We start from the raw sequence: 922746 nt of genomic DNA, 5'->3' as shown, positions 1-922746 counted from the left end.
CCCGCACGCCCGCAGCCTTGGCTTGCACGCCGCGCCCAGAGAGCACGAGCGGGATCAGGCTCGTCGACATGGCAAACTCCACACACTTGCCGAAGCTCGTGCCCACCGTCAGCCCGCAGTCCAGGTACAACGTAGTGCTGACCCCCACACTTTTCATCGCAATCAGCAGCACCAGCGAGTCAATTCCACGTGACACAGCAGCGGAGTCCTTCTTCTTCACGGTGGCAATCTTGAAGATCGTCCCGTCGGCCACGTGCAAAGTGAGGGAATCGAGTGACGTCAGGCACGCGAGAATAACGGCGGTTCCAACCCGCGACGACGTTTCATCAAGCATTTTTGGGCGGATGCCTATGAACGATCACACAACGCCGTCGCGTCGCCCTAACCCGCGTTATCCCTGAGCCTGAATCCACCGGTCGGCCTCTGAGTGGATCCTGTTTTCGGTTTGGCGAGCTTGCCGAGTTTCCGGCGCGGGTGAGGTCTAGGACTCGCGGCCCGGGTGTTCCACTGTTGTTCCTGTTGATGCCGTTAACGGCTGGTTGGTCAGGTGGGGTCGGGTCGTCTTGGCTAGAAGTTCTGGTTGAACAGGGCCGTCCAGGGTTTCTCCCAGGGCCAATGTTCGGGCAGGTGCAGGGTGATGCGCCGCGCGGAGGTCGAGATTCTGGCGGGGACGCTGATAAGTTTCCGGCGGATCGTTGCGGTGGTCGCTCAGGCAAGACCGTTTCCCTCGGTCGTCGCAGCGGCGCGGGTGCGGTTAAGCACCATCACGGCCATGACCAGCCAGGCCGCATAGGCGGTGAAACCGCCTGAGGGTAGGTGCGCCAGAGCGCTGCTCCTCAGGTCGGAATTCACGAGTTCTACCGTGGCGTGGGCGCGGTGGGTTTTGTCGGCGGTGACGGTGTCGAGGGTGCTGGTGGTGAAGAAAGCGTGGGACCGGTGGGTGTCGAACAGGGTTGGCTGGTCGACGTTTTTCTTGTTCAGTTCCGGGATCCGCCGCACGACCAAGCGCCCGGTGATCTGCTCGTTCTTCTTGCGGGACGTGAACGCGGTGAACGGGACCTCGGCGACTTCGGCGTTACTGATCCACGTTTTGGTGCCCTCGTCGTAGATGGCGTTGGTGTATTCAATTGCTGTCCAGGCAGTGCCGGGGATCGTTCCGATTGCTCGTTTGATGGCGGGGTCCATGCGGGCGGTGACCGAAACGTCGGCACCAGCTTTCAGGGCCGCGCTGATTGAGGCGTGATCGTAGAAGGCAGAGTCAGCACGAAAGAGCACGCGTGCCTTGTCGGCTCCGCGGCGCAGTCGCTGGCCGATGATGATCGGCGCTCATATGTCGGTCTTGACTGTCGCGAGGATGGCGTTGAGGCCGCGCACCCCGGAGCACCCGTAGCCAATCCCGCACGGGCGGCCAATTTCATGATCGGGACCAACCCAGCGGACGATACAAGATTCGGGTCGGTGAATGATGCAGAAACGGCGCGGTTGGTCTGGGAAACTTGCGTCTACGAGATGCCCCTCTACTTGGTAACGTTGAACTCTAGACAAGTCTTATTTTACCTGATCAGATGGGCATTCTCGGTTTAACGCGCCGTCAGAACCTCACGTCGATCGGTGGATTCATGCCTAGCCAGCGGACGCATCCGTCGTGCCTAGGCGCACGCGAACCACGGTCTCCCAGGAGGCGATGACGACAAGCGCACCCACGCTGAGAGCGCCGAGTCCGAGCGGAGAAATGACGGCAGGCTCACCGAGTACGGCGATGGTGAACACCACCACCAGCAGCCCTAACCCCACCAGATACGACACGAGTATTTCGCCGGTCACCCGCAGTCGAAACAGGAACATGCCGACGATGTACAAGAAGGGCCCACCGGAGACGATGACCGCCGTCGAGAGGGTCATGGCGTCGGCCGGATGCTCCAGAATCTCCTTGTCGGCGACGGAACACAGTACAATTCCGGCGATGATGACCGCGTGCACGTAGGTGTAGGCAGCCCGAGCGATCCGTCCCGGCTCGCGTGAGTCGTTCAAGGCACGGGCGCCGGCTCGCTCGCTGTGGTCGAAATACAGCCACCACATCGACAGCACGCTCAGGAACGCGATCATCAGCCCGATCACGCCGTGGACAGACGCTTCCTGCGCGACGAAGGCGAACCCGGTTACGAGGAACGATTCTCCGAGTGCAATGATCACGAACAGGGCACTGCGTTCGGCGATGTGCGGGCCGGATAGGTCCCAGCTTTCGACGCCGGACCGACCGAGTCCCGGCACGCGAAAACCAAGGCTCGCCGAGACGTACTCGATGGCGAGGGCCAGCAACCACAGTGGCAGGCGGTACTCAATGGGGAGGAGAGCCCCGACGATCCAGAACACGCCGGCGACGACGAGCCAGATCAGGATACGCACAAAAGTTCGGTGCAGTTCCCGGTCGTGTCGGGCGACGGCGAGCAGCATGAAGACGGTGCGCCCGAGCTGCAACACGACGTAGGCGACGGCGAAGATGAGTCCACGCTCGCCGAACGATTCGTAAATCGACGTGCTGATGACCAGCCCAACCAGGGCCAGACCGATGACCACGCCGCGCACCGTGAGCTGAGCCGGGTTGAGCCAGTTGGTCACCCACGTCGTGTACACCCACACCCACCAGAGGGCGAGCACCAGAACGGCTGATTCGAGCGCCCCGACCCACGACTGGTTCTCGTACAGGTACCGCGACAACTGAGTCAGGGCGAACACGAAGACGAGGTCGAAGAAGAGCTCGATGTACGTGACGCGGTCGGCGCGCTCCGCGACATCCGAGCGCAAGAGATTACGGCGAATTCCGTAGCGGGACGACGGATGCCCGCCCAACGTCGATTGTGTAGCCATGGGTTCAGTCTGCCTCTCCTTCGGGGATTTACCCTGAATCGACCGCTCGGCCTCTGTAGGAATCTTGATTTCGGTTTGGCGGGGTTTCTGATTTTTAGGCGCGGGTGAAGTCCGGGTCTCGGCCCCAGTGTTCCACCGGTGCTCCTGTTGAGGCAAATATCGGCTGGTGCGTCAGATTGGGGCGGGGCTTCGTGGCCGAAAGTTCAGGTCGACGAGGACCGTCCAAGGTTTCTCCCCAGGCCAGTGCTCGGCAGATGCAGGGTGATGGGCCATACGACCAAGCGCAGGCACTCGTTGAAACCGGTGATCAGTGCTGGTGTCATCCCTCCGCTCGCCTGTCGGTCGTGCCGAGTACGTTCGAGACAGGCTCGTGCGGGGCAGCGCTCAGTCTCTTGCCAGCTGACCGACACCTCCCGTTCAGAGACGGAGCGAAGCTTGCTCCGTGCATTCACGTCGAGCGGATGCCCTGCCGTCAGGCCGATCCTTCACCGCAACTTAGCGACACCAAACCATTGACCGGCTGCAAGGAGAACGCGAATGATCAACAGTGACCACTACACCTATCGGGTTACCTGGTCTGCAGAGGACGACGAATACATTGGGCTGGTCGCGGAGTTTCCCTCCGTATCGTGGCTGGCTGCCGACCACGTCGCCGCTCTCTTGGGCGTGCGCGCAGTCGTCGCCGACATCGTCACCGACATGGAATCCAATGGGGAACCTGTGCCAATACTGCTGTCAGAACGGACGTTCAGCGGTGAATTCAAGTTGCGAATCCCGCCGGAGTTGCATCGGGCACTCGCTCTGAAAGCCGCCGAGGAGCACGTCAGCCTGAATCGATTGGTCAGTTCCAAGTTGGCGGGGTAACGCCTCCGCTTCCCCAGCGCCCGCCCGCCCGTCAGCCGAGGGCTGCCGAGCAGGGCAAGTCAAGCCGTCAATTCTTCGCGTCGACCGGGTGCCGAGGAGTATCCGTCTGGTGCGTGGATGCATCCCGGAAATCGGTGTACACATAGGGGTTGTCGAGCATCTTGGCTTCCGGCACATCCGGGTTCATGCCCTGCTCCCACACCGATGCGCCGAGTTCGCTCTGCAGATACTCCACCGTTGCTTCAACCTCCGACTTCACGGACGCAACCTCATTGCCGAGCAGCTTCCCCGCGAACTTGGCCGGCTTTCCGTTCACGAGCACCGTGTGAACGTCTCCGCGGCTTGCCTGCAGCGCGATGTGGCCACTCGGGTTCACGATGGGGAACGTCGACGGTGAGGTGTCGTTCTTGAGGAGAACAACATCCGCTCGTTTTCCGGGTTCGAGGCTGCCGACGTAGGAGCCCATTCCGAGGCTTTCTGCGCCTCCGCGCGTGGCCCAGTGCACAACGTCCTCGGCTCGAAGGTGGGAATGCGTGACCGTTTCTCCCGTTTCGTGAGCGCGCATGTGCTCCCACCCACGGTCGGCGGCCAGCGTGGAGCGTATGGCCGAGAAGAGGTCGCTACTGAACCAGACGCTGGTATCGACAGATAGCGACACGGGGATGCCATATTTTCTGTGGATCCAGGCCGGTGGGTATCCTTGGCCGCCGCTCAGTTCGCTCTCCGTGGAGAGCGACACCGATCCGCCCGTCGCTGCGATCCGCTGATAGGAGTCCTCACCGAGACTGGTTGCGTGCACGTAGATGGTCTCGGGAGTCATGAATCCGTTGTCGTGCATGAGTCGAATGCCGTTATCGTTCGTGGCACCCCACACTCCCGCGTGAGTCGTCACGGGCACGTTGAGCGCTCGAGCAGCCTCAAAGGCCGCTCTCTCCGGAAAAGCAGGATCACCGGTGACGTCGAAGGCGAGCTGAAATTTCAGCAGCTCGGACCCGGTGTTGTTGTCCCGAATGAAGCGCAGAATGTTGGGGTCGGCCGCCCAGTCCCACGGTCCAGCAAAGATATTTCCATAAGCCATCACGTAACGACCCGGCGACGTTTTCAGCGCATCGAGTGCCGCCTCCGCATGGTCGAGAGTGCGCAACCCGTGAGACCAGTCCACGGTGGTGGTGACACCGGCGTCGAGCGCGTCGAGCGCCGACAACCGGTTACCCGCGTGCACGTCTTGGGGCCGGAAACTCTTGCCGTGTTCGAGGTAATACCAAACAAAGTATTGAGTGAGGGTCCAATCGGCGCCATACCCGCGCATCGCGGTTTGCCACATGTGCCGATGAGTGTCGACCATGCCGGGCATGACAATCCCATCAGTGGCATCGATCTCGAACGTGCCCTCGGGCACCTCGAGGTTCTCTCCGATCGCGGCGATGTTCTCTCCCACAATGAGCACGTCGGTGTGGTTCAAGACGCGACGACGATCATCGACGGTGACCACGCTTCCGTTCCGGAAGACTATGGGGCGTCCGTCCTGGGGTATTTCTGTGCTGGTGGATGCTTCCTGCATTGTTTCGACTCCTTCAGGGATCATCATGGGAACTACAGAGCCACGGTGAGGCATGCCTGACCGGGCCGATGGGAGCGCTTCCGTGCGCACTCGAGCGGGAAAGCGAGTCGCCAGCCGCAGCGCGAAAGTCAGCGTCATAGATTGCGAGGACGATCGTCAACATGCGAAAGCAATGTGCAGCCCGTTGAAATAGCCTGACATAGTCGTGCTCAACGAGTGCTGAGCGCCCGGCGTCAGTGACGCCCAGCCACGCGGAATCCATGTGCAGCTACTCCCTCGCAAAGAGCGGATGTCGATTCCCGCGCGTCAGCACCCGCCGTGGCCCGCAGCATCCGCTTTGGGTATAAGAATGAATAAAAAGAGGAGAACGTGAATGCCGTATTTTCGCCTCACCGATAATTCGGCCACGTCGCCGGTAATTTTGCACGCGCCGCACGGCGGCCGGCTCATTCCCGCGGAGCACCTCGCGGCCTACCTCGTGTCCCCCGCTGAGTTGGAGGCCGAGAAGAATGTGATGACCGACCACTTCACCGACCTGCTCGCTGCGGGCATCGCCGGTGCGAGCTGCATGATCAACGAGCTGTCCCGGTTTGCCGTGGACGTGGAGCGGTTTGCCGACGACACCGAAGAGATGAACGCCGTGGGCATGGGCGTGCTCTACACGCGCGGGTCACAGGGTCAGCCGATTCGCGACCTTGCCCGCACCGACCAGCCCGCGCTCATGGCGCACTTCACCGACTACTCGGGAGCCCTGGCCGATCTCGTGACGGCCACGCTCGAGCGCCACGGTCAGGCCTTCATCATTGACCTGCACTCCTACCCCGAGCACGCGCTGCCCTACGAGCTGCACGCCGAGCAGCACGCCGAGCAGCCTCGACCCGAGCTCTGTGTGGGTTTCGAGCGGTTTCACGCCCCGGCAGACTTTGTGCACACCGTAACGGATGCCTTCGCTCACCTGCACGCCTTCCACAACGGTCCGTTCGCGGGCGCGTATGTGCCGCTGGAGCACTACGGAACCGATTCCCGGGTGAACGCGGTGATGCTCGAGATTCGCCGGGACGTGTACATGAATGAAGACACCCTGGAGGTGAAGCCCGAACCGTTCCGGGAACTGCAGGAGTGCCTTCAACTGCTGGTCACCGTGCTGAGGGGTGACCTGTCCGCACCCGCCAACGATGCCGCAACGGCGCGCTGCCCGCGGTTGCGCGGGTGATGAACTCGACGTGCAGAATCTGCAGGAGGTCTGCTCAGGGCGTTCGTCGAAGCAATGGCTGTGGGCTCCAGCTGCTCAGCTTAAAGCGCCGTCGAGCGCAGGTCGTCGAGCAGGACCGCGAGCACCGACTCTTCCTCGACTCGCAGGCGCAGTTCTTCCATCGCACCAGATAGGCCGGCGTCCCAGGGGGTCTCGCCAACAACTCCCGAGAACACCGATGTTGCGAGACTCGACTCGCACGCGGTGCGGTAGTCGGCCTCGCCGAATCGCCACGGTTCCCACGGCACGCTGCGAGCAACCGTGCGCGCGATGGCAAGTCCACCCGCGTCGAAATCTCCGTGGTAACGCAGGCGGGCACCACCGGCGACGAGTTGGGTGAGCAAACGGATGACCGCAGCTCCCGGCTGTCCGTTCACACAGATAAGAGGTGCAGCCCCCGCACCGGCGCCGAAGCGGTCGGCCGCCGCGGCGATCACCGCCGGGTTTTCACACACCGACACGAGCTGCGGTGCGGTGCCGATATCATCCACGGCCAACTGCCGGTAGGTGAGCACCGCAGGTTGCCCTGCCTCTCCGAGCGCTGCTAGAGCGCGTGCCGTCGGCGACGTCACACCGCCCGGCAGCCCCAGCGTCAGTACCGTGGAGGACAGCTCGTCCACGATCACTCCACACGACTGCCAGGCGTCGCGCCGCCATCGAGAACCAGTTCCCGGCAGCTGGCCCGTTGCCGCCGCCGCAAGCCCAACGGCGATCGACCCGAGCGGAGTCTTCGGGTCCAACGCATGCGCGTCTCCGAAGAGGCCTGCCGCGAGCACGCCGAGGGGCACCCCCTCCGCGGGCAAGGCACGCGCGAGCACCCCGAGCTGCAGCGATACCGCATGGGCCGCCGCCGCGGATGCCGTGGACCGCTTCACTGCTCCGGAACGCAGCGCGTTCTCCACCCACGTTTCGAGCTCCGGCCGATCGTCAGCGATCCCGCGCAACGTGTCGGCCACATTCTGCCAACCTGCACGTTCGGCCCGGCGCACGTCGGGGCCGCTGACGGGTCCAGAGAGTTCGACGACGGCGGATTCCAGACCCGCCGGCCACGCATCGCGACGCAGCCTCACGTCGAGTTGTTCCAGCGACACCGACGCGGACGAGCCTGACCGCACCGAACGTCCAACGAGTCGGGCCGCCGCCATCCGCTCCGCGGTGCTCGCGCCCTGCTTCGTCACGGTTCCCTCGAGTGTGCCTTTCTGCTCTAACCGGGAATGCATCCGATCCAACAGCCAGGCCGTCTCCGGCGTGCCGAGCAGCCGACGAATGCGCGACAAAGCCTCGGGTGTTCCCCCGGCAGGCTCGCTCACCACAGACCTCCGGCATCTGCTGCGTCAGCAACGGCGTTAGAATCAACCACCGCCGTGCGCCGTCTCCCATCCCACCGCCACCGCTGGACGTGGACCGCGTCACTGCCGTCGAAACGTGTCAGCTGGGAAATGCCCAGTCCCGGCACTTCCGCGTAACAACCCCACTCGCGTTCACTGGTCATCACCACGTCAAGATCGAACTCCGCAAGCAGTCCGAGGCAACTCGCGCGCGAGTTGTCGTCGACGCCCGCGAAGGCTTCGTCGAGCATGATCAGGCGCGGGGCGTGCGGGTTCGTTGCGGTTCGGTAGTGAGATGACGCGGCGGCGAAGAGGGGGATGCTCGCGGCCAGCACCCGCTCGCCCCCGGAGGCCGGGCCTGTGGCAGACTTCCACGAACCACCCTGTAGACGTTCCACAGTGAATCGGTGCCACCGACGATAGTCGAGCGCTTCGCCGAGGTGGTCGTACCAGTTACCGACCTCGTCGGCGTCCCGAACTTCACCGATGCGAGCCTGCAGGAACGCGCCCAGTGCCGTTCTATCCTCTCTGTCCCACACATCGGAGCTGGTCGCCAGCAGCCGCCGGGCCTCGATGAGACCGGCGGGACCATCCGGGCGAGGTTTCCACAGCACCCTGAGGATCATGCCGGTGGTGGTGGGTCGCGAGCGCAGCTCCTCATTGAGTTGAACGATCTGCCGGTCGGCGTCACCGATGAGCTCCGACAGCTGGGCTCCGACCTCGGTGACGAGATGCGACTCGATAATGTCCCGCTCCTTGGCACTGAGCAGAAGCAGGTGTTGCTCGATCTGGCCGCCGAGCTGCCCGGCGAGCTCCACGAGCAGCATCTCCCGGCCACTGAAGGTGACCACCACGCGCACCCCGTCATCGTTGGGGTAGTACGCCGCCTCATGACCGTGCCGGCCGAGCGACCGCTGCAGATCTGCGAATTCGGTGAAAACCTTTGATTGCAGCCGTGTGTAGCTCTCGTCGGACGCGTCGAGTTCCGGCAGTGCCGCCTCGATTGCGCGGGCAAATTGCACTCCCCTAGTCACGGTCCAGCCCGCCTCACCGCTCGCGTCCGGTTCGACCATGCCGAGAGCGGCGAGGTCGGCGACCTGCAGCAGCCCGAGCGCCGTGGTGCGCCGGAGCGCCGCCACCGCATCAACCCGGGCAGAATGAGCGCGGTCCTGATCGGCACGAATGCCGCGCAGCCGCTCCAGGAGACCCGCTTGCTGTTGCCCCTCGGTCTTCTCCTTCTGGCCCAGATGGTGCAGTTCAGTGCCGATCGCCTTCAGGCGTTTGATCACCTCAGCGACCCGATCCCGGTAGCCCTGCACGTCTGCGCCGAGCTGCCCGCGTAGCGTGGCTAGGTAGCTCAGACTGCGGATCTTTTCGATACTCGCCGCCTCACGCTCGGCCCCCGAGCGCTCCTCTTCGGCCATAGCCGCCGCGAGCCAGGTTTCGGCGCGCGCGAGCAGACGAGCGGCGGCTGCACGACGCTCCAGCTCGCGCCACAACTCCGCGGTCCGTCGCTCGTACTCCGCCAGGGCAGCACCGAGTCCCCGGATCGTTTCGACATCCGTGGGCAGCTGCAGCGATGCGGCATCCGCTGCGAGTTCTGAAGCGGCATCGTCGCGCACTCGGCCGACTGCGACGCTCTGTTGTCGCGCTTCCTCACGTTCTCCCGTGCACCGCGCAACGTGATCTTCCGCGCGTGCGGCCGTCCGATCTGCCGTCTCAAGGGCCGTCGGATGCGGCACCGAGGTCTGCTCCCGCTCGACGACCAGCGCCCTCGCCACGAGACGCTCGAGTTGCGCTGTGAGGCCACCCTGCCGCTCCGCGATCAGGTCGAGTTCGGTGTGTGCCTCGTGCAGCCGCGTGGCGCGAGCCGCCTCGCGCGCACTCTCCCCCACATACCGAGCCGATTCAGCCGACCAGGCACCACGCGCCGAACCCAGACGGTAGTTACCGGTCGGGCTCACCCAGACCTGAGCCGTGTCGTCTGGGGCGTCGCTGTCGGCCACAGTGATGGTGCGCAGCACTGCCTCGATCGCCTCAGCCGTCACCGCGGACTCTGCTGGCGGCTCAGCAATGAGCACCGATTCCAAGGTATGAGCGGATGCCGCGCGATCCGAGGGTCGCAGCAGCAGCTGCCCGTCGAGTGGTTCGCGCAGGTCCCCGCTGGGCATCACGACTGCCGTGAGCAGGCCGCTGCCCTCGAGAGCCGCCTCAAGCCCGGCCCGGAAGCCGGTATCTAGGTGGTCACGAAAACTGACCGCCCGCCACAGGGGGATCGATCCCTCAGGTGCACCGGTGCGGCAGGGCGGCAGGGTAGGCTCGACCGATTTGCCCTGCTCGAGTCCGGCGATCTCGGCGCTCAACACCTCATGCTCAGCAGCGAGGCTTCCGAGCTCGTGCTGCGCGGCGGCTCGCTGACGCTGCAGGTCGGATTGCACACGCAGTGCGTCCGACCGTAGCGCGCTGACCGCGGGGTTCTCCCCCGTGCGGAGCCGCACCCAGTCAGTGAAGGCAGAAAACGCGTCATCGGACACGGCGAGTTCGGTCAGCCCGGCAAGTACGATCTCGACCTCGGAAATATGGGAGTCGACGGCGATCTCGACCGCAGCATCCGCAGCCGCGCGCGCGTCGCTCGCCTCCGCGAGACGGGTCTCGGTCTCGGCCTCGCGTTTGACTGCAGCGGTTGTCAGCGCTTCGGCCCGTTCCACTGCGGCGATCAACGCGACCACTCGCTCGAGGGCAGCACGCAGACGCGAGACACGAGACGCGGCCTCGGCACGTTGGTGCTCGAGCGCCGCCTCGAATCCATCGGCAGGGAGCGCATCAAGAGCACCCTGATCGTGCTCAAGCCTCGCGGCGAGGGCCGCTGCCATCGCCGCTGCTTCTGCCTTACGCAGCCGGTCCTCGGCTGATGAGACCGCCAGGCGATCCTCGGCGGCCTCGATCTCGGATGTGCCGAGTGCCGCTCTCGCGTTCTGATAGCCCTTCCCTGCCGACTCGGCCCGTTCCCCGGCGGTCGATGCCGCAGCATCCGCCCGCTCGAGGAGCACTTCACTCTGGGCGTGCTCGCTGTCGCGCAGCGCCTCCTGCTCGGCGGCCAACATGCCACGTTCGGTGAGGAGCTCGGCACTGGTCAGGGCGACGTCGGCCAATGATTCCCGCAGCCGGTCCAACTCTGCGGTCACCTCGAGAATGGCGCGTCCGTACTTGTCGTGCTCGGACTGTTCGCGGCGCGGACCGGCAGCCTGCCGTTTGAGCATCACCTGCGCATAGCCGCGGTAGTGCTGCAAGAAACCCTGCACGGCTTTTTGGGCCGCCGCGAGGCGTTGCACCTCGTCACGTTCTTCATCGAGCGACCGTAATCCGTCGGCGACCGATTTGATGACGTCGTCGCTCACCGGAGTCAGCGCGCGCGTCAAGGCCTCAGACAGCGCGGCTTCGCTCGGTTTCTTTGACAGCTGGGGTGCCCGAATCTGGAGTAGCAGTTCAATCAGCTCCCCATAGCGCCGTTCGCCGAGGCCGAACAGCTTTGTGTCTACCGCGTGCCTATACTCCGCCTTGGTGTCGTACACACGCCCAGTGTCGTCTAACGCCAGGGCGAGGCGGTCCCGACCGAGAGCGAGTCGACTCCCATCGATCAGGTCGAGAGTCTCCCCCACTCGCTGCTCGGTGACGAAGAACCAGTGCCGGGTGATGCCCCGACCCCGCGCAGCCTTGAGACCGGCGCCGATGGTCACAAAGTGCGGCTCGCCGGCAGCGTCGATGCGGCCGAATTCCAGCCAGCTGTAGCCGAGGCGTTCGCTGTTTGGATGCTCGTCGCCGAGCAGCAGGTTCCACTCCATGCGTTTCTGCCGGTCGCCGTCGGGTTCCACCCGTTGCGGCGAAAGGTCGCCGTCAAGCAGGAACGGCAGGGTCAGGGCGAGCACTTTGGATTTGCCGGCGCCATTGTTACCGCGGAGGAGCAACCGGCCGTCGACGAACGGGAACTCCTCGTTGTCGTAGTAGAACAGGTCGACCAGACCGAGTCGCTGCGGCTGCCACCGGGCACTGGTCGGAATCGGCAGCAACGTGGTTGTGCGCTCTGGGCCGCCGTCACCGACGCTGAGGGGTGTTGCGATGTCGAGGGTCACTGCTTACGGGCTCCAATTATCGTTGGTGCAGCAAGGGTAAAGCGGGCGAGGGCGGGGAGCACGCGGATGACGTCACCGTCACGTGCCACGAGGCGAAGAGCCATGAGCCGACCGAGGGCCGTCTCGACCAGTTCGGGCGCAGCTTCCGCCGCACCCTTCCGCCAGTACTTGACGTAGTCGGGGGCAATGGAACGAACATGCACCACGAGCGTTACGAAAAGGAACTCCGGTTCCCCCGATTGCGCCAGGAACTCGGCCAGCAACAGGGTGACGTGGCCTTCGGTGCCTTTCTCCGGCATCCGTACGTCACTGAAATCGTCATCGAAGTCGACCATGGCGATCCCCTCCTGACGGATCTCGGCGACCAGGCCCGTGCATTCGGTGATGCGGCGGCAGATCAACGCACGTTGGCTGCGCAGATAGGCCGTCTCATCCTCGGTGAGCTCGTCGAGGTACAGAACGGGATCGTCGAGCAGGCGGCGGGTCAGGGTGTGTCGCAGGCGCAGGTTGCGCAGCTCGGCGGTCGGAGCCGTTCCCCGATCGCGCATGCCCGCGGTGCGTTCGTTGAATGTCGTTGCGGCGATGGTCGACGGGCCCCGCCTGCTGACCAGCAGCTGCGACAGCACTCGCCTGGACACGTCATAGAGCGCATCCCCGACATTACGCACGAATTCCTCTTCGTCGCCGGCGACCCGGGCCAGAACGCCCCACTCCAGGAGCAGCTGCACAGCGGAGACAAGGTCGCTGCGCTCCTCCCGGGTTCTTAGGTCAAACGTGAAGCCAGCGGCCACGAGTTCAGGAGCGGTTGCAATCACCATCACCTGTTCCGCGAGGCGGCCAAGCGCTATCTGGGTGTCACTGCGTTCGAGCACGGACAGGCTGAGCATGAGCAGCACGTACCGACGACGTGAGAATGGCGTGCTTCCGCGGTGGGCGGTGAACGGATGCGTCGCGTCCTCCATCGATGCCGGCTCGCGTTCCAGCCGCACCACCTCGCTGTCGACATGCAGCGCCCAGCCGGTGTTGATCTCGAACCATTCCGTGAGGTCGCCGGCATGCCGGCGCACCAAGCGATACCGTTCCTCGTCGGCGGACCTGATGAGCGGATGGCGCAACAGGAGGCGTGCCGCCCTTTGCCGGTCGTCGACGGCCGAAACGCTCACGACAGCTCCGACAACACTGCTGTGGCGTGCGCACCTCGGGCAGGCTCAGCGCTCTTCGGATCGACATCGGATGTCACCTGGACATCGTCCGCCATAAGGTCGGTGATGCGCACCAGGTGGTCCGGCCCCCACAGAGTGCCGCGCTCGGTCTCGAGTGCGACGAAACCGGCATCCGGCAGCGCTGTCAGTTCGATGCGCATGGTGCCGTCACTCGAGGCGGTGTGAATCGGCCCACTATCCGGCGGCCGAGCCACGAGCGCGTCGCCCAGCAGGGAGAGGAAGAGTCCGAACGCCGTGCTGTCCAATCCGGCGAGCGCGCTCAGCTCCACCGTGCCGTGGGTCGCGAGCCGCCGCCGAGCGGCCTCGATCTGTTCGGCCTGCTGCCGAACCTGGAGCGCGATCAGGGCCCGCGCAGCCGAACGGTCGACGACCTGGTTCGGGCGTCCCTTCCGTTCATAGCTGCCGGTCTTGCGCAGTTGCGGCGAAATTTCGATCGGCGGGGCATCCGCCCAGGGAGCGCCGACGAGCGCGGAGTTGTCGCTCCAGTGCTGCCAGGTTTCGGAATCGACGGTCAGGTGCCGCGCGGAGTAGAGCCCGAAAGCTGCCCGGGCCAGCCGGTGTCGGTGGTCGTCTGTGGGTGCCTCCTGAAACCACTGCGCAAGCCGCAGGTAGTCGGTGGACCGGTCTGAGCGCCCGGAGCGCCGGGCATTGACCGCTCGCACGGCGTCGAGGAGCGCGGGGATAGCGGCGAGGGCCGCCATCCGCAGCAGCTTCGCCTGACTATCGCGGCCGTTGCCCGAGAGAAACCATGACCGCAGGCCTTCCCAGCGATTGGTCCAGAACGCGTAGTGGCGGGCTGCTTCGATCAGCGAGTTCGGATCGTCGGGGTCGGGGGCTTCGGCCGTCGCGTCCCGGTCAGCCAAGGCCCGGAGAGCACGATCCACGTGCTCATTGTCAGCCCCATTCAGTTGTTTTGCGATTTGTGGACCGCGCACCGTGAGGTCCCGGATGAATCGCTCGAGGTAGTCGACCAAGCGCGATTTGTAGGCAACGAAGGCGTCCTCGTCGGTCTCGGTCAGGTCGATGGTGCGTTGCAGCGACGCCATGAAAGCGCTCGCGTTGTCGGCAAGTTCGGTGAACCGCATGGTGAGCGCGGCCAGGGTCTGCTGCAGCATTCCCAGGTCGAGTGCCTCTGCCCCGATCAGGGTCACGAACTGGCGCAGCGTCACCGCGATGTCCTCCAGGGCGACGCTCTGCAGGGCTCCCCGCCGCCCGAGGGTCTCCTCGAATCGTTCCAGAGCGCGCTCGGCGGCCTCGCCGGCCTGGCTGAGTTGGTAGAGGTGGCGCTTGCGATAGAAGTCCTCGACATGCACGACTCGACCAGTGTCCGGGGACGCCACTAAATTTCCCCAGTCAGCCAAAGAGTCGAGGGCCGCGGTAACGGCTTCGAGTGTCAGCGCTTCACTTGGATCAGCGGCGTGCGCTGCGGCGTCTCGCTGAAGCTGGTTGACTACGTCGTCTGGACGCAGGTGCACCTGGAAGCGCTCCTTGGCTGTCACGAATGCACCGAGCACTCGGCGATAGACGTCGCTGTTCTGCGCGTTCAGATGGCTGAACACGCTGAAGGCCGACGTGGTCTGGCCCTGAGCGGACACGTTACTCACCTCCCCTTGACTCGGCAATGATCAGAGCAGTTCCAAGCCCGTAACTCGTCGCAGGCAATGCCCCCAAAGACATCATGCAGCATGCCACCGACATGAAGGCCCCGAACGCTAACCTGCGAGCGGGAGCACCTCCGGCCGCGGCTTCTGCTTCTCGTTCCACAGGTCGTGCGCTGTCTGCATGCCCAGCCAGAGTTCGGCGCTCGTACCAAGAAGCAAACTCAGGCGCACTGCCATGTCCGCGGTCACGGCAGAATGTCCATGGCGGATGCGAGACAGCGTCGCCCGAGTCACGCCAAGGCGTCGCGCGGCCTCAGCAAGGCTGACGTCCCCGAGATAATCCTCGAGGACCAGGCCTGGGTGCGGAGGGTTATGCATTCCGGTCATACTCGCTCAGTCCTTGCGATCTGATTCGTCTTCCCCGTGCAGCACATGCGGTCGCCAGGAGGACGGAATGTCACAGCATAAGCGTATCGTCGGGCTATACGCCTAGCAAGAGGGCGCGGCTATGACGCTTACGCCGCCGACACGTCGATCAGAACCTTGCCCACCACTTCGCTCTCCACGGCGGCATGGGCATCCGCTGTGTGAGCGAGGTCGAAGCGGTGCAGGGGCAGCCCAGCTTCTTCGCCCACGGCGAGCGCACCGTCGGCGAGTGCGATGTTGATGGCCTCAGCCGCGGCCCGAATGACGTCGGCGCCCATCGTGTAAAGCAACAGGAACTGGTAGCGCACATTGAGGCTGAAGTGCTTGCGCACGTCGAGCGTCATCTGGTCGCCACCGTTGTTGGCGTACACCGCAATTGACCCGCGATTGCGAATGACGGCGAGATCGAGCGCGGAGTTCTGGGCGGGAGCCACCTCCACAATGAGATCCACACCGTTGGGCGCAATCTGTCGAATCTGACCCACAATGTCGGAGTCGGTGTATGTGAACGCGTGCTGCGCGCCGGCCGCCGTAGCGAGCGCGGCCTTCGCCGGTGAGCTCACGGTAGTGATAACGGATGCCCCGGCCCACCGCGCGAGCTGAATGGCCGCGTGTCCCACGGCACCGGCACCGCCGGCCACGAGCACGGTCTTGCCGGCGAGCGCCCCCGGATGCAGGGCGCTCGGTCCGTCTTCGGCCACGGTCAGGGCGCGGTACGCCGTAATGGCGGGCACTCCGAGGCTCGCACCCTGGTCAAAGCTGGCCTCGGCGGGCAGAGTAAACACGTGGTCGGCGGGCAGCACGGAGTACTCCTGCGCAGAACCGCCGTGCGCCAGCTGATACGCGGCAACCGCGAGCCACACGCGGTCACCCACGGCCACGTTCTGTACGCCGTCGCCAATCGCATCCACGATGCCGGCACCGTCCTGGCCGGGCACAACCTCATCAAACGCCAGCGCTTCGCCCGCGGTGTCGCCGTGCCGCGACTTCCAGTCGGTGGGGTTCACCCCGCTCACCACAATGCGCACGCGCACCTCGCCCGCGGCGGGTTCAAGCACCGGCCGATCCACATACTGAAGCACGGAGGGAGCACCGGTCTGGTTGTACACAATTGCCTTCATACAGAAGGCAACGTCTGCGGGGGTGGGAATGATTCCCGCCCGGGGTGCAGCACCCACACCGAGTGCGGCTAGCGTGGGCAGATGACCTACATCGGCGTCGACCTCGCGTGGGGCGAAGGAACCGCCCTCAAGCCGGCCAACGAAACCGGCCTCGTGCACCTCGACGACGACGGCACTGTTCTCGATGCGGGCTGGGCCCGAGGCATCGATGCGGTCACCGACTGGATTCTCGCCCGCGCCACCCCCGGCGACGTGATCGCGATCGACGGGCCCCTCGTGATCGAAAATCCCACCGGCATCCGCGAATGTGAACGCGAAGTCGCCCAGCGCTACAGCCAATGGCGGGTCGCTGCCAACCCCTCCAATCTCAGCCGCCCCATTCTCGGCGGTGTCACCCTGCGCCGACGACTCGAAGCAGCGGGGTTCTTCTACACGCACGGCAGCGCCGCCCCGCTCCCCCACCGGGTGGAGTTCTTCGAGTGCTACCCCTACACAACGCTGGTGGGGGCATCCGTTTTCGGCTACGAAATTGAGCGACCCCGCTACAAGCGATTCAACGCGTCCCTCCCCACCCCGGCGGAGCGACGCGCCTTTCGCATCGCCGAGTGCGACGAACTTCTCCAGCGGATGCTGCGCCTCACCGACGCGCGCCCGGCCCTCGACCTGCGCTCCCACCCGCTCACTGCCGCACTCGTCGATGAACCCTCCCCGCTCAATATTGCCGCGTACAAACACCGCGAGGATCTGCTCGACGCCGCCCTTTGCGCCTGGACGGCCGCGCTCTGGACGCAGTTCGGCCGGGAACGCTGTCAGGTGCTCGGCGAGACGGATGCCCCCGACGCCGAGGGTCGCATTCCCGTGATCATCGCGCCGGCCCGCCCCGAGCAGCGCCTCGGCGGAAAGGTCGCGCGCCCCAAACAGCCGCGCGTCCGCGCTCCCCGGCCGGTCTGAACCCTAAAATCTTCACCGCCAAGGTGTTCTGGTAGCAAGTGCGATTGCCTGCTGTATATGGCGCATGCCCCTGCTGTGCTCAATTGCGCGGCACTACGGTCTCGCCCTTTGGACTTCACACTTCCAAGGGCAGCACCGTCTTGCACCGCGGGAACCGTCCGCAGCCGAGAAATTCTCCCCGTTTGCTTCACCCCAGGATCGATAAGCCACAGCCACGGTTCGGGCAGGCGAATCGAAAACCGTGTAAGCGGTCCTAGCTAAGCTGGCTTTACGCATCGACGGTAAAACTACGGAGAACACCAGTGAAGAAGAGAATCAACGTCGTCGGCGCAGTGCTCACCAGAGGTCAGACAGTTCTCGCAGCTCGGCGCAGCTCGACGATGTCCCTACCCGGAATGTGGGAGTTCCCCGGTGGGAAAATTGAGGCCGACGAGTCACCGGAACAGGCGCTGCTCCGCGAGCTCGAAGAAGAGCTCCTTTGCTCGGCAGAGATCGGCGCTCATGTCGAGACGACAGAGCACGAGTATGAATTCGGTATCGTCATCCTGACGACCTACTACTGCTCGCTCGTCGGAGCAGAACCCCGACTGACAGAGCACTCAGAAATTCGTTGGGTGCACTCCGCAGACCTCGACCAACTCGACTGGGCTCCTGCTGATATTCCCGCGGTAAAGCGGGTAATGAAGGACTTTGAGGCATGAGCTCGACGAGCCGTCAGCTCACTCTCGACAACAACTTCGGGTTTCTCGACTCACACGTCAAAGCCGACCAGGTCTTTCACCCGACGCTCGTCTCAAATACTGACGGCAACACTATGCTCCGTGCCATTAGAGAGGAGCTGAAACGCTCGCGTCGCTTCGTCTTCTCGGTCGCGTTCATCACACCGAGCGCAGTCGCCATGCTCAAGCAGGCGTTCCTCGATTTTCGAGGCTCCGGCACGATCATCACCTCCACATACCTGGGATTTAACTCGCCGGCGGCGTTTCGCGAACTCCTCAACCTCGATGACATCGATGTCTATGTTCATCCGGATTCCGATGTTGGGTTTCATGCGAAGGGGTACATCTTCGAGCAGGTGGAGAGCACAACCGCCATCGTTGGCAGCTCCAATCTGACAGAACGCGCCCTGCTGCGAAACCATGAATGGAATCTGCGTTTTTCAGCACTTCCCGATGGTGACATCGTGCAGCAGTTAAACCTCGCTGCGCAGGCGCATATTGACGCATCAGTTCCCCTCACCCGGGCATGGATCGATGAATATGAGCTGACGTGGTCAGTTCAGCCCCGGCAGAGTTCACCCGATTCCAAACCGACTCTGTCGATGGTCGATCTACCACCTTCCGGGTTGATACTTCCAAACGTTGTGCAGATCGAAGCACTCGGTGAGATCGCCGCATTAAGGGAATCCGGGGAAACCCGCGCGGTGGTCATTTCCGCCACAGGTACAGGAAAGACCATTCTTTCCGCACTCGACGTGCGGGCGTATGCACCGAAGCGGATGTTGTTTGTTGTGCATCGTGAGCAAATCCTCGACCGGGCGATCGCTGAGTTCAAACGCGTGCTCAACGCGCCGGAGAGTGATTTCGGCAAGTTCGTGGGAGCAAAGAAAGAGCTTGATCGTCGCTACGTTTTCGCCTCGATTCAATCACTGTCGCGACCGGAGAATCTTGCGGCGATTGAGACCGATGCTTTTGACTATGTGCTGATCGACGAAGTGCACCGAGCGGGTGCTGCAAGCTACCGCAGGGTGATCGACTATCTCAAGCCGGCATTCTTGCTTGGAATGACAGCGACTCCAGAGCGCACAGACGACTTCAACGTGTTCGAGCTGTTTGGCTACAACGTTCCCTACGAAATCCGTCTGCAGAAGGCACTCGAGGCAGACATGCTGGCGCCGTTTCACTACTACGGTGTGACAGATTTCACCAAGAATGACGGTGAGGTCATTGACCAGCTCTCAGATCTCAGCCGGCTTGTTGCCTCCGAGCGCGTCGATCATCTTGTATCGACGATCGAAAAGTATGGTCATGCGGGCGTACCGGTCCGAGGGTTGATCTTCTGCAGTCGTAACGCTGAGGCTGCTGAACTCGCGGAGATTCTCAATAGCCGCACTGTTCATGGCAAGCGGCTCCGAACTCAAGCGCTCAGCGGGGAAGACTCGGTCGAGGAACGCGAGTCAGCCGTGCAGATGCTGGAGCGCGGCGACCTTGATTATCTAGCCACCGTCGATATCTTCAACGAGGGCATCGACATCCCCTCGGTTAATCAGGTAATCATGCTCCGGCAGACGCTCTCGAGCATCGTGTTCACGCAGCAGCTAGGACGCGGGCTTCGCAAGGCGGCGGGTAAAGATCACCTCGTGGTGATCGACTTCATCGGGAACTACGACAACAACTATCTAATCCCTATCGCGCTTTTCGGTGACAGCACGCTCAACAAGGATTCGATCCGGAAAAAGATCATTGATGCGCAGGAAGCTGGAGCAATCGCGGGGTTGTCGAGCGTGAACTTTGACGCGATTTCGAGGGAGCGAATCTTCGCTTCCTTGGCGACTACGAAGCTTGACAGCATGACGAACTTGAAGAAAGCCTTCCTCGAGCTCAAGAACAGGCTGGGTCACGCTCCGCGACTCATCGACTTCGCCCGCTTCGATCTGGTCGATCCAACAGTCATCGCCACCAAGCACAGAAATTACTGGAGATTCCTTGAGAAGGTAGGAGCACTTGAACTGCCTGCCGGGGCTTACGAGGATTCCGTGCTCTCGTTTCTCTCCGAAGAACTGCTCAACGGCAAGCGACCCCATGAGCTTCTGCTTCTAGACGCACTTCTGTCGGGCAGAGGCCCCGTAACGGAGAGGAACGCCAGCGATACGTTTTCGGATAACGGCGTAGCTCATGACCCGGAGACGCTTGCTTCCGTGATCGGCATTCTGAGCCTGACCTTCTTCACGGATGCAGAGGCCGCAAAATATGGATCGACGCCGATCATCTCACTTCAAGACGGGGTATATGAGCTCGGTGAGAAATTCGCGACAGCATGGAAGACTGGCTCGCGGTTCCAAGAGCATGTGCGTGACGTCATTGACACAGGGCTCTATGTTGCCAGGCACCGATACAACTGGGCCGGAAAGCTTGAGGTGGGCCAACGTTACTCGCGCAAAGACGTTTGCCGTTTGCTCAACTGGAAGTCGAACGAGCAAAGCACAATGTACGGATACAAGGTCGATTACTTTTCGAACAGTTGCCCTATTTTTGTGACGTACCACAAGGGTTCAGATGTGTCCGAGAGCACTAAATATGAAGACGAGTTTCTCAACCCGTCAACCTTGACCTGGTTCACACGGAGCAGGCGGACACTCGCAAGCCTCGAGGTCAAAGCGATCGTAGAGAATAGCCTGCCGCTCCACGTGTTCGCCAAGAAGGACGACGCAGAAGGAACCGGCTTCTACTACCTCGGTCAAGCGAAATCGCAGGATGCACGCGAAACCAAGATGGCAGGGTCCCCCGGAAGCACGGAGAAAAAGCTCGACGTTGTCTCCATGAGGCTTGATCTCGCGAGCCCAATTGAGTCCAGTCTGTACGATTATTTCTCGGCGCGAGCATCCGGGGTCTAGCCGACGTGAAAGCCGCCTTGAACTAGTGACGAGGGATACGCACAATTCCTGGCATGGCCGTTGACCAGACGTCCCAGCCTGGACGATCCCGTGGTGACTTCGGCGTCGTGATCGTCGGTCTGCAAGGTCCTGTGGCATGTCTAGTCGAGCACGCCCGGAGGTCAGAACCGCTCCAGGTGCCCACTGCCACCCACGCCTTCTGCACCACACGAAAGAGTTCCGCTGAGCCGCCGGTGTCGGGATGACTGGTGCGCTGCTTGCGGCGATAGGCGCGTTTTAGCTCACCAGGGTCTCCGGACGATGCGACACCGAGGAGGTCGTGGAGGTCGATCGCCGTCACCGAAGTCCAGACGTCATCATGTCGAGCAGCGCAGCTGATACTTGCGGACCCACCAGAACGAACCCGCCCAGGATCCCCACGAAGGCTGCCACTTTCCACCCGGTGCGTCGAACACGCGCAGAGCGCACCTGCCGGTCGAGAGTCGCAAAACGACCCATGAGGTTCTCGGTTGGCGGCACGGGTGGCGGCGGCCAGGTGCTCGGATCGTCGATGATTGCGGCAAGCTCAACCAGCTCGGTCGGATTCAATACCACGGGGAGTTTGACGAGCCACCGCCGCAAGCCCGTGGCGACAAGAACCTTCACCCTCACGGGATGCTGCTTGACGGTAACGGACTTGGGGCTGACCAAGGCGATCGCCGGGTTAACGGCCGGGAGCTGCGGCATCCGCTGTCGAAGCAGTGAGGTGACGCGATCGGCTTCATATTCTGCGTTGCGAATGTAGGGCTGCTTCTGGCCCGAGACCATCACGATTCGCTCGCCCACCCAGATGCGCTTACCCGAGTGGTTCTTGGTGTTGATCGTGACGATGCCGCCGGGGCCGATCACGAGGTGGTCAATGTCGGAGCCCTTGGTGCCGATGGGGAGAGCATGGAAGACCGTCCACTCCGGTGGGAGCATCGCGAGAAGTCGACCGACCTCGATCTCACCTTTGGCCCCCACGTACCAGCTGGCGCTGTCCGGACCGAGCGGCGAGTAGCCGAAGAGTCGGGCGAATGCCGTGCGGTCGGGCGTGACGGCCTGATGGCGAAAGAGTTCCTCGATCACCGATTGCGCAGCGACTTGCGCCCCCATGCGTGGTGCATCCAACATCATCGTTCCCCTATCCCCCGGGTTAAACCTAGTGGCCGGGGCGAACGGATGCGCGCGTATGATCCAGTCAACAGGAGGCGGTGACCTGCTTCCGCACCGTTCCAGACGAGAGGAACCCCGTGACCTACGACTTCCAAGTGACCACCGTCGTGGCAGCACGTGCGGAGTTGGTTTATGAGACCTGGATCAGCAGCGCCGGCCACACGGCCATGACCGGAGCGGATGCCAACATCGACGCCAGCGTCGGCGGCCGCTACGACGCCTGCGACGGGTACATAACCGGGCACACAGTAGCCCTCGACCCGGGGCACCGTATTAGACAGAGTTGGCGCACGACGGACTTCTCCGACGACGACCTCGACTCCGAGATCGATGTGCTGCTCGAGGCCGTTGACGGGGGCACACGTGTGACGATCGCGCACAGCTTTGTCCCGGCCGGGCAGCGGCATTACGAAGAGGGCGGCTGGGAAGACAGCTACTTTGAGCCGATGCGGGCGTACTTTGCGTCACTCTAGGCTGGCGGGGCTGATGCTCGGTGCTCGATGCTCGGAGCTGCGGTTCTAGCTAAGCGCCGAACTGGCCCGTAAGGCGCTCGTGAAAACCGGTACTGCGTGCGTCAAGACCTTGGGTGGTGACGGTTGCGTGGTGGGCGCGATATGCGGTCTCGATAGGGTCAAGAGCAGCCAGCGATGCCGCCGAAGAAGGCCGTGAGAATGGTGGAGACGCCGAGCGCCCACAGCTCGCCTACCTTGTGGAAAGGTGCCGTCAACGGCGGGCAGTTTTGAGCCCGAGCAGGGCGCAACAGTCCGAATCGCAGGTATCGCAGCATCGTGGTGATCGGACTCCTAGCTCTGGCGCACGTCATTCTCCTGCGGGACTGCCGGCGGGGATAGTTCTGGTCACTCTGCGGATACCCGCATCTTGTAGGCTCTGCGCCAATGGACGAGCATGGAGGCAACATGGGTGAAACAGCGACCAACCCGCAAAGCGCACGGAGTGCGGCGGGCGTGATGGCCCGGTTAAGAACTGCCCTGCCGGCGCTTGGACCGAGCGAGCAGCGCGTGCTGCAAGTCATCGTGACTCAACCGGCTTCGGTGATGGAGTACTCGACCGTTGATTTGGCCGCGGCAGCCCACACCTCGCCCGCAACGGTGATCCGAGCCTGCCAAAATGCGGGTTTTCGGGGATTCCAGGATCTGCGGCTGGAGCTGGCTCGCTCACCGCAGGAGGAGCCTGCCGGGCAACATGTGCTGGACGACGTCTTTGCCGGAGCGGAAGACGCTATTCGCGTCAGCCGCGACAAGGTCGACCATGATCGCTTCGATCGTGCGGTGCATGCTCTCTCAACCGGCGCACGAATCGTGATGGTGGGTACCGGGTTCTCGTCACCGCCGATTCAGGATGCGGCACTGCGATTTCTCACCTCGGGGCGCCCGGTCGAAGCGCCAGTCGATGTCCTCGCTCAGCAGTTTGCTGCTCGCTTGCTCGGAGTCGGTGATGTGTGCGTTGCTGTGAGCTACTCCGGAGCTAACCGGCACACCCTCGCGGCCTGCTCGGCAGCCCAAGAAGGCGGCGCCACGATCATTGCCGTGACGAGTTTCTCGCGCTCACCTCTGGTCACCCTCAGCGATATTGCCCTAATAACCGGTCCCGTGGCTCGCTCCCACGATGTTGACCCTTTCCTCAGCAGACTGAGCCATTCCATCGTTTTGCACGCCCTACACTTCGCGGTTCTCCAACAGATGAATGGTGACGGGCTCGTCAGTCGCATGCGTGGTGCCGTGGCCGAGGTGCTCAGTGACGATACTCGTGGCTATGAGACGTCAGGTCTTGATTCCTCCCCACCCCAGTAGGCGTCAGGGTGCAGTCGACGTGGACCGCCCCTTCGGCCGCTAGTTCTTCTCCTTGGCTCCACGTTCTCGTCGCTTTCTTGTTACCCCCCGTTCACGGGGGCCACCGAGAGTAGCCGACGGAGGTTGTTTCATGACTTATGAAACGACGGAACGTGCGGGAGAAAAAATGACGACTCTGGCCATAGAGGGAACATTCAATGTTCGAGCCAGTGAGGCTGGAGCGGACGGAACCGTCTGGTTGTTTCGATCCGCCACCCTAGACGGGCTCAGCGCTCGCGGCGAGCGCGACCTCCTGGAACTGGGTGTGGGGATCGTGATTGATTTTCGCGACGACGTGGAACGCACACACACGTCTGCACACCACCTGCCGGTTGAGCACGTCCCGATCTACGGGTCGATCGATGGGCCTCCCCGTGTCGGTTCTCTTCATTCGGTCTATCGCCTCATTCTGAGTACCCGCGGCGATCGGGTCACCCAAGCCGTTATCGCCATCGCTCGCTCTGAGCACCCCGTGCTCGTGCACTGCACGGCAGGAAAGGATCGAACCGGCCTCGTGGTGGCTCTGGCACTGCTGGCTGCTGGCCGAAGCAGAGCGGAGGCGGTCACCGACTATTCACAATCGGGAGCGCAGGTTTCACCCCATCGGCGCAGCATTGTCGAGTCACAGCTCGCCCTGCTTGGCCTGACCGATGCTGAGTATGCGGATGCCCGAGAGCTTCACCTCGATAGCCCCGCCAGCGCCCTGGAACACGCACTCGACTACCTGGATGAGGACTTCGGCGGGGTCCAGAGCTATTTGACCCAGCACGGTGCGACCGACAGCGACTTTGCCCTGCTGCAGCACCGCCTGGGCGGCGGGCTTCAGTGACTACCGAACGGCACACTATCCTGCACATCAGCGATATCCACGCGACCGATGGTGAGCTGCTGTACGGGCAAGTCGATGGCATCGGTCGACTGTACCGAGTGGCTCAGTACGTGGCCGAAGCCGGTCTGACACCGGAAGCCATCGTGATTACCGGCGACCTTGCGCAGTCGGGCCACGGAAATGCCTATCCACGGCTGCGAAATGCATTTGCCGAGGTCTCCTCGTTGCTCGGCGCTCCCCTGTTCTCGACCCTGGGGAATCACGACGAGCCCGCACAGGCACGGGTACTGGACGGTCACGCGATCCAGCACTACCGCGTGATTGAACTCGACCGGCTGCGCATTGTGACCCTCGACACCAGCACAGGAAGCATCCCGAGCGATCAGCTGGACTGGTTACGTGCGGTTCTCGCTGTTCCCTACGGCTGGGGCACAGTATTGGCGATGCACCATGCGCCCGTCCCCTCACCACTGCCGGCACTGGCGAGACGCGGGCTCGGCAACAGCGCTGAACTGGCCGCGGCGATCAAAAACAGCGATGTGCGCCTGATTCTGGCCGGCCACTATCACCACACCATGAGCGCGGAGATCGCCGGTATTCCGGTGTGGGTGGGCCCATCTCTGGCCTATGAACAAATTATGAACGCTGGGCCACACGAAGTCGCCGGCCAAGACTCTGCCATGTTCTCAATAATTCAACTGACCGAAACCGGGTTCAGCGCGGCACCCGTTTCCCTGCTTTCGAGCACCCCACTTTTTACGATTCCCATCGGCCAGGCGACCGTCGCCGGCCGGCTCCCCTCAACACACTAAGGAAAAAGAATGCGTCAACGCACCCTGGTCGGGCTCGCCATTGTCACGGCGGCTGGATTCGCTTTGGTCGGCTGCTCACCCGCAGCTGATACCACCACATCAGCACCTGAAGCCTCCTCGATGGCCGCCGAGGCGGCGACCATCACCCTGTACACCTCGGAGCCTCAGGAAAAGATCGACCAGATCATCGCCGCCTTCAATGAGGAACAGCCCAACATCACCGTCGAGGTGTTTCGGGCTGGAACCGGCGATCTCACGGCCCGAATCGAAGCTGAGCGCACCGGCGCCGAGATCCAGGCAGACATTCTCCTCGCGGCCGACTCGGCAACGTTCGAGCAGTACAAGGCAGACGAGCTCCTCCTCAACTACACACCGACAGACATCGAGTCGGTCAACCCCGACGTCATCGATTCTGACGGCTTCTATGTGGGCACCCGAATCATCCCCACCGTCATCGCCTACAACACCACGGCAGTGGATGCACCGCCGACATCATGGCAAGACCTGACCGACTCGGAGTATTCGGGCAAGATCACCATGCCGAACCCCGACGTATCCGGGGCCGCCGCTTACAATGCTGCCGTCTGGTACACCGACGATGCCCTGGGCGAAAGCTGGCTCACCGACCTTGCCGCCAACACGCCGGTGATTGCGGAGAGCAACGGGCCCGTCGCTCAGGCAGTTGCTGCGGGAACGCAACCGATCGGTGTTGTCGTGGACTACCTGGTGCGCGACCTGCGCGACGCGGGATCGCCCATCGACCTCATCTACCCCTCCGATGGCGTGCCGTACGTGTCCCAGCCGGTGGGAATCTTCGCCAATACCGATGAAGCTGAGGCTTCAGGCCTCTTCGTCGACTTTCTGATCAGTGAAGCTGGGCAGACCATCGCCGTTGAACAGTCCTACCTCCCGATTCGTAACGACGTCGGCACCCCCGAGGGTGCCCCCGCCATGGACGACATCAACATTGTGACGCCCGACCTCGACACGATTGCGCAGAACAAGGCAACCGCCGTTGCCCTGTTCTCCTCGCTCTTTGGATAACCTTCCGGCCGAAGCTCCCGCCCACCAGGGCGGGACGCTTCGGCGTGCGCGCGCACGGAACCGTCGCATGACCCCGGTGAAGCCCGACGGCGTGACCTGGCTGGGACTGACACTCTGGCTCGTGGTCGGTGCGGTTGTTCTGGTTCCCCTCGCTGCCGTTGTTTTTCTCGGTCTGAGCGACAACCATGTGCAGGTGCTGCTCGACGGCGGAGTGCTGGAAGCCGGACGCAACAGTCTGGTCTCGGCGGGAGTATCGGCCGTTCTGGCAGTGGCTGTCGGAACCATTCTGGCAATTCTGCTCGATCACACCGACTTGCCCGGACGGTTCGTCCTTCGTCTCTTTCTGTTGAGCCCGCTCCTGGTGCCGCCCTTTGTCGGGGCAATCGCCTGGCTGGGAATCTTCGGCCCCTCCAGCGCGCTAAACCTGGCCTGGGCATCCGCTTTCGGTGGGCCGCTGTGGAATCTTTACGGGGGTGATGGCGTGATCTTTCTGCTGACCGTGCACTCCTATCCCATCGCCTACCTCATCGTGGGTGCCGCCCTGCGGCGCATACCCTCGGATCTCGAGCAGGCTGCCCGCATCGGGGGAGCCAGCACCTGGCGGGCCATGCGTGATGTGACGCTTCCGCTCCTGCGACCGGCGCTCCTGTCCGCGTTCACCCTGACGGCAGTGTCCAACCTGGCCGATTTCGGTATCCCCTCGATCGTGGGCCTGCCCGAACGTTTCGTCACCCTATCGACGCTCGTCTACCGCTACATCCAATCGGGAACCGTGGATAAACCGCTGGAAGTCGTGGGAACGATCGGCATACTTCTTCTGATCATTGCCATCGTCGCCCTTGTGATCAATGCCCGGCTTGCCCGGCGCGGCAACGAGCTTGATGATGCCGCAGCCCCACGCACCCCGTTTGCGCTCGGACAGGCCCGCTGGGGCGTGGGCATCACCGCATGGGTTTTAGGGCTCGCTGTCACACTGCTGCCGTTGCTCGCATTGGCCAGTCAATCGCTCTTGCCGGCCCCGGGGGTACCTTTCACCTGGGAGAACCTCACACTGTCGAGTATTAAACGGGCTCTCACTGCGCCGAGCACGCTGATCGGTGCAGTCAACTCCGTCGGTCTCGCGGTAGCGGCCGGGCTGATCTGCACGATTCTGGGCCTTGCCGTCGCCACGGTCGCCACCCGAACGAACGCCCGGGGCAACCGGGCTCTCGGCGCGCTGGCCATGCTGCCGCAAGCGATTCCAGGATTGGTCATCGCGGTGGGCTGGCTCATCCTGGCTCCGCAGATCGGACTCTTCAACACCCGTGGGCTCATTCTGTGTGCCTATGTCATGTCGTTCTTGGCGCTGGTCGTGCAGGCGGTCGACGCCCCGCTGCGGTCAACCCCGACGGCATTCGAAGAGGCTGCACGGGTATCCGGGGCTAGCCGACTGCGGTCGCTGTTCGACATTTCCTGGCGTATGTCCTTCCCCGCAGCAGTGACGGGTGGGGTGCTGGTCATGTTGACTGCGGTGCGCGAACTCACGATTTCGGTACTTCTCCTCGCCCCCGGCAACCACACGCTGGGTGTCTCCATCTTTAATCTGCAGCAGGCTGGTGCCTATAACGCGGCATCCGCTCTGGCTCTGGTCGTAACGATCGTCGGTCTGGCCGGCCTCGGGCTTCTCGGCCGCCGCTCACGCGGCTGAAAACGAAAGGATATTGTGTCTTCTCTCACCATCGAGGGCCTTGGTCTCACCTACCCGAACGGAACCGCTGGCCTCACTGACGTCGACCTCAACGTGGCCGACGGAGAGTTCGTGGCGCTAGTCGGGCCATCGGGCTCGGGCAAGACAACGCTCTTGCGGGCGATCGCCGGGTTTATTTCACCAAGCTCCGGCAGCATCACCATCGGTGATCAGATTGTTGCCGACGCGAACCGGGGCGTACCACCGGAACGCCGACAGCTGGGCATGGTCTTTCAGCAACATGCCATCTGGCCGCACCTGTCTGTGGCGCAGAATGTGGGGTATCCGCTCAAGCTGAGCCGCCTACCCCGGCGGGAACGGGAGGCGCGCGTCGCCGAGGTGCTGCAACTGGTGGGTCTACCGGGTTATGAGAACCGTAACCCAGCAACCCTGTCTGGCGGGCAGCGACAACGCATCGCCTTGGCTCGGGCGCTGGCCGGATCTCCGAAACTACTTCTGCTTGACGAGGCGCTTTCGGCTCTCGACGAGCCGTTGCGTGCGGCCTTGCGACTCGAGCTCCGAAGCCTCGCTACGGCCATTGGGCTCACCGTTGTGCACGTGACTCACGATCGTGACGAGGCGCTGGCTATCGCTGACCGCGTGGTGGTGCTCAACGAAGGCCGAATTCTGCAGGTAGCTTCGCCAGACGAGCTCCTCAAACGCCCCGCGTCAGCCTTCGTGGCGAGTTTTCTCTCGGATGCCACACTGTTGCCCGGCACGCTGGGACCTGATGCATTCACCGCCCTGGGTCACCCGTGCCGCGTGCACCAAAAGCACGTCGACACCCGCAGTGTGGGGATGACCGGACCAGGAACGCTCGCGGTGCTGCCCGCGGATATTGTTCTTCACCCGGCTCTTGAGGGCGCTGAAGCCGGCGTTGTGGTCTCGTCCCTGTTCGGACGCACTGCTTCAGATGTTGTCGTCACCTGGCGTGGCGTCAACATGCGGTGCTCGGTCGCGGATCGACGGCCACGAGTCGGGGAGCGCGTCACGATAGAGATCCTGCGGGGACTGTTCTACTCTGCATCAGAAGATGGTGTGGGCCAGAGCACCGCCACGGCTGCCCACGCGCCGGTCGCTGGCTTGGTGCGGTCGTAATGCGACTGGCACTGGTTCGCCACGGCCAGACTGCGTGGAACCACACCGGCCGGCTGCAGGGCAGTTCGGATATCCCCCTGAATGACACCGGCCGAGCGGATGCCCTCGGGGCGGCAGAAGCGCTCGCTCACGGTGGCTGGGAGACCGTTGTGAGCTCGCCCCTGATTCGCGCGTCGGAGACGGCCGATATTATTGCTCAACGCCTCGGCATCCGGCGGTGGGGTAATTTCCCGCAATTGGCTGAGCGTAGCTTTGGCAGCGCCGAGGGACTAACCTCGGGCGAGGCTGCGCAGCGGTGGCCGGCCGCGGGAATTTCAGACATTGCCGCGGATGCCATCGGACTTCGGTTCCCCACTCACGGGGTCCCCGGAGTCGAGTCCATCGAGTCCGTGCGCACACGCGGCCTAGCCGCGATCGCACAGATAGCTCGCGAAAGTGGAGACAGACCGACTGTCGTCGTGTGCCATGGAACACTCATGCGTGTGGTCTTGTCAGCTCTGGCCGGTTTCGAAGTTCCGCGAGTTGCCAATGGTGCCGTTCACGAAATTGAATTCAGCATCAGTCACGTGAGAGATGAGACCCTCCGTGGCACCGCGTGAGTCTGGCGACCCCATCGGTACAGCTGATCCTTCCCATTCATAACCCGCCACGCACACACCTCGGCAAGAAGACGCCCACAATGATTGGTTTACGCGGTCGAAGAGAACCAGATCGTGATTATTGCCGCACGGCACCATTACTGATTGGTTCGGGCGGCCCGGCTAATGCGGCCGGCATCCGCTCGGCACGACAACGCCAAAGCACGAGCGGCTCATCACGCATCTACTGCCGCTCAGGCCGCGGCAAATGTGCGTAGGCCACCGAGCGATTGAAAGATGACATCCGCGGTCACGAGAGTCAGAGACTCCAGCTGAGACTGGGCCGCAAGAATCCGGTCAAAAGGATCGCGGTGACTCCACTCAAGTTGACCTGCCACGAGCGCGTGCCGTGCCGTGATCTCGAGCTCAACGGCGCCGAGCTGGAGCAGAAATTCGGAATACGACGACACAATCGGCGCGGCATCGGGTAACTTTCCGATGCGATACTTGGTCGCAATCTCCCATGCAGTTGCCGCAGAGACAACGAGTTCGTGAGCCGGGTCGCGAAGAAGCGCGGCAGCCTCAATCGATAGGCGCGCCGGATCTCGGAGCGCCCAAAGAAAGACGTGAGTATCGAGGAGGAGCCTCACTCTTCGCCCCATAAAGCAAGCTCGTCAGGCGACAACGGTTCAAAAAAGGACGCCGGGATCGGTCCTCCGGGCACGAAGCCTAGCTCCCGCAGAGGTGCTGGCCGCAACGCAGACAGCCGAGCTACCGGATTGCCCCCGCGCGCAATGATGAACTCCTCGCCGCGTTCGACACGCGCCAACAACTCCGAAAGCCGCGTTTTGGCATCCTGAACATTCACCTGCTCGCTCATGTTGACCAAGTTTAGTTGACCAACCCCCTCCGAGATAGGCCTCGAGCTAAATTTGGGCGGCTACGCGAGATGCGTAAACGTAAACTCGGGGATTGTCGGGATACGCTGCGAGGTGGTGAAGCCCACGCGGCGCGCCGCGAAAACCTCCGAGGTTGCACACCCCGGAGGACGAGGCGCCGCCCGTGCGGGCTTACGGGAGGCGACGAGTGCCGAAGAGGGCCACCGCAAGCGGCACGATCGAGCCCACCATGAGCGCGGTGCCGAGCACCGGAGCGCTGCCGTACAGCACAGCGCCAGCGATCAGCACCACACCGAAGAGAATCGCCGCGAGCAACTGCCGCGCCGTACCCTCGAGGCGCGAGAGGCGCCGTTCAACACCGGGGGTCGTAACCGACACGGTCCCCTCGTCGAAGTTGGTGATGAGGGAGTCGAGGCGCTTCGGCAGACGGACAGCGAGACCCACAGCGGCGAGAGCCTGCTTTGCCACATCTTGAACAACGTTGCCACGTTCGTCTTTAATGAGCTGCGCCGCGTAGGGCTCCACCGAGTCCCACAGGTTGAACGCGGGATCCAGTGCACTACACACACCCGAGGTGAGCGACATGGCACGGATGATGAGCAGAAAGTTCTCGGGAAGCTGGAACGGCAAGGCGCGCACCACGTCGGCGAACTGTCGACCGAAGTCGCGGAACTCCCGCGGATCCACTTCCCGCAACTCGGCGAACCCCATGCCACCGAAGCGAGCGAAGAGTTGCACCATCGCGCGTTCCAGCTCGGTCGTATCGGCCGAAGGCAGCAGCACACCCACATCACGGATGCCTGCCACAAGCGCCTTGCCATCCCGCGACGCGGTAGCAATCAGCAGTTGACGCAGGCTCTTGCGGGTACTGGCCGGCACCTCGCCCATCATGCCGAAGTCGATGAACGTGAGCTTCCAGGGCGCACCGGATTCTCCATCGGGCAGCGGGGTGACGAAGATGTTGCCCGGGTGCGGGTCGGCGTGGAAGAAACCGTGCGTGAACAGCTGGTCGAACATGACCGATGCGAATACCGGAGCTACTTCTTTCGGGTCAATGCCCGCCTCGAGTAGCGCCTTGGTGTCGGTGATCTTGATCGCCGTCACGTCTTCCAGGGTGAGCACGCGCCGCGTGGTGCGCTCCCACACAATGCCTGGCACGCTGACGCGGTCGTCTTCAGCGAAGTTCGCCGCGAAGCGCTCGGAGTTCGTGGCTTCCTTGAGGTAGTCAATCTCGTCGAGGCTCGTCTGTGCGAACTCTTCGACGAGAGCGCGGGCATCCACTCGATCAGAGACGAGCCGCACGTGCGTGAGCCAACCGGCTACGCGCCGCAGGGCCGCCAAGTCGATGTCGATGATCTCGTCGATCCCGGGCCGCTGCACCTTGAGCACCACGGCACCAAGCCCGGTGTCAGCTTCAGCCAGCGGGCCAAGGTAAGCCCGGTGCGCCTGACCGAGGGAGGCTGCGGCAACGGGCGTCTTGGCGAGAGTCGTGAAGACCTCCCGCAACGTCGTGCCCAGCTCCGCCTCGGCGAGGGTACGAATCTCGGGGAACGGAACGGCCGGGACCTCGTCTTGTAGTCCCTCGAGTTCCTTGGTGATCTCGGGCGGCAGCACGTCAAGGCGCGACGACAGGAACTGTCCCACCTTGATCATCAGTCCACCGAGGTCAACCGCCAGCACGCGAAAGCGCTGGGCGAAGCGCAACATGCGCTTCGACCGGGTGCGCTCCGCGATTTTTGCAAGCCCGATTCGAGGAAGGAGCAACTCGAAGAACCAGGTTACGGCCAGATTCCAGCCGGCAAAACGCACGATGCGGCGATAGCGGGTACGCGTGTCGCCGGCTCCGGACGTCGATGGTTCTCGATCCAGAGAAGCCGACGACACCCGCGTCAGTCCTGAGCGAGGATCGAGTACAGCCGACGACGAGCCTCTTCGAGCACCGTCACGGCTTCCTTGACCTGCTCCGGCGAACCGGAACGGCCCACCTGCGCTGCTGCCTGAGCGAGGTCCACGCCAGCCTTGGGCAGAGCGGTGTAGCGCTTCGAGTTATCAGAGGAGCCCGTGGTCTCCCACGGAGCTGATGCAACGGCATCCGCTGCCGCTTCACGCCCCGTGTCGGTGAGGGTGTAGGTCTTGCGACCGTTGGACTCTTCGGCCGTGATGAGGCCCTCGTCGGCCAGGAGCTGCAGCGTGGGGTACACGGAGCCGGCACTCGGCTTCCAGTTTCCACCGCTGCGCTCCTCGATCTCGTGAATGATCTGGTAGCCGTGCATGGACTGCTCGGCGAGAAGTGCGAGCACCGCTGCGCGCACGTCTCCTCGACCCATGCGGGAGCCGGTGCGCTTCTCGAATGAGGAGCGCATCTGCTCCATTGCCTGCCACATGCCTTCGGCAGCGTTACCGTAACCGTAACCACCTGATGTGTTTGAACCAGCCATGATGACCTCCTAAGTCACTAACGAACGATACTCAACGATATATCGCTGTAGGCCATAACCCGAAGTGAATTGTGGGTGCTGGAGGTGATTCTCAGCAACGAAGCAGCGCACACACAGCGTTCCTCTTTAGGCGCTGAGAAGTGGCTGTATCTTGCCGAGTTCCTGCTCGAGTCGGGCACCCTGCACCTCGAGATCGTAGCGATTTTGTAGGTTTAGCCAGAACCTGTCGGAGGTTCCGAATGCCCGCGCCAAACGAAGGGCCGTATCGGGGGTAATGCTGCGCTTACCGTGGACGATCTCATTGATGCGCCGCGGCGGCACCGAAATGACCTGCGCAAGCCGATATTGGCTGATATCGAGCGGGCGCAGAAACTCCTCCAGGAGAATTTCTCCCGGGTGAATCGGTTCGTGCACCGTAGTCATCTGGTCTCCTTTCAGTGGTAATCGGTAATTTCAACGTTGCTGGGCCCCGAGGTTGTCCAGATGAAACAGATGCGCCATTGATCGTTGACGCGAATGCTGTGCTGTCCCTCACGGTCGCGATGGAGCCGCTCGAGCCGGTTACCGGGAGGAATGCGAAGGTCGTTAATATTTTCGGCCGCATCAATCATGAGCAGCTTGCGATGTGCCATCCTCTGCACGTCGGGCCCTAAACGCGGAGCGTGCTTTCGTCGCCACACCAGTTCGGTTTCCGTGTTGGTGAACGACTGAATCACGTTAAAATAATAACGCCGCGCGTTACTAGAGTCAAGCGCTCTTGGCCTCGGCACGGGAAGCCACTCACCACGGCCCCTCGTAGGATGGCGACATGCGCGCCATCCTTGTTACCGCCCCGGGCGGACCCGACAGCCTGTCCCTCCACACCGTCGCCGATCTGCCCATCGGGCCCCGTGACATCCGCATTGAGGTGGCCGCAGCCGGCGTGAATAGAGCGGATGTCGCCCAGCGCCAGGGCAGTTACCCCTCGCCCGTGGGCGCTCCCCAGTGGCCCGGCCTCGAGGTGTCGGGAATCGTGACCGAACGGGGCTCCGACGCCACCCTCTTCGCGCTCGGGGACCGGGTCTGCGCACTGCTACCCGGCGGCGGCTACGCCACCGAGGCCGTGGTGCACGAAGAACTCGCACTGCCCGTACCTGACTCGGTTGACCTCATCGACGCAGCCGCCCTGCCCGAGGCACTGGCCACCGTGTGGTCAAACGTGTTTCTGAGCGCGGGCCTGCAACCCGGAGAGACGTTTCTCGTGCACGGCGGCGCAAGCGGAATCGGCACCACCGCCATTCAGCTGGCCCACCTGGCCGGCGCGCGGGTGGCCGTGACGGCCGGTTCGGCGGAGAAACTCGCCGTGTGCGCGAGCCTCGGCGCTGACATTCTCATCAACTATCGTTCGCAGGACTTCGTGACCGAGCTGAAAGCGGCCACCGATGGCCACGGCGCCAACGTGATCCTCGACATCATGGGCGGCTCCTACGCGGCCCGCAACGTGGCCGCCCTCGCGCTCGACGGTCGCATCATGGTGATCGCCAACCAGAGCGGCGAGGACGCCGTGTTCAACCCTTTCCATCTCATGCAGAAGCGCGGCCGCTACTGGGGCACCACGCTGCGCGCCCGGCCGTTCGCCGAGAAAGCCGCCATCATGCGGGCCATTCGAGCGGATGCGTGGCCGTGGGTCGAATCCGGTGCCTTCCGCCCCCTGATCGACAGTCGGTTCTCCTTCGCGGAGGCCGCCGCGGCGCACAGCCGACTGGAGGCATCCGCTCACACCGGAAAAATCGTGCTCATTCCCTGAGTAGAAGCGGATGCCGACGGCGCGGCCTGAGCGAACCCTGCGACGGAGATGCGAATTGGCCGTATTATCTTCTCATCTGCTTATCTCGTTTGAAGGAGTTCCCGATGGCACGCGCCGTTCGCACCGTTGATCAGAACATTTCCCGGCTGCGGGTGTACAACATCGTTGCCGGATCCCTGCACCTCGTGCAGGCTCTGGGCTTCGCCTACGTGCTCACTCTGCTCTCCACCCAGGTGACGTTCGCCGTCACCGCCGACTACCTTGCGGGGCCTCCCGGCTTTCCGGTGCCGCCGGAGCGCGTAACACTGTTCGACGTGAACGTGGGCATCGGCGTTGTCGCGTTCCTGGCGCTATCGGCGCTCTTCCACTTCCTCATCTCATCGCCGTGGTTCTTTGCCCGCTACAAGTCCGGGCTGGAGCAGAACCGCAACTACTTCCGCTGGGTGGAGTACTCCCTCAGCTCGTCGATCATGATCTGGCTGATCGCGCAGATCACCGGCGTCACCGACATTGGTGCGCTGTTCTCGATCTTCGCCGTGAACGCCGCCATGATTATGTTTGGTGCCCTGCAGGAGAAGTACGAGACCCCCGGAAACGGCAAGTTCCTGCCGTTCATCTTCGGCTCCATGGTGGGCGTGGTGCCGTGGATCGTCATCATGATCTACTTCATCGCCCCGGGCTCCACCAGCGAGGCCGAACCGCCGGCCTTCGTGTACGGAATCATCATCTCGCTCTTCCTGTTCTTCAACACCTTCGCCGTGAACCAGGTGCTGCAGTACCGCCAGATCGGTGGCTGGCGCGACTACCTCCGCGGCGAGCGCGCATACATCACGCTGAGCCTCGTGGCCAAGACCGTGCTGGCCTGGCAGGTGTTCTCCGGAGCGATCATCCCGGCCCTCACCGCCTAGCGCCGCGTCGTCCGGCTCGTCTCGGGGCCAGAGGTACCAGCCGCAGATGAGCCAGAGCAGGATCGACGCGATGGTGAGCGGGTTGCGCAGAAACACAACGAAGAACCCGAGAGCGGGCGGCGATGCAATGACGCCACCGACAACATCCGCTCGGGTAACGGTGGAGGTGTCGATGGATTCGTTGGCGTCGCCCTTGGTGGTGAGGGAGCCGTCGGCATTGACGGCCATGAGGCGGTGCGTCACCAGGTCGGTGCCCTTATGGAAGGTGATGACCTGACCCACGTCGTAGCGCCCCACCTCCACCACAACCAGGCTGCGCGGCGGGATGGTGGGCATCATGGAGCCGGTGCGCACGGCGTAGGCCTCATAGGGGAGAACGCCGCTCGTGACCAGGGCCACGGGAACAAGGATGAGTGCCAGCGCAACGACGGCACCGAGGATGCGGATGATGCGGTTCTTCATGAAAGGGCCTTCCCTGAACGCAGCAAAGACCCGAACCACGCCTTCGGGGAGCGTGGTTCGGGTCGCTGAGCGATGTTACGGAGTCTGACCAACCTGCGTTGCAACGATCTGGTAGGGCAGACCGTTACCCACAATGGTGGGAGCGGGAACCGGCACCGTGGGCACCGGGTAGCTGTTCCACACGCCACCACCGGCCGGGGACTGACCCTGGAGCCGCGGGGTGTACCCGAAGGTGAACGACACGTTTCCGGCAGTGTTCGGTGCGAGGCTCGACGCAACCTTAATCATGCCCGGAACAGGCCAGCAACCGGTGGGCGCCAGAGTGCCACAGCTCGGGTTGGCCGGGTCGTCCAAGTCATCACTGAGGTTGGCCGAGTCGAACAGAGCGGCCCCGTTTGCGGCCACGTGGAACTCGCCGTACCGGCCGAGGTCATTCAGGGCGTGCAGGGCGTCCGCGTTGTTAAAGACCACCCACACATCCTGGGTGTTAAGACCAGTGTTGCGATAGGTGGCGGTCTTCGTCTGGGTCTCGCCGGGCAGCAGATTACTGTACTGCAGGTCCAGGCCGTTGGCGCCGTTGCCGCCGCTACCCGTCACCTTGATGGATCCGACGGTGCCGGTGACGCTACCCGCCTTGGTGTCGCTGAAGTAGGCGCCGGTTGCGCCCAAGCTGGCAAATGACAACGTCAATGCGACGCCCACACCTGCTGCCCCCAGAATAAATTTCTTACGATTTGCGTGACTGCTCACGGTAACTCTTCTCTACTGGTGTTCGGCTCGGGTCCGAAACGACAGCGGAAATCCCCCTGCCCCCCACACCGAACGTAGAACCCTGAGAGCAAGCCCGGTACCTCCCTTTCGGGGAAACAGCTAACGCTCACGCTGCTGCAGCCGATAGTGAAGGCACGACATATTCTGCCCCGGTACGCGGGCAGAAAGAGCTGTCTGCCGGCGGGGCCTGACGGCCTAAAAAAGGGGTGGGATTCGACGCCGTACGTCGAACCCCACCCCCTTGTTTAGCGTGTGAAGTGAGACTCCTGCAGCTCGAACACCGGCGTCTCAAGGCCCTCCATGCGAGCCTTAATCTGCAACGCCAGATAGTTCGAATAGTGCCGACTCTGGTGCAGGTTGCCACCGTGAATCCACAGCTGCTCCACATTGGTGGGCTTCCACATGTTGCGCAGCTCCCCCTCCCACGGGCCCGGATCCTTGGGCGTATCGGAGCCATAGCCCCAGCAGCGACCCACCTGATCCGCAACCTCCGGCGACACCAGATCGGCGAGCCATCCGTTCATGGAGCCGTAACCGGTGGCGTACACAATGAGGTCGGCTTCCAGCTCAGAACCGTCCGCCATCACCACGGAGTGCGTGTCAATGTGGTCGAGCTGCCCCGACTTCACCTTCACCCGACCGTCAATGAGCAGCTGGGATGCACCCACATCAATGTAGTAACCCGACCCACGGCGCAGGTACTTGAGAAACAGGCCCGAACCGTCGGTACCAAAGTCCAGATCGAACCCCACCGCGGCGAGGCTGGCATAGAACTCGGCGTCACGTTCCGCCATCTTCTCGTACACCGGAATCTGGGCCGCCGGCAGAATGCGGTACGGCAGCGAGGCAAACAGCAGGTCGGCTTTCTCCGTGGTCACCCCGCTGGCCAGGGCTCGCTCGGAGTACAGGTCGCCGAGCGCGAGGTCCATCAGAGCGTCACTGCGCGCAATGTGGGTAGACGACCGCTGCACCATCGTCACATCGGCACCGTTCTCCCACAGGTCGGCGCAGATGTCGTGGGCCGAGTTGTTGGAACCAATCACCACGGCCTTCTTGCCGGCCCAGTCCCCGCCGCCCTCGTGCTTCGACGAGTGGTGCTGCTGCCCGGCAAAGGCATCCGCTCCCGCAAACTCCGGCGTGTTCGGGTACCCCGACACCCCCAGAGCGAAAATCAGCTGCGTGGGACGCAACGTCACCTTTTTGCCCTCACGCAACACCTCGACCACCCACTGCTGGGCAGCCTCATCAAAGGTGGCCTTGGTGCATTCCGTGCTCGACCAGTAATTGAGCTCCATGATGCGCGTGTAGTACTCCAGCCAGTCCCCGATCTTGTCTTTGGAGGCAAACACGGGCCAGTCCTCGGGAAACTGCAGGTAAGGCATGTGGTCATACCAGACCGGGTCGTGCAGGTGCAGCGACTTGTAGCGGTTGCGCCAGGAGTCACCGGGCCGCGCATTTTTCTCGATCACAATGGTGGGAACGCCGAGCCGACGCATCCGCGCTGCGAGGCCGATACCACCCTGTCCACCCCCCACAATGAGGCAGTACGGCTGTTCGTCATAACCGAGTGCGGCCTCCCGAGCCGATTTCTTCTCCAGCCACGACTGACGACCCTTCTCGATCGTGTGACTGACGCCCTGGTCGCGGTTGGTGCCCTTCTTCTCCTCGAAGCCTTTGAGCTCCTGCATGGTGGTGAGGAGGGTCCAGCATGCGCCGTCTCGAAGACGCAGGTGCGCGTAACCACGAGCCTGTCCGGTCTCAAATTTCACCCACGCCTCGGTGGCCTCCGCGTCGCCGGTGGCGTCTTCGCTCCGCGCCCAGTGGCTGGGTTGCACGTGCTCGAGCTGCGTCTGGAGCATGCGCCGAATATCCTCCTTCCCCTCAAGCGTTTTGAGGTTCCAGGTAAACGACACGAAGTCGCGCCAATAACAGTCCTCGGCAAACAGGCCCAGTGCGGCATCAATATCGCCGGCTTGCAGAGCACCATCTAACGCGGCAAGCCACCGGTCAACAATGTCATTGGGGGTTTCAGGCATTTCACTCCTTTGTGTGCGCTGAGTGAGGTCATCCCTAGGGCAGCGCACTAGTGTGTGCACATACTCATGTGGGAGTGATCTCACGTTCCAGTAAAAACCCGCGGGGGTTACAACGGCGTTACACCCACTGCGACTGTTGCACGCACGTCAACGGAAGGAGAGCGGATGCCCCGGGCACAGCAATTCCCATCGCTCCCCGCCCCGCCCGACCTGCGCTTCTCCTCGCCCACCGAATACGCCACCCTCCTGCGTCGTGCGCACGATCAGGCCCTGTCCGGCGCCACGCGGCCGAACGTTGACCCGGAGATCTGGGCCTCCTGGCAGCGGTCCTTGGCCAGCGGCATCGACCCCGACGCGCATCTGCCCCGGCATGTGCACAATGTCGCCGACGCGGTCGAGCTGCGCCGGGAACACGTTCTCGCAGCAGTCATGCCGGCCCTGAGCGAACTGCTCGCCGACGAGTCGGCCGCGGGGCGACATCTGCTCGTGCTCACCAATGCCCACGGCGAAATTATGTGGCGGGTGGGCAGCCCCGCCGTGCTGCGGCAGGCCGAGGAGCTGGAGTTCGTGGAGGGTGCGGACTGGTCCGAAGCCGGGATCGGTACGAACGCCATCAGCGCGGTGGTGATGAGTGGACGCTCCGCCCAGCTGTTCTCAGCCCAGCACCTGGTGCGCACGCACCACACCTGGGCCTGCACCGCGTCGCCCATTCGGAACCCGCTCACCGGGGAGATTCTGGGTGTGTTGAATGTGTCTGGTCCGCTCGACACCGTCACCGCCGACAGTCTGCGCATGGTGAAGACCGGAGTGCGGCTGGCCGAAGAGCTGCTGCGTGGGCGCGCCCTGACCGCACCCGCTGCGCTCCCCCGGCAGCGCTTGGAGCCGCAGGTTCCGTGGCCGCGCTCGGAGCTGCTCTTGCCTGGGGTCTCCCGGCAGGTCACGGAGACGTCTGCGCTGGAGGTTCCCCGGCTGTCGTCGGAGCCGGGGGCGCCGGGGGTCCCTCGGCAACGCACGGACCTGCCCGCGACCGCGTCGGATCTTACCCGGCCGCCGCCCGATGACCTCACGGTGACCGCGCTGCAACTGCTCGGCGACAATCCGGCCGTGATCTTCGCCACCGGTCGCCGGGTTGCACTGTCGCTGCGCCGAGCCGAGATCCTCGCGCTTCTGGACTCTCGGCAGCGTGGCTGGAGCGCAGAGCAACTGGCCTATGAGGTGCACGGGGAAACCGGTGCCGCCGCCACGATCCGCATCGAAATGCACCGTATCCGCGCGCTCGCACCCGGCCTGATCGAGTCCACCCCATACCGTCTTGCGGGCGCCGCGCGCGGCACGTCCGACGTGAGCCAGGTGCTCCTGAAGCTCCGCAACCGCCAGCCGGCCGAGGCGCTCGACGCCTACGTGGGGGTTCTGGTGAGCCGGTCGGCGGCATCCGCTCTGGAATTGCTGCGCAGCGAACTGAACGCCGCGATGGGCGCCGCCGTGCGCGCGAGTGGCAGCGCCGAACTGATTAAGCGCTGGTGCGAGACCGACATGGGATCAACCGACGTCGCCGCCGTGCACGAGCTCGGCCGGCTGCTGGGCGAAACGGATGCCGCCTACCTCGCCTTTCGAGCTCACTCGGAGCGACTGGACCGAGAGCTCGGAGCGTAGGAGTGTGTCAAAATTGAGGCGAGCCGATGACCTTTTCGTCGCGGACAGCCGCACCCGATTGGATACCGAACCCGCGTGAAAAACTGGTCTTTCAACACCTGTGCCATTGGCGGGTTCGCGCTTAGTGCGTTTGCGGTGGCGCTGCTCATTGCCAATGCGCTCACCGGCAACGTGTACCTGACCGCGTTCATCAGCACGGCCGCCGTGGCTCTGATTCTGGGCGGCGCCTTCTCTGTGCGGGCGCACGTGCTCTGGTCGCACGACACCAAGCGCTAGGTCGCCGGTCGCTGGCTGGCTCGTGTTTTAGCTCGGTGCCGGCAGGCCTCCGCGTCGGTGTTGACAGGTCGCTGAGCCGAACTTTCGCACGGTCGCGGGCTTGCTCGGGGGACAGATTTCTCGCGAGATAGTGGCGACGTCGCCGGTTCGCGCTGTGGCGACGTCACCGGTTCGCGCTGTGGCGAGGTTCAGCCCTTGCCTCCGAACCACGTGGTGACACCGGGCGAGTAGAGCACCGAGTCCGGCGCGAGATCGATGAGTCCGGGGAAGCCGGCCACGGCCAGCAGGGTGTCGTCGAGGGACACCAGTTCGGCCTCGAACAGCTCCCAGGGTTCGTGGTGGTTGCGCAGGTGAATCGTGCGACCGCGGGTGTACGTAAACAGTGCCCAGCGTGCCGTGAGAAAGTCGCCGAGCGGGTTGTCGATAACGCGCCGCGTGGTGGATCGCGCCACGATGGTGGAGTGCGCCGCTCTGGCGAGGTGCCGCTTCGAGGTGTAGTGAAAGAGGGATCCGGCATCCGCTTCGGTGGCTGGTGTTGGGGAGATGGTAAGGCGCGTGCTCGACCACATATAGGGGATGGCGAACAGCGCCCGGGCTGCCAGCACGGCCGCCAGCCGCGACGCTTCGAGGGAGACGAAGACCACTCCGCGGTGCCCGCGCGAATCCACGGCGTAGAGGCGCACGTTCACTTCGACGAACGTGCCAAAGTATGGGATGGGCGGGCTGCCGAACACGGTGGCGCGGTCCAGCACGAAGGGGATCAGGCCTACCCAGCTGGTGCCGTCGTGCTCGTCGGGAACGAGGCCGGCGGGCAGGAGCGGCGCGACCAGCGCGGCATCCACTCGCCAATGGAGAAAGACCAAATTTGACCAGCGCTGACTGGCAACAGCACGCCCGGCCAGTGGGGGTGCGACCGATGAGATCGGGTCAAGGGCGGAGTCTGTCATCAGGTGGGTGCTCCCGGTTCTACTGTGTGATTCCACGCTAGCCGCAGTGGGGACATCCGCTTCACCTACCCGTGAGAACGCTGTGACCGTGCTGCTGCGTTACGGCGTGTGACCGACCCTCTGGGCAGAAGTCACGATGCTGCATACGCTTTCTTCAATCCAGCGCAGTGCCTCGCCTCTCTGACCGAAGGAACCCCATGACACTCATCGAAACCTCCGCCCCGCCCGTGACCGACGACGAGCGCGCCCGCCGCCTCGTCGACGCCGGAACCTTCTGGTCGTCGCGAATTGCCGCCCGGGTAGAGAGCGCACAGTTGAGCTACAGCGTCACCGGCGAGAACGTGGGGTCGGTCGCCACTCGCGTCACCGCGGGCAAGCAGATTTTCTTCGTGGACGAGCCCGCAGCCCTTGCTGGCGATGACACGGCAGCCAGCCCCGTGGAGATTGCACTCGGAGCGCTCGTGTCCTGCCAGATCGTGGTCTACCGCCTCTTCGCGCAGAACCTCGGAATTCGCGTGGACTCCATCTCGGCCACAGCCGAAGGCGACCTCGACGTGCGCGGCCTCTTCGGCATCGATGAGTCCGTGCGGCCCGGTTTCTCGGCCGTACGCGTGATCGTCTCCGTCACCGGTCCCGAGTCGGACGAGCGCTACAACGAACTGCAGGCCGCCGTCGACGCGCACTGCCCCGTTCTCGACCTGTTCTCCAACGCCACTCCCGTCACTGTCACGCTGCTGGCCAACTGAGCGGCACACATGCGTGGCTGAGTTGCCACCTTCGGCCCCTTGCTGAGCTGCCAAGGGGCCCTTGTTGGCATCTCGGCGGCTGCCACGCCTGCCTCGGGCCGCTGACCTGCCAACAAAGTCCCCTTCGCGAGCCCCCAAGGGGCCCTTCTTGGCATCTGGGCGCCGACGAGGCCCCCAGAGCAGATGTCGCTAGCGAGCTGCCAACAAAGGCCCCTTCGCGAGCCTCCAGGAGCAGATGTCGCCAGCGAGCCGCCAACAAAGGCCCCTTCGCTACCCTCCGGGAGCAGATGGCCCCACTGAGCTGTCAAGAAAGGCCCCTTCGCGAGCATCCAAGGGGCCATTGCTGGCACCTGGGCGCCGACAAGGCCCTCAGAGCAGATGTCGCTAGCGAGCCGCCAACAAAGGCCCCTTCGCGAGACGTGCCCGCAGTGAGCTGTAAAGAAAGGCCCCTTCGTCAGACCTCAAAGGTCCAGTGTTGGCAATTGGGCGCTAGCAACCCCTGCGAGAGCTGACGCCGCCACTGACTTGCCAAGTTTGGCCCTTACGACATCCCTAAGGCGCACATTTTTGGCACTTGTGCGCCAGCCGCCCCTCCTCAAGCGGATGCCTCCACTGAGCTGCCAAGAACAGCCCCTTCGCGCGCCCACAAGGGGCAGTTGTTGGCAACTGAGCACCGACCAGCCCTGAGACAGCAGATGTAGCCAGCGAGCTACCAACAAAGCCCCCTTCGGGAGCCCCCAAGAGGCCAATGCTGGCAACTGGGCACCTGCCGAGGGCGACGCCGGCGGGCCCCAGCGTGCGCTTGGCCCGCACACGGCCTCCGCGGCGCCGCGCCATCAGACCAACGGCCAAGCTCCCGGTGAGGCTCTCCGCGAGCGGCCCCGGGTTAAATTTGCCATAACCAAACGGCGTCGCAGCGCTTCCTGACGAAAGCTGAGGCATCCGCTGCGCCGGGAGCCGTGAGGGGGTGATGTCGCGGCTCGTCGGGCTCGTTTTGACGCCAAATTCGACTGTCTACCCCGTGTTAGGCTCGCAATACTTAGGGGGCCTCTTATTTCTATCTCAACGGCTTTTAATTTCTCCCGTTCTTCGCTACTTCGACGATCTGCTGCGGTAGTCCTGGGCCTCGTGCTCGCTGGCTTTGCACTGACAGCTGCTCCTGTGACGGCAGTTTCGGCTGCGCCAGCGCCGGCATCCGTAAATCAGTGCAACGGCACGGACAACCAGGGCGGGCAGGCTGTGGTGTGCGACACCACCATCGTCAATAATCTCGATCTCAGCACGAACACGAGCAGCTCAAGCGTGACCACGAAAGACTGTCACGGCGCTGCCGGCGTCCCGCCGACAATCACGTGCGAGATCCTCACTGAGGATTATCCCTTCCTCACCACCTCTGTCACCCAATGCAATGGCTCCGGCAACGGTGCTGGTGCAAACGTCATCTGCAACGTGAACATCGTGAATAACATCACCGGATCGTTCACAGCAACGGCAGCTACAGTCAATCAGTGCATTGCCAGCGGAACGGGCGGCGGCACCCAGCCAACCGTAGTCTGTGACCTTCTTCAGGCCACGAATCCCGCGACCGCAACAATCATCCAGTGCAACGAAGCAGGAACCGGTGGCGGCGGAACCGATCGCGTGAACTGCTCGGTCGGAGATTCCACTGAGACTTCGGCGCTTCCGATCACCGTCAATCAGTGTGTCGGGTCAGGAAATGGTGGTGGTTCGACCGTTGACTGCTCGACCCGCTTGACCAACAATGTGGTTACAGCGGCCGTCAGCTCAACACCTATTCCTTCGGCAGCGCCCGTGCAGGTCGCTCCCGTGCAGGCCGCGCCCGACACCACGCGGCAGGAGCTCGCCGAGACCGGCGTCAACTCCGGACCGTTCCTCATCTCGGCGGCCTCCGTACTGCTCCTTGGCGGACTCGTCGTTGTGTTTCTCTCCCGACGCACCGCGCGCGCATTGGCCCTCCGGGACTAACCCAACGGTCGCACTCCCCTCAATCTCAACGTGCCGGTCACTCCTTTCGTGACCGGCACGTTCTGTTGAGGCCCGTCACTCGGCCAGCTCAGGCTTGGCTCTTTCTCGTCAGCAACTAGGTACGTTCGCATCGTCGACATCCGCTTCTCGCATGCCCCTCCGAGAGCGGATGTTGTCGCTGAGCTACCAAGAAGTGAGCACTGACGAGCCTCCAAGGGGCCAGAGTTGGCAACTGGTAGGTGGCCAGCCCTGCGTCGGGCTGCTGTCGCCACTCACCTGCCAACAAATGCCCCTTCGCGAGCATCCAAGGGGCCCTTGTTGACAACTGAGCACCAACGAGGCCCCCAGAGCAGATGTCGCCAGCGAGCTGCCAACAAAGGCCCCTTCGCCAGCCTCCGAGAGCAGATGCCCCCACTGAGTTGACAACAAATGCCCCTTCGCGAGCATCCAAGAGGCGCTTGTTGACAACTGAGCACCAGTGAGGCCCCCAGAGCAGATGTCGTCAGCGAGCTGCCAACAAAAGCCCCACCGCGAGTCGTGCCCTCAGCGTGCCGCCAACAAAGGCCCCCTCGTTAGACCTCAAGGGTCCACAGTGTTGGCACCTGGGCGCCAACCACCCCTGGGACAGCTGGTGACACCACTGACTTGCCAAGAATGGCCCCTTCGCTAGCCTCCGAGAGTAGATGTCGCCATGAGCGAGCAAGAAGAGCCCCTTTGCGAGCATCCAAGGGGCCATTGTTGACATCTGGGTGACTGCGAGGCCCCCCCAGAGCAGATGTCGTCAGCGAGCTGCCAACAAAAGCCCCTTCGCCAGCCTCCGAGAGCAGATGCCCCCACTGAGGTGCCAACAATTGCCCCTTGAAGAGGCGACCACGCGCATACATAGCCACTTGGCAACATCCGCTTCACAGCTGAGCCTGCGAGACCGGATGCCTGTGAGAGTACCCTCGCGAGCTCTCATGGGCATTATCTGGGCAATGACGAGATGTCACCACAGAGATGCCAAGTAAAGCCCCTTCGTCAGTCTCTGTGGGGCCACTGTTGGCACCTCGACGCCCGCTAGAAGAAACGCCTGTTGCCAAGCCGTCAGAGGGCCATTCGTGGCAACTCAGCGCAAGGAACCCCTGCGAGAGCGTCTGCCGTCGCTGCCTTGCCAGAAATTACTACTCTGCACACCCTCGAGGAATCAGAATTGGTAGCGGGGCACCCAACCACTCCCTCGAGAGCAGATGTTCCACAACTGAGCTGCCCAGTAAGGCCCCTTGGTGAGACCCTATGGGGGACTTGTTAGCAGCTGGGCGCGAAAGAGGCCGCAGAGAGCAGATGTTGCCACTCAGCTGCCAAGAAGAGCCCCTTCGCCAGCCACCAAGGGGCCAGCGTTGGCAGCTCGGCGCCTGCAGGGACACAGACAGCAGATGTTGCCAGCGAGCGTCCAAGGGGCCCAGGTTGGCACTTGGCAGCTTGGCACGCCTGCGCGCCGCAGGCGAAATACCACAAAGGGCCCCTTCGCGAGCAGCCAAGGGGCCCAGGTTGGCAACTGGCCGCCGGGCCAGGCCGATCGGCGGGCTAGAGCGTGCGCTGAGCCCGGGAGAGAGCCTCCGTGGTGCCAGCGACATCGGCTGCAACGCCATAGGCCGGACGGTCACGCTCAATGCGCCAGCTCTCCGCGAGCGGTCCGGCATTGACCGTGTCGTAGCCGAACTCGTCGTAGAGCTTCGTGACGAAGGCGGCGGCATCCGTGTGGTCGGACGCCGTGACCAGGGCGCGACGGCCCGGGGTTCCGGCCGCGCGGGACTCGGGCAGGTGCGCCTGCAGGTAGCCCGTCACCGTGGTGTTGCCCTCGTCAAGGTCGCTGATGCGGCCGTCGCGCTCCCAGTAATAGTTGTTGGTGTCCAGCACGATCTTTCCGGCGAGGGGCTCCACCGGCACCGCGGCGAGGGCGTTGAACGGAATCGATACGACCACCACGTCTCCGGCACCAGCCGCCTCGGTTGCCGTTGCGGCGCGGGCACGCGGGCCGAGCTCGGCCACCAGATCTGCGAGGGTTTCCGGGCCACGAGAGTTGCTCACCACAACGTCATAACCGTTCTCCACAGCCTTGCGCGCAACCTGGCTGCCAATGTTTCCTGAACCGATAAATCCAATAGTTGTCATGGTTGCCGTAACGATGCGGGTGCTCGGAATGTTCCCCGCGGCGTGGCGCCACCCTCGTTCCGAACAAAATGAGAGCGCTCTCTTGACAAGAAACCATGCGGCCCATAGCGTAAACATCATCGTCCTGAGAGCGCTCTCACAGCACCGAGAGTGCGCTCCTGGGAAGTTCCTATTCGCACGCACACAAGGGAGTGACCGTGAAGCGTTTCCCACGCAGCACACTTGCACTAACAGTCGCCGGAGCAGCATCCTTCGCACTGATTCTGTCCGGCTGTTCCGCCGACGCCGGCTCCGGCTCCGGCTCCGAGCAGTCGACCGACGAGAACGTCAAACTAACAGTCGCCACATTCAACGAGTTCGGCTACGACGACCTCTTCGCCGAGTACGAGACCGCCAACCCGAACGTCACCATCACCCACAAAAAAGCGGCCACCACAAACGAGGCCCGCGACAACCTCACCACACGCCTCGCCGCCGGGAGCGGTCTCAGCGACGTCGAAGCCATCGAAGTGGACTGGCTCCCCGAGCTCCTGCAGTACTCGGACCAGTTCGTCGACCTGTCCTCGGACGACGTTGCCGACCGCTGGCTCGATTGGAAGTCCGAAGCAGCAACGGATGCCGATGGCCGCCTCATCGCGTACGGCACTGACATCGGCCCCGAGGGCGTGTGCTACCGCTCCGACCTCTTCGCGGCCGCCGGCTTGCCCACGGACCGTGCTGAAGTGGCGAAACTCCTCGGCACCAGCTGGGAGAGCTACTACGCCGCCGGCGAGAAGTTCGCTGCTGCCGGCACGAACGTGCCGTGGTTCGACTCGGCCGGAGCCACCTGGCAGGGCGTCGTCAACCAGATGCCCAACCCCTACGAAGAAAAAGACGGCACCGTCATCGCCACCGAGAACCCGGAGGTCAAAGCGGCCTACACCAGCGTTCTCGATGCCAGCAGCACCCTGTCGGCACACCTGAGCCAGTGGAGTGATGACTGGACAGCCAGCTTCCAGAACGATGGCTTCGCCACCATGCTCTGCCCCGGTTGGATGCTCGGCGTGATCTCCGGTAACGCAGCCGGCGTGACCGGCTGGGACATCGCCGACACGTTCCCCGGCGGCGGCGGCAACTGGGGCGGTTCGTACCTGACCGTTCCCACCCAGTCCAAGAACCAGGTCGAAGCCACGAAGCTGGCTGCCTGGCTGACCGCGCCGGAGCAGCAGCTCAAGGCATTCGCCTCCAAGGGCACTTTCCCCAGCCAAGTCGATGCGCTCTCGAGCGATGAGCTGCTGGGAGCGACGAATGAATTCTTCAACAACGCTCCCACGGGTCAGATCCTGGCCAACCGTGCTGCTGCCGTTGATGTCACGCCGTTCAAGGGCACGAGCTACTTCCCGATCAACGATGCGATGCAGCAGGCGCTCACCCGGGTCGAGGATGGCACGATGACCGCCGACGAGTCCTGGGACCAGTGGGTCGCCGACGTGAACGCTCTCGGCTAACGAGTCACCACCAGATCTCAGGCTGCCGGGCATCCGTTCTCGGCAGCCTGAGACCACCCCCCGTGAACGAGTCTGCGACCTGATGCGGCTCGACCAGCGAACACACAAGGGATAGCCATGACCACCGCAGCCGCTGTCGAGCTGAATGCCCGCAGCATCCGTCGTATTGCTCTCAGCCATAAGCTCAGCCGCTGGGACGTGCGCTTCTCGCCCTACCTGTATGTCTCCCCATTCTTCATTCTCTTCGGGATTGTGGGGCTCTTCCCGTTGCTCTACACGGCGTGGGTGTCGGTGCACGACTGGAATCTCATCGGCGGCCAGGGTGATTTCGTGGGTCTGGAGAACTTTGCAACCGTTCTTGCGCAGCCCTACTTCTGGACGTCACTGCGGAACACCTTCAGCATTTTTCTGCTCTCCAGCGTTCCGCAAGTTGTGGCGGCGATCGCCATCGCCGCCGTACTTGACTTCAATTTGCGCGGCAAAACGTTCTGGCGCATGGGCGTTCTGCTTCCCTACGTGGTGGCGCCCGTAGCGGTTGCGCTCATCTTCAACGACCTCTTTGGTGACCGGTATGGCCTCATCAATAGCGGAATCATGAGCCTCGGACTGGAGCCGATTCGGTGGCACGTGGATGTGCTTCCGAGCCACATCGCAATTGCCACCATGGTGAATTTTCGCTGGACCGGTTACAACGCCCTCATTTTTCTGGCCGCCATGCAGGCGGTTCCCCGCGACTACTACGAAGCGGCCATCATCGACGGTGCGAATCGACTGCGCACGTTCTGGTCCATCACCGTGCCGCTGCTGCGCCCGATCATTATCTTTGTCATTTTGACCTCGACGATCGGCGGGCTGCAGATCTTCGATGAGGCACGCATGTTCGATCAGGCAGGCCAGGGCGGCGCGAATCGTCAGTGGCAAACGCTCACGCTCTACATCTACGAGCTCGGCTGGGGTCAGCGCAACTTTGGACGGGCATCCGCTGTGGCATGGCTGCTCTTTTTGATCATCATCCTGATCGCGGTCGTCAACTTTTTGATCACCCGGCGCATCGCGGGTTCGGCCGACCGCAAGCTGCGCATCCGCGCGAAAGGCGTCTCATGAGAAAGACCATCATCGGCGGCCACGACCGACGTCCGGGAATCTGGGTCTACGGCATTCTGATCGCCGTGCTGCTGGGCTCGGCGTTTCCGATCTGGTGGTCGTTTCTGATCGGCAGCCAGGACGCCACCGCACTGAACCAAAACGGTGTGATGTGGATTCCCGGCGGAAATTTTATTGCCAACGCCGCCACCGTCATCGACAGCATCCCCTTCTGGAAGGCCCTCGGAAACAGCATCATCGTCTCCACGTCGGTGTCGCTCAGCGTCGTGTTCTTCTCAACGCTGGCCGGCTACGCCTTCGCCAAGCTCAAGTTTCGTGGGCGGGAGGGACTGCTCATCTTCGTGATTGCCACGATGGCCGTTCCCACCCAGCTGGGCATCGTGCCGCTCTTCATCATCATGGCGAAGCTCGGATGGACGGGCAGCCTCTGGGCGGTCATCGCTCCCGCCATGGTGACGGCTTTTGGCGTGTTCTGGATGACCCAGTATCTGCGGGATGCCCTCCCCGACGAGCTGATCGAAGCCGTACGCATGGATGGTGCGTCCATGCTGGGCAGTTTCTGGCATGTTGGTCTGCCCGCCGCTCGCCCGGCCGCGGCCATGCTGGCGCTGTTCACGTTCATTGGCACCTGGACCAACTTCTTCTGGCCGTTCATCGTGCTCGGCCCGGGAAACCCCACACTGCCCGTGGCGCTGCAACAACTGCAGGCCGCCTTTTATGTTGACTACTCTCTCGTCCTCGCCGGCGTCGTGCTCTCGATCATTCCGCTCATTCTGGTCTTCGTTGTTCTCGGTCGGCAACTGGTGGCCGGAATCATGCAGGGCGCGGTCAAGGGATGACCCCGCACTCCCACTCCCTCTCCTCCTCCACCGAAAGAAATATCACCATGACATCCACGGATTCACGCGCCTTCCCCGCAGACTTCCTCTTTGGCGCGGCAACTGCCGCGTACCAGATTGAAGGGGCCGCTCACGAGGATGGGCGTACCGACTCAATCTGGGACACGTTCAGCCGGGTTCCCGGCGCGGTCATCAACGCCGACAACGGCGACACCGCCTGCGACCACTACCACCGGTACCGGAGCGACGTTGCTCTCATGAAAGACCTGGGCCTGCAGACCTACCGCTTCTCCACATCCTGGTCGCGGGTGCAACCAGACGGCGGCCCGGTCAACCCGAAAGGCCTCGACTTCTACTCCCGCCTCGTGGACGAGCTGCTCGGTGCCGACATCAAACCCTGGCTCACGCTGTACCACTGGGATCTTCCGCAGGCGCTCGAAGACACGGGCGGCTGGACCAATCGGGACACCGCGTTGCGGTTTCGGGACTATGCCCTCAACGTGCACGACGCCCTCGGCGATCGCGTGGGTGTGTGGACCACACTCAACGAACCGTGGTGCTCGTCCTTCCTCAGCTACACGGCCGGCGTGCACGCACCGGGCCGACAGAGCAAGCGCGATGGTCTGGCTGCGGGGCACCATCTGCTGCTTGGTCATGGACTCGCCACCGAAGCACTGCGCGCCCGCGATGCAGATCTTGAGCTGGGCATCACCCTCAACCTCACCGTTGCCAAGCCAGTGGATGTCGACAGCGCGGGTGATCGCGATGCCGCCCGCCGCCTGGACGGTCAGTTCAACCGCTTCTTCCTGGACCCTATCTTTCGCGGAAGCTACCCGAGCGACCTGCTCGCCGACGTGGCTGGCCTCGGCTTGGAGGATCACATCAAGGATGGCGACCTGGCCCAGATCAGTCAGCGGATCGATTCCCTCGGCGTGAATTATTACCACGGCGAGCTGGTCAGCGATCAGCCGGCGGCGCATCCGCTACTGGCTCAGGCTCCGACCAACCGACCAACCGGTTCACCGTTTCCCGCAGCCGACGGCGTCTTTCACCACCCTCAGGGACTCCCCCTCACTGCCATGCAGTGGGAGGTTCAGCCCGACGGGCTGCGGGAGCTGCTCACCCGCGTGAACACCGACTATGCCGCGAGCGCCGGAACGAGCCTGTACGTGACCGAAAACGGCGCGGCCTACGACGATGTCGTGACCCCCGACGGCCGCGTGCACGACCCGGAACGCACCGACTTTCTGACGAGCCATCTGGGTGCGGTCCTCGACGCGATCGACGACGGCGCGCCGGTCAAAGGCTATTTCTACTGGTCACTGATGGACAACTACGAGTGGGCGTGGGGCTACGAGAAGCGCTTTGGCATTGTGCGGGTCGACTATGACACTCAGGAACGCACCGTGAAGGACAGCGGCGCGGCCTACGCCAGCGTGATTCGCTCCCGCGCCCTCCCCCGTGGCTAAATCTCCAGCAGCGAGTGCGGAATATAATGACGAGATGAACATAGGTGTGCGCCAGACCCGTCCTGCGCAGCCCACCCTGGAGATGGTGGCCGAGGTGGCCGGGGTTTCCCGTGCCACGGTGAGCCGTGTGGTGAATGGGTCGCCCAAGGTTCGTCCGCACATCATCGAGGGCGTTCAGGCGGCTATCGCGCAGCTGAACTACGTCCCGAATCGGGCGGCGCGCTCCCTCGCCAGCCAGCAGACCCACGCCGTGGCGCTCGTGGTGCCCGAAGACATGACGCGCTTCTTCGGCGACCCGTACTTCGCCGCCATCGTGCAGGGCATTACCCGACGCCTCGAGGAGAGCGACTACACGCTCAACCTGCTCGTGGCATCGAGCGACCCCCGTCACAAGACCATGCGCTACCTGCGCTCGGGCATCGTGGACGGGGCCCTCGTCATCTCGCACCACACCGGCGACGAGTTCGTGGCCGAGCTCGAGACCACCATGCCGGTTGTCTTCGGTGGTCAGCCAGCGAGCGACGAGAACACCTACTTCGTCGACGTGGACAACGCCGCCGGTGCCGAAACGGGCACCCAGCACCTGATCGACATCGGGCGACGCCGCATCGGCTCGATCACCGGCCCGGCCGACATGCCCGCCGCTATCGACAGACTGAGCGGCTTTCTTCGCACTCTTGAGCGTGCCCACCTTCCAACGGATGCCGTGGAGCACGCCGATTTCACGGCCGCCGGTGCCGCCGCAGCCACCCGGAGGCTGCTGGAGCGGTGCCCCGACCTTGACGGACTCTTTGTGGCCAGCGATCTGATGGCCACCGGTGCTCTGGATGTGCTGCGGCAACTCGCACGGTCGGTGCCCGGCGATATTGCCGTTGTCTCGTTCGACGACAGCCCGGCCGCCACCTCCGGCGCCGTTCAGATGACCACGGTGAGCCAGCCCTCAGAAGACATGGGCTTTGCCATGGCGGACATTTTGCTCCGCCGGCTCGCCGGGCAGGACGGCCTCCCACACCGCACCATCATGCCCACGCGTTTGGTGCTGCGGGACTCCGCCTAAGCGCACGGGTCACGCGTGCGTAGGCATCCGCTGCCAGGGCGCTCAGTCGAGCGGCAGCGCCCAGTCCGTATGCACGGTCGCTAAGCCCTGCACGAGGGCATCGGTCAGTGCGGCGACCGACCCGGGCACACCCTCGGCGGCGACGGATCCAAAGGTGGCCGGGTCCCAGTCCAAACCCATAATTGCGTAGACGTCGTTGACAACCTCGCGCAGTGGTTCGGCCTGATCCAGCACGATGGATGCCGTCACGAGTCGTGCCCCGCGCACCACGCGCTGCGCGATTCCCACCAGCTTCACCGTGCCGCGGGCGTTGACGCTGTGATCTCCGGCACAGTATTCGCCCGGAACGGCGCCCACGCGGGCATCCACTCCCAGGTCGCGCAGGGTGTCTCGAAAACAGGCCGCGGCAACTTCGAATGCTCGGGTGTGTTCGAGACGAGCGCTCGCCGGCGTGAGCAGGTCGATGACGACACAGGCGGTGTCATAGGCCACGGCTCGGCCGCCGGCGAGGCGAATCACGGGTGCATATCCGTGATTCCGCGCGCAGATCTCGGCCTCAGCGAATCCGGGCAGAAGTGACTCGCGCCTGCTGAACGCCACGGTGGGAAGCGGCGCATACGCCCGCAGCGTCGCCACGGGGCGCGGGCTCACCTGCATCTCGCGCAGCAGCCGAAGCGTCTCGTCAATGTCCTGCTGCGCCGTGGTGCCCACCCGCCCCCGCATCACGATGGGCGTCGAGTTCACCGCGCTGGAATCGACATCATTCACACTGTGCCATTCTCGAGCGGATGTCCCGGGCAACGACCCGCGGACGGACCGAGCTGGTTACTCAGCCAGCACATCTGCCCCCCGCTGACGGAGCCAGAGGTCGAGCTGCTCAGCCGGCACGGGCTTCGACATATGGAAACCCTGGGCCTGATCGCAGCCGAATCGAGCCAGTTCTTCGAAGGCCTTGGCGTTTTCCACGCCCTCGGCCACCATGGTGAGCCCAAGACTGTGAGCAAGCTCGATGGTGGACGCAACCAGCGCGGAGGCACGGGAATCCTCGAGCATGGGTAAAACAAACGATCGGTCGAGCTTGAGTTCGTCGAGTGGAAGTTCACGAAGATAGGCCAGCGAGCTGTAGCCGGTGCCAAAGTCGTCGACGGACACACGAACCCCGCCGGCCCGCAATCTGGTCAAAATGTCTTTGGCCCGGGCACGATCAGACATCAAGAAATCTTCGGTGATCTCCACCATGAGGGTAGAGGATGCCAGTCCTCGGGCCGCAATCATCGCGCCCACCCGTTCCGGCAGGTCAAGGTCAACCAGTGAACTGGCCGAGAGGTTCACGGCAACGGTCAGGAAGAGGCCCCGCTGCTGCCACACAACTGCCTGATCAAGCGCGAGCCGGAGCACCACGTCGGTGAGCTTCCCCATGAGTCCCGCCTCTTCGGCCAGGGCGAGGAACGACACCGGATAGAGCAGGCCGCGCACGGGATGTTTCCATCGAACGAGTGCCTCAACACCATGGACCTCATTGGTGACCATGCTGATCTTCGGTTGATAATGCAGCAGAAGCTGGTCGTTGGCAATGGCAACATGCAGCTCCTCCAACGACCGGAGCCGGTCTTCGCCATGACTGTCGTCTTCCGCAACGAACACGTGGTGGCCGCTCCGCGATGCTTTGGCGCGGTACATGGCCATGTCAGCCCTGCGCATGAGAGCCTTCAAATCGTGTCCCTGCTCGGGGAAAACGGCAATACCCACACTGGCGCTGGAATGCAGCGATATTCCCTCTACTGGGAAGGATTGGGCCAGGGCCGCGCGTAATTTCACAGCCACGGCGATGGCATCGTCACGGTCAGCATCGTTCAGGAAGATGGCGAATTCGTCGCCGCCGAGCCTCGTGAGCAGGTCTTCGTCGCGCAGGTTCGCCGCCAAACGAGCTCCCACCTCAATGAGGAGCAGGTCGCCCGCATCGTGACCGAGGCTGTCATTGACCTCCTTGAACCCGTCGAGGTCGAGCAGCAGCAGCGCGCTCGGACCGTTTACGCGCTTTACGAGCCGCGCGGGAACATCGGCGTAGAGCGCTCGTCGGTTGGGCAATCCGGTGAGGTCGTCGGTATGAGCGATGTGACGTATGTCAGCCAGCTTCACGAGTCGCCGGAACGCTAGTTGGGTGCGAACACCGGCGATGACCAGTGTGACACCCGCCAAAACGACGGCCAGCATCGATACCTGCGAGTAAATAGCCAGGAAGAGGGTTCCCAAAGCCGCAAACATCGATGAGATCAACACCGTGAGTGCGCCCGTGGCTACGGCTCCGACCACAGGGCGCTGTGTTTGGCGGCCCATTCCATAAACCCACATCGCTATGAGGGCGAGTCCGAGCGACCACACGGTCTCCAGCAGCGTGCCATCTGACCAGTAGCCGGGCGTTATCAGCAGGGCGTAGCTAGGGCGTGTCTCCCAACGCCTTGGCCCAGATGATTATGGCTCTAAGGACAACCCCGCCGCGGTAGGTGAGGGCGAGCTTGTCGTAGCGGGTGGCGATGCCACGCCACTGCTTGAGTGCCTCGAAACACCGCTCGATGACGTTGCGGCGTTTGTAGGACACCTTGTCAAAAGTGGGAGGGCGGCCGCCGGCTTGGCCACGTCGTTTCCGGTTGGCGACCTGGTTCGATCGTTCCGGGATCACGGCTTGAATGCCGCGGTCCCGGAGCATCTTCCGATTGGCTTTGGACGAATACGCTTTGTCACCCATCGCTCGATCCGGCGTCGTGCGGGGCCGACCCCCGGCGAGCCGAGGCACTCGCAGGCTCCCTAAGACTTCGGGGAACATCGGTGAGTCACCGCCCTGCCCCGGTCCCAGCAGAATTACCAACGGTCGAAGATTCGCGTCGCACAACGCGTGAATCTTCGTCGTCAATCCGCCGCGTGACCGGCCAATTGCGTGGTCAGCAGGCTCGGTGAGCAGATTCGTGTAGTTCTGAAGTTCCCCCTGTGGTGCGCGGGAGATTGGTGCCGTGCTGGTGGGCGCGGTTGACCGTGGAGTCCACGGACACCTCCCAATCAATCAGTCCAGCAGCGTCAGCCTGCGAGAGTAGCCGGGTCATAATGGCGTCCCACGTACCGTCGCCACTGAAACGTCGGTGGCGTTTCCAGACGGTCTGCCACGGACCGAACGATTCCGGCAGATCTCGCCAGGGAATTCCCGCCCGATACCGATAGATGATGCCTTCCAGAATGCGGCGGTGGTCTTGGAATGGACGACCCGGGCAATTCTTCGACGACGGCATCAACGGCTCGAGGCGAGCCCACTCACTGTCAGACAACACGGCAGCACGAGACATGGATTAAGTCTGTCAGACAGGCCCGGCAGCATTAAGAGACACGCCCTAACGTCTGCGGCCGCAAAAGCCACGAAGGCGCCAACAAGCGGAGCCCAGCCACGCCCGAGACGAACTCCCAGAACCGTCGCGAGGCCGGCCACAATAGCAACAAGTATGAGGTCGAACAGAGGATAGGCGACGCTGATGGCTGTGCCGAGCGATATTGGTTCCCCGATGGCCGAGTTCAGGGTGGGGTTCAGCACCACCGCCAAGAACGTGGCTGCACCGAAAGCGCCAACCCACCCGTCCAGCAGAACGTGCCGTGCCAGCGTGCGGATCTCCCGGTAAATAACCGTGACAACAGCCGCAACGATCAGCACATAGAACAAAAGGTAGCCCGCATCGGCTGCCGAGGGGAATGGCAGCTCTCCACCTGCTGTCATGGCGAGCAGGTAGTAGGAGTCACCCAACGCAAAAGATGTGACGGCTGCCGTGGCCAGGAGAACAGCGAGGTGTCGTCCTCGGGTTCGGAATACAGCCACGCCGCACACTGCAACGGGTAGCCAATCCGTGATCGTGTACAGCCAACCTTCCGCCGCACGGGCGGAGGCCTGATCTGGAAGAAGAAGAACGACCGTGTAGGCGACGAGAAAGGCCCACATGGCCCCGATCAACCAGCCCATTTTTCGTGGCTGAGATACAGCGATAACCCGGCGTCTGCGCGTGTTCATGTTTGCCCCCGGGTTCAAGCTACAAACTACACGACTGCGGAGCACAAACGAGTAACAAGCCACGGTCTCAGCCCACAAAAAAGGCCCGAACCGCGTTTGCACGCTGATCGGGCCTTAAAGAGGCTACGAGCGACGCGCGGCGAGGCTCTCGAGCAGGCGCTCCTCGGAATCGTGGCCGGGCTTGATGCCCGCCGGGATGCGCAGGTAGAAGAAGAGGCCACCAACCCACCACAGACCAAACAAGACCCAGGGCTCGAGTGACAGGCCAGCCGGCATGCCGGGCAGGTAGAGGCTGAGCAGGGCGAGGCAGAGAGAGGCTGCCGCGACACCGATGACGATTCCACCGTTGCCCGTGCCGCCGATGCGCAGGGGGCGGTCCATTGTGGGCTCCCGACGGCGAAGCACCAGAAATGCGACGGCCACCAAGATGTAGGCAATGACGATGCTCGGGGCACCGGAATCCACGAGCCAGCCCAGCATCTGCGTGCCGAAGAACGGGGCAAGGAAAGACAGTGCGCCGATGAAATAGAGCGCATTGATGGGAGTACGGAACGTGGGGTGCAGCGTGCCAAACCAGGCCGGCAGCATGCCGGAACGCGCCATCGAGTACATGAGACGCGAGGCACCGAGTAGCAGTGAGTTCCATGAGGTGAGAATTCCCGCAATGCCACCGGCAATAAGCACCTTGGCCATGACATCACTACCGAAGAGGGCACCCATGGCATCCGCTGTGGCGATATCGGCCTGCCCGATGGCCGCAGCGGACATGGACGACGACGTGGTGAGCACGATCATGACGTACCAGATGGTGGCCAGAACCACAGCGATAACAACCAGCTTGCCGATCTGGCGCGGTGCCACGTTGACCTCTTCGGCGGACTGAGGAATAACGTCGAAGCCCACAAACAGGAACGGCACGACCACCAGAACGGCGAAGAAGCCGCCCATGCCTCCGGTGAAGAACGGCTGCATATTGACCGTCGAACCGCCGGTGAAGGCCCCAAATACGAGCATGGCTCCAATGATGAGCAGAAAGAGTACGACGAAGGTCTGCACAACCCCGGCCAGCTTCACCCCACGGATATTGATTCCCGTGATCACCACAGCCGCGATAGCTCCGACCAAGGCCCAGGTTAAATACACCTGCTCACCAGCTATTTGCCAGAGTGGAATCTGGCTCAGGTTGGGAAAGAGATACCCGGCCGTGCGCGGCAGGGCAACCGCCTCGAACGCCACGATCGTGACGTAGCCACCGGTGATCGCCCACGATCCCACGAACGACCAGCGCGGCCCCATGGCCCGCAGCAGAAAGTTGTGTTCACCGCCCGCTTTGGGCATGGCGGCGGTCAATTCCGCATAGGTGAGGCCGACGATGCCCATGATGATGCCGCCGGCGATCATGGCCGTGACGGCACCCATCGTGCCGGCGTCGTTGATCCATCCGCCGGTGAGCACAACCCAGCCGAAGCCGATCATGGCCCCAAAACCGAGGGCAAGGGCATCTCTATTTCCGAGAACTTTGAGCAGTGACGGCGTGTGGTGCTGCTTGATATTAATGAAATCCTCGTTTGTTTCGACCTGCGTCAACACTGATGCACGCCCGGTGCTGGTTTTATCTGAGTCTCTCATCTCACGGAGTCCCCTCGTGACCGGCGCCGGAGTGAGCTCAGAGGAAAAGCAAAAGCCCGAACCGCGTTTTCACGCCGATCGGGCCGGGGCCCAGACAGCCAGCGGTTGAACTTCACTATCGAGAAATCTTCGTCGCCATAGCTGAAGACCCGCCGGCCCTCTGCCATTGACGCATCTCGCAACTTGCACCTCGCACCTCGCCGCGGCCGAGGGAGAGGAGTAAAGTACTTCTTGAAAAATGCACATTGGGTGCAGAAAGGGAAAGCTCATGTTAAGCCAATTAGAAACCTATTCGGTACTTCCCGCGCGTGATCTGGCCCGTGCGCGGCGCTTCTACAAGGAAGTGCTCGGCATGGAGCCCGATGAGGAGCGCGCAGAGGGGCTGCGGTACCACACCCCAAATGGCGCCGTAATACTGATCTATGAAACCGATAATGCTGGCACCGCGGCCAACACCGCGATCGGATTCGTCGCCGACGACATCGACGCTGAGGTCGCGGTCCTGCGCGGTCGTGGCGTCACGTTCCAGGAATACGATTTTCCCGGATTGAAAACCGAAGATGGCATCGCGACGATGAACGATGAACGTGCGGCGTGGTTCACAGACTCGGAGGGCAATATTCTGTGCGTCTCGCAGACCGTGTCGTCCGATGTTCGCGCCACGCGCCAGCGTGAAGAGTCACAGTCGGTTCCTTGAACCGGCCCAGCGGGTGGGCGACGGCGGCAGCCAGCTCGCGTTACGGTGACGACCGCGGAGATCAGTCGCCGGCGAACCTCTGGCGCAGCTGGCGACAGATTCGCGAGCAGGATGACCTCGAAGACCTAGAGCAAATTACCCGCATGCACTTCGCCGCATATGGGGAACGCCTCTGGAGAAAGAAGTCAGCCCCGAGTCCGCCGCAAAGTACCGAGTCGAGCGCGGCCATGATGCCCTCGGTGAGTAACCGATGAATTCATTACTTTGACGTGGGTTCACGTCAGGAAATCGAAGACTGGATCCTTGGCCATAAGACCTATTTGGTGCACCCCCCCGGACTTGAACCGGGAACCCACTGTGCTAGAGTCCCTTTTTCGTGAGTGTCCCGGAACGTCCCGATTTACAGTTTCACCAGCTATTTAGCTGCCTTCGCCGTATCAAATATGGAACCAGTGTCCCGGTGAGCCCCCGCTTTGAATGGGGCATTCGCGTGACCATGCGGTGAGTAACTCACTAAGCTCGGCGACCCGCTACCATCTGTTATGAAGATGATCTGTTGCTCAGAAACGATCCTGAGCGCACCTGCGGCACCCACCGCCCTAGCACGTTCGATATTTTGGCGCAACTAGATCCCTTCGGGCATAAAGAAACCGCCACGCGTTCCCCAGGATTGATCCTAAGAGTGTGGCGGCGGTAATGGTGCAGCCTAGTAGGTCACAAATTCCAGCTCATAGCCTTCTGGAAATACCCCACCGAGTATGTAGGCACTGAATATGGCCTGAGCATCAGCTACCAGCAAAACCTGATGTTCGCGCAACTCGACATTATGTTCGGTGCCGATGAGACTCACATAGCTACGGCCACCACCCGGCCGGCCCATCACCCCCATGGCATTGCTGTCAGCCGCGGCGCCGCCAAGCTCAACCATGAGCCCGGCCGCAGAACCCCAAGCCTGCATCCACCTGGGTCCGCGAGCATCACCGATCACCACGAAAGGAAATCCGCTCGGCTCGTCGATGCACGCAAAAAGATCCATGGCAAAAGCAACAGACCACACAGGCAGCCGCGGCTGAGTCTCCCACCCCTCCCACCACAGCTCCGGCTCGCGCGGCGTGACGGAGACCTGCTCGTGGAGTTCGAGGTCAAACTCGGCTTCGAGGTGCAGGAGCGGATCGTAGGTCGGAGTGAGGGTCATACCAACCACATGCGCGGCAACGTTGCCGCGCATGTTAGGAGTATGGAACATGACGGAAGCGAATTGGATCTCTACTCGGTGCAAACCACGCGCGGAATCATCATGCATGCCGTCCACCGTGAGAACGGGCGGTCGATGACGAGCATTCCGGAGACAGATCCGTATGCGACCTCGGCCGGCGTCCGATTCGAGGTCGGCAGCCCGGCAATCGTGCAGTACGCAGACGGGACTGGTTTTGTTGGCGGCACAGTCCTCAGCGATCCGGTGCTGCACTTAGACGCCAGGCTCGGTTACTCAAAATGATCGAGGAATCAGTCATCTGGGGCGGGTCGCGGGTTGGTGAGTACATAGTGCAAGCCGACCGAACGTTTCGCGTGCAGATCATGCCCGGTCGGATGATCCGTGCCTGGCCAGAACCGCAGGTGCATCCGTTGCCTGCCTGGGCTGGGCAGTGGGTCGGCGGAATGCGGCGTGTGGTCGTCGATGAACGGTGGATCCTGGTTACTGAGGTCAGTAACACCTACGTCCGTGTCGACCTCGGCGTCGTCAGTCATATCGAATCGGTAGAGCTCTGGATTGACGGCCCGGTTACCAGGGCCAGCCCACCCGGTCGCTATGAGGTTTACACGCACAGTGAAAAGGTGGTTTTGCTTATAGGCGAAACAAGCTGCCGAGCGGCACACGGTCGGTTGATCAACGGGCTCGGTTCCGGGTATGAGGGCGACTGCCGGATGCACGACGTCGACGGTGACTTCATATTTCATCGCGGTCACCGGGGTACTCTCGCCTGGAACGCCAGGATCGAGCTGAAAGAAGACATCGGCTTCTCGACCACCGAGGTTTTTCGTATCGAGTGGCGTGCGCGCGACCGCCGCCGCAGCAAATAGCATCCAAGTTGGTGTTCGAGCCGAACACCGGGATGCACAACAAAGCCCGGCAACCGTGTGTGGGTTGCCGGGCCTTGTTGTGCGATTCGACCAGCTCACCGGCCGCCGCGCATGATGCTTGAGATCAGGAGGTGTGACCATGAAAGACGTCGAGTACGAGCTAGGTCAGCTGGTGGCATGCATGCGAGCTATCGGGCATCCGATTGACGACGACGACGCGATCGACCGCTGCAGGAGGATTCTCACTGGTGAGCTCAGTGAAGAGAGCGCGGCGGCCGAAATCTGGGCGAAGTACGAGGAGAACTAGCGCTTGCGAGGGTTTCCGAGCAATGTGACGGACAGAGTTTTCAAATCCAGGAGAGCCAGATTTCCGGCGCTGTTCTCGCAATCCAAGGAGACCACACGCTGCCCACTAGGCAACGTCACGGAATCTTGGACGTGGAAGTGGCCGTGGAACAGCAAGTCGGGACGAACGCTGGCGAACGCTCGGTCAAGGCGACGCTCACCGATACGCGCGTACTCTCGGATCTCGTCGCCGTACGGGAACGCCGCGTCCTCCCGAATGCGGCGGACCGCTTCCGTTCCTTTCGTCGGAGCGTCATGCGTGATCATGATCTCAGCGGGACCGCCGGCGCCAACTCGGTCGACGTCAGCTTCGGTGATGATTTCGGTCGGCCACCACGTCTTCATTGGCGATCGGTAGTGCACGTCGACAGAGGGCGCACCTCCCAGCGCAACGAAACTCCGGCCGGCATGCGTCCACCTGTACCCCCTCGGTAGCATCCACAGATGAAGTTCTAGTCTGATCGGCTGGCCGGGACCTTCCGCAAAAAGCTCGTCTAGCGCAGCCCAATTCTCGTGGTTGCCGGGTGTACAGAACAGGTTGATGTCAGCTGCGGCCAGCCAGTACTCAAGGCTGCCCCTGAGCATTGTGCCTTCCGGCTCTCCCCAGAATCCCAGATCGCCCACGTGATAGATCGTGCGCACACCGGCTCGGCGTAGGAATGGGATTGCGACCTGGATCCAGCCGGTGTTCGAATGCCAGTCCCCGGCGATCGCAACGATCGAATCGCCAACCGCATCATTGATACGGGTCAGATCGTTTTCGGTATCCATACCAACATCATGCGCGGCACACGCCAAAAAGCCGGCCAGATATTCTGGCCGACTTACTATTTGGTTAGAAGACGGTTATGTTCAGGTTGCCGTCCGCATCCGTTTCCGAGCCGCAGATGTCCAGCCCGAGATCACGGAGCTGAACCCTCAGCAGGTCCTCGATGCGGATGTGAATGTTGAGTTCAAAATCCCATGCAGCCGCACTAGGCCGGTCGTAGACATGATCATCGCCATAGCCGCCCGCCGGCCGAGCGTGTAGGTGGGCGATTGAGACCTGCTTAAGGCTTTTGGCTCCACTGCTAAGCGTCACCGTGGACTGGTTGTTGATCCAGCTGCGGCCGGAGGCGTGGCGTGCAAGGTCGGAGAATGTTGCGGTGAGTTTGGCGCGCCCCTTGGCAAAGAAAGCAGCGCGAAGCTCGACGATCATCGTTTCGGTCAGGGTGAGCGGGTTCGTAAGTGTTGCGGTCATGGTGTTTCCGTCTGTTTGGTCGTGCTGAAAGTTTGTGTTCGTGCTTGAAAAATCCGCCGAGGCGCTCATGCGTCCACCGGCCGGTACCAGCCAACACCAGCGAGCTGCGCAGCGTACTGCCGCTCACCGGAACCGCCCAGGGCCGCACTCGCCCGGTAAGGGGCGCCGGCCTCCCAGCCGTCGTGAAGCTCGGAGATCTGGATAGCGGTGAGGCCGAGATCTGAATCGGCGGGTGGAATTTCGAGTTCTGGCATTCGTTAGAAATCCCCCGTCGGGTCAGTGTCATAATGTTGGATCTCGGTCTGGACATGTCGACGGGGTTCCCTTTCAAAGTCCCACGTCGTCTGGTCAACTCCGCCGGACGCTGTCGGATAGCCATTGAGGCGAAACACAGAAGCAAGCTCATCGGCGAAGTCGGGGCTAAGTACCGAGATTGAAGCTTCAAACGCAAGAGGGCTTCCGTCAACGGATAGCGACATCGATGACGCTGTATAGGTGAGCCGAAGCGTGGCGGTCCTTCCTTTCCGCGTGCGGTCATACACATCCATTTCGATGTCGTCGAGAGTAACTGCTGGCGTCATGTCCTGCTCCTTGAATGAGTGGAAGAGGTTCTTCCTGAGTATTAGGTGGTGCTCAATCAGGAGAAAGTTGACGGGCGCCGTGCGATTCATTCCTGCAGTTGCGCGAATGCTGCTTTGATGGCGGCGAACGTCCGGGCTTTGAGCTTGGAAACGCCGGCAGGCGTGATACCCATATGCTCCGCAACCTGCCCGTTCGTCAAATCCTCCGTAAACATCAAATGGACGAGCTGCTGCTGTGGCTGCGTCAGTCCCCGAACTACTGAACGCAGCTCATCGGATTCGTCGAATCTCATGTCGTCATTGCGCCAGTCGACTTCAAAATCGCCAAGCTCGCCTGCGTCAGCACCCGACCCGATTGGGTCCTGGAATGAGGGTGTGTCGGCCCAACCGAGGCCGAGTTCATGCAGGTGCGCCTTCCCCTCGCGCCCTTTGAAGGCGCCGACTTCTACAGCCACGGCGTAGGCATTTTCCGCCGTGTAGGCGACGAGCGCGGCGAGAATGTATTTTTCGGCGTAAGCGATGAAGCTCGACCCAGCGGCTGGGTTGAAGTGAATGGCGGCGGTGTGCGCACCGAGCAGTCCTTCTTCGACCATTTCTTCTAGTTGGTGCTCGCCGAAGTTGTACTGGCGGAAGCGCCACATCAGGATGTTTACTTTCGCTCGCGCGTAGGCTGCCAGCTCGAATGCGGCCGCGCTGTCGCGACCGGGGTATGCCTGCCCGCCGGCGATAGCCGCTGCGTTCTTCAGGATTCTTACGTGCAATGCGACCTGAATATCCCGACTGAGGTCCGTAGGCCGAGCAGTGCGCGTGGTAATAGCGGTGTTTTTCGTCATTTTGTCTCTCTGGGCTGCGGGGCCCGAGGAGCGGGCCTGCCGTATATGTGTGCGGCGGCGTTGGAGAGCCGGTCGCGACGCCCGGGAGGGCGTCCAACAGAGAGACATGCGGCGAAAGCGGAGGAGACAAGAGGCAAATCGAGAAATTGGCAGGCAGGTTTCCCGGATCAGCCTGTTAACGACAAAAAGCCCGAACCGCGGCAGCTGTTCGGCTGGCGATTCGGGCTTTCGGTGCGGTGCGGGTTAGGAGATGTCGCTACCCAGGTCGAAGAGAGCGGCAGGGAGCGCGTAGCCGCGCGACCGATTCAGACCCAGCTCACGTGGGGATCGCCCACCGGGCTCGGACCCTGCCATGACGAGGGACGCAAACCCTGCGTTCAGCTGCCCGGCGGGGAGACCACCAAGACCGATTCGCTTCTTGATCTCGGCGACAGCGTTGCTCTTGAGGACAACCCACCGTCCGTCTTTAGTGAGCGTGCCGATCGTGAAACGGGTGGGCTCGACCAGGTGCTCTCCGAAGTTATTCGTGTGCCCACGGACCCATCCGAGGGTCATCGCTTGATCACGAAGCGGCGTGGTGCCGTTGTGGAGTTCGATGTGCCCCGAGCTGGCGGCGACCATGTCGCGCGCTGCGCGAATAATCGACACGGCGGGGTTTGATTCGCGAACCAGCTCCGCATTCGCACCGGACAGCGTCTCGACGATTTCTGTCACGGAGTCTTCACCGGGCAAAATGTCATCGAAGCCGTTCTCGACGGCAAATTCCTTGAATATTGCCCATCCGATCGCGAGAACCGATGCGGTCTGTGCGCTGCGTCCGGATGACGGTGTCAGCTCTAAGCGGGCCTTCGCATTTTCTTCCCTGAACACCTTCAGGCTGCCCGCACGCGCGACGCGGGCCGCGAGCCACTGGATGTAAGCACCGTAGATAAAGCGTGCCGAGGCGGCCTGCTGTAGCCGGAACACGTCGAGCGGGCTCGTGCCCAGGGGCATCAGTTTGATATCACCAACGGCGATTTCAACAGAGATAGCCCGGGACAAGATTCCCTCCTCCTCAGGCAACGCTTCGCCCGTCATAATGGACGATGTCTCACCGACCCGGACCTGGAGCAGCCCGCCGTCAACAGTGGATTTCATGCCGGAGTCGGTGCCACCGTACGCTGCCTGCAGCACCGTCGTCACGACTCCGCGCATTTGCGCTGCCTTGCCCATGTCGTCCTTCGGCACCCGGTAGTCGTCCCAGAAGCTGACCCCGTGCCGCGCCCACCGAGCGCTGATCGCAGCTCCCTTCACCGTGGCGGATCCGATATCGCCGCCGGTCCATGAGGAGCCGAACGCATCACCTGTTAGAAAGGCCTGCCCGGCCGCGGTCAGGTTTGATTTTCCCGATCCGGGAAGCGCCGCAAGAAACACGGTGCAGCGGGAGCCAAGCGCAAGTGGCGCCGCAAACATCAGGCCGAGGATGGCGAATGCGGCCGGGTTGTCGGGCGTGATTGCGAGAAACGCTGGCACTGCTTCCGCAGCTTGGCGAATAGCTGAGGCGTCCTGCGGGATCTCAGGCCATCCGATTGACCGCTGCATTGGGGTGAGTGCTCCATCCTCCGACCGAGGCGGGGCACCGACGGTAAATTCCGGTGCCGGTCCACTCGCCGAGACCGATCCGGCGGGGCTCAGATAGACCCACTCGCCGGTTTCGGGCGCTTTCAACCACCCGAGCGTGCCGTACTGCCCAATCGTCTCCGTCCCCTGGTCATCGGCGCCGAGCGTGCGCAAGCTGTTGCCCACGTGCCCCTTGGCAGTAGCTGAAATCGGCAGACTCACGCCCATATTCAACGCGTCGACGACTATTTTTGGATCGTGCGCCTGAGCAAGAGTGAAGCCGGGCATGGTTTTAGTCCGCCCGGTCGACGTCGCCATCGTTACGGAAACCTTCGGCTCGGTCACCACAACCTCGACGCCGTCAGGATCCACCGATAGCTGCAAAATCTCGAAACTCTTGAACGCGACCCACGAAGTCAACTGCTCCTCCGGCCAGGTGACTTTGCCGGAAGCATCCTGAACACGGGTGATTTTGTACACGCCGTGCCTTTTCGGCATACCCTCCTTCGAAGGCGTCCAAACATAGGCGACCATCCCACCATCGAGCGGGAACCGGCCGGGGGTCTTGGTCTCAAGTGCCGAAGCAATGGTCTGGGCCACGACAGCAACCTCGTGTCTCGTAGCCGGCAACACTGTCGTAGCTTTCAGGGCGGGTGTAGTTGCGAGCAGCGCGGCGAGTGCGCTGTCGTTGCCAGCATCCGTATCCGGGTAGATCACGCGCGGCATTTCCGCGACCACAACGACATCAGCCGGCGGCAGATACTCCAGCAGGCCATCGCCGCCCGGCGGCTGCTGATCGAAGTAAAAATATCCGTCGGGCGCATCCTGCTCGATACCGAAAGCGTCAGCCATCGAGCCGAGCATCGCGGCGCGGATCGTTTCGAAGAAGTTGGCGGGCCAGGTTCCGGCCTGCTCATGGCGGCCAGCAAGGCGGGCGGCAGCTCGGAAGCCGTCATCACCGGAGCCCAGGCATGCCGCGAGGAGATGGAACGACGTCCAGCTGTGTTCGTTGCTATCTAAACCGAACACATCCTGGACACAGGTGTCGAAGATAGTGACTTTTGTCGGCTCGCCTGTATCTCGGTAGGCACGGGCGGTGTCATAAGGTGACAATTCGCCGTCGGGACCAGGAAGGGAGAAACCGTCTTGGGCCCGCTCCTCACCTCCGAGCACCTCAATCAGAAACTGGTCGGCCGGCACGGCTATAGCGAAACGGTCACCGACACGCTCACCAGACTGAGGGCTTGACCTTGATGCAGCACGGATGCGCGGCTCCGAAGCGGCGCGGGCGCGACGAGACACCTCTACCGGCACGTCGGGGTAGGCGGCGGTTAGGTCCTTCACTGTGTAGGTCGGCCCGTCGGTCGACAACAATTTGGCCGGGGCTCCTTGATTGCTGTTCCACGTTCCTGCAGGGCGGAGAATGCGGGCCGGGTCAGCCAGAACAGCCTTATCGATACTCAAGCCGTCAGCTTCGGCAAGTTGCGTCCAGAACGCCTTGTGACGAGCCAGAAGCCCGACCGTGTTTTGCGAGTCCGGGTCAGCAAACTCATCCAGCACGTAGTACAGGTGGAAGCCGCCACCGGAATGAAGAATCACTGTCGGCCGCGGTGCTGCAGCGATCCATCGCTTAGCGTCCTCCTCCAGTGGATTGCGGTCGCCGACAGCGTGGACGCCGGAGCGGAAATCAATGTCAACGATGACTGCCGGAAGACCGACAACATCCGAACGCTTGCCACGGCCCACCCTGCCCCGAAGCGAAGCATCAAGCCCACCGACGCTCATCCAGGTGTTGTGGCCTCGGCCAGCGTCGCGATCGATCATCGCCCACGCTGCCTCAGCATCATTGACGGGCACGTATCCGACCGTTTTGAACAGTCCGCGGGTCGTCTTGTCCGGCCCGCCGGGCTGGGAGTTGATGCTCATGAGCGTGCCCTCAGCCCATGTGTGGCGGCCCCAGACCGCCGCGTGCTGCTCCAACCACTGCGCTTTGTTGAGAATAATTTCGTTCATTGTGACCCCCAAGGACCAATACATTGCCCGTCTTACCGGGGCGCCTACCGGCTACGAGGGCTAGGTGGTGCTGCGGAGACCGAAAACTGACGTGGAACACGAGAAACATTTAGAAGCCGGCCGGCGTCCGGGGCGGGACACGCACCTGGTCACTCAAAATCGGCTGAATCACTGGGATGCCGGAGGTTGGGACAGCGGGACAGCTGTGGAGAAATACATAGTGCCTTCTCTGAGATCCCCTAGCCCTCTAGCTCCTATAAGGGGTAGGTAATATCTCTTGTCCCAAGTGATAAGTAAGTAAATACAGCGTTACAGGCCAGTGATTCAGGGAAATTGACGCTGTCCCAAGTCCTGTCCCAGTGCCGTCCCAGCTATCCCAAGGCCTTGGCTTAACCGGTCCACCCTCTTTGCGGTGGAGAGTTTGTGGCCACGTCAACTTTCGGTCGAACAAGCACCACCTAGTCATCGAGCCGATCTCGGCTTCTCAACTTGGAGGCCCATCGTGACCCTGGAAACATCGACGAATCGCATAATTCCACCTGCGCCATACGGGGTAATAATCTCTGCAGATGAGCATGCCCGGCTGATCATCCGAATGGGTCACGGCTTGCGTTCCACCGCCACAGACGACGAGCACAGGTCGGCCGTTAACGCCCGCGCCGCCCTACTCGCGGCCTACGCTCCCTGGATCCGAAAGCGCGCAATTGCGACGTCACCATCACGCCAGGCTTCCGAAGACCGCGCCGCCGAGGCCTACGTCCGCAGCCTCGAAGCCATGGGCAGCTACGATTTGACCTCGGGCGTGCCGCTCGGCGCCTTCTTGATCGCAAAGCGCGCGACTGCCGGCGAACGCGTGGCACTCGCCGGCATGCCTCTCGATCAGCTCACGCAAAAGCAGCGTCGGACGGCAGCACACACCTGCCATACAATTTCTCGCCCAGCCTCGCTGAGCACGCCGATCGGCGAAGGTGACGGGCGCACCCTTGACGATCTGGTGCCAAGCCACGCCGAAGGGCCCGAGGAACTGGCTGAGCGATCTGAGCTCAGGGCGGCGATAGCCGAAGCGTTGGCCGACCTGACGACAAGACAGAGAACCTTAGTAATTGACCGTTTTGGACTGGACGGTGGCACACCAAAGGGACTGAAGGAAATCGCTGGTTCTAGAGGAACGACGATTCCGAATATGTCAAAAGCAGTAGGCCATGTTCTGACAAAGATCCGCAACGGGAACCCGCTCCTACGCGCACACTTGACCGGCAATAACGTAACCGTCGGTGTGGCAATAATCGGCATGGCCAAACCGTCATGAATGCGGGTCGGCCTGGCGCCCCACTGACCACCGCGCGGCGACCCGAGCACGATGCTCACGACGGATCGCCTAGCATGCCCGTGCAGCCAGGGATGGCATCACCACGCAACGAGTTGGGGCTCTGACGAGGGACCTGTTTGACAGCGATCACCGCTATGTGGCTTCCACTATGCACGTTTGCCACGTGGTGAATCAGGGTATGTCCACCCGGTATTCGCTGCGTCCCGAAACGAGATCGGTCCACCCCGATGCGGTGATGCGGAGGTCTACCTCGTCGGCGCGGCACACCCTCGTCCGACGCTATCGGTTTGGCGCATCGGGTCGAGGCTAGAGCGCTGGCTTTAGAGCGAATAGTGGTATGCACGTTCGCCCGGCCGTGCTTGCACTGAAACAGAGAGGGAGTACGGGCACCGTTTCCGTTTCTATTCCGGCCGTTTCTCGTGCCGCACTCGCCCCGATCGTGTGACCATGCGCGGCACGAGATTTTTCAATGAACATTTCGTTCGGAAGGCAACTTTCCCAGGCTTCAACGCATCGTTATGGCACGCTGCATCAACACGCTCCATGAGCCCACCGCAGTTGATGTTCTGAGGAGGACTAATGTACGAACATATTGCGAGTGCCCCGGGAACAGTCGGCAAACTCCAGCGATACCTGGACACTCTAGACCCCAAGTCGCGAGCCAACCTCGAAGGCCACATCGGCAACCCCAACATCTCGGTCCTGGCCATTGTTCGCCAAATCTCAGCGGAGGAAGACGCGACCGGCTTCACTATCGGCGGGACCGCAATCTACCACCGTCGCGTCGCGCTCTTGGCAGAAACGCAGTCAGGAAAACCAGATCGCTTGACATCATCAGCAGCACGAAAAAACGTTGCCCCAGCCCGAGAGCACGTAGGAAATGCGTCGACGCTGACCATCGCATCCGCCCAACGCCGAGACCTAGCACACCGCACTTGGACTACGTCTAGGCCTTAATTGTCAAGGGCCAGTGATAACGGCCCACTGCGCCGGTGCACCACCGGGAACCCACTGCTTGCGTCGGATCCCGGTGATCGCAGGTACCTCTATTTTTTGTAGGAGCGTATGCGCTCGGTCCACCTCTGAAACCGCTTGAGTTCAGCTTCAAGCTCGTCTGACTCGGCTGGAATATAGTTCGTTTCAGGCGCCTGATCGTGGCGTGGTGCCCATTCGGATGCTCTGGCGTATCCAGCCTGGAAATCACTATCATCCTTGTCAGTGATGGCTGCGAGCATACGGAACATTCGGGGCTTGACCTCGTTCGTGCCACGGTTGACGATCTCCCCTACCACTTCGAGATTCACAGCCCGTTCCCAAGCCTGGGACAGCATGCCGCCCCATTCCTGCGCCCGCTTCTGATATTGGTCCGAGTCAAGTTGCGGCCTATCCTTTTGAAGACGTGCCAGCCCGGTCTCCAGTTCACCGATGCGAGCCCTCGTATCCCTGACGCTCCAGGGGTGCTTGTCGGTCGCCTTGCCTGGCCGATCACCCTCGCGAACAATGGCGCGTTCGGCCACTTCGACCCCTTGGTCGCGAGCTTCCTTGTTCAGCGCGTTGACAAACGTCGCTTCATGCGTGAAAACTATGACCTGGCGGGATTGCGCGAGCTCAACGAGACGCTTGGCAACTCGTGAACGACGACCTGCATCGAGCGATGAGACCGGGTCATCGAGCACAATTGCTGACTTCGAACCGTCAAACTCCACCTCAGTAAGGAAACCCGCGAGGCCGAGCGCAGTCTGCTCGCCTTCGCTGAGCACGCTATCAATACGTGCTTTGACGGTCGCGCCAAGTAACTTTGGTTTGTGTTCAAGCGTGACGTTCTTCCTTCCTCCTGTTGGATCGAGCGTGACACGGCGAAGGCGCAATCGCTCGGTCTCGCGCGTGAACTGATCCCTTACGATGCTCGTGACATGCACAGTCGTGAGGTCGGTGGCTTTGCGCGTAATTCCGGTGGTGTCGGTCAGGCGCTTTGCGGCTTCAATCTTGGCGCGAGACTTGAGGCGGTCGACCTCGGTCACTAATGCGACTCTGGCATCGGCCAGCGCCGTCCTCGCCTGGAGTTCGCGCACGTCGGCGCTGAGCGCATCCAAGGTGGCACGGAAAGTTGAATCGTCAATGGCTGCGCTCTGGTCCCCGAACGTCTTGATCATTGATTGAATAGCGGTGGTGAAACCGTCAACCACTCCGACGGGAAAGATGTCGACAGTGCCATCAATCCAGTTGACTGTGGACTTGCCGACTGTGTATGCCTCGGTGAACCACTTCTCGACCGATGCAACGTCTTGGCCGGCAGCCTGTAGTTGGCTAAGCGCCGTCGTGAGTGGAGCCGGTTGCGTCGTGAGTTGTACGAGCGACTCCCGAGTTATCGAGATCGTCCGTTCGGCAGCCGAGGCATCGCGCTCGGTCGTATCTTTCATGAACGCCTGAAACCGCGCTAGCCGATCGCTTGCCTCGCCCCTGAGGGGTTGTTGGCAGAGCACGCAGACCGCGTCCTCGCCTACCAAAGGGAAGGTGTGATCGTGGTACGCCTCCGACAAGGAGTACGCACGGGCAGCTTCCCAGAGGAATCTCCACGTTTCGGAACCAACGCCGGGCAGGGGCTCCGCGTCGAAGCCCGTCGCGGACGCGATCGTAGCTGCCTCTCGAAGTTCGGCGGCCTTGGCGTGGTCCGTCTGCACGCCGGCAAGGGCCTCGTCGCTCAGCGCGGCCTCCTGGCGGACGACATGGTCTCTTACTGTCGTCCAGTGGGCTGCGAGACTCGACAGCCGGGCCTTCTCTTTGCTCGGGTCAGTGCCCTTAAGGCGAGCCTCCTCTGTCAGATTCTTCGCAAGCTTCGTGCCGTGGTCGTCCGCCAGCTTTGTGGCCTCGTCGATCTCGGGCAATGCCGTATCGGCGCTGAGACTCGACAGAAATGTCGCCGCCACCGTTCCTTCGGCGAGCAGCGGCATCTCGGACCGCTGCTGCTGGTTCGCGGAGAGGCGAGAATTCAGTTCTTGCTGGAGCGCATCACAAGCGCTGGAGACCCTATCCAGAACGGTTAGCGCGGACGGTCTGTAGTGGATCTCCGATGCCGAGGTGACGTATGCGTCGCCACATTCCTCATCATAGAAGCGCACCGACGAGAGCGACAGGCTGCTGACGTCGCCGAGCTTCCAGGTGTGCTGAGCATCAGCGACCGTGAATTCGAATGTGGCTTGCTGATCCTGGCGCTGCTGCGCGAACACGTCGCCTAGCAAGGCGGCCTTTACGCGGGCTGTAACGGCCTGCCGAATCAGCCGGGCGTACCCCGATTTACCACTGGCGTTGTCACCGTAGACGATCGTGAGGCCAGACTTAGCAAAAGTCAGTCGCTGATCGGGCAGAAGCGCATTGACGCCGAGGATATCGAGCACTGCTCCTATACGGACCGGCTCACCCGTGGCAGACGACCCTGGAATATCGGCGGCGGTGATCCCCACGGCCACCGGGTAGGTTTCGGCGACCAGGCGATCTGCAATGGCTGCAACGTCCTCAACACTTAGCGACTCGTTCCGGCAGAACCGGGCGGCGACATCCTTCTGCCAATCAGGGCGATCTGCCAACCACGACACAATGTCATCTTCGAGGGTCATGTCACTCACTCTCCCTCGCGGATGTAAGTCACGCCAAACGCCTTGACCTGGCGATACTCCTGGAGCTTGGTGGCGAGATCGAAGGCATCGCCGGTGACGAACTGGAAGATGTCGAGCCCGCGGCCGAGCAAAATCTTCCAGCCCGTGTCGGTGACAATCGAGCGGTCGTGGATCGTGTCGTCAAATGCGACGTCGAGATTGATGCCCGCGACTGCTGCGCCCTGCTTGACCTTCAGAAGAAGCTCAAGCTGTTTGCGAGCCTTGTCCACGTCCTCGATGCTCTCCGAGGTGATGAGTATTATGCGAACCTCGTCCGCGGCGTCCTTGGTGGTGGCAATTCCCTCGATGAGTTCCATTAGGTTACGGGCCTGGTGGAACTGCCGGATGTACGGGTCGGTGATGGTAATCTGCGTGGCGCCTCGCAGGTAAGGGACGAGTACTGAATCGTACGAGACTCCTCGCTGGTTCTCCTGGAACTCCCGATGCCCTTCGAACAGCCGTGTCTCGTCGGCCCGCTCTGGCAACGGTACATAAGCCTCTGATTTTGGCAGCACACCGCCTGACTTAGCCGGTTCTGCAGCGTCCGCTGGTTCAGCGCTGTGGCGGCGCTCCCGGTGGTAATACGCCGGGTATTCGCCCTCCTCCAGTGTCGACACCGGATGCCACACCCCGGCCCTGTCCGAGTAGCCGAACTTGACGTCGGCCATTGTCGAGTCAATGCGTAGGATCTGATCCTTCACTCGCTTGCGTCCTTCGATCGCAAACCGCAGGATCTCCTCGATCTCCTCGCGGGTCGCCTCACCGTGCGGATACATGATCTTCATTAGGCCGGAGAATGTCTTGTGGATGCCGTCTCTGTCTCGGGTCGAGATATCCGACGAAAGAGTGAACTGCTGCTGATAGCGGTCAGAGTAATCCGCTGAGCGCATGGACTTGAGAACCTCGGCGATGTAGTCGACGACGAAACCATACCCGTCTGAGAACATTTCTCCGCGAATGGTGTCGATCTCCCAGCCGGAGATGTAGTGGTGCAATCGATCGAGGAAGGCCGAGTCGTGGTAACTCTCTGGCAGCTCATCGAATAGGTCAGAGTTCTTGAGCATGTAGGGCACGGTGTGTGAGGTGTTACCGACGAAGACCATCGACGCGTCCGCGCCGAGAGTCTCAACGCCGCGGGAAAATGACTTATTCGCCATGTAGTTCTTCATAATGTCGACGAGTGCTCTGTCCACGCGCTTCTTCTTGCCAGCAAACTCATCGAACGCGACGACATCCCAGTAACCGACGAGGCCAATGCGCCCGTTGGCGTTGTTCACGAACAGTTTCGGGACGGTGACCTCGCCGCCGGAGATGAGCATGCCGTGAGGTGAGAATTCCGAGAAGATGTGTGATTTTCCGGTGCCCTTGGGGCCTAGCTCGACGAGGTTGTAGTTGCGCTCCACGAACGGGATGAGCCGTACAAGCTGAATGAGCTTGGCTCTGCGGCCAAACAACTCAGGGTTAAACCCGATGGACTGCACGAGCAGGTCGATCCACTCGTCGGTGGTGAACTCGCGCCGGGCTGTGAGGTAGGCCTCGAAGTCGAAGTTCGACATCTGAATGGGCTTGATCGATCCGAGAATCCACGGCACAACGCGTGAGTCTTCGCTGTGGAAGTACTCGATGTCGCAGATGCACCACACCCCGCCGACGAGCAGCTTCGGGTGTGCTTTGATCGTCGCGGGCTCGACGAGCACGCCCTTGATTCCGAGGTTGGCGAACTCTGCCTGGTAGACGTCGTCTTTCTCGTTGAGGGTGACCGTGACCTTGTCGATGATCTTGTGTCTGCCGCTCTCGCGAATCGTTGACTTGATCAACTCAGACTGATTTCGGTGCACGTAGTGGTCGGTGAGGATCTTCCGCACCGTGCCGATACCCGCCTGAATGGTGGCCTCATTATCGGACGCCGCATACTGCCCGAGTAGGTATTCCAGCACATATGTTGGCACGATCGCGTTGCCCTTGACCGCCTTAACCAGATCTTTGCGCACCACGACCCCTGGGAAATACCGATTGATCTTGCGATCCAGCTCGCTCTGCGGCGGCACGTCGCTCGATCGCACTTCGGTGTCTGGGCCTGCGTGATCTAGCTGTGCAGTTTCATCGGGTGTCATGGTGCACCGTTCTTAGAAGTCGAAGTCCGAGGCGAACGACCGCTTCAGCGTGTACATCGCCTTGGCATACACGCGCCACTGGTTGGTATTCAGGATGCGCTCCACGAGCCGGAACTCGACGGCGCGGTTGTTGAACTCGGTCGAGTCCTGGCTCAACAGCATGTGCGCGCTTTGGTAGCGGTCACGCTTGTCGGTCGACTCCTGGTCGAACGTGAGCTCCTGCTCGTTCGAGATCAACGTTTCACCGACGAAGAGACCTGCGCGCACCGTCCGAGGCCGCACCTTCTCACTCACCGGCTCAGACTGGAACAACTTCACGACGACCTGGCCGGTGGTGATCTTGTCGGACTCCGGCAGCACCTCGACGTTGACCAGTCGGGTGTCGCTCTTCCGCTTCTTGTTGATCGTCAGCACAGGCACTACGATCTCCTGCAAAGCAGCGCCGCCGTGCACGAATCGCGAACCAGCACCAGGTAGGCGCAGCCGGTGGATCGACTTTGGGATCTGCACCTGAAGATCACTGTCCAAGCCGACCTGCTCTGGTTCGAAGGTGCGGAATGCGGGGTCGTCCTTCAGTGCCCGACCGAGCACATATCGACGGTTGGTGACTGTGACCTCATCGCCCTGTGGGAGCGTGGAGAGGTAGAACGCATCGGCGAGTGCGGTGTCCTGGAACAGGAACCCGTGGTCGGCCGTGATGAGGATGTTGGTCGCGTTGGCGTTCGTGAGACGCTTGACGAGATCGACCAGTTCGCGAAGGGTGTCGTCGGCGGCCTCGAAGGCCTGGCGCTCGGTTCGGGCCTTGTCGCCGGTCGCGTCGATGCGATCGTGGTACACGTACAGCACCTGGTGCTGCGCATAGAGCTCACGCAGCTCTTCCCGGGAGAGCGACAGCACGTCTTCTGCCTGGATAGCCTTGCCGTCAACAGCACAGAGCACCTTGTTGCGGTTTGCCGTGCCGTCGGAGCGCTGCCCGTCGACCAGTACCGGATCGCCTTTCTTCGAATGTCCGATCGTCTTATGCGGAAGGAGGGCGGCCATACCGAGCTGGGTATAGCTGGGCAGCACCCCGAGTACGGCGTCTAGTGTCGCGTCGAACCGATCTTCCTGTCGGATGCGCGTGCCGAGTTCTTCGGCGACTTCGTAGCGCAAAGCATCCGAGATGATGACGACGACCTTCTTACGGCCATCGCGGATCAGCGGCGCGACATGCTCCGCATAGAACGCGGTCTGGGGCCGCAGCACCGACGAACGCCACCGATCCACCGCATCGACCTGCTGCTGCCATGCGTTGCCCAGCTCGTAGACAAACTTGTTCGAGTAGAACTTCTCCACCTCGGCACGCAGAGCTTCCAACGGCCCGGAGTGCTCCGCCGTACGGGCGGCGAAAACGAACTGCCGGTAGAGCTGGTCGATGCGGAACCACTCACGCCGGTAGCGATCGAGCCCCTCATCAAACGACGACACCGTAAGCTTCAACGTCGCCAATTCGTTCAGCAGCTCGGACGCACTGCCGATGGCCGCGTACAGCTTGCGGTAACCGTCGATCCAAATGCTGCTCTGGCGACTTCGAATGACGTCGCTGACGTCGCGCGCCGTGACCGTGCGCTCGGCGACGGCATGGGCGAGATCGCTGATGATCTTGCGTTCGACCTCCTCGAAAAGATCGTTGCCCGCGAGGTCACGGAACGTGGCGTCCTCGACACTGCTCGCGTAGTCGAGATCCGACGCCGCGCGCCTGGCGAGTGCCGTGAGTGCGTCCGTGCTGCGACGGTCGTTGCGCATACTCGCGAAGTCAAGCTGGATATTGCGCAGCCCACCCGGGCGATCCGACTTGAATCCGTCGATCGCCCGCCGGAACACCCACAGCACGAAGTCGTCGACACTCGGGCTCGGCGATGCGTAGCCGTAGATCGCATCTGCACCTTTCCAGTGGAACTCGTCGAGCCCGTAGTCGACAAGCGCACGGTACTTCGCGTCACCGCCGGCCGCGTTCTCGATCAGCAGCGTGCGCGTGAGTTCAAGCAGGCTGTGCTCGCGCTGTCCGAGCAGCACGGCCAACATCTTCGCCCGCAGCTTGTCAGCATCGTCGTCTGGGTCGAGCAGCGCCTTGAGGCTCTGCACGCGCTTCGCAGCCCGGAAGAACTTCTCGTGGGTACGCACAACCTCATCGATGCCGTCCGCGGTCAGGCCAAGTTCCTGCTGTAGCAATGACGTGCGGTCGGCGGTGAACACTCCGTAGGCCAGTTCGAGGTCGAGCAGCCAGTTAGAGACCCCCGTCGGGACAGATCCAGAGCGGTAGACGAGAAACTTGGACTTCGGTGCGACATGCAGCAGCCGGTTCTTCACCGCGTACTCGTTGTTCTCAACGCGAACCGGCTCGACGCCATCCAGACCGAGGGCGTCGAGCTCGCTCGCGTAATCGCCCTCTGGATCGTGCCAGAAGACGATGCGCTGCGCCGAGAACCGGCGCGCAAGATGCTCCCGGATGGTCGACGCCTCAGCCATGATCGACTTCGCCCCTCCGCTGGTGTTGAGGCCATGACCACGATTCGACCTCGGCCCGCTTCTTCTCAATTTCGGGGATCGGCGCGAGAGCGCCCCCAAAGCGCAGGTAGTTCACTAGGACGCCATCGTCGAGGTCGATGGCAAGCTGCTGAGTGGCGAGTGGGTAGAGCACGTCGTGCTCGTACTCGTCGAGTTCGAGCAGCACCTTGCGCATGCGATCGACCTCCTTTTGGGCCGCGGCCTTCTCGCGGGGCGCTCCTGTACCTAGTGCGAGGCGCTCCTGATGCTGCCGGCTGGCCTCCAGCTTCGCCTTAAACTCACGCAGATACTCGTTCAGCACCGTCGAGACCGTCGATGGCGTGTAGCGGTGCATGTAGATGAGCGCATTAAACGAGCCCATCGGGCTTGAGAACAGCCAATAGATCGGGCGCTTCTTATACCGCTGGACGTGGTCCTTGTAGAACGACTTCACGAAGTAGTCACGCAGATCCTTCACACCGAGCGACTCGGTAACGAAGCGCAGGTTTTCCTCGAAGTGCTGCTCACCGAACGCGATCCGCAGGAACTGCCGGAACCGCGCCACGATGTCGTCCTCGAACCAGTCGCCGTCCACGATCGGGATGACGTTGTCCTTGTCGGGAAGAAACGACGGGATCGCCACCTTCGCCACATAGTTCCGCAGCGTGTCGCCCTGGTTGGCGAGGATCAGCCCCGGCTCATCGAGGCTGAACCGGCCCAGCATGCAACCGACAGCATACGAGATGAGATCCGATACTCTCGCGGCCGTAGCCAACTCCGAGTACTGGGACTCAGTGCGTCCTGCACCGAAACGGTTGACCGCGTTGCCTCGAAGCGCAATACGGTCGCTCGCGACGTCAGGGGGAACGTCACCGTCGATCCCGTAATCCGTAATAAGCAGTGCGTTGTTCTCTTCTTCGAGCGTTTGGACGACGCTGGTTGTGGCGCGAGACGATTCCTCAGCGATTCGGAAGGCACTGCGTAGCTCTGTCGGCAGCACACCGCCGAGCAGCGAGGGGCGTTCGAATCCCCACGCGGTCTCATCGCTGTCCCAATCAGCCTTCGCGATCGCGACCAATTGGCGAGCGATCTCACGCCTACGCTCTTTGGGGCCGGGAAGCAGCGGGAGGGACGAGATCTGGCCTGACTCGTAATTGAGGGTTGGCGACAGTGCAGCAAGGAAGTGCTGAGCCACGACCGAGTTGCAAAAGCTAAGCGCGTCGAGGAGTTCCACTTCGGGTTCGCGGAACATAGCAGTACCCGCAACATCGAACAGGAATCCGGGTGGATAGTACCGAAAAGATGGGGCACCGCTGCTCACCTTCCCCCAGGAGACCATCGGTCGAAAGTAGTACTTGCGTCCCCGCGTGAAGGCCCGGCCGTTCCCAATGACGTCGCGGCCGTCGTCTTCCCAATTGATCAAATACTCTGCGTTGCCGTACCACTTTCGATAGCCGCCGCCCTTGTTGTAAGGGAACCACCGGACACCACTAACGAGGGCCTCCGCTGCATCCGCCGCATCGAGCATTGTGCGATCGGCCGACACTTCGTACCAGAGGCGAAGGAAGCGCGCGTTCTCGCCGGTCGTCATTCCGTTCATTGCGGAATAGCGATCGCCCAGGAGTACACCTGCCGCAAATGACTCCTGGAGCTTGCCGGGCAACCGGAAGGCCAGTACCGTTCCTGGCAGCGCTTGAAAAATGGATGCGTCGACGTCGTAGCGCCAAGGCACCCCCTGGTCGCGCTGGGCCGCGAGGAGCTTCTGTTTCTTCAACTCTTGGCTCAGGTCGCTCAGGTGGATGAACACAGTGCGTGCCGATGCACGTGCTCCTACGGTGACGACGAATGCGGTGTTCGCGCCGAAGATGTCCGAGTGGTTCGAGACATCGTGGATGTGGACCAATGCCTCGAGTCGTGCCCGAGTTAACAGCCGCACACGGAGACCCTCAAAGCTCTTGATCGACAACCAGGTGTCACCCGTGATCATCCCAACGACGGCACCGCTCGAGGCCAGTGAAATACCAGCGGCGACGAAACAGCCGTACAAGTCCTGACGTTCATCGGGGTAGTTCTGCTTGACCCACGCAGTCAGTTGCTCGCCCATGTTCCCGATGCCCATGTACGGCGGATTGGCGATGACCACGCCATACTGCCGCAATAGGTAGGCGGCTTGTGCAAGCACCTTAGCCGCCTTCGTGACTGTTGGCCCAGTCAGCAGGTCGTCGGAGTCAGCTGTCTCAATCGCGGCGCGCACCTGTCCTTCGAGCGCCCCGTTCGGCCGGATGAGTGACCCAAAAGTATCGGCGTGCTCGAAAGTGAGCCAAAACTCGTCCGCGCCAGCCCGAGAGATGTTTGCACCTCCGGTGAGGGACCAGAGGAAGTCAAGTTCTGCCTGGTCAAAGCGGATCGCCTCCAGCGAGCAGATGTTCGGCTGGGTGCCCTTTGCGAGGAATGTTCGCTGCTTCGCCCGCGCCTTCATCGCGAGCGCGAACGCCGCCAGAGCGCCCGAACGGGGGTCGATCTCGGCCCCATAAAGGTTGTGCCGCAGAATTAGCTCGGGAATGTCGGCGGGCGCGTAGCCCTCTTCCTCATAAATCGCGTAGAGGAGGTCAAATGCATAGGTGAGCATGTGGCCTGACCCTGCTGCAGGGTCGATAATTTTCAGTTCCTCAGGAGTGGCGATCTTGACGAAATCGCTCTCTTCATCAACCGGCTTGATGTAATACACCATCTGCTCAGCGATTCGGGAGCTCGGTCGGTTGAGCAGCCAGAGCCTTCCGACGGTATTCTCAACGAGATAGCGGACGATCCAGTGCGGGGTGAAGAGCTGGGTCGCAGCCGGAATCTCGGCGGCGCCCGCCTTCTTGTTCTTCTTGAACCCAGCGATTACCTCGTCCTTCCGCTCCGAGATGTAGAACTGGTAGAGCCAGCCAATGACCTCGACATCCTGGCAGACGTCCTCGGTAAGAACGGTAACTGCGCGGGCGAGCACGGAGTCGTCGGCGAGGAGGTTGGCGGGGATGAGCAACTCGGTATAGTCGCCTTCGCGCTCGAACATGAACGGCATCGAGCGGTTCCAGTGGCGGCAGTACTCGGCCAGCAGTAGAGCGTATGCCTCGCCTTGCGGGTCGTCGCTGCGCCGCGTGCCGTCGAGCAGCGCCGTGATCGTTTCGATGGTGCGCTTGTTTGTGACGACGGCGGGGTCGATGTTGGCACGCTTCGCGTCGGCCAATACCTCGGTTTGCCCGGTGGTCTGCCCACGTGCGGGCGAGACGATACCGATGCCGGTGTAGCCATTGGCGTCCATGAACCGCAGCGCGATGATGCGGTTGAACCAGGTGTAGGCGACCTTGTCAACGACGGCGGCCCGACCCGTTTCGTCGCCGCCCGCAGCCGCAATGTCGCGTTCGAGTGCGGCGACCGCGCTGGCACTTTCGACTCGATCCTTGGATGCCGGAGCGAGCACCGCGACGATGCGCGCGTTGACTTCACGGATCAGGGCCGTGCGCGCCCAAGTGGCGAAGGATTTGAGGGGTGCGGTTTCCATCACTGTGTCTTTTCCATTACAGGGCGATCCGCTTTCCGTTGTTGAGGGCGTCGATTAGCGACGCTCGAAGTGCTGCGACGTACCGGTCGACGTCCTCGGACGTTTCCAGCACGCCGTGCACGCCGGTGGCCGTGATCGTCTTGACCGAGACGGTCCGCTTAATCGGCAAAGGTGGCGGATCGTCAGTCCCACCGGTAACGCGAGGGGCAGCGGCAAGCTGGTCGAGCAGCGAGGGGTAGACGTCCTCCTCGAAGCCATTCCCCAGTTCGCGGGCGAGCGCGATCTGCCGCTCGCCGCTGATGCGGGCGATCAGCTGGTCGACCGTCCTGATGACGCGCAGTTGCGCGTCGTCAGTTGCGTCGCGGTAGATCGTGCTGCCGCGTAGCGAAGTCCTTCGTGCCTCGATCTCGGCAATAGCCGCTGCACGGTTCGCCGCGAGGACCGCGTCGATGCGAGCTCGGAGGGCGTCGGCTACCTGCTTGAGTTGAGCCATGCGGTTGCCGCGAAACGCCTGAGGGTCACCGAGCAAAGCCGTGACCTCCTCGCCGCTGTCTGCGGGGAGATACCCGAGGTTGCTGACGTTCGACCGCAACAGTTCGGCCGCGTCGTCAAAAATCACTCGCTGCCCACCGCCGAGGAACGCCTGGATGGGATCAATCACGCTCTCCTTGGCGTCGCGGAGCTCATCGCCGAGTGCGAACTCAGACAGGTACCATTCGTCGGGCTTACCGACCACCTGCTCAAGAATCGAGATCGACCCAGCAAGCTGGGACACGAACGGGTACCTGGATCCGGTCACCCGCGCCTTCAGTTCGTCGAGCTTGCCGCGCAACTTATCGCTACCGTGGCGGGCGAGTTCGAGCGAGTCTCTGGGCGCTGTGGCCTCGTCGAAGAAATCGGTGCAAAAGGAGCGGAACGCAGCGACCTTACGCTCGTCGAACGTCTTCTGCGGCCCAACGACGGTGTGCGAGTGCTTCTGCGTGTTGCGAAGCACGCCGGCTGCCTCGCTGCGCTTGAGGGCGTTCGCATCAACGGTGAGAGTGATCTTCGAGGCCCCGACGAGCCAAGCGATCACGACCTCGATCGAGGCGAGATCCCAACCATACGGTTTGGTCTGGAAGGTGTCGACGATCGACTTCACGGTGACCTGCTCGCCGAGTCGGTCGCGTCGAAGTACGTGCGAGAGAACCTCCTCACCGGGCGCGGCGAGCTTCGACAAGGACGGATCATCGATCAGCCCCGACTGGTCGGGGTTGGCGAACCCGCCGACCTGCTGTTCCGTGTAGCACGTGCCGCCGAGCAGACTGAGCTGAGTGTAGGTGCGGGCGATAAGGTTCTGGAACCCATCGGTGACCCGCGCGATCGCGTCCTGCGAGCCCGAGGCAACGTCGGCTGCGTTGATCACAAGGTCGGCCTTGCCTACCGCGCGACGGATGCGCTCGATGAGCTCCTTCTCGCGCTCTACGTTCAGCGCGGCTTTCGAGCGCAGGATCTGGTCTTCGACCGCCGAGAGGGAAGTAGTCTGCTTGCGCTTGGTGTACTTCTCGGTCTTGATGAGCAACCGAAGATCCGAGAGCACCCGTTCATCGGGCTCAAGGATCACGCGGAGCTCATCCTTCCCGGTGCTGTGTGCCCGGATCGTCTGGGCGTCGTACGGATACTCAGGGGTGATGAAGTGCACCGACAGCTCGCGCTGCTGCCCGTATACCTGGTCGTCGAGCTTGTAGCCGAAGGCGAAATCTTGCCCATTCTTTGCGTATCGCAGCTTGCTTGTGCGCACGACATCCTGAGCGAGAATCTTGAACAGGCGACCGGGGACCTCTGAGGCGTCGATCTCGACGTTCTTGATTTCCTCCTCGATCATTTGCTCCTCGTTGGTCAGGTACTCGTAGATGTTGCCACTGCGCTGCACGTACGTCTGGGTCTCCAGCAGCGTCAGAGCATCCTGCACCTGCTTCGCCAGAGCGGGCAGATCCAGGCCGAACCGGTCGTAGACCAGCACGGTGAGGTTGCGCGCGGTGGCCTGGAAGCTCTCGACGTACTTGATCAAGAACAACGCCTTGAGTAGGCGCACGGCCAGCTCGTTGTCGAGGTTGCGCTCGGCAACATCGATCGAACGTTGCGCGGCTGACTTTAGCGAGGCGCGGATACCCGCGAACATGTGGTCGAAGGTGGCGAGCGTACCGACCTCGACGTCGCCGATGTCTTTAGCAACCTGCTGCACGACGCCGAGCATCGACCGCTCACCGACTGAGCTGTTGCGACCCTCGAAAACATTGTGATCGGAGATGCCCTCGATCGCCGCCTGGAACAGCGGGAACTGGTAGCTCACGAACGGGTATGTCCCGACGAAGTGGCTTTCATCCGTGTAGTTGCGGTACGTCTTCGCGCCGTCGACAAAATCGAACAGGGTCTTGAAGTTGGCTGACTCCGCCGCGTAAATCGCGCTGAGCGCAATAGCGCCCTGCGTGTTCTTCTCCAGCAGGCGCTTGCGAATTACTTCTTCGACATCGGCGCTCGTCAACTTCACCCGGGTCTTGAATCGGGCCTGGATCTTCGAGAAGTCGTTGCCTTGCTGCTTGGTGCGGTCGCCGACGACCTTGTCCATGTCCTCTTGCGACGTTACGAACACCCACGCCCGACCCTGGCACTTTGTGTTCAGAGATTCCGCAATCGTCTGCAAGTTCAGCATCAGGTGCGTGTTCGACCCGATGAATTGCCCTACCTCGTCGACGTAGAAGTTCAGCCGGTAACCGGGTTCCTGCTTGTCGATCCACGCCTTCACCTCAGCGGCGAAGTCCTCGATCGAGACCGCATAGGTTGCCTGATAGGTCGCAAGGATGTCCGGAGCGCTCGAAATATCCACGCCAGTGACCTGCGCATAGGCCTCATTGACCTGCTTGCGAACCGTCGGGAGCCCGAAGCTTGCTCGACGTTTGATCCAGTCTCGGCCCGAGATGGAATGGAAGGCTTCCTTGAACGCCTCCAGCTGTCCTTCCTCGTCCATCTGGCACTCAAATCGGGCAATGTGCCCTTGGTCGCCGTAGTAACCACGAGACTCATCGAAAACCTTCACGAACACCTTCAGAAGGGCATCCGACTGGTCCTTGCTGATTAGGTTCGCTTTTTGGTCGATGTTGAACAGGAGGCTCTTCGCCGGGATCCGGGCGGCCTTCCCGAGCAGGGCGGGTAAGAACGCTCCATGTGCCTTCACACCGAAGCTCTCAGAAACGCGCTCGCGCGCGAAGTCTTGTCCCTCTACATCACCGAGTAGGTGGGCGAGCATCTTGAGTAGGTGCGACTTGCCCGAGCCAAAGAAACCCGAGATCCACACGCCGTTAGCGTTGGAGTAGTTCGTGTAGGCCTCGAGCAGAAGTTCCAGGCCCTTGGCTGCCTCATTCGTCAAGACGTACTCGTCGACCTCTGTGCTGAGGTGAGCGGTGTCATCAGCCTTAATAACACCCTCAATCGGGCGCTGCACGTCCTTGGCGAAGATCGCGTTGTGATTCATCGAGTCAAGCCTCCTGTTCCAAGATGTTCTTGGCTCGGTAGTACTGGTCGTCCATCAATTGTCCGAACAGGACGAGCGATGACCCGAGGGTGTCGGACTGCTCGTACCGTCCCGGGAAGAACATGAGCATCGGCTTGCCACTGACCACACTCTGCAAGTTGTTCAGCACGTTGTGCGAGCGTATGTACGGAAACACCTCGCCGATGCCCGTGAGGAAGAGTATGTCGAAGGCGCCGTCGGCGATCTTCTCTCGGATCGCCGGAGCCAGATGCTGCTGTGGATTGAGCATCGATTGCAGCATCTCCGTGAATTCGGCCTTGTCCAGCTGCGGCTCGACTTCGAGCACTTCATCCCAGTCTCCGCGCACCTTGAGTATCTCCACCGACAGGTCATAGAGGTTCACCTCGCGAACCTCGATGCCCTTGTTCGCCAACCGCCTCTTGATCCGCTTCTTGGAGTCAGCGACCGCGAGCGCATCCTCGGCGTCGTACGGGTAGATGAAAAACGGAACTTCATTGCTGAGGCCCTCCATCCGCAGGAATCGCTGACCACTGAGCACCGAGAAAAGGTGCTCTTCCTGCTTCGACAAGTTCATATCCTTCACCGTCCACCTCGTGCCATTTCAACCGTCACCGGGAAGAAACGAACATCACTCGGCGTGCGCTTGTCAAACACTCCCGCCAGCCGATGCGAGAGCAAACACCGCAAAATCTCGCCCGAGACCGACAAGAGCCCCGCCTCGCGCAACATTAGATACACGGTCGTGCGCAGCTTGCGCCGCGTCGACTCGGCCAGCGAAGACAATTCTTCATGCCACACAGATTTCCCCCGTAAAAACGACTCGAAATGCTCAGGCTCAAGAGTCGGTGTCAAGACCAAGAACCTTTCGCGGACCACTTCCTCCGCAAACTCCCCAACTAAATCGTACCGTCGACATGTCGCCAACCACATCAGATAGCCACGTTCAGTGGCCGTCCCATCAATCAACAGTTCCAACTCCTCCGGCGTCAGCTCCGCGAGTCGCTGAACAAGTTCGCGACTGCGTCTTCGCCCCGACGAGACAGTACGTGCCTGAAGCAGATTGTCCGCGTCAATTGCTGATCGAACTGCGTGCCAGTCGCCACTCTGAAGGAACAGAGGAGCCGCAATGATCGCCTCTTGGGAGAAGAGCCCGCCCACAGTGAAGGAGAGTCGATAGCGCGAAGCACGCGCAGTCACATCCCCCACTGGCTACCTTCTCTCGATTTCAGGCAAGTCTTTCAGACTACAGTGACTACCGGACACGCCTTTGCGTCACCAGTTGCGCCTCAGCGCTAATCGGATCCACCGGGGATCGCCTGGAGACGAATTGCATCGCAGACTTCCCAGGCGGGCGGCTCAGCTCTGGATCCGAATTGTCGTGAGCTTCCGAAGGTCGACGAGGGCGGTTGAAGCCGCTTGTGAAGCGTCCGCCCGACGCAGGCCTCGCGACCGAAAGACCTTTTCCATCTGGCGTAGGAATTTGTTGTCCCATAACTTTTCCATCCCGGTATGAGGCAACTCGACAAGGACTCTGGGGTCAGAGAAATGGTCGCGGAATCGCTCACCGGGTTTCCCCGCCTGCAGGTACACTGCTTTCGCTTGGAGCATCATGTCGACAAGGATGGCTTGCCGTTCGATTGACAGCGGGATCACCGCGCTTGCTTCGACCGGCCGGAGGAAATCGATTAAGAGCTGTACATTGTCGCCGTTGGCAGCCCACGCAAAGACTATGTCGCCGGCATCGATGTGCTGATGGATGCGGATGAGTTCCGTCAAGTCTGGCCGCACGGACGTATCCAAGACAAGGACCGGCACTAGTGCGCCTTCCACGATGTTCGTCGCCAAAGCAGCATCAGAGACAACTGGGGTGACGTCAGATGGATCAACGCTCTGCCGACGCGGGTTCAAATTACCCAACTGTGCTCCGTAGTGCCCAGATATCCATCGCTTCCACAAGCCCACGACTGTCCACGATCTTGACCTCATAGCGATCAACGGGTGACGGGATGAGGCCGGCTGGGCACGCGAAAGTTATCCAGCCTTTGGCTGCTCCGTTGGCTGGAAGGGCAAGGGGCAGAATCAACGAGTTTCCAAATTTCTCGAAGGTGTCGGTTGTTGTGGTCGGGATTTGTGCAACTATGGGCGCCCCTTCGACACGGTACGTCACCTCCAGTCGGGCGCTCACGAGTGCCCCTGCGCGGTCGCTCCGGTTGACCGCTAGAAGGTGCACACCGATCCAGGCAATTGAACCCACTTGCCGGCGAGAGGTATCGAGTACCGATGTCTCGAGCTTTGCCGTCATCCGGTCGTCCTGTCGCTGGCTGATCCTCAGCGCCAAAGCAGAAGTCCTGCGGTTGAAAACCGCTATCAGCAATGAAACACATGCAATGACGACGGAGACCAAAGGAAGCCATTGAGTGATTGACTCGATCACATAATCCGTTCCTTGTCAGGTCCGGGGTTTCCCGACTCAGTAGGGCAAGGCTACCGGGTGAGTCCTTCGCCACATGGGCTTCGGGGCAAGCGAGATCATCACCACATCGAACGCACATTTCCCATAGGCGCTGCCGCGTGGCCTTGGGCTAGCCAGCCAGGGCCCTGTATATAGATGCCCGGCTCACGCCAAGCTCGTCCGCGATCGCCTGGGCGCCGTGTCCTTCCAAGCGAAGCATCTTCGCAAACTCGATCTTCGCCGACGACAGCGCGCGCGGTCTGCCTCCGACACGGCCGCGCGCCTTCGCCGCAGCCAGGCCAGCGACGGTGCGCTCACGAATCATGTCGCGCTCCAGCTCGGCGAACGCCGCGATGATCGTGATCATGGCGCGTCCCATCGGGCCGGTCGAGTCGAGGCCTTCGGTGAGCGACCGGAAGCCGACACCTCGTTCGGCGAGCGTGGCGAGCAGGGTGAGGGTGTGCCGGGTGTTCCGCCCTAGGCGGTCGAGCTTCCAGACGACCACGACGTCACCATCCCGGACATACTCGAGCAGCGCGTCGAGTTGTGGGCGGCTGGCGAGCGAACCCGATACCCCGAGGTCGGAGTATGTCTTAGTGACGCCAGCAGTGGCCAGCGCGTCAGACTGCAGTGCCGGCGTCTGTTCCGGGGTGCTGACCCGGATGTACCCGATGTTCGCCATTCAATGCTCCAGAAAGGTAGTCCGCAGGTTCTGAGACGAAACGATTTCGGCCACGGGGTCTGAGACAGCATGCGCGGCACCTGTGACACGGGCTCCCGGATTCTCAGAATCGACCGTTTGCGAAACGAGTCGCCACACGTAAAGCCGGGTTGACCAAGCCCTGTGCATCCTCGTAGGGGCACCGCAACTCGGCGTTTGGGTTACGGTCATGACTGTGAGAGATCGAAATGACGACAACGGCCAAGAGCGGATCAAACAAGGGCTTTACTGGGTGGCTGGAGGCGCAGCATTGCTCGGGTTCGCTATTTTGGTCGGAAGCATCCCGGCGTTTGAGGACTTCCCTGCACTGACGAACTGGCCCGCTACCCTTGCGCCGGCAGGGGCATCCCTTCTTGTAGGTGCGCTGGCTGGCAGCGTCGCGCTGACCGCGGTCGTCAGTTGGAGGAAGCAGCGCGAAATCGACAATGCGGCCGAGGCAACCAAGCGCGCAAACGACCGAAATTTCGAAGTCTGGCGGATTCGAGCCACCTACTACGACAAAATCGCCATATCGGCGGTCCAACAGTTCGCACGGATAGGCGACTTGGAGACGATGGCGGCGGATCGCGGCCGAGCTGTCCTCTGGGGTTCGGCCGCGGTTGTCCAAGCACTCGAGGCCTGGGACATCGAAGCCGGTGTGATTCGCGCGGAGCAGGATCAACGTGGCGACGACAGTGAGAACAGTGACGAGCAGAAGGGTCGACTATGGAACGCTTTCAGTCATCTCATACAAACCATGCGTGCCGAGTTGCCTGATGACCAGATGGCGACGCTCACGAACCGTCAGATCCTCCGTGCGATCTTCTCCGACTACCGTCATCTGGACGGAATTGGGAAGCTACCGACAGGGCTGAACTAGCCGCCTTCGGCGTGCATCGCAAGCTCCCTGATCGCGTGCTTACATCATTCTCAAGGGTCGGATGCCCGATCTCCGGATAGGCGGTGACGTCGATCCGACCGTTCAACGAAATTGAACGACCAGGTGCCGTCCGATTCGTTTCCCCGCCTAGTTCTTGATGTCAGTAGTCTGCGCCGAACATGACCGTGACACACATTGTCCCGGTGTGATCGAATGGGGCTGCGACGAGCAAGAGATCGACGGACTCAATTCTCTTCGCCGAACCGCGGCCACGTAGTGCACGGACACGGAACGGAACGTGGCTGCCTGGGTTGCGCAGGGCGTGGAGAGTGGCAGGTCCGGCGATACCGAGCACGTCAAGTGTTCCGTCGGAGCTGGCTGTCGGGTAGTCCCAGTTCTTTATGTCATCAAGGACGCTCCTAGTCAGGAGCACACGGACGGCAAGGTTGCGGGTTTTCTGCTTCATGGCTTTTCGATTCTTGTGAGAGTGGCATCCGCCTCAAGCGACCGGGGTGAACCCCGTTCAGAGGCCCGCCGAGTTGGAAGGTGAGAGAGCCGGTTGGTTTCCTCAAGAAGTACATGCGCGGCACCTGACGGAAACAGACACGACTCTGAGAGTGGCGATTTTCGGTCGAGTCGAGATCCGGGCACCATTTCGCTCACTCGTGCTGAATATGGGCACGTACAGACCGCCACGCCTCACGGCTTCCTCGTGTGGGTCAGTAGGCCGCGCTTTCAACCGCATACCCTTCCGGGTAGGCGCCCCTGAGTACTTAGCTCTCAAGAGCCGCGTGGGCAGCATCTCGCTGCAGCACTTGGTGGAGCTTGCATTCGACGTGCGTGTCACAGCCGTGAACTTTGGTGGGCGTTGCACGACCGCCTACCCTCCCCATGACACCCATCTTCTCCACTCCGCTCATGGCGATCTCCACCACGAAACCTGATTCCGTCGTGCCGAAAACCTGCATCCACCGGCCGCTGCGAGCGTCGCCGATCACGGCGTAGGGAAAACCCGTGGCGGCATCGACTACGGCGATCAGGTCGTGGAGGAAGCCAACCGACCAGGCGGCTTGGCGCGCAACCGTGTGGTCGGCTTCCCACCAGAGAACAGGCCCGAGTGGCATTTCATCCAGTAGCTCCACAAGCCGCGGGTCATAATCGCTGTCGAGCAGGGCGAGGGAGTCGATTGTTGGTGAGAGAGTCATAGTCGATTCATGCGCGGCACCCTGCTATTTTCGGCCGCGCCAAGGCAAACCCTCTCGCCTCCCCCACGTTCAGATCATCTAAGTTCGCTGAGCAGCTCCTCCCAGACCTCGCGCACCCTGCCGGGCAGGATCAGTTCCGGCCACATCTCGACCAGCAGTTCGCGATTCAACAGCTCCTCCAAGCCCTGGTCGCTGACGCTCTCGCGAAGGATTGCGGCGGACCACTCTCTGACTTACTGGCGGTCGTCAAGGTGGACGCGGCGTCGGTTTGACCACTGTATCTGGAGAGCTGGGTTGACGACGCCGGAGCTCGGGCCGCGGAGACGATCGAGGTTGTCGACTACCCAGATCGGCCGCAGGCTCCAGTACGTCGGCCGAGAGCCGGGCGGCACCGGGTGCGTGCGATCGTAGGTGGGCGGGATTCTCATGCTTGGGTCATGCGCGGCACTGGCGGCGCAAAACCGAAAACCGCCGCGCATGATCTGGGTATGCAACCCGACGGCATTCCACCATAATCAAGACAATGGATGCTCAACGAGATAGAGGTTTGCCCCCTGGGGAAAGTCAGGAGCCCGCCAGGCACAACACGGCAGAAGCAGGCGAAAATACAGTAGGGGATGTCGCGCCATCCATACCCGAGCCAAAAGAGGAGGGTCGAACAGAGACGCTTTTCACTCGGATTGGGCTGCCGCGCGTGGAAGCCCACTACAGCAGGAGAGCTCATCTTGTTTTGTACGGCGCAGCGGGCGTCATGTCGTTTACACTACTTTTGCTCTTTGCGGGATGGGCGCTTCCCGATCTAATTCGGACCATCAACCTATTTTTCCTATCGATTGGGGCCGGCCTCCGGTTTCTCGCACATGGCCAGCCAAGCGCCCGATGGAAAATCCTTGACTTGCTCGGCAAGGAGATTGCCTACTATGGGGCTTTCATTGTCCTTCTGACGCTCGCTATTTCGTCGACACCTTCGTAGGGCGCCTAGGGCGTGTCTCTTAATGCTGCCGGGCCTGTCTGACAGACTTAATCCATGTCTCGTGCTGCCGTGTTGTCTGACAGTGAGTGGGCTCGCCTCGAGCCGTTGATGCCGTCGTCGAAGAATTGCCCGGGTCGTCCATTCCAAGACCACCGCCGCATTCTGGAAGGCATCATCTATCGGTATCGGGCGGGAATTCCCTGGCGAGATCTGCCGGAATCGTTCGGTCCGTGGCAGACCGTCTGGAAACGCCACCGACGTTTCAGTGGCGACGGTACGTGGGACGCCATTATGACCCGGCTACTCTCGCAGGCTGACGCTGCTGGACTGATTGATTGGGAGGTGTCCGTGGACTCCACGGTCAACCGCGCCCACCAGCACGGCACCAATCTCCCGCGCACCACAGGGGGAACTTCAGAACTACACGAATCTGCTCACCGAGCCTGCTGACCACGCAATTGGCCGGTCACGCGGCGGATTGACGACGAAGATTCACGCGTTGTGCGACGCGAATCTTCGACCGTTGGTAATTCTGCTGGGACCGGGGCAGGGCGGTGACTCACCGATGTTCCCCGAAGTCTTAGGGAGCCTGCGAGTGCCTCGGCTCGCCGGGGGTCGGCCCCGCACGACGCCGGATCGAGCGATGGGTGACAAAGCGTATTCGTCCAAAGCCAATCGGAAGATGCTCCGGGACCGCGGCATTCAAGCCGTGATCCCGGAACGATCGAACCAGGTCGCCAACCGGAAACGACGTGGCCAAGCCGGCGGCCGCCCTCCCACTTTTGACAAGGTGTCCTACAAACGCCGCAACGTCATCGAGCGGTGTTTCGAGGCACTCAAGCAGTGGCGTGGCATCGCCACCCGCTACGACAAGCTCGCCCTCACCTACCGCGGCGGGGTTGTCCTTAGAGCCATAATCATCTGGGCCAAGGCGTTGGGAGACACGCCCTAGTACACAAGTGGTTGGTGTGCTGTTTTGCCTTCGTGTGTCCAACCCTTAGGCATGGCCGAAGGGTGATGCCGTATGACGCGTATCTAGGCGACTTCAGGCTGCCATCTAGCGGCACGGGAGTGGTACCGCGAGCGTATGCCCCCCGCTGTGGAGTTCTGGTGCCGCTATCCACAGAGATAGGTTTGGCTCGTCCTGTTGGCTGGGCCTGTCAGGATTCGAGCATGGGAGAAACCAAGAAGCTACACCACTACGTACCGCAGGCGTACTTGCGGGGATTCGCAACCGAGAAGGAACGCGTGACGGCCATTAAGCTGCCGGGTGACACAGAGCCCTTCACCACGATTGTTCGCAACGTGGCTGCCCAGAACCATTTCCACCGCATCGAAGGACTTGACCAGCCGGATAAGTTCGAGGATGTCCTGTCCGAAATCGAGGGTGCGGCGTTGACCGTCATCCGCAAGCTTGAGGCAGGGGCCAAGCTCCCACTGTCCGAGGCCGATCGGTGGACGCTGGCATATTTCATCTCCCTGCAGGCCGTGCGTGGCCCGGACACTCGGCGCACTATCGAGATGATTCAAAGGCAAATGGTTCGCCTTGAGGTCGGCGCGGGTGGGCGCAAGAACATCGCGGCGTGGGCGAAGAAGAACCTTGGTTTCGAGCCGAACGAAGCGCAGGCGCAGCGCCTGTGGAATGAGGCAACGCGAGTGGGCGGTCCACCGATCACGCTTTCCAACTGGGCGCATATTCAGCACATGATGGAGATGGCCTTGGAGATGCTGCCATACATCACTGCACGCCCGTGGACGCTGGTCAGTTTCACTAATCGGTCACTCATCACGGGAGATTCACCTGTCACGCTCATCCGGGACGCGAAGGACGCCCCACACGACGGAGTGGGCTTTGCAACGGCTTGGGGAATTGCTTTCCCCCTCACGCGAAAGCTCGGTTTGCTGATGAGTGACCCAATGGTGGCAATCGAAAATCTCTCGCCGGACGACCCTCGCATCGGGAAGATCTGGGATGCAGTCAGTAAGGGCCAGGCCGACCATAGGGAGGTTGGCACGACAGCAATGGAGAAGCTGTTCAACGAGCACACGGCTTTGAATGCGAGCGAGTACCTCTACCGGCACCCGGATGACGCTCGGTTCGTGCCGAAGGACCTGCATGGGCCGCAGCTAGTGAATGTGTCGATGAGCGGTGCCGACATGCAGTTCACTGGTGCCCCGTGGTTCGGGTTGGACTCGGAAGAGGCTGTGATCTGACGGCACGGGAAACGCATAACGAGCGTGTGCACGTGCGTACCCGGTCAGAGCGCTGGTGCCGTGTGGAGGACTATGACGCTGAGTCCGCAGAGGAAGAACCCGACGAGTCAATTCCGAACAGAATGCCAGGGTGGCCCGTCAAAAGGCTGAGAAGTAGCCCTATCGAGCTGGCATCCCTCCGCGGGCAATAGGGACGCGCTCTGGCCACGCGTGGGACGCCTTTATGCAGAGGTCCCGCCGCTAGTCTGACTGGCGGAACCGACCGCTGACACGACCGTACCTGGTCGTTCTGTCAGCAGACGCTTGAAAGGATTGATTCGGGTACCGACGGTTGTGCCGCAATCGACACTCGCGTGAAGTGGCTAGGCGGACCGACGGTTCTGATATTGATCGATCTGGATCACTTCAGCGATCGCCGCGCCCGCTATGTGCTCTTGGACAGCAGATGCTTCAGTGAGGTGGTCGGTGACGGGCCGTGAGGTTGCGAGCGAATCGGCAGCGTCGGCCGCAATAGTCGTATCTCCGCTCTCCTGAGACGACTCGGGAGAGCCCGACTTCGGACGGAAGACACGCTGCGCGAACCGTTTGCCTTCGGGCCTCAACGTGGTGTCCCACCACTTCGCCGCCGCCGGAAGAAGGACGTTGCGCATTAATGGAATCACGATCTCGTCCCTGAGAAACCCGGCCATGACTCTGTTGTCTTCCCGCCGGCGCTCTTCGGCATCATATTCGCGTCTACGCAGCGCGGAGTTCTTACGGCTCGACCGCTCGTCGAATCCGCGGTCGGATTGAGGTTCGCCCGCAGATCCCAGAACCCTCGGGTTGCTGTATTGCATGATGAGGGACCCGTCAGCGTTCCTGGCACCGCCTGAACTCCACGAGTCCGGGGAGATGGCGTTTCCGTCCTTGTCGTTCTTAGGCATGTCGACCTGGACCTGCCAGAACTTGGACTTGTCAGTATTCATCACCCCTCCAATCTGCTCACGCTAATCCTATGGCTTGCCTTGCCGATTACGGCGATTTTTCTTCCAGGCCCGAAGACCGTCGCCCGGCTATCGCCAACCAACTTGATGAACGCCACCCCGACAATGGACTGCTGCACGTCTTTCACATTCGCGGCTTGGTCGTGCACCGAAGGTGAACTTTCAAGACTGTCAGTCCAGCAGTCGCCGGCGACCTCAACGGAACCCCCGCAGCATGGGTACCTGCTCGACACTCCCCCGGTCCGCCGCGCGACTCGATGACCAGGCCGACAGCAACCCAACGTCACCATGGACGGCTTGATACAGGTGGGATACATTTCTGTTCTGAGAGTTGGTGGAGGGGTGCAGATGATGATCGATGAGCTCGGGCTATCTAACGAAGACCTACCTGGTAATGAAGACCCCGAGGTCGTCGCCGGCATGGAGCGTCTTCGGTTGTTGAGGGAGCATGAGCAGGACATCCCTGATCTAGGCAGTTTTCGGACCAGGCCACTCGACGCTGGAGGCTCCGGGCAATTTGATGACCCAAAGACCGACCGATTCCGATGTCGTTTGCGTGCCGCAAGTTCGAGGCGTAACGGTCCGTGGATTGCCCGGTCAGCGCAGTGGGTCTCATCGGCCCGGTCTCACGTAAGCACCACCCCTTGCGGCGGGACTCAGTGCGGTCGCTGCCATGGCCTCTCATAGCTGCACGCGGCATGCACGAATGTGCGTTTCGGCCGGCTGGCCAGTGTTCCGTGCCTGCTGGGCCCGTCAGTGAGCGGCTGCAGCGGCCGGGCAGGGTGTCACTCGGGCAGTAAGCAGATTGTGACGACATATTCTTGACCGAAGTCGATAGCGAGGACGCGACCCTCGACCAGGTCTGCGATCTGCTGGCGGGTGACCCAGGCCTGTGTGAGTCCATACCGTGGCTCCCCGTCCCCCCATTCTGATCCGTCAATGACGCCTTCCGGTGTTTCGGCGGTCACGGTCACGGCTCGATTAGTCGTGTATTTGCCAGGCCGACGCGGCGGGCGTTGCTCGTCATTCATGCAGGATGCATGCGCGGCATCGCTCCGACTATCTGCCGCGCATGACTCCCCCATGAAGACTTCCTCATCCCTGTATTACGCGACAGGCTTACTGACCCACAATGGTGAGCTCTGGATTGCGGACTCGACGGAGAAACTGGTGATGGGGCTCATCCCCGGATACGCAGAGGCCGCCCCTTCATCCCGCGGTGATCGTCGGCATGAGTACCTGCTCGAGGCTGCTACGGCAGCCCAGGCGGGGCTCATCGACGCCGCAGTTGAGACTGGGGATTGGGACGAGGCTACGGCGCCAACGTGGGAGCGGGATCGTCTTCGAGCGAGCAAAGCGGGGCGAGCGCCCAGCGGTGGCGTTTGGGACTGCGTCGTCCCGCTTGTTTTGGTGCAGGCTCCCGGGGCCGCACGTTCCCGTGCCACTCGGATCACCGTAAAAGGAAACGTGCTCGTGCTCCAATCCGGAACGCCAGCTCATTCGCTTTGGCACAGCTAGGAATGCTCGACGCCGGGCATGTGAATGGGGCGAGTCGGGACAACCCTTTGCCCGATCTCAGACACTCTCCCGGCGAGCATCAGGTTGATTGACTCCAAGAGTTCGGGACTGAGTTCGTCGTCTACGACATGATCCACCCTGAGAAATCGCTTCCCGCTGCTCTGCGGCCAAGGACCGCTAAAGCCGCCGCCTGAACTCACTGGCGCTCATCACACTACCGCCGGTCGAACTCGGCCATGAGCTGGTTAGTGATCGTGCCTGAGACGACAATGACGGCTCGCTGTGGAATGAGCGGCAGGTTTCCCCAAAATTGAATCTGTATTTCTGATAATACTGGCGGGCAACCCGTCGCAGCGCGCCGCTGCCGCGCATGACCCACCCGTGAACACCTCTCTGTACCACTGCTCTGGCATGCTGACCGACGGCGCTCTGTGGGTCGGCTCCACAGACGACTTATTGGCCGGATTGATCACCGGTTACGCGGAAGCAACCCAGGCCGCCCGGCACGAACTCCGGGACGGGTTTCTGCATGGAGCGTGCATGGCGACTCAGGCAGGCCTTATCGATGCCGCTATTTTGGCAGGTGATTGGGATGAGGCTTCGGCGCCGGCATGGGAGCGTGACCGGCTCCGTGCAAGCAAGCGCGGGCGGGCGCCGAGCGGCACCGGTGCTTGGACGTGTGCAGTTCCCTTGCTGCTCATACAGTCGGCGGGATCGGCCAGGTCACGCTCGACGCGCATCACTATTACGGGCAACGTCCTCATTTTGGAGGCTGGAGCGACACCGGCGCACCTTCTGATCGCTCTTAAGAGGCTGGGTCAGCTCGACGACGCCGGCAGGATCAATGGGCCGAGCAGGATTCGGGAGCCGTACCTGTGAACAACGACACGCCCGGGATGACATCCAGTCGTGCTTTGCTATTAGTGGACTGATCAGGGCTTTACTCTAAAAATAAATCAGTTTTTCGGAAAGTGCGGCGCGGTCCGCGCAAGTACTAGGCGGAACCAGTAACCCTGCAGGTCCCGGACAAACTGAAAGACAGCTCATGACCATGACCACTACCCCCACACAGGAACTCTCCCCGTTCCTCACCGAGGCTCAGGCAGCCGCCCGATTTGGCCTAAAGCCAAAAACTCTAAGAAACTGGCGATCGGCAGGAACGGGGCCCCAGTCACTCAAGCTCGGCTCGGCCGTTCGATACCACCAGGCAACACTCGACAGCTGGGCACTGAGCTTGGCCGCCAAGATGACCGTTGCGGTGGCCGCATAATGGCCCGCGCGAAGCTGAAGCCCGGTAAGTGGGGGAAAATATCCACGTCTTCCAAAGAGGGCAGCGGCTGGCACGTTTCCAAGGTGAATTACTGCGACGCACGCACGGGGAAAGTTCGCCAGATTACCCGCGGCGGTGAAACGAAAGGCGAGGTTCTCGAGAACCTCAACGCCGTTCTCACTGGCACAGACATTAAGAAAGCACTCGGCACCAGCGTCAAAATTGGCGCGCTCGACACTGTTTCGAAGCTGGCGGAATTGATGATGCGCCGAAAGCGTGCCGAAAAGAAGGCCGGGCCACAGAGCATGGCACGCTACGAAAGCACCATGCGCAACCACATTCTCAATAAGGAGACGGGCCTCGGCGAGCTCGCCGTCGGTGACCTCGAGATTCCTGTAGTCGATGCGTTCCTCATGGAGCTGGCGGAAAAAGCTCCGTCGGAAGCTGACCGCGCCCGCATCCTTCTAAGCGCCATGCTCAAACTCGCCGTCGGGCACCAGGCTGTCCCCGTCAATTTCATGCCCTCAGCATTCGTGCCACCAGCACGCGAGTACGAAATCCTAATTTTGACGATGCCACAGATTGACCGCATGCTCGGCGCGGTTGATGCATGGAACACGGCCCCTGGTCGGCGCGGACCGCGACCCGATGGTCGACTCGGGCGTGTGCTCAGAATCGCGCTCGGTTCCGGTCTCCGTATTGGTGAGGTTGGCGCCCTGCGACGCCGGGACGTGAAACGGCCCCAAGGGGAAGGCGCGCCATGGACTCTTACCGTGCAAGGAACGATTATCGAGCCGGATAAGGGCTCTATCTTCCGTCAGGCGCACCCTAAGACGGAATCTTCCGTTCGCACAGTTCCGATTTCCAACTTCGCCGCGGCAGTCATCGAACAGCTGATGGAAGAAACGGCCGACGGTGGTCCCGACCACCTCCTGCTGACGACGCGCACCGGCGGAATCGTCGGGCCGGCAAACCTTCGACGGTCCTGGCGTCGCATTCGTGGAACCGGTGACGTTGAAGACCTGAACCAAATCACTCCGCACGCTTTGCGACGCACAGTCGGTACGATTCTTGCCGCAGAGGTCTCGCCTGAGTACGCCGCGAAATATTTGGGGCATGGGCACGGAACCGCTGTGCTCTACGCGCACTATGTCAAATACATCAACACTGTCGATGACACCGGCGCAGGCGCACTCAACAACCTCATGCCGAAAGCCATAACGGCTTGATTGCAAAAGGCAAAACAAAAGACCCCCGTCCAATTGGACGGGGGTCTTTCTCTGTTACAGCCTCAAAGCATTCGCGTGAGTAACACGTGAGTTTAGGATATCTACTTGGAGTCAAGTCTCATTTCATGGGCAGTAAACCCCTGATGAGACGGCATTTCTTGGTGCACCCCCCCGGACTTGAACCGGGAACCCACTGATTAAGAGTCAGTTGCTCTGCCAATTGAGCTAGAGGTGCGTAATGTTTCTGCGATGCTATCACTGCATATTTCAGCAGTGCGACCTGCGGGAACGTTCAACCCTAACACCCAGAAAGGACTTGGCGCCAATCGAGGCACCCTCCGCGTGTCCGCGTTCGACATTACTATTCTTGAGAGCGTGACCGACACGCAAAACTCCCCCCATTCCTTCTCCGTAGCGCAGGATCTCGAGCTGGCTCTGGCGCTGGCCGATGCCGCCGACACCATCTCGCGCGCGCGCTTCACCGCGCTCGATCTGGTGGTGACCACAAAGCCTGACCGCACGCCGGTGACGGATGCCGACCAGGCCGTGGAGCGGGAACTTCGCGCGTTGCTCGCCACTCACCGCCCCACCGACGGTATTCTCGGCGAAGAGTTCGGCACCGAGGGTTCCACCGTGCGCCAGTGGATCATCGACCCGATCGACGGCACCGCCGGATTCATGCGCGGCATCCCGATCTGGGCCACACTCATCTCCCTCGCGGTGGACGGCGTTCCCGTGGTCGGAGTGGTGAGCTCCCCCGCGCTCGGCAAACGCTGGTGGGCAAGTCTCGGACACGGCGCGTGGTCCAGCGACGAACGCACGCCGCACGCCGCGCCCACCCGGCTGCGCGTGTCGGGCGTGGATTCGCTCGCCGAGGCATCCGTGAGTTACAACAGCATTCAGCAGTGGGACCAGGCGGGACAGCTCGACGCCCTGGTGAGCCTCACCCGGCAGGTGTGGCGCACGCGGGCCTACGGCGATATGTGGTCCTACATGCTGCTCGCCGAGGGACACCTCGACATTGCGGGAGAATTCGACCTGAAACCGTACGACATGGCAGCGCTCGCGCCGATCGTGCAGGAAGCCGGCGGCGTGTTCACGTCCGTAAGCGGCGAGCCGGGCGTCTGGCACGGCAGCGCACTGGCCACCAACGGCCTGCTGCATGCGGCCACGCTCGCCGTTCTCAACCCGTAGGCGGGCCTACTCGAGGTCGGCGCGCCGCTTGGCGCTCCGGCGGCGTTCCCGCCAGGCCCGCGGGTTGATCAGAAAGATGGGCTTGGGAATTCGGAGCGCATACCCGGTGGGCAGCACCCACCCGTAGCGCCGCGCGAGCAGCGAGAGCGCGGCACCGCTCAGAATAGCCACGGCCGTTCCGAGGGCGACGAAACCGAGCTTGCTCATAATCACCATCTCGGTGCTCGCCAGCACCGCGCTCGTGGCATAGAGCGTGTTGCCGCCGAAGACGGTGGGCACCTTGAGCAGCATCACATCGCGCACCATTCCGCCACCCACAGCGGTGGTGATCCCGAGCAGAATGGCCGGCAGCCAGCCCAAATCCGCTTCGAGAGCTTTCTGCGCACCCACAGCCGACCAGCAGCCCACAGCGAGGGCGTCGAGCAGCAGAAGAGCACGCCGGGACCACCGCCCGTTGAACGTCACGAAGTACGCAATCACGCCACCGACAACGGCCGTGATGAGGTAAGCCGAGTCGGTCAGGGCGGCGGGCGGGCCCTGCTGCAACAGGGTGTCGCGAATAATGCCACCACCGAGGCCCGACATGATGGCCAGAACAACGAATCCCACAATGTCGAGGCGAGCAGACCGTGCCGCCACACCACCAAGAATGGCATTGGCGAGAACTCCGGCGAGGTCGACAAAACGGATTACCTCGAATATCGCCTCTGAGTCCAACGTCACTTAAGTCATTCTCCCGCATTCTCGGGTGCGGTGCGCTCGGTCGTAGTCTGAGGACATGAGAATCACCGCCTTTTCGGATGTCTGCCTGCGGGTGGTCATGCTGCTGGCGACGGAAACCACCCCGCATCTGGTCACGAGCCGAGCCCTCTCGGACGCAATCGGCACCCCGTACAACCACGTGACGAAGGCCATCATCCGCTTGCGCGAACTCGGCCTGATCGAGGTGGTGCGCGGGCGTACCGGCGGTGTTCAGATCAGCGCCCTCGGCAGAACGGCCACCGTGGGTTGGCTGTTGCGCCAACTCGACACTCGCCTCGATCTGGCCAGCTGCGAAACCCACACCGGCCCGTGCCCGCTGATCGTGGGCTGCGGCCTGCGGGGCGCTCTGCGTCGGGCGCGCGAGGCCTTTTATGGGGAGCTCGACGACCTGCTCATTGCCGACGTAGCGCCGCGCCGCGCCTCCGGACCGGTCCCCGTAACCCTCCTGTCCCGACCCACCGGGTCTTAAGACCCTGTTTTCTACAATTTGTAGAACATTGCAATAAATGCGGCATATCAAATGCTATTTTTAGGAACACCCCGGGACAGTGTCCCCACTCAAAGGAGTTCCTATGCTTTCCGTTCAGTCGGTCCCCATCATCGAAGCCACCCTCCCGGTGGTGAGCGAGCGGATGCCCGCCATCGCCAAGAATTTCTACCACCGCATGCTCACGGCGCACCCTGAGCTGTTCGACGGGCTGTTCAGTCGCTCCAATCAGAAGAACGGCACGCAGCAGCAGGCTCTCGCCGCCAGCGTGGCCATGTTCGCCACCCACCTGCTGCAGAACCCCGAGAGCGCCCCCGAGGTCATGCTCTCCCGCATCGCGCACAAGCACGTGTCGCTCGGCATCCGCCCTGAACAGTACGACGTTGTGTATCAGTACCTGTTAGAAGGCATCGCCGACGAGCTGAGCGACGTGATCACCAGCGAGATCGCGGAGGCCTGGACCGAGGTGTACTGGCTCATGGCCCACGCGCTCATCAAGCAAGAAAACGGTCTCTACGCCGGACTCGCGAGCCCGCAGGCGCTTGCCCCGTGGATCGTCACCAGCAAGGAGCCCGCCGGCACGGATGCGATGACGTTTACCCTCGTTCCCGCCGACGATACCCCGGTATCGGCGTCGAAGCCCGGCCAATACGTGGGCGTAACGGTGGTGATGCCCGACGGCATCCGTCAGGTGCGTCAGTACACACTCTCGGCAGGCACCGGCACCGACGTGCGGGTGTTCACGGCCAAACGTGATGCCGATGGCGAGGTCTCCCCCGCCCTGCACCGCGACGTTCAGGTGGGCGACCAGCTCACACTCTCGCACCCCTGCGGCGACGTCACCCTCACCGAGGACGACGGCCCGCTCATTCTCGCCTCTGCCGGCATCGGCTGTACTCCGAGCGCGTCGATTCTGCGCTCACTTGCCGACACGAACTCGACGCGCGAGGTCCTCGTCCTTCACGCCGAGAGCACCCTTGAGCGCTGGGCGCTCCGACACCAGATGAGCACCGATGTTGCGAAGCTGAAAGATGCCACACTGCAGCTCTGGCTCGAGGAACCCACGGCAGGGTCGCACGCCGGATTCATGAGCCTTGATGGAGTAGATATCCCCGCACACGCATCCATGTACCTGTGTGGTCCACTGCCCTTCATGCGCGCGATCCGTTCGCAGGCGCTGGCATCGGGAGTGCCGGCTCAACGCATCCACTACGAAGTCTTTGGACCGGACCTGTGGCTCGCGGGAACCGCTGCGTAGGGAGTGTTCCTGGGTGGGCGCGCCAGCCTTCGTGTGTTCGCAGGCCCGCGCTAAGGTGACGTGTGGACACTTCGACCGGTCGTGAGATTGAACTCAAGTTTGACGTTGACGAGCAATCGAAGCTGCCGCGGCTGCAAGATCTGCCGGGTGTGAAGGGTGTGGAACGCCCGGTGGAGCACCATCTGGAGGCCGTGTACTTCGACACCGACACGTTTGTTTTGGCGGCCCACCACATCACCCTGCGGCGTCGAGCCGGTGGTGACGATGCTGGCTGGCACCTCAAGCTGCCGGTGACCGCCAGTGAACGCCGGGAGATTCACGCTCCGCTCACCGGCTCGTCCACGACCGTTCCCGAGTCTCTCGCCCGACTGGTGCGCGTGCATGTGCGCGATCGCCCCCTCGTGGCGATCGCGCTGCTGCGCACCCGGCGCATCGTGCACCGCCTGCGCGGCGTCGACGGTGAAGCCCTCGCCGACGTCTGCGACGACCGCGTCGAGGCCGACCGGTTGCAGCCCGAACCGCAGCATTCGTCCTGGCGCGAGTGGGAGATCGAACTCGTGGACGGGCCCCTGGCACTGCTCGACGCGAGTCAGGAACTGATGGCGACTGCCGGCATCCGCCCCTCGGGTCACGCCTCCAAGCTGGGGCGAGCCCTCGGGGACCGTTTTCCCGCCGAGCCAACCGCCGCACCCGTGCCAACGCCCTCGGGGGCGGCCGCCAGCGTGCTGCTCGCCTACGTGCATGAGCAGCTGCGCGTGATCGCGGAGCATGACCCCGGAGTGCGACAGAACGACGTCGACGCCGTGCACAAGATGCGGGTGGCCACGCGCCGCCTGCGCTCGGCGTTGGCCACATATTCGCCGCTGCTCTCCGACGAGGCCGATACGGAGCGACTGCGGGATGAGCTGCGTTGGCTCGCCGGTTTGCTCGGTATTGCCCGCGACGAGCATGTGCAGGAGGACCGACTGCTGAAGCTCATTGCGACGGAACCGGCCGAGCTGCTGCTCGGGCCTGTCGTGCAGCGAGTGTCCAGCCAGTTTGACGCCCTCACCGAGAACGCCGAGCACAATCTCGCCGCGGCGCTGGACGGCATCCGCTACTTTCGGCTGCTCGACGATCTCGACACGCTGCTGTCGGCACCGCGCTTCACCAACCTGGCCTACCGCTCGGCCCGCAAGGTGGTGCCAGAACTGCTCGAGCAGGAGTGGAAGCGCGTACGCAGCGCGGTGCGTGTTGCCGCGCAGGCGTCGGAGCCGCACCCCCACGATCTGGCCCTGCACGAGGTGCGGAAGGCCGCCAAGCGCCTGCGCTACGCCGCCGAGACCGCTCTTCCCGTGCAGCGCAAAACTGCCAAGCGCCTCGTGTCCGACGCCCAGAAGGTGCAGATCATTCTGGGTGAGCACCAGGACAGCGTGGTGGCCCGGGAGCTGTTGCTCGAGCGCGTCACCGTGGCGGCCTTTCTCAACGGTGAAAACACCTTCAGCTACGGGCGTTTGCATGCCCGAGAGCAACAGCGGGCAGCGGATGCCGTGGCGCGCTTTCACCTCGCCTGGAAGGCATTTTCCCGCCCCGAGTGAGCCCGGTCGAACGTCCTGTGTATCCTCAGGACGTCTCGTCGTCCCACACCGTGCCATCCAGGTCTCCGCGCAGGGTCCCGGTGAGCTCGTCCACGGCTTCGCCCACCGTGCTCGGGAAGCGGTCCGGAGAAAACCGGCTGCTCAGTCCGTACTCGTGGAGCTTGTCCTTCACCGGGCCCTTCATTTCTGCAAACAGGAGGGTGATGCCGCGGGACGCCAGAAAATCGTCCAGTTCGAGAAGCTCCTCCACGGCGGTCGTGTCAATCTCGGTAATGGGCTCGGCCGCAACGATCACCGAGTGGATGCCGCTCCCCGCCGCGGCGACCGTGGCCCGCACGAAGTCGTCGAACAGACCACCATTCGCGAAGAAGAGCGGGGCATCGAAGCGCACAATCACGATGCCCGGCAGTCGTTCACCCTCCGGATGCCGGGACAGATCGTGGTATCCACGGAGGCCGGTGATGCGTCCGAGTTCGGCCCGGTAGGGCCGCCAGGCGTGGCTGATAAACGCACCGAGGGACAGGACGATGGCCACCACGATGCCCTGAATGACTCCCACGGCGAGAACGCCGGCAAAGGCCGCGAGGGATAATGCGGCATCCATTTTGTTCATTCTGACGAGTGCGATGAAGCCGCGAGCATCAATCAGTCCGGCCGCGGCGACGATCACGACCGCCGCGATGGCCGCCGACGGCAGGTAGGCCGTCACTCCCGGGGCGAGCAGCATGAACGCCACGATGAGGAGCGCCCCGACCACGTTCGTCAGTTGCGAACGCGCCCCGGCCTGTTCGGCCACGGGAGTGCGCGAGGACGAGGCAGAAATGGGAAAGCCGCCCAGCAGCCCACCGGCAATATTGGAGAGGCCGATAGCGGACATTTCCTCGCTGCCGTTCACACTCTCGCCCCGTCGCGCCGCGAAGGTGCGCGAAATCACGGCGGTATCGGCAAAGGCGATGAGGGCGATTCCAAAGGCCGGCACGATGAGGGACACCACGTCGGCCCAGACCAGGCCACCGAGCGCGGGTGCGGCAATGCCCTGCGGCAGAGCGCCCACCACGGGGAGGTCATTTTGCAGGCCCAGAATGGCCGTGATCGCAGTGGCCCCCACAACCGCGACGAGGATACCCGGCACTCGCGACTTGAACCACGACAAGAGCACAATCACCGCCAACGCTCCCACCCCGATGAGCGTCGCCGTGAGATCCACTTCGCCGGACGCGATACCGGAAACGATGCCGACGGCATCACCCATCGGGGAATCGGCCGACACGGAAAACCCCAGAAGCGCGGGCAGCTGAGACATGATCACGAGCAGCGCGAGAGCATTGAGATAGCCCACCCGAATGGGCTTGGAAAGCAGATCGGTCACGAATCCGAGCCGAAAAACCCCGCCCACCAGCAGGATGACGCCCACCATGATGGCGAGCAGTCCCGCCAGGGCCACGGCTTTGTCGCCGTCACCGAGGGCGAGCGGAAGAATGGCCACGGCAATGATCGGCGCCAAGGCGGAATCCGGCCCCAGCACGAGGATGCGCGAGGGACCGAAGATGGCGTAGGCCAGCAGAGGGATGATTGTGGCGTAGAGCCCCGCCGCGGGCGGAAGCCCGGCCACCTCGGCATAGCCGATGCCCACCGGAATAAGGAGTGTCGTGAGCACAACACCGGCACGCAAATCGGGAACCAGCCACGCGCGCCGGTACGTGGATGCCGTGTGGATTCCCGGCAGCCATCGTCGGAGCCGCGTGCTGCCCAACTGGCTCCCTCCCGGCGCGTCACTGCGCCCACCATACCCAAGAGTGGCCGAAACACACAGGCCCTAACCAGCACAGGCCCTAACCAGCACAGGCCCGGAACCAAATGGTTCCGGGCCTGTGTGAACGGCGGTTCTTCAACTGCGTGTGACAACCACCCGGTGGTGGAGATGCGGGGAATTGAACCCCGGTCCACTGTTGTGGTCATATGCCTTCTACGGGTGTATCCAGTGAAATCGCTTTCTCGGCCCCGGAATTTGCCACTGGCATCTACTCCGACAGGCCCAGCCTTCGTTTAAGTCCCTCTACACCCCGTGGCTCAATGTAGAAGCAATCTCTCTAAATGGCGTCAGGATCTGGGTAGAGAGCATTCCCAGTCTGACGGACGCTTAGTGGTTCTACTTAGGCCGCGAGGGCGAAAGCGGAACGCGCGTCAGTGCTGTTTGATTTGGCACTTATTGTTTTGCAGAGGTCGTTTACGAGATAACCCTGCATCCTCGACCCGCTTCTCATAATTGCGCAAACAATGTCGAAACCGATCATCCCCATGATGGGGTGGTTGTCACACGCTGTTGAATTACCAAACTTCTGCCGTAGACATCAGTTTACATCAGGCCCGGCAGGGACACCACCTAGTCACCCAGGTTGCGGCGGGCAGACATGGCGCGATCGGACTCACGTTTGTCCTGACGCTCGCGCAACGTCTGCCGCTTGTCGTACTCTTTCTTACCCTTGGCCACGGCGATCTCCACCTTGGCCCGACCGTTGAGAAAGTAGATGCGCAGCGGAATGAGGGTGTAGCCACCCTCTTTTGTCTTGTGGCTGATCTTCACGATCTCCTGCTTGTGCAGCAGGAGCTTGCGCTTGCGGCGCGGCGGATGGTTTGTCCAGGTGCCCGCCGCGTACTCGGGAATGTGCACAGCATCCAGCCACATCTCGCCGCCCTCAATGAAGGCATAGCCGTCGATGAGCGAGGCTCGACCGGCGCGCAGGGACTTCACCTCGGTGCCACTCAAGACCATTCCGGCCTCGTAGGTGTCACTGATTGCATAGTCGTGGCGCGCCTTGCGGTTAGACGCTACGACCTTCTCGCCACTTTCCCGGGGCACAGTTTCTCCAATACTTAGACCACCCGGCTTTGTGCGGGGCAGCCCATCAGTCTAGCGCGGGCAGGCTGGGGGCTAGACCTTGAGGTAGCGCGTGATGGCAAAGTTGGCCGAGAAGGCCGCCAACACCGCCCCGACCACCAGCAGAATAGGCACGACCAGCACCGCATCCTCCATACCCACCAGGGCAAAGCCGCTGAGCCGCGCCCCGAGGTACCCCTGCACGAAGAAGTGCACGATGCCCACGATGGCGCCGCCGGCCAGCAACGAACCCAGAAGCGCCGCAAAGACGCCTTCAAGAATGAAGGGGGTTTGGATGAACCTGTTGGATGCCCCCACGAGCCGCATGATTCCGAGCTCGCGGCGCCTCGAGAAGGCTGACAAGCGGATGGTGGTGGCAATCAACAGCGCGGCCGCCACCAGCATGAGTCCCGCGATCCCGATGGCGGTGTAACTCGCCACGTTGAGCACCGAGAAGATCTGATCGAGGTACTTGCGCTGATCAGCCACGTTCTCGACGCCGGCCTGCCCTGACAGACTCTCCACGAGCACATCGGACTGCGAGGGATCGATCAGGTTCACCCAGAAGGTTTCGTTCAGCTGGTCAGCGGTGACGTAGTCGGCCACCGGGTTGCCCTTGAACTGCTCCTGGAAATTCTCAAACGCCTGCTCATGGGTTTCGAAGTAGTAGCGATCCACGAACGGGGTCAGGGTGGCCGAGGTGAGCTGGGTCTCCACGGCACTAATCTGCTCCGGCGTGGCTTCGCCACCCGTGCAGGTCTCACCCGACGAGACGTCGGTGCACATGTAGATGCCTACCTGGGCCTTTTCGTACCAGAAGTTTTTCATCTGGCCGATCTGCATCTGCATGAGGATCGCGGCGCCCACGAAGGTGAGCGAAATGAACGTGACGAGCACGACCGAAACCACCATGGAAGCGTTGCGCCGAAGGCCGTTCGCGGCCTCGGAGAGTACGAGTGCAAGTCTCATCGGGTGGGGCCCACGTTCTGCTCGCCAGTTTGGTCGGGTTTCTCACCCGGGGCACGAAGCCCGAGTTTTTCGGCGAGCGTGAGCTGTTCGGGTGCATCGTGCTGGGTGACCGGCAGAATCGGTCGCGTCATGGGGGCAGCGGCATCGTCCTGAGGTTCGGTCGCAGCGGCGGGCGGAGCTGGGAGTGCCGTGGGTGCCGTGGGTGCCGTGGGTGCCGGTGTTACCGGGGGTGCGGGGGGAAAGAACATCGCCTCGCGGGAGGGCACCGGGGCGGCCGCCGTCGGGGCCGAGGGAATCGGTGCCGTCACCTTGGTGGCGCTGGCTGTCGGCGGCAGGGGCTGCGTCACACCGGGAACGATGGGGATGGATGCCGTGGCGTACCCACCCTGACGCTCGTCACGCACGATCGTGCCATTGACAAGTTCAATCACCCGGCGCTGCATCTGGTCGACGATGCCGGCCTCGTGGGTGGCCATGATCACCGTGGTCCCGCCCGCGTTGATGCTCGCGAGCAGTGCCATGATCTCCGCACTCGTGGTGGGGTCGAGGTTTCCGGTGGGCTCATCGGCCAGCAAAATTTGGGGCTTGTTCACGATGGCGCGGGCAATCGCCACCCGCTGCTGTTCACCACCCGACAGTTCGTGCGGAAAACGCTGAGCCTTCTCGGCCAGTCCCACCATCTTGAGCGTGTCGGGAACGGCTTCCTGAATGAAGCCGCGAGACTTCCCAATCACCTGCAGGCTGAACGCCACGTTGTCGAAAACCGTCTTGTTGGGCAGCAGACGGAAGTCCTGAAACACCACACCAAGGTTGCGCCGAAAGTACGGCACCTTGCGATTGGAAATGGAGCGCAGGTCGTGGCCGAGCACATGAATGCTGCCACTCGTAGGCTTTTCTTCCTTCAGCACCAGGCGCAGACAGCTCGATTTACCGGAGCCGGACGCACCCACCAGGAACACGAACTCGCCGCGCAGAATCTCGACGTCAATCGAGTTCAGGGCCGGTCGGGTTGTACCGGGATACTTCTTGGTGATGTGATCAAATCGAATCATAGCCATTTGAGCCTAGGCAGGGCACCGCCGTTTTGCCACAGCGACATACCTATTGCCAGCGATCAGTCCTGCGGAGCCTTCTTACGCCAGCGGATGCCGGCGGAGATAAATCCGTCCAGGTCACCATTGAAAACGTTCGTGGGGTTGTTGACCTCGTGGTTCGTGCGCAGGTCTTTCACCATTTGATACGGCGCGAGCACGTAGCTGCGCATCTGGTCTCCCCAGCTGGCCGTGATGTTACCGGCGAGTTCTTTCTTGGTCGCCGCTTCCTTCTCGCGTTCGAGCAGGAGCAGTCGGGATTGCAACACCCGCATGGCCGCGGCGCGGTTCTGAATCTGGCTCTTCTCGTTCTGACAGCTCACCACGGTTCCGGTAGGAAGGTGGGTGATGCGCACGGCGGAGTCGGTGGTGTTCACCGACTGGCCGCCGGGGCCACTGGACCGGAAGACATCCACTCGAATATCGCCGTCGGGCACCTCGATGGACTCGGTCTGTTCGATCAGCGGAACTACCTCCACCGCGGCGAAGGAGGTCTGTCGCTTGCCGGCCGAGTTGAACGGACTCATCCGCACGAGACGGTGGGTACCCGCCTCGACGCTCAGCGTTCCGAAGGCGTAGGCGCCATCCACTTCAACGATGGCCGACTTGATGCCGGCCTCTTCGGCATAGCTGATGTCGAGCACGCTCGTGCGGTAATCGTGCTGTTCCGCCCAGCGCAGGTACATGCGCAGCAGCATTTCGGCGAAGTCGGCGGCATCCACTCCCCCGGCCCCGGCGCGAATGGTGATGACGGCGTTGCGCTCGTCGAACTCGCCGTTAAGGAGGGTCTGCACCTCGAGGTCGCCGAGCAGCTTCTGCAGGCTGGCCAGTTCGGTTTCGGCCTCATCGGCTGATTCCTGGTCGCCCTGGCCCTCGTTGGCCATCTCCACCAGCAGCTCGAGGTCATCGAGGCGCGCCTCGATGCTCTCGATGCGCTTGAGCGAGCTCTGCCGATGGCTCAGATCACTGGTGACCTTTTGCGCATGCTCGGTGTCGTTCCACAGGTCAGGTTCGCCGGCCTCTTCGCTCAGCTCGGCGATGTCGGCGCGCAGCCGCTCAACGTCGACCACCGAACGAATGTCGCCAAACGTGGTCCGCAGTGCGGCGATCTGCTCCGAAAAATCCAAGTCAATCATGTCAAACCCCAGCCTACTCGGCCCGGTTGCCCCCGCCTCGGCAGAGCCTTCTGCTCCGGCACACAGTCCGGCGGGCGTAGCATCGAAAACGATGACGAATGCCGAGCGCCCCTTCAGCCTGCGGTCGGTCGCGTTAACCGCCTTTCTCCCGACGCTGCTCTTCTCCACCGGTGAGGGCGCCATCATTCCGCTGATACCCCTAGTGGCCAACGATTTGGGCGCCAGTCTCGCCGTGGCCGGTTTCATTGCGGCCATGATCATGCTCGGCGAGCTGGTGGGCGACATCCCGAGCGGTGTGATCGTGTCGCGCATCGGCGAACGCAACGCCATGCTCTGGGCCTCGCTCCTCACGATCATCTCCGTGCTGGTGTGCCTCGTGGCACCCAACCCCTGGGTGCTTGGCATCGGCATCTTTCTCATTGGTATTGCCACCGCCATTTTTGCGCTGGCACGCCATGCCTTCATGGCCACCTATGTTCCCCTCGTCTACCGGGCTCGCGCGCTCTCCACGCTGGGGGGTGTCTTTCGCGCCGGCTGGTTCATCGGGCCCATCGTGGCGGCCGGACTCATTTTTGTGACCGGGTCCACCCAGTCGGCCTTCTGGCTGTTCATTGGCTGCTCGGTGGCTGCCGCGGTCATTCTGCTTCTGTTGCCGGATCCGAGCGCCACCTTTGGCGCCCGTCCCGCGCGCGGCGCATCCGCTTCTCGTCACGACGTCGACTCCGCAGCCGCTCCGGGTCTCTTTGCCACCATCCGCGCCAGTCGAGAGGTGCTGCTGCGTCTCGGTACCGGGGCCGCTCTGGTGGGTGCCATGCGCGCCAGCCGCACAGTCATGCTTCCACTCTGGGCGGTGAGCATCGGCATCAGCGCCCCGCAAACCGCGCTCATCATCGGCATCGCCGGCGGCATCGACTTCGCCCTGTTCTATGTGAGCGGCCAGATCATGGATCGTTTCGGCCGCATGTGGAGCGCCCTCCCATCCATGCTCGGGTTGGCCGCGGGCCACCTGGTGCTGGCGTTCACGCACGACCTGCCGACCAACGTTGAGTGGTTCATTGGAATTGCCATGTTCCTCTCCCTGGCCAACGGTGTGGGCAGTGGGCTGTTGATGACCCTGGGCGCCGACCTGGCCCCCAAAACCGGGCCCGCACCGTTTCTCGGGGCGTGGCGTTTCACAGCGGATGCCGGCAGCGCGGCCGCGCCACTCGCCGTCGCGACCCTCACCGGAATCGCCACTCTCTCAATTGCCAGCGGCGTTATGGGTGCAGTTGGCCTTTTTGGGGCCATACTGCTGTATCGGTACATTCCGCGCTACGCACCACATCGGCCGCGATAGCCCCGTTTCATCAGCGATAGGCACCACCATGCACCTGATCCGCTCATGTTACTGATCCACTCATGCAACTAATCCACACGGAACGGCTTCTCCTTCGGCCCTTTTCGGTGGAGGACGCGGACTTTATCTTCGATGTGTATTCGCGCTGGGATGTGCAGCGTTACCTGGGTGCCGTGCCGGGGGTGATGGCCTCCATCGATGAGGCCCTTGACCGCATCACGGCATGGCACGGCCTCGACGACGGTGTGCACGGCGTGTGGGCGGTGACGGAAGCCGACAGCGGCAAGCTGCTCGGCTCACTCCTGCTCAAGTTCATTCCCGCATCGGGAACGAACCTGGCCGCGGAGCCCGCCGGTGATACCGAGATTGGGTGGCATTTTCATCCAGATGCTCGGGGCAAGGGCTGCGCGAGCGAAGCGGCATCCGCTGTGCTCCGGCACGCCTTTGCGCACGGCCTGCAAAAGATTGTGGCCGTGACCAACCCCGACAACCATGCCTCGCAGCGGGTGTGTGAGCGGATTGGTATGCTCCATCACGGCATTTCGGAGGCCTATTACAACGCGCGGTGCGAGCTGTTTGTGGCCAGCGCCGCGCGGAGTGAACCGAGCATGAGCGGTGTGTGACTGACCATGCCCCTTCCCGGCGAATACGAAGCAAGCGGCTCGCAGTGGGTGCGCACTCCTTCTCGATGGTCGAGCGCGAGGTGGTTTGGGGGACTCGCTCACGAGGTCTCGAGACGCCGACGAAAAACGTGCCGGCTCCTCGACCAGCGAGGAGGGGCCCGCTTCTCTCATGGCCGCCACCCGTATCGGTGGTCGCTACGGTAATCGGCGTAGCGCCCACCGATCTGAGGCGCGGCCATCCGTCATATTAGGCGCGCCCACCGAAAACAGGCGCGCCCACCCTCTCGCTGGTCGAGCGCGAGCTTGCGAGTGGTCGAGACCTCGTGAGCTAGTCTTCGGAACTCGCTCACCAGGTCTCGAGACGCCGACGAAAAGCGTGCCGGCTCCTCGACCAGCGAGGAGGGGCGAGCAGCCCGCGCGCGGCCACCCTTTCGCTGGTCGAGCGCGAGCTTGCGAGTAGTCGAGACCTCGCGAGCCAGTCTTCGGGACTCGCTCACGGGGTCTCGAGACGCCGGCGAAAAGCGTGCCGGCTCCTCGACCAGCGAGGAGGGGCGCGCCGCCCGAGCGCGGCCACCCTCTCGCTGGTCGAGCGCGAGCTTGCGAGTAGTCGAGACCTCGTGAGCTAGTCTTCGGAACTCGCTCACCAGGTCTCGAGACGCCGGCAAAAAGCGTGCCGGCTCCTCGACCAGCGAGGTGGAGCCCGCAGCCCGCGCGCGAGCGCCCTCTCGCTGGTCGAGCGCGAGCTTGCGAGTAGTCGAGACCGGGTGAGTTAGTCTTCGGGGCTCGCTCACGGGGTCTCGAGACGCCGGCGAAAAGCATGCCAGCTCCTCGACCAGCAACAGCCCGCGCGCACCCGGCTCCTCGGCCAGCGAGGAGGGGCGCGGGGGTGGGGCTACGGGATGGCGGTCGCGGTGAGTTCCAGGTCGGACCGGGGACGCTCCCGCTGCGTGGCAATTGCGGCACCGGCAGCGACGCACACCACCACGATGGCGATCTGCTGCTGCAGAGTGAACGTTTCGCCGAGCACCAGCGCACCGAACGCCGCCGCGATGACCGGACCGAAGCTGGTGATGATCGAATAGAGCCGCGGGCTGATGCGGCGCAAAATGTAGGTGTCGACGGTATACGGGAACGCCGAGGACAGCACTCCAATGAGCACGAGCAACCCAATGATGCCCCAGTTGAGCTCACTGAAATCCACCGTCACCAGAGCGAGTGGCACCACGAGTGTCAGGCTCACCAGACTGGCGATAGTGATGCCTTCAAGCCCCGGGAACTCGGTGGCAACCTGCCGGGTGAGAAGAATGTAGGCCGCCCAGGATGCTGCTGCCGTCAGTGCAAGCACGATTCCCAGAACGCTGAGCGTGCCGTCCGACCAGGTCAGCAAGAACACACCGCCAGCCGCCGCCAGGGCACACACAAAGTCCAGCGGACGGCGGGACGTGGCGAGAGCGAGTCCGAAGGGACCGAGGAACTCAATCGTTGCCGCGATTCCCAGTCCAAGCAGCCCGACGGACATATAAAACGTGACGTTCATCACGGCCAGAACGACGCCGAGCGCGAGAGCGGGCCAGACCCGCCGCCAACTGAGCTGCGACAGCTTTGGGCGGTAAAACGGCAAAATCACGCAGACCATGACGATTTGACGCGCCGCAACCACGACCGGAGAGCCGACCACGGGAATGAGCAGGCCAGCCAGACTCGAACCAAAGTTGATGCTTACCTCGGTCGCAAGCTGGGCTCCCGCGCCATTCAATCGGTCCCTCTTGGCACTCACGACGCCTCCTCCCCGGCACCGAGGACGGTGCGCTATCGAGCGTAGCTGCTGGGGGCGCGCCAAGTGGCCGGGCCGAGTGCGGCATCCACTGTGCTAACGGAGACGCTAATCGGGGAGGGGAATGAAGCTGTAATCGCTGGTGAGGTGTTCCTTCTTACAGATGCCGCAGTAGAGCACGCCCGAGGTGCGCATGGCGATAACCCGGGAGGAGCATTGAATAACCTTGGGACCACAGCACGGAGAGATCACCATGTAGCCGCCAGGTTCTGCCGGGTCGTGACCGCTGAGGCCGCGATCGTGGTGAACACCCTCGCAGGGAAAATTTGTGTCGAAGTCGAGCAGCTCGACAAGCTCGGCGTCGAGAACTGCATCCAATAGCGCATCCATGATGGTGAAACGTTCCGTCCAGAGGAATCGAAGCCGCACAGCGGTACGTAACATCCGCTGGCGACTGCACCGGATGAGCGACGAAGAAACGTCGGTACACCAACCGGGGTCCGGGGCTGGACTGGAACTAGGCGCGCGCACTAGGAAAAAGGTTTCTTATTCAATAAAAAACTGTAATCGCCCTCTACGCGTTCTGTGCATCATACACTCGCAACCTGCAAATTGTTACCACACGACCGAACGAGCAACGGATGTCACCGTGATGGGCACACCGCGGGGAATAACCAGGGTCAGGACGGGCGGTCTCCACCACGCGGACAGCGAGACGGTGGCGCTGTGGCTGTCGGTTGAGTAGGCCTGGGTCATGGTGAGGCCCTCGAATTTTTCGTGCGGCAGGGCCAGATAGTCGGTGACCGCTTTCTGCACATCGGCGCCGGTGAGCGCACGCTGTGCCTCGGTGGTTCCCGGGTCGACGGCACCGAAATCGAAGGCTTCGGCTCCGGCGAAGGCGGCTCCGTCCGCGAGTGTGAAGAGCCGCTTGCGCTCGAGGTAGAGCGAGGTGGCGGCAACAATTACAAGGATGAGCACGAGAGAAAGAAACCCGTAGAAAATGGTGAGGAGAAGGGTGGAGCCGTCCTCGCTGCTGGCGGAATTCGAGCGGGCAACAGTGAGGTCGCGAATCCTCACCGGGTTCCCCAGAAACGTGACACGATCTGCGTTGCGGTGGCCTCAATCGGAATGCTCGCGCTGGTTGGAAGCGACAGCACATCGGGGACGAGCGGCAGAGTCACTCGGATTCTGACGCTGACGGTGATGGCGCTCTGACGTTTGAGGCACCCGCCGGCGGGGGCCGGGCAGTAGATGGATACCTCTGCAGCGTTCGCGTCGAGGCCGTAGTCGGCGAGCGCGAACTGCACGGCCCGCAGCGCCCGGGTGTTCGCGGCGGCCTCATCCGGCGAGTCCACGTACACCCGGGCAGCCTGGCGCGCGGCCCCCGCCACGGCGAGTGAGCCGCCCTGCAGCGCGGCCATGGCGACAATGAGGTAGACGAGGGGCCCGAGCAGAATCATTCCGGTCGTAATGAATTCGAGTGCCGCCGAGCCTTCTTCGGAGCGAACATCCTGAGGATCACGGGGGCGACGTCCCGGAGGGCGAACCGCTGCTGCGGCAGAGACCTTATTCCAGTGTTTCGCGAGCCGCATGACCATCAACCTCCAGCCCGCGATCGATGCCGAAGAGACCCAGAAGCGGAAGCGGTGTAACCACCCGCACGTGCACGCACGGGTAGCCCGCGATGGAGTCGTAGCTCGCGGTGACCCCGGTGGCATAGGCCGGCCCCACGGCGGTCTGGATCAGGTCACGCGTGCGCGCCGCGCCTTCGGCCAGACTGCTGTCGGCCAGCGAGGCGTAGCGAGCGCCTTCGGCTGCCGCGTCCAGCACGGTGTTGCGCACGTGCAGTGCCAGGCCCAGCTGCATGACGCCGAGGGTGAGCGCGGTGAGCAGGGCGGCGACCATAACGAACTCGGCCACGGCCGAACCTGTCTCCGCGGAGACAGCGATGCGCGCGCGGGCCGCGCGGAGCATCCGCTTCATGGTCGCCACTGCTCAGATGCCGCTGACCCGAGCGATGGCCTGTTCAAAGACACCGCTCAGGGCAGGACCGGCCAGGCCCCAAATAATAACGACCAGCCCGGCAGTCATCAGCGTGATCAAAACCCAGCCGGGAACGTCGCCGGTTTCGTCACTGAATCGGCGGGCAATGCGGCGGGCGAGTGTCGACATGATGGGCTACTTTCGTGAGGTGTGGGGCGGGGCAGGGTCAGAAGCCGGACTGCAGAACAACGAGCCCGGGAAAGATTGCGAACAGGATTGTCATGGGCAAAATCAAAAAGACGAGCGGCCCGAGCAATGCGTTAAAGTACCTTTATGGATTGCGTCATCTACACCCGCGTTAGCCTCGACCGCACAGGTGAGGCGCTAGCCGTTGCCCGCCAAGAGCAGGAGTGCCGCGCGCTGGCTGAGCGCCTAGGCCTGACAGTTGTCCACACATATACGGACAACGACATCAGCGCCACCACTGGCAAGGTACGGCCCGACTTCGAGGCCATGCTCAAGGCTCAGCCAGAGGCCATCATCGCTTGGCATCAGGACCGGCTGCTGCGCCTGACTAAAGACCTGGAGCGGGTCATTGAGCTGAACGTGCCCGTGTACACCGTGACGGCAGGCACCCTCGACCTGACCACACCGGCAGGGCGTGCCGTAGCCCGCACCGTGGCCGCGTGGAGCCAGTACGAGGGCGAACAGAAGGCCACACGACAGGTCGCCGCTAATGTGCAGCGGGCCGTCAGTGGTGTCCACTCTGGTCGCATGGGCTACGGCTACCGGCGCGAGGGCGCTGCCGCTGTGCTGCACTTTGATGAGGCCACGACCATTCGGTCGGCGGTGGCGCGTGTGCTCGACGGTGAATCGTTACGGGCGATCTGCAAGGACCTGGACACTCAGCAGGCTCCAACCCCAGGCCGAGGCGCACGCTGGAACAGTACGACGCTAAAGCAGTTGCTGCTCCGGCCTAGTCTGGCTGGGCTGACAATCCATAGGGGGCAGGTACTCGGCCATGCCCACGCCGACTCTCCTCGTGTGATCGACGAAGACACTCACGAAAGAATCAAAGCTTTGCTCACTGACCCGAGGCGACGCTCGGGCAACCCCGGCAGGGCACCCAAGTACCTACTCAGTGGCATCGCCCGGTGTGGCCGGTGCGACGGTGTCATGGCGCGGGCCATCGGTAGGATGACAACCACCAAGACAGGCGGGGTCAAGCGCCAGCCACCGAGCTACGTGTGCAGCGAGTGCTACCGCGTGCGCCGTAAGCAGACTGATGTGGACGCGCTGGTGGAGGGCATCGTGGTGGGCCGGTTGCAGATGCCCGACGCCGCGCAGTTGTTCGCCACGGGCGACCCGGCAGCACTGCAAGAGGCACGCGTCACGATCGAGGCGCTAGACGCCCGGCTGTCCAACGCCGCCGACATGTTTGCCACTGGTGGCATCGACGGCGGTCAGTTGACGCGCATCAGCGAGATACTGCGGGCCGACCGAGCTCAGGCTGCCGCTGCCGTAGAAGCCGCCCTACCTGCTGCCGTACCTGCCGAGTTGATGAGCGGGCAGGCTGCCGAGGCCTGGGTCGCACTCAGCATGGACAGTAAGCGTGCCGTGCTGACCTCGCTGGTCACGGTCACGATCCTGCCGAGCGGCAGCGGCAAGGCGTTCAACCCGGACACAGTGCGCGTCACCTGGAAGGGCTAGCGACGCCGAGGCGCTGTGAACGATCAGAAATGCTGCCGAAGCCAGTCAGGCATGGACGGGTCGTCAACGCCCCAGGATTCCGCGATCGTTTCATCCTGCTGCCAAGTGTTCTCCTTGCCATCGAAGAATTTCTGTCTGTGGCACTTGTACTTGACGACGGTGGCACCTTCGAGCCTGTACTCGTTCCAAAAGTAGTTCTGCTTCCCGTAGCCCTGCCACTCGTTAGTGGTGTAGATCGTCATGAAAGCAGAGCATACCGAGCCGTCGCCACCAGAGGGGCGAGGAGGTCCGCTACAGCCTGACTAATCCGCAATCGGGGCAGCGCGAGAACGGGCGCTCGGGACTGCCGGCGATCTGGAGACGCACGAGGCACCGAGCGCAAGACGGATCGCTCAGCGCCTCCAGATCATCCTGCATCGCGCGATCTTATCGAGAGTCACTCGGGCCGCGGGCGAGTTGTCCACAGTGGACGCTCCGGAGTTCTTCCAGCTGACTCACCAGATCATCTTCGCCGCTAAAGAGTCACTGCAAGCTTGTTCCGAAGGTGTACCATCTTCGAATCGATGGCCATACTCTGCCGCGGCCCAGTGAACGCGTTCACATGCGCCATGAGGTCCTGAGCGGGGCGGCTAACCAGCTTCGGAGTCAGTATCGCAATAAGGCGATCGAGCTGCTTCCTGGGAATCTCGGCGAGGTACTTGGATGAGGCATCCGCGCCGGTCGCGTAGAGCAGGGCCAGGTTCGCCTCAGCGGGAGTCATGCTGAGGAGCATCTGCTCGTACAGGCCGTCGGCCGCGAAGGCGATGCCGCTCGAACGTGCAAGGAAGGAATCGACCAAGCCGCTCGCATACTTCGCCCGGACGCCCGGCGGAACAGGCAGCGACCCGATGTAGGTCGCAAGCTCCTTCGCGATCGGCGGCTCGTTGTAGAAGTTGTTCATGCTAAGGTGAGCACCATGGAGGCGATCGAGGAGCACGTCGATCTCAGCTGCGCGGACATCCTCGGGAAGGTATGACGAGCCATCGACTGACTGGAGGAACTCCTTCGCGAGATCAGCCTGCGCAATGTCCAGGCTCGCCTTGAAACGCGCGAAACGCGTGCCGAAGGCGAACTTCATATCCTCAGAGAGGTTGGGCCACAGGTGCGGCAGAAGTAGACGCACGTTGTCACGCATGACAGGCGTGGAGTCAAGAGATACGTAGATGCCAAACAAGCCGTTGGCCAAGGTCTCGGACTGGTCCCTGCGTAGTCCGGCGAACAGAGTCGCGAAACCGGCGGCCTCCTCCTTCGTGACGGTCGCAGTCTTCACATTCGCGAGGAGCCGCCCCGTCTGTACCATCGTCGGGGACTGAGGGAGGGTGATGACCTCCTTGATGCAGGTCTCCATATACCCGAGCAACGAGTATGGCTGCAATTCATGCTGATTGGGGTGAGCGGCACTCGCGTGATTGCGCATGTGCCGCACGAGGTCGAGCTGCTGCTGGCCCAGGGGTGAGATGAATCCGACCTTCTGCGCGGCCCGGACCAGCTCGTCGTCGGTTACCTTCAATAGGTCGTCGGGGCCCTTGAGCTCCTTGCGCTTGTCTGAGGACACCGCGTTGTCGAAGAAGTAGTCGAGGTCGTAGTCGATGATCCGTTTGCGGAGCTCGCCGATCGTCTCGTCCCACAGGTAGTTCAATGCGGCGTCAAACAATCCAGCGCTCACCGCCAGCATGAACTTCGACAGATACATGGACGTCGCGCGCTTCTCGCGTGGGAGCCCCGCCATCGCACCGTCCATGTTCGAGAGAACCTGAACGCGCTGGTGCACCTCGACAAGCACACCCGATGACGGCAAGCCCATAATCTCTGCCTGTGCCAGTAGAGCGTTTTCGAACTGTGTGATGGCCGTGGTCATGTCCATCGCGCCCGCGGCCTGCGCGGGAACCATCGCCATCGGGTCTGTCACTTGATCCTGCTCTCCGTCGAGGACTTCTCGAACAAGTCATTATCTCAGGAGATCAGGCCGCATGGGTTTCTTCAGGCGAGTCAGGGTCTGCCAGAGTTGACTTATGGCTATTCACAACTGGTGGGATGCGGACCCCGAGGAGATCTATTGGCTGGAGATCAGGCAAGAGCCAGTTGGATTGGGGGATTATCTGCGCGCTCCGAAAGCAGCCATCGATGGTAACCCTTCGTGGTCCTACCAGCTGACCTCGTATGTGCAACCGGGCGATCGAGTGTTCCATTGGCACAAGACTCCTTCCGGCGAGCCTGGCATCCTCGGGTGGTCGGAAGCGGCTGGCCCGTTGGAGACAATCACCTGGTCTTGGCAGGCGCGCGGCACCAGGGGGCGGGAGCGTGGAGTGCCCACGGTTGGGCCGACGTGGAACATGCCACTGACCGGCTATACGGAGCTTGAGCGTCCTGTCACACGGTCAGCCCTGAACGCTCGTCGTGCCGAGGTATTGGAGGTGATCGCCGGCGTCACCCGCGCCCACGGTAAGCCGATCTATGCGCCCTTCCAGAATTACGGCGGTCGTGAACTGCGCGCTCAACAGGGTTACCTCACCAAGTTCCCCGCCGCCCTCGTAGCGCTCCTTTTCGACCGTCCGGATGTCGATGCGGCCGCAATGGCGAGCGGTCTCCGGGCGACAGCACGTGCTGGGCGCGGTCAGGGGTATATGGCGGATGCGGAGAAGAGGACTGCGCTCGAACAGCACGCCGTCCATATGGCTATTGAGCACTACCTAGCCGGTGGCGCGGCCCAGATTGAGGAGCTGGGCAAGCCTTACGACCTGCGCGTGACGTTGGACGGGATAGAGCGTCATGTCGAGGTCAAGGGCTCGGTCGGTGACGAGGTAGATAGTGTGCAGCTCACGCAAGGTGAGGTTAACCATGCCCGGAACTATCAGCCGACAGACCTTTTTGTTGTCGACGGGATAAGTGCTTCCCGGGGCGCTGATGGTTCCATCGTCACTTCTGGGGGGATAGTGCGCATCTGGTCGGAATGGGTTCCGAGCGACAGCGCCCTTCGTCCGACCCACCTGCGCTACACGCTCCCGGCCTTCTAGCGGGACGCGCGTCCACTGCGTATCAGTGTGCGCGAGCACGCGATGAGACTGCGCTAGTGTACGGATCATGGCGGGGATCAAAGGCGAGGCGGCGCAAGCCAAGGGTGCGGACGGCGCGAAGCGAGCGAAGCGTTGGCTTGAGTCGACTACGCGCGTCAATGCTCATTGGGTTAACCCCAACCCGCCCGCTGTCGATAAATTAACCTTCTTGTGGCCACATGGAGGGCAGACCTTCTCGTTCGACCTCGGTGGCACGCTCAAGTACGGCGAGTTCGACGGCCAGATGTTCTTCGCCGAGTCGAAGAACTATGCGAAGCCCCACGATCTCGGTGAGCACTACTCAAAGTTTCTTGCGCAGTGCTATGTCGCCTACATCGACAAGCCTGGGTTCTGTGACCACTTCATGTGGATCGCTTGGAGCCCCCACGACATCACGAAGTGGCCCGACCTCACGACAACTGCCTACGTGAAGAAGCATGTGCTCGCGAACCGTGAGCGGGTGTTTGGTGAGAAGGATGTTGCAAAGGCTGAGGCCAGCGTCGACGCCGACGCGGTGTCGGCCGTTGCGAGCAGACTGTGGTTCATCATCCTCTCCGAGAAGCAGGAGGCCCTGGTGATCTCCAACGTCCACCGGGGCGTCATCGAGCAGTACGAGGCTGAGAAGGGCTACTAATGGTTGTCGTGTCAGGCTTCGCAGCACTCATCCACGATGGATTGTTCGACCCCTCACCTAACGAATCAATCTTCCGCGTCAAGGACGCGGTAGCTAAGGAGTTAGAAGCACTCGACTCCACCGCCGACATCAAATCCACCAACTACTTCAATCACACGTTCGCACCTGACTTGGTCATGACGTGGCCGGATGCGAGCAGTCGGCGGGTGTACCTGCGACTGGCATACGACCTCGATGCGCTGGTGGACGACGTCGCCCTAATCGACACGACCGATCCCTTGATTTTCGGACTTACGAGTCCTGAATCGGAGCTGGCCCGTCCCGCCGTTGACGCGGTGATCTCCGACACAGACGCGATGTTCACTGAGCCCAACGCTCTGGAACGTTTGATCGACCGGAAGAAGACCGACTCAACCGCCAACATGCTCAGCAATGCGCTGGTCCAGGGCGGGCGCGGCACGTTCGTGGCCAATGAGGCGGTAGATCTGGCTGACGTGGTGGCGCGGGGGTTCGGTGCGGCGGCGCAGGTTGAGTTCGACCCGACAGCCGAGGCCGTGACTGCCATCGACGACCGTCTCGGGGGGCCACAGGCGTGGCGCATGAATCGTGTGCTGCAAGCGGTATGGGAGGGAAGCGAAGGCTCACTCAGCCAGTTCCCCGGCGGCGCGGACACGTCCGGTCGCCTCAACCCGGAGTCTTTGCGGTACCTCGTGAAGTACATGCGCACGGAGGACGATGGATTCTGGAAGCGGGTAGGTCGCAGCCTGAGACTTTCTGACCTAGACACGCTCGACTTCGATGCTGACGATGACAATATTCAGCGACTGATTCGTGCCAACCTAGACGTGCTGGCGGCGCGCGCGGCTGTGGTCAAGAGCGACCCTCTCGGCGTCGACTCCGCAGCCGAGGGTGAGTTGTTTCGCTGGGCTCGTCGTGGTAGACACATTAGCTTCGAGGCACCTCACCTCTTCGCGATCCTCGGCGGCGCGAAGAAGGATCTGGACCACCTGGAGAAGGACACGCCTCAGGCAGTCTCGGTCGAGCGGTTCATCGACCGCTCGGAGGGGTTTGAGTTGGTGGAGGTCAGCGTTCACTCTGGCCCGGAACACATTAGCGCGAAAATTGATGAGGGCGCGATCAGCACGGATCGTCTGCGTGGCCTGTCGGCGACGTTCGAAGGTGCCGGTGAGGTGGCGCAGTCCATCGTTTCCACGCGGTCGGGTCGAGTGAACGTCGACCTCGCGAACCGTACTGGTACAGGTGTAACGCGGAGCAACGTTCTCATGGCCGACCTGCTCGCAGCCACGGTTCCGCTCGTCAGCGATCTGTCAACGGAGCACCGCGAGGCACTCTCGGCCTTTCTCGCCTACGAGGTCGACAACGAGCAGATGCCGCTGGACATGTCAGCGCTCGAAGAGGTCGAGGACGCGGCACTCTCTGATGATCCGACTGTCAACGATGGTTGGTACGTACCGAACGACGACTAGCCGGGTGTGTTCAAGCGGCAAGCAGGCGCGTCTGCACTTTGGCCACCGTGTTAGCGGACCACGGCTCGCCCGTCGCGGTGCGTAGGCCCTCGGCATTGAGCTGCACAGCGGTCTCTGCGAGGGTGTGCGTGGCTCGAAGGGACCGCAGGCGGTCGCCGGTGCTCTGCGGGAGTATAGACACCCGGCCCATGTGCCTGCCCTGACGCTTGGCGGCTTGCATGGCGACAGAAGTCCGCTCGCCGATGACCTCGCGCTCCCACTCAGCCACCGACATCATGACGTTGGCAACGAGCTTGCCGGTCGGCGTGCTGGTGTCCACACCCAGGTCGATTGCCACGACAGACCACTTGCGCACAGCGGCGAGCTTCAAGATGCCCGAGAAGTCGTGCACGCTGCGGCTCAGGCGGTCAAGCTTGGCGACGACAATGCCTGCAACGTCGCGGCGCTTCGGGATGATGTGCAATCGGGCGAGCGCGGCCTGCAACTGGGGGCGGGCCAGCGACTTAGCCGAGAGCCCCTCGTCCAAGTACCAGATCACGTCCCAGCCGTGCGCGTCGGCGTAGCGCTGGATGGTGTCGCGCTGAGCCGCCAGACCGAGTCCGCTGGTGACCTGTTCCTCGGTGGACACCCGCAGGTAGCCGATCATCGTGGTCATCGGTTCTCCGTCTCCGGGCAGCCCTGCTTGCAGGCCTCGCGGGCGGCGGTCCTGGTGGGGAACCCACCGAACGTGATGTTGCACAGTTGCACCTCGCCGTCTACCTCGTACTCGCAGCGGGCGGCGTACCCGCCCTGGCGGGGCACGGTGGTGATGTGGTGTCGTGTCATTGTGGGCATGTTTCGGTCCTCCTTGAGTGGTCGAACATTTGTTCGAACATGAGGAACTATGCCTCAAGGGGACCCTTTGAGCAAACCGCGTGCTCTTGGCCAGGCCCTGCGTGGTCGCGCTCTCCTCCCCCGTTGCTCAGCCGGGATGCCGCGCGGATGTCGGCCCCTCGGCGTGGGCCTCTGAGGCGTCGCTCAAGGACTCGGCAGAACGCGGGGATACCCGGGGCCACCCTGGGACGCCATGGCGTCTGAGAGGGCGTCGCGGCGCACCACAGCGCCCCCCCTGCCGGCCCATGCAGAGGAGCGCAAGCGGTCCCCAGTCAGGAAAATCAAGGTGCCGGATACGTGATGCCGTTGGAGAGGTTGCCTTCTATCCATTGGCCACGAGCGTGGCCCGAGGACCTTGAGGGCGGCCAACGAACGTCGCTAAGGCGAAATCTGCGAGAGATCGACATCCATCTGCTTCTCGAGCGAACGATGGTCACTGCTGGCCGTCACGAAGACCACGGCGCCAGCAATCAGTACGATGCCGACGGTGATCGTCTCGGCTATGAGCCAACCGAGGGGAACCGCAGTGGTGGTGAAAAGGAAACCGAGGCTGCCAAACGTTAGGCCTAGTGTGATGGCGATGACGACCGCGAAGACGTAATAGTTCGCCGGACCACGCATAGCAAGCTTCCCGCCCTGACTTCTCCACAGACCGAGCGATGAACTGGAAGTCGTAGCCAACTTTGCCGCTTGTGCCTCGGCGAAGTCTCGGTACGCGCTGAGAAGCAGATGTTCATGGATCATCCGCCCAGCGATCGCCCACAGGAGAACGCAGATGATCGGAACGAACGCGAACACTTCGTACCGGGAGTACGAGATCGCCACCCCCGATAGCGCAGCGACGGTGGTAAGGCCTATGGCTACTAGTTCGTAGGCCTTCTGCTGGAGCCCTCGCGCTTGGTTGTCATAGTGCTCGAACCTGCTTGCCCAATACGCGCCTTCTGTCATGAAACCAAACTAATGCACAACAGCGCCGCCGTGGCAGCGGGAGGATGCTCATGGCACGCAGAGTACGACCGGTCGGACGTTTGTGATCCACGCTCCCGTGTTTTCACCGTCAGCACCTGCCTTTTGCCAGGTCACGTCACGCACTCGCACCGCTCCGGGCACGCCCGCGTCGATCAGCTGCTGGAACACGCGCTCGCGCACCTCCGCGATGACGCCCTCCGGGGCCTGAGATCCGAGCGCCTCCGGGGCGACCTCGATCCACTGACCGCCCGCGGCCAGCCGGAGCGGGTTCGCCGCGAATATCTCGTCGGACAGCTGCTCGGAGGTGAACAGTTCCAGCCCGTCGCAGGGAGGCGTATAGTCCCGCAGTGAGGCGTTCAGGGCTGCCCACTCGGCGTCAGCATTGCCTGCCATTAGTCGGCCCTCCTAGGTTCGGTGGTTGATGTTAGGTCAAGGGCATCTTCCCGAGGCCAGGGTGGGTTGTCCACACAAGCCGGGGATTTTTTGGTCATGAGGGGCTCCTTCGATCGCTGCCTTGCGGCGCTGCCAAGCGGTACCGGCCAAGCGGTACCAGTACCGCCCCGGGTACCGGTTTTTTCCTATGGGGGCGCGGAAAAGGTGGCGTGGTACTGGCGGTACCCCCCCCTTTTAAAGGGGGTACCGCCGGTACCGCTGCCACCGCCGACATGGGTGGACCCGGCCCGGTACTAGTGGTACCCAGTCATTAGCTCCCTCCTCTCGTGCAGAGCCACGGGCAGGTATCGTCGTGAACGACGATCAGGTGGTGCAAGCCGAATGTGTCCACCTCAAGGCGGGTGCGGGCGTTGCAGTCCGGGCACTGATAGTCGCGAGCAAAGCAGATCGCGCGGGGGCAAGCTCAGGCATCAGCCATCGCCTCCCTGTACTGCCTCAGCGCATCCAGCACACGTGGACCGCCCCACTTCATGCGGGCCATGACGTCACGCTTGGAGATAGGCGGTGGGTTCAGCGCACGAAGCTTGTCCACGTCGGTCTCCACGACCTGTACCTCTAGCGTTCTCGTTGGTGGCTTTACGGGCGCTTCCTCCGGCGCGTAGAACTTCCACTGTGGCTGATCTCGGTTATCCCTGCCCAGCGAGAAGCTCGCTGCCCTGGGGCGCTTGCCCTCGCGCGGGGAGTTGTCGCGGATGTTGCCCGGTCGGTCCTTCACGATCCGCAAGTCGGCACGGCCACCGCCTGACGGCGTGAAGGCGATGACGGTCTGCACTTCGTAATAGGCACCGTTGGAAGCGCGCTTCTTTGCCATCGTCCCCGAGGCCCCATACGCCCGGGAGTCATGCCCTTTCGCAAGGTGATCGATCGTGACGACACAGGCCCCGTGGGTCGCCAGCTTTGCCGCCACCTGACGGTTCACTCCGGTGAAGTCATCAGCCGAGTCGCTGGATGCCCCGAACAAGGGCAGCAGCTCGCCGACGCTGTCAATGACGACGTAATCCGGCCCCCACTCCGCTGCATCGGCTACTGCTCGCATTACGTCTGCTTGGTCATCCAGCACTTCGGAGGCGATGCGGAACCTGGCACGGTTGATGAGCACACTGTTCTGGACGCCGAACCCTGTCAGCAGCAACACCAAGTCACTGCCTCCGTTGTGGTCAAGGTCGAGCCACAGCACGCTTCCCCCCGAGGCCAGCACGTCAGCGGCTACGCAAGCTGCGATCAGCGTCTTGCCTGACTCAGGGTCACCAACCAGCGTGTTTACCTTGCCTCGGTAGAACAGCCCCTGACCATCTGTGCGGAGAGCGACGGTCGCCTTGGGCCTGTGCTGGGAACCGCTCAGCACGGTGGCTACATCGACGTACAGGTCTTGGGAGGAGTCGTCACCGTCCGGCTCCTCACGTGTAGCGGTGGGCTCATATTCGGTTGGCGGCTCTTGCATCACCGCGTCCAAGTCGGACTCCACCCGAGCGGTAGCCTTCATCCACGCCTGATCAAACGCCTCGCCCGTATCGGGGTAGTTGCGGATGTACCGCTCACGGGCGACGTCGTACGCCTGCCGACGCCCATTACCCCACATCAAGTCGTCCACGAGGGGTGTGATCAGACTGAGCAGCTTGGCGTTGCCAACACCTTCGAGCGGCACTGCCTCGGCCAGCTTGCGCGCCTTGGTGCTCGGCTCCGAGCTACGCTCTTCCGCCAGCCACTCCTCCAGCGACACCCTGGACGAGTAGGCGGTCTTTTTGTGGTGCACAATGGCCCACGCTGGGGCCGGGGTGAGGCTCGGGGCCTCAGCGAGCACTGACCCGTTGTAGATCACCATCCCGACGCCCGCACGAATGTCCACACCGGGCATACCGAGGACGTCTGAGGCGATGGTGCAGTCGACACCTGCCGGGGCCGCGAACACGTCGTGCCTGCCGTTGCAGCTGCGGCTGGTGTAGTGCATGGTCGCTGGCAGCCTGATGCCCGCCAGTTCGAGACTCGCAAAGCCGTCACGGCCGTCCTTGTTGTCACGGTCCACCACGAGCAGACCACTGCGCCCACAGTGGACACCGATGCGCTCATCCCGCTGGAACCATCTGTTGATGGTTGCCGGGTCGGTAGTGGCCTCTTCACCCCAGCGGACGCGAGGCTTGCCCTTGGCGGAGCATGGGAACACATACCACCCAACCGCAGCCAGGCTGAGGGCGATGTCGAGGGTGCTCAACTGGTCACCTCGCCGTCTTCCTCGTCCGCTTCAACTACCAGTCGCAGGCGGATAGGCTCATCCGCTGTGAAGTAGAACAGGCCGTGGCACTCGTCGCCGCACCGGGGGTGATCCTCATGCAGGTGCTCCAGGCTCCAGCTGAGTCCCTCCCGGTCCCCGAACAGGTGGACGTCATACTGGTACGGCCCCTCGGTGCCGCCAACAATGTGGACATATCCATACCTGGAGTTGCGCTCGGCCACGCCGGGGAGCAGGACTCCGTGTGATGCCCACGGCTCGAACCACTTAGGGTCAGGGCCGTTGCTCAGCACGCGCATGGCATCAGACCGTGACAGTCCTCGCTTGCTTGGGTAATCGGCTGCGATCCAATGGCGGGTCATCGCTGACCTCCCCGCAGGAGGCCCGACAGGCGCTTGGTCTGGGCAGGGGTGAGCGGGGGCGCGGCGGCTAGCGCACGCTCGATGGCAGCGGCGATCTTGGCTTCGGCCAGGTTGCGCCGGGCAGTAACTTCCCTCTCGGGGTCATGGACTCTCACGGCAACGGCAACATAAGCCGACGCCTGATTCGGGGTAAGGGACACGGAAAAGCTCCTCAGCGAGGTAGCACGCAGGGCGTGCCAAACGTGAGGTTCCCGCTGAGGAGCCTTCTTATAAGCCCCCATCCACGTCAAGCGTGGCGTGAGGACTGCTGTTCAGTTATAAGTCTGTGTGGCGTCAGCCGAGGGGGACTTCCGCGTTACCCCACTTGCGAGCTTCGTCAAGGAGAGGATACAGCTGTTCGGCCGTGTAGACGTCATCACGCGTGCACCGGCCATGGCCGCACTCGAAGCGATGCCGTAGCCGTACGTCCCCGGTCGGCTCCTGCACGGTGTCAAGCTGGCCTTCGCTGCGAACGCGCGCCCATCCGTCTTCGTAGCGGAACTCCGCCACGGTGCGCAGGGGGTGCGTACGCATGGCGGTGCCCCGGCAGCTGAGCTTGACGACGAACGACATGTGTACTATTATGCCGCTCCCCCACCCATCAGCGCCAAACCTATAAGAAAACCCCAGGTCAGGTGGCGAGTTGCACCCAGCAACGGACACGGCTGCGCCCTCCCTGCGTCCCGCTGCCCCCTTAGGCCGCCGGGTTAGCACGGCGGGACCGGGGCGTGCTGCTGGGTCCGAGAGGGAGCGCTCAGGGCCGATGGCGGATGCGACAGGCATGGCTTGCGTTGCGGGCCCTACGCGTGCTCCGCGAACAGGTCAGTGGCGGGCACGTCGAGCGTCTGGGCGAGGCGCTGGATGATGTCCAGCGTCGGATTCCGCCGACCGCGCTCGATACCAGAAACGTAGGTGCGGTCAAGGTTCGCACGGTGGGCGAAGTCCTCCTGTGACCAGCCGTGTCCGACCCTGAGTTCGCGCACGCGCGCACCGAAGACGGCGCGGTGGGTAGGGGCTGGCATGTATCTACGCTGACGCTAAGCTGACAATGAGTCCACGGACTATGAGTCACATAAGTAAAGGAGCGCCCCGTATGCCCGAGCAGTCACCTCAGCCCTCAGCATCCACGCCGAGGAAGCCGTGGTACATGAAATGGTGGGCTTGGCTTATCGCGGCGGCTGTTGTCGTCGGCGGCGTCAACGCTGTTATCAACCCGAGCAGCGACGGATCTCCGTCTGGGACACCCCAGTCAACGCAGGACGTTCCGGCTGAGCCAGCCACGTCCGAGACCGCCGCCCAGCCCGCCCCGCTCGATCTGGAGGCCTTCCTCACCGGGTCAGGCGTTGCCTTGGACAGTGCTCAAATATCCGCGCGGAAGGCGGGGATATACGTGCCGAGAGAGACAACCAATGAGCAGGCGCAGCAGATCGCCAACGAGGCGATGCTGTACATCTGTGACCATGCGACACAGGCTGGCGACAGCTCCCCGGCTGCAAACCGGGTCGAAGTCTCTGACAACGTCAGCATCTACGAGCCGAACTACAACGCTGCCGATCACCCGTCAGGATTCGCTACCGACGAAATTTGCCAGGGCTGAAGCCCACGGAGTATGAGTCACATCCATTCGAAAGGTGCCCTATGTCCAACCACCTCAACATCTACGCCCAGAAGGGTTGTATTGACTGCAAGTCGTGCGAGAAGGGAGGCGCGCACATCGGGCGCATGACTGTCATCTGGACGATTGCGATCTGCACGGCGGGAATCGGGCTCATCTACCTGCCGTTCTACAAGAAGTGCCAATACTGCGCGCACAACATTTGGTGGAACAAGCACTACGGGCCGGACCTGCGCCAGACGGCGCAGACGCCCGCCGTCGTCGCCAACTGAGTTTCGCGACGACTGGCCCAGGCTAGGTCCGCAGTGGATCACTCAAAAACACGCGCAGTTCGTCCTCATGGGCAGTAGTAGTGCGTTTTTACAATTTTGTTGGGCACCAGCATCGCGACCTCTTTTTTACCGGCGATCTCCAGCAGCACACGCTTGGACTGATCTCGGGCGTCTTGAGCCTGCGCTCGCAGCACCTCCGCAAGGGGGGAACCTCGGTCCAGGGCACCTGTGATCTGGTCCACGAGCCGCGTCACCTCGGGCAGACGGATGCCCCGCGCCAGCGACTGCAACGCCACCGAGAGCGGCACCCCCGCATGCACCTCGCCGACGACACCCGCGAACTCGCGGGACAACTCTCCCGAGCTGGTTCCCGACACCCGACGAAGGGAGTCGAGGATGCCCTCGCCTGCCGACAGCGACAGGGTAAGAAATTCGAGAATGGTGGGTAACTCGCTGCGCATGCGTGCGAGGCGGGCGGTCGCGGCTCGCTGCAGCACCCATTCCCGCGTCAGCGCACCGCCGGCCGCGGCGAGGAGCGGCAGGGCAAGCTGAAGGACGAGTGGGAACGATCGAACGGCGGGTAACGCAGCGGTGATCACCACTCCCCCGGCCAGAGAGATGAGCCCCCAGATCACCTGACTCGAACGGAACTCGTCGACGCTCTGGGTGGAACCGGACTGTCGCAGACGCAACGCAATGGTGTCGGCCCCGCCAAGCACGCTCGACAGGCCACGCTTGAGCCAGCTAAACAGCGGCGAGAACAACGTGCCGAGAACCGGAATCGGGTCGACCGAGACCCGACCCACGAAGGCCCGGGCTTCGGCCGACACGTCCAGAATGTACGGGGCAACCCGATCAGCCAAACGAGGCCGACTCAGCCGCGGAGTGAGACTCACGAGTGACCACAGCCCGAGCCCCAGGGTTGTCCCCAGCAACAGGCCCCACCCCACTGTGGTGGTCACTGCCGGCACCCGCGCTGCGCGTGACTCGTGGTGCCAAAATCGGTCATGACTGCATGATGCCCCGGTCCGGCACGTCGACCGCAGTTATCCACAGGCCAGTTGCGGGGGCGCCGCCACTCTAGCGAAACCATCGGCGTTCCTCCGGCAAACGTCCGAGCGCAATCATCACCCGGTAGGCCACAACCGAGATCACCAGCCCGCCGAGGATCACGGCACTGCCAGCGGGCGTGTTGTAGGCAAAGGCTGCCTCCGATCGGGTGGCCAGCAGCAACAGGATGATCCACGGTGCGGCCACCCCCAGCCGAGCGGCGTTCACAATCCACGATTGCCGAGCCTCAACCTCCGAGCGGATGGCCGCATCCTGCCGAATCCACGCCGCCAGGTTTCGCAGCACCAGAGTCACGTCACTGCCACCAACCTCTCGGGCCATGCGCAGCGTCTCGAGAACGCGGTCGGCGATGGGGTCGGCGAGACTTCGTTTCAGTTCGTCGACGCAGTACGTGAAGTTGCCGGTGGCGCGGTACTCACTCTCGAACTGCTCAAACGCACTGCGGGTGGGCGCCGGACCCGAGCGTGCCAGACTGCTCACACTGTCGGGCAGCGCCAACCCCGAGCGCAGCGCCGACACCAGATGATCCACCACATCGGGCCACACCGTACGGTTTGCCCGGCGGCGTGCCCGCGCCCGCCACACCACGACAAGCGCCGGCAGCATGAGGCCGAGAAGTCCGGCAATGACCGCGAGCACCCGGATAGCGAAGAGCCCCTGAACCAGACCGGCCGCGGCGAGTGCGATTACCGCGCAGATGGCGAGGAACACCCCCAGCGGCAGGGCACCCAGTCCCGCCTGCGCCAGCAGCGTGCGCCAATGCCCCGTGAGTGTGGGGCCGCTGGATGCGGTCGATACGCCCGCGGGCCACATCAGTGGTGAGACAACCAGAAGCAGTCCTGCGCCGAGCACAGAGCCGAGCACGAGAATCATGCGGCTCCCTGCCGCAGCACGAGAGCCGGGTCGAGGCCACTCGCACGAAACTTGGCGAGCTTGGTGGGATGCCCGCCGGTAGGCTCCAGATACCCGTTCGGTGACAGGAAGATCGGGCTGGCCTCGATCACGGGCCCGGCCAGCTGCCCGCTCGGCGCAATAATCTCCGTCACCCGACGGCGACCATGCCGATCGATCTCACAGTGCACCACGATGTCGATACAGCCCGCCACGGTGGGCAACACGAAGGACGAATCAATATTGCGTCCGGCCAGCAGGGGCAGCGTCGAGAGTTTGCCGAGCGCATCCCGAGCACTGTTGGCGTGGATACTGCACATCCCCGGCAGCCCGCTGTTTAGCGCAATAAGCAGGTCAAGGCTTTCGGCCTCTCGCACCTCGCCCACAATGAGCCGATCGGGCCGCATCCGCAACGACTCCTTGATCAACCGCCGCAGCGTGATCTCTCCGGTACCTTCGAGGCTCGGCTGCCGGCACTGCATCGACACCACGTCGCGGGCGCTCAGGTCGAGTTCGAAGGTCTCCTCGACCGTGACAATGCGTTCGGTGGGCCGCGTGGCCGAGAGCAGGGCGTTGAGCAGAGTGGTCTTCCCGGCCTGCGTTGCCCCCGACACGAGAATGTTCTGACCCGAGAGCACGCACAGGCGCAGAAACTCGGCGGCCTGCGCAGTGAGTGACCCGAGCGCCACGAGTTGGTTGAGATCGTGAATGCGACGGGTGAACTTGCGAATGTTCACGGCCATGAATTTGCGCGTGATGTCGGGAATCACCACATGCAGCCTCGACCCATCGGGGAGGGACGCATCGACAAACGGAGACGACAGGTCAACTCGACGACCGGATGCCTGCAGCATCCGCTCAACCAGGTCGCGTACCTCCCGTTCGGTGAGAAGCATCGGCGTGAGTTCCGGTACGCCGTCGCGTGCCACGAAGATGCGCGCCGGACCGTTTATCCAAATTTCCTCGATCTCGGGATCGTCAAGGAAGGGCTGCAGCACACCAAACCCGGTGAGCGACGCCACAACCTCCCGGGTGGCCTGGTGCTCATCGGGGAGCAGCGGCAGCGACCCGCCGAGCGCCCGCTCGCTGTAGCGCCGCACCTCGTCGCGCACGTACTGTTCGGCCAGCGCATTATCGGCCGACAGATCAACGCCATCGAGGCGCACTCGCAGGCGCACCTGCTCGGTAATGATGCGAACGGCCTCAGTCATGGGTGCATACTGCCCCACTTCGATACCCGGTTCCGAGTTATCCACAGCCCCGTTCGCGCCACACGAGTCACGCCCCGAGATTGCGCGCGAACACGCGCCGCGCTCGAGCTAGCGGGCCGACCAACCGCCATCCATCGTGTAGCTCGAGCCGGTGACCATGGCAGCGTGATCCGACGCCAGCCAGGCCACGAGGGAACCCACCTCGGCGGGTTCCACCAGGCGCTTGATCGCACTCTCGGTGAGCATGATCCTGCTCAGCACCTCCGACTCCGCAATCCCGTGCGCCCGCGCCTGGTCGGCGATCTGCTTCTGAACGAGCGGCGTGTTCACATACCCCGGACTCACACAGTTGCTGGTCACTCCGTGCTCTCCACCTTCCAGTGCGGTCACCTTCGACAGCCCTTCCAGTCCATGCTTGGCCGACACGTACGCCGCCTTAAACGGCGAGGCCCGCAAACCGTGTACCGACGACACGTTGATGATGCGCCCAAAATTGCGCTCGTACATCTGCGGCAAGGCGGCTCGAATCAGCAGAAACGGTGCCTCCAGCATGAGCGACAGGATGCGCCGAAAATCAGCCGGGTCAAAGTCCTGAATGGGGCTGATCCGCTGAATCCCCGCGTTGTTCACGAGAATATCCACACCGTCCATGGCCGCCGCCAGACCCTGCTCGCGCAGTTCCTCTGTCCGTAGCAGGTTGACGGCCCAGCTGGAGCCGCCGAGCTCCTCGGCGAGCGCGGCGGCCCCCTGAGTGTCCATATCGGCTACGACCACGTGGGCCCCCTGGTCGGAGAGCGACCGGGCAATTGCCGCACCGATGCCGCTCGCTCCCCCGGTAACCAGGGCACGCTTGCCCGCCAGCGGGCCGGAACGGTGGGCCGCGAGTGGGCTCTGCAGTGTGTCAGTCATGAGTCATCTTTCCAATTCGTTCAGCGGATGCGGCGGTCTAGCTCAGCGGCACGGCCGCGGGCAGTCCATGCTTGCGTGCATCAACGGCGTCGATGTCGCGCAGCGAGGCGCCCTTGGTCTCCTTGAGCGTGAGCACCGCGACGACCGTAATGGCGCAGGCAATCATGATGTAGAGGGCCACCGGCACCCACGAGTTGTACTTCTGCAGCAGGGCCGCGGCAATGATGGGCGCCATCGACCCCGCAAGGATGGAGGTGACCTGGTACCCGAGCGACACTCCCGAGTACCGCATGCGGGTCGGAAACATTTCGCTCATGATGGCGGGCTGGCCGGCATACATGAGCGCGTGGAAGCACAGCCCCACGGTGATGGCCAGCACGATCAACGCGGGGTTGAGTGTGTCAAAGAGCGGGAAGGCGAAGAAGGCCCAGGTGGATCCCAGAACGGCACCGGCGAGATACACGGGCTTGCGTCCAATGCGGTCCGAGAGGCGTCCGACCTGCGGGATCACGAGGAAGTGCACAATGTGCGCAATCAGCAGTGCGAGCAGCAGCTGGCTGGTGTCGTACTTGTGCACCACTACGAGGTACACGATCGAGAAGCTCACGATGATGTAGTACAGAATGTTTTCGGCAAAACGCAGGCCCATCGCACCCAGGATTCCGCGCGGGTACTGGCGCACAACCTCGAGCACGCCGGAGCTCACGGCCTTCTCGGCCTCGACCTGGGCGCGGGCCTCGAGGAAGATCGGCGCTTCACTCACGTGGGTGCGAATGTAGTAGCCGATGACCACAATGATGGCCGAGAGCCAGAATGCCACGCGCCAGCCCCAGCTGAGGAACTGGTCGGGCGGAAGCAGCGAGCTCATGGTGAGCAGCACGAGGGTGGCAAGCAGATTTCCCACCGGCACGGCGGCCTGCGGCCAGCTGGACCAGAATCCGCGCGACGCGTTCGGGCTGTGCTCGGCCACGAGCAGCACGGCGCCGCCCCACTCACCACCCACGGCGAAGCCCTGAATGAAGCGCAGCGCCACGAGAAGCGCGGGAGCCCAGTAGCCGATGGTGTCAAAGCCGGGCAGGCAGCCCATGAGGAATGTGGCCACACCCACCATGATGATCGTCACCTGCAGCGTGTGTTTGCGCCCGAGGCGGTCGCCAATCTGACCAAAGACAATTCCCCCGAGTGGGCGTGCAATGAAGCCCACCGCGTAGGTGAGGAATGCGGCGATGATGCCGTCCAGTTCGCTGCCGGCATTCGGGAAGAACAGGGTGCCGAACACCAGGCTCGCAGCGGTGGCGTAAAGGAAAAATTCGTACCATTCCACGACGGTTCCCACCATCGACGCGGCCACAATCTTCTTGAGCCCGGAGGTTTCGGTGCCGTCACCGGCCCCGCTGCCCGTCATACCGGGCTGCGGGCCCCCAGTTTTCTGATTGACGCTCATGTCAGTGTCTCCTTCAGTGTCGTCTCTGACACCTCGTTCACCGGCTCAGAGGCCGGCTCAGGGTGAGTGGTGGCGTTCGCGTTCACAGCGGATGCCTTTCCCGAGTATTCCGGTCGCCCCGGCGTGCAACAAGAACCAACTCGACACACGCCGTGTGCATAATTGCAGATATGACCATTCCTTCCGCGTCACCGTCGACGCCGAACCCCGACGACCTTCTGGTTCTGCTCGCGGTGGCGCGCACCGGAAGATACACTCTGGCGGCCGAGAGCCTGGGCCTGAACCACACCACGGTCTCCCGCCGCATCACCGCCCTTGAGAAGGTGCTCGACGGCCGGGTGCTCTCCAAAACCGTGGGCGGCTGGGAACTCACCGACCTGGGCGCCCGCGCCGCCGCGGCTGCCGAGAATGTGGAATCCGCCGTGCGCCTGCTCGCGTTGCCCCTCGGAGCACCACCCCAGCTGTCCGGCGTGGTGCGGCTCTCCGCCACGGATGGCTTCAGCGCCTACATTGCGGCCCCGGCCGTCGCCGCTCTGCAACGCGCGAATCCCCAGCTGCGGGTGGAGATCGTCACGGTGACCCGCAGGGCGCTGCAGCACCGCTCGGGCCTGGACATTGAGGTGGTCGTGGGCGAACCGCAGGTTCACCGAGCGGAAGCGTTTCGCCTCGGGTATTACATGCTCGGAATGTACGCGTCGAAGGACTATCTAGCCGCGAACGGAAGCCCGCAGAGTGTGGCCGAGCTCTGCACTCATCCGCTCGTCTACTTTGTGGATTCGATGTTGCAGGTGGACGACCTGGACGCACCGCGTCGGCTGGTGCCCGAAATGCGCGACTCACTCAGCTCCACCAATGTCTTCGTGCACGTGGAAGCCACCCGGGCCGGGGCTGGCATCGGCTTTCTACCGTGTTTCATGGGCGACCAGCACGCCGACTTGGTGCGCCTGCTCCCCGATGATTTTCAGGAGCAGCTCCCGTACTGGATGGTCTTGCGACCGGAATCCCTGCGCCAACCCGCGGTCGCCGCCGTGGTGAACGCGCTCCGCCAACAGACGGCCGCCTACGCCCCGGCGCTGATGGGTGCAGCCGTGTCGCAGTGACGGCACCGCAATGAAAGTAGACTGACAGGGTAATTGCGGGAGTGGTGGAATTGGTAGACACGCAGGATTTAGGATCCTGTGCTTTCGAGCGTGGGGGTTCAAGTCCCCTCTCCCGCACAGTAGTGGTTATCGGAGCACACTCTCGCGGTGCACCGCCGCGTTGAGCACTGGTGTGGCCGGAGCGCCGTTGTCGACGCCCTGCCTGCGCCTGCGGATCACCCGCAGGGTGTGCGCGATACGCTGCTGCGCCAGACTGTAGACCCGCCAGGTGATGATGCCGACAATGAGCGAGAGCAGCGTACCGAGCCAGGGTGCCGTCTGCTCAAACGGCGGGTAGACCTGCCAGTGGGTGAGATAGATGAACATGGACGCACCTGCGACCGTGGCGATGACCGGCACCATCCACCGGGGCGCGCGAATCGCCGGTATCCAGATGAGCGTCAGCATGCCTCCGGCGAGTATTGCCTCCCTCGTTGGGTCACCGAAGAATCCCAGCGAACTCAGCACCGCGATCATCGAGACAAGAACTCGTCGGGCCGTGGTGTTGGCACGGGCAACGAGCCAGCCGAGGGCGATGAGCCACACGATGATCGGCCCGCTGTAGAGCTCGACATACTCGGCGTGGATGCCGGTGATCGCGAAGCGCACGATCAGAGCGAGAGCGAGCCCGCCGAGGGCGAAGGCGAACGGTGACCGCCGCTCGACGCGGTCGACGGCACGCACAGCGAACAGGACGGCGAGGCCCACGAGGGTCCACAGTATCGTCTCGAGGAACCAGAACTGCCACTGCTCGTTCCACCGCCCAGTGCCGGGCACGAGGTTGTTCACCAGCAGAACAGTAGTGAACTGGTACTGGCCGTTCAGAAGCGCAACCCCACCAATCCAGAGCACCGCCGGTACCGCGAGCTGCGCGGCGCTGCGCCCGAGCCGGCGGACCCGCGCTTGCCCCGGCACCGATGCGAGCTGGAAGCGTGCCAGGTTGTATCCCGCAACGGCGAGCAGCAGGTGCGCGCCACCCTTCAGAAAGAAAAGATCGGCGTGAGTGCCAACGATGAGCACGATGGCGAGTGCTCGAAGCACGGCGGGAGTCTCCAGGCGCACCAAGTTCGTCAGGCGGGGACGAGGGCGTGGACTCGCGGCCGGGGCGGGATCCTGCGCGGGCCGTGCAGCCGTCCGAGCCGTCGCGTCACCGACCGTGTTGGTGGCGATCGCCGCCAATTCCCGGGCGGTGAGCGTTGGCCAGTCGCGGGGCAGATCACCGAGCATTTCCTCGAGCCGAAGCGACACCTCAATGTAGCTGAGGGAGTCGCCGCCGAGCGTGGCGAATGAATCATTCACGCTGACCTCAGGATGGGACAGCAGCGTGGCGAGCAGGTCGCGAATGTGTTGCGGCGAGACCGCTGCACCACGGTGACCGGTCGCGCCGGGCGCCATGCTCGATGCGGCAGCGGCAGCGGCAGCGGCACGATCCTGCAGCCCGGCAAATCGCACGAGCGCGGCCGTGTCGGGCTTGCCGTTCGAGGTGCGCGGAAACTGCTCCACAGCGTATGCGCGGATGGCGTGGGTGGGCACACCCACGAGCGCAGCGGCGCGCTCGCGTGCCCGCTGCGCGGTGCGATCGGAGGTGGCGAAGAGGAGCAGTCGTTCGTCGGCGGTGGCGACGCGCACCTCAAGTCCCTCGTCGCCAAGAAGCCGCTCAATGCGGTCAAGGTCAACCCGTAATCCAAAAATCTTGACGAAGCGATTCATCCGCCCGACGATCTCATACAGCCCATCGTCCCGGTGGCGCGCAAGGTCTCCCGTGCGTAATTCGTGCACGGTGCGACCGAGTGCGAAATCTGCCGGTGTCTCGGCGTAGCCGAGCATCACGTTCGGCCCGTCGTAGACGAGCTCCCCCATGTTCCCCTTCGGATCGGCGGTGCCGCTGGCATCGATGCGGAAACGGCCACCGGGAATTGGTCGACCGATGGCCCCGGCGGCGGTAGCGATGAGCTCCGGAGGTAAATAGGCCATCCGCGCTGTGGCTTCCGTCTGGCCGTACATCACGAACAGCGTGAATCCGCGCTCATCACCGAGCCGGGCGAAGCGACGCGTCAGCTCCGGAGCAAGTCGTCCACCGGCCTGGGTGAGGTAGCGCAGGCTGGGTACCGAGCGCTCGGCAAAGCCACTGGCCTCGAGCATCTCGAAGGTGTACGGCACACCGGCAAACGACGTGATCTGATGAGCGGATGCCTCCTGCCAGAACGCATCATCCGTCACCGACCGCTCCGTGAGCAGGACGCTCGCACCGGCGAGCAGATGACTGTTGACCACGGACAGCCCGTAGCAATACTGCAGCGGTAGCGTCGTTGCCGCGCGATCGCTCGGTTCGAGTCGCAGGTAGTCACCGATGGACGCGGCGTTGCTGCGCACATTCTCGACGGAGAGGCGCACGAGCTTCGGCGACCCGGTCGACCCCGACGTGCTGGCGAGCATGGCGAGCTGCGGATGGAAGGTGTGTCGACTGCCGGGGTTCTGCTCCTCCATCGTCCACCCATGCGGACCGTGTTGGGCGATCACATCGGGGCGGAACCGCTCGATGAGGGCCGCTTTGTGGGCCAGGCTCGCATCGTCGTCTCCCCCAGAGACGAACAACACCGGGTGCCCGCCCTCCAGTGCGGCCAGATAGGTGACGATCGGCTCGAGCGCGTTCGTCGCGGCAATCATTACCAGGCGACGGGTCTCACCGAGCTGACCCTTGCACTCGCGAATGAGCAGGGACAGTTCGGCGTAGCTGATGCGGACACCGTCAGCAACGAGGGCCGTCGCGTAAGGTCGGCCACGGAGCAGAGCCAGGCCGCGAGCAGAGCCGGTGGAGAGCATAAGGAGGTGATACTTTCAACTAAAAACGGAGTAATCCCGAAAAGAACTTAGGTAAGCATAACCTAAGTGCGGTCAGCGGTCGGCGTCTCCCCTCCGACACGTGCCGGGCATCGCGTCACGACGCCCCGACCGGTGCATCGTGCCCCGAACCGGAGGTCTGGGTTCCGGCATATTGCCGGGCAAACGCGCTATTGTGGCGCAGTATCTTTCATCGTCTCGGCGCCCCGTCGTCAACTGGAGTAATCACCCGTGTTTCCTACCGCTTTGATTCCTTGGTTGGATCCGACCCAGATCATTAACTCGGCCGGACCGTGGGCCCTCCTCGTGGTGTGTGCCATCGTTTTTGCCGAGACGGGCCTGCTGGTGGGATTCCTACTGCCCGGAGACACGCTTCTGGTGATTACCGGCCTTCTGGCTTTTCCGGCGGCCGGAGTCATCACCATTGATATTTGGTGGGTTGCCCTGGCCATTGGCTTTTCCGCCTTTCTTGGTGGCGAAGTGGGATATTTCATTGGTCACAAATTTGGTCCGCACGTGTTTGAGCGCAAGGAATCCGGCCTGTTCAGCATCGCGAATGTGGAGCGCACCAATTCGTTCTTCGTGCGTTTTGGCGGCGTGGCCGTGATCATGGCCCGCTTCGTTCCCGTCGTGCGCACCTTCGCTCCAGTTGCGGCCGGCGTGGGCAAGATGAATTACCGCAAGTACACGTTCTACAACTTGGTTGGCGCCATGATCTGGGGCGCGGGGCTCACTTGCGTGGGCTACCTTTTGGGGTACATACCGCCGGTTGCCGAGTTCGTGACCAGCTACATCGACATCATCCTCATTGGCGCAGTGATCGTTACGCTGATCCCCACCACCTTTCACTACGTTCGGTCCACGGTCAAAGCCCGCCGTGCGGCACGAGGTGCCGCCCCGGTCACGGGGCCACTCGCGCTTGATCCCGATACATTCACCACGAACCACGAGGGTCGTCACGAGGCGTAAGGACCGCACGACGGGGCCAGGTCAGGGATGCAGGTGATCGTGCCCGTGGCTAGCGTGTTCGGCGGGCTCGAGCTGAAATGTGGAATGGTCCACATCGAAGTGCGTGGCGAGACAGGCTGATAACTCATCGAGGAGGGCGCCGGCCCGGCCGTCGGCGAGCACTTCAGGTTCGACCACAATGTGAGCACTGAAGACATGCGCGCCACTCGTGATCGCCCACACGTGCACGTCGTGCACGGCCAGGACGCCCGTGGTTTCCTCGAGGTGCCGACGAATCTCTGCCACATCGGTGTCTGCGGGCGCCGATTCGCTGAAGACGCGCACCACATCGCGCAGCAACACGACGGCACGCGGCACGATCATCGCCGCAATGAGAAGTGAGGCAATCGCATCGGCCGGGGCAAACCCGGTGAGCAGAATGATCGTGGCGGCAATAATGACGGCAACCGAACCGAGAGCGTCGCCCAGCACTTCCAGGTAAGCCCCGCGCATGTTGATCGAGCCAGCGGCGGCGGGGCGCAGCAGAAGCAGCGCCCCAATGTTGGCGACGAGACCGATGATGGCCACGATCAGCATGGGGCCGCCCAGAACCTCCGTGGCAGCCGGGTCGAGCAGACGGCTCACCGCCCCGATCACCACGAACACGGCAACCCCGAGCAGAATAAGCCCGTTGATCAGCGCCCCGAAGACCTCCGCACGCTGATAGCCGAAGGTCTGCCGATCTGTGGCCGGCCGAGCCGCAACGATCGTTGCCGTGAGGGCAACAATCAGGCCGAGCAGGTCAGAGAGCATGTGGCCAGCGTCGGCCAGCAATGCGAGCGAACCGCTGACAACGGCACCCACGATTTCCACGAGCAAAACCACGCCAATAATGCCGATGGCGAGTGTGAGCCGGGTACGATTCGACTCCGAGGAGTGCGCGTGGTCATGACCCATAACTCAACGTTAGGTCCACGCTGACCCAATCGCCAGTCGGGGCGCTAATTGGGAATGAGTGCCGTTCTCAGTGCGCGCTTAGCCTCGATCCACCGGTCGAGTTAGGGTCGTAGCGGCGCGTTAAACAGAGAATGCCACTCGGATCAGGAAAAATAGAACTTACTTAGGGTTCATTTCAACCGATTCGAGAGGCATCTCGTAGATGCAACTTTTCCACAGTTCCAGCCGCTTGTCAGCCACCTTCGACGACACGAATCTCGTGTCGTCCGCGGGGCTTGTCCCCGCGATGGCGTTGGCGGTGAAAACCGGCCTCAGCGACCTCGCCGATGCATGGCTGACCTTGCCGGGGTACTTCGGCGCGAACTCGGGGTTGAAAGTCACCGCGTTGGTCGCGGGGATGCTCGCTGGTGCCGATTCGATTGATGACATGGCGTTGCTGCGGCACGGCGGGATGAAGAAACTCTTCGTCGGGACGTATGCCCCGTCGACGTTGGGGTCGTTCCTGCGGTCGTTCACGTTTGGTCACGTCCGTCAGTTGGACGCCGTCGCTTGGCGGTGGCTGGTCAACGTCGCCGCACACACCCCGATCGTGGCGGGCATCGACGACTATGCCCTTGTGGACATCGACGACACGATCAAGGAAGTCCACGGATATCAGAAGCAAGGCTCCGGTTACGGCTACTCCGGAGTGCGCGGCTTGAACGCTCTGATCGGCATCGTCTCCACACCCCAGGCGGCACCGATCATCGTCGGCTCCCGGCTGCGGAAAGGCGCGGCAGGTTCCCCGCGCGGCGCGGGAAAGTTCGTCGGGGATGTCCTCGCCACCGTGAAACGCCTCCGCAGCCAGACGGCCACCGGCCTCGTGCTGCTGCGCGCGGACAGCGCGTTCTATGGGCACGCGGTCGTCGCCGCCGCGCACCGGGCTGGCGCAAAAGTGTCCATCACGGCACGCATGGACCCGGCCGTTAAGCGCGCCATCGGCACGATCACCGATGACCAATGGACGACCATCAACTACACCGATGCGATCCGGGACGAGGCCACCGGCGCGTGGATATCGTCCGCCGAGGTCGCGGAAGTCGTGTTCACCGCGTTCAGCTCGCGCAAGAAGGCCGAACGCATCGTGGGGCGCCTGGTCGTGCGCCGGATCCCGGAACTGAATCAGAAGGCGACCGAAGGGCAGCCGACCCTGTTTGACACGCATCGGTTTCATGCGTTCTTCACCACCAGCGACCTGGACACTGTCACCGCGGACCAGACCCACCGGCAGCACGCCATCATCGAGCAGATTAACGCCGACCTTAAGGACAGCGCGCTGGCGCACCTGCCATCAGGTGTGTTCACGGCCAACGCGGCCTGGCTCGTGCTGGCCACGATCGCCTTCAACCTTTCGCGCGCCGTTGGTTCGCTGGCCGGCAGCGATCTCGGCAAGGCACGCAGCGGCACCATTCGTCGCAAACTCATCAGCATCCCCGCCCGCATCTCCACCTCGGCACGCAGGATCACCCTGCACCTCCCCGCCAACTGGCCATGGAAACCCGGATGGACGACCGCGTTCGCGGCGGCCTGCGGCCCGCCGCAAACCGCCGCCACCTAACCACCAGCCACCCGGCGAACGAAGACTTGGAACACCACCGGCAGCAAGGTCGGCAGCCTCGCCCTGCCCGCCACCAAAAACCACGATCTGAATTCAGTGACGCCGATCAGTCAAGGCAGACCGGTGGATCGAGGCTTAGGCGCCTAGGACCTCACGCACCACGGGGATGAGCGCTTCGAATGCCATGGCTCGGTGGCTCACCTGATTCTTCACATGCGCCGACAGCTCGGCCGCCGAAATGGCATACCCGTCGGGCAAGAAGATGGGATCGTAACCGAATCCGTTGGTGCCATTGGGCTCGTGCAGCAGCTGCCCCGGCCACTCGGCCACCACAGCGTGCTCGGTGCCGTCCGGTAGGGCGAGGGCTGCCGCACAGGTGAAGTTCGCACCGCGGTGTTCATCAGCCATGTCACTGAGTTGCCAGAGCAGAAGCTGCAGGTTTTGGTCGGAGTCGCGGTCCGGGCCGGCCCAGCGGGCGGAGAAGATCCCCGGCGCACCTCCCAGCACGTCAACGCAGATTCCCGAATCGTCGGCGATCGCCGGCAAGCCCGTGTGTTTTGCGGCCGCCCGTGCTTTGATCAGTGCGTTCGCGGTGAAAGTAGCCCCGTCTTCGACCGGTTCGGGGCCGTCGTAGGCGAGAACCTCAATACCGGGCAGTTGCGGCTCCAGGATGCGGCGCAGCTCCTCCACCTTGTGAGCGTTGTGCGTAGCCAGTACGATCTGCATTGCTCAGCCTTCCAGTGCGCGGTTCTGGAACTCGGTGAGCGTAATGGCACCGGCCAGAGCGAGGTCCAGCAGAGTGTCCAGCTCGGTGCGGTCAAAGGGTGCGGCCTCGGCCGTGCCCTGCACCTCAACAAACTTGCCTCGTCCGGTGACCACCACGTTCATGTCGGTGTCGGCACGGACGTCTTCGGTGTATGCCAGGTCGAGCATAGGCACACCACCGATGATGCCCACGGAGACCGCTGACACACTATCAGTGAGGGGCTGCGCCTTCTGGGCGATGAACTTCTTCTCGCGGCCCCACGCCAGAGCGTCGGCGAGAGCCACGTAGGCACCCGTGATTGCGGCGGTGCGCGTTCCGCCGTCGGCCTGCAAAACATCACAATCAAGAACGATGGTGTTTTCGCCCAGCGCTTTCATGTCCACGACCGCGCGCAGGCTGCGTCCCACCAGACGACTGATCTCATGGGTGCGTCCACCAACCTTGCCCTTGACCGACTCACGGTCCATGCGAGAGTTCGTAGAGCGAGGGAGCATGGAATACTCCGCGGTGACCCAGCCCTTGCCCTTGCCCGACATCCAGCGTGGGACGCCGTTGGTGAAGGACGCGGTGCAGAGCACCTTGGTGCGGCCGTAGGAGATCAGTGCGGAACCTTCCGCCTGCTCGCTCCAGCCGCGCTCGATGGTGATGGGGCGCAGCTGATCATTGGTGCGTCCGTCGATGCGTACAGCGTCGTTCATGGGTTCTCCTTGACAGTGGTTGGGGGGTGCAGTGCGGCGAATTCGTTCAGGTCGGCGAGGCTGAGTGAGCCGGTTTCAATCAAATTAACCCGGGAGATCTCGGGCCCGAGGAGCCGATGTGCCAGCTCGAGAAAATCGTCGGCGCTCGCTCCCGTGGCCTCATATCGGTAGGTTGGGGCCGACCGGCTATGACGTTCGAGGCCCTGGCTCACCAAGACCCGGTACACGTCGTTGGCCGTTTCCGTGTCACTGGATACCAGCGTGACAGCGTCACCCATCACATATGAAATCGCGCCCCGCAGAAACGGATAGTGCGTGCAGCCAAGAACGAGGGTGTCCACGTTGGCCTCTTGCAGGGGGGCAAGATACTCCGCAGCGACGGCAAGCACCTCGGCGCCCGACGTCACACCCGCCTCCACAAATTCCACAAATCGCGGGCAGGCCGCGCTGAACAAGCGGATGTCCGTGGCCGCGGCAAAAGCGTCGTTGTAGGCCCGTGAGTTCACGGTTCCCTCGGTACCGATCACGCCGACTCGCTTGTTACGCGTTGTGCCCACGGCACGGCGCACGGCCGGCTGGATCACCTCGATCACGGGCACGCTGTAGCGCTCGCGGGCATCACGCAGCATCGCTGCGGATGCGGTGTTGCACGCAATGACGATGAGCTTCACGTCTTGAGCCACGAGGTCGTCCAGCACATCAAGAGCGAATCCCCGCACGTCGGCGATCTTCTTGGGCCCATAGGGCGAATGCGCGGTATCACCGATATACAGCAGCGATTCGTTGGGCAACTGGTCTTTGATGGCCCGCGCAACCGTGAGCCCGCCCACTCCGGAGTCGAAGATTCCAATCGGTGCGTCAGTCACTCGGTCAAGCCTAGTCGCCCCAACCTCCCGCCGTCATCGGCCCGGACGGATAGGCTCGTGCCGTGACCTTGTCCCCCGCATTCCGCACAGACCGCTACGAACTCACCATGGTTGACGCCGCGATTCAGAGTGGGCGCGCCGATCTAGAGTGCATGTTTGAGGCCTTTGCCCGCCGCCTCCCCACCGGTCGACGCTACGGAATCGTTGCCGGTACCGGACGACTGATGGAGCTCATCCGTCAGTTCCGGTTCGAGGACGCGGAACTCAGCTGGCTGGAAGAGAACGCGGTTGTGCGTCGACCCACCCTGGATTTTCTCGCCAACTACGCCTTCCGCGGCAGCGTTTGGGGCTATCAGGAGGGCGATGCCTACTTCCCCGGCTCACCCCTGCTGCAGGTGGAGAGCACCTTTGCCGAGGGCGTCATGCTCGAGACCATCATTCTGAGCGTGCTCAACTACGACACGTCGGTGGCCAGCGCCGCCGCCCGGATGGTGTCCGTGAGCCTCGGGCGACCGATCGCGGAGATGGGCTCGCGCCGCACGAGTGAGCATGCCGCTGTGGCCGCCGCCCGAGCCGCGTACATCGCCGGGTTCTCCGCCACCAGCAGCCTCGAAGCCGGCCGCACCTGGGGCATCCCCACGATGGGAACGGCAGCGCACTCTTTTGTCCTGCTTCACGACAGCGAGGAGGAGGCTTTCCGCGCGCAGGTGGCCGCCTTCGGAACGGGAACGACGCTTCTTGTCGACACGTACAACGTGCCTCGTGGCATCGCTCTTGCGGTGGAGGTGGCCGGGCCGCAACTCGGCGCGATTCGCATTGACTCGGGAGACCTGCCAACGGTCGTGGCTGCCGCCCGAGCGCAGCTCGACTCCCTCGGAGCGGTGAACACCACGATCACCGTGACGAGCGATCTCGACGAATTCTCGATCGCAGCCCTCTCAGCGTCACCGGTTGATGCGTTCGGAGTGGGGACATCCGTTGTGACGGGCTCGGGCGAACCCGCCGCCGGCCTGGTCTACAAACTGGTGGCCCATCGCAGTCCGAATGCCGAGTGGATCTCGGTGGCCAAGACATCGGTCTCGAAGACCTCCATTGGTGGCCGGAAGAACGCGATCCGCCGCATTGACGAGCACGGTACGGCACGTGAAGAGGTTGTGCTGCTGGGAGCGGGGCCGGCCGCAGCACCGGCGGATGCAGAAGCGGGCACCGCACGGGACCGCCCACTGCTCGTTCCACTCATCGCAGACGGCGTTCTCACCGAGCGATTCACCGGTGCCGCGGGCACCGAGCTCGCACGAGCACACTGCGCCACAGTGATGAGAGAGTTGCCGATCGAAGCATTCCGACTGGGCCGCGGCGATGCCGTGATTCCTACGACCTACCGGTAACCGCGCAGAGAGCTACTTGTCCTTCATCTTCTCCCAGATGGCCTTACAGGTGGGGCACACCGGAAACTTCTCCGGGTCGCGACCCGGCAGCCACTTCTTGCCACAGAGTGCCTTCACCGGCTTGCCCGTGATGGCCGACTCCAAAATCTTGTCTTTGGGCACGTAGTGCGAGAAGCGCTCGTGGTCGCCCGGCTCAATCTGCTCCTGGTTCAGCAGCTCTTCGAGCTCACGATCAAGGGTGGAGATTCCACCCCCGGGCTGACCGGGTTCGACACTGCTCGCACGGAAGATATCAGTCATGACTCCAGTGTAAACCGCGCGCGCCGACTCAGACCAGATCAGGCACGCTGTGCGGCCGCCAGCATGTCGGGACCACGATGCTCAAAGATACGCCCACCGGCCCAGACACCCACGATCAGTGTCACCAGCCCGATTCCGACGCCCACCAGGAGCGCGGTCAGGTGCCAGCTCAGGTCACTGGTGAAACCAAGGTAGGCACAGAAGGCGGCGGGCAACGCCAGAGCAATCGGACCCAGAAAAGAGACGCTCTGGGTGAGCGCCGATGATGACTCGGATGCCTGTGGCTGAGCGAACGGGCTGTCTCCGGGTTTCGCCACCGGGTAGGGATAACGCGCCGACGTGAAGCTCGACAGGCCAAGACCGCAGAGAAAAATACTCGTGCTCACTCCGAGCATGGATGGCAGCACCGACCAGTCATCGTAAATAGAAATGCTCGCCGCTGATCCCAGACCGATCACCGGAATGCCCAGGGCCAGCGTGGGAATCAACCGTCCCAGGCGGTCGGTGAAACCACGCGTTCCAGACGCCACATGAAGCCAGATGGCGGTGCTGTCAAAAGCCACGTCATTGTGGATCGACCACCCGAGGAAGACACAGACCAGTGGAACCGGCACAAGCGCCAACCACTGCAGGGGAACTCCGGCAAAGGCCAGTGGAAGCACGGCCAGGATGGGTACAAAGGGAATCATGAGGAAGGACACCCCGTAGCGCGAATCCCGTGCCCAGTAGGTAAGGGTGCGTGCGGCAATGGCACCGATGGGATTGTGGGGCAGGCGGTCGAACCACCCGAGCCCCGTGTTCTCGCGAGCCACCGCGTCGCGACCGGGTGTCACCAGCAGGCGAGCGACGACTGCTTGCCACGCCAGCCACAGCACCCAGACGGTGACCGCGGCCAGGAGAAGCTTCAGGATCGCCGTTCCGGCCTGGCCAACAGCAGCGTCACCGGGAACAGACCACGCCGCACCGAACGGTGTCCAGCCGAGAATCGTTGCGAGCCCGCTGAGCACCCCGCGGCCGGTCCGACCCCAATCCGTGTTGAGCAGCAGGAGAATAATCGGCGCGATAACAACGAGCAGAACGACGCCGCCCACACCGGTGAACTCCCGGGATCGGCGCCTGGACAACACCAGCGCACCGATGCCCCTGCCCAGTCGCGACAACAGAACACACGTCACGAGAATCAGGGCGGCCGAAACGATCGCCAGCAGCGTTTCGGCTCCACCACGCGACCAGGTGACAATCGTGCCGATCAGCACAACCGTGAGGGTCACGGAGGGAATGCCGAGCAGACCCGTGACTCCGAGACCAAAGGACAGGTCCCGGGTCGGAAGCCCAAAAAGGCCGAACCGTCTGGGGTCCAGTGCGTCTTCCGTTCCAAACACCAGTGGCAGAAGCAGAAAACCGAGCACGATGACCGAGCCGGTGACCGTGACGGCGTCGCGAATCAGGGCGACGTCACTCACCTGGCGCAGACCAACGAGTGACACAAACAGAGCAACGGTCACCGCGAGCGTATAGAGGAGGCCGGCAACGACGCCGGCAGTCTGCCCGGGGCTGCGCCGGAACAGGTTGGACAGCAGCCGGAGTTTCAGTCCGAGAAGCTGTGCAACCACGCGAGGCCCTCCGATTCCGTGCGACCGCCGGCGAGTTCCACAAAGCGGTCCTCCAGCGATTTCTCACCACGAACCTGATCGATTGTTCCCGCGTCGAGTACCTGCCCGTTGACGATGACGGCCACGTTGTCGCACACACGCTGGATCATGTCGATGCCGTGGCTGGACAGCACCACGGTTCCACCGCCCGCCACGTACTTTTGCAGAATCTCGGTGACGATCACCGCCGAGACCGGGTCCACCGATTCGAAGGGCTCGTCGAGCACGAGCAGGCGCGGGGAGTGGATCATGGCGCACGCGAGCGCAATTTTCTTTGTCATGCCGGCCGAGTAGTCGGACACGAGTCGGTTCAGGGCGTCGGTCAGACCGAAGGCGCTGCTGAGGTCCGCGGACCGGGCTCGCACGGTTTCACCGTCCAGCCCGCGCAGAATTCCGGAGTAGTGGAGTAACTGAGCACCGGTGAGTCGGTCGAACAGCCGAAGCCGATCGGGAAGTACTCCCATGGCCCGCTTTGCATCCTGTGGCTGTTTCCAGACATCGATACCGTGCACGTGCACCGAGCCCTCGTCCGGGCGAAGCAACCCGGTGATCATGGACAGCGTCGTGGTCTTGCCGGCGCCGTTAGGACCAACGATTCCGAAGAACGAACCGGCCCGCACCTCGATGTCAACTCCGGAGACGGCAACGGTGCGACCGAACCGCTTAAGCAGGCCTCGGGCGGAAAGAACGAGGGGGGCGAGCGACTCCACAGCCTTCGGAGTGGTCACGGGCTCGGGCTCGCGTGGCACGGCGACAACAGCTGTGGTCGCCGTTTTCGGGCTAGGTGACGCGCGGTACGTCAGGCTTTCCGATCCGCCGGCCTGCGGGGACAGCAGGGCTGACGACGATTCGAGTAAGACGGTGTCTTGCACAAAGGTGGGCACCACTGTGACGAGCTCAGCCGCTGCCTTGTCAACAGGTTCCCGTCCAACATCCTGCACGGCCGACGTGTCGGCAGCAGCAGCAGCAGCAGCACGTATCGTTGCAGCCTGTCGGGCAGCGGTCTTGCTCGCGGCCGCCCGAGCCGCTGTGGCTTTGGTGGCCGCCGCGGCCTTGGTGGCCGTTGAGTTCGCCGCGGCCGTCTTCACCGCGCTGGATCGGGCGGCCGTTGTCTTGGCGGTGGCCAGAGACCGGGTTGCACTGGTGCTCGCCGTGCCGGTGCGCGGGGAGGCCGGCTTGGCGGTGGCAGGCTTGGCAGCACCGGAACGGACGGAGGCCGGCTTTCGCGGGGTGGTGTCAGATTTGGCGGCGGCAGACGCCGGAGCCGCCGACCCCGCAGGTTTGGGGCGAGGCGATGTTGTGCGGGGCGCGGCGGGTTTGCGCACCGGTGATTTTCGAACCGGCGCCGGCTTAATTGCGGTCGCATCAGAGGGCGCGTCGGCTGAAGGAGCGGCGGATTCAGCCTCGCCAGCGCTGGACTGCACGTCTGACGGCTGCCCGTCGGGCTCGGAGTTCGGCGGTACAGTCGTCACCCCGCTAACCTACCAAGGTCCATCTGGCTGAGAGGTGTTAAGGGCCAGTAACGTGATTTTAGTCGGGACAGAAGAACGGCTCTAGGTCACAAGATGGCCCCAGAATTGGTCACCCGCCCCCATTTTTGTGGTTTGGAGATATGGTGAGAGAGGCATAACGGTGTGTCTTTACAGAAACTTGTGGGTGAATCCTGAGTGAACTCTTATCTTCTTAGAGGTGCGCGGGTCACCCGATCCACTCTTCAGGAGATAATCGTGACTACCCAAATTGTAATTCTTGCGGCCGGAATGGGCAGCCGTCTCGGCCGCTCATTGCCGAAGCCGCTGACCGAACTCAGTGACGGTCGCACCATCATGCAGCAGCAGTTCGACAACATTGACCACGCCTTCGGCAGTGCAGCCCAGGTCACCATCGTTGTGGGCTACAAGCTTGAGCACATCATCGAGGCGTTCCCGCAGGCATCCTTCGTTTATAACGAGGAATACGACCAGACCAACACGTCGAAGAGCCTGCTGCGCGCTCTTCAGGCCTCCACCACTGGTGGGGTGCTGTGGATGAACGGTGACGTCGTCTTCGATCCGGCCATCCTCGACCGCGCGGCCGCCATGATGGCACGGGACCAGTCCTTCGTCACCGTGAACACCGACAAGGTGTCCGATGAAGAGGTGAAGTACACCACCAGCGCCGAGGGCTACATCCAGGAGCTGTCGAAGACCGTGAAGAACGGTCTCGGCGAAGCCGTAGGTATCAACTACGTGTCCAGCGGCGACAAGGCCGTGCTCATGCGTCACCTTGCCAAGGTCGGCGACCAGGACTACTTCGAACGTGGAATTGAACTGGCCATCGAGAAGAACAGCATGCTCGTTGAGCCGGTCAACATCTCCGACTTCTATGCCGTCGAGGTCGACTTCGCTGAAGACCTCGAGCGCGCGAACCTCTTCGTTTAATAACCTTCGGGTGAGTGAGCGGATACGCCGTGAACTCGCGTGCGCATTCGCTCACCTACGATAGATCGCGTGAGTAGTACCTTTGACGATGTGCGTGCGCACCAGCGCACCCCACTGGCGCGTTACTGGCATTCCCTCTGGCTCTTAACCAGACGAGACCTGCGCGTGCGGTATTCGACATCCGTTCTCGGCTACTTCTGGTCGATTCTGGATCCGCTCGTGATGGCGGGCATTTACTGGTTCGTCTTCACGCAGGTCTTCGAGCGGAACGTGGGATCCGAACCCTATATTGTGTTCCTTCTCGCGGCACTGCTGCCGTGGATGTGGTTCAACGGGGCCGTCTCGGACTGCACCCGTGCCTTTCTGCGCGAAGCGAAGCTGATTCGCTCCACCCGCATTCCGCGCACCATCTGGGTCAATCGTCTGGTGCTTTCCAAGGGCATCGAGTTTGTCGCTGCTATCCCCGTGCTCGTGCTCTTTGCCGTGGTCTACGGAGCCGAGATCAGTGCTGATGCCCTGCTCTTTCCGCTGGCCATCCTGCTTCAGGTGATCCTCACTGCCGGTGTCGGTCTGCTCGTGGCCCCACTCGTGGTGTTTTTCCGCGACCTCGAACGCGCGGTCAAACTGATCCTGCGCTTTCTGTTCTACGCGTCGCCGATTATCTACAGCACCGCGGATCTTCCGGGCAACCTTCAGTTCTGGGCCGCCTTCAATCCCCTGAGCGGTATTTTCAGCCTTTATCGCGCCGCATTCTTTCCCGACCAGCTCGACTGGTTCGCCGTGGCGATCGGCGCCGCCATGTCCGTGGCTTTCCTGGCGCTCGGCCTCCTCGTCTTCTCGCGCTCCGAACGCTCGGTACTGAAGGAGATCTAGTGGCTATTTCTGCCGCATTGGCACCGAACACACCGCCGGTGATTTCGCTGTCGGGGGTGGGCATCCGCTTTCGCCGCAACCGGCGCGGTCGCCGCAACTTCAAGGACCTCTTTGCGGCCCGCAGCCGTCGCAGCCGACCTGGTGAATTCTGGGCCCTACAGAACGTGTCCTTTACGGTGCAGCGCGGCGAGGCCATCGGTGTCGTGGGACGAAATGGTCAGGGTAAGTCCACCCTGCTCAAGCTCGTGACCGGGGTTGTCCTTCCCGATGCCGGTACTGTGCGGGTGACCGAGGGCGTCGCACCCCTGATCGAGATCACCGGCGGATTCGTGGATGACCTCTCCGTTCGTGACAATGTGTACCTGACCGCTGGGCTGCACGGTATGACGCGGAAGCAGATTGATCTGCGGTTCGACGAGATCATCGAGTTTGCGGAGATCGCCGACTTCATTGACACCCCGTACAAGCACCTCTCGAGCGGAATGAAGGTGCGCATCGCGTTTGCTGTCATCTCGCGACTCGAAGAGCCCATCATCCTCGTGGACGAGGTACTCGCGGTGGGTGACAAGGCCTTTCGCGAAAAGTGTTACCAGCGTATCGAGGAGCTGCTCGCGGGCGGGCGAACCCTCTTCATCGTGTCGCACAACGAACGTGACCTCCGCCGATTCTGCACTCGAGGCCTCTACCTCGACAAGGGCGATCTGGTGCTCGATGGCCCCATCGACGAGGTGCTCGCCCGTTACAACGCCGAGTACGGCGTGAAGCGCGCCTGAGGCACGTAGTCTGAAGGCACCAGCGTCTTGATCCACACAGCGAAAGGAGGGCCCGATGGCCCGCACACCCCCGCCGCTCGCGTCGTCGACGGGAGGAACGCCCCAGGGCGGTCAGCTTCCCGGAGGGTTCGTTCGCGGATTCGACCGCATGCTGTCGATTCACCGTCCGGTGGTGCTGGCCCACATTCGGGCTATCCGTGCTCGCAATCTGCAGGCAACCCCCGCCGAGATCATTCTGATTCTGGAGCGGCGCTACCTCACGGCCGTCACGACCGGCGGTGCTGCCGTGGGTGCCACGGCCGTGATCCCCGGCGTCGGGACCGGGATGACTCTGGCCCTCTCCGGTGTCGAAACCGCAGGCTTTCTGGAGGCCACGGCCCTGTTTGCCCAGTCCGTGAGCGAAGTGCATGGGCTCGCCATCGATGACCCGGACCGTGCCCGCGCGCTCGTAATGACCATGATGCTCGGCACCGAGGGATCAGATCTCGTTCGCCAGCTCGCGGCCCAATTTACCGGCGGTGGCGCACGCACCGCCTACTGGGGCGAACTGATCACCAACAGCCTCCCGCGCACCATCCTCGGGCCACTCACCGACAAGCTCAAGAGCGTGTTCATTCGCCAGTTCGCGGCCAAAGGTGGGGCCAGCCTGCTCGGCAAGGCCCTCCCGTTCGGCGTGGGCGCCGTCATCGGCGGCACCGGCAATCATCTGCTCGGAAAGAAGGTGGTGCGCTCGTCACGGCTAGCGTTCGGGCAGGCCCCGCCCGAGTTTCGTGCCGAACTCTTCCCCACACTGCGTCTGGCGCGCACGGAGCCGGCGCTGCGTTCGGTGCGCACCCTGCCAGGCCTCGGCACTGGGGCGCGCGCGCTCTTTCCGCGGCGCCGCCCACCCGTCCCACCCGAGAACCGCGCTGAATGACCCTATGACTCGGGTACGTCCACCGAGTCAGGGTCGGGAATATCGAACAGTCCGTCACCGGCGTGCAGGACCGCGTGACGGTCCCACTCGGTCATGAGGCCCGCTACCGCAGCGTGGAGGCGTGCCGTCGCCGCGCCCGGCGTCGTGTCGCCAAAGTAGTGCTGAACCCAGGAGTCGAGCCGAGCTGCTGCCGTGGTGTTGTTCTTGAGCGCATCGAGGGCTCCGGCGATTCCCTCGGTAGCGGATGCGTCAAGCCACTCGCAGTCCGACAGGTACCCACTCGTGTCGATCAGAGCGGAGGGGTCAACGGGTCGGGTGATCATGAGCGGCTTACCCGCGGCCAACCGGTCGTACACCATGGCCGAGATGTCAACGATAGCCACGTCGGCGGCCGACAACTGCCAACCCAGGTTAGGACCGGTGTCGTAGATGTGCTGCGCCGCGGGATCTTTGGCATTGGCGGCCTCGATGGCAGCCACAATGCGCTTGTTAGCCGCACCATACTCGTGGTCGACCACGCCACTCCGCGGGTGCGGGCGATAGATCACGCGGTGGGTGCCGGTGCGAAGGAGGGCGGTGACGAGTGCCACGCCGTGGGTGACGATGGAGCCATAGGCCGCGGCCGGGCGGTCGCCCTCCCAGGTGGGTGCGTACAGCACAACCTGGCGAGAATCGGGGGTGTAGGGCAGCGGTCCGCTGAAATGATCGGCCTGTGGGCGGCCAATGGGAATGGCACGCTTGTCGAAGTCGTAGTCCCACAGCACGCGGTTGAGCCGGGAAAGCGCGGCCTGCCCCGCCACGAGGGAGTAGTCATACGCTTTGAACTGGTTCGTGACCATGTACATTTTGTCGCTTTCACCATGATTGATGAAGACGTGCCACATGCGCCCATAACGCATCATTTGGAAGTTGCGGGGATTCTGATTGACGTAGAACACGATATGAATGTTCTGGTCGTGAATCACGTTTTCGAGGTCGCGCACGGAGCGCACATGGGCCACGGGAAGCGGCGACTCTTTCAACAGCTTGAGGGAGCCGCCACCGGTGCGACTCAGCACCAGCACGGGCCACGTCTCGGCCAGCTTCAGGAGCGGTTTATACCACTGGCGCATTTGGTACATGTTCACGGGGCCGTCGGCGAAGTACACGGCAATCGTGAAGTGATTCCTCGGCAGCGGCTCGCGGGAGGCCAGCCGACCGGCGAGAAGAGTCTTCGCTTTGCGTGACGCCATCGCGTCTTTAACTAACTTGAACGCGCGCCCGACGTCTTTCTGAATACCCACTTCTTAAGCCTACCCTCCGCCGAAGCTCAGACGACCGGGGGTCGCCCGGCTCGCGTCATACGCCACACCGTGCGCAGGGCGAGTACGCGCCGCTCCCCCGGGTCGGTGCGCCATCCCTCACGCCAGCCGCCGAACCAGGCGCGCAGTGCCGAGGGATTGCGTGACCAGCGCAGCAGCTGAATGAGTGTCCAGGAGCCTACGTAGAGCGGCACCAGCGCAGCAGGCAGGTTACGTCGGGCGAGCCACACACGATTGCGGGCATTGAGGCGGTAGTACGCAGCATGCCGCGTGGGGTGCATGAACGGGTGATTGGCTTCCAGGTCACCCGCGTACCAGACGCGCAGCCCCTGGTCCCATACTCGCCACGCCAGCTCAATACCCTCATGGGCGTAGAAGAAGGGTTCGGCCCAGCCGCCAGTGGCGTCAAAGACCGCCCGGGGCAGCAGTACCGCGCCCTCCCACACCGAGAACACGGCGCTGGACTCGGTGGCCTCACCCTTGCGAATACGGGGAACCCAGCGCCGCGGCGAGGCAAGCCCTTCTGGGTCCACGACCCGGGGTTGCAGCAGGCCAATCGTCGGGTCGGCTCGAATCTGAGCAATGGCGTTGCGCAGAAAGTTGGGGTCCGGGATGCTCGCGTCGTCATCAAGGAAGAACAGAAATTCGCCGCTCACCCGCGCCACGCCGCGGTTGCGGCCGGCGGGAATGCCCAGATTTGTCGGCAGACCCAGCGCCCGCACTCCTCCCGGCAGGTCAACGGGATCCCAGCCGTTACCCACACAGACCACGTCGAGATGAACGCCCGTCTGTGCCAGCAGGCTCCGGATGCCCCGCTCCAGTTCTACCGGCCTCGTGCCCTGAGTGAGCACCACGACGCCCACGGTCGGAACCGTCGGCGCCAGAGGACTGTCGGCACTCCGCCCCGCGACGCTAGGCACGGACACGCTTCGACGCCATGATCGCCACGAAATGCCCGATCAGTGACAGGAATGCCAGCGGAACCAGCGCAATCAGGAGCACCCGGTCCACCGTCGGTTCACCAAAAACGAGTCCCACCAGAGCCGCGACAAAGATCACCATGGTGAGTTCCACGGAATGGTACAGGCGGTGGAACGGAAGGAACCGGGCCAACCGGCGCGCGCGCTTCAGCAGGCTTGAGGTGGGGGCGCTCTCGCCGTGCGCGTCCGCGAGCTTGGTGAGGCCGGCGTTGGCCCGGGCCACGTGCACCATGTCGTTCAGTGCCTTGTTGAGCACGATGATGAGGGCGAGTAGCAGCGCCAGACTCGTCCACAGAAAGTCTGCCGGTGCCTCGATCGGGTACATTGCAGCGCGAAATCCGAGGGCGATGGGAATGAGCGACTCGGTAGAGTAGTGCCCCACCTTGTCGAGGAACACTCCGGCCGGTGATGACGTCTTGCGCCAGCGCGCCACCTCACCGTCACAGCAGTCAATGAGCATCTGCAACTGCCCGAGCACGAGGGCGAGCAGGGCACCCCCGATACCGGGAATCAGCAGCGCGGCCGCGGTCAACCATCCGGTCAGAATCATGAGCCCAGTGACGCCGTTGGCCGAGATGCGCGTCTTCAGCAGCATCCAGGTGACGTAGGGAGAAATGTCGCGCAGGTACAGGCTGGCCGTCCAGTGCTCCGCGTTGGCACGCAGACGAACCTCCGGTGGCTGGGCCACCCTGCGCAACTCGGCGATCGACGTGGGCCGAGCCGAGCTGGGCGTAGCGTGCATGTGGTTATCTTCCCGTGTGTGCCGTGATGTTGCTGGTGAGCTTGAGGAATCCGAGGACAAAGCCCACGCCCCAACAAAAATGAATGCACGGCAAGACTACGAGAAAGCGGCAGGCGGAACGAAACCCGTCGGGCCGTGCCACGGTGACGGTCGCGGCCACAACGATGAGTGCGTAGCTTGCGGGAACAATCAATCCAAGCAGCAGCCAGGGAGTCACCCCGGCAGTAGCCTGCACCACACCGCCAAGCCCGAGAAGCACGCCGAGTGCCACACCCACCACCATGAGCGGCGGAATGAAATAGCGGATGCCGTTGGCCGCGGGATATCGCCGCGCGAGTTCGCCGCGCCACAGCCCGGTAGAGAGCATCTGCCGGGCAAGCCGGGCCACGCTTGGCCGAGGTCGATAAACCACGCGGAGTTCGGGGGTGAACCAGACGGTTCCCCCGGCTTCGCGCAGGCGACGGTTCAGGTCCCAGTCCTGCCCCCGCTTGACCCCCTCATCGAACAGGCCCACGTTGAGGATGCTCTCGGTGCGAAAACACCCGAGATACACCGTCTCGGCCTTGCCCTGCTTGCCACCCACGTGGTGCGGCGTACCACCGAGTCCAATACGGGTGCCATAGGCACGGGCAACCGCCTTCTCAAACGGGGTGCTCCCCTGAGCATCCATGATTCCGCCCACGTTGTCGGCGCCGGTGCGTTCCAGCGTCTCCACGGCGATGCGCGCATAGTTGGCGGGCAGAACGGAGTGCGCGTCCACGCGAATGACCACGTCATACTTGGAGGCCCGAATGGCGGTGTTCAGTCCTGCCGGGGTGGATCCCACGTCATTAGGCACAATGCGAATACGACCGTCCACGGCCGCCATCTCCTCGACCAGTTCTGTCGTGCCGTCCAGGCTCGGACCGAGGGCCAGCGTCACCTCAAACGGTCCGGCATAGTCCTGGTGCAGAAGACTCATCACGGCCGCACGCACGTGAGTTACCTCGTTGAGCACGGGCATCACGTACGAGACCCCGGGGAGGAGTTGGTCACCACTTTGACGCACGCGGCAGCCCGCTTTCCGGTAGTTGGGTAGGCCGTTGAGCCTATCATTGCCGGTTCCGCGTGTACCGGCCCGGCTCGGTACACACAACTGCGCCGCCGGACCAGCCGGCGGCGCAGTGTTCAATCAGAGCTCGGAAGGAGCGTAGAGGCTAGCTCGAAAGCTCGCCGACGGTCACCGAGATCGTGGTGGACTTACCGTCACGAACGTAGGTGAGATCGGCCGTTCCGCCGGCCGGCAGCACACGAACCTGCGCGGTGAGGTCGTTGGGGTCAGTGATGGGTGAGCCGTTGAAGTTCGTCACCACATCGCCCGCTTCCAGTCCCGCCTTCTCGGCGGCACCACCGGACGACACCTCGGTAATGAGGGCCCCCACCGTGGTGCTCGATGCGCTGGCGGTGACGCCGGTGACGCTCGCTCCGAGCAGACCGTGTGTTGCCTTACCGTTCTTAATGAGCTCCTGCGAGATGCGCTCGGCGAAGTTCGACGGAATGGCGAAGCCGACTCCGATGCTTCCCGCGGCCGACGCTGAGCTTGAGCCGCCCGCGTTGGCGATGGCCACGTTGATGCCGATTAGCTCGCCCTTGCTGTTCAGGAGGGCACCACCGGAGTTACCGGGGTTGATGGCGGCATCCGTTTGAATCACGGGCAAAGAAATGCTGCCCGTGGCCTGCCGTGGCTGCTGCTGGCTGCCGCCCTGCTCGGGAATATCGAAGTTCCAGAAGTCGAACGGGCTGGACGGGTTGTTCTCATCCGGCGTGGTGCTGTCGGGTGTGGACGGCGCTGCCGATGAGGCAACCGTGATGCTGCGGTTGAGCGCGCTCACGATGCCGTTGGTCACGGTTCCCGAGAGCCCCAGGGGCGCACCGATCGCGATGGCGGTGTCGCCCACGTTGATCTGTGAGGAGTCGGCCAGAACGATCGGGGTCAGCCCGGATGCGTCGGTGAGCTTGATGACGGCGAGGTCCGAAATGGGGTCAGTGCCCACGATGGTGGCGGCGTAGAGCTTGCCGTCGCTGCTCTTCACCTGAATCGTGGCGTCACCAACCGCACCGTCCAGAGTCACGACGTGCGTGTTGGTGAGAATGTATCCATCCGTGCTCAGAATGACGCCGGAACCGCTGCCACCCTGCTGGCCACTGCTGACCTCGATGGTGACGACACTGGGTGAGGCCTTGGCGGCAACGGCCGTGATTTCGTTGACGCTGTCTGTGTTGTTGACCACGACGGTTGCGGCACCCTGAGACTGGGTGCTCGACATACTGGAGCTTTGACCGGAGTCAACCAGAGCGTAAATGCCGGCACCGGATGCGCCGCCCACGAGCGCAGCAATGGCGAGCGCGGCGATGAGGCCCACGCTGGTGCGACGCTTCGTCACGTCCGTGGAGATGGTGGGGTTCGACGTGGCCGTGGTGTTCTCGTCCGTCGTCGCCGCGACGGGGCGACCAAAGGCATCCGTGGGGTACGCCGCGGTGGGGTAGGCATCCGTGGGGTAGGCCGCGGTGGGGTGCTCGCCCGTTGTCGGAGACTCGGCCGGGGCGGGAACGACGTTCTCGGTGGGGGTCGAATCCTGATTCACGACGGCAGCCGTCGCGGGCGGCGTGACGTTTTCCGTGGGAGTGACATCCGGTTCGACGACGGGCGGGGTGCTGGCCGCTTCACCGGAGGTGTTCACAGCGAATGATGGTGACTCGTCGTGCGGTTCGGGAGATTCGGGGGTGGTGCCGGAATCCTTGGTGTTATCTGTCATGGGGTGCTCCTTCCAAGCAACGCCAGTTTTGCGCCCAAACCTGAACGTTTTATATGTACAGACTGGGAGCATCCAATGATGACACCGTGACCTTGCTCGGGGCTGGGAAACCGGTCTTCTCAGCATGAATTGAGCTATCAAAAGGGTAGCGCGAAGTGGATGTCGTAGTTTGAATACATGGGACTTTCACGATGAACATCGCTGGAGCATGGCGGCGCACGGCGGCGGGTGCGGGCCTGTTGGCAGCTGACGGCAGCATCAGCGCCAGTATTTTCGCGGAAATGAGCGCGTTGGCTATTCGCACCGGGGCCATCAACCTAGGTCAGGGATTTCCCGACGAGGACGGCCCCGCCGAGGTGGTCGAGGCGGCACGTCAGGCCATTGCGGACGGCATGAATCAGTACCCGCCGGGGCGAGGACTGCCGGTGCTGCGGAACGCGATCGCACGGCATCAGCAGCGTTTCTATGGACTCACTGTCGATCCTGACACGGAGGTTTTGGTGACAGCGGGTGCTACCGAAGCCCTGGCCGCCAGCATTCTCGCCCTCGTGGAACCCGGTGACGAGGTGGTCACCCTCGAGCCCTTCTACGATGCGTACGGCGGATTGATCGCCTTGGCCGGGGGAATTCACCGCACCGTTCCGCTTCGTGGGAGCGATTTTCACCCCGATCTGGATGCCCTCCGGGCCACCGTCAACGACAAGACGCGCCTCATTATTGTCAATGATCCCCACAACCCCACGGGAACGGTGTTGGCGCAGGATGCTCGGGAGCTGATTGTGGAGCTGGCACATCGACACGATGTGCTCATCGTCACCGACGAGGTCTACGAGCACCTCATCTTTGATCGGCGGCATACACCGATCAGCACGCTGCCCGGGGCACGCGAGCGCACCATCGCCATCTCCTCGGGCGGCAAGACATTCAGCCTCACCGGGTGGAAGGTGGGCTGGCTCTCGGCACCGGCGCCACTTGTGACGGCGATTCTCGCGGTCAAGCAGTTTCTCACCTACGTGAACGGTGCACCGTTTCAGCCCGCAATCGCGGTGGGCCTCGACCTGCCCGATTCCTACTTTGTAGCGGCGGCGGCGAGCCTCAAAGCCAAACGAGACATTCTGGGAGCCGGCCTCCGCGCGGCTGGCTTCACCGTGAGCACGCCGGCGGGGGGCTACTTCATCGTGGCGGATGCCACACCACTGGGTTACACGGACGGTGCGGAATTTTGCCGCACACTTCCCCAACTGGCCGGTGTTGTGGCCGTGCCGGTGAGCGCGTTCTGCTCACCCCGTTACCAGGCGGACTACGCCCCGCTCGTGCGCTTCGCCTTCTGTAAGAAGGTCGAGGTGCTCGAGCGGGCCGCGTCGCAGCTGGCCGTTCTGAGTTTGCGCTAGCTACGCACCAAGAAGGGGTAGTCGATGTACCCCTCGGGGCCGTCGCCGTAGAACGTGGCGGCGTCAGCATCGTTCAGCGGCAGGTCCTGCTCCCAGCGGTGTGCCAGGTCAGGGTTAGCGATGGCCGGCCGGCCAACGACAACGCCGTCAGCGTGTCCATCGCTCAGAATGGCGAAGGCCTCGTCACGCGTGGTGATCTGCCCGAATCCGCTGTTGAGCAGAACAGCACTGCCGAAGCGGCTGCGAAGATCCTGCACGAATGCGCCCGTCGGATCGGAGTGCAGAACGCTGAGGTAGGCAATGTTCAGGGGTGCGAGGGCATCCACGAGAGCGCCATAGGTGGCCAGCACGTCGGCGGAATCCGTCTCCAGTGCGTCCTGAATGTTGTGCTCGGGTGAAATACGAATCCCCACCCGGCCGGCACCGATCGCATCCGCTACCGCGGCAACAACCTCGATGACGAAGCGGGCGCGGTTCTCGGGCGAACCGCCATAGAGACCCTCACGCTGGTTCGACGCGGGTGACAAGAATTCGTGCAGCAGGTAGCCGTTGGCGGCGTGAAGCTCCACACCGTCGAAACCAGCCGCGACGGCGCTGCGCGATGCGGTCACGAATTCCTCGTTAATGCCGGGAAGCTCCGCGTCGGTGAGCGCATGGGGAACGGGATACGGCAACTTGCCGTCGTAGGTGTGGGTTTGACCGGCAATGGCAATGGCGCTCGGGCCCACAACCGTGCGGCCACCGGTGGTGGCCTCGTGGGTCACCCGACCGGCGTGCATAACCTGGGCAACGATCTGGCCGCCGGCTGCGTGCACCCCCGCGGTCACCTGACGCCAGCCCTCAAGCTGCTCGGGCTCAACGAGACCGGGCTGCCCGGGGAAACCCTGACCGGCGTGGCTCGGGTAGGTTCCCTCAGACACGATGAGGCCGAGGGTGGCTCGCTGCGCGTAATATTCGGCGACAATCGGGCCCGGAATCCCGGCTTTTCCGGATCGGGTGCGGGTAAGCGGGGCCATGACCAGACGGTTCGTCAGGTTCAGGTCGCCCAGAGTGGTGGGGGAAAACAAGTTCACAGGAGTCTCTTTCTGTTGGTTGTGCCGCCGACCGAGGCTGTGGTGAAAACGTCGGTCACTGCGGAGCACTCGAAACACAACAGCCTGCCGCGCTCACTATTCCTCCCTGAGAATCCCCCGCATTCATCGTGTGGTGTGCCGAGCAATCCGCCCGGCCAGGGGCACCGAATAAGGGTTATGACCTCCGTCCTCTCTCAGCACGCTGCGCGGCACGCCGAACCGACCGCGGTGCGCACCTCGGGCTATGCCCCCTTCGCACTGGCAACAGATGCACGCCGGTTTGGTTTGACGACCAGTGCGATGAGACTGGGTCCCGGCTCGGCATCCGTTTGGGTTCGCCACGGCCGGCGCACAGACAATGACACCGCCACGATTCTGCTTCACGGTGCGGCGGGTTCGTGGACCACCTGGACGCCCCTGCTTCAGGCCGCGAGCGAGGACAGTCGGCGTCTAGGCACCAGTGAGCTCAGAGACCTGATCATCCCGGATCTTCCCGGGTGGGGCGACACCCCACTGCCCGCCGATACTTCCGATCTCACCATTGAGACGATGGCCGCCACGATCGCTGATATTGCCCGGGCTCTGGGCTACCGCCGGTGGAACGTGGTCGGCCACTCCATGGGCGGCCTCATTGCCCTGCAGCTCGCGGCAGCCGAAACGCGCGCCACCGTGTCGGTGGGCCTCGTTTCTGCCACCACCTTCTCGGTGATCGACAGCGTTCGCCACCCTGTCGCCCTGTTCAGGCTTCTGCCCGGATACACGGCGCTGCTGCAGGTGATGCGGCTGCTGCACCTCGCCGGCACTCCGGGCCGCGCACTGGTCACCGGTCTCGATCGGCTGCATCTGCTGCGCGGCGTGGTGTCCCCGCTCTTTCGTCACGCCGGTCGCATCCACCCGAGCGTGATTGCTGCGTTCGCGAGAGAAGTGCGCCCACACGGATTCAGCCTGGCATCGGCGCGAGCCGGCGAATACGACGCCGTGGCGTCGTGGTCGCGCATTGTCTGTCCGGTTCGCGCGAGCGTCGGCGACCGGGACGTCTTTGTCGCGGCGAGTGATGCGCACCGGTTGCGCGCCATCATCACCAATTTCAGCATCGTGACTCTCGCCAACGCCGGTCACTTCGGTCATCTTGAGCGACCCTGTGAGGTGGTGCGTGCGCTCGGCCTGGCGGGGGACAGACAAACTCACAAAAATACTTGATCCTGACCCCCAAAAGAGTCAAACTGTGAACACTACGGCTGTGTGCCTGTGTGAGCGTTGCTTTCACCGTTACCGGCTCCACGCGCGATCACGGAAAGCAACACATGGGTTCCCTCACGTACGACCGAGTTGTGGTCGAATTCGACGATCGCGTTCTCGCCCACCTGCAGGTCGTGATTATTCAGAAGCTGCGCCGGGGAGAGAGTTTCCTCCTCTCGTGGCGTGATGCTGCCGTCGTCGGCGATGGTCGTAGCGCCGCCTGGCTGAATCCTGCCATCCCGCTGTATTTCAAGTTTTCGGGCGGACACGCGCCCAGCATCAATCCGGTCTGGATCGCGCAGCTCACCCGGTCGGCAAACAGTTCGCAGGGCCTGATCGTGACCGGTGAGGAGAGATCCCCGGGCGAACCCGAGAACTTACCGCTACGCACGGAGCCGTCCACCAACATTCGAGCGGCAGCCCCCTCGCGGGCGACCAAGGCCACTTTGGGCTGATGAGCTTCTGCGGGTAACCGGCGCTACAGTGGCGAAACGCGGAACCGGCGTTGGGAGAGCGACGGGTTCACGTGGCGAACATCGGCAACGCGCTCGGGTGCTAACCAGGCCACGGCCACGTCGGCCATGTCACCGAGTGTCACGAGTTCAACGCCCATGGGGTCAACGATCATGCTCTGGCCCACTCCGATTGGTGGTGCCTGATCGGCCGCCACGACATAGACGGTGTTTTCCAGAGCCCGCGCGGTGAGGAGAACCCGCCAGTGCTGCTCCTTGAGCGGCCCGGGCATCCACTCGGCCGGCACGAGAATCACGTTGGCTCCGGCATCCGCGAGCCTCCGGGACACCTCGGGAAAGCGGATGTCATAACACGTTTGCATCCCCACGGTCAGGCCCTGAACCGCGAAGGTCTGGGGGGATTCAATGTCGCCGGCTTGCACCCGATCGGATTCCCGCTGACCAAAGGCATCGTAGAGATGGAGCTTGCGATAGGTCGCCACAACCGCGCCCCGGGGGTCAACGGCCACCAGCGTGTTCGCGACGCGCGCCACGTCGTCAGTTGATTCGATCATGCCCGCCACGATGAACACCGACAACTCGCGTGCAAGGTGGGCGAGACTCCGAACGAAGGGGCCGTCGAGCGACTGCGCCGCAGCGAGTGACGCCGGACCCAGGGGCACCTCGCAAAACGACGAATATTCGGGAAAAACAATGACGGCGGCACCCCGGGTCACGGCGAGCGCGGTAAGACGACGCATCTGACGCAGGTTTGCCGCTTCATCGGTACCCGGCGCAAACTGCGCCACGCCGAACCCGATCCCCGGAGGTGTGCCGGGCGAAGGGGGGATGCTCGAGCGCTCATCAGCCATTTGGCCAGCCTAGCCGTCCGGCCGATGCTGCCGGCAGACGTTCACCGACGTTGCAACCACAGCTCAGCTTTCATTCTGAGGGTCAAGAATCGGGACAAACGGTGGCCCGCGCTCACCCGCGCCGATGCCCCTCACCGCTCGGTGCGCGAAACGCTCGACCTTGGACGAGGTTGGGGAGCGGATGCGCCGCCAGTGGAACACGAACAGGAACCCGACCGCAAGCCATGCGCCACAGCATCCTGACCGACCAGGCAAAAAGCACCGCGAGCAGCGCGTTCCGGCCGGTGAGCAGCGACACGGCAAAGGGATCCCCGGCAATGAGCGGCAGGTAGAAGACAGGAAAAACGAGCGTTGTCAGCACGGCGATGACGGCCATCAGATATGCCGGGATACGCCACAGCCGTAAGTCCTGAGCCACACCCACGGCAACAATCGGCGCAACCCACAGCATGTACTGCGGCGAGCCCACCTTGTTGAACACCACGAACGCACCGACCAACGCGAGTGCCCCCATGAGTAACAGCCCCGAGGAATCCTTCGTGTGGCGCAGGGCGAGCAGCAGCAGCACGAAGATTCCGAGGATAACGAGGAACATGAGCGGCGTCATGATCTGCGCCACGAAGGCCGTTCCGGGTCCGGTCACCTCACGGGTCGAAATATCAAGGTTTTCGTAAATCGTGGTGTGCTGGTGCCCGATCGCGGCTAACCACACCCACGGCGTCGTGACCGGTGCCTCCAGTTGCAGTGCCCGATCCGATTGCATCGTGACGAAGCCGGTAAGAAATTGAGCGCCGCCCAGCAGAGTGACGGATGCCGCCAGCACGGCCGTGACCGCAGCTCCGGTGAGAATGATGGTGAGTCGACGCCGGGATACCGCGACGACGGCCAGCACGACGGCTGCCGGCCACACCTTGATCCATGTGGCCGCACTGAGCAGCACACCGGCGAGCACCGGCCGAGTAGCCAGAAAAACCAGTCCGGCAATGACAAGCGGTGCCGTGAGGCCCTCCAAGCGCAGGAGCCCCACCGGACTCAGGATGAAACTGAAGACCAACCACACCCAGGCCGCCGGATAGCCGCCCGGACGCCGAAGATTTGACGTCAGTGCAGCAACGGCCACGCCGTTGAGGACCACCGTCATGAGGAACCACAACAGTTGGTAGAGGAGCGGTCCGGCAAGTCCGGCCAGAGTGATGGGCACGAGTGCGCCAATGGGATACACCCACTCCACGGTGAGACCCTGCCACACCTCGTGGTTCAGGCCAAGTTCCGCCCAGATGCGATAGAGCGGTAGGTCCCCCAGAACGCGGCCGGTAAGAATCGTGGGAAGAAGCGCAAACAGGAAGATGCTGTGCAGGGCCAGAAACCCGAGCACCAGAGTTCGGGGTTGCTGGAGTCGCTGACGCCGCTCGGGCGTCAGAACATCGAGCACGCGACGGTCAAATTGCTCCACAACAGAATGCATGTGACTCACCTCAGCGTCGTGACGGCACCCTGGTGGGTGATTATTCTGGGCAGTCTAACCAGACGATAATTGCCCCGACGGGGGCTTAGGGTCTGTACAGCATCTGAATACTCTGTGTCACTGCTGATAACTTTCGGCGTCGGTGCCCGCCCCCGACTGGAACCGTTCCCGTCCTGGTTCGCGAAGAATAGATAAAGCGGTTTACGCTCGTCCCATCGGTCCGGCGAATCACGAATCGCCCGTGGGCACACAGATTCAAACCGGGAAAAATCAGGGATTCACAGTTGTAAAGTCCATACTTGTGAATTGCACCACCATTATCGAAATGACGAGGTAACTCATGGGTCACACTCTGGTGATCATTCCGACCTACAACGAGTGCGAAAACATTGGACTCATCGTGGCTCGGATGCGTTCCAGCGTGCCCGCCGCGCACATTCTCGTGGTCGATGACTCGTCACCCGATGGCACCGGTGAGCTCGCCGACGCACTCGCCGATGCGGATGCCAGCGTTCACGTTCTGCATAGAACAGAGAAGACCGGTCTCGGCGCTGCCTACCTCGAAGGTTTCGGCTGGGGCTTATCGCACGGTTATGACCAGCTCGTGCAGTTGGATGCCGACGGGTCACATCTGCCGGAACAGCTCCCCCGCCTGCTGACCGCCGCTGCCGATGCAGATGTCGTCATGGGGTCCCGCTGGATTCGTGGCGGAGCCGTGAAGAACTGGCCCTGGCACCGCCGCGTGCTCTCCCAGGGCGGCTCCATCTACTCGCGCGTGTTGCTGCGTCTGCCGCAGCGCGACGTAACCGGCGGCTACCGGGTGTACTCCGCACACGCCCTCGAGGAGATGCGCTTGTCGAGTGTGGAAAGCCTCGGCTACTGCTTCCAGATCGACATGCTCCTGCACGCCGTGCGGGCACAGCTGAGGGTCGTGGAGGTTCCCATCACCTTTGTGGAGCGCACCCTCGGTTCATCAAAGATGAGCGGACGCATTGTTGTGGAAGCCATGGCGCGGGTGACGCTCTGGGGACTCACCGGCATGGGCGTGCGCCGTTCTCGGCCGGTCACGCAAACCGCACCGCTTCGGTAAAACACGCACCCGGGCATCCGCTGGGAAACATCTGTGCGGTGCCGATGGGACGTTGTTGGGCGATAGGATTGCGTCATCAGTTAGAGTCATTTCGACCTTTACCCCTGGATGTCGCTCATGCCCGCAGTGAATCACGCCACGCTCGCCGTGTCGACGGTGATCTTTGCGCTGCGGCCAGACGACACCTCAACGCCCAAAACACTCTGGCTGCCGCTCGTGCGACGCACCCGCCAGCCGCACGAAGGCCAGTGGGCGCTACCCGGGGGCTGGCTGCCCGACGACGAGCAGCTCTCGGACGCGGCCGCGCGCACACTGCACGAAACCACTGCCCTCGCCCCCACCTATCTCGAACAGCTCTACACCTTCGGTGACGTGGGCCGTTCGCCCGGGCACCGCGTGGTGTCGGTGGTGTACTGGGCACTGGTGCAGTCCGACGAGGCTGCCCGCGCCGCCGAGGGCGAGAACGTGCGCTGGTTTGCCGCCGACCAACTGCCCCGACTGGCCTTTGACCACAACCACATCGTGGAGTACGCCCTGTGGCGACTGCGCACCAAGGTGGAGTATTCCCGCATTGCCCACGCTTTTCTCGGTGAAACCTTCACCCTCACCCAGCTTCGCGAGGTGCACGAGGCGGTGCTGCGCAAACCGCTTGATCCCGCCAATTTTCGTCGAACCATCGAGTCTTCCGGCACCCTCGTCGACACCGGCCACCACGTTGCCGGCGCTCGCCATCGCCCGGCTCGGCTCTACCGCTATGACGACTCCCCCACCCTCACCGAGCACGGTCCGTCGGGGGTACCCGCACCACCGGGTGCATAGCGACGCCCTCACTCCACCCCGCTCTTTACCGTCTTCGCACATCCCTCGCACGAGAAGTCCCCAGTATCCAGGAGAACGCAATGACTATTGCATCGGTTGACCGCACCATCCAGCTCATCAGCACCGGCGCCGTATCGGGCAGCACGTGCAGCCCTGACCTGGCCACCGCACCCTGGGAATTCGACTCCGCCGCACCCTCCTACGGACCCGGTTCATCGATGGGTGACGTCATTCCCACCGGCTCACCACGTCAGGGCGAGCTCCCGGAGGTGTACCGTCGGGCGTCGCAGGAGGAACTGCATGCCCGCATCCGCTCGGCCAAAGCCACGCTCGGCGACCGGGTGGTGATTCTTGGCCACTTCTACCAGCGCGACGAGGTTCTGCAGCACGCCGATTTTATTGGCGACTCGTTCCAGTTGGCCCAGGCCACCAAGAGCCGCCCCGAGGCCGAGGCAATCGTGTTCTGCGGCGTGCACTTCATGGCCGAAACCGCCGATCTGCTCTCCGGACCCGAGCAGGCCGTAATTTTGCCCAACCTCGCCGCGGGATGTTCGATGGCCGACATGGCCGATCTGGACTCGGTCACCGAGTGCTGGGAGCAGCTCGAAGACCTGTACGGAACCGCCGCGGATGCCTCCGGTCGGGTTCCCGTGATTCCCGTCACCTATATGAATTCCTCCGCCGCCCTCAAAGCATTCTGCGGGGAGCACGGCGGTATCGTGTGCACGTCGTCAAACGCGCAGACCGTACTCGAGTGGGCTTTCGAACGCGGTCAGCGGGTATTGTTCTTCCCTGACCAGCACCTCGGACGCAACACCGCCAAGGCTATGGGCGTGCCGCTTGAGCAGATGCCGATGTGGAACCCGCGCAAGCCGCTCGGCGGGAGCACCGACACCGAACTGGCCGACGCCCGCGTTATCTTGTGGCACGGCTTCTGCAGCGTGCACCGCCGCTTCACCGTGGACCAGATTGCGCAGGCGCGCGACACACACCCCGGCGTGCAGGTGATTGTGCACCCGGAGTGCCCGATGGCCGTCGTCGATGCGGCGGATTCAGCCGGATCGACCGACTTCATCGCCAAGGCTATTGCCGCGTCCCCCGCGGGATCCACGTTTGCGATCGGCACCGAGATCAACCTCGTGCAGCGCCTCGCGGCTCAGCACCCGGAGCACACCATCTTCTGCCTCGACCCGGTGATCTGCCCGTGCTCCACCATGTACCGCATTCACGCCGGTTACCTGGCCTGGGTGCTCGAAGGTCTCGTCGGCACCGCGGAACGCCCCGCCGAGGTGCTCAACCGAATCCAGGTTGCTGCGGATGTTGCCGTCTTCGCGCAGGTGGCTCTTGAACGGATGCTGGATGCCCGCCCGCCCGTCGTCGTGCCCGAGCCCCAACTCGCCGGGCGCGCCTGATGGCCTCGGTGATTGTGGTCGGGAGCGGCCTCGCCGGACTCACCGCCGCCGTTCGAGCGGCCGACGCCGGTCACCGGGTGACGCTCGTGACCAAGGCGGCACTCCCGGAGAGCAATACCCGATATGCCCAGGGCGGCATTGCGGCTGCCCTCTTTCCCGATGACTCCGTGGAGGCGCACGCGCTCGACACCGTGCAGGCCGGTGCCGGGTTGTGCGATCCGCAGGCCGTGCAGGTGCTGTGCTCCGAGGGGCCGGCACGGGTGCGTGACCTCATTCGCTTCGGCGTGGACTTTGACCGCGACGAATCCGGTGTCTCCCGCGGCCTGGAAGCCGCCCACTCGCGGTCCCGTGTGCTGCATTCCGGCGGAGACGCCACCGGTGCGGCCATTGAGGCGGCCCTCGTGGCGACTATCCGCCAGCGCGCGGCGGCCGCAGACGCCTTACATTCCAGCACGGGAATACGTATTCTCGAGCACACGATGCTGATCGATCTCACGCTAGAACTTGGCCGCGTGACGGGCGCGCATCTCCTCGGCCCCGACGCCGAACGGCTCACCATCGAAGCGGATGCCGTCATCCTCGCCACCGGCGGCGCCGGTACGCTCTTTCGGCACACGACCAACCCGGTCGTTGCCACGGGCGACGGCGTGGCCGCGGCGTGGCGGGCGGGGGCATCCGTTGCCGATCTGGAGTTCTACCAGTTTCACCCCACCGCACTCGCCGTGGCGGGCAGCCCGCTCGTGTCCGAAGCCGTGCGCGGCGAGGGTGCGGTGCTGGTGAACCGCAAGGGTGAGCGTTTCATGCTCGGTGTTCCCGGCGAGGAACTCGCCCCTCGTGACGTTGTGGCCCGGGCCATTGCCCGCCAAATGGCCGAGCAGCACGGCGAACCCGTGTTTCTCGACGCTACCGGCCTCGGTCGCGATCTGCTCGAGACGCGTTTTCCCACCATCACGGCCGCGTGCCTCGCCGCCGGCCTCGACTGGGCCGTCGAACCCATTCCCGTGGCGCCGGCAGCGCACTATTGGATGGGCGGGGTGGCGACCGACGTGTGGGGTCGCACGACTCTTCCCGGGCTCTTCGCCGTGGGCGAGGTTGCACGCACCGGCGCGCACGGTGCCAACCGGTTGGCCTCCAATTCGCTGCTCGAGGCCGCTGTGTTCGCCGACCGGGCCGTGCGTGCCTTCTCCGCCGATCACGCTGCTGATCAGTCCACCGGTGAGGCAGCCGAGTCCGCCGGCACCACCCCGCTGCCAGGCACGTCACCAGTCGTTTCCCCCGTGATTTCCCTTGTCGCCGAGGCACAGCGGGTGGCCCCACTGCAGACGGAATTCTCCCGTGCGGCACTGCAGAACCTCATGTGGGACAGCGCCGGCGTTCACCGCTCGGGAACCGGCCTCGAACAGGCCGCACAGACCCTGGCCACGTGGGCCGCGAACGAAACCGATGACACACTCGACGTTCGGCAGCTCGAGGATCGCAACCTCCTGGATCTGGCCCGACTCGCCGTGGCGGCGGCGCTCGCCCGAACCGAGTCACGCGGCGCGCATCATCGCGCCGATTTTCCGCTGACTCAGGCCAACCTGGCTCAGTCCCGGTACTGGACCATGCAGCGGTCATCGTCGCTGCGGCCTGCGCACGCCGCGTCAGACGACGCGCTCACCACCACGGCCAGGGAGGCCATTGCATGCTGACCACATACGCCATCGACACGGTGGTGCAGGCCGCGCTCACCGAAGACGCCCCGTGGGGCGACCTCACCTCGGCGGTACTCATTCCCGAACTCGCGGTGGCCACGGCCCGGCTCCAGGCTCGGGAACCCGGTGTTTTCAGCGGTGGTGAGGTTTTCGCATCCGCTTTCCGGCTCACCGACCCCCGCATTGACGTGCGCCTCCTGGTGGCCGACGGCGCAGCCTTTGACACCCGTGCCGTGCTCGCCGAGGTGAGCGGCCCGGCCCGCGGCGTGTTACAGGCCGAACGAATCGGTCTCAACTTTGTGCAGCGGATGAGTGGAATCGCTACCCTCACGGCCCGGTACGTTGCCGAGACGGCCGGCACAACAGCCCGCATTGTGGACACCCGCAAAACCACCCCCGGCCTCCGCGCCCTGGAGCGCCGGGCTGTGCGCGACGGCGGCGGGTATAACCATCGGTTCAGCCTCTCCGACACGGTGATGGCCAAGGACAACCACCTCGCGGTGCTCACCGCCGGCGGGCGCGACCTCTCGGAAGCGCTGCGCGAGGTGCGCGGGCGCCTCTCGCACACCACCCACTTCGAGGTGGAGGTGGACCGGCTCGACCAGATCGAGCCCGTGCTCGCCGCCGGAATCGACACGATCATGCTCGACAATTTCTCCCCCGATGATCTGCGTGCCGGCGTGAAACTCGTGGCCGGTCGGGCTCTAGTTGAGGCGAGCGGCGGGGTGAACCTCACCACCGTGCGGGGCATTGCCGAGTCGGGTGTGGACATCATCTCGGTGGGTGCCCTCACGCACAGCGTGAACTCTCTCGACCTGGGCCTCGACGTTGTCCTCCACGTTGATCTCCCCGCCGAGGCCTGATTGGGCATGATCTACCTCGATAACGCGGCCACAACTCCGGTGCGCCGCGAGGCGCTGGAGGCCATGTGGCCGCTGCTCACGAGTGGTTTCGGGAACCCGTCGAGCCGTCACAGCGTGGGTGAGGCCGCGGCCGCCGCCTTGACGGAGGCTCGGCTGAGCGTGGCGCGCTCACTCGGATGTCGCCCGGGAGATGTTCTCTTCACCAGTGGCGGCACCGAGAGTGACAACCTCGCCATTAAGGGTCTTGCACTCGGCGCCTCCGAGCCGGGGCCCAATCATGTGATCACCACCGCAATCGAACACGAGGCCGTGCTGGAGAGCGTTGATTATCTGCACCGACGGCACGGTTTCGACGTCACCCTGCTCCCGACGGATGCCGACGGTCGCGTGCGCCCCGACGACCTACGTGCCGCCCTCCGCCCCCACACGCGGCTCGTGTCGGTGCACTACGCCAACAACGAGGTGGGAACGGTGCAACCCATCGCGGAGCTTGCCGCGATTGCCCGCGCGGCCGGAGCACTCATACACACCGATGCGGTGCAGGCCGGCGGCTGGCTCCCCCTCGATGTGACCGCGCTCGGCGTTGATGCGCTCAGCCTGTCCGGCCATAAGCTCGGCGCTCCTCCCGGAGTTGGCGTGCTCTTCGTGCGTGGGCGGCTTCCGCTGGAACCCGTGCTGCACGGCGGCGGTCAGGAGCGTGGCAAGCGCAGCGGAACCGAGAATGTGGCCGGAGCTGTGGCCTGTGCCGTGGCCCTCGAGCTGAGCCTCCGTGAACGCAGCGTCGTAGCCGCGCGTGTCACCGCTCTGCGCGAGGAGTTCATCTCCACCGTGTTGGCCTCCTGCCCCACGGCTCGGCTCACCGGTCACCCCACCCAACGGCTACCCGGAACGGCGTCGTTCGTCTTTGCCGGGACGAGTGGCGAGGCGGTGCTGTTGGAACTGGAAGCACGCGGGATCGTGTGCTCCAGCGGATCGGCCTGCGCGGCCGGGAGCTCGGAACCGTCTCACGTGTTAACGGCACTGGGGCTCAGCGCCGAGCTGGCACAGACCGCCGTGCGTTTTACCCTCTCGGCGCACACGACACCCGAGGAGATTGCGCTGGCGGGGGCATCCGTTCGTGAGGCGGTGACGGCGCTGGCGCGCCTCGGCCGCTAAAGCCAGCTGGGCGCCACCGAGGTAACGGGGTGGTTACAGGTGACTCGCGCCCCCAACCGACCCGACGCCCAGTGTGTGAGGGCGGCCAGGTCTCCGCTGACGACCAGCGGATCACGGGCGTCCCGGTCACCGAACACCAGTCCGTCCACACCGGACACCTCCAGACGCACACCCTCCAGCTCACCGCGGGTGGCCCACGACTCGAGAATGTCACCGAGAATTCGCTGCAGCACGGGCGCGGGAATGTTGGCGAACCCGGCCGTCACGTTGAGGTCGACGGCATGAATCCACACCTCCCGGGTGCGCATCCAGATGGTGAACGAGGCCTCCACCATGCGTCCCTGGGCGGTCTGTACCTCGGCAGCCCACTTCTCTTCCGGCAGGTGTTGCCACGCACTGTCCAGAAGCATTCCGGCATGCATGCTCAGTTTGCGGAGGCCAGCGGCGGGAAGAGCCGCCCCCGTGGCGATCTCCGCATTGCGCGCCTCACGGCTCTCAAACATAGGCGTTTCCACACCGGTCTCTGCCCACGACACCAGGCGGGCAATGGCCAGAGCGTTGTAACCCACGTGTGCAACCACGTGGCGCCGAGACCAGTCCGGAAGAAGGGAGGGTTCGTCGAGTTGAGCATCACTGAGTTCGTTCAGCTGTGCCTCGAAGAGGGCGGTGCCCTCCCGAACGATGGTCAATGGGGCGTCGGTGCTCATAGGGCAACGCTAGCCCACCTCACGGTGCCGGGACTGCGCAGAGCGGATGGGCATCACCGGGCATTAACAAGAAAAGGCCCGGAACCATAAGTTCCGGGCCGTTCGTTGCGGGGGCAGGATTTGAACCTACGACCTCTGGGTTATGAGCCCAGCGAGCTACCGAACTGCTCCACCCCGCGCTACAAGTACAAATTTAGCACACCACGAAAGACCGCACGACCACGCAGCCCTGCTTTCTTCGAATTTATGCCTTGGGCACCCAAATAACAAGAGCGGATGCAGAAGAAGCGTGGCCGCCGGGCGGTGCTAGTTCGTGTCGCTCTCCCGCTCGGCGGCAGATATTCGAGCCACGGTCTTCACAAAGCTGTCGGGATTGAGAGAGATGGAGTCAATCCCCTCCCCCACCAGGAATGCCGCAAACTCCGGGTAGTTGCTCGGCGCCTGGCCGCAGATGCCCACGGGGATTCCCGCCGCATGGGCCTTCTCAATGGCCTGACTGATCATTCGGGTGACGGCCTCATTGCGTTCATCGAACAGGTTGGCCAGGTCCTCTGAGTCTCGATCAACGCCGAGGACCAGCTGGGTCAAGTCGTTGGAACCAATCGAAAACCCGTCGAAGCGGGTGGCGAATTGTTCCGCGAGGATCACGTTCGCCGGGATCTCGCACATCATGTACACCCGCAGGTCATGCTCGCCGCGCACGAGACCGTGTGCGGCCATCACCTCGAGCACCCGGTCCGCCTCCGTGGTGGTGCGGCAGAACGGAATCATCACGATGACATTGGTGAAGCCGATCTGCTCCCGCACACGTCGAAGCGCACGGCACTCGAGCGCGAACCCTTCCTGGTACCGGGGATCGTAATACCGCGACGCCCCGCGGAAACCCAGCATGGGATTTTCCTCCGCATGCTCAAAGAACTGACCACCGATCAGGTGCGCATACTCATTGGTCTTGAAGTCACTCAGTCGCACGATGACAGGGTTGGGATAGTAGGGGGTGGCCAATTTGGCGATGCCGAGCGCCAGGGTCTGCACGAAATACTCCATTGGATTGACGTGGCCCCGGGTGAGAACGCGAATCTGCTCGGCCGCCACCGGATCCGTGATGAGCTCCGGGTGCACGAGCGCCATCGGGTGGATTTTGATCAGGTTGTTGATGATGAATTCCATCCGGGCCAGGCCCACACCATCTGCGGGCAGCCGCCACCACGTGAAGGCCGCCGCGGGGCTGGCAATGTTCACCATCACCTTCGTGCGGGTCTTCGGCAGCGCACCCAGGTCAACGTTTTCTGTCTCAAACGCCAGCTGACCGTCATAGACGTAGCCCTCGTCCCCCTCCGCACACGACAGGGTGATGAGTTGTCCATCGCGGAGCACCTCGGTGGCATTGCCGGTACCCACCACGGCTGGCACACCGAGCTCCCGACTCACAATCGCCGCGTGGCTGGTGGGTCCGCCATGTTCCGTGACGATCCCGGCCGCACGCGTCATAATAGGCACCCAATCCGGATCAGTCATCTCGGTAACGAGAATGGCCCCGTCGACGAACTTCTCGATGTCGGCCGGGTCCCTGATCACGCACACCTCCCCGCCCGCAATGCTGTCGCCGATGGCCATACCCGAGAGCAGCAGCGCACCGGTCTCGGTGAGCCGACTGACCGTGAATGTCGTGCCACTGGCCTGCGACTGCACCGTCTCCGGCCGGGCCTGCACCATGAACAGCTCGTGACTGAGGCCATCCTTAGCCCATTCCATGTCCATGGGGCGTTCGTAGTGTCTCTCCACGATGACGGCCCAGTGAGCCAGTTCTACGATCTCGGCATCGGTCGACACGAAGGACTGTCGTTCGCGCAGGAGCGTATCAATCGTGCGGGTGCGTGCGCTCCCTCCCGTGGAGTACACCATCTTGCGTTCTTTGGCCCCGAGTGTCTTCTCGATGATGGGCAGGTACCCGGGCTGCTCGAGCAAAGCTTTGAAGACCAGGTATTTATCGGGGTCGACGGTGCCCTGAACAACGGTTTCTCCTAGACCCCACGCTGCACTGATCACGGCTGCCCCGGGAAAACCGCTGTCGGTATCGATGGAGAACATCACACCGGAACCGCCCACGTCGGAACGAACCATGCATTGGATGCCGATCGAGAGGGCCACGTCGAGGTGGTCAAAACCCTTTACCTCCCGGTAGCTGATGGCCCGGTCGGTGAAGAGCGAGGCGTAGCAGCGGCGGCAGGCGTCAAGAACGTCCCGGTCGCCCGTCACGTTGAGGAAGGTTTCCTGCTGTCCCGCGACGCTGGCGTCGGGCAGATCCTCGGCCGTTGCGCTACTGCGCACGGCCACCGCGAGGTTGCTGCGCCCGGCGCGCTCACCGAGAGCGTGGTACGCGGTGCGGATCTCGTTCGCCGTGCTCTCGGGAAACTCCGCGCTCAGAAACAGCTCACGCAGAGCCTCACCGGTGAAGCGAAGTGACACCTCGCCCGCGTGAAACCGCTGCAGGTGATGTCTCATCTCCGGCTCAAGTCCGTTGTAGGCGATGAAGCCTCGGTATGCGTCTGCGGTGGTGGCAAAGCCATCCGGCACGCGCACTCCGCTCGCCGTGAGGGACCGCACGATTTCACCGAGCGAGGCATTTTTGCCACCAACCCGCGAAATATCCGCCAGGCCGATGTCATCGAACCACACCACACTGCTCGAGATCATGCCCGTCTCCTACCCGTGTCGCTGCGCCGTCATCCGTCGGCGCGAACCTACTACGGCGCTTCGGTCGCGGCTAGGCCGAGACCGGGCGGTCGCCGGGTACAAAAAAAGACCGACTCAGCATTTCTGCTGAATCGGCCTGTTGGTTGCGGGGGCAGGATTTGAACCTACGACCTCTGGGTTATGAGCCCAGCGAGCTACCGAACTGCTCCACCCCGCGCTACGTCTTCTAATTTACCTTATCTGGGCCGCGCCGGTGACCACCTCCGACGCCGAAACGCCGCGAGCCCCCGCCCGTAAAGGGTGAGGGCTCGCGGCGAGCAACCGAACGCTACTCGCCGAGCAGCGCCAGCATGCTGGCAATCGTCTCGGAGAGCTTCTTGTCGGCGACACCGAATGCCGCGAAGTCACCCGACGCCAGGGCAGCCTGCTTCTCGGTCAACGCCGTGTTGGCGGTGGCGAGTAGTGACTTGAGCTCAGCGTCCGTGGCCGAGTTTCCGGTCGAGGTCGTCGGCGGTGTCGTGCTCGTATCCGTGCTCGAGTCTGTGCTCGTGTCTGTGCCATCGGTGGGGCTCGTCGTCGACGTGTCCGTATCGGTGATGGGCACCGTGGTGTCACCGGCAGCGGCACCGGAGTCACCGCCGAAGAGGACGTCGAGGGCACTGTCGAGGGTGTCCTCGAACGCGATCTGGTCACCGAAGGCAACAAGCACCTTCTGCAGCAGCGGGTAGCTGGTCTCACCCGTGGACTGCACGTAGACCGGCTGCACGTAGAGCAGTCCGCCACCGACCGGGAGGGTCAGCAGGTTTCCGTTGAGCACCGTCGAGGATCCCTGGCGTAGCAGGTTCAGCTCGGTGGAGACGGCGGGGTCGGCGTTGAAGACGTTCTGAACCTGACCGGGGCCAGGCACCGTACCGTCCTTCGGCAGCGTGAGCAGCCTCATCTTTCCGTAGCCTTCGGCACGTTCACCATCCACCGCACCGGCATCGGCGTCGACGGCGAGGTAGCCGTACAGCACGTTTCTGCTGGATTCTCCGGTGGCTTCAGGCTGGAATGTCGTGTAGAGCGAGAACGAAGGAGCGTCCTGACCCGGAACCTGCATGGTGAGGTAGTACGGGGGCTGCAGGGTGGGGTTCGACGCGGGCGAGTCCGGGTCGTTCGGCGAGATCCAGGCATCGTCCTTGGAGTAGAACGAACCCGGGTCGGTCACGTGGTACTGACCGAGGATCGCACGCTGCACCTTGAACAGGTCGGCGGGGTAGCGCACGTGGCTCATCAGATCGCCACTCATCTCGCTCATGGGCTTGAGCGTCGAGGGGAAGATCTTCTGCCACGTCTCCAACATCGGCTCGTTTTCGTCCCAGGCGTAGAGGGTGACCTCACCGCTGTAGGCGTCGACGGTTGCCTTAACCGAGTTGCGCATGTAGTTGATGCTGTCCAGCGCGAAAGGCTGCGGCGGCGTCTCCGTGTCGGTGATGGCATCGCTGAGGCTCACCGGAGTGGAGTACGGGTAGTTCGCCGACGTTGTGTAACCGTCGATGATCCACTGCACTCGTCCGTCGACAACCGAGGGGTAGGCGTCAGAGTCGAGGGTGAGGTACGGAGCAACCTTCTGCACGCGTGTGATCGGGTCGCGGTCGTACAGAATCTGCGATTTGTCGTTGACGGCGTTCGCGAGGAATACCTGCTCCGACTGGAACTTGAGGGCGTAGATGAGCTGCTTGAACGGGTTGTCCAGCTTCGGTCCACCGTCGCCGGAGAACGTCGTATAGGTCTGTCCCGAACCGTCGGTTCCCGACGGGTAGTCCAGCTCAATCGGGTCGGTGCCTTCCGGCGCCCCGACAATGGAGTACTCGGGCGAGGTCTCACCGAAGTAGATGCGCGGCTCGAACTCACCGAGCGCACCCGACGTGGGAATACCAGACTCCAGGAACACGGGCTGGCCATCTGCGGAACGCTGGTTTCCGTAGGCGGCAACAATGCCGTAACCGTGGGTGTACACGGTTGTGGCGTTCACCCAGGTGTTTCCGGTGTTGAGTCCGGTGAGGTCGAGGTCACGAACGGCGACGACCGTGTCCTGCGACTTGCCGTCGATCATGTACCGGTCAACGTCGAGGTTCGACGGGAACTGGTAATACTGACGGAACTGCTCGAGCTGGCCGAAGGAGTCGCTGACGAGAGCCGGGTCGAGGATACGAATGTTGGCCGTCGTGGTGGCGTCGGCACGAAGCGCACCGGATTCTGCGGTGGTGGTGGCGTTATACGGGATCTCTTCCACGTCCGCGATGTTGTAGGCGTCGCGGGTGAGGTCGATGTTCTTTTCGATGTACGGCGCCTCGAGCGACTTCGCGCTGGGGTCAACCTGAAAACGCTGAACAACCCAGGGGTAGAGCGAACCGATCAGCAGGCTGGAGATGATCAGCAGCGCGGTACCGATGATCGGCAGCCGCCAGCGGCCAATGATGGCGGTGAGAATGAAGAGCAGCGCAACGACGCCCGCGATGCCGGCAAGGATCGCCCGGCTCGGGATCGTGGCGAAGACATCCGTGTAGCTTGCACCCGTGATGAGGCTGCCCTGGTTTGTAAGGGTGGAGTACTGGTCGAACCAGATACTCACGGCCTGCAGGAGCAGGTAGACGGCCGCCGTCACGGCGATCTGCACGCGCGCAGCTTTGGCGATGATGACCTCACGGCCGCTGACGCGGATAGATCCGTAGAGGTAGCTGGTGGCGAGTGCGACGAGCGCGGAGATCAGCACGACCGCCGAGGCGAAGCCCAGAACCGCCTGATAGAACGGAAGGTCAAAGAGGTAGAACGAGATGTCGAAACCGAACTGCGGGTCGCTGCGACCCACCTCGCTGCGGTTGAGCCACATGAGCACAACCTGCCAGCGTGTGGCCGCGGCCACACCGGCGAAGAGTCCCAGGAGCGCCGGGATGCCGTACATGGCGAGGCGGCGAAGCGGCTCAATCACCTGCTGGTAGCGATCGAGCTGCGAGTTGAGCTTGGCGTAGACCGGGCGCTTGCGGTACGCAATCTGAATGCTGATCCAGACAGGAACGGCCATGGCGATGAAGCCAATGAGGAACAATACGGCCGTGGCGATCCACTGAGTGGTCAGAACGTTGAGGAACCCGAGTTGGTCAAACCACAAGACATCTGTGTACAGTCCGGCAAAGATAAAGAACAGGATCACCAACCCCGCAATGATCGCTGCCGTGATGGCAAGCGGGGTTCGGCCCCGTCGTGGAGCGCTGTCGGGTGAAGATGTCACGAATTGGCCTCATACTCTATGTGATCTGGGACCATTCCATCCTAGTAAATCCAGCGGCAAGCGCACGCCGAAATACGCTCTGAGCAGGACTCACATCATTTTGTCGGGCAGCTGGGCAGGCTTTCTGGGTCGCCGCCGGTGCGAATGACGTCGAGGGCCGCCAGGGCATCGTCGAGGGTCGCAACCGAGAACACGGTGAGTCCGTCGGGGATATGACCCGTCACCTCGTCGCAATTGTCGGCTGGGGCGAGGAACCAGGACGCCCCAGCGTCCGTCGCTCCGTAGAGCTTTTGCTGAATGCCGCCGATGGGGCCCACCGCACCGGTCTGATCGATCGTGCCCGTTCCTGCCACCCGGGCACCGCCCTGCAACTCGCCGGGTGTGAGTTTGTCAATGATTCCGAGCGCAAACATCATGCCGGCGCTGGGTCCACCGACCCGGTCCAGTTCCAGTTTCACCGTGAAGGGAAACTCGTAGTTCGTCGTGACGCTGATACCGAGCACCACATTGCCCGCGTTCACGATGGGAGTCACCGACTCGGTGAGGGCAACTCCGTCACGGATGATGCCGACGGACACCGGGGCATCCGCTCCGAGAACCTGCAGGGCTGCCCGCAACTCAGTGATGTTGCCCACGGTCGTTCCATCCACACTCGTGACGACATCGCCGACAACGAGAAGCTCGGCGGCCGGGGACCCGTCGGGCACATCCGCTACGGTGACCGTGCTCGGGTACTCATAGTCAAGATTGGTGAGGGCCGCGGCGATGGCGTCCTGCTGCGAGTTCACCATTGCCGTCTGGTTTTGAGTGTCTCGCTGCTCTGTGGTCACGTTGGCAGGAAAGGCCTGATCAACCGGGATGACAGCTTTGCTTGGGTCAAGCCAGGCTGCGGCAACAGCAAGCCAGCCCGGGCGGTTTTCCTGATTACCGAACAGCGACACCGTGAGTAGATCGAGTGTGCCCTTCGTGGGATACACGGGCTCACCGTCGATCTGAATCAGGGGGGTTTCTACGTCGTCAGCGTTGGGTGCGGTCCCGAGCGTATTGAAAACCGGTCCGGGCTGTTCGATCACGTACGGGGAGGGAACAATTCCGAGACTCACGCCGGCCACGAGGGCAACGGCAAGAACAATCCACCCCTTGCGCCCGCCACGTCGACGGGTCGATCCGCCCATCTCGCTGGACTCATCGGTGAAAAGAGCCACCGCGTACCTTCTATCTCTTCGGTTGCGTGTGCGGGACGGGCCTGTTCGCGACGGGCGCACACCCGAACCCTAAACCTAGGCCATTTCCCAGTTCCACAAGGGTTCTCGCACTAGCGTAGAAGTACGTAACTGAGAGGTGCCTGAAGTGGCTGAAGACTCCCGACCCGATGAGGGTCAGAATCCTGAGGATGAATTCCGCGACATGCTGCGGGACATTCTCTCGGGCAATTCGTCCATCGATCCGAGCCAACTTGCCGGAGCGGCCGGACTTGCCGGCGATCCCGCCAGCCTCGCCGCGCTCATGAAGCAGCTGCAGGGTGCTCTCAACTCCAGCCAAGGTTCCACGGGCGTGAACTGGGACATCGCACTCACCCAGGGTCAGGAGCGCGCCGCGAACGGCCAGCTCAGCCCGACCGACGATCAGCAAGCGCAGCTCAAGCAGGCCTTCCATATTGCCGCGCTCTGGCTAGACGACGTGATCTCCGTGGCCGAACTCACCGTGGAGCCGCGCCTGATGACCCGCCGCGAGTGGGTCACGGCCACCATGCCGCTCTGGACCCAGCTGGCGGAACCCGTGGCCACCAGCATCTCTGATTCCCTCACTCGTGTGCTCACCGAGCAGGCACCCAAGGAAATGCAGGGCATGATCGCCAACGCCAGCCAGATCGTGCGCAGCGTGGGCGGAACGCTCTTCGCCATGCAGCTCGGGCAGGTTGTCGGTCAGCTCGCCAGCGAGGTTGTCTCCGGTGGGGACGTGGGGATTCCCCTTCTCGGCGAGCAGCAGGCAGCACTTCTCCCCCAGAATGTGGCGGTTTTCGGTGCGGGCCTCGATGTTCCCGACGATCAGGTGCAGATCTACCTGGCCGTGCGCGAGCTGGCCCATGCGCGCCTGTTCCGCCACGCACGCTGGCTGCGTCTGCACCTCATCAGCTCCATTACCGAGTTCGCGCGCGGCATCACTATTGATTCGAGCCGCCTCGAAGACCTCGCCGCCAGCTTCGACCCGGCCAACCCCGAAGAACTGCAGCGGGCCATGGCAGACGGTTCGCTCATTCCCCCCAAGTCCGACGCCCAGTTGCAGGCGCTCGGTCGCCTCGAAACCATGCTGGCGCTCATTGAGGGCTGGGTCGACGTGGTCACGGTCGAGGCCACGAGTCGCCTCCCCAAGGCCGACGCGATCGCCGAGACGGTGAAACGACGCCGCGCCTCGGGTGGCCCGGCCGAATCGGCCTTCGCAACCCTGGTGGGCCTGGAGCTGCGCCCGCGCCGCCTCCGTGAAGCCGCAGCAATGTGGCAAGCCATAACAGATGCCGTGGGCAACGAAGCGAGAGACGCCCTGTGGGCGCACCCCGATATCGGTCCGTCATCGGAGGATATTGACGATCCCACACAGCTGATTGCTCGTTTGACGAGCGCGTCGTCGGGGACCGCGCCCGAACTTGACGATCTGGATCGTGCCCTCGAAGACCTGCTTCGCGACGATGGCACGGAGCGCCCGATCGAGGAGTAAGCACACCAGATATACCCCCAGTGCGAGGGTGTTACACCGCCAGATCAGGCGCGTGCAACGCCCTCGCAACGTTTCTGCAACCTGGGTAGACCTACGGTTTTGAACATGGACGATGACGTCTTAACCGAAGGAGCCAGCTCATGACTATTTATGCAGAATCCAGCACGGACGGCGCTACCGACACGACCACAGGTCGTGACGCTTCACCAGACACCCCCACCACCATGCACGCAGCGGTCGTGACCACATTCGGGCAGAAACTCACCATTGATGAGGTGGCGGTCCCCCAGCCCGGCCCCGGCCAGGCACTCGTGAAACTCATCAGCACCGGCGTGTGCCACACCGATCTCCATGCCGTGGAGGGTGACTGGCCGGTGAAGCCGAGCCCGCCGTTCATTCCCGGCCATGAGGGTGTCGGCGAGGTCGTGGCCCTCGGTGCCGGCGTCACGAACCTGGAGATCGGCGAGCGGGTGGGTAACGCCTGGCTCTGGTCGGCCTGTGGCAGCTGCCAGTACTGCCGCACGGGCTGGGAAACCCTCTGTGAGGCACAGCAGAACGGCGGCTACAGCGTGAACGGATCGTTCGGCGAGTACATGCTCGTTGATGCCCGCTTCGCCGTGAAGATTCCGGCGGGCTCCGACCCGATCGAGATCGCCCCCATGCTCTGCGCCGGCGTCACGGTGTACAAGGGTCTCAAAATGACCGAAGCCCGACCCGGCCAGTGGGTTGTCATCTCCGGAATCGGTGGCCTCGGCCACATTGCCGTGCAGTACGCCAAGGCCATGGGCCTGCGCGTAGCCGCAGTGGACATCGCCGAGGACAAGCTCGCCCTCGCCCGCAAGCACGGCGCCGAAATCGTCGTGAATGCCCTCACCGAAGACCCGATCGCGGCCATTCAGAAAGCAACCGGCGGCGCCCACGGCGTGCTCGTGACCGCCGTGCACCCGGCCGCTTTCGGCCAGGCCATCGGCATGATGCGGCGCGGCGGAACGATCGTGTTCAACGGTCTGCCGCCGGGAGACTTCCCCGCCCCCATTTTCGATATCGTGCTCAAGGGCCTCACCATCCGGGGTTCCATCGTGGGTACGCGTCAGGACATGGAGGAAGCTCTCGAGTTCTACGCTCGCGGTGAGATCCACCCCACGGTCGCCACCCGCCGGCTCAACGAGGTGAATGAGGTGCTCGACGAGATGAAGCGCGGCAAGATCGACGGTCGCGTCGTCATCGAATACTGACCCACCCCGCACAACACTGCCGCCTCGGGTCTGTGGATAACTTCCCACGGTGCCCGAGGCGGTGCATCATCGTGTCATGCTGATTCGGCTCAATCCTCACCTCCCGCTCGTGTGGCGTTCCCCCGACACCATCCAGGTGGGTGTCGACCGGCCCGTGCTAGTCCTTGCCGGACTCACGTCCGGGTTGGAGGCCGTTCTGAACGGGCTCCGGGCGGGGGTGCCTCTCTCGGGCGCCATTCTGCTGGGAACAGAGGCGGGGGCATCCGTTCAGGCCGTGACCCGACTCCTTGAGCAGCTCGGGCCCGCGCTAGAAGACGACCCGGTGCGGGAAAGCCGTCCCCACCCCACCGTGGTGGTGGACGGAGTGGGCCCTACCGCCGAACGCATCGGGCTGCTGCTCACCGATCTGGGCCTCGCTCACCCGCTGGCCACCGGCACCTCGGCACCCGCGCCACCGTCACTTGCCGTGCTGATCGGTCACTACGTGCTGAAACCCGACCGGCACACCTACTGGTTGCGGCGGGACGTTCCCCATCTCCCCGTGATCTACAGCGACACCGAGGTGCGCATTGGCCCACTCGTGCAGCCGGGAAGCGGGCCGTGTCTGGTGTGTGTCGAACTCGCGCACGGCGACGTGGACCCCGCTTGGCCGGCCCTGTCGTGCCAACTGTCCCGCCGCCGCGCCGGCACGGAAACACCGCGGCTTGCCATCGAGGTGGCCGCACGCGTGGCCGTCTTCGCCAACGATCTGCTGCTGCGCCCGGGGCAGCACTCGAACACCCTCCTCGGGGATTCCGCGCTCTTCCGTGACTCGGTGCTGCTGGATGCCACAACCGGCGAGGTCAGACGCTGCGTGCACCTGGTGCACGGGCGGTGCGCGTGCCAAGCTCTGCCAGAAAACGAGACCGTTCCCGACCCGATCGCTGCTGCTGGCCCAGCTTCGACCAGCTCAGGCCGAGTCGCTTCCTGGCGCGTGTGATGCCCACGTACAGCAGGCGGCGCTCCTCATCGATCTGCTCGAACGTGTTCGCGAAGCTGATGGGCACGAGTCCCTCACTGAGACCCACCACAAAAACGTTGTCCCACTCAAGCCCCTTGGCGGAGTGCATTGTGGCGAGCGTGACGGCCGAAACGGTGGGCTCATGCTGGCCGGCCTGCCGTTCCATCAGCTCGTCTGTGAAAGCCCGAAAGGTGGTGCCCGGTGCGGCATTGTCCACGAGGCCCATGATTGCGTTCAGGGATTCCCACCGGTCGCACACCGCGCCCCGCGCCTCGGGTGCGGTCTGGCTCCAGCCGAGGGAACGCAGCACATCGCTGACGCTTTTGAATAGCGGTTCGCCAATGATCGACACGGATGCCGCGCGGAGCGACATCACCGCCTGCTTCACCTCCTGCAGGTCGAAGAACCTCTTGGCTCCTCGAATCTGGTAGCTGACCCCCACGTCGCCGAGCGCGGTTTCGAGCAGCGCAGCCTGCACGTTCACCCGAAACAGCACCGCGATGTCTTCGGGTTTGGCTCCGGCATCCGTGAGTTCGAGAATCTGTTGAGCGACACCGCGCGCCTCCGCCATGTCGTTGGGGTAGTCGCGCACCTGCGGGTCAACCCCGGGAACGGTTGAGGTGGAGTGCAGGGTGAGAGCACCGGGGCGGCCACGCATGAGCTGGTTGGCGGCGGCCACGATGGGCGGCGTTGACCGGTAGTTCTGCTCCAGCCGCACCACGGTGGCGTCTTCGTAGCGCTTGGGGAAGTCGAGGAGGTATTCGCTTCGAGCGCCCGCAAACGAGTAGATGGTTTGACTCGCGTCCCCCACCACGCAGAGGTCGCGGCGGTCACCCAGCCACAGGGTAAGCAGCTCCTGTTGCAGGGGCGACACGTCCTGGTATTCGTCCACGACGAAGAAGCGATATTGCTCGCGCACCTGCAGGGCAACCGATGGTTCGGCCTCGATCATTCCGGCCATGGCGAGCAGCACATCTTCGAAATCAATCTGCTTGCGCTCATCTTTGAGCCGCTCATACGTTTGCTGCAGGGCCACCGTCTGGTCGAGGTCGAGGCGGCCGGGTAGCGTGCGCGCGGCACTGCCGGCGGCATACTGATCGATGCTGAGTCCGCTCGTCTTGCGCCATTCGATCTCGGCGGCAAGGTCGCGCAGGGTGGGGGTGTCCAGTTTGAGTCGCAAAGCCTCAGCCGAGTGGCCGAGTAGTCGCCCCTTGCCGTCGAGGATTCGCGGAGCCACTCCCCCGACCACGTGCGGCCAGAAGTAGTTCAGCTGCGACATGGCCGCGGCGTGGAACGTGCGGGCGGCCACCCCGCCGGCGCCCAGCTGACGCAGTCGACCACGCAGTTCCGCGGCCGACCGCGCGGTGAAGGTGAGTGCCATCACCCGGTTGGGCGCATACGCGCCACTCAGCACCCCATACGCGATGCGGTGGGTGATGGCGCGGGTTTTTCCGGTGCCGGCACCGGCGAGCATGCACACCGGGCCCACGAGTGCCTCCGCGGCGACGCGCTGCTGATCGTCCAGCCCGGCAAGGAGAGATTCGGCCGTTACCGTCACGGTTGGGGTGCCAGCGAACCGTTGGTGTCGCCGGCGAGCCACTGCTCGATCATGGCGTGGGCGATCGAGGAGGCACCGGGCAGAATGAGCCAATCGGCGGCGTCCCGCAGTTCCTGCCGGCTGAACCAGCGCAGGTCGAGAATCTCCTCACCGTCGGGAAGTAGCCCGGTGGCGGCCTGGCCGTCAGCGAGCTCGGCCCGGAAGCCGCACATGATCGATGCGGGGAACGGCCACGGCTGGGACCCCAGGTAAACCGGTCGGGTCACTCGAAGGCCCGACTCCTCGAACATTTCCCGAACAACAGCCGCTTCAAGTGGCTCGCCCGGCTCGACGAAACCGGCCAGCAGGGAGTAGCGGTTGTTTTCCCACATGGCGTTGGAACCCAGAAGGAGGCGATCCTGCGAGTCGGTGATGAGAACGATGATGGCCGGATCGGTACGCGGAAAGACCTGATTGCCACAAGAGGGGCATCGTCGCACCCAGCCGCCGTCTTGGGGCAGGGTTTGGGTACCACAGCGCGGGCAGTGCGAGTGGGAACCGTGCCAGTTGACCACACCGAGAGCCTCGGTGAAGAGCCCGGCATCGCGGTCGGACAGGGCGGTGACAATGGTGCGCAGCCCACCCCAGAGCGACTCGTCGGGTTCGAGGGCCACGGCCTGCTCGTCGTTCAGCACGGCGGCCACCAGGCGGGTTCCCGCCGGTTCCTGCGGGGCATCCGCCAACGAACGACCAAGGTACACGCTCAGCACATCTGCAGGGATCCGGAGCGGCGCCACGAGATCGAGGCTGGCCGACTCCACGGTGGAGCCCGCCCAGCCGGCGGCAGCGGTCGCCTCTGGCGGGAGCGGCGCGGTGAGCAGCGCTCGACCATGCCACAGGGGTAAGACGCGAGTGGAGGCATCCGCTCGGAGCTCATCGAAGAGTCCGGGGATGGTGCGCTCGGTGTGGTTGCGGTCTACCGCGTGTCGGGACAGCGGTAGCCGCGTCGTGAAGGCGAACGACATGGTGAATTCCCCGTGCTTGGCGCTAAAAATGGTGTGGTGGCGCGTGGCGAATAACCACGCGACGGCAAGTCGACCTAACCTAGAAGGCATGGCCAGATCTCATCTCACTCTAGCCGCGTTGGCCACCTCCGCCGTTTCCGGACTCGACGTCGCCCGCACGCGTCGCCACAGCGCCGGCGCGCACGGGTTGTTCGACTCGGCACTCCTCGTCAGCAGTGACGACCGTACGCTGATCATTCGCGTTCCCAACACCCAAGCAGCCGAGACTGAGCAGTCGGCAGACCTTGTTGCGCTGCGCGCCTTGACGGCAGGCAACCGGAGCCGCCTCCCATTTGATGTGCCCGAATTCGTGGGCCAGACTCCCATTTCGGGAACCCGCGCCGTGGTGTACGAGCTGCTGCCCGGTGATGTGTTCGATGCCGATGCTCTCACCGGCCACGAGGGCGTTGCTGGCTCCATTGGCCGCGCGATTGCCGCCATCCATGCCCTCCCCACCGCCTTTGTGAACACCGCTGGCCTGCCACAGCAGAGCGCCGAGCAGTGCCGCACCGCGGTTATTGAGGTGATTGACCAGGCTGCGAACACCGGTTTTCTGCCGGCCGCTCTGTTGCGTCGCTGGGAAACGGCAACGGATGATGACGCCCTGTGGCAATTCGCACCCACGGTGGTGCACGGTTCGTTCTCGGCCGATTCCCTGCTCGTGACCGATGACTCGATCTCGGGTGTTCTCGGTTGGTCTGCGCTGTGCGTGGGTGACCCGGCGCGCGACCTGCACTGGTTGCTGTCAGCCCGGGGGGCGGCGGCGGAAACCGCGATCGTGGCGTACACGGCGGCTAGGCAGCTGGGCGATACCCGCATCACGCAGCGGGCGATGCTCTACGCGGAGCTGGAACTGGCCCGCTGGCTGCTGCACGGAACGGTCACCCACAACCAGGCCATCATCGACGATGCGGTGGGCATGCTCGATGGCCTGGTGGACACGGTGCACAGCCACACCACGCATCCGCTGTCGCCCGAAACCGGCCCGATCCTGGGCGTGAGCGACGTGGAGAGCATGCTCGATCAGACGCCGCGGCGCGCACGCGTGCGCGACCAGCGCGCGTCGATGCACACCGACAGCTACAACTTTGCCGATCTGGAGTCGGGCGAATTTTCTCGTCTGAACGACGACGAGTCCGACGACGCCGGGCGGGAGGGCGCGGCTCAGCCGGGTAGTTCCTCGGCCAGTTCTTCGGCCAGCGACGATGAGACCGGCCCCATCACGCTGCCCGATACCGGCTCGGGTGCCACGACCGACGACCAGGCACGCACCAGGTCGTCTTCCGAGTAGATGCGATCGGGCGCGACGATCGTGTCGTCGGCCACGAAGTAAAACACGGCGTCCACCTGCTCGGGGTCGATTCCCTTCCAGCGGGCGTACGCCAGCCGGTAGAGCGCCAGTTGGGTCTGCTTGAGCTCGAGATCGGCGGCGTCTTTCGGGGCACGCCCGGTTTTCCAGTCCACCACCTGGTACCCGGTGTCGGTGCGGTACACGGCGTCGAGCTTGCACACAAAAACCTGTCCGGCCATCGGGTGATGAATCTCGATCTCCACCTCTTCGGGCTTCCGGTGACCCCAGGGTGAGTTTTCGAACGTGCGTTGGAGCCGTTCGAGAGCTGCCTGTTCGTCCGCAGCCCAGTCGCCGCGCCGCACCGGCTGATCAGCGGCGTCATCATCGGTCTCATCGAACCCCTCGAACCCGTCGATCCCGTCGCGCTCAAGAAGCGGGGAATCGATCAGGTCGGCCGAGTCGAGTCCTCCGGCGCGGTGCTCCACCCAGGAGTGGAACAGCGTGCCGAGCCTCGTGGCCCGGTAGGGTCGCTCCGGCATGGGGCGCCGGAGCGCGGCCGCCACCCGAGCGGGATCATCCACATAGTCTTTGAAGCGTGATGCGGGGATTCTGGTGGGAACCGCGGTGTCGGTGACGCCGGCTAACCGCAACGCTCGTTCCTCGAGCAGCAACGTCACACTGTGGGACCAGCGAGTCTCGCGATCGGGCTCAGCCTCCCGCACCTGCTCGGCAGCCACCTCAACCACGCGTCGGCGTGTTCCGAGCGGGTCGAACGGCCACGTTTCCGCGTCGCTGCGATCGTCCTCGGGTTTCTCGGCCGTCTCACTGACCTCGGGCAGGTCGGCCACCAGGCCCGCCGCCGCGAGCTCGAGCAGATACCGGCTGGGCTTGCGCTGGGTGCTTCCACCACCCCAAAATGACCCGGTGAGCAGCAGTTCCTGCTGAGATCTTGTGGTGGCCACGTAGATCAACCGGCGTTCCTCATCATCGTGCCGTCCGGCAAGCTCCTCTTTATACCGGGTGAAGGCCTCGTCATAGGAGAGCTGCGTCTCGTGCTCGTCCCACTCCAGCTCGGGCAGCTCGGTACGGTCGCCGCGAAAGGCGTAGGGCAACTCGCCGAAGCGCATCCACCCGCTCGTGTCCCGGCCCTGCGCGGGGAGGCTCTTCTCGGTGAGGTTGGGGATGCCCACAAAGTCCCATTCCAGGCCCTTGGCACCGTGGATCGTGAGCAGCTGCACCGTGCCCTGTTCGGCCACCTCGAGTCGGGGACCCATGTCGTCGGCACGCTCGGCACGACCCAGCCAGCGCAAAAAACTGGCCAGAGTGCCCTGCTCGTCGCTGTCGAGAAAGGCCGACACCGTGTCGTGGAAGGCATAAAGGTTGGCCAGTCCGAGCCCGTTGGACTCGTTGGCCACCAGCTCCACGTCGAGCAGGAGCTCCAGTTCGATCAGGCGCACAAAATCAAGCAGCGGAAGCCCCGCCCGGGACCGCAGCCAGGCGAGTTGCTGCCCCGCTGCGCGCAGTCGAGCACGGCCCTCATCGCTGAAAGACGCCAGCTGACCGTGTGTCTCGGAGACGGCCGCCACAAAGTCCAGCGCGTCCACGATGGACGCCCCCTCATCAACGGCAACGGATGCCCGCAGCCGCTCCCTGATCTCCTGCGGAACAACCTGCTGGGCATAGTCGTGGCCGGCGAGCCACCGGGCTACTCCGGAGAGCGCCTGAAGGTCGCGGGCTCCAATGCGAAAGCGGCCACCAGTCAACAGCCGCACGAGTTCGCTACCGGCCCCCGGATCGTGCACCACTCGCAGCGCACTGACCACGTCGGCGACCTCGGGGGTTGAGAGTAAGCCACCGAGTCCCAAAACGTGGGCGCGCACGCCATGCTCGCGCAGAATCTCGGCGAAAAACTCCATGTCTTTTCGCGCTCGAAACAGCAGCGCTCCGGAGCGCTGACTGCCGGATGGGAGACGCTCCGCAAACCAGGCGGCGACGACCCGTGCCTCGTCCACCATCGTCTCAGCCATCACGGCGACGACGTTTCCGTTCGGCTTGCCCACCGGTACCTTCAGCGTGTCCACCTGGATCCCGTCCGGCCGCGCCCGCAGCGCCTCACTCAGCGGGGACACGAGGGCGTTTGCGGCATCCAGCACACTCACCGGGTTGCGCCAGGTGACGGAGAGGCTCATGGCCGGGGCCTGCCGGTTGCTGACGCCGGCGAAATCCTGGGAGAAGCCCAGCAGGTTGGCGCTACTCGCACCGCGCCAGCCGTAAATGGATTGATGCGGATCCCCCACCGCCATCACGGGGTGCGAAGCGAAGAGGGTGTGCAGCAACTCCGTCTGCAAAACGGATGTGTCCTGATATTCGTCGAGGAGCACGATGCGGTACTGGTCGCGGTAGCGGGCTACTACGGCCTCCACCTTCTGACAGACCTGCAGGGCGAGGGCCACTTGATCGGAGAATTCAATCAGGCCGAGGCGGCGTTTCTCGTCGCTGTACTGACCGGCAAGTTCGGCCAGCACGGCCAGCGGCAGCACGGCGGCGAGGGTGTCGTCGACGGAGGCATACGGAATCTTCTTGCGCGGGTTGCCGTAGGGCAGATCGCGCAGGTACTCAAAACCGGCCGCGAAGTCGGTGAGGTCGTGGGGGCGGCGCGGGGCACCGGGTACAAAGCCGGGCGGGTTTTCGGCGAGGGCGCGGCTGAGCGCGAGGACGGCATCCGTCACGGCGTCAATGTTCTTGCCATAGGGAACGAGGCGGCTATCACCGTGCTCCACAACCACGCGGCGGGCAAGCAGCCACGCGGATGTCTCGCTCAGCAGCACCGACTCGGGCTCACGCCCCAGCAGCAGAGCGTTGTCGGTGAACAGCCGACTCGCAAAGGAGTTGTAGGTGGAGATGCTCGGCGTATTGAACAGGTCACCGGCGTCGGCCACGTTGGCATCGGTATCGACGGCCGCGTGTGTGGGCAGCAGACCGGCCTCGCCGAGCTGCAGGATGCGCTTATTGATGCGTTCCGAGAGCTCACCCGCCGCCTTGCGCGTGAAGGTGAGTCCCAAAATCTGGTCGGGCCGGGCGTAGCCGTTGGCGAGGAGCCAGAGCACCCGGTTCGCCATGGTCTCGGTCTTGCCGCTGCCGGCGCCAGCCACCACGAGTGTGGGCGTGAGGGGGGCCTCGATCACGGCCTGCTGTTCGAGGGTGGGCTCCGGCAGAGTGAGCGCCACCGCGATCTGCAGCGCGGAGACCCGGGCCGGGTTGGTCAGAGTGTTCATGTGCTTACCTGCTTGATGACGTGAATTCGGCACGATCCGAAGGAGCGCGGGTCGAGGCAGTGCGAGCTGATCTCGGCGAGGAACGTTGCTGCCCCCATCCCGGCGGCGTCGGCGCCGACCCGGGCACGAAAGGCCTCCAGCTGCTCCGGGTCGAAGACGGGCTGGGTGGGATTGCGGTAGTTCTGCTTGGTTGTGCCGGACGACACGATCACCAGCCGGGCTCCGGCCAGCGACATACCGGCGGGGATTCCCTCGATCACGCCGGCGCTGAAGGCCAGTTGGTAGGCACCCAGCTGCGGGTGGTCGATCACCCCGGCGTCGCTGATGGGGTCTCCCCGTCCCGTTTTGAGATCGACAATGACGGCCCGACCGTCGCTGAGGCGTTCCACCCGGTCGATCGTTCCCGACAGCACAGCGCCGTCAACGTCGAGGGTGAAATTGCCCTCGGCGCCCAGCAGCGCTCCCCCGGTGCGCTCGAAGTCGAGAAGGTAGGAAGCCAGCCTGTCGGTGAGGGCTCGCGCCTCCACCTTCTGCACCCGCGACTGCCACTCGGCGTCAAACTGCAGTTCACCCCAGCGAGCCTCAACGGCCTGCCAGAGCGAGTCGGGGCTCCGGTCCGTGGCGTCTTCCATCACCTTGTGAATGATGGTGCCGAGGTTCGCCGCCGTGCTCGATGTGCCACCACCCACCTGGCCGATGAGCCAGTGCAGTGGGCAGGTTTCAAACGCCGACATTCTTGATGGAGAAACCCGCACCGGGTCATCCCCGGCGTCCTTATCGTTGAGAGGTCGCTGCGTGCTGGGCTCGCTCAGGCCGTACCATTCAGTGACCGCTGCACCCGGCACGCGTGCGGCCGCCAGGCGGGCGAGTGTGGCCGCAGCATCCGCTGCCCGGCTGGATCGGTGGGAACCCACATCTGCTGTGGCGTGAGCGGATGCCTCCCGCGCGATGGTGCGAGTGAGATCGGCGCGCAGCCGGCCCGCCAGACCGCGCAGGGACAGCGGATACTGGCTCGCGTCGTCGGGGTCACTGCTCGCCTCGGGCGGCGCGGGGAGCAGCCGCAGAAAAGCCGAGGGTTCATTCTCTTCGCTGTCGACACACGTGACAACCAGTTCACTGCTCGCTCGGCTCGCCGCCTGGGCAAACATGCGCAGTTCGTCGTGCAGCACCTCGAGGCGGGGATCGCTGCTTTCACGCTGCCCCCGACTCACGAGAGCGGCTAAATCTCCGGCGCCCAGAAGCGATCCGCGGATGCGCAGGTCGGGCCACACATTGGCCTGCACTCCGGCGAGCACCACAATGTCGAATTCGCTATTGATGGTGCTGCTGGGCGTGGAGACCACGACGGCATCGCCCGCAGCGCGAGGTGCGAGGGTGTCTTCGGGAACATCGGTATCCACCAGGTGTTCGAGGAACAGAACCGGCGGGGCGCCCGGAGTGCGCTCAACATACCGTTGGGCGGCGGAGAACAGTGCCACGACCGCGTCGAGGTTATGGTTGGCCTCGTCAGCGACGATGCCGGTGCCGTTGGCCTGCTCTTTCCACTCCCGGGCGAGGCCGCTGCGCTGCCACAAGCCCCACAGCAGCTCTTCAATGGTGGCGCCGGCCGCGTTCTCGATGGCCGCTTCACGCATACTGGCGGCGCAGCTCGCCGCGCGCCGAGCGGTGCGGTTGTCAATGGCGGCGAGCAGGCTCGGCGTTGTGAACACGGCAGCCAGGAGCTCATCCGAGGAGCGGTCACGGCGGTACTCGGCGGTGGGCACGGCAGCATCGCCGGGTTGTGAAACCGGTTCGGTGCGCTCAGCAAGCGGCAGGTCTGCACCGGGTTGCGGCCGGCTCAGCTCCTGCTGGCGCAGCGCCGCGCGCAGCCGCCGCAGGGTGATCGGATCGAGTCCGCCCAGCGGGCCGCGCAGCAGCTCAACGGCCGCATCGGCGTCGAGCGGTTTGCGCCCCAGCGTCACTTCAAGGGCGAGAATGAACGCGCGGACCGCGTAGTCGTCGCGGAGAGCGGTCTGGGCCGTGGAAACCTGCGTGGGCACCTCGAGCGCGGCGAGACCACGAGATAGTGCAGGGACCAGCGATCCGCTGCGAACAATCACGGCCATCTGCGCCCACGGCACACCGTTCAGAACGTGGTGCTCGCGCAATCGCCGTGCGATCACCGCGAGTTGCTCGGCTGGGCTGTCGACGATAACGGTGTGCACGTGGTCACCGGCAGCGGTGGGGTCTGGTGGTGTGGGCGCGGACGGTGGCGCACTCTCCGGCATGGTCTCCGCGTCAGTGCTGCTGCGGGCCGCCCGCTGTGTTCCGGCAGCCGCCGTGCCGATGCGGTGGGTGATCTCCTGCACCACCTCACGGATGCCCGCACCGTGTCGGTACACCGTGTGCAGAACGAGTGCCGGTGCGAACTGCGCAGCGTTGGTCTGGGCTGGTGTGCCCTGGGCTGCTCCGGACAGGTAGGCCGCCAGCAGACCGAGGGCGTCGGGGTGGGCGCCGTGAAAGGACCCGGTACTGATATCCGGGTCACCGAAAGCAATGACGGTGACCCCGCGGGCCACGAACTGGGCCAGCAGGGACAGGGTGGCCTGAGTGACTTCCTGCGCGTCGTCCAGCACGATCAGTCGCAGATCAGCCAGATTCCCCAGAACAGCGCGGCCCGCAGGCCCCACCGGAGCCTGGGCCACAATGGCAGCCGCAAACTGCGCCATTTCGGTGGAATCGTATTGGCCCGGGCGGGTCTGGTCTTTCACGTCTTCGTAGCCGCGAATAAAATCCGCCGCAGCCACCCATTCCGGGCGCTTCTCGCTCGCACCCAATGCAGCGAGCGCCCCCGGAGTGACGCCATACTCCACGGCACGCATCATGAGATCGCGAAGCTCGGTTCGGAATCCGCGCAGGCGGCGCACGTCGGGGCCCAGGGTCTCGGGCCACTGCGGCCGAGTGACCGACCCGGCCCCGGACGCGCCCGTCGCCTGGCGGTCCTCCTCTTCGCTGTCGAGATGCCCCTGCAACAGCTCGGCGATGATCTGGTCTTGCTCGCCGCCGGTGAGCAGTGTGGGTTCATGCCCGCCCGCCACGGCCTCCGCGTTTCGTACAATTTGGAACGCCACGGAATTCGCGCTGCGAGCGAGGGGACCATTGGTCGGAACACCCAGACGCAGGCCCAGCCGATCCCGCAGAGTGGTGGCTCCGGTGCGCGTGGGAACCAGCACGAGTACCTCGCTCGGCGAGTAGCCCCGGCGGAGCACCCGGTCGGCCACAAGTTCGATCAGGGTCACTGTTTTGCCTGTACCCGGAGCACCGATGACGGCACACGACACACCGTCGGGTAGGGCAAGCGCCGCGAGCTGAGAATCATCGAGCGCACGCACCTCGGGTGCAACGCTGCTGCCGAGCGCGCCGCCGACGGATTCGCTGGTGCCCGAGGCTCTGGTGGTGTTCACGTTTCAACGGTATCGGGTTGCGCCGACAGTGAACGGTGTCGGGGAGGTGTGCCGTTCTGTCGTAACCTGACGATAAGCAACGAAAGGCTCATCTGGTGGATATTCGCATTGGCATCTTCAACTCTCCCCGTGAGATTGGTTTCGAAACCTCACAGCCGGCATCTGAGATCGAGGAAGCGGTCGCGGCCGCACTTGCCGCTCAGACCGGTTACCTCAATCTGAAAGACGACAAGGGCAAGGTCTACATCATTCCGACCGTGGGCCTCGCGTACGTGGAGATCGGCTCCGAGAAGTCCCGTCACGTCGGCTTCGTCGCCTAAGCGCAGATGGAACTGCTGTTCGTGTCTCTGGGAGGCACTCTCCTGGGGCTCATGGCTCGGTACCTTCTTCCGGGTCGGTCAACCCACGGTTCGCTTTTAATACCCGCCGTGGGCACCGTCGTGGCCGCAACCGTGTGGGTGGCCCTCACCTGGCTCGGTTGGAAGTGGGACGCCGGCGCGATCTGGTGGGTAACCCTCGGGGTTACCGCCGCGGCATCCGCTGTCACTGCTCTGGTTATAGCCAAGCAGCGCAATCAGGGTGACCTCAACATGCTGCATCGCCTCATGAAGAGTGGAACGCCGGGAACTCCCGGCACCGCGTAACACTGGTTCCATCACAGGCCCGATGCTCATTGCATCGGGCCTGTGGTTTATGCCGTGAGTCCGAGTCCGTCCATGCGGCGGGTGTGCGCAGCAATGAGCTCGGTGAAAACCGGTTCGGAGCGCGACTCGGTGGACGTCACCGGGTCAAGCACGGGCATCGCCGAACGCGCGAGCAGAAGCGTGTCGCCCACGAGTCGACGACCCCACATGGCCAGCCTCGAACCCAGCGCGGGGTTGGCGTTGATGGCGTCCTGCAGCTCGTGCACAAGCACGAAAGAGCCGGAATCCTCGCCCAGCAGCAGGGCAATTCGGGGACCGATGTCCCGTGGCAGCCCATCTGAGAGGCGCACAAAGAAGTCTTCCAGCAGGCCACCGGTGAGGTAGCAGCTGAGCAGCAATTCGTGCCAGTCGCCGCCCTGAGTCTGGGCGCGATAGTGATCGAGCGCGGCCACAAACGGCTCCATTGCCTCGTCCGGTTCGGCACCGCGCCGGCGAATCTCGGTGATCAAACCGTGATGCTTAGACAGTGCCCGACCGGCCGCGGCGCTGAGGCCTTCCTTGGCTGCGAGGTTCGGGGCCGTTGCCACCGCACGAGCCAGACTCTCGAACTCGCCGAGTTCCATGTAGGCGGCCTGGCCGAGAAAGTGCATGAGGTCAGGTGTCAGGGAGGCAATATCGACCTTGACGCTCGGGTGAGAAACCCCGCGGGCTCTGAGCCGGGGGACCTCCACGCGCTGCGGGCGCTGACCGAACCACGTGACCACGATCCCAGCATACGACCGCGCGCCTCTGGCTCGCGCACACACCGCGCAGTAAGGTGGAAATACGTCACCGACATGGATTAGTGACCGGTGCCCGAGACAGAAGACGAGCGCACCCCCGTTTTAGTTAATGACAGGCATATATTCGTGACTTTCTCCGAACTCAATATTGACCAGGACATGGTCGACTCCCTTGCAGCCAAGGGCATCCTCGAACCGTTCCCCATTCAGCAGCAGACCATTCCCCTTGCGCTCTCCGGTCAGGACATCATCGGTCAGGCTAAGACCGGCACCGGCAAGACCTTCGGATTCGGTCTTCCCGTGATTCAGCGCCTCGGCCTCAACCCGGAACCCGGCGTTCAGGCCCTCATCGTGGTTCCCACCCGGGAACTGTGCGTGCAGGTCTCGGAAGACCTCGAACTCGCTGCCCGCAACCGCGAGACAAAGATCGTCTCCATTTACGGTGGCAAGGCCTATGAGGGTCAGATCGAGCAGCTGAAGGCTGGCGCACAGATCGTGGTCGGCACCCCCGGTCGTCTGCTGGACCTCGCTCACCAGCGGCTGCTCAGCTTTGCGAACGTTCGTGAAATGGTTCTCGACGAGGCCGACAAGATGCTCGACCTCGGTTTCCTCTCCGACATTGAGAAGCTCTTTGCGCAGACACCGGCGAACCGCCACACCATGCTGTTCTCGGCCACAATGCCGGGCCCTATCGTCGCACTGGCGCGCCGGTTCATGAGCCGTCCTATTCACATCCGGGCGAGCGATCCCGATGAGGGCCTCATGCAGGCGAACATTGAGCACCTCGTGTACCGCGCGCACAGCATGGACAAAGACGAGGTGATTGGCCGCATTCTGATGGCCGAGGGCCGCGGCAAGACCGTCATCTTCACCCGCACCAAGCGTGCCGCAGCGAAGCTCGTGGAAGAGCTCGGAGACCGCGGCTTCAACGCCACCGCCGTCCACGGCGACCTGAACCAGGAGCAGCGCGAGCGTGCCATGGCCGCATTCAAGGCGGGCAAGAAAGACATTCTCATTGCAACGGATGTCGCCGCTCGCGGTATCGACGTTGAAGACGTGACGCACGTGATCAACCACACCATCCCCGAAGACGACAAGGCCTACCTGCACCGCGTGGGCCGCACGGGTCGTGCGGGCAAGACCGGCATTGCCGTGACATTCGTGGACTGGGACGACATGCACAAGTGGTCTCTCATCAACAAGGCCCTCGAATTCGGCCAGCCCGAACCCCTCGAGACCTACTCCTCTTCTCCCCACCTGTACGCCGACCTGAAGATCCCCGCCGGATCCAAGGGCCGTCTGCGCGCCACTCCGGTGAAGGACGTTGCGGCGGGTGCTCCCGCCGGTCGCGGAGGTCGCGGCGAAACCGCACGCTCCGGCGCGTCGCGCTCCGGTTCACGCTCCGGCCCGAACCGGTCTGATGCCGGTCGCAGCGAAACAGCCCGCCCGCCCCGCACCGAGAGTGTTCCGGCAGGGGACGGCACGGATCGCCCCGCACGCAGCCGTTCGCGCACCCGGGTGAGCCCCACCACCAACCCGAATGCCCCGGCAGCAACGCCGGCGGCAGGAACCCACGATGGTGGCGGGGCCGAACATCACGACGGCAACAACGCGCCGCTGCGTCGGAGCCGCACCCGTCGTCGTTCGCCGCAGCCCGGCGGCGGCGCCGTCTAGCCCGCTTCGCCAGAGGCTCACCGCCCCAGACGTGCCCTCGGGCCGGCTGGGGCGGTGTGTTTTCTGTGCGCCGCGGCATCCGTTTCGATGCGGCAGCGCCGCAGACGACGGGGTCTGGCCCGCGGCCAGTGGCGGTCAGCCGTAAATCGGTGCCGAGCCAGTGGCCGCGTCGATGATGCGCTCGAGCACCTCGGGCGCGGTGGTGTTTTCGCCGAGCAGGTTGGGCTTGCCGGTGCCGTGATAGTCGCTTGACCCCGTAACGACCAGCCCGTATTTCTCGGCGAGAACGGCCAGTCGCGCTGTGGCCTCCGGTCGGTTCTCGCGATGTCCGAGCTCGAGACCGAAGAGGCCAGCCGCAGCGAGTTCGGCCAGCCGCGCCTCCGGCATCAGGTCGGCCACGCCGCGGGTGGCGGGGTGCGCGATCACCGGGACTCCCCCGGCCGCGCGCACGAGTTGCACGGCGCGCAGCGGATCGGGAGCGTAGTGCTGCTGGTAATACCCGGCTTTCCAGTGCAGGATGCCGGCGAAGGCGTCACTGCGGGTTCGGGCGTGGCCGCGTGCAACCAGGGCATCGGCAATGTGCGGTCGACCCACGGTGGAATCCGGCGTGGTCTGCGCCAGAACGTCGTCCCAGGTGAGTGCGTAGTCCAAGCCGATTTGTTGCACCATTTGTTCGGCTCGGGTCAGCCGAGCAGCCCGGATGCGGGCCATTTCCGTGACAATGGCGGCATCCGTGGGGTCAAAAAGGTAGGCCAGCAGGTGAACGCTGGAATAGTCGACGCGGGTGCTGAATTCCATGCCGGGGATGAGGGTGATTCCCGCAGTCCGGGCCGCTGCGGCTGCGTCATCCCAGCCGGCGGTGGCATCGTGATCGGTCAGGGCCACGGTCCCGAGGCCGGACTGTGCGGCCGCACGCACCAGTTCCGCCGGCGTTTCGGTGCCATCCGACACACTGGAGTGCGTGTGGAGATCGATGGGACCGCGAAACGACCGGGTGACTGGCATGAATCCATCGTAGTTGGCGGTGTGCACACGCCAGGATCGGCTCTCATTCCCGGCAGGGGCAGTCTGTCAGGGTGTCGCACTAGCGTTGCAATTCTATGTTCACGCGAATCGTACGTTTCATCCTGCTGGCCGCGGTGGCCGCGGCCCTGTTTGTGCTCGCGTGGCCGCAGGCCGTTGGCTTGCAGAACACCTGGGTGATCGCGCAGATTGTTTCGCTGCGCGGCCTAGCTGTGGTGGGTGCCGCCGGTTTGGTGCTGGTGCTTCTCCTGTTCTCTCGCCGTGGCTCAGGTCGACGCACCATAACCGTGTTGGCCGTCCTGACGCTCCTCTTCGGTGTCGGTAACGCTGCAATCCTCCTGTCTCGAGGCCTTGGTACGGATGCTGCGGCGCAGGCCGCGTCGTCGGCCGACTCCGTGACGGTACTCAGCTGGAACACCCTCGGGGATGCGCCCGGTGCAGCGGTGATCGCGAAACTCGCTCTGGAGGAGAATGCCGACGTGGTCACGCTGCCGGAGACCACCGAAGAGGCGGGAATCGCCGTCGCCGAGGCGATGCGGGCCGGAGGACGACCGATGTGGGTGCACACGCTCGCGTTTGATCAGGTCTCGAAGGCACGGTCGACGACCCTGCTGATCAGCCCCGACCTGGGCGACTACACCGTGACCAACGAGGCCACTGCGGGTCCGCCCGGTAACACCACCGTGCTTCCCACTGTCGTGGCATCGCCCGCGGACGGCACGGGGCCCACGATCGTGGCCGTGCACGCGGTTGCGCCGATTGAATTTGAGATGTCGAACTGGCGCACCGATCTGGATTGGCTCGCCGACCAGTGCCGCAACGACAACATCATCATGGCCGGCGACTTCAACGCCACGATCGACCACATGAGCGGCCGTTCCTCCGAAGCTGGTGCCGTACTCGGCAACTGCCACGATGCGGCCCTGTCCGCTGGTGCTGGGGGCATCGGCACGTGGACGACGAAGCTTCCGGCGCTCCTCGGCACACCCATCGACCACGTTCTCACGAGTTCGAACTACACCGTGAGCGACATGCGCGTGATCGAGTCGCTGGACAATGCGGGAAGCGACCACCGCCCCGTGGTGGCCACGGTCACCAGCCGGTAGCAGCCTGCCCCCCGGCGCGGGCCGGGTCAGAGTGCCACAATGGGGTATGGCCGATAAAACCGCAACCGCGATCACCCCGCCCACCCGCTCCAGCGAGAACCGATCCACAACACCGGGTTCCGAGGGCTTCAAGACGTTCATCTCCACTGGTTGGGCCGAGCACGCCGAGGTGCTTCCTCCCGCCCGCGAGCAGGCCGCCTTTGCCGCCGCCCGCCGTGACCGCCTCTCGGCGCAGTACCCCGGCCAGCGACTCATTGTTCCCGCCGGCCGCCTCAAGCAACGTTCCAATGACACCGACTACGCCTTTCGCGCGCACTCCGCCTTCGCTCACCTCACCGGCTGGGGCAGCGACGCCGAGCCCGGTGCGGTGCTGGTGTTTGAGCCGCGCGGCAGCGGTGGCCACGACGCCACGCTTTACTTTCGTGAACGTGCCGGCCGCGACTCCGACGAGTTCTACGCCAACCCCGACATCGGCGAGTTCTGGATCGGCCCGCGCCCCTCTATTGCTCAGGTGGCGAGTGACCTCGCGGTGAGCGTGCGCGGTATCGCCGATCTGGCCGGTGTCTTTGCCCTTATCGACAGCGAGACCCTCGTGCTGCGCGAAGCCGATCCCACCGTGACCCTGGAGATCGATGAGGGCCGCCTGCGCTTTGCCGCCGAACGCGTGCTGAGTTCCACCGCCACCGACAGCCCTTTCAGTATTGAGGTGAACGGTGTGCACGAGGTGGACGACGACTTCGCCCGCGCCGTCTCGGAACTTCGCCTCGTGAAGGACGCGTGGGAAATCGCGCAGATGCGCCTGGCCGTGGATGCGACCGCGCGTGGATTCGACGACGTGGTGCGCGACCTGGCGACGTCCAGTGCGCACGCCCGGGGTGAGCGTCTGGTGGAGGGCGTGTTCAACACGCGTGCTCGCAGCGACGGCAACGCCGTGGGCTACGACACCATCGCGGCCTCCGGCCCGCACGCCTGCATTCTGCACTGGACGCGCAATGACGGCCCGGTGACACCCGGTGACCTCATGCTCCTCGATGCCGGTGTCGAGCTCGACAGCTACTACACGGCCGACATCACCCGCACACTCCCGGTGAATGGCACCTACACGCCCGTGCAGCGCAAGGTCTACGAGGCCGTGCGCGAGGCAGCGGATGCCGCCTTCGCCGTGGCCGTTCCCGGTGCAATCTTTCGCGATATTCACGCCGCCGCGATGGCCGTGATTGCCCGTCGAACCGCCGAGTGGGGCATGCTTCCGGTCACGGCCGAAGAGGCGCTGCTGCCCGACAACGGTCATCACCGCCGCTACATGGTGCACGGCACGAGCCATCACCTGGGTCTTGACGTGCACGACTGCGCCAAAGCTCGACGCGACATGTATATGGATGGAGTGCTCGAAGCGGGCATGGTCTTCACCATCGAGCCGGGCCTGTACTTCCAGACCGACGACCTCACCGTCCCGGCCGAATACCGCGGCATTGGTGTGCGCATCGAGGATGACATCCTCGTGACCGAGACCGGCGCCGAAAACCTTTCGGCAGCCATCCCCCGCTCCGCCGACGCCGTCGAGGCCTGGATCGCGTCCCTACGCGCCTAACCGCACGTCACCGCCCCTCACATCCGCGGGCGCCCTCCTTCTCGCTGGTCGAGACCTCGTGAGCGCCCTCTCGCTGGTCGAGCGCGAGCTTGCGAGCAGTCGAGACCTAGTGAGCTGGCCTGCGAGACTGGCTCACGGGGTCTCGAGACGCCGGCGAAAAGCATGCCGGCTCCTCGACCAGCGGGGAGGGGCCCGCAGCCCGCCCGCACCCACCCTCTCGCCGGTCGAGCGCGAGCTTGCGAGTGGTCGAGACCTCGTGAGGCGGTTTTGGGGGCCGGCTCACGGGGTCTCGAGACGCCGGCGAAAAGCGTGCCGGCTCCTCGACCAGCGGGGAGGGGCGCGCTTCTCTCATGGCCGCCACCCGTATCGGTGGTCGCTACGGTAAGCCGGTAGTTGTCAACCTGCTTGAGACAGTAGGTGGGTGTTGATGCCTGTGGGTTGGGGTAGTGGTGGTGCTGTGGGTGGTTGGCGGAAGCGTGTGGGGTGCTGGGCGTAGTAGGCGTCCAGTGCCCGTTGTCGTTGCGCGTGGATGAGGTGGGCGGTGCCGTCAAAGACGGATGCTGGGGTGTGCCGGCCGAGACCGCTGTGGCGGTGTTGGGTGGCATACAGGTCCAAGAAGTCCTTGGTCCATTGGCGGGCGTGATCGCGGTGATCGAATCGGTCCGGGGAGCTGGGGTCGTACTTGATGGTCTTGAACAGTGATTCTGAGAAGGGGTTGTCGTCGCTGACCCGGGGGCGAGAGTACGAGGTGATGATGCCGTTGCTCTCGAGGGCGTTGATGAGGTCTGTGGAGCGCATGGAGGACCCGTTGTCGGAGTGCACGACTGTGGGGGCGCCGTGGGTGGCGATCGCGTCGGTGAACAGTGTCACAGCGCGTTTCTTCGAGATGTAAGTCTCGATGCACCAGCCAATGGGGTAACGCGAGAACACGTCAATGATCAGGTAAAGGTAGTACCGATCGTGGTAGCTGGGTCCGTTCAATTCGGTGATGTCCCACGACCACAAATCCCCGGGCTTGAGCGTCGCGACGGCCGGAGTGCGCGGTGACGGGGAGCGCGGGGTTCGGGTGCGTCGACGATCCCCGACCAGGCGGTGAGCGTTGGCGACCCGGTAGAACGTGCGCTGCGAACACGCGAGAGTCCCGGCGTCGAAGGCGTGCCAGTACGTTTGCACCACCGATTTGTCTTCATATTTCGGCTCGCAGAGCACGGAGAGTATCGTGGCGCGCTCGTGCGTGTCCAAGGCTGCGGGTTGCCGGCGTTCGCGGTGCGGGATCGCCTCAGCCACGGGGCGGTAGTGCTGGTAGCCACGGCTGAGCCGGTAATACGTTGACCGTGGCATCCCGACCAGACGACATGCGTCCACGATCGGCATCGCCATTTCTTGGGCCAGTGCCGTGACCGTCAAGGTCAGGACAGCTTGCTTCGTTTCAGCCACGCCGCGTACTCGCCCGCGCTCATCAACGCTGGTGGGATCGGTGTTTGTTCCTCGTTCGAGCGGGTGGTGATCCCGTCCAAGAGCTCGAATGCTTTTCCCAAGATTTGTTGTGCTGCTTCGGACTGCGCGACCTTCTTCTTCAAAGCCTCGTTTTCCATCCGCAGCCGCGCCAACTCCGCACGATCGCGATTGTCCATTCTTTGTGGTGACCTCTCTGACGTTGCGACCATCGATGCCGTCCATTCTCCATCGTCGCGAGCCCTCAGCCAACGATTCACCGTGCCCTTTGCCAAGTCGAACTCGCGCAGTAACCGCACCTTCGCGCCTCGTTCCACGCACTCATCCCAGCGGCGTATGTACTCAATCCGAAACGCCAACGGAAACGACCGCCCACCATTTCTCGTTCGACCTATCGCCATATCATTCATGTCCTGCTCCGATTCAGCGTCCGTCACCACGATGTCTCACGACCATCATGGCAACTAACGAAGCGGCGTAGCGCCCACCGATCTGGGGCGCGGCCATCCGTCATACTAGGCGCGCCCACCGAAAATAGGCGCGGCCACCCTCTCGCTGGTCGAGCGCGAGCTTGCGAGTGGTCGAGACCTCGTGAGCGAGTCTTCGGGACTCGCTCACCAGGTCTCGAGACGCCGGCGAAAAGCGTGCCGGCTCCTCGACCAGCGAGGAGGGTCTCGCAGCCCGCGCGCACCCACCTTCTCGCTGGTCGAGCGCGAGCTTGCGAGTGGTCGAGACCTCGTGAGCCAGTCTTCGGGGCCGGCTCACGGGGTCTCGAGACGCCGGCCAAAAGCATGCCGGCTCCTCGACCAGCGAGGAGGGTCTCGCAGCCCGCGCGCACCCACCTTCTCGCTGGTCGAGCGCGAGCTTGCGAGTGGTCGAGACCTCGTGAGCTGGTCTGAGGGACTGGCTCACGGGGTCTCGAGACGCCGGCGAAAAGCGTGCCGACTCCTCGACCAGCGGGGAGGGGCACGGGACGGCTAGACGGCGGGCGGGGCAGGCGGGCCGGCGGGCGGGTCCGACGGATGCGTGGCAGCCGCAGCCGCCTCGCCCTGACCGTGCAGCAGGTTGCGCGCCCGGTTCACCAGTTCCACGCCCACGATCACCTGATAGTTGCCCGCGATCACCTGCATCGTGGAGGTGAAGTCACGTCGACGCCGGTTCACGGCGTAACTCACGAGGCCAAAGAGCATGCCGAATCCCGCCCCGATGAGCAGTGCTGCAGCCACGAACGGCAGGCTGGATCCGGTGGGCGAAAAAATGAAGAACAGCAGTCCGAAGAAGATGCCCAGCCAGGCACCGGATGCCGCCCCGCCGAGCGCCACTCGGCCGTAGGTGAGTTTTCCGGTCACCCGCTCAACGCTTTTCAGGTCGTTACCCACGATTGCGAGTTCCTTCACCGGGAAGTCGAGCTTAGCCAAGGTGTCGACGGCGGCCTGCGCCTCGGGATAGGTCGCGTAGGTGGCCAGCACCTCTCCGGTGGGCAACGCCGGCGGAAGGAGTCGGCTGGCTCGCCCGAAAGGACTCTGAGTGCTCATGCCGTCATTCTTCCACGGTCGTCAGAATTCTCGGGTCGGTGGCCTACATTTGTAGTGTGAGTGCCACGAGAGTTTTTGTTGCCCGTTTGGCCGGGTGCACCGTCTTCGACCCCGCGGGAGACCGCGTGGGCAAGGTGCGCGATGTTCTAGTGGTGTACCGCAAAAGTCATCCGCCCCGCGTGGTGGGGCTGATCGTCGAAATTCCCGGTAAAAGACGCGTCTTCGTGTCTATCGGGAGGGTGTCCAGCATCGGCTCGGGCCAGATCATTACCACCGGCATCATCAATGTTCGTCGCTTCGAGCAGCGCGGCGGCGAGGTGCGCGTCATTGCCGAGCTGCTCGGCCGCAAGGTGGCCTTCAACGATGCCACCGGCGACGCCACCATTGAAGACGTGGCGATCAAGGAGACCACCGAATCCGAGTGGGAGATCAGCCAGCTCTTCGTGCGTCGCCCGAAGACGAGTGCCTCCCCCTTCGCCAAGGGCATCACGACCTTCGCCACCTGGGCCGAGATCCACGAGAAGGCCACGGTCGGTCAGGCCCAGTCCGCCGAGCAACTCATTGCCACCTACTCCGAGCTCAAACCGGCCGACCTCGCCAACACGCTCCTCGATCTGCCCCGTGAGCGCATGTTTGAGGTGGCCAGCGAGCTGCCCGACAACCGCCTCGCCGACGCCCTCGAAGAGATGCCCGAAAGCGACCAGGTGGGCATTCTCACGAGCCTCGGCGACGCACGCGCGGCCGATGTGCTCGACCAGATGCAGCCCGACGATGCCGCCGACCTCATTGCCCAGCTCCCCGAGGAACGCGGCGAGCAGCTGCTCGATCTGATGGAGCCCGAAGAGGCCGAAGACGTTCGTTTTCTGCTCAGCTACGCCCCCGACACGGCCGGCGGACTCATGACGACCGAACCAGTGATCGTCTCGGCCGACGCCACCGTGGCCGAGGGGCTCGCACGCATCCGTCGCCACGACCTGGCACCCGCCCTCGGTGCGGCAATCTGCGTCACCCTGCCCCCCTACGAAGCCCCCACCGGTCGTTTTCTGGGCATGGTGCATTTTCAGCGGATGCTGCGCTACCCGCCCCACGAGCGCCTCGGCACGCTGCTCGACCAGGGTCTGGACCCGGTGAAGGCAACCACCTCGGCGGCCGAGGTATCTCGCATTCTGGCCAGCTATGACCTGGTGTCCGTTCCCGTGGTGGACGAGAATCACCGCCTCGTGGGCGTGGTCACCATCGACGACGTGCTCGATTATTTGCTGCCCGACGATTGGCGCAGTCACGACAGCGACGATGACATTGGGCGACGCGCAGCTGCCCGCAATGACCTGAAGACGGGCAGCATTCCGCTGCCGGGAGCACGGAGGAGTGATCATGGCGAGAGCTAGCCGGTCCGACCTCAGACTCGATGCCCCGAAAGGGCTGCGCTCCACGCCCCTCGCCGGTCGCTATCGCGGGGCACCCAGCAGCGACCGGTTCGGCCGCTTCACCGAAGCCATCGCCCGCGGAATGGGCACGCCGTGGTTTCTTCTGGGCCTCACGGTTTTCGCCCTGTCCTGGATCGCGTGGAACACGCTCGCCCCCGCAGAGTGGCGCTTCGACTCCATCTCCCTCGGGTTCATTGCGCTCACCCTGGTGCTCTCCATGCAGGCCTCCTACGCCGCCCCCATGATTCTGCTTGCGCAGAACCGACAGGACGACCGTGACCGCGTGCAGTTCGAACAGGACCGCCAGCGCGCCGAACGCACCCTCGCCGACACCGAATATCTGGCCCGCGAGGTCGTAGCGCTACGCATCGCCATTAAAGACCTCGTGTCCAAGGACTTCATCAAGAGCGAGCTGCGCGCCCTCACCGAAACCCTGGAACAGCGGCAGAACGCGAACGAGACGGATGCCGACGGGGACGACACCCCGCCGCGCCCGCCGCGAGGGCGCCGCGCCCTTGACTGACCAAATACCACTCACCGCGGCGCAGGCTACGACCGATCGGGTGCTCCACGCCCTGGCCGGGGTAACGGACCCCGAGATCCGCAAACCCATCACCGAGCTCGACATGGTGTCGGGGGTGACAGTGGGCGACGACGGCCGGGTGACCGTGGGCATCCGTCTCACCATTGCCGGATGCCCGGCCGCGCAACGCATCGAAAGCGACGTGCTCGCCGCGGCGGAATCGGTGGCCGGTGTCGGAAACGCCAGCGTGAACGTGGCCATTATGACCCGCGAGCAGCGCGAGGCGCTCACCGAAAAGCTGCGCGGCGGCAAGGCGGCGCGGGTGATGCAGTTCGGTCCCGACTCCCTCACCCGGGTGTACGCAATCACCAGCGGCAAGGGTGGCGTGGGTAAGTCAACGATCACGGCCAACCTCGCCGTGGCGCTGGCACACCAGGGTCTGCGGGTCGGCATCGTGGATGCCGATGTGCACGGCTTCTCGATTCCCGGGCTGCTCGGACTCGTACACGACGGTCTTGCCGTGAAGCCCACGCAGGTGGGCGACATGATTTTGCCTCCCATCGGCCACGAGGTGAAGGTCATCTCGATCGGCATGTTCATTGACGACGCCTCGGCCGCCGTGGCCTGGCGCGGGCCGATGCTGCACCGCACGATCAACCAGTTTCTCACCGACGTGTACTTCGGCGACCTCGATATTCTGCTGCTCGACCTGCCGCCCGGCACCGGCGACGTGGCCATCACCGTGGGCCAACTGCTGCCCCACGCGGAGGTCATCGTGGTGACCACCCCGCAGCCGGCGGCCGCCGACGTGGCCGAGCGCAGCGGTGTTGTCGCCCGACAGACCGGTCAATCGGTGTACGGCGTGATCGAAAACATGAGCGGCCTCACCCAGGCCGACGGCAGCGTGCTCGAGCTCTTCGGCTCGGGTGGCGGTGCCGAGGTGGCGCGTCGCCTGTCACGCGGGCAGGACACACCTGTTCCCGTGCTCGCGCAGGTGCCGCTGAGCATCGCGCTGCGCGGCGGCGGCGACGACGGTCTTCCCGTCGTGATTGGTAGCCCCGACGACGCCGCGGCCCAGGCCATCACGGCCGTCGCCACCCGGCTCGCCACCCGCGGCCGGGGGCTGTCCGGTCGCAGCCTCGGCATCACGCCGCTCTGAGGTGACGGCGGGCCACGAGCCTAGACTGGCCCTATGTCGCACTCGTTCATCGACCGGCGCGTAGCCGCTGGCCTCACCCGCCACATTTCCACCACCTCGGGCCGCACCGTTCCCGTGCTCGCTCCCTTCACCGGTGACGTGCTGCACGATCTTCCGGTGAGTCAATCCAGCGACGTGACGGATGCCTATGCCCGCGCCCGCCACGCGCAGCTGGCCTGGGCTCGGGCCGGGTTTCGTGCCCGGCGCCGCGTGCTACTGCGGGCGCACGATCTGCTGCTAGCCCGCCGCGAACTGCTGCTCGACGCGGTGCAGTCCGAGACCGGCAAGACCCGCGGCCAGGCCTTCGAGGAGGTCTTCCAGGCCGCCAGCGTCACCCGCTACAACGCCCTGTCGGCCCGCAGCGTGCTGCGCGGAGAACGACGCCGCTCCGGTATCCCCCTCGTGATCACCACCCGGGTGCGCTACCGACCCAAGGGCGTAGCGGGCATCATCACGCCGTGGAACTTTCCACTGAGCCTGGCCGCGATGGACGTGATTCCCGCCCTCGCCGCCGGCTGCGGCGTGGTGCAGAAGGCCGACAATCAGGGTGCTCTCAGCATCCTCGCGCTGCGGCAGGCGTTCATCGACGCCGGCGTGCCACGCGACCTCTGGGCAGTGGTCACGGGAGACGGCAACTTCATTGGCGGCGCGGTCACCGAGCACGCCGACTACGTGTGCTTCACCGGATCGACGGCCACGGGCATCCGCGTTGCTCAGAAAGCCGCCGAAACCCTCACCGGGGCGTCCCTCGAACTCGGGGGCAAGAATGCTCTGCTCGTGCTCGACGACGTTGACGCGCGGCACGCCGCCGCCGACGCCGTGTACGCGTGCTTCTCCTCGCTCGGTCAGCTGTGCGTGTCCACCGAGCGCATGTACGTACACCGCGCCGTCGCCGGCCCCTTCGTGCGCGAATTCGTGGCCGCCACGAGTCGGCTCACCCTCGGCACCGGTTTTGACTACTCAGCAGATGTGGGCTCGCTCACCTCGCAGGCGCAGCTCGACCGGGTCACCGCGCACGTGACCGACGCCGTGTCCCGAGGCGCCACGGTTCTGGCGGGCGGCCGGGCCCGCCCCGACATCGGTCCGTACTTCTTCGAACCCACCATCCTCACCGGAGTGACGAGCGAGATGGAGTGTTTCGCCGCCGAAACCTTCGGCCCGGTGGTTGCGGTCAGCATCGTCCACACCGAACAGGAGGCCATCGAGGCGGCCAACGACAGCGACTATGGCCTGAACGCCTCCGTCTTCTCGGGTTCCGGGCGGCGCGGCCTGCGGGTCGCCGCCGCGCTACAGGCCGGGAGCGTGAATGTGAACGAGGGCTACCGCGGGTCGTTCTCGGCGGTAGATGCTCCGATGGGCGGCATGAAACGCTCGGGGGTGGGGCGCCGCAATGGTGCGGAGGGGTTGCGCCGGTTCGTCGACGCCGTCACCATCTCCCGTGCCACCGGGCTGCTGCAAATGCCCCGCACCGGTTCGGAATTCGAGGCGCTGGCCGGCCCGCTACTCCTTCTGGCCCGGCTGCTAAAGGGCCTCCGACGGCGCTGATTTCTCACCGTTCTTGTGCGGGATAAGCAACGAGGCAATGTCGGGAACCGGGTTCATCTCCTCACGCGGCGGTCGCTCGTAGTCGGTTGCCGCCGGGCGAGTGGGAATGTGAATCTTCGGCGGATCGGTGCGCTCAAACGGCACGATCGAGAGCAGGTGGCTGATGACGTTGAGCCGGGAGGCCCGCTTGTCTTCACTCTCGACGACAAACCAGTGCGCTTCCGGGATGTCGGTGTGCACGAACATGTCGTCCTTGGCCTTGGAGTAGTCCACCCACTTGGTGATCGAGAGCACGTCGGTTTCCGAGAGCTTCCACCGGCGCATGGGGTCTTTCTGGCGGGAGCGAAACCGTCGCTCCTGTTCGCGGTCAGATACCGAGAACCAGTACTTCACGACAAGAATGCCGTCTTCCACGAGCATCCGCTCAAAAATGGGGGCCTGGTGCAAAAAGCGGTGATATTCATCGTTGGTGCAGTAGCCCATCACGCGCTCGACGCCCGCCCGGTTGTACCAGGAGCGGTCCATCAGCACGATTTCTCCGGCAGCCGGCAGGTGTTCGATGTAGCGCTGAAAATACCACTGGGTGCGTTCGCGATCGGTGGGCATGGGGAGCGCCACGATGCGGGCGATGCGGGGGTTGAGGTATTCGGTGATGCGCTTAATCGCTGACCCTTTGCCGGCCGCATCGCGTCCCTCAAAGATCACCACGATGCGGGCACCGGACACCTTCACCCACTGCTGCATGGTCACCAGTTCGGCCTGCAGGCGGCCCAGCTCACGCTCGTAGGCCGCCAGCGGAACGCGGGCTGGCCTCGGTGTCTTGGTGGACATTGACCCTACCTTTCTGTCACGCGGCGCGTGAGATCTCGCGGTTCGTACTGTGGCAACCAGGCCAGAAGGTCGGGGAGCCACCACTGAACGGTACCGCTCACGATGAGCGCGCTCGTGACCGCCACGGTGGAGAGCGCGAGGGACTCCGACCAGCCGGCATTGCCGAGGAGCGCGGCCGCGACCAGCCACGCGGCTCCCCCGGCGGCGCTTGCCTGCACCACCCACGACACAAACCCCACCACGCTCGTGAGCCCGGCCCGCGGCTCGGCGGCGTGCCAGCCCGCCTGCCACCCCCAGTTCACCACGAGGGAAATCAGCAGGGCGCTGGCGCCCACGAGCAGCGCGCCCGGCTGCCCGGTGACCTCGGCGACCCAGCCACCCACAGCTCGGGAGTTGAGCGGAACAATCAGCAGCACGAGCAGCCCGGTAACCCCCAGCACACTGTCGCGCAGCAGGTACCCGTTGGTCTGCGGCAGCGCGCCTACCCGAGCGGCCACGTTCACCAGCGCGCCGCAGCCGGCCAGCACGAGCACAATCGCCGCGGAGGTATCGATTGTTCCGGGATACGCCAGCAGCGCCGCCACCACATAGGCCGTGCCACCCAGCAGACCCACCACGAACCAGAAAATGGCCAGCCGGTGCTGCCGTCGCACCTCCGTAATGCGCTCGAGGCCAGCGGATGCGTCCAACTCGGCCACGATGTCGATGATCGTTGCCCACTGGGTGAACTCCCGTACGCTGCGAAAAACGGCCAGCGCGCCGCACAGTAACGCCGGGAATACCAGCACGATCCACGGCAGTGCGGCCGCAGTGGAGACGGTCACCGGCGCGGCGGCACTCGAGGAGACCGCGAGGGCGGCACCCAGCACGGCAGCCACTGCGAGCGCCCGCGGCAGGTCGAGTGCCACCGGGAGGAGCACGCCCACGGGTCTCAGTATCCAGTTGAGCACGTGCATCCACACCGGGCTCCCCCATCGGGTGAGAGACCGCGATGCCACCCGCACGGTGTGGGAGCCCACCGCCATGCGGTAGCCGGGCTCCAGATTGCCGAGGGAATCGGCACCACGAGCGAGGGCCGCCCGAATCTCGTCGGGGGTGCGCGCCACCCCGGGAGCGCTGCGGCTCACCGGCGCCCAGTCCTGGTGCGCCTCCGCCTGCAACAGAATATGGTCCTGAACCTCTGTCACGGGATCAGACCCCACCGGCACGTCGGGAGGGAGCGGCGCGTCCCGGGGCAGGTCTCGCAGAAACCGCACCAGACCAGCTCCGGCGTCCAAACGTCCCCACCACCAGTCGTTCAGTCGCCAGTCTGCACTGAGAAACCCGGAAAGGTTGAACAGGGTCCCCCCGGTGAGTTTGGAGTCGGGTCGAAGCACCGTGTCGCTGAGAAGGGCGTCGATCACCGGCGGTTGGAGCTGACTGACCGGCAACGCGAGGGCGGTTCGGAGGCCCTCACGCAGCTGCGCGCGCAGCAGCGTCACGTAGGCTGCGCGCTGCGCCGGCTGTTCGTCGGCCGAGACACTCCAGAAGTCCAGGGTGAGCAGAGGTTCACGAATTCCGCGGGCGGCCGTGAACGCGCACGTGTCGAGGACTCGAAGTCCAGGCCGCGCCGACAGTCCGCGCCACGGTGACTGCTCCCACTCCGCGCTTGCCGCAATCGCCGGGTTCACGGAGGGCACGCGCTGCAGCAGGGTCACCACGCGGTCAAGCAGCGCAAATGCCACCGGTGCTGGCCCCTGCTGCAGCCACTCGGTGCGCACGGTTTCGGCGATCAGTGCGGCGCTCACGCCCTCCGGCAGCGCCGTCACGGCGGCCACCACCCGCGCGAGAACATGGTCTCTCTCCTGCTCCGCACTCTCGAGCACCGCGTAGACGGCGAGGCGCATCGCTCCGACGGTGGCGTAGTCCGGGCAGTCGAGGTCGATGCCGGTGTGGGCGGTCTGCTCGAACTGAGCACGTTCCAGAGACTGGATCCAGGCCAGCACGTTGAGCGCGGCCTGGTGGCGCGCCTCCGGCCCGGAACACACCGGGCCATCCCGCACTTCTTGCTCTGTGCCCTGGGCCGCTTGCGCAGCGTAGTCAGCTTGCAGTTCGCCCTCCAAAGCGGTGAGTTCGCGCAGTTGACGGGCTACCACCACGGCCCTGGTAGGCAGGTCGGTGCCCAACTGCCACACGGCCGGGTCACGCAGCACGCGCATGAGCAGGTCGAGATCGGTCGATGCCCGGTACCGCACCCAGGTACGCAGCGCCATCTCGGTACCCACGAGAGTGAGGTCAGAAACCAGAACGGCCAGGCCCTGATCGCGGCCCTGCGCCAAAATCAGGTCCCGCCGAAAATCGTCGAGACTTTCCGCCTCTTCGTCTCCGGATTCTCGGCCAAAAGCGATGGCGACCGCGCCGCCCATCACGTTGAGCACAAGCGAGAGACGATCGGTGCGCGGGGGCTGCCGGGCGGCGAGGTCCGTCGACGGCAGTTGCCCGGCAAACGGCTCGGGCACATACGGCCGGATCGACAACGGTCCCTCCGGATTCAGGTAAATTAATGCCCGCCGCGAATGTACGTCGGAGGGCATGGCGCGTATTGCCCGATAGGCCCGGTCAATGGGTATGTTGTCGGTCAGCCCGCCATCGATCACCCGGAACGGTGCCGTAATCTCGTTCCGGTGCGCGTGAAAAGCGAAGCTCATATCGATGTGATCGCTGGCGTTCTGCTCCCTCGCGCTGGCCACCGACGAGATGAGCGCGGGTTCAAATCCACCGGGAACGGATGACGTGGCTCGCGCCGCATAGGCCAACCGCGCAAGGCTCTCCACCTGCGTGTCCGATCCCCACGACGGGATGGCTCGCCCATGCTCCTTGTGCAGCGCCTGCTGCTCGGCCTGCTGAGTCTGGCCGGCATCCGGGGTATGCGCGGCACCGACGAAGTGAAAGTGTCCTCGACCCTCTCGGGTACCGCGGTCGGGCCCGTCTTCGCGATCGAGCACCGTGGCCGAGAGATCCACCACAATGCGGTCGGCTCGGTGCGCGCTGCTCCCTGCTGTGGCGTGGGGGTCGTAGTAGCCGGCGAGGGCGTCATTCAGGGTGCTGGCAAAGTACTCGTCGCCGCGCAGCGGAGCGAGAACGGGCCGCAGCCCCGCTTTCTGGAGCAACCGCCAGATTGCGCCTCCGGCAACCCAGGTATGCAACACCTCGTCGGGAGCCGTGCCGGTGCGCTGCGCGGCGGCATAGGTCACGGCGTTCACGCCCCCGGCGCTGGCTCCCGCCATCACATCCACTTCCACCCGGTCAAAGCCGCGCCCCGCAAGCAGACGGGCGTAGATTCCCGCCCGGGCCACTACGTGAGCATCAAGAACATGATCGGGCGTGGTGGACCCGGGGTCGGCCACGAGTAGGTAGGCAGCGATACCCCGTGGCTCACGCACCATCCGAAGGCGGCGGAGAATATCGATTTCGGCCACGGTTCCGCCGATCCAGACGCCGAGGCTGACGCCCCCGCGCATGGCCAGTGCGAGGCGGAGGGTGCGATCGAAGGGGCGGGTCTGACCGGCGTCGAACGGTGTGGGTACCAGCACGGGCACCGGGTCGGTCTCCGGCAGGCACAGTCTCACCGCGAAGCCCGCCGGTTCGGTCATCTGCCACCCGATTCTCTGGAGTGTTCTTAGTTGACCCGCAGCCTATCGTCCGCCTCCGACACCCGCCAGAGCGCGCTTGCCTAGAGGTTGAGCACTCCGCGTAGACCCCGGTCGACATCAGCGAGGAGACCGTCGGGGATGTGCCCGGCGTATTCACTGAGATCCGTTTTGTTCACGGTGACCAGCGCAGTGACGTTGATAACCGAGTCCTGAGGCAGGCTCGTGGCGGTCGACGGAAGAAACACGTTCCCTGGCATTGCTGCCAGTGAGGTGTTTGTGGTGATGACAACGACGAGAACCGTGGCTAACCTACTCTCGTTGTACGCCGCGGATTGCACTACGAGAACCGGTCGCCGATAGGCCGGACGGCTGCCGTTGGCCTCTCCCAGATCTGCCCAGTAGAGAGCTCCGCGCTCGATCACCACTCGGTGGCGTCCAGACGAAGTATGCGGTGCCCGGCCGCGACTGCAGCACTGGTGGAGTCATCGACCTCATCGATCTGGGCCAGGGCCGCATTGATCTGCGCCGTGACCGAATGGGAATCCAACTCGTCAAGATAATTCGTGGCTGCTCTTGCGAAGAACTCCGACCGGCTCATTCCGAGATCGCTCGCTCGGCGAGACGCGCGCTCGAAGATGGCATCGGGGAGGGAAATCGCGGTCTTCATACCCGAGAGTATAACAAGGTTATACCGCAAGCTAAAGTGCTCTGTGCACCAGAGCCGGGCGTGAGCCCTGACGGTGTTTTAGGTGGCCTCGGTGTCGAAGGGGGCACGCGTCACCGACGACGGGGTGCGGGGGCCCAGGGAACTGAGCGCCGCGGTACCCAGCAGTGACGCGGCGGCTGGGCTCGCGCGGGACAGGGTGGCGGATTGTTCCTTAAGCGGCGTTTCCTCGGTGAGGGCTTCCCGAATGATGCGACGCGGGTCATACTGGCGCGGATCGAGTTTCTTCCAGTCGAGTTCATCGAACTCCGGGCCCATCTCGTCTCGGATGCGGTCCTTGGCCCCGTTGGCCATGTCGCGCAACTGCCGCACCAAGCGGCCGAGTTGAGCCGCGTAGAGCGGCAATTTATCGGGTCCGAGCAGGAAGACGGCGATGATCCCAATGATGAGGATCTTCTCAAACGTCAAACCAAACATAACCCCAGAATATCGCTCGGCGAGGCATCCACCGACCACGTCGTCTGCGGCCATAGTCTTGATCTATTCATCAACTGGAGTGCACCGTGTCTGACATCGTATTGAACTGGAAATTCTCCGACGACTCTGTCGTGGAGCCCGAAGCTGTGGCGAAGGCCCGACAGCAGTCTCTGGAGCTCGGAATCGACGCGATTGCGCCGTCCGTCGGTGCCCAGGCGGCCGTGCTGGCCGCCGCAACCGGTGCGCGCAGCATGCTCGAGGTGGGCACGGGAGCGGGCGTCTCCGGGCTGTGGCTTCTCACCGGCGCACCCGGGGCCATGCTCACCTCGATAGACACCGAGGTTGACCACCTGCAGCACGCCAAGGCCAATTTTCTCGAAGCCAAAATACCCGCCAACCGGGTACGCCTCATCACCGGTAAAGCCGGCGATGTGTTGCCGCGCATGAACGAGAACTCCTACGACATTGTCTTCATCGATGCCGACCCGCAGTCGGTCATCGAGTACGTAGAACACGGCCTGCGCCTCGCCCGGCCCGGCGGAACCGTGCTGGTAGCTCACGCGCTCTGGCGTGGCCGCGTGGCCGATCCGGCGAAGCGCGACGACGTGGCGACGGGCTTTCGCACGCTGCTCTCCGAGATCGCCTCGTCGAACGCTGTGATCAGCGCCCTGTCCCCCGTCGGTGACGGGCTGCTTCAGATCACTAAGCTTCGCGCCTGAGCGCGAGCTGTCACACAACCACGAAACGGCTGCACGGTCCTGGTAACAGGATCGGACAGCCGTTTTCGGTGTGGCTCGTAAGAGTGAGGTTATTTGACCGCACTGACGACACCGGCGAGTGCGTCGTGAAGTTCCTTGGCCTCGGCGTCGTTCACAGAGACGACAAGTCGGCCTCCACCTTCGAGCGGAACACGCACGATGATGAGGCGTCCCTCCTTTACAGCCTCCATTGGCCCGTCTCCGGTCCGTGGCTTCATGGCAGCCATGAACTCCCCTTCCATTCGTCTTTGTATCCCTATTATCGACCATTTGGGCCCGAGACGTAAATTCGCCTCGTCACAGACGCCACTTATGGCGGGGTCCAATCCATTCCGTCGACCCCCCAGCAGATCAACAGCCAGCCCCACTGTGCGGCGATAAACAGCATGACCACAGCAATTCGGTAGACCGGGCTGCGGGGCACGGCCACCGCTCCCAGCAGCGGAAACAGGGGCATCAGCAGCCGGAATGTACTCGACTGCGGAAAGAACACGGCGAGCAGGTAGAGCGCGTAGCTGGCCACCCAGAACCGCAGGTCCACGCCGAGACGGCGCACCGCGGGGGTGAACATGAACAGCGTGAAAACAACGATAATGGCGACGACAACAACGATGCCCCGCGGTGAACCGAGCCACCACACGCCGCTCTGAAACCACGCAGCAAACGGCACGAGCTCCTGATAACCGATGTACGGCGCCCGCCACGCGAGTTCGGTGTCGGTGTAGGCGGTGATGCTTCCGGTGACGATCCAGGCGATGATGGGCCACGCTAGCCCCATCACCCCGCTGAAGAGGGCGATGGACACCGCGAGCAGTCGTTGCCTCGTGCTGAATGGGTCCGTGGCGCGGGTAACGAATCGGTAGATCACGTGCAGGCCCAGGGCGAGGGCGAACGCGAGTCCGCTCGGTCGGGTGAGGGCCATCACCGCAATCACCGGAAACAGCAACGCGTAGCGGCGCTCCAGCAGCAGGGTGAGTGCCAGCGTGAGAAAGAACAGGTACATCGATTCGGCGTACCCGAACTGCAGCAGGGGCGAGAGCGGTGCGACGCAGAACAACACCACCGAAAACAGTGCGGTTGAGGAGTCGAGCACCCGGTTCATCAGCCGGTAAAACAGCAGTGCGGTGCCGAGGCTGAAGGCCACCGACACGAAAACGGCAACCGGCGCCCAGTCCGCACCGGTGAGCACCATGAGCGACCGTGCCACGATCGGGTAGCCCGGCATGAACGCCCACGCGTTCTCGCTGATCTGTCCGGTGTCGGTGAGCGGCAGCACCGACGGGTACCCACTGACGGCCACAATGTTGTACCAACGGCCGTCCCACATGTTGGCAAAGTCCACGTAGTTGGGGTTGGCGCCGGTCCACGCGTTGGCGCCCTGTACGCGAGCGAGCAGCAAAATCAGCGTCGTCGTCACCACCCGGGACAGCGCCCAGATCACCAGAACGCGAGCCCACCAGGGGGTGAGCCGGTAGCGCGCCCGCCAGCCGGGCGGCATCCGCTGTGCCACGGCGTGTGGGCTCACCCTGCGCGTTCCCCGAGGCCGAATCAGCGAACGGATGCGTTCAGCCACGAACGCAGGCCCGTTTCGCAGGCGGTGATCTGGTCCACGGCCACCCGCTCGTCGTCGGCGTGCGCCTTGAGCGGGTCACCCGGGCCGTAGTTGACGGCGGGAACGCCGAGTGCGGAAAAGCGGGCCACGTCGGTCCAGCCATACTTGGGCATGGCCTCGCCTCCAACGGCGTGGAGAAACTGCTGCGCGAGCGGGGCATCAAGCCCCGGACGCGCGCCCTCGGCACGGTCGACGACGGTCACGTCGTAGCCGGCGAAGAGGTCGCGCAGGTGCTCCTCGGCCTCGTCGGCGGTGCGGCTGGGCGCAAACCGGTAGTTGACGTGCACCATGCACTCGTCGGGAATCACGTTGCCGGCGATGCCGCCGCTGATACCCACGGCGTTGAGCCCTTCACGATAGACGAGCCCCTCAACCTCCACCTGGCGCGGCTCATACGCGGCCAGCAGGGCGAGGATGGGCGCGGCCTTGTGGATGGCGTTTTCGCCCACCCAGGCGCGTGCGGAGTGGGCGCGCAGCCCAAAGGTGCGCACCTCCACGCGCAGGTTGCCGTTACAGCCGCCCTCGATCCGGCTGTTGGTGGGTTCACCCAGAATGGCGAAGTCTCCCACGAAGAGATCGGGGCGGTTGCGGGCCAGCCGGCCGAGGCCGTTGAGCGCATCGGCCACTTCCTCGTGGTCGTACCACATCCATGTCACGTCGACTCCGGGCTCCACGAGCTCGGCGGCGAGCTTCAGCTGCACGGCCACGCCGGCCTTCATATCAACGGTGCCGCGGCCCCAGAGGTAGTCCACGCCGTCGATCGTCTCGAACCGGGTGGAGAGGTTGTTGTTGAGCGGCACGGTGTCGATGTGGCCGGCAATCACCACCCGCTGGTCGCGGCCGAGGTTCGTGCGGGCTACAACGGTGTCGCCGTCCCGAATAATTTCCAGGTGCTCGAAACCGGTCAGAGCGAGTTGGATCGCGTCGGCGAGCGCCGTCTCGTTGCCGGACACCGACTCGATGTCGCAGATCTGCTGGGTGAGCGCGATGCTTGAGCCCGTGAGGTCAAGGATTACGGCGGTTGACACAGGATTCGAAGGCGTTGAAGTCACTCTACTAATCTAGAGGAATGGTTACCCCCGAGTCAGATTCTGTGTCCCCCGCCCACGCCTGGGGCTATGGTCTTGCCACGGTCACCGCCGACGGAGTGGTGCTCGACACCTGGTTCCCGTCCCCTCAGCTCGGCGAGCTGCCGGCCAACCGTGACCGCTGGATTGTTCCGGCCGAGCTGTGCGAGGCCGCCGGCCCCGACCCGCGTCGCGCGGTGCGACTGGAGGCCGTCACGGTGCAGATCGATCTGCAGTCCCCGCCCACCGAAACGAGCGACGCCTACCTGCGCCTGCACCTGCTCTCGCATCTGCTCGTGGCTCCCAACACCATCAACCTCGACGGCATCTTTGGCCACCTACCCTCCGTGGTGTGGACCAACGCCGGCCCCATCGCCCCGGCCGACTTTGAGCGCCTGCGCCCCCAGCTGCAGCGCGCCGGAATCTCGGCCACCGGGCTCGACAAGTTTCCCCCGCTGCTCAACTATGTCGTTCCGACCGGAGTGCGCATAGCGGATGCCTCCCGCGTGCGTCTCGGCGCCCACCTCGCGCCCGGCACCACGGTGATGCACGAAGGTTTCGTCAACTTCAACGCCGGCACCCTCGGCTCCTCCATGGTGGAGGGCCGCATCTCCCAGGGCGTCGTCGTGAGCGCCGGCACCGACATCGGCGGCGGCGCATCCATTATGGGGACCCTCTCCGGTGGTGGAACCCAGCGCGTCTCGATCGGCGCCCGGGCGCTGCTCGGCGCGAACTCGGGTGTGGGTATTGCCATCGGCGATGACACGGTCGTGGAGGCCGGCCTCTACGTGACGGCCGGCACCAAGGTTGTTCTCGTGGGCGAACCGCACGGCACCGACGGGCAGCCGCGCACGGTGAAGGCCGTCGAGCTCAGCGGCGTGCCGAACCTGCTCTTTCGCCGCAATTCCGTGTCCGGTGCCGTTGAGGTACTGGCCCGCAGTGGTTCCGGCATCGTGCTGAACGAAGCCCTGCACGCCTGACACGGCCCCGCACACGCGTCCCCTCCGCGGCGAGACCGAGTAGCATCCACCTAAGCCAATCGCACACTCTTCTGCGAGAACAAACCGGCACGAATGCACCTGTAGTCACAAGGGAGTGATGTGGGCACCGACGCACCCCGCAGTACCCGGCACCGCCGACTGCGACGCCTGTTCGCGGGCCTGGGCGTGCTCCTCACCGTGATGCTCGTCGTGGCCGGGCTCGGAGTGTGGACGGTGACGCGCTCCTTTCCCACGCTGTCGGGCGAGGTGGCAATAGCCGGGTTGCAGGAACCGGTCACGGTGCTGCGGGACGAGGCCGGGATTCCCCAGATCACGGCGTCGACGGCGAGCGACCTGTTCATGGCCGAGGGGTACGTGCACGCGCAGGACCGGTTCTGGGAGATGGATTTTCGCCGGCACGTGACGGCTGGCCGGCTGTCGGAGCTGTTCGGGGAGAGCCAGGTGGGTACGGATACCTTTGTGCGCACGCTCGGCTGGCGCGCCGTGGCGGAGGCGGAGGTGGCACTGCTCGACCCGGAGACGCTCGGCTATTTTCAGTCCTACGCCGACGGGGTCAACGCCTACCTGAAGACGCACCGGGGAGCGGACGTGGCGGTGGAGTACGCGGTTCTGGCCCTGCAGAACCCGGGCTACGAACCGGAGCCGTGGACTCCGGCCGACTCCGTGGCCTGGCTCAAAGCCATGGCGTGGGACCTGCGCTCCAACCTCGTGGACGAGATCGACCGCGCTCAACTGGCCACGGCCCTCGATTCCACGCAAATCTCCGAGCTGTATCCGGCCTACCCCTACGACTCTCACCCCACCATCGTGGGCGGCCCACCGGCGGCCACCACGGCGGCCACCACATCGACCGACACCGGTGCAGCGGATGCGCCGGCAACCGTTTTCGCCGCCAGCGCCGGTTACGCCAGTGCCCTCGCGTCGCTGCAATCGTCGCTGGAATCGGTGCCGGAGCTGCTGGGGCCCGCCGGTGGTGACATCGGCTCCAACTCGTGGGTGGTGGCCGGAAACCTCACCGACACCGGCAAACCTCTGCTCGCCAACGACCCACACCTCGGGCCGGCCCTGCCCTCGGTGTGGTACCAGGTGGGGCTGCGCTGCAGCACGGTGAGTGCGGAGTGCCCCTTCGACGTGGCCGGGTACAGTTTTTCTGGGCTGCCGGGTGTGGTCATCGGGCATAATGCGCGTGTGGCCTGGGGCTTCACGAATCTTGGCCCCGATGTGGCCGACCTCTACCTGGAGCGGGTCACCGGCGACACCTACGAATACGACGGGGCGCAGAAACCACTGCTGGTGCGCAGCGAAAAGATCACGGTAGCCGGCGGCCCGTCCGTAAAAATCACCATTCGGGCCACCGAGCACGGGCCCATCGTGAGCGGACTAACCGGAACGGAATTCCCCGGCATCGCCACTGACTACCCCGCGGCGGCAGGGCTCGCCGCCGATCCGGCCACGGTTGATCCGGCCGTCACCACCGAGCTCTCGCTGCAGTGGACGGCCCTCACGCCGGGCCGCACAGCATCCGCTATTTTCGCCCTCAACCGGGCTACCAACTGGGACACCTTTCGCGCGGCCGCAGCGAACTTTGATGTTCCGTCGCAGAACCTCGTGTACGCCGACGTGGACGGCAACATTGGGTACCAGGCGCCCGGCATCATTCCCATTCGCGTCACCGGCAATGGCACCGTGCCGGTACCCGGGTGGACGAGCCAGTACGGCTGGAGCGGCTACATTCCCTTTGACGAGCTGCCTCAGGTGTTCAATCCCCCGAGCGGATACATTGTGGCCGCCAATAACGCGGCCGTCGGCCCCGACTACCCCTACCTCCTCACCGCCGATTGGGATCGGGGGTATCGGGCTGACCGCATCACACAGCACCTCACCACCCTGATCGACGCCGGAACGCCGCTCACGGTGAACCTCATGAGCGAGATTCAGGCCGACAACTACAGCGCCATTGCCGCGGCCCTCGTTCCGGCGCTGCAAGCGATTGCAGTCACGGGACAGGCCGCCGACGCACAGCAGCTCTTCGAGGGCTGGGACTTCACCGTGGCGGCCGACAGCGCGGCAGCCGGCTACTTCAACCTCGTGTGGCACACCCTACTCTCGGAGGTTTTCGACGACACCCTGCCGGACGGCACCGAAATGACCGGCAGTGCCCGCTCGTTTGCTGTCGTCACGCAGCTCCTCGCCGATCCCTCCTCACCGTGGTGGACCAACAAGCGCCTCGGCACGGTGAACCAGGCCGGCATGCTCAAGCGCGTGCTGGAGGACGCGGCAGCCGAGGGAGCCACGCGCATGGGGAACGACGTGTCTACCTGGGACTGGGGACGCATCCACACGTTGGTGCTCACGAATCAAAGCCTCGGAAAATCGGGCGTCGCGCCCATCGAGTGGCTGCTCAACCGCGGCCCCTACGAGCTCGGTGGCGGCTCCTCGGTGGTCAACGCTCAGGGCTCAGACGCCAGCGTGGGCTTCGAGGTGGACTGGGTACCGTCGATGCGGCAGGTGATCAGTCTCGGAGACTTCGACCAGTCCACGTGGATCAACCTCACCGGGGCATCCGGTCACGCGTTTCACCGCAACTACGTCGATCAGACGCCGCTGTGGCAAAACCACGAAACCCGGCCGTGGGCGTTCACGCCGATAGCACTGAAAACAGCCGCAACCCACACGCTGCAGCTCACCCCCACCCGGTAAACCGGGCCCGAGCGCCTAGCGCTGCGGGTAGTCGCGGGCGGCGGAGCCCACGTACAGCTGCTGCGGGCGGCCGATCTTGGTGGACGGATCCTCGTTCATCTCGCGCCAGTGCGCCACCCAGCCGGGCAGACGCCCGATGGCAAACAGCACCGTGAACATGCGCGTGGGGAAGCCCATGGCCTTGTAGATGACGCCGGTGTAGAAGTCCACGTTGGGGTAGAGCTTGCGTTCCTTGAAGTAGTCGTCGTTGAGCGCGAGGTTCTCGAGTTCCTGCGCAATGTCGAGAAGGTCGTCCTTGATCCCCAGGGCGGCCAGCACCTCGTGGGCGCTCTCCTTCACGAGAGTGGCACGCGGGTCGAAGTTCTTGTACACGCGGTGACCGAAGCCCATGAGCTTCACGCCCTGCTCCTTGTTCTTCACCCGCTCAACGTACTTTTCCACACCCTCACCGGAGGCCTTGATATCACCGAGCATCGTCAGCACGGCCTCGTTGGCTCCGCCGTGCAGCGGGCCGAAGAGAGCGTTGATGCCGGAGGAGACCGAAGCAAACAGGTTGGCGTTTGTGGAGCCCACGAGGCGCACGGTGGAGGTGGACGCGTTCTGCTCGTGGTCTTCGTGCAGCATCAGCAGACGTTCAAGCGCCTGGCTCACCACCGGGTTGACGACATACGGCTCGGCCATGTTGCCAAAGTTGAGTCGCAGAAAATTATCGACGAAGCTCAGGGAGTTGTCGGGGTAGAGAAAAGCCTGACCCACGCTCTTCTTGTGGGCGTACGCGGCCATCACCGGAAGCTTGGCCAGCAAGCGGATGGTGGAAATCTCCACCTGCTCCGGGTCCTTGGGGTCAAGCGAGTCCTGGTAGAACGTCGACAGCGCCGACACGCCCGACGCCAGCACGCTCATGGGGTGGGCCTTGTGCGGCAGCGAGTCGAAGAAGCGGCGCATATCTTCGTGCAGCAGGGTGTGACGACGGATGCGATCGTCAAAGTTTTCCAGTTCGAGTTGCGTGGGCAGCTCGCCGTAAATGAGCAGCCAGGCGGTCTCGAGAAAGCTCGAGTTCTTCGCGATCTGCTCGATCGGATACCCGCGATAGCGCAGGATCCCCTGATCGCCGTCGATGTAGGTGATCGCGGACCGCGTCGCTGCGGTGTTCACGAAGCCATAGTCGATGGTGGTGAGGCTAGTCTTCTTCGTGAGGGTCGAGATATCGATGCTTGACGGGCCATCGATACTCTTCACGATCGGAAACTCGGCCGTGCCCCCCGGGTACGTCAGAGTGGCCGTCTGCGGTTCAGCAGACTTCTGCTCTGTTTCGCTGGATATCGTTTGCTGCGCGACGTTGGTCACGGAGCCTCCCTGAGTCTCGCTGCTTGTGGTGCCGGTCGTTGACCAGACACGTAGAGCGCCCGGCAAACTCGTTCGGACTACAGCTTAAGGGTCTCGACCACCTACTGTTGCATCCGCTAAGACTTCGGGGGTTTCATTGGTGATGTTCCACAGGCATACCCGGGAGCGTGTCGAGGCCGCACGACGACCGTCGCGTTACGGGTTCAGCCGTGCTGCGGCGGCCGCAATCCGCTCGTCCGGTGCGGTCAGAGAGAAGCGCACGTGCTGGGCAAAGAAGTCCCCATAGAACGGACCGGGGCCGGCGAGAATACCCTGATCGGCCAATCGAGCAATGGAGTCCCAGGCGTCTCGACCCTCGGTTGCCCAGAGATAGAGACCCGCCTCGCTGTGGTCGATGCGAAAGCCCGCCTGTTCGAGCGCTGGACGAAGCACGGACCGTCGGGCACGGTAGCGCTCCCGCTGCACGGCCACGTGCTCATCGTCGCCGAGCGCGGCGATCATGGCGGCTTGCAGGGGCGCCGGCAGCATGAGTCCGGCATGCTTGCGCACGGTGAGCAGGCGGGCGAGTACGTCGGGGTCACCCGCAGCGAAGGCCGCACGGTACCCCGCCATATTCGACTGCTTGCTCAGCGAGTAGATGGCGATCACGTTGGTGAGGGAGCCGTCGATCACTCGAGGGTCAAGGATGCTCGGGATCGGTTCGGTGTCCCACGGCGCGTCCCAGCCGAGTTCGGCGTAGCACTCATCACTCACGATGAGAGCACCGAGCTCGCGGGCGCGCAGCACGGCGGCACGCAGTTCGGCCACGCTCAACACCCGACCGTCCGGGTTTCCCGGGCTGTTCAGCCACACGAGTTTTGTGGTGTCCGGCCACTCCCCCGGATCGTCGGAGGCCAACGCGTTGGCTCCGGCAATGGCGGCACCAATGGCGTAGGTGGGATAAGCGGCACGAGGGTGCACGATCGTGTCTCCCTCACCCAGCCCCACCATGAAGGGCATCAGCGCGACCAGTTCCTTCGAACCGATCGTCGGCAAAACATTCTTCTCGCTCAGATTCAGCACACCGCGACGGCGCTCGTACCAGGATGCGATCGCGCGCTGCAGTTCCGGGGTGCCAGCGGTTTGCGGGTACGCGTGGGCATCCGTTGCGGCGGCCAGCGCCTGGCGGATGACCTCCGGGGTCGCGTCCGCCGGGGAACCAATCGAGAGGTCGACGATGCCGTCGGCGTGAGCACGAGCCCGCGCGGCAAAGGGAACCATCAGGTCCCACGGGTAGTCGGGCAGCGTGGTGAGCACGAGTGCTTAGTGCTGAACCTGAGGAGGAAGAACAGAGATCACGGGGTGATCCTTCGCAATCACGCCCACCTTGGCCGCACCACCGGGGGAACCGATGTCGTCGAAGAATTCCACGTTGGCCTTGTAGTAGTCGGCCCACTGCTCAGGCAGATCGTCCTCGTAGTAGATGGCCTCAACGGGGCACACCGGTTCGCAGGCTCCGCAGTCGACACACTCGTCGGGGTGAATGTAGAGCGATCGCTCGCCCTCGTAGATGCAGTCCACCGGGCACTCATCAATGCAGGCACGGTCTTTAACATCGACGCACGGTAGAGCAATCACATACGTCACTTGGTTGGGGTCCCTTCGAGAGCAGGGCTTCAGTCTACGACGGTTGACCCGGTTGGCTGAAGTCGAGACGGTGCTCCCGGGCGGGTCCCGCGCACTACCTGCGAACGGGGATTCGTGGCCAGGACAGGATCAGAGCGGCCACGAGTGCCGGAATAATCGTCCAGAGCGTGCCGGTGACACCGGCCGGGACAAGCACTGATCCGCCGGTGCCGCGCAGGGAGAGCACAAAGATGGTGACCAGCAGGCCGGTTGCGCAAAAGAGCACCATCGTTCGGCTTCTGAGCACCAGCCGAAGCCCGAGGAGCAGTGCTGTGCTGGCCACGAGGGCAAGGATCAGACCGAGGGGGAAGATCATCGGGCCCAGGTTCACCGTCGCCTGGTGGGCGAGCGTTCCCAGAATGCCGAAGGCCACCCCGGCCACCACCCCCGTCACGGCCGCGAGTGCTCTGCCAAGGAGAGTGGGCGGTGGCTCGGGGGCCGGATCCACCCGCGGCGCGTCAAGGCGAGCATAGGCTTCGCTGCCGCTCACCGTCACTGCCGCGCCCTCCACGGGGGTGAGCGTGTGATCGTCCACGCTCCAGCGCGTGGGATAGTGCGTGAGTGCCGCCAGCTTCTGCGAGAGCTGGTCACTCACGTCAATGGCCACCAGACGTCCCTGAGCAGCGTCGGCAACCCGCCTGGCGAGAAAAACGGGTAGTCCGGCGGCGTGCGCCACGCGGATCACGTTTTGGCGCAGGTCGTCTGTGACGGCGCCCAGCACCACAGCGGTGGCCCAGTGATTGGCCACCAGGTCGGTCAGTGCCTCTGCCGAGGCAGGACCGCTGGGCAGCACGCGCCACTCCGGTGACCCCAGCTCCGCCAGAGCCGCCTCCACGACGTGAGCGTCGGCGGCATCCGCTTCAAACACCACGAGGGAGTGCGCGTCGTCGTGGTGCAAGCGGGCCAGCGTACCCCCGGTGAGCCAGGACTCATCGCCCGGACGACCGTGGATAAACACGACGCGTTCCGCACTGCCGGACATGACCATGAGACTCCACTTATTCGCGCACAGGAAACAATTTCACCTTCACAAATCATAACTAGACATGACCGGGCACCACGGCTAGAGTCGAAAATGTAAGGTTAGCCTTACCAACATTTTGCTTCTTCATTTCGACTTTTGGACGTGACGTGCTCGGAAATTACCTGATCGGTCTGCGCGAGGGGCTGGAAGCCGCTCTGATCGTCACTATCCTGGTGGCCTACCTCGTGAAGATCGACCGAAAAGACGTCCTGCCGCGCATTTGGCTCGGCGTTGGCCTGGCCGTGCTGCTCGCGCTGGGCATCGGTGCACTGCTCACCTTTGGCACCTACGGCCTGTCTTTCACGGCACAGGAGATCATTGGGGGCACCCTCTCCATCGTGGCCACGGGCCTGGTCACCTGGATGGTGTTCTGGATGCTGCGCACCGCACGCGACCTCAAGGGCCACCTGCAGGGCAACATCGATCGTTACCTCGTGGGCTCCGGCCTCGGCCTGGTCTTCGTGGCATTCCTCTCCGTGGGGCGTGAGGGTATAGAAACAGCGGTCTTCCTCTGGGCCGCCGTTCAGGCCACCGGATCGAGCGCCCTGCCGCTGCTCGGCGCAGCACTGGGCATCCTCACCGCGGTCGCACTGGGATGGCTTATCTACTCGGGCATGCTGCGCATCAACCTGTCCCGATTCTTCACCTGGACCGGCGCGGTCCTGATCATCGTCGCCGCCGGGGTGCTCTCCTATGGCGTGCACGACCTGCAGGAGGCCGGCGTTCTGCCCGGGCTCAACGCTCTCGCGTTCAACGTGAGCGCCATCATTCCGCCGAGCAGCTGGTATGGCACCCTGCTCAAGGGCACCCTCAACTTCTCCCCGGCCACCACCTGGTTGGAACTCACGGCCTGGCTGGCCTACGTCATTCCCACTCTCTCCCTCTTCATTGCGAAGAGCCGTGGCGGCCGCCCCCAGCCCGTCGCCACCGTTCAGCCCGCACCGACTCCCGCCCTCGTCGGCTAAGCCCGACCGCCACTCTCTCTCGAAAGACACTCATGCGTGCTTCCCTTCCTCACCGCGCCCTTGGCGTCCTCTCGATCGCCGCCGTCGCCACTCTCGCGCTCAGCGGATGCGTCGCCAACGCCCCCGAGACCACCCAGGAAAAACTCACGGTCACCAGCTCCGCCACGGAATGCACGGTCTCCGCGAACACCGCGCCCGCCGGAACCGTGAGCTTTGCGGTCACCAACTCCGGCGATGCGGTGACGGAGTTCTACCTTCTCGGTTCTGACAAGCTGAGTATTAAGGGCGAGGCCGAGAACATCGGCCCGGGTCTGAGCCGCGATCTCGTCGTGCAGCTCACTCCGGGTACCTACTACACCGCCTGCAAGCCGGGCATGACCGGTGACGGCGTGGGCACGGCCGAGTTCACGGTGACCGAGTCCGACGCGGCCGGAGTTCCAGACGCCGACCTCGCTGCTCAAATTGACACGGCCAACATCAACTACGCCTCCTATGTGAAGGACCAGGTTGACCAGCTCACCGCCGGGACGGCCTTGTTCGCTGCGGCGTACGTGGCCGCCGACGATGACACGGCCCGCGCGCTCTACGCGCCCACGCGGGCGCACTGGGAGCGAGTGGAGACCATTGCCGAGTCGTTCGGCGACCTTGACCCCAAGCTTGATCTGCGCGAAGCGGACCTGGAAGAGGGCCAGGAATGGACCGGTTGGCACGCGATCGAGAAGGATCTGTGGCCCACCGACGCCGAGGCCGGCTTTGTGGCTTACAGCCCCGAGCAACGCGAGCGTCTCGCCGACCTGCTCGTGACCGACACGGACACGCTCGACTCCAAAGTGCAGAACCTCAGCTTCACGCTGGCCCAGCAGACCAACGGAGCCATCGGCCTGCTCGATGAGGTCGCAACGGGCAAGGTGACCGGTGAGGAAGAATTCTGGTCGCACACCGACCTCTGGGATTTTCAGGCGAACATTGATGGCGCCGCGGTGCTCTATTCTGGTGTGCGCGATCTCCTCGTCACCGAGGATCCTGACCTCGCGACCAGCCTCGATACGGAGTTCGCCGCGCTGCAGACCCTGCTCGATGCCCAGCGCGTCGGTGACGGATTCACCCTCTACACCGATCTCACACCCGCCGAGATCCGTGCACTTGCGGACCAGGTGAACGCTCTGGCCGAGCCGCTCAACCACCTCACCGCCGCCCTCGTGCTGTGATCGGTCGCATCCGCGCGGCCCGCCTGGCCCGTGCGAACGCGCGCACGTCCGCTGCGGCCTCGCAGGCACCACCCGCTACCACTCCCGCCGGCACTCCGCTCGGGTCCTCCACGGGACCCCCCTCCGGCACCCCGCAGGTCACATCCGCGCGGGCTCCCGCTTCGCACGGTCTCCCGTCCGGTGAGGCTCCGGCGGCGCGCGGCATCTCTCGGCGTGGCCTGCTCGGCCTCGCCGGTGCCAGCGCGGCCGGCATCGGCCTCGGTATCGCGGGCGACCGCGTTGTGGCGACAGCTGTCGGGGCCTCGACGAGCGGCGACTCAGCCCAGTACCCGTTCTATGGAACACATCAGGCCGGCATCGTCACGCCCGCCCAGGACCGTCTGCATTTTGCCGCGTTCGACCTCGGCGCCGATGCCACCCGCGCCGAACTCATCGGCCTGCTCCAGGACTGGACGATTGCGGCAGCCGCCATGACCGCCGGCGCGGACGTGGGCGAATTCGGTTCCATCAGCGGTCCCTACGACGCTCCCCCGCAGGACACCGGCGAGGCGCAGGGTCTCCCACCCGCCGGACTCACCATCACCTTCGGTTTTGGTGCCAGCCTGTTCGAGACAGCAGATGGCGTCGATCGCTTTGGCATCAACGCTCGCCGCCCCGCAGACCTCGCGGCGCTCCCCCACTTTCCCGGCGATGCCCTCGAGGCCGCTTTCAGCGACGGCGATCTCTGCATTCAGGCCTGCGCCAACGACCCGCAGGTAGCCGTGCACGCCATTCGCAACCTGTCGCGGATCGCGTTCGGACGTGCGGTCATCCGCTGGTCTCAGCTCGGTTTCGGGCGCACCTCCAGCACCAGCACGAGCCAGGCCACCCCGCGCAACCTCTTCGGGTTCAAAGATGGCACCGCCAACATCAAGGCCGAACAACCGGCTGCGGTGGCCGAGCACGTGTGGGTACCCAGCAGCGACGGACAGTCCTGGCTCGCGGGTGGCTCCTATCTCGTGGCCCGACGCATCCGCATGACCATTGAAACGTGGGATCGCTCGATTCTGCGCGAACAGGAAACCGTCTTCGGCCGCACGAAGGGTGCCGGAGCGCCACTGTCTGGGGGGACCGAGTTCACCGAACCCGATTTCACGGTCACCGGCGGCGAGGGACAGCCGCTCATCTCCGCGACCTCGCACGTGAGCCTGGCGCATCCGGCCCACAACGGTGGGAGTCAGCTGCTGCGCCGCGGTTACAACTTTGTGGACGGCAACGACAGCCTCGGGCGGCTCGACGCCGGACTGTTCTTCATCAGCTTCCAACGATCGCCGGCGCAGTTCACCACGGTGCAAACCAACCTTGCCCGGCACGACGCCTTGAACGAGTACATCAAGCACGTGGGGAGCGCGCTCTTCGTCGTTCCTCCCGGGGCCAGGGCGGGCAGCTACGTGGGCGCGCCGCTCTTCGCCTGACGCCCTGGTCGCGAGCTTGCGAGCAGTCGAAACCCCGCGAGCCGCTCCTCAAAGCCGGCTCACCAGGTCTCGAGACGCCGGCGAAGAACATGCCGGCTCCTCGACCAGCGAGACTGGCCTCGCGACGGTCCACCAAGCGTGACCGCCACCAATATCGGGGACCGCCACGGTAACGGGCGTAGCGGCCACCGACTTCAGGTGCGGTCATCCCCCACAACCGGCGCGTCCACCGAAAGCGGGCGCGCCCATGTTCGCCGCTGGTTGAGCGCGAGCGTGCGAGCAGTCGAAACCCCGCGAGCCAATCCTCGAAGTCGGCTCACCAGGTCTCGAGACGCGCGCGAAGCGCATGCGCGCTCCTCGACCAGCGAGGCTTTCGCTGGTTGAGCGCGAGCTTGCGAGCAGTCGAAACCCCGCGAGCCACTCCATGGGTCTCGAGACGCCGGCGAAGAACGTGCCGGCTCCTCGACCAGCGAGAGGGGACGGGGGCGAGGGCTGCTAGAGCAGGGTGACCGTGTAGAGCACGCCGTCGCTGTTGCCGACGACGACCACCCGGTACGCGTCATTCTTCATGGCCACCGCACCCGCCTCGCCGTTGGACGCACTGGTGTCCGTGACGAAACCGGCCTCTTCAAGCTGGGTACGGGCCTCGGTCAGCGGGTCAGCCGATGCCGTCTTAATCGTGACAACCCAGCCCGACTGCCCACTCGCCGCGTTACCGGCGCCGAAGAGAATCTCGCCGTCAATGACCGGAACCTCGCTCGGCCATCCATCGGGGAGTTCGCCGCCGAGGTTCACCTGGCCGCCGGTGGCCTCTTTCACGGTGCCATTCACGACATTGCCAATCGACGCGCATCCGCTCAGAGCGCCCGTTGCCCCCAGGGCGAGAACGAGGGACAGAGTGAGGGCACGCGTTGAGAGCTTCATACAATGATTCTCCCCCAGAATCCGCACCCCGGATACGACACAACCCGCAGCCGACATACGGCTGCGGGTTGTGATCGTGCGACGAGAGGCTAGTTGCCGTCGAGCTTCTTCACGCGTGATACCTGACGCGAGCGGGCAGCTGCGGTGAGCTCTACCTTGCGGATGCGCACGGCAGCCGGGGTAACCTCAACACACTCGTCTTCACGAGCAAATTCGAGGCACTGCTCAAGCGAAAGCTGCTTGGGCGGTGTCATCGACTCGAACGTGTCGGAGGAGGACTGACGCATGTTGGTCAGTTTCTTTTCCTTGGTGATGTTAACGTCCATGTCATCGGCGCGTGAGTTCTCGCCAATAACCATGCCCTCGTACACCTCAGAGGTGGGCTGCACGAAGAACGACATGCGCTCCTGCAGGTTGATGATCGCGAACGGGGTCACGGCGCCAGAGCGGTCGGCGACAATCGAACCGTTGGTACGCGTGTTGATCGTTCCGGCCCAGGCCTCGTAGCCGTGCAGGATCGCGTTGGCGATACCGGTACCGCGCGTGTCGGTGAGGAACTGCGTGCGGAAGCCGATCAGACCACGCGACGGAACGATAAACTCCATGCGGACCCAGCCGGTGCCGTGGTTCGCCATGTTCTCCATGCGGCCCTTACGAGCAGCGAGCAGCTGAGTGATCGCGCCGAGGTACTCTTCCGGTGCGTCAATGGTGAGGTGCTCGTAGGGCTCGTGAATCTTGCCGTCAACGCGCTTGACAACTACCTGCGGCTTGCCGACGGTGAGTTCGAAGCCTTCGCGGCGCATCTGCTCGACGAGGATGGCGAGGGCCAGTTCTCCACGACCCTGCACCTCCCAGGCGTCCGGGCGTCCGATGTCGACGACCTTGAGCGAAACGTTACCGACGAGCTCGCGGTCCAGGCGGTCCTTGACCATGCGGGCGGTGAGCTTGTGGCCCTTGATCTTGCCCATGAGGGGCGAGGTGTTGGTACCGATGGTCATCGAGATGGCCGGGTCATCGACCGTGATGGTCGGCAACGGGCGCACGTCGTCGGGATCGGCGAGGGTCTCACCAATGGTGATGTTCTCGATACCGGCAACGGCAACGATGTCGCCGGGGCCGGCGCTTTCGGTCGGGTAGCGGTCCAGCGCCTTCGTGATGAGCAGCTCAGTGATCTTCACGTTGGAGACGGTGCCGTCCTGCTGCACCCAGGCCACGGTCTGGCCCTTCTTGATGGTGCCGTTGAAGATACGCAGCAGCGCGAGGCGGCCGAGGAACGGGCTGGCGTCGAGGTTGGTGACGTGCGCCTGCAGCGGGTGCTGGTCATCGTAGGTCGGTGCCGGAATGTGCTTGAGGATCGCGTCGAACAATGGCTCGAGGTCATCGTTGTCCGGCAGCGTGCCATCTTCGGGCTTGTTCCAGCTGGCGGCGCCGTTACGACCGGATGCGTAAACAACGGGCACGTCGAGGACGGCGTCGAGGTCGAGGTCGGGGAAGTCGTCGGCCATGTCGCTGGCGAGGCCAATGAGGAGGTCCTGGCTTTCGGCCACAACCTCGTCGATGCGAGCGTCAGGACGGTCGGTCTTGTTGACCAGAAGAATAACGGGAAGCTTCGCTTCGAGTGCCTTACGCAGCACGAAACGGGTCTGCGGCAGCGGGCCCTCAGAAGCGTCAACGAGCAGAACGACGCCATCAACCATGGAGAGGCCACGCTCGACCTCACCACCGAAGTCGGCGTGGCCGGGGGTGTCGATCACGTTGATCGTGATGGGGCCCTCTTTGGCGTGGATGCCCTTGTACGAAACGGCCGTGTTCTTGGCGAGAATCGTGATGCCCTTTTCGCGCTCGAGCTCGTTCGAGTCCATCGCGCGCTCTTCAACGTGCGAGTGGTCAGCGAACGAGTCGGTCTGCTTGAGCATCGCGTCGACCAGCGTCGTCTTGCCGTGGTCAACGTGAGCAACGATTGCAACATTTCGGAGGTTATTGCGTGTAGCAATCGCCATAAAAATAGGTCCTTACGAAGAATGAGTGCCGCATAGTCTCGCGCGCGACGAAGAATGGAAACGGGGGCCCTAGTGTGACCCCGAGGACTATCGTACCGTATCATTCACCGACACCGTGGGGGACGACCCCGCCACGGTGGCTGAGCGGACTACTACGCGGCGGCCTGCTCTCGCTTCGCGAGCTGCCGGGCCTCCCGGCGTGCGCGCTGCTGGGCGGGATCAGGCACCGGAACCGCACTGATGAGGCGTTGGGTATATGCCGCCTGTGGGGACCGAAGGATTTGGTCGCTTGTGCCCTGCTCAACCAGTTTGCCCTTGTGCATCACCGCGATGCGATGTGCGAGCGCATCGACAACGGCGAGGTCGTGACTGATGAACAGGCAGGCAAAACCAAGCTTCTCCTGCAGCTCCTGCAGCAGCTCGAGAAACCGGGCCTGCACGGAGACATCGAGTGCACTGGTCGGTTCGTCAGCGATGAGCAGTTCCGGATGCAGAGCGAGCGCTCGCGCAATGCCCACCCGCTGCTTTTGTCCACCCGACAGTTCATGCGGAAAACGGTTCCGATAGCTTGTGGGCAACTCGACCTGCTCCAGCAGATGTTGCACTCGGGTGTCCAGTTCGTTGCCGCGCGCCTCCCCCGAAAGGTACAGCGGCTCTCCGATGGATTCACCGATCGGCATGCGCGGGTTCAGTGATGACGCTGGGTCTTGAAAGACGATGCCGGCTTTTCGCCTGAGCGGTCGCAGCTCTTTCCCCTTGGCACGCGAGATGTCGATACCGCACGAGATGAGGGTGCCCTCGGCAATGGGGAGCAACCCCACCGCCGCGCGCCCGAGCGTGGTCTTGCCCGAACCGGACTCTCCCACCAGGCCCACGATCTCCTTCGGGAAGACCTGAAGGCTGATCTCCTCGGCCGCTCGAAAGGCGGGAATCCGGCCGCGTTTGGGGTAGTCGATGGCCACCTGTGCGAAGTCAAGCACCGGTTTGACGTCGGTGGCGCGCACCACCTGTGTGCGTTCGCTTGTCTCAAGGCCCTGACCGAGATGAGGCACGGCAGCCAGCAGCTGCTGGGTGTACGGATGCTTCGCGTGGTTGAAGATTTCGTCAATGGTGCCGGATTCCACCGTGAACCCGTTCTTCATCACGAGCACCCGATCGGCGAGGTCGGCGACAACGCCCATGTCGTGTGTGATCAGAATGATGGCGCTGTCGAGTCGCTTATGCAGGTTGCGGAGCAGGTCGAGGATCTCTGCCTGAACCGTCACGTCCAGTGCCGTCGTGGGCTCATCCGCTACCAGCAACACCGGATCGCAGGAGATCGACTGGGCGATCATTGCGCGTTGACGCTGGCCACCCGACAGTTGGTGGGGATATTTGTTGTACGAAAGCTCGGGGGTGGGCATTTCCACCATGGTTAGGAGTTCAACCGCTCGCGACTTTGCCTCGGCCGGCGACAGATCAAAGTGCGAACGAAGCGCCTCCGAAATCTGAAACCCGACGGTGTATACCGGGTTCAAGGCGGTCATGGGTTCCTGAAAGATGGTGGCCACGGAGTTGCCGCGCACCTTGCGGAGTTCGCTTTCGGGCAGTCCGTTCAGCTCGTGGTCGAGCAGTTTGATCGACCCGGTGATCCGGGCGTTCTGAGGAAGCAGGCCAAGAAGAGCCATGGTCCCGGTGCTTTTACCCGAACCGGACTCACCCACGATGGCAAGGACTTCGCCCCGCCGAACCTCATAGTTCATCTGAATCGAGGCGGGATACAACTCCCCCTCAACCCAAAAGTCGACATCAAGATTCGAGACCTCGAGAACCACCTCCGGAAGAGCTCCGGAGGGAACAGCACTGGTGGTCTGGGGTGTTGCGGTTTCAGTCATTGCGTTTCATCCTGTTCGAGAAGGTGCGGCCATCTGCAAAACTGGGCACGTGCCTACAAAGTCGTTTGAATATCGTCCGGTCTTCGGCCGCTTCCTCACGTGTGCGATTGCTGCGGTTTGCCTCACCGGTCTGATCGGCCTGGCCATCACCGGAAGCCCCGTGGACCTGCTGCGAACGGTCTGGCTGCTCGCGCTGTTTACGTTTGTGACCTACGCACTGTTCTGGCGTCCCAAGATCGTGGTGAGCGACCACATCACCGTGGTGAATGTCTTTCAGACTGTTGTCGTGGAGTGGCCGCAGATCGAACGCATTGACACACGCTTCAGTTTGACCCTGTACACGAAGGAGCGTCGGATCAGCGTGTGGGCGGCACCGAGTCCGGGTGTTCGAGGCTCTCTGGCCATTGAACGCTCCGATGTCGCCAACCTCAACGAATCGGCCTATGGGCCGGGGCGCAGTGTGCGACCCGGCGATTCCGTGAGTACTGCGTCCGGCCAGGTGGCTTTCGTTATTCGCCAGCGGTGGGAGGAGCTTCGCGACGCGGACGAGATTGACTTCGCCATCGTTGGCTCCCCTCTGGTCGTAACCCACTGGGGCACCGTCGCCACTTTGAGCGCGCTGCTTCTGGCCAGCACGCTCGGCATTCTGCTCTGACCACATCACAGGCACCTACTTTGAGCGCTGCGACGCTCGCACGCGACGTGCGTCGGCCTTGATGAGTGCTCTGGGCGAGGGCATCTTCTTCTGGCGCGGATCAAACGCATCCCGCAGGCCGTCTCCAATAAAATTCACGGTCAGTGCGATCACGATAATGAACACACCGGGCCACCAAAACAGCCACGGACGAGTACCAAAGGCGGCCTGGTTTTGAGAGACGATTACGCCGAGTGAGGTGTCGGGACTCTGCACGCCAAAGCCAAGGTAGCTGAGGGCGGTCTCGGCAAGAATGGCACCGGCCATCAACAGGGTCGCACTCACAATGATCACTCCGACCGAGTTGGGCAGAATGTGCTTGAAAATGATGCGGGCGTCACTGGCACCCGATACTCGAGCCGCGTCCACGAACTCACGCTCACGCAGGGAGAGGAACTCCCCACGCACGAGGCGTGCGAGGCCCGTCCAGGCGAAGAAGCCCAGCATGATGCCCAGCACAACCGCGCCAAAACCGCCCACCGAACGACCGACAACAGCGCCGATGACGAGAAACGGAATGGTGATGATGACGTCGGTGATGCGCATCAGCACGGAGTCGGCAAAGCCGCGGTAGTACCCGGCAATGGCTCCGATCAGAACTCCAAGTGCGGTTCCCACCACGCCTACGAGCACCATGATCATGATGGATTGTTGAGCCCCGCGCATCACGAGAGCGAAGATGTCCTTGCCAATCTCGTCTTGACCGAAGGGATGCGGGCCGATTCCAAACCCTTCACCCGGGATGAGGTTGAGCGTGGGCGTTCCACGATTGATCAGGGGCGGCGTGGCATTCCAGTTCCACATCCACCATCCGGACGTACTGAAGCCCCAGACGTGGATTCCAACCGAACTGAACGCGAGCACGATCACGAACGCGAGCACGACGATGGAAATAACGGCACCCTTGTGGTGAAAGAAGCGCTTGCGCACAATCTGGCCCTGGCTCAGACCGATCGTCTCGCGCAACTCGATCGACGTTTGCTCCCCGGGCTCGAGGGCCGGCGACGGACCTCCCGCGGTGTTGAGAACAGTCATGAGGACACCCTGATTCTTGGATCAAGCGACGCATAGAGCAGGTCGGCAATGAGATTGAAAACGACAGCCAACAGACCGGTGATCAGGAAAAACGCCATCACCGGATTGGGATCGATGGCCCGCAGGCCATTCAGGAAGAGCTGCCCCATGCCACTCCAGCCAAAGACGGACTCCGTGATCACCGCGCCACCGATGAGAGCACCGAGGTCTAGGGCAATCACTGTCGAGATGGGGATCAGTGCGTTCCGGAGCGCGTGTCGCACCACAACGGTTCGCTGCGTCAGGCCCTTGGAACGTGCCGTGCGGATGTAGTCCTGATTCATGACCTCCAGCATGCTGGCGCGCGTATACCGCGTCAGGCTGGCGAAGGAGATCAGGATGATGGCTATGGTCGGAAGGAGCAGATGCGTGAAGGTATCAATACCCTGGATCCAGAAATTACCACCTAGGTTCGGCGTTTCCGAGCCGATGGTTGCCATCGGCCGTCCGTTCACCCGCGAGGAGTTGAAATAGGCGTTCCAGTAGAGCAGGAAGCCGTCCAGCGCAATGACAGCCGCCACGATGAGGGAGACGATTGCCGACGTTCGTGCGGATTGCCACCGATCACGCCCGCCGAGCACGTAGCCAATACCGCCACCCACCACGATCGCACCCACGGCGAGGCCCAGAAAGAGCGGGAGCGACATGCCACGGAATACGTAAAAGGTCATCGGGTAGTACAGCGCAATCCCCAGACCCGCCGTCACCAGTGCGCCGCGCAGGGCGTGGGAGTCCTTGATTCCCACCGAGATCGCCGTGATTCCCACCGCGGTCGCTATGGCCGTGACGGCCACACCGACAATTCCCACGCTCGGCGTCGTGAACCAGTTCGACAGCTCAAAGTAGGTGAGGAGCGCTCCCGTGGACACGGTCGCCACCGCGAGGGTAATGAGCCGTCGCCGTGGTGCGCCCCCGAGGAGGGACATCCAGAGCAGCCCGGAGACCACGGATATCCCGATGAGCAGGGGAATCCCGATCTGTGGATCGGCCAACCAGTCGTTGAAGCCAATCGCGGTGTACTGCTTGAGCAGAACGGCGACCCAGAAGATGGGAAGTGAGAAGAAGAGAAAGGATGCGAACGTGACCGAGTAGTCGTAACCGCTGTATTGGCGCAAAGCGGTGGTGATGCCCACGATCAGCCCAACGATGATGGCGATGATCTGGGCGCCGGTGACCAACTGCAGTGTTGATCCCATTGCCTGCTGCAGGAGCGTCAGTACGGGCAGGCCCTGAACATTGACTCCCAGGTCACACTGTCCAATGAAGCACCCGGCGACGCCGCCGAGCCAGAGGAAGTAGCGAAAAACGGGGGGAACATCAAGATTGAGGCGCGCTGTCAACGATTCCATCAACTGGATCTTGTTCGGTGCGTTTCCCTCCCGAAGTTCTTGAAGCGGATCCCCGGACAAGGCCACCAAGATATACATCAAGAACGTTGCGGCTAACAGAACAAAGAATGCTGCGATGAGGCGGCGGGTAATGAATGAAGCCATAAGTTGTGGCAACCTAGCTCGTAGTCGGGCGTAGGCGCCGGGACCTGTTGGCCCCGGCGCCCTTGTACTCAGCAATCTTTAGCGGTGCAGCTACCCCCTAGGCGGCTGCGAGCTTCCAATCCCACACATTCCAGAAGATGGTCGGAGCCAGAATGGACGGCTCAATACCCTCGACCTTGTCACTGAACGCTGTGACTCCGGGGAACTGGAACAGGGTGACGCCGTAGTAGTTATCCCAGAGCAGCTTGTCGAGTTCCTGCTGAAGAGTGATCTGCTTGTCCAGATCGAACTCGCCGTTCAGCTCCTTGATGACCGAATCAACCTCAGCGTTACTGAAGAAGTTCAGGTTGTTGATGCCGCCGGTTTCAAATGTGGGTCCTGAGCTCGTGACTCCGAGGCTCGTGGACTGCCAACCGAACAGTGAGGCGTCGTAGGACGCAGGGGTGCCGAGGAGGCCGCCCCATTCGGTGCTGCCACAGTCGGTCACGTTGAAGCCGGCAAGTGCTGCCGAGGTCTGGATCAACTGGAACTCGTTGACGCGGCGCGGGTTGTTCGATGCATACAGGATGCAGACCTCGGGGCTGGCCACGCCGGCCTGGGCCAGCAGCTCAGTAGCGCCGGCAACGTCGACATCGGCATACGCTTCCGAGCCGTTGGCGGCGACAGACTCGTCATATCCGGCAGAACCAGGAACAAGGATCTGCGAACCACGAAGTGCGGCATCTTCACCAACAATGGGCTTGATCAGCTTGTCGAGAATCTCCTGGCGAGGAATGACCTTCATGAAGGCCTCACGCACCAGCGGGTCGTTGAAGACGCCGCTCTTGGACTGGTCTACCTGAAGGTCAATGTGCTCGTAGGTGCCTTCAACACCCTTGATGACGGTTACGTTCTCTACCCCGTCGAGTGCGGTGACGAGGTCTGACGTTGCCTGAGGCGAGATCACGTCGACGTCACCGTTCTGAAGTGCCTGCACGGCCGCGAGCGGATCGGTAATGAATCGAACCGTGATCTCCTCTATCGACGGCGTGTTCTGCCCCTCATAGTCCGGGTTCGCCGTCAGGGTGATGTACTGGTCGGCCACGAAGGCTGAAATCGTGTACGGGCCGGTGCCGAGGAAGAGTTCGGGGTCGCTCGGAAGCTCGGTGAAGTTGAATCCGGAGTTCCAGAACGTGGAGATCGGTGCGAGTGCAGCAGCGTCACCGTCTTCGATTGCCGCGAGAACGGCATCCTTAGCCTCGGCATTGTCCGTGAGTTCCAACGCGTTCTTGCCTACAACGTGGGCGGGGAGGGCGCTCGGAAGCGCGAGCTCCCAGTCGACGTAGGGAGAGCTGTAAACCATGGTCATGGACATGCCGTCATCGCTGATGGTTGGTACGTCCTGCACCAGACCAAGACCGGAATCCGGCTGGGCACCCGAGTCGAAGTACACGACGTCCGTCGGGAAGGCATCCGTGAACTCGCCAGTATCAGGGTCGGTGAAGTCGGCAGGGTCGAAATCGGGGGTGTCGAGGCTTCGAGAGTTGGCAGCCCAGTCGAGGAGGAGGTCGGCGGCATCGACGTCGGTTCCGTCAGACCAGGTGACACCATCAGCAATGGTGTACTTGACCGTGAGCGGATCTTCGGACACCAACTCGTAGCTTCCGAAGGATTCATTCTTCTGCAGCTCAGGGGTGTTGTCGTAGTAGTTGAACCAGTCGTTGGTCATGTAAATGATGTTGTTGTTGGCGGTGGCGTTACCAAACGACGTCGCCCCGTTATACGAGTAGAACGCTTGGTTCCACGCCACATTGACGGACGTTCCTTCGTCGAGTCCGGACTCGGCCGCAGGGGCCGAGCAGCCGGACAGGACGAGAGCGGTGGCGCCGACGGTGGCAACGAGTGCCCCGATGCGTCGAATTCTCATGTTTCCTCCTGTGCAGGGTGCACCGACGCTGGCCAATTCCCCCAGCGCCGTGCGTGGTTTGATATGACCCTAGGGAGAAAAACACGTGTGTGACGACAAAGACATCGAAACGTTACAGAGCCTTAACCGAAATTTATTAATTCTGACTTTCTCTGCAAGATGATTGCATTCCGGACCCGTTTCGCGCCATAATTCCGATTCAGGAGGCCCAGAGTACTATCTCGTGCGTGGCGCTCTGGGCAGTCGCGGCACAAAAAAGGGCACGGCGTGACAGTTTTACACTGTCACACCGTGCCCCGAGCCCCGAGCCCCGAGCCTGCGGCTTACTTGCCGAACGCGAAGTTGGCACCGGGGATGGCCGACAGGAGTTCCTGCGTGTACTCCATCTTCGGGTTGTCGAAGACTTCGTCGGTCGTGGCCGCCTCGACAATGCGTCCCTTTTGCATGACGCACACGTTATCGGCGACGAGGCGCACGACCGCGAGGTCGTGGGTGATGAATACGTACGTCAGTCCGAGTTCGCTCTGCAGCTCGGTGAGCAGATCAAGCACCTGCCCCTGAACGAGAACGTCGAGGGCCGACACGGCCTCATCGAGCACGAGAACGTCGGGCTTGAGAGCCAGCGCACGCGCGACAGCAATGCGCTGTCGCTGCCCTCCCGACAGTTCGCTCGGATACCGGAACTGACTCGCCGCCGGCAGAGACACCTGATCGAGGAGTTCCAGAACTCGTGCTTGACGCTCCTTCTTGGTGCCAATCTTGTGCGCCAACAGCGGCTCCGCAATGGTGTTACCCACGTTGTACTGCGGGTCAAGGGAACCGTAGGGGTCCTGGAACACGGGCTGCACGCGGCGACGGAACTTGAGCAGATCCTTGCCGCGGAGCCCCGCCACATCCTGACCATCAAACTCGATCCGACCACTCGAGATGCTCTCCAGCTGCAGAATGAGCTTTGCCACCGTCGATTTACCCGAGCCTGACTCTCCCACGATGGCCGTGGTCGTGCCCTGCTTCACACCGAACGACACGTCGTTTACGGCGAGCAGTTCGCTGGATTTGAGGCCGCCCTGACGAATGCGGTAGATCTTAGAGACGCCCTGAACCGAGATGAAGTCCTTCGTGGGCGCGGTCTCTTCCCGCACCGCGGCGCGAGAGATAAGACCGGTGTCCAGCGATCCCGGAGAGTAGATCTCCGCAGCCCCTGATTCCGGGTGCTTCTTGGACTGGATCCGGCGCGACGCGAGACTCGGTGCTGCGGCCACCAGACGTTGAGTGTACGGATGCTGGGGGTTGGCCAGAATCTCCTGCGACGGCCCCGACTCCACGATCTTGCCCTTGTACATCACCACAAGCTGCTCCGCGCGCTCGGCAGCAAGACCGAGGTCGTGCGTGATGAACAGAACCGAGGTGCCGTAGTCGCGCGTCAGCGTACCCAGGTGATCAAGAATCTGACGCTGCACGGTGACGTCCAGCGCAGAAGTAGGCTCGTCCGCGATAAGCAGTTTCGGACGTGCCGACAGTCCGATACCGATCAGCACGCGCTGACGCATTCCACCCGAGAACTGGTGCGGGAACTGCTTGAGGCGGTCCGCCGCATCGCTCAGGCCGGCTTCCTGCAGCACCTCAATGGTGCGCGCACGTGCCGCTTTGCCCTGAGCAACGTTGTTGGCCTTGATGGCTTCCTCTACCTGGAATCCGATGTTCCAGACCGGGTTGAGGTTGCTCATCGGATCCTGAGGAACGTAGCCGATGAGTCGACCACGCACGTCCTGAATCTCTTTCGCGGACAGCTTGGTCAGATCCCGACCCTCAAAGAGGATCTCGCCAGCGGTGACCTTGCCAGTTCCGGCAAGCAGATTGATGATGGCCTGGGCGGTGGTGGTCTTGCCCGAGCCGGATTCACCGACGATGGCAAGCGTCTGGCCCGCGTACAGGGTGAGACTTACGCCACGAACGGCGGGTACGAGACCATACTGGGTCTGGAACCCCACCTCGAGGTCACGGATCTGAAGGAGCGGTTCGTTGGAATCGGACACTGTGGCAGTAACGGTTTCGCTGTCGACTTGAGTCATCGGCGGGCCCTCGCTTCGGGATCAAGGGCGTCGCGTACAACGTCGCCGAGCATAAGGAACGACAGCACCGTCACCGACAGGGCGGCTGCCGGGTACATGAGCACCTGAGGGTCCGTTCTAATGGAGGTCTGCGCCTCGGCAATGTCACGACCCCACGACATGATGTCGGATCCGAGACCAATACCCAGGAACGACAGGGTCGCCTCGGCAACAATAAACGTTCCAAGAGACACCGTGGCCACCACAATCACGGGCGTGATCGAGTTGGGAACAACATGGCGCAGCAAAATGGTGAACTTGGACACGCCGAGGGCGGTCGAAGCGGTGACATAGTCGGAACTCCGTGACGACAGCACGGCACCACGCATGATGCGGGCAATCTGCGGCCAGGCGAAGATGAACAGCACGAAGGCAATGATGATGGGAGTTCGCTCAGGCAGCACCGACAGCAGCACGATGGCGCCCAGCACGGTCGGAACGGCGAAGAAGATATCACCAACACGCGAGACCACCGCGTCAAGGAACCCACCGTAGTAACCCGCGAGTGCTCCAATGATCAGGCCGAAGATTGTCACCATGAGGGTGGCGAGCAGCCCCACGGTGATGGATGCCTGGGTACCGAAGATCACTCGTGCGTAGATGTCGCAACCCTGGCGGTTGAAACCGAACGGGTGTCCCGCGGACGGGTCCCCGTTGCTGTTTGAGAGGTCACACGCGGTCGGGCTGGTCTGGGTGAACAGCGACGGGAACAGCGCAACAACCACGATGAACAGGATCAACACGGAGGAGATCCAGAAGGTGGGGCGGCGGCGCATGGATTCCCAGGCATCCGTCCAGGTGCTCCGGGCCTTCTGAGATTCATCGAGTCGGTCGACCGCAACGATGGGGGTGTCTTCGAGTGCGGCGACAAAATGCGGCTGCACTCGGGTGTCTTTACTTGGCATAGCGAATCCTCGGGTCCAGAGCTGCGTACAGCAGGTCGACGAGCAGGTTGGCAACGACGAAAATGACAACCATGACGGCGACGAAGGACACTACCGTGGGTCCTTCGCCGAGCCTGATTGCCTTGTAGACCGTGCCACCCACACCGTTGATGTTGAAGATTCCCTCGGTCACGATGGCGCCAACCATGAGGGAACCAAGGTCCACTCCGAGGAAGGTCACCACGGGAACGAGAGAGTTGCGGAGCACGTGCACCGTGACAACCCGGGGACGCGACAGCCCCTTTGCCGTCGCGGTGCGCACGAAGTCTGCGTTGAGGTTGTCGGACACGCTGGCCCGCGTCAGTCGCACAATGTACGCAAACGACACAGATGCCAGAACAATAGCGGGCAGAATGAGCTCGCTTAGCGGCGCATCACCACTCACCGTGGTGCGTGCCCAGCCGAGCTGGATCGCGAACACATACTGCAGCACGAAACCAATGACGAACGTGGGCACGCTGATCAGCAGCAGGCTGACCACAAGCGCGCTCGCGTCAAAAATCTTGCCTTTTCGCAGCCCGGCAACCAGACCAACCACGATGCCGAAAACGGCTTCCATGGCCAGCGCCAGCAGAGCAAGGCGAGCGGTAATCGGGAAGGCCTGCGCCATGACATCGGAAACGGCACGTCCGGAGAACGTCGTTCCGAGGTCACCCTGCAGGAAACCCGTGATGTAGAGGAAATACTGAACCAAGAAAGGTTTGTCGAGGTTGAATTCGGCGCGGATCTGTTCGATCACGGCCGGTGCCGGTGGACGGTCTCCGTACAGCGCGGTGATGGGATCTCCGGGTAAGGAGAAAACCATGAAGTAGATGAGGAACGTGGCTCCGAAGAATACGGGAATCATCTGAAGCAGACGTTTGCCGGTATACCAGAGCATCAGGTTCCCACGATGGAACAAATATGCATGAACATCTCAATCATTCAAGGAGTCTAACGACTGAAATGCCCGGGGGCCGCAGCCCCCGGGCATTTCGTCTCTTAGGTAAATCTTACGTTCGTACCCGTTCTTATCGTGCTAGTTCTTCGTGATCTGGCTATACAGCGGGACGGAATCCCAACCGAAGACAACATCGTTGACGCTTTCAGACCAGACGCCAGCTACGTTCGAGTACCACAGCGGAATGGTCGGAAGGTCCTCGAGGAGGACTTCCTGAGCCTCGATGTACTTGGCGGTTGCGTCTTCAACGTTCGAAGCGGCAGCACCCTCCTTGAGCAGGGTGTCGAATGCTTCGCTGCTGTAACCCTCGTAGTTCGATCCGGCACCGGTCTGGTAGAGCGGCGCGAGGAAGTTGTACATGGAGGGGTAATCTGCCTGCCAGCCGGCGCGCGTGGCACCGGTCAGCTTCTGGTTCTCACGGTCGTCGATTGCGGCAGCGAACGTGGGGTATGGCTTGCCAACGGCGTCGATTCCCAGCGTGTTCTTGACACTGTTCACAACGGCGTCAACCCAAGCCTGGTGGCCACCGTCGGCGTTGTAGGCGATGTCGAACGTGCCGGTGTACGGGGAGATGGCGTCAGCCTCAGCCCACTTGGCAACGGCCTCTTCGGGGTTGTACTCGAGAACCTCTGAACCCGCGAGGGAATCGGAGTAGCCGTCAATAACCGGCGAGGTGAAGTCGGTGGCCGGAGTGCGCGTGCCCTGGAAGATGACATCGGTGATCTGCGCACGGTCAATGGACATGGAGATCGCGGCGCGACGCAGCGTGCCCTCTTCGCCACTCCAGTGTTCGAGGTAGTACGGCATGTTGAATGCCTGGAAAATTGCGGCCGGCTGGTTCACGAAGCGGTCCGGGAAGTCACTCTGGTACGTCGCGAATGCCGAGTCGGGGACGGCATCGAGAACGTCGAGGTTTCCACCCTGCGCGTCGGCGTATGCCGAGTCCAGCGAGGCATAGAAGACGATGCTGAGGCCGCCGTTGACGGGCTTGCGCACACCGTCATACTCGGGGTTTGTCACGAGGTCGACCTGCACGTCGTGCTGCCATGCACCGTCAGCCGCAAACATGTACGGACCGTTACCGATGGGGTTCTCGCCGAATGCTTCCATGTCGGTGAAGGCCACCTCGGGCAGCGGCGAGAATGCCGTGTAGCCGAGACGCAGCGGCCAGTCGGCCTCAGGTGAAGCGAGCTCCACAGTGAAGGTCTTATCGTCGACGACCGTCAGGCCGCTCAGCTCAGCATCGGTGTCGTAGCTGAAGCCGGCAATGTCATCGAAGAAATAGGAAGAGCTCTGAGCGTTACTCAGAAGCGCACCGTAGTTCCAGGCGTCAACGAACGAGGAGGAGGTGACCGGATCGCCGTTGGAGAAGGTCCAGCCGTCTTCGAGGGTCACTGTCCAGTTGGTCGCGTCATCGGATTCGATGGACTCGGCAACCTCGTTCTCGATCTCACCCGTGGAAGTGTAGGACACCAGTCCAGCGAAGAGCGAGGTGACGATCTTGCCGCCACCGGTCTCGGTGGTGTTGGTGGGGATCAACGGGTTCTGCGGTTCGGAGCCATTGGTCGTAACGATGGCCGCAGCGTCGCCGCCTGCTGCAGGTTCTGTGGTTCCGCTGGCGCAACCGGCGAGCGTAAGTGCTCCCACAGCGGCGAGAGCAATGGCGACAACGCCGAGTCTCTTGATTCTCAATTTTCCTCCAGTGAAAAAGGTAAACGCCGCAGCAGCTTGTAAGCGCGCGGACGCTCTGGTTATGTTAGACCCTAATTGGGGCCGTGGTGAATCTTGGCACCTGCGGCGGAACCGTTACCTAGGTGAAACATTTGACGCCCATAATCTGCGCCAAATTCACCGAAAATACACAATATGTGCATGAAATTCCGTTTGGGCAGCATTCCCTGCAGCTCACGCCGCTCTGCGTCGAGGTGTGGACTGGCAGGATGAGGGGATGAGCGAAACGTCCCCAACCGCGCGCACGGCCCGGCTGTACTGGGAAATTGCGATCGTGCTGGGGCTCTCGCTCGGGGCATCCGCTGTGTATTCGCTGGTGTCGATCGTGGCTCGACTCACCGACACCACCCCACTGTCGGAACAGTCTGCGACGCTTAACGGCTCTCAGTCGCCCCGAGAGTGGCTGGACTTCACGTACCAGTTTCTGGGGATCACCTTCGGGCTGGTGGCCGTGGCGCTGGTGCTCTACCTGCTGTGGGTTCCCGGGCGCAGCCCGTTTCGAGACCTGGGGCTGGACTTCACACAACCGGGACGGGATGTGCTGCGCGGTGTGGGGCTACTGCTGCTGATTGGTATTCCGGGGCTGGGACTGTACCTGGCCGGCCGCGCGTTTGGGTTTACGGTAGCGGTCGTGCCGTCGCCGATCGACACATTCTGGTGGACGATCCCGATTCTGGTGTTCTCGGCACTGCGGAGCGCGCTGGTGGAGGAAGTGATCGTGGTGGGGTACCTGTTTACCCGACTGCGACAGCTGGGGTGGTCAACGTGGACGATCATTCTGTCGTCGGCCGTGCTGCGCGGCAGCTACCACCTGTATCAGGGCATCGGGCCGTTTTTTGGAAACGTGGCCATGGGCGTGGTCTTCGGCTGGTGCTACAACCGCTGGGGCCGCACGATGCCGCTGGTGGTCACCCACTGGCTGCTCGACATTCTCTCCTTCGTGGGCTACCCCCTGGCGCTGGCCTGGTGGCCCGGCCTGCTGGCCCCCGCCTGACGCCTGGCTGCCCCCGCGCTGGTCGGGTCTCGACAAGCTCGACCAGCGAAAGGGGGGGGGCGACCAGCGGCAGCGGGCTAGTCCTCGAACGCCTCGGGAGGCGGGCAGGAACAGACCAGGTTACGGTCGCCAAAGGCGTTGTCGATGCGACGCACCGGCGGCCAGTACTTGTGCGCCACAAGTGAACGCACCGGATACACGGCCGTTGCCCGGTCGTACGGGTGCTCCCACTCCCCCTCGATCACCGATTGCGCGGTGTGCGGGGCGTTGTGCAACGGGTTATCGTGGGCCGGCCACACGCCGGCGGCCACGGAATCCGCTTCGGCACGGATGGCGAGCATCGCGGTAATGAAGCGGTCGATCTCGCCGAGGTCTTCGCTCTCCGTGGGTTCAACCATGAGCGTTCCTCCCACCGGGAAGCTCATGGTGGGCGAGTGGAAGCCGTAGTCGATGAGGCGCTTGGCCACGTCGTCTACGGTGACACCCGTTTCGGCCGTCAACGGACGCAGGTCGAGGATGCACTCGTGTGCGACCAGACCGTTGGCCCCCGAATACAGCAGCGGGTAGGCGTCCGAGAGTCGCTTAGCCACATAGTTGGCCGCGAGCACGGCTGCGCCGGTGGCCTTCTTCAGACCCTCCGCACCCATCATGCGCACGTATGCCCACGAAATGGGCAGGATGCTCGGGCTGCCGTACGGAGCGCCGGAAACCGGCCCGCCCTCGTGGCGAATGGTGCCGGCCGTGCCGTCGGGCAACAGCATGTAGTGCTCGTCACTCTGGGCCATCGGGTGTCCCGGCAAGAAAGGTGCCAGGTGGGACTTGGCCGCAACCGGACCCACGCCCGGTCCGCCACCGCCGTGCGGGATGCAGAACGTCTTGTGCAGGTTGAGGTGCGACACGTCGCCACCGAAATCGCCGTACCGGGCGAACCCGAGCAGTGCGTTCAGGTTCGCGCCGTCCACATACACCTGTCCGCCGGCATCGTGCACGGCGCGGCAGATGGTGGCCACCTCGTGCTCGTACACACCGTGAGTTGAGGGATACGTAATCATCAGGGCCGAGAGGTTGTCGGCGTGCTCGGCGATCTTGGCGTTCAGGTCGTCGAGATCCACGTTGCCCAGCTCATCGCACGCCACGACCACGACCCGCATGCCGGCAAGGGCAGCGGATGCCGCATTCGTGCCGTGTGCACTCGAGGGAATAAGGCAAATGGTGCGCGATTCGTCTCCGCGGGAGCGGTGATAGCCCGTGATCGCGAGAAGGCCAGCAAGCTCGCCCTGGCTGCCCGCGTTCGGCTGCAGCGACACGGAGTGGTACCCGGTGACATCCGTGAGCCAGGTCTCGAGCTGACGAACAAGAAGCAGGTAACCCTCCACGTCGGCGCGCGGAGCAAACGGATGCAGGCCACCGAATTCAGGCCAGCTCACCGCCTCCATCTCGCTCGCGGCGTTGAGCTTCATGGTGCAGGAGCCCAGCGGAATCATGCCCCGGTCGAGTGCATAGTCAGCGTCGGCGAGGCGCTTGAGGTAGCGCATCATGCTGGTCTCGGAGCGGTGGGTGTTGAAGACCAGGTGCTCGAGATACGCGCTCGTGCGGGCGAGCTCGGCCGGCAGGCCCGCATCAACCACGCTGAGGTCCACGTGGCCAAAGGCGTCACTGCCGCCAAAAACCTGCACAATATGGGCGAGTTCACCCGGTGTCGTGGTCTCGTCTACCGCGAGGCCAATGGTGTTCTCGTCGACGAGGCGCAGGTTGTACCCGCTCGTCGCGGCGCGCTCCACGAGGGCTGCGGCACGGCCGGGAACGCGCACCTGAATGGTGTCGAAGAAACTCTCATGCACGATCTCGGCGCCGGTGGCACGGAGGGCCGCGGCCAGCTGACCGGCACGTTCGTGCACCTCGGTCGCGATCCGGCGCAGGCCCTCTGGTCCGTGATACACGGCGTACATGCCGGCCATCACGGCGAGCAGCACCTGTGCGGTGCAGATGTTGGACGTGGCCTTGTCGCGGCGAATGTGCTGCTCGCGCACCTGCAGGGCCAGGCGGTAGGCCGGGCGCCCCTCGGCATCGATGCTCACACCCACGAGTCGACCGGGCAGCTGGCGTTCGAGTCCCTTGCGCACGGCCATGTAGCCGGCATGCGGACCACCAAACCCCATGGGGACGCCGAAGCGCTGGCTGGAGCCCACGGCAACGTCGGCGCCCAGGTCGCCGGGTGATGCGATCAGCGTCAGGGCGAGCAGGTCGGCTGCCACGATGGCGAGTGCCTTCTGCTCGTGGGCCAGCGAGATCACGCCGGCCGGGTTCCAGACCCGACCGGATGCCGCGGGGTACTGCACGAAGATGCCGAAGAATTCGCCGAGATCGGCCGCGGTGGTGGTCTCCGTGAGCGGCAGGATATCGAGCTGGATTCCAAGCGCATCAGCGCGGTTGGCCAGCAGCGCTTGCGTCTGCGGAAGCGCGTCGGCGTCAATGATGAAGCGGCGCGATGACCCCTTGAAAGCGCGCAGGGCGAGAAGCATGCCCTCCACGACGGCCGTGGACTCGTCAAGCATCGACGCGTTGGCGGTCGTGAGCCCGGTGAGGTCGGACACCATGGTCTGAAAGTTGATGACGGCTTCGAGGCGACCCTGGGAGATTTCCGGCTGGTAAGGCGTGTAGGCCGTGTACCAGCTCGGGTTTTCGAACACGTTGCGCTTGATTACGGCGGGCGTGAAGGTGTCGTAGTAGCCGAGTCCGATCATGGACCGCTTGACCGTGTTGAGGCCGGCGATGCGCCGCAGTTCGGCGATGGCTTCCGGCTCGGTGGCGGAGGGAGGCAGCGTGTTGTCACCGTCGGTGCGGAACAGGTCGGAGTGGATGGAGCCGGGAACGGCTGCAGCCACCAGCGCCTCGACCGAGTCGTAGCCGAGGGTGGCGAGCATGTGGGACTGCGCCGCGGCATCCGTGCCGATGTGGCGTTCGCTGAACGCGGGCGAACCCTCGCCCGTTGTGGCGCGGGTGGTGGTGGTGCCTGAAGTCTGGTTCACGATGAGGGTGTTCATGGTCTACTCCCCGATGAGGGTGGAATATTCGGCGAAGCTCAGAAGTGTGGGCAGCTCGGTGAATTCCACCTTGATGAGCCAGCCCTCACCGAACGGGTCGCTGTTGACGAGTTCGGGACTGTCGACCACGGCGTCGTTGATGGCGGTGACGGTTCCGTTCACGGGAGCAAAGAGTTCGCCAACCGACTTGGTCGACTCAATCTCGCCGACGACGGTGCCGCCGGCGACCGAGCTGCCCACCTCGGGCAGCTCGACGAAGACCACGTCTCCAAGCTTCTCGGCTGCGTAGGCGCTGATGCCGACGGTGGCGATGTCGCCCTCGATGAGCACCCACTCGTGGTCGGCGGTGTACTGGAGTTCAGATTTGTCAGTCATGGGAAAGCCTTTCGACGAGGGGTGGCTATTTCTTGCGGGAATAGAAGGGGAGGGAGGCGACGGTGGCCGGAATGCGGGTGCCACGAACGTCGACGTACACCTCGGTGCCGAGGCGGGCCAGCGGGGGCGTGACGTAGGCCATGGCGATGGGGTACCCGAGGGTGGGTGAGAGGGCGCCGCTGGTGATCTCTCCCGCGGCGTCGGCGGAGTCCGGTGTGGCGTACACGGTGTACCCCGCGCGACCTGCGCGCTTGCCCTGGGCGATGAGGCCCACGAGAACCGGGGCGGTGGCACTGGGGCCCTCCTCGCTCGCGGTGCGTCCGATGAAATCGGTGTCCTTGGCAAGGTTTACCACGCGGCCGAGGCCGGCCTGGGCTGGGTAGATGTTCAGGTTGAGCTCGTGGCCGTAGAGCGGCATGCCCGCCTCGAGTCGAAGCGTGTCGCGGCTCGCGAGCCCGGCGGGAACGAGGCCATGATCGGCACCGGCCACGACGATGGCATTCCACAGCTCAACGGCCTGCGCATTGGGAACGTATACTTCGAAGCCGTCTTCGCCGGTGTACCCGGTGCGAGCGATGAAGAGCGCGGTTCCGTTGAAGGCACCGTTCATGGCGCGGTAATAGCCGAGGGCGATCATGTCGCCCCCGGCCTTGAAGCCCGCAGTCTCATTCAGGATGGCACGCGCGTGTGGACCCTGCACGGCGATGAGGGCAACATCGTCGCTTTCATCCGCGACGGTCACCTCAAAACGGGTGGCGCGGGCCTGCATGGCGGCGAGGGCGGGGAAGCGATTGCCGGCATTGGCCACCACCAGGAACTCGGTGTCGGCGAGGCGATAGACCACGACGTCATCGACGATGCCCCCGCCTTCGGTGAGCAGCAGGCTGTACTTGGCCTGCATGAGTGCGATCGCGGAGAGTCGACCGGCGAAGGCGTAATCCAGGTAGGCACCGGCATCCGGTCCTGTCACCCGAATCTCGGCCATGTGCGAGAGGTCGAAGATGCCGGCTGCGGTGCGGACGGCGTGGTGTTCGGCGAGATCGCTGGAATAACGCACCGGCATCTGCCACCCCGCGAAGTCGGTGAAGCTAGCCCCCAGATCGACGTGAGCCTGATGCAGGGGTGAGAATCGCGCTTCCGCGTGGGGTTCGACCGAGGTCATGAGTTCTCCGGGGCAAGCCGGCCGAGGCCGGACATGGTTCACCGAGGCTCGGTTGAGCCTCGAGGGAACTCCCCCTCTGTCGCTGCTGCCTGAGAGCTTCGCCGTGCCACGAGGGCACAACTTTCACCTTGGGCGAGTCACCCAGGTACAGTGACTTCTTTTCAGAGTGGCCAGTCCGATGCGGTACGCGTACCTGAGAGATTGTCGGGGAGGATTGCTCCTTCGGTGTTCGCTCGTCTAAACGTCGAACTCTCCCGCATCGGCCTTGACGGCCCACTATTCAATTCTGATTGTTGAGGGTAATCCTAGCGCCTGCACCCCCAGAGGCGAGACACCGATGATATTATTCCCGCTGAATCAGGCACCTCGGGCAGTGACAGAGGCGGTGAGGGTCACCATGACGGCAGCAGACGGGCCCGCGCTGGGCGCAGCCCGTGCGGGTGTGGCCGACGGGCTCCGTACACCCTTCTTTGTGGCCGCGATCGTGGTTGTCACCCTGGTGGTGGTGGCCGAACTCGGTCTCTCGGTCGTTGTCGTCAACGCGAACGTGGTTCCGCCGGGGCCAGAGGTGGCACAGAACCTCGGAGTGCCCGCCGGAGTTCAGGAGGTGAATTCGGTGAACGGCCAGGAGCCACCCGGCTCCGGAATCGCGTTCCTCGCTCTCATCGACGGGCTTCTGCTCTTCACCGTGGGAATGCTCGGCCTCAGCCTCGTGCTCCCCCTGCGAATCTACGGCCGCATTCAGGGACTCGTCACGCTCATTGTGACGTTCCTCTGGATCATTCTGTGCTTTCTGCTGGTGATCCTCGCGCTTGTACAACTGTTCCTCATGATCGGCCTGCTGGTGGCCGTGCCCTTTGGCACCATCGCCTACGTCGCCCTCTGGGGATCCTTTCCCACCGGCGCTGCCGCCGCGGTTCTCGGTGTCCTGCTGGTTCTGAAGATCGCCTTCGGCGTGCTGCTCGTAGTGGCCCAACCCCGCTTTCTGCGGGTGACCGGGCTGGTCGTGCTGGTACTGCTCTCGGTGGTGCTGCAGCTCGTACTCGGTCTCATCCACGGGTTTCTCCCCGGGGTGGTGGTAGCAATCGGCGATCAGTTCTGGGCGATCATCACCGGTGTGGTCGCGCTCGTCTGGGCCCTCATCATGCTGATCGGCGCCATCCCTGCCATCATCAACGCCATCCGCGCTTCAGCATCGGCTACCGACTAGGGCGGCTATTGCTGCACAAACGGCTGAACCTGCAGATCCTTGATGATCTGGCCGGTGTCAAACTTTTCGATGAACTGGTTCTCGTTAAAGAACACGCACGCGGAGGGATTCAGCAGGCAGAAGTTGTCCACCACGGGCCCACCTCCATCAGTTGGTGCCGGAGGATCGACGTATTCAAAGATGGCAATCCCCAGCTGCGTGCCGTCGCTTTCGACGGTGAGCGGTACCTGCCCCGCAGCCGCAGCCGGCGGCGTGCTGAACGTCACCTCCGTGTCGCTCACTCTGGTGGCCGCCACCGTGGTCTCACCCACGGTCACGGTAGTGGACGAACCGAATCGACCGGTGAGTGTCACTTCCGTGAGGCCCTCTCTGCTGCCCTGAGATGGAGTGAATGACGACAGCGAAAGTTCGACGGCCGGTGGCCTGGTGAGCAGGAAGGCTGTGGCCACACCACCCAGAATCACCACGGCCGCCGCCACCGCAACGATCCACCAGGGAAATTTCTTCACCACAACGGGCGCCACCTCGGGGACAACAAGGTGCACGACAAAACCAAGCTCGGCATAGTCCTCCGGCGCCTCGTCGGCGCTGTAGGGAATGAGCTTCACCCCGTAGGTGCCGGGCGTCGCACCCGCGGTGTCGAACCGCACCTCATATTGCACCGTGGCCCCGGGGTCGATGGTGCGGAGCGGATCGGTAATCGTGGCACCGGTTGATCCCGTGAGGGAGTTCGGTGCGCCGGCCGGGAAAGCCCCGAGCACTACGCGTTCGGGCACGGCAGAGGCGTTCGTCACCGACGCCGTCACCGTGCCTTTTCCCTGCGTCAGCTCAACCTCGGACGAGCTGAGAGTCATGGAGATCTTCTTCATGGGGTGCTCCTCTTATTAGTGCGACTCATGGCGCGCTCAGTTGCAGTTGGCAGGGGTCGAGGCCCGGGCAGGTCAGCGTGAGGGAACCGCCGGCCCGGCCCACGGTGAGATCGGTTGATTTTCCCGGTTCCACCTCCTGCGAGGCATCGACGCCCTGGAGTGTCATGCCCACGGTCACGTTGGCGGGTGCGGTGATAACGGTGAGGGTGCCCCGCTTGGTGACCGGGCCCAGGTCGAAGCTGCCGCCGAACTCCGCGATGCTGAACGTGCATTGCTGTGCCACGGCAATCTGTTGCCCGGCGATGGCGCACCGCCCCGAGGTGAGGATGAGGTCGGCGGTCGTGAGCACTGCAACCGGGCCGATGCCGGTCAGACGGGTTTGCAGGGACTGGTCGGCCGACTGGTTGCCGCCACCGAATCCCACACCGACAACGCAGACCAGCACGGCGACACCGGCCACGATGCCGGCGATAATGAGCGGTTTGCGGTTACTCTCGGCCATCATCGCCCCCCGGCGTCGCCGAACTCGGGGTGTCGACAACGACCTCGTGCGTGATGTGCACCGGTTTCATCGCGCGCACAATACGCTCCACCAGCACTCGCTGATCTGCGGCGCTGACAGGCACCGTGATGACCACGTGAAAGGCACCCGGCAGATCGGTGACCGCGAATCCGCTGCACCCGGTGGCCAAATGCAGAAAACGTGCGAGCCCAGCCGGAGTTCCCCGGCTCGCCGAGAGGCTGGCCGCGTTGGCAATGAGGTCGCGTTCCCGGGCCGGGTCAATGACAGATCCGCCGCCGGGTCGCTGGCCGGTGAGCCAGTCCAGATCCACCCAGCTCGCCAGATAGCCCACGAGCGAGTCCGGTGCGCGGTAGGGGTGCACGACGGTGTCGATCGTGTCGAGCACGGCAAGGACCGGGGCGTGCATATCGGCGGTCACGGCCAGCAGCGCGCGCAGCGGCGCACTGCGGTGCGCCGACACCTGAAAGACCTCGGGCAGGATGCTCAGCAGCAGTGATTCCGGCACAACGGCGGTGGAGGACGACAGATCAGGCATTGGCACGCACCACCTCGATACGGTGCTCGCCCGAGCAGAACAGCCACGTGGGCGGCAGGGTGATAAACGTGTCCACGACACGTGCGGTGCAGGTGTGCCACGTGGCTGCGTCGTTGGTGGCCCGGTAGATGCCGGCCGGACCGGCACCCAGAACGAGTGGCGTTCCGTCGTCCCGCAGTGCACCGGAGACCGAACGCACGGGTTCAAACCGCGCCCGATCCCGCAGCGGGAGCCCGCAATTCACGTCGCGTTGGTCCCACTGACGCGTGACTCCGGGCACCAGCGGCAGCCGCAGCACACCGCCGCTCTGCGTTGCCGCGTAGGCCGAATCACCGATCACGTGCACACCCCAGCAACTGCCACCGCTCCACCCGGCGCCGAGTTCCTCCCACGATGCCATCAGGGCGGCGTCAATAGTGGTGCGGGCCAGGTCGTCGATGCGCAGTCGGGCGCATCCGGTTCCGGCACCCTCCGGAACAGCCCGACCCAACCACAAATACGTGGCCGGTCCGTCGTATTGAACGGCCAGGCAGCGGATGTCCTCCCCCGCGGCCCGCACGCGCTGGAACGACTCCGGGGCACCGGCCGCCGGTGAGAGCCACACGCCGGCCGCAGCCTCGGCCGTGATGATTACCCCGGTCTGCCCGCGCACATCGGTGAACGAGTCGATCGCGTAAAACCCACGGTCGGGCTGGGTGGGATCCACGAGGTTCTGCACCGGGATGGCACCCGCCCCATCTCCCAGCTCGTAGAGTCCCTTCTCTCCGGCGAGCAGCAGCACGGGGCTCCCTACCCGGTCGACCCAGGCGAGATCGGCGAGGGTGAAGCCCAGTTCCGCGCGGCGGGTCCAGCTCTCACCGAGATCGTCGCTCACGTATACGCGGGAGCCGTCGCCGACATCCGTTGCCACCGCCACCATGCCCGGATGCGAGGTTGCCGCCCCCTGCGCCACCTTGAAGGGAACGATGGCGCGCACCTTTTCACCGGCAAACTGGGCGCAGGCCTCCCAGCCGTCACCACAGTTGGTGGTGCGAAAGAGCACGTCGTTCTGGGCGACGAACCAGGTTCCCGCCTGCCCCTCGGCCTGAACCAGCGCGGTGGCGTCGGTGTCGGGAATCTGGTCGAGCTGCAGGGTGACCTGGTCCACGTACTGCACCCCCGGCTCCGATTCCTCCAGTGCCCGATAAAGGTTGGAGACCCGCAGCGGCCGACCGAACCCAAAGCCGAACCCCATGCCGGCACCGCCCGGAAGGGGGTTGATGGCCTCGGCAAGGCGGCGCACAATACGTTCCTTCACCGCGACCGGGTCTTCATCCACGCGCACGATCACCCGGGCATCAACCAGTACCTCTTTATAGCGCGCCCACCGCACCACGGGTGTGGCGCCGATCGTTGCTCGGTCCCGTAGGTAGCGATCAACCTCGGCGCGAACGTCTTCTCGCCCCTGGGCGCTCAGCTGGGCGAGGCTGATGGCACCGTTCACGCGAACGGCGGCGGGCACGTGGGGAACCAACACCACTTCAACCTCGCCGGGGTTTGCGAACGACCACACGTCGCGGCGCGTGAGGGCGTGTGCCCGGGCGACACCACCGTGTCGGGATGCCAGCACCTCGTAGTCGCGACCGGTCACCGCACGATCCCGTGCCTGAAAATCCTGGGGCGCTCGCCGCAGAGCGTCGGCGAGAGGTTCCTGGTCGCGGCCGCCGGTTGCGGGCTCCGGGTTGCTCACCCGCACTCCGGGCAGGGCGCTCCGCAGCACGGTGAGCTGACCCGCAGCCACGTTGCCGCGCTCGCCGCCCCCGCCCCGAAACCAGGCGCGCACCTGAGCGCCGGGCGCCGGCACCACGGGAGGCAGAGCGGAGGGGGACGCCAGGTCGCTCCACCACGCAAAGATCACGGTTCCCGACGTGCGATCGACCCGCACCGCGGGCTCTCCCGGGCCGGCATCCGCGAATGCTTCCACCTCACGGCAGAGGAGAAAAGGGCGGCCGTCCACGAGCACAGCCGCACCGCTGGCGAGAGTGGAACCACGGGCCACCTCGATTCCGATGGTGAGCCCCTCCCCCGCTACCGCCGGAGCGCCCGGCAGCGTGAAGACCTGACCCGGGCGACCACTTCCCACGCCGAGCACGACGGCGTCGACGAGGGTGACGTCTGCGGCAGCCACGATCACGCTGTGCGCTCCGGCCGCGAGGACGGCATCGGCCACCGTGGTGAACACGGGCTGCGCAGCCCCGGGAACTCCGGGGGGCGGACTCACCTGCGTGCCCCGGGGAATCAAAATCTCGGGACCCTCTGTGGCCACCCGGGTGAATTCGAGGAAGACCGCGGCGGCGCTGGGCGGGTAGACCGCCGTGCCGAGCAGGTTCAGATACACGGCGTAGAGCTTCTCCGGCACCCGATTGAGCCGGTACATGAGCAGGTCGGTCAGGTGCGCGAAGGCCTCCACCAGCACCACCCCCGGGTCGTGTACCGACAGTTCGGTCCAGTTGGGATCGAGCTGACGGATGCGTTCGCGTGCGCTGTCGACGAGTTCCACAAAGCTGCGGTCGTCGAGGTTGGGGACGGGGATGCTCATGCCGGGCCTCCCGGAGATAGTGTGCTCGGCGGCCCGGCCAGGGGCACGACCACCGCCACCTCATCGTCGTTCTGCGTGGCACGCACCCGGTAACGCAGGCGAACCTCCAGCAGCTCCGGGGCATCCGCTGAGCGCGCCGCATCGAGGGACAGCACATCGATGCGCTTTTCCCACCGCTGCAACGCACTGGCCACATAGTGAATGGCGAGCCCGGCCGTGGTGTCGTCGGCGGGGGCAAATGCCAGCCGAAACAGGTGGCAGCCATAGGTCGGCCGGTTCACCCGTTCGCCCGGCCGGGTACTCAGCAGCAGGAGCACGGCCTGGCGCACCGAGGCATCTGCCGTGACGGTGGCCAGCCGCCCGTCGGACGTGAGGCGAAACCCCGCCGGGCCGGCCGAGGCGTCAAAGTCGGGGTGCATGAGGGCAATTGCCCGGTAGCGGGGAGCGCTCATGTGCCGGCCTCCGCAAGTTCTTGACCCGGCGAGCGCACCGTGTATTTCACGGCGCCCGGCGGGGTCCCGTCGGTGAACCCCGTCACGGTGTCGAGGCACACGGCCTGCCCGCCGATGCGCAGAAAGGTGGAGTATCCCGTGTGCACGACCAGGGTGTGTTGACAGGGCTTGATGTTCAGGCCGATGTTGGGGCATCCGTTGATGGTGCGCCCCTGCGGGTCTGCCTCCACGAGAATGGGCGAACCGGTGACCCGTACCCAGTTTTGCGACGCCACAGTGGCCACCGAACCGTCGTGGCCGCAGCGCACCACCCCCTTTTTTACGAGAATTCTCATGACGCCTCCTCGAAGTCCACTGATCGGGCCCGCACGCGCAGGGCCTTGCCGGGTGCCTCAATCGTGAGATCGGTGGCCGAGCGAATGGTGAACAGGTCGGGGGTGATCAGCATCGACGATCCGTGGCCGTCTTCCACGCGGATGCTGTGGGCCGCGCCGTCGAGAATGACCCGCTGCCCGTCGGCGGTCGCCACGGTGAACCGCCGCCCGCGTTCCCCGGTGATGTCGGCGTCGGGCACCTGGTCTGATCCGAAGAGGCCGCCAAGCACAATGGCGTCGTTCGGATCGCCGGCCACGAGGAGCACGAGTACGGTGTCGTTCACGTTGGGGAGGAACAGGGCTCCCTTGCCCGTTCCGGCACCCGCGGTGAGCACCGGTGCCCAACCCGTACTGACCGTCGGGAAGGCGGCGAGGTCAACGCGCACCCGGCCGCGCCGCTCGGGGTCCTCCACCTCGATCACCAAGCCGAGCGTCGTCACATCGGCCATCCGGGACCCAGGGGCAGTGGGCGGGCTCGTGAAAACGGTGGTCTCGTAGCCGCTACCCGACAGGGAGTGCACGAGCCCGCACACGGTGAATGTGCCCTCGAATTGCGCGGCCACGCCACGGACTTCGATGCGGCCACCGAGCCGGATGCGCGGGTTTCCCTCGGCCACAAACACTCCGGTCACCTCGCCGCCGGCTCGCACGTCGAGTTCGGCCTGGGCGAGAGCGGATGCCGTGGCGTCGTCGAGGAGCACATCGTTCTGGCGAAGCAGCGCGCCCCCTCCCCCCACGCTCTGTGGCGCCGCATCGGCGCGCACTCCGGCCCGGGCCCGGGTGTCGGCCGAGTCCCCGTGCACTTCGGTGGCCGCCACCGGGTTCCACCCCGAAACGATGGCGCTCAGAAAGGCGGGTTCCTGACTCAGCTCCACCTCGGCCGAGTGCAGCGTGGAACCGAGGAGCAACTCAACCGGTTCGCCTTCGCCGGTGAGGTCGACGAGCCGCAGGGTGCCGTCATCCACCACGGGGTAGAGCCCCGCCCGGCGACTCGCCTCCACCAGCAGGCTCAGATCGGAGCGGGCAAGCTGGTAGACCGGTCCCGGCCGGCCGATGCCGCCCACCACCCGCAGCCCGGTGCCCGCACAGAGGGCGGCGGCAAGACCGTTGAGATCCACGCTGTCGTGCAGGCGCGTGAAGTGGCGTTTGCGCAGTCGGTGCAGGGCGTCGTAGGCGCGCACCCGAATCTCTTCGGAGAGGTCGGCGCCGTAGCTGTGCTCGACCACCGTCACCTCACCCACGAACAGTGCCCGGCCCACTCCGGCAACCTCCACCCGCAGCGCATCACCGGGTGCGGGGTTCACCCGGCGCGCCGGGTCGAGCGTGAGCCAGGTGATGCTGCACTGCGTGGGCTGAGCGAGCGCCGCGGTGACCTCAATGGCGGCCACGGACGCGGCTTCGGCGGTGCTGAGTCGGTCACGACCGAGCGTGATGATGATCTCGGGGAGCCCCTGTACGTCGGTCATCGCGGTTGCTCCCCGAGAGGAGGGAGGGACAGCCGCCCCGTGAAGTGGAAAGGATCGTCCACGTTGCTGAACTCGAGGATCGCCTTGGTGAGCAGCGGCGTGCCGTAGGCAAGCATGGAGATGATCCCGTACTCGCGGGTGGGCGTGAGCGTTCTCGGCACGTCGAGGGGGGACGCATCCGCTGCGAGCATTTCGACACCGCCGTCGCCCGGCACGGCCACGGTTTCCACCGGTGGTGCTGTGAGGTCCACCACGGGTAGGCGCCGGGCGAGCTCGTAGTTCTCGCCGCCCTCCTCGTCGGCGCTTTGGCCCACCCGCACGAACACGAGCCGCATCCACGAGCGCAGCGGCGAACCGTCGGGCGCGAACCGGTCGAAGCGTTCAGCCACCTCGGTCACGATGCCCGGCATATCCCACGCGCGTCCCCACAGAAAATGAACGGATGGCGGTCGTCGCTTTTTGTCCACCTCCGCCGAGTTCTCGGCGAGTTTCCAGATGGGACGGGTCATTTGCCGCACATCGGTCACCGTGATGTTCGCGGGTGCGAGGTCCACGTCGAACACGAGGTCCAGGCGCAGTTCGGTGTGCCCGCCGCCGGTGAAGAGCAGCGGGTCGTCAGCAAGACCGGTTCCGGTGAGGCGACCCCCGGCGGAGCGGCGTGGCTCCACGCCCGCGGTGCGCTGCATCACCACCGTTTCGGGGTTGAGGAGACACCCGAAGTGTTCCCCGGTGTCCTCAATGAGAAAGGCGACCCGTTCCATGTCAGACCCTCGCCTGTTCCTCGGCGAGGCGCCGCGCCCGGGCCAGGCCACGCACGACCGACTCGGTGCTGGGTGGGGTCGGCGTGAACGGGCGTGGTGGAGTGAGGTCCGGCCACGGGTGAGCGGATGCCGGCCCCACCGCCTCGAACGTTGATGTGGTCGGGGATTCGCGGGGGCGTAGCGGGGACGCGGGCAGAACAGCGTGATCGGGCGCTGGGCCGGTGTTATCGGGGCTGCTGGACACGGAAATGCTGGACGATGAACGGAAAAGCCCGGCGCTGACTCCTGCCGGGCGGATTCGTGCCGGGCTGCCCGGCGCCGAGAGCTGACCGTCCGCCAGCCGGGTTGGGTCGCCCGGAGCGGCGCGGCGGGGGCCGACGGCGAGCGGGCTCTGCCGTGGGGGCCCGGCCGGGCTCGGCTCGCCGAACGGCGGGACGCTGGGCGCCCGCATGTCGGCGACGCCGGCGTTACCGCGTTCCCCGCCAGAATTTTCTGCCGGTGGCGCACCTGAAGTGGAGGCCCTGCGCGTGGGCGCAGACACGCTCGCGGGTCGCAGCACGATGCGGTTCGGTGCCACACGGGAGGCAAACAGGTCGTCCGCCGCTGTGCCGACACCGGGCATCGGGGTGGGGTGAGGCGGAGACGAGAGCCGCAGGTGCAACCGGGCCGGAGCACGTTCCGCGAAACGGTTCGTCACGGCGGGTGGCGGTACTCCGAGGTCCCGGGTGGCTTCTCGGTCCGGACCAGCCACATCGGGCACGTCTATCGCCCGGGGCCGCTGCCCTTGCGGCACCGATTCCCCGACAGCACTCAAACCGGAACTCGAACCGGTGCGCCCGTCGACACTCGGGTACTCCGTGGCCCGGTGTCGCACCGTTCCAACGGGTGGCGACACGGCGGCCTCCCGGATTCGACGCAGCCAGTGCTCCGGTGCATCGTTCGGGTGTGCGATCCACGACAGCGCTGGGTCCGCACGATCGACACGTGCGGAGAAGAGAACATCACCCGCAGCCGGAGCGTGCTCGACGGTGTCGAACGGGCCACCGTCGGGGTCGGCGGCGGCGCTCTGAGCGCTCGCCGAAGCATCCGCTCCCTCCGCAGTGAGCGGCGAGACCGGTCGTCGACGCGGGGAGGCGAGGGAGCGCAGGGCGTCGACGACGCGGTCACGCCGGCGACGCGGCGGGGGCATCGTCAAGCTTCAGCTGGTCGTAAGCGAGGCTGAGAGATTCAATGGCAATCTCCTTGCCGAGCGCGTCAAGCGGCGCCCCTGACCACTCGCACGGCCACGCCCGAATCAGGTTCCAGCGGCGCACCTCCGCCGTTCCGGCATCGTTCAGCATGGCGAGGGACACATTGCGGCGCTCGACCCGCCCGTTGACCGATGCGAAGAGCCAGGTGAGCAGTTCCTTCGAGTCGGTGAGGCCGTAGCGCAGCGTGACGGGCGGGTATTCCACCGGCCCGGGCAGCGTGCGCACCGTGGCGTTCTCGCCGCCCTCTCGCCAGAGCAGTCGCGGAATCTTGACGCCGAGGCCTTCGACACGGGTGAAATGCCCCTGCACCACGCTCTGAATCACCAGCTTGAAGTTGTAGGCGCGATAGGGATCAACGACGTTTCCCGGCTGCGCCTGGGGCGCGGCGGCTGGCGGGGGTGGAGGGGGTGCGTCAGACATGTCAACCTCACAGGTTTTCGATCTCGGTGGTGTCCACGGATTGCATGAGTTTGAAAACAATGAACTCGGCCGGTTTCACGGGCGCGAGGCCAATGATGGTCACGACCCGGCCGGCATCCCGCACCTCGGGCGGGTTGGTCTCGGCGTCGCACTTCACGAAGAAGGCCTGCTGCGGGGTGGTTCCGAACAGAGCGCCGTCGTGCCAGACGTTGGTGAGAAAGTTGCCGATGTCGCGGCGCAGCGAACGCCACAGCTCGTCTTTATTGGGCTCGAACACCGCCCAGCGAGTGCCATCCTCAATTGATTCCTTGATCATGTTTGTGAGGCGACGCACGGGGATGTACCGATATTCGCTCGCTTCGGGAGCCTTGGTGCGTGCGCCCCACACGCGAATGCCCTCGCCGGGAAAGTAGCGGATGCAGTTGACGCCGGCCGGGTTCAGCACCTCCTGCTCGCCGCGGCTGATGCGTTGGCGGAGGTCGATGGCACCCTGAATCGGCTCGTTGGCGGGAGCTTTGTGCACCCCGCGCGTGCCGTCGACTCGGGCCCAGACCCCGGCCAGGTGACCCGACGGCGGCACGGTCACCCTCAGCCCGGAGACCGGGTCAACCACCACCAGCCAGGGTACGTACATGGCCGCATAGCCGCCGGGTGATTGCGGTGCACCCAACGACAGTTGCGCCTCTTCCCCCTCTTTGGCGCTGGTTTTGGTGGGCACGCCGGACGTCGCCACCCGGGTGAGCGCCGCAACATCGGGCCCGTAGTCCTCCACGGCGTCGAGAATGGCCACCCGATCCTGACGAAGCGGATGCTCGCAGTGGCCGATCAGGGCCGCATACGAGTCGGCGTCGGCGTAGCCCGGTGCCGCCACAATAGAGATGTCGTCGATCTTCTCGAAGTTGCGCAGGCCCGTCGGTTTCGCCGCGGTGCCGAGGAGGCTGCCGCCGGTGCCAATGTTCACCACGTAGCAGCGGCCACCACCGTTATTGAAAAACCCGTAGACGGCGTTCGAGAGCGGTGTCCCCACCGTGGCGGTGCCCACGAAGATGTCGACAAACTGGGTCCAATTGTCCAGCACCACGGTCTCATCGAGCCGCGCGGCGGCATCCGGTGCGACACCCACAAAACCGGCAATGCTCGAGGGCACCTGCCCGATTGCCCGTGCGCCGCTCGGTATCTCCTGCACGTACACGCCCGGAGCGAGGTAGTTGGGCATGCTGTTCTCCTTTCGCTTCGTCAGTGGCCTAGTGCGGTGCCCACGTGAGGGTGAGCAGGGGGTCAACGGGAGCCGTCACCGCAAGGGACTGCCCGCGGTACTCCACCACGAAGTCCTGAACGGGATCGGGGGTGGACAAAAGCGAGAATCCGCCGGCACCATCACTCATCACGGCGAGCGCCGACGCACGCGAGCGGATGCTCACCCCCGCCAGTCCTCGCCCGTCGGGTCCCACCACAATCCCGCGCACCGTGCGGCCAATGACGGTCGTCACGTGCAACGGTTCGAGGATGGGCGGACCGTCCGGTTCGCTCAGTCGCAGCGCCACGGGCATACGCACCACAAAGCCGATCCGACCGGGTTCTTGTGGCAGCAGCGGCTGCACGGCGTAGCTCGAGGTGTTCTCCACGGCAGCGAGCATCTGCTCCACGTTTTCGAGGCTGCGAGGCCCGGTGCAGAGCACCGCCACCGCCAGTTCGAGGTCGAGCACTGGGCCGTCCCTGCGGGATCGGCCCACACGATCAAGGCTCACCACCCGAACCGTCACCGGGTCTCTTGTGACCTCGCCTCCGGCGGACAGCTGCACGCTCTCGGGTTTCACCGCGTCGGCCAAAACAGAAACAAGGCTCGACAGGGTGGATCGCACAACGCTCACGTTGCACCTCATTCCCGAGTCCCAACCGGCAGATTGCAGACACCATACCCCCGTCGCTGCCCGCTGTCATGGGGGTCCTCTGTGCAACCGGGCCAGTCGGGCCTATGCTGTCGGCACACCTACGAGAAGTTCTTTCGACGAGGAGAGAAACGTCGATATGGATGGCAACCTGTGCGAAAACACACAGCACGGCGGCACTCATGTGTGACGTGCCAGCACGGCAAATCAGGCCAGCCCTTCATCCTTCCCGCATCATCCTCGCGGTTCTGGCCGTCGGTCTCGTTGTTGTTGGAACTGTGGCGCCCGATCTCGGCGGCCTGATCGAGTCCGATCTCGGTGGTCTGATAGTGCTCCTTCTGGGTGCGGTGATGCTGCTCGCGGCCGTTGCTTTTCCCGTGATCAAGGACGTGGAATTTGGTTTTCCAATGGGGGTTAAGTTCTCGACGGCGATGCGCGACCGCGACGGCGAGCTACGGGTTGCTTTTACCGAGCAACGGGGGGATCTAGGCCTGTACACCCAGATGATGAGCGATGACCCAGATCTGACCGCCCGCCTTCTTGAGGCGGCCTGGGCACGCACGGCCGCCGTGTGGCGCGGCCCCGTAACGCCCGAGCTACGTCCATATGTTCTCTGCGAATTCGTTCGCCTTCTGAAGGCGCAGTCGCAGTGGAACCAAACTATAAAAACTGGAGCGGATCTGGGAGAAGCCCGAACTGTGTCGTCCACGCCGCTATCTGAGCTCTCTCTTGACGCGCGCATCGTGGTCGTTCTCCGCGAATTTGCCGGCCTTCCAACAGCTCAGATAGCGTTTCTCACCAACCGTCCACTTGCCGAGGTAGCGGCTGACCTCCGCCGCGCGCAGGCTCGACTCCGGCGCTTCGACGCCTCGAGGGACGACTCATGAATGCCCGGATGCGGCAGGACCTGCTCGCGGATGCCGCGGCAAAGTCTCAAGCGCATCCTGTTGAGGTGGAGCCGGCACTCGCCCGAGATATGCGTCAGTATTGGGTGCACGCCTGGACGGTCTATGCAGTCGTTCTTGTCATCTGGATCACGGTCACGGGCGTTCTCGTGCTGAGCCATCCAGCTGCGAGCGCACTGATCCCGACCGTTTCATCAACTCCACAGTCGACGACGTCACCGACGGCGACCGAACCCACCTCCACCATCACACCACCGGCTTCCAACGGCGCTTCTGATAGCCCCACCGAGAGCCAAAAAGCTGCGGAGCTCACCGGTATCAGCCTTGTACCGGCCGGACCGATAACCGTGGTGCGAGGGAGCGAGAAGCAGTTTGCCATCGATGGACAGTTCAGCGACGAATCCAGCAAACCGCTGACAGAGGGCGCGGAGTGGACGGTGAACCCCGGCAAGCATCTGTGGGTCTCAGACCAGGGCCTCGTGACCACGATAAATCCATCATCCATCGTTGAGTTTGCGGCCTCTGACTCCGATCAAGAGGTCATCACGGTCACCGTCGACGGGTTCAGCGACTCCGCGACAGTTAGGGTGGTCCCGCGAACCCTCGTCGCACTGACGATTAGACAGACGCCGACGTTTCCTCCACGCCTCGGACCTCTTGTTGAAGGTGACGGTGCGACCTTCACGGCACACGGAACCTACAACGACAACACGACCAACGTCGTCGAGGACGTCACGTGGGATTCCACGAATAAATCCGTTGCCACGATCAATCCAGGTGGGGAGCTGGTGGCTCTGGCCACGGGCTCGACGGACATAACGGCCACGAGCGCGGGCGTCACGGGGAGCTTACCTGTCATGGTCGAGTCCGCCATTGTGGTTTCCCCTGGCCAGAAGCTAGTGGAGCCTCCTCCGAATCCTCCGACAAATGACGTGGAGTAGTACGACCCTGCCGGGGGCGCTCACACGGTTCTACCGACGACGTGAGCGACGTCAGCACACGACTCGGTGCGACTCAAGTCGTGACGAGATTTTACGCACCATACCCCCGTCGCTGCCCGCTGTCATGGGGGTCCTCTGTGCAACCGGGCCAGTCGGGCCTATGCTGTCGGCACACCGTCGAGATGATCATCTGATGCGTAGGGGCACGTCGATATGGCAGCCAACCGACACGAAGCGGGCACCACGCCGATGTCGGCAGGGTGCCTGCCACCTCCTCGCCGAATCGCGTCGGCCTTTCAGCCCTCCCGCATCGTTCTGGCAGTACTAGCTCTCGGCCTCTTCGTGGTGGGAGCACTGATTCGCGATCTGCTGGGCCTGGCCCTGCTCGGGGTGGGAGCCGTTGCCCTGCTCACGGCCGTTGTCTTCCCGGTGATCAAGCAGGTGGAGTTTGGCTTCCCCACCGGCGTCAAAATCTCTGCGGCGTTGAGCGATCGCGAGAATGAGCTGCAGCTGGCCTTCACTCAGCAGCGCGGCGATCTGGGCCTCTATACGCAGCTCATGTGCGATAACTCGGTGCTGGCGTCTCGCCTGCTGGAGGCCGCCTGGGCCCGCACGGCCATGGTGTGGCGCGGCCCCATCACACCCGCACTGCGCGGCTTCGTGCTGTGCGAATTCGTGCGACTCCTGACGACCCAATCTCGGTGGAACCGAGCCACGGTCACGGACACGGATGCCATGGCACGTCCGAGTGCGCTGTTGGAACTCACCGTGCCTGAGCGAATTATCGTGGTGCTGAAAGAATTCGCGGATCTGCCGCTCGCCCAAATATCTGCGATCACCGGTCGTCCCCTCACCGAGATTGAGAATGAATACCGTCTTGCGGAGTCGCGGCTCGGTCAGCCCCACGAATCGGGCACCGGCTCATGAACCCGCAGCTCCGGCATCGCCTGCTCGCCGAGGCTGCCGTGGAATCCCACGCCCACCCCGCCGATGTTGGGCGTGCCGTCAGCTTTGGGATGCACGCCTATCGCCACCGACTGCGCACGGTCTATCTGGTCACCAGTGTCGTGTGGTCCGTGGTCCTCATTACCGCATTCCTCCTGCATCCAGCGTTCCGCGCCCTCGGTGACGCGGGGGGTGCGCTACCGGCAACGACCGCATCATCGACCCCCTCAGCACCCACACCCACGAGCACCCCCGGCTCCGCCGCAGTTCTCTCCAGCATCAGCATTGTTCCGGGAATGGTGCGGCTCGCGCCGGGAACCACGGCAGAGCTTCGCGTTGTGGGCAATTTCGGTGACGGTTCCACCGGTGCCGTAACCGGTGTTCCGTCGTGGACGTCGAGTGACGACAGTGTGGTCACGGTCTCGTCGGACGGCATCGTGACCGCAATTGGTGTGGGCGCCACTGCAACAATCACCGCCACGATTGACGACTTCAGCGATACCGCCCCGGTGATCGTCGACCCGCAAGCGCTGGTGAGCCTCAGCATCCGCTCGGTTGAGTCAAGTTCGACCACCTTTCAGAAAGATCTCGAAGATGACGGCCAGGCCACCCTCACTCGAGGTCTCGACGCCACTCTCGTCGCCGACGGTGCCTACAACGACGAGAGTTCCCGCCCGGTAAACGATGCGGCATGGGCCTCGGACGATCAGTCCGTCGCCACGATCGATGCCGCCGGATATGTGCAGGCCGTCGCCCCGGGTACCGCGCGTATCTCAGCTACGAGCGCGGGCGCCGAGGGAACCCTCGTGGTTGCAACCATCACGATCGAGGTGACCGATGTCATCGTTGACTGATCGAAAGGCCGAACCAACTGGGCCTGCCATCGACATCCGGCACGTCACGAAGGAATTCGGGTCGAATCAGGCCCTCGCCGACGTGAGTTTCACGATCCCCCGCGGGAGTGTCTTCGGGGTCATCGGACCCAATGGAGCCGGTAAGACCACGCTCATGCGCACGCTTCTCGACATCATTCGCACCACGTCCGGGCACGCCCTCGTTCTCGGCACAGATTCCCGCAACGCCGGCCCGGAGCTGCGCCGCCGCATCGGGTATCTGCCGGGCGATCTCGTGCTCGAGGGCCGTGGCAACGGACGCCGGCTGCTCCAGCACTACGCGGACATTTCCGGCCCGGTGCGGGAGGGACGCATCGAGCAACTCGCCGACCGCTTTCTTCTCGACCTTGACCGCCCGGTGCGCGCGCTCTCCAAGGGGAATAAGCAGAAGCTCGGCGTCATTCAGGCCTTCATGCATGAGCCGGAACTTCTCGTGCTCGACGAGCCCACGAGCGGACTTGATCCCCTGATGCAGCAGGAGTTCCTGAGCCTCGTGCGGGAAGCGAGTGCGGCCGGGCAGACCGTATTTCTCTCCTCTCATGTGATCAGTGAGATTCAACAGGCGGCCGATGACGTGGCCATTCTGCGCGACGGCCGCATCGTCAGGATCGCGAGTGTCGATGAGTTGCGCAACACGGCCATTCGGCACCTGCGCATGTCGGCCTCCGGAGTCGGCACCGCGGAACTGGCCGCGATACTCGGCGCGGTGCCCGGCGTGGGTGATCTGGAATGCACGGTGCTGTCCCCGAGCGAGACCGAGGCCACGGCAACGCTGAGTGCGGCCATTCAGCCTTTTATCCAGGCCATTTCGACGCTTCAGCTGACCAACCTCGTTCTGGAGGAACCAGATCTGGAAGAGTCCGTTCTGGGCCTGTACGAGGCGCCGGCGGCATCCGCTGGCAGCCGGTCAACACGGGGAGCACCATCATGACCGAGCCTGCGGTTCGCCCACGTTCTGCGCTCCGTACCGCCCACGTACACCGGGCGCACCTGCCGGTCTTCGGCAAGGTGTTCACCGACAGCTGGCGTTCGCTGATCGGGTGGGGACTGGGGCTGGCCGCCGCGGCGTCGCTGTACCTACCCATTTTTCCCAGCATGAACGGAAACGCGCAGATGCAGGAGTTGATCAACAGCCTGCCGCCCGAGCTCACCCGCTCCATCAATTACGACCAGATCGGCACCGGGCCGGGATACGTTCAGGCCACACTCTTCGGACTCATCGGGTTCATGCTGCTGAGCATTGCCGGCATTGCCTGGGGCGCGGCGGCTCTCGGCGGCGACGAGGAGTCGGGCCAGCTCGAACTCACCCTCGCTCACGGTGTGACGCGGGTTCAGGTGGCGCTGTCGCGGTATGCGGCACTGGTGGTGAAGATCCTCGGCTTGACGGCTCTCACCTGCGTGCTGGTCCTGCTGTGGAACGGCCCGGCCGAACTCAGCATTGACGGCTCTAACCTGCTGGGTACCGGGATGCTGTTTGGTGGCCTCATTCTGCTCAGCGCATCGGTCGCGCTGTTCTGCGGCGCACTCACTGGTCGGCGCATCTGGGGTATTGGTGGCGGCGCAGCCGTGGCCGTGGTCGGGTACGTGTTCAACGCCATCGGCAATCAGAGTTCGAATGTGGAGTGGCTGCACGCCCTGTCCCCCTACTACTGGGCCTTCGGCCACACTCCGCTGAGCAGCGGGGCGAACTGGGGCACCGTCGTCGTGTTCTCTCTCGTGTCGGTGGGGCTCGGAGTGGCAACGGCCGGAGTACTGCGACACCGCGATGTGGGCGTGTGACGCCGAAAGCGCCAGGTACGCGTAGCCTTGAGTGACCCTTGATCCTCGGGGGTTCCTGAAAGGCTCTTCGTGGACACCATCCAGCTCCAGCACTTTACCGCCGTTGCGGAGGAGTTGAACTTCACGCGCGCCGCGAAGAACCTCAACGTGTCGCGCATGACGGTGAGCCTGTCGGTGAAGAATCTTGAGGCCGAGCTCGGCCACGCCCTGTTCGATCGCAGCACCGATGTGACCCGGCTCACCAAGGCCGGCGCGGCGCTTCTGTCAGACATCCACTATGAAGCCGAAAAGAACGCTCCGCCGCCCCGTCCGCCGGGCGGCAAGGCAAAAGCGTCCAAAGGCAAGGGCCGCACCCCTCCGGTGAAGGGCGCTCCCCGCGTAGGCAAGAAGCGCCAGTCCCGCTAACGCCGAAAGCTGCGTTCGGTCGTTCTGGGACGCATCCGCTCAGAGTTCGGTGACGCGGCCGTCTGTCACGTGCCAGTGCCGGTCGGTGCGCACGTTGCCCAGCATGCGGCGGTCGTGCGTCACGAGGAGCAGAGTGCCCTCGTAGGAATCGAGGGCCTGCTCCAGCTGCTCGATGGCGGCCAGGTCCAGGTGGTTGGTGGGTTCGTCGAGCACGAGCAGGTTGATGCCCCGCGCCTGAAGCAGGGCGAGGCCGGCCCGGGTGCGTTCCCCGGGTGAGAGTTCGTCCACCGCACGGTTGACATGATCAGCCTTCAGCCCAAACTTGGCAAGCAGGGTACGCACTTCGGCCACCGAGAGATCGGGCACGAGCGCCTCGAAGCTACTGGCCAGAGGTGCATCCCCGGCGAGGAGCGTGCGGGCCTGGTCGATCTCGCCCACGCGCACACTCGCGCCGAGGCTCGCCGTTCCGGAGTCGGGCGCCGACCGGCCGAGCAGCGCACGCAGCAGCGTGGTTTTACCGGCACCGTTGGGTCCGGTGATGCCGATGCGCTCCCCGGCGTTCACCTGCAACGACACCGGCCCCAGCGTGAAGTCGCCCTGCTGAATGACGACCGCGGCCAGGGTGGAGACCACGGAGCTGGACCGCGGCGCCGCACCAATGGTGAACTCCAGCTGCCATTCCTTGCGCGGCTCCTCCACCTCCTCCATGCGCGCGATGCGGCTCTCCATCTGCCGCACCTTCTGCCCCTGTTTCTCACTGGATTCCGTGGAGGCTTTGCGGCGAATCTTGTCGTTGTCGGGAGCCTTCTTCATGGCATTGCGCACGCCCTGGCTCGACCACTCCCGCTGGGTGCGCGCTCTCCCCACGAGGTCGGCCTTCTTAGCCGCGAACTCGTCGAAGTCCTCCCGCTTGTGCCGGCGAGCGGTCTCGCGCTCCTCCAGGTAGGCGTCATACCCGCCGCCAAAGACGCGGTTGGCGTTCTGGGCCAGGTCGAGTTCCAGCACGCGAGTGACGCACCGAGCAAGAAACTCCCGGTCGTGACTCACGAGCACCACGCCGCCGCGCAGCCCGCGCACGAACGACTCGAGCCGCTCGAGGCCGTCGAGATCCAGGTCATTGGTGGGCTCATCGAGCAGCACAATGTCGAATCGGGACAGCAGCAGGGCGGCGAGGCCCACCCGGGCAGCCTGGCCACCGGACAGTGAGGTCATCAGGGCGTCCCCAGCCACATCCGATCCGAGCGTGAGCCCGAGTTCGTTCAGCACGATCGGCAGACGTTCGTCGAGATCGGCGGCGCCGCTCGCAAGCCAGCGGTCCAGTGCCTCGGAGTACACGTCGGCGGGGTCGCGACCATCCGCTCTCGGTTCGGTGTTTCCCAGAGCGGATGCCGCGGCATCCATTTCGCGCGTCGCCTCGGCGCATCCCGTTCTACGTGCAATAAAGGCGGCAACGCTCTCACCCGCGAGGCGTTCGTGCTCCTGCGGCAACCAGCCGATGAACGCATCGGTGGGCAGCAGGCTCACGCTGCCCTCCTGTGGTTTCAGGATTCCGGCCAGCAGGCGAAGCAGCGTGGATTTGCCGGCCCCGTTGACGCCGACGACACCCACCACGTCACCCGGGGCCACGGTGAGATCCAGCGAGTCAAACAGTGTGCGGTGCGCGTACCCGCCGGCCAGGCCTTTGGCCACGAGTGTTCCGGTCATTGTCTAATGTTCTCATGGCCGTCACGGGCCGGTGGATGTGGCCTTCTCCGGGTGATGCGAGTGGGCTCTGAGCCTATTCGCCGGACCACTCCTCGCCGAGGGTTGCCGATGCTGCCACGGTGAGATCGATCACGTTCGTCAAAAGTTCCAACGCCGTCGTCGAGCGCAGCAGGGCCACCTGGTCGAGCGGTCCCACCGGCGCAATAGCTGCAAGTTGCCACATGGCTGCCACCGGGTCGTGCGACAGTTCGACATCAGCGGACCACTGCTGGTTCACGAATTCGCTTGCCTTTGCGATGGCGCGTCGCACGGTGATCTCCGCCTCCTCTCGAAGAGGCAACAGATCGTCGTCCCACTCCAGGTCGGCCAGTTCACGCACGGTGGCGAGCGGATGCGGGTCTTCGTCAAGCCAGTCAATTACCTCGATGCGGCGATCACCCTGCGCTATGAGAGCCACCACGTTCTCGTCGGCACCCACCTGGGTGATGCGCGCCACCGTGCCAAAGCGGAAACGGTGTTCGCCGCCGCCCACCTCCTGCCCGCGCTCGATGAGCACCACACCGAATTCGGCGGGCTCGTTCTGCAGCACTCGAGACAGCATCACCAGGTACCGTTCCTCGAAAACTCGCAGCTGAAGCGGCATGTAGGGAAACAATACGGATCCGAGCGGAAACATCGGCAGGTCGGTCACGTCAGGCGCGCCCTTTCATGAGAGTGCGGGGTTCCCGCGAGGTGCCAAAAGCGTACACCTCACACCTGCGGGACACCTGCCGCTGTTCGTTGTCGCACTGCGACTACGCCGCGTCGATGCCGAACGTCTTCAGCTTTCGGTAGAGCGAGGACCGGGCCATGCCAAGTGCTTCCGCCGTTCGCACCCGGTTGCCGTCAGCATCCCGAAGGGCATTCACGATGATGTCGCGCTCGCCCGCCTCGATGGGTGAGAGCAGGCGCCGCGCCCCGGTGTGACAGTAACCCGGCAAGTCTTCCGGCAGAATCTCACCCACGGGTCGTTTCTGCAAAGCGGCCTCCAACGCTTCCTCCAGCTGACGAATATTCTGCGGCCACGTGTAGCGGGAGATGACCCGCATCGCTCCCGCACTCAGGGTCACGTGGCGCGGGCCGGTGAGATTGGCCAGGATACGGTCGACAATAACGGGCAGATCCTCCCGTCGATGGCGAAGTGGCGCCACCGTAACCGATGCCTCGAACCGCGCCAGCAGACGCGCGAACGGGAGCGCCGGGTCAACCACGGCATCACTCATCGTGGCGGCCACGGAGACCGGCCCGCCGCACGCTCCGAGCTGATCCAGCACGCGTTCCAGGTCGTCAACGGCGTCGGTCGACAGGTGGTTAATGTTCGTGAACACGTAGAGCGCGGGTTCTGTCCAGGCCGAGAAACCAGCTGGCTGCCCCGGATCATCCCCAACGCTGGTGGCATTCACCCGCGTTCGCCCAGCAGGAACGACGCGGTGGTAGAGGTCCACGAGCACCGACAGTTTGCCGCTTCCCGCCTCGCCCACCACGAGAAGCGGCTGGCGCTGCTGCAGAGCGTCGGTGATGCCCGCGCAGGTTCTCTTGGCCAGCAACGACCGATCAATACCCTCAGCCGGATCGACAATGCGTGGGGCGGCAGCGGCAGGCGCAAGCCCCGAGGGCACAACGAGGGGCATTGGCGCGGACTCGGACACAATATCGACCACAACGATGATGCCGGCCACGTGTTCACCCGCTCCCACCCGGGTGCCGCGGATGTTCACAACCCGTCCGGAGGCCAGCTCAATGCGGTCCACCGGCTGGCTCCGCCCCGTGAGCAGGTATCGGGCGTGTTCGTGAATCGCCCACTGTTCGGCGGGCTCGAAGAGACTCTGGGCGAGCGCATTTCCCATCACCATGGTGCCGCCCACGGCCATGACGGCCCCGTGGGTGCGGGCATCCAGTCGCACGTAGGCCTCAAAGAGCGCCTGCTGACGCTGGCTGCGATCCGTCAGCAGGTTTCGCTCGATCTCGTGCGCGGCCGACTGCACCACCGAGCGCATCAGCGGGCTGGAGTCCGCGATGAGGCAGCTGATGTCGAGAACGCCCTCCACTCGTCCGGTGAGCGGGTCCCGGATCGGACTCCCGGCGCAGGCGAACGGCTGCAAACCCTCCGTGAAGTGCTCCGGACCCACGATGTACAACGACTTGCCGGACTCCAGAACAGTGCCGATGCCGTTGGTACCCACGAGACCCTCGGCATAGGTGAACCCGGGCGCCAGGGAAACCTGATCGAGCAGGGTTCCGATCGTCTTGCTGGTTTCGGAGCGGGCCAGAATGCGTGCCCGCGCGTCGGTGAGAACGATGCTCAGCGGCATCTGCGCCATGTCATCGCTGAGCCGGGCGATGACCGGCTTGGAGCAGCGCATCAGGCGCCCCGTGAGGTCAAGATCGTCATGAAAGACGGCCTGCGCGCTTGCGGCATTCACACCGGCCGTGAAGGACCGCTGCCACGACGCCGCCACCACACCCGCAACCACATCGGGCAGAAAGGCCCTCCCCACCGGCACACCTGCGGCACCAAATTGCAGAAACTCTTCTCGAGCAGATGCAATTTTTACTCGCCGAGCAGCAGCTTCAGGCATATCTACTCCTTTGTGGACTCTGTAAGCATGCTCCCTTACCCACGTGCAGCGCTACGCAGCAGGTGTCCCAATGTGGGACACGTGGCGTCTTCTCAGCTGCGTCACGCTGGTGGTCGTGGCTCCCCCGAGGGCCACCGGTCATTCCACACCAACGCAAAGGAGCGCTCATGGAACGTTTGATCAACATCGACAACGGCGGCACACTCACGGACATCGTGGTGGGTAGCGGAGCGGATTTCACGTTCACCAAGACCCTCACCACACCGGTCGATCTCTCCCAGTGCCTCTTCGACGCCATGACCAAGGCCTCGACGCAGCTGTTTGGAGAGTCCAACCTCGCCGAGCTGCTGCACTCGACCACGCACATCCGCTACTCATCGACCCAGGGCACCAACGCTCTCGTCGAGCGCAAGGGCCCGCTCATCGGTCTTATTACCGACGACCCCACCCTGGCCGAGACTCTGCGCAGCGTGGAGCAGAAGAACGGGCTCTTCGACGACCTCATCGGCAACCGCGTTGCCGTGGTGAACGCGGATGAGAGTCCCGAGCAGCTTGCCCGCGACCTCGTAGCGGAAATCAACCGGCTCACAACGGCCGGCGCCGAGCGTCTTGTCGTTGCCGCCACCAGCCTCGAGCGCGAGCACCTGTACAAGCGCACCATGCTCAAGAACTTCCCCCGGCACCTGCTCGGCTCGGTTCCCATCCTGTTCTCCCGCGAGTTCGCCTCAGACACCAACCGCACCCGCCAAATCTGGTCCGGCATTCTTAACTCGTTTCTGCACCCCACCGTGGAGCGTTTTCTCTACAGCGCGGAGCACCGCCTGCGGGCCTACAAGGTGAAGAACCCCCTGCTCATCTACCGCAACGATGGTGCCTCCTCGCGGGTCGCCAAGTCCGTAGCGCTCAAGACATACTCCTCGGGGCCGCGCGGTGGCCTCGAGGGCACTCGCGCCCTGTCCGAGGCCTACGGGCTGAAGAACGTGCTCATGATCGATGTCGGCGGCACCACAACCGATGTCGGAGCGGTCGCGGATTCCACCATTTCTTCGGATCGCCGCGGATCTGTTCAGGGCGTCGGCATTTCGTACGAGATGAGCAACGTGCACTCGTTCGGTGTGGGTGGAAGCTCCATCATCACCGTGCGTGACGGCAAGATCACGGTGGGACCCGAGAGCGTGGGTGCCGCTCCCGGACCGGCGTGCTTCGGTTTCGGTGGCACTCAGGCCACCATCACCGACGTCAACCTGCTGCTGGGTGTGCTCGACCCGGAGACGTACCTGAATGGTGAAATGGCACTGGATGCCGAACGGTCCCGTGCCGTGATCACCAAGACGGTGGCCGACCCCCTCGGCATCAGTCTGGAGGAGGCGCTCATCCGCATGGAGGAGACCTACTCAGGCCGGCTGGCGGAGGCCTTTGCCGCGCTGCTGATCTCGGGGCAGGAGACCACGATCGCCGCGTTCGGCGGCGGAGGCCCGATGAGCGCGTGCGCAGCGGCCCGCAGTGTGGGTGTGAATCACGTACTCGTCCCCCGCCTCGCGGCGGTGTTCTCGGCGTACGGCATCAGCTTCTCCGACATTGCCCAGTCGTATGAGACCGATGTCACCGGTTTCACTCCGGTGGCCATTGACACGGCGAAAGCCGTGATGCGCCTCGATGCGGCTCGCGACATGTTCCAGGAGGGGCATGACATTGACGACTGCGAGCTGCAGTGGAGCGACCTGGTCGAGGACGGTAGCGAAATTCTCTCCCTGAAGGCCGTGTTCCGGTTGCCGCATCCGGTGCTCGACGGTGGGTCACCCACCGCCACGACGCCGGCCGTCACCAGCGGCACCCGGGAGGTCCGATCCTCGGCCACGCAGATCGACACGGTCTCGGTCTACTTGCTCGACGAGCAGAAGCCGGGAGCCACGGCATCCGGACCGGCAATCGTGGAGGGTCCGTTCTTCACAGCCCGGGTTCCCCTTGGCTGGAATCTCGCGGTGTCCAACGCCGGCGATCTGCTGCTGACCGACAGCATCCGCTCCTAAATTCTGCTCACCACTTTTACCAAGGAAGGTAAAACCCCATGCGCGTTCCCATGACTGAATACCTCTTTATTGATCTTGATACCGAACGTTGGATTTGCCGCGTCTGCGCCCACGACTTCGGCGATGCCCGCGGCAACTACAAGGAGGGAACCCTGGTCTACGACCGGGACCCCCGCGAGATTCACCCGCCGGTCATTGACCCGGAAAAGTACGAGTTCACGTTCTCCCCCGATCCCGCGTTCTGCCGCATCCTGGAGTTCTACTGCCCCACCTGCGGAACCCAGATCGAGGCCGAGTATCTTCCGCCGGGGCATCCGCCCACCGTCGACATGCTCTGGGACATCGACTCCCTACGCGAAAAGTGGGAGGCACACGGCGGTAACCCCGAAGAGGTTGTCAACTACGGACCCGGCGAAAACGCCGAAACCGACCTGAGCGCCCGCTTCGACTCCGTGAGCGGCCACTCGCACGGCCCCCGCACCACCGACAGCCAGGGAGCGCACTGACCATGAAACGAATATCTGTCGACATCGGCGGCACGTTCAGCGACTGCTTCTTCGTGTGGGATGACATTTACATTGAGTCGAAGGCCCTCACCACCCATCACAACTTGGCCCTCGGTTTCAATGAGGCCCTCGATCGTGCCTGCGAACGTGCCGGAATCTCGCGCGAAACCGCACTGAAGGAAGTCGATTCGGTGCGGTACGCCACGACGCTGGGCACCAACGCTCTCATCGAGGGCAAAGGACCGCGCGTGGCCGCCATCGTCACCCACGGCTTTGAAGACACCATCCCCCTGTCTCGCGGACGGGGGTACGGCGAGGGTCTCGACGGCGTCAAGCAGGGCGACATGCCCGACGCCCAGCGACCCGAACCGCTCGTGCCGCGCCGCCTCATCCGCTCGGTGAGGGAGCGCATCGACTCGGTGGGTGAGGTGCTCGTGCCACTCATGTACGACGACGTGCGTACCCAGGTGCGTGAGCTCGTTAACAACGGGGCCGAGGCGATTGTGATCGCACTCACCAACGCCACCGAGAACTCGGTGCACGAGGACCGCATTCTCGAGATCATCCTCGAGGAGTACCCCACGCACGAGCTCGGCTCAATTCCGGTGCTACTCAGCAGCCAGGTGTCGGGGCGCAAGGGCGAGTACGTGCGGGCCATGGCCACGATCGTGGATGCCTTCCTGCACGAAACCATGTTTCACGCACTCAACCAGCTCTCCAACAACCTACGGGATTCGGGTTACGAAAAGCCCATGCTGGTGATTCACAACTCGGGCGGCATGGCGCAGCCCAACTCAACGGATGCCCTGCAAACGATTCACTCCGGACCCATCGCCGGCGTGGGCGCGGCTCAGCACCTGTCGGAATCCACCGGCCTCGGCGACGTGGTCTCCATGGACATGGGGGGAACCTCGTTCGACATTGGCCTCGTCCCGGAGGGTGGAGTGCGGCACTACGACTTCCAGCCCACCATCGGGCGCTGGATGGTGTCGGCACCGATGATCCACCTCAACACCCTCGGTGCTGGCGGCGGCTCGATTGCGGCATACAACCGCATTCACCACGCCATTCAAATTGGCCCCGAGTCGGCGGGATCCGACCCGGGTCCGGCCTGCTACGACCGTGGTGGTCTCCGCCCCACGGTCACCGACGCCGACCTCGTGCTGGGATACCTTGACCCGGAGAACTACGCAAACGGCCACATCAAACTCAACAAGAAGCGCTCTATTTATGTGATTGACGAGACGCTCTCCGACGAGCTCGATCTGGACGCCGTCGAGGTTGCCAAGGTGATCAAGAAAACCGTGGACGAGCAGATGGCCATCGGCATCGAGAAGGAGCTGCGCTCGCGTGGCGGCCTCATCGAGGACTACACAATGCTCGCCTATGGCGGCAACGGCCCGCTCCACGCCTGCGGCATCGCGACGAGCGCCGGCATCAGCCGGATTCTCTTCCCGCCGTTCGCCTCCGTGTTCTCCGCACTCGGTGCCGGCAACATGCGCCCGCTACATATTCACGAGCGCAGCGCCTACGTGGTTCTCTACGAAGCCATTAAGCGCAGTCTGTACAACCAGTACGAGGCACTGAACGGATACATCGCCGAGCTGGAGGCAAAGGGCGCCGAGGACCTCGTTCGTCAGGGCTATGACCGAGCGGATGTGCGCTATCGCCTCGAGATGGACATGCGGTACGGCAACCAGCTCGTCACCACGGCCGTGGCCTTCGACATCAACCGAGTCAACGGCGTCGCTGACGTGCTGCACCTCATCCAGACCTTCTCGGAGATCTTTGGTGAGCGCTACGGCGAGGGTACCCAGGCACCCGAGGCGGGCATCCGCGTTCAAACCATTCGAGTGGCCTCCTACATCGAGGGCGAAGTGATTGAGTTCGAGTCGATTCATGCCGGGGGCGAAAAGACCAAGCCCGTTCCGGTGTCGCACCGCCAGGTGCACTTCACGAGCATTGCGGGGGCCGTTGATACTCCCGTTTACGATGCGGACGCGTTGAAGCACGAGTTCGTGATTCACGGACCGGCCATCGTAACGACCGAAAACACCACCTACCTTGTGGAGCCGGGCTGGCGCCTCGAGCCCACCGTGCAGGGGGCCGTGTGGCTCCTCAGCGACTAGGCACCGCCATCCTTCCCCATTCTTTCGAACGCGCAAGCAAAGGAGCTTGAGAACAATGACACTGACAACAGATGAATTCGTCCCGGCCAGCGACGACGGCACAACCTCCCAGGAACTCACCACCCAGGAGCAGGAGTGGGTCGACAAGTTCATGGACGAGACGACCCTGTTCCTGGGGCCGGACCCGGCTATCATGCGTCACCACGAGATCATGCCGCGATCGGCATACGAAGAGGAGTGCATCGCCCAGGGCATCAACCCACTCGAGGTCGACCGCATTCGCAAGCGCCTAGCCGGCGCCCTCGACGAGGCGTTCGAAATGTGCGAGAGCATGGGCGCGGCCCCCGGCGCCAAGTGGGCGGACCTCTCCTGCGCCGTGTACACGGCAGAGGGCGACGTCACCTACCTCTCCAACCGCGGCGTCATCGCCTTCTCGGCGGTGCTCCACCACCCCATCCGGTACATCATGAAGAATTGGAAAGACGAACCCACCGTTGGCATCAACGAGGGTGACGGGTTCTTCCACAACGACTCGCGCTTCGGCATGGTGCACAACACCGACCAGTCGATGCTCGTGCCGGTCATTCGCGGTGGCATCATCATCGCCTGGGTAGGTGCCACCATCCACGAGGGTGAGAACGGGGCCTGCGAGCCCGGAGGCATGCCGTCGGGATCGGAGACCCCGTTCGATGACGGCCTGCGTGCCTCCCCCATCAAAATCGTGGAAAAGGGCCACCTGCGCCGAGACCTGCTGACCTTCCTGCAGCACTCCACCCGTGACCCGAAGCTCATGCTCGCCGACATCAAGGTGAAAATGGGTGCCGTTCGGCGCATCATGGACACCGTCGACCGCCTGATCGACGAGGTGGGACAGGAGACCTTCGTCGCCTCCCTCCGCGTCACGGTGGAGGACGTGGAGACCGAGGTGCGCCGCCGCATCGGGGAACTTCCCGACGGCACGGTGACCTTCAACCAGTTCGTGGACTCCACGCTGAAGGAAAACATTCTCATCAAGTTCGCCTGCAAGATCACGATCAAGGGCGAACGCCTCATCGTTGACCTCACGGGAACGGGCCCCGAGATTCTCAACCGGGCCATCAACTCGCCACTCGCCTCAACTAAGTCGTTCATGGCGCAGGCGATCCTGTCGTACTGGTGGCCCGATCTCCCGCGCTCCACGGGCGCGATGTCGCCGATCGAGGTCATCACCGAAGAGCACAGCTGGGCGGATGCCGGTTACGACGCCCCGGTGGGCCAGTCGCTGCAGGCGTCCTTCCGCGGGTTCTCTGCCCTGCAGACGGCCTTCGCCAAGATGCAGTTCTCCGCTCCGCAGAAGTACTCGAACGTCGTTGCCCCCTGGTTCAACCAGATCAATGACTTCCTCTGGGGTGGCACCACGCAAAACGGTGAGCAGGTGGGCAACCTGTGTGCCGACCTCAACGGCATGGGCGGCGGTGCGAAGGCATTCCGCGATGGCGAGGACGCCGTAGCTCCGCTGTTCTGCGCCATGGCTGACATCGGTGAGCAGGAGGTTATGGAAGAGGAGGTTCCGTTCCTGCAGCTCGTGAGCAAGCGCATCGTGCGAGATAACCAGGGCTTCGGCAAGTTCCGCGGCGGGATGGGCTACGAGATGATCGTGGCATCGCGCGGCACCCCAAGCTGGGGCTTCATGACGGTTACCTCCGGATCGAAGTTCTCCTCTGTGCCCGGCATGTTCGGTGGCTACGGCTGCCCCGTGTATCCCCTCGCCATGGTGAAGGGCATCAACATCTACGACATCATTCGCGACGACCCGTCGCAGTTCAACCTCTCGATGGAACGCGTCATGAATGAGCAGCCCTTTGAGGGCGGCGACTACCAGTCCGCCCACATGGGTCTGCAGTTCGACGTGGCCAAGGAGGGCGAGCTCTACATGATCGCCCAGGGCGCCGGCGGCGGTTACGGTGACGTTCTCGAGCGTGACCCCGAACTGGTCGTCACCGACCTTGAGCTCGACCGAATCTCGGCCCACACGGCTAGCACAATGTATGGCGTGGTTTGGGAACCCGAGACCTACGTGGTGCACGAAGAGGCCACCATCGAACTGCGGGCGCAGATGCGTCGCGACCGGATCAGTCGCGGCACTCCCTACAAGGAATTCGTGGAGAAATTCGTGCAGGAGGAGCCGCCGGCCGACCTGCTCTACTTCGGTTCCTGGGGCCAGGACAACGATGAGGAGCTACTGGCCACTCACTGGGGCGGCATCGAGCCCGAGCGCGTCAAGGGCAAGCTCGAAGACCTTCCGCTCATCATGGTTCCCGACCGCCGAGTGCTGAAAATCAGCAAGCTCGAGGCGCGCGTGCGCGAACTCGAGGAGAAGTACGGCGAGGTGGTGGAACACAAGTCCTGATCCACCGCGCCACCAGCCGGGAACCGCTGCCGAGAATCTCGGTGGCGGCTCCCGGCCTTCCGCATTCGCCGCACTCACCGCAATCGCCCTCAAGGAGCCACCATGACCAGCTCGCTGACCACCGTCATTGACCAACCACCGTCAGGCCGCAGCCGCGCCGTCATGCTGGACTCTCACGACTACGCACAACAGGTCCTCCTGCAGGGCCGCCCCGTCCCCTGGCACGAGCCCATGGCCTTCTCGAATTTCTTCGGGCAGGCTCAGGCCCTCCTCAAATCCGACGTGGCGCTGCTCAGCCTCGACCGGCTGTACGACCACCTACTGCAGACAAATGCCCGTCTGACATCGTCCCTCAGCGCCAAAACACGAACGGGTTATGCGCTCCGCACCCTGCTGGCTGACCCCGAGGCGATCTCGTATGTCACCGAGCTGGCCACCGTCTTCAGCAAGACGCAGCGCTCCCCCATCGTGCTGCAGCTGCCCTCACCCATGCAGTGGCTCACGCGCACCCATCATTTTGCGGGCACGACAGATGCCGCCACCCTCGATGCCGACGATGCCGACAACGCCTCCATGTATGTGGCGGACTGGCTGCGGTCCTTCGCCGCCCTCGGGCTGGCCGGCGTCCTCCTAGACGACCGCACGCCGGCAGGCGGAGTTGAGCCGGTACCAGTTGGCCTCGATTCGTACTCGCCGATCGCAAACGTCACGGAACACTACGGCTGGACCCTCGGCCTGCGACGTGACGAGGGGATCACGCTGCACGGTGCCGGGGCCGCGGGGGGAATCATCCGCTCAGAATTTTGGCTGGAGTCCGATCACCCATTACCCGAGGGCGATTTTCTGCTGGGTGAAATTCCGCCCGCGGCCGTGCCCGAAGAGGTGCTGACGCGAATTCTGAGTATGGAGTGAGGCGCAAGCGCCCGCAGCGTTAGTTGGTGTCGGCGTGACGTGCGCTTGGGGATTCTCCGCCGGACTTGGCCTTCGCAACCGTCTTACGCAGAAAAACGAGGGGTAGCAGGATCGTGGCTAGCGCCGTCACCAGCCAGACAATCAGGGTGGCAAGCACCCAGGTCTGCAGCCCGGAGATGGTGAGTCCATTGCTGATCAGGGACGCAATCAACAGTGCGACAAAGGTGGACAGCAGCCCGACGCCACCGGTGAGCGCGGGCGCACTCTGTCGTGTCTGTTTGAAGATGAATGGCGAGAGGAGACTCTGCAGCCCCGCGAAGATGAGCACGGTCAGCAGAAAACCCTGCCACGTGAGCACGAAATCGGTGAGAATCAGCGACGCCACCCACAAACCGAGTGCTGCGGATCCCAGAAAAATTGCGGTACGAATGAGAAACCGAATCATGTCGCCACCTGCTCCTTCGTGCGTGCGACCTTCGCCGCCCGCCCTGTACCCCGACCGCGTGCCGGAGAGCCCGCGTCAACGATGTCGGTAGCCGAACGGAGGGGGACCTGTGCTCCGTCAGAGCGCGGGACCTCCGCCACCCCGCAGGTGGGGTGCATTGTTGCCCACCATTGTGCCACCGAGCGCGCAACTCGCTAGGTGTGTGTTTCTGCAGTAGTCGGGGCGCAGGTGCTGTCGGTACGAATCAGACGTCGAATCAGGTGGCTACAGTCGCCGTCTTTGCGGCGGCCTTCGCCGCCCGCTTCGTCTCTCGGACGCGACGCAGGGACTCAGCGTCGACGATGTCTGCGACGGAGCGGAAGCATCCGTCTTCTCCATAAGCTCCCGAAACGGTGCGCCAGCCAGCCGCCGTGACTCCGAGCCGTTTGCCGAGCAACGCCAGAAAGATCTTCGCTTTCTGCTCACCAAACCCCGGGAGCGCCTTAAGTCGCCGCAGAATCTCGGCCGCGTCTGGATTCTCCCGTGTCCACAGGGCAGCCGTGTCGCCGTTCCAGTCCCGCACAATGACCTCGGCGACCGCCTGAACGCGGGCCGCCATCGAGCCGGGATAGCGATGTACGGCGGGGGTCGCTCGAAAGACCTCCACGAAGGCATCCGGGTCGTAGCCCGCGATCGTGGCCGGGTCGAAAGTAGCGATGCGGTCCCGAATTTTGGCTGGTCCGCTGAAGGCGACCTCCATGGCAATCTGCTGATCGAGCAGCATGCCCAGCAGAAGGGCGAAGGGATCGTCGGTGAGCAGGGTGTCCGCAGCGGTATCGCCGGTGATGTGCAACGTCATGGCCCCATTGTGCCACCGGGCAGGCCGCCCGAGGTATTACTTACATCACGCTATCCAAGAAGGCCTTCGTGCGCGGATTTTGAGGGTTGTCGAGAACCTTCGACGGTGGTCCGGACTCCACGACGACTCCCCCGTCCATAAAGACCACCTCGTCAGCAGCGCCGCGGGCAAATCCGATCTCATGGGTCACAACAATCATCGTCATCCCATCCGCAGCGAGCTGGCGCATGACATCGAGCACATCACCCACCAACTCAGGGTCGAGCGCACTCGTGGGCTCATCGAACAGCAGCAACTTCGGGTCCATGGCGAGAGCCCTGGCAATTGCGACGCGCTGTTGTTGCCCTCCCGAGAGCTGCGCCGGGTACGATCCGGCATGGTCGGCTAACCCCACCCGGTCGAGCAGCTCCAGGCCTCGTGCGTTCGCGGTCACCTTGGGCATGCGGCGCACACCGGTCGGTGCGGCAGTGATGTTTTCGAGCGCGGTCATATGGGGAAACAGGTTGAATCGCTGAAAGACCATCCCAATGTCACGCCGTTGCCGCGCCACTTCCCGCGGATTCATCTCGTAGATTCGGTTGCGTCGCTCCGCGTACCCGATGAGTTCCCCCGCAACCGAGATTCGTCCGCCGTCCACACGCTCGAGGTGGTTAATGCAGCGAAGGAAAGTGGACTTGCCCGAGCCGGATGGGCCCAGCAGACACATCACCTGGCCGGCATCAACGCTGAGGGAAATTCCCTTCAGCACTTCAACTCCGCCATAGTGCTTGCGCACCTTCACAGCCGAGAGCAGCGGTTCTGTACCGGTCATCGTTCATCCGCCTTTTCTGCAGTTGTTCTCGCGTGTGCGGCGGTCGGGCTCGTCGTCATGAGCACGTCCCGTGTCTCGGGCGACGGTCGTTTCGGTCGCACAGCACTCCACACGCGATCCAGCGGTGTGCGGGGCTGCTTGCGGGCGTTGCCGCGACCGTAATGGCGTTCCAGGTAGTACTGGGGAATGGAGAGCACCGTTGTCAGAAATAGGTACCAGCAGCTGACGACCACGAGTAGTTCTACCTGGCGGAGGTTCTGCGACGAAATCTGGGTGGCCACGGTGTACAGCTCGAGCACGGCGATAACAGAGAGAAGTGACGTGTTCTTCAACATCGAGATCGTCTCATTACCCATCGGCGGAATGATGACGCGCATCGCTTGCGGCAAAATCACCTTGAACAGGGTCAACGCCGGGCTCATTCCCACCGAATACGCCGCCTCATGCTGTCCCTCGTCGACGGAGAGCATCCCGGCACGCACAATTTCAGCTGAGTATGCGGCCTGGTTCAACGTCAATGCCAGCAGTCCGGCGGTGAACGCCGGAATAAGGGTGTTGGTGTCGATCGAGAAAACGTTGAAATCGGTGAACGGAACGCCCAGCGTAATCTGCGAGTACAGCAGACCGAGATATCCCCAAAAGACAATCTGAATGAGCAAGGGTGTGCCGCGGAAGATCCACACGTACAGCCAAGCGAGAGCATTCATGACCGGGTTGGTCGACAGCCGCATGACTGCGAGGATTACGGCCAGAATCGTGGACACGATCATCGACACGACGGTGAGAATCAGGGTGAGCACCACCCCGTCAAGGATGCGCTCATTGAAAAGGTACTCACTGATCGTCGAGTGAGCAATGTTCTCGTTCTCCCACAAGGACGTTGCAAGCGCGACGAATGCTCCTCCGAGCACGACCGCGGCAGCCCAGCGCCACGGATGGCGCAGGGGAACAGCAACAATGTCGTCGGGATCGCTATCGGTCGCAGCCGCATTCGATGACCGCTGAGGTGCCGTTACTCCGTTGTGAGTCATCAGGTCACTTTCCGAGGTTAATTCCAGCTGAGTCGACCGCGTAGTCGCTCAGGTCGTACTTCTGGAGAATCTCCTCATAGCCACCGTCAGCGATGACCGCCTGCAGGGCCAGCAGGAGTGCCGCGGACAATTCGGAGTCGGCCTTCAAAACACCGATTCCGGTATAAACCGGGTTGTATCCGGCCGGATTCTCGGGGTCCTTCACGACGTCAAACATGGTGCCATCACCGGCCGTTTGTGCGGCATAGGCGGCGACGGCCGAGTCGACGACATCGGCGACAGCCTTGCCACTGCGCAGCGCAGTTTGCACGTCGGTCTCGAGCGGAAGCTCCGTAACATTGATCGGACTGCTACCGAGCGCCGTGCACTCCTCGGCGTAGCCGCGCAGAATCTGCGCCTGAACGGTGGCCTTCTGCACCGCGACGTCCTGTCCGCAGAGGTCGAGCACGCCAGTGATGTTCTCGGGGTTCCCCTTCATCACCAGGATTGAGAAGCCGGCATAGAAATAGTCGACGAAGTCGAGGGTCTCCTGGCGCACCTGTGTGTCGTTCAGGCCGGCAATAATGATGTCGTGCTTTCCGGACTGCAGCGACGGAATGATGCTGTCGAACTGCTGCTGGCGCATGTCGATCGTCACGCCGAGCTTGGCACCGAGAGCGTTGGCAAGGTCCACATCAAAGCCGGTCAGCACCTGGTTCTCGTCGAACATCTCCATGGGCGGGTAGATGCCGGTTGCGGCATTGATTACGCCGGCGTCGGTGTATTTCGCTGGCAGTGCCGCAGCAGCCGGGGCATCCACCTCACCAGCCGATGCCGTTCCAGACGGTACGACGGCGGCATCGGGAGTGGCCGCGCACGCTGATAGAGCCAGCGTGCCGACGAGCCCGAGGGATACGGCCAGCTTCCACGACGACCGGTTGCGGTGTCTGATTATCATGGGTATTCTCCTAAATTGCGTGTTGTGTGGGGCAAGAAAATGAGTGGTCTTTAGAGGCGATTGTGCGTAAAACGTCCATTAAGTAGGGTGGCGGCAACCGGCATCCGCCTGAGCTCGTCAACGGATGCCGTGAACGGGTCGCTCTCACAAATGGCCAGATCGGCGACATCGCCTTCGGCGACAACAGAACGTCCTCGTGCGGAGGCTGCGAGCGCCACTGCGCGGGACACGGATTGTTCAGGATGCCACGGAGCACGCCCACCCCGGGTGCGTCCCACAGCGGAGGCAATGGCAGCCCACGGATCGAGCGGAGCCACGGGGGCGTCTGAGCCGAAGGCCAGCTCAACACCGGCCTGCTGCAAACTGGCGAGCGGAAACGCTCGGCCAGTCTCGCCCGGCCAAAATCGGTCTGCCACATCCCTGTCGTCCATGGCATGCTCGGGTTGCACGCTGGCCACAATGCCCAGTTTCGCGAAGCGTTCAATGTCGCTGCTCATCAACAGCTGCGCATGCTCGATACTCCCCCCACAACCCACGGCATCGAATGCGTCGAGGGCGTAGCTGTTCGCCAGATCACCGATGGCGTGAACCGCCGGGCGAATTCCGGCCTGAACCGCCCGTTGCATCCACGATTGCAGTTCCGCTGGCGGAACCGTGGACAAGCCCCGGGAGCCCGGCGTGTCTTCCAAGCCCGGGTATTCGTTGACACACAGTGCCGTGCGCGTGTTGAGCGATCCGTCTGTCAGCACTTTGAACGGCCCAACGGTCAGCAGCCCCTCAGTGCCAGCAATAACGGCGCCGGTACGCAGCCCGAGCTCGATGGCACGCTGCAGATGAGCCGCGTAAATGCCAAACTCCACACGTAAAAACGTGCTGCCACCCGCAATGCGGCGACGCCAGGCGTCAAGGTTCCAGTCCATTTCGAAATCAACAATGCCGACCACGCCCCGTGCCGCGGCGTTGACCGCCGCAGTCTGGGCCCAGGCATCCATACTCTCGTCGGTGACGGTACCGATGGCCGAGACGACTCTAAAGCAATCATCCTCACGCAACAGCCCCGTGGGGTGGTCGGTGAACCCGTGCTCGACCAACGCCGCAGAGTTGAGCCAGCAGCAATGCAGGTCTCCACTCACAAGCACGACTGGAACGCTCGGGGATGCGGCATCAAGCACTGCTCGGTTGGGGGCATCTGCCCAGAGAGCGTCACGGAAGCCACTGCCGACGATGGTGTTCGACGGTGCGACACGGGAAACATGTTTGGCCACGAGCGCTGCGGTCTCCGCGGCGCTGCCGCAGTCGGAGAGATCGAGTCGGCTGAAATTCTGCGCCCACTGGCTAAAGTGCACATGGTTGTCCCAGAGCCCCGGAACCAGCCAGCGACCATCCAGATCGGTCGATTGTGCCGACGACAGAGCGCCGGTACTTCTCGACATGCGCCGAAGCACGGCCTTGTCAGTGCCGGTGTTACTGATCTCAACGTCATAGCTCAGCTCACTGCCCGGCAGCCGACCATTGCGCAGAACGAGCGTCATGGTCTACGAGCCGAGGTTCAGGCCGGCTTTGTCGATGGCGTAATCGCCCAGGTCGTACTTCTCAAGGATCGTCTGGTAGGTACCATCAGCAATGATCGAGTCGAGCGCCAGCACGAGCGCTTTGGTCAACTCGGAGTCCTTCTTCAGTACGCCGATCCCGGTGTAGACGGGGTTGTATCCGTTGAGGTTAGCGGGATCCTGAACCACTTCGAACATCTCGCCATCCCCGGCGGTCTGCGCGGAGTAAGCAGCCACGGCGGAGTCAACGACATCGGCAATTGCCTTGCCCGAGCGCACGGCGGTCTGCACGTCGGTCTCGCTGGGCAGCTCGGCAATCTTGATTGGTCCCGGCCCGGCCTCGGTGCACTGCTCGTCGTAGCCGCGCAGTATCTCCGCCTGGATCGTCGCCTTCGACACTGCAACATCCCGCCCGCACAGGTCAAGCACTGTCGTGATCTTCTCCGGGTTACCAGCCAGAACCATGATGGAGAATCCGGCGTAAAAATAATCGACGAAGTCGAGTGTTTCCTGACGCTTGGCCGTGTCGTTCATGCCAGACATAATGATGTCGCTCTGGCCCGACTGCAGTGCCGGGATATTGGTGGCGAAGGCCTGCTTCTCGAGTGTGAGCGGCACGCCCAGCTTCACACCGATGGCCTGCGCAAGGTCAAAGTCGAGCCCGGTGAGGTTCTGGTTCTCGTCGAGCATTTCCATTGGCGGGTAAGGATAATCTGAGGCCACTTTGATCACGCCAGCCTCCACATATTTTGCTGGCAGGGCGGCCGCAGCGGCTGCGTCAATGTCCCCGACGGGTGCCGTGGCGGTGGGCGCGCTGGTCTCCGCTGTACTCGAGCAGGCGGTCAGGGCCAGCGTTGCCGCAAATCCGAGGGATACCGCGATCTGCCACGCGGGTCGGCTGCTCAGTCGTGCATTCATTGTGTTCTCCTTATATCGGGTGTAGAGACAGTTCAGTGCATGGCTGAAAGCGCGATTGAATCCGCGTCCGGCCGCGAAGCTAAAAGGCGATGTCGGCCCTGGCGGTCGTGACGTCCGCGAGAGCATCAGGCAGAACATCAACGCCAATACCGGGCGCGGTGGGTACCGGCAGGCATCCGTCCTGTAACACGAACGGCGCCGTGAGGTCCTGCTTGTAGTACCGATTGGAGGCCGACGTGTCACCGGGGAGCGTGAAGTTCGGCAGTCCGGCAAGCGCAACGTTGGCCGCACGGCCAATGCCTGTTTCGAGCATTCCGCCACACCACACCGGCACGCCGTGCGCGGCCGCAACATCGTGAATGCGCCTCGCCTCAAGAAAACCACCGACGCGAGCCGGTTTCACGTTAATAATGCTGCAGGCACCAAGCACAATGGCTGCGGCGGCATCCCGAGCAGATTCAATCGATTCGTCGAGGCAAATCGGTGTGGTCATCAGCTTGGCCAGATTGGCGTGGCCGAGAATGTCGTCCTCGGGGAGCGGCTGTTCTATGAGCAGAAGATTAAAGGGATCCAGCAACGCGAGATGCCGCGCGTCTGCCAGTGAGTACGCGGTGTTGGCGTCCACCTGCAACAGGATGTCGTCACCGAAGCGTTCGCGGACCGCGCGCACGGGCTCAATATCCCACCCCGGTTCGATCTTGAGTTTGATACGAAGGTAGCCCTCGGCAAGATACTCGCCGACAACATCGAGAAGGCCGTCAATGGAGTCCATGATTCCCACGGACACACCCGACGGCACCGTGTCGTTAACCGCACCGAGGTACTGACCAAAGGACACTCCCCTTTCCTTCAGCTGGGCATCGAGGATTGCGGTCTCCAACACGGCCTTCGACATCGGATGTCCCTTGACCGGCGCCAGCGTCTTCGCCACGTGTTCGGCCGTCAGCTTGTCACCGACGGCGCGAAGCCGCGGGAGTAGATGATCGCGGATCACGAGGTCGCAGCCGTCAAGAAACTCTGAGCTATAGAGCGGCTGGGGCTCAGCGGCGCACTCGGCCCATCCCTCAGCGTTGGCAGTTGTCACGCGCACAATTGTCATTTCGCGGTGGTCGATCTGCCCAAAAGACGTACGGAACGGGCGAACCAAAGGCATCGTTACCCGGCGCAGTTCAACATTCTCAATTTTCATTACTGTCCTTCTGTTTCAAGCCGATACCAGCCGGCTCGGGTGACCCCACGGATAATGTGTCCAGAGGAAAAACTCGTGGTGAAAATCTCTCGCGCAAACTGTCGCCACTCCGCGGCGATCCGCGGGCTCTGCCTCCGGAGAGCAACGATGTCAGTCGGTACCCGGCACCAGAGGGCGCCTTCCGCTTCGATCACGGCCGGCTCGCCATCCGGGCCCACGTCGCGCACCTGATCGGGAGAGAAAGCGGGCAGCTCCACTGTGGATGCCCGGCCTTCACTGCATTCAACCGCCAGTTGCGTCGTCAACGGCCAGAGCGCCGTCAAGCGGTCACTCTCATCGTTCGCGTTGATCGCACCGCTCATCGCACCATAGAAGTTCGACGTGTATTCCACAGAATGCGCACCGAGCTTGGTCAGGTTGAATCGGGCATTGCGGCTGACCAGCGGGTCGAACGTCCAGCTAATCTCGTCTATGCCACGTTCCAACGCCCACGCCCGTTGATGTTGCTTGAGCGCGAACCCCACACCCTGGTCGGCGTTCGCCGACAAAACACCCGCGATCAGTGAATATGCCGACACCGATCCCGGGGAGACGATGAGAACGGCAGCACCGCAGAGCCCGCCGTTTCGGTCGTACGCGGCCGATACTGCGCTGCCGGCATGACCGAGACCGCGCAGGAGCTCTGCGGACATGGGGCTCTCTCCTCGACCTGTGCCCCAGATCGTGACCAGCAGTTCCGAAACCTCCCGAAGCTCGTTTATCTCGGTTTCTTCTCGGATGCGTACCCCGGCAATGTTGGCGGCGCGCGTCGCTGCGACGCTCGCCTGATCAGCGATCGGCACGGGGACACGTGGCACCGAGACGATGGGTGCGGGGGCGATGGCCCGGCCGCTCTCGTCGAACACGCTCGTGGCTGCAACGGACGGAACCGGTGTCGGCCACGCGGAGTCCGGGAGAAGAAGTCCTGCGGCGAGCGCGGCGCGTTCCACCAGACCCGAACGGCTGGCGTGTTCATGCCGAGCGTGCGCGCCGTCGCCGACGGCTCCGAGGCCATCAAGTACAGGGATGCCCAGAGCAGCAACAAAGTTCGCGTCGCTGGCCCCGCCCACGGAGACCTCGGTCAGGTCGATCCCGAGCAATCGCCCAACCCGAGCGGCCCTCGCGAAGAGCATGCCAATTTCGGTGGTGCGCTCGAACGGTGGCCGGTTCCACTCGGTGTCAACCGTGAGAGTCACGCGTGGGTCCGTGGTGGTCAGGCTGGTGAAGCACCGATCGATGCGCGCCATTTCGGCGATGGACGTCACCCGAACGTCCACCTGCGTCTGAGCACGACCAGCGGAAACATTACTGCGCGACCCGCCGGTGACGAGACCAGCATTAACGGTCGTGCCAGCAGCGTGATCAGCGAATCCCACAATCTGGGTAATAGCCTCCGCAATCGCGTGCACGGCACTGGCACCATCCAGGGGATTAAGGCCAGCATGGGCTTCGATTCCCATCGCGTTCACCGTGAATAGTCCCACCCCTTTTCGTCCGGTTTTCAGAGCACCGCCTGAGCTGCCCTCGAAAACGTAGACAGCGGGCATGCCATTCGTCTTGGTCTCGATGATGGCTCGGGAGGCATGGCTGCCCGTCTCCTCGTCGCCGGTCAGGATGAGCCGGGTGTGGGGTGTGAAACCCGCGGTTTGCTGCAGCGAACGGATACCCCACACCGCCTGAACGAGGCCGGCCTTCATATCGAAAACGCCCGGGCCCGACAGGTACTCAGCGTCGAATTGCAACGGCCACGCACGCGTCGTACCCGCGGGCCATACGGTGTCATAGTGCGCGAGAAGCACGGACTCAGGAGTGTGGCCAAAATCGAGCACGGCAATATTGCCGAGATCAGCGCTTTCAAAAATTTCCTCTCGCACGGGCATGCCGATCCGCGCGTAGATCCACTCGAGAATGAGCGGGAAGGCACGATCAAGCAACTCTTTGTCATCGCTCGGGGTTTCCCATCGAACGTATGTTTTGAGGTCGTGCACCATGTCGTCAGCATGGGCTGTGAGATACGCGAGCGCGTGGCTGATGAGCAGACTCGGCTCGGCCGCGGTTGAACGTTTAGACATGTCGATAGTCTTCGGCCCGTAGTGTTGACTCACTGAGTAGATGCTGAATGATTTCATATACGGAGCAGACTTTGCCGGATTCTTACGTACCTGACGAGTTGGACATCGCTATTGTCGACAGCCTGAGCATCAATCCGCGTGCCAGCTGGATGGCTGTGGCCGATGCCTTGGGCAGCAATGCATCGACGGTTTCTCGCCGCTGGGAACGGTTAAAGTTGCTCGGACTGGCGTGGACGCTGTGTGTGAGGGACTACACGGCCTTGGCGGTGCAGGACCATCTCGACATTCGCTGCCGTCCGGGATTCGCCGAGGAGCTCGCTACTTTGTTTTGTGAGATGAAGTGCTGCCTCACCGTTTCGGCGGTCTCCGGAAACGCCGACCTGCGCGTACTCGTTGACGTGCCCGATATCAGTTCCCTGCATACCTTCATGAACCTTGAGGTGTGGCGAAATCCGGGCATCCTCAGCGTCGAGCACAACATTGCAACTGAAGTCTTTCAAACCGCCCGCGGCTGGGTGTCTGGATCGCTCTCGCTCCGCCAACAGACCGCTCTGCGGCAATCGGTTACGCTTCACCGGCCCGCACTGGCGAGGCTGACATCCCGGGAGGAGCAGATCGCCCTCATCCTGCAACGTGATGCGCGAACATCGGCCAGCGACATCGCTGACGAGCTGGGTATGAGCCTTCCCTCAGCCAGTCGCCAGGTCAGTCGGTTGATCGCGTCGAACAAGATCGAGCTGCGGGCGGAAGCCGCACACGCCGTGGTGGGCTGGCCCATCTCGGTGTGCCTGTATTCTCAGGTGAAGCCGGGTGCCCTGCGCGCGGCGGCGGCGGAAGCTGCAAAACTGCCCCGATCTCGTGCTACCCACACAGTGGTGAGCCCGAGGTGGAATCTGATGACTATCTATTGGATGCGGGATTTGGCGGAGATTCATCGGATCGAAGAGTCACTCGAAGCACTGAGCGAATCCCTGGTTGTCGTGGCCAGGCAGGTGACACTCAAGTCCTACAAGCGCATGGGCATGATCTTCGATGACAATGAACGGGCTGTGCGCAGCGTAGCGACCGACCTGTAAGGCGAGTGTGACGAGTTTCTCGATGGACGGGATTGGGTCTGCACTCCGACCAGTTAGGCCCAGATCACATGGGTGATAATCAGGTTGCCATGGCCGAGGTCCCGAGCGTACGTCGATTGTCCCGAGGCGCGTGAACCGCTCACCAGACGGCCCCAGGAACTGGAATCGTTGCCGACATCAGATTTCGCCTGGTTCGCCGTGACGGACTTGATCGTGGTGCTGCTGTGCACATGATTGTAGATCGTGACTAATTGGTTATAGTCGTGCTGATTCGGGTGTTGATTTGTGCTGGGCAGGTTTGTGTAGTCCATGCAGGTGCCCAGGTTCGCATTCGTGAAATTCTCATCCTGATGGGCCAGACCCAGCGTGTGGCCGACTTCCTGGCAGCTGACCAGATTTCGCCACTCAGGGGTGTTGTATTTCGCGGTGTTGAAGTACGTGTCGTTCAGTTTCACGGTTCCACTCGTGATGTGGGTTCCACCGGTAATCGAGATTGACGCGATGCCGAGCCATCCGTTGCTGCCATAGCTGGCGTTGCAGACTTCAACCTGGCCGGACGTTGCGCTGCAGTTTCGCTTGGCTTGTCCCGCCACGATCTTGGTATCAAGGACGGTCGACGCACTCCAGTCAGACGATGTCGTTGCGAGAAAACTCTTCCAGTTCGCGCTCACGTTATCGCCCACTTTCAGCGTGAACGGGGTGCTGGTGACGGCCCAGTGGTACCCGCCCCAAGAATGATTGGCCTGAGCCGCCGTCGGAGAGATCACGAGCGTCAATGCCACCGCTGTAAGGACGGCCAGAACTGTCTTTCCACGCATGATGTCTCCATTGAGATCGTTGCCTTAGGACGTAGATTTTAGCAACACGTGTGACCGACCTCAAGGTTCCGCCCTATGTCATAGGACGCCTCCGCTTCGGCCTGAGCGCTCATAACGGCAGGAGGCTTCTCCCCGTTATGACCCGCCAGGCATCGCGCGCGAGGTGTTCCAAATCGCCACAAAAGCCGTGCCGAGACCCACCATCAGAGCCGCGGCGTTGACGGAGCCAGAAATGATGCCGATGGTCTGGCCATAGGTCGCCAGTCGTACCAAGCCGGCCACGATCAAGATCGTGCCTGCCAGGAGCACCAAAACCGGCATTCGCACAGCGCAACCCACTGCCGCTACCGCCGCCAGGCCGACGAGAAGCAGCCCCTGCACCACGTTGACCGACACGAATTGGAGAGGCGTATAGTCCAGCAGAGCAAACAGCGAGCTCAGAGCCATGAACCCTGCCACGATCAGGCCTCGGGTACGCCACCGCTCAGCGCCGGTTCCCTGTTCAGCCTGGTCTGACGAACTCTGCGTCATGACAGCACCAGGGCAATCCGGGCTGGCCGACCCGAGACGCGGGACCACTGCGGACGAAGCAGTCCGTCGACCCCGGCAACGCGGCCGGCACCAGTAACCAGAATCACGAATTGCGCGGCGAACATGAGGTAATAGCTCCACTGCCACTCGGCTGGTGTATTCAGCACCGAGAGCGTAATCGCGATCGTCTGCAGGATCCCCACCATCGCCCAAAAGCGCGTCAGGAACCCGACCAACAGGAACGCACCGAGGCAGAACTCGGCAAGGAGCACACCCCAGCCGAAGAGCGCGAAGTTGGGGAAGATGACGTTTTGTACCAGCCAGGTGAAGGGAGCCAGAACCGGGTTCTCCACCGCGTAATTCGTGTATTGGAAGAGTCCGTTTTGAGCGGCCTGCCCAAAGTCGGGCGGTCGTTTCCAGTTCACATTCTGTAGCCACATTAACCCCACAGCAATTCGCACCGCCGCGAGCACCACTCGGGTGGCCCGGCCCGTCGCGATCGCGTTGACGTCCAGCTCACGGGCCGCCGCTGAAGTTGTGTGCACGTTCATGTTTTTCCCTTTCAGGCGCACGCGAACATGGCGGATGCAGCTGTCATCGACGACCACTGCTCGGTGAAGAGGTCACTCACCCGGTCGAGAGAGGGCGCCAGCGGAAGGATATCTCGACTGACGAGAGCATTCTCGTCGAGTGCTGCAACCGGATGCCAATAGATTCCCTCGGCGGTCACCGTTACCTCGGGAATGAGGGATTCCCGCGAGAATGCGATCCCTTCATCCGAGACCCCTTGGTGAGCAATGGGACGGATCACCTGGTCGGCCCGCGGTATGCCCAGTCCGTCGAACAGGATGTGCAGTTCGTCAAGGGCCGGGTCGTCGTTCGCCGAGATGGTGGCAGCGACCCGCACGGTGAAACCCTCGGCCAGGGCAACGGTAATGCCGGCAAGCGCTCGCTTCCAGCTCCCTGCACCGCGGTGCGAGTCGTGCACCTCGGCGGTCGGCGAGTCCACGCTGATCTGCAACGCAAAATTGTCGCGCGGCATCGCCTGCAGCTTACGCAGGCCCTGGCCACGGAACAACATCCCGTTGGTCAACAACGTGGTCGGCAGCCGATCGACGCAGGTCTTCACGATCGCATCGATGTCGGGAAGCAGGAATGGCTCTCCGCCGGTCAGATACAGCTCGCGCACGCCCCACTCCGCCGCCTCAGTCACGAGCGTTTCGATGGTCTCAATCCCGAGAAGGCGCGGATCGGTCTTGGGCGAGGACGCCACACAGCAGTAATCACAGGCCAAGTTGCAGTGAAAGTTGGTGTACAGCCAGAGCCGGGCTCCAGGCATCCGGTTGGCGGGGATCATCGTCGCCGGGTTGCGAGGGCGTCCACGGCCGACGGTCACGTGACCCGCGTCCTGCTCGACCATGACCGTGCTGACCAGCGTGTTTCCGGTCTTCGCGCACCACCGGCGAACGAGCTCTAGCTCGCTCGCCGACGCCACAGAAAACTCGGCCGTGTCACCCTCGGCCAGTTGCTCAACCGTTCGCATGAGCGCCATGACTACCATCGTGAATCAATCCCCTGCTGCTCGATAGCTTCAAACAGGCCACCGTAACCATCAAGGTGTGGCTCGACCCATTTGGTGAGACCCTCAAGTTCAAGGATGCGCCGGTGCGCGGGTACCTCCCAGTCCATGGCCATCAGCTTCGCGACCCAGGGTGCGCTCACCGAGTCGGGAAGAGTGTCGAGGGCGGTGAACATGCAGTGCGAGTATGTCTCGGTTTGCCAGACCTCCTCCAGCGTTCCGGGCATGAGGTCACCACGACCAATGTTTTCCCAGACGGTGATGCCGATGGCTGCGATGTCAGCATCCCCGGCGAGAACGGCGTCGATTGCGTCCAGCTCGCTGCGCCCGGTGTCACCGTGCTTGCCGATATCGCTGTCAAAGCGCTTAATCTGCATGTGATCCACGTCGACCCCGGCTTCGCGCAGGTAGTGGAGAGGCAGGATAGCGGCGTGCGCCGAATCCGCAGAGCCGAGCGCCAGCCGCCTGGTTGCAATATCGCTGGGGCCAGACCATCCGCTACCCGCTGCTGCCACGAATACGGTCGAAAATGCGGCGTCGGTGTCCCGCTGCGCGAGGGCTCGCACGCCTCCATCGGTCTGCATCACCGCTCGAGCGTAGGCAAGGTTGGTATTCCAGGCAATGTCGATCATCCCGGCCTGCAAAGCATCCACCAGTCGCCCGTAGTTGGAGAACAGCACGAAGTCCATGGCCGACTCTGGCTCGTCAAAATACTCGCGAATGCCTTCCCAGATGGGAACGACGTTCGGCGTGTAGGCGACGGCTCCGATGAGAAGGGGGGCTCCACTGAGTTGCGACATCGGATGCTCAGAACAGCGGAAGGCCGGTGAGGGCCTTGCCATAGAAGTCGTAGAGCACGTCGGCCGTGGGCGCCATAACAGAACCCGCTCGGGCGTCCCGGAACGCCCGCTCTATCGGAAGGTGCTTGGAGAACGCGGCTCCCCCGCACACCCGCATCGCGGACTCGGTAATTGCGAGGGCCGCATCATTGGTCGATGCTTTCACCCCCAGCACGAACAGCCCCGTATCTTCGACGGGGTTGGCTACTTTCGCCGCCGCCGCAGCCAGATAGGCATACTGAGCGGCCAGCGCAATGCTCATTTTCGCCACCTGAGCACGAATTGTGGGCAACGCCGACAGCGCCTGATCCAGATGCTCCAAGCGTGCGCCGGTCACATGAGCCGTTGCTGCGTCCACGGCTGAACGTGAAAGCCCGAGCGACACGGCCGAGTTACCCAGGTTGAACCACGGCAGCACCGTAGCCATCATCGTGCCGAAACCGCTGCCCGCCGCCCCGATGCGATATCCGGCGGGAATCTTCACGGCAACCGACATGGGACTCGACTCATTGCCGCGCAGCCCCAGCCCGCGCCACGGGCCAGCGATGTTGAGGCCGGGTGTGGTGGACGGGATCGCGTAAAGATCGACGGTGTCGGGATCGACCGCACTTTTTGACGACATCACGAAGACGTCGGCATGGCCGGCCGAGGTGACCCAACTCTTGTAGGCCGTAAAACTCAGGTCCTCACCATCAATCACAGATTCCGATACCGGAGCCCAGAAATGGGACCGAGATCCTTTTTCACTGAAGGCGAGGGTACCCAGGACCTCGCCCGATGCCATGCGTGAGAGAAGGTCCGGCATGGCTTGCGGAGGAGCGGATGCCACGGTCACCGCAGCGGCGACGTGCATCAGGTAAATCATTGCGGTCGACCCGCACGCTGCAGCCAAGGACCCGACGACGTCAATGAACTCGGCCGGACCGGCACCCATACCCCCGGCCTCCTCGCTGATCACGAGACCGAGCAACCCTGTTCTGCGCAGTGCATCCACCGCATCGATCGGGTAAAAGCCGTCGGTGTCGACCTCTTCGGCGTGAGCTGCGGCGATTGCTGTCACCTCTGCAAGAGCTTCGGCAATCGGTGTTTGCGTCATTGTCATGCGGTCTCCTAGCATCGGCGCTGAGGTTCTCGTCACCGCGACAGCAGTGTCCGATCAAAAACAGTATTCCTCATGACGATGTCGAATCCAAGAGGTTGAATCGCTTTGTTCGGCAGACAATCAGTTACGGAGAAGCACGGGCCGCACCGCACGGTAAGTCTGCGTCGCTGACCGTGCAGCTGCGACCGGCGAGCTGCGTTCGAGGGCGCGGCCCGTGTCGATGGAGCACGCGGGGGCTACGAGATCTGGGTGATGGCCAGAACGAACACGAGGTCACAGAACAGTTCGAGAAAGCTCCCACGAACAGCTCACCGGGTGGCGCGGAAGGGAGCGCTACTCGCGGCCATCCTCGAGCGGGATGAGCATGGTACGGAAGGGACCCGTAGCGGCATGGAGCTCCCAGATGCGGGCGGCCACGTCGTCGATGCCGTTCGGCAGCTGAAGCTGGGGAATTCCTCCAGGGATAACAAGCTGACGCACGCGCACCCCCTCGTCCTCGAGCGCGTCGTGCAGCATCTCACCGTAGGCACTTTCGGACGGGAAGGCTACCGATGTGCCGGCGAAGCCAGCGCGTGCCTTCACCGAGGTTCCGCCATTGATGAGGATGACGCTGCCATCGCCCTTCTCCCGCATGGCCGGCAGCACCGCGCGCACCGCACGAATGAGGCCAAGGGCCGAGAACTGCAGCGCTTCCAGGGCAAGCTCGGGAGTCAAATCGAGCACCGGCTTCAGGTAGTCACGAGACGGAAGCGGGCTGTACTGCAGCGTGGTGATCGCACCCAACTCGGCCGCGGCACGCGCAAGCGCGGACTCCAGAGCTGCTGGCTCGAGAACGTTGGCGGCATAACCGCGGGCGGTCACGCCATCCGCTTCAAGAGTCGCAGCCAAAGCGTCGAGCTTCGCCTGATCTCTCGAGATGAGGGCGACGGAAAAGCCCTCGCGTCCGAACTTGCGAGCGACCGCTGCTCCGAGTCCGGGTCCAGCTCCGATGATGGCGATGACTGACATGGTGACTTCCTTCGGTCGATGACGAAGGGCCTCACGCTACACGGTGAACCTGAACTCCCTGGAGCGCAACGTGGATGGCTGCTTCCACACCCGCTCTTCTCCGACCTGCCCTAAGCCGACGAACGCCTGGCAGCAACTCGGCGAGTGTGATCGTCGGTCCGAGACTCCAACGACGAGACCACGCGGGGATCCGGTTGAGATGGAAGATCTCGGAGATGACGTTCGTGTCAAGGAGGATCATCCGAAGTCGACGGCCCTCGTGCCATCAGCACGCTCCGGAACGGAGAGTCCATCGATGCCACCCGCATCATTCACAAGGAGGGCCAGGCGACGCGGAGCGGGGGGATGGCGTTGATTCCTTCTGCCGCACGGTCTTCAGCGACATTGAGGTCGAACTGCGACTTCAGGCAGCGCCAGAACTGCGCTGAGGTTCCGACGTGCTTGGCCGAGCGCAGGGCGGCATCGGCCGAGATACCGCGCTTTCCGTGGACGATCTCGTTGATCCGTCGCGGCGGAACACGCTCACGACGCCACAACAGCGCCCGACTGGTGATTTTCGCCCGAGGCCGATCAGACCCACTGGCGGCGCCCGAGCCGGACTACTGTTAGCACCATGATCAGTCGCATCGTCGCACGCACACTGTCCGCCGCCGCCTTGGGTGCTGTCTTCCTTGTTTCAGGGATACCCGCAGTCCACGCCGCACCGCAGCCACAGCCCGGTCATTTCGAGGATGTGATCGCGCTTCCCAACGGATTCCAGCCCGAGGGAATCGCGATCGGCCCGAGCGGCACTGCCTACGCCGGCTCACTCGCCGACGGCGACGTCTACGTCTTCGACGTGCGCACCGGCGAGGAGATCAGGACCCTCGAGGGCCCGGGCACTCCGTCGGTCGGTCTGAAGATCGACAACCGCGGTCGGCTTTTCATCGCGGGCGGGCCCACCGGCGAGGCGCGGGTCGTGGATGCCGCCACGGGCGACCTTCTGCAGAGCTACTCCCTCAGCGATGCGCCAACGTTCGTGAACGACGTCGTTCTGACTCGCGACGCCGCATGGTTCACCGACAGCCAGCAGGCGCAGCTCTATAAGCTCCCCTTCGGACCGGGCGGTGCGCTCCCCGGGGCGGATGCGATCGAAGTCGTCCCCCTGTCGGGCAGCTGGATGCAGCAGCCGGGCTTCAACGCGAACGGCGTCGCGGAGACCCCCAACCATCAAGGGCTTCTAGTCATCCAGTCGTCCACGGGCATTCTGTTCCGCGTCGATCCCGAGACCGGCGTCGCTGCGGTCGTTGATCTGGGTGGGCTCCTGCTCCCGAGCGGTGACGGACTGCTCGTCGCCGGGCGAACCCTGTACGTCGTGCAGAATCGGTTGAACACCGTCGCCGTTATCCGCCTCAATGCAGCCGGGACCAGCGGCGAGCTCACCGACCGGTACACGGACCCCGACTTCCAGGTGCCCACGACGATCGCGAAGTTTGGCAACGGCCTCTACCTCCCGAACGCCCGCTTCGGCACTCCCCCAACGCCCGACACTTCCTACTCGGTGGTGCGCATCGATCGGTAACCATTGCCTGCAAACGCACAGCTCCAGCGTTGAGGTCACGAACCCAGAGGTGGCCTCAGAGAACCATGTGGCATCTCGTATCCAGCAGCCGATAGTGCGTTCTCACCTGAGGCTCGACTACCTGCAAGAGGGATGGCTCAACCAGACCCAGCACGGTGCTGCTGCCGATCCCGGTGCGGGGCTCCTCGTAACCCTCCGGTCAACAGTCCGGTCCGATCAGACAAACTCGCCGCGATCTGTCTCGGAGTGAGCACCCGCACACGCGCCGCCGCCAGCTCGATAGCCAACGGGTACTCACGGGGATGCCGGATCTCGCGCAGCGCAAACGGGCCCTTTGGCGGTGCAAGCAGCCGCTGGAGGCGTCCACTCCCGCGCGTTTGAGCGACCTCATTGCCGAGTGTGCCTCGTTCGCTGATCCCGTGCTCGACGCAAGCGCCGAAGCTCTCATTTGGGACCCGCAGCGCGCGCATGGATACCATCGCACTAGCTCGGGTTCATCTGGTCATGCGCGCACAGCGGGCGTTTGTGGCTCGTGCGACTGGCAGGTCAAGCACGCGAGATGCCACAACTGGCCCCTTCACATTTACGAGCTGCCAAGAAACGCCCCTTCGACACGGTTCAAGGGGCAATTCCTGGCATCTCGCGTGGACCAAGCGCACGTCACGGGGCTTTTAGTGGCTTCTCGCGCGCGAGATGCCAAGAAATACCGCCTAGGTGGTGCGGGCTAGACGTTGAAGCGGAACTCCACCACATTCCCTCACGAAAGAATATGACGCACCAGATGTCCTCCACCGGTCCCTGAGGCCAGCAACAGATCAATACGAGACGTGCATGAGCCGCATCAGATCAGCGGAGGCTTGGCCTATCGGACCCGCTGGAAAGGTTCTACAGTTTGCCCAGAGCCGACGTCGTCTCTTTGCCGTCTTGACAGAAGACAGAACCGGCCGGAACCCGATCGGAGCCAAAGATGTTAAGAAAGCTGTCCCTCTTGACGGCCGTCGCGGCCGTCTCGCTGTTGACAATGCCGACACTGCCGGCCGTAGCTGCGCCTCTATCCGGGGCCATTTTCACGACCGACAGTTCCGGAGTGCCGGTGAATTTGAATATCTACCCCACCAAGGAAGCCGTCTATCTCAATGGCGGTCCGGGCTTGAACGCCCCGGACGGTGCCGCCGGGCTTCCCGCCGACACCTATTCCTTTCAGGTGACCGATCCGTCCGGCAGGACGCTGCTGTCCAGCGACTCCGTCGATTGTCGGCAATTCGTCGTCGACGCGAGCGGCGTCATCCAGGATGTCTCGGCTTCCGGAGCCTGCGCGCACGCGACCGGGGTGGACGGCGAAGACGGCGGAGCAACGGTGCAGTTGTTCCCCTACGCTGACACTCCGAACAACGGCGGCGTCTACAAGGTGTGGGTCAGCCCGACGTCACTGCTTGACTGCTCCGCTCCGGGGAACAAGAACTGCTTCGTCCCTCGGTACAGCAAGACGGACAATTTCAAGGTGAGAGATAACCGGATTGTCGAAATTGACACCCGCTTCTGGGCGCCAGGGAACCCCCAGCCCCTGGACGGGATGCTTGCTACCTGGACGGACACGAACGGGTCAACGAACCAGAAGTACTCTGAGTACAACCCCGCTGTCCTCGCGTTCCACGAGGCTCACGTTGAGGCGGCCGAGCAGGGCACCCATCTGATCCAGGTCAGCGACCAAGTGAATTGCGTCATCGATCGGGTGGTGAGTCCCACGGGTACTATCAGCACCCCCACCGGCGGTTTTGTGACCGTTCCGGTTTCGGTGAAGAACCACAATGCTGGTGACGCGACGTACTTCGTGGATGTGTACTGCCTGTAGGCCAGGAGTCGCGAGGGTGCTGATTCAGGAAAGTCATCCGTCCCCGGTTGGAACCACCAAGTATGACCAGCCCGCGGCGTGCTCGGGCGACGGAACTCCTGAGTCAGTCACCCCCGCGGTGCCCGACATTGACACTCGAGGCCTGCGAACACTCATCCGCCGGTTCCCCTCGAATGCTGAGAGCCGACTTCGCGCGTTGCGGTCGAGATCGTCCTGCACAAGAGGCGAACTCGACCGAAACGATCGATCTCGCGGAACTGTTGATCTCCGCGAGACGCCGCCGTCGCCTACGGATGGTCGGGGCTGGAGGGTGTGTGAACGACTCGGTTCCACCACCGCGGGTCAAACGTTAAAGCGGAACTCCACCACATCGCCGTCTTGCATGACGTACTCTTTGCCCTCGATGCGAGCCTTGCCCTTGGAACGGGCCTCGGCGATCGAGCCAGCCTCCATAAGGTCCTCAAACGAGAAGATCTCGGCCTTGATGAAGCCCTTCTGGAAGTCGGTGTGAATGACACCGGCGGCCTGGGGCGCGGTCCAGCCCTTGTGGATGGTCCACGCGCGGCACTCTTTCGGGCCGGCTGTGAGGTACGTCTGCAGACCGAGGGTATCGAAGCCGATGCGTGCGAGCTGGTCGAGTCCGCTCTCCGCCTGACCAGTGGAGGCGAGCATCTCGGCGGCGTCCTCGGCATCGAGTTCGCTCAGCTCAGACTCGAGCTTGGCGTCAAGGAACACGGCGTTGGCCGGTGCAACGAGGGCAGCGAGGGTGGCGAGCTTCTCGGCATCCTGCAGCACGGCCTCGTCCACGTTGAACACGTAAATGAAAGGCTTCGCGGTGAGGAGGCCGAGTTCGCGGATGGGTTCAATGTCGAGCTTGGCGGCGGACAGCGGCTGGCCAGCGTCAAGAATGGCCTGCGCCTTCAGTGCGGTCTCGAGCACGAGGGGAGCCATCTTGCGACCCTTGACCTCTTTCTCGAAGCGCAGCACGGCCTTCTCGAGGGTCTGCAGGTCGGCGAGAATGAGCTCGGTGTTGATGGTCTCCATGTCGCTGGCCGGGTTCACCGCGCCATCGACGTGCACCACGTCGGGGTCGGCGAATCCGCGAATGACCTGAGCAATGGCATCCGCTTCACGAATATTGGCGAGGAACTTGTTGCCGAGCCCCTCCCCTTCGCTCGCTCCGCGCACGATACCGGCGATGTCGACGAAGGACACCGGGGCCGGCAGCAGGGTCTTGCTTCCGTAGATCGTTGCGAGCGCGGCAAGACGGGAATCGGGAAGGTTCACGATTCCCACGTTCGGCTCGATCGTGGCGAACGGGTAGTTCGCCGCGAGCACGTTGTTCTTGGTGAGCGCGTTGAAGAGGGTTGACTTGCCAACATTGGGCAGTCCGACGATTGCAATAGTAAGAGCCACGAGAGACCATTCTACCGGCTGGGTCCACCCGCCCACTGTCAGAGGTACGTGAGACGATAAGGGTGTGCTGAACTTCACCGCAATCGACTTCGAAACCGCCAATTCCTCGGGTGCCTCAGCGTGCTCTGTGGGCCTGGTGAAGGTGCATGACGGCGTTGTCGTCGACAAGGTCTACTGGCTGATCAAACCGCCGGTCGGTCACGACGCGTTCAACGACTGGAACATCAAGATTCACGGCATTCGTCCCTCCGACGTCATTGGTGCAGACACGTGGGCGCAGCAGCTTCCCAAGCTCATCGCCTTCGCCGGGGATGACCACCTCGTGGCCCACAACGCTGGGTTTGATCTCGGCGTCATTAAAACCGCGTGCACCGTGACCGGGCAGGTCATTCCCGACTTCAACTACGTGTGCAGCCTGCAGGTGGCTCGGCGCACCTACCACCTTGACTCCTACCGGCTCCCCGTCGCCGCCATGGCCGCCGGTTATGAAGACTTCGCGCACCACAATGCTCTAGCGGATGCCGAGGCCTGCGCCGCCATCATCGTGCACGCGGCGGCGCGGCACGAGGCTGACACCCTCGAACAGCTGGCACACATCACGCGGGTGAAGATCGGTGCCATTGGGCAGGTGGCTACAAAGGAGCACACCTCCACCCACGGGCCGATGGCCCTGAGCTAGGTTGACTTCGAGCTAGGTTGACTTCGAGCTGGGCAGGCCCCGGGTTAGTGAACGTTGAGCTGGCGCGAACCCGGCTCTCCCGGCCAGCTCCCCACCAATGTCGGTGGTCGCTGGCAGACTTTAACCATGGACATAGTGCTGAGTCTCCTTATCGGTCTCGTCGCGGGCGTGGCTCTCGGCGCCCTCGCTGCAGTGGTCATCACGCAGCGTCGCCACACGGCGACATCGGCTGGCACCGAAGCGGTGGTCGCACCCGAGGTGGTTGAGGCGCGGCATCAGGTGGCACTCGCCGAGGCCCGCTCCCGCGAAGCCGAGGTGCAGGCTGTGTTGCGCGAGGAGCTTGCCTCCCAGAACGCCACGGCCGAGGGCCTCCGCACCCAGATAACGGATGCCCGCCAGCAGTACCGTGAGCTCCTCGAGCGTCAGCATGTCGACGAAGCCACCCGCGCAACCCGTGACCGAGAAGAGAGTAAGGTGCTGCAGGCGCTCGCCCCGGTGAAGGTGAGCCTACAGGACATGCAGCAGAAGGTGGCCGAGCTTGAGGCGCAGCGCAGCCTGCAGCACGGTGAACTCAGTCAGCAACTGCGCTCCGCCACCGAATCCGAGGAGCGTTTGCGCAGCACGGCCGAGACACTGGCCTCGGCACTGCGTTCCAATAGCACCCGGGGTGTCTGGGGCGAGACTCAGTTGCGCAGTGTGGTCGAGGCCGCCGGACTGATCGAGCGCGTTGACTTCGACCTGCAGTCCAGCATCACGTCTGATGCCGGTGCGGGGCGCCCCGACATGGTGGTGCACCTTCCCGGCGGCAAGAACATTGCTGTCGACGCCAAGGTGCCCTTCACGGCTTTTCTGGAAGCAAGCCAAATCTCCCGCGCGGCCACGGGCGTGGAGGGAGCCCAGCGCGAGGTACTCATGAAGGCGCACGTGAAGGCCGTTCGCGATCACATCACCACGCTGGGAAGCAAGGCCTACTGGCAGGGACTGGACGCCTCGCCAGAAATGGTGATCGCCTTCATCCCGAGCGAATCGTTGGTGTCGTCGGCGCTCGAGGCTGACCCGTCGATCATGGAGTTCGCGTTCAGCAAACGCGTCGCTCTCGCTTCCCCCGTCACCCTCTGGTCAGTCCTGAAGACGGTGGCCTTCAGCTGGCAGCAAGACGTGCTCACCCACGACGCCAAAGTGCTCTTCGACCTCAGTCGCGAGCTTTACTCCCGACTGGCCACCACGGCCGCGCACATCGAGAAGCTTGGGCGCTCGATCGAACGCACGGTGAAGGACTACAACGGTTTCGTCGGATCGATGGAGCGTCAGGTGTTGCCGACTGCCCGCAAACTCAACGCCCTCGATGAGGGCAAGGTTCTCGCACCGCTCGTGACGATCGACGAATCCCCGCGCGATCTCACCGCCTACGAATTCGTGGCGGAACTCGAAACGGCCGATCGCGATGACTCCGGACCAGATGATTCCCCCGTTGACGATTCCCCTGTTGACGACTCCCCGGTTGACGACGCCCCGGTTGCGGCCACAACCGCGGAGGACCAGGCCGCAGAAGACGCCGCGCTTCAAGATCTCGCCGACGCGCCCGTCTGACCCAGCGCCGCCGGCGCACTTCGCACCTTCCCGAGCGCCACGAACACGCAATCACCGCCACGCAGCCCTCGGCCCCGGGCCGCCCCGCGGTCACCAGCGCACTTCACCCCCTCCCGGGCCTCACGAACACGCAATCACCGCCACCCAACCAGACCCCCGTACCGCCCGCACGGTCACCGGCGCACTTCGCGCCCTCCCTGGCCTCACGAACACGCAATCGCCGCCACGCAGCCCGCGGCCCGACCCGCCACCACAGTTGCCGGCAGGGTTTGCACCCTCCCGGGCACCACGAACACGCGATCGCCGCCACGCAGCCAGACCCCCGGACCTCGCCCCTGGCACTCGTGCGAACACGCAAACGCCGCCACCCGACCCCCGAAGCCCCTCACGGGTCGACCGGCGGGGTTCGCACCCTCCCGGGCACTACGAAGGCGCAATCGACGCCACCTAACCTTGCGCCCGGAAGGCAGGGTGCCGTCGCGGCCGGGGTCTAGTTGGTGCCGCCGAGGGAGTTCAGCAGCGTGGCGTCGCCGGATAGAACGACGCCCATGAAGGCGAAGATCAGCACAACAGAAAGAAAGCCACCAATGACCGGTACGTAGAACGCACGGCGCGAACGCACCAGAAGAAGCACGGAAACAACGGCTGTTGCGGCCCACAAAAGGGCTTGAACGATGCCGCCGGCCAGAAGAATACCTTCGACGTTGTCTGCGGGTGAGTAGGTGCCCAGACTTTGCTGGGTGTACAGCGTTTGGATGGCCTGCGGCAGCGTATTCAGAATGGATATCGAGAAGAACGTTCCGAGCAGACCGAGAACCAGCAGCCCCAGGGTGACCGGGCGGTCCCACGAGCGAGCCGCGGTTTTCGGACGGCGCCGGTTGGCGCGCCGCTCGCAACCGGCGAGGGCACGCTCACGGGCGGCGGCCCGGCGAGTGGAGCACCGACGGGCGGTGCCTCACTCGCCGCAGGGTCTTTCGGAGGTTCCCAGACCCAGCCCTCCGGAGCGAGTTCCCCGTACTGCGGCTTGGGCCGTCGGTCCGGGGTTGTGTCGTCCGAAGTGCTGTCGTTGGTCACGGGAACCTTTCTGCTCCGTCCCCAGGGACGGTCAATGAGTATGCGGTGCTTAAAGGCTAGCTGTTTGAGTGGCCCGCCGAGCCCAGCTGCTGGGTTGACTGCACCACGCGAGCGGCCATGGCCGACTCGGCGATCTTGCCCCAGGCACGCGGGTCGTACACCTTCTTGTTCCCCACCTCGCCGTCGACCTTGAGAACGCCGTCGTAGTTCTTCAACATGTAGTCCGCAATCGAACGGGTGAAGGCATACTGCGTGTCGGTGTCGATGTTCATCTTGATGACACCGTTGGCGACGGCCTCGGCGATCTCGGCATCCGTTGATCCCGATCCGCCGTGGAAGACGAGGTCGAGGGGCAGTGCAGCGAGACCGAACTTGGCAGAGAGGCCGTCCTGAATGACGCGCAGCAGTTCGGGGCGCAGCTTCACGTTGCCGGGCTTGTACACGCCGTGCACGTTGCCGAATGTGAGCGCAGCCATGTAGCGACCCTGTTCGCCGAGGCCGAGGGCCTCCACCATTTTGACAGCGTCATCAAGGGTTGTGTAGAGGTTCTCGTTGATGTCGTGGCTGACACCATCTTCTTCGCCGCCAACGGCACCGATCTCAACCTCGAGAATGGCGTTGATGCCCCGGGCACGCTTGAGCACGTCCTTGGCGATCTCCAGGTTGTCATCCAGGGCAATGGCCGAGCCGTCCCACATATGTGACTGGAAGATCGGGTTTCCGCCGGCCTTCACCTCTGCTTCCGATGCCACGATGAGCGGCATGACGAAGTCGTCCAGGGCACCCTTGGGGCAGTGGTCGGTGTGGAGAGCCACGGTCACGGGATAGTTGTCGGCGACAGCGTGCGCGAAGCGAGCAAAGGCGAGGGCACCGGATGCACGGTTCTTCACGGTGTGGCCGGCGAAGTAGTCTGCGCCACCGGTGGTCACCTGGATGATGCCGTCGGAGCCTGCCTCGGTAAGGCCCTGCAGAACTGCGTTGATGCTTTGCGACGAGGACACATTGAACGCCGGGTAGGCGAATCCCTTGGCCTTGGCTTTGTCCAGCATCTCTGCGTACTGGTCGGGGGTTGCGATGGGCATAACATCTCCTCGAAAGTGTGGGGGTTTCGGGGCAAGTCTAGCTAGGACGGCGCGGATGCCGGAAACGGCCAGACAGCGCTGTCGAGCCCCCGCGAACCTCGGTGACAACCGAGTCGCACACGAGCGGGCGCGCGTGCGTGCCCGCTCGTGTGACGTCTGGCCGCGATAAGGTGACACGGGCGGACTTCTTGCGCGATCCACCGCGCATCCGCCCCCACGATGTCGAACAACGTCCGGGAGGACCTTTACGTGAACACCACTGAGACTGCCACCCTGTACCAGCACCCCGACCGCAACCTGGCCATGGAACTCGTGCGCGCAACCGAGGCCGCCGCCATCCGCGCGGTGCCGTTCATCGGGCGCGGCGACAAGAACGCCGCCGACAAAGCTGCCGTGGACGCGATGCGCGTCTTCCTCGGCACCGTCAACTTCGACGGACTGATCGTGATCGGTGAGGGCGAAAAAGACGAAGCCCCCATGCTCTTCAACGGCGAGCGTGTCGGTAACGGCCGCGGCCCGGCGTGCGACATTGCTGTCGACCCCATTGACGGAACGAGCCTCACCGCTGCGGGCCGCCAGAACGCCGTGTCGGTCATTGCGGTCTCCGACCGCGGGACGATGCTCGACGCATCCTCAATCTTTTACATGGACAAGATCGTCACGGGCGGCGCCGGACGGGGTGTTGTCAGCCTTGACCAGTCCATTGGCGACAACCTGCGCGACCTCGCGCTGGCCCTGAAGAAGCCGGTGGGCGAAATCACCGTGGCCGTGCTCGATCGTCCGCGCCACGCGGGACTCATCGATGCCATTCGCAGCGCGGGAGCCGGAACCCGACTCATGCTGGACGGCGACGTTGCCGGCGGCATCAACGCGGCACGGTACGAAACGCGTATCGACATGTGCGTCGGCATCGGCGGAAGCCCCGAGGGAATCACGACGGCGTGTGCGCTCAAGGCCCTCGGCGGCTACATGCAGGGGCGCCTCGCACCCAAGGACGACGCGGAGCGCGCCCGTGGAGTGGCGGCCGGCCTGGACGTGGACAAGCTACTGGAACTTGACGACATGGTGAGCGGGAACAACACGTTCTTCGTGGCCACCGGAGTCACCGACGGCGGGCTCGTGGACGGTGTGCGTCGCAAGGGTCCCATGATTCGCACCGAGAGCATCGTGCTGCGCTCACGTTCCGGCACGGCTCGCCGCGTGATCGCGGAGCACCTCGCGGAGAAGTGGCTGTAACCTCTCACGAATTCGAGCCCGTCCCCCCGATTTTCTCGGCGGGTGCGGGCTCGTTTTATGTGCTGCGCGGGCCGAGTGGAGGCAAAAACACCGTCCCCTGCCTCGGGAAGGTGTGAACGGCGCCGTTCAACCGGCGAGAGCGCCAGAAGAGCGCCGCCGAGCTCCTAGGTGGTGGGGTCGGCGCGACCGCCGAGCGCCCGGGCATCCACTTGACCCGTGAGGTCCTTGCGCAGTTCCTTGGGCAGGGAGAAGATCAGGTCTTCCTCGGCGGTCTTTACGGGCTCCACATCGTTGTAGCCGGCGTCAGCTAGCGCCTCGAGCAGCTCCTCCACGAGTTCCTCCGGAACGGATGCCCCGCTCGTGACGCCCACCGTGCGCACGCCCTCGAGCCACTCCTGCCGAACCTCGCTCGCAAAGTCCACGCGGTACGCGGCCTTGGCACCGTACTCCAGCGCCACCTCCACGAGACGAACCGAGTTGGACGAGTTGGCTGAGCCCACCACAATCACCAGATCAGAATCGGTGGCCACCTTCTTGATCGCCACCTGACGGTTCTGTGTGGCATAGCAGATGTCGTCGCTCGGCGGGTCCTGCAGGTTCGGGAACCGCGCACGCAAACGTCGCACGGTCTCCATGGTTTCGTCCACGCTCAGGGTGGTCTGTGAGAGCCAGACAACCTTGTTGGGGTCACGAACCACCACGGTGTCAGCGTCGTCGGGACTTCCCACGAGCGTCGTGTGCTCCGGGGCCTCACCGGCGGTACCCTCAACCTCTTCATGACCCTCGTGGCCGATGAGCAAAATCTGAAAATCGTCGCGGGCGAAACGCACGGCCTCGCGGTGCACCTTGGTGACGAGCGGGCACGTGGCATCAATGGCCTGGAGTCCGCGATCAGCCGCAGCCTTCACCACCGCCGGTGACACGCCGTGGGCGCTGAACACAATGTGAGCACCGCGCGGCACCTCGTCGACCTCCTCGACGAAAATGGCACCCTTGTTCTCCAGCTCGGAGACAACATGCATGTTGTGCACGATCTGCTTGCGCACGTACACGGGAGCGCCATAGTGCTCGAGGGCTTTCTCTACGGCGATGACGGCACGGTCCACCCCAGCGCAGTACCCGCGCGGGGCCGCCAGCAGCACCCGCTTCTGTCCGACGACCGGGGTATCCTTGAGCCTGTTGCGCGCGCTCGGAATCCGAGGCATGCCGAGGCCGACGACGGCGGGCTGTTTTGTACTGATGGTCACGGTGTCAGTCTAGGTGCGACGACTGAACAACCCGTAGGAGGAAGCCGAATTGACGAATCCTGGCACAACAGGCGTAACGCCGTCCGTCGCGACCGGTGGCACTGTGCCTGCCACCGTTGAGACCCCCTGGCCGGTGGCCCTGCTCTCGAACAAGATTCGCGGCTACATCGAGCGCCTCGGCACCGTGTGGGTGGAGGGTGAGGTGACGCAGTGGGGCGCCAGCGGCGGCAATGTCTACGGGAAGCTCAAAGACCTCTCCGAAGACGCCACCGTGAGCTTCACCATCTGGTCCTCGGTGCGTTCGCGCCTCACCGGTGACTTCGCGCAGGGCGACCGCGTTGTCGCCCTCGTGAAGCCGAGTTATTGGGTGAAGGGCGGCTCGCTCACCATGCAGGTGTTCGAGCTTCGCCACGTGGGCCTCGGCGACCTGCTCGAGCGCCTCGAGCGGCTGCGCAAACAGCTGGCAGGCGAGGGCCTCTTCGATGCGTCGCGCAAAAAACCACTGCCGTTTCTCCCGCACTGCATTGGCCTCGTCACCGGTAAAGATTCCGACGCCGAGAAGGACGTCATTCGCAACGCCCAGCTGCGCTGGCCCGCCGTCACCTTTCGTGTGGTGCACGCCATGGTGCAGGGCGACCGAGCCGCGGGTGAGGTGACGGCGGCCATCCAGCGCCTCGACGCCGATCCGGAAGTCGACGTGATCATCGTCGCGCGGGGCGGCGGCGACTTTCAGAATCTGCTCGCCTTCAGCGACGAGAGCGTCGTGCGTGCCGCAGCGGCCTGCACCACCCCGCTCGTGAGCGCCATCGGGCATGAGGCCGACCGCCCTCTGCTCGACGAGGTCGCTGACCTCCGCGCCTCCACACCCACGGATGCCGCCAAGCGCGTTGTCCCCGACGTCACGGACGAATTCAATCGCGTTCAGCAAGCCCGCGCCCGCCTCAGCACCCGGCTGACCGGCATCCTCTCTCAGGAAGTCGACCGGGTCTCCCAGCTGAGATCACGCCCCGTCCTCACCGGCTCCTCGTGGATCATCGATTCCCGTTCGGAAGACCTCACCCGGTATGTCGCTCGTGGCGCCGAGCTCGCGGCCCGGGTGGTGGAGCGTGCCGGCGCCACACTCCTCGACCTGCGCTCTCAGCTGCGGGCGCTGTCTCCGCAGGGCACTCTTGATCGCGGCTACGCCATTGTGCAGGTGCCCGGCGGTGCGGTGCTGAAGGCACCAACCGATGCCCCGACCGGCACCACGCTGCGCATCACCGTGGCGCAGGGAACCCTCACGGCCACCGCGGGCGCACCCGCAGGCACCGAGACCGAGACGTCCACGCCTGTCGAACCGACGAAATAGAATGGATGCCATGACCCAGCCGGCAGAAGACACCAGCTTTCAGGAGCTCAGCTACGAGCAGGCCCGCGACGAGCTGATTCGCGTCGTGAACCAGCTCGAACAGGGGTCGAACACCCTGGAGGAGTCCCTCTCCCTCTGGGAGCGCGGGGAAGCACTGGCCCAGCGCTGCGAAGACTGGCTGATTGGCGCGAAGGCTCGCCTCGACGCCGCGCGCTCCGGTCAGCTGGCCGCAGCCGACACGAGCGACGGCAGCAAGTGAGCAAACCGGGCAAGAAGCCCCGCATCGTCGCCGAGCTCGGTCGCCCAGAGACCCCGCTGGAGACCGCCGACCGCAAGGCGGAGAACTCCCGCAAGTACCGCTCGCGCAAAACCGTGAACAACCTGGTGCTGTCCCTTCTGGTCACCGTTGGTGCCGTGGTTTTCCTGGTGCTGCTCGTACCTCGCAACGACAATCCGATTGACCGTTCCATCGACGTCCCGGCCGTGGCTGCACAGCTGCAGCCGAGTGTCACTGACCCGCTCGTGGTGCCGGTTCTGCCCGACGGATGGTCGGCTAATGCCGCCGAATGGCGCACCAATGACACGGTGTCCACCTGGTACGTGGGCCTCATCACACCGGAACAGCAGTTCATTGGGTTCAGTCAGGCCATTGACGCCAACCCCACCTGGCTTGCGCAGCAGCTGCAGTCTCAGGCCCCGGTCGACACCGTGCAGATCGACGGAATCACCTGGGATGTGTACGAGAATCCGGCGCCTGCAGCCGACCGCGGTAATTTCGACGAAGCCCTCGTGACCACCGCGGGATCGAGCACCTATTTGCTGATTGGTACGGCCTCCAACGACGATTTTGAGGTCCTGGCCCGCGCCATGGCCCCGTCCATCGCCGACAACAAGTGAAAGAGCTGCTCGGTTCCATGCCCGATCGACTGACACCCCCCGCTGCCTGGGCCGAGATGCGAGACGGAAACGAACGCTTCGTCGCGGGCACCCCGAGGCACCGCCAAGACGTTGACCGCCGGGCCGAACTGACGATGCAGCAGACACCCCACGCGGCCCTGTTTGGGTGCAGTGACTCCCGGCTCGCCGCCGAGCTGATCTTCGACCAGGGGCTGGGTGACCTGTTCGTGGTGCGTAACGCCGGGCAGATCATCTCGGATTCCGTTCTGGGCTCGCTCGAATACGCCGTGGAGGTGCTGCACGTCCCGCTCATTGTGGTGCTCGGCCACGACAAGTGCGGTGCCGTGAGTGCCGCCATCGATTCCCTGACCGAAAACGCCCCACTACTCCCCGCGCACATCCACAGCATCATCGAAAAAATCGTGCCGGCGGTCCGCCGGGTAAGCGCAGCAACGACGGGATCGACCCCCACCACGTTCATCGACCCGGCCAGCATCGATGCCGGAATTGTGGGGCGTGAGCACCTTCGCGACACGGTGGCTGAGCTCCTGGAGCGCTCCGAGGTTATCAGCGCGGCCATTGCAGAAGGTACATTGGCTATCGTCGGCGCAAATTACCGGCTGCTCGTCGGCACTGCCGACCCGCACATCATCGTCGGCGTCATCTGATCGACCAGATCGATCCAGGCGGCCGACGCCACGACCTGCGCACCGAAGCGCACAGCACCAAACTCAATGAGCACCGAAAGGTAATGCATACAGTGGTGGACACCTCCGTAAACGCCGGCTACCGGATCGAACACGACACGATGGGCGAGGTGCGCGTTCCGCAGAACGCCCTTTTTGGCGCCCAGACGCAGCGCGCCGTCGAAAATTTCCCCATCTCAGGCTCGACGCTGGAGTCGGCCCAAATTGCGGCACTCGCACGCATCAAGAAGTCCGCAGCACTGGCCAACGCCCAACTGGGTGTTCTCGACCAGGAGATTGCCGAAGCAATTGCGACCGCCGCCGACGAGGTTGTCACCGGCGTCTACGACACTGAGTTTCCCATCGACGTGTACCAGACCGGCAGCGGCACCTCGTCGAACATGAACATGAACGAGGTCATTGCAACCCTCGCCACCCGCAGTCTCGGCCGCCCGGTTCACCCGAACGACCACGTGAACGCCAGCCAGTCGTCCAATGACGTCTTCCCCACCTCCGTGCACATCGCCGTCACGAGCGCGCTCATCGACGAACTCATTCCGTCGCTCGATCACCTCGCGGTATCGCTTGAGGCCAAGGCCGAGCTGTGGAAAGAAGCGGTCAAGGCCGGCCGCACCCACCTGATGGATGCCACCCCGGTCACCCTCGGCCAGGAGTTCGGCGGCTATGCCCGCCAGGTGCGTCTGGGTATCGAGCGCATCCGCACCGCCCTCCCCCGCGTCGCCGAGGTCCCGCTCGGCGGAACGGCCGTGGGTACCGGCATCAACACGCCGGCCGGGTTCCCGCAGCTCGTCATCGAACTGCTCGTGGCCGAGACGGAGCTTCCCATCACGGAGGCGCGCAACCACTTTGAGGCGCAGGCCAACCGTGATGGCCTCGTCGACGCATCCGGCGCCCTCCGCACCATTGCGGTGAGCCTCACCAAGATCTGCAACGACCTGCGCTGGATGGGTTCGGGCCCGAACACGGGCTTTGGCGAAATCAATATCCCCGACCTGCAGCCCGGATCCTCGATCATGCCCGGTAAGGTCAACCCGGTCATTCCCGAAGCCGTGCTCATGGTGTGCTCACGAGTGATCGGTAACGACGCCACCATCGCCTGGTCCGGTGCGTCCGGCTCGTTCGAGCTGAACGTGGCCATCCCCGTGATGGGTACCGCTCTGCTCGAGTCCATCCGCCTGCTCTCCAACGCCACACGCGTGCTCGCGGACAAGACCATTGACGGCCTTGAAGCCAACGTGGAGCACGCCCGTGCTCTCGCCGAGAAGTCCCCGGCCATCGTGACGCCGCTCAACCGGGTTATCGGTTACGAAGCCGCCGCGAAGGTGGCCAAGAAGGCGGTGGCCGAAGGCCTGACCGTGCGCGAGAGCGTCATCGCCCTCGGCTTCGTGGAGCGCGGCGAGGTCACCCTCGAGCAGCTCGACACCGCTCTGGATGTGCTCAGCATGACCCGCCCGCCGCAGGCTCGGTAGCCTCGACACCAACGACAATGCCGAGGTGACCCCATAAGGTCCCCTCGGCATTGCTGTGTGCCGCCAGGGTTTAGGTGATCTCGTTACCCTCCAGCATCTCGGTGACAAGAGCCGCAATGGCACTGCGCTCGGAGCGGGTGAGCGTCATGTGGGCAAAGAGCGGATGTCCCTTGAGCGTCTCGATCACGGACGCCACGCCGTCGAATCGGCCCACGCGCAGATTGTCGCGCTGCGCAACATCGTGCGTGAGCACGACACGGGAGTTCTGCCCGATGCGGCTGAGCACTGTGAGCAAGACGTTGCGTTCCAAAGACTGGGCTTCGTCTACGATCACGAAGGCATCGTGGAGTGAGCGCCCCCGGATGTGCGTGAGCGGAAGCACCTCCAGGATTCCCCGTTCCATCACCTCCTCCAAAACGTTCTCCGAGACTAGAGCGCCCAGGGTGTCAAACACTGCCTGACCCCACGGTCCCATCTTTTCGCTCTGATCACCCGGCAGGAACCCCAGTTCCTGTCCACCCACCGCGTAGAGCGGGCGGAAAACCATGATCTTGCGGTACTGCTGCCGCTCGAGCACCGCCTCCAGCCCGGCACACAGGGCGAGGGCGCTCTTACCCGTTCCCGCCCGGCCGCCGAGCGAGAGGATGCCGATCGACGGGTCCAGCAGCAGATCGATGGCGAGGCGCTGCTCGGCCGAGCGGCCGTGCAAACCGAAGAGTTCACGATCACCGCGCACGAGCTTGAGCTCGCCCTTGCCGGTGACGCGTCCGAGTGCAGACCCACGCTCGGAGTGAATCACGAGGCCGGTGTTGATGGGCATGTCCTGCACGAGGCGAGTTTGCAACGACTCCTGGTCGTACAGCTCGCTGATCTGGTTGGACGCGAGGGTGATCTCGTCCATTCCGGTCCAGCCGGAGTCAACCGCAAGCTCGTGACGGTACTCGTCCGCTGCGAGACCGAGCGAGGCTGCTTTCACGCGCAGCGGTAGGTCTTTCGACACAACCGTGACCGTCACCCCCTCCTTCGCGAGGTTGAGGGCCACGGCAAGAATGCGGGAATCGTTATCGCCGAGCTGCATGCCCGAGGGCAGAACCGACATGTTGGAATGGTTCAGCTCCACTCGCAGTGTACCGCCCTCCCCGACCGGAATCGGAAAGTCAAGACGTTCGTGCTTGAGGCGCAGGTCGTCCAGATTGCGCAGAGCCTGCCGGGCAAAGTAGCCGATCTCGGGGTCGTTGCGTTTGGATTCCAACTCCGAGATGACCACAACGGGCAGCACGACTGCGTGCTCGGCAAAGCGGAAGATCGCCTTCGGGTCGCTGAGTAAAACCGAGGTATCAAGCACGTACGTGCGCTCGGATTGCTCGGTGGTGTCTACCACGCGGTCAGAAGACTGGAACTCGGTTCGATTAGCGATCATAACCACTCCCACCATGCGCCTGAAACGACGCGTTCTTACCTGGCGAGCGGCCACGAGCATTTTTCGAGCCGTGCGGGTGGCCGTCTCGATCAGATCTCATATCTGATGTCACTGACCGTACGGCTCTCCGCCAAGAAAGGGAATACGACACGCCACTTCGAAACCAGACGTTCACCTATTGGGTAGCGAAGGCAGCCAGATGTCAGTAGGTTGCGGCGGTTGAATACGACGTAAACGCGCCACGAAGCATATCGATGGTGTCGACCTGGAGATGTGCATGCACACTCAATCGAATCGTTCCACCTCTGGTGGTCACGCTCACGCCATGGTTGTGGAGGCTCGCCTGCAGCAGCGTGAGCTGTTCGGCCGGTGGCTCAAGCACGACAATACCGGCCCGTTCGTGTTCGTCGCGAGGCGATATCACCGGGATGGCAAACTCATCAGCCAGATCGATCAGCGTTGTCACGTTCTCGGCCACGGCGCCAGCAATCGCGGCGACGCCCACCGGGTGAAGTTCCTCGAGCGCTGTCTGGAAGCGGGCCTCGGCGAACGGGTCCCCGTCTGCCACCCGAAAGGCTCGCGCGCCCGGGCTGGGCGAAGTCACCTCGTCGAAGGGGTCATCGACATCGGTTCCGGCGTAACCGGAAAACACCGGAACCAGTCGGTCGGCGGCGCGGTCGCTGAGCGCGAGAAATCCAGTCCCCCACCCGGCCCGAGTCCACTTCTGTCCTCCGGACGCAACCACGTCCGCCAGTTCATACGGCGCATCGACCACCCCGAAACCCTGATCCGCGTCAACGAACAGCATCCGCTCACCAATGACCTGCCGGATGCCCTCCAGGTCAACACGGTGACCCGTGCGTGAATCCACCAGACACACCGACACCGCGCTGATTTCGGGCGTGAGCTGGTCTTTGATCCGGCCCGGGGTCACCCGGTTACCCGGCATGTGCAGCCATGTCGGGGACACGACCCGCAGCGCCTCCGCTGCTCGCACCGCCGCGAAGGGCAAGCTCGGGTCGTCACCCGCAGACAGGAGCACTCCGCCCGTGAGCCCAAACATGGCGTGCATGATTCCCGAGGTGGTGTTGGGCTGGAGCGCGATCTGGTCTGGGCGAAAGCTGATGGTGCGGGCAACGGCCTCTCTGGTGAGCATGTCCTGGTCGCGGAGGTGGTCCAGACTGCCAAAACGGGCACGACCGAGCACTTCGGCTTGCCCGAGCATTTCGGCGGCCACGGCTGCGGACACGGGGCCCACGCTCGCGTAGTCCAGGTAGCCGGGTTCCTCGGTGAAACCGGCCGTGAAACGAGTGAGAGCGGTCATGCGCGCGCCTTTCGATCAGGGACCCACGGCGGGGTCAACGAGGGGGTGTCGGGTGGCTCAGCTGCCGAATCGGCGTTGACGCTTGGCGAAGTCGCGCAGAGCACGCAGAAAGTCAACCTGCCGCAGATCTGGACCGAGCGCCTCAACGAAGTAGAACTCGCTGTGCGCACTCTGCCACAGCATGAAGTCGCTCAGCCGCTGCTCGCCGGAGGTACGAATCACGAGGTCGGGATCGGGCTGACCGCCGGTGTAGAGATGCTGGCCGATCAGCTCGGGGGTCAGGGTCTCCGCAAGGTCTTCGAGGCTGCCACCCTGAGCGTGATGCGCCTTCACGATGCTGCGCATGGCGTCTGTGATTTCGGTGCGGCCACCGTAGCCCACGGCGAGGTTGATGTGGAGCCCGTTATGGCCTGCTGTGCGGGCCTGAGCGCCGTTCAGAGCGGCCGTCAGCGGCTCCGGAAGCCCCAGGGAGGACCCCACCTGCTGAACGCGCCAGTTGCGGTAGTGAGAGAGTTCTTCGGCCAGCTCCGCAATGATCTCGATCAGGTCGGCGAGTTCATCGCTCGGCCGCTGGGTGAGGTTGTCAGAAGACAACAGGTACAGGGTGACCACCGAAATGCCGAGATCATCGCACCATTCGAGGAACTCGCGCATCTTTGCGGCGCCCGCACGGTGTCCGTGGGCGGCCGATTCAAAGCCGAGCTGTCGCGCCCATCGACGGTTACCGTCAATGATCATGGCAACGTGTTGGGGCATCTGATCCGGGGTGAGGCCACGGCGCAGTCGACGCTGGTATAAACCGTAAAGGAGTCCGCGGAACGAAGGAGGCTGGCGTTTCTGCACACAGTTACGCTAGTCCCTTCCGGCCGAAACTTCGCAGCGGCCGGAGCGATTGTCGTAGTCTGGCAGCATGGCAACAGAGCACGACATCCCCAATCTGCCGCTACTAGACGCCGCCGATACTCATCCGGAAGACGTCAAACCCACGTGGCGCGGCTGGATTCATACCGGAATATTTCCCGTGACCATTGTTGCCGGAATCATTCTGCTCATTGTCGCCGACGGGCCTACCGCCACCTGGAGTTCGGCGGTCTTCGTGCTCACCTCGATGCTGCTATTTGGTAATTCGGCGCTGTACCACCGGTTCAATTGGCAGCCCCGCACGCGGATCGTCCTCAAACGCATTGATCACGCGAATATCTTTCTTCTGATTGCTGGTTCGTACACGCCCATCACCGTGCTGGCGCTACCGCCGGAGAAATCGACCCTGCTGCTGATGATTGTCTGGACCGGTGCCATCCTCGGTATCGCGTTCCGAGTCTTCTGGATTCACGCGCCGCGCTGGCTCTACGTGCCGCTGTACCTACTCCTCAGCTACGGTGCACTCATCTTCATCGCCGACTTCTTTGCCGCCAACGCCCTGATGATGACGCTCATCCTCGTGGGAGGCCTCTGCTACACCATCGGCGCAGTGATTTACGCGTTGAAGAAGCCCAACCCGGTGCCCGGCGTCTTCGGCTTCCACGAGATCTTTCACGCGCTCACAGTGATTGCCTTCCTCTGCCACTTTGTGGCGATTACCATGATCGCGACCCACCCGCTCTACCCATAGCGTTGAGCAGGAGGACCGCGGCTATCTAGTCGGTCTTATCCGTGTCCCGCTCAGCGAGCTCTACAGCGAGTCGGGCCTTGATCTCTTCCCGGTACTGCGTGCGACGGATACGACGAACCATGTCCAGTCCCAGCAAGATGACGGCGACGGCCACGAAGGCGATCGCAAAGAAGCCCACCACACCGGGAGTCACCGTGTTGGGGTCAACCTCAATCGGCGCGGGGGTAGCAAACAGAAAACCGAGCTGAACAGCAAGGGGGGTCACTGTGTGCGCTCCACTCCGGCGAAAAGATCGGATTCAGGCATTGTGGTTTCTACTTTCGATTCAATGAGCTGGAAATCTTCGAAGGGCCAGGCCTTGCGCACCAGGTGGTTCGGCCAAAAGAAGAAGCTGCTGTCGGGAGACACCTGACTCGCGTGCGCACGCAGAGCGGCGTCTCGTGTCTCCAGGAAGTCACCGACGGGGATGTGAGACGTTGCCAACTTGGGGTAATCCTCCAGACGTTCCCGGGCCGCGCTCAGCGGTTCGAGAAGTGGCGAATCCGGTTCGGCCACACTCAGTTCGAGGTACATGGCGTCGATGCGCTCGAGGTTGAAGATGCGGTCGTAGTAGAGCTTGTCGATCTGCCAGGCCTCACCACTCGACGGAAACTGCTCGGGGTCGGCAGCCGCACGGTAGGCCGCCAGCGACACTTCGTGGGTGCGAATGTGATCCGGATGCGGATACCCGCCCTTTTCGTCGTAGGTGACCAGAACCTGCGGCCGAAACTCCCGAATGATGTTCACGAGTGGTTCGGTTTCGAACTCAAGGGGAATGCCCGCAAAAGAGCTCGCCGGCACGGAACCGTCCTCGTCCATTCCCGAGTCGACAAAACCCAGCCAGCGGTGTTGCACACCCAGGTGCTCCTGGGCCTGCTGCATCTCGAGGCGGCGAAGCCCCGACAGATCGCGTTCCGCCATGGCGTGATCGGCCAACGCGGGGTTCAGGATGCTGCCGCGCTCGCCACCCGTGCAGCTCACAATGAGCACTTCAGCACCGATACTGCTGTAATACGCGTACGTCGCCGCACCCTTGCTCGACTCGTCGTCGGGATGTGCGTGCACTGCCAAAAGTCGTAGCGTCACCATACTCCTCAGGAATGCCGGATAACCTTAGGTTCTAGCCTAATCGTTGATCCGGGAGTGTGAAATCGCCAGTGTCCTCTAAGCCGGCAGCGTCCGTTGCGGTGCAGCCAGAAAGCACCGTTCTGGAGAACAGATACGGCCGAACGCGCGCCTCACGCACCCGGGACGCGAGGTTGCTCTGGGGGCTCGGCGGAATCTTCGCCATTGTGCTGGTGGCGTGGGTGGTCTGGACCGGGCTTGACGGTGCCTCGGAAAAAATCGAAGCGCGCGACACTCGCCACAGCATCATTGACGATCACAGCATCAGCGTGACGTTTGAGGTGTCGATGCCGGCCAACTCCACGGCCAGCTGTGCGGTGCAGGCCCTCAACGAGTCCTTCACCGTGGTGGGGTGGAAGGTCGTCGACATTCCCCCCTCTGACCTGTACACCCGCTCGTTCACGCAGGTGCTTCGCACCACCGATCTAAGCAACACCGGTTTGATTTACCAGTGCTGGCTGACCTAAAATGGGATATTCGCCCTGACTTCGTTGGGGCGACGACTATATCTGCGCACCTCACAACCCGCGGGTTGGGCGACGTGCACCCAAGCTCAATGAAGGAGATGAACCGTGACTACCGACACAACGGTCACCTGGCTTACTCAGGCAGCCCACGACCGTCTGGCTGCGGAACTAGCTAACCTGAGCACCCTCGGGCGCGACGACATTGCAAAGAAGATTGAGTCGGCGCGGGAAGAGGGCGATCTCAAGGAGAACGCCGGTTACCACGCCGCCAAAGAGGAGCAGGGCAAGATGGAGGCGCGCATACGCACCCTCGTCGTTCTGCTCCGGCACGCCGAGGTGGGCCAGGCTCCCGAAAGCACGGGTGTTGTCGTGCCCGGAACGGTGATCACGGCCACCATCGCGGGCGACGTGAGCCGATTCTTGATCGGCAGTCGAGAAATCGGCGGCAGCAGCGACCTGGACGTCTTCAGTGAGCAGAGCCCCCTCGGAGCTGCAATTCTTGGCCTGAAGGTGGGCGGCTCGACCACGTACACGACACCGAGCGGCAAGTCGATTGCCGTGGAAATCTCCAACGTCGAGACCTTCACGGGCTAATCCCCGCCGGGCAGATGTCCCGTTTCACACCGAAAGCGGCCGACCGAATCTCACGATTCTACCGGCCGCTTCGCTGTGCCCGTGTGCCCCGCCGTTAGTCAAGCTGCGGGTTGAAGCCCGCTTCGCGCAGCACCGCCACGACCTGCTCGCGGTGCTCCGGCCCGCGAGTTTCCACGCTCACGTCCAGTTCCACCTGACTGATCTGCAGGCCCACACCGTGACGGGTATGCAGCACTTCGACGACGTTCGCGTGCACCTGTGCCAAGAGTTCTGAAACCCGGGCCAGCTGGCCGGGACGGTCCGGAAGCATGATGCGCAGAGTGAGGTAGCGACCGGATGCCGCGAGGCCGTGGCTGATGACACGCTGCATGAGCAGCGGATCAATGTTGCCGCCTGACAGAATCGCCACGGTCGGACCCGTCGCGCTCACCTTTCCGGCCAGGATGGCCGCAACAGCAACCGCTCCAGCAGGTTCAACCACCAGCTTGGCGCGCTCCAGAAGAACGAGCAGCGCCCGCGCCGTGTCGTCCTCGCTCACCGTGACAACCTCGTCCACAACGTCGCGGATGATGGCGAAATTGAGCATTCCGGGCTTGGCGACAGCAATGCCGTCGGAGATGGTCGGAAGCATGCTGATGACAATCGGCTCACCCGCCGCGAGGGACGGAGGGTAGGCGGCGGCATTTTCTGCCTGAACCCCGATCACCCGAATGCGTCGACCCTCGCGCGCTGCCGTCTGCTTCAGAACGCTCGCCACACCAGAGATGAGGCCGCCTCCACCAATGGGGACCACCACGGTCTCCACATCGGGCACCTGGTCAAGAATTTCGAGCCCCACCGTTCCTTGCCCAGCCACAACGTCCTCGTGATCAAAGGGGGGGATCAGGATGGCGCCCGTTGTGCGCGCATACTCCGCCGCAGCCACGAGCGGTTCGGCTACGGTATTACCGCGCAGAACGACATCTGCTCCATAGGCCCGAGTGGCCTGCAACTTGGGCAACGCCACCCCGACCGGCATGAAGATGGTGGCCTTAATGCCGAGCTCCCGCGCCGCGAACGCAACGCCCTGGGCATGGTTTCCCGCTGAGGCCGCAACGACGCCGTGCGATCGTTCCTCGGCCGTGAGCTTGGAGAGCCGATTGTAGGCACCCCGAATCTTATAGGAGCCGGTGCGCTGCAGGTTTTCACACTTGAGGTGCACGGGCGCGCCGAGCAGGTCGGCGAGGTGGCGGGAGCTTTCCATGGGGGTGACGTCAGCCACCCGCGACACGACCAGTCGTGCGGCCTCAAAGTCGGCGAGTGTTGGTCCGGCGAGAGTCAGTTCTGTCATGTCAGTGCTTTCCGTGGTTGATCTGAATCGAGCGCTGTCGGTAACCGGGCCGCCGTGGAACCGTGCGCCACAAAGTAGAGCCCGTCGTGGCCTGAGTCAAGTCTGCACCCTCCCGCCAACTTCCCCCTGCCAAATACGACGTCATTACATTTATCACCGCTGCGATGGGGACCGCGAACAGAGCGCCCGGAATCCCGGCGAGCAGCGCACCCGCCGCAACGACCAGAACCACGCCGAGCGGATGCACCTTGACCGCCGTTCCCATGATGAGCGGCTGCAGAACGTGGCCTTCCACCTGCTGCACCAGGAGAACGACGCCCAGCATGAGTAGCGCGGTCACCCAGCTGTTGAAGAACAGCGCAATCACCACGGCCACAATTCCGGTCGCTACGGCGCCGATGATGGGAATGAAGGAGCCGAGAAACACCAGGATCCCGATCGGAATGGCCATGGGGACTCCGAGCAGCGCGGCACCGAGTCCGATGCCGACAGCATCGATGGACGCCACCAGAATCTGCACCTTGGCGAAATTACCGAGAGTGGTCCAGCCCGCGACGCCGGCGCCGTTCACCGCGAGCTGGGCTCGCCTCGGGAACAGCCGCACAATCCAGGCCCAGATGGTCTTGCCATCGATGAGGATGAACAGCAGGCTGAAAAGTGCCAGCAGTAAACCGGTGAGCAGATGCCCAACGGTGGTTCCGACCGAGAGTGCACCGCTGATGAACACCTGGCTATCGTTCTGAATTGCCGTCCACCCCTGCTCCAGGTAACGGTTAATGTCCGTCTCGCTGAGATTGAGCGGCGCTCCGGACAAAAAGCCCCGGAAATTGTTATACGTTTCCGAGAGCCGAGCACTCAAGCCCGCCGTTCCATCCGCGATCTGCGTGGTGGCCAACGTGATCAACCCGGCAACGATCACGAGCGTGCCGAGCATGGCTGTGGCAACGGCCAGCCCCTTGGGCCAGCGGTGTCGCTGCAGAAACCCCACGAAAGGCACGAGAAGCGCCGAGACCAGAACAGCGACCAAAAGCGGAATCACGATGAGCCGCAGCTGAATAATAAGGAAGATGAGAACGGCAAGTGCGGCCGCAATCACGATCAGTCGCCACGACCATGCTCCGGCCAGTCGAATGCCGGGTGGGATGTTCTCGTCGACCCCGTTAAACGGGGGCGGGGACACCGGCGGGAGCGACGCTTCCGCCTCCACCCGAGTGCGCAGAATGACCCGTTTGCCTGTGCTCGATTTGCCCGTAGATTCCGTCACCCGATTATTCTAGATCGGCCTGCGCTGTAGCGGCTTCGACAGACACGGGAGCTCCGGTTAACCTGAGAAATACCTGTTCGCCGATGCCCGGCCGCACGCTGGCGGCATGCTGAAGAAACACGACGGCACCGTCGGCGAGGCGCACCGTTGTGCGCCGCAGCGAGCCGAGAAAGCTTGAGCTTTCGACCGTGCCCGCGAGCCCACCATCGCAAAATTCGATGTCCTCCGGACGAACCGAGATCATGGCGGGACCGTCCGGGTGCGCCGGATCGAGAAGCGGAAGCCTTAAGCCGAAGACCTCGGCACATCCGTTACGCACCGCACCGCTCACCCGATTGCTAAGCCCCACAAAGTTGGCCACGAAAGGGCTCGCCGGTCGACTGTAGAGTTCTTCCGGCGTTCCCACCTGTTCGATCATTCCGGCCCGCATCACAGCCACCCGGTCCGCCACGGCAAGTGCCTCGTCCTGGTCATGGGTCACGAAGAGCGTGGTGATGCCGAGACTGGTCTGAATGCGGCGGATCTCCTCGCGAAGCGCAACACGAACCTTGGCATCGAGTGCCGAGAGCGGCTCATCGAGCAGCAGCACGCGCGGCTCGGTCACGAGCGCCCGGGCCAATGCCACGCGCTGCTGCTGACCACCCGAGAGTTCGTGCGCGAATCGTGCAAAATGCTCGTGCAGCCCCACCAGTTCCAGGGCCGCTTGGGCGCGGTCCCGACGCTCGGCGGGCTTGATTCCGCGCATGCGCAGGCCGAATTCCACATTCTGGCCGGCGTTCAGGTGCGGAAAGAGTGAGTAAGACTGGAAAACCATTCCCATGTCCCGCTTGCTGGTGGGCAGCACCGACACGTCCTCGCCGTTGATCGTGATGCTGCCACCATCGACCGATTCGAGGCCGGCCAGAACTCGCAGTGCCGTGGTCTTTCCGCTGCCGCTCGGACCCAGTAGCGCAACGAATTCACCCGCGTGGAGCGTAAGATCAAACCCGGCGAGCGCCTGATGCCCGGCGTAATTCTTCACGACACCGGTGAATTCCACGACAGTGCCCGGTTGGGCCGGGCGACTCGTCTGAACAGTGGCGGGTGCGGTGGTCATGAGGTGGTGCCTTTCCGAGGACGGGGCTTTCGTGAATGACGAGGTGCGGCGCCGAGTCGGCCGATCACGAGCAGCAGCAGGAACGCAAACGCGAGGGCGAGCAGGGACAGAATCACCGCCGCGTACGGGTCGGTCTTGCTGACAACGACGAGTGTGGTTTGCAGGTTGACACGATTGAGGAGAGAGGCAATGGTGAACTCGCCGAGAACCACCGCAACCGCGATGAAGGCTCCCGCCAAAATTCCCCGGCGGAGGTTCGGCACAAGCACGCGCACGAGTGTGGTGCCCCAACTCGCACCGAGCGTGCGGGCGGCCTCACTGAGGGTCTTCACGTCGACGCCATCAAGGTTGGATTGAATAGCCCGGTACGCGAACGGCAACACCGTGATGCCGTAGGCAAAAGCAAGTGTCCACACGCCACTGCCAAAGACGCGGGCAACGGTCGAGTACACGGGGGCGAGACCGACGACGAGCACGATCGCTGGAATACTGATGGGCAGAATGCAGATCAGCTCGAGCACACGACGCAGGCGCGGAAACCGAATGTGAACGAGCAGCATGGTGGGCACCAGTAGAAGCAACACCAGGGCGACCGTGCCGATAGCGAGGGTGACCGAGTTACCGAGCCCCACGAGAACGGTTCGGTAGACCCCCGTGAACCCGTTCTGGAACAGTGCGATCCAACGGCTTCCATCGTGGCCGCCGTCAAGTCCGGCGCGCAAGGTGAATTCGATCATGGCCACAATCGGCACGGCAAAGACCAGCCCAATGGTGCCGAGGAGCACTGTGCGGGTCACGCGAGACGGTGCGTGCGCAACTCCGCCCGTGATCCGCAGGCCGCCGCTCATCGCTGCCACCTGGCTGCTCGAGACTGCAGCAGAGAATATCCGGTCATCACAATCGCCATCACCACGATCATTCCCAGCGCCAGCGCTCCGGCCAAATTCGACCGACCCAGCAGAGTCTCACTCGTGAGCGCTGCTCGAATCTGTAACGGGACGATTTGCGATCCCTGACTCACCAGCGCCGCAGCGGTCGCGTACGACGAAAACGCGTTGGCAAAGAGCAACAGCAGGCTGCCGAGGAAGGAGGGTGCCAGTACCGGGAAGGCGATGTGCAACCAATAGCTTCTCGTTCCCCCGCCGAGGGTGGCGTTCGCTTCGGCCCACTGCGGTTTGAGCGATTGCAGGGCAGGCATGAACGTAATGATCATGAGTGGTACCTGAAAGTAGATGTAGGGAAGAATGAGGCCCGGCGTCTCGTAGAGCCACACGCCGTTCTCAAAGAGGTTCACCCCGAAGGTGTCGCGGAGGTAGACGGTGATCATGCCCTGGATGCCGATGGTGGCAACGAAGGCAAAGGCGAGCATTACGCCACCAAATTGCGCCAGCACGCCGCTGAGTGAGTCGACCATGACGCGCAGTGGCCCGTCGGGCCGCAGGCCAAGCAAGGCATAACAGGCAATGGCTCCGACCACCGCGCCCACGATGGCGGTGAGTGCCGAGAGCCAGAAGGAACTGGCGAAGGTGGCGAGCACCACGGGATCCCCCAGTGCGGCCACGGTGGCGAGCGTGAACTCACCGTTGGTGTCGACGAAACCCGACCCGACCGCGATCAGGGTGGGAACGGCAAGAAAAAGCAGCACATAAACCGCGAACGGCAGCAGCCCGAGGGCTGCTGCCGTTGCACGGAAACTACTGGACAGCTGCCGCCCACTTTTCACCGAGCAGGGTTGCGGCCGCGGCTGCTTGAGCCTCGGTGGGCACGACCGTGGTCTCCGGTGTCTGTGGGAGGGCATCGAACAGCGCGGTGTCGATGGTTCCGGCGGTTTCCATGGCCTCGGCACGGGCCGGGCGAGCGCCTCCAGCGAGCCACAGGTTCTGGCCCTCGTCGCTGTAGAGGAATTCCTGCCAGAGGCGAGCAGCTGCCGGGTGCGGGGCATCCTTGCTCACGGCCTGGTTGTAGTAACCGGCGTACCCGGTACCGGGGAACACGACAACCTTCCAGTTCCGCTGACCCTCAAGCTGTGTGCCGTAACTCACGTTGAGGTAGTCCCAGTCGAAGACAACCGGTGTCTCTCCCGACGCGATGGTGGCCGGGGTCGGGTCAACCTTCAAAAAGTTTCCGGCCTCATTCAGATCGGAGAAGAAGTCAATTCCGGGCTGAAAGTCATCTACGGATCCACCGTTCTGCACACTCGCGAGGCCCACCGCGGCGAAGGCCGCACCGGCCTGAGTGGGGTCACCATTGATCGCGACCTTGCCCTTGTAGTCGCTTCCCAGCAGATCAGAGAGTTTCTCGGGGGCGGGCACGGCATCGGGGTCATAGCCGACCGCCATGTAGCCGCCGTAGTCACCCGTGTAGAGTCCGCTGGCTTCCTTGAGAGCGTCGGGAATCTCCGACCACGTGGCCACCTGGTAGGGCGCAAACATGTCGGTATTGGCCGCGGCCACGGCGAGACCCAGGTCGAAGACGTCGGGGGCGGTGTCCTGCCCCTGCAGGTTCTTGGCGGCCGCGATCTCTTCGGCGCTCGATCCGTCCGGTGACGCCTCGTTGATGGTGATGTCGGGGTACTTCGCGCTGAAAGCGTCGAGAATGGCACCGTAGTTGGCCCAGTCACGGGGCAGTGCAATCACGTTGAGGGTTCCCTCAGCCTCGGCCGCGGCCTCGAGGTCGGCCAGCTCGCCAAAAGCGGTGAGACTCGTGGCCGTTGCGGCATCGACACCGCCAGCAACGGGAGCCGGGGCACTCGAGCACGCGGAGAGCGCAAGCGTGAGGGCTGCCGCAGCAGCCAAAGTGAGCGTCAACGTGCGTTTCATGGACAAGGTTCCTCCGTTGGGACGTAGTCGCAGCGCCGTACGCGCGCGACCTCCCAGAGAGTACGACGGCCAGGTATCCGGCGAGGGTGGCCCCCATGAACGCCGCGTGAACAGCGAGCACAGGTTACCACGGCACCAGCGGCCCACAGAAGTGATCTAGAACTGACGACCCATGGTGTTGAGGCGCTCAATGCGGTCAGCGATCGGCGGGTGGGTGGCGAAGAGCCGACCCATGGCACCCTTTTTGAGCGGATCTGAGATCCACAAATGCGCCATCGACGTGTTCTGCTTGCGCATGGGGCGGCCGTATTCGCCGAGCTTGTTCAGGGCGCTGGCGAGCGCATCCGGATGCCGGGTCGTGAGCGCACCCGTGGCATCCGCCAGGTATTCGCGCTGACGAGACACGGCGAACTGAACGACCGTGGCAATGATGGGTGCCACCACCATGGCCACGATTCCGAAGACCAGGACGACGGGGTTGCCGTTGTTGTTGTTGCGTCCAAAGAACGCCATGCGCAAAAACATGTCCGAGATGAAGCCGATGGCTACGACGAGGCCGAAGACCACCATCGAGACTCGAATATCGTAGTTGCGCACGTGGCCCAGCTCGTGGGCCATGACGCCTTCGAGTTCCGCATCGTCCATGAGCTCAAGCAGTCCGGTGGTTGCGGCCACAATGGCGTGCTGCGGATCGCGCCCGGTGGCGAACGCATTTGGTGCCGGATCGTTGATGATGTACACCTCGGGCATGGGCGTGCCGGTGGTGATGGCCAGGTTCTCTACGATGCGCCAGAGCCTCGGGTTGTCGGACTTGCTGGTGAGCTTGATCCCTCCGGCCATGGAGATGGCCTGGCGGCCGGCAGCGAAGTACTGAAACAGCACATACAGCCCGGCAATGACAACGGTGGCCACCAAAATGCCGTAGCTACCGCCGCCATAGATAGCGTTGGCCAGCCATCCGAGCCCCGCGATGATCACGAAGAAGAAGATCATGATGAACACGGTGTTGCGTTTGTTCTTCGCGATCGCGCTGTACATCTGCGCGCTGCCTTAGAACTGCACGCGAGGCGGCTCTGCAATGGCTGCGGAGTCGGCCACTTCGAAAAAGTCACGCTCGGAGAAACCGAGGTTGCGAGCGAAGATGTGGTTCGGGAAAACCTGGATCTTGGTGTTGAACCCACGTACGCCACCGTTGTAGAACCGGCGTGAGGCCTGGATCTTGTCTTCGGTGTCAACAAGCTCGCCCTGCAGCTGCAGGTAGTTCTGACTGGCCTGCAGCTGGGGATACGCTTCGGCCACCGCGAAGATGCTCTTCAGCGCCGTCTGCATGTGATTCTCGGCAGCGGATGCGTCGGCGGGGCCCTGTGCGGACAGCGTCTCGGCACGCGCCTTGGTCACACTCTCAAACACGCCTTTTTCGTGGGCGGCGTAGCCTTTCACCGCTTCGATCAGGTTAGGAATCAGGTCGGCACGCCGCTTCAGCTGAACGGTAATGTCGCTCCAAGCCTCATCAACTCGCACCTTGAGGGTTACGAGGGAGTTGTACGTGGCCCAGAGGTAAATGCCAATAATGGCAATCAGGACAACGACGATCAGGACCGGGATGAGCCATTCCATGGCGGGGTCTCCTTGCATGTTCAGTCGGCTGGTGCCAACTCTGGTGATGCGCTGTTGTGCGCGGTGTAGGCTCGGGCTGGATGAGCCGGGGTCTGCGTGCGGTGCAGCATAATACTAACCAAGAGTTCTGAGGCTCCCCTCCGCTTCTCACCACACTCAAAGCTAAAGCGAAGGCCACTCTCACGCCTCGCAAACACCCTTGACAAGCGGTTCTCGCCGGCGGAGAGTTCCCCCATGAGCACTGCTGTCGAGGTCGCGGTCGTCGTGCGCGATCTGCATGTTCGACGGGGAAAACACGCGGTCTTGCACGGCCTGACCGTCACGATTCCTCTCGGCCAGGTGGTGGGCCTGATCGGTCCCAGCGGATGCGGCAAGAGCACGCTGATGCGGTCGATTGTGGGTGTGCAGGTGGTGGCGTCGGGCGAGGTGACGGTGCTCGGAGAACCGGCCGGCTCCCCGTCCCTGCGCCATCGCGTGGCCTATGTCACCCAGGATGCCAGCGTGTATGACGACCTCACGGTTCGGCAGAACCTGCAGTATTTTCGAGCGGTACTCGGCGTGCCACGCTCGGACGTTGACCGCGTAATCGCACTGACCGACCTGGCCGCACAGTCGAGCCAACTTGTCGGTTCCCTCTCCGGCGGGCAGCGCAGCCGGGTCTCGCTCGCCGGCGCCCTGCTCGGATCGCCCGCGCTTCTCGTTCTCGATGAGCCGACCGTGGGACTTGACCCCGTGCTGCGCGTTGCCCTGTGGTCACTTTTTCATCGTTTGGCGAGCGACGGCACCAGCCTGCTCGTGTCCAGCCATGTGATGGACGAGGCGAACCGGTGCGATCGGCTGCTGCTCATGCGGGACGGCGATATTTTGGCCGATGACACACCCGGCGGCCTCCTCACCGCAACGGGAGCGGCAGACACCGAGGCGGCGTTCCTGACACTGATTGCCCGGCATCCGCTCGGGAAACATCAGCGGTCGGATTCAGATCTGGGCGAGGCGCTACCGTGACACCCACCCGCACGATCGCCACCGCCGGGCGCGTTCTCACCCAGATTCGCCACGACCCGCGCACCATCGTGCTGCTGCTCGTGGTGCCGAGCCTGCTTATTGGCCTGCTCGCCTGGATTTTTTCGGACACGCTGGTGTTCAACGATGTGGGCCCGGCCATGATCGCGCTCTTCCCGTTCATTGTGATGTTTCTGGTTACCAGCATCACGACCCTGCGGGAGCGGCGCACGGGAACGCTGGAACGCCTGCTGTCGATGCCGCTCGGCAAGGGCGACCTCATTCTGGGGTACGCGCTCGCATTCGGCCTGCTCGCCGTGGCGCAGTCGGCGATCGCTGTCGGGTTCTCGGTATGGGTTTGCGGCCTCGACATTGCCGGATCGCTCTGGCTGCTGCTCGCGGTGGCCGTAGCGGATGCCGTGCTCGGCACGACCCTGGGGCTGCTCGCCAGTGCCTTTGCGCGCACCGAGTTTCAGGTGGTGCAGTTCATGCCGCTACTGGTCTTTCCGCAGATTCTGCTGGGCGGCATCTTTCTGCCACGCGAACAGCTGCCGCAGCCCCTCCAGGCGATCAGCGACTGGCTTCCGCTCTCGCACGCAATTGACGCGCTGCGGGCAGTCGCCACGGATTCGCAGGATGCCGCTTACATTGGCGGCGAGCTGTTGATCATTGGCGCCTGGATCGTGGGCGCGGTGATTCTCGGATCCATCACGCTGCAGCGCCGCACGCCGTAGTAACCCGGGCGCACTAACGCGCGGCAAGCACCGCCTGTAACCAGCGATAGGAGTCCTTCGGGGTACGCGTGGTCATCCCGTCGGTGAAGGACACGTGCACAAGCCCGTACCGCTGCGTGTACCCGGCCGACCACTCAAAACCGTCGATCAAGGAGCGCACGAAGAAGCCCTGCAATCGCACCCCCTCGGCCACGCCCCCGGGCCGCACCGCCGCCACGGCCGTACTCAGGTGTTCCCCGAGGTAGTCGATGCGTAGCGGATCATGCACGGCACCACGCTCGTCGGTTTGGTCTGCGTAGCCGGCCCCCAGTGATGTGATGAACACCGGAGGGAGCACCTCGCCGTAGCGCGTGTGCAACTCGGCGAGCGCCACCCCCAGGTATTCCGGTGCGCTGACCACGCCCGCCCCGGTGACCGGAAATTCGCGGAACGGCGCCTGATGGAAGGGAAAAACTGGGGTCACGGATGCCGGATCGCCGACGAACACCGTGCGGCCGGTACCGGCGCCGATCCTTGAAGGCCCGGTGTAATTCAGTCCGTAGAAGTCCAGCGGCTGGTGAATCACGGCAAGATCGACCGGGTCGGCCTCGAGCAGTCCGCGCAGTTCCACCGCGAACGGCTCGAGCGGGTCGGGATAGCGTCCGAGCAGCACTGGGTCGGCAAAAATGCGGTTGTGCAGCAGGTCGTACAGATCCGCGTAGGAGCGATCCTGGTCCCGGTCGGTGAGCGACTCCACCGGCGAGTGGGCGTTTGCCACGCCAATTTGGCCGGAGACATCCGCTGCTCGCAAGCCCTGCACGGCAAGCCCGTGGGCGAGCAACTGGTGGTGCGCCGCGGGCAGCGCAGCAAAAAGCAGCGCGCGCCCCGGCGCCTGGGTGCCGAGGGCGTAGCCCTGCAGCATCACGGTGGCCGGGTCGTCGAGGGTGACCCAGGCGTCGATGCGGTCACCGAGCGCCTCCCCCACCGCGTGAGCGTAATCGCCGAAGCGACCGGCGGTGTCCCGATTGAGCCAACCACCCCGCAGCGCCGTCGGTGTGTCCCAGTGCGACAGCGTCGCCATGGGACGGATGCCGGCCACGAGAAGCGCGTCGAGCAGCCGATCGTAGAAGGCGAGACCGGTGCGGTTGAGGGCGCCGCGTCCCTCAGCCTGCAGCCGCGGCCACGACAGCGAGAATCGGTAGGCATCCACTCCCAGTTCACGCAGCAGCGTGGCATCCTCGGCGAACTTGGTGAGGTGATCGGCGGCGACCGAGGCGTTCGAGCCGTCTTTGATGTGAGCGGATGTCGCCGTGAAGGTGTCCCAGACCGAGTCGCCTCGTCCGCCGTCCCGGGCCGCCCCCTCCACCTGGAATGCGGTGGTGGAGGTCCCCATCACGAACCCGTCGGGCAGGAGGTCACCGAGCTCCGAGATGCGGTGCGGCCAATCACGGGCCTCGGAGGCCGTGGGACGTGGTTTGGGGCGATGGCTGTTGGCGGACTGCATGCTCACGGGCCGAGAACTCTTTTCAGATAGCTGTTGGTGAAGCGACGCTCCGGATCGAGCCTGTCACGGACGGCGAGAAAGTCGTCGAAGTGCGGGTAGCTTTCTCGCAGCGCGTCGGCATTTTGATAGTGGAGTTTGCCCCAGTGTGGACGCCCGCCATGCTCCAGCATGATCTGTTCGACGGCACGAAAGTACGCGTCGGGGTCCTCGCGAATGTAGCGGTGCACGGAAATGTACCCCGTTTCACGCCCGGTTGCGGTGGACAGCCAGAGGTCATCGGCGGCCGAACACCGCACTTCGACGGGAAACGAGATGCGCCAGCCGCGAGCCTCGATCAGTGCGCGCACCGCACGCACCGCATCGGGCACGTTCTTCCGCGGCAGGGCGTACTCCAGCTCACGGAAACGCACCGTCCGACTGGTGGCGAACACCCGCGCCGAGGCATCCGTGAATTCGCGGTTGCCCGTGGCTCGGGCCGAGATGCGGGCGAGGGGCGGCACGAGCGCCGGAATCGCCGTTCCGAGGTCGCACACGGCACGGTACACGCCGTTGGCGAGCACCTCATCGTCGATCCAGCGAGCCACGCGAGCAGACCGCGCACCGGGGGCGGCAGCGGCGAGGCGGGTATTCGTCTTCGTCATCGCGACATCGGTGTGCGGAAACCAGAAGAACTCGAAGTGGTCCGTTGATGCGCAACGCTGCAGGTAGGTCGCCAGCACGTGATCCAGGTCTTCGGCGTACTGCTCCGCATTGAGCACAAATGACGGAACGCACTGCAGTGTGACGTCAACGATGATGCCGAGGGCGCCGAGTCCGAGACGTGCCGCCGGCAGGAGCTCGGCGTTTTCCGTTGCGCTCACCCGCAGAACGCTGCCATCACCAATCACGAGGGTCAGGGCCACCACCTGGCTGGCCAGCCCGGCAAACCGGCCACCGGTTCCGTGCGTTCCCGTGGAGATGGCCCCGGCCACGGTCTGCCGGTCAATGTCGCCCAGGTTGGTGAGGGTCAGGTTGTGCGTCGCGAGCAGGCGGATGAGGCGGTGCAGCGGCAGACCGCCGGTCACGGTGACTCGGCCGGAACCGGTATCGACGCGGAGGACCCCGCCGGGCTCCCCGTTCTCGCCGCTCAGGCACAGATCGTGCAGGTCAAGCTGCACCCCCGGGGCGAGGGCGATTCCGGTGAAGCTGTGCCCCGTGCCCACCGCTTTTACCGGCAGCCCCGCGCGCGCCGCGGCACGCACGGCACGCTGCACCGCCGGCACCGTGGCCGGACGCTCCACCCGAACCGGTCGAACGGACTCAGTGCGTGCCCAGTTGCGCCAGGGCGGCGTGCGCAGAATCATCGCGCAGCTTTCATCGGGTTGCCTTCGAGTGAATCCCGCTTTGGGGGTGTGGATGGGAGGTTGTGATCGTTCTGTGACGCCCACGAAAAACAGTCCGTGGGTAGGCTTCACGGCGAGCCGCTTTCGGCGTGTTGAGATATGTCATCGATCGGTGGTTTCAGGTTGACTTTCTGCGTTCCGCCCCGTCAACTGGGTTGGTGAGCCCCGTGACCTCATCCAAACGTAACGCCTCCGGAGCGTCGGTGTTGCGACCCTGGATCCTTCGCGGAGCGGTGCTTGTCGTCGTGGCCGTGACGACGGGTTTTCTGGCTATCTCTGGGCCGCACACAGCGTTCGCCGCATCCGACGTTCCGTCCACTGTCGAAACCCCGATCACACCGTCTCCGAGTGCCGAGCCACGGGTCGCGGCTGTCATCGCACCGGTTATTACCAGCCCGTCCGCCGGCGCCTTCATCGGCAGCTCAACCGTCACCGTCTCGGGAACCCGTGACGCATCCTCCGAGGTGCAGCTGCTCTCGCCTACCGGAGGCGATCCGCTCTGCATCATCGCCCCCGACGGCACAGAACAGTGGTCGTGCCCAAACGCCGCACTGCCCAATTCAGCCGATGTCGCCCTCCGCATTGTGGCCACGGGAGATTCGACCCTCGTCGACGAGATCACTGTCATGGTGCTCGGTGCCCCCACGGTGGCGGGCGGAGTATCCAACGGTCTGGTGCGCGGCACGGGCTACCCCGGGGCATCCGTTGTGGTCTCGGTACCCAGCATCGTCAACTGCACCACCACAGCGGATGCGTCGGGCGCGTGGGCGTGTTATCTCGCCGGTGTGACCACCAGCGGAAACCGCACCGTATCGGCGCGGCAGAGCGCCTCGTATAGCGGGAAGAATTTTTCGAACTCCAGCACCCCTGTGTCGATCGCTTTCGATGTGGATCGACCCACTGCTCCGGTCATCAGCACACCGTCAGCGGGCGCGCGGATTCCCGTGGCCGGTGCAATGTACTCCGGCACGGGTGAAAGCGCCGCCACGGTCACCGTGTTCGCTGGCCCCTACTCGGTGTGCACCGCGCGAGTCAGCGGTGGGGCGTGGACCTGCAGCGCCGGTGGTGTCGCTGCGGGATCGTATTCCCTCATTGCCGTGCAGCAGGATGCCGCGGGAAATGTGAGCCCGGGCAGCTCCCCGGCCCGGGTGTCGTACGTAAAACCCACCGTTCCCCCGAGTTCGGGAACCCCCACGCCGAGCCCCACGTCCCCTCCCGCCGCGACCGTGCCGCAGACGTCGAGCCCGTCGGCCTCCTCAGCGCCCTCCTCGTCGGCGGACAGCGTTCCCGTGGTGCCGGAACCCACCCCGTCTCCCGCGCCGTCACCCAGCGCCTCCAGCTCGATTCCCGCATCGGGGTTCGTACCCGGCGGGTGGAACGCGCCCACGCGGTTCACGGCCGCCGTCTCCTCGCCGTTCACGAGCGCCGCTTTCCCTTGGCTGCAGGCGGTTTTGCTGGCTCTGGGAGCCGTGCTCCTGTTTGCCATTCCCTCCCGGCTGCTTGCCGGAACAATTTCCCGGGCCCGCGGCGGCCGCCCGCTCTGGGGTGCGACCGCAATTGCCGGGCGTAACCGCGCACGCGACGAATTCGAGACCGCTCCCGCGGTTGAGTGGAACCGCTGGCTGCTGGGCGTGGCCGCGCTCGTGGCTGCGGCAACGCTCGTGCTCTTGTCGGGCCCCGTCGTTTCCCAACCCGCCTATCTGCGGCTTCTCGTCGCCGTGATCGGTGCCCTCCTCATCGTGAATATCGCGGCCGCCGTTGTCCCTCTGGTGTGGAGCACCCGGGTGATGAGGGTGGACGCCACTCTCACATTCCTTCCGCGCTACCTCGTGCTGGTGGCTGCCACCGCGATCGGTTCTCGGGTGCTCGATATTCAGCCGGCACTGCTCTTCGCGCTTCTCGGGAGCATCACGGTTGCCGCCGGGCCCACCATCGCTCAGCGGGGGCAACTCGGTGCCGTTCGAGCGGCCAGTCTGCTCATTCTGGGCATCGTGAGCTGGACCGTTCTCGGAGTTCTGCCGGCCGCAACCGGCTTCGCATCCAACCTGCTCGCGGAGATGGTGAACACCGTAGTGCTCGCTGCGATCGGTTCGGCCGTGCTCGTGCTCATTCCCCTCGGGCGCACCAGCGGTCGGAGTGTGCTGGCCTGGTCACCCCTCGCCTGGGCGGGCCTCATGGTGACCGCGTTCACGCTGCTGTTCGCCGTGCTGTCACCGGTGATCGACGTGTGGCAGAGCGCCGGAACCGTCCCCCTCCTCTGGGTGGCAGCCGGCGTCTTCGCTGCGCTGAGTGGCGGCGCGTGGGCGTGGCAACGCTTCGTGGCACCGGCCGGGCTGTAACAGGCAGTAACGTACACCTGTGCGCTTAGGAGTCCTCGACGTCGGGTCGAATACCGTCCACCTGCTCATCGTCGATGCCCACGCGGGCGCTGCTCCCCTGCCGATGGCCTCCGATAAGGCCGTTCTCCGGCTGATGCGATACATCACGCCCGACGGCGCGATCAGCGACGAGGGAGTAGCGGCTGTGCTCACCGCCGTACAGAACGCCGCCGACTTCGCGTCCCGCCATCACATTGACGAGCTGTTGCCGTTCGCCACGTCGGCGCTTCGTGAGGCCACCAACGGTCCCGAACTCCTGGAACGCGTGGAGCGCGAGACCGGCGTTGCCCTGCAGGTGCTCACCGGGGAAGACGAGGCCCGGCTCACGTTCCTGGCCGTTCGCCGCTGGTACGGGTGGTCGGCCGAGAACATTCTGCTGTTCGACATCGGCGGCGGCTCCCTCGAGATCGCTGCGGGCGCGGGCGAGGTACCCGAGGTGGCCCTGTCGCTCCCCCTCGGCGCCGGCCGCAGCACCATTGGTTTTCTGCACCACGACCCGCCGTTGCCCGACGAGGTGACCGCCCTGCGGCACCACGCCGCCCACGTTCTGAAAGACGCCGTGGGAGCATTCGCCGCACTGCCGGCGCCCCACCACATCGTAGGTTCTTCCAAAGCCATCCGATCACTGGCCCGCCTGGCCGGCTCCACGTCCGACGGCGTGGGCTCCGGTGATCGCCTGCGCCTCGGTCGCGCTCAGCTCGGTGACTGGGTGCCACGCCTGGCCCGTATTCCAGCGGATGCCCGCCCCGCGCTCCCGGGGATCACCGCCGACCGCACGTTCCAGATCGTGGCCGGCGGCATCGTTCTGGGTGAGGCGATGTCTGCGTTTAAAGCCGAGGAGCTCGAGGTGTCGCCGTGGGCGCTGCGTGAGGGCATCATCCTGCGCTACCTCGACCGCCTGACCTGATCAGCGCAGGCGGTCGGTCGGTGACCGGTTACGCGACGCGCACGTCGATCTCGCCCGGCTCGGCGGCATCCGCTCCGAAAACCAGGTAGCGATTGGCGATCTTGTCGGTGAAGAAGCGGTCGTGGCTCACCACCACAACGGCACCGGGGAAATGCAGCAGGGCACGTTCCATCACCTGCGTGCTCGACATGTCCAGGTGGTTCGTGGGCTCGTCGAGCAGCAGTATGGACGCCCCTGAGAGCAGGCACTGGGCCATGGCGACCCGGGCACGCTGTCCACCCGAGAGGTTGCCGATCTTCTGCTTAAGGTCAGCCTCCGAGAATTGGAACATGGCGAGGAACCGGTTCACGGACTTGCGCGTTGCGATGAGGGCGAGGCTTCCGGGCATGGCGTTGACGGCGTGGCTGACGGTGTCGGTCTCGTCGAGGTCCGCGAGCACCTGGTTGTAGGACACCACGCCGGCACCGGATGCCCAGTTCACCGTTCCCGCATCGGCTTTCTCTTCCCCGGTGAGCACGCGCAGCAGCGAAGTTTTGCCGCTGCCGTTGGGGCCGAGAACCACCACGCGATTACCCTTGCGGATCTCGAAGGTGAGGTCGGTGAAAAGCACCTTGTCGCCATAGGACTTGCTGAGCTGCTCCACCCGGCAGAGACCGTCCTTCACGTGGAGCGAACCGTAGATCTCGGTGATGATCTGGTCCACCGGGCGCGGGGCCCGAGACTTCTTGATGTGCGCGAGCTTATTGCCGAGCGCGCGACTCTCGGCCTTCGCGGCGTCACGTCGGTCGGAGATACCCTCGGCTTCGAAGGCCAGCAACTCGGACTCGTGCACAAACTGTGCGTCGAGGGTCTTGAGACGAAATTGCTTCTGCACCACGTATTCGCCGAAGTTACCGGGGTACTCGTGCAGGTGATAGTTCTCCACCTCGATGATGCGGGTGACAACGGCGTCGAGAAATCGGCGATCGTGCGAGACCACAATGGCCGCGCCGCGGAAGTCGCGGAACCAGGCTTCGAGCCACTCCACACCGGCCACGTCAAGGTAGTTGGTGGGCTCATCGAGCAGCAGCACGTCGGGGGCCTCGAGCACGATCTTGGCCAGGGCAGCGCGGTTACGCCAGCCGCCGGACAGTTCGTCGATGGCACACACGCGGTGCGCCTCGTCGAAGCCCAGGGTGGTCAGGGCGGTATCAATATGGCGCTTGTAATCCCACCCGTCGAGGCGATCCATGTCTTCAAACAGCTCGGCTTGACGCACGATCAGGGCGTCAAGGGCGGCGCTGGCCGAGGAGTCGAGGGCGATGGCGGCGTCGATGGCAGCGAGCTCGGCCTCGATCGCCTTCACCTCGACGAAGAGGGCATCGAGAACCTCGGTGATGGTCGATTCGCCGTTCAGCTCCGAGAACTGCGAGAAGTAACCCACCCGGGTGCCGGCCTCCAGCGTGACGGTTCCGGTATCGGGCGACACCTGCTCCAGCACCAGCTTGAGGATGGTGGACTTACCGGATCCGTTTTTGCCGATCAGGCCCACCCGATCGCTCGGTTCGAGGCGAAAGAACGCCTCGCGCAGAATCTGGGTGTTCTCAAAGCGAACACTGACATCGTTCAGCCTGATCAGGCTCATTGCTTCCTTTCACGCGGTCGCCGATTCCGGCAACACTCCCCGGCGGCCTGGACAACATCCGCTGAGGTCAAGGGCTCAGTTTACGCTCCGGAGCGTGCGGGTCTCACGACGTGAAGCGGCGGTAGGTCTCGTCGTGTGCTCGCAGCACCCGCAGCACATTCTGCGCGCCCAGCTTCAGCAGGTCCGGCCGCGTCCACCCGCGTGCAGACAGCTCGTCGAACAGATTCGGGTAGTCGGCCACGGTTGCGAGGCCAACCGGCATCTCGGGGCAGCCATCGAAGTCGCCGCCAATACCAATGTGGTCAATACCGGCGAGTCGCCGGGCATGCTCCACATGGTCGGCCACGTCGGCAACCGTTACAGTCGGTGCCACACCGATTGATCCGGCCTGCTCCCACGCAAAGAACGCAGCCGAGATGAACGACGGCACGAAGGTGAGCATCTGCACGCCACCGTTCTCGGCAAGGCGGAGGAGGATCTCGTCCGGCACGTTGCGGGGGTGCGAGTTCAGGGCAAAGCACGAGGAATGACTGAAAATAAGGGGTAACGCGGTGGCATCGAGGGCGTCCCTCATCGTGGCCGCCGACACGTGCGACAGGTCAACGATCATGCCGATGCGGTTCATCTCCGCGATCATGTCGCGGCCCCGATCGTTGAGGCCGTCGTGGCGAACCTCACCCACGGCCGCGTCGGCCCACGCCGTCGACGAGTTCCAGGTGAGAGTCAGGTAGCGCGCACCGGCGCGGGCAAATTGGCGCAGCACGCCGAGCGAATTATTGAGCTGATGACCGCCCTCAATTCCGATCAGAGAGGCGATGCGGCCGCCAGCCCGGGCCTCGTCCACGTCATCGGCGGTCACGGCCCATTGCAGGTCATCGGGATAGGCGTCCACGAGTCGGTGCACGAAATCAATCTGCTCCAGCGTTGCCTGCACCGAGGCAGCACCCGCAAGATCGGTGTGCACCCACACCGACCAGAATTGTGCCTGCACGGCCCCGCGACGCAACTTGGGGACATCCGTTTGCAACCCACTGATCACAGAGTCGGCCTCGGAATCCAGGCCCGCCACGGAGTAGTCGCGCTTATCGCGGCACGCCCAGGCCAGGTCGTTATGTCCGTCAATCACCGGAATGGTTACTGAACCACGGTTCTGCTGTGTCATGCGGTCTCCCCCTGTGCGCCGTTCCGAGGGTGATACGTGGTGCCCCCACTGGGACTTGAACCCAGACTTGAACGATTTTAAGTCGTTTGCCTCTGCCGATTGGGCTACGGGGGCGCGCTCGAAAGTTCTCGAACGCTTCTAGCGTAGGCGGTGCAGCGCGTGCACCGTGACGTACCTTACTTTGAAGCGGATGCCTCGGCGGCAGCGCGCTCGGCGACGACCTCTTCAACAACCGAGTCGGTCGCAGCCGACGTGGTCACGGCATCCGCTTGCACGGACTTGGCTGGTGCCTTCGCGGCGGGCTTGCGCGGAGCACGGGGGGCACGCGGAGCCCGGGGCGCTGCAGCGGCCGGGGCCGGAGCTTCAACCGGGGGCTTCGGACGTGACGCGAACTCTTCGAACGCGGCGCGAGGAGCCTGCATGGCGGTGATCGAGACGATGTCGCGACCGAGGAAGAAGTTGTTCACCCAGCCCCACACCACGCGCAGCTTGCGCTCCCAGCTCGGCATGGCCAGACCGTGGTAGCCACGGTGCGCGAACCAGGCCGGCAGACCGGTGATCGCAATATTGCCGGACTGGAAGACACCGACGCCGACGCCGAGGCCGGCAACGGCACCGAGGTTCTTGTGGTTGTACTCCTTGGGGCCCTCACCGCGAATGACGGCGACAATGTTCTGGGCCAGGAGCTTTCCCTGGCGCACGGCGTGCTGGGCGTTGGGCACGCAGTTGCCGCCCACGCCGCCACCGCTGAGGTCGGGCACGCAGGCCACGTCACCGGCACTCCAGGCGTCGGCGATGATGTCGTCTTCGGTTCCCACGCGCAGGTCCGCGCGCACCTGCAGGCGACCGCGTTCTTCGATGGGGAGATCGGTGTGACGCACGATTTTCGGGTTCGCCATCACGCCGGCAGTCCAGACGATGAGGTCCGTGGCGAAGGTTTCACCGGTGGAGAGTTCGATAACACCGTCGACGGCGCTCTTCAGCTGCGTGTCGAGGTGAATCTGCGCACCGCGGGCAGCCAGGTTCTCGATGACCCACAGGCTGGTCTTCAGGGACACCTCGGGCATGATGCGACCCATGGCCTCGATCAGGTGGAAGTGCACGTCGTCAAAGCTGATCTCGGGGTACGACTTGAGCAGTGAGGTGGCGAACGAGCGCAGCTCGGCGAAGACCTCAATACCGGCGAACCCGCCGCCGACAACAACGAACGTGAGCAGGCGCTCGCGCTCGGGACCGGCGGGGAGCCCGGCAGCCTTGTCAAAGTTGGTGAGAACACGATCGCGAATCGCGACGGCTTCTTCAATCGTCTTGAGGCCGATGGCCTGGTCGGCGACGCCCGGGATCGGGAACGTGCGCGATACTGCTCCGGCCGTGACCACAACAATGTCGTACGCAAACTCCCACGGCTCGCCAACGGCCGGCGTGATCGTAGCCGTCTTCTCGGCGTGGTTGATGTAGCTGACCTTGGCGGAGATCATGTTGGTCGTCTTCAGGTGGCGACGGTGAGCAACAACGGCGTGGCGCGCTTCAATGGACCCGGCAGCGACCTCGGGGAGGAACGGCTGGTACGTCATGTACGGAAGCGGGTCAACGATGGTGACCTCTGCTTCACCGGATCGCAGCCACTTCTCGAGCTTCCAAGCCGTGTAAAAACCGGCGTAGCCGCCACCAACAATGAGAATTTTGGGCACGATGAGAGGGCCTCCTACATGGTTATTTTGCGCAAATCCTACCTACTTGCGGCGAATTTGCCTGAAATGCCGAGTGGCGCCAATGCCGAGCATCACTAATAGGATACCAAATCCCACGAGCACGGCGAGCGGCAGGCTGATGTAGGTGAGTGAGAGCTGGTTAGGGAGCCACGCCGAGGCAATATTCTGCCCGGGAACGGTGGGGTCCTTCGTGGGAACGTTCGGCGTGACCACCGACGGCGTCTCGGTGGGCTGCACGTCGAGGTCGGCCCGGCGATGGAGGCGGATCCACTCCGCCAGCAACTCGGTCGGCGGTTGCACCGTTGCCGCGGGCACGCTGGCGGTTACCGCGCCGAGGGCATCGATCAGACCATTTCCGTAGATCGGGCTCGGCACACTACGTCCATCGGGGTTGGCCGAGGCAATTACGCGGTTCATCACCTCGGCTGCGCTCAGGTTGGGAAACTGCGCCCGAACGAGTGCCACGAGGCCCGAGACGATGGGCGCCGCTGCGCTGGTGCCATCCCACAACACGTAGCCGCCGCCGGGCACCGCGCCCACCAGTTGCTCACTCGGCGCGGCGACAGAGATTGTGATGCCCTGCGATGAGGCATCAAAACTTGCCGTCTTGTTGCGGTCCACTCCGGCAACCGTGAGCACACCGGGAATCGTCGCCGGGGCGCCCACCTCCGTTGTTCCACTTCCTCGGTTGCCGGCCGCGGCAACCACCACCACATCGTTCTCGAACGCGTACAGAAAGGCGTCGTCCCAGCTCTCGGGCCAGAACAGGGTGTTGCGGGTGAGCGACATGTTGATCACGTCGGCACCGTTATCCACTGCCCAGCGGATGCCCTCGGCAATTTGGTCGTCGTTGCTCACGGTGGATGCGGACTCGCCAAAGGCCACCGACACCGACAGCAGGTTCGCTTCCGGTGCCACACCCACCAGGCCGGCGCCGTCGCCCGTGCCACGGCCGGCGAGGAGCGAGGCCACCATTGTGCCGTGGCTGCTGTCTTGGGCGTCACTACCCACGGGCTTCTGGCCGTTGGCGGAACCAAGCCCGGAGACATCCGTTCCCCCCACAACCACACCGGCGAGCTCGGCGACACTGGAGTCAATTCCGGTGTCGATCACGGCCACGGTTACCCCGGCGCCGCGGGTGGTGTTCCACGCGTCGGCGAAACCATAGTCACCGAGCCAGTACTCCAGGTCTCGAATTTGATCAGCGTGTGCGGGAGCAGCATCGAGAACGACGGAACCGCCCACGACCGAAGCCGCGAGCAGCACACCCAGACCGGCGCCGAGCCATCGCCGCGCTCCGGTCACTCGGCGACCGAATCCGCCGCCGAATCCGCGACCGAGTAGTCGATGCACTCGCACACGGTGGGCGTCCACGTGCACCGCTCAAGCGCTAGGTCTCCGATGGGATTCACGCCCGACCCGGCCGCCAGCGCGTGGCCGGCGAGGGCGTGCAGGCACTTCACCCGATCGGGCATGCCACCGGATGAAATACCGGCAATTTCGGGGACATCGCCCAGCTGTGCGCGGTCGGCGAGGAAGCTCACGTGCGCGGCGCGGTAGGCAACACGAACACCCTCGTCATCAGCGAGCAGCTGGTTGTACTCATTCATTACCTGCGTGGCTTCCAGCTGCGAGATGGCCGCCGTGGCAGCAGGGTGGCAGAGGTAGTAGGTGGTGGGGAACGGTGTGCCGTCGGCCAGACGCGGGGCCGTGGCGACGACGGTCGGCGCTCCGCACACGCACCGCGCCGCGATACCCACCACATTGCGGGCCGGCCGACCGAGCTGAGCGGAGACGAGGGCAATGTCGTCATCGGTAAAGGGATCGAACGGTGGTGTGGTCATTGAGCGGCCTTCGGTGCAAGGCCGGCCGTCATCGCGGAGGCGAACAGGGATCCCAACCAATCGATTTTTGTGTCTTGAATGTCTGTGCTCACCGTTGCTGGCTCGTCAGTTGCTCCGACGGCAACCGGCAGATCGTTGATCACAAGAAAGCTTATGTCGCCGGGCTGCACATAGGAAAGCCGGTCACGCGCCTGCGTGGTGATGTAGGTGCGATCGTTCCAGCGCTCGCGTTCCGCGGTGAGCTGGTCAACCGTGTCTTGCTGATCTGAGACCGACGCGTTGAGCGCGCTGATCTGCTGACGCTGCTCGGCATAGGTGCGCAGGCTCGGCGCCAGCACCACAACCGCCAACACGAGGATGGCCATCATCACGAGTGAAAAACCCGAAAAGTGGATGCCGCGGAGCCAGCCGCCGACGGGCGTCTCGGCTGGTTCCGCGGGAGGGAGCTCCCGAACCGTCGGTCTGGTGGCCACGGGAACTCCTTCCTACATCGTTGGTCGAGCTTGTCGAGACCCTAGTTACGCGGTGAAGCGCGGAAAAGCGGAGCGGCCCGCGTACACCGCGGCGTCGCCGAGCTCTTCTTCAATGCGGAGCAGCTGGTTGTACTTGGCAACGCGCTCGCTGCGGGCCGGGGCGCCGGTCTTGATCTGTCCGGCATCCGTTGCCACCGCGAGGTCGGCAATGAACGTGTCTTCGGTCTCACCCGAGCGGTGCGAGATGATGGCCGTGTAGCCACTGCGCTGGGCCAGGGAAACGGCATCCATCGTCTCGGTAAGGGTACCGATCTGGTTCACCTTCACCAGGATGGAGTTCGCAGCCTTCAGCTGAAGACCCTTGGCGAGGCGCACCGGGTTGGTGACGAACAGGTCGTCTCCGACAATCTGCACCTTGTCACCGAGCTGCTGCGTGAGGTGCACGTAGCCGTCCCAGTCGTCTTCTTCCAGCGGATCTTCAATCGACACCAGCGGGTACGCGGCAACGAGTTCGGCGTAGTACGCCGACAGTTCCTCGGCCGAGAGCTTCTTGCCCTCAAACGTGTAGGCACCGTCGGAGTAGAACTCGCTGGCCGCACAGTCGAGAGCCAGAGCGATGTCTTTTCCGGGAACGTAGCCGGCAATCGTGATGGCTTCCACGATGAGGTCCAGTGCTGCCCGGTTGCTCGGGAGGTTCGGCGCGAAGCCGCCCTCGTCGCCGAGGCCGGTGGAGAGTCCCTTGGACTGCAGCAGCCCCTTGAGCGCGTGGTAAGTCTCGACGCCCCAACGCAGTCCCTCTCGGAACGAGTCAGCGCCGAGGGGAACGATCATGAATTCCTGAATGTCCACGTCGTTGTCGGCGTGCGAACCACCATTGATGATGTTCATCAGGGGTACGGGAAGAGTGTGCGCGTTCGGGCCACCGAGGTAGCGGAACAGGGGCAGTCCGGCCGAGCTGGCGGCGGCCTTGGCCACGGCCAGGCTCACGCCGAGGATGGCGTTGGCGCCGAGGCGCTCCTTGTTGTCGGTTCCGTCGGTCTCGTTGAGAATCATGTCGACGATGCGCTGGTCGGTGGCGTCGATGTCTTCAACCGCCAGGCCAAGTTCTTCGATGACACCGTCAACGGCCTGGAGAACGCCCTTACCGAGGTAACGGTCCTTGTCGCCATCGCGCAGCTCGTAGGCCTCAAAAGCTCCGGTCGATGCTCCAGAGGGTACGGCGGCGCGGCTGACGGTGCCGTCGTCCAGCAGCACCTCGACCTCGATGGTCGGGTTACCTCGAGAATCGAGAATTTCGCGTGCGTCTACTGCCTCAATCAGGGCCACAACTGTCTCCTAAAGCTTGGGGGGTGGTGTCATACTCGGTCAGTCTAGCCACAGCAGGTGGCGAGGATCGGCGTTGAAGGCTAGTCGCCGAGACCCTTAAAGTCGAGGTCTGCGGCGCTCGTTGCTCCGTCAGTCACAAACGCGAACCGACCGAATCCAGCCTCACCTGCTCGATCGAGCAGCGCCTTGAGGTTTTTGGTGCGCCGCTCCAACCGCACCCGCAGCCCATCGGCCACCAGAGCGGTCTTCAGCGTCACCAACTGCGCCGGGTCGGCATCCTTGTCGTACACGAGCACGACGGCATTGGCAGCGGATGCCTCATCGGCGCCGAGCAGGTCAACGATGCGCTCGAAACCAATGGAAAAACCGCACGCCGGAACATCCGTTCCGAGAAAACGGCCGATCATTCCGTCGTAACGCCCGCCACCACCGAGCGAATACCCGAGGGTGGGGTGGGAGATCTCGAAGATCGTGCCGGTGTAGTAGCCCATGCCGCGCACGAGGGTGGGATCGAACACCAGATCAACGGCGGGCATGGCGGCGCGCAGGGCCAGCAGATCAGCGAATGCCGCCGTGTCCAGCCAGTCGGGGTGGGCGTCACCGATGGCCCAGCCGGCACCGTCGACACTCGTGAGGGTACCAAGGGTGTCGGTAATGTCGGCCGTGTTGATCCCGAGGGTTGCCAGCTCAGTGACGACCCCGGCGACGCCAATCTTGTCGAGCTTGTCGATGATGATGAGGGCGCGTTCGGTGAGTTCCGGAGTGACACCCCAGTGGGCAAGCATGGTCGAGAGAATGCGGCGGTCGTTGATGCGGATGGCGCAGCCGTGGAGCCCGAGCTTCTCGAGCGTCGCCGCGGTCGCGGTGATGAGTTCAATCTCGGCGAGCGGGCCGGCTTCGCCGATCACGTCAATGTCGCACTGCACGAACTGGCGGTAGCGGCCCTTTTGCGGCCGTTCGGCCCGCCAGACGGGTGCGATCTGAATCGAACGGAACACGGCCGGGAGTTCGGCGCGGTGAGTTGCGTAGAACCGCGCCAGAGGAACCGTGAGGTCAAACCGCAAACCCAGGTCGGCCAGCGAGAGCAGGTCGTCGGTGGTGGCGGCCGCCGCGGCATCCGCTGGCTTGAGGCCCCGCTTCATCACCGCGAAAGCGAGCTTCTCGTTGTCACCGCCGAGTCCGGAGTGCAGCCGTGCGGAGTCCTCCATCACCGGAGTTTCGATCTCGTCGAAACCGTGCAGCGCGAAGCTTTCCCGGATCACGCCGAGGGCACGCTCCCTTGAAGCCTTGTCGGCCGGAAGAAAGTCGCGCATGCCACGGGGAGGAGTTACGGGTGTTGCCATGCGTCAATTCTGTCAGGTTGCGCTTCGGTCAGTTCGCGCTGCCGACGTTGTGCCAGGCTGTCGGCGACCCGTCTTGGCTACGGAGCGATGGGGAAGGCGATGATGCCGGCGTCGAAGGCGTCCACATCGGCCGCACGCTCGGTGCTTTGGAGCATGGCTGTTTCGGCCGCTCGGATCTCGCCCTGCAGGTCGCGCAGGGCGCTGCGCAGAGCACGTTCGGCGTCGAGGCCCTTGGCTCTGGCCGTTGACACGATGGCCAACAGCAGCGGGCCCAACTCGTCTTCGCTCTCGATCGGTAGCGGGAAGGCATTATCGGGTTCGAGAAGGCCGATCTTCTCGGCTCGGCCCAGAACCTTGTCGGCCAGGGCGAGTGCGGGCATTCCGAGCGGGATGCCGTCGAGAACGCTCGTGCGCTCGGGCTTCTCCTCCGCTTTGAACCCGTCCCAGGCCGCGGTGACATCGGCGGCCGTGTCGAGTCGCAGGTCCCCGAAGACGTGCGGATGCCGCCCGATCATTTTTGCGTTCATTCGTGCGGCCACGTCGTGAATGTCGAAGTCTTCACCGCTGGTGTGGGCGGCGAGGTCGGCGTGAAAGAGCACCTGATAGAGCACATCGCCAAGTTCTTCGAGCAGGTCGTCGCGGCTGCCGCTCTCGATCGCCTCGAGCAGTTCGTGGGACTCTTCCACCAGATACCGCACGAGTGATTCGTGGGTCTGATCGGCGTCCCAGGCGCATCCACCGGGGCCACGCAGTCGAGCAACGGTGGCGATCAGGGTGTCCAGCGAACTCACGCCCGCCTCGCCGGCGCTGTTCGTACCGGTGTGTGCTCCGTTTGTCACGCTGCCTCCTGGGTCGCTTCAATCGTAGGCTCTGCAGGGCTCTGCACGGCCCGGTCAGCCGGGCCCACCCGGGAATGCTCAGGAGGCTCGTGTATTCTGGGGGAGGTGAGCCGGGAAGTCTGGTCGGCAATTCAATACGTTGCGCCACAAATTCTGTTAGGAACCACAGTGTCTCCATCACAGCCTCCCCACTCCCCCGCCCATCAGAAGACAGACTCCGGTCCGGTTCTTCGCCGCGGCACGTACAGCGAGTTTGTCCGCATCACCACGATCCTCCGCAAGGAGACCGTCGGTGGAGCGATTCTGCTCGTCGCAACCGTGGCAGCCCTCGTCATGGCCAATGTGCCGTTCTTCGCCGACGCCTACTACGCCGCGCGAGACTTCGAAATCGGCATCGAGGCCCTGCACCTGAAGCTCAGCCTTGGCACCTGGGCAGCCGATGGACTGCTCGCGATCTTCTTCTTCCTGGCCGGACTCGAACTTAAACGTGAATTCGTCGCCGGCGACCTGCGCAGCGTCAACCGCGCCATCGTGCCGGTGGCCGCTGCCGTGGGTGGCGTGATTGTTCCCGCCGTCATCTACACGCTCATCAACCTCAACAGCGGTTCCGATGCCCTGCGCGGCTGGGCCATTCCCACCGCCACAGACATCGCCTTCGCCGTAGCCGTGCTCGCGGTTATCGGGTCAAAACTTCCCGCCGCGCTGCGCATCTTTCTGCTCACCCTGGCCGTGGTGGACGACCTTCTGGCGATCGCGATCATCGCGTTCTTCTACACCAGCGACATCTCGTTCATTCTGCTCCTCGTGGCGTTCATCCCGCTCGCGCTGTACTGGATCCTCACGCACAAGTTCTCCTACTTCTTCGGGACCCGCGCGTGGAGCGCGTGGCTGATCCTGCTGCCGCTCGGCTTCATCGTGTGGGCGCTGGTGCACGGCTCCGGTGTGCACGCCACCGTCGCCGGCGTGCTGCTCGGCTTCGCCGTTCCGGTGCTGCGCAGCAAGCGCGGCGGCGGACCCGACGCGGGTCCCGGCCTGGCCGAGACGCTCGAGCACCGCATCCGCCCGCTGTCCAGCGGCTTCGCCATTCCGGTGTTCGCCTTCTTCTCGGCCGGTGTCACGATCGGCGGATTCGACGGCATGGTTCGGGCCATCACCGACCCGGTTGCGTATGGCATCGTCATCGCTCTCGTGCTCGGCAAGCCGATCGGTGTGTTGCTGGCGACCTGGATTGTCACCAAGACCACCAAGGCCGCACTCGACCCGGATCTCGCCTGGATCGACGTTGCCGGGGTCGCCGTACTGGCCGGCGTGGGCTTCACCGTGTCTCTGCTGATCGCTGAGCTCGGCTTCGGTCAGGGCAGCCCGCATGACGACCACGCGAAGGTGGCCATTCTGGTGGGTTCGCTCCTCGCCGCGTTGCTGGCCACCGCCATTCTGCGGCCCCGTAACCGCCACTACGGTCGCATTGCCGAGAAGGAAGCGCTCGACGCCGACAATGACGGCGTGCCCGACGTGTATCAGGCGAAGAAGTAGCCCGCTCCGGCACATCTAGCCGGCACCGCACGCAAGAAAAGCACCCTCGTTCACGCAGCGAGGGTGCTTTTCTTTCCAGTGGATGCCGGGGGCGGGTTAGCGACCGGCCGCGGCTACCGCGGGGGTGTCCACGGGCCGCGGGAAGATCGCCCCGAGCAGTGTGTCGGTCCACTCGATCAGGGCCGCATCGTCCACGGCCTCGCTGGTGCGCACATCCGTGCTCGTGCGTGGGAGCGGCACGATGAGAGCGCCGGTGGTGGCCGTGTACTTCGCTCCCGGGTACATCCGCCGCAGTCGAATCTGAATCGAGTCGGCCAGGTCGGCCGAGGCCACGCGCAGGTTCGAGCCCATGGCCACAACCTCACTCAGTCCCGCCTGCTGGGCGTGCCAGCGCAGTCGCGACACGGCCACCAGGTTCTGCACCGGCTTGGGGGGTTCTCCGTAGCGATCGGTGAGTTCATCCAGCACCAGGTCAATCTGGTCGGCCGTGGCCGTGGGTGAACTCGCGCTGGACAGCTTCTGATACGCCTCCAGGCGCAGTCGCTCGCTGTCCACAAAGTCGTGCGGAATGTGGGCATCCACCGGCAGCTCGAGACGCAGTTCGGTCTGCCCCTCGGCCACGTCTCCGCGGAAAGCACTCACGGCCTCGCCGATCATTCTCAGGTACAGGTCAAAGCCCACACCGGCAATGTGGCCGGCCTGTTCTCCGCCGAGCAGGTTTCCGGCGCCACGAATCTCGAGGTCTTTGAGTGCCACCTGCATGCCGGCACCGAGTTCGTTGTTCGCGGCGATGGTGGCGAGCCGGTCGTGTGCCGTTTCGGAGAGCGGCTTGTTGCCGTCGTAAAGAAAGTAGGCGTAGGCCCGTTCGCGGCCACGACCCACGCGGCCGCGCAGCTGGTGCAACTGGCTGAGGCCAAACTTGTCGGCGCTGTCAATGATGATGGTGTTTGCGTTGGCAATGTCGAGGCCGGTTTCGATGATTGTCGTCGAGACGAGGATGTCGAACTTGCGTTCCCAGAAGTCGCCCACGACCTGTTCCAGTTGCGCCTCCGGCAGCTGACCGTGCGCGACGGCGATCCGGGCCTCCGGAACGAGCTCGGCCAGCTGAGCGGCCACCCGGTTGATGCTCGTGACCCGGTTGTGCACGAAGAAGATCTGTCCTTCTCGCAGCAGCTCACGGCGAATGGCGGCGCCCACCTGGCGGTCCGAATACGGACCCACAAACGTGAGGATCGGGTGCCGGTCCTCCGGCGGCGTGGCCAGTGTGGACATCTCCCGAATGCCGGTGACGGCCATTTCGAGCGAACGCGGAATGGGTGTGGCGCTCATGGCCAGAATGTCCACGTTGGTCTTGAGCTTCTTCAGGGCGTCCTTGTGCTCCACTCCAAAGCGCTGTTCCTCGTCGATGATGACGAGTCCGAGGTCTTTGAAGATGATCGAGGGCGAGAGCAGACGGTGGGTGCCAATGACAATATCCACGGTGCCATCGAGCATCCCCGCAATGGCCTCCTTCGACTCCTTGTCGGTCTGAAAGCGTGACAGGGCGCGCAGATGCACGGGGAACCCGGCAAAACGCTCCTTGAAAGTCTCCATGTGCTGGCTCACGAGCAGGGTGGTGGGCACGAGCATCGCCACCTGCTTGCCGTCCTGAATGGCCTTGAACGCGGCGCGAATGGCCACCTCGGTCTTACCAAAACCCACGTCCCCCGACAAGAGCCGGTCCATCGGGATGGGCCGCTCCATGTCGGCCTTCACCTCATCGATGGTGGTCAGCTGGTCGGGGGTTTCCACGAACGGGAAGGATTCCTCGAGCTCACGCTGCCACGGGGTATCGGGCGGAAAGGCGTGACCCTTGCTCGCCATGCGGGCCGAATACAACTTCACGAGCTCCACGGCAATGTCGCGCACGGCGCGGCGGGCCTTCGTCTTGGCCGACGACCAGTCGCTGCCACCCATCTTGCTGAGCGCGGGGGCCTCTCCGCCCACATACCGGCTCACCAGATCGAGCTGGTCGGTGGGTACGAACAGCTTGTCCCCGGGGTGGCCGCGCTTGGACGGCGCGTACTCGAGAACCAGGTATTCACGGGTGGTCTTGATGGGATTGCGCCCGCCACTGGACACCTCACGCTGGGTGAGTTCCAGAAAGCGGCCAATGCCGTGGGTCTGGTGCACCACGTGGTCGCCGTTTTTCAACTGCAGCGGATCCACGACGTTCTTACGTCGGCTGGCGAGTTTCTTCACCTGGCGCTCGGAGTACCCGGCGGTACGCCCGTAAAACTCGGATTCGCTGATCAGCGTGAACTTGGTCTCGGGCAATTCGAACCCGTGCTCGACTCCGGCCTTGAGCAGGTAGGCGATTCCCGGTTCGGGGTTCTCCGGCCACGAGTCCACCACGCGCGCCGGCAGCTCGCGCTCGGCCAGCACGTCGGCAGCGCGCTCCACCAGCCCAGTGCCCTGCGCCACGATTCCCACGATCCAGCCGTCCTTGAGCCGGCTCGCCACGTGACCCACCGCGCCCTCCACGTTGCCCTGAAAGCTCGGCACGGTGTCGGCGTTCACCCGAATAGTGAGCAGATCATCGATCTCGCGATGTTCCGGCAGCACCTCGGTATCGCTCGGCGCGGCCTGGAACGTACTGAGGGTCCACCAATTGTGACCGGATGCCGGCGCTCCCGGCGCCGAAAAGATCACGCTCTCGCGCAGTCGCCCCAGGGTGAGGAAGTCACCGGATGCGAGGTCGATGGGCGAGTCCGCTCCGGCGGTCGCCGCACTCCACGCCGCTCCCAGAAATTCGCGGTTGGTTTCAGCGAGGCTGATGGCGCGGCTCGCCACCCGCTCCGGAGAAATAACAGCCACCACCGCGCGTGCGGGCAGGTAGTGCGTCACGGGAACCAGGCGATCCACGAGGGCCGGCGCGAGACTCTCCATCCCCTCCACCGGAATCCCCTCCGCGATCTTGGCGAGCATTCCGGAGAGGCTCGGAAACTCGTGCTCCATCTCGCGGGCGCGCTGGCGTACGGCGGGGCTCAGCAGCAATTCCCGGCTGGGCGGCAGGCTCACCGCCGTCACGGGTTCAGGCAGCGACCGCTGGTCGGCTACCGAGAACTGCCGAATCTGCTCCACCTCGTCGCCGAAGAATTCGATGCGGAACGGATGCGACGCCACGGGCGGGAAGACGTCGAGGATTCCACCGCGCACCGCGAACTCTCCGCGCCGGGTGACCATATCCACCCGGGCATAGGCCACGCTCACCAGCTGAAGGGCGATGGCGCTCAGGTCGTGACCCCGAGCAGAAACTCGGAGTTCAATGGGTTCGTAGTCAGTCAGGTTGTCGGCAACGGGCTGAAGGGCGGCTCTCACCGAAGCAACCACGATGAGCGGGCGCCGCTTGGCAGCCGGCGTTTCCTCCCACTGGCGCATGCGGCGCAGTGCGTACAGCCGCTTACCCACGATTTCGGCGCTCGGACTCAGCCGTTCGTGCGGCAGGGTCTCCCAGGCCGGAAAGTCAACGATCTCGGCCTCGCAGGCGAAGCAGGCGAGGTTGTCGCGCAGCGACTCTGACTCGCGGCCGGTGGCGGTGATCACGAACAGGGCCTGTGCCTCGTCATGTCGTTGTTCGAGGAGAGCGGCCAGAAGAGGAGCGCGCAGTCCCTCGGTGAGGGAGAAGTCGGCATCCCGGCTCGCGTAGGTGAGGGCGTTATCGAACGTGGAGGCGCGCTTGAGCGCAGATATTAAGCCCTGAAGGATCACCGCACGAGTCTACGCACTGCAGCTGGGCGGCGCATCCGCTACCTCAACGTACGTGGGGTTTAGGAGGGCGCGTGAAAGCGTTGCTGGGCCGCCGTGAGTCCGTCGGCGGCGATCAGCTCAATCGCGTCGGCGGCGTCACCGAGAATGTTGGGCAGTACACCGCGCTCGGTGGAGGTGAAGTCGTGCAGCACGAAGTCTGCAGCGCTCTGGCGACCCGGAGGTCGGCCCACGCCCATGCGCACACGCAGGAAATCTCCCGTACCCGTGGCTGCGATGATGTCGCGCAGCCCATTGTGGCCGCCGTGGCCACCACCGAACTTGAGCTTGAGGGTGTCAAAAGGAATGTCGAGGTCGTCGTGCACCACGATGAGGTGCGAGGGCTCCAGCGAGTAGAAGCGCAGAAGGGCTGCGACGGGGCCGCCGGACACGTTCATAAACGTGTTGGGCTTGGCCAGAATAAGCTTTGGGCCGCCGGGCGCGCTGCGACCTTCGGCGACCGATGAGGCGGTCTTGTGGTTCTTGAAATTCGACCGCATCCGCTCGGCAAGTTGCGCGAGCACCATGTGGCCGACATTGTGGCGATTACCGGAGTAGTCGGGCCCGGGGTTACCGAGCCCGACTACGAGCCAGAGATTCTCGTCCAGTGGAATCCTCCGCTTACGACGGAACCAGCAGGCGATGACTACTCGGCGGGGGTGCCGGCCAGGATGACCTCGGTGTCGTCGTCGCCCTCGGCCTCTTCCTCGTCCTCACCACGCGGGGTGTGAACGTAGACCACGAGGGACTCGGGGTCGGAGATGAGCTCGGCACCGGCAGGAATCGCGATGTCCTTGGCGTGGATCTGAGCACCGTCTTCGAGGCCCTCGATCGAAACAACGACGTTCTCCGGAATGCTGGTGGCCGCAACCTCGAGGAGGAGCGTCTTGGTGTCGAAGTCGGCCATGGTTCCGGGGAAGGACTCGCCCTCCATGTGAACCTGAACCTCAACCTGAACCTTTTCGCCCTTGCGCACGACGATGAGGTCGATGTGCTCGATGATGGCGAGAACCGGGTCCTTCTGAACGTCCTTCACCAGAACGAGCTGGCTCTTGCCGTTGATGTCAAGGTCGAGGATCGCGTTTGCGCGACGAAGCAGCAGGCCCATGCGGTGGGCGGGAAGGGACACGTGCACCGGCTCGGTGCCGTGGCCGTAGATGACGGCGGGGATCATGCCCAGCACGCGCAGCTTGCGGGCCGCACCCTTGCCGAACTTCTCGCGCAGGTCAACCTGAACCTTGTTGATGTCGTTAGCCATGGTGCATCTCCTTGTGGGCCTCTGGGCCCTGGTCGTTGTCTGGTGTTCAACTCGAACGCATGTCAGCGTGAGGAAAAGCCCAAAGTCTCGTCCGCCGCGTCGATAACGGATGTCGTGGGCCGGGTAAACCGGGCTGGCGACATCCCTCGCCGAAGTTCAGTTCCCAACTTTACACGTTTCTGCGGCCGTCCGCAGGCCGGGCGTGTCGGGACCGGAGGCTACGTGCTCCGGTGCGGGCGACCGGGAGCACCGACTAACCTTGTTACTGGTCTGGAGATAACGGCCCCAAAGGAGCAAACGTGTCAGTATCCGGTGCAACACAGGCAAACATTGGCGTCGTCGGACTGGCGGTGATGGGCTCCAATCTGGCTCGTAACCTCGCCAGCCGCGAAGGAAACACGGTCGCCGTCTTCAACCGCTCCCCCGAGCGCACCCGCCTCCTCACGACCGAGCACCCCGAGGCCAACTTTGTGGCTTCCGAGACCATTGCCGACTTCGTCGCCTCGCTCTCGAAGCCCCGCACGGCCATCATCATGGTTCAGGCCGGCGCCGGAACCGATGCCGTGATCAGCCAGCTCTCCGACCTGTTCGAGGCCGGCGACATCATTGTCGATGGCGGCAATGCCGACTTCACCGACACCATCCGTCGTGAGAAGGAGCAGAGCGCCAAGGGCCTCAACTTTGTGGGTGCCGGTATTTCCGGCGGCGAAGAGGGCGCACTTAAGGGCCCGAGCATCATGCCCGGTGGTTCGGTGGAGGCCTACAAGACCCTCGGCCCGATTCTCGAATCCATCGCGGCCGTCGTCGACGGCGTCCCCTGCGTCACACACGTGGGAACCGATGGCGCTGGCCACTTCGTCAAAATGATCCACAACGGCATTGAGTATGCCGACATGCAGCTCATCTCCGAGGCCTACGACCTGCTGCGCCGCGTGGGAGGCCACTCCCCCGCCGCCATCGCCGACGTGTTCGCGGACTGGAACACCGGAGAACTCAACAGCTACCTGATCGAGATCACCGCCGAAATTCTGCGTCAGGTAGATGCGAAGACCGGCAAGCCGTTCGTCGACGTCGTTCTGGACGAAGCTGGATCCAAGGGCACCGGCGTGTGGACCGTGCAGAACGCGCTGGACCTGGGCGTTCCCGTCGGCGGAATCGCCGAGGCAGTCTTCGCCCGCGCCGTGTCCAGCCACCCCGAGCAGCGCGTTCCGGTGCGCGCCGGACTCGTGGCTCGCCCCGAGGTCGCCATCGTGGGCCACACGTTCCAGGAAGACGTGCGCCAGGCGCTCTACGCCTCGAAGATCGTCGCCTACGCGCAGGGCTTCGACGCGATCGTCGCTGGCGCGAAGAAGTACAACTGGAACATCGACATGGGTGCCACCGCCACCATCTGGCGCGGCGGCTGCATCATTCGCGCCCAGTTCCTCAACCGCATCGTTGACGCCTACGCGAAGGACGCGGCGCTGCCGAGCCTGCTGATCGACCCGTACTTCGCCGAGGCCATCGCCAACGGTGAAGCCGCCTGGCGTCGCATCGTCTCCACGGCCGCCCTCTCCGGCGTTCCCGTTCCCGGATTTGCGGCCTCGCTCAGCTACTTCGACTCGCTCGCGAGCGAGCGCCTGCCGGCCGCGCTCGTGCAGGGCCAGCGCGACTTCTTCGGCGCACACACCTACAAGCGCGTGGATCTCCCGGGCACCTTCCACACGCTCTGGTCGGGCGACCGCACCGAGATCGAGACCGAGGCCTCAACGCACTAGTTCGATCCGTACCACCGATCAACCGGATGCCCGCAGAAATTTCTGCGGGCATCCGCTCGTTAATGCGTTATTCGTTATGCACGAGTGGAGCGTCAGGTCTGCGGCGCAGGACCGATCGTGCGTTGGTCTGGGATACTGGAAGCACCCATGAGTGACAACTATCCCGAACTGTCCGGCTACGAGCCCAATGACCGCCAGCGACCACTGCGCAGTCGGCACCTGACGCGCATACTGCGCATTGTCGTGGTGCTCGGTTTGGTAGCCCTCGTCGTTCCGGGGATTCTCACCACGATGCAGGTGGCGCAAAACACCGCATCGACTGCCTGCGTCGCTGCCGTGGCACAGTACTACCCGTTCTCCTCCGACTTTGACGCTCGGTTTGAATTCGGTGGAGCCGGCGGCGTCGGCTGGCAGTGCTACGCCATCGACCGGAACGAGCGCGAAACCTTCGTGGTTGGGCTCGGAATCATTCCGTCGGCGCCCACGCAGCGGCCCGCCGGCGTTTCGTCCTGATCCGCCACCGGCTCGATCTGCGGCGCTCGCTCTGCACGGCTAGACAAGGGTCGGAGCCGGTGGCAGAATGCTCAGCACAATCCGGGTGTGTGCCGAACGCGGTGGCTGTCGTGTCGGCGTGACCCACGAGTCAGGCTCTGCAAGCCCCGAAGGGGGGTGACCGTCACGAACGCTTCATCAGACAGCGAATTCGTCGATGCCGTGGTCGTCGGATCCGGCTTCGGGGCATCCGTTGCCGCCTACAAATTGGCAGCGGCGGATAAGTCCGTCGTGGTGCTCGAACGCGGTAAAGCGTATCCACCCGGTAGCTTTGCCCGCACCCCAGCGCAGATGGGCCGTAACTTCTGGGACCCCAGCGCCGGCATGTATGGCCTCTTCGACGCGTGGACGTTCCGCGGTCTCGAAGGCATCGTCTCCAGCGGTCTCGGCGGCGGCTCCCTCATCTACGCCAACGTGTTGCTGCGCAAGGACGAGAAGTGGTTCGTGCGGGAATCCCCGGTTCCCGGCGGCGGCTACGAGGACTGGCCGTTCAGCCGGGCCGACCTTGATCCGCACTACGACAACGTGGAAGCCATGCTCACCCCGGTTCCCTATCCCTACCAGGACACGCCGAAGACGATGGCGATGGAGGCTGCGGCCCGCACGCTGGGCCGTCCCATCGAGCGTCCGCCGCTGGCGATCACGTTTGGCCCCACGCGCTATGCCACGGCCGAAGCCAACCTGCAGATTCCCGACGGGCCCTACAAGAATTTTCACGGCCAGCGACGCGTCACGTGTCTGCTCTGCGGTGAGTGTGACGTGGGCTGCAACGTGGGGGCGAAGAACACTCTCGACCACACCTACCTGTCTGCTGCGAAGCATCAGGGCGCCGACATCCGCACCCTGAGCGAGGTGCGCGGGTTTCGCCCGCTCGACGGCGGTGGGTATGAGGTGACGTATGTGGTGCACGATCCCGCTGCCACGGGGTCTGGCACCACCGGCTCAGGCGCCACAGCAGATTTGCCGGTGCGGCGCATCCGCTGTCATCGCCTCATTCTGGGCGCCGGCACCTTCGGTTCCACCTTTTTGCTGTTGCGTAACCGTGCCTCACTGCCCGGCATCAGCCCGCTTCTCGGCACACGATTTAGCGGCAATGGCGATCTACTCACACTGATGCTCAATGCAAAAACGGATGCCGGCGGCGTGCGCTCCCTCACCGGCGATCGTGGTCCGGTGATAACCACGGCGATGCGCGTGCCCGACACCGTGGACGGCGGTTCCGGCCGTGGCTTCTACATTGAGGACGCCGGGTATCCGGGATTCATCAACTGGCTCATGGAGACCTCGCTCCTTCCCGAGGTGGTGGCCCGCGTTGGTCCGGTGGTCTGGCAACTGTTTCTCAATCGGCTCTTTCACGGGCAACGCTCCAATATTTCGCGGGATCTCGCTGCAGCGCTCGGTGACGGCCACGCTTCGGCGAGCGTGCTTCCCCTGCTCGGTATGGGACGTGATGTGCCCGATGGGGTGATGACGCTGTCCCAGGGTCGCCTGGAAATCAACTGGACCCTCGCCACCTCGAAGGTGTACTACGAGCGCATGCGCTCCGCCATGGAAGAAATCGCAACCGCCCTGCACGCCCGGTTCGAAGACACCCCGCTGTGGTGGGCGAAGCGCGTGATCACCGTGCATCCGCTCGGCGGCGCCCCGGCGGCGCAGCAGATTGAGGAGGGCGTTTGTGACGAGTACGGGCAGGTCTTTGGTTACCCCGGCCTCTACGTGCTGGACGGTGCCGCGATGCCGGGGCCGGTGGGCGCCAACCCGTCGCTGACAATCGCGGCTTTTTCCGACCGCGCCAGCGAGCATATGCTCGATACGACATGGGCGAAGACAGCGGTCCGGCACGTGGAGGCACCGGCGGCATCCGTGCCAGAACCAGGCCCAGCCGAAGCCCAACCTCCGCCCACCACCCTCAGTTTCACCGAGCGGATGCGCGGTCCCGCGACAATCGGCATCGCCGACCCCGCCCGTGGTGCGCTGAACGGCCGCATCCGCGGTCACGATCTCATGTTCGAACTCACCATTACGGCGACCGATCTGGCCGCTTTCACCCGTGATCCTCTACACCCGGCGAGCGCGAGCGGCTACGTCATGTTTGACGCTCTGGGTGGGCGCCTGGAGGTGGAACAGGGCTGGTTCAACCTGTTCGTGCACCCCGCGGGCCTTGACGGTCGACGCATGCTGTATCGCCTGTGGCTGCGCGATGTGGGCGGTTCTCCGCTCACTCTGGTGGGTTACAAGGAGGTGAGCAACCGGGCCGGTTTCACTCCCTGGCGCGACACGACGACGCTTTTCGTGCACGTTCTCGACGGGCATATTGCGCCGCCAGAACCCGTCTCCGGTGCCAGCGGCCAGCTCGCCTTTGTGCAGCCCGCTGCGGGGGTGCGGGCCTCTGGAATTATCCATATTTCGCCGTGGGCCTTCGCCAGACAGCTCACCACGTTTCGCACGACTGGTCCCGCCGCGCGTGGTGCCCTCCTCACCTTTGGCCGACTGTTTGTGGGCGAAGTGGCTCACGTCTATCTCCGGCCTCGTCGACCCCTCGATACGAACTGACCCCCACCTGAAGAGAAGCCTCCGATGAAAAGACGCAGTCTGGCTCGCCACGAAAACGAGCTTGGCTTCATCCCGCAAAACTGTGTGCGCTGGCTTGCGCCGGGACAGCTTCTGCGCACGGCAGTGCGTGTTGTTCTGGCCCAGATCTTCGCCAACTACGGAGACAAGCGGGAGCTGCAGGAGGTCTTCTCGAAACAACCCCTGCGACTGGCAGAGCATCCACGGGGTGACCTGTGGATCGATTACACGGCCGATCTCGGCGATGGTTTCGACGCCACCAGCAGCATCGCCTCACTGCTCGGTCAGGACGAGATTGTGGTGCACGCGCACGGTGAGCGCACCCGATCGGCCGCGCTTCCCCGCGGCCATCTCCTGGTTTTCGGTGGCGACGAGGTGTACCCCACGGCCTCAGCCCGCGACTATGAAGACCGCACCCTCGGTCCCTACGCGGCGGCACTCCCTGCCGAGAGCGCCGATCATAACCGCCGCGGTAACCACAACCCGAGTCTGCTGGCCCTGCCCGGCAACCACGACTGGTACGACGGTCTCAGCGCGTTCCTCCGCATTTTCACCCGGCCACGCAGAATCGGTGCGTGGCACACCATCCAAACACGCAGCTACTTTGCTCTGCGCCTCGGCCACGGCTGGTGGCTCGCGGGCCTGGATAGCCAGCTCGGCGAGTACATGGACGAGCCGCAACTGAACTACTTTCGGGACCGGCTGACCAATCGGCTGTGTCCAGGCGACGCGATCATTTTGTGCACCGCAACCCCCACCTGGGTTCACACCAAGACGCACGACCCCAACGCGTTCAACCAACTGCATTATTTTGAGAAGAATTTTCTGCGCAACCGCGTCGACCCCGTGACGGGATCGGTGAAGCCAACCGGAGCGCACGTGCGCCTGTGGCTGAGCGGAGACGCGCACCACTACACCCGGTATGAGCAGGTCCCACCCACCCACCGGTCCGCTGGTGCGGGAGACCCCCGCTGCACCCAGCTCATTACCTGCGGGCTCGGCGGCGCCTTTCTCTCTGCCACCCACCAGCTGCCACAAGCCCTCACCCTTCCTGCACCGGAGTCGCGCATGCGTGGCAAAGATAAGCGCGGCACCGAATTTCGTCAGGGTCCCACCACCTACCCGGATGCCGCCAGCTCACGGCACATGAGCGGGCGCACGGCCAACCCGTTCAGCCGCTTCTGGCTGGGGTGGCGCAACCGCTCGTTCCCGCCGCTGCTCGGCACACTGCATCTGCTCGTCTTTCTTCCCCTCGCCGGGCTTCTCGGCGTCACCGCTCAGGTGGGGACGGTGCCGCTGTCGAGCGACACCCTCTCCACCGATCGACTTCAGGTGCAGGGGGTTCTGCTCATTCTCGGCGTGATTGTTCTGCTCGTTTCGATCATCGCCGCCGTCGCGCCACGAATCGGGCTGCCCCGCGCGGCGTCGATCGTCGCTGCCGTGGGCTTACAACTCACCGTCTTCATCGGCTTCGCACTTCTGACGCTCTGGATTCCCTGGCCCGCCGTGTGGTCCGGAGCTGAGATTGTGGTCGTTGCCGCCGCCATTGTGGGGGTGGGCGGCGCCCTCGTCGGCACCGAGGTGTTCGCACTCTTCACCCTCACCCAGCAGTCCGGCAATATTTTCAACTGGCAGATGTCAAGTCAGGCCATCGAGGACCACAAAGGTTTTCTGCGCCTGCGCCTGCACCGCAACGGCGACCTCGAGGTCTTTCCGATCGTGATCGACACCGTCTGCCGCAACTGGACCCTTGTCGGCGAGCCGGGTGCTCAGAAGCGGCCCGTTCCCACCAAACCTCTCTCCCCGCGACTTCTCGAACCCCCCATCCTCATCTCCCGCAAAGGATTCCGCGCATGAGCCCAACACGCACCACGACCCACCCGGTTTCACGCGCCGACCACGTGACCGACGTCATTCCGCTCACCGCGCCCGATGGCGTGCCGCTCTCCCTCGTTCACGTCAGCATCCCGGCTGGTCGACGGCAGCACTCACCTCGTGGCCCCGTCATGCTCGTGCACGGGGCCGGGGTGCGGGCCGAGCTGTTTAGACCTCCGCTCAAGCGCACCCTCGTCGATGGGCTGCTCGAGCAGGGCTGGGACGTCTGGATGTTCAACTGGCGAGCCTCCATCGACTTCGACCCGGTGCCGTGGACCCTCGACGATGCCGCCGTCTACGACTACCCCACGGCCGTGGCGCATATTCTCCGTGCCACCGGAGCCGAGACCCTCAAGGCGGTGGTGCACTGTCAGGGATCCACGTCGTTCACCATGGCGGCGGTAGCGGGTCTGCTCCCCGAGGTCGACACCGTCATCACCAACGCGGTGTCCCTGCACCCGGTCGTGCCCGCATTTTCCCGGTTTAAGATCACCCGACTCGCGCCGATTGTGAACGAATTCAGCCCGTACCTCAACACGGCCTGGGGTTATAAATCAAACGGATACTTTTCCCGCGTCGTGCGCGGTGCCGTGCGGGCCACCCACCCCGAGTGCGACAACACCGTGTGTCGCATGGTGAGTTTCACCTACGGCAGCGGGCATCCGGCGCTCTGGGCGCACCGCAACATCGACCGGGCCACGCACGACTGGATCACCGGCGAATTTGCCGAGTCCCCCATGACCTTCTTCTCCCAGATGAAGCTCTCCCTCGACGCCGGTCACCTCGTGCACTCAGGAGTGCACCCCGAGATTCCCCGGGACCTCGTGGCCGAGGCTCCGCACACCGACGCGCGTTTCGTCTTCCTCACCGGCGTCGACAACCGCTGCTTCCTCCCCGAGAGCCAGCGCCGCAGCTTCGAGTTCTTCAACCGGCACCGGCCCGGCAAGGATACTTTTCATCTCATTCCGGGCTATGGGCACCTGGACGTGTTTTTCGGGGCCAACGCGTGGCGCGACACCTACCCGATCATCGAAAGGGAGCTGACCCGATGAACGACCTCACCACGGCCCTCGGCCAATCACTTCAACGGCTGCTGCAGTCCGCGCTGTCCCGCCTACCCTCGCCGGTTCCCGAGCGCCAGACGCGCCTCGCCGGGCAGCACGCCCTCGTGGACGGCATCCCGTACACGATGCCGGTCAACTCCGACAACTCCCCCGTGCTGATGGCCGCATTCCCCGTTCGTCGGTCGGCCGCCGCCCGTCTGCTGCCCGGAACCGAACTGCATCCGGTGGGAATCGGCTGGGGCCGCGGACTGCTCATTGTCACCGTGGTGAACTATCTCTCCACAGACATCGGTCGCTACATCGAGTACTCCCTCGCCATTGCGGTGACGCACGGACCCAAGCCGGCACCGCCGCTGCTCCCCGCCCTTCTCATGGGCACGTACGGCACCGGCCAGTATGTGGTGGATCTTCCGGTGAGCTCGGAGATCTCGGTGAAAGGCGGCAAAGGCATCTGGGGCATGCCCAAGCACCAGGCCAATCTGGACTTTGTGGTGACTCCGCGGAAGGTCTCGGCGATGTATGCCGTTGATGGCATGCACGGCTGCACCATCGACATCAAACGTCCACCGCACACAAACCTTCCGCTCAAACTGGCGGCCGTCAACTACTGCGCGTTCCGTGGCCAGCTCATGAAATCGTCCATCTACTTCGAGGCGCAGGCAGATGTCGCGCTCGGTCGTCACGCTCAGGCTCGCCTGGTGTTCGGCGACGCTCCCGGTGTTGCGGGGCTGAAGACACTGCACGTGTCGCGCAAACCGCTCTTCACCGCGTACATGCCCACGGCACACGGGGTATTGGACGATCACTATGAGGGCTGGTTCCTCACCGCGACGACTGGCGAGCTCGCGGCATCCGCTCACCTCGGTGATGACCTCGGCAGTGTTGTGCACCTGACAAACAGCGAGGAATGGCTGGCACCGCCACGGCGCCTGTCTCACAACGGCGACAACGAGGTAGAGATGTGAGCGCACCATGAGCGAGGGAACCGTAACCGGCTGGCCGTTGCTCATCAGCGCGCTGTATTTTCTCTTCGGTGCCAGCATGTATATGGGCACCATGTGGGTGCTGAAATTCTTTCTCTACCCCACCTGGCGCGGCCTCACGCCCGAAACGGAGGCCGTGCACTTCGCCATTCCCACGCTGGCAGCCACCCGGTTCTTCACGATTGTCGTGCCCGTCATGTTCGTGGCCGGCGCGGTCATAGTGGTATCGGAGTGGGGCAGCTCCCGGGTGTGGTTCGCCTGGCTGTGCGTGGCGGGAATCATTTTTCTCACCTATGTGGGTCAGGGCATCATCATTCCGATCAACAAGAAGATTCGGGCAGGTGAGTACGCCGACGTGGAGGGTCTGCGCGCCCTGCTCCGCCGGTGGATGTGGCTGAACGACCTGCGTTTCTATGGCTCCACCGCGATGTGGCTCGTGATCGTGGCATACCTCGTAGACAAGGGACAGCTCGCGGCGGTGTTTTCGTGACCGCGCGGTGGGCCACGGCTCGGGACTGGCTGCGGTGGCATCCGCTGCGGGCCGTGCTGGTGGCCCTAGCCGTGATTACGGCGCTCACCGGGGTGGCCGAGATTGTGGCACCCAACGCGCTCCTTCGTCTGCTGGGGGCTGACCCCACGCCGCTGGCCGCCCAACTTTTTGGCACGGTGGGCCTGTTCATGATCGTGGTGGGTGCTCTGCTGGCGCAGTCGCTACTGCGGCGCGTTCCGCACCGCGACGTGGTGCTCTGGTCGGGTGTGCAGAAGGCCGGTGCGGTGGTGGCCGTGAGCCTGGGGGTGGCCCAGCAGCTGTTCGGCACGATCGCCCTCCTCGTGGCGGCCTTCGATCTGGCCACCGCCGCGCTGCTGTTCGTCTACTGGCGTCGCCTGCGTCAGGCCGCCGCGCAGGGGCGGCACACCACCGAGCCGCGCCCCCGCAGGGTCAGGCGCACACTCCCGACAGAAACGACAGCTCATGAAGCGTTCCCTGGTTCTGGCCGGCGGCGGCATGCGCGTGGCCTGGCAGACGGGTGTGGTGAAGGCCCTCACCGAGGAGGGACTCACCTTTGACCACATCGACGGCACGAGCGGTGGAATTCTGACAACCGCCATGCTCTTGTCGGGGCAGGACCCCGACGAGATGGTGCGACGGTGGAGTGCGCTGAACGTGGGCGACTTCGTGTCCGGCCTGCCGGTGCTGAACTATCTGAAGGGACCGTGGGCGCTGCCGGCGTTCGGGGACGCGGACGGGATTCGCGACAGGGTGTTCCCAAACCTCGGGATCGACGTGGAGCGCATCCGCTCGGCAACGGCGGAGGGCACGTTCAACGTGGCCGATTTCACTCACAAACAGTCAATCGCCTACGAGGCCGGGGCAATCGATGCCGAGCTTCTCGCTGCCGGCATGTCGCTGCCCATTTTCATGACCCCGCTGCGCCGCGACGGCATTGTGTACACCGACGCAGTGTGGATTCGCGATGCCAACGTGTCGGAGGCGCTGCGCCGGGGTGCCGACGAAATCTGGCTGGTCTGGTGCATCGGAAATACCGGGTATTACGGCGATGGCCCGCTCGAGCAGTACGTGCACATGATCGAGATGAGTGCCACCGGGGCACTGCTCGCCGATTTTGCCGCAGCCGCGGCTGCGGGGCGACGCTTCGTTCTGCACGTGGTGAAGCCACGGCATCCGCTCCCGCTGGACCCCGAATACTTTCTGGGGCGCATCAGCACCGATTCGCTGCTCGCCATGGGGTATCGCGATGCCCGCGCGTGTCTCGCTGCGGCGACACCCCTGGGTGTGCCAGCGGATGCCGCGTGCACGGCCATGACGGAGCCGGCCCCCGGCATCCGCTACGTGGAACGGCTCAGCGCCGAGGTGCAGGGAGCCCGACTGAGTGTGATGCTCACGGTTGTACTGCCGTTACCGGGCGAGTCAGCGGTTCCGGAACTGGCAGGTTCCATCGATTACCCGCCGTGGGGGCCACGCCTGTTCTTGTGTGACGGCAGCGTGCAGATTGACGGTGCACGCGTCACCTACTCGGCGCGGGTGCTGCACGAGGGAGCGTGGCTGTCGGTGACAGCGCGCCGGGATCTCACGAATGACCCCGGGTGGGACGCGTGGGACGACGCGAACGCGGTGGATTTCGTCGTGTGTGATGACCAGGGCACACCGGTGCTAGCGAGTGCGCTGACGCTCGGAGTCGGCGGCCTTCGGCGGCTCGTCACCGGCGTTGAACCGGTGGGCACGCATGGGTTCGTGAGGCGGGCGGATGCTATTCGTCGCGTTCTCGTGCAGGTGCTCGGCCGCAACTAACGCGCCGACAGACCAGAGGCCGGTCCTCGACGAATCGATGACCGGCCTTCGTGGTGAAACTAACGGTTATGCGGCGCCGTCGAACATGGAGGTGACGGAACCCTCGTCGAAGACCTCGTGAATCGCGCGCGCCAACAGCGGGGCAATCGGCAGGATCGTCAGGGTCGGGAATCGCTTCTCCTCCGGGATCGGAAGCGTGTCGGTAACGACAACGGCCGAGATCGCGGGGTTCTGCAGCATGTCCACGGCGGGGTCGCTGAACACGGCGTGCGTGGCGGCGACGACAACGCCGATGGCGCCGGCTTCACGCAGTGCCTCGGCCGCGAGGGCAATGGTGCGGCCGGTGTCGATCATGTCGTCGACGAGCAGGCAGACGCGGCCCTCCACCTGGCCGACGATCTCGTGAACGGAGACGCGGTTGGGCACGAGCGGGTCGCGACGCTTGTGAATGATGGCCAGCGGCACTCCGAGGCGGTCGCTCCAAATGTCGGCCACGCGAACGCGGCCCATGTCGGGCGAGACGATGGTGAGGGTGGCGGGGTCGAGCTTCTCACGGAAGTGCTCCAGCAGCACCGGCATCGCGAAGAGGTGGTCGACGGGGCCGTCAAAGAAGCCCTGAATCTGTGCGGCGTGCAGGTCGATCGACATGATGCGGTCGGCACCGGCCACCTTGAAGAGGTCAGCGACCAGGCGAGCAGAGATCGGCTCCCGTCCGCGGCCCTTCTTGTCCTGACGAGCATAGGGGTAGAAGGGGGCAACGACCGTGATGCGCTTGGCCGAGGCGCGCTTGAGGGCGTCGACCATGATGAGCTGTTCCATCAGCCACTCGTTGATGGGCGCGGTGTGCGACTGAATCACGAACGCGTCAGAACCACGAACACTCTCATCAAATCGCGCATACAGTTCACCGTTCGCGAAGGTGCGTGCGTCGGTGTGCAGGAGCTCCGAGCCAAGCTCCGCAGCGATGTCGATGGCGAGCTGTGGATGCGCCCGCCCCGAAACCAATACAAGTCGCTTATCGCCGCTGGTCTTGATTTCAGACACTTATTCTCCGCTCTCAGTACTACTCTGACTTGCGGCCTGAGCCGCATCAGCGGCCGTACCGGGGCGATTGGTGTGTACCCAACCGTCCATGTTCCGTTGGGGTGCAACGTTAATGGCCAGCGCCCCCGCCGGCACGTTCTTTCGTACGACCGTGCCCGCTCCCGTGTATGCTCCATCGCCAATTGTAATCGGCGCAACGAACACGTTGTGTGACCCGGTTCGCACGTGCGAACCAATTGTGGAGTGATGCTTGGCCACACCGTCGTAATTAGCGAAGATGGTGCCCGCTCCGATGTTCGATCCCTCACCCACCACGGCGTCACCCACGTAGCTGAGGTGTGGCACCTTGCTGCCGGCACCGATGGTGGCATTCTTCGTTTCCACGAAGCCACCGATCTTGCCGTCAGCGCCCAGTATCGTGCCGGGGCGCAGGTACGAGAACGGTCCAACGGATGCCCTGGCCGCGATCACGGCGAGTGTTGCGTCGGTGCGCTTCACAACCGCATTTTCGCCGATCTCGCAGTCGCGCAGGGTGGTGTCGGGGCCAATGATCGCGCCGGTCTCCACGACCGTGGCACCAAGAATTTGGGTGCCCGGCAAAATGGTGACGTCGGGCGCGAGGGTGGCCTTGAGATCGATCCAGGTGGTAGCCGGGTCCTGAATGGTGACGCCGGCCAGTTGCCAGCCGCGCACGATCAGTTGGTTGAGCGTCACGGCCGCATCGCTGAGCTGAGCACGGTCGTTGATGCCGGCCACGAGCCAGGCTTCCTCAACGGGGACGGCGGCAACATCGGCACCGGCGCGTCGCAGCAGACCGATCACGTCGGTGATGTACTTCTCACCCTGCACGTTCTCGGTGGTCAGCTGGGCGAGCTGCTCGCGCAGCATCCCGAGGCCGAACAGGTACACGCCGGCGTTGATCTCCTCAACAGCGCGCTCGGTGGCGCTGGCGTCCTTCTGCTCCACGATGCGGTCGAAGACGCCCTGCTCGGAGCGGATGATGCGGCCGTAGCCGGTGGCATCATCCGGAAAAGCGGAGAGCACTGTTCCCGCGGCGGCGCTGGACCGATGCGCGTTGATGAATGCGGTGAGTGTGGCCGCGTCCAACAGGGGCACGTCACCGTTGATGATGAGAACGTCGCCGGCGAAGTCCGCCGGGAGCGCGGCCACGGCCTGCTCAACCGCACGGCCGGTTCCCGGTATCTCGTCCTGGTCAACGATGAGGCTTTCCGGCAGCTCCTCGGCCACGACCGCAGCGAGGCGATCGCGTTCGTGGCGCACGACGGTCACGACGTGGGCCGCATCGAGCGAGCGCGCCGTCGCGAGCACGTGGCTCACGATCGGAAGCCCGGCAAGCGGGTGCAGCAGCTTGGGAAGGCTGGACTTCATTCGCGTGCCTTGACCGGCGGCGAGCACGATGATTGCGAGGTGGGTGTCTGTCACAGGGTGTCCTCTGCATGTTTACATATGGGAAAAGACTGCTCCGCCGCCAGGACTCGAACCTAGACCTAACAGCTCCAAAGGCTGTCGTGCTGCCATTACACCACGGCGGAATGCGCCAACCGAGGGTTGACGACATCCTCAAGTGTGCCAGATTTCAGGGGCTGCACGCTCCCCCACCCTCACACCCGGGATAATGGAGCAATGCCTGGCCATGATGAAGTCGACCGAATCGTAGATTCCTGGCTACGCGAACGTCCGGATCTGGACTTCGCTCCCCTGCAGGTTCTGTCTCGGGTCGCCCGGTTGGCCAAGCATCTCGACCGGGCTCGCCGCACGGCTTTCTCCCGGTCAGAACTGCAATCGTGGGAATTCGATGTTCTCTCTGCCCTCCGCAGAGCGGGCACACCCTACGAGCTCAGCCCCAAATCACTGCTGCAGCAGACCCTCGTTTCCAGTGGCACCATGACCAATCGCATCAATGGTTTGGTCGATCGTGGTCTTGTCACCCGTCACACCGATCCGCATGACGGTCGCGGCATCCTGGTAGGGATGACCTCGGCGGGCCTCACCCGAGTGGATGCCGCCATCACCCGACTCGTCGACGCCGAAGCCGAGCTGCTTCGCACCCTGTCTGCGAACGAGCAGGACCGTCTCTCCACGCTGCTCCGCAAGCTCAGTCTCAACTTCGACTGACCCTTCCGCCTCGCCCTCCTCGCTGGTCGAGGAGCCGGCACGCTTTTCGCCGGCGTCTCGAGACCCCGCACGGCTCACTAGGTTTCGACTGCTCGCAAGCTCGCGCTCAACCAGCGAGACTCGCCCCTCCTCGCTGGTCGAGGAGCGCGCACGCCCTTCGCGCGCGTCTCGAGACCCCGCACGGCTCACCAGGTTTCGACTACTCGCAAGCTCGCGCTCAACCAGCGAGACTCGCCCCTCCTCGCTGGTCGAGGAGCCGGCACGCTTTTCGCCGGCGTCTCGAGACCCCGCACGGCTCACCAGGTTTCGACTACTCGCAAGCTCGCGCTCAACCAGCGAGAGGGTGGGCGCGCCCGTTTTCGGTGGGCGCGCCCGACATGGCAGATGGCCGCGCCCCAAATCGGTGACCGCTACGCCCGTTACCGTCGCGACCCCCGATATTGGTGGCGACCACGCTCGGAGCCCACGACGCGCGGCCTCGCTGGTCGAGGAGCGCGCACGCACTTCGCGCGCGTCTCGAGACACCGCACATCACCTCACCAGGTTTCGACTGCTCGCAAGCTCGCGCTCAACCAGCGGGACCCCGCCGCTACTCGCCGGAGGCGGTCAGGGCGGCCTCGAGGCGCTCCACCTTGCCCGTGAGCTCACCGGTGTGGCCCGGGCGGATGTCCGCCTTCAGCACGAGGGACACGCGCGGCCCGAAGGCGCCCACCGCCTCGGTCGCAGCTTTCACGACGGCAAAAACCTCGTCCCAGCTACCCTCGATGGTCGTGAACATGGAATCGGTGTGATTCGGCAGCCCGGAGTCGCGCACGACCTTGACGGCGGCAGCAACCGCGTTGTGCACGGAACCGTCGTCGTCCTGGGCTCCGGACGGGGCAACCGAGAATGCAACCAGCATGAGAACTCCTTAGCCGTTCGCGGACACCCGTGAGCCGGGTGATGCTTCGCTCCTGCGATCGTACGACCACAACTCGCGTACCGCCCACCCGAGCAGCACAAATTCGAGCAGGTTCCGCACACTCAGCACGAGCACGAGTGCCGGATCGGCGACCAGCATCCCGTCATAGAGGTAGGGATAGATGATCTGCGTGAGTGCCGCCAGCATCAGCGCGAGCACGGCCGGTGTGCGCCAGCCGGCACCGTGCCACACGAGCCCGAGAATCACGGGCGCCGCCAGCCAGGAGATGAATTGCGGCGACCCCACCTTGTTGAAGGCGATGAGCGTTGTGGTGAGGGCCAGAACCAGCGGTGAGAACACCGTAACGAAGGCCGCGCCGGACCGCGTGGCACGCACGCCGAGCAGCAGAACGACCGCAGCCATCACGGCCATCAGCGGGGTCATGAACGCACTGACCACCGCCACACCGGGTCCAGCCACCTGAAACGTGAGAATCTCCGTGTCGTAATACAGGGAACTGCCGGGCACCCGCAGTGCGGTGAGCCACATCCAGATTCCAGCCACCGGGGCTTCGATCTGAATACCCCGGGAGGTCTGCGCGGTCACGAAGCTGAGCACGTTGGCGCCACTCCCCAGCACGACCGCGAGGCCCACAATGGCGACGCTGATGCCGGCGGCGAGCAGCAGCATCCGCCAGCGTTGGGGCCACACCACGAACAGGGCCGCGAGCGCGGCGGCCGGCCAGATCTTCACCCACGTGGCGAGCACGAGCAGCGTGGTTCCCCAGAACGGTCGGGAACCAAGCCAGAGGAGGCCGATGATGGCCACGGGCACGGTGATGGAGTCGATACGGGCCAGGGCAACCGGGCCAAGCAGCAGCTGAAACCCGAGCCACCACCAGGCGGCGACCACCCGGTGCGGTCGCAGCCTGCGCACAAGCACGAAGAAGGCGAGGGCATCCAGCACGGTCACGAGCAGGAACCACGTGTAGAGGTAGAGGGCATCACCGAGTATCAGCGCGGTGCCGATGGGAACCATGGCGAGCACCGGATAAACGAACGGCGTCGTGATTCCCATGATGGTTCCGGTGCGCAACCCCTCAGCCCACCCGCGATAGACGACCGCAATATCACCGAGGGCGTTGCCGGGCCCGAAGAGCGCCAGCCACACAATGACGAGGTGCACAAGAACGAACGCGCCCCAGAGCACAATCGGTATGTGCAGAATCGGTCCGTGCAGAACCAGTTGCTGCGGCACAGCTCGATGCGGCAGGGGTCGTGTCACGTGATCACTGTACCCCGAGCACTGACACCCGGCGCTGGCCCGCAGAAACGGCCTAGTGCTTGCCCTCCGTGGGCACAGCGAGCAGTGCGCGAATGACGGTGGGAACCGCCTCGGCCACGTCGAGCGCCGCAAGCGGTCCCCCCGCTGCGGCCAGTTCGGCAGCGCGAGCGTGCACGAGCGCGGCCGTGGCAGCGAGAGAAACGAGAGCATCGGCATCCGCTGCAATATGTTCGGTATGAGTGGCCACAAGTGCCCCGAGGATGCCCCCGAGCACGTCGCCGGAACCGGCCGTCGCCAGCCAGGCGGGGGCGTTCGACACCGTCAACCGGGCTCCCGACGGGGAGGCGATGCGCGTCACGCTGCCCTTGAGCAGCACCGTGACGTTGAGGCTGCGCGCGCTCCGGATGGCCCACTCGCCGGGAGCGGCCGCAATCTGCGCTGCGCTCACCGATTTCACCGTGCCGCGCCGCGCATTCAGCAGGGTCGCCAGCTCCCGGTAATGGGGGGTGATCACGATCGGTCGCACAGCATCGGTAGCGTCCGTCACGAGGTCAAGCGCTCCGGCATCCACCACCGTGGGGAGTCCCTCGGCGAGCGCGGCCTCGAGGGCGCGCGTAGTTTTCTCACCGCGACTGGCTGCGTCGATTCCCGAGCCGAGCAGCCAGGCCTGCACGCGCCCGGCTACGGTCACCACCTCCGGTCGACGCTGCAGCACCAGGGACGTGGCCCGCTGCGGACCGAGGTAGCGCACCATGCCGACCCCCGTGCGCACAGCGGCCTCGGCACCGAGCACTGCCGCTCCCGGATAGTTCTTTGATCCCGTGAGAATGCCGAGCACGCCTCGGGTATATTTATCGTCCGCCGGGCCCGGAACGCGGATCCAGTCGCTCGCCTGATCGGCATTCCATTCCAGCCAACCTCGGGGTTTCGCCATGACCCCACGATAGGTGGTTTGTGCGCGGTGCGTGCACAGCAGCACGGAGCGTCACTGGCGGCGCGTGGCGTCCTGAACCTCACCCACGAGTTCCTCGATGATGTCTTCGAGAAAGAGGATGCCGGTGGTTTCGCCGAGCTCGGTAAACGAGCGAGCCAGATGCGCACCGGAACGACGCATGGTGGCGAGGGCGTCCTCTAGGTCCGTGTCTTCGAAAATCGACGCGAGTTGGCGGATGCGCTTACCGGGTATCTGATTCTTGTACTCGGCCGACTCAATATCGAGCACATCCTTCAGGTGCACGTAACCGGTGGGCTCGCCGGCCTCGTCGACCAGAACGTAGCGCGAGAATCCGTGGCGGGTGACCGCCTTCTCCACGTTCGCCGGCGTGGCCGATTCGGGCAGGCTGATGATGTCGACGATCGGCACGGCCACGTCGCTCACCTTACGCGTGGTGAATTCGAACGTGGCGGTGAGCGCACCGGTGCCATCGAAGAGCACGCCCTCCTTCGTGGACTGCGTGATGATGGTCGCGACCTCATCGAGCGTGTACGTGCTGGTCGCCTCATTCTTCGGTTGCACTCCGAACAGACGCAGCACCGCATTGGCCGTGGCATTCAGCGCCACGATCACCGGAGAAAAAATGCGACCGATGAACACGAGCGGGGGCGCCAGAATCAGCACGGCCCGGTCGGGCACGGAGAAGGACAGGTTCTTCGGCACCATCTCGCCGAACACCACGTGGAGGTAGGACACAACCACGAGCGCCACCAGGAACGCGAGGGTACTGATGACCTCCGGAGACAGCCCCGTGAATCCGAGGGGAATCTCAAGCAGATGGTGAATGGCCGGCTCCGACACGTTCAGGATCAGTAGCGAGCACACGGTGATACCCAGCTGGGTGGTGGCCAGCATGAGGGTGGCGTGCTCCATCGCCCACAGTGCCGTTTTAGCACTGCGTTTTCCCGCTTCGGCGAGCGGTTCGATCTGGGACCGACGCGCCGAGATGACCGCGAATTCGGCGCCCACGAAGAAGGCGTTGGCAACAAGCAACACCACAAGCCAGGCAATTCCCGCCCAATCACTCATGACTTCTTCACCTCGCTCTTCTTGTCGTTCTTCTTGGCTTCTCGGGCCGGTTCCGGTTCGGGCTCGGGCACCAGAACGGGTGTGAAGCGCAGCCGGTCAATCCGACGCCCATCCAGCCGCTCAACCTTGAGTTCCCCACCCTCGATGGCGACGGTGTCGCCCACCACCGGGAGACGTCCGAGTACGCTCATCACAAATCCAGCCACGGTCTCGTAGGGACCCTCGTCGGGAATAGCCAGACCTGCGCGTTCCAGCAGTTCGTCGGGGCGCAGCATGCCCGGGAATGTCATCGAGTCCTTTGACCGCACCACGCCCGCGCGCGTGCGATCGTGCTCATCGGCGACCTCCCCCACAATCTCCTCCACGAGATCCTCCAGGGTGGCCACGCCGGCTGTTCCGCCATACTCATCCACGACGATGGCCATCTGGTAGCCACGACCGCGCAGTTCACCGAGCAATCCGTCGAGTTTCATGGTCTCCGGAACGCGCACGGCTTCGGTCTGCAGCGCAGACACCGGAACATTGCTGCGACGCTGCCTCGGAACGGCCACAGCCTGCTTCACGTGCACAATTCCCACCACATCATCGGCGCTTTCATCAATCACCGGAAAGCGCGAGTACCCCGTCTGCCGCGTGAGCTCAATAACATCCTGAGCGGATGCCGTGCGCGAGATCACCGCAACGCGAGGGCGCGGAGTCATCACGTCCGAGGCCGTGTGGCCAGAGAACAGCAGCGTGCGGTGCAGCAGCGTGGCGGTGTCGCTCTCCAGCATCCCAGCCTGGGCGGAGCGCCGCACGAGGGAGGAAAGCTCCTCGGCGGACCGCGCACCCGAGAGCTCTTCCTTCGGTTCGACACCCACGGCGCGCAGCAGCCCATTTGCGCTGCCGTTCAGAACGAGCACGGCGGGCTTGAACACCGTGGTGAACAGGGTTTGCACCGGCACCACCAGCTTCGCGGTCTGAATGGGCAGGGCGAGAGCGAAGTTCTTGGGTACCAGCTCACCAATGATCATCGAGAGCAGGGTGGCCACCACAATCGCCGCGGTCGTGGCAATCGCCGGCACGGTTGCCGCGGGAAGTCCCACAGCCGTGAGCGGTTCGGTCAGCAGTGTGGTGAGGGCGGGCTGCATCGTATAACCAGTGAGCAGCGTGGTGAGGGTGATGCCCAGCTGCGCGCTCGAGAGGTGCGTGGAGGTGATCTTCAGCGCTGCGATGGTGAGCGTCAGTCGGGTTTCACCGCGGTCGCGGCGCGCCTCAAGCTCGGACCGATCCAGATTGACGAGCGCGAACTCACTCGCCACGAAGATGCCCGTGCCGACGGTGAGAAGCAGACCAAACCCGAGCATTATCCACTCAAACATGGCCACCACCATCACTCACGGGCGAGGGTTTATGGGTGGGTTTTGATGAGGCTGGGGGGTCGTCCATTATTCCTCCTACTATAGCCGATATGGCTACCAGGAGACCGGGAGCGCCTTCCCCTCGTCATACCCGGCTGCCGACTGCAGCCCCACCCGCGCCTTGGCGTGAAAATCACGCACCGAGGTGGCGCCGGCGTAGGTGAACGAGCTGCGGAGGCCAGCCGTGATCATGTCCAGCAGGTCTTCGACCGAGGGCCGCAGCGGGTCAAGGTAAATCTTTGAACTGGAGATCCCCTCCGCAAAGAGCGTCTTGCGCGCGAGCTCGTAGGCGTCCAGTCGATCAAAGCGGCTCTGCACCGCCTTGGTTGACGCCATTCCCCAGCTTTCCTTGTAGAGCTGGCCGGCGGCATCCGTGTTGAGCGTCCCGGGCGCCTCGGTGGTGCCGGCGAACCACGAGCCGATCATGACGGATGCCGCGCCCGCGGCCAGCGCCAGCGCCACGTCGCGGGGGTAACGCACGCCGCCATCGGCCCACACGTGTGCGCCGAGGTCGGTGGCTGCCGCGGCCGTTTCGAGCACGGCCGAGAACTGGGGTCGACCAACCGCGGTCATCATGCGCGTCGTACACATGGCGCCGGGCCCCACACCCACCTTCACGATGGTGGCGCCGGCGGTGACGAGATGCTGCACGGCCTCCGCGGTCACCACGTTGCCCGCCACGATGGGCAGACCCAGGTTCAGATCGGCCACAATCGTGACGGCACGCATCATGCCGTCCTGATGGCCGTGGGCGGTGTCAATGACGAGCACGTCCACTCCCGCGGCGGCGAGGGCTTTGGCCTTGGCTGCGACATCCCCGTTAATGCCGATCGCCGCGGCAACCCTGAGTCGTCCCGCGGAGTCGACCGCCGGGCTGTAGAGAGTGGAGCGCAACGCACTCTTGCGGCTGAGCGTTCCCACCACGGCACCGTGGTGCAAAACCGGAGCGAAATCGAGGTCGGCCTCGGTCATGAGGTCAAAGGCACGGCGCGGTCCGTCCACGTCGTCGGCATCGAGTGAGGCCATGGAACCGTGCAGCAGATCGCCGAGACGGGCGTCATCCAACGCGGTGCGCAGCCGGGACGCCACGATGCAGCCCAGGTAGTCGCCCGTGGCGCTATGAATGACGAGCCCCTGGCCATCAACCGGCGGAACCTGACGGAGCGCCGTCTCGACGGTATCGTCGGGCCCGAACACAAAAGGTGTGTCAAAGCGCACGGACTGTGCCTTCACCCAACGAATTGCCGCATCAAGATCCTGCAGGTGCATGTCCTGGGGCAGAACACCAAGTCCACCGCGTCGGGCGAGCGTGGCGGCCAACCGCGGACCGGTGACCGAATTCATGTTCGACGACACGATGGGGAGCGTGGCTCCCGTGCCATCGCCCGGAGCCAGCGACACATCCATGCGACTGGTCACGGCCGACTGTCCCGGCACGAGAAAAACATCGGAGTACGTCAGGTCGCTGGTGGGGGTCGTTCCATAGAACCGCATACCAGAACGCTAGCCGGTGCCGAGGGTGACCGCAGCCGCCGAATATGGGATTAGGCTTGACGCGCAGACCGACCCGGCGAGTGTCCTCGCCAGGGACATCCAAAATCAACGCGGAGAGTAGGCGATCGGACGGTGTCAAGCCAGGTAACCGGTGGAGCTTCTGACGAAAAGACGTCGGGCGAATTCGGAGCGAACGAGTGGCTCGTAGACGAGCTATATGAACGGTACCTCGTGGACAAGGACTCGGTAGATGAGTCCTGGTGGCCCGTGCTGGAGAGCTACCACCAGACCGCAACCGCACCGGCCGATGCTGAAACCAGTGCCGCACCGCAACCGCCTGCCGCTCCTCCCGTGGCCGCCCCGGTTACCGCCCCCGTCGCCCAGGCCCCCGTCGCACCGGCCCCCGTCGCCACCCCGGCAGCCAACCAGCCCACCGCGCGCACCACATCCCGCGCCGCTACGCCGGTTCCGGTTCCCGCTGACGCGCCGGTCACGAGCCCCCTGAAGGTTGTAGCGGATGCCGCTGCGCCCATTGCCGACGACACCATCACCCCGCTCCGCGGCATGAGCAAGGCTCTCGCCACCAACATGATGGCCAGCCTCACCGTGCCCACGGCAACGAGCGTGCGCACCATCCCCGCCAAGCTCCTCATCGACAACCGCATCGTGATCAACAACCACATGAAGCGTGCTCGCGGTGGCAAGGTGTCTTTCACGCACCTCATCGGCTGGGCACTCATCCGTGCGCTCAAGATGTTCCCGAGCCAGAACGTGTACTACGACGAGGTCAACGGCAAGCCCTCGGTCGTCGCCCCTGCCCACGTAGGCATGGGCCTCGCCATCGACATGCCCAAGCCCGATGGCACTCGTGCGCTGCTCGTTCCCACCATCAAGCGCGCCGACACGATGACCTTTGGTGAATTCCTCGTCTCCTACGAGGAACTTGTCGCCAAGGCTCGCCAGAACAAGCTCACAGCGGATGACTTCGCCGGCGCCACGCTGTCCCTCACCAACCCGGGTGGCATCGGCACTGTGCACTCCGTGCCGCGCCTCATGAAGGGGCAGGGCTGCATCATCGGCGCCGGCGCCCTCGATTACCCGGCAGAGTTTCAGGGGGCGAGCGTCAAGACGCTCACCAGCCTGGCCATCTCCAAGACCATCACCCTCACCAGCACCTATGACCACCGCGTCATTCAGGGTGCCGGTTCCGGTGAATTCCTCAAGATCGTGCACGAGCTTCTCATCGGCCAGCACAACTTCTACGAGGACATCTTCTCCGCCCTGCGCATTCCGTACGAGCCCATCCACTGGGCACCCGACATCAGCGTCGACCTCGCCAGCGCCGTTGACAAGACTGCCCGCGTGCAGGAGCTCATCAACTCGTTCCGGGTGCGCGGTCATCTCATGGCCGACATCGACCCGCTCGAATACAAGCAGCGTTCGCACCCCGACCTCGACATCGCCACGCACGGCCTCACCTTCTGGGACCTCGACCGTTCCTTCGTCACCGGCGGATTCGGCGAGAAGCGCCTCATGCTGCTGCGCGACATCCTTGGCGTGCTGCGTGACTCGTACTGTCGCACCACGGGCATCGAGTACATGCACATTCAGGATCCGGCCCAGCGCAAATGGGTTCAGGACAAAATCGAGAAGACCTACGTCAAGCCCTCCCATGTGGAGCAGATGCGTATTCTCGGCAAGCTCAATGAGGCCGAGGCCTTTGAGACCTTCCTGCAGACCAAGTACGTGGGCCAGAAGCGCTTCAGCCTCGAGGGCGGCGAGTGCACAATCCCACTCCTCGACTCGATCCTGCAGGCCTCGGCCGAGCAGGGCCTCGACGAGGTCGCCATCGGGATGGCACATCGCGGCCGCCTGAACGTACTCACGAACATTGCCGGTAAGACCTACGGCGAGATCTTCCGCGAGTTCGAAGGAACGCAGGATCCACGCAATGTGCACGGCTCCGGCGACGTGAAGTACCACCTGGGTACCTCGGGAACGTTCCGCGGCGACAACGGTGCCGAAATTCCCGTGTCGCTCGCCGCCAACCCCAGCCACCTGGAAGCCGGCGACGGCGTGCTCGAGGGCATCGTGCGCGCCAAGCAGGACCGCAAGCCGATCGGATCATTTTCCACCCTGCCCATCCTTATTCACGGTGACGCGGCCATGGCCGGTCAGGGCGTGGTGCTCGAGACGCTGCAAATGTCGCAGCTTCGGGGTTATCGCACCGGTGGAACCATCCACATCGTGGTGAACAACCAGCTCGGCTTCACCACAACGCCAGTGGATGCCCGCACCTCGGTGTACTCAACGGATGTGGCCAAGACCATCCAGGCACCCGTGCTGCACGTGAATGGTGACGACCCCGAAGCCGTGGTGCGCGCCGCCGAGGTGGCGTTTGCGTATCGGCAGGAGTTCCACCGCGACGTGGTGGTTGACCTCATCTGCTACCGCCGCCGCGGGCACAACGAGGGTGACGACCCCTCGATGACCCAACCGCTGATGTACAACCTGATCGAAGCCAAGCGTTCGGTTCGGAAGCTCTACACCGAGGCCCTCGTGGGTCGTGGCGATATCACCGAGGAGGAGTACGAAGGCGCCCACCGCGACTTCCAAGACCGCCTCGAGCGCGCCTTCATGGAGACCCACGCCGCTCAGACAGCGTCGATCCCCATCATCACCCCCGAGATCGCCGCGAAGGCTCACGCTGAGAAGCGTGCGCTCGACGAGGAATCCGCTGCGGGAGAGCCAGCCACGACGGGTGTTGCCGAGTCCGTGATTCATCTGATCGGTGACTCGTTCAACAACAAGCCGGCCGGGTTCACCGTGCACAACAAACTGCAGCAGCTGCTGCAGAAGCGCCTCGACATGAGCCGCAACGGCAACATCGACTGGAGCTTCGGCGAGCTGCTCGCCCTCGGTTCGCTCCTGCTCGAGGGCACACCGGTGCGCTTTGCCGGTCAGGACGCCCGCCGTGGCACCTTTGTTCAGCGCCACGCCGTGCTGCATGACCGGGTCAACGGCCAGGAATGGCTGCCGCTCGCCAACCTCACCGACAAGCAGGCACCGTTCTGGATCTACGACTCGCTGCTGAGCGAGTACGCGGCCATGGGCTTCGAATACGGCTACTCCGTGGAACGGGCCGACGCGCTTGTTCTGTGGGAGGCACAATTCGGTGACTTCGCCAATGGCGCCCAGACGATCATCGACCAGTTCGTGTCGTCGGCCGAGCAGAAGTGGGGACAGCGCTCCTCCGTTGTTCTGCTGCTTCCGCACGGCTACGAGGGTCAGGGACCCGACCACTCCTCCGCGAGGATTGAACGGTTCCTGCAGCTCTGTGCCGAGAACAACATGACCGTTGCCCGGCCGTCCACGCCCGCGTCGTACTTCCACCTGCTGCGTCGTCAGGCATACATGCGCCCGCGGCGTCCGCTGATCGTCTTCACCCCGAAGTCGATGCTGCGTTTGCGCGGAGCAACAAGTTCGGTTGCCGAGCTCACCAGTGGCAAGTTCCAGCCGGTCATCGACGATGCGCGCATCACGGACAAGAGCGCCGTCAAGCGCGTTCTGTTCCTGGCGGGCAAGATCTATTACGACCTGCTCAACGAGCTGGAAAAGAAGCCGAATCCGGAGATCGCGCTGGTTCGCGTCGAGCAGTACTACCCGCTGCCCGCCGCCGAACTCAAGCATGCGGCCAACGAGTACCCCACGGCTGAGCTGGCTTGGGTGCAGGACGAGCCCGAGAACCAGGGCGCCTGGCCGTTCTTCTGCCTGGAGACCAACAAGCTGGGCCCGCGCCCGATTCACCTGTTCTCGCGTCCGGCATCAGCTTCACCCGCTGCCGGTTCGGCTAAGCGTCACGCCGTGGAGCAGGCCGAACTTCTCCGCGCCGCACTGACCCTGTAACGCCGGGAACGCCAACACCAAGGCCCCCACCCGAAACGACGGTTTCGGGTGGGGGCCTTGTTGTGTGCCGGGAACGGACCGCGCCGCCCAGCCGTCGCCGCTAGTGCGTGGACTGGATCGAACGCAGTCGCATCAGCACCTGATCGCGCAGGTCTTCCGGTGTGCTCTCCTTGCAGGCGCGCTGCACGGCGTCGGTGAGCGTGAGACCCACCAGGTGCTCGCTGCTGCAATCGGTGCAGGTCTCGAGGTGCTCCCGAATATCTGCCGCCTCCTCCTTACGGAGTTCGTTGTGCAGGTACTCTTCGAGTTCGGCCTTGGCCTTGTCGCATCCACAATCAGACATTATTTTGTGCTCCCTGAATTCTTCTGGGCTGACCCGAGGCCGCGGTCATTCGCGTATTCGGCCAGCAGTTCGCGAAGAAGTCGCCGGCCACGGTGCAGACGGCTCATCACGGTGCCAATAGGTGTTTTCATAATTTCGGCGATCTCCTGATAGGAGAAGCCTTCGACGTCGGCAAAATACACGGCCAGCCTGAAGTCCTCGGGGATGGACTGCAGGGCGTCCTTCACCGCACTGTCGGGCAGGTGGTCGATGGCCTCAGCCTCGGCCGAGCGCCCCGACATTGCCGTGGTCGACTCGGCGCCGCCCATCTGCCAGTCTTCCAGCTCGTCGATCGTGCCCTGATAGGGCTCGCGCTGCTTCTTGCGATAAATATTGATGAAGGTGTTCGTCAGAATGCGATACAGCCAGGCCTTCAGATTGGTGCCCTGCTCGTACTGTGCAAACGCCGCAAACGCTTTCACAAACGTTTCCTGCACCAAATCCTGCGCGTCGGACGGGTTGCGCGTCATGCGCATGGCCGCCGCGTACAGCTGGTCAATAAAGGGAAGTGCCTGCTCTTCGAACAGGTTCCGGTTCTTTTCGCGAGCCACGTCGGGCGTTTCGGCCAGATCAGGTCCCGCGGGCGTGTCTGAAGTCATCAGTGGCAATTCTAGGCCGTCACGCAGTGAAGTGCTGGGTCGCTCCAGGAGCATCGATACCGTCATAGAATCATTCCTTCACGTCATATCCCGACTATTCTGATAACCGATGTTGATCTCGAGATATTCCAAGCCGGAGTTTGATCCTTACGGCGACAACGTGCCCGTCGAAGCGGATGCCTGGTGGCCGGCCCCCACGGCCGTCGCCCCGCTGGCCTGCACGGTGTCCCTCCCCGGGTCGAAGTCGCTGACCAATCGGGAGCTCGTGTTGTCTGCCCTGGCAGACGCACCGTCGCTGCTGCGGAGCCCTCTGCACTCCCGCGACAGTGACCTCATGGTGGACGCCCTGCGCCAAATGGGAACCCGGATTGAGGCCGTGCCCGGAGCCGGTGCCTTCGGTGCCGACCTGCGCATCACGCCCGCCGCCGAGCTCCTCGGCTCAACCACCGTGGACTGCGGCCTCGCGGGCACGGTGATGCGTTTCGTGCCGCCCCTGGCCGCGCTGGCCCTGGGCCCCACCACGTTTGACGGCGATGCCGGCGCCCGCCGCCGCCCCATGTCCACCATGATCACGGCCCTTCGCGATCTGGGTGCCGACATCAACGACGACGGCCGCCGAGCACTCCCCTTCACCGTGCACGGCCGCGGCGCCGTCACCGGCGGTGAGGTCACGATCGACGCCGGGTCGTCGAGCCAGTTCGTCTCCGGTTTGCTGCTGGCCGCCGCACGCTTCGACACGGGCCTGCACCTGCGGCACTCGGGCGAACGCCTGCCCAGCCTGCCGCACATCGAGATGACCATTGCTACCCTCGCCAATCGCGGTGTCACGGTCACCAGCCCGTCAGTGGGCGAGTGGATTGTGGAACCCGGCACCATTAGCGGCGCCGAGATCGATATCGAACCCGACCTGTCCAACGCGGCCCCGTTCCTCGCTGCCGCCCTCGTCACCGGGGGAAGCGTCACGATTGCGGGCTGGCCGGCACACACCACCCAGGTGGGCGCGCACCTGCAGGATCTGCTCCCGCTCTTCGGCGCTCAGGTGACCCTCGACGGCGATCGCCTCACGGTGGTCGCGGGCGGCGGCATCCACGGGGTTGAACTCGACCTCGGAGCCGCGGGCGAACTCGCTCCCGCTCTCGTGGCGCTGGCCGCTCTGGCCGACTCGCCCAGCACCATCACCGGCATCGGCCACCTCCGACACCACGAGTCCAACCGGCTGGAGGCGCTGGCGACCGAGATCAACCGGCTCGGTGGCAACGTCACCGAGCTGCCCGACGGCCTGCACATCGAGCCGCAGCCACTCACTGGGGGCGAGTGGCGCAGCTACGACGACCACCGCATGGCCACGGCCGGCGCCCTCATTGGCCTCCGTGTGCCCGGAGTTCTCGTGGAAAACATTGCGACCACGGCCAAGACGCTGCCCCAGTTCCCCGAGCTGTGGCACGCCATGCTGCCGGAGGCCCAGCTCTAGATGCACGAGCCTGACGCGGATGCCTGGTGGGCGACGCCCGACGAAGACGAGCCGCAGTATGACGAGTCTGACGTGCGTGTGCGCGCCGGACGTAAGGGCACGAAGCCGCGCTCCAAGACCCGTCCGCAGCACGAGAACGCGCTGACCGGGCGCATTCTCACCGTAGACCGCGGCCGCTACACCGTGATGCTCGACGAGAATCAGCCCACCGAGCGGCGGGTCACCGCGGCGCGCGCGAGCGAGCTGCGCAAGAAAGCCGTCGTCAATGGCGACCGGGTGGACATTGTGGGCAACACCACCGGCGAGGAGGGCACCCTCGCCCGCATCGTGCGCATCGTGGATCGGGACACGCTGCTGCGCCGCAGCGCCGACGACACCGACGCCGTGGAACGTGTCATTGTGGCCAATGCCGACCAGATGCTCATCGTGGTCGCCGCGGCCAACCCGGAGCCACGCATCCGCTTGGTGGATCGCTATCTGGTGGCCGCCTACGACGCCGGGGTCTCCCCCATTCTCTGCATCACCAAAACCGACCTGGCCGACCCGAGCGAGTTTCTGGCGAATTTTGCCGGCCTCGACCTGCCGGTGTTCCAAAGCAGCGAGGGCGAGATGCCCATTGACGCCATCTCAGCCGCTCTGGTGGGGCATGACACGGTTTTTGTGGGTCACTCAGGGGTGGGCAAGTCCACGCTCGTGAACGCGCTCGTACCGGGCACCAACCGCGCCATCGGCGTCGTCAACACCGTCACCGGGCGCGGGCGCCACACGTCCTCCTCCACGGTCTCCCTGCGACTCGAAACGGATGCCGGCCGCGGCTGGGTCATCGACACTCCCGGCGTGCGCTCCTTCGGCCTCGGCCACATTGATACCGCCAACATTCTGAAGGCCTTCACCGACCTGGCCACCATTGCGGAACGCTGCCCGCGCGGCTGCACGCACCTGCCGAGCTCCCCGGACTGCGCCATCATCGAGGCCGTCGAGGCCGGCGAACTCGGTGACACCGGCCGGGTGCGCCTCGACTCCCTGCAGCGCCTGCTCGCCACGTTCGCTCCCGCCCGCTGACCCGGCCACCCGTCGCCGAACCGGTTCCCGGTGGCCGCGCCGGTATTCGGTGGCCGCGCCGGTATTCGGTGGCCGGCGCGCCCCAGATGGGTGGGCGCTACGCCGGTTACCGTGGCGGCCACCGATGTGGGGCGCGGCGAGGGGCAGCGCTACGGTTGAAGCATGACATTGCCGTCTTCGCCCACACCGTTCACCGTTCTCGATGACTTCATCGCGCTGCCGAGGGTCGAGGGACTCGCCCTATCACCCGACGGCCGCTGGGCGGTGCTCACCGTGGCAACACTGAACCGCGATGGCACCAGTTACGACCGGGCACTCTGGTCGGTCGCTGCCGACGGCTCCGGCACACCGACCCGGCTCACCCGCTCCGCCACCGGCGAATCCGGGGTGGCGTTCACCGGCTCCGGCGACGTGCTGTTCGTCTCGGCCCGCCCCGACTCGGCCGCCGAGAAAGACTCCGATGTGGCGCAGCTCTGGCTGCTTCCCGCTGAGGGCGGCGAGGCACGCGCGGTCACCAGGCTCGTGGGAGGTGTCGCCGCCATCGCCGCGACGGCCACCGAATCCGACCTCGTCGTCATCACCGCACCGCTGCTCGTGAGCGCCGTGGACCTCGAGGCCGACGCCCAGTCCCGCACCCGGCGCACCGACAAAAAGGTCGCCGCCATCCTGCACGAAACCTACCCGGTGCGCTTCTGGGACCACGATCTGGGTCCGGCCGAGCCACATCTGCTCTCGCTCGATCTGCACGACCTCTCCGACGCGGTTGCCACCTTCACCCCGCCGGTAGCGGATGCCCCGGCCAGCTACCCCACAGACCTGCCGCGCCCACAGGACCTCACGCCCGGAGCCGGCCGCGCCGCCGACACGGCCGGCAGCGCGCTCACCCCCGATGGCCGCACCCTCATTGCGGCCCTGCGCGTGCAGGAACAGCGCTCCGGACGGCACATTCTCGTGGCGATCGACGTGCAGACCGGACTGCAGACCACCCTGTTCGACGAACCCCGGGTGCACTTCGAGGCACCCACCGTCAGCCGGGATGGACGCCGGATCGCCTACCTGCGCGTGGCATTCAGCACGCCGGACGGCCCAGCCGACCAGGAGATCTGGGTTGCCGACCGTGACGGCAGCAACGCACGTCGCATTGCCGCCGGCTGGGACCGCTGGCCCTCGAGCATGATCTTTGACCGTGACGACACGGCCCTGATCGTGACCGCCGACCACCTCGGGCGCGGCCCGGTGTTCAGCATTCCGCTGGATGGGGCATCCGTTCAGCAGATCACCACCGATGACTTCAGCTACACGAATGTGGCCGTCGATGCGTCGACCGGCGATCTCGTGGCGCTGCGGTCGTCGTGGACCGCGCCGGCGCATCCGGTTCGAATTTCTCGTTCCGGAACCGTGCTGCCCCTGGCCACCCCGGCCGCCCTGCCTGCCGCTCCGGGCACGATCACCGAGGTTGAGACGCTGGCCGAGGACGGCACGCCGGTGCGAGCCTGGCTCCTGCTCCCTGAGGGCGCTTCGGCCGCCTCCCCTGCTCCGCTGCTGCTGTGGATTCACGGTGGCCCGCTGAACAGCTGGAATGCGTGGAGCTGGCGCTGGAGCCCGCTCCTCGCCGTGGCGCGCGGCTACGCGGTGCTCCTGCCCGACCCGGCCCTCTCCACCGGGTACGGGCTCGACTTCATCGCCCGCGGCTGGAATGCGTGGGGCGCCAAGCCGTACACCGACCTGCTGGCCATAACGGATGCCGCCGAGTCGCGTGTCGACATCGACGAGACCCGGACCGCCGCGATGGGCGGGTCGTTTGGGGGCTACATGGCCAACTGGGTGGCCGGGCACACGGACCGGTTTCGGGCCATCGTCAGCCACGCAAGCCTGTGGGCGCTGGACCAGTTCAACGGCACGACCGACAACTCGCACTATTGGCAGAGCATTTTCTCGACGCAGGGCATGAGTGACAGCTCGCCGCACCACAGCGTGGCGAACATTGTGACGCCGATGCTCGTGATTCACGGTGATCGTGACTACAGGGTTCCCCTCGGCGAAAGCCTGCGCCTGTGGTCGGAACTCGCCGAGCATCATGCCGAGCCCGACGGCTCGACCGTGCACAAGTTTCTGTTCTTCCCCGACGAGAATCACTGGGTGCTCAAGCCTCAGCATGCGGTTGTCTGGTACGAGACGGTGTTCGCGTTTCTCGACCAGCACGTGCACGGTGCCGAATGGAAGCGGCCGGAGCTGCTGGGGTGAGGTGCAGCGGCGTTGATCGCAAACCCCGCTAGCGTGGAGTCATGACCGACTCCACACGGCTCGTTGCCGGCGACACCGCACCCCTGTTCATGCTGACCGACCAGGATGGGGCATCCGTTTCGTTGGACGACTTCGCGGGGCGCAAGGTGGTGGTGTATTTCTACCCGGCCGCGATGACGCCCGGCTGCACCACGGAGGCGTGCGACTTTCGTGACAACCTCGCCTCGCTCGCCTCGGCCGGATATCAGGTTCTCGGCATTTCGAAGGATGCCCCGGCCAAGCTCAAGCAGTTTCAGGAGCGTGACGGAGTGAACTTTCCCCTGCTCAGCGACGCCGCACTCGACGTGCACCGCGCCTACGCGGCGTGGGGCGAAAAGAACCTCTACGGCAAGGTTGTCACCGGGGTACTGCGCTCAACGATTGTGATTGATGAGACCGGTGTGGTGCAGCTTGCGCTCTACAACGTGAAGGCCACGGGGCATGTCGCCAGCCTGCGCAAGAAGCTCGGAATCGACTGACCTAGTCGGCGGCGTGACTTGTTGCCGCCACAACCTTGGGCGTGAAGGCGAGCACGAGAACCACGAGTGAGGGCAGCAAAATGGCCCAGCCCACGTCGGGACGCGCGTAGAAACCCTGAAAACACCCGATCGCCACCATGATCTGCACGAGCTGCCAGGTGACAGCGCCGCCGCGGATCCACGGCTGTCGCCGAACGGTGCCCACAGTGATGGCGCTCACCCACACGGCGGCAATGGCTGCGAGACCGAAAATGGCCAGCCCTCCGCCGAGCGAGGCGGGCGTCTGGGTGAGCAGCTCCACGATGAGCCACGCAGCAAGCAGCCACAAGGCCACGGCCTCCAGGGCCAAGAGCACCGTAAAAAGGGCCAATCCGGGCGCACCGGCAAGGTAACGCAGGCGCATTCGCAGGCGCTCCCAGGGGTCCTGATCTGGCTCTTCTCGCTGATTCACAGGTATATTCCATTCGAAACTATTGATTTGACACCCCTATTATGGGACGATATTTGAGGTCCGGTTGACGCTCACAGGGACGTGAGCTTTTCTAGCGTGTTTAGAACTGAGCTTTTTCCTGCAACCGGCCTTACCCGCAACTCTGGCCAATCGGCCGTGCACCCCGCAATAAAGGAGCATCTCTATGGACTGGCGCGACAAAGCTGCCTGCCTCACCGCCGACCCGGAACTTTTCTTTCCGGTTGGTAACACTGGTCCCGCCGTGGATCAGATCGAAAAGGCAAAGTCGGTGTGTGCTCGATGCAACGTCACTGAAGTTTGCCTGCAGTATGCCCTCGAAACCGGACAAGACTCCGGCGTCTGGGGCGGTCTGAGCGAAGACGAGCGCCGCGCCCTCAAGCGCCGCGCCGCTCGCGCCCGTCGCGCCTCCTAAGCGCCACTGAATCCTCGAGCCTGCACCCATCGGTTTACCGGTGAGGTTCAGGCTCGTTTTGGTGCGCCCGGAACCCACGACCGCCGTGGCGGTGGGGAGAAAACCGGGCACCGGCATCCGCTACCCCTCACGCATGAAGCGCAGCGGGATCTCGATGGTGACCTCGGTTCCACTGCCCATCATGGTGTGCCAGTCGATGGTGCCGCCGAGCTCGCCCTGAATGAGTGTGCGCACGATCTGGGTGCCGAGCCCCGAGCCCACCTTGCCCTCGGGCAGTCCGGACCCGGTGTCGCGCACCATCACGGTGAGTGTCTCGTCGGTGCGCTGCGCCTCAATGGACACTTCACCCTCACGCCCGGCGAGGCCGTGCTCCACCGCGTTGGTCACCAGTTCGGTGAGCACCAGAGCGAGCGGGGTGGCATAGGCACTCGGCAGGGTGCCAAAGCTGCCCGAGGACTTGGGGTGCACGGTCGTGTTGTGAGCGGATGCGACCTCCACGGTGAGCAGCAACACCCGGTCGAACACAGCGTCGAAGTCCACGATCTGACTGAGCCCCTCCGACAGGGTGTCGTGCACGACCGCGATCGCGGCGACACGGCGCATGGCCTGAGTGAGTGCCTCGCGCGCCCGATCGGACTGCGTGCGGCGTGCTTGAATGCGCAGCAGGGACGCGACGGTCTGCAGGTTGTTCTTCACCCGGTGGTGAATTTCGCGAATGGTCGCATCTTTGGTGATGAGTTCGCGTTCCTGATGGCGTAACTCGGTCACGTCGCGGCAGAGCACGATGGCCCCCACGCGCTGACCGCGATTGCGGATGGGGATCGCGCGCAGCGAGACGGTGACGCCGCGGGCCTCAATGTCCGTGCGCCACGGCGCCCGTCCGGTGACCACGAGCGGCAGCGACTCATCCACGACGGCCGTTCCCATCCCGGCGAGCAGGCTGGTGGTGACCTCGGCGAGGGATTCTCCCTCGAGCTCATCGGCAAAACCCATGCGGTTGAAGGCGGAGAGCGCGTTCGGGCTCGCGAACGTGGTGAGGCCATCCACGTCCACGCGGATCAGTCCGTCCGAGGCACGCGGTGCCCCTCGTCGGGGGCCGGTCGGTGCACCGAGGTCGGGGAAGTCGCCGGAGGCGATCATGTTGAACAGGTCGTTGGCGCAGTCGTTGAAGGTGAGTTCCTGGCGGCTGGGGGTGCGCGCCTCGCTCAGGTTCGTGTGGCGGGTGAGCACGGCCACCGGCACCGGTGCAACCTGCGTACCCGTGACGCTCAGCCGACGCAGCACCGGAATCGCCCGCACGCGGGTGGGTGTCTCTTCGTACCAGTCCGGCGCGGTCGTATCAACGATTTTGCCGGTCTCGAAGGCCTCGGTCACCTGGTTTCGCCAGTCCACCTTGATGTTCTGGCCCACGAAGTCGCGGTAGAACAGGGTGGCTGCACTCGACGGGCGGGCGTGGGCGACGGCCACGAAGCTTCCGCTCTCGGTGGGCACCCACACCACAATGTCGGCGAAGGCAAGGTCAGCGAGCAGCTGGCCGTCGGCGACCAGCATGTGGAGCCAGTCCACGTCTTCGGCCGTGCTGCGGCCATGGGCAAGTACGAGATCACTAAGCGTCGACACGATCAATAGCCTAGGCTAGCCAGCCGTGCCCAAACACCCGCCGCAGCCGCACCGGCACGGGGTTCACCGCCCCCACGCGGCGCGTTTCTCGCCCGAAGAGCAGAACGGGTGCAGGATGAGCACATGATCGCCACATCGTCCCGCCCCGATCGTCCCCTTCTGGTGATTATCGGCATCATCACTGCCCTCGTCATCGTGGCTCTCGCAGTGGTGTTCTCCCGTGGCGAGCCGGCTCCACTCGACGCCTCCACTCCGGAAGGAATCGTGCAGCGCTATGCTGCGGCCGTGCTGAGCGGGGATGAGGCACAGGCTGCGCTCTACCTCAGTCCCGAGGCCGAGGACACCTGCGTGGCCGGGAACCAGTCCGCACCGACCGACTCGATGCGGATCGCGCTGGCATCCACAACGGTGCGGGGCGACACCGCCGATGTCGTGATCACCATGACAACCACCTACGACGGGGGCCTGTTCGGCTCGTCCAGCTACGAGTCGGACGGCACCGTGAGCCTTGTTCAGGCCGACGGATCGTGGCGCATCATGAGCGTCCCGTGGGAACTGACCGTCTGCCCGATGCCTGAGATGACCAAGTGACCGCCGCGCCGACCGCTCAGCGCACGGCTCGCCGAGTGGTGGTTTATGGTCTGCTGTTCGCGCTCCTCATTGTGGCGGCCATCGGCCTCGCCGGGCTTCTCAGTCGCCTGCTGGATCGCGGGGACCTGCTCGTCTCCAGTGACGTGGCCGGCCTTGCACGTTCGCTCGCCTTCGCGCTCATTGCCGGCCCGCTGGCCGCGGTTCTCTGGTGGATTCAGTGGCGCCGACTCGGGGACACGGAACGGGCATCCGTTGCCTGGGGCCTCTACGTGGCCGTCATGTCCACCGTGTCCCTGGCGGTCTTCACAAGTGCACTGCTCGTAACGGCCGCAGCCCTGGTTCGTTCAGATTGGCAGCCCACGGCGTGTGCCACGGGCGTCGTGTGGGCCGGCATCTGGGTGGCACACCGACGGATGGCCCGGCACCCCGGCAAAGGTCCCACCCGTCTACGTTCGGTCGCGCCCGTGCTGGCCGCGGTGTTCGGCCTGATCATCTTCGCGGGCGGCGCGATCGCGGCACTGGGCTCTCTCATCGACGCCGCGGTCGCCAGCCTGGTGGCCACCGCCACCATCGGTGATCCCTGGTGGCAAACAACCCTGCAGGGGCTCATCTGGAGCCTCGGCGGCGCGGCAGTGTGGTGGGTGCACTGGCTGCGTGATGACGCGCGCGGTATCCGCGGCGGCCTGGCCGATGTGGCCCTCGTCATCGTGGGGATCGTGCTGCCCACCGCGTTCGCCCTTGGCGGCACCGGGACCGCGCTCTTCCGCCTGCTTCGGCTGGCGTTCGACCGCACCGAACCCGTGCCACAGCTGCTCGATACGTTGGGGTTTGCGGTGGCCGCCGGCGCCATCGGAGCCCTGGTGCTCACCTACTACCGCCGCCACGCCGCCCTCTATTCCGCCACCACGCGGCTGTCGATCCGTATTGTCACCTCGGCGGTCGGTCTGATCGGTGCGGCATCCGGCATCGGCGTGATCGTCACGGCTCTCCTGGCTGCCCTCGCGCCCTCGGTCGTGGGTGCGGACGCACGCACTCTGCTGCTCGGCGGAGTGAGCGCGATCGTGGTGAGCGCCCCGGTCTGGTGGCTGGCGTGGAAGCCCAGCGCGCCCGTGGACCCTGCCGAGGCGGGCAGTACCCCTCGGCGCCTGTACCTCGTGCTGGTGTTCGGCGTCAGCGCGCTGGTAGCGATCATCACCCTTCTGGTGATCGGCTATCGGCTCTTTGAGGCGGTTCTCGGCGATCCGAGCGGCACCGATCTGCTCACGCGGGTGCGGGGACCGCTGGGCCTGCTCGTGGCAACCGGCCTTGTTGCCGCCTACCATTTTGCGATCTGGCGCCGTGATCGCTTGCTCGCTCCCCCGCGCCCCGAGCAGCGCATTCACCGCATTCTGCTGGTGGCCGGTACCCCGTCTCATCTTCTGGAGGAAGCACTGACCGACGCAACCGGAGCCAAGCTCACGGTGTGGCGTCGAGCGGATGCCGCCCCCACCGACACCCCGACCACGCCCGACCAACTCGCACGCGCCCTCGACGGAGTCACGGCCGGGCGGGTTCTCATCGTGGCGGCAGCGAACGGCGGTCTGGAGGTCATCCCCCTCGAGGATTGACCCGCAACGACGCAGCTCCGAGGATCAACGCGCAGCAACCTACCGAGGCACCAGCGTCCGGGCGAGCGACCGACGCCGGGCGGTGCGCTCCGCCGGGGCAGCCACCAGAGTTGTAAGCACGAAGCGGCGAATGCTCGCTCGGGCGAGCGACTTGGGGGCGGCGTCTCGCAGCGTGCGCCCGGTCAGCACCGCCACATCCAGCGACGCCTGGTCGTTCGGCACCAGTACCGGAGCCTCAATGGCGCCGAACCGCCGCAGCGCCCCGATCACCTGACCGGCCGGATCGAGTCCCACGGCGCTCTGGCGCACACGATTCATGAGCACGCTCACCGCGGTATCGCTGATCACGTCGGTCAGATCGCCAAAGGCGCGCAGAAACCGTCCCATTCCCACCGGATCGGCGAGCCCACACGCCACCACATGGTCGGCCGCGCGCAGGGCCGTCACCGTGGCAGCGTTGCGTCTCGGCGCGAAAACATCGCTCGAGAGCTCTTCGTCGCTCTCTAAATTGAAGCCGGTGTCAATGACCACGTAGTCGACCCACAGTCGCAAAGCCTCGATGGTTCTCGTCACCCGCTCCGCCGAGAGTTCCGGCCACCGCGAGGGCCGCCCCAGGCCGGTGAGCACCCAGAAAGCACCCTGCGGTGAGTTGTAGCGCTGGGCGATGCGTTCGAACTCGGACTGGGTGAGGCTGTCCGAACCGGCCAACCGGCACGCGGCTGCGAAACCCGGTGCCTCGTCGAGCATGCCGAGGCTTGCGGCAACCGAGCCGCTATACGTGTCGGCATCAGCCAGCGCCACCGTGTGCCCGGCCGCTGCAATCTCGGCCGCAATGTTGATGGCCAGCGTCGTGCGACCGGGAGCTCCAGTTGGCCCCCACACCGCCACGACTCGGCCCGCCCGCGGAGCACCCACCGAGCGCCCCCGGTCGCCCACGCGCATCGGCACCACCACGCCGCCATGCACCAGCGCCTCAATCTCGGGCCAGGCCACCGCGGCGTCGAGGACCTCGAGCAGCCCCAGGGTGGCCGCGTAGCGACGATCCCGGTCTGATGCCGCCAGTGCAATCACGCGGATGCCCCGCCCGTCACACGCCGACAGCAGCTCCCCCGTGAGGGTCTCGCGTCGCGCCCCCACAACAAGCACACTGGGTGCGATGTGGGCCAGGGCGAGCATACACTCTGCCGCCGTGCGCACCTGGGCTAGGACCGAGTGCCCCTGCTCCACGATATCGGCCAGCAGCCGATCTTCCGTGTGGCGGTCAAGCACCAGTATGATCGCGGCCACGGTCAGTTGCTCCCGGTCAACGGCGCTGTCGGTGTGGGGCTCGGAACAGGGCTCGGCGCGGGTGTGCCGGCGACGTCGCTGCCCTCCGACGTGGTCAGCGGCGTATCCACGGCAACGACCGACACCACGTCACCGTTGGCAATCGACTCCAGCACGGGGCCCACCACACCTTTGGGCACCATGATCTCCACGGACTGGCCGTCGGACGAGGCCATCAGACCGGTTGGTGCAATCACCCGCACCACCACGGCCGACGGCACGAGCACCTCCGGCGGAGCGAACTGGGAGGCCGCGACTCTCTGGGCCGCCCAGACGTCCACGAGCGAGCCCGGCGCAATCGACTCGGCGAGGTTGGGTCGCACCATCACCACGACGCTCGTCACGGATGCCCCCGCCACCGTTCCGACCGCGGCGGTGGGAACCAGCTCCCCCGCCTGAACCGTGCGGGTGACGATGAGGCCGTCGGAAGGTAACAGTGCCGGGGTCAGGTACTTCGTGGCGGTATCGCCGAGCCGCACGTGGGCAAGCTGCAGATCGCTCGATTCAATGCGGGTGCCCGCGAGGAGGGCTGACGATGCCACATACACCTCGGTCGTGCGGTCAGCCGTTGTGACGATCACGGCAACCCCGGCAATCGACGCCACCACGAGCACGAGTCCGATACCGAATCGAGGGTCGAACCAGAGCCGTGCTCGTTTTCGCGTGCGTGCCGCGTTCTTCATCCGTATCCTCACTGGTGGTCACCCGTGCTCACTGGCTCTATCGTGCCCGGGTTTTACGTGCGCCGGAGAGTTATCCACAGGGCAAAGTCATTCTCCCCAAAAGTGAGTGTTCAGCGGATAATCAACGCATGGACGATTCGGACGACGCGGCGCTCGGGCGGTTCCTCACGCTCGCCGACACGGCTGAGATTCTGGCCATTACGCCCGCTGAGGCACTGGAACTGGTGCGCAGCAACGAACTTCCCGCCATTCGAATCGGAACCTCGCACCTCTGGCGCGTCGAGCGTCTCGTGCTGGAGTCCTACATCGAGGCAAAATACGAAGAGGCTCGGCGGCTGTCGCTGTGGGAACAGTCCGATTTTGGCAACATTCCCGAGCTCTCCGGCGGTCGAATCCTGCGGCCAGAGGCCCACCGCTCCTCCGAGCCCCGAGACTAGTCGCACAGCGGCCGCGTATACGCCCGGGTCAGACGAGCTTGATGAAAGCCATCTGGTCGAGGGGTAGCACGCGGTAGTGCTCCACGTTCGGGGTCCGGCGCAGGGCACCCGCAGGATGCACAGCGAGGTCCAGGTGGTCCCGGCCCACCCGGTCAATCGTGCCCGTGAGGACGGCGTTCGGGGTGTGAATTTCGAGGCTCGCTCGGCGACGACAGAGATCACGTAGTACGAACGGGAGGCCGATCCGATCGGACAGGCGCGCGGCGGACGGTGACTCCACCTCGGGTCCGAGGGAGCGCTCCACCTGGTCGGCCGTGAGGAGCAGGCCGGCAACGCTCGCGAGCGGCACCACGCACTGGGACCCACCGCCCGCAGCAGTCCGGGCACCGGTCTCCTCCGTCGTGAAGAGGTCGGCGGCGAACCAGTCACGGCCAAAGGTCGTAGCCCGAACAATGACCGTGTGCCCCGTGGTGAGTGCGAGGCGCACCGTGGCGGCACCGCTCGGTCCGAGGCTCAGCACCATGAGCCGCGACCGCAGGGTGAGCCCGCCCAGGCGATGCCGCTCCTGTTCCGCACGCAGGTCGCTCTCCTCGGCGGTCAGCTCGCGTTCGAGTTGGCCTTCGAGATCGTCGAAGAGGTTGTCCCAGCGCACACGATGACCCTAGCGGGTCGCTCACCCGGCCGTGAGGTTATCCACAGGGCATAAAAATGCTGGACAGACTCGCCCGGAACTGGTTGAGTGATCGCCACATAGACAGCCCGGGCACCAGACCAACACCGGAAGTGGCCATGAGCTTATATCCAGAGCCAGCACCCCAGGATTTTAACGCGCAGGCCATGCGTCGCGCCGGAGCTGCACCGCCGTCAGTGCCCATAAGATCCGTGCCGATTTCATCCGCGTCCGTCCCCCCGGCACCCGGATCGTCCGATCCCCTGCACATGCCCGACCCCGAACCGCTGCTTATCAACCTCACCCGCGGCGTGATGGAAGTGATGGCCGGCGCTCGCGAACTTGAGCAGCTTGCCCGGTGGATGAGCGATGACGCTTTCAAGCATCTGCTCACCCGTGTCGTCCTGACCGCACGGGCCCGGGCGTTGAAAGGCCTGAAACCTCAGCGACCGGTCATTGCGATTGGTCGGGTGCACATCTCCGAACCGCGGCAGGGGGTGATCGAGGCCGTCGTGATGGTCTACGGAAAGCCGCGGGTGCAGTGCGTGGCCATCCGCCTCGAAACGGTCGGCACCCGCTGGCGGGCCAGCGCCATCAACGTGTTGTGACACCGCGGCAGGGAGCATCCGCTGGCCCTTACGAGCTATCGCCCCCGTGCGGCAAGCGGCACGGGGGCGATAGGGGTGAGGCAGGTGCGAAACGTTACTTCTTCTTGCCCTGCTGACGACGCTCCGCGCGGTTCACGGGAGCGGCGTCGCCACCCTCGCGCTGGCCGAACGCACCACGCTGAGCGGGTGCTGCGTCGGCCTGCGGGTCAGCGACGGGAGCGGCGGCCTCGGTCGCCACGCGGCGCGCACGATCCGTGGCGGCCTGCTGAATCTGGCCGCGCTGGTTGCGCACCTCGACTCCGCCGGAATCGCTCGGAGCGGTGTAGCTGAGCTTGGCGTCGGCCTGCTCGGCCGGTGCAAGTCCCTTGGCCGCAACGACCGGAGCCGACACGGCGCCCGGCCCCTGAGTGACCTCAACCTCGAGGTTGAACAGGAATCCCACCGTCTCTTCGCGAATCTGGCCCATCATCTGCTGGAACATGGCGAAGCCCTCGCGCTGGTATTCCACCAGCGGGTCGCGCTGCGCCATGGCCCGCAGGCCGATGCCGTCTTTCAGGTAGTCCATCTCGTAGAGGTGGTCACGCCAGCGACGGTCAATGACCGACAGCACCACGCGACGCTCGAGCTCGCGCATGGCGGGCGAACCGAGAGACTCCTCGCGGCGCAGGTAGGCCTGCTTGGCGTCGGAAATAATCTCCCGGCGCATGAAGTCACGGTTGATGCGACCCTTGTCGCCGGCTTCGGCAACGACCTCGTCGATCGTGAGCCCCACGGGGTAGAGCGTCTTGAGCTCGACCCACATGGCGTCGAAGTCCCAGTCGTCCCCGTTGCCCTCACCGGTGTGCACATCGAGCACCTCGTCGACGACGTTTTCGAGGAACTTCTGGGTGCGCTCGTGCAGGTCGTCACCCTCAAGAATATGGCGACGGTCACCGTAAATCGCCTCACGCTGACGGTTGAGTACGTCGTCATACTTCAGCACGTTCTTGCGGATCTCGGCGTTGCGACCCTCCACCTGAGCCTGAGCAGAGCGGATGGCCCGGCTCACCACCTTGGACTCGATCGCCATGTCATCGGGCACGCCCTGACGGCCCATCAGGCTCTCGGCGGCACCGGCGTTGAAGAGGCGCATAAGGTCGTCGGTGAGCGAGAGATAGAAGCGGCTTTCTCCCGGGTCACCCTGACGGCCGCTGCGACCGCGCAGCTGGTTGTCAATACGGCGGGACTCGTGGCGCTCGGTGCCGAGCACATACAGGCCTCCGGCCGCGATGACCTTCTCGGCCTCCTCGTGCACCTTCTCCTTGACCGAAGCAAAAACATCGTCCCAGGCGGTCTCATACTCCTCGGGCGTTTCCACGGGGCTCAGGCCCTTGGCGTTCATGTCGGCAACGGCAATGAACTCGGCGTTGCCACCGAGCATCACGTCGGTACCACGGCCGGCCATGTTCGTGGCCACGGTCACGGAGCCGAGGCGTCCGGCCTGGGCAACGATGGCCGCCTCACGGGCGTGGTTCTTGGCGTTGAGCACCTCGTGGCGCACGCCCTTTTTGGCGAGCAGGCGGGAGAGGTATTCGCTCTTCTCGACGCTCGTGGTACCCACGAGAACGGGCTGGCCCTTTTCATGGCGGGCGGCGATATCCTCGACCACCTGGGTGAACTTCGCCTCCTCATTCTTGTAAATGAGGTCCGACTGGTCGATGCGCTGCATCGGCTTGTTGGTGGGGATCGACACGACACCGAGCTTGTAGGTGCTCATGAACTCGGCGGCCTCGGTCTCGGCGGTTCCGGTCATCCCGGAGATCTTCGAGTAGAGGCGGAAGTAGTTCTGCAGGGTGACCGTGGCAAGTGTCTGGTTCTCGGCCTTGACGGCCACGCCCTCCTTGGCCTCGATGGCCTGGTGAATACCCTCGTTGTAGCGACGGCCCATCAAGATGCGCCCGGTGTGCTCGTCGACAATGAGCACCTCGCCGTTCATGACGACGTAGTCCTTGTCCTTCTTGAACAGGGCGTTGGCCTTGATGGCGTTGTTCAAGAACGAAATCAGCGGGGTGTTGGCCGACTCGTAGAGGTTGTCGATGCCGAGGTAGTCCTCGACCTTTTCAATGCCGGGCTCAAGCACACCAATGGTGCGCTTTTTCTCATCGACCTCGAAGTCCTCATCAGGAACGAGTCGCTTGGACAGGCTGGCGAACTCGGTGAACCAGCGGTTAGCCTCACCGGATGCGGGACCCGAGATGATGAGGGGCGTGCGGGCCTCATCGATGAGGATCGAGTCCACCTCGTCGACGATGGCGAAGTAGTGGCCGCGCTGCACCATGTCGGAGGCCTGCCACGCCATGTTGTCGCGGAGGTAATCGAAACCGAACTCATTGTTCGTGCCGTACGTAATGTCGCACTCGTACATCTCGCGGCGCTGAGGCGGGGTCTGACCCGAGAGGATGCATCCGGTTGTCATGCCCAGCGCGCGGAAAACGCGGCCCATCAGCTCGCTCTGGTAGCTCGCGAGGTAGTCGTTCACCGTGATGACGTGCACGCCGCGGCTGGTGATGGCGTTGAGGTAGGCGGCTGTCGTGGCCACGAGGGTCTTGCCCTCACCGGTCTTCATCTCGGCGATGTTGCCGAGGTGCAGGGCGGCACCACCCATCAGCTGAACGTCGAAGTGACGCAGCCCCAGCGTGCGGGTGCTGGCCTCGCGCACCGCGGCGAAGGCCTCTGGCAGCAGGTCGTCGAGCGACTCCCCGGCCGAGTAGCGCTCCCGCAGGGTGACGGTCTCATTCTTGAGTTCGTCATCGGTGAGGTGGCTGAAGTCGTCCTCCAGCGCGTTGATGGCTTTTGCGTAGTTTTCGAGGCGCCGAAGAACGCGCCCCTCGCCAACACGAAGAACCTTTTCCAAAATTGAGGCCACGAATGCACTCCAGTAGTCGTCACGGCATGTGGTTACGGGGTGTTTTCACGCCCCGCAACCAACACCTGTCGTCCGGCCCGCGCCGGAGCGCCGACCTAGCCGGCAACTATAGCAATGCTAGTTGGTCAGTTGCTCGAAACGCCGGCAGCGGCCGGAGCCTCTCGCAATTCCTCAGCAGAATCATCAAGTTCAATGACCCCGTAGTCCCAGCCCTTGCGGCGATACACGACGCTCGGTCGGTGCGTCTCCGAGTCCTGGAACAGGTAGAAGTCGTGCCCGACGAGTTCCATGAAGTAGAGCGCATCGTCGACCGTCATGGGCGCCGCGGCGAAGACCTTGCGACGAATAACGACGGGGCAGTAGTCCTCTTCGGCGTCGTCATCGACGCTGGCATCGGTACTGGTACTGGCGTCGACGCTGGGCGGCGACACGATCGGAATCGCACCGGTTCGCACCCGTTCCAATGTTTCTCCGGAGGCAGGAACGATATCAATCACGCTGAAGGCAACGGATGAGGCCTCCTGCAGTGACGTGGGCCGGTGTGCCCCGCCACGGTGAACCTTCTTGCGATCCTTCGCACGCCGAACCCGTTCGAGCAATCGCCCCAGTGCGATGTCGAAGGCTGCGTACTTGTCTGAGCCGTCTGCTTCGGCACGTACCAGAGGACCTTTGCCGATCAGGGTCAGCTCGACCCGATCTTTTCCGGCTGCGGCACCGTTCTTCTCGTGGTGACGACTTACCTTGATCTCCAGTGCGAGCGCCTTATCGGCAAGACCGGCAATCTTCTCGGCCTTCTCCGTGGCGTATTCCCGAAAACGATCAGTGATACCTAGGTTTCGTCCAACGATGTTTGTTTCCATGACGACCTCCTGATCTGGCGGATCGCCCGGTATATGGGCGATCATTGCGCGCCTGTGTCTCCAACCGTAGCTGGCCGGATCGGATAAGTCACCGCTTTTGTCAATCAGTTTTTAGTGAACGTTGGGTTACGAAAAATGGTGCAGCCGTCTTTGCGCCAACGCCGCCATTCCCACGACGGTTCCGCCCGCCTGTTCAACGGCGCGTCGCGCATCGAGCATGGTGGCTCCGGTGGTGAGAATGTCATCCACCACGATGCACGAGAACTCTCGCAGGGGACGCCGGGCCTGCAGTGATCCCCGCCGATTCTCCGTGCGCGCGTCACGGCCCAGGCCCACCTGATCCACCACGTGTCCCACCGTGCGCAACGCCGGTGTGGCCGAGAGCCCGCCACGGGTGAGAATCCGTTCCACGGGATGGAAACCCCGGGTTCGCCACGCCAGCCTGGAAGACGGGATCACCACGAGGTGCACGATACCTGCTGCCGCGACCGGTTGGGCCCGCAGAGCGGCTGCCACGGCCAACCGCAGGGGCGCGGCGAGCGCGCGCGCGGCATCCGTTCGGCCACCGTCTTTGTAGGCGCTAATCACCTGCCGTGCCACACCGGAATAGTCGAGGCCGCACCACACCGAGACGCCGCCCCGCGTGGCCTCATGCACCTGCTGCAGAAGACCACGCCGGCACGCGGCACACAGGGCACGGTCAGGCAAACGACAGCCCACGCACTCGGTGGGCATGAGCACCGCCCAGGCGTCGAGAAGCGCCCCGGGCACACCTGCGAACAGCGACATGACACCCATGATGCTGCCACGGGCCGGCATCAGCTCCCGGATCCGGGAAACGGTGAGTGTGCGGCGCCCTGGGGAGGAACCGTTACCCCGCTATGCCCTGCTGGGTGGCGAGCACACTCACGCCCTCCAAACGCTTCTGCCAGCCCACACCACGCTGCATGTGTAACCCGCCCGATGAGGTGAGTGCTCGCAGGTCTCGCAAGGAATTGCTCCCGGACAGCTCCACCGCTTCGGGTGGCGATTCGAGGACCACGCTCACCCCACCGATCTCGCGGGCGGTGATCTGCATCGCCCCCGTTGCCAGTGTGCTGAGCGAGGCGACGGTGACCTCGTCAACCCAGGCCACATCGATGGCCGGAATGGAATCTGCTGTGAGCTGCAGGGGTGCGGTGAGTCCGATCGGCACACCGTCTTTGCGCAGAATTCCCACCACGGCCAGACGAGGCTCGGCACCCACGGTGTACGCCGCCACGATGCGTGTGCCATCGCGGGACACCTTCATGGCCTGAATGGTCGTTGCCTCGGGCCACGGGGACGCCACCACCGACGACGATGCGGTCGTGGGGCCCGTGGCGAGAATATCGCTGGGATCATCCATGGGGACCGACCAGACATACCCGTCGCGGTCGATCGTTGGGGCGATGAGGCCGGAGCGGGAGTCGACGAGCACGGGATCATCTCCCGCGGGCACGCGCCAGACTCCACCCGCCCCACGGACTGCGGCCGCCTTCTGGCCTGCGCCGAGGGTCACGGCGGTCGGCGACAACCCCTCGATGGCCGAAGAGAGGCCATCGATCGATGTCACAACCTGCCCGCTGGCCGCGAGGAACCCAAAGGAACCATCACGCAAGATCAGGGCCCGTGCATCAACACGCGGATCCACGGTGAGCACGTCGGAACCGAGATCCGCAATGTCTTGTGGGTTCTGATCGATCGTGATCTCCACGTTCATCCCCGATGACAGGCTCGCGTCCAGCTGAGCCTTCATCCGCTCAAGCGTGATGGTGTCCGCGTTCAGCGCCTCACTGTTGAGGTCAACCATGGCGTTGCGTCCCACCACCTGCACCGCGTCGGCGGTGAGCTTGGTTCCGCTGGGGAACGCGGTGGCCACGGCTCCAGCCAACCAGGAGCTCGGTCCGGCCAGCACCGCGTTGACAATCTTGGTGGGAGCGGATGCCCCCCGCGGGAACCAGCGCACGTCGGGGACCAGGGTTCCAAACCCCGGGTCGAAGAAATAGAGAGAGGACGCACTAAAGACGTCGTTAAACGTCGTTTCGTCGATCACGGTTCCGTTGGGGGCGGCCTGGATGCGCCACTGCCCGTCTACCTGACGAAATTGGTAGCCGAGCGGCACCGGTGTCGAATCGGACTCCCGGTATTCCCCAATGGAACTCACCTCAGCAATCGGCGACACGGTCACCTGGACCGTTGTCTCGTCCTGTGCGGTGGCGATGCGTCCGGTGCCCTGATCCACGATCACTCCGGCGGTCGGGTCCCATTCGGCACTGAAACTGGTGGTGAGAAATTCGCGCGCAATTTCGTAGTTGCTCTCGGGGCTCGACGCTGCGTCGATGAATCCGAGCAGAATTGCTTCGATGCTGGCGTCGGGCTGCGGCCCGGACGGCAGGAAGACCTGGTTCGGACTCTCGTCGACGACGTTCGCCTGACCGGCACGCACCTCGCCCTCGCGGGGAATGCCCGAACACGAACTGAGCACGACGACGGCGGCCATCACCGCGGCCAGGGCACGGCCGATGCGAGTGGCCCTCGTGGGTACGCTACGCATGAAGGCCCTCCGTCATCCCATGATGAGGTCCGAGGTCACCGAGCGCCTCTGTGGCGTCAATGGGCGGCAGCGGAATCGGCGATGACGTGAGCACTCCGCCCTGAACGCGCGGCAGGGTGAGACGAAAACACGCGCCGTGACCCGGCGAGGCCCACACCTGCAGCCACCCGTTATGCACGGTGGCGTCTTCACGCGCAATCGAGAGCCCGAGGCCGGTCCCCCCAATGGTGCGCTTGCGACTCGGGTCGGCCCGCCAGAAGCGGTCGAACACGTGCGCCACCTCGCTCTGGCTCATTCCGAGGCCGTAGTCACGCACGGCGATGGCCACGGAATCAGTGTTGCTGTCGACGGAAATGACCACGGGCTTTCCGTCGCCGTGCTCGATTGCGTTACCCACCAAATTATGCAGGATGCGCCGAATACGCCGGGGATCCACATCGGCGTTCAAGTACCCACCCGGAGCCACCAGCCTGAGGTCGCTGCCCTTGGATTCGGCGAGGGCCCGCAGGCCTTCGATGGCATCTTCCGCCAGGTGAACCAGGTTGGTGGGCTCGCTTTCTAGTTCCACCGATCCGGCGTCATACCGGCTGATCTCCAGCAGATCGCTCAGCAGCACCTCAAAGCGCTCCACCTGAGTGTGCAGCAGCTCTGCTGTTCGTCCCGTGGCGGGCGGAAAACTCGCCCGCTGGTCGTAGAGCACGTCTCCGGCGAGGCGGATGGTGGTGAGCGGAGTGCGCAGCTCGTGCGAGACATCCGACACAAATCTTTGCTGCACCTCAGAGAGGTCGGCCAGCTTCTTAATCTGACTTTGCAGACTGTCAGCCATTCCATTGAACGAGCGCGCCAGCGTGGCAATCTCATCCTGACCCTTCTCGGGGATGCGCACCGCCAGGTCACCGCTGGCGAGCTTTTCACTCGTTTCGGCGGCGACGCGAATGGGTGTCACCACGAAGCGCACGATCACCCAGCTGACACCGCCGATGAGCAGCACGAGGGCCAGACCGGCGAAGCCGAGCGTCTGCTGCACGAAAAGCAGCGTCGCCTCGGAGTCCTGCAGGCTGTAACCGATGTAGAGCTCGTAGCGTCCCGCAACCGGAACCGTGAGTTGAGACCCCACCACAATGCCGGGAATCTCGGCACCGAGTTCGTCGGTGAGGGTCACGGACTGCCAAAACTGCTCGCCCGAGCTTTCCTGCACCGCACTGCGCAGGTCGCTGGAGACCGCGCCCGTTGCCTGACCAAATGTGGAGGAGTCCTGCGCCGCAACGGTGGACACTTCCTGACCGGGCACCCGCAGTACGGCGATCAATCGAGAGGACGATGCGGCGGTGATCGACGTGCGTGCTGAACCGAGGAGCGCCTGAACCTGCACGCGATCCACCGCATCGGAGGCGTCCAGGATTCCTTGGGCCGCGGTGGTGGCACGGTTGGAGTCGAGCAGCACCTGGTTGAGCCGTGACTGAAACAGGTCATTACCGATGCTGACGGACATGTAGACGCCCACCACGAGGATCGCCGCACCCGAGAGCACGACCGAGATGGTGACGGTTCGAAAGTGCAGCGAGGCGCGCCACGACGTGACCACGGCGCGGGGCCAGGATCGCCAGTAACGCCAATTACGCACCTGCAGTCGCGAACGCCAGGTGACATCCGTTCCCGATGTGAGCGCCATCGACGGCCTAGCCGACCGAGCCGGCCCGGTACCCCACGCCGCGCACGGTCATCACGATCTTCGGGTTGTCCGGGTCTTCTTCGACCTTGGCCCGCAGTCGCTGCACATGCACGTTCACGAGGCGTGTGTCGGCCTTGTAGTGGTAGCCCCACACCTGCTCGAGCAGCATCTCGCGGGTGAATACCTGCTGGGGTTTGGAGGCGAGGGCCAGCAGCAGATCAAATTCGAGCGGGGTCAGGTTGATCGTGCGATCCCCGCGCTTCACCTCGTGGCCCGCCGCATCGACGACAACGTCGCCAATTTGCAGGGTGAGGGTGGAGACAGCGGATGCCGGTCGCAGGCGCGTGCGAATGCGCGCCACCAGTTCCTTGGGGTTGAACGGCTTGACCATGTAATCATCGGCGCCGGATTCAAGCCCACGCACGACATCCGTTGTGTCGGTGCGAGCCGTCAGCATGATGATGGGGGTCCCGGACTCGGCGCGAATGCGGCTGCACACCTCGATACCGTCAATGCCGGGAAGCATCAGGTCAAGAAGCACCAGATCGGGCTTGAGCGTGCAGAAGGCATCGAGCGCGAGGGCGCCATCGGCGCAGAAACTCGGCTCGAACCCCTCGCTGTGAAGCACGATACCGATCATCTCGGACAGCGCGGTGTCATCATCGACAACTAAAATACGTGCGGTCATTATTCTCTCTTTGCCATCATCGTGCGCGTCATGCTGCGTCAACGCCGAAGCGCCACCCCCTACTGCCTCGGATTGCCCGGTGAGTAGTCCATTCCGGTGCTAAGAATAGTCGAGACTGCATGAAAGCGCGCTCTGCGTCGAGGTGTGCCAGCATTGGAGTTGTGACCGATCCGAAGAACTGGCAACCGCCCACTTTCGGAGCGCCTCCGGAGGTGCCCCCCACCGGCCCACCCGCCGCACCGAGTTCATCGATGCCGCCCGTGCCGCCCGTTGGCCCCGCCCTCGGCGGGCCGCCCCCGGGTTGGCTGCCCCCGCCCAAACCCGGCCTGATTCCGCTGCGCCCGCTCGCCTTCGGCACTCTGATGTTTGCGCCATTTCAGGTGCTCCGGCGCAACCCGCGAGCCACGTTTGGGAGTGCCCTCCTCATTCAGGGCGTCATCCTGCTCGCCAGCATCGCCATTGTCGGCCCCGTCACCTTCTGGGTGGTCAACCGCATCTCCAGCGCACCCACAGACCAGCAGGCCGAGGTCGAAGCGGGCGGCATCCTCCTCATCGTGCTCTCCGCCCTGATCCCGCTTTTTCTCAGCGTGATTGCGTCGGCCCTGCTGCAGGGCGTGATCGTCACCGAGGTGGCGCGCGGCACACTCGGCGAGAAACTGAACATGCGCCGGCTCTGGAAAGCAGCACGACCGCGCCTCTGGACACTCGTGCTCTGGACGCTGCTGCTCACCGCTGCGCTGATCGGTGCTCTCGCGGTGCTTGTGGGCATCGTGGTGCTGTTTGTCATTCTGGGTGACACGCTCGGAATCACCCTGGCCATTGTGACCGGTATCGTCGGCGGTCTGGGGTATGTGGCGGCCGTTCTGTGGATCTGGACGAAGACATCTGTTGTGCCCAGCCTGATTGTGCTCGAGCGACTCAGTGTTCGGGCCGCGATTCGGCGCTCGTGGACACTCACCCGAGGATATTTTTGGCGCACCTTCGGGGTGCTCGCGCTCGTGACGATTATTGTGAATACGCTCGTGACCATCGTCACGACGCCCTTCACGCTCGCCTTTACCTGGCTGATGTCGCTCATTGACCCCACGGCAGCGCTCGATGCCTTTGGTCCGGCCGCTCTGGCATACGCCGCCAACATTGCGGTGTCGCTTGTGGCTGGAGCGATCGGTTCCGTGATCACCTCGGCCACCCTTGCCCTTATCTACATCGATCTGCGCATGCGCACGGAGGGTCTCGACCTGGAGCTCGCGCGCTATGTGGAGAGTGCTCAGTCGGGGGCCGATGTGGCCGATCCGTACCTCACCGCGCGCGTTACCGCCCAGGCATGATGGGTCCTGCTGCATTCTGGCCGGGCGAGATTCCGGTGACGCCCGATGGCCCCGAGGCTCAGCGGTTGCTGCAGGATGAGCTGCTGAAGCCGCAGTACGAGGCGGCGCGGCCCACCTGGTTCGACCGCCTCTCGCAGTCTTTCTTCGACTGGCTCGGCTCACTGCAAGCTCCCGACGGCAGCGGCTGGGGCGGCTGGGTGGCCGTGGTTACGGTGGTCATTGTGCTCGCCGCACTCGGTGCCGCGTGGCTGATCTTCGGGGCTCCCCGCCGAAATCGCCGACGTGCACGGGCAACGACCGACCTGTTCGGCGTGGGCGATCGACGGAGCGCCGCCGAGATGCGACGTGCTGCCCAAGCCGCGGTCCAGGCCGGGGACTGGAACCTTGCCGCGGAGGAGATCTTTCGTGCACTTGCCGCCGACCTGTTCGAGCGCACGGTGGTGAGCGTGACGCCGGGGACGACCGCGCACGGTTTTGCCGAAAATGCGGCGACCGCCTTCCCGGCCCAGCGCCGCCGGCTGCTCGACGCCGCCGACATCTTCGACCGCGTGCGGTACCTCGGCGTGGCCGGGGCAGAGAACGATTTTCGCACTCTCGAATCGCTCGAGAATGACCTTCGCGGCGTGGCCCCCGTGGTGCTTTCCTCCGCCGGAACCCCCATCGAACGGGTGGACTCATGAGCGGCGTGGCCGTGACGGAGCGGCATCCGCTCGCGAACGCCGACAATGCGATCGCGTTGACACCCACCGTGCGCGCGACGCTTCGTCGGGGCCGGTTCTGGATCATCGCCGCCGTCGGCGCAGCGCTCGTGACCCTCGTGGTCGCGGTGCTCGGGGGCGGAGCAGCCTCGGGCGTGCCCCTGGCGGCCACCAGCCCGGCACCGACCGGTGCCATGGCTCTGGTAGAGGTGCTTCGCGCACAGGATGTCACGGTTGTGCCCGTCGACACCCTCGATGAGGCACGCGCGGCGACCCGGCAAGCGGATGCCGCTACGCTTTTCTTTTTTGACGGTGACGGCTACCTCGATTCCGCCGGCCTCACCGCGATGGGTGCGCTGGCACCGCGCACCGTGATTGCTGCGCCTGACTTTCTGGCGTTACAGGCGCTGGCCCCCGACATCGGATTCGGTGGGGCATCAACAGCCGGCTCCCTCACCGCACAGTGCGCGGTGCCGGCGGCGACTCGGGCAGGTTCGCTGTCACCGGGCGGCGACACTCTCGGCATTCCCACGGGCGTCCCCGCCTCGGACGCAGTGCTCACGGGATGTTTTCCGAGCAGCGACAGCACATTTTCCCTGGTGGAACGCACCACTGCGGACGGCACGATGACCTTCGTGCCCGACACGTCGGTCTTTAGCAACGAGGCGATCGGCGACTTCGGTAACGCGGCCCTCGCCCTCAATCTGCTCGGGTCCGGTGACACCGTTGTGTGGTACTTGCCCACGCTGGCGGACATTGCGCGCACCGGTCCGCCCTCAATCGGCGAGCTGTCCCCGGGCTGGCTGACTCCCACCATCATTCTGCTGGGTCTTGTGGCCGTCACCGCCGCACTCTGGCGCGGTCGACGTTTCGGCCCCCTCGTGGCCGAAAACCTGCCGGTCACCGTGAAGGCGAGCGAAACCATGGAGGGACGAGCGCGCCTCTACGCGCGGGGAAATACCCGCCTGCGCGCCCTCGATGCCCTGCGGATCGGAACGCTGCAGCGCCTGGCCCGACAGGTGGGCCTCGGGCGGAGCGCCCGGGTGGACGACATCGTGCACGGCGTGGCCGCGCTCACGGGCCTCTCGGTTGCTGAGGTGCGTGGTGTGCTCGAGCAGGAGCATCCGCTGAATGATGCGGATCTGATGCGGCTCGCGGAACGCCTGCACCACCTCGAAGCACTCACAAAGGCCGCCACCACACCCGGTGCCGCCGGCACCCCGCCGCAGGACTCCGCGACTCGCGACCTCCCGCCTCACGGCAGAATGGACTCATGACCACTTCCACCAGCGACATCAGCACCGATTCCCTGCGCGAGTCCCTCACCCGGGTTCGAGCCGAGGTTGGCAAAGCCGTCGTGGGGCAGGACGGTGCCGTCACCGGACTGATTATCGCGCTGCTGGCACAGGGACACGTGCTGCTCGAAGGCGTGCCGGGTGTGGCGAAAACACTGCTGGTGCGCACGCTCAGCCACGCGCTCAGCCTCGACACAAAGCGCATCCAGTTCACACCCGACCTCATGCCGGGCGACGTGACCGGCTCCCTGATTTACGACGCAAAGTCGGGCGAGTTTGAGTTTCGAGCCGGGCCCGTCTTCACGAATATCCTGCTGGCTGATGAGATCAACCGCACGCCCCCGAAGACCCAATCCGCATTGCTCGAAGCGATGGAGGAACGTCAGGTGAGTGTGGACGGGGAAGCCCGCCCGCTGCCCACCCCATTCATCGTGGCGGCCACCATGAACCCGATCGAATATGAGGGAACGTACACGCTGCCGGAAGCGCAGCTCGACCGGTTCCTCCTCAAGCTCGTTCTGGATGTGCCGGCGCGCGACGACGAGGTAGAGGTGCTGCGCCGCCACGCCGCCGGTTTCAACCCTCGGGATTTGGCCGGCGCGGGGGTGACCCCGGTGCTCGGAGCAGCCGAGCTGGCCTCGGCTCAGGCGGCCGCGGCATCCGTTGGCTCGAGCGCCGACGTTCTGGCCTACGTCGTTGACCTTGCCCGGGCTACGCGCAGCAGTCCCTCGGTCAAGCTCGGAGTGAGCCCCCGCGGCACCACGGCTCTGCTAGCCGCAGCCAAGGCGTGGGCCTGGCTCAGCGGCTACGAGTCGATCACCCCCGACCATGTGCAGGCCATGGTGCTGCCGGTGTGGCGGCACCGCATCGTGCTGCAGCCCGAGGCCGAACTTGAGGGTGTTTCCGTCGATGCGATCCTGCGCGGGGTGCTGCAGCAGGTGCAGGTTCCGATCTAAGCCATGACAGTCTCTGGTCGGTATGTGGTGCTGGTGGCGCTCGGCGTCATCCCCGTGGTGCTGCTCGGCAGCACTCTGGGGCGGGCGTTTGCCGTGCTCGGAGCGTGGTTGCTCCTGACGGCTCTGCTCGGAACCCTCGATGTGCTGCGTGCGGCCTCACCACGGTCGCTTCGCCTTGAGCGAGTGCTTCCCTCCCGCGTGCGTCTCGGCGAAACGGTCACCAGCGAACTCTTCGTCACCAACACGGGTCGCCGCCCCCTGCACGCTGTCATTCGGGATGCCTGGCAGCCGTCTGCCGGTGCCGGAAACAACCGGTCAACCGTCTCCATCCCGCCGGGTGAACGCCGGCGCCTGGCCGTGAACCTCACCCCCTTTCGCCGGGGCGAACGCCGCGTCGGCCAGGTGACGGTGCGTTCACACGGTCCCCTCGGCCTGTGGAAGCGGCAGGCCACGCTCGGCGCACCCGGCAGCATCCGCGTGTTGCCGCCCTTCAATTCCCGCAAACACCTTCCGTCTCGTATTCAGCGTCTCAAGGAACTCGACGGACGCACCAGCGTGATGGTGCGCGGTCCGGGCACCGAGTTCGATTCCCTGCGCGAATATGTGCGCGGCGACGACGTGCGCTCCATCGATTGGCGCGCCACGGCTCGCCGCAACGACGTGATGGTGCGCACCTGGCGGCCCGAACGCGACCGCCGCGTGGTGATTCTCATCGACACCGCACGCACCTCGGCCGTGCGCATTGACGATGAGCCGCGCCTGGACACCGCCTTCGAGGCGAGCCTGCTGCTCGCGGCCCTGGGCGCACCGGCGGGCGATCGGGTTGATTTTCTGGCCTTCGACCGCCGGGTTCGCGGTCGGGTAGCCGGCGCCAAGGGCGCGGCTCTGCTCTCGCAAATGGTGGACACGATGGCGCTGATCGAGCCCCAACTCATCGAGATGGACTGGGCGGGGGTGCCGGCGCAGATTCGCAGCATCACGAGCCAGCACGCGCTCGTCGTGCTGATCACATCGATCGACGCTGCCGCGGCATCCACTGGCTTACTGTCGATGTTGCCGCAGCTCACGCGCCGCCACACGGTCGTTGTCGCCTCGGTGATCGACCCCGTGGCAGCTGATGCCATCACCCAACGTTCCACGCGCAGCGAGGTGTACCGGGCGGCTGCGGCCGAGCGAGCCATGCTCGATGTGGCGCGGGTCTCGGCCGCCATCCGGCAACTGGGCGGCGAGGTGGTCACGGGCTCCCCCGCCGACCTGCCCCCTGCTCTCGCCGACCGCTACATCCTCCTGAAGGCCACCGGCCGCCTCTAGCCCCCTCCCGCTGGTCGCCTGCTCGCCCCGCATCCGTTGGTTGAGCAGTGCCCGCTAGGGCGCGTGTCGTGTCGCGACAATCTCGACAACCGAACCCGCACGCTCACCCCCTCTCGCTGGTTGAGCAGTGCCCGCTAGGTGTACTGAGCCGAGAGGTTGGTGACAGTTCGGGGTTGAAAAAAGGAGAACCTCCGGTTTCAGTGGTGATGTCAAAGTCGCCACGAAAACGGAGGTTCTCATGCCCCACATTAATACCCGTTTGACCCTTCATGGGAGGGCCTTACTGATTGACAGAGTGATCAATGACGGGCGCCCTGTCTCACACGTCGCTAAAGAGCTCGGCATCTCGCGTCAATGCGCTCACCGCTGGATTAACCGGCACCACGCTGAGGGCACCGCGGGGCTCCTGAACCGCTCGTCCCGGCCACACCATTGCCCGACGAAGACCAGTGCTCCGCAAGAAGCGAAAGTTGTTGTTGCCCGTCTCCTGGGGCGGAATGGGCCCCTGCGCATCGCGGCGGTGACGGGAGTGCCAGCACGGACCGTGTCGCGAATACTGACTCGCTACGACCTCCCACCCCTGTCGTGGCTGGACCCCGTCACCGGCGCGGTCATCCGATCTTCACGCGCCACCGCAGAACGCTACGAACGCGACCGGCCAGGCGAACTGGTACACATCGACGTGAAGAAACTCGGCTGCATCCCGAACGGTGGCGGGTGGCGCGCTGACCCCACCCAAAGTCCCCGCAATCATCGAAAGGGGTCTCGGCGCGTGGGATTTGACTACGTCCACGCGGTCATCGACGATCACTCCCGCCTCGCCTACGCCGAAATCCAGCCCGACGAGAAGGGCATCACCGCTGCTGGTGTCCTCGAACGTGCCGCAGCCTTCTTCGCGGCAAACGGCATCCCCCAGATTGAACGCGTCATCTCTGACAATGCCTTCGCTTACCGAAACTCGACCGCATTCAAAGAAGCCGTCGCGAAGATCGGGGCCGTGCAACGCTTCATCAAACCGCACTGCCCCTGGACGAACGGGAAAGTCGAACGACTGAACCGCACCCTCGCCACCGAATGGGCCTACGCCCGCAAATACACCAGCAACCACGAACGCGCCCAAGCCCTTGCGCCCTGGCTCAACTTCTACAACACTGAACGCATCCACACTGGAATCGGACAGACACCGCTCAGCCGAGTGTCACCAACCTCATGACTCAGTACAGCTAGGGCGCGTGTCGAAACCCCGCGACATCGCCTACTCACGCAGCGTAGATGCGAGTGGTTCCTGCCTCAAATTCGCCGAGGTCGCCGGTCTCACCAAGCCGGGTAGCCCGGCCACCCACCACGATCATGTACGTGAGGAAAGCAGCCAGCGCGAGCGTTCCGATACCGATCTTGACCGGCCACGGCCACGGTTGAGCCGTGACAAAGCCCTCGATAATTCCTGACACGAGTAACACGAGCACGAGACCGATGGCCACGGTAAACAGCGCGCGGGCATCCTCCGCCAGAGCCTGCCCCCGAGTGCGAGCACCCGGGGCAATCCACGCCCAGAAGATGCGCAGTCCTGCGGCAGCGGCCACGAAAATGGCGGTCAGTTCGAGCTGGCCGTGCGGGGCGATGTACAGAAAGAACACGTCGCCCTTGTCCTGAGAGAACATGACCGCGGCGGTCAGCCCGAGGCTTTGAGCGTTTTGCGCAATAACAAACGGGACATACACGCCCACAATGCCAAAGGCGATGCACTGCGCAGCGATAAACGCGTTGTTCGTCCACACGAGACCGGTGAACGAAGCCGCGGGATTGTCCGAGTAATAGCCCACAAAGTCTTCGTTCGCGATCTGTGCCAGCTGCTTGTCTGTGCCCAGATTCGCAAGCACTTGCGGGTCGCTCAACGCCCAGACGGCGTACAGTCCCGCAATCACAAAGGTCGCTACGGCGACGGACAGGGTCAGCCACCGCAGCCGATACAGCGCAGCGGGCAACTGCAGGGCAAAAAAGGTGGGCAGCATTGAGACCAGGTTGGCGCTCGTGCCGGTAAACCTTAATCGAGCGCGGGACAATCCGATGGACAGTCGGTCACCCTGCACCGTGGAACCAGCCGTGGTCTGGATTGCGGACAATTGCGTCGCGCCCGCCTGATAACGCTCAATCAGTTCGTCCGATTCCGCGCCCGACAGCCGCCGCCGTGAGCCAAGCTCGGTGAGGCGGTTCCACTCGTGTTTGTGTGCAGCCGTGTAGGCGTCAAGATCCATCTGCTTCAATAGTAGACATGGTGCAGCGCCCGCAGTCCACAGAACCGTTCGGTGACCGTGACGAGCCCTCCACTGAGGACCTCCTCACGGGTGAGGCCGTGGCCCTTGACGTGCGGCCGGCGAATCTCATCCTCCGCGGAGCTGGCACTGCTATCGATATCGCGGCTTACGGCATCCTCTTTCTCCTCGTTATTTTTTCCGCGTTCACTCTCCTTGGTGGATCACCGGATGCCGCGCTGGCGCAGGCAGTCGTGATCGCGAGTGTGGTGTTCTCCATCGTGATCGCGCCGATGGTCGTCGAGACGGCCACGCACGGTCGCTCCCTCGGCAAGCTCGCCATTGGGGCTCGAATCGTGCGCATGGACGGCGGAGCAATATCACTCCGCCATGCATTCATCCGCTCACTCACGGGAATTTTGGAAATCTACCTGACTCTCGGTGGCCTTGCCGCCACCGTGGGACTGCTCAATGCCCGCTCACAGCGCATGGGCGACCTGCTCGCGGGCACGTATAGCCAGCACGAGCGAGTGCCGGTATACGCACCCCCTGTAGTCGGTGTTCCACTGCCGCTCCTTCCGTGGTCCCAAACCGTGGATGTGGCGCGCCTCCCCGATGCCCTGGCACGCCGCGTAGCGCAGTTCCTGCAGCAGTCGGCGAAGCTCACGCCCACCACGAGGGAGCGCTTGGCGGTCTCACTCGCAGCTGAAGTGGCTCCGTTTGTTTCACCTCGAGCGGATGCCCCCGCCGAGGCATTCCTTGTGGGCGTCGCGGCCGTTCGTCGTGATCGCGAATATGCTGCGCTCCTTCTGGAGAAGGAGCGGTTAGATCGTTTATCTCCCGTGCTGCACGGCCTCCCCCACGACTTTCCTAACCGCTAGGGGCTATCGCGCCGTCTCGCCCAGGTGTAAGTATGCGCTCTGGTGGTCTGCCGTCGAGGCGTGGTTGGCGAGCGGAGCGGCTGTTCCCCGTCGCTGGTCCACCTGCTGGTTGGTCAAGCCCCGGTGGGGGTTAACGCAGGAAAGCCACCCCGTGGGGTGGCTTTTCTGTTGTTGCTAAGTTAAGTCCGGCGGTGTCCTACTCTCCCACAGGGTCCCCCCTGCAGTACCATCGGCGCAAAGAGTCTTAGCTTCCGGGTTCGGAATGTGACCGGGCGTTTCCCTCTTGCTATAGCCGCCGAAACATCTTTCGATGGTTCGAACCTATATTTTTTAGTTATAGAACACTCCCGTGGGAGTGTGTTTGTTCTCGACCGTACATCGAGAACCACATAGTGGACGCTAAAGCAGCTTCTTCAAACTCAAGTGTTATCAAATTATCGGCTTATTAGTACCGGTCAGCTTCATGGGTCTTTAGTCCCCACTTCCACATCCGGCCTATCAACGCAGTAGTCTAGCTGCGAGCCTCTCCCCCGAAGGGATGGAAATCTCATCTCGAAGCCGGCTTCCCGCTTAGATGCTTTCAGCGGTTATCCGTTCCGAACGTAGCTAATCAGCGGTGCTCCTGGCGGAACAACTGACACACCAGAGGTTCGTCCATCCCGGTCCTCTCGTACTAGGGATAGATCTTCTCAAATTTCCTGCGCGCGCAGCGGATAGGGACCGAACTGTCTCACGACGTTCTAAACCCAGCTCGCGTACCGCTTTAATGGGCGAACAGCCCAACCCTTGGGACCTACTCCAGCCCCAGGATGCGACGAGCCGACATCGAGGTGCCAAACCATGCCGTCGATATGGACTCTTGGGCAAGATCAGCCTGTTATCCCCGAGGTACCTTTTATCCGTTGAGCGACAGCGCTTCCACAAGCCACTGCCGGATCACTAGTCCCGACTTTCGTCCCTGCTCGACTTGTCAGTCTCACAGTCAAGCTCCCTTGTGCACTTACACTCGACACCTGATTACCAACCAGGTTGAGGGAACCTTTGGGCGCCTCCGTTACTTTTTAGGAGGCAACCGCCCCAGTTAAACTACCCACCAGGCACTGTCCCTGAACCGGATCACGGTTCGAAGTTAGGTATCCAATATGACCAGAGTGGTATTTCAACGATGACTCCACCTGAACTAGCGTCCAAGCTTCACAGTCTCCCACCTATCCTACACAAGCCACACCGAACACCAATACCAAGCTGTAGTAAAGGTCACGGGGTCTTTCCGTCCTGCTGCGCGTAACGAGCATCTTTACTCGTAATGCAATTTCGCCGAGTTCGCGGTTGAGACAGCTGGGAAGTCGTTACGCCATTCGTGCAGGTCGGAACTTACCCGACAAGGAATTTCGCTACCTTAGGATGGTTATAGTTACCACCGCCGTTTACTGGGGCTTAAATTCTCAGCTTCGCCTTGCGGCTAACCGTTCCTCTTAACCTTCCAGCACCGGGCAGGCGTCAGTCCGTATACATCGTCTTGCGACTTAGCACGGACCTGTGTTTTTAGTAAACAGTCGCTTCCCACTGGTCTCTGCGGCCTTCGAACGCTCCCGGAGCAAGTCCGTTCACGCCTCAGGCCCCCCTTCTCCCGAAGTTACGGGGGCATTTTGCCGAGTTCCTTAACCACGATTCTCTCGATCTCCTTAGTATTCTCTACCTGATCACCTGAGTCGGTTTGGGGTACGGGTGACTAAAACCTCGCGTCGATGCTTTTCTTGGCAGCATAGGATCACTGATTTCACCCTTACGGGCTACCCATCGGGTCTCAGGCATCATGAACGACGGATTTGCCTATCGTTCGCCCTACATCCTTAGACCGGGTCAACCATCGCCCGGCTCAGCTACCTTCCTGCGTCACACCTGTTAATACGCTAACCGCACCAGAATAGGGTCGTACGCTAGGCCCCACGCCTCACCCCGAAGGGATTGGTCTAGGGGATTCAGATACTTAGCATTACTGGATTAGCTTGGGCGGTTTTTCGTCAGTACGGGAATATCAACCCGTTGTCCATCGACTACGCCTGTCGGCCTCGCCTTAGGTCCCGACTTACCCAGGGCGGATTAGCCTGGCCCTGGAACCCTTGATCTTTCGGAGGACGGGTTTCTCACCCGTCTTTCGCTACTCATGCCTGCATTCTCACTCGTGTAGCCTCCACGGCTGGTTTACACCGCCGCTTCGCTGGCCACACGACGCTCTCCTACCCATCAACACGGCTGAACCAACCACACAAGGTGGCGGCTTACCAAAAATATCAATGCCACAACTTCGGTGGCGTGCTTGAGCCCCGTTACATTGTCGGCGCGGAATCACTTGACCAGTGAGCTATTACGCACTCTTTCAAGGGTGGCTGCTTCTAAGCCAACCTCCTGGTTGTCTGTGCAACTCCACATCCTTTCCCACTTAGCACGCGCTTTGGGACCTTAGTTGGTGGTCTGGGTTGTTTCCCTCTCGACGATGAAGCTTATCCCCCACCGTCTCACTGCTGCGCTCTCACTTACCGGCATTCGGAGTTTGGCTGACGTCAGTAAGCTTTTGGGCCCCATCGGCCATCCAGTAGCTCTACCTCCGGCAAGAAACACGCAACGCTGCACCTAAATGCATTTCGGAGAGAACCAGCTATCACGAAGTTTGATTGGCCTTTCACCCCTATCCACAGCTCATCCCCTCCATTTTCAACTGAAGTGGGTTCGGTCCTCCACGACGTCTTACCGTCGCTTCAACCTGGCCATGGATAGATCACTTCGCTTCGGGTCTAGGACATGCGACTGAATCGCCCTATTCAGACTCGCTTTCGCTACGCATTCCCCTCTCGGGTTAAGCTCGCCACATATCACTAACTCGCAGGCTCATTCTTCAAAAGGCACGCTGTCACCAGAACAGAGCTGGCTCCAACGGTTTGTAAGCAAACGGTTTCAGGTACTATTTCACTCCCCTCCCGGGGTACTTTTCACCTTTCCCTCACGGTACTTGTTCACTATCGGTCATGTAGGAGTATTTAGGCTTATCAGGTGGTCCTGACAGATTCACACGGGATTTCTCGGGCCCCGTGCTACTTGGGATACTCTTCGGGCGATTACTGCATTTCGACTACGGGGTTCGCACCCTCTATGACCAGGCTTTCAATCCTGTTCGTCTATACAACGCTCTAACCCTTACCATTCGGTAGAATTGGCTGAAAAGTCCCACAACCCCGACCATGCAACGCCTACCGGCTATCACACATGATCGGTTTAGCCTCATCCGGGTTCGCTCGCCACTACTAACGGAATCACTATTGTTTTCTCTTCCTGTGGGTACTGAGATGTTTCACTTCCCCACGTTCCCTCTACCCGCCCTATATATTCAGGCGGGAGTCACCAGGTCACCTCACGGGCCTGGCGGGGTTTCCCCATTCGGACATCCTCGGATCACAGTTCGTTTATCAACTCCCCGAGGCTTATCGCAGATTACTACGTCCTTCTTCGGCTCTACATGCCAAGGCATTCACCGTTTGCTCTTAAAAATTTGAAATCACATGAGTTTGAATCGATTAAGTATCACCACTCAAAAAGTGATGATCGAAATTGACCAATGATCTAATTGCTTAGATCTTTGTAATTTGCTCTTCTAAGAGAGTCAAATTTAAGATGCTCGCGTCCACTGTGTAGTTCTCAAAGTACGGGCGGTATCCCCTACTGCCGGCGGCTGTATCTCTACAACGCGACTGCCAACAGAAAAGGATCCAGAGGAAAGGTCCACCCCGGCAAAAGCCAGGAATGTTCCGGTCCCTCAGGACCCAACAGCGTGCATATATGACTCTCTCCGAACCCGAATCCTCCAACTCCCCCGTGTAAACACCGGAAAGCGTACTAACTCGAGAACGACCGTCCTCATATCAATGTCAATGTTCCACCCATGAGCGCCACCCAACCCGTTCGGATTGGTGTGACTGGCAGCCTTATTCCGCTGTATACAGACGGGACTGCACGTGCTCCTTAGAAAGGAGGTGATCCAGCCGCACCTTCCGGTACGGCTACCTTGTTACGACTTAGTCCTAATCACCGATCCCACCTTCGACAGCTCCTTCCCACAAGGGGTTAGGCCACCGGCTTCGGGTGTTACCGACTTTCATGACTTGACGGGCGGTGTGTACAAGGCCCGGGAACGTATTCACCGCAGCGTTGCTGATCTGCGATTACTAGCGACTCCGACTTCATGAGGTCGAGTTGCAGACCTCAATCCGAACTGAGACCGGCTTTTTGGGATTCGCTCCACCTTGCGGTATCGCAGCCCTTTGTACCGGCCATTGTAGCATGCGTGAAGCCCAAGACATAAGGGGCATGATGATTTGACGTCATCCCCACCTTCCTCCGAGTTGACCCCGGCAGTATCCCATGAGTTCCCACCATTACGTGCTGGCAACATAGGACGAGGGTTGCGCTCGTTGCGGGACTTAACCCAACATCTCACGACACGAGCTGACGACAACCATGCACCACCTGTATACCGACCTTGCGGGGCGACTGTTTCCAGCCGTTACCGGTATATGTCAAGCCTTGGTAAGGTTCTTCGCGTTGCATCGAATTAATCCGCATGCTCCGCCGCTTGTGCGGGCCCCCGTCAATTCCTTTGAGTTTTAGCCTTGCGGCCGTACTCCCCAGGCGGGGAACTTAATGCGTTAGCTGCGACACGGAGACCGTGGAATGGTCCCCACATCTAGTTCCCAACGTTTACGGCATGGACTACCAGGGTATCTAATCCTGTTCGCTCCCCATGCTTTCGCTCCTCAGCGTCAGTTACGGCCCAGAGATCTGCCTTCGCCATTGGTGTTCCTCCTGATATCTGCGCATTCCACCGCTACACCAGGAATTCCAATCTCCCCTACCGCACTCTAGTCTGCCCGTACCCACTGCAGGCCCGAGGTTGAGCCTCGGGTTTTCACAGCAGACGCAACAAACCGCCTACGAGCTCTTTACGCCCAATAATTCCGGACAACGCTTGCACCCTACGTATTACCGCGGCTGCTGGCACGTAGTTAGCCGGTGCTTTTTCTGCAGGTACCGTCACTTCCAGGAAAACCCAGTCACTTCTTCCCTACTAAAAGAGGTTTACAACCCGAAGGCCTTCGTCCCTCACGCGGCGTTGCTGCATCAGGCTTGCGCCCATTGTGCAATATTCCCCACTGCTGCCTCCCGTAGGAGTCTGGGCCGTGTCTCAGTCCCAGTGTGGCCGGTCACCCTCTCAGGCCGGCTACCCGTCGTCGCCTTGGTGAGCCATTACCTCACCAACTAGCTGATAGGCCGCGAGCTCATCCTTGACCAAAATTCTTTCCACCCAAAGAGATGCCTCTAAGGGTCGTATCCGGTATTAGCTACAGTTTCCCGCAGTTATCCCAGAGTCAAGGGCAGATTGCTCACGTGTTACTCACCCGTTCGCCACTGATCAAAGAAGCAAGCTCCTCATCACCGTTCGACTTGCATGTGTTAAGCACGCCGCCAGCGTTCGTCCTGAGCCAGGATCAAACTCTCCGTAAATGTTTGAATAGCTACCCAATAAGTTGAGCGCCCATCTAGTGCAGAAACCCGCCGGAATAGGCGAAGAAACTGCAAGTTTGAAACTAGCAAGAACAAATCATTACTGACTTGCTTTGTTATAGTGCCTGATCGAAACCAGGACTTTCAATTCATATTCCAAAGGAATCTCATTGACTGCGCACCCGCTAGAAACGGATACAACAATCACGAGGTTTTTGGCATTTGACATTGTGCACGCTGTTGAGTTCTCAAGGATCGGACGCACCCAGCTTCACACCCAATCGGGCGGTCTCGCTGAGGCAACTTGTCTAATTTACCCACTCCGCTCACCCGTGTCAAACCGAGTACAACGCGTGTTCCGGGCCGCCGAAGCACACCACACAACCCACGCCACTCACCTGAAACCAGTGAAGGAGGGAATAGAATTCTAAACCGGAAGACAACGTTCACACAAGGCAAACAGCGGCTATCTTCACAGCATAGAAATGGTCCCGCATGAGGCCGAAAAGCTAAGCAGCTTTCCGCACCTGTGGGGTGACTTAGATGAGATTACGGTCAAACCCCCACCCACGCAAATCCAGCCCCAATTCCCCGCATCCCGGGCGCGCCGCCCATACACACCCGCCGAGTTTCCGCCACGGCGCACTCAATCGGCGGACGCTACGGTAACCGGCGTAGCGGCCACCGATTGACCGCGCGCCCACGACCGCAAACCGGAGCGCCCACCCAGAGCGGGCGCGGCCACACCAACCGGGCCCACAACATCCGCTCCCATGCCACGAAACCGGGCCGGAGGGTCAGTCAGTCGATCGGTCGAGAGACCCGGCGGACCCTTTCATCGCGGCGCACTAAATCGGCGGGCGCTACGGTAACCGGCGCAGCGGCCACCGATTGACGGCGCGCCCCCGACCGGAAACCGTAGCGCTCACCCAGAACGGGCGCGGTCGCACCAAGATGGCCCACAACATCCGCTTCACGCCACGAGACCAGGCATCGTGGAACCAGTGAGGGACATGGTGGCGGGACAGACGAGCGCTACGGGAACCGGCGCAGAGCGCAACCGTCAGTAGCGGTACTGGTCCACCTTGTAGGGACCCTCGACCGGGATGCCGAGATAGTCGGCCTGCTCGGGTGAGAGAACAGTGAGTTCCACACCGAGCGCGTCGAGGTGCAGTCGGGCCACCTTCTCGTCGAGGTACTTAGGCAAAACATAGACCCCCACCGGGTACTTCTCGGGGTAGCAGTAGAGCTCGATCTGGGCGAGCACCTGGTTCGTGAAGGAGTTGCTCATCACGAACGACGGGTGACCGGTGGCGTTTCCGAGGTTCATCAGGCGTCCCTCGGACAGGACGAGGATGCTGCGGCCACTCGGCAGGTGCCACTCGTCAACCTGCGGCTTGATCTCAACCTTTTCGGCACCGGGCAGCACCTCGAGGGCAGCCATGTCGATCTCGTTATCGAAGTGACCCACGTTGGCGATGATGGCCAGATGCTTCATGCGCAGCATGTGCTCAGTGCGGATGACGTTGAAGTTACCGGTTCCGCTGACGAAAATATCCACCTCTTCGACGACGCTTTCGAGCCGGGCTACTTGGAACCCGTCCATCGCGGCCTGCAGAGCATTGATCGGGTCAATCTCGCTGACGATCACTCGCGCGCCCTGACCCTTCAGGGCCTCGGCCGCCCCCTTGCCCACATCCCCGTAGCCGGCAACGAACACAACCTTGCCGCCGATCAACACGTCGGTCGCGCGGTTCAGCCCGTCCGGCAGTGAGTGCCGGATTCCGTACTTGTTGTCGAACTTACTCTTGGTCACCGAGTCGTTCACGTTGATCGCCGGAAAGAGCAGCGACTTACCGGCGGCAAGTTCATACAGGCGGTGCACTCCCGTGGTGGTCTCCTCGGTGACGCCAAGAAGGTCGGCGGCAACTCGCGTCCAGCGGTCTGCCGAGGCGGCGAGCGACACGCGCAGCGCGGCGAGGATCACGCCATACTCGTGGCTGTCCGACACCGAATCCGCGGGGACGGCCCGTGCCAGCTCAAACTCGCGGCCCTTGTGCACGAGCATGGTGGCGTCGCCGCCGTCATCGAGAATGAGGTTCGGTCCGGTCCAGGTCTCCCCCGCAGCGGATGCCTCCGCGCTCCAATCAAAGATCTGCGCGGTGCACCACCAGTATTCCTCGAGGGTCTCGCCCTTCCAGGCGAACACGGGAACGCCCGCTGGGGCATCCGCTGTTCCGGTTGGGCCCACGGCGATGGCGGCCGCCGCGTCGTCTTGGGTCGAGAAAATATTGCAACTGGCCCACCGCACCTGGGCGCCCAGGGCCACGAGAGTTTCGATCAGGACGGCGGTCTGCACCGTCATATGCAGCGACCCTGCAATGCGTGCACCGGCCAGCGGCTTAGACTCTCCAAATTCGGCGCGCAGGGCCATAAGGCCCGGCATCTCATTCTCCGCAAGGCGGAGCTGGTGTCGACCAGCCTGCGCGAGCGAAATATCGGCAATCTTGTATGAAAAGGAAGCGGATGTGGACGTCGTGGCAACAGTCATGGCCTCATCTTGGCATTCCCCTTCGCCCCGCTGGGGAAAGTGACGAATATTGTCAGGTTCAGCGGATGCCCGCCCCGCGTTCCCGTACCCGCAGGGCTGTCTGCGGCACGAGACTGGCCGCGCGACCCAGCCCCCGCATCCGAGAATGGTGCGAAAGTGGCACCCTTTCACCTGCGTTGCGTGAGCGGCTGCACGACCCGAGGCCGGTAGGAAACCGTCGGCATGACTCGAATAAGGTGCCAGACCGGCAGCGAGGCCTGCGTGCGTTTCCTGACCGTGGGCACGACTCGACGGCGGTTCGACACGGAGGGCGGAATCCGCATCCGGTGTGAGACCGGCAGCGGGACCAGTGGTCAGTCCGAAGGGCCTGTGATCCCCGACGGGTCGGTGAAGACGCGATGACGAATCAGCTGCCAGCCCTGGGGCGCCGTCGTTAGGGCAGCGTGGCGATGGCAGAGATCAAAACTGTGCGGATCGTGCTCGATCGAGAGCGGCCCGAGAACAGCCATTGAATCGGCATAGTCAAAGGTCATCGTGGCCACAGAGGGCTCGCCGCAGGCAACGCGAGAACAGGACCTTATTGACATGGCCTCAGGCTAACGGTGCCACGCCGGCAATCCGCTCTGCCGCTGCGGCTCGTCGGATGTTGCCTGTGCAGCGAACTCTTATTGGCAGGGACCGTTCAGCGGCGCCCTCCGCACACAGAAGTAGGATTGGGCCATGTCCAGATCACGCCGATCCGCCATCCCCGAGCCCACGGTTCGCGGTCGCGGTCGAGACCGTCACGGACGTGGCGCACGCAGCTCAGTCACCGGGCCGTTTCTGCCGCCGCTGCGCACGCGCATCGATCTGTTCGACATGACCGTGGCATCCACTGTGGAGTATTTGCGAGGTGTCTGGCCCGATGAACTGACCGGTGCCGTCTTCGAAGTCGCCGCTGGCCCGCACGCCGTGGTTGCCGATGTGGGCGTCGAACGCTGGATGGTCTCCCCCGCGTCGCGCCGCGTTGTCTTCTACCGTCTGCCGATTCAGCGGCTCTCGCGGTTGAACCGCAATGATGAGATGCACCAGCGCATGATTATTGAGACCTGCGTCTTCCGGGGTATCGCCGAACTCCTGGGCAAGGACCCTTGGGAGCTTGCGCCCGACCGCTTCCGCCACTTCTAGAAGTCGTCGCACCGCGGGTGCGGGCTCGAGGGTGCGCTCGGCCGGGTTTCGGCCGCGTGGACGGTCGGGTTTCGGCCGCATGGACGGTCGGGTTTCGGCCGCGTGGGCGGCTAGGGTTCAGCTGGGTGGGAAGCTGAGTCTCCGCTGGGTAGACGGCTAGGTCTCCGCTGGGTAGACGGTCGGTCTCGGCCGCGTGGATCGCCAGGTGATCAATGTCGGACGCCCACTCGCACCGGATTGCCTCACAAACGATTCGTCTTGTGCCGCCGCCTTGGGGCAACGTGCAGGCGCAGCTCCCTTTGTCGAGTCGCAGCGGACGTGGCCGTTCCAAACACCCGCCCTCCGGCACCGCTCATATTGTGCACATGTGCCCCTCCAAGCGGATGCTTGCCTCACCGGCCTCTCGGCGCGCTTCCCCGCGTTTCCGGGGTTTTTGGCTGGGTGTGTGCTGGGTTTGGTAACGGAACGGTAACAGATCGGGGGAGTTCCAAACCTTTTTAGGGGTGGAACCGAACCCGATGCAGACCTCAACCCCATCCCCACCACAGCACCACAGACAAGGACTCATCTCATGCGTACTCTCTCCAAGACTCTTCTCGGCTTCGCGTCGGCCGGAATCCTCGTAGCCGGCCTTGCTGCCTGCTCCACCGGAACCACCACCACGACCCCGGCGCCGGCTGCCAGCTCCTCCAGCGCCCCGACCGCCGAGGCCCCCCTCGCCTCGATCCCCACCCTCACCGGCGTGGACACGTCCGTCCTCCTCGACGCGGACTTCGCTGCCGCGCTCGGCACCCTGGGCCTGACCCCGGGCACCGTGGGAACGGCAACCCTGGAAGAGGGCAGCCTGCACTTCCCCATCACCGGCGGAAACGTTGACTACTTCGACCCCAACGGCACCGTGCGCCCCTACGTACAGGGTTCACTCGAGCACGACGGCTCCGGCTTCTCCCTCACCGCCGGCGAGACGGTCGTGGAGCTGACCAACTTCACCATCGACCCCGGAACCTCCGAACTCTTCGGTGACGTGGCCGTCAACGGCGAATCCGCCGCCACCCAAGTTCTGCTCTTCAACCTCTACGGCGGAACGCTTGAGCCCCTCCAGATGGACGGCGACAACGCCATCCTCACCGGCACCACCGTGCACATCTCCGCCGAGGCCGCCGGCCTCCTGAACGCCACCTTCAACACCGACGCCGTCGCCGACCAGCTCCTCGTCGGCATCGCCACCATCACCGTCGCCACCAAGTAACACCGTCCCACCCGGAGGGGCCCGCCGCACACCGCGACGGGCCCCTCCGTCGTGCCCGCCGCCCCGCCGCGCTTCTCGGCAGTGTGTGTCGCTAGTTCAGGAGATCCGGCCCCCGGCATCCGCGCGGCCGCGTGTTTACGCGGGCAACACCTGCCCAGACCGGCACATCTCCTGAAGTAGCAACGGGCACCAGCCCGCAGGACGCGCCTGATGAAACTGCACCGGGCTGCATCCCAGCAACGACCTGGCCAGGGCTCCGCGGCAGCCTGTTGCGAGTTCAGGAGATCCGGCCCCCGGCATCCGCGCGGCCGCGTGTTTACGCGGGCAACACCTGCCCGACCCGGTACATCTCCTGAACTAGCAACCGGCACCACCACGCAGGGGGCGACCGGCCACCACCCGTCCACACCCGCACTGGCCCCGGCACCGCGGCAGTGTGTGGCTAGTTCAGGAGATCCGGCCGCCGGCGTCTGCCCGGCCCCGTGTTTACGCGGGCAACACCTGCCCGACCCGGCACATCTCCTGAACTAGCAACCGGCACCACCCAAGGGGGTGACCGGCGACCACCCGTCTACACCCGCACTGGCCCCGCACCGGCTCCGGCACCGCGGCAGCGTGTCGCGAGTTCAGGAGATCCGGCCCACCGGCATCCGCGCGGCCGCGTGTTTACGCGGGCGACACCTGCCCGACCCGGCACATCTCCTGAATTAGCAACCGGAACCACCACGCAGGGGGCGACCGGCCACCACCCGGCCGCACCCGCATTGGCCCCGGTGCCGCGGCAGCGTGTTGCGAGTTCAGGAGATCCGGCCCACCGGCATCCGCGTGGCCGTGCGTTTACGCGGGCAACACCTGCCCGACCCGGCACATCTCCTGAAGTAGCAACCGGCAGGCCCCCACAGCAGGCGCCAAGGGACCCCATACCGGCGACATATCAGGAACACCGGGTTATTCTCGTGGTGAGCACGCCCCAAAAACCTCCGAACCCCAAAGGACAGCAACCATGACGGCACTGCGCGAGACCACCCGGCCTCCATACGTGTCGACCCCTCGGCGATTTGGGGGCACACGCATGCGGGACGCCGCAGTCGTGGGCGCCATCGCGTTGCTCCTCTCCGTTATGTTCTCCTGGGTTCCCTCCATCTGGTTTGATGAGGCGGCCACAATCACGTCCACGGCGCGCAGCTGGCCGGATCTGGCCCGCATGCTCGGCAGCGTTGACCTCGTGCACGGTCTGTATTACGCAGGTATGCACCTGTGGTTCGACCTTGTGCCCTACTCCCCGTTCACGCTGCGGCTCCCGTCCGCACTCGCGATCGGTGCCGCCGCCGCGCTCACGGTGTGGCTCGCGAGTTCCCTCGCCTCTCGCCGCACGGCGATTCTTGCAGGACTTGCGTTCAGCGTGCTCCCCCGTGTGACGTGGGCCGGCGCCGAAGGTCGCTCGTTCGCGCTCGGCACGATGCTCGCCGTGCTCCTGACCCTCGTTTTTCTCGCCGCCTGGCGCCGCAACGGCGCGGCCCGCACCGTCCAGGTGCGCTGGTGGGTTCTATACGGAACGCTCGCTGTCGCAAGCACCGGAGTCTTCCTCTACCTCGCACTTCTCGTGGGAGCGCACGGCGTAACCGCGGCATGGACCTGGCTCGCCCAGCGCCGCTCCGGCGGCACCGAACGGAGGCGCCGAACGGCGACCGCTGGCCTACTGGGTTGGCTCGGGGCATCCGCTGCCTCAGCACTGCTACTCATGCCGTTCGCGCTCACCGTGTCTTCCCAGAGCAAACAGGTGAGCTGGATTCCCCCGATAGCCGCCCAAACGATCCCCGACGTGGTCGTATGGCAGTGGTTTGCGCTCAACCCCCTGTTCGCTGTGGCCGGCTGGGCGCTCATGCTCGCTGGCGTCGCCCTGCTCGTGCGTTCGGGTCGGCACAATCGCGGACGCGGCACGGGGTCGACGCCGAGCCTGCTCGCGATTACCGTGCCATGGATCGTCGTTCCGACCGTGGGACTCATCGTCGCTTCCCTTGTGCTCTCCCCGCTCTACTCGCCGCGCTACCTGACGTTCAGCGCCCCCGCCGTGGCTCTGCTCATGGGCGTGGCCCTCGCCGCCCTGCGCCGCACCGGGCTGCAGGTCGCCGCAATGGCGGCCCTCGTGGCTCTCGCCGCCCCGCAATACGTGGCCCAGCGGATGCCCGAAGCCAAGCAAAACTCATCGTGGAGCGAGGTCTCCACACTGGTAGCCACCGAGCGCGCGGCCCATCCTCTAAGTGGCGCCATCATTTATGGACCCGTGCGGCAGCATCCGGCGGCAACCACACGCATCATTGCGCTCTCCTACCCGGATGCGTTCGCTGGGCTCGTCGACGTGAAGCTCAAGACCGCGGCGGCCGAGGCGGGCACGCTGTGGGAGACGCAGTCTCCGCTGGCCGAGGTGACCGACCGCATCGCGGACAAGGACGAGGTGTGGCTCGTGACGAGCGACAGACAGGACTGGCGTCCGAGCATCACGGCCAAACTTGCCGTGCTGGGCCTGCACGTGGATGAGGAATGGAACCTGACCGGCGTCAACGTGCTCCGCTACGTGCGCTAACCCCGTCGGGGCACGAACCGGACACTGCACTGCGGTCGCGGCACGCGTTTCGCTGCGCGGCACGCATCACACACAGTGCCCGCCAGACAAACTAGTGCCGCGAGGACGCACTCACGGCGGGACTGCGCGGAGCCCCAGTGCGGCGGGGTCACGGCACTCGTTTCGCTGACTGGCACTCGTGACATCGAGTGCCCGCCAAGCAAACCAGTGCCGCGAGGGGCACCCGCAGCCGGAGCGCGCGCAGCACAAGCGCGGCGGCGGTCGCGGCACGCGTCACGCTGCGCAGCACTCGTTGAGCTGGCTGGCACTCGTTTGGCTGCGCGGCACGCATCACACTGAGTGCCGACCACGCAAACCAGGGCTATGAGGGGGGCACCCGCGGCCAGAGCGCGCGCAGCACAAGCGCGGCGGCGGTCGCGGCACTCGTTTCGCTGACTGGCACTCGTTACATCGAGTGCCCGCCAAGCAAACCAGTGCCGCGAGGAAAGACCCACGGCGGGAGTGCGTGCAGCCCCACCGCAGCGACGGTCACGGCACTCGTTTGGCAGCGCGGCACTCGTTACAGGGAGTGCCCGCAAAGCAAAACTCATGCCGCGACGGCGCACTCGCGGCGGGAGTAGGCGGAACCGCCGCGCGGCACGCGTTTGACGGCGCGGCACTCATCACAGGGAGTGCCAGCCACGCAAACGAGTGCCGCGAGGGCGCACTCTCGGACGGAACGCGCGGAGCCGCCACACGGCACGCGTTTAGCCACACGGCACGCGTTTAGCCGCGCGGCACGCGTTTAGCCGCGCGGCACTCATCACAGGGAGTGCCAGCCACGCAAACGAGTGCCGCGAGGGCGCACTCGCGGACGGAACGCGCGGAGCCGCCGCACGGCACTCATCACAGGGAGTGCCCGCCACGCACACTAGTGCCGCGTGGGCTCCTGAGGGCCGCCGCCGGGTCGCGCTCCAGCGCGGCGGCGGCCGAGCCAGGCCCCGGGCGCACGCAGTAACCGCCCGGTGGCTCCGGGGCCCGCGCGGCGCAGCGACACCAGCACGATCACGATCGCGGCGAGCGCCATCGCGGTCTGGGTCACCACAAGTGACGGCTCGAGCAGGCGCAAACTGAGCGCGAGCGGCACCATGAGCCACTCCCACCGCCCGCTGAGAGCAATGAACGGCAGCAGCAGCAGCGCGTACCAGGGATAGCGCGGACTCACGATGAGCAGCGTGCTCCCAATCATCACCAGCTGGCCCACCCAGGGCTCCGCCTGATTAGTCGTGAAGAACACGATCAGCGCGATCCCGACGAGCAGCACACCGGCCACCACAATCGCGGCCCCACCCGGGGCGAACAGCGAGATCAGGGCAAAACGTGAGCCGTCCTGGTACCCCTCCTCGCTGAGATAGCCGGGTAGGTAGCCGAGCACACCGATCCCGGTGGCCAGAACGTACGGCACATAGAGCAGCGCGAAGGTGACGATCGACGCCACGATCACCTTCCAGCCGCGGTGGCGGAGCATGGCGGGGGCGGCGATCACCGGGATGAGCTTGGTGGCGATGGCGATTCCGAGCATGATTCCGCCCCGCCAGTGCTGCCCGGCACTGACGAGAAACACGGCAGCGAGCGTGAACACCACGCCGAGCATATCCACGTGCGAGTTGTTGACGGCTTCTGTCGCCACGAGCGGACACCACGCCCAGATGGCCGCCCAGCGCAGGTCGATGCCCCGGCGCGTCATCCCGACCAGGAGCATCACCGTGGTACCCACGCTCAGTAGCAACCCCGCGAGCTGCAGCGGCCAGTACTGCGGGCCGGGTCCGGTGATCGCCCGCACACCGGCGAAGAAAATCTCGCTCGCCGGCGGATAGATCGTGGGAACATCGGAGCGGTTAAGCGCCGAGCAGAGCAGTTCGCCCGACTGGTCCTTGTACGCACGATGAATGCGCTCACCCGGGCACACGGCGTCGCCGCCCGCGGTGATCACCGGCGCGGGGAACAGCCACTCCACCCGCAGGGAATCCAGCCGATCGTCCGTGGGCGGGTAGGCGTAGGGCGAGATGCCGGCGTTCTGCACGATGCCATCCCACGCATACCGGGCGGAGTCGGTGCTGGTGTTCGGTGGCCCGGCCAGGGCGGCACCGCCGAGAGCCACCGACCCCACAAGTACCAGCACCACAACCGCGCGCCCGCTCACCCCGCGCAGTGCCAGCAGCGCCAGCGCAAACAGCAGCCATAACAGGCCGGTACACACGAGGAGCGCCGTCGAATCCGGGCCGGGCCGAAAGTTGTCGTAGGTGAAAACGGTGTACCCGGTGAGGGCAGTGCTCAGCAGCAGAAGCACCGAGACCAGAACAATTCGCACCCTCTCATCCTCCCCGACTCTGGCGACAACCGGCTACACCGGACGCACGGCAGGCACCACGTCACCTAACCGTAATATTTTGCTCCCGTTCCGCCCGCCAACGTGGTGTGGACTGGATACATGCGGCGACTAATGTACGAGGCCCAGCGAGCGTTGGCATCGCCGGTGCGCAACCCCCGAATGGCGACGGTCATCGGCCGGCTCCTCGGCGCCGCCTTCCTGATCTGCTTCGGCACCGGCCTCTACAGTCACTTTCTGCAAAACCCGCTGCCCGGCATGACGTTCGCCACGCGCCCCGCCTACCTCTACCAATTCACTCAGGGCACGCACATCATCGCCGGCATCGCCTGTTTTCCGCTGCTGCTCGCCAAGCTCTATATCGTCTTCCCCGCGCTCTTCTCGTGGCCCCCGGTGACATCCTTCGTCAACTTTCTGGAGCGCGCCTCCATCGCCCTGTTCGTGGGCATTTCCCTCGTGCAAATCGTCATCGGCCTCGTCAACACCTACCAGTGGTACCCGTGGCCGTTTCCGTTCCGCCAGGTGCACTTCGCGCTCAGCTGGGTGCTCATCGGCCTGCTCATCATCCACATCGGCGTCAAACTCCGGCTCATCACCCGGTATTGGCGCAAGGATCCCGACGGCAACGAACCCGAACACCTCGCCGAGGCCGCGCACCCCGATCGCTCGCAAAACCTCGAAGAGGTGCGCCTCTGGGGCACCACGCGCCCCGGCGGCATCACCGGACGCCTCCTCGACTACATTGACGCCACCCCCGTCCCCACCAGCCGCGTCAGTCGCCGCGGCTTCCTCACCACGGTGGCCGTGAGCGTCACCGCGGTGGTGGGCCTCACAGCCGGCCAAACGTTTGCCCCCCTCGACGCCACCAATGTGTTCGGCGCGCGCAAGAAGGGCGTCGGCCAGCAGGGCGTCCCCGTGAACCGCACCTCCGCGCAGGCCAAGGTAGCGGATGCCGCCCAGAACGCCGGCTGGGCCCTCACCGTCGTGTACGCGGGAACCGAGCGCACCTTCACCCGGCCCCAACTGCTCGCCATGGAACAGACCGAGGTGCGCCTGCCCATCGCGTGCGTGGAGGGTTGGAGTCAGATGGCCACCTGGCGTGGTGTGCGCCTGCGAGACCTCGCCGACGCTGTCCAAGCGGATGCCGGCACATCGTTTCGCCTGATCAGCCTCGAAGAGCGTGGCAGCTTCAGCAAAACCCAGATGGGTCACGAATACGTCCGTGACCCGCTGACGCTCGTGGCGCTGGAACTGAACGGGGAGACGCTCGACCTCGAGCACGGCTACCCGGCCCGCATGATCGCCCCGGGTCGTCCCGGCGTGCTGCAAACCAAATGGCTGAGCCGAATTGAGGCGATTGACGCATGAGTGACCAGCTCAACACCCGACCGGGCACGGTACACACTGAGGCCGCCGAGACGCGGGCGATACGCGGCATCCGCCTGGGCTTGATTGTGCTGGGCGTGGGCCTGCTGGCCTGGGGCTGCTACGTACTTTTCGACACCGTGCGGGTGAACCGCATTTCGGGCGTGGCGCTCTGGATCGTCGCCGCCATTATTCTGCACGACGCCATTCTGGCGCCGATCGTGTTCATGGCGGGTGTGCTGCTCCGCCGCGCTGGTCAGCGTGTGGGCGGCACGGTGATCATGGTGGTGCAGGGCTTCATCGTGGTGGGCTCGATCATGTCACTCATCGTGGTGCCCGCCATGGTGGCCCTGAACTATAAGCCCGACAACCCCACGGTCCTGCCACTGAATTACGGGCTCAACCTAGCGATCTTCTGGCTCGTGCTGGTCATCATCGCCGCGGGGCTGGCGGCGTGGTTCTACTCGCGAACGAAGCGCACAAACGAGCGGCCGGAGATTCGCCACTCCTGAGCCAGCCGCAGACCGGCCGTCTCGGCGTGCCGGCGCAGCGCCCGCGTGCCGATTTCGGCCCAGGGGAACGCCGCGCTCCGCCGCCCCTCGGCGTCTTCGAGCGTGCCCTCGTATCGGAGTTCGTGATCCGGGTCGCCGCTCACCTCCACGATGACAACGCCGCCCGGGGCCAGAAGCACGGCGCACCGGCCCATCATCGCGCGCGGGTCGCCCCCGATACCGATATTGCCGTCCACGAGCAGCAGGGTTTGCCAGGTTCCTTCGAGGGGGATCGTGTCAAAGACGGATCGTTCCAGCACGGTGAGTCCGGCGTCGAGCGCAATGCGCACGGCTGTCGCAGACACGTCGACGCCCACGGCGGAGAGCCCAAGGTCCATGGCCGCACGCACCATCCGGCCGGGGCCACAGCCAATGTCCAGCACTGGTGATGCGGCAGCCACGATCAGCGAAATGTCTGTGGCGTCGGCGTCGGCGCTCCAGCGGGCAGCATTCATAGCGGATGCCCCGGAGCCTTCCGGCGAGCGCACCCCGTGCAGGTACAGCACGTTGGAGGTGCCGCGCAGAGCCTCGGCGTAGGGTTCGGCGCCGCCGGCCCCGAAGGTGGCGTCGGCGGGAGCGGACGTGCCGTAGCGGCGCGCAGAGGTGAGGGTCACGAGCGAGATTCCTTCGAGACGGGCGCCGCGTCGAGTTTCTCCGCGACTGCGGGGTCGGCGGCGTGACGACCAGCGGGTGTGGGGTGCAGCGCCTCGGCCAACGCCTGAGCAAAAAGCCCATGCGGTGCCACGGCGGCCACGATGTGGGCGTCGTCGATCGTGTCCACGTCCATCAGGGGGGCCAACTGACCCACGCGCAGGCCGGCATCCGTGAGCCTGGCGAGTTGACGCGAGCCCGTATCGTCCTGGGACATGGGCACACCTCGAATGAGGTCGCCATTCGGTTTTTTCATGGCCAGCGCCCAGAAGCCGCCGTCATCGGCGAGGCCGAGCCAGGCATCCGTGTGGACGTTCGTGATATCGGTGGCGAAGACCGGGGCGAGGAGCGCGGCGGTCACCTGCGGTGTGTCCATGCCGATGAGCACGGTGGGCTCGTCGAAGCTGTCGAAGATGGCGGCAAGGCGCTCGTCGAGGCCGCCGGATACCTGCGGCAGAATCTCCCAGCCCGCGGCGGCCGCGGGAGGGACGTCGCCGTCGAAGGCCAGCACCCGACGGGTGGCGGGCAGGCTGGCAACAGCGGCGAGAGTGTCGTCGAGGCTTGCCGCGGCCAGCAGGGCGGCCTGCTCCAGGGTGAGCGGCGGGTGCAGGCGGGTCTTCACCTTGCCCGGCAGGCATTCCTTGGCGATCACGACGAGAACGGTCATGAGCGGGTCTCCCGCAACAGCGTGGACATGTCGGCGATGGCGGTGAGCGTGCCGCGAACGGTGCCGGTCACCTTGCTGCGTCCCACCCGCGGGGCATAGGACGTATCGAGTTCGCGGATGCGCCACCCCGCGTCGGAGGCACGGAGAAACATCTCGAGCGGGTAGCCGCTCCGCCGATCCTGTAGGTCGAGAGAAAGAAGCGCGTCGCGCCGGGCGGCCCGCATGGGGCCGAGGTCATGGATGTTCACATGTGTTATTCGGCGCAGTCGCCAAGAAAGATAGGTATTTGCTATTTGGGCGTGGATGGGCCACGATCCGCGGGTCGTGGGGCGCCGCCGGCCGAGCAGGAGATCGTCGGTGCCGGCGTCGATCGGATCCACCAGACGCGGCAGTTCCTGCGGATCCATCGACGCATCGGCGTCGCAAAAAGCCACAATGGGGGCCGTGGCGGCCAGGAGTCCGGCGTGCGCGGCCGCCCCGAACCCGCGACGGGACTCGTGCACCACAAGAGCGCCATGCTGACGCGCCACATCGGCTGATCCGTCGGTGGAACCGTTGTCCACCACGATGCCGCGATAGCCCTCCGGCAACCGGGTGAGCACCCACGGCAACGCACCCGCCTCGTTCAGGCAGGGAAAAACAACATCTACCCGGGTCGAAGTCATAAATCGACTGTAGGCGGGAAAATCTGGTGAAACCCTGTTAGGACCACCCGGGATGTGGTGGCGCGAGCGTCAGCCCTGCCAGTTGCCTGTCTTATCCTGTGAGGGTGACACCCTCCCACTACTTTGGACCTCCGCCCGCTGATGCCCTGGCCGGGCTCCGTGTTCTCGTCATCGATGACGACACGATGGTGTCCGAAGTGGTGTGCCGGTATTTGCAAGCCGCCGACTTCGACGTTGATCAGGCATCCGATGGGCCGAGTGGTCTGCAGCAGGCCGAGGTCAAACGGCCCGATCTGGTGATTTTGGATCGGATGCTGCCGCTTCTCGACGGCGTTGAGGTGTGCCGGCGCCTGCGCGCCGCCGGGCCGGTCCCCATCATCATGCTCACCGCGCTTGGCGAGGAGGAGGACCGCATCGAGGGCCTCGAGGCCGGCGCGGATGACTATCTCACCAAGCCCTTCTCCCCGCGCGAGCTCGTGCTGCGGGTGCAATCCGTGCTGCGGCGCACCCGACCGGAGGCGTTTCCCGACGGTGTGCTGACGGCGGGCGACTTCACGCTCGATCTCTCGGCGCATGAGGTGCGGCTGCGCGGCACGGCCCTCGTGCTCACGGGTCGGGAGTTCGATCTGCTCGCCTACCTCATCTGGCGCCCGGGCAAGGTGCTCAGCCGCGAAGACCTGCTGCGGTCGGTGTGGGGGTGGGAATTCGGTGATCTCTCCACCGTGACCGTGCACGTGCGCCGACTGCGCGAAAAAATCGAGGTGGATCCGGCTCGTCCCCTGCTGCTCAACACGGTGTGGGGCGTGGGGTACCGGTTCGATCCGGGCACCGCGGAGCCCGGCGCATGACACCGGGCGAGCTGGTGAACGCCGCTCTTCTGGGCGCAGCGGTACTCGCGGTGCTGGGACTGGGGCTGCTTATGGTGCGGGCTCGCCGCATCCGCTCTCGAGGTACCGAGCGTGACGAAACCGCCGACTCGGTTGCTCTGGCCGAGGTGCGCGCAGAACTCGCTCGCGCGCTGGCCGACGCCCGGGAGGGTGAGGGGCGGCTGGAGGGTAGCCGCCGCGAACTGGTGGCGTGGATCTCGCATGATTTGCGCACGCCGCTGGCGGGGATTCGCGCCATGGCGGAGGCGCTCGAGGACGGCATGGCCCCTGACCCGGGGCGCTACTATCGCCAGCTTCGCGGTCAGGTGGATCAGCTCACCGGCATGGTCGACGACCTGTTCGAGCTGTCGCGCATTCACGCGGGAGCGCTGCGGCTGTCGTGGGAGACCGTGTCGCTGTACGACCTGATCAGCGATGCCGTGGCCGAGCTGGCTCCCGTGGCCGCGGCCAAACAGCTCGACCTGAGTTTTGAGGGTGAGAGCGGTTTGACCATTGTGGCGGATCCCCGCGAGCTGTCGCGGGTGGTGGGTAACCTCGTTATGAACGCGATTCAACACTCCACACCGGGTAGCCCCATCGTGGTCTCGGCCACCCGCTACGACGCGGGGCGTGCCGCGATCTCGGTGCAGGACACCGCGGGTGGCATAGCGGATGCCGATCTGGCCCGGGTCTTTGAGGCCGGCTGGCGGGCGAGCGGCCCGCGCACCCCGAGTGAGAGCGGCCTCCCCAGCGGCGGTGCCGGCCTCGGACTGGCGATTGTGCAGGGGATTGTGGCGGCGCACCACGGACAGGTCTCGGTGCGCAACACCACCGACGGCTGCCGATTCGAGGTGCTGCTTCCCGTGTCCACAGCCGGGGCCGCCTGAGGCCACCTCGTTAGCGCTGCACCGCCGCGCGGAGCGGAGCCGTGGCGAACTCTCGCATGCCGTCCTCGAAGGTGACGGCGGGCATCCACTGTAATTCGCTGCGGAGGCGTGCCGACGACGCGGTGATGTGGCGCACGTCGCCGAGGCGATACTCCCCCGTTACAACAGGTGCGGGGCCGTGCGCTGCTGCCGCGAGGGCCACCGCCATTTCGCCGATGGTGTGCACGGTTCCACTACCCACGTTGAACGGGCGAAAGAGCTCGGCCGGGGCGTTGTGGGTGAAGTCGATGGCAGCCAGGTTGGCGGATGCGATGTCACGCACATGCACGAAGTCCCGGCGCTGGGCGCCATCTTCGAACACCCGCGGGGCCTCGCCGCGCTGCAGGGCGGAGCGAAACAGCGAGGCGACGCCGGCATAGGGCGTGTTCTGCGGCATACCCGGCCCGTACACATTGTGGTACCGCAGCGCGATGGCACGCCCACCCGTGGACCGAGCCCACGCCGTGGAGAGATACTCCTGGCCGAGCTTCGTGCTGGCATACACGTTGCGCGGGTCGAGCGGGTCGTCCTCCGAGATCAGAGCGGGGTGTAGGCGGTCGCCGGTCACCTCATCCACCGGGTCAAACCGGCCATTATCCAGGTCGATCGCCCGGCGGGGTCCGGGGCGGGCCGAGCCGTGATGGCTCAGGTAGCTGCCCTCGCCGTAGACCACCATCGACGACGCCAGCACCAGCCGGTCGACTGCGGCAACGGCCATGGCCGCCAGCAGCACGGCCGTGCCCACCTCATTGCTCGCGACGTAGTCGGGGGCATCAGCGAAGTCCACGCCGAGGCCTACCTTGGCAGCCTGGTGGCAGACCACGTCGATTCCGTCGAGGGCGGCCTCGACATCGCGGGGTTTCGTGACGTCGCCGTGAATGAAGTCCACGCGCGGGTCGATCTCGGGAGGAGCGCCGTGCACGTCGGCGCGCAGCGAATCGATCACGCGCACCTGCCAACCGCGGTCGAGCGCCTGCTCCACAATGGCGCTGCCGATGAAGCCGGCGCCACCGGTCACCAGAAGGTGTGTCATGAGGTGTGTACCCCCGCGGATGCCTCGTCGAGATTCATGGCCTCGCGCGCCAACGCAGCAGTCACCGCGGCACTGGCAATCAGTTCCCGCGGTTCGAAGTTCTCCGGCATCCCGCGAAGAATCGCGTCGATGGCCCGGAGGATGCGCGGTTGCGCCGCCCGCAACCGATGGAACACGAGAGACGCGGAGACCACGTCTTCGGTGTGGGACGCGGGCTCGGCGGCATCCGCTTCGATGTTCTCACTCGGAGCGAGGCCGGCGTCCGCGTCGGTGACGAACGAGAGGTTGACCGTGCCCATGTTGAGTTCGGCGGCAAGCACGACTTCGGGGTACTGCGTCATGTTCACAATGTGGGCGCTCATGGAGCGGTACCAGACGGACTCGGCGCGGGTGGAGAAGCGCGGACCCTGAATGACAACGACCGTGCCCGTGGGCGCAAAGTCCTCGCCGAGGTCGGTGAGCGCCGCGATGGCGATGCGGCGCAGAGTGGGGTCGAAGGGGTCGGCCGCAGCGAGGTGCTGCACGGAACCGCGGTCGAAGAAGGTGTCGGCGCGGCCCGTGGTGCGGTCGATGAACTGGTCGGTCACCACCAGAATTCCCGGCGGGTATTCGGGACTCACGCCGCCCACCGCGGCGGACGAGATGATGGCGCGCACGCCGATCGAGGCGAGCGCCCAGATGTTGGCACGGTAGTTGATGAGGTGCGGTGCCTCGCTGTGCCCGGTGCCGTGCCGCGGGAGAAAGGCAACCGTGCGGCCGGCGCGCTCACCGATGGTGACCTCGGCGGTTCCGTAGGGCGTGGCGATCTGGTGGGTGGTGGACTGGCTCTCGTCGAAGAGTTCATAGAGTCCTGAGCCGCCGATGACGGCGACCCTCGCTTTCGCGGGGGTGGTGATGGTCACGGATGGCTCCCAGACGTCGCAGTGGTGTTCCGTCAGTCTTTCACGCTCCGTGCCCGGGTGGTCTCTTTCGGGGGTCAGCGAACCGTGTCGGTCGAGGTGGGCGATCATGGCACTGTCAGCGCGCGTACCTATTCTTGGAGGGAACACCCGAAGGACACGATGGATGCCTCCCCGCCCCACCCGAATGACGGCACCGCCGCGTCGGATCAGCGCGCCGATGCCTCCTCAACCTGGCAGGCTCCGTTCGCCACGACCCTGGCCCTCACACTATCGACGCTGCGCCACGGCGCCTACGACCCCACGCATGGCGTCGCCGCTGATGGCGCCATTTGGCGCACGACACTCACCCCCGACGGCCCAGCGTCCCTGCGATTCACGCAAACCGGATTGCACACCATCCGCTGCGAGGCCTGGGGCGCGGGTGCCCGTGCCGCTGTGGCCGTGGCACCGGACATGGCCGGCGCTCTCGACGACCCATCGACTTTCACCCCCGACGACGCCCGCCTGAACGACGCCCACCGACGCTGGCCGGGACTCCGCATCCCCCGCACCAGCCGGGTGATGGAATCGCTCATCCCCGCCATTCTGGAGCAGAAGGTGATCGGCGTGCAGGCGATGGCCTCCTGGCGGCGACTGGTGAGCGCTTATGGCACGCCGGCTCCCGGCCCGGCACCGCGGGGAATGATGGTGGTTCCGTCCACTCGAACCTGGCAGCTCATTCCCTCCTGGGAATGGCACAAGGCCGGCGTTGACCCCCGGCGCGCCGGGGTCGTGCAGGTGTGCCTTGGGCTTGCCCGCCAACTTGAGGCTGCCGCAACGCTGAGCACAGCCGATGCATCCGCTCGCCTCCGCGTCGTGCCGGGAATTGGCGTATGGACCGCCGCCGAGGTGGCGCAGCGCGCTTTTGGGGACGCCGATGCCCTGTCGGTGGGCGATTATCATCTCGCCGATGTGGTGGGGCACTCACTCTTCGGCCGGTCCTTCACCGATGCGCAGATGGTGGAGGCCATGCACAAGTGGCGCCCGCATCGCTATCGCGTCGTGCGCCTACTCGAGGTAAGCGGCACCGCCCAGAAACCCCGCCATGGACCGCGACTCTCCTTCGTGGACCATCGCCACCGCTAACCCGGCTCTCGGGCCGCTTCAGCAGCCCACTCCGGCCGGATTCTGGATGCAGTCCTCCGCCACCAACACTGTCTTGATGCGCCGCACCGCCACCGTGAGTGGATCCGCTGTCGCCGAGAGCGCGCCGCTCACCGCGATCCACCCACCGCCACCCACGCGATACTCAGCGGTGTAATCCACCGTCAGTCCGGCCACAAAATCACCACGCTCCTCGTAAACGTGGCTGGTATCGGTATCGGAGAACTCCGGAACGCCGAGGTCGGCCCAGCTTGCCCCGCCCGAAACCGACGAGCGCGTACCCCCGTCACCAAAATTCCAGCGAAACGCCGCCGGCGTAAAGCGCACTTCGGCCACGCTGCCGAGCAATGTTCCCGACACCACATGAACGGATGCGTCCGCCACAAAATTCGCCGCCAACCCCACCAGCGCCAACCCATTGGGCTCCACCGACTGGGTGGGAACCATCGGCGCAAACCCGGCGAGATCACTCACCGTCGTGATCGACGGCGCGGTGCATGACGCACACACCGGCAACGGCACGGCCGGCACAGGAACCACGGTCGGCTTGCCGAACGACCCCCCAATCCCAAACTTCGCCGGGACAAACACCGGCGGTGGTGCCGCTGGCGTCCCTGTCCCCTTGTTTCCACTTCGCTGCGGTTGTGGCCCAAAGTCACCTCTCACTCCCGGTGTCGAGGCCCTCCCGTCCGCCTTGACAGTGACTACCTTGCCGTCACTGCTAGCCCCAGTGCATCTACCGGCTGCGTAATCCGAAGTTGTACATGCGAAGGCCGGGGGACCGGCAAACAAAAAGGCAACCACGGTCAAAGCAACCAGTCCTATGAGCAGAAATCGTTGCCTGGCCATGTTTCCTCCTTGTCCACTACGAGCTTCGTCGACGCACTCGGGCTTGATATTAGTGAGACTTCAAGCGGAATTCGGTTCCGTCTTTCCGGTGGGGTTGTCACGTTCCCGCCCAAATCAGTGAAAACGACGTCTGTCACATCGAGGCAAAGGTACACGCGCACTGAGGCCGATGCAGCAGAATCATCGTCGTATCTCACCAAGGAAACGGTGTCGAAGGCTGACGATCCAGAGCCAACTAGGCCATCATCCTGAACGCTTGCAAATGAGCCAAGCACCACGGCAAGGTAAGCATCACTCACAAAATCAGTGATGCGCTCGGGATTCACTCCGCCCTCATTTGTGATTTGGTTCGACATGGCGCCGTACGCCTCGTACGACGTCACGGCAGCGGCGAGAGCCTCATCGTTCGAGGCGAAAACCGGCGCCACGACCGGGTCAGGGCTGTTCGTCCAGGTCGGGATCGGGGCTGCGGCGCATCCGGCTAGTGCCAGCGCGGTGAGCACCGCCGAGCCGGCCAGAATTCTACGAACAAGTATGCGCATGCGGTCAATGTAGGGCACATCGAGGCCGCGCGGGAGTTATCCACAGGGGAATATCTCAACCGGGGGCCATCCGCGGTGCGCTCAAGCCCGCCCCAACCGTCGCGGCACTCGTTTGACCGCCGGGCACTCGTTTGAACAAGTGCCCAGCGAGCAAACGAGTGCCCCGAGCGACAAAGTGCCCGCCACGCGGCACCAGCCGGCCCACCCAGCGGCACTGGTCAGCGCAGGTACACGGTAATCGGAGCCGCGAGCGGACCGGCGGGTCGCACCGTGAACGACGACAGCGCTCCATCCCCGGAATACCCCACCGCTGCCACAACCGACTCCACACCGGTTACGACGTAGTTCGTTCCGGCCACGAGCGGCAGGTCCACCTGGGCACCGGCCGGCACTGCCACCGTTGCGCGGGTGCCACCCTCCGGTGCGAGCGAGATGCGGGCATCCGCTGTCAGTGGGTTGACGAGGTGCAGAACCGGGCCGGGGCCGGGAGCAACGCTCACCAAGAAATCATCAGTGAGTGTTTCGGATGCCGTGAACCAGGAGAAATCCTTGCCCGCTGTTCCCACGGTTTCGGTGCGAGCTGCCGCCACGATCGGCTGATCGGAGGTGACATCAATTGAGAATGTCCCCTCGGTGAGCTCAGGCAGCGCAACCTCCGTGACGACGCCCGGCGCGAGTTCAACCTCGTTCGAGGTTCCGTCCGCACCAGCCGTTGAGCTGACGACACCCACCTGAACGGTGGCCGGCTCGATGCCCGTCACGAGAATGCGAACGCTTGGCGTGCCCTCGGCCACCCCGGCATCCGTGCCGTTCGCATCGGCCGCGGGTGGTACCAGCAGCCGCACCCCGGCAATCACCTGGCGAAGGCTCGGGCCGGTCGAGGGGGCAATGAGTTCCACGCCGCCGGGCTCAATACCCTGAATACTGCTCTGCTCGAGCGTTGCCGTGGTTTGTCCGCCGCGCGACTCAACGTGCACAACGGGCGATCGAAGGTTGGGCGCGAGCCCCGCGAGCGAGATCACGCGCTGCTCCCCGGGCTGCACGAGAATTCCCGTCGCACCGGGAGCATCCACCGCACCGGTTTCACCGAACACGGTGAGATCCACCGTGGCGAGAACGGTCGTCGGGTTACTCAGCAGCACCAGGCTCGTGCGGCCCACGTCGGTTGACCCGCCCACAAGCCAGGCATCACTCGTGGCCTCGGCGCACGCGGCCGCCGTGAAGCCGGCAATTGTTTCGGTCGCCACGACCTGCGACTGACTGCCGGCAATCAGTGGCGCCGTGGTGGCACCGGGCTCAGCGGGCAGGCTGAGCAACAGGGGCGCCCCCGTTCCCGACGTATTGTCGACCGCCGTGAGGTCGCTCGTGGGCACGGTGAGGGCATCCTCGCTCGCAGCGGTGGCCCGAGCGGACGACACGACTTCGGCCTGACCAACGGATGTCGCCGCCTGCGCCTGACTCGAATCCTCAGCCAGATTCAGCACGGGTCCCGGACAAACACGTTGCTGCACAGTGGGCATTGGAATGACGACTTCCGACATCGCAGAGGCCTCAATCGTGGGCACGGGCAGCAGAATGCCGCCGCCAACGAGCCCCACGGTGAGGGCGATCCCCACGAGGCCAACGGTGGCGGTGAGCGCGCGCTTGCCGACACGAGCCGGTGCGGAGTTACTGGGCATTGTCGGCCTCCTCGGGCGTGGTCGGGGTCTCGTCAGGGACGGTCGGGGGCAACGGTCGCGGAATCGGTGCCCGCGGACGCACACGTGCGGCTCGGTCAGACGGTGACTCAAAGGTTGATCTGCGCGGACCTGCCGGCGGCAGCGATGCCTCACCCGGTGTCGAAGCGTCCCGGGCGGGGGGCGCCCACGGAGAAATGTAGGGCTGCGCGGCTTCGGGCTGGCGCGTCCGCTCTGCGGGCGTCGGTGCCGCGGGGGTCGGCTCCGCGGACTTCGGCGCCGCAGGGGTCGTCTCAGCGGGCGTCGGCTCCGCACTCCTCACGCCAGCGGATGTCGGCTCCGCATTCCTCGGCTCCGCTGGGGTCGGCTCTGCGGGCGCAGGCTCCCCGCGTGTCGGCTGCGCGGGCGGCGACTCCGCCCTCCTCAAGTCAGCAGGCGTCGGGTTGACACTCTTCGGCTCCACGGATGTCGGCTCCGCTGTCCTCTGCCCAGCAGGCCTTTGCCCAGCAGTCGTCGGCTCCGCAGTCGTCTGCTCAGCGGGCATCGGTTCCGGCCTCTTCGACTCGGCACTCTTCGGCTCCGCGGGCGTCGCCGGAGCGGACGTCCGATCCACACTCCTCGAGTCGGCAGGCCCCCGGTCGGCAAGCGCCGGGTCAGCAGACGCCTGGCCAGCAGGCGTCGGGTCGGTAAGCCTCCACTCCGGAAGCGTCGGCAGCGGGGTGTTGGGCGTCGCCTCACGGGCGGGAGGCGCCCACCGGTCCGTGTTTGATGGCGCCGGCTTTCGCGCTGGTTCGGCGCTTGGCTGCACAATCGGCGAAGCCGGTTCGACGGGACGCGTCCGTGCAAAAGCGGTGTCCGTGTTATCCGAGGCAGGATCGACGGGGGTGTGGGCGTCGGCGTCGGAATCCGTGGAGGGACCCGCGGGTTCGTTGCGGGTGTCCGCCGCGGCCTGATCGCTCGCCTCACGTGGGGCTGTGACGTTCGTGTCACCCTGATCAGGACTAGGCCGATCGTGGTCGCTGCCCGCCGAGGTGTCGGCACCCGTGGCTGTCTTAGCGTTCGTGTTAGCCAGCTGAGCCGCGGCCGAGACAGCGAGCGCAGCGGCTGCGGCTGTAGCTGTGGACACAGCCGAGTCACCCTTGGCCGCAACCTTGGCGGCGGTTCTCGACGCCCGTGCAGACACCGCAGCGGACTTCAACGCCGCCGCGGCATCCTTCTTCGAGGCACTCGTCGCGGCCTTCGCAGCAGTTGCTTCATCCTTCGATGCGGCCTTCGCAGCACTCGCATCAGACTTGGTCGCGGCCTTGGCAGCAGTTGCTTCGGTCTTCGTCGCGGCCTTCGCAGCAAGTGCTTCATCCTTCGACGCAGCCTTGGCAGCGCTCGCATCAGACTTGGTCGCTGCCTTAGCGGAACTCGAATCGGTCTTTGTCGCAGCCTTGGCAGCAGTTGCTTCGGTCTTCGACGCAGCCTTCGAAGCAGTTGCTTCATCCTTCGAGGCAGCTTTGGCAGCAGTTGCTTCGGTCTTCGTCGCAGCCTTCGAAGCACTCGCATCGGTCTTCGCTGCCGTCTTGGCAGCGCTCGCATCAGCCTTCGACGCCGCCGACAGTTCCCTGCGAGACACTAGCGACACGGCAGGTTCAAGCGGGGTTCCGGGGACACCAGGTGTCACGGCTGCGGGCACCGCGGCATCCGCTACCGTCTTGGAACGCCGGCGCCGGGGCTTAGCCTTCGCCAGCCGCGCGTTCTCTCGGGCGGCGCGGCGCACGGCGTCGCGGTTGGCCTGCCGAACGGCTTCGCGCCCGGCACCGGTGGGAATGGAGAGCAACACGGTGATGCCGATCACGACCACAGCCGCAAGGGTCGCCAGCAGACCATACAAGCCACCGGCATTTGGCGGAATCTCGGCGGACGCGCGCTCGGCAGCCGACACGTCGTGCTGCCACAGACGCCCGAAGCTCGTGTCGCCCACGGGCGCGAGCGCGGCATTGCCATCCAGCGCCGTCGCGGTGCGAATCGCCGTGGCCTCGGCCTCGGGACTGCCTCCCGCTGCCTGCAACACGACAAAGCGGATGCCGAAGTCGGCCAGCCCCTGAGCCGCGTCAAGGCCACTGCGTGAGGCCAGGTTTCCGGCCAGGGTCGCCAACTCGCGCTGCTCTTGCGTGGGTACCTGGTCGGTGCTCTCCAGCGTGGATTGCTGGTTGAGAACGGCTCCGGATCCGCGCATCACCACGGCTCGAATTCCGCCGTCGACCTGCGGGGTGATCTGCAGCGTGCCCACGCGCGGGTTAATCTGCGCCTCGGCGTCAATGAATGCCGGCTGCGTGCGGTCAAGCCCCTTATTAACGAGCGAGGTCTGCAGCGGATACGCGGCCAACAACGGCACAGCCACGATGGTCAGGGCGATCACAGCGGTGATTCCGGGCGCAAACGCCACCCGGCGAAGAGCACGTAGTGCGATGACCGCCGCGCCCACGAGACCCATCCAGTACAGGCTCAACCCGGCACCCGACCAGACGCTGATCGTGTCGGAACCGACCGATGCCACAAAGAGGTGGTTCGCGGCGAGAGCCGTACCGAGGCCGAGCACGGCCAGGAGCAGGGCAACTGCACCGCTGCGCGCACCATTGAGCAGCAGCGCGGTGAGCGCCAGCAGCGCGAGGGGAATCAACAGCACGGGCACAAGAATGTCGGCGGTGACGCCCGGAATTCCCTGGTCGTCCAGCAGTGCGATCCAGCCGCCGAGCCCGCCCGAGGGAAAACCGAGCGCGAGCTGCAGTCCGCTCACGGGTGCCGTGGAGAGCGGCAGCCCCGGGTCTGCAAAAAGGCCGAGCCAGTTTCCGCGCAGCCCCTGTTCCACAATCAGTGGCGCAAAGAGGGCGAGGGCAGGAAGCGGAATGCCAATGAACCGCATCACGCTGCGTCCGCTCGTCGCCACGGCAATCAGCCACAACACGAGCAGTGCGGGCGCGAGCGACGGTGAGCATGCCACAATTGCGGCGAAAAGCAGGGCAGCGGATGCCGAAGCCGACCACGATCGTGCCGCCGAGAATCCCGCAAAAAACAGCCACGGAAGCAACAGATGCACCAGAATCGCGGCGGGGCGCCCGGTCGAGAGTGCGCTCAAAAAGGTGGGGGCCAGCACCCAGAGAACCGCAGCGATGGCGCGGAGTGCGCCGCGTTCGGTGAAGCGGGTGGCGGCCATCCAGGCACCGAGTGCGGCCAGAGGGAGCGCCAGCAGGTAGAGCAGAACCAGCGAGAAGGAGGGTGCCCACGCGGTGAGGGAGCCGAGGACAGCAAGCACGGCGCTGAACGGGTCGGCCGCGCCCACGAAGCCGAGCCCCACATCGCGCCAGCCGTAGGTAGCGCTGCTCCAGAGTTCGGTCACGTTATCCGAGAGCGGCAGCATCCCACCGCCCGTGAGAGAGCGGGCGTTGAGCAGCGGGGCGAAGATAATCGCGGAGAGCAGCCCGCTCGCGAGCAGAGTCCACGCACCGCCGCTGGCAAAGAACCGAATTTCGGGGCGATCACCACGAATTCCGGCCAGGCTCGCTTCCCGTTGCAGGGCGCGCCGGCGGCGCATTTCCGCACTGGTCACGCGCAGACTGGCGATCGAGGTCCAGCCGAGCTTCTTCGTCGACGCCAAGCGCCGGCGGGCTCTGGCCACGCGGCCGAGGTGGAAGGCCGCCCCGAACGCGGCAGCAAATTCACCTAGGACTGCGCCCGGCTCCTTCTTGAGCAGCTGACCGATCGAGCGCAGGAACGCGAGGGGAACGAGGGAGAGCCAGTGAAAGAGCAGCGCCCATCCGGCCGAGTATACGAGGCGTCGATGCAGTTGAGCGGAGCGTTCCGCACGCACGCGGCGACGTCGGGGGCGTCCTCGCGAGGACTCGTTCGCGCCTGCCACCCCGGCACCCGCAGAGGCCGCCCGGGCGGCGGCGACCACGGATACTCGATACCCGGCGAGTCGAACACGCACACAAAAATCAAGGGAATCGTCAATGACGGGGAGAGCGGGATCAAATCCGTCAAGCTCATTCCACACCGTATGGCGCACGAGCATGCCACCAGCGCTCACCGCGAGCACGTCGCTGAGCCCGTCGTGCTGTCCCTGGTCGAGTTCGCTCTCCACGAGCGTCACGGTGGATCCCCCAGGAGTCATGGTGAGACCGAATTCGTGAATGTATTCGCCGGCCACCCACTCCATGATTTTCGGTCCGGCCACGGCCACCGAGGGAGAGATTTCGAGCTGGGCCAGAAGCGCCGCGAGCGCTCCGGGTTCGGGGGCACTGTCCTGCGCGAGCAGCCACAACATTTCACGGTCATGCTCGGGGGCTGCGATCACGCGAACGGCCGCGGCCAATGCTGCCCAAAAACTCAGGTCAGCAGATGCCGCAATAAATTGCGTCGGCCCAGAGTCACCCAGAAGTTTCGCCGTCGCATCCGTTGACCCGCAATCGACGGTGATCACGATGTCGGGCTGGCGGGTTTGACGAGCGAGCGCCTCAAGAGTTCGCTCAAGGTGTTTCGCCCCGTTTCGGGCGACAAGGATGGCAGTTACTCGCGGTTGCATAACGTAGACAGCCTAGGTCGGAGATCCTCTTCGAGGGTCAGGCAGGAGGGCGCGCCTTGAAATAAGCCCGCGTCGCGCGACCCCGGGCTCACCACCGGCGCCAATCGCACCTTCCGGCGTACCCCGAATAAGCAATCTCCGCCACCGGATGCCGCATCTCGCGACCCCGAGCTCAACACCGGAGCCAATGACACCTTCGGATGCGCCACAAAGAAGTAATGCGCGCCGGTGAGCGCGTGTGACGGGGCATCACGTCCTCAACCGGTGCCAATCACACCCTCCGGAACCCTCCGAAGAAGCGATGTCCACCAGCGGATGCCTCATCGCGTCATCTCTGCCCCGACCGGCGCCAATCACACCCTCCGCAGCACTGCGAAGAAGTAATGTGCGCCACCGGATGCCCCGTCACTACAACAGACAACCCGAGCCAGCCGGTCCCACCACGAGCCGGATCAGCACCCAGCCGCGACAATTCGCAAAAGTTAGGCGCGTTTCCGCAGTTTGCGCCGCTCACGTTCGGAAAGCCCGCCCCAGATGCCGAAACGCTCATCATTGGCGAGTGCGTATTCCAGGCACTGCGAGCGAACCTCACACGATGCGCAGATCTTCTTCGCATCGCGGGTAGACCCACCTTTTTCCGGAAAAAACGCCTCGGGGTCGGTCTGAGCACACAACGAATCTGTCTGCCAAGAGAGCGGGTTGCCTTCCCCCTGTTCCTGTCGTACGCCGGGAACACCCAGACGAACAGGATCGACGAACCAGTCCTCGGGGACTCCAGAACGATAATCAGGTATAGCCATATCGTCTCCCACTGATCAGGTGACACCCTGGTTGCGTGTCACCCCCTAATTACACCGTTGTAGTTACATTTCGTCAAGTCGTGAATCGTAAACCCTCAATACTCGATCGAGAGTTGCGACGCGCCCAATAATTCAACTCGGCCTTTTGGGGGGTCCCTGCCGAGCAGGGAGAAAACCTCGACACCGCCGACCGGCTGGCTCTGAGCCGATTATGGCCCAGAACGCCCGAATGCGCTGTGATTGCACCCCAATTCGCAGGAACCGAACGGGGAGAGAAACGCCGATCAGGCCAGTCACGCGCCCCGCATATACCTAGGCCGTGGCGGCGACGGCCGCCTGCTCCGCGTCCCAAGCGCTGCGCACCATCTGCTCGAGGGTGTGGCGCATTTTCCAGTTGAGGTCGCGGGCTGCAAGCTCACCCGAGGCCACGATGCGGTCGGGATCGCCCGCGCGGCGAGGACCCAGGTCCGGCACAAAGTCGATGCCCGTCACGGCCGCCACCGTCGTCATAATCTCGCCGACCGACACACCGTCACCGCTTCCGAGGTTATAGACCGGAGCAATGGTGTCGCCGGCAGCCAGACGCCGGGCCGCAGCTACGTGTGACGTGGCCAGGTCGGCGACGTGAATGTAGTCGCGCACACAGGTGCCATCGGGGGTCGCGTAGTCCGTGCCGTTGATGCGGGGTGTGCGACCGTCGCTCAGAGCGGCAAAGACCAGCGGGAACAGGTTGTGCGGGCTGGTATCGCGCAGGTTAGGGGAACCGGAGCCGACAACGTTGAAGTAGCGGAGCGACGTGTGCTGCAATCCGGCGGCAATACCCTGGTCGCGCAGCAGCCACTCGCCAATGAGCTTGGACTCCCCATACGGTGACTCGGGGTTCTTCACCGTGTCTTCGGTCACCAGATCGGTGCGCGGGGTGCCATAGACGGCGGCGCTCGAGGAGAACACGATGCGGGCGACACCGGCAGCGTCCATCGCCGCGAGAAGGGTAGCTGTGGCGGTCACGTTCTGCTTATACGTGTGCAGCGGGCGTTGCACCGACACTCCCGCATATTTGAAGCCGGCGACGTGCACCACGCCATCAATCTCGTGGTCGGAAAACAGGTTCATCAGCAGCTCGCCGTCGAGCACATCTCCGCGCACAAAGGGCACGTCCGAAGGCACGAACTCCGCGTGGCCGCTCGACAGATCGTCGAGAACAACGACCTTCATACCCTCGGCCAAAAAGGCTCGCACAACGTGCGACCCAATGTATCCGGCTCCACCAGTGACCAACCAGGCCATTTCACCCTCACAACTACCTTTAGCACGGCCCGACGCGCGCGCTCCCCCAGACTAGCCGCCGCCTCCGACACCAACCGCGTGCTGGCACCGGGCCGGCGGGTGCCCGCCGCCACATCGCCGATCCAAGCACCAGGCAACCCGCGGCCAGGGCCACCAACGCGTGTCGCAGCATCCGCTTCACTCGCTCGTTCCGGACGCGGTCAGCCCACCGTCAGCCCCCGCGGCTCCGAAGCGGTGCCGAATCAGGTGTTCGTGGTGGCCAGGAACACCTCGCCTGCGCCGGCAAACGTGAGCACGCCCTCGTCGGGGGTCACGTACACGGCCTGGCCGCGTTTCAACGTAACGGATGCCCCGGATCCCGCCACCAAGAACCCACCCGACGTGCAGATGGCAATTCCGGGACCGGTCAGCGCGAACTGGCGCATCTCTGGCGCGGGCGCACTGCTCGCCGACGCCACAATGTGCACCAACTGGAAGTCGGCGACATCCGGTCGAAAGACGGAGACACCTTCGGACTCGATAATGGGCACCAGGTAGGGCGGCGCCACGGGGGTGAAGTCCAGCACCGCGAGGAGCTCATCAATGTCAATGTGTTTCGGGGTGAGGCCACCGCGCAGCACGTTGTCTGACGCTGCCATCACCTCCACGCCGAGGCCCGATAGATAGGCGTGGATGTTGCCGGCTGGCAAGTACAGGGCCTCGCCGCGCTTGAGTGACACGCGGTTCACGAGCAGCGCAATCACGATGCCCGGGTCTCCCGGGTACTCGGCTGCCAGCGCTTGCACCGTGGCGAGTTCGGTCGCGAAGCTGATGACGGCGCCACCCGCTGCCAGGAACACCGCATGGTGGGCGAGCGCCACCACCCGCTCGACGAGCCACTTCACCTCGCCGGAGTCACCGCCACGGCCATCACGGAGCAGCCAGTCCACGGTATCGCTCACGGCATCCGGGCCGGTAAGTCGGCTCTCGAGCGCGTCGAGAGCGCCCGGCTGCGGGTTATCGGTTGCCACGTCGAGCGCACGAAGTTCACCAATGATGCGACGCACCTCGGTGAGATCACGGAAACCGCTGAGCGCCTCAAAGGTGTCGCTCAGCGCAAAAATAAGCTCAGGTTTGTGAAACGGGTCACGATAGTTGCGGTTGCCGGCGCCTACAGGAACATCCGAGTCGTTCTCGAGTTCGAAACCCGCCCGCGCCCGCTCGGACGTGGGATGCGCTTGCAACGACAACGGCCGATCAGCGGCGAGAATCTTGAGCAGAAAGGGCAGTCGCGGTGCAGGGCCGGCCAGCGAATCGGTGGCGACGGAGGCGGCGAGCGCAGTCCCCAGCGCGGCCTCGGGTGCGGCTCCGATCCACTCGGCGAGATCGGTGGCTCCGCCGACTGTGCTCGGATCATCGATCAGTGACGGCGATCCAGCGTGAGCACCCAGCCAGAGTTCGGCCTCCGGTTGACCCGATGCTGCATGACCCAGCAGATCGGCAATGGCCGTCTGCGACCCCCAGGCGTAATTCCGAGGCGTATTGGTGATGCCCACAAACATGGCTGACTCTTTCCCTCGGCGTTTTAGACCAAACTACCAACCCGTTTGGTGGAGCCTCGGCGTCCCCGTAGGATCGCACACGTTTGCCAGCATGTTTCACCCGGTCGCAGACGGCCAGGTGAACCCGACCGCAGGAGCACCAGATGACCACGAGCGACTTCTTTGGCTACCAGAACATCCTCACCGACCAGGAGCAGAAAGCCCTCGCCGAACTGCGCGCCTACCTGGACGCCGAGGTGCACCCGATCGCAAACGGATACTGGGAGCGGGCCGATTTCCCCACCCAGGTCATCAAGCCCCTGGCCGATCTCGGAGTGTATTCCTACGCCTGGCCCGAGCTGGCCCCGTTCGAGAATTCGGCAGTGTTCCGAGGATTCGTGGCGCTCGAGTTGGCGCGAGTGGACGCATCCGTTTCCACGTTTGTGGGCGTGCAAACCGGACTAGTGGGCGGTTCCATTGCGGTGTGCGGGTCGCCGGAGCAGCGCGCGGAGTGGCTGCCCAAGTTTGCGTCGGGTGAGCTGACCGGGGCATTCGGCCTCACCGAACCGCTCTCGGGCAGTGATGCGGCGCGTGGGCTCCGCACCACGGCCACCCGCAACGGCGACAGCTGGGTGCTGAACGGTGCCAAGCGCTGGATCGGCAACGGCACATTCTCTGACATCACCATCATCTGGGCGCGCGACACGGCCGACGACCAGGTGAAAGGTTTCATGGTGCGCACCGATACCCCCGGCTACACGGCCACCAAGATCGAGGGCAAGATCAGCCTGCGCAGCGTGCAGAACGCGGACATCACGCTCGAGAACGTGCTGGTTCCCGAGAGCATGCGCCTGCAGAACGCCAACTCCTTCAAGGACACGGCCAAGGTGCTGCGACTCACCCGCGCGGAGGTGTCGTGGGCTGCCGTGGGCATCGCGGTGGGCGCCTACGACGCCGCAGTGGCATATGCCGGGACGCGCATGCAGTTTGGCAAGGCGATCGGCGGCCACCAGCTCGTGCAGGATCTGCTGGTGAAGAGCCTCGGCAACATCACGGCGAGCCTCGGCATGGTCGTTCGCGTCTCGCAGATGCTCGACGAGGGCACCCAGCGCGACGAGCACTCGGCCCTCGCGAAGGCATACACGACCAGCCGCATGCGCGAGACCGTCGCGTGGTGCCGCGAGCTGTTCGGCGGCAACGGCATCGTGCTGGAGTACAACGTGGCCCGCCACTTCTCCGACGCTGAGGCCATCTACTCCTACGAGGGCACGCAGGAGATGAACACCCTCATCGTGGGGCGCGCCATCACCGGCGAGGCCGCCTTCATTTAGGCGCCTCGGGCGGGGCTGGCGGGCCCGTTCCCTCGATCCTTCCACCCTCCCCCGCCCCCGTCGCTAGTTCCGGAGATCCGCTCACCAGCCGCACGGCACCCGCGTGATTCCGGACACCGGTTGCCCCCGACCACCCCGATCTCCTGAACTAGCAACACACGCCCGGGGCAAGACCCCGCATCGAGCACCCCGCGCCAGCCCCCGGCACTCCCCGGCAGCCCCCCGTGTGCAGCCCCGCCGGCACCTGACCGGCCTCCCCCGTCGCTAGTTCAGGAGATCCGCTCACCAGCCGCACGGCACCCGCGTGATTCCGGACACCGGTTGCCCCCGACCACCCCGATCTCCTGAACTAGCAACTCAAGCCAGCCGCAGCCGGGTGTAGTACCGTCGCGGGTATGACTTGCGAGAGACGACACCAGGTATGAGCGACGTAGACGCGATCGTTGTGGGCTCCGGGCCCAATGGGCTTGCCGCCGCGGTGACTCTGGCCCGGGCGGGCCTCTCCGTGCGCGTCTACGAAAAGAACTCCATCGTGGGCGGGAGCGCAAGCACGGCCGAGCTCACCCTCCCCGGCTTTCACCATGACATCGGCTCCGCCGTGCACCCCATGGCTCTCGCCTCCGAGTTCTTCCAGCGCTTCGGCATCACCGACCGCGTCAAGATGCTCGTTCCCGACATCTCCTACGGTCACCCCCTCGCGGGCGGACGCGCCGGCATCGCCTACCGCGACCTCGAACGCACCGCCGCCGCCCTCGGCCCCGTCGACGGGCGCGCCTGGCTCAACCTCTTCCGCCCACTGCTTCGCCAAGTGGATGCCGTCGCCGAGTTCACGGGGAATCACCTGCTGCGCGTGCCGCGGCATCCGCTGGCCGTCACACGTTTCGGGTTGCGGGTGCTCGAACAGGGCACCGGCACCTGGAACCTGCGGTTTCGCGGCGAGGAAGCCCCCGCGCTGCTCACGGGCGCGTTTGCCCACGCGATTCAGAATCTACCGAGCCTGTCCACCGCGGGCGCCGGACTCGTTCTCGCCCTGCACGCACACGCTCGCGGCTGGCCGATTCCTGTCGGCGGTAGCGGCGCCATCGCGGGCGCGCTCGTCGACGACCTCCTTGCGCACGGCGGGGAGATCGTGACGGACACCCACGTGCGACGCCTCTCCGACCTGCCGCCGGCCTCGATTGTGCTCCTCGACATCGCCCCGCAGGCTCTCGCGAAAATGGCTGATCTGCCGCCCGCCTACGCCAAAAAGCTGTCCCGATTCCAGTACGGCAACGCCGTGGCCAAGGTGGATTACGCGCTCTCCGGCCCGGTTCCGTGGAGCGCACCCGAGCTCCACCAGGCACCGACCCTGCACGTGGGAGGCACGCGAGCCGAGATCGCCCGCGCTGAAAATGCAGTGTCCCGCGGCCAGCACGCCGCCGCACCCTATGTCTTGGTGTCGCAGCCGAGCGTGCTCGATTCCACCCGCGCGCCCGCCGGCCAGCACGTGCTGTGGGCCTACACGCACGTGCCGCGCGGCTCTCAGGAAGACCAGACCGAGAGCATCACCCGCCAGATCGAACGGTTCGCCCCGGGTTTTCGGGACACCATCCTCGGCTCCGCGAGCCGCACCGCCGTTGACCTCGAGAACCGAAACCCCAATTACGTGGGCGGCGACATCGCGGCCGGTGCCGTCTCCATTGGCCAGCTGATCGCGCGGCCGGTACTGTCCACCGATCCCTGGCGCACTCCCCTGCCGGGCGTGTATCTGTGTTCGTCATCGACGCCCCCCGGGCCCGGCGTCACGGGCCTCCCGGGCTATCGCGCGGCCCTCAGCGCTCTCCGCCACGAGCACGGCATCCGCCAGCCCCCGTCCCTTGCCCCCAGCATCGCGACCTAGCCATGGCCGTCAACTACCGCGTCTTAACCTGCAAGCCCGAGCGCGTGTTCGAGGTCTTCGCCGATGCGTGGTTGTATCCCAGTTGGGTTGTCGGAGCCTCGCGCATGCGCGCTGTCGACGAGGACTGGCCCGCCCCGGGCAGCGCCCTGCACCACTCGGTGGGAGTCTGGCCCGCGCTCATCAACGACACCACGAGCGTGCTCGAGTGGGATCCGCCCCGCCACGTCTTGCTGAAGGCCCGAGGTTGGCCCATCGGTGAGGCAAACGTGGCCATCGACGTGCACAATCACCCAAACGGATGCCTCGTGCGACTCAGCGAATACCCGGTCGCGGGCTCGGCACGGCTGGTTCCCCGACTGCTCACCGACCCCGCCCTGCACATCCGCAACACGGAAACCCTGCAGCGACTCGCCTATCTGGCCGAAGGAAACGCCGCCCAGTAGTCGTCTCCGCCACGGCCAGCCTGGCGCCAATCGCACCTTCCCGCCTCACAGGAAGGCACGAACTCCGCCACCCACCCGTCCCGGCCACCCCACCACCACCCGAGCGGCGTCAATCACACCCTCCCGCACATTCGGAAGGTGCAAACGCCACCACCCACCCAACCTGTCACCTCGCCACCACCCGGCCCGCACCAATCACACCCTCACGACCTGCCATCGGGCGCTTTCGGCGCATGTCGCACCCGCTCGGAAGATGCATTCGCCATCACCCAGTCAGCCCTGTCACCTCACCATCACCTGGCCGCGCCAATCACACCCTCCCGGGCACCGGGAACGCGCGAACGCAGCCACCAATCCCGCACTGTTACTTCGCCACCACCTGGCTCGTGCAAATCACACCCTCCCACGCACCCGGAAGGCACGAACTCCGCCACCCACTCCGCCCTGTCACCTCGCCACCACCCGGCCCGCGCCAAACGCACCCTCCCAGGCACTGGGAAGGCGCGAACTCCGCCACCCACTCCGCCCTGTCACTTCGCCAGCACCAATCGCACCTTCCCAGGCACCGGGAACGCACGAACTCCGCAACCCAGCGCGCGGGCCCCGTCCCTCCCCAAGCAACGGGCCGCGCCGAAATAAACCCCATCTGTACATAACCCGCATCGTGCGCGCGCAGGGCGGCATCATCAACGACATGAAGCCCCGCGTTTCCCTTCCACCCGAGCTCGTCGACCGGTCATTCCTCGTCGCTGACGGCCAGCTTGCCGGCATCGGACGCTCGCGCCTCAACGGCCGTGACCTCGCGAGTCCATTCTGGGGCGTTCGTTCGGCAGGTGCCTTCGACGGCTCAACTCACGCCTATTGCCGCGCACTTCTGCAGCGGATGCCCCCAACCGCCTTCTTCAGCCACGAGACCGCTGCGCTTCTTCTCGGGTTCCCCCTCCCCGTGCGGTGCCTGAGCGTCCTTCCTTTGCACGTCGGCGTCCACGCGCCCGCCCGAGCGCTTACAGCGCATAACGTCACCGGCCACAGCCTGAAAATCGGCACCGGCGATCTGATCCATCACGGTGACCTTCGATTCACCAGCCCCGTGCGCACCTGGCTCGACCTCGCCGCGCAGCTCTCTGTGGTTGAACTCGTGACCGTGGGCGACTTTCTCATCGGCGGCACGCATCCGCTTCTGAGCATGGATGACCTCACCCAAGGGGTCGGCGAGTGCTCTCAACGCCGCCGCGGATTGTCCAGTGCACGACTCGCGCTTCCGTACCTCCGGGCCGGGTCGGAATCGCCCAAGGAGTCTGAGCTCCGGATGATCATTGTGCTCGCCGGGCTTCCGGAACCCGTCTGCAACTTTGAGATCTTCGACAACGCTGGGCGCTTCCTCGCCCGGGCAGACCTGGCCTACCCGGAATTCAAGGTATTGCTCGAATACCAGGGGGATCATCACCGCACCGATCGGTCCCAGTGGCGCCGAGACATTACCCGCCTCGGCCGCGTTGAGGACGAGGGCTGGCAAGCGCTCCAGTTCACCGACGACGATCTCAAGGCCCCCGTTCCGCTCACCGTGCGCCTCGCCAAACGCCTGACCAACCGCGGGTGGGTGGTGCCGCCTCAGACTCCGGATGCCGCCCAGCACTGACAACACTGTCACAGACCTCCGGTGCGCACCGCCGCACCGGTCGTCCGCCGGCTTCCGTCAGGCAACCGCACGTCGGCGACAATCACACAGTCCCGGCCGCGCGGAAGGACCAAACACCGCCAGGCAGGCAAAAAGGTCCACCACACAACCGGGCAGACCTAGGTGGACCGCGTCACCGGTGCCCATCACACCCTCCGGGTCACCCGGAAGGACCAAACACCACCACACAACCGGACAGACCCCAACCGACCCCGGTCGCTGGCGCCCATCGCACCCTCCCCGCCACCCGGAAGGACCAAACACCACCAGGCAACCAGACAAACCCGAGCCACCCACGTCACCGGCGCCATTCACACCCTCCCGACCCGCCGGAAGGACCAAACACCACCACACAACCGGACAGCCCCCAACCACCCACGTCACCGACGCCCATCGCACCCTCCCCGCCACCCGGAAGGACCAAACACCACCAGGCAACCAGACAGACCCACCCACCCACCACGGTGACCAGCGACAATCACACCGTCCGGGCCGCGGGGAACCCGCGAAGGCCGCCGGCATCCGCTCGGCAACAGGCCGACCCGCCCACGTCGGCCAGCGCCTGCACGGACGCGACGAACGGTAACGTTAGGACCATGTCCGCCGTCCGCAGCCGTTTCGTCGTTCGCACGTTTGCGACGTTTGTGTTGTTCTCGGTTCTGGCCGGCCAGTTCTGGCGCAACCTCGGCGGATGGTGGGGGTTCGGCGCCGTCGTGGCGATCGTGCTTGTCGGCAGCGTGGTGGGCCTCATTACCGAACGGCCCGATTGGAAGTGGCGCCGGTTCCCCAAGGCCCTCATCATCTTCATGCTGCTGGCGACCCTGTCGATTCTCTGGTCGTTCTACCCGGGAGCCAGCCTGCTCGGCGTGGGGTTGCAGTGGATCACCACGATCGCAGCCCTGTTCGTGGCCCTCGTCCTCACCTGGGCGGAACTACTCCGCACCCTCTCCGTCGCCCTCCGCTACATTTTGGCGCTGTCTCTCGCCTTCGAACTGTTCGTCGCCGCGGTGATTCAACAGCCCGTGCTTCCCTTCTTCGTGGAATACGAGGGCAAGATTCCGCTGGCGTTCTACTGGTCCCGGGGGCTCCTGCTCGACGGCGGCCCTATCGAGGGCATCGTTGCCAACCGCAACCTGTTGGGTTTCATTGCCCTCATTGCCGTGATCGTTTTTGCGGTGCAGCTTGCCGCCCGCACCGTCAAACGCGGCTGGGGCATCATCTGGCTCGTTCTCGCCATCGTCACCCTGCTGCTCACCCGGTCGTCGACGGTTACGCTCGCCACCCTCGTTGTGCTCGCAGCCCTGGTCTTCGCCCTGTGGGCCCGGAGCGTGCATCACCAGGCGCGGCGGCCCGTGTATATCGTGGCGGCGGCATCCGTTGTCACCGGCGTGGCAGCAATACTGGCGTTCTTTCCACTTCTTACTCAACTGCTGGGCAAGAGCGATGACCTCACGGGTCGCTTCGACATTTGGCACAGCGTCACCGAGCTCGCCAGTGAACGCCCAGCATTCGGGTGGGGCTGGGTGAGCTACTGGGTGCCATGGGTGGAACCGTTCCAGGGTCTCGCCGTGCGCAAGGGCGTGACCTACCTGCAAGCGCACAATGCCTGGCTCGATGTGTGGCTGCAACTCGGCATTGTGGGCCTGGTGGTGTTTGTGGCTCTCGTGCTGGCCACCCTGTGGCGGGCCTGGTTTCTTGCGATCGATCGCCCACGGCTGGGCGTGAAGGACGACGCACCGTTTGCGGCATCCGCTCTGCTGCCCCTGCTGATCATGGCCGCGTTGCTGGCACAGAGCGTGGCCGAGAGTCGACTGCTGATCGAATACGGATGGGTGCTGCTCGTGGTGATGGCCGTCATGACCAAGCGACAGCAGGGCACGCCTGCACCCATGCCCTAGGTGCAACGGGTAAATTAGTAAGTCCATGACCTCATCGCGCACTCCCCCGACCCTGCCCGAGGGTGTCAAGCGCGTGCTCGCCTCGCCCAAGTTCGCGGCGTCGCTGACGACGGTCATCATCGGCACCGCCTTCTCCACCCATCTGCTGCGCAGCATGATGGGATGGGCCGGCCTCGTGGGCATCGTCATGGGTCTCGTCGTTCTCGCCACACTCTCGCTCCTCGCTCGCCGGCCCATCGTCGAGTGGCACGGGCTTTTGCCCCTGTCGATCATCGTGTTCGTGGCGTGGTGCGCGCTCTCAGCGGTGTGGAGCGGATACGCCCTCCATACGCTCGCCGGTGTCGGTTACCAGGTTGCGTTCGGTTTTCTCGCCATCTATGTGGCGCTCGTTCGCGACACGTTTCAAGTGGTGCGGGCTACCGGCGACGTGCTGCGCGTCTTGCTGGGCCTCTCCCTCTTTCTGGAGGTGCTCTCGGGCGCGCTGCTCGACCTGCCCATCACCTTCCTCAACATCACCGGTGATATCGCCAATCTGGGTCCGCTTCAGGGCGTATTCGGCTCACGGAATATCTTCGGCCTCGTGGCGCTCATCGCCCTCATCACCTTTGCCGTGGAGCTCCGAGCACGCTCTCTTCCGCGTGGCAAAGGCATCGGCTCCCTCTGGCTCGCCGCCATCTGTGTGCTCTTCGCCCGCTCACCCGTGATTCTGGTGGTGGGCCTCGTCGTGGTGTTGGCCACGCTCGCCCTCACCTGGTTGCGCCGCACACCGGCGGCATCCCGCTGGCGGCTCCAGCTGGTCGTCCTCGGTACGGCCCTGCTCACTGGCGTGGCGGTCTGGTTTGGTCGTGGTGTGATCATCGGCCAGCTCAACGCCGGCAGCGAGTTTGAGGTGCGCACCACCCTCTGGACCGAGATGTGGCGACTCGTGAAGCTGCATCCGCTCGAGGGCTGGGGCTGGGCTGGTATTTGGCCCAGCAGCGCCACGCCCTACGGCTGGCTCGATTTCACCACCGGCCGCGTGCACGCGTCGGGCCTGAACGCCTACCTGGACGTGTACTTTCAGCTCGGCCTCATCGGCTTTCTGGCGTTCCTCGTGCTCGTAACACTGGCCCTCGCGCGCTCGTGGCTGCTCGCCAGTACCAAGCGGTCGATTGTGTACGTGTGGCCCACACTCATCCTCGTGGCGCTGCTCGTCAATAGCGCCGCCGAAAGCACCATCCTCGTGGAGTTCGGCTGGCTTTTACTCTGCATCTGCGCTGTGAAGGCCGCCCAGGGTATGAGTTGGCGCAGCGCTCTCGCCTTCAAAAGCGAGTAGCTCTCTCAGCGGATGCCGCGCGCGGCCCCCAGCACGCCCGCACCTCTGTGCTACACCGTGAGAACGGCGCCGTTCCCGTCGATGATGCTGTGAGCCGCGGGGGTCTGCGTGGACTCGGATTCGCGCTGCCCCGAGCTCACCAGAAGCACGGTGACGATCAAGGCGATCACGACGAGTACGAACGCACCCCCGGCAACGAGCACACCTCTTTGCAGCTTGCGGCGTCGGGCCTCTTCGTCCATCGGGTTACGTCGGGATGGCTGATTATCGAGCATGGTCACTCCCTCTCGGTCTGAAGCGCCGGCAGACGAGACCGCACGGCAATGCCTTGCAGTTTACGTGGGAGACCGCTGCCCCACGCCATCAGACGGGTTGCACCAGATCTCGAAGCACGTCTTGCAGACCAAGACCGAAGCGGGTGTAGTTCCCGGCGCGCCAGGCTCGCAGAATCGGCGGAATCCGGAATAGCCGCGCGGGAGCCAGCCCGGACCGCATCTGCTCGTGCGCCACCTTGGCCGCAATCGTCTGCAACACCAGGTCCGATGGTGCTGGGTCCAATGCAGGCGCACGATCCTGCAAAGCAGTGGCTCGGGCCAACAGCCGGGCATTGCGGGCGGAGCGAGGCGCACGGAGGCGCCCCAGCTTGCCCGAGGCATCCAGAGTCGTCACACCGATCTGATTACTGCCGTGCTGCCGGTAATCCGTGAGCGGTTTCTCGAGCAGATCAACAAGCCCCGTCGCTGCCGCCACAACGGCCAGCCATTCGTCGTGCACCCAGGCCGGCGGAAAGGGCCGGGCACGAGCAACCAGCTCACGGCGCACCATCATCGTTGCCCCGGTCACAATGTTGCGGCGCAACAGCGCATCAAGTGCACGCCCCTCATGGACTGCCGTCAGGTCTGTTGTCGATACTCCCAGCGTGCTCAACAGCGAGTAACCGAGAGGGTTACCGGCTTCATCCACGAGCCGCGCATCCGCATGCAGCAGCTGCAACGCGGGTCGACGGTCAAACTCCGCCGCCATCTGCTCAAGACGCTCGGGCACCCACACATCGTCCTGATCGCTGAGGGCAATCAGTTGGCCGGTGCAGGCTGCGAGCGCTTGTTCGAAATTCGCCGTTACACCCAGGGCTGTAGCATTGCGCAGCAACATCACCTCGAGGGTATCGCCCGGATGCGCCGTAGACCACGCTGAGAGCACCTGGTCAAGAACCTGAAGCGTCTCATCGGTGGAGCCATCATCCGACACCACAATCTGAGTGGGCGGCATGGTTTGATTCAGGATGCTGAGCACCTGCTCCGCAAGGTACGTGGCACCGTTGTAGGTACACAGGGCAACAGACACGGTCATCGTTATCGTCGCTTCACACCGACCGAGAGCACACCCAGAAACAGGCCAGCCATGATGGTTTGCGCTCCGAGCATCATGAGGAGTGCCGAGGGTATGGCCAGTCGCAGCGTAGCCCCCGCCTCAAGCTCGCCGAAGCCTGCAGCCGCCCAGCCCGAGAACTGTGCCACGGCAATGCCCAGACCCACGAGGAACAACACCAAACCCACAATCGCACCGCTCTCGAGGCTGATGCGCTTCTCGAGGCGCTCAAAACTGCGACTGCGCGGAATGCGGAATCCCTCATGCTGGGCATAGATTTTGGTGAGGATCGCGAACAGCACGGACTGATAGCCGACTACCGTAAGTGCTGCCAGATACATCTGCGAGGAAAAGGTGAACCCCACCTCACCAACTACCACTGGCCCGAAGGCGAGCAGAACCACACCCGCAATTCCGAGCGTGAATGCGGCCGTTCCTGGAATGAGAAACAACCACCGGGGGCTGAAGATCAACAAAAAACGGAGGTGGCGCCATCCGTCTCTCCACGAACGAAGGTGCGGCGGTCGACTACGGCCGTCTTTCTTCAACGTGGTGGGAACTTCACTGACGCGGGTACCACCAAGCGTGGACTTCACGACCATCTCACTTGCAAACTCCATCCCTGTGGTCTGCAGGTGAAGATCGAGAATCGACTGACGGTTGAACCCGCGGAGCCCGCAATGGAAGTCCTTGATCGGTGACCGAAACAGCGAACGTCCGATCCACGACAGCACCGGGTTTCCGAGGTACTTATGCAGGGGCGGCATCGCTCCGGGAGCAATTCCACCGCGAAAGCGGTTGCCCATCACCAGCTCATCCCCGGCACGCAGTCGTTCCACGAACCCGTCGAGGCTGCTGAAGTCGTAGCTGTCGTCGGCGTCGCCCATGATCACATAGGTACCGCGGGCGTGCTCGATGCCACCGTTGAGTGCGCTGCCGTAGCCTTTCTCCGAAATCGCCACCACCCGAGCGCCGAGCGCCTCGGCGATCTGCTGTGACCCATCCGTGCTGCCGTTATCGGCGATCAACACCTCACCGACAACGCCGCTGCGCTCGAGATACCCGAGCGCCTTCGTCACGCACACGGCCAGCGTTTCCGCTTCATTCAGGCACGGCATGAGGATCGTCAGTTCGATAGCTTCTGAGATAATCATGTAACGGAGGACTTGTCCTTAATCGCTGGTTCCTGAGCGTAATCATCATACCGGTCGTTCAGCAGTAGCTTCAAAGGAGGTCAGGCACAGATGAGTCTCACCGTTGACGTCATCGTTCCGGTCTACGGCAACTGGGCACTCACCAAAGACTGCCTCGACCATCTGCGTCGGCAGAGCATCGCCCATCGTGTCATCGTGGTTGACGACGCCGGCCCGGACGACACGGCCGCGCAAATCACAGCCGGTTACCCCGAGGTCACTCTCATCGTCCTCGAACGCAACAGCGGTTTTGCGGCAGCCTGCAACCACGGCATCACGGCGGGAACCGGCGACATCGTTGTTCTGCTCAACAATGATGTGCAAGCGGATGCGACCCTCCTGGAACTCCTGATTGCACCGTTTACGGTCAACCCTGAGCTCGGCAGCGCTGCTCCGCTGCTCTTTCAGCCCGACGGAACGATCGATGCCGTGGGCCTCTGCGCTGACCCCACCGTTGCCGGTTATGTTCGGTACCACGGTGCCACCCTGGCTGATCTGACCATTCCTGAGCCCACCCTGCTTGGTCCCTACGGTGCCGTGGCTGCCTATCGCAGACGCGCCCTCGACGCTGTGGGACTCCTCGATGAGGGCATCTTTATGTATGGCGAAGAGCTTGACCTCGCGCTGCGGCTCAATGCGGCTGGCTGGCACACGACGGCGGTGACGGATGCCCGTGGCGTGCATCTCGGCGGCGCCACCTCGGGTCGCGGGTCGGCTCGGCAACGTGAACGTGCCGGATTCGGACGTGGCTATCTTCTGCGTGCGTGGGGAATCATGCGTGGTCGTCACGGCGTGCGCGCCCTCACGACCGAGCTCATAGTCTGCGGTGGGGACCTCCTGCTCTCACATGACCTGGCTGCGACCCGCGGTCGACTGGCAGGCTGGCGCGCAGGACGCGCCGCCTCGACTCGACCGTCACGTGCCCCGGGAATCGACCGATCCATCGGCCTGATCGAATCCCTGCAGTTACGTGTTGGCGGTTATCGACGGCGACCTCGGCGGTGACGTCGGTGAGTTCGTCCTCGTCGCGCGCGAAAGGCGTTGCGCTGTCTGCAATTTCGCTCGCTGGCGGCATCTCCCTCGCTGTCATTCCCGCGGCAACACTGGCCATTGCCGCCCGGGTTTTCACTCTGGAAGAGAGTGGATTCATCGCCGTGGCGATCATGGTGGCCACCTTTGTGGGGCAACTCGCCTTCGCCGCCATCGTCGAGTCGCGCCTAAGCTCACGCACCACCGAACGCCGGGTCACCTTTCCGCGCTGGCTCGCCGTCGCCGCTCTCCTGACCGCGCTCCTCGTGGCATTGAACTACACGAGTGCGATCGCCCTCTGCTTGGGCCTCCCTGTTCTCGTTGCAGCGCTCGAAGTAGGCCGCGGCGTCTCGGTGGCCGAACGGCTGGATGTCCGTGAGGTGTGGGCATGCGCTGGCGTGGGGCTCGGAGCACTGATGGGCGTCGTGTCTGCGTTCTCAGGCGCCACCTGGAGCCTGCTTCCGCTTCTGGCCGGAATAGTGATCGCCACCGTGGTGCGTGCCTTCCCGGTTGCGCACCGAGCGAGCCGGCCGGAACGCTCGGCTACCGGCTGGGTGGTAGCCGATGTGGGCATCACCGGAATTGTCTTCCCGCTGCTGAACACACTGATTTTGGCTTTTCTCGGGCCGGCCGGTGCGGTGCTCTTCACCGCAATCTCCACCGTGTCGGGGCTGCTCGCCATCCCGCTCAATTTTCTGCGACTTCGGCTACTCAAGGCCCATTCCACCTCGGACATTTGGGTGTCAACGGGGTCTCTTGTTCTTGCTGTTATTGCCCTGTTGGTCATGGAAGCACTCGGGTTCTTTTCTCTGCTGTTTGGCGAGGCGTGGACGGTGCAGAACACGCTGGTTCCCCTTCTGGTGGCGTGTGCGTGGAGAGCCGCGTCCCTCGCGCCCACGCTGCCCTTCACCGCTCTGCGCCGAATGGGCCACGCCCGGCTCGTGACCCTCCTGCGAGCGGCCAGCTCCGTTGTGGCCTTCGGTTTGGCCAGTGCGGCCCTCACGACCGGCAGTCTCGTGCTCATCTTCGCCGCTCTCATGATCGCGGAACTCCTTTCTGGCGTTCTCTACGAGGTGGCGCGGCGTCGAATCTTGCGCCTGCCGCACGCAACGGTGGCGCGCTGACCATGACCCGAATACTCGTGGACCTGCTCTTTTTCACCGGCACGAAGGGCGGCATGGAGTCCTATGTGCGCGAGATCTACCGCCGCATCACACCGGGAGCGGATGGCCTCACCTACGTGGGCCTGGCGTCAAGCGAACTCGCCGCCACCGATACATCATGGTTCCCCGGCGAGATCATCGACTCTGGTATCAGCGGCGAGGACCGCATCCAGTGGGCTCTCGGCGAGCTCTTTCGCGTGGCCGGATTCGCTCGTCGAACCGGTGCCCAGCTGATCCACTGCCCAGCTAATCTCGGACCGGCGTGGTCGCGCGTGCCCGTGGTGCTGACCGTGCACGACCTGCTGCCGTTTCGGCATCCGGAATATGTTCCGGGGGCCTACTCGCACGTGCTGCGGGCCATGATTCGCCTGGCAGCACGCACCGCGCGCCGGGTGCTCACCCCGAGTGCGGCTTCACGGGACGATATCGTGAGGTTTCTCCGAACTCCGCCCGAGCGAGTGGATGTCGTTCCTCTCGCCGGTGAGGTTCGTAGCGGTGCGTCGGGCCGTGCGATTGTGCGCCGCCCCGACCAGCTTCTGGCCGTGGGTAACCGTATGCCCCACAAGAACTTTGAGACGCTTCTCGACGCACTCGCACTTATCCCCCCCGCGACGCGACCTCACCTCGTGATTACGGGCAGTCACGGAGCCGACCCGCTCGCTCCCGTCGTGGCCCGTTTGGGTCTGCAGGCCTCCGTTTCACTGCGTGGCTGGCTCAGTACGGCCGAGCTGGAGACGCTCTACGCCGAATCCACGCTGTTCGTTTTTCCCACGTCGTTCGAGGGTTTCGGCCTTCCCGTGCTGGAAGCCATGGCGCTCGGGTGTCCGGTTCTGTGCGCCGACATTCCGGTGCTGCGGGAAATCGCTGGCAACGCCGCTACCTACGTGCACGCGAGTAGCGCCGCCGAGCTGGCGACGGCGATCACACATCTGCTTCACTCGCCCGAGCTGCTGGCTGAGCGCGGGGCTGCTGGCACGAAGCAAGCCCAACTGTTCTCCTGGGAGCGTTCAGCGCACGGCACCGTCGCCTCTTTTCAGCGGGCCCTGCGCGACTCGTAAGCCCGGGTGATCGCATCAACCGACTGACCCAATCCGCTCGTCACCCGGGCACGGGCAAACCAGTCGCGGGTCGACTTGCGCAGCGGCTCCCCGGCCTCGACAACGCGCACGAGGGCATCCGCTAGCGTCTGCGCATCAATGGAGGATGCGACGAATCCGTTTACGCCGTCAACAACGAGATCGGCGGCCGCGTTGTTCACCCCGGCCACCACCACACTCGGCGTGGCGAGCGCGGCCGCCTCGGCTACGACCAGACCGAAGCCTTCGCGCTCGGACGGATTCACCAGTGCGCGGGCACTGGAGACCAGGCGTTGCAGTTCCGGCTCGGCCACGCGACCGTGCAGGGTCACGCAGTCATCAAGGCCAAGCTCACGGATGCGTGCGGTGACGGCCGCCGTTTCCGGCCCCGTTCCCACGATGTCGAGGGTGAGGCTTTCGATGGAGGTGCGGGCGATCACCAACGCGGGCAGAAGGTCACGGAGCCGCTTATCGGGAATGTGACGGCCAACGAAGACGAGAGACGGCTCTGCGGGACGCGCTGTGGGGGCATCCGTGGCGCTGCCTGCCACATCAACAAGGCCGAGAGTCACGGGCCGGGCACCGCGTCGATAATGGCGAATGCGACTGCCCGTGAACGTGCTGTTCACCGTGTGCAGGTGGCCCAGGTGAAGGGCTACACGCTGCAGCAGGAAGGCGATGGTTCCCACTGCGGCTCCGGAGTAGCGTCGCCATTTGCGCCAATCCCACACCTCCAGCCAGTCCGACACGATGAAGCTCCGGGTGCCAAGGAGGGCAAGCTGCACGGCGAAAACGTTCAGCACCGGCAGGGCACAGACAACGACGATGTCGTGCTGCGCTCGGTGGCGCACGAAGTATCGAAACAGCGCGAGCGCAAACAGGGCGGCGCTGCGCGGACGGCGGGTGCCGGCGGCGTCGTAAATATCGCCGTGCCACACCGGCACTACCGAGAACGTGGCCGCAGGCGCAGACCCCGCCTCCCACTGCTGCCGCGTGAGATAGTCAACATGGCTTCCCCGCTCCACAAACACCTCGGCCAAACGACGGTAGACGCGCTCGCCCCCACCGCTGTTGGTGGGGAAAAGGCAGTCGTAGGCGATGGCGACGCGCGGTTCAGGCATCGATTGCAGACGCTCCGTTCTTTTTCGCTCCTCGAGAGTTATTCCCACCGGTCGTCACGGCCGGGATCACCTCACCGACGGCCGAGATTGTCGTTTTCTCGGCCCTACCGACCCCGCCGGAGTCAGAGAGAACAGCCAGCCGAGTGCACCACATCACAAATGCGAAAGACGTGATGGCAAAGGCGACCATCAGAAACATCCATCCCAGTGGAGGTTGCCAGGCCGGAGTGTTGAACATGGCGTCGACTCCCTGTGCCTGACCGACTACGTAGCGTTTGAGCACCATAAAGAACGCAATACATCCATACACGGCCAGGCTACTGCCAGCAAAAACGGTCAGCCGCGGCGCCAAATTCCATAGATGGTGACCGTCTTTGCCCGATAGCACCCACGCTGCGAGAATCGCAACACCTACGTAGAGGAAAAGAGCGTAGCGCCCCTGCCAGATGATCCCCGTTTGGCTCACGCTGTAGCCCTGCACCAACGGAGGCACCAGAATAGCTGCACTGATGACAACAGCCAGGACAAGTAGATTGCGTCGACCAGCTACAGCGAACGCGAGAAGTATAAGAATGGCGAAAGCGGCGATGAATAGCCAATATGCACGTTCGGGCAGGGGCGTGTCGACCCAACCGAAGAAGCCGATTGCCTGAACAACGTAATCGGGTGTTGACCGCAGGATCGTAGCGAACCCCTGCAAGAATGATGCGCCAACGAGGGGTGCATCCGACGCTTCAGCCTGCCCTGAGAGACTTCCACCGCTCAGCGTCCAGGTAATGGAAAAAACTCCACCCACAGCTACGATTCCTAAGCCTGTATAACTAGAGCCCGTTGAGAACAGCTTTCGAACTGTGTGCCAGCCTGAGGCGAAAAAACAGATCAGAACAATAAGCACAAGCCAGAGCGGCCCCAGCGACCGAGCAGTAGCGAGTACAACAGAGGAAAGAGTGACGGCAAACCACAGGTAGCGACGCGAAAGGAGCGACGCGCTTCCGTCGTCACTACCCTCGAACTGCTGCAACAGTCGTAGCAGTGAGATCCACAGCGCCGCGGCCGCAGCTATTTCAATGCCGTTAGGGTTCACCGAGCCCGACAGATAGGTGATCATGGGGGTGAACACAAAAGCAAGGCCAAGAGGCATCCACCGGGATCGCCGTGCAGACATCGCCACCTGGAATGCCAACCCAGCAAACGCCGCGCAAAGCAGCCCGCTCACCATTCGCATGGCGTAGATGCCTGCCGAGCCGTCAAGGATCAAAGTGGGCCAGCCGACGGCGTAGTAATAGAGCGGGTTATATGAACTCACCCACGTGGGAAACCAGCGTTGACCGCCGTTATCTCCGAGTTCGAATTCACATGCAGCCGGAATCTCCGGCTTAGACAGAAAACACACAATGGTCTGGCTGTAGGAGTATTCCGGCGGAAGATCAACGACGGTGTACTTCACTCCGGGAACCTGATGTCCGAAGACATCGCCGCGGACCTGCGCTATCGCCTTGGCCGCATGGGCATTTTCGTCGGGAACAGAGAATATGGGGCTTGCTAGCGCCCAAGCCGTCGACATGAGGGCAAAGAAGAGAAAGGCCATGAAGAAGATTCGGGGTGACGACCCTCCGCGAGACGCGTATATCGACAACCGCTCAGAGAAAGGAAGAGATGTTATTGGCAAGCTTCAAGGCTCCCGCCGAATCTTTGACGCACGTCGCGCTGATTACAGAGTATCCGAGGCTCAAGAACTGCCATCGTCTAACCCTGCCGACTGCGCGAATGACCCTTGTTCGCCCTCACTAGAATAATTCATATGCCGTCACTCGAACACACGCTAATTGTGATGCCCGCATTCAACGAGGAAGTAGTCGTGGGTGCGGTCGTGACGGAGGTGCTAACAACACTTCCAGGTGTCTCGTGCCTCGTCGTGAGCGATGGTTCCACGGATAAGACTGCAGAGTTTGCGTCAGCCGCTGGGGCCACGGTGCTGAACCTGCCGTTCAATTTAGGTGTTGGCGGAGCAATGCGCCTCGGCTTTCGCTACGCTCTGGCAAACGGTTTCGAAAATGTTGTTCAACTGGACGCGGATGGCCAACATGACCCACGGAATGTGCCTGACCTCCTTGCGCGCCTTGACGCCGTCGATATAGTTATTGGCGCAAGATTTGCAGGAAGCGGCGACTACGAGGTCAGTGGTCCGAGAAAGTGGGCCATGAAGTTTCTCTCCACCGTAATTAGCCGCATAGCGCACACCCCACTGACTGACGTCACAAGTGGCTTTAAGGCTGCTGGGCCACGTGCGGTCCGATTGTTCGCAGTGAATTATCCTGCGGAGTACCTGGGTGACACCATCGAATCTCTCGTTCTCGCCTCGCGTGCCGGATACTCTGTGGCCCAAGTCCCTGTAGAAATGCGACCAAGAGCTGGCGGCGTGCCGTCGCATAATCCTTGGAAGAGTGCTGTCTACTTGGGCCGGGCGGGCATGGCTCTTGTCATAGCGTTATGGCGCACGCCAATCTCGAGCAAAGGCTGACGGAGAATGAATCCTGTGTCTCATGTATTTGCAATAGCCGCTGCCAGCGTCGCTTTGCTCGCGGTGATTGAAATGCTGCGGCGCCAGAAATTTCGCGAACGCCACGCATTCTGGTGGCTCTTGGCTGCCTTGCTTTCAGTCGTCGTTAGCATCTTCCCAGAGACCTTGGAGTGGGCATCGTCCCTCGTGGGCGTTGAAGTACCCAGCAATCTCGTCTTCTTCGTGAGCATAATCATTCTTTTCTTTGTCACCGTTCAACACAGCTCTGAACTCACGACGCTCGAGGAGAAGACCCGCTCTCTTGCCGAGCACACAGCGCTGATGGAGCAACGACTTTCCATCCTGAGTGAATACCTCGGAAACGACCCACGATCACCAGGGAAGTGACTTCATGACGTCTAGACGCACGACGATCACTCGACGAAGATTAGTGGACCTTTATCACCACAGCGCCTTCCGATATCTGACAATCGGGGCTTTGAGTTTTCTCATTGATATCGGGTTACTCGGGCTTTTCCACCAGGTATTGGGTTGGAAATTGTGGCTTGCGACTGCATCAGCATTCCTCCTGACTTTCGCATTCAACTACTCCCTCCAACGCGCCTTCTCGTTCGGATCGCGGGCAGGGCATGGTCGCACACTTGTCAAATACCTGATCCTGCTCTCCTTCAACACACTCGCCACTGTGGGCATCGTCTGGCTCGTAGACCTAACGGGTTTGGGATGGGGGATCGGAAAGATCACAGCAACAATTGTCACAACGGCTTGGAACTACTTTGTTTTCCGTTATTGGGTTTTCGCGCGAACCCGCGACGTTGATGCTGTAGCCCCTCCCAGACTTTCCTGACGATAATCCTCTAGAAAACACGCTCAACATTCGAAAGGCTCTGCATGTCTCGTGTCAACTCGCCGGACCGAGGGCTCTCGATGCGTAGCCTCTTGCTCCTGAACAAGCCTTCCGCCAGCGGCCCGGCATCGTGGCGGGTCTTCTTATTCGCATTTGTGGTGCTCCTAGCGCTCAGTGGGTGCTGGGTTGTCGCTTCGCCCCTCATGAGCGTTCCAGATGAACCCTCACATGCCATCAAGGCCGCAGCTGTCGTCCGTGGTGAACTCACGGGTACCGTCACTTCAGACAGTCCTTTCCCCGAGGTCGTTGTTCCCAAATGGGTAGCGCTAAGCCACGAGTTAACGTGCTTTGCCTTTCAAGCCGATGTTGCACCCAGCTGTGCGGCGATCAACTTAGTCGACGTGACGAACCCGACCTCAGTATCGACAAGCGCCGCTTATTACAACCCCGTGTACTACGCGATCACGGGATTACCTTCACTCGTATTCGACGGCAAACTTGGTTTTTACACCATGCGAATGATCAGTGCAGCACTGAGTTGTCTTCTCTTGGCCAGCATGTTCCAAGCTCTGTCTAGACTCAGCAGTCGTCGCTGGTCAATCGCTGCCGCTGGCGTAGCGATCACGCCGATGGTGCTCTACCTCAACGCTTCCGTGAATCCAAATTCTCTTGAAATTGCTGCCTCCGGCGCGGTATTTGCCAATCTTGCCCTTCTGCTGGAACAAAGTGGCCGAGCGCGCCAATCCGTCAGTACGACTGTCTGGTTCACAATTGCAGCAGCACTCTTGGCAAATGCACGCGGGCTATCCCTCGCATTCTTGCTCGCTGCAGTAGTTCTTGCCATAATTTCGTATCGTTTCGGCCGATTTGTCGCTGTGCTTCGGCAGCCGCTCACCTGGATCGGTGCCGGTGTCATCGCCATCGCGACGGGATACGCCCTTTGGTGGATCTCGACCGTTGATGCCCTCTCAACGACGCCATTCGGCGGAGCAGGTGCTACCTTCAGCCAAGGCTTCGAGGTCACGATGGACAAGACCTTCGAGTACACGACCGGTCTGATCGGCTACTTCGGGTGGTTAGATACACCTTCACCTGGAGTCGTTCTGTGGGTCTGGGGGACGTTGACCGGTTGCCTTGTCATCAGTGTTCTCGCCTTCAGCCGTGGTCGCGCTGCTACCGCCGCACTGCTCGCTGCGTTGGCCCTTCTGTTGCTCCCGCCATTATTCCAGGCGCTCATCGTCACTGAGAGCGGCTACATCTGGCAAGGTCGATACAACTTGGCACTGTTCCTCCTTTTTATGCTCACGGCGGGAAGGTCTCTTGACCGCTCCCTCGGGCGTACGTGGCCACCGCGGATCAATCGGGTGCTCGTCGTCGTTCTTTCAGCTGCCACTTTTGGCCACCTCGTGGCATTCATCTGGCCCCTCCGGCGATACGTCACGGGACTCCGGACAGACCAATTCTGGGTCGATATGTTCACAAACCCCCAATGGTTGCCACCTTTCGGCTGGATTGTGTGGGTGCTCCTGTACACCGCAATCCTCGCGTCAACCGCCACGGCTGTATACGGTGCGCGACCGAAAGTCACTACCAACTTATCCGTGTCACGCTTGGACTTCCGTGAAAGAACGGTTGGTAAGCGGCCGTAGATTTTGTCTATCTGGCCAAAGTGACGGGGCCAGTATTACGGTCAAACAGTCACAAGATCGCCACTGCAGACGTGATTTGCGCTTGACTACCTAGCACATCGCGCATCAGAAGTCGCCGACAATTCGTCTTGGGTTCCGCCCCACCACCACCCGTTCCTTGAGGATTTCCTCCCCGTTCAGACAGACCAATCAGAAGAACGCACGCCTGACGCGAATATTTACAAATACACACTTCGCACCTGACAGCTTTGGCCTGGCACGGGCGGTTTTGCCGAAGCACGCTCTCCGCCCTAAGCAGTCCGGGGATTCATCCAGGAAATGAAGTCCTTTCAGGGGACCAATCTCAAAACCTTAGGCTGTCGGCCCCGTAGGGATCGCCGCAGCGAAGGCTGGAAGGACGTTCAACCAGTTGTCCCCAACACGGAGTTCGTTCAAACGTGTGGAAGACGTGATTGGTCTCTTTTGCCCCGCGACAAGGTGGTAGATGGACCCGTCAGGTGTGCGGATGAGGTTTGACGCACTCGCGCCTTGTGTCATCAGAGCGCATGTGAAGGAGTCCATAGAAACGAAGGCAAAGGGGTACAGTGCCCTCAAGTCTGGTGCCACGGCATGGACGGCACCGCCAGCAGAGACGAAGGTGTCTACGCCGCACGAGACGCCAAAAGTCATGTTTACCGCGCCAAGTGGATACGCCTGAATTCGTTCCTCAGTCGAATAGCTAAACTCCTTGAACCCTGCTTCGTTTGGAAAATTAAAGTCTGACAGCGCGATTCGATTCGTCACCCCATTCACAAAATAAACCGTTGCGTTTGAGGGCGAACGCACAAGAGTTCCAGCGCGAAGCGCCACGGGCCCTGACTTCAACACGTCGATAACCTGAGAAGGAATGGTGGCGATAACAGGCTCTCTGTCCGGGGATAGCGCCTCCAGTGCGTCCCATCCGCTGATGGGTCTAATATCCGTCGGCATGACCACATACACGGTCCCGTCCCCGGGCGATTTTATGAATGCTCCAGGCGCAATTAAGGGCTGAGCCACATAGGTCGAAATCAGTGATTGCGGGACCGCAATCGGGCTCACAGTGAGGCCTCCGCCCGTGAGCTGACGAGACCCGTCACTACTGAGGGTTCGTACGGACGCGGAAGCCTGAACGACACCTGCAAAGGGGGCTGTCGCGAGAGGAATGCGCAGGAGGCTTGGGGAAGTCAAAGAACCGCTAATGCGAGGCGTTACGCCAAACGCCGTTTCAGATTCTGCATCGATGGCATAGCGCTGACTATTTGCGAGCAGAAAGGAACTTCCAGTTGATCGCGATCTGGCAAAAACACCGTCCCGAATGATGGGTTTCGTTAGGATCAAGGCCGCCACCGCGTTTTCGGTGAGAACGTTCATCTGGCTGGAAATCCCTGCAAGAGCCTGTGATTGAGCGTCGAGAATCTCGGCTTTCTCTCCACTCTTGATGTAATAGCGGCTGCCCTCCACCGTGCCAAGAACAGACGTCATCACTGGTCCGGATTGAAACATGTTGGCTTGTTGATCTGTGATCTGCGTGTAGCCATCAACAGCACACGAGGCTCCATAATCTTGAGCTAGGGCACACGAGGGGAATGGGAGCTTGATCCCTGCGTCGAAGAAGAAGATCGTTCCTGAGCTGTCTCGAATCGCGCGTCCAACAGGCGCACCCGTTTTAAAGTTGTCCAGATAAGACTGGGACACGTATCCAAGCTTGCCCAATGGAGAAAGCGATCCGAGAACGCTCAAGCTCGTCACCGGGAATTTGTTTGAACCTGAAATCAGGTAAACCGTTGCGTTCGAATTTGTCCGGAGCAAGCTCGTGCCCGTTGTGGGGTCGCCGAACCAATCGCTAAAAAGTCGCCAGAAGTTTCGATTTCCGTAAGAGCTGCATGAGTCACCAGTTCCATACAGATTCGATAGCGCCGCGGCGTTCGGCTGGTACGGCGTGTAGTTATACAAGCCGGCCGTTGCTTGGTTCTGAATGAATACAGAACTGGAACCGCAAGCCGAATTGGGATGGAAGCGGACTGAATTCACGCGCCCAGGAATATGGTTCCAGCGGGTTGGATTTGCGGCGTAATACTGAAACTGTAGCGCCGCGGCATAAACCTGATTAAAGAAACCATAGAAATTTGCATCACAGTCGGCAGTATCTGGACATCCATAACCGGTCGCGCTCCGGTACTGACGGCTTGACGGCCAAGTGTCTGTGACGATTCCCTGTTCCTTTTCGAGAAGGACCAGCATCGCCTTTTGGCTAATTCCGCACGCGTTGCCAACCCTGGTGATGATGTCAGCGGCGCGTTCTCCAACGCGCCCAGAATAGGCTGCGCATCTTCCCGCAACAGCAGCCTTTGACGGAGTGTCCTGCCGGTAGTCCTTGAGGCAGGTGTAACCGCTCCGACACGTTTTGACCCTCTCCTCAAGGAATGCCTGTACGGAGCCTGCAGTCAATGCGCTTCCATCAAAGAAGACGGCGTCACTGATGATGTTGCCCGGATCGAACAGGGCAGAGTTCGCAGCCTTTGCCTCTAGGGGCGGAGAGACCGCCACCAGAAGAGTAGCGCCAAGTACCGCGGCCAAGATCGCCCCTAATACCCTCTTGATATTCACGGGATCTCCAAAATCATTGGCTGCGACGAAACGGTCACGCTGTCGGAAGAGTAGGTCAAAACGAGCTCGACGGCGCCTCTCATGAAGAGATTCGCAGGTATCTGAATGAGCCCACAAGAAGTGGTCGAGGCGTTGGTTATTCCACGGCTGGTCCGTGTCGCATCACGATCTGCTCCGGAGAAAACGAACGAACAAGTGCCGCCATCTTCGATGAGTCCAGACACGTACCCGGAAGCAGAGACGTTTTGTCCATCCACGTCCATGCCGGCAACGGACACCACGGCCTCAATTTGCGGTGTCGGCGTGGGACTCTCGCTCGGCTTTTCTGATGGTGACGTTGGCGTTGCCGTGACGGTTGGCTGGCGCAATCCGCCGTCATCAACACCACAAGCGGCCAACGTTCCAATGGTGAGGCTGAGAAGCAGCCATGACGCCCACCCGCGCCTCTGCCGAAGACCTATTTGTTTCACGTGTCAAGGACCCATCCCATTGCCAGACAAGAATGCTAAGCTTACCCCCCTTTTGGGCAAGATCCTCAAAACGGATCCTCACAGAATTTTCGCCTAGACTCCTCCTGTCCCCCGCCACAATCGAGAGTGATCCATGTCCAGTCTTCATGCCGACGAGCGAGCGAAACGCATCGCTCAGGAACCACTCCTTCCCGTCGGGCAATCCACGGGATTCGTTACAGGTACGTGGTCGTCGATAAAAGAGACTCTAGAACATAGGGAGCTCTTGGGTCTTCTCGTCCGTCGGGAAATTAAGGCACGGTATAAGGACAGCTCGTTGGGGCTTGTGTGGAGCCTGGTCAAGCCACTGGCTCAGCTCTTGGTCTACTACTTCGCGATCGGTCAAATTCTTGGTATCGCTCGAAGTATCCCTAGCTTCGCCATATTCGTTTTTGTTGGCTTGACAGTCTGGGGTCTGTTTACGGAAATTGTTTCCAGCGGAACGATGTCAATAGTGAACAATGCTGGACTCGTGAAGAAGGTGTATCTACCACGAGAGATTTTCCCACTTGCCGCTGTCGGTGGCGGTCTCTTCAACTTCTGTCTGCAGCTCATCATTTTGATTGCTGCAACGATAGTTGCAGGCCAAGTACCGCTCACACGCGACTTGGCGCTCGCACCTCTCGCCCTCGCTAACATTGTTGTTTTCGCATCAGCGATCGGGATGGTGCTGGCGGCGGTCACGGTTTACCTGCGAGACCTTCAGCACCTCATTGAAGTCGTCCTGACGGTGCTGTTCTGGGGATCGCCCGTCGTATATTCGTTTAGCTTTGTCAACAGCGCCATTGGTGGCACTTGGCTAGAGCAGCTCTATTTAGCGAATCCTGTCACGCTGAGCGTTCTGGGAATGCAAAAGGCACTGTGGCTTGCTGGATCCACAGAGTCCACGCAAATCAACTTCCCGCCAGAGTTGGCACTTCGACTCTGGGTTTCGGTCGGCGTCAGCATCGTCTTGCTATGGGTTGCTCAGCGAATATTTTCACGCCTTCAAGGCAACTTTGCACAGGAGCTGTAACTGACCATGAGCAACTCTCCGAGCATCGTCCGAGTACAGGACGTTTCGAAAAGATTCCATCTCCACAAGGATAAATCGTTGAAGGAACGAATCATGTTCCTTGGCCGTGCTCGAAAACGCGTTGAGGACTTTTGGGCCCTCCAGGATATTTCCTTGGATATTGCCACCGGCTCAACTGTCGGTCTTGTCGGACACAACGGCTCCGGTAAGTCAACACTTCTCAAGGTGGTCGGCGGCATCATTCAGCCCACGACTGGTTCGGTCGTTCGACGAGGGAGAATGGCTGCGCTTCTTGAGCTCGGCGCTGGGTTCCATCCAGATCTTTCCGGGCGTGAAAATGTATATCTGAATGCCGCTATTTTAGGGCTGAGCCGACAGGAAACCGATCGACATTTCGATGCGATAGTAGATTTTTCTGGGATCGAGGATTTCATTGACACCCAAGTGAAATTTTACAGTTCCGGCATGTACGTGCGCTTGGCCTTTTCTGTCGCAATTCATGTCGACCCAGATCTTCTCTTGGTCGATGAGGTATTGGCCGTCGGTGACGAACCCTTTCAGCGCAAATGCATGGACAAGATTGCCGAGTTTCAAGCCGAGGGCAGAACGATTGTCCTCGTCAGTCATTCGTCTGACCAAGTCGGACGTTTGTGTGACCGTGTAGTGGTTATGCAGTCCGGTTCCATGATCCATGACGGCGACCCCGCAGAGGGAATTCGAGTCCTGCGGGACGGTTATGAAGCTGACAGAATGACCGATGTTCAGTTAGCGAGAGAGGCCGAGACACAGGTCTCACGACTACTGATTTCCGATGTCTCAACTCACACAGTGATCGGAGATGGATCTGTAGATGTAGTCGTCGTTGCTACCGTTGATGTTCAGGAGGCGACTCCTGGTTGGGGTATGGGAATAGCAATCGAAACTACCTTGGGTATGCGGATCTACTCTTCAGATACCTTCGCTCTAAAACATTCACTGCCAACCAGCGTTGGACGTCATACGATTCAAGTTGTTCTTCCGGACGTCCGGCTTGGCGCGGGGAAGTATCTCGTGAGTGTCGGTATTGCGTTGCCCTCGGGGGAAACCGTAGATCGCAGGCCCAATGCTGCGGCGTTCGACATGCCGAACGACCAATACTCCACGGGTCTACTGCGGATTCGGCCCAACTGGACCGTAGATCCGACCGTTCACGCCGTTTAACTTCAATGATTCACCAGCCCTGACCGAACCACGAGCTGTAGAGCGTGGGTTCGGATTCCGACCTCACGGACGGCTTTTCAAGTTCGAAAAGACCAGTCGAAGCGATGTCGTTGTCTACCGGCTCAACTCGATTTTCGACTGTGCTCGAGCGAGCCTGACTTCACTGCGTCCACATCATTTAGGTCGATGAGTGTAGACGCACGATAGCTTTTCCACTTGACAGCCTGGTAAATCGGGTTACGAGCAATCCAGAAAAGCTTGCGCTTCCAGCTAAAGCTCCCATCACGAAGTATTCGCAGAGAGTCACCCACGATCCCCCGGACGGTAAGCCGTCGCTGGTCTTTCCCGCTCAAGACTGGGATTCGGAAGCCAATCTGCCTGAGCCCGACAGTTTCGTCGAAGATGCGGCGGCGATACTCGTCAAGCGTCAGGTCATTTGAGTGTTCGACAGCAGCACGGCCGGCATACGCCTTCTTGAAACCTGCTTCAATCAGGTCCTTACCGAAGAGCTGGTCCTCTGCATATCGAACATCTCGATATGGCAAAGTGCGAGTGAGGAAGTCACGTCTAGCTGCGGAATTTACATCGGAATAGAAGCTCACAGCGTTCAGAACACCCTCGCTTTGAACGAATTGATCCTTATAGAAGATGGAAGTTCCAAAGTCTGGTCCCAGTCCCGCGAAGACACCCTCGATTTCATACTTCAACAGCGGAAAACAGCCCCGTCTTGGAATCTGTTTGCCCATAACGGCGACAATGCTTTCATCGAGAGCGAACGGCGCAAGAAGCTCCCGAAGCCACTCTCTGGACACCGGAATAGCATCGTGAGTTAAAAAAGCGATGAATTCGCCGGTGCCAAGTGACGCAGCTAAATTCCGAGTCTTCCCATGACCAAACTCTGAATTCGGGATCTCGTGAAGAATCACGTGAGGAAAGCGCCCTACTATGTCCAAGGTAGAGTCCGTTGAACCAGAATCAATCACGAGAACTTCGATGACACCAGCAATTACCTGCGCAGACACTTCGCGCAATATCTGTTCCAGATAGGTTTCACCGTTATACGTAAGGATCGCTACTGTTACAAGCGGCTTTTCAGCCATTGGACTGGCCCCTAATCTCTTGGTAAGTCCTACGAACACCTTCGTCTAGGATGGTAAGTTCTACTGAACCGAATTCCGACCGGTAGCGGCCAGTGTTGAGAACAACTCGATCAACAAAGGTCGCCGGGGTGGGTTTTTCGGTCACATCGAAGTCCAAGCCCGTGACACGACGCAGAGACTCTATGACTCCAGCCACCGAGTGCCCCTCACCACTCCCCAGGTTGTACAGGTCGAATTGCGAGTCCACACCGACCATGGGTATGACCATCCGAACGAGATCTTCTACATAAACATAATCGCGCACCATAGAACCGCTACCAAGCCGAATGACGGGTTGGCCTAGGACGATTTGCCGGAGGGCAATCGGAATAAGTCCCTGCTTTCTATTGGGCTTCTGCCGCGTCCCGTAGGGATTAGAAATCCGAAGCGATGTGGAATCCAGTCCGTGTTTCTTGCGAAAATAGTGCAGGTAATGTTCGATCGAGAGCTTGCCGATCCCGTAAGGAGAGATCGGCAACGCACGGTCCATCTCCGAATATTCAGCCTTATCTTGGGGACCGTAGATAGCACCGCCGGTTGAAGCATAGTAAAACTTCTTTACCCCCGCCGCAACGCACGCCTCGAGCAACTCAACCGTCTGCGCAACGTTTGTGCGAATATCGAGGGTGGGGTCGGCCTCTGCCGTAGCGGGACTTGTCGTGGATAGAAAATGAAAGACGTAATCTTGCCCACGGACAGCACTTTCCAAATCTGCCCTACTGAGAAACTCACCTTGAATTACTGTAACTCCGAGGGCACTGAACGTTGGACGGGCCGTGCTAAAGCGATCGAACGCCGTAACCTCGTGCCCCGCACCCACCAAGCCGTCAACGAGGTGAGATCCAATGAAGCCGTTAGCCCCGATGACGACAACTTTAGCCACGCATGGCCCCTTGAAGAGCACCCAAGAATTGAGACCCCGAGTCGGACCAGTTTATCTCGGCAACAGACTGGGACATTTCAATTGATCTAGCCACGGCATCAGGGTGGTCGAAGACTTCCGCCATCTTCCGAGCGATTGCCTGAGGCGAGGCCGGGACGTACTCGATGAATGAATTGTCGGATACCAGGCGATTATTGGGACCATCGTTCACGATTGGCGTCACGCCACTAGACAGCAGTTCAAGCGGCAAAAGCGACATGTTTGACAAAGACATGACGAGTCCCGCCGCGCACCGATTGTAAACAGCATTCAGTTCCGAGATGTCGAGACTGGATAAATTCGTGTATTCGAAGGGGATCACCCAGTTGGATACATCCCAGCCCGCTAGGTTTATTTTCACATCGGGCTTAAGACGCGCGAATTCCGCCAGTGCTAGGAGCCCAAATTCGAAGGCACGACGAGGCGTGACGGGGCGTGCGTAGAAGAAGACTTCGTTGCGGCGGTCAAAATTCGTCACACTGTAATGCGACTTGTCAACGGCGAAGTCGAAGTGATCTGTCTTCATACCGTATTCCGCAGACAGTTTCTCTGAGAGCCACCCTCCAGCCGTGATCCCGTGAAAACCAAAGTGATACGTGTTGCCGGCCAGAAGAGATTCACTGCCCAGTGGATAGAAGCTGGCTTCATAGTCTTGGACGAAGTACAGGCGCCGTGCGAGTGTTTTGTCTAGGAACGCTGGGTAGGCAGTTTCCCAGCCCGTCGCGAACAGTGCTTGAGTATTTCCATGCACCCCGCGTTCCTTGTCATATATTTCGATTGACGCCGCCACTTCCGGATATGCGGATGACTGTCTCAGCATTGACCGAATATCTGGGATGCTCACGTCCTGCGACCCCGTCGTATACAGATAAATCGCACACCGATGCCCGGCTTTCTCTGCGATGTCTATGAAACGAAACAGATTCTGATGTCCACCACTCTCGGCACCCGGGGGCGACATAATCCACCCAATCTCAATGGGACCGCCATCGACAGAAATCATTTTGTCGAGCCAATCGGGCTTCTGCGTCCAATCGACACGGGCAGCGTCGTCGTTTGCAACGAGCATCACGGGGGCGTTCCGAATCAATATCGCGCTCGCCTTCTTGACGCTGCGGGCGAGAAAAGACCTCGGGCCTCCGGCCCGGAGGATACGTATCGGCCTCAGTACGGAATGAACAACTTTTCCAACGAACGCTCGCAGTCCTTGGTCACGAATGATGCGAAAGCTCCTATGTAACATGCTCAAAAGTTGCCCTCTAGATCAATCGTCCGCTTAGTCTGAATGTTTCTAACCACGGTGATTGAGTCTAGCAACCGACTCTGCCACGGAAGTCGGCTCATGCCATAGAGACGAACAACACCGCGAAAGTGAACTAACCTTGGAATTCATTTACCGTAAGAAGACAATGTTGGATCCAGAGATCACAATTCCCGGAAATCAAACCATTTCCCATCACATCGGTGTGGTGACCGTCAGCTTCGGATCGGGGGATGTTCTTGGGCCATTTCTGTCCACCCTGGTCGAAGCGTCCACAAGGACCCTTGAAATCGTGGTGGCCGACAATAAACCCTCCGTTTCCCTGGACGAGGTACAGCGTTTGGCACGAGAATTCGGCGCTCGGTATTTGCCGCTTCCTTCTAACCTTGGCTACGGGCATGCAATCAACGCTGCTGTTGAGTTGCTATCGCCCGAAATCGACTGGATTCTGATTAGCAATCCGGACGTCACACTGAGTCCGGGCGCCATTGATGCTCTTCTTGCAACAGCTCAATCTGATTCGCTAGTGGCCGCAGTCGGACCACGTATCCTGTCGTCAAACGGAGACACGTATCCCTCGGCACGCACGATTCCGTCTTTGCGTTCCGGAGTTGGGCACGCGTTGTTCTCAAACCTGTGGCCGAGTAATCCATGGACGCGGCGGTATCGTAGCGAAACCCCCGCAATGCCCCTCCAGCGGGATGCAGGGTGGCTTTCGGGCGCTTGCCTACTTATCCGTCGAACGGTGTTTCTCGAACTTCAAGGATTCGACGAGTCCTATTTTATGTACTTTGAAGACGTGGACTTGGGTTATCGGATTGGAAAACTTGGGCTGCGAAATGTCTACGAACCAGCTGCGGTCGTCGTACATACCGGTGCTCATTCTACGCAAGAGAATGCAGGACAGATGATTCGGGCCCATCACGACAGCGCTGTCAAATTTCTATCCAAGAAGTATTCTGGCTGGGCTCGCTGGCCCCTGCGAGTTGCCTTGGGCGTCGGACTGGGGCTCCGTTCTCACCTCGAAGGTACCCGGAACACTAAGCGGTAGATGAGCCTCGAACGAACCTGCTAATTCGTCTAAGAGGTTCAGTGGCCCTCCAGGACGTACTGTGCTCCATCCCATCTATTCGTACGCACAACTTGCTGATTTCGGCCTGCTGGACCAGAAGTTGTTCACGAAGAAGATTTTGGTTGCTGAGGGCAGTTTCTAACTCCATAGTCAGTCCAGCGACTCTTGCCAACGCGGCATTGTGCTGGTCCTCGTAGGAGGAAATGACCTCAAAGAAGACTGCACGTCGATGAAGTTCTTCGATGGCCACAGCGACATTGCGGGGCTCGCCACTCATAAAAAAGTCCTGACTAGGTTCTGAGTCGCGTCGTGGGCGATATGGGAAAGCTGAACAGAGTCACGTACATTCTGATCAATCTGAGCTTTGCTTATGGCGACCGACACGGAATCTGTCATTGAACTTATCCCCACCTTGGTTGGGAACTCGACGTCCCATTTCGACGCGTAAGTCTCCACTTTCCGATTTTCAAGACTAACCCGCGGCTTAGCGAAAGACCCTGCAATGATTCGCCCATGCAGTGATGATCCGATCCAGAGTTGAGATCTCGCAATCCAACCTGCCAGTTCTAATGGATTTCGAGTAGAAATTACCATGGCATGCAGGGAAGGTGCTGTCTGATGAATAGCCCGAATGACTTCGTCGTACTGATCTGAGCGGTCATGGTGTCGCGCAACTCCCGCCAAGAATAAAACAGGCCGCCACCCCGTGGTTTCCGAAATATCAACCAAAGACTGAGCGATTGCCTCAGCGCCGTACGCACCAATCAGGTTCGCGTTGGCCTGGAAGAGGAAGTATGGATCTTTCTCCGGATCCGAACCGTTTCCAAGTTCGGGGTGGAGGATCGAGATTGCGTGAACCATGTCTGGTCCGAGCGTCGCCTTCAAGCCGGCATCTGCCGCGAATGCCGCAGAAGCTGGGTCCCGAACATGTAAGGCAGTAGCTCCACGGAGCGCGGAGATGGCGAGATCGTCGCTATCGGATGCTCCCTGCGGTTGCATTGTTGCCAAGCCAACCGAATTAATGATCAGCGGCGTGTCACGATTCAAGGAGAACCGCGACAACTGCGGGAAGTAAGCCGGTGCGATTGCGGATGAGTCAGCCAAGAACGAGAGGATAGCGTCGCGTCCGATTGCGGAAACGCGGTCAAACACACCCCCCTCGGAGTCATTGAGCGACATGGTCAGCGCGTTTTCTGCAGAGACGCCTCCCACCTCTCCACCAACGACCCAAATGGCATCCCACCGCTCGCGGGCAAGAAGACTGTTGTGGGGGTGGACCATGGTCCCCAGCAGTCCAGTCATATCCGCACCGATTATTGAACCCGCAGTAACTCGAAAATCCGAAAGATACTCCCGAGTGAGCTGAAAGAAAAGCAAATCACCGAAGTTGTCTCTCTCGTAAGCACCAACTAAGAGAACATTGGGGCCGCCGCTGATTTCTGACAAATGACTGCGCTCTTCTCTCGATCACACCAAAAAATGATCACCGTCATCATAACTGGGGACCATCTTGAAGAGCCAATCAGTCGACTCTTCACCTAACCACGTTCGAATACGTCGGACGGATTGAAATACGATCCAGAGCACGGATCTCTCAGGCCGGCAACAAACTTGCCAGGTACCGTCCGTAGCCACTCTTTAGCAGCGGTGCCGCCAACTCCGACAGTTGCGCGTTCGTGATCCAGCCGGCACGCCAGGCGATCTCCTCGATGCACCCCACTTTGAAGCCCTGACGGTCCTCAATAACGCGCACATACTCGGATGCCTGCATCATCGACTCGAACGTTCCGGTATCCAGCCACGCTGTTCCCCGGTCGAGAACCTGAACGTGCAGGGTGCCCTGTTCGAGGTATCGCTCATTGACCGTGCTGATTTCAAGTTCCCCGCGGGCGCTCGGCTCGATTGTCTTGGCGATCGCGACCACGGAGTTGTCGTAGAAATAGAGTCCGGGAACCGCGTAGTTGCTTTTCGGCTTTGCTGGCTTCTCTTCGATGGAGATAGCCGTCATCGACTCGTCGAACTCGACAACGCCGTACGCTGTGGGATTACTGACGTGGTACGCGAAGATGCGCGCACCCTCGATCTCGGCATTTCCCCGAAGCGCAGACCCAAGGCCCGCACCGTGGAAAATATTGTCGCCGAGCACGAGAGCAACGCTCTCATCTCCAATGAATTCCTCGCCGATAATGAAGGCCTGCGCGAGCCCGTCGGGAGACGGCTGCACAGCGTACTCAATTCGGATACCGAGGTCTGAACCGTCGCCCAGCAGCGCACGAAACTGCTCGTTGTACTCGGGGGTCGTGATGATGAGAATCTCTTTGATATCCGCCATCATCAACGTCGACAAGGGGTAGTAGATCATGGGCTTGTCGTAAATGGGCATGAGCTGCTTTGAGATGCCCTTGGTGATGGGCCACAGGCGCGTGCCCGACCCGCCAGCGAGAATGATTCCGCGCATTTATTTATTTCCTGTCATTCAGTGAGTCGTAGTAGGCCCGGGCAGCGTCCCAGGTGGGCAGGATCCCGGCGGCTGCAGCAGCGGCCAGCCCGGGCGCCTCGGTGTCCTTCGGAGACAGGAGCAACTCACCAGCTTCGGGCGGGAAGACCAGACCAATTTCCGGGTCCAGCGGGTTGATGCCGTGCTCGCGTCCGGGGCTGAACGTGCTGTTCACGAGGTAGCTCACCGTGGCGTTCTCGGTGAGCGCCACAAAGCAGTGCCCAATACCTTCAGAGATGTAGACAGCACGGCGATCGGTGTCGTCAAGGAGGACGCTGTCCCACTGGCCGTACGTGGGCGAACCCACGCGAATGTCAACGATGTAGTCGAGCACGGCGCCGTGCACAGCTGTGACATATTTGGCCTGGCTCGGCGGGATGTCGGCGAAGTGGATGCCTCGCACGGATCCACGCTTCGACACTGACGTGTTGGCCTGAGCGAGGCTGAGTGGATGCCCGATCACGGCCTCCAGTTTGTCGAATCGGTACCACTCGAGGAAGACTCCCCGGTCGTCTCCGAACTGCTTCGGGGTGATCTCATAGGAGTCTGGGATGGAGAGTTCGCGAATCTGCACGTTGGGAAGTCTACCAATCGGCTTCCGGTAGAATCGCGGAGGCCATTGAAGCGAACGGAACGGTTACCCCTATATGAAGATTCTCGTCACCGGCGGCGCCGGTTTCATCGGCTCGAACTTTGTGCGTCGAACCATCGAAGACAAATACCCGGGCCTCGAAGGCGCCGAAGTTGTGGTGCTCGACGCTCTCACCTACTCGGGCAACCTCGAGAACCTGGCTCCGATTGCCGACTCCCCGCGCTACAGCTTTGTACACGGTGACATTCGCGACGGCGCTCTGCTCGACACCCTGTTCCCGGGCATCGACGCCGTGGTGCACTTTGCCGCCGAATCGCACGTTGACCGGAGCGTGCGCGACGCCTCCATCTTTGTGGAGACCAACGTGCTCGGCACGCAGCAGCTGCTCGATGCTGCCCTGCGCAACAACCTCAAGCGTTTCGTGCACGTGTCCACAGACGAGGTCTACGGCTCCATCGCCGAGGGCTCGTGGAACGAAGAGCGCGCCCTTGAGCCGAACTCCCCCTACTCCGCGTCGAAGGCCGGCAGCGACCTGCTTGCGCGCAGCTACCACCGCACCCACGGCCTCAACGTGTCGATCACGCGCTGCTCGAACAACTACGGCCCGTACCACTTTCCCGAAAAGGTCATCCCGCTGTTCGTCAGCAACCTGATCGACGACCTGCACGTTCCCCTCTACGGCGAGGGCAACAACATTCGCGACTGGCTGCACGTTGACGACCACACCCGCGCCATTGCCATGGTGCTCGTGAACGGCCGCGCCGGCGAGATCTACAACATTGGTGGCGGCACCGAGCTCACCAACAAAGAGCTCACGCAGATGCTGCTCGACTCCACCGGCAAGGACTGGTCGTACGTGGACCGCGTCGCCGACCGCCTCGGCCACGACCTGCGCTACTCGGTGGACATCTCCAAGATCCAGGCCGAGCTGGGCTACGCGCCCGAGGTCCCCTTTGAACAGGGCCTCGCCGACGTGGTGCAGTGGTACCGCGACAACCGCAGCTGGTGGGAGCCGCTCAAGGCCCGCGCCGCACTCAACTAGCCTCACCGCTGACTCCGCTTTCACGGTACTTTCGCATGGGGTGGAACGAAATTTTCACTGTTTAGAGGAGCTTCATGAAGTATTTGATCACCGGCGCATCGGGCATGCTCGGCCGCGACCTACAGACGGCGCTGGCCGGCCACACAGTGACCGCGCTGGCCCGCGAAAACCTCGACGTGACCGACCTTGACGCCGTGACGGCCGCGGTTGAGGGTCAAGACGTGGTGATCAACGCTGCGGCGTACACGAAGGTGGACGACGCCGAAACACACGAAGACGCCGCGTATGCCGTGAACGCCGTGGGTGCCAAGAATTTGGCGATCGCGGCATCCGTTGCCGGTGTTCGCATGGTTCAGGTGTCCACCGACTACGTGTTCAACGGCAGCGCCACCACGCCCTACGCCGAGAACACCCCCCGTGACCCGATCAGCGCCTACGGTCGCACCAAGGCCGCCGGCGAGGAGTTTGTGCTCGCACACAACGCTCCGGCGTCCTACATTGTGCGCACCGCGTGGCTCTACGGCCAGCATGGTCCCAACTTCGCCAAAACCATGCTGCGCCTGGCCGCCACGCACGACACGGTGAGCGTGGTCAACGACCAGTTTGGCCAGCCCACCTGGACCAGCGACCTCGCGGCCCAAATTGTCTACCTTCTCGACGCGGATGCCCCGGCCGGCATTTATCACGGCACCAACGCCGGCAAGACCAGCTGGTTCGACTTCGCTCGAGCCGTCTTCGTGTCGGCAGGCCTGGACCCGGAACGCGTGCTCCCCACGGATGCGGCCGGCTTTGTGCGCCCAGCCCCCCGCCCCGCGTACTCGGTTCTCGGTCACGACGCCTGGCGTGCCGCCGGCCTCGAGCCCATGCGCCCCTGGCAGGAGGCCCTCACCGCGGCCGCCGCCGAGGGAGCATTCACAAACGAATGATCACCCTCCGTGTTGTCGTTGATCAAATGGTGGCGCCTGTTCCCGGCGGCGTGGGCCGCTACACCGAGGAACTCACCCGTGCGCTCATTGCCACGGCACCGGCCGGGTGTGAGGTCGAGGGCATTGTCTCCTCGTCTCCGCCCGACCAGTACGAGGCGATTGACGCCGCATTACCGGGCCTGGTGTCACTGACGAAAACGACGCTGGCCCGGCGCGAGCTTGCTGTGGCGTGGAGCCTCGGTGTCACGGCGTCCACGGGAACAGGCATGATTCACGCGCCGAGCCTGCTGGCACCGCTTCGCCGCCACGACCGGCAGAGCGACGGCACACAGATTGCCCTGACTATTCACGACGTACTCGCGTGGACGCATCCGGAATCGCTCACGCCCACGACCGTGGGCTGGACGAAGGCCATGGTGAAGCGCGCACGCAAGCACGCGGACGCCGTGGTGGTGCCGAGCCACGCGGTTGCGCAGCAGCTGGCCGAGATCATGGACTTCGGAGACCGCATACGCGTCATTGGCGGCGCCGTGGGCAGCGGTCTGATGCTGCCCACCGACTCGCTGGTGTCGGGCCGCGTGGCCGCTCTCGGGCTGCCGGAGGAATACATTGCCGCCACAGGCACGCTCGACCCCCGCAAGGGCATCACCGCGCTCATCACCGCGATGGGACTCCCCGGCGCGCCGGACCTGCCACTGATCGTGATCGGACCGGACACGTGGGGCGAGCTCAATATCGCCTCGGTAGCCGAAGAGGCCGGTCTCGAGCCGGGCCGAGTGCGCGCCATGTCGGGGCTGAGCGACGAAGACCTCGCCATCGTCATCGCGCGAGCCTCCGTGTTCGCCTACCCGAGCCTCGAAGAAGGCTTCGCGCTGCCCATCATTGAGGCCTTCCACCTGGGCACGCCGGTTGTGCACTCCGACGCGCCCGCGCTGGTGGAAGCCGCCGGCGACGCTGGTGTGGTGGTGGAGAGAGCGGATGCCGACGGTTACTCCGAGCGCTTGGCCGCAGCACTGTCGCGTGTGCTGGGCGACACCGAGCTGAATCAGCGCCTGCGTATCTTTGGCAGCGACCGCTCCCGCGCCTTCTCGTGGCGGGACTCAGCCGAGCGCGTCTGGCAGCTGCACGCCGACCTCTAGCCCGCCCGCACTTCCGCTGGTCGAGCAGTGCCCGCCCGCACGTCCGCTGGTCGAGCAGTGCCCGCCAGGGCGCGTGTCGAGACCCCCCGGTAGCAGTGACTACTGCGACGGAGCCGCCGTAGCAGGCGCCAGAGCCGCATCGATGAGCACCTTGATCGCCGCGTAGTCGGGGTTCTCCGGGTCGACCCCGTTTTCCGGAATGAGCGGCACCGCCGTCACCGGGAACGTCTTCGTCTTCGACGCCAGATTTACAAAGTAGCCCAACATGCCCTGCGGGACATCGGTTTTCACCACCTGCGTGCCAGCCTCAGCCACGGCCTGAAACTTGGTGAGCACATTCGCCGGGTTCGCCTGCGCGAGCAGTGCTTCCTGCATCTGCGTCTGGCGCTGCATGCGGTCGTAGTCGCTGGTTCCGTGCCGCGAGCGGGCGAACCAGAGCGCGTGGTAGCCATCCATGTGCTGCGGGCCGGGCTCGAACCAGAAAAGCACCTTCGTGAACGTGTCGTCGGTGTGCACCGGAACCCGGTTCTGCACGGTGATGTCGATGCCACCCAGCGCATCGATCAGGTCGGAGAACCCCTGCATGTCGATCAGCACAAAGTACTGAATCGTCAGTCCGGTGATGCCCTGAGCCGCCTCGATGGTGGCCTGAATTCCGGGGCTGCGTCCCTGCGCCGTGGCGTCGGGGTACAGGAAGGCGCGTTTGAGCTCGGCCTCCGTGAACACGGAGTTGAGCTGACAGGCATCCGTGTCACAGCCGTCGATGGCCCCGTACCCCTCGGGATACAGTGCACCGAGCGCCGAGCCGTCGGAGAACGGTGCATCCTGAAGGTTGCGGGGCAAGCTGATGGTGGTGGCCTGGCCGGTCGTGGCATCGACGCTCACCACCGAGATGCTGTCGGGGCGCAGCCCGTTGCGGTCGGCTCCGGCGTCGCCGCCCATCAGCAGCACGTTGTACCGGCCATTGACGGGCGGCTCCGTGGGTCCGGCCACGAACACGTCGGACAGAAAACCGCTCGCGGTGGTGGCAACGTAGGCGCCATACCCGGCGCCCCCCACCACAAAAAGCATGACGGCGGTCGTCAGCACGGCAATGACCGGCCGCGCCCCCGGTGCGGCGCGCACCAATCGCACGAGTCGGAGCGTGTCGAGGGTGAGCATCAGCCACACCACGCCGTAGAACGCCAGCGCAAGCGCCGCCGCCCAGAGTCCAACGTTATTGGTGAAGACGGTGAGGACCACCTCCGGCCACAGCACGTACGCGGCAACCGTCACCGCGGCGAGCGCGATAAACGTGAGTGTGGCTCCCAGACCGAACCGCCCCAGCCGGCGATTACCGGCCAGCACCTGCACCGAGCCGGGCAGTGCCACATTCAGCGCCACGAGCCACCAGGCTCGCTTGGTCATGGTGTGCGTCGATCCAACGTCCGGGTAGCGAATGGGGTTGGTTATCTGGCTCATAGGCGCGCCTGCAAGTCGCGGTTCTTTTGCTTGGCCTGCTCGTGCAGGCTGCCCATGAACTCTTCCAGCTTCACCCGCAGCGTGTCGTCGACGGTGGCCAGAATCTTCACGGCCAGCAACCCGGCGTTGCGTGCGCCTCCAATCGACACCGTTGCCACGGGCACGCCGGCCGGCATCTGCACAATCGACAACAGCGAGTCCATGCCGTCGAGCAGGCCAAGCGGCACGGGAACGCCCACTACGGGCAGCGTCGTCACCGCGGCCAGCATTCCGGGCAGATGCGCCGCCCCACCGGCTCCGGCAATGATCACGCGCAGGCCACGCTCGTGCGCGGTCTCCCCGTAGGCGATCATCTCGTGCGGTGTGCGATGAGCCGACACCACCTGCACCTCACACGCCACACCGAAGTCACGCAGCACCTGCACCGCAGCGCTCATCACGGTGAAATCCGAGTCCGAGCCCATGACCACTCCCACGAGCGGGGTCTCCGAAACGGCAGGATCAGCTGGCGTGGGCGCGTCTGACGCGGAGTTGTCTAGCACGGAGTCGATCCTATGGCTCAGTCCTGCAAAAATGCCGCAGTGGCGCGCGCGTGGTACATCACGTCGTCGAGATCGTCGCCGCCCACGGTCACGTGTCCCACCTTTCGACCGGGCCGGCTGGCCTTGCCGTAGTTGTGTACCTTCGCAAGCGGATGCTCCACCATCGCCACCGAATACCGGTCACCCATCGTGCCCTCGGCTGGTCCCCCGAACACATTGACCATGACCGACCAGGTGTCTCGTGTTCCGGTCGCACCCAGCGGAAGATCCAGCACCGCGCGCAGGTGCTGCTCGAACTGGCTCGTGGTGGATCCGTCGATGGACCAGTGACCGCTGTTATGCGGACGCATGGCCAGCTCATTCACGAGCAAACGATCATCCGTTGTCTCAAACAGCTCGACGGCGAGCACGCCCGTAACCCCGATGCCCTCAGCCACGGCAATGGCGATGTCGGCGGCAACGTCGGAGAGACGCCCGACCGAACCGGGCGCGGGCGCGGTGACTTCGGCGCACACTCCCCCGCGCTGCACCGTTTCCACCACCGGCCAGAGAGCGATCTCGCCGGAGGGACGGCGCGCCACCACCTGGGCGAGTTCGCGGCGAAACTCCACGAGTTCTTCCACGAGCAGAGCGCCGCCGTTGGCGTCTTCGGCGAGCGCCGTGAACCAATCGTCGGCTTCTCGCTCGTGCGACACCACCCGCACGCCCTTGCCGTCGTAGCCACCGCGGGCGGTCTTCACGACCGCGCGACCGCCGTGCGCGGCCAGAAACGCCCCGAGCTGCTCGGCGTTCTCCACGGCCGCCCAGTCGGGAACCGGCAGTCCCAGCTCGGTGAGCCGCGCCCGCATCAGCAGCTTGTCCTGCGCGTAGAGCAGCGCGTCAGGGCCCGGATGCACCTCGATCCCGCGGCGCACCAGCTCGCGCAGAATCTCCTGTGGCACATGCTCGTGGTCGAACGTGATCACATCCACGGTCTCGGCAAACGCCAGAACAGTATCGAGGTCGCGGTAGTCGCCCACGGCGGTTGCGGCGAGCTCGGCCGACATCCGTTCCTGCTCGGCGAGCACCCGCAGGTCGATTCCGAGCGCCACGGCAGCGGGAATCATCATTCGGGCCAGCTGGCCACCGCCAATAACACCAACGGTCAAAGCCATGTGTTCACCATTTTCTTCACAGACGTTCATCCAAACGGGGCAATTCTCAGGTTGTGCATTCACGCTGGTCATAGACTGCGATCTGCCCGTACGCCGGTGGCAATTGTACGATCGACGGATGGATGAGTGTGACAGTCACGATCAACCGTAGCCGCCTCCTGAGCCTCGCAACCCAGGTCGGCAAGTTTGGCGCGGTCGGTCTGGTGGGTTTTGCCGTTGACATGACCGTTTTCCTGCTGCTGCGCACCACCGTCTTCACACCGGAGAACGTGTCTGCCGGTCCCATTTACGCCAAGATCGTCTCCACCTCGCTCGCCATTGCGACCAACTGGGTTGGCAACCGGTACTGGACCTTCGGTCAGCACCGCCAGAGCCGTGCCGTGCGCGAGGGCCTCGAATTCTTAGCCGTCAGCCTCGTGGGCATGGGAATCGGCATCGCCTGCCTGTGGGTGAGCCACTACGTGCTCGGCTATACGAGTGTCCTCGCCGACAACATCTCGTCCAACGTCATTGGGCTCGCCCTCGGCTCCATCTTTCGTTTTGTGCTCTACCGCTACTGGGTCTTTTCACCCACCCGCCGCGCTGCCGCCGCCGAGGTGGAGGCCGACCTGCAGGCATCCGAACCCACACTCCTCGAGCTGGAGGCGTTGGAACTGCGCGCCATTCGGCTGCAGGAATCCGAACGCCGCTAACCCCCGCCGTGAACTAGGAGCGGCCCCAACCGCTTGTTTCGGGCGAGAGCGCCCACTGCTCCTGCCGACTGGTGCCGATCATGCTGCGCGACTCGTGCATGAGGTCGTTGAGCACCTGCTGCACGAGTTCGGCATTCGGAATATCACTGATCACAAGCGGATGCTTCAGGCCGGTATTAATGCTCACCGTGCCTGATCGCCACAACGATTGCAACCAGGTCTGGCGCACCGTCACCTCGTAGCCGCGGCTGTGCACGAGTTCTTGCCGGGTGCGCACGAAGAAGCCGCGGCGAAAGATGATGCGCCGGGTGGTGACCGTGTAGCGGTGAGTGAGCCAGAATGCGAGCGGGAGTAGCCACCCCACGAGGATGACGAGCGCCGCGCCCAGCAGGAGGAGTGTGTTCTGCCACGGTTCCGGCAGGTTGCCGGCGTAAAACCCGGTCACGGCGCACACCGCGAACAGCAGGATGGTGGGCCAGAACAGCACCCGAACGTGCGGACGAATGCGCGCAACGACCTTCTCTGGTGCCGGGGCATACAGTGGCATCGGCCCGGTGTCGCCGCCGTCCGTTTTCTTCTTCTTACTCATCGCGCGTTGCCCATCACTCTATTAATACCTCAGGTGGGTGACATCACCGGCGGCGACAGCCTGAACCTCGCCATCGGCGTGGTTCAGCACCACGAGGCGGCCATCCTCGTCAATGGACTGTGCCGTGCCGATCACGTCGGTGCCGCCGGGCAGCTCCACGCGAACGACGGCGCCGAGAGTTCCGCAGAGTTCGTTCACGGTGTCGTGCAGGCCACTTTTCTGCGGATCACCGTCGGCCGCCAGGAGCGCCGCATAGAGCGCCGTGAACCGGGTGAGGTAGCGGGCCAAAACCTCGTCCGTAACCGGTGCGGTGCCGGTGACCAGAAGCAGGGAGGTGGAGGTGAGCGTGGGCAGGTCGTGCTCGGAGAGCGAGAGGTTCACGCCGGTGCCGATGACCATGCCGCGGGCATCCGGGAGCAGCTCGCTGAGCACCCCGGACACCTTGTAGCCGTCGATCAGCACGTCATTAGGCCACTTCAGGGTGACCTCGTGAGTGGGCGGCTGGTTCTCGGGATCCGTCGCGGGGGCTGTGGTGGCCGCGGTGGCCCGCCCCGCGACGGTGTGGTGTGCGGGAATGCTGTCGCGCACGGCCTGTGTCATGGCGGCGCCGGCCAGAAGAGGAAACCAGCCCAGCCGATGCGACGGAAGCGGCACGCCGCCGGGGAGCTCCGGGCGCAGCAGCACCGAAATGGCGAGGGACTTGCCGGTGGGCGCGAGCCAGGTACGGCCCAGTCGGCCCCGGCCCTGAGTCTGGTTGTCGGTAACGACAACCGACAGGTCGGGCCAAGCGGAGGCATCCGCTCCCGTTGCGTGCTGCACGAGAACGTCGTTGGTGGAACCGGCCTCGGTAACGAACTCGAAGCGGGCAACGACCGGTTGGCTGAGCGGAAACTCCATACGCACTCCTTGATTGTGGCGAGCGGAGGCCCAGGTTCGGCCTCGCTACGTCGCTAGTTCAGGATATTCTCCCCCAACGGCCCACAGACACGCGTGTCGCGGCGTAAAGGAGCCCAATCTCCTGAATTAGCGACGGGGGCAGGGGAACCAACCAGCGAAACAGCGGTTCTTTGTGGAGAATCGTCAACGCGCCCCGATGGGGGCTGGCCGGTAGAGTAAAACGGTGACTGACAAGACGCCCCTGCCGGGCCCCGACCTGTACACGACGGCTGGAAAGCTCGCCGACCTCAAGCTGCGTTATCACGAGGCCGTGACCGCCAGTGGGGCCGCCGCCGTGGAGAAGCAACACGCCAAGGGCAAGATGACTGCCCGGGAGCGCATCGACCAGCTGCTCGACCAGGGCTCGTTCGTCGAACTGGACGAGTTTGTGCGCCACCGCACCGTGGCGTTTGGCATGGAGAAGAAGCGGCCCTACGGCGACGCCGTGGTCACCGGCACCGGCACCATCCACGGACGCCAGGTGGCCGTGTACTCGCAGGACTTCACCATCTTCGGCGGATCGCTCGGCGAGGTGGCCGGCGAGAAGATCATCAAGGTGATGGACCTGGCCCTGAAGACCGGCGTCCCCATCGTGGGAATCCTCGACTCCGGCGGAGCCCGCATTCAGGAGGGCGTCGTGGCCCTCGGCAAGTACGGCGAGATCTTCCGTCGCAATACGGCCGCCTCCGGCGTCATCCCGCAGATCTCGATCATCTGTGGCCCGGCCGCGGGTGGCGCGGTGTACTCACCGGCCCTCACCGACTTCGTGATCATGGTGGACAAGACCAGCCAAATGTTCGTCACCGGACCCGACGTGATCAAGACCGTCACCGGTGAAGACGTGGGCATGGAGGAACTCGGCGGTGCCCTCACGCACAACAAGGTCTCCGGTGTCTCGCACTATCTCGCGAGTGACGAGGCCGACGCGCTGGACTTCGCGCGCACCCTGCTGAGCTACCTTCCCGACAACAACCTCGCCGAGCTGCCGGTCTTCGACAGCGATGTCGAGCTTGAGACCACGGATGCCGACCTCAAGCTCAACTTCATCATCCCCGATTCCACGAACCAGCCGTACGACGTGAAGACCGTTATTTCCCACATTGTGGACAACGGCGACTTTCTCGAGACGCAGCCGCTGTTCGCCCCGAACATTGTGGTGGGTTTCGCCCGCGTGGAGGGCCGTTCCATCGGCATCGTGGCCAACCAGCCGAGCGCCATGGCGGGAACCCTCAACATTGAGGCCGGCGAGAAGGCCAGCCGTTTCGTGCGGTTCTGTGACGCGTTCTCGATTCCGATTCTCACCCTCGTGGATGTTCCGGGTTTTCTGCCCGGAACCGACCAGGAGTGGACCGGCATCATTCGCCGCGGAGCCAAGCTGCTCTACGCCTACGCCGAGGCCACCGTGCCGCTCGTTACGGTGATTCTGCGGAAGGCCTACGGCGGAGCGTACATCGTGATGGGTTCCAAGCAGCTCGGAGCCGACATTAACCTGGCCTGGCCCACCGCGGAAATCGCTGTGATGGGTGGCCAGGGTGCCGTGAACATTCTTTACCGCGCCGAGATCAAGCAGGCCGAGGCCAACGGCGAAGATGTGGCTGCGGTGCGCACGCGCCTCGCGAACGAATACACCTACAACGTGGCGAGCCCGTTCCTGGCTGCGGAGCGCGGTGAGCTCGACGGAGTGATCGAACCGGCCGCTACCCGCGTGGCGGTCACCAAGGCCCTGCGTGCGCTGCGCACCAAGCGCGCCACGCTCCCAGCCAAGAAGCACGGGAACATCCCGCTGTAGGGCACCATGACAGACACTCAGACGCACACCCCGCCTCCGGCGGCTGTCGCACCGCCCGCCCGCGCGGAATTTGACCCGTCCGACGTTATCTTCCTCACTCCGGGCGTCAGCGACACCGAGGCCTCCGCCGTGATCGCTATTCTTCGTGGTCTGCTGCGCGAGGAGTCGGATGAACGGCGCTCCGCACCGGGCCACGGCCAGAGCGCCTGGCAGCGAAACCAGCGCTCCGTTCGTTCGCCGATCACCCCTGGGCCGGGCAGCTGGCGGAGTTTTTCCGGCTAAATGCGCGTGTCCCCCTAAATGCCGACTGTGCTTTCTTGTGAAAGAGTTCACAATGGTAAGTGCTCGGTGTTGCTCACAGAGTTACACCACCAGATTCTCGCCGACTAGGGTATTGAGGCGAGAATGTGGGGGCGGGTACGGTGGCATTCGGGTTGTCACCTACGCTCGAAATGTTGACAGGGACCAGCCTCGGCTGGTCCCTTTCGCATGGGGCCTCTGGTGTGCTGCGAGCCTGTACTTAGAGCCGCTGAGGTACCTGGAGCTCCCGGGGAATCTCCAGCCACAGCTCAACCTCGTCACCGGTGTCGTCGTGCCCAAACGAGACGGTTGTGGGGTTCGGGCTGCGCAGACCCACGACCGTGACGGCCGTGTCGGAGCCATCTGCTGCGGTGCGCACGATGATCTTGTCGGCCGTGGTGCCCGCAATGGCTGCGGCGAGCGTGTTGAGCACCCGCTCCAGTTGCTCGTCAATGACATCATCCATGGCCCCCTCGTCGAGGAGAGTCACAATTGCTCCGCGACGTCGGGCGAGCATCACCTGATCGCGGACGGCGTCGTTCAGGAGTCGGCGTCCGCGAATCTCATCCCGGATCGCGCCCTCCAGGTAGCGGCACTCCTGACGCTGCGCAGCGTCGAGCTCACCGCCCTGCTCCACGATGTCGTGCAGCATAGCGAGGGCCAGCCGGTTCGTGTGGGTGAGGCGCACCTGTCGCTCGTAGAGGTGTGCCTCCTGGGCAGCCTGCCAGCGGGCCGCCTGTCGCTCGGCCCGGGAGAACTGCTGGGCGTCGCGGGCGGCCTTGGCCAGGGCTCGGGAGAGGAGGGCAGCGGCCGCCACCCAGACGACGCTTCCGATGACACCCATCGAGCCGAGGGCCCCCACACCGGCCCACCACAGGGTGTGAACAACCAGAAACCCCGCACCGATGAAAGCGAGCGCTGGACGCTTGCGGGTGGCCGTGATGGTGAGCAGGGTTCCCACGGCAGCCACGTACCAGGTGGCGTAGCCGTTGTTGAAGGAACCATTCAGCTGGCTCCCCACAACCAGCGGCAGCGCTCCGCACACGGCCACGTTGAAGAACGCGAGGCCGAGCGACATGCGGGTAGGGCTGGTGGGCCAGAGGCTCGCCACGCTCGCAATGCCATAAACCAGCATCGCCGCCACGATCGGACCGGCGGAGCGGGGCAGGTTGAGCGAATAGATACCGAGAAGGATGTGATAGCCAGAAAAGAGCGCGGCCAGCCCCAGAATCAGCGGACGCGCATGATTCATCACGCGAGAGCTCCCGGTACCGCTTGCGCAGCAGGCTCGCTGCGTGGGTCCCCATCGACGATGACCGGGGTACCCTCGCTCACATCGATTGACGAGATACCGTCGCCCTCCACCGTCTCCAGTGGCGCTTGGTCGGCCGGGCGCGGCCAGCGCAGAGTGATGATCGTTCCCTTCCCCACGCTCGTGCGCACGCAGACGAACCCGCCCACGCTCGTGACACGTTCCTGAATCGATACCCGCAACCCGAGTCGTTCTTCCGGGACGGCGCTAGCGTCAAAACCCACACCGGAATCGGCGATTTCAATGCGGCAGCCGTCATCGGGAGAGGCGGTGAGGGTGAGGGCACGCGACACCGAGGCATCCGCTCGCCCGGCGTGTTGCACACTGTTGACCATGGCCTGAACGGCCGCCGCGAACAGGGCCTCGCTCACCTGTTCCGGCACGGTGACCGACGCATCACTGTGGTCAATGAACGTGAACGGGGCAGCGGATGCCGCGGCCTCGTGCCGAAGACGGGTGCCAAGCCGCGTCACCGGCAGCCTGGCCACGTCGTCGGGGCGGGCCTCGCTGGCCTCTCGCAGACGCGCGATGGCATTGGCGGCCATGATGGCGGCGAGCTCCGCACCCTTCGCCGTGCGTGAGCCCGCAGCCGCGAGGAGCGTGGCCAGCACGCTGTCGTGCACGATGGAGTCCACCTCAACGCGTTCCACGTCGGTGGCGTGCTGACGCACCGAGGAGGTGTACTGCGCGAGGGCGTTGCTCTGGGCCAGGTCGACGTTGCTGGTGGCGCTGCGCAGCATGGTGATCAGGATGAGCACCACCTGGCCGAGAATAACCGCGTACATCACGTCGAGGGACGCGAGCAGCAGATCCGCTCCACCGCCCGAATCCTGCATTCGCACAATCCCGTAGGCAACCGGTGCGACAACGGTGTACACGGCGGCCCAGCGCGGGCTGAAACCAATTGCTGCGCACGAGGTTGCCACGGTGCAGAGGTACCAGAGCCAGGGCTTATCACTCACGTCTACCGGAGTGTGCTCAATGACGAACGGCCACGCCGCGATCGCCATGAGGTAGAACACGGCCACGGTGCCGGTGCACCAGCTCACGCACCTCTTCACCAGCGTTGCCACGAGCACACCGGCAATGGCGAGGCCGAGGGCGACCGCCATGATGGCGGTGCCAACCGTGGGATGTTCCTCGTACTGGTGCAGCACCGCAGGCACGCTCTGCAGGGCAAAGATTACCGAAATCGCAGCCACGGAGCGGGAGAGCACGGTTTCGATTTGCGCCCGGCTGAGCGAGTTGCGGGGGCGGGCTGAGGCCCCGAGAACGGTGCTGGTCATAGCGCGACGCTCGCGGGAGCGCCCACTGACCGTGCTCGGGCTTGCGGCGTGCGCCGCATGTTTAGACACGGCTGTCCCCGGCCTCGACGTCCAGACCCGGCAAAATGCCGTCCTCCACCGCGCGGCGCAGCAGATCCACCTTGGTGGGGGCCGGACGACCCACCTCCACATATTTCACTCGAATGCGGTCGAGGTATTCCCGGGCGGTGGAATGGGCGATACCCAGCTGCAGGGCAACCATCTTCAGCGGTAGCCCCGAGGCGTACAGGTGCAGCACGTCCCGTTCCCGGCGGCCGAGCTGGGCCTTGGCAAAGTCGCGGTCGGCGTCAATCGCGGTGGCCCATTCGAGGTTGTTGAGCACGTCACCATGCGCCACAGCGGCCACGGCGGCCATCACACTCGTGGTGGGCGACGACTTGGGAATGACCCCGGCAGCCCCCGCGGCGAGCGCTTCACGAACGGATGCCACTCGGTCGGCGATGCTGTGCACGAGCACAGCCGAACCCGTGCTCTGCGCCAGCTTCACGTTGTCGGTCACCACCGAGCCATCCCCGAGAGCAAGGTCAAGAACAATCACGTCGCACACCCGGCCATCGAGTCCCGCAATCAGGTCCCACACGGTTGCCGCGGTGAACACTACGGTGTAACCCGCGTTTTCACAGGCACCCTGCAGACCCAATCTCACCGATTCGTGATCATCAACGATGGCGACGCGAATCGGCTTGTCAGCGGATGCGAGAGTCTCGGGTAGGTGCTGTGTCACAATTTCTGCTTTCCTTGGTCTTCAGGTCAACGATAGCTATTTCGTGAGCACGGCGACGGCTTCAACATGGTGAGTGTTGGGGAAGAGGTCAAAAGCACGCAGATTTTTCAGCTCGTAACCGAAGCCGGCCAGCAGCGCCACGTCGCGGGCCAGAGCCACCGGGTCACAGGCCACATAGATGATCTGAGCCGGCGACAGCGCACCCAACTGGTCGATGACCACCTTGCCGGCTCCGGACCGGGGCGGATCGAGCACCACGGTGGCGGCCTGCAGGCGGGCGCGCTGGGCGGCATCCGCTTCGCGAAGAACACGCTGCAGGTAACGGTCGACTCGGTCGGTTTCCGCGGTCGCCCCCACCCATTCCTTCAGGTTGGTGGCCGCAAAGTTCACGGCCTCGGGATCGCTCTCCACCGAGGTGATGCGCACGGCGCTGCCGAAGCGGTCCCCCACGGCCGCGGCGAGCAGACCGACACCGCCGTAGAGGTCGAGGTTCGTAGCGCGAGGGTCGAACAGTTCCGGATCGATGGAATCCTGCACGGCGGCGAACAGCGTCTCGGCGGCGCGAGAGTGCACCTGCCAGAAGCCGGAGACGTCAAGCTCGAACTCGCGATCGCCCACACGCTCGCGAATCACGCTGCGCTCGGCTGGGCGCGGCTTGCCGAACGTGTCCTTCTCGGCCACGAGCACCCGCACGGGACCCTCAGACGGTGCCACGAGGTTCACCGTGGCAGCGTTGTGAAAAAGGGTGTCGAGCGGCGCGATCTCTTCAATGGCGTGCTCGGCCAGCGGGAGGTCGTTCACGGGGATCACGCGGTGCGAGCGGGCGGCATAGGGGCCAACCGTGCCGTGCTCGTCCACGTGCAGGCTGATGCGCGTGCGCCATCCCGTGCCGTCCATGAAGTCTCCGGGGCTCGCGTTCGGGCCGGCCTGGACGGACTCAACCGTCACGGGACTCTCGATGCCGGCCATCCGCTGCAGGGCGTCGGCCAGCACACGGCGCTTGAGCTCGCGCTGGAAACTCAGTTCGATGTGGCCCAACTCCGCACCGCCCGCGCGATCCTCGGGGGCACGGTCGATGGCCGCGGCTGCCCACACGTGCGGCTGGCGCTCGGGCGCCTCGGTGATGACTGCAACGGTCTCGGCGCGCCAGAAACTTTTGTGGTTGGCCTCGGTGAGGCGGGCACGCACACGTTCGCCGGGAAGAGTGTCGCTGACGAACACCACGCGACCCTCGTGGCGGGCCACGAAGATTCCGCCGTGAGCGACGTTGGTGATGTCGAGTTCGATCTCGGTTCCCACCGGTGATTCGGCCGTGCTGTTGGTGTTCGACTGCGTGTGATTACTGATGCCCATCCTTCGATAATCCCACATCGCCCCCCGTATTGAGGCCTTCTCGACGAAGCCCGGTGCGGGTTGTGCCCATATCGGTGAGAAAGTAAACCATGCACCTGATTTTGGCGTCCACCTCCCCCGCTCGACTCGCCCTTCTACGGGCGGCGGGAATCGAGCCGGCCCTCATCTCCCCCGATGTGGATGAGGAGGCCGTGACCGCCGCGGCGAATGCCGGGGCGGATGCCCCGCTGTCGCCTCATGAGGTTGTCGAGCTGCTTGCGCGTGCCAAGGCCGAGGCGGCTGCGGCCCAGTACGCGGCGTCGTCGAGCGTGAGCACCGAGGCATCCGCTCCCTCGCTGATTCTGGGCGGCGACTCGGTCTTTGTGCTCGACGGCGTGATTTACGGCAAGCCGCACACCGTGGCCACGGCGCACGAGCGTTGGCAGCTGCAGCGCGGCCGCACGGGCATGCTCTACTCCGGACACTGGCTGATTGAGGTCATCAACGGCGTGCCGGGCCGGGCCGTGGGCGCGGTTGCTGTGGCGGAGGTGAGCTTTGCCGATGACATCACGGATGCCGAACTCGACGCTTATATAGGAACGGGCGAGCCGCTGTTCGTGGCCGGCGCCTTCACCATTGACAGCCTCGGCGCGCCGTTCATCACCCGCATCGTGGGCGACCCCTCAACGGTCGTGGGGCTCTCACTCCCCACGCTCCGCCGACTCGTCGCCGGGCTGGGTCATCACTGGCCCGACCTCTGGAACCGGCGCGGCGCGCTCTGATCCGAGCAACTTTTCGGCTGTGATCGGCTACCTGTTGTAGGCATCCGCAGTGATTTGGCATCTCTTTTTGTGGGGGTCGGCTAAAAGGCCACGCGCGCGTACCCATAAGCTTGGGACTTGTGTCACTCATAACGAAGGTCCTCATCGCCAACCGGGGCGAGATCGCTGTCAGGGTGATCCGCGCTGCCAAAGACAGCGGAATCCTCTCTGTCGCCGTCTATGCCGACCAGGATCGCGATGCCCTGCACGCGCGCCTCGCCGACGAGGCCTACGGGCTCGATGGCACCACCGGTGCGGAAACGTACCTCGTCATTGACAAGATCCTCTCCATCGCCCGACGCTCCGGCGCGGATGCCGTTCACCCCGGTTACGGCTTTTTGGCCGAGAACGCAGACTTCGCTCGCGCCGTGATCGGCGCCGGACTCACCTGGATTGGGCCGTCGCCCGACGCCATCGACCAGCTCGGCGACAAGGTGTCGGCTCGACACATTGCCGAAAAAGTAGGCGCACCGATGGCCCCCGGAACGCTGAACCCCGTGGTGGACGCGGCGGAGGTGCTCGCCTTTGTCGACGTACACGGTCTTCCCGTGGCCATCAAGGCAGCGTTTGGTGGTGGCGGACGCGGCCTCAAGGTTGCCCGCGAACGCGCGGAGGTGGCCGAACTCTTTGACTCCGCCACCCGGGAGGCCATCACCGCGTTCGGCCGCGGCGAGTGCTTCGTAGAAAAATACCTCGACAATCCCCGGCACGTGGAAACCCAGTGTCTGGCCGACATGCACGGCAACGTGGTTGTCGTCTCCACCCGCGACTGCTCACTGCAGCGCCGGCACCAGAAGTTGGTCGAGGAGGCGCCCGCACCGTTCCTCACCGCCGAGCAGACCACTGAGCTGTATCGTGCCTCCAAGGCGATCCTCGCTGAGGTGGGCTACGTGGGCGCCGGAACCTGCGAGTTCCTCATCGGCCAAGACGGAACGGTGTCGTTCCTCGAGGTCAACACGCGCCTACAGGTTGAGCACACGGTGTCCGAAGAGATCACCGGCATTGACCTCGTGCGCGAGCAGTTCCGCATCGCGGCCGGCGGCATCCTCGACTACGCCGACCCGGTGGCTGTGGGCCATTCCTTTGAGTTCCGCATCAACGGTGAAGATCCCGGACGCGGGTTCTTCCCCTCCCCCGGTCCTGTTCACCAGTTCAAGCCCGCCGGCGGCCCCGGTGTGCGCGTCGATACCGGTGTTCAGTCCGGCGACGTGATCAGCGGGTCTTTCGATTCGCTGCTCGCCAAACTCATCGTGACCGGTGCCACCCGGGAAGAAGCCCTCGAGCGTTCGCGCCGAGCCCTCGACGAGTTCGAGATCACGGGCCTTCCCACCGTGCTGCCGTTTCACCGCGCCGTGGTGCGTGACCCGGCGTTCGCTCCCGAGAACGGTGAGCCGTTCTCGGTGTTCACCCGCTGGATCGAGACGGAATTCGACAACACCATCGAACCCTGGACCGGAACGCTCGAAGATGCCACTCCCACAAAAAAGCGCCACAACGTTGTCGTGGAGGTGGAGGGACGCCGCATCGAGGTGAGCCTCCCCACTCGACTGCTGCCCGGCGGTGCCGGCGATAACTCAACCGGTCCGGCGCCCCGTCGCCGTGGCGGTTCCAGCACCGTGTCGAGCGACACCGGTGACGCCGTGAAGGCACCGATGCAGGCCACGATCGTGAAACTGCTCGTTGCGGAGGGTGACCTGGTCGTGAAGGGTGACCTGCTTCTGGTGCTCGAGGCCATGAAAATGGAGCAGCCGCTCACCGCTCACCGTGATGGCGTCGTGGGAAACCTGACCGCCGTCGTGGGCACCACGGTCTCGTCGGGAGCGCTTCTCCTCACGGTGGAAGACGCCCGTCTGATCACGCACGCCGCGTAATCACGGGGGCGATGCCGGAGACGCGCTTCGGCGCATCCGCTGCCCGTTGCGACACACAAAACGCGCCCGCCCAGCTTCGGGTAGGCGCGTTCTGTGTGTGTCGTGCGGCTAGAGCACCACGTGCATGGCCCGGGCAGCATCGGTGATGGAACCGGTGAGCGAGGGGTACACGGGGAACGCCCGGGCCACCTCGTCAACGGTGAGGCGGTGCTCGACGGCCAGTGCGAGCGGAAAGATGAGCTCGCTGGCCCGGGGCGCCACGATGACGCCGCCGATGACCGTGCCACTGCCGGTGCGCGCAATGAGCTTGACGAAGCCGTCCTTGATGCCCATCATCTTGGCGCGTGGGTTCGAGGACAACGGGAGCTTGTAGACGTCACCCTGGGTCAGGCCGTCCTCGATCTGCTTCTGGGTCCACCCCACGGTAGCGATCTCGGGCTGGGTGAAGATGTTCGCGGCCACGTTGCGAATTTCGATGGGGTTGACCGTGTCGCCCATGGCGTGGAAGACGGCGGTGCGGCCCATCATGGACGCCACGGAGGCGAGGGGTAGCTCCGTGGTGCAGTCGCCCGCCGCGTAGATGTTGGGGATCGACGTGCGCGCCACGCGGTTCACCTGAACATGACCGCTGGCGGTCAGCTGAACGCCAGCCTCTTCGAGGCCGATGTTCCTCGTGTTGGGAACCGAACCGACGGCAATCAGGCAGTGGCTACCGCGAACCTCGCGACCGTCCTCCAGGGTGGCCAGAACACCCTCGCCCTCGCGCACAACGGATGCCGCGCGCGACTTGGACATCACGATCATGCCGTTGCGCTTGAACACGTTTTCAATCACGTTGGCCGCGTCGGCGTCCTCACCGGGCAGCACCTGATCGCGGCTCGAAATGAGCGTCACCTTGGCGCCGAGCGCTCGGTAAGCGGATGCGAATTCGGCCCCCGTCACACCGGATCCCACCACGATGAGGTGCTCGGGAACAGCCTTCAGGTTGTACAGCTGCGTCCAGGTGAGGATGTGTTCCCCGTCGGGCAGCGCGGAGGACAAGATACGCGGGCTCGCGCCCACCGAGACGACGATCGTGTCGGCATCAATGCGGTCAAAGTCAGCCGCCGTGCTGTCGGCACTGGTGGCAACGATCACGCCGGAGGTGCCGTCGAGGCGCCCGTGTCCCTGCACAAAGGTGACGCCGGCACGAATGAGCGTGGCCTTCATGTCTTCGGACTGCTGCCTGGCGAGGGTGAGCAGTCGCTTGTTCACCGTGGCGAGGTTGATCGCCACCTCGGGGCGCAGCGGCTTGCCCGTCTCCCCCCGCACGAAGAACTGCACACCGAGGTCCGTGGCCTCACCGATGGAGTTGGAGGCCTCGGCCGTAGCGATGAGGGATTTGGAGGGCACAACGTCGGTGATCACGGCCGAGCCGCCCACGCCAACGCTTTCCACCAGAGTGACCTCGGCGCCCTGCTGAGCACCGGCCAGTGCCGCTTCGTATCCGCCAGGCCCTCCGCCGAGTACAACAATGCTCTGCTTGCGTTCGAACTCATAGGCCATGTCCCCCATTCTCTCAATTCCGGAGGCCTCCGGCAAACCGCCGGATGCCCGGCATCCGCTCGTACGCTGGGAACGGCAGCCGTGGGGCGTCAGTGGGCGCCCCGGATCTGCGTCGATATCGTGGGTCGCTTAGAGTAGGGGAATGTTCAAGACCGACCTAAACCTGTTAGACGCGCCAGAAACAGACCCGTTCGACGTCGCACGCAGCGCAGCGCAGCAGATTGCCGACATCACGGGCGTGGCGCAGCACGACGTTGCTCTCACCCTCGGCAGCGGCTGGGGCAAGGCCGCCGATTTGATCGGTGAGACCACGCACACCATCCCCGCCCAGGAGATCACCGGCTTCAGTGCACCAGCCCTGGCCGGTCACGTGGGCACCCTGCGCTCGGTGCTGCTGCCGAACGGCAAGCGCGCGCTCGTCATCGGCGCCCGCACCCACTACTACGAAGGTCACGGTGTGCGCCGCGTGGTGCACAGCGTGCGCACCGCTGCCGCCACGGGCGTAAAGACCATGATCCTCACGAACGGCGCCGGCGGAATTCGCGAGACCTGGACCCCCGGCACGCCAGTGCTGATCAGCGACCACATCAACCTCACCGCTGATTCGCCGCTCGAAGGCGCCACTTTCATCGATTTGACCGACCTCTACTCCGCGCGTCTGCGCGATGTGGCGCGCTCGATTGACCCCACACTCGACGAGGGTGTGTACTGCCAGTTCCGGGGGCCGCACTACGAAACCCCGGCCGAGGTACAGATGGCCAAGGCCATTGGTGGACACATCGTGGGTATGTCGACGGCCCTCGAGGCCATTGCCGCCCGTCAGGCCGGAATGGAGGTGCTCGGGCTCTCGCTCATCACCAACCTGGCCGCGGGTATTCAAAAGACTCCGCTGAGCCACGGTGAGGTCATCGAGGCCGGCCAGCTTGCCGAACCCGTGATCAGCGCCCTCCTCGCCAAGATCGTGGCCGCACTATGAGCGCGAACAACGTAGCGCCCGCCGAGCCCGACGACAGCGAGAACACCGAGAAGCCGGCGACCCGCGTGAACGGTCGCCACTCCGCCCGGGCCGACGACGCTGCCGCTCCGACCGAGTCCGCTGCGGATTCCGCGGTGCCCGCCCCGGAAGCGAGCGCCTCACCAAACCCGTGGCTCGCGCTGTCTGGCGCCGGAACCGACTCCGCCGACGCCGACGCCGACGCCGAGGGCGAGGACGATTCCACGCCCACCCTCGTGATCAGCACGGTGCCTGAGCTGGCCGGCGAGACGCATCCGTCTGACTCACCGTCAGCGACCGCCCTCACCCACGCGGATCTTGACGAGGCCCCCACCACCGCCATGGACACGATCGGTGGCGACCCGACACGGGCAGCCACCGCTGCACCGCTGATCACCCGCGCAGGTTCCGAGAACAGCGACCCCACCAGCGCCGTGATCGCCAAGGCGCGTGCCTGGCTCAGCCAGGACCCGGATTCCGAGACGCAAGCCCAGCTGCGTGGCCTGATCAACGCGGCCGGCGACGGCGACGTCGCCGCGATCGCGTCGCTGCATGACCGTTTCGACACGCGCCTGGAGTTCGGCACGGCCGGGCTGCGCGGTGAAATTTCGGCCGGTTCCAACCGCATGAACCGTGTGCTGGTGTCGCAGGCCGCGTCCGGTCTGGCCAGCTACCTGCTGAGCCACGCCAAGCCGGGCATCACGCCGTCTGTCGTGATCGGCTATGACGGCCGCAAGAATTCCCAGATCTTCGCCACCGATACCGCCGCCATCATGGCCGGCGTCGGCGTGCGTGCCATTCTGCTCCCGCGCCTGCTCCCCACCCCCCTGGTGGCCTTCGCAGTGCGTCACCTCGACGCGAGCGCCGGCGTCATGGTGACGGCGTCGCACAATCCGCCGAATGACAACGGCTACAAGGTATATCTGGGTGGCGACAATAACGGTGCCCAGATTGTCTCCCCCGACGATAAGCTCATCGCCGCCCAGATTCTGCGCGTTGCCGCCGACGAACTGGTTCCCGAGCTGCCTCGGGCCTCCTACGAGACGGCCGATGAGGACGTGGTGCGCGCCTACGTGAGTGCCACCGCGAGCATCGCACACGCCCCGCGCGCTCAGGTGAACTCCGTCTACACCGCGCTGCACGGTGTGGGGTGGGACACCACCCGCCGCGTTCTCGAGCAGGCGGGCTTTGACCTTCCTACGCTCGTCGACGCTCAGGTCGCTCCCGACGCGGCCTTCCCCACCGTAGCCTTCCCCAACCCCGAGGAACCCGGGGCGATGGATTTATCGTACGAGACCGCGCGTGAAGTTGACGCCGAGCTCATTATTGCCAACGACCCCGATGCGGACCGGCTCGCGGTCGCCATTCCGGACGCCGCCGAGGCAAGCGGTTACCGCCGTCTCAGCGGCAACGAGGTGGGCATGATCCTCGGCTGGCGCGCCGCCTCGCTCGCCGCCCGCGCCGCCGGTAACACCCCGCCCGTGGGAACACTCGCCTGCTCCATCGTGTCCTCCCCGGCGCTTCGGGCCGTAGCGGATGCCTACGGTCTCGACTTCGCCGACACCCTCACGGGTTTCAAGTGGGTCTCGCGGGCACCGGGGCTCATCTTCGGGTACGAAGAGGCCCTGGGCTACCTCGTGAATCCGGTGACCGTGCGCGACAAGGACGGCATCTCCGCCGCCGTCTTCCTGCTCTCGCTCGTGAGCGACCTGAAGGCGGAGGGCCTCACGCTCGAGAACTACCTCGACCAGTTCAGCGAAAAGTTCGGCCACTTCGCCTCCGGTCAGATCTCGGTGCGGGTGAGCGACCTGTCCACGATCGCCCTCGTCATGACCCGGCTGCGCCAGACACCGCCGGAATTCATTGGCCATGTTGCCGTGGACCAGATTGATGACTTTCGCTGGGGCCTCGGCGACTTGCCTCCGAGCGACGTGCTGCGCATCCGTCTCACCGACGGTTCCCGCGTGATGGTGCGCCCGAGCGGGACCGAGCCCAAACTCAAGGTGTACCTCGACACGCACAGCTCCACGGGTACCGTCAGCGAACGCAAGGCGGCCGCACGCGCGGCTCTCGCCGCCCTCGACCAGGGAATGCGCGACCTGATCGCGTAGCGTCGGGCCAGTCACTCTGGCAGTGGCGCAAAACGCACCCTCCCCGGCCTGGGAGGGTGCGTTTTGGCGCTACGGGTGCGCTCGGCTAGGAACCGAGCGCCACGTTGAGTTTGGATGTGAGCTCGTCCACATCGAAGTAGTTGTTGATCACGATCACGTCGGCGTTGGTCTTTCCGATCACGCCGACCAGCTCCGACGAGGTGAGGATGACCTGAGCGTCGGCCGCTGCGGCATGCACGCCCGCGGCATCCGTTGCCACAACACTGGCCTCGATGTCGAGCCGCTCCAGGGCACGCTCGGCGTTCACCTTGAGGATGGCCGACGTCCCCACGCCCACACCGCACATCACGACGATCTTCACGAGGACTCCGTCTGGCGGAACACGGAGCGCACAAACTCCGCATCCGTAGCCGCGGCGAGGGCCGGAATAACCCGGGCGTCGTTGAAGACATTCGCGAGCGCGGCCACGGAGCGGAGGTGGTCCTCGCTGTTCGACACGGCGAGTCCCACAATCACGCTCACGGGATCGTTGTTGGGGTGACCGAAATTCACCGGTTCGGCGAGCGTGACGACGCTGAGGCCGTCGGCGAGCACGTCGGCACCCGGACGGGCGTGAGCCAGCGCCAAACCCGGAGCGATCACGATGTACGCCCCGAACTCGTCGATGACCCTGATCATGCGCGCGGTATAGCCGGCGGTCGTCGCGCCGGAGAGCTCCAGCGCGGCACCCGCAGCCGTAACCGCTGCGCGCCAATCACCGACCTGTGCGCCGATAGTGATGGCTTCGAGTGGGAGTGGCGGCAGCGACATGGAGTCCTTCATAAGTTGCGAGGGATAGTGATCAGGCGTTGGCGAAGCCCGCGATGATGGCGTTCGTGAGCTCTTCGCGATCCTCGAGCGGCAGGAACGACGCGGCGGCCGCGTTCAGCTGGAAAACCTCAAGGTCGTCAAGATCGTAACCAAACGCGTCACTCAAAAGCGCGAGCTCCTGCGACAGCGTTGTGTCGCTCATGAGCCGGTTGTCAGTGTTGACGGTGACCTTGAAACCGAGCTGGTAAAGCAGGTCGAAGGGGTGGTCGAGCAGGTCGTCGCCCCAGGCCGCAATGGCGCCGGTCTGCAGGTTGGAGGAGGGGCTCACCTCGAGCGTCACCTCGCGGTCGCGCACCCACTGGGCAACGGGGCCCAGGGTGACGAAGGTGTTGTCGTCATCCTGACGCTCGATCGTCACATCTTCGGCGAGGCGCACACCGTGGCCAAGTCGCAGTGCGCGACCGTCAAACAGTGCGCTACGGATGCTGTCCAGCCCGTCGGCTTCACCGGCGTGCACCGTCGTGGGCATGAATTCCCGTGCGAGGAGGTCGAACGCGGCCCGGTGATTGCTCGCGGGAAAACCCGCTTCGGCGCCCGCAATATCGAAGCCAACAACGCCGTCATAGCGGTACTTCACGGCCAGCTGGGCGATTTCGAGGCTGCGGTCGGCATGGCGCATGGCCGTGATCAGCTGACCCGTGCGGATGCTTTTCCCCTGAGCCTCAACAAGCTCAATCCCAGCCTCGAGGCCGTCCTGAACCGCTTCGACAGCTTCGTCGAGAGTGAGGCCGCCGGCAAGGTGCTGCTCGGGCGCCCAGCGCACCTCGCCATAAATGACGCCGTCCTGGGCAAGGTCCTCCACGTATTCCTTGGCCACGCGAAAGAGTCCGTCGCGCGTCTGCATCACTGCGCAGGTCACATCGAAAGTCTTGAGGTACTCCACGAGGGATCCAGCACTGGACTGATCGTAGAACCAGGCCTGGAGGCTCTCGGCATCCGTTTTGGGCAAATCTAGCCCAATAGCCTCAGCCAATTCGATGATGGTCTGCGGGCGCAGGCCACCATCGAGGTGGTCGTGCAGCGAGATCTTGGGCAGGGCGTTAATGCTCACGCCGCCGCCGGGCATCAGGAATTCTTCTGGAGTCGTATTCACACTTCTAATCTACCGGCAGGTGCGCCCAGAGGCTCCATGTTTACTGAGGGCGCGCTGCACGTCTGCCCGTTTCCGCGTGCTGTCGCTGTGACTGCCGCTGCCGTTGCGCCTGCCTTCCTTCGACACGCCACATTCTGCCCCATGGATTTCGTCACCCACCAACTTGCGCCCCTTCCCTGCACTCCAAGAGGCGCAAGTTGTCAGGTGACCGTGCAGGGGCAGCGCGCATGGGGCTGAAGTTGGCTACTCGAGCAGGGCGTGCTCATCCCAGCCTGTGGATAACACTGACACCCGTGCTCGTTAGTGGCACGCTCACACCATGCATCCCCGGACTCCTCTTCCCCCTGGCTTTACACACGGCGCATTCACCGCTGCGCAGGCGCACGCCGCGGGAATTTCGGCCAAACGTCGGCGATCGAGCGATGTCGAGCATCCGTTTTGGGGCATATGTATCGCTGCGGGAGGCCCGGACACCGCGGAGGATCGCTGCCAAGCCTTTCAACAGCGGATGCCGGCAGACGCTTTCTTCAGTCACGCCACGGCCGCCCTTCTCCACGGTATGCCCCTGCCCATAAGCCTCCAATCGGATAGGCGCCTTCACGTTTCGGTCGTGACCCCCCTCCGCGCCATCCGAACGCGTGGGATCATCGGTCACTGCACCGAGATTCGGCCACGCGTGCGCCTGCTGGCCGGGATGCCCGTGCTGGACCCCATAGCCACCTGGTGCCAACTGGCAGCTGTTCTTGGGCGGGACGACCTGGTCGCGGCCGGTGACCACCTGCTGCGGGCAGAGTTTGCGCTCGCCGACGCATCCGCTCTCGCCGACGCGGTGGCGGAGCACGCCGGCCAGCGAGGTGCCCGCGGCCTGCGTGAGGCTGCTGCGCTTGTGAGGCCACGCGTGGAGTCTCGCCGGGAGACGCACTTGCGGCTCTTCTTGCTGGACTGCGGCTTTCCTGAGCCGGAATCCAATGTGTACCTGTCGCTGCCCGTGGGGAAACCGCGTGTCCGAGGGGATCTTGTCTATATCAAGTACAGGGTTCTTGTGGAATATGACGGGGAACAGCACCGCCTCGACGACGTACAGTTCAACCGGGATGCCGAGCGTCTCTACGATGTTCGGGCTGCGGGCTGGCTCGTCGTCACCGTGCGCAAGGGATCGTCGCGCGAGTGGGTGCGCACCGCAGTCGATGAGGCCCTGCGTTCAAGAGGCTGGTTCCCCTAGCCCCGGTGCGACGGGGCCTGAGGTTTTCGCCTGCAGCGCGGGTGAAAAGTGGCACGTCGGCCACGAGGTGACAACATCTGCCCCATGGGCGGGCACCAAGGGGCAGATGCTGGCGTGTTACACGCGAGGTGACAACATTTGCCCCATGGGCGGGGCACCAAGGGGCAGATGCACGCGAGTCACCCCCGAGGTGACAACATCTGCCCCATGAAGCTGCGCGAAGGGGCGCAAGATGGCACATCACACGCGAGGTGACGACATTTGCCCCACGGGGCGGGCACCAAGGGGCAGATGCTCGCGGGTAACGGCCGCCAGGGGCAGAAGCTGGCGTGTCACACGCGAGGTGACAACATTTGCCCCATGAAGCTACGCGAAGGGGCGCAAGATGGCACGTCACACGCGAGGTGACAACATCTGCCCCACGAGGCGGGGGCTCAAGATGATGGGCTACCAGCGCCACGAGGTGACAACATCTGCCCCATAATCGCACACCAAGGGGCAGATGTTGGCGAGTCACAAGCGCGAAGAGGCCCAAGCTCACGAGTCACCCATGAAGTGACACCTTGCACCCACGGAAGAAATAATAAGGGGCAGCCAAGATGCGTGGCATGGCGGCCAGCCAGCGCCAAGGGGCACAAGATGGCGTGTCACACGCGAAGTGACACCATCGGCCCCATGGAGCAGCGCCATGGGGCACAAGATGTCAGGTCGCCAGCGCTAAGGGGCACAAGATGGCGTGTCACGCGCGAAGTGACACCATCGGCCCCATGGCGCAGCGCCACGGGGCAGAAGATGGCACGTCGCGCACGAGGCGACACCGTTCGCCCCCGCGACGGCACGTCACGGGGGCTACGAGGCCGGGGTCAGCGGGTGATGCGCTCAGCGATCAGTGGGCCGCCATCAAGCACGGGCTCGCCCACGTCTCCGATACGCCAGGCGCCCTCCACAGCCTCGAGTGCCCGAGCAAACCGCTCAGGCTCGTCGGCGCTGAGGGTGAAGAGCGGCTGGCCGCGCCGCACCGTGTCGCCAGGCTTCGCGTGCAGGTCAATTCCGGCGGCGTGCTGAACCGGGTCCTGTTTGCGCGCACGACCGGCACCGAGACGCCATGCACCGATACCAAACGGCAGCGCCTGCTGCTCCACGAGGATGCCGTCGCGATCCGCGAGCACGACGTGGGTTTCCCGCGCGACCGGCAGCGCGGCATCCGGGTCACCGCCCTGGGCACGAATCACGTCGCGCCACTTGTCCATGGCGCGGCCGTCGTGCAGTGCCGCCTCCACATCCACGTCGGTGATTCCCGCCTGATTCAGCATCTCGCGGGCGAGCGCCACCGTGAGTTCAACAACGTCGGCGGGGCCGCCGCCAGCGAGTACGTCCACCGATTCGCGCACCTCGTTGGCGTTGCCAATGGCGAAACCGAGCGGCACGTTCATGTTGGTGAGCAGAGCGGATGTTGCCACTCCCGCATCCTCGCCCAGCTCCACCATGGTGCGCGCGAGTTCACGTGAGCGCTCAATGTCCTTGAGGAACGCTCCGGAGCCAAACTTCACGTCGAGAACGAGAGCTTTTGTTCCCTCGGCGATTTTCTTGCTCATGATCGAGGAAGCAATGAGCGGGATTGCCTCGACGGTTCCGGTGATATCCCGCAGGGAATAGAGCTTCCCGTCGGCCGGCGCGAGGCCGCTCCCCGCCGCACAGACCACTCCGCCATGATCCTTCAGCTGGGTGAACATCTCCTCGTTGCTGAGGTTGGCGCGCCAGCCGGGAATGGACTCGAGCTTGTCAAGCGTGCCACCGGTGTGGCCGAGGCCGCGGCCGGAGAGCTGCGGTACCGCCGCGCCGAAGACGGCCACGAGCGGCATCAGGGGCAGGGTGATCTTGTCGCCCACACCTCCCGTGGAGTGCTTGTCGGTTGTGGGCTTGCCGAGGCCCTCGAAGCTCATCCGCTCCCCACTGTTGAGCATGGCCATGGTGAGCGCGCGAATCTCGTTGCGGCTCATGCCGTTGAGGAAAATGGCCATCGTCATGGCGGCCATCTGCTCATCTCCAACGTAGCCGCGAGTATAGGCGTCAATCAGCCAGTAGATCTGGGCGGTTGTCAGTTCGCCCTTGTCCCGCTTTGCATGAATCAAATCGACGGCGTCGAAAGCTTCGATGATGGTGCTCATGATGCTGCTCCTGAATGTGCTGCTGTGTCTGCAGCACCTGTCGATGTGCGGTACTCGGCGAGCTGCCGGGGCCCGAAGGCATCCGGCAGAACCTCGTCGATGGTGCGGATGCCGGATACGGTCTCAAGAAGCATGCCGGTTGCGGAATGTTCATACAGCAGCTGGCGGCAGCGTCCACACGGCATGAGTGAGTTGCCGTTGCCATCCACGCAGGTGAAGGCGACGAGCTGCCCGCCACCGGTCATGTGCAGGCTCGATACCAGCGCGCACTCGGCGCACAGGGTGAGGCCGTATGACGCATTCTCCACGTTGCATCCGCTGATCACTCGCCCGTCATCGACGAGTGCCGCGGCACCCACCGGAAACTTGGAGTAGGGCACGTAGGCGTGGCTCATGGCCTCGGTTGCCGCCTGGCGCAGCAGCGCCCAGTCGGGTGTTAGGGCACTCATGACTTGATGTACGGTTTGCCGGATGCCGCCGGTCCCCGCGATTTGCCGACCAAACCCGCCACGGCAAAAATCGTCACGAGGTACGGAAGCATGAGCATGAACTCACTCGGGACCGGTGAGCCGATGATGCTCAGCACGCTCTGCAGGTTGCTCGCGAAACCGAAGAGCAGCGCCGCGAGGGTGGCTCGAATCGGGTCCCACCGGCCGAAGATCACTGCGGCTAGAGCGATGAATCCGGCACCGGCCGTCATCTCCTTACCGAACGCACCCACCGAGCCGAGGGTGAAGTATGCACCGCCCAGACCCACGATGGCACCGGCCAGCGACACGTTGAGAAAACGGGTGCGAGCCACGTTGATGCCCACAGTGTCGGCAGCTTGCGGATGCTCCCCCACGGCCCGCAGACGCAGGCCCCACTTGGTGTGGAAAATGGCGAAGTACACCGCGATCACGGCGACATACATGAGGTAAACAATGAGGGTCTGGCGAAAGAGCACCGGGCCGATGATGGGAATCTCACTCAGGAACGGGATGTTGATGCGCTCGAACTTGGGCGGCTGGTTCAGCGTCGCCGAATTGGGGGCGAGCAGCTGCGTGTACAGGAAGCCGGTGAGCCCGCTCACGAGCACGTTGAGGACAACACCCACAATGACCTGGTCGACAAAGTACTTGATAGAGAACGCAGCGAGCACGAACGAGACCACCATTCCGGCGACCATGGCCGCGAGCAGACCCAGCAGGGGCTGGTTGGTGATGGAGGCCACGAGTGCGGACGTGAAGGCTCCCGCAAGCAGCTGACCCTCAATGGCAATGTTGACCACGCCGACACGCTCGGAGATGACACCACCGAGCGCACCAAAGATGAGCGGAACCGCGAGACTGATCGATCCGAACAACAGACCGGGCACCGGAATGGCACTCCCGGCCGAGGCCCACGCGAGGAAACCAATGAGCACGAGCACCGCGAAGATGCTGATGAGCCAGACGGGAACCTTGGTGCGCTTGTACACGAGCCACGTGCTGATCAGAGTGATGGCGAGCAGCAGCACGGTGATGATCACGCCGGTTGCGCGGGTGGGCAGCTCCACGTCGGGAAGCTGAATGAGGTCGGCTCCGGTGGACAGGCGCATCGTACTCACGCCATCGCGGCCAAATACCACCAGTAAAAGGAAGCTCAGCAGTGTGAAGATTCCGAGCGCGATGGGTGCTTTCCAGCTGCGGATCGCTCCGGCAGCCGCGCCCGATCGTGGTTCAAAGGGCTGGGTGGGGTGAATAACGGGTGCGATGGTGCTCATTTGGCCGTCACCTCCTGGGTAACGTTCAGGCGAAGCTTGCGCGAAGATGCGCCGGGCGTCGGGAGGTGGAAGATGGCCCGCACGAGCGGTGGGGCAGCGATGAAGAGAACGATGAGGGCCTGAACGACGACGATAATGTCAACGGGCACACCCTCGGCGGCCTGCATCGAGAAGCTACCGGCCTTGAACGCGCCGAACAGAATTCCAGCGGCGAACACACCCCACGGCTTGGAACGCCCGAGGAGCGCTACCGTAATGGCGTCGAAACCGATGCTGGAGTCCACGGTGGCGCCGAAGCCGCTCGTGGTCGTACCCAGCACCTGGTTGATTCCGGCGAGTCCCACCAGACCACCGGAAATGAGCATCGCGTACACATAAACGCGTTCCACCCGGATGCCGGCCACACGTGCCGCATTCGGGTTCTCTCCCACGGCGCGAAACTGAAAACCCAGGTTGGAGCGGGACAGGAGCCACCACGTGAAGATGGTGGCGGCAATCACGAGCAGGAACCCGAGGTGGAGGTTGTAGCTCGGCCCCAGTAGGTCAGGGAAGATGGCCGTGGGTTTGCTTGCCGGGCTCTGCGGGTTGTTCGACCCGGGGGTCTTGAGGAAACCGTCGCGCAGCAGATAGCTCACCAGGTAGAACGCCACGTAGTTGAGCATGATGGTGGTGATCACCTCGTGCGCACCGGTGCGAGCCTTCAGCAGACCCACGATTCCGGCCCACAGGGCGCCGCCGAGAATACCCGCTACGAGGGCCGCAATCAGGTGAATTCCATAGGGCAGGTCGAGCGCAAACGCAACCCAACCACCAAGCGCGGCAGCGATGAGCATCTGCCCGCGGCCACCAATGTTGAACATTCCCACGCGGAAACCGAGTGCGACACCGAGTCCGGCTGCAATGAGTGGTGTCGCGAAGGTGAGGGTTTCCGTGAGCGGCTTGATACCGGCGGCGAAAGTGTCGCGACGGAAGTTATAGATCGAGCCCTGGAAGAGGGCGGAGTACGCACCGGATACCGACTGCCAGATGGCGCCGAGCATGTCCCCGGGACGGCTGAAGAAATACCCGGCCGAGTCCTGCACTCCGGGGTTCGTGAATGCGATCATGACGGCACCCACGAGCAGCGCAAGCAGCACGGAGAGCACCGAGATGAGGGCGCTTCCCGTCGTGATCTCGCGAAAGACCGAGTGCCAGCGACCCGGCTGTTCGTCGCCGACTTTCTTCGGATCGGTGGGGGCGGCGGGCGTGACGGGTGGGGTCACGGGAATCTGACTGTCGCTCATGCGGCAGCTCCTTCGGTACTGTCTGTGGGCGTGCTGTCATCGGTTGGCGCAGCTACTGCGTCGGTGGGGACTTCGCCGGCCATCATAAGTCCGAGCACGCTGCGAGGCGTGTCACCGGGAACGATGCCCACGATGTGCCCGCTATACATCACCATGATGCGGTCAGCGAGGGCGGCGACCTCGTCGAGCTCGGTGGAAATAACGATCACCGGGGTACCGGCATCGCGGGTGGCCACAATGCGTTCGTGCACGAACTCGATGGAACCGACATCGAGCCCACGGGTAGGCTGAGCCGCCACGAAAAGGCGCAGCGGGCGGCTGAGTTCGCGCGCCAGAACCACCTTCTGCTGGTTGCCACCGGAGAGACGCCCGACCGGGGTGTCGATCCCCTGCGATCGCACGTCAAACTCTTTCACCTTCTCCTCGGCGAATGTCTTCAGGTAGTCACGCTGAACGTTGAAGCGCTTCACGAACGGTTCGGCGTTGGAGCGGTCCAGCATCAGGTTTTCCGCGATGGTGAACGCCCCGACGAGGCCGTCCTCATTGCGGTCTTCCGGCACAAAGCCCACTCCGGCATCGAGCACCTTGCGCACCGAGTGCCCGCGCAGCGACTCACCATCCAGGGTGATCTCCCCCGTGACGCGCGGCTGAAGTCCCATCAGGGCCTCGGTGAGTTCTGTCTGGCCGTTGCCCTGCACGCCCGCGATGGCGAGGATCTCTCCCTGAGCGACGGAGAAGCTGACACCATCGACAACAACCTGGCCACGCGGATCAATCACCGTGAGGTTGGTGACCACGAGTGCCGGCTGTCCGGGTGTTGCCGGGGCCTTGTCCACGGTGAGGTCCACGGCGCGGCCCACCATCAGCGTGGCGAGTTCTTCGTTGCTCGCAGTGGGTGATGCTTCGCCCACAACCTTGCCCAAGCGGATGACGGTGATGCGGTCGGCAACCTCGCGCACTTCCCGCAGTTTGTGCGTAATAAACACAATGGAGGTTCCGGCGGCTTTGAGCTGGCGCATGATCACCATGAGCTCATCGGTTTCCTGCGGGGTGAGCACGGCGGTGGGCTCATCAAAGACGAGCACCTTCGCGTCGCGCGAGAGCGCCTTGATGATTTCCACCCGCTGCTGCACGCCCACGGGGAGGTCTTCCACGAGGGCATCCGGGTCGATGTCGAACCCGAAACGATCGGAGATCTCACGAACGCGCGCACGCGCCGCCGGAAGGTCGAGGCGCCCACCAGACTTCGTCTGCTCGTTACCGAGCATCACGTTCTCCGCCACGGTGAACACCGGAATGAGCATGAAGTGTTGGTGAACCATGCCGATACCGGCATTCATCGCGTCTCCGGGACCTGCGAAGTGAACAACGGTGTCGTCGAGAAGAATCTCGCCCTCCTCCGCCCGGTACAGGCCGTAGAGCACGTTCATGAGCGTGGACTTACCGGCGCCGTTTTCACCAAGGAGCGCGTGAATCTCCCCAGGCTCAATGACAAGATTAATGGTGTCGTTGGCGATCAGCGCACCGAAACGTTTGGTGATGCCACGAAGTTCGAGCTTCATATTTCCCAATTCTATTGAGCGGCCCGCGAGAACCGGTCAGGTGGAGCGAACAAAAATCGGGGAGGCCAGCTCAGCTGACCTCCCCGGTTTCGCATCAATGCGGTCGTGCATATGCTGCGGCCATGCGGCGACGCTACTTCGGGGTTGCGTCCGAGGTCACAACAATGTCGCCGGCAATGATCGATGCCTGCAGGGCCTCAATCTCGGTGACGAGCGCCGGGTCCACCTTGGACTCGAAGTCGTGCAGCGGTGCCAGCAGGACACCCTCGTTCTCGAGCGTGCCCACGTAGGCCTCGGAGGAGAAGGTTCCGCCGGCGGCGTCGACGATGATCTGCTTGGTGGCTTCTGCCATCTGCTTCATCACCGAGGTGAGGTAGAGCGAGCCGAACTCGGGGGTGGTCTCGAAGAGGTCGCTGTCAACGCCCACGATGGAGACGTCCTTGCCGGACTCCGTGATGGCCTGTGCGGTGCCCTGGAAGAGCGGTCCGGCAACGGGAAGAATGATGTCGGCGCCCTGGTCGATCAGGCTCTGGCTGATGGTCTTGCCAGCGCTGATGTCGTCGAAGCTTCCGGCGAAGGTTCCGGTCTGCGCGGCCTTGTCCCAGCCGAGGAGCTGAACAGAGGTGCCGTTCTGCTCGTTGTAGTACGCGATGCCATCGGCAAAGCCGTCCATGAAGATGGTGACGGACGGGAACTGCAGTCCGCCGTAGGTTCCCACGGTGCCGGTCTTGGTGGTGCCCGCGGCGAGGTAGCCCGCGAGGTAGGCAGCCTGGGCCGTGTCGTACAGCACCGGCTTGACGTTGTCGAGGGTCAGCGGGCTGAAGTCATCGTTGGACAGCGCGGAGTCAATGATCGCGAACTGAACGTCGGGGTTCGCCTGAGCGGCATCGCGTGTTGCGTTGGCGAGTGCGAAGCCCACGGTGAGGATGAAGTTGCAGCCCTGGTCAACCATGCTGCTCACGTTGCCGGAGTACTGGTCGGCCGTGGTGGACTCGGCCTGGTTGAACTCGACACCGAGTTCCTCCGAAGCGGCCGTGATGCCCTCAAAGCTGGACTGGTTGAAGGACTTATCGTTGAATCCACCGAAGTCGGAGACGATGCACGGAACGAAGTCTGACGCCGCAGCGCCTGAGCCCGAATCGGTCTCGGTGGGGGCTGGCGCACAGGCGGCCAGCAGGGCGATAACGCCGAACATGGCAAGTCCGCCGAGGGCGGCCTTGCGGGTCGTGATTGTCAAAATGACCTCCAGGGTGCTGCCCTGCGGGGTTCGCTCGGGCCGTGGAGACCTACGTTACAGAATGTTTCGTCGCTCAGATGAGCAAAGTGGCGCGCAGACCGAATGGTTATGAATCCGCGACGTTCAGGGTGTCTTTTTGCTCATCTGAGCACCGCAACGACCGTTCTAGAGCACATCGCTGCTCCCAGAGAGCTTGAGCGCGTCGACGACAGCCTTCACCTTCTGGGCATTTGCGCTCGTGGTCACGAGCAGGGCGTCGGGGGTATCGATCACCACGATGTCTTCCACACCGATGAGAGCGATCATGCGACCGGTGTGACTGACCACGATTCCACTACTCGAATCGGCGAGCACACGGGCTCCCTCGCCGAGAATCGCCAGGTTCGCTTTGCGCCCTCCGGAATGCAGTTTGGCAATGGATGCGAAATCGCCCACGTCATCCCATCCGAACTGTCCGGGAATCACGACGAGCTTGCCTGCTGCCGCCGCCGGCTCGGCAACGGAGTAGTCAATCGCGATCTTTTTCAGGCTTGGCCAGACACGATCAACGACCGCACCGCGCTGCGGAGTATCCCAGGCCTCGGCGAGCTCGCGCAGCCCAGCGAGCAGCGCGGGTTCGCTCGCCCCGATTTCTTCAAGCAGGCGGTCGGCGCGAGCGATGAACATACCCGCGTTCCATAAATAAGTGCCCTCGGCAAGGTAGCGCTCGGCCACCTCGGGATCAGGCTTCTCCACGAAGGAGTCCACCGACAGTGCGTTCTCAGCTCCCGGGATCTCCAGAGCGCCATCGCTCTTGATATAGCCAAACCCGATGGATGGCTCGGTGGGACGAATCCCGATGGTGACGATGTAGCCGGCATCGGCTGCAGCCACCGCTTCCGTGACCGCGGAGCGAAAGAGCGATTCTCCGGTAATGACGTGGTCGGCGGGGAACGAGCCGATGATCACACCCGGTTCGCGGTGCTCCAGAATCGCAGCGGCGAGGCCGATAGCCGCCGTGGAGTCGCGTGGCTCACTCTCGAGCACAACGTTCGGGTCGCGCAGTTCGGGCAGCTGCCGTTCCACGGCAGCACGATGCGCGCGCCCAGTGACCACCATGATGCGCTGGTTTCCGGCGAGAGGAGCCAACCGATCCCAGGTATCCCGCAGGAGCGTCTGACCGGACCCGGTGAGGTCGTGCAGAAATTTAGGCGCGTCGGCCCGTGACAGCGGCCAGAGACGCGACCCGATCCCACCGGCCGGAATCACGCTGTAGAAACGGTCGAGGGCATCCGGGAGCTGAGGCATGGGGCCAGACTACCGCCCGGCCCGTGCGCGTCGGCACCCGTTCACCCGGCATTCACCTCGCATCCACGCGAGGTCGACCCCCAGGCTTTAGCGTCGAAACATGCGGGTAGCCCTCATCACTGAAAGTTTCCTTCCCACCATCAGCGGAGTCACGACCAGCGTCTGCAAGGTCTTGGCACACCTGGCACGCACCGGTCACGACGCAATCCTTATTGCCCCAGCCGGTGCGCCGTCGGAGTACGCGGGGTTTCCGGTCTACACCGTGCCCGCCATCGCCTACCGGCAGTTCCCGGTGGGGCTTCCGAGCCCGCAGGTGCAACGCTTGCTGGCTCACTTTCGTCCCGATGTGGTGCACGCGGCGAGTCCCTTCCTTCTGGGTGCTCAGGGTATTGCGGCCGCAAACCGGCTGGACATTCCCGCTGTCGCCATTTTTCAAACAGATGTCGCCGGTTACGCCGCACGTAATCGGCTCGGGCAGGCCACTGCTCTCGCCTGGCGCTACGTGAAGTGGGTGCACGAGGGAGCCGCCCGCACCCTGGTTCCGTCCAGCTCCTCGATGACCGACCTGAGCCGTCTGCACGTTCCACACCTCGCCCTTTGGCGACGCGGGGTGGATCTGGTGGGCTTTCACCCCAATCTCAAGAACTCGGCCGCGGTCACCGATCTCCGGAAAAGAATTGCCCCCAATAATGAGGTCATTGTGGGGTACGTGGGACGCATGGCACCCGAAAAGCAAGTGGAGCGCTTGCGTGCTCTACGAGGATTGGGGGGCATCAGTGTGGCTCTCGTGGGGGACGGCCCGTCGGAGCCACAGATCGCCCGTGCACTCGCCGGAATGCCGGTCACGTGGCTCGGCCGACTGCACGGAGCCGAGCTCGCCCAGGCCTATGCCAGCTTTGACATATTTGTGCACGCCGGAACGGAAGAGACCTTCGGGCAGACCTTGCAGGAGGCGAATGCAGCCGGAATCCCCGTCATTGCGCCCGACGCCGGCGGACCCCTCGATCTTGTTACTCATGGCGAGAACGGGTACCTCTTTATTGCCGACGATGAGCGCGACCTGCGCCGGCAGGTGCAGCGGTTGGTGCGGGACCCGGCGCTGCGCAACCGAATGGGCGAGGCCGGACGACGAACGGTTCTCGGGCGGTCCTGGACAACAGTCTGTGACGAGCTTCTCGGTCACTACGAGGGGGTCCTTGACGAACGCGCGGCCGTTCGCGCGCTGACCTGCATACCTCTCTCCTTACAGCGCTGATCCTGCGGCGGGTTTTGGGGCCGTTCACACGTGGCTAGAATGATGTTCAAGGTCATCAAGCGCGAACGGTCTCGCTTGAGGCACATCACTATTCAGCCAGGGAGGGTTGTTCATGCCAAATCCGTCGGCAGGAACCCTGACATCTCAGCAGAAGACGACATCACGTCGCCCGGCAGGCACTTTGTACCGGGGCAACGCAGGAATGTGGTCATGGGTCTTACACCGCGTTACCGGTGTGGCGATCTTCTTCTTCTTGCTGGTCCACATTCTCGACACGGCATTGATCCGGTTAAGCCCGGAAGCCTACAACGCGGTGATTTCGCAGTATCAGACGCCCATCATGGGGCTCGGTGAGATAGCCCTCGTGGGCGCCATCGTATTCCACGCCTTCAATGGTCTGCGCATCATCCTCATCGACTTCTGGAACGCCAAGTACCAGAAGGTCATGTTCTACGTGGTGATCGGCCTCTGGGTGATCACGATGCTCGGTTTCGCTCCGCGTCACCTCATCAACGTGTTCAGCGAACACTAGGGGAAACGACTATGACTACTACCATCGATGCCCCCCGAAGCCCGTACACGCGCAGCACAAAAAAGAGTGGCGTAAACCTCGAAAAATGGGGTTGGATCTACATGCGCGTCTCCGGCGTGCTCTTGGTCGTGCTGATTTTTGGCCACCTTTTTGTCAACCTGATGATTGGCGAGGGCGTCAATGCCCTGAACTTCGCGTTCGTTGCCGGCAAGCTGGCAAACCCGTTCTGGCAGGTCTGGGACGTCACCATGCTGTGGCTGGCCCTCATCCACGGTGGTAACGGTATGCGCACGCTGGTCAATGACTACGCGACGAGCAACGTCAGCCGCGGAATTCTCAAGTACGCCATCCTCGCCGCCGTGGTCATCCTGATCGTGCTAGGCACGCTCGTGGTCTTCACGTTCGATCCCTGCCCGGCCGGCTCGCCTGCCGACCTCCTGCCTTCTTTCTGCTCGGCCCTCTAGGAGCTGCAACCTAAAAAATGACATCGCCCGCATCTTCCTCCGCGCCCACAGTGTCCACCGTCGTTGATGGCGTTCACTACCACCAGTTCGATATCGTCATCGTGGGAGCAGGTGGTGCCGGCATGCGTGCCGCCATCGAGGCCGGCCCCCACGCCAACACCGCCGTCATCTCCAAGCTCTACCCCACTCGCTCCCACACCGGAGCGGCGCAGGGCGGTATGGCTGCTGCCCTCGCCAACGTGGAGGAAGACAACTGGGAGTGGCACACCTTTGACACGATCAAGGGTGGCGACTACCTGGTAGATCAGGACGCCGCCGAGATTCTGGCTAAGGAAGCCATTGACGCGGTGATGGACCTCGAAAACATGGGTCTCCCCTTCAACCGCACCCCCGAAGGCAAGATTGACCAGCGTCGCTTCGGTGGCCATACTCGCGACCACGGCAAGAGCCCCGTGCGCCGCGCCTGCTACGCCGCCGACCGCACCGGTCACATGATTCTGCAGACGCTGTATCAGAACTGCGTCAAGCGTGGCATCAACTTCTTCAACGAGTACTACGTGCTCGACCTGGTCATGACCGAGGTCGATGGCGTCGAACAGCCCTCTGCTGTTGTAGCCATGGACCTGTCCAGCGGCGAGCTGCACGTGTTCCAGGGCAAGGCATTCATCTTCGCCACCGGTGGATTCGGCAAGATTTACAAAACCACCTCCAACGCTCACACCCTCACCGGTGACGGCGTCGGCATTGTCTGGCGCAAGGGCCTGCCCCTCGAAGACATGGAGTTCTTCCAGTTCCACCCGACCGGCCTGGCCGGCCTCGGCATCCTGCTCACCGAGGGAGCACGTGGTGAGGGAGCAATCCTTCGTAACGCCTCGGGAGAGCGTTTCATGGAACGCTACGCCCCCACCATCAAGGACCTCGCTCCGCGTGACATCATCTCGCGCTGCATGCTCAAGGAGGTTGCGGAGGGTCGCGGTGCCGGTCCGGAGAAGGACTATCTCTACCTCGACTGCACGCACCTCGGTAAGGAGCTGCTCGAAACCAAGCTCCCCGACATCACCGAGTTTGCCCGCACGTACCTCGGCGTCGACCCGGTCACCGACCCGGTGCCCGTCATGCCCACCGCCCACTACGCCATGGGTGGCATCCCCACCAACGTGAAGGCCGAAGTCTGGCGCAACGGCGAAACCGTCGTTCCCGGGCTCTACGCCGCTGGCGAGTGCGCCTGCGTGTCGGTACACGGGTCCAACCGTCTCGGTACCAACTCTCTGCTCGACATCAACGTATTCGGCAAGCGCGCCGGAAACAACGCCGTCGAGTACGTGAAGACCGCGGAGTTCACGCCGCTGCCCGCCGACCCGGCCAAGTATGTGCGCGACATGGTGGAGGGCATCCGCTCGTCAACCGGCACCGAGCGCATCTCCGTTCTGCGCAAGATTCTGCAGGAGGAGATGGACAAGAAGGCTCAGGTGTTCCGTACCGAGGAGTCCCTCACCGAGGTCACCGAGACCATCCACATGCTGCGCGAGCGTTACAAGAACATTGGCGTGCAGGACAAGGGTCGTCGCTTCAACACCGACCTGCTCGAAGCCGTAGAACTGGGCTTCCTGCTGGACCTCGCCGAGGTTGTCGTGTACTCGGCTCGTAACCGCAAGGAAAGCCGTGGCGGACACCAGCGCGACGACTTCCCCACCCGTGACGATGTCAACTACCTGAAGCACACCATGGCGTACCTCACAGGCGACCCGCAGTCAGCGGATGCCGGTGACCACATTGCACTTGGCTGGAAACCTGTTGTTATCACCCGTTACCAGCCGATGGAGAGGAAGTACTAATGAGCATGTCAACCCTGGACAGGCCTACCGTCCCCGAGGCGATGCAGTCCTTCACCGTGACCTTCAACATTCGTCGGTTCAACCCCGAGGTCGATGAAGAGCCGCACTGGGAAGACTTCGACGTTGAGATGTACCCGTCCGACCGGGTGCTCGACGGACTACACAAGATCAAATGGGAGCTGGACGGTTCACTGAGCTTCCGCCGCAGCTGTGCCCACGGTATTTGCGGCTCCGATGCTATGCGCATCAACGGTCGCAACCGGCTCGCCTGCAAGACCCTGATCAAGGACCTCGACATCACCAAGCCGGTGTACATCGAGGCCATCAAGGGCCTTCCGCTCGAGAAGGACCTCATCGTGGACATGGAGCCGTTCTTCGACTCGTTCAAGGCGGTGCAGCCCTTCCTCGTGTCGCTGAGTGCGCCCAAGGATGGCAAGGAACGCATTCAGACCGTCGCTCAGCGTGCGCGCTTTGACGACACGACAAAATGTATTCTCTGCGCGGCATGCACGTCGAGCTGCCCGGTGTTCTGGACGGATGGTCAGTACTTCGGCCCCGCCGCCATCGTGAACGCCCACCGCTTCATCTTCGACTCGCGCGACGACAACGCCGCTGTGCGCCTCGATATCCTCAACGACCAGGAGGGCGTGTGGCGTTGCCGCACGACCTTCAACTGCACCGAAGCATGCCCCCGTGGCATTCAGGTGACTCAGGCCATCGCTGAGGTCAAGCAGGCAATTCTGCGCGGTTCGGTTTAGCACGTAACGCCCTCTGGCCGTTCCGCACACTCGTGCGGGGCGGCCTGTGGTGTATCTGGGCCCCAGCACGGCGTCGGCGGCGCGACCTGAGCCCCGAGCCAGAGGAGCCGATGAGGCCGATTCGGGTCAGCATCATCGGCTCCTGAGAGTCGGGCGGGCCCGCTCCGGCCCGCCGATACTGAAGCGTGACAGACCAGCGCTGCGCTCGCAAGACTGGACGACGAGTTGGCCCCGAGTGGGGACCACGCCGTGTGCGTCGCAGACGGCGGATGATCTGGATATGCTGGGCGGGTGAAACCGCTCATCACCAGAGTCACTGCCCTGCGGCCCGTTCGGGTGTTTACACACTTCACCGACCGAAGCGGCCCGATCATGGCCGGCGGCATGACCTACCAGGCAATTTTCGCCGTATTTGCGGCGGTCTGGGTCGGGTTCTCCCTTGCTGGGCTGTTTCTCACGAACACCCCCGAGCTCACGGCGCAGTTGTACGCCACGATCAATCAGTCCGTACCGGGGCTGATCGGGACGGACGGGGTGATCAACCCGGATTCACTGTCCCCCTCCGGCACCCTGAAATGGACGGGTGCTATCGCCCTCGCCGGGTTGCTCCTCACTGCCCTCGGCTGGCTATCCACCACGTCCCGTGCTGTGCGCCGCATCTTTGGAATGCCTCCGCAAACCACTTTTTTCCTCCTGCTCAAGCTGCGCGAGCTCGGGCTCGGGCTCGCCTTTGGCCTCGCGCTCGTGCTGTCGGCCGTGGTATCCCTCGCCAGCACAAGCGCCCTCGACAGCGTGTTCGGTCTGTTCGGCATCAGTCAGGAGTCGATCTGGTATCAGGCCAGCGCCCGCGTCAGTGGAATTCTGCTCGTTCTCGCGATCGACAGCCTCACCCTGGCCGGCCTGTTCCGGGTGCTCTCCCATGTGCGCATCCCGCCGCGGCGCCTCGTGATCGGCTCGATCCTCGGCGGCGTCGCGCTCGGCGTGATCAAAATCCTCGGCGGGGCGCTTCTCGGCGGAGCGACCAAGAACCCGCTACTGGCTACATTTGCCGTGATCATCGGACTGCTCATCTGGTTCAACCTCGTGAGTACCGTCATACTCCTCGCCGCCTCCTGGATTGCGGTGGGCATGATAGATGCCGGAATCCCGCCCCAGTCCCTCAGCGCCGACCAGAAAGCCGCCATCAGGTCCGCGGCAGAGGAACAGAAACAGCGTGACAACGCAGAGCGCGAACTTGTCCTCGCCCGCGAGGCCTGGGCCCGGCATCCGTGGTGGGCGCGCCTGGGCGCCACGCGCCGGGTGCGAGCGGCCCGCAAAGCCGTGACGAACCTGCCGCCGCACGCCCCTCGGTAGAATTGGCCTATGTCTTCTGCCACGCCCCTCCGTATTGCCAGCATCAACACCAACGGAGTGCGTGCCGCGTACCGCAAGGGCATGGGCGACTGGCTCGCGGCACGTGACGTGGATATTCTGGCCATCCAGGAGGTGCGGGCATCCATCGACGACCTCACGGGCCTGCTCGGCCCCGAGTGGAACATTCTGCACGATGCCGCCACGGCCAAAGGGCGCGCCGGCGTTGCCCTGGCCAGCCGCACGGCGGCCACAATTCACCGAGTTGAGCTGGGTGCGTCCGACTTTGATAGCGCCGGCCGCTGGCTCGAGGCCGACTATGAGGTTAACGGTCGCCTCATCACCGTGGTGAGCACCTACGTGCACTCGGGAGAAACGGACACTCCGAAGCAGGTGGAGAAGTACAAATTCCTCGACGCCATGCTCAAGAGGATGCCCGAACTCACCGCTCACAGTGACCTCGCCGTCGTTCTCGGCGACCTGAACGTGGGCCACCGCACTCTCGACATCAAAAACTGGCGCGGAAACAAGAAGCACGCCGGTTTTCTGCCGGAGGAGCGCGAGTACTTCGACCGCATCCTGGGTTCCGAGGGCACCGCGGACTACAACGAGGGCGCCGGACTGGGCTGGGTAGACGTGGGACGCAAGTGGGCCGGTGAGGTTGAGGGGCCCTACACGTGGTGGTCCCAGCGCGGACAGGCCTTCGACACCGACACCGGATGGCGTCTGGACTATCACCTCGCGAGCCCCGCGCTGGCGGCATCCGTCACAAATTACGCCGTCGATCGGGCAGCCGCCTACGACCAGCGCTGGTCCGACCACTCCGCCGTGGTTGTCGACTACTTCATTTGAGCATCCGCTTTCCTCTGACTATTCTGCTTCTGGAGATTTGAACCATGACCAAAACTCGCCTGTACTCGGGCATGCAGCCCTCGGCCGAATCACTGCAGATCGGCAACTACATCGGCGCCCTCCTGCCGTGGAAGTCGCTGCAGCAAACCCACGATGCCTTTTTCTCCATCGTGGATCTGCACGCCATCACGGTGGCTCAGGACCCGACGGCCCTGCGTGAAAACACGCGTCGAACGGCGGCCCAATACATCGCTGCGGGCATCGATCCCGCCGCCTCGACGCTGTACGTGCAGTCGCATGTGGCCGCGCACGCCCAACTGGCCTGGGTGCTGAATACCATCACCGGTTATGGCGAGGCCAGTCGCATGACGCAGTTCAAGGACAAGTCAGCCCGGCACGGTGCCGATGCCACCACGGTGGGTCTGTTTGCCTACCCCACGCTGATGGCCGCCGACATTCTGCTCTACCAGACGTCCCTGGTTCCCGTGGGTGAGGACCAGCGCCAGCATGTGGAGTTGACGCGGGACCTCGCCGCGCGCTTCAACGCCCGGTTCGGGGACACCTTTACCATTCCGGAGGTCGCCATCCAGAAGGAGACGGCCAAGATCTATGACCTGCAAAACCCGCTGTCGAAGATGTCGAAGTCGGCGGAGTCTCACGCTGGCGTGATCTGGTTGTTGGAGGATTCCGCAGTGACCCGCAAAAAGATCATGCGCGCGGTCACCGACACTGACGGCGGCGTGGTTTTCGACCGCGAGAACAAGCCCGGTGTGGCCAATCTCCTCACGATTTACTCGGTGCTCGCCGAGCGGTCTGTTCAGTCCCTCGAAGACGAATACGCCGGGCGCGGGTACGGCGATCTCAAGAAGGGACTCGCCGAGGTGGTCACGTCCACGTTCGATCCGATTCGGGCGCGCGTGCAGGAGCTGCTTGACGACCCGGCTGAGCTCGACCGGCTGCTCGCCGTGAACGCGGCGCATGCCGCCGAGGTTGCCAACGAGACGCTGGCCACCGTCTATGACCGTGTCGGCTTTTTGCAGCCCCGATGATTATGCTCGCGTCGGCATCCGCTCTTTATGTTTCTGTTTATGAGGACGTATGACTACGATTCGACTCGTTTTATTCGACCTCGACGACACCCTCTTTGCTCATCTCGAGGCGGTGGAGGATGGAATTGTGCGGCATCTCGCCGTCGTGGGTGGAGCCTTTACCGCGGCGGATCCGGTGGGGGCGCAGACGCTGTGGCGAAGCCTGGAGGAGCAGCACTATCATTCCTATCTGGCCGGGTCGCTCGACTTTCACGGGCAGCGCCGGGAACGGGCGCGCGACTTCGCCGCGGCCTATGGCGTGACGCTCTCTGCCTCGGAGGCGAGCGCATGGTTCGAGGGTTACTTTCTGCATTACCGCGAGAGCTGGCGGCTGCACGCCGATTCTCTTCCCTGCTTGGACGAGCTTGCAGCCCGCATCCCCGGTGTGCGCGTTGGGCTGATCACGAACGGGGATCTGACGTTCCAGAGCGCGAAGGTGCGCGGCATTGGCCTCAGCAACCGGGTGGAACAGGTCGTTGCGTCCGGGGAACTTGGTTACGCGAAGCCGGACCCGCGCATCTTCCAGCACGCGTGCTCACTGTTCGGAGTCAGCCCGGACGCCACCGTGTATGTGGGAGACCGCATCCACACGGACGCGATCGGGGCTGCGGAAGCCGGACTCACTGCGGTCTGGCTCGACCGGCGCGGGGCATCCGTGTCCGAGAGTGACGCCGCGGACGCCGCACGCCTGGGCGTCATCCGCTTGGAGGGCCTCGCGCCCCTCGCCGCGACGCTGGCCCCGTAGCCTGCGGCCCGGCCTCTTGGAGCAGGCCCCCGTTGCTGCTTCAGGAGAAACGCCGGCGGCGCCCGCCACTGCCGCACTACTCCGCGGGCTAGCTGGCCCGCCCAGCCCGGATCTCCTGAAGTAGCGACACCCGGCTCACCCGACCACCCACCCACGGCCGCACACCATCCAGGTCAGGCAGCGAACCCTTGCACGGCGGCCCGGTTGCTAATTCAGGAGAAACACCGGCGGCGCCCGCCACTGCCGCACTACTCCGTGGGCTACTTGGCCTGCCCAGCCCGGATCTCCTGAAGTAGCAACAGCCTTGCTTACCCGACCACCCGCCTCGGCCGCCGGCCGACCAGGTGCCGCCTCACACGATGACGGTGCGGAAGTGCTCGTGCGTGGCCAAGAGGCCCATAATCGCCGCGATCACCCGCTCGGGGTGGTACATAATGTCCTTGTAGAGCGCACGATAGGTCACGTAGCCGAGGGCGGCCAGATCACAGTCTCGAGTGCGATCTGCGGAATGACGGTCCCAGCCATCGTGGAACGAGCGACTATCTGCCTCGACGACGAGGAAGCCGGCAATCAGCAGGTCGACGCGTCCCACAGGTTCGATGGTGACCTGAATCTCGCACTCGATGCCCGCCTCCAGAACGATCCACCGCAGCACAGTTTCCTGACCCGACTCGGTGCGTGCGTCAATGCGGGATTGAAGATACTGCAGGTCCGCCGGCAATGCGGCGAATATGCCCGCCACAGCATCCCAAGGGAGCAACCGCAGGTGCAGGACATTGTCGACGGTGGCCAAAGCAAGTCTCGGCTGCTGACAGCGAAAGATCTGAATGAGCGCGTCCGGCAGCCCGATGCTGAATTCGTTGCCGTCCGACGGGTGTCGCAGTTCGTCCCAGTGGAGTTCAACTCCGTTGCGAGTCTCCTCTGTGAGGCGCTGAAGACGGTTCTGGGGTGCCCGCAGCCGAGATGCCCCGGGGCCGACGTGAATGTGGGTGTACTGGCCCTCGAAGGCAAAGCCGCCGGCATCCGCTATCGCTGAAATGCACCCAAGCCGACCACCTACGCGCACGGCCTCGATGACGCGCGGGCTGGTTGCGGGAAGCGCGTAGTACCCGCGGCGCACCCGTATCAGCGACCCCTCGGTGACTGCAGTTCTGAGTAGTCGGCAGGTTGCTCCCGCGGCCCGCAGTTCTGCCGTTTCGATAATTGTGCGATTTGCGCCGGCGAAGTACTCGGTCCACGTCATGCGAATACTGTGGCCGGCCGCACCTCGATGTGTGTCGCAGGAGGCCGTAACTGTGGACACCTCCCAGGCATCCGCTCCCGTGGAGGGACTCTGCCATGCCCTCCGCAGTCGGGTACCAGACGCTCCGGTTGCTACTTCAGGAAATCGATACTCCTCGGTCGTGACCCCCGCACTGATCCGGGTGAAAAAGCCCCCGGAACAGTGGATCTCCTGAAGTAGGGACACGAGCAGCACCCGACGCCCAGCCGGTCGAGCGGATGCCACCGGTTGCCACCCGGCTCGATACCCGCTTCCGAAACCCCCAGGCCCCGGCCCCACCGTACGGAAACCTAGGACCCAGCCACGAAGGCCCAGTGATCAGGCCGCAGAGCCCAGACCCTGAACTCAGCCATCCGCCACAGTGTCCAGACGCTCCGGTTGCTACTTCAGGAGATCCCCGCGCCCGCGAGACCGCAGCAGGACTGGTCCGGGGGCACAGGCAGGATTAGCCGCGGATCTCCGGAAGTAGCAACGGGGAAGATGGAGAATGTGCGCCGGAACGCGCAAAGCCCGGCGACCGCTGAGCGGCCGCCGGGCTTTGGGTGAGGCGGGGTGAAACAGATGCCAGTTAGCGCACGTCTTCGTCAACCCAGTCGAGGGTCTTCGTGACGGCCTTCTTCCAGTTGCGGAGCAGGCGCTCAGCCTCGTCCTTGTCCATCGACGGCTCCCAGCGGGAATCTTCCTGCCAGTTGGCACGAAGGTCGTCCAGACCACTCCAGAAGCCCACCGCGAGGCCAGCCGCGTAGGCGGCACCGAGAGCGGTGGTCTCGGCGACCACAGGCCGAACCACCGGGACGCCGATGATGTCGGCCTGGAACTGCATGAGCAGGTCGTTGGCCGTGGCTCCGCCGTCGACCTTGAGCTCGGTCAGCGGCACCCCGGAGTCAGCGTTCACCGCGTCGAGAACCTCACGGGTCTGGTAGGCGATTGCTTCCAGCGCGGCACGGGCGATGTGGCCCTTGTTCACATAGCGGGTGAGACCCACGAGGGCACCACGAGCATCCGAGCGCCAGTACGGCGCAAAGAGTCCCGAGAAGGCCGGCACGAAGTAGGCTCCACCGTTGTCATCGACGGTCTTGGCCAGGTCTTCGATCTCGGCGGCATTCTTGATCATGCCGAGGTTGTCACGCATCCACTGCACCAATGAACCGGTCACAGCGATCGAACCCTCGAGGGCGTAGTGCACCGGCGCATCGCCGAGCTTGTAGCCCACGGTGGTGAGCAGGCCGTTCTTGGAGTGCACGATTTCGGTACCGGTGTTGAAAATCAGGAAGTTACCGGTGCCGTAGGTGTTCTTGGCCTCACCCTGGTCAAACGCTGCCTGCCCGAATGTGGCGGCTTGCTGGTCGCCCAGGATTCCGGCGATCGGCACCTCCCGCAGCAGGCTGTTGTCGCTGGCAATGCCGTAGACCTCCGAGGAGGACTTGATCTCGGGAAGCATCGACTTGGGCACATCGAACGCGGCCAGGATCTCGTCGTCCCACTGGAGGGTCTCAAGGTCCATGAACATGGTGCGGCTCGCGTTGGTGACGTCGGTGGCGTGCACGCCGCCCTCCGTGCCGCCGGTGAGGTTCCAGAGGACCCACGAGTCCGTGGTGCCGAAGAGGAGGTCGCCGGCATCCGCTTTCGCCCGTGCACCCTCAACGTTCTCGAGAATCCAGACGATCTTGGTACCGGAGAAGTAGGTGGCCAGCGGCAGGCCGACCTTCGGCTTGAACCGTTCGACGCCACCATCGGCTGCGAGGCGGTCAACGATGGGCTGGGTGCGGGTGTCCTGCCAGACGATGGCGTTATACACGGGCACACCCGTGTTCTTGTCCCACACCACGGCGGTTTCACGCTGGTTGGTGATGCCCACGGCTTCGATGTCGTGACGGGTGATGTTGGCCTTGGACAGTGCCTGGCCGATGGCTTCACGAGTGTTATCCCAGATCTCCTTGGGGTCGTGCTCGACCCAGCCGGCTTTCGGGAAGATCTGCTCGTGCTCAAGCTGACCGGTCGAGATGATCGAACCGGACTTGTCGAAGATAATAGCTCGTGAGCTTGTGGTGCCCTGGTCAATAGCGAGTACGTACTTGGTCATTCTTAACTCCTTTGTTGAGAGCGTGCTGAAACGAGAAGGGTGAAGGTGTGACTACATCAGGACCGGAAGCAGGCTCGCGGATGCGAGTCCGGCGAGCACACCACCGATGATGGGCCCGACAACAGGGACCCAGGAATATGCCCAGTCGGACGACCCCTTGCCCTTGATGGGCAGGAGGAAGTGCGCGATGCGCGGACCGAGGTCACGTGCCGGGTTGATGGCGTAGCCGGTGGGCCCACCGAGTGAGGTACCGATCACGATAACAAGGATGGCAACCGGGAGGGCACCGAGGGCCGCGAGGCCGCCCGCTTCCCCGTTACGGCCGAAGGCGATCACGATGAACACCAGAACGAAGGTGCCGATGATCTCGGTGACCAGGTTCCAGCCGTACGAGCGGATGGCCGGCCCAGTCGAGAAGACACCGAGCTTGTTGGCCGCTTCCGGCTCCTGATCAAAGTGCTGCTTGTAGGCCAACCAGCAGACAACGGCACCGAGGAAGGCACCGACCATCTGCGCACCGATATAGGTGAGCACCGAAACGGTGTTGACCGGTACGCCCGAGCCGAACTCGGTTACCCCTGCGGAGACAAGCCCGAGGGTCACTGCCGGGTTCAGGTGAGCGCCCGAGTTATACGCGGCGATGACGCCGGCGAAGACTGCGAAGCCCCAGCCGAAGGTCACCATGAGGAATCCGCCGCCAAAGCCCTTGTTCTTAGCAAGAGCGACGTTGGCGACTACTCCTGTACCGAGTAGGACGAGGATGGCAGTTCCCACTACCTCCGATAAAAATACAACTCCGAGATTGTCCACATTGACCTTTCTGAGGGGAGAAAAAATTCAGCGATGAATTTTCAATATCTTGAAACGCTGTGCTGCTCAAACCGTACCGGTGTACGGCAGTTCATGGGCGGGTATCTTCGTGCACATTCGTGCAGTTTGGCCCACGTTCGGGGCGGATGCCGCGGGCTCAGTGAGCCCGCGGCATCCGTTCTATGCGTTGCTGAGTACTGTGCTGGTGGTGAAGTCCACGCCGTGCAGGTCGGTGAGAATGAACTCCGCCAGCTGCACCTCGCTGGTACGACGTTCCGCCGACCAACCGAGGACGTTGCCCACCACGATGGCCAGTTCTGCCAGCAAAACGGACGTGGCGGAACCGACGAAGGCCATGCTCGTGCGGCGGAGTAGAACATCGATCAGACGCACCACGGATTCGGTGGATGCGAGGTATTCAATCTCACGACGCGAGTAGTCCGCATTGTTCACGAGCGGGGCATCCGCTTCGAGAGACAGGAACTCGATCACGTCGGTCGCACGCGTGCCATAGCGGGCCAGAAGCTGGGCGGCACGGGGCGCGCCCACCTCGTCGCCGTGGGCGGCGACCCACACGCGATGCGCGGCATCCGTTGCCGGGAAGCCGCGCCCGCCACCGATGGCGAGGCCCTCGGTGTAGACGGTTCGTGACATGCCGATGAGCTCGAGGACCTGGTCGCTGAGGTTCTCAGCGAGGGCGCGGAACGTGGTCCACTTGCCACCGACAAGGCTCAGCAGCGTGCCCGGGCGACCGCTGGCCGACACGCGCTCCAGGGGGCGCGATTCGATGCGGTAATCGCGGGAGACAAAGCCGGGCTGCTCGTCGTCGTGGCGGGGCAGCGGACGAACACCGGCGAAGCGGAAGACGATGTTGGACCGGTCGACCGGTACGGTTGGGAATACGTGCGCAACGAGGTCGAAGAAATAGTCAACTTCGTCCTCCGTGCAGCGAATTGGCTTCGTAATGTCGTGCTCGAGGTCGGTTGTACCCACCAAAACGCGGCCCTTCAGGGGGTAAATCAGGACGATTCGACCATCTTCGTGCTCGAAGAAGATCTCGCGGCCGGCCGTGGCTTCGAGCAACTCCGGGCTGTCGAGCACAATGTGCGACCCCTTGGTTCCACCCATGAACGTGCTCGGCTGGCCGAGAGCATCGTTGGTGAGATCGGTCCAGGGTCCGCTCGTGTTGACCACGACGTCGGCGGCGAAGCTGAACTCCTCGCCGGTGACGACATTGCGCAGGCGCACGCCACTGTCATCCATGCCCACGGCCTCAACATAGTTGGCGGCGCGAGCGTTGTCGCCAGCATCGAGACCGTCGCGGAGCACGTCCAGAGCGAGACGCTCCGGGTCATGCATGGCCGCGTCGTAGTAGGTGGCCGTGTACTTGAGACCGGGGTTGAGCTTCGGCAGGGTGGCGAGCGCCTTCTTGCGGCCTGCGAACACGTGGCGAGGAACGGTCCCACCATCGCGGGAGAAGGAGTCGTAGAGAACCATGCCGAGCTTGATCAGCAGCGCGCCACGCTCCACATGCTTGGCACCCTGCTTGTGCGTGAGAAAACGCAACGGTGCGGAGAGCACACCGGAGAAGGTGGAGAAGATGGGGATGGTGGTCTGGAGCGGCTTCACGTAGTGCGGAGCGATCTTGATCAGACCGTTGCGCTCCTCAACTGATTCCTTGACGAGCCGAAACTCGCCATTTTCGAGGTAGCGAACCCCACCGTGAATCATGTGCGAGCTAGCCGCCGAGGCGCCGGACACGAAGTCGCCGCGGTCAACAATGGCCACGTCCACCCCTTGAAGAGCGAGATCTCGGAAGGTCGCAATTCCGTTAATTCCCGCTCCGATAACAAGTACCTGAGCGTGGGGACGTGCGACGAGGGCTGCCTGAGCCTGTACTGCGTTGGACTGCGTCATTCGGTCACCTCTGTTATGTGGGCTTGCGCTGGGGCAAGCACTGTGAATAAATCAATCTTGACAGTCCTACACAATTTCTCAATGGGAATGAACATACGTGCAACAGCCAGACGTTCTTCAGATCGACGATCCGAACCAGTCCGATCGCACTCGCGACGCCCTTCGCGCCGCTCATCTTTATTACATGCAGGACCTCACCATGGATGCGATCGCTCGCGAGCTCCATACCTCCCGCTCCTCAGTGTCTCGCCTGCTCAGTCATGCCCGGGCCAGCGGCCTCGTGGACATTCAAATCCACTCCCCCATGGATGCCCCCAGCCGGATCGAAAAGGAGATTCTTGACCGTTTTCACGTCGCGGCACACGTTGTTCCGGTTCCCGACAGCGCCAGCGACGTGGACAGATTGGAGCGCGTGGCGCTATCCGTTGCACGAATGCTCGGCCAGTATTTCGACTCCAACATGACAATGGGCATCGCGTGGGGATCAACGATGAACGCGGTCAGCCGTCACGTGAACCTCAAAGCCACTCACAATTCACAGATCGTGCAGCTGAATGGCGCCGGCAACATGAGCACGACCGGGCTCGGTTACGCCAGCGAGATCCTCGGTCGCTTCGGCGCGGCCTTCGGGGCCCACGTGCAGCAGTTTCCGGTGCCGGCATTCTTCGACGATCCGGCCACCAAGGACGCCTTTTGGCGTGAGCGTAGCGTGAGCCGGCTACTGGAGATGCAGAGGCACATGGATGTGGCTCTGTTCGGCCTCGGCTCACCCTTCTCCGAGGTGCCGAGCCGCGTCTATGCCGGCGGCTACCTGGAGAAGGCCGACTATGCCTCGCTCAGCGCTTCCGGCGCCGTGGGGGACGTGGCCACCGTGTTCTTTCGTGCAGACGGTTCGACCGACGGTATTCCACTCAACCTGCGCGGAACCGGTCCCGATTTCGCGGTGCTGCGCCGCACACCGCGCCGCATCTGTGTCGTTGCGGGCAGCTCCAAGCTCGCCAGCCTGCACGGCGCCCTCCGCGCCGAACTCATTACCGACCTGTTCGTCGATGAGGGCACCGCTCGAGCTCTCGTCGCCGACTCCTGATTCGCGCTGGCCGGGGCCAGCATCTGCGGTCAGCCCCGCCGCCCGTTGCTACTTCAGGAGATCCGCCCGCTCGCGCTGCAACCGCCGCACTCCTCCGGGGCCTGCCCGCGCTCCCACCGCGATTCTCCTGAAGTAGCCACGACACCCGCCCAACACACAGCGGATGCCGGGGCCGAGACTGCGTGTGACGCGGGAATAACGCGGGCCGTCGCGTGTTGAGCCATACTAGAAGTAAGAAACGTGCTCCGGGGTCGGTGTAATTCCGAACCGGCGGTTAAAGTCCGCGACCCGTTAGTTCCTTGGAACGAAACGGTTGAGCTGGTGAAATTCCAGCGCCGACGGTTAAAGTCCGGAGGAGAGGCGCACGGATCAAAGGAACGTTTGTGGTCCTTTGACGGTTTCGCTTGCGCGACGCCAGCCCCGGAGTTTGTCAAACGACGAATGAGGGTGATGATGAGCGAAACGTCCGACGCACGCGATGTTCGTTCCGCCCGCGACGAGTCCTCTGCCACCCTCGCTGACAATGCCGCCATGGAGCGCGCTTTCGTCCTCGCCGCGAACGGGCCGGCCACGGGAATCAACCCACGCGTAGGCTGCGTCATCCTTGCCCCCGATGGCCGCACCCTCAGCGAAGGCTGGCACCGCGGTGCGGGGACCGCCCACGCCGAGGTCGACGCCCTGTCCCACCTCTCCGCGGATCAGGCGCGCGGCGCGACCGCCATCATCACCCTGGAACCGTGCAACCACACCGGTCGCACCGGCCCCTGCACCACTGCGCTGATCGAGGCCGGCATTGCCCACGTGGTCTATGCCGTGAGCGACCCGGGCGTGCACTCGTCCGGTGGCGCCAGCCGCCTGCGCGCCTCCGGCATCACCGTCACGGGCGGCGTGCGCGAGGCCGAGGGCGAAGAATTCCTGGGCGACTGGCTTGTGGCCGCGCGCCTTGGTCGTCCTTTCGTCACGGTCAAATGGGCGTCGAGCCTTGATGGCCGGGCCGCCGCGGCCGATGGCACCAGTCAGTGGATCACCGGCTCCGCCGCCCGCGCGGACGTGCACCAGCGCCGCAGCCACGCAGATGCCATTCTGGTGGGTACCGGCACCGTCCTCGCCGATGACCCCTCCCTCACGGCTCGCGATGCCAGCGGTGCACTGCTCCCCACCCAGCCACTCCCCGTGGTCATCGGCCGACGCCCTATTCCCGCGGATGCCCGGGTGCACGCCCACCCGCACCCGCCACTCCTGCAGCCCACCGACGACCTGCCCAGCGTGCTACGGGGACTGCACGCTCGCGGCATCCGCACCGCCTTCATCGAGGGCGGCCCCACGCTCGCGAGCGCGTTCGTGGCAGCCGGTCTCGTGGACGAATACCTCATCTACCTCGCCCCCACCCTCCTTGGCGGCCCCCGCCTTGCCCTCACCGACATTGGCGTGGCCACCATCGCCGACCAACGAACCCTGTCCCTGCACGCGCTCCACCGATTGGGCGACGACATCCTCGTCGTCGCCCGCCCCAGATAAGGACCGCCATGTTCACCGGAATCATTGAGGAGCTCGGCAGCATCGAGCGCATTGACCACAGCTCAGATGCCGCACGGCTTACCATTCGCGCGCCGCTGTCGATAGCGGATGCCCACCACGGCGACTCCATCTCGGTGAGCGGCGTTTGCCTCACGGTCGTGGACCGCACCGAATCGACCTTCACGGCCGATGTCATGGCCGAGACGCTGCGCATGTCGACCCTGTCGAGCGCCGCCGCCGGCACCACGGTCAATCTGGAGCGGGCGGCACTCGTGGGCGGACGGCTGGGCGGACATATCGTGCAGGGGCACATCGACGGCACCAGCACGCTACTGTCCATCGTTCCGAGCGACGAGTGGCGCGTGCTGCGTTTCAGCCTCTCCCACGAGCTCGCGCCACTCGTGGTGAGCAAGGGCTCGATCGCCATCGACGGCGTGTCCCTCACCGTCAGTCACATCAGCGCTGCGAGTGAAATGGACCAGTGGTTTGAGGTCTCCCTCATTCCCGAAACTCTCGCCGCCACCACCCTGGGCGCTCGCGCCGTGGGTGACCACGTCAACATCGAAACAGACATTCTCGCCCGCCATGTAGAGCGCATGCTCGCCATGGCCGCGGCGGAATCCACAAGGAGTGCAGCATGAGCCTCGTCGACATCCCCACCGCACTGGCCGAACTTCGGCTCGGAAAGCCCGTCATCGTGGCCGATGACGAGGGCCGTGAGAACGAGGGCGACGTGATCATCTCCGCCCAGCTGGCCACCCAACAGTGGCTGGCGTGGACCGTGCGGTATTCGTCGGGCTTCATCTGTGCACCGATGACCAACGACCTGGCCGACACCCTCGACCTCCCGGTCATGGTGCTGAACAACGAGGATGCGCGCGGCACGAACTATACGATCAGTGTCGACTCGGCCTCCGGCGTCACCACGGGGATCAGCGCCGCGGACCGCGCGCACACACTGCGGGTACTCGCCGACCCGACCTCCACCCCCGCCAGCCTGCACCGCCCCGGCCACATCCTGCCGCTGCGGGCAGTGGATGGTGGAGTGCGGGAACGCGCCGGCCACACCGAAGCTGCCGTCGACCTGATGAAGCTCGCCGGTCTGGCACCGGTGGGTGCGATCTGTGAAATCGTCACCGATGACGGCGAAATGATGCGGCTGCCCGGTCTGCTCGAGCTCGGCGAGCGCGAGGACGTCGTGGTTATCACGATCAAGGACCTCATTGCGTACCTGAATGAACACCATGGCATTGCACCGTTGCCCGCTCTTCTTCCCGTCGCCGCCGCTCCGCGCGTGGACTTCGAGGTGGAGACGATCGTTCCCACCCGTCACGGCTCGTTCCGGGTGCGCGCCTACCGCGACCGGATGACCGGTGCCGATCACGTGGCGATCATCTCGGGTACCCCCGTGGACGGCGCTCTTGTGCGCGTGCACTCGGAGTGCCTCACCGGCGAGGTGTTTGGGTCGCTCAAGTGCGAGTGTGGCCCGCAGCTTGATGCGGCCCTCGAGACGATCAACCTCGAAGGCGGCGTGGTCGTGTACCTGCGCGGGCAGGAAGGCCGCGGTATTGGTCTGATCAATAAGCTGCGCGCCTACCGCCTGCAGGAGGATGGCATGGATACTCTCGACGCCAACCTCGCCTTGGGCCTCCCGGGCGACTCCCGCGACTACGGCGCCGCCACCGGGATTCTGCATGACCTGGGCCTGAACGACGTGCGTTTGCTCACGAATAACCCCGAGAAGGTACGCCAACTCGAGAACAACAACGTGACCGTCAGTGAGCGCGTTCCTCTGGTCGTGGGAATCAGTGCACACAACGTGGACTATCTCCTCGCCAAGCGCGACCGGATGGGCCACCACATCAATGAGCAGGATCTGTTGAAGGGAACCACCGTATGAGCATCGAAGGATCACCCACCATCGCCGTGGACGGCACCGACCTGCGAGTCGTTGTGGTTGCCGGGCGCTGGCACGATGAAATCACCGCTGGGCTGATCGCCGGCGCTGTGCGCGTGCTCGAGGCATCCGGTGCCGATTTTTCGGTCGTTCGCGTGCCGGGCAGCTTCGAGCTGCCCGTGGTCTGCAAGGTGGCGCTCGAAAACGGCGCCGATGCGGTGGTGGCTCTCGGCGTGATTATTCGCGGCGGCACCCCGCACTTTGAGTTCGTGTCGAATGCGGCAACGGATGGCCTCACTCGCGTCGCCCTCGATACCGGCAAGCCGGTGGGGTTCGGCGTTCTGACCCTCGAGGATGAGCAGCAGGGTCTCGACCGTGCCGGTCTGCCCGGTTCGAAAGAGGACAAGGGTGAGGAAGCCGCAACCGCAGCCCTGGCCACCGCCGTGTTACTTCGCGAGTTGCGCAGCTGACACGACCGGCACGCAGAATTAGGCAATTTCTCAGGTAAGCGTAAGGTACACATGTGGCTGCTCTGAGGGGCCGCACTTATTCGTGCGTTCCGTTGGTCACCGTCTCGTCGTGACCGTGGGCGCAGACGCCTGATCACGGAGCGTCCCCACCTATGTCCACATCCACCACGCCCGCAACGACGTCGGCAACGAGCGGCCCGGCCAACCCGAAGGGCCGCGTCATTCTCGCGAGCCTCATCGGTACGACCATCGAGTTCTACGACTTCTATGTGTACGCCACGGCCGCGGTGCTCGTGTTCCCGTATTTGTTCTTTCCCACGGGCAATGAGACCACGGCGCTGCTGGCCTCCTTCGCTGTGTTCGGGGCTGCCATGGTGGCTCGTCCCATCGGCGCACTTTTCTTCGGGCATTTTGGCGACCGCAAGGGCCGAAAGGCAACCCTCGTGGGCGCCCTGCTCACCATGGGTATCGCTACCTTCCTCATCGGGCTCTTTCCCACTTACGCCATGATCGGGTGGTGGGCGCCGCTCATGCTCGTTATTCTGCGTCTCGCTCAGGGCTTCGCCCTCGGTGGCGAGTGGAGTGGCGCGGCCCTGGTAGCCACGGAGAATGCACCGGCCGGTAAGCGTGCCTGGTACGGAACCTTCCCGCAGGTGGGCGCCCCGCTCGGCTTCATCATTGCGAACACGCTGTTTCTCGTCATCGCCCTCGCGCTCCCGTCGGATGACCCCACGCGTCCGTCGCAGGAGTTCCTCGACTGGGCGTGGCGCATTCCGTTCCTCTTCTCTGCCGTCATGGTGATCGTGGGACTCTGGGTTCGTCTGCGTCTCGTAGAGAGCGAAACGTTCACGAAGGCGGTCAAGGCCAAGCGCGTGGAGAAGCTCCCGCTCGCTGCCGTGTTCAAGAGCAACTGGCGCGAGCTCATTCTCGGTACCTTCATCATGCTCGCCACCTACGTGCTGTTCTACCTGATGACCACGTTCACGCTCGGTTATGGGCGTGCCGCAACGGATGCCCCCATCCCGGGCCTCGGATACAGCTACAACAACTTCATCCTCATGATGATTCTCGGCGTGGTCTTCTTCGGTGTGTTCACGCTCGCGTCGGGTCCATGGGCGGACCGGCACGGGCGTCGCAAGACGCTGATCGTGGTTACGTCGTTTATCGTGCTCTTCGGCCTCCTGTTCGTGCCGCTTCTCGGCGCCGGGTTCGTGGGCGTGATGTTCTTCCTGATTGTGGGATTCTCCCTCATGGGTATGACATTCGGGCCTATGGGTGCCCTGCTCCCTGAGCTCTTCCCCACCGCTGTGCGTTACACGGGCTCGGCCTTCGCGTACAACATGAGTTCGATCCTTGGTGCCGCGGTAGCGCCGTTTATCGCGATCTGGCTCTGGACGCTGGGCGGGGGCAGCCCGTTCTGGGTAGGCATCTACCTGTCGATCATGGGACTCATCACCCTCGTGGCCCTTCTGCTCAGCCGCGAGACGAGAGACCTAGACATCGAGCGCTAGCCTCTGGCAGCACCCTCGCGCGATACACGGTTCCGGTGCGGCACCCGTGTGGGGGACAAACTGGTGCCGATCGAGTTACCATACGGTATGCAAGAGGGACGTGCCACGTTGACGACCCCGGGGGATCTCGCCCCGCGGAGCCTCGTGGCGTTGGCGTATTACGCATCCCCTCGGCGGCGCATCGTGACACTCGGTTTGGCAGTGCTGGCCATCGCCCTGGTGAGCGTCGTCACTCTCAGTGTGTCCCGTAATTCGGACTATATCTCGGCGTGGTGGCCGGCGGCGGGTCTCGGCGTGGTGACCGCACTCATGGCGCGCGGCACTCGTGTCAGCATTGCCCTCCTCATCTGGGTCACGGCCTCGGGCTCCCGAATCGCCGTGGGTGAGTCCATGGTCGTTGCTATCCTGTACGGATTCGTCACCGCACTCGAGGCATGGATCGTGGCCGCTCTTATCGATGGCGGCCGGGGCGCTCCCCCGTCTCATCTGACTGACGTGAGCAGCGTGGTGCGCTTCCTCATCGCCGTCGCGGTGGGCACCACAACCATGGGCGTTCTTACGGCCGTCATTATTGCTGTCGGGGGCGGCGATGCAGTGCAAACGTTCCTGGTCGTTGTGCCGTCCCATGCCTCCGCAATTGTGGTCATTGCACCGGTTTTCCTCCTCGCGCGCATCCGCCCTCCCCGTCGGCTGCGACCCGAACTGGTGCTGCAAGCTCTGCTCCTGGCTGGCGTGCTCTGCATCGTGTTCTGGCCCGGAACCAGCTCCCAAATTAAATTCCTCACCCTGCCACTACTCGTGTGGGCGGCCCTCCGGTTCGGCACCCGGGTGGCCGCGTGGCAAATGCTCACGACCGCACTGACCGCCACCGGTCTCAAAGATCTGGCGTCCTGGGCGGGGTTCGAGTCGGCCAGCAGCAACGCCTTTACCGCGCAAAACTCGAGCATCATCCAGTCCTTTTTCATCGTGTACGCGGCTACCGTTTTGGTCATCGGTGCCAGTCGCGAGGAGCGACTTCGCCTCGTGCATCAAGTGGATGCCCGCAACCACCTCCTCCGCGGCGGAATCGTGGGGTCCCACATCGGCCTCCTCCTCCTCGAAGAGGATGCCCTCGGTGCGATCAGAGTCATCGACGGGAACGAGATCGCGGCCCGGCTGCTGGGCGTTGTCCTGGCGGGTCCCCTCGCGCCGGCGCCCATCGTGCCGCAGGACGGCCCGCTCGCCGAGGCCATCCTGCGAGTGCGTCGCAGCGATACGCGCACGCACGACTGGTCCGGAGAGGTAGAGGTGGACTCCGGCACGCGTCGCCTTCAGGTCTTTGTGGCACGCATCCGCTCGGGGAGTGCGACTGCGCTCCTGACCGTGCAGGTTATCGACATGACCGCCCGGTACGCGGCCGCGACGGCGGTGCAGACAGCCCTAGAAAACGAACAGGCCACCACGCAGAACCTGCGCGAGCTGAACCGCCAAAAGGAAGACTTCGTCTCCTCGGTCACCCATGAGCTGCGCACTCCCATCACGAGCATTCTCGGGTACTCCGAAGAGCTTCAGGACACCGCACTCAGTCCCATCGCTGCCGACTACGTGAGTGTGATTGCCCGCAACGCCAACCGCCTCGCGACGCTGGTGGAGGACCTGCTCGAACTCGCCCGCCTCTCCGAACGCACCGAGACAACGCTTCGGTCGATCGAGATTGCCAATGTGGATGTCGCGGTCACCAACTGCATCGAGGAACTCGGCGCGACCGCCCGATCGCACGGCGTCACACTCGAAGCGGTGGTGCCAGCCGGGAGCCTGGAGGCCATCGGACGCGAGCGCGATGTGGCACGAGTGCTCACCAACCTTGTGGCCAACGCTCTGAAATTCACGCCACGAGCCGGACACGTGGTGGTGGAGTGTTCCCGCGTGGCGAACACCGTGCAGATCGATGTGATCGATAACGGCATTGGCATTCCTCCCGCGGAGATTCACCGCGTACTGGAGCGCTTCTATCGCTCGTCAACCTCCGTCTTGCTGCCCGGAACCGGCCTGGGACTGTCCATCGTGACCGGGCTGGTCTCCGAGTTGCGCGGCACCCTGGAGCTCACGTCCGATGGGACAACGGGCACCCGGGTGCGGGTCACCCTCCCCGCTCACGTGCGAGCAGCCGCGTCCTAGTGACGCAGGCGAGGCACATCCGCTGCGGTTAAGATTGGAACGTGAGTATTCCGCGTAACACCAGCACCAGCAGCGCCGCGCCCAACGAGCGGGCGTCCGGTGAGCGGTCCCCGGGATCACGCACGGGAGCACGCACCCCGCGGCCGCCGCGCACCCATCGGCCCGGCCGCCGCGGTCCAGGAGGTTCACCCACCGACACCGGCCCGCGCGCCACCTTCAGCCAACTGCTGCCGTACCTGCTGGAGCACAAGAAGGTGCTCGGCTTCGTGATCGTGCTGAGCGTGCTCGGCGCCGCCACGAGTCTCGCCCAGCCGCTGCTCGTGAGCCAAGTCATCACCCGCGTGCAGGCGAACACTCCGCTGGACTCCCTGGTGATCGCGCTCATCGCTCTCGTGGTCGTTTCGGGTCTGATCAGCGGTTACCAGCACTACCTTTTGCAGCGCACGGGCGAGGGCGTGGTGCTTTCCAGCCGCCGCAAGCTCGTGGGCCGGTTGTTGCGCCTGCCGATCAGCGAGTTTGATGCCCGCCGTACCGGCGACCTGGTGTCTCGCGTGGGCAGCGACACCACTCTGCTGCGCGCCGTACTTACCCAGGGTCTCGTCGAGGCCATCGGCGGATCGCTCACCTTTGTGGGCGCGCTGATCGCCATGCTGGTGATCGACCCGGTGCTGTTGGGCCTCACCGTGCTCGTCATCAGCGTGTCAGTGGTGACCGTCATCCTGCTCTCGCGTCGTATCCGCACCGCCAGCCAGGCCGCGCAGGCCAAGGTCGGCGACCTCGCCGCGAGCGTGGAACGTGCCATCAGCGCCATTCGCACCGTGCGTGCCTCCAACGCCACCGAACGTGAAGTGGCCGTGATTGAAGAGGATGCCCGTGGCGCATGGCGCATGGGCATCAAGGTCGCGAAGATCTCGGCTCTCGTGGTGCCGATCGCGGGCATCGCCCTGCAGGTCTCGTTTCTTGTGGTGCTGGGCGTCGGCGGATTCCGCGTGGCGAGCGGTGCCATCACCATTGCCGAACTCGTGGCGTTCATCCTCTTTCTGTTCATGATGATCATGCCGCTCGGCCAGTTCTTCGGAGCCATCACCTCGGTCAACTCGGCGCTCGGTGCCCTCGGCCGCATCGAGGAGATCATCGGGCTTCCTTCCGAGGACCAGTTCGACCGCGACGTTGCGCCGCTCGCCACCACCGTAGGCGCCGCCAATGAGAGCGTGCGCCCCGACGCCCCCGCCATCTCATTCGAGAACGTGCAGTTTGGCTATCAGGCCACCCCGGTGGCCGTGGATGCCGAGGCCGCCGCCGACTCGGCCGCCGTGGCCGGCACCGTGGCCGCCGTGGCCGCGCCGGAAACCACGCCAGCTCCGCCCCGACCCGTGCTGCACGGAGTCTCGTTCAGCGCTCCGCGCGGGTTGCGCACGGCGCTGGTGGGGCCATCCGGTGCCGGTAAGAGCACGATTCTGGCGTTGATCGAACGGTTCTACGATGCCGATGCCGGAGTTGTTCGACTCGGCGGGCTCGATATTCGCACCCTCGATCGCACAGCATTGCGCGCCCAGATCGGTTATGTGGAACAGGACGCCCCCGTACTCGCCGGCACGCTGCGCGACAACCTGGTTCTGGCGAGCCCAACGGCCACCGATGCGCAGTGCATTGAGGTGCTGCACGCCGTGAACCTCGGCGAGGTGCTGGACCGCGACCCGGCCGGACTCGGTGCCACGGTGGGTGAATCGGGAGTGAAGCTCTCCGGCGGTGAGCGTCAGCGGCTTGCCATTGCGCGCGCTCTGCTCTCCGCTCCGCCCATCCTGCTGCTCGACGAGAGCACCTCAAGCCTCGACGGCGCGAATGAGCAGATGATGCGCGCCGCGATCGACGCGGTGGCTCAGGACCGCACGCTCATCGTGATCGCCCATCGGCTCTCCACCGTGGTGGACTCGGACCAGATCGTGGTGCTCGATCACGGAACGGTTATTGGCACCGGCACGCACTCCGAGTTGGTTGTGTCCACGCCGCTCTACCGCGAGCTCGCCAAGCATCAGCTGCTCGTCTAAGCGCCGTGGTCGGTCGGCGAGCGGATGCCGCCGGTACTAACCGCGCACGAAGCGCAGGGTCACCAGCTGGAAGGGTCGTAGTTCGAGGGTGACCACCTGGCCCGACCAGCTGGCCGACGGCCGGGGCGGCGGGACGACCAGGCGGCGCTCGAGCAGGTCGGTGGGGTAGACATCCACTGCGGTGAAGGTGTGCCGGAGCGCGGCACGAGCTCGGGAGCCATGAGCCTCGTACAGCCGCACAATCACGTCGCCGCTGGCGTCCTCGGCGAGTTTGACCGCTTCGATGACCACGGCCGGACTGTCCACCGTGAACAGCGGCTCGATGACCGCGGTGCCGACGCCCGTGATCCGCCGCAGCGGCAGGTTCAGTCGATACCCCTCGGCCACGGCGTCGGCGATGGTGGCGCCCACCCGCAGCGACACCGTCATCTCGTGGCGGCCCTGATCGGCGGTCGGATCCGGAAAGAGCGGCGCGCGCAGCAGCGAGAGCCGCACGGTGGTGTGTGTCGCTCCGGCGGCATCCGCTGTGCGAGTAATGTCGTGGCCGTAGGTGGAATCGTTGGCCACGGTCACCCCGTAACCCGGCTCACCCACGTGCACCCACCGGTGCGCGCAGGTCTCAAAACGGGCCGCGTCCCAGGACGTGTTGGTGTGGGTGGGCCGGTACACATGGCCGAACTGAATCTCCGACGCCGCCCGGTCGGCATGCACATCGAGAGGGAACGCCAGCTTGAGCAGCTTCTGCCGCTCGTGCCAACCGATCGCGAAATGCAGGTCGATCGCGGGGGATCCGGCGGCGAGGGTGATCGTCTCCTCGATGTGTGAGGCCCCCAGCGTGCGTTTTACGCGAACGTCCACGCGCGCCGGAGTGTCGAGCACGACCTCGATCTCATCGGCGTTCGTGAGGTCTTCGACGTTGCGGCGATAGTGCTCGTCGATGTCCCACGCATCCCACTGGGTGGGGGTGTCACGATGCAGCTGCAGTAGGTTGCCGCGCTGGCCCGCCGGAATCACCTCACGATCAGCGACGAGGTCGCGCACCGAGGAGAAGAGACCGTCATCGTCGATCGTCACGGCAACGAGGCCGTTCGCCAGCACGATGCCGGCGTCCGTGCGGGTGACGCTGGCGGCGCCGGCTCGAGGGGCAGTGGCTGCATTCGGTTCCGCACTCGGTTCCGCATCGCCCACGCCCCTGACGGCTGCATTGCCGGCGCCCGCGGAGACCCCGGCGAGGGCATAGGGGCCGGCGTTCAGCACCACTGTGGCAGCGCCGCTGCCACAGAGCTCCCGAACGGATGCCTCAATCAGCTCGGTGAGCACCCGCGCCACCTCGGCATAGTTGCGTTCAGCCTCCTGATGAACCCAGGCAATCGAGGATCCCGGCAAAATATCGTGGAATTGCTGCAGCAGCACCGTGCGCCACGCCCGCTCCAGAGCTGCTGACGGGTACTCGGAACCCCGCTGTACCGCGGCCGTGGTGGCCCACAGCTCGGCCTCCCGGAGCAGGTGCTCGCTGCGCCGATTGCCACGCTTCGTGCGGGCCTGCGAGGTGAACGTGCCCCGGTGAAACTCCAGGTAGAGCTCGCCCGACCACACCGGTGGGGCACCGTATTCGGCCTCGGCGGTCTCGAAGAATCGCTGCGGCGTGGAAAACTGCACGGCGGGCGACCCCTCAAGGTTGGCCGTGCGGCGCGCTGCGGCGATCATCTCGCGGGTGGGTCCGCCGCCGCCATCGCCCCACCCGAACGGCACGAGCGAGGTGGTGGCCACACCTTTTTCGGCGTAGTTGCGCTCGGCGCGGGCCAGTTCGGCGCCGGACAGCTCGGCGTTGTAATCGGCCACAGGCGGAAAGTGCGTGAAAACCCGTGTGCCGTCGATGCCTTCCCAGAGGAATGTGCGGTGCGGAAAGACGTTCGTCTCGTTCCACGAGATTTTCTGTGTGAGAAACCACCGTGACCCGGCCGCCACCACAATCTGCGGCAGAGCGGCGGAATACCCGAACGAATCCGGCAGCCACACCTCCAGCGGCTCCACCCCGAATTCGCGCAGGAAGAACTGCTTTCCCGCCACAAACTGCCGCACCAGAGCCTCACCGCCCGGCATGTTGGTGTCCGATTCGACCCACATACCCCCCGTGGGAACGAAGGCACCGCGGGCCACGGCCACTTTCACTCGTTCAAACAGCTCGGGGTACGCCTCCTTCAGCCACGCGTATTGCTGAGCGGATGACGCGGCGAAGACAAAATCCGGGTTCGCGTCCATGAGACTCAACACGTTCGAGAACGTGCGCGCCACCTTGCGCACCGTCTCGCGCACAGGCCAGAGCCACGCGCTGTCGATGTGCGCGTGGCCCACGGCATACACCTGGTGGGCACTGGCGTTCGCGGGTCGGGACAGCACCTGCGCGAGTTCGGACCGGCCGGCGGCAGCGGTATCGGCCACATTCTGCGGGTCGACGGCATCGAGGCACCGCTCCAGGGCGCGGAGGATCTCGGCCCGCCGCGCGGACGACTCGGGGAGTTCGGCGTGCAGCCCGAGTAGCGCCGCCACGTCCTGTATCAGCTCCCAGACGGTCTGATCAGGCAGGGCCACATCGGCTCTGCGGAAGGTATAAAGGGGCGTGGGTGGAGCGGTGGCGGGATCTCCGAGGTCGGTGGGCAGGAAGCTGAAGTCGGCGGCGATGTTCGGGTTAGAGGCGGCCTCCACGTAGACGTCAATGGTCTGCGAGGTGAGCGGAACCGTCTGGTTGCGCGCCTCGACCGCCTTCACCACAATTCCCTCGGCGGTATACACGAGGCCCTCCGCCTGAAACCCGGGTACCGAGGTGCTAAAGCCCAGATCCACGACAAGTTCGGGGTGGCGGCCCGCGCCGGTCCACCCGGGCGGAACCGTGCCGGTGAGGTGGAACCAGGTTGTTCCCCACGGGGATCCCCAGGCTGTGCCTGGCTCAAATGGTGCGAACACCTGCTGCTGCGCCGCGCTGAACGACACCGGCTCCCCCGGCGCTTCCCACACCTCCACGCGGAGGGGCTTCGTGTGCCGATACACGGCAGGGTGCAGCCTCTCGGCCACGAAACGGGTGATCCGAAGCAGAATGAGCGCGCTGGTGTCGTGCATGCCAGCATCCTAGGCCTGCCGGCTCGGTGACCGGCGACAAGAGCACCTTCCCGCCGCACCGCAAGACGCAGACGGCGCCGGTCATGTCGGCATGGGCCGCACCACGTAGAACGGCCCCGTCGTGGGGGGACGACGGGGCCGTTCTACGTGGTGCGGGGAGGTGACTAGTCCTTGAGGTGGTAGCGCACACTGGCGAGCTCAGCGAGCAGAGCCGGCGGCACGCGGTCACCGAACTGGCTGAAGTACTCGTCGGTCAGGTCGCACTCGGCCAACCAGCTGGTCTCGTCGATGTGGAAGAGCTGCTCAAGGGCATCCGCTGAAAGGTCGAGACCGTCAAGGTTGAGGCCGTCCTCGGTGGGCAGCAGACCGATCGGGGTATCAATTGCGTCGGCGTGACCCTCAATGCGGCGCACCATCCACTCGAGAACGCGCGAGTTCTCGCCGAATCCGGGCCAGATGAAGCTGCCGTCCGGGCCCTTGCGGAACCAGTTCACCTGGAAGATCGCAGGGGCCTTGGTGCCGAGCGACTTGCCCACCTTGAGCCAGTGGGACCAGTAGTCGGCCATGTTGTAACCGCAGAACGGGAGCATGGCGAAGGGGTCGCGGCGCAGCTCGCCGACGATGCCGTCCGCTGCCGCGGTCTTCTCGGAGGAAATCGTGGCGCCCATGAACACACCGTGCTTCCAGCTGCGGGCCTGCGCCACGAGCGGAACGTTGGTGGCGCGGCGGCCACCGAACACGATGGCGTCAATGGGTACACCGCCAGCGTCTTGCCACTCGTCGGCAATCGAGGGGCACTGGGCGGCAGCCACGGTGAAGCGCGAGTTGGGGTGCGCGGCCGGTCGACCGGATGCCGGTGTCCAGTCTTTGCCCTGCCAGTCGATGAGGTGCTCAGGAGCCTTCTCGGTGAGGCCCTCCCACCAGACGTCTCCGTCATCACGCAGGGCCACGTTCGTGAAAATCGTGTTGCCCCACATTGTGGCCACGGCGGTGGGGTTGGTGAGTTCACCGGTGCCGGGGGCAACGCCGAAGAACCCAGCCTCGGGGTTGATCGCCCAGAGGCGACCGTCTTCACCCTTGCGCAGCCAGGCGATGTCATCGCCGATGGTCTCCACCTTCCAGCCGGGAATAGTGGGCTGCAGCATTGACAGGTTTGTCTTCCCGCACGCGGACGGGAACGCGGCAGCAACATGGAATGTGCCGCCCTCCGGGGAGATGAGCTTGATGAGCAGCATGTGCTCGGCGAGCCAGCCCTCGTCCCGACCCATGACCGACGCGATACGCAGCGCGAAAGACTTCTTGGACAGCAGAGCGTTTCCGCCGTAGCCCGACCCGTACGACCAGACCTCACGGTCTTCGGGAAACTGCACGATGTATTTTGTGTCGTTGCACGGCCACGTGACGTCGGGACGGGACATGCCGGCGGCATCCACGAGCGGGTAACCGACACTGTGCACCGTGTGTACCCACGGGTCGCCGGCTTCGATCATGGTGAGAATTTGCTCACCCATTCGGGTCATGATGCCCATGTTCAGGACCACGTAGGCGGAGTCGGTGATCTCAACGCCGAGCTGCGAGATGGGTCCGCCGAGCGGGCCCATCGAGAAAGGCACAATGTACATGGTGCGGCCGCGCATGCTCCCGGCGAAGACGCCCTTGAGTTCGCCGCGCATGGCGGAAGGCTCAGCCCAGTTGTTTGTGGGGCCGGCGTCGGCCTCGTCGGCGGAGCAGATGAAGGTGCGATTCTCAACCCGTGCCACGTCCTTGGGGTTGGTGCGGGCGAGGAAGCTGTTGGGGCGCCATTCCGGGTTCAAGCGGATGAGCTGGCCCGAGGTGACAAGTTCCTTCGACAGTTGGTGCGCCTCACGAGATGATCCGTCGCACCAGACGATTTGGTCGGGCTTCGTGAGGTCGGCGATCTCGTCTACCCAGGCACGCAGCACAGGGTCGGTCGTTCCGGAGCGCTTCACGCCTGTGTCCGCAAGGGTCTGGGGGGATGAACTTGTCAGGGTCATAGTGTGGCCTTTCCAAAGCCGCCTGCGAGCGACCTTGATCGGGTGGAATCTTTGGGGAGCATAATTTTCTCTCGTGTCTCTAGAATGCTCTCTTTTCTCTCCTCACTTCGAGAAAAGTACTGTTAATAATTGCGATTCTTTCGCTATTGTTAAGGAATGTCGCCTCAAGCCTCGGACCTCATCACTCTGGGTCATCGCATCCGTCACTTTCGTACGGAGCGTGGCCTCACCCTCGACCAACTCGGGGAGCGGGTGAACCTTGCCGGCAGCCAGCTGTCCCTGATTGAAAATGGACGCCGCGAACCAAAGCTTTCGGCGCTGCAAGACCTGGCTGGGGCCCTCGGCGTTGAGCTAGCCGACCTGCTGAGTCGCGAGGCGCCCAACAACCGGGCCGCGCTCGAGATCGAACTCGACCGTGCCCAGAAGAATCCACTGTACGGAGCGCTTGGATTGCCGCAGGTGAAAATTACCAAGGGCACACCATTGACGGCAATTGAGTCGCTGCTGGGGCTGCACCGGGAACTCGCACGCCGAGCAAGCGAGGCGATCGCCACGCCGGAGGAGGCACGCCGAGCGAATACCGAACTGCGTGAGCGCATGCGCGAACAGGGAAACTACCTGCCGGACATTGAAGAATTGGTCGAGAAACGCGTCTCGATGAGCGGCCACACCTCGGGGGCACTCACCCACCGTGAGGTGAGCGTCATGGCTGAACAGCTCGGCTTCAGCCTGGTTTACGTGAACGACCTACCCAGCTCCACCCGGTCGGTGACCGACCTCGTGAACGGGCGCATCTACCTGCCGCCAGCCTCGATTCCCGGCGGGCACGGGCTGCGCTCAATGGCCTTGCAGGCTATGGGCCACCGGCTCCTTGGACATGAACGTCCCGGCAGTTACGCACAGTTCTTGTGGCAGAGACTCGAGATCAATTACTTCGCGGCCGCGTGTCTCATGCCGCGCGGGGCATCCGTTTCTTTTCTGTCGAATGCCAAGGCGGAGCGCGAACTGTCGGTCGAAGATTTTCGCGATGCGTTTGGCGTGACGCATGAGGCCGCCGCCCTGCGCCTCACCAACCTCGCGACCTCGCACCTCGATATGCCGCTGCACTTTCTGCGGGTGAACGGCGACGGCGCGCTACAAAAGGGCTACGAGAACGACGGCCTACCGTTTCCGGTCGATGTGACCGGCTCGATTGAGGGTCAATTCGTCTGCAAGCAGTGGTCGAGTCGCAGTGCGTTTACGCACACCAACCGCACCACGGAGTTTTACCAGTACACCGACACGCCCGCGGGCACGTTCTGGTCGGCCACCCAGACCGGGGCAACGGATGCCGGCGAATTCTCCATCAGCGTCGGTGTACCGTTCGAGCAGGCCAAGTGGTTTCGGGGGCGGGAGACCACGCAGCGCACGGTGTCGCGCTGCCCCGACGAGTCGTGCTGCCGCCGCCCCAACTCGGAGGCCGCGAGCCGCTGGGCCGGACGCGCCTGGCCGAGTGCACGGTTGCACGCGAACGTGCTGTCACCCCTGCCATCCGGCACATTCCCCGGCGTCGACGACATGGAGGTCTACGAGTTTCTCGAGGCGCACGCCGCAGAATAGTGCCCCGGCGCGGTTGGCTCGCCGGGCAGCCGTTGCTAGTTCAGGAGATTCGCATCCACACGCACCAGGAACCCCCGGACCAATGCGGCGGCGCCACTTCCAGCCGCCGGATCTCCTGAAGTAGCAACGGGCACCGCTGGAAGGGCGTGTCGGTATCCGCTGCCGCACTGGTGCGCCTCGTGGGCCCTAGTGCGCTGCGGGGACCTCGAGCCGGGCAACCGCACGGTTGTGGACGAAGCGCACGGCTAAATACGGGCCGAGCACCACCACGATCAGAATGAGGAACACGAAACCCCCGAGGTCGGCGGTGACCAGATTTCCGCCCCAGATCATGAGACCAACCGTGCTCAGCATGAGCGCCGTTCCCGCGCGCGACCGCGCCGGCGGGTTACTCAGCAGAGGAATGAACACACCAGGGTTAGCGCGGGACGTGAGCCGCACCGCCGCGACCGAGCATACGGCACTGGCCACGATCATAATGATTCCCAGAATGAACATTGACTTCTCCTCTAAACGCCAACTGCCAGCCTAACCCGCCCCACTATTTCGGCTGCATGCGAATGGCACCGTCGAGACGAATGGTCTCCCCGTTGAGCATCGAGTTCTCCACGATGTGACACACGAGGGCCGCGTACTCGGCGGGCTCGCCGAGGCGGCTCGGGTGCGGAACCTGAGCACCGAGCGAATCGCGCACGGGCTGCGGCAGCCCCTTGAGCATCGGGGTATCGAAGATTCCGGGAGCGATGGTCATCACCCGAATGAACGTCTGGGCGAACTCCCGGGCCAGCGGCAGGGCGAGGGCCGCGACGCCCCCCTTCGAGGCGGCGTACGCAGCCTGGCCGATCTGGCCGTCAAAGGCGGCAACGGATGCCGTATTCACGATCACGCCACGCTCGGCCGTTCCCTGCTGGCCCGTTCCACCGATCGGTTCGGTGAGCTGCATGGCCGCGGCAGCGAGCCGAATCACGTTGAACGTGCCCACCAGGTTGATGCGGATGGCGCGCTCAAAGTCCTGCAGCGGCAAGGGTCCATTGCGCCCCACCGTGCGTGCTCCAGGCGCAATGCCCGCACAGTTCACCACGATGCGGAGCGGGGCGAGCGCGCTGGCGGCATCCACGGCCGCCTGCACGTCACCGGCGCTCGTGACATCCCCGGCAACAAAGTGCACCTGGGGGCCGGCTTCGCTCATCGAGGCGGCGATCTGGTCCCCGGGCGCGCCGGGAAGGTCCAGCAGCACCACCGCGGCACCGGCCGCGTGCAGAGCGGTGGCGGTGGCCAGGCCGAGGCCGGAGGCGCCCCCGGTCACGAGGGCGGAGCATCCGTCGATCTGCATTTAATACCTTTCGTTGGGGGTGGGGTGAGTGCGGGTCACGGCTCGAGGCGTTCGATCAGGGTGGCGTTGGCCATACCGCCGCCCTCGCACATGGTCTGCAGGCCAAAGCGCCCGCCGGAGGACTCGAGTTCGTTCAGCAGTGTGCCGAGCAGGCGTGTGCCGGAGGAACCCAGCGCGTGCCCGAGGGCAATGGCACCGCCGCGCGGGTTGAGTCGCTCAGGGTCGGCGCCGAGTTCCCGCTGCCAGATGAGGGGTACCGAGGCGAAGGCTTCATTCACCTCGTAGGTGTCGATATCGTCGATGCTGAGCCCGGTGCGCTCGAGAATGCGCCGAGTCGCCGGAATGACACCCGTGAGCATGAGCAACGGGTCGCTTCCGGTGACCGCGAAGGCGTGAAAACGAGCGCGGGGGGTGAGGCCCAGCTGTTCGGCTCGCTCGGCGCTCATGATGAGGGCAGCGGATGCGCCGTCCGTCAGCGGCGAGGAATTGCCGGCGGTGATGTGCCACTGCAGGTCAGGGAAGCGCGCGGCCGCGCCATCGGAGTGGAACGCGGGCTTGAGCCCGGCGAGGGACTCCAGGGAGGTGGCAGACCGGATGGTCTCGTCGTTCGTGACAAAGCGGCCGTCCGGTGTCGTGACGCCCACGATCTCCCGGCCGAAGTCACCACGTTGGGCGGCGGCCGCGGCCAATCGGTGGGAGCGCGCAGCGAAGGCGTCGAGTTCGTGGCGGCTGAGACCCCACTGGGCATTCATCAGCTCGGCGGAGATGCCCTGATTCACGAGCCCGTTTGGGTAGCGCTCGTGCATGAGTGTGCCGAACGGGTCCTGGCCTGACATGGACGACCCGAGCGGCACGCGGCTCATGGACTCCACCCCGCAGGCGATAACAATGTCGTAGCTTCCGGCGATGATCCCCTGGGCGGCAAACGTCACCGCCTGTTGGCTGGAGCCGCACTGCCGGTCGATGGTGGTTCCGGGAACGGAGTCGGGGAAACCGGCACTGAGCAGCGCGGTGCGGGTGACGTTGTAGCTCTGCTCGCCCACCTGGCTGACGCATCCGCCGATCACGTCGTCGACGATTGCCGGGTCGAGATCGTTGCGGTTGAGCAATTCCGTGAGTACTCCCGCCAGAAGATCGGCCGGATGCACGGTGCTGAGCGCACCACCGGGCTTGCCTCGACCGGAGGGGGTACGAACGATATCGACGATGACAGCTTCATTGCTCATGCGCTCAGCCTAGGCCGGTGGCTGCTCGGTTCGTCGCATCAGCGGGCGTTCATCAGGCTGTTTTAGAGTTGTTGCACAACGAAGGGCAGCACACTCATGACAGAAACATCGTCTCCCCCACGCCGCGCACTGGTCGTGGGCGCAACCGGTATCGCCGGCCAAACCGTGAGTCGACAGCTCATCGAGCAGGGCTGGCTCACCTTCGGACTATCCCGGGGCGGCTCCTCCCAGGTGGCGGGGATCGAAAACGTTGCGGCCGATTTGCGGGACCCGGCGGCGCTCACATCCGCTCTTATCGACACGCAGCCGGAACTCGTGATTATTGTGGCGTGGATGCGCAATGACACGGAGGCCGAGAACATCACGGTGAATAGTGCCCTCATTCGCAATGTGCTGGCCGCGCTGGAACCCCAGAAGTCTGTGCGGCACGTTGCGCTCATGACCGGTCTCAAGCACTATCTCGGGCCGTTCGAGGCCTACGGTCAGGGGGTCATGTCGGACACGCCATTCCACGAAGATGCCGCGCGCGTCGACGCTCCCAATTTCTATTATGCGCAGGAAGATGAGCTGTTTGCCGCGTCGGAGCGCACCGGTTTCACCTGGAGCGTGCACCGGGCCCACACCGTATTTGGCTACGCCGTGGGGACCGCCATGAATATGGTGCTGACGCTCTCGGTCTACGCCACGATCTGCAAGGAGCTGGGGCTACCGATGGTCTTCCCCGGGTCGGACGTGCAGTGGAACGGCATCACCGACGTAACGGATGCCAACCTGCTCGCCGAACAGATCATCTGGGCCGGCACCAATCCGGCCGGCGAAAACGAGGCCTTCAACATCGCGAATGGTGACGTGTTTCGGTGGCGCACCCTGTGGCCCCAGATTGCCGAGCACTTTGGCGTGGGCTGGGAGGGCTTCGTGGATGCCCCGCGCACCCTGGAGGTGCAGATGGCGGGCATGGAGAACACCTGGGCCGCCCTGGCGGACAAGAACGGTCTCGCCGAAACGGACCTCACCCGGCTGGCATCGTGGTGGCACTCCGACGGCGACCTGGGTCGCACAATTGAGTGCTTCACCGACATGACCAAGAGCCGCACGGCCGGATTCGGTAACTTTCGAGCCACTCCGCGAAGCTTCTTCGACACGGTCGAGCAGTACCGGGCGGCCCGTATCCTGCCCTAACCGACTGCGTCTCCACCGCGACTAGCCGGAGAGCGCCCACATGGCGACCGCGCTGGCCGCAGCCACGTTGAGCGAGTCGATGCCGTGCTTCATCGGAATCTGGACGACGCTGTCGGAGGCGTCGAGGGCCTCGGGGGTGAGGCCTTCGCCCTCGGCGCCCAGCAGCAGGGCCAGCCGTTCGTGCTCGTGGCCGGTGACATCACGCAGGCTCACGGCATCCGCGGTGAGAGCCAGCGCAGCCACGTGAAAGCCGTGCCGGGTGAGCAGTTCGCGGGTGGACGACCAATCGCCGACACGGGTCCACGGCACCTGCAGCACGGTGCCCATGGAGACGCGAATGGAGCGGCGATAAAACGGGTCGGAGCAGCGCGGCGTCACGAGAATAGCGTCGGCACCAATTGCCCCGGCGGACCGGAAGATGGCGCCCACGTTGGTGGGATCGGCGACATTCTCAAGAATGACGATGCGGCGCGCACGCGCCAGCAGGTCATCGGCATCGGGAAGCTCGGGCCGGTGCATGGCGGCAATCACACCGCGATGCAAAATGTAGCCGGTGAGTTCGGCGAGGAGTTCCCCGGGACCCACGAAGACCGGAACACGGTCGGCCCAGTCGCCGAGAACACCCACAGCTTCCTCGGCAGTGTTGCCCAACGCGAGCACCGATCGGGGTTCATGCCCCGCGCGCAATGCACGCTCCAGAACCAATGCCGATTCGGCTATATAGAGTCCGTGCTCGGTGCCGCGCGCCTTTTTCAGGGCCACATCGGTGACGTGGGCATAGTCTACGAGCCGCGGATCGCTCAGATCGGCAATCTCAATAATGGGCATCGAACAAGTGTACCGAGCACCCTCCCGACGCGCGGGAGGGTGCGCGACCGGCCGGTTACCCGAGGAAGGGGTCCGGTGTGAGCGTGTACTTCGTGGAGAGGTATTCACGGATACCTTCGAGCCCGCCCTCACGGCCGAGGCCGGACTGCTTGACGCCGCCGAAGGGGGCCGCCGCATTGGAGACGACGCCGGTATTGAGGCCGAGCATTCCGGATTCCAGTCGCTCCATCATGCGCTGGCCACGGGCGAAGTCCGCGGTGAAGACATAGCTGATCAGACCGAAGTCGCTGTCGTTGGCCATGCGAACGGCCTCGTCCTCATCGGAGAAGGTGCTGATCGCGAGAACCGGGCCGAAGATTTCCTCGGCCAAAATGTCACTGCCTACCGTGACGCCACTGATGACGGTGGGCGCATAGAACGTGCCGACCCCCTCAATGGCGGTGCCGCCGGTATGCAGAACGGCACCCCGGGACAGGGCATCCTGCACGAGGGCGTCCGATTTGGCGACGGCTGCCGCGTTGATCAGCGGGCCGATCGTAATGCCGGCCTCGGTGCCGCGGCCCACAACAAACGCGTTCACGCGCTCGGTCACCCGGCGGGCAAACTCGTCCGCAATAGACTCGTGCACGATGAAGCGGTTCGCTGCGGTGCACGCCTGACCGATGTTGCGGAACTTCGCGATCATCGCGCCGTCCACAGCCTTGTCGAGGTCGGCATCGGCGAAGACGAGGAACGGTGCGTTGCCGCCCAGCTCCATCGAGGTACGCAGAACGTTCTCGGCCGACTGGCGGATGAGCGCCTTGCCCACGGCGGTCGAGCCGGTGAAGCTCAACTTGCGCAGGCGTGAGTCGGCGATGATAGGTCCAGAAACGGCACCCGATTGCGAGGTGGTGAGCACGTTTACGACGCCAGCGGGCAGCCCGGCCTCCTCGAGCAGCGCCACGAACAGGAGCGTGGTGAGCGGCGTGAGCTCGGCGGGCTTCACCACCACGGTGCAACCGGCAGCGAGGGCAGGCGCAATCTTGCGGGTGGCCATGGCGAGCGGAAAATTCCACGGGGTGATCAAGAAGCAGGGTCCCACGGGCTGCTGGGACACGATCATGCGCCCGGTTCCCTCGGGGTTGGCGCCGTAGCGGCCACTGATGCGCACGGCTTCTTCGCTGAACCAGCGCAGGAACTCGCCGCCATAAGCAACCTCACCGCGCGCCTCGGCGAGCGGCTTTCCCATTTCCATGGTCATCAGCAGAGCGAAGTCTTCTTTGCGTTCCTGCAGAAGATCAAAGGCACGCCGCAGAATCTCGCCGCGCACGCGCGGTGCCGTTGCCGCCCACCCCGCCTGGGCCGCGACGGCCGCATCCAGGGCGGCCGCGCCATCCGCAACGCTCGCGTCAGCGATGGTCCTGATGACCAGTCCGGTGGCCGGGTCCACAACATCGAGGGTGCGACCAGCGGATGCCGCCCGCCATTCCCCGCCGATGAACAGTTGGGTAGGTACGCGCGCCAGCAACTCTGCTTCGACGTTTCGTGATTCTGTAACCTGCGTCATGGTTCCTCCTCGAAGATCTTGTGGTTTAAATGTATCTGCTCGGGCGTACTGCGAGCGGCCTGCGCCGCGGCATCTCCGCGCACAACGGCAGTGTGTTCGGGTGTGGGACCGTTGATTTGTCGAAATCAATACTTACCGATAGGTAGGTAATGCAGCTCAAGCGTGCCATACTGCCGACGTGCCGGGTTCACCGGCCGCCAGCGCGCGTGTCACACCACCCTTCCCGAGAACCGCAGTGAAATACATAGGAGTATTCCATGGCTATAACGACCGATGCCCCGCAGACGACGGCTGCCAAACGAGCCGAGGAGCGCCGTGTTCTCGCGGGCACCATGGTGGGAACCACCATCGAGTGGTACGACTTCTTCATCTATGCGCAGGCCGCCGGCCTCGTACTCGCCGGCCTCTTCTTCGCCCCGCTCGCCGGCGACAACGCGCCACTCGCGCAGCTCGTGGCCTGGGCGTCTCTCGGAATCAGTTTTCTCTTTCGCCCGCTCGGCGCGATTGTGGCGGGGCACTTGGGCGATCGCCTAGGCCGCAAGGCCATGCTGGTCTTCACGCTCATGATGATGGGTGCGGCCACGGCACTCATCGGGCTCCTCCCCACGTTTGATCAAATCGGAGTCTGGGCACCGATTCTGCTCATCGTGCTGCGTATTTTGCAGGGCTTCTCCGCTGGCGGCGAGTGGGGCGGGGCAGCCCTCATGAGTGTCGAGCACGCACCGGTGACCAAGCGTGGCTTCTTCGGCGCCTACCCACAGATCGGTGTTCCGGTCGGGCTCATTCTGGCCACCGGTGTGATGCTCGCCGTCACCACCTCCATGAGCGAGGAAGCCTTCCTCAGCTGGGGCTGGCGCATCCCGTTCCTCGTCTCGGTGCTCCTCATCGTCGTGGGATATGTCATTCGCAAGGCCGTCGATGAGAGTCCCGTTTTCAAGGAGATGCAGGCCCGCAAGAAGGAGTCCGCCGCACCGCTCGCTCAGCTGTTCCGTGGACACTGGCGCCAGGTGATCCTCACCGCACTCATTTTCATCGCCAACAACGCTGCCGGCTACATGTTGATCGCATTCTTCTCGTCCTACGCGACGAAGCCAGTCGAGGCTGGTGGCCTCGGCATGGAGCGCTCGCCCGTGCTCGTGGCCAGCACCGTTGCCGCCGTGTTCTGGCTCGCGTCCACCATGCTCGGCGGCATCCTGTCCGACAGGACGCATCCGCACATTCCAGCTCGGGTATGCGTTCCTGTTCCTCTGGTCCATCCCTATGTTCCTGCTCATCGACACCGGTGACATCATGTGGTTCGCCCTCGCGCTCATCATCCTCGCCGCCGGACTCGGTTTCTCGTACGGACCTCAGGCGGCGCTCTACGCCGAAATGTTCCCCGCTCAGGTGCGCTACTCGGGAGTGTCCATCGGCTATGCCCTCGGCGCCATTCTCGGCGGCGCCTTCGCCCCGCTCATTGCGCAGCTGCTCCTTGACAAGACCGGACAGACCACGTCGATCGCCATCTATCTCATGGTGCTAGCCGCCATCTCGTTTACGGCCGTCAGTCTCGTGACGGAGACAAAGGGCGTGCACCTCGGCGTCAGTGCCCACGACTAGCGGGATCCACCCACGACGGATTACACAAATGGATGCCTCGGCGCACGTCGCCGGGGCATCCATGCGTCCCGCCCCGCCCCGCATCCGCTTAAAAGGGTTACCGCGCCTGAAATGGAGGGCCGCGCCTGAAATCGCGGACCACCGCGCTTGAAATCGGCGGCCGCTACGGTAACCGCCGCAGCGGCCACCGAAAGCCGTAGCGACCTTGCACAATCACACCCTCGACACCGCGACTTGGATCGTATATGGTTTCCTATATAAACCGCAGTGTTGCGAGAGGATGCCATGACTCACGAATCGACGCCGTTCCTCGCCCGTCCTGGCAAGGTAATTGCTGTTCACGTGAACTACCCTTCGCGTGCCGCCCAGCGCGGCCGAGTTCCCGAGCAGCCCTCCTACTTTCTGAAACCCGGCACGAGCGTGTCGAGCTCCGGCACCGCCATCGTGCGCCCCAAGGGCACTGAACTCCTCGCGTTCGAGGGAGAGATTGCGCTCATCATTGGGCGTCGGGTGCGTGGGATCCGTCCCGAAGACGGGTGGGCTGCGGTCTCGGGGGTCACCGCCGCGAATGATTTCGGTGTCTACGATCTGCGCTCCGCCGACAAGGGATCGAACCTGCGCTCGAAGGGCGGCGACGGCTTCACACCCGTCGGGCCGAATATTCTCCCGGCGCACTCCCTCGACCCCACGGCCCTGCGCGTGCGCACCTGGGTGAACGGGCAGCTCGTGCAAAGCGACACCACCGCGGACCTGTTCTTTCCCTTCGGGCAGCTCGTGGCCGACCTCGCCCAGCTCATCACGCTGGAACAGGGTGACGTGATCCTCACGGGTACGCCGGCGGGGGCATCCGTTGTGAAGCCCGGAGATGTGGTCGAGGTCGAGGTCGATGCCCCCGACGCGATAGGTGCCCCGACCAGCGGTCGCCTGGTGACCCCGGTGACCGAGGGCACGGTTGAATTCGGTGTCTGGGGGGCCCGCCCGCAGGTAGACGACCACCAGCGCACCGAGGCCTGGGGCTCGGCAGCGGCCGCCGGTCTGCCTGCTGCGCCACCCACCGTTAGCCTCACCGACGATCTCAAGGCACGCATCAACAGTGTGGGCACCGCAACGCTGAGCGCCCAGCTGCGCAAGCGCGGCTTCAACACCATGAGCATCGACGGCGTGCGTCCGACGCATCCCGCCCAGCGCATGGTGGGCCGCGCGCGAACGCTGCGCTTCATTCCCGCCCGCGAAGACCTGTTCCAATCGCACGGTGCCGGCTACAACGCCCAGAAGCGGGCCTTCGATGGCCTCAATCCCGACGATGTGCTCGTCATTGAAGCTCGCGGTGAAACGGGAACCGGCACGGTCGGCGACATCCTCGCCCTTCGAGCACAGGTGCGCGGCGCGGCCGGCATCGTGACCGACGGCGGCGTGCGTGACCTCGCCGCCGTTGAGGCCCTCGACATTCCGGCCTATCACGCCGGCGCTCACCCGGCCGTGCTCGGCCGACGCCACGTTCCGTGGGACGTGGACCTCACAATTGCGTGCGGCGGGGCATCCGTTCAGCCCGGCGACATTATTGTGGGCGATGCTGACGGCGTACTCGTGATTCCCCCGCACCTCATCGAAGACCTCGTGACGGATGCGATAGAGCAGGAACGCGAAGAGACCTTCATTGCCGAGATGGTCGCCGCGGGCGAGGGCGTGGACGGCCTGTACCCGATGAACGCCGCCTGGAAGGACCGGTACCACTCATGGCAGCCGAAACAGTAGTCGCGCCGCCGGTGGGCAAGGCGCAGCGCGCCTATGACTGGCTCAAGACCCGCATTAACGGGGGCACGTTCGGACCCGGCTACCGGCTCGTGCTCGACCAGATCGGACGCGAAATCGCGATGAGTCCCGTGCCGGTGCGGGAGGCCATCCGCCGCCTCGAAGCCGAGGGGCTGGTGACATTCACGCGCAACGTGGGCGCCCAGGTGGCCATGCTCGACCCCATCGAATACCAGCACACCATGCAAACGCTCGGCCTCCTCGAGGGTGCGGCCACGGCTCTCTCCGCTCCCCTCCTCACAGCGGATGCCCTCGCTCGCGCCCGTCACATCAACGCCGACCTCGCCGAGACCCTCGCGCACTTCGACCCCATTCGCTTCACCGCCCTCAATCGCGAGTTCCACGCCGAGCTCTACAGCACATGCCCCAACCCGCATATTCTCGATCTCGTGCACCGGGGCTGGAACCGGCTCACGGTGCTGCGAGAGTCCACGTTCGGTTTCGTGCCCGGCCGCGCCGCGGAATCCGTGGCCGAGCACAGCCATCTGCTCGACCTCATCGAGCAGGGTGCCTCGCCGCTTGAGATCGAGCTGGCCGCGCGAAACCACCGACTGGCCACCCTGGAGGCCTTCCTGGCCTCTCGTGCGAGTAACCCGCAGCCCGCTCGGCCCGACAACACCTGACATGACACGTCACCTCTGTCGCTACTTCAGGAGATCCGCGGCCACGGCTCTGCAACACCCCCGTAAGCATGCGGCAGAGCGGATGCCCCCGCCCCGATCTCCTGAACTCGCAACCCACCACCACACCCACCACAGCCACCACACCGGAAGGACCACATCATGAGGTTTCGCAGCAGCCCGAGCCAGATTCGCGGATCCATCGCCGCCCTGATGACCCCGTTCACCGCGGACGGAGCCGTGGACCACGCGGGTCTGACCAATCTGGTGAATTGGCAGATCGCATCCGGGTCTCACGGGTTGTCGATTGGGGGATCGACGGGAGAACCGAGCTCACAAACCATCACTGAGCGGGCCGAGGCCATTCGCACCGTCGCTGCAGCCAACAATGACCGGGTGCACTTCATGGCCGGAACCGGGTCGACCAAACTCGACGAGACTCTCGAACTCACGGCAGCGGGCCGTGACGCCGGAATCGACGCCGCGCTCATCATCACGCCGTACTACGCCCGCCCCACGCAGGAGGCGCTGTACGTCTGGTACAAAACCGTCTGCGAGGAGTTCCCCGACCTGCCGATCGTGGCCTACAACGTACCGAGCCGCACGGCCGTCGACATCGCGCCCGAGACCGTGTCCCGTCTCTACCGTGACTTCGACAACTTCATCGGCGTCAAAGAAACCACCAAGGACTTCGAGCACTTCTCACGTGTGCTGCAGCTCTGCGGGCCCGAACTCATGGTGTGGAGCGGCCTCGAGCTGCTCTGCCTGCCGCTGATGGCCCTCGGTGGTGCGGGTTTTGTGAGCGCAACCTCCAACATTGCACCGGCCGCCGTGGCCGAGATGTTTGAGGCGTGGGAGTCGGGTGACCTTGATCGCGCTCGAACCATTCACTACGGTCTGCACCCGCTCGTGGACCTACTCTTTGTCGAGACAAACCCGGCACCGGGCAAATGGGTGATGGCTCAACAGGGACTGATTGCGAGTGCCTTCGTGCGGCCGCCCCTCATCGAGCTCACGCCGGGTGGGCTCGCCAAGGTTCGCATTCTTATGGCTGCCGGATCGCACTATCTCACCTCCAGCGCCGGGTTCTCCTTCACCGAGACCGGGCCGCTCAGATGAGTACGCTGCACGTCCCACAGAACCTGCCCACCCATATTCAACACTTCATCGGCGGCCAGTTCGTGGACAGTGTGAACGGGGAGACCTTCGACGTGCTCGACCCGGTGTCGAACCAGACCTACGCCACGGCGGCGGCCGGTCAGCAGGCCGACATCGATCGTGCCGTCGCGGCGGCGAAGACGGCTTTTGACACCGGACCGTGGCCCAGAATGCTCCCCCGCGCCCGAGCCCGCGTGCTGCATCGCATCGCCGACGCCGTGGAGGCGCAGGATTCCCGACTGGCCGAACTGGAGACCTTCGATACCGGCCTGCCGATCACGCAGGCGTTTGGTCAAGCACAGCGTGCGGCCGAGAACTTTCGGTTTTTCGCGGATCTGATCGTGGCGCAGTCCGACGACACCTACAAGGTGCCCGGTCGACAGCTCAACTACGTGAACCGTAAACCGGTCGGCGTGGCGGGACTGATCACCCCGTGGAACACCCCGTTCATGCTCGAAAGCTGGAAGCTGGCGCCCGCACTGGCGTCCGGCTGCACCGTGGTGCTCAAGCCCGCCGAGTTCACACCGCTCTCGGCGAGCCTCTGGGCCGAGATCTTTCGCACCGCCGGTGTTCCCGAGGGGGTCTTCAACCTAGTCAACGGCATCGGTGAGGAAGCGGGTGACGCGCTGGTCAAGCATCCGGATGTCCCCCTCATCTCCTTCACCGGCGAAACGACCACCGGCCAGACCATTTACCGCAACTGCGCTGCGAATCTCAAGGGCATGTCGATGGAGCTCGGTGGCAAGTCACCGGCCGTCATCTTTGCCGACGCCGACATCGAGGCCGCCATCGACTCGACCCTGTTCGCAGTGTTTTCGCTTAATGGCGAACGCTGCACCGCATCGAGTCGCATTCTGGTGGAGCGGTCGGTGTACGACGACTTCTGCGCGCGCTACGCCGCCCGAGCCGAGCGTATCGTGGTGGGCGATCCGCACGACCCAGCCACCGAGGTGGGTGCACTCGTGCACCCGGAGCACTATGCCAAGGTGATGAGCTACGTGGAGATCGGCAAGACCGAAGGCCGTCTCCTGGCTGGTGGAGGCCGCCCCGCCGACCTGCCCGAGGGCAATTATGTGTCTCCGACGGTGTTTGCTGATGTCGCTCCGACAGCACGCATCTTTCAGGAGGAAATCTTCGGACCGGTCGTGGCGATCACCCCCTTCGACACCGACGAGGAGGCACTCGAGCTGGCGAACGGCGTCAAGTACGGTCTTGCGGCCTACATTTGGACCAGCAATCTTGAACGTGCGCATACCTTCGCGCAGTCCGTGGACGCAGGGATGGTGTGGCTCAACTCGCACAACGTGCGTGACCTGCGCACTCCGTTCGGCGGAGTCAAAGCCAGCGGGCTCGGCCACGAGGGTGGCTACCGTTCCCTGGACTTTTACACCGATCAACAGGCCGTCCACATCACCCTTGCGCCGGTGCACACCCCCCACTTCGGCGCTCTCTAGAGCACCCCAACGTCCCCGTTTCTGAATCTCACCGAGGAGAATCTCATGACTCACGTGACCAACCCGATTCCTACGCCCACCGCCACCCCACCCGATATTTTGCGCTCTGCCTACATGGTCATCGTGGTGACCGATCTGGCCCGGTCACGCGAGTTCTACGTGGATATTCTCGGTCTCGTTGTCACCGAGGAGAACGAGACCGAAATCTACCTCCGCGGCTTTGAGGAATTCATCCATCACAACCTCGTGCTGCGCCAGGGCCCGGTTGCCGCCGTCGCCGCCCTGGCGTTTCGCGTGCGAACCCCCGAAGACGTGGACCTCGCCGAGGCCTACTACCAGGAGCTCGGCTGCCGCACCGAGCGCCGAGCGGACGGTTTCGTGCGGGGCGTGGGTGACAGCGTGCGCGTTGAAGACCCGCTCGGATTCCCCTACGAGTTCTTTTTCACCGTTGACCACGTGGAACGTTTGTCGTGGCGTTTTGATTTGCAGGGTCCTGGCGCCCTTGTTCGCCTCGACCATTTCAATCAGGTCACTCCAGACGTCGGTCGTGGCCGTAAGTACCTCGAAGACCTCGGCTTTCGGGTGACGGAAGACATTCAGGATGCCGACGGCGTCACCTACGCCGCGTGGCTCCGCCGCAAGGACACCGTGCACGATACCGCCCTCACCGGCGGCAACGGCCCCCGCATGCATCACATCGCGTTCGCGACGCACGAAAAGCACAACATCATCTATATCTGCGACAAGCTCGGGGCTCTCCGCAAGAGCGACCTGATTGAACGCGGACCCGGTCGTCACGGTGTCTCGAATGCCTTTTACCTGTATCTGCGCGATCCCGATGGCCACCGCGTCGAGATTTACACCCAGGACTATTACACGGGCGATCCCGACAACCCCGTGGTCACCTGGGACGTGCATGACAACCAGCGGCGCGACTGGTGGGGAAACCCCGTTGTTCCCAGTTGGTACACCGATGCGTCGCTGGTTCTCGACCTGGACGGTAACCCGCAACCGGTGCTCACGCGCGACGAGCCGAGCGAAATGGCCGTGACCGTGGGCGCCGACGGCTTCTCCTACACGCGCCAGGACGACACCGTCGCCGGCTTCAAGCTCGGCAACACACTGTAAACCGCTCCGCCCGTGCCGATCAAGAGAACGGTACGGGCGTGCTCGTTAGAGGGTGTGCAGTTCTCCACGCACGATGGAATCACTGGAATGGGCCGGATTACCATCGTCAGGCTCCGCCGACACGTCAACGAGAGAGTACTGCGCCAGGTCCACAGCAGCCGGAATACTGAACCGCCCGCTGTCTCCATCGAGGAGCCCGATGCTGATCAGAGCGGATGCGTCGGCTTTGATCAACCAGACCTCGCGCAGCTCCGCTCCCGCCGGCGCTGCGGTGAGGTTCACCACCACGTCCCGATGCCCGTCGGCTGACCTCTCAACCTGAACGCTACCGCTGGCATCCCAGCCGGGGAAGGGCTCTAGTTGAGCTTCAGCGATGACAGGAACCGAGGACGTTTGCAGCGAATCCCACCACAGACCGCCGCCGAGTCCCGCCACGAGACCAATGACGCCGGCAGCCACCGCCACGGGAAACCACACCCGCCGACGAGTACGCGACCGAATATCAGAAACGTTGTCCGAATCAGCGACCGGGACAGACGGAGCAACCAGAGAGATAATCGGCGGGGGTGACGTTTCTTCCTCGCCCTCGTCCGTGACGTCGTCGACGATGCGCGGCGTCGCTGCAGTTTCTGCACTGAGCCTGAGCTCGGAATGAATGCGTGTCCACACCTCATCGCGGGGGGTCGCCAGCTCGACCGTGCGGGCGGATCGACCGACCGCCACGATGTGCTGAAGAGAGATGAGATCCAACGCGCACTCGTGGCATGCCGCCGTGTGCTGACGCTCAGACTCGGTGAGGTCGAAATCCGCCATGGCGATCAGGGCGAGATGGTCTCGGTCAATGTGCGTCATCATTCGCCTCCAATCTGGTGCGTAGCCGGGTGAGGCTCCGACGGATATGACTCTTTACGGTGCCCAAGGGCATGCCGAGATTATCGGCAATCTGGGTGTGGGTGAGGTCCTCATAGAAGGCGAGCTGCATAACCTGTTGGGGTATGGCCTCAAGCCGTTGAAGTTCCTCACTCATCATCACACGATCGGCGACGTCCGCCGACTCATCGGCTTGAACAAGTTCGCGCTCAAAGATCACGGCTTCCTCCACCCGCCTGCGGCGGGAGCGAGCCTCATGGGCATCCGCTACCGTGTGCCGGGTGATTCCCACCAACCAGGCCGGCAGTCGCGATCGTGTCGGTTCAAAGGAGTCACGTCCACGCCATGCGGCTAAGAACACCTTCTGTGTGACGTCCTCGGCTTCGGTCGGATCGCCCAGGGAGCGCACGGCAATCGTGTAGACGAGAGATGACCATCGGGCATAGGCCTCAGCGAGTGCGTGCTCGTCACCCGCCTTGAACGCTTCAGCGAGGCGGGCGTGGTCATCTTCGTTGGGGAGTGCTACCACGTCGTCTCGGTGTCCCCCCGTTGGTGAATGCCTTGGAAGGTCGTGCGTCTCGAGTCCGCCGGAGAGCTGGCCTCGACCACCTTTACCTACAGCATAGCGACGCGAGGGCATGATGGTTTTCACTCACGGAATGGACTGCGCCGAGACAATGACGTTCGACGAGTAACGAAGGTTTTCGTAGTCGAATTCGCCGCCACAGGTGACCAGCGTGAGCCGGGACGGACCGTCGCGATCAAAGACCGTTCCCCACGGTACGTCCCCCTTCGGCATCGTTTCGGTGGCGTCGATGGCGTAGCGGTGTTCTGTACCGTCGGTCGTGGTCACCACAATCTCGGTACCGGCCGGCGCCTCGGCGAGCTTGGCAAACGGACCCAGTCCGTACACGAGGGCGTCAACGTGGGCGGCAATAACCGTGGCACCGGTCGCACTGCTGGGAACGGGTCCAAAACGATACCAGGCGGCCACGTCGGGGTTCTTGGGAAGAGCCATATCACCGGCCGCGGCCAAGCCAACAGGTTCAATGGCCATATCGATGCCGAGCGAATCCACTCGGATACGTTGCGGACTCAGCGACTCGAGGTCCGGGGCCGCGCTCAGGGCAGATGAGACCCTCGGGACATCAACTGCGGCGGTGGGAGGCGGTGCAGGAGCAACGCTGGGTGCTGCGGTGGTGGCGGGCGCGACCGAGGCCTCCGTGGAGGTCGCGGCACACCCGGTGAGCAAGACAAGAGCCACAGCGAGCGCTGTGACAGTGCCCGCTGTGGCTCTCATAATGTGCGGTCCTAACTAGCGACGCGCGGCAACGCGGCGCATGCCGATCACCGATGCGGCAACAAGGCCCATGAGCAGTGCTGCGAAGCCACCGACCCAGAGTCCGGTGGTCTCACTCGGTGCGTTCGTTGCGGCCAGGCCAGCTCCACCGGCGTTGATGCTGTCGGGGTTGGAGTGGAGTCCGTCGATCGTCTGCACGCCCAGGGCGAGGTTCGTGTCGGTGAGGCTACCCCACGCGTACACGATCGTGTTCGTGCCCTCGGCAACGTTCACGTCTGCCGGGCCAATCACCGGGTCAGTCGTTCCGGTGGCGGCGACAGCGGCCGAGATGGTTCCGGCAGGAAGCACGAGTACGGACTCGGCCGGGTTCTCGAGGTTCGTGATCGCGGCAGCGCCGTTGGCCAGAATATCAACCGCGGGAGCAGCTGCAACGTGGCGAACCGTCAAGCGGCCCTCACCGGCAGCAAGCTGCGAGATGTCGTTGGTGAACAGCGTGGCGGTGGGGGTGCCATCTGCCTTGAGGTGAGCAACGGCAGTGTAGTTCTTGCCGGCCTCGAGGGGCAGATCAACCGGTCCGATAACGGGTGCGCTGGAATCAGCCGCATCCGCGGCCGTGATGGCGACCGTGTAGGTGCCGGGGGCAAGTGCGAGCGGGCCGGCAAGGTCGCCGGGGGCGAAGTTGTCGAGGGTCAGCGCGTCGTTGACATAAACGTCGACGGTGAGTCCGGGAACGCCATGAAAGACGGACAGCTGAGCATCGCCTTCGGCCGCCTGTGCGGGTGCGATACCGCCGAGGGCGACGAGAGCGCCAAGGGCTCCGGCCGTCAGGCCAATCTTGAGGGACTTATGCATCGTTTCCTCCTGCTTAGGGTGCTGCGTAAATGTGGTGAAGGGAGGCAAATTTCTTCCCTCTTACCTATGTCTTCTCCCGCAGTGCCCAAAACGGATGCACCTGCACCAAAAAGAATTTGATTAAGACGCTGACACTTCCACGGGAAAATGCTCAGCCGAGGAAGGCGAGGGCCGCCGGTTTGAACTCGGGCGCACCGAGCGCGTTGATGTGGGTGCGGCCCGGCAGCTCAAGATACTCGGCACCGGTCCGGCGGGCGAGGTCCTCCGCTCCGGCAGGAATCGGGTCGGCTCCACCACACACGTACAGCTGCGGGATGGTCCGGGGAACGTCGAGCCGAGACCCCGTCATGCCCTGCACGCAGGCCAAGATCGACAGCCGGTCGGCGCCCCCGGCCAGGGCCGGGCCGACGACAGCCGTGATGGTTGGATCACTCGGCACGCTGCCGTCCCGGATGTACTGCTCAAGCGCCGCCGGGTCGAGGGTGGCAAAGTGCTCGATTGGTCCCGCTCCGCCGAGAACCACGCGGCGCACACGTTCGGGAGCAAGTTGCGTGAGGGCGGCGACCACCCGACATCCGAGAGAATACGCCACCACGTCCACCTGCCCGAGTTCGAGGTCGTCGAGCACGAGAACGAGGTCGGCTGCCATTTGGCGGGGAGCGTAATCGGCCGCCGCGTGCGGGCTATCGCTGCGGCCGTGACCACGCAGATCTGGCACGATCACGCCCCGTCCGGACTCGGTGAGAAACCGAACCCACCCCGTGGCACCCCAGGTTGCTGTGCCCGAGGACGCAAAACCGTGCACGAGCATGATCGGTTGTTCCCCGGGAATACTGTCGTACGCGATTCGCACGCCGTCGAGGCGGCGAGCGAACTGCGTTTGCCTCAATCGAGCACGCTGTCGCGGGTCACGACGGTTGATTCGGCGAGCACAGCGCCCAGGTGCGCCATCTCCATGAGGGCGGCCTCACTCGCGGCAGTGTCAACGCCAGCCACGAGATCGGTGAGGACCCGCACATGCTGACCGTGCTCGAGCGCATCGATGACCGAGGCGCGCACGCAGTGGTCCGTGGCGAGTCCGACCACGTCAATGTCGGTCACCCCGCGCAGCGTGAGCAGCCGACCGAGGCTCTCACCGGCATCCGTTGCGCCCGAGAAAATGGAATATCCCGGCTCGCCACGGCCCTTGAGAATGTGCACGGTGCGTTCTGGCAGCGTGAGCGCGGGGTGGTATTGCGCCCCCGGCGTCTCGGCGACGCAGTGCACCGGCCACGTGCTCACGAAATCCGGCTCATCGGCAATGTGGCCGCCGTTGTCGGCATCGGCATCGTGCCAGTCGCGTGACGCGAAGATCGACCGGTAGGCCTGGGGTTTCGCGGCAAGCAGTGCGCTGATTGCTCCGGCAATGCCTTCCCCACCCGTGACCGCCAAGACGCCGCCCTCGGTGAAATCATTCTGTACGTCAATGATGAACAGTGCGCGGGTCACGATGGCTCCTTTGGGGTTGGACGTGGGGGCAATAGGTCGAAGCAAGGAAATTAGTTGTTAGAAAGATTATCGCCGCATCTGAAGAACCCGGTAGTAATTGTGTCGATGGCTTGCTTCGCGTTGTCGCGCACATTGCCGAGGGCATAAACGGCGAAGGTGAGCGGGGTGCCGTCAGCGGAGCGGATGACGCCAGCCAGCGTGTAACCGGTGGTAATCCACCCCGTCTTCGCGAAGACGGCACCGTCGGCGGCGGCGTTCGCACCAGAGAAACGGTCGCTGTAGGAGAGCGATCCGGAGGGGCCACCCGCCACCGGTAACCCATCGAAGATGACGCCAAGATGACCTTCCCGGGCATTGATCTTCACGAAAAGTTCGGTGAAGTAGCGCGGCGGAACGGCGTTCGCGGGGCTGAGCCCCGAGCCGTCCTTGATCACGATTCCGGTCGTGTCGACACCGTAGCTGGCGAGCCCACCCACGATTCCCTGCTGCAGGGCGCTGAAGCTGTTGCCTGCCCCGCTCTGAATGGCCACCAGGCGCGCGAGCATTTCGGCGATGGTGTTGTCTGACACGATGAGCGACTGCTGGATGAGCGTTGATACGGGCTGGGACTGCACGGCACCCAGCTGGGTGGCGCCCGCGGGCGCCGTGCCCGCACTCACCGAGACTCCGCCGCCGAGGGCCTCGGCGAAGGCCGAGCCGGCCCGGCCAATCGGGTCCTCGCTGCGCGGCGAGGTGCTGCGGGCGGGATTGTCACGGTCGCCATCCACCTGAAGGGCCGTGATTTCGGGCATGAAACCCAGGCCCAGCTCAGACCGTGCCCAGCCGTCATCCCAGCCGGGGCCGGAGAAATAGGACGAGTCGAGAACCAGGCTGGTCAGCGGTATGCCCGCGTTGGCCGGGTCAGCATCCCACGCCGTGCGCACCTGCGCGGCCAAATTGTCGAGGTGAGCGGCACCGGTGTAGAACGGTTCAGACCCCGTGGGCAGCCGCGACAGGGTGAGGTCTCCCCCACCCACGAGCACGACCTGCCCGGGTTCGGCCCCCTTCACCACGGTGGTGGACGCCCGATAATCGGGCCCCAGCACGTTGAGGGCGGCGGCGCTCGTAATCACTTTGAGCGCACTGGCGGTGGCGGAAGCGGTGGTGCCACCGCGATCGAAGAGCACCTCGCCGGTGGTGGCATTCACGACCTGCCCCTGAAAGTTTGCCAGCCGGGGATCCGTGGCAAGCCCAGCTACCGAGCAGGTGCGCAGGCGGCTGGCCGCGGTGACCGCCGCGGGGGAAGGACGAGCGGGCGGCACCGTGGCTGTGGGCGTCGGCGTGGGCGACGCTGTGGCAGAGACGGATGCCGCGCTCGGCTCGACGCCGCCGGTGGCCGCTCCCGCCATTACCGCGCCCGTTCCGAGGAGAACGAACACGAGGGCGCCCGCCCCGGCGAGCCAGGCCCGGGGATGCGCCGCGAAGACGGCGCCCAGACCACGCCGGGTCGGGCGCTGGTCACCGGTGCCGGGAAGGTCTGCTGTAGCCACCCGAGTATGTTATCCGACGAGTTGGCTACTCACCCGGGTAGCTCAACCCGATCTGCTCCCGCACGGCGTCAAGGGTCGCCATCATGCTCACCGATTCCTCGGCGCTCAAGATCTCGCCCGTGGTCTTGCCGGCCGCAATGAGCTCTTCCACCTCGGTGGCTTCGTACTGCATGCCACGCCCGACCACGTCACTCACGAACGTCTCGGTCACCTCATTGGCACTGTTGAGCACCCGGAACGTGGTGGGCGCGTACCAGACGGAGTCGATGTCAATGCGCCCGTCGGTTCCGAGAATGCTCGCCGTGTTCGGCCCCTTGGTATCGCTCGCCGAGAGTGTCGTGGCCATCTGGCCACCGGCGTAGCGAAAGATTGTCGCGACCTGAGCATCCGCTCCGGTGGGCTTAAAGGACGCCGAGGCGAGAATTGTCTGCGGTGTGCCAAAGAGGGCCGACGCGAACGAGATGGGGTACACGCCCAGGTCGAGAAGCGCGCCACCACCCAGCGCCAGCGCGTTCAGTCGGTGGGCCGGGTCATCGGGCAGGTCCTGGGTGTGGTCCACCATGAGGCTGTGCACGTCGCCGAGGGTTCCGGCGGCGAGAATCTCGCGAATTCGCACCATGTGTGGCAAAAATCGCGTCCACATGGCCTCCTGCACGAGGAGGTTCTTCTCACGGCCGAGGTCCACGACCGCGCGCGCCTCGCGAGCGTTGAGGGTGAAGGACTTCTCCACCAATACGTGCTTGCCCGCGTTCAACGCGAGCGTGGCGTTCTGCGCATGGAACGGATGCGGGGTGCTCACGTACACGACATCAACCTCGGGGTCATTCACCAGCGCTTCGTAACTGGCGTGCGCGTTGGGAATACCGAGCTCGGCCGCAAAAGCATCCGCGGATTGCTGCGACCGTGACCCCACGGCCTGCACCGTGTGTCCGGTGAGAACAAGATCCTCCGTGAAGGAGTGCGCGATACCGCCCGTGGCCAGGATTCCCCAGCGAATGCCATCAGTCATGACCCGAGCCTACCCAGCCGCACGCGGGCACCGGTGCACCCGATGGAGAGTCCTGTCGTGATGTTGTCCGGCGGCACCGCTGTCACAGGGACTGCCGAAGAATGGATATCACGTCAGCGGCGGTGGGCTGAATGGGATTGTTGACGGTGACGGTATCGGCAAGAGTATCGCTGGCCAGGGAAGCAAGATCGCCCTCGGTCACTCCGAATTTTGCGAGTGGGCCGGTCATCCCCACAGTGACCGCGAGTGCGGCAATGGCACAGATGGCGCTCTCCGCATTTTCGTCGATGGTCGCAGCGGTGCTTCCCACCCCGAGAGCAAAAGCCACCCGAGCGATGCGGGCGGTGCGTGCCCCCAGGTTGAACCGCAACACACCCTCGATCACGATGCAGAGCGCAAGCCCATGTGGAATGTTGAACTGGCCACCGAGCGGATGCGCGATGCCGTGCACGAGCCCCAATCCGGTGTGGGAGAAACCGACACCGGCCACATGACTCGCGAGCAAGAGTTCGGCCCGAGCTTCAATATCGGTCCCGTTTTCACACGCCCGGGGAAGAAACTCAGCAACCGTCGAGATGACCTGCAGAGCGATTCCATCACTGTAGGGATTTGCCCGCACGGACAGGTACGACTCCAACGCATGTGTGAGCGCATCCATGCCCGTGGCTGCCGTCGCCCCCGACGGCAGCCCAACGGTCAGATCCGGATCCAACACCGCCGCGCGGGCGAGGGCGCTGTCATGGCCCACATAGAACTTGCGGTGACTCACCACGTCTGTGATCACGCCAAAAGCGTTCACCTCGGCGCCTGTTCCAGCGGTCGTGGGAACGGCCACGATCGGCAAGGCCGGGTGAGCGAAGGTGCTGCGGTAGTCCAAATCGATTCCCCGCTGCGGATTGAGGGCGCCGAGCGCAATTCCCTTCGCGGCGTCCATCGATGACCCACCACCCACGGCCACGATTCCATCGGCACCAACCGCTGCGGCAAGATCGCTTCCCTCGTCAACGCAGGTCGTTGTGGGGTTCGGCGTGACGCCGCCATATACGGTCACGAGGAGGCCGGCCGATTCGAGGGCGCGGCGTACCGACGCGGTAATCGGGCTCACAGCGAGGAACGGATCCGTGACGATGAGCGCGTGGGTCACCCCACTCTCAGCAGTGATGCGCCCTACCTGAGTGACCGTACCGCGACCAAAATGCGCCACGGGTTTGGGGTCAAGAACGAGCGACGTCTCGCTGAGCGGCTGTGGCAGCGGGGCGAGACCGGTCGCGGTGCGCGGAACAGCTGTGCTGGCAGACGCACTCATGCTGAGGCCAGATCCGAGTTGACCGATGACGCCACGGCGGCGGCGGCCACGGACGCAGCAACCGACGCGGCTACTGAGGCCACAGCTGACAGCTCGGCGGCTTCTTCAGCAGCGCTCACGGCCGCGACCACTTCGGCCGGACTGGCCGAGGTGGAATCGTTCAGGCGCAGATTGATACCGCTGAGGTCTTCGTAGAGTCGCACCGGGCTCATCTCCCCCGCACCGTCACCGTATTGGGCCCGAGCTCGGCGATAGATCTGTTCGACCAATCCACTGAGTTCGGCGGGAACTCCCACCGATCGAGCCAGATCAATAGAGAGACCGAGGTCCTTGCAGGCGAGGGCAATCGAGAAGCCCTCGTCGTAGTCCCCGTCGCCCAGAATCAACAGCACATCATGTTGAACAAAGTTGCTGTTGGCGGGACTCGCAATGAGCGAGGCCCGAAGCACACCCAAATCGACACCGGCCTTCACCCCGATGCTGAGCACTTCGGCTGTGGCCACCAGGTGCGAGAACCACAGCTGGTTGATCATCAGTTTGACGGCGTAGCCGGTCCCGGCAGCACCCACATGCAGGATGCGGTCCGGATCACCCATCGCCTCAAAGATCGGTCGCAGGGAGTCGAAGTCGTCAGACGACCCGCCGACGAAAATCTGCAGCATGCCCGATGCAGCACCAACCGACATGCCGCTCACGGGGGCATCCACGATGCGCAGGCCTCGGTTGGCGTGCTCGAACCGCACTCCATTGGCCACGTCGGGGACGGAGGTGGACATGTCAATCCAACAACCTCCATCCGCGATGCCGGCCAGAATACCGTTCTTGCCATTGACGACCGTGTCAACGTGCCGCGGCGTGGGCAGCATGGTGATGACAACATCGGTCTGGGCTGCAACCTCGGCGGGCGTATCGGCCCAGATCGCCCCGTTAGCGATAAGTTCCGCGGCCGATTCGCGGCGGATGTCGTTGACCACGAGCGCAAAGCCGGCCTTCTGCAGGTTGCGTGTCATACCGGAGCCCATGTTGCCGAGGCCGATGAAGCCGACTCGCGTCGACGGGTGAGCGGTCATAGAAGTTTTCTCAATTCAGTCAGTGGTGAGGAGGTTAGTCAGTGGGGAGTTGCGGCGTACCGAGGTTGATCCATGTGGTTTTCAGCGCGGTATAGGCGTCGAAGGCATGCAGAGACCGGTCTCGGCCGCTCCCGGAATTCTTGAAGCCCCCAAAGGGAGTGATGATGTCAGAGGCATCGAACGTATTCACCCACACCGTTCCAGCGCGCAGTTCCCGGGCCGCGGTATGGGCCGTCGTGATGTTACGTGTCCAGACGCTCGCCGCAAGGCCGTAGGCGCTGGCATTGGCCACCCGCACCGCTTCCGCTGCTCCGCGAACGGTGGTGACGGCCAGGGCCGGGCCGAAGATTTCTTCCTGTCCGATGCGCCCGGCGTTGTCGACGTGGTCGAAGACGGTGGGCTCCACGTAGTACCCCTCGGCCAGCCCGTCCGGATGAACCCGGCGGCCACCGTGCACCACGGCTCCCTCGGCCTGGGCTACATCAGTGTATTCAAGCACCCGGTCAAGCTGTTTCTTACTCGCGATCGTGCCAATTTGGGTTGCCTCGTCGAGGGGGTCGCCCAGCACGAGTGAGCGCCCGACTGCGAGCACCCGATCAACAAGCTCGTCGTGAACACGTTCGTCAACGATGAGTCGGCTACCTCCATGGCAGGTCTGTCCGGCGTTGTAGAAAATGCCCCAGGCCACCGATTCGGCGCACGCGGCCAGGTCCTCGGTATCCGCAAGAACCACCTGGGCAGATTTACCACCGAGCTCGAGTGCCACCTGTTTTCCGTTGGATTCCCCCGAATAGTTGAGAAAGCCGCGACCCACGGCAGGGGAACCCGTGAACGTGATCTTGTCCACCAGCGGATGCCGGCCCAGCGCTTGCCCGGCCACCGGTCCGAGCCCGGGAACAACGTTGAACACGCCGGCCGGAACGCCCGCCTCGACGGCCAGCTGCGCAAGTTTGAGGGCCGACAGGCTCGTGAGCTCCGCGGGCTTGAGCACCACGGAGTTGCCCGCCGCCAGGGCCGGCGCAATCTTCCAGGCCGTGATGATGAGCGGGTAGTTCCATGGCACAACCGCACCCACCACGCCAAGTGGTTCGCGGGTGATCAGCGCAAGGGCGGTGTGCGGGGTGGGGGCGATCTCGTCGTAGATCTTGTCGATTGCCTCGGCGTACCAGCGCACCGTGCGCGCCGCTTGCGGCACATCCACTCGTCGAGCATCCCCGATCGGATGCCCGGAATCGATCGATTCAAGGAGGGCTAGTTCGTCAAGATTTTCCAGCATGAGATCGCTCAGCCGGGTGAGCACACGCGCGCGTTCGCGTCGGTCAGCCCGCGACCAGACACCGGCCTCGAAAGCGCGGGCGGCAGCCCGAACGGCGTCCTCAACATCGGCTTCGCCAGCCGCGCTCACCGCGCACAGGAGTCGCCCATCGCGCGGAGAAATACTGTCAAACGTGGCCCCATCACGGGCTGGCCGAAATTCACCGTTGATGAAGAGCCGGGTTTCCAACTTCAGTGCGGCGGCAGATGCGATCCAGTTGGTCATAGGGTGTACCTCTTCACTGCGGTCCAGTCGATTTGAGCGCCGAGCCCCGGCGCGGTTGGCACCACGAGATCGCCAGCCGCGTCGATGTCGAGTGGGGTCATAAAAAAGTCGCGGCGTTCCGGCGTCCACCCGGGAGGATCATAGGGAAATTCCAGGTACGGTCCGGCATCTACCCCCGCTGCCACCTGCAGGTTGGCGAGCAAACCCAAGCCATTGCTCCAGGTGTGCGGGGTGAAGAGCCGATGCCGAAGGTTCGCAGATTCCGCCACCTGACGAGCTCGATACATACCGACCGCGAGCACGACGTCGGGTTGATAGATGTCGTAGGCATCCGCTTCGATCAGCGCATTCATTTCACCCATACTGCGCACCATTTCACCCGCTGCAACCTGAATACCCGTTTCCGAGCGGATGCGCCGAGCACCGACAACGTCAGCCTGCGGTAAGGGTTCCTCGAGCCACAGCACACCCAGATCGTTGAGCTCCTCAGCGATCCGGCGAACGCGCGCGAGGGGCAAGGCGGCCTCGATGTCACCACTCATGCGCCACATCTGGTTCAGGTCGACCATGATGTCAAAGTGAGGACCGACGGCCTCGCGCGTGGCCCGTACGGCCTCGATACCCTCGTCAATCCGGTCACGGGCAATACGGATCTTCATGGCCTTGAAGCCACGCTCACGCGCAGCTAGCGCGGACTCGGCCCGAGCGGCGGGTGGTTTCAGTTCCCCGCAGGACGCGTATGCCGCGAGCCGGTCGCGTGCACCACCGAAAAGCACGCTGACGGGCAGCCCAGCGACCTGACCAATAATGTCCCAGAGTGCTGCTTCCAGCGGCCAATACCGTCCGCCGTGAAAGTTGATGGTCTCAATGCGGCGTACCTGGTTGAGGATCTGGAGAGGGTCGGTACCAAGAAACAGATCTTCGTATGCTTCGAAACCATCCATCGTGTCACCCGAACCCACACCGATGACCCCGGAATCCGTTTCGACCTGCACCAGAGTGGCCGGAAAGATTCTGCGGGGAATAGGATCCCAGGCCGCCAGGAAGGGCGGATCAAGCGGCAGGGCGAGACGGGTGAGGCGAATCGCCGTGATCTTCATGTTGAGGCTCCGGACGGGATCGCGGACGACGCCCGGTTGTCGCTGGCGGCGGGGGTGAAGAACGGGTTGGACGGGCTGTCACGGGCAGCGATCACGGCATCCGCGCTGGGCAGAGAAGCTGTGCCGTTGACCAGAGCGGTGTGCACCGAGAGCCGATTGTTGGCATAGACCGCTTCCGCGTCATCGGCGGCGGGGTTCACCCAGACGGCGGCGATGATCACCCAGCTGTCGGCCTGTTCGCGGGAAATGGTGCCATCGAACAGTGCCTCTGCGACTCCGGCGGCGATGCCTGCCTGAGCTGGTCCCCAAATGAGGAGACCGTGGGCATCCGACGCCGGGGCGGCTTTCGTGACGAAGAGCGTGAGCGGTTTTACGGGCAGTGATGGACGGAGCACCGTGACGAAGGGTACGTGCCCGGTACTGGGAGTCGCTAGGGCAGTCGCCCACGCGACCCCGGCTGGCCCCTCGCGGTGACCGAAGACGGTGTTGACATGGGCAGCGTTGACACCGTCACCAACAAAGCTCTCGCCAATTTGCAGGGCTTGGGCTGCACGAGGGGCCAGGGTCATCAGATCAGTCCCTGTTCCGTCAGCCAGTCGTTCGCGATGTCTTCGGGGTCGTCACCATCGACATCAGCCTGCGCGTTGAGCTTTTGCATTTCTTCGGTCGTGAGCTTGTCGCTCATGAGCGCCATCACGTCCGCAATACCCGGATACTCATCGAGCACGGTCTGCTTGAGCGTGAACGCACCCTGGTAGACGGGGAAGAACTCCTTGTCGTCTGTCAGAACCGTGAGGTCGAGGGCGGTGATTCGACCGTCGGTTTGGAACACCTCACCGAAGTTGCAGTCATCGCCCTTTTGCGTGGCCGTGTAGATAACTCCCGTGTCGAGAAGGGCAACGTTCGAGTCGGGAATGTCGAGGCCGTAAGCGGCCTTGAGCCCTGGCCAGCCATCATCACGGGTGGAGAACTCACTTTCAATGCAGAAGGTCTGATCGGCGGCGGGCAGCGTGGCGATATCGCTGAGCGACGTGACGCCCAGTTCCTTAGCCTTGTCGGAGCGAATCGCAAAGGCATAGGTGTTGTTGAGCGGTGCCGGGTCGAGCCAGGCAATCCCGTTCGCGGCGTCCGCCTCCTTTGTCGCGTCAAACTGGGCTTGCTCCCCCTGCACCGGAACCGTGTTGTTGTTGTAGGTGATCCAGGAGGTTCCGGTGTATTCCCAGTAACCCATGAAGTCGTCGCTTTCGAGGGCGGCACGCACGTTGGCCGAGCCGACAACCTGCGTGTTGGCATCCGTCTCAGCGCCGTGAGCGTTGAGAAGCCCGCTCGTCAAGTACGCCAGGATGTATTGCTCCGAGAAGTCCTTGGCACCGATGGTGCCAGTGAGGCCGGCGACTTCATCACCCTTCGCTCCCGCCGTGCTCGCCGCTCCGGCGGAACAGCCGGACAGCGCCAAGGCTCCGACGGCGCTGAGCGCCAGGATCGATAGGACAGTGGTTTTTTTCATGGTTTCTCCTCGTGTGCAGGGTGGGACTGGCTGTGTTCGGATGAAAAGTCAAGAAATTCAGGTGCCACGCGGGCGTAAAACGTCTTCGAAAGTCGCGGCGATCCAATCGATGAGAAGCGCAATGCACGCCACCAGGACGGCACCGGTAACGAGGACGGGGTACCGCTGCAGTTTGAGACCGTTGACGATCATGTCGCCCAAACCACCGGCGTTGATAAAGGTTGCGATAGTTGCCACGCCGACGCAGAAGACCAGAGAAGTGCGCAGCCCCGCCAGGATCACCGGGACAGCCAGGGGCAGTTCGATGCGGAAGAGCACCTGATTTCGGGTCATGCCCATTCCAAACGCGGACTCGCGCACGTTTTCATCGATCTGCTGTAACCCGACCATGGTGTTGCGCAGCACGGGCAGGAAAGAATAGATGACGAGTCCAACCAGAGCGGTGAGATAGCCGGTCTGCCAGATGATGGCCAGCAGAATGATGACGCCAACTGCCGGTGTGGCCTGTCCCACGTTTGCGAGGGCGAGAACGGTGCCTTTGAGAACACGTGAACGGGTGCGGCTGAGCAGAATACCCGTGGGAATGGCGAGAACGGCTACAAGGGCCGACGCGACCACGGTGAGTCCGAGGTGTTCCCGCACGCGGGCGATGATGTAGTCCGCGTTGAGCGTGCGCGACTCAATTGAATCAAGCGAACGGTTGGAGAGCCAAAAATAGAGGATGGCGAGCACGATCAGCACCACCGCAGGGGTGACGAACCTCTTCACCGACAAGATCTCCGCGCGGCGTGAGGCCGGGCGGCTCACCGTAGCCATCGGACTGGTGGCAGTAGGTAGAACCACGGTCACGCCTCCGCTGCAGGGGCGAGGGTGGGCACCTCGGCACCGAGTACAGCCGATATCTGATCGACGGTAATTGAGCCCACCACCCGTTTGTCCTCATCGAGAACCGCAAGCGCGGGTAACCCGGTCAGCACGAGCGCGTCGAGAGCGTCGCGCAAAGAGTCGGTCGTGCGCACCGTTGTCGCGGTCCGGGGAGCTGCGCTCGCTGGACCAAGCCTCGCCGCCGTGACCGGAATGAGAACAAGACGCTTAATGGCGGTGCCGAGACCAATGAAAGATGAAACATAGTCGTTGGCAGGGTTCGTGAGGATATTGGCGGGAGTGTCGAACTGTTCGATCTGGCTGCGGTTGCTCAAGACGGCGATGCGGTCGCCCAGTCTCACGGCCTCATCGAAGTCGTGAGTGACGAAGATGATGGTCTTGCCAATCGACGCTTGCAGGCGCAAGAATTCGGCCTGCAACTTCTCGCGAGTGATCGGGTCAGTCGCGCCAAACGGCTCGTCCATGAGCATCACGGGAGGGTCTGCGGCTAAAGCGCGAGCCACACCCACGCGCTGCTGCTGCCCACCAGAGAGCTGTTTCGGGTACCGATGAGCGAAGTCTTCCGGTTCGAGACCCACGGTCGTGAGCAGTTCGTACACCCGGTCGTTTGTCTTCCCCTTACTCCAGCCCAGAAGCTTGGGGACGACGGCAATATTCTCGGCAATCGTCATGTGCGGGAACAGGCCAATTTGTTGAATGACGTAGCCAATATGCCGCCGCAGCTCGCTCGGGTTGAGCGACAGCACATCGCGGCCGTCGATGGAGATGGAGCCGCTCGTGGGTTCGATAATGCGGTTGATCATCTTCATCGTTGTGGTTTTTCCGCATCCGCTCGGCCCGACGAACATGATCAGCTCACCCGGTTGCACGGTCATGGAAAAGTCCTGGACAGCTGGCACAGGCTGGTTGGGGTACTGCTTGGTGACGCTCTTGAGCTCGATAAGAGCACCACTCGTCTTACCAGCGATCTGGATAAGGGCGGTGTTCAGTTGCTTAGGCACGGAGTCCCCTTGATGTGGTTGTTCGGGTGATGGCCACAAAGGCTGCATCAACGACGAGGGCGAGAATCACGACACCAAATGTTCCGGTGAGGGCAAAATTGAGGGCATTCTTGGAACCGAGCGAGCTGAGACCCTGAAAAATGAACTGCCCTAAGCCAGGGCCGGCGACGTAGGCAGCGATGGCCGCGACGCCGATCGTCAGCTGGGCAGCCACGCGAACTCCCGTGAGGATGATTGGCCACGCCATCGGAAGTTGCACCCGGAGCAACACCGTGAATGGTGTCATTCCCATACCGAGGGCGGCCTCCATGATGGCTGGTGGAACCTCACGCAGCCCCACAACCGTGTTCCGCACGATGGGCAGCAACGAATACATCACCAGAGCGATGACCGTTGGGATCCAGCCGAGTCCGAATATGGGGAGCAGAAGAGCCAGCAGCGCGAGGGACGGGATAGTGAGGGCGACACCTGCTGCGGCGATGACCGTAGATCGAGGCAGTGGTTTGTTCCACACCAACATGCCAACGCCGACACCAATAACCGTGGCGATCAGGAGCGAGACCGCGACAACAGCGATGTGTTCGCCCACCAATTCCAGAATGTCGTCCCATCTGCGTACCCAGAACGTCAAGAGTCCGTTCAAATCTAGGTTCACGGGCGCGGCCTCCTTCACTCAACTCTGCGTGAACCGCCATTCGTGTGAATTGGCGGTGGGATACAGCGAGACTACGAGATGGGGTGTATTTGCACAACCACGATTGCGCATATGGCAACTGCCGGTTAGTGTGCTGTCATGCAGAACAACACCCTGGGTCGTGATTCCCAACCAGCACCAGCCCCGCCCCGCCGGAACTCTGCAGGATTACGGCGCGATTTCGAGATCCTGGAGATTCTCGGATCTCCTGAGGCTGAGGCGTCTGGAGGGTTTGGCGTGCTGCGAGTGGCGCAACTGTCCGGCCGGGACAAGGGGCTTGTGTCACGCACGTTGGCAACCCTTGCCGAGTTTGGCCTCGTCTCCCGCGACGAGGTCACCCAGAACTATCGCTTGGGATACCAGCTCTATGCCCTTGCGGCGCGCACGCTGGAGTCACGACTCGTTCGGGCATCTGTTCCGTATCTGCGTCGTGTGGTCACGGCAACGCATGAAACCACTCACCTCTGTGTACTGCGTGGGGGGAACGTGCTGACCCTCGCCAGCGAACTGAGCGAGTATGCATTTCGCGGCCTCGGCTGGGAGGGGGTCAGCACTGCGGCGTGGCGCACGTCGTCGGGCCGTGTGCTGGTGAGCGACTGGGCCGAAGACGATTTGAAGCGCTGGTACGAAGCCCATGGCAGCGACGAACCCGTGACCAGCCCTGGGGCTCCGGTACTACTCGGAACCGCCATGGCTCCGGCCGCGCGAGAAAATGACGGAGTGCCGCTGGTGACCGACTTCGAGAGCTTGAAGCGCGAGGTTGCTCACATTCGTCGTCGTGGCTATGCCACCGTCGACGAGGAATTTGAGAAGGGTGTCGTGGGAGTCTCCGCGCCGGTCTTTGATTTTCGACGCAACATCATCGCCGCGATCAATGTCAGTGCACCAAAGACACGGCTCGGAACCCACCTCCATGAGGCCGGGGCGCTGGCCGCCCGGGTCGCCGCGGAGCTCTCCGTGCAACTCGGGGCACCCCCAACGTCATAATCACGGTTTTCGCCTGCCTTTGCGGGCGGGTGCTCTCGTTGCAGCTGGCGCGTTGGTACTGGCGCTTCGCCGGCGTGGACTGCGAACCCGCTGAGCGCCACCCGGCAGGAGAAGAACTGAGCCATCGCGACCAGTGCGTGCTGTCGGCTCCGGGATATTTTGTGGAGCCGCCTGTCAGAATCGAACTGACGACCTTCTCATTACGAGTGAGATGCTCTACCAACTGAGCTAAGGCGGCGTTACCAGATCACCCCGTAGGGCAGTCGGTGACACAAGAAATAAGCTTAGTCGCTCCGGCGGGTCATCTCGTACATCTCATCAAAGGATGAACGCACGTGCTGGGAGAGCGGAATCGTTCCATCACTGTTGGCCCACCTGAGCCAGCCGTGCCGAATCGTGGCAGTGGCGACCAGAGCGTAGAGTCGGGCTCGATTTTCCAGTCCCTGCCGGTCACTGGCAAGTTCGGGACGGTCGACCAGGAAGCGACGGATGAGGATACGCTCCAGATCCTGCTCGAAGTCTCGCATCGTCGCCATGTAGATGCCAAAGAGATACGAGTTCTCTCTCATCACCTCAAGGCGCAGCTGATACAGCTCACGGTCGGCCTCCGTGCGACGAAGATTGGATTCGAGCAGACCCATCAGCTGGGACACCAGCGATTCGGTCCCACCGCCGGCATGGACGAATGCCTCGATGTCAGCGTCGGAGGGGATTCCCGGAGCTTCACCGATGAACGCAGCGCTTTTCGACGGAAAATAGTTGAAGAATGTGCGTGGAGACACATTGACCATGCGGCTGACGTCTTCGACGGTGACCTTATCCAGGCCGCGTTGTCGCACAAGCCGGAGCACGGCAACCTGAATCGCACGACGAGTCTCCTGTCGCTTTCGCTCACGTAGACCAAGCTCGTGCGCTTCAGACATGCCCCAATTATTTCACCAACAGCCCAAGTGGGCAAAGAACTGTGCGATCAAATTCGTGTCGGTCAGCTCGCCCCCGATCAGCACTGCGGATCCTCGCTCGGAACGATGCCTTGAATCAGATAGTCATCGACCGCCGCGTCTACGCAGGCACTGCCCTTGTTGTACGCCGTGTGGCCTTCTCCCGTGAACGTCACGAGGGTGCCGCTCTCCAGCTGGCGCGCAAGGCTCTGGGCCCAGGCATAGGGGGTAGCCGGATCATTTGTCGTACCCACCACCAGAATGGGGTCGGCTCCCGCAGCCTGGATCTCGCCGCGCTCCCCGGTGAATGCGTACGGCCAATTGGCGCATCCGATATCGCCGAAGCTCATGTACCTACCGATGATCGGCGCCATCACCTCAATCTCCGCCGCCTGGGCACGCATGGATGCCGGATCGTCGTTGTAGGCGTAGTCCACGCAGTTGATTGCCGAGAACGCCTCACTCGAATTGTCCCGGTAGCTCCCGTCCGTCTGCCGACCGTTGTACTGATCGGCCAGGCTGAACGCCGCTGAGGCATCGTTCGTCATCGTGGCCGTGAACATCTTACTCAACAGCGGCCAGGCTGCGGCCTCATACAACGGGGCGATAATGGCGGTGAGCAGGGCATTTGCACCCAGCTGACGGCCATCAGTGCTCGTGAGTGGGCTGACATCAACGGATGCGAGCAGCGCGCCGACCGTCGCCATCGCGTCATCCACGGTGCCGCTGAACGGGCACTGATCACCGGCGAGGCAGTCCGTCAGGTACGCGCGCAGCGCACTTTCAAAGCCCTTCGCCTGCAGCTCGGTCACCTCAAAATTGCTGGTGGACGGGTCAATCGCCCCGTCAAAGACCAAACGTCCCACCTTGTCCGGAAACAGCTCGGCAAACGTGGCACCGAGGTAGGTGCCGTAGGAGTAACCCAGATAGTTGAGCTTCGCATCCCCCAAAACCGCACGCAGCAGGTCTAGGTCGCGGGCGGCGCTCTCCGTGTCGACATGTTCGAGTAACGCGCCGGTTTTCGCCGCGCAGGCCTCACCGAAGGCGACCGAGGAGGCCTCGAGTTCGGCGATCCAGGCATCCGTTCTCCGTGCCGCGGTCGTCAGGCCGTACAGGTACTCGTCCATCTGCGCCGGCTCGTAGCAGGCCACAGCACTGGAACGCCCGACTCCCCGCGGATCAAACCCGACCACATCGAAACTGTCTTGCAGAGTTTCGTCGGTAGCGAAATCCACGGAATTCTTCACCAGGTCATAGCCCGACGCCCCCGGCCCACCGGGATTCACGAGCAGCGACCCCTGCCGGTTGCCACCAGTTGCCGGCTGACGCACGAGCGCGAGGCTGATGGTGCCCGCGCCGGGGTCACCGTAGTCGAGCGGCGCGTTGGCCGTGGTGCACTGCATGCCGTTGTCACAGTCGTTCCACTGCAAAACCTGACTGTAGAAGGGGTCGAGCGCCGAATCCACCGCCTCGCCCGTGGGAGTGGACGTGGTGGGGGCGGTGTCGGGAGTGAACGCCGACACGCATCCGCTCAGCCCGAGCGTGAGCACGACCGCACCGGCCATGACGGCAATCAAACGAGGGTGGGGAGTCATCGGGTTCCTTCTGTCGTGCACAGGTAGAGGACGCTAGCGCCTTATAGCGGACACGAGCATGGCCTCCAGGGCCAGTGCCGGTGCCACGTTAGATTGAATTCGGGTGCGAGCGAGCGCTATCGCATCCATTGTGGCGACGGTAGCTGCAGGTGCGCTGGACGCCCCCGCACTCCGCAGCTCGGCACCAAGCTCGAGGTTGATCACGGCCTGCTCCCGACCCAGCTGCACCATCATGACGTCGCGGTAGAGCGAGGTAAGGTCCACCAGAATTCGATCGATGCCGTCCCGCAGACTTCGTGTTGCGCGACGCTTCTGATCGTCTTCGAGGGCCTTGATCTGGCTGCGCAGGCCGGTGGGAACGGACTGCCCGGGTTCTACACCCAGGGAACGCAGCACGCCTTCGCGCTCAGCCGCATCCCGTTCAATCGTGATGGCCTTCGCGTCGTCGCCGGCAATGGCGAGAAGCCGCGCGGCCGCATTCACGGCCATGGATACCGAACGGATGCCCAGAGCCGTTCTCAGGGTCTCCTCACGCCGCACCCTCGCCTCGGGGTTCGTTGCGAGCCGTCGGGCCATACCGATGTGGCTCTGCGACTGCCGGGCGGAGAGCTCCGCAATGACCGGATCGACACCGTCCCGCTTCACGAGGAGGTCGGCAACGTCGTCGATGCTCGGGACGCGCAAGCGGACCGTGCGTACGCGCGAGCGAATGGTGGGGAGAAGGTCGGCCTCACTGGGCGCGCAGAGAATCCATACGGTGCGTTCCGGCGGTTCTTCCAGGGCTTTGAGCAGAACGTTGCTCGTGCGTTCCACCATGCGGTCGGCGTCTTCGACCACGATCACGCGGTATCGGCCCACCGAAGGGGAGTATTGCGAGCGAGCAACAGCCTCTTTCACCGTGCTCATCTTGATAATGACGCCGTCGGTCGTGAGCACGCTGAGGTCAGGATGAGTGCGTGCCTCAACCTGGCGAATGGCATCGCGGTCGCCATCGAGTGTTCCGGGGCAGAGCAGAGCGGCCGCGAACGCGAACGCGAGGTTGGAACGGCCGGAGCCGGGGGGCCCGGTAATAAGCCAGGCATGTGTCATCGACGACGTATCGCTGGCCGTTGCCGCCGCGCGAAATATCGCGATGGCCTCAGCCTGTCCCGTCAGGTTTTCCCACACTGCCATGCATCAAGGGTACCGTGGGCCGCCGACACCGGCACCCGCAACGGGCTCAGAGCAGGGAGGTCACGCGCGCACGAATCTGTGCGGCGATCGTGTCAACGGATGCCGCCGCATCGATCACCAGAAATCGCTCCGGTTCGCTGGCGGCCAGGGCAAGAAACGCACCGCGCACGCGGGCGTGAAACTCGTTCTTCTCGGCCTCGAGGCGGTCAAAGCGCTTGTTGGCGGCGTCGAGGCGACTCCGGGCATCCGCTTCGTTAAGGTCCAGCAAAATCGTGAGGTCGGGCAGCAGGCCCTCAGCCGCCCAGAGGGACAGCTGGCGTACCTCGTCGGCACCGAGCACGCGTCCGGCACCCTGGTAAGCCACGGAGGAGTCCAGATACCGGTCCTGCACAATTACCTCACCGCGGGCGAGAGCCGGACGCAACTTGGTGGCCACGTGCTGCGCGCGATCGGCCGCGTAGAGCAGCGCCTCCGCACGCGGGGCGATTTCGCCGCGGTGGTGCAGCACGATCTCGCGAATCTCCACCCCCACGTCGGTGCCGCCCGGCTCCCGGGAACGCACGACCGTGCGCCCCTCGCTCTCGAGCCAGTCGGTGAGAAGCTCAGCCTGGGTGGATTTGCCCGTGCCGTCGCCGCCCTCGAGCGTGATGAAGAGCCCGGTCACTCCCCCGCTGCCTTCTTGGCTGCGGTCGCAGCCCGAGTGGCGGCAGCCTTCGCGGCCGTCGCTGCCTTCGCTGCAGCGGTCGGCACCTTGCGGGCCGGTGCTTTCTTCACCGGTGCCACCGTGGTTCCGGCCGCAGCCGCCTTCGCCGCAGCGTTGGCCGCGCGTGTGGCAGCAGCCTTCTTGGCCGTGGCCGCCTTTGCTGCCGCAGTGGGAGCCTTCTTGACGGCCGGCTTCTTCACGGCCGCTTTCTTGGCCGGTGCTTTCTTGGCCGGTGCCTTCTTGCCACGCGGAGCGGCGGGTCCCTTGGCGCGCTTGTCGGAGAGCAGCTCCACCGCACGGTCGAAGTCAATCTCGTCCACGTTTTCGGACTTCGGAATGGTGGCGTTGGTGAGTCCGTCGGTGACGTACGCGCCGAACCGGCCGTCCTTAATTTTGATCGCCTTTCCGCTCTCGGGGTCGGGCGCTTCAAATTCCTTCAGTGCGCTTGAGGCCCGCCGTGCACCATACTTAGGCTGCGCGTACAGCTCCACGGCACCTGCGAGGTCGATCTCGAAGATCTGGTCTTCGCTGGTGAGCGAACGCGTGTCGATACCCTTCTTGAGGTACGGGCCGAACTTGCCGTTCTGCGCCGTGATCTCAGACGAGCTCTCCGGGTCCACGCCCACCACGCGCGGCAGCGCCAGAAGGCGCAGCGCGGTGTCGAGGTCCACGGTTGCGAGGTCCATCGATTTGAAAATGGATGCCGTCCGCGGCTTGTCGGCGGCAGCAACCTTCTTGGCAGCGGGCTTGCGCTTGGGCTTGACCGGGGTGACTTCGCCGGTGATCGGGTCCACGATCTCGGTCGGTACGGCCGCGAGGGCTGCCGCTGCGGCCGCCGCCACAGCGGGATCAACGACGGGCGCGGGCTCAAGCTCGGTGACATACGGCCCAAAGCGACCGTCTTTTGCCACGATTTCTTTGCCGTTGACGGGGTTCAGACCAATCACGCGATCCGTGATGACCGGTGCATCGATGAGTTCGCGTGCCTTGGCCGGCGTGAGCTCGTCGGGTGCAAGCTCCGGCGGGATATTTACGCGGCGGGGCGGGGCATCCGGAGCCGCATCGGGGTCGATGACCTCCAGGTAGGGCCCGTACTTGCCGATGCGCAGGGTGATCTCGTCATCGATGGGGATCGAGTTGATGGTGCGAGCGTCAATCTCACCCAGGTTATCGATCACATTCCGCAGGCCGCGGTGCTTGTCAGAGCCAAAGTAGAAGCTCGTCAGCCAGTCGGTGCGATTGGCTTCTCCCCCGGCGATGCGGTCGAGGTCGTCTTCCATCTCGGCGGTGAAGTCGTACTCCACCAGATCCCCGAAGAATTCTTCGAGCAGGCGCACCACAGAGAACGCGATCCAGTTGGGCACCAACGATTGGCCGCGCGGGGTCACATAGCCACGCTCGGTGATGGTGGAGATAATCGACGCGAACGTGGACGGACGACCGATGCCCAGCTCCTCGAGCTTCTTCACCAGGCTCGCCTCGGTGTACCGCGCAGCCGGCGTCGTCTCGTGGCCCTTGGCCTCGAGGTCGAGCAGCGCGAGAGTCTGACCCTCCTGAAGCGGCGGCAGTTTGGACTCGGTGGCATCGGTGGGCGCGTTGCGCTCCTCATCCTTCGATTCCTCGTAGGCGAGCATGAACCCACGGAACGTGATCACGGTTCCGCTGGCCGTGAATTCGGCGAGGGCACCGGATGCCGCGGGGTGCGACGCCACGCCGGTCGGGCCGGCCGCAATAGTGACGGAGGCCGTCGAACCCGTGGCGTCCTTCATCTGCGACGCAACCGTGCGCTTCCAAATGAGGTCGTACAGCTTGAAATCGTTACCGCGCAGGCTCGACTGCAGCGACGCAGGCGTGCGGAACATGTCGCCGGACGGGCGGATTGCCTCGTGGGCCTCCTGCGCGTTCTTGCTCTTCCCCTTGTAGACACGGGGCGCGTCGGGAACGGTCTCGGCACCGTAGAGGGCAGCAGCCTGGGTACGCGCAGCCGTGAGGGCCTGCTGCCCGAGCGACGGCGAGTCGGTACGCATGTAGGTGATGTAGCCGTTTTCGTACAGTGACTGCGCCACACTCATGGTCTGACGCGCGGTGAAGCGCAGCTTGCGGGCGGCTTCCTGCTGCAGCGTGGACGTGGTGAAGGGAGCAGCGGGGCTGCGCCGGTAAGGCTTGGAGGCAACCTTGGTCACCGTGATGTTCACGTTCGGCGCCGTGAGCGCCGCTGTGAGCGCAGATGCGGAGGCCTCATCGAGCGTGACGGCCTTCACGCTGGGCTTCAGCAGGCCCGAGTCGTCGAAGTCGCCACCGGTGGCAATGCGCTCACCGTTCAGGCGCATAAGCTTGGCATCAAAACCCTGCTCGGTGGCCGCGGTCGAGGCCGCGAGCCGGGCGAGAAGATCCCAGTAACCGGCCGAGACGAAAGCGAGGCGCTCTCGCTCGCGATCGACCACCAGCCGGGTGGCCGCGGACTGCACTCGTCCCGCGGACAAACCGGGTCCCACCTTGCGCCAAAGCACGGGGGACAACTCGTAACCGTAGATGCGGTCGAGGATGCGGCGTGTTTCCTGGGCGTCAACGAGGGCCGTATCAAGGTCGCGGGTGTTACCCGTGGCCGCAAGGATGGCTTCCTTGGTGATCTCGTGAAAGACCATGCGCTTCACAGGAACCTTCGGCTGCAGAACCTGCAGCAGGTGCCAGGCGATGGCTTCGCCCTCGCGGTCCTCATCAGTTGCGAGGAGGAGCTCGTCGGCGTTCTTCAGTGCCCGCTTCAGCTCGCTGACGGTCTTTTTCTTGGCATCGGACACCACGTAGTACGGCTCGAAGCCATTTTCCACATCGACCGAGAAACGACCCAGCGTGCCTTTCTTGAGCTCGACGGGAAGGTTTTTCGGCTCGATGAGGTCTCGAATGTGCCCCACCGAGGATAAGACCTCATACCCGTCGCCCAGATAGGCCGCGATCGACTTCATTTTCGTCGGCGACTCGACAATGACCAGCTTCTTCGTGCCTGGCACCAGACTCCTCTTTATACGTAGTGGCCGATTGATAGACCACAGCACACCATACACACCCGAATGGAGTACCCGCCTAATCGGGGGGCAACCCCCAATGGCGGGTTTGACCATGACGGGAGCGGGTTTGAGCCGATTATGCCCCCGTGGGCCCCAGCGAAATCAACCCTTGCGGGTTTGGCCTGGCTGAGGACAATGGTTTCATGGAAACAACGCAGGGCAGGTACACCGCGAAGTTGACGGATGGCCCACTCCAAGGCAAAACCATCACGACCGAGTTCCTCGACTCCGGAGATCCGCGGGCGAGGATCGAGATTCCGGCCGAGGCGGGCAAGCGCTACCTCTATACCCGTGGATCCGGCCTCGAGTACGAGGGGTCGAGCATTCCCGTTCGGCCCACCGCTGTGGAATACCGGTTTCTCGAGGCCATCTTCGGCTAAAGCTTGCTCCGGCGAGGCAGGAATCAGGGCGGCGGCCCGGCACGGGCCGTCGAACCCAGGTCAAAAACAAGGAAGCGCCGATGCACGCTCACCGTGGCGATAAGCCCGATAACGCTGCAGCGCTGCACGGCCGCGCCACCCAGCATTGCAGCTTCGGCGGCGACTTCGCACGGGTATCCCGACACGAAGCCCGAAGCCGTGTCGGCAGCAGCGAGCGCCGCGGCATCCGCTGCGTTCTGCACCGACTGGTTAACCGCCAGCGTCGACAACAGCGGCACGAGTACGGCGGTGAGAGCAATCGTGGCACCGAGGATCCCCAGTGCCAACACCGATCCGGCACCGCCCTCACCGCCGGCGTTGCGGGCTCCGCGCATCACAGCCCTCCGGCGAGCGCGCAGGACTGAGCTTCGAGGCGCAGGCCAGCGATGGTGAACACTCCGAGCTGACTCATCGCAACAAGCCGAGCACAGACAAAGTTGCCACGCTGCTGTACCGAGAGGCTCGCCCCCGGTACCTGGCCGGTGACCACCTCGGCCACCTGCTCGGTCGTGTCGCCGCGGGACAGGGATCGGGCGGCGTCCGCGGCCGCGTCAGTGAGGCGAACCTGCTGACCGATCACCTGAACGGCCCCGAGGCAGCAACCCAAGACAAGCACCACTGCCGGCAAGACGGTGGCGAGTTCGGCGGTCACGGTGCCAGCGTCGCTGCGGTGCTTGGCGCTAGCCCACCGAGAGAGCACGGCGCACAAGGTCGGTGAGAATGGAGCGCACCTCGTCGCCGCGCAGAATAACAATCAGGAGGCCGGCAAAACCTACCGCGGCCATGGTGGCCACCACATACTCGGCGGTTGCGGCCCCCTCGTCGCGAAACCACTCACGGCGCAGCGCGCGAGGAACCCGCGCGGCGCGTGGCGGGGACACGAGCGGCGTCGTGCTCCCGACCGGGGTCTGGCGGGCTGGAGCAAGGGAACAGGTCTGGTCAGGCTCCTGCGGGGTAAGCACGGTGTCGTCTCCATCTGCGTCGTGAAACGCGGTCGCGGGCGGCTCGAGTAACACCACTGTGCCGCGATCCACCCGTGACGAGGTCACCGACGCCCCATGCGTTCAGAAGCACCAGCTGCGCCGCACTGTGGAGGAGATGACGCGACTACTCGTTGACGAGAACAGGGACTCCCACCGACACTGAGACAGCCTGGCCCACGCTGTCTGCGGGGACGGGAACGCTGAACTGCACGCTCTCCTCCGGCGGCCCGTCGTGAGCGTCACCGTTGTCGTCGAGGTGGTGCACGAAACGACCCGTTGTGAGCAGTGTTCCCGACTCGTCGTAAAAACCCGTGAGCACCTCAAGTTCAAGCACTGCGCTCACGTCGCTCGTGACACGGATTGCACCGGTCACTGCATCCCCGGTGAAAAGAACATCCTCCACCACAAAGCGATCGTCAAACGGGCCACTGGCTCGCACCACCTCGCCTGGCCGAGGTGTGAGCGCTGCGATGCTTGCAAGCTCGGGTTCACCGGAGGGGGCCGGGAGACCCACAAAGGTGGTCTGTGCCGCCGAGGCCGGATCAGCCGACACCTCTCTCTCGAGCTGGATGGCACCCAGCGCGAGAAAGATGAGCAGACCAAGAAGCGCGGCACCCACGATGACGGTAACCGTGAGGACGGTGTGAGACCGGGACGAAGACTGAGACATGACATGTCCTGACGTTGGGGACAGCCCGGGGAGGGAATTCTCCCCGGGCGGAGAGTTTGACGGTCCTAGCGTACGAGGCCGAGCGAGCGCCCCACAATGCCGAACAGCTCGATGTTGTCGACCGTACCCTGCAACTGTTCAGAGCCGGGGCCGGTCGCGAACACTGGAACATCTGCTCCCGTGTGATTGCCCGAGAGATAGCTCAGCCAGAGGCCCGCCTCGGGGGAACCATCCTTCACATCCGCGGCATCCGTGGGCACCCGAAAGGTGGCCGGCGCGAAGTTCTTCGGGTCGGTGCTGCCGGCACCGTTGACGGCACCGGTGCTGCGCGAGGTGTCCCGCGTGTTCGAGCCGCGTGAGGGAGTGGAATTGTTGGCGGTGTTTCCACTGTCCACATTGGCGGGTGGCGTCACGGCTTCCGCATTAGTGAATGTGCCCTTTTCGATGATGTTGAACCCGGCACACTCGTGGTCCGCGGTGACGATCACGAGCGTGTTCCCGTCGCGCTTGGCAAAGTCGCGGGCGACAGCAACCGCGTCGTCGAAGGCCTTCATCTCGGCGAGTGTCTGCGCGGCATCATTAGCGTGCGAACGCTTGTCGATGAGTGCCCCCTCAATCTGAAGGTAAAAACCCGTGCCCGACTGAGATCGCGAGGCTGACTGGCCCTGTGAGCCTTTCGCCTGTGTGTCGGAGAGCAGTGCGATGGCCTTCTTGGTCATCTCCGGCAGAGTCGGCTCGAGCGCCTCAACGGACGACGGGTTGTCCTGCTTTGCCTTCTCAATCGTGAGATTGCCGCGGTTGAAGAGTGCGAATACCTTGGAACCGGTGGCACCTTCGAGGTCAGCCTTGGTGGCCACGGTCTGCGAGGCACTGGAGCCGAGCACGTTATAGCCCTGGTCCTTGAGCGCGGTCTCGTCGGCGGCGTCGAACCGGCCGAGGCCACCACCGAGAATCACGTCGGCGGTACCATTTCGGGCGATCTGATCAGCGATGGGTGTCACGCGAACGTCACTGGTCGGCAACGCGGTGCCGGTGATGCTGAGGTCTTGACAGGCAGCGGCGGAATAGACGGGGCCCTGGCAACCGCGCGCGAGCGCGTGGCTCATCTGACCCGCCGGTGTGGCATCCGTAATCTCGGCCGTCGAGACGTTGCCCGTGCGAAGGCCCGCCTGCTTGGCGAGTTCCATGATGGTGGGGGCGACTGCACCCTTGGCATCCACGCCCAAGGCCGCGTTATAGGTCTTGACCCCGGACGACCAGGCGGTGGCCGCCGAGGCTGAATCCGTCACCGGGTTCGGTGCAAAATCGGCGCTGCCGGGTTGACCGGAAAGCTTTTCCACCGCGTAGGTGCTCACGTGTCCCTGAGCGGGGAGGGTTTCCATGGCGAGCTCACCGTTGGCGCCGTAGAAGCGCTCGCGGGCAGCGGTGACATGGGTGCGGCCCATGCCGTCTCCGAGCAGGTAGATCACGTTCTGAGCGCGGCTCTTGTCTCTCGAATCAGCGGATGCCGCCGGTACGACGCCGGCCACGGCGGCGACCGTGGCCCCGGCAACAAGTGCCGTGACCAGGGTCAGTGCAGTCAGGATCGGAACTCTTCGTTTCATCAGAAATCTCCCCGTGTAACAGGTGGACAAGGGCAACTCCTGTCGCCAGAGAAACCGTAGAAGTAGCGACCGACATTTTTGTGTACAAACAATGAACATCAAACGCGGCTCCCGCTCAGAACGACTCCAGGGTGCCGGCCAGGATTGACAGCACGAGCGGCACCACCCCCACGAGCATGAACGCCGGCAGCACACACAGCCCGAGCGGCAGCATCAGCGTCACAGCGAGCGCCTCCGCCCGCTGCTGACCCGCACTGCGTGCGTCCTGTCGTATCTGCTGGGCCTCACTGCGCAGCAATTCGGCGGCCGGAACACCTGCCCGCTCCGACAACCGCAGCACGCGGGTGAGCGTCGAGCCCTCCGGGGAGCGAGAATTATCGGCGAGAACCGAGCACGGGATGCCAAACCGCAAGGTGGTCTCCTGCACAAGGCGTCGCGACCGGTCAACCGATGCGCCACCCGCCATCGCGATGGCCATCAGGTCCAGTTGCAGACCGGGAGTCGTGGCAGCCGCTGTGGCCGTCGACACGAGCCGACGATTCCACCGACTCGCCACCCACATGAGCGCGCCGCCAGTGCACAGGCACAACCACCCCGGCGCGGTGAAAAACAACATGTGCACCGCGTTGAACCCCATAGCCGCGCCCACCAGAATGCCGCCGACCGGTAGTCCCATCACGAGCCGTGCCGTGGCACGCGGTCCGGAGAGGGCCACCTGACAATCCCGGTGCAGTTGCCCGAGCTCGCGAAACGTTGCCGCCAGAGTGCGCAGGCACGCGGCAAGCGGCGCTCCCGCCACCGTCGCCACCTCCCACGCGGCAGCGAGTCCGAGCCAGGCCTCACCCACCTCCCCGCCCACCAGACGAGCCCGATCGGCCAGAGCATCGGGCACGCTGTCACCCCGCACGGCGGCGTCGACGGCTGCCTCAATTAGGCCGGCCGCGCCCGCTGAAGCGCGGTCAGTGTCCACGGCAACCGGTGTCCCCTCACCCGACTTCCCGTCATGCCACAAGGGCCGCACCGCAGAGTCCTCTGCGACCTCGGGCACCAAGTACGACCAGGCCGAGCTGGGAGCCACCCCCGCGCTCAGGAGCACCGCGAGGCGCTGAGTGATGGCTGCCACCTCGTCAAGTGGCGCCGCGTGGACCCGGCGCCTTCCGACTCGGCGCCGCTCGAACAGGGACGTCGTCACTCATTCACCATGATGAGCCGGTCACGCCCGTCGAGTTCGAACCTCCCCATTCGGGTGAGCAGCCGCCGGGCACCGAACCGCTCCAGGTGCAACACCAAATCGATGGCGCTCACGGTCTGACGTGCCACAGCCTCGGCACTCATCCCCGCGAGTGCCCCCAACGCCTCCAGCCGCGCGGGCACATCATCCAGCGAATTCGCGTGCAAAGTTCCCGCCCCGCCGTCGTGCCCGGTGTTCAGCGCCGTCAGTAGCTCCCGCACCTCGGCGCCCCGACATTCGCCGAGCACAAGCCGATCGGGTCGCATGCGCAGCGCCTCCCGCACGAGAGCCTCGAGACCAATGCGGCCGGCCCCCTCCAGGTTCGCCTGACGTGCCTCCAGCCCGACCACGTGCGGGTGCGCCACCCGCAGTTCGGCCACGTCCTCAATAACAACGATTCGCTCCCCCGGCGGCGCTTCACCCAGCAGCGCCGCCAGCAGGGTCGTCTTGCCGCTTCCAGCCGCGCCGGTCACGAGCAGATTCTCCCGGTGGGCCACCGCCAGACGCAGGCGCTCGAGCACAGCGGATGCCGCCGGCTCCCGCCCGAACATGCCCGCGGTACTCAGGGCGGCGAGGTCCAGGTGCTCCCGCCGGGGCAACCGCACCGAGATCAATGTGCCGGAGCTTGAGGCCGGCGGAAGAACAGCGTGCACGCGAATTGCGTCGGCAAGCCGCACATCAACACACGGGCTCGCTTCGTCGAGGTGCCTGCCGCCCAGAGCGATCAGGCGAACGGCAAGGTGCCGCGCTTCCGCCTCGGTGCACCGCCACCGGGATTCGTGCACGAGCCCGGAGCCGGAATCCGACCACAGCCCGGATTCACCATTCACGAAGAGGTCGGTCACGAGCGGGTCCGCGGCATACGGCGCGAGCGGACCCAGAGAGTCTGCCCGCCGGGCATCCGCTGGGTGCGCCGCGCGGCCCGGAACAGACAGGGAAACGGGCAGGGGTGGAGGCGGAATCGGGTCAGCGCCTGGCGGGCGAGTCCGCACCGGTTGCGTGACGTAGGAGGGAACGGCAACGAATGGCTCGGTCATGAGGCCGAGAATAGATCCCGTACGGCGGTCGCGCCCAGGATTCCCGGATCGGTAACACAACCCGTCCCGGGCTGTTCTTGTGGAGGACGTGCTCCGGCACCACACACGCCTCATTAAAAAAAGGGGGCGGCACCTATTGGGGGGAACAGGTGCCGCCTAGCAATACGTAGATTGGGGGGAACCATACGTATTGCTGGCCAAAACTTTCGTTCTGACGGATATCAGTGTACAAGCCATGGCGAGAAGCGCAAGTCCATATCGACTCTTTATTGGGCACCTCCTGCACGGGAAAGAAATTTACCCGCGTCAGGCCCATTCATTACCCCCAAACGCACGCGGGGGCGAAGGACGTCCTTCTGGGCGGTATGGTTCAGGTGTGGCGACCCCACGCCTGCATTTACAGCATCGCAAAGGAGCGACACAAAAAATATGAGCGTTCAGATTGATCACCTCCTCAACGAATCCCGTCGATTCGCGCCCACAGCCGAGTTTTCTGCGCAGTCCGCAGCCAGCCCGGAACTCTATGCCGATGCTCAGGCTGACCGTCTCAGATTCTGGGCAGACCAGTCCCGTGCGCTGCTGCACTGGCACAAGCCGTTCACCAAAACCCTTGATTGGACCAACGCGCCGTTCGCGAAGTGGTTCGATGACGGCGAACTGAACGTCGCCTATAACTGTCTTGACCGCCACGTGATTGCCGGCAACGGTGACCGAGTCGCTCTGCACTTCGAGGGTGAGCCCGGCGACTCCCGCGATATCACCTATGCGGAACTGACCGCTGAGGTCAAGCGCGCCACCAATGTTCTGATCAAGCTGGGCGTCACAGCCGGTGACCGGGTGGCCATCTACCTACCCATGATTCCTGAGGCCGTCATCTCGATGCTGGCCGTAGCCCGTCTCGGTGCCGTGCACTCGGTCATTTTCGGTGGCTTCAGCGCCGAGAGCCTGCGTTCTCGGATCGACGACGCCAACGCCGTGCTCGTCATCACCGCTGACGGCGGCTACCGCAAGGGCCGCATCTCGGCCCTCAAGCCGGCCGTCGATGCCGCACTGCAGACCGGGGACTCCTCGGTGAAGAACGTGCTCGTCGTCAAGCGCACCGGCCAGGACGTGGAGTGGAACGACCGCGACCTCTGGTGGCACGACGAGCTCGCCTCCGTGGAGGCCGAACACGTGGCCGAGGCCTTCCCGGCCGAAAACCCCCTCTTCATCCTCTACACATCCGGCACCACGGGGGCACCGAAGGGCATCCTCCACACCAGTGGTGGGTACCTCACGCAAAACGCGTTCACCCACAAGAATGTCTTTGACCTCAAGCCCGAAACGGATGTCTACTGGTGCACCGCCGACGTGGGCTGGATCACCGGACACAGCTACGTTGTGTACGGTCCACTCGCGAACGGTGCCACCCAGGTACTGTTCGAAGGCACACCGGACTCACCGCACCCCGGCCGCTGGTGGGAGATCATCGAGAAGTACCGGGTGAGTATTCTTTACACGGCTCCCACCGCGATTCGCACGTTCATGAAGCTGGGTCGTCAGATTCCGCAGAAGTTCGACCTCACCAGCCTGCGCGTGCTCGGATCGGTGGGCGAGCCCATCAACCCCGAGGCCTGGATGTGGTATCGCGAGGTTATCGGTGGCAACCTCACTCCCATTGTGGACACCTGGTGGCAGACCGAGACCGGTTCCATCATGGTGTCGGCGCTCCCCGGGGTCACGGAGACAAAGCCCGGAGCAGCACAGGTTCCGATCCCCGGAATCGCGATCGATGTTCTCGATGACGACGGCACCCACGTGGGCCATGGCAACGGCGGACTTCTCGTTGTCACCGAGCCCTGGCCGGCGATGCTGCGCGGAATCTGGGGAGACCCGGAGCGTTTCAAGGAAACCTACTGGGACAAGTTCGCGGGAACGACCGGTGCGAAGGACGGCCCGCTGTACTTCGCCGGCGACGGCGCGCGCCTCGATGACGACGGCGATATCTGGTTGCTGGGGCGTGTCGACGATGTCATGAACGTGTCGGGTCACCGCTTGTCCACGGCGGAGATCGAGTCGTCCCTGGTGGCGCATTCGCTGACCGCCGAAGCGGCCGTCGTTGGTGCCTCCGATGAGGTCACCGGCCAAGCGGTTGTGGCGTTCGTCGTGATCAAGTTCAGCCAGGCGGAAACGGCCTCCCACGAGGACATCAGTGCGGTTCTGCGAGCACACGTTGCTCAGCAAATTGGTGCGATCGCCCGCCCGCGGGAAATCTTCATTGTGGACGAACTGCCGAAGACGCGTTCGGGCAAGATCATGCGCCGTCTGCTTCGCGACGTGGCCGAGGGGCGTGAGGTGGGTGACACGTCCACCCTCGCTGACACCTCGGTGATGCAGATCATCACGCAGAAGATGAAGTAACCCGGCTCCTTCCCACAAGAATGGCCGCCTCCCATCCGGGAAGCGGCCATTCTCTGCGTCAACGTGGTTAAGCGAATGCCACGATGAACTCGATCTCCACCGGAGCGTCAAGCGGAAGTACGGCCACGCCCACGGCGGAGCGGGCGTGCTGACCGCGGTCGCCGAAAATCTCGGCCAAAACCTCAGAGGCACCGTTGATGACTGCGGGCTGACCGGTAAACGACGGATCGGATGCCACGAAACCCGTGACCTTGACGATCTGGGTGATGCGGTCCAGGGAACCGATGGCCCCCTTGATTGCGGCGAGACCGTTCAACGCACACTGGCGGGCATACGCCTTGGCGTCGGCAGCCGGGACGAGTCCGTGACCCTCACCCACCTTGCCTACGGCCGGGAGCACCCCGGCCACCATCGGCAGCTGCCCCGCGGTGTAGACGAGAGAGCCGGAAACCATGGCCGGCACATACGCGGCAACCGGCGCCACTATGGGGGGCAGCTCGATACCCAGCTCGAGAAGGCGTGCCGCAATCTGTGTCATGTCTAGGCACCTGCCACGGTTGCGGGGGCGATCGGACGCTTCATATACGCCACGAGGCCCCCTTCAGGACCGGTGACAACCTGAACGAGCTCCCACCCGTCAGAGCCCCAGTTGTTCAGGATTGCGGCGGTGTTGTGGATCATCAACGGCGTTGTGAGGTACTCCCAGGTGGGCATGTGTCTCCTATTGAGGCGGTTTTCCAGATTTGTCGCTTACGCTCAAGTCTATGTCTGCCAAAAAAACCACGATGAGCGGAGCCCTTGCGGGGTTCCTGGCCTTGATCGGTATGAGCGTTGTCGCCGGGGTCCTCGTGACCGTCAGCGTCACTCCCGCCCTGGCCCTCTCGGGTATGGCCGCCACCAACACCATTAACGTGTTTGAGAACATGCCGGCGTACCTGTCCATTGATCAGCTGGCCCAGAAGAGCAATATTTACGCCAAGCAGGCCGATGGAACGCCCGTGCTTCTCGCCTCGTTCTATGAACAGAACCGCGTGGAGGTGTCGTCCGACGCGATCAGTCAGTTCGCGAAGGACGCTGCCGTGACCGGTGAAGATCCCCGGTACTTCGAACACGGCGGAATTGACCTGCAGGGCACCGTCAGCGGCGCCGTGACCACGTTTGCGGGCGGCGCGACGCGCGGTGGGTCATCCATCACGCAGCAGTACGTGAAAAACGTGCTCGTGCAAAAATGTGAGGCCATGAACGACGCCGAGAAGCGGCAGTCGTGCTACAACGACGCCACCGAGGTGTCCATCGACCGCAAGCTCAAAGAGATGCGCTTGGCCATTGGCGTGGATAAGAATTACTCCAAGGAAGACATCCTTCGCCAGTACCTGAACATCACCGGTTTCGGTGGGACGGTGTACGGCATCGAATCTGCTGCCAACTATTACTACAACACCACCGCGGCGAACCTCACCCTTCCGCAGGCCGCCAGCCTCGTGGCGATCGTGAACAACCCGGTGAAGTACCAGCTCGACAGGCCCGACAGTGAAACCAACGGCGCAGCCAACGGCTACGCCGATAACAAGGTGCGTCGCGATTACATTCTGGGCGAGATGCTCGAGTATAAGAAGATCAGCCAAGAGGACCACGACGCCGCGGTTGCCTCTCCGATCGAACCCACCATCACGTCATCGTCGACCGGGTGCCAGACCGCCGGTGCCAATGCGTTTTTCTGCGACTACGTCACGCACGTACTGAAGACCGACCCCACCTTTGGTGAGGACGAAGATGCCCGTTTGGCGAACTTCCGTCGCGGTGGTTACAGCGTCTACACGACCCTCGACCTCGACCTGCAGAACGCTGCCGTCGCCACCCTCGACCAGAACGTTCCCAAGTCCATGGCCAACTGGGATGTGGGCGGTGTTGTGTCTAGCGTGGGCGTGGGAACCGGCAAGGTTCTCGCGATGGCGCAGAACAAGGACTACACGCAGGACCCGAACCAGACCGGCGCCAACTTCACCGGCATTAACTACAACACGGACTATACCGCGGGTGGGTCCGGCGGATTCCAGCCCGGGTCCACCTACAAGGTCTTCACTCTGGCCGAGTGGCTCAAGGAAGGTCATACGCTGAACGAGCGTGCCGACACGGCGCGACGATCCGACTGGGGTACGTTCCAGGACAGCTGCGATGGGCCACAGTCCTTCCCCGGCTTCAGTCCGCGTAACGATGCGAATGAGTCGGGCCGCAATTACAGCGCCCTGCAGTCCACGATCGGTTCCATCAACACCGGCTTCATTGGCATGGCCAAGGAGCTCGACCTCTGCGGTATTCGCAGCACGGCCGAAGCCTTTGACGTGCACCGCGCCAACGGCAAAGTGCTGGAAAAGGGTGCCGGGTCTGTTCTGGGTACCAACGAGATTGCGCCGCTCACCATGGCCGTAGCCTTTGCCGGCATCGCCAACAACGGTTCCACGTGCACGCCAATCGCCATCGAGTCCATGGTTGCCGCCGATGGTACCGACATGCCGGTACCGCAATCCGTCTGCACCCAGTCGGTGGAACCCGAGGTCGCTGCCGGTATGACCTATGCCATGAGCCGCGTTATGACCAGTGGAACCGCGCAGCAGTCCTACGGGTCTACCTCACCGCGTGTTCCCATGATCGGCAAAACCGGGACCACTGACGACGCCAAGGACACCTGGATGAGCGGCTCCAGCAGCAAGGTTGCCACCGTCGTGGGTGTTGTGAATGTGAGTGGTACCTACAAGAACCAGCGCAAGATACGGTTCGAGAGTGGGTCGGCTTCCACCGCACGGCACCGCATGTGGCCAGACGTCATGTCAGTCGCTAACGCCAAGTATGGCGGCGATGCCTTCATGGAGGCCTCGAACGCCGTACTTCAGGCCGTTCAGGTAAACGTGCCCGATCTGCGCGGCAAGTCCATGGCTGAGGCTCAGGCCACACTTGTGGCAGCTGGCTTCGAATTCGCCGACGGTGGAGTCATCGACTCCGCGCTGCCCGCAGGAACCGTGGCCAGCACCGACCCGGCCGGTGGAACCAACGCGGACCGCGGTTCCACGGTCACCGTGTCGTCAAGCAACGGAAGCCAAAGCGCGATCCCCGATACCGTGGGTAAGACCGAGGCCGAGGCGAGATCCCTGCTCACCGGGGCTGGCTTCACCGTCACCAAGACCGAGCAAACCGGGGCCGAAGCGAAACAGGACGGCAGGGTCATCTCCATGACGCCGGCTGCGGGAACGGATGCGGCCCCCGGGTCGGCCGTCACCATCGTGGTGGGGACTAAAACGCCGGCCGAAGGCGCCGCGCCTCCTGGTCAGGACTCCAACGGATGACCCGGGTCAGCCCCGCAGACGTCCTTGACCTCCTGAACCTGCAGGACGCTGTGCGTGATGCGCAGGCGGCCGCCTCCCGGCCAGGAGGCGGCGGCCGGGTCGTGGCGGCGGCATCCGTTCTGGTGGCCGCCACTGGGCTTGCCGCCTTTGCTTGGGGTGCCCTCGTGGAACGCAAGCGCTTCACCCTTCGTGAGGTGACCGTTCCAGTGCTGCCACCAGGTGCTCTGCCCATTCGGGTACTGCATATCTCCGACCTGCACATGGCCCCGTGGCAACAGGATAAGCAGGAGTGGATCCGCGCTCTGGCTGAGCTGAAGCCGGATCTTGTGGTGAACACGGGTGACAACTTGGGGCACGCGGAGGGAATTGATGGGGTGGCATTCGCCCTCGCTCCTTTTCAGGGCGTTCCCGGCGTCTTCGTGAACGGCTCCAATGACTACGTGGGGCCGCAGGCGAAGAATCCCCTGCGTTATTTCGCCGGCCCGTCCAAGACCCGAGCAACAGGCGAGCCGAGCAGTGCTCTGGACACCGACAAGCTGCGCAACGTGTTCGCCGAGCTGGGCTGGACCGACATCAACAATGCGGCCGAGGCGCTCGATGTACGCGGAACGCACGTGGAGTTTTTCGGAGTCGACGACCCGCACATTGGACGCGACCGTCTGGACCTGATCACACGGGCGATCGACGATTTGCGTGCGAATGATCCGCTCTCCGATGAGCGCTGGCCGGATCCGGAGACGGCCACCGAACCTCGCCCGACCGTGACCATCGGCGTGACCCACGCGCCTTACCAGCGCGTTTTAAACTCTCTGGTGAACCACGGCGCCCAGCTCATCCTGGCCGGCCACACACACGGCGGTCAGGTGTGCGTTCCCGGCTTCGGGGCGCTCGTGACCAACTGCGACATTCCGCGCCGGCAGGTGAAGGGGCTGAGCCTCTGGAATCTGGGGTTGCGCACCGCCTTCCTGAACGTGTCGGCGGGACTCGGCACCTCGATCTACGCTCCGGTACGGTTCGCGTGCCGCCCGGAAGCGACTCTGCTGACCCTGACCGCGGCCTGATCGCTCGTCGCGACGGGGAAACGCCCGAGCACGGTTCGGTTAGTCAGACCGGCACAACAGGACATATACTAAGTGAGGCCCTCGGGCCATCGGGGTATGGCGCAGCTTGGTAGCGCGCGTCGTTCGGGACGACGAGGTCGCAGGTTCAAATCCTGTTACCCCGACTGTAGGGATAAAACCCCCACTCCTTGGAGTGGGGGTTTTATTGTTCCCGCACCCCACTCTCCTGCGAATGGACCGGCTCCCATGTCAAAAATTGATCCGAATCTCGCCGCCACTCCGGTTGTTTCGCGGCGCGCCTGGCAAGCCCTCATCGTTCTCCTCGCGGGAATGTTTATGGCCCTGCTGGACACCACAATTGTCAACGTTGCCCTCCCCACAATTCGCACCAGCCTCGACGCCTCCGAGGCGACGCTCTCCTGGATTATTTCCGGGTACGCCCTCGCTTTCGGTCTCGCGCTCATTCCGGCTGGACGCATCGGCGATCGTGTCGGACATAAGTGGGTGTTCTTCACCGGACTAGCCCTCTTCACTGCGGCGAGCCTGGCGTGTGGCCTCGCACAGAATGACCTTCAGCTCATCATTGCGCGGGTGGCACAGGGCCTCGCTGGTGGAATTTTTGTGCCTGCCGTCACCGCGGTGATTCAGTTGATGTTCCCGCCGCGGGCGCGTGGCAAGGCCTTCGCCATCATGGGTTCCGTTATTGGAGTGTCCACCGCTCTCGGACCGATCGTCGGTGGCCTGATCATCCAGGCCTTCGGAGACGAGAATGGCTGGCGACTCGTCTTTTGGGTGAACCTTCCCATCGGGATTGTGGCACTCGTCGCTGCCGCCCGGTTGCTGCCCTCGCGCGCCGAGGCAGCCGTTGCCGGCGGCGGTACACCCGGCGCCGCAGCACCGGCTCGCGTGGCCCTGGACTGGGTGGGTCTACTGCTCGTCTCATCCGGTCTCGTTGCCCTGTTGGTTCCGCTGATTGAGGGTCAGGATCAGGGCTGGCCCTGGTGGACCTTTGCGTCGCTCGCCGGTTCCGTAGTGCTCATTGTGCTCTTCGGTGTGTGGGAAGTGGCATATACCCGGCGCGGGTTCACCCCCATCGTTCCGCCGCGTCTGTTCAGCCACCCGGCCTTCAGCGGTGGTGTCATTTTGGCGCTCGTGTATTTCGCGGCCTTCACGAGTATTTTCTTCACCATCTCGATTCTGTGGCAGGCGGGCCTCGGCCACACCGCCCTGGAGTCAGGTCTCGTCTCGATCCCGTTCGCCATCGGCAGCATTATCGGCGCATCACAGAGCAACCGGCTTTCCGAACTTCTGGGTCGCACCGTTCTGATAATCGGTGTCGCCCTCGTGACCGTGGGACTCATCTGGATCTGGCTGGTTCTGCTCCTCACACCGGTGGGAGACCTCACTAACTGGCACCTCCTGACGCCCCTCCTGATCGCGGGTCTCGGCAGCGGCTTCTTCATCGCCCCGAACGTGCAGTTCATCGTGGCCACCGTGGACCCGACCGAGGCGGGGGCGGCCAGCGCCGTCGTGGGTGTGATGCAGCGTGTGGGAAGCGCGGTCGGAATCGCCGTCATCGGCAGCGTGCTGTTCGCGAGCCTCACCGTGACCGCACCCGGGCCCGACGGCGTAGCCGCCGCCTTCACCGCGAGCGCCACGAACGCGATGGCGGTCAGCGCAGCCTTCAGCGTGGTGGCTCTGATTCTGGTGTTCGCCCTCCCGAAGCGGGTGACTCCCTGGTACTAGCCGGTTGCGCGCGCGACTGTCTTTTGCTGTCAACGCCAGCTCTCGGGTGCCAGCGACCACGAAGAGTGTCTAGTATGAACAGATCAATGGTGAGCGGCTCGATTGCGCCTTTTACCCTGCACCGACCGCTTCACACGTGGAGGTGAGTGCATGAACCAGATCCGTTTACGACGAAACGCCGCTCTGCAGCGTGTCGCGATCGTGCTGAGCGTGGTCTACCTCACCGCTCTCGCGCTCATCGCATTCTGGCCCACCCCTGTGGATCAAGGTGCTCACACGTACCTGATGTCTTTGCTCGGCTGGCTGCAACGCCATGGTGCGCCCACCTGGCTCGGCTATGGGTTCGTGGAGTTCGCGGCCAACATCGCTCTCTTTGTGCCCGTCGGACTTCTTGGTGTGATTCTTCTCAGAGCCCGGCGTTGGTGGCTCGCCATTTTCGCCGGATTCTTCGCCAGCTGCTGCATCGAACTCGGCCAGCTCATGTTTCTACCCGAGCGTTTCGCTACCGTTCGCGATGTCGTGGCCAACACGGGTGGCACCATTATCGGCACGATGCTGGCACTGATCGTGTTGGGTCTCGTGCATGTGCTGCCATCCACCGACGAGCGACCGCCCACCGCACGCCGGATGAGCACGCGCGCCGACAAGTCCGGCGTTCTTGACGGGCGTTCCTAGGGGCGCGCGGCGAGCGTGGGAATTAGCGTGTCGAGGTAAGCGGCCGTGTCTTCCCAACCGTCGACAGCCACGCACTCCACGCCCAGGACTTTCACCGGGTAGTCGTTTCCGTTTTCGTCGAGCCGGTCGCCAATGAAGAGCATGTCGTCAAGCGCAATATTGGTGAGTTCGGCGAGGCGCTTCATGCCATAGGCCTTATCGATGCCGCGTCGAGTGATATCAACGGATGTCGAGCCTCCGGAGCGCACTTCAAGGTCGGGTAGCAAGGACTGCACCCTTTCACGCAGGGCATTCTTCTTCTCACCGGATGGATCCCAGTGAACCTTGCTGGCCACGGGCGCGGCCTGGCCCAGTGCCGAGAAGGTGATCTGCGAACCGCGATCTTCGAGGATGGGACCCCAGGTCTGCGTCTCCCAGTAGCCCAGATCGCGTGCGCTCGTCTCGACGGCAGCGAGTGCCCGAGTCTTCTCGTCGTCGCTCAGGTTCTCCGCATAGATCTGGGCCCAGGCGCCGTCGTGGTGACGGTAATACTGCGTTCCGCAGGTGGGCAGCAGGTGCAGACCCGCGAGTGCCGCATCAGACACGTTCTCGAGATTGTCCACGAGCTGCATTCGGAATTGGGGGAAATTGCCCCCCGAGATGACGCACACCACGGCAACATCGAGAAGGCGAACCAGAAGCGCGGCCATGCGCGGGTCGAGCGGCGACTTCGAGGCGGCGAGCGTGTCATCGAGGTCAAAGGCAACCAAGCGAGGCAGTGCAGTCATGAGTGCGAGTCCTTACGGTTTCAGCCCGGTCAGGGCGCCCCCGGCGCCGCAGGGCACCTGTCAGCCTAGCCCGACGGGTGCCAGTGGACTGCGCCAGTGAGGCCCGCGGAGCTAAAACCTACCACTAGTATGTTTGCAGAGCGATTACCCATAATCGACCCGTGCCACGATTCAGGACGTAGGCTTGAAGCGCTTCAGCGCTTTCGCCCGAACGTTCGCGTTCCATTCATCGACGTTCAAGGAACCTGTGCCAAACGTAGAAAGCGTGTCCCGTGTGCAGCCATTGGCACTCGGCCCCGGTGCCGCCGTGCTGGCCTTCGACACCCGCAACACCAGCACCAAAGCCGCTTTGTTCGACGTTCAGGGCCAGATGCTCGGCTTCAGCCGCACCCCCACACCGGTGAGCACCGCCAACGCTCCGGAGACACTACTGCTGCACATCGAAGACCTGACCACCCAGTTTGCCCGGGATTTTCCGCAGGTGGCTCCCGCGGCTGCCGGCCTGATCGCCCCCGGTGTGGTGGACGACGAGGAGGGCATCGCCATTCTGTCGGCGAACCTGCGCTGGGCGAACGTGCCCTACAAGAGACTGACCGAAGGTCGGTTACACCTGCCGAGTTCCTTCTCCAATACAGCACGAGCGATCGGCGAGGCCGAGTTTCGACTGGGCGCGGCCAGACCCTTTAGCAACGTCGTGGTCATTCGCTTCGGAAGCAGGATTACGGCGAGCCTGTTCATCAATGGAAAAGCCCACGCCGGCGGTGGTTTTGCCGGCGGGATTGGTCATTCCATTGTGGATCTGAAGGGAGAAAAGTGCGTCTGCGGTTCTCGTGGGTGCCTCGACACGGTCGCCTCCGCGGCGGCAATAGTGCGCCGTTACGGCGCCCTCACCGGCGAGGTTCTGCCCGGCGCCGAAGCCGTACTGGCACGGGCGCGCAGTGGTGACGCGGCCGCAGATGTGGTCTGGAACGATGCTCTCGATGCGTTCGCCCTCGCGATCTCGCAAATGGCCGCCGTTATCGCGCCCGAGGCGATTGTCATCGCCGGCGGTCTGTCTCGGGCCGGTGACGAGCTATTCGTTCCGCTGCGGCGCCGGCTCGACGCCCTACTGAGTTTTCACCGGCGCCCCGTCGTCGTTCCCGCTATCCTCGGCCCCAACTCTGCTCTGCTCGGCGCAGCCCTCCGCGCTCGAGCGACTCTGGCCCCCTAGTTAGCCCGCCGCAACGCGAGGGTTAGCGGATGCCGGCCTTCCAGACGCGACGCACGAGCGGAACACCTGGCCGGTAGGTGAGGTACACGTAGGAATCGGCCGTCAGCTGCACAACATCGGCCCGCGCACCCACCGCAAGGCGGCCAATGTCCGTGCGCCGCAGAGCGGCGGCCCCGCCAGCCGTCGCGGCGTAGAGTGCCTCTGCCGGGGTCATTCCCATCTCCCGCACGGCGACGGCCATGCAGAACGGCATGGACGAGGTGAACGACGATCCCGGATTGCAATCAGTGGCCAGAGCCACGGTCACCCCCGCATCGAGAAGTCGACGCGCGGAGGGGTAGGGCTGCCGAGTCGAGAACTCCGCGCCGGGGAGCAGCGTCGCTACCGTACGCGACCCCGCCAACAGGGCCACATCGGCATCGGTCAGAAAGGTAGCGTGGTCAATGCTCGCGGCGTCAAGCTCAACGGCCAGCGCTACTCCGCCGCCGGGTGCGAGCTGACTGGCATGCACGCGCAGCCCCAGTCCGAGCGCCGCACCAGCCTGCAGAATGCGCCGGCTCTGAGCCACCGTGAAGGCACCGGTCTCGGAGAACACATCAATCCAGCGTGCGGCCGGTGAACAGGCACTCAGCATCTCACCCACGACCAGGTCAACGTAATCCTCCTCCCGACCGGTGAAGTCTGCCGGGACAACGTGGGCACCAAGAAAGGTGACCTCGGAGGTGAACTCGGCTGCGAGACGCACCAGGCGCGCCTCATGCTCGACCGAGAGCCCGTAGCCGCTCTTGATCTCCACCGTCGTGGTGCCCTGAGCGAGCATTTCGGCCAGCAGCGCGCGTGTGCGCTCCCGCAACGACTCCTCCGAAGCGGCGCGGGTGGCAGCCACCGTGCTTCGGATACCGCCAGCTGAATATTTCTCGCCCGACATCCGCGCCTCGAACTCCGTCCCACGCTCGCCGCCAAAGACCAGGTGAGTGTGACTGTCGACAAGGCCGGGAATGACACACGCCCCAGCCGCATCGGTAACGGTGTCGCAGGCGGGGGCATCCGCTGCCGCACCCACCCAGGCCACCCGACCCTCGGCGAGCACCACGGCGGCATCTCGACGAATACCCAGTCGCGCCATGCCGTACCCGTCGCCGCTGTTGGTGACCAGCTGCCCAATGTTGGTGATGAGCTCGGCAGGCTGAGCACTCGTCGGAGCGTGGTGGCCCACAGTCGCTACTTCTCCCACATGGGTACGCGAAGACCGCGCTCCCTCGCCACCTCTTCCGCACGTTCGTAACCGGCATCGACGTGGCGCATCACGCCCGTGCCCGGATCGTTCGTGAGCACCCGCTCAATCTTTTCGGCGGCCAGCGCGGTGCCGTCGGCCACGATCACCTGACCGGCGTGAATGCTGCGCCCCATGCCCACACCGCCACCGTGGTGAATGGAGACCCACGTGGCACCCGAAGCCGTGTTGAGTAGAGCATTGAGCAGGGGCCAGTCGGCAATGGCATCCGAGCCGTCCTTCATCGCTTCCGTCTCGCGGTACGGCGAGGCGACGGAACCCGAGTCCAGGTGGTCTCGCCCAATCACCAGCGGGGCACTCACCTCACCGGACGCCACCATCTCGTTGAATTTCAGACCCGCCAGGTGTCGTTCCTTATAACCGAGCCAGCAGATGCGTGCGGGCAGGCCCTCGAAGTGAACGGTGGTGCTCGCCTTCTCGATCCAGCGACGCAGATGTTGGTCGTCGGGAAACAGGTCGACAATGGCTTTGTCGGTGGCGGCGATATCGGCCGGGTCCCCCGACAGTGCCACCCAGCGGAACGGGCCCTTCCCCTCCGCGAACAGCGGGCGAATATAGGCCGGAACGAATCCGGGAAAATCGAAGGCGCGGTCGCAGCCTCCGAGCTGCGCCTCGGCGCGAATGGAGTTTCCATAGTCGAAGACCTCGGCACCGGCATCCTGAAATTCCACCATTGCCGTCACCTGCTTGGCCATGGCCAGCCGAGCGCGACGGGTGAATTCATGCGGGTTCGCGGCGGCGTACTCATGCCACTCCGCCACGGTGACCCCCTCAGGCAGGTAGGCGAGCGGGTCGTGGGCGCTTGTTTGGTCGGTGACGATGTCAATCGGCACCTCGCGCGCGCGCAGCTCGGTGAACACGGTGGCGGCGTTGCCCACGAGACCCACCGAGAGTGCACGGCGCTCGGTCTTGGCGGTGAGCACCCGAGCGATGGCGTCATCGATGTCGAGAGCGATTTCGTCCAGATAGCCGTGGTCGAGGCGCCGCCGCAGCCGAGATTCATCCACGTCAACGATGAGCACCACACCCTCGTTCATCGTGACGGCGAGCGGCTGGGCACCGCCCATTCCCCCGGCACCACCCGTGAGCGTCAGGGTTCCGGCCAGCGTGCCACCGAAGCGTTTGGCGGCGACCGCGGCAAACGTCTCATAAGTGCCCTGCAGGATGCCCTGCGTACCAATGTAAATCCACGACCCGGCGGTCATCTGGCCATACATCGTGAGGCCCAGTGCCTCCAGGCGCCGAAATTCGGGCCAGGTTGCCCAGTCACCCACCAGGTTGGAGTTGGCAATGAGTACTCGGGGCGCCCACTCATGGGTGCGAAAAACCCCCACCGGCTTTCCGGATTGCACCAGCAGGGTCTCATCTTTTTCGAGCGTCGTGAGGGTGCGCACAATGGCGTCATAGGCCTCCCAGTTGCGTGCCGCCTTGCCGGTGCCGCCGTACACCACGAGGTTCTCGGGGTGTTCGGCCACCTCGGGGTCGAGGTTGTTCATAAGCATGCGAAGGGGGCCCTCGGTCTGCCAACTCTTGGCCGTGAGGGTGGTTCCGCGGGCGGCGCGCACGGGGCGGGATTCAGTCATGACGTTCCTCTTCTCGGGTAACGGGTGCCACAGCGGATGTCTCGGGGTGCGTCCCGAGGGCCCGGGATACGGTCGCTGCGGCCTGAACGAGCAGCTCACCGAAGCGAGTCACGTCGGCAGGGACCACGCGGTAACTGGGGATCACGAGACTGAGAGCCGCGACCGTTCGTTCAGCGGCGCGCACGGGAACGGCGATTGCCGTGACATCCGCTTCGACACCCCGCTCCACCACCACATAACCGACCGCACTGACGTCGGCACCCGGTGCGGTGAGCGCCTGGCCGGCGGCGGAGGAGTGCAGCGGAACGGTGCGTCCCACCCAGTTGGCGTGTCGCACGGAGTGCGTACCCTCCACAATGGCGAGGTAGAGCGCGGTGTCGCCGTGTCCCTGAACGCTGAGATAGGCCGATTCGCCGGTCTGCATCACGAGGTGGTCCATGGCCGATCGCGCGAGGCCCACGAGCGAGTCGCTGCTGAGCGCCTGCGCACCGAGCTGAATGATGCGACTGCCGGGTCGATACTGGCCAGCCTCGTCTTTGCGCACAAAGCCGCTGGACTGCAGGGTGCGAAGCAGCCGCAGTGCCGTGCTCGGAGCAAGGTCCACGAGCCGTGCGCTCTCGGCGAGAGTGGGGCCGTCGCCGTCGCAGATCACCTCGAGGAGGCTGAGCGCACGATCGACGGCGCGGGTTGAGGTGTCGGTCGTCATGCCAACTAGTAAAACCCAAATTCCACACAATGGCAATGACCATTGTGGCGGCGAGCGAATCCCTCGATACTGGAGCAGTGACCACCTTCCCCTTCACCACGTCTGCAGACGCCTCCGCCAGCCTGCGCCGCTCCTTCAACCGGCTCTGGTCCGATCTGGCACCCGTGGGCCGCGACCCGCGCACGGGCGGCTACAACCGCCTCGCCTTCACCGGTGTGGACCTCGCCCTCCGGGAGTGGTTCGTGGGCGAGGCCGAGGCGCGCGGGCTGCAGGTGGAGGTGGATCAAAATGGCAACCAGTGGGCCTGGTGGGGAACGCCGGAGGCCCACTCGGTCGTCACCGGCAGCCATCTCGACAGCGTGCCGGGCGGCGGCGCCTTCGACGGCCCCCTCGGTGTCGTCAGCTCCTTCCTCGCCGTCGACGCCCTGCGAGCAGCCGGCGTCGCACCCCGGCGGTCGCTCGCCATTGTCAATTTCATCGAGGAGGAAGGGTCCCGCTTCGGCCTCGCCTGCCTCGGATCCCGACTCCTCACCGGTGCCATCGACGCTGAGCGAGCCCGCGGGCTCACCGACGCGAACGGATGCTCCTTCGCCGACACCCTCAAGGCCGCCGGCATTTCACCGCTCGGCCTCGGCGCCGACCCCGAACAGCTCGCGCGCGTGGGTGTCTTCGTCGAACTCCACGTGGAACAGGGCCGGTACCTGATGCACGGCGGGGCATCGGTAGGGGTGGCCAGTTCCATCCAGCCGCACGGTCGTTGGCACTTCTGCTTCTGTGGCGAAGGAAACCACGCGGGCACCACGGCGCTCGCCGACCGTCACGACCCCCTACTGCCCTTCGCCGAGGTCGTCTCGGCGGCCCGTCACATCGCTCTCGAGCACGGGGCGGTGAGCACGTGTGGGCGCGTTCGGGTTGACCCGAACGGCACCAACGTGATCGCAACGGCCGTCGACGCCTGGTTCGACACCCGGGGCCCCACAGCTGAGTCGGTAACGAGGGTCATGGATGATCTGACGCGCGCGGGTACCGCGGCTTCCGATCAGCACGGGGTGCAGCTCAAGGTGACCCAGGAGTCCTCCTCTCCCCCGGTCGTCTTCAACGTCCCGCTGCGAGACCACCTGGTGCAGTCGCTTCAGGTGGCTGGTATCGACGTTCCCATCCTGGCTACCGCGGCCGGCCACGACGCCGGGATTCTGGCGTCGACCGTGCCCACGGCCATGCTCTTTGTTCGAAACCCCACCGGCATCAGTCACAGCCCGAACGAATTCGCCGCCGAGAGCGACTGTATCGACGGCGTTGTGGCCCTCGCCACGGTGTTGACGTCTCTGCTCACCGCACGCGAACTCCCCGCACGCATGCCCGTGGCCTCATGAGCGTGTGGTGGGCAGAGCACGCCTGGCTCGGTGAGGAGCACGCCGAGCAGGGTGTGCTGATCAAGACCGCGGGCGGCACAATCACGCGGGTGGACCGCAACGTTCTGACGCCGCCCGAGGGAGCTACGATTCTTCGGGGCCTCACGCTCCCCGGCCTCGTGAACGCTCACTCTCACGCCTTTCACCGAGCTCTGCGCGGAAGAACTCAAGCCGAGCGTGGCACCTTCTTCACCTGGCGCGAGCGCATGTACAACGTCGCATCGCGACTGGAGCCCGATACCTATTACGCCCTGGCCCGTGCCACCTTCACCGAGATGCTCCTCGCCGGAATCACGACGGTCGGCGAGTTCCACTATCTGCATCACCGCCCGGACGGCACACCGTACGCCTCACCGACGGCAATGGCAATGGCCGTGGCGCGGGCGGCAACGGATGCCGGCATTCGGCTCACACTCCTCGACACCTGCTACCTGCGGGGCGGTTTCGGGCTCGGACCCGATGACCCGCATGTTCCGCTCTCCCCTGCTCAGCTGCGTTTCGGGGACGGCACGGCCATCGCGTGGAGTGAGCGGGCCACCCTCACCCACCAACAACTCGAGAGTGCCACCGTGCGGGTGGGAGCGGCGGTGCACTCCGTGCGTGCCGTTCCGGCCGAGGACTTGCGCACCGTCGCCGACTGGGCCCACGCGCACACGGCACCCATCCACGTGCATGTCTCGGAACAGCCTGCCGAGAATGAAGACTGCCAAAACATCTACGGCTGTAGCCCCACCGAGTTGCTGGCCCGGCACGGCGTTCTCGACCACCTGGCGTCCGCCGTGCATGCCACCCACCTCACCGTGACCGACGTGCAGCTGCTGGCTACCAACGGCGCTTCGGCCTGCTTCTGTGTGACCACCGAGCGAGACCTTGCCGACGGCATTGGTCCGGCGGCACAGCTGGCAGCGGCAGGGGTGAACCTGACGGTGGGCAGCGACAGCCACGCCGTCATCGACCTTTTCGAAGAGACCCGTGGAATAGAACTCGGCGAGCGCGTACGCAGTGGACACCGGGGCTATTTTCGAGCCTGTGATCTGCTGGAGTCTGCCACGTCACGGGGCGCAGCCTCACTCGGCTGGCCAGAACTTGGGCGATTGATTGTCGGTGCCCTGGCAGACTTTGTCACAGTCTCTCCTGACTCGGTGCGCATGGCCGGCGCCGAACCGAAAACCTTTCTCGAAACCGTGGTTTTTGCTGCCGTTGCATCAGATGTGCATCACGTCGTGGTGAACGGTGTCACGGTAGTGGAGAAGGGCACACACGTGAGATACCCGAATGTGGTCGCAGACCTCACCCGGGCCATCACGAGCGTGTGTACCTAGGTGTGGGCGCGGCGACGACGAATGATGGGAACGGAGACAAGCCCGAGTCCGAGACCCAACGCACCCACGGCTGGCCAGATGAAAGCGCCTGCGTCACTACCGGTGGCGGCCAGCGCTGTCACTTTAACCGCGCCGTTGCTGTTGCTGACAGGCACGACCGGCACATAGGTATCGGCGTTGGCGACAGTGGGAACGAAAAAGATTGCTAGGCCTGCCAATGCGAGTGCCAGAAGACTTCGTCGAACCATGATGTTCTCTCCCTAACCGTAGTGACGATCGTAATGTGCGTGAAGTGTATGTCGATTGCGCTGTTACTTCTACGGGGCTCAGTCACAAATGCTGGTAAGCATCGTGGGAGTCTGACTGGTGATGATCGGCGTCCCCACCGCCAACAGCGTTCCGTCGAACTCCTCGTCGCCCAAATACCCGAAGTTGAGCACCGCGCTCTCCCCAGGCACCAGCTCAACTCCCACCGTTGTGACGGGATACCCGCCGTCGGTGGACTGATTGTGGTCAACGGGTTGGCCATCCCGCGTCAGCCCGAGATCCGTCATTCCCGTCACCCCATAGACCGACAAGATCGTCTTCACGTTCCCGGGCGTTACGCCGTACTCGCCGAAAGTTGTTATCCGGGACGGGCGGGACGTTTTCGCATCGAGAGGGGCGGTGTTGGTGAGAGTGATGGAGACCCGGTAGCTCGGGCGCCCCGGGGCCCCGCAGGTCTGCTGCCCGAGCGCTGCTTTCACGCCGAGATAGGTGCCCATTTTTCCGCCCGTGGCATCGTTGAGATAGATGCCAAACCGCGCTGCCCGCGCATCGCTGACGGGGAGACCTCCGGCCAGCGTTGTCCCAGACAGCACATTCTGGTCTGCTTTGTCCGCACTCCAGACGAGCACACGCCCTTCGTCACCACCCCGGGCCACAGCTGCAACGAGCTTTACCGGATCAGACTGACCCGCAGAAAGTGCGGTGAAGACAGCGCCCGCTGCCGCGGCAAAAAACGCATCCTGCCGGGCCGGTTCGGGGTACCGCGCATACGCGTCCCTCGTCAAAACCTGAACCGCGTTGTCGGCTGTGAGCACCTCGCCGCTGGGCACCGTGATCGGACCAGTGGCAGCGAGCAGGTAGCCAAGAGTTGCTGGGTCGACCGTGAGCACACCGTCGACCGTGAGGCCGTAGCGAAGTCGCCACATCTCCCGAGCTAGGGCTCCCGTCAAGGCGAACCGGGGAGTGAGGTTTGCGCTCTGAATAAATCGCCCCGTGACCTCACCATAAATAGCGGTCGTCTCCGCAGGTAGGGGAAGAACAGGTTCAGCAGCTGGGGTGAAGTCTTCGGTGCTTGCCTGCTGGGTAAGAGTGATGGCACCGTTCTCCGTGTGAATCAGTGCCATCGCCCCCGAAACGCCGCCCGTGGCGCGAAGCTCTCCGGGATTCTGCACCAACAGGAGATAGTTTCGTGGGCCGGAGTCGCCGAGCATTCTCGGAAGCAGACGGCTGGCACGGTCCAACGCATCAACGCTTCCGGCCGCGTCGACAACCACCGTCTCGAGCTGTGCCACCGCATCACGGACCGGAGCGAGGGTGTGGGCGGCATTGATGAGTCCGACATCGGTTCGCGCCCGGGCAAGAGCCACGTTGGCGGCGGCAATCTGGGGCTGAACGGCAAGGAGCGGCTGCAGGTTCACGGCCCCATTCACGGGTGCGAAATCAGCCACGTTGACACCACTGGCAGCTTCTATCAGCGGCTGAACGGCGTCCAGAACCAGGCTGTCAACGATCGCCGCCACACCACGCACAGCGGAAAGATTGGTCCCGAGTACCGGAACGGTCTCGAATGCCCGCCACACAGGATCGCTCGTGAGGCTCACAGCGCGGGCAGCGTGAGGTGCGAGTTCAGCGACGGTCTGGCTGGCCGCCTGGCTGTTGCCAGAGACGACGTCGCTGCGAATCTTCTCGGCCAGTGGAACGGCGCTCTGCAGTTCGTCCCTCGCCATCACCGCGCGAACTCCCACCCAGGCCGTCCCGAGAAGCACGATCGCCAGCACGGCCAACATCACGCGCACTGCCACGACACGCCCCACGGATCGAGATTTTTCTCCTGGTCCACCGACAGCTGAAGGCTTCATGCCAGTAGTTAACCAGAGCAGATCACCTTGGTTTTGCTCGGCTGCTCACCCAGTTCGAGGGGGTATCTCCACTTATCTCGTGGCCCGCAATCTCACGCGAGAGCGAGGTCCCGAGTAGTATGACGCTGCCAACCGCCCCGAACCGGGCACACCAGAACAATCCATGTCCCCCAAGGATCGGGCCCATGACACCACAGGACCGCAAGCTCGTCATCGTGGGGCAGGGGTATGTCGGGCTGCCCGTTACCATGAGGGCGATCGAGGTGGGCTTCACGGTTGTGGGGATTGACCTCGACCAGACCCGCATCACTAATCTGCGGACTGGAATCTCCTACGTCGATGACGTCTCCGACGAGCAGTTGCGCACCGCGCTCGCCACGGGCCGGTATCTTCCGACAACCGATTATGCCAACACCGCGCGCTTCGATGTGGCGGTCATCACCGTTCCCACCCCCCTGCGGGACACTCTCCCGGACCTGTCGTACATAGAGCAGTCGAGCGCATCGCTCTCCGGTCATCTTGAGCGGGGAGCCACGGTTATTCTCGAGTCCACCACCTACCCGGGCACAACCGAGGAAATGCTCGTGCCCATTCTCGAGCGTGGTTCCGGTCTCACTGCCGGCACGGACTTTTACGTGGGCTACAGCCCCGAACGCATCGATCCGGGCAACAAGGTGTGGGGGTTTCAAGAAACTCCCAAGGTGGTCTCCGGAATCAACGCCGATTCCCTCGGGCACGTGAAACGCTTCTATGACGAGTTAGTCAACCGCACCGTTCCCGTGAGCTCACCCAAAGAAGCAGAACTCACAAAACTGCTCGAAAATACCTTCCGTCACGTCAATATTGCGCTCGTCAACGAGCTGGCCATATTTGCGCATCAGCTGGGGGTGAATGTCTGGGAGTCCATCGAGGCCGCCGGAACGAAGCCGTTCGGCTTCATGAAGTTCACACCGGGTCCCGGTGTGGGTGGACACTGCCTACCGGTTGATCCGAGTTACCTCTCCTGGCAGGTGAAGCGCAAGCTCGGACAGAACTTTCGCTTTGTGGAACTCGCCAACGATGTGAACGACCACATGCCTCAGTACGTGGTGCAACGGATGCTCCAGCTGCTGAACGACGACTGCAAGGCCATGAAGAACTCGCGTGTGCTCCTGCTCGGACTGGCATATAAGCGAAACACCGGGGATATTCGCGAGGCGCCCTCCCTGCACCTCGCCGATCTGCTGCGTGGTTACGGAGCCGCGGTCGCCGCCGTGGACAGTCATGTGGAGGATCATCGGTGGCCGAGCGGTATTGAGCGAACGACCCTCGACAGGGAGTCGGTGGCGCACGCCGACATTGTGGTGCTGCTCACGGAACATGACGAGTTCGACCTGAGCCTTCTGGCGCGCAGTTCCACTCTCACGCTTGATACCAAGAACTGCGTTCCAGCTGGCGAGCGCGTGCACCGGTTGTGAGCGTGACGGGAAGAAAGGACACCATGGAGGTTTTGGTCACGGGCGGGTGCGGATTCATCGGAACGAACCTGGTGGACCGGCTCCTCATCGAACCCGAGATCGACCGCGTGCGCACCCTGGACAACTATGCCACCGGCATCCGTCGTGCACACCGACCGGGCTTTTCAACCGCGTCAGACTCGGCTCGGGTGTGGGAGATTGAGGGGGACCTACGTAACCTCGACGACGTGAAGCGGGCCACCGAGGGTGTGCAGGCCGTGGTGCACCTGGGTGCGCTGCCCTCCGTTCCCCGCTCCCTGCATGATCCCCTCACCACAAACGCCGTGAACGTGCTGGGAACACTTCACGTTCTGGAGGCCGCCCGGGCGAACGGAGTGGGTCATGTGAGCGTGGCGTCATCATCGTCGGTGTATGGGGCGACGATCACCCTGCCCAAGGTGGAAACACTGCCAACGGTCCCGTTGAGCCCCTATGCGGTGAGCAAACTCGCCACGGAGGCCTACGCGAATGCCTACTCCACGAGCTTCGGCATGAACACGCTTGCCCTGCGATTCTTCAACGTGTTTGGCCCGCTGCAGCGCGCCGATCACGTGTACGCGGCGGTCATTCCCAAATTCCTGGCCGCCATCAAGAATGACGAACCGCTCACCGTCTTCGGTGACGGCGAGCAGTCCCGGGACTTCACGTCGGTGCATGCCGTCACGGATGCCCTGACCGTAGCGCTTCTCAACACGGTGACCCACCCCACTCCGGTGAACCTGGCCTTCGGCACCCGAACGTCCCTGAATGCCGTGATCGGGTTACTGCGTCAGTGGCACCCACGCCCCATTCTGGTGAACTATGTGGCGCCACGCGCGGGCGATGTGACGCATTCTCAGGCCAATCCGGCCCTGCTCGAATCCCTGCTCCCCACGGTGGTACGGCCCGATTTCGAGTGGGCGTTACGCCAGGTATACGACTGGTATATGGGGTTGTGAATGGCCAACCCGCGACGCGAGACCGTGGCCAGCGTGCGCACCCGTGCGCTGCTGCTCGGCATCGCGACCGGGCTCGGTTCCCGCGTGCTCACACTGGCGGCACCACTGCTCACGATTCCAGTGACGCTGCGCTACCTCGGCGCCGATCTGTTTGGGTTCTGGATGATCGTCACGTCGATCACGGCCATGGGCATGTTCGCCGACCTTGGCCTCGGTAACGGCCTCCTCACCCGCCTGGTCTGGGCGGTCGCCGGACGTGACTTCGTGAAGGCGAAGACGCTCGTGAGCACGGCCTATCTCACCCTCGGCGGCATCGCGGTGCTACTGCTCACCGTGATCTGGCTGGCCGTTCCCCTCATCGACTGGCGGCGCGTGGAGTCACAGAGCAATGGACTCGACGCCCTCACCGCACAGGTGGTGGCAGGACTTGCTCTCTCCGCCTTCGCGGTGAGTATTCCCCTCACGCTGGTGCAGCGCGTGCAGTATGCGCTGCAGGAGGCCTGGAAGAGCAACCTCTGGCAGGTCACCGGTGCCGTGCTCACGGTTGCTACGGTCTATACAACCGCACTGCTTGATCTGGGTGCCGTGCCCGTTATTGCGGCCGCCGTCTTTGCGGGGCCGGTCACGATCCTGATCAATAATCTGGTGTATTTTTCGCGCCGAGGACTCCTCCGGCCATCCTTCCGCTCCGCTTCGAGGACGGCGGCCGGCTCGCTGCTGCGCGTGGGCTTCGCGTTCTTCTGTCTCTCCGTTCTCACCTCACTCTCACTCAACGTCGACAACCTCATCGTGGCGCGCGTGGCCGATTTTGCCACGGTCAGCCAATACTCAATCACGAGCAAACTCTTCGCCCTCCTCGGCCTCGCCGTCACCCTCGTTGCTCTGCCCCTCTGGCCGGCAAACGGCGAAGCGCTCGCGCGCGGTGACGTGCGCTGGGTGCGCACCACCACGCGGGCTATGGTGCTCTTTTCTGTGGGCGCCGTCGCCCTGGGCGGACTCGTTCTCGTGGTCGGTCGTGACCTCATCGCCACGCTGTGGCTGGGAAACACCACGGGCATCCCGCTCGATCTTGCACTGAGCCTCACGGCATGGTCGCTCGCAATCGCCTTCTGCTCACCGTTCTTCAGTGTGCAAAACAGTGTCGGGCGCCTGCGGTACCAATACGTGGGCTGGGGTCTGTTCGCCGTGTGCTCGATTCCCCTCAAGTTCCTTTTCTACCCGCTGTTCGGACTCGCGGGCATCCCCCTGGCCGGTGTCGCCGCCTACATCATTTTTGTCCTGCCGTCCGCAATCCTCGGGTACCGGGCCACTCTCAGTCAGGTGGTGCCGATTGATTCCTGAGCCTGAAGCGAAAGTGCTGCATGTTGCCTACGTGGGTCCCGTTGATTTTGGCTCGTCGTCGGCCGAGGCCCAGCGGATGCTGGGGGTCACGCAGGCACTGCTGGAGGCCGGTGACCGGGTCAGCATCGGTTCCGCGACCTGGCCCGAACCATCGTTCGGGGCTCATCAGGCGAACGAGCATGCAGCCGCTGCGAGCGGCCGCACGCTGACCGTGACCCAGCTCGGCGAATTTCCGAGACCGGAGTGGCCCAAGCTCCGGCGCGTCTGGCGAGGGCTCAGCTGGGGAGCTGCGACCCGCACCTGGCTCTCGGAACTCCAACCGGCCCCGGACGTGATTGTGCTGTACGGGACCTCCCTCGGTTATCTGGTGCGTCTGCTTCCGCTTGCGCGGCACCGCCACCTGCCACTCGTCCTCGATGTCGTGGAGTGGTACCAGCCCTCGCATCTTCCCGGAGGTCGCTTCGGACCCTTTGCGCTGGCGAACGCCGTGGCGATGCGCGTTGTCGCGCCGCGGGTGGCCGGTGTCATCGTGATCAGCCGCTTTCTGGAGCGGTATTTCACCTTCGCCGGCACCCCGAGTCTGCGGGTGCCTCCCCTGTTCGAGGTGGCCGAGACCCCACATCTGCGCCCCCGCGAGTGGTGGAGTTCACCGGGCCACGGGCATCCGCTCACCCTGTCCTATCTCGGGTCGGCGGGCCGCAAGGATGCGGCGACGATTCGCAGTTTGGTGTGCCTACCCGGCTTGCTGGGGCTCACCGCCGAGGCGCTCTGCATCAATATTGTGGGGCTCACCGCGCAGCAGGCCGCAACGCTCCTTCGCACCCCCACGGTGACGCATGAGTGCCTGAGGTTCCACGGACGGTTGCCGGCCGATACGGCTCGCGCAGTGCTGGCGGACAGTCACTTCTCGGTGCTTCAGCGCGGCCTGGAGCGGTTTGCCGCGGCGGGATACCCGTCCAAGGTCGTGGAGAGCCTCGTGCGCGGCGTTCCGGTGCTGGCCAACCTCACCAGCGATCTGGGCGACGTGCTCATCGACGGCGTGAATGCGCGAATTCTCCCCGATGAGTCCCCTACCGCTCTCGCGGACGCGGTGCGGCGAGCCCTGCAGGAACCATATACCTTCGACCGCACAGGCATCGCCTCCGCGGAGCGGCATCGCTTTGCACCCCGAACACATTCACAGCCACTGCACGATTTTCTGCGGTCGCTCGTTCATGGCGAGGCGCCATCATGAAGGGTGAGCCAGGCCAGACCAGGCGCGCGCGGCCACCGGCTACGCCGCACTTTCGCCCGGACCTCAACGGCCTTCGGGCTCTCGCCATTGTGCCCGTCGTGGCATTCCACGCGGGAATCCCCGGTTTCAGTGGGGGGTTCACGGGCGTGGACGTCTTCTTTGCCATCTCCGGTTTTCTCATCACCTCGAACCTGCTGCGCGAGGTCGACCGCACCGGCGGGCTCCACCTCGGTGCGTTCTGGGCCGCCCGATTGCGACGCCTGGCTCCCGCCCTGTGCGTGATGATCGCGGTCACGCTCGTGGCGGGGCTGATCGTGCTGTCCCCGTTGGAATGGGCCACCCTCGGCGAGCAGAGCGCGGCGGCAGCGGTCTATGCCTCCAACGTGCTGTTTGCAGCGCAGTCCTCCGACTACTTTGCAGCCAGCATCGACCAGAGTCCGCTGCTGCACACTTGGACGCTCGGCGTCGAAGAGCAGTTCTACATTTTCTGGCCGCTGCTGATCGTGACCGCCTGTGTGCTGGCGCGGCGCCGGGGGGTGTCGCCACGCGGCGTGATCGTGACAGCCTTCGCAGTCACGCTGGTGGCGTCGTTCGTGCTGTCTCTCTGGCTCACGGATGCCCGCCCCACCTGGGCGTTCTACCTGCTGCCGACCCGAGCCTGGGAATTCGCGGCCGCCGGCCTCGTGGCGGTGCTGCCGCTCGGCCGCCTGGCGGCACGCCTAGCGCCCCTGCAACGACAGACCCTTAGCCTGGTGGGTCTCGTACTCGTGCTCGGGGCGGTGTTTCTTCTGAACAACCGCATACCCTTCCCCGGCTTTGCTGCGATCGTTCCCGTTCTGGGTACGCTGCTGCTCATTGTGGCCGGCACCCCAGGCGACCGGCCAAGCGACCGACCGGGTGACCAGGGGCCGGATTCTCAGCCCGTGCTGGTTTCTCATCTGCTGGGCGCCGGGCCGCTGCAGTGGATCGGGTCACGATCGTATTCCTGGTACCTGTGGCACTGGCCGGCCATCGTTTTCGCTTTCGTGCTGCTGCGAACGGATTCGGCTGTCGTGGGAAGTGTGGCGGGTATCGGGAGTCTGATCCTCGCCAGTGCGAGTTACGCCTTCGTGGAGCAGCGCGTGCGATTCAACACGCGTCTACTCGGCTCGGTGCGCCTGACGGTTGCGTCCATGGCCGTGAGCGCCGCGGTGATCGTGGCGCTCTCGGGCGGGGTGGCCATGATCGCCGGGGCTTCCACGACCAGTGCGACCTTCGCCCCCTACCAGGCTGCCGTTGTGGCACGCGGGGTCAGCACGTGCGCCGAGCGCACGACGGAAGCGTCGGGCATCCGTTATTGCGAGGACGGGGATGCGTCATCGAAAAAAACCGTGATGCTCGTGGGCGATTCGCATGCCGGCATGTGGCAGAACGCCCTTGGTGCCGCGGCTCAAGCAGAGGGGTATCGGCTCGTCACTCGGTGGCTGTCGGCGTGCCCGGCCATCCCCGTTGCGGTTGTGAACGCGCAGGGCGTTCACGACCCGGCCTGCACCCAGTTTCGGACAGGCACCGTTCGACTGATGGGCGAGGTGAAGCCACAAATGGTGGTGATCGTGAATGCAAACAGTTACGTGGGCAGAATCGTCGACGGATCGGGTCAGTCTCTTGAAACTACCGCCCAGGCTCACAGTTGGGCCGCGGCGTACTCCGAGTTCGTGGCTCAGATACGTGGCTTCGGTGCGCTCGCGTCGTCGATCGAGGACAACCCGCAGCTCTCCTTCGATCCCGTCTTGTGCCTCACCCGAGCCTTGGGCTCGGAGGCGCGGTGTTCATCCGATCGAGGGTCCGCGCTCGCGACTACCAGGGTGTTACGTACCGCGGAAGCGGTGGAGGTCGAGGCACTACACATGACCGCACGTTTTGCGACCGTGCCGTTGATATGCGGCAGCGAGTCCTGCCGCGTACTCGCCGGCACGGAACCCATTTTCGCCGACCAGGGACACCTGTCCGCGGCCTTTACGCGCCTGCAGGTACCTGATCTGCGGCTCTTTCTCCGCCGCACTCCTAACGCGCAATAGCTGCACGGCTTTTTGCGCGCTCACGTGCACCCTGAGGGAGCGTCGTGAACTCTGGCTCCTAGTCGTGCAGGTGCCTGAGCGCATCAGCATCGAGGCGTTCCGCCACCGCGTAGAGGGCGCTCTCGTGGGCGAGAGCCTCGGCGCGTGAGAACCGGGCTCGAACCACAACACCGGGGTTTCCCACCACCACGCTGTAAGGCGGCACGGATCGAGACACCACCGCGGCCGCCCCGATAACGCTGCCCCGCCCGATCGTGACTCCGTGCAGAATGGTGGCTCCGCCGCCCACCCACACGTCATCCTCAATGTGCACACCGCGATCGTCGCTGTCACGTTTCATCGCATCGGTCACGTTCACAATGAACTCTCCCACCACGTCAAACCGATGGTTACCGCCGCGCACCGTGACGCCGGGGCCAAAAACCACATTGTTGCCGATGCGAATCTGCGACCGCGTTGCCATGAGAGTGGGGCGCACTCCGAGGTTCACATTGTTTCCCACGAAGATCGACGCAAAGGTGTACGTTCCCGCCGGGTCGAAGACGAAGTTCGTGCCCCGCGCCCCGAACCGGGGCGCCACCGCGAGTCCCCGAACAATGCGGGCGGCTCGAGCGCCGGCGGTGGCGGCAGCAACAAGGGCACGCGCGGCACCCGCCACTAGTTGAGACGGATGCCCAGGCTCAATTCTCACGGTCTTCCTCTCTGTCGTGTGCCACGTTGGGTGGCACCTGACCTCGTTTCCAGTGCGCTGAGAAATGCGGCGATGCGCGCGCCGACGACGGCCTGGGATTTGTGTTCCACAACGTACTGCTGTGCGCGGCGGGCCCGACTCTCGGCCGCCTCGAGATCACTCAACATAAGGCTCAGCGCCTGCGCCAGCGCCGACACCGAGTCGTCGACGGTGAGCTGAAGGAATACGAGATCGTCGTCGGGGATCCCCGCGAGGCGGGTGGAGACCACGGGCACACCGAGGGCCAGGTATTCGAGAAGCTTCGAGGGAAACGAATACTTGACGAAGAGCTGGTCGGCCGGGCGGGGGTTCACCAGAACCTGGGCGGCGCGCAGGTGGGGCATCAGGGCGTCGTGCGGGAGGATTCCGTGGTGGGTGATGCGAGCATCCGCTTCACACTGCCCCACCACCCAGCCGTCGAGGGTTCCACGGCCATACAGATCGAGTCGTAACCGGCGGTCAGGCAGAGTGCGAAATGCCTCGACAAGGTTGCGCACGCCGTACTCGGTGCTGATTCCGCCGGCGTAGGCCACATGGATCTCGTCGGGGTTCCGGTGTGCGGCAGCCGTGGTTGCGAGGTGAGGGTTAACGAAACCCTCCAGAATAAGGCGCGGCACACGGGGGGCGAAGTCGGCGGCGAGCGCCGGCGTCAGCGCAATCACGCCGTCGAATCCGCGGGTGAGGCGACGGAGGAGGCGGCGATCAAGACCTTTCAGCCGCCGAGCGAGGGGGCCATCCACGTGGCGAATTATGCCGGGTGGGTCGGTCAACACCAGGCAGATCCGGACCGGCAGTGTGCGGCGCAACAGGAGAGCGTAGAGGAGAAACGGCGTGTGGATACCGTGCACGATGACAACCTGTGGGGCCTCACGGCGCACGAACCGGGTACCCCGCACGAAGCACGAGGAAAAGCGGGTGAGGTGTTTGAGCACGATCAGGTTGATGAAGCCGAGGCTGCGGCCATGCGAGCCGATGCGCGGGTCGTGAATACGTGCGGAACGCACGAGAACCCGGGGGTATTCGGGGTAGTCGGGTACCGGCAGAACCGACAGGAGCGACACCGTGGAGCCGGCCGATTGCAGCGCTCCCACGAGGTTCCAGGCGAAGTTGTGGGTTTGAATGGGGGTGCCGGGCTGATCGCGGCGATTGCGCTTAGGACCTTGTCGTTGATGGTGAAGCCCAGGAGAAGAACCCGCGGCTCGGGCTCGGGGCCCCGGGCCACCGAGCCCCGCCGGTCCGCGGCGAGAATGGCTCGGTACACCTGCGCGAGCCGTGCCACCATATGACCGGTCGTGTAGCCGTTCTCGACCGTGGCGCGCGCTGCTTGACCGACGACAGTGCGCAGCTCGGCGTCGACAATGAGTGTCTGCAGGGCCGCGGCGAGCGCGAACGGATCACCGGGCGGCACGAGCACCCCGCCGCCATTTCGGAGGACCTCGGTGTTTCCACCCACCCGCGTGGCCACGATGGGGAGGGCGGCCGCCATGGCCTCGAGGAGCGCATTCGACAGATTCTCGTGCAGGGTGGGAAATACGGCCACATCTGCCGCGGCGAGCAGGGCCGGCACGTCATCACGCTGGCCGAGCAGGTGCACCCGATTCGACGATGAGACGGATGCCGCTGCGCGCGCAATAGGAGCCCGGTCGGGGCCATCTCCCACCAGCAGCACATGCACGATTGCACCGGGCAGGGGTGTCAACCCGTCCAGTGCCGCGAGAAGGTCGACCTGTCCCTTGTCGAGCACCAACCGCCCGACACAGATGAGTGCCACATCGTGGGGCTGAATGTTGAGTTCACGGCGGACCCGCCGTCGTTGGTCCGCCGTAGATGAGCGCACCACCTCCACCCCATTGGGCACCACACCCACGACTTTGCGCCAGACGGGAGCCAGCACGGGTTTGTCGAGTGCGTCTTCACAGACCGTCACCACGTGGGTGGCGAGGCGCAGGGTCAGCGGTTCGAGAACCCATCCGACGAGAGCCCGCCGCGTGCTGCCGCGGCCGTGCACGAGGTCACGAACGGAGCCATGCACCGACACCAGAATCCGTGGCACTCCGGCGAGCCTCGCCGCGAGAACACCGTGGAAACCCTCATTCCCTAGCCCTCTGATGTGGGCGAGATGCGGATGAAAATCACGCATCTGCCGTGCCATGCGGCGCACCAGCCTGAGGTTCACCCCTCCGGCAGCAGCTGGTTGGGCAACGTGACGAAACTCGAATTCGCCGGTGATCTGAGAGTTCATAACCCGGGCGAGCGCACCGATGGGGCCGCCGGACCCAATCGACCCGAAGGAATGCTGCACGATTCTCTGCCTGTTCATCACCGGCACACTACTGCGCTGCGGTCACAAAGTGGCGAAACAGAGCGAGGGATTACAACCCAGCACTTTCGAAAATCGCGGAGCAGACGTATGGTGCTGAAAAGCTTTCCGCGCCAGCTGAAGGTAACGCAGAGTGGACGGAGTGCATCCGTTGTGACCAACATACGTGCGCGGCCGAGTTCGCTGCTGATGATCATGGTCGTCGAAGCTTGTACCGTGCCCTTTGTGCTGGCGGTAGCGTGCAGCAAAACTCGCATGGCACTGATGGTTGCCGCCCGTCTTCCGTCGGTGACTGCGCTTTATTGCACCTCGGCCATGATTATTCTTCGAGTCGCTCCGGGTACCGTCACGAGATGGGTAGCGGGCGTCACAAAAACTACGGCCAACGCAGCGCACCACAGAACCGATGCGCGTTCCACCCTGCACTTGAGTGGTGAACTCGCCGGGCGATGCAGGATATTTCCGCGTCCTCCGCGTCTTTTGAACGTAAAGTCGGCTCCGGGCTCGCTGATACCGCAGCGTCGCCACGCGGTGCAGGCATGAGAGACCGACCGCTTCGGGTGCTGCTCATCACCCAATGGTTTGACCCCGAACCGGCGTTCAAGGGGCTTCTCTTTGCCCAGGAGCTCCGCAAGCGCGGACTCGACGTGCGGGTGCTCACGGGATTCCCCAACTACCCGGGCGGACAGGTGTATCCCGGGTACCGGATCCGCCCCTTCACCCGGGAAATCCTCGACGGAATACAGGTGCTGCGGGTCGCACTTTTTCCGAGCCATGATGCATCCGGTCCTCGTCGTGCGCTGAACTACCTCTCCTTCGCGGTTTCAGCAAGTATCGGTGTTCTCTGTGTGCGGCGCCCCGATGTGGCTTACGTGTACCACCCACCAGCCACGGTGGGTGTGCCCGCCATGGTGCTGAAACTCCTGCGCGGCGTCCCCTTCGTGTACGACGTTCAAGATATGTGGCCGGAATCCCTGAAGGCAACGGGCATGGTGAACAGTCCCCGCGCGCTCACCCTCGTGGGTCATCTGCTGAAGAGAATCTATTCGGCGAGTACCAGGATCGTCGTTCAGTCCCGGGGATTCAAGGACACCCTTGTGGAGCGGGCTGTTCCAGCGTCTCGCATTGAGGTGATCCCTAACTGGGCCGACGAAGAAAACATCTCCCTGGAATCGCCGTCGGCGTCCCGCGCTGCCGAGCTGGGGTTCGCTGGCATGTTCACCGTGACGTTTGCCGGAAATATGGGCCCCGCTCAAGACCTTGAGACGGTGCTGCGGGCGGCCGAATTGCTCCGCACCGAGAACGGCATCAGATTTCTGCTGGTGGGTGGCGGTTTGGAGCTGGCGTCCCTGCGACGGCACGCCACTGAACGTGGCTTAGTGAACGTCACATTCATGGACCGTCGACCCGTCGCAGAAATCGGTGAAATCCTTGCGCTGTCCGACGCCCTCCTCGTGCACCTTCGAGATGATCCACTCTTCGCGATCACTGTCCCGTCGAAGACACAGGCCTACCTATTGGCCGGTCGCCCGATCGTGATGGCAGTGCGGGGCGACGCCGCACGAATCATTGAGGAGTCTGGGGCGGGCGTCACCTGCGATCCCGGTAACCCGGCGGCCCTCGCCGACGCGGTTCGAACGCTCCACCACCTCGGGCAGGAGGAACGGGATGCCATGGGCCGGGCCGGGCACGCGTACTACCGTGAGCACCTGGCTGTTTCTTCGGGAAGTGCCCGCTTTGTCACCGTTCGGCTCCGTGCACGTCGGGAGAAGTCGCACCGTCTTCTTCTCAAGCGTGCCGGAGACGTGATCGCATCGCTGGTGGGTCTCGGAGTTCTCAGTATTCCCCTGGGCGCACTCGCTCTGCTCGTTCGCCGTCATCTCGGTTCCCCCGTAATCTTCACGCAGACCCGTCCCGGCCGGGACGGTGTTCCCTTTCAGATTTTCAAGTTCCGCACCATGACGAACGCTCGAGGAGTCAACGGCGAACTCTTGCCCGATGCCGACCGCCTGACCCGCTTCGGCTCACTCCTGCGGGCAACCAGTCTCGACGAACTCCCCGAGCTCTGGAACGTGCTGCGGGGTGACATGTCCCTCGTCGGGCCTCGTCCACTCCTGATGCGCTACACCGAGTTTTTCACTCCCGACGAGCGCACAAGGCTCGATATGCGGCCAGGAATCACGGGACTGGCACAGATCCACGGCAGGAATACCGCTTCGTGGGACGACCGACTGCGCCGTGATGCTTGGTACGTTTCTCACTTCTCACCGATCCTCGACCTCAAGATCCTCGCCCACACGCTGCTCCAGGTGGTGCGACGAACGGGCGTTGTTGTGGATCAGCAGTCGATGATGCTGAACCTGGACGACATACGCAGAAGCATGATGACCGACTGACCCCGCACCGGCACGAACGGTGTCTTCGGGTACGCATCGTCTCGTTCGTGCGGCGCGAGCGGTGCGCAAACTACGGACGGCGAATTCCGCTGCGTGCGTGGTGGCTGTGCGCCGTGGAACGCAGGAAGGCGAGCACCCGGCGAGACGTATCGGTCACGTCGTACTCCCAGGGGGGTGTGGCCGGCCCGTCGGCGTCAAACGCAGCGAGTGCCAGTCGCACACCATCAAGAATGGCCGCGGGTGTAACACCCAGTGTGAGCATTCCGCCCGCATCGAGCGCCTCCGGCCGTTCAATCGCGTCGCGCAGTGTGACGGCGGGAAACCCAAGAATGAGAGACTCCTCACTGATCGTCCCGCTGTCCGACAGCACCAGCCGCGCTGACTGCTGCAGTTTCACATAGTCGTTGAACCCGAAAGGTGGGTGCAGGGTGAGGGCGTCGGTGGTGTGGCCGGGTAGCCGGTCCCGCGTGCGCGGATGGGTGGACACGAGCACCGGCATCCGGTGCTCTGCCGCCAACTGGGTCAGTGCCTGAAGCACCGAGCTCAGACGCACCGCGTCGTCCACGGTCTCTTCCCGGTGCAGGCTCACCACAAAATACCGGCCAGCCGTGAGGCCGAGCCGAGTGAGCACATCGCTCTCGGCGATCTGGGCCGCGTTACCCGCGAGCACCTCACGCATCGGTGACCCGGTGAGCAGAATTCGAGACGGATGCAGCCCCTCAGCCAACAAATTTCGTCGAGCGTGCTCCGTGTACACCAGGTTGTAATCGGCAATGTGGTCCACGAGCCGGCGGTTGGTTTCCTCCGGTACGTTCTCATCAAAGCAGCGGTTTCCAGCCTCCATATGAAAGACGGGGATCTTGAGCCGCTTGGCCATCAACGCCGAGATGCAGCTGTTCGTATCGCCAAGCACGAGTACGGCATCGGGCTTCTCCTCGAGCAGAATCGCTTCGGTCTTCACCAGAATGGAGCCGAGCACCGCCCCGAGGGAGCGGGTGTCGGCCTGCAAAAAATGGTCGGGCCGTCGCAGACCCAGATCGGCAAAGAACACCTCATTGAGCTCGTAGTCGTAATTCTGACCGGTGTGCACGAGCACATGGTTCGTGTGGGCATCAAGGCGCTTAATCGTTGCCGACAAACGAATGATTTCGGGCCGAGTCCCGACAATGGTCATGATTTTGAGCAGGGGAACATCGGTCATGACTGCACTGCCTCCGCACTGGTGTCTGGTTGCTGCGCGTTAAAGGGTTCGTTCGCCCAGAACGACGTGAACAGCACGTCCTGCCCGGTATTGGTGATCTTATGAGCCCACATGGTGGGCATGTCAATGCTCATGGGGTTTTCACCCGACACCGCAAACTCGAGCACCTGGTCGAAGAAGAGTCGTCGCAGCGAAATGGTGGCCGTACCCGAGAGCACTGTGAAGCGTTCCACCTTGCGTCGGTGGTAGTGGTCGCCACGGCTCGCGCCCGGCACCGTTGTGGAGAACGAATGCTGGCCGCTACCCCCGTGGGTGCGCACGACCTCGACGAATGAACCACGGGCATCCGTTCGTCGGTCCAACACGAACGGTGCCTCGGGCCCGAACGCAGAGGACCGATAGGTGTTGAACAAATCACGCTGAAACGGCAAACGGATGTCGGGAATCTCGCCGCCGCGATACGCCGCGGCCATCCCGCGCAGCTCGTCGAGCAGGGCACCCACCGAGCTCACCACCTCACGCGCACTCGCGGCCGCCGCGCTGAGGTTTCCGATGAGGAGCTCAGCAGCGTTCTGGGCATGCAGCAGAACAAGCTCACGGTCGTGGTGCACGACCGGCTCGCCACCGTGCGCAAGTTGGTGGCAGAACGTGGCCGTCACCGAGTTGTAGTGAGCGCGACCGTGCTCACCGAAGAGATTGGGGAGGCGCACATTCTCGAACCGGGCACCGACGTTGTCGGCGGCAACGGTCAGCGCCTCCGCAGCGCGGGCCTTCGCCTCGCCGTAAACGCTCCCGTTGCCGCTCTGCACGGAATTTGCGAACACAACCAGCGGTGGCGGGTGTTCGCACCGGCTCAGCGCGTCCGAGACCTGACGGGCCAGAAGCACATTGCCCTCGGCAATGTCTCCGTCGGTTCCCCGGTTCACCCCGGCCAGATGGACGATACGGTCCGCGCCGCTGAGCGTTTCCGCCGCACGAGCCACATCGAATGGCGCTCCCAGCGGGAGGACACGGGTGAGCACCCCCGCCTCCCGCAGCGCCACGCGGGTGTGCCAGCCGAGAAACCCGTGCGCTCCCGTCAGCACCACACCGGGCCCGCCGGACGGCGCAGCCGTGATCGGCGGCGGGTGAGTCGAACCCGCATCACTCACGGTATTCACCGCGCTCCACGGGCAGACCCGCCGCCCGAAGGTCCCCCCGTACTTCGGGCAGGGTCAACAGCAGCCTCTCCACCTCGCGCACCGACATCCGCTCCACCGTATGCGAGTCGTAGTCGTCGTACTGCGTCTGGGCGGGGTTACCCTCCTCCACGTAGATGCCGTAGTTCAGATCACGATTATCTGCCCGAATACGAAAGTAATCGCCCATGTCCTCGGCTCGCGCGAGCTCTTCCCGGCTTGCGAGCGCCTCCGACACTTTCTCGGCATGACGGGTTCCAATGACGTCAACCCGGGCGTGCGAATGGAAAATGTTGATGGTGGCCTGGGCCAAGTCACCAACCGTGCAGGCCCGGGCCTTCCGAATGAACAGGTCTCCCTGACGTGCGTTGTGGAACGCGAATTCCACGAGCTCCACCGAGTCGGCGAGCGACATCATGAACCGCGTCATATTGGGGTTGGTCACCGTGAGGTTGTGTCCCTCGCGTAACTGCCGAATGAACAGCGGAATTACCGATCCACGGGAGTACATCACGTTGCCATACCGAACACACGACACCACTGTTCCGGCGTTGGGGTTGTTGAGACCGTGCGATCGTGCCACCTTTTCCATGATCGCCTTGCTCATGCCCATGGCGTTTACCGGGTAGACGGCCTTGTCGGTGCTGAGGCACACGAGCGAGCGCACCCCGCACACCTCGGCGGCACGCACCACGTTCTCGCTGCCCACAATATTCGTGCGCACGGCCTCCATCGGGAAGAATTCACACGACGGCACCTGTTTGAGCGCTGCGGCGTGAAACACAAAATCCACGTCGGTCGTGGCGCGCTCCACACTGCCGAAATCGCGCACGTCGCCCAGGTAGTAGCGCACTCGGGTGTCCGCGATCTCGTTCCGCATCAGGTCTTGCTTCGCTTCATCCCGGCTCAGCACGCGAACCTCAGCTACGTCACGCTGCAGCAGCTTGCTCGTGACCGTGTGCCCGAAAGACCCGGTTCCACCGGTAATCAACACGCGTTTGCCCGCGTAACTGTCGGTCATCGGGCCGGAACCCCCATCACGACCGTGTCGCCGGGGACATGCCGCACGACGCACGCGCTCGCGCCCACCACTGCACCAGACCCCACAGCAAGACCCTGCAGAATCACTGCTCCGGCACCAATCAGCACACGGTTCCCCACCTCCACGTCACCCGAAATGATGGCACCCGGGTTCACTGACACGAAGTCATGCAGCACGGCGTCGTGGCCGATGGCCACGTTCGGGTTGAGGTGCACGTGACGCCCGAGCCGCACGTTCGTGGATACCTGCGTGCCACCGCATACCACCGTGCCATCGCCGATCGTGGCCTGCGATCCAATCGATGCCAGCGGATGGATGGCCGTGGCCGCCGCCATTCCAGCGTCAAGAAAGAGGCGGTCGAGGCTCTGACGGGCCACCGGGTCGCCGATCCCGATCAGATACAGTGCGTGATAGTCATAGGCCAGCCATTCGGCCACGGTGCCCAGGTAGGCCTCACCACGCTGCTCGAGGCGCTCCCGATTAAGATCGCTCAGGCCCGAATCGACCACACCAAGAAGGTCAAATATGGGCACATCAGCAGCGCGGTTGAGTGCCTGCACCACGTCAAGCGTTTGCCGGCCGAAGCCTCCTGCTCCCACCACGATCAGCTCCGTACTCATAGCGCTCCCTCTGTTGGTTCGGCCCGTAACCCGGTCGAGTGACCGGCGTGGAACATCTCTCGGCGCACGGCACTCACGATCTCCATCATGAGTACACGGTGACGAAGTCCTGCAGGGCGGCAGCGACACGATCGACGTCGGTACCCCGCAGCGCGGAGCCGCTCGGCAGGCTCACCCCGGTCTCAAACAAGCGCTGTGCCTGGCCGTTCAGTGTGCTGCGGGCACCGGCGTACACCGGCTGCAGGTGCATGGGCTTCCAGAGTGGCCGAGTCTCAATGTTCACCGCGCGCAGCGACGCCCCCAGATCCGCGGCCGACCACCCGGCCGTGTCGGCGTCCACCAGCACCGCTGTGAGCCAGCAGTTGTCCTCGGCGTCGTTCTCGCCGCCAAAGATCGTCACGCCGGGCACACCAGCGAACAAGCTCCGGTAGGTCTCGCGAATGCGGCGTCGCCGGGCGAGCATGCCGTCGAACCGGGTCAGTTGGCCCCGGCCGAGCGCCGCCAGTATGTTGCTCATGCGGTAGTTATATCCCACCTCGGCGTGTTCGTAGTGGGTAACCGGCAACCGGGCCTGCGTCGACAGCGAACGGCTGTGCTCGGCGAGCCGGGCATCATCGGTGAGGAGCATCCCGCCACCGGAGGTGGTCATAATCTTGTTGCCGTTGAATGACACCACGGATGCCGCGGCAAGCGATCCGACGGCCCGCCCGCGGTAGTGCGCCCCCAGCGACTCCGCCGCGTCCGCGAGGACCGGCACGCCGTACTCGGCGGCAACCCGGTCAATCTCTTTGTAGTCCGCGGCTTTCCCCAGCAGGTCCACCGGTACGATCGCGGCCACCCGCTCACCGGAGGCCGTGAGCCGATGCAGCGCTTCCCGCAGCAGGCCGGGGTGCACATTACCGGTGTATGCGTCGCTGTCCACGAAATACGGTTCGGCACCGGTGTAGACGATGGCGTTGGCCGTGGCCACGAAGGTCATGGTGGCGGTCACCACCACGGTGCCCGGCCCGGCTCCGAGACCGAGCAGTCCCAGGTGGAGGGCGGCTGTCCCCGAACTCAGGGCCACACCATGGGCCACGCCCACCCGAGCGGCCATCTCCTGCTCGAACAGGTCCACGTCGGGGCCGAGCGGTGCGATCCAGCCGGAGCGCATCGCCGCAACCACATAGGCTTCCTCCCTCTCGCCCACATCGGGAGCCGACAGAAGAATGCGCTCGTTCATGTGTTTATCTCGCTTTCGCCCTCGCCCGTCGCCGAGCGACCGATGTGCTGATAACCCAGCCAGCGGGTATCCCACTCAGCCTTGTCGAGCCGCGCCGGTGATAGTGGCGTGATCGTCGCATGCGAGATTTTGGGGTGCAGCGGCCGTTCGTCACTCTCCCCTTCACCCCGGAGATCCTCGTGCAGTTTCTCGCCGCGTCGAAGTCCGGTGAACACGATCTCCACGTGCTGCCCAGACATATCGATCATGCGCCGGGCCACATCCAGGATCTTCACCTGTTCTCCCATATCGAGAATGAGCACCTCCGCTGGGCGTCCGATTCCACCGGCCTGCACCACGAGCTGGCACGCTTCGGGAATGGTCATGAAGAAACGAGTGGCCTCGGGGTCCGTGATGGTGAGCGGGCCGCCCGCCTCGATCAGGGCCGTAAATGTGGGCAGCATCGAACCTCGACTGCCGATCACGTTTCCAAAACGCACGGACAAATACCGGCATCCGGTTTGCTCGGCCATCGAGGCGGTGAGGCGTTCAGCCAGGCGCTTGGAATGGCCGAGTACGCTCGTGGGTCGTGCCGCTTTATCCGTGGAGATGTTCACGAACACCGACACGTTCACGGCGCGGGCGGCCTCCAACACATTGCGGGTGCCGAGCACATTGGTTTTCCATGCCTCGTCGGGGTACTGCTCAAGAATGGGCAGATGCTTGAGCGCCGCAGCATGAAACACCACTTCGGGCTGGCGGTCTTCAAACACGGCGTTCAGGGCGTCAACATCACGGATGTCGGCCAGAACCACGTCTCTCGTGTCGAGGAGCCCGTGTCCACGAATGGAAATCTGTGCGGTTTGCAGCCCGGTTTCATCCCGGTCGAGCATGATGAGTTCCCGCGGCGCATACCGATGGATCTGTCGGCACAGTTCAGCCCCGATCGAACCACCCGCTCCCGTCACCAGCACGCGTTTGCCGGTGAGATACCCGGCCACAGATTCAACATCCGTATCGAGCAGCGGTCGGCCGATAAGATCCTCTATCGAGATATCCCGCAGATCGTTGAGGCGGGACCGGCCCGTGAGAAGCTCCTCCCAGGGCGGCAACACGAGCACTCGCAGGTCGGCCACTCGCGCAACGTCGGCAATCGCACGCAGGAGTGCGGCATCCGCTTTCGCAATGGCGACCACGAGCGTTACGGCTCCGGTCGCGTCGACAATGGCCGGTAGGGAGCTCCGTGTACCGAGGACACGAACGCCGTCGAACCACACATTACGTTTGAGTGGATCATCATCGATGAGCCCAATCGGTCGGAACGAGGACCGCCGGTCCGTCTTCATGTGGCGAATGATCTCGGCACCGAGGTAGCCGGCGCCATAGATCAGCACCGGCACGGCGCCCTCGCCGGGACCGAGAGACCGCTCGAGCACGAGTCTGCGCACGTAGCGAACTCCGCCCATGAAAACAAAGGCAATCGGAAGGGCGATCAGAACCGTGCTGCGCGGAATCTGGAGCGCCGCTCCAAATGCAGCAACAGGTAGGCCAATGAGCACCGCGACAGAAAGCACAACGCCGAGCAGCGCACGCACTTCGGCGAAGCTTCCGTATTGGTGGCGTCCCTGATAGAGGTAGAAGAGGAGTCCCACCAGAAGCTGGAGCACGCACGCTACCGACCACAGGAGCAGCAGCGGGATCCACACAATTGCGGACAGATCAAACTCATAGCGCAACGCCTGCGCTGCAGAAAGTGCGAGGAGCCAGCAGAGCGCGTCGAGGAGGAACTGCGAACTGAAACGCACCACCGCAGGTAACGGCTGTTGGTCTCTTCGCCACCTCTGTGCGGTTTCGCCACCTAGAACCATGATGCGCCTCCATCGCTGGGTGTGGACATGATAGACCCAGCCCACACCATCAGCGCGTCGGGGCCGCGCGCAGGTGTCACATCACAACGTGTCGTGGGGATTTGTGAAGCGTGTTACCTGGCTACGAGATGTTGGCGTGGCGACGGCGACTGATCAGCAGAACCACGAGAAGGGCGGTTCCCAGCAGCAGAGCGCCTCCGGCCGACCAGAGCAACCCGCTCGGCAGTGCGTAACCCGTGGCGGCGAGGCCGCTGTCAGATGTCACTCCGCCTGCTCCACTACTCGGGGTTGGCAAGGCGACGTTGGCGCTGCCAACATTTCCAGACGTTAGACCGGTAGCGGTGATCGTGTAGACCCCGGACGCGTTCGAAGGGAGTGTCGCGTCAACGCTCGAGGCACCGCCCGCCGTTGCTGGCTTCACGATAGTTACCGTTGCAGCTTTGACTACGGCAAGTGATGTGTCACCCACGCCGGTGCTCGCCCACGAGACATTCTCGCCCGGAGTGAAAGACCCATCACAGAACGAAACAGTGACTGTCCCGCCCGGGATTGCGGATCCTGTGACGGAAGCGCTGCATGAAGGAACATAGCCCACGGCAGAAGCGATCGCGGGAACTGAAAATATGGCAATGAGTGCGAGTACGAGGACCGCAAAGATCTTTTTAAGCATGATGTGACACTCCCTATGTGTGGGTGGACCCTCCCCCAAACGGGGTCTGTAAGTGAGAAGCACTCATATAATAGGCAGATTAACAAGAAAAATCCACTACTTTTTCGATCGCAAGGTCAAGCGTGGGGGTTGTTTCCAGAGCCGTCTGGGGGCTGGTCGACTGGTCACCTAACCACCCAAACTGCACCACGGTGCTCTGACCCGGCGCGAGCTCCACATCCAACGCACTCACCGGGTAGGTCACGCCTGTCGGCGGGTACGGAGAATCGATGGTGGGAAGATACCCCACCACAGCACCATCCTGTTTCGCTCCCACCGGTTGCATTCCAGGCACCCCATACACCGAGACAATTGTCTTCACCTGACCAGGAGGCACGCCGAAGGAGCCATCTCCCGTAATACTGGGGGGCAGCGTCAGAGCCGCATCGGCTGGCGCCGTGTTCGTGAGTTCTACCTGCACCTCAAAGGACGGCCGGCCATCGGCTCGGCAGCTCGCCTGCGCCGCCCAGGCTCGCACTCGCAGATACGTCCCCATTTTGGCGCCGGTGGCGTCGTTGAAGTACACACCGAAACGCGAGGTATCCCCCGCATCGACTGGTAGCGTCCCCGCTAGCTGACCCTCCACCAGCAGATTCTGCTCGGCCTCATCGTCGCTCCAGACCAGCACACGCCGCTCCACTGCGGCGCGATCCAAAGCCGTAACCATGCCAACCGTGTCGAAAGCGCCCCCCGATACCGCCACAAATACCGCGGCTGCTGCATCAGCAAAGAATTTGTCCTGGTCCAGAGCCACCGGGTAACGCGTGTACACATCGGTCAGCAGTAGTTGCACGGCATTGTCTGCCGTCAGCACATCTCCGGTGGGGAGGGTGATGGGCCCGGTAGCGGCCAACAGATAGCTCAGTGCCACGGGGTCAATCGAGAGTACGCCATCGACCACACCACCAAACTTTTGCGTCCACATGGCACGGGCCAGCTCCGCCGTCAGCGCAAAATTGGGGGTGAGGTTCACATTGCCGATGTAGCGCCCCGTGATATCGCGATACAGAGCGCGGGTGTCGTCGGGAAGGGGAAAGACGGGTGTGGGCAGAATCGGCAGCTCGGTGGCACCGGCCTGCCTCTCCAGTGTGAAACGACCGTTCTCGGCGCGCAGGAGGGCGAGCGCCCCGGATAATCCCCCGGTTGAGCGCAGCTCCGCCGGGTTCTGAAAGAGCACGAGATACGTTCGCGGTGCCTGCCCGCCCGCCATAGCGGGGATGAGGTGCACGGCCCGGTTCACGGTGCTCAGACTCTCGGCCACACCGGTGATGGATTGCTGAAAACGATCATGTGCATCACGCACCGGGGGCAGCAGGCGGGTACCGTCAATGAGACTCAGCTGGTCGTGGGCCGCCAGTACCGAGGTGGTTGCAGCGGCAAACGCGGGCTGTGCGTCCACGATCGGTTGCAGGGTGATGGCCCCGTCCTGTGGGGCCAGGGCGGCAAGGTTCATCGTGCCGGCCACGGCGATGAGGGGCCCGATCGCCTCGGTGCTGAGCAGCCTCGCGGTGTCGGCGAGCTGTCGAACCGCGGTGAGGTTTGCACCCAGTAACGGCAGGGATTCCCCCATCCGCCACACGGGGTCGCTCGTGAGTCGCGCCGCCGCCTCCGCATGCCCAGACAGTGCGGCGAACGTCTCTGCGGCGCTGTTTTCGTCTCCCGCAACCACCTGTTTTTGCAGCGTGGACGCCAGAGTCTGGGCCTGAACAAGTTCATCGCGGGCGAGCAGCCCTCGCACTCCGATCCAGGTAACACCAAGCACGACAATGAGCAGCATTCCGAGCGCGACGAACCACACGATACGCCAACGATGAGCCCGCACCGGCTGCTCTATCGCCTCGTTCACCGATGCACCATCTGACCATTTAAGCCACGGGTGCGTTCGTTGTCAAGACCCGTTTACCCTCGTGCTGCGCCGAATCTTTGTCGGGCACGGTTCCATCAGCGGCGTTTACATCTTCCGGAACGCCGGAAGGATGCAAACGGCGCCGATGAACGTGGCGCCGCTGGCTACGGGCGACCGAGGGAGGTGTAGTTCCAGCCCGCAGCGCGCCACGCCGCCGCGTCGAGCGTGTTGCGCCCATCGATGATCGTGGCCGTTCGCACGAGGGTCTTCGCCCATGCCGGGTCAATGCCCTTGAACTCGGGCCACTCGGTTACGAGTACCACGGCATCGGCCCCGGTGAGGGTCTCTGTAATGTCGGTCGAGTACGTCAGTTGCGGATGCCGAGCACGGGAATTCTCAATGGCCTGCGGGTCTGTGGCCACCACATTGGCGCCGAGGCCCCGCAACTGCACGGCCACATCGAGTGCCGGTGAGTCGCGCACGTCATCGGAGTGCGGCTTGAAGCTCAGGCCCAGCACCGCAACCTTCTTGTTGTAGGCGGAACCCCCGAGGGCAGACACCGCGAGGTCAATCACGCGCTTACGGCGGCGCAGGTTGATGCCATCAATCTCTTTCAGGAAGGCCACGGACTCGCCGCGCCCCAGCTCCTCGGCGCGCGCCGTGAAGGCTCGAATGTCCTTGGGCAGGCAACCGCCACCGAAACCGACGCCGGCATTCAGAAAGCGCCGGCCGATTCGGGCGTCATAGCCAATCGCATCCGCCAGCTGGGTGACATCGGCACCGGTCACCTCGGCAATTTCGGCCATGGCATTGATGAAACTGATCTTGGTGGCCAGGAACGCGTTCGCAGCCACCTTCACCAGTTCGGCTGTGGCATAGTCGGTGACGACCAGTGGCGTGTCGGCCGAAAGAGCCGCCGCGTACACTTCATTCAACAGTGCGGTGGCGTGCGTGCCGGCCTCCCCTTCCGGAACGCCGTACACCAGGCGGTCGGGGCTGATGGTGTCCTGAACCGCAAAGCCCTCGCGCAGAAATTCGGGGTTCCATGCAAGGCTTGCACCGCGACCGGATTCCTCCACCACGCCCGCGAGGCGAGTGGCCGTCCCCACGGGAACCGTGCTCTTGCCCACCACAAGGTCGCCGGAATTCAGGTGCGGAAGAAGCGACTCGATGGCGGCATCAACATAGGTGAGGTCTGCAGCGTAGCTACCTGGCTTCTGTGGAGTTCCGACCGCAACAAAATGCACCCGCGCGCCGGCCGCGTCGGCGATGTCGGAGCTGAAACGCAAGCGACCGGAAGCCATCGCCGAGGTGAGCACCTCGGGAAGACCCGGCTCGAAGAACGGCGGGCGTCCCGCAGCGAGCATCGCGATCTTGGCCGCGTCAACGTCGATTCCGATCACGTCGTGACCCAGTTCCGCCATGGCGGAGGCGTGAACCGCGCCCAGGTAGCCGCAGCCAATGACCGATATCTTCATGCTTTATTCCTCATACTTCGACCCTATCGGCGCTGAGGGCGTTCCCTCTGCCACTCGGCGTCCTCCCACCGGGTCCGAGCCTCATCAGGAGCTTTGCCAGACCACGCGCAGAGAAGTCGTACTATCTCCGCCTGGGCCTAAGTGTGTCTTGCGAGGTTCGTTGTCTCGACGCACGAGGGCCAAGGAGTCGACGAAGAACATAAATCGCGAGCAGGGTGATCAATCCCAATGCCGTGTATCGGGACTGCATCAGCTGATTGTTTGCGGGAACATAGACCAGAATGAGGGCACTTGCAGCGAAGAGCACGAGTGAGAGCGGGTCACGTTCGTACCGAACCCCGATCCACATCCGGGCCATGAACCAGCCGAATGCCCCCATAAAGAGCGCGGCACCAGGGAAGGTGAGGTCTGATGCCAGCCACGGGTAAATGGTCGACCACACCAGCCCAGCCGGCCAGCCCGTTACCGCTTCCGTACGCACGGGATAGGACGCCCGCATCGGGTCATCACCTCCGAAATACTGCGTTTTGTAGCTCGCAATCGCCGGGATGCTTGCACCACCGGACCACACGAAGGGCACACTGAGATTCTTGGAAAGCCCAAGATACCCATGGGTGGGATAAAAGACCGCAACCGTCATGCCGCGCGAGAACGTCTCTCCAAAAAGTTGGGTCAGCACCGGGTTCGCGCCAAACTTGCCGGCACCACTGGTGTCTCGAATTCGCTCTCCCTGCACGTTGGCGAGGTAAATGACAAAGCCGCACGAAAGTACGATCGCGGCAATAACCAGCCACTTACGCGTGCGTTTCCGTCTACCCGACGACGCGGTTGGGCCCTGCTGGCTCCCCACGGAAGCCGCCAGTGCGGCTAGGAGCATGATGAAGATGTCGCCAATACCTTTTTGTGTTCCGATGAACGCAAAAAAGAAAATATAGCCAACGACTCCGGACACGGCAAGGGATCGGAGCACGCTGCTCAAGTTGCGCCAGTAATACACGGTGAGAGGAATCAGCACAAAGTAGAACGCTCCAGTCAACACGGCGATTTGAAGCGGCAGACTCGTTCGGCCACTGGCCGCTTGCTCACGGTAGACCTGAAACTTGTTGAGATAGCTTCGAGCAGGGTTCAGAGCCGCGTTGATGATGTCGCCTATCCCGGTCGCACCATATTCAAAGAGGGACACGGTCGAAAACACGAGGAACCAGACAGCGGAAAAAACAATCACGGCGCGCACAAGCGGAGTGACTTCGCGTGATTGTCCGGTAAATGTCTTGTAGTGCCTCGCGTGGGTCGTACTCAAGCGATATCCCAGCGCAAAAAGCCCAACGGCTGAGAGAACAAAAAATGTCAAACTCGGCAGATTTTTCACCTCCGCCGCCCCTGGGCCGAGGAGGAAAACACCGAAGGTACCAAGCAGATAGGCAAGAGCGATCTTGAGCGGCAGGTAGAAACGGAACATCGGGGCAAATTCAGGCGTGGGACCAGAACCCCGGCGAGCTGATGCCCCCGCTTTGATGTGCATAACGGCGACCCTTCGGTCATCACCGCGATTTCAGTCCCGCTGTGAATCCCGGACCCGTTCGCGACTCACTGGTGAATCCGATCGATACCGCTTGATCCTGACATCAATCGTGGGCTAAAGCTAGAGGTCGATAGCCCACCGAGGCGGGTGGCTCCGGAGAACCATCCGCCTCGAACCGTAGCGCTGCGGGCGGGCTGCTACGGGTGAACGAGAATTTTAACCTGGGTCTCGTTGTGGTTGATGAGGGCATCAAAGCCCTCGGTAATCAGGTCGTCCAGGGCGATGCGGGCAGTGATGAACGGCTCAAGGTTCACTTTGCCCTCCTGCACCAGCTTGATCGTGGCCGGGTGGTCGTTCGCGTAGGCGATCGTTCCGCGCAGGTCGATCTCCTTCAGCACGAGCTTCTGCATGTCGACGGTGGCCGGGTGACCCCAGATCGACACGTTGACAACCACGCCGGCGGGACGCACGGCATCCAGCAGGGTGTCGAGCACCACGTTGACGCTCGTGCACTCGAAAGCCACGTCAACACCGAGCCCGCCGGTGAGTTCACGCACCGCCTCGGCCACGTTGACCTCGCTCGGGTCGAGCACCACATCGGCGACGCCGGTGCTGCGGGCCTTGTCCTTGCGGGCCTGACTGAGCTCGGAGATATACACCGTGAGGCCCTCGGCCTTGAGCACAGCCGCGAGCATTAGACCAATGGGACCTGCACCACCGATCAGCGCCACGTCGCCGGCCTTGGCGCCACTACGCACGAAGGCGTGGTGACCCACCGACAGCGGTTCGATCAGGGCGGCAACGTCGAGCGGAATATCACCGATCGGGTGCACCCAGCGGCGTTCGACGACGATCTTCTCGCTGAGTCCTCCGCCGTAACCAGCCAGACCGATGAAGTTCATGTTGGCCGAGAGTTGATACGGCTCTCCCGGCCCAATCTTCACGTCGGAACCGATGATGTAGGGCTCCACGACAACGTTCTGTCCCACCTCAAGGTCGGTGACACCCTCGCCCAGAGCGGTGATGGTGCCCGAGAACTCATGCCCCATGATGACCGGTGCTTCTTCACCCGAAATGGGGTGCGGATGCCCCGGCGCCGGAACAAAAATGGGCCCGTCCAGGTATTCATGCAGGTCGGTACCGCAAATTCCGCACCAGGCGACATCGATCGCCACGGTTCCGGGGCGCAGTTCGGGTTCGGGCACCTCTTCGATGCGAATGTCTTTTTTGGCGTAGTAGCGAGCGGCTTTCATGCTGATCTCATTCCTGTCCAGGGCAACCGTGTCAAGACGGCGCCCTCAGGCTACCGCTGCAGCGTGAACGTTCTCCCAACGAGCCTCGGATCCAGCCACTGAGATTACTCGCGGAGCTTGGTGCGGCGCGTGACGGAGGTGCGGGCGGAGTCGGGCGAGGACGGCCCGGCGGTGGTTTCCGCCCCCGCCGGGTTCACATCTCCGGGTTCAGCGCCGTAGCCCGCGCCATAGCCATAGCCATAGCCATAGCCATAGCTGCCGTAGCCGTAGGCATCGGGGCCCTTGGCAGGCAGCATCGTCAGAACAAGTCCAGAAATGGACGCTCCCACATTGTCCAGGGCGGAGATGGCACCGACAAGCTGGTTCTTGTGGGTTCGTCCAGCGGCAACAACCAAGATGACCCCACCCACATTTTTGGCGAGAATCGCGGCATCCGTTACCGGGAGCAACGGCGGGGTGTCAAAAAGAACAACATCGAACATGCTGTTCAGTTCGGCGATGAGCAGCCCCATTCTGGTGGATCCGAGGAGTTCACTCGGGTTGGGTGGCACATGCCCAGCCGGCAGAACGAATAAGTGGCCAGTGCCCCACGGCTGCAATACATCGCGGAGCGCTGCGCGGCCGATAAGAACGTCGGTGAGGCCAACCACACCCTCGATCCCCATGTAGTCCGCTATCTTGGGACGTCGAAGGTCAGCGTCAACGAGGAGCACTCGGGCGCCAGCATCGGCCAGAGCGATGGCAAGGTTAGCACCGGTGGTACTTTTACCCTCACTCTGCACCGATGACGTCACAACAAAGGACCGGTCGGAACGACCCACATCCAGGAACTGCAAATTGGTGCGCAACGTTCGGAACGACTCTGCACGTGGGCTTCGGGGGTCAACGTGAACGATGAGCGGGCGCTCCGAGGCCTTGGGATCAAAAACTATGCCACCGAGTATGGGTACGGCCGTGATCTGCTGAACGTCCCGCTCGTTGCGAATACGGGTCTCCAGAGTCTCGCGAAAAACAGCGGCGGCCACCCCGAGGGCGAGGCCCAAGGCAGCACCCAGAATAATCGTGAGCGGCACATTGGGACTGACCGGTGTGGATGGAACTGTTGCCTCCTGCGCGCGGGTGAGCTTCACCGGTGACACAGCGTTGGGCTGAGCGGGAGTCTCGATATCTTCAACGACGGCGGTGAGGCTTGCCGAAATGGAATTAGCCGTGGCTGCGGCACGGACCGGGTCGGTATCGGAGACCGTGATGTCAATGATGGTTGTATCCAGCGGTGCCGATGCCGTGACTCGGCTGGCAAGAGCATCACTCGTGACGCCGAGTTGCAGATTACTGATGACGGGGAGTAGGACTATAGGGGTCCTGACCAGGTCAGAATAAGTCTTCACTCGCTGAACGGTGAAGCTACTGCCCTGGACGAGTTCGGAAGTGGTGCCACCGGACTGTGTGGACACGAAAACCTTGCTCGTGGCGTTGAACTTCGGCGTCTGGGTGAGAGCGTAGACCGAAGCCACGGCTACGACAAAGAGGGCGATGAGCAGAATAAGTACCCAGCTTTTATGCAGGATGCGAAGATAGTCGCGAAGTTCCACTCGACAGCCTTTCTCACGCCGTGCACTACGGTCTGCGCGAACATTGTGCCATAGATGAGGAAAAATTACCTTGCCTCCCGGATGCTTCTCTGTGGGATCGTGAAACCGTGCCGCCTCAAGGGTGCGTCGCGCGCGAGGAGATTCCTGCGGTGAAGATTGCCGGCCTCAACGCCCGTCTTCTCGGGAACATCGCACTACCGTGGGGGCATGAGCACAGTCGGGACACCCCGAGGATTCGATGCCCGCCGCTGCCTCACTGATGCCACGGCCGGTGTCGTGCTCGCCAGTGTGCTACTTGTGCTTACGGGGTTATCCGCCCCACTTTTCTGGGTAACTGACGCGCATCTGCGTGAGCTACTGAGCTATTTGCTTGTCTGGCTTCCACTCCTGGGGGCCGTGGCTGCGGCATGGCGCTGGCACGGGTTCGCACTCGCACTCGCACTCGCACTGAAGCTTCGACCACTCGATCTCGTCTGGGGCCTGTCAATTGGGTTGCTCGCGCGCCTGGTTGCCACCAGCGCAGAAGCTTTGGGCTATGGACACATTTCCTCGGGAACGGTGACATTCGGCGAGACCGTCTACGACGCCTGGTGGATATTCGGCACCGCGCTGGCTCCCGTCTTGATCGCGCCTGTTATAGAAGAAATTTTCTTTCGTGGGCTGCTGCTGCGCTCCCTGCTCGGCTCGATTCGAGCGTCGAATGGAGGGGCGAGGACATCGGTGGTGATCTCGATTGTGGTCAGTGCATTAACCTTCGCACTCGTACATACCCTCACCGCGAGCACCGTGACTGGCGCACTCGTGGTGGGTATTTCGACGTTTGTTTTCGGAATCTTGGCGGCCCTGCTCACCGTGGAGACCGGTCGCCTCGGCGGGGCGATCATTGCCCACATGACCTTTAATGCGATCGTGATCGTTCCGGCTCTTCTCACCACGTAGCTCATTTGGGAGCGCGGTACCCCCCGACTTGGGGGGTACCGAAGGGGCTCGGTGACGTCTTTGCGGCAACGGCGGTTACTAAGCTGAGAGAGCCTCGAGAACGCACACTCTCATCGTGGGAATGAGGCCATGGGCTGCGTTTTTTCACAACGCGATCAGGTTCTTCGCAGAGCCCGAGTCCGTCTGAAAATAGTGGAGCATGAACATGGGCAAACTGATCTACGACTCAAGCCTGACGGCTGATTTCGACGATCGAGTCCTTGCCCACATTCAGCTCGTGATCGGAACAAAACTTCGACGTGGGGAAAGCTTCTACTTCTCGTGGCGTGACGACCCCCTCGCCGGCGGTGGGCGCAGCACAATCTGGCTCCACCCAAGCATCCCCCTGGCCTACAAGTATTTTGGCAGCCGCCTTCCTGCCCTCAATCGCGAGTGGATTGAAGCTCTCTCACTGTCGGCAAATTCTTCTGCGGGGCTGCAGATCGTTCCGGAGCCGATCGCCACGTAGTTGGCGTGACCGTTAACTTTTTAGGCGTCGGAGGTGCTTCCATCGCTGGCTACAATCATCATGCGATGCTCAACCGACTCCACCACGATTGTTGCCAGTTCGACGCGTGCAGCGGGGAGAATCCGAACGGTGAAGCGGCCGAATTTCAAGTCATTCAGTTCGTGAGCCACGAGCTGGGCCAAAACCTTTACATCGGTGAGCGCTGAATCGCCGCTGTCATCGAGCAGGGTCACCTCGACGCCGCGGGACCGCGCGGCGCGTGTCGCGGAAATGATCGGTTCCACGAAAAGGCTCCGTGCGCGGATAGCGTCGCGCAGGCTTGCCTCGACCAGCAGACATTCGGCCTCCTCCGCGGGACTGAGCGGGGTGGCCTGCATCAGCCGTTCGAGAGCAGGACGAGCCAGCGCGTTCACTCGCGCCAGCTGCATCTCACGTTCCTCCACTTCAGCGCTGCTCGTGGCTTCAGCGGACGCCCGAGTGCCGCGCTCGCGAACGAGCAGGGTGAGACTGCGAGCAGAGCGACGGAGCCCCACCGCAAAGAGGGAACCAACCATCAGGGTTCCGGCATTCTGCATGACCAGATTCACGCTGTCCGCGAGCGGCATACCGTAGGCCAGCGCCCAGAGAATGGTAGCCACGGCGAGCGCCGCGTAGCCCACCCACGCCCAGCCCTGTCGGCCACGTGCCACGAGAACAACAAGAACGAGAGTCACCGCCCCGAGCTGCCAGTGCGCGAACAGTCGCCCATCGAGCGGGGATACCTGCAGGAACATAATGCTGGCACTGACCCCACAGAGGGCGAGGATGCCGACGGTTCGGAGACGAGGAAACGGATCTTGGGCCGGCAACATAATCCACACCGCAGCCGCCGACACCGTGAGAAGAGCCAGGACCTCTCCCACACGGTCGAGGGAGAGCCAGACCCGTTCGGTATCCGCGAAGGCGAAAATCGCGTGAAGCCCGATGAACAGGGCGAGCACACTGCGCGCCAGCGGGGTGGACAGCCCCAGAGTCCCCGGGAGAGTCACGGGGCGAGGGGTGGTGAGTGGCCTCTCGGTGGTGTCATCGTGTCCCGCCGCCGTGTCCGACGTCTGTATCGCAAGCAGCGGTAACGCGGTGATCGCAGCGGGGGGAAGCCAGGTAATCACCACCTCGGTACCGCGACCGGGGCGGGAGCTCACGACGGCGGACCCCCCATTCACGCGCTGCATGCGGCCAACGATGCTCTGGGTGATGCCGAGTCGCTCGGCGGGCACGAGTGACGGCTCGAACCCAGCACCATCATCGGTCACGAGCACCTGGATGCCGCCTCCCGCAGGTCGCACGGTGACTCGACGCGTGACCCGGTGCCGGTGCCCCACGCCGGCCGATGCCACGGAATTACGAAGCGCCTCCCCGACAGCGCCCAGAACGGCCTCACCAACCCCGAGCGGAATCATTCGTTCCAGGTGGAGCTCGGTGCGCAGGATTGCCGTTGGAGCCAGCTGGGCAGTGAGAGCCTGAAGACGCAACCACACACTCGAGCGCGGCACCATCTCAAATTCAATCGGCCCACTGAGGGCGTCCAGCTTGCTGAGCGTGGCGGCGGCCTGGCCGGAGATGACCGCCATATCCGCGCGCCCGAGACCCGCGACCAGCAGGATCGAGATGACACTGTCGTGCACCAGCGCATCGATCATCTGCCGTTCTCGGACTCGCGCGTTTCGAGACGCGGCTCGAGCATCGGCCACCGCAGACAGCCGAACGGCTACCTCCACCCACCGGGCGCTCCGGCGGAACGCGAGAGTAAAACCAATGAACACGCTGATGACCAGAAGCGAATACAGGCCGTCTTCCACGCCAATGAGCGCGGGCCGCACGTTGGGGGTGGTGACGGCGCGCACGAGTCCGCTGAGTGTGCAGGCCACGACAACGAAAACCCACACCAGATAGGCACGCTCGGCCACGGCTATGGCCACGCACGCCACGCCCACAAACAGGAGTATCCACGGACTTCCGACTTCCTGCGGCAGCGCCTGAGCGCCCAGAATGAGCCATCCCACTAGAGCGCTTAACAGCACCGCTCCGTGCACCAGAGCGAGGGCACGCAGAACGGAGTGCGGTGCTCGGCGGGACAGCAGTGCCGAGACGATCGGGAGCCCACACACCAGCAGCCAGGCAAGCCACGACACTCCCAGCGAGGGACGGTGTGCCTGCGCGAGGAACGGTTGCAGGGAGAGAGCGCCGAAGATGATGGCTCCACCGCCCACAGCGGCGTACATCAGGCGGGCTAACCGGTCCCGGGCACCGTCGGCCACGGGATCAGGCTCCCTGTCATCGACGCGCAGCTGCGCCTCGGTCGTTACCGTGGACACCGGGGACTCGCCGCCTCGGTGCTCGTCGTCAAACGGAAAGAACCTCTGCTCTGCCCACACAAGCCGTGTGGGGTCATGGATGCCCGGGTATGGGCAGAATCCCGTCCTCGAGCGCCCGCTTATACAGATCGATCTTGGTGTTCGCTGGCCGTCCCACCCGCTCATATTTTGACCGCACGCGACGGATGTAGTCAATCACCGTGGACTCGGACAATCCCGTCCGCGACGCGACCAGGGGCGCTTTGGCTCCGGCCGCGTACAGAGAAAGCACCTGACGCTCACGGGGGCTCAGAGCGGCATCGGACAGCTCCGGGTCGCCGTCCAGGGCCGCAGCCCAGTCGGTTGACGCTATCGTCTCTCCCACGGCGGCGCGTGCAACAACATCAAGGAGAACGTTGGCTGGTTCCGACTTGCGAACGACGCCCAGCACACCCGATCGAGCCGCGGAGCGCATCAGCTGTGCATCGTCCCCACCGGTGAAGGCCAGCACGTCGGCTCCGCGTTCCCGCAGGCGATGAACGTTGCTCGACACCGTCGAGCCGTCGGAGAGGCGAAGGTCGAGGATGACGAGGTCAATCTTTTCCTCGGGAGGAGTCTTCTCGAGGAGTTCCGAAACGGTGGCGACGGTGGCCACAACGTGAATGTTGTGGATCGTTGAGAAGAGTTCGGCAAATCCGCGTGCGACGATCTCGTGGTCATCGATCAAGGCCACTCTGTAGCGGTACATGCTCTCACCATATCGGGGGGGACAGACCGGTGGGTGTATCCACCCCCAAAACGGTCGAAAAATCACCGTTCTTTCCGCTTTCAGCCCAAAAAGTGTTCTTTTTGGGGGCCATTAGAAGTGACGGCTAGCAGGAAGCTTTGGGGTGTACCTAGAGTAGATCCTGGGGAACATATATCGGGGGGACCGGGGGTGTTGGGGTGCTCGTGACTTTTCTAAACAAAAAGCGCGCGAGCGCCTCACCTATGGCTCATAACGCCGCTTAGGCCCGGCTTCGGGTATTGAGAACACCGTGGCTTTCTTCGAGGTAACACGATCCGCAGAGCGATTCGTAGGTGACCTCGGCGCCATCGATGGCCACCTGGTCGCCATCGAACACGTAGACGCCGTCAATCTTGCGTCCGTTGAACACTGCTTTGCGCCCGCACCGGCAGATTGTCTTGAGTTCTTCCAGGCTGTGCGAGACCTCGAGTAGGCGCCGACTGCCCGGAAAAGCCACCGTTTGAAAGTCCGTGCGAATGCCGTACGCCAACACGGGGACGTTTTCGAGAATGGCGATCCGCAGCAGGTCATCAACCTGCGTTTCGGTGAGGAACTGCGCCTCATCAAGCAGCAGAGCGCTCACATCTAGACCGGATTCACGGAGGACCTGAGCGCGGTGCTGCTGAAACGTGGCGAGGGCATCCGTTTCCGGAGTTAAGAGGTAGTCAACAGCGCGTGTCACGCCAAGCCGAGACAGGATGCCACGGTCCCCCTTGGTATCAACGGACGGTTTGGCGAGCAGCACTCGGTGCCCGCGCTCCTCGTAGTTGTATGCAGCCTGGAGCATGGAGGTGCTCTTGCCACTGTTCATCGCACCATAGCGAAAGTAGAGTTTCGCCATTTAGGGCTCGTTTCTGGTTAGGGCCATCGGACGCGACAGCCGTCGGACGTGTGATCGGTCGGCATTGCGATGGCCAGCCTCGCGGTGCTCGGCATCGAGATGCACCGTGAGGTGTTGACGGCCGACACCCACGCGAACGTGCGTGAATTCAACCCGCAAGACAGCAGTGAACGGCTGGAGGGCCGCACGCAGCTGCCGGGCGGGCACGACAACGGATGCGTCCAGTGAGATCACCGTGGCACCCTCGGCGTGCTGAGAATCCAACGGCTCACTCAGGCCGTCCGGGGTTGCTTTTCCGTGCGCCGGGGAAAGCCGAATGGCAAGGCTGGAGTGGTCGAGTCCGGGCTGAGCACAGAGCATCACCACCAGAGCTCCGAAGGCCGCGCGCTGCCTCGGTGTGAATCGAGCGGCCCGGCGCTCATCATCGCGCACCAGGGGCAGCGCCGCGATGCCCCCACCCGCTTCGGCCGCCAGGCCAGCGCTCTCCCGGGCCACCAGATCATCCAGCCAGGTGTGATCGGTTTCGGCAACCAGTGCCCGCCGCACCTGCTCCGCTAGCCCGCGTGCACGATCTATCTCCGCAGCCGAAACCGTACCGCGGTCAAGAATCGCGCTGAGAAAGGGCAGCACGCTTACTTCGAGGTCGGCGAGTCGCTGCTTTTCGACGGCGGGGGCCAGGGTTACCCGGCTCTCCTCGGTAGTGCGCCGAATGGACCGCACGGCGTCCGTTTGCCACACGCGAATGGACGTGACGACCTGACGGCAGTAGGCCGCGCCAGCAAGGGCGGGTGCGAGCAATTGCACCGCAGCAAGAATTGCGTAGAGGGCTGGTGGCGCACCGGTATCGAACAGAGACGCGTGAACGAAGGCCCCGGTGGCGACGATAATGGCGGACCCCAGGGCCAGGAGGATGATCTCTCGCCAGGGGCGGAAGGGTGCCAGGGCCAGGATGAGGAGCCCGAGAGCCACCTGACCGAAATCGTTGTGCACGCTCGAGTTCTGACCCCACAAACCCGCTTGTTCGAGAAAATAGGCCAGAAGGGCCAGCCCCACGAGGAGAATGCTGGAGCGGCGCTGAAAGGGTGCATTCTCGGGCAACGAGGCCCACACGAGAATGCCAGCCGCACCCGCGAGGGCCACCACCCCGAGGGCGGCGAACAGTGGGTTTAGCACTTCTGCGGCCTGTGTCATCACGGAGAAAATGGCATAGGTCACCACGATGAGGGCCGTAACGGGCGCAAGAGGCCAGACGGCGAGACCACCGATCGGATCAAGACGCTGCTGAGTCGCATCGGGTGCCGTCATTGCCTTCCCCGCACCGTGGGCGCAGGAACGGCGAGGTCACCTGCGGGAACGGTCAGCCGCACGGTGGTGCCAGCCCCGGGGCGCGTCCAAATGGTCACGGACCCTCCGAGGCGATCAATACGGCGCCGCACGGACTGGCGTAACCCGAGTCGCCCGCTCCCCGATCCCGACAGAGTGAACCCGCGGCCGGCATCCGCCACCATGATGGAGACGCTCTCGGAGTCGTTCTCCACGCTGACCTCGGCCGCGATCGTGCCGGCGTGCCGCAGAACGTTTCCGAGGCACTGCTCCACCGCCAGCGCAAGTTCGCGGTCGGCCGATGAGGTGAGGCGATCAAGCGAGTCGATGTCCCCGTTCACCTCAATGGTGAGGCCAGCGGTGCGGCAGCGGTCGACGGCCGCAAACAGCGCGCTGGCCGCAAGCACTCCGGTGCCGGGCGCATGCGGGTCGCCTTCGGAGAGCCAGGCGGTGTCTCGAAGCGTGTGGAGCGTGGTGCGCAGCCCCGCCTGCAGGTGTGGAGAGACAACCCCGGGCGATGACAATGACAGGCCCACCAGTTGATTGATGACCGTGTCGTTCAGCACGGCGATCGACCGGTTGTCAAGCGAGTGTCGCAGCTGGCTGGACGCATCGTTTCGTGCGGCGCGCAGCAATGCCGGCTGCGCAAGCGCACCTCGACGGTGTCCAAGCCCGGCCAGGAGCAGCGCTACCGTGAGCGCCACGTAGGCCGTCACCGTGAAGAAATCCCGGCCAACGCTCACGTCCGCATGAACAACCGCAAGGAGTCCCGCCGCCTCGGCCAGGACAAAGCCCGCCGTGCTCCACAGCACCCCCACCAGAAGTCCGGATCCGGCGCCGGCCACCATAACCAGCGCCATCTTGGGCAGAGCCAGCAGAAAGAGCGTGGACGCCGAAAAGCTCTCTGGCGCGCTCAAGACGGTATCGGTGAACACGTAAATACACAGTGTTCCGATGATCAGATAGCTGAGGGACATGAGGAGGCTGCGGCGGCGTGTGACAAGCACAAGAAGGCCAGCCATAGCGAGCATCACGGCGATTGTGATGGGCAGTGTGGTCCCGGCCTCGGTGGCACTCAAGACGATGACAGCTCCGAGGGCCCCGGTGAGACAAATCAGACCAAAGCCATGCGCGGCACGGGCGAGGGCGCGGGCGAGCTCGGACTGCACCAGGTGTCCCGGTAATCCAAGAGTCATTGCTCCCCTTCAATTCAAGTATGTCACCTGAGATGGGGGGCACACCCGCCTGCACGGCGTCGTGCGGCCGGCACGAGCGACAGCTCGGGGAACCGCCGTCACCACGCTCCGGGACGCCGGCTACGCGGTGAGGTGCAGCACCTGTGCCGTGGCCGCCAGGGAGGCGGCGGCGGCGGCAGGATCGTCGGAGAGCTTGGTGCCGTAGCTCGGGATCATGGCGGCGATCTTCGGCTCCCACGCCGCGATGCGATCCGGGAAGCACCGGGCCAGCAGATCCACCATGATCGGCGCAGCCGTAGACGCACCGGGCGATGCGCCGAGAAGCCCGGCGATGGTGCCATCAGCCGATGTGACAACCTCGGTTCCCATTTGCAACACGCCGCCCTTGTCGGCATCCTTCTTCATAACCTGCACGCGCTGGCCCGCCGTGATCAGCTCCCAGTCGCCCATCTTGGCGGTGGGAACGAACTCCTGCAGTGCCTTCAGTTTGGCGTTACGTGATGCGAAGATTTCGCCAATGAGGTACTTCATCAGGTCGAAGTTGTGGCGGGCCACGGCGAGCATCGGGCCGAGGTTGTGAGCACGAATCGACAGCGGAAGGTCGAGCCAGGTACTGGTCTTAAGGAACTTGGGGCTAAACCCGGCATACGGCCCGAAGAGCAGCGACATCTGGCCGTCGACGATTCGCGTGTCCAGGTGCGGCACGGACATGGGCGGGGCACCAACACCGGCCTTGCCGTACACCTTTGCCTGATGCTGAGCCACCAGCTCGGGGTTCGTGGTGCGGAGGAATTGACCGCTGATCGGAAATCCACCGAACCCCTTGATCTCGGGAATCCCGCTCTTTTGCAGCAGGGCCAAACCACCACCACCGGCACCCACGAACACGAACTTGGCATTCACGGTGCTACGGGTCTGTCCAACCTGGCGTAGGAGGTTAATGCGCCACGACCCGTCGGAGTTTTGCCTGAGGTTTGTGACTTCCTGGTTCATTTTCACCTCGACGCCGTGCCGGGTGAGGTTGTCGAACATGTACGAGGTGAGGGCGCCAAAATCGACATCGGTGCCCAGGTTGCTGCGCGTGGCCGCAATCTTCTGCCCGGACGGACGCTTCTTCGTGAGCAGGGGCGTCCAACCACCGATAACCGTTGGGTCATCGCTGAATTCCATTCCGGTGAAAAGCGGCTGGTCTTTCAAAACCTCGTGACGCTCGCGAAGGTAGGCAACATTCGCTGCTCCGTGCACGAAGGTCATGTGCGGTGTGGAGTTGATGAATTTCTCCGGCTCCGGGAGCGCCCCGGTACTCACTAGGTGCGCCCAGAGCTGACGGCTGACCTGAAACTGCTCGTTGATGCTCACTGCTTTGTCGGCGGTGAGCTTTCCCCCGGGTGCTTCGGGCATGTAGTTGAGTTCACACAGCGCTGCGTGACCCGTGCCGGCGTTGTTCCACGGGTTCGAGCTTTCCTGGGCCAATTCGCCCAATCGCTCGTACACTTCAATGCGCCACGACGGCTGCAGCTCCTTGAGGAGGGTGCCGAGAGTAGCGCTCATGATTCCGCCGCCAATGAGAACGACGTCTACGGGTTCCGTTGCATTCACGCTTCCGAGTGTATCGCGGCGCCGGAGCGCGCCGCGCCGCGCCCGGAACCCCAAGCAGGTCACGCAATCGAGATGAGAACCCGGCGTCCCCCGGCGCGCTGTGAATGGACGATAATCGCGGTATGACTGAACCCTCCGAGAAACGCGTCGCGGTCATCATCGAGGATGACCCCGACATTCGGGCGCTCCTCGCGGTCGTGCTCACCCAGGCCGGATTCGAGACGATCACCGCCAGCAACGGTCTCGATGGCGTCACAGCGGTGCGGGAACACAACCCGGTCGTCACGACTCTCGACGTGGGGTTACCGGGGATGGACGGATTCGAAACGGCCCGCCGCATTCGTGGTGTCAGTTCGACATACCTCGTGATGCTCACTGCCCGCAGTGACGAGATAGACACGTTGCAAGCCCTCGAAGCTGGTGCCGACGACTACCTGACGAAACCCTTTCGGCCGCGTGAGCTGCGGGCTCGGATCGATGCCATGTTGCGCCGCCCGCGGCATCACCTCGCGACCGACCGCACGGATACTGCGGCGGAACCCGAGACAACCGCCACTGACTCAATAACGGTCCCGAGCGCATGGCACGAGCACAACGGACTCCGCCTGAACGCTGCTGAGCGCCGTGTGCTCCTTGACGACCACTCGCTCGATCTCACCCGGACCGAGTTCGATCTCCTCGCCTCCCTCCTCGACTCTCAGCGGCGAGTGCGGAGCAAAGCCGACCTCGCGCTCATGCTTCGCGGCGAATCGTATGCCGATAGCTACTCCGTGAGCGAGGCAGATCAGCGTGCCGTGGAGGTGCACATGGGAAATCTACGACGCAAGCTGGGCGATAGCGTCACGGCACCGTCGTGGCTGGAAACGGTGCGCGGGGTCGGTTACCGACTCGCAGCACCACACGAGTCCTAGCCCGCCTGATCACCGGTCTCCCGGAGGCTGGCGACCGTCAGGACCGCCCGGCGGTCAGCGACCGCGACGCGCAGAACCGGGGTGACACTGCGGGGGGAACCACGAGGCCAAAAGTCCTCGACACCGCACGCAGCCGGGTGCGCGTTCGACGCGACCCGGGGGTCGTGTCCCGCGGGTTTCGTTGAAGATAACGGATGCTGTAGCTCACACTGTGACTCTGACAGCTACCAGCCCAGAAGCGCAGGCCGGCCGGTGCAAGGTTGCATCAAGCTTGAATCAAGACACCCCTTCGGGGGTAAGGATTCATGCCCTTCCGCGCATTCAGATCACGGGGTCGACAGTGCTGTGGCTGGAACCACGGCAGCGGCACCGTGCTGTACCAATCGCGCGAGCACCACATCGAACGGCTGCGGGATGCCGTAGTGAAAGCCTTGAGCGCTTCGAATGCCCAACCTGGAGAGGTGGAGCGCCATCGCTTCGTCCTCAACGCCCTCAACGATCATCGAATATTCGAGGCTGTCCCCAAAGCCCTGCAGTGCCGTGAGAACCTCGCATTGGCGCACATCGTCGAGGTCATCAACGAGGCTTTTGTCGATTTTGAGAATGTCCATGGGAACACGCACGAGAGAGTCAACGGACGAATCCTCCGAACCGTAGTCGTCGAGCGCGATCAGAATCCCAATATCGCGCAGATGGTCAACCTGTGCCCGCAGCTCCGGGGACACCCGCGCAACCGAGCGTTCATTCAGTTCAAGACACAGCGAAATATCCGCATATCGGGCGGCAAGCTCTTCCACGAAATCACCGAGGCGTTCCGGCATGACCTGGTTTGCTTCCACATTGATGGTCATGCAGACGATGCGTGGTTCGACGAGCCGAAACTCGGCGGCCGCCGTCATGGCCTTCTCGGCCACCTGTTGCGTAAAATCGTCGAACAGTCCAAGTCGCTTGGAGGTCTCCACGAGTGAGGGCGGCGAGAGCGCCCCGATCTCCGGATCGGTAAAACGCACCAGGGCTTCGAACGCCCAGATCTGGCTCGTGACCAGACTCACGATGGGCTGGTACGCCATGGTGAGATTATTCTCGCGAATAGCTTCCGCCACCCGCTCGATCACCTGTGGCGATCGATGCGCCGAGATGCTGATGCTGCTCTCGTTGGAAGGACCACCGCTCCGGCGGCTGTGTTTCACCGCGAGCATGCTCTTGTCGGCGTCAAGAACGAGCTCCCAGACATCCGCTTCCCGATGCGATGAGTAGGCGAGGCCAATGCTGAGAAGCGGATGCACCGTGGCTCCCTCCAGCACGATCTGTTTCCCTGAGGCCACCAGGATGCTTTCGGCAATCTGATTCGCTTCAGCGAGTGAAGAGAGCCGGGTGAGAATGATGACGAACTCGTCGCCACCGACACGGGCTACGACATCGGAGGGACGCACGGCGGAGCGCAGCCGGTGACCAAGAACGCGCAGCACGTCATCCCCGACCTGATGCCCATACCGGTCATTAATTCGCTTAAAATCATCAATGTCAAGAAAGAGCACCGCGAGCGCTTCGGCGTAGTTGCGGTGCCCATTGATGTTCACGAGTGCGGCCTGAAATGCACCGTAGTTCGGAAGGCCGGTCAGTTGATCGGTATTCGCTCGTAAAGTCAGGCCACCGATGTCATCACGAGCCCGCACCACAACGTTGGCGGTGTGCGCGAGGGCGTTGAGGGCACGCTTGTCATCGCGGCCAAACGCCACATCGATCGCATCACGATGCGCCACGATAAAAAGCGGCTCTCCTTTCACCAGCGTGACGCTGGCAGAGATGTCGGGCCAGGACCCCGGGTCCTTGCGCAGGGCAACCCATTCCGCGCCGATCGCCTCGGTGACGGCACGTCGCACCAGATCGGCGAAGGACTCCGATCCGGGAGTGTGACCAAACGACTTGGCGTTGAGCGCAGCCGTTCCCCGGATCAGACCGTTAAACCGCCGCCTCATGTCCTCCAGCCGCACCAGCGCTTTGGCCGCCACGGCAATCAGCGTGAGCAGCAGCAGCAGGATGAGGGCGTTGCGGTCCTGAACGGACTCGGCAAAGAAGGGCAGTGCCGGATTATTCCAGAAGGCGGCCAGGGCGGTGAAGCACGCGGCACCGGTCAGCAGGGCGGCACCTCGGAAGGGCGATGTCGGGGTGAAGGACCCCAACTCGATCGGTGCCCGGATACTCCACCGACGTACCACCTCTACGGAGAGCACCACGGCCACGAAGATGATGGCAGAGAAAAGTACCGCAACAACAAGGATCACGTCCGCGTCGAGCAGTGCCTGAAAGACCACAACATTGATCGTGGCCCCAACGCCCGTCAGGCCCGCGGAGTACAGGGAAATTGCCCAACGCCGCGTGCGGGCCAGTGTGCGGATGAGGACACCGAGGGCTATAGTCCCGACCGCTACGGTCACACCCAGCACGCCCACCAGAATGGGAAGGGCAATAACGGGCAGGCTATAGGACAACCCGCGGTAGGGCGACCAGCCCATCCAGATGCGGTTACTCTCCAGAGCCACGATGCAGCCGACGCCGATCGCGGCGATAAGTAGGCTAATGGCCGTCGCGCTCGACATGACAATGGTGGCGCCAAAAATGACGACGGCACCGTAGGCCGCAAAAAGCGCAAACCCTGCCCGCCGCAGTCCGCCCCACACCTGATTACGCCTCACAAAAGGTGAGTTTAGTGCACCTACAGTACCCGGCGTGGGGTAGACGAAGAGTTTAGGCAGCGACGAGCTGGGCAGCGACGAGTTCCGCGATCTGCACAGCGTTCAGGGCTGCTCCCTTGCGAAGATTATCGTTGCTAATGAACAGGGCCAGGCCGCGATTATTCGGCACGCCGGGGTCCTGCCGGATGCGGCCGACGAAGCTCGGATCTTGGCCTGCCGCCTGCAAGGGCGTGGGTACATCCGTCAGGGTCACACCGGGGGCATCCGCTAACAGCTCCTGGGCCCGGGCAACCGTCAGCGGCTGAGCAAACTCCACGTTGATCGACAAGGAATGACCGGTGAACACGGGAACCCGCACGCACGTGCCCGAGACGAGCAGCTCGGGAAGGTTGAGAATCTTGCGGCTCTCGTTACGAAGCTTCTGTTCCTCGTCGGTCTCGAAGCTGCCGTCGTCAACGATTGATCCGGCAAGCGGAATGACGTCAAACGCGATGGGGCGCGCGTAAATGGTGGGCTCCGGCAGGGTGACAGCCGTTCCCGAGTGCACCAGACCGAGCAGGTTTTCGTCCTGTACCGCAACGCGCACCTGGGAGGCCAGCTCGAAGGCGCCCGCAAGGCCGCTGCCGGAGACCGCCTGATAGGTGCTCACGATCAGGCGTTCGAGGCCGGCCGCGTCATGCAGCGCCTTCAGCACGGGCATCGCGGCCATGGTAGTGCAGTTGGGGTTGGCAATAATGCCCTTGGTGGCCAAGGCGATGGCCTCCGGGTTCACTTCGCTGACCACGAGCGGAACATCGGGGTCCATGCGCCAACCGGACGAGTTGTCGATCACCGTAACGCCGGCGGCGGCGAAGCGCGGAGCCTGCACCTTGGACAGCGACGCTCCCGCCGAGAAAATTGCCACGTCCAGGCCGGTCGGATCGGCAACCGCCGCGTCTTCGATCACAACATCGACACCCTGAAAGGAGAGGGTGTTCCCGGCGGAACGTGCCGACGCGAAGAAGCGGATGCTCTTTACCGGGAATTTACGCTCGGCCAGCAGGGCGCGCACAACGGCACCCACCTGCCCAGTGGCACCGACGACGCCAATATTGATGCCTGCGGTTGTGACGGTGGTGCTCACAGTGATTCCTAACGTAGAACGAGGTCGTGCACCCGGGTCGTGTCGACGCGGGCGATGAAAACTAGCGGCCGGTTCCGCCGTGTACCTGGGCGTCGGAGTCGGCGTCCAGTCCGAACGCGGTGTGCACCACACGCAGGGCTTCATTGATGGTGTCGGCCCGTGTCACCACGGAGATGCGGATTTCGCTCGTGGAAATCATCTCGATGTTGATGCCAGCCTCATACAGTGCCTCGAACAGCTTGGCCGAGACACCGGTGTTGGTGCGCATGCCACCGCCCACCAGGGCGAGCTTGCCGATCTGGTCGTCGTACTGCAGGCTCTTGAACCCGACGACCTGCTGTTCGTTGGTGAGTGCGGTCAGCACCTGCTGACCCTCGGATTTGGGCAGCGTGAAGGAGATGTCGGTGAGGCCCGTCGCTGCAGCGGATACGTTTTGCACGATCATGTCCACGTTGGCGTTGGTCTTCGCGACGATCTTGAAGATCAGCGCGGCCTTGCCGGGAATGTCGGGCACGCCAACGACCGTCACCTTTGCTTCACTCAGGTCGGCAGCAATCCCGGCGATGATTGGCTCTTCCACTATCTCTCCATTCGCACGGGCGGTATCGGCGTTGTAGACGATGGTGCCGGTGTTGTTGTTAAAGGATGACCGCACATGCAGCGTCACGCCATGGCGCCGAGCATATTCCACGGCTCGAATATACAAAACTTTCGCACCGGCGGCGGCGAGCTCCAGCATCTCTTCACTCGAGACGCTATCGAGCTTGCGCGCCTTGGGAACAACACGCGGGTCGGCGGTATAGACACCATCGACATCCGTATAGATCTCACAAATGTCGGCCCCCAAGGCCGCGGCGAGGGCAACGGCCGTGGTGTCAGAGCCCCCACGGCCGAGAGTCGTGATGTCTTTCGTGTCGCGGTTGAAACCCTGGAAGCCGGCAACGATGGCGACAGCGCCCTCGTCGAGGGCCTCACGGATGCGGCCCGGTGTCACATCGACAATGCGGGCGGACCCGTGCCGGGCGTCGGTGATCATGCCGGCCTGGCTGCCGGTGAAGGAGCGAGCGTCGTAGCCCATGCTCTTGATCGCCATGGCGAGAAGGGCCATAGAAATGCGCTCCCCGGCAGTGAGGAGCATGTCGAGCTCGCGCGGCGCGGGAAGAGGGGTCACCTGGTGGGCGAGGTCGAGCAGCTCATCGGTGGAGTCGCCCATGGCTGACACGGCAACCACCACTTCGTTGCCGGCCTTGCGCGTGTCCACGATGCGCTTGGCGACACGCTTGATGCTTTCGGCGTCGGCAACGGATGATCCGCCGAACTTCTGCACGATCAAAGCCACGGAGCACTCCTGAGGTTGGTGGGTGGGCAGAGGCCAAGCCTCTAGTATAAATGTCGGATCCGCAGGCCGTCGTTCATGTGACGCCCCGTGGCTAGTGCGTAACCTCGCGACGACCTTCAAAGGCACGGCCCAGAGTGACCTCGTCGGCGTACTCCAGGTCACCGCCCACCGGAAGCCCCGACGCCAGCCGGGTGACCTTGATTTTCAGCGTGGTCAGCAGGCGTGACAGGTAGGTGGCGGTGGCCTCCCCCTCGAGGTTAGGATCCGTCGCAATGATCACCTCTTGAACGGTGTTGTTCGCCAGCCGCTGCATGAGCTGGCGAATGCGCAGATCGTCGGGTCCGACCCCGTCGATCGGACTAATGGCACCACCGAGCACGTGATAGAGCCCCTTGAACTCGCGGGTGCGCTCGATCGCCACAACGTCCTTGGCCTCTTCGACGACGCAGATGAGGGTGGGATTGCGCCGCGGATCCCGGCAGATCATGCACGTGGGCTGCTCGCTCACGTTGCCGCAGATATCGCAGAACCGCACCTTATCGCGCACCTCGAGCAGCACGTTCGCGAGCCTGGTCACGTCAAACTTTTCGGTCTGCAGAATGTGAAACGCAATGCGCTGCGCAGATTTCGGACCGATTCCCGGCAGCTGGCCGAGTTCGTCGATCAGTTCCTGAACGATGCCTTCATACATGGGCTAGTCGCCTCTCGGTCGCGGCGTGGTCGCAAAATATGGCTGTTCTTCAATAAACGTGGCACCCAGAACCTCGCGCACCACCGCCTCGCCGTAACGCTGTTTCTCGGCAAAACTCGGTGCGGAGGTTGTGCGCGCCTTCTCGGTTGGGCGTCGACCAGCGGATGCCGCCGGCACCTGAACGCGCGGCGTGTTCTGCACGGTCGGCGTGCGCTCGTAGCCTGGGCCATCCCGCTCGGGCGGAACGTCATCGTCAAAGGGCGGGGGCACATCGTTGAACGGTGGCTCTGACTCCACTGCCCGCGCCGGCGCAGTCGCGCTGGCTTCCGGTGTGACAGGTTCGCGCACCGCGGGGGTGACAGCGGGTGCGGAGCCGGGAATAGCCACGGTGTTCCAGCCGGTGGTCGCCGGCCGTGCCGGGGTGACGGTCTCGGCAATGGGCGGCGGCACGGCGACGGGAGCAGCGACCGGGGCGACACCGACGGGCGACGGGCTCTGCTCGTCGAGTTCTGCCGCAGACTGCGCACTGTCGGACACTGCGGCATTGCTCTCGTCGGCCCCCGTGGCACCGGCATCGCTGGCCCACGGCTCGTCGTCAACCACGTCTCCATCCGGCGCGCCGGACTCGTCGTTCTGCGGCAATGCGGACGGGGTGAGCACCGGCGCAACGGGGTCGTCACCGGCGGACCCCGACGGCGGACGCGGTTCCTCGCGAGCAATGAATTTCACCCGAAGCCCAAGCACCGCCACGATCGCGGTGCGCAGAAAATCACTCACGCCCATGCCGGGTGCCGGGGAGTGCTTGAAACTGGCCACATCGGCCTCGCTCGGAAACGACAGCACCAAAACGTCGTTGTCGCGCAGATCAATCAGGTGCGCGGTGTAGGCCACCAGCCAGGCGCTCACCTTGGCCGTGCGCACGGCCTCGAGAATCTCCGGCCAGGCGGCACTGAGCTGCGCAAACGTCACCGGAGCAGTGGGGAGCACGCGCACCGCGTGCGGGGCGTCTACCGCAACGGGCGCGGCAGCGGATGCTGGTGCCGCGTCGGCGCGTGCGGTCGGCGTGGTGTCCGCCACCGTGGGTGCAGGCTTCGCGGTTGCGGCCCACTGAACCGGACCCACACCGCTTGTGGGCGCGTCGGTGACCGGGTCGACCACGGGACGGGCGGGCGCGGTGGAGCTGCGCGGCGGCACGGGGGACGGGGTGCGGGACGGGGTGGCCGGGGCGGTTTCGGCTGGTGCGACCGCGGCCACACCCTCAACACCGATCCGGCGCTCGAGTCGCTCCACGCGAGCGAGCGCTCCGCGCACGGAGTCGTCCGTGGCGGGGATAAGCGCGCGGGCAATCATGAGTTCCAGATGCAACCGAGGAGAGGTGGCGCCCGACATCTCGGTGAGGGCCGCGTTCAGAATATCGGCGGTGCGCGAGAGTTCGGCGGGGCCAAATTGGTGAGCCTGCGCCGCCATCCGATCGATCTCGTCCTGGGGTACCCCGCGAAGCACGGCTGCGGCTCCCGCAGCCGACGTGGCCGCGACCACGATGAGGTCACGCATGCGTTCCAGAAGGTCTTCCACAAAGCGGCGCGGGTCTTGACCGGTCTGGATCACCCGGTCTGCCGCGTCGAAGGCTGCTCCGGCGTCACGGGCGCCGAGGGCGTCAATCGCGTCATCGAGCAAGGTGGCGCTGGTGTAGCCCAGCAGGGCAACCGCACGCTCATACTCAACGGTGTGGCCGTCGGAGCCGGCCATCAGCTGGTCCAGCAGCGACAGCGTGTCGCGGGGAGAGCCGCCGCCTGCACGTACCACGAGGGGCAGCACGCCGGGGGCAACCTGCATGTGCTCGGTTTCACACATCTGCTGCACGTATTCGAGCATGGGTGCCGGTGGAACCAAGCGGAAGGGATAGTGGTGGGTGCGCGACCGAATCGTGCCGATGACCTTCTCGGGCTCGGTCGTGGCGAAGATGAACTTCACGTGCTCCGGCGGTTCCTCCACGATCTTCAGCAGGGCGTTGAACCCCTGCGGCGTCACCATGTGCGCCTCGTCGAGGATGAAGATCTTGTAGCGGTCGCGAGCCGGCGCGAAGATGGCGCGTTCACGAATATCCCGGGCATCGTCGACACCGTTGTGGCTGGCCGCGTCGATCTCCACCACGTCAAGGGATCCGCCACCGTCACGGGCCAGTTCGACACAGCTCGGGCACACGCCACAGGGAGTGTCGGTGGGACCCTCGGCACAGTTCAGGCAGCGAGCCAGAATGCGCGCCGAGGTGGTCTTGCCGCACCCGCGCGGGCCGCTGAACAGGTAGGCATGATTCACCCGATTGGTGCGCAGTGCCGTCATGAGCGGCTCAGTCACTTGCGACTGGCCAATCATCTCGGCAAAGGTCTCTGGCCGGTAACGGCGATACAGTGCGGTAACCACAGATCAATGGTACTTGGCCCCACCGACGCTGCGCAGCCCGAGCACAAGCGTCCACGCAGATGAAAAGCACCCTCACGACTCCCGGAGGTCGTGAGGGTGCTTTAGTTCAGCCCCGAGTCAAGGAAGGAGACGTATGGTGCCGGTGGCGGGGGAACAACCGGAACCATACGAGTTGTTAGGCGAGCAGGTCCCGCCTGCGCCGGACAATTAGTAGCACCACACCTGCGAGCAGCAACAGGAGAACGCCAAAGCGAGCAATCGGCATCCCCCCGAAACCGGTGGAGGCAAGGAACGACGGCGGAGTGACAGTGGTCGTTGTGACCGTGGCGGGCACGTACCTGAACGCACCCACCAGTATTCCGGTGCCGCATGTTCCGCCGCCGACCACCGTCACATCAACCGTGCTGCTTCCGGCCGGCGAGGTTGCCATGATCTGCGTGTCGCTCAGCACGGTGAAGCTCGCCGCCGTTCCACCGAACAGCACCGAGGTGGCGCCCGTGAAACAACTACCCGTGATCGTCACCGTCGTGCCGCCCACCGCCGGCCCACTGGAAGGGTCGACACCGGTTGCCGTCGTGACCGGCGTGAATGTAAACAGTGCGGGCGGTGAGTTGCCGTTCGCCGAGAGCACGACCACGTCAACTTGCCCCGGCGCGTGTGCCGGAGTAGTCACCGTAATCTGCGTGTCTGAATCAACCGTGAAGCTGGGCACCGACGTTCCGTTGAAGGTTACATCCGTGGTCCCAGTGAACCCAGTACCGGTGATGACCACGGTGGTGCCGCCGGTTTGTGGCCCATTATCTGCCACGATACCGGTGATCGCTGCCGCGGGCAGGAAGGTATATGCCCCTGGCAGGGTGCCCGTGCCGCAGGTTCCCCCACCCGTGACGGTTACGTCCACGAGGCCGGTTCCGGCCGGAACGACGGCAGTGATGGTGGTGTCATTTACAACCACGAAGCTCGTGGCCGGTGTGGCACCAAACAGCAAACTCGTGGCACTGGTGAAGCAGACGCCGGTGATGGTTACCGTGTTGGCGCCAGCCTCCGGTCCCGTGTTCGGAGTGACCGTGATGACTTGGGCAACCAGGGTGAATGTGAAGCCCAGGGGAGCCGAGTTGCCGGCCGGATCAACCACGACCACGTCCACCAGTCCCGGCGCGTGCACCGGGGTCGTGAAGGTGATGGTGGCGTCATCGACCACAACGAAGGGAACGGATGTCCCGTCAACGGTGAGACCAGTGGCCCCGGTGAACCCGGAACCGGTGACCGTGACGGCTGTGCCGCCGGTCTCTGGCCCGTTATCGGGGATCAGGGCCGTGGCCCCTGCCGCAACGGCGAGCGCGTTCACGCCCACCTGACCAGTGCCGAGGTCGAGGGCGAGGGCACTGGTGTTCGGTAGGACGGTCACGCGCAGGGCAGTTTCGGTGAAGACCCCGGCCACCAGGGACTGGTTGTTCACGATGATGGCGAGCGCCTCGCCGAGCACTGCGCTGATGGCCGGGTTCAGACTCGCGAGCACGGGCGCAAGAACGTCCGTGCTGAGGGCATCCGTTGTCGTTTGGAGAGCGGTGATGGGCGGGAGCAGTGCAGTGAGGACCGACGCGACACCGCCGGGAAGTGCGAGACCAACACCAGCGAGCACGAGGCCACTCGTGTCAGCGACCTTGAGCGCCCCGACCGTGGTGTTGACTGTGAGAATTGGGACTCCGAGCACAGAGACATCACCCGTGATCGCGGTGGCATCGACGGCGGCGGTGATGGCCGCCTGGACGCTGTCGGTGACACCGGTGAGCACACCGAGAATACTGGTCTCAATCAGGGTGAGCACGGCCGGGGTCAGGATGCTCGTGTTCGGCGGAAGGCCGTTGAGCCCGCCGGTGAGAGCGTCGAGGTCAATCGTGACCTCGCCCGTGTCGAGGTTGATCGACACGCCGGGGAAGGCGATGTTCGTGACGGTGCCGGTTGTCAGACCTGCCGTGACCGCGGCCAGGTCCGGAGCGGTCACCGCGAGGGTGGTAATGGCGAGGGGATCCAAGAGCTGGAATTGTGCGTCAAGCGCCGCGGTGAGGTCCGCGTTGAGCACATCCAACTGAGCCTGCACGGCAGCCGTGCTCGTAGCGGTCGCTCCCGTAATCCCGGCAATCGTGGGGCTGGTGAAGGTGAGCTGCGCGCTGGCGATGTTGTAGCCGCCCACGGCCGCAGCCGGAGCTGCTTGCGCCGCGCTTCCGGCGACGGCACCCACCGTGAGGTTGAGGTTGGCGAGTTCGGCGATGCCCGGCAGGCCCAGATTAGCGACCACCTGCGAAAGGTCTAGGGTGAGCGGGCCCGGTGCGACGCCGGCATTCGGTGCGGTACCAATGATGCCGTCACTGCCGACTGCCCCCGATGATCCTCGGGAGGAAGCATTGTTGAGCGCCTGCGCAAACTGGTAGACAACTCCGGCGCTCGCGAGGTCGAGGGGAACCAGAACGCCGCCACCAATGTCGATGTTGACGGTGCCAAGGGCTGTGAGATCGAGGTTGTTCGCGTTGGTCTGGCTCGTGATGCCGTCACTCGTGGCCGTTTCACCGGCGAGGGCCGCCACGAGAGCAAGGTCCTGACCCACGAGGGTGCCGGAGATGAACTGGCCAGCGGCATTCGATATATCGCCGGGGGCGGCCATGGCTGGCACGCTTCCCGCGCCCAAGAACAGCGCCGTAATGGCAACGACCGAGCCGACGCGCAGGCCCGGGGAAGTCAGGCCCAAGTGCCAACGGTGCTGCGGTGCCGTATGGAGCGCGGTTCGCCTACTGCTGACACGATTTACGTTTGGAAAGAAATCGAATTTGGGCACGGTGTCCACCTTGAGTTCTCCACGTTCGCCTGTTTCACGGCCCCCGCCTCGCGAATCGTGGTCCAAGCTGGAGCCAACCGTACGCGCCCCCCTACGCAAATGGCAAGCATATTATGAGTAAATCTCAGACTATTCGGTTAGAGGGCTACATGCAGAGACGACCTCCCACGAGTCTCTTTCCCACATCTTTTTACCCCTTGAGTGGGGGAAGGCTTACTTTCTCTAACGCGATGAGGAGTCCCTTTCCTACTGTTGCGAACGAGGTACCCGCGGCCGGACAGTCGAGCCAGAAACCACGGAACACGCATAATCCATGCAGTACCCCACCACCTCCTCTCGCGCCCTTAGTCGCAAGAACACGACCCTTCTCGCCGGCGGCCTCGTGCCACCGTGGCCGGGCCCTCGCCCGCCGAGCGCGTGAGCAGGCTGAAGGGCGACACGAACTTGGCAGCGCAGTGACCACCACCTTTCAGGGCGGCCTGCTCAGCGGGTTGCTCGGGGGATCCGCCGATGTGGGCATCCGAACCGCAGATCCAAGCGGGTGAGGATCACCACCCCGGTGCGGGTTAGAGCACCGTCGCCAGGGTTTGCCGGGCGATCTCGAGTTCTTCGTTCGTGGGAATCACCAGCACGGTGACGGCCGAGTCATCCGCTGAAATACGCCGCGCCACCCGGGACTTGGCCTCGTTGCGCTCGGGGTCGATCCTGATACCGAGCGCCTCGAGTCCCTCCAGCGCACGGGCCCGCACCAGCGCGCTGTTCTCGCCCACACCGGCCGTGAACGAAATGACATCCACCTGGCCGAGCTGGGCATAGTACGACCCCACGTATCCCTTGAGTCGGTGCACGTATACGTCAATGGCGAGCTGAGACGGGCCATCGCCGGAATCTGCGGCCGTGATCACGTCTCGCAGATCGCCGTGACCGGTGAGGCCCAGCAGGCCACTCCCCCGATTCAACAGCTGATCAAGGTCATCAATGTCGAGGCCGGCCCGGCGGTGCAGGTGAAAGAGCACACCCGGGTCAATATCGCCCGAACGGGTGCCCATCACGAGTCCTTCGAGCGGGGTCATGCCCATGCTCGTCTCCACCGATTGGCCGGCACGCACGGCGCACACCGAGCCACCGTTGCCGAGGTGCAGCACGATCTGGTTCAGAGCGTCGACCGGCTGTCCCAGAAAATCGGCCCCGGCCCGCGACACGAAGCCGTGCGACGTGCCGTGAAAACCATACCGGCGCACGCGAAAGCGCTCGGCCAGGTCGGCGTTGATGGCGTAGGTGAACGCTTCCGGCGGCAGCGTTTGGTGAAAGGCGGTGTCGAAGATGGCCACGTGCGGCACCGCGGAAAAAGCGGCAATCGCGGCCGTGATTCCCTGCAGCGCGCCGGGGTTGTGCAGCGGTGCGAGGGCAGAAAGCTCGTCAATGTCGCGTTCCACCGACTCGGTGATCACGGTGGGCTCGTGAAAGCGTGCCCCGCCGTGCACCACGCGGTGCCCCACGGCAACGGGTGCGTGCGCCTCCAGCGACGGACCGTGCGTGCGGAAGGCCTCCAGCATGACCGCGAACCCGGCCGTGTGGTCGGCAATCGGCAGCTCCCGCTCGACGGTGACCGTCTCGGTGGCCTGGGTGATGGGGGTTTCGAGGACCGTGTGCGAGGAGGTGCCCATGAGCTCGCCGATCCGCTCCACGAGACCACTGGCGAGGGTGGTTTCGGTATCCATCTCGATGAGCTGATATTTGAACGACGACGAACCGGAGTTCACCACCAGCACGGCGGTCACGCGTGTACCTCGGCGGCGGTGGCTGCTGCCAGGGCGGCCGCCTCATCGAGGGACGCGGCCTGAATGGCGGTGATCGCCACGGTGTTCACGATGTCTTGCACCAGCGCACCCCGGGACAGGTCGTTGATCGGCTTGCGCAGCCCCTGCAGAATCGGGCCGATCGCCACGGCATTGGCGCTGCGCTGCACGGCCTTGTAGGTGTTGTTGCCGGTGTTCAGATCGGGAAAAATGAACACGGTGGCACGGCCGGCCACCTCGGAACCGGGCATCTTCGTGGCCGCCACCGCAGCATCCGTTGCGGCATCGTACTGAATGGGACCCTCAACCAGCAGGTCGGGACGGCGCTCACGCACAAGCGCCGTGGCCGCACGCACCTTGTCGACGTCGGCGCCCTCGCCGGAAGCGCCGGTGGAGTAAGACAGCATGGCAATGCGCGGCTCGATGCCAAACTGCACGGCGGTTTCCGAGGCCGAGATGGCGATATCGGCCAGCTGCTCGGCGGTGGGGTCGGGAATGATGGCGCAGTCGCCGTACACGAGCACGCGGTCGGCGAGCGCCATCAGGAACACGCTCGACACCACCCCCACGCCGGGCCGGGTCTTGATGATTTCAAAGCTCGGGCGGATGGTGTGGGCCGTGGTGTGCGCGGCGCCGGAGACCATGCCGTCGGCAATGCCCAGCTGCACCATCATGGTGCCGAAGTACGACAGATCGGTCACGGTGTCGCGTGCCTGCTCGAACCGGACGCCCTTGTGCACGCGCAGCTTCACATATTCCTCGGCAAAACGCAGGCGCAGCACGTCATCGAACGGGCTCAGAATCTGTGCCTTCGAAATGTCGATGCCGAGCCCGATCGCCCGCGAACGCACCTCAATCTCCTCGCCCAGAATGGTGAGGTCCACCACGTCGCGGGCCAGGAGGGTGGCTGCGGCCCGCAGCACGCGGTCATCATCGCCCTCGGGCAGCACGATATGACGGCGGTGGCTGCGTGCCCGCTCGAGCAGGTCGTACTCGAACATGAGCGGGGTCACCACATCGGCGCGACTCACTTCCAGACGATCCAGCAGAACGGATGCCTCCACGTGCTGCTCGAACAGGGCGAGCGCCGTGTCGTGCTTGCGCTGGGAATCCGCGGCAAGGCGCCCGCGCGTGTGCGTCACCCGCAGTGCCGTCTCGTAGGACCCGAGATCGGTGCTGATGATGGGGAGGGAGGGTGCGAGACCTTCCATCAGGCGCTGAATGGGTTCCGGCAGTTCGAAGCCGCCGTTGAGCACAATGCCGGCAATGGACGGGAACGTGGCCGCGGAGTTCGCCATGAGCACGGCGAGCAGCACGTCTTCCCGGTCACCGGGAACGACGACGACAGCGCCCTCAATGAGGCGGGGCAACACGTTGACCATCGACATGGCGGCGACGACAACACCGAGCGCTTCACGTGCCAGCAGCTCCGGGTCACCCTTGATGAGGCGCCCGTTGGTGGCCTCCATGATGCTCTGCATGCTGGGTGCCACGAGATACGGGTCTTCCGGGACCGCCCACACCGGGATGCCCGCGGTCGATTCCGAGCGCTGACCGGGAGCGTCAACGACGCTCCGCACCACCGAGACGATCTCGTCGAGGCGGCTGGCATCGGCCCGGTTCACGACAATGGCGAGCAACGAGGCGTGCTCGTCGCGCAATTCGGCGAGCGCGACATCCGTTTGCTGGCGAATATCACTCGTGGTTCGGGGGTCACTCTGGCCCAACCATTCGCCCTGGCTCTGGCCAACCCGGCCGCCCAGCACGAGCAGCACGGGGGCACCCAGGTTCGCGGCGATGCGAGCGTTGAAGGCCAGTTCGGTGGGGCTGCCCACGTCGGTGTAGTCGCTGCCGATGATGACGACGGTGTCACAGAGCGCCTCGACCGCTTTGTAGCGCTGCACGATGAGGGCGAGCGCGGCGTCGGGATCGGAGTTGACGGCGTCATAGGTGACGCCCACGCTCTGCTCGTAGCTCTGCACATACGCCGAACCGGCGGCGTCTCCGGTGTGGAGGTGTCGCAGCAGCAGTTCCAGCACGTAGTCAGGCTCGTGGGTGGACCGGGCAACCGGGCGAAAAACCCCCACGCGACGCACCGAGTGCGTGAGCGTGTCGAGCACGCCGAGTGCAATGGTGGATTTGCCGGTGTTTCCCTCGGCCGAGGTGATGTAGATGCTTCGTGCCACGGTATCCATTCAATCGTGTTGAGGAACCTGCCCAGTATGCTCCTGCCACCGTGGCGTATCCCGAGACAGCGGCAAATCCTTAAAAGAAAGGACCCCTCGCGCACCTACCAGAGCCCGGTTACCCTTGCTACGTTTCCGTCCTAGGGGAATTGGCCAAGATGGCACCACGCGAGGAGCCGCTACTAGCTTAGGTGAGATCGGGACGCACCAAAAACATCCGCTTTTCTGATCTGGTGTTGCCCGCTTGGGTCAGGCGGCAGCAGACCACCTCAGAAACAGATAGGATTCTATGGTGCCGTTACCTTCGGGAAACGGTGGCCAGGAGAATTCGCCTAGTGGCCTATGGCGCACGCTTGGAAAGCGTGTTGGGTGAAAGCCCTCGGGGGTTCGAATCCCCCATTCTCCGCCAATAAGGACTGCCAATAAGTACCGTCCTTAGAGCGTCACAGCGGGTAGATCTCCGCGCTGCCACTCTCGAACGAGAAGTACACGCGGGCATCCAGGTCCAGGTCGAGGTCGGCGAGGGTTCCTGGCGTGAGGTCGGCGAAGAACTCGGTGGACCGCACCCGAACCACGTCACCTCTCGGTTCGAGGTCATGCACACGGGCCTCAATGACGGTGCGCCCGGCTGGGGTGTCGGGGTGCAGGGACACGCTCACGTTGCCGGGTCGCACGGCCACCCCCACGCGGGATCCGAGCGGAATGTCGCGGGTTGTCGTGTCGCTGGCGCCGAGCGTGATGAGAGCGCCGGCGTCCGTGGCCACTCCAGCGGGCGTGCGCGTGCCGGAGAGCAGGTTGAGGGCAGCGAGGTCGGCCGTGAATCTGGTGCGCGGGCGTTCGAGAACCTGGCGGGTGGGACCCTGCTCAATGATGCGACCCTCGTGTAACACCACCACGCGGTCGGCCAGGGTGAGGGCATCGAGCACGTCGTGGGTCACGATCAGTGCGGTTTGGGTGGCCAACACCCGGCGGAGCATGCGCCGCAGCAGCGGCGCGGCGGCCACATCGAGCGCGGCGAGGGGTTCATCGAGCAGCAGGAGTTGCGGTTGCGCCGCGAGGGCGCGCGCCACCGCCACCCGCTGCGCCTGCCCGCCGGAGAGCTCCGCCGGGCGGCGGTCAGCGAACTCGGTGGCGTCCACCTCACCGAGCCACCGCAGCGCTCGGGTGTGGGCGTCGCGCCGGCTGACCCCCGCGCTTCGCGGTCCGAAAGCCACGTTCGCTGCCGCGCTCAGGTGAGGGAAAAGCAGCGCGTCCTGAGCGAGGAGCGCGACGCCGCGCGAGTGCGGCGGCGTCCAGGAGTCTCGGGGTAGGTGGGAGTCTCGGCGTGCCCGGGAGCCGTGGCGAGCGCGGGGGGATCCGGCGGCGGGTCGACCGGCGCCTTCGGCATCGGCATCGGCATCGGCATCGGACCCGAGCGAGAACAGGATTCGTCCGGCAAGCTCGGCTCGGCCGGATTCCGGGCGCACAAGGCCGGCGAGCACGCTGAGCAGGGTGGACTTTCCGGCACCGTTCGGCCCCAGAATAGCCACGGTTTCGCCGGGCTTGACGTGCAGCCGAATGTCGAGGCCGCGGGCGGGCATCCGCGCCGACACGTGCAGCATCAGCGGGCCCGTCGCAGAAAGCCGGTGGCGGGGTTAGCGCCGCGATGCGCGAAGCCCACCACGAGAACAGCCACGATCACGAGCACCAGGGACAGCGCCACGGCGGCATCGGGGTCGGTTTCTCGCTGCAGGTAGATCTCGAGCGGGAGCGTTCGGGTGACCCCCTGCAGGCTGCCAGCGAACGTGAGGGTGGCGCCGAATTCGCCGAGGGCGCGGGCGAAGGAGAGCACAGCGCCCGACACGAGTGCGGGCACCACCAGCGGCAGGGTGACCCGGCGCAGCACGGTGGTGGGCGATGCACCGAGGGTGGCAGCCACCGCTTCGTAGCGGGTGCCCACGGCGCGCAACCCTCCTTCGAGGCTCAGCACAAGATAGGGCAGGGCCACGAAGGTTTGGGCGAGCACCACGGCCGTCGTGGAGAAGGCGATTTGAATGCCCAGCACCTCAAAGGTCTCACCGAGCAGGCCGCGGCGCCCGAAGGTGTAGAGCAGCGCGATTCCCCCCACGACCGGCGGAAGAACCAGGGGAAGAAGCACAAGCGGGCGCAGAAGCCGCTGCCCGGGAAACCGCGTTCGGGCCAGCACCAGAGCCATCGGCACCCCCACCACCACGCAGAGAACGGTGGCGATACTCGAGGTGTGCAGGCTCAGGAGCAATGCGGCAACGGATGACTCGCTGGTGACGAGCTCGAGAAAGCTGCCCCAGTTGACCCGGCTGACCATGGCCACCAACGGCAGCACCACAAACACCGAGCCGAGGGCGGCGACAGCCATGACCCACCGTGGAACGGAGGTGAAGTGTGTCGTCCCCGGCGCGGAGGCGCGGCGATCGTTAGGGTCGGCCAAAGCCAGCCGATTCCAGAATGGCCTGGCCGGGGGTACTGGCGACCCATGCGGCAAACACGGCAGCCAGGGCGGCGTTACCGGAATCGGTGAGGGCCGCAATGGGGTAGGTGTTCACCACGTCGGCCGACTGCGGGAAGGTGATGCCCTCGACGCTGCCACCTGCGGCCTGAACGTCCGTCACGTACACGAGGCCGGCATCCGCTTCGCCCGAGCGCACCTTGCCGAGCACATCGGTGACCGAGGACTCCTCGCTGACCGGCGCGAGGGTGACGCCGGCAACCGCAGCAACGGCCACCGTGGCCGCCCCGCACGGCACCTGGGGCGCACAGACCACGGTTTTGACGCCCGGTCGGGCAAGGTCGGCGAAGGAGCGGATGCCGGCCGGGTTACCTGGGGGCACGGCGATGGTGAGCGTGTTGGTGGCGAAAGCCACGGGAGCGACGGCGAGGGACGCATCCGTGAGCGTGGCCATGTTCTTCGTGTCGGCGGAGGCGAACACGTCGGCCGGCGCCCCCTCCGTGATCTGCGTGACCAGGTCGGAGGAGCCCGCAAAGTTGAGAGCGATGGTGGTGCCGGGGTACTCGGCTTCAAACGCGGTCTTCATCTCGGTGAACGGAACCGTGAGGGAGGCGGCGGCAAAGACGGTGATCGACCCGCTTGGTCCTGACGCTGATGCGGGCGGGCTCGCGCCGGGCGCGCTCGCGCAGCCAGCGAGGGTCACGAGCAACGCGGTCGTGAGGGCAAGGACAACCGGCCGGGGCACTCTCATGCGCGGCGGCCGGGCGTTTCGATGATCACGTTGGTGGCCTTGATCACGGCCACACTCAGTGAGCCCACCTCGAGCCGGAGTTCCCGCACGGCCTCACTCGACATGAGGGAGACCACGCGGTACGGGCCGCACTGCACCTCCACCTGGGCCATGACCGTGTCCATCGTGATGGCCGTCACGATTCCCACAAACCGATTACGAGCGCTGCGACCCACGTGGGAGGGGTCGGTGGGCGAACTCGCCTGCTCCACCGCAAAGGCGGCTAACTGGGCACCCTCGATGGCGAGGCGGCCCACGGCGTCCACCGCGGCATCCATTCGCCCGGCGTCAACCCACCGGCGCACGGTATCGTCGCTGACCCCGAGCAGCTCGGCGGCCTCACTGATTCGATATTGAGTCACGCTTTGCATATTATCACCGCATCTGCTCCTGTTCGCCGGGTTGTTTCCCGCGCACACGTGGCCTGCGGGCCCTCGCCGGCGCACATCGCACCTTCGCTGGCACCGGGAAGGTGCACAGGTCGCCGGTGAGGCCCGGCATCCGGGGCCCGGCATCCGGGGCCCGGCCGGGTCGCACACACAGCCAACAACGCTTAGCGTTGAGGTATGGCTATTTCTCCTCTCGTCGAGCCCGTTGACCAGCTCAGTGCGTCAGAATCCGTGCGTACCGCCCGCCAACGCCGGCTACCCCAGCTCAACGAGCTCGGACAGCGGCGTCTCGCGAACGCGCGCGTGCTTGTGCTCGGCGCGGGCGGGCTCGGTTCTCCGGCGCTGCTCTACCTCGCGGCGGCCGGCGTGGGTACCATCGGCATCGTCGATGATGACGACGTGGAGCCCAGCAACCTGCAGCGCCAGATCGTGCACGGCGTCACGGACGTTGGCCGGCCCAAGGTGGCCAGCGCGGCGGAGGCCATTGCCGGCATCTCCCCCGAAGCCACCATCATTCAGCACAGCGAGCGCCTGGTTGCCGCGAACGCCGCCGCCATCCTCGGCGGATACGACGTGGTGATCGACGGAACCGACAACTTCCCCACGCGTTTTCTCGTGAATGACACCTGCGCGGCTCTTGGGATTCCGCTGGTGTGGGCATCCGTTTTGCGATTCGACGCTCAGCTCACCGTGTTCTGGGCCAACCCGCCCGCCGACAGCGGCGTGACCGGAGTGCACCTGCGCGATCTGTTCCCCACCCCGCCCGCTGAGGGCGAAGTGCCCAACTGCGCCGAGGCCGGCGTGCTCGGTGCGCTCTGCGGTCAGGTGGGATCACTGATGGCCACCGAGACGATCAAACTGATCACCGGAATCGGGAGCCCCCTCATTGGACGGGTGTTGGTGATCGACGCGCTCTCCGGTCGGTTCAGCGAAGTGCCGCTGCTGGGGACCGGCATCGCCGCCGCCCCGCTACCGGGCGAAGCGAGCGAGCCGGAGCAGAGCACCGCGGTGGAAATCAGCACCCACGATCTCGTGACGCGGCTGACGAATCGGGAATCCGGCCTGGACGACTTTCTCGTGGTTGACGTGCGCGAACCGAGCGAGCACGCCGAAACCTCGATTCCCGATTCGCAGCTTCTGCCGCTGGGCACCCTGCTGACCGCCGAGGGCCTGGCGTCGCTCCCGCGCGACAAGCCTCTCGTGGTGCACTGCCACACGGGCGCACGGGCGAACCGAGCGGCACTCGCCCTCGAGGGCGCGGGCTTCACTGACATTTCCGTGCTTGCCGGCGGGATCGTGGCGTGGGACGCCGCGGTCACTGCGGGCGAGGCACCCGGGGCGGGCAGCCGCTGGGCGACCGTCACTCCATCGAGCGCCTCCGTGCGCGTGGCTGCGGACGCGAGCTAACCCGTGGCCGACACCCCGATCCTGCCGCCCACCACCCACGACGCTCACGGTCACGACCGGGGAGCGGATGCGTGCGCGCCCGCGGCATCCGCTCGCACCGCTGCCGAGCAACTTGCGGCTGTCCTGGCCGAGGCCCACGTACTGCCCCCTACCCGGCTGTCGCTCGACGAGGTGCGCGGCCTCGTACTCGCGGAAGACGTGGTGAGCGCCACGGCCACGCCGCCCTTCGACAACTCGGCGATGGATGGCTACGCCGTGCGCCGCGCCGATCTGCTCCTCGCGAGCGAGGCCAACCCGGTGACGCTGCCCGTGATTGCGGATCTTGCTGCGGGCACCGCCGACAACCCCTACATCGACGTGGGTCAGGTGGCCCGCATCATGACCGGTGCACCGCTGCCCGATGGAGCGGATGCCATCGTTCCGATTGAGAACACCGACCAGGGCACGGAGCGGGTCACCATCACCGTTCCGCCGGCGGAGCATGCGCACATTCGTCGTTCCGGCGAGGATGCGCACGCTGGCGACACCGTGCTGCGTGCCGGGTCCGTACTCTGGGCTACCCGCGTGGCGGCGGCAGCCAGCGCGGGCACCTCCGTTGTGCTCGCTCATGCGGCACCACGCGTGGCCGTGATTTCCACCGGCAGTGAGTTGGTGACTCCCGGCGACCCCACTCGGCGTGGGCAGATTCCCGACTCGAACTCCTTTCTGCTGTCGGCGGCGGTTGCCGAAGCTGGCGGGATTCCGATTCGCGTCGGTGCCGTTCCCGACGATGAGCGCACCCTGAAGGAGCTCTTGACGTCGCTGTCGGAAACCGTTGACGTGATCGTGCTCTCGGGCGGCGTGAGCGTTGGCGCGTATGACGTGGTCAAGGCGGTGCTCGCTCCGCTCGGCACGGTGCGCTTCGGCCCGGTGAAGATGCAGCCCGGTAAGCCACAGGGCTTTGGTCGCTGGCCGACTGCCGGGGACTCGGCAGAGGTTGGCCCGGTCATCTTTGCGCTGCCCGGAAACCCGGTGAGCGCATATGTGTCATTCGAGGTGTTTGTGCGACCGGCGCTCCGCCAGATGCTCGGCCACACCGAGCTGCAGCGCCCCACCATCACCGCCACGGTGGAGGCCGGGTGGCGCTCCCCTGCGGGCCGAGCACAGTACATGCCCGTGATCGTCCAGCACGACGGCGATCGCACCCTCGTTCGTCCGGCCGCGGCTGGCGGATCCGGCTCACACCTCGTGGCCGGGCTTGGGCAGGCCAACGGACTGGCTATGGTGCCCGAAGGCGTGACACAGATTAGCGACGGTGACCGTGTGACTGTCATGCTGACATCATGAACTCTGCCGCCGACATGCCCGCTTCAGCGGCCGTCCAGCCCTTCACCCACCTCGATTCCACCGGCCAGGCCCGCATGGTGGACGTCACCGAAAAGATACCCACGGTGCGCAGTGCCACCGCCGCCGGCTTTGTGCGCTGCGGCGAAAAAGTGATTGCAGCACTCCGCGATGGCAGCGCGCCCAAGGGTGATGTGCTCGCGGTTGCCCGGATCGCCGGCATTCAGGGAGCCAAGAAGACCGCTGACCTGCTGCCCCTCGCGCACGTCATTGGAGTGCACGGCGCCGTTGTCGACCTGGTTGTGGGTGATACCGGCGTGAGCGTGACGGCCACCGTGCGCACCGCCGACCGCACCGGCGTCGAGATGGAGGCACTCACCGCCGTGTCCGTCGCCGCGCTGGCCGTGGTTGACATGGTGAAGGGCCTCGACAAGTCCGTCACCATTGAGAACGTGCGCCTGCTCGCCAAGACCGGCGGCAAGTCGGGCGACTGGCATCGCGCGGCCGAGTGAATCATGCCTGACATTCTGAACGACCGGTCCGCGTGAGCGGCGCAGTGATCGTCGACCTTATTGTTCTCGCCGGCGGACGCGGCCGTCGACTCGACGGAGCCGTGAAACCGGCCGTCGAGGTGGCCGGTCGCACACTGCTCTCGAGGGTGTTGGATGCCCGCACTCTGGTGCGACACGTGGTGATCGTGGGACCGGAAACCGCTCATCTCGCGGCCGGTGATACGCCGGCGGGAAGCACCCCGGCGGTCTGGGCGCTGGAGGATCCACCGTTCGGTGGCCCCGTGGCCGGCATTGCGGCCGGCCTCACCGCACTTACGGCCACCGACCTGCCCGACTGGGTGCTCGTTTTGGCCTGCGACCTCCCTTGGGCAGCGGATGCCACCCGCACGCTACTCCCGCACCTCACCGACCCCACTCTGCCGGCCTCGGTTCAGGGGCTGTACCTCACCGATACCGACGGTCACGCGCAATGGCTGACCGCGGCCTATCGGCTCGACGCCCTGACCGCGGCCATGAGCCGTCTCGGTGCCCGTGCGCACGGGGCCAGCATGCGTGAGCTGCTGGGTTCGCTCGTGCTCCGCGGCATCCACGACGACACGAACGCCGCAACCGACGTTGACACATGGCAGGATGTTTTGGAGAGCACCGCGCGGTTGACCGGCGCGACCGACAGCACGAGGAGCACCATCGAATGACGAAGCCCGCCCCCCTAGCCCCCGAGGCGCTCGACGAGTGGCTCGTGGCCCTCGCCGAGAAACTCGGCCTCGACCCGGCCGAGGTCCCCGTGGGCGCCCTGCTCGATGTGGCCCGCGATGTGGCTCACAACGTGGCGCGCCCCGCCGCCCCCCTCAGCACCTTCTTGGTCGGTCTCGCGGCTGCCCGCAACGGCGGCAGTCGCGACGCCATTGCGGCGGCCTGCGCGAGCGCAACCGAGCTCTCGCTGTCCTGGACCCCCGAGCCACTCTGATGGCCAGCATCCGACTCTTCGCCGGCGCCGCCGAGGCCGCTGCCACCGACGCCACCACCGTGAACGCCGCGACCATCGGCGACCTGCGCACCCAGCTCGTGCAGCGCTACGGCACGGAATTCGCCCGGGTTCTCGGCCTGTGCTCGCTCCTCGTCAACGGTTCACGGGCAGCTGATGACGAGGCGCCCCTCGCCGACACCGACTCCGTCGATGTTCTTCCCCCATTCGCGGGCGGCTAAGCGCTCAGACGAGGCCCACCCACGACGTGGCACCGTCGATCTCGTGCTGCTTCTTCCAAATGGGCACCTCGGCCTTCACGGTTTCCACGAGGTCTTCACAGGCCGCGAATGCCACGGCCCGATGCGCGCTGGCCGCCGCGGCCACGAGGGCCAAATCGCCCACCTCGAGGCGACCGACGCGGTGACTCACCGAGAGATTCACCAGCGGATGCTTCGCCCGCATGCGCTCGGTGATCTCACCAATAATCCGCCCCGCGTCGGGGTGGGAGCTGTATTCGAGCCCAACCACGCGGGTCACGGCGTCCGGGTCGTGGTCACGGACCTGCCCGATGAAGGTCACCACAGCGCCGCACTCGCTGGTGGAGACCGCGGCGACGTGCTCCGCGATGTCGAGTGGGGCATCCGTTACCTGGGAAAAACCGCGGGCGTCATTGGGCATCAGTGGTCTCCACCATCGAGTTGATCAAGAATATGGCGCACGAGTGGCGCCACGAGGGCAATGCCGTCGAGCACTCCCCCGGTGGATCCGGGGAGGTTCACAACGAGGGCACCGGCGTTACCGACGGAGTTTGCGATTCCCGACAGCCCGCGCGACAGCACCGCGGTTGGGATGGTGTCCGCGCTCTGGGCGCGGAGCCGCTCGGCGATGCCGAGTAACTCCAGGCGCAGTAACGGCCGGGTTCCTTCGGGGGTGAGGTCGCGGGCGCTGATGCCGGTGCCACCACTGGTGATCACGAGGCGGGCACCCTCGGCGAGGGCGGCCGCGATGGCCGAGGTGACGCTGTCGACACCGTCGGGCACGACCCGCGCCGGTGAACAGGGAATACCCGCAGCGGCGAGGGCTTCCACGGCGGCCGGGCCAGAGCGGTCGGGGCGTTCGCCGCGCGCACTCCGGTCGGACACCGTGATGACGACGGCATGCACGTGGGTGCCAAGTGGAGGATGTGTTGTCACCTTCACACAGTACCCCGCTGTCCTGCGCGGCCCCACTCGCGGCCTCACTCACGGCAAATGCACCCTCCCAGTGCGGCGGAGCGTGCAAACGGCACCAGCCTAGGTGTTATCGCGGGCCAAAATCCGATTTACGGATGCGGGCGTGCACGCCCGACACGATGTCCACCACCTGAGAGATATTGAAGTCGGTTGCGGCGCTGAGGTAGGCGTAGGCGAGGGTGCGATCCATGCCGTAGCGGGCATGGATCAGCGCGATGGCCGCCCGCACACACTCGCGTAGGGCCTCATCCAAATCCACGTCGAGCCCCGTGGGCACCAGAAAATCGGGGGTTTCCGCGAGCGGACCCCGAACCGTGCCGAACTGCGCCTCTGCCTCAGCCTGTGGAATCACGTCGAAGCGCACGGTCACTCGCAGGCTCGCCTCCATGGCGGTCAGGGCCACTTCGCCATCCCCCTGGGCAAAGTGCGGGTCTCCCACATAGGCCAGGGCACCGGCCACCTGCACCGGAAGGTACAGCGAATTGCCCACGGTCAGCAGGTTGATATCGATGTTGCCGCCGTGGGAACCCGGTGGAACCGAGTGCGGATGCTCGTCCCCGGCAACGGCGACCCCCATGATTCCGAGGAACGGATTGAGCGCAAATCGCACGCTGCGCGGTCCTCCCGGAACGAGCGGCAGGGTGCCGAACTGGGTTCCGTCATGCTCCTCCACGGTGGCGAAAACGCTCACGTTGTCGCTTCCGAGCGGGTACTCCTGCGGAAGCGCTCCCTTGGAGTGGCGGTTGGAGATGATGCCGTAGGGCACTCGCGGGATCGCTTCTATGAGCGTCATCTTGAGCAGGTCACCCGGCCTGGCGCCGCGCACATGAATGGGGCCGGTGACCACGTGCGGTCCATCGTGGGCGGGATCACGCGCAACATCGCTCGCGGCGAGCAGCACGGCGTCATCGAGAACCTGGTGTCGCTCCACACCGAAACCCGCGAAGAATGCGGCCGGGTCCCGGCCCTGGTCTTCGTGGATTCCCTCATGACTGATCGTGTCGATGGTCACTTCTTCGCCGGGTTCGATGGTGAGCACGGCGGCATCCGCTTCACACGGCAGGCGTCCCCACAACACCGTCTGCGGAGTGGCCGGCAGGTAGTGCGGGGCGCGCACGTTCCCCGTTGCGGGCTGAAGGAGGGTGCTCATAACTGGCATGAGGCCAGAGTAGTGCCACGGTTCAGGGTTCGCGCCGAGGCCGAGGAGCCGGGGGCGGGGGAACCTCTTTGGCCGCCACCACATCGGCGAGTGCCAGCGTCACCAGACCGCGTTTTGTCTCAACCTGGCAGGATGCCGCGTCAACGAATCGTAGGTAGCCCACGGCATCGGTGTAGCCCTCGGCGAGCCGGGTGCGAACCACCACCCGAGTGCCGAGTGCCGCACCCGCCAGAAAGTCCGTCATGGTTCGAGCGTACGCTGCCACCGGCACGCGGGAGAGAGCGTGCGTGGCATCCGCGATCGGGTTACCAGCCCCAGGTGCCGGCAGCGCCCTTGAACGGGCCCACAATCTTGGCGGTGATCCAGCCGCCGTAGAAATCGCCTTCCTGCGCCGTGACGGTCTCGCCGTCGACGGTGCAGCGGTCCATGGATCCGGGATACACGGCCACGAGCCCGGCGAGGTCTTCGAATCCGCGTGTGGGTTTCGGGTAGAACCAGGCGGCCCGCTCGGCGCTTCCGACGCTCAAATAGCTCGCAGCGCCCTTGAACTCGCAGAAGGTCTGCCCGGCGGCGGGTTGCAGCACGCCCGCCACGAAATCGCTGCGCGGCACGTAGTACACGGGCGGGTGACTGGTTTCCAGAACACGCACGGCCTGCGTGGTGTCCAGAACGAGCCGGCCGTCCATCTCAATGGTCACCCGCTCACTCATGCGCTCCACGCGCGGTGGACGGGGGTAATCCCACACCGATTCCTGCCCGGGTGCGGGCGTGATGCGGTTCTTAGCTGGCTGGTGACGAGCGCTCATACCCGATGTTAGCCGGCCCACCTGCACGCATCACGTGAGTGTGCGAACCGGGCGCAGCAGCAGCGCGGTCAGCAGGGCGGCAACCGCCGCGAGGCCCGCCACCATGCCGGCGGTGCCCACCCATCCCCAGGTGACGAAGAACACCCCACCGAGCCAGCCGAACAGGCTCGACCCGGCGTAATACGACAGGTTGTACAGAGAGGATGCCTGCGCTCGCCCCACCGAGGCCTCGGTCCCGGTCCAGCCGGACGCCACGGCGTGAGCCGCGAAGAACCCGGCAGTGGCCAGCAGCAGCCCGGTGAGAGTGAGCGGCAGCCAGACGGACAGGGTGAGCACCACCCCGCCGATCATCAGTGCCACCGCGAGCAGCAGCACCCACCATCGTCCAAATCGGGCGGCGAGAACGCCCGCCTGCGCCGACGACCACGTTCCCGCGAGGTAGGCCACGAAGACGAGGCTGATCAGCGACTGCGGCAGGTTGAACGGTTCGCCGGCCAGCCGAAACCCTAAAAAGTTGTAGAGCGCGACGAACCCACCCATGAGCAGAAACCCCTGCGCGTACAGAGCCAGCAGGCGCGGGGACTGCAGGTTGGCGCGGATCAGCCCTACCAGGCTCGGGTCGATGCCGCGTCGGCGCGCGCGACTCGGAACAAAACCCTGCGGGCGGGGAATCAGGGTAATAAACAGGGCGGCCGACACCGCACACAGCACGGCCACGGAAAACACACCTACTCGCCAGTTCGCCAGCTCAGCCACCGGGCTGGCCACCAGACGCCCCAACAGCCCGCCGATCGACGTGCCGGCCACGTATGATCCGGCCGCCCGCGCCGCATGCCTCGGTTCAATCTCCTCGCTCAGATACGCGATGGCGATCGCGGGAACGCCGCCCAGCATCAGCCCCTCCACGAAACGACCGGTCAGCAGCAGCGAAAATGTGGGAGCGAAGGGAACGAGCAGGCCGAACACGGTCGCCGAGATGACGGCGATGGTCATGGCCCGCACCCGTCCGACGCGATCAGCTACCACCGACCAGGGAATCACCCCGATCGCCAGGCCAATCGTGGACGTGGACACGACGAGTGCGGCATCCGCTGCCCCCACCGTGAAGTAGTCGGCAATTTGGGCGAGCACCGCCTGGGGCGAATACAGCTGCGCAAACGTGGCAATGCCGGCAAAGAACAGGCCCGCCAGCAGTCGACGATACTCTCTGCTGCCGTGCGAATGGCCGGTCCAGTCAGCGGATGCCCGCGGCATGCTGGCACGCCCATCCGCATTCTCAGAACTCACCTCTTCAGCGTAGTCAGCGCCACGCCACGCTCAGCGCAGCAGGCTGTACGCCTCCACACGCTCGGAGTCACCGGCGATGAGGATCACGTCACCCTCGGCAATGACCGTATCGAGGGAGGTATAGCTCCACCCCACACCGGGACGGTGAAATGCGGTGACCGTGACACCGTGTTTGGCACGCACCTTTGCCTCACCGAGCGCAATACCGATGAGCGAGGCGGGTGGTGCCGTCTTCACCAGGGCGAAGTTCTCGCCGATTTCGATGTAGTCCTGCATGGCACCGCGCACGAGGTGGGCCACCCGCTTACCCATGTCTTTCTCCGGGTAAATGACATGGTGCACGCCAAGCTGCGTGAGAATCTCGCCGTGCGGATCGCTCACCGCCTTGCCCCAGATGGTCGTGATGCCCAGCTTGAGCAGCAGAGATGCGGTGAGGATGCTGGCCTGAATGTCGTCGCCGATGGCCACGACCACGCTGCTGAAATCCGGAACCGACAGCTCACGCAGCGTCGCCTCTTTTGTGGAGTCCGCGCGCACCACGTGAGTGAGCAGACTGTTGTGTGCCTGCACGATCTCCTCATCGCTATCGATGCCAAGAACCTCCGTGCCGCTGCGCATGAGCTCGAGGGCGAGCGCGCTCCCGAAACGGCCCAGGCCGATCACGACCACGGATTCCGCCTCAGCGAGACGCGAGACGTCGCGGTGTCCGAAAAGTGAGTATTTAGCCAATGATCGGTCTTTCTTTCGGGTATTCGTAGGTGGAACGGCGCTGTCGGAGAGCAATCGCCGAGGCGAACGTGATGGGGCCCAGACGGCCAATAAACATCAGGAAGATCAGAATGGCCTGGCCTGCCGGTGGCAGACCCGCTGTTATGCCGGTGGAGAGCCCCACGGTGGCGAATGCAGAGATCGATTCAAAGATGAGCGCGTCCAGGGAGATGTCGGTCAGGAGCAGCAAAACAGCCGTTGACCCGATCACCACGGCCACGGCGAGCAGCACGATGCTGATCGCTTCGCGGTGCACCGCGCGGGAGAGCCGTTTGCCGAACACGTTCACGGCTACGTCGCCCCGCACCTCGGTCCACAGAATGAAGAAGAGCACGGCGAAGGTGGTGATCTTGATTCCGCCGGCGGTCCCGGCCGGGCCGCCACCGATGAGCATCAGCACGTCCATGCCCAGCAGGCTCGCGGAATCCATCTGACCAATGTCAAGGCTGTTGAAGCCGGCGGTTCGCGTTTGTACGGACTGGAAGAACCCCGCCAACAGTTTGCTGGGCCAGTCCATGGGGCCGAGGGTGTTCGGGTTATTCCACTCCACCGCGGTGATGTACACGGAGCCGAGCACGAGCAGTGTGATCGTACCGACCACGACGATGCGTGTGTTCATGGTCCAGCGCAGCGGGCTGCGCAGATGCTTGCGCAACTGCACGATCACGGGGAAGCCCAGCCCGCCGAGAATCACCGCCGCGCAGATCGGCAGGCAGATCCACGGGTCGGTGGCGTACGACATGATGTTGTCGCTAAACAGGGCGAAGCCGGCGTTATTGAAACTCGATACCGAGTGGAACACCCCGAGCCACAGAGCGCGCCCGAACGGCTCCCCGTACCCCGTGAAGAATCGGAGGGTGAGGAGAACCGCGACACCGGCCTCGATGATCAGGGAGATGGCGACGACACCGCGAACGAGTCCCTTCACATCTTCCAACCCCACACTCTTGGCTTCGGCCGCCGCATTAATGCGTGAGCGCAGCGAGAGTTTGCGCACCACGGCAAGTCCAATCACCGAGGCAAACGTCATGATGCCGAGTCCACCCACCTGAATGAGCAGCAGAATGACAACCTGACCAAATGGCGTCCAGTACGTGGCCGTGTCCACCACCGTGAGCCCGGTGACGCACACCGCCGATGTTGCGGTGAAGATTGCCTGCAGGAATGTGGCGCTGTCGGGGCCGCTGCGCGCATTGGGCAGCATGAGCAACGCTGTGCCCACCAAGATGGTGAACGCGAACCCGAAGGCCACGACCTGCGCCGGGTGCAAACTGCGCCGCTGACGCGGCAGCTGCCCGGCCTTGGTGCGGTTATTTCGAGTCGCCGACGAGTGCACTCTGTCACTATACGCGGCGCTGTGGGCTGTGCTGGTTGGCACCGAGAATGACGACGTGGCTCCGGTGAGTTTTGCCCGTTCGTGCCGTCAGCCGGGTGCGTTGCCCCGCACGTACCCCCACTCTGGGGCCCTCGGAACTACATCTGCACGGGACGCCAGATATGGGGCATACTCGTTGTATACGTGCACATCAGTCACGCACGTCATGGGGGGATGAAGTGGGTAGTGAATTGATCGTGCGCCCGCACAAGACCCTCCTGCGAGACACCCTTTTCGTGTTTCTGGCCTTTTGCGTGCCCACCTTTGCGGTGCTCTACTGGTTGAACATACCAACCGGAACGTGGCTGCCCGTGCTGGTGGCTCAGGCCTTCATCACGCTGTTTTATGTTCTGAGCCTGGTCGCCTCGTACCGAATCATGATCCGCATCGACGAGACCACCATCTCGGAGCGCGGATTTTTTCGCCCCCTGACCTCGTTTCCACTGGACACGGTGGGCGGCATGGTTCTTCTCGAGATGTACGCGGGCGGGGCTCTCGACACGAATCTGCAGCTGTTCGTCACCGATACCGCGGGCAAACTTCTCATTCGGATGCGCGGGCAATTCTGGTCACGCGACGACATCGACAGCCTCGCCAACGAGATCGACAAACCGATTGTGCGCGTGCAGGAGCCCGTGACTCTGGCCGATATCAACCACCTCCGTCCCGAGCTCCTCTACTGGTTCGAACGCCGCCCGCGGCGGCGCTCCCCCGATAACGCGGCTGATGTGCTGGTCCCGGAGGTCAGCGACATCCTCTTCCGGTAAGTTCCCCGAACCGGTGGTTGGTGATGTGTCCGTGACGGCCTACGAGACCCGCTCGGCGGCATCCGCTGTAAACACGTAGTTGTTGTCGTCGTCGACTTCGGGGCGCAGCTCCTGCGCCATGGCCCCGGTGATGACACGCCTCGACTCGGCCCGCAAGCGGCTGGCTTCCTCGGGTTGAGCGGCCCGCACCTCTTCGAAGTCCACCGCAAGGGGCAGGTGGTCCAGCCCGCTCCAGGGGGGCGGCCGATGCCCCAGAAGCGCTCGTCGAACCCGTTCGGAGTCGAGCCGCCAGCGCACCTCGAAGCGGTCACTCTGATCACTACCGCTGATGAGATCGCCGAGTCGGCCGTAGAAGTCGGGAAGAAAGAGTGACACCTCCGCACCCAGCTTCACCAGGTTGAAGTGTGCATTGCGGCGGATGAGGGGGTCGAAGGTCCAGCGCATTTCGGTGATGCCCTGCTCCAGGCAGACCGCGCGCTGAAACAGCTTGAGGGCGTAGCCGACACCGTGACTACGGCGCCACGGAACGACGGCAGCCATATGCGAATGCAGGTGCAGTCCGCCCGACCAACCGAGAAACCCGAGGGCGGCGCCCACCGGGCGGCCATCACCCAGCGCCACCAGAATGGTGTTGCCGGCATAGTCCAGTGCCAGCAGCATGGATCGGTCCGGTCCTCGCCCGGCACCCCACGTTCGGTCGAAGAGACCCAGGACGCCGCTGATATCGCTGGGGTCTGCGGAACGCACGGTGACCCCGGCGGCGCGCGCCGCGGCATCCGCTAACCGAAATGCCTCAGCGGTAATTACTGCCATCGTGTGTGCGGTCATGCAGAAAGTAGACCATGAAACAGGCCGACGGCGTGGTGTTTGTGGACGTTATCGAGTGGAATCGGAGTTAGCGGTCGCGGACGTGGGCGCCGATCTGTCGAGCCTCCGCTGCCGGGAAAGAACGCGTTCGCCATCGAGCTTTGCGGCCAGCGGCGCCCACAGTATGACGCCCACTCCGAGCCCCACGAGCAGACTGCCGAGCGTGTCGGTGAGCCAGTGGGCACCGAGGTAGGTGCGACTGAGCAACATGATCACGGTGTACGCCACGCCGGCGGCCCAGACCCACACCCGCGGAAAGATGATGCCCAGCACGACCGCCATGGTGGCCGCGTTCGCAACATGCCCGGACGGGAACGAGCCGAAGTCGCTGGTGACCAGAATATCGAGCGGACGGGCCCGTCCGAACAGGTTCTTGAGCAATTGCACGATGCCGGCACTGACGATCGTGGCGGCAAGAAAGTACCCCGCCGCCCATGGGCGTTTCAGAAGGAGAAGCACCACGGCGATGAGCACGGGGACGACGATGATGCCCACGAGCCCGCCGCCGAGAGCGTTCATGAACAGTGACGGCATCTCCCAAAACGGCGACCGGTGTTCGATGATCTCGTTCATCCACTCGGTGTCGATCTCGGTCACGCCCCGGTCGCGCACCACGACGAGGCCACCCAGTGCGGCCGCGAGAACCAGAGCGAAAACCCCGCTGATCACGGGCCAACGTCGTGCGATGCGGCGTGCACTCGGTGCAGCCGCGTGTTCCGGGGCCTGGGGAGTGGTCATGGCGTAATAATAATCCGTCGCGCGGCGAGCGCGGCCCGCCGGAAGGTTGACCGGCGGCGTTCGCACCGTCCCGCGCCACCGGAGGGTGCGATGTGCGCCAGCGGCACCCGCCGCGAGGTTGGCCGGCGGCCTTTGCACCTTCCCGGGCCGCCGGACGGTGCGATGTGCGCCAGCGGATGCCGGTGCGGCCGCCCGCCCGCCGGCCTAGTGCTCGAGAGCAGGCACCTGACGCGGACGCACGATAACCCAGAGCGCCACGATGGCCAGCAGCGAGGTGGTGGCCATCACGGCAGACATCGGTACCGCGGTCCCCACCCCGAGCAGGCCGACGATGGGCGAGATGAGTCCGGCCACGCCGAAGTTGGCGGCGCCGAGCAGCGAGGCAGCGGTTCCGGCCTCTTGACCATGCCCGTTGAGCGCGATCACCTGAACGCTCGGGAGGGTGAACCCGCAGGCCGCGATGAAGAACCAGAGCGGAACGAGTGTGCCCCAGAGCCCGGCGCCGGCGAGGTCTAACAGCATGATCGCCACAGCCGTGATCACCAGCACCACCGTGGACACGGAGAGAATCCACTGCGGTCCCACGTTGAGGCGGTGCATGAGCCGCGAGCTCAGCTGCACACCCGTGACAATTCCGAGGGAGTTCACCGCGAACAGAATGCCGTACTGCTGCGCGCTCAGGTCGTACACCTGTTGAAACAGAAACGGTGACGCGGACAGGTACGAGAAGAGGCCCGTAAAGGTCATGGCACCAATAATCGCGACGCCTATAAAGGTGCGGTCGCCCAGCACCGCGCGGTAGCGCTGCCCGAGGGTATTGTGGCCGCGGGTCTGCCGTGCACTCGGCGGCAGCGTTTCCACGATGAAGAACGCCACGGCCAGAATCACCAGGGCACCGTAGGCGGCGAGCACCCAGAAGATGCCGCGCCACGGCATCACGAGGAGCAGTTGCGAGCCGATAACCGGCGCCAGCACGGGTGCGAGGCCACTCACGAGGGCCAGCCGGGAGAGCATCTTCACGAGCGGCTTGCCACCGAACAGGTCGCGCACCATGGCGAGCGCCACGACCGCGCCGGCCGCGGCACCGAAGCCCTGCAGCACGCGGAACACGCCAAGCCACACAATGTCGGTGGAGAGGGCGGCACCGATGCAGGCCAGAATGTGGAATCCGGTGGCAAGCATGAGGGGCAGGCGACGACCAACCTTGTCGCTCCACGGGCCCACAACCAGCTGGCCGAACCCGAAGCCGATCATGGTTCCGGTGAGGGTGAGCTGAATGGCGGCGGCAGAGACACCCAGATCGCTCTCCAGGGTGGGAAAGGCGGGGAGGTACAGGTCAATGGTGAACGGGCCCAGGGCGGTCAGCGCCCCCAGAATCAGCACGTACACCAGACGTTGGCGGCGGCTGAGCGCATCGCCCGGGTGGCGAGCGGTGGAGCGCAGTTGTGCGGCGCTCACCACGGGAATAGCAGCTGTAGTCACGGGTGTGAGTCCTCAAAGATGTCGTTCTAGAACGGATGCTGGCCCAGCAGAATGCGGGCGGCGGCACCAACGACAAACACAAGGGCCGTAGTGAAGCTAAGCCCGAAGGTGCTCGGGCTATTCCCGCGCCCCCGGTTTTTGTTGGGGAGCCCACGAAAAAGCGTGTGCCCACGGTCTCCCGTGGGCACACGCATCCGTCTGAATTACTTAGGCGTTAATCATCACCTTGATGGCCTTGGTTTCGGCGGCGCGGCCGAATACGTCGTAGGCCTTTTCCATGTCCTGCAGTGCGAAGGTGTGGCTGATGAACTCCTCCGTCGGGATCTTGTTCTGCTCCACCATCTTCAGCAACACGTCGAGGGTGTTCGTGCTGACGAGCCCCATGCTGATGTTGATGTTTTGAATCCACAGGTCCTGAAGAGGAAGCTCAACGGGCTTTCCGTGCACGCCCACGTTGGCCACGTGACCACCGGGACGCACGATGTCGAGCGACATGGCGAAGGTCTGGGGGATTCCCACGGCTTCGACCGACACGTCCACGCCGAGGCCGTCGGTCAGGGCCAGAACCTGCTCCTTCCAATCCGGGTCGCTGGAGAGCACGCCGTCGGTGGCCCCGAGAAGCTTCGCCTTGTCGAGGCGGTTGGCGTCGAGATCGATGGCGATCACCTTGGAGGGGCCATAGAGTCCGGCGGTGGCGATCACCGAGAGGCCCACGGGGCCGGCACCGATAACGGCCACAACGTCGCCGGCCTTCACGTGCCCGTCGACCACACCGATTTCGTGGCCAGTGGGCAAGATGTCCGACAGGAGGGTTCCCTGCTGGGGCGTGACGCCGGCGGGCAGTGGGTAAACGGATGTCTCGGCGAAGGGCACGCGAACGTACTCGGCCTGGGTGCCGTCGATGAGGTGACCGAAGATCCAGCCCACTCCGGGCGCGCCTTCGCTGGCGAGGCAGTGCGCGAACAGGCCTTTCTTGCAATAGGAACAGTGGCCACAGGCCGAGACGCAGGCGAGGATGACGTGATCACCGATGGCAAGGTTGGTGACGGCGGCGCCGATCTCGGTGATCGTGCCCACGCCCTCGTGGCCGAGGATGCGTCCGGGAGTCACCGCGGGAACGTCGCCCTTGAGAATATGGAGATCCGTGCCGCAAATCGTGGTGGTGTCAATCTTCACGATGATGTCGGTGGGCTGAAGGATTTGGGGATTCGGAACGTCTTCCCACGATGCCTGGTTCGGACCCTTGTAGACGAGTGCTTTCATTGTTTTCCTCATTCCCTCGAGGAAAGGGGCTACTGAACCGGTTGCCTCGGGATAGAAAATCACCGGGCTGTCGACCCCTGTAGGGGCCTGGCAGATGACGCATGAGTCTCGTTGACCCACACCTGAATTGTAGACGTCAAAGCTGAACGTGCGATCTCCGCCGAACAAACGGTCGATCATGGCGCACGTCCACCGGGGTACGGTCCGATCAGGCGCCCGAGCCCGCCGCGAATGCCTGGGGGTCCCCGAGCACGCCCTCGAAGGCGAGCTCGGCGGCACCGATCATGAGCAGATTGGACCCGAGACGGGCCGAGTCGATGCGCACCCCCGCCAGAACCTCGGGGAGGGTCAGTGCGGCAACCGCCTGCTGCAGCCGGTCGGGGTCCGCCGCGCGCAGCGCCGCCAGGAAACCACCGAGCACCACAATCTGCGGGTTGAGCACGTTGATCGCGCCGGCCAGTGCAACGGCCAGAAAGTCCAGTTGCCGATTCACCTCGGCACGAACCTGGGGCGAGTCGGAGGCGAGGAGGGCGCGTTCGAGGTCGTCGGCATCCGCTGTGTTATCGAGGCCCAGCACCGCGAGTAGTCCACTGCGGGTCACCTCGGCCTCGAGCGTTCCGGCGATTCCCGCGGAGTCTCGGGCAGCGCTCTGGCTCACCCGGGTGTGACCGAACTCCCCCGCGTAGCCGGCATGGCCACCCACGAGGCTCCCGCCCACGAGCAGGCCACCGCCAATGCCGCTCGCGCCGCCGTTGAGGTACACCACGTCGGTGAGCCCCACGCCCGCACCGAAATATCGTTCGGCGAGCACACCCAGACTCGCGTCGTTCGCCGCGACAACCGGCCAACCCGTGGCCGCCGACAAACGCTCAGCAAACGGTTCGTCGGTCCACCGGAGGTGCGGTGCGTTGCGCACCACACCGTCGCTGATGCGCACCAGACCGGGGATGGCGGCGCCAATGCCCACTACGTCGAACCGCAGGGCGAGCTCACCGCGCATGCCATCAATCACCGCAGTGGCAATGTTGACGGCCTCCGTGGCGCTCGGTGAATGCTCAACCGGGCAGCGGATGCGCCGGTGCACCACGCCGTCGAGCCCCACGAGTCCCACGGTCACGGCGTCGATCTCTGGGTTGACGGCAATGGCGACAACGCGCGGATTCGCCTGAACCACGGGGCTGGGTCGTCCCACCTGGCGGGTGGCATCCGGCTGCCGTTCCGCCGCCAGACCGAGGAGCACCAGCTCCGATACGAGCGCCGAGATGGTTGATCGGTTCAGTCCGGTCAGGCGGGTAAGCGCAGACCGTGAGGTGGGACCACTGCGGTGAACCACCCGCAGAATTGTCGCGAGGTTGTGTCGACGAACGTCGTCATGATTGTTGCCCTGCATGAAAATCTCCCGGCCTTGGCTCTAGGCTACCGCGGGGAATCACGAGTTGACATGTTAGGTTGCCAACGTCAACAAATCCGCAGTGTCGCCGAGAGTCAGGACCCTCATGGAATTTCGTTATCTAGGAAACAGCGGGCTGAAAGTCTCCGCCGTCACATACGGAAACTGGCTGACCCACGGCTCACAGGTGGAAAACGATACCGCCGCGCTCTGTGTTCGCGCCGCTCTCGATGCCGGGATCACCACCTTCGACACCGCCGACACCTATGCCAACACCGTGGCCGAGAAGGTGCTCGGTGATGCCCTCATTGGCGAACGTCGCGAGTCGCTGGAAATCTTTACCAAGGTGTATTTCCCCACCGGCGCCAGGGGCCACAACGACACCGGCCTCAGCCGCAAACACATTTTCGAGTCGATCAACGGTTCGCTCACCCGCCTGCAAACGGACTACGTGGATCTCTACCAGGCCCACCGCTTCGACGTGCACACGCCGCTCGAAGAAACCATGCAGGCCTTCGCCGACGTGGTGCGTCAGGGAAAGGCGCTCTACATCGGCGTGAGCGAGTGGAACGCCGAACAGCTCCGTGCCGGTCACGCGCTGGCCCGCGACCTCGGCATTCAGCTCATTTCCAACCAGCCGCAGTACTCCATGCTGTGGCGCGTGATTGAGGCCGAGGTGGTGCCCACATCCGCTGAACTCGGAATCTCGCAAATCGTCTGGTCCCCCGTGGCTCAGGGTGTGCTCACCGGCAAATACCTGCCGGGTCAGCCGCCACTTGCGGGCAGCCGAGCAGCGGATGCCAAGGGTGGCGCCGACATGATTGAGCGCTGGATGACCGACGAGGTTCTCACGAGCGTGCAGCGACTGCGGCCCATCGCCGACGAGTTGGGGCTCACCATGGCGCAGCTCGCGCTGGCCTGGGTGCTGCAGAACCAGAATGTGGCGTCGGCAATCATGGGCGCGTCTCGCCCGGAGCAGCTGGCCGACAACGTGAAGGCCGTGGGCGTGACGCTGGAACCCGCCGTGATGGCGCAGATCGACGACGTCACCCGCTCCCTCGCCGAGGTCAACCCGCGCAAAACAACGTCGCCGACAGAGCGCCTGGCCTGATCGTTGTGCACAACCTGTGAGTCACAGTTTTACGTTGAGGAGAATTTGATGAGAATTGCAGTCACCGGCGGAAGCGGAAAGCTCGGCCGCAGCGTCGTTGCGCGCCTGACCGCTGAGGGTCACCACGTCACCAATCTGGACCGGTCGGGGCCTCGCAGCGAGGGATTCACCACCATCGACCTCACCGACTATGGCCAGGTGGTGGACGTGATGTTCGGCATCAACGACCGCACCGACGGCTTCGACGCCGTGGTGCACCTCGGTGCGATTCCGGCACCCGGCCTGTTTGCGGATGTGGCCACGTTCCACAACAACATGCTGTCGACCTACAACGTGTTTCAGGCCGCCCGGCGCGCGGGCATCAAGCGCATCGTCTACGCGTCCAGTGAGACCGTGCTCGGGCTGCCATTCGACATCGACCCGCCCTATATCCCGGTGGATGAGGAGTACCCGGCACGCCCGGAGAGCACCTACTCTCTGGTGAAGCATCTGGAAGAGCAGCTGGCGATTGAGCTGGTGCGCTGGGACCCGACGCTGAGCATTACGGCGCTGCGCTTCTCCAACGTGATGGACCCGGAAGACTACGCCGCGTTCCCGGCGTTTGACGCCGATGCCACACTGCGCAAGTGGAACCTCTGGGGTTACATTGACGGACGCGACGGCGCCCAGGCCGTGCTGCGTGCCCTCGAGAATGCCGTACCCGGCTTCGACCGGTTCATCATTGCCGCCGCCGACACGGTTATGTCGCGTTCGTCGGCGAGCCTCGCCGCCGAGGTGTTCCCCGGCGTCGAGGTCGTTCGCGATGTCGCCGAGAACGAGACGCTGCTCTCCATTGACAAGGCTCGCCGCCTGCTGGGTTTTGCACCCGAGCACAGCTGGCGCGACCACGTGTAGCGCGCCCGGCCACGTGTAGCGCCGCCCGACCCCGCGTAGCGCCGCCCGACCACGCGCCATCCGCCTCGCCCGCCTCGCCCGCGACGCAAACGGGTGGCCGCTACGCAAACCGCTCGCCGGCGCCCCCGAAATCGGGGGCGGCTGCCGTAACCGGCGTAGCGGCCACCGATTTCGGGCGCGGCCATCGCGAACGGATGCCGCGCAGCGCACGAACGCACCACGCATCCGCTATCGCACCGCCCACCGCCGCACCATCCGCCTCGCCCGCGACGCAAACGGGTGGCCGCCACGCAAACGGCTCGCCGGCGCCCCCGAAATCGGGGGCGGCTAGCGTAACCGGCGTAGCGGCCACCCGTTTCGGGCGCCGCCATCGCGCGCAGCGCCGGCAGCGACCGGGTCAGAGACCGAAGACCGTGCGGTCGAGGAAGTCGTTGCGGAAGGTATGGGTGGGGTCCATCCGCTCGGCCAGCTCCTGAAAGTCGTCGAATCGCGCATTCAGCGGCGCGATCTCGGCGCGCCGCAGCTGAAACAGCTTTCCCCAGTGCGGGCGAGCCATAAACGGCGCGAGCGCCGCCTCGATGAGCGGCAGCACCTGTTCGACGGCCTCCTGCTCCGGCTTCCAGGTGAAGTGCAATCCGATTCCGTCGCGGCCCTGATTCGGGCTCAACCACAGGTCATCCGCTGCCATCGTGCGTACCTCGCTCACCAGCAGGAGCGGCGTGATCACGCGGGAGAGGGCGCGAACGGCCTCGATTGCCGCCACCGCGTGCTCGCGCGGCACCAGATATTCACTCTGCAGTTCCGCGCCGCTGCTCGGCGTGAACGCGAGGCGAAAGTGGGCGAGCCGGTCGTGCCAGGGGCCCCAGACCCCCCGTTGCTCGGTGCAGTTCTCGGCCGAAATGCCGGGTAGCGGATGCCTCCCCGCGGTGGCCGGCGAGCCGCCGAAAAAGGTCTCCCGCGGCTCAAACGGCTTCGCGGCATCCGTTCGTCGGCTCTTCAGCCACGCCTGATCCACCGTTGCGCCACTCCAGTCGGTGAACAGGCTCACGCTGTAGGCCGCCGAGGTGACGGCGTCGAAGTGGGCCAGCACCTGCGACCAGGGCAGGTTCTCGAACACGTCCTGTCGCACGTCGAAGGTCGGCTGAATCTCGAGGGTGACGCGGGTGATCACGCCGAGCGCACCGAGGCCCACCACGAAGCCGGCAAAATCGGGGGTGTCGGCGCGGGACACGGTGACAATGTCGCCCGTGCCCGTCACGAGCTCCAACGCGGTGACGGCCGTTGCCAGATTGCCGTTGCGGTCACCCGAGCCGTGGGTTCCGGTGGCGATGGCGCCGGCAATCGAGATGTGCGGCAGGGAGGCGAGGTTGTGCAGCGCGAATCCACGGCGGGTCAGCTCCTCCGCGAGGATTCCGTATTTTGTTGCGCCACTCACGGTGACGGTGCTCGTTTCCTCGTCGATGACGATGTCGGAATCGAGGCTCTGTAACGAAATCAGCACGTCGCGGCTGTCAGCGATGTCGTTGAACGAGTGGCGGGAGCCGAGCGCACGCACCTGCGCGGCTCCGGCCACGACCACCTGCAGTTCGTCGATGCTCGTGGGGCTCACCACCGTGCTCGCCTGGTAGCGAAGGTTCCCGGCCCAGTTCAGTTCTACAGTCACGATAAGCGATCCTTGCCTGCTGTCCACGATCATTTAGAGGTCTCTAACAACATAACGGCAATCGGAACCCGAAGACAGCGCACACCGGCATCTCCCGGGACGCACTCCGGGCGCTCAGACTCGTCGAATCTCCGGTTGACATTCCCGAAATCCCTAATATGTTGGTAAGCAGAACATTTACCGCAACGATTGATCGGGAGCACTCAATGGCGAACCAGCCCACGCGCGATGACAAATTTTCCTTCGGCCTCTGGACCATCGGGTACAACGGCAGCGACCCGTTTGGTGGACCCACACGTCCCGAGCTCGACGTGGTGGACGCCGTCACCAATCTCGCCGAGCGCGGCGCCTACGGTCTCACCTTTCACGATGATGACCTCTTCGCTTTCGGCTCAACGGATGCCGCGCGCCAGTCCCAGATCGACCGCCTGAAGGGCGCACTGGCCGACACCGGCCTCATCGTTCCCATGGTGACCACCAACCTGTTTAGTGCTCCCGTTTTTAAGGACGGCGGCTTCACGTCCAACGATCGCGCCGTTCGCCGCTTCGCTCTGCGCAAAGTGCTGCGCAACATTGATCTGGCCGCGGAGCTCGGAGCGAAGACGTTCGTGATGTGGGGCGGACGCGAGGGCGCCGAGTACGACGCGGCCAAGGACATCCGCTCGGCACTCGAGCGCTATCGCGAGGCGGTGAACCTGCTCGGCGACTATGTGACCGACAAGGGATACGACATCCGCTTTGCGATCGAGCCCAAGCCCAACGAGCCGCGCGGCGATATCTTGCTGCCCACGGTGGGCCACGCCATGGCCTTCATCACCACCCTCGAGCGCCCCGAGCTGGTGGGAGTGAACCCCGAGGTGGGCCACGAGCAGATGGCGGGCCTCAACTTCACCGCGGGCATCGCGCAGGCCCTCTACCAGGGCAAGCTGTTTCACATTGATCTCAACGGTCAGCGCGGCATCAAGTACGACCAGGACCTCGTGTTCGGCCACGGCGACCTGCACAATGCCTTCTCGCTGGTGGACCTGCTCGAAAACGGTGGACCCGGCGGCGGCCAGGCCTACGACGGCCCGCGGCACTTCGACTACAAGCCGTCACGTACCGAAGACGTGTCGGGCGTATGGGACTCGGTCTCGGCGAACATGCGCACCTACCTGCTGCTCAAGGAGCGTGCGGCCGCATTCCGCGCCGACCCCGAGGTGCAGGAACATCTGGCCGCGTCGATGGTTCCCGAACTCTCGCAGCCCACGCTTGCTCCGGGCGAAAGCTACGACGACCTGTTGGCCGATCGCGCCTCCTATGAGGACTTTGCACCGGATGCCTACTTCGGTGCGAAGGGATTCGGCTTCGTTCGCCTGCAGCAGCTCGCCCTCGAACACCTGCTCGGCGCTCGCTAAGACCCAGTCACCGCCGTGAGTGGTCGACAGGTGCCGCTCACGGCTAGGGTCGAAACGTGACCGAACACATTTCTCTCCCCGTCGACGTGCAATCCCGAGACGCTCTGGCCGCCCACGGGCTCGACCTCCGCATTCTCGATCCGGCCGATAAGGCGGCGGCCCGGCACTGGTTGCAGGCCGACGCGCGCGGCTTTCACGATCCCGCCCGCAGCGATGACCTGCTCGGTGTGCTGGAAAGCGAGATGGCCACGGACCGGGTCACTGCCGTGTACGACCGCACCGGCGCAGACCCAGATTCTCCGGTGGCCACCGCCCGCTCGTGGCCGATGAACCTCACTGTTCCCGGCGGGGGCGAACTGCCCGCCTGGGCCATCACGTCCATCACGGTGGCACCGACGCACCGTCGACGCGGAATCGCCCGCGCCCTGCTCCCCGCCGAGCTGCGCACCGCCCAGGCTCTCGGCTTTCCCCTGGCGATGCTCACCGTCACCGAGGCCACCATCTATGGCCGCTACGGGTTTGGCCCGGCGGCTCACCAGGCGCACCTGCGCATCGACACCACTCGCGCCCGCTGGAGGGGCCCGACTCCCGACGGCCGCGTAACCTTCGTCACGCCCGCGTCCCTCTTCGCCGACGGTCCGGCCATCTTTGAACGCTCCCGCCAGCCCGGCGAGGTGGACCGCCGTCCCGTCTGGTGGAGCCACGCCCTCGGCCTCGTGCCGCAGGACCCCGATTCCGAAAAGCGCAGCCTGCGCTGCGTGCGTTACGACGACGCCGACGGCCACGCCCAGGGCTTCGCCGTGTATTCAATCGTTCTCGGCGACGACGGCTACCCGGCCCGACTGAATCTCGCCGACCTCGTGGCCGCGACGGACGACGCCTACGCGGCCCTCTGGCATTTTGTCATCGACATGGATTTGGTCACCGAGGTCAGCGCTCCGCTCCGCAGCGTGCGCGAGCCCCTCGTCTGGCACGTTCTCGACCGCCGGGCCGTTCGCAAAACGGTGGAGCGCGATCACCTCTGGCTGCGCATCCTCGATGTGCCTGCCACACTGAGCGCCCGCACATATGCCGCTCCTGGAATATTCCAGCTCACGGTGACGGACGACCTCGGTTTCGCCGGGGGTGAGTACCTACTCACCGTGGGGAGCAGCGGGCGCGGGACGGCGCATCCGCTCACCACCGCCGCCCCCGCGGGCACCACCCACGTGAGTGTGTCGGTCGCTGATCTCGGCGCGCTCTACCTCGGGGCCGGCAGCACGGTTGACCTTGCCCGGGCCGGCCGCCTGCACAGCACAACGATGGATGCCGCCGCTCGCCTCGACGCGACCCTGTACTCCCCGCACACCCCGCGTCTCAGCACCTGGTTTTAAGCCCCGCCAGAACGGTGCTCCCAGTGAGCTCACAGCACACGAAAGCCGTGCACACAGGCGAAGTGCTTACTGTCGATGGGAATCCTCCCATACGAAACGGTGACTGAGCGCATGATGAGCAACGCCTCTGGGCAGGCCCGTCCAGCCAAGAAGGACCGCCGAAAACAGACCCGCGAGACCGCCACTGGGCTGCGCGACGACCAGAAGAAAACCGCGACATACCGCCGGCTCCTCTGGCGCGGCGGTATCGGTGTGGCGCTCGTTGCCGCCGCGACAATCGTGGCACTCGTCATCATCACTCAGAGCACCCCGAGTGGGGCGGGCCCACGGAATATGGCCAGCGATGGGATTCTGATTGGTGGCGACGGTGCCACCGTCTCGGCCGCGAACACACCCGCCCTCGCCGCAGCGGCTCAGCCGGTTGCCACCGATCAGACTCAGCTCGACGACATGGTGAACATCGACATCTACGTGGACTATCTCTGTCCGGCCTGCGGACAATTCGACACCACCAACGCCGCACAGATTGCGAGCTGGGTCACCGCGGGCAATGCCACGCTTGAGCTGCACCCGATCTCGATCCGGGATACGTCGTCTCTGGGCACGAATTACTCCACGCGCGCCGCCAACGCCGTCGCGTGCGTGGCGAATTTTCAACCCGACAGCTTTCTCGCCGTCAACACGGCACTCTTCGCGAACATGCCCGCCGAGAACAGCGCGGGGCTGACAAACTCCGAACTGCAGAACGTTATCGAGACGGCTGGCGCCGCGGATTCGAACATTCCCGAGTGCATCAGGAACGAAACCTTCTCCCCGTGGGTCGGTGAGGCCAGTGACCGTGCGCTCACGGGGCCGTTGCCGAACGCCGACATCGCGAAGATCACGGGCACGCCCACCGTGCTGGTGAACGGCACCTCCTACCGAGGTTCGCTAACAGACCGGGCAGCCTTCCTGGCCTTCGTCACCGCGCACACCTCCACGCCCGCCGGCGAGTAGCGCTCACCGTCGGCCTAAGCGCGGCTCCAGACCCGTCACCGCGCCCCACATCGGTGCGCGCTACGCCGGTTACCGTAGCACCCGCCGATCTCGGGGGCGACCCCCCAGATCCGCAGCGGCGACACCCAGCGCAGCGCGACTGCGATACTGGAGCATGATCTCTCCCCCGCACATTTACGGTGCGGTCGTCGATGACCAGACGCGGTGCGTGCACTATCACTCGCCGCTCGACGTGATTGCGATCAGGTTCGCCTGCTGCCAGCGCTACTATCCGTGCTTCCAGTGTCACGGCGAGAGCGAGTCCCACCCCGCAACGCTCTGGCCGGAAAGCGACTGGGACCACCTCGCCGTCATCTGCGGTGTGTGTGACTCCGAGATGAGCATCCGCTCGTATCGGTCGGTAACGCACTGCCCCGCGTGCGCCGCCCGGTTCAACGACGGCTGCCGCCTGCACGCGCACCTGTACTTTGCGGTGCCTACCTCAGAACGAGAGGCCGAGCCACAGCCCTAACCCGGCGGCGAGAACGGATGCCACGAGCATGCCGAGTCCCACGACCAGCGCCGGTCCATACCGGCGTTGTTGCAGCAGGCGCACCGTTTCGACGCTCGCGGTGCTGAACGTCGTGAAGCCGCCGAGAAGCCCGCCGCCGAGCACGAGGTGCCACTCGCTGCTCACCAGGTGCCCGAGCGCGAGGCCGGTCACCAGACCGAGGAACAGGGATCCGCCCACGTTGATCACCGTCGTACCGAGCGGGAACGGCACGCGCAGTGTGGACCGCAGCACGCCGTCTACAAAGAACCGTGCCACGGCCCCGAGCCCGCCGGCAAGGGCCACGGCCAGGAACAGGAACGGGGTCATGCGGGGTCACCCGGGGTGGCTCGGCGATGCAGGGTGGCCGACCCGATGATGCCGAGCCAGGTTGCAACCGCTCCCAGAATAAGGGTTCCGCCGGCGTAGAGCAGGGCCAGTCCCACGGCGCCGTCGGCGAACAGCATGCTGGTATCGGTGGCCAGGGCGCTGTAGGTCGTGAATCCACCCAGCACCCCGGTGCCGAGCAGCACCCGAATACCGCGGCGCGGTGCCACATCGGGCCCGCGGCGCACGAGCGTCTCGAGCAGCGCTCCCAGCAGCAGCGCACCCGTAATGTTGATGGCGAACGTCACCCAGATGGTACCGGGGTTCAGCAGTAGCAGGGTCTGCCGCAGCGCGGTCCCCACGGTTCCACCGATGAAGACCAACCCCAGATACTGCCAGCGCATGTGCACGGCCACCCTGTTGCTCATGGGGCATCTACCAATTCTCGCCGCGGCGAAGTGGGTAGGAACCATCAGCAGCGAGCGGTTCGAGCGGATGCTCAGGCGGGATCCATCGCCAGGCTCCAGAATACACGCGGTCGCGTTCGTGCCGTCAGGACGCGTCCCACGGCAGCGCTTCAGTGGACGCAACCGGTGCGAGCGGAATGACCACAACCGGACGGTGCTGCCGATGCGCGAGGTGCACGGCCACCGAACCGTTGAAAAATTCGCCAAGGGTGGCACGCACGGTGGCTTCGCGGGTACCGATCACAATCATGACCGCATCGAGGGTGTCGGCGAGGCCGCCGAGCGCGAGGGCCGGTTCGCCGGCGAGCGCCCGCGTGGACCACACCAGGTCGGTGCCGCCGAGAAGGTCGGTGAGGTGGTTCCGCAACGCCGGGTCAAAGGTCGGTTCCGGCGGCTCCAGCAGGTCGGGATCAATCGGAAACGAGGTCATCGATCCGTCGCCGAGATCGAAGATCATGTAGCGATTCACGTCCACGTAGGCACACACGAGCTCGGCTGCAAACCGGCGAGCGAACAGTGCCGCCGCCACGACAACCGCGTCGGGCTGCCCCGGCACGACGCCCACAATCACGTATGCGGTTGGAGTGGTTGTCATGGCGCTCCCGCTTTCGGTGGTTCGAAATGCAGTGGTTCGGGTCAGTTCCGCTTGGCGCTCAGCCTGTCAGATTCCGGCCGCGCCTGCCACCGACGCGCCCGAGCGGATGCTACGCGAGGGTCAGAAAAAGCTTCTCCAGTTCGTCAACGGTGAGGGTGTTTTCACCGCCGGGTGTTTCGATGCAGTCGCGCATGGCGGTGGACACGATCACGAAACCGGCGCGATCGAGCGCGCTGGACACGGCCGCGAGTTGGGTGACCACGTCGCGGCAGCTGCCGCCCGCCTCGACGGCCGTGATCACGGCGCCGAGCTGGCCCTGGGCACGGCGCAACCGGTTGACGATCTTTTTCTGCTGCGCAGCCTTGTCGGAGTCCAGATCGATGTGGTCCATGATCAGGCTCCGTGCTGCACGGGCAGGCCGGCTTCAAGCCAGGCGTTGGTTCCCCCGGCCACATTCACGGCGTCGATACCGTGACCGGCCAAGTAGGACACGGCTTGGGCGCTGCGGCTCCCGGCCGCGCACACCACGTAGACCGGTCCGGCGTCGGGAACGTCGCCGACGCGGGCCACGAATTCGCTGAGCGGGATCAGCGTGACGCCGGGGATGTGCACGCTGGCATATTCGTCGGCTTCGCGCACGTCGACGACCACGGCATCGGTGAGGGCGGACAGTTCGGTTACGGTGATCTCGTTCATGCGAGGATCCTTTCGGGAGCGGTGCGGGTGGGGGTGAGAGACGCGCCGGCGAGCCATGTTCGGTAGCCGCCATCAAGATTACGCACGTCGAAGCCGTGCTGGGCCAGAATACGCGCCGCAGTGTGGCCGCGCTGGCCCACCTGGCAGTGCACAATCAGCGGGGCGTTCGGCAGATCGCCGAGCCGCGCGCGCAGGTCATCGAGCGGCACATTGATGGCACCGTCCACCGTACCGGCCTCGAATTCGCCGGGGTTGCGCACGTCCACGAGCACCGCGCCGGCCGCACGTGCCGCCGCGAGTTCGTGCCACTGAATATTGCGGCTCGTTCCGGTGCGCAGGTTGTCGGCCACGTAGCCCAGCTGGTTCACGGGGTCTTTTGCCGAGCTGAACTGCGGCGCGTAGGCCAGCTCCAAGCGCGTGAGAGCGGATGCCGTGAGCCCGCCGGCCATGGCCGTCACGATCACGTCCATGCGCTTGTCCACCCCGCTGCCGCCCACGATCTGGGCGCCGAGGATAGCATCGGTGACCGGGTCAATGAGAAGTTTCATGCTCATCGACTCGGAGCCGGGGTAGTACCCCGCGTGCGATCCGGGATGGGTGTGCGCGATGCGGTGTGCGCGGCCAGCGGCCACGAGGCGCTTCTCGCTCCAGCCGGTGAGGGAAATGGTGACCCCGAAGAGTCCCAGAATCGAGGTCCCCAGCGCGGGCGCTGCGGGTTCGCTCTGCCCGGCAATGCTGTCGGCCGCGGCGCGTCCGTGCCGGTTGGCGAGCCCCGCCATGGTGACGAGCAGCGGGTCGCCGCTGACGGCATCCGTTTTCTCCACACCATCGCCCACGGCGTAGATGAACGGGTCGCTCGTGCGCTGGCTGCTGTCAACCCACACGCCGCCGGTCGCGCCGATGCGCAGCCCGGCCTGTTCGGCCAGCGAGGTGTCGGGGCTGACGCCACTGGCGTCGATCACGAGGTCGGCCGGCACCGTGGTGCCGTCGCTCAGTTCGAGGCCGAGTCCCGAAGCGGATGCGCCGAGCACGGTCGTGCCCACGCGCACGTCGACGCCGCGGTCGCGCAGGAGTGCGGTGAGCGGAGCGGCCATTTCGGGGTCGAGGGGGGTGAAGAGCTGCAGGTTGCGCTGCACGAGCGTGACGTGCACACCGCGGTGCACGAGATTCTCCACAGCCTCCAAGCCAATGAATCCGGCACCGATCACGACGGCGGTGGCGTCATCCGGCGTCGCAGAGAGCACGGACTCGATGTAGTCCACATCGTCCACGGTGCGCAGCGTAGACGTGGTCAACCCCGCACGCGCTATTCGAGCGGATGCACCGGCGGCCAGAATGAGGCGGTCGTAGGTCTCGGTGGAGAAAGCCCCGGTGAGGGTGTTGCGCACGGTGACGGTGCGCGCGGCGCGGTCGATCGACGTGACTTCGTTATTAATGCGCACGTCGAGCCGAAAGCGACTCGTGAGTGACTCGGGAGTCTGCAGCAGCAGTTCGGAGCGGTTCTCGATCAGGCCACCCACGTAATAGGGCAGCCCGCAGTTCGCGAATGACACGTACTGGCCGCGTTCGAAGACCACGATCTCGGCCTGTTCGTCGAGTCGGCGCAGCCTGGTCGCGGCCGACATTCCGCCGGCGACCCCGCCTACGATGAGTGTTTTCATTTCGTACCTCCATGACCGAGTATACCCAAGGGGGTATCCAAGCACCAACCAGGAATGGCGGCAACCCACCGGCACACGGCACAAGCGGTCACTGGCAGTGGTTCGCCATGGACCGGTTCCGAGTCAGAGTACCCCTTGGGGGTATACGCTGAAGGAATGCACCAGTCACCGTCTGAAACAGGAAGCCATGACGCCAAGCACCACGCTGGCATGACGCACGAGAGCATCCCGCCCGGGCACGACGACCATGCTGCGATGAACCACGGAGCCATGGGGCACGCGGGGCACGGCGATCATGTGGGCCAGTTCCGGCGCCTGTTCTGGGTGATGCTGGGGTTCGCTGTTCCCACCATCGCCTTCAGCGGCATGTTCGCGGGGATCCTCGGATACTCACTACCCGACATCCTTGCCCTCACGTTCATCTCGCCCGTCCTCGGGACGGTCATGTACGTCTGGGGTGGCCGACCATTTCTCACGGGGGCTGTCGGAGAAATCCGCAGCCGCAAACCCGGCATGATGCTGCTGATTGCCCTCGCGATCACCGTGGCTTTTCTTGCAAGCTGGGGCGCAAGCCTCGGGATTCTCGACCAGCGCCTCGATTTCTGGTGGGAGCTGGCCCTGCTGATTGTGATCATGCTGCTGGGCCACTGGGTCGAGATGCGTTCCCTCGCGCAGACCGGAACGGCACTGGAATCGCTCGCCGCCCTGCTTCCCGACGAGGCCGAGCGCGTTGTCGGCGACGATACCGAGATCGTGAATCCGGCCAGCCTCGTCCTCGGCGACGTGGTGATGGTGCGGCCCGGCGGGCGCATTCCGGCCGACGGAGCAATTGTGGAGGGCACCGCCAACGTCGACGAATCCATGCTCACCGGTGAGTCCCGGCCGGTGACCCGCAGCCCGGGCGACCACGTGGTGGCCGGCGCGGTGGCCACCGATTCCGCGCTCCGAGTGCGGGTAGACGCCGTCGGAGACGACACCGCCCTCGCTGGCATTTCCCGACTGGTCGCCGAGGCACAGGCGTCCTCCTCCCGCGCTCAGCGTCTGGCTGACCGTGCCGCTGGCTGGTTGTTCTGGTTCGCCCTCGGTGCCGGTGCGCTCACGGCCGTGATCTGGACCCTGCTCGGCACGCCCGACGACGCGGTGATTCGCACCATCACCGTGCTCGTGATCGCCTGCCCGCATGCCCTCGGCCTCGCCATTCCCCTGGTCGTATCCATCGCCACCGAGCGCGCGGCCCGTGGGGGCGTGCTCATCAAGGACCGGCTGGCGCTCGAGAGCATGCGCTCCGTCACCTCCGTGCTCTTCGACAAGACAGGGACCCTCACCAAGGGTGAGCCCGTGGTGACCGCCGTGCAGGTGACCGACGGGGTCACGGAAGCCGAGTTGCTGGCGCTGGCGGCGTCCGTGGAGGGTGACAGCGAGCATCCGCTTGCTCGGGCCATCGTTACCGCCGCCGGGACGCACGATCTACCTGTGATGCGCGCTACCGATTTTCACACCGAGGCGGCGAGCGGAGTGGTGGCCACGGTTGAGGGTCGTCGCATCAGCGTCGGTGGCCCCGGCATGCTGCGCGCCCACGCCAGCGAGGCCCTGGCCGCTACTCAGAAGTGGGCGGAGGATGGCGCGATTATTCTGCACGTGCTCGACGGCGATCGGGTGCTGGGCGCGATCGCCCTCGCCGACGAGGTGCGTGCGGAGTCGCGCCAGGCTGTGGACGCGCTGCACACGCTCGGTATTCAGGTGGTGATGATCACCGGCGACGCCGACGCCGTGGCGCAGAAGGTTGCGGCCGAGCTGGGCATCGACCGCGTGTTCTCCGGTGTGCATCCCACCGACAAGGCCGCCAAGGTGGCTGAGCTGCAGGCGGAGGGACGCATCGTGGCCATGGTGGGCGACGGCGTCAACGACGCCCCGGCGCTCGCCCAGGCCAACGTGGGAATCGCGATTGGTGCCGGAACGGATGTCGCCATCGCGTCCGCCGGAGTCATCCTCGCCAGCGATGACCCACGTTCGGTGCTGTCCGTGATCGAGCTGTCCCGGGCCACGTACCGCAAGATGAAGCAAAACCTGTGGTGGGCCGCCGGGTACAACCTGCTCTCGGTTCCGCTCGCCGCCGGCGTTCTGGCGCCGATCGGCTTCGTGCTGCCCATGTCGGTGGGGGCCCTGCTCATGTCGGTCTCGACCATTGTCGTGGCGCTCAACGCCCAGCTGCTGCGCCGGCTCGACCTGCGCCCGTCGGTCAGCGCCGCAGCTCTCGCCCCGCGCACGCCGGTCCGCGTGTAGCGGCGTACCAACAACTGGCGCCCATCGCACCTTCCCTGTAGTCGGGAAGGTGCGATGGGCGCCAGTGTCAGGTGCGGGCGGTCTACGCGGCGAGCGCGCGGAACCGGCGCAGTCGCAGGCTGTTCGTCACGACGAACACCGACGAGAACGCCATGGCGGCCCCGGCGATGAGCGGGTTCAGCAACCCCAGCATCGCGAGCGGGATCGCAGCCACGTTGTAGGCGAAGGCCCAGAACAGGTTGGCCTTGATCGTGCCCAGTGTGCGGCGGGCGAGGCGGATGGCATCCGCTGCCGCGAGCAGGTCACTGCGCACCAGCGTGAGATCGCTCGCCTCGATGGCCACGTCGGTTCCCGTGCCCATGGCGATACCCAGGTCGGCGGTGGCGAGGGCCACGGCGTCATTCACGCCGTCTCCCACCATGGCCACCACGGCGCCCTCGGCCTGCAGCTGGCGAATGATCTCGGCCTTGCCCGCGGGCAGCACTCCGGCGGTCACCTCGTCGATGCCCACCGTCGCCGCGACGGCGCGCGCCACGACCTCGTTGTCACCGGTGAGCAGGATGGGACGTAGGCCCAGTTCCTTGAAGTGGGCAATCGCGGCCGCACTCGTGGGCTTCACCTGATCGGAGACGCCGAGAACACCCCGTGCCTTACCGTCCCACGCCACCACGACGGCGGTCTCGCCGTTGGCCTCGGCCACCCCGAGTACAGCGCTAAGTTCCACCGGCAGTGCAATGCTCCACGACTCGGCGAGCCACTGCGGGCGCCCCACCAGAACCGCGTGCCCGTCGACAACGGCGTGAACGCCGAGGCCCTGCTCCGAACCAAACGATTCCGCAGCCGGCACATCGCCCCGACGTTCTTGGGCACCCCGCACAATCGCGGCGGCAATCGGATGCTCCGAGCCACTTTCCGCGGCGCCCGCGTACCCCAGCAACTCGTGTTCGCTGCTGCAACTAATGGCCATGACGGTGGCCAGGGTCATCGTTCCGGTCGTGACCGTTCCCGTCTTGTCGAGCACGATCGTGTCCACGCGGCGGGTGGACTCCAGCACCTGAGGTCCCTTGATCAGAATGCCCAGCTGAGCACCACGCCCGGTTCCCACCAGAAGCGCGGTGGGAGTGGCGAGCCCGAGGGCGCAGGGGCACGCAATAATCAGCGTTGCCACGGCGGCCGTGAACGCGAGTTCCGGCCCGCCGCCCACGAGCAGCCACACCGCCAGGGTGCCGAGTGCGAGCAGAATGACGATGGGCACAAACACGGCGGACACGCGGTCCGCCAGCCGCTGCACATCGGCCTTACCGGTCTGGGCCTGCTCCACGAGACGTCCAATGTGGGCCAGCTCCGTATCGGCTCCCACCCGTGTGGCCTGAACGACAAGCCGGCCGCCGGCATTCAGGGTGGCGCCCACCACGGCAGCGCCGGGGCCCACCTCAACCGGCACGGATTCTCCGGTGAGCATGCTCGAGTCAACGGCCGAGGTACCCGAGACCACCTCGCCGTCGGTGGCAATCTTCTCCCCCGGACGCACCACAAACTGGTCGCCCACCACGAGCGTGCTGGTCGCAACGCGCGACTCCACGCCATCTCGCAGCAGGGTGGTCTCTTTGGCGCCCAGTTCCAGCAGCGCGAGCAGTGCCGCACCGGAGCGCCGCTTTGCGCGCGCTTCGGCATAGCGACCCGCCAGAATAAACACGGTGACAGCGGATGCCACCTCCAGGTAGATCTCGCCCGCACCGCCCTCCGGTGACGCCGTGAAACTGAATCCCATGGTCATGCCCACCATGCCGGCCGTGCCGAAGAAGAGGGCATAGAGCGACCAGCCGAGCGCGGCGAGCACGCCGACGCTCACCAGCGTGTCCATGGTGGCGGCACCGTGCCGCGCATTGATCCATGCCGCCCGGTGGAACGGCCAGGCACCCCACACGGCCACGGGAGCCGCCAGGGTGAGGGCCAGCCACTGCCAGTTGTCGAACTGCAGCACCGGAATCATCGACAACAGCGCCACCGGAACGGTGAGGGCCGTGGAGATGAGCAGGCGTTGACGGAGCTGGCTGACCTCGTCGGACTCGTCGCCGGCATTCGCTTCAGGGGCGTCGCCAACCGGTACCGGCACCGTGGCCGTGTACCCCGTGGCCTCGATGGTGGCGATGGCGTCGGCCACCGAGGTGCCGTCCGGCACGAAGACGGTGGCCTTTTCTGTGGCGTAGTTGACCGTGGCCTCAACCCCGGGCATGCGGTTGAGTTTCTTTTCAATGCGCGCCGCACACGAGGTGCAGGTCATGCCTCCCACGAGGAGGTCGACCTGCGACGTCGTCATGAGCCGATGGGGGCGAGCTGGTAGCCTGCCTCGTCGATGGCGGCCGCCACGGCCGCGGGATCTTGCGCCGCGACACTCGTGACGGTGACGGTGGAGGACCCACCCTTCACCAGCTCAACGTTCACGCTTTCGATGCCCGCAATGAGGCCGATCTCTTCTTTTACGCTGGCCACGCAGTGCCCACACGTCATTCCGGTGACCTGGTATGTATTCTCAATACTCATGATTCCCCTGTAACTGTTGTTGCTGGTCTCGTTTGAGACTATTATCTTAACTATACCCCTAGGGGGTACATTCTGGCCACCCGCGCAGCACCTCCGCACCAAGACAGCACCACGAACGGAACCCCATGACCGAGCCGGTTACGGTCTCAGCAGATGAGCATCACCCCGAGCACCACGGCGCCGGACACGAGGGACCGCACGGGTACATTTCCAATAAAGACAATTACCTGAAGCGGCTGCGTCGCATCGAAGGGCAGGCGCGTGGCCTGCAGGGAATGGTCACCGACGACAAGTACTGCATCGACATTCTCACGCAGGTCTCGGCCATGACCAGTGCCCTGCAATCGGTGGCCCTCGGCCTTCTCGACGACCACCTCAATCACTGCGTGCGCGATGCTGCCGCCGCGGGCGGCCCGGAGGCAGACGCCAAGATTAAAGAGGCGTCGGCAGCGATCGCGCGGCTCGTGCGCTCCTAAACCGCATCATCCGCTACGGCCCTTTGGCCCTAGCCGCGGGAGCCGAGGCGCGACACACTGGTGCAGAGACGCTCGCCCGGCCCGTGCCGCGCCAGCGAAAGGAGCACCATGGGCACCAGCCCGGAGATCGTAGCGGATGCCGACCCTCGGCCCCACGTTTCGCCGTCACCACGCTCGCCCCTCGCTGCCACCCGTGTCTTCATCCTCGATGACCACGAACTCGTGCGCCGAGGTCTGCGCGAGCTGCTCGAGGACGAGGGTTTCGACATCGTGGGCGACACGGGCCTGGCCGAGGACGCCACCGAGCGCATCCCCGCGCTGCACCCGGACGTGTGCGTTTTGGACGCCCGGCTGCCCGATGGGACCGGCATCGAAGTGTGCCGGGACGTGCGTTCGATCGACCCCACCCTGCAGTGCATCATCCTCACGAGCTACGACGACGAACACGCCCTGCGCGGCGCTATCCTGGCCGGCGCCGCGGGCTATGTTCTCAAAGAGATCCGCAGCGACGACCTGCTCGATTCCATCCGGCGGGCTGCGGCGGGCCAAAACCTGTTCGACCCCGCCATTCGCGCCCGCGTCATTGAGGGCCTGGCCAACCCCCAAGACGCGCGTCTGGCGTCACTCACCCCGCAGGAGCGGCGGGTACTCGACCTCATCGGCGACGGCCTCACCAACCGCGAGATCGCCAGTGCCATGTTTCTGGCCGAGAAGACGGTGAAAAACTACGTCTCCTCCCTGCTCGCCAAGCTCGATTTTCAGCGCCGCACGCAGGCGGCCGTGTACGTCACGAAGCACGAGGCCGAGCGTTAGGCAGCGGATGCCTCGGCCAGTGGTCGACGCATCCGCTCCCCTAACCAGCCTTAGCGGTGGTGCTTCGTGCGCGTGATCACCGTGGGGCAGGGGGTCTGACCGAGTACCTCGTGACTGACGGAGCCCATCCAGAGCCGGCTCACGGCACCACGCCCGTGGTTTCCCACCACGAGGAGCTGCGCGTTTGCGGCCGCCGACAGCAGCGCCCGGGCCGGAGTGTCTTCGGTGACGAGAACCTGATGCACGGTGAGGTCCGGGTACTGGGTGGTGAGTCCAGCCACGCACTCGGCGAGTACCACCCGCTCCTCGTCTAATCTCTCGGCAATACTGCTCTCCGGAATGTGTCGCAGCACCCGCTGCGTGGGAATGCGTGCGGCATAGACAGCAGTGAGGTCCTGGCCGGTGCGGTCGGCTTCCGCGGCCGCGAATTGCACCGCCGTGAGGGAATCCTCCGAGCCGTCCACTCCCACGACAACACCCGTTCGGTCACCGAAGGGATGGTTGGGAATGACAGCAACGGGACAGGCGCTCAGGGCCGCAATCTGCAGGCTCGCGCTGCCGAAGAAGTCGCCGTCAAAACCGGTTTTACGGTCGGTGCCCACCACCACGAGGCTCGCGTCCACCGACAGCTCGCTCAGCACCCGGGGAGCCGTGCCGGTGCGGAGGGTCGCCGTGGACGACACCGTGGGGGCCAGTTCAACCGCTCGGGAGCCAATCTGGCGAACGAGGGCCTCCTCCTCATTGATGATCGTGTTGTAGTAGCCGTACCCTTCGGCCAACCAGGCTGCCTGCACGGTATGCACGATGCTCACCGGGCAGTCGAGCGCTTCTGCCCGGCGAAGCGCCCATCCGAGCGCGGCTTCGCTGGGCTCTAAATCATCCACACCGACGACGATCTTGCGGTTCACAGGTCTACCTCGTCTTTTTCGAGGGGAGTGTCGTCATGGACGGCCTCCCGGTTGGGGCAGCCGAGTCGCTGCTCACGCTCACTATCCCGCATCCGGGCAGGTACGGCTAGGGGCAGAAGTCCCCCTCGTCTGGAGAACAGCTCTCAGCCCGGCGAAACTCACGCACTTAAGGTGGCGTTCGCAAGCTAACGTAGTGAGCAATTACGCACCATGTTCGGGCTCGGTGGCGAAAGGTACGAAACATGATTGAGAAGGCGATTGTGGCGTGGGACGGTCGGCCGCCGTCGCGGGCAGCCCTGAAATGGGCACTCGAACGTTCCTCGGGCGGCGAACTCATGATGGTGCGGGTGGTGGACCGCACGAGCGAATCCGCCGATTACTTCATGCCGGAGTCTGTGGCGCAAACCGCCCCGATTGTTCTGCAGAGTGACGCCGATCGCGTGCAGGAGGAACATCCCTCGGTCACCGTGCGCAGTGAGGTGGTGCCGGGAGATCCGATCGAGGAGCTCAAGCGCCTCTCCACCGAAGATGCGCTCGTGGTCGTGGGCACTCACCGCCGCGACGGCCCCACCGTTCGCTACGAGTGGTCGGTCGGCGCCCGCCTCGCGGGAGCAGCAAACGGCCCGGTGGCCATCATCCCCGAGAACGACGGGCCGCCCGGCGACGGGATTGTCGTGGGCGTCGACGGGTCAGCGGCGGCCAACGCCGCCATCCGCTTTGCTGTCCTGGAAGCCGATCGCACCGGTGAGGAGCTTCATCTCATCCATGCGTGGCAGGAACCGTTGATGTGGCCCGAGACCGCCGTTCCTGACATTGAGTTTCTGCAATCGCTCGAGGACATTCACCGCAGCGTTCTTGATGAGTCAGTGGCGTTGGCCCGGTCGATCTCTCCGGATGTGCGCGTGCGATCCTCCCTCACCCGTGGCGCTCCGCAGTGGGCGCTTCTCGACGCGGCACGCGGTGCCAGCCTCCTCGTGGTGGGTAATCACGGCGTGCACGGGATCAAGCGTTTCCTGCTGGGATCCGTCAGCCACTCGCTCGTGCTCAACATTCAGTCCCCCACCGTTGTGGTGAACGCCGCCCGCACCCCCTAAAACCTGGCCGCCTCACTCACAGCGAGGCCCAACGGGAGGCGGCTAGGGTTTTGCCATGAGATCTTTCGCTGGAGCACGCCACCGAATGCTGGCGTTGACGGCGATCCTGTCCCTCGTGCTCACCGGGATCGTGGCCGTCGGCGCGTCGGCGGCGCAGGCCGACGGCGAACCGGCCCCCTTTGACCCGGGGTTGATCGTGAGCGACTACAACTTCTTCAACCCCGATGCCATGTCCGAGGCCGACGTTCAGACTTTTCTCGAGGAGCGCTCCTGCGTGCGCAGCGACGCGTCGCCGTGCGCGTGGGAGTACCGCGAAACCACGACAGACCAGGCTGCGCAGCAGGACGGGCACTGCGCCGCCTATGCGGGTGCCGCCGAGGAGCCGGCCAGTCGCATCATCACCAGGGTCGCCGAGGCCTGCACCATCTCCCCGCGGGTACTGCTCGTGCTCCTGCAAAAGGAGCAGTCCCTGCTCACCCGGCCGACGGAGCGGGGCTACCTCCGGGCCACCGGTTACGCGTGCCCCGACACGGCCGAGTGCAATACCGAGTATTTCGGATTTTTCAATCAGGTCTACAACGCGGCCTGGCAGTTTCGGCAGTACACGCAGGAACCCGATCGGGCCTACCAGCAGGGAGCCGTGGACGTGGGCTTCAACCCCAACGCGGAATGCGGGGCGTCCACCGTGGACATTCGCAATCAGGCCACGGCAAACCTCTACAACTACACGCCGTACCAGCCCAACGATGTCGCCATAGCCAACCAGGGTGACACCGGCGACGCCTGCTCCACCTACGGCAACCTCAACTTTTGGGCGTTCTACGACCAGTGGTTCGGCGATCCCACCACCACGCGCTACCCGGCATTCTTCGACGACTGCCTCAACTATGCGGGCGGACAGAGCTGCGCCACCCCCACGCTGCTGCCCTGACCTAGACCAGCGCGCGCGTGTAGACCCAGGGAAGCGCGCCCGTCTCGAGGCGGTGACGGGGGCCATCCGCTTCGAACAGCGCACTGTCAGCGAAGGCCACGTCGTGCTGCCAGAACAGAACGGCTTCGTGCGGACTCGGTCCGAACCGTGACTCGAAGAGTGCCACCTCTCCCGCGCCCGCCGCGTGCAGTGCCGCGTCAACGGAAGAGTGCGGGGTGAGGGCGTTGAGTGTCACCCAGGTGGGCGGGAAGAGGCGCATGGTGCCGCTCGCGTGCCGGTCAAGGGCCGCCTGGGGCCGAAGCCACACGTGATCCACCGCTTCCTCCGAGGGGAGGGTGATCGTGCCCGCGGGTGCCTTCGACCAGTAGAACCAGGTGCGCAGGCGTTTGGGCGTGGACGCTGGTGGAATCCAGCATGCCGTCACCACGAGAGACCCCGGCACCAGGCGAAGGCTCGTCTCTTCGAGCACTTCACGCCGCGCCGCACGCTCGGCGGCCGGCTGCTCGGCGGCCGGCTGATCCGGCGCGAAATCCTCCGGGTCGACAGCGCCACCGGGGAAAACCCACGCCCCGGCAAACGATCCGCGATGGTGGGGACGCTCCAGCAGCAACACTTCCAACCCCGCGGCGCCGTCCCGCAGCAGCACCACCGTGGCCGCCATCGGAAGTGCCGGCTCTGCGCTGATCTCGTCTCGCTTCATTGCGGTGTTCCCATTCTGTGCGGCAGCTGGCGATATCTCTGTGGTGATGACCCGTCGCCTCCACCCTAACGCCGGCCCAGCTGGCGGCAGTAGGCTGCCAGTCATGAGCGATTCCGTGCCGGCCACCCTCGGCGAGCGCACGAGCATCCTCACCCGACGCATTCTGGCCCCGAACGCGGGGCCGATGACACTCGACGGCACCAACTCCTATGTGATCGCGGCTCCAGGTTCGAGCGGTCATGTCGTGGTGGATCCCGGGCCCGTCCACGAGGGCCACCTGGCGTCCCTCGCCGCAGCCGGCCGCATCGACCTTGTTCTCATCACCCACCAGCATGCCGATCACACCGCCGCCAGTGTTCGCTTTGCTGAGCTCACGGGCGCGCCGGTGCGCGCCTTCGACCCGGCGTTTTGCGTGGGCGGCAACCCGCTCCGGGGCGGCGAAGAAATTCGGGTCGCCGGCACCCGCATCCGGGTGATTGCCACGCCCGGACACACCGCCGACTCGGTGTGCTTCCATCTCCCCGACGACGGCGCGCACGGTTCGATGCTCACCGGCGACACCATCCTCGGCCGTGGCACCACCGTTCTTGGCCACCCCGACGGCACCCTGGCCGATTACCTGCAGTCACTGCAGATTCTGCGTGCCTGTGGGCCGGCCACCGTACTGCCGGCCCACGGCCCGGTCCTGCCCGATCTAGCCGCAATCTGCGACCAGTACGCCGCGCACCGCCACGAGCGGCTCGATCAGGTGCGTGCGGCGCTGGCCATACTCGGTAACGACGCCACGGTGGCGCAGGTCACCGACGCGGTGTACGCCCAGGCGGATGCGTCCGTGCGGTTCGCCGCCGAGGCATCCGTTCGCACGCAACTCACCTACCTCCGCGAACGCCCCCGCGCGCTACGCAGCGACGCGAGCTGACTTCACGAGCAGGGCGCAGCCGCACGATTGCGCACCTCGATCGCTTATCGGGCTGTCACCCCGGAGGCAGTCTGGTCGCGTCGGGTCGACCCGGGCCATACTGGGGTCATGGCCGAGAACAAAACGCAGCCGACGGATGCGTCCGTCGAGGATTTTCTCGACGCGGCGATGCCGGCCCAACGTCGCGACGACGGTAAGGCCCTCGATGCGATCTTCCGCGAGGTGACCGGCGCAGTGCCGGTCATGTGGGGTCCATCCATGGTGGGGTACGGAAGCTTCCGTTACGTGTCTCCGGCGAACCCCCGCACGCGCGGGGATTGGCCGAAGGCAGGATTCTCGCCGCGCAAGGCGCAACTGTCGATCTATGGGCTCAAAGACCTCCCCGAGGGTGCGGCCCTGCTTCCGGCTCTCGGCAAGTACACCGAGGGAATGGGCTGCGTCTACGTGAGGAAGCTCGACGACATCGATCTCCACGTGCTGCGCCGACTCATTGCAATCGCTGCGTCTCGGGGCGATGACCCCGAACCCGCGCCGACAACCGGGTAGGTTCCCCAATCATCGGCGGTCCTCACCCCTGAGGGGCGGAGTCTGGGCTTCGCCTCGGGGCCAGAATCGACGTGGCGGGTTTCTTGCGTCGTTGGGCCCGGGCGCTCGTGGCGGTGGTTTCGGCGGCTGCGCTGAACCGAGCGTTACTCATGCCTGAGCGTGCCGCTCGGGCAACCTTGTTGCTTTGCTTAGGGTTTTGGGCCATGGTGCACGCTCCAATCAATTGTTTTCGGGATGCGTATCCCGTGGTGTGCGCCCCCGCACGCTACGCGGCGACGCGCGCTGACTTCACGAGCAGGGCGCAGCGCTCACCGATCATCATGGTGGTGATGTTCGGGTTCACGGTCACCAGCTCGGGCATCACGGAGGCGTCGGCCACGCGCAGACCGGTGACGCCCTTTACGCGCAGCTCGGGGTCGAGCGGTGAGCCGATGTCGTCCACTGCACCCATACGCACGGTGCCGGCCGGGTGGTACACGGTGTTGTGGGTCTTCTCGATGTACGCCGTGATCTCGGCATCCGTCTGCACGGCGGATCCCGGGTACAGCTCCACACCCGCCCACTCGGCCATTGCCGGCTGGGCCACGATCTCCCGAGCCTTGCGGATTCCGGCCACCATCACGCGCATGTCGTAGGGGTCGGTGAAGTAGCGGGGGTCAACGAGCGGCTTGTCGCGGTAGTCCATGCTGCGCAGCTTCACCGTTCCCCGCGAGCGGGCATGGGTCACGTTGGGGGTGAGGCAGAAGCCGTTCTCCGTCGTGGGGTAGCCCTGGCGAGCCGTGTGCATGTCGAAGGGCACCGAACCGTAGTGGAACATGAGGTCGGGGCGGTCAAGGCCCTCCTCGGTGGTCGTGAAGATACCGAGTTCCCACCACTGAGTGGATGTCGTGGGCATGGGCTGCTTAGCCTCCCACTGAATTACACCTTCCGGGTGGTCCTGAAAGTTCTCTCCCACGCCGGGGGAATCCGCCAGCACCTCGATGCCGTGCTCGAGCAGCTGCTCGGCGGGGCCAACGCCCGAGAGCATGAGCAGCTTCGGCGAATCGATGGCTCCGGCCGAAAGAATAACCTCTTCGCGCACGGTCAGCGCGTGGGTGTGACCCGCCGCGTCCACGACCTGGGCACCCGTGCACCGCTTGGCGTCATCGAAGGTGATCTTGCGGGCACGCATGTCGGTAAGCAGGGTGAAGTTCGCGCGCTCCCGGATGGGGTGGATGTACGACACCGACGATGACGCCCGCGTGCCGTCGGCCTGCCGGTTGATCTGGAAGAAGTTTGCACCGTTGATGACGGTTGTTCCCGAGTTGAAGGTGGTGCGGGGAATGCCCGTCTGCTCGCAGGCATCCAATAGGGCCACGCCACAGGGATCGTTCGGGGGCACGTCCATGAGGTGAACGGGGCCATCGTGGCCGTGGTGCGGAGCCGGGTCGGAGTTGTTCTCAAGCTTTTTGAACAGCGGGAAGGTGTTCGCTGCCTCCCAACCGGTGGCGCCGTGCTTACCGGCCCAGTCGTCCATGTCTTCGGCCGGAGCCCAGAAGGCGATGCAGGAGTTGTGGCTGGAGCATCCGCCCATCACCTTGGCGCGTGCGTGGCGCATGAAGGAGTTGCCGTGTTCCTGCGGTTCGATCGGGTAGTCCCAGTCGTAGCCGGACTCCAGCAGTTCCATCCAGCGGTCGAGCCGCAGAATCGCGTCGAGGCCGGCGTCGTCGGGGCCCGCCTCCACGAGCGCCACCTCAACGGTGGGGTCCTCGCTGAGTCGGGCGGCGACGGCGGCTCCCGCGGAGCCACCGCCGATCACAACGTAGTCAAAGTCAGTCTTAATGGATGTTGTCATGCGTGTTACTCCTTCGTCGACGCTCAACGCGCCGCGAACCAGCCGGTCACCGCGGGCGCGGTGTTCTGGTAAATGTGCTTTGTTTCCTGATATTCGGCGAGTCCGCTGGGGCCGAGCTCCCGGCCCACACCGGACTGGCCGTAGCCGCCCCATTCCGCCTGCGGCAGGTAGGGGTGAAAGTCGTTGATCCACACGGTGCCGTGGCGCAGGCGCTTAGCAATGCGCTGCGCACGGCCGGCATCCTGCGTCCAGACCGCACCGGCCAGGCCGTACACGGTGTCGTTGCCGATGAGCACGGCTTCGTCTTCGGTCTCGAACGTCTCCACGGTAACGACGGGTCCGAAAGCCTCGTCGATCACCACGCTCATGCCGCGCTGCACCTGGTCCAGGATTGTGGGGGTGTAGTAGAAGCCCTTCTCGAGCTCGCCGGTGCCCCAGGTTCCGCCGCAGCGCAGGCGGGCGCCCTCGTCGAGGCCCTTCTGCACGTAGGCGGTCACCTTGTCGCGGTGCGCGGCCGAGATCAGCGGTCCGGTCTCGGCCTCCGGGTCGAACGGGCCGCCCAACCGAATCTGATTGGCACGGCGCACGAGTTCGTCCACGAAGCGTTCCGCAATGGATGCCTCCACAACGAGCCGCGCACCGGCGGAACACACCTGCCCGGAGTGCACAAAAGCACCGTTGAGGGCGTTGTCGACAGCGGCATCGAAGTCCGCGTCGGCAAAGATCACGTTCGGGTTCTTGCCACCGAGCTCGAGGGCCACCTTCTTCACGGTTCCGGCCGCGGCAGCAGCAATCTTCTTGCCCGTTTCGAGACCCCCCGTGAACGACACCAGGTCCACGTCGGGGTGGCTCGAGAGCGGCGCGCCGGCCACTGCCCCGGCTCCGAGCACGAGGTTGGCCACTCCGGCGGGCAGGCCCAGGTCATCCAGCAGCACCATCATCAGAATCGAGGTGTGCGGGGTGAGCTCACTGGGCTTCAAAATGAACGAGTTACCCGCGGCGAGGGCCGGCGCAATCTTCCACGCCGCCTGCAGCAGCGGGTAGTTCCACGGGGCGATCAGACCGCAGACACCAACGGGCTCAACCACGATGCGGCTGACGACGGACTCATCGCCGGCATCCACGATGCGGCCGGCATCCTGCCCGGCCAGCTTGCCGAAGTAGGTGAAGCAGTTGGCAATATCGTCCATGTCGATGTCGCTCTCGACCAGGCGCTTGCCGGTGTCGAGCGTTTCCGCTCGGGCGAACTCGGTCTTGCGCACGCGCAGCTCGGCGGCTACACGCAGCAGAAAGTCACCGCGCTCGGGGGCCGGAACGGAGGACCACACGCCACTGTCAAACGACGTGCGGGCTGCGGCGATGGCGGCCTCGACATCCGCTGTGGTGGCTTCGGACACGGTGCCCACCGCTTCGCCGTCGGCCGGGCAGCTGATGAGTCGGGTTCCGCCGTCGGCGGCCGGCACCCACTTGCCGTTGATGAACAGGGTCGAGGTCATGGTGCTCATTTCTTCACGTCTTCGGAGTCATAATCGGCTTCCCAGTTGTCCTTGGCCATCTGGTCGTCGGGGAGGGCAGTGTTGCCCGGTTCGGTGCGGTTGAGGTGCAAGAAGTCGAGGTGCGTTTCGTAGTGGTCGAGCACGTCGGTGATGACCTGCTCCTTGCCGTATCCCATCAGGTCATACCCGTGACTGCCCTCCAAAGAGAACACCTCCATGCGGTAATACTTGCCCTGCTCCGACGCACTGCGCACAGCATAGGTGGGAATATCCAGTTGAACCGGGTAGATCTGGTACTTGAAACCACGTTCATCGCCCATGGTCACGAGGAGGTCCAGGTGCGGAATCTGCAGACCTTCCACAATGCCTTCGGTCAGGGTGACATCGGCACCCTGCGCGAGAAGCTCCGCGTGCACCTCCTGCAGCGCCGGGAGCGCCACGGTGGAGACGAAACGCTCGGTCTGGCGTCGACCGGGGTAGCTCATGGCCCGGGTGAGGCGCTGGCGCCAGTTGCGTGCCCGGCTGGGGTCGGCGCTTCGACCGGAGAGTAGGCCGGGCAAACTGGCGCGGTAGCTGTCGGTGAGCGACTGCTCCACCCTCAGCGCCTTGTAGAGCCCGAGCATAATCAGCAGCAGCACCGCCGAGAAGGGCAGCCCCATAATGATGGTGGCGTTCTGCAGCACGGGAATCCCTCCCACCAGCAGCATGGCGAAGGTCAGGATGCCGGTGGCGAGCGCCCAGAAGATCCGGAGCCATTTCGGGCCATCCGACTCGGAGTTTTTCAGGTGTGAAGTGAAGTTTGCCATCACGAGCGCACCCGAGTCGGCGGAGGTCACGTAGAACAGCAGGCCGGTGAACGTGGCCACGGCTGCCGTCACGGGTGCCAGCGGGAATTGGTCCAGCAGGGAGTAGAAGGCGCGCTCGGGAGAGTTCATGGCAATCTCGCCGAAGCCGGCATCACCGCCGATGACGATGGCCAGGGCGCTGTTTCCGAAGATGGCGATCCAGAGCAGAATGAACGCGAACGGCACCACGAGCACGCCGGCCACGAATTCGCGGATCGTGCGGCCGCGCGAAATGCGGGCCAGGAACAGGCCCACAAACGGTGCCCAGGCAATCCACCACGCCCAGAAGAACAGCGTCCACGCGTTCATCCAGGCGTCGGGCCGGTCGTAGGCAAAGGTGTTGAGGGTCATTGCCGGGAAGCGGCTGAGGGTGTCGCCCACGTTTTGCACGATCGAATCGAGCAGGAACGAGGTGTTGCCCACCACGAGCACGAACAGCATGAGCGCAACCGAGAGCAGCACGTTGAGTTCGGAGAGACGACGGATGCCTTTTTCCACACCGGTCACGGCCGACACGGTGGCCATCACTACCGACAGGGCAATGAGCGAACCCTGCACGAACATGGTCTGTGGGGTGCCGAACATGAACGTCAGGCCGTAGTTCAGCTGCGCCACACCAATGCCGAGACTCGTCGCAATACCGAAGATGGTGCCCAGAATGGCGGCGATGTCCACAACGTCACCAATGGGGCCATAGATGCGCTTACCAAAGATGGGATAGAGGGCCGAGCGGATGCTGAGCGGCAGGTTCTGCCGGTACGCAAAGTACCCGAGGGCCAGGCCCATCAGAGCGTAGAGCGCCCAGCCGGTGATGCCGTAGTGGAAGAGCGTCCAGACCATGGCCTGCCGGGCGGCTTCAACGGTGCTGCCGTCGCCGGCGGGGGGCGCCAGGTACTGGGTGACCGGCTCAGAGACCGAGAAGAACATCAGGTCGATGCCGATTCCGGCCGCGAACAGCATGGCGGTCCAGGTGAACAGGCTGAACTGTGGCCGCGAGTGATCGGGGCCGAGCCGGGTCTTCCCCACTCGCGAGAGTGCGATGTAGATCACGAAGGCCAGCACAAGGGTGACAATCAGAAAGTAGTACCAACCGAGGTTGGTGGACACCCAACCGACAACGGCGCCGATGACGGCACTGGCGTTGTCGGGGGCGAGGATGGCCCAGAGGGCGATGGCGATGATGCCGCTTGCGGAGCCGATGAAGACGGTCTTATTGACGCGGGAGGGGGCTTCGTCACCCTCGGTAGAAACGGGTGCTGACAGAGAAATCTGGAACCTCAATGATTGGAGCGACGCGTCCTCCCCCGGCAATGGCAACGGGGGTCAGGAACGTTCAGCTTACCAAACCCCTTTTTCCGCCGCCGCGCGGGCTCTTCCTGCCACAAACGGACGGCTGTTCCTGACGTATCAGGAACAGCCGTCCGCAGGGAATGACTGGTGAAACGGTGGGGCTAGAAGTCCCAGTCGTCGTCTTCGGTCACAACAGCCTTGCCGATCACGTACGAGGAACCGGACCCGGAGAAGAAGTCGTGGTTCTCGTCGGCGTTCGGCGACAGCGCAGAGAGAATGGACGGGTTCACGTCGCACACCTCCTTGGGGAAGATGGCCTCGAAGCCGAGGTTCATCAGCGCCTTGTTGGCGTTGTAATGCAGGAACTTCTTCACGTCTTCGGTCAGACCAAGCTCGTCGTAGAGGTCCTGCGTGTACTGCACCTCGTTCTCGTACAGCTCGAAGACCAGGTTGAAGGCGTAGTCCTTGATCTCGTCGCGACGAGCCTGCGTCTCCCGCTCCATACCCTTCTGGAACTTGTAACCAATGTAGTAACCGTGCACGGCTTCATCACGAATGATCAAGCGGATGAGGTCGGCCGTGTTGGTCATGCGAGCGCGGCTGGAGAACCACATCGGCAGGTAGAAGCCCGAGTAGAACAGGAAGGACTCCAGCAGCACGGAGGCAACCTTGCGCTTCAGCGGGTCGTCGCCCTGGTAGTAGTCCATCACGATGGACGCCTTGCGCTGCAGGTTCTGGTTTTCGGTCGACCAGCGGAACGCCTCGTCGATGTCCTTGGTGTTGCTCAGGGTGGAGAAGATCGACGAGTAGCTCTTGGCGTGCACGGACTCCATGAACGCGATGTTCGTGTACACGGCTTCTTCGTGCGGCGTGATCGAGTCGGGGATCAGCGAGACGGCGCCAACGGTGCCCTGAATCGTGTCGAGCAGGGTAAGTCCGGTGAAGACGCGCAGGGTGAGCTGCTGCTCCGTAGGGGTGAGCTGGTTCCACGACTGAATGTCGTTGCTAAGCGGAATCTTCTCCGGCAGCCAGAAGTTATTCGTCAGTCTGTTCCAGACATCGACGTCTTTATCGTCTTCAATCTTGTTCCAGTTGATCGCATCTACGTGCGAGACCAGCTTGAGCTTGTTAACCATGGGATTTCTTTCTACTACGTCGTTGGTCGAGCTTGTCGAGACCGCGCATGTCGAGATTGAGCAGGGTTAGAGTGCGCAGGACACGCAGCCCTCTACTTCGGTTCCCTCGAGCGCCATCTGGCGCAGGCGGATGTAGTAAATGGTCTTGATGCCCTTTTTCCACGCGTAGATCTGCGCCTTGTTGATGTCGCGCGTGGTGGCGGTGTCCTTGAAGAACAGGGTGAGCGAGAGGCCCTGGTCCACGTGCTGTGTCGCCGCGGCGTACGTGTCAATAACCTTCTCGGCACCGATCTCGTAGGCATCCTGGTAGTAGTCCAGGTTGTCATTCGTCATGAACGGAGCCGGGTAGTACACGCGGCCCAGCTTGCCTTCCTTGCGAATTTCGATCTTTGCGGCGATCGGGTGGATCGATGCGGTGGAGTTGTTGATGTAGGAGATCGACCCGGTGGGCGGCACGGCCTGCAGGTTCTGGTTGTAGATACCGTGCTCCATGACGGATGCCTTCAGCAGCGCCCAGTCGGCCTGCGTCGGGATCTCCACGGCCGACTGCGCGAACAGCTCGGCACCGCGAACGGTGGACGGCTCCCACACCTGGTCGGTGTACTTGTCGAAGAATGTGCCCGAGGCGTAGGTGGAGTTCTCGAACCCCTCAAACGTGTGGCCACGCTCAATCGCGATGGCGTTTGAGGCACGCAGGGCGTGGAACAGCACCGTGTAGAAGTAGATGTTGGTGAAGTCGATTCCCTCTTCGCTGCCGTAGTACACGCGCTCACGGGCCAAGTAGCCGTGCAGGTTCATCTGGCCGAGGCCGATGGCGTGCGAGCGGTCGTTACCGTCTTCAATGGAACGGACGGATGCGATGTGGCTCTGGTCCGAGACCGAGCTCAGACCACGAATGGCAGTGTCGACCGTGCGACCGAAGTCCGGGGCATCCATGGCCAGGGCGATGTTCATCGACCCCAGGTTGCAGGAGATGTCCTTGCCAATCTGGTTGTACGAGAGGTCTTCGTTGTAGGTGGTGGGCGTGTTCACCTGCAGAATCTCGGAGCACAGGTTCGACATGTTGATGCGGCCCTTGATCGGGTTCGCCGCATTCACGGTGTCTTCGAACATGATGTACGGGTAGCCCGACTCGAACTGAATCTCCGCCAGCGTCTGGAAGAAGTCACGCGCCTTCATCTTCGACTTCTTGATGCGGGGATTGTCGACCATCTCGTAGTACTTCTCGCTCACCGAGATGTCGGCAAACGGCACGCCGTATTCGCGCTCCACGTCGTAGGGCGAGAACAGGTACATGTCCTCTCCCTTCTTGGCGAGATCGAAGGTGATGTCGGGCACAACCACGCCGAGAGACAGCGTCTTGATGCGGATCTTCTCATCGGCGTTCTCACGCTTGGTGTCGAGGAATCGCATGATGTCGGGGTGGTGCGCGTGCAGGTAGACCGCGCCGGCGCCCTGACGAGCACCCAGCTGGTTGGCGTAGCTGAAGGAGTCTTCCAGCAACTTCATCACGGGGATGATTCCGCTCGACTGGTTCTCGATCTGCTTAATGGGCGCGCCCGATTCGCGGATGTTGCTGAGCAGCAACGCTACGCCGCCGCCACGCTTCGACAGCTGAAGCGACGAGTTGATGCCGCGAGAGATGGACTCCATGTTGTCTTCGATGCGAAGCAGGAAGCAGGAGACGAGCTCGCCTCGCTGGGCTTTGCCCGAGTTGAGGAACGTGGGGGTGGCCGGCTGAAAACGTCCGGCGATGATCTCTTCAACCAGAGCCACGGCGAGCTTCTCATCACCCTGCGCCAGGCCGAGGGCGGTCATGACCACGCGGTCTTCGAAGCGCTCCAGGTAACGGTTGCCGTCAAAGGTTTTGAGCGTGTACGAGGTGTAGTACTTGAACGCACCCAGGAAGCTCTTGAATCGGAACTTCTTTGAGTAGGCGAGGTTGTTGAGGCTCTCGATGAATTCGAAGTTGTACTGGTCGAGCACGGCCTGCTCGTAGTACTGCTTCTCCACGAGGTAGTCCAACCGCTCACGCAGGCTGTGGAAGAAGACGGTGTTCTGGTTCACGTGCTGCAGGAAGAACTCGCGCGCTGCTTCCTGGTCCTTCTCGAACTGAATCTCACCGTTCGGTCCGTACAGGTTGAGCATGGCGTTGAGCGAGTGATAATCCATGATCGGCGCTTCTACTGGCGTGATCTTCACGGCTGTAGTTTCCAAAATTCTTCCAATCCGTCGTGAACGATGCGTACATCATCCGGTGTTCCAAATACTTCAAAGCGATACAGGTGGGGGACCGAGCACTTGGCTGCGATGATGTCCCCTGCGAGACAGAACGTCTCACCAAAGTTTGTGTTTCCGGCACCGATGACGCCGCGGATCAGAGACCGATTGTGCGAGTCATTCAGAAAACGAATGACCTGCTTGGGAACAGCCCCACCTTCACTCCCGCCACCGTAGGTGGGGAGGCAGAGAACGTAGGGCTTCGTAACGGTGAGGGCGGTATCACTGGCGTAAAGCGGTATGCGCGTTGCGGGGCGACCGAGCTTCTCAATGAAACGATGCGTGTTACCTGAGACGCTGGAAAAGTACACCAGATCTGTCATCGTGCACCTCCCGCGGCCATTGAGGCGAACGTACTACGCGAGGCGAGCAGCGAGCGCGTTGATCTTGTCGGGGCGAAAGCCCGACCAGTGCTCTTCGTCGGTGATGACCACGGGTGCCTGCAGGTAACCGAGAGCCTTGACCGCTTCGAGCGCGTTCTCATCAACCGAGAGGTCGAGAACTTCGTACTCGATGCCCTTGCTGTCCAGGGCGCGGTACGTCGCGGTGCACTGTACGCAGGAGGGCTTGGTGTAGACCGTAATTGCCATTGCAGATGGCCTTTCTCTTTATTCACTGATGTGCGGGCGAGTTGTACAAAATTGAGGGAAACTTTCGTCCTTCTCTAGTGCCCCACCACTCTCTCAATACTACATGTAGTGATCGGAAATCGGAATGGCCACTAGATGAGGTAATTACAATTATGTAGTTATCCACCGACATTCCACGGAGTTACCCACAGGCCAGGGCGCAGAAAGCGCCTGATTAGGCGGGCCAACCACGACTTATCCACAGGCCCCGAGCAAGGCAGAAAATAACCTGTGGAAATCCGATCGGCGTGTCGCATGGTCGCCGCTCCAGGGCACAGCAGAAGGGGCCGACCCTGTCGGGCCGACCCCTTGCCTGTATTACTTGTGAGCGGTACTACGTGTGAGCGGTGTTACTCGGTGAGCGGGGCCAGCACCGGGTCGTTCGCGTATGCCTCGGCTGCGTTCTCCTGGGTGACGATCACCGGGGGAAGCAGGTAGGCCGGAACAATCTTGGCGCCGTTGTCGTACGACGTGGTGTCGTTGACCTCGACGGTCTCACCCTTCTGCAGGGCCTCGGCCATAGCGATGGCCTGAGCAACGAGAACACGGGTGTCCTTGTTGATGGTGGAGTACTGCTCGCCCGCCATGATCGACTTGACCGACTCTGCTTCGGAGTCCTGACCGGTCACGATGGGGATGTCCTTGCCAGCACCCTTCACAGAGGTGATGATGGCGCGGGCCAACGTGTCGTTCGGGGACAGCACGCCATCGAGGGCGATAGTGCCGTAGGTGCTGGTCAGCAGGGCGTCCATGCGGTTCTGTGCGTTCTCCGCCTTCCAGCCGGCGGTAGCCGTCTGCTTGATGTCGGTCTGACCCGATGCCACGACGAGGGTTCCGTCATCGATCTTCGGCTGCAGCACGCTCATGGCACCGTCGAAGAACACGGCCGAGTTGGCGTCATCCGAAGAACCGGAAAACAGTTCGATGTTGTACGGTCCGTTGGCCTTCTTCGTGGCAAGTCCATCGAGAAGCGCCTGGCCCTGCAACTCACCCACCTTGAAGTTGTCGTACGCAACGTAGTAGTCCACTGCCTCGGTGTTCAGAATGAGGCGGTCGTAGGCGATAACGACAGCGCCGGCGTCCTGGGCCGCCTGCACCTGGGTGGCAAGCTGACCACCATCGGCGGCACCGATGATGATGACCTTGGCACCGTTGGTCACCATCGCCGAGATCTGGTCCTGCTGGTCCTTCACCGTGGTGGAGGCACCGGCGTACTGCACGTCGCCCGTGAAGCCAGCCTCCTTGAGGCCGTCTTCAAACAGGCCACCGGCGAGAACCCAGTTTTCGGAGGTCTTCGACGGGAGCGCAACACCGATCGTGGAGTCGGCCGGGAACCCTGCTGCAGCGTCAGTGCTTGCAGTGTCGGCACGCCCACCGGCGCAGCCAGACAGGGCCATGAGCGCTACAGCGGCGATCGCTGTAGTGAGGATAATTCGCTTTCGCATGTCAATCACTTTCTATTCGTTGAGGTCGTGCGGAATGTTGCTAGGGAGAAACCTGTGGCGTGCAAAGCACACACCACCGGCGAAAAGGGTTAGCTGGACAGGTCAGCAGGTCGCGCACTGTCAGGTGTGCCGATGTCGGGCCTCACGGCCGGCGGCGCGGGCGGAAACTCCGAGGACTTGCGATTGCGGGTGAGGAAGCCGATGAGGGATGGTCGCCCCTGGCTCTTATTCCACACGTCCACACCCACGGCCACGAGGAGCACGAGGCCCTTGATGATCTGCACGAGGTCGGAACCCACGCCCAGAAGCTGGAGACCGTTGTTGAGCACGGCCATCACGAGACCACCAATGATCGACCCGATCACGGTGCCGATTCCACCCGAGACCGCAGCGCCACCAATGAACACGGCAGCGATCGCGTCGAGCTCCCAGCTGAGTCCGTCCTGAGGGCCGGAGGCCTGAGACCGAGCCACGAAGATCATTCCGGCCAGGGACGCGAGAACCGACATGTTCATCATCACGAGGAAGTTGACGCGGCGCGACTTCACGCCCGACAGTTCGGCCGCGAGCTTATTGCCACCCACCGCGTAGACGTGCCGGCCCATGATCGTGTTGCGGGAGATGAACGAGTACAGCAGCACGAGCAGCCCCAGGATGATGCCCGAGATGGGGAAGCTTGTTCCGACGCGTCCGCTGGCGAACTGCAGTGTGGCGAAGATGAGCACACCGTCCAGCAGCACGATCTTGAGAATGCTCACCCAGAGGGGCGCGGTCTCCGAACCCATGGCTTTCTGCACTCGGCGGGCTCGCAGCTCGACCCACACCACTGCTGCCGCCAGCAGCAGACCAAGGAGCAGGGTGAGGTTGTTGTAGCCGAAGTCCGGTCCTACCTCAGGCAGGTAGCCGGCACCGATGAACGTGAAACCTTTCGGCACGGGAACGGTGTTCGCGTTACCGATGAGCTGGTTGCCTCCACGGAAGATCAACATACCGGCGAGGGTCACGATGAAGGCTGGCACACCGATGTAGGCCACCCAGAACCCTTGCCAGGCACCGATCATGGCGCCGACGACGAGGCCGAAGACGATGGCGAGCGGCCACGGAAAGTTCCAGCTCTGCATCGATGTCGCCACGACGATGCCCGAGAAGGCAGCCACTGAACCGACGGAGAGGTCGATGTGGCCGGCAATGATCACCAGAACCATGCCGATCGCGAGGATCAGAATGTAGGAGTACTGGCTCACCAGGTTGATCAGGTTGCCGGGAGAGAGCGTGAGCCCGTTCGTCACGATCTGAAAGAAGACGATGATCCCGATCAGGCTGAACAGGATACCGAACTGACGCAGGTTGGAGGAGCCGCCACCAAACATCTTCTTCAGGTCTCGAAGGCCGCCCGTTTTGGGACTCGTGTCTGTACTCATGTGCTCTGCACTTTCTTCTTCGCGGAGGTCATGCTCTTCATCAGGGTTTCGGGATCCGCCACGCTGCCGTCTATGCAGTCGGTGATGGCGCCCTCAAAGATTGTGTAAATACGATCGGCCAGTCCCAGCAGCTCGGGCAGCTCGGAGGAAATCAGAATGACACCCTTACCCTGCGCCGCAAGGCCCTGAATAATGCCGTAGATCTCGTACTTCGCACCCACGTCGATGCCACGGGTGGGCTCGTCAAGAATGAGCACCTCCGGATCGGTGAACATCCACTTGGCCAAAACGACCTTCTGCTGGTTTCCTCCGGAGAGTTTTGCCACACCGGCATCGACGTTGGGCGTCTTGATCCGCAGGCTCTTGCGGTACTGCTCCGCGATGGCGAATTCCTGAGCGTCGTCGACGACCGGGCCGCGAGAGATCTTGGACAGCTTGGCCGACACAACGCTGCGCTTGATGTCGTCAAGAAGATTGAGTCCGAGTGCCTTGCGGTCCTCGCTCACGTAGGCGAGGCCGTGGTCGATGGCCTCCGATACGTTGCGAATCTCAACCTCTTCGCCGTTCATGAACATCTGTCCGGAAAGAAAGTTGCCGTAGGAGCGACCGAAGACGCTCATCGCCAGTTCGGTGCGGCCAGCGCCCATCAGTCCCGCAATGCCCACGATTTCGCCGCGACGAACGGTGAGGTTGGAGCCCTTGACCACCATGCGCTCGGGGTTCTGTGGGTGCTGAACGGTCCAGTCCTTCACCTCGAACAGCACCTCACCGATGTGCGGGGTGCGATCGGGAAAACGGCTCTCGAGGCTGCGGCCAACCATGCCGCGGATGATGCGATCCTCGTTCACGCCGTCGGCCTGAATATCGAGGGTCTCAATGGTCTTGCCGTCACGGATGATGGTGATGGTGTCGGCCACGAGTTCGATCTCGTTGAGCTTGTGGGAGATCATGATCGAGCTGATTCCCTTGCCCTTGAGGCCGCGAATCAAATCAAGCAGATGCTGCGAGTCGGCCTCGTTGAGTGCTGCGGTGGGCTCGTCGAGGATGAGCAGCTTCACGTCTTTGTTGAGCGCCTTGGCGATCTCCACGAGCTGCTGCTTACCCACACCGATGTGCTTGATGAGGGTGTCCGGGTCGTCGCGCAAACCCACGCGGGCAAGCAGTTCGAGCGCCCGTCGTTTGGACGCGGGCCAGTCGATAGCGCCGCGACGCACGATCTCGTTGCCGAGGAAGATGTTCTCCGTGATGGAGAGTTCCGGAATGAGCGCGAGCTCCTGGTGAATGATGGCGATGCCGGCCGCTTCACTCGCACGAATGTCTTTGAACTGCACCGGCGCACCCTGAAAGATGATGTCGCCGGTAAAGGTACCAAACGGGTAGACGCCCGAGAGCACCTTCATGAGCGTCGACTTACCGGCGCCGTTCTCGCCGCAGATGGCGTGGATCTCCGCCGCCTTCACGGTGAGCGACACGTCGGAGAGGGCCTTCACACCGGGGAATTCCTTGGTGATCGAGCGCATCTCCAGAATGGTGGGGCGGGTCGACATCGTTGTGCTCCTTGCGCCGGTGCTCATGTGAGGTCCCCCGTGCGACCGGCGAGGACGACGAGTGTCGACCGGCCGGTCGTACCGGTCGTCACAGCGGGAATAGTACCGCCAGTTTGACGTTTTTTGAACACGTGCCTGACCTCAATGTCATGCGAGAGCGAATGGGGGAATGGTGTGTTTCAGTCAGTGTGACCGTTCACATCGAAGCTAATAATGCGCGAAAAGCAGCCACTGTGTCAAGCCAGCTTCAGTAACGCTTGGGTAACAAGCCCGGGCGTCCGGGGGCTGGACCGGTTGACTCCCGCACCACGAGGCGCGGCAGGGTCTGCAGGGTGTCCACGGAGTCGTTGGTGCCCTGCACCTCCCCCAACAAAAGCGCCACGGCACGGCGACCAATCTCGGTGAAATTTTCGTGCACGGTCGTGAGCGGAGGCCACACATGCGCGGCCAACGGAATGTCATCAAAGCCCACCACACTTACGTCCCCGGGCACGCTGACCCCTGAATCGCGGAAGGCGTGCAGCAGCCCAACCGCCATCTGGTCGTTCGCGGCGAACACAGCCGTGAAGTCTCGGTTGTAGGTCAGCTCCCGACCGGCAAAATACCCAAAGTCCGCGGTCCAGTCACCAAGGATCGGGGGGTGGGTGCGCAGGTCGGCGCGGTCGATCTCGTCGAGGAATCCACGCATCCGCGCCTCGGCCTCGATCCAGTCCTGCGGTCCAGCCAGGTGCAGAATCTCACGGTGACCGAGATCGATCAGGTGGCGGGTCGCCAACCTGGCCCCCTCGATCTGGTCGACCGACAGCGCCGTCGGTCCGGTGACCGTGCTGGATTGCAGACTCACGTACGGCACCTGAATCGACATGCGCGTGAGCGCGTCGAACACCCGCACCTGCGGGGCCACCACCACCAGCCCTTCAATCGACTGGCTCATCAGGTGGTCGATGGCGTCGTGGATGGAGTCCGGGTCGAGCGCGTTGAGATTAGCGGTGATCACGTAGTACCCCGCCGCGCGCGCCGCATCTTCAATGGCCGAGATACTGCTGGCCGGGCCGAACTGGGCGTTGGACGCCGCCAGCACACCAATGGTGTGCGAGCGTCCGGCCCCGAGCGCTCGCGCCGCACGGTTGGGCCGATAGCTGAGCTCTGCCATGGCGGCCAGCACCCGCTCCCGGGTAGAATCGCGGATGCTGGGGTGGTCGTTGAGCACCCGGGAGACGGTCTGATGCGACACGTCGGCGAGTTTCGCGACATCCCGAATACTCGGGGCGCGTTCCCTAGGCGACTCTGTTGTCACGGCCGGCCTTGCTCGTATGTGCACGGTCACAAATATGAACGCAACCCTATTATGCACAGCATTAGGCCAACCCGTGAAGGTGAAAGCGGGCCGCGCTGAATTCCATGGCCGGCATCCGTTCTTCGGTGTGCGGCACGCCGAGAAGCCCGCGCAGCACGATTTCGATGTGGCGACCATACCCACAGACTTTTACGACCAGAATGACATATGCCTATTTTGAACAAAGATATGACCCTGTGCATCTCGCTCGCGGCACGCCCGAGCAACCTCGGCACCCGGTTCCACAATTTTCTCTACGACGAGCTTGGACTGAACTTTGTGTACAAGGCTTTTGCCCCCACCGACCTTGAGCATGCCGTTGCGGGCGTGCGTGGTCTCGGCATCCGTGGCTGTGCCGTGTCGATGCCCTACAAGGAAGAGGTGATTGCGCTCGTTGACGAGATGGATGCCTCGGCGTCAGCCATCAGCTCGGTGAACACGATCGTGAATGACAACGGTCACCTCACGGCATACAACACGGATTACACGGCGGTTCAGCGTCTTCTCGCCCAGCACTCTGTCCCCACCGGGCTGTCGGTACTCCTGCGAGGCAGTGGCGGAATGGCCAAGGCGGTGGCCGCGGCGCTGCGCGATGCGGGATTCACCGACGGCACGATCGTGGCCCGCAACGAGGTTACGGGACGAGCCCTGGCCGACTTGTACGGCTACGCCTGGGCAGCAGAGGTGGGCGAGTTGCAGGCCGGTCTGATCGTAAACGTGACGCCGGTGGGTATGGCCGGTGGCGCGGAGGCGCAGGATGTATCGTTCCCGGCCGCCGCAATCGCTGCGGCAACCTGGGTCTTCGATGTGGTGGCCTCGCCGTCCGAGACTCCGCTCATCGTTGCGGCGCGAACGGCGGGCAAGACCGTGATCACCGGGGCAGAGGTGGCAGCCGTTCAGGCCGAGGAACAGTTTGTGCTCTACACGGGCGTGCGTCCCACCCCCGACCAGGTGAGGCGAGCCTCCGAGTTCTCTCGCGCCTAACCCGCGCGCCACCGCAGCCCTCACCCGCTCGCGCCCTTCACACCCTCCCGTCGCCCCGGAAGGTGCAAACGACGCCACCCACCCTCAGTCCCGACCCCGTGGCAACCTCCCCGGCGGACTTCACACCCTCCCGTCGCCCAGGAAGGCGCAAACGACGCCACCCAGCCCGTTCGGACACGGCCGAGTCAGGTCTCCGGCGGACTTCACACCCTCCCGTCGCCCCGGAAGGTGCGATTGGCTCCACTCGGGCTGCGGCGGGCCGGCGCCCTGGCGGTCAGAGGCGGGCGCGCCAACCTGAGCCGACAACCCCACGGTCCCCTCAACACCGGATTTAACACCCTCCCGAACACCCGAAAGGCGCAAGCGACGCCACGCCGGTGTGGGTCCCGACCCTGCGGTCACCTCCCCGGCGACCTTTACACGGTCCCGCACACCGGGAGGGTGCGATTGGCGCCACCCACGCCGTTCCGACACGGCCGAGCCGGGTCGCCGGCGGCCTTCACACCTTCCGGGCGCCCGGGAGGGTGTGATTGGCTCCACCTAGGCCGCGGCGGCCCGGCGCACCTGCGCCCGTGGCGCGATCGGCGGCCTTCGCACCCTCCGGGCGCCCGGAGGGTGCGATTGGTGCCACCCAGCCTGAGGCGGGACGGCGCGGTCCCGTCACCAGCGGCCTTCACACGGTCGCGCACACCGGGAGGGTGCGATTCGCGCCACCGAGCCCGTGGCGGGCCGTCGCGGACGGGTCACCAGCGGAGTTTGCACCCTCCGGGTGCCCCGGAAGGTGCGATTCGCGCCAGGCGGGCAGCGGCGACCTACTTACGCGGCAGCGCGGCCTCCACATCGGCGAGGAGGTCGGTCACGTCTTCGATGCCCACCGACAGACGCACGATGTTGTCGGCTACCTCGAGGTCGGTGCCGCGTACCGAGGCGTGCGTCATCTCGGACGGGTAGTTCACGAGTGACTCCACTCCGCCGAGGGACTCTGCCAGCTGGAAGAGGTGCGTGGATTCGCAGAACTTGCGCGCGGCCTTCGACCCACCCTTGAACGAGAAGGAAATCATGCCGCCGAAGCCACTCATCTGCTGCTTGGCGAGCTCGTGGCCGGGGTGATTCGGCAGGCCGGGGTAGTACACGGTGTCGACGGCGGGGTGGCCGTCAAGGAACTCGGCGATCGCCTGCGCGTTGCTGCAGTGGCGGTCCATGCGTACGGCCAGAGTCTTGATTCCGCGCACCGTGAGCCAGGCATCCATCGGCGCCGACACCGGGCCCACCGCGAACTGCAGGAAGGTGACCTTCTCGGCCAGTTCGTCGTCGTTGATGATCAGCGCGCCACCAAGCACGTCCGAGTGACCGCCGAGGTACTTGGTGGTGGAGTGCACCACCACGTCGGCGCCGAGTGACAGCGGGTTCTGCAGGGCAGGAGACGCAAAAGTGTTGTCGACAACCACGACGAGGCCAGCCCGGTGACCGATGTCGGCCAGCTCGGCAATGTCGCTGATCTTCATGAGCGGGTTGCTCGGGGTCTCAATCCACAGGATCTTCGTCTCCCCGGGAATGATCGCCTTCTCAACAGCGCGCAGGTCGGAGAGATCAATGGCCGAGTTGCGGATGCCTGAGGCACCGTGCACCCGATCGATCAGCCGGTGAGTTCCGCCGTACGCGTCGTTGCCCAGCACAATGTGGTCGCCGGGCTTCAGAATCGCCCGCAGCAGGGTGTCCTCCGCGGCGAGTCCGCTCGCGAAGGAGAGTCCGTGCTTGCCTCCCTCGATCGCTGCGAGCAGCGTCTCGAGCGACGTGCGCGTGGGGTTACCGCCGCGGCTGTACTCGTAGCCGCCGCGCAGGTTGCCAATGCTCTCCTGCACGTAGGTGGAGGTCTGGTAGATCGGCGGAATCACCGCGCCGGTGGAGGGATCAAATTCCTGACCGGCGTGAATCGCGACGGTGTCAAACTTTTGCTTCTTGGCCATACTGGGGTTCCTAACGAGAATAGGGGAAATTTAGACGCTCAGGTATGTGAGCAGGTCGTGACGCGTGAGCACACCGAGCGGTTTGCCGCCGTCGGTGACGAGCATTGCGTCGGAGTGGGCGAGGGATGTGTGAGCCGTGGACACGGGCTCGTTCACGCCGATGAGGGGCAGGGATTCGCCGACGAAGCTGGAAACCGGGTCGGTGAGCTGGGCCGCACCGGAGAAGACGAGTTCCATCAGCGCGCGCTCATCGAGGGCGCCGAGCACCTCGCCCATCACCACGGGCGGCTTGGCGGTGAGCACGAGCAGCTGCGACACGCCCTGGCTCGTCATCATGCCGATCGCGTCCTGAACCGTATCGCTCGGGTGCACGTACACGAACGGCGGGAGCGTGCCGGTCTTCGCCGCCAGCACGGTGGCGACCGTGTCACCGGTGGGTGCTTTCGTGAAGCCGTAGCTACGCATCCACCCGTCGTTGAAGATCTTGCCGAGGTAGCCGCGTCCGCCGTCGGGTAGCAGCACGACCACCGTGTCGGTCTCGGTGAGCGTTTCCGCGAGTCGCAGCGCGGCAACGACGGCCATTCCGCTGGAGCCACCCACCAAGATGCCCTCCTCGAGGGCCAGCCGGCGGGTCATCGCGAACGACTCGGCATCGCTCACTGCGATCACCTCGTGCACCACGGTCGGGTCGTAGGCGCCGGGCCAGAAGTCCTCGCCCACACCCTCCACGAGATATGGCCGACCGGTGCCACCGGAGTACACCGAGCCTTCCGGGTCGGCACCCACAATGCGCACACTGCCCTGAGACACCTCACGCAGGTAACGGCCAGTGCCCGAAATGGTTCCGCCGGTCCCCACACCCGCCACGAAGTGGGTGATCGTTCCGTCGGTGTCGCGCCAAATTTCGGGGCCGGTGGTCTCGTAGTGGCTCAGCGGCCCGTTGGGGTTGAAGTACTGGTTGGGCTTGAACGCGCCCGGAATCTCCCGGGCCAGCCGGTCCGACACACTGTAATACGACTCGGGGTCGTCGGGGGCAACGGATGTCGGTGTCACGACAATCTCGGCGCCGTACGCCGTGAGCACATTCCGTTTGTCCTCGCCCACCTTGTCGGGCAGAACGAAAACACACTTGTAGCCGCGCTGCTGCGCCACGAGGGCGAGGCCCACTCCGGTATTACCGCTCGTGGGTTCAACGATCGTTCCGCCCGGCAGCAGGAACCCGTCGCGCTCGGCAGCGTCAATGATGCGCACCGCGATACGGTCCTTCGCGGACCCACCCGGGTTGAGGTACTCCAGCTTCACGAGCACGGTCGCGCGGATGTCGCCAGTAACCTTGTGCAATTTCACCAGCGGAGTGTCGCCAATGAGGTCAAGGATGGTGTTTGCGATCTTCATGGAGTGTCCTTCATCGGAATGCTCGGAATGCTCGGAACAGCGAAAAACGTGGGTGGTGCGGTGGTACGGCGCACGTGAGGGCCCTGAGAAGCGCACCCTCGGCATCCGCTTCACCAACTCCCCGCACACGCGGGACTCGGGTCAACGGGTCGGCTGAATACAGCAGCAACACGAACAGGCGATAAGCACAGGCACGCCTCCACTCTATCTGTGTGGCTGGGTACATACACAGAAGATCACCGGGTGACGCTGATACCTTCGGATGGACATTGCTCCACAATGAGAGGCCTCCCGCATGCCCCAGCCCGGCTCGCCCGCGAACAAAGCCACCCTGAAGGAGCAGCGCGCCGCCCAACGGGCCAAAAAGCTCGAAAAGTTTCACCTTCAGGAGAAGCGCACCAAACGCAACCGCCGCATCGGCATCACCTCGGCCATTGTGGGTGGAGTGGCCGTGATCGGTCTGGTCGTCACCATGGTTGTGCTCACTCCGCAAGCACCAAACTATGCGGGCGGTGGCACGGGCGCCGATATTGAGGGTGTGCTCACGTACGATAACGGCAACGGACACGTGGAGACTGCCGTCACCTACGAGCAGACCCCGCCCGTGGGCGGCGAGCACAATCCCGCGTGGCTGAACTGCGGCGTGTATGACCAGCCAGTGCCCAACGAGAACGCCGTGCACTCGCTCGAGCACGGTGCCATCTGGGTGACGTACGATCCTTCGATCAGCGCCGACGAACTCGACGCAGTGAAGGCACTGTTGCCGTCAAGCTTCGTCGTGCTCTCTCCCTTCGAGGACTCACCGGCCCCGATTGTGCTGAGCGGGTGGAATGCGCAGCTGCAGCTGGAGAACGCCGACGATCCTCGCCTTCCCGAGTTCTTCCAGGAGTATTGGAAGAGCGGCACCGCGCCAGAGATCGGCGCATCCTGCTCCGGTGCAATCGACGCTCCCGGCAAGGTCTCCTAACTCATGTCGGACGCTGCGGAGCCGAAAGTCCGGCATCGCGGCCGCCTGGCCCTTCTCATTGCGGTGCTTGTCACCGCGGTGATTGTGGGCGTCTCCGCGTTCTCCGTAGGGCGCCTGAGCACCCTGGCCGACTCGATGCCGGTTTCCACGAGCGCCGAGGCCGGTTTCGCCCGTGACATGCAGGTGCACCACGATCAGGGTGTGCAACTCGGCGTGCTGATCCGTGACCGATCGACCGACGAGGCCGTTCGCCTGCTCGGGTATGACATCGTCACCACGCAGGGTCAACAGTCCGGGCAGATGTTCGGGTGGTTGAGCGTCTGGGGACTGAGTCAGGCGTCGGCGGAGCCGTCGATGACCTGGATGACTCGGCCGGGCCGCACCGACAGCGCCCACGATCACGCCGACGCCCATCAGCCCGGTGAACCCATGCCGGGTCTCGCCACCGACGCCCAGGTTGCGGCGCTCACGGCGGCATCCGGAACCGAGGCCGACCGCATCTTTCTCACCCTCATGATTGCCCACCACAAGGGTGCCATCGAGATGGCGGACGCGGTGCTGGACCGCAGCAGCAACTCGGTGGTGCTCGCCTTCGCGAACGCGGTGGTCACCAGCCAGCAGAGCGAAATCGATCTGATGACCGACATGCTCGCCGCACGGAGCTAGCCGAGCGGATGCGTCTTCGCCGGTGACGCCGTAATCTGCCGGGAGTAGAGGCTCGCGTACGTGCCGCCGAGGGCGAGCAGCTGATCGTGGGTACCGTGCTCCACGATGCGGCCACCATCGACGACAAAGATCACGTCGGCAGTCAGCACAGTGGAGAGCCGATGTGCGATCGCGATCGTCGTGCGGCCGTTGCTGGCCGTGTCGAGGGCCTGCTGCACCACATGCTCGGAGATGGAGTCGAGTGCGCTGGTCGCCTCGTCCAGAATGAGCACCGGGGGGTCTTTGAGCAGCACCCGTGCAATCGCAATGCGCTGTTTTTCGCCGCCGGAGAGCCGATAGCCGCGCTCCCCCACGACGGTGTCGTACTTGTCGGGGAACGAGGCAATCGTTTCGTGGATATTCGCGGCGCGCGCCGCGGCCTCCAGCTCGGCGTCGGTTGCCTCGGGACGGGCGTAGCGCAGGTTTTCAGCAATGGTGGCGTGAAAAAGATAGGTTTCCTGGCTCACAATACCGATCCGGGACACGAGGGACCGCTGGGTGAGTTCACGCACGTCGATGCCGGAGAATTTCACGCTTCCCGACGTCGCCTCGTAAAAACGGGGAATCAGGTAGGACACCGTGGTTTTGCCGGCGCCCGACGGCCCCACAAACGCCGCAAACTGTCCGGGTTCGATCGTGAAGGACACGTTGTCCAGCGTGGGCACCGACGCCTCGGTGGCATCCGGGTAGGCGAAGGTGACCCCGGCAAATTCCACCCGACCGGCTGCGGGCCCGCTGGTGGGGACGGTGCGGGCCGTGGGACTGTCCGCAATAGCCGGAGTGAAGTCGAGGTATTCAAAAATGCGCGCGAAGAGCGCCCGCGATGTTTGCAGGTCGAGCACCACCCGGAGCAGCCCCATCAGCGGAAACAGCAGCCGGGCCTGCACGGTGGTGAAGGCCACGATGGTGCCGGGTGTCACGTCGGTCGTTCCGTTAAACACGAGTGCGCCCGCCACGAGATATACGATGGCCGGAATGCTCGACAGAAAGATGCTCACCATCACGAAGAACCACTGACCGCTCATGGTCTGGCTCACCTGCAACCGAATCTGGGTGCCGTTTTCCTTGGCGTAGCGTGCAATCTCGTTGGGCTGCTGGGTGAAGCTTTTCGACAGCAGAATCCCCGACACGCTCAGTGCTTCCTGGGTGATTGCGGTCATGTCCGAGAGGGACTCCTGGGTCTTCGCCGCAATGCGCGCCCGCACCTGGCCGACGCGCCGCTGCGCAATCACCAGCACGGGCATGAGAACCAGCGCCACAATGGTGAGTTGCCAGTTAAGCAGGAGCATCGCCACAAACGCCGCAAGAACGGTGACCACATTGCCGAGCACGCTCGACACGGTGTTCGTGAGCACGTTCGCCACGCCGCCCACGTCGTTCTGCAGCCGCGACTGAATCACGCCGGTCTTTGTTTTGGTGAAAAAGTTGAGTTCCATCGACTGCAGGTGTGTAAACAGGCGCACGCGCATGGCGCCCATCACCTTGTTACCCACGTTGGCGGTCAGCCAGGTCTGCCAGACGCCGAGCAGGGCCGATACCACGTAGATGACCAGCATCAACCCCACGAGGGTGGCCAACCGGGAGAGGTTCGGCGTTCCGCCGGGCGGAAACAGTCCCTCGTCGAAGGCACGCTGGGTGAGCAGCGGAGGCACGACCGAAAACGCCGCGGCCACAAGCACCAGGACCACGGTAATAGCGAGAGCAACGCGGTGCGGCTGAAACAGCGCCATGATGCGGGGCAGAAGATTGGGGACCGTGGGCGCCTCGGCGTTACGGGCCCGCTGGCCGGCCACATCTCCGCGCATGATGCGCCCACGCTGCCCTTGCGAGGCGGGCCCCGAGCCTCCGTGCATTGAACTCATACGCCAACTCTAGGCTCCACTACCGACCCTCTGACACCGAGGCTTGAGGGGCAGGCGGATGCCTCCGGCCGGGCGCACGAAGCGGCGCCCGGCACGCGCACCACGGGTGCACGAGCCGGGCGCCACGGCTTGCTGCAGCGCGCGTGTTACCCCTTCGTGGAACCGGCCAGCAGGCCGCGCACGAAGAAGCGCTGAAGCGAGAAGAACACGATGAGTGGAACCAGAATCGAGAGGAAAGCGCCAGCTGTGAGCAGGTGCCAATCCTGTCCTCGGGCTCCCGAAAGTTCGGCCAGCAGCTTGGTCATGGGGGCGACGGCCCCGTCCGCAAAGATGAGGGCAACCAACAGGTCATTCCACACCCAGAGAAACTGGAAGATGGCAATTGAGGCGATGGCCGGCATGGTGAGCGGCAAGACGATCCGCAGGAAAATCTGTCCGTGCCCGGCGCCGTCCACGCGCGCCGCTTCAATAACCTCGCCCGGGATCTCCGAGATGAAGTTGTGCAGCAGGTAGATGGCCAGCGGCAAGGCGAACATGGTGTGCGCAATCCACACTTGGGTGTACCCGCTTCCCGCCGCCAGCGATTGAACCACTGGAAAGCCGAAGATCGTCCCGCCCGAGAAGAACTGGAGCAGCGGTACGAGGGCCATCTGAATGGGAACGATCTGCAAAGCGAAGACGCCGATGAACAGCACGTTCTTGCCTCGGAAATCGACCCAGGCAAAGGCATAGGCTGCGAGGCTGGCGATCATGAGTGGGATGAGCGTGGCCGGCAGGGTGATTGCCAGCGAATTAATGAAGGAACCCGCGAGGTTGAGCTGACTGTTACCGGCAGCGAGTGCCTCGCTGTAGTTGTCGAGCGTAAAACCCGGGTTCGCGAAGATGGACCACCACCCGGTGGTGCGCACTTCCTGAGCCGGACGGAATGACGAGATGAGGAGGCCGAGGGTGGGGATCGACCAGAGCACGGCGATGATGAGTGCACCAATGGTGGCGCCCCGGCTCGTGAGTCGTCTCTTCGTATTCTTGAGCGCTGCCGACTCGGCCCGACGTTCGCCCTTGCGCAGCTGCCGACTTGTCTGCGGGTCGGCAATCTGACCGGGAATGAGGACGCTCATCGGATCTCCCTCTGCTTCTTGATTTGGCGTGCGTTGTAGACCACGATCGGGAGCACCAGCAGAAACAAGATCAGGGCAAAAGCCGCCGAACGTCCCTGCTCAAAGTTCTTGAACTGCGTGTACATTTCGTTGGCGATGACGCTGGTGTCGTTGGAGCCGGCGGTTGTGGTGCGCACGATATCGAAGACCTTAAGCGACACGATGGAGATCGTGGTGAGCACAACGATCAGTGCACTGCGGATGCCGGGAACCGTTACGTTGATGAACTGCTGCCAGGCGTTGGTGCCGTCCAGCTCGGCGGCCTCCATCTGCTCGGTCGGCACGCCCTTGATGGCGGCGGACAGAACGACCATGGCAAATCCGGTCTGCACCCAGATGAGGATGACGATGAGGAACAGAGTGTTCCAGGGCGACACGGCGAGAAAATCAACCGGCTGTCCGCCGAGGCCCACCACGATGGCGTTGAGCAGACCGATCTGCTCCTGGTCAGCCGGTCGAGCCGTGTACACAAAGCGCCAGATGATGGACGCACCCACGAGGGAGATGGCCATGGGCATGAAGACAAGGATCTTGAAGTACTTCTCGCCGCGGCTCTTGTCGATGAAGACGGCGTAGGCGAGCCCGGCGATCGTGGACACGGTGGGGACGAAGAGCACCCACACAATGGTGTTGACGATGATCCGCACGTTCTCCGGCTGGGTAAACACCCAGGCGAAGTTCTCAAAACCGACAAACTCAGTTCCTCGAGAGTTTTGGAATGCCTGCACGGTGGTTTGCACCGTGGGGATGATGAGTCCGACAGCGAGCAGGAGCACAGCCGGAGCGAGAAAACCCACGAGCTGGAAAAGGTACCCCGCACCTTTGCGCCCTCGGAAGTCAATGAGGAAAAACACCCCGCCCAGCACCGCCGCGACAGCGATGGCGATCGGGTACGAACCGGCCAGCGTGAGAATCAGCAGCGGGAGAAGTACGCAGACCGCAAGACGAATGATCGTGTACACCCGGCCGGGGCGCGGCGCGATCTCCACGAAGAACAGAATCGCTCCGACAACGATGGCGAAAGCGAGAATGACGATGGGAATCTGGGCGAGTGGCGGCAATTGCGACAGCCAGGCGAAGAAGGCGGACATGGAAACCTTTCGAGTACGACGACGGACTCTTAGCAATCGCCCGGGTCAAGGCAAAAACTTACCGTTACGGTACACCCGCCCTCGGGTGAGGGCCACCGAGTTTCTCGGTGGCCCCCACCCCATTCAGAGCGAGCTCAATGGACGAACTGTGACCTAGCTGGACGGCCAGCCGGCCTCGATGCCGGTGAGCACCTCGTCCGTTGGCGTGCCGTTGATCCATTCGACGATTCCCTTGAAGAACGTTCCCGCGCCGACTGCGCCGGGCATCAGGTCCGAGGCATCAAAGCGGAAGGTCGTGTCGGGGTCCTGAAGGATCCTGATCGATTCCGCCAGGATCGGGCTGTCGACAAGGTCGGGGTCAACACCTGTGTTGGCGCTGATGCCTCCACCGATCGAGACGAGGCTGTTCGCCCACTCCGGCGACGACAGATACTCCTGAACGGCCTGGGTGTCCGCGTCATCGGTAAATGCTCCGACAATCTCGCCACCACCGACAACAGCCTGGCCACCCGCTTCGATGGACGGCGTCATGAATGCCCAGATGTCAGCATCCGGTCCGACATTGCCGCCCGCGTCAGCAAGGAAGCCGTCAAAGAAGGATGCCTGGTGGGTCAGGGCGCACGTGCCATCAACGATGGGCGCTGCAACGTCACCGAACGGCACGCTGTTGATCGACTTCACGTCACCAAAGCCGGCGTTCACGTAGGCGGGGTTCAGCAGAATTTCACCAACAGCGTCAAAGGCGTCCTTGATGGCGGGGTCCGTGAACGGTATCTCGTTGGCCACCCACTGGTCGTAGACGTCCTCTCCAGACTGACGCAGCACGAGGTCTTCGACCCAGTCGGTTCCCGGCCAGCCCGTGGCGTCTCCGGAACCGAATCCGGCGCACCAGGGAGCCGCCCCGGTCTTCTCCTGGATGGTCTGGGTGAGGGCCACCATCTCGTCGTAGGTTTCGGGAACCTCAACGCCCCACTCCGCGAACTTCGCCGGGGAGTACCAAACGAAGCCCTTGAGGTTGGCCTTGAAGGGCGCGCCGTAGAAGACGTCGTCGACGGTGCCGTATTTCTTCCAGTCGGCAGACCAGTACTCGTCGACGTTTGCTTCGACCGCAGCCGGGGCTGGCTTGATGAACCCGCGGCTGGCGAGGTCGGCCAGGAGACCGGGCTGCGGGAAGATTCCGATGTCGGGGGGATTGCCGCCCTGTGCACGGATGGAGATTTGGGATTCGAATTCCTTCGAGAATTCGTACTGAATGTCGATGTTGTTTTCTGTTTCCCAGCCGGCCCAGGATTCTTCGAGCTGTTCAGCCTCGAAGTCCGCAATCGTGCTGTAGACGGTGACGACACCGTCTCCGGCCGCGCCGGCGTCGGACGTGGTGGATCCGGGTCCACCGGAGCAACCGGCGAGCGTCAGACCGGCGATCGCCGCAATGGCGACCGGCGTGATAATGCGACGGTGAAAGGAAGACCGCATCTTTTTATCTCCTCATTGAGTATTTGTGATGCGCAGGCGGGGTTGGGCCACGAGCGCGGATTTTGTACGGGAACTCGGGAACCGGTTCCACACCATAAATTACGTGACCTGCGCGCGGTATGCAAGCCCATTTACATAACAGAATGGCAAAGATCGGTGCCGAGGTCAGCCTGACGCCTCGAAAACGTCACCGCGGTCGCGCCTCAATCAAGGAATTTGCTGGAACCGGTTCCAGCCAGCCCCAAATAAGGCTACTGTGAGCTGAACGGGTCCAAGGACGGAGGCTGAGATGAGCACGATAGCGGATGTCGCACGGCTCGCCAGCGTCGCCAAGGCCACCGCCAGTCGGGCCCTCAGCGGCAAGGGCTATGTCTCCGAGGAGACCCGTGAGCGCGTGGTCAGCGCCGCACGCACCATCGGTTATGTCGTGTCACCCAACGCCGCGAGCCTCGTGACCGGTCGCACCAAAAGCGTGGGCGTGATCATCCCCTACATCAGCAGATGGTTCTTCGCCGAGGTGTTGGAGAGCATCGAACAGGCCCTGCTCGAGCAGGGCTATGACATGACGCTCTACAACCTGCCATCCGCTTCACCCGAGCGGGACCGGGTCTTCGAATACTTTCTGGCTCGCAAGCGCTTTGACGGCGTGATCTCCGTGGGAGTCGAGCTCAGCGATGATGAGGTTGATCATCTGCACCGGCTGCGCCGGCCCCTGGTGGGTATCGGCGGTGCGATCCGGGGAGTACATACGATCGCGATCGACGATGTTGCCACGGCCCGGCTCGCCACCGAGCATCTGCTCAGCCTCGGGCACCGCGACATTCTGCACATCGGCGGCAACCAGGATGAACAAATGGACTTTGCCGTGCACAGCAAGCGGCTCTCCGGTTTTCTGGCCGCCATGCACGCCGCCGATCTGCCGACGAACGATGCGTTTTACGCCTGCGAGCTCACGGTCCCTGGTGGGTACGAGATGGGCCGCAGCGTACTCGGCGACCCTCGCCGCCGCCCCACCGCCATCTTTGCTGCGAGTGATGAGATCGCCATCGGGCTCATTGTTGCGGCTCGGGAGCTCGGCATCCTGGTGCCGTCGGAGCTTTCGGTCATTGGTATCGACGGGCATCCGTACGCTGAGATGTTCCGGCTCACCACCCTCGAACAGCATCCGCGCCGTCAGGGCCGGCTGGCGGTCATGTCACTGCTGGCCAATCTCGACATCCCGACGCCGGAGGACGCGAGCGAGTCAACGGTGCTCGCCACGAACCTGGTGATGCGCTCGAGCACGAGCGCTCCGCGCGCCCCGCTACACCACGCGTAAGCGCACATCGTGCGTGGTGGACGACGTTAAACGACGAACGGGCGTCATCTCCGTGTGGAAATAACGCCCGTTCAAACTGAACTGTCAACAGACAGGACCGGGCCTCGGTCACCATCCCCTGCGGGGGTGACCGAGACTCCTCAATTACTTGAGGGTTACGGTTGCTCCTGCAGCTTCGAGGTCTGCCTTTGCCTTGTCGGCTGCATCCTTGGCAACGCCCTCGAGGACGGCCTTCGGTGCGCCATCGACAACGGCCTTGGCCTCGCCGAGGCCCAGGCTGGTGAGCTCGCGCACAACCTTGATGACCTGGATCTTCTTGTCGCCAACGGCGTCAAGGATGACGTCGAATGCGGTCTGCTCTTCAACCTCTTCGACGACAGCGGCGACAGCGGCGCCTGCTGCTGCGACGGGGGCTGCTGCGGTGACCTCGAAGGTCTCCTCGAATGCCTTGACGAACTCGGAGAGCTCGATGAGGGTGAGGCCCTTGAACTGCTCAAGCAGGTCTTCAGTGGAAAGCTTTGCCATGATGTACTCCTTTTAGTTTCTAATTCTTAAAGATTGTGAAAAAACAAATACCGCGAAACGAGGCAAATGCCTAGTTTGCAGACTCCTGCTTCTCACGCAGCGCGTCGATGGTGCGAACAGCCTTCGACAGCGGTGCCTGGAAGAGATAAGCGGCTCCGAAGAGTGAGGCCTTGAAGGCGCCGGCCAGCTTGGCCAGCAGCACCTCGCGGGACTCGAGGTCAGCAAGCTTGCCGACCTCCTCTGCGGTGAGCGGGCTACCGTCAAAGTAACCGCCCTTAACCACCAGGAGAGGGTTTGCCTTGGTAAAGGCACGCAGGGTCTTCGCGACGGCGACGGGGTCTCCGTGCACGAAGGCGATAGCGGACGGTCCGACAAGTTCCTCGTCAAACGAGGTGATGCCGGCGTTGTTGGCCGCAATCTTGGTGAGCGTGTTCTTTACCACGGCGTACGTGGCGTCCTCACTGATGGACTTACGCAGGCTCTTGAGCTGCGCAACAGTGAGACCGCGGTACTCGGTGAGCAGTACGGCGGTCGAGCTCTGGAATTTCTCCGTAAGCTCGGCGACCGTTGCTTCCTTGTTCGCCATGGTGCTCCTCATTAATAGTCATGTGCCGGGTAGCCCCGAGTGCAGACATGAAAAAAGCTCCAGCGCAGGGCGCCGGAGCGAGGTCACAATCCATAAGACTGACAACTTACTTCGAACACCTGCGCGGGCCGTTCACGTGAATGAACCTTCGGTTGCTTCGTGCATTACTGCGCAAAGCAACAACCGGCGGTCTGTGGCTGAGGTTCATTCTACGTCACGCGCGGGGTGTCCTGCAACTTGAGCGTGAGCATCCGCTCGCAAAGTAGTTGACAGTTATCCACCATGTGTATATAGTTGAACATTATCAACTAGATACTGGAGTGTCATGTCCCGCGCCTCACGCCGCAGCACCGCAAAGCCTCGCCCCACCATCTCGGCCGACGGCAGCATGACCCACCGCCAGGTTCTCGAAGCCCTCTCCGGCTTACTCCTGGGCATGTTCGTCTCGATTCTGGCCGGCACGGTGGTGAGTACCTCGCTTCCGGTGATCATTGCCGACCTCGACGGCGGACAGTCCTCTTATACGTGGGTCATCACCGCCACCCTGCTTGCCACCACCGTGAGCACGCCCATCTGGGGCAAGTTCGCCGACCTGTTCAACCGCAAGCTGCTCATTCAGCTCTCGCTCGTCATCTTCGTGCTCGGCTCGGCACTGGCCGGTTTCTCGCAGGACACGGGAACCCTCATCGGCTTCCGCGTGCTTCAGGGTCTCGGCGCCGGCGGTCTGGCCGCCCTCAGCCAGATCATTATGGCCGACATCATCAGCCCGCGTGACCGCGGCAAGTACGCCGGTCTTTTCGGTGCCGTCATGGCGCTCGGTACCGTGGGCGGTCCACTCATTGGCGGAGTGATAACGGATGCCTTTGGCTGGCGCTGGAATTTCTTCATCGCGTTGCCCGTCGCCATCGTGGCAATCGTGTTGCTGCAGCGCACGCTGCGGTTGCCCGAGCAGGTGAAGCGCGTTGTGCGCATCGACTACCTCGGCGCGGTGCTCATCGCCGCCGGAGTGTCGCTGCTCATGATCTGGGTGACGCTGGCCGGGTCTCAGTTTGAGTGGGTATCCATTGCCTCGTTCGTCATGGTGGGCAGCGCGGTGCTGCTGCTCGGAGCTGCCGTCATCGTGGAGGCCACGGTGGCGGAGCCGATCATTCCGCTCGCCATGTTCAAGAACCGCACGTTCAGCATCGCCACCATCGCCAGTATCTCGGTGGGCGTCTCACTGTTCGGCACCTCCCTCTTTCTCAGCCAGTACATGCAGCTCGCTCGGGGAGCCACGCCCACCCAGTCGGGACTGCTCACCATTCCCATGATGGGCGGATTCCTGGTGTCGTCCACGGGGTTCGGAATGCTCATCAGCCGCACGGGCAAGTGGAAGGCCATCATGATCACGGGGGCGGCGCTCGTGATTGTCGGCCAGCTGCTGCTCGGGACGCTCACCTCCAGCACCAACCTCGTGCTCGTGGGTGTGTTCATGTTCATTCTCGGTGCCGGTCTCGGTTCGCTCATGCAAAACCTCGTGCTCGTGGTGCAGAACGCCATCGACGTTCAGTCGCTGGGCGTCGCTACGAGTGGCATCACCTTCTTCCGTAGCCTCGGCGGCACCATCGGCGTCGCCGTGCTCGGAAGCGTGCTCGGCACCGTCGTGGCCGATCGCATCCGCTCGGGAATCGGCACCCTGTCTGCAGACCAGCAGATCGCGGCGGCTGGAAGTATTGGCAGCGGCACCATTCCGAACATCTCGGCGCTTCCGGAAGCGCTTCGCGTGATCGTCGAGTCCGCCTATGGATCCGGTGCGGGCACGGTCTTTCTCCTCGGCGCTCCGCTGGCCGTAGTCACGCTCGTGATGGTGACGCTCCTGCCCAACCTTCCCCTCGGCGGCAAGACCGCTATCGCCCGGGCACACGCCGAAAAGCTCGAGGGAGAAGCGGATGCCCGCGCCCGGGCCGCACGCGAGCTTGCGGACATGGAGGATATTCTGATCGACGTGACGTCGGCATCCGCTGGCCTCACGCCCGTGGGGCTCAACACCCCAACGGGATCGATTCGCCTGCCCCGCACTGCGGACCTCACCCACCGATGAGGTCAGACATGACGACCGAGCACACCACCGGCCCGACCGCGCTAGCGAGCGCAGACAGCACCGCCATGATCGGCGAGGTCATCGAGCAGATGAGTGTGCTCGCGGGGCATATTCGGGCCGCTCAGCGTGTGGCTGCGGCGAGCATTGACCCGGGCATGCAGGTGTTCGGCCTGAAGATGCTGCGGCACATTGCGCGTGTCGGCCCCACGCAGGCCACCGTCCTCGGCGCGGCCCTCGCCGTGGACAAGAGTGTGATCAGTCGGCACGTGAAGCCACTCTGCGAGCTCGGACTGCTGCGTACCGAGCCCGATCCGAGCGACGGACGTGCCCACTTCCTGGCCGTAACACCGCTGGCGGAGAGTAAGCTCGCCGAGCTGCGGGCGGGCGACACGGCCATCGTGCACCGCCGCCTCGCCACGTGGTCGGCCGACGACCTGCACGAGTTCGCGCGGCTTCTCACGCAGCTGAACACGCCGTAGCCCGCCCCGCGGCACTCGTCTGGCCACGCGGCACTCGTCTAAACGAGTGCCGCGCGACAAAACAGGTGCCGCCAGCCGATTCAGCCAGCGGATGCGTCGCGCAGGCCAGCTGCAGGCACGCCACAGCTCCCGCCACACCGCACCGCACCGGAAACCCCTCGCGCGGCACTCGTTTGCGCGCGCGGCACTCGTTTCGACGCGGTCACATCCCGCGCGGCACTCGTCTGGCCACGTGGCACCCGTCTAAACAAGTGCCACGCGACAAAACACGTGCCGCGCGCCGATCTAGCCAGCAGATGCGTCGCGCACGCCCCGCACACTCCCGCCAGGCGGGCACGCTGTAGCTTCCGCCACGCCGGAGCCCTGCGGCCGCCCCGCACCGACACACCCGCACCGGAAACCCATCTCCGGCACTCGTTTGCGCGTGCGGCACTCGTTCGCGCGTGCCCCGCGACAAAACACGTGCCGCCAGCCGATCCAGCCAGCGGATACGTCGCGCAGGCCCGCATCGCTGCTCGCCCACCCCAGCTCCCACCATGCCGCACCGCGCGACCGCCTCGCACCGGAAACCCGAGTCGCGGCACTCGTTTACGCGTGCGGCACCCGTCTAAACAAGTGCCACGCGACAAAACACGTGCCGCGAGCCGATTCAGCCAGCGGATGCGTCGGGCAGGCCAGCCGCGCGGGCATACTCCAGTTCCGCCGCCACGCGGTCCCCCTGCATCAGGAGAACATCGCCGAGCTGACGGGCAACGGAGGCGTCGAACGGGGCCAGTGCAGAAAGATCACGCAGCGTCGCTTCCGCGCCCGTGAGGTCTCCGCTGATTTGCCGGGCTGCAGCGAGTGCCTTGGCCGCCGAGACGTTCTCGGGCAGTCTCGCCCGAGCCCGTTCGCCCCAGCGGAGCGCCTCACCCGCGGCGCCAGGCAGTCCCGCTGCGGCAGCTGCCGTAAAGGATTGCGCAGCGATACTCGTGACGTCCGCATCCCAGGGGCGAAGAGTTTGAGCGCGCGCGAACGCCGCCTGCGCCGCAGCCACGTCACCCGTGCGCGTGGCGACGAGGCCGCCCTGCAAGGACACTTCCGCCCCGGTAACCACCGTGAGCCACACCAGCCAGATCGCCAGCAGGGTGGTCCGAGCCAGGCGCCAGTGGGCGCGATGCGTCGCGAACGGTGGCCGGGCGCGGGCGCCCGTGGCGGCATCCACTGAGATAAGCGCACCGCACAGCAACGCGGCAAAAATGGCTGTGCCTGGAGCCGTAAAGTGCGTGAGCAGAGCCACCCCGTAGGCGACGACGGCAGCCAGCGCCCCGATCACAAAGTCCGCCCCACCGAGGTTGCCCGCCGCCCGCAGCGATCGCCACCGACGGAGGGCGACGACCGTGAGGGCCACGACCATGGCCAGAATCACCGCGAGGTAGAACACCCCGCCGTCCAGCGCGACCTGCAACAACCAATTGTGTGGGGAGTCCAGCGTGGTGTCGCTCCCGACACGGGCGTACCAGTCGGAGTCGTGCTCGGCCACGATGGCATCCGCGAATCCACCCGGGCCGACTCCGACGAACGGGCGACTGGCCAGCAGCGTGAGGCTCTCCGACCACATGCCGAAGCGGTCATCGACACTGCTGGCCGAGAGCGGGCTGGAGCCGAGCAACCTGCTGCGAGTGAGTGGCACGGCCAGTATCGCGGCGCCCAGCAGCGCGAGCGCCCCCGCGGCGAGCCCCAGAAAGCGCAGCAATTCTCGCCGCTCTGCACTCTGAACCAAGCGGATGATTTCACTCACCCCGATCACGACGGCCACCACCACAGTGGCCAGGAGCGCGGCGCGGGATGCCGCAACGATGACGGTGGTCAGGCCGGCACCGAGCCCGACCGCGAGGGCCAGGCGAGTGCCGAGCGGTGCGCGGGTGGTGCCGTCCGACCACGATCGGATCAGCGGCAGCAGCAGAACCGCGGTGATCAGGGCGCCGATGATCCCCTGATCCGTGGCGTTGCCCGCAAAGGCGCCGGGGCGGGCGAGGTCCGAGGCAATCGGCCCGAGCCCCACCGCTTCCAGCACCGAGACGACGCCCATGAGCGTCGCGGCCACGATGACGGCGCGGTTGAGAGTGCTCAGCCCACCCGGCTCCACATCGGGTGCAATCAGTCGGGCTCCCAGCCACACGGCGGCAACATAGACCGGCATCGAGACGAGACCCTCATAGCGTGGCCAACTCCCCCAGAGCTGCGCGGCAGGGTTCGCCGATGCGAGGACCGCGATCAGGAGGAGACCCCCTGCCACCGTCGCGAGGGTCACTAACCACCGAGGCAGGCGTCCACGAGCCACGGCGAGGGAGCCGATGACCACGGCAAGGGCGAGTAGTGCGTCCTTGGGAAGAACCCACCGCGTGAGGGCATCGGGAACAAAGAACACCATGGTCAGAACCGCGAGCCACACCGCGATCGTTCTACGCTTGGACGGTTTCGTGACTATTGATTTGGGTACAGCAACGCGGCCCCGAACGCTGGACGTTGGGGGCCGCGCGGTGGAAGCTGAACGGGCCGTTAGGACACCGTGGCCGTTCGGGCGCGAACCGCGCGCCGGTTGCGAATGGTCACGAGAGTAGCCCCGATGAGGGCGAACAGAACGGCGAGACTACCGAGGTGCAACGGATTGACCGGAACGCCGGTCTCAGCGAGTGTGGCGGATGCGTTCACAACCGCCGGCGTCAAGGTGATTATTCCGGCTGCTGAGATCGTTACAGCTGTTGAACCAAATCCCGTGAGGCCCTCACCCACGACAACGTGGTGGTTTCCGGCCGGAACGCCTGCGGGCAGGGCGAAGTTGCCGCTGATCAATCCTTCCGCGTTGGCCGTCAACACCCCGAGCAGAATTGGGTTGGAGTACAGCCACACCTCAACCTCTTCGAAGGGGTTGAATCCGGAACCGGCGATCAGGAATGTTCCCTCCTCGGTGATACTGCTCGTTGCAACTGCCTCCGCGGGTGTCGACGTTGCAGGCGCGGTCGGCGTCACGGTCGGCGTCGGCGTTGCGGTCGGCGTGTCCGTCGGAGTCGGCGTCACGGTCGGAGTCGGTGTTGCCGTCGGCGTCGCGGTCGGCGTGTCCGTCGGAGTCGGTGTTGCCGTCGGCGTATCCGTCGGCGTCGGTGTTGCCGTCGGCGTCGGTGTTGCCGTCGGCGTGTCCGTCGGAGTCGGCACCGGCGCCGGCGCCGGCGCCGCGTGGGTCGCCAAGACAACGCCGTCCAACCTGACCGTCACTGATTGGCCCGGCTCATAGTCTTTGAGCCACTGATAAACGGCCTGTCCGGCGGGGATGGTAAAGGCAGTCGTGAGCGCCCCGACAGTGACCATGAACGTCTTGTTGGTGGCGGTGAAGTTCAAAAGGTCAGCATAGGCGGCATCCTCGTATTCGTCATAAACGAATATCTCGGAAGACGCGACGGCCGGTCGCGATGCGAGCTCCGCGTTTATGACTGACGGCGTGCCCATCACCGGGGTGACGGTGGTCGCCGACGCGAGATCAGGGGCATCGTCGTAGTACTCGGGAATGAACGATCCGATACTTGAGTTGGTACCAAACCCGATTTTGTAGGTGCCTTGCGACACTATTGTTGCGTAGCTTCCATCGGATTCAGTAAAGTCCACGCTGCTACTGAAAATTGCTCCGTCAGGACGCATAGGCGAGACCCTAAGGCCGCTGACTGAGGTGACCACCCCGGCCGCAGACTTCTGAGTCACGGTGCCCTTGACTACTGCGCCCTGCTTCAGCACCACGTTGATGTCGCCCTGTATTTCACCAGCCTCCACGACGACCGCGGTAACACCCCCATTCAGCTGGTAACTGCCAGAAAAATAACCTGTCAGATCGTTCGTATTCCCGCCGTATTGTTCAACGAAGACAAGCCATCCACCAGGCGCTACTTCCGCGGAATAGAACCCTGCGGAGTTGGTCTCGACCGATACAGAGGCGGGTACGTTATTCGCGTACGACTGCAGCGCGATGCGCGCACCAGCCAGCGGCGTCGCGGGCGCGCCATTCAGGCCCTGACCGGTGACCGTGCCCGAAATCGTAGCCGTGGCTGCTACCTCGGCAGCGGGGGCCTCGACCAATTCCGCCGAGGCTGTTTCCACGGATGTGGTTGCCTGCGCGGGCGCGGCAATCACGAGGCCACTCAGCGCAACAGCGCTGACCATGACCAGTGCGGCCTTCAGGCTATGACGCCTGAGCCGTCCGAAAGTATTGTGCACGAGATCCCCTTGTTTCGACACTGCATAGACGGAGTGCCCGGAAATATGCGGCATTTTTAACGCGTTTGCACGCGCCCCCTCGATGACTGTAGCAGTACAGAACCGGCCCTCGACCACAAATCACACCGCGGCACTCATCTGGCTGTGCGGCACTCGTCTGCATGAGTGCCGCGCGACAAAACAGGTGCCGCGAGGCGATCCAGCCAGCGGATGCGTCGGCCACGCCGCGCACGGCCGCACGGCACCAGAAACCCCTCGCGTGGCACTCATTTGCGCGAGCAGCACTCGTTTCGACGCGGTCACGTCCCGTGCGGCACTCGTTTTGACGTGCGGCACGCGTTCAGACGAGTGCCGCGAGCCAAAACAGGTGCCGCGAGGCGATCCAGCCAGCAGATGCGTCGGGCCGGCCCGCCGCGCGCGCTCGCGTTTAGCTCGGCCAGTGGCAGATATTTCAGCCACGTGAGTGAGCTCAGACGCTAAAAGCAGCCAGAATTATGGCCATAACTGCTAAAAGGGATACCTTCACTCTCCCGGACTCAGCATCCTGCCTCTGAGAAACGAGACTTCTACCCACCGGTAAACGCCGGTCGAGTGACCGAATCTCAGGGACGAAACGTGACCGACCAGATTTCCGAACTTTCAGCATCCGCTCTCTCGGTGGCAATCCGCCACGGCGAGATATCGGCAAATGAGGCCCTGGACGCGCACTTCGCTCAGATCGACCGGGTGAACCCCCAGATCAACGCAGTCATCACCCAGGACCGCGCGACCGCCCGGCGTCTGGCGATTGCCGCCGATGCGCTCACTGCGAGCGGCGCCGCCCTGCCGCCCCTGCATGGCGTGCCGATGACCCACAAAGACACCCACGCAACCGCGGGCTTGCGCACGACCTTCGGTTCGCCGCTGTTTGCCGACCATGTGCCCGATCACGATGACCTCATCATCCAACGCCTGAAAGCAGCTGGCGTGGTCACCACCGGCAAATCAAACGTGCCGGAATTTGCCGCGGGATCGCACACCTTCAATGAGGTGTTCGGTACCACGACCAATCCCTACGACCCGAGCCTCAGCGCCGGCGGTAGCAGTGGCGGGGCGGCAGCCGCTGTGGCCGCACGCATCCAGTCCATCTCTGACGGGAGTGATATGGGCGGTTCGTTGCGCATCCCAGCCTCTTTCTGCAACGTAGTGGGCTTCCGTCCGTCCCTCGGCATCATTCCCCTGCGGCCGAGCCGCGACGCGTGGAGCTGGCTGTCCCGCAGTGGCCCGATGGCGCGGGAAGTGAAGGACATTGCGCTGACCATGTCCGTGCTGGCCGGGCCCGACGCTGCGGCACCGTACCCCTGCCCCGTGCCCGCCCGTCGGTTCCGTGAACCGCTGGAACGCGACTTTACCGGACTCATCATCGGCTGGTCCGATGACTTCGGTCTGGGCATACCGGTGCAAAAAGAGGTGCTGCGGGTGCTGCACCAGCAGCTACGTGTTCTCGAGGATCTCGGCGCGATCGTCGAGGAAGCTGCCCCCAACCTGCAGGACGCCGACGAGGTGTTCAGCACCGTGCGTGCGCTCGATTTCGCCTTGGCCTATGGCGATCTTGTGGCGCAGCACGGAAATCAGATCAAGCCCGAAGTGCGCTGGAATGTGGAACAAGGGCTGGCGCTCACCGGCGCCGCGGTTGTCTCAGCATCACTGGCCCGCACACGTCTGGCGGAGAAGACTGGCACGTTCTTCTCCCGCTACGACGTGTTTGCCAGTCCGGCCACCCAGCTGTTGCCCTTCAACGCCGCACTCCGCTACCCGACTGAAATCGACGGAACAACATTTGAAACCTATCTCGAGTGGATGCGTTCGGCCTGCGTCATCTCGGCGACCGGACTGCCAGCGCTCTGCCTGCCCGCCGGGTTCAGCGAGTCCGGGCTGCCGGTTGGCATGCAACTGGTCATGAACTACGGGCAAGACTTTGAGCTGCTGCAGGTGGGTTACGGCTTGGAACAGGCCAGCCGGCATGCCTGGCGTGCACCTGAACTTCACCGTCCGACCAGTCTGGTCAACGCTTTAGAGGAGGGGCCGAATTGAACCGTCACCCGTCAGGTTCGAGGGAATTACACCATCCGTCCGCCGCGTTTGAAGGCTTCGAGAAGGATGCTCACATCGATGGATTCGGTGTGAGCAACCCACGGTGCCGACGTGACGCACGTGTACAGGGCTGCCTGATCTTTTGCGGTGACGTTGGCCACGATCTGGTATTCGCCTGCAACCGCAGCCGCATATCGCACCAACGGAGAGGCTGCGAGCTCACGGCCCACCGCTTCAACATTTTTCGGTTCGCAGCGAATCCAGAGGAACGCCTCAACCGGCAGGCCAACACTCGCTGGCTCCACGACTGCCCGAATGTAGACGTGATTGTTCTGCAAGAGCCAGTCGGTTCGACGCCGCGCAGTTGCATTCGATACGCCCGTCAGTCGGGCCAAGCGTTCGCACGAGACTCGCCCGTCCTCGCGCAAGGCCTCGACGATTTCGTTGTCAACCCGGCTCAGTCGTTGTGGCGGCTGCAAGCTCCACGTGTCCATCGTGACACCAGCGCGAAAAGCGTTAGCCTCCACCTCCGTGAGCAGGTCGGGTTGCCAGCCTCGGATGGTTCGAAAATACCGCATGATCGGGTAACTTACCGCGCGAACAAGACCGACAGTTCCAGGGATTTCGTCCGTGAGAAGCGCTGGCATTCGCTCCGACTCGGTGAGCACCTCGGCGACACAGTCCACGCCACCCGTCATCGTGTACGCGAAGGTCGAGTCCCGGCGCTGGGCCAGTGCGTTCGCGGTCGCGCGGGTGGTGCCGGGCGCTGTCTGCACTCGAATGATTACCGACGCCGACTGCGGGCGGAGTGCTGCCACCTGCACCAGCTTCGACTCAAGCATCTCGCTCCCCCGGCGAGCGACAGTGCGCTCCGGCTCTCCCAAGACCTCGGCAATCCGACTCCACGAACTCCTGCCATCGAGTTGCAGGGCGGCCGCGATCCGCCGCTCAAGCGGGTCCAATAGGCGCACAGTTCACCTCTCTCTGGCTCCCATCCTGCGGAACCACACGGATTTCCGTTCCGCCGAACTTACCATCACGCTTTGCCCCACCCGCATCCCAGCTCTGGAGCACCCATGATCACTTCTCTTCCCAGCGACCCCGACTCGACCGACATCCTCGCGATTGCAAACCTGCCCATCCTGTGGATCTTCGCGGTTGGGGTGTTCGCCGCCATCATCCTCCAAACAATCGTTTATATGCGGGCTGCCCGGATTGCTGCGCCCGCAGCCGGCATCAGCCCGAGCGAGCTGAAAACCTCCTTCCGAGCCGGGGCTGTTGCCGCGATAGGCCCATCGCTGGCCGTCGTCTTGGTCAGCGTGGCTCTGCTCAGCTTGTTTGGCACCCCTGCGGTGCTGGTACGAGTGGGACTTGTCGGGTCGGCTGCCACCGAGACCGCTTCCGCGAGCATTGCCGCCACGACCATGGGGGCCGCCCTCGGCGATTCGAGCTACACCCAGAGTGTCTTTGCCGTCGCGTTCATGGCGATGAGCCTCTCCGGTGCGATGTGGATGATTGCCACCCTGATACTCACCCCGTTACTGAAGCGCGGTGACTCACGCCTGCGGAGCGTGAACCCAACCCTGATGGCTATCATCCCTGCCGCTGCCCTGCTCGGGGCCTTCGCCAGCCTTGGCATCGGGGAGTTCGGCAAGACAACCGTCCACATCCTCACCGTCCTCACCTCGGCTGCGGTGATGGGAATCTGCCTGTTCGTAGCCCGACGGTTCAACCAGGCCTGGTTGCGCGAGTGGGGACTCGGCTTCTCCATTGTGATCGGCCTGATCGTTGCTTACTCTGCCCACACCGCTGGCCTTACGCCGCCCGCCTAACCCTCACCACAGGACCCAGAGAAAGGCCAACATGTCTTCCACAACTGTGCTCACTGCGGCATCCGCCGACCTCGCAGCCTTCGACCGCACCACTTCCCGTTGGGGACGCCTCACCATGATCGCCGCATTGGTGATGTCTCTGGCTGCACCGCTCTACCTTGTACTCTTCGCAGACCTTGGCATCACCCAGACGCAAGTCTGGGTGGCGTTTCTAGCTGTCGCCGCTGTGTTTTCCGTCTTGTGGGTGGTCGAACCCATCACGTACTATCCGATCCTCGGCCCGGCCGCGATGTACCAGGCCTTCATGATCGGCAACATCGCCAACAAGCTCCTCCCGTCAGCATTGGTCGCCCAGTCCGCCATTGGCGCTAAGCCTCGATCCACCGGTCGAGTTAGGGTCGTAGCGGCGCGTTAAACAGAGAATGCCACTCGGATCAGGAAAAATAGAACTTACTTAGGGTTCATTTCAACCGATTCGAGAGGCATCTCGTAGATGCAACTTTTCCACAGTTCCAGCCGCTTGTCAGCCACCTTCGATGACACGAATCTCGTGTCGTCCGCGGGGCTTGTCCCCGCGATGGCCTTGGCGGTGAAAACCGGCCTCAGCGACCTCGCCGATGCATGGCTGACCTTGCCGGGGTACTTCGGCGCGAACTCGGGGTTGAAAGTCACCGCGTTGGTCGCGGGGATGCTCGCTGGTGCCGATTCGATCGATGACATGGCGTTGCTGCGGCACGGCGGTATGAAGAAACTCTTCGTCGGGACGTATGCCCCGTCGACGTTGGGGTCGTTCCTGCGGTCGTTCACGTTTGGTCACGTCCGGCAGCTGGACGCCGTCGCCTGGCGGTGGCTGGTCAACGTCGCCGCACACACCCCGATCGTGACGGGAATCGACGACTATGCGCTGGTGGACATCGACGACACGATCAAGGAAGTCCACGGTTACCAGAAGCAAGGCTCCGGTTACGGCTACTCCGGAGTGCGCGGTTTAAACGCCCTGATCGGCATCGTCTCCACACGCAAGGCGGCGCCGATCATCATCGGGTCCCGACTGCGGAAAGGCGCGGCCGGTTCCCCGCGCGGCGCGGGAAAGTTCGTCGGGGATGTCCTCGCCACCGTGAAACGCCTCCGCAGCCAGACGGCCGGCGGCCTGGTGCTGCTGCGCGCGGACAGCGCGTTCTATGGGCACGCGGTCGTCGCCGCCGCGCACCGGGCTGGCGCAAAAGTGTCCATCACGGCACGCATGGACCCGGCCGTTAAGCGCGCCATCGGCACGATCACCGATGACCAATGGACGACCATCAACTACACCGATGCGATCCGGGACGAGGCCACCGGCGCGTGGATCTCGTCCGCCGAGGTCGCGGAAGTCGTGTTCACCGCTTTCAGCTCGCGCAAGAAGGCCGAACGCATCGTGGGGCGCCTGGTCGTGCGCCGGATCCCGGAGCTGAATCAGAAGGCGACCGAAGGGCAGCCGACCCTGTTTGACACGCATCGGTTTCATGCGTTCTTCACCACCAGCGACCTGGACACTGTCACCGCGGACCAGACCCACCGGCAGCACGCCATCATCGAGCAGATTAACGCCGACCTTAAGGACAGCGCGCTGGCGCACCTGCCATCAGGTGTGTTCACGGCCAACGCGGCCTGGCTCGTGCTGGCCACGATCGCCTTCAACCTTTCGCGCGCCGTTGGTTCGCTGGCCGGCAGCGATCTCGGCAAGGCACGCAGCGGCACCATTCGTCGCAAACTCATCAGCATCCCCGCCCGCATCTCCACCTCGGCACGCAGGATCACCCTGCACCTCCCCGCCAACTGGCCATGGAAACCCGGATGGACGACCGCGTTCGCGGCGGCCTGCGGCCCGCCGCAAACCGCCGCCACCTAACCACCAGCCACCCGGCGAACGAAGACTTGGAACACCACCGGCAGCAAGGTCGGCAGCCTCGCCCTGCCCGCCACCAAAAACCACGATCTGAATTCAGTGACGCCGATCAGTCAAGGCAGACCGGTGGATCGAGGCTAAGGCTGGCACCAAACGCGGTGAGTTCTCGGCCCTGATGGCCATCTGCGGCGCTGCCATGGTGCATGTCTTCTTCATGCTGGTGTTCGTTGGTCTGCTCGGCTCGTGGCTGGTCAGTATCGTACCGGCCGAGATCACTGACGTGGCACGTCTCTACATCTTCCCCAGCATCATCGGCGCGGTGGTTGTGCAGCTGATCGTGTCGCTCAAGCAGCCCCGGGTCACTCTGATCGCCATCGGCACGGCTGCCTTCGTCTTCTTCATTCTCGTTCCCGCCGTTCCCACAATCGCAAACCTCGCCACCGGCATCACTGTTGTCACCACCGCTGTACTGGCCTGGTTTCTGCGCAGCAGGGCCAATTCTGACTCTAAGAAAGAAATGTCATGACTGTTACTTTGCCCCCTACCGACGCCACAACCACCCTCGCAATGCAAGAGCTGTACCGTTACTTACACGCCCACCCGGAGCTGTCCATGCAAGAAACTGAAACCTCCGCCTTTCTGACACGACGGCTCGACGAGCTTGGTCTGGAAACATTCGCCTGCGGAGGGACCGGGGTCGTTGGCGTCCTTCGTAACGGCGTGGGCCCGGTCGTGGCCTACCGGGCAGACACCGACGGTCTCCCGATCGAAGAAGAAACGGGGCTCGACTTTGCGAGCGTCGCCCGAGGCACTCTGGCCAATGGTACTGACGTGCCTGCCATGCACGGCTGCGGACACGACACGCATATGACCGTCGCCCTCACCGCTGCCGAACATCTGGCCACCACTCGTTCTGCGCGGGCAGGAACCGTGGTCTTCATTTTTCAGCCCGGAGAGGAAACCGGGGCGGGAGCCATCGCGATGCTCACAGACGGCCTGTGGGACCGCGCCCCGCGCCCCGAGATCGTCTACGGTCAGCACGTCTGGCCCGGCCTGGCCGGAACCATCGACATCAGCAGCGGAGTAGCCATGGCAATGGCCGACTCCTGGAAGGTGACCGTGCACGGTCGCCAGGCCCACGGGTCCCAGCCTGACCAGTCCATCGACCCGATCGTGCTCGGTGCGCACATGGTGGTGCGGCTGCAGACCGTTGTATCGCGGGAGGTACACCCTATGCAGGCAGCGGTACTGACGGTCGGAACATTCCATGGCGGTCTGAAAGAAAACATCATCCCCGCTACGGCCGAATTCACGTTAAATGTCCGCACCTTCGATAGCGACGTGCGTACCCGCGTATTGGACTCCGCGCGTCGGATCATCGGAGCCGAGGCACAGGCATCCGGTGCACCCGAACCCACAATCGAGGTGCTCTCCACCTTCCCGAGGTGTTACAACGACCCTGCATCGACCGCACAGCTTATTACGGAGCTCCGCGGCACACTTGGTGCCAACGCCGTCCTTGACGTACCGCCCGTGATGGGCAGCGAAGACTTCGGGCTGCTGGCCGAAGCCATCGGGGTACCGTCGGTGTATTGGATGTTCGGTGGGTACTCGCGCGATACCCTCGACGCGTCAGACACAGTCGCTGGAAATCACTCCCCACACTTCGCACCGGACTCCGAACCAGCTCTAGCTGCGGGACTCACGGCTGCCTTGACTGCCATTCTCTCCAGGGTTGGCGCGCCAGCCAGCAGCCTGGGCGGCACCGCATGACCGGCGCATCGGCCCGCCTCTCGGTGAACGGTCCCCGCCTCATTGCCGATCTGGAGACCCTCGCACAGATTGGACGCGGGCCGGGCGGGGGCCTCGACAGAACCTCCTTTTCGGCAGCAGATAGTGAGGCTAGGGCATGGTTACTGCGGCGCTGCGCCGAAGCAGGGCTGAGGGTACATACTGACGGAATAGGCAACTTCGTCATGTCACCCGATTACGACGCCGAGACGGCAGGCCGCCCCGCAGTCTGGTCAGGGTCACACATCGACACCGTCCCAAACGGTGGTGACTTCGACGGTTCCCTCGGCGTGCTTGCCGCTTTGGAGTGCCTGCGCCGCATCCAGGAAGAGCGCCCCACCCTGGACCGCCCGGTGCGGGCCATCATGTTTACGGACGAGGAAGGGAACTACGCGCACCTGTTCGGGTCTAGTGCTCTGGCACGGGGGTTCTCACGCGCCGAGCTTGAGGCACTAACCGGCCGGGATGGCGACCGTTTCGTCGACACGTTTTCAGCGGCCGGTGGCGACCTCGATGCCGCGGCGAACACGAAGCTGAATCCGGCGATGCTACACGCGACCGTCGAGCTCCACATTGAGCAGGGCCCCTTCCTGGAGCAGCTCGGGCACGACATCGGTGTGGTGACGGGCATAGTGGCACTCGGCGGCGGCGTGGTCTCGTTTCTGGGTAGGGCGGACCACGCCGGAACCACCCCGATGGACCGGCGTCAGAATGCGCTGACCGCCGCTGGCGCACTCCTGGTAGCGCTTCCGGAGGTCGCCGCCAACGTCAGCGCTAATGCTGTCGTGACGTCGGGCATCGTCACGGTTGAGCCCGGAAGCGCCAACGTCGTTCCAGGCGCAGCGCGGGTAACGGTCGACTTTCGGGAGGCTGAGACCCACCTCGTGAGCGCCCTGGAGGCGGGCATCGTGGCTGCCGCCCAAGACATCGCGCTGCGTTATGGAGTTCAGGCGGAGTTCGACTTTGAAACCACTATTCCACCGGTACTTCTGGACAACGGTATCCAAACTGTGATCGCCGCAGCAGCGACGGCCCGTGGCCTGTCTCACAGCGCGCTGCCCTCGGGCGCAGGGCATGACTCACAGAACATGGCTCAGCTGGCACCGACAGGCATGATCTTCGTGCCGAGCATTGACGGACGCAGCCACTGCCCCGAAGAGAAAACGGCGTGGTCGGACGTCGAGAACGGCGCCAATGTTCTACTCGACACGCTGCTGAATCTGGCGCGCGACTGAACTGGTATCGGGTCGCCTGAGTCATTTCTCCCCAACGAGCAGCCAGCCGACCGGGTCTCAGCCCGCCCGTTTCACGCGCGGCACTCATCTGGCCACGTGGCACTCGTCTGAACGAGTGCCGCGCGACAAAACGCGTGCCGCGGGGCGATTTAGCCAGCGGATGCGTCGGCCACGCCCCGCACACTCCCTCCACGCGGGCACGCCGCAGCCCCTGCCAGACCGCACCCCTGCGGCCGCTCCGCACCGGAAACCCCTCGCGCGGCACTCGTTTTGACATGCGGCACTCGTCTAAACCAGTGCCGCGTGACAAAACAGGTGCCGCGAAGCGATCCAGCCAGCGGATGCGCCGCCTCACCGACACGAACAACCCACGTTCCGCGAACACTAGCGCCATTCGCACCTGCCACCGGCCCCGCAAGGTGCGATTGGCACCAGTCAGGCGCGGGCGGCGCCGGGCGCGAGCGGCAGGACAACGCGGAACTCCGTATGACCAGGCCGGCTGTCGACAGTAACCTCTCCGTGGTGAGCAGCAACCACCGCGGCCACGATCGCCAGCCCGAGACCCGTGCTGGCCCCTGCACCACGAAAGCGCGACGTGTCACCGCGCGCAAATCGCTCAAACAGGGTGGACTGCAGGTCCTCCGGAATGCCAGGGCCCGTGTCGGTAACCGTAACGATGGCTCGGCCCTGCGCTGCGGCGAGCGCCACCGTCACCGTCGTGCCAGCCGGTGTGTGCACGCGCGCATTGGCCAGCAGGTTCACCAGCACCTGCTGCACCCGAGCCTCGTCGCCCAGAGCTTCAATCGGCTCCTCGGGCAGGTCCAGGTCCCACACGTGGTCCGGGCCGGCCGCGTGTGCATCGCTGAGCGCATCCACGATCAGCCGGGTGAGATCCACGGGGGCCACCTCAAGTTCGCGGCCCTCATCGAGTCGGGCGAGTAGCAGCAGGTCTTCCACGAGAGCGGTCATCCGAATTGATTCCGCCTCGATGCGACCAATCGCATGCCGAGCATCGGGAGGGAGCTCCTGACCGCTGCGCCGCGTGAGCTCCGAGTAACCCCGAATCGAGGCGAGGGGTGTGCGAAGCTCGTGGCTGGCATCCGACACGAACTGGCGCACCTTGCGCTCGCTCGCCTGGCGGGTTTCGAGCGCCACATCAACATGGTCGAGCATACGGTTGAGCGCCAGGCCCACCTGTCCCACCTCGGTACGCTCATCGGTGTCCTCTGCGGGAACGCGGTCCACAAGCGACACCTCTCCGCGATCGAGGGGCAGAGCTGCCACCCGCGTAGCCGTGGCCGTCACCCGTTCCAGCGGACGCAGCGCGAGGCGCACAATCCAGCCGGCGAGCGCCGCCACGAGCAAAATTCCGGCCAGAGACACGACCGCAATGATGGCCGCCAGCTGCACTGCGGTTCCGTCCACGCCCGACAGCGGCAGACCCACGAGATAGAGAGTGCCGCTGCGATTGGTCTCGGCGACCACGCGGTACGCCCCCAGCGTTCCCCCCAGGTTGACCGTCACCGGTGTCGATTGCTCAATGCGATCGGCGAGCAGCTGCACCTGCTCCGCATCCAGCGTCTGAATCGCACCGCTCTCACTGTCGGTGTACCCGGTGGTAATCGTGCTCCCGTCAAAGACGAGGGCGAGCAGGCCGGGCGGCTGTGCGGGGCCGCCGAGGATGGCATCCGCTGTGGGGATCACCACGAAGCCGCGCGAACGATCAACGCCCCCTTCGCCAAGCACGGCGCCGGAACGCCCCGCAGCCGAGGCAAGCTGCACGTCGAGCCGATCAAGCAGCGACGAGCGCAGAATCGCCACGCTCACCGCACCAATCGACAGGCTCACCAGTGCTAACAGGCCCACCACGGTGAGCACGAGGCGCCGCCGCAGCGTCCAGCGCGGTCGCTTCCGTCGCGCCGCACCCGCGAGTGCCTCTACATTCCCGAAAGCGGATGCCGCGGGCTCAGTCCCGGCCGCACGCGTCGGCCCTGCCGCGGGCTCAGTCCCTCCCTCGGGCTGATCACCAGGCGGGCCAGGAACCGGGCTGTCTGGGGGCGAGCCGGTCATTCCGCGATCTTCAGCATGTAGCCGGCGCCACGCACCGTGTGAATCATGGGGTCGCGACCGGCGTCGATCTTTTTGCGCAGGTAGGAGATGTAAATCTCGACCACGGATGACTTGCCCCCGAAATCGTAGCTCCACACCCGATCGAGAATCTGGGCCTTGCTCAGCACGCGACGCGGATTGCGCATAAGGAACCGCAGCAACTCGAATTCGGTGGCCGTGAGCTCAATGGAATCTCCGCCGCGAAAGACCTCGTAGCTGTCCTCGTCGAGCATGAGGTCACCCACGGTGATGCGCGGGTCGTTTGAATCGGCAACCGCAAGAGTGGATCGACGGATGAGTCCGCGCAGTCGGGCCACGACTTCCTCGAGGCTGAATGGCTTCGTGACGTAGTCATCACCGCCCGCCGTGAGCCCGGCGATGCGGTCGTCGAGGGAATCCTTGGCGGTAAGAAAGAGCACGGGAGACTCATATCCATCGGCGCGCAGCCGTTGCAGCACCTGCAGGCCATCGATATCGGGAAGCATGATGTCGAGCACGATGGCATCCGGACGAAACTCCCGGGCCATCGTGAGAGCCTGCCGACCCTCGCCGGCGGTGCGAACCTCCCAGCCCTCGTAACGCAGCGCCATCGAGAGCAGGTCCCGCAGGGTGGGCTCGTCATCAACAACGAGCACGCGAATAGCGCTCCCGTCGGCCTTGTGCAGGCGCGGGCCATGCGTGGCGGGACTGCGTGTGTTCATGCTCACAAGTATCCAGAGTTTCCTATGAACCAGCCCTGCGAAACGCCCAAGTCACCTGTGAGCACGCCCTGCCCCCGCTCTTCGTGATCGGCGCCAATCGCACCCTCCCGGCGCAGAGAAGGTGCGATTGGCGCCGTTTGCCGCCTGTCCCATCGCGGGTCGTCACCGTCGGTGCGGGTCGGAGTGGCATAGTTGGAGAGTGCCAAATTCCCTGCTCTCCGTGTTTGAGCCGGCGAAGTCCGTCACTCCCGCGCCACTGCCGCACAACCGGCGCATCGTCGCCAATTCCGATGATCGCGTCGCCTGGCTGCGTGCGCGTGCACGCGGCATTACGGCAACGGATGTCGCCAAGCTCGCCACCCCCAAATCCCTGCAGACCGCGGTGTTCGACAAGCTCAACGGCAGCAGCTTCTCGGGAAACACCTACACCGACCACGGTCGGGCCAGAGAACCCGAAATTGCAGCGTGGGTGCTTGAGAACTACGGCATTGAGCCGAGCAGCAACCTCTTTCACGCGGCCGACCAGCCGCGACATCTGGCCACGCCCGACGGTGTGGGTCGCTGTGAGAACGGCGTGCTCGAACTGGCCGAGATCAAGACCACCAGCAAACCGTGGCGCAGCATTCCGCGGTCCTATCTGCGACAGGTGTGGTGGCAGCAGTATGTGCTGGGCGCCGACCGCACCCTGCTGGTGTGGGAGCAGCACCTCGATTTCGTGCCGGTGAATGCGGTTCCCGAATTTCGCTGGATCGAGCGGGACGAAGACCAGATCGCCATTCTCATCGGCTTTGCGAACAACCTGATCCACCTCCTCGAGCAGGAGTATCTCGATCGTCAGGCCCGCACCGCCCCGTAACACGCCGCGTACCGCCGCCTCACTTTCACGTGGGGGTCTGTCAGGGGCATGCGTCACAATGGAATCCACACCACAAGGAGACGCATGTTGGAAGCAGACCGCGATACCGGCCCATCGATCGTGTGGTTTCGCGACGACCTGCGCCTCGCCGACCACCCGGCACTGCATCACGCCGTCACCCGCGGGGCACCGGTTATCGCCGTGTATGTGCTCGACGAGCAATCACCCGACATCCGCCCGATCGGCCGCGCCTCACGCTGGTGGCTGAACAGCAGTCTGCTCTCCCTCACCGCGTCCCTCGAGGCACTCGGTGTGCCGCTCATTCTGCGACGCGGTCCGGCCGAGGAGATCATCACCGACCTGGCGGCGAGCACAAACGCCGCGGCCGTGTACTGGAACCGTCGCTACGGTCTGGCTGAGCGCACGGTTGACGCAGCCATCAAGACCGCCCTGCGCGATGCCGGCCGCGACGCGCACAGCTTCGCCGGCACGCTCCTTTTCGAGCCCTGGACCATCAGCACCGGTCAGGGAAACCCGTACTCGGTCTTCACCCCGTTCTGGCGGGCCTGCAATGCCGCTGCGCTTCCGCGTAACCCGTTCCCCGCGCCCTCCTCCCTCGACGCATGGTCCGGCGACCTGCCCACCGATACCCTCGCCGACTGGCAGCTCGAACCCCGCTCACACGACTGGGCTGATGGCCTCCGCGCCGCGTGGCAGCCCGGTGAAGCGCACGCGCACGCTCGCCTGCACGATTTTCTGACCGAGAGCCTCGGCACCTATGCCGAGCAGCGTGACCTGCCGGCCGAAAAGGTCACCTCACGCCTGTCCCCGCACCTGCGCTGGGGCGAGATCAGCCCGTACCAAGTGTGGCACGCCACCCGCGAAGCCACGGCCGGCGTCACGAGCCCCGGCGCCACCCGATTTCTCACCGAGATCGGTTGGCGCGAATTCAGCTACCACGTGCTCTTTCACGCGCCGCAGCTCGCCACGGAGAACTGGAAGACCGACTTCAATGCCTTCCCGTGGCAGCCGCTGGATACGGTGGCACTCGAGGCCTGGCAGAAGGGACGCACCGGTTTTCCCCTCGTTGACGCCGGTATGCGCGAGCTCTGGCGCACCGGCACGATGCACAACCGGGTGCGCATGGTGACGGCATCGTTCCTCACCAAGAACCTGCTCATCGACTGGCGCGAGGGTGAGCGCTGGTTCTGGGACACCCTCGTGGACGCCGACCCGGCGAGCAACCCGGCCAGCTGGCAGTGGGTGGCCGGTTCGGGAGCCGACGCCTCCCCCTACTTTCGGGTCTTCAACCCGCAACTGCAGTTCGCCAAATTCGATCCGAAAGAGGCCTACGTTCGCGCCAATATTGCCGAATGGGGAACGGATGCCTACCCCGAGCCCATCGTGGACCTCGGCGAAACCCGCCGCGCGGCCCTCGCCGCCTACGAATACGTGAAGGGCGCACGCGCCCCGGTGGGCTCGGCCAGCCCCACGGTGACGGGCTAGAGCGCCCGCTCCAGCACGAAGTCGTTCTCCAGCACGCCGCCCAGCGCGAACGTTTTGCGACCCACCTGGGCAAAACCCTGCTTCTCATAGAAGCGGATGGCGCGCGCGTTCAACTCGTTCACACCCAGCCAGGCTCCGCTCGCGCCGCGGTCCCGGGCGGCGTGCAGGGTGGCCGCCATCAGGGAGGACGCGAGGCCGCCACCGTGGCTGCCGGCGCGCACGTAGCATTTGCTCACCTCGGCGGTGGGATGGATGCTCACCGCGGACTGCACGGCAGCATCGGTGGGGTCGCCGAACACCAGCACGGTATAGCCGAGGAGCTGCCCGTCAAATTCCGCCACCAGGGTGAGTCGGTTGGCGTCCGCAAGATAGGTGCGAAAGTTATCCTCCGCGAGCACATCGCGCAGAAACTCCGCGATAGCCGTCGCTGTGGTGGCCGGCGGACAGGCCAGGGGGAACGTTGCGGCGGCCAGCTCGGCCAGCGCCGGGGCATCCGCTGTGGTGGCGACTCGAATTGTACTCACAGGTCCACACTAAGCGGGGGTGACCGGCGCGAGAGCGCAACAAAGGCCCCTTCACTGTTGCTGAAGGGGCCACTGTTGCGCTTTCGAGCGCTATTTGGGGCGGAAGAGGCCTAGAAGAAGCGAGCGTAGGCGCCCACCGTGAGGAAACTCGGGAACTCGGGCTCCAGTGCCGCGCTGCGCAGCACCGTGAGGGCGTCGTCGAAGCGGTCACCCGGGCCGCGCTCCAGACCGGCAACGACCTCGGCGAGCAGTTCCTCCACCCACGCGGAGTCGATGCGACGACCCTCGGCGGTAACCGAGTTTTGGTGGATCCACTGCCACAGCTGTGACCGGGAGATCTCGGCGGTTGCGGCGTCTTCCATCAGGTTGTCGATTGCGGCAGCACCCACGCCGCGCAGCCAGGACTCGATGTAGCGCAGGGAGACCAGCAGGTTGCTGCGCACGCCGTCTTCGGTGATGGTGCCACCAATCGAGCTCACGTCGAGAAGCTGCGCGGCCGTGACCTCAACCTCGGGGCGCGTGCGCTCCAGCTGATGCGCGTTCTCGCCGAGAACCGCATCGAACTCGGCCTGTGCCAGAACAATAAGGTCGGGATGTGCCACCCACGTGCCGTCGAATCCATCGGTCGCCTCGCGCTGCTTGTCCGCGGTCACTTGGGCGAATGCCCGCTCGGTCACCTCGGGGTCGCGGCGGTTGGGGATGAAGGCACTCATGCCGCCAATGGCATATGCTCCGCGACGGTGGCAGGTGGCCACCAGCAGCTCGGTGTAGGCGCGCATGCAGGGCACTGTCATGGTGATCTGCTTGCGGTCGGGGAACACAAAGCGGCGACCGCGAGCGCGGAACGTCTTGATGATGCTGAAGATGTAGTCCCATCGTCCGGCGTTCAGTCCGGCGCAGTGGTCGCGCAGTTCGTACAGAATCTCGTCCATTTCGAATGCGGCCTGAATGGTCTCGATGAGAACGGTGGCCCGGATCGTGCCGTGCGCAATGCCGAGACGGTCTTCCGAGTAGCTGAAGACGTCGTTCCACAGGCGCGCTTCCTTGTGGCTTTCCAGCTTCGGCAGGTAGAAGTACGGGCCACTGCCCGTTTCGATCAGCTTCTGCGCGTTGTGAAAGAAGTAGAGGCCGAAGTCGATCAGGCTGCCCGAGGCCTTCATGCGGCGGTTGGCCCGGTCTACGAAGGTCACATGCTTCTCGACCAGGTGCCAGCCGCGGGGACGCATCACGATCGTGGGCGTCGCCTCGCCCACCGTGTATTCCTTGCCCTCGGGGCTCGTGTAGCTCAGCTGGTTGCGCACGGCGTCCATCAGGGTGATCTGGCCCTCGATCACGTTGGCCCAGGTGGGGCTCGTGGCGTCCTCCTGGTCAGCGAGCCACACCTTCGCGCCGGAGTTCAGGGCGTTGATGGCCATCTTGCGGTCGGTCGGGCCGGTGATCTCCACACGGCGGTCTTCGAGGCCGGGGCCCGCACCGGCCACGCGCCACTCGGTATCGCGACGAATGTGCGCGGTCTCGGTGAGGAATTTGGGGTCGCGACCGTTGGCGGCATCCACTCGCGTCTGCAGACGGTTGGCCAGAAGGTCATGACGGATGCCGGCGAAGCGTTCGTGCAGCTCGGCCAGAAACTCGAGCGCCTCCGGGGTGAGAACCTCGTCGTAGCGAGCTCCCAGCGGTCCGGTTACCTCGAGGCGGGCACGCACGGTGGCGAAGCTGCCGGTGTTTGTGGTGCGGTCAATTGTCGCCGGCTGAGTGGTCGTCATGGTGTTTCTCCTTCGTGTGTTTGTGGGTGCCACCCGGCGCGAGCTGAGTTGTGATGGCGAATTTTTGCTACGAGTCAACTCTGTCTCCACTACAGCGACCTCAACCGAAAACATTCGAGAGAATAATGTCTGTTCTTCTGTTTCGCGCAACTTTTTCATGCCACACTGTGGCATGGTCGTTTCCGGTACCGTCACCCTTCCGCCTCTCATCGAAGAGGAGTCAGAGTTCGATGCGCTCGTGCTCGGGCGTCGCATCCGCGAACTGCGCGGCGAGCGCCGCATGACCCTCGACGCGTTGGCCGCAGCCATCGACCGGGCGCCGTCGCAGGTGTCGATGATCGAGAACGGAAAGCGCGAACCGCGCCTGTCCATGCTGCGCACCATCGCCACCGCCCTCGGCACCACCGTTGACGACCTCTTGAAAACGGATGCGCCATCCGCGCGTGCGGCGCTCGAAATTTCGGTCGAGCGCGCCCAGCGTGGTCCCGTGTTCGAAGCCCTCGGCCTACCCCGCATCCGGGTGTCAAAGGGGCAGAGCGACGAAACCCTGCAGACAATCCTGAGTTTGCACAACGAGATTGACCGTCTCCACCGCGAGCGGGCGGCCACACCTGAGCAGGCCCGGCGGGCCAATGCGGAGCTCCGGGCCATCATGCGACAGCAGGATAATTACTTTCCCGAGCTGGAGGCGCTCGCCCTTGAGCTACTCGGAGCGGTCGGCCATTCCGGCGGCCCGGTGTCGCAACAGGTGGTCGCTGACATGGCCACGCACCTGGGGTATTCCCTGCACTACGTGCAGGATCTGCCGCATTCCACCCGTTCGGTGACCGACAAACTCAACGGACGCATTTACCTTCCCACGGAACGATCCTCGTCAGGGGACTCCCGACCCCCCATTCTGCAAGCCTTTGCAAGCATCCTCTGTGGCCACGAGGAGCCCGAAAATTACGCGGATTTTCTGCGCCAGCGCGTGGAGACCAACTATCTCACCGCCGCCATTCTGCTGCCGGAGCGTGACGCGGTGCGCATGCTCACCGAGGCCAAGTCGCTGCGCCGTATCTCGATGGAAGACCTCCGTGACGCGTTCTCCGTGTCGTACGAGACAGCCGCGCACCGGTTCACGAACCTCGCCACGGCGCGTCTGGATATTCCGGTGCATTTCATGAAGGTGCATGAATCCGGCACGATCATCAAGGCCTACGAGAACGACTCGGTGCGGTTTCCGAGCGATGCCCTCGGCGCCGTCGAGGGCGCCACGGTGTGCCGCACGTGGACAGCACGAACCGTCTTTGATGTGGCTGACCGCTTCAGTGCTTTTTATCAGTACACCGACATGCAGGCGGGAACCTTCTGGTGCACCTCACGCATTGAAAAAGCCAAGGAGGGCGAGTACTCCGTGAGCGTGGGCGTGCCGTTCAGTGAGGTGAAGTGGTTCCGAGGACGCGAAACCCCCAACCGCTCCGTCTCAAAGTGCCCCGACGAGTCGTGCTGCCGGATGCCGCCGAGCAACCTCGCCGACCGCTGGGCGGCGAATTCCTGGCCGGCCGCTCGCACCCCCACCAGTTTGCTCGCCGCGCTCCCGTCCGGGACGTTCCCCGGCGTCGACCAGACAGAGGTCTACCAGTTTCTGGAGAACCACTCCCCGAAGGAGCATGCCACCGCGTAGGCCGCCGCCCGGGGTCCCGTTGCGGAACAGACGGCTTCGGCTATCCGTCATGTTGTATGCAAAAAACGTGACATAAATTAGTTACGGCCTGAATCTTCTGGCCAGTGCAGATTTAATTCGACATATTGCATACAATCAGGGGGAGCAGATCCCGCCTCTCCCTGAACCACGAATGCGACCCACCATGACGCCCGTCGACACCGTGCCGAAGCGTCGGGGCACTTCGGCCGGTTCACTACTGCCGCACGTGTGGCTCCCCGTGCTGAGCATTGTGGCCCTCTGCACCATCATGATCGCCATGATCGCCGTGGTACCTCGTGATGTGGCCGGTGCCTGGTTGGTCACGCGGATGCCCGCGGCCATGACCGTGGCCCTGCTCACCACGATCGTCGCTGCCGTACTCGGAGTCGCGCTCGGCGCACTCGCCGCCACGCGTGGTCCTCGCCTCGATCGAGCCCTGTTCACCGTTGGCCTCGCGGGGAACGCCGCTGCGGTGGTGTGGGTCGCTCTGGCCCTCTCCCCCGCGCTCACCGCGCCCGACTCACCGTTCACGGTCCTAACGCACACCACCATTGGTGCACTCCTGCTCGGCTGGTGCGCCTCGCTGGCCGTTCCCCTGATTGCCCTCACCCTCGGAACAGCGACGGCCATCGCCCGGCAGATCACGGTCGCATCGCTCGGTTTGCTGCAGAGCGATGTCGTGCGCACGCTCCGCAGTCGCGGCCAGTCGCAGCCCGGCATCGTCCGTGCGCAGGTGTTTCGGCGCAGTCGCGCCTCCGTGGTCACCCTCCTCGGCCTGCACCTGGTGGGGCTGTTCGCCGCCCTCCTCGCCCGTGACGCAGTACTGGTGAAGCGAGACGGTTCGGATTCACCCGTTGCGGCGTGGATGGTGCGCAACTCTGCGCAGGCTGTCGACGAGGGACCACACTTCGGCGATGCGATTCTTGCCGGGACACCCCTGACGATGCTGCTGCTCGCCGGGGGCTCCGCGGTTGCCTGGGGTCTCACCGCGCGCGCACGACGCCGAAACGCCCCCCCCGCACGAACCGGAAACGACCACACAAACCACACAAACCGCACAGCACCCGACAGACTCAGACACACAAATGCTGGACGAGCCACGACCATCCACCTGGTTCCGGTCGTCGGCGCTCCTCGACGTGCGAGGGCTGCGCGTCTCGCCGTCAGCCGGCGCTCTCGAGGTCGTGCGTGGCGTTACTCTCACGATCACACAGGGGGAAATCGTCGGGCTGCTGGGGGATTCCGATTCCGGAGCCCGGGAGATCGCCCTGGCCCTGAGCGGGCTGTTGACGTCAACGGACCGCCTCACCGGCGGCTCGATCCTCTTCACGGGTATCGAACTCGTGGGCCTTCCGGAGCGTCGGCTCGCCCGCGTGCGGGGAACGGACATCTCGTTTGTTCCGCGCGACCCAGCGCGTAGCCTGGACGCCACATTGACCATCGCGCACCATCTTCAGACACCTCTGCGTCGCACCATGGGATTCTCGCGGCGCGCCTCCAGCAGCCTCTCGCTGGAGCTCCTGGCCCGGGTGGGTTTCACCGATCCGCGGGCACTTCTCGATCTGTATCCGGCTGACCTCACACCGTTCATGGCACAGCGCGTGCTCATTGCCGGTGCAATCTCGTGCGATCCCCTGCTGGTGGTCGCCGACAATCCCACCAGCTCCCTCCGCCCGAACGACGCCCACGCGGTCGTTGATCTCCTCCACGACCTTCACCAGGAGCTGGCCCTCACGCTGGTGATTGTGACCGACAGCCTGTCGATGGTGGCGCAGAGCTGCAGGCAGGTTGCCGTGGTCGAACGGGGCATGATCGTGGAACACGCGTCGGTAGCGGAGCTTCTGCACTCCCCCCAGCATGAGCACAGTCAGCGGCTGGTCGCCGCACGAAACGCAGATCTAGCCGCAGAGTAAGAGACTGCTATCGCTAGTCAGTAACCCTCGTCACGCCTTCCGCCTGCTGCTCCTCGGTGGAGGCCGAGCGCCGGGCGCCCGGTTCCTCCCCGCCCAACACGGTGTTTCGTGCGGCAAGAGCGTGTGAACGCATGGCCGCTTCGGCCCAGAGCGGATCCCGGGACTTTAACGCGGTGAGAATATCTCGATGTTGATGGTTACTCCGCGCCCGGTACAGGGCGCCATTCGCACGCAACATACTCTCCATCAGGGGCACACGGGACACCGATTGGATCAGGGTGAGGAGCTGAGGGCTTCCCGCAGCAGACACGATCGTGCGGTGAAACTGAGCATTGAGACGGCCGAGAGTGGAAATCTCAACATCCGTCGTTGCCGTGACAAACGGCTCCATCCGCTCGATCAGCAGTGCCAGCAGGTGCAGGTCAACAGCCTGAATGCGCTCCGCAGCGAGGGCAGCCGCTCGACTTTCCAGCGACGCACGCACGACGCAGGTTTCCCGCATCTGCTCGAGCGACCAGGCCAAAACTGTGGCACCACGGTTGGGCACGAAGGCCACGAGTCCGGCCGCATCGAGCCGTCTGAGCGCCTCACGCACGGGCGTTCGGCTTACGCCGAGTTCTTGGGCCAGCGCCTGCTCCCGCAGTGTGGCGTTCGCCGCAAGTTCACCCGACAGGATGCGTGCGCGCAAAAGTTCGTAGGCCGCCTGACCGCCGGTCTGCGCCACGTCACCCACGTCCATCTCTTGGTGTCCCCGTCGTTGCCGTCAATCACACGTACACCGAATTATTCCACAGCTGGAAAAAATCCTAAGGGGGGTAGACAAATTCCCGATTCCATGTGTTCGCTCTCCGGAAAGACCCGAGGACGACAGCCGTCAACGCGCGGTGCGGTATCGTCGCTATAGGGTGAAATGCCCCGAGGCGACAGGGTTGTCCCGTTCGAGCCCACCGGCGTCGCCTCTCCTCTGTGCGAAAGGACCGCCATGGCCACTCGTGAACTTCACAATTTTGTAAACGGCGACTACGCGGAATCAACCGCAACCGAGCGCCTCGACATTGTCAACCCGGCAACGGAAGACGTGTACGCCACCTCACCGGTCTCCACCGAAGCGGATGTTGCCGGCGCGTACCGTTCGGCGGCCACCGCCTTTGAGACCTGGGGTGAAACCACGCCCGGTGAACGTCAGCACGCGCTGCTGAAGTTCGCTGATGCCCTCGAGGGCCGCTCCGAGGAACTGGCCGACACCGAGAGCGAAAACACCGGCAAGCCTCGCCCGGGGCTGGTGGCCGAAGAGGTCGACATGATGATCGACCAGCTGCGCTTCTTTGCCGGCGCGGCTCGACTGCTTGAAGGCAAGTCCGCCGGCGAATACATGAAGGATCACACCTCCTTCGTGCGCCGCGAGCCGATCGGTGTCGTCGGTCAGGTGACGCCGTGGAACTACCCGATGATGATGGCGATGTGGAAGATCGCGCCCGCTCTCGCGGCCGGCAACACGATCGTGCTGAAGCCCTCCGACACCACCCCCGTATCCACGCTGCTGCTCGCCGAGATCGCGTCCGAGTTTTTGCCGGCGGGAACGTTCAACGTGGTCACCGGAAACCGCGAAACGGGACGCGCCCTCGTCACCAACCGCACCCCGCAACTCGTATCCATTACGGGTTCGGTGCGGGCCGGAATGGAGGTGGCCGGAGCGGCCGCCCTCGACCTCAAGCGCGTTCACCTTGAGCTGGGGGGCAAGGCACCGGCCATCGTCTTCAACGACGCCGATATTGCAAGTGCAGTGGAGGGCATTGTGGGCGCAGCCTTCTACAACGGTGGGCAGGACTGCACCGCCGCCACGCGTGTTCTCGTGCAGGAGGGCATCCACGACGAGTTCATGGCGGCTCTTGCCGCGTACGCCAAAGAGAACGCCCGCACCGGAGCTCCCTTCGACGAGGGAATCCTCTACGGTGCGCTCTCCAGCGCTGATCAGCTGGGTCGCGTGCAGAGCGTGATTGAGCGTCTCCCCGACCACGCCACCCTCGAACTTGGTGGGCACCGCCAGGGTACGCGCGGCTACTTCCATGAGGCGACGATCGTGTCCAACCTGCTGCAGACCGACGAGGCGGTGCAGAACGAGATCTTCGGCCCGGTGATCACCGCGCAGAAGTTCACCGATGAGGCGCAAGCACTCACCTGGGCGAACGATGTGCAGTATGGCCTGGCATCATCCGTGTGGACGTCCAATCACGGCACGGCCATGCGCATGGCGAAGAACCTCGACTTCGGGTGCGTGTGGATCAACACCCACATCCCCCTCGTTGCCGAGATGCCGCACGGCGGGTTCAAGCACTCCGGTTATGGGAAGGACCTGTCCATGTACGGCATGGAGGACTACACCCGGCTCAAGCACGTGATGAGCTACATCGGCTAACACCGGCTTAAACAGAAGAAGGGCCCATCCGAGGATGGGCCCTTCTTCTATGGAGCGACGTACGGTGTGGCTGAGCTTAGATCGCGTTCACGTCAAGCTGGATGCCGGGACCGAAGGTGGTCGAGACGACGCCCTTCGTGATGTAACGGCCCTTGGACGAGCTCGGCTTGAGACGAACAACCTCTTCGAGAGCGGTCGCGATGTTCTCGTTCAGCTGCTCAACGGAGAAGCTGGCCTTGCCCACAACGAAGTGGACGTTGGCGTGCTTGTCAACGCGGAATTCAATCTTTCCGCCCTTGATGTCGGAAACGGCCTTGGCAACGTCGGGCGTCACGGTTCCGGTCTTCGGGTTCGGCATGAGGCCACGCGGGCCGAGCACCTTTCCGAGGCGTCCAACCTTACCCATGAGCTCGGGGGTGGAGACAGCGGAGTCGAACGAGGTGTAACCAGCGGCTACCTTCTCGATGAGCTCGTCGCCACCAACCTCGTCGGCGCCAGCAGCAATAGCTGCCTCGGCGGCGGGGCCCGTTGCGAAGACGATGACGCGGGCGGTGCGTCCGGTGCCGTGAGGAAGAATCACGGTACCGCGAACCATCTGGTCAGCCTTGCGGGGGTCCACTCCGAGGCGCAAAGCAACCTCAACGGTGGAGTTGAACTTGGACGAGCCGGTCTCCTTGGCGAGAGCGACGGCTGCGGCCGGCGTGTAGAACGTGTCTGCGCCGATTTTCTCGGCAGAGGCGCGGTAGGCCTTTGACTTAATTGCCATGTGAAATCTCCTGTGTGTACTGAGGATGTGGTTTTCGTGAGCCTGGCTGGCTCTTCCACGACGTGCTGATAACTGAAGGCGAAAACGCCAGCGGGTGAGGCTTAGGCCTCGACCGTGATGCCCATGGAGCGGGCGGTACCGGCAATGATCTTCGCGGCTGCGTCGATGTCGTTGGCGTTAAGGTCAGCCATCTTCGTCTCGGCAATTTCGCGGACCTGTGCCTGCGTGAGCTTGGCAACCTTGACGGTGTGCGGGGTTCCGCTGCCCTTGGCAACGCCGGCAGCCTTCTTGATGAGCTCCGCTGCGGGCGGGGTCTTCAGGATGAACGTGAATGAGCGGTCGTCGTACACGGTGATCTCAACCGGGATGACGTTTCCGCGCTGGGCTTCTGTTGCAGCGTTGTAGGCCTTGCAGAATTCCATGATGTTGACGCCGTGCTGGCCCAGTGCCGGCCCGATGGGCGGTGCGGGGTTGGCGGCGCCGGCCTTGATCTGAAGTTTGATCAGACCTGTAACCTTCTTCTTCGGTGCCATTGTTCTTCCTTCTTTTTCGTTTTCGAGCGGCCCCGAAGGGCTGCTCTCCCGGTGGCCCGGATGGGCCCCGGTGGTTGGGGGAGCGAGCTAGGCGAACCTAGAGCTTGGTGACCTGGTCAAAGCTGAGTTCCACCGGGGTCTCACGCTCGAAGAGCGACACGAGCACGATGAGCTTGCCGCTCTCCGGCTTGATCTCGCTGATCGAACCGGGCAGGCCCGCGAACGAACCTTCCTTGATGGTGATCGTCTCGCCGATTTCGTAGTCGACCTCGGCTGCAATAACACGCTGAGCAGACTTGCCGCCGTTTGCTTTGCCCTTGACTGCGGGTGCTTCCTGAATCTCGACGAGACCCTTGAGCATGCCGAAGGCTTCTTCGAAACGCAGGGGCGTGGGGTTGTGGGAGTTGCCCACGAAGCCCGTGACGCCGGGAGTGTGACGAACAACCGACCAGCTGTCCTCGTCGAGGTCCATCCGCACCAGCACGTAGCCAGGGATACGCACGCGAGTGACCATCTTGCGCTGGCCATTCTTGATCTCGACAACATCTTCCATCGGAACCTCGACCTGGTAGATGAAATCTTCCATGGCCATCGACTGCTTGCGGTTCTCAATGTTCGACTTCACACGGCGCTCGAAGCCGGCGTAGGAGTGGATGACGTACCACTTGCCCGGCAGGAAACGCAGCTCCTTGCGGAACGCGTCGTACGGGTCCGCGTCGGCGGCTTCTGCGGAAGCCTCCTCAGCAACGAGCTCGGCCTCATCCTCGACGGCCTCAACCGAAGCATCCGCTTCTTCAACGGAATCGATGTCGAGAGCGTCGTCGACGAGTGCATCGGCAGCGGGGTCAGCTGAGTCGGCCAGCGCATCGAGAGCTGCGTCGAGGTTGACCTCGACATCGTCATTCTCGTCAATAACGTGCAGGGCGGCGTGCTCTGCGGCCTCTACCGAACTCTCTTCGGCGGCGAGGGTGTTGCCCTCCTGGGCTTCGTCGTCGTCGCCCGACTGCTCGGCGGCAGTGGCCCAGTCGACATCGTCGTGCTTCGTCTCAGTCACTAAATTTCAATCCTTCTCTATGTCGCTTACTTCGGCAGGAAACCCGCCGGTACGGCGTTGCCATGAATCGAGCTGCTCGAACGGTTACGGCGTGCCGAAAACGTAGGTGACCGCGAGGGCAAAAACCCAGTCAAATGCGGAGACGATAGCCATCATGATCACGACGAAAACAAGCACGACACCGGTGTAGCTGAGGAGCTCCTTGCGGGTCGGGGTTACGACCTTGCGCAGCTCAGCAATGACCTGTCGGAAGAACAGGGACAGCCGAGCGAAAGGACCGCGTTTGGAATCGCGGGCCATTCTTGCGTTCGCGACGACTTCCTCACCGGGTTCGTCGATAACTTTTCGGGCCACCTGTTACACCTTTCATGGGCCGATGGATTTACCACCGACTTGCAGGGCGGACAGGACTCGAACCTGCAACCTGCGGTTTTGGAGACCGCTGCTCTACCAATTGAGCCACCACCCTATGGAGTGTCCGCCGCATGCCGTTCCACACTAAAAAGGCGCAGAAAAGCATTGCAGAGTTCAACTACCTGAGCAAGTCTAGGTGACTCGGAGCCGGGTGTAAAGCTGAGGCCGCGTCGCGAGCGCGTGGGCGGGTACTTCGGGCATTGCTGGGGCAGCGGATGTCTGAGGCGTGACGGCAGATTCACGGTTCAGTTCTCGCGCACGTGAGCACGCGACCCGTATGCTCGTACCGTGGCACACGAACTCAAGCGAATTTCCACTCGGATCGGCTCCATTGCAGAGTCGGCGACCCTCAAGGTAGACGGAAAGGCGAAGGCGTTGCAGGCTGCCGGGCGACCGGTCATCAGCTTTGCGGCCGGCGAGCCGGACTTCCTCACGCCTGCCCACATTGTGGAGGCGGCCCTCGCGGCCGTTCACGATCCCAAGAACTACCGCTACACCCCGGCGGCCGGTCTGCCGGAACTGCGTGAGGCTATTGCGGCCAAGACCCTGCGTGATAGCGGCCTCACGGTGAGCCCGAGCCAGGTTGTCGTGACCAACGGCGGTAAGCAGGCCGTGTACCAGGCCTTCGCCACACTGCTCGATCCGGGCGACGAGGTCATCGTACCGACGCCCTATTGGACCACGTACCCCGAAGCCATCCGTCTGGCCGGCGGCGTGCCAGTCAACGTCTTTGCCGGCAGTGACCAGGGCTACCTCGTCACCGTCGACCAGCTCGAGGCAGCGCGCACGCCGCGCACCAAGGTGCTGCTCTTCGTGTCGCCCTCGAACCCCACCGGTGCGGTGTATTCGCCCGAGCAGACCACGGCCATCGGCGAGTGGGCCGAGGAACACGGCCTCTGGGTCATCTCCGACGAGATCTACCAGAACCTTGTCTACGACGGCCTGCGCGCGGTCTCGATCGTTGAGGCCGTACCGGCCCTCGCCGATCGCACCATTTTGGTGAACGGTGTCGCGAAGACGTACGCCATGACCGGGTGGCGCCTGGGCTGGATGGTGGGCCCCGGCGACGCCATCAAGGCCGCGGCTAACCTACAGTCGCACCTGTCGTCGAACGTCTCCAACATCTCGCAGCGCGCCGGCATTGCCGCCCTCAACGGCCCGCAGGACGCCGTGCGCGAGATGCACGATGCGTTCGATCGTCGTCGCAAGCTCATCGTGTCTGAGCTCAACAAGATCGAGGGCGTGGTGACGCCCACCCCCCAGGGCGCGTTCTACGTGTATCCCGATGTCACCGGGCTTCTCGGCCGCGAGTGGGCCGGGGTGACCCCCACCACTTCGCTGGAACTCGCCGACCTCATTCTCGACAAGGCCGAGGTGGCCGCCGTTCCCGGTGAGGCCTTTGGACCCAGCGGATTCCTGCGCCTGTCCTATGCTCTCGGCGACGATGCCCTGCTCGAGGGTATTCAGCGGCTCCAGCGTCTCTTCGCCTAGCCAGCCGGCGCGCCCGCCGCGCCTCATATCGGTGGGCGCGACGGTAACCGCGCGCCGCAGCGCCCCAGATCGGCGGCCGCTACGCTAACCGGCGTAGCGCCCACCGATATCGGGTGCGCCGACGGGTCGTGCTCGCCGCGGCATCCGTTTGGGAACCGATGCCACAGCGGATGCGACAGCGTGAGCCGCGCGCGCCCGCCGCGCCTCATATCGGTGGGCGCGACGGTAACCGCGCGCCGCAGCGCCCCAGATCGGCGGCCGCTACGCTAACCCGGTAGTTGTCAACCTGCTTGAGACAGTAGGTGGGTGTTGATGCCTGTGGGTTGGGGTAGTGGTGGTGCTGTGGGTGGTTGGCGGAAGCGTGTGGGGTGCTGGGCGTAGTAGGCGTCCAGTGCCCGTTGTCGTTGCGCGTGGATGAGGTGGGCGGTGCCGTCAAAGACGGATGCTGGGGTGTGCCGGCCGAGACCGCTGTGGCGGTGTTGGGTGGCATACAGGTCCAAGAAGTCCTTGGTCCATTGGCGGGCGTGATCGCGGTGATCGAATCGGTCCGGGGAGCTGGGGTCGTACTTGATGGTCTTGAACAGTGATTCTGAGAAGGGGTTGTCGTCGCTGACCCGGGGGCGAGAGTACGAGGTGATGATGCCGTTGCTCTCGAGGGCGTTGATGAGGTCTGTGGAGCGCATGGAGGACCCGTTGTCGGAGTGCACGACTGTGGGGGCGCCGTGGGTGGCGATCGCGTCGGTGAACAGTGTCACAGCGCGTTTCTTCGAGATGTAAGTCTCGATGCACCAGCCAATGGGGTAACGCGAGAACACGTCAATGATCAGGTAAAGGTAGTACCGATCGTGGTAGCTGGGTCCGTTCAATTCGGTGATGTCCCACGACCACAAATCCCCGGGCTTGAGCGTCGCGACGGCCGGAGTGCGCGGTGACGGGGAGCGCGGGGTTCGGGTGCGTCGACGATCCCCGACCAGGCGGTGAGCGTTGGCGACCCGGTAGAACGTGCGCTGCGAACACGCGAGAGTCCCGGCGTCGAAGGCGTGCCAGTACGTTTGCACCACCGATTTGTCTTCATATTTCGGCTCGCAGAGCACGGAGAGTATCGTGGCGCGCTCGTGCGTGTCCAAGGCTGCGGGTTGCCGGCGTTCGCGGTGCGGGATCGCCTCAGCCACGGGGCGGTAGTGCTGGTAGCCACGGCTGAGCCGGTAATACGTTGACCGTGGCATCCCGACCAGACGACATGCGTCCACGATCGGCATCGCCATTTCTTGGGCCAGTGCCGTGACCGTCAAGGTCAGGACAGCTTGCTTCGTTTCAGCCACGCCGCGTACTCGCCCGCGCTCATCAACGCTGGTGGGATCGGTGTTTGTTCCTCGTTCGAGCGGGTGGTGATCCCGTCCAAGAGCTCGAATGCTTTTCCCAAGATTTGTTGTGCTGCTTCGGACTGCGCGACCTTCTTCTTCAAAGCCTCGTTTTCCATCCGCAGCCGCGCCAACTCCGCACGATCGCGATTGTCCATTCTTTGTGGTGACCTCTCTGACGTTGCGACCATCGATGCCGTCCATTCTCCATCGTCGCGAGCCCTCAGCCAACGATTCACCGTGCCCTTTGCCAAGTCGAACTCGCGCAGTAACCGCACCTTCGCGCCTCGTTCCACGCACTCATCCCAGCGGCGTATGTACTCAATCCGAAACGCCAACGGAAACGACCGCCCACCATTTCTCGTTCGACCTATCGCCATATCATTCATGTCCTGCTCCGATTCAGCGTCCGTCACCACGATGTCTCACGACCATCATGGCAACTAACGAACCGGCGTAGCGCCCACCGATATCGGGTGCGCCGACGGGTCGTGCTCGCCGCGGCATCCGTTTGACAGCGGATGCGAGGCGCGCGGGCTGGCGCCGGGCAGCGGCATGCGGCAGTCTGGAGGAATGACTGTTCCCGCTCCGGTTGTTCGCGTTCGTGACCTCCACAAGTCGTATGGAACGCTGGCGGCCGTCAGCGGTGTGAGCTTCGACGTTGCCGCCGGGGAGACCTTCGCTCTGCTGGGGCCCAACGGGGCCGGCAAGAGTACGACGATCGAGATTCTCGAGGGCTACCGCAACCGCAGCGGTGGCGAGGTGAGTGTTCTCGGCGTCGACCCGCAACGCGGCGGCCTGGCCTGGAAGGCGCGGCTCGGCATCGTGCTGCAAACCAGCGGCGAGACCGGCAACATCACCGTCGTCGAGCAGTTGCGGCACTTTGCCGGGTTCTACCCCCACCCTCGCAACGTGGACGAGGTGATTGATGCGGCCGGGCTGCGCGAGAAGGCCACCACCCGCATCAGCAAGCTTTCGGGCGGTCAGCGGCGCCGAGTGGATGTGGCGCTCGGCATCATTGGACGCCCCGAGCTGCTCTTTCTTGACGAACCAACCACGGGGTTCGATCCCGAGGCCCGGCACCAGTTCTGGGAACTCATTCGCAGCCTCAAGGCCGACGGCACGACCATTCTGCTCACCACGCACTACCTCGACGAGGCCGCGCAGCTGGGCGACCGGGCCGGCGTCATCGCGGGTGGATCGCTGATTGACCTCGGCACGATCGATGAGATCGGCGGGGCGGAAGCACGGATTCCGCTCGTGCGCTGGCGTGACGCCTCCGGCACGATGCACGAACGGCGCACGACTGAGCCGGCCCGCGTGGTGGCTGCCCTTGTTGCAGACCTCGGCGGCGAACCCGCCGATCTGGAGGTGATTCGTCCGAGCCTGGAAGACGTGTACCTCGCCCTCGTGCGGGGCCACGATGCAGCGGGCGAGTCCCTGCCGCCGGATGATGGTGTCGAGAGCGGCGCCGCGGCATCCGCTTCGAAAGGTATGCGATCGTGAGCATGCTTGCGCTGGGCGTCTCGCGGATCAGCTACGAGACTCGGCTGTATTTTCGCTCGCCCGACACGATGCTCTTCACATTCTTCTTTCCGTTCGTGATGCTCGGCATCTTCACCGCCGCATTCAGCTCGGCCGGCAACATTGGTGCGGCTCCCGACGGCACCGGCGGCGTGAGCGTGGGGGCGTATTACCTGCCGGGCATGCTCGCGGCGGGCATGCTGCTTTCCGGGGTGCAGAACCTGGCCGTGGACATGGCTGGCGAGAAGAGCGACGGCACTCTGAAGCGGCTGGGTGGCACGCCGCTCTCGCCGTTCAGCTATTTTCTGGGCAAGATCGGGCAGGTGTTCGTGACCGCCACGCTGCAGGCGGCCCTGCTGCTGCTCGTGGCGCGGGTTCTACTGGCCATCGAGCTACCGAGCGACCCCGAGAAGTGGCTGACCTTCGCGTGGGTGTTCGTGCTGGGAGTGATCACGTCCGCATTCCTCGGCATCGCGCTGTCGGCGCTGCCGCGGTCGGGGAAGAGCGCTACGGCCGTCGTCACGCCGATTGTGCTCATTCTGCAGTTCATCTCGGGGGTCTACCTGCAGTTCAGCATCCTGCCCGACTGGATGCAGAATTTCGCGAGTCTCTTTCCCCTGAAGTGGATGGCTCAGGGCATGCGCTCGGTTTTTCTGCCGGAGAGCTTCGCGCAGGTTGAGCAGACCGAAACCTGGAACCTGGCCGGTGTGGCGATTGCCCTGCTGCTGTGGCTCGTCGTGGGACTCGTGCTCAGCCGGGTGACCTTCCGCTGGATTCGCAAAGACGCGTAGCCGCTGCCGACTACAGTTCGAGGCCCACCAGAACGGGCTCGGCCTGCAGGTTCACGCCGAATTCGGACTGCACCCGGCCCAGCACGAAGCGCGCCAGCTCGGCGATCTCGGCAGCGGATGCCCCGCCCGTGTTCGTGAGGGCAAGCGTGTGTTTGCTCGACACGGCGGCCCGCGATCCGGGCAGGTGAAAGCCCTTGCGCACGCCCGAGTTTTCGATCAGCCACGCGGCGCTGAGTTTCACCGGATGCACGTCATCAATCCCCGGCATCGGCCCCACTCCGGCGTACTCATCGAGCGGGATGATGCGGTCGGGCAGCTCGGGCTCCAAGACCCAGCGCGGTGCCTTCGCCGGCAGCGTGCGTGCAAACTGCTCGGTGACAATCGGGTTCGTGAAGAACGAGCCGGCGCTGGCGGTATCGGGATCGTTCGGGTCGAGCACCATTCCCTTGGCCGTACGCAGCCCCAGCACGGTGGCGCGCACGGTGCCGAGCTCCACGCGATCGCCGATCGTGACACCCAGCGCACTGGCCAGCTGCGCGTAGGCGATGGGCTGGCTAACGGCCACCCCGGATGCGTCCGCCCGGGTATCCCGCAGGCTCAGCTCGATCGCCACCACGACGCCGCGCAGTCCCTGCTTCAGCGCGGAGGTGCGGTACCCGAGACCCAGTTCCGCGGATTCCATCCGCCGCACCTCGCCGGTCTCGTAGTCGAGAAAGTCCACGGCCACGAGGCTGTCGGAGAGTTCCTGACCGTAGGCGCCAATGTTCTGCACCGGCGCCGCGCCGCACGATCCCGGGATTCCGGAGAGCGCCTCGATGCCGGCCCAGCCCCGGTCCACGGTGAAGGCCACGAGTTCGTCCCACGGTTCGCCGGCCTGCACGCGCAGGCGAACCACACGGCCGCCAGCCTCCGGGGACGCGGGCGATTGCTCGGCTTCCGCCACAACCTCCACGCCGCGGGTGAGAACGCGAATCACGATCCCCGCGAAACCCTCATCGCAGACAACCGTGTTCGAGCCGCCGCCGAGCAGCATCCACTCTTCGTCCATGCCCCACACCACGAGGGTGTCGTCAATGAGCGCCTGCTCGGTTTCGGGCGCCACCATGGCAGCGGGCAGTCCGCCCACCCGCATGGTGGTGAGCTCGGAGAAGGCTATGGGCTCGGTCATCGAAGATTCCAGACGTTTGACGGGGTGAGTTAGACGAGGCTGACGCGGGCCTGGGCTTTGCCCAGCACGGTCTGGTCGTTGAACGTCACGGTGAGGTCGATGCGGGCGATGCGGGCATCCGCTTCAAGGGCGCCCACCTTGGCCGTCACGGTCACGTCGGCTCCGGTTGCGGCGTCGACGAACACCGGGCGCGTGAACCGCACCTGGTAGTCGATGACGCGTGCGGGGTCGCCCGCCCAGTCGACCACGGGCTGCACGGCAAAGCCCATGGTGAGCATGCCGTGAGCGAGAACGCCGGCCAGGCCCACCGACACGGCCACGTCGTCGCGGTAGTGAATGGGGTTGAAATCACCGGATGCCCCGGCGTAGCGCACGAGCGAGTCGCGCGTCAACGAGAAACTTGCGCTGGCCACCACGTCGCCCACGGTGAGGGTTGTGAAATCGGGGGTCATTCGTCTCCCCTGACGACGAGGGTCGAGGTTGCGGTGACCACGTGGTCGCCCGCCGCATCAACGATGGTGGACACGGCCGTCACCATGGCGTGACCGCCGAGCGACTTGATGCTCGTGACCGAGAGCGTGGCGGTGAGCTCATCGCCGGCCACGATCGAGCGCGTGTAGGTGAAGCGCTGATCACCGTGCACCACACGGGTGAAGTCGATGCCCGCATCGGGTTCGGCGAGCAGCTGGGCCAGCGTGGCCTCCTGCACGACCACGGCGAACGTGGGGGGTGCCACGACGTCGGCGTGGCCGGCCGCTCGGGCCGCCTCCGGGTCGTGGTTGATGGGATGGGTCGAGAACACGGCGCGAGAGAACTCGCGCACCTTTTCACGGCCCACGAGATACGGTGCGACGGGCGGAAAGACACGCCCCTGCAGGTCTGGGTTTACTGACACGCTTTCGAGTTTAGGTGTGCAAGCCCCACGACCAGCTGTTTCCCACTCTGATCATGCACACTGGTCTACGTGCAATTTAGCTTGGTTCGTTTCTCATCCCCCGAAGTGGTGCCACTTCTCGCCGGTCTCCGCGTGGAATACAACGCGCGCTATGGAGAGGGCGCCGGCGACTCGATCAACGATGTTGCACCCGAGGACTTCGACGCGCCCCACGGCGGTTTTCTGGTGCTGCTCGATGGACCCCACACGGTTGCCGGGGGCGGCATCCACCGGTATGACGACGAGACCGCCGAGATCAAGCGCATGTGGACGAACCCGGACTATCGCCGCCAGGGCCACGCCACGAGCGTGCTCAGTGCCCTCGAAGATCTCGCCGCGAGCCTCGGCTTCGCCCGGGTGCGCCTGGAAACCGGTTACGCCCAGCCCGAAGCCCTCGCCCTCTATCGCAGCCTCGGCTACCGCGACATTGGCAACTATGGCATTTTCGAGAATGCATCGGGTTTTGAACGCACCCTGCCGGGTCATGACGAGTCCGTGCTGACGAGCGCCGGCGCATCCGTTTAGCTCGAACATCACCCGCATAGTCGTTGTTGACGCCCGCAGTTGGTACCGTTAATACAAATGCGTAAGAATTCCTCTTCAGAACCCATCGTTCCCATTGACCTCCCCATCGCTGACCGCATCGCTGCGGCCGTCAAGCGGTACGGAGAGCCGGCGGTCATTGAACGCTCCATTGCTCTGCTCAAGGGCGAGAACGCGGGTGAAGATTTTCTGCTCTTCGTGGGCGGAGATCACGCCCAGGGCATTCTCGATGGCGCGCCCTCGCTGTACTGGCCCGAGCTGTGGGGTGCCCGCGCGCTCATGCACGTGTGGAGCGAGTCGGCCAACGAAGCCGTGATCGGCGGGCTCGACAACCAGTCGTGGCGCGTGCGCGAGATGTGCGCCAAGGTGATCCTGCTGCGCAAGCTGCACGCCCTGAAGCGCCTCACCCGCCTCACCACCGACGAGACGCCCCGCGTGCGCGCCGCCGCGGTGCACGCCCTATCCGCACTCGGCACCGTGGAGCACCTCTCCTGGATCGTGGCGCGTCTGCGCGACCCCGACAAGGAGGTTCGCCGCGCGGCTCAGCAGTCCCGCGATGCGCTCACCGCCCGCCTTGGCCTGCCGTCCGCACCCGATTCGCACACTCCGGCCGCTGAGGCTGCCGAAGCTGCCGCCGCTGCCGCTCCTGCTGAGGCCGCCGACGCAGCGGATGCATCGGTGAACGACGCTGATGCAGCGGATGCCCCGGTCGCTGTCTCGGACGCAGCCAGCGCCGCACCACTCGACGACACTGACGCAGCGGATGCATCGGCTGTCGCCCCCGAGACCACCGAGGTACCTGAGGCGCCCGACGCCCGGTAGCACGACGCCGCGTGCGCCTTTCGCACGCTACGTCGCCATGGGAGACAGCTTCACCGAGGGTGTGGGCGACGGACTTCCGAGCGGAGAGCTGCGCGGCTGGGCCGATATGGTCGCGATCGGGCTCGCCGCGGCATCCGCTACCCCGGTGAGCTACGCGAACCTCGCCATTCGCGGCAAACTCCTGCGGCCCATTGTGGAGGATCAGCTGCAGCCGGCGCTCGCGCTCGGCCCCGACCTGCTGAGCATTTGCGGCGGTGGCAACGATGTGATGCGGCCTCGCGTGCAGATCCCGGCCGTGGTGGACCTCCTTCAGCGTGTTGTCGATCAGGCCCTCGACGGTGGCGCGCATGTTCTGATGCTCACCGGAGGCAACCCCACGCGGCATCTTCCGCTCGGATCACTCATTCAGCGGCGCGGTGACACTCTCGCCGACGCGGCCCGGGCGCGGTTCACGCAGCCCGGCGTCACCTACGTGGATAACTGGGTTGACCCCGAACTCGCGCTGCTGCGCAACTGGTCGTCCGATCACCTGCACCTCAACGCACTCGGGCATGCGCGGGTGGCCTCCAACGTGCTGACAGCTCTCGGCGTGCCGGTTCCCGAGGAATTCACCGCCAAAACGGATGCGTCCCTCCCCGCCATCAGCGCCCGGAACCCCGCGTATTACCGTGAGCATGTACTGCCCTGGATCGGTCGCCGCCTCACCGGGCGCTCCTCCGGCGACGGCCGTAGCGCCAAACGCCCGGCCCTCGTTCCCGTGGCCCCTGGACCCTAGATGACCCGCGCCAATCGCACCCCCATCCGCTCCCGGACGGTGTAATCGGCGCCAGTCTCTCCGCCGCGGAATGCCGCGGAATGCCGCGGAATGCCGCGGCACTCGTTTAGCCGGCTGGCACGCATCTAAACAAGTGCCCACCGCGCAAACAAGTGCCGCGACAGTGTGGTCCCCGTTCCCGTCGACCTCCGCGCATCGTCACCGGCCCGCGCCAATTACACCCCCATCCGCACCCGGAGGGTGTCTTTGGCGCCAGTCTCTCCGCCGCAGAATGCCGCAGCATGTCGCGGCACTCGTTTAGCCGGTTGGCACGCGTTCAAACAAGTGCCCGTCACGCAAACGAGTGCCGCGACAGCCCGGCCCTCCCTCCCCATCGACCCCGGGCGCCGTCGCCCACCCCGCGCCTCGCTGGGTCCCGTGGCCAGCGCCAATCACACCCCCATCCGCACCCGGAGGGTGTCTTTGGCGCCAGTCCCCTCGCCGCGGCATGTCGCGGCACTCGTTTAGCCGGTTGGCACGCGTTCAAACAAGTGCCCACCACGCAAACAAGTGCCGCGACAGCATACCCCGCGGCCGCGCAGGGGCGACTAGCCCTTGCGACCGGATATGGCACGCACCAGGAACACAATAATGGCGATGGCCACGAGGAACAGGCCGACGTAGAGCAAGAACTGCAGGGATTGCACGAAGCCGCCGGTGATGAGCAGAATGACAGCCACAATGATGACGATAATGAGCAAGAGATTCATGATTAGGACCTTTCTTCGGTACGTGGAATTCCGCGCGGCACGAGCATAACCCCCCAGACAACCGAATACCAAGAGCCAATCCCACCGTGTCCGCTGCTACACAATGGTGGGAAGCGGATGCCCCGGCACGAGCCCCGCACGCCGCAACCGGTGTGCCGCCTCCACACGCTGTCCCCAGTAGGTGCTGGCCACAATGAGCACCGCTCCGACGAAACCAACGACTCCGAGAATCTCGGATCCAAGGCTCACACCCACGAGCACGGCCCACACCGGCTCGGTCCCCATCAGCAGGCTGGCCCGTGCGGCCGACGTGCGCCGGATCGCCCACATCTGCGCGAGGAACGCGAAAACGCTGCACGCCAGTCCGAGGTAGAGGACACCGAGCCAGGCACCGAGCCCAAAGGTGGTGGCGGCGTGAACGAGCCCCGGGACATCCGCTGCGACAAAGATGAGTGACCCCACGACCGCCTGAATGAGCGTGAGGGTGATGGTGCTGTGATTGCGCCCGCGGGTGAGGTGGCCCACCATGGTGACGTGAAACGCTCGAACGAGGGCGGCGGCCAGAATGAGCAGGTCGCCTACGTTGGGCGCCTGAAACCCGCTGCCCGAGACGAGCAGAGCCACCCCGACCACGGCCAGCACGGCGGCGATGAAGAACGGTCGTGGCAACCAGCGTCGGGCCGCGACCGATTCCAGAATGGGCGTGAGAATAATGGTGAGGCTAATGATGAGGCCGGCGTTGGTGGCCGACGTGAAAGCCACACCGAGGGTTTCCAGCCACAGAATGGCAGACTGAGTCGCGCCGAGGAGCACCCCGACACCGAGTTCACCGCGAGTGGGTCGGCGCTCCCTGCGCACGAGCCAGACCACATAGAGGGCCACGGCCGCCACGAGGAATCGCAGCGCAAGAACGGCGGCCACGCTTGCCTGTTCCGTGAGCACCTTGGCGCCGAGGTAGCTGCCGCCCCAGACAATGGCCACCAGCAGCAGCACGGCATCGACTCGGTAGCGCCCGAGGAGCCCAAAAGGATTCATGGCTCCATGCTGCTGTCTGACATTGCTTAAGTCTAGCCAGCAATTTATAAACGGATGCTTTAGCATTCGCTTATGGATGTCAATCAGTTGGCCGTGCTCCGCGAACTGGGCGAGCGCGGCAGTGTGGCGGCCGTGGCTCGCGCGCTGGGTGTTTCGTCGTCGGCCGTCTCGCAGCAGCTATCTGCGCTTCAACGGGGTATCGGCGTGGCGCTCACGGAAAAACAGGGCCGCGTACTGGCGCTCACCCCCGCCGGTCGGGCCCTGGCTGCAGCTGCGGCTCACGTTTCGACCGCGCTGGCTGATGCCCGCGAAGCCGTCGCTCGGTTCCATTCCGATCCGCACACCCCGGTGAGCATCTCAAGCTTTCACAGCGCGGGGCTGGCGTGGTTCGGCCCGTTGCTCGGTCGGCTCGCGACCTCCGGCGGGCCTCCGCTGCACTGCGGCGACAAAGACGTTGCTCGCTCTGAATTTGCGGCCCTGGTGTCAGAGTACGACCTCGTCGTGGCGCATCGAGTGCCGCACGATCCGTACTGGCCCGCAAGCGTGTCGGTGACCCCGTTACTCTACGAGCCGCTCGACGTTGCCGTGAACGTCGATCACCCACTCGCTCGGTTCTCGTCGCTGTCTGTCAGCGATGTGGCCGACGAACCGTGGATCGCTGGGCACGACGGGTTTCCGCTCGGCGAAGCGGTGAATGTGGTTGCCGCCAGCGCGGGCCGACCCCTGCGGGTGGAACACCGAATCAACGAGTTCTTCGTGGCGGCGTCGATTGTGGCGACCGGTGCCGCGATCGCCCTGCTCCCCCGATACACCATGGCACCACGTGAGGGGTCCGGAATCGCGCTGATCCCCTTCACCCAGCTGCGAGTCGGACGACAGATCGACGTGCTGTCACGCCCCGAGACGCTACGGCGGGCATCCGTTCGCCGCGTACTCGGCGAGCTGCGCGCGGTCGCTACCCCGCCCAGCTGACACTCCCGAGTCGGTCTGCTGCCTCGCGGCGTGTCAGACCGCGTCGGGCACGCGGAGGAGCGCCCCCTCGGAGCGGCAGGTGGCAGCCGCGATGCGCATGGCTGTGGCGAGCAGATGTTGCCAACCGGCCGCATCCGCTGGCACACCCCCGGTCAGGAAGCTCTGCACGCTGGAGGCCAGCGTGGCGTCACCGGCGCCCATGGTGTCAACGATCGCACCCGGCAGAGCGGTGATCGGTTCGCTCACGAGCAGGCCGTCGTCGGTCTCGATGATGGCACCCGCGCGGCCCGCGGTGGCGAGCACGTGGTGGGCGCCGGCCGCGAGGAGCCGGGCGCGGAGGACTTCGAGGGAGCTGGCGTAGAGCAACTCGGCGTCTTCGTCCCCCACCTTAGTGAGAAGGCTCCGGGCCGCGGCGCGTTCGAAGTTCTGCACAAACAGGGCCTTGTCGTGCAGCATCCCCGCCCGCGGGTTGGGGTCGATCACGAGGCGGTGAGGGCCGTCCGTGACGGCGGCGAGGAAGGCATCCGTTTGCACCGTGTCGTCGAAGGGAAAACAGCTCACGACCACTAGCGGCGCGGCGTCGAGGGCGGCACGCTCGCGCGGTCCGAACTCCACGCGACGTTTCTGCGCGGCCTCGTTGAAGATGTACCGCGGCTCGCCGTCCGTGCGGTCTGAGGTGGCGCGAGAGCTCCCGAACGGGCCCGGCGTGGCGATGAGCTCCACGTCGTGCGCGGCGAGAAAATTGCGCAGAACCGTTCCGTCGGCATCGTCACCGACCATGGCGATGAGGGTGGTGGGCACGCCGAGAATGGCCAGTCCCACGGCGACGTTGAGTGCGGCGCCCCCGGGAAACTCGCGCAGGGAATCGGGTTCCCGCATCTCGTCAATGAGCGCGTCGCCCACGACGACAACGCGGCCGGGCGTGTGACGAGCTGCTTCGATGCCGGGGTCGGGGTCAGTCATTTCGGTCTCATCTCCCCTGATCCGCGTGCAATCAGGTTGGTTGGTACAACATAGGTGTTCCCAACGGAGCGGTCTCCGTCGAGCCGGGCAAAAATACGTTCGGCTGCGAGGCGGCCGATCTCGTGGGGGTTCTGGGCGACGACGGTCACGCCCGGATCGAGCAGGTCCGCCAGTGGCACGTCGTCGAACCCCACGAGCGCCACGCTGTGCTGGGCGTTTCGCTCCCGCAGACCGCGCACCGCGCCGATCGTAATGAGGTTCTGGCTGCTGAACACCGCTGTCGGCGGGTGCTCGGAGTCCAGCAGGGCGATCGTGACCAGGCGCCCCGCTTCCTCATCGTGCACCCCGGTGATCACGGGAACGTCCACGGTCGCCACCCCGGCGCGGCCCAGCTCCTCCAGAAATCCGCGCTGGCGTTCCCGGGCCGTCTGAATATCGATACGGTCACCCAAGAACGCAATCCGTCGATGACCATGGGCGAGCAGATGTCGCGTGGCCGCCGCCGCGCCGGCCGCGTTATCGCTCACCACGACATCCGCGTCGATGCCCCCGGGCTCACGGTCAACAAAGACAATCGGGGTTCCGCGCCGCAGCTCGGGCACGAGGTATCCCTGGTTCTGCGACACGGTCGTGAGGATGAGGCCATCCATTCTTCGCCGGAGGAATGCCGAAATTGCGGCCTCCTCGCGGGCCGGGTCGTCGTCGAGGCTCGATGCGAAGACCGCCACGCCACGAGCCCCTGCCACGTCCTCGATGGCTCGGTGCATCGCACCCGAAAAAGGGTTGCTCACGCTGCCCACGAGCAGACCCAGCGTATTGCTGCGGCCGTTGCCGCGGCGCAGGTTACCGGCATGAAGGTCCGGGGAAAAATGCAGGCTGTCGGCAGCAGCGAGCACCCGGGCCGACATCGCCGCCGACACATTCGGCTCACCATTGATCACCCGGGACACGGTCTTGATTCCCACGCCCGCCAGAGCGGCCACGTTCTTCATCGTGGGGCGCGGACGCGACGCTACCGCGCGCTCTGGAGCGTCTGACGGCGTCTCCGAATCTGACATCGATGTCACAGTCTTTTCGCCGCCTCCCAATTGCTCATGACCCTACTGTATTGTTCCCTGAAGATGATGATTGACATCGTTGTCAGGGAGAGCTTTCTCTCCCACCATTTTGGAGATTCCCAGATGAATCGCACGACCATCGCATCCAGCCTGAAGCGCCTGAGTGTTGTCGCTCTGCCCGCCACCCCCGGCGGATCATCGACCGAGAATGCGAGTCTGGTCAAGGCCGCCACCGGTGGCCCGGTGGCCCTGTATGCGGAGTTCACCGCACTGCCCGAGCACGCGGATGCTGTGGAAGCGCTCATCGCTGGTCTCGCTCGCGATGTGCGCCAGGAACCGGGCAACCTCATTTTCGAGCCGCACCGCCGAGTCTCAAACCCCGCAGCGTTCTTTGTCTACGAGGTGTATCGCAATGCGGATGCCTTCCAGGCACACATCACCGCACCCTACGGCGCCGTGTTCAACGCCGCGCTCGGAGATCTCATCGAGGGCACCGGTTCCGAACTCACCTGGCTGACGCCGGTCAGCGCCGAGGCGGTCATACCCGCGGTCTGATGGTCGGCCAGCGCCTTCGACGGCGACGCCGAGCTCGCCGCAAGGTAGGTTTCCGGAGGCGTGAGCCACACCACCAAAAAAGACCCCCGAACTTCCGCAGAAATTCGGGGGTCTTGCCACTGCTGTGTAGCGGGAGCGGGAATTGAACCCGCGACACCACGATTATGAGCCGTGTGCTCTAACCAACTGAGCTACCCCGCCACGGCTTGTCAGCGGCTAGCGCCTTCAAGCCTGAGCCCCCTGTGGGAATCGGACCCACTACCTCTTCCTTACCAAGGAAGTGCTCTACCAATGAGCTAAGGGGGCGGAGCTTCTAACCTCGAAGCTGCGCCGCATTTTGGCAACCTGATCAGATTATCACCTGTTTGCACCTCCGCGTGACACCCGGGTTAAGATGGGCATTATTGGCACTCATGTAGGGGGACGCGGTTGGTACGGATTCTCATTGGCACTGTGCCCACAACCAGTCGCGTGCGACCGACCCTCGGCATTGCCCGGGCTCTTGTTTCAGCTGGTCATCAGGTTGCGTGGTACACCGGTTCGGCGTTTGGCGATCAGGTTCGTGACACCGGAGCCACCTTTCACTCCATGTCGTCCAGCACCGACCTCGACGACGACGACATTCAGCAGATGCACATCACCTCGGCCACGAGGCCCGGCCTCGAATCGATGAAAGCGGGTCTTCTCAACCTGTTTATCGAACCCACACCGGCCTGGTTCGCGGAGATGGACGAGATCGCCAGGGGATTTCAGCCCGACGTCATTGTGGTGGAACATTCTTTCTTGGCCGGGCTGCTGCTGGCCGAGAAGCGGGGGCTGCCCAGCGTGGCCTTTTCCTCCACGCCACTGTCTCTCACCAGCACCGACACGGCACCCTTCGGCACCGGGCTGCAACCCAGCCATTCGAAAATCGGGCGGCTACGCAATCGCGCTCTGACCGCATCCGTTCAGCGGTGGGTCTTCAGCGAGGCACAGGCAGCTGCCGACAAGATACGCAGTGAGCTGCGCCTGCCACCGCTCAAAGGCTGCTTTCTCGACTGGAACGTGATGCTGTCAACGCGCTACCTCGCGGCCACGATTCCGGAATTTGAGTATCCGCGCTCGGACCTTCCCGCCATCGTGCAGTTCACCGGCGCGCTCCTCCCCATCGCCTCGCCGGCGTGGGGGCCACCAGCCTGGTGGGGAGACATCGCTGCCGCCCGCGACGACGGTCGCCCCATCATTGTGGTCACGCAAGGGTCCACCGCACGCGAGCCACGCAAACTGCTTGTCCCCGCCATCAAGGCTCTCGCTGACCAGAACGTCCTCGTCATCGCCACCACGGGTGGTCCGGATCCGGAGCTGGTGCTGCCGCGCGCCCGGCGCCCCAGCAATCTGCGACTCGAACGGTTTCTGCCGTTCAGCCACCTCCTTCCGCTAGCCGACCTGCTGGTTACGAACGGCGGCTACGGCGGAGTGCAGCAGGCTCTCGCCCTCGGCATCCCCCTCGTCGTTGCCGGCCAGAGCGAGAGCAAGATGGAGGTCAGCGCCCGCGTGGCGTGGAGCGGTGCGGGAATTGCGCTCAGCCGTCGCGACCCGGGTTCTGAACAGATTGGGCGCGCAGTGAAAACCGTGCTCGCCGATCCCCGCTATTGGTACCGAGCACGTGAGCTAGCGGATGCCTACGCTCGCCTCCATGGCGTTCCCCTCGCCGTCGCTGCCATTCTGGAAGCCGCCGAAGCGGGCCGCTGAGACCGCTACTTCACCGACCCGGCCGTCAACCCGCCAACGATGTATTTCTGGAGCCACAGAAACAGTGCCATCACGGGTAGCGCGGCGAGCACCGCACCGGCGGCAAAGACGGAGTAGTTGCTGGAGAACTCCTGCGACACGAACTGGTACAGGCCCACCGCCAGAGTCTGCTTTTCCGGGGAGATAAGCACCACGCTCGCGATCACAAACTCGTTCGTGGTTCCCACAAAGGAGAGCAGGCCCACCACGGCGAGGATCGGTGCCACAAGGCGGAGGATGATCGTGAAGAAGATTCGGGCGTGGCCGGCACCGTCGATCTTCGCCGCTTCGTCGATGGAGGCCGGGATCGTATTGAAGAACCCGTACATGAGGTACGTGTTCACTCCGAGCGCCCCGCCGAGGTAGACCATGATGAGGCCGATCTGCGAATCAAGCCCGATCAGCGGGAAGACGTCGGAGATGCCGTTCAGCAGCAGAAAAATGGCCACGACGGCTAGCAATTGCGGGAACATCTGCACCAGCAACAGCATGAGTAACCCGGTGCGACGGCCACGGAAACGCATGCGGGAAAAGGAATATGCAGCGAGGGCCCCCAAGAAGACCGTGCACACCGAAGTGACCACGCCAATGGTGAGAGTGTTGGCATACCAGTCGGCGTATGGCTGCTGGGGCAGATTGAACAGCGTCACGTAGCTGCCGAGGTCGATCTCGCTGAACAGCCCATTGGCGGTGATGAGCGTACCGCCCGGGTGTAACGATGCCGAGAGCACATAGAGCAACGGGAACGCGGCGAAAACGCACATGATCACACCCACGAGGTGACGCCATCCGGTTTGACGAAACCATCGCCGGAACGTGAACGGACGCTTGGTCAGAATGTGCCGGGTACCGGTGGGCGGGGACAGGACAGTCATGTCAGTTCAGCTCCTCGAGCGCCTTGGTCTGTCTGAAACTAATAATGGAGACTGCAGCCACGAGCACGAAGATCACGATCGAGAACGCACTGGCGAGACCATAGTCCCGGTTGGCTCCGTCGAAGGCGACCTTATAGACCATGGTGATCAAAATATCGGTGGCACCAACGTTCACCCCAGCAGTGACATCTCGGGGGCCACCATTGGTGAGCATGTACACGAGGTTGAAGTTGTTGAACGCGAACGCAAACGAGGCGATGAGCAGCGGGGCAACCGAGACGAGCAGCAGCGGCAGTTTGATCAGGCGAAAAATGGCCCAGGGCTTCGCCCCGTCAACGGTTGCCGCCTCCTGCAGCTCTTCCGGAATGGACTGGAGCGCACCGGTGGTGACGAGGAACATGTAGGGGAACGTGAGCCAGAGGTTCACCAGGATGATGCTGAACTTGGCCAGCCATTCATTGGTGAGCCAGGGAATTTCCGCCCCGCCAAACAGAACCTGGTTCACGAAGCCGAACTGCGGGTTGAGCATGCCGGCCCACACCAGCGCGGAGAGGAAGCCCGGGAACGCGTACGGCAGGATGAGGATCACCCGGTATACGTTTCGGCCACGCATCCGCAGGTCGTTGAACACGATGGCAAGGAAGAGCCCCAGAGCGAAGGCGGTTCCCACCGAGAGGAACGCAAAAACAAAGGTCCAGACGGTGACGCTGATCAGCGGTCCACGGATGGAATCCGTCGTGAAGGCCTTGGTGAAGTTGTCAAAGCCCACCTCCACCTTCCAGCCCGGTAGTAGCTCGGTGCCGTCGTCGGCCACGAACGATCCCGTCGTGCCGTTGGCGGTGTAGACCACGTTTTGAGTGGTGTCGGACAGGGTGTCAGCAGCCTCGTCGTAGACGAGGTCCGACAGGTAAAGGTAGGCGCTGGAGCCGTCGGGCGTGCGCAGCGTTCCATCGTTGGGATCATTCGATAGCGGCACCGAGAGAGCCGCGATCCGTTCCTGGTTCGCCACGATGTCGCTGAAGCCGAGCGAGGTGAAGCCGGGGAGCGCGATGGCTTGGCCCGAGGCATCCGTTTCGGCGTCCGTCACACGGCTCAGCGGGGTGATTTCGTCGCCCACACTCACCCGCCCGGCCGGATCGGTGACCAAGAAGCTGTAGGTGCCGAGGCGTTCGAGAATCGTGAGCGCATAGCTGGGTGAATCCGGCACGCGCTGCTGTGAACTCACGATGAGCGAGCTGATCGCGTCGTCCTTCGTGCTGTTGTGGCCCGTTCCATAGTTCGTGAAGGCAATGTAACCGGTGTAGCCGATGACAAAGATCTGAAACACGGCCAGAAAGATGAGCCCGGGCGTCAGGTATTTTGCAGGCAGGCCACCGCGTCGAAAGTAAATCACGTTGACCAGGAGGGCGACGAGGAGCACGGCCGTGAAGACAAGCCAGTCCTGCGTGAGGGCCAAAACAAAGAGCGCGTAGACGCTGATCGCATCGACGATGCCCAGAAGCAGAATCTTGGTCAGCAGAACCTTCACACCAACGGATGCGGCATCGGCGATGCGGCCAGCGCGCCGGGACTGCGCTGCTTTCTTAACCTGCGCCGCATTGCGCGGGGTGCCGGATCTGGTCATGCTCGTCTGCTCTCTGCCGCACGGGGTCACTGGCGGGGTCACGGTTTTGTGGCGTCACCTCTGGCACGCCGCAGTGTCGCCCCGGCCCGGTGAGGGACCGAGGCGACTGGAGTCTTACTGAATGGCGGTCTGAATTTCGCCCGTCATCTTCTGCCACAGTTGCGTCGGGTCGCCCTGCCCCGTGATGATCGCGGCCTCGGTGACGCCCCAGTACTGCCAGACCTTACCCATCTGGGGAATGTTCGGCATGGGCACAGCACTGGCAGCGACAGCACCGAAACCGGCGGTGATCGGGTCGGCCGCTGCCGCCTCGAAGGCCGAGGTGAGCGCGGGGGCACGCCCGCCGACCTCGTACAGCGCGGTCTGTACCTTTCCGGAGCCGACGTAGTTCACGAGGAACTCGTTAGCCGCGAGAGCGTTCGTGGTCTTCGCACTCACCATGAAGCCCTGAACGCCAACGAACGGCTGGGCCGGTTCGCCGCCGGCCGAAGGGATCGGGTCAATAGCGAGGTCGATGCCGGCCGCCTCGGCGTCAGGCACGTTCCACGGGCCGGTGATGAAGAAGGGCGAAGCCCCCGCATTGAATTTCTCTTTGGCGATGTCGCTGGTGACGTTAACGCTGAGGTGACCGGCAGCGCCCTCCTGGGCGAGCCAGGCTGCGTAGGCGTCTCCGCCAGCGTTACCGATGGAGAGATCGTCCGGGTTGTAACTACCGTCGGCGTTCGTACCAAAAACGGGAGCACCAAACGAGGTCTGGAAGGGATACAGGTGGAAGGGGTCAGACTCCGGACCCACCTGCACGAGGAAGGGGAACTCTGTGCCAGCGGCGGTTCCGGCGGCAATCATGTCGTCATAGGTGGCGGGAGCGGCGGAGGCGAGTGCCGTGTTGCGCAGCAGGGCGATGTTCTCCACGGCGTAGGGCACACCGTAGGTCTGGCCCTCGTAGCTCATGGCGGTGACGGCAACCTGCTGGTAGTCGGCGGCAGTGTCACCGAGTTCGACCGGCTGTACGACGCCGTTACTCACAAGGTTACCAAGCCAGTCGTGGGCTGCGATGGTGATGTCCGGGCCCTTGCCGGTGGGAACCTGAGCGATGAACTGCTCCTGAATCTTGGCGAAGTCCTTCTGCACCAGATTCACCTTCACGCCGGATTCATTCGTGAATTCAGCCGCTGCATCTTTCAGCACGGCGGCGCGGTCGGCATCGACCCAGACCGTGAGCGTGCTGGAAGCGGAATCTGTGGTCTCCGCGTTATCTCCGGCCGAGCAGCCGGTCAGGGCGAGAGATGTTGCCACGGCCACGGCGCCGAATGCCAGCAGGCCCTTCTTTTTCACCTTCATTGGTGTTGCCTTTCGTCGAGAACGCTGCAGAAAATGCAAGCGCTTACAGTTATAGACGACTTTTCCAAAGTTCGCGCCCCTCAGCACCACAATCGACACCGGTTCGTTATCAATCGCCATTCGGTCTATGCAAACGCTTGCATGAGAGCTTTCATGACATAGCATGAAGCAATGACAGGCACAACAGTTTCAGACCCGACGGTTATCGGCGGCTCCACGGTAGGCACCGAGTGGTGGCGCACCGCCGTGATCTATCAGATCTACCCACGCTCCTTTGCCGACGGCAACGGCGATGGCATGGGCGACCTTGCCGGCATTCGTCAGCGTCTCCCCCAGCTGCGCGACCTCGGCATTGACGCGGTGTGGCTCTCGCCCTTTTACACCTCCCCGCAGCGCGACGCTGGCTACGATGTGGCCGACTACTGCGACGTGGATCCCCTGTTCGGGACGCTCGAAGACTTCGACGCGATGCAGACGGCGGCGCACGAGCTCGGCATCCGCGTGATTATTGACATTGTTCCCAACCACTCCTCCAGCGACCACGTGTGGTTCCAGGCCGCCCTGAACTCCGCACCCGAGAGCCCCGAGCGTGGCCGGTACATCTTTCGCGAGGGCAAGGGCGACACTGGCGAGCTGCCCCCGAACAACTGGGAATCTGTGTTCGGCGGTCGCGCGTGGACGCGGATTGTCGAAGCCGATGGCACGCCCGGTCAGTGGTACCTGCACCTGTTCGACAGCACGCAGCCCGACCTGGACTGGGAGAACCCGTGGGTTCGCGACCAGTTCCGTTCGGTCCTGCGCTTCTGGCTCGACCGCGGCGTCGATGGTTTTCGAGTAGATGTCGCCCACGGCATGATCAAGGCCGCGGGTCTTCCTGATTACACGCCGCCGGCCGACGGTGGCAGCATGGGCGGCGGCTCCGCCACCCTCGAGCCCGGTATCAGCGTCGAACCGGCCGCCACTGCCCCGTTCTGGGCGCAGGAGGGCGTGCATGAGATCTACCGCGACTGGCACAAGGTTCTCGCCGAATATCCCGGCGATCGCGTGCTCGCGGCCGAGGCCTGGGTAGATCCCCTCACCGAGGTCGCCAAGTGGGTTCGCCCCGACGAGATGCACCAGGCATTCAACTTCGCCTACCTGGAGACCTCGTGGAACGCCTCCCAGCTGCGCACAGTTATCGACGACTCCCTCGCCGCGTTCAGCGCCGTCGGGGCGCCGAGCACGTGGGTGCTGTCCAACCACGACGTCGTGCGCCACGCCTCCCGCCTCGCCCTCGGCGCCGAGAACCTGCAAGGGCACGGCATTGGGCCCAAGTCCCCGGGTCTGCCCGACACGGTCGTGGGCCTCCGCCGCGCCCGTGCGGCGTCGTCGCTCATGCTGGCTCTGCCCGGCTCGAGTTACCTCTACCAGGGCGAGGAGCTCGGCCTGCCCGAGGTCATCGACCTGCCCGACTCGGCACGGGAAGATCCCACCTGGTTCCGCACCAACGGCGAGCGCTACGGCCGAGACGGATGCCGCGTGCCCATCCCCTGGGAGTCCGCCGCGCCGTCCTACGGTTTCGGAACCACTGCAGCGAGCTGGTTGCCGCAACCGGCCGCCTGGGCCGAACTCGCCCGGGACCGACAGCAGGGTACCCCGGGGTCCACTCTGGAGCTCTACACACTGGCACTACGCCTGCGCCGCGAGTTTTCCCTGGGCCTCGGCTCGGTGGAATGGCTTCCCGGCTTTGCTGCGGAGGTCGTGGCTTTTCGTTCCGGCGACGTGACCGTCATTGCCAACACGGGCACGGCATCCGTCATGCTGCCCGCTGGCGACGTGATTCTCGCGAGTGCGACCCTCGAGGGTCGCACTCTGCCCGGCGACACGACGGTCTGGCTGCGCTAAAAGCACCCTCACCTCACCGGGTGCACGACGTGCGCCTGGTGAGGTGCTGACGGCGCGAGAAGCGACTGTGACGACCGGCGTCCGCATGCGCCCCGGCGTGCAGCCTGGAGCGTGTGTGGCGCTAGTTTGTGTGAGCGCTAGTTTGTGTGGGCGTAGAGCCAGGTGAGCGGGTTCACCTTGGTACCGCGGATGCCGCCTTCGCGAATTTCGAAGTGCAGGTGCGGCCCGGTCGACATTCCGGTGCTGCCGGTCTTGCCGATGGCCTGACCCACCTTCACGACGTCTCCGGTCTTGAAGTTCATCGACCCGTGAATCATGTGCGCGTAGACGCTCGACACGAGCTGTCCGTCCACCATGTGGTCAATGATCATGTGCACACCGAGGCTGCCCTCGCCGTCTTCAGCCAGACTGACGACGCCATCCGCTATGGACTGAATCGGTGCCCCGAGTCCGGGGTTGAAGTCCTGGCCGCCGTGGTTGGCCGAGCAGCCGGCGCAGTTGCGGGGGCCCATCTCGTCGCCAATGTGCACTCCTACCGCGAACGGCCACTGAATGGTGCCGTTCGGGTTGTTGGTGAAGGACGCTTCCAGCCGAATACCGCTGGCGGCCGCGACCTCAGCGATGGTGCTCGACGAGTAGCCGTCGCGTTCCACCGTGATGGTGTCGCTGCCGGCGAGGTCGAGTGTCTGCGCGCCCTTGTTGCTCGTCTGCTGCGCGGCCTGAGCGGATGCCTGCACGTCGGCCGAGGACAGCAGTGCCTGCGCCGGGAGCGAGGTGGACACGGCCATCAATGCCACAAAGGCCATGGCTGCCACCGTCATGCTGGTGGCCGCGAACTTGCGCATGCGGTCCGTCACGGGCTGCGGACGCGGCGGCGTGCGGGGTAGCGCTGGTGTGGGCACGAACCGGCCGGTTGGCGCGTAGGCGGCCGACGGCGCCGCGATGGTCTCGGCATCCGCGTGGAGACGGTGCGGTCGCGGCCGGCGTCCCTGCTCCTCGGCGCGAAGCTGCGATCGCGTGGGAAGCGGAACCGCCATCGTTGAGGTGGGCACCTCAGACACGATCAGGCTCGCATCGGATTCGCGATTCTCCGTGGCTGCGGGGGCGGCAATGAGTCGGTCGGGCTCCACGATAACGATGGCTTCGAGCGTGGGCTCGTGCAGTTCGGTCACGATGACGGACGCGGCTTCGGGAGTGAGGTGAATCTCTTCCGGTGTTACGCTCCGACGCTCGCGCTCACGTATTTCTCGGCGGGTGAGGGGAAGAACGGGTTCTGCGCTGTCACTCGAGTCAGGCACAGAGGCAGCTGACGGGGAGGAATGACGTGACAAAAGGACTCTTTCTGCGTGGCACGAGGGGGGTAAGAAATCGGCTTGGCCGAGGCCAAATGTAACGAATCGGTTAAGGCTAGTGCCTCCGACCCCAAAAGGCATATTCAGCCAACGACTCCGCCGATCAAAATACCGGTGAACCTGAGACCGATTACCCTGCCAGCCGGGAGAAAATCTCGAGAAGCCGAGGTTCAAACTGGGTGTAAAGGTCGGGGGCCGCCGCAATCAGCAGATCTATCCCCTCGGCGTCGTCACCAAATGCCCCCACCTGCGCACCGGCTTCCCTCGCAATCAAGGCGCCCGCGGCGTGGTCCCAGAGGTGTAGCCCGCGCTCGTAATAGATGTCGAGCCGGCCAGCAGCGACGGAACACAGGTCGAGTGCTGCGGCACCCATTCGACGGATGTCCCGAACCTCACTAATCAGTCCCTGCACGACGGCCGCCTGCCACAACCGTCGCTGCGCTTCGTACCCAAAGCCGGTTCCGGCCAGCGCGAGCGACAGGGGCACTCCGGTATTCACCTGAAGACGCCGATCACCGAGGAACGCACCCTGGCCGACCGCCGCGGTGTACACCTCGCCGAGCGGTGGATTCACCACGACCCCTGCCAGGGTCGTCCACGTTGCCGGTTCTGGCTCTCCCTCCACCACGGCGATGCTGATCGCGTAGTGCGGAATTCCGTACAGATAGTTGACGGTGCCGTCGATGGGGTCCACCACCCAGGTGAGTCCACTCGACCCCACCGTTGCTTCGGATTCCTCGCCGTAGAATCCGTCCCCGGCACGTGCGTCGGCGAGGCGGGTGCGAATGAGCGCCTCGACCTCACGGTCGGCGTTAGTCACCACATCTTCGGGAGACGACTTACTCGCCGCTATCTGCACACCCTCGGCGCGTCGACGGTGGGCGAGTTGCCCGGCCTCGATCGCGGTGCGTCGAGCGAGGGCAAGCAGGTCGGCTGTTACGGCATCAGTCATGCCTCCACGCTACGTGATGCGACATCCGCTTAAAAAGAAGCAGGCCCGGATTGCTCCGGGCCTGCGTCATGCTCCTGCTGGTGGCGAGTGCGAGGTTCGAACTCACGAAGGCTACGCCGTCTGATTTACAGTCAGATCCCTTTGGCCGCTTGGGTAACTCGCCAGCTGCTATCCGCTAGGCAAAATGAACCTGATCGGACGTGCTGACTTTAGAATACAAGACGAAGTGCCCCAGCGTGAAATCAGCGCCCACGAATCGGGGCATTCCCGCCTCGATATGATCAAGCACGTGCACTTTTTCCACTGATAAGGATCCCCATGGCCGGAATCGAGGACGTTGCCCGCCTCGCCGGTGTCTCCACCGCCACCGTCTCGCGCACTCTGAGCGGCAAAGGGCCGGTTTCGACCGCCACGCGGCTCAAGGTGGAGGCAGCCGCCGGAGACCTCGGCTACGTGGTCTCGGCGAGCGCATCGAGCCTAGCTTCGGGCCGCACCAGGAACATCGGTGTCGTTGTGCCGTTCCTCGGCGGCTGGTTTTTCTCCAGTGTCGTCGAGGGTGCCCAGCGTGCCCTGCTGCGCAACGGTTATGACCTCACCCTCTACAGCCTCTCGGGCGGCGGCGATGAGCGGGCCAGTGTCTTTGAACATTTTCTTCTGCGTCAGCGACTGGATGCCGTGATCGCCGTTTCGCTCGAGCTGACCGCCCACGAGGTGGATCGTTTGCACGCTGTGCGCAAGCCCCTGGTGGGCGTGGGCGGTCCCATCGGCGGAGTGCGAACGCTCATGATCGACGACGTGGCCGTGGCCCGGCTCGCCACGGAACATCTGCTCTCTCTCGGGCATACCCGCATCGGTCACGTGGGCGGGAGCAAAGAGTTTGATCTCGACTTTCACCTGCCAACGAACCGGCGCCTGGGCTATGAGGGCGCTCTCGAGGCGGCTGGTGTCTCGGTGACTATGGACCTCTTCGAGCCCGCGGACTTCACGATGCGCGGAGGCTATCAGGCGGCCCGCCGACTGCTGGAGCGCGACGCCGGGCGCCCCACGGCGATCTTCGCGGCGTCCGATGAGATGGCGATCGGGTGCATCCTTGCCGCCCGCGACCTGGGCTTGTCGGTGCCACGAGACGTGTCGGTGATCGGCATTGATGATCATGAGCTTGCCAACTTCTTCTCCCTCACCACCGTGGCGCAGTTTCCCGAGGCTCAGGGCGAGAAGGCCGTAGAGATACTGATGGAGCAGCTTCACCCGGGAAAACACGCCGTCGGTGACTTCACGCTGCCGATGCCGTTTGAACTCATGACCCGTTCCAGCACGGCTCACCCCGGGAGCTGACTTTCGCGGTCGGGCTCCCCTCTCGGTACCGGGATCCCCCTCCTGCCCGGGAAAGCGCCCAGTACGATGGGTCCATGGCAGATTCTACGTTCGACATCGTTAGCAAGGTGGACCCGATGGAGGTCGACAACGCCCTCAACCAGGCTCACAAAGAGGTCGCACAGCGGTATGACTTCAAGAATGTGGGAGCCTCAATCGCCATGAGCGGTGAAAAGGTGCTCATGAAAGCAAACACCGAGGAACGCGTAAAGGCCATCCTCGAGGTGTTCGAGGCCAAGCTGATCAAGCGCGGTATCTCTCTGCGCAGCCTTGACGCCGGTGAGCCGTTCGCGTCCGGCAAGGAATATCGCATCGAAACCTCGATGAAGGCCGGTATTGACCAGGAGAACGCGAAGAAGATCGGCAAGATCATTCGTGACGAGGGCCCGAAGGGCGTGAAGAGCCAGATTCAGGGCGACGAGCTACGGGTGAGTTCCAAAAGCCGTGACGATCTGCAAGCCGTGATGGCGCTGCTCAAGGGAAAAGACCTTGACGTCGCCCTGCAGTTTGTGAACTTCCGCTAAACCTCGGCTCCACACGACCGTCACATGGAGGTCGTCCCGCGAGACGGGACGACCTCCATCGCTGTTTAGCGGTCCGCCGACTGGGACGCAAACTCGCCGCGGGAGATGGCAACCATCTCGTCGCGCGGGACCACTTTCACCCGCAGACGACCGGCCGCCTCACCGAGGGCGAGTTCGTGCTGGTCGAGGTTGTGCCACCCGTCGATTCCGGTGTACTGCACGCCGCGTTCGTCGAGCAGGGCCACAATGCTCTCCTCCGAGGGCGCTGAGGGAAGCCACCAGTTGCCGAGGTCATTGATCAGGTGACGGATGGTCTCCATCGCATCAGACTTGGTGTGGCCAATGAGCCCCACCGGTCCCCGCTTGATCCATCCCGTGGTGTAGACGCCATACATCTGCTGGTTGAACAACCCACCGGTTCCAGCGGCGGGATCGCGACGCAGCACCTGTCCCTCGCGGTTCGGAATCACGCCCCGCTTCTTGTCGAAGGGCACGTCCGGAAGCTCGGACCCGAAGTAGCCCACCGCCCGGTAAACGGCCTGCACGGCAATCTCGCGGAACTCTCCGGTGCCCACCACGCCGCCTGCACCGTCGCTGGCCGTGCGCTCCCAGCGGAACGCTCCAACCCGGCCGGTACCGTCGTCGACGATCTCAATCGGCTTGGCAAAGAAATGCAGGTGCAGACGACGGCTCGCACTGCCCGTCTCGCGCTGTCGCCACTGCTGCAGCGTTTTATCGATCACGAAGACCTGCTTGTTGCTCGCCACGGCGTCGCGGGCGGCGTCGCTGTAATCGAAGTCCTCGTCGTAGACAATCATGTCCACGTCGCGCAGTTCACCCACCTCACGCAGTTCCAGCGGGGTGAATTTAACGGATGTGGGACCACGTCGGCCAAAGATATGAACGTCGGTCACCGGTGACGAATTGAGGCCCGCGTAGACATTCTCCGCAATCTCGGTCGAGAGCAGATCATCCGCGTGCTTGATGAGCATGCGCGACACGTCGAGGGCCACGTTGCCGTTGCCGATTACCGCGATCTCCTTGGCTTCCAGCGGCCAGGTACGCGGCACGTCGGGGTGCCCCGCAAACCAGCTGACGAAATCGGCGGCGCCATACGAACCGTCAAGGTCCATTCCGGGAATGTTCAGGTCGGCGTCTTGGGTGGCCCCGGTTGCGAAAACCACCGCGTTGTAGTGCTTTTTGAGGTCAGCGAGGGTCACGTCCACGCCGAAGCGCACGTTCCCGAAAATGCGAACATCGCCACTGTCGAGAACGCCGCGCAGAGCTGTCACGATTCCCTTGATGCGGGGGTGATCCGGCGCGACACCGTAGCGCACGAGCCCGTAGGGTGCCGGGAGGTGGTCAAAGAGGTCGATGGAGACCTCAAAGTTGCGTTCCGCTTTCAGCAGGATGTCTGCGGCGTAGATGCCGGCTGGTCCTGCCCCGACGATGGCCAATCGTAATTTGGTCACTGAGGCCTTTCTAACTTGATCGCTCGACGATGGTCTCGGCGAATCGGGTGAGCGCCTTCTTGACCGGCCCGGTGGGCAGAGGGGAGAGTGCGGCAACAGCGTCACGGGCCCATGAATGCGCCTCGGCCAGGGTTTCGGAGGTGACGGGGTGTTCCCGCAACGCGGTGATGGCTGAGTCCGCTGCCTCGGTGGCCACGCCGTTACTCGCCATCACGTCGCGTTCCAGACGGGCGAGAAGGTCCGTGTCGGCACCGTTCGTGGATGCCCGCTCACGCAGACGGAGCAGCGGGAGCGTCGCGACACCGGCACGCAGGTCCGTGCCCGGAACCTTGCCGGTTGCCTCCGGCTGCGGAGAGAGATCAAGAACATCGTCAATCAGCTGAAAGGCCACGCCGATCTTCTCACCAAAGGTCACCACGGGCTGCTCGTACTCGGCCGGTGCGTTGGAGAAGACGACCCCGGCCTGCGCCGCCGCAGCGATCAGAGAACCAGTCTTGTCGGCGAGCACCCCAATGTAGTGCTCCACCGGATCCTCGCCGGGGCGCACTCCCACCGTCTCCCGAAACTGGCCGAGGACCAGTCGTTCAAAGGTCGCCGCCTGCAAGCGGATGGCGCGCTCACCGAGACGAGCCATCAGCTGGCTTGCGCGGGCGAACAGCAGGTCTCCGGTGAGGATGGCAACGGAATTGCCCCAGACGGACTGGGCGCTGGGAACACCACGACGCTTGTCGGAATCGTCCATGACGTCATCGTGGTAAAGCGAGGCAAGGTGGGTGAGTTCAATCGCGCTGGCCGCGGTGATCACATCGGGAATGCCGCCCTCACCGAGGTGCGAGGTGAGCAGCGCCAACATGGGCCGCACGCGCTTGCCACCCGCGTTGAACAGGTACCGGGTCGTCGCATTGGCAATCTCATTGGCGTACACGAGTTCGCCAATGAGCGACGTCTCGATCTCCGCGATCCCTCGATCAATATTGTTGGCGAGGCCACGGTCTGCAGCGGTGGAGAAAATGCGCTCGCTCAGCCCGAGCTGACTCGTTACGGAGGGGCTGCGCCGCACCACGGGTGCTCTACGTTTCACTTTTTCGGCCTAACGAGGGGGGACAAAGAACTCAGGACACTGTTTCGGTAGCGGCGGGCTCGGTCGTCTCGAGCTGCGCAGTCGGCTTGATGCCGCGGTGCAGGGCGACAATACCGAGTGTGAGATTGCGGTACGCAACCTCGTCGTACCCCGCGTCGCGGAGCCATCCGCTCAGTGTGGCCTGCACAGGCCAGGCCTCAATCGATTCACCGAGGTAGTCGTACGCCTCGGCGTTGGATGAGGCCAGTCGCACGACGGCCGGCATCACGTGGTTGAGGTAGGCAAAATATCCGACGCGCACCGGGGTGACGGGCGGCGTGGAGAACTCGCATATGACAATGCGTCCACCGGGCTTGGTGACCCGGTAAAACTCGGCGAGCGCTTTCTGGGGCAGCACCACATTGCGCAGACCGAAACTGCTCGTGACGGCGTCGAACTCACCGTCCGCGAAGGGCAGTGCCGTGGCATCCGCTTGCACGAACTCGATGTTGGGATTGTCCGCGTGACGGGTGCGCCCTACCTCAATCATGCCGGCGGAAAAGTCGGCGGCCACAATGTGAGCGCCCGTGCGCGCGAGAGCGGCACTGGAGGTGCCTGTGCCGGCAGCAATGTCGAGGATGCGCTCGCCCGGCTTCGGGTTGACCGCGCGCGTGGTGGCGACGCGCCAGAGTGTCGCGTTACCCATGGACAACACAGCATTCGTGCGGTCGTAGTGCGCGGCGACCTCGTCGAACATGGCAGCCACCTGCGCGGGCCGTTTGGTGAGGTCTGCTCTATTCACTACACCAGTCTAGAACCCGCAGGTGTGAGCCAGATGGACACACGGGCGGGCGTAGTCTAATCACGTGAATGTGCAGGCCCTAACGGTCGAAACCTCCCCAATCCCCGATATCCGGCAGCTGGTCTTGCTCCTCGACCAACGCCAGCCCCTGCTGTGGATGCGCCGCAACCAGGGTCTTGCAGGTATTGGGTGCGCGCTGCGACTCGAATTCTCGGGCCCAACCCGAATGACGGATGCCGCCACCGCGTGGCAGGCCGTCGTCGCCGCCTCCACGGTGACCGATCCGCTGCAACGAACCGGCACCGGACTGCTGGCTTTTGGAGCGTTCGCGTTCGATGAGTCGTCGGCCGAGACGAGCGTGTTGATGGTGCCGGAGATCATTGTGGGGCGCGAGAACGGGCAGTGCTGGGTGACCCGCGTGTGGCCCACGGGTGGGACGAAGCCCACGCATCCGCTCTCCCTCGACCCGCTGGGCAACGAATACCGCATCTCGCTGCTGCCCGGGGAGCTTCCGCCGGCCGCCTATCGCAACGCCGTTGCCGAGGCGGTGACCCGGATTGGGTCGGAGCAGGTGAACAAGGTTGTTCTCGCCCGGGACCTCGTGGGGCGTCTGCCCGAGGAATCGGACCTGCGACGAGCGATCACCAAGCTTGCCCTCGGGTACCCGGACTGCTGGACCTACGCCGTCGACGGCCTGGTGGGGTCGAGCCCGGAAACGCTGATTCGCGCCAACCATGGCGAGGTGAATGCGCGGGTGCTGGCCGGCACCATCTCTCGCGGTGCCGATGCGGTGGCGGATACCGAGGCGGCTCTCACTCTCGCCACCTCCACCAAAGACGGTGACGAGCATGAATTCGCGGTGCAGAGTGTGCTCAAGTCGCTGCGGCCGCACACCTCGGTGCTCACCTCCAGCGAGATTCCGTTTACTGTGAAGTTGCCGAATCTTTGGCATCTGGCCACGGATGTCGAGGGAACGCTCAATGACGGCTCAACATCCCTGGACCTCATTGCCGCCCTGCACCCGACTGCGGCCGTGGCCGGCACTCCCACCGCGAGCGCGCAGGATCTGATTCGCGAGCTCGAACCCTTTGACCGTGGCCGCTACGCCGGTCCGGTCGGCTGGGTGGGCGCCGACGGAGATGGGGAGTGGGCGATCGCCCTGCGGTGCGCCCAGGTGAGCCGCACCGGGACCGTTACGGCATATGCCGGTTGCGGCATAGTGGCGGATTCCGACCCTGAGCACGAACTTGCCGAGACGAAGATGAAGTTTCGGCCGATCGTCGAGGCCTTCGGCTAGGTCTCTGGAGACGTTCGCACCTTCCGCGCGGTCACCGGCGGGCTTCGCACCCTCCCGGTTCCACGGAAGGTGCGAAAGCCGCTAGGCGGGCGTCCTCTGCGCCACCCCGGCAACCTTCGCACCCTCCCGGAGCCGCGCAAGGTGCGATAGCCGCCAGTTAAGCGTGCGGATGCCGCCGTACGGGCGTCGCGTGGACACCCCGGCAACCTTCGCACCCTCCCGGAGCACGGGAAGGTGCAAACGCCACTAGGCAGGCGCGGTGGCGGCCCGTGGCTCAGCGGGCGAGCGGAACCTCGACGATACTGGGGCCCGCCGGGGCGCCGGTGAGTGCCTGTTCGAGGTCGCTCCGCGTGGCTGCGAGCGTGTACTCCCAGCCGAACGCGGCTGCCAGAGCGGCGAGATCGGCCGTGCGCGGTGTGTACAGCACCCGGGTGAGGGCATCGGCCGGGGCGGTTCCAGCCACCTCGAGACCGTCAAAGATGGTGCCTCCGCCGTCGACGCCCACGATCACCTGCAGGCGCGGCGGGGTTTCGCCCGGTGCCAGCAGAAGCGAACTCACATCGTGAAAGAGGGTGATGTCCCCCAGCAGCAGCCGTGTCACACCGGCAGACGCGGGCGACTCGCCGTCGAAGCTGCCCTGACTGGCCAGCGCGATACCCATCGCCGTGGAAATCGTGCCGTCGATACCGGCCAGCCCGCGGTTGGAGTGCACCGCAATCTTCTTTCCGGGTACCCGCCGGTCGGCTTCACGAATGAGCCGAGAGGCGCCGAGAACGAGGCGATCGTGTGGCCACGAGGCTCGCCACACGGCATCCACAAGGAGCGGCCGGGTGAGAGGAGCGCGCAGGGCCGCCAGTTCCGCACGGGAAATCCCACGCTTATCTAGCGGAGTCGCCTCGGACTCGAGCTCTGCTGCCAGAAGGTGTCGGCTCGTCATGACCCAGCGTCCGAGCCATTCACGAGCCGCGGGCGTGCTGGCCGAAGCGACGGATGCCGCATCCGCTTCGACCGCACGAGCGAGCGTATGCACGGCGTGCGCCGGGTTGTACCACTCGAGGCCGGCCGGGGCCACGACGATGGTCTCGACATCGGCTCGGCCAATGAGCGCTGGGATCTCGCGGCTGAGGGTGGGGTGCCCGAAGACGATGACGCGTTCGATGAGGCCGCCCAGGTCGTCGGCGTGGAGAAGCTCTCGGTAGGTCACCACGAGATTCGGGCCGAACCGAGAACCACTGGAGACCTCGGCGAGCAGAGGCCACCCGCCCGCTCGTGCCAGCATCTCGGCCTGTGGGCCGGACCCGTGACCGGCGACCACCACGGTGCGCAGTCCCGGTTCGATGGACACGAGGCGGTGCACCTGCAACGGCTGCGGGTCGCGTGCCGCCTCGATGCGAGCGGCGGCTTCCGGAGTGCTGTCATCCTCGTCGTCGGGGGCCCAGGCTGCTCGGTCTGCCGCGTTCTCGAGTTCTTCCCGGGTGCGGCCATCGAGGTCGAGCGGGGACTGCACGCCGGGCTCGGCAGGCGGTGCTGTGGGCTCCGTTGCTACCGGGTGCGCCGTGGCCCCGGCCTGCGATGACGCTAGGACGCCCGTTCCCCCGGCAACAGCAGCGTCAACATCATCGAGCGTCACCGCCGCGGAGAGAGGCTCCCGAAAGGCGAGATTGAGCTGAACCGGCCCGGGGTTCTGGGTGAGGCGACCCATGGCGGCATCCAACGCCCGGCTTGCCAGTTGCCGCGCCACCGCGGCCTCGTCGGGTTCACCGGTTGGTGCGGGCACATCGAGGCAAAGGTGAGCGGCGACGCCGAAGATACCCGGCTGGACCGTGGTTTGGTTAGAGCGGATGCCGCGCAGTTCGCTCGGGCGGTCGGCCGTGAGAAGGATGAGCGGAACCCCGGAGTGGTGCGCTTCGAGCACCGCCGGGTGCAGGTTAGCCACGGCTGTTCCCGACGTCGTGATCACCAGCGCGGGCACGCCGGTCTCCACGGCGAGCCCCAGCGCGAGGAACCCCGAGCCGCGTTCATCGATGCGCACGTGGAGCCGAAGTCGGCCTAGCCGCTCCAGCTCCGCGCTCGCGAGGGCGAGCGCCTGCGAGCGCGCACCCGGGCTGAGCACCACGTGGCGCACACCGAGGCGCACGAACTCGTTCAGCAGCGCAAAGCTGAAGTCGGTGGCTGGACTTCCGCTGGGCATCGGCTCAGTCATGCCGCGGCTGAGCAACGGCTGGTGACCCGGAATGCTGCGGCAGCACGATCAGACGTCGCGGCGACCCGGCTGCTCACCCTCGCCCGGTTCGGGGGTCTTCTTATCAGTGGCGTCGGGGTTGTCAAGGTTGGCGAGATCTTCTTCGAGGCGGCGCAGGCGCTCACGATCGTCTTTGTCCACGTTGAGAGACCGGAGAAAATCAGGGTCATCATCGGGGGCGACGGTACGGAAGGATCGTCCGACCGGCGTGGTTCCGCGTCCGCGACCAACGAAGAGCCACAGCAGCGGCCCGATGAGCGGCACGAGAACGATGACAAGGATCCAGACCCAGCGCGGAAGACCACGTACGCGGTTTCTATCAAACAGGGCGCAATCCACGAGCGTGTAGACGGTCAGTATGAGGACGGCCAGTCCGAGTCCGATCAGCAGCTTGGGCATGACTCAAGTGTAATCCGGTGGCCGGGATGGCGCGACGCCACAACGCCCGACCAGCGTCTCATCAAGTATTTGTGTCCAATTTGGTATCTGATGGACACCCACATTTCCGCCTCGAAAATCCTCCAAATGCGGGCACGAGCAGTGCGCGCTCAGTTGCGCATCATATGCTGATGAGATGAAATCTGTACCGTCCTGGGTGTCGTATTCGGTCTATCGCGTGCTGTTATTTGCCGCTCCGCTGGCCATTTTGCTGGCGCTGGGAATCAAAGGGTGGATCGCCGCAGTGATCGCCACCATCATCGGCATGAGCCTTTCGTTCATCTTCCTGCGCAAGCCCCGCGAAAACGTTGCACGCGACCTGTATGCGGCGCGCCACCGAGACAAGCCCGTCATCACCGAAGATGCCGAGCTCGAAGACGCTGCCCTTGATCGCGTTGAAGCGGCCGGTGCGGCTGCTTCCGCAGCGGATGCCGCCCCTCGCCCCGAATCGGATGCACCTGATGACGCCCCCACCGCGCCGTCCACACCTGCACGGGACGTCACACCGTAAGTATCTGCCTGCGTTGTGACGGCGTGAGCGGGGGGTCTCGACAAGCTCGACCAGCGGGTTGGGGGGCCAATCAGCGGTGAGGGCTCAATCAGCGGTGGTGCCTCCAGAACGAGTGGGACTCCACCAACGAGTCGTGTCTGACCAGCAGTCAACGGCCCGTCCGGCGAGTGGGACTGGACGGACGAGTGCTGCTTGACGGTCGTGTGAAGGCCGGCGCGCCGAGTGAGGCTCGCAGGACGAATTGCGCTCGACCAGCGGGTGGGTGCGACATGCCTTCGTTGTGACGGCGCGAGCGGGGGTCTCGACAAGCTCGACCAGCGGGTCTGGCTCGACCAGCGGGTCTGGCTCGACCAGCGGGTCTGGCTCGACCAGCGGGCGGAGCTCGACCAGCGGTGCGGGCTCGACCAGCGGTGCGGGCTCGACCAGCGGGTGTGGATCGAACGGCAGGTGGGGCTTGCCCAGCGGTGCGGGCTCGACCAGCGAGTGCAGGCTCGACCAGCGGGTGGGGCGACGGTTAGAGGGCGAAGGCCAACGCCAGCAGCACGCCGTAGGCCAGAGCCGCGAGGCTCGTGAGCTTCAGCGCGAGAATGAGTTCGCCGGCCGTTCGCCCGGTAACGGTAATGATGCACGCAGGAAGCGCGAGCAGCAGAACGAACAAGGTGAGAAAACCGAGCGGGTAGAAGAGCGCAAAGAACCCGGCAATCACAAAGGGCACCAGCAGGAACACGCAGAACGCCACGCGACCCCAGATGGGGCCGATCAGCACCGCAAGCGTGCGCTTCCCGGCGGTCTTGTCGGGGACGATGTCCCGCAGGTTGTTGACCATGAGCACGGCGCAGGCAATCAGCCCGATGGCGATTCCGCTGAGCCAGCTCTCGAGGTTGATGCGTCCCACCTGCACGTAAGTGGTTCCCATGGTGGCAACGAGTCCGAAGAACACGAAGACGAATAACTCCCCGAGGCCGAAGTAGCCATAGGGCTTCTTGCCTCCGGTGTACAGCCACGCAGCTCCGATAGCGACAACGCCCACCAGAAGCAACCACCAGTACTGAGTGAGAATCACGAGCAGGAGACCCGCAACCGCTGCGAGCCCGAAGAACGCCAGGGCCACGGTGAGAACAGTGCGCGGTTTTGCTGCCCCGGCACCGGTGAGTCGCGCCGGACCGATCCGAAACTTATCAGTACCCCGGATGCCGTCGGAATAGTCGTTCGCGTAGTTCACACCAACCTGGAGAAACAGGGCTACGAGCAGCGCCAGCAGTGCCCGAACGGGGTGGTACACCCCGGGATCGCTCGCCACAATGGCAGCGCCGGTTCCGAGGGCGACGGGCGCAATGGCGAGCGGCAGGGTGCGGAGGCGCGCTCCGGAGATCCAATCGGCCGCGGAGGCCGGCTTCACCGTGGCATGACCCCCGTAGGCCGGATTGTTGCGTTTGGCAGGGTTCCCTGACTTGCCGGTGGTCTTGGCTTTCGGCTTCGCGTCGCAACTCGGCGCACCGGTCGCCCCGCGCTCGTTGGTCGAGCCGGTCGAGATCCCCGCAGGGTTCATCCGCTGTTGTCTGGGCCGCACGGGCCGCGCTCCATTTGCCACGACTTCATAATATCCTCTGGGCAGCTGCGACTTCAGTGTTGCCGCGGGTCAGTCGCGCACGGTCACCTGCGCCGCGAGGGCTCGCCGGTCGGGTTTTCCCGATGCGAGCATGGGAATGACCGCAACGGCAACGAAGCGGGCGGGCCGAGCCGCTCGCCCGAGCGCCGCGCCCACGGCCTCGGCTGCGTCCGCCCGGGTGCCCGAACTTGGTGGGTGCGCGGAGACCACCACGGGCACCTGGCCCCATTCCCTGTTGTCCTCACCCAGAACAACGGCGTCTCCGAGGCCAGGCAGAGCGCGCACGATTGCCTCAACCGCGTCAAGCGACACCTTCACGCCGCCGGAAATGATCACGTTGTCGGCCCGCCCCAGCACGCGCACCTCGCCCGTTGCCGAGTCAACCTCACCGAGGTCCCCCGTGGCATACCAGCGCACGCCGTGCACGTCGAGAAAACGTTCGGCTGTGCGCTCTGGGTCATCGAGATATCCGTCAGCGAGCACGGCGCCCGTCAGCTGCAACTGGCCGTCAACCACTCGCGCGCCGGTGTTGCCGATCGGAATACCGTTGTAGACGCATCCGCCACTCGTCTCCGAGGAACCGTAGGTGCGCACGACGCGCACACCCAGGTGATCGGCCTGCGTCATGATCTCGGGCCGAATCGCCTGCCCGCCAACGAGAATGGCCGTGAACCGTCGCAATACCGCGAGAATCCGCGGGTCATCGGCAGCATCGAGAAGACGCGCCAGCTGCACCGGCACGAGCGACACGTAGCGCAGCGGCTCGGTCATGGTCTCGGCGTAGGCGGCGAAGTCGTGCGGCTCCACGTGCCCGAGCGGCAGCACCACGGGCGTGGTCTCGGCCGCTATCGACCGCACGAGCACCTGCAGCCCGGCCACATAGTGCGTGGGCAGTGCGAGCAACCACTGGCCCGGACCGCCCAGCGCGTCCGCCGACGCCGCAGCACTGGCCAGCAACGCGTCGGTGCTGAGCATCACGCGCTTGGGCGCATCCGTCGACCCCGAGGTCTCGATCACCGCGGCCACGCGCCGCGGGACCGTACCCATGCTTCTCTGTTCAGCGGATGCCTCACTCGGCAACACCGCGTCCCCCCGCCCGGCGAGGGCCTCGCGCAGCAGGGCCATGAGCTCCCGTGGGTCAACGGCTTCAGGTCCGTTCACCGGGATGAGGCGCAGGGGTCGAGGCATGTCGCTGCGAGCGCTCAGTACTGCCAGGGAAATGGCGCCCAGTCGGGTTCGCGCTTCTCGAGGAACGCATCGCGCCCTTCCACGGCCTCGTCCGTGCCGTAGGCCAGGCGCGTGGCCTCTCCGGCAAACACCTGCTGACCCACCAACCCATCGTCAACGGCATTGAACGCGAATTTCAGCATCCGGATGGCCGTGGGCGACTTCGTGAGAATTTCCCGTCCCCAGTCCAGGGCGGTGGCCTCGAGCTCGGCGTGCGGCACGACCGCGTTGATCGCACCCATCTCCAGTGCCCGCTGAGCCGAGTATTCGCGGGCCAGGAAGAACACTTCCCGTGCCGCCTTCTGCCCCACCTGACGCGCGAAGTAGGCGCTCCCGTAACCGGCGTCGAAGGAGCCGACATCGGCATCCGTCTGCTTGAATTTGCCGTGTTCGGCACTGGCGATGCTGAGGTCACACACCACGTGCAGGGAGTGCCCGCCGCCGGCTGCCCAACCCGGGATCACCGCGATAACGACCTTGGGCATGAAGCGGATGAGACGCTGCACTTCAAGAATATGCAGGCGGCCGCCCCTGGCCTTGTCGATGCCCGCGGAGGTGTCGCCGTCGGAATACTTGTAACCGTCGCGACCGCGAATGCGTTGGTCCCCGCCCGAGCAGAAAGCCCAGCCGCCGTCCTTGGCACTCGGACCGTTTCCGGTGAGCAGAACCACGCCGATTCGGGAGTTGAGGCGGGCGTCCTCGAGCGCGGCGTAGAGCTCGTCAACCGTGTGCGGACGGAAGGCATTTCGAACCTCCGGACGGTTGAAGGCGATGCGGGCAATGCGCCCCGTCAGATCGTGGTGGTAGGTCACATCCGTGAGGGATTCAAAGCCGGCAACGTCGGTCCACTGGCTGGCATCAAAGATTTCGGACACCTGTTTTGTCATGTGGCCAGCCTACTTGCCCCTCGAAAAGAGACAGCTGCGTCTAGCCCACAGATAGGAGTATTTAATGCCTCGAGAAACGCGAAGTCAACCCCTTGAAGGACGTAATCTTCGCGGGTCTAATTATGTTCTGGAAACGACCAGGAGGCAGTGAAATGGCCCACAAACCTGAAGACATCCTTCAGCACAACCCCACCGAACTTGCCCTCACCGAACTCTCCCCAACCGAATGGCGTGTCAGCGACGCGGCATGCCCCGAAGGTGACCCGTCCGCGCTCCTGGGATTCATCCAGCGGATTGGTCCCGCCTACGAGGTCACCAACCTCGGCAGACTGCACGAACGTAGCTATTTTCTCTCCTTCGACCGCGCGACAGCGAGCCTGTCAACGGTTCCACTCACGTCCCCGTCCCCCGTGAACCGAAAGATGCTGTCATGACCGTCATTGTCGATGAAACGAGCACAATTCCTCCCACCACCACTCGCCCGCTCAGTCGCGCGGCCGCCACGGCTGCCCGTGCCGCGACCGCACAGTACAGCGGAGCCTCAACGGATGCCTTCGGCGATTACCTGCGCCGAATCGGCAAGGGGCGCCTCCTCACCGCCGAGGAAGAAGTTGACCTCGCCCGCCGTATCGAAGTGGGCCTGTTCGCCGGAGCCAGGCTCGTGGGAATGCCCATCGGGCAGGGCTCGGAGGGCGACGCTGTCGTTCCCGTCAACGCTGTCGAGCGCCGCGAGCTGACCTGGCTTGTGCACGACGGGCGTCGCGCCAAGAACCAGTTCATTGAGGCGAACCTGCGCCTGGTGGTGAGTATTGCCAAGCACTACTCCGGGCGAGGCGTTCCCATCATGGACCTCGTGCAGGACGGCAATATGGGTCTTGTGCGAGCCGTGGAGAAATATGACTTCATGACCGGATACAAGTTCTCCACGTACGCCACGTGGTGGATCCGGCAGGCCATCCATCGTGGGATGGCCGACAAGTCCCGAATGATCAGAATTCCGGTGCACACCGCCGAGAAGCTCAACAAGATCAAGCGCATTCGCCGGGACCTCACCAGCGTGCTCGACCGAGAGCCCACACCACGCGAAATTGGTGATGCGGCCCAGATACCCGTCCGGGACGTTCTCCGTCTCCTGCAATACGACAACGAGCCCATCTCCCTGCACACCCCGGTGGGTGATGGCGCGGGAGACATGGCCGAGCTGATCATCGATGATGACCTCCCTCAGCCCGACGAATATGCCACACTGGCGCTGCGCGCCGCCGACATCCGCTTCTTTCTGGACACCCTGCCCATTCGTGAACAGTCAATTCTGCGAGCTCGCTTCGGGCTTGATGGTGACGAGCCCCGCACCCTTGACCAGATCGCACACATTGAGGGGGTCACCCGCGAGCGTGTTCGTCAGATTGAGAAGCGTGCTTTGGCCCTCCTACACGTGCCACGTCTGGAGCACTATTTGACGGATTAACGGCCAGATTCGGCGTAGGGTACGGGCAACTGATTCATGGGAATGGTGAAATGGGAAAATTGACCTATAATTCCTCGCTGACGGCGGACTTTGATGATCGTGTTCTGGCCCACATTCAGGTGGTTATCGGTGCGAAATTGCGTCGCGGCGAGTCGTTCTACTTCAGCTGGCGTGACGACCCCAAATCGGGTGACGGTCGCAGCGCCATCTGGATACACCCCGGCATTCCGATCGCCTACAAGTATTTCGGGAGCCGGTCACCGAGCCTGAACCGCGAATGGATCGAAGCGCTCATGGCCACGGCAAACTCCTCCGGCGGCCTGCAGATCGTGGCCGAGCCGCGTCCCCTGGTAATTGTGCCGCCTTCGCTGGAGGGTGAAATCGCCCACCCCGCCTAACTCCCGAACGACCAAAAACCCCTACCCACACCGCCACACACACCAAGAATCAACGCGAAGAGGAACCATGACCCGCATCGACATTGTGTATGACAACCGGCCCTACTCCCTTGCTGACGGTTCGCTGGAATCTCTTCAGCTGGAAATTGACACCGCTCTGACGAGCGGGGTCCCCTACTGGCTGCAGGTGAATTCCGGCGAGGGGCGCTATGAAGATGCCTACCTGCTGATCGCCCCGGGGATTCCCATCGTCGTTGCGAGCACGCGGGAGAACGGTGTAGGGACACAGCTGGAATCGGAAGAATCGTTTATCCCGGACGGCTTGTGACGGAACGCACACCGGCGACTGGCACACTGGAGGGATGAAGCCCTCACTGCACGAGTTGCTCGAATCCGCACGCGTTGTCTCCCTGCCCGTGGTTGCCCGTTTTCGGGGTATCGACGTGCGAGAGGCGATTCTGGTCGAAGGACCGCAGGGGTGGACCGAATTCTCACCCTTCGTTGAATACGATGACGCAGAATCCGTCGACTGGTTGCGTGCCACCATCGATTTTGGTTGGAACGAGGCTCCGCACGCCCTGCGCACGAGCATCCCCGTGAACGCCACGATTCCCGCCGTCGGCCCCGACGAGGTTGCCGCCGTCCTCGCGCGCTTCCCCGGATGCCGGACCGCGAAGATCAAGGTGGGGGGTCTTGATCAGACCCTTGAGGACGACATCGCCCGGGTCAAGATGGTGCGCACGCTGCTCGGACCGGAAGGACGCATCCGCATCGATGCGAACGGGCTCTGGACCGTGGACGAGGCCGAGAAAGCCATCCACGCGCTCAACGCCTTCGACCTGGAGTACGTCGAGCAGCCGTGTGCGAGCGTGGCCGAGCTCGCCGAGATTCGGGACCGCACCGCGTATCTCGGCGTGCCCATTGCCGCCGACGAGAGTGTGCGAAAGACGGGCGACCCGCTTGCGGTAGCCCGGGCCGGTGCCGCCGACATTCTGGTGATCAAGGCGCAGCCCCTCGGTGGCATCCGCGCCGCGTTGTCGATCATTGGTCAGACCGGTTTGCCCGTGGTGGTCTCGAGCGCCCTCGACACCTCGATCGGTATCTCCATGGGAGCTCACCTGGCCTCAGCCGTGCCCGGTCTCTACTTCGATTGCGGCCTCGGTACCGCCTCATTGCTGCTCGGTGACGTAACGACGGAGCCGCTGGTGCCGGTCAACGGTGCCATCGAGGTGCGCCGGATCACGCCCGACCCGGCCCTCCTCGAAACGTATGCCGCCACACCGGAGCGCCGCGACTGGTGGCTCGCGCGTCTCGAGCGCACCTACGCTCTGCTCGAGGCCTAACACCGGCACACGCACAACAGAAAAGGACGTGATTTCCGCCAGGCGGAGATCACGTCCTTTTTATGTGCGAACCGCGTCTTTACAGGCCGCTGTAGGAGTGCAGGCCCTTGAAGAACACGTTCACGATGCCGAAGTTGAACATCACGGCACCGAAGCCGATGATGGCCAGCCAGGCGGACCGCGATCCACGCCAGCCGCGTGTTGCACGGGCGTGAATGTAACCGGCGTAGATCACCCAGATGATGAAGGTCCACACTTCCTTGGTGTCCCAACCCCAGTACCGGCCCCAGGCCTTCTCGGCCCACACCGAACCGGCCATGAGCGTGAACGTCCAGAGAATGAACCCAATGATATTCACCCGGTAGGCGAGGTTCTCTAGGGTGGTCGCGGAGGGAAGAGTGGCGAGAAAGCGCAGTCGCACGCTCTTCGCGTCGGCCACGAGGCTCTCGCGTTGAAACTGCAGCAGTTGAACGGTTGAGAGCGCGAAGCCGATGGCGAAAAAGCCCGTTCCGAGGGACGCCACAAACACGTGAATAACGAGCCACGCCGACTGCAGAGCCGGCGGAAGCGGTGCAACCTCCACATAGAACTGCAGCGCGGCAATACCGAGCAGCACCAGCACCAGGCCCGTGACGAACGTGCCCAGGAAGCGGAGGTCCAGCCGGGTGAGCACAATCAGGTACACCGTGACGATGAGCAGAGTGCCGGTCATGGCGAACTCGTACATGTTGGCCCACGGCACCCGCTCGGCCGCGATACCGCGCATCATGGTGGCCGCGAAGTGCAGGGCCCAGGCCAGGATCGTGAGTGACACACCGATCCGCAGGCTCGCCGATCGCCCGTACGGGCTGGCCGCATCGTTGTCCATGCGGGCACTGAGCCGGGTGAGAGTGGTGGTGCGGCCCGAGCCGCCGACCGACGTCGACGTGCCGCGCGCGGCATCCGCCTGGTCGTTCAGTGCTGTTTGGGCGTCAACGGATGCACTGCGCTTGGCGAGGTCGATGGCGAACGCGATGAACGCGACCGCGTAAATAGCCATCGCCGAGTACAGGCTGATGATGGAGAGCTCATTGAGATTCACGATGTAAGCCTAGGTCGGTTTGGGTGTCGGGTCGACATCCGGGTTGGGGGTGAACTGCGCCGCATGCTTGTCGGCGAGGGCCGTCACGGCGGCTTCCAGGGCCGGATCATCACCGCGGGCGAGGGCGGCATATTCGAGGCGCAGGGTGCCATCCGCCTGCTCACTCGCCTTCACCCATACCCGGCGTCGAGGCACGAAGAGGCTGGTCAGAAGGCCAAGCAGAATGAGAACGGCGAACAGAAGCACCCATCCCTGAGTGGGATCGTGGTGAACGTCGAAGGACGCGAACCGCGGAACCGACGTGGAAAAGTCGTTGGCCGCGGCGTTCGGGCTGGCGCTGTCGAACGTGACGGTGCCGAGACCGTTGGGCAGATTCACGGTTTGGCCGGGCATGAGTTCGAGGGATTTCACCCCGGTATCACCGCCCGTGAGTGAGGTCATCGTGTCGGTATCGAGAGCGTAGACGGATGTGGGCACTCCCGCATCGAGACCGAGGTCACCCGTGAAGACCCGCAGGGTGAGCACCGGATACGCCAAGTCAGGGAAGGAGGAAAAGTATGACCCCGACGCCGATTCGGCCTGCGTGGGATAGAGGAACCCGATCATGCCGAGTTGTTCCGCCAGACCATCGGGCACCTTCACGACACCGAGTGACGTGAGGTTGGAGTCCTGCGGGAGGAAGGGAACCGAGTCGGTGAACACGGCCTTACCGGTGGGGTCCTTCACCGTGATGGTGGGCGCGTAACCGTTGCCGAGCAGGAAGATGTCGGTGCCACCGGTGCGCAGTGGACCGTTGACCTTGACCACACCGGGCGTGGCGGCCTCGCCGGGATTGGTGACACTCACATCAGCGGTGAAATCCAGCGGTTGCCCGTAGGCCTTGAGGTTGGCCTCTTCGTACTTCACGGTGAAGTCGTTGAGGGTCAGCTTGTAGGCCTCGAGGTTGGAGTCGTCGAAGAACCGCCCCGGGTTGAACGAGTCATAAGCAAGCAGGGTGTTGACGAACGTTTGCCCCTCCACGAGCACACGCTGGCCGCTGAAACCGAACCCGCCGCCAAAGCCCACGGTGATGAGAATGCCCACCAGTGCCGAGTGGAACACGAGGTTCCCGGTCTCACGCAGGTAGCCACGCTCGGCCGAGACCGAGAACTCGGCAGGCTGGCCCGCCCTGCCCGGCTGGTCAAAGAGCGCCGTGCGATAACCGCTGGATTTCAGGAGCGCTCGGGCCGAGGTGACGGCCTCCGCGGCATCCGTCCCTTGAGGTGCGGTGCGCACGGTGAAACCGGCCAACCGCGCGAGGCGCACCGGGGTTGCCGGCGGCTGGGCTCGGAGGGCAAGAAAGTGGTGTTTCGTGCGCGGAATGACGCAGCCGATGAGGGAGACAAACAGCAGAATGTAGATGGCCGAGAACCAGGCCGACGAGTAGACGTCAAAGGCCTGAATCTTGTCCAGCACGGGCGCGAGGTCGGGGTTATCGGTGAAGTACTGCGTGACACCGTTCGGGTCCGCGGCGCGCTGGGGCACCAGCGATCCGGGCACGGCGGCGATGGCGAGCAGCAACAGCAGGAACAGGGCGGTGCGCATGCTCGTGAGCTGACGCCAGAACCAGCGAAGCCAGCCGATGACGCCGAGCTTGGGCTGCACAATCCCATCGCCAGCGGATGCGGGGGCGGCGGCGGGAGCGGAATCGTAGTGGTCAGATGGCCGGGACAAAGTTGCCAATCACCCCTTGCAGGTCGAGGAGCCACGCGCTCCAGATGCCGCTCACCATGAGCACGCCGATAACGATGAGCAGAACCCCACCGAACAGGTTGATCGCACGGATGTGGCGTTTGAGAAAAGCAACGCTGCCGGTGGCCCAGTTGAAGCCCAGAGCAATGAGGAGAAAAGGGATGCCGAGGCCCAGCGCGTAGAAGAGTGCCAGGAGACCACCCTGCCAGGGTGAGCCGGTACTGAGGCTGAGCGAGTTGATGGCGGTCAGCGTCGGACCGGTGCACGGGGTCCAGCCCACGGCAAAGACGGCACCGAGCATCGGGGCGCCAGCCAGACCCATCTTCGGTCGCCACGTGGCCTTGACCGTGCGTTGCATCACGCCGAACTGTCCCACGAAGACCAGGCCCAGCAGGATCACCACGGCTCCGGCGACCCGCGTGATCAGGTCGCGATACTGATTGAGCCAGAAACCGGCCGCACCAAACACCACGCCGGTGAGCACGAACACCACGGTGAACCCGAGGATGAAGAGGCCCACTCCCAGCAGCAGCCGGCGCCGCCCTCGGCGGTCACCCTTAGCGGCACTGGTACTGCCATCGGCGAAGCCGCCAATGTAGGCGAGGTACCCCGGCACGAGCGGCAGGATGCAGGGTGAGGCAAACGACACGAGTCCGGCAAGGATTGCAATCGGAATCGCGAAAAGGAGTTGGCCGCTGAAGACAATCTCGCCGAAGGGATTTCCCACGCCTAGGAACCCTCGGCCACGGTGTCACGAATCAGAGTCTCGAGAATTGACGGTGTCGTGACCTGACCGAGAATGCGCGCGGCAACCCGGCCCTGCTGATCCAGCACCAGCGTGGTGGGCACCGCGTTCGGTGGAATGCTGCCGCTGAAGGCGAGCTGCACGCTCCCGTCATCCACGTCGAGCACGGAGGGATAGGTGATGCCGTACGTGTCGTTGAACGCCAGGGCGCTCGGCGCCTGGTCCCGCACGTTCACACCCATGAACTCGGCGCCCTGGCCCGTGAACCGAGCGTTGAGCGCCTGCAGATCGGCGGCCTCGGCACGGCACGGCGCGCAGCTGGCGTACCAGAAGTTCACCACCAGCACCTCGCCGGCAAAGTCGGCGCTGGTGAGGGTGTCACCGTTCTCGTCCACGCCCGTGAACTCAATCACTTCTCCCCGAGCGGATGCGTCAATCTCGGTCACGCTGCCGTCCCCGGCAATGAAACCCTTGCTACTCCCCTCGCGGTACTGCGCGGCGAGGGGATCCGACGCGCATCCGCTGAGCACCAGGGCTGCGACAACGAGACCGGTGAGAGCCAGAAGCCGGGTGGGACGCGGGGAACGCTGGCGAGCACGCATCAGACGGCACCGACATCCGTTGCCGAGCCCTGCAAGTGCGCTGCCGGGCTTGAATACCCGGTCTCGTCGAAGTGATCTCCGCGCCAGGACAGCGTGGTGATGCTGGAGAGAGCACAGCGACGCTGGCGCGGATCGTGCGCGAGGCGCTCGTGGGCGAGGGAGCGGTGCACCACCCAAATAGGGAGTTGGTGACTGACCAGCACAACATCGCCCTCGTCGACCGAGCTCCACGCATCGTGAATGGCGGCCAGCATGCGCGCGGAGACAGCCCGAAACGGTTCTCCCCAGCTCGGGCGCAGCGGGTTGACCAGAAGCGGCCAGTTGCGCGGGTCGCGCAGCGCACCGTTCTCGCCGCGCATGCGCTTGCCCTCGAACCGGTTGGTGGGCTCAATGATGCGACGCTCGGTCTCTACGGGCAGCGAGAAGGTCGCGCCGATCGGCGCAGCGGACTCCTGAGCACGCTGCAGAGGCGAGGCCAGCACGCGCACCACCGGGCGTCCGCGGTCCTTCAGCTCCACGGCCGCAGCCTCGGCCATCCGTGCTCCGAGGTCGGACAGTCGAAAGTTCGGCAGCCTGCCGTAAAGCACGCCCTGGGGGTTAAAGACCTCACCATGACGCACGAGATGAACTTGACTGGCTACCACGTAATCAGTCTATTCAAAGGGCACCCGCGAATTTGCCGTGAGGCGGGCGGCTAAACTCGCAGAGTGACTTCGCGCGTATTGATCAAGAACCTGTCCGCTCTCGACGATGGACCCGTTTCGGTATCCGGCTGGGTCGATACCGTTCGAGACCAAAAGAAGGTGCAATTCGTCGTTCTTCGCGACGAATCCGGTGCCGTTCAGCTGGTCAACCCGCGCACAACGGATGCCGAGGGCGCCATCGTTGCCGATGAGCCGGCCACGAGCATCTCCGGTCTCGCACAGGGCACCTTCGTCACCGTCACCGGAACGCTTAAGCACGATGAGCGTGTGAAGCTCGGCGGCATCGAGATCAAGCTCGACTCCCTCACCGTGGTGAGCGCGGCCATTCCCGAGACGCCGATCGCGGCCGACTCGAGCCTCGACAAGCGCATGGACTGGCGCTTCCTCGACCTGCGCAACCCGAAGCAGAACCTCATCTTTCGCATTCAGACCACGTTCGAGCACGCGCTGCGCACGTACTGGATCGAGCACGACTTCATCGAACTGCACACCCCCAAGCTCATGGCCAGTGCGAGCGAATCCCGCGCCGAGCTGTTTGAGGTGGGCTACTTCGACACCAAGGCCTACCTCGCGCAGAGCCCCCAGTTCTTCAAGCAGATGGCGCAGTCCGCCGGCTTCGGCAAGATCTTCGAAGTAGGACCCGCGTTCCGCGCCGACCCCTCCTTCACGAGCCGTCACTCCACCGAGTTCACGAGCATCGACTCGGAGATCAGCTGGATCGACAGCCACGACGACGTGATGCAGCTGCACGAAGACCTCATGGTGGCCGGTTTCAGTGCGGTGAAGGCCAAGCACGGCGACGAGGTGAAGGCCCTCTTCGACGTGGAGGTCACCGTACCCACGCAGCCGTTCCCGCGGATCCCGCTCGCCGAAGCCAAGGAGATCGTGAAGAGCCGCGGCTACGAGGTTCCCCGCGACGACGACGACATGGACCCGGAGGGTGAGCGCCAGATCGCCGCCTATGTGGCCGAGAAGTATGGGCACGAGTTCGTGTTCCTCACCGACTATGCCTCCAGCATCCGCCCGTTTTATCACATGCGTCACGCGGGCGATGCGAGCATCACCAAGAGCTATGACCTCATCTTCAACGGCACCGAAATCTCCACCGGAGCCCAGCGCGAGCACCGCATTGAGGTGCTGGAGGCGCAGGCCGTGGAGAAGGGACTTGACCCCGCAGAGATCGAGGGCTACCTCGACTTCTTCCGCTACGGCGTTCCCTCGCACGGCGGCTTCGGCATGGGCCTTGCCCGCGTGCTGATGCTCATGCTGCACCAGGCCAGCATTCGCGAGGTCACCTACCTGTTCCGCGGCCCGACCCGCCTCGAGCCGTAGGCACGCGCGCCGGAACGCACAAAGCGGATGCCGCCCTCGCGATTGAGGGCGGCATCCGCTTTTTTTAGTGCGCGTTAGACCTCGAGGTCAACGGCGATGCGCGCCGAGACGACCGTGCGAATGTAACCACCGATTTTCACGTGCTCCGGGTGCGCCTGGTAGCGAGCGAGCGCGTCAAAATCGTCGAAGTCCACGATGAGGGCCAGGTCCCAGTTGGCGCCACCCGCGACGTCCGGACCCACCGTGAGCGCACGGATCTCGGGGACAACGCCCAGGAGGGCCTGGAGTCCTTGGGACACGCCGGCAGCGGCCTGCGCCTTCTCGGCGGGATCCGTGGCGGCGAGCTGCCAGCAGACGATGTGACGAATGGTCATGAGGCCTCCAAAAGGGCTGTGCGAAGACGCACCGGATCGATGCGCCAATAGTTGTGCACCTTGCCGTTGATGAGTAGAACGGGAATGTCTTCGACGTACAGGGCCTGCAGCGCGGCATCGTCGAGAATTGACAGTTCCTCCAGCACGATCTGGGGAGCGGGGCGCTCCTCGACCACGTTCTGCATGACGCTCGTCACCACGGCGCGGGCATCATCGCAGAGATGGCAACCCGGTTTACCGATCAGCGTGAGGTGAATGTTCGGCATGCTGCAACCCTACTTGACCCCAAAAGGGCAAGCAAAAAGCGCCAGACCCTAAGGGCCTAGCGCTCACGCTTGGTTTTGTTGCTAATAATGCTGCGTACTAATACCTATGTGGTACTACTACTTCTTATTGCGACGCTGGTGGCGGGTCTTACGAAGCAGCTTGCGGTGCTTCTTCTTTGCCATGCGCTTGCGTCGCTTCTTGATTACAGAACCCACAGGACCTCACAAAGAGTTGATTCGCCGCGGGACTCGCGACAGACACGAAAACCCCATTCTAACTGAGAAATCCGCTGCGTTCTACGCAGAGTGGGCAACACGACTCCGAAATGCCCGTGGTACTGCCGATTTCGGTACCCGAAATCACCGTCTCACCTAGCCGTTCTTGCGCCATTTCTTTGCCGTGGCATCTTTGACGACGTGGGTCACCTGATAGGAAGTATCGGCGAAAGCCTTGCCGATGGCAGAGGCAAACGCCCGCTGCTCGTCCTTCAGGCCGGCTTCCTCCGCCGCGGCGGCTTCCTCGGCTGCGTCGAAATCCACGCTCAGAAAAGGAATCAGCCAGTCTTCAATAACCTCGAGCGGTGCGTAGTCGAGGTGGTAAAACCGGTGCTGTCCTTCTTCGCGTACGCTGACGAGTCCGCTTTCACGCAGCACCTTGAGGTGCTTTGACACCGTGGGCTGGCTCAGGCCCAGGTTGCCCACAATGTCGGAAACGCTGAGCTCACCGCGGGCTTCCCCGCCCTGGTTGTGACGGTCGAGAAGAATCCGAAGGATGTCCCGTCGGGTCGAATCTGCCACAACGTCGAAGATGTCTGCCATTCCTTCAGGTTAGTCACTCCGCAGGGGTAGTACCATGACAACCTGGCGCGGGTCGCAAGTCTTGGGAGTTCCACGTGTTATCAAAAGCCTCCGCGGTACGGTTCGCCCACCATGAGGGCACCTGGTTCGGATCTTTTCGCGACGCCGTGGATCATCTGGTTCGGTCGTCACCCAGCCGCTTTGCCATCATGGTGTTCACCGCTTTAATTCTCGTGTTCACAGTGCTCTTCTCACTGCCCATCGCCTCGGCCGACCGCACCGTAACGCCCCTCTACGATGCTCTCTTCACGGCCGTCTCAGTAATTTGCGTCACGGGACTGGCCACCGTAGACATGGCGTCGCACTGGTCCGGCTTCGGCAACATTCTGGTCTTCATCGGAGTGAACGTGGGCGGCATCGGCGTGCTCACGCTCGCATCCCTGATGGGCCTCGTCATCTCCCGCCGGCTCGGCTTGCGCACCAAACTCATGGCGGCGAGCGATAGCAACCCCTCCCGCATTCATGCCGGGCCGGTGAATGAGGGCCAGGCGATTCGACTGGGCGAGGTCGGAAGCCTTCTCGTGACCGTGGCCATCAGCGCTTTCGTGATCGAAGTCGCTGTGGCGGCCCTGCTGTTCCCCCGCATGCTCCTCGATAACGTCCCCACCGGTGAGGCGATCTGGCACAGTTTCTACTACGCCGCCATGGCGTTCACGAACACCGGATTCAGTCCCAATGATCTGGGCATCGGACAGTTTGCCGATGACTTCTGGTTTCTGGGCGCACTCATGGTGGGTGTCTTCCTTGGCAGCCTCGGCTTTCCGGTGATTTACGTGCTTGCCCGCGGCTGGCGTAAGCCGCGCACCTGGTCGATCCACGTGAAGCTCACCCTCGTCACAACGATTGCGCTGATGTTCGGCGGCATGCTCGTCTACATCATTCTCGAGTTCAATAATCCGAAGACCTTCGGGTCTCTCGATGCCGGCCGCACCATCTTTCAGTCGCTCTTTCTCTCGGTGATGTCACGATCCGGGGGATTTGCCACGATCGACATCAGTGATCTGAACGGCTCGAGCCTGCTCGTGACCGACATGCTCATGTTCATCGGCGGTGGCTCGGCCTCCACGGCCGGCGGTATCAAGGTGACCACCCTCGCGGTCCTGTTTCTTGCCGCCTTCGCCGAGGCGCGCGGCAAGGAGCAGATGGAAGCGTTCGGGCGGCGAATTCCGAGTGACATTCTGCGGCTGTCCGTCAGCGTTGTGCTGTGGGGAGCGACAACCGTCGCGGTCTCCACCATTCTGATCGTGCACATCACAAAGGCTCCGCTGGATCATGTGCTCTTCGATGTGATCAGTGCCTTCGCCACCTGTGGTCTCTCCACCGGTCTCACCGCGGAGCTGCCACCCGAGGGTGTTTATGTCCAGGCCGCCACCATGTTCATGGGCCGGGTTGGTACAGTAACACTCGCTGCGGCACTGGCCGCAAGCCAAAGCAGGCAGCTGTTCAAGCGCCCCGAAGAAAGGCCCATCGTTGGTTGACCGCATCAAGCACGACGCCCCCGTGCTCGTCATCGGATTGGGTCGCTTCGGTGCGGCCACGGCAGGCCAGCTCGACCGCCTTGGTCGGGAGGTTCTCGTTGTCGACGTCAACGAAGGGCTGGTCCAGAAATGGTCCGAGCGGGTCACGCACGCCGTTCAGGCGGATTCCCGGTCCCTCGAGGCCCTGAAGCAAATTGGTGCTCAGGACTTTTCGATCGCCATCTGCGCTGTGGGATCCTCCGTGGAAGCCAGCGTGTTGATCGTGGCTAACCTCGTTGACCTGAAGATTCCGCAAATCTGGGCCAAGGCCATCTCCACATCGCACGGCAAGATTCTGCAGCGCATCGGCGCCAACCACGTGATCTACCCCGAAGCGGAAGCTGGCGAGCGCGCCGCACACCTCGTGTCCGGTCGAATGCTCGACTTCATCGAGTTCGATGATGACTTTGCTCTGGTGAAGATGTATCCGCCCAAGCCCATTCGCGGGCTCAACCTCATGGAATCCGGCGTGCGTTCCAAGCACAAGGTCACCGTGGTGGGTGTCAAAAGCCCCGGTAAACCGTTCACCTACGCCACCGCCGACACGGTCGTGTCCGATCACGATCTCATCATCGTGTCCGGTACCGAGGGTGACATTGAACGCTTTGCGGCACTGGGTAACTGAACTCCGCTCACAATCTCGATGAGCCGAAAACCGGCTGGACGGCTAACCTCTGTCTACGGGGGAACAATTTGTGAGCTTAAAAGGTGGCCAAGATGACGCAAGACACGACCGACTTCCCGCGAATCAGCGCTCTGGTTCGAGCCGATGCTACCGGCCAGGTAATCATCGACGGCGTCAGCCAGATCGTGGTCGCCATTGACGACGCCGGTGTTCGCGAGGAGATCGTGGCCGTTGCCACCCGAGTAGCGCGCACCCTCGACTCTCCCGTGCGCCTCGAAGTGGAAGACGAGCAGGGCCTGTGGCCCCTCATCATTCACCCGACCGGGCGGGTCGAATCAACCGGTGATGTGATCGCCACAACGGGACCGCTCGGTACTCACACGGTGGCGCTCACCGGGCGCGGCCCCGCCGACACGGGCGAATCCAGCGAGACGGACGACGCTCTGCTCGCCGCTGACGGCAGCGCGCCGGACGCTCTATCGGACAGCGACCGCGTGCCGGATGCTCACGGCGACGGCACGGCCAACACCGACCGCGAGTTCGCGCTCGATGCCGACAGTACCGGTGCTGGCGTCAAGGACGCGAACAACGACCGCGCAACCCGGGCAGACAGCGGACGCGACGCGAACAGATCCGGCCTGATCGCCGCCGAGCTCGAACCGGTGACCAACCTCTCGTTCGCGGATTTGCTGCGGCCCACCGCGTTCACGCATCCGCTCACCACCACCAGCGCGCCCGCGGAACCCCGGTCGAGCAGCCGTTCCGCCGGCTTCAGCGCCGCCGATCTGGCCCCGTTCGAGCCGGAGTTTGTGCCGGCATCCGCTTCACGTGGGCTTGAACGAACCCCTGATGCCGACGAAGCCGATTCCGACATCTCCTTCATCACATCTCTCATGGCTGCCCCCGCACTGCCGGAGTCGGGCACCGAAGCATGGTCTGGGTCGCCCACCCGGAGTGCCCGCACCGATCATGCCGCTCGGGCCCGGCCGTCGGAACCGCACGATCCGCCGAACCTCGCTGATTTCATGAGCTCCCGCCCGCCGGCACCGGCCGGACCCGCGCGGCAGGGCTGGCAGGGCGCCATCCGCCGTCTCACCGGCGGCCTCATCTCTGTGAGCCCGGGCTCCGCCGAACTCGACCAGCGCAACGCCATCGCGGCCGTTCAGCGCAGCCTGAGCGGACCGCGCACGATTGTGGTGCTGAACCCCAAGGGCGGGGCGCACAAAACCACGGCCACACTGCTGATCGCGGCCACGTTTGGCATCTACCGGGGCGGTTACACGCTCGCGTGGGACAACAACGAAACGATGGGCACGCTGGGAGTGCGGGCGCAGTCGGCGCGGCACACCAACACGGCCGTCGACCTGCTGCGTGATCTGGACCGCTTCTCCGACGTGCGATCGGCGCGGGTGGGTGACCTCGACAATTACGTGCGCAATCAGGGTGACGCCCAGTTTGATGCTCTCGCCTCCGACCTCGACCCGGCCGGGGCCGCGAGCATCGACGCCGTGGCATTTCGTAAGCTGCACGCCACGCTCAGCCGGTTCTACCGGGTGCTCGTGATCGACACCGGCAACAACATGCGCGCCAGCAACTGGGAGGCTGCCGTCGACACGGCCGACCAGCTCGTGGTGGTCTCCACCATCCGAGAAGACACCGGCTATGGCGCCGCGTCGCTGCTCGATGGTTTGCGCCGCAAGGGACATGCCAACAAGGTGGACCAGGCCGTCACGATTTTGGCGTCTCCGTCGAAAACGGTGGACCAGCAGCTGTCCGCCCGTCTGCACGAACACTTCGGTCAGCTCACCCGCACCGTGCTCGACGTACCGTATGACCCGTCCCTGGTCGGTGGCGGGCCGCTCAACGTGGACACGCTCGCACCGCGCACCCGCGCGGCATGGCTTCAGGCCACCGCCGCTATCGCCGAGGGCCTCTAGCTCGCGCCTGTCCCGCTCCTCCGCCCCGCCCCTCTGCCCCGCCCCCGGTTGCTACTTCAGGACATCCCCGCCCGGAAGCACCCGGCACCCGCAGAAACACGCGGGTCGGCCCGCACGCGAACCCGGATCTCCTGAACTAGCAACCGTCCGGGCCGGACAACAGGCAGTCCGCCGGCCGCCCGAGCCAAAATCCGGCAGCAGCTGGCCAGACAGCTAGGCCCCGCAGAACCGACACCGGGGCCCTCCTTGCGCGCGCCCCCGGTTGCTACTTCAGGAGAAACCCGCCCCGGAGCACACTGCACCCGCAGAAACACGCGGGCCGGCACTCCTTCGCCGCCGGATCTCCTGAACTAGCAACCACACCCGCAGGTAAACAGGCAGGAGAGCGGCTAGGAGGCGGCAAGCTCCCGGGAGCGGGCGAGGGCCGCATCCGTTGCGGTATCGAACAGTTCGCGCAGACCACCCTGTTCGAGCTCGGCGACAGCGCGTTCGGTGGTTCCGCCAGGACTCGTCACCTGACGGCGCAGCTCGGTGGGCGACTTGTCGGACACGGCCAGCAGCGCGCTCGCCCCGAGGAACGTGCCGTTCACCATGACTGCGGCCTGCTCGGGCGTGAAGCCCTTCGCCACGGCCGTCGCGGTGAGCTGCTCGATGAGGTAGAACACGTAGGCCGGCCCCGAACCCGAGATGGTGCCAAGAGCGTCGAGCTGGCTCTCGGGCACAACCAGCACATCACCGACCGTAGCGAACAGAGCCTGCGCGAGCGTGAGGTCTTCGGCGCTGGAACGCGTTCCGGCACTCAGTCCGGTGACAGCCATCCCCACGACGGCCGGGGTGTTGGGCATCGAGCGAATCACATGAGCGGATGTCGGCAGCAGGGACTCGAAGGTGGCCACCGTGACCCCGGCGCAGACGCTGATCACGAGGGCACCGGGCTCGAGGTGGTCGGCAATCTCGGCCAGCAGGTCGGGCACCATGTAGGGCTTCACGGCCACGACAACGATCTGTGCGCCGGCAATTGCCTTGAGGTTGGCCTCCGGGTCGGTGGCCGTTGCGAAGGCCGTGACACCGGCGGTTCCGTCGAGTTCTGCAGCCTTCTCTACGGTGCGGTTGGTCGTGCGAATTCCGCCCTCAACCTCCACGCCGGGCTTGAGGAGTCCCGCCAGAACGGCCCGGGCCATGGAGCCGGCTCCGAGGAACGCGATGGTGGGCAGGGTGACAGTTTGCGTAGAAGTCATCCGCTCAGTCTACTTTCGCGGCCTCCGTGGTCGCCGGGTGCCCCCGTTGGGGTCCCGACCGGCCGGAGTTCTAGGATGGGCGCATGAGTGCTTCCGGCGGAAACAAAGCAATTGTGGCGGCTTTCGGCGCCAACCTCGGCATTGCCATCACCAAGTTCGTGGCCTGGGGATTCTCGGGCTCCTCGTCGATGCTCGCCGAGGGCGTGCACTCCCTCGCGGACTCCGGCAATCAGCTCCTGCTGTTGCTGGGTGGCCGCAAGGCGAAACAGCGGGCCGATCTGGCGCATCCGTTTGGGTATGGCCGAGAGCGCTACGTGTATGCCTTCGTCGTGTCGATCATTCTGTTCTCGATCGGTGGGGTCTTCTCCCTGTATGAGGGCATCCACAAGCTGCAGAACCCTCATCCGCTCGAGAATGCGTGAATTCCCCTAGTGGTGCTGCTCGTGGCGATGGGGCTGGAGAGCTACTCGCTGCGCACCGCCGTGACGGAATCGAATCATGTGCGAGGAGAGCAGAGCTGGGTGCAGTTTGTGCGGCACGCAAAGGCGCCCGAGCTTCCCGTGGTGCTGCTCGAAGACGTTGCGGCGCTCACCGGTCTCGTATTCGCTTTCCTCGGAGTTGGACTCACCGTGATCACCGACAATTCCGTGTGGGATGCGATCGGCACCATCTTGATTGGGCTGCTGCTCGTGCTCGTGGCAATCATTCTCGGAATTGAGACCAAGAGCCTGCTTGTGGGTGAGGGCGCGACCGCTGACGACCTTGAGGCGATCCGCGCAGCCATCCTGGACGGCCCCGAGACCACGCACATTGTGCACATTAAGACCCTGTATCTCGGCCCGGACGAGATGATGGTGGGGGCAAAGATCGCCGTGGAGCCCGACAAACGCTTTTTCGCGGTGGCGGCAGATATCAACGCCATCGAGCAGCGCATTCGGGCCACTGTTCCCGTGGCACGGGTGATTTACCTTGAGCCGGACGTGTGGCTCGACCCGACACTCGCAAACCCACCAACCGACACATTCGTGATCAGGGGCCGGGAGTAACCCCACCGGCGCGGGGAGTGCGGCGCGCCGGGTCGTCAAAAAAGGCTCGTAGCAGGTCGCCGCATTCCTGCTCCGCTACACCGCTGAACACCTCGACGCGGTGATTGAGCCGACGGTCGCGCAGCACGTCGTAGACCGATCCTGATGCTCCAGCCTTCTCATCCCAGGCGCCGAAAACCACCGTGGGCACTCGGGCCGCGAGGATCGCGCCGGCGCACATGACGCACGGCTCCAGGGTGACCACGAGTGTGCACCCGGTGAGATGCCAGTCGCCGGTGGCCGCAGCGGCCGCACGGATAGCGACAATCTCGGCGTGCAGGGTGGGATCCTGGTGCAGTTCGCGTTCATTTCGCCCGCGCGCGATGATGACGCCCGCGGCATTGACGATGATGGCTCCCACCGGAACGTCGCCCGTGGTCAGGGCAATACGAGCCTCATCGAGGGCCAGTTTCATGAGCGCTGTCTGTACAGTCACGGTGTTCACCTTCCCGGTGTCTCGCGCGGACGGTTCGCGAGAGGGAACCAGTAGAATTGAGCCTATGCGAGTCCATGTAGCCGACCACCCGCTCATCACGCACAAGCTCACAGTGCTGCGTGACAAGACCACTCCCTCCCCCCTGTTTCGTTCGCTCGTCGAAGAACTCATGACACTGCTGGCGTATGAGGGCACCCGTGGCGTGCGGGTCGAAGCGGTCACCGTGCACACGCCGGTGTCGGCCGCTCAGGGCGTGCGCATCAGCGACCCCAAGCCCCTCGTCGTTCCGATTCTGCGCGCGGGACTCGGAATGCTGGAGGGAATGGTGAAGATGCTGCCCACGGCCGAGGTGGGTTTTCTCGGCATGGCGCGCAACGAGGAGACACTCGAGCCCACAACATACGCTGAGCGCCTGCCCGACGATCTGTCGGATCGGCAGTGCTTCGTTCTCGACCCCATGCTGGCCACCGGCGGTTCGCTCATTGCGGCCATCAACTTCCTGTTCGCTCGCGGCGCCACCGACGTCACCGCCATTTGCATCCTCGCTGCTCCCGAAGGACTGGCGGCTGTGGAGAAGGCTCTTGAAGGCCGCGAGGTGACCATCATTCTCGGTGCTGTTGACGAGCGCCTCGATGAGAACGGCTACATCGTGCCCGGCCTCGGTGACGCGGGCGACCGCCTCTACGGTCTCGTGTAACCTTCACGGTCACGGCCTCACGGGCGGCCCTCTGCAGCTTCTGCGGATTCAGCCGCGCCGATGGCCACAATATTCAATAAACTTTTATCAAGCTACTTTTCATCGCAGAACCATTCGTAAAGTTTCCTTTTGTGACGGATGCGCCTAATCACGTCCGAGGGAATGAACGTCATGCGCGTCACGGCGCGTAACTCCTTGTCATCGAATTGACACACCGCGTCACATTCCGGTTAACTCACATTTATGACAACCACCGCACGCCCCCTGACCTCCCTCGAGGCCCCCGGGACTGCCGGCATGATGATGGCCGGTTCTTCCGCCGTCGTCTGTTGTCGAATGTGCCGCTAACGCCCGGCCCTCGCTGAGAGTTCAGCTCCGTCCCCGCGCACCGGGATATATCGCCCCCGGTGACTGACGAACTGCTCTCCCGAACGCTTCCTGACAGCGTTCGACACCAGGCACGTGTGCCTCATACGCGAACCCATGAGCATTGCTGCGGGTTCACCCACGTTTTTCTCATAAGGAGTTCCCCATGTCTCTCGCCCACATCCACTCAGGTCGTCCCGCACTGAAGATCGTCGACCAGCCGGCCCCCCGCATTCGCGCCGTTCCGAGCGGCACCGAAGCCCGCGGCTTCGTGCTCTACGTTGGCATCGATGAGGCCAAGGCCGCGGCGGCCGGCACGAGCCTGCACCGCATTGTTGAGGCGCTCAAAGCCCTCACAAACGACCTGGCACCGTCGGCCGAAACCTACGCGGCCGTGGCCTTGGCCCCCGAGAACTCCGGTGGACGCGATGTTGACGTTGTTCGTCTCGCTCTGCAGGATCCGTCCGCGCTGGCGGAACACCGCACCGAAACCGAAGAACTCGACCGTGCCCACAGCGGTGTCGTCGTCGATATCTCACGCAAGCGCGTGATCCTCGACAACGAGACGGCCAGCCTCACCTACAAAGAGTTTGAACTGTTGCAGTACCTGGTTCTGCGCGAGGGACGCACCGTGGATCGTGCAGAGATCATTTCCTCGCTCTGGGATGCCAGCGATGAGGACGACACCCCCAACGAGCGCACCATTGACGTGCACGTGCGGCGCCTACGTGCAAAGCTCGGTCGCTACGAGGACATCGTGCGCACGGTGCGTGGAGTGGGATACCGCTTCGACCGTCACGCCGACGTGTCGATTCGACAGGCGACGACCCCGAGTCCCGACCGCTTCTAACTCGTACATCACGCCACACATGGTGAGGGCCGGTCGTAGACTCTACGACCGGCCCTGTTCCCTTGCACCAAGAGTGTCCTGCAATCACATTTCACGTCTTCCGCCACAGCAAACGGTTGACGCACTACGAATATATAACGAATGAGTAACGGACGCTAGTTGAGTGACACTTTTTCTCCTGCGAGTTGGCTCCGAGCCGAGCAGATGCGCGATGATCGCCGCGAAGTCCCTATCCTTAGAGGTGATCATGCCCCAGGGGTTAGGGGCGTCACGAGCAGCGCAAGGAGTCAGGGTGGTCGATCGGAACGTTGCCGTTGCGGCGTGGGAGTCCCTTTTTCGTGCCCAAGTGGCCATCATGCGCAGCCTCGCGGCCGGCTTTCCCTCCCGGGACATTTCCTTCAATGAGTACGACGTGATGTTTAATCTGTCTCGAGAGCCCGATCGGCGCATCCGCTTACGTGAGCTCAACAGTCACGTGCTGCTCACCCAGCCCAGCGTCAGCCGACTGGTGGACCGCCTGGTCTCCAAGGGCTACGTCTGCAAGCTCGCCGACCCGAACGACGGCCGGGGGGCCATCGTGGAACTCACCACAACGGGTCTCGCAGTCTTTCGCCGCGTGGCCGTTGCCCACATGAACACCATCACGGAACGTATCGGCGATTCGCTGAACATCGACGAACTCCACGAGCTCACGGCCCTGTGTGATCGGCTACGCACGCGAGACACGCGCTCACCGGATTAGCCGCTCAGCGCCAAACGGGATGGCGGTGGGGCGAAGGCCCTACCCCTCGCCCCACCGAGGCAGTCCCTCGCAGGAATGCCTTCCTCACCGGACTTCCGAACAAGGCCCGGCGAGAAACTTCGACCTCATGTCATGGCGGCGGTGCCGTGAAGGTAAAGGTAAGTATTTCTCACTTAGGGCAATGCTATCTATACATGACCCCCATTTGCCCGTTTGGTCAAGATTGGTCAAGATTGTTCACAAACTTCTCAGGTGAGCGGTCGAGCGAGGCCGTCCACGACAAAACAAAAACCCCGCAATCACAAGGATTACGGGGTTTTTAGCTGTGCGCCCGGAGGGATTTGAACCCCCGACCTATTGATCCGTAGTCAATTGCTCTATCCGCTGAGCTACGGGCGCCCGGTTACTTCCGACCGAAACGCTCGGAGGCAACTTGAAAACTATACCGCATTTTGAACCCGGTCGCGCTCACTGCACACCGCGGCCAGGCGTGACGACCCCCGCCTGTCCAAGACGGTCGTGGCAGCAGGGCCGTGCCGGTCTCAGAATCAGCCGTGCTGGCCCTAGCTAGCTCCTGAAACCGGTGCTTTACTGACCATATGGGCCCGTCCGTTCACGTTGAAACGTCGTTCGACTACTCCTCACTGCGCGCGGTGTTTATCAACTGCACGCTCAAGCGCAGCCCCGAGGTGAGCAACACGGAGGGCATTATTGACCTGAGTGCACACATCATGCGCGGTCAGGCCGTTCACGTGGATGTGATTCGCGCCATCGACCACGACATCGCCACCGGCGTGTTCCCCGACATGACCGAACACGGCTGGGCAAGCGATGCCTGGCCTGCCGTGTTCGAGACTGTTCGCGCGGCCGATATTCTCGTTCTCGCCGGCCCCATTTGGCTCGGCGACAATGGTTCCGTCACCAAACGCATCGTTGAACGTTTGTATGCAATGTCTGGCATGTTCAACGAAAAAGGCCAGTACGTGTTCTACGGCAAGGTGGGTGGCGCTATTCTCACCGGCAACGAAGACGGCGTCAAGCATTGCAGCTCCAACCTGCTTTACAGTTTGCAGCACATTGGCTACACCATCCCCCCAGCAGCGGATGCGGGATGGCTGGGTGAGATCGGGCCCGGCCCCAGCTATCTCGACCCGGGTTCTGGCGGCCCCCAGAATGATTTCACCAATCGCAACACCACCTTCATGAGCTGGAATCTCATGCATCTGGCATCGATTCTGCAGGCCAATGGCGGCATTCCAGCCTGGGGAAACCTGCGCCAGAGTTGGGACCGCGGCGAACGCTTCGGCTTCGAGGCCAGCGCAGAACCGCAAGACAGGTAGAAATACCCGGGCTAGCTCCAGACCCGAGCGTCGTCCGGAAGGGGCGCGACACATGTTCACTCACCTCTCAGTCACCACCGGGCTTCCTCGCCACGACACGGCGCGTTCACTCCGTCCGTCCCGGTCATCATCGACCACGTCGTCAGGCATCCCTGATCTCGCTGATTCACCGCGTACTGCCCTGGACGTTCAGGTCACGGGCGGCACTGTGCGTGGGGTTCGGGACGGTTCGATCGTGGCTTGGCGCGGCATCCCCTACGCGGCGCCGCCTGTGGGCCCGCTGCGCTTTCGAGCACCACAGAGCGTGATTCCGTGGTGCGGTGTTCGGGATGCCAGTCGCCACAGGGATGTGGCATCACAGATCCCGCGCAATTCCCTCCGCTCGAAGATTGCTCGACAGCTGGCAAGTGAGGACTGTCTCACCATCAATGTGCTCGCGCCCACCGTGGGGCGGCGCACCCGACTGAGCCTGCCGGTGATGGTGTTTATTCATGGCGGCGGTTACAGCATCGGATCTGCTCAGGATTTTCCCCAACAGGGGCCGAGTTTTGTGCGGACCGGGCGCGTGGTCTACGTGAATTTCAATTATCGACTCGGTGCTCTGGGGTATCTGGACTTCTCGGGCTACTCCACGCCGGAACGACCGATCGAGAATAATCTGGGGCTCCGCGATCAGCTGGCCGCCCTCGAGTGGGTGCGCAGCAACATCCGCTCGTTCGGAGGAAACCCCAACAACGTGACGGTGTTTGGGGAGTCGGCCGGGGGCAACGCGGCCCTTACGTTGATGGCCACCCCGGCGGCGCGGGGGCTGTTCGCGCGCGTCATTGCGCAGAGTCCCCCACCGGGAGCCGCGTACGCGCCCGAGCTCACCCGGGGCTGGGCCGAGGAGGTGGTGAACGAGTTGCGGGCGATCACACCGGATGCCGTCGGTGAGACCAGTGATGCGGCACAGCTGCTCATCGAAGCGGATGCCGGGCAGCTCATGCTGGCGGCCCTCGCCGTTCAGGTGCGCACGCCCGATGCGCAGCCCGGCACATTCTGTCTCGCCCCGGTTGTGGACGGCGATTTGCTCCCCGAACACCCGGTCGACGCGTTTCGACGCGGCCACACACACCACGTGCCGCTCATCATCGGCACGAACTACCGTGAGGGCTCGGCGTTCGGGCGTCGTGTCGATATTCTGCCGCAGTCGCCCCAACGAATTCAGGCGCTGTTCGAACGCGCCCCCGAAGGCACTCACGACGCCATGCGCGCAGCGTACCCGGGGCTGCCCACGAAACACGCCGCGAGCGATTTCGGTGGTGATTTCGCTTTCTGGTTTCCGAGCGTCACGGTGGGGGGATTGCACTCGCGCGTTGCTCCCGTGCACTTCTATCGCTTCGATCTTGCGCCGCGACTCATGCATGTGGTTGGCCTGGGCGCTACCCACGGCATCGAACTTTTTGCGCTCTTCAACGACCTAGATACCCTTTTTGCACGGTCCGTGACCGCGTTCGGTGGCCGCAAACCCTTTATCAGTGCCGGTGAGCGGATGCGTCGCCACTGGTTGCACTTCGCCTGTACGGGAGTGGTGGAGGCGAGCTGGCCGAACTACACCGAGCAGGATCGCCAGACGCTCATCTTTGATGAGGTAGACCGGGTGGAATGTGACCCTCGTGGTGAACAGCGACAGGTGTGGCAGGAGTTCTGGCCCACTTTGTAGGCCGGCGCGGACGCGGGCACGGCCGAGGCCCTGCCCGCCGTCGTGGGCCGACTACTGCGGCGTGTCCTGTTCGGGCGCATCGGGAGCAGGTGTGGGGGCAGGCGCTTGAGGCGCATGGGGCCGGGGATCGTGCGGCTTCGGGTGCGGTGTGTCAGACATCTGTCATACCTCTCTCAAGAATTCCTGCGGTGAATCGGAGATCGCAATCTCCGTGTAAGGCGACCGTACTCCACTGTTCCAAAAAAGGTCAGCATCTGGCACTGACCAGATTCGCCCCGCCTGGCCAGCGGGGATACCGGTCAGTAGTCGCTGTCGCCCGGAGTGGCCTCGGCGCGGGACGCCTTCAGCAGGGCGAGGTTCACCAGCAAGAACATCTCGAGTCGATCCGCCCGTTTTTCGGCATAGTCCGCCGCATGTGGATCGATGGCGAGCGAGATCAACCGCGTTGACACCGCGTCACGAATCTCCTCGCTCGCCGCCCGCTGGGCGCGGTCCACGAGCTGGGCCACACGGTCGTCAGCAGCCGCCTCGGCGTCGAGGGCGACGGTCAGCCGATTGTGCACCTGCATGCGCAGAGCGAACTGGGCGAGGTCCCCACGCTGGTCGTCCGTGAGGTCGAAGCCCCAGTGGCTCTTGCTGAGGTCTTTCCGGAGCCGCCCCACACGTTCGGCGTATTCCTCATTCTGGCGGGCCAGGAGACTCAGCTCATTTCGCGCCGTCTCCGCATAGCGTGCAGGGTCATAATCGGCGTGGTCCCGCAGCGCACCGATGATGATGTCGTTTTTCACGGCCATTCGCACGGCGGAGAGGGCGATGAGGAGCCCCTCGTCGGACATCCGCTCGATGGTGGCGAGATCGGCACCCGATTCCTGAACCTGCGCACCGGCACGGCGGCTCGATCGACTTCGCCGCATGGGAACACCACCTCCTCGTGTACCCCTAATTTTAGGTGCCGAACCGCGGTGCAGACGACCTGCCACTCATGATCTGCTGCATCCTGACGATCAGCACGAATTTGCCGGTCGTTTTGCCGAGATCTCACCTCGGGCGGGGATTTGCGGGTAACCTGTGCGCAAAAGATGGAGAAGGAGGCCATGATGTGGGGAAATTACGGCATGGGATTTATGTGGTGGCTGTGGCCGATCGGGCTGCTCCTTCTCGCTGGCGTGGTGCTACTGACAATCCTGACGGTTCGGGCGTTCAGTCCGGGTAACGGGCACCGGGATTCAGGCGGTCAACGGCCCGTGGAGTCGTACCCCGTCGAGTCGCACCGGCCAGCACGCAGCGCAGCACGCCAGCTCCTGGATGAGCGCTTCGCCCGAGGGGAGCTTGACTCCGAGGAATACCGTCACCGAATTCAGGTCCTCGACGAATAGAGCGTCCCCAGTCGCGTCGTCGAGGTCGTGGGAGCAGAATAGAAGCGTGGCACACCGACAGCGCGCATCAGACCTTGAGCAGGCCCCTCCCGTGGAGCGCACCTGCGTGTCGTGTGGTCGGCGCATCACCTGGCGGGCGGCATGGGCACGCGACTGGGCGAACGTGAAGTACTGCTCGGATGCCTGTCGCCGTCACGGTGTGAACGATACCGACCGGGAGCTGGAGAGCACCATCGCTCGTCTTCTCGTCACCACACCCGCGCACTCATCGATTGATGCGGCCGACGTGGCCCGGATGGTGGGCGGCGAGGCGTGGCAGGAGCTGATGGAGCCGGTTCGACGAGCTGCTCGGCGCATGGTTGCGGCCGGGCAACTGCAGATTGTGCAGGGTGGCACGGTCGTGGACCCGTCCACGGCGAAGGGCCCGATCCGCCTGCGCCGACCCCGAAAGTGATGCCCGTGAACCTTCGCACCCTGAACCTGATCATGGGTCTGCTGCACCTGGTGCAGGCGATTGTTGTCGCCGTGATCGTGACCCAGGCTCTGCACCTGCTTCTTCCGGTGACCGTCGAGTATCCGACCGGGGCGCCGGACACAGGCCTAGAGCCCGAGAGCCTGCTAATTGGCTCCGTCAATATCGGCGTCGCTGCGGTGATCGTTCTCCTGCTTCCGGCCGTGACCCACCTCCTCATCGCGTCACCGCTGCTCGCCGCGCGCTATCAACGCTCCATCGTTCAGCGCTGCAGCCCCATCCGCTGGATCGAGTACTCGCTCAGCTCGTCGATCATGATCTTCCTCATCGCCCAGCTGAACGGAATCACCAATGCCGGCACGCTCGTCCTCATCTACTCGGTACAGTCGGCCCTGATCATTCTGCTGTGGCTGCAGGAGCGGATCGGCACTCCGGCCCGCACGCTGCGGCCGTTCATTGTCGGCAGCATCGTGGGGATTGTGCCGTGGGGCGTGATTGCCCTGCACGTTCTGGCTCCGGGAGCAACAAGCGGATACGACCAGCCCGTCTGGATACGCCTGCTGACCGTCACTCTGCTTCTGCTGTTCTTTGCCTTCGGGGTCAACCAGTGGCTCGGGTTCCGGGAAATCCCCACGGGGCGCACGTACGCGACCGAGGAGCGTGGCTATCTTCTGCTCAGTCTCGTCACCAAAGCGGCGTTCGCGTGGCAGGTCGTTGCGGGCATCCTTTCGACAACGGGCGGCGTCACGTAAGTCACTTGTCCTAGGTGAGTGGTGTCGGCATTTTGTACGGGTGTGAAGGCAGGAGAATAGATGTATTGTCGTCCGTCCGCGACGACCGAACGGGAGCACCGCATGACTGAATCCGAGCTCGTCAACCTGTGGATCAAGAGCCGTTGGCACCTCATCGTGTCTCAGGTCGCCCCCACTTTACTGCTCGCCGCACTGGTGGGCTTCCTCACCTTCGGCTTGGCCGCAACAGACCCCAGCGTGCGGGTCGCTGCGGCCGGAATACTGCTGGCTTCTGGCATTCTCGGCGCACTGGTGCAGATCAATGTCGCCAATGAGGCTCTGGCGGTTACCGCCGATCTGCGCGCACTGGGCAGCACCTCGGCCGTGACACGACGCATTGTGTCTGCGGCGCCCTGGGTGAACGTGGTGCGATTCGTGACGCCGACCGTGTTCATCGTCGTATACGTGGCCCTGCTCATCGCCCTCATCGCTGGCTAAAGCAGCACCGCTCCCCCACCTAAAAAACCCCTCATCTCCCGCAAACACGGGGAGGTGAGGGGTGATGCTGTGCGAAGACGGTGGAATTTGAACCCACGATCCGTCCCCTTCAGAGCCTGTCGATTCGCACACATGCACGCAAAAAGCATCTACTCCTTCTCAGCGCGCGGTGAGCGATTCTTTGCGATGTAGACGTTGAGCGCCCGGATCGCTGTGATTGCCAGCCAAAACAGGACGACAACGGCGGCTAGAGCCGCAATCAAAGAGACCGTCACGAATGCATTGTATTGAAACATGGGCCGAGTCTACTGGTGCGGGGTCACCCACAAGCGAGCCACTGGATCCGCTCACCGAATCTCCACCGAGACTGCAGTGGACTTACCGAACGGCTGTCCCCGCCGGCCTAGGTTCCCGCATTCGATAGGTTTGGCAACTGGGGTTTGTGCTCCCACCTGGCACCAGGTTTCTTTGAGGACCCGAGGCAGCCGGACCCAGCATGCTCGTGAACCACGGAGACCTCGGGCCTTGGAACACGCTTCACGATGGATTCCACCTCACCGGGGTCATCGATTGGGACTTGGCCCGTTTTGGATCACCGCTTGATGATCTGGCACAGATCGCGCTTGAGGCGGTACCACTGAAGCCATCAACGGTTGATCGTTTGGCTGAAGGGTTGAATCAGACCGCCAGTATTTCAAATGTGGACACAATGTGGGCAAACCCAGCATTCCCACATGAAAAAACCCCCTCCATCCGTTGAAAACACTGGGATGTGAGGGGGTCGAACTGCGGGTAGTTCACGTAATTCCTAATGCGCATTGTTGGCGCGGGACTCGGAGGTCGTGCCAGATCCCTTTTCCATCACATCGCGGAATTAATTCCACGGGCGCAGCCATCCGAAGCGCCCGATGCCGGTTGCGGAAAGTCCGGGGATTGCACGTCAATATTGACGGCGTCCTGAAGGTGTCCACCGACATACTCTGGAGCGGTGCGCACATCGACGACGACCGTACTGGAGGTGACAGCGATGGAGGGCGAAGGCGCGGGGCTCGCGCAGGCGACCATGCTGAGCAGTGCCGCCACGGCGATTGTGATGCCGGTGAGTGTTTTCTTCATGGCTGGGTATCCTGACCGGTGCGTGGAGTGGGTGGCAGTGTGATCGGCCTGGGACCGACTTTCCGGGAGCGCGGGAACAAGGGCATGCAGGTAGTGCAGACCTCACCCTCAGCGGACTCTGACGATTCGCGGCGGGTGGTGGCTCGGCGTTCGCTGACCAGTCTTTCGCGCAGGGCCCAGATCAATAGGGCGAGGGCGGCGGCGGCCAGGGCCGGGCGCGCAGCACCGCTCACTATCGGGTCGAGGGAGCGGACTTCGGTGGTCAGATACAGCGCGATCAGACCCAGAGCTGGCCACCGTGTGTCGCAGAGAGTTGCGTCGGCGCCGATGGGGGTTTCGACATAACTGGCAACGATCAAGCCGATCAAGCTCGCTCCGAGCGCGGTGGCCGCGACCGTCCACCACAGGGCGCCGTCTGCGTCGCCCGCCCGGGGCGCGTAGCCGGTTACAAAAGCCATGAACGCGGCTGCGGCTGCGGCGGCCGTGATTATCCAGCGTCGAGTCGACCAAGTTTGTAGGTCAGAGAACACGATCAAGGACTTCCGTCGCGGCAGTGGTCCGAGCGGGAAGACCGCAAGAATTTTCTCGAGTCATGCGCGCATAGAGAGCCCAGCCGAGCAAGACGATCGACGCGGCGGCCAGATACGACTGGACCGGCTCGAAGAATTGCATCGCTCCGGTTGTGCCGAGAGCGAGGAGAACCAGTTTGTTGCAGACGGGGCATCCCACCGCGAAGAACGTCACCAGCCAACCGGCCATCCCCAATCGTCCGGCCGCCCTACTGGGCAGGGCGCCTTCCGGGTGCGCCACATAGGTGGCAGTGACCATGCCCGTCAAGACCGCGCTGAGGGTGAGCACCGGCCACGACCAGGCGGTCGGCGGGATCTGTCGCGAAAAGAATGGCGTGTCAATCAAGTCCGTCGGAATGGCAATGAAGACCACCGTAAACAATGCCGTCGCCAGGGCAACCCACCAGCGGCGAGAGGGCCAGCGACGCAGGTCCCCGCCGAGCCCGGCCAGCTTGCCGCGCCAAGGGGCACGCCGTGATGATTCGTCCCTGCTGGTGCGCTGGTCACGCATTCGAATAGCCCTCATTTACTTTTCATCGCGAAACGCTTGCTGCCATATTTGAATATACTGATACCCTAAGGGGTATCCTGGTCTTAGACAAAACCAGCCTCGCATCCGCTTACGAACAGGAGCACACCCTCATGGGGATCACCGAACCCGCGACCCACTCCAGCGACGACCTGCGCAAGACCCTCAATCGACTCAAGCGCGCGCAGGGGCAACTCGGCGCCGTCATCACAGCCGTTGAGTCCGGCGCTGATTGTCGTGCCGTGGTCACCCAGCTGGCTGCTGTCTCGAGTGCCATTGACCGGGCAGGGTTCACGATCATCTCGTCGGCGATGAAGGAGTGCCTCATCGATAACGGCGCGGATGGAGGAACCAAGCAGCTCAGCGTCAATGAGCTTGAAAAGCTTTTCCTGTCCCTCGCCTGACCCCATTCGCGAGAGCTAGCCGGCGACGGCGCGAATCGCGACGTACACGGCGATGCAGAGCACAAGGATCGCGAAGCTTGTTTTGAGAACGCGGTCGGGGAGTCTTCGGCTGAGTCTGCCCGCGATTAGGGATGCCAGCATAGCGGTGCCCGCGAAGGCGCCGGTGACGGCCCAGTCGATCTGCACGTCGCTCAGGTGGGCGCTGAAGCCGGCGACCGAATTGATGACGATGATCACGAGGGACGTGCCGATCGTGACGCCCATGGGGAGTCCGAGCACGAGGGCCAGTGCCGGAACGATCAGGAACCCGCCGCCGACGCCGAGCAGCCCAGTCAGGAACCCGACCACGGCGCCCGTTGCCAGCGCACGGGGCAGACAACTGCGCCACCGGGTTCCGCCGCCGGGCAGCGCACAGGGGCCGGTTGCGGCGGGGGTGGCAAAGAACATTCGCACGCCGGCGATGACCATGATCACGCTAAAAGCGCCGAGCAGAAGCTGAGGGTCAACCAGTCGGTTTACGAGGGTGCCGAGGTAGGCGGTAGGAATGCCGGCGGCGCCGATGATGCCGGCCAGACGCCAGTTCACACCGGTGCGCAGCCGCGGAAGCACGGCGACCGCCGACGCCGCTCCCACGACGATCAGCGAGGTTGGTATCGCCTCCTCGAGGGGTAACCCGACACCGTAGACCAAGGCCGGAACGGCCAGGATTGACCCGCCCCCGCCGACCAGGCCGAGCAGCGCGCCCACGATCACTCCCAGAAGCAGCGCGGCCACGATCATGCGTGCGGCGCCAGCTGCGCGAGGATGTCACTCTTCGTGGGTTCGGAAACCGGGCGGTTCCAGGGCATCCACGACAGAATTCGCCCCAGCGTGCAACTGTTGGTGGCGGCCGACACCGTGAGACCGGCGCTGATGACGCCGGCGAGAAGACGGAACTGCGGATGGATGAACCTCCCCGCCAGCACGCTCGCCAACACCAGGCATCCGGCCGTCATGCGTACCTGTCGATCCATGGCCCACGTGGAGCGACCGCTGGTGATATCGCCGCCGGCGGCGGCATAGCCCGCCACACCACCGGTCAATACCCGAGCACCGTTCAGGCCGGCTGCGTCAAGATTCTTTCGCGCTTCTTCCGCGCGTCGACCCGACTGGCACACCAGCACCACCCGGGGGGCCATCTGCGCCGCGAACTCTTCCGTGTGTTCTTTGAGCAGGTGGAGCGGCACGTGATACGAACCCCGGATATGCCGGGTTTCAAACTCCGAACCGTCCCTCACATCGATGATCATCAGGTCGTCATGATGGAGAACCCACTGATGGAATTCGTCTGCCCCAATTGGTGCTGGGGAGGGGTTGACGGTGTGCGTGGTGTCAGAGATAGTGGATCCGTTTCAGTTTGGTGCGGGAGCGGAGCAATGCCGGGCAGCCCGGAGGCCTGCCCCTGGGGCAGGCCTCTGACAATCGTGTCTGCCGTGAAGCCAGCGTTGGTTAAGTGTTCGGCGGCGGCGTCTTTTCTATCAGGCTTTCACCGCGTATTGGGCGGCCCATGCGTTGTAGCCGCCAATGAGGTCGGTGACGTCCGAATGGCCCAGATTCCGCAGTGCACTCGCGGCGACGCTCGAACGCCAGCCGCTGGCACAGTGGATGAGCACGGGTCCGGCGGGCACTTCGGCGTGGCGCTGGCTCAGCTCGGCCAAGGGAATGCGCAGCGAGCCCGGGATCGCGCCCTGCTCGACCTCGCCGGGGTTGCGTACGTCGAGGATCGTTGCGGCGGTGTCCCGGCGCAGAGCTTCGAAGTCGTCGAGCTCGACCCGTGCACCGACCTGCACCAGCGGGCCGAGGTCGGTGAGCGCCAGCACCGGGTTTGTCAGATATCCGGCGACCCGGTCGAAGCCGATGCGGGCCAGCCGCATTCCGGCCTCGGCTTCGCGGCCGGAGTCGGCGATGATCACGATGCTGTCGTCGTGCTCGATGACCATTCCGGCCGTCTCGGAGAAGCGACCGTCCAGTCCCACGTTAATGGACCCGGCCAGGTGCCCGAGGGCGAAGTCCTCGGGGCTGCGGGTATCGAGAACGCGGGCTTCGTTTTCAACGGATCTGCGAACATCCGTCAAGGTGAGCGGTGCCAGTTCACGGGTGGAACCGATGATTTCGTGCGCGCTGCGGTTGATCATCGCGTCGACGGCGAAATAGCCGGGGATTGCGGGCTGGCCGCTGCGGATCATTGTCACGAAGTCGTCTTCACTCATCGGCTGCACGGATGAGTTGGTGAGGCGCTGGGTGCCGATGGTGGATTCGAGCTCGTCAGAGAGGTTCTTGCCACAGGCGGAACCGGCGCCGTGGGCGGGGAGAACACGCACCGCATCGGGCAAGGCGAGAAGCGTCGTGTGGATCGACGCGTACAGGGCGCGGGCCAGTTGGTCGGGATCGGCGCCGACGGATGCGGCCAGGTCGGGACGGCCCACGTCACCGATGAAGAGGGTATCGCCGGTGAGAACAGCATGGGGAACGGCGTCGCCGGCGTGTTCACGAACAACGATGCTGATGGACTCCCAGGTGTGTCCGGGGGTGTCGAGAATTTCCAATTCCACCTCTCCGAGCGAGATTTTCTCGCCATCGGCGAGGTGGCGGATCTCGTACTCTGCCTCGGCGCGGGCACCGTAGCCAATCCAGGCGCCAGTGGCTGCGGCCAGCTCAAGGTGACCGGCGACGAAGTCAGCGTGGAAATGCGTGTTGATCACGCCGATGATGGTCAGGTTGTTCGCCTGCGCGTCGGCGAGGTAGTCGTCGATGTCGCGGCGGGGGTCCACGACAACGGCTTGACTGCTCGTCTCATCACCGACGAGGTACGAGCCATGGGACAAGCAGTTGAGGTAGTACTGGGTCAAAATCATCGTGGCCTCCAAAGGTCGGGGCCCACCACGCCGACACGAGTTGGGGCGTGAAGTGGGTATGTGCCCCAGTCTCGCACATACCCCATATGGTATGCAAGATACCCCTAAGGGTATAGTCTGTGTGTATGGCTACTACCGATCTCACCGAGACCACCTTCGACGCGACCATTGCCCAGAGTCCCATCGTGCTGGTTGATTTTTGGGCGGAGTGGTGCGGCCCGTGCCGCAGTTTCGCCCCGACATTCACCGCGGCGTCTGAAAAGCACCCCGCAATTACCTTTGGAAAAGTCGACACCGAAGCCGAACAGGGATTGGCCGCAGCCGCGGGCATCCGCTCCATCCCCACGCTGATGGCCTTTCGGGACTCCGTACTCGTCTTTTCCCAGCCTGGTGCACTCAACGCGTCCAGCCTGGAAGAGCTCATTGCCGGCGTCGAGAACCTCAACATGGACGACGTGCGCGCCAGTATCGCCGCCCGATAAACCTCGCGCTCTGTGAAAAACCGCATGACCGCTTCACAGCAGGGTCACCTGGGCACGTCACTGCCCCCGCGTAAGTAAAATACTCCCAGGGGTATAATTCTTTGTGCAGTTCACCTTATTGAATGGAGATCCATTATGTGTCGTTCCGTCACCTGCAAAGTGTGCCAAAAAACAACGTGGGCGGGCTGCGGTCAGCACATTGATCAGGTCATGAGCGGTGTTCCACGCAACCAGCAATGCGCCGGGCACGTTAAAGAAAAATCAACCGGATCATTCTGGTCCCGGCTACTCGGACGCTAACGGCTGGTACGGCCGGGGGCGAGGACATCCTCGATCCGCGGTCGGGTATACGCGCAGCCCTCATATGTCAGAAGGAGCGCCGCCGCGCGCTGCTTTACACAGAATCAGCGGCACAGCCCTCACCGCGCTCTCGCGGGCCAGAGCGCGTATTAGTTGCTGCTGTTTTCTCCTTGGAGAGCGGCTAGCGCGGCGAGAAGACGTTCATCGGCTTGATCAGCAACGTTCTGTATCCCTGGGGAATTGCTCAACTGGACCATGGTTTGTGGGTTGATAGCTTGAACCGTAGTGTTATTCGCTGATGGGCTTCGTCGGATGACGACGTTGCACGGAAGCAGCAATCCCATGTCGGGCTCTGCGGTGAGTGCTTGTTCGGCGAGGGCCGGATTACACGCACCCAGGATCAAGTATTCGCCCAGTGACTGTGCGCTTTCCACGCCGAGTTTCGTTTCGAAGGTCGCGTGGACGTCGATTTCGGTAAGAACGCCGAAGCCCTGGTTGACTAGTTCTTCGCGCACTCTGGCGACTGCTTCTTTGTAGGGCAGCGAGACGGTGATGGTGTGTGCGTAGTTCATTGGTTTCTCCTGATTCATTTTTTCGAATTGATGGTTGCGGCTACTGTCAGTTTGCGGTGATGACGCCCATCATTCCGTTGTCTTCGTGGTCAAGAATGTGGCAGTGGTACACGGTACGTCCGCTGAAGTCGTCAAACGCGATACGTACGCGCACGGTGCTGCGTGCCGGGATGTTCACGACGTCCTGCCACATGATGGTTTCGACGGGCCGGCCTGACTGTTCAATGATCTGCATCGGCCACACGTGCAGGTGCATGGGGTGATCGAGCGGACTGGTATTCGTCAGCAACCAGTCCTCCACGCTGTCGAATTGCACGGTCGTGTCGACCCGGGTGGCATCGAATACCTGGCCGTTGATTGTGGCTGACATCATGCCCCCACCCACTCCTTCGCCCATGCCGCCATCCATGTTTCCACCCATGCCGCTGCCTGTGTCCCCGCCCATTGCGCCGCCCATATTTCCGCCCATTCCCATCGCGAAGATCAACTCGCGTCGAGCGGTTACGGTAGCCGTGCGAAGGTCACGCGGAACGGGCTGGCCGGGTATGGCGGCGACTGGGGCGACGTCGTCACCGGCTACGTGAAATGTGGCCAGCGCGATGTCGTCAGCTCCAGCGGAGCCTCCGACTCCCATCATCATTCCGCCGGACGTACCTCGGTCGTAGGTGTGGGCACGCAATACGGAGGTGCCGGCTGTGCCGGTGACGAGAAGGTCGGCCCGGTTCCCGGGGGCCAGCACGACCTCGTCGACGTCGTGCGCGGCTTCGAAACGTCCGGAGTCGATTCCGAGAAGGGACAGCTGCTGCCCGTCGAGACGTAGCCGCAGGTAGCGGGACACGCAGGCATTGATGATGCGCCATCGTTCCCGCTCACCAGGGCGGGCAGTCATGCTGGGGGTGAGTTGCCCGTTGACCAGGACGAGGTCTCCCTCGCGTCCGGACATTTTCTCCATCGCTGTGGCCGTTGAAATTGTTCCCGTGGAATCGAGGGTCATGTCGGAAATGACGAGGACGCGTTCCCGGCTGGCAGGGATAGGGTCGGGGTCTTCGACGATGATGGCGCCATAGAGCCCGCCGAATACCTGATCGGCCACGAAACCGTGATGGTGCGGGTGATACCAGTAGACGCCCGGCGGGTGATTGGCGGGCAATTCGTACTGATAATCAAAGGAGTCGCCGGCTTCGACGGTGACGAACATGTTGTCGCCTTTGTTCTCCGGCGAAACGTGAAGGCCGTGCACGTGCAGGTTGCTCGGATCGGCCAGACCATTACGAAGGCTGACGCTGAGGGTGTCTCCCGCTCGAATGCGCAGTGTGGGGCCGGGAACGCCACCGTTGTAACTCAGCGCACGCACGTCACGGCCAGCAATGGTCACTTGTTGGGGGGAAGACTCAAGATCAACGGTGAGAGTGCCGCTGATGCTTCGCAGCTCCGGAGGCTCCACGAGGTCGCTCCCGGACGGTATTGCCAGTGACGTCGTCGAGTAGATCCGTTGATTGACGAAGAAACCCGTTCCCCCCACAGCTGTGCCTGCAATCCCCACCCCGCCGAGGATCAGGGCACTACGGCGACTAAGGTTGGGCACTACCGGCCCTCCTCGAGCACCCGCAGCTGTTCACGCAACTGCTCCGCAGTGAGCTCCCCCCGAGCGAAACGCTCTTCAAAAATCCGCCTGGCACTGTCGGAATCAGCTTGCCTCGGAGCAGATCGCGTGTCATCGCTTCCGGATTTGTTCGACAAAAAACGAACAATGACATAAACCAGCACGGCGACACCCGCAATAGCTAGCAGGCCGAACCCCCAGGACCATCCCATACTTCCGTTACCCCACATCATCTGATCGTTTCCTTTCGTTTACTGATCCGCATTTCCACCATACCCCTAGAGGTATAGGTCGTGTATCAGGCGGCCACCTCGGCGGACACCGGCAGGCTCGCCAGTCGCCATTCCAGCATCCCCTCGTGCAACCGGGTCGCCCGGTGGCCGCCCTGGCGCAGCACGCCGACGGCCTCGTAGGCGAGCACGCAATACGCGCCACGGCAGTAGGCGACAACCTCACGGCCGAGCGGCAATTCACTGAGCCTGCCGCTGAGCTCCTCGAGCGGGATGGAGACGGCTCCGGTTATGTGCGCGGCCTGGTATTCCTGCCGCGGCCGGACATCCAACACTGTGACAGTCCCCGCCGTGACGCGGGCGAGGAGTTCCTCCCGCGTGATCTCCTCCTGCGCGTCGTCGCCTGAGCCAGGTTCATCGAGTCCGAGGTAGGCGATGCGCTTCGCTTCAACATCTGACAAGTGGGTCTGGGCGACCGCTCGAACTAGATCGTAGAGCCGGGCGACGTCATCCCCGGCAAGTTGGTAATGAATCCGGGTGCCCTCCCGGCGGGTGGTGACCAAACCGGCGTGCTTGAGGGTTTGCAGGTGAGCGGATGCGGTGGTCAGGCCCAGGCCGGCCGCGTTCGCCAGCGATTCCACTGTGCGTTCGCCCTGAGCCAGCAGGTCGATCAGTTCGAGGCGCTTGCCGCTGCCGAGTGCCTTACCAACGCGCGCGAACTGCTCGAACAACGCGGACTTCTTCTCACGATCACCCATGCGCTTCCTCCCGATTCCTTTCATACTAGTATCTTCTAGTAATCCATGGTTTTATGGAATATTGATCTTTCCCGTTTCTGGCGGGTCGTGCGATCAGAGGAGCGCCACATGGAAATGCTGCATCTTGTGCCCATCATCGACGAGGGGCTGGGTAATTCCACTTACCTCCTGGACATTGGCCGGGGGAGGGCTCTGGTGGTGGACCCGGAACGGGACCTGCGCCAGGTCCGTGCGGAGGCCCTGCGCCTGGGACTGTCCATCGTGTACGCCGCGGAAACACACCTGCACGCGGACTTCATCTCCGGCGTGCGCGAACTGGAAGAAACCGAACGCGCCACGGTACTTGCACCAGACGTGGGTCCGCGCGGATTCGCCCACACCGTACTCAACGACGGCGACACCATGGACCTGGATAATTTCACCCTGCAGGCGCTCGCGACACCCGGCCACTCACCCGAACACCTCTCCTACCTGCTCCTCGACGACGGACGCATCGCCGGCGTTTTCACCGGGGGGTCGCTGATGGTCGGAACCGCTGGCCGCACCGACCTGGTCAGCCCGGAAATGACCGTTCCGCTGGCCCGAGCCCAGTACCACTCGCTGCACCGGCTGATGGAACTACCCAACGACACCCCGGTCTGGCCCACCCACGGCGCCGGGTCATTCTGCTCGGCCGCAGCCGGTGGCGAACGGATGACCACAATCGGCCGCGAACGGGCGACCAACCCGCTGCTCCAAGTGAACGGTGAGGACGCGTTCGTCGATGCGCTGCTCGGCTCCCTCGGCACTTTCCCTGACTACTTCCTGCGCCTGGGCGAGATCAACCGGCGGGGCCCAGCCGTTCTCGGAATCATTCCGCCGCTGCCGGCCCTGTCCGTCGACCGCGTGATGTCGTTGCACGAGCAGGGTGCCCAGATCGTGGATGCTAGGCAGCCTGCGGACTTCGCGGCCGGGCACATCCCCGGCTCCCTGTCCATCGCGCTGCGCCCGGTGTTCGCGACCTGGCTCGGCTGGCTGGCCGAGCCAGACCGGCTGGTCATTATCGTGCGGAATTCGGATCAGGATCCCGAGGACATCGTCTGGGCGGCCGCGCAGGTCGGCTTCGACACCCTCGCCGGCGAACTCGACGGCGGATTCCCTGCGTGGAAGAACTCCGGCGCCACGGGATCGCTGATCGATGCCCGGAGCATGGTCTCCGGCGCTGAAGCCTCAGCCACCGTGCTCGACGTCCGCCAGGCCTCGGAGTACGCGGCAGGTCACGTCGCCGCCGCCTGGAACATCGAACTGGGCGACCTCGCCGGGCGCCTCGGCGAGGTCCCCACCGGACCCCTCGTCGTCATGTGCGGCCACAGCGAACGCGCCATGAGCGCGGCGAGCATCCTCGAGCGCGGCGGTCGAACCGCCGTCGCCGTGCTCAACGGCGGCGCCGCGGACTGGGCCCGTGAAGCTGGTCGCTCGCTGGAGACCGGACGATGAGCCGGACGCCAGGCCGTGTGGACCAACGGAAGGGCGTCGGCCGCGTGATCACGCTGGGTCTGCGGCAGAACTTCCCCCAGTTCATGCTGCTCGTCGCCGTCAACGCCCTGGTCGGCGGCACCCTCGGCCAGGAGCGCACCGTGCTGCCTCTGCTGGCGGACGAGGTCTTCCACGTCGATCGGTATACGGGCGCGCTGACGTACATCCTGGCCTTCGGCCTGGCCAAGGCCGGCACCAATTACTTCGCCGGCACCCTCTCCGACAAGTACGGCCGAAAGCCCGTGCTAATCGCCGGCTGGCTGATCGCCATTCCTGTGCCGCTTATTCTGATCCTCGGCCCGACCTGGGGCTGGATTGTCGCGGCCAATGTGATCCTCGGCATCAGCCAGGGACTGACCTGGTCAACCACCGTGATGATGAAAATGGACCTCGTCGGCCCGAAGCAGCGCGGCCTGGCCATGGGCTTCAACGAGGCGGCCGGCTACCTCGGTGTCGCAGCCACGGCCCTGGCCACCGGATACATCGCCGCCGAGTACGGGCTGCGCCCCGGCCCGTTCCTGCTCGGGGCAGCCTTCATCGCCCTGGGGCTCGGACTCTCCGTGCTCTTCGTGCGCGAAACACATCACCACGCGAAGGCCGAGGCGGCCAACCATATGTCCGTGCACGCCCACGCCGGCTCCCTCAGCGACCGGCAGGTCTTCACCCTCACGAGCTTCCGGGATCGCTCCCTGTCGTCGATCAGCCAGGCCGGGATGGTCAACAACCTCAACGACGGCCTGGCCTGGGGACTGTTCCCCATCCTGTTCGCCGCCGCCGGACTCAGCATCGAACGCATCGGCATCCTGGCCGCCGTCTACCCGGCCGTCTGGGGAGCCGGCCAACTGATCACCGGCGGGCTCTCCGACCGGATCGGCCGCAAATGGCTGATCGTCGGCGGAATGATCGTGCAGGCGGTCGCCCTAGGCATGGTCGCCGTCGGGGACAGCTTCGGCATCTGGCTGGCAGCCGCCGTGCTGCTCGGCGTCGGCACCGCCATGGTCTACCCGACACTGCTCGCCGCGATCGGCGACGTCGCCCACCCCGAATGGCGGGCCCGCTCGGTGGGCGCCTACCGCCTGTGGCGTGACGGCGGCTTCGCGGTCGGCGCGCTACTGTCCGGACTGATCGCAGACGCCTTCGGCATTCCGTCCGCCGTCGCCGTGGTCGCGGCCCTGACCGCCGCATCCGGATTCATCGTGGCCGTGCGGATGCGCGGAGACGACCACCCCTGAATAGGCATCGCCTGCGCACGAGCGTGACGCTCGCGTTCAGCGTGTATCACGTGGCCGAAATGGGATTCCGCTCACCACCAACTGACCCGGTCCAAGGTGGCGCACAGAGCGGAACTCTTGCGGGCACTCCCCCGGAATCTGGCGGTTCTGACCGTGCCCCGAAAGGACCGCAAGGCAGCCGACACCGGCGTGCCGGTCGACGAGGAAACGCCCGAAGACGATGCCATCCTCCCCAGCGACTCAAACCCCGTGCGTCAAGCCAAAGAACTGCGGGACCAGCGTATCGCCGAGCGGGAAAAGTATCGCGCCAAGCCCAAGGGCAAGCGACGACCCGATGGGTCACGCCAATACCTCTATCCCAACCCCAAGAACTACGACGGTTTAGCCTTCGACCACAAGACCGGTGAACTCATCGAGCCCATCCGCAAGAAGACCATCGTGGTACCCGCGGGAAAAGACCCCGCCAAGGACAAAGCCCTGAAGTATGGGCAGACCTACCCCCACAAAAGTCCAGTGTGGAAGGGCTACTACGGACTGCGCAACACCGTCGAAAGCCAGAACGCATTCATCAAGGACTCCGCAACCGAAGACATTGCCTCCCCCATGAAACGACGCGCCCGCGGCAACACCTTCGCATCGGTTTCCGTCACACTTGCGCTCGTCTCCGCCAACATCCGAAAGATTCTGTCGTTCATTCAGAGTGAGCTCGCCCGAGTGCCTCTGAACTCAAAGAACAAGTCCTCCGCGAGCACGTACTATTCCAGCGCTGAGATGGCTTCGGTGACGCCACCCACCGACAAGGTACCGTCACCGTCACCGTCACCACCGTCACCACCACCACCACCACCCAGCTAGGCCGCCCGGTCGTCAACAATTCCGTTACCTGCATTAGAAGTCGCTTCGCCCTGCCAAAAACAGGGCGCAGCGGTGTTTAACCGCCGGTCACGCCCGGATCACAGCGTTTCTTGGGACGATCACTCTTGGAATCCGCGCTTTAACGCAGAAAACCGGCGATGCGATCGCCGGTTTTTTCTTGCCATATGAATTTCGTGAACAAATCACCGGAATTACGTGAATTCCTCACTGCGGAGACGGTGGGATTTGAACCCACGGTACCCCGTAAAGGGTACTCCACCTTAGCAGGGTGGTGCACTAAGCCGAACTATGCGACGTCTCCTTGATGCCTGCCGAGGCAAACATACCTGTCTATCCTAGCCGACCCGAGCGGCCTTCGTGACGACCCCACCCGTCACGGCCGTCGGGCTACTGATCCTGAAGTGTACGCCCGGACGTGCAGGTGTAATCTGCGGCCGTCTGACCGGTGACGGAATCGTCCAGAACAGAAACCGAAGGATCTGTTGCAGCGGGGGTGGACGTGTCCGTCGCCGGGGCCGTGGTCTCGGTGGGCGCAGCCGGGTCTGCCGTGGGTGCTGCGGTCTCAGTGACCGGCGCATTCGGGTCTGCGACGGTTCCCCCACCAGTGGTTCCGCTCAGCTGAATCGGCTCATCGGCAGCAACAGCGGTGAACATATCTTCAAAGGCAGGCTGCGACGGAATGACACCACCCTCAACGTTGCCGGTGGGCACCTGCACGAACACGACCTGGCTCAGGTCAATGTCCTTCAGTGCCACGGCGATCGAGGCAATCACCGAGACGTTGTTGAGACTGTCGGACAGCCGCATGTTTCCGGTGACCGCCTTGGCCAGGGAGTACACCTTGGTCGGATCGGCGAGCGTGTCGGCGCTCTTGATCGTGCGCACGAGCGACGACATGAACAACTGCTGGTTGTTGATGCGGGTCAGGTCGCTGCCGTCACCAACGCCGTGGCGGGTGCGCAGAAACTGCAACGCCTCAAAGCCCTCCAGCGTGTGCTCGCCGGCCGCAAGGAACGTGCTCGTGTACTCGTCCTCGATGGGTTCGGCCACACACACCGGCACTCCGCCGACAGCCGTGGACATGGCCATCACGCCGCTGAACTGCACCTCGGCGGCAAAAGGAATGCTGAGCCCGGTGAGCTTCTCGACCGTGGCCACGGTGCAGGCCAGCCCACCATAGGTAAGCGTGGTGTTGATCTTTTGCCGGCTCATGGCGTTATAGGAGCCGCTGCCATCCACCTTGTTGCAGGAAGGAATGGGAACGAACATGTCGCGAGGAAAGCTGATGACGGATGCGTTGGTGTGATCTTCCGAGATATGCAGCAGCATGGTGACGTCGTTGAGGTCACCGGTGGAATCTTCCGGACCGAAAATCGCGTCCTGGCCCACGCGACTGTCACTACCCACCACGAGCATGTTCACGCCACCGTCAATGGCACCAATCTGCGGAACAGGACCGTTCGTCTCATTGTCGAGATGCACACCGTCCTGTGCGCTGGCAGCCACATCAAACGTGGCGATCGCGGCGACAGACACGCCACTGACCAGGACCACGGCCAGACTTGCCGCCACAAACCGGGCCACCGTCTTGAACGCACTCGACCTCTTCAACCGACCATGACGGGCGATCGTGTTGAGGTTTCTCGAGCCAGTCGAACGGGGGCGCAGTTGGTCGCTCACTCAGGTCCTTTCATCGGCGTGCCGGCCATGACACTGGGTTACAACATTTATTACTGCACTGCGGAGGGCGTGGGATTCGAACCCACGAGACATTTCTGCCCACCAGTTTTCAAGACTGGCTCCATCGGCCGCTCGGACAGCCCTCCCGGTTCGTCCGAAGATGAACACCGCCTGATTCTAACCGACGGGCGCGGTTCAGACTGACACAACGACCTGTACAGGTGCTGCATGCACTCTAGAGCGTGGCCAAAACGAGCGCAAGCCCATCGACATGCACGGTGCCGGTCACCTCATTTGCCGACTCCAGCACGTCGTCGGGCGACTCACCCATTGCCACTCCTCGACCGTGTTCGGCGGCCCACGTGAGCATGTCGATGTCGTTGCGACCATCACCAACGGCCATCACCCGCTCGCGCGGAATGCCAAGCTCCAGACGCACCCGCTCCATGGCGGTGGCCTTGTTCACGCCATCGGGCGCGATGTCGAGCCAGGCAGTCCACCCAATCGCGTAGCTCACCCGACTGAGGCCCATGCGCTCCACGATCGCGAGGAAGTCCTCCATGTCGTGATCGGGTGAAATCACCACCACGCGGGTGGCGCGGTGTCGCATCAGCTCGTCAAAATCGACGCGTTCGCTCTCCATGCCGATCGTGGCATCGGGAATCGGTTCGGTGTAGCGATAGAAACCGTGCTCGTCTTCCACCGCAAACCGGGCGTTCGCAAGGTGCGGGCGAATCGAGTTGAGCACATCGCTCGGGTCGAAGGTTTCCACCCATTCCCGCCGGTAACCGAGCGGCGCACTGGCATCGCGGTGCATCGTGATGGCGCCATTGGAGCACACCACGTAACGCGGAGTGATGTTCAGCCGCTCAAGCACGGGCAGCGCGGCTGCAGCGGAACGCCCGGTGGCGAGCATGACCGCGTGTCCGGCCGCCTCGAGTCGCTGCACCTGCTCCACCACGGAGTCACTGATCGACCCATCGTCATGCATGGTGGTGCCATCAATGTCGAGGGCAATGAGCCAACGTTCGGCGCTCACGCTCATTTCGCCACGCTCCCCTGCTTCGCCGCAAGGGGTCGGAGCACCTCGAGGCCACCCAGGTAGGGGCGGAGGGCCTCGGGGACGCGCACCGAGCCATCTGCTTGCTGATGCGTTTCGAGAATGGCCACGATCCACCGGGTGGTGGCGAGGGTTCCGTTGAGGGTCGCGACAGGTGCGGTCTTGCCACTCTCGGTGCGATAGCGGATGTCGAGACGCCTAGCTTGGTACGTGGTGCAGTTACTGGTGCTCGTGAGCTCGCGGTAGGCGCCCTGCGTGGGAACCCAGGCCTCGATATCGAACTTGCGGGCGGCGCTCGACCCCAGGTCGCCGGCGGCCACGTCGATGACGCGGTAGCTGAGGCCGAGGGATTGCAGCATGCTCTCCTGCAGGGCCACGAGGCGATCGTGCTCGGCCTCGGCGTTCTCGGGCAGAACGTAGGTGAACATTTCGAGCTTGTTGAACTGGTGCACCCGAATGATGCCGCGGGTGTCCTTTCCGCCCGAGCCGGCCTCCCGGCGGTAGCACGTGGACCAGCCGGCGTAGCGGAGGGGCTCGTCACTGAGGTCGAGAATTTCGTCTTTGTGGTACCCGGCGAGCGCGACCTCGCTGGTTCCGGTGAGGTAGAGGTCGTCGCCGGGCAGGTAGTACACCTCATCGTTGTGCTCGCCGAGGAAGCCGGTGCCGTCCATAATTTCGGGGCGCACCAGCGTGGGGGTGATGAGGGGAACGAAGCCGGCGTCGAGGGCACGGTCCAAGGCCATGTTCATCAGGGCGATTTCGAGACGGGCACCGATGCCCTTCAGGAAGTAGAAGCGCGTTCCCGATACCTTGGCGCCGCGGGCCATGTCGATGGCGCCGAGCAGCTCGCCGAGCTCCAGGTGGTCGCGCGGCTCAAAGTCGAACGTGGGGGTGTCCCCGTGCGTGCGCAGCGTGACGAAGTTGGCCTCGTCGCCCGCGGGCACCCCGTCGATGATGGGGTTGGCGATGGTGCGCACGATTTTCGTGAAGCGGTCCTCGGCCTCCCCGGCGACAGCGCCAGCAGCCTTCACGCCCGCGGCAAGGCCCCGCGCCTCGGCCACAAGGGCCTTTTTCTGCTCGGGCGGGGCCGACGCCACGGTCTTACCGAACACGTTCTGGGCGGCGCGCAGGTCTTCGAAGGCCGTGATCGACGCGCGCCTGGCGGCATCCGCTGCGAGCGCCTCATCAACGGCCTCAACAGAGTCGCCACGGGCCTCCTGCGAACGCTTCAAGAGGTCAGGATTTTCACGTAACAGCACCGGATCAATCACACGGCTCAGTCTACAAGCGCGTTCGGGCAGGGTCGGCTACCCTAGGCAGCGTGACAGCCTCCGGGACTCCTCAGCGTTCGCCGCATGCCGCGGTGGTATTCAACCCCATCAAGGTTGACATCGACAAGCTGCGTCAGAGTGTTGCCGCCGCCGCCGCGACACACGGCTGTGCTCACATCGAATGGTTTGAGACCAGCGAAGCGGATGCCGGCCAGCACGCCACCGAGCGGGCCCTGACCGCGGGCGCCACGCTGGTGCTCGCTGCCGGAGGAGACGGCACCGTTCGGGCCGTGGCGGAGACCCTGCGCGATTCCGGAGTGCGGCTCGCCATCATTCCTGCCGGCACCGGCAACCTGCTGGCGCGCAACATGCAGCTACCGATTGGCAACCTCGATGCCGCCACGGACATTGCCTTTGGCGGCGTGGACCGGGCCATCGATGTGGGCGTTGCAGCCATAAAGCGCGCCGACGGAGAGACGAGTGAGCACGTTTTCCTCGTGATGGCCGGGCTCGGAATCGACGCGGAGTTGATCGCAAATACCCGCGCCGACCTGAAGAGACAGCTGGGCTGGCTCGCCTACGTGGACGCGGCGATGCGGGCGATTCCGCAGAGCAAGCCCTTCGGCATCCGCTACAGCGTGGGCGGGCGTACCGACCGACCGGCACACGTGAGCGGAATTTTGGTGGCCAACTGCGGTCTGCTGCCCGGAAATATTCAGCTCTTGCCCGATGCCTTGCTCGATGACGGCATTCTGGATATTGCCGTGCTCCAGCCCAAGGGAGTGTTTGGCTGGCTTACCATCTGGCGGCGCGTCACCTGGGAAAACGGTGTCCTGCGGCGCTCGGCGGTGGGGCGACGCCTCATTGAGCGCACCGCGTCGACGAACGAACGCGTGATGACCACGCTGCGCGGCGCCGATATTCGCATCGTGGTGGCGCAGCCTCAGCAGTTCGAAATCGACGGTGACGAATTCGGCCGGGTGCGTTCGGTGTCGCTCAGCGCCGACTCCGGCGCGCTGCTCGTGCGCGTTCCCGCGACCTAAGCGTTCTCAGCGCTCTCAGCGCTCTCAGCGAGCGGATGCCGAGGCCGCCCTTACCGCGGAACCTGCGTGACGCGTGCGCCAGGTCCAGGCGTGCCAGAAGAGGAGCCCGATAACCGTAGCCAGGCCGGCAGCCAGGGTAAACGGAGAGAACGACAACAGGAGCTGAAGCGACGCCATGCTGAACTGTTCCTGAGCGACGTCAAACCCGGTAGAGCTTCTGGACATCGAGATCGACACGGCCTTCATATGTCCCCAGACAGCAGTGAAAACCAGCACCGGTCCGAGAACCCAGAGGCCGATAATGAACGGGTTGATGCTCCGGGTGCTCCGCTTCACTTCAGCTACCTCATCGGGAAGAATCTCCACGAGTGCGGCGGGCGCAGCGGATGCGGTGGCGTCGCGGATCGCCTCCAGCCGGGCCTCGAGGTCGGCGAGGAGAGCGGCCTGCGCCCCGGCGGGTGCTGCAGCGGGCTCCTCCGCCACGGTCGCCGCCGGAGCGGTTGGAGCGCGATGCGAACCGGCCGGAGGCGACGGGTGGGCCGGCACCGCGGCATCCGCTGGTGCGGCTGATCGATGCACGCTCGGCTGATAACCGCGCTGAAAACGCGATTCGTGGCGCGGGTCGAACACCGGTTCCGTCACGAGCTGATCGATTCTCCCTCGATGAGGGTGCTGAGCCAGTCGCGTGCCTCGATGAAGATTTCGTCGTCGTAGCGCGAGGTGAACTCGTTCGGGGCCTTGTCGGCACGGGGGTACGAGCCGAGAAAGAGCACGTTCGGGCTGGAGCGGCGCAGGCCGAGGAGGGCGTCACTCATGCGTTCATCGAGAATGTGGCCGTCGGCATCGATGACGAAACGGTAGCGTCCGAGGGCATCGCCGATGGGGCGCGACTGGATCAGGCTCAGGTTCACACCGCGGGTGGCGAACTGTTCCAGCAGTTCCAGCAGGGCACCGGAGCGGTCCTCGGGCAGTTCCACGATGAGGCTTGTCTTGTCGGCGCCGGTGCGAGCCGGAATCTTTGTCGTTTTGGCCACCAGCACGAAGCGGGTGACGGCATTGGGGTTGTCGCCCACGTCGGTGGCGAGCACGGCCACGTCGTAGTGCTTATCGATTCCGGGCGGGGCGATGGCGGCGTCGGCGAGTCCGTTTTCGAACAGGGAGCTCGCCGCGGCCACGTTGCTCGACGCGGGAATGTGTCCGTGGTTGGGAAGATTGCGCTCCAGCCAGCTGCGGCACTGGGCGTAGGCGACCGGATGCGCATTAATCACGCGCACCTGCTGCAGCGTGGTGCCTGGGCGGGCCACGATATCGAACTTCACCGGCACCAGATATTCCCCGATGATGCGCAGACCGGGAACGCTCGCGAGAGCATCCTGCGTGGCCGACACGCCGCCGTCGACGGAATTTTCAATCGCAATCATGGCTGCAACACTGCGACCGGTTATCACGTCGGCGAGCGCTTCACCCACGTTGTTCACGGCTCGCCACGGCTTTCCCTGCGCCTCGGGGACCTGTGCAAGGGCCGCTTCAGTGAAGGTTCCGGCGGGTCCCAGGAAGCTGTAGGTGACATTGTGGGTCTCGGGCATGGCTCACAGCCTACTGTGGGTGCCAGTATTGGCATATGAGCGAACGCGCAGGAACTCCGGCCCAGGAATCAGATCTGATCGATGTCGACGCATTAGTAAAGGCGTATTACGACCTGAAACCCAATGTTGATATTCCCTCCCAGCGAGTGGTTTTCGGCACGTCCGGGCATCGCGGCAGCTCACTCAACACCGCTTTCAACGAGCACCACATCATGGCCACCACCCTGGCGATCGTGGAATACCGGGCGGGTCAAGGCACCACCGGGCCCCTGTTCATGGGAACCGACCCGCACGCGCTGAGTGCGCCGGCGTACACGACCGCCCTTGAGGTTCTCGTGGCCAATGGTGTTCGCGTTCTCGTGGACGAGTTCGATGATTACGTGCCCACCCCGTCCCTGTCCCACGCGATTTTGGCGTACAACCGGGCGGAGAACGGCGACCTCGCCGACGGCATCGTCGTCACCCCGAGCCACAACCCGCCCATGGACGGCGGCTTCAAGTACAACCCGCCGCACGGCGGTCCGGCCGATAGCGACGCCACCTCCTGGATCGCCAACCGTGCCAACGAACTCATTGCCGGCGGCCTCGTTGACGTGAAGATGAGCGAGCCGAGCGCCGTCGAAACCTACGACTTTCGCGGCAACTACGTAAACGACCTCGAAAACATCATCGACATGGCCGCTATTAAGGCCAGCGGAATCCGCATCGGTGCCGACCCGCTCGGCGGGGCGAGCGTGGGCTACTGGGGCGCGATCCGCGACCGCTACGACCTCAATCTCACCGTGGTCAACCCGCACGTTGACCCCACCTGGCGCTTCATGACGCTCGACTGGGATGACAAGATTCGCATGGATCCCTCGAGCGCGTCGGTGATGGCATCCGTTGTGGCTCACAAAGACGAGTACGACCTGCTCACCGGCAACGATGCGGATGCCGACCGGCACGGCATCGTGACGCCTGACGGCGGCCTCATGAACCCGAACCACTTTCTGGCCGTGTCCATTGACTACCTGTACAGCCACCGCGACGGCTGGCGCCCCGATGCCGCCGTGGGCAAGACACTCGTCTCCTCGACCATGATCGACCGGGTCACCGGCTTTCTCGGCCGCGACCTGTGGGAAGTTCCGGTGGGCTTCAAGTGGTTCGTGCCGGGCCTCATTGACGGCTCGGTGGCCTTCGGCGGCGAGGAGAGCGCCGGCGCCAGCTTTGTGCGCTTCGACGGCACGGTGTGGACCACCGACAAGGACGGGATTCTGCTCGCCCTGCTCGCGGCGGAGATTCTCGCGGTCACGGGCAAGACCCCCTCGCAGCGCTACGCCGAGCTGGCCGAGCACTTCGGTGCGCCGGCCTATGCCCGAGTGGATGCCGCGGCTACGCCCGCGCAGAAGGCCGCGCTCGGCCGCCTCAACGGTGACGCCATTACCGCCACCGAGCTGGCCGGCGAGAAGATCACCGGCAAGTTCAGTGTGGCGCCCGGCAACGGTGCCGCAATTGGCGGCGTGAAGGTGACGACGGACAACGCGTGGTTTGCGGCACGTCCGAGCGGCACCGAAGACGTGTACAAGATTTACGCCGAGTCGTTCCTTGGCGCAGAGCACCTCGCGCAGGTTCAGCTCGAGGCCAAGGCCATCGTGGACGCCGCTATCGCCTAGCCGGCGGCCTGCGCGGCGGCCCGGCAACAGTCGCGGCACTCGGCGTGGCGGCCCGGCAACAGTCGCGGCACTCGGCGTGGCGGTCCGGCGAGGGCTGCGGCGTGCCACAGTCGCGGCCGGCAACAGTCGCGGCACTCGTTTGGCCGGCTGGCACTCGGCGCGGCGGCCCGGCAACAGTCGCGGCACTTGTTTGGCTGGCTGGCACTCGTTCAAACTAGTGCCCGCCGGTCAAACGAGTGCCGCGAGAGTAACCCGCCCTGCGCGAGCGGTAAACGTGGGGCTAGGGGATGCTCCAGTAGTACGCGGTGCCGCCCGGGTGACGCTCGGTGATGGCGAAGTCCACGGAACGGTAGTCCGTGTCTTCCGTGTGGCCGGCGTAGTAGATCACGATGTTGTCGCCGCTACCTTCGATGCGGGAGACGACCCCGGTGTGATCCCGGTCACCCGAGTTATCCCAGTCGAACTGAACGATGTCGCCCAGCTTCACCTGGTCGCGCTGGTCATCGGTGAGCGCCGTGGCTTTGCCCGTGTCGGCAATGTAGTTCATGAGGGCGGTCGAGCTACGCCAGGCGGCCGAGGACGCATACGCGTCGCCGTTGAGGGGACTGTTCCAGGTGGCATCCATCTGCCAGCCCCGCACGATGAGTGCTTGGCTGGCGAAGTTCACGCAGTCGTTCTCACCGAGCACACCGTAGTCCGCCGCGTTGTAGCTGCTCCAGTGCGCGAGGGTGTAGTCGAGCTGCGCCTGAACCGCGGGGCTTGATGCCGTGGCGTTGGAGGCTGCGACAGGTTCCGGGGTGGCTGTGGCCGTGGGGGCGGCGCGAGGGGCGGCATCCGTTTCAACAGGTGCGGACGTGGCAACCGGCGTGGCCTCGGTGGGCGTGGCGGCCTGCACAACGAGGGCGGTGGCACCCACAGCGACGACCGCCGCTACGGCTGCGGCCGCGCCGATCTTCTGCAACCGGGTAAACGCCACGTGTGCCTCAATTCTTGGGTAAAGAGATCGGTTTTGAACGTCTCACCTCAAGACAACCACAAACCGCCTCTGGGGCGAAACACCCGCGCTCGCACTCAGCAGATTCAGACCTGGGGCGGGGCTGGTTACTTGATGCTCCAGTACGAGACGGTGCCACCAGAGTTCGCCAGTGACTCGTCGACGGACTGACTGATGGTGTTGAAGGTGTGACCGGCGTATTCAACCTGCACGCCGGCATCCGTTTTGATGACGGCCGTGACGATGCCGGTGTGGTCGCGGTCTCCCGAGCGATCCCAGTCGAACTGCACAATATCGCCCACTTTCACCTCGGAGCGCTGCTCGTCGGTGAGGGGAAGCGCGCGCTCAGGGTGAGCCAGCAGGTACGCGTCGAACGCGGTGGAGCTGGCCCACGGGAGGCTGTAATTGTTGGTTGCCAGGTCGAAGGACCAGGCGTCATCCATGGTCCAGCCGCGCTTGATGAGCGACTGGCTCGCGAAGTTGACGCAGTCGTTGCCCCTGAGGACGCCATATTCGGCGCCGTTGTAATCGTTCCAGTGGGCGTTCACGTAGGCCATTTGGGCCGTAATGCGGGGGTCGGGAACGTAGCTGAACATCAAGGGTTCCGGAACAGCGGATGCCGTGGGCGCGGGCGCAGACCGGGCGTCCGGTGCAGGCGTGGCCATGGGAGCCTCGGCCATGACGACGAGTGCCGTGCCGGCCGCGTTGAGGAGCTCCACCGGAACGACACCGGGGTCGTAGTCGGTCGATGCCGGAGTCTCAATCGTGATGGTGGTCTCGGTTGCGGCCACGACGGTGCCCGCGTTGGCCCCGAAGGTGACCGTGGCGACGGTGTCGAGGTCGGCTCCGGTGAGCGTGACCATGGTGCCCCCGGTGACCGGACCCGTTGACGAGCCGTCTTCGGGGATCGGCGTCACGGAATCGGCGGAGACCATGCTGCTGACGGTGGGTTCGGTCGCCACGACGGGGGCGGGGGCGACGCTGGCCGAGGGTGTCGGCGCGGAGGCGGCTTGCGAGGCGTTCCCCGACGCTCCGGCTGAGTTACCCGTGTAGGCGAGCCCGAGTGCAATGACGATGGGGGCACAGGCCAAGGCCACGGCGCTGATGAGCACGACGTGCCGGCGACTCTTCGAGCGGATGGCGCCGGCCGGGCGTCGCGCACGACGCTTGGTCGTGGCCAGGTGGCTCTTCAGTGCGGCGCGGCTGGTGAATGTGGGTAGGAGATTCGGGCTGGGTGTCTCGGGCGCGGTGGCGGCGATGAGGGTGGCCTGCGCGTTGAGGGCCGGGGCGGGAGCCGCAGCGGGCGCGGCGAACGCGATCGGTTCGGCGGCGACTGGTTCGGCGGCGACTGGTTCGGCGTTGCCGACGGGCGCGATCGGTTCGGCGGCGGGTTCTGCGTCCGCGACGGCGACGGCATGTTCGGCGGCCGCGACCGTGGGCACGACGGGTAGGGCAGTGCCAGCAACGAGGATCGCGGGCACGACGACAGCATTGGATTCAGCGGCAGCGGGCGTCACAGGTTCCAGAGCGGCAATGGCGAGCCTCGACTGAGCCAGAGCCTCGCGTCGAGTCAGGTACTGCACGGGCGGTGAAGCGGTGCCGGCGGCCGTGTCGGCACCCATTTCCGCGCCGTTGTGCGGGCCACGGCCAAGCTGGGCGATCCCACTGTCGGCGACAGACATCTGCTCGGGGGCACCGTGTCGTGGAGTGCTGCGCGGCGTGTTGTGGGGTCCCTGATCGAGCTGGTCGCGGGGGCGGCTGTGACGCTGGTCGCGGTGTTCTGGGCTGGATTCGGGGCGCACGGATTCGATTCTGTGTTGCTTTCGGGGTGCCCCCACCCAAACACAGGGTTCTTGGCAATTCCCTGAGTGCGGCGTGGCGCAGCGCAATTTCAGGGAACTTTTTCGAATCGATGATCCCGTTAGGGGTAGCGTGGCGCCGCCGGAAGACCGAAGAATTCTTCGAGAGTGGTCGTGCTCTTTACGCGCATCTCCGCCGCCAGCTCCGGGCCGATGTAGCGAAAGTGCCACGGCTCAAACTCGTAGCCGGTTATCGCTACTTTGTCGGCGGGGTAGCGCAGCAAAAACCCGAACCGCGCGGCATTCTGGGCCAGCCACTGTCCCTCCGTGGTTTCAGCGAAACACGCGTTCAGGGAACACCGTCCCGACTCCGCGCCAATGTCAATTGCGAGGCCCGTCTGGTGCTCGCTGCTTCCCGGCCTGGCAATACCCTGATCGGCCGACGCAACTCCCCGGGCACTCACCGCGGCCGAGCACACCCGGGTCTGTGCGGCAAAACCACGGTAGGCACTGTTGGAGGCAAGGCTGAGGCCGGCCTCGTCGCGCGCGGCTGCGAACAGGGCAATCACGGCGACGGATGCCTCCTGCCGCAGCTGCGGCTGCCAGGTGTGGGCCACCGGAACCGTCACGAGATCATCCGGCGTGTGGTCGGCGGGCTGCAGCGGTCGCTGTTTGTTCACGACCACCCACAGGCTGGCGGGATCATCACGGTCACGCGCCGCCCGATTGAAGGTCGGCACCGGCGTGGACGCAGGCACGGCAGTAGGCACCGGGCGCCGGGTGGGCGGGAACGCGAGTGGACTCGGGGACGTGGCTGCGGCATCCGCTTCTCTCGGCGTACCGGCCACGACTCCCACCACAACGGATGCCGCGGCCAGCGACATGCACACCAGGGCGGCAACCACGAACAACACCGTGCGGCGGGGCGGTTGCGCGCCGCCGTCGGGCTCGTGATTCTTCGGCACACAGCGAGCCTACGCGCGCCCACGCGGTAGCGTATGCGTATGTATGAGAGCGCACTCACCGGGGCCACGTGGCCGAAGGGCTTTATCTGGGGATCGGCCACGGCCGCCGCACAGGTAGAGGGAGCCGGCCACGAGGGCGGTAAGGAAGATTCCATCTGGGACGCCTTCGCGCGGGTCCCGGGCGCCGTACACGGCGGCGACAACCTGGAGATTGCCGACGACCACTACCACCGCATGCCCACCGACGTGCGCCTTATGCGTGAACTCGGCCTCGACTCATATCGGTTCTCCACGAGTTGGGCACGCGTGCGGCCGGGTGATCGCGCCGTCAATCCGGAGGGTCTCGACTTCTACTCGCGTCTCGTCGACGAGCTGCTCGAGGCCGGCATCCTGCCCTGGCTTACCCTGTACCACTGGGACCTGCCGCAGGCCCTCGAGGAGACGGGCGGCTGGGCCAACCGCGACACGGCCTTTCGCTTTCGCGATTACGCAGCGGATGTCTACGCCGCGCTCGGCGACCGCGTCACCCACTGGACAACCTTCAATGAGCCGTTCTGCTCGTCCCTGTTGGGCTACGCGTCCGGCGTGCACGCCCCCGGCCGGCAGGAACCCCGAGCCGCGGTCGCTGCCGTGCATCACCAGCATCTCGCGCACGGCCTCGCGGTGAACAGCCTGCGCGCCCTCGGTGCACAGCAGCTCGGCATCACGCTCAACCTCACCAACGCCATCCCGCGTGACGCCGCCGACCCGGTGGACATCGACGCTGCCCGCCGGCTCGACTCGCTTGCGAATCGCATCTTTCTTGAGCCGATCGTGCTGGGCGCCTACCCCGCTGACACTCTCGTTGATCTCGAGCCCTGTGGCCTCAGCGACGTAATACTCCCCGGCGACCTCGACATCATCTCCGCTCCGATCGATTTTCTGGGTGTCAATCACTATCACGATGATCTCGTGAGTGGTCACCCGGACAGCGCGGTCGGCGACAGCCACTCGGGTGGCGCCTTGCGCCCCAGCGGCTCCCCGTGGGTGGGTTCGGAGCACCTCACGTTCCCGCGCCGGGACCTGCCGCGCACGGGCATGGATTGGGAAGTCAATCCCGACGGCCTGCGCCACCTGCTGGTGCGCCTCACTGCCGAGTACCCCACGCTGCCGCCGCTCTACATCACGGAGAACGGTGCGGCCTACGACGACGACGTCTCAGCGGATGGCGCGGTACACGACACCGAGCGCACCGCCTTCGTTCTCAGCCACATTGCATCCGTTGCCGAGGCCATCGAGCAGGGGGCCGATGTGCGCGGCTATTTCCTCTGGTCGTTACTCGACAACTTCGAGTGGTCCTACGGCTATGACAAGCGCTTCGGTATTGTGCGTGTGGACTATGACACCCTCGAGCGCACGATCAAAGACAGTGGCCTCACCTACGCTCGCCTCATCGCGGAGGCTCGCTCCGCCTGATCGCCCGTTGCTACTTCAGGAGATCTCCCGGCTTGGGCAGGTGCTGCCGCGTAAACACGCGGGGAGTGTCTCGTCAACGGTGTTTCCGGCGTTTTTCATTAGTAGGATTCTGCGTTCGGCCAGCGGTCGTGGAAGGTGATGGCGAAGGCGTTGAGAGCTGGCTTCCAACGCATCGTCCAACGAGCTCGACCCTCACCGGTGGGATCGAGACTTCGAGTGACCAGATACAAGCATTTTAGAGCGGCCTGCTCCGTGGGGAAATGCCCTCGAGCACGCACCGCCCGCCGATACCGGGCATTAAGCGACTCGATCGCATTCGTGGAGCAGATCACCTGGCGGATCTCGGGGTCGTAGGACAAGAAAGGGGTGAACTCTTCCCATGCCGACTCCCATAACCGGATGATCGCACCGTATTTCTTGCCCCAGATCTCGGTCAGATCATCCAACGCCGCCCGCGCGGCGTCGACGGTCGGAGCGGTGTAGATCGGTTTCACCGCTCGTTTCATCGCATCCCAATCGTTCTTCGAGGACAGCTTGAACGTGTTGCGAATCAAGTGGATGATGCACGTCTGCACCGTCGTCAACGGCCACACGTTCCCGACAACTTCCGGGAGCCCTTTCAACCCGTCACAGACCAGGAAGAACGTGTCGGTGACACCACGGTTCTTGATGTCGGTCAAGACAGACATCCAGAACTTGGCGCCCTCACCGCCGGTGCCGGCCCACAACCCGAGAATGTCTTTATCACCGTCCAGGGTCACGCCGATGGCCGCGTAGATGGGCCGGTTGGCGACCTGCCCGTCCCGAATCTTCACGACGATCGCGTCGATGAAGATCGCCGCGTAGACGCCGTTCAAGGGGCGGGACTGCCACGTTTGCATCTCCTCGATCACTTTGTCCGTGATGCGAGAGATCGTCTCTTTCGATACCTGCGCACCGTAGATCTGGTTGAAGTGCGCGCTGATCTCCCCGGTCGTGAGGCCGCGGGCATACAACGACAGCACGATCTCATCGACCCCGGTCAAACGTCGTTGTCGTTTCGGCACGATCACTGGAGTGAACGTGGCGTCCCGGTCACGAGGCACCTGGATGGTCACCGGCCCCGTCGAGGGGCTGATCACTGTTTTGCGCCGAGTCCCGTTGCGCACGTTGGATTCGTCACGCTCGTCCGGGGCACGGTTCTTCTCGTGACCGAGATGCTCAGTCATTTCCTCGTTCAGCGCCGTCTCCAGGAACGTTTTCGTGAACTGGCCCAGCAGCCCTTCAGGCCCGTCCAGAGCCAGGCCCTGTTCCTTGGCCAGCCGCACCCATTCCTTCGCCGCCACCGCCTCACGGGTGGGCTCAGATTTCGTCTTCTTCGTCACAGCATCAAGTGTCGTCATCACGGCACCTTTCCCGCCAGACCCAAGTCCAGCGCGTCAGGCCGGAAACACCGTTTAAGAGACAGTCCCAACACGCGGCCGCGCGGATGCCGGTGGGCCGGATCTCCTGAACTCGCAACACGCTGCCGGGGAGCCGGGGCCAGTGCGGGTGTGGCCGGGTGGTGGCCGGTCGCCCCTTGTGGGGTGGTGCCGGTTGCTAGTTCAGGAGATCTGCCGGGTCGGGCGCGCGGTGCCCGCGTAAACACGCGGCCAGGCGGATGCCGGCGGGCTGGATCTCCTGAACTAGTGACAGGCTGCCGCGGAGCCGGGGCCAGTCAGTGCTGGGACGCAGCCCGGTGCGGTTTGATCAGGCACGTCCTGTGGGAGCCTGCCGGTTGCTAGTTCAGGAGATCTGCCGGGTCGGGCGCGCGGTGCCCGCGTAAACACGCGGCCAGGCGGATGCCGGTGGGCCGGATCTCCTGAACTCGCAACAGGCTGCCGCGGAGCCCTGACCAGGTCGTTGCTGGGATGCAGCCCGGTGCAGTTTCATCAGGCGCGTCCGGTGGGGGCCTGCCGGTTGCTAGTTCAGGAGATGTGCCGGGTCGGGCAGGTGTTGCCCGCGTAAACACGCGGCCGCGCGGATGCCGGGGGCTGGATCTCCTGAACTAGCGACACGCACTGCCGAGAAGGGCAGCGCAGGGCGGCGGCGGGGCGGCGGGCACGACGGAGGGGCCCGTCGCGGTGTGCGGCGGGCCCCTCCGGGTGGGATGGTGTTACTTGGTGGCGACGGTGATGGTGGCGATGCCGACGAGGAGCTGGTCGGCGACGGCGTCGGTGTTGAAGGTGGCGTTCAGGAGGCCGGCGGCCTCGGCGGAGATGTGCACGGTGGTGCCGGTGAGGATGGCGTTGTCGCCGTCCATCTGGAGGGGCTCAAGCGTTCCGCCGTAGAGGTTGAAGAGCAGAACCTGGGTGGCGGCGGATTCGCCGTTGACGGCCACGTCACCGAAGAGTTCGGAGGTTCCGGGGTCGATGGTGAAGTTGGTCAGCTCCACGACCGTCTCGCCGGCGGTGAGGGAGAAGCCGGAGCCGTCGTGCTCGAGTGAACCCTGCACGTAGGGGCGCACGGTGCCGTTGGGGTCGAAGTAGTCAACGTTTCCGCCGGTGATGGGGAAGTGCAGGCTGCCCTCTTCCAGGGTTGCCGTTCCCACGGTGCCCGGGGTCAGGCCCAGGGTGCCGAGCGCGGCAGCGAAGTCCGCGTCGAGGAGGACGGACGTGTCCACGCCGGTGAGGGTGGGGATCGAGGCGAGGGGGGCCTCGGCGGTCGGGGCGCTGGAGGAGCTGGCAGCCGGCGCCGGGGTCGTGGTGGTGGTTCCGGTCGAGCAGGCAGCAAGGCCGGCTACGAGGATTCCGGCCGACGCGAAGCCGAGAAGAGTCTTGGAGAGAGTACGCATGAGATGAGTCCTTGTCTGTGGTGGTGGGGATGGGGTTGAGGTCTGCATCGGGTTCGGTTCCACCCCTAAAAAGGTTTGGAACTCCCCCGATCTGTTACCGTTCCGTTACCAAACCCAGCACAAACCCAGCACGCACACCCAGCCAAAAACCCCGGAACCACGCGAAAAAACTCAGGCGCTGAAGAGCACGTCCGTCGCATCGGGATGTTCAGGCACGAAGTCCACGTGCGGACCGTATTCCGTGCCGGCGAGGAACTGGGCGTCGACGCGCGGTCCGAGCCGGGCGCGCATCACCGTCATGGAGTCGGGGTTCTGATCCACCAGCAGAAACTTGCGCCCGAGGCTGGCAGCGACGGCCCCCGTGGTGCCACTGCCAGCGAAGAAGTCCAGCACCCAGTCACCCTCACGGCTCGACGCCTGAATGATGCGGCGCAGAATTCCGATGGGCTTCTGGGTGGGGTAACCCGTTTTCTCCTTGCCGGTGGGCGACACGATGGTGTGCCACCAGACATCCGTTGGCAGCTTGCCCTTAGCCACCTTTTCGGGCGTGACCAGCCCGGGAGCCATGTAGGGCTCCCGATCAACCGAGGTCGAGTCGAAGTAGTACGTGGCCGGGTTCTTCACGTAGACGAGGATCGTGTCGTGCTTGGTGGGCCAGCGATTCTTGGACTTCGCGCCGTAGTCATAGGCCCAGATGAGCTCGTTGAGAAAGCAGTCGCGACCAAAGAGCGCGTCGAGCAGCACCTTGGCATAGTGCGCCTCGCGGTAATCGAGGTGCAGGTACAGGGTGCCGTCGTCGGCGAGGAGGCGCCAGGCTTCGATCAGGCGTGGCTCGAGAAAAGCCCAGTAGTCCTCGAACTGGTCGTCGTACCCGAGCAGGTCACCCTTGATGCGCTCATAGCGCAGACCCTTGAAGCCGGTGATGGTTCCCTTGGCTTTGGTGCCCGCGCCCACGGCGGAACGCACCGAGGTCGTGGTTTGGCGGGTCTGTGGCCGGCCCGTGTTGAACGGCGGGTCGAGATAGATGAGGGTGAAGGACGCGTCGGGGAGGCTCGGAAGCACGTCGAGGTTGTCGGCGTGTATCACCCGACTGGGACTGGTCGGATTCCACGCAGTAGGCATCCCTCTATTCTGCCAGTCAGATTATGATGTCGGGATGACAGAGGATCTCTCACCGGTCACCGCGCCGACGGCACCGGTCTCACAGCGCACCGAGGTGCGGCACAACACCGCGACGCTCCGCTACACCCTGTGGCTTGATGGCGAGCCGGTTGGCCTGGCCGATTACATACTCACACCCACGACCGTGCGATTCACCCACACCGAAATCGATCCCCGGCATCGCAGGCAGGGCCTGGCGTCGATTCTCATCGAGCATGCCCTCACGGATGTGTGCACCCACACGAGTCTGCGCGTCATTCCGCAGTGTCCATATGTGGCCAGGTGGATCGACGAGCACGCCGAGTATCAGGACCTATTGATCCGCGGCCTGTAGCGCAGGCATACTGCTGCACCGCCGAGAGTTAGCGCTTCTGAGCGCCGCGCACCCGATCCTCGGCGAGCCCGTGTTCAACGTCGATGCGAATGCGACCGTCGTAGATTCCCTGGTCACCATCTCCGGCCACGGGCGCTGGCGCGGGCAATACCGTCTGCCGCTCCACCTCAATGGCCGCTTCGTATCGGCTGGGCGCAAAAACCTCATCGCCAATTCCGAGCACGCTTGAACCACTTCCGCGACGCTCGTTCTTGTTGGACAGGTCGATCCACCCCAGCCGGCTCGCGACAAAACCAAGCAGCACAATGGCAGCCATGCCGAGAAGGATCCACCAGTTCATTGGCCCAGTTTACCGGGAATGCCCCAATTTCGAGCGGATGCGTCGGCTCACGCCGCTCAGCCAGTCCCGTGGCGCGCACGGTTCCGGGTTCCCGCGCCAGGCCGCGCCTCACCTCCGACCTCAGGTTAGGGAACGCGCGACAGCCACTCGTCGGTGCTGAATTTAGTGCGCACGAGCTCCTCCGCCTTGGCATATTCCTCGTCGGTTATATCTCCGGCGGTGGCTCCGTAGAGTCCAGTGAAGGTGCTCTTCATGCGCTCAATAATGTCGGCGCGGCTGAGACCGGTCTGGCTGCGCAGCGGGTCCACGCGCTTCGCGGCGCTCGTGATTCCCTTGTCGCTGAGCTTCTCGCGACCGATGCGCAGCACCTGCACCATCTTGTCGCCGTCCATGTCGTAGCTCATGGTCACGTGGTGCAACACCGCGCCGCTCCCGAGACGCTTCTGAGCGGCCCCGCCGATCTTGCCCTTCGGGCTCGTGATGTCGTTGAGCGGTTGATAGTAGGCGTCGATTCCGAGGGACTTGAGCGCGGTCAGGACCCACTCGTCCAGGAAAGCGTAGGAATCGGCGAAGGTCATGCCGTGCACCAGATCGGTCGGGGCGTAGATCGAGTAGGTAATGACCGAGCCGGCCTCCATGAACATCGCTCCACCACCGCTGATGCGCCGCACGACCGAGAAGCCGTACTTGGCCGCGTTCTCGGGATCGACCTCGTTCTTCAGTGACTGAAAACTCCCAATGACAACGGCAGGCTCGTTCCACTCCCAGATGCGCAGGGTGGGTTGGCGCCGACCCTCACCCACCTCGATGGCGAGCACCTCATCGAGGGCCATCTGTAACACCGGAGCAGCAGCCTCACCGTGAATGACCTGCCAGTCATAGTCTCGCCAGGAGCTGGCCTGCACGAGGGAGCGCCGAACGGCCACGGCAACAGCCTCCGGGGAAAATCCAAGGAGCACGGCGTTCTCGGGCAGCGCCGCCCGCACCGCCGCAGCGATGGTGACGGCGTCGGCATCCGTTGCGAGTCCCGTCACGGCCGCGTTGATCTGCTCCAACGCGTCGTCGGGTTCCAGAAAGAAATCACCCGCCAGCCGAAAGTTGGCAATCGTGTTGTCCACGACATCGAGGTCGACCACGACAAGTTTGCCGCCAGGAACTTTATATTCACCGTGCATGACAAAAGCCTAACCGCCCGGGCGACGCAGTGATCAGTTGAGGTCGGAATCTTCGTTGCTCGGCGGGATAATTGGTGCCGGAACACGGTCCGCCAGCCACTCCACCAGATCCTCAATCACCTCTTCGCGGTTCGTCTCGTGAAACACCTCGTGCCTGGCCCCGTCGTAAACGATGAGGTGCAGGTCGCGCAAACCAGACCGTTCGGCGTAGGCCCTCAGCAGCCTGAGCGCGCTGCGTTCGCCGCCCACCGTGTCGTCACTGCCCACCAGCATGAGAATGGGTAGGTCAGGGGGCAGATCCCGCGCCGGGCGCCCGAAGAGTCGCGCGGACTCACGCACACCAAAGAGCTTCGCGAGGGGCGTGCTCGTGGTGAGGGGATCACTCACGAATTCCTCGGCCACGGCGGGGTCACGGCTCAGCCATTCCGCGCCGGTCGTCCCCAGTTTGCGGTGTTTGCGGTTGAGGTCACCACCATCGAGATAACCGGGCATCCGATACGCCGTGCCGCTCAACACAATCGCGTCGTAATCATCGGCGTGCTCGTTGACGATCATCTGGGCCATAAACGATCCCCAGCTGTGCCCGAGCAGCACCAGCGGTAGATCAGGGTGTGCCGAGCGGATGATTCCACTCAACTGATACACATCGCGCACGGCTGCCCGCATGCCTCCAGCTCCGAGCTGGCCGATCTTGCTTCGGTCACCGTGGTGCTGGGCGAGCCCGGTCTGCCCATGTCCCAGATGGTCGTCGGCATAGACGGTGTACCCCGCCGCATTGAGGTCCTGCGCAAGGTTTGAATGGCGAAGGGCATGCTCACCCACACCGTGAACGATTTGCACGACCCCGACCGGATGGTCTGCAGGCCAGCAGTAATACGTCACGACGAGACCCGAGGCATCCGTAAATGTAGGCACGCACCCATAATGACATCACTGACGCCCTGTATACCCGTGCCGCGTCATTGTTTTTTTGTATCCGGGGAATAATTAGCAATGCTAATTAGCTAAGGTAATTAGACATGCTAATTGATACGACACCTCACCCCTCCGCAGATTCGCCGGGCCACCAGAGCACGGTCGCCGAGTTGAGCCATGACTTTCGGGTGGCCAATGGCCGACTGGCTCGTCGCCTGCGTCAGGAAAAACCCGACAACGAACTGAGTGCTGGCCAGTTCTCGGCCCTGGGCGCCCTCTTCATGGAGGGCTCGCTCACCCTGCGCGCGCTCAGTGACCGGGAGCACGTCACCCCGCCGTCCATGAGTCGCACGGTGAACGCACTGGTCATCGCCGGCCTCGTGCACCGGGAGGGATCGTCAGATGACGGTCGCAAGGTGAAGCTCTCGGCCACGGAGGCCGGCCTCACTCTGATGCGCGAAACGCGCAAACGTCGAGATGCCTGGCTTGCCCAGCGCGTGATCACCCTGAGCGACGAGCAACGGCAGACTCTCGCCGCGGCGACGGTGATCATGAGGGGGCTCGCCGACAGTTGAGTGCCATGTTCCGCTCATTGAGCGTCGTCAATTACCGGATCTGGTTTGCCGGCGCTCTGGTGTCGAACATCGGCACCTGGATGCAGCGCACCGCTCAAGACTGGATTGTGCTCACCCAGTTGACCAACTACAACGCCACGGCGGTTGGCATCACCATGGCCCTGCAGCTCGGGCCACAGCTCGTGCTCATGCCGTGGTCGGGACTCATTGCCGACCGGTTCAATCGGCGCAAGCTGCTCATTCTCACCCAGACCCTCATGGGCCTGCTGGCCCTCGGCCTCGGTATTCTCACGGTGACCGGGGTGGCTGAACTCTGGCACGTGTACCTCTTCGCGCTCGGCCTTGGCGTGGTGGCGGCCATCGATGCTCCCGCCCGACAGACCTTCGTTTCCGAGCTCGTCTCCGAAGATAATCTCTCCAATGCGGTAGCGCTCAACTCGGCGTCGTTCCATGGAGCACGCCTCATCGGACCGGCTGCCGCTGGCCTGCTCACCGTCGCCGTCGGAGCCGGCTGGGTATTCATGATCAATGCGGTCACCTTTGCCGCCACGGTCTTCGCCATGATGCTGCTGCGCACCCATCAGCTGCGCGCACAACCCAAAGCGAGCCGCAAACGCGGCCAGCTGATGGCCGGATTCCGTTACGTGCGGGGTCGCCCCGACATCGTTGTCGTCATGATCGCAGTGTTTTTGATCGGCACCTTCGGACTCAACTTCGCCATCTTCACCTCCACCATGGCCACGATTGAATTCGGCAAGGGGGCCACGGAATTTGGTCTGCTCAGCTCCATCATGGCGGTAGGTGCCGTGATCGGTGCGCTGCTTGCTGCAAGGCGCAGCCGTGCTCGCCTCCGCCTCGTGGTCGGGGGCTCGGCCCTCTTCGGTGTCGCCTGCGCGGCCTCTGCGGTGATGCCCACCTACGCCAGCTTCGCCGTCTCGCTCACGTTCGTGGGGCTGTCATCCATCACTCTGATGACCACGGCCAATGCCTACGTGCAGACATCAACTCAACCAGAAATGCGCGGCCGCGTCATGGCCCTGTATATGGCCATTTTCGTGGGCGGAACTCCGCTGGGTGCACCGCTCGTGGGCTGGGTAGCCGACACGTTCGGTCCCCGTTGGGCGCTCGGGCTCGCGGCAGCCTCCGGCCTGCTCGCGGCTGCAACGCTGCTCTTCTGGATGATTCGCTATCGTCAGCTTCGCCTGCGCGTGCACCTGCGCAGGTCTCCCCGACTGCGGGTGCGCCACGCCGGGGACGGTCACCTTCCCACCACGCCCATCACCGTGATCAGGGCTCTCGAGCCGGACCCCGATCGTGAGGCCGGGGTGGAATCCACCCACGACACTGCCACCCGGGAGATCGCGATCGTGGAGGCGACGGCTCCGCGCTGATGCTCCTCTACTGACTCAGAAGTTTCTCCATCTCGGAATCATTCAGCAGGTCCCACGGCGAGTTGCTGCCACCGTCAAGTCGTGTCTGCGGACTATCGCCCAACGACCACCACTTCGCTTCAAAGACTCGTCCGTCGAGCATGACGCGATCCTGCTTCAGGTATGTCATATCAGCGGCCCACGCGGGGTAGGTGCCGGTAGGAACAACGAGCACAGGGGCCGGTCGATCGCCCGGCAGCACCGGACCGATCAGCTTCCACGGGGCCTCGACCGCGGCGATCAGCGGGTCGTCGGGCTGCACAGCCTCGGTGTACCACCTGGCGGAATAGACGTGCCCGCGCCAGACAATGCGTTCACCCGTGACGTAGGAGTTTCCCTCCGACCAGATCGGATACGGGCTGGTGGCCGGGTTGTCCACAACCTCCACCGCCGGGGGGCCAGGTGTCGACGTGATCGCCTCGACGCGGTTGGCGAAGCCCTGACCGAGAACATCGGCGAAGACCGCACTGCCCTGGTCGACGCCGCTGCACACATCGGAGACCCGCGTGACATCGGGGTAATTTGCACTGCAGGTGTGATCCCGATTCAGTGACCAGAGCGACATGCGCCCAACACCCATTTCCTGCGCGAACGCGTTCAGCAGGGTGGCGTCCCGCATGGTGAACACCTCGCCGGCCTCGTCATTCTGGCCAATCATGGGCGTGAGTCCGATCTTGCTCCACACGGCTCGGTTGCCGAGGTCCTGCCCACTCACCCGGTAGACCGTGCCGAGTTGCGCATGCGTCGCTTCGGCTGCCGCAGCGGATGCCTCGAACATGGTTGTCGAGGCGTCTCGACTGCCGCCGTAGTTCATGGTCATGACGTTGACACCCGCGAGGTCCACCTGAGCGTCGAGCATCTGACGCACGACGACGAGCCCCTCCTCGGTCAGTCCGGTTGGGGAAACGGGCAGGGTGAGCCACACGGCGAGCGGCGTGCCGGCAGAGGCTCGCTCGGCCTGCACAGCCGCAATTGCCTGGGCTCGGCGCTGGCCGGCCTGGGCGTCGGAGAGGTTGCGGCCCTCAATGTCAAGATCAATGGTTTCCAGGTCATAGTGATCCACAACGGATCGGTAGGCCTTTCTCAGCTGGGACGCAGAGGTGCAGACGGTGGCCAGTTCCTTGTTTGCCTGGCCACCGAACGAGATCGCCACCTCGCCGCCATTTTGGGCGTACTGCGCGATTCGTCGGTCAAGGTCGCGACCGGCGCCCGACTCGCCGGGTCCGAAGAAGGTACCCCAGGAGGGGCTGCAGAGATCCGTGGAGTCCGCCACGATAAACGAGAGCATGGCGCTCTGGCCCGTTCCCGTGCTCGACGGGGTAAAAGCAAACTCAGGCTGCGCCGTTACGTCAACGTAGCCGGCGAAGAACGAGTCCCCCGTTGACGCGGCCTGAACGTCTTGCAATTGATTCACCCCGAAGTACGCTCCCGTGGTCACCAGACCAGCGATAACGAACACGGCGCCAACACGCACTCCGGAGAGGCGACGACCTGGAAAGCGTTGGGACATTGGGCGATCTCCAATAACGGCTTCGGTCGGCAATCCTTTCGGAACAACCGATCACGTTGCAACACACCGGCGAATCTCCCCGGGTTCGGTGAAGATTCCTTATCATTTGCACTTAGGCTTCAATTTCGTTACTTGCACCCTATTATGGGGGACACGATAGCCAACGCGCTCAGATTGCGCGGTCCTGAGGTCGGCCGGCCGACCGGCCGAACAACGCAGCCTGAGGAAGACATGACTGACATATCAGTGCCGCTTGCCGAACCGCATAATGCTGCTCTCGAGGCATCTGCTCCCGAGGCCCTCCGGCCACCGCCGCGGCTTCTCCCCGATGCTCGGCGCCGCCAGTGGGGCGCCGAGAAGCGACCGGATCCGCTCTCCATTGTTCACCCGACGCCGTCGGCCGGCAAGATCACCCGCGGTCGCTTAGGCATCGTCATAACGATTGTGTCGTGGGTCACTTACGTCATCTCGACCATCATTGCCGAGCTTCTCAACAATCCGAATTCGGGTTTCCGTTTTCAGTTTGAAGCCATTTCCTACCTTCTCGTCGTCACAGTTCTCACGTTCTCCGCTCTGATGTATCTCCTGGCCCGGCAGGGCGCCCTCTATCGCTTTCGCGACCACGAGCGCGTGCCTCGGGGTGAGCTCGACCGTCATTTTGAGAACTACACCGAGGGCATCACCGTGTTGGTGCCCTCCTACGCCGAGGAACCACGCGTCGTGCGCGGCACACTCTGGTCTGCTGCCCTGCAGGAATTCCCCGATCTCACCGTCGTTTTGCTGATCGATGATCCGCCCTTTCCGACGGATCCGGCGATCATCGAGCGCCTCACCGCAACCCGCGCCCTGGCCAACGAGATTCGCGATGCGCTGTCAGTACCCGCGGAACGATTTCGCCTCGCCCTTGCAGGCTTTTACGAACGCACGCCTACTTCGGCGACAGCGGAGCTCCCACTGCTCATCGCTGAATACGAGGCTGCCGCAACCTGGCTCGAGGAGATGGCGGAGGCGGAACTGATCGAAGACCACGTCGACGACTTCTTCGTTGACTCCGTTCTTCTGGGGCTGGCGAGCGAACTGCGACTGACGCTCCTCGGGCTCCAGTCAGCTCTCGTGCAAAAGGGTTCCCCCGACGACAACAACATGTTTCGCCTGTATTCGAGGCTTACCTCGATCTTCGAGGTAACCCTAAATACGTTCGAACGCAAGCAGTTCGCCAATCTGTCGCACGAGGCCAACAAGGCCATGAACCTCAACTCGTACATCTCACTGATGGGTGGGCGGTGGGTGCGCGACGAGGAGACCGGCTCGGTCGTGCTGCGACCGTCCGTCGACTCCGCACCAACCGACCTCGTGGTGCCCGACACGGTCTACGTGCTGACGCTCGATGCCGACTCCCTCCTGCTGCGGGATTACTGTCTGCGCCTCGTGTATTTTCTTGAGTCCGCGGGGAATGAACGTGTTGCGGTAACCCAGACTCCGTACTCGTCGTTTCGTGGTGCGCCGACACGAATCGAGCGCGTTGCCGGGGCGACCACCGACATCCAGCACATTCTGCATCAGGGAATGACCTACTACGGAGCGACCTTCTGGGTGGGGGCGAATGCGGTCATCCGCAAGCGCGCGCTGGAGGACATCGTGGAGGTGGAGTCCGTGGGTGGTTTTGAGATTCGCACCTACATTCAGGACCGCACGGTTATTGAGGACACCGAGTCGAGTGTTGACCTCGGTACTCACGGGTGGACACTGGCCAACTATCCCGAGCGCCTCAGCTACAGCGCCACCCCGCCCGACTTCGGTTCCCTCGTGGTGCAGCGACGGCGCTGGGCCAATGGTGGCCTCCTCATTCTGCCCAAGCTGTGGAATCAGGTGACCCACAGACGCTTCAATCGTGAGCCGATTCTGTTCCGGGAGCTGCTCCTGCGCGTCAACTACATGGGGTCCATTGCGTGGTCGACATTTGGTCTGATCTTTCTGCTCGCCTACCCCTATGACAGCCGCCTGCTGAGCCCCCTCGTCTTCTTCGCCGCTCTGCCATATTTTCTCGCCATGGGCAGCGATCTCAAGGAATGTGGCCACCGATTCAGCGATATTTTCCGCATCTACGGCTTCAATCTGATTCTGCTTCCCGTGAACCTTGCGGGCGTGCTCAAGTCGTTGCAACAGGCCATCACGGGCGAGAAAATTCCGTTTGTGCGCACGCCGAAGGTGAAAAACCGCACCGCCGCACCCGGGCTCTACGTTGTTGTTCCGTACCTCATCGTGGCATTCTCCCTGCTTACGGTGTGGCGCAACGTGGATGCCGGTAATTGGGGAAACGTGGCCTTCGCCGTGCTGAACACGGTGTTGGCGTCCGTGGCGATCACGTACTACATAGGCCTGCGAAATTCGGTGGTTGATGTCTTCCTCGGCATGCTGAGTTGGCTGTATGTGGAGCCACGAAAGCCCAAGAAAGAGGTTCCGGTGCACCTCAGCAAGGAGCCCAAAGACGTTGACTGGGCTTCCGTGCTCTACTACGGCGATCGTCGCCTGAACCGCAGCGTTCGAGGTGGCTCCGACCGTCGCCGTCGCGCGACGGCTCGCTGACGAGCGTCCGGGCCAGCGGTGCGAGTTCAGGCGGTGGACTCCCGCACCACGAGCTCGGGCTGAAACACAATCTGTTCGTGCTCGAAGTTCACACCGCCTGCTGCCTCGCGCAACAGGAGGTCGACAGCGGTGTAACCGATGAGTTCGCTCGGCTGGCGGATGGAGGAGAGCGGGACCACGGCTAATTTCACCGTGCTGGCGGGGCCGGTGGAGGCGACTGCCATCGGCAATGTTCTCGTGCAAGCCCGAGCGCAGGGACTCGTCACCGGGAGCCTCGAGAGCCTGCGCTCCCTGGTAACGCACGCCTGCACACCGCGGCGCTACAACCCGCAGGGCTGATCATCGGCACGCCGCGCCACGGTCTAGGGTCGAGGGAGACCATCACCGGAGCGTCAGGGGCACGATGAATCATTCCACGCAGGTCTTTCGCGGCCTGATCGCGTACCCGATCACACCGCTCACCCTACCGGAAGGGCTCGTCAACCATGACGTTCTGGGGCGGCTGGTGACCGGGGTCGCTGCGGCGGGAGTCGACGGGGTGACGGTGCTCGCGTCATCCGGCGGGGGCATTTCATTCGACCGCGACGAACGCCGACAGATCGTGGAGACCGCGGTGGCTGCTACCGCCGCCGCGAGTGCTGAGCCCATTTCAAACACCGTTGCCATTCCGGTCTACGTCGCCGTCACGGCACCGACGACCCGCGACGTGATCGCTTTCGCGCGGGATGCCGCCGACCTCGGCGCGTCCGGCCTGGTGATCGCTCCCTTCTCTTATGCGCCACTGGATGATGATGAGGTAATCGCTCTGGTGAAGGAACTGAGCGACGCAACACCGCTGCCCATCTGCTTTTACAACAAGCCCAGGGAAACACAGTATGACCTGCCACCAACGGTGTTGACGCTGCTGCTGGCCGAGACAAATCTGATGGCGCTCAAGGAGCCGGCTCCACGCCCCGGCCGCCCCGTGTCACGTCTCGTCAACCTGCGCTCGGCCGGCGGCACCGAGTTGAGCCTTGGGCTGAGCGGCGATACGCAGCTTCTGACCGACCTTCCCGCCGTCGACGCCTGGCACACCGGCCTCGCCGCCCTCAAACCGGCGCAGTACGCGCGCGTCTGGCGCTCATCCCAGACCGAGGCGAGCGCCAGCAACTCTGCCGACCTCGCCGACGACCGAACACTCCTCCTTGCCCTGGCCACCGCGCTTCACTCCAGTTCTCGCAGCCTGGGCGCCCTGCATGCCCTCGCGTCCCTCTGCGGATTCGAAACGGATGCCCCCCGGGGCCCGCAACTCCCGGCCCACCCGAGCGATCTCCCGGCTCTGCATCACGCCCTCGAATCCGCATGAAAGCGACGATTGCCCTCGTTCTCGCCACGCTCATGTGGGCCGGCAACTACGTGGTGGGCGCCATTGCGGTGCAGACCCTGTCACCGGTGGAACTCACCTGGCTGCGCTGGCTGCTGGCCTGCGTGCCGCTGCTGATCCTCGCGCAGGTCGTGGAAAAGCCCGACTGGAGCCAGGTTCTGCGGCACTGGCCACGCCTGCTTCTTCTGGCCAGCCTTGGGGTGGGTGGGTACAACCTGCTCCTGTACACAGCTCTGCAGTACACCTCCCCGCAATCCGCCTCCCTCATCAACGCAGCGAACCCGGCGGTCATGGTCGTGCTTGCGGCTCTTCTGCTGCGTGAACGTATCGAATGGCGCGGCATCGCAGGGCTGGTCCTCGGCCTGTTCGGAGTGGTGCTCATCATCACGAATGGCGCTCTCGCATCCGTTTTCACGCGCTCACCCAATGCGGGCGACGTGCTTATGGTGGGCGCCATCGTGGTGTGGAGCCTCTACACAATCGCGGGGCGCGGGCTCCCGGTGCCTCCGATTACCGCCACGGCGGTGCAGGGCACCATGGTGGCGGTGCTGCTGGCACCCGTCGCCATTGCCGGCGGTGCCAGTTGGCCAGCAGATGCCGCCATCGGCTGGGCCGTCATCTGCATCGCCATCTTTCCCTCGATTGGCTCCTATGTGCTCTGGAATTCGGCACTGAAGAGCATGCCGCCGGGGCGAGCGGGACTGTTTCTCAACCTGATCACCGTCTTCACCGTGATCATCGCGGTCATCCTGGGTGCGCAGCTCACCACACCGCAGCTCATTGGCGGCGTGATCGTCTTCGCGGGGGTGGCCCTGAGTACCCTGCGGCGAGCGCCGGCGAAAACACCGCTGCGTCGGGAGCCCGTGCGCCAGTAGCCTGGCGTCAATCACACCGTCCCCCGACCCCGGAAGGTGCAAACGCCGCCACCCGGGCTCCAGGCCGCCCGACTCCAGGCGAGACCGGCGGCAATCACACCGTCCCCCGACCCCGGAAGGTGCAAACGCCGCCACCCAGGTTCCAGGCCGCCCGACTCCACGCGGGACCGGCGGCAATCACACCGTGGCCCGGCCCCGGAAGGTGCAAACGCCGCCACCACCGGCGCGTGGCGGCACCCCGTCTAGGCTTGACGGATGAGTCCCCTTGCCCTGCGCGTCAGCCTGCCCGAATCCGACCTGCGCGACGCCCTCGGAGCCATCGACGGGGTCGAGTTCGTGCACTGGCCCATGGACGGCCCGGCTCCCTTTCCCGAGATTGACCTGGTCGTCACGCCATATATGGGCGCCGCCAACCGGGTGGCGCACCTCGCGGGCGTCGACACTCGTCTCGTGCAGAGCCAATCGATTGGCTACGACGGCATCGACCAGTTGTTGCCGGCCGGCCATGTGTTTGCCAACGCCACCACCGTTCACGAGACCTCAACCGCCGAGCTCACCCTCGCCCTGATCCTCGCCTCACAGCGCGGCCTTCCCGACTTCGTGCGTGCCGCCGACCGGGGCGAGTGGGCACCGGCGCACCACCCGAGCCTCGCCGATCGCACCGTGCTGCTCGTGGGTTACGGCGGAGTCGGGGCCGCCATCGAGTCACGGCTGCTGGCCTTCGAGACCACGGTCATTCGGGTGGCCCGCACCGCTCGCAGCGATGCACGCGGCGAGATCCACGCCCTGGACAAGCTGCCGGAGCTACTGCCGCAGGCCGACATCGTGGTGATCGGGGTACCGCTGAACGAATCCACGACTCACCTCGTAGACGATGCGTTCCTCTCCCTGATGCGTGACGGGGCGCTGCTCGTGAACATCGCGCGCGGCCCGGTTGCTGACACCGACGCCCTCCTGGCGCATGCGAGCAGTGGGCGGCTGCGCTTGGCACTCGACGTGACCGATCCCGAACCGCTGCCCCACGGGCATCCGCTCTTTGCGCTGCCGAACGTGCTGATCTCACCCCACGTGGGCGGAGCATCAAGTGCGATGCGCCCACGCATGGTTCGGCTCATCCGGGACCAAATTGAGCGGATGCAGCGTGGCGACACCCCCGTGAACGTGGTGCTGCAGAGCTAGCTCGGTCCGCCACAACCCCCGCCGCGCCCGAAATGGGTGAGTCCTAGGGTAACCGGCGTAGCGGCCACCCACATCGGGCGCGGTGGCGGCTCAGCTGAGCCGGATGCGGCCTACGGAGCGCCGGGTAGTGACTCGCAGACGACGCCGTCACCGTTGGAGTCCAGGCGAGCAACGTCACCGTAATACGGGTAGTACGTGTCGTACCAAGCCTGAGCGTCGGTCCAGATGGCGAAATCGCCACAGTTCTTCGTGTCACCGGGGTTCGCCGGTGCCGACGGGTCTGCCGTCTGCGTAGGTGTCGGCGTGGGCGTGGGCGTCGGCTCGGTGGTGGGGGTTGTCGAGGTGGCGGGTCCGCCCTTGGCTGGTACCGTCACGAGTGCGGAGCCACAGGTGCCGTTGAGGGTGTTATCCAGCGCGGCACGTTCGGTCGCGTCCACGGTGAGGTCCCAGCGATACTTCACGACCACCCAATCCGTCACGTACCGGCACTCCACTCCGGCGAGCGGCGGCATCCAGTTGGCCGGATCCCGATCACCCTTGGACTGATTGACGTTGTCGGTCACGGCTTCGAGACCCACATCGAGGCCGAGGTCGTTGGCGAAGGCCTTGCGCTGCTCGGCGGACCAGGTGTCCGCGCCCGAACGCCACGCCTCACCGAGGGGCACGAAGTGGTCGATGTCTACGTCGGACGGCACGGTCCAGGTGGCGCCGTCGTACCAGGACTCCCACTTTCCACTCGTGACGGAGCAGCCCGAGCCCAGCTGCACGGGCACCGTGGACTCAAGGATCAGCACCTCCTGGCGAGTATCGCAGCCGTCGCCGTCGGCGTCGATCCAGTGCTGGAACAGGGAACGGTCATAGGTGGCGGTGCTGTCAGAGGCGGTGGCCACCTCGGACAGCAGGCTGGAAACGGATACCTGGCTGCCGGGTTCTGCCGCGATCGCGGGGGCCGCGACGGTGACGGCCGAGAAGGCGACGAGGGGAATGAGAGCAAGAGCAAGACGGGAGCGCATTGTGTCCGATCGAGAAGTTGATCGACCCCGTGGATAGGGTCATGACCCTCCGCGAGGCAGGGACGCCCCGGCTATCGTGCACAGCGCTGGGTGACCACACCTGTTAGGGGGTGTACTCGCACTCTACGTGATGCCGGCAAACATCTGGGGTCGACCGTTTTTCGGATTGCGCCGCAGGGCTGGTGTGGTCCGAGGGCGAGAACACCTACCCGGCGCTGCTCTCGGGTGACTGTGCGCCCGGCTTTTTCCCCGGAGGCCCGCCGAGGTGTTCCCCGAAGAAGGCTTCGATTCGCAGCCAGGCATCGGTGGTCGCCTCGGGATTCGGCCCCACGCCCAGGAAACGTTTCAGGACGGGACGCAGCAGGCGCGGACCGGTGTCGGCGTCGTTCAGGAAGCTGTGACCGGCGCCCGGGTATTCCTTCACGTCGTGCGCAATCCCGCGCTGCGCGAGGGCCGCATCGAGTTTCGCCGCCGCGCCGGTGAGGGACTTGTCGGTGCCGCCATAGCTCCCCACGATGGGGCACGCTCCGAGCAGCTGCGCGTCGAGTTCGGCGGGGAGTCGGCCATAGTTCACGGATGCCGCGTCGAAGCCGCGCGTAGCGGTGGCGAGGGCAAAGCCGCCACCCATGCAGAATCCGAGCACCCCGATCCGGCCGGTGCAGTCAGACCGCGCGGCCAAAAACGTGCGCGCCGACTCAATATCTACGAACGCGCGACCGGTTCCGGCCGACAGCGCCCGGAACGTGGCAACGAGGCACGTGCGGGTGCCGCCCTCGGTGAACAGGTCGGGCATGAGCGCGAGGTAGCCGGCTTCGGCCATGCGCAGCACCTGGCGCCGCATCACGTCGGTGAGCCCGAAGGCCTCGTGCACGAGGACGACCCCAGGCCAGGGTCCCGGTCCGGCGGGAACGGCCAGCAGCGCCTTCAGCCCCACGCTCCCTCCGGGCCCGGAGGGCAGTTGCAGGTCGATGAGCTGGGGCATCTTGAGCGCGTTCACGGTCTCTCCCGGGGTCAGAGCGTCGGTCGTGGCTGATGTCAGTGGGTGGTGTCAGCTGACATCCACGACCGAATCGCTGACTGAAACCCTAGCTGCCCAATCTGCCCGATCTCGTGTAGCCTGTGGTCAGACCACATGACAATCGAGGGAGATACACCGTGACGACCGCCGCGCTCGTGCCCACCATCGATTCGGCACCCCGCGCCTGGGAGATCGTGTTGCAGAGCATCGAACTCGACCTGATCTCTGGCCGGCTCGGCCCCGGCGACCATCTGCCCCCCGAACGCACCCTCGCCGCCACGCTCGGCGTCGGGCGCTCCAGCGTGCGCGAGGCCGTGCGGGTGCTTGAAGTGCTCGGCCTTATTCGCACCAACGTGGGATCGGGTCCGTCGGCCGGCGCCATCATCGTGGCGCTTCCCGGGGGCGGAATGTCGGCGCTCATGCGTCTGCAGGTCGCCGCCCAGGGCTTCCCGGTCACCGATGTGGTGAAGACCCGACTCCTCCTCGAGGGCTCGGTGGCCACCGAACTCGCCCGCGCCGCGGAGCTCCGAGCGCCCGATCTGGCCGAATCCGAGCGCCTACTCGACGCCATGGAGCGCCCCGGGCTCACCGAGGCCGAATTCCTCGCCCTCGACGCCCAGTTTCACCTGTCGCTCGCCGAGGCCGCCGGTAACCAGGTGGTCACCGCCACCATGGCCGGCCTCCGCAGCGCGATCGAGAGCTACGCGCGCGCGGGCGTGGCTGGTCTCGCGAGCTGGGCAGACACATCCGCTCGCCTCCGGCGTGAGCATCGAAGCATTGTGGCAGCCATCACGGCCGGTGAAGCGGATGCCGCGCGCCACGCCATTGAATCCCACATTTCTGGGTACTACGCCGAAACGCACCTCACCCCACCCGCACTTCACACCACTCTCACCCGCTAACCAGAACGGAACTCTTGCCATGGTTCAACGTCGCATCCCCAAGATTAAAGATCTCGCCCCGCTCATGAAGTTCAAGGCGCCGGAACTCAACGCCAAGAAGCGTCGCCTCGACGCCGCGCTCACCATCCACGACCTGCGTGCGATCGCACAGAAGCGCACACCGAAGGCCGCGTTCGACTACACCGAAGGTGCCGCCGAGGCGGAGATTTCGTTGGCGCGGGCGCGCCAGGCCTTTGAGGACATCGAGTTCAGCCCCTCGATTCTGCGCGATGTCTCGACGGTCTCGACCGGCTGGGACGTGCTCGGTGCCCCCGTGGCGCAGCCCTTCGGCATCGCGCCCACCGGCTTCACGCGCATGATGCAGACCGAGGGCGAAATCGCGGGTGCCCACGCGGCCGGTCGCGCCGGTATCCCCTTCGCCCTCTCCACGATGGGCACGACCTCCATTGAAGACGTGAAGGCCGCCAACCCCGACGGACGCAACTGGTTCCAGCTGTACATGTGGAAGGACCGCGACCGCTCCATGGCGCTCGTGGACCGCGCCGCCCGCGCCGGTTATGACACGCTGCTGGTGACCGTCGACGTGCCCGTGGCCGGTGCGCGGCTGCGCGACAAGCGCAACGGCTTCTCGATTCCGCCGGCCCTCACGCTCGGTACCGTGGTCAACGCCCTGCCGCGACCGGAGTGGTGGATCAACTTCCTCACCACCGAACCGCTGTCCTTTGCGAGCCTGGACCGTTCCAGCGGCACCGTGGGCGAGCTCATCGACTCGATGTTCGACCCCACGGTCACCTTTGACGACCTCGCCTGGATCAAGGCGCAGTGGCCGGGCAAGGTGGTCGTCAAGGGGGTTCAGAACCTCGAGGACGCCAAGCGCCTCGTTGACCTCGGCGTCGACGGCATCACGCTCTCCAACCACGGTGGTCGCCAGCTTGACCGTGCGCCCATCCCGTTCCACCTCCTTCCGCAGGTTGTGCGTGAGGTCGGCGCCCACACCGAGGTGCACCTCGACACGGGCATCATGTCGGGAGCGGACATCGTGGCATCCGTTGCTCTCGGTGCGCGCTTCACGATGATCGGCCGTGCCTACCTGTACGGCCTCATGGCTGGCGGTGAGGCCGGGGTTGACCGCACGATTCAGATTCTCTCCGACCAGATCGCCCGCACCATGCGCCTCCTCGGCGTGAACGCGCTCGAGGAGCTGAACCCCAGCCACGTCACCCAACTGGCCCGGCTCATGCCCCTCGCCCAGCCCGTTGTGGCCGCCGCGGCAGCCGTGCCGGCCCGCAAATCACCGGTACGTAAGCCCGCAGTGCGCTCGGCGTCGGCCGCCGTGACCACACCGAAGGTAGCACCGGCCTCCCGCGCCTGAGTCGGCTCCACTGAAGCGGATGGCTGTTCCCGGTACGCCGGGAGCAGCCTACGCCGCGACAACCCCGGCACCGTGCACCGGTTCCGCGGTCACGCCGGGGTGAGGTGGGCGGCCAGGACCGCGGCAATCTCGTCGAGCTTTTTCTGCCCCTCGGCGACCGCTAGCACGAGAGTAAATGCATCGTCTGTGGTCATCACCACCCGACATCCATTCAGTCGGAGGAAAGCCAGCGTCAGCAACCACGAGAGCCGCTTATTGCCGTCGAACAGCGAATGGTTCTGAGCCAGCGACGAAAACAGTGCGGCGGCCTTCAGTTCGAGAGTCGGATAGGCGTCTTCGCCGTACATGCTGGCCGACGGCCGTGCCAGCGCCGAAAACAACAACCCGCGATCTCGAATGTGCAGCCCGAGACGAGCCACCACGGCCACGGCCTGTTCCGGTTCGACATACTCGGTCATGTCAACAGCACGGCCGGTCGCCCACTAGGCGTCTTCCAAACGCTGCAGCAGCTCCGCGTAGTCCTGACGAGTCTCGTCAACACTCGCCAGCACGCGCGCGGTCTTGGACTCCTCCCGCACGAACCGATCGGCTGCCTCCACGAGAACAGCGTGTTTGGACATGCGCCGTGCACGCGCGATCGCCTCGAGGGCGGAGTCCAGTTCTTCGGAAAATCGCACCGTCATAGCCATGAGGAAATGGTATCACCGTGATACCACCCCCGCGGAAGAATTATCAGAGGTGCTGCCGAAACGCGCGCAGGGCGAGCGCGTCGTCCTCCCACAGGCCACCCTCGTGCGCGTTGTAGGGCCACACCGTGATCTCTTTGGGTCCGGCGTAGTTGTTGAACGCCCCGAAAACCGTGGACGGCGGGCAGATCGGGTCCATCAGCGCCGCGGTCGTCGCCAGTGGCGCCCGTGCACGCTTCGCAAAGTTCACGCCGTCAAAGTAGGAGAGCGTCTCGTGGGCCTGGTCAACCTTCAGACGATTCGCCGCAAGGTACACGCCGAGTTCGCGATAAGGATGCGCGTCGGTGATCACCGAGGCCCGGGCAAAATCGCAGAGAAACGGCACGCGCGCCACGACCGCGGCAACCTCCGGCACCAGACCGGCCACGGCGAGCGCAATGCCGCCACCCTGGCTGGTTCCCATGACGCCCACGCGCGCGGCATCCACCACGTCAAGGCTGCGCGCGGCCTCTACGGCCCGAACGGCATCCATGTACACCCGGCGGTAGTAGTACGTTTCCTTCGACTCGATACCGCGGGTCATGAAACCCGGCGACTGCGGCCCGCTGCCGGCCTCGTCGGCGGTATCGCTCGTGCTGCCACCCCAACCCTGCCCGCGGAGGTCCATGTCGAGGTGGGCGAATCCGGCGGATGCCCAGAGCAGGTTCTCAAAGCTCTGCCCGCGTCCGCGGCCATACCCGTGAAACTGCACGATGGTCGGCAGCGGACCGGTCGCGCCGGCCGGCACGCGCAGCCACGCCCGGATCGGCTGCCCGCCAAACCCGGCAAACGTCACATCGAACACGTCAAGCGTTGCGAGAGGCGCATCGACCCGAGTGACGGTGACGTTCAGCGGATGCCGCCGCGTCTCGGCCAGTGTGCCGGCCCAGAACTCATCGAAGTCGGCGGGATCCGCCTGGGTGCTGACATGGGCGCGCAGCTGCGCTTCGGGCAGGTCGGTGTACATAAGTCCAGCCTAGGTTCATCACGTTCCCGGGAACCGCGCGCGGCGACGCACGCAGACTGGGAAAGCGCGGGGCCGGGCGCGGTTAGGGCGCGGCGAGCTCGACGAGCACGGCGGCGAGCTGCGCGACGGCCCAGTCAATGTCGTCAGCGGAAACGACGAGGGGCGGAGCCAGCCGAATGGTGGACCCGTGGGTGTCTTTGGCGAGCACGCCGCGAACGAGAAGCGCCTCGCAGACCGCACGACCCGACGCCAGGGCCGGATCAATATCGATTCCGGCCCAGAGGCCGGCTCCCCGCACCTCCACGACACCGTGTCCCACGAGCGCCGTGAGTGCGGAGTGCAGCCGTGCTCCCAGCTCCCGCGCGCGCTTTTGATATTCACCGGTGGCCAGCAGTTTCACGACGGCGAGCCCCACGGCCGCTGCGAAGGGGTTACCGCCGAACGTGGAGCCGTGTTCGCCGGGCTTCAGCACGCCCAAAATGTCCGCGTTGCCGACAACGGCCGAGACGGGCACGATGCCGCCGCCGAGAGCCTTGCCGAGCAGGTACAGGTCGGGCACCACGCCCACGAGGTCGCACGAAAACGTTGCTCCGGTGCGGCCGAGTCCGGACTGAATCTCATCCGCAATGAAGAGCACGTTGTGCCGGGTCGTGATTTCGCGCACGCTCGGCAGGTAGTCCGCCGGCGGCACGATGATGCCCGCCTCCCCCTGGATGGGTTCGAGCAGCACGGCGACGGTGTTTTCGTCCATGGCCGCTTCCAGGGCGGCGGCGTCACCGAAGGGCACCATACGAAAACCCGGGGTAAAGGGGCCAAAGCCACGGCTAGCCGACTCGTCGTCGGAGAAGCTCACGATGGTGGTCGTGCGACCGTGAAAATTACCGGCAGCCACAATGATGTTGGCCGCGTTGGCGGCAACGCCCTTCACCCGGTAGCCCCACGCCCGAGCCACCTTGATGCCGGACTCGACCGCCTCGGCTCCCGTGTTCATGGGCAGCACCATGTCTTTGCCGCACAGCTCGGCGAGCGCGGTCACGAAGGGGCCGAGCTGATCGTTGTAGAACGCACGGCTTGTGAGCGTGATGCGCCCGAGTTGTGCCCGAGCCGCAGCCAGGAGCACCGGGTCCGAGTGGCCGAAGTTCACGGCGGAGTACGCCGCCAGGCAGTCGAGGAAACGACGCCCATTCACGTCGGTCACCCACGCACCCTCCCCCGAAGCGACCACCACCTCAAGCGGATGATAGTTGTGTGCGGCATGCTGCACCTCGAGTGCAATCGGCGCGCGGGAGGCATCCGCTGTGATGTCGAGGGGAACCATGCCGACCGGGGCCGGTGCGAAATGCTGCGGTGTCACCGTGCTGGTGGGTGTCGCGGTCGTCATGGTGTCCTCACTCGTCATCGTGTGTGGATGGTGCGGATTGGTTGGTTTTAGCGGCGCAACTCCAGGGTGCAGCACTTGACGCCGCCGCCGCCGAGCAAAAGCTCGGAGAGGTCGACGCCGATCGGGTTATAACCGCGGGCGCGCAGTTCACGCGCAAAATCGGTGGCGCGGGCGGCAATGACCACGTTGTAGCCATCGGAGTAGGAGTTCAGGCCCAGAATGGCGGCGTCCTCCTCGGTCGCGAGAATGGCATCCGGGTAGCGCTCCCGCAAAATGGTGAGGCTCGGCTCGTCGAAGGCGCTCGGCAGGTAGGCGATGTTCGTGTCGTCCAGCACGGCGATGGCGGTATCCAGGTGGTAGAAGCTCGGGTTCACCAGGTTCAGGGTGATCACCGGGCGAGAGGCAATGGCGGAGAGCTCCGCATGGCTGTCCGACGCGCTGCGAAAACCCGTTCCGGCCAGAATCACGTCGCCCACGAGGAGGAAGTCACCCTCGCCCTCGTTCGTCTCCACCGGCACGCGCACGTCAAAGCCGTTGGCACCGAACCAGTCCATGTAGGCCGGGCCTTCGGGCTGGCGCTGCACATGGGTAAATTTGGCACCGTAGGCCTGGTTGTCAATGACGAAACCGCCGTTGGCGGCGTAGACCATGTCGGGCAGCCCGTCGATCGGGTCGATGAGGTGCACGTCAAAGCCGAGGCTCACATAGGTGTCGTACAGCGTCTGCCACTGGGCTACGGCCAGGCTGGTGTCCGTGGGCAGAGCCGGGTCCATCCACGGGTTGATGCGGTACACCACGGTAAAGAAGTCGGGCTTACACATGAGTACGGTGCGCTTCACCGGAGTGCGAACGGGGGCCTCTGCGGCGGCAATGGTGTCAATGTTGATGGTCATGGCGTGATCTGACTCCTCTATCGAACCGCTCGACGAGTCGGCGGGGCGGGTATGGATGGCGGACCAGGTCGCTCACGAGAGCCCGACGTGATCTGGGCAGATCACTGTCGGGACGCCTCTCCCAGTGTCACACAGCTTGAATCTCCCATGCACGCCGAATCGCGCACGAAATCAGCGTCAATACCGGCTTTCACGCAATAATTCCACGATTCGCCCGTACACTGGCGTCATGGACAATCTCGATCGCAGCATTCTCGACCTGCTCCGCCAGAACGCGCGGGCCGGATATGGCGACATCGGCTCGGTGATCGGGCTGTCGGCATCCGCTGTGAAGCGTCGGGTTGACCGACTCGTGTCCGACCGCGTGATTCGCAGCTTCACGATTCAGGTGGACCCGGCCGTTGACGGCATGGGTACCGAGGCCTACGTGGAACTCTTCTGCCGGGGCACCGTGGCCCCCGACGAGTTGCTGCGCATTCTCTCCGGCGTGCCGGAGGTCGTGGATGCGGGCACGATCACCGGCAGCGCTGATGCCATGGTGCATATCCGGGCACGCGACATTTCGGCGCTGGAGGTGGCGCTCGAGAAGGTGCGACTCGCTCCCAATGTGGATCACACGCGGAGCGCCATCGTGCTGTCCCGGCTGATTCACCGGGCCGCCGACTAGCTAGCGCAGGGCCGTGACCGGTTTTTGCCCCACGGGCGATGTGAGGTGCATCAGAGTGACGGCGGCAATTGAGCCCGCGCAGAGAATGCCGGCGAGCACCACGATCTGAAACCGGCCGGCCTCAACCGGCGACGCCCCCCCAAAAATAGCGCCGACAAACGCGCCCGGCAGGGTGACGAGCCCCGTGGTCTTGGTCTGGTCCGTTGACGGAATCATGGCGAAGTACACCGCCCGCCGGGCGAGATCGCGCGCGGCCTGGCGCGGTGTTGCCCCCAGCGCAAGCCAGCCCTCAACCTCGTCCCAGTGATCAACCACCCCTTCACGGAACCGCCGGCCGGTCAGCGTCGCGATCGACATGGCGTTACCAATGACGATTCCCCCGATCGCGAGCACGTAGCGTGGGGAGAATTCGATAGCGCCGGTGGAAAAGACGACGGCCAGTGTGACCCCCACTCCGAGCGCCATGGCGGCGGTCACGCCGAGTAGATTCTGTCGACTCGGCCCCACGCGTCGAATCACCGTGGACACAGCCGCCGTGAACATCACCAGAAGGCCCACACCCACCCACACCGGGTCGTTGATGATGCCGCTCAGAATGAGACTGATCGCGGCAAGCTGCAAAGCGCCGCGCAGCAGGGCCAACGGCGGTGCAAACGGATGCTGCGTGCGATATCCGCGCAGTGCCAGCGACGCGATCGCCATCAGAATGAGCACACCGAGAAGTGTCGGCAGCAGCCCGCCCAGTTGCGCGAGGAAGCCGCTCGGTACCGTCATATAGTGACTCTACCGAGGATCTCGGAGGGAGAATGCCGGGGTGAACGGAGTGATCAGGAAGGCACTGTAAGTTACACCAATGGGTTGCCACAGAGACTTAGAGTTGCCACAATAGTCAGCACAGGAATACACCACACGTCCGCGTCACAGCACCCGCACACTCACACTCACATTCAGCATAAGGAGATGCCGTGCCAGAATCATTCCTCGCCATCGATCCCGAAGCGACGACACCTCCGTTTGAGCAGATTCGCGCTCAGCTGATGGACGCGGTTCGAGCCGGCCGGATGGCCCCCGGAGAGCGACTGCCCACGGTTCGGGCTCTTGCCACCACCCTCGGAGTTGCCACCAATACCGTGGCCAGGGCCTACCGGGAGCTCGAGCGGGACGACCTGATCGAAACCCGCGGTCGCATGGGGTCTTTCGTTGCCGCTAACGGTGATGCCGCACACCGCCACGCGCAGGAGGCAGCCACCGCGTTCGCAACCCGCATCGAAAAGCTCGGTGTCGCACCCGATGAGGCGCTTGACCTTGTGACGCGGTCGCTCGGCGCGGTTCCCCGACCGATGTAGCCTGAGCTGATCGGTAGCCTGAGCCGATCGGTAGCCTGAGCCGATCGGTAGCCCGAGCTCACCGGCAGGCTCAGCTCGCGAAGGGCATGTCCCGACGGTAGGAGACCGCCAGTCGGGCGAGGCCCTCATCAAGGATCACCGCGGGGGTCCATCCGAGGTCGGCTCGGGTGGCGCGCTGGTCAAACCAGTGTGCGGTAGAGAGCTGTTCGGCGAGGAACCGGGTCATGGGCGGCTCATCCGTTCCGGGACGCACTCGCCACACAGCCTCGATCACAGACCCCGCGCCGCGCGCAATAACCGCGGGAACGCGCCATGCGGGTGCGCGCACCCCCGCCGCCGCACAGATGCCGGCGAGCAGTTCCGCAACCGGGCGCGGCTCGCCGTTCGTGATCACGTACGACCGGCCGTGCACCTCCGGCGCGCGCTCGAGGGCCGCCGCAATCGCCGACGCCGCATTGTCGATGTAGGTGGTGTCGATGAGGGCGGCACCGCGTCCGAGGAGGGGCAGTCGTCCCGACCGGGCACGATCCACGATGCGTTGAATCAGCTGGGTGTCACCCGGGCCCCAGACGAGATGCGGTCGCACCGCCACCGCGGCGAATGAGGGCGAATCGGCCGCGAGGGCCAGCAGCTCCGCCTGCGCCTTGGTGCGCGCGTAGTCTCCCCGCGCATGATCCGGGTCGGCCGGCTCCGCGCCGCTCCCCATGATGGATGCGCCGGCGTGCGCCACGGAGGGCGACGACACGTACACGAAACGCGAGGCTCCCGCATCCGCTGCGAGCCGCAGGAGCGTGCGTGTTCCCTCCACGTTCACGGCCGTAAATTCGGCCGGGTCGCCCGCGAGGGATACCTTGGCCGCCAGGTGCACCACGGCGTCCATGCCCTTCACGGCATGCGTTACATCGGCCGCCGTGGTGAGTGATCCGAGAACGTCTTCCACTCCCGGCACTCCGGAGGGGCGCCGCTGGAACGTGCGCACGGAATGTCCCGCCGCCGCAATCTCGGCCGCCACGGCACGTCCCAGAAACCCGCTGGCACCGGTGACCAGAACCTTCACGGTGCGCCCATCCGCCCGCCGGCCAGAATTGCGCTCGCCCAGTTCGACAGCAGTGTGCGATCGATCTTGGAGTTATGCCGAATATCGGTGGGCAGGTGCGGCACGACGAGAATGGCCGCAATCGGCACCGAAACGGATGCCCGCACCTCTCCGGCCAGCGCCTCCGCAGCCAGACCCACGCGCCGTGCTCCGGTGGCGGTCTCCACAACAGCCACGAGCTGCTGGGTACCCACGGCACCAACGCCCACCACGGCGGCGCGGGAGACGGCCGGCACCGATTCGATGCGCTGTTCCGGACCCACCGGCGTGACAACCCCCGTGGCGGTCACGATCACGTGTGGCAACCGGCCCTCCACCCAGAGGCGTCCGGCGTCATCGAGGTGCCCCACGTCTCCGGTGCGGTGCCAGCGACGCTCGTCGGTGGGCACGTTGCGCCGGCTCGCCCGGTCGGTCACCCACAGTCGGTCATAGTGGTCTTTCACGTGCGGCGCCGACACCACGATCTCGCCGGTCACGTTGGCGTCGGTGCCCGCCACGCCGGTAGCGTTTCCGTGATCGTCGAGGGCAGAGATGCGGATGCTCGTGGTCGCGGCCCCGAGACCCACACACACGCCGCCCGGCCCGGTGCCGTTTTGTGCGGCGGCCGCGGCGGCACGGATGCCCGTCAGGGAGATATCGGCCATGAGCAGACCCTCGGTCATGCCGTACGGGGTATGCGCACTCGCTTCCGGCATGAGGTTGGCTGCGGCGGTCAGCAGCGGCTCCGAGACGGGGGCACCGGCGGAGAGAAAGGTGCGCACTCCCCGTAGGGCCGCGTGGTCGGCAGCGCTCAGACTGTCGGCGGTTGCAACCACATTGGCCAGTGCGGCCGGCGAGAGAAACACCACGGTGGCATCAATGGCAGCCACGGCCGCGGCGACAGCCACCGCGGTGAGGGTCTTGGGTGAGGTCACGTCCATGTCGGGGGTGACCGAGCGGGCGCCGAGCGCCGGTCCCAGCAGAGCGAACGGGGCGAAGCCGGCAACGAGTCCGGTACCCACCCCCACGCCGTACTGCACGAAGAGGGCGTTGGCCACGGCCGAGAGCTGACCGTGGGAGTAGACAACGCCCTTGGCCGGACCGGTGGAACCGGACGTGAACAGAACGGCCGCGACATCGTCCGGCCCGGGCACCTCGGGCAGCTGCTCATCAGCGCCGAGCGCGATGAGTTCGGCGAGCGTGTGCCGCACTCCGAGGGTGCGAGCCATAGCGGCGGGAAATCGTGCGGTGGAGATCTTCAGTCCCGGCCAGCCGAGCGCGCGCGCAGCGGCCAGACCCGGGGCGGCGCCAATGACGAAGTCCGGGCGTGCACCGCGCACGGCACGGGTGAGGCCGCGGAGGCCGAGGCCGGCATCGGCAACAACCACAATGGCGCCAATGCGCACGCAGGCATACAGCACCGCGGTGAGGTCGGCGCCGGGAGGAACAAGCAGGGAGACCCGGTCGCCGCGGCGCACACCAATGCGGTCGAGGCCGGTTGCGAGCCGGCGCACCTGACGAGACAGTTGACGCCAGGTAACTACACGCGGGTCAGCGCCGTGACCGGGAGCCATGTCGACAAGGGCGGTGTCGTCACTGGCCGAGAGTTCATCCAGGTGGTGCCACAGCGGGTGCGCGGTGCCATCCGCCCACGTCGCAGCGGATCCCCCGGGCAGGGTTGATTCGGGCAGGGTTGATTCGGTCAGGGTTGATTCAGTCGGCACCGATTCGGGCGCGGCCGACGACGAGTCCGGCGCGAGAGCCGACGGAAGGTCAGCAAGCCAGGTGAGTGCGGCGCCGGCGTAGTCGGCGTCTTCGGCCAGTAGATGACCGCAGCCCTCAAAGCGGTGCACGGCAGCGTGCGGCATGCGGCTCATGAGGTCGTCGAGGTAGCGGTCGCTGAAGATGGGGTCGCGGGGACCCCACAGCATGAGGGCGGGCACCGTCAGCTGCAGCAGCCCGGCGGCGATGCGGTCGAGTTCCGCAGAACTCTCGTGCGCGGCATCCACGGGAATGTCTGCGACAAAGCCACCGATTCCGCCTCGGCGCGCCTGGCCGAGATACGGTGCGCGGTACGCAGCCTTAACCGCGGGGTCGAGCGGCGGATGTGCCAGAGCGAGCGTGGTGTCGAGGAATGCGGGCGTCACGACGGTGGCCAGGCCGAGCATGCCCTTGCCGAGGGCGAGGCGCAGCGGAGCGGGAATGGCATCGTTCTCGGGCTGGTGCACGGCGGTGTTGAGCAGCATGACGCCGGCCAGCTGCGCCCTGTGGTCGAGCGCCCATCCGAGGGAGATGGAGCCGCCCCAGTCGTGCCCGAACGTGACAACCGAGCCGTCGAGGCCGAGAGTGTCGGTGAGGTCGGTGAGGTCTTGCACGCGTCGCGCCAGGGTGCGGTGCACACCGGTGCGCTCCGAGAAACCCATCTCCAGCTGGTCGACGGCGACGATGCGCCACACTCCCGCTGCCGGAGCATCTGCCGAACCTTCGGCGGCGGCGCGCGTGGCGGCATCCGTTGCCTGCGTTACGAGCCGGCGCCAGAGGTAGGACCAGGTGGGGTTACCGTGCACGCACAGAATGGTGCCCACGGGGGTGACCCCGAGTGCCGCCAGCTGCGCCCCGTTGTCGAGCACGTGCCAGGTACGCACGGTGTCGTCCGAACCGCTCTCGGGCACCTCAATCAGGCGAGAGAATGCGGGATCGAGGCCGGCGAGTCCGAGCGGTGGCAGCTCGGCCGCAGCCGCGGTGGAGCCGGCGCGGGGAAGGCGACGAGTCACCAGAGAATCTCCATCATGGCGGTGTTGAGGCCCGAACCCACGCCCATGAGCAGTACCCGGTTGCCGGGCTTCAGCAGCGGGGCCTCCTGAGCAAGGGTGATCGGAATCGACGCGGGACCCACATTGCCGAGGGTCGGATAGGTGAGTGGCACCTTCGAACGGTCAAGACCGGTGGCCTTCACGAGCGCATTGGTGTGCACATCGGACACCTGATGCACGATGTACCGGTCCATGTTGGCCCAGTTCCAGTCGCGGCGCGCAGCGGTCCACGCGGACACGACGAGTTCCATGCCGCCCTTGAGGAGCGCCTTCGCGTCGGTGAACATGCCGTCAACACTGCCCACGCACAGGTCATTGAACTGGGTGGCGGCGCGAGTGACGCCGCCCAGAATGCGGTGTCCGCCGGGGTGCGCATCGAGCGGACCCAGCACGGCGGCCGCCGCGCCGGAACCCAGAGTGAGGCTCGCGAACTCGCTCATGAAATCTTTACGTTTAATACCTTCGCGCTGCAGGCGTTCGATCGTGTTGACCTGAATCTCGTCGGCGTCCTCACCGTCAATGACCACGGCGTACTTAATCTGTCCGGAGTCGATGAGCTGGGCAGCGAGAGTCATGCCGTTCACGAATCCGAGGCACGCGTTCGCGATGTCGAAGTTGATCGCCGATGAGGGGAGGCCCAGTCCGTGGTGAATGCGCACGGCAACCGACGGTTCAAGATGCTTTCGGGTAACCGAGGTATTAATGAGCAGGCCAACCTGGCCCGGCTCGATCCCAGCTTCGAGGAGCGCCTGCTTGCCCGCTAACACCGCGGCGTCGTCGAACGTTTCACCCTCGGCCCAGTTGCGGCGCTCCTGCACGCCTGCCACGCGCTGGAGCAGACCGCTCGGCAGCCGAAGACGCCGAAGCACAGGCTGAAGCTGGCTATCGATGTCGTGTGAGGTTGTTATCCGGGTGGCGAGGGTACTGACAACCGACAACAGTGCGACGTTTTTGTGCGTCGACGTTGCATTTCCATCCAACTGTGGTTCCCCTGTCGAGATATGAACGAAGCGAGTACCGGTGCGAGATTGCGTGGCAAAGCGACCAGTACTTCGCTTACTTTACGCTCCTGCGGCTGACAGCTCGGCGAGAGCGCCCGCCACGGTACGAATCGTCGGGAGCTGATGCCTCCCGACGATTCCCGTCTGCACCTTAAATCACGTCGTCCGAGAGCGTACTCGGGTTACCGAAGCGGTGTGCGGTGATCGAAATCGCCTGCTCGCGAAGGAACGGAAGCACCTCAACACGACCGGCCTGCGTCACCGGGTGCGCATACACGGCAATGTCGGGACTGCCACCCAGTGCTGTCGCCAAAGCGGATGCCGCCTCCGCTGCACCATGCATCGGGTCGGCTCCCACGAGACGCACGCGTGTTGTGGTGATGCCGCCGGCCGCCGCACGGGCCAACCACTCGTCGTCACTTTCGACAGTGACCGGAACCTCACGCTGTTCGAGAACCGCACGCACCCCCGCCGGAACCGGCAGGGCGCTCGACACGGTGAACTTCGAGCGCGACAGGGTGGCTGCCGCGATCACGCGCAGCAGGTTCGAGAGCGTGCCGTCCTCGGTGAGGCGCACGGTCACGGGCAGGGCGCGGTAGCGGAACAGGTTGCGCTCCACCTTGAGGTTCGAGGCATCACGCACCACGTTGAACTCTTCACGCCAGGCCAGGGCGTCGCTCAGGCTGGAGCGGCGCAGCACATCGAAGTCGGCGTAGTCGAGGAACGGCTGCGACGCTTCAATGATCTCGGTCACGCGCGGCTCAAGCCCGCGCAGGTGCAGTGTGGAGCTGTTGCGACCGGGGTTGCTCACCCAGCTGCCGAGACCGAAGAGGTAGTTCGGTCCGCCGGCCTTGGTGCCGGGTCCCACGGCCGAGCGCTTCCAGCCACCGAAGGGCTGACGCTGCACAATCGCGCCCGTGATGCCACGGTTCACGTAAAGGTTGCCGGCTTCGACGGTGTCGAGCCACTCGGTGAGCTCGTCGGAATCAAGCGAGTGCAGACCGCTGGTCAGACCGTAGTCCACAGCGTTCTGGAAGCGGATGGCCTCGTCCAGCGTCTTAGCGTGCATGACGCCGAGCACCGGGCCGAAAAACTCGGTGAGGTGGAAGTACGAGCCGGGGGCGACACCGGTGCGAATTCCGGGGGTCCAGAGTCGACCCTCTTCGTCCAGCTGGTGCGGTTCCACGAGCCAGCTCTCCTCGGCGCCGAGGGTGGTGAGGGCGTGCAGCAGCTTGTCCTCGGCCGGCTGAATGATCGGGCCCATGGTGTTGACCGGGTCGCTGGGCATCCCCACGCGCAGTGAACGAGCAGCATCGATGAGCTGGCGTTCGAAACGTTCGGACTTGGCCACCGATCCCACCAGAATCACGAGGCTCGCAGCGGAGCACTTCTGACCGGCGTGCCCGAACGCGCTCTTGATCACATCGGCGGCGGCCAGGTCAAGGTCGGCTGACGGCGTCACGATGATGGCGTTCTTGCCACTCGTTTCGCCGAGAAGCGGCAGGTCGGTGCGCATGGAACGGAACAACTCGGCGGTCTCGTAACCGCCGGTGAGAATCACGCGGTCCACGTCGGGATGCCCGATCAGCTCGGTTCCAAGCGAGTGGTCCTTGAGGTCCACGAGGGCCAGCAGGTCGCGCGGAACGCCCGCCTCCCACAGCGCCTCGACCACAATGGCGCCGGAACGCTGGGCGAGCTTGGCCGGCTTGGCGATCACGGCCGCACCGCTGGCGAGCGCTGCGAGCATTCCACCGGCGGCAATGGCCACGGGGAAGTTCCACGGCGAGGTGACCACAATGAGCTTCGACGGCACGAAGGTGGCACCCTGCACGTGATCCAGGTCCTTGGCGCGCTCGGCGTAGAAGTGGGCGAAGTCAATGGCTTCACTCACCTCCGGGTCACCCTCGGCAATAGTTTTGCCGGTCTCGGCCGCCATGACCTCAATCAGGCGGTCGCGGTTTGCTGCCAGGGCAAGGCCGGCGCGGTGGAGCACAACGGCGCGCTCAGCGCCGGTCTTCTGGCCCCAGGCCACGCTGGCGGCCACAGCTCGCTCAATCACCTTGTTCAGGGTGGGCACGTCGTCGATGCGCGCACCGGCAATGGTGTCAATTCCGAGGGTTGACGTCTCGAGCCGGCCCAGAATGCGGCGAGCCCACGCTCGGTTTGCCGGCAACGAGGGGTCGGTGTCCGCTTCGTTGTGAAAACCCGAGAGTCCGGTGGATCCGCGCGTCATGCCGAGCAGCGCGGCCGTGAGATTACCGTCGGCCTCATCGAAAGCGGATGCGTCGGCATCCGTCTCGCTCGTGGGCACCGCCTCGAGCTGGGACACCTCCACGCGGTTCTGTGTGCGGTTGGGGGTGGGAACGATGTCGTCGACGGCGTTCAGGGACGCGAGGAAGCGCTTCTTCTCCCGCTCGAGCAGGGCGGGGGTGCTGGTGAGTTCGAACACGGCCGACATGAAATTCTCTTGGCTGGCGTTCTCTTCGAGGCGGCGAATCAGGTAGCTGATGGCCACGTCGAATTCGGACGGCTTCACGACGGGCGTGTAGAGGAGCAGACGGCCCACGTCCTTGCGCACTGCAGAGGCCTGGCCGGTGGCCATCCCGAGCAGCATTTCGAACTCCACCCGGTCGTCCACGCCGCGCTGCTTGCTGAGCAGATGCGCCCAGGCCACGTCGAAGAGGTTGTGCCCGGCAACGCCGATCTTTACGGCGTCGGTGTTCTGGGGGGTGAGGGCCCAGTTGAGAACTCGCTTGTAGTTGGTGTCGCTGTCCTGCTTGGTGGAGTAGGTGGCGAGCGGCCAGTCGTGCAGGGCCGAGTCAACGTGCTCCATGGCGAGGTTGGCGCCCTTCACCAGGCGAACCTTGATGGGCGCGCCTCCGGCGGCGCGACGAGCCTGCGCCCAGTGCGTGAGTCCCTGCAGTGCGTTCAGTGCATCGGGGAGGTAGGCCTGGAGCACGATGCCGGCCTCGAGGTTGGCCAGCTGTGGCTGGTCGAGAAGGCGCTCGAAGACCGCGATGGTGAGGTCGAGGTCGCGGTACTCCTCCATGTCGAGGTTGATGAACTTGGGCGAACCCGCTGTGGCTGCGAGCTCATAGACCGGGGTGAGGCGTTCCACAATGCGGGTGACGGATTCGTCGAAGGCCCACATGGACAGCTGGCTGGCAATGGAGGAGACCTTGATGGAGACGTAGTCCACGTCATCGCGGGCGAGGAGCTCCTTGGTGGCCTCCAGGCGGCGCAGTGCCTCGTCTTCGCCGAGAACGGCCTCACCGAGCAGGTTGATGTTGAGGCGATTCCCCGATTCCTTCAGGTGCGCGATCGCGGGTCCGAGCTTGTCGGGGGTCGCGTCAACGACAAGGTGACCGACCATCTGGCGCAGTACCTTACGGGCAGCCGGAATGACAACCCAGGGGAGCACGGGTCCGAGGATTCCGCCCACGCCGATGGCGCCGCGCATGTACCAAGGCAAAAACGCCGGAGCTTTCTTCGCGACCTGCTGCAGGCTGTAGCCGGCAACCATCTTGTCTTCGGGGCGCATCACGTTGTCCACAAAGCCCACGGTGAAGTCGAGTCCGTTCGGATCCTTCAGCACCCCGGCCAGTCGCTCGGCCGCGGCATCTTCCGGGATGGTGGCACTCTCGGCGAGCCACTTCTGTACGAGAACAATCACCTCCGCGCTGAGGTCCTTGTCGACGCGGGGGATGAAGGGGTTCGTCATGGTCACGATTTTAGTCTCTCGTTCACTTTGGTGGCTCGGTATCTCCCCAGTGTGCCCCAGCGGCGCCGTGGCGCCAGCACCAAGAAAGCGACTCTTTCTGACCGGTATTCATTAGAATTAGTGATCAATTGCATCGGGACCCCTGAGGAGGGCGAATGCTCGACGTTCGGCGCCTTCGTTTACTGCGCGAAGTGAAAATTCGGGGCACCCTCGCCGGCGTCGCCGAGGCTCTCGCCTACAGCCCGTCTGCCGTGTCGCAGCAGCTGGCTCTGCTCGAAAAGGAAGCCGGTGTTGAGCTTCTGCAGCGGGTGGGCCGACGAGTGAAACTCACTCCGCAGGCCGAGATTCTGGTGGAGCATACCGAGTATCTCCTTGAACGGCTCGAAGCCGCGGAGGCCGACCTCACCGCCTCACGCACCACGGTGTCGGGCACCGTGCGGGTGGCGGTCTTCCAGTCCGCAGCGCACGCGATCATTCCGCCGGCTCTCACCATTCTCAGTGAGGAGTTTGCGGGGTTGCGGGTGGAGGTCACCGAGCGTGAGCCTGACGCCGGTCTCTTTGCCGTCTCCGCGCGGGATTTTGATCTGGTTCTGGCGGAGCAGTATCCCGGGTACACCCGCGCACACCGCGCCGACCTTGACCGCATCAACCTGGCAACGGATGCGCTGCGGCTGGCGGTTCCGCGCCCTCGCGACGGTCGTGTGGTCGTGGGGAGCCTCGAAGACGCGGCCATGCTCCCCTGGGTGATGGAGCCCGCCGGAACCGCGAGCCGGCAGTGGGCGACCCAACTGTGCCGTGCGGCCGGGTTCGAACCCGATGTTCGTTTTGAGAGCGCCGACCTCATTGCCCACATCCATCTCATTGAGTCCGGCAACGCTGTGGGCATTCTTCCCGACCTCCTCTGGGCCGGTCAGTCCCCCACGGTCCACCTTCTGGATCTTCCCGGGTTGCCGTCCCGCACGGTGTTCTCCGCGGCCCGGCGCTCCAGCTCCGGTCGCCCCGGTGTACTGGCCGTGCGCGACGCGCTGGTGCGTGCCGTTGCCCTCGTGGCTGCGCCCAATCCCACCTGACTACACCGTGCGGCGGCGGAACAGGAACGCCATGACGGCGCCGGCCAGCAGCAGCATGGTGGCGAGGAGACCGGCCGGAGCCAGCTCGCTACCCGTGGCCGCAAGAACCGGCGCGGTGCCACTGCCCGCGGTACTGGGTTCGCCGTCAACGCCCACCGCCGCGGCGTCGGAGCCGATGGCAAAGAGTGTCGTGGTACCGGAGACCTCGTTGCCGACGGCGAGCATCGGAACACCACTGGCCGAGTCACTCGCGGCGATGAACGCCACGCCCTCGGGGCCGAGGTCTCCGGCGGCGGGCAGGTCGGCGACACCCGTACCGGCGTCGACCGACGCTTCCATCGACACCGAAAAGTCGCGATTGTTGATGTAGGTCTCAAACACAGCCACCTCGGGGTTCTCGATGTCGTAGACCATGATGCCGCCCACCCGCTCCAGTCCGATGAAGGCGTAGGTGCGCCCATTGACGTCGCCAATGGCGAGGTTCTCGGGCTCGGGACCCTTGTCGTCACTGCGTCCTTCGAGGTTGGACTCGCTGTGGTTCGAGTTGAAGAAGGCGGGGTTGGCAGCGGCGGTGATGCGTTCGAAGTCGTCACCGGAGTCAAAGGCCTGCGTTCCGTCTGTATTCCAAATAGAGAATGAACGAGAACCGAAGGAGTAGAGCTCGTCGTAACAGGTGCCGGCATCATTGAGCCCGGTCTCCGTGGTGATGGTCAATCGCCCCAGGTCGGCGTCTCCGGTGAGAGCTGCGAGCGGGCTGTCCTCGCACAGGGGCAGCAGCCCGTCGGTGCCGAGGTCTTTCACTCGGGCGCCCTCCACGTAGTCGCCCCACTCGCGGGCATCTCCCTCGTTGGCGGTGACCAGATAGGTGGAGTCGTTGGCGGTGTAGGCGTTGATCCCGTCGGGCATATACATGCCTTTGAGTCCGGCGAAGGTGCGAATGTTCACCGTGGGGGCGTCTTCCGGGTCGCGGTCAGACGCGTCAATGCCCTGGCCGGCGATGCCGTGGTCTTGGAATCCCAGCGAGCGCACCGCGGTGATGTCGGCGGTGACGAGGTCAACCTCGGCCACAGCATTGGCTTCCTGCAGCACAACGTAGGCCACGAGGCTGTTCGGGTCGATGGCCACATACTCGGGCTCGAGGTTGGTCGAGACCCGGTTACCTCCGAGGTCCGGTCCGAACACCCGCACGTCGGCTCCGAGCGTCTTGGTTCCACCAACTTCAAAGGCGTTGAAGTTAGCCGTGCGCACAACGGACTGTGCCGGGGCCGAGACATCGCTGGGCAGCGTCACGATGGACACCGATCCCTCGGGGTCCACCGTAAAGTCGTCGTTTGGTTCGCCCTCATTCGCCGACACGGCATAGGTACCGTCGGGTGAGATGCTCACCATATCCGGCAGGGCCCCCACCTCTACAGCACCGAGCACGGATGCCGCGGCGGCGTTGGCATCAAAGAAGACGAGCCAGCCGGCATCCGTCTTGGTGGGAGATTCGATCGCCATCACTCCGAGACCATCCCCGCGCACAGCGACCGAGTTGGCCGTGGCGCCCGCCGGAACGACCCCGCCGCCACTGATGGGGGCGCTCTCCGAGCCCAGAGAGTAGAGCTTGCTGGGAGCCGTGGGGTCTTCGATGTCGAGCACATCAATGGCGCCCTGAGCGGCGTTCACCACGAAAAGGCGCCCACCAAAGTACGTCACAATCTCAGCGGCCGATTCATCGAAGACACCGGTGTCGTAGCTGCCGAGCGCCGTCATGGTGATTGCTGCGCCGTCGCTCGAGGAGGAAATCGGCGCATCAACCACGGCAGCGGATGCCGCGGGAACAGCGAGTCCGCAGGCCAGCGCCAGTGCAAGGCCGAGAGCCAGTGCGGTGCGGGGAACGAGGGGACGAACGTGGTGACGCGGGCGCTTGAATGCGATCATGAGTGTCTCCTGGGTCTGGGAAGAACCGTGCTGTCTCACCTGTCTAGGGGGTGGATATGGACCGCGTCTAAACTCCCGGTGACATCGTGGGGGCTGGCGCGGTGAGACAGTGGCCAGAATCCGCAAACAGGCCTAGCCTGTGGAGGGAATCGAGTGTCACTCAGCGCGGAGGAAACCATGACAGTCAAGCCCACCGGACGCCTCGCTTACCGCGATGACGGCCTCTACTTCATGATCGATCGGCTGTTCAGCGCCCCCATTGAAGATGTCTGGGCCAGCATGACTAAACCTGCCGAGTTAGCCAAATGGATCGGCACATACACGGGTTCGCCCAGCACCGGGGCTGTCAAGTTTCGCATGTCGTCCGACCCGGATTCGACGTGGCAGTATGTGACCATCCTCGAGTGCGACGCTCCGCACCGCTTCTGCGGCGACTTCGGAGAAGATGACGATGCCTGGCACGCTCTGTTTCATCTCGTGGAGGGCAACGGCATGACCACGGTGACGCTGGGGCAGCGACTGCGCACTGCGGCTGAGGTCGCCACCGTGGGGCCGGGCTGGGATTACTATCTCGACCGGCTCGTCGCCTACCGAACCGGGAAACCCTTCCGCCAATGGGATGCCTACTATCCGGCGCTGGCCACGCAGTACCGCGATCTCGTTGTTCCGAAGCGTCCCGTCAGTACCGCTTCAGAGCAAGCACCAGCAGCATCCTGAGCGCGACGGCACCTACTGCCAGATGCTGGGAGCGGGAGCGCGGGTGGCCGGCATAGCCACGTCGTCGCTCCACTCCAGCAACCAGGCCGGCACGGTGACGTTCTCGGGAGCCATGCCCACGGCATCCAGCAGTTCCTCGATGGGAACGACCCCACCGGTGCGCTTCAGAAAGCGGCCACGAATGAACCCGTGAGCGTAGATCTCGGGCGCCCCTGCCGCATCGGGCCGGACAAAGCGCTGCTCCACGTAGACGGCCTTTGCGTCAAAGCCGAGAATGCGCGACTCCACCGTAAATCGCTGTCCCACGGTGAGTGACTTGCGAAAACTGATGGTTTCCGCCACCACCACCGGATACCAGCCGCGTTGCACGAAGATCTTCCACACTCCGGTGCGATGCAGCATGTCGAAGCGGGCGACGTCCATGATGGAGAGGTAGACGCCGTTGTTCATGTGCCGCAGAATGTCGAGGTCGGTCGGTGACGTCACGAAGCGAGTGCGAGCCACGTCGTAGTGGCCGATTCTGGGGCCGAAGCGCGACAGGAGGGCGTGCAGGAGCGTGCGGAAGAACATATGCATTCTGCGATGCTATCGGCGACACCAGCTATTCGGTGACCTTGGTCACCTTGGTCACCTGGCTCACCTCCGCAGACAGGGGAACCTCACGCTCGGGAGCCCCGACGTACACCGACAGCGGCCGGATCAGGGCGTTCGAGGCCGTTTGCTCCATGATGTGGGCGGTCCAGCCGATCACCCGGGCCGTCACGAAGATGGGCGTGAAGGTTGCGGTATCAAAACCCATCACGTGATAGGCGGGCCCCGTGGGATAGTCCACGTTCGGCAGGATCCCCGTGCGTTCCTTCATCCCCGCCTCGAGTCGGGTAGATATCTCGAGCAGATCGGGGCGATGAAAGCGCTCAAGCATCGACACCATTGCCGCCCGCATTGTGGGCACCCGGGAATCCCCGTTTTTATACACGCGGTGGCCGAAGCCCATGATCTTGCGCTTGTGGGCCAGCGCATCGTCGAGCCAGGCGTCCACGCGATCGGGGGTGCCAATCTCGTCAAACGTGTACATCACGGCCTCATTGGCGCCGCCATGCAGCGCGCCCTTGAGTGCGCCGATCGCACCGGTCACCGCCGAGTACATATCGGAGAGGGTGGACGTGATCACCCGGGCCGTGAAGGTGGAGGCGTTGAACGAGTGCTCGGCATAGAGCACGAGGGAAATGCGAAAGGCGTCGACAACCTCGGGCACCGGCAGCTCCCCCAGCGTCATGTACAGAAAATTCTCGGTGTAGTTCAGGTCACTCCGCGGCTCCACGAGCGGCAGTCCATGCCGACGGCGCTGGTCGTAGGCCACGATCGCCGGCAGCTGTGCAAACAGATGCCGCGCCTTACGGTTGTTGTGTTGCGGGTCGTTGGATTCGGCATCCGGGTCGTTGGCCCCGATGATGCTCACGGCGGTGCGACAGACATCCATCGGATGCGTCGTCACGGGCAGGTCGTCAATGGCACGTCGCACACTGTCTGCAAGTGCCCGGTTCGACCGTTCCTCCACCTGAAAAGCGGTGAGCCGTTCGGCGCTCGGCAACTCGCCATCCCAGAGCAGCAACGCCACCTGCTCCACACTGCAACGTGCCGCGAGCTGCTGCACCGGGTAGCCGCGATAGAGCAGGGAGTTCGTGTCGGAGTTGACCATGGAGATGGCCGTGACATCCACGGGAACCCCGGCCAGCCCCTTGAAAATGTGCGGCTCTGCGGTCTCTGAGTTGCTCATACTGCTTCCTTCGACGGGTGGACGACGAGGCTAAAACAGGCCCTTGGGGTCGGTTGCCGGGTGCACGAGCCCACGCCGGGCCGTGACGGTGAGTCCGCGCAGCTCGGGTCCGCTGAGGTTGGGGAGGCGCTGGACCGTCTCCAAAAACCGCTCGATCTCATCGTTTTCAAGTGCGGGCTCCGCGAGGCTGCGGAACTTGGCCAGATACTGCTCACGGCCAAACGGACGAGCCCCGAGCGGATGCGCGTCGGCGACCGCGATCTCATCGGTGATTGTGCGACCGTCGGTGAGGGTGATCACCACCCGGCCACCAAACGCCTTCTCCTGCAGGTCGCTTGAATGGTATCGGCGCGTCCACTCCGCCTCTTCGACCGTGGTGATCCGGTGCCAGAGATCCACAGTGTCGGGCCGGTGAGTTCGCTGCGAACGGTAGGACTCCACGTGGTCAAAGTGGCCGTCTTGGAGCGCGACGGCAAAGATATAGCTGATGGAGTGGTCGAGGGTTTCGCGGCTGGCGTCGGGGTTGGATTTCTGCGGATCGTGGGCTCCCGACCCGATCACGACGTGGGTGTGATGGGAGGTGTACAGCACAATCGACGCGATCTGCGGCGTTGTGCCGCCCGGCTCGGCGTCGGAGGTGGGGTTCAGCTCCGGGTGTTCGCGGTGCAACCGCCCCGCCAGATCGATCCAGGCCTGCGCCTGATACTCCGCGGAGTATTCCTTGGTGTAGCTGTCGAGGATGGCGAGTTTGGCCTCGCCCGGTTCGGGAAGCCCCACGGAGTAGGTGTGGCCGGGTCCGTCAAGCAGCCAGGCGATGACGCCATCTTCACCCTCATAGATGGGAGTGGGGCTGGTCTGTCCGCGCATCGCTCGATCGATGGCCTCGATCGCCAGTTTTCCCGCAAACGCCGGGGCATAAGCCTTCCAGCTGGAGATCTCACCCTTGCGGGACTGCCGGGTGCTCGTGGTGGTGTGGAGTGCCTGCCCGATAGCGTGAAAAATGCACTCCTCGCCGAGGCCCAACAGTGTTCCAATGCCGGCAGCGACCGATGGTCCCAGGTGGGCAACATGGTCGATCTTGTGCTCGTGTAAATTGATGGCCTTCACGAGGTCAATTTGAATCTCGTAGCCGGTAACGATGCCGCGGAGGAGATCGTGACCGTTAAGCCCGCGGGTGGCGGCCAGATGCTGGGCCACGGCCAGAATGGGCGGAATATTGTCTCCGGGGTGCGAGTATTCGGCAGCGAGGAAGGTGTCGTGAAAGTCCAACTCACGAACGGCCACACCGTTGGCCCAAGCGGCCCATTCCGGGGAGACGCGGATGGCGGCATCCGTTCCGAAAATGTTGGCCCCATCACCGCCCGTGGAGCGCGGGTGGCTCAGCGCCTGCGCGCGAGCGGCCACCACGGGATCACGAACGAGCGAGGCGGCGGCCACGGCGGCGTTGTCGATGATGCGATTGATCACCATCTCGGTGACCTCGGGCGTGATGGGAACCGGATCGGTGGCGACCTGCGCCATTTTCCAGGCGAGCTGCTCCCCGCGGGGCAGGTTCTCGTCGCTTCGATGCACACGAATATCGTGAAACTTCACAGTAGAAATCTACCCGCGGAACCCTGAAAATACTGCACAGATTTTTACCGATTTTTTATGCCGTGGCACCACCCTCGCGAGCAGCGTCGATGACAGCGCAGCGGGGTTCACGTGCTGTTCACGTGGCTATCAAATTCCGCTATCCGGATTCGATATCGTTGACTTATGGTCACGGATTGGCTGCCCGATGAGGTGGCACGTCACGGTTATCGGTTATCGGCCGGGAAGGGAACCGACGAATGACCGATGGCGCAACTGCCCCGCCGCTCGTCAGGCAGGGTGCGGCGTGGGAGGTCCTCCGGGTTTTTCTGAAGCTTGGCGTGAGCTCGTTCGGTGGCCCCATCGCACACCTGGGCTACTTTCGGGACGAGGTGATCCAGCGCCGAAAATGGCTGGGCGACACGGAATACAGTGACCTGGTCGCGCTGAGCCAATTTCTCCCCGGGCCAGCGTCCAGCCAGGTTGGTTTTGGGCTGGGACTGCTTCGCGCCGGGCCGGTCGGTGCGATCGCCGCTTTTCTTGCCTTCACCCTGCCGTCGGCGGCCCTGATGGTCGCGTTCGCCTACGGAGCACCACTGTTCCAGGGTGTCATCGGCGGAGGAATCCTCGCCGGCCTCAAGATCGTCGCTGTCGCTATCGTCGCCCAAGCGGTGTGGGGAATGGCCCGCGTTCTCACCCCGGACCGGGTCCGAGCATCCATCGCCGTGCTCGCTGCCGCTTGCGCTCTTCTTCTGCCGGGAACAATCGGGCAGATTGGCGCCATCGTTCTCGGTGCAATCGCCGGGCTGCTCCTCTGCCGTGACTCAGTCAATCCGGCTATGGCCATGGTGCGCTTCCCCGTTACGCGCGCAGCCGGCATCACCTGCCTCGCCGTGTTCGTGGGGCTGCTCGTCGCACTCCCGGTCGCCGCGGCCGCGACACAGTGGGGAGGCCTGCAGCCGTTCGACGCGTTCTACCGGGCAGGAGCCCTGGTCTTCGGCGGCGGCCACGTGGTCCTGCCGTTGTTGCAGGCCGGTGTTGTTGACACCGGCTGGGTGAGCCCGGACCAGTTTCTCGCCGGCTACGGCGCAGCGCAGGCTGTTCCCGGGGCCCTGTTCACTTTCGCCGCGTATCTGGGCACGCTATCGACGGTCGGGCCCGGCGGGGTTGTGGGCGCAGCAATCGCCCTCACTGGAGTGTTCCTCCCCGGTTTCCTTCTTCTCACCGGGGTACTTCCGTTCTGGAACGTACTCCGCTCGCGCGCCTCGGCCCAGGCACTCATGCGCGGCGCAAACGCGGCCGTGGTGGGCCTTCTCGCCGCCGCACTCTACGACCCGGTCTTCACCACCGCGATCACCGCCGCCGGACCGTTCGTTCTGGCGGTCATCTGCTTCGTATTGCTCATCGTGTGGAGGATCCCCGCGTGGGCCGTGGTGTTGGTCGGAGCCGCCGGAGGAGGCGCCATGTCGTTATTCACCGGTTAGCAACTGATCACGGCGGAGCGTCGTGTGCGACACCCCTGCCGGTCTCCGAGGGCTGCGCTACACCGCTGCGGGAGTGACGGCGACGGCACCGACGGGGAGGGCGGCCTCGGAACGCGGCGCCACGCGGCGCACGAACTCGCCCAGCCGTTTATACACTTCCTGCGACTCGGGGTGGCGGGAATGCTGCTGCCAGGTATGCCGGGTGTTCACTTGATTTCGCCCGTAGATCATGGTGTCAACGCGGATGGATTTACTGCGTAGCGCCGCGATGAAGTTGAGGTTCGCGCGATAGAAGTAATCTCGCTCAGAGGTGGTGATGAACACCGGTGGAAAACCACCATCGAGCCACTCGATGGGCGACATGAACCGCGCCGCCGTGCGCAGATGAAGGCCTCGACCCCGCTCCGGCAAGAGCATGCGCAAGAAGTTGAGGCTCAGGACGAAGCCACGCTCAAACATCACCGAAAAATCGGCGATGCTGCAGTGCTGAACCAACCCAAGCAGATTGGTGCGGTCCACCCGGGGGCTGATGTTGTAGTGCGCGGCGAGTTCGGGTTCAAAAGTTGAGGCGGTGAGAAGCGCTGCGATGTGACCACCGGCGGAGTCTCCACCGAGCACAATACGGGTCGGGTCGCGGCCGAAGTCACTGATGTTGCGGGCAACCCAGTCCAACACGTCATTGCCGTCCTGCATCATGTGGGACAGCTGAAAGCGCGTGGCCATGCGGTAGTTGGCATTGACCACAATCATGCCCTCGGCAGCCTGACTGGCACAGTATTTCGTCAGCGGAGATTTGTCTCCCGACGTCCAGCCGCCACCGTGAAAGTACACGTAGACGGGGAGGGACTCGGCTGCATCTCGCGGTACCAGCACATCGAGACGGTGATCCCGCGCACCGTCTCCGGCGTAATCGATGTCGAGGTGGTACTCCACCGTGTCGATGGATTTGGCCTGCAAGAGGGTGGCACCGTTTTCGGGCAGGCGCAGCATGAGAGCCCGCCACACCCAGACCGGAACCCGGGAGAGACCGGTTTCCTTCGCAGAATTACGGAACTGTCGCACTCACTGAGGTTGCCTCGCGTTTGTGTGGGGGCGCTGGGAATCACCCCCACAGAGCCTGTAAGCCCCCCATTCAGGGGACAAACGGCAATACAGCGAACCGAGATAACACCGAACGGCCCGGCGCCGAAAACACCGCGACTCACGTACGCGTGTTACTGCGGGTCAGCTCCACCTGCGACGCCCGTGGCCTCGAGCACTGCGCGGCCCAGAACATGAAAATGAGCGTTGAAACCGAGCACGGCCGGGGTTGACTCCGGGTCCAGCTCGAGCGACTCCACGTCGAGGGCATGCACGATGAACTGGTAGCGATGCGTACCGGTTCCGGGAGGCGGTCCAGCGCCCACGAAAGAGCGCTGCCTGGTCTCATTGGGCAGCGTGCGCGCCTCGGGCGGCAACAGCGGACTGGCCGCTGCACCCGCACCAGCGGCGAGGGAGGTCACGGACACCGGCAGGTTATAAATCGCCCAGTGCCAGAAACCACTACCCGTGGGGGCATCCGGGTCATACATCGTGACGGCAAAGCTCTTCGTCTCGGGCGGGAAACCGGTCCAGGTGAGTTCTGGAGAGTGGTCCTCGCCGCCCGAGGCGGCTCCGTACTGCGGGGCGAACAGGGGCGCGGCATCCGTCATGTCGGTGCTCGTGAGCGTGAACTGCGGCACTTCGCCGAATCGTGCGAGTGGGTCGATAGTCATGTTGCCTCCAAGTATTGCCCGAAGCCTACGGGGGTAGACCACACGTCGGCTGACAACCAGCGGCTAAAATAACGGGTGGCCATTCCGAAGATCCTCCTCTACTACGCCTTCACGCCCCTCGCCGACCCCGATGCCGTGCGGCTCTGGCAGCGCGATCTGTGCGAGAGCCTGGGGCTGCGTGGACGCATTATTGTGTCGAAAGATGGCCTCAACGGCACCCTTGGCGGCGACCTTCCCATCCTGAAGCGCTACATTCGCAAAACACGCGACTACCCCGCCTTCCGGCACATTGACTTTAAGTGGAGCGAGGGTACGGGCGTCGACGAGTCTGGCCTCAGCCTCGATTTTCCCCGACTTGTCGTGAAAGTACGCGACGAGATCGTGAGCTTTGGCGCTCCGGGCGAGCTCCGAGTGGATGCCTCGGGCGTGATCGGCGGCGGAACCAGACTCGATCCCGTGGCTCTGCACCAACTCGTGGCCGAGCGCGGTGACGACGTGGTGTTCTTCGATGGGCGCAACGCCTTCGAGGCGGAGATTGGTCGTTTTCGCAACGCGGTGATTCCCGATGTGGTGGACACCCGAGAGTTCGTCGCCGAGCTCGACAGTGGCAAGTATGACCACCTCAAGGGCAAGCCGGTGGTGACCTACTGCACCGGCGGCATCCGCTGTGAGGTGTTGAGTGGTCTCATGAAGTCGCGCGGGTTCGGCGAGGTGTACCAGTTGGAGGGCGGCATTGCCCGCTACGGTGAGGCCTTCGGCGATGATGGCCTGTGGGACGGGTCGCTCTACGTGTTCGATCAGCGCATGGCGGTGAACTTCAGTGATCACACCGCGGTGCTTGGGCGGTGTCAGGAGTGCGGTGATCCCACGCGCCACATGCTCAATTGCCGTGATTTCTTGTGTCGCGAGCAGCTTGTGGTCTGCGAGGAGTGCGTGGCTCTCGCCGTTCCCTCCTGTCTCGTGAACGCCTAAGCGGCGGTTCATCGGCGCAGCGCCACATTCGAAAAAATGGTGGGACCGGTTCCTGTGATTGGATTCAGGGGTGACCTACAACGCGATTGCCATCCGATCCCACTTTCCTGCCCTCACCGCGGGTCTGGCCCATTTCGATGGGCCCGGCGGCACGCAAACGCCGCGTCAGGTTGGTGCGGCCATCGCCCTCACCCTCACCCGACCGCTCACCATCCGCGGCACTCGGAGCCTGCCGGAGCGCAACGCCGAGGCCGCCGTGCAGGGTTTTCGCCAGGCCTGCGCAGACCTGCTCGGTGCGGATCCCCGCGGAATCATCTACGGGCGCAGCGCCACTGCTCTTACCTATGACTTCTCTCACCATCTGTCCCAGCACTGGGGGCCCGGCGACGAGATTGTGGTCACCCGACTCGACCACGACGCGAACATCAGCCCCTGGGTTCAGGCCGCCGAACGCGTTGGTGCCACCGTGCGCTGGGTGGACTTCGATCCCGCTACGGGTGAGCTCACCGCCGCCATGGTCGCGGCCGTTCTCACGTCGAAGACCCGCCTGGTGGCCGTCACCGCCGCGAGTAACCTCATCGGCACTCGCCCACCCATCACCGCCATTGCTGCTCTCGTGCATGCGGTGGACGCGCTCCTCTGGGTGGACGGGGTTCATAACACTCCGCACGCGAGCGTGGACGTGCAGACCCTCGGAGCCGATTTCTATGTGTGTTCGGCATACAAGTTTCTCGGCCCGCACTGCGGTGTGCTCGCCGCCGCTCCCGAACTCCTCGAAACCCTGCACCCCGACAAGCTGGTGGCGTCAACGGATGCCAGTCCCGAGCGATTCGAGTTCGGCACCCTGCCCTACGAGACGATGGTCGGCGTCACGGCAGCGATTGATTTTCTCGCCGCCCTCGTGCCGGCGGGAGCGGATGCCGCCGCAGCGGGTGCCGCCGCACCCTCGCGTCGCGAGCAGCTGCTGGCATCCTTTGCGGCCCTCGAAGAGCATGAGGCGGCGCTTCGCGCGCGGCTGGAATCGGGCCTGGCGGAGTTGCCGGGTGTGACCATCCACTCTCGAGCGGCCAACCGCACGCCAACGCTGTTGATCACCTTTGCAAACCATTCCGCGGCCGACGCGTCACTGTTTCTCATCGAGCGCAAGGTTCTCGCGCCGGCCGGATCATTTTATGCGCTCGAAGCGAGCAGAGTACTCGGGCTCGGTGACGCGGGGGGTCTACGCATCGGCCTCGCGGCGTACACCACAGCCGGCGAGATAGAGCGCCTTCTGGTGGGTCTCGAAGACTTTCTGCAGCAGCCATAAGCGCTGCCTCGCGTGTAACGGTTTGTTGCACTGCCGCGTGCAGTGTGCGCCGGCACAGTGCAGCATGGGGTCATGACCCGAGAGATTCGCTTCAACGCCTTCGACATGAACTGTGTCGCCCACCAGTCAGCCGGCCTCTGGCGCCACCCGGATGATCAGGGCTGGCGATACAAGGACCTCCGGTACTGGACCGACCTCGCCAAACTGCTCGAGGCGGGAAGCTTTGACGGTATCTTCATCGCCGACGTGCTCGGAACCTATGACGTCTACGGCGGCAGCAACGAAGCGGCCATCCGCCACGGCGCGCAGGTTCCGGTGGGCGACCCCATTCTGCTCATCTCGGCCATGGCCAGCGTCACCGAAAACCTCGGCTTCGGCGTCACGGCCGGAACGTCCTACGAGCACCCGTACCCCTTTGCTCGGCGCATGTCCACGCTCGACCACCTCACTAACGGTCGCGTCGGCTGGAACGTCGTCACCGGCTACCTCCCCTCAGCCGCGCGCAACATGGGTCACGACGACCAGCTTGAGCACGATGACCGCTATGACGTGGCCGACGAGTACCTGGAGGTTCTCTACAAGCTGTGGGAGGGCTCGTGGGAGGACGACGCGGTTGTGCGCGACCGCGAGGCAGGTGTGTTCACTGACCCAACGAAGGTGCACGAGATTGGGCACGCGGGCAAGCACTTCACGGTGCCCGGAATTCACCTGGCCGAACCGTCCACGCAGCGCAGTCCCGTCATTTACCAGGCGGGAGCGTCGCCGCGCGGCATCAAGTTTGCGGCCGAGAATGCTGAGGCGATTTTTGTGGCGGCGTCCACGAAACCGCAGCTCAAGGCGACGGTTAAGAAGATTCGTGATGCCCTCGAGGCTCAGGGCCGAGACCGCTACTCCGCCAAGATCTACACGCTGCTCACCATCATCACCGATGAGACACCCGAGAAAGCTCAGGCGAAATACCAGGAGTACCTCACCTACGCGAGCGAGGAGGGTGCACTGGTCTTCATGTCGGGCTGGATGGGCATCGATCTGTCCACCTACGACCTCGATGAGCCGATCGGCAACGTGAAGAGCAACGCCATTCAGTCTGCCGTGGCCAATGTGCAGGGCGCCGGGGGCGAAGGCAAGGAGTGGACCGTGCGCGACATTGCCCGCCAGGGTGCCATTGGCGGCCTCGGACCCATCGTTGTGGGTTCCGGCGTCGAGGTGGCCGACCACCTGCAGGACTGGGTGGCCGACACCGACGTGGACGGCTTCAACCTCGCGTACGCCATCACGCCCGGAACCTTTGAAGACGTGATCGAATTCGTCATTCCCGAGCTGCGCAAGCGCGGCGCCTACCCGGAGGGTTACACGGAGGGCAGCCTGCGTAACAAGCTGCACGGTCGCGGAGACCGACTGCCGGCCGAGCACCGGGGCGCGGGTTACCGACTCGAGACCGCCAACGCGACGCTCACGCCGTAAAGTTCGCTGTGGACCTACCGCCGAAATATAGGCCATGACCCAGCCCTCTAGGCTGAGGCCATGGCCTATATTGCTGCGTTCTTCGTTGCCCTCGCTGCACTGTTGCACGGGTACATCTTTTTCATGGAGAGTTTCTGGTGGGCCCGGCCGGAGGTGTGGAAGCGCTTCGGTGTGAAAAATCAGGCCGCCGCCAACACCATCAAGCCCATGGCGTACAACCAGGGCTTCTACAACCTGTTCCTCGGTTTCGGCGCTGTCTTTGGTCTGGGCCTGTACTTCGGGGGTCTGTGGATCCCCGGCGTGACCCTGATTCTGTTCACGACGGCCTGCATGGTGCTTGCCGCGATCGTGCTGCGCACCTCCGGTCCGAGCTACACTCGGGCCGCGGTCGTTCAGGGCACCCTGCCCCTCATCAGCTTCGTCCTGTTCATCGTCGCGCTCTTCACCTGAGTGCGGGGAGCACTCACCGCGGGTGCGGCGGCGCGCGAGGCTACTTGGGGTCGAGCTTGAGCGAGGCGATCAGGTCGGGTGCGTGCTGGCTCGTGAGGATGAGGCGCGAGAATTCTTCGTCCACCAGGTCGATCACCACGGCTTGACGCTGCCTCTTGATGGACACGAAGTCCTTACCGCCGTGAAACTTCCAGGTACCTGCCGCCAGAACGAGCGGAATGAACGTGCCGGGTGAGCGGATGCCGCGCAGCCAGATCCACGGATCCTCCGCAATGATCACCGAGCGAATGCTCTCCCGGCTCACCACGATCGACTCCCGCCGCACCGCTAACGTTCTCTCGGTGCGGGTGAGGTGGATCTCAAGCCGATCGGGGTGAACACTCAGTGAAGCCATGACTCTAGTCTGCCGGTTCGGACGGCATCCGTTGTGCCGACACCCACAATTGGTTGCTGCGGGCACCTCGAACGGTTCGTTGTCGGTGCCACATCAGCTGCCCTAGACGGTGGCTGCAGCCGCCGCGCGCGCCGCCGCGGGGAGCGCGTCGAAAATGCGACCGATGGCCGTCTCGTCGTGCGCGTTGGACACGAACCAGGCCTCGAACACCGACGGCGGCAGTGACACTCCGCCATCGAGCATCGCGTGAAAGAACGGTGCATAGCGAAATGCTTCCTGGCGCAAAACCTCGGCGTAGGTCCGCGGTGCCTGGGCGGCGGCCTCCGCACCGAACACGAAGCTGAACAGGTTTCCGGCTCGCTGCACCCGGTGGGCAACGCCCTCCGCCGACAGTGCTGCAGAGACCGCTTCGGACAAGAGCAGTGATGTGGCGTCAATGTGTTCGTACACCGCAGCATCCACTGCCTTGAGGGTGGCGATTCCGGCAGCAACGGCCACCGGGTTACCCGAGAGCGTTCCGGCCTGATACACCGGGCCGAGAGGAGCCAGGTAGTCCATCACGTCGGCACGACCACCGAGCGCGGCTACGGGGAGCCCACCGCCAATGATCTTGCCGAAAGTGAGCAGGTCGGGCTTGTAGCGGTCGTCTGTGGCGTTTTCCAGGCCCCAGTAGCCGCCCGGAGCCACGCGGAAACCGGTGAGCACCTCATCAAAGATGAGCAGGGCACCGTGCTCGTGCACGATGGCGGCGAGGCCCACGTTGAATCCCGGGTCCGGGGCCACGACGCCCATGTTGGCGGCGGCAGCCTCGGTGATGAGGGCCGCAATGCGACCGGGGTGCGCCTCGAAGGCGGCGCGGACGGCGTCCAAATCGTTGTAGGGCAGCACAAGCGTCTGCGCAGCGGTGGCTGCCGTGACCCCGGCGGAACCCGGCAGGGCAAGGGTGGCCAAACCGGAACCGGCCTCGGCCAGCAGTCCATCCGAGTGTCCGTGGTAGTGACCCGCAAACTTAATCAGCAGATCACGGCCGGTGAATCCACGCGCCAGACGAATAGCCGTCATGGTGGCTTCCGTGCCGGTGGACACAAGGCGCAACTTTTCGATCGCGCCCACTCGCCCTTTCACGAGCTCAGCGAGTTCGGTCTCGGCCGGAGTCGATGCTCCGAAGGAGAGTCCGAGCTCGGCGGCGTCCTGAACCGCCTTCACGACATCCGGATGAGCGTGGCCCAGAATGGCGGGACCCCACGAGCTCACTAGGTCGACATAGTCGCGACCGTCGGCATCGGTGACGTATGCACCGAGTGCCTTGACGAGAAAGAGCGGGGTGCCACCCACGGAGCGAAAAGCTCGCACGGGCGAGTTCACACCACCGGGGATGGACCGCTGGGCACGCTCGAAGAGTTCATCATTGTTGGTCATGCGCGTTCCTCATTCAGCCAGGTAGCGAGCTCTACAGCCCAGTAGGTGAGCACGGCATCAGCACCGGCCCGACGGATACTCAAAACAGATTCTTCGACGGCGCGGCGCCGGTCGATCCACCCTTGGGCGGCAGCGGCTTCGATCATGGCGTATTCACCCGAGACTTGATAAGCCCAGACGGGGACCGAGCTCATGGCGGCGACCTCGGCCAGAACGTCGAGATAACTTCCGGCCGGTTTGACCATCACGATATCGGCGCCCTCATCGATGTCGATCTGGGCTTCACGCACGCCCTCGCGGCGGTTGGCCGGGTCGAGCTGGTACGTGCGACGGTTCCCCACCAGGGTGGAGGCGACGGCTTCCCGAAACGGGCCGTAGTAGGCCGATGCGTACTTGGCCGAGTAGGCGAGCACTGCGGTGTCTTCGAAACCGGCCGCATCCAGGGTGGAGCGCACGGCGGCAACCTGGCCGTCCATCATGCCGCTCAGGCCGAGGAGGGCTGAGCCGGCCGAGGCCTGGGCGAGGGCCATCTCGCTGTAACGCAGCAGGGTGGCGTCGTTGTCCACGCGACCATCCTCGGCAAGCACACCGCAGTGTCCATGGTCAGTGAACTCATCCAGACAGAGGTCGGTCTGTACGACGAGGGTGTCGCCGATCTCCTCGACGAGAGCTCGCGTGGCCACGTTGAGAATTCCGTTCGGATCGGTTGCTCCCGTTCCGGTGGCATCGCGCACCTCGGGCACTCCGAACAGCATCACCCCACCGATGCCCGCCTCGGCGGCCGCAACAACCGCGCGGCGGGCACTGTCGACGCTGTGCTGAACGACGCCGGGCATGGACTGGATAGGCATGGCCGCGCTGCCTTCCCGCACGAACATGGGAAGAACGAGCTCGGCGGGGTGGACGCGGATTTCACTGGCCAGGCGACGAAGCGCGGGGGTGGTACGCAGGCGTCGCGGGCGGATAACGGGGTTACTCACGCCTCTAACCCTACGACCCCGGGCTGCACGCCCCCTGCGTGTTTCCCCAGCTGATGCACGTCGCGCGCACAGGGTCGGCGCGCGCTGTCAGTGCGCGTCAACCGCGGAGACGGCCGTTGCAACGGCCGCGGTTACGAGCGCCTCAATGAGCGATTCGGCGGTGCGATCCGTCGCGATCACGTCAACGCGCAGACCCATGACCCGCGCATCCTTGGCGGTTTGCGGACCAATGCAGGCCACCAGGGTGTTCTCGGGGATAGAGCCGAACTGATCCTGAACCTGGCGGGCGACACTGCCGCTCGTCACGAGCACCGCCTGCACAAGGCCAGCCTTCACGTCGGCGACGACCTGGTCGCTCACGGGAACGCCAACGGTGCGATACGCCACGACGGATTCCACATCGTGTCCAATGCGTCGGAGCCCCTCGGTGAGGAGCGGCTTGGCGATCTCGCTGCGCAGCGTGAGCACCCGCAGGGGGATGACGCCGGCGGTGGCACTCTCCCACTCGGCGAGCAGTCCGCGGGCCGAGTTGTCCTCGGAGGGAACGATATCCACGTGGTATCCGGCCGCAACGAGCGCCGCTGCCGTTGTTTCACCCACGGCAGCGATGCGGGTGCCGGGGCCGACCACGGCACGGTGGGACTGCAAAACATCCACGGTGGTGGCACTCGTGATGGTCATCCAGTCGAACTCACCAGCGGCGAGACGCGCCAGCGCCTCGTTCAGGGCCGGAGCATCGTCCGTCGCCGCAAAGTTGATCATGGGGGCCACGATCGGGTGCGCACCCTTGGACCTCAGGTTGGCAGCAACCTGGTCGCCCCAGGGCCCGCCGCGCGGGACGAGGACTCGCCATCCGGCGAGGGGCTTGGGCAGAGAATGTCGAGGATTCACGTGGTCACTTTCAGTGGGGCGAATTCGGCCGCGCCACCGGCCAGCAGGTCGACTGCGACACGTTCGGAAATGTCCTGTGCCGCGTCGTGCAGGTGCGCAGCGGAGTGGGACTCGGGTGTGGCCGCGTGCGAGCTGGTGATGCGTCGACTGCCATCGGGGCTGTAGACCGTGGCGGTGAGAAAGAACAGTCCGGTGTCGAGCACTGCGGTGGCACCGACCGGTGCGGCGCAGCCCGCTTCAAGCCGCGCCAGTACGAGCCGCTCAGCCGAGACGACGGCCTCCGTGGACACGTGGTTGATGGACTGCAGCGCCGACGCGAGCACCCGATCGAGCTTGCCGCTGCGCACCTCAATGCCGAGGGCTCCCTGGCCCGGAGCGGTGGGCCAGTCCGAGAGTTCCAGAATTTCAGACTGCGCAGCGTCGAGCTTGCCCAGACGGCCGAGGCCGGCTGCTGCCAGCACGACGGCGTCGAGGTCACCCTCAACGACGCGTCCGAGTCGGGTGTCGATGTTGCCACGAATATCCACAATGGTGAGGTCCGGGCGACGCTCCCGAAGCTGCGCCATCCGGCGCGGCGAACCTGTTCCCACGCGCGCACCCTCCGGAAGCGTGTCGAGCGTGAAGCCCGAACGGGCGCACAGCACGTCGCGGGCATCCGCTCGCTTCGGGATGGCGCCGAGGGAGAGGCCCGGGTAGGCATCCGTCGGAAGGTCCTTGAGCGAGTGCACGACGAGGTCGCACTCGTCGTTCAGCAGCGCCTCACGCAGCGCGCTCGCAAACACACCCGTCCCGCCGAGGCTCGAGAGCGAGTCGGTCGACGTGTCACCGTGGGTGACGATCGGCACGATCTGCACCTCGGACCCCGACGAGTTGGCGATGCGGTTGGCGATCGTCGTCGTCTGCGCCAGCGCGAGAGCGCTACTGCGTGTTCCAACGCGAATTACACTCACGGAACCATTCCTGCAACGGCCGGCTTGAATCCGAAGCGCACGTTCTCGCAACAACCGGGCCGACACACGTCGTACCAGGGACCCAAATCAGTGACCGACTTGCGTTCCTCATTGGGGGTGTCGTTCAGGCGTTCCTCAACGAGGTCGATGAGGCCGCTGACGAACTCGTGAGAAACGCCGGGTGTGGGAACGCGGACGGCAAAGATGCCGTGCTTCTCACTGGATTCCATGGCTTCGTTGTCGAGATCCCACATCACTTCCATGTGGTCGCTCACGAAGCCGAGCGGAACAATAACCACCGCACGGATGCCGCGCGCCGGCAACAGCGCAATGGCGTCGTTGATGTCGGGCTCGAGCCAGGGCATGGTGGGCGGCCCGCTGCGGGACTGGTACACCAGCTGCCACGGCGTGGTGTGGCCCTTCATGACCGTCTGCGCCACGGCCATGTGCTGGGCGGCATAGGCGCCACCCTCACCGAATCCACGCTCGGGCGGACCACTCTTGTTGGCGTCGGTCATGGGGATCGAGTGGGTGGAGAACAACACCTCCACCTCGGTAGCCAGGTCGATGCCGGGAAGCTGAGCGGCAACATCCGCCAGGCCCTGCTGCACTCCGGTGACGAACGGAGCGACAAAGCCGGGGTGGTCGAAGAACTGGCGCACCTTGTCGATGTGAACGACGCCTTCGAGGTTGGTGTCGGTGAGCGCGGCAGCGAAGTCCTCACGGTACTGGCGGCAGCCGGAGTAGGAACTGTACGCGCTCGTGGCGATGGCGAGGAGACGGTCTTGGCCCGCATCGTGCGCCTCGCTGATGGTGTCTTTTAGGTACGGTGCCCAGTTGCGGTTACCCCAGATCACGGGCAGAGCAATGCCGCGTGCGTCGAGCTCGGCTTGAAGGGCAATCTGAAGCACACGGTTCTGGTCGTTGATGGGGCTCACGCCGCCGAAGTGGCGGTAGTGAACAGCCACAGCCTCGAGGCGGTTCTCGGGGATACCGCGACCGCGGGTTACGTTGCGCAGGAAGGGAATGACATCGTCTTGTCCCTCGGGTCCGCCGAAGCCGGCGAGAAGAATAGCGTCGTACTCAGTCATTACTGAAGCACCTCCACGAGTTCGGCTGTCGTAATACGACGACCGGTATAGAACGGAATTTCCTCACGCACATGGCGGCGCGCTTCGGTGTCGCGCAGGCCGCGCATGAGGTCAACAAGCTCAACCAGCTCGTCGCTTTCGATGGGAAGGATCCACTCGTAGTCGCCGAGCGCGAAGGACGACACGGTGTTGGCGAGTGCGCCGCGGTAGGCGGCACCCTTGCGACCGTGATCGGCAAGCATGCGACTGCGGTCGGCGTCAGGGAGCAGATACCACTCAAAGCTGCGCACGAACGGGTACACGGTGAGCCAGGCTCGGGGAGCCTCACCGCGCAGGAAGGCCGGAACGTGGCTCTTGTTGAATTCGGCTTCACGGTGAACACCCATGGCGTTCCACGTAGGCAGCAGGCTCTTGAGCAGGCGGCTGCGGCGTAGTTCGCGATTGGCCCACTGCAGGGTCTCGGCCTCGGGGGCGTGAGTCCACACCATCAGGTCGGAATCGGCCTTGAGACCGGACACGTCGTAGAAGCCACGCACGGTCACACCCTCGGCTTCTACCAGCGCGACAATGTCATCAAGCTCGGCGACGGCGCGCGGAACATCGTGACCGTCGAGGTCGTCGGGGTTGTGCGGATCTTTGCGCAACACCGTGAAGAGAGTGAATCCCTGAGGCGAAGCTTCGGGAGCGTCGCTAGTTGTGGAAGGTGCGGTCTGGGTAGGGTCTACTGCCTCTCCGGCAGCCGGGTGAGTCATAACCCTAGTCTGCTCCGAAAGGGTCCAGCGACAAAATGCGATCTTCACGCACCGCACACCTTCACAGGCAAAGTTATGGCTCCACGGCCATCAAACGGATGCCTAGAAGCGCTTGGACAGCACCGCTCGCGCACCCAACCACACGACGGTACCTACTGACAGCGCGGTACCGAGGGCAATTCCAGCGAGGGCAACCGGATTATCGTCACCGAGCCGAAGCATAGACAGGTGAAAGCGTCGCTTTTTGATTCTCAGCTGTTTCGGAAGATTGAGCTTGAGTTCGATCGCGTCAAGCGTGCTCGCGAGCTGCGCTCTGGCGTGCATCGCTTCCGCTCGAAGCTCCGCTGTGCTCTGCGAATGAGTGGCAGCAGAAAGGTCGGTGCCGGGCTTGTTCACGGCGGGCTTGCCGGGTGTGTTCTCAGTTTTCATAACGTCCAACCCCTTTGAGTGCGTCAACGTCGTTGCGGAGGCTCGCATGCACACCCGCGGGGTCAGGCGCGGTTGCGGCCTTGACCCGGTTGATTCCCACGAGCACAAGCACGGCTGCCATCGCGAGCAGCAGAGCGAACACGATGAGGGTGGCAAGCCACAGCGGCAGGAACAGATCGAAAACAATGATTAGCAGGGCGATCAGCACTCCGAGCGCGAAGAACCCAATTGCGGCGGCCACGATAAAGAGCACGGCTCCGACGCCGAAATTCTTGGCCTTACTGGCGAATTCGGCCTTGAAGGCGTCGAGTTCGGCCTTGACCAGATCACTGATCTGCCCAGGAAGCTCTGCGAGCAGGGTGATCAAGGATCGTTTGCTCTTCGGGTTGAACCCACTAGTAGTCACGGATGACCCTTCCCGGTGCGATGAACGAGGTGGTACTGAACAAGATGGTGCTGAGCTCGGTGGTACTGAACTCGGTGCGCAGTGATGCGCCGCTCGAGTCAGCGGCCGCTGGGCTCAGTGGCGGAGGTGCCAGTGGCGGAGGTGCCGGTCGCAGTGTTCTTCGACGAGGACTTTCCGGCCACAGAGGTGACGATCTTTTTGCCGGCGTCGTAGAGCACACCGGGAACGTCGCCCACAAGCTCGAGGCCCAAGTCGCGCGCTTCGGTCACTCGACGCTGAACCGGCGGGGCGTTCCAGAGGTCGGTAGCACCGGCTTTAATCTGGTCGTAACGTTTGCGGCCGGCGCGTGCACCCAGCACGTAACCAACTAGTCCGCCCATGATGAACAGAAGCTTTCCACGCATTGAGACTCCATTCTTCGAGGTTCAGTTACCCACAATAACGCCAGTGGCCAGAATAATGCACGGCATATGAGGCCGAAACGAGGGCCGCTGACCGGGGAGCACGCCGCCAGGTGCGACTCAGAGACCGAGCGATGCCTGTCGGATGCGGGCCGCGGCGGCGAGGGCATCCGGTATCACCGATGCCAGTCCCGTTCCGGCCAGCCAGGCGCCCGTAACCTCCAGCCCGGGAGTGTCGGCCAGCGCCTCGCGCACGATCGCCACCCGCTCCGGTGCCCCGATGGTGGCGGGCGAGATCGCATCGCGCCACTCCGTGCGGGCGAAGCCCCGCACCATGCTCGCCGACAGCGATGCACCCAAAAGAGTGGAGGCATCGCGGAGGGCAAGCTCCTGAAAGTCCTCGTCGGTCAGCGTCTCGGCCGGATTGGCCTGACCGGCGCGTCCGTAGGACAATCGCACAACGTGGCGTCCGGCACCGGCGGCCTCCGCCACCCAATCCCATTTTGCGGTGACATGGGTGAGCGCCTTCGCCGTCACATCCGGAGCATTGGCAGCCACAAGCACACCGGTTCCGCGTGGCTGAGCATCGAGTTCGGGAGCGTCAAGAACGAGTGTGGCCAGCGTCACAGCGGTTGGTCCCGGCCAGTCCAGTTCACTGAGCGCATCGAGGTGTTCACCGAGCGGGGCCAGAAGCCGAAGCGCCTGTTTACCCTGGGTCGCTACGATCACAAAGCGCGCTGTGCGCTCCATCTCATCGGTGCTGGGGCTGGTGGCCTCGTCGGACGGGGTCAGCGCAATCACCCAGCTTCCGTCGGCGTCGGCGTCTCGGCGCCGCAGACTCGTCACCGAGCGACCGGTTTCGATCACCGCACCGAAATGTTCGAGGTCGGCGGCCAGTGCGGCGGGCAGTCGCGACATGCCGCCCCGCAGCCCACCCACGTTGGACCCGGCCGGGGCACCTGCCCGCAGGGCGGAGACGGCGCCACTGAGCGAACCTGCGGTCGTGAGCGCACGGTTGAGTCCGGGGGCGACCACGTCAATCTCAAGTTCACGGCTCGTGGTTGTGTACACGCCGGAGGCGACCGGTTCCACCAGGCGGTCCAGAACTCGGCGTCCCATGCGTTTGCCCACGAGGTCACCGAGGCTGTGTTCGCGTCCAATGGTGAGCACGGGCATGAGCCGGTCAGCGTAGGCGCGCAGCGCGCCACTCCACCCCACCACGCGTCGCACGTCGTCAGCCAGCGGAGAACCGGGAATGCCGAGCACGCCGGCCTTGGGCAACGGCACGCTCACCGAGCGCGCTCCCCTATTCTTCAGCGCGGGCAGGTGCAGCCAGGCTCCGGCAACATTCGGGTACACAATCTCGTCGGTGAGGCCCAGCTCTTCGACAAAGGCCGCCACCGTTCCGCCCCGCACGGCGAAGCTCTCCGCGCCGCTGTCGAGGCGGAGTCCAGCCACCTCGTGGCCGGCAACCGGGCCGCCCACGACATCCGCTGCCTCAAGGATGTCGACGCTGAGGCCAAGGCGGGCACAGGCGCGCGCAGCGACGAGGCCCGCAATTCCTCCGCCGATGACGACAACGTCGTACATGGCGGTCTAGTTCTCGGCGCTCACGGAGTGCACGAGCGAGACCAGCCGGGTCAGCACGTCGGGGTCGGTCTCCGGGGGAACACCGTGGCCGAGATTCAGCACGTGAGATGGTGCGGTGCGACCGCGTTCGAGCACGTCGCGCACGTGCGCTTCCAGCACGGGCCACGGTGCCATCAGCAGGGCCGGGTCAACGTTGCCCTGTATCGGCACACCGCCACCGAGCCGACGGTTGGCCTCATCGAGGGGTACGCGGTAGTCCACTCCCACCACATCCGCGCCAATGTCGTGCATTGCCTTCAGCAGTTCGCCGGTGCCAACACCAAAGTGCACGATGGGAACGGTGCGTTCCACCGCACCGTCGCCCGCACCGTGCTCGGTGTAGCCGAGGCCACGCACGTGAGCGAGGGCGGCGGCCGAGGCCGGGGCCACGGATGCCGTGTAGTCGGCCAGAGACAGCGCTCCGGCCCACGAGTCAAACAACTGCGCAGCGCTGGCGCCGGCAACCACCTGGGCACGCAGGAAACGGCCGGTCACATCCGCGGTCCACTGCATGAGCTTCTCCCAGGCGGCCGGGTCGGAGTGCATGAGGGAGCGTGCGTGCATGTGGTCCTTGGACGGGCCACCCTCCACGAGGTAGGCCGCCAGCGTGAAGGGGGCGCCAGCGAATCCAATCAGGGGAGTGGAACCGAGCTGGGCCACCGCGAGGCCGACGGCCTCTCGGATGGGAGCCAGTGCCTCATCGAGAACCGCCGGGTCGAGGGCGGTCAGCTCGTCGACATCCGCTGTCGTCCGAACGGCCTTGCCAAGAACAGGACCCTTGCCGGGAACGATTTCCACGTCGACGCCTACGAGCTTGAGCGGAACAACAATGTCGCTGAAGAAGATGCCCGCGTCAACGTTGTGGCGGCGTACCGGCTGCAACGAGATTTCGCTCGCAAGCTCGGGGTCGAGGCACACGTCGAGCATGCGTGTTCCCACGCGCAGGTCGCGGTATTCGGGCAGCGATCGACCGGCCTGACGCATGAACCACACGGGTGTCACGTCGGGGCGGGTACCCTGATAGGCCCGGATCAGGCGGGAATCGGCGGTGACGCCGGAGGACAGAGGGTGCTGCGCGTCGAGGATCATCGGCTACATTCTCTCAAAGAACCCTGAAATCAACGAGTCGAAGCTCACAGGGTCACGCTCTACACTTCAAGAGTGCTAATTTTGCTCTCCGCCAGCCACAAGAACTCCAGCTTCGACGTGCTGGAGATGCTGTCTGTGGGCGGAGATGAGACAGCCAGTCACATCGTGTCCAAGCACACTGCCCTCAGCGGCGCGGTGATCGTGGCAACATGCAACCGCTTCGAGGCCTACCTCGATCTCAATGCGCCATTTGGTGTCTCGCATCTCCCCGCTGTGGATGCGGCAATTGAGGCCGTGAGCGCGAACACGGGAGTCTCCGAAGATGTTCTGCGCGACACACTCACACTGGTGCATGGCAATGACGTTGCCGAGCACCTGTTCGCCGTCACCAGTGGACTCGAATCCGTCGTTGTGGGTGAGGGCGAGATTGCCGGTCAGGTGCGCCGCTCCCTCGAGCAGGCCCGGGCAGCCGGTACGACGAGTCCCGAGCTGGAGCGACTGTTTCAGCGCGCCTCGCAGACATCGCGCGGCGTGAAAAACCGTACCGGTCTAGGTTCGGCCGGACGCTCGCTCGTGCGGCTCGCGCTGGAGCTTGCCGAGAGCCGGGTCAGTGACTGGGCCGAGGCGCGTGTTCTGCTCGTGGGTACCGGCCGCTACGCCGGCGCTTCCCTGGCTGCTCTCCGCGACCGTGGGGCCGAGAACGTGCGCGTCTACTCGCCGTCCGGTCGGGCACAGAAGTTCGCGCTGTCGCACGGTATTGAGGCCGTTCTGACGGCCGACTTCGCCGGCGAGGTTGCCCGCGCCGATGTGGTGGTCACCTGCACGCTCAGCGAAGACCACGTCATTGATGCCGACCTTATCCTCACGGGACGCGCCGCTGTGGGCGTGAACGCCCGCCGCCTCGAAACTGCAGGCGACGTCGTCTCACTCTGTCCGGCCGACGCCGCTCCGGAGGCCCCGCCGCAGCTCATCATCGACCTGGGTCTGCCGCGCAACGTGGCACCGAACGTGGTGGATGTGCTGGGAGTTGAACTTCTCGACCTCGAGACCATCAGCATCCACGCACCGCTTGAGGAACTCAACGCCACCGATGAGGCTCGCGAGCTGGTGAGTCGCGCCGCTCGCAAGTTCTCGGCCGTAGCCGAAGAACAGAGCCTCGCTCCGGCCGTCGTGGCGCTGCGCACCTACATTTTTGAACTGCGTGACGCCGAGATTGCCCGGGCACGCAGCCGTGGCGACTCGAGCGAACAGACCGAGCAAGCGCTTCGTCACCTCACCGGAGTGCTTCTGCATACCCCCATGGTTCGTGCTCGTGAGCTCGCTCGCGCGGGCGAGCAGGAGGCGTACCTCACGGGCTTGGACGCACTTTTCGGTGTGAAGGTCGACCTCGAGGCGTCGTCAGACGCGTCCGCGGCCGCAGCAGCGGATGCCGCTGAGGACGCCATTCCCGCAGCCTCCTGACCCGGCGGGCGAACCTGCTTCGCAACCGGGCCGGGAACCTTCGCTAGTCGAAGAGGGAACCGAGCCATTCGTGCCACTCATGCTCGATCAAAGTCTCGTCGGCACCGCCGAAGTGATGAACGGTCATGCCGACCGTGCCACCGAACGCGTTGCGCCCAAAGAAGCGGTAGAGCGCGGTGTCGGTGCGGAGCCCGATGAAGTGCTCACTCGCGTGGTCGACGAAGGCACCGGGATTGGATTCGCCGGGGAGCGCCATATAGGTTGAATCCCCGGCAATGGTGCCAGCGTCCAGGCCGAGTGCGGCCCGCACAACC

At 64.0% G+C, this 922746-nt stretch carries 800 protein-coding genes, 17 tRNA genes, 3 rRNA genes, 2 other RNA genes, 9 pseudogenes and 3 riboswitches (2 of these 834 cut by a window edge); of the genes and pseudogenes, 325 read left to right on the top strand and 506 right to left on the bottom strand.

What is annotated here, in order from left to right:
* The 3 genes and pseudogenes from H4V99_RS05480 to H4V99_RS05470 all read right to left on the bottom strand — a co-directional run.
* Positions 1-334, bottom strand: the 5' portion of a protein-coding gene (locus H4V99_RS05480) for a hypothetical protein (protein WP_280676220.1). 95 nt of this gene lie to the left of the window's left edge; only the first 334 of its 429 coding nucleotides appear in the window; it begins with the start codon at positions 332-334; the stop codon falls past the left edge of the window.
* 233 nt (positions 335-567) lie between these two features.
* A pseudogene (locus tag H4V99_RS05475) lies at positions 568-1398 on the bottom strand (transposase); the annotation flags it as partial.
* Between the two features lie 225 nt (positions 1399-1623).
* A complete protein-coding gene (locus H4V99_RS05470) occupies positions 1624-2868 on the bottom strand; it encodes a low temperature requirement protein A (RefSeq protein ID WP_280676218.1) in 1245 nt (414 codons plus the stop codon).
* Positions 2869-3405: 537 nt separating this feature from the next.
* On the opposite strand from H4V99_RS05470, the gene H4V99_RS05465 reads away from it, so the two are divergent.
* Positions 3406-3732: a toxin-antitoxin system HicB family antitoxin gene (locus tag H4V99_RS05465; RefSeq protein WP_280676216.1), complete on the top strand. Its 327-nt coding sequence runs from the start codon at positions 3406-3408 to the stop codon at positions 3730-3732.
* Positions 3733-3799: 67 nt separating this feature from the next.
* Here the strand turns inward: H4V99_RS05465 and H4V99_RS05460 are convergent, their stop codons facing one another.
* The gene (locus tag H4V99_RS05460; RefSeq protein ID WP_280676214.1) at positions 3800-5293 is read right to left on the bottom strand and encodes an amidohydrolase family protein; all 1494 of its coding nucleotides are present in this window, start codon (positions 5291-5293) and stop codon (positions 3800-3802) included.
* 373 nt (positions 5294-5666) lie between these two features.
* On the opposite strand from H4V99_RS05460, the gene H4V99_RS05455 reads away from it, so the two are divergent.
* Positions 5667-6506: an N-formylglutamate amidohydrolase gene (locus tag H4V99_RS05455; protein WP_280676212.1), complete on the top strand. Its 840-nt coding sequence runs from the start codon at positions 5667-5669 to the stop codon at positions 6504-6506.
* Positions 6507-6586: 80 nt separating this feature from the next.
* Here the strand turns inward: H4V99_RS05455 and H4V99_RS05450 are convergent, their stop codons facing one another.
* From H4V99_RS05450 to H4V99_RS05425, 6 genes are all read right to left on the bottom strand, one after another.
* Positions 6587-7855 carry a TIGR02679 family protein gene (locus H4V99_RS05450; RefSeq protein WP_280676210.1) on the bottom strand — a complete coding sequence of 423 codons (1269 nt, stop codon included), beginning with the start codon at positions 7853-7855 and terminating at the stop codon, positions 6587-6589.
* On the bottom strand, positions 7852-12003 hold the full coding sequence (locus H4V99_RS05445; RefSeq protein ID WP_280676208.1) for a TIGR02680 family protein: 4152 nt from the start codon (positions 12001-12003) through the stop codon (positions 7852-7854). Before H4V99_RS05445 ends, H4V99_RS05450 begins: the two co-directional genes overlap by 4 nt.
* Positions 12000-13166 (bottom strand): TIGR02678 family protein, encoded by a 1167-nt coding sequence (locus H4V99_RS05440; RefSeq protein WP_280676206.1) that lies wholly within the window; start codon positions 13164-13166, stop codon positions 12000-12002. Before H4V99_RS05440 ends, H4V99_RS05445 begins: the two co-directional genes overlap by 4 nt.
* A complete protein-coding gene (locus H4V99_RS05435; RefSeq protein WP_280676204.1) occupies positions 13163-14830 on the bottom strand; it encodes a TIGR02677 family protein in 1668 nt (555 codons plus the stop codon). The genes H4V99_RS05440 and H4V99_RS05435 overlap by 4 nt, the downstream gene beginning before the upstream one ends.
* 108 nt (positions 14831-14938) lie before the next feature.
* Positions 14939-15214, bottom strand: a complete 276-nt coding sequence (locus H4V99_RS05430) for a HigA family addiction module antitoxin (RefSeq protein WP_280676202.1) — start codon at positions 15212-15214, stop codon at positions 14939-14941.
* A gap of 128 nt (positions 15215-15342) precedes the next feature.
* Positions 15343-16374: an NADPH:quinone reductase gene (locus H4V99_RS05425; protein WP_280679964.1), complete on the bottom strand. Its 1032-nt coding sequence runs from the start codon at positions 16372-16374 to the stop codon at positions 15343-15345.
* Positions 16375-16455: 81 nt separating this feature from the next.
* Here H4V99_RS05425 and H4V99_RS05420 point away from each other — a divergent pair, with 81 nt between their 5' ends.
* The 3 genes from H4V99_RS05420 to H4V99_RS05410 all read left to right on the top strand — a co-directional run bounded on the left by H4V99_RS05420 (position 16456) and on the right by H4V99_RS05410 (position 20938).
* Positions 16456-17325: a DUF429 domain-containing protein gene (locus H4V99_RS05420; protein WP_280676200.1), complete on the top strand. Its 870-nt coding sequence runs from the start codon at positions 16456-16458 to the stop codon at positions 17323-17325.
* Between the two features lie 302 nt (positions 17326-17627).
* Entirely contained in the window at positions 17628-18026 is a 399-nt protein-coding gene (locus tag H4V99_RS05415; RefSeq protein WP_280676198.1) for a (deoxy)nucleoside triphosphate pyrophosphohydrolase, read from the top strand.
* Entirely contained in the window at positions 18023-20938 is a 2916-nt protein-coding gene (locus H4V99_RS05410; protein ID WP_280676197.1) for a DEAD/DEAH box helicase, read from the top strand. The genes H4V99_RS05415 and H4V99_RS05410 overlap by 4 nt, the downstream gene beginning before the upstream one ends.
* 336 nt (positions 20939-21274) lie before the next feature.
* On the opposite strand, the gene H4V99_RS05405 is transcribed toward H4V99_RS05410, so the two are convergent.
* Positions 21275-22093, bottom strand: coding sequence for a nuclease-related domain-containing protein (locus H4V99_RS05405; protein WP_280676196.1), 819 nt, complete (start codon positions 22091-22093; stop codon positions 21275-21277).
* Between the two features lie 116 nt (positions 22094-22209).
* On the opposite strand from H4V99_RS05405, the gene H4V99_RS05400 reads away from it, so the two are divergent.
* The 8 genes from H4V99_RS05400 (at position 22210) to H4V99_RS05365 (ending at position 30090) form a co-directional block, all read left to right on the top strand.
* Positions 22210-22605, top strand: coding sequence for an SRPBCC domain-containing protein (locus tag H4V99_RS05400; RefSeq protein WP_280676195.1), 396 nt, complete (start codon positions 22210-22212; stop codon positions 22603-22605).
* A 444-nt stretch (positions 22606-23049) separates the two neighbouring features.
* On the top strand, positions 23050-23943 hold the full coding sequence (locus H4V99_RS05395) for a MurR/RpiR family transcriptional regulator (RefSeq protein WP_280676194.1): 894 nt from the start codon (positions 23050-23052) through the stop codon (positions 23941-23943).
* A gap of 130 nt (positions 23944-24073) precedes the next feature.
* Positions 24074-24811, top strand: a complete 738-nt coding sequence (locus H4V99_RS05390) for a tyrosine-protein phosphatase (protein WP_280676193.1) — start codon at positions 24074-24076, stop codon at positions 24809-24811.
* A complete protein-coding gene (locus H4V99_RS05385; RefSeq protein ID WP_280676192.1) occupies positions 24808-25623 on the top strand; it encodes a metallophosphoesterase in 816 nt (271 codons plus the stop codon). Before H4V99_RS05390 ends, H4V99_RS05385 begins: the two co-directional genes overlap by 4 nt.
* Before the next feature lie 9 nt (positions 25624-25632).
* A complete protein-coding gene (locus H4V99_RS05380) occupies positions 25633-26667 on the top strand; it encodes an ABC transporter substrate-binding protein (RefSeq protein WP_280676191.1) in 1035 nt (344 codons plus the stop codon).
* Positions 26668-26734: 67 nt separating this feature from the next.
* Positions 26735-28354, top strand: coding sequence for an iron ABC transporter permease (locus H4V99_RS05375; protein ID WP_280676190.1), 1620 nt, complete (start codon positions 26735-26737; stop codon positions 28352-28354).
* 15 nt (positions 28355-28369) lie between these two features.
* The gene (locus H4V99_RS05370) at positions 28370-29491 is read left to right on the top strand and encodes an ABC transporter ATP-binding protein (protein ID WP_280676189.1); all 1122 of its coding nucleotides are present in this window, start codon (positions 28370-28372) and stop codon (positions 29489-29491) included.
* A complete protein-coding gene (locus H4V99_RS05365) occupies positions 29491-30090 on the top strand; it encodes a histidine phosphatase family protein (RefSeq protein ID WP_280676188.1) in 600 nt (199 codons plus the stop codon). The genes H4V99_RS05370 and H4V99_RS05365 overlap by 1 nt, the downstream gene beginning before the upstream one ends.
* 233 nt (positions 30091-30323) lie before the next feature.
* Here H4V99_RS05365 and H4V99_RS05360 read toward each other — a convergent pair whose 3' ends face one another.
* From H4V99_RS05360 to H4V99_RS05335, 6 genes are all read right to left on the bottom strand, one after another.
* On the bottom strand, positions 30324-30719 hold the full coding sequence (locus tag H4V99_RS05360; RefSeq protein ID WP_280676187.1) for a type II toxin-antitoxin system VapC family toxin: 396 nt from the start codon (positions 30717-30719) through the stop codon (positions 30324-30326).
* Positions 30716-30949: a type II toxin-antitoxin system prevent-host-death family antitoxin gene (locus H4V99_RS05355; RefSeq protein WP_280676186.1), complete on the bottom strand. Its 234-nt coding sequence runs from the start codon at positions 30947-30949 to the stop codon at positions 30716-30718. Before H4V99_RS05355 ends, H4V99_RS05360 begins: the two co-directional genes overlap by 4 nt.
* A 190-nt stretch (positions 30950-31139) precedes the next feature.
* The gene (locus tag H4V99_RS05350) at positions 31140-32852 is read right to left on the bottom strand and encodes an AarF/UbiB family protein (RefSeq protein ID WP_280676185.1); all 1713 of its coding nucleotides are present in this window, start codon (positions 32850-32852) and stop codon (positions 31140-31142) included.
* A gap of 5 nt (positions 32853-32857) precedes the next feature.
* Complete coding sequence (locus H4V99_RS05345; RefSeq protein WP_280676184.1) at positions 32858-33406, bottom strand: PadR family transcriptional regulator; 549 nt, start codon at positions 33404-33406, stop codon at positions 32858-32860.
* A gap of 126 nt (positions 33407-33532) precedes the next feature.
* Positions 33533-33829 carry a HigA family addiction module antitoxin gene (locus tag H4V99_RS05340; RefSeq protein ID WP_280676183.1) on the bottom strand — a complete coding sequence of 99 codons (297 nt, stop codon included), beginning with the start codon at positions 33827-33829 and terminating at the stop codon, positions 33533-33535.
* A gap of 11 nt (positions 33830-33840) precedes the next feature.
* Positions 33841-34122 carry a type II toxin-antitoxin system RelE/ParE family toxin gene (locus tag H4V99_RS05335; protein WP_280676182.1) on the bottom strand — a complete coding sequence of 94 codons (282 nt, stop codon included), beginning with the start codon at positions 34120-34122 and terminating at the stop codon, positions 33841-33843.
* A gap of 92 nt (positions 34123-34214) precedes the next feature.
* Between H4V99_RS05335 and H4V99_RS05330 the strand changes: the two genes are divergently transcribed.
* Both H4V99_RS05330 and heR (H4V99_RS05325) read left to right on the top strand, forming a co-directional pair.
* The gene (locus H4V99_RS05330; protein WP_280676181.1) at positions 34215-35192 is read left to right on the top strand and encodes an NAD(P)H-quinone oxidoreductase; all 978 of its coding nucleotides are present in this window, start codon (positions 34215-34217) and stop codon (positions 35190-35192) included.
* Between the two features lie 104 nt (positions 35193-35296).
* Entirely contained in the window at positions 35297-36100 is an 804-nt protein-coding gene (heR, locus tag H4V99_RS05325; protein ID WP_280676180.1) for a heliorhodopsin HeR, read from the top strand.
* A gap of 537 nt (positions 36101-36637) precedes the next feature.
* Here the strand turns inward: heR (H4V99_RS05325) and H4V99_RS05320 are convergent.
* Positions 36638-37312, bottom strand: coding sequence for a hypothetical protein (locus H4V99_RS05320; RefSeq protein ID WP_280676179.1), 675 nt, complete (start codon positions 37310-37312; stop codon positions 36638-36640).
* A 266-nt stretch (positions 37313-37578) separates the two neighbouring features.
* Positions 37579-39369, bottom strand: a complete 1791-nt coding sequence (locus tag H4V99_RS05315; RefSeq protein WP_280676178.1) for an NAD(P)/FAD-dependent oxidoreductase — start codon at positions 39367-39369, stop codon at positions 37579-37581.
* A gap of 165 nt (positions 39370-39534) precedes the next feature.
* On the opposite strand from H4V99_RS05315, the gene H4V99_RS05310 reads away from it, so the two are divergent.
* A complete protein-coding gene (locus H4V99_RS05310; RefSeq protein WP_280676177.1) occupies positions 39535-41022 on the top strand; it encodes a GAF domain-containing protein in 1488 nt (495 codons plus the stop codon).
* A gap of 75 nt (positions 41023-41097) precedes the next feature.
* Positions 41098-41298 (top strand): hypothetical protein, encoded by a 201-nt coding sequence (locus H4V99_RS05305; protein ID WP_280676176.1) that lies wholly within the window; start codon positions 41098-41100, stop codon positions 41296-41298.
* A 188-nt stretch (positions 41299-41486) separates the two neighbouring features.
* Here H4V99_RS05305 and H4V99_RS05300 read toward each other — a convergent pair whose 3' ends face one another.
* Complete coding sequence (locus H4V99_RS05300) at positions 41487-42245, bottom strand: DUF2071 domain-containing protein (RefSeq protein ID WP_280676175.1); 759 nt, start codon at positions 42243-42245, stop codon at positions 41487-41489.
* Between the two features lie 197 nt (positions 42246-42442).
* On the opposite strand from H4V99_RS05300, the gene H4V99_RS05295 reads away from it, so the two are divergent.
* Both H4V99_RS05295 and H4V99_RS05290 read left to right on the top strand, forming a co-directional pair.
* Positions 42443-42991, top strand: coding sequence for an OsmC family protein (locus H4V99_RS05295; RefSeq protein ID WP_280676173.1), 549 nt, complete (start codon positions 42443-42445; stop codon positions 42989-42991).
* Positions 42992-44152: 1161 nt separating this feature from the next.
* The gene (locus H4V99_RS05290) at positions 44153-44977 is read left to right on the top strand and encodes a hypothetical protein (protein ID WP_280676171.1); all 825 of its coding nucleotides are present in this window, start codon (positions 44153-44155) and stop codon (positions 44975-44977) included.
* A gap of 1566 nt (positions 44978-46543) precedes the next feature.
* Here H4V99_RS05290 and H4V99_RS05285 read toward each other — a convergent pair.
* Entirely contained in the window at positions 46544-47248 is a 705-nt protein-coding gene (locus H4V99_RS05285; protein WP_280679962.1) for an NAD(P)-binding domain-containing protein, read from the bottom strand.
* An 80-nt stretch (positions 47249-47328) separates the two neighbouring features.
* On the opposite strand from H4V99_RS05285, the gene H4V99_RS05280 reads away from it, so the two are divergent.
* The 5 genes from H4V99_RS05280 (at position 47329) to H4V99_RS05260 (ending at position 53087) form a co-directional block, all read left to right on the top strand.
* Positions 47329-48618, top strand: coding sequence for an ABC transporter substrate-binding protein (locus tag H4V99_RS05280; RefSeq protein WP_280676169.1), 1290 nt, complete (start codon positions 47329-47331; stop codon positions 48616-48618).
* 117 nt (positions 48619-48735) lie between these two features.
* Positions 48736-49722, top strand: coding sequence for a sugar ABC transporter permease (locus H4V99_RS05275; RefSeq protein ID WP_280676167.1), 987 nt, complete (start codon positions 48736-48738; stop codon positions 49720-49722).
* Positions 49719-50561: a carbohydrate ABC transporter permease gene (locus H4V99_RS05270; RefSeq protein WP_280676165.1), complete on the top strand. Its 843-nt coding sequence runs from the start codon at positions 49719-49721 to the stop codon at positions 50559-50561. Before H4V99_RS05275 ends, H4V99_RS05270 begins: the two co-directional genes overlap by 4 nt.
* 47 nt (positions 50562-50608) lie before the next feature.
* Positions 50609-52030, top strand: coding sequence for a GH1 family beta-glucosidase (locus H4V99_RS05265; protein WP_280676163.1), 1422 nt, complete (start codon positions 50609-50611; stop codon positions 52028-52030).
* A gap of 34 nt (positions 52031-52064) precedes the next feature.
* Positions 52065-53087: a LacI family DNA-binding transcriptional regulator gene (locus H4V99_RS05260; protein WP_280676161.1), complete on the top strand. Its 1023-nt coding sequence runs from the start codon at positions 52065-52067 to the stop codon at positions 53085-53087.
* A 42-nt stretch (positions 53088-53129) separates the two neighbouring features.
* Here H4V99_RS05260 and H4V99_RS05255 read toward each other — a convergent pair whose 3' ends face one another.
* From H4V99_RS05255 to H4V99_RS05235, 5 genes and pseudogenes are all read right to left on the bottom strand, one after another.
* Positions 53130-53855: a lipoate--protein ligase family protein gene (locus H4V99_RS05255; RefSeq protein ID WP_280676160.1), complete on the bottom strand. Its 726-nt coding sequence runs from the start codon at positions 53853-53855 to the stop codon at positions 53130-53132.
* 57 nt (positions 53856-53912) lie between these two features.
* On the bottom strand, positions 53913-55400 hold the full coding sequence (locus H4V99_RS05250; RefSeq protein WP_280676158.1) for an EAL domain-containing protein: 1488 nt from the start codon (positions 55398-55400) through the stop codon (positions 53913-53915).
* 124 nt (positions 55401-55524) lie between these two features.
* Positions 55525-56422, bottom strand: a pseudogene (locus tag H4V99_RS05245) (IS5 family transposase).
* On the bottom strand, positions 56368-57084 hold the full coding sequence (locus tag H4V99_RS05240; protein WP_280676155.1) for a hypothetical protein: 717 nt from the start codon (positions 57082-57084) through the stop codon (positions 56368-56370). Before H4V99_RS05240 ends, H4V99_RS05245 begins: the two are co-directional and overlap by 55 nt.
* Before the next feature lie 171 nt (positions 57085-57255).
* Complete coding sequence (locus H4V99_RS05235; protein WP_280676154.1) at positions 57256-58761, bottom strand: APC family permease; 1506 nt, start codon at positions 58759-58761, stop codon at positions 57256-57258.
* A gap of 268 nt (positions 58762-59029) precedes the next feature.
* Here H4V99_RS05235 and H4V99_RS05230 point away from each other — a divergent pair, with 268 nt between their 5' ends.
* The gene (locus tag H4V99_RS05230) at positions 59030-59458 is read left to right on the top strand and encodes a VOC family protein (protein ID WP_280676152.1); all 429 of its coding nucleotides are present in this window, start codon (positions 59030-59032) and stop codon (positions 59456-59458) included.
* Between the two features lie 321 nt (positions 59459-59779).
* Here the strand turns inward: H4V99_RS05230 and H4V99_RS05225 are convergent.
* Together H4V99_RS05225 and H4V99_RS05220 are read right to left on the bottom strand one after the other, a co-directional pair.
* Positions 59780-59885, bottom strand: a tRNA-Leu gene (locus H4V99_RS05225).
* A gap of 279 nt (positions 59886-60164) precedes the next feature.
* The gene (locus tag H4V99_RS05220) at positions 60165-60686 is read right to left on the bottom strand and encodes a hypothetical protein (protein ID WP_280676150.1); all 522 of its coding nucleotides are present in this window, start codon (positions 60684-60686) and stop codon (positions 60165-60167) included.
* 9 nt (positions 60687-60695) lie between these two features.
* Here H4V99_RS05220 and H4V99_RS05215 point away from each other — a divergent pair, with 9 nt between their 5' ends.
* The 3 genes from H4V99_RS05215 (at position 60696) to H4V99_RS05205 (ending at position 61847) form a co-directional block, all read left to right on the top strand.
* A complete protein-coding gene (locus H4V99_RS05215; RefSeq protein WP_280676148.1) occupies positions 60696-60956 on the top strand; it encodes a hypothetical protein in 261 nt (86 codons plus the stop codon).
* Positions 60953-61540 (top strand): hypothetical protein, encoded by a 588-nt coding sequence (locus tag H4V99_RS05210; RefSeq protein WP_280676146.1) that lies wholly within the window; start codon positions 60953-60955, stop codon positions 61538-61540. Before H4V99_RS05215 ends, H4V99_RS05210 begins: the two co-directional genes overlap by 4 nt.
* Positions 61541-61679: 139 nt before the next feature.
* Positions 61680-61847 carry a hypothetical protein gene (locus H4V99_RS05205; protein ID WP_280676145.1) on the top strand — a complete coding sequence of 56 codons (168 nt, stop codon included), beginning with the start codon at positions 61680-61682 and terminating at the stop codon, positions 61845-61847.
* On the opposite strand, the gene H4V99_RS05200 is transcribed toward H4V99_RS05205, so the two are convergent.
* The 6 genes from H4V99_RS05200 to H4V99_RS05175 all read right to left on the bottom strand — a co-directional run bounded on the left by H4V99_RS05200 (position 61844) and on the right by H4V99_RS05175 (position 67884).
* Positions 61844-62656, bottom strand: coding sequence for a metallophosphoesterase (locus tag H4V99_RS05200; RefSeq protein ID WP_280676143.1), 813 nt, complete (start codon positions 62654-62656; stop codon positions 61844-61846). The two genes, H4V99_RS05205 and H4V99_RS05200, sit on opposite strands and share 4 nt — an antisense overlap.
* 64 nt (positions 62657-62720) lie before the next feature.
* Positions 62721-63125: a hypothetical protein gene (locus tag H4V99_RS05195; protein ID WP_280676141.1), complete on the bottom strand. Its 405-nt coding sequence runs from the start codon at positions 63123-63125 to the stop codon at positions 62721-62723.
* Positions 63126-63190: 65 nt separating this feature from the next.
* Positions 63191-63379, bottom strand: coding sequence for a hypothetical protein (locus tag H4V99_RS05190; protein ID WP_280676139.1), 189 nt, complete (start codon positions 63377-63379; stop codon positions 63191-63193).
* Positions 63380-63382: 3 nt separating this feature from the next.
* Positions 63383-63706: a hypothetical protein gene (locus H4V99_RS05185; RefSeq protein ID WP_280676137.1), complete on the bottom strand. Its 324-nt coding sequence runs from the start codon at positions 63704-63706 to the stop codon at positions 63383-63385.
* Between the two features lie 86 nt (positions 63707-63792).
* On the bottom strand, positions 63793-64539 hold the full coding sequence (locus H4V99_RS05180) for a sigma-70 family RNA polymerase sigma factor (RefSeq protein ID WP_280676135.1): 747 nt from the start codon (positions 64537-64539) through the stop codon (positions 63793-63795).
* Positions 64540-64782: 243 nt separating this feature from the next.
* On the bottom strand, positions 64783-67884 hold the full coding sequence (locus H4V99_RS05175) for a hypothetical protein (protein ID WP_280676133.1): 3102 nt from the start codon (positions 67882-67884) through the stop codon (positions 64783-64785).
* A gap of 769 nt (positions 67885-68653) precedes the next feature.
* Here H4V99_RS05175 and H4V99_RS05170 point away from each other — a divergent pair.
* Positions 68654-69460 carry a hypothetical protein gene (locus H4V99_RS05170; protein WP_280676131.1) on the top strand — a complete coding sequence of 269 codons (807 nt, stop codon included), beginning with the start codon at positions 68654-68656 and terminating at the stop codon, positions 69458-69460.
* Between the two features lie 1067 nt (positions 69461-70527).
* On the opposite strand, the gene H4V99_RS05165 is transcribed toward H4V99_RS05170, so the two are convergent.
* The 10 genes from H4V99_RS05165 to H4V99_RS05120 all read right to left on the bottom strand — a co-directional run bounded on the left by H4V99_RS05165 (position 70528) and on the right by H4V99_RS05120 (position 87987).
* Positions 70528-73095: an AAA family ATPase gene (locus H4V99_RS05165; protein WP_280676129.1), complete on the bottom strand. Its 2568-nt coding sequence runs from the start codon at positions 73093-73095 to the stop codon at positions 70528-70530.
* A 5-nt stretch (positions 73096-73100) separates the two neighbouring features.
* Positions 73101-75248: a BREX system Lon protease-like protein BrxL gene (brxL, locus tag H4V99_RS05160; protein ID WP_280676127.1), complete on the bottom strand. Its 2148-nt coding sequence runs from the start codon at positions 75246-75248 to the stop codon at positions 73101-73103.
* 12 nt (positions 75249-75260) lie between these two features.
* Positions 75261-77756 carry a BREX-1 system phosphatase PglZ type A gene (gene pglZ / locus H4V99_RS05155; protein ID WP_280676126.1) on the bottom strand — a complete coding sequence of 832 codons (2496 nt, stop codon included), beginning with the start codon at positions 77754-77756 and terminating at the stop codon, positions 75261-75263.
* Positions 77749-81321, bottom strand: a complete 3573-nt coding sequence (pglX, locus tag H4V99_RS05150) for a BREX-1 system adenine-specific DNA-methyltransferase PglX (protein ID WP_280676125.1) — start codon at positions 81319-81321, stop codon at positions 77749-77751. Before pglX ends, pglZ begins: the two co-directional genes overlap by 8 nt.
* A 16-nt stretch (positions 81322-81337) precedes the next feature.
* Positions 81338-84832, bottom strand: a complete 3495-nt coding sequence (gene brxC, locus H4V99_RS05145; RefSeq protein ID WP_280676123.1) for a BREX system P-loop protein BrxC — start codon at positions 84830-84832, stop codon at positions 81338-81340.
* Between the two features lie 4 nt (positions 84833-84836).
* Complete coding sequence (locus H4V99_RS05140; RefSeq protein ID WP_280676121.1) at positions 84837-85427, bottom strand: DUF1788 domain-containing protein; 591 nt, start codon at positions 85425-85427, stop codon at positions 84837-84839.
* A 5-nt stretch (positions 85428-85432) separates the two neighbouring features.
* The gene (locus H4V99_RS05135) at positions 85433-86050 is read right to left on the bottom strand and encodes a DUF1819 family protein (protein WP_280676119.1); all 618 of its coding nucleotides are present in this window, start codon (positions 86048-86050) and stop codon (positions 85433-85435) included.
* A gap of 159 nt (positions 86051-86209) precedes the next feature.
* Positions 86210-86770: a hypothetical protein gene (locus tag H4V99_RS05130; protein WP_280676117.1), complete on the bottom strand. Its 561-nt coding sequence runs from the start codon at positions 86768-86770 to the stop codon at positions 86210-86212.
* A complete protein-coding gene (locus H4V99_RS05125; protein WP_280676115.1) occupies positions 86763-87155 on the bottom strand; it encodes a hypothetical protein in 393 nt (130 codons plus the stop codon). The genes H4V99_RS05130 and H4V99_RS05125 overlap by 8 nt, the downstream gene beginning before the upstream one ends.
* Positions 87156-87435: 280 nt before the next feature.
* Positions 87436-87987, bottom strand: coding sequence for a recombinase family protein (locus tag H4V99_RS05120; RefSeq protein WP_280676113.1), 552 nt, complete (start codon positions 87985-87987; stop codon positions 87436-87438).
* A 208-nt stretch (positions 87988-88195) separates the two neighbouring features.
* Between H4V99_RS05120 and H4V99_RS05115 the strand changes: the two genes are divergently transcribed.
* Positions 88196-88885 (top strand): hypothetical protein, encoded by a 690-nt coding sequence (locus H4V99_RS05115; protein WP_280676111.1) that lies wholly within the window; start codon positions 88196-88198, stop codon positions 88883-88885.
* 160 nt (positions 88886-89045) lie between these two features.
* Here the strand turns inward: H4V99_RS05115 and H4V99_RS05110 are convergent, their stop codons facing one another.
* On the bottom strand, positions 89046-89351 hold the full coding sequence (locus H4V99_RS05110; RefSeq protein WP_280676109.1) for a hypothetical protein: 306 nt from the start codon (positions 89349-89351) through the stop codon (positions 89046-89048).
* 307 nt (positions 89352-89658) lie between these two features.
* Positions 89659-90090 (bottom strand): hypothetical protein, encoded by a 432-nt coding sequence (locus tag H4V99_RS05105; RefSeq protein WP_280676107.1) that lies wholly within the window; start codon positions 90088-90090, stop codon positions 89659-89661.
* 1027 nt (positions 90091-91117) lie between these two features.
* Between H4V99_RS05105 and H4V99_RS05100 the strand changes: the two are divergent.
* Both H4V99_RS05100 and H4V99_RS05095 read left to right on the top strand, forming a co-directional pair.
* A pseudogene (locus tag H4V99_RS05100) lies at positions 91118-92015 on the top strand (IS5 family transposase).
* Between the two features lie 65 nt (positions 92016-92080).
* A complete protein-coding gene (locus tag H4V99_RS05095) occupies positions 92081-93277 on the top strand; it encodes a DUF4238 domain-containing protein (protein WP_348522374.1) in 1197 nt (398 codons plus the stop codon).
* Between the two features lie 362 nt (positions 93278-93639).
* Here H4V99_RS05095 and H4V99_RS05090 read toward each other — a convergent pair whose 3' ends face one another.
* Complete coding sequence (locus H4V99_RS05090; protein WP_280676103.1) at positions 93640-94242, bottom strand: hypothetical protein; 603 nt, start codon at positions 94240-94242, stop codon at positions 93640-93642.
* Positions 94243-95045: 803 nt separating this feature from the next.
* A complete protein-coding gene (locus H4V99_RS05085; RefSeq protein WP_280676101.1) occupies positions 95046-95291 on the bottom strand; it encodes a hypothetical protein in 246 nt (81 codons plus the stop codon).
* 1532 nt (positions 95292-96823) lie between these two features.
* Here H4V99_RS05085 and H4V99_RS05080 point away from each other — a divergent pair.
* Both H4V99_RS05080 and H4V99_RS05075 read left to right on the top strand, forming a co-directional pair.
* Positions 96824-97048 (top strand): helix-turn-helix domain-containing protein, encoded by a 225-nt coding sequence (locus tag H4V99_RS05080; RefSeq protein ID WP_280676099.1) that lies wholly within the window; start codon positions 96824-96826, stop codon positions 97046-97048.
* On the top strand, positions 97048-98277 hold the full coding sequence (locus H4V99_RS05075; protein ID WP_280676097.1) for a site-specific integrase: 1230 nt from the start codon (positions 97048-97050) through the stop codon (positions 98275-98277). Before H4V99_RS05080 ends, H4V99_RS05075 begins: the two co-directional genes overlap by 1 nt.
* Before the next feature lie 159 nt (positions 98278-98436).
* Here H4V99_RS05075 and H4V99_RS05070 read toward each other — a convergent pair.
* A tRNA-Lys gene (locus tag H4V99_RS05070) sits at positions 98437-98512 on the bottom strand.
* A gap of 140 nt (positions 98513-98652) precedes the next feature.
* Between H4V99_RS05070 and H4V99_RS05065 the strand changes: the two genes are divergently transcribed.
* Positions 98653-99471 carry an inositol monophosphatase family protein gene (locus H4V99_RS05065; RefSeq protein ID WP_280676095.1) on the top strand — a complete coding sequence of 273 codons (819 nt, stop codon included), beginning with the start codon at positions 98653-98655 and terminating at the stop codon, positions 99469-99471.
* A gap of 6 nt (positions 99472-99477) precedes the next feature.
* On the opposite strand, the gene H4V99_RS05060 is transcribed toward H4V99_RS05065, so the two are convergent.
* Positions 99478-100194, bottom strand: coding sequence for a TRIC cation channel family protein (locus H4V99_RS05060; protein WP_280676093.1), 717 nt, complete (start codon positions 100192-100194; stop codon positions 99478-99480).
* Positions 100195-100249: 55 nt separating this feature from the next.
* On the opposite strand from H4V99_RS05060, the gene H4V99_RS05055 reads away from it, so the two are divergent.
* The 3 genes from H4V99_RS05055 to H4V99_RS05045 all read left to right on the top strand — a co-directional run bounded on the left by H4V99_RS05055 (position 100250) and on the right by H4V99_RS05045 (position 103555).
* The gene (locus tag H4V99_RS05055; RefSeq protein WP_280676091.1) at positions 100250-100702 is read left to right on the top strand and encodes an Rrf2 family transcriptional regulator; all 453 of its coding nucleotides are present in this window, start codon (positions 100250-100252) and stop codon (positions 100700-100702) included.
* 103 nt (positions 100703-100805) lie between these two features.
* Positions 100806-101978, top strand: coding sequence for a globin domain-containing protein (locus H4V99_RS05050; protein ID WP_280676090.1), 1173 nt, complete (start codon positions 100806-100808; stop codon positions 101976-101978).
* 62 nt (positions 101979-102040) lie between these two features.
* Positions 102041-103555 (top strand): CYTH and CHAD domain-containing protein, encoded by a 1515-nt coding sequence (locus H4V99_RS05045; RefSeq protein WP_280676088.1) that lies wholly within the window; start codon positions 102041-102043, stop codon positions 103553-103555.
* 25 nt (positions 103556-103580) lie between these two features.
* Here the strand turns inward: H4V99_RS05045 and H4V99_RS05040 are convergent, their stop codons facing one another.
* The 6 genes from H4V99_RS05040 to prfB form a co-directional block, all read right to left on the bottom strand.
* Positions 103581-105308: a SulP family inorganic anion transporter gene (locus H4V99_RS05040; protein WP_280676086.1), complete on the bottom strand. Its 1728-nt coding sequence runs from the start codon at positions 105306-105308 to the stop codon at positions 103581-103583.
* A 160-nt stretch (positions 105309-105468) separates the two neighbouring features.
* Positions 105469-105853: a transfer-messenger RNA gene (gene ssrA / locus H4V99_RS05035) on the bottom strand.
* A gap of 85 nt (positions 105854-105938) precedes the next feature.
* Positions 105939-106415 carry an SsrA-binding protein SmpB gene (gene smpB / locus H4V99_RS05030; protein ID WP_280676084.1) on the bottom strand — a complete coding sequence of 159 codons (477 nt, stop codon included), beginning with the start codon at positions 106413-106415 and terminating at the stop codon, positions 105939-105941.
* A 72-nt stretch (positions 106416-106487) separates the two neighbouring features.
* Positions 106488-107402 (bottom strand): permease-like cell division protein FtsX, encoded by a 915-nt coding sequence (gene ftsX / locus H4V99_RS05025; RefSeq protein ID WP_280676082.1) that lies wholly within the window; start codon positions 107400-107402, stop codon positions 106488-106490.
* Entirely contained in the window at positions 107399-108454 is a 1056-nt protein-coding gene (gene ftsE, locus H4V99_RS05020; RefSeq protein WP_280676081.1) for a cell division ATP-binding protein FtsE, read from the bottom strand. The genes ftsX and ftsE overlap by 4 nt, the downstream gene beginning before the upstream one ends.
* Before the next feature lie 62 nt (positions 108455-108516).
* A complete protein-coding gene (prfB, locus tag H4V99_RS05015) occupies positions 108517-109629 on the bottom strand; it encodes a peptide chain release factor 2 (RefSeq protein WP_280676079.1) in 1113 nt (370 codons plus the stop codon).
* A gap of 91 nt (positions 109630-109720) precedes the next feature.
* Here prfB and H4V99_RS05010 point away from each other — a divergent pair, with 91 nt between their 5' ends.
* Positions 109721-110965 carry an MFS transporter gene (locus tag H4V99_RS05010; RefSeq protein ID WP_280676077.1) on the top strand — a complete coding sequence of 415 codons (1245 nt, stop codon included), beginning with the start codon at positions 109721-109723 and terminating at the stop codon, positions 110963-110965.
* 62 nt (positions 110966-111027) lie between these two features.
* Positions 111028-111588 (top strand): GNAT family N-acetyltransferase, encoded by a 561-nt coding sequence (locus H4V99_RS05005; RefSeq protein WP_280676075.1) that lies wholly within the window; start codon positions 111028-111030, stop codon positions 111586-111588.
* 892 nt (positions 111589-112480) lie between these two features.
* On the opposite strand, the gene H4V99_RS05000 is transcribed toward H4V99_RS05005, so the two are convergent.
* From H4V99_RS05000 to H4V99_RS04975, 6 genes are all read right to left on the bottom strand, one after another.
* Entirely contained in the window at positions 112481-113365 is an 885-nt protein-coding gene (locus H4V99_RS05000; RefSeq protein WP_280676073.1) for an EamA family transporter, read from the bottom strand.
* 105 nt (positions 113366-113470) lie between these two features.
* On the bottom strand, positions 113471-113791 hold the full coding sequence (locus H4V99_RS04995; protein ID WP_280676071.1) for a hypothetical protein: 321 nt from the start codon (positions 113789-113791) through the stop codon (positions 113471-113473).
* Between the two features lie 186 nt (positions 113792-113977).
* A complete protein-coding gene (locus tag H4V99_RS04990; protein WP_280676069.1) occupies positions 113978-114439 on the bottom strand; it encodes a pilus assembly protein TadG-related protein in 462 nt (153 codons plus the stop codon).
* Positions 114436-114954 carry a hypothetical protein gene (locus tag H4V99_RS04985; protein WP_280676067.1) on the bottom strand — a complete coding sequence of 173 codons (519 nt, stop codon included), beginning with the start codon at positions 114952-114954 and terminating at the stop codon, positions 114436-114438. Before H4V99_RS04985 ends, H4V99_RS04990 begins: the two co-directional genes overlap by 4 nt.
* A complete protein-coding gene (locus tag H4V99_RS04980; RefSeq protein WP_280676065.1) occupies positions 114929-115345 on the bottom strand; it encodes a TadE/TadG family type IV pilus assembly protein in 417 nt (138 codons plus the stop codon). Before H4V99_RS04980 ends, H4V99_RS04985 begins: the two co-directional genes overlap by 26 nt.
* Positions 115346-115357: 12 nt before the next feature.
* Positions 115358-115534, bottom strand: coding sequence for a hypothetical protein (locus H4V99_RS04975; protein ID WP_280676063.1), 177 nt, complete (start codon positions 115532-115534; stop codon positions 115358-115360).
* A gap of 144 nt (positions 115535-115678) precedes the next feature.
* Here H4V99_RS04975 and H4V99_RS04970 point away from each other — a divergent pair, with 144 nt between their 5' ends.
* Positions 115679-117055, top strand: coding sequence for a recombinase family protein (locus H4V99_RS04970; RefSeq protein WP_280676061.1), 1377 nt, complete (start codon positions 115679-115681; stop codon positions 117053-117055).
* A gap of 23 nt (positions 117056-117078) precedes the next feature.
* Here the strand turns inward: H4V99_RS04970 and H4V99_RS04965 are convergent, their stop codons facing one another.
* The gene (locus tag H4V99_RS04965) at positions 117079-117297 is read right to left on the bottom strand and encodes a hypothetical protein (protein WP_280676059.1); all 219 of its coding nucleotides are present in this window, start codon (positions 117295-117297) and stop codon (positions 117079-117081) included.
* 272 nt (positions 117298-117569) lie between these two features.
* Positions 117570-119003, bottom strand: coding sequence for a hypothetical protein (locus H4V99_RS04960; protein ID WP_280676057.1), 1434 nt, complete (start codon positions 119001-119003; stop codon positions 117570-117572).
* Positions 119004-119106: 103 nt separating this feature from the next.
* Between H4V99_RS04960 and H4V99_RS04955 the strand changes: the two genes are divergently transcribed.
* The 3 genes from H4V99_RS04955 to H4V99_RS04945 all read left to right on the top strand — a co-directional run bounded on the left by H4V99_RS04955 (position 119107) and on the right by H4V99_RS04945 (position 122268).
* The gene (locus tag H4V99_RS04955; protein ID WP_280676056.1) at positions 119107-120108 is read left to right on the top strand and encodes a DUF3883 domain-containing protein; all 1002 of its coding nucleotides are present in this window, start codon (positions 119107-119109) and stop codon (positions 120106-120108) included.
* Positions 120109-120175: 67 nt separating this feature from the next.
* Positions 120176-120781 (top strand): hypothetical protein, encoded by a 606-nt coding sequence (locus H4V99_RS04950; protein ID WP_280676054.1) that lies wholly within the window; start codon positions 120176-120178, stop codon positions 120779-120781.
* Positions 120781-122268 carry a hypothetical protein gene (locus H4V99_RS04945; protein ID WP_280676052.1) on the top strand — a complete coding sequence of 496 codons (1488 nt, stop codon included), beginning with the start codon at positions 120781-120783 and terminating at the stop codon, positions 122266-122268. Before H4V99_RS04950 ends, H4V99_RS04945 begins: the two co-directional genes overlap by 1 nt.
* Positions 122269-122278: 10 nt before the next feature.
* On the opposite strand, the gene H4V99_RS04940 is transcribed toward H4V99_RS04945, so the two are convergent.
* The 9 genes from H4V99_RS04940 to H4V99_RS04900 form a co-directional block, all read right to left on the bottom strand.
* A complete protein-coding gene (locus tag H4V99_RS04940; RefSeq protein WP_280676050.1) occupies positions 122279-122923 on the bottom strand; it encodes a recombinase family protein in 645 nt (214 codons plus the stop codon).
* Positions 122920-123102, bottom strand: coding sequence for a hypothetical protein (locus tag H4V99_RS04935; RefSeq protein ID WP_280676049.1), 183 nt, complete (start codon positions 123100-123102; stop codon positions 122920-122922). The genes H4V99_RS04940 and H4V99_RS04935 overlap by 4 nt, the downstream gene beginning before the upstream one ends.
* A gap of 417 nt (positions 123103-123519) precedes the next feature.
* Complete coding sequence (locus H4V99_RS04930) at positions 123520-124089, bottom strand: hypothetical protein (protein ID WP_280676048.1); 570 nt, start codon at positions 124087-124089, stop codon at positions 123520-123522.
* Between the two features lie 48 nt (positions 124090-124137).
* Positions 124138-124503, bottom strand: coding sequence for a hypothetical protein (locus tag H4V99_RS04925; RefSeq protein WP_280676047.1), 366 nt, complete (start codon positions 124501-124503; stop codon positions 124138-124140).
* Positions 124504-124966: 463 nt separating this feature from the next.
* On the bottom strand, positions 124967-126772 hold the full coding sequence (locus tag H4V99_RS04920; RefSeq protein WP_280676046.1) for a bifunctional DNA primase/polymerase: 1806 nt from the start codon (positions 126770-126772) through the stop codon (positions 124967-124969).
* Positions 126769-127152, bottom strand: coding sequence for a hypothetical protein (locus tag H4V99_RS04915; RefSeq protein ID WP_280676044.1), 384 nt, complete (start codon positions 127150-127152; stop codon positions 126769-126771). The genes H4V99_RS04920 and H4V99_RS04915 overlap by 4 nt, the downstream gene beginning before the upstream one ends.
* On the bottom strand, positions 127149-127352 hold the full coding sequence (locus H4V99_RS04910; RefSeq protein ID WP_280676042.1) for a hypothetical protein: 204 nt from the start codon (positions 127350-127352) through the stop codon (positions 127149-127151). The genes H4V99_RS04915 and H4V99_RS04910 overlap by 4 nt, the downstream gene beginning before the upstream one ends.
* Before the next feature lie 133 nt (positions 127353-127485).
* Complete coding sequence (locus tag H4V99_RS04905; RefSeq protein WP_280676040.1) at positions 127486-127764, bottom strand: hypothetical protein; 279 nt, start codon at positions 127762-127764, stop codon at positions 127486-127488.
* A gap of 227 nt (positions 127765-127991) precedes the next feature.
* Positions 127992-128213: a helix-turn-helix transcriptional regulator gene (locus H4V99_RS04900; RefSeq protein ID WP_280676038.1), complete on the bottom strand. Its 222-nt coding sequence runs from the start codon at positions 128211-128213 to the stop codon at positions 127992-127994.
* Positions 128214-128338: 125 nt separating this feature from the next.
* Between H4V99_RS04900 and H4V99_RS04895 the strand changes: the two genes are divergently transcribed.
* Entirely contained in the window at positions 128339-128788 is a 450-nt protein-coding gene (locus H4V99_RS04895) for a hypothetical protein (RefSeq protein WP_280676036.1), read from the top strand.
* Positions 128789-128829: 41 nt separating this feature from the next.
* Positions 128830-129078, top strand: coding sequence for a hypothetical protein (locus H4V99_RS04890; protein WP_280676034.1), 249 nt, complete (start codon positions 128830-128832; stop codon positions 129076-129078).
* 65 nt (positions 129079-129143) lie between these two features.
* On the opposite strand, the gene H4V99_RS04885 is transcribed toward H4V99_RS04890, so the two are convergent.
* The 5 genes from H4V99_RS04885 to H4V99_RS04865 all read right to left on the bottom strand — a co-directional run bounded on the left by H4V99_RS04885 (position 129144) and on the right by H4V99_RS04865 (position 134604).
* The gene (locus H4V99_RS04885; protein ID WP_280676032.1) at positions 129144-130040 is read right to left on the bottom strand and encodes a type II secretion system F family protein; all 897 of its coding nucleotides are present in this window, start codon (positions 130038-130040) and stop codon (positions 129144-129146) included.
* Positions 130041-130158: 118 nt separating this feature from the next.
* Positions 130159-131022: a type II secretion system F family protein gene (locus H4V99_RS04880; protein ID WP_280676031.1), complete on the bottom strand. Its 864-nt coding sequence runs from the start codon at positions 131020-131022 to the stop codon at positions 130159-130161.
* The gene (locus H4V99_RS04875) at positions 131019-132251 is read right to left on the bottom strand and encodes an ATPase, T2SS/T4P/T4SS family (RefSeq protein ID WP_280676030.1); all 1233 of its coding nucleotides are present in this window, start codon (positions 132249-132251) and stop codon (positions 131019-131021) included. Before H4V99_RS04875 ends, H4V99_RS04880 begins: the two co-directional genes overlap by 4 nt.
* 108 nt (positions 132252-132359) lie before the next feature.
* A complete protein-coding gene (locus H4V99_RS04870; RefSeq protein ID WP_280676027.1) occupies positions 132360-133160 on the bottom strand; it encodes a 3-hydroxybutyrate dehydrogenase in 801 nt (266 codons plus the stop codon).
* A 37-nt stretch (positions 133161-133197) separates the two neighbouring features.
* The gene (locus H4V99_RS04865; protein WP_280676025.1) at positions 133198-134604 is read right to left on the bottom strand and encodes an MFS transporter; all 1407 of its coding nucleotides are present in this window, start codon (positions 134602-134604) and stop codon (positions 133198-133200) included.
* 170 nt (positions 134605-134774) lie between these two features.
* On the opposite strand from H4V99_RS04865, the gene H4V99_RS04860 reads away from it, so the two are divergent.
* Together H4V99_RS04860 and H4V99_RS04855 are read left to right on the top strand one after the other, a co-directional pair.
* On the top strand, positions 134775-135704 hold the full coding sequence (locus H4V99_RS04860) for a LysR family transcriptional regulator (protein WP_280676023.1): 930 nt from the start codon (positions 134775-134777) through the stop codon (positions 135702-135704).
* A 35-nt stretch (positions 135705-135739) separates the two neighbouring features.
* A tRNA-Leu gene (locus H4V99_RS04855) sits at positions 135740-135821 on the top strand.
* 9 nt (positions 135822-135830) lie between these two features.
* Here H4V99_RS04855 and H4V99_RS04850 read toward each other — a convergent pair.
* Positions 135831-138566 (bottom strand): AMP-binding protein, encoded by a 2736-nt coding sequence (locus H4V99_RS04850; protein WP_280676021.1) that lies wholly within the window; start codon positions 138564-138566, stop codon positions 135831-135833.
* 249 nt (positions 138567-138815) lie between these two features.
* On the opposite strand from H4V99_RS04850, the gene H4V99_RS04845 reads away from it, so the two are divergent.
* Positions 138816-139553 (top strand): VTT domain-containing protein, encoded by a 738-nt coding sequence (locus H4V99_RS04845; RefSeq protein WP_280676019.1) that lies wholly within the window; start codon positions 138816-138818, stop codon positions 139551-139553.
* Positions 139554-139574: 21 nt separating this feature from the next.
* Here H4V99_RS04845 and H4V99_RS04840 read toward each other — a convergent pair whose 3' ends face one another.
* A complete protein-coding gene (locus H4V99_RS04840) occupies positions 139575-140489 on the bottom strand; it encodes a cation diffusion facilitator family transporter (protein ID WP_280676018.1) in 915 nt (304 codons plus the stop codon).
* Positions 140490-140691: 202 nt separating this feature from the next.
* Here H4V99_RS04840 and H4V99_RS04835 point away from each other — a divergent pair, with 202 nt between their 5' ends.
* Positions 140692-142086, top strand: coding sequence for an IS1380 family transposase (locus H4V99_RS04835; protein ID WP_280676016.1), 1395 nt, complete (start codon positions 140692-140694; stop codon positions 142084-142086).
* A 135-nt stretch (positions 142087-142221) separates the two neighbouring features.
* On the opposite strand, the gene rdgB is transcribed toward H4V99_RS04835, so the two are convergent.
* From rdgB to murI, 3 genes are read right to left on the bottom strand one after another with little or no spacing between them, the layout of a single operon-like run.
* Positions 142222-142812: an RdgB/HAM1 family non-canonical purine NTP pyrophosphatase gene (gene rdgB, locus H4V99_RS04830; RefSeq protein WP_280676014.1), complete on the bottom strand. Its 591-nt coding sequence runs from the start codon at positions 142810-142812 to the stop codon at positions 142222-142224.
* A 3-nt stretch (positions 142813-142815) separates the two neighbouring features.
* Positions 142816-143550 carry a ribonuclease PH gene (gene rph, locus H4V99_RS04825; RefSeq protein ID WP_280676012.1) on the bottom strand — a complete coding sequence of 245 codons (735 nt, stop codon included), beginning with the start codon at positions 143548-143550 and terminating at the stop codon, positions 142816-142818.
* Positions 143547-144416 carry a glutamate racemase gene (gene murI / locus H4V99_RS04820; RefSeq protein ID WP_280676010.1) on the bottom strand — a complete coding sequence of 290 codons (870 nt, stop codon included), beginning with the start codon at positions 144414-144416 and terminating at the stop codon, positions 143547-143549. The genes rph and murI overlap by 4 nt, the downstream gene beginning before the upstream one ends.
* A gap of 62 nt (positions 144417-144478) precedes the next feature.
* On the opposite strand from murI, the gene H4V99_RS04815 reads away from it, so the two are divergent.
* Positions 144479-145804 carry a nicotinate phosphoribosyltransferase gene (locus H4V99_RS04815; protein WP_280676008.1) on the top strand — a complete coding sequence of 442 codons (1326 nt, stop codon included), beginning with the start codon at positions 144479-144481 and terminating at the stop codon, positions 145802-145804.
* Between the two features lie 12 nt (positions 145805-145816).
* Here H4V99_RS04815 and H4V99_RS04810 read toward each other — a convergent pair whose 3' ends face one another.
* The 3 genes from H4V99_RS04810 to H4V99_RS04800 are packed head-to-tail and all read right to left on the bottom strand — an operon-like array spanning position 145817 to position 149228.
* On the bottom strand, positions 145817-146104 hold the full coding sequence (locus H4V99_RS04810; protein WP_280676006.1) for a DUF3039 domain-containing protein: 288 nt from the start codon (positions 146102-146104) through the stop codon (positions 145817-145819).
* A gap of 38 nt (positions 146105-146142) precedes the next feature.
* Positions 146143-147717: a hypothetical protein gene (locus H4V99_RS04805; RefSeq protein WP_280676004.1), complete on the bottom strand. Its 1575-nt coding sequence runs from the start codon at positions 147715-147717 to the stop codon at positions 146143-146145.
* Positions 147693-149228, bottom strand: coding sequence for an ABC transporter ATP-binding protein (locus H4V99_RS04800; RefSeq protein WP_280676002.1), 1536 nt, complete (start codon positions 149226-149228; stop codon positions 147693-147695). Before H4V99_RS04800 ends, H4V99_RS04805 begins: the two co-directional genes overlap by 25 nt.
* Positions 149229-149483: 255 nt before the next feature.
* On the opposite strand from H4V99_RS04800, the gene H4V99_RS04795 reads away from it, so the two are divergent.
* From H4V99_RS04795 to H4V99_RS04780, 4 genes are all read left to right on the top strand, one after another.
* Positions 149484-150176, top strand: a complete 693-nt coding sequence (locus tag H4V99_RS04795; protein WP_280676000.1) for a phosphocholine cytidylyltransferase family protein — start codon at positions 149484-149486, stop codon at positions 150174-150176.
* Positions 150177-150245: 69 nt separating this feature from the next.
* Positions 150246-151049 (top strand): ABC transporter permease, encoded by an 804-nt coding sequence (locus H4V99_RS04790; protein WP_280675998.1) that lies wholly within the window; start codon positions 150246-150248, stop codon positions 151047-151049.
* A 5-nt stretch (positions 151050-151054) separates the two neighbouring features.
* On the top strand, positions 151055-151822 hold the full coding sequence (locus H4V99_RS04785; protein WP_280679960.1) for an ABC transporter ATP-binding protein: 768 nt from the start codon (positions 151055-151057) through the stop codon (positions 151820-151822).
* Positions 151823-151877: 55 nt separating this feature from the next.
* Positions 151878-152738 carry a hypothetical protein gene (locus H4V99_RS04780; protein WP_280675996.1) on the top strand — a complete coding sequence of 287 codons (861 nt, stop codon included), beginning with the start codon at positions 151878-151880 and terminating at the stop codon, positions 152736-152738.
* A 2-nt stretch (positions 152739-152740) separates the two neighbouring features.
* Here the strand turns inward: H4V99_RS04780 and H4V99_RS04775 are convergent, their stop codons facing one another.
* The 5 genes from H4V99_RS04775 to H4V99_RS04755 form a co-directional block, all read right to left on the bottom strand.
* Complete coding sequence (locus H4V99_RS04775; protein WP_280675994.1) at positions 152741-154021, bottom strand: hypothetical protein; 1281 nt, start codon at positions 154019-154021, stop codon at positions 152741-152743.
* Between the two features lie 26 nt (positions 154022-154047).
* A complete protein-coding gene (locus tag H4V99_RS04770) occupies positions 154048-154923 on the bottom strand; it encodes a glycosyltransferase (protein WP_280679958.1) in 876 nt (291 codons plus the stop codon).
* A gap of 28 nt (positions 154924-154951) precedes the next feature.
* The gene (locus tag H4V99_RS04765) at positions 154952-155761 is read right to left on the bottom strand and encodes a CDP-alcohol phosphatidyltransferase family protein (protein ID WP_280675992.1); all 810 of its coding nucleotides are present in this window, start codon (positions 155759-155761) and stop codon (positions 154952-154954) included.
* Between the two features lie 4 nt (positions 155762-155765).
* Positions 155766-156809, bottom strand: coding sequence for a glycosyltransferase family 2 protein (locus H4V99_RS04760; protein WP_280675990.1), 1044 nt, complete (start codon positions 156807-156809; stop codon positions 155766-155768).
* Positions 156810-156957: 148 nt separating this feature from the next.
* Positions 156958-158556 carry a trypsin-like peptidase domain-containing protein gene (locus H4V99_RS04755; RefSeq protein WP_280675988.1) on the bottom strand — a complete coding sequence of 533 codons (1599 nt, stop codon included), beginning with the start codon at positions 158554-158556 and terminating at the stop codon, positions 156958-156960.
* Positions 158557-158747: 191 nt separating this feature from the next.
* On the opposite strand from H4V99_RS04755, the gene H4V99_RS04750 reads away from it, so the two are divergent.
* A complete protein-coding gene (locus tag H4V99_RS04750; protein ID WP_280675986.1) occupies positions 158748-159947 on the top strand; it encodes a pyridoxal phosphate-dependent aminotransferase in 1200 nt (399 codons plus the stop codon).
* Here the strand turns inward: H4V99_RS04750 and H4V99_RS04745 are convergent.
* Positions 159944-161020, bottom strand: a complete 1077-nt coding sequence (locus H4V99_RS04745; RefSeq protein WP_280675983.1) for an alkene reductase — start codon at positions 161018-161020, stop codon at positions 159944-159946. The genes H4V99_RS04750 and H4V99_RS04745 overlap by 4 nt on opposite strands.
* 177 nt (positions 161021-161197) lie before the next feature.
* Between H4V99_RS04745 and H4V99_RS04740 the strand changes: the two genes are divergently transcribed.
* Positions 161198-162220: an alpha/beta fold hydrolase gene (locus tag H4V99_RS04740; protein WP_280675981.1), complete on the top strand. Its 1023-nt coding sequence runs from the start codon at positions 161198-161200 to the stop codon at positions 162218-162220.
* Between the two features lie 104 nt (positions 162221-162324).
* Positions 162325-162714: an ATP-dependent DNA ligase gene (locus tag H4V99_RS04735; RefSeq protein WP_280675979.1), complete on the top strand. Its 390-nt coding sequence runs from the start codon at positions 162325-162327 to the stop codon at positions 162712-162714.
* Between the two features lie 23 nt (positions 162715-162737).
* On the opposite strand, the gene H4V99_RS04730 is transcribed toward H4V99_RS04735, so the two are convergent.
* Positions 162738-163583, bottom strand: a complete 846-nt coding sequence (locus H4V99_RS04730; protein ID WP_280675977.1) for a carbon-nitrogen hydrolase family protein — start codon at positions 163581-163583, stop codon at positions 162738-162740.
* A gap of 112 nt (positions 163584-163695) precedes the next feature.
* The gene (locus H4V99_RS04725; RefSeq protein WP_280675975.1) at positions 163696-165048 is read right to left on the bottom strand and encodes a glycosyltransferase family 87 protein; all 1353 of its coding nucleotides are present in this window, start codon (positions 165046-165048) and stop codon (positions 163696-163698) included.
* A gap of 340 nt (positions 165049-165388) precedes the next feature.
* Between H4V99_RS04725 and H4V99_RS04720 the strand changes: the two genes are divergently transcribed.
* From H4V99_RS04720 to H4V99_RS04695, 6 genes are all read left to right on the top strand, one after another.
* The gene (locus tag H4V99_RS04720) at positions 165389-166138 is read left to right on the top strand and encodes a polyprenol monophosphomannose synthase (RefSeq protein WP_280675973.1); all 750 of its coding nucleotides are present in this window, start codon (positions 165389-165391) and stop codon (positions 166136-166138) included.
* 117 nt (positions 166139-166255) lie between these two features.
* Positions 166256-166957: an NUDIX domain-containing protein gene (locus H4V99_RS04715; protein WP_280675971.1), complete on the top strand. Its 702-nt coding sequence runs from the start codon at positions 166256-166258 to the stop codon at positions 166955-166957.
* Between the two features lie 80 nt (positions 166958-167037).
* Positions 167038-168369 carry a quinolinate synthase NadA gene (gene nadA, locus H4V99_RS04710; protein ID WP_280675969.1) on the top strand — a complete coding sequence of 444 codons (1332 nt, stop codon included), beginning with the start codon at positions 167038-167040 and terminating at the stop codon, positions 168367-168369.
* On the top strand, positions 168369-170060 hold the full coding sequence (gene nadB, locus H4V99_RS04705; RefSeq protein ID WP_280675967.1) for an L-aspartate oxidase: 1692 nt from the start codon (positions 168369-168371) through the stop codon (positions 170058-170060). Before nadA ends, nadB begins: the two co-directional genes overlap by 1 nt.
* Positions 170054-170926, top strand: a complete 873-nt coding sequence (gene nadC, locus H4V99_RS04700; RefSeq protein WP_280675965.1) for a carboxylating nicotinate-nucleotide diphosphorylase — start codon at positions 170054-170056, stop codon at positions 170924-170926. Before nadB ends, nadC begins: the two co-directional genes overlap by 7 nt.
* A 6-nt stretch (positions 170927-170932) precedes the next feature.
* Positions 170933-172081: a cysteine desulfurase family protein gene (locus H4V99_RS04695; RefSeq protein ID WP_280675963.1), complete on the top strand. Its 1149-nt coding sequence runs from the start codon at positions 170933-170935 to the stop codon at positions 172079-172081.
* Here the strand turns inward: H4V99_RS04695 and H4V99_RS04690 are convergent.
* The 6 genes from H4V99_RS04690 to H4V99_RS04665 all read right to left on the bottom strand — a co-directional run bounded on the left by H4V99_RS04690 (position 172078) and on the right by H4V99_RS04665 (position 179961).
* The gene (locus H4V99_RS04690) at positions 172078-172788 is read right to left on the bottom strand and encodes a maleylpyruvate isomerase family mycothiol-dependent enzyme (protein ID WP_280675961.1); all 711 of its coding nucleotides are present in this window, start codon (positions 172786-172788) and stop codon (positions 172078-172080) included. The genes H4V99_RS04695 and H4V99_RS04690 overlap by 4 nt on opposite strands.
* A 105-nt stretch (positions 172789-172893) precedes the next feature.
* Positions 172894-172967 (bottom strand) — tRNA-Met (locus H4V99_RS04685).
* A 127-nt stretch (positions 172968-173094) separates the two neighbouring features.
* Positions 173095-175485, bottom strand: a complete 2391-nt coding sequence (ppsA, locus tag H4V99_RS04680; protein WP_280675959.1) for a phosphoenolpyruvate synthase — start codon at positions 175483-175485, stop codon at positions 173095-173097.
* A 140-nt stretch (positions 175486-175625) separates the two neighbouring features.
* Positions 175626-175702: transfer RNA gene (locus H4V99_RS04675), tRNA-Met, on the bottom strand.
* A gap of 111 nt (positions 175703-175813) precedes the next feature.
* Complete coding sequence (locus tag H4V99_RS04670; protein ID WP_280675957.1) at positions 175814-178756, bottom strand: UPF0182 family protein; 2943 nt, start codon at positions 178754-178756, stop codon at positions 175814-175816.
* A 95-nt stretch (positions 178757-178851) separates the two neighbouring features.
* Positions 178852-179961 (bottom strand): S16 family serine protease, encoded by a 1110-nt coding sequence (locus H4V99_RS04665; RefSeq protein WP_280675955.1) that lies wholly within the window; start codon positions 179959-179961, stop codon positions 178852-178854.
* 202 nt (positions 179962-180163) lie between these two features.
* Between H4V99_RS04665 and H4V99_RS04660 the strand changes: the two genes are divergently transcribed.
* On the top strand, positions 180164-181471 hold the full coding sequence (locus H4V99_RS04660; RefSeq protein ID WP_280679956.1) for a zinc-dependent metalloprotease: 1308 nt from the start codon (positions 180164-180166) through the stop codon (positions 181469-181471).
* A 224-nt stretch (positions 181472-181695) separates the two neighbouring features.
* Entirely contained in the window at positions 181696-182706 is a 1011-nt protein-coding gene (gene adhP / locus H4V99_RS04655; RefSeq protein WP_280679954.1) for an alcohol dehydrogenase AdhP, read from the top strand.
* Positions 182707-183548: 842 nt separating this feature from the next.
* Here adhP and H4V99_RS04650 read toward each other — a convergent pair.
* Together H4V99_RS04650 and nudC are read right to left on the bottom strand one after the other, a co-directional pair.
* Positions 183549-185264 (bottom strand): ATP-dependent helicase, encoded by a 1716-nt coding sequence (locus tag H4V99_RS04650; RefSeq protein ID WP_280675953.1) that lies wholly within the window; start codon positions 185262-185264, stop codon positions 183549-183551.
* Positions 185261-186358: an NAD(+) diphosphatase gene (gene nudC / locus H4V99_RS04645; RefSeq protein WP_348522355.1), complete on the bottom strand. Its 1098-nt coding sequence runs from the start codon at positions 186356-186358 to the stop codon at positions 185261-185263. The genes H4V99_RS04650 and nudC overlap by 4 nt, the downstream gene beginning before the upstream one ends.
* On the opposite strand from nudC, the gene H4V99_RS04640 reads away from it, so the two are divergent.
* Positions 186357-187598 carry a phosphotransferase gene (locus tag H4V99_RS04640; protein WP_280675951.1) on the top strand — a complete coding sequence of 414 codons (1242 nt, stop codon included), beginning with the start codon at positions 186357-186359 and terminating at the stop codon, positions 187596-187598. The genes nudC and H4V99_RS04640 overlap by 2 nt on opposite strands.
* 26 nt (positions 187599-187624) lie before the next feature.
* Here the strand turns inward: H4V99_RS04640 and H4V99_RS04635 are convergent.
* Together H4V99_RS04635 and H4V99_RS04630 are read right to left on the bottom strand one after the other, a co-directional pair.
* A pseudogene (locus tag H4V99_RS04635) lies at positions 187625-190873 on the bottom strand (ATP-dependent DNA helicase); the annotation flags it as partial.
* The gene (locus H4V99_RS04630; RefSeq protein WP_280675950.1) at positions 190870-194316 is read right to left on the bottom strand and encodes an ATP-dependent DNA helicase; all 3447 of its coding nucleotides are present in this window, start codon (positions 194314-194316) and stop codon (positions 190870-190872) included. The pseudogene H4V99_RS04635 and the gene H4V99_RS04630, both read right to left, overlap by 4 nt.
* 95 nt (positions 194317-194411) lie before the next feature.
* Between H4V99_RS04630 and H4V99_RS04625 the strand changes: the two genes are divergently transcribed.
* Both H4V99_RS04625 and H4V99_RS04620 read left to right on the top strand, forming a co-directional pair.
* The gene (locus H4V99_RS04625; protein WP_280675948.1) at positions 194412-194636 is read left to right on the top strand and encodes a DUF3107 domain-containing protein; all 225 of its coding nucleotides are present in this window, start codon (positions 194412-194414) and stop codon (positions 194634-194636) included.
* Between the two features lie 6 nt (positions 194637-194642).
* The gene (locus H4V99_RS04620; RefSeq protein WP_280675946.1) at positions 194643-194960 is read left to right on the top strand and encodes a hypothetical protein; all 318 of its coding nucleotides are present in this window, start codon (positions 194643-194645) and stop codon (positions 194958-194960) included.
* Between the two features lie 47 nt (positions 194961-195007).
* Here the strand turns inward: H4V99_RS04620 and H4V99_RS04615 are convergent, their stop codons facing one another.
* Positions 195008-195724 (bottom strand): ferritin-like fold-containing protein, encoded by a 717-nt coding sequence (locus H4V99_RS04615; protein ID WP_280675944.1) that lies wholly within the window; start codon positions 195722-195724, stop codon positions 195008-195010.
* A gap of 144 nt (positions 195725-195868) precedes the next feature.
* On the opposite strand from H4V99_RS04615, the gene H4V99_RS04610 reads away from it, so the two are divergent.
* Positions 195869-197416: a DEAD/DEAH box helicase gene (locus H4V99_RS04610; RefSeq protein ID WP_280675942.1), complete on the top strand. Its 1548-nt coding sequence runs from the start codon at positions 195869-195871 to the stop codon at positions 197414-197416.
* A gap of 135 nt (positions 197417-197551) precedes the next feature.
* Here H4V99_RS04610 and H4V99_RS04605 read toward each other — a convergent pair whose 3' ends face one another.
* Complete coding sequence (locus tag H4V99_RS04605; RefSeq protein ID WP_280675940.1) at positions 197552-198421, bottom strand: PHP domain-containing protein; 870 nt, start codon at positions 198419-198421, stop codon at positions 197552-197554.
* Positions 198422-198516: 95 nt separating this feature from the next.
* Here H4V99_RS04605 and H4V99_RS04600 point away from each other — a divergent pair, with 95 nt between their 5' ends.
* On the top strand, positions 198517-199545 hold the full coding sequence (locus tag H4V99_RS04600) for an endonuclease/exonuclease/phosphatase family protein (protein ID WP_280675938.1): 1029 nt from the start codon (positions 198517-198519) through the stop codon (positions 199543-199545).
* Positions 199546-199591: 46 nt separating this feature from the next.
* Positions 199592-201136, top strand: a complete 1545-nt coding sequence (locus H4V99_RS04595) for an aminopeptidase P family protein (protein ID WP_280675936.1) — start codon at positions 199592-199594, stop codon at positions 201134-201136.
* 396 nt (positions 201137-201532) lie between these two features.
* Here the strand turns inward: H4V99_RS04595 and H4V99_RS04590 are convergent, their stop codons facing one another.
* The 3 genes from H4V99_RS04590 to H4V99_RS04580 all read right to left on the bottom strand — a co-directional run bounded on the left by H4V99_RS04590 (position 201533) and on the right by H4V99_RS04580 (position 204126).
* Positions 201533-202573 (bottom strand): IS3 family transposase, encoded by a 1041-nt coding sequence (locus H4V99_RS04590; RefSeq protein WP_280674510.1) that lies wholly within the window; start codon positions 202571-202573, stop codon positions 201533-201535.
* Positions 202546-202908, bottom strand: coding sequence for a hypothetical protein (locus H4V99_RS04585; RefSeq protein ID WP_280674508.1), 363 nt, complete (start codon positions 202906-202908; stop codon positions 202546-202548). The genes H4V99_RS04590 and H4V99_RS04585 overlap by 28 nt, the downstream gene beginning before the upstream one ends.
* A 660-nt stretch (positions 202909-203568) precedes the next feature.
* On the bottom strand, positions 203569-204126 hold the full coding sequence (locus tag H4V99_RS04580; protein WP_280675934.1) for a general stress protein: 558 nt from the start codon (positions 204124-204126) through the stop codon (positions 203569-203571).
* Between the two features lie 56 nt (positions 204127-204182).
* Here H4V99_RS04580 and H4V99_RS04575 point away from each other — a divergent pair, with 56 nt between their 5' ends.
* From H4V99_RS04575 to H4V99_RS04560, 4 genes are read left to right on the top strand one after another with little or no spacing between them, the layout of a single operon-like run.
* Complete coding sequence (locus H4V99_RS04575; protein WP_280675932.1) at positions 204183-205514, top strand: CBS domain-containing protein; 1332 nt, start codon at positions 204183-204185, stop codon at positions 205512-205514.
* A complete protein-coding gene (locus H4V99_RS04570) occupies positions 205501-206076 on the top strand; it encodes a DUF1003 domain-containing protein (protein ID WP_280675930.1) in 576 nt (191 codons plus the stop codon). The genes H4V99_RS04575 and H4V99_RS04570 overlap by 14 nt, the downstream gene beginning before the upstream one ends.
* Positions 206069-207235: a P-loop NTPase gene (locus H4V99_RS04565; RefSeq protein ID WP_280675928.1), complete on the top strand. Its 1167-nt coding sequence runs from the start codon at positions 206069-206071 to the stop codon at positions 207233-207235. Before H4V99_RS04570 ends, H4V99_RS04565 begins: the two co-directional genes overlap by 8 nt.
* A gap of 33 nt (positions 207236-207268) precedes the next feature.
* Complete coding sequence (locus H4V99_RS04560; RefSeq protein WP_280675926.1) at positions 207269-208819, top strand: succinic semialdehyde dehydrogenase; 1551 nt, start codon at positions 207269-207271, stop codon at positions 208817-208819.
* On the opposite strand, the gene ppk2 is transcribed toward H4V99_RS04560, so the two are convergent.
* From ppk2 to H4V99_RS04535, 5 genes are all read right to left on the bottom strand, one after another.
* Complete coding sequence (gene ppk2 / locus H4V99_RS04555) at positions 208796-209650, bottom strand: polyphosphate kinase 2 (RefSeq protein WP_280675924.1); 855 nt, start codon at positions 209648-209650, stop codon at positions 208796-208798. The genes H4V99_RS04560 and ppk2 overlap by 24 nt on opposite strands.
* A gap of 5 nt (positions 209651-209655) precedes the next feature.
* A complete protein-coding gene (locus H4V99_RS04550; protein WP_280675922.1) occupies positions 209656-213282 on the bottom strand; it encodes a DUF3376 domain-containing protein in 3627 nt (1208 codons plus the stop codon).
* Positions 213283-213362: 80 nt separating this feature from the next.
* On the bottom strand, positions 213363-213707 hold the full coding sequence (locus H4V99_RS04545; RefSeq protein ID WP_280675920.1) for a type II toxin-antitoxin system PemK/MazF family toxin: 345 nt from the start codon (positions 213705-213707) through the stop codon (positions 213363-213365).
* Positions 213701-213949 carry a CopG family transcriptional regulator gene (locus H4V99_RS04540; RefSeq protein WP_280675918.1) on the bottom strand — a complete coding sequence of 83 codons (249 nt, stop codon included), beginning with the start codon at positions 213947-213949 and terminating at the stop codon, positions 213701-213703. The genes H4V99_RS04545 and H4V99_RS04540 overlap by 7 nt, the downstream gene beginning before the upstream one ends.
* A gap of 78 nt (positions 213950-214027) precedes the next feature.
* Positions 214028-214423 carry a twin-arginine translocase TatA/TatE family subunit gene (locus H4V99_RS04535; RefSeq protein ID WP_280679949.1) on the bottom strand — a complete coding sequence of 132 codons (396 nt, stop codon included), beginning with the start codon at positions 214421-214423 and terminating at the stop codon, positions 214028-214030.
* An 86-nt stretch (positions 214424-214509) separates the two neighbouring features.
* On the opposite strand from H4V99_RS04535, the gene H4V99_RS04530 reads away from it, so the two are divergent.
* Positions 214510-215142 (top strand): class I SAM-dependent methyltransferase, encoded by a 633-nt coding sequence (locus H4V99_RS04530; protein WP_280675916.1) that lies wholly within the window; start codon positions 214510-214512, stop codon positions 215140-215142.
* Between the two features lie 89 nt (positions 215143-215231).
* Here the strand turns inward: H4V99_RS04530 and H4V99_RS04525 are convergent, their stop codons facing one another.
* The 3 genes from H4V99_RS04525 to dapE form a co-directional block, all read right to left on the bottom strand.
* Entirely contained in the window at positions 215232-215408 is a 177-nt protein-coding gene (locus H4V99_RS04525; protein ID WP_280675914.1) for a DUF3117 domain-containing protein, read from the bottom strand.
* 83 nt (positions 215409-215491) lie between these two features.
* Entirely contained in the window at positions 215492-216706 is a 1215-nt protein-coding gene (locus H4V99_RS04520; protein ID WP_280675912.1) for a hypothetical protein, read from the bottom strand.
* A 23-nt stretch (positions 216707-216729) separates the two neighbouring features.
* Positions 216730-217845 carry a succinyl-diaminopimelate desuccinylase gene (gene dapE / locus H4V99_RS04515; RefSeq protein WP_280675910.1) on the bottom strand — a complete coding sequence of 372 codons (1116 nt, stop codon included), beginning with the start codon at positions 217843-217845 and terminating at the stop codon, positions 216730-216732.
* A 17-nt stretch (positions 217846-217862) separates the two neighbouring features.
* On the opposite strand from dapE, the gene dapD reads away from it, so the two are divergent.
* Together dapD and H4V99_RS04505 are read left to right on the top strand one after the other, a co-directional pair.
* Positions 217863-218840 (top strand): 2,3,4,5-tetrahydropyridine-2,6-dicarboxylate N-succinyltransferase, encoded by a 978-nt coding sequence (dapD, locus tag H4V99_RS04510; protein ID WP_280675908.1) that lies wholly within the window; start codon positions 217863-217865, stop codon positions 218838-218840.
* Between the two features lie 120 nt (positions 218841-218960).
* Complete coding sequence (locus H4V99_RS04505) at positions 218961-221561, top strand: penicillin acylase family protein (protein ID WP_280675906.1); 2601 nt, start codon at positions 218961-218963, stop codon at positions 221559-221561.
* A 15-nt stretch (positions 221562-221576) separates the two neighbouring features.
* Here the strand turns inward: H4V99_RS04505 and H4V99_RS04500 are convergent, their stop codons facing one another.
* The 4 genes from H4V99_RS04500 to H4V99_RS04485 all read right to left on the bottom strand — a co-directional run bounded on the left by H4V99_RS04500 (position 221577) and on the right by H4V99_RS04485 (position 225561).
* Positions 221577-222884, bottom strand: a complete 1308-nt coding sequence (locus tag H4V99_RS04500; protein WP_280679946.1) for a citrate synthase — start codon at positions 222882-222884, stop codon at positions 221577-221579.
* 219 nt (positions 222885-223103) lie between these two features.
* Positions 223104-224204 carry a succinyldiaminopimelate transaminase gene (gene dapC / locus H4V99_RS04495; protein WP_280675904.1) on the bottom strand — a complete coding sequence of 367 codons (1101 nt, stop codon included), beginning with the start codon at positions 224202-224204 and terminating at the stop codon, positions 223104-223106.
* Positions 224205-224210: 6 nt separating this feature from the next.
* On the bottom strand, positions 224211-224534 hold the full coding sequence (gene fdxA, locus H4V99_RS04490; protein ID WP_280675903.1) for a ferredoxin: 324 nt from the start codon (positions 224532-224534) through the stop codon (positions 224211-224213).
* A gap of 94 nt (positions 224535-224628) precedes the next feature.
* Positions 224629-225561, bottom strand: coding sequence for a DUF6113 family protein (locus H4V99_RS04485; RefSeq protein ID WP_280675901.1), 933 nt, complete (start codon positions 225559-225561; stop codon positions 224629-224631).
* 143 nt (positions 225562-225704) lie between these two features.
* On the opposite strand from H4V99_RS04485, the gene efeU reads away from it, so the two are divergent.
* The 3 genes from efeU to efeB all read left to right on the top strand — a co-directional run bounded on the left by efeU (position 225705) and on the right by efeB (position 229224).
* The gene (gene efeU / locus H4V99_RS04480) at positions 225705-226562 is read left to right on the top strand and encodes an iron uptake transporter permease EfeU (RefSeq protein WP_280675899.1); all 858 of its coding nucleotides are present in this window, start codon (positions 225705-225707) and stop codon (positions 226560-226562) included.
* Between the two features lie 32 nt (positions 226563-226594).
* Entirely contained in the window at positions 226595-227770 is a 1176-nt protein-coding gene (gene efeO / locus H4V99_RS04475) for an iron uptake system protein EfeO (protein ID WP_280675898.1), read from the top strand.
* Positions 227771-227973: 203 nt separating this feature from the next.
* On the top strand, positions 227974-229224 hold the full coding sequence (efeB, locus tag H4V99_RS04470; protein WP_280679944.1) for an iron uptake transporter deferrochelatase/peroxidase subunit: 1251 nt from the start codon (positions 227974-227976) through the stop codon (positions 229222-229224).
* Positions 229225-229719: 495 nt separating this feature from the next.
* Here efeB and H4V99_RS04465 read toward each other — a convergent pair whose 3' ends face one another.
* The 3 genes from H4V99_RS04465 to H4V99_RS04455 all read right to left on the bottom strand — a co-directional run bounded on the left by H4V99_RS04465 (position 229720) and on the right by H4V99_RS04455 (position 234022).
* The gene (locus H4V99_RS04465; RefSeq protein ID WP_280675897.1) at positions 229720-230148 is read right to left on the bottom strand and encodes a hypothetical protein; all 429 of its coding nucleotides are present in this window, start codon (positions 230146-230148) and stop codon (positions 229720-229722) included.
* A gap of 89 nt (positions 230149-230237) precedes the next feature.
* Complete coding sequence (gene typA, locus H4V99_RS04460) at positions 230238-232148, bottom strand: translational GTPase TypA (protein WP_280675896.1); 1911 nt, start codon at positions 232146-232148, stop codon at positions 230238-230240.
* Positions 232149-232300: 152 nt separating this feature from the next.
* Positions 232301-234022 carry an ABC transporter ATP-binding protein gene (locus H4V99_RS04455; protein ID WP_280675895.1) on the bottom strand — a complete coding sequence of 574 codons (1722 nt, stop codon included), beginning with the start codon at positions 234020-234022 and terminating at the stop codon, positions 232301-232303.
* A gap of 49 nt (positions 234023-234071) precedes the next feature.
* Between H4V99_RS04455 and H4V99_RS04450 the strand changes: the two genes are divergently transcribed.
* Positions 234072-234677: a PH domain-containing protein gene (locus H4V99_RS04450; protein WP_280675894.1), complete on the top strand. Its 606-nt coding sequence runs from the start codon at positions 234072-234074 to the stop codon at positions 234675-234677.
* 15 nt (positions 234678-234692) lie between these two features.
* On the opposite strand, the gene H4V99_RS04445 is transcribed toward H4V99_RS04450, so the two are convergent.
* From H4V99_RS04445 to H4V99_RS04415, 7 genes are all read right to left on the bottom strand, one after another.
* Positions 234693-235751, bottom strand: coding sequence for an ABC transporter permease (locus tag H4V99_RS04445; protein ID WP_280675893.1), 1059 nt, complete (start codon positions 235749-235751; stop codon positions 234693-234695).
* Positions 235748-237283: an ABC transporter permease gene (locus H4V99_RS04440; protein WP_280675892.1), complete on the bottom strand. Its 1536-nt coding sequence runs from the start codon at positions 237281-237283 to the stop codon at positions 235748-235750. Before H4V99_RS04440 ends, H4V99_RS04445 begins: the two co-directional genes overlap by 4 nt.
* A gap of 97 nt (positions 237284-237380) precedes the next feature.
* On the bottom strand, positions 237381-239189 hold the full coding sequence (locus H4V99_RS04435; RefSeq protein WP_280675891.1) for an ABC transporter family substrate-binding protein: 1809 nt from the start codon (positions 239187-239189) through the stop codon (positions 237381-237383).
* Between the two features lie 323 nt (positions 239190-239512).
* A complete protein-coding gene (locus H4V99_RS04430; protein ID WP_280675890.1) occupies positions 239513-241261 on the bottom strand; it encodes an ABC transporter ATP-binding protein in 1749 nt (582 codons plus the stop codon).
* Positions 241258-242205, bottom strand: a complete 948-nt coding sequence (locus H4V99_RS04425) for an ABC transporter permease (RefSeq protein ID WP_280675889.1) — start codon at positions 242203-242205, stop codon at positions 241258-241260. The genes H4V99_RS04430 and H4V99_RS04425 overlap by 4 nt, the downstream gene beginning before the upstream one ends.
* The gene (locus H4V99_RS04420) at positions 242195-243124 is read right to left on the bottom strand and encodes an ABC transporter permease (RefSeq protein WP_280675888.1); all 930 of its coding nucleotides are present in this window, start codon (positions 243122-243124) and stop codon (positions 242195-242197) included. Before H4V99_RS04420 ends, H4V99_RS04425 begins: the two co-directional genes overlap by 11 nt.
* A gap of 138 nt (positions 243125-243262) precedes the next feature.
* Positions 243263-244876, bottom strand: coding sequence for an ABC transporter substrate-binding protein (locus tag H4V99_RS04415; RefSeq protein WP_280675886.1), 1614 nt, complete (start codon positions 244874-244876; stop codon positions 243263-243265).
* Between the two features lie 256 nt (positions 244877-245132).
* Here H4V99_RS04415 and H4V99_RS04410 point away from each other — a divergent pair, with 256 nt between their 5' ends.
* Positions 245133-245909: a CPBP family intramembrane metalloprotease gene (locus tag H4V99_RS04410; RefSeq protein ID WP_280675884.1), complete on the top strand. Its 777-nt coding sequence runs from the start codon at positions 245133-245135 to the stop codon at positions 245907-245909.
* A 77-nt stretch (positions 245910-245986) separates the two neighbouring features.
* Here the strand turns inward: H4V99_RS04410 and gcvP are convergent, their stop codons facing one another.
* The 3 genes from gcvP to gcvT are packed head-to-tail and all read right to left on the bottom strand — an operon-like array spanning position 245987 to position 250490.
* Positions 245987-248953 (bottom strand): aminomethyl-transferring glycine dehydrogenase, encoded by a 2967-nt coding sequence (gcvP, locus tag H4V99_RS04405; protein WP_280675882.1) that lies wholly within the window; start codon positions 248951-248953, stop codon positions 245987-245989.
* A 3-nt stretch (positions 248954-248956) separates the two neighbouring features.
* Positions 248957-249328: a glycine cleavage system protein GcvH gene (gene gcvH, locus H4V99_RS04400; protein WP_280675880.1), complete on the bottom strand. Its 372-nt coding sequence runs from the start codon at positions 249326-249328 to the stop codon at positions 248957-248959.
* A gap of 25 nt (positions 249329-249353) precedes the next feature.
* The gene (gcvT, locus tag H4V99_RS04395) at positions 249354-250490 is read right to left on the bottom strand and encodes a glycine cleavage system aminomethyltransferase GcvT (RefSeq protein WP_280675878.1); all 1137 of its coding nucleotides are present in this window, start codon (positions 250488-250490) and stop codon (positions 249354-249356) included.
* 171 nt (positions 250491-250661) lie between these two features.
* Positions 250662-250757, bottom strand: a riboswitch (glycine riboswitch).
* A 130-nt stretch (positions 250758-250887) separates the two neighbouring features.
* Between gcvT and H4V99_RS04390 the strand changes: the two genes are divergently transcribed.
* On the top strand, positions 250888-251700 hold the full coding sequence (locus H4V99_RS04390; protein ID WP_280675876.1) for a hypothetical protein: 813 nt from the start codon (positions 250888-250890) through the stop codon (positions 251698-251700).
* A gap of 5 nt (positions 251701-251705) precedes the next feature.
* On the opposite strand, the gene H4V99_RS04385 is transcribed toward H4V99_RS04390, so the two are convergent.
* The 12 genes from H4V99_RS04385 to H4V99_RS04330 are packed head-to-tail and all read right to left on the bottom strand — an operon-like array spanning position 251706 to position 262799.
* Positions 251706-252569: an IPT/TIG domain-containing protein gene (locus tag H4V99_RS04385; RefSeq protein ID WP_280675874.1), complete on the bottom strand. Its 864-nt coding sequence runs from the start codon at positions 252567-252569 to the stop codon at positions 251706-251708.
* Between the two features lie 25 nt (positions 252570-252594).
* Positions 252595-253071 (bottom strand): hypothetical protein, encoded by a 477-nt coding sequence (locus H4V99_RS04380; RefSeq protein WP_280675872.1) that lies wholly within the window; start codon positions 253069-253071, stop codon positions 252595-252597.
* Entirely contained in the window at positions 253058-253627 is a 570-nt protein-coding gene (locus H4V99_RS04375; RefSeq protein WP_280675870.1) for a phage tail protein, read from the bottom strand. Before H4V99_RS04375 ends, H4V99_RS04380 begins: the two co-directional genes overlap by 14 nt.
* Positions 253620-256205 (bottom strand): baseplate J/gp47 family protein, encoded by a 2586-nt coding sequence (locus H4V99_RS04370; RefSeq protein WP_280675868.1) that lies wholly within the window; start codon positions 256203-256205, stop codon positions 253620-253622. Before H4V99_RS04370 ends, H4V99_RS04375 begins: the two co-directional genes overlap by 8 nt.
* Complete coding sequence (locus H4V99_RS04365) at positions 256202-256657, bottom strand: GPW/gp25 family protein (protein WP_280675866.1); 456 nt, start codon at positions 256655-256657, stop codon at positions 256202-256204. The genes H4V99_RS04370 and H4V99_RS04365 overlap by 4 nt, the downstream gene beginning before the upstream one ends.
* The gene (locus H4V99_RS04360; RefSeq protein WP_280675864.1) at positions 256654-256992 is read right to left on the bottom strand and encodes a hypothetical protein; all 339 of its coding nucleotides are present in this window, start codon (positions 256990-256992) and stop codon (positions 256654-256656) included. The genes H4V99_RS04365 and H4V99_RS04360 overlap by 4 nt, the downstream gene beginning before the upstream one ends.
* Positions 256989-258497, bottom strand: a complete 1509-nt coding sequence (locus H4V99_RS04355; protein ID WP_280675862.1) for a phage baseplate assembly protein V — start codon at positions 258495-258497, stop codon at positions 256989-256991. The genes H4V99_RS04360 and H4V99_RS04355 overlap by 4 nt, the downstream gene beginning before the upstream one ends.
* Positions 258494-259258, bottom strand: coding sequence for a hypothetical protein (locus tag H4V99_RS04350; RefSeq protein WP_280675860.1), 765 nt, complete (start codon positions 259256-259258; stop codon positions 258494-258496). The genes H4V99_RS04355 and H4V99_RS04350 overlap by 4 nt, the downstream gene beginning before the upstream one ends.
* A 1-nt stretch (position 259259) precedes the next feature.
* Positions 259260-260447, bottom strand: coding sequence for a hypothetical protein (locus tag H4V99_RS04345; protein ID WP_280675858.1), 1188 nt, complete (start codon positions 260445-260447; stop codon positions 259260-259262).
* Entirely contained in the window at positions 260422-260928 is a 507-nt protein-coding gene (locus H4V99_RS04340; RefSeq protein WP_280675856.1) for a phage tail protein, read from the bottom strand. The genes H4V99_RS04345 and H4V99_RS04340 overlap by 26 nt, the downstream gene beginning before the upstream one ends.
* 7 nt (positions 260929-260935) lie before the next feature.
* Complete coding sequence (locus tag H4V99_RS04335; RefSeq protein WP_280675854.1) at positions 260936-262144, bottom strand: phage tail sheath subtilisin-like domain-containing protein; 1209 nt, start codon at positions 262142-262144, stop codon at positions 260936-260938.
* 28 nt (positions 262145-262172) lie between these two features.
* The gene (locus tag H4V99_RS04330) at positions 262173-262799 is read right to left on the bottom strand and encodes a hypothetical protein (RefSeq protein WP_280675852.1); all 627 of its coding nucleotides are present in this window, start codon (positions 262797-262799) and stop codon (positions 262173-262175) included.
* A 209-nt stretch (positions 262800-263008) separates the two neighbouring features.
* Here H4V99_RS04330 and H4V99_RS04325 point away from each other — a divergent pair, with 209 nt between their 5' ends.
* The 7 genes from H4V99_RS04325 (at position 263009) to H4V99_RS04295 (ending at position 268685) form a co-directional block, all read left to right on the top strand.
* On the top strand, positions 263009-263704 hold the full coding sequence (locus H4V99_RS04325; RefSeq protein WP_280675850.1) for a sigma factor-like helix-turn-helix DNA-binding protein: 696 nt from the start codon (positions 263009-263011) through the stop codon (positions 263702-263704).
* Positions 263701-264663 carry an Ig-like domain-containing protein gene (locus H4V99_RS04320; RefSeq protein ID WP_280675848.1) on the top strand — a complete coding sequence of 321 codons (963 nt, stop codon included), beginning with the start codon at positions 263701-263703 and terminating at the stop codon, positions 264661-264663. The genes H4V99_RS04325 and H4V99_RS04320 overlap by 4 nt, the downstream gene beginning before the upstream one ends.
* Positions 264664-264876: 213 nt before the next feature.
* Complete coding sequence (locus tag H4V99_RS04315) at positions 264877-265590, top strand: hypothetical protein (RefSeq protein WP_280675846.1); 714 nt, start codon at positions 264877-264879, stop codon at positions 265588-265590.
* Positions 265587-266462: an Ig-like domain-containing protein gene (locus H4V99_RS04310; RefSeq protein WP_280675844.1), complete on the top strand. Its 876-nt coding sequence runs from the start codon at positions 265587-265589 to the stop codon at positions 266460-266462. The genes H4V99_RS04315 and H4V99_RS04310 overlap by 4 nt, the downstream gene beginning before the upstream one ends.
* Positions 266446-267432, top strand: a complete 987-nt coding sequence (locus tag H4V99_RS04305; RefSeq protein WP_280675842.1) for an ABC transporter ATP-binding protein — start codon at positions 266446-266448, stop codon at positions 267430-267432. Before H4V99_RS04310 ends, H4V99_RS04305 begins: the two co-directional genes overlap by 17 nt.
* The gene (locus tag H4V99_RS04300; protein WP_280675841.1) at positions 267429-268280 is read left to right on the top strand and encodes an ABC transporter permease subunit; all 852 of its coding nucleotides are present in this window, start codon (positions 267429-267431) and stop codon (positions 268278-268280) included. Before H4V99_RS04305 ends, H4V99_RS04300 begins: the two co-directional genes overlap by 4 nt.
* A gap of 69 nt (positions 268281-268349) precedes the next feature.
* A complete protein-coding gene (locus tag H4V99_RS04295; RefSeq protein WP_280675840.1) occupies positions 268350-268685 on the top strand; it encodes a LysR family transcriptional regulator in 336 nt (111 codons plus the stop codon).
* 39 nt (positions 268686-268724) lie between these two features.
* On the opposite strand, the gene H4V99_RS04290 is transcribed toward H4V99_RS04295, so the two are convergent.
* The 3 genes from H4V99_RS04290 to H4V99_RS04280 all read right to left on the bottom strand — a co-directional run bounded on the left by H4V99_RS04290 (position 268725) and on the right by H4V99_RS04280 (position 273007).
* Positions 268725-270389 carry an ABC-F family ATP-binding cassette domain-containing protein gene (locus H4V99_RS04290; protein WP_280675839.1) on the bottom strand — a complete coding sequence of 555 codons (1665 nt, stop codon included), beginning with the start codon at positions 270387-270389 and terminating at the stop codon, positions 268725-268727.
* Positions 270390-270462: 73 nt separating this feature from the next.
* Complete coding sequence (locus H4V99_RS04285; RefSeq protein ID WP_280675838.1) at positions 270463-271080, bottom strand: LON peptidase substrate-binding domain-containing protein; 618 nt, start codon at positions 271078-271080, stop codon at positions 270463-270465.
* A gap of 103 nt (positions 271081-271183) precedes the next feature.
* A complete protein-coding gene (locus tag H4V99_RS04280) occupies positions 271184-273007 on the bottom strand; it encodes a helix-turn-helix domain-containing protein (protein ID WP_280675836.1) in 1824 nt (607 codons plus the stop codon).
* 167 nt (positions 273008-273174) lie between these two features.
* Between H4V99_RS04280 and H4V99_RS04275 the strand changes: the two genes are divergently transcribed.
* The 5 genes from H4V99_RS04275 to H4V99_RS04255 all read left to right on the top strand — a co-directional run bounded on the left by H4V99_RS04275 (position 273175) and on the right by H4V99_RS04255 (position 280973).
* Complete coding sequence (locus H4V99_RS04275; protein ID WP_280675834.1) at positions 273175-275037, top strand: hydantoinase/oxoprolinase family protein; 1863 nt, start codon at positions 273175-273177, stop codon at positions 275035-275037.
* 38 nt (positions 275038-275075) lie between these two features.
* Positions 275076-275543, top strand: a complete 468-nt coding sequence (locus tag H4V99_RS04270; RefSeq protein ID WP_280675832.1) for an acetone carboxylase subunit gamma — start codon at positions 275076-275078, stop codon at positions 275541-275543.
* Positions 275544-275545: 2 nt separating this feature from the next.
* Positions 275546-277672 (top strand): hydantoinase/oxoprolinase family protein, encoded by a 2127-nt coding sequence (locus tag H4V99_RS04265; protein WP_280675830.1) that lies wholly within the window; start codon positions 275546-275548, stop codon positions 277670-277672.
* A 55-nt stretch (positions 277673-277727) separates the two neighbouring features.
* Positions 277728-280061, top strand: a complete 2334-nt coding sequence (locus tag H4V99_RS04260; protein ID WP_280675828.1) for a hydantoinase B/oxoprolinase family protein — start codon at positions 277728-277730, stop codon at positions 280059-280061.
* A gap of 102 nt (positions 280062-280163) precedes the next feature.
* Positions 280164-280973: a hypothetical protein gene (locus tag H4V99_RS04255; protein WP_280675826.1), complete on the top strand. Its 810-nt coding sequence runs from the start codon at positions 280164-280166 to the stop codon at positions 280971-280973.
* A 19-nt stretch (positions 280974-280992) separates the two neighbouring features.
* On the opposite strand, the gene H4V99_RS04250 is transcribed toward H4V99_RS04255, so the two are convergent.
* The 9 genes from H4V99_RS04250 to H4V99_RS04210 form a co-directional block, all read right to left on the bottom strand.
* Entirely contained in the window at positions 280993-281418 is a 426-nt protein-coding gene (locus H4V99_RS04250; protein WP_280675824.1) for a phage holin family protein, read from the bottom strand.
* 256 nt (positions 281419-281674) lie between these two features.
* Positions 281675-282256, bottom strand: a complete 582-nt coding sequence (locus H4V99_RS04245) for an HhH-GPD-type base excision DNA repair protein (RefSeq protein ID WP_280675822.1) — start codon at positions 282254-282256, stop codon at positions 281675-281677.
* Between the two features lie 40 nt (positions 282257-282296).
* Positions 282297-283067, bottom strand: coding sequence for an amino acid ABC transporter ATP-binding protein (locus tag H4V99_RS04240; RefSeq protein ID WP_280675821.1), 771 nt, complete (start codon positions 283065-283067; stop codon positions 282297-282299).
* Positions 283064-284098 (bottom strand): amino acid ABC transporter permease, encoded by a 1035-nt coding sequence (locus H4V99_RS04235; protein WP_280675820.1) that lies wholly within the window; start codon positions 284096-284098, stop codon positions 283064-283066. The genes H4V99_RS04240 and H4V99_RS04235 overlap by 4 nt, the downstream gene beginning before the upstream one ends.
* 4 nt (positions 284099-284102) lie before the next feature.
* Positions 284103-285035 carry a transporter substrate-binding domain-containing protein gene (locus H4V99_RS04230; RefSeq protein ID WP_280675819.1) on the bottom strand — a complete coding sequence of 311 codons (933 nt, stop codon included), beginning with the start codon at positions 285033-285035 and terminating at the stop codon, positions 284103-284105.
* A 50-nt stretch (positions 285036-285085) separates the two neighbouring features.
* Positions 285086-286567 carry an amidohydrolase gene (locus H4V99_RS04225; protein WP_280675818.1) on the bottom strand — a complete coding sequence of 494 codons (1482 nt, stop codon included), beginning with the start codon at positions 286565-286567 and terminating at the stop codon, positions 285086-285088.
* A 3-nt stretch (positions 286568-286570) separates the two neighbouring features.
* Positions 286571-287503, bottom strand: a complete 933-nt coding sequence (locus H4V99_RS04220; protein WP_280675817.1) for an ABC transporter substrate-binding protein — start codon at positions 287501-287503, stop codon at positions 286571-286573.
* A 79-nt stretch (positions 287504-287582) separates the two neighbouring features.
* Complete coding sequence (menC, locus tag H4V99_RS04215) at positions 287583-288692, bottom strand: o-succinylbenzoate synthase (protein WP_280675816.1); 1110 nt, start codon at positions 288690-288692, stop codon at positions 287583-287585.
* Positions 288692-290803: a M20/M25/M40 family metallo-hydrolase gene (locus H4V99_RS04210; protein ID WP_280675815.1), complete on the bottom strand. Its 2112-nt coding sequence runs from the start codon at positions 290801-290803 to the stop codon at positions 288692-288694. The genes menC and H4V99_RS04210 overlap by 1 nt, the downstream gene beginning before the upstream one ends.
* A gap of 71 nt (positions 290804-290874) precedes the next feature.
* On the opposite strand from H4V99_RS04210, the gene H4V99_RS04205 reads away from it, so the two are divergent.
* Positions 290875-291879, top strand: a complete 1005-nt coding sequence (locus tag H4V99_RS04205; RefSeq protein WP_280675814.1) for an AsnC family transcriptional regulator — start codon at positions 290875-290877, stop codon at positions 291877-291879.
* A 53-nt stretch (positions 291880-291932) separates the two neighbouring features.
* Here H4V99_RS04205 and H4V99_RS04200 read toward each other — a convergent pair whose 3' ends face one another.
* The 7 genes from H4V99_RS04200 to H4V99_RS04170 all read right to left on the bottom strand — a co-directional run bounded on the left by H4V99_RS04200 (position 291933) and on the right by H4V99_RS04170 (position 297756).
* Positions 291933-292655, bottom strand: coding sequence for a hypothetical protein (locus tag H4V99_RS04200; RefSeq protein ID WP_280675811.1), 723 nt, complete (start codon positions 292653-292655; stop codon positions 291933-291935).
* Positions 292656-292832: 177 nt separating this feature from the next.
* Positions 292833-293228 carry a hypothetical protein gene (locus H4V99_RS04195; protein WP_280675810.1) on the bottom strand — a complete coding sequence of 132 codons (396 nt, stop codon included), beginning with the start codon at positions 293226-293228 and terminating at the stop codon, positions 292833-292835.
* A complete protein-coding gene (locus tag H4V99_RS04190) occupies positions 293225-293779 on the bottom strand; it encodes a TQO small subunit DoxD (protein WP_280675808.1) in 555 nt (184 codons plus the stop codon). Before H4V99_RS04190 ends, H4V99_RS04195 begins: the two co-directional genes overlap by 4 nt.
* Positions 293780-293790: 11 nt before the next feature.
* Positions 293791-294780, bottom strand: coding sequence for a radical SAM protein (locus H4V99_RS04185; protein WP_280675806.1), 990 nt, complete (start codon positions 294778-294780; stop codon positions 293791-293793).
* 2 nt (positions 294781-294782) lie between these two features.
* Positions 294783-295607: a PhnD/SsuA/transferrin family substrate-binding protein gene (locus tag H4V99_RS04180; RefSeq protein WP_280675804.1), complete on the bottom strand. Its 825-nt coding sequence runs from the start codon at positions 295605-295607 to the stop codon at positions 294783-294785.
* A 7-nt stretch (positions 295608-295614) separates the two neighbouring features.
* Positions 295615-296748 carry an acyl-CoA dehydrogenase family protein gene (locus H4V99_RS04175; RefSeq protein WP_280675802.1) on the bottom strand — a complete coding sequence of 378 codons (1134 nt, stop codon included), beginning with the start codon at positions 296746-296748 and terminating at the stop codon, positions 295615-295617.
* 333 nt (positions 296749-297081) lie between these two features.
* Positions 297082-297756 carry an SDR family NAD(P)-dependent oxidoreductase gene (locus H4V99_RS04170; RefSeq protein WP_280675800.1) on the bottom strand — a complete coding sequence of 225 codons (675 nt, stop codon included), beginning with the start codon at positions 297754-297756 and terminating at the stop codon, positions 297082-297084.
* A 613-nt stretch (positions 297757-298369) separates the two neighbouring features.
* Between H4V99_RS04170 and H4V99_RS04165 the strand changes: the two genes are divergently transcribed.
* Together H4V99_RS04165 and H4V99_RS04160 are read left to right on the top strand one after the other, a co-directional pair.
* Positions 298370-299317 carry a hypothetical protein gene (locus tag H4V99_RS04165; protein WP_280675798.1) on the top strand — a complete coding sequence of 316 codons (948 nt, stop codon included), beginning with the start codon at positions 298370-298372 and terminating at the stop codon, positions 299315-299317.
* A 967-nt stretch (positions 299318-300284) separates the two neighbouring features.
* Positions 300285-301169, top strand: coding sequence for a hypothetical protein (locus tag H4V99_RS04160; RefSeq protein ID WP_280675796.1), 885 nt, complete (start codon positions 300285-300287; stop codon positions 301167-301169).
* Positions 301170-301511: 342 nt separating this feature from the next.
* Here the strand turns inward: H4V99_RS04160 and ychF are convergent, their stop codons facing one another.
* A complete protein-coding gene (ychF, locus tag H4V99_RS04155; protein ID WP_280675794.1) occupies positions 301512-302585 on the bottom strand; it encodes a redox-regulated ATPase YchF in 1074 nt (357 codons plus the stop codon).
* Positions 302586-302649: 64 nt separating this feature from the next.
* Here ychF and H4V99_RS04150 point away from each other — a divergent pair, with 64 nt between their 5' ends.
* Both H4V99_RS04150 and rmuC read left to right on the top strand, forming a co-directional pair.
* Positions 302650-303264 (top strand): exonuclease domain-containing protein, encoded by a 615-nt coding sequence (locus H4V99_RS04150; RefSeq protein ID WP_280675792.1) that lies wholly within the window; start codon positions 302650-302652, stop codon positions 303262-303264.
* Between the two features lie 126 nt (positions 303265-303390).
* Positions 303391-304854, top strand: coding sequence for a DNA recombination protein RmuC (rmuC, locus tag H4V99_RS04145; protein ID WP_280675790.1), 1464 nt, complete (start codon positions 303391-303393; stop codon positions 304852-304854).
* 490 nt (positions 304855-305344) lie between these two features.
* On the opposite strand, the pseudogene H4V99_RS04140 reads toward rmuC, so the two are convergent.
* Positions 305345-305755 (bottom strand): annotated as a pseudogene (locus H4V99_RS04140) (DUF6264 family protein); the annotation flags it as partial.
* A 229-nt stretch (positions 305756-305984) separates the two neighbouring features.
* Complete coding sequence (fbaA, locus tag H4V99_RS04135; RefSeq protein ID WP_280675788.1) at positions 305985-307010, bottom strand: class II fructose-bisphosphate aldolase; 1026 nt, start codon at positions 307008-307010, stop codon at positions 305985-305987.
* Positions 307011-307313: 303 nt separating this feature from the next.
* On the opposite strand from fbaA, the gene glpX reads away from it, so the two are divergent.
* On the top strand, positions 307314-308246 hold the full coding sequence (gene glpX, locus H4V99_RS04130; RefSeq protein ID WP_280679941.1) for a class II fructose-bisphosphatase: 933 nt from the start codon (positions 307314-307316) through the stop codon (positions 308244-308246).
* Between the two features lie 164 nt (positions 308247-308410).
* Here the strand turns inward: glpX and H4V99_RS04125 are convergent, their stop codons facing one another.
* Positions 308411-309451 (bottom strand): 4-hydroxy-3-methylbut-2-enyl diphosphate reductase, encoded by a 1041-nt coding sequence (locus tag H4V99_RS04125; RefSeq protein WP_280679939.1) that lies wholly within the window; start codon positions 309449-309451, stop codon positions 308411-308413.
* A 145-nt stretch (positions 309452-309596) separates the two neighbouring features.
* On the opposite strand from H4V99_RS04125, the gene xseA reads away from it, so the two are divergent.
* The 5 genes from xseA to H4V99_RS04100 all read left to right on the top strand — a co-directional run bounded on the left by xseA (position 309597) and on the right by H4V99_RS04100 (position 313914).
* Positions 309597-310841 (top strand): exodeoxyribonuclease VII large subunit, encoded by a 1245-nt coding sequence (gene xseA, locus H4V99_RS04120; RefSeq protein ID WP_280675786.1) that lies wholly within the window; start codon positions 309597-309599, stop codon positions 310839-310841.
* Between the two features lie 10 nt (positions 310842-310851).
* Entirely contained in the window at positions 310852-311100 is a 249-nt protein-coding gene (locus tag H4V99_RS04115) for an exodeoxyribonuclease VII small subunit (RefSeq protein WP_280675784.1), read from the top strand.
* A complete protein-coding gene (locus H4V99_RS04110) occupies positions 311097-311738 on the top strand; it encodes a DUF4245 domain-containing protein (RefSeq protein ID WP_280675782.1) in 642 nt (213 codons plus the stop codon). The genes H4V99_RS04115 and H4V99_RS04110 overlap by 4 nt, the downstream gene beginning before the upstream one ends.
* Positions 311739-311755: 17 nt before the next feature.
* Positions 311756-312406 carry a carbonic anhydrase gene (locus H4V99_RS04105; RefSeq protein WP_280675780.1) on the top strand — a complete coding sequence of 217 codons (651 nt, stop codon included), beginning with the start codon at positions 311756-311758 and terminating at the stop codon, positions 312404-312406.
* Positions 312407-312489: 83 nt separating this feature from the next.
* Entirely contained in the window at positions 312490-313914 is a 1425-nt protein-coding gene (locus tag H4V99_RS04100) for a class II fumarate hydratase (protein ID WP_280675778.1), read from the top strand.
* A gap of 70 nt (positions 313915-313984) precedes the next feature.
* On the opposite strand, the gene H4V99_RS04095 is transcribed toward H4V99_RS04100, so the two are convergent.
* The 3 genes from H4V99_RS04095 to H4V99_RS04085 all read right to left on the bottom strand — a co-directional run bounded on the left by H4V99_RS04095 (position 313985) and on the right by H4V99_RS04085 (position 317501).
* On the bottom strand, positions 313985-315334 hold the full coding sequence (locus H4V99_RS04095; RefSeq protein ID WP_280675777.1) for a PhoH family protein: 1350 nt from the start codon (positions 315332-315334) through the stop codon (positions 313985-313987).
* A 202-nt stretch (positions 315335-315536) separates the two neighbouring features.
* Complete coding sequence (locus H4V99_RS04090) at positions 315537-316658, bottom strand: aminotransferase class V-fold PLP-dependent enzyme (protein ID WP_280675775.1); 1122 nt, start codon at positions 316656-316658, stop codon at positions 315537-315539.
* A 57-nt stretch (positions 316659-316715) separates the two neighbouring features.
* Positions 316716-317501 (bottom strand): isoprenyl transferase, encoded by a 786-nt coding sequence (locus H4V99_RS04085; RefSeq protein ID WP_280675773.1) that lies wholly within the window; start codon positions 317499-317501, stop codon positions 316716-316718.
* Positions 317502-317568: 67 nt separating this feature from the next.
* Here H4V99_RS04085 and H4V99_RS04080 point away from each other — a divergent pair, with 67 nt between their 5' ends.
* Entirely contained in the window at positions 317569-318270 is a 702-nt protein-coding gene (locus H4V99_RS04080; protein ID WP_280675771.1) for a hemolysin III family protein, read from the top strand.
* A 25-nt stretch (positions 318271-318295) separates the two neighbouring features.
* Here the strand turns inward: H4V99_RS04080 and H4V99_RS04075 are convergent, their stop codons facing one another.
* Both H4V99_RS04075 and mca read right to left on the bottom strand, forming a co-directional pair.
* Positions 318296-318535 (bottom strand): hypothetical protein, encoded by a 240-nt coding sequence (locus tag H4V99_RS04075; protein ID WP_280680164.1) that lies wholly within the window; start codon positions 318533-318535, stop codon positions 318296-318298.
* Positions 318532-319398: a mycothiol conjugate amidase Mca gene (gene mca, locus H4V99_RS04070; RefSeq protein WP_280675770.1), complete on the bottom strand. Its 867-nt coding sequence runs from the start codon at positions 319396-319398 to the stop codon at positions 318532-318534. Before mca ends, H4V99_RS04075 begins: the two co-directional genes overlap by 4 nt.
* Before the next feature lie 68 nt (positions 319399-319466).
* Between mca and H4V99_RS04065 the strand changes: the two genes are divergently transcribed.
* Positions 319467-319901 carry a DUF4307 domain-containing protein gene (locus H4V99_RS04065; RefSeq protein WP_280675769.1) on the top strand — a complete coding sequence of 145 codons (435 nt, stop codon included), beginning with the start codon at positions 319467-319469 and terminating at the stop codon, positions 319899-319901.
* A 105-nt stretch (positions 319902-320006) separates the two neighbouring features.
* On the top strand, positions 320007-320495 hold the full coding sequence (gene greA, locus H4V99_RS04060) for a transcription elongation factor GreA (protein WP_280675768.1): 489 nt from the start codon (positions 320007-320009) through the stop codon (positions 320493-320495).
* A 94-nt stretch (positions 320496-320589) separates the two neighbouring features.
* Here the strand turns inward: greA and ilvA are convergent, their stop codons facing one another.
* The 8 genes from ilvA to H4V99_RS04020 form a co-directional block, all read right to left on the bottom strand.
* A complete protein-coding gene (gene ilvA / locus H4V99_RS04055) occupies positions 320590-321825 on the bottom strand; it encodes a threonine ammonia-lyase (RefSeq protein ID WP_280675767.1) in 1236 nt (411 codons plus the stop codon).
* A 1-nt stretch (position 321826) separates the two neighbouring features.
* Positions 321827-323089, bottom strand: a complete 1263-nt coding sequence (locus H4V99_RS04050) for an AI-2E family transporter (protein WP_280675766.1) — start codon at positions 323087-323089, stop codon at positions 321827-321829.
* Positions 323090-323093: 4 nt separating this feature from the next.
* Positions 323094-324185, bottom strand: a complete 1092-nt coding sequence (locus tag H4V99_RS04045; protein ID WP_280675765.1) for an ABC transporter ATP-binding protein — start codon at positions 324183-324185, stop codon at positions 323094-323096.
* The gene (locus tag H4V99_RS04040; protein WP_280675763.1) at positions 324182-325033 is read right to left on the bottom strand and encodes an ABC transporter permease subunit; all 852 of its coding nucleotides are present in this window, start codon (positions 325031-325033) and stop codon (positions 324182-324184) included. Before H4V99_RS04040 ends, H4V99_RS04045 begins: the two co-directional genes overlap by 4 nt.
* Positions 325030-325908, bottom strand: coding sequence for an ABC transporter permease (locus H4V99_RS04035; protein ID WP_280675761.1), 879 nt, complete (start codon positions 325906-325908; stop codon positions 325030-325032). The genes H4V99_RS04040 and H4V99_RS04035 overlap by 4 nt, the downstream gene beginning before the upstream one ends.
* Positions 325880-327004 carry an extracellular solute-binding protein gene (locus H4V99_RS04030; RefSeq protein WP_280675759.1) on the bottom strand — a complete coding sequence of 375 codons (1125 nt, stop codon included), beginning with the start codon at positions 327002-327004 and terminating at the stop codon, positions 325880-325882. The genes H4V99_RS04035 and H4V99_RS04030 overlap by 29 nt, the downstream gene beginning before the upstream one ends.
* A 156-nt stretch (positions 327005-327160) precedes the next feature.
* Positions 327161-328042 carry a M48 family metalloprotease gene (locus tag H4V99_RS04025; RefSeq protein ID WP_280675757.1) on the bottom strand — a complete coding sequence of 294 codons (882 nt, stop codon included), beginning with the start codon at positions 328040-328042 and terminating at the stop codon, positions 327161-327163.
* A gap of 12 nt (positions 328043-328054) precedes the next feature.
* Positions 328055-328621, bottom strand: a complete 567-nt coding sequence (locus H4V99_RS04020) for a LemA family protein (RefSeq protein WP_280675755.1) — start codon at positions 328619-328621, stop codon at positions 328055-328057.
* 234 nt (positions 328622-328855) lie between these two features.
* Between H4V99_RS04020 and H4V99_RS04015 the strand changes: the two genes are divergently transcribed.
* Entirely contained in the window at positions 328856-329626 is a 771-nt protein-coding gene (locus tag H4V99_RS04015; protein WP_280675753.1) for an ABC transporter ATP-binding protein, read from the top strand.
* Positions 329623-330357 (top strand): ABC transporter permease, encoded by a 735-nt coding sequence (locus tag H4V99_RS04010; protein WP_280675751.1) that lies wholly within the window; start codon positions 329623-329625, stop codon positions 330355-330357. The genes H4V99_RS04015 and H4V99_RS04010 overlap by 4 nt, the downstream gene beginning before the upstream one ends.
* Positions 330358-330370: 13 nt before the next feature.
* Here H4V99_RS04010 and H4V99_RS04005 read toward each other — a convergent pair whose 3' ends face one another.
* Both H4V99_RS04005 and H4V99_RS04000 read right to left on the bottom strand, forming a co-directional pair.
* Complete coding sequence (locus H4V99_RS04005) at positions 330371-331840, bottom strand: family 1 glycosylhydrolase (protein ID WP_348522373.1); 1470 nt, start codon at positions 331838-331840, stop codon at positions 330371-330373.
* A gap of 2 nt (positions 331841-331842) precedes the next feature.
* The gene (locus tag H4V99_RS04000; protein WP_280675747.1) at positions 331843-333183 is read right to left on the bottom strand and encodes a D-arabinono-1,4-lactone oxidase; all 1341 of its coding nucleotides are present in this window, start codon (positions 333181-333183) and stop codon (positions 331843-331845) included.
* Positions 333184-333389: 206 nt separating this feature from the next.
* Here H4V99_RS04000 and H4V99_RS03995 point away from each other — a divergent pair, with 206 nt between their 5' ends.
* Both H4V99_RS03995 and H4V99_RS03990 read left to right on the top strand, forming a co-directional pair.
* Complete coding sequence (locus tag H4V99_RS03995) at positions 333390-335561, top strand: hypothetical protein (protein WP_280675745.1); 2172 nt, start codon at positions 333390-333392, stop codon at positions 335559-335561.
* 19 nt (positions 335562-335580) lie between these two features.
* Positions 335581-336507 carry a Ppx/GppA family phosphatase gene (locus H4V99_RS03990; RefSeq protein WP_280675743.1) on the top strand — a complete coding sequence of 309 codons (927 nt, stop codon included), beginning with the start codon at positions 335581-335583 and terminating at the stop codon, positions 336505-336507.
* 28 nt (positions 336508-336535) lie between these two features.
* Here H4V99_RS03990 and H4V99_RS03985 read toward each other — a convergent pair whose 3' ends face one another.
* From H4V99_RS03985 to H4V99_RS03940, 10 genes are all read right to left on the bottom strand, one after another.
* On the bottom strand, positions 336536-338131 hold the full coding sequence (locus H4V99_RS03985) for an ABC-F family ATP-binding cassette domain-containing protein (RefSeq protein WP_280675741.1): 1596 nt from the start codon (positions 338129-338131) through the stop codon (positions 336536-336538).
* Positions 338132-338234: 103 nt separating this feature from the next.
* The gene (locus H4V99_RS03980) at positions 338235-339293 is read right to left on the bottom strand and encodes a dipeptidase (RefSeq protein ID WP_280675738.1); all 1059 of its coding nucleotides are present in this window, start codon (positions 339291-339293) and stop codon (positions 338235-338237) included.
* A gap of 37 nt (positions 339294-339330) precedes the next feature.
* A tRNA-Leu gene (locus H4V99_RS03975) sits at positions 339331-339407 on the bottom strand.
* A gap of 62 nt (positions 339408-339469) precedes the next feature.
* A complete protein-coding gene (locus H4V99_RS03970) occupies positions 339470-340984 on the bottom strand; it encodes an FAD-dependent oxidoreductase (protein ID WP_280675736.1) in 1515 nt (504 codons plus the stop codon).
* A gap of 42 nt (positions 340985-341026) precedes the next feature.
* On the bottom strand, positions 341027-342358 hold the full coding sequence (locus H4V99_RS03965) for a S8 family serine peptidase (RefSeq protein WP_348522354.1): 1332 nt from the start codon (positions 342356-342358) through the stop codon (positions 341027-341029).
* Complete coding sequence (locus H4V99_RS03960; RefSeq protein ID WP_280675734.1) at positions 342307-342849, bottom strand: DUF501 domain-containing protein; 543 nt, start codon at positions 342847-342849, stop codon at positions 342307-342309. The genes H4V99_RS03965 and H4V99_RS03960 overlap by 52 nt, the downstream gene beginning before the upstream one ends.
* Positions 342846-343322 (bottom strand): septum formation initiator family protein, encoded by a 477-nt coding sequence (locus tag H4V99_RS03955; RefSeq protein ID WP_280675732.1) that lies wholly within the window; start codon positions 343320-343322, stop codon positions 342846-342848. The genes H4V99_RS03960 and H4V99_RS03955 overlap by 4 nt, the downstream gene beginning before the upstream one ends.
* Positions 343323-343367: 45 nt before the next feature.
* Positions 343368-344648 carry a phosphopyruvate hydratase gene (eno, locus tag H4V99_RS03950; RefSeq protein ID WP_280675730.1) on the bottom strand — a complete coding sequence of 427 codons (1281 nt, stop codon included), beginning with the start codon at positions 344646-344648 and terminating at the stop codon, positions 343368-343370.
* Positions 344649-344728: 80 nt separating this feature from the next.
* On the bottom strand, positions 344729-345991 hold the full coding sequence (hisS, locus tag H4V99_RS03945; protein WP_280675728.1) for a histidine--tRNA ligase: 1263 nt from the start codon (positions 345989-345991) through the stop codon (positions 344729-344731).
* A 77-nt stretch (positions 345992-346068) separates the two neighbouring features.
* Positions 346069-346830 (bottom strand): MazG family protein, encoded by a 762-nt coding sequence (locus tag H4V99_RS03940; RefSeq protein ID WP_280675726.1) that lies wholly within the window; start codon positions 346828-346830, stop codon positions 346069-346071.
* A gap of 168 nt (positions 346831-346998) precedes the next feature.
* On the opposite strand from H4V99_RS03940, the gene nhaA reads away from it, so the two are divergent.
* On the top strand, positions 346999-348363 hold the full coding sequence (gene nhaA / locus H4V99_RS03935; protein ID WP_280675724.1) for a Na+/H+ antiporter NhaA: 1365 nt from the start codon (positions 346999-347001) through the stop codon (positions 348361-348363).
* Positions 348364-348459: 96 nt separating this feature from the next.
* Here the strand turns inward: nhaA and mfd are convergent, their stop codons facing one another.
* Genes mfd through H4V99_RS03920 form a run of 3 tightly spaced genes read right to left on the bottom strand, consistent with a single transcriptional unit; the run spans position 348460 to position 353407 of the window.
* Positions 348460-352113, bottom strand: a complete 3654-nt coding sequence (gene mfd, locus H4V99_RS03930) for a transcription-repair coupling factor (RefSeq protein ID WP_280675722.1) — start codon at positions 352111-352113, stop codon at positions 348460-348462.
* Positions 352114-352172: 59 nt separating this feature from the next.
* Complete coding sequence (gene pth / locus H4V99_RS03925; protein WP_280679934.1) at positions 352173-352757, bottom strand: aminoacyl-tRNA hydrolase; 585 nt, start codon at positions 352755-352757, stop codon at positions 352173-352175.
* 38 nt (positions 352758-352795) lie between these two features.
* Complete coding sequence (locus tag H4V99_RS03920) at positions 352796-353407, bottom strand: 50S ribosomal protein L25/general stress protein Ctc (protein WP_280675720.1); 612 nt, start codon at positions 353405-353407, stop codon at positions 352796-352798.
* 299 nt (positions 353408-353706) lie between these two features.
* On the opposite strand from H4V99_RS03920, the gene gndA reads away from it, so the two are divergent.
* The 9 genes from gndA (at position 353707) to H4V99_RS03875 (ending at position 364520) form a co-directional block, all read left to right on the top strand.
* Positions 353707-355164: an NADP-dependent phosphogluconate dehydrogenase gene (gndA, locus tag H4V99_RS03915; RefSeq protein ID WP_280675718.1), complete on the top strand. Its 1458-nt coding sequence runs from the start codon at positions 353707-353709 to the stop codon at positions 355162-355164.
* A 147-nt stretch (positions 355165-355311) separates the two neighbouring features.
* Positions 355312-355677: a hypothetical protein gene (locus H4V99_RS03910; protein WP_280675716.1), complete on the top strand. Its 366-nt coding sequence runs from the start codon at positions 355312-355314 to the stop codon at positions 355675-355677.
* A 156-nt stretch (positions 355678-355833) separates the two neighbouring features.
* Positions 355834-358269: a GMC oxidoreductase gene (locus H4V99_RS03905; RefSeq protein ID WP_280675714.1), complete on the top strand. Its 2436-nt coding sequence runs from the start codon at positions 355834-355836 to the stop codon at positions 358267-358269.
* A gap of 24 nt (positions 358270-358293) precedes the next feature.
* Entirely contained in the window at positions 358294-360144 is a 1851-nt protein-coding gene (locus tag H4V99_RS03900) for a hypothetical protein (RefSeq protein ID WP_280675711.1), read from the top strand.
* On the top strand, positions 360141-361214 hold the full coding sequence (locus tag H4V99_RS03895; RefSeq protein WP_280675709.1) for an alpha/beta fold hydrolase: 1074 nt from the start codon (positions 360141-360143) through the stop codon (positions 361212-361214). Before H4V99_RS03900 ends, H4V99_RS03895 begins: the two co-directional genes overlap by 4 nt.
* Complete coding sequence (locus tag H4V99_RS03890) at positions 361211-362191, top strand: acetoacetate decarboxylase family protein (RefSeq protein WP_280675708.1); 981 nt, start codon at positions 361211-361213, stop codon at positions 362189-362191. Before H4V99_RS03895 ends, H4V99_RS03890 begins: the two co-directional genes overlap by 4 nt.
* A 7-nt stretch (positions 362192-362198) precedes the next feature.
* Positions 362199-362699 (top strand): DUF1772 domain-containing protein, encoded by a 501-nt coding sequence (locus H4V99_RS03885; protein ID WP_280675706.1) that lies wholly within the window; start codon positions 362199-362201, stop codon positions 362697-362699.
* Positions 362696-363277 carry a hypothetical protein gene (locus tag H4V99_RS03880; RefSeq protein ID WP_280675704.1) on the top strand — a complete coding sequence of 194 codons (582 nt, stop codon included), beginning with the start codon at positions 362696-362698 and terminating at the stop codon, positions 363275-363277. Before H4V99_RS03885 ends, H4V99_RS03880 begins: the two co-directional genes overlap by 4 nt.
* Positions 363183-364520 (top strand): patatin-like phospholipase family protein, encoded by a 1338-nt coding sequence (locus H4V99_RS03875; RefSeq protein ID WP_280675702.1) that lies wholly within the window; start codon positions 363183-363185, stop codon positions 364518-364520. The genes H4V99_RS03880 and H4V99_RS03875 overlap by 95 nt, the downstream gene beginning before the upstream one ends.
* Positions 364521-364586: 66 nt before the next feature.
* Here the strand turns inward: H4V99_RS03875 and H4V99_RS03870 are convergent, their stop codons facing one another.
* The 3 genes from H4V99_RS03870 to H4V99_RS03860 all read right to left on the bottom strand — a co-directional run bounded on the left by H4V99_RS03870 (position 364587) and on the right by H4V99_RS03860 (position 367117).
* Entirely contained in the window at positions 364587-365564 is a 978-nt protein-coding gene (locus tag H4V99_RS03870) for a ribose-phosphate diphosphokinase (protein WP_280675700.1), read from the bottom strand.
* On the bottom strand, positions 365565-367007 hold the full coding sequence (glmU, locus tag H4V99_RS03865) for a bifunctional UDP-N-acetylglucosamine diphosphorylase/glucosamine-1-phosphate N-acetyltransferase GlmU (protein ID WP_280675698.1): 1443 nt from the start codon (positions 367005-367007) through the stop codon (positions 365565-365567).
* Between the two features lie 38 nt (positions 367008-367045).
* A tRNA-Gln gene (locus tag H4V99_RS03860) sits at positions 367046-367117 on the bottom strand.
* A gap of 91 nt (positions 367118-367208) precedes the next feature.
* Here H4V99_RS03860 and H4V99_RS03855 point away from each other — a divergent pair.
* A complete protein-coding gene (locus H4V99_RS03855; protein WP_280675696.1) occupies positions 367209-367700 on the top strand; it encodes a MarR family transcriptional regulator in 492 nt (163 codons plus the stop codon).
* A 589-nt stretch (positions 367701-368289) separates the two neighbouring features.
* Here the strand turns inward: H4V99_RS03855 and H4V99_RS03850 are convergent.
* The 6 genes from H4V99_RS03850 to H4V99_RS03825 all read right to left on the bottom strand — a co-directional run bounded on the left by H4V99_RS03850 (position 368290) and on the right by H4V99_RS03825 (position 374802).
* Positions 368290-368601, bottom strand: a complete 312-nt coding sequence (locus tag H4V99_RS03850; RefSeq protein ID WP_280675694.1) for a thiamine-binding protein — start codon at positions 368599-368601, stop codon at positions 368290-368292.
* Positions 368602-368610: 9 nt separating this feature from the next.
* Positions 368611-369885: a hypothetical protein gene (locus H4V99_RS03845; RefSeq protein WP_280675692.1), complete on the bottom strand. Its 1275-nt coding sequence runs from the start codon at positions 369883-369885 to the stop codon at positions 368611-368613.
* Positions 369886-369937: 52 nt separating this feature from the next.
* Positions 369938-370819, bottom strand: coding sequence for an NAD(P)H-hydrate dehydratase (locus H4V99_RS03840; protein ID WP_280675690.1), 882 nt, complete (start codon positions 370817-370819; stop codon positions 369938-369940).
* A gap of 51 nt (positions 370820-370870) precedes the next feature.
* Positions 370871-371908 (bottom strand): hemolysin family protein, encoded by a 1038-nt coding sequence (locus tag H4V99_RS03835; RefSeq protein ID WP_280675688.1) that lies wholly within the window; start codon positions 371906-371908, stop codon positions 370871-370873.
* Positions 371905-373269 carry a hemolysin family protein gene (locus tag H4V99_RS03830; RefSeq protein ID WP_280675686.1) on the bottom strand — a complete coding sequence of 455 codons (1365 nt, stop codon included), beginning with the start codon at positions 373267-373269 and terminating at the stop codon, positions 371905-371907. The genes H4V99_RS03835 and H4V99_RS03830 overlap by 4 nt, the downstream gene beginning before the upstream one ends.
* A gap of 93 nt (positions 373270-373362) precedes the next feature.
* Positions 373363-374802: a GuaB1 family IMP dehydrogenase-related protein gene (locus H4V99_RS03825; protein WP_280675684.1), complete on the bottom strand. Its 1440-nt coding sequence runs from the start codon at positions 374800-374802 to the stop codon at positions 373363-373365.
* 132 nt (positions 374803-374934) lie between these two features.
* On the opposite strand from H4V99_RS03825, the gene H4V99_RS03820 reads away from it, so the two are divergent.
* Positions 374935-378708 carry a multifunctional oxoglutarate decarboxylase/oxoglutarate dehydrogenase thiamine pyrophosphate-binding subunit/dihydrolipoyllysine-residue succinyltransferase subunit gene (locus tag H4V99_RS03820; RefSeq protein ID WP_280675682.1) on the top strand — a complete coding sequence of 1258 codons (3774 nt, stop codon included), beginning with the start codon at positions 374935-374937 and terminating at the stop codon, positions 378706-378708.
* 100 nt (positions 378709-378808) lie between these two features.
* On the opposite strand, the gene H4V99_RS03815 is transcribed toward H4V99_RS03820, so the two are convergent.
* The gene (locus H4V99_RS03815) at positions 378809-379051 is read right to left on the bottom strand and encodes a zf-HC2 domain-containing protein (RefSeq protein ID WP_280675680.1); all 243 of its coding nucleotides are present in this window, start codon (positions 379049-379051) and stop codon (positions 378809-378811) included.
* Complete coding sequence (locus tag H4V99_RS03810) at positions 379051-379755, bottom strand: sigma-70 family RNA polymerase sigma factor (protein ID WP_280675678.1); 705 nt, start codon at positions 379753-379755, stop codon at positions 379051-379053. The genes H4V99_RS03815 and H4V99_RS03810 overlap by 1 nt, the downstream gene beginning before the upstream one ends.
* Positions 379756-379798: 43 nt before the next feature.
* On the opposite strand from H4V99_RS03810, the gene aroA reads away from it, so the two are divergent.
* The 4 genes from aroA (at position 379799) to bcp (ending at position 384984) form a co-directional block, all read left to right on the top strand.
* Positions 379799-381160 carry a 3-phosphoshikimate 1-carboxyvinyltransferase gene (gene aroA / locus H4V99_RS03805; RefSeq protein ID WP_280675676.1) on the top strand — a complete coding sequence of 454 codons (1362 nt, stop codon included), beginning with the start codon at positions 379799-379801 and terminating at the stop codon, positions 381158-381160.
* Positions 381161-382222, top strand: a complete 1062-nt coding sequence (gene rsgA, locus H4V99_RS03800; RefSeq protein WP_280675674.1) for a ribosome small subunit-dependent GTPase A — start codon at positions 381161-381163, stop codon at positions 382220-382222.
* 162 nt (positions 382223-382384) lie between these two features.
* Positions 382385-384466 carry a prolyl oligopeptidase family serine peptidase gene (locus H4V99_RS03795; RefSeq protein WP_280675672.1) on the top strand — a complete coding sequence of 694 codons (2082 nt, stop codon included), beginning with the start codon at positions 382385-382387 and terminating at the stop codon, positions 384464-384466.
* Between the two features lie 41 nt (positions 384467-384507).
* Positions 384508-384984 carry a thioredoxin-dependent thiol peroxidase gene (gene bcp, locus H4V99_RS03790; RefSeq protein ID WP_280675670.1) on the top strand — a complete coding sequence of 159 codons (477 nt, stop codon included), beginning with the start codon at positions 384508-384510 and terminating at the stop codon, positions 384982-384984.
* Position 384985: 1 nt separating this feature from the next.
* On the opposite strand, the gene H4V99_RS03785 is transcribed toward bcp, so the two are convergent.
* Complete coding sequence (locus H4V99_RS03785; RefSeq protein WP_280675668.1) at positions 384986-385435, bottom strand: hypothetical protein; 450 nt, start codon at positions 385433-385435, stop codon at positions 384986-384988.
* 184 nt (positions 385436-385619) lie between these two features.
* On the opposite strand from H4V99_RS03785, the gene H4V99_RS03780 reads away from it, so the two are divergent.
* Positions 385620-385868, top strand: coding sequence for a WhiB family transcriptional regulator (locus tag H4V99_RS03780; protein WP_035837005.1), 249 nt, complete (start codon positions 385620-385622; stop codon positions 385866-385868).
* A 120-nt stretch (positions 385869-385988) separates the two neighbouring features.
* Here H4V99_RS03780 and H4V99_RS03775 read toward each other — a convergent pair whose 3' ends face one another.
* Entirely contained in the window at positions 385989-387488 is a 1500-nt protein-coding gene (locus H4V99_RS03775; protein WP_280675666.1) for a PAS domain-containing sensor histidine kinase, read from the bottom strand.
* A gap of 123 nt (positions 387489-387611) precedes the next feature.
* Between H4V99_RS03775 and H4V99_RS03770 the strand changes: the two genes are divergently transcribed.
* Together H4V99_RS03770 and H4V99_RS03765 are read left to right on the top strand one after the other, a co-directional pair.
* The gene (locus H4V99_RS03770) at positions 387612-388079 is read left to right on the top strand and encodes a nuclear transport factor 2 family protein (RefSeq protein WP_280675664.1); all 468 of its coding nucleotides are present in this window, start codon (positions 387612-387614) and stop codon (positions 388077-388079) included.
* Positions 388076-389686, top strand: coding sequence for a DUF5671 domain-containing protein (locus H4V99_RS03765; RefSeq protein WP_280675662.1), 1611 nt, complete (start codon positions 388076-388078; stop codon positions 389684-389686). Before H4V99_RS03770 ends, H4V99_RS03765 begins: the two co-directional genes overlap by 4 nt.
* Before the next feature lie 39 nt (positions 389687-389725).
* Here H4V99_RS03765 and H4V99_RS03760 read toward each other — a convergent pair whose 3' ends face one another.
* Positions 389726-390973 (bottom strand): regulator, encoded by a 1248-nt coding sequence (locus H4V99_RS03760; protein WP_280675660.1) that lies wholly within the window; start codon positions 390971-390973, stop codon positions 389726-389728.
* 2 nt (positions 390974-390975) lie between these two features.
* Positions 390976-391695: a hypothetical protein gene (locus H4V99_RS03755; protein WP_280675658.1), complete on the bottom strand. Its 720-nt coding sequence runs from the start codon at positions 391693-391695 to the stop codon at positions 390976-390978.
* 128 nt (positions 391696-391823) lie between these two features.
* Between H4V99_RS03755 and H4V99_RS03750 the strand changes: the two genes are divergently transcribed.
* Positions 391824-392132 carry a helix-turn-helix domain-containing protein gene (locus tag H4V99_RS03750; protein ID WP_280675656.1) on the top strand — a complete coding sequence of 103 codons (309 nt, stop codon included), beginning with the start codon at positions 391824-391826 and terminating at the stop codon, positions 392130-392132.
* A gap of 28 nt (positions 392133-392160) precedes the next feature.
* On the opposite strand, the gene H4V99_RS03745 is transcribed toward H4V99_RS03750, so the two are convergent.
* Positions 392161-392784 (bottom strand): hypothetical protein, encoded by a 624-nt coding sequence (locus tag H4V99_RS03745; RefSeq protein WP_280675654.1) that lies wholly within the window; start codon positions 392782-392784, stop codon positions 392161-392163.
* 287 nt (positions 392785-393071) lie between these two features.
* Between H4V99_RS03745 and H4V99_RS03740 the strand changes: the two genes are divergently transcribed.
* Positions 393072-393410, top strand: coding sequence for an Rv3235 family protein (locus H4V99_RS03740; RefSeq protein ID WP_280675652.1), 339 nt, complete (start codon positions 393072-393074; stop codon positions 393408-393410).
* 94 nt (positions 393411-393504) lie between these two features.
* Here H4V99_RS03740 and secA read toward each other — a convergent pair whose 3' ends face one another.
* The 6 genes from secA to mtrA form a co-directional block, all read right to left on the bottom strand.
* Positions 393505-396315: a preprotein translocase subunit SecA gene (gene secA / locus H4V99_RS03735; protein ID WP_280675650.1), complete on the bottom strand. Its 2811-nt coding sequence runs from the start codon at positions 396313-396315 to the stop codon at positions 393505-393507.
* Between the two features lie 125 nt (positions 396316-396440).
* A complete protein-coding gene (raiA, locus tag H4V99_RS03730) occupies positions 396441-397175 on the bottom strand; it encodes a ribosome-associated translation inhibitor RaiA (protein WP_280675648.1) in 735 nt (244 codons plus the stop codon).
* 126 nt (positions 397176-397301) lie between these two features.
* A complete protein-coding gene (locus tag H4V99_RS03725) occupies positions 397302-397964 on the bottom strand; it encodes a phosphoribosyltransferase family protein (protein WP_280675646.1) in 663 nt (220 codons plus the stop codon).
* An 82-nt stretch (positions 397965-398046) separates the two neighbouring features.
* Positions 398047-399750, bottom strand: a complete 1704-nt coding sequence (locus H4V99_RS03720; protein WP_280675645.1) for an LpqB family beta-propeller domain-containing protein — start codon at positions 399748-399750, stop codon at positions 398047-398049.
* Positions 399743-401422: an MtrAB system histidine kinase MtrB gene (gene mtrB, locus H4V99_RS03715; protein ID WP_280675643.1), complete on the bottom strand. Its 1680-nt coding sequence runs from the start codon at positions 401420-401422 to the stop codon at positions 399743-399745. Before mtrB ends, H4V99_RS03720 begins: the two co-directional genes overlap by 8 nt.
* Positions 401423-401429: 7 nt before the next feature.
* The gene (gene mtrA / locus H4V99_RS03710) at positions 401430-402110 is read right to left on the bottom strand and encodes an MtrAB system response regulator MtrA (protein ID WP_280675641.1); all 681 of its coding nucleotides are present in this window, start codon (positions 402108-402110) and stop codon (positions 401430-401432) included.
* Between the two features lie 161 nt (positions 402111-402271).
* On the opposite strand from mtrA, the gene H4V99_RS03705 reads away from it, so the two are divergent.
* The 6 genes from H4V99_RS03705 to H4V99_RS03680 all read left to right on the top strand — a co-directional run bounded on the left by H4V99_RS03705 (position 402272) and on the right by H4V99_RS03680 (position 408911).
* The gene (locus H4V99_RS03705; protein ID WP_280675639.1) at positions 402272-403438 is read left to right on the top strand and encodes a hypothetical protein; all 1167 of its coding nucleotides are present in this window, start codon (positions 402272-402274) and stop codon (positions 403436-403438) included.
* Entirely contained in the window at positions 403435-404118 is a 684-nt protein-coding gene (locus H4V99_RS03700; RefSeq protein ID WP_280675637.1) for a DUF4129 domain-containing protein, read from the top strand. Before H4V99_RS03705 ends, H4V99_RS03700 begins: the two co-directional genes overlap by 4 nt.
* The gene (locus H4V99_RS03695) at positions 404115-405413 is read left to right on the top strand and encodes a DUF4350 domain-containing protein (RefSeq protein ID WP_280675635.1); all 1299 of its coding nucleotides are present in this window, start codon (positions 404115-404117) and stop codon (positions 405411-405413) included. The genes H4V99_RS03700 and H4V99_RS03695 overlap by 4 nt, the downstream gene beginning before the upstream one ends.
* On the top strand, positions 405410-406387 hold the full coding sequence (locus H4V99_RS03690; protein ID WP_280675633.1) for a MoxR family ATPase: 978 nt from the start codon (positions 405410-405412) through the stop codon (positions 406385-406387). Before H4V99_RS03695 ends, H4V99_RS03690 begins: the two co-directional genes overlap by 4 nt.
* 3 nt (positions 406388-406390) lie before the next feature.
* Positions 406391-407698 (top strand): DUF58 domain-containing protein, encoded by a 1308-nt coding sequence (locus H4V99_RS03685; RefSeq protein WP_280675632.1) that lies wholly within the window; start codon positions 406391-406393, stop codon positions 407696-407698.
* A 238-nt stretch (positions 407699-407936) separates the two neighbouring features.
* Positions 407937-408911 (top strand): IS481 family transposase, encoded by a 975-nt coding sequence (locus tag H4V99_RS03680; RefSeq protein WP_280675630.1) that lies wholly within the window; start codon positions 407937-407939, stop codon positions 408909-408911.
* A 46-nt stretch (positions 408912-408957) separates the two neighbouring features.
* Here H4V99_RS03680 and H4V99_RS03675 read toward each other — a convergent pair whose 3' ends face one another.
* The gene (locus tag H4V99_RS03675; protein ID WP_280675628.1) at positions 408958-409953 is read right to left on the bottom strand and encodes a stage II sporulation protein M; all 996 of its coding nucleotides are present in this window, start codon (positions 409951-409953) and stop codon (positions 408958-408960) included.
* A gap of 17 nt (positions 409954-409970) precedes the next feature.
* Between H4V99_RS03675 and H4V99_RS03670 the strand changes: the two genes are divergently transcribed.
* Positions 409971-410831, top strand: a complete 861-nt coding sequence (locus tag H4V99_RS03670) for an RDD family protein (protein WP_280675626.1) — start codon at positions 409971-409973, stop codon at positions 410829-410831.
* A gap of 183 nt (positions 410832-411014) precedes the next feature.
* On the opposite strand, the gene rrf is transcribed toward H4V99_RS03670, so the two are convergent.
* The 5 genes from rrf to H4V99_RS03645 form a co-directional block, all read right to left on the bottom strand.
* A 5S ribosomal RNA gene (rrf, locus tag H4V99_RS03665) occupies positions 411015-411131 on the bottom strand.
* 125 nt (positions 411132-411256) lie between these two features.
* Positions 411257-414384: ribosomal RNA gene (locus H4V99_RS03660) — 23S ribosomal RNA — on the bottom strand.
* A 468-nt stretch (positions 414385-414852) separates the two neighbouring features.
* Positions 414853-416387 (bottom strand): 16S ribosomal RNA (locus tag H4V99_RS03655).
* Together the 16S, 23S and 5S rRNA genes form the textbook arrangement of a ribosomal RNA operon.
* Positions 416388-417450: 1063 nt before the next feature.
* A complete protein-coding gene (ahcY, locus tag H4V99_RS03650) occupies positions 417451-418938 on the bottom strand; it encodes an adenosylhomocysteinase (RefSeq protein ID WP_280675624.1) in 1488 nt (495 codons plus the stop codon).
* Positions 418939-419291: 353 nt separating this feature from the next.
* Entirely contained in the window at positions 419292-419525 is a 234-nt protein-coding gene (locus H4V99_RS03645; RefSeq protein WP_280675622.1) for a DUF3499 family protein, read from the bottom strand.
* Between the two features lie 133 nt (positions 419526-419658).
* Here H4V99_RS03645 and H4V99_RS03640 point away from each other — a divergent pair, with 133 nt between their 5' ends.
* The 3 genes from H4V99_RS03640 to H4V99_RS03630 all read left to right on the top strand — a co-directional run bounded on the left by H4V99_RS03640 (position 419659) and on the right by H4V99_RS03630 (position 423938).
* On the top strand, positions 419659-420105 hold the full coding sequence (locus H4V99_RS03640) for a metallopeptidase family protein (RefSeq protein WP_280675620.1): 447 nt from the start codon (positions 419659-419661) through the stop codon (positions 420103-420105).
* 571 nt (positions 420106-420676) lie between these two features.
* The gene (locus H4V99_RS03635) at positions 420677-421354 is read left to right on the top strand and encodes a hypothetical protein (RefSeq protein WP_280674944.1); all 678 of its coding nucleotides are present in this window, start codon (positions 420677-420679) and stop codon (positions 421352-421354) included.
* Positions 421355-422357: 1003 nt separating this feature from the next.
* Positions 422358-423938, top strand: coding sequence for a hypothetical protein (locus H4V99_RS03630; protein ID WP_280675618.1), 1581 nt, complete (start codon positions 422358-422360; stop codon positions 423936-423938).
* Positions 423939-424848: 910 nt separating this feature from the next.
* On the opposite strand, the gene H4V99_RS03625 is transcribed toward H4V99_RS03630, so the two are convergent.
* Entirely contained in the window at positions 424849-426288 is a 1440-nt protein-coding gene (locus H4V99_RS03625; RefSeq protein ID WP_280675616.1) for a glycosyltransferase family 87 protein, read from the bottom strand.
* Positions 426289-426408: 120 nt separating this feature from the next.
* On the opposite strand from H4V99_RS03625, the gene H4V99_RS03620 reads away from it, so the two are divergent.
* Positions 426409-427674 (top strand): molybdopterin-dependent oxidoreductase, encoded by a 1266-nt coding sequence (locus H4V99_RS03620; protein ID WP_280675614.1) that lies wholly within the window; start codon positions 426409-426411, stop codon positions 427672-427674.
* A complete protein-coding gene (locus tag H4V99_RS03615) occupies positions 427671-428183 on the top strand; it encodes a hypothetical protein (protein WP_280675613.1) in 513 nt (170 codons plus the stop codon). The genes H4V99_RS03620 and H4V99_RS03615 overlap by 4 nt, the downstream gene beginning before the upstream one ends.
* Here the strand turns inward: H4V99_RS03615 and H4V99_RS03610 are convergent.
* Genes H4V99_RS03610 through H4V99_RS03600 form a run of 3 tightly spaced genes read right to left on the bottom strand, consistent with a single transcriptional unit; the run spans position 428132 to position 430205 of the window.
* Complete coding sequence (locus tag H4V99_RS03610; protein WP_280675611.1) at positions 428132-428836, bottom strand: methyltransferase domain-containing protein; 705 nt, start codon at positions 428834-428836, stop codon at positions 428132-428134. The genes H4V99_RS03615 and H4V99_RS03610 overlap by 52 nt on opposite strands.
* Positions 428833-429540: a DUF2064 domain-containing protein gene (locus tag H4V99_RS03605; protein ID WP_280675609.1), complete on the bottom strand. Its 708-nt coding sequence runs from the start codon at positions 429538-429540 to the stop codon at positions 428833-428835. Before H4V99_RS03605 ends, H4V99_RS03610 begins: the two co-directional genes overlap by 4 nt.
* The gene (locus H4V99_RS03600; protein WP_280675607.1) at positions 429537-430205 is read right to left on the bottom strand and encodes a glycosyltransferase family 2 protein; all 669 of its coding nucleotides are present in this window, start codon (positions 430203-430205) and stop codon (positions 429537-429539) included. Before H4V99_RS03600 ends, H4V99_RS03605 begins: the two co-directional genes overlap by 4 nt.
* Positions 430206-430309: 104 nt before the next feature.
* Between H4V99_RS03600 and H4V99_RS03595 the strand changes: the two genes are divergently transcribed.
* Together H4V99_RS03595 and H4V99_RS03590 are read left to right on the top strand one after the other, a co-directional pair.
* On the top strand, positions 430310-431053 hold the full coding sequence (locus H4V99_RS03595) for a response regulator transcription factor (RefSeq protein WP_280675605.1): 744 nt from the start codon (positions 430310-430312) through the stop codon (positions 431051-431053).
* Positions 431050-431958, top strand: a complete 909-nt coding sequence (locus H4V99_RS03590; RefSeq protein ID WP_280675603.1) for a HAMP domain-containing sensor histidine kinase — start codon at positions 431050-431052, stop codon at positions 431956-431958. Before H4V99_RS03595 ends, H4V99_RS03590 begins: the two co-directional genes overlap by 4 nt.
* Positions 431959-431968: 10 nt before the next feature.
* On the opposite strand, the gene H4V99_RS03585 is transcribed toward H4V99_RS03590, so the two are convergent.
* Entirely contained in the window at positions 431969-433030 is a 1062-nt protein-coding gene (locus H4V99_RS03585) for an NAD-dependent epimerase/dehydratase family protein (protein WP_280675601.1), read from the bottom strand.
* Positions 433027-433932: an MTAP family purine nucleoside phosphorylase gene (locus H4V99_RS03580; RefSeq protein WP_280675599.1), complete on the bottom strand. Its 906-nt coding sequence runs from the start codon at positions 433930-433932 to the stop codon at positions 433027-433029. Before H4V99_RS03580 ends, H4V99_RS03585 begins: the two co-directional genes overlap by 4 nt.
* 159 nt (positions 433933-434091) lie before the next feature.
* Here H4V99_RS03580 and H4V99_RS03575 point away from each other — a divergent pair, with 159 nt between their 5' ends.
* The gene (locus H4V99_RS03575; RefSeq protein WP_280675597.1) at positions 434092-435057 is read left to right on the top strand and encodes a DNA-3-methyladenine glycosylase 2 family protein; all 966 of its coding nucleotides are present in this window, start codon (positions 434092-434094) and stop codon (positions 435055-435057) included.
* Positions 435058-435075: 18 nt separating this feature from the next.
* Here the strand turns inward: H4V99_RS03575 and H4V99_RS03570 are convergent, their stop codons facing one another.
* The 7 genes from H4V99_RS03570 to manA form a co-directional block, all read right to left on the bottom strand.
* Positions 435076-435549: a hypothetical protein gene (locus tag H4V99_RS03570; protein WP_280675595.1), complete on the bottom strand. Its 474-nt coding sequence runs from the start codon at positions 435547-435549 to the stop codon at positions 435076-435078.
* Between the two features lie 347 nt (positions 435550-435896).
* Positions 435897-436466, bottom strand: a complete 570-nt coding sequence (locus tag H4V99_RS03565) for a hypothetical protein (RefSeq protein WP_280675593.1) — start codon at positions 436464-436466, stop codon at positions 435897-435899.
* 218 nt (positions 436467-436684) lie between these two features.
* Positions 436685-438145, bottom strand: a complete 1461-nt coding sequence (locus H4V99_RS03560) for a DUF5719 family protein (protein ID WP_280675591.1) — start codon at positions 438143-438145, stop codon at positions 436685-436687.
* Positions 438135-442712, bottom strand: coding sequence for a glycosyltransferase (locus H4V99_RS03555; protein ID WP_280675589.1), 4578 nt, complete (start codon positions 442710-442712; stop codon positions 438135-438137). The genes H4V99_RS03560 and H4V99_RS03555 overlap by 11 nt, the downstream gene beginning before the upstream one ends.
* A 482-nt stretch (positions 442713-443194) precedes the next feature.
* Complete coding sequence (locus H4V99_RS03550; RefSeq protein ID WP_280675587.1) at positions 443195-443512, bottom strand: WhiB family transcriptional regulator; 318 nt, start codon at positions 443510-443512, stop codon at positions 443195-443197.
* Between the two features lie 312 nt (positions 443513-443824).
* The gene (galE, locus tag H4V99_RS03545) at positions 443825-444799 is read right to left on the bottom strand and encodes a UDP-glucose 4-epimerase GalE (protein ID WP_280675586.1); all 975 of its coding nucleotides are present in this window, start codon (positions 444797-444799) and stop codon (positions 443825-443827) included.
* Positions 444800-445041: 242 nt separating this feature from the next.
* Complete coding sequence (manA, locus tag H4V99_RS03540) at positions 445042-446340, bottom strand: mannose-6-phosphate isomerase, class I (RefSeq protein WP_280675585.1); 1299 nt, start codon at positions 446338-446340, stop codon at positions 445042-445044.
* A gap of 143 nt (positions 446341-446483) precedes the next feature.
* Between manA and H4V99_RS03535 the strand changes: the two genes are divergently transcribed.
* The 6 genes from H4V99_RS03535 to H4V99_RS03510 all read left to right on the top strand — a co-directional run bounded on the left by H4V99_RS03535 (position 446484) and on the right by H4V99_RS03510 (position 454863).
* Positions 446484-447650, top strand: a complete 1167-nt coding sequence (locus H4V99_RS03535; RefSeq protein ID WP_280675583.1) for an acyl-CoA dehydrogenase family protein — start codon at positions 446484-446486, stop codon at positions 447648-447650.
* Positions 447651-448071: 421 nt separating this feature from the next.
* The gene (locus H4V99_RS03530) at positions 448072-449529 is read left to right on the top strand and encodes an NAD(P)/FAD-dependent oxidoreductase (RefSeq protein WP_280675581.1); all 1458 of its coding nucleotides are present in this window, start codon (positions 448072-448074) and stop codon (positions 449527-449529) included.
* A gap of 2 nt (positions 449530-449531) precedes the next feature.
* A complete protein-coding gene (locus H4V99_RS03525) occupies positions 449532-449972 on the top strand; it encodes an SRPBCC family protein (RefSeq protein WP_280675579.1) in 441 nt (146 codons plus the stop codon).
* Between the two features lie 664 nt (positions 449973-450636).
* Positions 450637-451611: a hypothetical protein gene (locus H4V99_RS03520; protein ID WP_280675577.1), complete on the top strand. Its 975-nt coding sequence runs from the start codon at positions 450637-450639 to the stop codon at positions 451609-451611.
* 635 nt (positions 451612-452246) lie between these two features.
* Positions 452247-453548: an O-antigen ligase family protein gene (locus tag H4V99_RS03515; protein ID WP_280675575.1), complete on the top strand. Its 1302-nt coding sequence runs from the start codon at positions 452247-452249 to the stop codon at positions 453546-453548.
* A gap of 25 nt (positions 453549-453573) precedes the next feature.
* Positions 453574-454863: an O-antigen ligase family protein gene (locus H4V99_RS03510; protein ID WP_280675573.1), complete on the top strand. Its 1290-nt coding sequence runs from the start codon at positions 453574-453576 to the stop codon at positions 454861-454863.
* A gap of 50 nt (positions 454864-454913) precedes the next feature.
* Here H4V99_RS03510 and H4V99_RS03505 read toward each other — a convergent pair whose 3' ends face one another.
* The 3 genes from H4V99_RS03505 to H4V99_RS03495 form a co-directional block, all read right to left on the bottom strand.
* Positions 454914-455138: a hypothetical protein gene (locus H4V99_RS03505; RefSeq protein ID WP_280675571.1), complete on the bottom strand. Its 225-nt coding sequence runs from the start codon at positions 455136-455138 to the stop codon at positions 454914-454916.
* Between the two features lie 88 nt (positions 455139-455226).
* Positions 455227-456213: a glycosyltransferase family 2 protein gene (locus tag H4V99_RS03500; RefSeq protein WP_280675569.1), complete on the bottom strand. Its 987-nt coding sequence runs from the start codon at positions 456211-456213 to the stop codon at positions 455227-455229.
* A 2-nt stretch (positions 456214-456215) separates the two neighbouring features.
* Positions 456216-457385: a glycosyltransferase family 2 protein gene (locus H4V99_RS03495; protein WP_280675567.1), complete on the bottom strand. Its 1170-nt coding sequence runs from the start codon at positions 457383-457385 to the stop codon at positions 456216-456218.
* Positions 457386-457475: 90 nt separating this feature from the next.
* Between H4V99_RS03495 and H4V99_RS03490 the strand changes: the two genes are divergently transcribed.
* Genes H4V99_RS03490 through H4V99_RS03480 form a run of 3 tightly spaced genes read left to right on the top strand, consistent with a single transcriptional unit; the run spans position 457476 to position 460674 of the window.
* Positions 457476-458429 carry a glycosyltransferase family 2 protein gene (locus H4V99_RS03490; protein ID WP_280675565.1) on the top strand — a complete coding sequence of 318 codons (954 nt, stop codon included), beginning with the start codon at positions 457476-457478 and terminating at the stop codon, positions 458427-458429.
* 5 nt (positions 458430-458434) lie between these two features.
* A complete protein-coding gene (locus H4V99_RS03485; RefSeq protein ID WP_280675563.1) occupies positions 458435-459577 on the top strand; it encodes a hypothetical protein in 1143 nt (380 codons plus the stop codon).
* 2 nt (positions 459578-459579) lie between these two features.
* Positions 459580-460674, top strand: coding sequence for a glycosyltransferase family 1 protein (locus H4V99_RS03480; protein ID WP_280675561.1), 1095 nt, complete (start codon positions 459580-459582; stop codon positions 460672-460674).
* On the opposite strand, the gene H4V99_RS03475 is transcribed toward H4V99_RS03480, so the two are convergent.
* Both H4V99_RS03475 and H4V99_RS03470 read right to left on the bottom strand, forming a co-directional pair.
* A complete protein-coding gene (locus H4V99_RS03475) occupies positions 460650-461813 on the bottom strand; it encodes a glycosyltransferase (protein ID WP_280675559.1) in 1164 nt (387 codons plus the stop codon). The genes H4V99_RS03480 and H4V99_RS03475 overlap by 25 nt on opposite strands.
* Positions 461806-463401 (bottom strand): DUF2142 domain-containing protein, encoded by a 1596-nt coding sequence (locus H4V99_RS03470; RefSeq protein WP_280675557.1) that lies wholly within the window; start codon positions 463399-463401, stop codon positions 461806-461808. The genes H4V99_RS03475 and H4V99_RS03470 overlap by 8 nt, the downstream gene beginning before the upstream one ends.
* A 213-nt stretch (positions 463402-463614) precedes the next feature.
* Between H4V99_RS03470 and H4V99_RS03465 the strand changes: the two genes are divergently transcribed.
* Genes H4V99_RS03465 through H4V99_RS03450 form a run of 4 tightly spaced genes read left to right on the top strand, consistent with a single transcriptional unit; the run spans position 463615 to position 466830 of the window.
* The gene (locus H4V99_RS03465) at positions 463615-464334 is read left to right on the top strand and encodes a glycosyltransferase family 2 protein (RefSeq protein ID WP_280675555.1); all 720 of its coding nucleotides are present in this window, start codon (positions 463615-463617) and stop codon (positions 464332-464334) included.
* A 6-nt stretch (positions 464335-464340) separates the two neighbouring features.
* The gene (locus H4V99_RS03460; protein ID WP_280675553.1) at positions 464341-464721 is read left to right on the top strand and encodes a DUF2304 domain-containing protein; all 381 of its coding nucleotides are present in this window, start codon (positions 464341-464343) and stop codon (positions 464719-464721) included.
* Positions 464722-464725: 4 nt separating this feature from the next.
* Positions 464726-465181: a GtrA family protein gene (locus H4V99_RS03455; protein WP_280675551.1), complete on the top strand. Its 456-nt coding sequence runs from the start codon at positions 464726-464728 to the stop codon at positions 465179-465181.
* Positions 465182-465225: 44 nt separating this feature from the next.
* Positions 465226-466830 (top strand): DUF2142 domain-containing protein, encoded by a 1605-nt coding sequence (locus H4V99_RS03450; RefSeq protein ID WP_348522353.1) that lies wholly within the window; start codon positions 465226-465228, stop codon positions 466828-466830.
* Between the two features lie 351 nt (positions 466831-467181).
* Here H4V99_RS03450 and H4V99_RS03445 read toward each other — a convergent pair whose 3' ends face one another.
* Positions 467182-469458, bottom strand: a complete 2277-nt coding sequence (locus tag H4V99_RS03445; RefSeq protein WP_280675547.1) for a hypothetical protein — start codon at positions 469456-469458, stop codon at positions 467182-467184.
* Positions 469459-470061: 603 nt separating this feature from the next.
* Here H4V99_RS03445 and H4V99_RS03440 point away from each other — a divergent pair.
* Both H4V99_RS03440 and H4V99_RS03435 read left to right on the top strand, forming a co-directional pair.
* A complete protein-coding gene (locus H4V99_RS03440; RefSeq protein ID WP_280675545.1) occupies positions 470062-470982 on the top strand; it encodes an ABC transporter permease in 921 nt (306 codons plus the stop codon).
* Between the two features lie 78 nt (positions 470983-471060).
* A complete protein-coding gene (locus tag H4V99_RS03435; RefSeq protein ID WP_280675542.1) occupies positions 471061-472182 on the top strand; it encodes an ABC transporter ATP-binding protein in 1122 nt (373 codons plus the stop codon).
* 122 nt (positions 472183-472304) lie between these two features.
* On the opposite strand, the gene H4V99_RS03430 is transcribed toward H4V99_RS03435, so the two are convergent.
* From H4V99_RS03430 to H4V99_RS03420, 3 genes are read right to left on the bottom strand one after another with little or no spacing between them, the layout of a single operon-like run.
* Entirely contained in the window at positions 472305-473282 is a 978-nt protein-coding gene (locus tag H4V99_RS03430; RefSeq protein ID WP_280675540.1) for a glycosyltransferase family 2 protein, read from the bottom strand.
* Entirely contained in the window at positions 473275-474204 is a 930-nt protein-coding gene (locus H4V99_RS03425; protein ID WP_280675538.1) for an NAD-dependent epimerase/dehydratase family protein, read from the bottom strand. The genes H4V99_RS03430 and H4V99_RS03425 overlap by 8 nt, the downstream gene beginning before the upstream one ends.
* Complete coding sequence (locus tag H4V99_RS03420; RefSeq protein ID WP_280675537.1) at positions 474197-475315, bottom strand: glycosyltransferase family 1 protein; 1119 nt, start codon at positions 475313-475315, stop codon at positions 474197-474199. Before H4V99_RS03420 ends, H4V99_RS03425 begins: the two co-directional genes overlap by 8 nt.
* A gap of 310 nt (positions 475316-475625) precedes the next feature.
* Here H4V99_RS03420 and H4V99_RS03415 point away from each other — a divergent pair, with 310 nt between their 5' ends.
* The gene (locus H4V99_RS03415) at positions 475626-476555 is read left to right on the top strand and encodes a glycosyltransferase family 2 protein (protein ID WP_280675535.1); all 930 of its coding nucleotides are present in this window, start codon (positions 475626-475628) and stop codon (positions 476553-476555) included.
* Positions 476556-476849: 294 nt separating this feature from the next.
* Here H4V99_RS03415 and H4V99_RS03410 read toward each other — a convergent pair whose 3' ends face one another.
* From H4V99_RS03410 to rfbC, 3 genes are all read right to left on the bottom strand, one after another.
* On the bottom strand, positions 476850-478022 hold the full coding sequence (locus tag H4V99_RS03410) for a polysaccharide pyruvyl transferase family protein (RefSeq protein ID WP_280675533.1): 1173 nt from the start codon (positions 478020-478022) through the stop codon (positions 476850-476852).
* A gap of 148 nt (positions 478023-478170) precedes the next feature.
* The gene (gene rfbA, locus H4V99_RS03405) at positions 478171-479034 is read right to left on the bottom strand and encodes a glucose-1-phosphate thymidylyltransferase RfbA (RefSeq protein WP_280675532.1); all 864 of its coding nucleotides are present in this window, start codon (positions 479032-479034) and stop codon (positions 478171-478173) included.
* 4 nt (positions 479035-479038) lie between these two features.
* The gene (gene rfbC, locus H4V99_RS03400; RefSeq protein WP_280675531.1) at positions 479039-479647 is read right to left on the bottom strand and encodes a dTDP-4-dehydrorhamnose 3,5-epimerase; all 609 of its coding nucleotides are present in this window, start codon (positions 479645-479647) and stop codon (positions 479039-479041) included.
* 73 nt (positions 479648-479720) lie between these two features.
* On the opposite strand from rfbC, the gene rfbB reads away from it, so the two are divergent.
* From rfbB to H4V99_RS03385, 3 genes are all read left to right on the top strand, one after another.
* Entirely contained in the window at positions 479721-480707 is a 987-nt protein-coding gene (gene rfbB / locus H4V99_RS03395; protein ID WP_280675530.1) for a dTDP-glucose 4,6-dehydratase, read from the top strand.
* Positions 480708-480781: 74 nt separating this feature from the next.
* Complete coding sequence (gene rfbD / locus H4V99_RS03390; protein ID WP_280675529.1) at positions 480782-481633, top strand: dTDP-4-dehydrorhamnose reductase; 852 nt, start codon at positions 480782-480784, stop codon at positions 481631-481633.
* Complete coding sequence (locus H4V99_RS03385; protein WP_280675527.1) at positions 481630-482772, top strand: glycosyltransferase family 1 protein; 1143 nt, start codon at positions 481630-481632, stop codon at positions 482770-482772. The genes rfbD and H4V99_RS03385 overlap by 4 nt, the downstream gene beginning before the upstream one ends.
* Positions 482773-482871: 99 nt before the next feature.
* Here H4V99_RS03385 and H4V99_RS03380 read toward each other — a convergent pair whose 3' ends face one another.
* From H4V99_RS03380 to H4V99_RS03370, 3 genes are all read right to left on the bottom strand, one after another.
* Positions 482872-484233 (bottom strand): LCP family protein, encoded by a 1362-nt coding sequence (locus tag H4V99_RS03380; protein WP_280675525.1) that lies wholly within the window; start codon positions 484231-484233, stop codon positions 482872-482874.
* Positions 484230-484697: a 5-(carboxyamino)imidazole ribonucleotide mutase gene (gene purE / locus H4V99_RS03375; RefSeq protein ID WP_280679932.1), complete on the bottom strand. Its 468-nt coding sequence runs from the start codon at positions 484695-484697 to the stop codon at positions 484230-484232. The genes H4V99_RS03380 and purE overlap by 4 nt, the downstream gene beginning before the upstream one ends.
* 95 nt (positions 484698-484792) lie before the next feature.
* Positions 484793-485959 (bottom strand): 5-(carboxyamino)imidazole ribonucleotide synthase, encoded by a 1167-nt coding sequence (locus H4V99_RS03370; protein ID WP_280675523.1) that lies wholly within the window; start codon positions 485957-485959, stop codon positions 484793-484795.
* A 98-nt stretch (positions 485960-486057) separates the two neighbouring features.
* On the opposite strand from H4V99_RS03370, the gene H4V99_RS03365 reads away from it, so the two are divergent.
* Entirely contained in the window at positions 486058-486621 is a 564-nt protein-coding gene (locus H4V99_RS03365) for a GtrA family protein (protein ID WP_280675521.1), read from the top strand.
* 13 nt (positions 486622-486634) lie between these two features.
* Here H4V99_RS03365 and H4V99_RS03360 read toward each other — a convergent pair whose 3' ends face one another.
* Complete coding sequence (locus tag H4V99_RS03360) at positions 486635-487210, bottom strand: PH domain-containing protein (protein ID WP_280675519.1); 576 nt, start codon at positions 487208-487210, stop codon at positions 486635-486637.
* A 21-nt stretch (positions 487211-487231) separates the two neighbouring features.
* A complete protein-coding gene (locus H4V99_RS03355) occupies positions 487232-488107 on the bottom strand; it encodes a biotin--[acetyl-CoA-carboxylase] ligase (protein WP_280675517.1) in 876 nt (291 codons plus the stop codon).
* Between the two features lie 223 nt (positions 488108-488330).
* On the opposite strand from H4V99_RS03355, the gene H4V99_RS03350 reads away from it, so the two are divergent.
* Positions 488331-489935 (top strand): acyl-CoA carboxylase subunit beta, encoded by a 1605-nt coding sequence (locus tag H4V99_RS03350; RefSeq protein WP_280675515.1) that lies wholly within the window; start codon positions 488331-488333, stop codon positions 489933-489935.
* 6 nt (positions 489936-489941) lie between these two features.
* Positions 489942-490217, top strand: coding sequence for an acyl-CoA carboxylase subunit epsilon (locus H4V99_RS03345; protein WP_280675513.1), 276 nt, complete (start codon positions 489942-489944; stop codon positions 490215-490217).
* 238 nt (positions 490218-490455) lie between these two features.
* Here the strand turns inward: H4V99_RS03345 and H4V99_RS03340 are convergent, their stop codons facing one another.
* The 4 genes from H4V99_RS03340 to H4V99_RS03325 form a co-directional block, all read right to left on the bottom strand.
* Positions 490456-491487: a hypothetical protein gene (locus tag H4V99_RS03340; protein ID WP_280679930.1), complete on the bottom strand. Its 1032-nt coding sequence runs from the start codon at positions 491485-491487 to the stop codon at positions 490456-490458.
* On the bottom strand, positions 491487-492833 hold the full coding sequence (locus H4V99_RS03335; RefSeq protein ID WP_280675511.1) for an ATP-binding protein: 1347 nt from the start codon (positions 492831-492833) through the stop codon (positions 491487-491489). The genes H4V99_RS03340 and H4V99_RS03335 overlap by 1 nt, the downstream gene beginning before the upstream one ends.
* Before the next feature lie 61 nt (positions 492834-492894).
* Positions 492895-493596, bottom strand: coding sequence for a response regulator transcription factor (locus tag H4V99_RS03330; RefSeq protein ID WP_280675509.1), 702 nt, complete (start codon positions 493594-493596; stop codon positions 492895-492897).
* Positions 493597-493632: 36 nt separating this feature from the next.
* Positions 493633-494949 carry a TRAM domain-containing protein gene (locus tag H4V99_RS03325; RefSeq protein ID WP_280675507.1) on the bottom strand — a complete coding sequence of 439 codons (1317 nt, stop codon included), beginning with the start codon at positions 494947-494949 and terminating at the stop codon, positions 493633-493635.
* Positions 494950-495038: 89 nt separating this feature from the next.
* Between H4V99_RS03325 and H4V99_RS03320 the strand changes: the two genes are divergently transcribed.
* Entirely contained in the window at positions 495039-495710 is a 672-nt protein-coding gene (locus H4V99_RS03320) for a nucleoside triphosphate pyrophosphatase (RefSeq protein WP_280675505.1), read from the top strand.
* Positions 495711-495829: 119 nt separating this feature from the next.
* A complete protein-coding gene (locus tag H4V99_RS03315; protein WP_280675503.1) occupies positions 495830-497620 on the top strand; it encodes a biotin carboxylase N-terminal domain-containing protein in 1791 nt (596 codons plus the stop codon).
* Positions 497621-497728: 108 nt separating this feature from the next.
* On the opposite strand, the gene H4V99_RS03310 is transcribed toward H4V99_RS03315, so the two are convergent.
* Positions 497729-499165 (bottom strand): NAD(P)H-quinone dehydrogenase, encoded by a 1437-nt coding sequence (locus tag H4V99_RS03310; protein ID WP_280675501.1) that lies wholly within the window; start codon positions 499163-499165, stop codon positions 497729-497731.
* Positions 499166-499307: 142 nt separating this feature from the next.
* Here H4V99_RS03310 and H4V99_RS03305 point away from each other — a divergent pair, with 142 nt between their 5' ends.
* Both H4V99_RS03305 and H4V99_RS03300 read left to right on the top strand, forming a co-directional pair.
* Entirely contained in the window at positions 499308-500141 is an 834-nt protein-coding gene (locus H4V99_RS03305; protein ID WP_280675499.1) for a purine-nucleoside phosphorylase, read from the top strand.
* Positions 500142-500551: 410 nt separating this feature from the next.
* Positions 500552-502270, top strand: a complete 1719-nt coding sequence (locus H4V99_RS03300) for a phospho-sugar mutase (protein WP_280679928.1) — start codon at positions 500552-500554, stop codon at positions 502268-502270.
* Positions 502271-502355: 85 nt separating this feature from the next.
* On the opposite strand, the gene H4V99_RS03295 is transcribed toward H4V99_RS03300, so the two are convergent.
* Genes H4V99_RS03295 through H4V99_RS03285 form a run of 3 tightly spaced genes read right to left on the bottom strand, consistent with a single transcriptional unit; the run spans position 502356 to position 504206 of the window.
* Entirely contained in the window at positions 502356-502631 is a 276-nt protein-coding gene (locus H4V99_RS03295) for a PTS sugar transporter subunit IIB (protein ID WP_280675497.1), read from the bottom strand.
* Positions 502628-503080: a PTS sugar transporter subunit IIA gene (locus tag H4V99_RS03290; protein WP_280675495.1), complete on the bottom strand. Its 453-nt coding sequence runs from the start codon at positions 503078-503080 to the stop codon at positions 502628-502630. Before H4V99_RS03290 ends, H4V99_RS03295 begins: the two co-directional genes overlap by 4 nt.
* A gap of 31 nt (positions 503081-503111) precedes the next feature.
* The gene (locus tag H4V99_RS03285; RefSeq protein WP_280679926.1) at positions 503112-504206 is read right to left on the bottom strand and encodes an adenosine deaminase; all 1095 of its coding nucleotides are present in this window, start codon (positions 504204-504206) and stop codon (positions 503112-503114) included.
* Positions 504207-504843: 637 nt separating this feature from the next.
* Between H4V99_RS03285 and H4V99_RS03280 the strand changes: the two genes are divergently transcribed.
* The gene (locus tag H4V99_RS03280) at positions 504844-505455 is read left to right on the top strand and encodes a hypothetical protein (RefSeq protein ID WP_280675493.1); all 612 of its coding nucleotides are present in this window, start codon (positions 504844-504846) and stop codon (positions 505453-505455) included.
* 863 nt (positions 505456-506318) lie between these two features.
* Here the strand turns inward: H4V99_RS03280 and H4V99_RS03275 are convergent.
* The 7 genes from H4V99_RS03275 to H4V99_RS03245 form a co-directional block, all read right to left on the bottom strand.
* The gene (locus H4V99_RS03275) at positions 506319-507623 is read right to left on the bottom strand and encodes a thymidine phosphorylase (protein WP_280675491.1); all 1305 of its coding nucleotides are present in this window, start codon (positions 507621-507623) and stop codon (positions 506319-506321) included.
* Positions 507620-508072 (bottom strand): cytidine deaminase, encoded by a 453-nt coding sequence (locus H4V99_RS03270; RefSeq protein ID WP_280675489.1) that lies wholly within the window; start codon positions 508070-508072, stop codon positions 507620-507622. The genes H4V99_RS03275 and H4V99_RS03270 overlap by 4 nt, the downstream gene beginning before the upstream one ends.
* Positions 508069-509367: an ABC transporter permease gene (locus H4V99_RS03265; protein WP_280675487.1), complete on the bottom strand. Its 1299-nt coding sequence runs from the start codon at positions 509365-509367 to the stop codon at positions 508069-508071. The genes H4V99_RS03270 and H4V99_RS03265 overlap by 4 nt, the downstream gene beginning before the upstream one ends.
* Positions 509364-510650, bottom strand: coding sequence for an ABC transporter permease (locus tag H4V99_RS03260; protein WP_280675485.1), 1287 nt, complete (start codon positions 510648-510650; stop codon positions 509364-509366). Before H4V99_RS03260 ends, H4V99_RS03265 begins: the two co-directional genes overlap by 4 nt.
* Positions 510647-512212, bottom strand: a complete 1566-nt coding sequence (locus H4V99_RS03255; protein WP_280675483.1) for an ABC transporter ATP-binding protein — start codon at positions 512210-512212, stop codon at positions 510647-510649. Before H4V99_RS03255 ends, H4V99_RS03260 begins: the two co-directional genes overlap by 4 nt.
* A gap of 133 nt (positions 512213-512345) precedes the next feature.
* Entirely contained in the window at positions 512346-513449 is a 1104-nt protein-coding gene (locus H4V99_RS03250; RefSeq protein ID WP_280675481.1) for a BMP family ABC transporter substrate-binding protein, read from the bottom strand.
* A gap of 165 nt (positions 513450-513614) precedes the next feature.
* Positions 513615-514736 carry a mannose-1-phosphate guanylyltransferase gene (locus H4V99_RS03245; protein ID WP_280675479.1) on the bottom strand — a complete coding sequence of 374 codons (1122 nt, stop codon included), beginning with the start codon at positions 514734-514736 and terminating at the stop codon, positions 513615-513617.
* A 100-nt stretch (positions 514737-514836) separates the two neighbouring features.
* On the opposite strand from H4V99_RS03245, the gene H4V99_RS03240 reads away from it, so the two are divergent.
* The 9 genes from H4V99_RS03240 (at position 514837) to H4V99_RS03200 (ending at position 523615) form a co-directional block, all read left to right on the top strand.
* On the top strand, positions 514837-515991 hold the full coding sequence (locus H4V99_RS03240) for a glycosyltransferase family 1 protein (RefSeq protein WP_280675477.1): 1155 nt from the start codon (positions 514837-514839) through the stop codon (positions 515989-515991).
* A 112-nt stretch (positions 515992-516103) separates the two neighbouring features.
* Positions 516104-516523 (top strand): succinate dehydrogenase, cytochrome b556 subunit, encoded by a 420-nt coding sequence (gene sdhC / locus H4V99_RS03235; protein ID WP_280675475.1) that lies wholly within the window; start codon positions 516104-516106, stop codon positions 516521-516523.
* An 11-nt stretch (positions 516524-516534) separates the two neighbouring features.
* On the top strand, positions 516535-516987 hold the full coding sequence (locus H4V99_RS03230; RefSeq protein ID WP_280675472.1) for a succinate dehydrogenase hydrophobic membrane anchor subunit: 453 nt from the start codon (positions 516535-516537) through the stop codon (positions 516985-516987).
* Positions 516988-517004: 17 nt separating this feature from the next.
* Positions 517005-518822 (top strand): succinate dehydrogenase flavoprotein subunit, encoded by a 1818-nt coding sequence (gene sdhA, locus H4V99_RS03225; RefSeq protein ID WP_280675470.1) that lies wholly within the window; start codon positions 517005-517007, stop codon positions 518820-518822.
* Positions 518822-519580 (top strand): succinate dehydrogenase iron-sulfur subunit, encoded by a 759-nt coding sequence (locus tag H4V99_RS03220; protein ID WP_280675468.1) that lies wholly within the window; start codon positions 518822-518824, stop codon positions 519578-519580. Before sdhA ends, H4V99_RS03220 begins: the two co-directional genes overlap by 1 nt.
* Before the next feature lie 291 nt (positions 519581-519871).
* On the top strand, positions 519872-520933 hold the full coding sequence (locus tag H4V99_RS03215) for a YihY/virulence factor BrkB family protein (RefSeq protein WP_280675466.1): 1062 nt from the start codon (positions 519872-519874) through the stop codon (positions 520931-520933).
* Between the two features lie 9 nt (positions 520934-520942).
* Entirely contained in the window at positions 520943-521782 is an 840-nt protein-coding gene (locus H4V99_RS03210) for an exodeoxyribonuclease III (protein WP_280675464.1), read from the top strand.
* A 44-nt stretch (positions 521783-521826) separates the two neighbouring features.
* Entirely contained in the window at positions 521827-522831 is a 1005-nt protein-coding gene (gene trpS, locus H4V99_RS03205; protein ID WP_280675462.1) for a tryptophan--tRNA ligase, read from the top strand.
* 49 nt (positions 522832-522880) lie between these two features.
* Entirely contained in the window at positions 522881-523615 is a 735-nt protein-coding gene (locus H4V99_RS03200) for an HAD family hydrolase (RefSeq protein ID WP_280675460.1), read from the top strand.
* 352 nt (positions 523616-523967) lie between these two features.
* On the opposite strand, the gene H4V99_RS03195 is transcribed toward H4V99_RS03200, so the two are convergent.
* A complete protein-coding gene (locus H4V99_RS03195; protein ID WP_280675459.1) occupies positions 523968-524858 on the bottom strand; it encodes a type IV toxin-antitoxin system AbiEi family antitoxin domain-containing protein in 891 nt (296 codons plus the stop codon).
* 52 nt (positions 524859-524910) lie between these two features.
* Here H4V99_RS03195 and H4V99_RS03190 point away from each other — a divergent pair, with 52 nt between their 5' ends.
* Positions 524911-525072 carry a hypothetical protein gene (locus H4V99_RS03190; protein ID WP_280675458.1) on the top strand — a complete coding sequence of 54 codons (162 nt, stop codon included), beginning with the start codon at positions 524911-524913 and terminating at the stop codon, positions 525070-525072.
* Between the two features lie 393 nt (positions 525073-525465).
* On the opposite strand, the gene glpK is transcribed toward H4V99_RS03190, so the two are convergent.
* The 3 genes from glpK to H4V99_RS03175 form a co-directional block, all read right to left on the bottom strand.
* On the bottom strand, positions 525466-526980 hold the full coding sequence (gene glpK, locus H4V99_RS03185; RefSeq protein WP_280675456.1) for a glycerol kinase GlpK: 1515 nt from the start codon (positions 526978-526980) through the stop codon (positions 525466-525468).
* Between the two features lie 51 nt (positions 526981-527031).
* Entirely contained in the window at positions 527032-527790 is a 759-nt protein-coding gene (locus H4V99_RS03180) for an MIP/aquaporin family protein (RefSeq protein WP_280675454.1), read from the bottom strand.
* Positions 527791-527970: 180 nt separating this feature from the next.
* Positions 527971-529707 carry a glycerol-3-phosphate dehydrogenase/oxidase gene (locus H4V99_RS03175; protein ID WP_280675452.1) on the bottom strand — a complete coding sequence of 579 codons (1737 nt, stop codon included), beginning with the start codon at positions 529705-529707 and terminating at the stop codon, positions 527971-527973.
* 184 nt (positions 529708-529891) lie between these two features.
* On the opposite strand from H4V99_RS03175, the gene H4V99_RS03170 reads away from it, so the two are divergent.
* The 8 genes from H4V99_RS03170 to H4V99_RS03135 all read left to right on the top strand — a co-directional run bounded on the left by H4V99_RS03170 (position 529892) and on the right by H4V99_RS03135 (position 540395).
* On the top strand, positions 529892-530794 hold the full coding sequence (locus tag H4V99_RS03170) for a sugar-binding domain-containing protein (RefSeq protein ID WP_280679924.1): 903 nt from the start codon (positions 529892-529894) through the stop codon (positions 530792-530794).
* 237 nt (positions 530795-531031) lie between these two features.
* Positions 531032-531163: riboswitch (FMN riboswitch) on the top strand.
* 162 nt (positions 531164-531325) lie between these two features.
* Positions 531326-532312 carry a bifunctional diaminohydroxyphosphoribosylaminopyrimidine deaminase/5-amino-6-(5-phosphoribosylamino)uracil reductase RibD gene (gene ribD, locus H4V99_RS03165; protein WP_280679921.1) on the top strand — a complete coding sequence of 329 codons (987 nt, stop codon included), beginning with the start codon at positions 531326-531328 and terminating at the stop codon, positions 532310-532312.
* A gap of 8 nt (positions 532313-532320) precedes the next feature.
* Entirely contained in the window at positions 532321-532953 is a 633-nt protein-coding gene (locus tag H4V99_RS03160; RefSeq protein WP_280675450.1) for a riboflavin synthase, read from the top strand.
* Positions 532950-534212, top strand: a complete 1263-nt coding sequence (gene ribB / locus H4V99_RS03155) for a 3,4-dihydroxy-2-butanone-4-phosphate synthase (RefSeq protein ID WP_280675448.1) — start codon at positions 532950-532952, stop codon at positions 534210-534212. Before H4V99_RS03160 ends, ribB begins: the two co-directional genes overlap by 4 nt.
* Complete coding sequence (gene ribH, locus H4V99_RS03150) at positions 534209-534679, top strand: 6,7-dimethyl-8-ribityllumazine synthase (RefSeq protein WP_280675446.1); 471 nt, start codon at positions 534209-534211, stop codon at positions 534677-534679. Before ribB ends, ribH begins: the two co-directional genes overlap by 4 nt.
* Positions 534680-534831: 152 nt before the next feature.
* A complete protein-coding gene (locus H4V99_RS03145) occupies positions 534832-536190 on the top strand; it encodes an MFS transporter (RefSeq protein WP_280675444.1) in 1359 nt (452 codons plus the stop codon).
* A gap of 87 nt (positions 536191-536277) precedes the next feature.
* Positions 536278-538347, top strand: a complete 2070-nt coding sequence (locus H4V99_RS03140) for an ATP-binding protein (RefSeq protein WP_280675442.1) — start codon at positions 536278-536280, stop codon at positions 538345-538347.
* Between the two features lie 224 nt (positions 538348-538571).
* Positions 538572-540395 carry an ABC transporter ATP-binding protein gene (locus H4V99_RS03135; protein ID WP_280679919.1) on the top strand — a complete coding sequence of 608 codons (1824 nt, stop codon included), beginning with the start codon at positions 538572-538574 and terminating at the stop codon, positions 540393-540395.
* Between the two features lie 36 nt (positions 540396-540431).
* Here the strand turns inward: H4V99_RS03135 and H4V99_RS03130 are convergent, their stop codons facing one another.
* Together H4V99_RS03130 and H4V99_RS03125 are read right to left on the bottom strand one after the other, a co-directional pair.
* Positions 540432-543512, bottom strand: coding sequence for a glycoside hydrolase family 38 C-terminal domain-containing protein (locus tag H4V99_RS03130; protein WP_280675440.1), 3081 nt, complete (start codon positions 543510-543512; stop codon positions 540432-540434).
* A 164-nt stretch (positions 543513-543676) separates the two neighbouring features.
* A complete protein-coding gene (locus tag H4V99_RS03125) occupies positions 543677-545527 on the bottom strand; it encodes a phosphoenolpyruvate carboxykinase (GTP) (protein ID WP_280675435.1) in 1851 nt (616 codons plus the stop codon).
* A 156-nt stretch (positions 545528-545683) separates the two neighbouring features.
* Between H4V99_RS03125 and H4V99_RS03120 the strand changes: the two genes are divergently transcribed.
* Complete coding sequence (locus H4V99_RS03120; RefSeq protein WP_280675433.1) at positions 545684-547126, top strand: helix-turn-helix transcriptional regulator; 1443 nt, start codon at positions 545684-545686, stop codon at positions 547124-547126.
* Positions 547127-547312: 186 nt separating this feature from the next.
* Here the strand turns inward: H4V99_RS03120 and H4V99_RS03115 are convergent, their stop codons facing one another.
* Genes H4V99_RS03115 through H4V99_RS03105 form a run of 3 tightly spaced genes read right to left on the bottom strand, consistent with a single transcriptional unit; the run spans position 547313 to position 549685 of the window.
* Complete coding sequence (locus H4V99_RS03115) at positions 547313-547624, bottom strand: hypothetical protein (RefSeq protein ID WP_280675431.1); 312 nt, start codon at positions 547622-547624, stop codon at positions 547313-547315.
* A 43-nt stretch (positions 547625-547667) separates the two neighbouring features.
* The gene (locus H4V99_RS03110; RefSeq protein ID WP_280675429.1) at positions 547668-548459 is read right to left on the bottom strand and encodes an SDR family NAD(P)-dependent oxidoreductase; all 792 of its coding nucleotides are present in this window, start codon (positions 548457-548459) and stop codon (positions 547668-547670) included.
* Positions 548460-548494: 35 nt separating this feature from the next.
* Positions 548495-549685, bottom strand: coding sequence for a thiolase family protein (locus tag H4V99_RS03105; RefSeq protein WP_280675427.1), 1191 nt, complete (start codon positions 549683-549685; stop codon positions 548495-548497).
* 96 nt (positions 549686-549781) lie between these two features.
* Between H4V99_RS03105 and H4V99_RS03100 the strand changes: the two genes are divergently transcribed.
* Positions 549782-550864, top strand: a complete 1083-nt coding sequence (locus H4V99_RS03100) for an SDR family oxidoreductase (RefSeq protein WP_280675426.1) — start codon at positions 549782-549784, stop codon at positions 550862-550864.
* Between the two features lie 21 nt (positions 550865-550885).
* Here the strand turns inward: H4V99_RS03100 and H4V99_RS03095 are convergent, their stop codons facing one another.
* Both H4V99_RS03095 and H4V99_RS03090 read right to left on the bottom strand, forming a co-directional pair.
* Positions 550886-551692 (bottom strand): RNA methyltransferase, encoded by an 807-nt coding sequence (locus H4V99_RS03095; RefSeq protein WP_280675423.1) that lies wholly within the window; start codon positions 551690-551692, stop codon positions 550886-550888.
* A gap of 55 nt (positions 551693-551747) precedes the next feature.
* The gene (locus H4V99_RS03090; RefSeq protein WP_280675421.1) at positions 551748-553238 is read right to left on the bottom strand and encodes an NAD-dependent succinate-semialdehyde dehydrogenase; all 1491 of its coding nucleotides are present in this window, start codon (positions 553236-553238) and stop codon (positions 551748-551750) included.
* A 257-nt stretch (positions 553239-553495) separates the two neighbouring features.
* Here H4V99_RS03090 and H4V99_RS03085 point away from each other — a divergent pair.
* The 6 genes and pseudogenes from H4V99_RS03085 (at position 553496) to hpaD (ending at position 561009) form a co-directional block, all read left to right on the top strand.
* Positions 553496-554837, top strand: a pseudogene (locus H4V99_RS03085) (MFS transporter).
* Positions 554838-555122: 285 nt separating this feature from the next.
* Positions 555123-556592 carry a fumarylacetoacetate hydrolase family protein gene (locus tag H4V99_RS03080; protein WP_280675419.1) on the top strand — a complete coding sequence of 490 codons (1470 nt, stop codon included), beginning with the start codon at positions 555123-555125 and terminating at the stop codon, positions 556590-556592.
* Positions 556574-557272: a GntR family transcriptional regulator gene (locus H4V99_RS03075; RefSeq protein ID WP_280675417.1), complete on the top strand. Its 699-nt coding sequence runs from the start codon at positions 556574-556576 to the stop codon at positions 557270-557272. Before H4V99_RS03080 ends, H4V99_RS03075 begins: the two co-directional genes overlap by 19 nt.
* A gap of 159 nt (positions 557273-557431) precedes the next feature.
* The gene (gene dapA / locus H4V99_RS03070) at positions 557432-558388 is read left to right on the top strand and encodes a 4-hydroxy-tetrahydrodipicolinate synthase (protein WP_280675416.1); all 957 of its coding nucleotides are present in this window, start codon (positions 557432-557434) and stop codon (positions 558386-558388) included.
* A complete protein-coding gene (gene hpaE / locus H4V99_RS03065) occupies positions 558385-559881 on the top strand; it encodes a 5-carboxymethyl-2-hydroxymuconate semialdehyde dehydrogenase (protein WP_280675415.1) in 1497 nt (498 codons plus the stop codon). The genes dapA and hpaE overlap by 4 nt, the downstream gene beginning before the upstream one ends.
* 54 nt (positions 559882-559935) lie before the next feature.
* Positions 559936-561009, top strand: coding sequence for a 3,4-dihydroxyphenylacetate 2,3-dioxygenase (gene hpaD / locus H4V99_RS03060; protein ID WP_280679917.1), 1074 nt, complete (start codon positions 559936-559938; stop codon positions 561007-561009).
* Between the two features lie 45 nt (positions 561010-561054).
* Here the strand turns inward: hpaD and H4V99_RS03055 are convergent, their stop codons facing one another.
* From H4V99_RS03055 to H4V99_RS02975, 17 genes are all read right to left on the bottom strand, one after another.
* On the bottom strand, positions 561055-561864 hold the full coding sequence (locus tag H4V99_RS03055; RefSeq protein WP_280675413.1) for an anti-sigma factor: 810 nt from the start codon (positions 561862-561864) through the stop codon (positions 561055-561057).
* The gene (locus H4V99_RS03050) at positions 561848-562408 is read right to left on the bottom strand and encodes a sigma-70 family RNA polymerase sigma factor (protein WP_280675411.1); all 561 of its coding nucleotides are present in this window, start codon (positions 562406-562408) and stop codon (positions 561848-561850) included. The genes H4V99_RS03055 and H4V99_RS03050 overlap by 17 nt, the downstream gene beginning before the upstream one ends.
* A 123-nt stretch (positions 562409-562531) precedes the next feature.
* A complete protein-coding gene (locus H4V99_RS03045; protein ID WP_280675409.1) occupies positions 562532-563179 on the bottom strand; it encodes a class F sortase in 648 nt (215 codons plus the stop codon).
* A 15-nt stretch (positions 563180-563194) separates the two neighbouring features.
* Complete coding sequence (locus tag H4V99_RS03040) at positions 563195-564031, bottom strand: DUF4397 domain-containing protein (RefSeq protein ID WP_280675407.1); 837 nt, start codon at positions 564029-564031, stop codon at positions 563195-563197.
* Between the two features lie 151 nt (positions 564032-564182).
* Positions 564183-564920 (bottom strand): alpha/beta fold hydrolase, encoded by a 738-nt coding sequence (locus H4V99_RS03035; RefSeq protein ID WP_280675405.1) that lies wholly within the window; start codon positions 564918-564920, stop codon positions 564183-564185.
* Positions 564917-565519, bottom strand: coding sequence for an isochorismatase family protein (locus H4V99_RS03030; RefSeq protein ID WP_280675404.1), 603 nt, complete (start codon positions 565517-565519; stop codon positions 564917-564919). Before H4V99_RS03030 ends, H4V99_RS03035 begins: the two co-directional genes overlap by 4 nt.
* A gap of 50 nt (positions 565520-565569) precedes the next feature.
* Complete coding sequence (locus tag H4V99_RS03025; RefSeq protein WP_280675402.1) at positions 565570-567048, bottom strand: D-alanyl-D-alanine carboxypeptidase; 1479 nt, start codon at positions 567046-567048, stop codon at positions 565570-565572.
* Between the two features lie 25 nt (positions 567049-567073).
* The gene (locus tag H4V99_RS03020) at positions 567074-568057 is read right to left on the bottom strand and encodes a Gfo/Idh/MocA family oxidoreductase (RefSeq protein ID WP_280675400.1); all 984 of its coding nucleotides are present in this window, start codon (positions 568055-568057) and stop codon (positions 567074-567076) included.
* 82 nt (positions 568058-568139) lie between these two features.
* Entirely contained in the window at positions 568140-569363 is a 1224-nt protein-coding gene (locus H4V99_RS03015) for an iron-containing alcohol dehydrogenase (RefSeq protein WP_280675398.1), read from the bottom strand.
* Positions 569360-570433 (bottom strand): NAD(P)-dependent oxidoreductase, encoded by a 1074-nt coding sequence (locus H4V99_RS03010; RefSeq protein ID WP_280675396.1) that lies wholly within the window; start codon positions 570431-570433, stop codon positions 569360-569362. Before H4V99_RS03010 ends, H4V99_RS03015 begins: the two co-directional genes overlap by 4 nt.
* A gap of 34 nt (positions 570434-570467) precedes the next feature.
* A complete protein-coding gene (locus H4V99_RS03005) occupies positions 570468-571973 on the bottom strand; it encodes an aldehyde dehydrogenase (RefSeq protein WP_280675394.1) in 1506 nt (501 codons plus the stop codon).
* A complete protein-coding gene (locus tag H4V99_RS03000; protein ID WP_280675392.1) occupies positions 571970-573073 on the bottom strand; it encodes a mandelate racemase/muconate lactonizing enzyme family protein in 1104 nt (367 codons plus the stop codon). The genes H4V99_RS03005 and H4V99_RS03000 overlap by 4 nt, the downstream gene beginning before the upstream one ends.
* Positions 573070-573642, bottom strand: coding sequence for a formaldehyde-activating enzyme (gene fae, locus H4V99_RS02995; RefSeq protein ID WP_280675390.1), 573 nt, complete (start codon positions 573640-573642; stop codon positions 573070-573072). Before fae ends, H4V99_RS03000 begins: the two co-directional genes overlap by 4 nt.
* Positions 573642-574580 carry a glycine betaine ABC transporter substrate-binding protein gene (locus tag H4V99_RS02990; protein WP_280675388.1) on the bottom strand — a complete coding sequence of 313 codons (939 nt, stop codon included), beginning with the start codon at positions 574578-574580 and terminating at the stop codon, positions 573642-573644. The genes fae and H4V99_RS02990 overlap by 1 nt, the downstream gene beginning before the upstream one ends.
* A 57-nt stretch (positions 574581-574637) precedes the next feature.
* Positions 574638-575423 (bottom strand): ABC transporter permease, encoded by a 786-nt coding sequence (locus H4V99_RS02985; protein ID WP_280675386.1) that lies wholly within the window; start codon positions 575421-575423, stop codon positions 574638-574640.
* A gap of 2 nt (positions 575424-575425) precedes the next feature.
* Positions 575426-576466: an ABC transporter ATP-binding protein gene (locus H4V99_RS02980; protein WP_280675384.1), complete on the bottom strand. Its 1041-nt coding sequence runs from the start codon at positions 576464-576466 to the stop codon at positions 575426-575428.
* Complete coding sequence (locus H4V99_RS02975) at positions 576459-577121, bottom strand: ABC transporter permease (RefSeq protein WP_280675382.1); 663 nt, start codon at positions 577119-577121, stop codon at positions 576459-576461. The genes H4V99_RS02980 and H4V99_RS02975 overlap by 8 nt, the downstream gene beginning before the upstream one ends.
* Before the next feature lie 138 nt (positions 577122-577259).
* On the opposite strand from H4V99_RS02975, the gene H4V99_RS02970 reads away from it, so the two are divergent.
* Positions 577260-578147, top strand: a complete 888-nt coding sequence (locus H4V99_RS02970; RefSeq protein ID WP_280675380.1) for an IclR family transcriptional regulator — start codon at positions 577260-577262, stop codon at positions 578145-578147.
* Between the two features lie 162 nt (positions 578148-578309).
* On the opposite strand, the gene H4V99_RS02965 is transcribed toward H4V99_RS02970, so the two are convergent.
* From H4V99_RS02965 to topA, 6 genes are all read right to left on the bottom strand, one after another.
* Positions 578310-578385: transfer RNA gene (locus H4V99_RS02965), tRNA-Thr, on the bottom strand.
* Positions 578386-578431: 46 nt separating this feature from the next.
* Entirely contained in the window at positions 578432-579070 is a 639-nt protein-coding gene (locus tag H4V99_RS02960) for a TetR/AcrR family transcriptional regulator (RefSeq protein ID WP_280675379.1), read from the bottom strand.
* 77 nt (positions 579071-579147) lie between these two features.
* Positions 579148-580683, bottom strand: a complete 1536-nt coding sequence (locus tag H4V99_RS02955) for an alpha/beta hydrolase (RefSeq protein ID WP_280675377.1) — start codon at positions 580681-580683, stop codon at positions 579148-579150.
* 33 nt (positions 580684-580716) lie between these two features.
* The gene (locus H4V99_RS02950) at positions 580717-581856 is read right to left on the bottom strand and encodes a DNA polymerase III subunit delta' (RefSeq protein WP_280675374.1); all 1140 of its coding nucleotides are present in this window, start codon (positions 581854-581856) and stop codon (positions 580717-580719) included.
* Between the two features lie 46 nt (positions 581857-581902).
* A complete protein-coding gene (gene tmk, locus H4V99_RS02945; RefSeq protein ID WP_280675372.1) occupies positions 581903-582520 on the bottom strand; it encodes a dTMP kinase in 618 nt (205 codons plus the stop codon).
* The gene (gene topA / locus H4V99_RS02940) at positions 582517-585567 is read right to left on the bottom strand and encodes a type I DNA topoisomerase (RefSeq protein ID WP_280675370.1); all 3051 of its coding nucleotides are present in this window, start codon (positions 585565-585567) and stop codon (positions 582517-582519) included. Before topA ends, tmk begins: the two co-directional genes overlap by 4 nt.
* A gap of 200 nt (positions 585568-585767) precedes the next feature.
* Here topA and H4V99_RS02935 point away from each other — a divergent pair, with 200 nt between their 5' ends.
* On the top strand, positions 585768-586004 hold the full coding sequence (locus tag H4V99_RS02935; RefSeq protein ID WP_280675368.1) for a hypothetical protein: 237 nt from the start codon (positions 585768-585770) through the stop codon (positions 586002-586004).
* A gap of 23 nt (positions 586005-586027) precedes the next feature.
* Here the strand turns inward: H4V99_RS02935 and H4V99_RS02930 are convergent, their stop codons facing one another.
* The 7 genes from H4V99_RS02930 to H4V99_RS02900 all read right to left on the bottom strand — a co-directional run bounded on the left by H4V99_RS02930 (position 586028) and on the right by H4V99_RS02900 (position 591568).
* A complete protein-coding gene (locus H4V99_RS02930) occupies positions 586028-586378 on the bottom strand; it encodes an Rv3654c family TadE-like protein (RefSeq protein ID WP_280675366.1) in 351 nt (116 codons plus the stop codon).
* On the bottom strand, positions 586378-586695 hold the full coding sequence (locus H4V99_RS02925) for a TadE family type IV pilus minor pilin (protein ID WP_280675364.1): 318 nt from the start codon (positions 586693-586695) through the stop codon (positions 586378-586380). Before H4V99_RS02925 ends, H4V99_RS02930 begins: the two co-directional genes overlap by 1 nt.
* Before the next feature lie 28 nt (positions 586696-586723).
* The gene (locus H4V99_RS02920; protein ID WP_280679915.1) at positions 586724-586924 is read right to left on the bottom strand and encodes a DUF4244 domain-containing protein; all 201 of its coding nucleotides are present in this window, start codon (positions 586922-586924) and stop codon (positions 586724-586726) included.
* 226 nt (positions 586925-587150) lie between these two features.
* A complete protein-coding gene (locus H4V99_RS02915; protein ID WP_280675362.1) occupies positions 587151-587696 on the bottom strand; it encodes a hypothetical protein in 546 nt (181 codons plus the stop codon).
* Positions 587697-587761: 65 nt separating this feature from the next.
* Complete coding sequence (locus H4V99_RS02910) at positions 587762-589300, bottom strand: alkaline phosphatase (RefSeq protein WP_280675360.1); 1539 nt, start codon at positions 589298-589300, stop codon at positions 587762-587764.
* Between the two features lie 115 nt (positions 589301-589415).
* The gene (locus tag H4V99_RS02905; protein WP_280675358.1) at positions 589416-590492 is read right to left on the bottom strand and encodes a type II secretion system F family protein; all 1077 of its coding nucleotides are present in this window, start codon (positions 590490-590492) and stop codon (positions 589416-589418) included.
* Positions 590489-591568, bottom strand: a complete 1080-nt coding sequence (locus H4V99_RS02900) for a TadA family conjugal transfer-associated ATPase (RefSeq protein ID WP_280675356.1) — start codon at positions 591566-591568, stop codon at positions 590489-590491. The genes H4V99_RS02905 and H4V99_RS02900 overlap by 4 nt, the downstream gene beginning before the upstream one ends.
* Positions 591569-591997: 429 nt before the next feature.
* On the opposite strand from H4V99_RS02900, the gene acs reads away from it, so the two are divergent.
* Positions 591998-593968, top strand: a complete 1971-nt coding sequence (acs, locus tag H4V99_RS02895; protein ID WP_280675354.1) for an acetate--CoA ligase — start codon at positions 591998-592000, stop codon at positions 593966-593968.
* A 67-nt stretch (positions 593969-594035) separates the two neighbouring features.
* Here acs and H4V99_RS02890 read toward each other — a convergent pair whose 3' ends face one another.
* Both H4V99_RS02890 and H4V99_RS02885 read right to left on the bottom strand, forming a co-directional pair.
* Positions 594036-594506: a RidA family protein gene (locus H4V99_RS02890; protein ID WP_280675352.1), complete on the bottom strand. Its 471-nt coding sequence runs from the start codon at positions 594504-594506 to the stop codon at positions 594036-594038.
* A gap of 2 nt (positions 594507-594508) precedes the next feature.
* Positions 594509-594682, bottom strand: coding sequence for a hypothetical protein (locus H4V99_RS02885; protein WP_280675351.1), 174 nt, complete (start codon positions 594680-594682; stop codon positions 594509-594511).
* Positions 594683-594732: 50 nt separating this feature from the next.
* Here H4V99_RS02885 and H4V99_RS02880 point away from each other — a divergent pair, with 50 nt between their 5' ends.
* The 5 genes from H4V99_RS02880 to H4V99_RS02860 all read left to right on the top strand — a co-directional run bounded on the left by H4V99_RS02880 (position 594733) and on the right by H4V99_RS02860 (position 600791).
* Positions 594733-597309 carry a transglycosylase domain-containing protein gene (locus H4V99_RS02880; protein WP_280675350.1) on the top strand — a complete coding sequence of 859 codons (2577 nt, stop codon included), beginning with the start codon at positions 594733-594735 and terminating at the stop codon, positions 597307-597309.
* Positions 597306-598370, top strand: coding sequence for a metallophosphoesterase (locus H4V99_RS02875; protein ID WP_280675349.1), 1065 nt, complete (start codon positions 597306-597308; stop codon positions 598368-598370). Before H4V99_RS02880 ends, H4V99_RS02875 begins: the two co-directional genes overlap by 4 nt.
* 90 nt (positions 598371-598460) lie before the next feature.
* Positions 598461-598534, top strand: a tRNA-Pro gene (locus H4V99_RS02870).
* Between the two features lie 82 nt (positions 598535-598616).
* Positions 598617-600116, top strand: coding sequence for an MFS transporter (locus tag H4V99_RS02865; protein WP_280675347.1), 1500 nt, complete (start codon positions 598617-598619; stop codon positions 600114-600116).
* A gap of 150 nt (positions 600117-600266) precedes the next feature.
* Positions 600267-600791 (top strand): VanZ family protein, encoded by a 525-nt coding sequence (locus H4V99_RS02860; protein ID WP_280675345.1) that lies wholly within the window; start codon positions 600267-600269, stop codon positions 600789-600791.
* Here the strand turns inward: H4V99_RS02860 and H4V99_RS02855 are convergent.
* Positions 600788-601558, bottom strand: a complete 771-nt coding sequence (locus tag H4V99_RS02855; protein WP_280675343.1) for an HAD-IIB family hydrolase — start codon at positions 601556-601558, stop codon at positions 600788-600790. The genes H4V99_RS02860 and H4V99_RS02855 overlap by 4 nt on opposite strands.
* Before the next feature lie 247 nt (positions 601559-601805).
* On the opposite strand from H4V99_RS02855, the gene H4V99_RS02850 reads away from it, so the two are divergent.
* Positions 601806-602768, top strand: a complete 963-nt coding sequence (locus tag H4V99_RS02850; RefSeq protein ID WP_280675341.1) for an ROK family protein — start codon at positions 601806-601808, stop codon at positions 602766-602768.
* A gap of 22 nt (positions 602769-602790) precedes the next feature.
* Here H4V99_RS02850 and hutI read toward each other — a convergent pair whose 3' ends face one another.
* The 3 genes from hutI to H4V99_RS02835 all read right to left on the bottom strand — a co-directional run bounded on the left by hutI (position 602791) and on the right by H4V99_RS02835 (position 606351).
* Positions 602791-603894 (bottom strand): imidazolonepropionase, encoded by a 1104-nt coding sequence (gene hutI, locus H4V99_RS02845; protein WP_280679913.1) that lies wholly within the window; start codon positions 603892-603894, stop codon positions 602791-602793.
* Between the two features lie 95 nt (positions 603895-603989).
* A complete protein-coding gene (gene hutU / locus H4V99_RS02840) occupies positions 603990-605645 on the bottom strand; it encodes a urocanate hydratase (protein ID WP_280675340.1) in 1656 nt (551 codons plus the stop codon).
* Complete coding sequence (locus tag H4V99_RS02835) at positions 605638-606351, bottom strand: IclR family transcriptional regulator (RefSeq protein WP_280675339.1); 714 nt, start codon at positions 606349-606351, stop codon at positions 605638-605640. The genes hutU and H4V99_RS02835 overlap by 8 nt, the downstream gene beginning before the upstream one ends.
* 35 nt (positions 606352-606386) lie before the next feature.
* Here H4V99_RS02835 and H4V99_RS02830 point away from each other — a divergent pair, with 35 nt between their 5' ends.
* Positions 606387-607724, top strand: coding sequence for an allantoate amidohydrolase (locus tag H4V99_RS02830; RefSeq protein ID WP_280675337.1), 1338 nt, complete (start codon positions 606387-606389; stop codon positions 607722-607724).
* Positions 607721-609085 (top strand): formimidoylglutamate deiminase, encoded by a 1365-nt coding sequence (locus H4V99_RS02825; protein ID WP_280675336.1) that lies wholly within the window; start codon positions 607721-607723, stop codon positions 609083-609085. The genes H4V99_RS02830 and H4V99_RS02825 overlap by 4 nt, the downstream gene beginning before the upstream one ends.
* Here H4V99_RS02825 and H4V99_RS02820 read toward each other — a convergent pair.
* Positions 609082-609333, bottom strand: coding sequence for a hypothetical protein (locus H4V99_RS02820; protein ID WP_280675334.1), 252 nt, complete (start codon positions 609331-609333; stop codon positions 609082-609084). The genes H4V99_RS02825 and H4V99_RS02820 overlap by 4 nt on opposite strands.
* 78 nt (positions 609334-609411) lie before the next feature.
* Positions 609412-611211: a DUF4012 domain-containing protein gene (locus H4V99_RS02815; protein WP_280675332.1), complete on the bottom strand. Its 1800-nt coding sequence runs from the start codon at positions 611209-611211 to the stop codon at positions 609412-609414.
* 185 nt (positions 611212-611396) lie between these two features.
* Between H4V99_RS02815 and H4V99_RS02810 the strand changes: the two genes are divergently transcribed.
* Genes H4V99_RS02810 through H4V99_RS02790 form a run of 5 tightly spaced genes read left to right on the top strand, consistent with a single transcriptional unit; the run spans position 611397 to position 618277 of the window.
* Positions 611397-612668: a nucleotide sugar dehydrogenase gene (locus tag H4V99_RS02810; RefSeq protein ID WP_280675329.1), complete on the top strand. Its 1272-nt coding sequence runs from the start codon at positions 611397-611399 to the stop codon at positions 612666-612668.
* A 2-nt stretch (positions 612669-612670) separates the two neighbouring features.
* On the top strand, positions 612671-613645 hold the full coding sequence (locus tag H4V99_RS02805) for an NAD-dependent epimerase/dehydratase family protein (protein ID WP_280675327.1): 975 nt from the start codon (positions 612671-612673) through the stop codon (positions 613643-613645).
* The gene (locus H4V99_RS02800) at positions 613646-614986 is read left to right on the top strand and encodes a hypothetical protein (protein WP_280675325.1); all 1341 of its coding nucleotides are present in this window, start codon (positions 613646-613648) and stop codon (positions 614984-614986) included. It abuts the gene before it with no gap.
* Positions 614976-616220 (top strand): glycosyltransferase, encoded by a 1245-nt coding sequence (locus H4V99_RS02795; RefSeq protein WP_280675323.1) that lies wholly within the window; start codon positions 614976-614978, stop codon positions 616218-616220. Before H4V99_RS02800 ends, H4V99_RS02795 begins: the two co-directional genes overlap by 11 nt.
* Positions 616217-618277, top strand: coding sequence for an acyltransferase family protein (locus H4V99_RS02790; RefSeq protein WP_280675321.1), 2061 nt, complete (start codon positions 616217-616219; stop codon positions 618275-618277). The genes H4V99_RS02795 and H4V99_RS02790 overlap by 4 nt, the downstream gene beginning before the upstream one ends.
* A gap of 58 nt (positions 618278-618335) precedes the next feature.
* Here the strand turns inward: H4V99_RS02790 and H4V99_RS02785 are convergent, their stop codons facing one another.
* From H4V99_RS02785 to H4V99_RS02775, 3 genes are read right to left on the bottom strand one after another with little or no spacing between them, the layout of a single operon-like run.
* Positions 618336-618968, bottom strand: coding sequence for an acyltransferase (locus H4V99_RS02785; protein ID WP_280675319.1), 633 nt, complete (start codon positions 618966-618968; stop codon positions 618336-618338).
* Complete coding sequence (locus H4V99_RS02780) at positions 618965-620059, bottom strand: glycosyltransferase (RefSeq protein ID WP_280679911.1); 1095 nt, start codon at positions 620057-620059, stop codon at positions 618965-618967. Before H4V99_RS02780 ends, H4V99_RS02785 begins: the two co-directional genes overlap by 4 nt.
* On the bottom strand, positions 619942-621327 hold the full coding sequence (locus H4V99_RS02775; RefSeq protein WP_280675316.1) for a glycosyltransferase: 1386 nt from the start codon (positions 621325-621327) through the stop codon (positions 619942-619944). Before H4V99_RS02775 ends, H4V99_RS02780 begins: the two co-directional genes overlap by 118 nt.
* A gap of 539 nt (positions 621328-621866) precedes the next feature.
* On the opposite strand from H4V99_RS02775, the gene H4V99_RS02770 reads away from it, so the two are divergent.
* Positions 621867-623723 carry a sugar transferase gene (locus tag H4V99_RS02770; protein ID WP_280675314.1) on the top strand — a complete coding sequence of 619 codons (1857 nt, stop codon included), beginning with the start codon at positions 621867-621869 and terminating at the stop codon, positions 623721-623723.
* Between the two features lie 70 nt (positions 623724-623793).
* Here the strand turns inward: H4V99_RS02770 and wecB are convergent, their stop codons facing one another.
* The 12 genes from wecB to H4V99_RS02710 all read right to left on the bottom strand — a co-directional run bounded on the left by wecB (position 623794) and on the right by H4V99_RS02710 (position 639233).
* Positions 623794-624924: a UDP-N-acetylglucosamine 2-epimerase (non-hydrolyzing) gene (gene wecB / locus H4V99_RS02765; RefSeq protein ID WP_280675312.1), complete on the bottom strand. Its 1131-nt coding sequence runs from the start codon at positions 624922-624924 to the stop codon at positions 623794-623796.
* On the bottom strand, positions 624921-626084 hold the full coding sequence (locus H4V99_RS02760) for an NAD-dependent epimerase/dehydratase family protein (RefSeq protein ID WP_280675310.1): 1164 nt from the start codon (positions 626082-626084) through the stop codon (positions 624921-624923). The genes wecB and H4V99_RS02760 overlap by 4 nt, the downstream gene beginning before the upstream one ends.
* On the bottom strand, positions 626068-627123 hold the full coding sequence (locus tag H4V99_RS02755) for a polysaccharide biosynthesis protein (protein WP_280675308.1): 1056 nt from the start codon (positions 627121-627123) through the stop codon (positions 626068-626070). Before H4V99_RS02755 ends, H4V99_RS02760 begins: the two co-directional genes overlap by 17 nt.
* On the bottom strand, positions 627120-627764 hold the full coding sequence (locus H4V99_RS02750) for a NeuD/PglB/VioB family sugar acetyltransferase (protein WP_280675306.1): 645 nt from the start codon (positions 627762-627764) through the stop codon (positions 627120-627122). The genes H4V99_RS02755 and H4V99_RS02750 overlap by 4 nt, the downstream gene beginning before the upstream one ends.
* A gap of 85 nt (positions 627765-627849) precedes the next feature.
* Complete coding sequence (locus H4V99_RS02745) at positions 627850-628986, bottom strand: aminotransferase class I/II-fold pyridoxal phosphate-dependent enzyme (protein WP_280675304.1); 1137 nt, start codon at positions 628984-628986, stop codon at positions 627850-627852.
* Complete coding sequence (locus H4V99_RS02740; protein WP_280675302.1) at positions 628983-630770, bottom strand: nucleoside-diphosphate sugar epimerase/dehydratase; 1788 nt, start codon at positions 630768-630770, stop codon at positions 628983-628985. The genes H4V99_RS02745 and H4V99_RS02740 overlap by 4 nt, the downstream gene beginning before the upstream one ends.
* Before the next feature lie 184 nt (positions 630771-630954).
* The gene (locus H4V99_RS02735; protein WP_280675300.1) at positions 630955-631098 is read right to left on the bottom strand and encodes a hypothetical protein; all 144 of its coding nucleotides are present in this window, start codon (positions 631096-631098) and stop codon (positions 630955-630957) included.
* A 484-nt stretch (positions 631099-631582) separates the two neighbouring features.
* Positions 631583-633388, bottom strand: a complete 1806-nt coding sequence (locus tag H4V99_RS02730; RefSeq protein ID WP_280675298.1) for a DUF4012 domain-containing protein — start codon at positions 633386-633388, stop codon at positions 631583-631585.
* A gap of 164 nt (positions 633389-633552) precedes the next feature.
* Positions 633553-634866, bottom strand: a complete 1314-nt coding sequence (locus H4V99_RS02725; protein WP_280675296.1) for a UDP-glucose/GDP-mannose dehydrogenase family protein — start codon at positions 634864-634866, stop codon at positions 633553-633555.
* 121 nt (positions 634867-634987) lie between these two features.
* Positions 634988-636388 (bottom strand): hypothetical protein, encoded by a 1401-nt coding sequence (locus H4V99_RS02720; RefSeq protein WP_280675293.1) that lies wholly within the window; start codon positions 636386-636388, stop codon positions 634988-634990.
* A 197-nt stretch (positions 636389-636585) separates the two neighbouring features.
* A complete protein-coding gene (locus tag H4V99_RS02715; protein WP_280675291.1) occupies positions 636586-637641 on the bottom strand; it encodes a 2,3-butanediol dehydrogenase in 1056 nt (351 codons plus the stop codon).
* A gap of 104 nt (positions 637642-637745) precedes the next feature.
* Positions 637746-639233 (bottom strand): polysaccharide biosynthesis tyrosine autokinase, encoded by a 1488-nt coding sequence (locus H4V99_RS02710; protein ID WP_280675289.1) that lies wholly within the window; start codon positions 639231-639233, stop codon positions 637746-637748.
* 207 nt (positions 639234-639440) lie between these two features.
* Between H4V99_RS02710 and H4V99_RS02705 the strand changes: the two genes are divergently transcribed.
* Positions 639441-640172 (top strand): CPBP family intramembrane metalloprotease, encoded by a 732-nt coding sequence (locus H4V99_RS02705; RefSeq protein ID WP_280675288.1) that lies wholly within the window; start codon positions 639441-639443, stop codon positions 640170-640172.
* 205 nt (positions 640173-640377) lie between these two features.
* Positions 640378-640680, top strand: coding sequence for an ATP-dependent DNA ligase (locus tag H4V99_RS02700; RefSeq protein ID WP_280679908.1), 303 nt, complete (start codon positions 640378-640380; stop codon positions 640678-640680).
* A gap of 20 nt (positions 640681-640700) precedes the next feature.
* Here the strand turns inward: H4V99_RS02700 and H4V99_RS02695 are convergent, their stop codons facing one another.
* The 6 genes from H4V99_RS02695 to H4V99_RS02670 form a co-directional block, all read right to left on the bottom strand.
* Positions 640701-643034, bottom strand: coding sequence for an ATP-binding protein (locus H4V99_RS02695; protein WP_280675287.1), 2334 nt, complete (start codon positions 643032-643034; stop codon positions 640701-640703).
* 73 nt (positions 643035-643107) lie between these two features.
* Positions 643108-643761 (bottom strand): response regulator transcription factor, encoded by a 654-nt coding sequence (locus H4V99_RS02690; RefSeq protein WP_280675285.1) that lies wholly within the window; start codon positions 643759-643761, stop codon positions 643108-643110.
* A 259-nt stretch (positions 643762-644020) separates the two neighbouring features.
* On the bottom strand, positions 644021-644641 hold the full coding sequence (locus H4V99_RS02685) for a thymidine kinase (protein ID WP_280675283.1): 621 nt from the start codon (positions 644639-644641) through the stop codon (positions 644021-644023).
* A complete protein-coding gene (locus H4V99_RS02680) occupies positions 644642-645946 on the bottom strand; it encodes a hypothetical protein (protein ID WP_280675281.1) in 1305 nt (434 codons plus the stop codon).
* The gene (locus H4V99_RS02675; protein WP_280675279.1) at positions 645943-647160 is read right to left on the bottom strand and encodes an ATP-binding protein; all 1218 of its coding nucleotides are present in this window, start codon (positions 647158-647160) and stop codon (positions 645943-645945) included. Before H4V99_RS02675 ends, H4V99_RS02680 begins: the two co-directional genes overlap by 4 nt.
* A 120-nt stretch (positions 647161-647280) precedes the next feature.
* Positions 647281-648759: a malate:quinone oxidoreductase gene (locus H4V99_RS02670; protein WP_280675277.1), complete on the bottom strand. Its 1479-nt coding sequence runs from the start codon at positions 648757-648759 to the stop codon at positions 647281-647283.
* A gap of 122 nt (positions 648760-648881) precedes the next feature.
* Between H4V99_RS02670 and H4V99_RS02665 the strand changes: the two genes are divergently transcribed.
* Entirely contained in the window at positions 648882-649670 is a 789-nt protein-coding gene (locus H4V99_RS02665) for a response regulator transcription factor (protein WP_280675275.1), read from the top strand.
* 326 nt (positions 649671-649996) lie between these two features.
* Here the strand turns inward: H4V99_RS02665 and H4V99_RS02660 are convergent, their stop codons facing one another.
* The 9 genes from H4V99_RS02660 to ffs form a co-directional block, all read right to left on the bottom strand.
* Positions 649997-652366, bottom strand: coding sequence for an EAL domain-containing protein (locus H4V99_RS02660; RefSeq protein ID WP_280675273.1), 2370 nt, complete (start codon positions 652364-652366; stop codon positions 649997-649999).
* Positions 652367-652418: 52 nt separating this feature from the next.
* Complete coding sequence (locus H4V99_RS02655; RefSeq protein ID WP_280675271.1) at positions 652419-653489, bottom strand: aspartate-semialdehyde dehydrogenase; 1071 nt, start codon at positions 653487-653489, stop codon at positions 652419-652421.
* Between the two features lie 61 nt (positions 653490-653550).
* The gene (locus tag H4V99_RS02650; RefSeq protein WP_280675269.1) at positions 653551-654828 is read right to left on the bottom strand and encodes an aspartate kinase; all 1278 of its coding nucleotides are present in this window, start codon (positions 654826-654828) and stop codon (positions 653551-653553) included.
* Between the two features lie 91 nt (positions 654829-654919).
* A complete protein-coding gene (gene recR / locus H4V99_RS02645) occupies positions 654920-655519 on the bottom strand; it encodes a recombination mediator RecR (RefSeq protein ID WP_280675267.1) in 600 nt (199 codons plus the stop codon).
* Positions 655520-655522: 3 nt separating this feature from the next.
* Positions 655523-657943, bottom strand: a complete 2421-nt coding sequence (locus tag H4V99_RS02640; protein ID WP_280675265.1) for a DNA polymerase III subunit gamma and tau — start codon at positions 657941-657943, stop codon at positions 655523-655525.
* Between the two features lie 175 nt (positions 657944-658118).
* Complete coding sequence (locus H4V99_RS02635) at positions 658119-660689, bottom strand: choice-of-anchor G family protein (protein WP_280675263.1); 2571 nt, start codon at positions 660687-660689, stop codon at positions 658119-658121.
* Between the two features lie 653 nt (positions 660690-661342).
* A complete protein-coding gene (locus H4V99_RS02630; RefSeq protein WP_280675261.1) occupies positions 661343-662557 on the bottom strand; it encodes an acetate kinase in 1215 nt (404 codons plus the stop codon).
* Complete coding sequence (gene pta, locus H4V99_RS02625) at positions 662554-664761, bottom strand: phosphate acetyltransferase (RefSeq protein WP_280675259.1); 2208 nt, start codon at positions 664759-664761, stop codon at positions 662554-662556. The genes H4V99_RS02630 and pta overlap by 4 nt, the downstream gene beginning before the upstream one ends.
* Positions 664762-664845: 84 nt before the next feature.
* Positions 664846-664942, bottom strand: an RNA gene (gene ffs, locus H4V99_RS02620) — signal recognition particle sRNA small type.
* Between the two features lie 140 nt (positions 664943-665082).
* Between ffs and H4V99_RS02615 the strand changes: the two genes are divergently transcribed.
* A tRNA-Ser gene (locus H4V99_RS02615) sits at positions 665083-665170 on the top strand.
* A 34-nt stretch (positions 665171-665204) separates the two neighbouring features.
* On the opposite strand, the gene H4V99_RS02610 is transcribed toward H4V99_RS02615, so the two are convergent.
* Genes H4V99_RS02610 through H4V99_RS02595 form a run of 4 tightly spaced genes read right to left on the bottom strand, consistent with a single transcriptional unit; the run spans position 665205 to position 668377 of the window.
* Positions 665205-666362, bottom strand: coding sequence for an ABC transporter ATP-binding protein (locus H4V99_RS02610; protein ID WP_280675257.1), 1158 nt, complete (start codon positions 666360-666362; stop codon positions 665205-665207).
* Positions 666362-667135 carry an ABC transporter permease gene (locus H4V99_RS02605; RefSeq protein ID WP_280675255.1) on the bottom strand — a complete coding sequence of 258 codons (774 nt, stop codon included), beginning with the start codon at positions 667133-667135 and terminating at the stop codon, positions 666362-666364. The genes H4V99_RS02610 and H4V99_RS02605 overlap by 1 nt, the downstream gene beginning before the upstream one ends.
* A 58-nt stretch (positions 667136-667193) precedes the next feature.
* Positions 667194-667976 (bottom strand): molybdate ABC transporter substrate-binding protein, encoded by a 783-nt coding sequence (gene modA / locus H4V99_RS02600; RefSeq protein WP_280675253.1) that lies wholly within the window; start codon positions 667974-667976, stop codon positions 667194-667196.
* Positions 667973-668377 carry a TOBE domain-containing protein gene (locus H4V99_RS02595; RefSeq protein ID WP_280675251.1) on the bottom strand — a complete coding sequence of 135 codons (405 nt, stop codon included), beginning with the start codon at positions 668375-668377 and terminating at the stop codon, positions 667973-667975. The genes modA and H4V99_RS02595 overlap by 4 nt, the downstream gene beginning before the upstream one ends.
* Positions 668378-668581: 204 nt before the next feature.
* Between H4V99_RS02595 and H4V99_RS02590 the strand changes: the two genes are divergently transcribed.
* Genes H4V99_RS02590 through H4V99_RS02565 form a run of 6 tightly spaced genes read left to right on the top strand, consistent with a single transcriptional unit; the run spans position 668582 to position 672852 of the window.
* Positions 668582-669811 (top strand): ThiF family adenylyltransferase, encoded by a 1230-nt coding sequence (locus H4V99_RS02590; protein WP_280675249.1) that lies wholly within the window; start codon positions 668582-668584, stop codon positions 669809-669811.
* Positions 669812-669814: 3 nt separating this feature from the next.
* On the top strand, positions 669815-671137 hold the full coding sequence (gene glp / locus H4V99_RS02585) for a gephyrin-like molybdotransferase Glp (protein WP_280675247.1): 1323 nt from the start codon (positions 669815-669817) through the stop codon (positions 671135-671137).
* Entirely contained in the window at positions 671134-671646 is a 513-nt protein-coding gene (gene moaC / locus H4V99_RS02580; RefSeq protein WP_280675245.1) for a cyclic pyranopterin monophosphate synthase MoaC, read from the top strand. The genes glp and moaC overlap by 4 nt, the downstream gene beginning before the upstream one ends.
* Before the next feature lie 32 nt (positions 671647-671678).
* On the top strand, positions 671679-672341 hold the full coding sequence (locus tag H4V99_RS02575; RefSeq protein WP_280675243.1) for an NTP transferase domain-containing protein: 663 nt from the start codon (positions 671679-671681) through the stop codon (positions 672339-672341).
* Positions 672338-672613, top strand: a complete 276-nt coding sequence (locus H4V99_RS02570) for a DUF6457 domain-containing protein (RefSeq protein WP_280675242.1) — start codon at positions 672338-672340, stop codon at positions 672611-672613. Before H4V99_RS02575 ends, H4V99_RS02570 begins: the two co-directional genes overlap by 4 nt.
* Positions 672613-672852: a MoaD/ThiS family protein gene (locus tag H4V99_RS02565; protein WP_280675240.1), complete on the top strand. Its 240-nt coding sequence runs from the start codon at positions 672613-672615 to the stop codon at positions 672850-672852. The genes H4V99_RS02570 and H4V99_RS02565 overlap by 1 nt, the downstream gene beginning before the upstream one ends.
* 4 nt (positions 672853-672856) lie before the next feature.
* On the opposite strand, the gene H4V99_RS02560 is transcribed toward H4V99_RS02565, so the two are convergent.
* The 8 genes from H4V99_RS02560 to H4V99_RS02525 form a co-directional block, all read right to left on the bottom strand.
* Positions 672857-673291 carry a molybdenum cofactor biosynthesis protein MoaE gene (locus H4V99_RS02560; RefSeq protein WP_280675238.1) on the bottom strand — a complete coding sequence of 145 codons (435 nt, stop codon included), beginning with the start codon at positions 673289-673291 and terminating at the stop codon, positions 672857-672859.
* Positions 673291-673806 carry a MogA/MoaB family molybdenum cofactor biosynthesis protein gene (locus H4V99_RS02555; RefSeq protein ID WP_280675235.1) on the bottom strand — a complete coding sequence of 172 codons (516 nt, stop codon included), beginning with the start codon at positions 673804-673806 and terminating at the stop codon, positions 673291-673293. Before H4V99_RS02555 ends, H4V99_RS02560 begins: the two co-directional genes overlap by 1 nt.
* Positions 673807-673912: 106 nt before the next feature.
* Positions 673913-675004: an acetamidase/formamidase family protein gene (locus H4V99_RS02550; protein ID WP_280675233.1), complete on the bottom strand. Its 1092-nt coding sequence runs from the start codon at positions 675002-675004 to the stop codon at positions 673913-673915.
* A gap of 22 nt (positions 675005-675026) precedes the next feature.
* Positions 675027-675248, bottom strand: coding sequence for a hypothetical protein (locus H4V99_RS02545; protein ID WP_280675231.1), 222 nt, complete (start codon positions 675246-675248; stop codon positions 675027-675029).
* A 61-nt stretch (positions 675249-675309) separates the two neighbouring features.
* Positions 675310-675810: a DUF427 domain-containing protein gene (locus H4V99_RS02540; RefSeq protein WP_280675229.1), complete on the bottom strand. Its 501-nt coding sequence runs from the start codon at positions 675808-675810 to the stop codon at positions 675310-675312.
* Between the two features lie 30 nt (positions 675811-675840).
* A complete protein-coding gene (locus H4V99_RS02535; RefSeq protein ID WP_280675227.1) occupies positions 675841-677097 on the bottom strand; it encodes an MFS transporter in 1257 nt (418 codons plus the stop codon).
* A 30-nt stretch (positions 677098-677127) separates the two neighbouring features.
* Positions 677128-677826, bottom strand: coding sequence for a TrkA family potassium uptake protein (locus tag H4V99_RS02530; protein ID WP_280675225.1), 699 nt, complete (start codon positions 677824-677826; stop codon positions 677128-677130).
* The gene (locus H4V99_RS02525; protein WP_280675223.1) at positions 677819-679201 is read right to left on the bottom strand and encodes a potassium transporter TrkG; all 1383 of its coding nucleotides are present in this window, start codon (positions 679199-679201) and stop codon (positions 677819-677821) included. Before H4V99_RS02525 ends, H4V99_RS02530 begins: the two co-directional genes overlap by 8 nt.
* A 218-nt stretch (positions 679202-679419) precedes the next feature.
* Here H4V99_RS02525 and H4V99_RS02520 point away from each other — a divergent pair, with 218 nt between their 5' ends.
* Positions 679420-680007, top strand: a complete 588-nt coding sequence (locus H4V99_RS02520) for a hypothetical protein (RefSeq protein WP_280675221.1) — start codon at positions 679420-679422, stop codon at positions 680005-680007.
* Positions 680008-680046: 39 nt separating this feature from the next.
* Here H4V99_RS02520 and H4V99_RS02515 read toward each other — a convergent pair whose 3' ends face one another.
* The 5 genes from H4V99_RS02515 to H4V99_RS02495 all read right to left on the bottom strand — a co-directional run bounded on the left by H4V99_RS02515 (position 680047) and on the right by H4V99_RS02495 (position 685747).
* Positions 680047-680835 (bottom strand): hypothetical protein, encoded by a 789-nt coding sequence (locus tag H4V99_RS02515; protein ID WP_280675219.1) that lies wholly within the window; start codon positions 680833-680835, stop codon positions 680047-680049.
* A gap of 48 nt (positions 680836-680883) precedes the next feature.
* Positions 680884-681612 carry a phosphatase PAP2 family protein gene (locus H4V99_RS02510; protein WP_280675217.1) on the bottom strand — a complete coding sequence of 243 codons (729 nt, stop codon included), beginning with the start codon at positions 681610-681612 and terminating at the stop codon, positions 680884-680886.
* Positions 681613-681816: 204 nt separating this feature from the next.
* Positions 681817-683094: a multidrug effflux MFS transporter gene (locus H4V99_RS02505; protein ID WP_280675215.1), complete on the bottom strand. Its 1278-nt coding sequence runs from the start codon at positions 683092-683094 to the stop codon at positions 681817-681819.
* 207 nt (positions 683095-683301) lie between these two features.
* On the bottom strand, positions 683302-684357 hold the full coding sequence (locus H4V99_RS02500; RefSeq protein WP_280675213.1) for a zinc-dependent alcohol dehydrogenase family protein: 1056 nt from the start codon (positions 684355-684357) through the stop codon (positions 683302-683304).
* A gap of 208 nt (positions 684358-684565) precedes the next feature.
* Positions 684566-685747, bottom strand: coding sequence for an ROK family transcriptional regulator (locus H4V99_RS02495; RefSeq protein WP_280675211.1), 1182 nt, complete (start codon positions 685745-685747; stop codon positions 684566-684568).
* A 106-nt stretch (positions 685748-685853) separates the two neighbouring features.
* Between H4V99_RS02495 and H4V99_RS02490 the strand changes: the two genes are divergently transcribed.
* Together H4V99_RS02490 and H4V99_RS02485 are read left to right on the top strand one after the other, a co-directional pair.
* A complete protein-coding gene (locus H4V99_RS02490) occupies positions 685854-686858 on the top strand; it encodes an aldo/keto reductase family protein (RefSeq protein WP_280675209.1) in 1005 nt (334 codons plus the stop codon).
* Positions 686859-686906: 48 nt separating this feature from the next.
* Complete coding sequence (locus H4V99_RS02485; RefSeq protein ID WP_280675207.1) at positions 686907-687752, top strand: NAD(P)-dependent oxidoreductase; 846 nt, start codon at positions 686907-686909, stop codon at positions 687750-687752.
* 397 nt (positions 687753-688149) lie between these two features.
* Here the strand turns inward: H4V99_RS02485 and H4V99_RS02480 are convergent, their stop codons facing one another.
* Positions 688150-689448, bottom strand: a complete 1299-nt coding sequence (locus tag H4V99_RS02480) for an FAD-binding protein (protein WP_280675205.1) — start codon at positions 689446-689448, stop codon at positions 688150-688152.
* Positions 689449-689621: 173 nt separating this feature from the next.
* Between H4V99_RS02480 and xylA the strand changes: the two genes are divergently transcribed.
* From xylA to H4V99_RS02460, 4 genes are all read left to right on the top strand, one after another.
* A complete protein-coding gene (gene xylA / locus H4V99_RS02475; protein WP_280675203.1) occupies positions 689622-690812 on the top strand; it encodes a xylose isomerase in 1191 nt (396 codons plus the stop codon).
* 56 nt (positions 690813-690868) lie between these two features.
* Entirely contained in the window at positions 690869-692185 is a 1317-nt protein-coding gene (locus tag H4V99_RS02470; RefSeq protein ID WP_280675201.1) for a GNAT family N-acetyltransferase, read from the top strand.
* A gap of 111 nt (positions 692186-692296) precedes the next feature.
* Positions 692297-693181, top strand: a complete 885-nt coding sequence (locus H4V99_RS02465; RefSeq protein WP_280675199.1) for a thioredoxin domain-containing protein — start codon at positions 692297-692299, stop codon at positions 693179-693181.
* Positions 693182-693335: 154 nt separating this feature from the next.
* The gene (locus H4V99_RS02460) at positions 693336-693692 is read left to right on the top strand and encodes a CHY zinc finger protein (RefSeq protein WP_280675196.1); all 357 of its coding nucleotides are present in this window, start codon (positions 693336-693338) and stop codon (positions 693690-693692) included.
* Here the strand turns inward: H4V99_RS02460 and crcB are convergent.
* From crcB to H4V99_RS02430, 6 genes are all read right to left on the bottom strand, one after another.
* Complete coding sequence (crcB, locus tag H4V99_RS02455) at positions 693663-694040, bottom strand: fluoride efflux transporter CrcB (RefSeq protein ID WP_280675195.1); 378 nt, start codon at positions 694038-694040, stop codon at positions 693663-693665. The genes H4V99_RS02460 and crcB overlap by 30 nt on opposite strands.
* Entirely contained in the window at positions 694037-694465 is a 429-nt protein-coding gene (locus tag H4V99_RS02450; RefSeq protein WP_280675193.1) for a CrcB family protein, read from the bottom strand. The genes crcB and H4V99_RS02450 overlap by 4 nt, the downstream gene beginning before the upstream one ends.
* A 28-nt stretch (positions 694466-694493) precedes the next feature.
* Positions 694494-694564: riboswitch (Fluoride riboswitch) on the bottom strand.
* 25 nt (positions 694565-694589) lie between these two features.
* Positions 694590-695099: a universal stress protein gene (locus H4V99_RS02445; protein ID WP_280675191.1), complete on the bottom strand. Its 510-nt coding sequence runs from the start codon at positions 695097-695099 to the stop codon at positions 694590-694592.
* Between the two features lie 109 nt (positions 695100-695208).
* Positions 695209-695490, bottom strand: a complete 282-nt coding sequence (locus H4V99_RS02440; RefSeq protein ID WP_280675189.1) for a metal-sensitive transcriptional regulator — start codon at positions 695488-695490, stop codon at positions 695209-695211.
* Between the two features lie 2 nt (positions 695491-695492).
* Positions 695493-695795, bottom strand: a complete 303-nt coding sequence (locus H4V99_RS02435; RefSeq protein WP_280675187.1) for a rhodanese-like domain-containing protein — start codon at positions 695793-695795, stop codon at positions 695493-695495.
* Positions 695792-697456, bottom strand: a complete 1665-nt coding sequence (locus H4V99_RS02430) for an FAD-dependent oxidoreductase (RefSeq protein ID WP_280675185.1) — start codon at positions 697454-697456, stop codon at positions 695792-695794. The genes H4V99_RS02435 and H4V99_RS02430 overlap by 4 nt, the downstream gene beginning before the upstream one ends.
* Positions 697457-697612: 156 nt before the next feature.
* Here H4V99_RS02430 and H4V99_RS02425 point away from each other — a divergent pair, with 156 nt between their 5' ends.
* The gene (locus H4V99_RS02425) at positions 697613-699739 is read left to right on the top strand and encodes a heavy metal translocating P-type ATPase (protein ID WP_280675183.1); all 2127 of its coding nucleotides are present in this window, start codon (positions 697613-697615) and stop codon (positions 699737-699739) included.
* A gap of 82 nt (positions 699740-699821) precedes the next feature.
* Here H4V99_RS02425 and H4V99_RS02420 read toward each other — a convergent pair whose 3' ends face one another.
* A complete protein-coding gene (locus H4V99_RS02420) occupies positions 699822-702059 on the bottom strand; it encodes a heavy metal translocating P-type ATPase (protein WP_280675181.1) in 2238 nt (745 codons plus the stop codon).
* On the bottom strand, positions 702056-702283 hold the full coding sequence (locus tag H4V99_RS02415; protein ID WP_280675180.1) for a cation transporter: 228 nt from the start codon (positions 702281-702283) through the stop codon (positions 702056-702058). Before H4V99_RS02415 ends, H4V99_RS02420 begins: the two co-directional genes overlap by 4 nt.
* A gap of 125 nt (positions 702284-702408) precedes the next feature.
* Here H4V99_RS02415 and H4V99_RS02410 point away from each other — a divergent pair, with 125 nt between their 5' ends.
* On the top strand, positions 702409-702759 hold the full coding sequence (locus tag H4V99_RS02410; RefSeq protein WP_280675178.1) for a metal-sensitive transcriptional regulator: 351 nt from the start codon (positions 702409-702411) through the stop codon (positions 702757-702759).
* A gap of 108 nt (positions 702760-702867) precedes the next feature.
* Positions 702868-703572: a response regulator transcription factor gene (locus H4V99_RS02405; protein WP_280675176.1), complete on the top strand. Its 705-nt coding sequence runs from the start codon at positions 702868-702870 to the stop codon at positions 703570-703572.
* A 50-nt stretch (positions 703573-703622) separates the two neighbouring features.
* On the opposite strand, the gene H4V99_RS02400 is transcribed toward H4V99_RS02405, so the two are convergent.
* Entirely contained in the window at positions 703623-704480 is an 858-nt protein-coding gene (locus tag H4V99_RS02400) for a universal stress protein (protein WP_280675174.1), read from the bottom strand.
* Positions 704481-704722: 242 nt separating this feature from the next.
* Between H4V99_RS02400 and H4V99_RS02395 the strand changes: the two genes are divergently transcribed.
* Both H4V99_RS02395 and H4V99_RS02390 read left to right on the top strand, forming a co-directional pair.
* Positions 704723-705574, top strand: coding sequence for a universal stress protein (locus H4V99_RS02395; protein ID WP_280675172.1), 852 nt, complete (start codon positions 704723-704725; stop codon positions 705572-705574).
* Between the two features lie 55 nt (positions 705575-705629).
* Positions 705630-706505, top strand: a complete 876-nt coding sequence (locus H4V99_RS02390) for a hypothetical protein (protein ID WP_280675170.1) — start codon at positions 705630-705632, stop codon at positions 706503-706505.
* Position 706506: 1 nt separating this feature from the next.
* On the opposite strand, the gene H4V99_RS02385 is transcribed toward H4V99_RS02390, so the two are convergent.
* Entirely contained in the window at positions 706507-707205 is a 699-nt protein-coding gene (locus tag H4V99_RS02385) for an NUDIX domain-containing protein (RefSeq protein ID WP_280675168.1), read from the bottom strand.
* A 103-nt stretch (positions 707206-707308) separates the two neighbouring features.
* Between H4V99_RS02385 and H4V99_RS02380 the strand changes: the two genes are divergently transcribed.
* On the top strand, positions 707309-708124 hold the full coding sequence (locus H4V99_RS02380) for an MBL fold metallo-hydrolase (RefSeq protein WP_280675166.1): 816 nt from the start codon (positions 707309-707311) through the stop codon (positions 708122-708124).
* Between the two features lie 108 nt (positions 708125-708232).
* The gene (locus tag H4V99_RS02375) at positions 708233-708670 is read left to right on the top strand and encodes a DUF1801 domain-containing protein (RefSeq protein WP_280675164.1); all 438 of its coding nucleotides are present in this window, start codon (positions 708233-708235) and stop codon (positions 708668-708670) included.
* 265 nt (positions 708671-708935) lie between these two features.
* Here the strand turns inward: H4V99_RS02375 and H4V99_RS02370 are convergent, their stop codons facing one another.
* From H4V99_RS02370 to H4V99_RS02320, 11 genes are all read right to left on the bottom strand, one after another.
* On the bottom strand, positions 708936-710504 hold the full coding sequence (locus H4V99_RS02370) for a GMC oxidoreductase (RefSeq protein WP_280675161.1): 1569 nt from the start codon (positions 710502-710504) through the stop codon (positions 708936-708938).
* Between the two features lie 23 nt (positions 710505-710527).
* A complete protein-coding gene (locus H4V99_RS02365) occupies positions 710528-712009 on the bottom strand; it encodes an aldehyde dehydrogenase family protein (protein WP_280675160.1) in 1482 nt (493 codons plus the stop codon).
* A complete protein-coding gene (betT, locus tag H4V99_RS02360) occupies positions 712006-714126 on the bottom strand; it encodes a choline BCCT transporter BetT (RefSeq protein WP_280675158.1) in 2121 nt (706 codons plus the stop codon). The genes H4V99_RS02365 and betT overlap by 4 nt, the downstream gene beginning before the upstream one ends.
* Positions 714127-714296: 170 nt before the next feature.
* Positions 714297-715271 (bottom strand): class 1b ribonucleoside-diphosphate reductase subunit beta, encoded by a 975-nt coding sequence (gene nrdF / locus H4V99_RS02355; protein WP_280675156.1) that lies wholly within the window; start codon positions 715269-715271, stop codon positions 714297-714299.
* A gap of 66 nt (positions 715272-715337) precedes the next feature.
* Entirely contained in the window at positions 715338-717443 is a 2106-nt protein-coding gene (nrdE, locus tag H4V99_RS02350) for a class 1b ribonucleoside-diphosphate reductase subunit alpha (protein ID WP_280679907.1), read from the bottom strand.
* 26 nt (positions 717444-717469) lie between these two features.
* Positions 717470-717874: a class Ib ribonucleoside-diphosphate reductase assembly flavoprotein NrdI gene (gene nrdI, locus H4V99_RS02345; RefSeq protein WP_280675154.1), complete on the bottom strand. Its 405-nt coding sequence runs from the start codon at positions 717872-717874 to the stop codon at positions 717470-717472.
* 33 nt (positions 717875-717907) lie between these two features.
* The gene (nrdH, locus tag H4V99_RS02340; protein ID WP_280675152.1) at positions 717908-718141 is read right to left on the bottom strand and encodes a glutaredoxin-like protein NrdH; all 234 of its coding nucleotides are present in this window, start codon (positions 718139-718141) and stop codon (positions 717908-717910) included.
* Between the two features lie 389 nt (positions 718142-718530).
* Positions 718531-719625, bottom strand: coding sequence for a sugar-binding protein (locus H4V99_RS02335; RefSeq protein WP_280675151.1), 1095 nt, complete (start codon positions 719623-719625; stop codon positions 718531-718533).
* 89 nt (positions 719626-719714) lie between these two features.
* A complete protein-coding gene (gene mmsB / locus H4V99_RS02330; protein WP_280675149.1) occupies positions 719715-721046 on the bottom strand; it encodes a multiple monosaccharide ABC transporter permease in 1332 nt (443 codons plus the stop codon).
* Positions 721043-722593 (bottom strand): multiple monosaccharide ABC transporter ATP-binding protein, encoded by a 1551-nt coding sequence (gene mmsA / locus H4V99_RS02325; protein ID WP_280675147.1) that lies wholly within the window; start codon positions 722591-722593, stop codon positions 721043-721045. Before mmsA ends, mmsB begins: the two co-directional genes overlap by 4 nt.
* Before the next feature lie 247 nt (positions 722594-722840).
* Entirely contained in the window at positions 722841-723890 is a 1050-nt protein-coding gene (locus tag H4V99_RS02320) for a LacI family DNA-binding transcriptional regulator (protein WP_280675145.1), read from the bottom strand.
* A gap of 207 nt (positions 723891-724097) precedes the next feature.
* On the opposite strand from H4V99_RS02320, the gene H4V99_RS02315 reads away from it, so the two are divergent.
* Positions 724098-724913 (top strand): shikimate 5-dehydrogenase, encoded by an 816-nt coding sequence (locus H4V99_RS02315; protein ID WP_280675143.1) that lies wholly within the window; start codon positions 724098-724100, stop codon positions 724911-724913.
* Between the two features lie 812 nt (positions 724914-725725).
* Here H4V99_RS02315 and H4V99_RS02310 read toward each other — a convergent pair.
* Complete coding sequence (locus H4V99_RS02310) at positions 725726-726880, bottom strand: cystathionine gamma-synthase (RefSeq protein WP_280675142.1); 1155 nt, start codon at positions 726878-726880, stop codon at positions 725726-725728.
* A 30-nt stretch (positions 726881-726910) separates the two neighbouring features.
* Positions 726911-728275, bottom strand: a complete 1365-nt coding sequence (locus H4V99_RS02305; RefSeq protein ID WP_280675141.1) for a cystathionine beta-synthase — start codon at positions 728273-728275, stop codon at positions 726911-726913.
* Positions 728276-728570: 295 nt separating this feature from the next.
* Here H4V99_RS02305 and H4V99_RS02300 point away from each other — a divergent pair, with 295 nt between their 5' ends.
* Positions 728571-729242: a DUF3105 domain-containing protein gene (locus tag H4V99_RS02300; protein WP_280675140.1), complete on the top strand. Its 672-nt coding sequence runs from the start codon at positions 728571-728573 to the stop codon at positions 729240-729242.
* 3 nt (positions 729243-729245) lie between these two features.
* Entirely contained in the window at positions 729246-729908 is a 663-nt protein-coding gene (locus tag H4V99_RS02295) for a DUF305 domain-containing protein (protein WP_280675139.1), read from the top strand.
* Here H4V99_RS02295 and H4V99_RS02290 read toward each other — a convergent pair.
* The 4 genes from H4V99_RS02290 to H4V99_RS02275 all read right to left on the bottom strand — a co-directional run bounded on the left by H4V99_RS02290 (position 729905) and on the right by H4V99_RS02275 (position 735530).
* Positions 729905-731809, bottom strand: coding sequence for an ABC transporter ATP-binding protein (locus H4V99_RS02290; RefSeq protein WP_280675138.1), 1905 nt, complete (start codon positions 731807-731809; stop codon positions 729905-729907). The two genes, H4V99_RS02295 and H4V99_RS02290, sit on opposite strands and share 4 nt — an antisense overlap.
* A 146-nt stretch (positions 731810-731955) precedes the next feature.
* Positions 731956-732927 carry a carbohydrate ABC transporter permease gene (locus H4V99_RS02285; RefSeq protein ID WP_280675137.1) on the bottom strand — a complete coding sequence of 324 codons (972 nt, stop codon included), beginning with the start codon at positions 732925-732927 and terminating at the stop codon, positions 731956-731958.
* Positions 732924-734057, bottom strand: coding sequence for a sugar ABC transporter permease (locus H4V99_RS02280; protein WP_280675136.1), 1134 nt, complete (start codon positions 734055-734057; stop codon positions 732924-732926). Before H4V99_RS02280 ends, H4V99_RS02285 begins: the two co-directional genes overlap by 4 nt.
* Before the next feature lie 153 nt (positions 734058-734210).
* Positions 734211-735530 carry an ABC transporter substrate-binding protein gene (locus H4V99_RS02275; protein ID WP_280675135.1) on the bottom strand — a complete coding sequence of 440 codons (1320 nt, stop codon included), beginning with the start codon at positions 735528-735530 and terminating at the stop codon, positions 734211-734213.
* Positions 735531-735819: 289 nt separating this feature from the next.
* Between H4V99_RS02275 and H4V99_RS02270 the strand changes: the two genes are divergently transcribed.
* Positions 735820-736848, top strand: a complete 1029-nt coding sequence (locus H4V99_RS02270) for a LacI family DNA-binding transcriptional regulator (RefSeq protein ID WP_280675134.1) — start codon at positions 735820-735822, stop codon at positions 736846-736848.
* Between the two features lie 144 nt (positions 736849-736992).
* Here the strand turns inward: H4V99_RS02270 and rplL are convergent, their stop codons facing one another.
* Both rplL and rplJ read right to left on the bottom strand, forming a co-directional pair.
* On the bottom strand, positions 736993-737373 hold the full coding sequence (gene rplL / locus H4V99_RS02265) for a 50S ribosomal protein L7/L12 (protein WP_280675133.1): 381 nt from the start codon (positions 737371-737373) through the stop codon (positions 736993-736995).
* Positions 737374-737443: 70 nt separating this feature from the next.
* Positions 737444-737959: a 50S ribosomal protein L10 gene (gene rplJ / locus H4V99_RS02260; protein WP_280675132.1), complete on the bottom strand. Its 516-nt coding sequence runs from the start codon at positions 737957-737959 to the stop codon at positions 737444-737446.
* A 325-nt stretch (positions 737960-738284) separates the two neighbouring features.
* Between rplJ and H4V99_RS02255 the strand changes: the two genes are divergently transcribed.
* The gene (locus H4V99_RS02255; RefSeq protein WP_348522352.1) at positions 738285-740039 is read left to right on the top strand and encodes an MDR family MFS transporter; all 1755 of its coding nucleotides are present in this window, start codon (positions 738285-738287) and stop codon (positions 740037-740039) included.
* 8 nt (positions 740040-740047) lie between these two features.
* Entirely contained in the window at positions 740048-740518 is a 471-nt protein-coding gene (locus tag H4V99_RS02250) for a MarR family winged helix-turn-helix transcriptional regulator (RefSeq protein WP_280675131.1), read from the top strand.
* A 649-nt stretch (positions 740519-741167) separates the two neighbouring features.
* Here H4V99_RS02250 and H4V99_RS02245 read toward each other — a convergent pair.
* Together H4V99_RS02245 and H4V99_RS02240 are read right to left on the bottom strand one after the other, a co-directional pair.
* The gene (locus H4V99_RS02245) at positions 741168-742952 is read right to left on the bottom strand and encodes an O-antigen ligase family protein (protein ID WP_280675130.1); all 1785 of its coding nucleotides are present in this window, start codon (positions 742950-742952) and stop codon (positions 741168-741170) included.
* Positions 742953-743059: 107 nt separating this feature from the next.
* On the bottom strand, positions 743060-744880 hold the full coding sequence (locus H4V99_RS02240) for a hypothetical protein (protein WP_280675129.1): 1821 nt from the start codon (positions 744878-744880) through the stop codon (positions 743060-743062).
* Positions 744881-745378: 498 nt separating this feature from the next.
* On the opposite strand from H4V99_RS02240, the gene H4V99_RS02235 reads away from it, so the two are divergent.
* Entirely contained in the window at positions 745379-746836 is a 1458-nt protein-coding gene (locus tag H4V99_RS02235; RefSeq protein ID WP_280675128.1) for an amidase, read from the top strand.
* 26 nt (positions 746837-746862) lie between these two features.
* Here the strand turns inward: H4V99_RS02235 and H4V99_RS02230 are convergent, their stop codons facing one another.
* Entirely contained in the window at positions 746863-747807 is a 945-nt protein-coding gene (locus H4V99_RS02230) for an AsnC family transcriptional regulator (protein ID WP_280675126.1), read from the bottom strand.
* A 105-nt stretch (positions 747808-747912) separates the two neighbouring features.
* On the opposite strand from H4V99_RS02230, the gene H4V99_RS02225 reads away from it, so the two are divergent.
* From H4V99_RS02225 to H4V99_RS02200, 6 genes and pseudogenes are all read left to right on the top strand, one after another.
* Positions 747913-748668, top strand: coding sequence for a DUF5058 family protein (locus H4V99_RS02225; RefSeq protein ID WP_280675125.1), 756 nt, complete (start codon positions 747913-747915; stop codon positions 748666-748668).
* A gap of 31 nt (positions 748669-748699) precedes the next feature.
* Positions 748700-749044, top strand: a pseudogene (locus H4V99_RS02220) (hypothetical protein); the annotation flags it as partial.
* A gap of 117 nt (positions 749045-749161) precedes the next feature.
* Positions 749162-750556, top strand: coding sequence for an IS1380 family transposase (locus tag H4V99_RS02215; RefSeq protein WP_280675124.1), 1395 nt, complete (start codon positions 749162-749164; stop codon positions 750554-750556).
* Positions 750557-750728: 172 nt separating this feature from the next.
* Complete coding sequence (locus H4V99_RS02210) at positions 750729-751079, top strand: hypothetical protein (RefSeq protein WP_280675122.1); 351 nt, start codon at positions 750729-750731, stop codon at positions 751077-751079.
* Positions 751076-752326, top strand: a complete 1251-nt coding sequence (locus tag H4V99_RS02205) for an amidohydrolase (protein WP_280675120.1) — start codon at positions 751076-751078, stop codon at positions 752324-752326. Before H4V99_RS02210 ends, H4V99_RS02205 begins: the two co-directional genes overlap by 4 nt.
* Positions 752323-753579, top strand: coding sequence for a Zn-dependent hydrolase (locus H4V99_RS02200; RefSeq protein ID WP_280675118.1), 1257 nt, complete (start codon positions 752323-752325; stop codon positions 753577-753579). Before H4V99_RS02205 ends, H4V99_RS02200 begins: the two co-directional genes overlap by 4 nt.
* Before the next feature lie 435 nt (positions 753580-754014).
* Here the strand turns inward: H4V99_RS02200 and H4V99_RS02195 are convergent, their stop codons facing one another.
* Entirely contained in the window at positions 754015-755649 is a 1635-nt protein-coding gene (locus H4V99_RS02195; protein ID WP_280675116.1) for a HAMP domain-containing sensor histidine kinase, read from the bottom strand.
* On the bottom strand, positions 755646-756389 hold the full coding sequence (locus H4V99_RS02190; protein ID WP_280675115.1) for a response regulator transcription factor: 744 nt from the start codon (positions 756387-756389) through the stop codon (positions 755646-755648). Before H4V99_RS02190 ends, H4V99_RS02195 begins: the two co-directional genes overlap by 4 nt.
* Positions 756390-756609: 220 nt before the next feature.
* Between H4V99_RS02190 and H4V99_RS02185 the strand changes: the two genes are divergently transcribed.
* Positions 756610-757245, top strand: a complete 636-nt coding sequence (locus H4V99_RS02185) for a YqaJ viral recombinase family protein (RefSeq protein WP_280679903.1) — start codon at positions 756610-756612, stop codon at positions 757243-757245.
* Positions 757246-757329: 84 nt separating this feature from the next.
* Positions 757330-758751: a deoxyribodipyrimidine photo-lyase gene (locus H4V99_RS02180; protein WP_280675114.1), complete on the top strand. Its 1422-nt coding sequence runs from the start codon at positions 757330-757332 to the stop codon at positions 758749-758751.
* Here H4V99_RS02180 and H4V99_RS02175 read toward each other — a convergent pair.
* The gene (locus H4V99_RS02175) at positions 758748-759275 is read right to left on the bottom strand and encodes a GNAT family N-acetyltransferase (RefSeq protein ID WP_280675113.1); all 528 of its coding nucleotides are present in this window, start codon (positions 759273-759275) and stop codon (positions 758748-758750) included. The two genes, H4V99_RS02180 and H4V99_RS02175, sit on opposite strands and share 4 nt — an antisense overlap.
* A 110-nt stretch (positions 759276-759385) precedes the next feature.
* Positions 759386-761038 (bottom strand): malate synthase A, encoded by a 1653-nt coding sequence (gene aceB, locus H4V99_RS02170; protein WP_280675112.1) that lies wholly within the window; start codon positions 761036-761038, stop codon positions 759386-759388.
* Between the two features lie 172 nt (positions 761039-761210).
* Here aceB and H4V99_RS02165 point away from each other — a divergent pair, with 172 nt between their 5' ends.
* The 3 genes and pseudogenes from H4V99_RS02165 (at position 761211) to H4V99_RS02155 (ending at position 764638) form a co-directional block, all read left to right on the top strand.
* The gene (locus H4V99_RS02165; protein ID WP_280675111.1) at positions 761211-762704 is read left to right on the top strand and encodes a helix-turn-helix domain-containing protein; all 1494 of its coding nucleotides are present in this window, start codon (positions 761211-761213) and stop codon (positions 762702-762704) included.
* A 172-nt stretch (positions 762705-762876) separates the two neighbouring features.
* A pseudogene (locus tag H4V99_RS02160) lies at positions 762877-763524 on the top strand (ABC transporter permease subunit); the annotation flags it as partial.
* Between the two features lie 286 nt (positions 763525-763810).
* Complete coding sequence (locus H4V99_RS02155) at positions 763811-764638, top strand: ATP-binding cassette domain-containing protein (RefSeq protein WP_280675109.1); 828 nt, start codon at positions 763811-763813, stop codon at positions 764636-764638.
* A 13-nt stretch (positions 764639-764651) separates the two neighbouring features.
* On the opposite strand, the gene H4V99_RS02150 is transcribed toward H4V99_RS02155, so the two are convergent.
* Positions 764652-765371: a GntR family transcriptional regulator gene (locus tag H4V99_RS02150; RefSeq protein ID WP_280675107.1), complete on the bottom strand. Its 720-nt coding sequence runs from the start codon at positions 765369-765371 to the stop codon at positions 764652-764654.
* Positions 765372-765620: 249 nt separating this feature from the next.
* Between H4V99_RS02150 and H4V99_RS02145 the strand changes: the two genes are divergently transcribed.
* Positions 765621-767054: a gamma-aminobutyraldehyde dehydrogenase gene (locus H4V99_RS02145; RefSeq protein WP_280675105.1), complete on the top strand. Its 1434-nt coding sequence runs from the start codon at positions 765621-765623 to the stop codon at positions 767052-767054.
* 76 nt (positions 767055-767130) lie between these two features.
* On the opposite strand, the gene rplA is transcribed toward H4V99_RS02145, so the two are convergent.
* The 5 genes from rplA to H4V99_RS02120 form a co-directional block, all read right to left on the bottom strand.
* Positions 767131-767820: a 50S ribosomal protein L1 gene (rplA, locus tag H4V99_RS02140; RefSeq protein ID WP_280675104.1), complete on the bottom strand. Its 690-nt coding sequence runs from the start codon at positions 767818-767820 to the stop codon at positions 767131-767133.
* A gap of 101 nt (positions 767821-767921) precedes the next feature.
* Complete coding sequence (gene rplK / locus H4V99_RS02135) at positions 767922-768353, bottom strand: 50S ribosomal protein L11 (RefSeq protein WP_280675103.1); 432 nt, start codon at positions 768351-768353, stop codon at positions 767922-767924.
* A 97-nt stretch (positions 768354-768450) separates the two neighbouring features.
* On the bottom strand, positions 768451-769407 hold the full coding sequence (gene nusG / locus H4V99_RS02130) for a transcription termination/antitermination protein NusG (protein ID WP_280675101.1): 957 nt from the start codon (positions 769405-769407) through the stop codon (positions 768451-768453).
* An 84-nt stretch (positions 769408-769491) separates the two neighbouring features.
* Complete coding sequence (secE, locus tag H4V99_RS02125) at positions 769492-769761, bottom strand: preprotein translocase subunit SecE (RefSeq protein ID WP_280675099.1); 270 nt, start codon at positions 769759-769761, stop codon at positions 769492-769494.
* 42 nt (positions 769762-769803) lie between these two features.
* Positions 769804-769876 (bottom strand) — tRNA-Trp (locus H4V99_RS02120).
* 233 nt (positions 769877-770109) lie between these two features.
* Between H4V99_RS02120 and H4V99_RS02115 the strand changes: the two genes are divergently transcribed.
* A complete protein-coding gene (locus H4V99_RS02115; protein ID WP_280675097.1) occupies positions 770110-771312 on the top strand; it encodes a pyridoxal phosphate-dependent aminotransferase in 1203 nt (400 codons plus the stop codon).
* Between the two features lie 281 nt (positions 771313-771593).
* Here the strand turns inward: H4V99_RS02115 and H4V99_RS02110 are convergent, their stop codons facing one another.
* On the bottom strand, positions 771594-772634 hold the full coding sequence (locus H4V99_RS02110) for an IS3 family transposase (protein ID WP_280674510.1): 1041 nt from the start codon (positions 772632-772634) through the stop codon (positions 771594-771596).
* Positions 772607-772969 (bottom strand): hypothetical protein, encoded by a 363-nt coding sequence (locus tag H4V99_RS02105; RefSeq protein ID WP_280674508.1) that lies wholly within the window; start codon positions 772967-772969, stop codon positions 772607-772609. The genes H4V99_RS02110 and H4V99_RS02105 overlap by 28 nt, the downstream gene beginning before the upstream one ends.
* Positions 772970-773246: 277 nt before the next feature.
* On the opposite strand from H4V99_RS02105, the gene H4V99_RS02100 reads away from it, so the two are divergent.
* Both H4V99_RS02100 and H4V99_RS02095 read left to right on the top strand, forming a co-directional pair.
* The gene (locus H4V99_RS02100; protein WP_280675095.1) at positions 773247-774179 is read left to right on the top strand and encodes an ABC transporter ATP-binding protein; all 933 of its coding nucleotides are present in this window, start codon (positions 773247-773249) and stop codon (positions 774177-774179) included.
* A gap of 2 nt (positions 774180-774181) precedes the next feature.
* Positions 774182-774988: an ABC transporter permease gene (locus H4V99_RS02095; protein WP_280679901.1), complete on the top strand. Its 807-nt coding sequence runs from the start codon at positions 774182-774184 to the stop codon at positions 774986-774988.
* A 10-nt stretch (positions 774989-774998) separates the two neighbouring features.
* On the opposite strand, the gene H4V99_RS02090 is transcribed toward H4V99_RS02095, so the two are convergent.
* Genes H4V99_RS02090 through H4V99_RS02080 form a run of 3 tightly spaced genes read right to left on the bottom strand, consistent with a single transcriptional unit; the run spans position 774999 to position 777051 of the window.
* Complete coding sequence (locus H4V99_RS02090) at positions 774999-776156, bottom strand: UDP-N-acetylmuramate dehydrogenase (RefSeq protein ID WP_280675093.1); 1158 nt, start codon at positions 776154-776156, stop codon at positions 774999-775001.
* A 29-nt stretch (positions 776157-776185) separates the two neighbouring features.
* Positions 776186-776608 carry a MaoC family dehydratase gene (locus tag H4V99_RS02085; protein ID WP_280675091.1) on the bottom strand — a complete coding sequence of 141 codons (423 nt, stop codon included), beginning with the start codon at positions 776606-776608 and terminating at the stop codon, positions 776186-776188.
* A complete protein-coding gene (locus tag H4V99_RS02080) occupies positions 776605-777051 on the bottom strand; it encodes a MaoC family dehydratase N-terminal domain-containing protein (protein ID WP_280675089.1) in 447 nt (148 codons plus the stop codon). Before H4V99_RS02080 ends, H4V99_RS02085 begins: the two co-directional genes overlap by 4 nt.
* A 69-nt stretch (positions 777052-777120) precedes the next feature.
* Here H4V99_RS02080 and H4V99_RS02075 point away from each other — a divergent pair, with 69 nt between their 5' ends.
* Genes H4V99_RS02075 through H4V99_RS02065 form a run of 3 tightly spaced genes read left to right on the top strand, consistent with a single transcriptional unit; the run spans position 777121 to position 779230 of the window.
* Positions 777121-777615, top strand: a complete 495-nt coding sequence (locus H4V99_RS02075; protein ID WP_280675088.1) for a GNAT family N-acetyltransferase — start codon at positions 777121-777123, stop codon at positions 777613-777615.
* 57 nt (positions 777616-777672) lie between these two features.
* Positions 777673-778455, top strand: coding sequence for a HEAT repeat domain-containing protein (locus tag H4V99_RS02070; protein ID WP_280675086.1), 783 nt, complete (start codon positions 777673-777675; stop codon positions 778453-778455).
* 37 nt (positions 778456-778492) lie between these two features.
* A complete protein-coding gene (locus H4V99_RS02065) occupies positions 778493-779230 on the top strand; it encodes an SGNH/GDSL hydrolase family protein (RefSeq protein ID WP_280675084.1) in 738 nt (245 codons plus the stop codon).
* Between the two features lie 587 nt (positions 779231-779817).
* Here the strand turns inward: H4V99_RS02065 and H4V99_RS02060 are convergent.
* Together H4V99_RS02060 and H4V99_RS02055 are read right to left on the bottom strand one after the other, a co-directional pair.
* A complete protein-coding gene (locus tag H4V99_RS02060; protein WP_280675082.1) occupies positions 779818-779979 on the bottom strand; it encodes a hypothetical protein in 162 nt (53 codons plus the stop codon).
* A gap of 96 nt (positions 779980-780075) precedes the next feature.
* Positions 780076-781014, bottom strand: a complete 939-nt coding sequence (locus H4V99_RS02055) for a DMT family transporter (RefSeq protein WP_280675079.1) — start codon at positions 781012-781014, stop codon at positions 780076-780078.
* A 72-nt stretch (positions 781015-781086) separates the two neighbouring features.
* On the opposite strand from H4V99_RS02055, the gene H4V99_RS02050 reads away from it, so the two are divergent.
* On the top strand, positions 781087-781986 hold the full coding sequence (locus tag H4V99_RS02050; RefSeq protein ID WP_280675077.1) for a LysR family transcriptional regulator: 900 nt from the start codon (positions 781087-781089) through the stop codon (positions 781984-781986).
* A 33-nt stretch (positions 781987-782019) separates the two neighbouring features.
* Here the strand turns inward: H4V99_RS02050 and H4V99_RS02045 are convergent, their stop codons facing one another.
* Together H4V99_RS02045 and H4V99_RS02040 are read right to left on the bottom strand one after the other, a co-directional pair.
* Positions 782020-782949 carry a PfkB family carbohydrate kinase gene (locus H4V99_RS02045; RefSeq protein WP_280675076.1) on the bottom strand — a complete coding sequence of 310 codons (930 nt, stop codon included), beginning with the start codon at positions 782947-782949 and terminating at the stop codon, positions 782020-782022.
* Positions 782946-783941: a LacI family DNA-binding transcriptional regulator gene (locus H4V99_RS02040; RefSeq protein ID WP_280679899.1), complete on the bottom strand. Its 996-nt coding sequence runs from the start codon at positions 783939-783941 to the stop codon at positions 782946-782948. The genes H4V99_RS02045 and H4V99_RS02040 overlap by 4 nt, the downstream gene beginning before the upstream one ends.
* A gap of 189 nt (positions 783942-784130) precedes the next feature.
* Here H4V99_RS02040 and H4V99_RS02035 point away from each other — a divergent pair, with 189 nt between their 5' ends.
* Positions 784131-784562: a putative quinol monooxygenase gene (locus tag H4V99_RS02035; RefSeq protein ID WP_280675074.1), complete on the top strand. Its 432-nt coding sequence runs from the start codon at positions 784131-784133 to the stop codon at positions 784560-784562.
* A 127-nt stretch (positions 784563-784689) separates the two neighbouring features.
* Here H4V99_RS02035 and H4V99_RS02030 read toward each other — a convergent pair.
* Together H4V99_RS02030 and H4V99_RS02025 are read right to left on the bottom strand one after the other, a co-directional pair.
* Positions 784690-784763 (bottom strand) — tRNA-Met (locus H4V99_RS02030).
* A gap of 33 nt (positions 784764-784796) precedes the next feature.
* Positions 784797-784868, bottom strand: a tRNA-Thr gene (locus H4V99_RS02025).
* A 147-nt stretch (positions 784869-785015) separates the two neighbouring features.
* Here H4V99_RS02025 and H4V99_RS02020 point away from each other — a divergent pair.
* Positions 785016-786293 carry a glycosyltransferase gene (locus H4V99_RS02020; protein WP_280675072.1) on the top strand — a complete coding sequence of 426 codons (1278 nt, stop codon included), beginning with the start codon at positions 785016-785018 and terminating at the stop codon, positions 786291-786293.
* Positions 786294-786298: 5 nt separating this feature from the next.
* On the opposite strand, the gene H4V99_RS02015 is transcribed toward H4V99_RS02020, so the two are convergent.
* The 3 genes from H4V99_RS02015 to H4V99_RS02005 form a co-directional block, all read right to left on the bottom strand.
* On the bottom strand, positions 786299-787207 hold the full coding sequence (locus H4V99_RS02015; RefSeq protein WP_280675070.1) for a sugar ABC transporter permease: 909 nt from the start codon (positions 787205-787207) through the stop codon (positions 786299-786301).
* Position 787208: 1 nt separating this feature from the next.
* The gene (locus H4V99_RS02010) at positions 787209-788831 is read right to left on the bottom strand and encodes an ABC transporter permease subunit (protein ID WP_280675068.1); all 1623 of its coding nucleotides are present in this window, start codon (positions 788829-788831) and stop codon (positions 787209-787211) included.
* A 114-nt stretch (positions 788832-788945) separates the two neighbouring features.
* Positions 788946-790172, bottom strand: a complete 1227-nt coding sequence (locus H4V99_RS02005; protein WP_280679897.1) for a maltose ABC transporter substrate-binding protein — start codon at positions 790170-790172, stop codon at positions 788946-788948.
* A 171-nt stretch (positions 790173-790343) separates the two neighbouring features.
* Between H4V99_RS02005 and H4V99_RS02000 the strand changes: the two genes are divergently transcribed.
* A complete protein-coding gene (locus H4V99_RS02000; protein ID WP_280675066.1) occupies positions 790344-792056 on the top strand; it encodes a glycoside hydrolase family 13 protein in 1713 nt (570 codons plus the stop codon).
* Positions 792057-792193: 137 nt separating this feature from the next.
* Here H4V99_RS02000 and H4V99_RS01995 read toward each other — a convergent pair whose 3' ends face one another.
* From H4V99_RS01995 to H4V99_RS01985, 3 genes are all read right to left on the bottom strand, one after another.
* The gene (locus H4V99_RS01995; RefSeq protein ID WP_280675064.1) at positions 792194-793354 is read right to left on the bottom strand and encodes a M23 family metallopeptidase; all 1161 of its coding nucleotides are present in this window, start codon (positions 793352-793354) and stop codon (positions 792194-792196) included.
* 184 nt (positions 793355-793538) lie between these two features.
* Positions 793539-794360, bottom strand: a complete 822-nt coding sequence (locus H4V99_RS01990) for an inositol monophosphatase family protein (RefSeq protein WP_280675062.1) — start codon at positions 794358-794360, stop codon at positions 793539-793541.
* A 78-nt stretch (positions 794361-794438) separates the two neighbouring features.
* Positions 794439-794523 (bottom strand) — tRNA-Tyr (locus H4V99_RS01985).
* 155 nt (positions 794524-794678) lie between these two features.
* Here H4V99_RS01985 and H4V99_RS01980 point away from each other — a divergent pair.
* Both H4V99_RS01980 and H4V99_RS01975 read left to right on the top strand, forming a co-directional pair.
* On the top strand, positions 794679-795695 hold the full coding sequence (locus H4V99_RS01980; RefSeq protein WP_280675060.1) for a LacI family DNA-binding transcriptional regulator: 1017 nt from the start codon (positions 794679-794681) through the stop codon (positions 795693-795695).
* A 74-nt stretch (positions 795696-795769) separates the two neighbouring features.
* Positions 795770-796258 (top strand): YajQ family cyclic di-GMP-binding protein, encoded by a 489-nt coding sequence (locus tag H4V99_RS01975; RefSeq protein ID WP_035838207.1) that lies wholly within the window; start codon positions 795770-795772, stop codon positions 796256-796258.
* 65 nt (positions 796259-796323) lie between these two features.
* Here the strand turns inward: H4V99_RS01975 and H4V99_RS01970 are convergent, their stop codons facing one another.
* From H4V99_RS01970 to H4V99_RS01960, 3 genes are read right to left on the bottom strand one after another with little or no spacing between them, the layout of a single operon-like run.
* Entirely contained in the window at positions 796324-797730 is a 1407-nt protein-coding gene (locus H4V99_RS01970) for an FAD-dependent oxidoreductase (protein ID WP_280675057.1), read from the bottom strand.
* A gap of 10 nt (positions 797731-797740) precedes the next feature.
* Positions 797741-798811: a polyprenyl synthetase family protein gene (locus tag H4V99_RS01965; RefSeq protein WP_280675055.1), complete on the bottom strand. Its 1071-nt coding sequence runs from the start codon at positions 798809-798811 to the stop codon at positions 797741-797743.
* Positions 798812-798842: 31 nt separating this feature from the next.
* Entirely contained in the window at positions 798843-799592 is a 750-nt protein-coding gene (locus H4V99_RS01960) for a class I SAM-dependent methyltransferase (protein WP_280675053.1), read from the bottom strand.
* A gap of 64 nt (positions 799593-799656) precedes the next feature.
* Between H4V99_RS01960 and H4V99_RS01955 the strand changes: the two genes are divergently transcribed.
* Positions 799657-800889, top strand: coding sequence for an isochorismate synthase (locus H4V99_RS01955; RefSeq protein ID WP_280675051.1), 1233 nt, complete (start codon positions 799657-799659; stop codon positions 800887-800889).
* 274 nt (positions 800890-801163) lie between these two features.
* Here the strand turns inward: H4V99_RS01955 and menD are convergent, their stop codons facing one another.
* Positions 801164-803080: a 2-succinyl-5-enolpyruvyl-6-hydroxy-3-cyclohexene-1-carboxylic-acid synthase gene (gene menD, locus H4V99_RS01950; protein WP_280675049.1), complete on the bottom strand. Its 1917-nt coding sequence runs from the start codon at positions 803078-803080 to the stop codon at positions 801164-801166.
* Between the two features lie 60 nt (positions 803081-803140).
* Positions 803141-803530 (bottom strand): PLD nuclease N-terminal domain-containing protein, encoded by a 390-nt coding sequence (locus H4V99_RS01945; protein WP_280675047.1) that lies wholly within the window; start codon positions 803528-803530, stop codon positions 803141-803143.
* Positions 803531-803705: 175 nt separating this feature from the next.
* On the opposite strand from H4V99_RS01945, the gene H4V99_RS01940 reads away from it, so the two are divergent.
* Positions 803706-804080, top strand: a complete 375-nt coding sequence (locus H4V99_RS01940) for a DUF4229 domain-containing protein (protein ID WP_280675045.1) — start codon at positions 803706-803708, stop codon at positions 804078-804080.
* Positions 804081-804594: 514 nt separating this feature from the next.
* Here H4V99_RS01940 and H4V99_RS01935 read toward each other — a convergent pair.
* The 3 genes from H4V99_RS01935 to H4V99_RS01925 form a co-directional block, all read right to left on the bottom strand.
* Positions 804595-805479 (bottom strand): 1,4-dihydroxy-2-naphthoate polyprenyltransferase, encoded by an 885-nt coding sequence (locus H4V99_RS01935; RefSeq protein WP_280679895.1) that lies wholly within the window; start codon positions 805477-805479, stop codon positions 804595-804597.
* A 240-nt stretch (positions 805480-805719) separates the two neighbouring features.
* The gene (locus H4V99_RS01930) at positions 805720-806877 is read right to left on the bottom strand and encodes an AMP-binding protein (protein WP_280675043.1); all 1158 of its coding nucleotides are present in this window, start codon (positions 806875-806877) and stop codon (positions 805720-805722) included.
* A gap of 14 nt (positions 806878-806891) precedes the next feature.
* Positions 806892-807803 (bottom strand): 1,4-dihydroxy-2-naphthoyl-CoA synthase, encoded by a 912-nt coding sequence (locus H4V99_RS01925; protein ID WP_280675041.1) that lies wholly within the window; start codon positions 807801-807803, stop codon positions 806892-806894.
* A 152-nt stretch (positions 807804-807955) separates the two neighbouring features.
* Between H4V99_RS01925 and H4V99_RS01920 the strand changes: the two genes are divergently transcribed.
* The 5 genes from H4V99_RS01920 to H4V99_RS01900 all read left to right on the top strand — a co-directional run bounded on the left by H4V99_RS01920 (position 807956) and on the right by H4V99_RS01900 (position 811012).
* On the top strand, positions 807956-808237 hold the full coding sequence (locus H4V99_RS01920; protein WP_280675040.1) for a hypothetical protein: 282 nt from the start codon (positions 807956-807958) through the stop codon (positions 808235-808237).
* Positions 808234-809271, top strand: coding sequence for a sigma-70 family RNA polymerase sigma factor (locus tag H4V99_RS01915; RefSeq protein WP_280675038.1), 1038 nt, complete (start codon positions 808234-808236; stop codon positions 809269-809271). The genes H4V99_RS01920 and H4V99_RS01915 overlap by 4 nt, the downstream gene beginning before the upstream one ends.
* Positions 809272-809321: 50 nt before the next feature.
* A complete protein-coding gene (locus tag H4V99_RS01910; RefSeq protein WP_280675036.1) occupies positions 809322-809669 on the top strand; it encodes an ATP-dependent DNA ligase in 348 nt (115 codons plus the stop codon).
* A 67-nt stretch (positions 809670-809736) separates the two neighbouring features.
* Complete coding sequence (locus H4V99_RS01905) at positions 809737-809997, top strand: hypothetical protein (RefSeq protein ID WP_280675034.1); 261 nt, start codon at positions 809737-809739, stop codon at positions 809995-809997.
* A 34-nt stretch (positions 809998-810031) separates the two neighbouring features.
* Entirely contained in the window at positions 810032-811012 is a 981-nt protein-coding gene (locus H4V99_RS01900) for an o-succinylbenzoate synthase (RefSeq protein ID WP_280675032.1), read from the top strand.
* Between the two features lie 79 nt (positions 811013-811091).
* Here H4V99_RS01900 and ccsB read toward each other — a convergent pair whose 3' ends face one another.
* From ccsB to H4V99_RS01875, 5 genes are read right to left on the bottom strand one after another with little or no spacing between them, the layout of a single operon-like run.
* The gene (ccsB, locus tag H4V99_RS01895; protein ID WP_280679893.1) at positions 811092-812051 is read right to left on the bottom strand and encodes a c-type cytochrome biogenesis protein CcsB; all 960 of its coding nucleotides are present in this window, start codon (positions 812049-812051) and stop codon (positions 811092-811094) included.
* 51 nt (positions 812052-812102) lie between these two features.
* Complete coding sequence (locus H4V99_RS01890) at positions 812103-813806, bottom strand: cytochrome c biogenesis protein ResB (protein ID WP_280679891.1); 1704 nt, start codon at positions 813804-813806, stop codon at positions 812103-812105.
* The gene (locus H4V99_RS01885; RefSeq protein ID WP_280675030.1) at positions 813790-814551 is read right to left on the bottom strand and encodes a cytochrome c biogenesis protein CcdA; all 762 of its coding nucleotides are present in this window, start codon (positions 814549-814551) and stop codon (positions 813790-813792) included. Before H4V99_RS01885 ends, H4V99_RS01890 begins: the two co-directional genes overlap by 17 nt.
* Before the next feature lie 2 nt (positions 814552-814553).
* Positions 814554-815171, bottom strand: a complete 618-nt coding sequence (locus tag H4V99_RS01880) for a TlpA family protein disulfide reductase (protein ID WP_280675028.1) — start codon at positions 815169-815171, stop codon at positions 814554-814556.
* Positions 815171-815815 carry a histidine phosphatase family protein gene (locus H4V99_RS01875; protein ID WP_280675026.1) on the bottom strand — a complete coding sequence of 215 codons (645 nt, stop codon included), beginning with the start codon at positions 815813-815815 and terminating at the stop codon, positions 815171-815173. Before H4V99_RS01875 ends, H4V99_RS01880 begins: the two co-directional genes overlap by 1 nt.
* Positions 815816-815878: 63 nt before the next feature.
* On the opposite strand from H4V99_RS01875, the gene aspS reads away from it, so the two are divergent.
* Complete coding sequence (aspS, locus tag H4V99_RS01870; protein ID WP_280675024.1) at positions 815879-817207, top strand: aspartate--tRNA(Asn) ligase; 1329 nt, start codon at positions 815879-815881, stop codon at positions 817205-817207.
* 74 nt (positions 817208-817281) lie between these two features.
* Here the strand turns inward: aspS and H4V99_RS01865 are convergent, their stop codons facing one another.
* The 4 genes from H4V99_RS01865 to H4V99_RS01850 form a co-directional block, all read right to left on the bottom strand.
* A complete protein-coding gene (locus H4V99_RS01865; protein ID WP_280675022.1) occupies positions 817282-817581 on the bottom strand; it encodes a Dabb family protein in 300 nt (99 codons plus the stop codon).
* Positions 817578-817847: a glutaredoxin family protein gene (locus tag H4V99_RS01860; RefSeq protein WP_280675020.1), complete on the bottom strand. Its 270-nt coding sequence runs from the start codon at positions 817845-817847 to the stop codon at positions 817578-817580. Before H4V99_RS01860 ends, H4V99_RS01865 begins: the two co-directional genes overlap by 4 nt.
* A 117-nt stretch (positions 817848-817964) precedes the next feature.
* Positions 817965-818063 (bottom strand): AURKAIP1/COX24 domain-containing protein, encoded by a 99-nt coding sequence (locus tag H4V99_RS01855; RefSeq protein ID WP_003792170.1) that lies wholly within the window; start codon positions 818061-818063, stop codon positions 817965-817967.
* Positions 818064-818219: 156 nt separating this feature from the next.
* Positions 818220-818666 (bottom strand): metalloregulator ArsR/SmtB family transcription factor, encoded by a 447-nt coding sequence (locus H4V99_RS01850; RefSeq protein ID WP_280675017.1) that lies wholly within the window; start codon positions 818664-818666, stop codon positions 818220-818222.
* A 146-nt stretch (positions 818667-818812) separates the two neighbouring features.
* Here H4V99_RS01850 and H4V99_RS01845 point away from each other — a divergent pair, with 146 nt between their 5' ends.
* The 3 genes from H4V99_RS01845 to H4V99_RS01835 all read left to right on the top strand — a co-directional run bounded on the left by H4V99_RS01845 (position 818813) and on the right by H4V99_RS01835 (position 822784).
* Positions 818813-820183 (top strand): potassium transporter TrkG, encoded by a 1371-nt coding sequence (locus H4V99_RS01845; protein ID WP_280679889.1) that lies wholly within the window; start codon positions 818813-818815, stop codon positions 820181-820183.
* Positions 820176-820847, top strand: coding sequence for a TrkA family potassium uptake protein (locus H4V99_RS01840; protein ID WP_280675015.1), 672 nt, complete (start codon positions 820176-820178; stop codon positions 820845-820847). Before H4V99_RS01845 ends, H4V99_RS01840 begins: the two co-directional genes overlap by 8 nt.
* A 92-nt stretch (positions 820848-820939) precedes the next feature.
* Positions 820940-822784, top strand: a complete 1845-nt coding sequence (locus tag H4V99_RS01835) for a chromosome partitioning protein (RefSeq protein WP_280675013.1) — start codon at positions 820940-820942, stop codon at positions 822782-822784.
* A 389-nt stretch (positions 822785-823173) separates the two neighbouring features.
* Here H4V99_RS01835 and proC read toward each other — a convergent pair whose 3' ends face one another.
* Positions 823174-824022 carry a pyrroline-5-carboxylate reductase gene (proC, locus tag H4V99_RS01830; protein WP_280675011.1) on the bottom strand — a complete coding sequence of 283 codons (849 nt, stop codon included), beginning with the start codon at positions 824020-824022 and terminating at the stop codon, positions 823174-823176.
* A gap of 83 nt (positions 824023-824105) precedes the next feature.
* Here proC and H4V99_RS01825 point away from each other — a divergent pair.
* Positions 824106-825068, top strand: a pseudogene (locus tag H4V99_RS01825) (cation diffusion facilitator family transporter).
* Here H4V99_RS01825 and H4V99_RS01820 read toward each other — a convergent pair.
* Positions 825052-825522, bottom strand: coding sequence for a nucleoside deaminase (locus H4V99_RS01820; RefSeq protein ID WP_280679887.1), 471 nt, complete (start codon positions 825520-825522; stop codon positions 825052-825054). The pseudogene H4V99_RS01825 and the gene H4V99_RS01820 sit on opposite strands and share 17 nt — an antisense overlap.
* An 85-nt stretch (positions 825523-825607) precedes the next feature.
* Here H4V99_RS01820 and upp point away from each other — a divergent pair, with 85 nt between their 5' ends.
* The 3 genes from upp to H4V99_RS01805 all read left to right on the top strand — a co-directional run bounded on the left by upp (position 825608) and on the right by H4V99_RS01805 (position 828198).
* The gene (gene upp / locus H4V99_RS01815; RefSeq protein WP_280675009.1) at positions 825608-826240 is read left to right on the top strand and encodes a uracil phosphoribosyltransferase; all 633 of its coding nucleotides are present in this window, start codon (positions 825608-825610) and stop codon (positions 826238-826240) included.
* Between the two features lie 532 nt (positions 826241-826772).
* A complete protein-coding gene (locus tag H4V99_RS01810; protein ID WP_280675007.1) occupies positions 826773-827456 on the top strand; it encodes a winged helix-turn-helix domain-containing protein in 684 nt (227 codons plus the stop codon).
* Between the two features lie 292 nt (positions 827457-827748).
* Positions 827749-828198, top strand: a complete 450-nt coding sequence (locus H4V99_RS01805) for a MarR family transcriptional regulator (RefSeq protein WP_348522351.1) — start codon at positions 827749-827751, stop codon at positions 828196-828198.
* A 326-nt stretch (positions 828199-828524) separates the two neighbouring features.
* On the opposite strand, the gene H4V99_RS01800 is transcribed toward H4V99_RS01805, so the two are convergent.
* Positions 828525-828597: transfer RNA gene (locus H4V99_RS01800), tRNA-Arg, on the bottom strand.
* A gap of 200 nt (positions 828598-828797) precedes the next feature.
* Between H4V99_RS01800 and H4V99_RS01795 the strand changes: the two genes are divergently transcribed.
* Complete coding sequence (locus H4V99_RS01795; RefSeq protein WP_280675005.1) at positions 828798-829538, top strand: NAD(P)H-dependent oxidoreductase; 741 nt, start codon at positions 828798-828800, stop codon at positions 829536-829538.
* A 52-nt stretch (positions 829539-829590) separates the two neighbouring features.
* Complete coding sequence (locus H4V99_RS01790; RefSeq protein ID WP_280675003.1) at positions 829591-831240, top strand: carboxylesterase/lipase family protein; 1650 nt, start codon at positions 829591-829593, stop codon at positions 831238-831240.
* Positions 831241-831539: 299 nt separating this feature from the next.
* Here H4V99_RS01790 and H4V99_RS01785 read toward each other — a convergent pair whose 3' ends face one another.
* Positions 831540-832154 carry a hypothetical protein gene (locus H4V99_RS01785; RefSeq protein ID WP_280675001.1) on the bottom strand — a complete coding sequence of 205 codons (615 nt, stop codon included), beginning with the start codon at positions 832152-832154 and terminating at the stop codon, positions 831540-831542.
* Between the two features lie 180 nt (positions 832155-832334).
* Here H4V99_RS01785 and H4V99_RS01780 point away from each other — a divergent pair, with 180 nt between their 5' ends.
* The 4 genes from H4V99_RS01780 to H4V99_RS01765 all read left to right on the top strand — a co-directional run bounded on the left by H4V99_RS01780 (position 832335) and on the right by H4V99_RS01765 (position 834317).
* Complete coding sequence (locus H4V99_RS01780) at positions 832335-832616, top strand: SHOCT domain-containing protein (RefSeq protein WP_280674999.1); 282 nt, start codon at positions 832335-832337, stop codon at positions 832614-832616.
* 46 nt (positions 832617-832662) lie between these two features.
* Positions 832663-833070 carry a DUF2256 and DUF3253 domain-containing protein gene (locus H4V99_RS01775; RefSeq protein ID WP_280674997.1) on the top strand — a complete coding sequence of 136 codons (408 nt, stop codon included), beginning with the start codon at positions 832663-832665 and terminating at the stop codon, positions 833068-833070.
* A gap of 5 nt (positions 833071-833075) precedes the next feature.
* Positions 833076-833840, top strand: coding sequence for a heliorhodopsin HeR (gene heR / locus H4V99_RS01770; RefSeq protein ID WP_280674995.1), 765 nt, complete (start codon positions 833076-833078; stop codon positions 833838-833840).
* Positions 833841-833942: 102 nt separating this feature from the next.
* Positions 833943-834317 (top strand): hypothetical protein, encoded by a 375-nt coding sequence (locus H4V99_RS01765; RefSeq protein ID WP_280674993.1) that lies wholly within the window; start codon positions 833943-833945, stop codon positions 834315-834317.
* Positions 834318-834466: 149 nt separating this feature from the next.
* On the opposite strand, the gene H4V99_RS01760 is transcribed toward H4V99_RS01765, so the two are convergent.
* The gene (locus H4V99_RS01760) at positions 834467-834613 is read right to left on the bottom strand and encodes a hypothetical protein (RefSeq protein ID WP_280674992.1); all 147 of its coding nucleotides are present in this window, start codon (positions 834611-834613) and stop codon (positions 834467-834469) included.
* Between the two features lie 200 nt (positions 834614-834813).
* On the opposite strand from H4V99_RS01760, the gene H4V99_RS01755 reads away from it, so the two are divergent.
* On the top strand, positions 834814-835077 hold the full coding sequence (locus H4V99_RS01755; protein WP_280674990.1) for a phosphotransferase: 264 nt from the start codon (positions 834814-834816) through the stop codon (positions 835075-835077).
* A 101-nt stretch (positions 835078-835178) separates the two neighbouring features.
* On the opposite strand, the gene H4V99_RS01750 is transcribed toward H4V99_RS01755, so the two are convergent.
* The 3 genes from H4V99_RS01750 to H4V99_RS01740 all read right to left on the bottom strand — a co-directional run bounded on the left by H4V99_RS01750 (position 835179) and on the right by H4V99_RS01740 (position 836513).
* A complete protein-coding gene (locus H4V99_RS01750; protein ID WP_280674988.1) occupies positions 835179-835433 on the bottom strand; it encodes a rhodanese-like domain-containing protein in 255 nt (84 codons plus the stop codon).
* Complete coding sequence (locus tag H4V99_RS01745) at positions 835430-835891, bottom strand: hypothetical protein (protein ID WP_280674986.1); 462 nt, start codon at positions 835889-835891, stop codon at positions 835430-835432. Before H4V99_RS01745 ends, H4V99_RS01750 begins: the two co-directional genes overlap by 4 nt.
* A 61-nt stretch (positions 835892-835952) precedes the next feature.
* On the bottom strand, positions 835953-836513 hold the full coding sequence (locus H4V99_RS01740; RefSeq protein WP_280674984.1) for a hypothetical protein: 561 nt from the start codon (positions 836511-836513) through the stop codon (positions 835953-835955).
* A 131-nt stretch (positions 836514-836644) separates the two neighbouring features.
* Here H4V99_RS01740 and H4V99_RS01735 point away from each other — a divergent pair, with 131 nt between their 5' ends.
* Entirely contained in the window at positions 836645-836935 is a 291-nt protein-coding gene (locus H4V99_RS01735; protein ID WP_280674982.1) for a metal-sensitive transcriptional regulator, read from the top strand.
* Positions 836936-836950: 15 nt separating this feature from the next.
* Here the strand turns inward: H4V99_RS01735 and H4V99_RS01730 are convergent, their stop codons facing one another.
* The 3 genes from H4V99_RS01730 to H4V99_RS01720 all read right to left on the bottom strand — a co-directional run bounded on the left by H4V99_RS01730 (position 836951) and on the right by H4V99_RS01720 (position 839829).
* Positions 836951-837715 (bottom strand): sulfite exporter TauE/SafE family protein, encoded by a 765-nt coding sequence (locus H4V99_RS01730; RefSeq protein WP_092338706.1) that lies wholly within the window; start codon positions 837713-837715, stop codon positions 836951-836953.
* Positions 837712-838272, bottom strand: a complete 561-nt coding sequence (locus H4V99_RS01725; protein ID WP_280679883.1) for a rhodanese-like domain-containing protein — start codon at positions 838270-838272, stop codon at positions 837712-837714. Before H4V99_RS01725 ends, H4V99_RS01730 begins: the two co-directional genes overlap by 4 nt.
* Before the next feature lie 180 nt (positions 838273-838452).
* A complete protein-coding gene (locus tag H4V99_RS01720; RefSeq protein ID WP_280674978.1) occupies positions 838453-839829 on the bottom strand; it encodes an MBL fold metallo-hydrolase in 1377 nt (458 codons plus the stop codon).
* A 125-nt stretch (positions 839830-839954) separates the two neighbouring features.
* Here H4V99_RS01720 and H4V99_RS01715 point away from each other — a divergent pair, with 125 nt between their 5' ends.
* Positions 839955-840311 carry a thioredoxin domain-containing protein gene (locus tag H4V99_RS01715; protein ID WP_134517604.1) on the top strand — a complete coding sequence of 119 codons (357 nt, stop codon included), beginning with the start codon at positions 839955-839957 and terminating at the stop codon, positions 840309-840311.
* A 449-nt stretch (positions 840312-840760) separates the two neighbouring features.
* Here H4V99_RS01715 and H4V99_RS01710 read toward each other — a convergent pair whose 3' ends face one another.
* The 3 genes from H4V99_RS01710 to H4V99_RS01700 form a co-directional block, all read right to left on the bottom strand.
* Positions 840761-841183, bottom strand: coding sequence for a DUF302 domain-containing protein (locus H4V99_RS01710; protein ID WP_280674975.1), 423 nt, complete (start codon positions 841181-841183; stop codon positions 840761-840763).
* A gap of 46 nt (positions 841184-841229) precedes the next feature.
* Entirely contained in the window at positions 841230-842768 is a 1539-nt protein-coding gene (locus tag H4V99_RS01705) for a multicopper oxidase family protein (RefSeq protein ID WP_280674973.1), read from the bottom strand.
* A 316-nt stretch (positions 842769-843084) separates the two neighbouring features.
* A complete protein-coding gene (locus H4V99_RS01700) occupies positions 843085-843774 on the bottom strand; it encodes a metalloregulator ArsR/SmtB family transcription factor (RefSeq protein ID WP_280674971.1) in 690 nt (229 codons plus the stop codon).
* A gap of 108 nt (positions 843775-843882) precedes the next feature.
* On the opposite strand from H4V99_RS01700, the gene H4V99_RS01695 reads away from it, so the two are divergent.
* The 3 genes from H4V99_RS01695 to H4V99_RS01685 all read left to right on the top strand — a co-directional run bounded on the left by H4V99_RS01695 (position 843883) and on the right by H4V99_RS01685 (position 847376).
* On the top strand, positions 843883-845250 hold the full coding sequence (locus H4V99_RS01695) for an MBL fold metallo-hydrolase (protein WP_280674969.1): 1368 nt from the start codon (positions 843883-843885) through the stop codon (positions 845248-845250).
* A gap of 83 nt (positions 845251-845333) precedes the next feature.
* A complete protein-coding gene (locus tag H4V99_RS01690; protein WP_280679881.1) occupies positions 845334-846521 on the top strand; it encodes an MFS transporter in 1188 nt (395 codons plus the stop codon).
* A gap of 153 nt (positions 846522-846674) precedes the next feature.
* Complete coding sequence (locus tag H4V99_RS01685; RefSeq protein WP_280674968.1) at positions 846675-847376, top strand: hypothetical protein; 702 nt, start codon at positions 846675-846677, stop codon at positions 847374-847376.
* A 231-nt stretch (positions 847377-847607) separates the two neighbouring features.
* Here the strand turns inward: H4V99_RS01685 and H4V99_RS01680 are convergent.
* The 5 genes from H4V99_RS01680 to serS all read right to left on the bottom strand — a co-directional run bounded on the left by H4V99_RS01680 (position 847608) and on the right by serS (position 851408).
* Positions 847608-847698: transfer RNA gene (locus H4V99_RS01680), tRNA-Ser, on the bottom strand.
* An 86-nt stretch (positions 847699-847784) separates the two neighbouring features.
* Complete coding sequence (locus H4V99_RS01675) at positions 847785-849077, bottom strand: LCP family protein (RefSeq protein ID WP_280674966.1); 1293 nt, start codon at positions 849075-849077, stop codon at positions 847785-847787.
* A gap of 61 nt (positions 849078-849138) precedes the next feature.
* Positions 849139-849223 (bottom strand) — tRNA-Ser (locus H4V99_RS01670).
* Positions 849224-849312: 89 nt separating this feature from the next.
* Positions 849313-850122 (bottom strand): HAD family hydrolase, encoded by an 810-nt coding sequence (locus H4V99_RS01665; protein ID WP_280674964.1) that lies wholly within the window; start codon positions 850120-850122, stop codon positions 849313-849315.
* Positions 850119-851408, bottom strand: coding sequence for a serine--tRNA ligase (gene serS / locus H4V99_RS01660; protein WP_280674962.1), 1290 nt, complete (start codon positions 851406-851408; stop codon positions 850119-850121). Before serS ends, H4V99_RS01665 begins: the two co-directional genes overlap by 4 nt.
* Positions 851409-851458: 50 nt before the next feature.
* On the opposite strand from serS, the gene H4V99_RS01655 reads away from it, so the two are divergent.
* Entirely contained in the window at positions 851459-852451 is a 993-nt protein-coding gene (locus H4V99_RS01655; protein ID WP_280674960.1) for a diacylglycerol kinase family protein, read from the top strand.
* Positions 852452-852475: 24 nt separating this feature from the next.
* On the opposite strand, the gene H4V99_RS01650 is transcribed toward H4V99_RS01655, so the two are convergent.
* Positions 852476-853093, bottom strand: a complete 618-nt coding sequence (locus H4V99_RS01650) for a hypothetical protein (RefSeq protein ID WP_280674958.1) — start codon at positions 853091-853093, stop codon at positions 852476-852478.
* Positions 853090-854037, bottom strand: a complete 948-nt coding sequence (gene pheA / locus H4V99_RS01645) for a prephenate dehydratase (RefSeq protein ID WP_280674956.1) — start codon at positions 854035-854037, stop codon at positions 853090-853092. Before pheA ends, H4V99_RS01650 begins: the two co-directional genes overlap by 4 nt.
* Positions 854038-854072: 35 nt before the next feature.
* On the opposite strand from pheA, the gene pgm reads away from it, so the two are divergent.
* Positions 854073-855689: a phosphoglucomutase (alpha-D-glucose-1,6-bisphosphate-dependent) gene (gene pgm / locus H4V99_RS01640; RefSeq protein WP_280674954.1), complete on the top strand. Its 1617-nt coding sequence runs from the start codon at positions 854073-854075 to the stop codon at positions 855687-855689.
* Positions 855690-855969: 280 nt separating this feature from the next.
* Here the strand turns inward: pgm and H4V99_RS01635 are convergent, their stop codons facing one another.
* The 3 genes from H4V99_RS01635 to H4V99_RS01625 all read right to left on the bottom strand — a co-directional run bounded on the left by H4V99_RS01635 (position 855970) and on the right by H4V99_RS01625 (position 859447).
* Complete coding sequence (locus tag H4V99_RS01635; RefSeq protein WP_280674952.1) at positions 855970-856665, bottom strand: amidase domain-containing protein; 696 nt, start codon at positions 856663-856665, stop codon at positions 855970-855972.
* A 125-nt stretch (positions 856666-856790) separates the two neighbouring features.
* A complete protein-coding gene (locus H4V99_RS01630; protein WP_280674950.1) occupies positions 856791-858485 on the bottom strand; it encodes an amidase domain-containing protein in 1695 nt (564 codons plus the stop codon).
* 119 nt (positions 858486-858604) lie between these two features.
* Positions 858605-859447, bottom strand: a complete 843-nt coding sequence (locus H4V99_RS01625; RefSeq protein ID WP_280674948.1) for a M15 family metallopeptidase — start codon at positions 859445-859447, stop codon at positions 858605-858607.
* 39 nt (positions 859448-859486) lie between these two features.
* Here H4V99_RS01625 and H4V99_RS01620 point away from each other — a divergent pair, with 39 nt between their 5' ends.
* Positions 859487-860902, top strand: a complete 1416-nt coding sequence (locus H4V99_RS01620; protein WP_280674946.1) for a GH1 family beta-glucosidase — start codon at positions 859487-859489, stop codon at positions 860900-860902.
* Between the two features lie 98 nt (positions 860903-861000).
* Here H4V99_RS01620 and H4V99_RS01615 read toward each other — a convergent pair whose 3' ends face one another.
* The 3 genes from H4V99_RS01615 to H4V99_RS01605 form a co-directional block, all read right to left on the bottom strand.
* Complete coding sequence (locus H4V99_RS01615) at positions 861001-862287, bottom strand: IS256 family transposase (protein WP_280674945.1); 1287 nt, start codon at positions 862285-862287, stop codon at positions 861001-861003.
* Between the two features lie 749 nt (positions 862288-863036).
* Positions 863037-863714, bottom strand: a complete 678-nt coding sequence (locus tag H4V99_RS01610) for a hypothetical protein (RefSeq protein ID WP_280674944.1) — start codon at positions 863712-863714, stop codon at positions 863037-863039.
* A 171-nt stretch (positions 863715-863885) separates the two neighbouring features.
* Positions 863886-864836, bottom strand: coding sequence for a DNA methyltransferase (locus tag H4V99_RS01605; RefSeq protein ID WP_280674943.1), 951 nt, complete (start codon positions 864834-864836; stop codon positions 863886-863888).
* A 34-nt stretch (positions 864837-864870) separates the two neighbouring features.
* Here H4V99_RS01605 and H4V99_RS01600 point away from each other — a divergent pair, with 34 nt between their 5' ends.
* A complete protein-coding gene (locus H4V99_RS01600) occupies positions 864871-865209 on the top strand; it encodes a GNAT family N-acetyltransferase (RefSeq protein ID WP_280674941.1) in 339 nt (112 codons plus the stop codon).
* 28 nt (positions 865210-865237) lie between these two features.
* Here H4V99_RS01600 and H4V99_RS01595 read toward each other — a convergent pair whose 3' ends face one another.
* The 3 genes from H4V99_RS01595 to H4V99_RS01585 form a co-directional block, all read right to left on the bottom strand.
* A complete protein-coding gene (locus H4V99_RS01595; RefSeq protein WP_280674939.1) occupies positions 865238-865549 on the bottom strand; it encodes a hypothetical protein in 312 nt (103 codons plus the stop codon).
* 125 nt (positions 865550-865674) lie between these two features.
* Positions 865675-866724 (bottom strand): biotin/lipoate A/B protein ligase family protein, encoded by a 1050-nt coding sequence (locus tag H4V99_RS01590; RefSeq protein ID WP_280674937.1) that lies wholly within the window; start codon positions 866722-866724, stop codon positions 865675-865677.
* Between the two features lie 33 nt (positions 866725-866757).
* Positions 866758-867639 carry an alpha/beta fold hydrolase gene (locus H4V99_RS01585; RefSeq protein WP_280674935.1) on the bottom strand — a complete coding sequence of 294 codons (882 nt, stop codon included), beginning with the start codon at positions 867637-867639 and terminating at the stop codon, positions 866758-866760.
* Positions 867640-867743: 104 nt separating this feature from the next.
* Between H4V99_RS01585 and H4V99_RS01580 the strand changes: the two genes are divergently transcribed.
* On the top strand, positions 867744-868214 hold the full coding sequence (locus H4V99_RS01580) for a MarR family transcriptional regulator (RefSeq protein ID WP_280674933.1): 471 nt from the start codon (positions 867744-867746) through the stop codon (positions 868212-868214).
* A 5-nt stretch (positions 868215-868219) separates the two neighbouring features.
* Positions 868220-869605, top strand: coding sequence for an MFS transporter (locus H4V99_RS01575; RefSeq protein WP_280674931.1), 1386 nt, complete (start codon positions 868220-868222; stop codon positions 869603-869605).
* 7 nt (positions 869606-869612) lie between these two features.
* On the opposite strand, the gene H4V99_RS01570 is transcribed toward H4V99_RS01575, so the two are convergent.
* Positions 869613-871154 carry a glycosyl hydrolase family 18 protein gene (locus H4V99_RS01570; protein ID WP_280674930.1) on the bottom strand — a complete coding sequence of 514 codons (1542 nt, stop codon included), beginning with the start codon at positions 871152-871154 and terminating at the stop codon, positions 869613-869615.
* Positions 871155-871385: 231 nt separating this feature from the next.
* Between H4V99_RS01570 and H4V99_RS01565 the strand changes: the two genes are divergently transcribed.
* A complete protein-coding gene (locus H4V99_RS01565) occupies positions 871386-873740 on the top strand; it encodes a glycosyltransferase family 2 protein (protein WP_280674929.1) in 2355 nt (784 codons plus the stop codon).
* Positions 873741-873766: 26 nt separating this feature from the next.
* On the opposite strand, the gene H4V99_RS01560 is transcribed toward H4V99_RS01565, so the two are convergent.
* Positions 873767-873964, bottom strand: a complete 198-nt coding sequence (locus H4V99_RS01560) for a substrate-binding domain-containing protein (RefSeq protein WP_348522350.1) — start codon at positions 873962-873964, stop codon at positions 873767-873769.
* Positions 873965-874143: 179 nt separating this feature from the next.
* On the opposite strand from H4V99_RS01560, the gene H4V99_RS01555 reads away from it, so the two are divergent.
* From H4V99_RS01555 to H4V99_RS01545, 3 genes are all read left to right on the top strand, one after another.
* Positions 874144-875085 carry a dihydrodipicolinate synthase family protein gene (locus H4V99_RS01555; RefSeq protein ID WP_280674927.1) on the top strand — a complete coding sequence of 314 codons (942 nt, stop codon included), beginning with the start codon at positions 874144-874146 and terminating at the stop codon, positions 875083-875085.
* Positions 875082-875978, top strand: coding sequence for a DMT family transporter (locus H4V99_RS01550; protein ID WP_280674925.1), 897 nt, complete (start codon positions 875082-875084; stop codon positions 875976-875978). The genes H4V99_RS01555 and H4V99_RS01550 overlap by 4 nt, the downstream gene beginning before the upstream one ends.
* Before the next feature lie 255 nt (positions 875979-876233).
* Positions 876234-877157 (top strand): 2-hydroxyacid dehydrogenase, encoded by a 924-nt coding sequence (locus H4V99_RS01545; RefSeq protein WP_280674923.1) that lies wholly within the window; start codon positions 876234-876236, stop codon positions 877155-877157.
* A 110-nt stretch (positions 877158-877267) separates the two neighbouring features.
* On the opposite strand, the gene H4V99_RS01540 is transcribed toward H4V99_RS01545, so the two are convergent.
* Together H4V99_RS01540 and H4V99_RS01535 are read right to left on the bottom strand one after the other, a co-directional pair.
* The gene (locus H4V99_RS01540) at positions 877268-878170 is read right to left on the bottom strand and encodes an HNH endonuclease family protein (protein ID WP_280674921.1); all 903 of its coding nucleotides are present in this window, start codon (positions 878168-878170) and stop codon (positions 877268-877270) included.
* Positions 878171-878375: 205 nt separating this feature from the next.
* On the bottom strand, positions 878376-879167 hold the full coding sequence (locus H4V99_RS01535; RefSeq protein ID WP_348522349.1) for a dienelactone hydrolase family protein: 792 nt from the start codon (positions 879165-879167) through the stop codon (positions 878376-878378).
* Positions 879168-879325: 158 nt separating this feature from the next.
* On the opposite strand from H4V99_RS01535, the gene H4V99_RS01530 reads away from it, so the two are divergent.
* Positions 879326-880090 carry an FCD domain-containing protein gene (locus H4V99_RS01530; RefSeq protein ID WP_280674919.1) on the top strand — a complete coding sequence of 255 codons (765 nt, stop codon included), beginning with the start codon at positions 879326-879328 and terminating at the stop codon, positions 880088-880090.
* Between the two features lie 19 nt (positions 880091-880109).
* Complete coding sequence (locus tag H4V99_RS01525) at positions 880110-881462, top strand: alpha-hydroxy acid oxidase (RefSeq protein WP_280674917.1); 1353 nt, start codon at positions 880110-880112, stop codon at positions 881460-881462.
* 89 nt (positions 881463-881551) lie between these two features.
* Here H4V99_RS01525 and H4V99_RS01520 read toward each other — a convergent pair whose 3' ends face one another.
* The 5 genes from H4V99_RS01520 to ddaH all read right to left on the bottom strand — a co-directional run bounded on the left by H4V99_RS01520 (position 881552) and on the right by ddaH (position 885428).
* A complete protein-coding gene (locus H4V99_RS01520; RefSeq protein ID WP_280674915.1) occupies positions 881552-881920 on the bottom strand; it encodes a type II toxin-antitoxin system death-on-curing family toxin in 369 nt (122 codons plus the stop codon).
* 24 nt (positions 881921-881944) lie between these two features.
* Positions 881945-882151 carry a hypothetical protein gene (locus tag H4V99_RS01515; protein ID WP_280674913.1) on the bottom strand — a complete coding sequence of 69 codons (207 nt, stop codon included), beginning with the start codon at positions 882149-882151 and terminating at the stop codon, positions 881945-881947.
* 43 nt (positions 882152-882194) lie between these two features.
* Entirely contained in the window at positions 882195-883154 is a 960-nt protein-coding gene (locus H4V99_RS01510) for an acetylxylan esterase (RefSeq protein WP_280674911.1), read from the bottom strand.
* An 82-nt stretch (positions 883155-883236) separates the two neighbouring features.
* Positions 883237-884472: an ornithine--oxo-acid transaminase gene (gene rocD, locus H4V99_RS01505; RefSeq protein WP_280679877.1), complete on the bottom strand. Its 1236-nt coding sequence runs from the start codon at positions 884470-884472 to the stop codon at positions 883237-883239.
* Between the two features lie 110 nt (positions 884473-884582).
* Entirely contained in the window at positions 884583-885428 is an 846-nt protein-coding gene (ddaH, locus tag H4V99_RS01500) for a dimethylargininase (protein ID WP_348522348.1), read from the bottom strand.
* 229 nt (positions 885429-885657) lie between these two features.
* On the opposite strand from ddaH, the gene H4V99_RS01495 reads away from it, so the two are divergent.
* Positions 885658-886095, top strand: coding sequence for an Lrp/AsnC family transcriptional regulator (locus H4V99_RS01495; RefSeq protein WP_280674909.1), 438 nt, complete (start codon positions 885658-885660; stop codon positions 886093-886095).
* Here H4V99_RS01495 and H4V99_RS01490 read toward each other — a convergent pair whose 3' ends face one another.
* A complete protein-coding gene (locus H4V99_RS01490) occupies positions 886096-886869 on the bottom strand; it encodes an ABC transporter permease (protein ID WP_280674907.1) in 774 nt (257 codons plus the stop codon).
* 191 nt (positions 886870-887060) lie between these two features.
* Here H4V99_RS01490 and H4V99_RS01485 point away from each other — a divergent pair, with 191 nt between their 5' ends.
* Positions 887061-887441 (top strand): GntR family transcriptional regulator, encoded by a 381-nt coding sequence (locus H4V99_RS01485; RefSeq protein ID WP_280674905.1) that lies wholly within the window; start codon positions 887061-887063, stop codon positions 887439-887441.
* Between the two features lie 70 nt (positions 887442-887511).
* Here the strand turns inward: H4V99_RS01485 and H4V99_RS01480 are convergent, their stop codons facing one another.
* From H4V99_RS01480 to H4V99_RS01465, 4 genes are all read right to left on the bottom strand, one after another.
* On the bottom strand, positions 887512-888498 hold the full coding sequence (locus H4V99_RS01480) for an NAD-dependent epimerase/dehydratase family protein (protein WP_280674903.1): 987 nt from the start codon (positions 888496-888498) through the stop codon (positions 887512-887514).
* Positions 888495-891290, bottom strand: a complete 2796-nt coding sequence (locus tag H4V99_RS01475; RefSeq protein WP_280674901.1) for an alpha/beta fold hydrolase — start codon at positions 891288-891290, stop codon at positions 888495-888497. The genes H4V99_RS01480 and H4V99_RS01475 overlap by 4 nt, the downstream gene beginning before the upstream one ends.
* The gene (locus H4V99_RS01470) at positions 891287-892309 is read right to left on the bottom strand and encodes a 3-oxoacyl-ACP synthase III (RefSeq protein ID WP_280674899.1); all 1023 of its coding nucleotides are present in this window, start codon (positions 892307-892309) and stop codon (positions 891287-891289) included. The genes H4V99_RS01475 and H4V99_RS01470 overlap by 4 nt, the downstream gene beginning before the upstream one ends.
* A 172-nt stretch (positions 892310-892481) precedes the next feature.
* Entirely contained in the window at positions 892482-896051 is a 3570-nt protein-coding gene (locus H4V99_RS01465; protein WP_280674897.1) for a bifunctional proline dehydrogenase/L-glutamate gamma-semialdehyde dehydrogenase, read from the bottom strand.
* Between the two features lie 155 nt (positions 896052-896206).
* Between H4V99_RS01465 and H4V99_RS01460 the strand changes: the two genes are divergently transcribed.
* The gene (locus H4V99_RS01460; protein WP_280674895.1) at positions 896207-897121 is read left to right on the top strand and encodes a LysR family transcriptional regulator; all 915 of its coding nucleotides are present in this window, start codon (positions 896207-896209) and stop codon (positions 897119-897121) included.
* Here the strand turns inward: H4V99_RS01460 and H4V99_RS01455 are convergent, their stop codons facing one another.
* The gene (locus H4V99_RS01455; protein ID WP_280674893.1) at positions 897122-899044 is read right to left on the bottom strand and encodes a choice-of-anchor I family protein; all 1923 of its coding nucleotides are present in this window, start codon (positions 899042-899044) and stop codon (positions 897122-897124) included.
* Between the two features lie 177 nt (positions 899045-899221).
* Between H4V99_RS01455 and H4V99_RS01450 the strand changes: the two genes are divergently transcribed.
* Positions 899222-899761: an SRPBCC domain-containing protein gene (locus tag H4V99_RS01450; protein ID WP_280674891.1), complete on the top strand. Its 540-nt coding sequence runs from the start codon at positions 899222-899224 to the stop codon at positions 899759-899761.
* Positions 899762-899773: 12 nt separating this feature from the next.
* On the opposite strand, the gene H4V99_RS01445 is transcribed toward H4V99_RS01450, so the two are convergent.
* Genes H4V99_RS01445 through H4V99_RS01435 form a run of 3 tightly spaced genes read right to left on the bottom strand, consistent with a single transcriptional unit; the run spans position 899774 to position 903131 of the window.
* The gene (locus tag H4V99_RS01445) at positions 899774-900337 is read right to left on the bottom strand and encodes an acyl-CoA thioesterase (protein WP_280674889.1); all 564 of its coding nucleotides are present in this window, start codon (positions 900335-900337) and stop codon (positions 899774-899776) included.
* Between the two features lie 25 nt (positions 900338-900362).
* Positions 900363-901538 (bottom strand): bifunctional 2-methylcitrate synthase/citrate synthase, encoded by a 1176-nt coding sequence (locus H4V99_RS01440; protein ID WP_280674888.1) that lies wholly within the window; start codon positions 901536-901538, stop codon positions 900363-900365.
* Between the two features lie 30 nt (positions 901539-901568).
* Positions 901569-903131, bottom strand: a complete 1563-nt coding sequence (locus H4V99_RS01435; RefSeq protein WP_280674886.1) for an MmgE/PrpD family protein — start codon at positions 903129-903131, stop codon at positions 901569-901571.
* Positions 903132-903370: 239 nt separating this feature from the next.
* On the opposite strand from H4V99_RS01435, the gene chrA reads away from it, so the two are divergent.
* Positions 903371-904594 carry a chromate efflux transporter gene (chrA, locus tag H4V99_RS01430; protein ID WP_280674884.1) on the top strand — a complete coding sequence of 408 codons (1224 nt, stop codon included), beginning with the start codon at positions 903371-903373 and terminating at the stop codon, positions 904592-904594.
* Between the two features lie 57 nt (positions 904595-904651).
* Here chrA and H4V99_RS01425 read toward each other — a convergent pair whose 3' ends face one another.
* Positions 904652-905656 carry an alpha/beta hydrolase gene (locus H4V99_RS01425; RefSeq protein ID WP_280674882.1) on the bottom strand — a complete coding sequence of 335 codons (1005 nt, stop codon included), beginning with the start codon at positions 905654-905656 and terminating at the stop codon, positions 904652-904654.
* A 152-nt stretch (positions 905657-905808) separates the two neighbouring features.
* Positions 905809-906348, bottom strand: a complete 540-nt coding sequence (locus tag H4V99_RS01420) for a YbhB/YbcL family Raf kinase inhibitor-like protein (protein WP_280674880.1) — start codon at positions 906346-906348, stop codon at positions 905809-905811.
* 75 nt (positions 906349-906423) lie between these two features.
* Between H4V99_RS01420 and H4V99_RS01415 the strand changes: the two genes are divergently transcribed.
* The 4 genes from H4V99_RS01415 to H4V99_RS01400 all read left to right on the top strand — a co-directional run bounded on the left by H4V99_RS01415 (position 906424) and on the right by H4V99_RS01400 (position 910540).
* A complete protein-coding gene (locus H4V99_RS01415; protein ID WP_280674878.1) occupies positions 906424-907320 on the top strand; it encodes a rhodanese-related sulfurtransferase in 897 nt (298 codons plus the stop codon).
* A gap of 70 nt (positions 907321-907390) precedes the next feature.
* Complete coding sequence (locus tag H4V99_RS01410) at positions 907391-908626, top strand: cysteine desulfurase-like protein (RefSeq protein ID WP_280674876.1); 1236 nt, start codon at positions 907391-907393, stop codon at positions 908624-908626.
* Between the two features lie 72 nt (positions 908627-908698).
* Positions 908699-910090 (top strand): LLM class flavin-dependent oxidoreductase, encoded by a 1392-nt coding sequence (locus H4V99_RS01405; protein WP_280674874.1) that lies wholly within the window; start codon positions 908699-908701, stop codon positions 910088-910090.
* 60 nt (positions 910091-910150) lie between these two features.
* The gene (locus H4V99_RS01400) at positions 910151-910540 is read left to right on the top strand and encodes a DUF1304 domain-containing protein (protein WP_280674872.1); all 390 of its coding nucleotides are present in this window, start codon (positions 910151-910153) and stop codon (positions 910538-910540) included.
* 40 nt (positions 910541-910580) lie between these two features.
* Here the strand turns inward: H4V99_RS01400 and H4V99_RS01395 are convergent, their stop codons facing one another.
* The 12 genes from H4V99_RS01395 to hemE all read right to left on the bottom strand — a co-directional run bounded on the left by H4V99_RS01395 (position 910581) and on the right by hemE (position 920971).
* A complete protein-coding gene (locus H4V99_RS01395) occupies positions 910581-910934 on the bottom strand; it encodes a hypothetical protein (RefSeq protein ID WP_280674870.1) in 354 nt (117 codons plus the stop codon).
* Positions 910935-911036: 102 nt separating this feature from the next.
* Positions 911037-912353, bottom strand: coding sequence for a glutamate-1-semialdehyde 2,1-aminomutase (gene hemL / locus H4V99_RS01390; RefSeq protein WP_280674868.1), 1317 nt, complete (start codon positions 912351-912353; stop codon positions 911037-911039).
* Positions 912350-913333 (bottom strand): porphobilinogen synthase, encoded by a 984-nt coding sequence (gene hemB / locus H4V99_RS01385; RefSeq protein WP_280674866.1) that lies wholly within the window; start codon positions 913331-913333, stop codon positions 912350-912352. Before hemB ends, hemL begins: the two co-directional genes overlap by 4 nt.
* A gap of 87 nt (positions 913334-913420) precedes the next feature.
* Positions 913421-914224 (bottom strand): uroporphyrinogen-III synthase, encoded by an 804-nt coding sequence (locus tag H4V99_RS01380; RefSeq protein ID WP_280674864.1) that lies wholly within the window; start codon positions 914222-914224, stop codon positions 913421-913423.
* Positions 914221-915174: a hydroxymethylbilane synthase gene (hemC, locus tag H4V99_RS01375; protein WP_280674862.1), complete on the bottom strand. Its 954-nt coding sequence runs from the start codon at positions 915172-915174 to the stop codon at positions 914221-914223. The genes H4V99_RS01380 and hemC overlap by 4 nt, the downstream gene beginning before the upstream one ends.
* A complete protein-coding gene (locus H4V99_RS01370) occupies positions 915171-916265 on the bottom strand; it encodes a ferrochelatase (RefSeq protein ID WP_280674860.1) in 1095 nt (364 codons plus the stop codon). The genes hemC and H4V99_RS01370 overlap by 4 nt, the downstream gene beginning before the upstream one ends.
* Complete coding sequence (hemQ, locus tag H4V99_RS01365) at positions 916265-917017, bottom strand: hydrogen peroxide-dependent heme synthase (RefSeq protein ID WP_280674858.1); 753 nt, start codon at positions 917015-917017, stop codon at positions 916265-916267. Before hemQ ends, H4V99_RS01370 begins: the two co-directional genes overlap by 1 nt.
* Positions 917018-917119: 102 nt before the next feature.
* A complete protein-coding gene (locus H4V99_RS01360; RefSeq protein WP_280674856.1) occupies positions 917120-917446 on the bottom strand; it encodes a DUF3618 domain-containing protein in 327 nt (108 codons plus the stop codon).
* Positions 917436-917852: a phage holin family protein gene (locus tag H4V99_RS01355; protein ID WP_280674854.1), complete on the bottom strand. Its 417-nt coding sequence runs from the start codon at positions 917850-917852 to the stop codon at positions 917436-917438. The genes H4V99_RS01360 and H4V99_RS01355 overlap by 11 nt, the downstream gene beginning before the upstream one ends.
* Before the next feature lie 98 nt (positions 917853-917950).
* Positions 917951-918256 carry a YtxH domain-containing protein gene (locus tag H4V99_RS01350; protein ID WP_280674852.1) on the bottom strand — a complete coding sequence of 102 codons (306 nt, stop codon included), beginning with the start codon at positions 918254-918256 and terminating at the stop codon, positions 917951-917953.
* 117 nt (positions 918257-918373) lie between these two features.
* Positions 918374-919843: a protoporphyrinogen oxidase gene (gene hemG, locus H4V99_RS01345; protein WP_280674850.1), complete on the bottom strand. Its 1470-nt coding sequence runs from the start codon at positions 919841-919843 to the stop codon at positions 918374-918376.
* 6 nt (positions 919844-919849) lie between these two features.
* A complete protein-coding gene (hemE, locus tag H4V99_RS01340) occupies positions 919850-920971 on the bottom strand; it encodes a uroporphyrinogen decarboxylase (RefSeq protein ID WP_280674848.1) in 1122 nt (373 codons plus the stop codon).
* 72 nt (positions 920972-921043) lie between these two features.
* Here hemE and H4V99_RS01335 point away from each other — a divergent pair, with 72 nt between their 5' ends.
* The gene (locus H4V99_RS01335) at positions 921044-922432 is read left to right on the top strand and encodes a glutamyl-tRNA reductase (protein ID WP_280674846.1); all 1389 of its coding nucleotides are present in this window, start codon (positions 921044-921046) and stop codon (positions 922430-922432) included.
* A 43-nt stretch (positions 922433-922475) separates the two neighbouring features.
* Here H4V99_RS01335 and H4V99_RS01330 read toward each other — a convergent pair whose 3' ends face one another.
* Positions 922476-922746, bottom strand: the final stretch of a protein-coding gene (locus tag H4V99_RS01330) for an SRPBCC domain-containing protein (RefSeq protein ID WP_280674845.1). The gene runs 416 nt beyond the window's last position; 271 of the gene's 687 nt are visible here — the last part of the coding sequence; the start codon falls outside the window, past its right edge; it ends in the stop codon at positions 922476-922478.

Origin of the sequence: Cryobacterium sp. CG_9.6 (assembly GCF_029893365.1) — a bacterium.
Taxonomy (GTDB): Bacteria; Actinomycetota; Actinomycetes; order Actinomycetales; family Microbacteriaceae; genus Cryobacterium.
The sequence above is the reverse complement of the archived record's forward strand: the minus strand, read 5'-3'. Positions and strand labels throughout refer to the sequence as shown.

What these genes read in the sequence shown, in the direction of transcription:
- H4V99_RS04320 (WP_280675848.1), top strand. Translation starts at nt 263,701, where the DNA reads ATGAATGCCCGGATGCGGCAGGACCTGCTCGCGGATGCCGCGGCAAAG.
- H4V99_RS03055 (WP_280675413.1), bottom strand. Translation starts at nt 561,864, where the DNA reads ATGATGACGCACATTGACCGAGACCATCTCGCCCTGATCGCCATGGCG.
- H4V99_RS01755 (WP_280674990.1), top strand. Translation starts at nt 834,814, where the DNA reads ATGCTCGTGAACCACGGAGACCTCGGGCCTTGGAACACGCTTCACGAT.
- H4V99_RS03835 (WP_280675688.1), bottom strand. Translation starts at nt 371,908, where the DNA reads ATGAGTGATTGGGCGGGAATTGCCTGGCTTGTGGTGTTGCTTGTTGCC.
- H4V99_RS05380 (WP_280676191.1), top strand. Translation starts at nt 25,633, where the DNA reads ATGCGTCAACGCACCCTGGTCGGGCTCGCCATTGTCACGGCGGCTGGA.
- ilvA (WP_280675767.1), bottom strand. Translation starts at nt 321,825, where the DNA reads ATGACAGAACTGACTCTCGCCGGACCAACACTCGCCGACTTTGAGGCC.
- H4V99_RS04465 (WP_280675897.1), bottom strand. Translation starts at nt 230,148, where the DNA reads ATGAAGCTCTCAACGCGTGCCCTCACTCTGTCCCTCGTTCTCGCCCTG.
- H4V99_RS03210 (WP_280675464.1), top strand. Translation starts at nt 520,943, where the DNA reads ATGTCTTCTGCCACGCCCCTCCGTATTGCCAGCATCAACACCAACGGA.
- H4V99_RS04660 (WP_280679956.1), top strand. Translation starts at nt 180,164, where the DNA reads ATGCTGCGGGACATTCTCTCGGGCAATTCGTCCATCGATCCGAGCCAA.
- H4V99_RS01665 (WP_280674964.1), bottom strand. Translation starts at nt 850,122, where the DNA reads ATGAGCGTGAGCGCCGAACGTTGGCTCATTGCCCTCGACATTGATGGC.
- H4V99_RS04160 (WP_280675796.1), top strand. Translation starts at nt 300,285, where the DNA reads ATGTTAAGAAAGCTGTCCCTCTTGACGGCCGTCGCGGCCGTCTCGCTG.
- H4V99_RS02935 (WP_280675368.1), top strand. Translation starts at nt 585,768, where the DNA reads ATGGAAACAACGCAGGGCAGGTACACCGCGAAGTTGACGGATGGCCCA.
- H4V99_RS05080 (WP_280676099.1), top strand. Translation starts at nt 96,824, where the DNA reads ATGACCATGACCACTACCCCCACACAGGAACTCTCCCCGTTCCTCACC.
- manA (WP_280675585.1), bottom strand. Translation starts at nt 446,340, where the DNA reads ATGTTTGTGGGCATCACCAATACGCCTCGGAATTACGCCTGGGGGTCG.
- H4V99_RS04220 (WP_280675817.1), bottom strand. Translation starts at nt 287,503, where the DNA reads ATGAATGCACGACTGAGCAGCCGACCCGCGTGGCAGATCGCGGTATCC.
- H4V99_RS05375 (WP_280676190.1), top strand. Translation starts at nt 26,735, where the DNA reads ATGACCCCGGTGAAGCCCGACGGCGTGACCTGGCTGGGACTGACACTC.
- H4V99_RS04865 (WP_280676025.1), bottom strand. Translation starts at nt 134,604, where the DNA reads ATGAGCGTCAATCAGAAAACTGGGGGCCCGCAGCCCGGTATGACGGGC.
- rmuC (WP_280675790.1), top strand. Translation starts at nt 303,391, where the DNA reads ATGGACATAGTGCTGAGTCTCCTTATCGGTCTCGTCGCGGGCGTGGCT.
- H4V99_RS04980 (WP_280676065.1), bottom strand. Translation starts at nt 115,345, where the DNA reads ATGAAGCGGATGCTCCGCGCGGCCCGCGCGCGCATCGCTGTCTCCGCG.
- H4V99_RS03200 (WP_280675460.1), top strand. Translation starts at nt 522,881, where the DNA reads ATGACTACGATTCGACTCGTTTTATTCGACCTCGACGACACCCTCTTT.
- H4V99_RS04345 (WP_280675858.1), bottom strand. Translation starts at nt 260,447, where the DNA reads ATGCCCCCGCCGCGTCGCCGGCGTGACCGCGTCGTCGACGCCCTGCGC.
- H4V99_RS03720 (WP_280675645.1), bottom strand. Translation starts at nt 399,750, where the DNA reads ATGCGTAGCGTACCCACGAGGGCCACTCGCATCGGCCGTGCCCTGGCC.
- H4V99_RS03840 (WP_280675690.1), bottom strand. Translation starts at nt 370,819, where the DNA reads ATGGCGAAACCCCGAGGTTGGCTGGAATGGAATGCCGATCAGGCGAGC.
- H4V99_RS01920 (WP_280675040.1), top strand. Translation starts at nt 807,956, where the DNA reads ATGGCCCACAAACCTGAAGACATCCTTCAGCACAACCCCACCGAACTT.
- H4V99_RS03850 (WP_280675694.1), bottom strand. Translation starts at nt 368,601, where the DNA reads ATGCTGGTTGCATTCTCGGTTGCCCCGTCCGGAGCCCAGGACGACGAC.
- H4V99_RS04080 (WP_280675771.1), top strand. Translation starts at nt 317,569, where the DNA reads ATGGCAACAGAGCACGACATCCCCAATCTGCCGCTACTAGACGCCGCC.
- H4V99_RS01700 (WP_280674971.1), bottom strand. Translation starts at nt 843,774, where the DNA reads ATGGGTGATCGTGAGAAGAAGTCCGCGTTGTTCGAGCAGTTCGCGCGC.
- H4V99_RS05470 (WP_280676218.1), bottom strand. Translation starts at nt 2,868, where the DNA reads ATGGCTACACAATCGACGTTGGGCGGGCATCCGTCGTCCCGCTACGGA.
- aroA (WP_280675676.1), top strand. Translation starts at nt 379,799, where the DNA reads ATGTTGATCTCGAGATATTCCAAGCCGGAGTTTGATCCTTACGGCGAC.
- H4V99_RS04690 (WP_280675961.1), bottom strand. Translation starts at nt 172,788, where the DNA reads ATGAGCACCGACGCCCCATTGACCATCGTTCGGGAGGGCACCGCCCTC.
- H4V99_RS01795 (WP_280675005.1), top strand. Translation starts at nt 828,798, where the DNA reads ATGGGCCCGTCCGTTCACGTTGAAACGTCGTTCGACTACTCCTCACTG.
- H4V99_RS03005 (WP_280675394.1), bottom strand. Translation starts at nt 571,973, where the DNA reads ATGACCAACTGGATCGCATCTGCCGCCGCACTGAAGTTGGAAACCCGG.
- H4V99_RS02210 (WP_280675122.1), top strand. Translation starts at nt 750,729, where the DNA reads ATGGCCATCTGCGGCGCTGCCATGGTGCATGTCTTCTTCATGCTGGTG.
- H4V99_RS05275 (WP_280676167.1), top strand. Translation starts at nt 48,736, where the DNA reads ATGACCACCGCAGCCGCTGTCGAGCTGAATGCCCGCAGCATCCGTCGT.
- H4V99_RS04425 (WP_280675889.1), bottom strand. Translation starts at nt 242,205, where the DNA reads ATGCCAAGTAAAGACACCCGAGTGCAGCCGCATTTTGTCGCCGCACTC.
- H4V99_RS05125 (WP_280676115.1), bottom strand. Translation starts at nt 87,155, where the DNA reads ATGACGGCAAAGCTCGAGACATCGGTACTCGATACCTCTCGCCGGCAA.
- H4V99_RS04895 (WP_280676036.1), top strand. Translation starts at nt 128,339, where the DNA reads ATGAAATGGTGGGCTTGGCTTATCGCGGCGGCTGTTGTCGTCGGCGGC.
- H4V99_RS03550 (WP_280675587.1), bottom strand. Translation starts at nt 443,512, where the DNA reads ATGGCTATACCTGATTATCGTTCTGGAGTCCCCGAGGACTGGTTCGTC.
- H4V99_RS01510 (WP_280674911.1), bottom strand. Translation starts at nt 883,154, where the DNA reads ATGTACACCGACCTGCCCGAAGCGCAGCTGCGCGCCCATGTCAGCACC.
- H4V99_RS03285 (WP_280679926.1), bottom strand. Translation starts at nt 504,206, where the DNA reads ATGCCCGGCGGCGGCGTGAGCATTAACGCCCTGCCCAAGATCTCGCTG.
- H4V99_RS04430 (WP_280675890.1), bottom strand. Translation starts at nt 241,261, where the DNA reads ATGACTCAAGTCGACAGCGAAACCGTTACTGCCACAGTGTCCGATTCC.
- H4V99_RS02480 (WP_280675205.1), bottom strand. Translation starts at nt 689,448, where the DNA reads ATGATCGTGGACAGCAGGCAAGGATCGCTTATCGTGACTGTAGAACTG.
- H4V99_RS05120 (WP_280676113.1), bottom strand. Translation starts at nt 87,987, where the DNA reads ATGGCGAACATCGGGTACATCCGGGTCAGCACCCCGGAACAGACGCCG.
- mtrA (WP_280675641.1), bottom strand. Translation starts at nt 402,110, where the DNA reads ATGACCGCACGTATTTTAGTTGTCGATGATGACACCGCGCTGTCCGAG.
- dapD (WP_280675908.1), top strand. Translation starts at nt 217,863, where the DNA reads ATGGTTACCCCCGAGTCAGATTCTGTGTCCCCCGCCCACGCCTGGGGC.
- H4V99_RS05085 (WP_280676101.1), bottom strand. Translation starts at nt 95,291, where the DNA reads ATGAATGACGAGCAACGCCCGCCGCGTCGGCCTGGCAAATACACGACT.
- H4V99_RS02005 (WP_280679897.1), bottom strand. Translation starts at nt 790,172, where the DNA reads ATGAAGGTGAAAAAGAAGGGCCTGCTGGCATTCGGCGCCGTGGCCGTG.
- mmsA (WP_280675147.1), bottom strand. Translation starts at nt 722,593, where the DNA reads ATGTCGACCCGCCCCACCATTCTGGAGATGCGCTCGATCACCAAGGAA.
- H4V99_RS03000 (WP_280675392.1), bottom strand. Translation starts at nt 573,073, where the DNA reads ATGAAGATCACGGCGATTCGCCTCACCCGTCTCGCCCTGCCGCTTGAT.
- H4V99_RS02290 (WP_280675138.1), bottom strand. Translation starts at nt 731,809, where the DNA reads ATGAGTTCAATGCACGGAGGCTCGGGGCCCGCCTCGCAAGGGCAGCGT.
- H4V99_RS01925 (WP_280675041.1), bottom strand. Translation starts at nt 807,803, where the DNA reads ATGACAAAACAGGTGTCCGAAATCTTTGATGCCAGCCAGTGGACCGAC.
- H4V99_RS03305 (WP_280675499.1), top strand. Translation starts at nt 499,308, where the DNA reads ATGTTCAAGACCGACCTAAACCTGTTAGACGCGCCAGAAACAGACCCG.
- pglZ (WP_280676126.1), bottom strand. Translation starts at nt 77,756, where the DNA reads ATGGCTGAGGCGTCGACCATCCGGGAGCATCTTGCGCGCCGGTTCTCG.
- H4V99_RS01735 (WP_280674982.1), top strand. Translation starts at nt 836,645, where the DNA reads ATGGGGATCACCGAACCCGCGACCCACTCCAGCGACGACCTGCGCAAG.
- H4V99_RS02225 (WP_280675125.1), top strand. Translation starts at nt 747,913, where the DNA reads ATGATCACTTCTCTTCCCAGCGACCCCGACTCGACCGACATCCTCGCG.
- dapA (WP_280675416.1), top strand. Translation starts at nt 557,432, where the DNA reads ATGAGGTTTCGCAGCAGCCCGAGCCAGATTCGCGGATCCATCGCCGCC.
- ftsX (WP_280676082.1), bottom strand. Translation starts at nt 107,402, where the DNA reads ATGAGACTTGCACTCGTACTCTCCGAGGCCGCGAACGGCCTTCGGCGC.
- H4V99_RS01465 (WP_280674897.1), bottom strand. Translation starts at nt 896,051, where the DNA reads ATGACGAACCCCTTCATCCCCCGCGTCGACAAGGACCTCAGCGCGGAG.
- sdhA (WP_280675470.1), top strand. Translation starts at nt 517,005, where the DNA reads ATGACATCGCCCGCATCTTCCTCCGCGCCCACAGTGTCCACCGTCGTT.
- fae (WP_280675390.1), bottom strand. Translation starts at nt 573,642, where the DNA reads ATGACCCTGGCCCCTCGTGCAGCCCAAGCCCTGCAAATTGGCGAGAGC.
- H4V99_RS04945 (WP_280676052.1), top strand. Translation starts at nt 120,781, where the DNA reads ATGGTTGTCGTGTCAGGCTTCGCAGCACTCATCCACGATGGATTGTTC.
- H4V99_RS05165 (WP_280676129.1), bottom strand. Translation starts at nt 73,095, where the DNA reads ATGACCCTCGAAGATGACATTGTGTCGTGGTTGGCAGATCGCCCTGAT.
- H4V99_RS03605 (WP_280675609.1), bottom strand. Translation starts at nt 429,540, where the DNA reads ATGACCGTTCTCGTCGTGATCGCCAAGGAATGCCTGCCGGGCAAGGTG.
- H4V99_RS03895 (WP_280675709.1), top strand. Translation starts at nt 360,141, where the DNA reads ATGAGCCCAACACGCACCACGACCCACCCGGTTTCACGCGCCGACCAC.
- H4V99_RS02490 (WP_280675209.1), top strand. Translation starts at nt 685,854, where the DNA reads ATGGAATTTCGTTATCTAGGAAACAGCGGGCTGAAAGTCTCCGCCGTC.
- H4V99_RS03490 (WP_280675565.1), top strand. Translation starts at nt 457,476, where the DNA reads ATGAGTCTCACCGTTGACGTCATCGTTCCGGTCTACGGCAACTGGGCA.
- H4V99_RS03380 (WP_280675525.1), bottom strand. Translation starts at nt 484,233, where the DNA reads ATGAGCCAGATAACCAACCCCATTCGCTACCCGGACGTTGGATCGACG.
- H4V99_RS02565 (WP_280675240.1), top strand. Translation starts at nt 672,613, where the DNA reads ATGGCCAGCATCCGACTCTTCGCCGGCGCCGCCGAGGCCGCTGCCACC.
- H4V99_RS04310 (WP_280675844.1), top strand. Translation starts at nt 265,587, where the DNA reads ATGAACCCGCAGCTCCGGCATCGCCTGCTCGCCGAGGCTGCCGTGGAA.
- trpS (WP_280675462.1), top strand. Translation starts at nt 521,827, where the DNA reads ATGACCAAAACTCGCCTGTACTCGGGCATGCAGCCCTCGGCCGAATCA.
- H4V99_RS04390 (WP_280675876.1), top strand. Translation starts at nt 250,888, where the DNA reads ATGACGGCAGCAGACGGGCCCGCGCTGGGCGCAGCCCGTGCGGGTGTG.
- H4V99_RS03555 (WP_280675589.1), bottom strand. Translation starts at nt 442,712, where the DNA reads ATGCAACCGCGAGTAACTGCCATCCTTGTCGCCCGAAACGGGGCGAAA.
- H4V99_RS03145 (WP_280675444.1), top strand. Translation starts at nt 534,832, where the DNA reads ATGTCCACATCCACCACGCCCGCAACGACGTCGGCAACGAGCGGCCCG.
- fbaA (WP_280675788.1), bottom strand. Translation starts at nt 307,010, where the DNA reads ATGCCCATCGCAACCCCCGACCAGTACGCAGAGATGCTGGACAAAGCC.
- H4V99_RS02085 (WP_280675091.1), bottom strand. Translation starts at nt 776,608, where the DNA reads ATGACCCCCGATTTCACAACCCTCACCGTGGGCGACGTGGTGGCCAGC.
- H4V99_RS01520 (WP_280674915.1), bottom strand. Translation starts at nt 881,920, where the DNA reads ATGACCGAGTATGTCGAACCGGAACAGGCCGTGGCCGTGGTGGCTCGT.
- rplA (WP_280675104.1), bottom strand. Translation starts at nt 767,820, where the DNA reads ATGGCAATTAAGTCAAAGGCCTACCGCGCCTCTGCCGAGAAAATCGGC.
- H4V99_RS03740 (WP_280675652.1), top strand. Translation starts at nt 393,072, where the DNA reads ATGCCCGACCCCGAACCGCTGCTTATCAACCTCACCCGCGGCGTGATG.
- H4V99_RS02590 (WP_280675249.1), top strand. Translation starts at nt 668,582, where the DNA reads ATGGCTATTTCTCCTCTCGTCGAGCCCGTTGACCAGCTCAGTGCGTCA.
- H4V99_RS02990 (WP_280675388.1), bottom strand. Translation starts at nt 574,580, where the DNA reads ATGAAAAAAACCACTGTCCTATCGATCCTGGCGCTCAGCGCCGTCGGA.
- H4V99_RS02045 (WP_280675076.1), bottom strand. Translation starts at nt 782,949, where the DNA reads ATGACTGACCCCGACCCCGGCATCGAAGCAGCTCGTCACACGCCCGGC.
- H4V99_RS03960 (WP_280675734.1), bottom strand. Translation starts at nt 342,849, where the DNA reads ATGACCACACCACCGTTCGATCCCTTTACCGATGACGACATTGCCCTC.
- H4V99_RS01975 (WP_035838207.1), top strand. Translation starts at nt 795,770, where the DNA reads ATGGCAGATTCTACGTTCGACATCGTTAGCAAGGTGGACCCGATGGAG.
- H4V99_RS03875 (WP_280675702.1), top strand. Translation starts at nt 363,183, where the DNA reads ATGAAGCGTTCCCTGGTTCTGGCCGGCGGCGGCATGCGCGTGGCCTGG.
- H4V99_RS03320 (WP_280675505.1), top strand. Translation starts at nt 495,039, where the DNA reads ATGCACCTGATTTTGGCGTCCACCTCCCCCGCTCGACTCGCCCTTCTA.
- H4V99_RS01605 (WP_280674943.1), bottom strand. Translation starts at nt 864,836, where the DNA reads ATGCCTACTGCGTGGAATCCGACCAGTCCCAGTCGGGTGATACACGCC.
- pgm (WP_280674954.1), top strand. Translation starts at nt 854,073, where the DNA reads ATGAGCGAACGCGCAGGAACTCCGGCCCAGGAATCAGATCTGATCGAT.
- H4V99_RS03175 (WP_280675452.1), bottom strand. Translation starts at nt 529,707, where the DNA reads ATGACGCAGTCCAACGCAGTACAGGCTCAGGCAGCCCTCGTCGCACGT.
- H4V99_RS03920 (WP_280675720.1), bottom strand. Translation starts at nt 353,407, where the DNA reads ATGGCTAACGACATCAACAAGGTTCAGGTTGACCTGCGCGAGAAGTTC.
- rdgB (WP_280676014.1), bottom strand. Translation starts at nt 142,812, where the DNA reads ATGCAGATCGTACTGGCTACGCACAACGCTCACAAGGTGGAGGAGCTG.
- H4V99_RS02830 (WP_280675337.1), top strand. Translation starts at nt 606,387, where the DNA reads ATGACCATTGTGGCGGCGAGCGAATCCCTCGATACTGGAGCAGTGACC.
- H4V99_RS02310 (WP_280675142.1), bottom strand. Translation starts at nt 726,880, where the DNA reads ATGGCCAAGAAGCAAAAGTTTGACACCGTCGCGATTCACGCCGGTCAG.
- hpaE (WP_280675415.1), top strand. Translation starts at nt 558,385, where the DNA reads ATGAGTACGCTGCACGTCCCACAGAACCTGCCCACCCATATTCAACAC.
- H4V99_RS02460 (WP_280675196.1), top strand. Translation starts at nt 693,336, where the DNA reads ATGATCTCTCCCCCGCACATTTACGGTGCGGTCGTCGATGACCAGACG.
- H4V99_RS04740 (WP_280675981.1), top strand. Translation starts at nt 161,198, where the DNA reads ATGACCTCCGTCCTCTCTCAGCACGCTGCGCGGCACGCCGAACCGACC.
- hutI (WP_280679913.1), bottom strand. Translation starts at nt 603,894, where the DNA reads ATGGCGCGACTGGGTATTCGTCGAGATGCCGCCGTGGTGCTCGCCGAG.
- H4V99_RS03010 (WP_280675396.1), bottom strand. Translation starts at nt 570,433, where the DNA reads ATGACCGCTCACCCGTCGACGCGAGTCGGCTTCATCGGCCTCGGCAAC.
- pglX (WP_280676125.1), bottom strand. Translation starts at nt 81,321, where the DNA reads ATGGAAACCGCACCCCTCAAATCCTTCGCCACTTGGGCGCGCACGGCC.
- H4V99_RS03290 (WP_280675495.1), bottom strand. Translation starts at nt 503,080, where the DNA reads ATGTCGCTGCCGCCACTCCCACTCGAAGCCATCACTATCGGCGCACAG.
- H4V99_RS03855 (WP_280675696.1), top strand. Translation starts at nt 367,209, where the DNA reads ATGCCTGGCCATGATGAAGTCGACCGAATCGTAGATTCCTGGCTACGC.
- H4V99_RS04350 (WP_280675860.1), bottom strand. Translation starts at nt 259,258, where the DNA reads ATGGAACGGGTCGCCTTTCTCATTGAGGACACCGGGGAACACTTCGGG.
- H4V99_RS02370 (WP_280675161.1), bottom strand. Translation starts at nt 710,504, where the DNA reads ATGACAACATCCATTAAGACTGACTTTGACTACGTTGTGATCGGCGGT.
- H4V99_RS03255 (WP_280675483.1), bottom strand. Translation starts at nt 512,212, where the DNA reads ATGAAGCTCGAACTTCGTGGCATCACCAAACGTTTCGGTGCGCTGATC.
- H4V99_RS04385 (WP_280675874.1), bottom strand. Translation starts at nt 252,569, where the DNA reads ATGAAGAAGATCTCCATGACTCTCAGCTCGTCCGAGGTTGAGCTGACG.
- H4V99_RS05095 (WP_348522374.1), top strand. Translation starts at nt 92,081, where the DNA reads ATGCCGTATGACGCGTATCTAGGCGACTTCAGGCTGCCATCTAGCGGC.
- wecB (WP_280675312.1), bottom strand. Translation starts at nt 624,924, where the DNA reads ATGACCGATGTTCCCCTGCTCAAAATCATGACCATTGTCGGGACTCGG.
- H4V99_RS04355 (WP_280675862.1), bottom strand. Translation starts at nt 258,497, where the DNA reads ATGACCGACGTACAGGGGCTCCCCGAGATCATCATCACGCTCGGTCGT.
- H4V99_RS02570 (WP_280675242.1), top strand. Translation starts at nt 672,338, where the DNA reads ATGACGAAGCCCGCCCCCCTAGCCCCCGAGGCGCTCGACGAGTGGCTC.
- H4V99_RS04840 (WP_280676018.1), bottom strand. Translation starts at nt 140,489, where the DNA reads ATGGGTCATGACCACGCGCACTCCTCGGAGTCGAATCGTACCCGGCTC.
- H4V99_RS02390 (WP_280675170.1), top strand. Translation starts at nt 705,630, where the DNA reads ATGAGATCTTTCGCTGGAGCACGCCACCGAATGCTGGCGTTGACGGCG.
- H4V99_RS02860 (WP_280675345.1), top strand. Translation starts at nt 600,267, where the DNA reads ATGAACCAGATCCGTTTACGACGAAACGCCGCTCTGCAGCGTGTCGCG.
- chrA (WP_280674884.1), top strand. Translation starts at nt 903,371, where the DNA reads ATGACCGATGGCGCAACTGCCCCGCCGCTCGTCAGGCAGGGTGCGGCG.
- H4V99_RS04265 (WP_280675830.1), top strand. Translation starts at nt 275,546, where the DNA reads ATGAAACGAATATCTGTCGACATCGGCGGCACGTTCAGCGACTGCTTC.
- H4V99_RS05265 (WP_280676163.1), top strand. Translation starts at nt 50,609, where the DNA reads ATGACATCCACGGATTCACGCGCCTTCCCCGCAGACTTCCTCTTTGGC.
- H4V99_RS01565 (WP_280674929.1), top strand. Translation starts at nt 871,386, where the DNA reads ATGACTGACATATCAGTGCCGCTTGCCGAACCGCATAATGCTGCTCTC.
- H4V99_RS03810 (WP_280675678.1), bottom strand. Translation starts at nt 379,755, where the DNA reads ATGACGGTATCGATGCTCCTGGAGCGACCCAGCACTTCACTGCGTGAC.
- H4V99_RS02430 (WP_280675185.1), bottom strand. Translation starts at nt 697,456, where the DNA reads ATGAAAACACTCATCGTAGGCGGGGTCGCCGGCGGAATGTCGGCCGCG.
- H4V99_RS03685 (WP_280675632.1), top strand. Translation starts at nt 406,391, where the DNA reads ATGACAGTCTCTGGTCGGTATGTGGTGCTGGTGGCGCTCGGCGTCATC.
- H4V99_RS01555 (WP_280674927.1), top strand. Translation starts at nt 874,144, where the DNA reads ATGAATCATTCCACGCAGGTCTTTCGCGGCCTGATCGCGTACCCGATC.
- H4V99_RS04315 (WP_280675846.1), top strand. Translation starts at nt 264,877, where the DNA reads ATGGCAGCCAACCGACACGAAGCGGGCACCACGCCGATGTCGGCAGGG.
- nrdE (WP_280679907.1), bottom strand. Translation starts at nt 717,443, where the DNA reads ATGGATTATCACTCGCTCAACGCCATGCTCAACCTGTACGGACCGAAC.
- H4V99_RS02055 (WP_280675079.1), bottom strand. Translation starts at nt 781,014, where the DNA reads ATGAATCCTTTTGGGCTCCTCGGGCGCTACCGAGTCGATGCCGTGCTG.
- H4V99_RS01450 (WP_280674891.1), top strand. Translation starts at nt 899,222, where the DNA reads ATGACAGTCAAGCCCACCGGACGCCTCGCTTACCGCGATGACGGCCTC.
- H4V99_RS04040 (WP_280675763.1), bottom strand. Translation starts at nt 325,033, where the DNA reads ATGAGCGGCGGCCTGCGGATCACGGGCGGAGTTGCGCACGCACCGTCT.
- H4V99_RS02800 (WP_280675325.1), top strand. Translation starts at nt 613,646, where the DNA reads ATGGCCAACCCGCGACGCGAGACCGTGGCCAGCGTGCGCACCCGTGCG.
- gcvT (WP_280675878.1), bottom strand. Translation starts at nt 250,490, where the DNA reads ATGACCTCGGTCGAACCCCACGCGGAAGCGCGATTCTCACCCCTGCAT.
- H4V99_RS01780 (WP_280674999.1), top strand. Translation starts at nt 832,335, where the DNA reads ATGATGTGGGGAAATTACGGCATGGGATTTATGTGGTGGCTGTGGCCG.
- H4V99_RS03460 (WP_280675553.1), top strand. Translation starts at nt 464,341, where the DNA reads ATGAATCCTGTGTCTCATGTATTTGCAATAGCCGCTGCCAGCGTCGCT.
- H4V99_RS03430 (WP_280675540.1), bottom strand. Translation starts at nt 473,282, where the DNA reads ATGGCTGAAAAGCCGCTTGTAACAGTAGCGATCCTTACGTATAACGGT.
- H4V99_RS02365 (WP_280675160.1), bottom strand. Translation starts at nt 712,009, where the DNA reads ATGAGCACCATGACCTCGACCCTGTTCATCAACGGCAAGTGGGTGCCG.
- menC (WP_280675816.1), bottom strand. Translation starts at nt 288,692, where the DNA reads ATGAAAATTGAGAATGTTGAACTGCGCCGGGTAACGATGCCTTTGGTT.
- H4V99_RS05355 (WP_280676186.1), bottom strand. Translation starts at nt 30,949, where the DNA reads ATGAGCGAGCAGGTGAATGTTCAGGATGCCAAAACGCGGCTTTCGGAG.
- ddaH (WP_348522348.1), bottom strand. Translation starts at nt 885,428, where the DNA reads ATGACCATCAACATTGACACCATTGCCGCCGCAGAGGCCCCCGTTCGC.
- H4V99_RS01835 (WP_280675013.1), top strand. Translation starts at nt 820,940, where the DNA reads ATGACGCAAGACACGACCGACTTCCCGCGAATCAGCGCTCTGGTTCGA.
- H4V99_RS04225 (WP_280675818.1), bottom strand. Translation starts at nt 286,567, where the DNA reads ATGACGCTCGTTCTGCGCAATGGTCGGCTGCCGGGCAGTGAGCTGAGC.
- H4V99_RS05235 (WP_280676154.1), bottom strand. Translation starts at nt 58,761, where the DNA reads ATGAGAGACTCAGATAAAACCAGCACCGGGCGTGCATCAGTGTTGACG.
- H4V99_RS01490 (WP_280674907.1), bottom strand. Translation starts at nt 886,869, where the DNA reads ATGACGGTACCGAGCGGCTTCCTCGCGCAACTGGGCGGGCTGCTGCCG.
- H4V99_RS02070 (WP_280675086.1), top strand. Translation starts at nt 777,673, where the DNA reads ATGCGTAAGAATTCCTCTTCAGAACCCATCGTTCCCATTGACCTCCCC.
- H4V99_RS01820 (WP_280679887.1), bottom strand. Translation starts at nt 825,522, where the DNA reads ATGAAACTGGCCCTCGATGAGGCTCGTATTGCCCTGACCACGGGCGAC.
- H4V99_RS05315 (WP_280676178.1), bottom strand. Translation starts at nt 39,369, where the DNA reads ATGCCTGAAACCCCCAATGACATTGTTGACCGGTGGCTTGCCGCGTTA.
- H4V99_RS04915 (WP_280676044.1), bottom strand. Translation starts at nt 127,152, where the DNA reads ATGACCCGCCATTGGATCGCAGCCGATTACCCAAGCAAGCGAGGACTG.
- H4V99_RS04045 (WP_280675765.1), bottom strand. Translation starts at nt 324,185, where the DNA reads ATGACCACCGCACCCGCCACTGTTCAGACGAGTCGCCCGGCCCAACCG.
- H4V99_RS02500 (WP_280675213.1), bottom strand. Translation starts at nt 684,357, where the DNA reads ATGAAAGCACTCGTCTACAAGGGTCCGAACCAGGCATCGTGGGAAGAC.
- H4V99_RS02930 (WP_280675366.1), bottom strand. Translation starts at nt 586,378, where the DNA reads ATGCGCGGAGCCCGCAACGCCGGCGGTGAGGGCGGTGCCGGATCGGTG.
- H4V99_RS02060 (WP_280675082.1), bottom strand. Translation starts at nt 779,979, where the DNA reads ATGAATCTCTTGCTCATTATCGTCATCATTGTGGCTGTCATTCTGCTC.
- H4V99_RS04550 (WP_280675922.1), bottom strand. Translation starts at nt 213,282, where the DNA reads ATGACCGAACCGGCGGGCTTCGCGGTGAGACTGTGCCTGCCGGAGACC.
- H4V99_RS04420 (WP_280675888.1), bottom strand. Translation starts at nt 243,124, where the DNA reads ATGCTCTGGTATACCGGCAAACGTCTGCTTCAGATGATTCCCGTATTC.
- H4V99_RS04765 (WP_280675992.1), bottom strand. Translation starts at nt 155,761, where the DNA reads ATGCACGCTACGCCCAGCTCGGCTCGGCCCACGTCGATCGCCGAGTTG.
- H4V99_RS02680 (WP_280675281.1), bottom strand. Translation starts at nt 645,946, where the DNA reads ATGACGGCACCCGATGCGACTCAGCAGCGTCTTGATCCGATCGGTGGT.
- H4V99_RS02915 (WP_280675362.1), bottom strand. Translation starts at nt 587,696, where the DNA reads ATGTCTCAGTCTTCGTCCCGGTCTCACACCGTCCTCACGGTTACCGTC.
- H4V99_RS03385 (WP_280675527.1), top strand. Translation starts at nt 481,630, where the DNA reads ATGATCACCCTCCGTGTTGTCGTTGATCAAATGGTGGCGCCTGTTCCC.
- H4V99_RS02195 (WP_280675116.1), bottom strand. Translation starts at nt 755,649, where the DNA reads ATGACCGGCTCGCCCCCAGACAGCCCGGTTCCTGGCCCGCCTGGTGAT.
- H4V99_RS03690 (WP_280675633.1), top strand. Translation starts at nt 405,410, where the DNA reads ATGACCACTTCCACCAGCGACATCAGCACCGATTCCCTGCGCGAGTCC.
- H4V99_RS04935 (WP_280676049.1), bottom strand. Translation starts at nt 123,102, where the DNA reads ATGCCCACAATGACACGACACCACATCACCACCGTGCCCCGCCAGGGC.
- H4V99_RS01440 (WP_280674888.1), bottom strand. Translation starts at nt 901,538, where the DNA reads ATGAGCAACTCAGAGACCGCAGAGCCGCACATTTTCAAGGGGCTGGCC.
- H4V99_RS03510 (WP_280675573.1), top strand. Translation starts at nt 453,574, where the DNA reads ATGACCTCATCGCGCACTCCCCCGACCCTGCCCGAGGGTGTCAAGCGC.
- H4V99_RS01445 (WP_280674889.1), bottom strand. Translation starts at nt 900,337, where the DNA reads ATGCATATGTTCTTCCGCACGCTCCTGCACGCCCTCCTGTCGCGCTTC.
- galE (WP_280675586.1), bottom strand. Translation starts at nt 444,799, where the DNA reads ATGGCCTGGTTGGTCACTGGTGGAGCCGGATACATTGGGTCGCACGTT.
- H4V99_RS04695 (WP_280675963.1), top strand. Translation starts at nt 170,933, where the DNA reads ATGATCTACCTCGATAACGCGGCCACAACTCCGGTGCGCCGCGAGGCG.
- H4V99_RS04875 (WP_280676030.1), bottom strand. Translation starts at nt 132,251, where the DNA reads ATGACTGAGGCCGTTCGCATCATTACCGAGCAGGTGCGCCTGCGAGTG.
- H4V99_RS02750 (WP_280675306.1), bottom strand. Translation starts at nt 627,764, where the DNA reads ATGAGTACGGAGCTGATCGTGGTGGGAGCAGGAGGCTTCGGCCGGCAA.
- H4V99_RS03795 (WP_280675672.1), top strand. Translation starts at nt 382,385, where the DNA reads ATGACATTGCCGTCTTCGCCCACACCGTTCACCGTTCTCGATGACTTC.
- H4V99_RS03585 (WP_280675601.1), bottom strand. Translation starts at nt 433,030, where the DNA reads ATGACACACCTTCTGGTGACCGGTGGCGCCGGCTTCATCGGCAGCGCC.
- H4V99_RS05230 (WP_280676152.1), top strand. Translation starts at nt 59,030, where the DNA reads ATGTTAAGCCAATTAGAAACCTATTCGGTACTTCCCGCGCGTGATCTG.
- H4V99_RS05090 (WP_280676103.1), bottom strand. Translation starts at nt 94,242, where the DNA reads ATGAATACTGACAAGTCCAAGTTCTGGCAGGTCCAGGTCGACATGCCT.
- H4V99_RS03195 (WP_280675459.1), bottom strand. Translation starts at nt 524,858, where the DNA reads ATGACGTGGACCGAGTACTTCGCCGGCGCAAATCGCACAATTATCGAA.
- H4V99_RS04340 (WP_280675856.1), bottom strand. Translation starts at nt 260,928, where the DNA reads ATGTCTGACGCACCCCCTCCACCCCCGCCAGCCGCCGCGCCCCAGGCG.
- H4V99_RS04540 (WP_280675918.1), bottom strand. Translation starts at nt 213,949, where the DNA reads ATGAAGACCGCGATTTCCCTCCCCGATGCCATCTTCGAGCGCGCGTCT.
- H4V99_RS04455 (WP_280675895.1), bottom strand. Translation starts at nt 234,022, where the DNA reads ATGACTGAAACCGCAACACCCCAGACCACCAGTGCTGTTCCCTCCGGA.
- H4V99_RS02825 (WP_280675336.1), top strand. Translation starts at nt 607,721, where the DNA reads ATGAGCGTGTGGTGGGCAGAGCACGCCTGGCTCGGTGAGGAGCACGCC.
- H4V99_RS03230 (WP_280675472.1), top strand. Translation starts at nt 516,535, where the DNA reads ATGACTACTACCATCGATGCCCCCCGAAGCCCGTACACGCGCAGCACA.
- H4V99_RS03560 (WP_280675591.1), bottom strand. Translation starts at nt 438,145, where the DNA reads ATGCCCAGTAACTCCGCACCGGCTCGTGTCGGCAAGCGCGCGCTCACC.
- H4V99_RS01540 (WP_280674921.1), bottom strand. Translation starts at nt 878,170, where the DNA reads ATGCGCTCCCGTCTTGCTCTTGCTCTCATTCCCCTCGTCGCCTTCTCG.
- H4V99_RS04380 (WP_280675872.1), bottom strand. Translation starts at nt 253,071, where the DNA reads ATGGCCGAGAGTAACCGCAAACCGCTCATTATCGCCGGCATCGTGGCC.
- H4V99_RS01580 (WP_280674933.1), top strand. Translation starts at nt 867,744, where the DNA reads ATGCTAATTGATACGACACCTCACCCCTCCGCAGATTCGCCGGGCCAC.
- H4V99_RS04940 (WP_280676050.1), bottom strand. Translation starts at nt 122,923, where the DNA reads ATGACCACGATGATCGGCTACCTGCGGGTGTCCACCGAGGAACAGGTC.
- H4V99_RS04755 (WP_280675988.1), bottom strand. Translation starts at nt 158,556, where the DNA reads ATGACAGATAACACCAAGGATTCCGGCACCACCCCCGAATCTCCCGAA.
- H4V99_RS02560 (WP_280675238.1), bottom strand. Translation starts at nt 673,291, where the DNA reads ATGCCCAATGACGCCCGCGGTTTTTCCCAGGTAACGGATGCCCCACTC.
- H4V99_RS05195 (WP_280676141.1), bottom strand. Translation starts at nt 63,125, where the DNA reads ATGACCGCAACACTTACGAACCCGCTCACCCTGACCGAAACGATGATC.
- H4V99_RS04930 (WP_280676048.1), bottom strand. Translation starts at nt 124,089, where the DNA reads ATGACAGAAGGCGCGTATTGGGCAAGCAGGTTCGAGCACTATGACAAC.
- H4V99_RS04375 (WP_280675870.1), bottom strand. Translation starts at nt 253,627, where the DNA reads ATGCCTGATCTGTCGTCCTCCACCGCCGTTGTGCCGGAATCACTGCTG.
- H4V99_RS02550 (WP_280675233.1), bottom strand. Translation starts at nt 675,004, where the DNA reads ATGCCAGTTATGAGCACCCTCCTTCAGCCCGCAACGGGGAACGTGCGC.
- H4V99_RS02665 (WP_280675275.1), top strand. Translation starts at nt 648,882, where the DNA reads ATGACTGAACCCTCCGAGAAACGCGTCGCGGTCATCATCGAGGATGAC.
- H4V99_RS04005 (WP_348522373.1), bottom strand. Translation starts at nt 331,840, where the DNA reads ATGCAGTCCGCCAACAGCCATCGCCCCAAACCACGTCCCACGGCCTCC.
- H4V99_RS01745 (WP_280674986.1), bottom strand. Translation starts at nt 835,891, where the DNA reads ATGGCTTTTGTAACCGGCTACGCGCCCCGGGCGGGCGACGCAGACGGC.
- H4V99_RS03340 (WP_280679930.1), bottom strand. Translation starts at nt 491,487, where the DNA reads ATGAATCATGCGCGTCCGCTGATTCTGGGGCTGGCCGCGCTCTTTTCT.
- mca (WP_280675770.1), bottom strand. Translation starts at nt 319,398, where the DNA reads ATGGTGACGCTACGACTTTTGGCAGTGCACGCACATCCCGACGACGAG.
- H4V99_RS01860 (WP_280675020.1), bottom strand. Translation starts at nt 817,847, where the DNA reads ATGCCGAACATTCACCTCACGCTGATCGGTAAACCGGGTTGCCATCTC.
- H4V99_RS03640 (WP_280675620.1), top strand. Translation starts at nt 419,659, where the DNA reads ATGTCCAGATCACGCCGATCCGCCATCCCCGAGCCCACGGTTCGCGGT.
- H4V99_RS03615 (WP_280675613.1), top strand. Translation starts at nt 427,671, where the DNA reads ATGAGTGACCAGCTCAACACCCGACCGGGCACGGTACACACTGAGGCC.
- bcp (WP_280675670.1), top strand. Translation starts at nt 384,508, where the DNA reads ATGACCGACTCCACACGGCTCGTTGCCGGCGACACCGCACCCCTGTTC.
- H4V99_RS04720 (WP_280675973.1), top strand. Translation starts at nt 165,389, where the DNA reads ATGGGTCACACTCTGGTGATCATTCCGACCTACAACGAGTGCGAAAAC.
- H4V99_RS04180 (WP_280675804.1), bottom strand. Translation starts at nt 295,607, where the DNA reads ATGTCGCAACTCAGTGGAGCCCCCCTTCTCATCGGAGCCGTCGCCTAC.
- H4V99_RS04730 (WP_280675977.1), bottom strand. Translation starts at nt 163,583, where the DNA reads ATGGCTGATGAGCGCTCGAGCATCCCCCCTTCGCCCGGCACACCTCCG.
- H4V99_RS01910 (WP_280675036.1), top strand. Translation starts at nt 809,322, where the DNA reads ATGGGAAAATTGACCTATAATTCCTCGCTGACGGCGGACTTTGATGAT.
- H4V99_RS04365 (WP_280675866.1), bottom strand. Translation starts at nt 256,657, where the DNA reads ATGAGCGCTCCCCGCTACCGGGCAATTGCCCTCATGCACCCCGACTTT.
- H4V99_RS01545 (WP_280674923.1), top strand. Translation starts at nt 876,234, where the DNA reads ATGAGTCCCCTTGCCCTGCGCGTCAGCCTGCCCGAATCCGACCTGCGC.
- H4V99_RS03515 (WP_280675575.1), top strand. Translation starts at nt 452,247, where the DNA reads ATGTCCGCCGTCCGCAGCCGTTTCGTCGTTCGCACGTTTGCGACGTTT.
- H4V99_RS04620 (WP_280675946.1), top strand. Translation starts at nt 194,643, where the DNA reads ATGGAACTGCTGTTCGTGTCTCTGGGAGGCACTCTCCTGGGGCTCATG.
- H4V99_RS01750 (WP_280674988.1), bottom strand. Translation starts at nt 835,433, where the DNA reads ATGAAGAAAACACTCACCGGCATCACAATCGCCGTGGCGGCACTGCTC.
- gcvH (WP_280675880.1), bottom strand. Translation starts at nt 249,328, where the DNA reads ATGACTGACAAATCTGAACTCCAGTACACCGCCGACCACGAGTGGGTG.
- H4V99_RS03505 (WP_280675571.1), bottom strand. Translation starts at nt 455,138, where the DNA reads ATGCTCGATAATCAGCCATCCCGACGTAACCCGATGGACGAAGAGGCC.
- rplK (WP_280675103.1), bottom strand. Translation starts at nt 768,353, where the DNA reads ATGGCACCGAAGAAGAAGGTTACAGGTCTGATCAAACTTCAGATCAAG.
- H4V99_RS02495 (WP_280675211.1), bottom strand. Translation starts at nt 685,747, where the DNA reads ATGCAGGGCAACAATCATGACGACGTTCGTCGACACAACCTCGCGACA.
- H4V99_RS05105 (WP_280676107.1), bottom strand. Translation starts at nt 90,090, where the DNA reads ATGACTCTCTCACCAACAATCGACTCCCTCGCCCTGCTCGACAGCGAT.
- H4V99_RS05075 (WP_280676097.1), top strand. Translation starts at nt 97,048, where the DNA reads ATGGCCCGCGCGAAGCTGAAGCCCGGTAAGTGGGGGAAAATATCCACG.
- xylA (WP_280675203.1), top strand. Translation starts at nt 689,622, where the DNA reads ATGGCGAACCAGCCCACGCGCGATGACAAATTTTCCTTCGGCCTCTGG.
- H4V99_RS04105 (WP_280675780.1), top strand. Translation starts at nt 311,756, where the DNA reads ATGCCCGATCGACTGACACCCCCCGCTGCCTGGGCCGAGATGCGAGAC.
- H4V99_RS01990 (WP_280675062.1), bottom strand. Translation starts at nt 794,360, where the DNA reads ATGACTGATGCCGTAACAGCCGACCTGCTTGCCCTCGCTCGACGCACC.
- H4V99_RS05340 (WP_280676183.1), bottom strand. Translation starts at nt 33,829, where the DNA reads ATGACTACGGTGCACGAACCGATTCACCCGGGAGAAATTCTCCTGGAG.
- H4V99_RS04125 (WP_280679939.1), bottom strand. Translation starts at nt 309,451, where the DNA reads ATGCCTCGGATTCCGAGCGCGCGCAACAGGCTCAAGGATACCCCGGTC.
- H4V99_RS01600 (WP_280674941.1), top strand. Translation starts at nt 864,871, where the DNA reads ATGACAGAGGATCTCTCACCGGTCACCGCGCCGACGGCACCGGTCTCA.
- rfbA (WP_280675532.1), bottom strand. Translation starts at nt 479,034, where the DNA reads ATGCGCGGAATCATTCTCGCTGGCGGGTCGGGCACGCGCCTGTGGCCC.
- H4V99_RS05300 (WP_280676175.1), bottom strand. Translation starts at nt 42,245, where the DNA reads ATGACAGACTCCGCCCTTGACCCGATCTCATCGGTCGCACCCCCACTG.
- H4V99_RS04965 (WP_280676059.1), bottom strand. Translation starts at nt 117,297, where the DNA reads ATGACGATCTACACCACTAACGAGTGGCAGGGCTACGGGAAGCAGAAC.
- H4V99_RS02255 (WP_348522352.1), top strand. Translation starts at nt 738,285, where the DNA reads ATGTCCCGCGCCTCACGCCGCAGCACCGCAAAGCCTCGCCCCACCATC.
- H4V99_RS05430 (WP_280676202.1), bottom strand. Translation starts at nt 15,214, where the DNA reads ATGACCGGAATGCATAACCCTCCGCACCCAGGCCTGGTCCTCGAGGAT.
- hemG (WP_280674850.1), bottom strand. Translation starts at nt 919,843, where the DNA reads ATGTACGACGTTGTCGTCATCGGCGGAGGAATTGCGGGCCTCGTCGCT.
- H4V99_RS03885 (WP_280675706.1), top strand. Translation starts at nt 362,199, where the DNA reads ATGAGCGAGGGAACCGTAACCGGCTGGCCGTTGCTCATCAGCGCGCTG.
- heR (WP_280676180.1), top strand. Translation starts at nt 35,297, where the DNA reads ATGGCACGCGCCGTTCGCACCGTTGATCAGAACATTTCCCGGCTGCGG.
- menD (WP_280675049.1), bottom strand. Translation starts at nt 803,080, where the DNA reads ATGCCCAGCGGAAGTCCAGCCACCGACTTCAGCTTTGCGCTGCTGAAC.
- H4V99_RS05185 (WP_280676137.1), bottom strand. Translation starts at nt 63,706, where the DNA reads ATGACGCCAGCAGTTACTCTCGACGACATCGAAATGGATGTGTATGAC.
- rph (WP_280676012.1), bottom strand. Translation starts at nt 143,550, where the DNA reads ATGAACGACGCTGTACGCATCGACGGACGCACCAATGATCAGCTGCGC.
- H4V99_RS01930 (WP_280675043.1), bottom strand. Translation starts at nt 806,877, where the DNA reads ATGCCTCGACCCCTGCGCCTCATCCCGGTGAACGGACCTGAAGCCGTT.
- H4V99_RS04025 (WP_280675757.1), bottom strand. Translation starts at nt 328,042, where the DNA reads ATGTACAGCGCGATCGCGAAGAACAAACGCAACACCGTGTTCATCATG.
- H4V99_RS04185 (WP_280675806.1), bottom strand. Translation starts at nt 294,780, where the DNA reads ATGGCGCTCATGCGAACGGTTGAGCAACTGGCCGAGGGTGACACGGCC.
- H4V99_RS05425 (WP_280679964.1), bottom strand. Translation starts at nt 16,374, where the DNA reads ATGAAGGCAATTGTGTACAACCAGACCGGTGCTCCCTCCGTGCTTCAG.
- H4V99_RS03045 (WP_280675409.1), bottom strand. Translation starts at nt 563,179, where the DNA reads ATGAGAGCCACAGCGGGCACTGTCACAGCGCTCGCTGTGGCTCTTGTC.
- H4V99_RS04560 (WP_280675926.1), top strand. Translation starts at nt 207,269, where the DNA reads ATGTCGCACTCGTTCATCGACCGGCGCGTAGCCGCTGGCCTCACCCGC.
- H4V99_RS03275 (WP_280675491.1), bottom strand. Translation starts at nt 507,623, where the DNA reads ATGAGCACCATCATCGAAGCTTTCGACGCCGTCGATTTGATTCATGCA.
- H4V99_RS04535 (WP_280679949.1), bottom strand. Translation starts at nt 214,423, where the DNA reads ATGTTTGGTTTGACGTTTGAGAAGATCCTCATCATTGGGATCATCGCC.
- ppsA (WP_280675959.1), bottom strand. Translation starts at nt 175,485, where the DNA reads ATGATCTCGAGCAGTGTGGTGTGGTTCGATGACATCGGCCTGGCGGAT.
- H4V99_RS02610 (WP_280675257.1), bottom strand. Translation starts at nt 666,362, where the DNA reads ATGCTGCACGTGTCGGCGCGGATGCCCGCCCGCGGCCTCGACATTCGG.
- H4V99_RS02725 (WP_280675296.1), bottom strand. Translation starts at nt 634,866, where the DNA reads ATGAAGATATCGGTCATTGGCTGCGGCTACCTGGGCGCGGTTCACGCC.
- H4V99_RS05205 (WP_280676145.1), top strand. Translation starts at nt 61,680, where the DNA reads ATGAAAGACGTCGAGTACGAGCTAGGTCAGCTGGTGGCATGCATGCGA.
- H4V99_RS03480 (WP_280675561.1), top strand. Translation starts at nt 459,580, where the DNA reads ATGACCCGAATACTCGTGGACCTGCTCTTTTTCACCGGCACGAAGGGC.
- hemQ (WP_280674858.1), bottom strand. Translation starts at nt 917,017, where the DNA reads ATGACTCACCCGGCTGCCGGAGAGGCAGTAGACCCTACCCAGACCGCA.
- upp (WP_280675009.1), top strand. Translation starts at nt 825,608, where the DNA reads ATGCGAGTCCATGTAGCCGACCACCCGCTCATCACGCACAAGCTCACA.
- H4V99_RS03370 (WP_280675523.1), bottom strand. Translation starts at nt 485,959, where the DNA reads ATGAACGTCTGTGAAGAAAATGGTGAACACATGGCTTTGACCGTTGGT.
- H4V99_RS03160 (WP_280675450.1), top strand. Translation starts at nt 532,321, where the DNA reads ATGTTCACCGGAATCATTGAGGAGCTCGGCAGCATCGAGCGCATTGAC.
- H4V99_RS05365 (WP_280676188.1), top strand. Translation starts at nt 29,491, where the DNA reads ATGCGACTGGCACTGGTTCGCCACGGCCAGACTGCGTGGAACCACACC.
- H4V99_RS04860 (WP_280676023.1), top strand. Translation starts at nt 134,775, where the DNA reads ATGACCATTCCTTCCGCGTCACCGTCGACGCCGAACCCCGACGACCTT.
- H4V99_RS04250 (WP_280675824.1), bottom strand. Translation starts at nt 281,418, where the DNA reads ATGATTCGGTTTCTCATTCGTACCGCAATTTTTCTGGGATCCGCAGCA.
- H4V99_RS02395 (WP_280675172.1), top strand. Translation starts at nt 704,723, where the DNA reads ATGATTGAGAAGGCGATTGTGGCGTGGGACGGTCGGCCGCCGTCGCGG.
- H4V99_RS05295 (WP_280676173.1), top strand. Translation starts at nt 42,443, where the DNA reads ATGACACTCATCGAAACCTCCGCCCCGCCCGTGACCGACGACGAGCGC.
- H4V99_RS02910 (WP_280675360.1), bottom strand. Translation starts at nt 589,300, where the DNA reads ATGAAACGAAGAGTTCCGATCCTGACTGCACTGACCCTGGTCACGGCA.
- rsgA (WP_280675674.1), top strand. Translation starts at nt 381,161, where the DNA reads ATGCACGAGCCTGACGCGGATGCCTGGTGGGCGACGCCCGACGAAGAC.
- H4V99_RS03105 (WP_280675427.1), bottom strand. Translation starts at nt 549,685, where the DNA reads ATGAGCAATGAAGCTGTCATCGTCGATATCGTTCGTACCCCCTCCGGT.
- H4V99_RS05410 (WP_280676197.1), top strand. Translation starts at nt 18,023, where the DNA reads ATGAGCTCGACGAGCCGTCAGCTCACTCTCGACAACAACTTCGGGTTT.
- H4V99_RS02015 (WP_280675070.1), bottom strand. Translation starts at nt 787,207, where the DNA reads ATGACTGTCCTGTCCCCGCCCACCGGTACCCGGCACATTCTGACCAAG.
- H4V99_RS03750 (WP_280675656.1), top strand. Translation starts at nt 391,824, where the DNA reads ATGGACGATTCGGACGACGCGGCGCTCGGGCGGTTCCTCACGCTCGCC.
- H4V99_RS02145 (WP_280675105.1), top strand. Translation starts at nt 765,621, where the DNA reads ATGGCCACTCGTGAACTTCACAATTTTGTAAACGGCGACTACGCGGAA.
- H4V99_RS03780 (WP_035837005.1), top strand. Translation starts at nt 385,620, where the DNA reads ATGGACTGGCGCGACAAAGCTGCCTGCCTCACCGCCGACCCGGAACTT.
- H4V99_RS04640 (WP_280675951.1), top strand. Translation starts at nt 186,357, where the DNA reads ATGGCCAGATCTCATCTCACTCTAGCCGCGTTGGCCACCTCCGCCGTT.
- H4V99_RS02605 (WP_280675255.1), bottom strand. Translation starts at nt 667,135, where the DNA reads ATGGCTGTCGCCGCCCTCGGCTCGGTGTTTGTGGTGCTGCCGTTGGTG.
- sdhC (WP_280675475.1), top strand. Translation starts at nt 516,104, where the DNA reads ATGCCAAATCCGTCGGCAGGAACCCTGACATCTCAGCAGAAGACGACA.
- H4V99_RS01550 (WP_280674925.1), top strand. Translation starts at nt 875,082, where the DNA reads ATGAAAGCGACGATTGCCCTCGTTCTCGCCACGCTCATGTGGGCCGGC.
- H4V99_RS03670 (WP_280675626.1), top strand. Translation starts at nt 409,971, where the DNA reads ATGGTGCAGCGCCCGCAGTCCACAGAACCGTTCGGTGACCGTGACGAG.
- H4V99_RS04850 (WP_280676021.1), bottom strand. Translation starts at nt 138,566, where the DNA reads ATGCTCTCCACCGGCTCTGCTCGCGGCCTGGCTCTGCTCCGTGGCCGA.
- nudC (WP_348522355.1), bottom strand. Translation starts at nt 186,358, where the DNA reads ATGCCTTCTAGGTTAGGTCGACTTGCCGTCGCGTGGTTATTCGCCACG.
- H4V99_RS01525 (WP_280674917.1), top strand. Translation starts at nt 880,110, where the DNA reads ATGGTTCAACGTCGCATCCCCAAGATTAAAGATCTCGCCCCGCTCATG.
- H4V99_RS03695 (WP_280675635.1), top strand. Translation starts at nt 404,115, where the DNA reads ATGAGCGGCGTGGCCGTGACGGAGCGGCATCCGCTCGCGAACGCCGAC.
- H4V99_RS04970 (WP_280676061.1), top strand. Translation starts at nt 115,679, where the DNA reads ATGGATTGCGTCATCTACACCCGCGTTAGCCTCGACCGCACAGGTGAG.
- H4V99_RS03325 (WP_280675507.1), bottom strand. Translation starts at nt 494,949, where the DNA reads ATGGGCATCAGTAATCACACGCAGTCGAACACCAACAGCACGGCCGAA.
- H4V99_RS02685 (WP_280675283.1), bottom strand. Translation starts at nt 644,641, where the DNA reads ATGGCGAAACTCTACTTTCGCTATGGTGCGATGAACAGTGGCAAGAGC.
- H4V99_RS02215 (WP_280675124.1), top strand. Translation starts at nt 749,162, where the DNA reads ATGCAACTTTTCCACAGTTCCAGCCGCTTGTCAGCCACCTTCGATGAC.
- H4V99_RS03125 (WP_280675435.1), bottom strand. Translation starts at nt 545,527, where the DNA reads ATGACCCTGACAAGTTCATCCCCCCAGACCCTTGCGGACACAGGCGTG.
- nrdF (WP_280675156.1), bottom strand. Translation starts at nt 715,271, where the DNA reads ATGGTTAACAAGCTCAAGCTGGTCTCGCACGTAGATGCGATCAACTGG.
- H4V99_RS01730 (WP_092338706.1), bottom strand. Translation starts at nt 837,715, where the DNA reads ATGATCGTGGCCGCGCTGCTTCTGGGAGTGATCGTGGGCGCGCTGCTC.
- H4V99_RS04335 (WP_280675854.1), bottom strand. Translation starts at nt 262,144, where the DNA reads ATGCCCAACTACCTCGCTCCGGGCGTGTACGTGCAGGAGATACCGAGC.
- H4V99_RS05405 (WP_280676196.1), bottom strand. Translation starts at nt 22,093, where the DNA reads ATGATGTTGGATGCACCACGCATGGGGGCGCAAGTCGCTGCGCAATCG.
- recR (WP_280675267.1), bottom strand. Translation starts at nt 655,519, where the DNA reads ATGTATGAAGGCATCGTTCAGGAACTGATCGACGAACTCGGCCAGCTG.
- H4V99_RS04030 (WP_280675759.1), bottom strand. Translation starts at nt 327,004, where the DNA reads ATGAAACGCACGTTGACGCTCACTTTGGCTGCTGCGGCAGCCCTCACG.
- H4V99_RS03755 (WP_280675658.1), bottom strand. Translation starts at nt 391,695, where the DNA reads ATGAAGAACGCGGCACGCACGCGAAAACGAGCACGGCTCTGGTTCGAC.
- H4V99_RS02885 (WP_280675351.1), bottom strand. Translation starts at nt 594,682, where the DNA reads ATGCCCACCTGGGAGTACCTCACAACGCCGTTGATGATCCACAACACC.
- typA (WP_280675896.1), bottom strand. Translation starts at nt 232,148, where the DNA reads ATGGCGATTGCTACACGCAATAACCTCCGAAATGTTGCAATCGTTGCT.
- H4V99_RS04780 (WP_280675996.1), top strand. Translation starts at nt 151,878, where the DNA reads ATGGCCCGCACACCCCCGCCGCTCGCGTCGTCGACGGGAGGAACGCCC.
- H4V99_RS02155 (WP_280675109.1), top strand. Translation starts at nt 763,811, where the DNA reads ATGCTGGACGAGCCACGACCATCCACCTGGTTCCGGTCGTCGGCGCTC.
- H4V99_RS03890 (WP_280675708.1), top strand. Translation starts at nt 361,211, where the DNA reads ATGAACGACCTCACCACGGCCCTCGGCCAATCACTTCAACGGCTGCTG.
- rplJ (WP_280675132.1), bottom strand. Translation starts at nt 737,959, where the DNA reads ATGGCGAACAAGGAAGCAACGGTCGCCGAGCTTACGGAGAAATTCCAG.
- H4V99_RS05390 (WP_280676193.1), top strand. Translation starts at nt 24,074, where the DNA reads ATGACTTATGAAACGACGGAACGTGCGGGAGAAAAAATGACGACTCTG.
- H4V99_RS02090 (WP_280675093.1), bottom strand. Translation starts at nt 776,156, where the DNA reads ATGACCGAGCCCATAGCCTTCTCCGAGCTCACCACCATGCGGGTGGGC.
- H4V99_RS02035 (WP_280675074.1), top strand. Translation starts at nt 784,131, where the DNA reads ATGAATCGCACGACCATCGCATCCAGCCTGAAGCGCCTGAGTGTTGTC.
- hisS (WP_280675728.1), bottom strand. Translation starts at nt 345,991, where the DNA reads ATGGCAACACCCGTAACTCCTCCCCGTGGCATGCGCGACTTTCTTCCG.
- H4V99_RS03910 (WP_280675716.1), top strand. Translation starts at nt 355,312, where the DNA reads ATGAGTGACAACTATCCCGAACTGTCCGGCTACGAGCCCAATGACCGC.
- H4V99_RS04735 (WP_280675979.1), top strand. Translation starts at nt 162,325, where the DNA reads ATGGGTTCCCTCACGTACGACCGAGTTGTGGTCGAATTCGACGATCGC.
- nrdH (WP_280675152.1), bottom strand. Translation starts at nt 718,141, where the DNA reads ATGGCAATTACGGTCTACACCAAGCCCTCCTGCGTACAGTGCACCGCG.
- H4V99_RS03645 (WP_280675622.1), bottom strand. Translation starts at nt 419,525, where the DNA reads ATGTCAATAAGGTCCTGTTCTCGCGTTGCCTGCGGCGAGCCCTCTGTG.
- H4V99_RS02955 (WP_280675377.1), bottom strand. Translation starts at nt 580,683, where the DNA reads ATGACTCCCCACCCTCGTTTGATTGCCGTCATGGCCGGTGCGGTCGTG.
- H4V99_RS03130 (WP_280675440.1), bottom strand. Translation starts at nt 543,512, where the DNA reads ATGCACGACACCAGCGCGCTCATTCTGCTTCGGATCACCCGTTTCGTG.
- H4V99_RS04100 (WP_280675778.1), top strand. Translation starts at nt 312,490, where the DNA reads ATGCATACAGTGGTGGACACCTCCGTAAACGCCGGCTACCGGATCGAA.
- H4V99_RS01395 (WP_280674870.1), bottom strand. Translation starts at nt 910,934, where the DNA reads ATGGCTTCACTGAGTGTTCACCCCGATCGGCTTGAGATCCACCTCACC.
- H4V99_RS05210 (WP_280676146.1), top strand. Translation starts at nt 60,953, where the DNA reads ATGATCGAGGAATCAGTCATCTGGGGCGGGTCGCGGGTTGGTGAGTAC.
- rfbB (WP_280675530.1), top strand. Translation starts at nt 479,721, where the DNA reads ATGAAGATTCTCGTCACCGGCGGCGCCGGTTTCATCGGCTCGAACTTT.
- H4V99_RS03600 (WP_280675607.1), bottom strand. Translation starts at nt 430,205, where the DNA reads ATGACTTCGACCCGGGTAGATGTTGTTTTTCCCTGCCTGAACGAGGCG.
- H4V99_RS04810 (WP_280676006.1), bottom strand. Translation starts at nt 146,104, where the DNA reads ATGACTGATATCTTCCGTGCGAGCAGTGTCGAACCCGGTCAGCCCGGG.
- H4V99_RS04280 (WP_280675836.1), bottom strand. Translation starts at nt 273,007, where the DNA reads ATGCCTGAAGCTGCTGCTCGGCGAGTAAAAATTGCATCTGCTCGAGAA.
- H4V99_RS01460 (WP_280674895.1), top strand. Translation starts at nt 896,207, where the DNA reads ATGCTCGACGTTCGGCGCCTTCGTTTACTGCGCGAAGTGAAAATTCGG.
- H4V99_RS02250 (WP_280675131.1), top strand. Translation starts at nt 740,048, where the DNA reads ATGACGACCGAGCACACCACCGGCCCGACCGCGCTAGCGAGCGCAGAC.
- aceB (WP_280675112.1), bottom strand. Translation starts at nt 761,038, where the DNA reads ATGACGACCACTCAGCCGGCGACAATTGACCGCACCACAAACACCGGC.
- H4V99_RS04275 (WP_280675834.1), top strand. Translation starts at nt 273,175, where the DNA reads ATGGAACGTTTGATCAACATCGACAACGGCGGCACACTCACGGACATC.
- prfB (WP_280676079.1), bottom strand. Translation starts at nt 109,629, where the DNA reads ATGATTGACTTGGATTTTTCGGAGCAGATCGCCGCACTGCGGACCACG.
- H4V99_RS02440 (WP_280675189.1), bottom strand. Translation starts at nt 695,490, where the DNA reads ATGGACCACATCGATCTGGACTCCGACAAGGCTGCGCAGCAGAAAAAG.
- H4V99_RS04020 (WP_280675755.1), bottom strand. Translation starts at nt 328,621, where the DNA reads ATGGAATGGCTCATCCCGGTCCTGATCGTCGTTGTCCTGATTGCCATT.
- H4V99_RS03100 (WP_280675426.1), top strand. Translation starts at nt 549,782, where the DNA reads ATGACAGAAACATCGTCTCCCCCACGCCGCGCACTGGTCGTGGGCGCA.
- H4V99_RS04580 (WP_280675934.1), bottom strand. Translation starts at nt 204,126, where the DNA reads ATGAGCACTCAGAGTCCTTTCGGGCGAGCCAGCCGACTCCTTCCGCCG.
- H4V99_RS05420 (WP_280676200.1), top strand. Translation starts at nt 16,456, where the DNA reads ATGACCTACATCGGCGTCGACCTCGCGTGGGGCGAAGGAACCGCCCTC.
- gcvP (WP_280675882.1), bottom strand. Translation starts at nt 248,953, where the DNA reads ATGAACACCCTCATCGTGAACCAGACTTCAGGCACCACCACCACCCGC.
- H4V99_RS04890 (WP_280676034.1), top strand. Translation starts at nt 128,830, where the DNA reads ATGTCCAACCACCTCAACATCTACGCCCAGAAGGGTTGTATTGACTGC.
- H4V99_RS02270 (WP_280675134.1), top strand. Translation starts at nt 735,820, where the DNA reads ATGAGCACGATAGCGGATGTCGCACGGCTCGCCAGCGTCGCCAAGGCC.
- H4V99_RS04165 (WP_280675798.1), top strand. Translation starts at nt 298,370, where the DNA reads ATGATCAGTCGCATCGTCGCACGCACACTGTCCGCCGCCGCCTTGGGT.
- H4V99_RS03900 (WP_280675711.1), top strand. Translation starts at nt 358,294, where the DNA reads ATGAAAAGACGCAGTCTGGCTCGCCACGAAAACGAGCTTGGCTTCATC.
- H4V99_RS03335 (WP_280675511.1), bottom strand. Translation starts at nt 492,833, where the DNA reads ATGACCAGCACCGTTCTCGGGGCCTCAGCCCGCCCCCGCAACTCGCTC.
- H4V99_RS04835 (WP_280676016.1), top strand. Translation starts at nt 140,692, where the DNA reads ATGCAACTTTTCCACAGTTCCAGCCGCTTGTCAGCCACCTTCGACGAC.
- H4V99_RS04595 (WP_280675936.1), top strand. Translation starts at nt 199,592, where the DNA reads ATGGCCGATAAAACCGCAACCGCGATCACCCCGCCCACCCGCTCCAGC.
- H4V99_RS03115 (WP_280675431.1), bottom strand. Translation starts at nt 547,624, where the DNA reads ATGTTCATTCTGGGAATCATTATGATCGTGGCCAGTGCCGTATGCTCG.
- H4V99_RS01575 (WP_280674931.1), top strand. Translation starts at nt 868,220, where the DNA reads ATGTTCCGCTCATTGAGCGTCGTCAATTACCGGATCTGGTTTGCCGGC.
- H4V99_RS03525 (WP_280675579.1), top strand. Translation starts at nt 449,532, where the DNA reads ATGGCCGTCAACTACCGCGTCTTAACCTGCAAGCCCGAGCGCGTGTTC.
- H4V99_RS03355 (WP_280675517.1), bottom strand. Translation starts at nt 488,107, where the DNA reads ATGGAGTTTCCGCTCAGCCAACCGGTCGTTGCCCGCTTCGAGTTCGTT.
- H4V99_RS02065 (WP_280675084.1), top strand. Translation starts at nt 778,493, where the DNA reads ATGGGAGACAGCTTCACCGAGGGTGTGGGCGACGGACTTCCGAGCGGA.
- H4V99_RS01880 (WP_280675028.1), bottom strand. Translation starts at nt 815,171, where the DNA reads ATGCGTGCTCGCCAGCGTTCCCCGCGTCCCACCCGGCTTCTGGCTCTC.
- H4V99_RS03140 (WP_280675442.1), top strand. Translation starts at nt 536,278, where the DNA reads ATGCAAGAGGGACGTGCCACGTTGACGACCCCGGGGGATCTCGCCCCG.
- H4V99_RS04525 (WP_280675914.1), bottom strand. Translation starts at nt 215,408, where the DNA reads ATGGCTGCCATGAAGCCACGGACCGGAGACGGGCCAATGGAGGCTGTA.
- H4V99_RS04715 (WP_280675971.1), top strand. Translation starts at nt 166,256, where the DNA reads ATGCCCGCAGTGAATCACGCCACGCTCGCCGTGTCGACGGTGATCTTT.
- hemL (WP_280674868.1), bottom strand. Translation starts at nt 912,353, where the DNA reads ATGACCAACAATGATGAACTCTTCGAGCGTGCCCAGCGGTCCATCCCC.
- H4V99_RS03500 (WP_280675569.1), bottom strand. Translation starts at nt 456,213, where the DNA reads ATGACCGTGTCTGTTGCCCTGTGTACCTACAACGGTGCCACGTACCTT.
- adhP (WP_280679954.1), top strand. Translation starts at nt 181,696, where the DNA reads ATGCACGCAGCGGTCGTGACCACATTCGGGCAGAAACTCACCATTGAT.
- H4V99_RS01420 (WP_280674880.1), bottom strand. Translation starts at nt 906,348, where the DNA reads ATGACTATCGACCCACTCGCACGATTCGGCGAAGTGCCGCAGTTCACG.
- H4V99_RS04300 (WP_280675841.1), top strand. Translation starts at nt 267,429, where the DNA reads ATGACCGAGCCTGCGGTTCGCCCACGTTCTGCGCTCCGTACCGCCCAC.
- H4V99_RS05270 (WP_280676165.1), top strand. Translation starts at nt 49,719, where the DNA reads ATGAGAAAGACCATCATCGGCGGCCACGACCGACGTCCGGGAATCTGG.
- H4V99_RS01765 (WP_280674993.1), top strand. Translation starts at nt 833,943, where the DNA reads ATGACTGAATCCGAGCTCGTCAACCTGTGGATCAAGAGCCGTTGGCAC.
- H4V99_RS02890 (WP_280675352.1), bottom strand. Translation starts at nt 594,506, where the DNA reads ATGACACAGATTGCGGCACGCCTTCTCGAGCTGGGTATCGAGCTGCCC.
- H4V99_RS03440 (WP_280675545.1), top strand. Translation starts at nt 470,062, where the DNA reads ATGTCCAGTCTTCATGCCGACGAGCGAGCGAAACGCATCGCTCAGGAA.
- H4V99_RS01715 (WP_134517604.1), top strand. Translation starts at nt 839,955, where the DNA reads ATGGCTACTACCGATCTCACCGAGACCACCTTCGACGCGACCATTGCC.
- H4V99_RS01560 (WP_348522350.1), bottom strand. Translation starts at nt 873,964, where the DNA reads ATGGCAGTCGCCTCCACCGGCCCCGCCAGCACGGTGAAATTAGCCGTG.
- H4V99_RS03815 (WP_280675680.1), bottom strand. Translation starts at nt 379,051, where the DNA reads ATGTCTGATTGTGGATGCGACAAGGCCAAGGCCGAACTCGAAGAGTAC.
- ribB (WP_280675448.1), top strand. Translation starts at nt 532,950, where the DNA reads ATGAGCCTCGTCGACATCCCCACCGCACTGGCCGAACTTCGGCTCGGA.
- H4V99_RS02300 (WP_280675140.1), top strand. Translation starts at nt 728,571, where the DNA reads ATGCCCCAGCCCGGCTCGCCCGCGAACAAAGCCACCCTGAAGGAGCAG.
- H4V99_RS03980 (WP_280675738.1), bottom strand. Translation starts at nt 339,293, where the DNA reads ATGACACAGCAGAACCGTGGTTCAGTAACCATTCCGGTGATTGACGGA.
- H4V99_RS02970 (WP_280675380.1), top strand. Translation starts at nt 577,260, where the DNA reads ATGCAGAACAACACCCTGGGTCGTGATTCCCAACCAGCACCAGCCCCG.
- H4V99_RS05220 (WP_280676150.1), bottom strand. Translation starts at nt 60,686, where the DNA reads ATGCGCGGCAACGTTGCCGCGCATGTGGTTGGTATGACCCTCACTCCG.
- H4V99_RS02410 (WP_280675178.1), top strand. Translation starts at nt 702,409, where the DNA reads ATGACCGAGCCGGTTACGGTCTCAGCAGATGAGCATCACCCCGAGCAC.
- H4V99_RS03630 (WP_280675618.1), top strand. Translation starts at nt 422,358, where the DNA reads ATGACGGCACTGCGCGAGACCACCCGGCCTCCATACGTGTCGACCCCT.
- H4V99_RS02900 (WP_280675356.1), bottom strand. Translation starts at nt 591,568, where the DNA reads ATGACCGAGCCATTCGTTGCCGTTCCCTCCTACGTCACGCAACCGGTG.
- H4V99_RS01710 (WP_280674975.1), bottom strand. Translation starts at nt 841,183, where the DNA reads ATGAACTACGCACACACCATCACCGTCTCGCTGCCCTACAAAGAAGCA.
- H4V99_RS02865 (WP_280675347.1), top strand. Translation starts at nt 598,617, where the DNA reads ATGTCAAAAATTGATCCGAATCTCGCCGCCACTCCGGTTGTTTCGCGG.
- H4V99_RS01790 (WP_280675003.1), top strand. Translation starts at nt 829,591, where the DNA reads ATGTTCACTCACCTCTCAGTCACCACCGGGCTTCCTCGCCACGACACG.
- H4V99_RS05310 (WP_280676177.1), top strand. Translation starts at nt 39,535, where the DNA reads ATGCCCCGGGCACAGCAATTCCCATCGCTCCCCGCCCCGCCCGACCTG.
- H4V99_RS05050 (WP_280676090.1), top strand. Translation starts at nt 100,806, where the DNA reads ATGCTTTCCGTTCAGTCGGTCCCCATCATCGAAGCCACCCTCCCGGTG.
- H4V99_RS03830 (WP_280675686.1), bottom strand. Translation starts at nt 373,269, where the DNA reads ATGTTTGAGTGGATAATGCTCGGGTTTGGTCTGCTTCTCACCGTCGGC.
- H4V99_RS03110 (WP_280675429.1), bottom strand. Translation starts at nt 548,459, where the DNA reads ATGCAGATCGACGGATGCTCCGCCCTCGTGACCGGGGGCGCCTCCGGC.
- H4V99_RS04600 (WP_280675938.1), top strand. Translation starts at nt 198,517, where the DNA reads ATGTTCACGCGAATCGTACGTTTCATCCTGCTGGCCGCGGTGGCCGCG.
- H4V99_RS02040 (WP_280679899.1), bottom strand. Translation starts at nt 783,941, where the DNA reads ATGAAGAACGTGGCCGCTCTGGCGGGCGTGGGAATCAAGACCGTGTCC.
- H4V99_RS03495 (WP_280675567.1), bottom strand. Translation starts at nt 457,385, where the DNA reads ATGATTATCTCAGAAGCTATCGAACTGACGATCCTCATGCCGTGCCTG.
- H4V99_RS02445 (WP_280675191.1), bottom strand. Translation starts at nt 695,099, where the DNA reads ATGACAACCACTCCAACCGCATACGTGATTGTGGGCGTCGTGCCGGGG.
- H4V99_RS04440 (WP_280675892.1), bottom strand. Translation starts at nt 237,283, where the DNA reads ATGGCTTCATTCATTACCCGCCGCCTCATCGCAGCATTCTTTGTTCTG.
- H4V99_RS01360 (WP_280674856.1), bottom strand. Translation starts at nt 917,446, where the DNA reads ATGAAAACTGAGAACACACCCGGCAAGCCCGCCGTGAACAAGCCCGGC.
- H4V99_RS01595 (WP_280674939.1), bottom strand. Translation starts at nt 865,549, where the DNA reads ATGAACTGGTGGATCCTTCTCGGCATGGCTGCCATTGTGCTGCTTGGT.
- H4V99_RS04210 (WP_280675815.1), bottom strand. Translation starts at nt 290,803, where the DNA reads ATGTCTAAACGTTCAACCGCGGCCGAGCCGAGTCTGCTCATCAGCCAC.
- mtrB (WP_280675643.1), bottom strand. Translation starts at nt 401,422, where the DNA reads ATGGCGCTCACATCGGGAACGGATGTCACCTGGCGTTCGCGACTGCAG.
- H4V99_RS04410 (WP_280675884.1), top strand. Translation starts at nt 245,133, where the DNA reads ATGAGCGAAACGTCCCCAACCGCGCGCACGGCCCGGCTGTACTGGGAA.
- H4V99_RS05115 (WP_280676111.1), top strand. Translation starts at nt 88,196, where the DNA reads ATGACTGTGAGAGATCGAAATGACGACAACGGCCAAGAGCGGATCAAA.
- rfbD (WP_280675529.1), top strand. Translation starts at nt 480,782, where the DNA reads ATGAAGTATTTGATCACCGGCGCATCGGGCATGCTCGGCCGCGACCTA.
- ftsE (WP_280676081.1), bottom strand. Translation starts at nt 108,454, where the DNA reads ATGATTCGATTTGATCACATCACCAAGAAGTATCCCGGTACAACCCGA.
- H4V99_RS03825 (WP_280675684.1), bottom strand. Translation starts at nt 374,802, where the DNA reads ATGCGGTTCTATGGAACGACCCCCACCAGCGACCTGACGTACTCCGAT.
- H4V99_RS05215 (WP_280676148.1), top strand. Translation starts at nt 60,696, where the DNA reads ATGGAACATGACGGAAGCGAATTGGATCTCTACTCGGTGCAAACCACG.
- H4V99_RS03470 (WP_280675557.1), bottom strand. Translation starts at nt 463,401, where the DNA reads ATGGCCTTTCTCTTCTTTGCCCTCATGTCGACGGCTTGGGCGCTAGCA.
- H4V99_RS01785 (WP_280675001.1), bottom strand. Translation starts at nt 832,154, where the DNA reads ATGCGGCGAAGTCGATCGAGCCGCCGTGCCGGTGCGCAGGTTCAGGAA.
- H4V99_RS02690 (WP_280675285.1), bottom strand. Translation starts at nt 643,761, where the DNA reads ATGTACCGCTACAGAGTGGCCTTGATCGATGACCACGAGATCGTCGCA.
- H4V99_RS01740 (WP_280674984.1), bottom strand. Translation starts at nt 836,513, where the DNA reads ATGCGTGACCAGCGCACCAGCAGGGACGAATCATCACGGCGTGCCCCT.
- H4V99_RS03455 (WP_280675551.1), top strand. Translation starts at nt 464,726, where the DNA reads ATGACGTCTAGACGCACGACGATCACTCGACGAAGATTAGTGGACCTT.
- H4V99_RS02385 (WP_280675168.1), bottom strand. Translation starts at nt 707,205, where the DNA reads ATGAAGCGAGACGAGATCAGCGCAGAGCCGGCACTTCCGATGGCGGCC.
- ahcY (WP_280675624.1), bottom strand. Translation starts at nt 418,938, where the DNA reads ATGACTGTTGCCACGACGTCCACATCCGCTTCCTTTTCATACAAGATT.
- H4V99_RS05260 (WP_280676161.1), top strand. Translation starts at nt 52,065, where the DNA reads ATGAACATAGGTGTGCGCCAGACCCGTCCTGCGCAGCCCACCCTGGAG.
- H4V99_RS01905 (WP_280675034.1), top strand. Translation starts at nt 809,737, where the DNA reads ATGACCCGCATCGACATTGTGTATGACAACCGGCCCTACTCCCTTGCT.
- H4V99_RS02285 (WP_280675137.1), bottom strand. Translation starts at nt 732,927, where the DNA reads ATGAGCGTCCTCATTCCCGGTCAGATTGCCGACCCGCAGACAAGTCGG.
- H4V99_RS05330 (WP_280676181.1), top strand. Translation starts at nt 34,215, where the DNA reads ATGCGCGCCATCCTTGTTACCGCCCCGGGCGGACCCGACAGCCTGTCC.
- H4V99_RS02745 (WP_280675304.1), bottom strand. Translation starts at nt 628,986, where the DNA reads ATGAACGAGCGCATTCTTCTGTCGGCTCCCGATGTGGGCGAGAGGGAG.
- H4V99_RS02435 (WP_280675187.1), bottom strand. Translation starts at nt 695,795, where the DNA reads ATGAACGAGATCACCGTAACCGAACTGTCCGCCCTCACCGATGCCGTG.
- H4V99_RS04925 (WP_280676047.1), bottom strand. Translation starts at nt 124,503, where the DNA reads ATGGCAGGCAATGCTGACGCCGAGTGGGCAGCCCTGAACGCCTCACTG.
- H4V99_RS04985 (WP_280676067.1), bottom strand. Translation starts at nt 114,954, where the DNA reads ATGCGGCTCGCGAAACACTGGAATAAGGTCTCTGCCGCAGCAGCGGTT.
- efeO (WP_280675898.1), top strand. Translation starts at nt 226,595, where the DNA reads ATGCGTGCTTCCCTTCCTCACCGCGCCCTTGGCGTCCTCTCGATCGCC.
- H4V99_RS03565 (WP_280675593.1), bottom strand. Translation starts at nt 436,466, where the DNA reads ATGCGCATACTTGTTCGTAGAATTCTGGCCGGCTCGGCGGTGCTCACC.
- H4V99_RS02200 (WP_280675118.1), top strand. Translation starts at nt 752,323, where the DNA reads ATGACCGGCGCATCGGCCCGCCTCTCGGTGAACGGTCCCCGCCTCATT.
- H4V99_RS01695 (WP_280674969.1), top strand. Translation starts at nt 843,883, where the DNA reads ATGGAAATGCTGCATCTTGTGCCCATCATCGACGAGGGGCTGGGTAAT.
- H4V99_RS02855 (WP_280675343.1), bottom strand. Translation starts at nt 601,558, where the DNA reads ATGACTGCACTGCCTCGCTTGGTTGCCTTTGACCTCGATGACACGCTC.
- H4V99_RS02000 (WP_280675066.1), top strand. Translation starts at nt 790,344, where the DNA reads ATGACAGGCACAACAGTTTCAGACCCGACGGTTATCGGCGGCTCCACG.
- H4V99_RS05395 (WP_280676194.1), top strand. Translation starts at nt 23,050, where the DNA reads ATGGGTGAAACAGCGACCAACCCGCAAAGCGCACGGAGTGCGGCGGGC.
- H4V99_RS04175 (WP_280675802.1), bottom strand. Translation starts at nt 296,748, where the DNA reads ATGACAATGACGCAAACACCGATTGCCGAAGCTCTTGCAGAGGTGACA.
- H4V99_RS03220 (WP_280675468.1), top strand. Translation starts at nt 518,822, where the DNA reads ATGAGCATGTCAACCCTGGACAGGCCTACCGTCCCCGAGGCGATGCAG.
- hutU (WP_280675340.1), bottom strand. Translation starts at nt 605,645, where the DNA reads ATGACTGAATCCCGCCCCGTGCGCGCCGCCCGCGGAACCACCCTCACG.
- nadB (WP_280675967.1), top strand. Translation starts at nt 168,369, where the DNA reads ATGGCCTCGGTGATTGTGGTCGGGAGCGGCCTCGCCGGACTCACCGCC.
- H4V99_RS03245 (WP_280675479.1), bottom strand. Translation starts at nt 514,736, where the DNA reads ATGCCTCAGCTCCCGGATGCCCTCGACCGTTTCTACAGCGTGATTCCG.
- H4V99_RS01690 (WP_280679881.1), top strand. Translation starts at nt 845,334, where the DNA reads ATGCTGCTCGTCGCCGTCAACGCCCTGGTCGGCGGCACCCTCGGCCAG.
- H4V99_RS03265 (WP_280675487.1), bottom strand. Translation starts at nt 509,367, where the DNA reads ATGAGCACCATCGCACCCGTTATTCACCCCACCCAGCCCTTTGAACCA.
- H4V99_RS02305 (WP_280675141.1), bottom strand. Translation starts at nt 728,275, where the DNA reads ATGAAGATCGCAAACACCATCCTTGACCTCATTGGCGACACTCCGCTG.
- H4V99_RS01620 (WP_280674946.1), top strand. Translation starts at nt 859,487, where the DNA reads ATGTATGAGAGCGCACTCACCGGGGCCACGTGGCCGAAGGGCTTTATC.
- H4V99_RS04240 (WP_280675821.1), bottom strand. Translation starts at nt 283,067, where the DNA reads ATGACCGGTACAGAACCGCTGCTCTCGGCTGTGAAGGTGCGCAAGCAC.
- H4V99_RS01850 (WP_280675017.1), bottom strand. Translation starts at nt 818,666, where the DNA reads ATGGCAGACATCTTCGACGTTGTGGCAGATTCGACCCGACGGGACATC.
- moaC (WP_280675245.1), top strand. Translation starts at nt 671,134, where the DNA reads ATGAACTCTGCCGCCGACATGCCCGCTTCAGCGGCCGTCCAGCCCTTC.
- H4V99_RS04605 (WP_280675940.1), bottom strand. Translation starts at nt 198,421, where the DNA reads ATGCCAGTCACCCGGTCGTTTCGCGGTCCCATCGATCTCCACACGCAC.
- H4V99_RS03985 (WP_280675741.1), bottom strand. Translation starts at nt 338,131, where the DNA reads ATGAGCCTGATCAGGCTGAACGATGTCAGTGTTCGCTTTGAGAACACC.
- nadC (WP_280675965.1), top strand. Translation starts at nt 170,054, where the DNA reads ATGCTGACCACATACGCCATCGACACGGTGGTGCAGGCCGCGCTCACC.
- H4V99_RS05345 (WP_280676184.1), bottom strand. Translation starts at nt 33,406, where the DNA reads ATGGCTGGTTCAAACACATCAGGTGGTTACGGTTACGGTAACGCTGCC.
- H4V99_RS04195 (WP_280675810.1), bottom strand. Translation starts at nt 293,228, where the DNA reads ATGACGCAGAGTTCGTCAGACCAGGCTGAACAGGGAACCGGCGCTGAG.
- H4V99_RS05190 (WP_280676139.1), bottom strand. Translation starts at nt 63,379, where the DNA reads ATGCCAGAACTCGAAATTCCACCCGCCGATTCAGATCTCGGCCTCACC.
- H4V99_RS03020 (WP_280675400.1), bottom strand. Translation starts at nt 568,057, where the DNA reads ATGACTGATGGCATTCGCTGGGGAATCCTGGCCACGGGCGGTATCGCG.
- H4V99_RS02790 (WP_280675321.1), top strand. Translation starts at nt 616,217, where the DNA reads ATGAAGGGTGAGCCAGGCCAGACCAGGCGCGCGCGGCCACCGGCTACG.
- H4V99_RS02380 (WP_280675166.1), top strand. Translation starts at nt 707,309, where the DNA reads ATGAGCGATTCCGTGCCGGCCACCCTCGGCGAGCGCACGAGCATCCTC.
- H4V99_RS04015 (WP_280675753.1), top strand. Translation starts at nt 328,856, where the DNA reads ATGAGCACTGCTGTCGAGGTCGCGGTCGTCGTGCGCGATCTGCATGTT.
- H4V99_RS01720 (WP_280674978.1), bottom strand. Translation starts at nt 839,829, where the DNA reads ATGATTTTGACCCAGTACTACCTCAACTGCTTGTCCCATGGCTCGTAC.
- H4V99_RS02880 (WP_280675350.1), top strand. Translation starts at nt 594,733, where the DNA reads ATGTCTGCCAAAAAAACCACGATGAGCGGAGCCCTTGCGGGGTTCCTG.
- H4V99_RS04190 (WP_280675808.1), bottom strand. Translation starts at nt 293,779, where the DNA reads ATGAACGTGCACACAACTTCAGCGGCGGCCCGTGAGCTGGACGTCAAC.
- H4V99_RS01900 (WP_280675032.1), top strand. Translation starts at nt 810,032, where the DNA reads ATGAAGCCCTCACTGCACGAGTTGCTCGAATCCGCACGCGTTGTCTCC.
- H4V99_RS02875 (WP_280675349.1), top strand. Translation starts at nt 597,306, where the DNA reads ATGACCCGGGTCAGCCCCGCAGACGTCCTTGACCTCCTGAACCTGCAG.
- H4V99_RS02815 (WP_280675332.1), bottom strand. Translation starts at nt 611,211, where the DNA reads ATGAAGCCTTCAGCTGTCGGTGGACCAGGAGAAAAATCTCGATCCGTG.
- H4V99_RS03270 (WP_280675489.1), bottom strand. Translation starts at nt 508,072, where the DNA reads ATGAGTGCCCTAACACCCGACTGGGCGCTGCTGCGCCAGGCGGCAACC.
- H4V99_RS04115 (WP_280675784.1), top strand. Translation starts at nt 310,852, where the DNA reads ATGACCCAGCCGGCAGAAGACACCAGCTTTCAGGAGCTCAGCTACGAG.
- H4V99_RS04235 (WP_280675820.1), bottom strand. Translation starts at nt 284,098, where the DNA reads ATGACTCACAACGGAGTAACGGCACCTCAGCGGTCATCGAATGCGGCT.
- H4V99_RS03575 (WP_280675597.1), top strand. Translation starts at nt 434,092, where the DNA reads ATGGATGCCTCCCCGCCCCACCCGAATGACGGCACCGCCGCGTCGGAT.
- H4V99_RS04255 (WP_280675826.1), top strand. Translation starts at nt 280,164, where the DNA reads ATGACCAGCTCGCTGACCACCGTCATTGACCAACCACCGTCAGGCCGC.
- H4V99_RS02960 (WP_280675379.1), bottom strand. Translation starts at nt 579,070, where the DNA reads ATGTCTGAAGCGCACGAGCTTGGTCTACGTGAGCGAAAGCGACAGGAG.
- H4V99_RS01495 (WP_280674909.1), top strand. Translation starts at nt 885,658, where the DNA reads ATGGACAATCTCGATCGCAGCATTCTCGACCTGCTCCGCCAGAACGCG.
- H4V99_RS02810 (WP_280675329.1), top strand. Translation starts at nt 611,397, where the DNA reads ATGACACCACAGGACCGCAAGCTCGTCATCGTGGGGCAGGGGTATGTC.
- H4V99_RS04230 (WP_280675819.1), bottom strand. Translation starts at nt 285,035, where the DNA reads ATGATAATCAGACACCGCAACCGGTCGTCGTGGAAGCTGGCCGTATCC.
- ccsB (WP_280679893.1), bottom strand. Translation starts at nt 812,051, where the DNA reads ATGGCTATTTACGCGGTCGCGTTCATCGCGTTCGCCATCGACCTCGCC.
- H4V99_RS02280 (WP_280675136.1), bottom strand. Translation starts at nt 734,057, where the DNA reads ATGTCCGCCTTCTTCGCCTGGCTGTCGCAATTGCCGCCACTCGCCCAG.
- crcB (WP_280675195.1), bottom strand. Translation starts at nt 694,040, where the DNA reads ATGACCCCGTTCCTGTTCCTGGCCGTGGCCCTTGCCGGCGGGCTCGGG.
- H4V99_RS02540 (WP_280675229.1), bottom strand. Translation starts at nt 675,810, where the DNA reads ATGAGCGCTCGTCACCAGCCAGCTAAGAACCGCATCACGCCCGCACCC.
- H4V99_RS02950 (WP_280675374.1), bottom strand. Translation starts at nt 581,856, where the DNA reads ATGGCAGTGTGGGAAAACCTGACGGGACAGGCTGAGGCCATCGCGATA.
- H4V99_RS04290 (WP_280675839.1), bottom strand. Translation starts at nt 270,389, where the DNA reads ATGACCGGAACACTCGTGGCCAAAGGCCTGGCCGGCGGGTACGCGCAC.
- H4V99_RS02275 (WP_280675135.1), bottom strand. Translation starts at nt 735,530, where the DNA reads ATGCGGTCTTCCTTTCACCGTCGCATTATCACGCCGGTCGCCATTGCG.
- H4V99_RS03090 (WP_280675421.1), bottom strand. Translation starts at nt 553,238, where the DNA reads ATGACGCAGGTTACAGAATCACGAAACGTCGAAGCAGAGTTGCTGGCG.
- H4V99_RS02820 (WP_280675334.1), bottom strand. Translation starts at nt 609,333, where the DNA reads ATGGTTCGACGAAGTCTTCTGGCACTCGCATTGGCAGGCCTAGCAATC.
- H4V99_RS02755 (WP_280675308.1), bottom strand. Translation starts at nt 627,123, where the DNA reads ATGACCGACAGTTACGCGGGCAAACGCGTGTTGATTACCGGTGGAACC.
- H4V99_RS01515 (WP_280674913.1), bottom strand. Translation starts at nt 882,151, where the DNA reads ATGGCTATGACGGTGCGATTTTCCGAAGAACTGGACTCCGCCCTCGAG.
- H4V99_RS05460 (WP_280676214.1), bottom strand. Translation starts at nt 5,293, where the DNA reads ATGCAGGAAGCATCCACCAGCACAGAAATACCCCAGGACGGACGCCCC.
- H4V99_RS02205 (WP_280675120.1), top strand. Translation starts at nt 751,076, where the DNA reads ATGACTGTTACTTTGCCCCCTACCGACGCCACAACCACCCTCGCAATG.
- H4V99_RS03450 (WP_348522353.1), top strand. Translation starts at nt 465,226, where the DNA reads ATGTCTCGTGTCAACTCGCCGGACCGAGGGCTCTCGATGCGTAGCCTC.
- H4V99_RS04955 (WP_280676056.1), top strand. Translation starts at nt 119,107, where the DNA reads ATGGCTATTCACAACTGGTGGGATGCGGACCCCGAGGAGATCTATTGG.
- H4V99_RS03170 (WP_280679924.1), top strand. Translation starts at nt 529,892, where the DNA reads ATGCAGGACCTCACCATGGATGCGATCGCTCGCGAGCTCCATACCTCC.
- glpK (WP_280675456.1), bottom strand. Translation starts at nt 526,980, where the DNA reads ATGACCAAGTACGTACTCGCTATTGACCAGGGCACCACAAGCTCACGA.
- glpX (WP_280679941.1), top strand. Translation starts at nt 307,314, where the DNA reads ATGGAACTCGTGCGCGCAACCGAGGCCGCCGCCATCCGCGCGGTGCCG.
- H4V99_RS02770 (WP_280675314.1), top strand. Translation starts at nt 621,867, where the DNA reads ATGAGAGACCGACCGCTTCGGGTGCTGCTCATCACCCAATGGTTTGAC.
- H4V99_RS05455 (WP_280676212.1), top strand. Translation starts at nt 5,667, where the DNA reads ATGCCGTATTTTCGCCTCACCGATAATTCGGCCACGTCGCCGGTAATT.
- H4V99_RS03095 (WP_280675423.1), bottom strand. Translation starts at nt 551,692, where the DNA reads ATGCCCATTATTGAGATTGCCGATCTGAGCGATCCGCGGCTCGTAGAC.
- H4V99_RS02705 (WP_280675288.1), top strand. Translation starts at nt 639,441, where the DNA reads ATGAGCACAGTCGGGACACCCCGAGGATTCGATGCCCGCCGCTGCCTC.
- brxC (WP_280676123.1), bottom strand. Translation starts at nt 84,832, where the DNA reads ATGAATCACAACGCGATCTTCGCCAAGGACGTGCAGCGCCCGATTGAG.
- H4V99_RS05240 (WP_280676155.1), bottom strand. Translation starts at nt 57,084, where the DNA reads ATGGGCTGGTTGATCGGGGCCATGTGGGCCTTTCTCGTCGCCTACACG.
- H4V99_RS04095 (WP_280675777.1), bottom strand. Translation starts at nt 315,334, where the DNA reads ATGATCGCTAATCGAACCGAGTTCCAGTCTTCTGACCGCGTGGTAGAC.
- H4V99_RS02720 (WP_280675293.1), bottom strand. Translation starts at nt 636,388, where the DNA reads ATGCACATCAAAGCGGGGGCATCAGCTCGCCGGGGTTCTGGTCCCACG.
- H4V99_RS02405 (WP_280675176.1), top strand. Translation starts at nt 702,868, where the DNA reads ATGGGCACCAGCCCGGAGATCGTAGCGGATGCCGACCCTCGGCCCCAC.
- modA (WP_280675253.1), bottom strand. Translation starts at nt 667,976, where the DNA reads ATGAGAGTGCCCCGGCCGGTTGTCCTTGCCCTCACGACCGCGTTGCTC.
- H4V99_RS04445 (WP_280675893.1), bottom strand. Translation starts at nt 235,751, where the DNA reads ATGACTGTTCTCAACACCGCGGGAGGTCCGTCGCCGGCCCTCGAGCCC.
- H4V99_RS02315 (WP_280675143.1), top strand. Translation starts at nt 724,098, where the DNA reads ATGCCTATTTTGAACAAAGATATGACCCTGTGCATCTCGCTCGCGGCA.
- H4V99_RS01570 (WP_280674930.1), bottom strand. Translation starts at nt 871,154, where the DNA reads ATGTCCCAACGCTTTCCAGGTCGTCGCCTCTCCGGAGTGCGTGTTGGC.
- brxL (WP_280676127.1), bottom strand. Translation starts at nt 75,248, where the DNA reads ATGACACCCGATGAAACTGCACAGCTAGATCACGCAGGCCCAGACACC.
- H4V99_RS02010 (WP_280675068.1), bottom strand. Translation starts at nt 788,831, where the DNA reads ATGACCAGATCCGGCACCCCGCGCAATGCGGCGCAGGTTAAGAAAGCA.
- H4V99_RS03260 (WP_280675485.1), bottom strand. Translation starts at nt 510,650, where the DNA reads ATGAGCGACAGTCAGATTCCCGTGACCCCACCCGTCACGCCCGCCGCC.
- H4V99_RS04000 (WP_280675747.1), bottom strand. Translation starts at nt 333,183, where the DNA reads ATGATTCTGCGCACGCCGCCCTGGCGCAACTGGGCACGCACTGAGTCC.
- H4V99_RS04260 (WP_280675828.1), top strand. Translation starts at nt 277,728, where the DNA reads ATGACACTGACAACAGATGAATTCGTCCCGGCCAGCGACGACGGCACA.
- H4V99_RS02335 (WP_280675151.1), bottom strand. Translation starts at nt 719,625, where the DNA reads ATGCGAAAGCGAATTATCCTCACTACAGCGATCGCCGCTGTAGCGCTC.
- H4V99_RS03465 (WP_280675555.1), top strand. Translation starts at nt 463,615, where the DNA reads ATGCCGTCACTCGAACACACGCTAATTGTGATGCCCGCATTCAACGAG.
- ribH (WP_280675446.1), top strand. Translation starts at nt 534,209, where the DNA reads ATGAGCATCGAAGGATCACCCACCATCGCCGTGGACGGCACCGACCTG.
- H4V99_RS01455 (WP_280674893.1), bottom strand. Translation starts at nt 899,044, where the DNA reads ATGATCGCATTCAAGCGCCCGCGTCACCACGTTCGTCCCCTCGTTCCC.
- H4V99_RS04370 (WP_280675868.1), bottom strand. Translation starts at nt 256,205, where the DNA reads ATGAGCATCCCCGTCCCCAACCTCGACGACCGCAGCTTTGTGGAACTC.
- rplL (WP_280675133.1), bottom strand. Translation starts at nt 737,373, where the DNA reads ATGGCAAAGCTTTCCACTGAAGACCTGCTTGAGCAGTTCAAGGGCCTC.
- H4V99_RS04900 (WP_280676038.1), bottom strand. Translation starts at nt 128,213, where the DNA reads ATGCCAGCCCCTACCCACCGCGCCGTCTTCGGTGCGCGCGTGCGCGAA.
- rocD (WP_280679877.1), bottom strand. Translation starts at nt 884,472, where the DNA reads ATGGTTCCCCTCGACATCACAGCGGATGCCTCCCGCGCGCCGATTGCA.
- H4V99_RS02775 (WP_280675316.1), bottom strand. Translation starts at nt 621,327, where the DNA reads ATGAACAGGCAGAGAATCGTGCAGCATTCCTTCGGGTCGATTGGGTCC.
- ppk2 (WP_280675924.1), bottom strand. Translation starts at nt 209,650, where the DNA reads ATGTCCACCAAGACACCGAGGCCAGCCCGCGTTCCGCTGGCGGCCTAC.
- H4V99_RS03725 (WP_280675646.1), bottom strand. Translation starts at nt 397,964, where the DNA reads ATGTCGCTGTTCGCAGGTGTGCCCGGGGCGCTTCTCGACGCCTGGGCG.
- H4V99_RS04950 (WP_280676054.1), top strand. Translation starts at nt 120,176, where the DNA reads ATGGCGGGGATCAAAGGCGAGGCGGCGCAAGCCAAGGGTGCGGACGGC.
- ribD (WP_280679921.1), top strand. Translation starts at nt 531,326, where the DNA reads ATGGAGCGCGCTTTCGTCCTCGCCGCGAACGGGCCGGCCACGGGAATC.
- H4V99_RS04880 (WP_280676031.1), bottom strand. Translation starts at nt 131,022, where the DNA reads ATGATTCTCGTGCTCGGCTCTGTGCTCGGCGCAGGACTGCTTCTGGTT.
- H4V99_RS01370 (WP_280674860.1), bottom strand. Translation starts at nt 916,265, where the DNA reads ATGACTGAGTACGACGCTATTCTTCTCGCCGGCTTCGGCGGACCCGAG.
- H4V99_RS01610 (WP_280674944.1), bottom strand. Translation starts at nt 863,714, where the DNA reads ATGCGTACTCTCTCCAAGACTCTTCTCGGCTTCGCGTCGGCCGGAATC.
- raiA (WP_280675648.1), bottom strand. Translation starts at nt 397,175, where the DNA reads ATGGAAACAAACATCGTTGGACGAAACCTAGGTATCACTGATCGTTTT.
- H4V99_RS03040 (WP_280675407.1), bottom strand. Translation starts at nt 564,031, where the DNA reads ATGCATAAGTCCCTCAAGATTGGCCTGACGGCCGGAGCCCTTGGCGCT.
- H4V99_RS01405 (WP_280674874.1), top strand. Translation starts at nt 908,699, where the DNA reads ATGACCCGAGAGATTCGCTTCAACGCCTTCGACATGAACTGTGTCGCC.
- H4V99_RS03700 (WP_280675637.1), top strand. Translation starts at nt 403,435, where the DNA reads ATGATGGGTCCTGCTGCATTCTGGCCGGGCGAGATTCCGGTGACGCCC.
- H4V99_RS04750 (WP_280675986.1), top strand. Translation starts at nt 158,748, where the DNA reads ATGAACATCGCTGGAGCATGGCGGCGCACGGCGGCGGGTGCGGGCCTG.
- pheA (WP_280674956.1), bottom strand. Translation starts at nt 854,037, where the DNA reads ATGCCCGAGACCCACAATGTCACCTACAGCTTCCTGGGACCCGCCGGA.
- H4V99_RS04485 (WP_280675901.1), bottom strand. Translation starts at nt 225,561, where the DNA reads ATGGTCATGTCCGGCAGTGCGGAACGCGTCGTGTTTATCCACGGTCGT.
- H4V99_RS01865 (WP_280675022.1), bottom strand. Translation starts at nt 817,581, where the DNA reads ATGACCATTCGTCACATCGTCTGCTGGCAGCTCGCCGCCACGGATCCC.
- purE (WP_280679932.1), bottom strand. Translation starts at nt 484,697, where the DNA reads ATGGGCTCGGACTCGGATTTCACCGTGATGAGCGCTGCGGTGCAGGTG.
- acs (WP_280675354.1), top strand. Translation starts at nt 591,998, where the DNA reads ATGAGCGTTCAGATTGATCACCTCCTCAACGAATCCCGTCGATTCGCG.
- H4V99_RS02095 (WP_280679901.1), top strand. Translation starts at nt 774,182, where the DNA reads ATGCTTGCGCTGGGCGTCTCGCGGATCAGCTACGAGACTCGGCTGTAT.
- H4V99_RS04305 (WP_280675842.1), top strand. Translation starts at nt 266,446, where the DNA reads ATGTCATCGTTGACTGATCGAAAGGCCGAACCAACTGGGCCTGCCATC.
- H4V99_RS01760 (WP_280674992.1), bottom strand. Translation starts at nt 834,613, where the DNA reads ATGTTTCAATACAATGCATTCGTGACGGTCTCTTTGATTGCGGCTCTA.
- H4V99_RS02700 (WP_280679908.1), top strand. Translation starts at nt 640,378, where the DNA reads ATGGGCAAACTGATCTACGACTCAAGCCTGACGGCTGATTTCGACGAT.
- H4V99_RS03240 (WP_280675477.1), top strand. Translation starts at nt 514,837, where the DNA reads ATGCGGGTAGCCCTCATCACTGAAAGTTTCCTTCCCACCATCAGCGGA.
- H4V99_RS02295 (WP_280675139.1), top strand. Translation starts at nt 729,246, where the DNA reads ATGTCGGACGCTGCGGAGCCGAAAGTCCGGCATCGCGGCCGCCTGGCC.
- H4V99_RS04570 (WP_280675930.1), top strand. Translation starts at nt 205,501, where the DNA reads ATGGCGAGAGCTAGCCGGTCCGACCTCAGACTCGATGCCCCGAAAGGG.
- H4V99_RS02425 (WP_280675183.1), top strand. Translation starts at nt 697,613, where the DNA reads ATGCACCAGTCACCGTCTGAAACAGGAAGCCATGACGCCAAGCACCAC.
- H4V99_RS03680 (WP_280675630.1), top strand. Translation starts at nt 407,937, where the DNA reads ATGCCCCACATTAATACCCGTTTGACCCTTCATGGGAGGGCCTTACTG.
- nrdI (WP_280675154.1), bottom strand. Translation starts at nt 717,874, where the DNA reads ATGACAGATCTGGTGTACTTTTCCAGCGTCTCAGGTAACACGCATCGT.
- H4V99_RS04725 (WP_280675975.1), bottom strand. Translation starts at nt 165,048, where the DNA reads ATGCATTCTGTTGTGGAGCAATTTGACCGTCGCGTGCTCGATGTTCTG.
- H4V99_RS01400 (WP_280674872.1), top strand. Translation starts at nt 910,151, where the DNA reads ATGGCCTATATTGCTGCGTTCTTCGTTGCCCTCGCTGCACTGTTGCAC.
- H4V99_RS02450 (WP_280675193.1), bottom strand. Translation starts at nt 694,465, where the DNA reads ATGAGCAACAGGGTGGCCGTGCACATGCGCTGGCAGTATCTGGGGTTG.
- H4V99_RS02375 (WP_280675164.1), top strand. Translation starts at nt 708,233, where the DNA reads ATGGCCGAGAACAAAACGCAGCCGACGGATGCGTCCGTCGAGGATTTT.
- H4V99_RS03635 (WP_280674944.1), top strand. Translation starts at nt 420,677, where the DNA reads ATGCGTACTCTCTCCAAGACTCTTCTCGGCTTCGCGTCGGCCGGAATC.
- H4V99_RS02715 (WP_280675291.1), bottom strand. Translation starts at nt 637,641, where the DNA reads ATGAAAGCCGCTCGCTACTACGCCAAAAAAGACATTCGCATCGAAGAG.
- H4V99_RS01940 (WP_280675045.1), top strand. Translation starts at nt 803,706, where the DNA reads ATGAAATCTGTACCGTCCTGGGTGTCGTATTCGGTCTATCGCGTGCTG.
- H4V99_RS04090 (WP_280675775.1), bottom strand. Translation starts at nt 316,658, where the DNA reads ATGACCGCTCTCACTCGTTTCACGGCCGGTTTCACCGAGGAACCCGGC.
- H4V99_RS04245 (WP_280675822.1), bottom strand. Translation starts at nt 282,256, where the DNA reads ATGACGTTGCACATCACCGGCGATACCGCTGCGGACACCCTGCTCACC.
- H4V99_RS02415 (WP_280675180.1), bottom strand. Translation starts at nt 702,283, where the DNA reads ATGAGTATTGAGAATACATACCAGGTCACCGGAATGACGTGTGGGCAC.
- H4V99_RS04270 (WP_280675832.1), top strand. Translation starts at nt 275,076, where the DNA reads ATGCGCGTTCCCATGACTGAATACCTCTTTATTGATCTTGATACCGAA.
- proC (WP_280675011.1), bottom strand. Translation starts at nt 824,022, where the DNA reads ATGACTTCTACGCAAACTGTCACCCTGCCCACCATCGCGTTCCTCGGA.
- H4V99_RS02675 (WP_280675279.1), bottom strand. Translation starts at nt 647,160, where the DNA reads ATGACTCTTGGATTACCGGGACACCTGGTGCAGTCCGAGCTCGCCCGC.
- H4V99_RS03675 (WP_280675628.1), bottom strand. Translation starts at nt 409,953, where the DNA reads ATGGATCTTGACGCCTACACGGCTGCACACAAACACGAGTGGAACCGC.
- H4V99_RS03590 (WP_280675603.1), top strand. Translation starts at nt 431,050, where the DNA reads ATGACACCGGGCGAGCTGGTGAACGCCGCTCTTCTGGGCGCAGCGGTA.
- H4V99_RS02485 (WP_280675207.1), top strand. Translation starts at nt 686,907, where the DNA reads ATGAGAATTGCAGTCACCGGCGGAAGCGGAAAGCTCGGCCGCAGCGTC.
- H4V99_RS03475 (WP_280675559.1), bottom strand. Translation starts at nt 461,813, where the DNA reads ATGCCTGAACCGCGCGTCGCCATCGCCTACGACTGCCTTTTCCCCACC.
- H4V99_RS02165 (WP_280675111.1), top strand. Translation starts at nt 761,211, where the DNA reads ATGGTCGTTTCCGGTACCGTCACCCTTCCGCCTCTCATCGAAGAGGAG.
- H4V99_RS02050 (WP_280675077.1), top strand. Translation starts at nt 781,087, where the DNA reads ATGGATGTCAATCAGTTGGCCGTGCTCCGCGAACTGGGCGAGCGCGGC.
- H4V99_RS03360 (WP_280675519.1), bottom strand. Translation starts at nt 487,210, where the DNA reads ATGAGTAAGAAGAAGAAAACGGACGGCGGCGACACCGGGCCGATGCCA.
- H4V99_RS04975 (WP_280676063.1), bottom strand. Translation starts at nt 115,534, where the DNA reads ATGTCGACACTCGCCCGCCGCATTGCCCGCCGATTCAGTGACGAAACC.
- H4V99_RS02545 (WP_280675231.1), bottom strand. Translation starts at nt 675,248, where the DNA reads ATGACGGACTTTCTGGCGGGTGCGGCACTCGGCACTCGGGTGGTGGTT.
- H4V99_RS05180 (WP_280676135.1), bottom strand. Translation starts at nt 64,539, where the DNA reads ATGACGAAAAACACCGCTATTACCACGCGCACTGCTCGGCCTACGGAC.
- H4V99_RS02835 (WP_280675339.1), bottom strand. Translation starts at nt 606,351, where the DNA reads ATGACGACCGACACCTCAACCCGCGCCGTCGATCGTGCGCTCAGCCTC.
- H4V99_RS03120 (WP_280675433.1), top strand. Translation starts at nt 545,684, where the DNA reads ATGTCGCCTCAAGCCTCGGACCTCATCACTCTGGGTCATCGCATCCGT.
- H4V99_RS02465 (WP_280675199.1), top strand. Translation starts at nt 692,297, where the DNA reads ATGATGAGCAACGCCTCTGGGCAGGCCCGTCCAGCCAAGAAGGACCGC.
- H4V99_RS04905 (WP_280676040.1), bottom strand. Translation starts at nt 127,764, where the DNA reads ATGTCGTTCGTCGTCAAGCTCAGCTGCCGGGGCACCGCCATGCGTACG.
- nadA (WP_280675969.1), top strand. Translation starts at nt 167,038, where the DNA reads ATGACTATTGCATCGGTTGACCGCACCATCCAGCTCATCAGCACCGGC.
- H4V99_RS03015 (WP_280675398.1), bottom strand. Translation starts at nt 569,363, where the DNA reads ATGAGTGCGTCTGCCAGCACAGCTGTTCCGCGCACCGCGACCGGTCTC.
- H4V99_RS02180 (WP_280675114.1), top strand. Translation starts at nt 757,330, where the DNA reads ATGTTGGAAGCAGACCGCGATACCGGCCCATCGATCGTGTGGTTTCGC.
- H4V99_RS02420 (WP_280675181.1), bottom strand. Translation starts at nt 702,059, where the DNA reads ATGACGACGTCGCAGGTCGACCTCCTCGTGGGAGGCATGACCTGCACC.
- H4V99_RS03620 (WP_280675614.1), top strand. Translation starts at nt 426,409, where the DNA reads ATGCGGCGACTAATGTACGAGGCCCAGCGAGCGTTGGCATCGCCGGTG.
- H4V99_RS01590 (WP_280674937.1), bottom strand. Translation starts at nt 866,724, where the DNA reads ATGCACGGTGAATATAAAGTTCCTGGCGGCAAACTTGTCGTGGTCGAC.
- H4V99_RS02100 (WP_280675095.1), top strand. Translation starts at nt 773,247, where the DNA reads ATGACTGTTCCCGCTCCGGTTGTTCGCGTTCGTGACCTCCACAAGTCG.
- H4V99_RS03345 (WP_280675513.1), top strand. Translation starts at nt 489,942, where the DNA reads ATGACAGACACTCAGACGCACACCCCGCCTCCGGCGGCTGTCGCACCG.
- H4V99_RS05285 (WP_280679962.1), bottom strand. Translation starts at nt 47,248, where the DNA reads ATGTTTACGCTATGGGCCGCATGGTTTCTTGTCAAGAGAGCGCTCTCA.
- H4V99_RS04870 (WP_280676027.1), bottom strand. Translation starts at nt 133,160, where the DNA reads ATGACTGACACACTGCAGAGCCCACTCGCGGCCCACCGTTCCGGCCCG.
- H4V99_RS01350 (WP_280674852.1), bottom strand. Translation starts at nt 918,256, where the DNA reads ATGCGTGGAAAGCTTCTGTTCATCATGGGCGGACTAGTTGGTTACGTG.
- H4V99_RS05005 (WP_280676075.1), top strand. Translation starts at nt 111,028, where the DNA reads ATGCAACTAATCCACACGGAACGGCTTCTCCTTCGGCCCTTTTCGGTG.
- H4V99_RS02510 (WP_280675217.1), bottom strand. Translation starts at nt 681,612, where the DNA reads ATGACCACTCCCCAGGCCCCGGAACACGCGGCTGCACCGAGTGCACGC.
- H4V99_RS05010 (WP_280676077.1), top strand. Translation starts at nt 109,721, where the DNA reads ATGACGAATGCCGAGCGCCCCTTCAGCCTGCGGTCGGTCGCGTTAACC.
- H4V99_RS03535 (WP_280675583.1), top strand. Translation starts at nt 446,484, where the DNA reads ATGACCACGAGCGACTTCTTTGGCTACCAGAACATCCTCACCGACCAG.
- H4V99_RS03530 (WP_280675581.1), top strand. Translation starts at nt 448,072, where the DNA reads ATGAGCGACGTAGACGCGATCGTTGTGGGCTCCGGGCCCAATGGGCTT.
- hemE (WP_280674848.1), bottom strand. Translation starts at nt 920,971, where the DNA reads ATGATCCTCGACGCGCAGCACCCTCTGTCCTCCGGCGTCACCGCCGAT.
- H4V99_RS05110 (WP_280676109.1), bottom strand. Translation starts at nt 89,351, where the DNA reads ATGAAGCAGAAAACCCGCAACCTTGCCGTCCGTGTGCTCCTGACTAGG.
- H4V99_RS05055 (WP_280676091.1), top strand. Translation starts at nt 100,250, where the DNA reads ATGAGAATCACCGCCTTTTCGGATGTCTGCCTGCGGGTGGTCATGCTG.
- H4V99_RS03310 (WP_280675501.1), bottom strand. Translation starts at nt 499,165, where the DNA reads ATGGCCTATGAGTTCGAACGCAAGCAGAGCATTGTTGTACTCGGCGGA.
- H4V99_RS02515 (WP_280675219.1), bottom strand. Translation starts at nt 680,835, where the DNA reads ATGACCGCACACACGATGGCAGTAATTACCGCTGAGGCATTTCGGTTA.
- H4V99_RS04360 (WP_280675864.1), bottom strand. Translation starts at nt 256,992, where the DNA reads ATGAGAATTCTCGTAAAAAAGGGGGTGGTGCGCTGCGGCCACGACGGT.
- H4V99_RS01945 (WP_280675047.1), bottom strand. Translation starts at nt 803,530, where the DNA reads ATGCCCAAGCTGCTGATCGGACTCGGACTGGCCGTCCTCATACTGACC.
- H4V99_RS05140 (WP_280676121.1), bottom strand. Translation starts at nt 85,427, where the DNA reads ATGAACTTGTCGAAGCAGGAAGAGCACCTTTTCTCGGTGCTCAGTGGT.
- H4V99_RS03080 (WP_280675419.1), top strand. Translation starts at nt 555,123, where the DNA reads ATGACTCACGAATCGACGCCGTTCCTCGCCCGTCCTGGCAAGGTAATT.
- mmsB (WP_280675149.1), bottom strand. Translation starts at nt 721,046, where the DNA reads ATGAGTACAGACACGAGTCCCAAAACGGGCGGCCTTCGAGACCTGAAG.
- H4V99_RS05200 (WP_280676143.1), bottom strand. Translation starts at nt 62,656, where the DNA reads ATGGATACCGAAAACGATCTGACCCGTATCAATGATGCGGTTGGCGAT.
- H4V99_RS05465 (WP_280676216.1), top strand. Translation starts at nt 3,406, where the DNA reads ATGATCAACAGTGACCACTACACCTATCGGGTTACCTGGTCTGCAGAG.
- H4V99_RS03770 (WP_280675664.1), top strand. Translation starts at nt 387,612, where the DNA reads ATGATCGCCACATCGTCCCGCCCCGATCGTCCCCTTCTGGTGATTATC.
- H4V99_RS01810 (WP_280675007.1), top strand. Translation starts at nt 826,773, where the DNA reads ATGTCTCTCGCCCACATCCACTCAGGTCGTCCCGCACTGAAGATCGTC.
- H4V99_RS04170 (WP_280675800.1), bottom strand. Translation starts at nt 297,756, where the DNA reads ATGTCAGTCATCGCCATCATCGGAGCTGGACCCGGACTCGGAGCAGCG.
- H4V99_RS01980 (WP_280675060.1), top strand. Translation starts at nt 794,679, where the DNA reads ATGGCCGGAATCGAGGACGTTGCCCGCCTCGCCGGTGTCTCCACCGCC.
- H4V99_RS03075 (WP_280675417.1), top strand. Translation starts at nt 556,574, where the DNA reads ATGGCAGCCGAAACAGTAGTCGCGCCGCCGGTGGGCAAGGCGCAGCGC.
- H4V99_RS01915 (WP_280675038.1), top strand. Translation starts at nt 808,234, where the DNA reads ATGACCGTCATTGTCGATGAAACGAGCACAATTCCTCCCACCACCACT.
- H4V99_RS04435 (WP_280675891.1), bottom strand. Translation starts at nt 239,189, where the DNA reads ATGAGAATTCGACGCATCGGGGCACTCGTTGCCACCGTCGGCGCCACC.
- H4V99_RS02190 (WP_280675115.1), bottom strand. Translation starts at nt 756,389, where the DNA reads ATGAACACACGCAGTCCCGCCACGCATGGCCCGCGCCTGCACAAGGCC.